Below are 884,164 nucleotides of genomic sequence, written 5' to 3' on the forward strand. Positions count from 1 at the left end.
CGCGGCTGGCATAGGGGCTGCGCGCCGCAGCCGCCACCAGAGCGTCGAGCTCCTTGTCGAAACGCATATAGGCGTTGACGTCGTCCGCCTGCGCCGCCTCGCGCATCGCCCGCGCCTTGGCGAGGATGGCGCTGCGTTCGCCAGGTCCGGCCCGCCTCGCCGCCTCGGCCGCGATCAGGCGCTCCAGCACCTCGCGCGCATCGAGCGCCGCCATCACGTCGATCGCGTCGATGGCGGTGACGACGACGCCCTTGCGCGGCAGGATCTCGACCAGCCCCTGCTGCGCCAGCCTTATCAGCGCTTCGCGAACCGGCGTGCGGCCGACGCCGACGAGTTCGATCATCTGCGCCTCGGTCAGCACCGCGCCCGGCCGCAGCGACAAGGTCACGATCGCCTCTTCGAGACGGCGATAGGCCAGATCGGACAGGCTCGCCGTGGCGCGAACGCCGACGGCATCCTCAGCGGAAACGCGGGCCTCCTCGGTCATAGATGGCTCCGGCGATGCTTGACGCTTGGGATGCCATTGATATATCAGAACTTCCCGCAGGATCGCAAGGCAGGCGCATCAGCCCGCCAGTCGTAAAAAAGATTCCGCGCATGGAGGCCGACATGGCGTTCGCCTGTACGATCCCCGCCGTCGCCACGCTCCAGCAGGACGATGATACGATCCGGATCACGCGCTGGGATTTCGAACCGGGCGCGGTCACCGGCTGGCACAGCCATGGCTGGCCCTATTTCGTGATCATGCTGGTCTCCGGCACCCTGCGCATCCATGACGGTGCCAAGGCGACCGACGTGCCGCTGGCGCAGGGCCAGGCCTATATGCGCCAGGCCGGTATCCAGCACGATGTGATGAACGGCTCGCCCCATCCGATCGCCTTCGTCGAGATCGAGGTGAAACAGCCGGCCGCCCTCAAGCTCCTGCCCGAGGCCCTGCCCACCACATGAAGATCGCGATCATCGGCGCCGGCATCGTCGGCACGGCCACCGCCCATGCCTTGCTTGACGAGGGCCACGAGGTCCTGATCCTCGATAAGGAAGGGCCGGCCTTCGGGCCTTCGCGCGGCAATGCCGGCATCATCGCGCATACCGACGTGCTGCCGATCGCCAGCCCGAACATGCTGCGCAAGGTGCCGGGCTTCCTGCTCGACCCGCTCGGGCCGCTGGCGATCCGCCTCGGCTATCTCCCGCAATTGCTGCCCTGGCTGGCGCGCTTCCTGCTCGCCGCACGCCCCGCCGCCTATGAGCGCTCGATCGCCGGCATGATCGCCATCCAGCAGCTGGCGCTGCCTGCCTGGCTGGCGCGCGCCGAAAAAGCTGGCCTCGGCGGGCACATCCATCGCCGCGGGGCGCTCTATACCTATCGCGATGCGAACGACACCGCCGGCCTTGAAGCGCTCGCCCGGCGCCAGCGCGCCGCCGGCATCGCAGTCGACATGCTGCAGCCGCAGGAACTGCGCCAGCTCGAGCCGGCGCTGAAGGATCGCTTCGCCGGCGCAGCCTTCCACCCCGACGCCGCCCATATCAGCGATCCGCTCGCCCTCACCATGGCGCTCTTCGAAGCTGCGCTGGCGCGCGGAGCCACGTTCGAGAAAGCCGAGGTCGCCAACATCTCGATGGGCGAGCGCCCTGCCCTGATCGGCCCTGACGGCTGGCAGCGCGTCGTCGACCGCGTCGTCGTCGCGGCCGGCGCCTGGTCGAAGCCATTGGCGGCGGCGATGGGTGACAGGATCCCGCTCGACACCGAGCGCGGCTACAATGTCAGCTTCCCCGGTGTGACCGGCCTGGCCAGCCGCCCGATCGGCTTCAAGGATGACGGCTTCGTCATGACCCCGCTCGAAAGCGGCCTGCGTATCGGCGGCGCGGTCGAATTCGGCGGGCTGCAGGCGCCGCCGAACCATGCCCGCACCAAGGCGCTCTACGACAAGGCGGCGAAGCTGGTGGACGGGCTGCCGCCCTTCGACAGCGGCCGGCTCTGGATGGGCTTCCGGCCCTCGCTGCCGGATTCCCTGCCCGTCATCGGCAAGGCGAGCCGCAACCCCAATGTCGTCTACGCCTTCGGTCACGGCCATTACGGCATGACCCAGTCGACGGCGACGGCCGGTCTCGTCGCCGCGCTGATCGGCGGCCGACCGCCTGCGATCGACCTCGGTCATTTCAGCCCGCAGCGCTTCTGAAGCGGCAGCGCGCGGCGTATAGCTCAGGCGGCTGAATCGACCTCTCAGCCGGCAGGAGCAAGGCCATGATCCGACTCAGCTTTGCGCTTCTGCTCGCGAGCATGCTCGCCGGTTGCGCCAGCCTCGCGCCGCAGACCTGCGCGCCCGGCCAGCAGGCGATGCTGGAGGCCGAGCTGCTCTTCGGCCGCAAGATCGGCGATCGTGTCGGCGTCAGCGAAGCCGCCTTCCGTCGTTTCGTCGACGAGGAGGTGACGCCGCGCTTCCCCGACGGCCTCACCATCCTCGACGCGAGCGGGCAATATCGCGACCGCGAACGCGGCACGCTGATCCGCGAGCCGAGCAAGCTCGTCCAGATCGCGACCATCGATGAAGCCGGGAATCACGAGAAGCTCGCCGCTGTCACCGAGGCCTACAAGCGCCGCTTCAACCAGCAATCGGTCGGGCTGATCCTGAAGCCGGCCTGCGCCTCGTTTTAACGTCAGATCGACCCGAGCGAGGAAACGGAAACCCTGTCGCAAAAAGAGTCCGCCTGATCAGTGGCGTAGCTGCACTTCCTCAACTAGCCTGACGCAACGGCATAGAAAATGCCGACAAGAGGGAACGTGCATGCAGGCCTCGATCCTGACCGATCTGCTGTTGCCGCTCGCCATCGGCATCGTCATGCTCGGACTTGGCCTCAGCCTGACGCTCGAGGATTTCCGCCGGGTCGCGCGCTATCCGCTCGCCGTCGGCTTCGGCCTCTTCCTGCAGGTCCTGCTGCTGCCGCTCGCCGCCTTCGCGATCGCGATCAGCCTGAAGCTCTCACCCGATCACGCCGTCGGCCTCATGCTGCTCGCCGCCGCTCCGGGTGGGGCGACCGCGAACATCTACAGCCACCTCGCCCGCGGCGACGTCGCGCTCAACATCACATTGACGGCGGTCAACAGCCTGCTCTGCCTGCTGACCCTGCCGATCGTGCTTGACCTCTCGCTCGGCTACTTCCTCGGCAATGGCCAATACGTGCCGCCGCCCCACCGCAAGGTGGTCGAGGTCGGCGCGATCATCCTGATCCCGGTCGCCATCGGCATGCTGCTGCGGGGGCGCGCCGAACGCTTCGCCATCCGCGCCGAGAAGCCGATCAAGATCTTCTCGATCCTCGTCCTCGTCGTGCTGATCGCCGGCGCGATCTACATGGAGCGGAAGGCATTGCTGCCGAGCCTGGTCGCGGTCGGCGGCGCCTGCCTCGCCTTCAACCTCGTCAGCATGCTCGCCGGCTATCTCGCCCCGCTGGCGCTGCGCCTGCCGAAGGGGCAGGCGATCGCCATCGCCATGGAGATCGGCATCCACAATGCGGCGCTGGCGATCTTCATCGCGCTCAACGTGCTGCGCAATCCGGCCGCGGCCGTGGTGCCCGGCATCTACAGCCTGGTCATGTACGTGACCGCCTCGGCCTTCGCCGTCTGGCTGGTGCGCAGAAGCACAGCCCTGCGCACCGCCTAAGCTTTAGGCGAACCGTGCCGGCGCGAACGGCGTCGGGTCGACGAAGACCTTCTGGCCGCTGACCATCTCGGCGACCATGCGGCCGGTCACCGCCGCCAGCGTCAACCCGTGATGGGCGTGGCCGAAGGAGAACCACAGATTCCGGTGCTTCGGCGCCGGGCCGATGATCGGCATCATGTCGGGCGTGCACGGCCGGTTGCCGAGCCAGGGCTCGGCGTCGAGCCGCTCGCCGAGCGGGAAAAGCGTCTTGGCGATCGGCTCGGCGCGGGCGAGCTGCACCGGCGTCTTCGGCGCACCGCGATTGGCGAACTCGGCGCCGGTGGTGAGGCGCACACCCTGGCGCATCGGCGCCAGGAAATAGCCGCGCTCGGTATCGAGCACCGGATGGTTCAGCACGGCGTTGCCGAGCGGCTTGTAATGCATGTGGTAGCCGCGCTTGACCGCCAGCGGCAGGTGGTAGCCGAGCCGGCGCGTCAGCACGTCGGCCCAGGGGCCGAGCGCCACGATCGCATCCATGCCGAGCGCCTTGGTGCCATCGGCCAGCGTCACGCTCCAGCGATCGCCGTCCTGCGCGAGCGTGCCGGCATCGCCCTGGGCAAAGCGCCCGCCCAGTTTCTCGAACAGCGCGAGGTAGGCCTTGGACAGGCCGAGCGGGTCGATCACCGTCACCGGGTCCGTCCAGTGCAGGCCGCCAATCAGGCTCTGGTCGAGATGCGGCTCCTCGGCGCGTAGGTCGGCAGCGTCGAGCGCGCGATGGTTCAGGCCGAAATCGCGCTGCCAGCGCGCCGCCTCGGCCAGGCGGGTCTCCTGCTCGAAGGGCGTCCGGAACACCTTCATCCAGCCCTTGCGGCGGAGCAGGTCGGTCGCGCCGGCTTCCTGCGCCAAAGCATCGTGCTCGGTCACGCAATGCTCGATCAGGGTCGCGTATTTATGGGCGATCGCCTCGTGATGCGAGGCGCGCGAATGCATCCAGTACGACCACAGGAACGGCGCAAGCTTGGGGATCGCGTTCCAATGATAGTGCGCGTCGATGGTGTTGTTCATCGCGTAGCGGATGAGCGCGCCGAAATCATGCGGGAAGCCGTAGGGGTAGACGCCCTCGCGCTGGATCAGGCCGGCATTGCCATAGCTGGTCTCGCCACCGGGCTGGCCGCGATCGACCAGCAGCACCGAGCGGCCCGCCTTCTGCAGATGCAGCGCCACCGAAATCCCGACGATGCCCGCCCCAACAACGATCGCATCCGTGCGCATCAATCCTGCCTCCGCCAGCCTTTCCCACCAGCAAGAATAGCGCCACCGCCGCCGCTGTCAGCCATTGCGTCGAATATTGCGGATAACCCGGCAAAGTTTCGCAGCTTCTGCCACGCATATTGCAGTGCAGCGATTCCGCTTGGCATCCAGGCTCATCTTGCGCAATTTTCTGCGCAGGCGCGAGTGCATCATTGCGGCGGGGCGAACGGGCGCGGCGTCAGGTGCACGCCGGCGATGGTGCAGCGGGTCGAGCCGCCGGCACGCTCGATCGTCGGGATCGCGAGCGGCAGCGGCCGAGCACTCTCGCCGATGATATCGAGCTGTCCGGGCGTCAGGGCAGAGAAGGCCGTTGTCGACAAGGCCAGGATGCGCCCGTTCCGCCCCTGGAGCTCGATCGCATTGCCGGCGAATTTCTCGATCTGCGCGTTGCTGAGCGGGATCACCTGGCGGCCGGCGCGCTCGAAACGATCGACGATCTCGCCACGCCGCGCCGCATCGGTGATCAGGTCGAGGCCGATCATGGCGAAATCGGTCGCAACGCACATCAGCACATTGGTGTGGTAGATGTCGGCGCCGTTGCCATCCTTGGCCGAGAACACCATCGGCTCGAAATTGAACTGGGTGCAGAAGCGCTCAAGGATGATGGGATCGGTGCGTTCGGATTTGGCGGCGTAGGCGATCCGGTCGATATGGTCGAGCACCATCGCGCCGGTGCCTTCCAAGAAGAGCCCGTCCGGTTCGAGACCGGAATAATCGATCACCTCCTGCACCCGGTAGCGGCGCTTCAACATCTCGATGACGTCGCTGCGGCGCTCACGCCGTCGGCTCACCGCCTTCATCGGATAGATCGCGACATGACCACCGGCATGGGTGGAGAACCAGTTGTTCGGGAAGACTGAATCCGGCGTCAGCGTGCCTTCGTCCTCGAACAGATGCACTGTGACGCCGTGCTGCTCCAGCAGCGCGGCCGCATCGGTAATCTCCTGGAAGGCGAGCTGCGCGAGGTCGGTCTCGTCACCGTCCATGCGCTGGAAATGATTGTCGGCGGCGGTCTCGGTGTTGACCGTGAAATGATGCGGCCGGACCATGACCACGGCCGAAGGAGCCTGGACGGAAAAGGCTGGCTGTCGTGCCATCGGAGCGTCTTTCGATAGGGGTCAGCGGGCGCGCTGCAGCATGCCGAACAGATCGCGCGGATCGTCGGGGTCGGCGATCATGTCGAGATTTTCGTAGAGATCCGTGCCGGCGATGCGCTCGCGCAGATAGCGCAGCGCCGAGAAATCCTCGATCGCAAAGCCGACGCTGTCGAAGAGTGTGATCTGCTGCGCCTCTCGCCGGCCCGGAACCTGCCCTGTGATGACGCGCCAGAGTTCGGTGATCGGGTAGTCCTTGTCCATCTGCTGGATCTCGCCCTCGATCCAGGTCTGCGGCGGGTATTCGACAAAGGTGTCGGCGCGCAGCAGGATGTCGCGGTGGAGCTCGGTTTTACCCGGGCAGTCGCCGCCGATGGCGTTCAGGTGAATGCCGCGCCCGACCATGTTGTCGGTCAGGATCGTCGCGAACTGCTTGTCGGCGGTGCAAGTGGTGATGATCTGCGCCCCCTCTACCACCGCTTGCGCCGTGCTGCAGGCGGTGACCGAGAGGCCGCTCCCTTGCAGATTGCGCAGCGTCTTCTCGGTGGCGGCCGGGTCGATGTCGTAGAGCCTGACCGCCTCGATGCCGACGACCGCCTTCATCGCCAGCGCCTGGAACTCGGCCTGGGCGCCATTGCCGATCATCGCCATGGTGCGGGCGCCCTTCGGCGCCAGGTATCGCGCCGCCATGGCGGAGGTCGCCGCCGTGCGTAGCGCGGTCAGCAGCGTCATCTCGGTGAGCAGGACAGGATAGCCGCTGGCGACCTCCGCCAGCAGGCCGAAGGCGGTGACCGTCTGCAGGCCGGAGGCAAAGTTCTTCGGATGGCCGTTGACATATTTGAAGCCGTAGCTGGTGCCGTCCGAGGTCGGCATCAGCTCGATCACGCCGTCGCGGGAATGGCTGGCGATGCGCGGCGTCTTGTCGAAGCTTTCCCAGCGCCGGAAATCCTCCTCGATGCGATCAGTGAGCTCGCGCAGCATCGTCTCAATGCCGACCCGGTGGACGAGGCGCATCATGTTGTCGACGCTGACGAAAGGCACCATCGCCTTGGCGGAGGGAGGAAGTGCGGTCATCGGTGGCGCCAGGTCCCGTGCTGTTGAGAGCTGACTCTACAGCCGGCGGCATGCTGGCCGAAATATCAGAACTGTGGCACTTCAGACAGTTGATTGAACAGTTTGCTCATATCGATTGTCCGTTCGGTCAGGAACCTCGATGGTCGCAGAGATCGCCAAATATATCCCCGACGCGCTCGACCGGGCGCTGATCACGCATCTGCGGGGCGATGGCCGCGCGTCGCTCTCCAAGCTCGCGACAATGCTGGGGGTCGCCCGCGGTACTGTCCAGAATCGGTTGGAACGGCTGATCGGGACCGGAACGCTGCTCGGCTTCACCGCCCGCGTCCGCGACGATTACGATGAAAATGCCGTGCATGCGGTGATGATGGTCGAGGTCGTCGGCAAGTCGACGACGCAGGTCATCCGCAAGCTGCGCGGACTGCCGGAAGTCCATACGCTGCACACCACCAACGGCAATTGGGATCTGGTCGCCAATATCCGGGCCGGCAGCCTCGCCGAATTCGACCGCGTCCTGCGCGAGGTCAGGATGATCGACGGCGTCGCGAACAGCGAAACCAGCCTGCTGCTGAGCAGCGTCTAGAGCCTGCGGATTTGGCTCGGAACCACCTCGTCATCCTGGACAAGCGGCGCAGCCGCGCGGCTCCGGGATCCATCACAAAGCTCCGAACTCTACGATGGATCCCGGGCCGAGCTGCGCTCGCCCAGGATGACGGTTGTGGTTTCGAGCAAAGTCAGCACGGCCCAGAGGCCAGCCCGCGCAATGACGGCGGGCCGCCCTGCGCCTGCACCAGATGACGCCGCCGTCCGGATCGGCCAGTGTGGCGCCCCGTTTTTCTGTTCCGGTCTCGATGCTCGCCGCCCTCGCCTCCGCCCTCGCTCTGCTCGGCCGCTACGGCACGCAGGGCTTCGCGCTCTCGATCTTCCTCGGCCTCGCTCTGCCGCAATTCTCGGCGGCGGCGCGCCCGCTCCTGCCGGTGACGATCTTCTGCTTCACCACGGTCGTGTTCATGCGCGCCGATCTCGGCGTCATCGCCGGGCTGGTGCGCCGGCCAGCAAAGCTGATCCTGACCTGCCTGTGGCTGCTATTCGTCCCCGCCTTGTTGATCGCCGCCGCGCTCCTCCTGCTCGGCCGCGAGGCACTCGACCCCGGCCTGCTGCTCGGCATCGCGATCATGGGCGCGGCACCGCCGATCATGTCCTCGCCCGCCGTCGCCATCCTCTACGGCTTCGAGCCCTCGTTGATCATCGCCGGCGTGATCGTCACCACGATCGCGAGCCCGCTCGTCGCGCCCTTCCTGGTCGACTGGCTCGCGGGGGCGACGGTGCCGCTGGACCGGCTGGCGCTGACCCTGCGGCTCGTCATGTTCATCGGCGGCGGCATGGTCGTCGCCTTCGCCATCAGGCGCTGGCTCGGGGCGGAACGCATCCGCAAGCTCAAGCCCAATCTCGATGGCTTCGGCGTGCTGATGTATTTCGTCTTCGCCATTGCGGCGATGGACGGCGTCACCAGGGCAGCGCTGGAGCGGCCGGGTCAGGTCGGCCTCTTCCTGGCCGTCGCCTTCCTGGTCTCGGCAGTCGGCCTCGCCAGCGCCTGGCTGGCCCTGCGCCGCTTCCCGGTCTCCGAACGCTTCATGATCGGCTACGGCACCGGCCAGCGGAACATGGGCCTCCTGGTCGCGGCGCTCGGCGCCGGCGTGCCACCGACCACCTTCCTTTATTTCGCGCTGGCGCAGTTCCCGATCTACCTCCTGCCCTGGCTACTGCGCGGCATCGCGGCGCGGATCAGGCGCAAGGAAGCCTCTGCTGACGCGAGCTGACCGGACGCGCTCCCAGGCTGCTCGCAACCGGCCGCTTTGACGGCCCGGAGCGGGGAGACAATGCCGATGAAGCTCTATTCCGGACCACTCAGCCTGTTCGGCCGCAAGGTCGAGATTGCCCTTGCCGAGAAGGGGCTGGCCTTCGAGCGCGTCGTCGTGCCGTTCAACCAGATGGTCGGCTATAATCCGAAGCATCCTGACGTGCTCGCCGCCAACCCGAAGGCGCAGGTGCCGGTCCTGGTCGATGGCGAGCTGACCCTCTACGATTCCACCCTGATCCTCGAATATCTCGACGAGGCCTATCCGCAGCCGCCGCTCTACCCCGCGATGCCGATCGAGCGGGCCCGCTGCCGCCAGCACGAGCTCTTCGCCGACGAAGTGCTGTTCGGCGCGCTGCGCCAGCTCTTCCACCGCAACGGCGAACGCCTGCCGCAGGCGGAGCTGGAGCAGGCGGAGGGTGCGGCCAGGGCAGCTGAAGCCGTGCTGGCGCGCTACTTCACCGAGATCGAAGCGGCGCTTGGCCAAAAACCCTATCTCTGCGGCGCCTTCTCCGCCGCCGACATCGGGATGTTTTTGATGGTTCACTATGTCCGCCGGCTGGACGGGCCGTCATTTTCTGCCCTGCCGGCGCTCGCGGCCTGGTATGAGCGGGTCGCCGCGCGTCCCGTCTTCGCGACACAACTGACCGAGATCGCCGATTGGGACCGCAAGCTTTCGCTGCCGCTCCAGCGCCTCTGACGGCGAGGGGCGATGGCCTGAGCGCCTGTGCCGGCGTCGCCGTCTCGAAGAAATCCCTGCTGACGCGAGCTGACTGCAAGCTTTGCCAGAGTTCAGGCAAGCAAAACCGGAGTTCCTGTTATGATCACGCTCTATTCGGGGCCGCTCAGCCTGTTCTCGCGCAAGGTCGAGATCGCACTGCGCGAAAAAAGTCTCGCCTTCGAGCGCATCATGGTGCCGTTCAACCAGACCACCGGCTACGACCCCAAGCATCCCGAAGTCGTCGCCATCAACCCCAAGCGCCAGGTCCCGGTGCTGAACGATGACGGGATCGTGCTCTACGATTCGACGGTGATCCTCGAATATCTCGAAGACGCTTATCCCGAGCCGCCGCTCTTGCCGCTCTGCCCCGGCGCCCGCGCCCGCTGCCGGCTCGACGAGCTCTATGCCGACGAGATCATGCTGCAGGCGCTGAAGCCGCTGATGCACCGCACCAGCCCGCCGAGCACCGACCAGACCCGGCGCCTCGCGCAGGAAGCCGACGCGCTGATCGCCGAACATGCGCTGGAGACGCATTATGCCGTGCTCGACGACCGGCTTGCCGGCCGCGATTTCTTCGGCGATGCCGTCTCGGTCGCCGATATCGCCCTGTTCATGAGCGTGCTGTTCTCGCTTCGCCTCGGCGGCCCGTCGCTGGCCCCGTTCGACGGCCTGTCGCGCTGGTTCGAGCGGCTGAAGCTGCGGCCCGCCTTCACCCAGGCCGCCGTCGAGATCGCCGAGGCTGACCGGCGCCTCTCCTTCCCGTTGAAACGGGCCTGACGGCAGCCTTTCGCGATTGCGAGGCGAGCATGGCGGCGCTAGACCACGCCGCATGAGCACGATCCGCATCGCCCCATCCATCCTCTCCGCCGATTTCGCCAAGCTCGGCGAGGAGGTCCGCGCCGTCGACGAGGCCGGCGCCGACTGGATCCATTGCGACGTGATGGACGGGCATTTCGTGCCCAACATCACCTTCGGCCCCGACGTGCTGAAGGCGATCCGGCCGCATACGAAGAAGTTCTTCGACGTCCATTTGATGATCGCGCCGGTCGATCCCTACATCGAGGCCTTCGCCAAGGCGGGCGCCGACCTGATCTCCTTCCATGTCGAGGCCGGCGCGCATCCGCATCGGACGCTGCAGGCGATCAAGGCGCAGGGCAAGCAGGCCGGCATCGTCCTCAATCCCGGCACGTCGGCGAGCGCCGCCGAGCCGCTGATCGGCGATGTCGACCTGATTCTGCTGATGACGGTCAACCCCGGCTTCGGCGGCCAGAGCTTCATCCATTCGGTGGTCGAGAAGATCGCCCAGGTTCGCGCCTTGATCGGCGAGCGCCCGATCGCGCTCGAGATCGACGGCGGCGTCACACCCGAGACGGCGCCGCTCTGCGTCAAGGCCGGTGCCGACACACTCGTCGCCGGCTCGGCCGTGTTCAGGGGCGGGCCATCGGCCTATGCCGGCAACATCGCCGCCATCCGCAAGGCTGCGGAGGTGGCGCGCGGCGACTGGGTCTGACGCGCAACCGTCATTGCGAGCGAAGTGAAGCAATCCAGGGGCGGCTGAGCTCTACGCCCTCCTAGATTGCTTCGTCGCTATGCTCCTCGCAATGACGAAGAGTGTGACTCAGCCCAGGTCGATCGCGGCGAAGCCGCCATAGATCAGCCGCGTCCCATCGAAGGGCATCGGGTTGGCGTCGGGCTGCATGCGCGGATCGGCCATGATCTTCTGCCAGCCGGCATCGCGCGCCTCCTTGCTCGGCCATTCGACCCAGGAGAAGACCACGACCTCGTCCTCTTTGGCCGCGACGGCGCGATAGAAATCGGTCTGCTTGCCGTGGGGAACGTCGTCACCCCAGGATTCGAAGACGCGCGTCGCGCCATATTCCCTGAACAGCGGCGCGGCCTTGCGGGCATGCTCGGCATAGGCCTCGCGATTGGCGGCAGGCACAGCCGCAACGAAACCATCGACATAGGACATCGGTCTTTTCCTCCTTGGGTCTGTCGGCGCTCCGGAAGCGAGGAGCATCCCGCCCAGCCGGCGCGGACGCTAGGCAGGATATGGGTCCGAAGCTGTCAGCAGCGGCCCTCCGGCATTCCGTCGCGGGCCTTCCCGTGCTAGCGAGCCGGCAAGCCCTTCATCGTCACGTCGCGAGCCCGCTATGATCCCCCGTTATTCCCGCCCCGAGATGGTCGCGATCTGGGAGCCGCAGACGCGCTTCCGCATCTGGTTCGAGATCGAGGCGCACGCCACCGACAAGCTCGCCGAGCTCGGCGTCGTGCCGAAGGAAGCGGCGGCAACGATCTGGGCCAAGGCGAAGGACGCCACCTTCGACGTCGCCCGCATCGACGAGATCGAGCGCGTCACCAAGCATGACGTCATCGCCTTCCTGACCCATCTCGCCGAGATCGTCGGCCCCGAGGCGCGCTTCGTCCACCAGGGCATGACCTCCTCGGACGTGCTCGACACCACCCTCGCCGTGCAGCTCGCCCGCGCCGCCGATATCCTGATCGCCGATGTCGACGCCCTGCTCGCCGCCATCAAACGCCGCGCTTTCGAGCACAAGCTGACCCCGACCATCGGCCGCTCGCACGGCATCCATGCCGAGCCGGTGACATTCGGGCTCAAGCTCGCCCAGGCCTATGCCGAGTTCGACCGCTGCCGCGCTCGGCTCATTGCCGCCCGCGCCGAGATCGCGACCTGTGCCATCTCCGGCGCCGTCGGCACCTTCGCCAATATCGACCCGCAGGTGGAGGAATACGTTGCGGAGAAGATGGGCCTGACGCCCGAGCCGGTCTCGACCCAGGTCATCCCGCGCGACCGCCACGCCATGTTCTTCGCCACGCTCGGCGTCGTCGCCTCCAGCGTCGAGCGCCTCGCCACCGAGATCCGCCATCTCCAGCGCACCGAGGTCTACGAGGCCGAGGAGTATTTCTCGCCGGGCCAGAAGGGCTCCTCGGCGATGCCGCACAAGCGCAACCCGGTGCTGACCGAGAACCTGACCGGCCTCGCCCGGCTGGTGCGCGGCATGGTCACCCCGGCGCTGGAGAACGTCGCACTCTGGCACGAGCGCGACATCTCGCACTCCTCGGTCGAGCGCATGATCGGCCCGGACGCGACGGTGACGCTCGACTTTGCGCTCGCCCGCCTCACCAGCGTCGTCGACAAGCTGCTGATCTATCCGCAGAACATGAGGAAGAACCTCGACAAGCTCGGCGGGCTGCATAATTCGCAGCGCGTCCTGCTCGCTCTGACCCAGGCCGGCGCCAGCCGCGAGGACAGCTATTCGATGGTCCAGCGCAACGCCATGCGCACCTGGGAGCATGGCGAGGACTTCCTGACGAACCTCAAGGCCGACAAGGACGTCACCGCGAAGCTGTCGGTAGCCGCGCTCGAGGCGATGTTCGACGAGGGCTACCACTTCAAGCACGTCGACACGATCTTCCGCCGGGTGTTCGGCGAGGCGTGATGCGGCGGCTGGATTTCACGGAACCGAACGCCATCTAGCGGCTATGAAAACCTCCGACACCGACATCCTGATCGTCCCCGGCTGGTCGGGCTCCGGGCCCGACCATTGGCAGAGCCGCTGGGAAGCCAAGCTGCCGACGGCCCGCCGCGTCGAGCAGGAGGACTGGTACAAGCCGACACGCGACGGCTGGGCCGACCGCATCGTCGCCGCGGTCCGCGCTGCGACGAAGCCGGTCGTCATCGTCGCCCATTCGGCCGGCTGCAGCGCGGTCGCGCATGCAGCCGAGCAGCTGAAGCCGCGCGAGGTCACCGGCGCCTTCCTGGTCGCGCCGGCCTCGGAGCGGGCCAAGCGCGCGATCCCCGGCATGGCAGAAGATTTCACCGCGATCCCGCTGAAGCCCCTGCCCTTCCGCTCGGTGCTGATCGCCAGCGCGACCGATCCCTATTGCACGCAGGACGAGGCGAAGGCGCTCGCCGAGGCCTGGGGCTCGGAATTCGTCGATGCCGGCGACAGCGGCCACCTCAACACCGAATCCGGCCACGGTCCCTGGCCCGACGGGCTGCTGCGCTTCGCCGGTTTCATGAAGAACCTGACGGCGGTGTAAGCGGCGCGCGCGCCGCTCGCACTTTGCGAGCTGGAGCAAAAATCCGCAGCGTTCCGAGATTGCATCGAAATGGCGGGGTTCAATCCATTCCAGACGCCGACTGACAATCATTACCGCTAGATGGGCCATCCGCCGGCGCAGGCTGGCAAACTGACGATAGCGAGGCATCGCCATGCAGGAACTAGCTGTTCTGATCTCGATTCTCGGCGTTTTCCTGCTTGGCGCGATCAGCCCTGGTCCGAGCTTCGTCGTGGTCTCGCGCATCGCCATCTCCGGATCCCGCGCCGATGGCGTGATGGCGGCGATCGGCATGGGCATTGGCGGCTTCATCTTCGCGACGATCGCAGTCGCCGGGCTGACGGCGCTGCTGTTGCAGGTCGAATGGCTCAACCTGGCGCTCAGGCTGGCCGGCGGCGCCTATCTCGTCTGGCTCGGCATCAACATCTGGCGCGCCGCGCCCGAACCGCTGGACATCGCCGACACGACGAGCGAACGGCCGAACACGCTGTGGAAATCGCTGTTCAGGGCGCTGTTCGTTCAGCTGTCCAACCCGAAGACGGCGATCTTCTACGCCTCCATGTTCGCCGCCCTGCTGCCGTCGCCGACGCCGTCCTGGATGTATTTCGCCCTGCCGCCCATGCTCTTCCTCATCGAGTTCGCCTGGTACACGGTCGTGGCCGTCGGCTTCTCGGCCCGCGGCCCGAAAGCGGCCTATCTGCGCTCGAAGATCTGGATCGATCGCGCAGCCGGGGCCGTTGTCGGAGCTCTCGGCGCGAAACTGATGGCCGACAGCCTGCGCTCGTCGGTTTGACCTGGAGTGCAAGGGGGCGTCGCCAGCCCCTGCTGGCGCTCCGGAGCGGCCTTTGTCAGCCTGCCGATGAGGCGGTGAAGACCGCCAGCTGGGCTGCAAAAGCGCGCTTATAGGCCGGCCGCGCTTCGGCCCGGGCGACATAGGCGGCTACGTTCGGCCGCTCCTCCAGCAGGCCCGAACCCTGCAACCGGCGCAGCACCGTCACCATCAGGAGGTCGCCGGCGCTGAACGCGCCATCGAGCCAGTCGGACTCGCCGAGGTGGTTGGAGAGGCCTTCGAGCCGTTTGCGGATGACGTCGTCGAGAGCGCTCAGGCGCTCCTCGTACCAAGGCTTGTCGCGCTCGAGGATCCTGACCAGGCTGCGATCGAAGATCGGCGGCTCCAGCGTGTTCAGCGCGGCGAACATCCACATGATCGCGCGCGCCCGGGCATTGGCATCATCCGGCAGCAGGCCCGGATGGCGCTCGGCGATATGGAACACGATCGCCCCCGACTCGAACAGGGCGAGATCGCCATCTTCATAAGTCGGGATCTGCCCGAAGGGCTGAATTGCGAGATGGGCGGGCTCCTTCATCGTCTTGAACGACAAAAGACGGACGTTGTAGGGCTGGCCCGCCTCTTCGAGCGCCCAGCGGAGACGCATGTCCCGCGCCAGCCCGTTGCCGCGGTCGGGCGAACGATCGAAGGCGGTGATGGTGGCGGTCATCGGCAGCTTCCTGGGGGCTGTTTTGCGGGCTTCACGCCCAAAGGACGAAGAGCCATCGCGGCTCCCGACAAGTCGCTCGCTCTTTTTCTGCCCCTGGCCTCGTGATCCGATGCCGGTCAGCCTCAAAGAAAAACCCGCCCCGGATCGCTCCGGAGCGGGTCTCGTCTCACGCCGTGAGGCGATCAGCGACGATCAGTTCTCGACATAGCCGATCTTGCCGTCGGCACCCTTCTTCCAGGTGTAGACGGTGTAGTCCGGGCGGGTGATGTCGCCCTTCTTGTCGAAGCCGATCTTGCCGATGACCGTGTCGACCGGGGCAGCGCCGTGCAGCGCAGCGGCGATCTTCTTCGGATCGGTCGAGTTCGCGCGCTTGGCGCCCTCGGCCATGATCTGGACCGCTGCGTAGCTGTAGAGCGTGTAGGCTTCCGGCTTGAACTTGCGGGCCTCGAACTTCTTCAGCACCGCAGCGGCTTCCGGACGCTTCTGCGGATCCGGCGGGAAGGTCATCAGCGTGCCTTCGACGCCCGGGCCGCCGATCGTGGCGAACTCGTCGGTGGTGATGCCGTCGCCGGAGATCAGCACGGTCTTCAGGCCCTGGTCGCGCATCTGGCGCACGATCAGGCCGCCTTCAGTGTGCAGGCCACCCCAGTAGAGGTAGTCGGCACCCGTCGACTTCAGCTTCGAGATCAGCGCCGAGAAGTCCTTCTCGCCGGCGTTGACGCCTTCATAGAGCACGTCCTTGATGCCGGCCTTGGTCAGGCCCTTGCGGGTCTCGTCGGCGAGGCCCTGGCCATAAGTCGTCTTGTCGTGGACGACGGCGATCTTCTTGTCCTTGAGGTTCTTGGCGATGTAGGCCGCCGCGACCTCGCCCTGCTGGTCGTCGCGGCCGCAGGTGCGGAACACGTTCCAGAGGCCGCGCTCGGTGATCTTCGGGTTGGTCGCCGAGGGGGTGATCATCAGGATGCCGTTCTCGGCATAGACTTCCGACGCCGGCATGGTCACGCCGGAGTTGAAGTGACCGAGCACCAGCTTGACGCCGTCGCCGACGAACTTGTTGGCGACCGAGACGCCCTGCTTCGGATCGGAGACGTCGTCGCCGACCACGACCTGGATCTTCTGGCCGAGGATGCCGCCCGCGGCGTTGAGGTCCTCCGCCGCCTGCTCGGCGCCGTTCTTCAGCTGCGCCCCGAACGCCGCGTTCGGTCCCGTGATCGGGCCTGCGACGCCAAGCTTGATCTGTGCGTTCGCTACGCCCGAGAAGGCGAGGACCGCGCCAAGGGCAATTCCGCCCAAGAGCAGCTTCTTCATGCGTTGTGACTCCCCTGTGAGTATATTACGGGCCGGCTTGGCCGTCCCGTCTCGGCGCGTGGTGCCACCGGAAGTCGCAGTCTTGCGCTTTTTCGCGGTGCTGTCACGCGGCAAGCCCCGTGAACTTTGGTGGTGTTTTTAGGCGCCTCAAACGCTCTCCCGCGCCTTCCAGCTGAAGGGTCCGGTGCGCTCGTAGAGCCAGCGATATTGCGTCGTCATCTGCCGCGCCCGGTTGTAGCGCCAGCCGGCGAAGCTGAAGGCGAGCAGCACGATCGTGTCGACGATGTAGTAGTGCGGCGACAGCAGCGTCGCCTCGAACAGGGCAAAGTGGATGAAGCGGATCACCAGCCCGAGGATCAGCGTATAGAAGACGAGCTGGAAAGGCGGCCGCCAGGTGATCGCCACTGCCCGGCCCGTCATCCAGGCGGCCCAGCCGCCCATCACCACGGTGACGAACAGGAAGAGCCAGATGGTCGGCTCCTCGTAGAGAATGCCCTGCATCGTTCAGCTCCGTTCGACCAGGCGGGCGCTCAATGCCGGCCGCCTTCGAGATAGGCCGCCCGCACCTGCGGATTGGCGAGCAGTTCCTGCCCGGTGCCGCTCATGGTGATGACGCCGTTGACCATGACATAGCCGCGATGGGCGAGCTTGAGCGCATGGAAGGCGTTCTGCTCGACCAGGAACACGGTCAGCCCCTGGCTGCGATTGAGCTCGCGGACCGCCTCGAAGATCTGCTTGACGATCAGCGGGGCGAGGCCGAGCGAAGGCTCGTCGAGCATGAGCAGCTTCGGCCGCGCCATCAGCGCCCGCGCGATCGCGACCATCTGCTGCTCGCCGCCCGAGAGCGTGCCGCCGCGCTGCTGCAGGCGCTCCTTGATGCGCGGGAACAACGTGCAGATCTTCTCGAGATCCTCGTCGAAATGCTGCATGCCGGCGACGGCCGCGCCCATCTGCAGGTTCTCGAACACGGTCATGCGCGGGAAGATGCGCCGGCCCTCCGGCGACTGCGCGATGCCGAGGCGGGCGATCTCGTGGCTCGGCATCTTGGTGATGTCGCGCCCGTCATAGCTGATCGTGCCTTCGCGGGCCTGCGGATTGCCGAAGATCGTCATCATCAGCGTCGACTTGCCGGCGCCGTTGGCGCCGATCATCGTCACGATCTCGCCCTGCCGGACGTCGACGTCGACGCCCTTCAGCGCGATGATCTTGCCGTAATAGGTCTTGACGCCGCGGACGGAGAGGAGTGGCCCTGCCTCGCTCATAGGCCGACCTCCGCTTCCACCGTCTCGACCTCTTCGTCGTCGACGCCGAGATAGGCCGCAATCACCTTCGGATCGGCCTGCACCTCGGCCGGCGTGCCGTCCGCGATCTTGGTGCCGTAGTCGAGCACCACGACATGGTCCGAGATTTCCATCACCACCGACATGTCGTGTTCGATCAGCAGGAGCGCCGTGCCGTGATCCTTGCGGATCGAGAGCAGGAGGTTGTTGAGGTCGAGGCTCTCGCGCGGGTTGAGGCCGGCGGCGGGCTCGTCGAGGCAGAGCAGCACCGGGTCGGTGCACATGGCGCGAGCGATCTCGAGGCGGCGCTGGTCGCCATAGGGCAGATCGGCAGCAGGATCGTCGGCGCGATGGATCAGGTTGATCTTCTCGAGCCAGCCCTTGGCCTTCTCGATCGCCTCCTTCTCGCGCGCCTTGTAGCCGCCGATGCCGAGCACGCCGAGGAAGGTGAAGCCCGAGGCGATCATCAGCGGGTTGTGCTGCGCGACCAGCAGGTTCTCCAGCACCGTCATGCCGCCGAACAGGCGGATGTTCTGGAAGGTGCGGGCGACCTTCGCCTTCCAGGCGATGCGGAAGTCCGGCATCCGCTCGAGCAGGTAGCTGTCGCCGCTATCCTGCGTCAGCGTCATCATGCCTTCGGTCGGCTTGTAGAAGCCGGTGATGCAGTTGAACACCGTGGTCTTGCCGGCGCCGTTGGGGCCGATCAGGGCGGTGATGTCGCCCTTGCGGGCCTCGAAGGAGAGGTCGTTGACGGCGGTCAGGCCGCCGAAGCGCATGGTGACATGCTCGACCTGGAGAAGCGGCTTGGTCGTCATCAGCCGTGCCCCTCCTGGACCATGTCGGCCGAGATCGCCTTCTTCTCCTTGAGGAAGGCGGTCGGCTCGCGGGTCGAGATCAGCCCGCGCGGCTTCCAGATCATGATCACCACCATGGCGAAGCCGAAGATCAGCATGCGGTATTTGGTCGGATCGAAGTCGGGACCGAAGATCTGCTTCAGCCAGTCGAGTTCGCGCAGTAGCTCGGTGCCGCCGATCATCGCGATCGCGGCGATGGCGCAGCCCCAGAGCGAGCCCATGCCGCCGAGCACGACGATGGCGAGGATCACCGCCGATTCCATGAAGACGAAGGATTCAGGGGAGATGAAGCCTTGCCGCGCCGCGAAGAACGAGCCGGCGAAGCCACCGAACATGGCACCGAGCGAGAAGGCGGTCAGCTTGGTGTTCGTGGTGTTGATGCCGAGCGAGCGGCAGGCGATCTCGTCCTCGCGCAGTGCTTCCCAGGCGCGCCCGACCGGCAGGCGCCGCAGGCGCAGGCTGACGTAAGCGGTCAGCAGCGCCATGCACAGGATGACGTAGTAGAGGAAGATCGTCCGGTAGAGCGGTGAGAATTCCAACCCGAACACCGCCGCAAAGCCGTTATCGGCCGCCGTGAACGGTATCCCGAAGAAGGTCGGCCTTGGAATGCCGGAGATGCCGGCATAGCCGTTCGAGAACTCCGTCCAGTTGATCAGGACGAGGCGGATGATCTCGCCGAAGGCCAGCGTCACGATGGCGAGATAGTCACCGCGCAGCCGCAGGACCGGGAAGCCGAGGATCATGCCCCAGAAGGCGGCGAGGATGCCGGCGAGCGGCAACAGGATCCAGAAGGACAGGCCGAAATTCTTGGCCAGCAGCGCGTAGGAGTAGGCGCCGACCGCGTAGAAGGCGACATAGCCGAGATCGAGCAGGCCGGCGAGGCCGACGACGATGTTCAGCCCCCAGCCGAGCATCACGTAGATCAGGATCTGGACACCGAAATTGTCGATCCACTTCAGCGCCCCGCCCCAGCCCGCGAGGTTGATCGCGATGATCGGGAAGGTAAGCAGGAAGCCGAGGCCAAACAGCGAGAAGATCCGCGAATGGCGCTGGAAGAAGCCGATCGTGCCATGCGGCAGCAGCCGCACCACCGACTTGCCCTCGCCGCGCTTCTGCTGGCGCAGCGCCATCAGGAAGCGGCCGACGAAGATGATCGCCACGGCCCAGGCCACCGCATCCCAGCGCGGATCGAGCACGAGCTGGTTGTCGAGATTCTGGCGCGTGCCCCAGGCGATGATCGGGATGCACAGGCCGAAGGTGACCAGCGCCGCGAAGGCGGCCTCCTTCAGCGCCGTCATCATGTCCGCCTGGCGCTTGGCGGGGTTCGATGCCTCTCCTGCCATGAACTCAGACCTTCTCGACTTCCGGCCGGCCGAGGATGCCGGAGGGCATGAACACGAGGACGACCGCGAGGATGCAGAAGGCGGCGACGTCCTTGTAGTCGATGGTGAAATAGGCCGACCACATCACCTCGATCAGGCCGATCAGCAGCCCGCCCAGCACCGCGCCGGGCAACGAGCCGATACCGCCGAGCACTGCTGCGGTGAAGGCCTTGACGCCTGGGGTGAAACCATCGGCGAAGTTCACGACGCCGTAGAGCACGAGGTACATGACGCCGGCGACGGCCGCGAGCGCCGCGCCCATCACGAAGGTGATCGAGATCGTGCGATCGACGTCCACGCCGAGCAGAGAGGCCATCTTGCGGTCCTGCTCACAGGCGCGCTGGGCCCGGCCGAGCGGCGTCTTCTGCACCAGGTACCAGAAGGCGGCGAGCAGCACGATCGTCGTCACGATGATGACGATCTGCTTGTAGGAGATCGAGACCGGATAGGTGGCGCTGTCGATCAGCAGGATCGACTTGTTCAGCATCGGCGGCGTCGGCTTGTTGCGCGGCCCCTGCACGACCTGGACGAAATTCATCAGGAAGATCGACATGCCGATCGCCGAAATCAGCGGCGCCAGGCGGAACGAGCCGCGCAAGGGCCGGTAGGCCACCCGCTCGATCGTCCAGTTCCAGAGCGACGTGAAGAACATCGCCAGGATCAGGACGAAGAACAGTGACAGCACGATCAGACCGGCGCCGAGCCAGGCCGAAATCAGCATGAAGAAGATCAGCGCGATGAAGGCCGACAGCATGAACACGTCGCCATGGGCGAAATTCACCATGCCGATGATGCCGAAGACCATCGTATAGCCGATGGCGATGAGGCCGTAGATCGACCCCAGGGTCAGCCCATTAATGAGCTGCTGGACGAAGACTTCCATGAACGACGCCTAACCCCTCGAATCAATTGCCCGTTCTTTTTTGCGCGGCATGACACCGACGCATGCGGGATGCGATTTCGACGCAGAGCTACCAACGGTCTGCGCGCTCGACAATCACTCCGCGCCACATTTCTGTCAAAAGCAATCTGCGCGACATTGCATATGCAATAGGCAGCCGATGCTGCTGCCCCGCGCGCTTTCCGCGCAAGATGATTGCTCGGCATGCAGTACACGATCCAGCGATGCCGGGCCCCGCTGTCGCCGATGTCGCACCACCTGAGCGCGAGATACCGGAATGGCGGTTCCGATCGCGCTCGAGCCCTGCGCTTTAGGCCTCGCGCGCGGCCTCGCCGGCTGCCACGATCAGGCTCCCGCGAATCCCGCTTTCCAGGTGCGCCATGGTCCTCGCCGCCCCTCCCCTTGCCGACGCCGCCTACGACAAGGCGCTCGCTTTGCTCGACCGCATCCCGCTGATCGACGGCCATAACGACCTGCCCTATGTCGTGCGGCTCGACCCGGCGGCGAAGGGCGATCTTGCCGCCTACGATCTCGGCAAGGTCCATCCCGAGACCGACACCGACATCCCGCGCATGCAGGCCGGCAGGCTCGCAGCCCAGTTCTTCGCGGCCTATGTCCCGCCGAACCATCCCAAGCCCGCCGGCTTCGCGCTCGCCCAGATCGCGCTGATGCGCCGGATCTGGGAACGCCATGCCGACGTCTTCAGGCCGGGCCTCTCCGCCGACGACGTCGAAGCCGCCAAGACGGAAGGGCGGATCGCCCTGTTCATGACGATCGAGAACGGCTCGGCGCTCGACAACGAGCTCGACGCGCTCGACGCCTATTGGGATCTCGGCGTCCGGCTGATGACGCTCTGCCACAACGACACCCATGACTGGTGCGATTCGGCGACCGATGCGCCACGCCATAACGGGCTTTCCACCTTCGGTAGAGAGGTGATCGGCCGGATGAACCGGCTCGGCATGATCGTCGACCTCGCCCATGTCGCGCCCAAGGTGATGCATGACGTGCTCGACATCAGCACGGCCCCGGTGGTCTGGTCGCACTCCAACGCCTTCTCGCTCTGCGACCACCCGCGCAACGTCCCCGACGACGTGCTCGACCGCGTCGCCGGCAACAACGGCGTCGTGATGGCGACCTTCGTGCCCGACTTCATCAGCCAGGCCTCCCGCGACTGGCACAGGCCGGCCAAGGACCAGTACGGCAAGACGCCGGAGGGGCTCGACTACAAGAAGGCCGAGGCCGAGATCGTCCGCACCGCCGGCCCCCGGCCGAAAGCGACGCTGGCGCAGTATTGCGACCATGTCGAATACCTCGCCAAGCGGATCGGCCACGACCATATCGGCATCGGCTCGGACTATTTCGGCGGCGCCACTCCGGACGGAATCGAGGACGCCTCGACCTTCCCGGCCGTGATCGCCGAGCTGATCCGCCGCGGCTGGTCGGAAGAGAACCTCGTCAAGCTTGCGAGCGGCAACATGCTGCGGGTGATGCGGGCGGCCGCGAGCGTCGCCGCGCGTTGAGCGCGCGGCTGCGGCAAGGCGGAAATGAGGCAAAATTTTAAGGGTATGACGCCAAAGCTGCCGGGCCCGACATTGCGAGCGGGGGCGGAGCGCTAGCTTCCCCCTGTCCGCGCCAGAACAGCCCGGACAGAAATCGTGAACCTCTTCCCCGCTTCGATCAAAAGCTATCTCGTCGCCACCATGGCGTGCCTGTGCGTGCCGGGCCTCGGCGCGCTCGCCTTCCTCGCCGAGCAGGCCGCGGAGGACGTCTATACCAGCCACCGGCTCGTCAGCCTCGTCGCTGCCGACGAGGCCCTCCTCAACGCCGGCAACACCATCCGCTCCAATCGCGGCCAGGCCCAGACCGCGATCCAGGTCGCTGACGATCCGTCCCCGACGCTGAAGAAGATCGAACAGGCCAATCGTGATGAGCTCGCCCGCGCCATGGCGCGGCTGCGCAGCACCGATCTCGCCGATCGCAAGGCGCTCGCCGACGCGATCGAGCAGAAGGAAAAGGCGACCACGTCCAAGCTGCCGGAAATGTATGCCGAGGCGGGCAAGCCCAAGGCGCAGCGCAGCCTTGCTGCGACCATGCCCTGGTACAACGGCGTCGGCGAGATCGAGACCACGATGACCGCGGCCTCCGATGCGACGTCTACCGCGGTCCGCCTGTCCGATCCGGCGCTCGCCGATCTGCAGAACTTCAAGGCGGCCGGCTGGCGGGTGCGCTCGAACTACGGCACGCAATGCTCGATCCTGCGCCCGGTCTTCGGCAGCAACAAGCCGATGGATGCGACGCAGTTGCGCCGGCTCGGCGAGATGCGCGGCGCCTCCGACTCCAGCGTCGCCCAGTTGACGCAGCTGGCGGCCCGCCCGGGTGTCAGCCCGGAACTGGCGCGCAAGGTCGGCGCCATGAACGCCGAGGTCACGGCCGCCAACCGGCTGATGGACGAACAGATCGGCCGCGTCGGCCAGGGCAGCAGCCCGGTCGTCGGCGCCGAGGAATGGACCAAGCAGTGCAACGGCCCGTTCAACAGCATCCTCGCCGCCGTCGGCCAGTCCTTCGACGAGATGGAGAATGTCACGCAGGCGACGCTGTCGCGGGCCTGGACCCGGCTCGCCATCACCGGTGGCCTGTTCCTCGCTTTGCTCGCGATCTGCGTGCTGAGCTGGCGCGGCGTGCAGCGCCGCATCACCCGGCCGCTGGTCCAGCTGCAGACGGCACTGGCCGGAATGCAGGCCGGTGATTTCGCCCAGCAGATCCCGGCTCCGCCCTGCCCCGACGAGATCGGCACGCTGAGCGAAGCGCTCGAGGACTACCGCCAGAACGCGCTCGCGCTCGAAACCAACCGGCGCGACCGCGAGGTCGCGATGCTCGCCGACGCCGAGCAGGCGGCCAAGGTCCGCGCCCTCGTCGGCGAAGTCGCCGGGATCGTCGCGGCCGCTCGCGCCGGCGACTTCTCCGGCCAGGCCGAGGCCGGTGACGTCGACGGCCCGCTGCGCGAGCTGGTCGAGGGCGTCAACGAGATCAACGCCGTGGTCGATGCCGCGACCACCGAGTTCGCCGATGCGATGCAGTCGCTCGCCGCTGGCGACCTGACCCATCGCGTGACGACCGGCTATCGCGGCCGCTTCGCCGCGCTGCAGGAGGCGATCAACCAGACCGCCGAGCGACTCTCGACGACGATGCGGACCATCCAGGCCAACGCCTCCGATGTCGGCCTCTCGGCCCGCGAGATCTCGACCGGCGCCGACGATCTCTCCAAGCGTACCGAGGAGCAGGCCTCCTCGCTGGAGGAGAGCGCCGCGACCACCGAAGAGCTCGCGGCCTCGGTCAAGGCCTCGGCCCAAGGCGCGCAGCAGGCGGTGCGCCAGGCCGGCCAGGCGATGCAGGTCGCCCAGGATGGCGGCGCCATCGCCGGCGAGGCGATCCAGGCCATGGCACGCATCGAGCAGGCCTCGAAGAAAATCTCCGAGATCGTCTCTGTGATCGACGGCATCGCCTTCCAGACCAACCTGCTGGCGCTCAACGCGGCAGTGGAAGCCGCCCGCGCCGGCGACGCCGGCAAGGGCTTCGCGGTCGTCGCCTCCGAGGTGCGCACGCTTGCCCAGCGCTCGGGCGAGGCAGCGAAGGACATTTCGGGACTGATCTCCTCCTCGAACACGGAGGTCGAGGCCGGCGTGAAGCTGGTCCGCCAGGCCGGCGATGCCCTGACCCGCATCGTCGAGGCCTCGCGCGGCGTCCAGAACACCATCTCCGAGGTCGCGACCGCCTCGACTGAGCAGGCCAATGGCATCGAGGAGATGAGCCAGACCGTCGCCCATATGGACGAGATGACCCAGGCGAACGCGGCTCTCGCCGAGCAGAGCGCCGCCAGCGCCAATGCTCTCGCCGGCAAGATCGCCGAGCTCAATGCGCTGGTCGCGGCCTTCCGCACCGGCGATGAGCTGGCGCCGGCCGCTGCCGCGCCATACGCTCCCCCGCCCCTGCGCACCTCTGACCTGGCGGCGATCGCCAGCGGCCAGGGTGCGGAACCGGAACGCCTGCGCAAGCTCGCTGCGGCAATCGCCGAGCAGAAGAAGGCGGCGCCGCGCCAGACTCCCGCCCGCAAGCGCGCCAACACCCGCTCCGACGACGCCGGCTGGGAAGAGTTCTGAGACGCAGCACCCAGCGTCGCAGAAAAGCGGGCGCGGCCTCAGGGCTGCGCCCGCTCTGCGTTTAGCGGAACATTAAGCATGACTTGCCATGCTTTCGCCCGATCTCGACAGGTGTGAGGGTCATGGCGTTGTCTACCGCAGGTTCACGCTCGGCCGCATCGCGCCTGACGATCCAGCTCCGGATCGCGCTGGTCAGCGTCGTCTTCATCCTCGGCCTCGTGCTGATTGGCTTGGCGTCGTGGACCGGCAGCGGCCGGCTCACCGCCGCCTTCGAGGACCACAAGGCCTATTCCGCCCTCGCCGCCCGCTCGCGCGAGGTGCGCGCCGCCAGCTACGCGCTGAAGGCGCAGAGCCGCGATGTCCGCTTCCGCCAGGAAGCCACGGATATCAACGACTTCAAGACTGGTCTTGAATCACTGAAGCAAGCGGTCGCCCGCCTCGGCGGCTCGCCAGGCGCCGAGCGCCTGCGTGACGGCATCGCCGCGGTCGAGGCGCCGCTGAAGGCGATCGAGGCCGATTTCACCGCCATCGCCAAAATGCAGCTCGCCTTGCGCTCCGCAGCGCCGGAAGGCCTTGCCGCCCAGGTGGAAGAAGCCGCTGACGCACTAGGGACCAAGGTCCGCTCCAACAGCATGGGCTCGGATTCGGCTGACCTCGCCCGCCTGCCCGGCATCCTCGCGGCCTTGCGCCGGATCGATGCCGCCTATCGCCTTTCCCTCGACGAGAGCCTGCTCGGCCAGTGGGAAGTCGAACAGGGCCGCTTCGAGCGCGCGCTTGGCCGCCCGGGCGTCCCGGCCGAGGCAAAGGCCGAGATCGAGCCGGCCTTCAAGGCCTATGCCGAAATCGTCCCGGCCTGGAGCAAGGCCGAGAAGGACTTCATGCTTGCCGGCGAGAAGCTCTCCGGAGAGTTCGACCTGATCGCCCCGCCGTTGCAGGAGCTCGAAACCCGTCTCTCGACCGAGGAAGCCCAGGCCGGCGCCCGCCTCGCCGAGGCGCAGAGCTGGACCCAGACGATCATCTTGGGGACGATCGCCGCCGCAATGGTGCTCGGCCTGATCGCCGCCTTCATCGTCGGCCGCACTACCGCCCTGCCCTTGCGCCGCCTGCGCGACGCCATGCTGAAGCTCGCCGCCGGCGACTACGAGGTCGCCATCGCCGGTCTCTCGCGCCGCGACGAGATCGGCCAGATGGCGCAGGCCGTGCAGGTGTTCAAGGAGAATGGGCTCGCGGTGCAGCGGCTCGAGGCCGAGACCAGCGAGGGCCGTGCCGCAGCAGAGCGCCAGAACCTAGCCAGCGCCCGCCAGCGCGAGGAGGCTGCCGCCGCGCAGGGCTCCCTGCTCGCCGAGCAGCGCGAGGTCGTCGCTCTCCTGGCCGATGCGCTCGCCCGCCTCTCGCAGGGCGACCTCACCGTCCGGATCGAGGATGCGGTCGCGCTCGACTACGAGACGCTGAAGCAGGATTTCAACAGTGCGATCGAGCGCCTCGCCGCCACCGTCGACGCGATCAAGGCGACCTCGGTCGAGGTCGCGACCGCCGGCCGTGAGATCACCAGCGGCGCCGACGATCTCTCCAAACGCACCGAGGAGCAGGCCTCCTCGCTGGAGGAGAGCGCCGCGACGACCGAGGAGCTCGCCGCCTCGGTCAAGGCCGCGGCCGACGCCTCGCGCCAGGCCGCCAGGCTCTCACATGAAGCGAGCGGCATCGCCCGCAAGGGTGGCGCCATCGTCGACGACGCCGTGCAGGCAATGACCAGGATCGAAAAGGCGTCACACCAGATCTCGGACATCACCTCGGTGATCGACGAGATCGCCTTCCAGACCAACCTGCTCGCCCTCAACGCGGCGGTGGAAGCAGCCCGGGCCGGCGATGCCGGCAAGGGCTTCGCCGTAGTCGCCAGCGAGGTGCGCACCCTCGCCCAGCGTTCGGCGGAGGCCGCCAAGAGCATCTCGGCGCTGATCAAGGCCTCGAACACGCAGATCGGCGATGGCGTCGAGCTGGTGCGCTCGGCCGGCGCGGTGCTCGGCCAGATCGTCGAGGCCTCGCAGCGCGTCGCGACGACGGTCACCGAGGTCTCCTCGGCCTCGTCCGAGCAGGCCAGCGGCATCGACGAGATGAGCCAAACCATCGCCCATATGGACGAGATGACTCAACAGAACGCGGCTCTGGCCGAGCAGAGCGCTGCGTCTGCGACGGCGCTGGCGCAGCAGATCGAGCGGTTGAACGGGCTGGTCGCGGCCTTCCGGACGCATGATGGCGGCCAGAGCGGTCAAGTTGATCTCTCCCGCCAGCGCCGCCGCGCCTGAGCCCTGCGAGGCGGTTGACGGGAGCGGCTGAGCCGGCGCATGGCTGCGCCCTCTTTCAGGACGCAAGCCTTCATCACATGACCGGTTCCGGCACCGACCGCACCCGCCCGTCCATCGCAGGACAGGCCCCCATCGTCATCCTGGTCGAGCCGCAGCTCGCCGAGAATATCGGTATGTGCGCCCGCGCCATGGCGAATTTCGGCCTGACGGAACTGCGGCTGGTGGCGCCGCGCGATGGCTGGCCGAGCGGCGGCGGGCTCAAGAAGGGCGCGACCGCGGCCGCCTCCGGCGCCACCCATATCCTCGATAATGCCCGGCTCTTCCCCGATGCCGCTGCGGCGATCGCCGACCTCAACCATGTTCTGGCGACGACGGCGCGCGAGCGCGGCCAGATGAAGCGCGTCTTCACCCCGGCCGAAGCGATGCCGAATCTCTCGGAGCGCATCGCCTCGGATGAGCGTGTCGGTATCCTGTTCGGACGCGAGCGCATCGGCCTGACCAATGAGGAGATCAGCTTCGCCGACGCGATCCTGACCTTCCCGGTCAACCCTGCCTTCGCCTCGCTCAACCTGGCACAGGCGGTGCTGCTCTGCAGCTATGAATGGCTGAAGGCCAGCGGCGGCGAGCCGCCCTTCCGCGAGAACAACCCCTCCCCGCCGGCAAGCCGGGCCACCGTGCTTTCGATGTTCGACTATCTCGAAGGCGAGCTCGATCGCTGCGGCTTCTTTCCACCCGGCAAGAAGCCGGTCATGACCGCCAATCTGCGTGACATCCTGCACCGGCTGGACATGACCGAGCAGGAGGCGCGTACCCTGCGCGGCGTCTTCAAGTCGCTGGCCGAGGGACCGAGGGTCGGCCGAGGGGAGCCGAAGGCCTGACGATCTCCCAATCAAAACGCCGCCGCAGAACCTGCGGCGGCGCTTTGCAATTGTCAGCTCGCGAAGTTCAGCTTCCCGAGCGCCCGGCGAGCTGCGGCACGAACATGTCGCTCCACTTGGTCGGCTTGACCTTGATCGAGCCGGCCTTGTGCATGAACTCGGTGAACTTCATCACGCCTTCGGGCGTCGCGGTGAAGCGCGCATCCTTGTCCTCGATCATCTCCTGGACTTCGGCCGCATCGACCTTGACCTTCGAGCTCTTGGCGAAGATCTCGGCCGCCAGCTTCTTGTCCTTGGCGATCAGAGCATTGGCGTCGTCCATCGCGTCGATGAAGGCCTGCGTCATCTTCGGATTGGCGTCGACAAACTTCTTCGGCGCGAAGGTGACGTCGAGCGTCAGGTTGCCGAGATAGTCGACCGAGTTGAGCACGCGGTGGATGCCGGGGCTCTTCGCCTCGATGTACTGGAAGGGCGGCGAGGTGAAATGCGCCTTGATCTCGGTCTTGCCGCCGATCAGCGCCGCCAGCGCTTCCGGATGCGGCAGGCTCACCGTCATCGGGTCCATCTTGGCATAAGCGGCATCGCCGAACTCCTTGGCCGCGATCATCTGCAGCACCACCGCGGCAAGCGAGGTCTTGATCCCCGGCAGGGCGATCTTGTCAGCCGTGGTGAAGTCCTTCAGCGCCTTCAGCTCGGGCTTGTTCGACATCAGCCAGAGCGAGGTCGAGCTCATGCCGGAGACGCCGACGACCTCGACGCCCGGAATGCCCTTGGCCTTGGCCCAAAGCGTGATGAAGCCGGGAGCACCGGTGCCGGCGAAATCGAGCGTGCCGGCCATCATCGCATCGTTGATGACGTTGCCGCCATCGAGCATCAGCCAACTGACCTTGATGTCGCCGAGCCCGGCCGCCTTGGCCCGCTTCTCCAGGAACTGCTGATCCTGCATCACGATCAACGGCAGATAGAGGATGCCGAAGCCCTTGGAGACGCGGACCTCGCTGACCTCGGCCCGGGCGGGGGCGATGAAGGCGGCGCCGAGCGCGAGAGCTGCGATCGCGGCGCGAAGACAGGTTTTGAGTTTCATTGGGTTTTCTCCCTCTGAGTGACAGCCATTCGGCCTTGTGAGTACGGGTGTCAGTGCTGCATGCCCCAGCGGCGGATGGTCTTGCGCTCGATGGTGGCGAAGATGATGTTCTCGACGAACAGGCCGATCAGGATCACCGTGAACAGGCCGGCGAAGACGTTGGCCGTCTCCAGCTGGTTGCGGTTCTCGAAGATGAACCAGCCGAGGCCGCCCGATCCCGAAGACACGCCGAAGACGAGCTCGGCCGCGATCAGCGTGCGCCAGGCGAAGGCCCAGCCGACCTTGAGACCGGTCAGGATCGCCGGGAACGCCGCCGGGATCAGGATGAGGCGCACCAGCTTCAGCCCACGCAGGCCATAGTTCTGGCCGACCATGCGCAGCGTGTTCGAGACCGAGCGGAAGCCGGCATGGGTGTTGAGCGCGATTGCCCACAGCACCGAATGCACCAGCACGAAGATGATGCTGCCGGTGCCCAGCCCGAACCAGATCAGCGCCAGCGGCAGCAAGGCGATCGCCGGCAGCGGGTTGAACATCGAGGTCAACGTCTCCAAGAGGTCGGCGCCGATGCGCGAGCCGATCGCCAGCGTGGTCAATAGCGCCGCAAGGCCGATGCCGATGCCGTAGCCGATGACGAGTGTCTGCAGCGAGACCAGCATGCGCTGCGGGATGACGCCGTTGACGATGTTGCCGACGAAGGCCTCGACCGTCTGGCCGAAAGTCGGGAACAACAGTGGATTGCCGAGCCAGCGGCCATAGAGCTCCCAGGCCAGAGCGAGGACGGCGAGGATGAAGGCCTTGCGGACGAAGCCGAGGCGATAGATCCGCTCGGCGAGGCCGATCGATTTGGCCACCACGGGCGCGTCGCTCGAATGGACCTCGCGGATGATTTCGGGGCGGAAGCTGACGAGATCGGTCATGTCGGTCACCTCCGGCTCAATGATGAGCGAACAGCATGTCGTTGATGCGGGTTTCGAGCGCCGACTGCTTGCCGGTGCCCATCTCCTCGGGCGGCACGCTGTTGAGCTCGGCCTTGACCTCGCCGGGGTGCGGCGAGAGCAGCAGGATGCGGGTGCCGATGCGGATCGCCTCCTCGATCGAATGGGTGACGAAGAGCACGGTGAACCGCGTGTCGTCCCAGAGCCGCAGCAATTCGTCCTGCATCTTGCGGCGCGTCAGCGCGTCGAGCGCGGCGAAGGGCTCGTCCATCAGCAGCACGTCGGGCTCCATCGCCATACCGCGGGCGATGGCGACGCGCTGCTTCATGCCGCCCGACAGCATATGCGGATAACTGTCGATGAACTTGGCGAGGCCGACCTTCTCGATATAGGAGCGCGCCCGCTCCTCGGCCTCGGCCTGTGTCGCCCGGCCCGAGGCCGTCAGCGCGAAGACGACGTTCTCGCGCACCGTCTTCCACGGCAGCAGCTGGTCGAATTCCTGGAATACCATCATCCGGTCCGGGCCGGGGCCGGTGACCGCGCGCCCTTTCAGGGAAATCTCTCCTTCGACCGGTGTCAGATAGCCGCCGATCGCCTTGAGCAGGGTCGACTTGCCGCAGCCGGAGGGGCCGAGCAGGACGAAGCGGTCGGACGGGTACACGTCGAACGAGACTTGCCGCGTCGCGGTGACCACGACGTCGGGCGTCTTGTATTGCAGCGTCACGCCCTCGACGGAGAGGAGCGGCGCCGCGGATGCGGCATCGAACGGGGCTAGCATGAACCCTCCCTTGCTTCGTTTCCCAGCGCACTTATGGGCGCTTGCGGGATGAGATAGCCTGCTCCGCTGACACCAACCTGACTCAGGCGAACGGAGAACTCAGGGCTTGCGCATCCTCGTCGTCGAAGACACCGCCGACATTGCCGAAGCCGTCGTGATGCGGCTCGAGAAGATCGGCCACGCCGTCGACTGGGAGCAGGACGGCCAGACCGCAGCCGAGTTGATCGAGGTGCAGCCTTACGACCTCGTGATCCTCGACCTGACGCTGCCCGGCCAGGATGGGCTCGCGATCCTCAAGGGCATGCGGGCGCGTAAGCTGAAAACGCCGGTGCTGGTGCTGACCGCCCGCTCGCATGTCGACGAGCGCATCGGCGCGCTCGACCTCGGCGCCGACGACTACCTGATCAAGCCCTTCGACTATGGCGAGCTCGAAGCACGCGCACGGGCGCTGCTGCGACGCAGCGCGGGCCAGAGCGACAACCTTCTGCGCGTCGGCCCCCTCGTGATCGACCGGGCCGGGCGCATCGCGACGGTCGGCGAGCGCCCGCTCAACCTGACGCGGCGCGAACTCACCGTGCTGGAGATCCTCGCCGCCCGGCCGGAGCGCATCGTGCCGAAGGAGGAGCTGGTCGAGCAGCTCTTCAATTTCGAGCAGGAGGCGAGTCCAAACGCCGTCGAGCAGTTCGTGGCACGGCTGCGGCGCAAGCTCGCCGATGCACCGATCGAGATCCGCACCTTGCGCGGCCTGGGCTACCAACTTGCCGCTCTCTGACCTGCGCCTTTCGCTGCGGGCCCGCATCATAGCCGTGCTCTCGGCGGTGCTGGCGAGCGGGGCCGTGGCGCTCGGCCTGATCGCCTGGCATTCGGCCGGGCTCGCGGCGCAGCAGGCCTATGACCGGCTGCTCTCCGGCGGCGCCGTCCAGATCGCCGAGAACATCTATCTCCAGGGCGGCGTGCTGACGCTCGAGCCGCCGGCCTCGGCGATCGCGACGCTCTCCGACTACGACCTCGTCTTCTACAAGGTCGTCGATCCGCGCGGCGTCGTCGTTGCCGGCTATGAGGACCTGCAATCGCAGGCGACATGGGAGGCGACGCGCAGCGGCGTCGTGCTCGAGGACGGCACCTATCAGGGTCACCCGGTCAGGATCGCAACGCTGTCGCGCCGCTTCGACGACCCGCTCGCCGGCGGCTGGGCCACCATCGTGATCGCCCAGACCACGCAGGCGCGACTGGCGCTGGCGCGCGACCTGACGCTGAAGGCGCTCGGCGTCATCGCGATCATGAGCGCGCTCGCGCTGATCGCCACGGGCTTCGCCGTCCGGCTCGCGCTGAAGCCGCTCGCCCGCATCGAGCAGGAGATCGCAGGGCGCACCCCCGACGATCTCAGCCCGATCAAGGCGGAGCCGCCGGTCGAGGTCCGCAACCTTGTCGAGGCGATCGACGGCTTCATGCGCCGCCTCTCCGACCGCGTCGCCCTGATGCAGCGCTTCATCGCCGACGCCGCCCACCAGATCCGCACCCCGCTGGCGGCGCTCGATGCGCAGGTCGAGATCCTCTCGGCGACAGCGCCGTCGCGGCGCAAGGCCGAGACGATCACACGCGTCCGCGAGCGCACCACCGAGCTCGGCCGATTGACCGGCCAGCTCCTCGACCATGCCATGGTGATCCATAGGGCCGATGCGGCCGCGCTCGCCCCGGTCGACCTCAACGCGCTGGCCAAGACCGTACTCAGCACCGCGGTGCCGTTGTCGCTGCCACGCGAGGTCGACATCAGCTTCGAACCGGCGGTACCGGCGCCGATCATCCCCGGCGACGCCGTCAGCCTGCGCGAGGCGCTCGGCAACCTGATCGACAACGCCCTCGCCCATGGCGCCCATAGCCGCCTCCTCGTCAAGGTCGGCGCCGACGAGACACATGTCTGGATCGAGGTCGCGGACGATGGCGACGGCTTCAGCGGCTCGCTGGCGGAGCTGGCCCAGCCCTTCGCCAAGGGCGCAGCGTCACATGGCTCAGGCCTCGGCCTCGCCATCGCAGCCGAGGTGGCACGGGCGCACAAGGGCGAGCTCACCTTGGCGCGCGAGGATGGGATGACCCGGGTCCGGCTCGTTTTGGCTGGCTGAGCGCCCTGGCGCATCTTCGCCTGGATGGCAGGAGAAGGCCGGGTCAGGCTTTCCCGACCACGTCGCCTTCGGCAACTGGCGTCATTCGCCTTTGCCCGCCGGCTCTGCCGTGCAATCCGCAGCAAATCTGCCACAGAGCTGCAATTTGGCGGGATGTGAACCGCCGTTCATTGCCTCGCCGGCCGGCATTGCCGGAAGCTGCAGCGCCTGGGAGCGTGCATGTGTCGTCGATGAAATCTCGGAACGCCGGTCCGGCGGCGCTGCGCCCTGTCTTGCTGGCTGGAACGGCGCTCGGCCTTTGCCTTGCCGTGCCGGCGCGCGCGCAGGATGCCACCTGGCTGGCGAACCCGGCCACCAACAACATGTTCACCGGCTCGAACTGGAGCAGCGGGACGCGGCCGAGCGGGACTGCGACGCTTGGCGCCACCAACGTCGCCACCACGAGCTTCAGCAGCAACTGGATCCTCGACAAGATCGTCTTCGACACGACTGCATCGGCCTATACGATCAGTGTCGAGGGCTTCGGGAGCGGCTTCTGGCGCGTCTATCAGGGTTTTCAGAACAGTTCGGCGCATACCCAGAATATCATCATCAATGGCACGATATTCATCCATAACGGCGGAATGTCCGGCCCGTTCCACATCACCAACAATGGCTACCTTGAATTTGCCGGAAACTCGACGACCACTGAAACGACCATCATAAATAACTCGCGCCTATTTTACAGTGGCAATTCAACCGCGGCTGGTGCGACTATTATCAACGACGGCGATCTTTCATTCCGCAGCACCAACGGCCCGAACGGCGACAAGAAATACAGCATCGGGGCACTTTCCGGCTCGGGCACCCTGACCATGGGGTTTGGCGCGGAGATGACGGTTGGCGCCAACAATACGTCGACAACCTATAGCGGCGTCATCATTGATGAATTCACGATGTTCGGCGAGGCGAGTGCGCTGGTCAAGGTCGGGGCCGGCACGCTGACCCTGTCGGGGATCAACGACTATTCCGGTGGCACGACGATCGCGGGCGGCGCGATCAGCATCGCCAAGGAGAGCAATCTCGGCAACATCTCGGGGGCGCTGACCCTCGACGGCGGCGTGCTGCAGGTGACCGGGACAGCGCTGACCGAGCTGATCCGCAATATCGTCTTCGGCGCCAAGGGCGGTGGCTTCGATATTGCGGACGCTGGCAACAGCTTCACTGTGAACCAGTCCTTTTCGGGCACCGGTTCATTCTCGAAGGCTGGTGCCGGCACGCTGCTGCTCAACGGCGCCAGCAGCTATTCCGGCGCGACGACGGTGTCCGGCGGCACCTTGCGGGCGGGGCAAGCCGGCTCATTCTCGTCGAGCTCCGCCTTCACCGTGGCGAGCGGTGCGACGCTGGACTTCGCCAGCTTCGACCAGAGCCTCGCCTCGCTGTCGGGCGCCGGCACGGTCACGCTCGGCTCGGGCACGCTGACGGCAGGCGCAAACAACAGCTCGACCAGCTTCTCGGGATCGATCACCGGCACGGGCGGTGTGACCAAGACCGGGACTGGAACGCTGACGCTGACGGGGGCGAACACCTATACCGGCGGTACGAAGGTCTCGGGCGGCAAGCTCGTCGTGAACGGCTCGATCACCGGCGCGGTGACGCTGAGTGGCGGCACGCTCGGCGGCTCCGGCACGATCGGTTCGGTGAGCGTCGCCAGTGGCGCGACGGTCGCGCCGGGCAACTCGATCGGCACGCTGAATGTTTCCGGCAATGTCGCCTTCGCCTCGGGCTCGACCTATCAGGTCGAGGTCAACGCCGCCGGGCAGAGCGACAGGATCGCAGCATCGGGCAAGGCGACCATCACCGGCGGTACGGTGCAGGTCCTGGCGGAGAACGGCAACTACGCGGCGGCGACGAGCTACACCATCCTGACCGCCTCGGGCGGGGTCACCGGCACCTTCACCAGCGTCAGCTCGAACCTCGCCTTCCTGACGCCGTCGCTGGGCTATGGCGGCACCAGCGTCACGCTGACCATGACGCGCAACGACACCGGCTTCGGCCCGGGTGGCGGCGGTGGCACGACACCGGGCGGCGGCGGAACCTCGGATGGTGCCACGTCTGGCGGCTCCGGCGGCGGCACGACCCCGGGTGGCAGCACCTCCGGCAATTACATCGCCCAGACCCGCAACCAGGGCTTCATCGCCAATGCGGCCGAGGCGCTCGGCGTCGGCAACCCGGTCTATGACGCGCTGATCTCGGCGACGGCGGCCGAGGCCCGCGCCGGCTTCGACCTGCTCTCCGGTGAGGCGCATGCCCAGGCGGTCTCGGTGATGATCGACGAGAGCCGGCTGGTGCGCGAGAGCATCCTCAACCGCCTGCGCGGGCCGCTGCTCACCCAGCCTGGCCAGCAGGTCGCGGCCGCGTTCAGCGCCGACCTGCCGGGCAGGAAGGGCGCGGTCACGATGGCCGCTCCGCTGCCGCAGCCGCGCTACACGCTCTGGGGCGAGGCCTTTGGCAGCGCCGGCAATACCGATGCCGATGGCAACGCTGCGAGCCTGAGCCGCCGCAGCGGCGGCGCCCTGCTCGGGGCGGACGTCATGCTCTATGACGCGCCCGGCTCGTCGCTGAAGGTCGGCGTCGCCGGCGGCTACAGCCAGTCGCGCTTCGATCTCGATGCGCGCCTCTCCTCCGGCAAGCTCGAAAGCGGCCATGCCGCGCTCTATGCCGGCGCCCGCTTCGGCAGCCTGCGCTTCGATGCCGGCGCCGCCTATAGCTGGTCGGAGAGCGACATCCGCCGCCAGGTCGCGATCCGCGGCTTCGGCGACCTCTTGCGCCTGCAGCGTCCAGGTTCGGTCCTGCAGGGCTTTGCCGAGCTCGGCTATGGCTTTGCCTTCAGCGGCTTCGCGCTCGAGCCCTTCGCCCAGCTGGCGCTGCTCCGGGTCTCGACCGATGCCGGTACCGAGCAGGGCGGGGCTGCGGCCTTGCGGGTGCTCTCCAGCGACCAGACGCTCGGCTTCACCACGCTCGGCCTGCGCGCCGAGGCGCAGCTCGGGACGATGCCGCTGTTCGCCCGCGCCATGCTCGGCTGGCGCCACGGCTTTGGCGAGCTCACCCCGCAGGCCCGCACCGCCTTCGCGCTGGGCACCAACCCGGCCGTGGTCTTCGCCGCCCCGATCGACCGCAACGCCCTCACCGCCGAGGCCGGGCTCGACTGGCGCATCTCGCAGGCCACCGCGCTGGGCCTGACCTACTCCGCCGCCATCGGCGAACGCTCCCGCGACCACGCCCTCAAGGGCAGGATCGACATGCGGTTCTGAAGGCGGAGCAGGCCAACGTCGGCAAGCGACCCGAGACGCCCGGCACCTGCCACGCAACAAAAAAAGGCCGGCTCCGAAGAGCCGGCCGAAGTCAGGTCTCGAAACTTCGACGCTCAGAACTGGTATTTGAGCGTCGCCTTCACGGTGCGGCCGGGCTCGCTGTAGTAGTCGCGCGGCTGCGGGCGCGCGAGCGGCACGTTCGCCGCATCCCAGTACTTGCGGTCGAAGATGTTGTAGACGCCGACCTGCAGCTCGACGTCGGCGATCTCCGGGGCCGGGCGCCACCAGGCAGAAGCGTTGAAGATCGCATAGCCCGGCGCCTTGAAGCCGGTGCCCGCCTGGACAGTCGAGACGTCGTCGCGCTTGCCAGCCATCTTGGCCGAGACCTCAGCGCCCCAGCGATCCGTGCCATAGGCGACGGCGACGATGCCCTGCACCGGCGGGATCGAGTTCAGGAAGGTATCGTCGGTCTTGTTGCGACCGCGGGTATAGGCGAACGAGCCGCGCACCAGCCAGTTCGGCGCGAAGGCGTATTGCCCGTTGAGCTCGACGCCCTGGATCTCGGCGCGCGGGATGTTGCGGAAGCTGACGATGCCGCCCTGCGGGTAGAGGCCGCCTACGCCCGGGGCCTGCAGCTGGATCTGCTCGATATAGTTGCGATAGGCGGTGTAGAAATAGGTGACCGAGCCGCCGAGCTGCTTGTCGCCGAAGCGGACGCCGACATCGACGCCGTTGCCCTCTTCCGGCCGCAGCAGCGGGTTGCCGGCGCGCAGATAGGTGCTGGGCCCGCCGAAGCGACCATAGAGCTCGTCCGCCGTCGGCGCCCGGAAGCTCTTGGCCCATTGCGCGAAGACGGTGACGTCCTTCACGAAAGGCGCATTCTTCAGCAGATCGTATTCGAGCCGAATGCGCGGCGACCAGCCGGAGTCGCTCGAGGACGGCGGCAGGCCGACCGGATTCGAGCCGCCGAGCGAATAGGCTGGCGTCGCCTGCGGCTTCTCCTCGTACCAGTCGAAGCGCACGCCCGGCGTGACGCGCAGGCGGTTGTCGAGCAGGCCGATCTCGTCCTGCACGTAGAGGCCGACGAGCCGCCCGTCGACATCCGGCTGGTCGGCCTGGTTGGTGAACAGGTTGTTGCAGGTCGTGAACGCACCCGTATACGAACCGCTCGCCGGCCGCGGCGGGCAATTGTCGACGCCGGACGAATACTGCTTCAGCGACGACATGCGCAGCTCGGTGCCGAACGTCACCCGATGCGAGGCCGGCCCGGTCTGGAAGGTCTTCACGCCATAGGCATTGAAGCCATAGGCGTTCTCCTCGCTCTCATTGTCGCGCGCATAAGGCCCGATGATGCTGGTGTAGCGCCAGGCGGTGACGAGATCGTTCCGCTTCAGCTTCTGCCAGTAGAGATTGGCGTGAGCCTCGTCGAGGAAGCCGCCCGGCTGCTTGTAGTCATAGGTCAGCGAGACGCGGTTACGCTCGATATCCTCGCCCGTCTGGTAGGAGCCGGGGCGGAAATTGCCGGTCAGCGAAACCGTGCTGGTGCGGGTCTGGACGCGGTCGGCGCGCTTGAAGAACTCGCCGGTGATGCCGAAGCGGTGGGCTTCGCCGACCTGCTGATAGACCTTGCCGAGGAAGCTGTACTGGTTGAAATCGGCCGGGTTCGGCGCCGTGCGGGTCGCACCGATCGACTTGTCGTTACCTTTGCTGTCGATTTCGTGGCCGTTGCGGAAGCCGCCCTGCAGCAGCACCGAGGTGTTGCCCATCCGGGCCGCTGCCGCCGCGCTGCCGAACCAGGCCCGGTCGGTGCTGTCATAGCCGGTCTTGGCGAGCGCGCCATAGGAGCGGCCATTGCGGATCAGGTCCTCCGGATCGAGGGTGCGGACCGCCAGGGCGCCGCCGAGCGCACCGTTGCCGAGCGTGGCGCCGCCGCTGCCGCCGCGCAGCAGGTCGAGCGAGGACAGCGAATCAAAGTCGAAGGCCGTGGTGCCGGCGCGGCCGATGCGGGTGTCGACGATGAAGGGCTGGCGGATTCCGTCGATCGTCGTCAGCACCCGCGCGCCGTCGAGACCACGGATGTTGAGCGAGCCGTTCTGGCGGTTGAAGGTGATGCCGGCCTCGACCCGGTTGGACAGGTCGGTCAGGCTCTGGACCTGCTGCCGGTCGAGTTCCGCCCGGGTCGTCGTCGTGGTCGTCGGCCCTTGCAGGAGCGGCGCCGCCTCGCGCTCGCCCTGGACGTTGATCTGGTCGAGCTGCACCTGATCGGTGGCCGTCGGCGGAGCGGGATTGCGTTGCTGCTGGGCGAAGGCTGGCGTCATGGCCAGCATCAAGGCTCCAAGCGCCACGCCGTGGCGCAGCCCGCTGCAATTCGTCCCCATCGCCCGTATCCTGTCGGTGAGAAGCAATTCGCCTTGCAAAGTGGCTTGCCAAGTCGAATTGCTTTTTATAATGCCTGAAAACTAGGCCCCGCGCCTTACTTTCACCATCAGCGGTTATTAAAGCGCAGTTTAACTGTCAATAGACTCTCCGTTACGTGATACATTACTTATTTATAGCAATTTTAAGCTGAGATTGTCATTCGTCTAAACTGAAAGACGACCCATCGGCGAAGCCGCCACGCGAGCCGCCTCGCAAAGCTGTGATGGCCCTGCTCCCGCCGCACTCGTGGTCGTGTATTGCGGTGCGAAAAGCGGCTGGCATCATCGCTTCGTCACAGACACGGACCACTTTGCATGCTCGACCGCCGGAGATGGCTGATGGGTTCAGGCGCGCTGGCAGCAGGCCTCGCCGGCGAATTCGCCCCTGCCCGCGCCGCCGAGCCTGACGTGATCGTGATCGGCGCCGGCGCTGCCGGCATCGCCGCGGCGAAGCAGCTTCAGGCTGCCGGCCGCCCGGCCATCGTCCTGGAGGCGCGCGATCGCCTCGGCGGACGCACCTTCACCGATTCCTCGCTCGGCCCGTCCTATGACGCCGGCGCGATGTTCATCCACTGGGCCGAACGCAATCCCTGGACCGAGATCGCCCGCGAACTCGGTGTGCAGACCCCGAACGAGAGCTGGGGCGGCGGCTTCCAGCTCTTCCAGAACGGCAGCCCGATGCCGGCCGGCGACCGCGCCCGCCGCCGCGGCGCCTTCGGCGAGATCGACCGGCGGCTGGAGACGGCGGACCTGCATGAGCGCGACCTTTCGGTCGCCCAGTTGCTCAGCGATCTCGGGCCGGACCTCGCGCCCGTCGCCTCCTCCGGCCTGCTGCTCTCGATCGGCGAGGAATCGGCGCGCATCTCAGCGCGCGACTATCAGCGGCTCTGGTCGGGCGAGGACTACGTCGTACCAAGCGGCTACGGCAATCTCGTCGCCCGCTACGGCGCCGGCCTCGACATCCGCCTGAACCAGCAGGTCACCGCGATCGACTGGAGCGGCTCGCGCATCGCGGTCACAACCGCCTCGGGAACGCTCAGGGCCCGCGCCTGCATCGTCACCGTGCCGGTCGGCGTGCTGAAGGCCGGCTCGATCCGCTTCACGCCGGAGCTTCCCGCCCGCACCCGCGACGCGCTCGCCGGCATCGGCATGGGCGCGCTCACCAAGATCGCACTCAAGGTCGAGGGCGACCGCTTCGGCGTCGCCCCGGGCACGACCTATTTCGAGGCCGGTGCAGCTGGCCGGCTGATCAGCTTCGAGCTATTCCCCGACGATCGCGACCTCGTCATCGGCTATTGCGGCGGCGATTTCGCCCGCGACCTCTCGACCGCCGGCCCGGCCGCGGCTCGCGAGCAGATCGTCGACCTTCTCGCCGCAATGATCGGCGGTGGCTTCCGCAAGGCTGCCGGCCCGGTTTCCTTCCCCGCCTGGTGGACGGACCCGTTCTCGCACGGCTCCTATTCGGTATGCATGCCGGGCCATGCCGGCGCGCGCGACATCCTGGCCGAGCCGGTCGGCGGCAAGCTCTGGTTCGCCGGCGAGGCGACCGCCGGCGGCGGCGCGATGACGGCGGGAGGCGCGACGCTCGCCGGCCGGACTGCAGCCGCGGCCATAGCGCGCCTCAAGGCGTAGCTCATCGATCCGGTCGGATCAGCCGGGCATTTCGCGGATCGTCATCCTTCGTGGAACATGCGAAGCCTTAGCCGCTCCACGGCAGCTTCAGAGTGCAGCGGGCCGGGGGACGCCGCCCGATCGCGGCAAGGAGCGGGTCACGACCAGGCCTTGCGCGCGGAGGCACGGAGCCATGCAGAAATATGTGCCCAAGCGGATCCGCCGCTCGACGCTGACCGCGATGACGCCACGGCAAAGGACCGCCAACGCCTCGCCGGCGCAAGGCGGCACGGGCAGCGCCGAGCTGGCGGGATCGATCGGCCGGGAGGTCCGCCATCTGCGCCGCGCGCTCGACCTGACCGCGACGCAGCTGGCCTCGATCTCGGGCATCTCGAACGGCATGATCTCCAAGATCGAGTCCGGGACCGCATCGGCCTCGCTCGAAACCCTGGCCGCCATCGCCCGGGCACTCAAGGTGCCGGTCGCCCGACTGTTCTCCGGACATGGTCAGCGCAGCGATCTCTCGATCGTCTATGCCGGCCGCGGCGTGATGGTCCAGCGCCAGGGCCGCAGGAGAGGACACAGCTACGAACTGCTGGGGCACCTGCTCTCGGGCGAAACCTTCGTCGAGCCTTATCTGGTGACCATCGATCAGGATGCAGAGCTCGATGCCTCATTCCAGCACACCGGAACGGAGTTCCTGCATGTCCTGAATGGAAAGATGGAGTATCGCTACGGAACCAAGCACATCATTCTCGCTCCGGGCGACTCGATAATGTTTGAAGGAACAACTATCCACGGGCCGATAAGGGTAGTTGAATCGCCGATCAAGTTTATCATTGTTATAGTAAATCTAAGATTATAATAGCATTTTTGAACAGCAGGAAAATATGAATTGTTGCAATTGATTTGCTCTCTCGACAGGCGAACGATGCACCCCGCGTTTCACGCCAGAGGGGTCCGCCATGACGCTCAAGAGACTGATGCACGCCGCGCTCGTCCTGTTCGCCACAAGCCTTGCCTCCGCACAGGCTGACGCCGAGACCAAGTACAAGATCGCGACGGAAGGCACCTATCCGCCGTGGAACTACAAGGATGCGTCCGGCAAGCTGGTCGGCTGGGACATCGACGTCGCCAATGCGCTCTGTGAGAGGATGAAGGCGTCCTGCGAGATCATCGCGCAGGATTGGGACGGCATCATCCCCAGCCTCCTGGCCAGGAAATACGATTTCATCGTCGCCAGCATGGGCATCACCGAGAAGCGCAAGCAGCAGGTCGCCTTCACCGACCGGTACAAGGACACCATCTCGCAGTTCGTCATCAAGAAGGGGACGATCAAGGACTTCACACCCGAGGGCCTTGCCAGGAAACGCATCGGCGTCCAGCGCGGCTCGATCCAGCATGACTTCCTGATCAAGTCCTTTCCCAAAGCCGAGATCGTCGTCTTCGACAAGCCGACCGATGTCGAGCTCGACCTGCTCTCGGAACGGATCGACCTGCTCTTCGCCAACAAGATCACCTCCTTCATCGGCCTGCTCAAGCGGCCCGAGGCCGCTGCCTTCGAGCTCGCCGGACCGGAGTTCAAGGGAGGCCTCCTGGGCGACGGCAACGGCATCGCCCTGCGCAAGGAAGATACCAGGCTCCTCGCCGAGCTGAACGCCGCCCTGGCCGCGATCATGGCCGACGGAACCTATGACCGCATCACGGCGAAGTACTTTCCCTTCAAGCTGATGTGACCCTGCCGGCCTCCCCCCGGACCGCCGCCGGGGAGGCCGCTCGCGAACCGCAAGAGTGCTCTCATGATCGTTTTCGCCACGCTCGGCCCGGGCGGCACCAACCACGAACTCGTCACGCGACGCTACATCGCCTTCCACGGGCTCGACGACGCGCAGATCGAGCTGGTCGACGACTTCGACCAGGCCGTCGACCTCATGAAGAATGGAAAGGTCGACTACATCGTCCAATGCGCGGTGCATCCGGATACGCCGAGGACGATCGGGTTGAATTTCCGCGACATCTTCGCCTGCGACACCTTCATCTCGCCGAGCAAGGATCTTGCGATCCTGACTCGCGTCGACGTCGACCAGCCGCGCACGCTCGGGCTGATTTACCCCGCGACCTCCTCCTATGTGGATGTCTCGCGCTGGAGCGAGCTCAAGCCGATGGCGTCGATACCCTACATCCTGGACGCGCTTCTGGAGGGCCGCATCGACTCCGGCCTGGTCTATCTGGAATATGCCGCGCGCCATTCCGATCGACTGCGCGTCGACGAGATCATCGGCTCCCCCGACGATGCCTGGATCGTCTACGGTCGGGAGCGCACCTATCGCGACGGCGTGCAGGCTTGCCGCAACAGTCCCGTCGCGGAGCTGTTGAAGCGTTCCGCGCCGCAGACCGCTTGAGCCGGGGCGCAAGATGACCTTGCTGGCCTCGGGCTATGGACTGCAGCTCCTCTGGGGAGCTCTCGTCACCGTCTCGCTGACGCTCTGCGCGCTGGCGATCGGCACCGCGCTGGGCATCGCCGGTGCCAGCGCGAAGCTGTCGCGGCACCGCGCCTTGCGAGCCGTCGGTGGCGGCTACACTGCAGTCGTCAGGGGCATCCCCGACCTGATCATCATCTACATCCTGTATTTCGGCGGGACCGTCACCTTGACGAAGCTGGCCGGCCGCTATGTCGAGGTCAGTGAATTCGCCGCCGGCGCCACGGCGCTGGGCTTCGTCTTCGGCGCTTATGCCAGCGAGATCTTCCGCGGCGCGATCGGCAAGGTTCCGAAGGGGCAGCACGAGGCCGGCCATGTGCTGGGCCTGAGCGCCGTCGCGGCGTTCCTGCTGATCATCCTGCCGCAGGCCTGGCGGCTGGCCCTGCCGGCCTTCGGCAATCAGAGCCTGATCCTGCTGAAGCAAACCTCGCTGGTCTCGGTGATCGGGCTCGAGGAGCTCGCCCGCGCCGCGAGCGTCGTCTCAGGCTCGACCCGCGAACCGTTCACGGTCTTCGCCGGCGCCGCCGCGATCTACCTCATCCTGACCGCGACCGGGACGCTGCTGCTCCAATATGCCGAGGCACGGTCCACCAGAAAGTACGCGGGCGGAGCCTGACATGCTTGACCTGGGCATCATCCGATCCGTCTTCCCCGACCTGCTCAACGGCGTGGCCCTATCGATCAAGCTGTCGCTGCTGATCCTCCTCTTCGGCCTTCTCCTGGCGCTGCCGGTGGCCTTCGCCCGGAATGCGACCTCCCCTGCGCTCCGCCATGCGTCGAGACTCTATATCCTGTTCTTCCGCGGCGTTCCGGCCATCATCCAGGTCTTCCTGGTCTATTACGGCCTGGGCCAGTTCCAGGCCGTCCGCAGCTCGATCCTGTGGCCGGTCCTGCGCGATCCGTTCTGGTGTCTGATCATCGCCCTGTCCCTCAACGGCTCGGCCTATACCGGCGAGCTGCTCGCCGGGGCGATGCGCGCCGTGCCGCGCGGGCTCGTCGAAGCGGCCCGCGCGCTCGGCCTCTCGCAGGCGCGGACCCTGCAGACGGTCGTGGTCCCGCTCGCCGTCCGTGCCGCCCTGCCAGCCTACAGCAACGAGGTCATCCTCACCGTCAAGGCCACCTCGCTGGCGAGCACGATCACGCTCCTGGACGTCACGGGCGCGGCAAAGCTGGCCGCCTCGCAGACCTATGCTCCCTACGAGGTCTTCATCGCAGCGGGGGTTATCTACTTCGTGCTGACCTATTCGCTGTCCTACGGGCTGAGACAGCTGGAAAGCGCGCTCGCTGTCGAGAGCCGGCACTAGAACAGCTTCGAGCGCGCTGGGCGTCACGCAAGACCCGCTCAATCGCCCACAAGGCTTGCCCGACCCGCCCGGTCTTTGCCACCATGGCGAGCCTGGGGATCGATGCGGAGCCTGATGATGCGCCTGTCGCTCATTCTCGCCGGTGTCCTGCTGGCCTCGCCGGCATTCGCCGCCGGACCCTATGCGAAGTTCTCGGTCGGCAACTGGGCCGGTGGCGCCTTCACCAACAACCAGACCGGCGAGTTCTCGCACTGCGCCGTCTCCGCGAGCTACAAGAGTGGCGTCACCATGCACGCCTCGCTCAACGGCAATTACGGCTGGAATCTCGGCTTCTCAAACCGCGCCTGGGGGCTGAAGCCGGGCTCCGACGTGCCGATGGAGCTCGTCTTCGACCGCAACGACACCGTCCGGATCAACGCCAAGGCGGTGCAGCCGCAGCTCGTCGTCGTCACCATGCCGGCGAACTCCAACATCGTCCGCGCCTTCCGCGGCGCCGAATTCCTCGAAGCCAACATGCTGGGCGCGCGCTACACCTTCCGCCTGACTTCGACCGCCGAGATCATGCCGGCGCTGCTCGACTGCGTGAAGGCGAACGCCAATCTGAAGGTTGCGCCCGGGACACCGGCGCCCGCGCAAGGCGATGGCACGACGACAGCCGCCGCGGCCGATCCGGCGATCCAGCTCGAGGCTGTGACGCTCGCGACCAATTTCCTGCTCAAGACGCAACTGCCCGAGCCGAAGGTGCTGAGCGGCCCGGAGGCGCCCTCAGGCATCGGTGGCAACGGCGCCGGCTGGCGGGCCAAGGGGGCGACCGGCCTGGTACGCGTCCTGGCAAATCCGAACCAGAAGGATGTCGACGTCGCCGCCGCGGTCTCCGCTGCCGATGCGCGCAGCTGCCAGGGGAGGTTCGCCTCGGGCCGGACCACCGATACGGTCGAGGGCAGCAGCGTGCTGCGCGGCTTCTCCTCCTGCGAGAATAACGGCGATGCCCGCTATTCCGAGTTCTACGTGCTGCCGCGCAAGCAGGGTGGCTTCGTCATGTTCTCGGTCGTGACGACGGGCGACGGTTCGCTGCACCAGCAGCGCCGCGCCGATTTCCAGCGGGCGGCGCTGACCTCGGTGCAGTGACGGCGAATGTTTCGCCTCTCCGTCATGGTCGGGCTTGTCCCGACCATCCACGTCTTCCTTCATCGAAAATGGTGTTCAAGACGTGGATGCTCGCCACAAGGGCGAGCATGACGAACTGGAAACATGTCGCCTTACAGCGAGCGCTACAGGTCCCGCTCCCAGTTCTGCCCGACCAGATCCTTGCCGAAGGAATGGTGCTTCTCCTCCGTCACCAGCCTGAAGCCTTCGGCGACGTAGATGGCGCGGGCTGCGTGCAGGATGTCGTTGGTCCAGAGCGTCATGCGGCGATAGCCGGCCGCGCGGGCGAAGGCGATCGCTTCCCGCACCAGGCGCTTGCCCAGGCCCAGCCCCTGCGCCCGCGTCTCGACCAGCACGAGCCGGAGCTTGGCGATCTCGCCGTTCTCGCGCACGACGAAAGCCGAGCCGACCGGCTCGCCGTCGAGCTCGGCGATGAAGCAGCGCTCCTGCCCCGGCTTGAACTCGCGCAGGAACTTCGCCGCGATTTCGGCGACCAGCGCCTCGAAGCTGATGTCCCAGCCATAGACCTCGAAGTAGAGTCTGGCATGGGCCGAGATCACCCAGCCAATATCGCCGGGACGATGCTCGCGGATCGTCACCGATGGCTGCGGGCTGGCGGCGCCCGACAGCAGCGTCTGCGCCCGCTCCAGCGCAGAGACGAGCGTCGCCTGCTCGCCCGTGCCCAGGCGCGACAGGATCGTGTCGGCCTGCCGGCGCGAGGCTTCGTCGAGCGGCGCGAAAGCCTCTTGCCCGGCCTGCGTCAGCTTCAGCTCATAGGCCCGGCCGTCGCCATCCGCCCTCGCCCGCTCCAGCCAGCCGAGTTCGATGAAGCGCTTGAGCAGGCGCGAGAGATAGGCCGGGTCGAGCCCGAGCTCGCGCGCCAGCTCCCCGGCCCGCCAGCCATCGCGCTGCGCCAGTTCATAGAGCACGCGCCCTTCGGTCAGCCCGAAGCCGGAGCCGTGCAGATCGCCGCCCAGCGCCCCGATGAAGCGGGTATGGAAGCGGCCGAAACGGCGGATCGCCGCGATCGCGGGTGTATCGATGGCGGACATGCCGAACCTCCTCCCGGCGCGAGGATTGCCATTTAATGGACAGAGTCAACTAAATTATCACGTCGTGGACCGGATCAGCCTGGAGGGAGCCATGCCCACGAACAGGTGGTCGCGCCGCGAGCCCTTTCACACGGGGACTGCCGCAACCGCCCTGGATATGCCCAGCGGGGCAGGAAAGGCTGCGGGTTGAGCATCGGCCAGATTGTCGATCTGCCGCTGCACCTGGGCGATGACCTGCCGCGAGAACGGGCCGAGGTGGAGATAGAGCGCGACCATCATCAGCACATAGGGCAGTGCCTGCCGATTATTGACGAGACAGTCGACGACCGTCTTCCAGAATTCGCCTCGCACGCCTCCCTTCGCCGTCGTCATGCGCCAGAGCAGCCGCACGGATGATCCCAGTTCCTGCCACTCAATCGATTTCGGCAGTTCGAGACGACGATTGCTGCAATCAAGCATCCGGCCGACCCGCCGGACACGGCCAAAGAATGCGGCCGGCGCATAAACCGCTTCCAGAACGGCCTTGTAGTCAGAAAGGATGGCGCGGCGCGGGCGGCTGGTCACGAAGTTGAGGCCGGCCGTACACTGGTCGCCCAGCCCTTGCGCATGGTCGGCCTCTTCGTGCGAGATGAGGCGGCCTTCGCGGTCGAGGCGCCGCGTCAACTGGGTATTGGGCAAGGCGTAGAGCAAGCCGACCATGCAGACCGGGATCGCAGTATCCTCGATGCAGTCGATCATACCGCGCGCGACGCTACCTTTTTCGCTATCGAAGCCGAGGATGAAACCGGCGTTCACGAAGAGCCCTGCCCGATAGATCCTGTGGACGCTCTCCTGCAGGCTGCGACGGGTGTTCTGCTTCTTTTGCGTCGAGATCAGCGTCTCGGTGTCCGGGCTCTCGATCCCGACGAAAATCGTGAAGAAGTTGGCTTCGCTCATGGACTGCATCAGGGCGGCATCATCGGCGAGATTGATCGATGCCTCGGTGGAGAATTCGAACGGAAAGTTCTTCTCCCTGATCCAGCCCGCGAGCGCGGGCAGAAACTGCTTGAGCGCCTTCTTGTTGCCGATGAGGTTGTCGTCGACGAAATCGACATGGCCGCGGTATCCGAGCCGGTACAGCGTATCCAGTTCCGTCAGGACCTGAGCGTTCGTCTTGGTGCGCGGCACGCGACCATACAGCTCGATGATGTCGCAGAACTCGCAGTTGAACGGACAACCGCGGGAGAACTGCACGCCGACATGCAGGTAGTGCCCGAATTTGAGGAGGTCAAAACGCGGCGTCGGGCTCCGGGTGACGTCGGTCTTGCCCATCTCGGAACGGAAGGTGCCGCGTCTGGCGCCGGCAGTCCAGGCTTCGACGAAGCCGTCGAGAATCTCCTCGGCCTCGCCGAGCACCAGGAAGTCCGCGGCCTTGTAGATGTCGGGTGTGGAGGTTGCATCGGGGCCGCCGACTACGACCGGCTTGCCTTGGGAACTGCAGCGCGCGATGACCGCGAGCGTCCCGTCCTGCTGCGGCAGCATGCCTCCCGTCATGACGAGATCGGCCCAGGCGAAGTCCCGGTCGTCGAGCTCCTCCGCGTTCAAATCGACGAGGCGGACATCCCAGTGCGCGGGAAGCAGCGCGGCGACGGTGATCAACCCGAGCGGTGCAGCGGGATGGCGCGCACCGGCCAGTTCGCAGGTCGCCTTGTAATTCCAGAATGATCCTGGATTGAATCGCGGATAGATCATCAACACCCGGCAGCCATCGGCAGACATGTCGTCTCCTGTCCAGCGCCAGGGCGCCAGTCTCGGCACGCTCCGGCATAGTCTCGGTCGGCCATGGCCGCGGCAAACGGGCGGCGCCCGGCGAGCACGAACCCGTTTCAGGTCGGACAGGCAGCAAGGACCATGCCGGGCGGGCTTGGGGAGATACTTGCCGCCAACAGCCTGAAACAGGCCGGTTTCGCGATGCGGACGCGCACCACGCTCCTCCAGAAATTGGACGAGCCTCCAAATCATGGAGCGGAGAAGCGTGACCAGGTCCGGCGCCCACTCGTGGCGGCGCGCCCCTGCTGCGGGTCGGATGATTAATCGAAATTTTTACACCCGGGAGACAAGCTCGACACTCATCGAGAACCGGGTGAGGGCCCGATCGAGGGCCAGACGGACGCTATGAGTATGAGTGCGATGCGGGTCGATCTTCTCGCCGGAGCCGGCTATGTCGCGCCGATGCTCTCCTTGCGAACCCCGACCATCCTCGTCTTCGATTCCGGCCTCGGCGGGCTGACCGTGCTGCGCGAGGTCATGCGCCAGCGCCCGGATTCCGACATCGTCTATGCCGCCGACGATGCCGCCTTCCCCTATGGCCGCCTCGACGAGCAGGCCCTGGTCGCGCGCGTGCTCGCAGTGATGGAGCGCCTCGTCGACCGCTTCCACCCAAACCTCGTCGTCATCGCCTGCAACACCGCCTCGACTCTGGTGCTGCCGGCCTTGCGCGCCCGCTTCGCCATTCCCTTCGTCGGCACCGTCCCGGCGGTGAAGCCGGCCGCCGAGCGCACCCGCAGCCGCCTGATCTCGGTGCTGGCGACACCCGGCACCGTCGCTCGCGACTATACCCGCGACCTGATCGAGAACTATGCCAATGGCTGCGAGGTCACCCTGGTCGGCGCGCGCAACCTCGCCGGCCTGGCGGAAGCGGCGCTGAAGGGCGAGCCGGTCGACGATGCGCAGATCGCAGCCGAGATCGCACCCTGCTTCGTCACGCGCGACGGTCGGCGCACCGATGTGGTGACGCTCGCCTGCACGCATTACCCGCTGTTGCTGGCGCGCCTGCAGCGGCTCGCGCCCTGGCCGGTCGAGTGGATCGACCCCGCCCCGGCGATCGCCCGGCGCACGGCGCAATTGCTCGGCTCGGCCCAGCCGCGCCCGGACCCGGCCTCGACCGTCGCGGTCTTCACCGATGGCGCGCGCCTGTCCGGCCCGGCCCATATCGCGCTCGCCGGATTCGGCCTGGCCCGGATCGAGACCGAGCCGCTGCCGCTCGCAATCTGACCCTAATTTGGAACCGTTCTGATCTGGAGGCGTTATCAACGCTGCAACCCGTGACAGGGGAGAGATCGATGAAGAAGCTGATCCTGGCCGCTGTCCTCGGCCTCGGCGCCATGCTGTTCGGTCTCGGTGGCATCGACGATGCGCAGGCCAAGCCGAAAGGCTGGCATGGACATAAGGGCCACCATTACGGCCACAGCTACGGCCCGCGCCGCCATCATGGCTGGAATCGTGGCCGGCATCTCGGCTGGTACAAGCACCCGCACCATCGCCGCGCCTATTGGCGCTACTAGGAGCAACCGGAGCGGGCTCATCCTGGCGGGAAGCATCTCGCCACCAACCCTACGGCGATGACCGAAGCGATCGCGCAGAACAGCGCAAGGCCATCCGGGTTATTCTCTGACGATCATCAGGAGCCGCGAGCACGGCCGAAGGCGGCCTTCCGCCCTTGGTCCCTGTCGCGCGCCCGTATCGCCGGAGAACTGCCTTGATTGCTGCCGACATTGCGCTGCTCGACCCTCGGGAAGAGCATTTTCTGATTCCCGGCCCGATCGACGGCCTGCCGCTGTTCCTGCGCCATCTGCCGGCGCCGGTGAGAACAGTCTCGCCGCGTCGCGCAGTTCTCTACATCCATGGCGCGACCTTCCCCTCGGCGCTGTCGATTGCCCATCGCTTCGACGGGCGCTCCTGGCGCGATGCGCTCTGCGAAGCCGGCTTCGACGTCTGGGGCCTGGATTTCTACGGCTACGGCCATTCCGGACGCTATCCGGCGATGGACGAAGCGGCGCCAGCGAACCCACCGCTCGGCAGGGCCGACGAGGCTGCATCGCAGATCGAGGCTGCCGCCCGCTTCATCCTTGGCCGCAGCGGTCTCGACCGGCTCTCCCTGATCGCGCATTCCTGGGGCTCGATGCCGGCCGCCCGCTTCGCCGGAACTCATCCCGACCAGGTCAATCGCCTCGTCCTGTTCGGGCCGATCGCCCAGCGCAAGCCGTCAGGCAACGCAGGCTCCCCCGGCGCGCCGGCCTGGCGATTGATCACGCTCGACGATCAGTGGCGACGTTTCATCGAGGACGTCCCGGCTGGCGCCGAGCCGGTTCTGTCGCGCCGGCATTTCGATGATTGGGGCGAGCGCTATCTCGACAGCGATCCACAGGCGCGCTCGCGCGAACCGGCCGGCGTCAGGACGCCCGCAGGCCCGCTCGCCGATATCGGCAGGGCCTGGCAGGGGCAATTGCCTTACGATCCGGCTGCGGTCCGCGCGCCTACCGCGATCATCCGCGGCGAGTGGGACAGCCTGACCACCGACGCCGATGCGCGCTGGCTCTTCGAGGCCTTCACCGTCTCGCCGCTGAAGCGCGACATCAAGCTCAGTCGCGGCACGCATCTGATGCACCTGGAGATGATGCGCTTTGCGCTCTGGCAGGAGAGCGTCACCTTCCTTGCCGGCGCCGACGCGCCGGCCCTCGCAGCTTGAACCGACGGAGAGACCGATGTTTTCCGTGATCTTCGAGGTCCACCCTCACGCAGACCGCAAGGACGAGTATCTCGCGCTCGGCAAGCAGCTGAAGCCGATCCTCGAAAGCATTGACGGCTTCATCGACAATGAGCGCTTCGAGAGCCGTCTGCGGCCGGGCTGGATCCTGTCGCATTCGTCCTGGCGCGACGAGAAATCGCTGGTCCGCTGGCGCGCGCAGGGCGAGCACCACGCCGTGCAGCGCAAGGGGCGCGACGAGGTATTCGCGGATTATCACCTGCGCATCGGCGAGGTGATCCACGACAGCGTTCCGCAGGAACCCTCACTGGAGGGCCGGCGCCTCGACGAAACCGAAACCGGCGTCGCCAAGGTCGCGAGCTTCACAGAGATCACGCCGGAAGACGGCGTCGATCTCGGCGAGCGGCCGGATGAGCTGCCTCACCAGATTGGCGTGGTCGGCGCGGCCGGCCTAGTGGAGCACGATCTCTTCGCCAGCATCTACACCCCCGGCAAGCTCGCTCTGCTCGCCTCCTGGCGCGATGCTAAGGCGGCCGGGGCCTTCGTACCGAAGCCGGGCGCGAGTGTGACGGCGCTGCGCCATCGGACGGTGCGGATCATCCGCGACTATGGCCGCTTCGACAGACGGGAGGCGCCGCAATATCACCCACCGGTACAGCGCTGAGCGGCCTCCGGCAGCAGAAATCTGTCCTTCGGGTTTGACAAATCGTGCCGGCAGTGCTTGTAAGCCGGCGTCGCGCGGCTCCTCACGGGGCCGCGTGGCTTTTTCCGCACCCGTGATCCGCTTCTCTTCGGAGGCCGGATCTGTCGCCCCGGAGACGGGGACAGGAGGGCGCGGTCCTCAACTCGCGAACCATAGAGGACACGCGACATGTCGAAGCGCCATGAGGCGAAGTACAAGATTGACCGCCGCCTCGGTCAGAACATCTGGGGCCGTCCGAAGTCCCCGGTCAACCGCCGCGAATACGGCCCCGGCCAGCACGGCCAGCGCCGCAAGGGCAAGCCGTCCGACTTCGGCACCCAGCTGCGCGCCAAGCAGAAGCTGAAGGGCTATTACGGCTCGATCTCCGAGAAGCAGTTCCGCCGCTACTACGCCGAGGCGATCCGCCTCAAGGGCGATTCGGGCGAGAACCTGGTCGGCCTGCTCGAGCGCCGTCTCGACGCGGTGATCTACCGCGCCAAGTTCGTCCCGACCGTCTTCGCCGCCCGCCAGTTCATCAATCACGGCCACATCACCGTGAACGGCAAGCGCGTCAACATCGCCTCCTATCAGGTCAAGCCGGGCGACGTGATCGCGATCAAGGAGAGCTCGCGCCAGCTCGCCATCGTGATCGAGTCGGCCGCCCTCGCCGAGCGCGACGTGCCTGACTACATCGACGCCGACCACACCAAGTCGACCGCCACCTACACCCGCACCCCGACCCTGACGGACGTGCCCTACGCGGTGCAGATGGAGCCGAACCTGGTCATCGAGTTCTACTCGCGCTGATCACGGCCTGCGGGGTGGTCTCCACCCCGCTTACGGTCTGTTTCAGGAGAGGGCTTCCCGCCCTCTCCTTTTTTATTGGCCGCTGCCGGCGAGTTTGTCCCAGGCCGGATGGCCGGCCGGGTCCTGCGCCCAGAAGGCGATGTCGTCGAACAGGATCGTCTGGCTGACGCCCGGCAGCGCGTCACGATAGATGCCGAAGCGCGGCTGCGTGTCGATGAAAGGCTTGCCGTCCTTCATCGTGCCATAGCGCGGATAACCGAGCACGCCGCGGAACTCCGGGCAGGCACGTCCGTCGAGCCAGAGCCTGAGGCGGCTGTCACCGGCCTGCTGGCTCGGCCGGATCATAACATTGACGCGATGCCAGCGATCGGGCTCGACCGGCCAGTCGCCGCAGAACTGGGCCTGGCCGAGACTGTCACCGCAGCTGTCGGTCCCGGCCGTCTTTGCCCGGAAGACCGGCTTGCCATTGTCCGAGTCGACCTCGATCTTGAACAGCGGGTTGGCGGCGTCGCAGATCTCCTCGCCGCCCCTGCCCTTCTCGTAGCGCAGGTCGATGTTCTGCTTGATCTGCTGGATCACGGTGCGGTTGCGCCGCGGCGCCCATGGCGCTTCGACCCGGAAGCGGAAACTGTACCAGCTCGTCGCGTCGAAGCGGATCAGCTCCGCCGTCATCTGGACCTCCGACCGTTCGGTAGGCGTCGAGCCGGGGTTGGGGTCGTAGGCGTCACCCGGCTTCACCGTGATGGCCAGCGCCGGCCTGTCCTGCCCCGCCCGCTCGCCATCGACGCAGCGAATGCGATCCGCGCGCACCGCCTTGTCGAGCTGCCCGGAGACCTTCCAGTCTGTGGGATTCAGGCAGCTACTCGCGAAGCGAGCCTCGAAGGCCGGCGCCGGCGCCTCGGCAAGGCTGGGACCACAGATGAACGACATCCCGCAGAAAAACGCCGCAGCTGCATAGCTGCGGCCTGTCACGCCACTCGTCATCGAGCCCTCGCCAGCCATTGCCCGAGGCGAGCTTACCGGCATGGCGACAAGGATCAATCGCCCGCATCGCCGCCAGGTATCACCGCCGAGGGCCACTACTCTCCCTGATATCGATACCGGCGCGTTCAGACGGCCTGCCTGCGCTCGATCTCTCGACTGACCGCATCCCATAGCCGAGCGCTTCTCCAGTCGCGCCGCGCGCGGGCAAGCTGGGCGACCTGCCGTGCCGTGTCCAAGGCCGAGGGGCCTTGCCGCTCCATCAAGGCTGCTGCCTCATCCTTGACGATATAGCGCCAGTGAAAAACGCACTCGATAACCCAACTCACAATGTCCGATGAGAACCGGGCAGGATTGAACATCTGAGCCCCTGCGGCACTGCGGTAGACCGCGCCAGCTTCGATAGTCGCCACATGTCGTGGCAGTCGGCAATGAACTTGCGCGACGCAGGGTAAGCCTCAATCACTGGTGCTGCTCTCCCAGGTCGCGTGGGTGACGCCGGCCACACGCTCGATGCGCTCGACCACCGCGTCGAGCTCCTTGCGCTCGACCGCCGTGCTGATCAGCGTCGCGACGATCTCGATCGCCTCCTCGCCGCGCTCCACGGTCTTGACGTCGCCGACCGGATAGCTCGCCTGCTCGAGCAATTCGACCATGGCCTCGCGCACCGAGGGCAGCGCCTCCGGGTCGGTGGTGACGACGACCTCATAGGTCGCCTCGGACGCCTTCTCGTTGATCGGCGTCCGGTTGATCGCATTGACCAGCGGCCGCAGCAGCGTGTTGCCGGCGATGACGAAGACGGTGACGAGCGCGCCCTCCGCCACCATGTCGGCGCCGGTGCAGGCGCCGACCGCGGCGGCGCACCAGAGCGTCGCCGCGGTGTTGAGGCCGCGGACGTTCATGCCTTCCTTCATGATCACGCCGGCACCAAGGAAACCGATGCCGGAAACGACATAGGAGACGACGCGCACCGCCTCATGCGCGCCAGCCATGCGCATGGCGAGGTCGACGAAGGCGGCGGCCCCGACCGCGACCAGCACCGTGGTGCGCAGGCCGGCCGTGCGCTGCCGGTATTGCCGCTCGGCCCCGATCAGCGCGCCGAGCACGAAGGCCGCGAGCAGGCTGACGACCGAGTCGAGGAAGGGATAGAGATCGAAGGTCTGGATGAAGCGCATGCGCCTGCCCCCCGGTGACGGCGGCGCGCTTCCGATCGCCGCGACCGGCCGCCTATAGCGGGCGCGTTGTGACAGTTCAATGAAGCGCGCCCGTCGATACCTGCCACTCCGGCAGAGCGTTGACTCGGCATCTCAAGCAGAGACGGCAGCGCCCTGGCCGGACTCGCGAATTCAGCTCTGCGGCGCCCGTCCGCGCGCACGTCGGCAGGGCATGACGTTGCGTCGCGACTCAGGTTAGCGTTCAGACCTCGCCATAGGGACCATCGCGCCATGAAGACCCTTATCCTTGCAGCCCTCGCCGTCGGCCTGTCGAGCGCCGCCTTTGCCCAAAGCCCAAGCTGCAATGCTCAGGCCGCCGAGAAGAAGCTCGCCGGTGCGGCCAAGACCAGCTTCGTCACCAAATGCGAGAAGGATGCTGGTGCGGCCTGCGACAAGCAGGCGGTCGACAAGAAGCTCGCCGGCGCCGCCAAGACCAGCTTCACGACGAAATGCGTGAAGGACGCGGTCGGCACCTGACACGCCGCGGGGCGCCTCATCGGGCGCTCTCCCCAAAGAAAAGGGCGGCCTTGCCGGCCGCCCTCGCTTCTCCTGATCAGCCAGGCCGTCAGGTGCGATCGTCGTCGTCATGGCCGCGATCGCGCCAGCGGCGCGGACCGCGGTCGTCATCGCCATAGCGGCCGCGATCATCACCGCGGCCATGCCATTCCATCCAGCGCCCGCGCATCTCGCGCATGCGCTCGCGCCCTTCCGACATCGCCTGGCGCACGGCCCGGCGCGCTACGGTCTTCTGCTCGTCCGAGAGCGTCGACCAGAGCGGGCGCACCGCGTCCGCCATCTCCTTGCTGCGGGCGGCGCGCTCGGCCTGGCGGTTCGCCCTCATGTCGAGCCGCTCCATGATGTCGGCGTCGCGATAGGTCTCGCGCTGCTCGCGCATCTTGGCGAAGCTCTCCCGGCGCTGCTCGGCGCTGCGCTTGATCAGCGCCTCCAGCTTCTCGAAGGCCGGCACCTGCTCCGACTTCAGCTTGAGGTCGGTGCGCAGCTGCGCCAGACGCTCGTTCATCCGGGCCGTGGCGCGCTCGGCCAGGCGCTGGCGCCACTCCTCGCGGCGGTCGGAGCGGTCGCTGCGGTCGGCCCGGTCGCCGCGCGGCTCGCTCTGCTGCTGCCCCGGCGGGTTGCTGCCGGGCGCGGGAGGAATCGGCTGCGGCTGCGCGATCGCCAGCGTCGCGGCCACAGCCGCGGCACTGGAAGCGACGATGAGGGCAATGCGTTTCATGAAGGCTCTCCGTCTGCTGCTATCGAATACGGTTCGCTGGCGGGTCTCGAAGCCGGGTCGCGATGCCATCACGGTGCCGTAGTCGGCCTCACCCGGTCATGGCGCCAAGGTGACAAGATCGTAATGTCGGCACGACGCGCCAGCGAGCGGGAAGTTCCGGCGGGTCGCAGGGCGGCACCGAATCGGGGCACCATCGCCGCAAGGCTCGTGTCTCCACTGAACGGCAAAGAGTTCCAGCCATGCGCAATCTCATCACCGATGTTCGTGGCATTGTCGTGGGCAATGCCGAGGACGCCGCTGCCGCGACCGGCGTCACCGTCGCTTTGTTCGAACGGCCGAGCATCGCCTCCGTCGCCGTGCTCGGCGGCGCACCGGGCACGCGCGACACCGCGCTGCTCGAGCCGGGCATGACGGTCGAGCATGTCGACGGGATCGTCCTCTCCGGCGGCTCGATCTGGGGCCTGGCCGCGGCCGATGGCGCGATGAGCTGGCTTGCCAGGCAAGGGCGGGGATTCTCGATCGGCGGATATCGCGTGCCGATCGTACCGCAGGCGATCCTGTTCGACCTCAACAATGGCGGCGACAAGCCCTTCGCCCGAGGGGAAGGCGAGGCCCCCTATCGCGCGCTCGCCGAGAAGGCGAGCGCCGCCTCGGCGGCCGAGTTCGCGCTCGGCAGCGTCGGTGCCGGCCATGGCGCAACCACGGTCAACCTCAAGGGCGGGCTTGGCTCGGCCAGCGCAGTCGCCGCGACCGGCCAGATCGTCGGCGCACTGGTTGCGGTCAACGCCGTCGGCTCGGCCACGATTGGCGACCACCCGCACTTCTGGGCCGCCCCTTACGAGCGGGACGGCGAATTCGGCGGCCGCGGCTGGCCGATGGCGATCCCGCCCGAGGACCTGACCTTGCGCTTCAAGGGCGGCCCCGGCGCCAACACCACCATCGCCTTGGTCGCGACCGATGCCGCGCTGACCAAGGCGCAGGCCAAGCGCATGGCGCTCTGCGCCCATGATGGGCTGGCCCGCGCGCTGCGGCCTGTCCATGCCCCGCTCGACGGCGATGTCGTCTTCGCCGCCGCGACCGGCCATAGCGGCGCGCCCTCCGACGCCTATGCCTTGACCGAGCTCTGCGCCACCGCCGCCGACGTGCTGGCGCGCGCTGTGGCGCGGGCGGTATACTGCGCCAGCGCCCTGCCCTTCCCGGGCGCCAGGCCGGCCTGGCGCGACAGGTTCGGCGCATAGGCGGCCCGCCTGCAGCCGCCGCGATGCGAGGGAGCGAGCCGATGGCCAGCGTCCGCTATTTCGTGATCGAGGTCGATGAAGCCGTGCACTTCTATGTCGACAGGCTCGGCTTCACCCTCAAGCAGCAGTTCGGCCCGGCCATGGCGATCCTCGGGCGTGGCGACCTGACGCTCTGGCTCGCCGGTCCCGGTGCCTCGGCCTCGCGGGCGATGCCCGATGGGGGGAAGCCGATTCCCGGCGGCTGGAACCGCTTCGTGATCGAGGTTGAGAATCTGGCGGAATTCGTGGAGGCCCTGCGCCGCAAGAGCGTGCCCTTCCGCAACGAGATCGTGGTCGGGCCGTGCGGCAAGCAGATCCTGTGCGAAGATCCCTCGGGCAATGTGATCGAATTGTTCGAGCCGGCCTGAGAGCCTCGCGTCCCTGGCCCCAAATGGAAACGGGAGGGCTTTCGCCCTCCCGCCTTGGTCACCGGTTGTCGGCCTGCGCTCGGACGCCGAGGCGTCCGAGCCGTGAGATCCGGTAAGGGCCGCCCTCGCGCGACTCGATCAGCCGTTTTCGCCGGAGCCCGGCGAAGATGGCGAGCGTGCAGTCGCTCAGGACGAAACCCTCATGGGTGAAGCAGTCGATATGGTGGATGCGGCCGTCCTCGCCGCGAAGATGGCGGATCTGTCCGCCACGGGCCAGCACGTGCAGCACGCGCTGCTCGCCCCGCGAAATGTTCATGTTGGTAGAGCCTGTGCATGGAACCATGACAAGCGCCTCGGCGAAAGCCGACCTTATGGTCTGGATCTTTCACCCGGCGCTGGATCAGGTCTCGCCGCAGCGAAACCTCACCGGGTTCCCACAGTCTCCAACATAAAACCCTCTTGGACATCGCGCGGACGCCTCGCGCCCGGGGACGAGGCGTTTAGGCGAGCGCCCGGCTCGCGTCAATGCCGCGCAGCCGCGCGAAGCCGTTTCACGCCCGCCCCCGGATGCGCTATGGACGCGCCATGTCGACCGATGATTTTCTCGCCCGCTTCGGCGCCGCCGGCCAGCGCCAGCCCGATCCCGTCGCCGCCGCCCAGCAGGCGATGCGCAACCCGCTGCCCAAGCGCTTCTACGAGAAGGCGAGCGTGCTCGAACGCGACGGCCTGCTCCATGTCGCGCTAGACGGCCGCACCGCCCGTACCCCGGCCCGCAAGCCGCTCGCCATCGCCTCCCGCACCGTCGCCGAGGCGCTTGCGGCAGAATGGGATGCCCAGGTCGAGCAGATCGACCCGGCCCGCATGCCGCTGACCCGCCTGGTCAATTCGGCACTCGACGGCGTTGCCGAGCAGGATGAGGCCGTCCGCGCCGAGATCGTCCGCTATGCCGGCAGCGATGCGCTCTGCTACCGCGCCGGCGAGCCCGAAGCGCTGGTCGAGCGGCAGGACCAGGTCTGGAACCCGCTGATCGCGACGCTCGAAGACCGCATTGGCGGGCGTTTCGTCATGGCCCAAGGTGTGGTCTTCACCGAGCAGCCGCAGACCGTGCTCGATGCAGTGGCCAGGCGCGTCGCCGCGATCACCTCTCCGGTCGCGCTTGCCGGCGCCCATAACGTCATGACGCTGACCGGCTCGACGATTCTGATGCTGGCGCTGGCCGAAGGCTTGATCGACGCTGAGGCGGCCTGGGTCGCCGCCCATCTCGACGAGGACTACCAGATCGGGATCTGGGGACAGGACGAGGAAGCAGCCGAGCGCCGCGCCATTCGCCGCAAGGAATACGATGCGGCCGTGCTGCTGTTGACGAAAGGCTAGCGGCGATGATCCCGGGCGCGCCCAAGGCCGACAACCCGGAAGAGTACATCACCCAGCTCGATGGCTGGCGGCTGGCGACGGTCGAGGCCCTGCGTGCCGCGGTGAAGGCCGCCGCCCCGCTCGACGAGCGGATCAAGTGGACGCATCTGGTCTATTTCTCGAACGGGCCGGTGTTGCTGATCCGGGCCGAAGCCGAGCGCGTGCTCTTCGGCTTCTGGCGCGGCAAGCGCCTGCGCGGGATCGAGCCTCGCCTGAAGCCCGGCGGCAAGTTCGAGCTCGCGACCATGGTGCTGCGCGAGGGCGATGCGGTCGACGCGAAGGTCGCGACCGAACTGGTTCGCGCCGCAGTCGCGCTCAACCGCGAGATCGGCGACCCGAGCAAGCCGAGCGCCTGATTACGCTTCCGCTGGCGGCTCGGTGAGCACGCGGTCGATCAGCCCCCACTCCTTACCTTCTTCGGCAGTCATGAAGCGGTCGCGATCGAGCGTGCGTTCGACCTCCTCCTCCGTTCGCCCGCAATGCTCGGCATAGAGCCGGATCATCCGACGCTTGGTCTTCTGGATCTCCTCGGCATGGATCAGGATGTCCGAGGCTTGCCCCTGTGCGCCGCCGAGCGGCTGGTGGACATGCAGGCTCGCGTTGGGCAGCGCCGCCCGCTCGCCCGGCTCGCCCGCCATCAGGAGGAAAGAGCCCATCGAGCGGGCCGTTCCCATGCAGAGCGTGTGCACCGGCGAGCGGATGTATTGCATCGTGTCATAGATCGCGAGGCCGCTGGTGACCACGCCGCCCGGCGAATTGATGTAGAAGTGGACCGGCCGCTTCGGGTTCTCGGCTTCCAGGAACAGCAATTGCGCGCAGACCAGCGCGGCGCTGCCATCGTTGACCTCGCCGTTCAGGAAGACGATCCGCTCGCGCAGCAGCCGCGAATAGATGTCGAAGGAACGCTCTCCGCGGGTCGACTGTTCAACGACCATAGGGACGAGCTGCATCGTGCCGTGCATCGACGACCTCCTCAGTACTGCGATGTTGGTGGACTGGCTTGCGAGCCGCGTCAGGCGGCGCGCAGCATCAGCGGCTGGTTGCTGTTTGCAGGCGCCGGCGGCTGGCTCAGCCTCGCATCGGTCAGGCTATGGATGATCCGCAGTTCCGTCCCGCCCTCATTCGGCGCAAGCTGGAAGGTCACCACGCTTTCGAGGAAGGGCGGCTCCTCCTCTCTCAAGCGGTAGCGCACCTCCTCGCCCGGCACGCTGGAAAGCGCCTCGACCTCCGCGGGCAGCCAGCGCTCGCGGAAGGCCGGAATGCTGAGCGCCCGCCAGACCTTTTCGGGCGGCGCATCGAGCTGGTATTCGAAGACGAGCTGCTTCGCCCGATCCTGCGTGTCGCTCTCGCTCATTGGTCCATGTCCCGCAGCAGATCCTTGAGGGCATCGATGCGCGCCGGCCAGTAGGCGCGGTATTTCGCCAGCCATTGCGCGATCAGTGCAAGCCCGTCCGGGTCGACTTCGTAATTGACGAAGCGCCCTTGCCGTTCCTCCCGCACCAGCTTCGCAGTGCGCAGTACGGCGAGATGCTGCGAGATCGCCGGCTGGCTGATCGCCATGCCCTCGCGCAAGGCGCTGGCGTTCATGCCGCCGGACGCGAGCTTCTCGAAGATCGCCCGGCGGGTCGGGTCGGCCAGTGCCTTGAAGATGTCCTGCTCCATATCAGATACATAAGCATACACTTATTTCATTCGCAAGCGGCCGGCGAAAGCGTGTGTCAGCTCACCAGAATGGGATAGAGCGAGGCGGCAAGCAGCAGCGCCATGACGATGTTGAACACGCGCTGACGGGCCGGATCGGCCAGCAGCCCGCGCAGCAGCGTGCCGCCAACGGCCCAGACGGCAATGCAGGGCCCGTTGACCAGGGCGTAGACGATCACGACGATCGCCAGATTGAGAAAATAGCCCTCCGTTGGCGTGTAGGCCGCGACGGCTCCGACCGCCATGATCCAGGCCTTCGGGTTGACCCATTGGAAGGCCGCAGCCGCCGGAAAGCTGAGCGGCGGCGCCGCCTCGGCTCCGGGCTCCATTGGAGCCGAACGGGCGATCTTCCAGGCGAGATAGAGCAGATAGGCGCTGCCGGCATAGCGCAGGACATCGTGCAGGACAGGGATCGCGCTGAACAGGCCCCCTAACCCGAGCCCGGCCGCAAGGACGAGCCCGGAGAAGCCGAGATTGATCCCGAGCAGCAGCGGCAGGCTGGCGCGAAAACCGTGATTGGCGCCGGAGGCCAGCAGCAGCGTGTTGTTCGGCCCGGGCGTGATCGAGGTCACGAAGGCATAGCCGATGAAGGCGAGCAGCAATTGCGGCGTCATGTCCGGTCCAGCGTTGGGAAACGTCGCGCCGGTGATTGTGTATGTGACACTTCTTGCCTAGCCTAAAAAGTGTCCCATGACGCAATTTGTAAGGTGACATGCTTCTCGCTTCGCCCTGGCAGCCTCAGCTCGCGGACGGCAACGGCTCGGCCAGTGAGCGGCTGGTCGAGGCGCTGGCTCGCGATATCGCCGACGGCTCGCTGCCATCGGGCGCGCGCTTGCCGGCCCACCGCCCCCTCGCCTGGCAGCTCGATATCGGTATCGGCACGGTGACCAAGGCCTATGCCCAGCTCGAACGCCGCGGCCTCGTGCGCAGCGTCCGGGGCCGCGGCATGTTCGTCGCGGGCCTGTCGCTGGCGACGAGCCGCACGATCGACCTCAGCATCAACGTGCCGCCGCAGCAGCTGAGCGACCGCCTGCTCGCCGCCAGCCTGTCCGACCTCGCAAGACGGCTCGACGCCGACAGCTTCGGCGCCTATGCCGCACCCGCCGGGCGAGCCGAGCATCGTGCACTGCTGGCCCGCTGGCTCGCGCCGACAGGCCTTGCCGCTGCCCCAGAGCGGCTGCTGATCTGCAACGGCGCCCAGCATGCGCTCGCCATCGCATTCGCGATCACCTGCGGCCCGGACACCGAGCTCCTGACCGAAGCGCTGAGCTATCCCGGCGCGATCGCCCTCGCCCGCCGGCGCGGCTTGCGGCTAACCGGCCTCGCCATCGACGATGAGGGCCTCGTCCCACAGGCGCTCGACAAGGCCTTGCATGAGGCGAAAACGGCTGGTCGGCGCGCCGTGCTCTACATCACGCCGACCCTGCACAACCCGACGACGGCGACGATGGGCGAGGCGCGGCGCCGCGAGATCGCGAAGCTCTGCCGCGCCCATGATGCGGTAATCATCGAGGACGATATCCACGCTGCCCTGGCCGAGCCGGGTACGATCGCGATCGCCGCGATCGCGCCGGAGCGGACGCTGCATGTTTCCGGCCTGTCGAAGGTCCTGAGCCCTGGCCTGCGCATCGGCTCGCTGCTCGTCCCCGAGCCCTGGCTGGAGCCTGCCCTCGCCGAGCTCGCGGCCACCTGCACCATGGCGTCCCTGCTCTCCTGCCTGATCATGGAGCGCTGGCTCAGCGAGGACACCGCCGCTTCGGTCGCGCGCTCGATCCGCGAGGAGGCCGGCCGCCGCGTCGCCATGGCGCGTGCGCTCCTCCCGTCGGGCATCGCCATGAGCTCGGGCAATGGCTTCCATGTCTGGCTACCGATGGCACCTGAGCGGGCGAAGGCCCTGCCCGCCCGCGCCGCCGCCTCCGGCATCCTCCTGCCGGCCCCGGAGGTCTTCCTTGCCGATGCGCAGGCACCGTCCTGGGGCGTGCGGCTCAGTCTCGGCGCCCCGAAGCTCGACAGGCTGCAGGATGCGCTTGTCAGCCTGCGCACCTTGCTTCTCGACGGCGGCACCGCTCCGCAACGCCGGGCGATGCCGTGATCGGCGTGGCAGTGCACAAAACTCCAGCCGCATGCTGCGAAGGCCGCAATGGACTTCGCCCGCAGCGCCGCTTAAGCGGGAAACAAGACCTTTAAAGACCGCGCCCCGGGAGGCTCTTGATGAAGGACATTCTCGAACAGCTCGAAGACCGGCGCGCGGGCGCGCGTCTCGGCGGCGGCGAAAAGCGCATCGAGGCGCAGCACAAGCGCGGCAAGCTCACCGCCCGCGAGCGTATCGAACTCTTGCTCGACAAGGACTCCTTCGAGGAGTTCGACATGTTCGTGCAGCACCGCGCCGTCGACTTCGGCATGGACAAGGCCGAGAAGATCCCCGGCGACGGCGTCGTCACCGGCTGGGGCACGGTCAATGGCCGCACCGTCTTCGTCTTCTCCAAGGACTTCACCGTCTTCGGCGGCTCGCTCTCCGAGACCCACGCCCAGAAGATCATCAAGATCCAGGACATGGCGCTGAAGATGCGCGCGCCGATCGTCGGCCTGTTCGACGCCGGCGGCGCCCGCATCCAGGAGGGCGTCGCGGCGCTCGGCGGCTATGGCGAGGTCTTCAAGCGCAATGTGCAGGCGTCCGGCGTCATCCCGCAGATCTCGGTGATCATGGGTCCCTGCGCCGGCGGCGACGTCTATTCGCCGGCGATGACCGATTTCATCTTCATGGTCCGTGACACCTCCTACATGTTCGTCACCGGCCCCGAGGTGGTGAAGACCGTCACCAACGAGACCGTGACCTCCGAGGAGTTGGGGGGTGCCAAGGTGCACACCTCCAAGTCATCGGTCGCCGACGGCTCCTTCGAGAACGATGTCGAGGCGCTGCTGCAGGTGCGTCGCCTGATCGACTTCCTGCCCGCCAACAATACCGTCGGCGTGCCGGAATGGCCGAGCTTCGATGTGCCCGATCGCGTCGACATGAGCCTCGACACGCTGGTCCCCGACAATCCGAACAAGCCCTACGACATCAAGGAATTGATCCTGAAGGTCGTCGACGAGGGTGACTTCTTCGAGATCCAGCAGGCCTACGCCGGCAACATCGTCACCGGCTTTGCCCGCATCGAGGGCCGCACCGTCGGCATCGTCGCCAACCAGCCGATGGTGCTGGCCGGCGTGCTCGACTCAGACGCCAGCCGCAAGGGCGCGCGCTTCGTGCGCTATTGCGACGCCTTCGAGATCCCGATCGTCACTCTGGTCGACGTTCCCGGCTTCCTGCCCGGCACGGCGCAGGAATATGGCGGCCTGATCAAGCACGGCGCCAAGCTGCTCTTCGCCTACAGTGAATGCACGGTGCCGCTGGTCACGATCATCACGCGCAAAGCCTATGGCGGCGCCTATGACGTGATGGCCTCGAAGCATATCGGCGCCGACGTCAACTACGCCTGGCCGACAGCGCAGATCGCGGTGATGGGCGCCAAGGGCGCGGTCGAGATCATCTTCCGCGGTGGCGATGCCGAGACAATCGCGCGCCAGACCAAGGAATACGAGGACCGCTTCATGAGCCCCTTCGTCGCAGCCGAGCGCGGCTATATCGACGAAGTGATCATGCCGCACTCGACCCGCCGACGGGTTGCGCGGGCCCTCGCCATGCTGCGGACCAAGAGCGTCGAGCGACCCTGGCGCAAGCACGACAATATCCCGCTCTGAGCGGGCATTCGGCGCCGGGGCGGCCTCACGTCAGCCCCGGCAACTCCGCCGCCAGCGCGTCGATCGCGACGCGCACCTTCGGCGGCAGATGCGGCGTTTGCAGCCAGAGCGCGTGGACGTCATAGGGCAGCCGACCCTCCTCCGGCAGCAATTCAACCAGTTCCCCAGCCTTGAGCCGCCCGCGCACCAGCCAGGACGGCAGCCAGGCGAGCCCCATGCCGAGCACGGCCGCGTCGGCGATCGCCTCGAGATTGTCGAGCCGCAGACGATGCTGCGGCATCACCTCCACCGGCGGCCTCCCATCACGCGGGAAAAGCCAGGGACGCACCCCGCCGGAACGGCGATAGATCAGCGCGTCGTGATCGGAGAGCTCGGCGAGCTTTGCCGGCGCTCCATGGGCTGCGAGATAGGACGGCGCAGCGCAGACGATCATGCGCTGGCGCGCGACGCGGCGCGTCACGAGATTGGCCGCATCGTGCAGTTCACCGGTCCGGATGGCGAGGTCGTGCCCGCCCTCAGCCAGGTCGACGAAGCCGTCGCCGAAGGCGAGGTCGAGCTCCAGCTGCGGGTGTCGGCGCGCCAGGTCGAGCAGGATCGGCATGACGCAACACCGGCCGAACAGCACCGGTAGCGCCACTCGCAGCCTGCCACGGGGCTCGCCGAATTGGTCGGCAGCGAGCGCATCCGCCGCCTCGGCTTCGGCGAGGACGCTCCGGCAGCGTTCATAATAGGCGCAGCCGAACTCGGTCAGGCTCTGTCGCCGCGTCGTGCGGTTGAGCAGGCGAACGCCGAGCCGCTCCTCGAGGAAGCGGACATGCTTGCCGACCATCGGCGCAGACAGGCCGAGCGCCGCTGCAGCCGCGGCGAAAGAGCCGAGATCGACCGCCCTGACAAACACGGCCATGCTGGTGAGGCGATCCATCATTCGAAATCATCAGTTCTGATTATCGATCACGGGGCGCAATTTATTGCAGAATGGTGCGCTGCCATAGCTCATTCATTCAATCTGCTTCGGAGTTATGAGCATGGCCCGCACGATCCGATTTCACCGCCATGGCGGCCCCGAGGTCCTGACCATCGAGGATGTCGACATCCCGCCGCTGGGTCCCGGCGAAGTCCGCATCCGGACCAGGGCGCTCGGCCTCAACCGCGCCGAGGCCCTGTTCCGCTCCGGCACCTATATCGAACAGGCGCAGTTTCCCTCCGACATCGGCCTCGAAGCCGCCGGCCTGATCGAGAGCCTCGGCGCCGGCGTCGAGGGCCTTTCACCCGGCGATGCCGTCAGCTTGGTGCCGCCACGCTCGATGGTACGCTGCCCGGTGCATAGCGAGCTCGTCACCGTCCCGGCCGAGCTGGTGATCAAGCACCCGCCGACACTGGGCTGGGAGGCCGCCGCGGCGAGCTGGATGCAATACCTCACCGCCTATGGTGCGCTGATCGACATCGCTCACCTGCGTCAAGGCGAGCATGTGGCGATCACCGCGGCGTCGAGCAGCGTCGGCCTCGCCGCGATCCAGATCGCCAACCGGATCGGCGCGATCCCGATCGCGGTGACGCGGACCTCGCGCAAGGCCCAGGCGCTGCGCGAGGCTGGAGCCGCCCATGTCATCGCCTCGGCCGAGGAGGATCTCGAAGCCAGGCTGAAAGAGATCGCCGGCGAGGACGGCATCAGGGTGGTGTTCGACGCCGTCGGCGGCCCGGCCTTCCTGCCGCTGACCGCTGCGATGGCACGCGGTGGCATCCTGATCAATTATGGCGGCCAGAGCCCGGAGGCGACCCCCTTCCCGCTCTTCAATGTCCTCAGCAAGAGCCTGACGCTGCGGGGCTACCTCGTCCACGAGATCAACGGCGATCCCGCGCGCCTCGCCGCCGCCAAGGCCTTCATTCTCGACGGGCTGGACGACGGCTCACTGAAGCCGATCATCGCCCGCAGCTTCCCGTTCGAGGAGATCGTCGCGGCGCATCGCTATCTCGAATCGAACGAGCAGTTCGGCAAGGTCGTGGTGACGCTCTAGAGGGCGCTCAGGCCCAGCGCCTGAACACCACGCTGGCGTTGACGCCGCCGAAGCCGAAGCCGTTCGAGATGGCGTGCTCCATCGCCAGCGGCCGGGCGGTCTTCGCCACCAGATCGAGCCCGGCCGCATCCTCGTCCGGGTTCTCGAGGTTGAGCGTCGGCGGCGCGATCTGATCACGCAAGGCGAGGATGGTGAAGACCGCCTCCAGCCCGCCGGCCGCGCCGAGCAGGTGGCCGGTCGCCGCCTTGGTCGCGCTGATCGCGATGCCGCCCGTCTCGCCGAACACCGCCTTGATCGCGGCGAGCTCGCCGCGATCGCCGACCGGCGTCGAGGTCGAATGGGCGTTGAGGTGGCGGATATCGCCGGGCTTCAGGCCCGCCTGCTTCAGCGCCGTCTCCATCGCCCGACGCGCCCCAGAGCCATTCTCGGGGCCGGAGGTGATGTGATACGCATCGGCGCTGGTGCCGTAGCCAGTCAGCTCGGCGAGGATCGTTGCGCCGCGCGCCTGCGCATGCTCCAGCGCCTCGATCACCAGGATCCCGGCGCCCTCGCCCATGACGAAGCCGTCGCGGTCGCGGTCGAAGGGGCGCGAGGCCTTCTCCGGCTCGTCGTTGAAGCCGGTCGAAAGCGCCCGCGCTGCGGCAAAGCCGCCGAGCGCGACGAGATCGACACAGGCCTCGCTGCCGCCGCAGAGCGCGATGTCGACTTCGCCGGCCCGGATCATCCGCGCCGCATCGCCGATCGCCTGCACGCCGGCGGCGCAGGCGGTGACAGGCGCGCCGATCGGACCCTTGAAGCCATGGTCGATCGAGACATGGCCGGCAGCGAGATTGACCAGGAAGGACGGCACGGTGAAGGGCGAGAGCCGGCGCACGCCGCGCTGATCGGTGGTCCGCACCGCCTCCGCGATCGCCGGGAAGCCGCCAATGCCCGACGCGATCACCGTCGCAGTGCGCTCGCGCTCGGCCTCGTCTTGCGGCTGCCAGCCGGCCTGGGCCAGCGCTTCCTTGGCGGCGACCAGCGCGAACTGGATGAAGCGGTCCATCTTGCGCTGGTCCTTGGGCGCGATCGCCACGTCCGGATCGAAGCCGCCCTCATTGTCCTCGGCCTTCCCCAGCACGATGCCGGCGACTTTGGCCGGCAGGGTTTCGGCGACAGCATCGGGCAGACGGCGCAGACCCGAGCGGCCGGCGAGCAGGCGCTGCCAGGCGAGCTCGGTGCCACAGCCCAGGGGCGAGACGACGCCCAGTCCGGTGACGACGATACGGCGCATAGCAGGCTCCTAATTCGATCTGGCTTGGGTGGCTGCATGGCGCGCAGCGAGTCGCTCGCGCAGATCGGCACTCGCGCGCGGCCCGGCGATGATGGTGGCGCCTGCCGCGGTGACCGGCTGCAGGGTCGCGGCATCGACGACGATCGGCGTGATCGGCCGCCCCGTCCCGCGTTCGGCCAGCAATAGCGAGGCGCCCTCGGGCGCAAGATGCCGGTTGGCGAAGCCGATCAGCGCCACGACGACCGGAAAGACGTCCCTACCCTTCTCGGTCAGGATGTATTCATAGCGCTTCGGCCGCTCGCTATAGAGCCGCCGCTCGAACAGCCCGCTCTCGGTGAGGTGTTTCAGCCGGCGCGTCAGCATGTTCGGCGCGATGCCGAGGCTGCGTTCGAACTCGTCGAAACGGGTCAGCCCCTGAAGTGCATCGCGCAGGATCAGAAGGCTCCACCACTCGCCGACGGTCTCGACCGCAAGGGCGCAGGGGCATTCGGTGAGAGGAGCGAGCTTGGGCTGCATGACCCGGGCTCGCTATCCCAGTCGCTATCATTTTGCAAGCAACCAATAGGTAGTGCCTGACTCACCGTGTGCCGCTGGCAGTCCTTGCAGGCGCCCCCGCGCCGGTCAGAGCCCCCGACAACAGCGCCGCGGCGCCGGCGAGCCCGTCGCCACCGCCGGTGACGACCGTGTTCGGCACGAGACGACCAACCAGGTTCACCAATTCCGGCTTCTTCTCCAGCGTCGCCAGCACCTTCTCCAGCGCCTGCAGATAGGCGACGCGGTCCTGCCCGAGGACATTGGCCTGGGCGTTCTGGCCCTTGGCGAGCTCTTCCAGATAGCCACGCTCGGCCTGGCCAAGCAGCTGGCGCTCCTTCTGGCGCTGCTCGGCGACCTGGACACCGATTTGCGCAGCAACGAATTCGCGCTGCTGATCGGCGCGGGCGCGAGCCGCCTCGGTGTCTAAGCGGACTTTCTGCGCCTCGGTCTCGCGCGAGTAGGCGCGCGAAAGCTGCTCGGCGAGCTGTTCGCGCAGGCGCGAAACCAGCAGTTCCGGCGGGATCGACGGCTCGCCCATCCGGACCTCCTTGATCTCGATCCCGGCCTTGCGGCCCTCGATCCTGATCTGCTGCTCGATCGTGCTTTCGAGCGCGTCGCGATTGTCGATCAGGTCGAGCACGCGGGTCGGCCGGGTCTGGAACTGCCCCGGCGCGAGTTCGCCGGCAGCGTTGCGGACCGGCACCCGGATCGAGGATCCCGCGACATTGCGGACGATCGAGCGAATCGTCGGCGTCAGGATGCGATCCTCGATCTGTTCGAGACCGCCGACGCCGCCGACCACGACCGGGGCGTTCTCCGGCGGCACCTGCACGACGACGCGCAGTTCGACCGGGATGTCCCAGCCCTCGATCTTGACGAAGATCGCCTGATCGGCCGCCTCCTTCGGCGTCGGCTGCTCGACGAAGCGCTCGACCTGGCGGATGCGGCCCTGGTCGTCCACTGCGAGGTCGATGATGCGCTTGCGGAAGCCGCCGCGATATTCCCAGGTCTGCACGCGGGTATCGACCTGCGTCATCTCATAGGCCTGATGGTTGAGATAATAGGCGCCCGGCAGGAGCACAGTCCGCCAGATACCGACGCAGCCCGAAGGCACGACCGGCACGACGATCGCGTCGGAGGTATCGGCCGTCTGCACCTTCTCCTCACGGCAGGCGACGCCCGGCGCCGCGACGTTCGACTTGATCACTCCGACGAAGCCGGCCGGCACGATGCTGGCAATGGTGCGGTTGTTGATCTCGACATCGAAGAGATAGCGGTTGAGCCGATAGACGCCGGGCTTCAGCACCGTCTCCTGCGCGCCGCGCAGGCCACCGGAGGTCAGGAAGGTGCGCGCGTCGAGCATACCGGCGACCTTGTCGTCGGGAATTGCTGGCGCCATGAACACGCCGGACGGCAACGCGACTCCGTCCTTGGCGACGAGCCGACCATAGCTGCCATTCGGCACGGTCACGAGCTCGAGCTGCTCGACCTGGTTGAGCACGTTGACGAAGGGGATGAAGTGGAAGCCGGGACCGAGCACCTCGGCCTGTGGCCCCTTCTGCCCGTCGATCGCGATGATCTTGCCGGTCGGCAGATCCGAGCCGCCATAGATGCGCCTGAGATGCCCCGTCTCGTTCGGCCCGACCACGACATAGGAGGTCGAGGCGAACAGGAAGACCGCGACCAGCACGGAGGCGATTGCGGCGAAGTTGAAGCCGGTTCGGCGCTTCAGCGCCTGCCCCTCTCTTTCGGCGATGACGGCGTTGGGATCGCCGCGCCGCGCGAGAAAAGCGAAGACAACGGCAAGCAAGACGGCCAGAAGCGTGAGGATCAGGATCAGCATGGACGCGATCGACTTCCTAGCGACGGGATCGGCAGGGGATCGCCGCCCTGACGCTTAGTCAAGCGGATTCGCGTGCTTAGCCGGCGCATCCCAAGACGCCCGATCCGGCGCAGTTAATCCAGTGTGCTCCTGAAGCGCATCAATGCGATGCCGGCATAGATCGGCACGAAGATGGTGAGATAGAACACCTCGAGGCCGATATCGCCGAGATCGGCCCCTTTCAGCATGATTGCCCGCACCACCCGCAGGAAATGCGTCAGCGGGAAAATCTCGCCGAGCCACTGCGCCCAGAGCGGCATGCCGGCATAGGGGAACATGAAGCCCGACAGCAGCAGCGAGGGCAGGAAGAAGAAGAAGGTGAGCTGCATCGCCTGGAGCTGCGTGCGCGCCATGGTCGAGATCGTGTAGCCGAGCAGCACAAGCGCCAGCACGAAGATGGTGACACAGGTCAGCAGCAGGCCGAGGCTGCCGAGGAAGGGCACGCCGAAGAGCAGCTTCGCCGCCGAGAGCACCACCGCGACCTGGACGCTGCCGACTGCAAGATAGGGCAGCACCTTGCCGAGCATGATCTCGCCCGGCGTCGCCGGCATGGCGAGCAGGTTCTCCATGGTGCCGCGCTCGATCTCGCGGGTCAGCGCCATCGCCGTCATCATCACCATGGTCATCTGCAGGATGACGCCGAGCAGGCCGGGCACGATGTTGTACTGGGTGATGCCCTCCGGATTGTAGCGCCGGTGTATGACGAAGGAGAGCGCGCTCTCGCTCTGCTCGCGCTTCAGTTCATCCGTACCGAGCGCCCGCGTCAGCGCCCGGCTGGCGATGGTCTGCAGCGCGCCGACCGCATTGCTCGACGCCGCCGGGTCGGTCGCATCGGCCTCGACCAGGATGCGCGGCTCGTCGCCGCGCTCGACCCGCATGCCGAAATCGCTGGGAATGGTGACGAGGAAGGAGATCGCGCCGCGCGCCATCAGGCTCTCGGCCTCGGCCGCGCTCTCCGGCCGCTTGCCGAAGCGGTAATAGCCGGAGACTTCGAGCGCCGCGACGACGGAGCGGGTATAGCGATCCTGGCCCAGTGCAAGAACCGCCGCCGGCAAGCCCTTGGGATCATTGTTGATCGCATAGCCGAACAGGAGGAGCTGGACGATCGGCACCACCAGCATCATCGCGAAGGTGATGCGGTCGCGCCGCATCTGCACGAACTCCTTGGCCAGCACCGCACCGAGCCGGCCGGGCGAGAACAGGGCAAGCGCGCTCATGCCGCTCTCCCTTCGGCCTGGGCCTTCGCCATGAACTGGATAAAGACATCCTCCAGGCTGGTCGCATCCGGCTCGACACGGATGCCCGGGCGATCCTTGAGATGCGCCAGCGCCCGTTCGAGCTTGGCCTTGTCGGTGCCGACGACATGAAGCGTCGTCCCGAACGGCGCGACCTGCTCGACACCATCGGTCTTCGCCAGCTCGGCGATCTCCGCCGGTTTCAGCGCGCCGTGGACGACATAGGTCGAGAGGCCCGAGCCCTTCACCACCTCGTCGACCGTGCCGGTCGCCAGCATCCTGCCATAGGCGATGTAGCCGATGCGGTGGCAGCGCTCGGCCTCGTCCATGTAATGGGTCGAGACCAGCACGGTCAGCCCGTCCCCGGCAAGCCGGTGGATCTCGTCCCAGAATTCACGCCGCGCCTTGGGATCGACGCCGGCCGTCGGCTCGTCGAGCAAGAGCAGCTTCGGCTGGTGCATGATGCAGGCGGCGAGCGCGAGGCGCTGCTTCCAGCCGCCCGAGAGCGTGCCGGCGAGCTGGTCCTTGCGCGAGGTCAGGCCGAGATTGTCGAGCGTCCGGGCAACGGCGTCCTCGACCGGCTTCAGGGCGTAGAGGCGGGCGACGAAGGTCAGGTTCTCCTCGATCGTCAGGTCCTCGTAGAAGGAGAACTTCTGGGTCATGTAGCCGACCTGGAGCTTGATCTCGGCGCTCTGGGTGCGGACATCCAGCCCCAGCACCGTGCCCTCGCCAGCATCGGGGGTGAGCAGGCCGCAGATCAGCCGGATCGTCGTGGTCTTGCCGGAGCCGTTCGGCCCGAGAAAGCCAACGATCTCGCCTTCCCTGACGGCGAGGTCGACATTGTCGACCACGGTGCGCTTGCCGAAGCGCTTGGTCAGGCCGCGCACATCGATGACGTTGCGCTCGCTCACCGCCGCCCCCGCAGCATCACATCGACGATCTGGCCGGGCTGGAGCCGCGTCGAGGGGTCGCCTTCCGGCCGGGCCTCGACGAGATAGACCAGCTTCTGGCGGGTCTCGGCCGAATAGATCACCGGCGGGGTGAATTCCGGCTCCTGCGAAACATAGGAGACCGTCGCGGCCATCCCCTGCGGGCAGCCGGAGCAGCGCACATCGAGCCGCGTGCCGACGGTGGTGCCGAAGAGCAGCGCCTCCGGCACATAGAGCATCAGCTTGACCGCACCATCGGGCAGGATCGTCAGCGCCGGCGCCGACGGCCCGGCGAGCTCGCCGGGATGGCGGATCAGGTCGGTGACGATGCCGGCGGCCGGCGCCATCAGCTTGCGCTGGCCGAGCCGCCATTTCGCCTGGTCGAGTGCAGCCTGCGCCTGCGCCACCTGGTTGCGCGCCGCCTTGATCTCCTCCTCGCGCGCCGCCAGCCGGGCGACGTTCAGATTGGCGACGGTCTCGCGCACCCGCGACGCGGCGACATCGCGCGCCGTCTGGGCCTGGTCGAGGTCGGCCTGGGTCGAGACGCCGCGGCGGAAGAGATCCTGCCGGCGCTCCAGCGCCCGCTCCGATTCGCGCTCCTGCGCCTTGGCCGAGGCGGCGACCGCCTCGATCACCGCGATCTCCTCCGGCCGCTTGCCGCTAAGCAGGTTGGCGAGCTGCGCCTGCGCCTGCACCAGCCGCGCCTCGCTTTCGGCGACGGCATTGCGGGCATCGTCGGCCTGGAGTTCGGCGAGCAGTGCTCCGGGCGCGACACGCTCGCCGCGCCGGACCGAGACGGTCTCGATCCGAGCCGTGTCGATCGGCCCGAGCCGGACATATTCGCCCTCGACATAGCCGACGACACGGGTGGTCGGCGGCGCGCAGACGCCGAGCGAGGCGGCGATGGCGAAGGAGCAGATGAAATCGAGGATCATGACGCCTCTCCCCTGCAGGCGAGGATGCTGGCGCGGACCGAGCGCCTGACGGTTTCGCTGATGGCGCGCGCCTCTTCCGGGCCGATCCCGTCCCAGCCCAGGCGGCGCGTGACCGCCGGCCGCGCGATGCGGAAATAGAAGACCTGGCCGATCGCCGCGAAGACGGCGAGCTTCGTCGCCGGCGCTTCCGGCGCCATGCCGGTCGCCGCAGCCCAGACCTGGCAGACCCGGCGATGGACCGGCTCGAACAGCCCGCCATAAATCGCCTCGAAGGCCGGGCTCGGCGTCAGCATCTCGCGCACGACGAAGCGGGCGACGATCTCGCTTTCCGGCACCGTCGTCAGGAAGGCGACGACCCGGTCGATCAGCGCGAGCAGCTGCTCGGTGGCCATGTCACGATCGGCAGCCTGAAGCGACATCGCGACCGCGGGCGCGCCGCCCGCCAGCACGGCCTGCATCCGGGCGATGATCGCCTCGGCGCAGGCCTGCCTCAGCCCGTCCTTGCCACCGAAATGATAGGCGATGCCGGCGCTGTTGACCTTAGCCGCCTGGGCGATCTCGCGTGTCGAGGTCGCATCGAAGCCGTTGCGGCCGAACAGGTCGAGCCCGGCGCGGATCAGCGCCTGCCGCGTGCCCTCGGCATCCTTGAGGATGGATGTGCGTGCCATGGCGGGAGCATAGCACCGACGCTTGTTTCAATCAATCGATTGATTGAAACAAGCGTCTTCACTGAGCCGAGTTGTCATGCCTCCCCTGCCGAAGAGCCCTTTTCGTCTCAGCGACGGCCGCTTGAAACCCGGCCGTGATGCCCGCTGGACAAGAACTGCATGAAGGCCGGCGGAATCTCGATATAGCCGAGAGCTTCCTGGCGGATATCAAAGTCCGCGATAGCCTCGGTCAGCATCTCGAATTCCCGCTCGCCGTCAGAGCCCCTGGAGGATGAGATCAGCTGTGCAGCTCGCAGGACAGCAGCTTTCCGCTGTTCATAAGACGAGATCGCTACGGCGTCGGCGTTGGGCATGACACCACCTCATCGCTACGCAACTCACATCCGCCATGCTAGCGACCCGACTGCTGGAATACGAGTCGCTTGTAGGCGATTGCCCGGTATCCGGCCCCGAACGCCTGAAATGGAGTTGGCGAACCGCCCGCGTTCGGAGACATGGGCCGTCGTACCGCGCCATTTGCCGACATTCGCCGGGAGCCGAAAAGCGGACACCGGAAGCTTCCGTTTCGCTGTCGGCGGCAGGCACGAGCTCCTACTTGGCCTTATCCCGTGGCCTGCCGGAACAGGACGTCGGCGGCCTCCTCGGTGAGCGGCACGGGATTGCCCCCGGCGGTCGGATCGACGATCGCCATCTTCGCCAGCCTGCCATAGTCGAGCCCGGTCACGCCGAAGGCTTTGAGCGTATCGGGCACGCCGAGCTCGCGGCGCAGCGCGACGATCCAGTCGAAGAAGGCATCGAAGCTCGGCTCCAGCCCGAGATAGGCGGCAAGGCGCGCGATCTTGTCCTCGATCGTCGGGCGGTTGAAGGCCAGGACATAGGGCATGAACACGGCATTGGTCATGCCGTGATGGGTGTGGTGCACCGAGCCGATCGGATGCGACAGCGCATGGATGGCGCCGAGCCCCTTCTGGAACGCGGTCGCGCCCATGGCGGCGGCGGCCATCATCTGGGCCCGCGCCTCGAGGTCGGCGCCGTCGGCGACCGCGCGCGGCAGGAAGACCTTGCAGAGCCGGATGCCTTCGAGCGCGATCCCCTCCGCCAACGGGTGGAAGCCCGGCGCGCAATAGGCTTCGAGGCAATGCGCCAGCGCATCCATGCCGGCGCCGACCGTAACCTTCGCCGGCAAGCCGATGGTGAGCTCAGGGTCGCAGATCACGATCTGCGGCATCATCCTGGGGTGGAAGATCACCTTCTTGGTCTGCGTCGTCTCGTCGGTGATCACTCCGGCGCGGCCGACCTCGGAGCCGGTGCCGGCCGTGGTCGGGACGGCGATGATCGGGGCGATGCCGGCCGGATCGGCGCGCGTCCACCAATCACCGATATCCTCGAAATCCCACATCGGCCGGCTCTGCCCGGCCATGAACGCGACGACCTTGCCGCAATCGAGCGCCGAGCCGCCACCGAAGGCGATGACACCGTCGCTGCCGCTGGCGCGGAAAACGCCGAGGCCATCCTCGACATTCGCCGCAACGGGATTGGCCTGGACACGGTCGAACAGCGTGACCTTGAGCCCGTCGGCGCTCAGACGGGCCATAGCGTCCTTGATCATCGGCAGGCCGGACAGGCCGGAATCGGTGACGAGCAGCGGGCTTTTCATGCCGGCGGCGCGGCAGGCTTGCGCGAGCTCGCTGATCCGCCCGGGCCCGAAGCGGACCGCGGTGGGGTAGTTCCAGTTGGCCGTCAGTGTCACGGGTCGCTTCTTTCGGAAAGCGGTGGACTGTCTCAGTAGCGTTCGAAGCCGCGTTTCAATTCCCAGTCGGTGATGCGGCGGTCGTATTCGAGCTGCTCCCAGCGCGCGGCGTGGACGTAGTGGTCGACCACATCATCACCGAGCGCAGCCCGCAGCATCGCCGAGCTGTCGAGGGTCTCAGTCGCCTCGCGCAGCGTGTTGGGGATCTGGCGCAGCTCCGCCCCGCCATAGGCGTCGCCGACGAAGGCTGGCTCCAGTTCGAGCTTCTGCTCGATGCCGGAGAGGCCGGCGGCGATCAGCGCCGCAAAGGCAAGATACGGATTCAGATCGGAGCCGCCGATCCGGCACTCGATGCGGACGCCCTTCGTGCCGGCGCCGCAGAGCCGGAAGCCGGCGGTGCGGTTGTCGTCGCTCCAGACCGCACGCGTCGGCGCGAAGGTGCCGACCTGCTGGAAGCGCTTGTAGGAGTTGATGTAGGGCGCGAGGAAATAGGTGATCTCGCGGGCATGGGTGAGCTGCCCTGCCACATACTGGCGCATCAGCTCCGACATGCCGTGCTCGCCATTCGGGTCGGCGAAGAGCGAGGTCTCCCCCTGCGCGTCCCAGAGTGAGGCGTGGACATGGCTCGAGGAGCCGGCGAGGTCGTAGCGCCATTTCGACATGAAGGTGACGGCCTTGCCCTGGGCATGGGCGATCTCCTTGATGCCGTTCTTGATCAGCACATGGCGGTCGGCCATGTCGAGGGCGTCGGCATAGCGCACATTGATCTCGGCCTGGCCCGGCCCCCATTCGCCCTTGGAGTTCTCGACCGGAATGCCGCTCTCGTGCAGCCCGTTGCGGATCGCCCGCATCACCGGCTCTTCCTTGGTGGTCTGGAAGATGTGGTAGTCCTCGATGTAGTAGCCGGCCGTCTTCGGCTCGCGGTAGCCCTTGGCGTGGATCGCCTCATAGCTCTCGTCGAACAGGTAGAATTCGAGCTCGGTGGCGAAATAGGCCTTCATGCCCAGCGCCTGGAGGCGCGCCAGCTGCCTCTTCAGCAGGCCGCGCGGCGCATGCGGCACGTCCTCATGGCTGTGATGGTCGAGGACATCGGCGATGACGAGCGCGGTGCCGGGCAGCCAGGCGATGCGCCTCAGCGTCGCCATGTCCGGCTTCAGCACGAAATCGCCATAGCCCTTCGACCAGTTGGCGGCCGCGTAGCCAGGGACCGGCTCCATGTCGATGTCGTTGGCCAGCAGGTAGTTGCAGGCATGGGTCTCGTCATGGGCCGTCGCGACGAAATGCTCGGCATGGAAGCGCTTGCCGATCAACTGCCCGGCCATGTCGACCATGGCGACGATGACGGTGTCGATCTCCCCGGCCGCCGCTGCGGTCTTCAGGGCCTCGAAGGAGAAGGCGTCCGGCATCGAGGCTCCGTGAGGGCTGGAGTGATGGGCGGGTGTCGAGCACGTAAGAGAACCCGCCCGAGCCTATTCCTGCAACTGCCCTGCCATGGGCCGGAAGACCACGCTCCGGAAAGCGTTGGCCACGAGGCAGGCGCGATGGCGCCTCATGGCGTCGTCGAATGAGCGGAGCTGGCCCGCCTTCCAGCGATGACACCGCCGCCCGCTTTGTGGCCGCTCAAAGCTGGCGAAGGCCGATATGCTCGATCAGGGGGACGATCTCGTCGCGGGCCGCGACACGATGTGCGCGGGCACGGCGATGCGCCTCCCCCGCGTCGCCGGCCAACACCGCCGCGATGATCAGGCGATGCGCCTGCGCCGAGTTCGCCGGCCGCGCCCGCAGCTTCAGCGTCAGCATGCGCGCGCGATGGGCCTGATCCGTCACCGTCTGGGCGATGCGGCGCAGGCGGCCATTGCCGCAGCGCTCGACCAGCAGGCGATGGAAGAGCTCGTCGGCCTCGGCCCAGCCCGGCAGATCGTCGCGCGCCAGCGCCTCGTCCATCGCCGCGCTCGCCACCTCCAGCTCATCGGCAGCGGTCAGGCGCGCCGCATCGGGCAAAGCCGCCAGCAGCTCGGCCGCCATCGATTCGACGGCAATGACGACCTCGTAGATCTCGCGGATATCCTGTGGCGCCAGCGGGCAGATCAGCACGCCGCGCTTGGAGAGGACGCGGACAAGTCCGTCCTCCTGCAGCCGGATGATCGCCTCGTGCACCGGCGTGCGGCTCATGCCGAGCCGGACCGCGATCTCCTGCTCCGAGCCCTGATAGCCTGGAGGGAAGTCGTTCTCGCGGATCGCCTGCTTCAGCGCGGCATAGGCTTCGTCGACCAGCGAGCCACGCTTGGCCCCAGCCTCGAAAATTTCGACACGCGCCAGTTCGACCATGGCTCCTCCACGGCCGATTGAGCACAAAAGATTGTTTCCATGCAAGCAAGAATGGAAGCTTGACAGCGCACGCTCCCGCGATGACGATAAGCCATGCAAACTTCCATGGAAGATAAATGGGAGAGCAGACCGACGCGCCGCGCAACGGCGCCGACCTCAGGGAGAGAACCGATGAAGCGAATGCTGCTTACGCTGGCGCTCGGGCTGGCAGCGACATCTCCGGCCATGGCGCAGACGCCCTATCCGAACCGCGCGATCACGCTGGTCGTGCCTTTCGCCGCCGGTGGCACCACCGACATCGTCGCAAGATTGATGGCCGACCATATGGGCCGCACGCTCGGCCAGTCGGTCGTGGTCGAGAACGTCGCCGGCGCCGGCGGCACCACCGGCGCGGCCCGCGTCGCCAAGGCGACGCCGGACGGCTACACGCTGCTGATGGGCAATCTCGGCACGCAGGCGGCGAGCGTCGGGCTCTATCCCAAGCTCTCCTATGACCCGCGCACCGATTTCGAGCCGGTGATGAACTCGGCCTCGACGCCGATGCTGGTGGTCGCCAAGAAGGACCTACCGGTCAAGGATTTCCGCGAATTCGTCGCCTATCTCAAGGCCAATGCCGAGAAGCTGAACTATGGCTCCGGCGGCGTCGGCTCGACCTCGCATCTGACCTGCCTCTTCCTCGACTCGCTGCTTGGCACCAAGCCGCAGCACGTCCCCTTCCGCGGCTCCGGGCCGGCGCTGAATGCGTTGCTCGGCGGCCAGGTCGACTATGTCTGCGACCAGACCATCGCGATCGTCCCCAGCGTCCAGGCCAAGGAGGGCAAGGGCCTCGTCGTCGCGGTCAAGGAGCGGCTTCCGGTCATTCCCGATGTCCCGACATCGGCCGAGCAGGGCCTGCCGCAGTTCCAGGCCACAGGCTGGAACGCGATGTTCGCCCCCAAGGGCACGCCGAAGGAGATCGTCGACAAGCTGAACGCCGCCGCCCGCGCCGCGCTCAAGGACGAGCCGACGCGCAAGCGCTTCCTCGATCTCGGCGCCGAACTGCCCGACGAAGCCGGCCAGACGCCCGCCGCGCTCGGCGAGCTCGTCCGCAGCGAGATCGACAAATGGGTGCCGGTCATCCGCAATGCCGGTGTGACGGCGCAGTAATCACCAAGGCGGCGCCCCCACGGGGCGCCGCATCATCGCAACAGCAGCACGACAGCATCGGACAAGAGCATGCGCACGCACAGGATCGCCGCCATCGGCGGGGACGGCATCGGTCCCGAAGTCATCGCCGCCGGGCTCCAAGCCCTCGATGTCTGCGCCGAGCGCGATGGCGGCTTCCGCCTCGACATCGAAGCCTTCGACTGGGGCTCCGACTATTACCGCAGGCACGGCGTGATGATGCCGGCCGACGGTGCCGACCAGTTGCGCGCCTTCGATGCGATCTTTTTCGGCGCCGTCGGCGCGCCTGATATCCCCGATCACCTGACGCTCTGGGGCCTGCGCCTCGCGATCTGCCAGCCGCTCGACCAGTACGCCAATGTCCGCCCGACGCGCATCCTGCCGGGGATCGTGAGTCCGCTGCGCCATGTCTCCGGTCCCGAGCTCGACTGGGTGATCGTGCGCGAGAACTCCGAGGGCGAGTATTCCGGCGTCGGCGGCCGCGTCCACAAGGGCCTGCCCGAGGAGGTCGCGACCGATGTCGCGATGTTCACCCGCGCCGGCGTCACCCGGATCATCCGCTACGCATTCGTGGTCGCCAGCGCGCGGCCGCGCAAGCTGCTGACGGTCGTCACCAAATCCAACGCCCAGCGCCACGGCATGGTGATGTGGGACGAGATCGCCGCCGAGGTGGCGCAGGAATTCCCGGATGTCACCTGGGACAAGATGCTGGTCGACGCCATGACCATGCGCATGACGCTGAAGCCGGAGACGCTCGACACCATCGTCGCGACCAATCTCCACGCCGACATCCTGTCTGACCTCGCCGCGGCGCTGGCCGGCTCGCTCGGCATCGCGCCGACCGCGAATCTCAACCCGGAACGCAAGAGCCCGTCCATGTTCGAGCCGATCCACGGCTCGGCCTTCGACATCACCGGCAAGGGCATCGCCAACCCGGTCGCGACCTTCTGGACCGGGGCGATGATGCTGGAGCATCTCGGCGAGAAGGCCGCAGCGGCGCGCCTGATGCGCGCGGTCGAGCGCGTCACCGCCGACCCTGCTTTGCATACGCCCGATCTCGGCGGCAAGGCGACGACTGCGCAAGTTACCGAGGCCGTCTGCGAAGCGCTGCGCGGCGACAACATCTGAGCGACGGGGCGCTGGCGAAGGCGATGTGCGACGTCCTGACCATGACAGGGCGGCGATAATCGTCTAAGGCGGCGCTCTCCCGCCGCCCTCGCCCGCCCGATGCTATTCAACTCCTTCGCCTTCCTGCTCGGCTTCCTGCCGCTGGCGCTCGCCCTGCACTGGCTGGTCGAGCGCTTCGTGCCGGCCTGGCGGCTGCCGCTGCTGGCGCTGCTCTCCTTCGCCTTCTATGGCTGGTGGGACTGGCGCTTCGTGCCGCTGCTCGCCTTCTCGATCCTGCTCAACTGGCTGATCGCGGAAGCCTTCCTGAAGACCAAGCGCGGCGCGCTGATCACGCTCGCCATCGCGATCAACCTCGCGATCCTGGCGCTGTTCAAATACTTTAACTTCTTCGCCGATCTCGCTGCGATGATTCCGGGATTGCCAACGACGAAGCTCGATCTGGCGCTGCCGCTCGGCATCTCCTTCTTCACCTTCCACCATGTGATGTACCTGACCGATCTGCGCCGGGGCGAAGCCCCGCGCTACGATCTCGTCCGCTACGCGCTCTATATCGCCTTCTTCCCGCAGGTGCTGGCCGGCCCGCTGGTGCGCTGGCGCGAGATCATGCACCAGCTCGACGAGCGGCCTTACCTCAGGCCCGACGCGGCCGAGCGTATCGCCCGCGGCATCATGCTGTTGACGCTCGGCCTGGCGAAGAAGGTCCTGATCGGCGATCCCCTGGCGGAATATGCCAACCCGGTCTTCGCCGCGGCCGCCGCCGGCGACGTTGTCAGCATGGCGCAGGCCTGGCAGGGCACGCTCGCCTTCACCTTCCAGATCTATTTCGACTTCTCCGGCTACACCGACATGGCGCTCGGTCTTGCCCTGCTCTTCGGCATCGTGCTGCCGCAGAACTTCGACGTGCCCTATCGTGCGGTCAGCCTGCAGGATTTCTGGCGGCGCTGGCACATGACCTTGTCGCGCTTCCTGCGCGACTATCTCTACATCCCGCTCGGCGGCTCGCGGCATGGCCTGCCGCTGCAACTCTGGGCGCTGTTCGCCACCATGGCGCTCGGCGGCCTCTGGCACGGCGCCGGCCTCAACTTCGTCGCCTGGGGCGTGGCGCATGGCGTCGTGCTCGCCATCGGCGTGCTCTGGCGGCGCGCCGGGCTGCCGATGCCGAAGCTGCTCGGCTGGGCGCTGACCTTCCTCTTCGTCGCCTTCTGCTGGGTGCTGTTCCGCGCCTCCTCCTTCGACGCGGCGCTCGTCATCTACAAGGGCATGCTCGGCCTTTCGCCCGTCGGCACCGGCTTCAAATGGCGCGCCTTCCTGCCGGCCATTGCCGTCGCGATGATCGGCCCGACCGCCTGGGCCGCGGTGCACAAGGCCCCGCCGGCGCGCTGGCTCGCCGTCGTCACCGCCATCCTCTTCGTGCTGGTCCTGTTCAAGATCGGCGACGACGCCAATTATGAGTTCATCTACTTCCAGTTCTGAGGCGCGTTGGGGCGGCTTCGGCCGCGCCTTCCTGCTCGCGGCGACCTTCATTGTCGCAGCGCTGCTGGCGCTCGCCTTCCTGGTCGATCCCTATGACAGCGGGCGCTCGCCATTGAAGCTGAAGACCGGCGTCAGCCCGCAGGGGCCGCGCACCGCCGCCGCCAGCCGAGGCCGTGACCCGCAGTTCTCCGGCGCGATCTTCGGCAACTCGCATATCCAGCTCGTCTCGCCGGAACAGCTGACGCAGCAGACCGGCGTCCCCTTCGTCTCGCTGATCGCCCCGGCGACCGGCCCGCGCGAAAGCCTCGTCTTGCTCGACTGGTTCCTGCGCCAGCGCAAGGAGCCCGCCAGGGCGCTGGTGATCGGCATCGACGTGCGCTGGTGCACGCCCGACCCGACGCTGGCAATCGAGAAGCCCTTCCCGTTCTGGCTGTTCGAGGCCTCGACCGCGCGCTACCTCGCCGGGCTGGTCCGCTTCGACGTGATCGAAGAGACGCTGCGCCGCCTGCGCTATCTTTCGGCGAAGGCGCCCGAGCGCGCCCGCCCGGACGGCTACTGGGACTACGAGGCCGGCTACGAGGTCCAGGGTTTCCACAGCGATCCCGTCCGCCGCGCCAAGCTGCTCGAGCCGCTCGACACCAGCGGCGGCAACCTCGCCGGCCCCTTCCCTGCCGCCACCGCGCTGCGCCAGCTGCTCGGCAGGATGGCGCCGGACGTGCCGGTCGTGCTGGTGCGGCCACCGAATTTCATCTCCGCCCTGCCGGTGCCCGGCAGCACCGGGGCCAAGGCCGACGCCGCCTGCCGCGACGCCTATGCAAGGCTCGCCGCAGAACGGCCGCGAACCGCCCTTATCGACTGGCGGATCGACCGGCCGGAGAATCGCGAGCCGGACAACTATTTCGACCATACCCACTACCGGCAGAGGATCGCCCGGCCGCTCGGAGCCGACATCGCCGCTGCGGTCATGGGATTGCGCTGATTTTCCAGCACTTTGCCAGCTTGTTCACGGCTGCGCGAAAGCGATTGTTCCCGATGTGACCAATCGCTATAAGGGCGCCAAATCGGCGGCCACCACACGGCAAAGCCGGGGGGCCTTCGAGCGGACGCTCATGCAGAAGGCCTCTCATGTCGAAGCAGATCAGTCTCGATCCCGACTACAAGCCCTCCGACAGCGAGCCGTTCATGAATGAGCGGCAGCGCGAATATTTCCGCGGCAAGCTCCTGGCCTGGAAGGAGGAGATCCTGAAGGAGGCCAAGGAGACCCTGGTCACCCTGCAGAGCGAGAGCGAGAACCATCCCGACATCGCCGACCGCGCCTCCTCGGAAACCGACCGCGCCATCGAGCTGCGCGCCCGCGACCGCCAGCGCAAGCTGATCTCTAAGATCGACAGCGCGCTCGCCCGCATCGAGGACGGTTCCTACGGCTATTGCGAGGAGACCGGCGAGCCGATCTCGCTCAAGCGCCTGGAGGCCCGCCCGATCGCAACGCTTTCGCTGGAGGCACAGGAGCGCCACGAGCGCAACGAGCGGGTGTTCAGGGACGATTGATCCGTTCGCTTCGCGCCAGACATATCCCTTGCTTTGTGAACCTCCCGCTCACTCGCGGGAGGTTTTTATTTGCGCCAAACGCAAAGCCCCGCGCGGGAGGGCGCGGGGCTTCTGGCCGCCAGCCTGGATAGCTGGGGAGCGTGGCGGGCGGCCGGGAGGAGCGGCGGCTCGGGAGAGACCGCCGGCCCGGCGCGAAGGCTTGGAACGTGGGGAGCGTTGCCGTCGCACCGGAAACTCGGGATCGGGTGAGGTCAGAAGGGCAGCAGGATGTCCATCACCTGCTGGCCGTAGCGCGGCTGCTGCACATCGGTGATCTGGCCGCGGCCGCCATAGGCGATGCGGGCCTGGGCGATCTTGGCCGATTCGATCGTGTTGTCGGATTCGATGTCCTCGGGCCGGATCACGCCGGCGACGATCAGTTCGCGCACCTCGAAATTGACCCTGATCTCCTGCTTGCCCTCGATCACCAGATTGCCGTTCGGCAGGGTCTGGGTGACGACGGCGGCGACGTTGGTGGCGAGCTGCTCGGCCCGGCGCACCGAGCCCGAGCCTTCGCTGGACGAATCCGAGTCGAGCTTCAGGAACGAGCTGGGATCGGAGTTCTTCTTCCACTTCGTCTCGGCGCCGAAGAAGTTCTCGGCGCCGAGATCCTCGCCATTCTTGCGGCTGCGCTTGGTGGTGTTGTCGAGCTGGGCCCGGTCGGTGACCTTGACCTTGACGGTGACGAGGTCGCCGACGAGCCGGGCGCGCTGATCCTTGAAGAAGGCGCGCGAGCCGGTGCGCCAGAGCGAGTTCGGCGCGTAGGAGGCGTGCTCCACCGCCGGCATCGGCATCTGCACGGGCTTGTAGCCCTTCGTCGCGGTAGGATCCTCGATCGGCGACAGCGCAGGCGCCTGGCCGACATTGGCGAGCCTGTCTGCGGCTCCGCAGGCTCCGAGCAGGAGCGTCACGCCGAGGACGGCGGGAATGGCGAGAGGATTGGTCCGGGTCATGGCAACGGTCCGCAACTGGAGCAATGGGATCATCAGCGGGCAGCGGCGATCTGGCCGCCGCCCTGCGGGCTGACATTGACGCGCCCGGGACCGGTGACGGTTCCCTGCAGCACGCGCTTCGACTGGGGATTGGTGATCGAGATGACATCGCCCATAGCGCCGGCCTCGTTGGCCCGGCCGCGCATGTTGATCGCGATGCCACGCGACTCGTAGATGATGGTGACGATCTCGCCGCGTCCGACGATCTCCTCGCGCTGGACATCGCTGCTGCGCAGCACCGAGCCGGCCACCAGCATCCGCTTGGCGACCTTGCCGACCACCGCCTTCATCTCGCCGAGCGCGTCGTTGAATTGCGAATCGCGCGGCCGGCGCTCGATGGTGACGTCTGCGGGTGTAAGCGTCTCGCCGCGGGCGATCGTCCTCAACGGCACGACCACCTCGGCGGTCTCGACCAGTTGCCCGGAGACGCGCACCGGCTTCAGCCTGGTCGCGGCGCTGCCCGGCATGGTCAGGCGGCCGGTGACGCGGCGGCTGCGCGCATCGTAGTTCAGGTCGAGTGCGGTGAGGTCACCGGTCAGCTCGGGCTCGACCACGACCGACGGCGCGCCGCCGTCGAGCAGCAGCGCGAAGGCGCGCCCATCGAAGCCGAAGCGCTCGAGCAGGGCCGATTTCACGGCAGCCTCGACATCGAGCCCGGTGATCCGGCGCGCCGCACGCGTCACCACGACCTGGGCAACGCCCTGGCTGTCGAGGTCCTGTGCGTCGCGCAGGAGGCCCTGCTTCACCGCCGCCTCGACGATACGGCTGACCTGGATCGTACCGGTATCGCCGAGCGCCGGCGCCCGGAAGGCCGGCAGCGCCGCATCCTGTGGCGACAGGCCGGCGATCAGGTCGCCGAAGCCGACAATGTCGCGCGAGAGCGTGAGATCTGTCTTCAGCTTGAGCTTGCCGACGGCCGCCTGCACCGCGGCCGGGGCGCGCTCGCCGGCCGGCGCGGCAGTTTGTGCCGGCGCCATGGCCGGGACCGCGGTCAGGGCGGCGACGAGGAGAACGGAGCGGATCATCTGGCTCATCCCTCTCAGCGCATGATCTGCGTGGTGGACTGCATCATCTGGTCGGCGGCCGAGATCACTTTGGAGTTCATCTCGTAGGCGCGCTGCGCCGCGATCAGCGACGACAATTCGGTCACCGCCTGGACGTTGCCTTCTTCCAGGTAGTTCTGCTGCAGCGTGCCGAAGCCTTCCTCGCCGCCGAGCCCGTCGATCGCCGGGCCGGAGCCGGCCGTCTCGATGAAGAGGTTGTCGCCGATCGATTCGAGGCCGACCTTGTTGATGAAGCGGGTCAGCTGGATCTGGCCGAGCTGCTGCGGCGCGGTCTGGCCGGGCAGCGTGACCTCGACCGTTCCCTGCGCGTTGATGGAGACGCCGGTCGCGTTGTTCGGGACGGTGATGCCGGGCTGGACGACATAGCCGTCGCGCGTCACCAGCCTGCCCTGGTTGTCGAGGTCGAAGGAGCCGTCGCGCGAATAGGCGGTGCGCCCGTCCGGCATCTGGATGCGGAAGAAGCCCTCGCCGCGGATCGCGAGGTCGTACTGTTTTTCCGTCGGCGTCAGGTTGCCCTGGCTCATCACCCGCCCGGTCGACGCGGTCTTGACGCCCGAGCCGACGAAGGTGCCGGCCGGAACCTGCGTGTTCTGGTCCGAGGTCTGCGTGCCGGCGCGGCGGAAATGCTCGTAGAGCAGGTCCTGGAAATGGACGCGCTGGCGCTTGTAGCCGGTGGTGCGGACGTTCGCGATGTTGTTCGAGATGACCTGGACGTTGAGTTCCTGGGCCATCATGCCGGTGGCGGCGGTGTAGAGTGCGCGCATGGATCTGGCTCCTCTCCGCGTCAGGCTTGCTGATCGGCCAGGCGGGTGATCGCCTTGGCACGCAGTTCATCGGTCTTGCCCATCATCGCCGACAGGGTCTGGTAGGCGCGCTGGACCTCGACCAGCCGGGTCATCTCGACCACGGCCTTGACGTTGGAGCGCTCGATCGCGCCGGTCTCGAGCCGCGCCTGCGGGCCGGCCGGCTGGGCGGCGGTGGTCGACGAGAACAGGTTGGTGCCGTCGCTGGCGAGCGCGGCGGGATTGTTGAAGCGGACGATCCGGAGCTTGCCGCGCTGGCCCTGGTCGGTGGAGACGGTGCCGTCGGTGGCGATGCGCGCATTGCTCTCGGTCGAGCCGAAGACGATCGGCCCGCCATCGCCCATCACCGGCTGGCCGGCCTGGGTGACGAGCTGGCCCCGCCCGTTGATCTCGAGCGAGCCGGCGCGAGTGTAGCGCTCGCCCTGCGGGGTCTGGACGACGAGGTAGTTGTCGCCCTGCAGCGCGATGTCGAGCGGGTTGCCGGTGCGCTCGATCATGCCTTGCGACAGATCGATCGGCGTCCCCTTGTCGATGACATAGGAGAGCCGCCGATCCATCGTCGGAAAGGTGTCGGCGCGCGCCGTCGGCGAGATGTATTCGGCAAAGCGGGCCGAACGGGCCTTGAAGCCGTTCGTGCCGACATTGGCGACGTTGTTGGCGATGACGTCGAGCTCGCGCGCCAGAGCCATCTGGCGCGACAGGCTGACGAGAAGCGCGTTTTCCACGGCTCCTGCTCCCGATCTGTCCCATGGCCGCCCCGACGCTCCCCAGCGCGGTGGCCACGGCAAACAGGTGGCAAGCGACGTGCCAACATGGTTAATCCAGACAAATAATTGATATCATTGAAGATAGATTGGAGGACGGCCTTCACCACGGCTGGACAGAACTGGCCCGCGCGGCAGAAACGACCCGGCAAAAATTGCCCTCCTTAACGGGCCGTTAACCGTAACTCGGCAAGGTCTGGAGCAGAGAGACGGGCCGGGCGGCGCCCGTCCCGGGCGGGCGGGCCGAGATGGCGAAGAAGGCGAACAAGGACGAGGATGCCGCCGAAGGCGGAGCCGAAGAGACGCCGAAGTCCGGCAAGAAGAAGCTCGTCATGATCGGCGGCGCCGTGGCGCTCGTCGCCGTGCTCGGCGGCGGTGGCTGGTTCTTCTTCATGAAGAAGAAACCCGCCGACGAGGTGGGCGCCGAGCAGGCCGCCGCGGCTGCCAAGAAGCTGATCACCTTCGTCGAGATGAAGGACATGATGATCGGCATTTCCGCCGGCCCGCAGCAGGACCGCCAGCCGATCGTCAAGATCAAGGTCGCGCTCGAGATCGCCGACCCCAAGACCGCCGACCAGGTCAAGCCGTTGTTGCCGCGCGTCGAGGACGCCTTCCAGGTCTTCATGCGCGAATTGCGCCCCTCCGACCTCGACGGCTCGGCTGGCATGTACCGGCTGAAGGAAGAATTGCTGCGCCGGGTCAACGTCACGGTCTACCCGGCCAAGGTCGACGCCGTCCTCTTCAAGGAACTGCTGCTGCAATAGCAGTGGCCTGATCGCGCAAAGCAGACCGCCATGGCCAATGACGATCTCGAAGCCCAGGACAAGGACAAGGTTCCGCTGACGCCGGAGGGCATGGCGGCCGAATGGGCCACCATGCCCGACGTCGTCACCGACGAAAGCGGCGAGGCCGAAGCCAATATCGATCGCCTGATGAATCAGGAAGAGATCGACACCATGCTCGGCTTCTCCATCGGAGAGGACGGCAAGGGCGGCCGCAACGGCATCCAGGCGATCGTCGATTCGGGTTCAGTCACCTATGAACGCCTGCCGATGCTCGAGATCATCTTCGAGCGTCTGGTCCGCCTTCTCTCCACCAGCCTGCGCAACCTGTTCAGCGACAATGTCGAGGTGACGCTGGAGGGCATCCGCTCGGTCCGCTTCGGCGACTACATCAACTCGATTTCGCTGCCGGCGATGCTCGCCGTGTTCAAGGCCGAGGAATGGGACAATTTCGGCCTCGTCACCATCGAGTCCGCCCTCACCTATTCGGTGCTCGACACCATGCTCGGCGGCAAGCGCGGCCAGGCTGCGGCGCGGGTCGACGGGCGCCCCTTCACCTCGATCGAGATGAGCCTGCTGCGCCGCGTGATCGGCGTCGTGCTCGGCGATGCCGAGGCTGCCTTCCGGCCGCTCTCGCCGGTCAACTTCAGGGTCGACCGGATCGAGTCCAATCCCCGCTTCGTCTCGATCTCGCGGCCCGCCAACGCCGCTATCCGCGTCGAGCTGCGCTTCGACATGGAAGGCCGCGGCGGCTCTCTCCATCTGCTCCTGCCTTACGCCACCATCGAGCCGATCCGTGAATTGCTCCTCGAGAGCTTCATGGGTGAGAAGCTCGGCCGCGACCCGATCTGGGAGAACCATCTCGCCACCGAGGTCTGGCAGGCGGACGTTGCCGTGAAGTGCGTGCTGCACGAATGCACCATGCCGCTGAAGCGGGTGATGAAGCTCGAGATCGGCGACACGCTGATGTTCGACGCCCGTCCCGATTCGGTCGCCTCGCTGCGCTGCGGTGAGTTCATCGTCAGCGAGGGCCGGATCGGCCGGGTCGACGACAAGATCGCCGTCCAGGTCGTCAGCCCGCTGCGGCGTTCGAAGACGACCATGGCCGCCTTCGACACCAGCCATCTCAATCCGGCGTCCTGAGCAGGGAGACCCGCCCCATGACCATCACCCTGATCGCCGACGCACTGGTCGCCTGCCTGCTGGTCGCCACCATCATCACCTGTTTCGTGCTGTCCAAGCGCATCGAGCGGCTGAAGGCTGATGAGAGCGCGATGCGCCAGACCATCGGCGCCCTGATCTCCGCCACCGATACGGCCGAGCGCGCCATCGCCGGCCTGAAGCTGACGCTCGGCGATTGCGACCGCACCCTCGCCGAGCGCCTGCAGACCGCCGAGCGCTATGCCGCCGATCTCGCCCAGCAGATCGAGGCCGGCCAGACCGTGATGGAGCGGATCGGCCAGATCGTCAGTGCCGCCAGCCTGGTCGCCTCGAAGCCTGAGCCCGCCGCCGAGAAGCCTGCTCTCTCGCGCATGGCGAGCGCCGCCGATGCCGCTGCCGCCATCCGCGCCCGCGCCACCCGCCGGCTCGAAGGCCAGGCTGCGTGATCCAATCGCCCCGCCTCATCCCGGCAGTCATCCTCGGCGCCATGGGTCTCCTGGCGCTGAAGTTGCTTGCCTGGACGGCGGAGCCTAGCCCGGGCAAGATCCCCGCCAGTCCCCAGGTGTTCACCGCAAAGCCGGAGAAGGAGGTCTGGGGCCTCGCCAAGATCATCGCCAAGGCCCATCAGCCGGACACGTTCATGGACCCCGAGACCACCGGCACGATCGACCCGCCCAAGCCCAAGGTCGTGCCGGAGGAACAGGCCAAGCGCGACGCCGCCCCGAACAACAAGGCCGGCTTGATGAACGGCACCGCCCAGCCGATCTCGCCGGCGGAGAAAGCCCTGCTGGAGCGTCTCGGGCAGCGCCGCGAGGAGATCGAGGCCCGCATGCGCGAGCTCGACATGCGCGAAAAGCTGCTCGACTCGGCCGAGAAGAAGCTCGGCGGCCGCGTCGACGACCTGAAGGCGCTCGAGGAGAAGGTCGAGGGCCCGCGCAAGCAGGAGGCCGAAGCCAATCAGGCGGTCAAGAACCTGGTGATCATGTACGAAACGATGAAGCCGAAGGATGCCGCCCGCGTCTTCGACCGGCTGGCGCTCGACATCCTCGTCCCGGTCGTCCAGCAGATGAATCCGCGCAAGATGTCGGACGTGCTCGCCGCCATGTCGCCGGAAGCAGCCGAACGGCTCACTGTCGCGCTCTCGGTGCGCGGGCGTCCGGCTGTCGCCACCGAGCGCGCCCCGGCCCCCACGCCGGCGGGTACCGAGTTGCCGGCGATCGAGCCCGCGCCGCGGCGCTGAGCGCGGCTGCCGGCCCGGCGATCACTGCTGAACGGCGATGCCGTTCTCCTTGATGATCGTCGCATAGGTCGCGACATAGCGGTCGATCACCTTTTCGAACTCCGCGCCCGGCCGCGCCAGCACGGTGAAGCTCAAGGCCTGCAGGCGTTCGCGCACATCCGGGCGCGCCAGGGCCGCGAGCCAGGCGCGCTCCAGCGCCTCGCGGGCCGGCGCCGGCGTGTCGCGCCTGACCATGATGCCGAACCAGCTGTCCGAGAGAAGATCCGGCAGGCCGAGCTCGGCAAAGGTCGGAACATTCGGCAACTCCCGCACCCGCTTGTCAGCGGTGACCGCGAGCGCGAGCAGCTTGCCTTCCTCGATCGGCTGGACGACGTCAGGCAGGTTGCTCAGCGCGAAATCGATCCGGCCGGCATACAGGTCGACGAAGAGCTGCGAGGTGCCGTTATAGGGTGCGTGGACAGCCTTGCCGCCGGCCAGTCGCAGGAAATGCTCGGCGCCCAGATGCGGCGAGGTGCCGATGCCCGGCGAGCCATAGGTCATCGAGCCCCCGCTTTCGCGCAGGCGCTTGAGGAAACCCGGCCAATCGGTCTTCAGCGACGGCGCTGCCACGAGGACGTGAGGCACCACGGTCGCCTGCACCACCGGGACGAAGGCGCGCTGCCAATCGGCGGTTCGCGCCCGCAATGTGATGTTCGCCGCGAAGCTGTTGGCGATCATCAGCATTGTATGGCCGTCGGGCGGCGACTTCAGCGTCTCCGCACCGGCGATGACGGTGGCAGCCCCGGCGATGTTCTCGACCACGACGGTCTGGCCGAGCGTCTCCTTGAGGCTCTCCTGCGCCAGCCGCGCCACCGGGTCCATCGACGTACCCGGCGTGAAAGGGAGGATCAGGCGCACCGGGCGCTCCGGCTTCCAGGGGGATTGCGCCCTTGCCAGCGTCGGCAGGGTCAGCCCCGCAAGGAGAAGCGCACGTCGATCAAGCAACATCGGGATCCTCCACCACCGTACCGTTCGACTTCCGGCAACACATCGGAGCGCGTGCAGCGACCGGGCCGACGCCTCAGATCACGATCTCCCGCGGCAGCCCGCGCACATCCATCTCGTAGTCGAGCACCGCCACGGGCGGCCGGGAGAAGTGCCAGGTCACGGCGCGGCCGAGGCTGGTGACGGGCCCGAGGACCTCCGCCAGCAGCGGATGAATGTCGCGCACCGTGTAGATGTTCGTGACCGTGGCATCGCCCCAGCCATGGCCGAGCCCCGCGAGCCGACGGCCCATCTCGCCCATCACCCATTCGGCCTTGGCCCGAACGCCCTCGGGCGAGGCATCGCCCAGCCGGATCGTGCCCTGCGCGTAGCTCGCGCCACCCTCGGGCGCCTCGCCGCTGCCGGCCACCACGAAGCTCGGCCGGGCCGAGGCGTCCGGAACGGTGTAGCTGAAAGCGTGCAGCGCGACGGTGTCCGGCTTGCCGAACTCCGGGCAGATGTTCGTCCGGGCAACCGGATTCACCTGCCCCTGCAGGACCCCCCATTGGTCGAGCCGGGAGGCATAGAGCCGGTTGAAGGCATCGAACCCGCCTTCCGAGAAGGGCTCGGGCGAGCGCAGTTCGCAGGCGCAGAGCGCGGTGAGTGGCCTGCCCGCCTGCTTCAGATGCGCCTCGATGAGCGCAAGGCCACGGTCCATCGGCACCGGGGCCGCCAATTGCGCCCGTTCGATCCGGAAGCCCGGTTCGGCCGCGACACCGCCGGAATACTGGTAGACGGCCGGGATGAACCGGTAGCTGCCGTCCTGGCTGGTTCGGGTTGAGTACATCGGGTCGGATCCTCGCCTGGTTTTCCTAAGTCGTAGAGGCCAGGCCGGCTGATCAGCCAGCATGCATTCGAGGAGAGTTCGTTGCCGATCCGGCAACACTCACCTACGATCCAGGCTCTCGCATCGACCGCGGCCCCTTGCCATGTCGCTCACCCGCTATCGCTATTTCGCGCTCGTCGCCGATCACGGCTCGGTCCGCGAGGCAGCCGATGCGCTGCGCGTCGCGCCATCGGCGATCAGCCGCCAGGTCGCCAGCCTCGAGGAGGAGTACGGCACAGCGCTGTTCGAGCGCCGGGCGCGCGGAATGAGGCTGACCACCGCGGGAACGGCGGTGCTCGAGACAGCCCGCACCATCCTCGACAGCGTCCAGACGGCGCGTGCCGCGATCGAGGAGCTGCAAGGCATGAAGCGCGGGCATGTGCGCGTCTGGACGGTCGAGGGCGCGATGGATGACTTCGTCTACCCGGCCCTTGCCGAGTTCTCGGCCGCCCATCCCTCAGTGAGCTTCGACATCATGGTCGCGAGCTCGGACCAGCTCGTGCAGCGTCTGCTCGACGACGAGGCCGATGTCATCGTGGCCTTCAACCCGATCCTGCATCGCAGCGTCCTCTCGCTCGCGGAGATCGCCGACGCGCTCGTCCTCGCCGCGCATCCGGACGATGCCGTCGCCGGGCGGCCGTCGGTGAGGATTGCCGAGATCGGCGAGATGCGCCTTGCCCTTCCCGACCGGACCTTCGGTCTGCGGCGTCTCGTCGACGACATGGTCACAGCGACCGGGATCGAGCTCAAGCCGGCGCTGGTCACGAATTCGATCGCATCGCTGCGCTCTTTCGCCCGGGCGGGCCTCGGCGTCAGCGTCCTGACCCGCTGCGCGACGCGGCGGGACGTCACCGAAGGGCGGCTGGTGGCAGTTCCACTGCAGGGTCGCAACCTGCGCAAGGCCTGCCTCAAGATCTGCGTGCGCAAGGGGCGCAACCTGTCCCCGGCGGCGCGGGCGCTGTCGCGGCATCTGGCGCGGAGCGCAAGGAAATACGCCGCAGGGCAAGCGTAGCCGGGAGGGCTTTTCTTAACCCGCCGTTATCCTTGACGGGCTAGCCTCCGCGCAGGTTGGAGCGGCCTGTCGCCGCTCCGCCAATCGCGTCGAGTTGAGTAGCGGTCGTGCGTATCCTGCGGTCCCTGAGCTTCGGCATCGGCCTGGCGGCACTGAGCCTTGCTGCCGGCTTCGTCGCGCCGGCAGTGGCGGCCACCGCGACCTTGCGCGGCGAAGCCATGCGCGCCGGCTTCGGCCGCCTCGCCTTCGCCTTCGATGAGCCGGTGACGACACGGGTGCGCGTCGCCAACGGCGTCGTCATCATCGGCTTCAGCCAGCCGGTGAAGCTCGACCTGAGCCGGCTCGCCGCCGAGCTGCCGAGCTATATCTCCGTGGTGCGAATCGACCCGGACGAGCGCGGCCTGCGCCTGGCGCTCGCCCGCCCCTATCGCGCCAACCTGCTAGAAGCCGGCGACAAGGCTTTCATCGATCTCCTGCCCGAGAACTGGACCGGCCAGCTGCCGGGCCTGCCGCCCGAAGTCCTCGCCGAGCTGACCCAGCGCCTGCGCCTCGCCGAGGGGCGCGCCCGCGAGATCGCGCGCATGCCGGCGCCCACGCCGAAGCCCCTCGGTTTCCGCACCGCCCGCCTGCCCACGCTCGATCGCCTGATGTTCTCGGCGCCGCCGGAGGCCCTGCTCACCCCGAGCCTGGACGACGGCAAGCTGACGCTGAATTTCGACCAGGCGCTGGCGGTGACGCCATCACAGATCCGCAGCCTGCTGCCGGCCGATTTCACACTGGAACAGGCGACGATCGGCAACGACCGGACGCAGCTCGTCTTCACCGTGCCGAAGGAGCGCCAGCTCCGCAGTTTCCGCGACGAGGCCGGCTGGACCGTCGACCTGCCGCATACCGGCGCCGCCGTCCCGCTCTCGCTCGCCGATCTGCAAGCGGCCGCGCCGGCCGAAGCCAAGCCGGCCGACACCAAGGCAGCCGAGCAGAAGCCGGCTGCAGCGCCGCCATCTCCTGCTCCGAAAACCGATGCCCCCCAGGGCCAGGCCCAGCCCAGGCCGGCGGCTGCGATCGCCGATGCGCCACCTCGGGATGTCGAGGTCGCCTCCGCGGCGGACGGCGATGGCGGCCGCATCGACTTCCGCTTCTCGCGGCCGACAGGCGCCGCCGCCTTCGCCGAGCCCGGCCGGGTCACGCTCGTCTTCGATACGCGCGACACGCTCGACCCGGACAAGCTCAAGGGCATGCTGCCGGCGCTGGTCGAGGACATCACCGTCACCCGTGAGGCCAAGGTCACGCTCGTGCGGTTGAAGACGCGCCGCCAGCAGATCGTGCGGCTCTCCGATGATGGACCGCAATGGTCGCTGACCTTCGGCGACAAGGCGGGCAAGCCGGCCGGCGCGCTCGCGCCCCGCCGCGACGCCGACGAGCGTGGCCAGACCATCGTCGCGGTCCCGGTTCCGGGGCTGACCGGCGTGCACTGGCTGGAGAACAGCGAGGGCGGCCCGATGATCGCGGTCGCGACCGCGCTCGGGCCGACGCGCGCCGTCCCGAAGCCCTATCGCTTCATCGAGTTCGGCCTGCCGCAAAGCGCCCATGGCGTCGTCGTCAGTGCCGTCGCCGACGATCTCGCCGTGCGCGCCGACACCGACGCCGTCCGGATCGGTCGCCAGAACGGGCTGATCGTCAGCCTCGACGCCAGCAAGGAAAACGAGGCGGAGAAGAAGAACGCCCAGGCTGCACCCCAGCCACTGCTCGACAGCGAGGCTTGGTCCGCGCTGCACACCACGGACATCCGCGACCGCGCCGCGGCCTTGCTGCGCGAGGTCGCCGCCGCCTCGCGCGGCCGCAAATCCGAGACCCGGCTGGCGCTGGCGCGTTTCCTCGCCGCTAACGGCATGATGCCGGAAGCGGCCGGGCCGCTGAATGCGCTGCTCGCAGACGACGCCGCAATGCGCGGCAACCGCGACGCGCTCTTCCTGCGCGGTCTGATCGCCACCCGCATGCATCGCAGTGCCGAGGCGCTGAAGGCTTTCGACGCCGCCCCCATTCGCGAAGAGGCCGAGACCGGGCTCTGGCGTGCGCTCTCGGAGCAGCGGCTCGGCCGCAACGCCCAGGCGCTCGCCGGCTTCCGCCGGGCCGAGGGCATCCTCGATCGCTATCCCGCCGATCTCCAGGCCGAGTTCCGCCCGGCCATGGTGCGGGCCGCGCTCGCCGCCGGCGAGGCGACGGTGGCGGAAAAGCAGATCGGCCGGCTCGCCGAGATGCCCGAGGATCTGGTCAATCCCGAGGAGCTGGCGCTGCTGCGCGCCCGGCTCGACGATGTCAGCGGCCGGCCGGAGGCGGCGATCAACGGCTACAAGCCGCTGTTCGAGGCGAAAGCGCGGCCTGTCGCGGCCGAGGCGCAATTGCGCGCGGTGAAGCTCGCCCGTGCCGAGAAGCGCACGGATTTCTCGGCCGACGAGGCCATCGCCCGGCTCGAAACCGTCTCGGCGATCTGGCGTGGCGGCGAGGTCGAGATCGAGGCGCTGGCCGAACTCGGCCGCCTCTATGCCGAGCAGCAGCGCTGGCGCGACGCCTTCCAGACGGCGCGGCGCGCCAACGAGGTTTTCCCGGAGCACCCGGCAACGCGGCTGCTGCACGACGAGACCGCCCAGCGCTTCGAGGCGCTGTTCAGCGACCCCGACCTCGAGAAGCTGCCGAGGCTCGAAGCTCTGGCGCTGTTCTACGACTTCAAGGACTATCTGCCCATCGGCCGGCGCGGCGACGAGATCACCCGCCTGCTCGCCGACCGGCTGGTCGAGCTCGACCTGCTCGATCAGGCCAGCGAGATCCTGCAATACCAGATGGACCGGCGTTTGACCGGCGCGGCACGCTCCACCGTGGCGACGCGGCTCGCCATGATCCGGCTGATGAACGGCAAGCCAGCTGAAGCCTTGCAGGCGGTCGTCTCGACCCGGCTGGCCGAGCTACCGGCCGACGTCAAGCGCGCCCGCCTGCTGCTGGAGGCCAAGGCCCTGTCCGACCTGTCGCGCACCGATCAGGCGCTCGACCTGCTCGAAGGCGAAAGCGGACCCGAGGTCGACCGGCTCAACGCCGACATCCTCTGGAACGGCCGGCGCTGGCGCGAGGCGGGCGAGGCGCTCGAACGCATCCTCGGCGAAAGCTGGCGCGGTCAGGCACCGCTCGGCGATGGCGAGCGCGGCGACGTGATGCGCACGGCGATCGCCTATGTCATGTCGAACGAGGCGCTCTCGCTCGACCGGTTGCGCACCAAGTTCGCCTCCAAAATGGCGCAGGGCGCGGATGCAAGGCTGTTCGGCTTCGTCACCGGCGCGAGCCGGGCCAGCGCCGCCGACATCCGCGAGGCCGCGCGCTCGGCCGCCGGCTCCGACACCATGACCGACTTCCTCAAGGAATACCGCAAGCGCTACCCGGCCTATTCCAGCGCCGTGCGCGAGAGGCGCAAGCCTGCCGAAGCCGACGCCGCCAATACCGGCTCGAAGCCGGGTCAGGGCTGAGCCCGCCCCTCCTCCGAGCCCTCATCCTGAGGAGCAGCCGTCAGGCTGCGTCTCGAAGGATGAGGGCTCGGTGTAGAATCGGCGATGGCGCGTCAGCTGCCGTAACTCTTCACCAGCGAGCCGGCGACCAGCCCCCAGCCGTCGACCAGCACGAAGAAGATCAGCTTGAACGGCAACGCCACCGTCACCGGCGGCAGCATCATCATGCCGACCGACATCAGGATCGAGGCGACCACCAGGTCGATGATCAGGAACGGCACGAATAGAAGGAAGCCTATCTCGAAGGCGCGCCTGAGCTCCGAGATCATGAAGGCAGGCACCAGCACCTGGATCTGGATGTCCTGCGGCCGCTCCGGCCTGGGTTCGCGCGACATCTCCATGAACAGCGCCAGGTCCTTCTCGCGCACATGCTTCAGCATGAATTCGCGGAACGGCACGATGCCGCGCTCGAACGCCTCCTGCGGCTGCATCTGCCCGGCGATCAAGGGCGCGCCGGCGACGCGATAGGCCTCCTTCAGCGTCGGCGCCATCACGAAGCCGGTCAGGAACAGCGAGAGCCCGATGATCACGGCATTGGGCGGCGCGGTCTGGGTGCCGATCGCCGAACGCAGCAGCGACAGCACCACGGCGATGCGGGTGAACGAGGTCACCATGATCAGGATCGACGGCGCCAGCGACAGCACCGTGATCGCGGCGATCAGCTGCAGCGCCCGCTCGGTGACGCCGCCCTGGCCGAGATCGAGCGACAGCGTCTGGGCCTGCGCCGCAGCGGCGATCCCGAGCACGCCAAGCGCAGCGGCGGACACCGCCAGCCAGCGCAATCTCCGTCCCGTGGGTGTCCGCGTGCCCATCATCCGTCCCGGCCCGAATCAAGGCGCGGGCTCGGGGAACGCTAGTTCAAGGTACCGGGACGCACGAAGCGCATTTCCCGCGCTATCCCCTGCCGCCTTGGCGGCTGCGGGGTGGCTCAGCCCTTCGGCTTGGGATCGCGCCCGAGCAGGCGGGCGAACTCGGCCTCGATCGCATCGACCGAGAACGGATCATCCTCGGGCGGCTTGGCCGCTGGCTTCGGCTCGGCCGGCTTGGCTTCGGCAGGCTTTGTCTCGGCAGGCTTGGCTTCCGCGGACTTGGCCTCAGCGGGCTTTGCTCCCGCCGGCTTGGCTTCGGGCGACTTGTCCTCGCCCTTGGCCGGTGCTTCGGCTGCCTCGGCCTTGACGGAATCCGGCCCGTCGTCGAGCACGTCGTCCAAAATGGGCCCGAACTTGGCGGGCTTGCCCTGATCCGCAGCCGGGGCCGGCGGCGCCTGCTCCTTCACCGGTACGGACTTCTTCTCCTCCGCCTTGGCGGGCTCGATGGCTGGCGCCTTCGGTGGGGCGAAGACCGGCGGGGCGACCAGCGGCGCTTCCGCGGCGGCGGGCCGGGCCGGCGCGGGCTTCAGCCCCAGCGCCATTTCGAGCTCCGCCTCCATGTCGAGCGCCGGCCTCGCGGGCGCAGGGACTGCCGGGGTTGCAGGGACCTGCGGTTTGGCGGCGACTACGGGGGAAGCCGGCAGCGCGACAGGCGCCGGGGGCGGAACTGCAGGCTTCGGCGCCGGGATTTCGGCCTCGGTGCGTGGGCTGCCAGTCCCCGGGCGCACAGCCGAGAACGGACGCTTCAGCGCCTCTTCGAGCTGGCGGGCCATGTCGCCGAGCTCGCTGGCGCTGGCCGCCGGAGCCGGATCCCGAGCCAGGGTCGCACCGATCCCGGCAACGCCCGCCGCCACTGCGGCAGGAACCGGAGCCGGCGCAGGCCGTGGCGGCTGAGGCTGAGCGGTCGGGCGCGCCGGGGGCGGCGTCAGAGGACGCAGCGGCGGCACGGGATCGACCGGAACGGCCGGGGCGGGCACCGGCGAAGGCGGTAGCGGGCGCGGCTCCTCGATGGGCTGCGGACGTGGCTCAGGTTCGAGCGCCAGCGGCCGCTCCGCCATGGCCTCGCTCGGCGTGGGAACCGCGACGCGCCCGCCGCTGCGCACGATATTGGTTTCGACGACGACGTCGGACGCGCCGCCGATCATGACGAGATGCTCGACATTGTCGCGCCGCACCAGGATCAGCTGGCGCTGGCGGTCGAGATCGTAGACATCGACCACGCCGAGGCGCGGCTGGCGGGTGCGGCCCCCACCCTGGCCCTTGAACTTCAGCCGACCGCCGCTCATCCGCCGCAGGAAGAAGCCCAGCAGCGCGACCAGGAGCAGCACCACTGCGAAGGCGATGATCCAACGCAGGCCGGAGGAAAGTTCGAAGCCAAACAGAGTCTGCAAGGTCTGCCTCATGAAGCGACGCGACAGCCGCCGACCGCTCTTTGTAAGGGCGATCAGACGGATAGACGGAGCTGGCTATATCATAAGCGTCGCCAGTTCGAGAAACATGGTTAGCAGATGGTTAACATGAACCTGCAGATCGCGCCGGATTAACCGCGCATTAACCATGCACCCGGCAATAATTTCCCACTTCGGCAGGAGCCGACGGGAGATTGGCAGCATGGCTAACAACGGCCTTGGTCTGATGGGAGCGCTGAAGACGCGGATGCAATGGCATCAGGCGCGCCAGAAGCTGCTCGCCGAGAACGTCTCGAACGCCGATACGCCCCGTTTCAAGCCGCATGACCTGCGCGCGCCCTCCCCGGCCGGCGGCGCCATGACGCTGGCGCAGACCTCGCCGCTGCATCTCGGCCTCTCCGGCCAGCGCAGCGGCTTCGATCCGCGCGATCCCAAGCGCTTCGAGACCACGCCGAGCGCCAACAGCGTCAATCTCGAGGACGAGATGATGAAGGTCGCGCAGAACCAGTCGGACTACCAGCTCGCCGCCTCGCTCTACAGCAAGAGCCTCGGGCTGATGAAGATCGCGATCGGCAAAGGCCGGTAAGGAGCCGCATCATGGATCTGCTCAAGAGCCTCGCCGTCGCCGCCTCCGGCCTGAAGGGCCAGGCCGGCCGCATGCGCGTCATCGCCGAGAACCTCGCCAACGCCGATTCCTCGCCCGATCGCGCCGGCGTCGACCCCTATCGCCGCAAGATCGTGAGCTTCCAGGGCAAGCTCGACCGCGAGCTCGACGCCCAGGTCGTCGAGCTCGGCCGCGTCAGCCGAGACCGCAGCGATTTCAAGACGAAGTACGATCCCGGCCATCCGGCGGCCGATGCCAGCGGCCAGGTCAAGATGCCCAATGTCAACTCGCTGATCGAGACGATGGACATGCGCGAGGCCCAGCGCAGCTACGAGGCCAATCTCAACGTCATCTCGTCCACGCGCCGGATGATCCAGCGTACCATCGACATCCTGCGCGCCTGACTCGGCCGGCTGAAGCGGAGCCATCGTCATGACCACCTCGAGTTTCGCCGCTGGCGCCTATGCCTCGATGCAAGGGATGGGCGCGAGCGCCCTGCTGAAGAAGCCGGCTTCGGTCGGCGGGTCCGACGGAGCCGGCGCCGGCCTGCCCGACTTCTCGTCGCTCGTCAGCAAGGCGCTGGAATCGACCGCGCAGAGCGCCCGCCAGGCCGACATCCAGGCCGGCAATGTCGCCGCCGGCCGCTCGGATGTCGTCGACGTGGTCACGGCCGTCGCCGAGAGCGAGGCCGCGATCGAGACGCTGGTGGCGGTGCGCGACCGCGTCATCGCCGCCTATGAGGAAATCATGCGGATGCCGGTCTGACGACCGCCGTTTCACCCAACGCCGACCGGATCAGAGCCCATGACCTCCGCAGCCATCCTCGACGTCGCCCGCGACGGCATCGTCGTCTTCCTCAAGGCCGGCGCGCCGCTGATGCTGATCGCGCTCGTCGTCGGCCTCGTCGTCTCGCTCGTCCAGGCGCTGACCCAGATCCAGGAGCAGACCCTGGTCTACGTCCCGAAGATCATCGCGGTCTTCGCTGCCCTCTTGCTGTTTTTGCCGTTCATGGGCGATGCCCTGGCGGGTTATATGGGCAGGGTCGCCGTCCGAATCGCCACGGGCGAATGAGTCCAGCGCCAGCCAGCGCCTCCTTGCTGCGGAGTCCGGCCGGCGCATCTTGCTGGCGCTGGAGCCGGGTCCGCCCGATGCAGATCGCCGTCCTGCCCGAGATCAGCGCGCTGTTCGTGCTGGTCTTCGCGCGCGTCGGCACGCTGGTGATGCTGATGCCTGGCATCGGCGAGCGCCTCATCCTCTCGCGCGGCCGGCTTTCCCTCGCCTTCTTCGTTGCGCTGGTGATTCTGCCGATGGCGCGCGGCACGATCACGATCCCGCAGAACCCGGCAGCGCTGGGCGGGCTGCTGATCAGCGAGATCCTGATCGGCCTCGTCATCGGCGCCAGCGCGCGCCTGCTGATGGGCGCCCTGCAGACGGCCGGCTTCATCGTCGCCCAGACCATGGGGCTGGGCTTCGCCGTCACCGTCGATCCGACCGGCGGCCTGCAGAACCCCTCGATCGCCAACTTCCTCTCGATGCTCGGCATCACGCTGATCCTGGCGGCGGACCTGCACCATCTCGCGCTCGCCGCCATCCATGAGAGCTATCGTCTGCTGCCGCCCGGCGGCTTTCCCGATGTCGGCGACGTGATGGCCCTGGCGGTCAAGGCGATGGCGCAGGGCTTCTCGCTGGCGGTGCAGATCTCGGCGCCGTTCATCGTCTTCGGCCTGCTGTTCAACCTCGGCCTCGGTGTGCTGGCGCGGCTGATGCCGCAGCTCCAGGTCTTCTTCCTCGCGGTCCCCGCCTCGATCCTCGGCGGCATGCTGGTGCTGCTCGCCTCCGTCGGAGTGATGATGGGCGTCTTCCTCGACGATCTCGGCGCGTTCCTGCGCCAGTTCATCGGCCTCTAGGAGAGACGGGCGATGGCGGGAGACGTCGAGAACGAAGATCGCACAGAAGAACCGACCCAGCGAAAGCTCGACGAAGCCGTCGAGAAGGGCGACGTCGCGAAATCGCAGGAGATCGGCACCTTCTTCGTACTCTGCGGCTTCACCTTGGCGCTGCTGGTCGCGGCCGGCAGCTCGGCCCGCGATGCAGCGCTCTCGCTGCGCTCCTTCCTGATGAACGCACATCAGGTCTCGGACGATGCGGGCGCCCTCTTCCACGTCACCAGCAAGGGCGTGATGACGGGCTTTGCCATCATGGCCCTGCCGCTCGGCTTCATCCTCATCGCCGCGCTCGCCGGCGCCCTGATCCAGCATAAGCCGCTCTGGACCACCGAGCCGATGATGCCGAAATTCGACCGGATCTCGCCGATGGCCGGCGCCAAGCGCATCTTCGGCAAGGATGCCTGGGTCAACTTCGCCAAGGGCCTCGCCAAGATCGCCCTGGTCGGCGTCGGCGTCTGGATGGTGCTCTGGGGCGAACGCGACCGCCTGCAGGGCTTCGCCCAGATGGATGTGCACGCCTTGCTGCCCGCCGTGCTCGTGCTGACGATCAAGCTGATGGCCAGCGTGCTCGCCATCTTCGCGATCATCGCGATCGGCGATTTCGGCTACCAGCGCTTCACTTGGTACCAGCGCCAGCGCATGACCAAGCAGGAGCTCAAGGACGAGTACAAGAACACCGAAGGCAATCCCGAGGTGAAGGCCAAGCTGCGGCAATTGCGCGCCCAGCGCGCCCGCTCGCGCATGATGGCACAAGTGCCGAAGGCGACGGTGATCATCACCAACCCGACCCACTACGCCGTCGCCCTGCAATACGAGTCGGGCCAGGGCGCACCGCTCTGCCTCGCCAAGGGCGTCGACGCGATCGCGCTCAAGATCCGCGAGGTCGCCGGCGAGCACAGCATCCCGATCGTCGAGAATCCGCCTCTGGCGCGCGCGCTCTACGCCACTGTCGAGATCGACGACGAAATTCCTGTCGAACACTATCAGGCGGTGGCGGAAGTCATCGGATACGTCTTGCGCCTGAAGCGCCGGCGCGCCTAACTCGCTGGCCGGGCAGACGTCTCTAGGGTATTGCCGGCCCTCGACCCACCGCTGACGGGCGATTGAAGGAAACGGACCCGCTGCAATGAGCGCAAGCACGGCATCGAGCGCGATCGACCGTTCCGACCGGCCCGGCCATGTCGGCATCATCCTTCTGGTCGCCGGCCTCCTGGTCGGCGCCGCGATCGCGCTCGGCTTCATCGCCAATGAATGGGCGCAGCCGCTGATCCTCGGCCTGCTCGCCTTGCTCTCGGTCGTCGGTGTGTTCTGCCTGTTCGCCTTCGCGATCGGGCTGATCCAGTTCGCCGGGCGCTCGGCGCGCAACGATCTGACCAAGGCGATCGTCGACAGCGCCGAGGACGGCGTCGTCGTCACCGAGGCCGAAAACCGCATCGTCTACGCCAACGAGGCCTATCTCGCTTTCGCCGGAGCCCGCAACGCCAGCGAGATCGCGCCGGTCGAGCGCCTGTTCAAGGGCCGCGCCGAGGTCTCCGAGGCGATCTACCGCCTTGCCACCGCCGCCCGCGCCGGCCGCCGGCTCTCGGAAGAGATCAGGCTCGAGCCGGCCCTGAACGAGCGCGGCGCCGTCGGCTGGTACCGGGTGCGCGTCTCGCCGATCACCCGCGCCGGCCGCCCGGCCTGCCTGTGGAGCGTCACCGACGTCACTCCCGAGCGCGAGCGCCAGGAGAACGCCTTCCAGGAGCTGCAGCACGCGATCGACTATCTCGACCACGCTCCGGCGGGCTTCCTCTCGATCGATGCCGATAGCGAGGTGCCCTATCTCAACGCGACGCTCGCCGGCTGGCTCGACTACGACCTCGCCCGCTTCGGCTCCGGCGGCCTGCAGCTCGAGGACATCGCCTCGCCCAATGCCGCGGCGCTGATCCAGGCCATTCGCGGCCAGCCCGGCGATGTCCGCATCGAGGTGCTCGATGTCGACCTGCGCCGCCGCAACGGCCAGTCGCTGCCGGTCCGGCTGCACCACCAGGTCGCCTTCGGCCAGGACGGGCGCGCCGGCGCCTCGCGCACCCTCGTCCTCAACCGCGCCACCGGCGAGGCCGGCGCCGACCGTCATACCGACGCCGAGGCGCGCTTCGCCCGCTTCTTCCATGCGACGCCGATGGCGATCGCGACCGTCGATCGCCATGGTGCGATCCTGCGCTCGAACGCGTCCTTCGCCCGCCTGACGCAGGGCGGCGCGCAGCCGGCGACGATCCAGGAGCTGGTCAATGGCAACGGCGCCCTCGCCGAGGCCTTCGACGCGGCGCTCGCCGGCAAGGGCGAGATCGCCCCGCTCGACGCGGCGCTGTCGGGCGAGGATGGCCGCTCAGCAAGGCTCTATCTCTCGCCGGTTCCGGCGAGCGAAGACGCCGATGGCGAGCGCGCCATCGTCTATGCGCTGGAGACCACCGCCGAGCGCAAGCTCAAGGACAATATGGACCAGGCCGGCAAGATGCAGGCGGTCGGCCAGCTCGCCGGCGGCATCGCGCACGACTTCAACAACGTGCTGCAGGTCATCATCAACGCGTCGGAATTCTTGCTCGCCAGCCACAAGCCGACCGATCCGTCCTTCCCGGACATCATGCAGATCAAGCAGAACGCCTACCGGGCGGCCTCGCTGGTCCGGCAATTGCTGGCCTTCTCGCGCCGGCAGACCCTGCGCCCGCAGGTGCTGGCGCTTGGCGACGTGCTCTCCGATCTCTCGCTGATGCTGAAGCGCGTCGTCGCCGACAAGATCGCCCTCGATGTCCGCCAGGGCCGCGACCTCTGGCCGGTCAAGGCCGATCTCGGCCAGCTCGAGCAGGTGGTGGTCAACCTCGCCGTCAACGCCCGCGACGCCATGCCGAGCGGCGGCAAGCTGCAGGTGCGCACCCGCAACATGCCGGCGGCCGAGGCCAGCGAGCTCGGCTATGACAGCCTGCCCGCCGCCGACTATGTCCTGCTCGAAGTCGAGGACAGCGGCACCGGCATCCCGGCCGAGCATCTGGAGAAGATCTTCGAGCCGTTCTTCACCACCAAGGAGGTCGGCAAGGGCACGGGCCTTGGCCTCTCGATGGTCTACGGCATCGTCAAGCAGACCGGCGGCTTCGTCTTCTGCGACTCGGTCGTCGGCCGCGGCACCAATTTCCGCATCTTCCTGCCGCGCTACATCCCGACCGAGGAGGACATCGCCGCCGAGGCCGCCGCCAGGGAGGCGCCGAAGAAGACGGCAGCCGACCATACCGGCGCCGGCGTCATCCTCCTGGTCGAGGACGAGGATGCGGTGCGCGCCCTCAACGCCCGCATGCTGGTCTCGCGCGGCTACACCGTCCACGAGGCTGCCTCGGGTGTGGAAGCGCTCGACCAGTTCCAGAAGCACGAGGGCAAGATCGACCTCGTCATCTCCGACGTGGTCATGCCCGAGATGGACGGCCCGACCCTGCTCGGCGAACTGCGCAAGCGCAGCCCGGCAACCAAGGTCGTCTTCGTCTCCGGCTATGCCGAGGAGGCTTTCCGCAAGAACCTGCCGGAGGGCGAGGATTTTCACTTCCTGCCCAAGCCGTTCACGATGAAACAGCTCGTCGAGACGGTGAAGGCTGCAATGGCCTGAACGCGCCGGGAACCCCGGCGCCTGCCAGCATTACGAAGAGTTCATGTTGCGGACAGGCCGCCGCGACCGCCGCAAGCTAGAGTGACGCCACGTCGACAGCGCTGCGCCGTGGTGACCAATGAAACGTTACGCGATCATAGCCCTTCTGGTGGCTGTCGCAGTCTTTGCCACCTGGCGCCTGGTCAGGCCGCAGGACGGCCCGCAGCAGGCCCATGCCGAGCGCCGCGCCGGCCCCATCGCAAGCCCGGTTACGACTGTGCTCGCCGGCCGCGCCGATGTGCCCGTGACGCGCCGCTCGATCGGCTTCGCCGAGCCGGTCGCCATCGTCGCGGTCAAGTCCCGTCTCGACGGCGTCATCGCCGACCAGCACGTCAAGGAAGGCCAGGAGGTCAAGCAGGGCGACCTGCTCTTCACCCTCGACGACCGCGAGCTCAAGGCCCAGGTCGCCCGCGACGAGGCCAATGTCGAGCGCGACAAGGCGACGGTGGCGCAAAAGCGCGCCGATCTCGCCCGCCAGAAGAGCCTGGTCGACAAGGGCGCCGGCACGCAGCAGGCGCTCGACCAGGCGACCGCCGACGAGGCCGTCGCCACCGCCGCCGTCAAGGCGGACGAGGCAACCTTGGCGCTCGACCGCGTCCGGCTCGGCTACACCACGATCACTGCCCCGATCTCCGGCCGACTCGGCGCCATCGCAGCGACACCCGGCAATGCGGTGCGCGCCAATGACGCCAGCAGCAATCTCCTGACGGTGACCGAGCTCGCCCCGATCCGCGTGACCTTCACCTTGCCCGAGCGCGACCTGCCCCTGTTGCAGGAGGCGGCCAAGGCTCAGGCGCCGGCAAAGGTCACCGCCTTCGCTTCAGGAACGCGCGAGGAACTCGCCACCGGCGATCTCTCCTTCATCGATTCCGCCGTCGACATCCCCTCCGGCACCGTCAGCGTGAAAGCGCTGTTCACCAACGAGCCGCACCGGCTCTGGCCCGGGCAATATGTCGATGTCGTCATTCAGCTCGGCATGATGTCCGGCTCGGTGACGGTGCCCTCGGTCGCCCTGCAGGAGGGCCAGAAGGGCCCGTTCGTCTATGTCGCCAAAGCCGACGACACGGTCGAGGCCAGGCCCGTCAAGGTCGCGTCCAATGAGAACGGCGTTGCAGCGATCGCCTCGGGCCTGGCGCAGGACGAGAAGGTCGTCACCGAAGGCCAGTCGCGGCTGGCGCCCGGCGCCCCGATCAGGCTGACCGCCCCGCAAACCGCCAAGCCGTGAGGGCGCGCCATGTCGGTCTCGGCCTTCTGCATCCGTCATCCCGTCGCGACGATCCTGATGTCGTGCGCGCTCATCCTCGGCGGCCTGTTCGCCTGGCGCTCCCTGCCGGTCGCGGCGCTGCCGCGCGCTGAGTTCCCCGTCGTCAACGTTTCCGCGCAATTGCCGGGAGCCTCGCCCGAGATCATGGCGACCTCGGTCGCGACGCCACTGATCAAGCAGTTCGCCACCATCGCCGGCATCGATTCGATCGCGACCACCAACGCGCTCGGCAATACCTCGATCGCGATCCAGTTCGCGCTCGACCGTGACATCGACGCCGCCGCGGCCGACGTCCAGGCGGCGATCGCCCGCACCCAGCGCCAGCTCCCCGTCGACATGACGACGCCGCCGAGCTACCGCAAGTTCAACCCGGCCGACGCTCCGATCCTGCTGCTGGCGCTGAAGAGCGAGGTCACGCCGCTCTCCAAGATCGACGCCTTCGTCCAGCAGGTGCTGTCGCCGACGCTCTCCACGGTCGAGGGCGTGGCGCAGGTCCAGATCTTCGGCAGCCAGAAATACGCGGTCCGCATCCAGGTCGACCCGACGGCGCTGGCCGCCCGCGGCATCGGCATCAACGAATTGCAGGCGGCGATCACCGCCGCCAACGTCAACACCCCGGTCGGGACGATGCAGTCCGGCCCGCAGCAATTGACGCTGGAGGCGCAGACCCAGCTCGCCGACGCCGGCCATTTCGCGGATATCATCATCGCTACCCGCGATGGCCGCCCGGTCCGGCTCGGTGATGTCGCCAAGGTGATCGACTCCGTCGAAAACCTGCAGCTCGCCAGCTGGTATGATGGCTCGCGTGCCCTCGTCGTCGCGGTCTTCCGCCAGCCCGACGCCAACACGGTCGAGGTCGTCGACCGGGTCAAGACGGCGATCGGCCAGATGCAGTCGCTGCTACCGCCGGCGACCACGCTCGGCCTGCTCAACGACCGCTCCGCCTCGATCCGCCAGGCGGTCGAGGACGTCCAGTTCACGCTCGGGCTGACGATCGTGCTGGTCGTCGCGGTGATCTTCCTGTTCCTGCGCCGTTTCACCGCGACACTGATCCCGGCGGTGGCGGTGCCGATCTCGCTGATCGCGACCCTGGGCGCGATGTATCTGCTCGATTTCTCGATCGACAACATCTCGCTGCTCGGCCTGACGCTCGCGGTCGGCCTCGTCGTCGACGATGCGATCGTGATGCTCGAGAACATCGTCCGCCACATGGAGGAGGACGGGCTCTCCGCCTTCGACGCGGCGCTGAAGGGCTCGAGCGAGATAGGTTTCACCATCATTTCGATCTCGCTCTCGCTGGTCGCGGTCTTCATCCCCGTGCTGCTGATGGGCGGCGTGATCGGGCGCGTCTTCAACGAGTTCGCGATCGTTGTCACCGTCGCCATCCTCGCCTCCGCCTTCGTCTCGCTGACGCTGACGCCGATGATGTGCGCCCGGCTCAGTGCCGATGCCGCCGGCCATGGCGCCAGTGGCGGCAAGGACAGGCTCGCCTTCCTCGAACGCGGCTTCGACGCGCTGCTCGGCGCCTATCGCGCCGGACTCGACCTCAGCCTGAAATACCGCCGCACCGTGCTGATGATCTTCCTCGCCAGCGTCGCCGCCAGCGCCTGGCTGGTGGTGACCATCCCCAAGGGCTTCTTCCCGCAGGAGGATATCGGCCAGCTCCAGGTCGCGACCGAGGCGCGCCAGGACATCTCCTTCGACGCCATGTCGGGCCTGCAGCAGAAGGTCGAGGAGGTCTTCCGCCGCTCGCCCTATGTCACTCATGTCGCCTCGACCATCGGCTCCGGCGGCCAGTCCAGCAGCCTCAATGCCGGGCGGCTCTTCGTCGAGCTGAAGCCGAAGGACCAGCGCCCGCCACTGCAGCAGATGCTTGGCGAGCTGCGCCGCCAGCTCGCCGCCATCCCGGGCATCGCCACCTACATGTCGCCGGTCCAGAACCTCAACATCGGCGCGCGCTCTTCGAAGAGCCAGTACCAGTTCGTGATGCAGTCGATCGACCAGGCGGCTCTCTCCGACTGGTCAGGCAAGATGCTGGAGGCGCTGCAGCACGATCCGCTCTTCGTCGACGTCACCACAGACCTTCAGAACAAGGCGCTGCTCGCCAATCTCGTCGTCGACCGGGCCAAAGCGCAGTCGCTCGGCATCAGCGCCGACGTGCTGCGCTCCAGCCTCTATTCAGGCTTCGGCGTGCGCCAGATCTCGACGATCTACACCACCAGCGACAGCTACCAGGTCATCATCGAGTTCAATCCCGACATCCAATGGTCGAATGACCGGCTCGACCAGGTCCGCTTCCGCTCCTCCTCGGGCGCGCTCGTCCCGCTCGGCACCTTCGCCCGGATCGAGCGCAAGGCCGGCCCGCTCACGGTCAACCAGCTCGGCCAGCTCCCGGCCGTCACGCTCTCCTTTAACCTGCCGGCCGGCCGCGCACTCGGCGAAGCGGTGCAGCGCATCGACGCGATCAAGGCCGAGCTCGGGCTGCCCGCTCAGATCGGCACCAGTTTTGCCGGCGTCGCCAAGACCTTCGAGCAGTCGCTCGGCAATCAGGGCCTGCTGATCGCCGGCGCGGTGCTGACGATCTACATCGTGCTCGGCATCCTCTATGAGAGCTTCATCCACCCGCTGACCATCCTGACCGGCCTGCCGGCGGCGGCTCTCGGCGCGCTCCTGACGCTGAAGCTCTTCGGCCTCGACCTCTCGGTCATCGCGGTGATCGGGCTCCTGATGCTGATCGGCATCGTCAAGAAGAACGCGATCATGATGATCGACGTCGCGCTCGAACTGCAGCGCGCCGGCGAGTCGCCGGACACCGCGATCCGCGAAGCCTGCCTGCGCCGCTTCCGGCCGATCATCATGACCACGCTGGCGGCGATCCTCGGCGCCCTGCCGATCGCGATCGGGGCCGGCGCCAGCGCCGAGCTGCGTCAGCCGCTCGGCCTCGCCGTCGTCGGCGGGCTGATCGTCTCGCAGGTGCTGACCCTGTTCATAACCCCGGTGATCTTCCTCTTCATGGAAGGACTCTCGCGGCGGTTCGGCAAGCACTCGCCAGTGCCAGCGCAAGTCACGGGCGCCGAGCACAAGCCGATTTGACGACAGTCCGGCCCCCCGATCATCGCGACGCAATGGCGCTATCGTTGGAGCTTGCTGAGCTTTTCCAACAATGCCTCGGCCACAGCGGACGATGAGGCTGGATTCTGCCCGGTAACCAGCAGGTCGTCGATCGCGACATGCGACTGCCAGTTCGGCGCCTGCGAGTAACGCCCGCCGTTCCGCCTGAGCATGTCCTCGACCAGAAACGGCACGGTATCGGTGAGGCCCTCGGCCTCTTCCTCGCTATTGGTGAACCCGGTAACGGAACGCCCTTCCACCAGTGGCCTGCCGTCGACCGCCCGCGTGCGCAGGAATATGGCTGGTCCGTGACATAGAGCAGCAACCGGTCGACGGGCCTCGATCATGCGTTCGATCAGAGCGATCGAGACGGGATCCTCCGCGAGATCCCAGAGCGGTCCGTGACCTCCCGGGAAGAACACCGCGTCGAAATCCTCCGGTGCGACATCGGCCAGTCTGCGCGTCGCCGTCAGGGCCGCCAGCGCACCCGCGTCATGCTCCAGGCGGCGCGTCGCCTCCGTCTGGGCACCCGGCTCCGCGCTCCGCGGATCGAGCGGCGGCCTGCCGCCCAGCGGCGAAGCCAGGACGATCTCCGCTCCCGCATCCCTAAAGGCGTAGTAGGGCGTCGCGAACTCTTCTAGCCAGAAACCGGTCTTCCTGCCGGTGTTCCCGAGCTGATCGTGCGAGGTCAGAATGATCAGGATTTTCATGAGGTAAGAACCTTCTTAGATTGCAGCTCAGGCGGCCGTGTAGCCGCCATCGGCCAGCAAGCCATGGCCGGAGATGAACGACGCGTCATCGGAGGCCAGGAAGGCGACGATCTTCGCCATTTCCTCGGCGGTGCCGGCGCGGCCGGGCACGGTCGAGCGCGCAAAACCATCCTTGGCCTCGGCTGAGGGCCAGATGCGATCCTGGAACGGGGTATCGATGATCCCCGGGCAGAGGGCATTGACCCGCACGCCGCGCCGAAACCACTCCAGCGAGGCCGTCTTGGTCAGGCCAAGGACCGCGTGCTTGGTCGCGATGTAGAGTGCCGCATTCTCGAAGCCGATGACACCGCCCATCGAAGCGTTGTTGATGATGACCCCACTCCCCTGGGCGAGCATCATCTTCGCCTGATGACGCATGGCGTTGAAGACGCCTCGCACATTCGGCTCGAAGACCTCGTCATAGTGGACATCGTCGAGCTCGACGAAAGGGCGGAACGTGCCTTCGGTGCCCGCATTGTTGAAGGCGATGTCGAGCCGCCCATAGGCAGCGACGGTCCCGGCCACGAGATCGGCCAAATCCGTCTCGCGCGTGACGTCTGCTCGGATCGCTGTCGCCTCCAGCCCCTCAGCGGCGAGGCTCGCGGCGAGCGCTTCGATCTCATCGCTGCGCCGGGCGCTGACGACAACCTTGGCGCCTCGCCGCGCCAGTTCGATCGCCGTGGCCCGGCCGATGCCCGAACTGGCCCCGGTGACGAGCGCCACCCGGGCCCCGAGGCTGCCGGGAACAAAAGTGCCTGATTGGATATGCGTCTGAGCGTTCGAGGACATGCGGGCTCCTTGCCCGCCGGACAGGCCGGCGGGGCGACAAAGAAGTATCTGCGATTGCATTGATGGCTTTCCGCCGCTGGCAGAGCCGTCACCAACCAGCACCATGTTGGCAATGACAACATTGATGTCAGATGTTGTCGCTGTCAACTCGCCAGATCATAGTGCCGCCATGATTAAGCCCGGCGCATATCACCATGGCGACCTGCGGACCGCGATCATCGCTGAGGCCATCGCAATCGCGGAAGAAGAAGGCGTATCGGCGCTCTCGGTGCGTGCGGTAGCGCGGCGCCTCGGCGTATCTCACGCGGCGCCGGCGCGCCATTTCGCCAGCCGCGCGGACCTGCTGGTCGGCCTGGCCACAGCGGCATTCTCGCTCTTCGCCGAGGAATTGGAGCGGAGCCATGCTGCGGCCGGCCCAGGCAATACGCATCTGGCCGAACTGGGCACCGCCTATGTCCGCTTCGCGCTGCGCCGCCCGGCGCTCTTCCGGCTGATGTTCAATTCGGAAGCGACGGAACAGGCCAGCGCGCCAGATCCAGCGTTTCAGGCTGCGAACGATCGCGCCTTCGGCATCCTGGCGTCGGCTGTCCGCTCGGCCATGGGGCGAGATACCCCGGAAGGAGAGGTCCAGCAGGCTGCCCTGCTCGCCTGGGCCGGAGCCCACGGCGCGGCCATGCTCTGGCTGGACGGCCCGCTGCGAAGCATGGGCGAGCAGGATTATATGGCGTGGGCCGCTGCGTCCATGGAGCGGCTCAGCCGGGTCGTCAGCCAGGGCGGACGCGATCCGTGAGCCCAGCTGGCAGCCTGACCGCGCGCAGGCCGCCAGCCGGGCGCTTCACCCCGCGAAGGTCACGCCCGCCTCCTGCGCTGCCAACCGGATCAGGCGGCAATCCTTGACCGCCGCCTGGCGATGCATCATCGCCTCGCGATAGATCGGATCGCGTAACATCGCGGCGAAGGCCTCGACGCTCGGATACTCGGCGATGAAGCAGAGGTCCCAGCGCTCACCCCTCGGGCCGATCAGCATCTGCTCGAAGCCGCCGCGCCAGATGATCCGCCCGCCGAGCCGCGTCAGCACCGGCGCGCTGATCCGGCCATAGGCCGCGAACGCCTCGCGGCCGCCACCATTCGGCCCGTCCGGATACTGCGCCTCGCCATTGAGCCGGATCAGGTTCAGCATCTGCACCGGGCCCGGCCGGTCATCGGCGCGGAAGGCGGCGAAGGCCTCGCGGCTGAAGCTCGTGTGATCGGTCATTCCCACCCCCTCAGCCGGCTTTCGCAACCAGCGACCAGTCGCCGGAATAGATCGGCTGGCGCCGCGCCATCCAGGCATCGAGTCCCTCGCGCAGATCGGCCGTCGGCACGACGCGGGCGAACTGCTCGCTCTCGATCAGCAATCCCTCGGCGATGCTGGCGTTGATGCCGCGCGTCACCGCGGTGAGGATGCTCGCCGCCGCCAAAGAGGAGTGCCGCAGGATGCGCGCCGCCAGCGCGTTCGCCGCCGGCAGCAGCTCCTCATGCGGCACCACCGCGTTGATCAATCCCATATCGAGCGCCCGCTGCGGCGTGAACGGATCGCCGGTCAGCAGCAGCTCCATCGCGCGCTTGCGGCCGGCGAGCCGCGGCAGCCGCTGCGTCCCGCCGAAGGTCGGCGGCATGCCGAGATTGATCTCCGGCTTGGCGAACATCGCCCGCTCGCTGGCGATGGCGAGCGGCACCGCCTCGGTGACCTCGCAGCCGCCGCCATAGGCGAGCCCATTCACCGCCGCGATCACCGGCTTGCCGAAGGCTTCCAGCCGCGCCGTCAGCTTTTGTCCGCGGCGAACGAAATCGCGCACCGCCTGTTCCGGCCCGGCCGCGACGCTCTGCGAAAACTCGTGGATATCGCCGCCGGCCGAGAAGGCGCGCTCGCCTCCACCGGTCAGGATCACCGCGCGGATCGACGGGTCGACCTCGATTGCATCGAGCAGTTCGAGCAGGCGGTCGATCAGTCCATAACTCAGCGCGTTGAGCTTCTCGGGCCGGTTCAGCGTCAGGGTCGCGATCGCCTCGCGCTGTTGAATCAGGACGGGATCATTCTCGGGCATGGCCTTGGCCTTGTTCCGGTTTCAGCTATCGGAAGGCTGCGCCCGAGGCTTGACAATGTATACTACCTATACGGTATACATGGAGGCATGGCCGAACCCGACAGCCCGACCCGCAAGCGTATCATCGAGGCCGCCAGCAAGCTCTTCTATGGCGAGGGCATCCGCGCCGTCAGCGTCGACGCCGTCGCCGAGAAGGCGGGCGTCACCAAGCGCACGCTCTACTACCATTTCGAGAGCAAGGACGAGCTCGTCGCCGCCTATCTCGAGGCCCGCGACCAGCCCAATCTCAAGCTGATGGCCGGCTGGTTCGACAAGGCCGAAGGCGGGTTGCCGCAGAAGGTCGAGGCGATCTTCCAGAACCTCGCCCGCTCGGCCCGCCATCCACGCTGGAAGGGCTGCGGCTTCCTGCGCACCGCCGCCGAGCTCGCCAATCTGCCCGGGCACCCCGCGATCAGGATCGGCGCGCGCCACAAGGCCGGCTTCGAGCGCTGGCTCGCAGGCGCCTGCGCCGAGCACGGCGCCACCGCGCCGGAGGAACTCGCCCGCCAAATCGTGCTGCTGATGGACGGCGCCTTCTCGGTCATGCTCGTCCACCGCGACCCCGCCTATGTCGAGGCTGCCGGCCGCGCCGCCGCTGCATTGGCCGCAGCTGCCAGCCCGGCTCAGCCGGTTTGATCAGCGCCCGGCGCCCTTCTATCCTGCGCCGATGACGCGCAGGCCGGTCCTCGCCTACACGCTATTGCTGACCGTGCAGACCATCTGCGCGCTGGTGATCCTCTTCCACATCCACATCGCCTTCCGCGTCCTGGTCGAGCGGATTGGCCAGCAGCAGACCTTGCCGACCGAAATCCTGGCGCAGATCTGCGTTGCGGCGCTGCTCGGCCAGTGCTGCTACTGGACACGGCTCTACCTGCTGCCAGTGCCGCAAGGCTTCCGCAGCCTGCCTCTCGGACATCTCCTGGCTTTTGCCGCCCGTCTCGGTTCGATCGTCGGCGGCGCGCTCGCCTCGATCTATTTCCTGCGCCACCTGCCGGAGCTGACGAAGCTCGCCGACGGCTTCACCCTGCTCTGGCGCTCCGGCCTGCTCCTGGCGATCGTCTTTGCGCTGTATTGCTACACGCTGGAACTGGAACGGCTCGCCGCCGCCTGGCAGGCCGATCCGAAGGATTGACGCCCCTTTATAGATCCCTGGGGCCGCGGCCCTCGTCAGGCGCCCCGGCGCGCGAACCAGAGCTTCAGGCTGCGCAAACGCTCGCGCATCGCCCGCACTAGCGCGACCGCCCGTTGCCAGGCGGCGCTTGCCTTGATTCGGCCGATCACCACCTGCCGGATCATGTCGATCCAACCCATGATCCGCGCGAACCAGGGGATGGTGAGGAGCTGCGCCCGCCCGGCATGATAGACGCGCTCGACCAGGAGGAAGCCGGCGAGATGGCCGATCGCCGTCGTGACGATGCCGGCGGTGAACGCCCCGCGCGCCAGGAACAGCAGGCCGAGCAGCTTCAGCGGCTCGACGATGGCGAAGGGGATCGCAAGCGCGACGAGCGCGCCATAGGGCGGCAGCCGCCCGATCGCCGCTTCGAGCCGCGCCACCAGTCTGAGCGAGGCGAACCAGGCGATCAGCGGCCGGTAGAGCGGCCGCAGCATTTCGTCGAGCAGGATGGCGAGCCCGACGATGAGATCGAGCGGAATGAGAAGGAGCTTGATCAGGGCCTTGCGCATCACGCCGCAGTCTCCGGCAGCAGGCTGCTTTCACGCTGTCCTAGCACAACCGGCGCACGCCGGAACAAGAACAAAAAAAGAACTTGCGAGTGAGAACAAACCATGACCATAGTCGTTTCCATGGCGCGGATTGAGATGTGGTCGCGCCCCTGCCATAAGGAGCGCACGTCGTGAATCAGGCAAATCTCAGGCTCGTGGAAGGCTCTTCGATGGACAAGGCCAAGGCGCTCGATGCGGCGCTCTCGCAGATCGAACGGGCTTTCGGCAAGGGCTCGATCATGCGCCTGGGCAAGAACCAGCAGGCGATCGAGATCGAGACGGTCTCGACTGGCTCGCTCGGCCTCGACATCGCGCTCGGCGTCGGCGGCTTGCCGAGGGGGCGTGTCATCGAGATCTATGGACCTGAATCCTCCGGCAAGACCACGCTCGCGCTCCATACCATTGCGGAATCGCAGAAGAAGGGCGGCGTCTGCGCCTTCGTCGACGCCGAGCACGCGCTCGACCCGGTCTATGCCCGCAAGCTCGGCGTCAATCTCGACGACCTCCTGATCTCGCAGCCCGACACCGGCGAGCAGGCGCTCGAGATCACCGACACGCTGGTCCGCTCCGGCGCGATCGACGTGCTCGTTATCGACTCCGTCGCGGCGCTGACGCCGCGCGCCGAGATCGAGGGCGAGATGGGCGACAACCAGCCCGGCCTGCAGGCCCGCCTGATGAGCCAGGCGCTGCGCAAGCTCACCGCTTCGATCTCGCGCTCGAACTGCATGGTCATCTTCATCAACCAGATCCGCATGAAGATCGGTGTGATGTATGGCTCGCCGGAGACCACCACCGGCGGCAATGCGCTGAAATTCTACGCCTCGGTCCGTCTCGACATCCGCCGCGTCTCGACGCTGAAGGAGCGCGACGAGGCGACCGGCAACCAGGTCCGCGTCAAGGTCGTCAAGAACAAGGTCGCGCCACCCTTCAAGCAGGTCGAGTTCGACATCATGTTCGGCGAAGGCATCTCGAAGGCCGGCGAACTGGTCGATCTCGGCGTCAAGGCCGGCATCGTCGAGAAATCCGGCGCCTGGTTCTCCTTCGACAGCCAGCGCCTTGGCCAGGGCCGCGAGAACGCCAAGACCTTCCTCAAGGCCAATCCCGACGTCGCCGCCAAGATCGAGACGACGATCCGCCAGAATTCCGGCCTCGTTGCCGAGCGCATCCTGGAGAACGCCGACCCGACCGCCGAGGACCTCGACGAAGGCGAGGCCTGAGCCTTCAAACCGAAGCAATTGGTGATTGAACCGACGGGCGGCCTTCAGGCCGCCCGTTTCTTTTTGCCATCAGCGGCTTGCCTGCATCACGATCCTTGCAGGCCGTTTCTGGACAGGCATGAGTGCGCTGACTAGAACCCTTTCAGCCCTGCCGGCGCTTGCCGGCCCCATGCTTGAACCAGAGCCAAGATTGCGATGAGCGGCGTCAACGAGATCAGGTCGACCTTCCTCGATTACTTCAAGGCGAACGGCCACGAGGTGGTGCCGTCGAGCCCGCTCGTGCCGCGCAACGACCCGACCTTGATGTTCGCCAATTCCGGCATGGTGCAATTCAAGAACGTCTTCACCGGCCAGGAGAAGCGGCCCTATGCCCGCGCCACCACCGCGCAGAAATGCGTGCGCGCTGGCGGCAAGCACAACGATCTCGACAATGTCGGCTATACCGCCCGCCACCACACCTTCTTCGAGATGCTGGGGAACTTCTCCTTCGGCGACTATTTCAAGGAGCAGGCGATCCATCACGCCTGGACCCTGGTCACGCGCGAATTCGGCCTGCCCAAGGACAAGCTGACCGTCACGGTCTACTCCGAGGACGACGAGGCGCACACGCTCTGGAAGAAGATCGCCGGCCTGCCGGATTCGCGCATCATCCGGATCGCAACCTCCGACAATTTCTGGCGCATGGGCGATGTCGGCCCCTGTGGCCCCTGCTCCGAGATCTTCTACGACCATGGCGATCACATCCCCGGCGGCCCTCCGGGCTCGCCCGACGAGGATGGCGACCGCTTCATCGAGATCTGGAACCTCGTGTTCATGCAATACGAGGAAGCGGCTGGCGGCATTCGCACCAACCTGCCTCGCCCCTCGATCGATACCGGCATGGGCCTCGAGCGCATCGCCGCCGTGCTCCAGGGCACGCATGACAATTATTCGATCGACCTGTTCGCGACCCTGATCCGCGCCATCGCCGATTTGACCAATGTCCCCTCCGACGGGCCGATGAGCGCGAGCCACCGCGTCATCGCCGATCATCTGCGCTGCTCCGCCTTCCTGATCGCCGATGGCGTGCTGCCCTCGAATGAGGGCCGCGGCTATGTGCTGCGCCGGATCATGCGCCGCGGCATGCGCCATGCGCAGCTGCTCGGCGCCAAGGACCCGCTGATGCACAAGCTCGTACCCGCGCTGGTGCGCGAGATGGGCCAGGCCTATCCCGAGCTGATCCGGGCCGAGGCGCTGATCTCGGAGACGCTGAAGCTGGAGGAGACCCGCTTCCGCACCACGCTGGCGCGCGGCCTGTCCATCCTCGACCAGGAAACGCAGGCGCTGGGTTCAGGCGACAAGCTCAAGGGCGACGTCGCCTTCACGCTCTACGACACCTACGGCTTCCCGCTCGACCTGACCCAGGACGCGCTGCGCGCCCGCGGCGTCGGCGTCGACATCGAGGGCTTCGACGCGGCGATGGCGCAGCAGAAGGCCAAGGCGCGCGCCGCCTGGGCCGGCACCGGCGAGGCCGCGACCGAGACGCTCTGGTTCCCGCTGCGCGAGCGGCTCGGTGCGACCGAGTTCCTCGGCTACGACACCGAGAGCGCCGAGGGCGTGGTCACCGCGCTGGTCAGGGACAATGCCGAGGTCGCGACGCTGAAGGAAGGCGAGAGCGGCATCGTCATCCTCAACCAGACGCCGTTCTACGGCGAATCCGGCGGCCAGGTCGGCGACACCGGCACGCTTGTCGGCAACGGCTTCAAGGCCGAGGTCACCGACGTGCAGAAGAAGCTCGGCGACGTCTTCGCCCATCAGGTCACGGTCGTCTCCGGCGTGATCGAGCTCGGCAAGCCGGCCGAGCTCACGGTCGACCATGCCCGGCGCCGCGCGATCCGCGGCAACCATTCGGCCACCCATCTGCTGCACGAGGCGCTCCGGCGCGTGCTCGGCGACCATGTCGCGCAGAAGGGCTCGCAGGTCGCGCCCGAGCGCCTGCGCTTCGACTTCAGCCACCCCAAGCCGATCTCGCGCGAGGAATTGGCCAGGGTCGAGGAGATGGCGAACCGGCTGGTCCTGCAGAACGAGCCGATCAGCACCAAGCTGATGTCGGTCGACGACGCGATCGCCTCCGGCGCACGCGCGCTGTTCGGTGAGAAATACGGCGACGAGGTCCGCGTGGTGTCGATGGGCACCGACCGGGATTCCGACACGCCGAAGACCTTCTCGGTCGAGCTTTGCGGCGGCACCCACGCCAACCGCACCGGCGATATCGGCCTGGTCGCCGTCCTCTCCGAGGCGGGCGTCGCGGCCGGCGTGCGCCGGCTCGAGGCGCTCACCGGTGAGGCAGCGCGCCGTCATCTGCGCGAGGAGAGCGTCGCGCTCGACGAGATGGCCGGCGTGCTGAAGGCGCCGATCGCCGAATTGCCGGCGCGTGTCGCGACGCTGGTCGAGGAACGCCGCAAGCTCGAACGCGAGCTCAGCGAGGCCCGCAAGAAGCTCGCCATGGGCGGCGGCGGCGAGGCGAGCGATCCGATTCGCGAGGTCGCCGGTGCCAGGCTGCTGGCCCGCGCCGTCAGCGGCGTCGAGATGAAGGACCTGAAGAGCCTGGCCGACGAGGCCAAGGCTCGCGTCGGCTCCGGCGTCGTCGCCATCGTCGGCGTCGCCGAGGACGGCAAGGCCGGCGTCGTCGTCGGCGTCACGCCCGACCTGACCGAGCGCTTCGATGCGGTCGCGCTGGTGCGTGCGGCATCCGAGCGCCTCGGCGGCAAGGGCGGCGGCGGCCGCCGCGACATGGCCCAGGCGGGCGGCCCGGACGGCGCGCAGGCTCAGGCGGCCCTCGACGCCGTCGCCGACGCGATGGGCTGAGGCGATCATGGCGCCCGCCCCGCAGCCTGGCTTGAGCTGGCGGCGGCGGGCGCATCTGATCATCGACCACGGCGCGGGCGATGATCTCTCGGCCAGGCTCGTCCATGGTGGGCTGGTGGCGCTGATCCTGGTGAACGTCAGCGCGCTGGTGCTGGAGTCGGTGCCGAGCCTCGCGGCGTCCTATGGCCGGCTCTTCTACTGGATCGAACTCGTCTCGACCGTGCTGTTCACGCTCGAATATGCCGTCCGGCTCTGGACCGCGCCCGAGCATACGCGCTATCGCGGGCTCGGCGACAACGCGGCGCGCCGCGCCTATCTCGTCTCGCCTCCGGCGCTGCTCGATTTCCTCGCCACCGTGCCGCTCTATGCCGCCCTGCTCGGCTACAGCGATCTCAAGATCCTGCTGCTCTTCCGGCTGCTGCGCTTCTTCAAGCTCGGCCGCTATTCGCCCGGCATGGCTTCGCTGGGCGCCGCCCTGCATGCCGAGCGTAAGGCGCTGGTCGCCTGCGTCGTCATCCTGATCGGCGTCATGCTGCTCTCGGCGACCGCGATGCATTTCGTCGAGCACGATGTCCAGCCGGAGAAATTCGGCACCATCCCCGATGCGATGTGGTGGGCGATCGTGACGCTGACCACGGTCGGCTATGGCGATGCCTTTCCGATCAGCCCGCTCGGCAAGGTCGTGGCCTCGCTGACCGCGGTGATGGGTCTCGTCATGCTGGCGCTGCCGGTCGGCATCATCGCCACCGCCTTCGCCCAGGAGATCCACCGGCGCGAATTCGTCGTCACCTGGAGCATGCTCGCGCGCGTGCCGCTGTTCAGCGGGCTCGACGCTGCCGAGATCGCCGAGATCATGAACGCGCTGCGCGCCCGGACCGTGCGCGGCGGCGGCGTGGTGCTGCGGCCGCAGGAGCCGGCTCACTCGCTCTATTTCGTCGCCAGCGGCGAGATCGAGGTCACCGAGCCCGCCGGCAGCCGGCAGCTCGACGAAGGCTGCTATTTCGGCGAGCTCAGCCTGACCGAGTTCGCAGCCACCGAAGGCGGCATCGCCGCGCGCGCCACCGTCGCGACCAAGCTCCTCGTCCTTGATCCTGCCGATTTTCGCCTGCTCATGCTGCGCCACCCGGAACTCGCCGCCCATCTCCACCGACTCGCCGCAGCATGATGCCGACCCGCCGCACCGCCCTTGCCCTGCTTCTTGGCGCAGGCAGCCCCGCCTTGGCCCAGCAACCCCGGCCGCAGCGCGCCCCGCAAAACCCTAGCCTGTCGGCGCCGCGCACGCTGATGGCCGGCGCGATGGCGACCGCCTTCGTCAGCCGCGCCCCGGCCAATGCCCGGCTCGCCATAAGCCGCCCGGCCGATCCACCGGAAGCGGCGATCGTCGCCTCCCCGCTCGGCCAGGCCACGGTGCTGTCGCTGCCGGCCCCTGGCGAGGTCGGCAGCTATGAATGGCGCCTGCTCGGCGAGAGCGACGGCAAGCCGGTCATCCTGCTGCGCCAGCCGCTGGCGACGACGGCGCCCGCTGCGACGCTCGCCGCCCCCGCCCGCGTCGCGCGCGGCAATCCCCTGCCGGTGCGCGGCATCGGGCCCAATGGCGATCGCGACCGCGTCGTGCTGGTCAGGCCGGATGCGCCGCCGGAGGCGCAGGGGCCGAATTTCTTCCCGGCCGAGAATGTCGAGAGCACGCTGGAAGCGCCGCCCGAGCCCGGGACCTATGAATTGCGCTATGTGATGGACGCCCCGCTCACCGGCGCGCGCGTGCTGGCACGACGCGAAATCGTCGTCGAATAGCGCTCAATCATGGTCCGGATGCTGGCGCGAACGATAGGCCGGCAGCTCATCCGCCGGGATATCGTCCTCGGTCCGCGTGCCCTCGAGCCGGCAGAGCTCGTCGAACCAGGGCGCCCTGCCCTCGACGCCATAGGCATGGCTCGGCGGAAAGGCGGCCGCATCGTCGAGGCTGCCGACGGCGAGCGAGAGCGTGCCCATGCCGGGATAGCTGAAGCTCAGCGGCGTGCCGCAATCGCGGCAGAAGCCGCGTTCGGCAACCTCCGACGAGCGAAAGACCGCAGGCGTCCCGCGTGTCCAGACCACGTCGGCGCTACGTGAAGACGCAAAGGCGCCGAAATAATTGCCCATCGCCTTCTGGCACATCCGGCAAAAGCAGACCGAGACCTTGCGCGGCGGCTTCAGCAGGCGATAGCGCACGGCGCCGCATTGGCAGCCGCCGGTGAGAGTTGTCGCCGTCTCGCTCATATCGGCTCCCGCCCCATGGCTGCGTTGATTCTGCCAAACCGCAGCAAATCTGCCACACAAATACAATTTGGCGGGTTGTGAACGGCTGTTCATTGCCTCCTGCCCGCGCCCGCCTAAGCCTGCGTCCACGGTTGGGCTGGGCACTCTCATGATATCCGTCATCACTCCTGCGAACAGCGGAACATCTCGCACGCGGCTCGCCTCGAGCCTGCTCGCGGGCACGGCACTCGTGCTCCTCCTGTCCGCTGGCCAGGCGCTCGCAAATGGCGGGCGCGGCGGCGACCGAAGCAGCGCGCAACCCGGCTCCGGTGGCGCGGGCGGCATCGACAACCCGACTGGTGCCGGTGGTGCGGGCGCCAGGGGTCAAATCATGCCAGGAGGCAACGCGGGCGGTGGCGGCGGCGGCGCCGGCGCTGTCACCGGCGGGACTGGCGGGCTAGCCGGCACCGGCATCGCCGGCGAAGGCCAGGGCGGCGATGGCGGCGTGCATGGTAGCGTCGGCGCGGCGCTGCCAGTCGGCGCCAGTGCCGGCAGCAATGGCGGCGACGGTAACTCCGGCTACGGCTATTCCGGCGGCGGCGGCGGCGCCGGTGGTTATGGTGCCGTTGTCACGGGCACGGGCGCGACGGGAGCGATCGCCGGCACGCTCACCGGCGGCAATGGCGGCCATGGCGGTGGTAGCTTTTTTGGTTTCGGCGGCGGTGGCGGCTCCGGCGGCACCGGCCTGCTCTTCACCGATGGCAGCGCCGCGCAGACCCTGTTCATCGATGGCACGATCCAGGGCGGCAAGGGCGGAAACGGCGGCTCATATGTGTCGGACGGCACTGGCGCCGCCGGCGCCGCCGGCGTCGGCGGCTCCGGCCTGGTCTTCACCAATGGCGGCGCGACGACGACGCTGACCGTCAACGGCACGATCCGCGGTGGCGATGGCGGGCGCGGCGGCTCGAATTTGCCGACGTCCTTCGGCCGTACCCCGAATCCAGGCGAAGAGGCGAACGGCGTCGGCGCTGCCGGCGGCGAGGCCATCGTCGGCGCCGACCTGATCATCACCAATAACGGCACGATCGAGGGCGGCCTCTCGGGCGACGGCACGGTGCGCGCCGCGGCGCTCCACTTCACCGGCGGCAGCAACAGGCTGACCATCGGCTCCGCCTCGGCGACCATCAATGGCGGCATCGTCATCGACACCGGCACGCTGACCTTCGACCAGACGATCGCTGCGACGATCAGCAGCGTCGTCAGCGGCGCCGGCAACGTGGTCAAGGAGGGCGCGGGCACGCTGACCTTGACCGGCACCAACACCTATACCGGTGGCACCACGATCTCGGGCGGCAAGCTCAGCATTTCCTCCGAGGCCAATCTCGGCGATGTCTCTGGCACGCTGACCCTCGACGGCGGCCTGCTGCAGGTGACCGGCACGACACTGACCGGGCTGACGCGCAACATCGTCCTCGGCAGCAATGGCGGCGGCTTCGATATTGCCGACGCCGGCAATACCTTCACGGTGACGCAATCCTTCTCCGGCTCGGGCGGGTTGACCAAGGCCGGCGCGGGCACGCTCGTCCTGTCCGGCGCCAACACGTATACGGGGACGACGACGGTCTCGGGCGGCACCCTGCGCGCCGGACAGGCAGGCGCCTTCTCCGCGAGCTCAGCGTTCACGATCGCCTCGGGCGCAACGCTCGACCTGGCCGGCTTCGACCAGACAATCGGCACGCTCGCCGGTGCCGGCGCGATCACGCTCGGCGCGGGCACGCTGACTGTTGGCAGCAACAATACCCCGACGACATTCTCCGGCACGATCTCGGGCACGGGCGGGCTGATCAAGACCGGCACCGGCATGCTCACGCTGTCGGGCACCAGCACCTATTCCGGCGCGACCACGGTGTCGGCCGGGAAAATCTACATCACCAGCGCCAGCGCCATGTCGGCGGCCTCGGACTACACGGTCGCGGCGGGCGCATTGCTCCAGATCAACGACACGATTGGCACGGTCACCGCCGGCTCGATCGCTGGCGCCGGCCAGATTCAGATCGAGCAAGGCTCGACGCTGGAGACCGGCGCGACCAATGCCTCGACCACCTTCACCGGCATGATCTACGACGCCGGCAGCATCAGGAAGGTCGGCACGGGCACGCTGACGCTGACGCAGGAGAACACCTATTCCGGCGGCACGACGATCGCGGGCGGCGCGATCAGCATCTCCAAGGAGAGCAATCTCGGCAACACCTCGGGGGCGCTCACGCTGGATGGCGGCGTGCTGCAGGTCACAGGGACGGCGCTGAACGGGCTCGCCCGCAACATCATCCTCGGTAGCAATGGCGGCGGCTTCGAGATCGTCGAGGCCGGCAACAGCTTCATCGTCAGCCAGTCCCTGACGGGCACGGGCTCGCTCGCGAAGACCGGCGCCGGCACGCTGGTGCTCAAGGGCGCCAGCAGCTATTCCGGCGCGACCACGGTGTCGGAGGGAACGCTGCGGGCGGGCGCCGCCAACGCCTTCTCCGCCAATTCGACCTTCACGGTGGCATCAGGCGCGACGCTCGATCTCGCTGGCCTCAACCAGACGATCGGCTCGCTCGCCGGCGTCGGCACGGTCACGCTCGGCTCGGGCACGCTGACGGCGGGCGCGAACAACTCGTCGACCACCTTCTCCGGCAAGATCACCGGCACCGGCGGCGTCACCAAGACCGGCACCGGCACGCTGACGCTGACGGGGACGAACACCTATACCGGCGCGACGAAAGTCTCGGGCGGCAAGCTGGTGGTGAACGGTTCGCTGGCGAGCAGCGTGACTCTGGACGGCGGCACGCTGGGCGGCTCGGGCACTATTGGTGGCATGTCGGTTGCGAGCGGCGCGACGGTTTCGCCCGGCAACTCGATCGGCACGCTCACCGTCTCCGGCAATGTCGCCTTCGCCTCGGGCTCGACCTACCAGGTCGAGGTCAATGCCGCCGGGCAGAGCGACAGGATCGCGGCATCGGGCAAGGCGACCATCACCGGCGGCACGGTGCAGGTGCTGGCGCAGAACGGCAATTACGCGGCGGCGACAAACTACACCATCCTGACCGCCTCAGGCGGCGTCACCGGCACCTTCACCAGCGTCAGCTCGAACCTCGCCTTCCTGACGCCGTCGCTGGGCTATGGCGGCACCAGTGTGACGCTGACCATGACCCGCAACGACACCGGCTTCGGCCCGGGTGGTGGGGACACCGGCGGCGGCACCACACCAGGCGGCGGCGGCACGACCCCGGGTGGCAGCACGTCCGGCAACTACATCGCCCAGACCCGCAACCAGGGCTTCATCGCCAATGCCGCCGAGGCGCTCGGCGTCGGCAACCCGGTCTATGACGCGCTGATCTCGGCGACGGCGGCTGAAGCCCGCGCCGGCTTCGACCTGCTCTCGGGCGAGGCGCATGCGCAGGCCGTCAGCGTGATGATCGATGAGAGCCGGCTGGTGCGCGAGAGCATCCTCAACCGCCTGCGCGGGCCGCTGCTGACGCCGGCTCCCGGTCAGGTCGCAGCGGGCTTCACCGCCGACCTGCCGGGCAGGAAGGGCGGAATCGTGATGCAGGCTCCGGTTCCGCAGCCGCGCTACACGCTCTGGGGCGAGGCCTTCGGCAGCGCCGGCAATACCGACGCCGACGGCAATGCCGCCTCGCTGTCCCGCCGCAGCGGCGGCGCCCTGCTTGGCGCCGACATCATGCTCTATGACGCACCGGGCTCCTCGCTGAAGGTCGGCGTCGCCGGCGGCTACAGCCAGTCGCGCTTCGATCTCGATGCCCGCCTGTCCTCCGGCAAGCTCGAAAGCGGCCATGCCGCGCTCTATGCCGGGGCGCGCTTCGGCAGCCTGCGCTTCGATGCCGGCGCGGCCTATAGCTGGAGCGAAAGCGATATCCGCCGCCAGGTCGCGATCCGCGGCTTCGGTGATCTGCTCCGCCTGCAGCGTCCGGGGCAGGTCCTGCAGGGCTTTGCCGAGCTCGGCTATAGCTTCGCCTTCCAGGGCTTCGCGCTCGAGCCCTTCGCCCAGCTGGCGCTGCTCCGGGTCTCGACCGATGCCGGCACCGAGCAGGGCGGCGCTGCGGCGCTGCGCGTGCTCTCCAGCGACCAGACGCTCGGCTTCACCACGCTCGGCTTAAGGGCAGAGGCGCAAATCGGGACGATGCCGCTGTTCGCCCGTGGTATGCTCGGCTGGCGCCATGGTTTTGGCGAGCTCACCCCGCAGGCCCGCACCGCCTTCGCGCTGGGCACCAACCCGGCCGTGGTCTTCGCAGCCCCGATCGACCGCAACGCCCTCACCGCCGAGGCCGGCCTCGACTGGCGCATCTCCTCCGCCACGGCGCTCGGGCTGACCTACTCCGCCGCGATCGGCGAACGCTCCAGAGACCACGCCCTCAAGGGCAGGATCGACATGCGCTTCTGAGGAAGAGGCCGGCCGGGCTCGCAGAGCACTCCCGGCCCCGTACCTGCAACGCAACGAAAAAAGCCCGGCCAATCTGGCCGGGCTTCTGTTTTCCGAACGGGGCTTCAGGCCGCTTACGCGGCCATCGCCTTGCGCAGGTTGTCGCTGACCTTGTCGAGGAAGCCGGTGGTCGAGAGGAACTTCTGATCGGGGCCGACCAGCAGCGCCAGGTCCTTGGTCATGTCGCCGGCCTCGACGGTGTCGACCGTGACCTTCTCGAGCAGCTGCGCGAACTTCGCCAGCTCGGCATTGTTGTCGAGCTTGGCGCGATGCGACAGGCCGCGGGTCCAGGCGAAGATCGAGGCGATCGAGTTGGTCGAGGTCTCCTTGCCCTTCTGGTGCTCGCGGTAGTGGCGGGTCACCGTGCCGTGGGCGGCTTCGGCCTCGACGGTCTTGCCATCCGGCGTCATCAGCACCGAGGTCATCAGGCCGAGCGAGCCGAAGCCCTGCGCCACCGTGTCGGACTGCACGTCGCCATCATAGTTCTTGCAGGCCCAGACATAGCCGCCCGACCACTTCATCGCCGACGCCACCATGTCGTCGATCAGGCGGTGCTCATAGGTGATGCCGAGCTTGTCGAACTCCGCCTTGAACTCGGCGTCGAAGATCTCCTGGAAGATGTCCTTGAAGCGCCCGTCATAGGTCTTGAGGATGGTGTTCTTGGTCGAGAGATAGACCGGGTACTTGCGCATCAGGCCGTAGTTCAGCGAGGCCCGGGCGAAATCGCGGATCGAGTCGTCGAGATTGTACATCGCCATGGCGACGCCGGCGTCGGGGGCCTTGAAGACCTCCTTCTCGATGACGTTGCCGTCCTCGCCGACGAACTTGATCGAGAGCGTGCCCTTGCCGGGGAACTTGAAGTCGGTGGCGCGGTACTGGTCGCCATAGGCATGGCGGCCGATGACGATCGGCTGGGTCCAGCCCGGCACCAGGCGCGGCACGTTCTTGCAGATGATCGGCTCGCGGAAGATCACGCCGCCGAGGATGTTGCGGATCGTGCCGTTCGGGCTCTTCCACATCGACTTGAGATTGAACTCCTTCACGCGCGCCTCATCCGGCGTGATGGTGGCGCACTTGACTGCGACGCCATGCTTCTTGGTGGCGTTGGCGGCGTCGATCGTGACCTGGTCGTCGGTGGCGTCGCGGTTCTGGACCGAGAGGTCGAAATAATCGAGCTCGAGGTCGAGATACGGGAAGATCAGCTTGTCCTTGATGTGCTGCCAGATGATGCGGGTCATCTCGTCGCCGTCCATGTCGACGACCGGGTTGGCGACCTTGATCTTGCTCATGTGATACGACCCCTGCTCTGGCCAGTCTGGAACGATTGCAGGCAGCAGCTGAGCGCCACCACCGGCCCGCGCGCTTCCTAGCGGGTTCCGTTGCCAGGGGGAAGCCGGCCTTTTGGGCAACGGGCTGGTGGCTGCTGCGGTGGTGAGCGTGTCAACGCAGGGCGCCCCGCCGGCCAACGCAGTTGGCAATGCTGCGAACCGATTTAAATTGGAGCCATGACAAGCTCCTCCTCCCCCTTCGCCCTCGTCACCGGCGGTACCCGCGGCATCGGCGCCGGCGCCGCGCTCGCGCTGGCCGAGGCCGGCTACCAGGTCCTCGCCACCGGCCTCACCGATGACGAAGTCGCCGCCAAACCGGGCCATGCCGCGATCCGCCATTTAAGGCTCGACGTCACCAGCGACGCCGAGGTCGCGGCGATCATCGCCCGCTGCGAGCGCATCGACGCCCTCGTCAACTGCGCCGGCATGATCCAGCGTGGCGGCAAGGAGTTCGAGATCGAGGCGTTCCGGCTGACCGTCGAGGTCAACCTCACCGGCTCGATGCGGATGTGCCTGGCGGCGAAGGAGAAGCTCGCTGCGAGCAAAGGCGCGATCGTCAACACCGCCTCGATGCTGACCTTCCACGGCTCGGCCTATGCGCCGGGCTACTCCGCTTCGAAGGGCGGCGTCGGGCAATTGACCAAATCGCTCGCCGCCGCCTGGGCGCCGGACGGCATTCGCGTCAACGCGGTGGCGCCGGGCTGGATCGCGACCGAGCTGACACGGCCCCTCGTCGAGGATGCGGCCCGCTCCGCGCCGATCCTGTCGCGCACGCCGATGAACCGCTGGGGCGAGCCGGGCGATGTCGGCGGCGCCGTCCTGTTCCTGCTCTCGGATGCAGCCCGCTTCGTCACCGGCGCGATCCTGCCGGTCGACGGCGGCTATCTCGCCGTCTGAAAGACCTAAGAAACATCAGCGATATGGCGGCGTTTCCCGAATCGGTCGCCAAGCCAGCTGAATCAAAAGCTCAACCGGAGGAAATGCGATGAACAAGGTCAGCCCGGTCCCTGTCCAGGTCAGCACCGAAGAGCGCTGGACCCCCTATCGCCATCCGCAGCCGAAGGACTCCCCGCCCGAGCTGATCGTGCCGAACGTCATCCCGGAGGATGAGCGCGTCTGGGTGCCGGTCGACGACAATGTCTGGTTCCGGCCGCTCTGCCTCTCGGTGACGCGCGGCTACTGGATGAACCTGCTGCGCGTGCGCCGCGCCGGCGTGCTCTCGCGCCATCGCCATCCCCAGCCGGTGCACGGCTATGTGCTGAAGGGCAAGTGGCGCTATCTCGAACATGACTGGGTCGCGACCGAGGGCTCTTATGTCTACGAGGCGCCCGGCGAGACCCACACGCTGGTGGTCGATCCCGATGTCGAGGAGATGATCACCATGTTCCAGGTCAATGGCGCGATGATCTATGTCGACCCCGACGGCAAATGCCTCGGCTATGACGACGTCTTCACCCGACTCGACAAATGCCGGGCGCATTACGCCACCAATGGGCTCGGTGCGGAGTACGCCGATCAGTTCATCCGCTGATCGGAGCCGCTCTGCAAATCTCAATCAGCGGGCAATCATCGCATCGATCAGCTGCGGATCGCGCACGAACGGCGCGCCTTTTCCGGCAAAGATGCCCGCTGCGGCCTTGTCGCCGGCGAGCTGCCAGCGCAGCCATGCGGTGACATAGGGCAGGAAGGCGCCGATGCCGGCCCGGCATCCGATGGCGAAGGGCTGGCAGCCTGGCTGCCCCTGGATGTCGTTATGGTCGGCGCCTGCCACCGCGGCCTTCGCCCGCAGGCGCCCGGCCGGCACCTCGCTGAAATAGCCGTCGATCATCTCCGGTGACGATAGCGGATCGCGCTCGCCCGAGAGGAACAGCACCGACTGCTTCTCCCGCAGCCCCGTCGGGATGAGCGCGCAGTGCTCCCTGTTGCACAGGCGCCGCCCGGGCAGGTCGATCAGCACGGTGGTGCCGATGCCGGAGGAGCGGGCGGCCGCAGCGTTGAAAGCGCCCGAAGCGCCCTGCGAATGCCCGATCGCAGCGATGCGCCTGCGATCCGCCAGCGGCGCCAGCTCGCTCCGTTCCAGCAGCGCGACGGCGTCGAGCAGGGTTTCGCCGGTGCCGACGCTGGAATCCCGCGTCGCGACGACGATCATCCCCCAGGACGCCAGATGCCGCAGCAGGAACGTGTACTTGTCCGGCTTCGCCCAGGTCCCGTTGCCCCAGGTCACGACCGGGAAGATCTCGCCGGCCCGTTTCGCGCGCGGCAGGTAGACCTCGACGGAATTGCCCTTGCTGTCGCAGCACAGCGGCTTTTCGAGCGTGGTAGCCTCATAGGGGCCGGCGTTTTCGAAGCGCTCGGCCCCGCGGCCCTGCGCCTGAGCGGGGCTGAGCGCCAAGGCAGCCAGAAGCATTCCCAGCCACGCCGTCAACATGAGGCGGGCCGCGCGCCGGCCGATCCAGATGATATCCATAGGCTGCAACTCCGACGTGCTGGAACGCCCCGGCAAACGCGGAGATAGATGACTGGATTTCGGCTTTTTTGAAGGCGATGTGGCCGCAGGCTCAGCGCCCGAGCTTGGCCAGCTCGACCGCGGCGCGCAATTCGATATGGGCCAGCACCTCGTCGAGGCGCGGATCGTCGGTCGCCTCGCGCCGTGCCGACAGCATCGCCTTCAGCCGCTCGAGCTCGGCCGGCGCGACACGCCCGGCCAGCAGGGCGGCCTTGAGCCGGTCGAGCCCGTCGAGCAGGTCATGGCCGCGCCGGGCCTGGCGCCGCTTGCGCTCCTGCCCGTCCTCCTCGGCCTGGACCGCGAGCAAGCCGTCGAGCGAGCCGGCATGGCTGACGGCCGCGCCCTGCGCCGCCCCTGCGCTCTCGCGCGCCGGCAGGCGGAAGGAGGAGCCGCTCGTCGAGGCGCTACGACTGGTCGAGGTCGTCGAAGCGATCGGACTGCGCTGGTCGATGCGGATCATCACGCTCTCGCAAGGTCGGCCTGAAAAGGCGCTGCATAGACGCTGCCCGACCCATATCCTTGTGCCGGCAACGTGGTTAACGAGCGGTAAATCGCTCGGCAGGATTTGCCGGGGGCGGCAGCTTTATGCCGACCAGCCAACCCTCCCCGATCAGGCCAGCGATCTCTAAAATACTGATTAAGAAGCGTTTTCGCTTTCTCCCGAACTGGCACGGTCTTCGCAACAGGTTGACGAGATCAGAGTCACCCGGTGTGCCATGCCCCGCCTCTTCCGCCTCCGCCATCTGCTGATGCCGCTCGCAGCCTTGCTGCTGGCCGGCGCGGCCATGGCGGCCGACCTCGCCCCGGCGCCCGGTCCGGCTCGGGCTGGCGGCGGCAACAACGGCCCGGCGCGCAGCGGCGCGGCTGAAGCCGGCGTCTCCCGCACCGCCTTCGCCGGTAGCGGCGGCATGGGCACTGCGCTCTCGCGCATCAAGGACCTCGCCTCGGTCGAGGGCGTGCGCAGCAACCAAATCCTCGGCTACGGCATCGTCGTCGGCCTCAATGGTACCGGCGACACGCTCAACAACGCGCCCTTCACCAAGCAGTCCCTGCAGGCGATGCTGGAGCGCCTCGGCGTCAACACCCGCGGCGCCAGCATGCGCACGGCCAACGTCGCCGCGGTGATGATCACCGCCAATCTGCCGCCCTTCGCCGTCCAGGGCACGCGGCTCGACGTCACCGTCTCGGCACTGGGCGATGCCAAGTCGCTGCAGGGCGGCACCTTGCTCGCTACCCCGCTGCTCGGCGCCGACGGCGAGGTCTATGCGGTCTCTCAAGGCCCGGTCGCGATCGCCGGCTTCTCGGCCGAGGCCGAGGCCGCCAAGATCACCCGCGGCGTGCCGACCGTCGGCCGTATCGCCAATGGCGGCTTGGTCGAGCGCGAGATCGATTTTGCCCTCAACAAGCTGAAGACGCTGCGCCTGTCGCTGCGCAACCCCGATCTCACCACCGCCCGCCGCATCGCCGCCGCGATCAATGACTTCATCGGCGGCGACTCGGCCGAGCCGACCGACCCGTCGACCGTGGTGCTGCAGATCCCGCCGCGCTTCCAGGGCAACATGATCCGCCTGCTCACCGATATCGAGCAGCTCCGGGTCGAGCCCGACCAGGGCGCCCGCGTCGTCATCGACGAGCGCTCCGGCATCATCGTGATGGGCAAGGACGTGCGCGTCTCCACCGTCGCCGTCGCCCAGGGCAACCTGACGGTGACGATCTCCGAGGAGCCGCAGGTCAGCCAGCCGAACGAGTTCGGCCAGGGCCGGACGGTCGTCGTGCCGCGCAGCAACGTCAAGGTCGACACCGAGGGCACCAACAAGCTCGCTCTGGTCAAGGAGAGCGTGACGCTGCGCGAGCTGGTCGACGGACTCAACGCACTCGGCCTTGGCCCGCGCGACCTTCTCTCCATCCTGCAAGCCATCAAGGCAGCCGGCGCGCTGCAAGCCGACATCGAGGTGATGTAATGAGTGCCATCCTCGCCGCCCCCGCCGCCAAGCTCGCCATCGGCGCCGCCGTCAATCTGGCCGGCGGGGTCGCCGACGCGCTCAGTTCCTCGCAGAACAAGGCGAAGAAGACCGCCGACGATTTCGAAGCCGTTTTCCTCGAGAACTTCACCCAGAGCGTGATGAGCTCGAACGGGACCGAAGGGCCGCTCGGCGAGAACGGCATCGGCGGCGATGTCTGGCGCTCGATGCTGACGCAGGAATACGCCAAGCAGATTCAGAAGTCCGGCGGCGTCGGCCTCTCGGACCAGATCATGCGCGACCTGATCCAGGTCCAGGCAAAGGCTTCTGCGGGGGTCGGCAATGTTTGAGCCGATGCGCGTCGTCGACGAGCGCCCGCGCGTCTCGAACGCGGCGGAGGCCGAAACCCTGATCGAGACCGTGATGGAGACGCTCGGCGCCCTCTCCCATGTCGTCGGCGAGGAGACCGGGCTGGTCAAGGCCGGGCGCCTCAAGGACGCGATGGAGCGCGAGACGCGCAAGGCCGAGCTCGCCGGCACCTATATGAAGGGCGTCGAGCAGATCAAGCTGAACGCCGTGGCGCTCGCCCGCTTCGCCCCGGAGAAGGTCAAGCGCCTGAAGAGCGCCCATCTCGCCTTCCAGGATCTGATCGATCTCAACCAGACCGTGCTGGCGACGGCGCGTGCGATCTCGGAATCGATCATGCGTGACCTCGCGGCCGACACGAACCGCCAGAACAGGGCGCCGGGCTACGGCCCGACTGCGACTGTCGGCGCCGGAGTCTTCGCTCGGCCCAATGCCGGGCCACTGGTGATTTCGAAGAGCCTGTAGGAATCGCACAGCCAAGAACAGCATCGCGGCAGCTACGACATAGCCAGCTCAAGGCTCATCGATAGACGAACAACACCATGGTTAATCTGCGCAGCGACTCGACAGAGCGCACGTTAACGCTTTGCGGATACGAAAAATCCGCCGGATGCACTGCAATTTACCAATTTCTGTAACGGCAGATTCAACTCTCTGCCGCATCTTCCCATGCTTGGAAGAAGTCCGCCTTTGCGAGAGGAGTCCAGAATGGATTTCGGCGCGACACCCAAGACGTTCGCGACCGGTGCCGTCCAGGCGACGATTCGCACCGATATTTCCGTCCAGAACGGCGCCACGCCGGTCGAACTCCCCCCGGAGAAGACCGTGCGCTCGATTGCGGCCGGCGAACCGGTCCAGCTCGACATCCGCGCCCGGGCCGAGGAGCGCCGCTCCGATGCGCAGCGCCAGCAGAGCCAGCAGGACGACACAGCGCAGCAGCGCCGCTTCGATGAACAGCGGCGCCAGCAGGAGCTGCGCGACGTGATCGAGCGGCGGCTCGACATCGAACCGAAGACGCGCAGCGTCATCTTGCGCAAGACCAACCGCGACACCGGCGAAGTCGTCGAGCAGCTCCCTGACGAGACGCTGTTGAAGCTGCGCATCTGGTCGCGCGAGATCATCGAGCGCAGCCGCGAGGCGGACGCGCCCCGCAACCATGAGATCGAGCGCCTGGCTTAAGCTCCCCGCCCTCCCTCGCCTTTCATTTCGACGCCGTCGGCACTCGCCGGCGGCGTTTTCGTTCGTGGACCGCTTCTCGAAACGCGCTGGCCTCGGCCAACTGCCGACATTTTACACTCGTTAACCACGCCGCGGCTTTGCCCGGATTGTGAGCAATTCGCCGGCTCGAATTTACCGCTCGTTACGAGATCGGGCCCGATGGTCCTCGGGTCGCGGCCAGAACGGTCGCAACGCCAGAAGGCACCATACCAGGAAGGTATCGAAACATGGCTATTTCTCTCTCTGCCGGCGTCCGGAACAACCTCTCGACGCTGCAGTCGACCGCCGCCCAGTCCTCGCAGATCCAGAACCGTCTCGCCACCGGCAAGAAGGTCAACTCCGCGATCGATAGCCCGGTCAATTTCTTCACCGCCGCTTCGCTGAATGATCGTTCGAGCCAGCTCACTGGCCTGCTCGACGGCATCTCGAACGGCATCCAGACCATTCAGGCCGCCTCCAAGGGCATCGACGGCGTCACCAAGCTGGTGAACTCGCTGCAGTCGACGATCAAGCAGGCGCAGGCTGACGCGGCCCAGAACCGGCCGACCAAGGCCGGTGGGGCTCTGGCGACCGCGGCAGAAGTCGCCGCCACCAGCAAGAGCCTGAAGGACATCGCTCTCGACAAGAGCCTGCTCGACACCGACACCCCCACCGGTGGCCCGCCGCCGGTCACCAACGGCGTGGCTGACGCTGCGACCGCAACGAACTCCGGTGACCGCGGCTTGGTGGTCGGCGCAAACGGTACCCGCTTCGCCCTCTCGCTGACGGCCGGCTCCACGACCTACACCGCCGCGTTCGACAGCGCGAACGTGACGGTCCGCGACGTCGTCAACGAGATCAACAAGTCGGGCATCGCCACCGCCTTCGTCGACGAGAAGGGTCAGCTCAACGTCAAGGGCACCGGCTCCGAGAAGCTCCAGTTCGGCTTCGGCACGGCCAACCCTGCTTCGGGTTCGGCTGTTGACATTGCAACCGCCGATGCCGCGGCGATCACTGCAGCGGGCACCGGCACCAGCAACGCGGTCCTGGGCTTCGTCGCTGCTGACGCCGCTGCGGCAACCGCGATCACCGGTCCGAACGTCACCTCGGCGACGCGCTCGAACCTGATCGACCAGTACAACGATCTGCGCAGCAAGATCGACGATCTCGCCAAGGATTCCGGCTTCAACGGCATCAACCTGCTCTCGGGTGACCGTCTGTCGGTCGTCTTCAACGAGAAGACCGGCAAGAACCAGACCAAGGTCGAGGTCCAGGGCACTCAGCTGACCTCAGACAACCTCGGCATCACCAAGGCTGGCAATACCCAGCTCGCCGGCTCGACCAACTTCCAGAACGACGCCGATCTGGAAGCCGCTACCAAGTCGCTGACCGGCGCGCTGACCTCGCTGAAGTCGCTCTCCTCGACCTTCGGCGCCAACCTCTCGGTCGTCCAGACCCGCCAGGACTTCACCAAGGACATGGCGAACGTCCTGACCACCGGCGCCGACAGCCTCGTCAACGCCGACCTCAATGCCGAGGCCGCCTCCCTGCTCGCGCTGCAGACCCGTCAGCAGCTCTCGCAGCAGGCGCTCTCGCTCGCCAACCAGGCCGACCAGGGCGTCCTGCGTCTCCTCGGCTGATCTTCGGTCCGCAGGAGCGGATCACCCCGCAGAACGCGGGACGAAGCAAAAGAGCGGCGGAGCCCATGGCTCCGCCGCTTTTCGTTTGGGCCGAGCACACTCATTAACCGATTATTAGCCTTAACAAAGGATTGTCGGGCCAGAGCAAGCTGGTTGAGCGCCGAATCGCGCTGTCAGAGGGACCTGAAATGGCCAACACGATCCTGTCGAACGGCGTCCGCAACAACCTGCTGACCCTCCAGCAGACCACGGCTCAGCAGGGCGTGATCCAGAACCGCCTGGCGACCGGCCGCAAGGTCAACTCGGCGATCGACAACCCGGTGAACTACTTCACCGCAGCTTCGCTGAATGATCGTTCGAGCCAGCTCACCAATCTGCTCGACGGCATCTCGAATGGCATCCAGACCATCCAGGCCGCCTCCAAGGGCATCGACGGCATCACCAAGCTGGTCCAGTCGCTGCAATCGACGGTGAAGCAGGCGCAGGCTGACGCGGCCCAGAACAGGCCGACCAAGGCCGGCACGGCGCTAGCCACCCAGACGGAAGCAGCTGTCACCAGCAAGAGCCTGAAGGACATCGCTCTCGACAAGAGCCTGCTCGACACCGATACGCCCACCGGTGGTCCGCCGCCGGTCACCAACGGCGTGGCCGATGCTGCGACCGCGACGAACTCCGGTGACCGCGGCTTGGTGGTCGGCGCAAACGGTACCCGCTTCGCCCTCTCGCTGACGGCCGGCTCCACGACCTACACCGCCGCGTTCGACAGCGCGAACGTGACGATCCGCGACGTTGTCAACGAGATCAACAAGTCGGGCATCGCCACCGCCTTCGTCGACGAGAAGGGTCAGCTCAACGTCAAGGGCACCGGCTCCGAGAAGCTCCAGTTCGGCTTCGGCACGGCCAACCCTGCTTCGGGTTCGGCTGTTGACATTGCAACCGCCGATGCCGCGGCGATCACTGCAGCGGGCACCGGCACCAGCAACGCGGTCCTGGGCTTCGTCGCTGCTGACGCCGCTGCGGCAACCGCGATCACCGGTCAGAACCTCACCTCGTCGGTGCGCTCGAACCTGATCGACCAGTTCAACGACCTGCGCAACAAGATCGACGACCTCGCCAAGGATTCGAGCTTCAACGGCATCAACCTGCTCTCGGGTGACCGTCTGTCGATCGTCTTCAACGAGAAGACTGGCCGCAACCAGACCAAGCTCGACATTCAGGGCTCGAACATCACCTCCGACAATCTCGGCATTCCCCGCGCGGTCAACACGCAGCTTGCCGGCTTCATCAACTTCCAGAACGATGCCGACCTGGACAAGGCGACCGCTGCCCTGACCAGCTCGCTGAGCTCGCTGAAATCGCTGGCCTCGACGCTCGGTTCGAACCTCTCGGTCGCCCAGGCCCGGCAGGACTTCACCAAGGAACTGTCGAACGTCCTGACCACCGGCGCGGGCAACCTCGTCCTCGCCGATCCGAACGAGGAAGGCGCCAGCCTGCTCGCGCTCAACACGCGCCAGCAGCTCTCGCAGACCGCCCTCTCGCTCGCCAACCAGGCCGACCAGGGCGTGCTGCGCCTGTTCGGCTGACGCCCCTCCCCTCGTAGATCATCGCGCATCCGAACGGACGCGGTCACGATGATCTACACATTGTTGCCGCATCGGATTCTTCCGAAAAGTGGAACCCACTTATCGGTCCGATGCCTAGCCAGAAGGCGGGACCGACATGGCCCTCAAGGTCGAGCTCAAGCCGAACGAGCGCATCATCATCGGCTCGGTCGTCATCCGCAACGACGAGCAGCGCACGCGCTTCTTCATCGAGGGCGACGCGCCGATCCTGCGCGAGAAGGACATCCTCACCGCGGCCAGCGCCGACACGCCGGCCAAGAAGATCTACCTCGCGATCCAGCTGATGTACCTCGCCGGCGACCCGACCGAGGAGCACGAAGTCTACTTCCAGCTCGTGCGCGATTTCATGCAGGCGGCGCCGAGCGCTTTGCCGCATATGTCCGAAATCAATAACTGCATCTTAAGTGGTGAGCTCTACAAAGCTCTCAAGGCTGCCAAGAAGCTGATCTCTTACGAGGCGGAACTGCTCGAGCATGCAAAGCGGGTTTAATGCCTACGCCGCGGCGTCGAAGACGGCACAGAACGTCCAGTCACCGCGCGAACTCGAAGCCGGCCTGTTGCTAAAAGCGGGCGCCCGTCTCCAGATGATCGTCGATGACTGGGCCACCCGTTCCGGCGACCTGGACGGAGCCCTCGCCTATAACCGCAAGCTCTGGACCCTGCTGGTCTCGGCGGTGATCGCCGAGGACAATCCGCTGCCGGTCGAGATCAAGCGCAATATCCTCGGTCTCGCCAACTTCATCTTCAACCGGACCTTCCAGATCGCCGCCGCGCCGGAACCGGCTGCAATCGGCATCCTCGTCAACATCAATCGCGACATCGCCGCCGGCCTGCGCGGCCGCTGAGCGCGCCGGAACAATTCAGAATACGAACATGAAGAAACGGCCCGGAGCGATCCGGGCCGTTTCTTCATGTTCGTAGATGCTCGGCTCGGCAGCCTCAAAGGTAATTGGTCAGTTGCAGCTTCGACAGCATCGAGGTGGTCTGGTAGCTCGCCTGCAAGGTGGTCTGCAGCGCCAGGATCTGCATGGCGACGTCTTCCTTGGTGACGTCCTCGACGCCTGAGAGCGTCGTGCTCAGATAGTCCTTGGTCGCGGTATGCCGTTCCTTGGCCTGGGACATCGCGGTCTGGGCCGAGCCGAGCTCGACGATGATCTCCGATGGGTTCTGCGTCCCGGTCGGGAAGCCGATATTGCTGCGCACCCGCTCGGTCATCGCATTGTAGCGCAGCTTCGAGTTCGGGTCGCTCGCCGGAAAGGTCTCGGCCGCCATGATGGCGAACTGCGCCAGGCCGGTGCGGAACGCCTCTTCGTTGGCGCGGGCGCCGGCGGCCACCTGCTGGCCCTGGTCGACCTGGACGCTGGCCGTCGCCCTGGCCGAGCCGGCCGCATCGTCGCCCTGATACCAGATGACGGTATTGGCGGCGGTTCCGGGCGCGGGCGCGGCGGTCGCCGTGTCGAAAGGCGGCCCGGGCACCCGGAGCGGCGGGTTATTCGGGCTGCCGGTGAAGAAGTCCTTGGCGGCCACCTGAGCCGAAGCACCCGACAATGACGTCTTCGCCTCGCGCGACAGCGCCGCGCCGATCGCCGTGCGCAGGTTTGCGGCGGTCGCGTTGGCGTCGACCCCGATGACGAAACCTTCGGCGGGGTCGCCGGTCGTGCCTGCCGCACGCGCCGTCAGGGTGATCTCCTCCGTCGTGCCGTCGGGCAGCTTCAGTGCGAACTTCAGCGTATCGCCCGGCTGCGGCTGCGTGGCGACATTGACGGCGATGTCGGCCGGCGGCCCGGCATTATAGGCCGTGGTCATCGCTGCGGTGCTGCTGGTGGCGCCAGTGAGCTTGAAGCCATAGGGCAGCCCGGCCGCCTCCTCCGCAATCGTTGCGTTGGTGCCGGCGCCGCCGGTGACGAGCCGTCCCATGCCGCCGGCGCCGAGATCCGCCTGCTTGCGCTCGGAGATCAGCTGCTTCAGGCCGGCATGAGTGGCATCGCCATCCATGATCAGCGAATAGTCGACCACCGGCTCGACATCCGAGGTGCGACCCGAGAACAAATAGCGGCCGTTGACCTGCGAATTCAGCAGATCGAGCGTCTGCTTGAACTTCTCCTCGGCGAGAACCTGCGGCGAGGTGCGGCCGGTCGAGGTCTCGACATAGCTGTCCGGCCGGGCATCGGCGCGCGTCTCTCCGGCAAGCTTGGTGAAGTTCTCGACCGCCTTGGTCATCAGCTTGAGATTGACGTCGGCGCGCTGGATGCCGGTCAGGTAGCCGTCGAGCGTCGAGAGCTTGTTGTTGAGGTCGAGGCTGACGCCGCGATCCATGCCGAGGCCGGCATAGGTCTCCGACTTTTTCTGCGTCGCCAGCTGGCGCTGCAAATCGTCGAGCTGGCCGCGCATCGAGACGAACTGGTTCGGATTGGCGAGACGATAGGCGCCGGTACCGGTCGGGGTGATGGTCATGACCTATCTCCTCACAGTCTCATCAGCACGTCGAGCAACTCCTTGACCGTGGAGATGACGCGTGCGTTGGCGGCGTAGGCGCTCTGCAGTTCGATCAGGTTCGACATTTCCTGGTCGACATTGACCTTGGTGTCCTCGAGGAAGCGGCTCTGCACCGCAGAGAAGGCGACCTGCTGGCCTTCATCGAGACGCTTGGCCTGCTCGCTCGCCTGGCCCTGCCCGGCAACCACGCGCTGGACCAGGCTCGAGACCGTGCCGCTCGAGGTCGCGGTCGAGCCGTCGAAGCCGGTCGCGTTGGTGAAGCTGCGCTGGCTCGAGGTCAGGCGGTCCAGGAGGAATTTCGGCCGGGTCGCGTCGCCCTGCGGCGTCGCCGGGCTGGTGTTGAAAACGACCAGGCGGGAGCGGTCGGCGATCAGGTCGGGATTGACGGTGATGCGCGAGGCAAAGCCGGCCGACTGGGCACCGCCCTCATAGGAGCCGGTATAGACGCCATTGTTGCGGCCATCGACGAAGAAGGGCAGTTCGCCCGTACCGCCGGTCAGCGAGGTCTGGGTCGGGCGGGCGGTCAGGCCGACGACATCGCGGGTCGCACCGGCACCGTCATCGACGATGCGCAGCACCGAGCCGGTGTTCGAGACGGTGAAGCCGGGGCCGATAGCCGCCTGCATCTGCGCTGCGACCGAGGCCGGACCGCCGGAGAAGTCGATGCCGATGACGCGGTTGTTGGCATCGCCCTGGGCCGAGGCCGGCAATGGCAGCGACGCTGCCGACTCGACGCGGACGAAGGTGAAGCGCTGGGTCTGGCCGCCGGGCGTGACCTTGTAGTCGAGGGTGACCGAATTTCCGGATTGCAGCCCTGCAAGGTCGACGTCGAAACCTGTCGCGGCACCTGCGGTCACTGCCGTGCCGGCGATCTCGCGATCGGAGAGCGCGCTCGACAGCTGGGCGGCGATCTCGTCGAGCTGCTTTTGCGCCTGCACCAGGGTCTTGTCGCGCAGCTCGACCAGCGCGCCGATCTCGCCGGAGCGGAAGGTGTTGTTGGCGATCGCGTCGAAGCCGTTGCCGTTCAGGTCCCGGGCGATGATCGTGCCGACGCCGCGTTGGGCGGGATCGCTGCTCCATTGCGATTGCGGCCCGATATTGGCGCGCGCATCGAACTCGAACTTGACCGTCGGGCGGCCGTCAAAGAGCTGCGTCCCCGAGGCGGTGGTGATGCTGAGCGAGCCATTCGGCCGCTCATCGGTGCGGATCTCGACGTATTGCGACAGCTCGGAGACGATCCGGTCGCGCTGGTCGCGCAGATCCGCCGTGCCGGAGGTCTGCTGGGCGTTGACGATGCGCGCATTGACGTTGGTCAGCTGCTCGAGCAGCTCATTGACGCGGGTCACCGACGAGCCGATGCCCGCCTCGGCCTGGGCGCGCTGCTGCTGGACGCCGTCCGACAAACCGCGCAGCCGATTGGCGAGCTGGCTCGCCGCATCGAGCACCGCTGTGCGGTTCGTATAGGAAGACGGATCGTTCTGCAGCGCCTGCAGCGAGCTCGTGAACTTGCTGTACATCGAGTCGAGCGCGGTCGCGCTGCCCGGGGCGCCGTACAGCTTGTCGAGATTGGCGAAGACCTGGGCGCGCGTCGAGGTGTAGGCCGCGCCCGAGCTCTCTTGCAGAAGCTGGTGCTGCACGATGCGGTCGAGCAGCCGCTGGACATTGGGATTGCTGACGCCGACGGTGCCGCCGGAGATCGAGTCGACGCTCGATACATTGCGCCGGACATAGCCGGGCGTGCCGGCATTGGCGACGTTCTGCGAGATGACGCCAATGCCGGTCTGGGCGCTGTTCAGACCGGAAATGGCGGTGCCGAGCGAGGTACTGAGACCCATCGTCAACTCCTGTCGTCTTTGGCTCTACTCTTTGGCCCAGCCCTACTGGGCCTTCAGGGCCAGGCTGCGCTCAGCCGTTCAGCGGATGATGTTGAAGACGTCGCGCAGCATCTCCTGCGCCGTGGAGATCACCTTGGTGTTGGCCGAATAGGCCTGCTGGGTGACGATCATCTTGGAGAACTCGTCGGCGATGTCGGTGTTGGACTGCTCGACATTGCCGCCGATCAGCGCCGCGGTGCCGAGGCCCACGATCGGAGCTCCCGACTCGATCGTCTCCTCGAAGGCGCCGCCATCGAGGCGTTTCAGCGCATTGCCGGCGTTGAAGCGGGCGACCGCAATCTGCGCCAGCGCCACGACCTGGCCGTTGCTGAAGGTGCCGATCACCTGGCCTTCGTTCGAGATCGAGACCCTATCGAGCGTACCGGCGGTGTAGCCGTTCTGCCGGATGCTGCGGGCGTCGATCTGGCCGCTGGTGTCGCCGTTCTGGGTCAGGCTGGTGCCGTTGGTGACGATGCTGATGGGGGCGGAAGCGGGAGAGATGGCGTTTCCGCCGATCGTCATCGGCGGGATGGTGATGTTGCCGCTGGCCGGCGCCGTCATCTTGCCGGTGTTGTCGAAGGTGATGTTGGTGTTGACGTTGCGATAGGCGACGGTCGCGCCAGTCGCGCCGGTGTTTTCGGCGATGAACAGGTTCCAGGTATCAGCCACCGCCGGCGGGCCGGCCGCGGCGTTGGAGACCTTGGCCCAGCGCAGCTCGACGCTCGTCGCCTTGCCAAGCGTATCATAGACCGTGACCGAGCCGCCGGGGATCGAGCGGTTGAGGAAGAGAGTGAGGTCGCTGCCGACCACGGTACCGGTACCGCCCGGAGTGACGCCAGGGTTCGTGCCGAAGCCCGTACCCGCATTCAGCAGCTCGGAGCCGGGTGTCGTCGAAACGGCGCTGTTCGTCTTCGGATAGGCCGGGATGTTGGCGCTGTATTCGATCTGGGTCGTCGCCTTGGCCGGGAACTGGTCCTTGGTGATGCGCAGCACATCGGGCTGGCTGCCGATAATCTGGCCGGTGACCGGATCGATCTTCTGGCCCTTGAGGTAATAGCCGGCGCCGTTGACGAGATAACCGTCGGCGTCGAAGTCGAAATCGCCGCGGCGGGTGTAGAGATTGCTGTTGGCGAACTGGGTCGAAGCTCCGACGCCGCTCTTGCGTTGATCGACCACGAAGAAGCCGTCGCCGTTGATCGCGGCGTTGGTGTCGATGCGCGTCGCGTTGAGATCGCCCTGGATCGTGTTGGTGGCGCGGCTATAGGAGGCGACCGAGCCGGCGACCTGCCGGTTCAGCGCCGAATCCGGCACCAGGTCGGAGAAGCTGGTATCGACGCGCTTGAAGCCGGCGGTGCGCGAATTCGCGATGTTGCCGGAGATATTCTCGAGGGCATAGGACTGGGCCTGCATGCCCGTCACGGCCGTCGTCAGAGCACTGAAAACACCCATCGCAACCTCACCTGGTCACCAGACCTGGACAGCGCCCCCCATGGGCGGCATGTCGAACCGAGGCTGAGTTTGCACGGCCTATGCCACGGCCATGCCTGAGATATTTCAAGAGCTTGGATGGTTTTCGAAAGGTTTACCGACGATTCCGACCGGGCAGATTCATCCCGTGCCGGCAAATTCTGCCGGGCTCAATCGCCTTTGCCGCCCCAGCCCGACAGATCGCCGGCGACGTCGGACAGGCCCGGCGGCTTCTCCTCGACGAAGGGCAGCGGCCGGCAGACCGCGATGGCAGCGAGCCCGATCCGGGCGGTGAGCAATCCGTTGAGCACGCCCTCGCCGAGCTTGGCCGAGAGGCGCGCCGCCAGCCCCTGACCGAGCACCTGCTGGATGACGGCGTCACCCGCCGCGATGCCGCCGGTGACGACGAGATGGCCAAGCACCTGCCGCGCCAGCCGGAGCAGACCGAGCGTTCCGGGGCGGCCGGCATAGATCGTGGCGATCGAACGCAGCAGCCGGGCACAGGCGACAAGCACGAAGACGACGTCGACCAACGCCCGCGGGCTGACCGCAGTGACCAGCGAAACCCGCCGCGCCGCCTGCGCCACCTGCGCCTGCGCCAGCGCATCGAGCGGCGCGAGCAGGCTGCGCTCGGCAACGGTGAGCAGGTCGCGGGCGGCGAGCAATTGCGGCGTGTGGGCGGTGAGTTCCGCCCTGCCCTTCGCGGTTTCGGGCCGGCCGGCATAGAGCTTGTCGAGATCGGCAGCCACGCTGCGTGCCCTGGCGAGATCGCTCTCGGCCAATGCGACGACGGCACGCTCGCGCAAGGCCTCGACCCGCCGCTCGCGCAGGATGTCGCGCAGCACTCGCAGCAGCATGACGAGCAGGGCCAGCGCGGCAACACCGGCGCAGACCAGCGCCGCGATACCGACAGCGGGGTTGAGGGCGAGCAGCCAACGGATCGTCTGCTCGGCCCAGACCGTGACGGAGAGCGCCAGCAGGCCGGACAATGCCGCGACGAACAGGCTGCCCCAGCTGAAGCGGCGGCGCCTCGGCTGCGGCGCCGGCGCAGCCTCGGGCTCGATCGGTTCGACCTCCGGCACGATGGCGACATCGCTGCGGCCGCCGAAGACCGCATCGTCGGAGGAGCCATCCTGCGGATCGAGGCGAATGGCGCGCGGCGCCTTGCTCATGCTCGCCCCTCCTTCACGCCAATCGATCGCCGATCAGGAATTCGAGCGCACGGTCGAGGCGGATCTGCGGCGGCGGCGAAAGGCGCCCGCCGGCATCCGGCTTGACCAGCGGTGGCCGGAAGCGTGGCGCCCTGACATGCCAGCGCGGCGCGCCGGGATCGAAGATCGCCTCGGGCCGCTCCGGCAGGTCGCCCGGGAAGATCGCGGCCTCTGCCTGCCCGTCGAAGACCTCGCCATCGACGACCTCGCCCGCCTCGGGCACGCCGGCGATCGCCGGCAGCTCCTCGCGCCCCTCGCGGATACGGACCTCGCGCGTGGCGCGGATCGCGGCGAAGGCCATCGCCTCGACCTTCGCCCCCGCCCCCTGCGCCCGCGCCGCTGCGCGCGCGACCAGATGCGACATCACTCCGGCGAGCCGGTCATGACTGGTGTGATGGAGATGATCGGCCTTGGTCGCGGCGAACAGCACCTTCTCGATCCGCGGCGCGAACAGGCTCGACAACAGGCTGTTGCGCCCGACCGCAAAGGCCGAGAGCGCCTGGCCGAGCGCGGTTTCGAGATCGGCGAGCGCGGCGGGACCGGCATCGAGCGCCGCCAGTGCGTCGACGAGCACGATCTGCCGGTCGAGCCGGGCGAAATGCTCGCGGAAGAACGGCCCGACCACGACGCGCTTATAGGCCTCGAAGCGCTCGGCCATCAGCCCGGCGAGTGTGCCGGCCTGCGGCTGCGCGCCCGGCGACAGATCGAGCGGCGCGAAAGTCAGGGCCGGCGAGCCCTCGAGATCGCCCGGCATCAGGAAGCGGCCGGGCGGCGTCACCGCCACCGCCTCCGGATCGGCGCGCAGGGCCGCGAGATAGGCCTTGAAGACGTCACTGGCCGCCTCGGCCACCAGTTCGTCCGCCGGCCCCGCCGGATCGCGCTGCCTGAGATCCTCGAGCCAGGGCGCGGCGATGGCGAGCCGGTGCGTCTTGCGCGCATCCGCGACTGCCTGCGCCGACCAGCTGGCATAGTCCTGCCCGATCAAAGCGAGATCGAGCAGCCACTCGCCGGGATAGTCGACGATGTCGAGGGTCAGCGTCGCCGGGCCCTTGAACCAGCCCTCGGCGCGCTCATAATCGATCTCGAGCCTGAGTTCCGAGATGCGCCGCGTCGAGTCCGGCCAGCGCCGATCTGTGCCCGAGAGCGCTGCGCGATGAGCTTCATAGGGAAAGCGCGGAATCTCGGGGTCGGGCTGCGGCACCAGCCTGACGCGCGCGATCCGCCCCTCGGCCGAGGCCTTCAGCACCGGCAGTCTGGCGCCTTCGACCAGATTCTGGATCAGCGCCGTGGTGAAGACGGTCTTGCCTGAGCGCGACAGGCCGGTGACGCCGATGCGCAAACGCGGCCGCGCCAGGCCGAGCAGGCTGTCGCCGAAGGCAAGCGCAGCGCTGCGCGCCTCGTCGAGATAGGAACCGGACGCCATCAGGCGATCCGCATCATTCGTCCGGCCCCTCACCGAGCGAGGCGGGCGTGACGAAACGGTCGAGCCGGCCGCCTTGCGCAGCAAGATCGCGCCAGTCCTCGATGGAAAAATCGATCACGGCCAGCCCGCAGGTCGGATACTTCTGCGCCATCCTTGCCGCGGCATAGCGGTCGCCATGGCCGGCGAGCTTGGCGGCGAGTTCCTCGAAGCCGGGATTATGGCCGATCATCAGGAGCGTGCGGACCTGCGGATCGGTCTCCTGCACGACCTTGAGCAGGCGCTCAGGCCTGGCCTCGTAGATGCGCGGCTCGTAATGCGTCGGCGGCTTTTCCGGCAGCATCGGCTTGACCAGCTCCCAGGTCTCGGCGGTGCGCTTGGCCGGCGAGATCAGGACGAGGTCCGGCAGCAGCAGTTCCTCGGCGAGATAGCGGCCCATGACCGGGGCGGCTTCACGCCCGCGCGTGGCGAGCGGGCGGTCGCGATCGGCGGTGTTGGCGGGCCAGGCCGATTTGGCGTGGCGCAGAAGCATCAGGCGGCGCATGGCCGCCATCTAACCACGGATGGCGGGATTTGCGAGTGGCATGGCTGCGGAAGGCCGCATGGCGGCGAGCAGCATCTCCATGAGCCGGCCCGAATACAGTGCGATCAGGCGTTCACGCCCACCCGGCTGCATCTCCAGCGGCGCGAGCTGGCCATCGATCAGCATGGTCGAGAAGCCATGGGTGATCGACCAGACGAACAGGATCTCGGCGAGATCGGCGTCGTCGGCGTAGCTCGACGGCAGCCGCGAGAGCACATCGCTGTCGATCTCATGCCCGAGCGCCAGTTTCGTCTCGCGGACCAGGATGCCAAAGGCGCGGACTCCGGCGCGACGCAGATCGTCGTCCCCGCTCTTCAGGCCGAGCCGCCCGAAGACAACTCGGAAACGGCCGGGCCTGGTCAATGCGACGGCGAGATAGGCCTCGCAGATCGCCGCCAGCTGATCCCCGCCAGCCGCCTTGGCCTTGGAGACGGCTGCCTCCATGCTCTCGGACAGATCGTCGAAGCCGAGCGTCGCGATCGCAGTCAGGAGGCCGACGAGATTGCCGAAGTGATGCGCCGGCGCCGCCGGCGACACTCCGGCCCGGCGGGCACATTCGCGCAGGGTGAAGCCGCCGACGCCCTTCTCCGCCAGCACCGCCTCGGCCGCGTCGATCATCGCCTGGCGCAGGTCGCCGTGATGATAGCCACCTCGCTTGCCGACCTTGGTATCCATCGCACGCCCTGCCCGCACGCCGCCGTCATCAAACTTGACGGCGTTAAGATAACGCAATAGGACAAGGCCGCAACTGAACAGCGTCAAGATTGGAATAGGCAATGCCTTTCACCTTGGACGACGCCTTCGCCCGGGCCGGCCAGCTTGCGATGATCGGCTGGGTCGCGCTGATCCTGCTGCCGCGCTGGCGTGGCATCTCGGCCGCGCTTGCCGGCTGGATCATCCCGGCCCTGCTCTCGCTCGGCTATGCCGTGCTCATCGCCGTCTACTGGCCTGACGCGAAGGGCGGCTTCTCCTCACTCAATTCGGTTGCGGCCCTGTTCGCTTCCAAGCCGTTGCTGCTCGCCGGCTGGGTCCACTACCTCGCCTTCGACCTCTTCCTCGGCAACTGGATCCTGCGGCGCTCGCAGGCGGAGGGGATCCCGCACTGGTTGATGCTGCCGGTGCTGCCGATGGTCTTCCTGTTCGGGCCGTTCGGCTACCTGACCTATCTGCTGCTGGAAGCCTGTTTCCGCCTGGCGCGCGAGGATCGCATCGCCCGCCTTCAGGCCCGCCTTCCCGCCTGGCTGCCCGATCTCGAATTGGAGCCGCGCCTCACCGCCGCAGCCTTCGCCATGCTCGCTCTGGCGGTCCCGACCGTCTTCGCCGGGCTGATCGACAGCCGGCAATTCCAGGGCGTCGACACCTGGATCAAGCCGCTGAAGTTCGAGCTCTCTGTTGCTTTCTACCTGTTCACCCTGGCACTGTTCCTGCCGCTCGCAAGCGAGCGCTTCCGCTCCTCCTGGCTCGGCCGCTACATGGTCTGGCCGGTGATCGTGCCGATCGTCCTCGAAGTGCTCTACATCGCCTGGCGCGCCTCGCGTGTCGAAGCCTCGCACTACAACAGCGACAGCGCCCTTGGTGTCTGGCTCTACACGCTGATGGGCGTCGGCGCGGTGATGTTCACGATCGCGCCCGGCTTCCTCGCTTATGGGCTTGCCCGTCGCGATACCGCGCCGATGCCGGAGGTCGTGCGCTGGTCGCTCGTCGCCGGGCTCGCCCTCACCTGCGTCTTCGGCCTGGCGAGCGGCGCCCTGCTCGGCTCCAGCGCCAGCGGGCACTATGTCGGCGCTTTGCCGGAGGCGCACCAGACGATCCCCTTCTTCGGCTGGTCGCTGGCGATCGGGGATCTGCGGATCGCGCATTTCCTCGGCCTGCACGCCTTGCAGATCATCCCGGCGGTCGGCCTGCTGCTCTGGTTTGCGCTGCGGCAGAGCAGAGCCGGGCTGGTCGCGCTCGGTACGGTCTCGGCCGCCTACGCCGCCGTCACCGCGACCGCACTCGTCGCCGCGCTGCAGGCGCGCCCGCTGCTCGGGCTCGGCTGAGCCTGCTAGGCGTCGGCTGAATCGGCATCGAGCGCGAGGTCCTCCGCGCCCGGCTCGTAGCGCAGCAGGTCACCCGGCTGGCAGTCGAGTACGGCGCAGATCCGCGTCAGCGTATCGAAGCGCATGCCACGGACCTTGCCGGATTTCAGCTGCGAGACCTGCTGCTCCGTCAGCCCGATCCGCTGGGCCAGTTCCTTGGAGCGCATCTTGCGGCGCGCCAGCATGACATCGAGTTCGACGATGATCGGCATCGCGCTGCCTTATACGAACTGGGCGTTTTCGTCGGCAATTTCTGTCGCCGCCGTGAAGACGTGCCCTAGTGCCAGAAAGCCGAGCAGAAACAGCAGGGTCAGCAGATCCTGCGGGTTAAGGGCGATGCCGACCAGGCGATGCCCGGCCGGAAGATGCGCCGAGACGATCATCGACACCAACGGCCGCACGAGGATATCGGCCCCCTGCGCGCAAAGACCGAACAGGGCGATCCGGCGCAGCCAGAGCGCCGCCTCGCGCGTGAAGATGCTGCCCGCGAGATAGCCCGTGAACAGCCGCCAGACGCCATAGCAGGTGATCGCCGTCAGCGACCAGATTGCGAGGCTGAGCCCCAGCCCGGCGACGCGCTGCCAGTTCTGCATGCCGGAGAGGTCCGCTTTCAGCCAAGCGCCATAGATGCTCGCGGCACGGCCCTCCTCCCCCCAGACCTGCAGGACGACAACCAGGATCCAGGCGGCATAGGCCAGGGCCGCCCAGCGTGTGAGGTGGCAGAGCCAGCCGATCCGGCGGCGGAGGCGCGTTTGAGGGGTGTCGACCGCAATGGCGCTCATGGAAACAGGCTCCAAAACTGACAAAATTGAACCCACACATGAACCGCGGCAGCCTGGCCTTGGAAGCGAAGCCCACCCGGCATCACCTGGCGCCTACACGAAGCTCTTATTCTCGTCCGCCAGACGGACCGCCTCGCGCAGGACGAGGCCGAAGGCGACTAGCGCGGCCCCGGCCGCCAGCGCGCCGAACATCCCCGGATCGAGCGTGATCGCCAGTTGCTTCTGGCCTGACGGGTTGTCGAAGGTCAGCGCCACGCTCTGCAGGCCTCGCGTCAGCGGCGTCGCCACACCCATCGCGATCAGGAGCCAGCCGACGCGCGTCAGCCGCTGTGCGTTCTCCTCTTCGAGTACCTGGCCGCGGCCGAACCGGCCGAACAGGCTGGCGAGCCGCAGCATCGCCGCGACGAAAAGGCCGGCGGGCACGAGGCCGATCGTCAGCGCGCTCCAGTAGCCACGCTCCGAGAGCGGGCCGATCGGCGCACTCACCCCGATCGTACGGGCATAGGCGACAAGCTGCTCGGGGTCGTGCCAGAGCCAGACCGCGCCGAAAGCCATCAACGCCGCCGCGGCGACGCACAGGATGCGTGCCACCGTACTCACGCGGCGCAGCCTCACCATGGCGGGCCGCCCCTGAGCCGGGCTTGCAAGGGATGTCATATCGCTTCACTCCGTGATTGACAAAATTAAACTAAGAGATGAATTTCTAAATGTCAAAGCCATTACAATGGAAAGCTCGATGCGCACTGCCCTGCCCACTACTGTCCTGGTTTGCGGCCTTCTCGCCGGCTGCGGCCACGTGCCGCTGACCTCGCTGCCGAAGCTCTCGAAGATCGACATGAAGACCACGGATCTCGCGCAATTGCGCGCCGGCATCAGCCTGCCGGCTGATATCCGCACGCTGCCCGGCGGCGTCACCATGACGCTCGTCGCTCTCCCGAAGGATGGCGGCCGCCATGAACGCAAGGTCGTGCTGGAAGAGGTGCGCGACGCGGTCGAGCTGGCGAAGCTGCCGGCCATGGCTTCACCGGGGCGCCGCTTTACCGTGTTCAGACTGAGCCCGAGCGACGCTGCGCGGCTCGGTGCTTTCCGCGAGGAAATGTTCGCCGGGCCGCAGAACAGCGGCAATCGTGGCAGCCTGGCGCTCGGCGCCGACAAGGCCTGCCGGCTGGGCGAACTCTCGGGCAAGCCGATCACGATGACCGGCTATCTCAGAACGTCGGAGACGCAGGACTACGTCCTGCTGCTGCGCGATTTCGACCTGAAGGAGGCCGTCCGCGAGATCGACCCCAAGGTCGACTTGGCCACGGCGATCCCGCCTTGCGACGCGGTGCCGGGGGTGAAGCTCAGCGGCTCTCCCGCCGCGCCATGAAGGCGAGCTTCTCGAATAGCGAGACGTCCTGCTCGTTCTTGAGCAAAGCGCCGTGCAGCGGCGGGATCAGCTTGCGCGGGTCGCGCTCGCGCAGCACCTCGGGGCCGATATCATCAGCGACGAGCAGCTTCAGCCAGTCGAGCAGTTCGGAGGTCGAGGGCTTCTTCTTGATACCGGGCACCTCGCGCACCTCGAAGAACAGGCGCAGCGCCTCCTCCATCAGCCGCTTCTTGATGCCGGGGAAGTGGACCTCGACGATCCTCTGCATCGTCTCGGCGTCGGGGAAGCGGATGTAATGGAAGAAGCAGCGGCGCAGGAAAGCGTCCGGCAACTCCTTCTCGTTGTTCGAGGTGATGATCATCACCGGCCGCTGCGCCGCTTTGATCGTCTCGCCGGTCTCGTAGACATGGAACTCCATGCGGTCGAGCTCGAGCAGGAGATCGTTCGGGAACTCGATATCGGCCTTGTCGATCTCGTCGATCAGCAGCACCGGGCGTACCGGCGAGACGAAGGCTTCCCAGAGCTTGCCGCGCTTGATGTAGTTGGCGATGTCGGAGACGCGCGCGTCGCCGAGCTGGCTGTCGCGCAGGCGGCTGACCGCATCGTATTCATAAAGGCCCTGCTGCGCCTTGGTGGTCGACTTGACGTGCCAGGTCAGCAGCGGCGCGCCGAGCGCCGCGGCGATCTCCTCGGCCAGCACGGTCTTGCCGGTGCCGGGTTCGCCCTTGACGAGGAGCGGCCGCTCCAGCCGGATCGCTGCATTGACCGCGACCGTCAGGTCCTCGGTGGCGACGTAGGAGGCGGTGCCGGTAAAGCGCATGCGAGGCCCTTCATATGGCTGCTCCGCGGCCATGCTGCCGCCGCGAATGGCATGTGCTTAGAGGTCGGCCAGCGGCGGGGCAAGTTTTCGTCAGCCCGGCACGAGTTTTGGTTTGTGTTGCAAGGCTTTGCCAAGCAAAGCTCTGAGATCAGCAGCTTCGCTTGATTCTTCGAGGGTGACGTGGCCGGGACGATTGATCCTTCCGCCTATCGCGACGCCATGGTCGTGCTCGCCACGGCCGGCGTGATCGTGCCCTTCGCCAAGCGCTTCCGCGTCAATTCCGTCGTCGCTTTCATGGCCTGCGGCGCCGTCCTCGGCCCCTATGGCCTCGGCGGCCTGGTTGCCCAGATCCCCTATCTCAGTGCCGTCACCGTCTCGAATGCCGATGCGCTCGCGGGCCCGGCCGAGCTCGGCGTCGCCTTCCTGCTCTTCGTCATCGGGCTGGAGCTCTCCTATGAGCGCCTGATGACCATGCGCCGGCTGGTCTTCGGGCTCGGCCTCGGCCAGGTCGCATTCTGCGCCGCCGCGATCGGCGCCATCGCCTATGGCTTCGGGCAGCCAGCACCGGCGGCGCTGCTGATCGGCACCGCGCTCGCCCTCTCCTCGACAGCGATGGTAGTCGAGCTGCTCTCGGCCCATCGCCGCATGACCTCATCGGTCGGTCGGTCGAGCTTCGCGATCCTGCTCTGCCAGGATCTTGCGGTCATCCCGCTGCTCTTCCTGGTCAGTGTGCTCGGTACACAGGAGAACGGCTCACTGCTGCTCAGCCTGACCCAGGCGCTGCTGCAGGCGGTCGCGGCGATCGCCGCCATCACCGTGATCGGGCGCCTCGCCATGCGCCCGCTCTTCCGTCTGGTCGCCTCGACCGATTCCTCCGAGAGCTTCATGGCCGCGACCCTGCTGGTTGCCCTCGGCACCGGGTTGATCGCAGCCGCGGCGGGCCTTTCCATGGGCCTCGGCGCCTTCATCGCCGGGCTGCTGCTGGCCGAGACCGAGTATCGCCGCGCCATCGAGGTGACGATCGAGCCGTTCAAATCGCTGCTGATCGGCGTCTTCTTCCTGACTGTCGGCATGAGCGTGAACCCGGCGGCGCTGGCGGCCCAGCCGATGCCGATCTTCAGCATTGCCATAGGCCTCTTCCTCGCCAAGGTCGCGATCACCTTCCTGCTCGCCCGCTACTTCAAGCTGTCCGTTCCGACCGCATTGGAAACCGCGATCATGGTCGGCCCGGGCGGCGAGTTCGCCTTCGTGCTGCTGACCGCCTCGGTCGCCGCCAAGCTGGTCGACCAGAGTGCGGCCTCGCTGGTGCTTGCCGGCGTCTCCCTCAGCATGATCCTGCTGCCGCTCGCCGCTCGCCTGGCGCGCGCGCTTTCCGCCCGCCTCGCCCCGGCAGTGAAACTTCCTGACGAAGCGAACATCCTGCCGCCGGACGACCACGCCCCGCGCGCCATCGTCGTCGGCCTCGGCCGCGTCGGCCGGCTGGTCAGCGAAATGCTCGAGCAGCACCGCGTCCCGCATATCACCGTCGATGCCGACGCGACCTTGATCGCGGCGCAGCGCCGCGCCGGCCGCCCCGCCTTCTACGGCAACGCCACGAAAACGGATTTCCTGCGGCTCTGCGGCCTCGAGGAGGCGACCGCGCTGATCGTCACCATCGACAATCCCCGTGCCGTCGACGAGATCGTCGCGGCGGCGCGCGGCGTGCGGCAGGACCTCATCATCGTCGCTCGTGCTCGCGACGCCAAGCATGCGCGGCATCTCTACGAGCTTGGCGTCAACGACGCCGTGCCGGAGACGATCGAGGCCAGCCTGCAATTGTCGGAAGCGGCGCTGGTCGGCCTCGGCGTGCCGATGGGCCTCGTCATCGCCTCAGTCCACCAGCGCCGCGACGACTTCCGCAGCGAGCTCAAGCCGGCGAGCGCGCCGCAGCCGGCACTGCCGCGGCATAAGCGGTCACGGCGGCTGTGACACCGCGCGCCTGACCCGAATTCTAGGCGAATTCCTTCCGCTCCGCCGGCTCCAGCCTTACGGATAGCGTCGTCGAAGCCGGCGCCAATTCGGGCCGTACCGCCTTGCCTGCGGCTGCTGCCTGCATCGCGCGACGCATGTGGCCGTAGAACTGCTCGGCACTGCTGTGCCAGCTGTGACGCTGGGCGAGTTCGAGCCCGGCCTGGCGCGGCAGTCGCAGGGCCGAGAGCGCGGCCTGGCGTAGATCCTCGTGCAGCACCGCCGCCTCGCTGCCGGCGAAGACGTCGCTCGGCCCCTGCACCGGGAAGGCCGCGACGGGCAGCCCGCTCGCCGCCGCCTCCAGCAGCACGATGCCGAAGGTGTCGGTCAGGCTCGGGAAGACGAAGACGTCGGAGGAGGCATAGATCGCCGCCAGCTCCTCGCCCTCGCGCGCGCCAAGGAAATGCGCCTCGGGGAAGGCGCGCTTGAGGTCGGCACGGGCCGGCCCGTCACCGACCACGACCTTGCTGCCGGGCAGCCGCAGCGACAGGAAGGCCTCGAGGTTCTTCTCGACCGCAACCCGGCCGACGCTGAGGAAGATCGGCCGCGGCAGGTCGAGCACGCTCTCGGTCCGCGGATGGAACAGCGAGAGATCGACGCCGCGCCCCCATCGCAATATGCGCTCGAAGCCATGGGCGTGCAGCTCCGCCTCGACCGTGGCGGTCGAAACCATCACGCCGGCTGCCGGTCCGTGAAAGCGGCGCAGGAAACGATAGCTCCAGCTCTCGGGGATCGGCCAGCGCGCCGCGACATATTGCGGGAAGCGGGTGTGGTAGCTCGTGGTGAAGGTCCGCTTCTGGGCGAGGCAGACGGCCCGCGTCAGCCAGCCGATCGGCCCTTCCGTCGCGATATGGATATGGTCGGGGCCGAACTCGGCGATGCGTTTGGCGATGTGCCGGCGCGTCGCCAGGGCGATGCGGATGTCGGGATAAGACGGCAGGCCGACCTGCCAGAAGCCTTCCGGCGTCAGCATCTGCGGGGTGACGCCGAATTCCGGCGCCGCCTCGACCATCCGCTCCAGCGAGCGCACCACGCCGTTGATCTGCGGGCGCCAGGCGTCCGTCGCGATCAGGACGCGCATCACGCCGCCTCGACGAGGCTCGGCACTGGCGCAGGGCGGGCCGTCGTCGGAGCCGGCAGAGCCGGCTTCTCGCCCCTCAGCCGGTGCTGTGGCCAGCGCACGATCTCGAAGCGGCCATCGTCGTGCTCGACCACCGCCGTGCAGCTTTCGACCCAGTCACCGGTGTTGATATAGGTCAGCCCGTCGATGTCGCGCTGGGCGGCATGGTGGATGTGGCCGCAGATCACGCCGTCGGCCTTGTGCCGGCGCGCCTCGTCGGCGAGGCACTGCTCGAACTCGCCGATATAGTTCACGGCGTTCTTGACCTTGTGCTTGGCCCAGGCCGAGAGCGACCAATGCGGCAGGCGAAGGACGCGGCGGACCTTGTTGATGCCGTGATTGAGCACGAGCGCGATCGTGTAGGCCCAGTCGCCGAGCAGCGCGAGCCATTTGGCGTTGCGCACGACGAGATCGAACAGGTCGCCATGGATGACGAGCATGCGCTTGCCGTCGGCGGTCTCGTGGACGATGTCGTCGACCAGCGTGATGCCGCCGAACTGCAGGCCGGTATAATCGCGCAGGAAGTCGTCGTGATTGCCGGTAACGTAGATCAGCTTGGAGCCCTTGCGCACCTTGCGCAGCAGCTTCTGCACCACGTCATTGTGGGATTGCGGGAAGTACCAGCCGCTCTTCAGCCGCCAGCCGTCGATGATGTCGCCGACCAGATAGATCGTCGGCGCGTCATAGGCACGCAGGAACTCCAGCACGAGATCCGCCTGGGCTCCGCGCGTGCCGAGATGCAGGTCCGAGATGAAGATGCTGCGAACCTGCTTGGCGTCGCTGTCGTCGCTCATACCCGCCGACCCGTCCTGTTGCGATGCCTCCGGCGTGTGTCTGATTTGCACTACGCTTTGATGACGCGGCGGGAAAACCGTGCTTTGCCTGCCGGCACAGGAACGGACCTTTCCGGGAGACGACAATGGATCTGGGTATCGCCGGCCGCACGGCCATCGTTTGCGCCTCCAGCAAGGGACTGGGCCGAGGCTGCGCCCAGGCGCTGGCCGAGGCGGGCTGCACCGTCGTCGTCAACGGCCGCGACGCCAAGACGCTGGAGGAGACCGCCGCTGCGATTCGGGCCAGCACTGGCGCGACCGTGATCGCCGTCGTCGCCGACGTCGCGACCAAGGCTGGGCAGGATGCGCTGCTCGCCGCCGCACCCAACCCCGACATCCTCGTCAACAACAATGGCGGCCCGCCGCCCAAGCCGTTCCGCGAGGTGACGCGCGAGGGACTGCTCGAAGGCGTGGCGCAGAACATGGCGACCCCGCTCGAGCTGGTGCAGCGCGTCGTCGACGGCATGATCGAGCGGCGCTTCGGCCGCATCGTCAACATCACCTCGGCGAGCGTGCTCACCCCGCTGACCGGGCTCGACGTCTCCTCCGCCGCCCGCGCCGGCCTCACCGCCTTCCTCGCTGGCGTGGCTCGCGAGATCGCCCATGCCAACGTCACCATCAACAACATCCTGCCCGGCGTGTTCGATACGGACCGCATCAAGACCGCGACCAACAAGGTCGCCGAGATGCAGGGCATCAGCATCGAGGAAGCGACGAAGCGGCGCCTCGCGGCCGTCCCGGCCGGGCGCTTGGGCACGCCCGACGAGTTCGGCAAGCTCTGCGCCTTCATTTCCAGCGCCCATGCCGGCTACATCACCGGCCAGAACTTCCTGATCGACGGCGGCTCGTTCCGGACGAACTTCTGACAACAGGCTGGCCGGGACGCCTCAGGGCGCCCCGGCTTTCACCCCCCAGAGCCAAACTGAGACCGATGACGATCGCCTATCGCCGAGCCATTCCCGAGGACACGCCAGCCTGCGTCGTCCTGCGCGGCAGGACGCGAGAGAACGCCTTCTCGGTCGAGCGCCTCGCCGAAGCGGGCGTCACGCTCGAGAGTTGGCGCGCTGCCATCGCCGACGGCAGCCTGCCCGGCCATGTCGCGACCGAAGACGGCAGAATCGTCGGCTATTGCTTCGGCGAGCGCGAGACCGGCGAGATCGCCGTGCTGGCGCTGCTGCCGGAGCATGAAGGCCAGGGCGTTGGCAGGACGCTGCTGAACCTTGTCGTCGCGGACTTCAACGAGTTCGGACTCGCCAGACTGTTCCTGAGCTGCTCGTCCGACCCTGCCGTTCGCTCCTATGGCTTCTACCGGCACCTCGGCTGGCGCTCGACCGGCAGCTTCGACGATCGCGGCGACGAGATCCTCGAATATCGCTTCGCCTGACCCCCGCTTCGACAGCGTCCCGCATCGCGCCGGTCCGATTTGCAAGATCGGTGCTTGGAACGGCTCCCTGCTCGTGGTCTAAGGAACGGACGTCTTGCACAAGACTTCCATTCCTCGTGCCCGACCTGTTCTCTTGTCACCGCTCCTCGGCATCAGCCTCAAGCTGCTTTCGGCCCTATCGTTCACGCTGATGTCGGCCGGCATCAAGACGCTGGCTTCGCGCTATCCCACCGGCGAGCTCGTCTTCTTCCGCTCGTTCTTCGCGCTGATCCCGCTGATCATCTGGCTGGCCTGGCGCCACGAATTCCCCGAAGCGCTGAAGACGAGCAATCTGCGCGGCCATCTCAAGCGCGGCGTCATCGGCTCGACCGGCATGTTCCTCGGCTTCGCCGCCCTGCACCTGCTGCCGCTCTCGGACGCGGTCGCGATCGGCTATGCCGCGCCATTGATCGTCGTGGTGCTGGCGGCACTGATCCTGAAGGAGCGCGTGCGCATCTATCGCTGGACCGCCGTCGCCGTCGGCTTCCTCGGCGTGCTCCTGATGCTCTCGCCGCATATGGGTGCGCAGGCCTTCGGGCATGGCCTCTCGGGCGGACCCGCCATCGGTGCGCTGCTCGCGCTCGCCGGCGCCTTCTGCTCCGCCTTCGCCTCGGTCGAGGTCCGGCTCCTGACCCATACCGAGAAGACCGGCGCCATCGTCTTCTACTTCATGTCGCTGACCTCGCTGCTCGGCCTCTTGACGCTCGCGCTCGGCTGGACCGTGCCCGACCTGAAGGACTTCGCCCTGCTCGTCACCATCGGCGTGCTCGGCGGCCTCGGCCAGATGCTGCTGGTCCAGGCCTATCGCTATGGCGATGCCTCGCTGATCGCGCCGTTCGAGTACTCGACGATGATCTGGGCGACTGCGCTCGGCTGGTTCGTCTTCGGCGAATGGCCGGTCCTCGCCGTGCTCATCGGCTCGTTGATCGTGATCGCCTCGGGCATCTACGTCATCCTGCGCGAGCAGCAGCTCGGCCTGCTCAAGAAAGAGACGCGCGAGGCCGGCCCGTCCCGTTCCGTCTGACGCCCTCGACTTGCCGCTTGGAGCGATCCGAGGCATTGTCCGCTAGGACAAACAATCGTTCTCTTTCCCAAACGGCAAAATCCTGGCCGGGCTAGAGACGACGGCAGGCAAGAGCGCAATGGGCATCGAAACCAGGGAACGTGGCGGGCGCGAGCTGGAATCAGGCGCGCAGGTGATCTCGGGCCAGCTCGGCAAGACGATCCAGCGGCTGCGCAAGGCCTATAACCTCTCGCTCTCGGAGCTGGCCGAGCAGTCCGGTGTCGCCAAGTCGATCATCAGCCAGATCGAGCGCAACGAGACCAATCCGACACTGGCGACGATCTGGCGGCTGTCGCAGGCGCTCGACGTCTCGATCGAGCGCGTGCTCTCGACCAATGAGGAAGAGGCCTTCATCGAGAAGATCGCCCGGCCCGACACGCCGATCCTGGTCTCCGAAGACGGCAAACTGCGCCTCGCCATCATCGGCTGGATCAAGACCGTCGAATGGCTGCAATGGTACGAGGTCAGCGCCGAGCCGGGCGGCGAACTCGATTCGGAAGGCCATCAGCGCGGCTCGATCGAATCGCTCTCGGTCAGCGCCGGCGAGTTCGAGGTCGAGGTCGGCGGCATAACCCAGCGCGCCAAGGCCGGCGAGACCCTGCGCTATCGCTGCGACCGCCAGCACGTCGTCCGCTGCATCGGCGACCAGCCGGGCACCGCCCTGATGGTCTGCATCCTCAAAGCGGCGGTCATGGACTGAGGGTTCGCCCGCGAGCCCTTCCCTCTTACTTGTCAGCCTACCCGCCGGCCGCCTTCTGCGGCCGCGACGGCCCCTTCACCGCCGGCAGCGACTTCAAATACTCCGCCATCGCCAGCCTGTCGGCATCCGATAGTTGCGCCATATTGCGCACCACCGCCGCCATCGAGCCGCCGACATTGTCGAAGCCCGGCGTGAAGCCGGTCTTGAGCAGTTCGGCGATCTCGGCCTTCGACCATTTGCCGAGGCCATCCTCGGCCTGGGTGATGTTCGGCACCCAGCCCTTGCCTTCAGGGTCGGGCCCGCCGGCGAAACGCGTCGCCTGGACGATGGCGCCGAGCTGGTTGCGGCTGGAATGGCACTCAGCGCAATGCCCCGGCCCGTTCACCAGATAAGCGCCGCGATTCCATTCATCGCTCTTACTGGGGTCGGCCTTGAACGGCGTCCCGTCGAAGAACAGCAGCTTCCAGCCACCGACGGCGCGGCGGATGTTGAAGGGGAAGCCGAGCTCATGGCCGGGCGCCTTGCCCTCCACCGAAGGCAGCGTGCGGATATAGGCGAGGAGATCGGCCACCGCCTTGGCCGGCATCAGCCGGTAGGAGGTGTAGGGAAAGGCCGCGTAGTAATGCTGGCCCGAGGGCGAGACGCCGGCGGTCATCGCCTGGATGAAGTCGGCCGTGCCCCAATTGCCGATGCCGTCGCGCGTATGCGGCGAGATGTTCGGCACGTGGAACTTGCCGAAGGGGGACTCCAGCACCAGCCCGCCGCCGAGCCTGGTCTTGTCGTCCTGGCCGGGCGTCGCATGGCAGGAGGCGCAGCCGCCGGCGGCGAACAGGAGCTTGCCGTTCTCGACATCGGGCGCCGGCAGCGTGCCGACCTCCGGGCCCGGCGAGACCACGCGCGGATCGGTGAGGACGAAGAAGCCGGCGATGCCGAGCGCGATGAAGACCAGAAGCGTGATCAGCAGGCGGCGCATCGGTTCCTCATTCGGTTGTCCCCGGCAAACAACGCTCGTATCGCGACAGGGTTCGCCCCTGACACCGCAGACACGAATGGAGCGGGCCTCCACCAAGGAAGCCCGCTCCTTCGATCAGGTCAAATCTGCAAGTGAAATCCGGCAGCGTCAGCCGCCGTCACTTCTTGATGCGGTAGGTCTCGTGGCAGCCGCCGCAGTTCTTGGTGGCGTCGCCGAAGGCCGTACGGAAGCCGGCGAGATCGGTCGCGGCCGCGCCCTTGGCGGCATCCGCCTCGAACTTGGCGAAGGCGGCCTTGAAGCCGGCCTGGTCCTCCCAGATCTTCGGCGCAGCCGTGGTCTCGCCGCCGGTCTTGGCGCTCTCCGGATAGAAGCCCGGCATCTTCTTGGCGGCGTCGCCATAGGTCTTGAACACCGCCTGCGCCTTCGCGGCGTCGAAGGGTGCCTCGCCCTTGGCCATCGCCGCGCCATCGCGCGTCGCGGCGCCGACGGCCTTCATCGTGTCGCGCCGCTCGGAGATCGGGTCGGCCTGGGCCAGAACGGCAGAGACGCCGACGGCGAGACCGAGGGCGACGAAAGCAGTGCGAAGCATGCGTGGGAATCCTCCGGAAGGCAGCGCCGGAACGGGCGCTGTTTTGAACTCTTCCAGATCAACGCAGGCACACGACAGCGCCAAGTCGCATTGTCGTGAAACTCATTGCAAAAACGCAATGAGACCCTTGCGTCAGAGCGGATACCCCGCGGTCCTCAGCGTCGCGAACACCTTGGCCGGAGTCGCCGGCATGTCGATCGCCGTGACGCCGGCGGCGCGGTTCAGCGCATCGACCAGAGCGTTCATCACCGCCGGGCAGGCGCCGATCGCGCCGGCCTCGCCCGCGCCCTTCACCCCGATCGCATTCGTCACGCAAGGCACGTTGCGCGTCTCGAAATGGAAGTTCGGGATGTCGATCGCGCGCGGCAGGGCGTAGTCCATGAAGGTCGCGGTCAGCATCTGGCCGGACGAGTCGAAGCGGATCTCCTCCATCAGCGCCTGGCCAATGCCCTGGGCCGCTCCGCCATGGACCTGCCCCTGCAGCATGATCGGGTTCAGCGTCACGCCGAAATCGTCGACCACGACATAGTTCTGGATCTCGGTGCCGCCCGTGGCCGGATCGACCTCCAGCTCCACCACATGGGTGCCGTTCGGATAGGTCGCCTCCGGCGGCGTCCAGCTCTGATGGACGCTGAGCTGCTCGGCCTTGGCGCCGGGCAGGTTGGCGATCGCCTTGAGATCGAGCGTCTTGTCGGTGCCGACGATGCGCACGGCACCATCGACGATCTCGAGGTCGCCCGGAGCGGCTTCGAGCGCCTCCGAAGCAAGGCTTTTCAGATTGTCGGCGAGGATGCCGGTCGCCGCATTGAGCGCCGCGCCGCCGACGGGGATCGAGCGCGAGCCGCCGGTGCCCGAGCCGGTCGCGATCCGGTCGGTATCGCCCTGGACGACCTTGATGCGGTCGAGCGGGATGTCGAGATGCTGGGCGACGAGCTGCGAATAGGCGGTCTCGTGCCCCTGCCCGTTCGACTGGGTGCCGATCAGCACGGTGACCGTGCCGTCCTTCTCCAGGATCACGGTCGAGCTCTCCGGCCCGCCGCCGCCGCAGGCCTCGATATAGCAGGCGAGCCCGATGCCACGGATCTTGCCGGCCTTCTGCGAGGTCTTCAGACGGCTCTTGAAGCCCTTCCAGTCCGCCACCTCCATGGCGCGGCGCATATGGCCCTCGAACTCCCCGGAATCGTAAACCGGGCCGGTCTGCGTCTTGTGCGGCATCTCGCTCGGCTTGACGAAGTTGAGAGCCCTGACTGCATCCGGCGTCTTGCCGGTCTCGCGCGCGATCGCATCGACCAGCCGCTCGATCAGATAGGCCGCCTCGGGCCGCCCGGCGCCGCGATAGGCATCGACCGGCGTCGTATGGGTGAAGACGCCGCGGAAGCGCACATGCACTGCCGGGATGTTGTAGCAGCCCGGGGTCATCGTCGTGCCGACCCAGGGGATGAAGGGCCCATATTGCGAGAGATAGGCGCCCATATCGGCGGCAAGATCGACCTTGAGGCCGATGAACTTGCCGCGCTTGTCGAGCGCCATCGTCGCGGTGGTCAGGTTGGCGCGGCCATGAGTGTCGGCGAGGAAGTGCTCGGTGCGGTCGGCGACCCAGCGCACCGGCCGCTTCAACTTCTCGGCCGCGACCATGGTCAACGGATATTCGCGGTACATGAAGATCTTGGTGCCGAAACCGCCGCCGACATCGGGGGTGATCACCCGGATGCGGGAGGGATCGACCTTGAGGATATAGCTGGCGAGGATGTCGCGCGTGCCATGGCTGCCCTGGCTGCCATGCGTCAGGGTCCAGCGCTTGGTCGCCTTGTCGTATTCGGCGATGCAGGCGCGCGTCTCCATGTAGTTGGAGGCGAGGCGGTTGTTGACGACGGTGACCGAGATGACCCGGTCGGCCTTGGCGAAGGCCTCTTCGGTCTTCTTGGCATTGCCCTGCTCCGCCTCGAAGGCGACGTTGCCGTCGCGATCCGACCAGACCTGCGGCGCTCCGCTCTCGAGCGCCTCGGCGATGCCGGTGATCGAGGGCAGCGTCTCGAACTCGATCTCGATCGCCTCGGCGGCGTCACGGGCCTGGTCGAGCGTCTCGGCGACGATGAAGGCGATGGCTTCGCCGACATGGCGCACCGTGTCCGTCGGCAGAACCGGCACCGAGTTCGGCTTCACGCTCTTGCCGGAGATCTCCTTGATCAGCCCCTTGCAGGGGATGTCGCCGAGATGGGCGACGTCCTCGCCGGTCAGGATCAGCTTGACGCCCTTGCGCTTCAGCGCGGCCTGCTTGTCGACGATCTTGAATGTCGCATGCGCATGCGGCGAGCGCAGCACATAGGCATGCAGCGCGCCCTCGACGGCGGTGTCGTCGGTGTAGCGGCCAGTGCCGGTGGTCAGGCGCTGATCCTCGACCCGCCGCACCGGCTGGCCCATTCCGAACTTCATCGGACGCATCGGCAAACTTCCTTCGGATCACTCGAATGAGAAAGACTGGCGCAGGATCGCCGCGCCGTCACCCCAGCCCATATGCGGGGGCCGGGATGCACGGGATGCAAGCAGTTGGGTCTTGAACTAGAGCCGATCCGCCCGGGCTAAATCAACCCGGCCGGCAAACGGTCTCTAGCGGATCATGCGCGCGGCGCTGTCGGACATCGTCACCATCATATTATAGCTGGAGACGATGCGGTTGGCGTCATTGGCCGCGCCCTTGCGGACATCGCCCTTCGACTTGCCGAGCTTCTCGCGGAAATCGCGCAGATTGCCGAGCCAGGAGCTGGCCGAGGAATCGATCATCGGCACGCCGGACGGGTTGCTGTCCTTGAACCGGTCCATCTCCTTGATCGCGCCGGAATAGCCGGCGAGCGCCGTATCGAAGGCGGCGAGATCGACGATCGGGCTCTCATTGCTCGGCATCACGTCCATCACGGCGCGCGCATTGATCATGATGTTCCGCAGCTGCCAGCGGGCAAGGCGGCCCTCGCTCGCCTCGATCGCCGCGAGCTCGCGTGCGTCGATGCCCTTCTTGTAGCCGTTGAGCTGATTGCTGAAGACGGTCCGCTCGCGCAGGAAGGCTTCCGCCGCCGGCACCATCTTGGCGTGCAGCTCGCGGCCCTCGGCGGCGTTGTCGTCGCGGTAGTCCTTGCGCTCGTAATAGCGCTCGGCCCGGGTGATCAGCGGCGCCAGCTCCTGATAGGCGGCGATGTAGCGCTTCACCGCGCTATCCAGATCCGCTTGCGCCGGCGGCTGGCCGGCGGCCGCCTCGGCCTTGGCGATCTCGTCCTTGACGTCATAGAGGCTGTAGAGCCCGTAGGAGATGTAGCGCTCCTTGCCGGTCGGGCCCTTCTTCATGTCGACCCAGCTCTTGTAGCGATCCCAGGATTCGATCGCCCGGATCGTCCGGTTGGAGAGCGAGGTATAGGCATTCGACTTGGCGATCGCCGCCTGCAGCTCGGGATCCTGCGCCGGCTTCTTCGCTGCAGTCTGCGGAGCGGCCTGCGCGAAGGCGAGCGGGGCTGCGGACACGGAACAGAGCAGGGCTGCGAGGGTAAGGCTCAGCAGGCGGGAGGCCTTCATCAGGACACCTATGGTCGACCGCGGCCGGATCTGGGGCCGCGCCCCGTTATCGGCGCTGGCGCCGCGAACCGCAACCGGAAGGCGATGCCTCAGTATCCGTTCGGACGCCGTCAGGGCGTGGCGAGACTGGTGTTTTTCGAGCATCGGAGCTGAGCGTACTCACAGTACGTGAGCACCGAAGCGCAGAAAAACGCCAGTCGCTGACCGCCATCACGGCGTCGCGGATGGATACTCAGCGCTCGACCGGCTCGCCGCGCATGGCCCAGTCCTTGAAGCCGCCGATATAGTGGCTGTCGATGTCGAGCCCGACGGCCTGCGCGAATTCGAGCGCCCGCAGCGAGCGCACGCCGGCGGCGCAGGAGAGCACGACGCGCTTGCCGGGCTCGTTCGGCAGGTCGGCCGGATCGAACTGCGAGAGCGGCCGTGACACGGAGCCGGGGATGCGCCCTGCCGCAAACTCGTGCGGCTCGCGCACATCGACGATGAGGATCGAGCCGTCGGCGAGCCCCGCCTTGACGGCGTCGATGTCGAGGTCGTGTACGATCATGCTGTCGCTCTTGAGATGTCGCTCAGTTCAGGAGCTTCACCAGATAGAGGCTGAGCGCCGGAAATGCCACGCAGATGCCGAGCCTGATCACGTCGGAGGCAACGAATGGCAGCACGCCACGATAGATCCGCGTCACCGGCACGTCGCGCGCCAGCGAGGCGACGACGAAGACGTTGAGCCCGATCGGCGGGCAGGTCATGCCGATGCCGACCACGATCAGCACGAGAATGCCGAACCAGATCGCGATGTCGTCGGTCGGCATGCCGAAATCCAGCGCCGTCACGATCGGGAAGAACACCGGCAAAGTCAGCAGGATCATGGCGAGCTCGTCCATCACGCCGCCGAGCACGATGTAGAACAGCAGGAGGCCGACCAGCACGGTATAGGGCGCCCAGCCGGAGGCCGCGATCATCTCCGCCGCCGCGGTCGGGACCTGCGTCAGCGCCAGGAAGGCGTTGAACACCTCGGCGCCGAGCAGGATGGCGAAGATCATCGCCGAGGTCTCGGCCGTCTGCAGGATCGCCTGCTTGACCCCGTCGAAGCCGAGCGTGCGCCGGAACAGGCCGATCGCCAGCATGATGAAGGCACCGACGGACGCGCCTTCCGTCGGGGTGAAGACGCCGCCATAGATGCCGCCGACCACGATCACCGCGACCGCCATAGCCGGGATGACGCCGAGCAGCAGCGGCCAGCGCTCGCGCCACGGCGTGCGCTCATGAGCGGGCGCCAGCGTGCCGTCGAGCCGCGACATGATCCAGATGGTGATGCAGTAGAACGTCGCCGCCATCAGGCCGGGGATCAGCGCCGCCTGGAACAGCTTGGCGATGTTCTGCTCGGTCGAGATCGCATAGACGACAAGGATGACCGAGGGCGGGATCAGGATGCCGAGCGTGCCGCCGACCGCGGTGACGCCGCAGGCGAAGCCGGGATCGTAGCGATAGCTGCGCAATTGCGGCAGCGCGGCGCGGGCGAAGGTCGCGGTGGTCGCGACCGAGGAGCCGCAGATCGCGCCGAAACCGGTGCAGGCGCCGATCATCGCCATGCCGAGCCCCCCGCGGCGATGGCCGACGAAGGCCGAGGCCGCCTTGAACAGGTCCCCCGCCAGCCCGGAGCGCTCGGCGAAGGCGCCCATCAGCACGAAGAGCGGGATCACCGAGAGCGTGTAGTTGGCGAAGATCTGGTAGGGCGTGGTGCGGATATAGTTCAGGAAGGGCTCGAGCCCGTTGAGCTGGATATAGCCGGCGCTGCCGACGACCAGCATAGCGAGGCCGATCGGCAGGCGCAGCGCCATCAGCGCCAGCATGACGGCAAAGCCGGTGATCGCGAGGGAGAAGCCGCTCATCGGGGCTGCCTCACGAGGCGGCTGGCGCTGACGAAGGCGGCGAGCGCGACGAAGCCGGCGAGCACCGCGCAAATCGCGATCGGCAGATAGGCCGGCAGCTGCAGCACCATGGTGTTCTCGCCGCTGGCGAGCGCCGAGCGCGCACCGACGCCGAGCCGCCAGGCGATCAGCGCCATGGCGAGGCCATAGACCACGTCCCAGAGCGCATCGAGCCCGTCACGCCAGCGCTGCGGCAGCTTCAGGGTGAAGGTGTCGACGAAGATGTTGCCGCGCTTCAACTGACAGAGCGGCAGGAAGCAGAAGGCGGCGACCGCGGTCGCCATCTGTACCAGCTCGAAATCGCCGGGCACGCCGGCCGCGCCGACGAGATCGCTGCGCAAGGTCACGCTGACGACGACCATCGTCGCGACCGCGATCAGCAGTGCCCCACCGATGAGCGCGACCATCTCCGCCACCGCGTCGATGCGCGATGGCGGCCTTTCTTCCCCTGCCCTGTCGGTCATTGCGGGCTCAGGCGGCGTTCTGGTGCTTGGCGAGGGCGGCGCGGGCGGCAGCGAGCAGCTTCTCGCCGTCGAGGCCCTTGTCCTTGGCGGTCTTGAGCCAGCCGTCGATCACCGGCGCCGTCGCCTTGTGCCAGCGATCCGCCTCGGCCTGCTCGATCGTGACGATGGAGTTGCCGCGCTTCTTGACCATCTCGGAGACGACGACAGCCTGCTCGTCCCAGACCTTGCCGGCCATAGCTGAGGCGGCGGCGCCCGAGTTCTTGTCGATGATCGCCTTGAGGTCGGGCGCCAGCCCCTCGTACTTGGCCTTGTTCATCGCCAGCACGAAGGTCGCGACATAGAAGGTCGGCGAGCCCGGGATCTCGGTGTGGTTCTTGACCAGTTCCTGCACCTTGATCGAGGGCACAACCTCCCAGGGCACGACGCAGCCGTCGATAACGCGCTGCGCCAGCGATTCCGGGACCTGCGGGATCGGCATGCCGATGGCGTTGGCGCCAAGCGCGCGCAGCGCCTCGCCGGCGAGCCGGGTCGGGAAGCGCAGCTTCAGACCCTTCAGGTCCTCCATCGTCTTCACCGGCTTGTTGGCGTGGATCAGCCCGTGATCATGTGCCCAGAAGCAGATCGGATGGATGTCCTTGAACTCGTCCTTGAGGTGCTCGCTGGCATAGTCGGTCAGCGCCAGCGAGTTCACCAGCGCCCGCTTGTTCGGCACGAAGGGCAGCTCGAACGCCTCGATGCCGGTGAAGCGGCCGGGCGTATTGCCGGGCAGGGTCCAGACGATGTCGACGACGCCGTCGCGCGCCTGGTCGTAGAGCTGCGGCGGAGTGCCACCGAGCTGCATCGACGGGAAGATGTCGATCTTGATCCGGCCATTCGATTCGGCGCCGACCTTGTCGGCCCAGGGCTTCAGGAACTTGGAATGTCCGTTCGCCACCGGCGGCAGGAAGTGATGCATGCGCAGAGTCACTTCCTGGGCATTGGCGCGCGTGGCGCGCAGCACGGCGGGCGCGGCCACGGCCGAGCCGGCGAGCGTCAGGAATCTGCGACGATCGAAAGTCATGAGGTCCCCTCCCCGGGATTTTTAAGTTGTTTCGTTCACCCTGCCGCGGACATCCAACGACGAAGACCGCCTAGATCATTGAACTGAAAAGTGGAATTCACTTTTCGGCACAATGCTTGGACAAAAAGGCCGGATCGTCGCCTCGCCTCCCAGCAAGCGACAATCTCCCGATCTCGTGCCCTCGAACTCCAGCGTGGAGCTCGGCACGACCAGCCCCGAATGCCCTCCAAGCAGTCTCTCGGTTATGATAGTTTCATTCGCAACTAATTTGCAAGCCCGCCGACTCCCGTTGGCGGGCTCGTCCAAATCGTAAGAGACGGATCAGCCGGTCAGGCTGTTCACCTGACCGGATCCGGCGTGATCAGGCCAGCGGCGGAATGCGCAGAACCCAGCCCGGCAGGATCAGGTCGGGGTCCTTGACCGGCGGCGTGTTGGCCTTGACGATCTCGGTATATTTCGCGCCCTTGCCCTTGCCGTAGTGCTCCTCGGCGATCTTCCAGAGCGTATCGCCCTTCTTCACCGTGTAGAACACGGCGGCGGGCGCCTCCTTGTTGACGATCAGCTCCGATTCCACCGAACCGACGCCGGCGGTATTGCCGATCGCGAGAATGATCTTCTCGGCTTCCTCGGTGCTCAGCGCCTTGCCCGAGACCTTCACCTTGTCGCCCGAGACGTCGATCTTGACGTCAGAAGGCAGGCCGTGGCCCGCCAGTTCCTTCTGCAACTGATCAGCCGTCGCCGCATTGGCCGAGCTCGACCCAAAAATCTTGGCGCCGGCTTCCTTGATGAAACTGAACAGACCCATAGCATGTTCTCCTAACGCGCTGGCCGCCCCGCCAGGATTGGCCGAACGATCGGGCTTCACGCAGCTCCACAGCCTTGGAGCATGTTCTGGTCGCAAAAGTGGCGTCACCTTGCGGAACACGCCCCGAGACGGGAAACCCATGAAGCCCACTCGGGGCGACAACTGCAAGACGAAACGTGACGTCTGCCCTTCCCTCGCGTCGCCGGCACTGGCAGAACGGAAGCTGGCGATGTCGACACTGCGAAAGGCCAGTCATGACCGCACTTACTCTTGAACAGGCCAGCATGATCATCGACGGAGCGCTGAAATATGCCCGTGAGAACGGGCTGAAGCCGCTCGCCATCGCGGTGCTCGACGCGCGCGGCGCGCAGAAATTCTTCCTCGCCCAGGATGGAACCAGCCTGAAGCGCGGCGAAATCGCGCTCGGCAAGGCTAATGGCGCGATCGCGCTCGGCGTCGGCCCGCGCACGCTCAACAAGATGGCGCTGGAGCGCCCGCACTTCATCAACGGCGTCGCGCTCTCGGTCGGCGGGCCGGTGGTGCCGGTGCCCGGCGGCGCGCTGGTGCGCGATGCCGAAGGCAACCTCATCGGCGTCGTCGGCATTTCCGGCGACACCTCCGATAATGACGAGGCCGCGGCGCTCGCCGGGATCGCCGCTGCCGGCCTCACGGCCGAAACCGGCGGCTGAGCCGCACCATCCTGGTATGCGGCACGGGCTTGCGCCATGTCGCATTGCAAGGCCGGCGGATTTCCGGCAACGGGTGCGTGACCGGCGGCCCTTGAAGCCGCATCAGGAACCACAACGATGAATATCGCCGCCGCCATCGAGGGCGAGACCGTCCAGACCGACGTTTTGATCATCGGCGCCGGCCCTTGCGGTCTGTTCGCCGTGTTCGAGCTCGGCCTGCTCGACATCAAGGCCCATCTCGTCGACATCCTGCCGAAAGTCGGCGGGCAATGCGCCGAGCTCTATCCGGAGAAGCCGATCTACGACATTCCCGGCTTCCCGCTCGTCACCGGCCAGGGACTGGTCGACAACCTTCTCGAGCAGATCAAGCCTTTCGGCGCGACCTTCCATCTCAACCAGATGATCGAGCGGGTCGAGGTGCTCGGCTCAGCCGAGGCGCCACGCTTCCGCCTGCAGACCGATGCCGGCACGGTGTTCGAGACCAAGGCGATCCTGATCGCCGCCGGCGGCGGCTCGTTCCAGCCCAAGAAGCCGCCGATCCCCGGCATCGAGGCCTATGAGGGCCGCCATGATGGCGGCGGCGTGCACTATGCCGTGCGCAAGATGGAGACCTTCCGCGACCGCGAGATCCTGATCGTCGGCGGTGGCGATTCGGCGCTCGACTGGACGCTCAACCTGCAGCCGATCGCCAAGCGGGTGACGCTGATGCACCGGCGCGACGATTTCCGTGCCGCCCCCCATTCGGTCGAGCAGATGCGCGCCCTCGTCGCCTCCGGCGCGATGGATCTGAGGCTCGGCCAGGTGATGAGCCTCAAGGGCGAAGGCAATGATCTGCAGGCCGCCATCTGCCGCGACAATGCCGGGGCCGAGTTCGAGATCGCCTGCGGGACGATGCTGCCCTTCTTCGGCCTGACGATGAAGCTCGGCCCGATCGCCGATTGGGGCCTGAACCTTCATGAGAACCTGATCCCGGTCGACACCGAGAAGTTCGAGACCAATGTGCCCGGCATCTTCGCCGTCGGCGACATCAACACCTATCCGGGCAAGCTGAAGCTGATCCTGTCGGGCTTCCACGAGGCGGCGCTCGCCGCCCAGAAGGTTCACCGCTACGTCTATCCGGAGAAGCGGCTGACCTTCCAGTACACGACGTCGTCGACTGCGCTGCAGAAGAAGCTCGGCGTGGCTTGAGGCTCGCGCCGTCCCCTCTCCCCTTGCGGGAGAGGGCTAGGGTGAGGGGTCTCGCGACGCCTCATCGTCATGCTCGGGCTTGTCCCGACCATCCACGTCTTCTTTCGGGCAATGCGGTGTTCAAGACGTGGATGCTCGCCACAAGGGCGAGCATGACGGGTAGACCTTTGCGACCCCTCATCCGGCCCTTCGGGCCACCTTCTCCCGCAAGGGGAGAAGGGAGGTCGCGCCTGCCCCTACCGCAGCACCGACATCGCCGACGAGGGCGGCAGCATGTCGTGCGCGGCCATGTCGTGCGCCGGGCGCGCGACCGGCTCTGGCGGCACCGGCTGGATCCGCGTCGCCGGCGAGCCGGACGGGCCGCTATGCGTCGGCGCCTCGGCGACCACGCCCTCTTCCTCCGGCGGCGTCACGCGGTCGCGCAATTCGGCGATCGCGCCATCGAGCGGGTGGAAGCTGAAGCGGATCTTGTGCGTGCCGGCCGGAACCTGCACGGCCCTGAACAGAACGTTGGCCTTGAGGATCTCGGCCTCCTGGCCGTCGAGCTCGGCCCGCCACCAGGGATGCCAGATGTCGTTCAGCACGACGAAGCCGGGCTGCGCGGTCGTGACCTCGATCTCGACCACCGTGTTGCGGTAGCGCTTGAGCTTGACCTCGGCATTGGCCGCGACCGGCCCTTCCGGCACGCCGGGCTCCGGCTCCTGCTCGAGCAGGACGACGCGCTGGGGGTCGGCTTCCGGCCACTTACCGGCCGACTTCATCCCCTCGAAATCGGCGAGCTGCCAGCCGCCGACGAACATCACGCGCGGCAGCGCCCGCGGGTTCTCGTAGATGTAGCCGTCCTTGGTATAGGCGACGAGCTTGAGGTCGCCGTCGCGCAAGGTGCGGTCGACCTGGCCGATCGGCACCCGCGTCGCGATGTAGCGCAGGCCGAGGAAGTCGGCGAGGCGGCAGCGATAGGACGGGAACAGCGGCGTGAACACCCGCTCGCTCGGCGCCGCGATCGAATCGCGCGTGCCGACCGCATCCGAGAAATCGGCGAGTCGCAGCGGGTTATAGCCCAGCGTATGATCGAAGCCGTGGATCATGCCGGCATTGGGCCATTCGAAACCCATGCCGAGCAGCTCGACCCGGTCGCGCCGCGGCGACTCCGGCGGCTGCACGGTGAGCTTCTTCAGCACGGCGACGGTCTCGTTCTTGGTCTCCGGCCGCAGCACGTCGTAGACCTCCGGCGCCAGCGCCGTGGCTTCGTTCGGGCCGTTATTGGCGGCAAGGTCGGCCGCGACGACGCCGGTGACGATCAGGCTCGCAGCGAGCGGCGCCGCGGCGCCGCGCCAGCGCGTCAGCACGACGAGAAGCAGGAGCGCGCTCGTGAACCAGGCTGCGGCCGTGGCACTCGGGAGCCAGGCCTGGCCAAGGTGCCCGGCCTGGCGCGCCACCAGCAGGGCAAGACCGATCAGGAGGGCAATCGCGCCGGCCCCGAATCCGAGATCGCGCCAGATCGCAGCCGGCTTCTCTTCGCTGAGGATACGATGCAGCAGATAGCCCGCAAGCACGGCGCCGAGCCCACCGATGAGGAAGGTCGCATCGGCCGGCCGCCGGAACACCTTGACGCCCGGCAGATAGTCATAGGCCAAATGGAAGAAGGGCGTGTAGCGGCCGAGCGCGAACAGCACCATCAACACGAACAGGATGGTGAAGGGCCGGATCGCCTTGTCCCAGAGCCAGCCGCGCGTCAGCCCGGGCACGATCAGCAGCAGGAATGGCAGCGCACCGAGATAGACCTGCCCCATGTTCTTGGAGAGGAAGAGCTCCTTGGCGTTCCAGTCCGGGCTGTAGGGGCCCCAGAACTCGGTCGCTGGATCGCGCACGCCGAACAGGTCGCCGACGAAGGCGGTCAATAGCGAGGCCGGGTGCAGCGAGCCCCTGCCGGCTTCGACGAGATCGATCGCCGGCCGTGTCGTCGCTTCGGCGAAGAGCCAGGTCCAGAGCAGCGGTACGGCGATCGTGACGATGCCGGCGAAGCAGGCAGCGGCGATCGGCGCGAGACTTTCGCGCAAACCCGTCCAGCCTTCGGAGAGCCAGTAGGCCACCACCATGCCGATCAGGATATAGGCGCCGAGCAGCGCGACCTGGTCGGGCTCGAGCACCATCATGCCAGCGGCGAAGCCGGCGAGCAGTCCATAGCGGAGCGAGGCGCGCTGCAGCATTCGCGCCGTCAGCCAGAAGGAAAGCCCGAAGAAGGCGAAGCTCGCGATCTGGCCGACATGCTGGACGCGCCAGGCGGCCGAGGCGCCGAAGGCGAAGACCAGCGCCGCCAGCAGCGCACCGGCCGGATGCCAGTTGCGGTCGCGGAAGAACATCAGCATGGCGAGGCCGCCGACCAGCAGATGCGCCAGCACATAGGCATCGACTGCGCGGAAGCTCGGCGACGGGTTGAACAGCGCCAGCAGGATCGCCGGCGAGAAGATCAGCGATTGCGGGTCGGCGACCTGGGGCGAGCCGGCGAAGACGTTATGCGTCCAGAACGGCGACTGGCCGGAGTGCAGCGCCTGCGCCAGGAACTGGATCTGCGCCTGGAAATGCGCCTTGGCGTCGAACGGAATTGTCACCGCCCCCGACAGCCAGGGCCAGCACAGCGCCACCCAGGCGCAACAGAACAGTGTGGCCGCCAGCCAGTAGCTGGAGCCCGATCTCCAAACCGCTTTCAACTGGACCCCCAAGGCCCCTGGCGCTCCCGGCCGCGTATGATCACGCGCCGATCACGCCGATGTGATCACGGTCGACGATGAAGGTTCCGAGGTGAACCAAAACTGAATGAAACTGAACGCTGTGGATCAGGCGCCTGGCTGTGGCTTCGCAGCGTCACCATGTCGCGCCGAAGCGCGGCCTCAGCGCTTCTGCGCCACCCAGGCGGCGAGCACGCGCCGCTCGTCCGCGGTCATGCCGGAGAGGTTGTTCGGCGGCATGGCATGGGTCAGCACCGCCTGCACGCCGATGGCGCGGCGCTGGCGGGCGATCAGCTCGGGTTCGTGCAGATAGACGCCCTTCGGTGCGATGCCGATGCCAGGCCAGGACGGCTCCGGCGCATGGCACATGGCGCAGCGCCCGGTGACGATGTTCGCGACCTCCGGCGAAGGCGCGACGAGACCGGCGAGCATCACGGGCTTCGCTGATTCGAGCGGCTTCAGGCCGAGCCGCTCGCGCCCGCCGGGCGAGGACGCCATCGCCACCCAGAAGGCGAGCCAGAGCGCGAGAGCCGCCACCGCCCAGGTCCACCAGGGCGACTTCGCGTGATCGGCATGGCGGACATTGTAGAAGTGCCGGATCAGCGCGCCGGCGACGATGATCAGCGCCACCAGAGCCGGGATCACCGCCGAATTGGCGTATGTCACCGGGTAATGGTTCGCCAGCATCAGGAACAGCACCGGCAAGGTGATGTAGTTGTTGTGCAGCGAGCGCTGCTTGGCCTGCTTGCCGTATTTCGGATCGGGTACCTCGCCGGCGACCATCGCCGCGATGGTCTTGCGCTGGCCCGGCATGATCACGAAGAAGACGTTGGCCGACATGATCGTCGCCATCAGCGCGCCGGTATGGATCAGCGCGCCGCGCCCGGAGAAGACCGAGGCGAAGGCCCAGCTCGCGGCGACCACATAGCCGAAGCCGAGCAGGCCGAGCACGACGTCGTTCTTGCCGAGCGGCGACTTGCAGAGCAGGTCATAAAACAGCCAGCCGCCGGCCAATGCCGCGATGCCGATCGCGCCCGCAGCGAAGGGCGAGAGCGCCATCACCGCCGGATCGATCAGGTAGAGCTCCGACTGGGCGTAATAGACCCAGACCAGCAGGAAGAAGCCGGAGATCCAGGTCCAGTAGGCCTGCCATTTGTGCCAGGTCAGCTCCTTCGGCAGCACCTCCGGCGCGACCAGATATTTGCGCATCGCATAGAAGCCGCCGCCATGGACCTGCCAGGCGAGGAACTGCGTCGGCTGGCCGGATTCGGTCTTCGGCGCATCGGGTGCGGCCCTGAGCGAGGCATCGAGATGGATGAAGAAGAAGGACGAGCCGATCCAGGCGATCGCCGCGATCACATGCAGCCAGCGCAGGAGCTGGCTGCCCCACTCCATCAGATAGGCCTCAAGCACCCGTAGGCTCCATGAAGAGCCGCGTGCTCGCGAATTGACAGGGCGGAATCCGGGAGGGAACTTGCATCGGATTCCAGACTAGGTTCGCAGCCTTGGAAGGCAAGCGGCATTCAGCTCGGCGAACACAGCAAACGGGAAAGGATCAGGCATGGGGCGTCTGTCGACGCATGTGCTCGACACGGTCAACGGCAGGCCGGCTGCCGGCGTCGCGATCGCGCTCGACGCGCTGCTGCCCGACGGCAGCCGCAGCCGGATCGCCGACGTGGTGACCAACGCCGATGGCCGCACCGATGCGCCCCTGCTCAGCGGCAGGCTGCTGGTCGGCAACTATGAACTGACCTTCGCGATCGGCGACTATTTCCGCCATCTCGGAACGAAGCTGCCCGAGCCCGCCTTCCTCGACCTCGTCCCGATCCGCTTCGCCATCGCAGAGCCGGACGGGCACTATCACGTACCCCTCCTCGCCTCGCCCTGGAGCTACTCGACCTATCGCGGCAGCTGAAAACGGATCTGTCGCCAACGGCTTATCAGCCGCGCTTGAATCACGCTCGCATGGACTTGAATCGATCGATGAACGCCTCCCCCTACCCGCGCGACCTCGTCGGCTATGGCCGCAACCCGCCGCATCCACACTGGCCGGGCGAGGCCCGTATCGCCGTGCAGTTCGTGGTGAATTACGAGGAAGGCGGCGAGAACAACATCCTGCATGGCGACGCCGCCTCGGAGGCCTTCCTTTCCGAGATCGTCGGCGCCGCGCCCTGGCCCGGCCAGCGCCACATGAACATGGAATCGATCTACGAATACGGCTCGCGCGCCGGCTATTGGCGGCTCTGGCGCATGTTCACGCAGCGCAACCTGCCGGTCACGGTCTTCGCCGTCGCCTCGGCGCTGCAGCGCTATCCCGAGATCGTCTCGTCGATGCAGGAGGCTGGCTGGGAGATCGCGACCCACGGCCTGAAATGGATCGACTACCGCGACGCCCCGGCTGAGCTCGAGCGCGAGCACATCGCCGAGGCGATCCGTATCCAGAGCGAGCTCGCCGGCGAGCGTCCGCTCGGCTGCTATCAGGGCCGCACCTCGGTCAACACCATTCCGCTCACGATGGAAGAAGGCGGCTTCCTCTACACCGCCGACGTCTATGCCGACGAACTGCCCTATTGGCTGAAGGGGCCGCACGGCCCGCAGCTTGCCGTGCCCTATACGCTCGACGCCAACGACATGCGCTTTGCGACGCCGCAGGGCTTCAACAGCGGCGACCAGTTCTTCGCCTATCTCAAGGATTCGTTCGACACGCTTTATGCCGAGGGCGAGACCGCCCCGAAGATGATGTCGGTCGGCCTGCATTGCCGCCTCATTGGCCGGCCCGGCCGCGCTGCCGCGCTCGCCCGCTTCCTCGACTATGTCCAGAGCCATGACAGGGTCTGGGTCGCGACCCGGCTCGACATCGCCCGCCATTGGGTGAAAACGCATCCGCCCGAGGGCGGCTATCGCCCCTCGCGGCTGCCGCAGGCGCTGTTCACCGAGGTCTATGGCCGCGTCTGGGAGCACTCGCCCTGGATTGCCGGGGAGGCCCATGCCGTGGGGCTCTCGGCGGCGCAGGACAGCGCTGAAGGCCTGCACGCCGCGATGGTCGCGGTCATGCGCAAGGCCCCGCGCGCGCGGCAGAAGGCCCTGCTCGACGCCCATCCCGACCTCGCCGGCAAGATCGCCGCGGCCGGCGAGCTGACGCCGGAATCCGCCAACGAGCAGGGCTCGGCCGGGCTCGATCATCTCACCAGCGACGAGCGCGCCCGCTTCACCGCGCTGAACGAAGCCTACAAGGCCCGTTTCGGCATTCCCTTCATCCTCGCGGTCAAAGGGCTGACCAAGGCCGATATCCTCGCCTCGTTCGAAGAACGATTGAAGAGCACGCCGGAGCAGGAATTCGCGACCGCGCTCGCTGAGGTCGAGAAGATCGCGCTGATCAGGCTGCGCGATCTCCTGCCGGCCCCCTAAAGCACGTTCGTCTTCGTCCGCCCTGCCGGATCGACCATGCGCGCCAGCCACCAACTCGTCCCGGCCGGGTCCTTGACCCCGCCGCGGCGATCGCCGTCGCCCTTCTCTTCCGCCGCCTGGATCAGCGTGCCGCCGGCGGCCAGCGCCTTCTCGATCAGCGCGTCGGGATCGGCGACATAGACATGGACATGACATTCCGGCCCGCCCGGGGTCTGCCCCAACATCACGATCGAATCGTCGATCCTGAACTCGGCATGCATGATCCCGCCATCCTCGCGCCGGGCGATGAAGCTGGGATCAACTCCGAACACCGCCTTGGCGAAGGCGAGCGCCTGTTCGGCATCGGCGACGAGGAGATAGGGCGAGACGGCGTTGTGCCCTTTAGGCTTGTGCATGGCGTCCTCCTGATGTCGCAAAGCCAACGTGGCGAAGCGCCGGCCGTTCCGGCCGCCTACAGCCCGCTGACCAGATGCCCGCCATCGACCGCGACCACCGCCCCGGTCATGTAGCGCCCGGCATCCGAGCAGAGCAGCAGCAGCGGCCCGTCAAGATCGTCGAGTTCGCCGGCCCGGCGCATCGGGATGCGCTTCTTCAGCGCCTCGCCGGCATCGCTGGCGAAGAACTCGCGATTGATGTCGGTGACGATATAGCCCGGCGCCAGCGCATTGACCCTGATCGCATGTCTTGCCCATTCCAGCGCCAGCGCCTTAGTCATCTGGATCAGCCCCGCCTTGGAGATCGCATAGGGCGCGACCCGTCCTGCGACACGCTCGCCCAGGATCGAGGCGATGTTGACGATCGCCCCGCCGCCATCCTGTTCGGCCATGACCTTCGCCGCCGCCTGCGCCGCGAAGAAACAGCCCTTCAGATTGACGTCGAGCTGGCTGTCCCATTGCGCCTCGCTGACCGAAAGCGCCGCTTCCGTCTCGCCGACGCCGGCATTGTTGACGAGCACATCGAGTCCACCGAGCAGCTTGGCAGCCTCGGCGACGCCTGCCTCGATCGCCGCGACCGCACTCACATCGAGCGCGAGCGGCACGACCCTGCCGGGCAGCCCCTCACACTCGCGGGCCAATTCCTGAAGCCGCTCGGTCCGCCGCGCCGCGGCGGCGACCAGAGCGCCCTTGCCCGCGAGCAGCCGGGCGAAATGCGCGCCGAGCCCTGAGGAGGCGCCCGTCACCAGAACCCGCTTGCCCTTGAGATCGTCGAACATCCGGTGCGCCTCCCTGCCGGCGGGAGGGGACAATGCCACGCGGCAGCGGTCAACCTCGCCGCATCGGAACCCCGCCCCCCGCCCGGGCGTTCCCTGCCGAGGACCATTCGGACGGGGGATACCCATGTTTCGCATTCTCTTGGTGATCGCGGTCATCGCGATCGGCTGCGACGCCATCGTCCATCAGGGGGCGTATACGCGCGACCTCTGGTACAAGGCGGTCGGCGCGACCGAGCGCGTCGTCGATCAGGCCAAGCGCGTCGGCGAGCGCACGCCGGACGAACAGCCGCGCTCGCAGATGAATTGATCGGCGAGCCTCACGCCGCCTCCCGCGCCAGCGCTGCCCGCTCGACCTCTCCGGCGATGGCGTCGAGCAGCGCCGTCTCGTCGCCGGCCAAGCCTTCCATCGCCGCCATGCGAGCGAGCACGGTCGCGGCGACCGTCTCTTCCACCGTGTCCTCGGCATAGGCGTAGAAGATCGTCGCGTGCTGGCCGTCGCGATGGCAGCGGCCCTCGATCTGCTGCAGCTGGATCGCGCTGTGGCGCAGATCATGGACGACCAGCGCCCGCTCACGCTCGCCGCCCGGCATCTCGGCCCGATGCAGCGAGATCGACTCGGTCACGGTGAAGACGACAGCGTCGAGCTTGCCGGTCTGGAAGGCGATGCGCGTCGCCTCATTGGCCTCGCCGGAATGCTCTCCGGTGATCGAGCCGACGCGCCAGCCCCTGCCCGAGAGCTTCTCGGCCAGCATCGCGCCAGTTTCAAGGAATGCCACGGAGATCGCGACCTGCTCGTCATTCTCCAGCAGGTCCTGGCAGAACTCGGCCGTGCCGGCGGTGCGCAAGAGGCTCGCCTTCTGGCGAAAGCGCAGGTCGGCAGCCCAGCCAGCAGGTTTGCGGGTCGAGCCCCCGGCGAGGCCGAGCTCACGCCGGAATTCGCGCCAGGTCGCGTCGTAGAGCTTGCGCTCGGCGGCATCGAGCGCGACGGGGGCAAGCTCGCGCTGCACCTCCGGCCAGCCGGCGATCTCCTCGGGACGACGGCGCAGGCCGATGGCGTTGGCGCCGCGATAGAGCAGATCCGCCATCACCTTGCGGTCGCTCTCGTTCGGCTCCCAGCTCCAGTTCTTCCAGCGCCCCTTGGCCCTGCCGATCTTCAACCGCTTCATCAGAGCCCGGAAGCCGTCGAGATCGCCGCCGGGCGCACCCGTCGCATCGGCCAGCAGGCGCGCGAGATAGGACAGCTCGTGCGGCGCCTGCCCGGCCGTCGCGCTCATATAGATCGTGAACTGCGACGCAGCCGCCATCTGCCGGCAGACCAGTCCCTGCTGCGAGTTCGGGTTGCGGATACGGTGGGCCTCATCGATCACGACCAGCGGCCAGGTGCGCTTGGGCGTGCCGTGCTTGGCGAGTTCATTGTTCTTCGCCCGGGTCGAGCGTTTGCTGCTGGCCGGCGGCGGCGCGAGCAGCGACTTGGTCCGCTCGAAATTCATCAAAGTAAGCTTCTTCGCCGGCAGCCCGGCATGGGCGATGGTGCGCCGCCATTGCGGGATCGCCCCCTTCGGGCAGATCACCAGCACCTCCTGCTCCGGCATCGCCGAGATGGCGAGCCAGGCCGACAGCGTCTTGCCGAGCCCCGTGAGGTCGCCGAGCAGGAAACCCGGCTTGCCGGCGGCACGCGCCACCAGGATCGCGTCACGCGCGACGAGCTGATGCGGATGCGGCACCATGATCTCGGGCGCATCCGCCCTCGCCAGAACACTCATGCCTGCCGGGCCTCCGGAACCGCAGCTCGCTCGGTCGCCATGGTCGCGAGCGTATCGGCCTGCTGCAGCTCCTCGATCAGCGCCCCCATGAAATTGGTCACCACCTTGGGCAGTGCCCGGCCCGACATGCTCTGGATCTGCAGGCTGCGCGGCGGCAGGTCGCCATCCTTCAACGGCAGCGCCACCACCGAGCCATCACGGATCGAGGCGCCGAACGAGATCGAGCTCGCAAACATCACGGCACCACCGAGTTTGCAGAAATGGCGCAGGCTCGCGACATTGGTCGAGGTCAGCACGGCGTCGACGGTCAACCCGCGTGCCGAGAAATAGATGTCGACGATCTTGCGCACCGTCGCCTCGCTGTCGAGCACCGCGACCGGATGGACGAAGATATCCTCGATCCTGATCGATTCCTTCGCCGCCAGCGGGTGGTGCGGCGCGACGAAGGCATAGGTCCGCGCCGCGCATTGCCAGTTGATGGTGACGCCGCGCTCCTGCTGCAGCACGAAGGTCAGTCCGAGATCGATCGTGCCGGTCCGGACATGCTCGGTGACGACCTGCGGCGACATCACCTTGACGTCGAAGGCGACATCCGGATGCTGCTGGCGAAATGCGAAGATCACCTCGGGGATGAAGCTGACCGCGAAGCCCTCGGTGACGCCGAGCCTGATCAGGCCCTTGCTGGCGCCGCGCAATTCGCGGATCTCGCTGACGACCTGCTCGCTCTCGAGTTCCAGCCGCTGGGCGTAGGCTGCCAGCGTCTGCCCGGCCTGGGTCAGGATCATGCCGTGCGAGCGCCGCTCGAACAGCGCGGCGTCCAGTTCCTTTTCGAGATTGGCGATCTGGCGGCTGACCGCAGACCCGGCAACGCGCAGGCGCTGCGCCGCGGCGCTGATCGAGCCGGTTCGCACCACCGCCAGGAAATACCGCAAGGCCGGAGTCTGCATGGGCGTGCAGTACCCGCCCCTTGCCGTCTCGGCAACGATCCTTTCGATTCATTCTTATGGCGGCAAGCACGAAGCTGTGCAGAGTTTGTGTCGCCGGCGTGACGGTGGCCCGAGGCTGCCCGCCGAAACAGACAAGCAACAATGCTGCGAGGGGAAAACATGCGCTTCTTCGACAAGGCCTCCACGGCCCTGGCCGCGACCGTTTTGGCTGCGACCGCCTTTGCGACACCCGTCTTGGCCCAGAAGGCCGCCAACACCGTCCGCTTCGCCTATGACCAGGCGCCGGAAAGCGTCGATCCGTTCTTCAACAATGTCCGCATCGGCGTGATCATCGGCGCCAATGTCTGGGATACGCTGATCTACCGCGACCCCGCCACCAACGAGTACAAGGGCCAGCTCGCCAAGAGCTGGAAGCAGGTCGATGACAAGACCATCGACTTCGAGCTGCGCGAAGGCGTGAAGTTCCACAATGGCGAAGAGTTCGATGCCGACGACGTCGTCTACACGCTGAACTTCATCTCCAAGCCCGAGAACAAGGTCGTCACCCAGGGCAATGTCAACTGGATCGCCAAGGCCGAGAAGCTCGACAAGTACAAGGTCCGGCTGACCACCAAGGAGATTTACCCGGCTGCGATCGAGTATCTCGCCGGCCCGGTCGTGATCCATCCGAACGAGTATTACGAGAAGGTCGGCCCCAAGGGGCAGAACGAGAAGCCGGTCGGCTCGGGCCCCTACAAGGTCACGAACTACGTCCCGGGCAAGTCGATCACGCTCGAGCTCAACAAGGACTATTTCAAGGATTCACCGAAGCCGCAGCCCAAGGTCGGCAAGTTCGAGATCCGCTTCATCCCCGACCGCCAGACCCAGATGGCCGAGATGCTCTCGGGCGGCGCTGATCTCATCATGCACGTGCCGAAGGACCAGGCCGACCAGCTCCAGACGGTGCCGACGCTGCAGGTCGTCTCCGGCGAGACGATGCGCATCGTCTTCATGCAGATGAACATCCTCGACGGCACGCCCGCCCCCGCTCTCAGGGATGAGCGCGTGCGCAAGGCGATCATCCATGCCATCGACCGCGAGGCGATGGTCAAGAACATCGTCGGCACCGGCTCGCGCGTCATCAACACGATCTGCTTCCCCTCGCAGTTCGGCTGCACCGACGAGGGCGCGGCGCGCTATCCCTATGATCCGGCCAAGGCCAAGGCGCTGCTGGCGGAAGCCGGCCATCCCAGCCTGACCATGGACATCGTCGCCTATCGGGAACGCAACCAGACCGAGGCGCTGATCGGCTATCTCCAGGCCGTCGGCATCAAGACCAATCTGCGCTTCCTGCAATACGCCGCGATGCGCGAGCAGATCGCCACGAACAAGGCGATGCTGACGCACCAGACCTGGGGCTCGTTCTCGGTGAACGACGTCTCGGCCGCGACGCCGAACTACTTCGCCTTCCGCAGCGAGGACATCACCCGCGATGCGCAGGTCCGCGACCTCCTGGAGAAGGGCAACAACTCGGTCGATCCGGCTGTGCGCAAGGAGGCCTACAAGGCCGGCCTGAAGATCATCGCCGACAAGGCCTATGCCGTGCCGCTCTATTCGCTGCCGGTCTACTACGTCGCCAACAAGGACCTGAACTTCAAGGCCTATCCGGACGAGCTCGTCCGCTTCTGGGAGATGGGCTGGAAGTAAGCCTTCCTCCTTCTCCGAATGGTCATCCCGGACAAGCCGCACCACCGGCGCCGATCCGGGACGACCTCTTAGAATCCAGAACTGAAGGAAGCCCCGGTGCTCGGCTTCATCGTCAAACGGCTAGGCCTGGCGCTGCTCGTCGCGCTCGCGGTCTCGGCCATCGCCTTCTTCCTGCTGCGCCTTTCCGGCGACATCGCGGTCGCGATCGCCGGCGAGGGCGCGCAGCAGGCCGATCTCGACGTCATCCGCAAGACCTACGGGCTCGATCGGCCGCTCGTCGTCCAGTATCTCGACTGGCTGCTGAAGACGCTCTCCGGCGATTTCGGCACCTCGATCTATTTCAAGACCGACGTCGCCACGCTGGTCTTCGCCAAGCTGCCGGTGACGCTGATCCTCGGTGTCTCCTCGCTCGCCTTCGCGCTGGCGATCTCGATCCCGGTCGGCGTGCTCGCGGCAATCTACGCCAACAGCTGGATCGACCGGCTGGCGCTCGCCATCGCCGTCTTCGGCCAGGCGATGCCGAACTTCTTCTTCGCGCTGATCCTGGTGATGCTGTTCTCGATCACGCTGCGCTGGTTGCCGGTTTCCGGCTCGGGGACCTGGCTGCACTACGTCATGCCGACGATCGCGCTCGGCTACTACACGGCGCCGGCCTTCATGCGCCTGATCCGCGCCGGCATGATCGAGGTGCTCTCGGCCGATTACATCCGCACCGCTCGCGCCAAGGGACTCTCCTCCCATGCCGTCGTCATCACCCATGCGCTGCGCAACGCCGCAGTGCCGGTCGTGGCGCTGACGGCAGTGCAGCTCGGCTTCCTGCTCGGCGGCTCGGTGGTGATCGAGACGATCTTCGCGCTCGATGGCCTCGGCTACCTCGCCTATCAGAGCATCACCTACAAGGATTTCCCGGTCATGCAGGTCATCGTCCTGCTGCTCTCGGTCGTCTACGTCCTGCTGACGCTGCTGGCCGACATCGCCAATGCCTGGCTCGATCCGCGCATCCGGGTATCCTGACATGAGCGACGCGACCTCCCTCCCCCTCACGGCCAGCGACGTCACCGGCGGGCGCCGCCTGCTGCGCCGGGCGCTGGCCCAGAAGTCGTTCCTGTTCGGCTTCGGCCTATTGGTGCTGTTCATCGTGCTGGCGCTGCTCGCTCCTGTGCTGGCGCCGCATGATCCCTATCTGCAGAACCTGACGGCGCGGAACGTCCCGCCGTTCTGGTACGACAAGGGCAACTGGATCCACCCGCTCGGCACCGACCCGCTCGGGCGCGACTATCTCTCGCGCCTGCTCTACGGCGCCCGCATCTCGCTGATCATCGGCATCAGCGTCGTCGCCATCGCCGGATTGATCGGCACGACCATGGGCCTACTCGCCGGCTATTTCGGCGGCCGCATCGACATGGCCGTGACCTTCATGGTCACCACCCGCCTCGCCATGCCGGTGATCCTGGTGGCGCTCGCCGTGGTCGCCATCATCGGCTCCTCGCTCTGGATCGTCATCCTGGTGCTCGGCCTGCTGAAATGGGACCGTTTCGCCGTGGTGATGCGCAGCGCGACGCAGCAGGTTCGCTCGCTCGACTACATCACGGCGGCGCAGGCTTCCGGTGCCAGCACGACCCGCATCATCCTGCGCGAGGTCCTGCCCAACATCGCCCCGCATCTGATCGTGGTGGCGACGCTGGAAGCGGCGAGCGCCATCCTGCTCGAAGCCGCGCTCTCCTTCCTCGGCCTCGGCGTGCAGCCGCCGCTGCCCTCCTGGGGCCTGATGGTCTCGGAGGCCAAGGCCTACATGTTCTTCTCGTTCTGGCTGATCGCTTTGCCCGGCACGGCACTCGCCTTGCTGATCTTCGCGATCAATCTCGCCGGCGACGGCCTGCGCGACGTGATCTCGCCCGAAAAGCGCAACTGATCCTTTTTGACGGAGTGACCACCATGACCCGCGCCAAGGCGATCGCCCATGCGCTCGACTATTTCGATACCGGCAGCTTCAAGAGCGACCTGTCGCGGCTGATCGCCATGCCGACCGAGAGCCAGAATCCCGAGCGCGCCCCGGTGCTCACCGAGTATCTGGAGAAGGAGATGCAGCCACTGCTGGAGAGCCTCGGCTTCTCCTGCCGGACGCTGAACCATCCCAAGGCCAAGGGCCCCTTCCTCTTTGCTCAGCGCATCGAGGCCGAAGGCCTGCCGACCATCTTCGGCTACGGCCATGGCGACGTCATCCGCGGCCTCGACGCGCAATGGGCGGAAGGGCTCTCGCCCTGGACCCTCACCGAGCGTGGCGATCGCTGGTATGGCCGCGGCGTCGTCGACAACAAGGGCCAGCATCTGATCAACATCAGCGCGCTGAAATCCGTGCTCGAGACGCGCGGCGGCACGCTCGGCTTCAACGTCAAATACCTGATCGAGATGGGCGAGGAATGCGGCTCGCCCGGCCTGCGCGAGCTCTGCACCGAGCAAAAGGAGCTGTTCAAGTCGGACGTGCTGATCGCCTCCGACGGGCCGCGCCTCAATGCCGAACGCCCGACCATCTTCTTGGGCGCCCGCGGCGGCGTCACCTTCGACTTGACCATCAACGCCCGCGAGGGCGGCCACCATTCCGGCAACTGGGGCGGCATCCTCTCCGACCCGGCGATCCAGCTCGCCCACGCCATCGCCTCGATCACCTCGCCCACCGGCCAGATCCGCATCCATGAATGGGTGCCGAAGGAATTGCCGGCGGCCGTGCGCAAGGCGCTGGCCGATTGCGAGATCGACGGCGGACCCGATGGCCCGACCATCGATCGCGAATGGGGCGAGCCTGGTCTGTCGCCGGCCGAGCAGGTTTTTGGCTGGTGCTCCTTCGACGTGCTGGCGATGAAGTCCGGCGTGCCGGAAACCCCGGTCAACGCCGTGCCGCCAAGCGCCTGGGCGCGCTGTGCGCTCCGCTTCGTCGTCGGTATCGATCCGGACGATGTCATGCCGGCCCTGCGCCGCCATTTCGATCGCCATGGTTTCGGCATGGTCGAGATCACCAAGGCGCGCGATGCGGTCTTCAACGCGACCCGGCTCGATCCCGATGATCCATGGGTCGAATGGGCGCTGGCCTCGCTCCAGAAGAGCACCGGCAAGAAGCCGGCGCTTCTGCCCAATCTCGGCGGTGGCCTGCCCAACGACATCTTCGCCGATATCGTCGGCATGCGCACGATCTGGGTGCCGCACTCCTATCCCGGCTGCTCGCAGCATGCGCCGAACGAGCATGTCCCCGTCGCGATCCCGCGCGAAGCGCTCGGGCTGATGGCCGGACTCTACTGGGATCTCGGCGAGAGCGACCGCCCGGCGCTTTGAGGTTGCTCAACCGTCATGCTCGGCCTTGCGCCGAGCACCCACGTCTTGAACACCGCATTTCACGAAGGAAGACATGGATGGTTGGACAAGCCCGACCATGACGGGAGAGGATTCACCTCGCCTGCCGGGGTGGTTGATCACCATACTCACGATCGAACACGGCAGCGTCCGGACGCTGCCGTTCCAGACTCTCGCGATAGCGCAGACAGCCGCGCAGGAATTTCGGCCAGGGCGGCACCGCGATCTCCGGCTCGACCTGCTCCGGCAGCAATCCCCAGAGCTGCGGGTGATGCCAGCACAGGTCATGCCCGGATGAATCGCGATGTTCGCGGATGCCGGCGCGCAGGCGCTTGACCTCCACGATCAATTGCTCCGGTGTCATGCCAGCGAGATCGTCATCCATGATGCGCTCTCCTACTGACTGCGCTCCTGCGGCTCGCGCGGGTCGCGCGCCGGCGGCAGGTCGATCGGCGTCGCTGGCGGGCCTTCGGGCGGCGCGTTCGGCGGCAATTCCGGCGGCGGATCGTTCGGGATGCCGTTCGGCTCGTTGTCCGGCGGGTTCTCGATCGGCGGCGCCGGCGAGACCTCGCCCGGGTTCATCGGTGGCAGTTCCGGCGGCGGCGGCGGGCTGGTCGGTACCCCGCCCGGCGGTCCTCCGGCCTGGTGAGTAGCTGTCATCGCGTCATCCTCTTAATCTCCGAGGAAACGCCTGCGCGCCACAAAGGTTCGGTCCGGCCTCAGACCGCCGCAATGGCTGAAGTAGGCACCGGTGCTCACGTCAGCAGATCGGATTCGTCGATGCAGATCAGCGCTTCAATGGCCGGGTTCGCCGCTCTTGCCCTGATCGCCGCGGCGAGCCCGTCTCAGGCGCAGACGGCCGACCTGCTCGCCTGCACCGGCCCCTTCGCTCGCGACGCCGACGAGGCGGCCCTGATCAAGACCTTTGGCGCGGCAAACGTCCAGCGCGCCCGGATCGAGATCGGCGAGGGCGAGAAGGCCTCCGGCGCCATCCTCTTCCCGAAGGACAGGAAGCGCCGGCTCGAGCTGATCTGGCGTGACGGCAAGAAGCGCCGCGGGCCAAGCACGATCTATGTCCGCGAGGGCTCGGCCTGGGCGGTCTCAGGGCCGGCTGGTGAGCGCCTCGCTATCGGCAGCGCACTGACCGCAGTCGAAGCCGCCAATGGCAAGCCCTTCAGCATCCTCGGCTTCGACTGGGACTATTCCGGCACCGCCGCCGACTGGCAGGGCGGCAAGCTCGCCAAGGCTTTCGGCGGCTGCAGGCTGACGATCCGCTTCGGCTATCCCAAGGGCGCCGACGCGAAGGCGCTCGACCGGCTCTCCGGCGACAAGGAGTTCTCCTCGGCGAACCCCGATATGCGCCTCGTCAAACCGACGGCTTACGAGATCCTGCTGTCCTGGCCGGACTGAGCCTCCCGGCTCACTCCTCGTCTTCGCGTGCCCTTCCGGTCTCGACGAGGATCTCGCGTTTGCCGGCGTGGTTGGCGGGTCCGACGATGCCCTCGTTCTCCATCCGCTCCATGATCGAGGCGGCGCGGTTGTAGCCGATCTGCAGGCGGCGCTGGATGTAGGAGGTCGAGGCCTTCTTGTCGCGCAGCACCACCGCCACCGCCTGCTCGTAGGGGTCGTCGCTCTCGGCCTGGCCCATCGCGCTCTTGTCGAAGACCGCGCCGTCCTCGTCCTCGGCTCCGCCGGCCTCCTCCTCGGCGGTGACCGCGTCGAGATAGTCCGGCCGCCCCTGCGTCTTCAGATGCGCGACGACCTTCTCGACCTCGGCGTCCGAGACGAACGGGCCGTGCACGCGGGTGATCCGCCCGCCACCGGCCATGTAGAGCATGTCGCCCTGGCCGAGCAGCTGCTCGGCGCCCATCTCGCCGAGGATGGTGCGCGAGTCGATCTTGCTGGTGACCTGGAAGGAGATCCGCGTCGGGAAGTTCGCCTTGATCGTGCCGGTGATCACGTCGACCGAAGGCCGCTGCGTCGCCAGCACGACATGGATGCCGGCGGCTCTCGCCATCTGGGCCAGGCGCTGGATCGTGCCCTCGATCTCCTTGCCGGCGACCATCATCAGGTCGGCCATCTCGTCGACGATCACGACGATATAGGGCAGAGGCGACAGGTCCATCGCCTCCTCCTCGTAGATCGCCTCGCCCGAATGCTTGTCGAAGCCGGTCTGGACCGTGCGGGTGATGACCTCTCCTGCCGCGGCCGCCTCCGCCACTCGCAAATTAAACCCGTCGATGTTGCGCACACCGAGCTTCGACATCTTCTTGTAGCGCTCCTCCATCTCGCGCACCGCCCATTTCAGCGCGACCACCGCCTTCTTCGGATCGGTGACGACGGGGGTGAGCAGATGCGGGATGCCGTCATAGACGGAGAGCTCGAGCATCTTGGGATCGACCATGATCAGCCGGCACTCCTCCGGCTTCAGCCGGTAGAGGATCGACAGGATCATGGTGTTGATCGCGACCGACTTGCCCGAGCCGGTGGTGCCCGCCACCAGAAGGTGGGGCATGCGGGCCAGATCGGCGATCACCGGCTCGCCGCCGATGGTCTTGCCGAGGCAGAGGGCAAGCTTGTGCTTGGTGCCCTCGAAGTCCTGGGAGGCCAGAAGCTCGCGCAGGAAGACGGTCTCGCGCTTGGCGTTGGGCAGTTCGATGCCGATGGCGTTCTTGCCCTGCACCACCGCGACACGCGCCGACACTGCACTCATCGACCGCGCAATGTCGTCGGCGAGAGAGATCACCCGCGAGCTCTTGGTCCCAGGAGCAGGCTCGAGCTCGTAGAGAGTGACGACCGGGCCGGGGCAGGCCTGAACCACCTCGCCACGGACGTTGAAATCCTCCAGAATCCCTTCGAGCAGGCCGGAATTCTGCTGGATCAGCTCGATCGGGATCGTTGCCGCGATCTGCGGCGGCTCGGCCAGGAACTCGATCGGCGGCAATTCGAAGCCCATCGACGCGATCGGCTTGGGCATCGGCATGGCCGCGCGCAGCTTCGGTGCTGCGGGCACGACCGAGACCTTCGGCTGCACGGTCGCCGGCGCGATTTCCGGCTCGGTCATCTTCGGCGCAGGCGCAGCGGCCGGGGCCGCGGCGGGGGCGAGCTGCCCCATGATCCTGCGGCGCGGCGCCAGAGCCTGTGCCTTCGGCGCGGGAGCCCGAGCGGCAGGTACGGGAGCCGGTGCGACGAGCTGTAGTGCCGGCGGCGTCAGGCTCAGCTCGAAACGATAAGGCTGTGTCCAGCCGAAGGTCATGGTCACTGGCGCGGCAGCTGAAACCGGAGCGGGCGCAGGACGCACCGGCTCGGCGACCGCTACCGGCGCGATCGGACGGGTCGTCGCCAGCGGCGCCCTCGTTGCAAGGATCGGCGGCGCGCTCTCGAACGCGGTGTCGTCCTCCTGCTCCGCGTCAGGGATGAACTCCCAGAAGGCGGCATCGGAGAGGAAGGCGAACGGGGTCATCACCGCCTCAGCCGGGGTCTCCTCCGGCAGCGGCGAATCGAGGTCCTGCGCCATCAGCGCATCCTCACCCTCCCCGATCATCTCGGCCTCGACCTGCGGCATAAGCTCGGGCGCCGGCGCCTCGGGCGACCCGCCACCCCAGACCTGCTGCAGCATGCGCTGTGGAGTGCGCCAATAGCGGACGCGGCCGGGATCGACGGGCGCTTCCGGCTCGGGCTCGGGCAGCGGGACCGCCACGTCGACGACAACCCGCTCGACCTCCTGCCGGCGGACTTTGTCGGGGGTGCGCCCGTAGCGAACGAGCCCCGGCGCACCTGGTGCTACGCCAGCGCGGCGATCGTCCGAAGCTGGCTGAGGAATGTCAGCGAAATCAGCGAGTTGATCCGAGATCCGCGCGGCAGGAGAGGCGCTGCTCGTCTGGAGATTGCGATGGATTCGACGCATGGATTGACGCAGGCCCGACACTCACTCGACAGGGTATCGAGAGGTAGCCGTGGAGGGTTAACGCCCCCTGAATTCGTCCCACGCTTGCCTGTGGATCGTGGCCTGCGCCTGCGCTCTCAATCGGCCTGGAAGGCGCCGATCATATAGCTCTCATTGCCGATTTCGGTGACGCGGCCCTTCACCTCATAGCTCGCCAGATCGACGATCCAGACGACGCTGGAGTTGGGTTTTCCCTTGGGTGCGCCGGTAATCGCCGCATATTTCCCATCCGGCGTGATTGCGATGCCGCGCGGTCGCGACGGTTCGCCGCCCGGCGTCTTCAATTCGACGCGCTTGATCGTCGCAGGCTGGCCGGCGAGCGCCTTGGCGACATCGATGATGTCGATGTTGTTCGAGCGGAACTGGGTCGAGAGGATGCGCTTGCCGTCCGGCAGGAAGGCCGCCACGAAAGGCCGCGTCGGCGTCTTCTCGTCATCGGTCCCGACGAGGACGCGCGCCACCTCCCCCTTGCCGGGCTCAGCCAGCGCTTTTTCGACATCGACGATGCTGACGGTATTGCCGGGCGTGTCGGTCTGCGCGTTCTCGCGCGAGGCATGGGCCACGAGCTTGCCGTCCGGGCTGGTCGAGATGCCGAAGCCGCCGGCCTGGACCGGGATGCGCGCCAGCTCTGCCCCGCTCTCGCCGGCGATCGCCTTTTGCAGGCTCATCACCGTGATGTCGTCGGTGCCGCCATTGGCGCCGAAGATCGTGCCGCCGCCGAGCGGGCTGATGGTGACGCCGTTGGTGTCGGGGAAGCAGCCGAATTTCGGATCCGGCGCACGATGCGGCACCGGATTGGGCGGACAGGGGAAGCCGGGCTTGCCATAGGCCTGCTCGACCTTGCGGATCACCTTGTTGGTCGAGAGATCGACGACGCTGAGATGACGCCCGCCATCCTCGTCGCCTTCCTGCTCGGCATGGGCGAGCACCGCGTGCTTGCCATCGGCGGCGATGGCAAAGCCGGTCGGGCCGAAGCCGCCGGTCTCGATATAGCCCTCGACCGCGCCAAGCGTGCCGTTGCTGGCCGGATCGAGCGCCTTCTTGAGGTCGACCACCGTCACCGTGCCGGCATGACCATGCTGGAAAGCGGCCGCAGCTTCCGGCGCGGTCCGGCCGGAATGATTGACGACATAGGCGCGGCGCTGGTCCGGTGCGATCGCGATCGAGATCGGCTGGCCGCTCGAAATCACGGTCTTGCCGTCGACCTGGATGTCCGGGGTGACGCGCAAGCGATTGACCACCGCCTTTGGCGTGCCGTCATTGGCCGGGTCGATCGCCTTTTCGAGATCGATGACCAGGACGACATTGTCCCAGCGTCCGCTCGCGAGGAAATAGTCTTTCGCCATGGCCTGGTGTGCGCCTCCGATCGCGCAGAGCGCCAAAGTGCCGAGAAGCGTCGTCCGTAGCATGATCGTCCTCCCTCGGTTGTCCCGTTGTCCGGGGTCGTCGTTCGCTATGTCGCTGGGCTGTGCTCCTTCAGCGCGCCGTCCAGCACCCTGACGACATGCACGGCCTCACGGCCGGCGCCATCATGGATCTGGTGGCGGCAGCTGGTGCCATCGGCGACGACGAGATCGCCGGCCGCAGCCTTGCGCACTGCCGGCAGCAGCGAGAGCTCGCCCATGGCGAGCGAGACGTCGACCGTCGCGGCGCCGTAGCCGAAGGCGCCGGACATGCCGCAGCAGCTCGATTCGATCGGCCTGACCTCAAGCCCCGGCACGGCCCGCAAAGTCTTCTCGACCGCGCCCATCGCATCGAAGGCCTTCTGGTGGCAGTGACCGTGGAGGTGCGCAATGCGCCCGCCCTGGTCCTGCAATGGCAGGCTGGTCCTGCCCGCGGCTATGTCAGCGGCGAGCAGTTCCTCGACCAGCAGCGCCGCCTTGGCCAGAGGCTCGACCTCGCCCTTCGGCAGCAGTGCCGAAAACTCGTCACGGAAGCTCATCAGGCAGGACGGTTCGAGCCCGACGATGCGCGCTCCCTTCGCGACGAAGGGGGTGAGCGCATCGAGCGTGCGGCGCGCCTCGGCGCGGGCCTCGTCCACCAGCCCGGCCGAGAGGAAAGTGCGCCCGCAGCAAAGCGGCCGCCCTCCCCCCGCGGCTTCGACGCGATGCAGGCGGTAGCCGCCGGCCTTGAGCACGCGCTCGGCCGCCTCGAGGTTCTCGCGCTCGAAATAGCGGTTGAAGGTGTCGCCGAAGAGCACGATGTCGCGGCCATCGCCCCGCACGGCCGACGGGCTCGACGGCGCAGCCGCCTCGCGCCAGGGCTTGCGCCAGACCGGCAGCGAGCGCCGCGCCGAGAAGCCGAGCCAGCGTTCGCTGAGCCTGGCCAGCAGCGGGATGCGGTCGCGCAAATTCATCAGCGGCGCGAGTTTTGCCGCGAACGGTGCATAGCGCGGCAGGAAGGCGATCAGCCGCTCCTTCAGCGGCAGGCCATGCTTCGCGTGGTAGTGATGCAGGAACTCGACCTTCATCCGGGCCATGTCGACGCCGGTCGGGCAGTCGCGCTTGCAGCCCTTGCAGGAGACGCAGAGATCGAGCGTCTCCTTCATCTCCGGCGAGGTGAAGGCGTCTTCGCCAAGCTGGCCGGAGATGGCGAGGCGCAGCGTATTGGCTCGCCCGCGGGTGAGATGCTGCTCTTCGCGCGTCGCGCGCCAGGACGGGCACATCGTGCCGCCGGCCATCTTCCGGCAGGTGCCGTTGTTGTTGCACATCTCGACCGCGCCGCCGAGGCCGCCCCAGTCGGACCAGTCGAGCGCCGTCTCCACCGGCACCGGCGTCGCGTAACCGGGCGGGAAGCGCATCAGGCTGCGGTCGTCCATATGATATGGGCGGACGATCTTGCCGGGGTTGAGATGGTTGCCGGGGTCGAAGCCGTCCTTGACCGCCTCGAAGGCGCGGGTAAGCGGCCCCCCGAACATCGGCTCGACGAAATCCGAGCGCGAGATGCCGTCGCCATGCTCGCCCGAGAACGAGCCCTTGAAGCGGCGCACCAGCTCGCAGGCCTCCTCGGCGATGCCGCGCATCGCCCTCACGCCGGCTTCGGTCTTCATGTTGAGGATCGGGCGGACATGCAGGCAGCCGACCGAAGCGTGCGCATACCAGGTGCCGCGCGTGCCATGGCGCTCGAACAGGGCGGTGACCGCGTCGGTATAGTCGGCGAGGTGCTCGAGCGGGACGGCACAGTCCTCGATGAAGGAGACCGGCTTCCCGTCGCCCTTCATCGACATCATGATGTTGAGGCAGGCCTCGCGCACCTCCCAGACCGGCTTCTGCCGGCTGGGCTCGATCACCTCGACCACCGCGTCAGGGAAGCCGTGATCGGCCATGCATTGGTCGAGCCGCTTCAGGTCGCGCTTCAGCGCTTCGAGGTCGTCGCCGGCGAATTCGACCAGCAGCAGGCAGTTGGGCTTGCCCTTGGTGATGTCGGCGAGCGTGCGCACGAAGAGCGGGATGTCAGCGCCCAAGACCAGGACGTTGTTGTCGACGAGCTCGACCGCGACCGGCCCGAGCGCAACGATGTGCTGCGTCGTCTCCATCGCGGCGCGGAAATTCGGGAAATGGCAGACGCCCATGACGCGGTGCTGCGGCAGGGTCGAGAGCTGCAGCGTCGCCTGCGTCGTCAGCGCCAGCGTGCCCTCCGAACCGACCAGCAGATGCGACAGGTTCGGCCGCGGCACGATCAGCTCGTCGAGATTATAGCCGCCGACGCGCCTTTGCACCTTCGGGAAGATCGCCTCGATCTCGTCGCGATGCCGGTCGGCCAGGCCCAGCATCTGCCCCATCAGCGCCCGCGCCCGCGGCGAGGCGTTGTCGCCGACCGGCCCTTCGCCGAGCGCGAAGGGCTCGCCGTCATGGAACATCGCCTTCAGGCCGATGACATTGTCGACCGTCTTGCCGTAGCGCAGCGAGCGCGCGCCGGAGGAGTTGTTGCCGACCATGCCGCCGATTGTGCAGCGGCTCGCCGTCGAGGGCTCGACCGGGAAGAACAGGCCGTCCTTCTTCACATGCGTATTGAGCGCTTCGAGCACGATGCCGGGCGCGACCGAAACCGTGCGCGCAACCGGGTCATAATCGCGGATCCCGTTGAAATGCCGGCTCATGTCGAGGATCAGCGCATCGCCGATCGGCTGGCCGTTCTGCGAGGTGCCGCCGCCCCTCGCGATCACCGGCACGCCGTGCTCTGCGGCGATCGTCAGCGCCGCTGCGATATCGGCCTCGCTCTTCGGGAAGGCGACGCCCTGCGGGACGATCTGATAGATCGAAGCGTCGGTGGCGTAGCGCCCGCGGGTGAAGGCGTCGAAACGCACCTCTCCTTCCAGCGCCTGCGACAATTTCCGTTCGAAGCCGAGATTGCGGCTATGCGGGCGCGGCAGCGCGGCCTGCGTCATCTGGTGGCCTCTCCGGTCTCTGGATCTTGCCGGCCGCGTCCGCGCAGTGCGGCAATCGCATCGCCGGCCGGCCCCCAGCATAGCAGCAGAAAGGCAAGGACGACGAGCGTCGCGACCAGCCCGTTCGCCCAGAAGATGCCGAGCGAGCCTCCCGAGCCGAGCAGCGCCTGGCGGAAGGCGTCCTCGGCCCGGTCACCCAGCACCAGCGCCAGGATCATCGGCGCGAGCGGGTAATCGAGCTTCTTGAAGACATAGCCGACGATCCCAAAGATCAGCATCAGCCAGATGTCGAAGATCGAGTTCGAGATCGTATAGGCGCCGATCGCGCAGACGATCAGGATCACCGGCGCGACGAAGGAGAACGGGATCCGCATGATCGCGGCAAAGAGCGGCACCGTCGCCAGCACGATGATCAAACCGGCGAGATTGCCGAGATACATCGAGGCGATCAGCCCCCAGACGAAGCTCTTCTGCTCGACGAACAGCATCGGCCCAGGCTGCAAGCCCCAGACCAAGAGGCCGCCGAGCAGCACCGCCGCCGTCGCCGAGCCGGGAATGCCGAGCGCCAGCATCGGCAGGAGCGCGCTGGTGCCGGCCGCATGCGCCGCGGTCTCCGGTGCGAGAACGCCCTCGATCTCGCCCTTGCCGAAATTCTTGCCGCGGCGTGAGAAACGCTTGGCGAGGCCGTAGCCCATGAAGGAGGCGGCAATCGCGCCGCCCGGCGTCACGCCCATCCACATGCCGACGATCGCCGAGCGCAGCAATGTCGCCCAGTAGCGTGGCAGGCCGGCCCAGGTCCGCAGCACGACCATCAGGTCGATCTTGGCCTGCTTGCCCTTGAACACCAGCCCTTCCTCGACCGTCAGCAGGATCTCGCTGACACCGAACAGGCCGATCACCACAATCAGGAAGTCGAAGCCGCGCATCAGCTCGGTCGAGCCGAAGGTCATGCGCAGGTCGCCCGAGATCGAATCGAGCCCCACCGCAGCGAGCAGGAAGCCGATGCAGAGCGAGGCGATGATCTTGGCGCGGTTCTCCCGGCCCATGCCGATGAACGAGCAGAAGGTCAGAAGGAAGACCGCGAAGAACTCGGCTGGGCCGAATTTCAGCGCGAACTGGGCGACGAGCGGCGCGACGAAGGTGATCAGCACAACGCCGGAGAGCGCGCCGATGAAGGAGGCGGTGAAGGCCGCCGTCAGCGCTTCCGCCGCCTTGCCCTGCACCGCCATCGGGTAGCCGTCGAAAGTGGTCGCAACCGACCAGGCTTCGCCCGGGATGTTGAACAGGATCGAGGTGATCGCGCCGCCGAACAGCGCGCCCCAATAGATCGACGAGAGCAGGATGATCGCCGAGGTCGGGTCCATGCCGAAGGTCAGCGGCAACAGGATCGCGACGCCGTTCGGTCCTCCCAGGCCCGGCAGCACCCCGACGATGATGCCGAGGATGACCCCGACCGCCATGAAGCCGATATTGTGCCAGGAGAGCGCGACCTGGAAGCCGGCGATGAGCGAGGCGAGATCGTCCATCTGTCGTCCTTCAGTAGCCGAGCGCCGCTTCCAGCGGGCCCTTCGGCAGGGGCACGCGGAACTGCAATTCGAAGACCCAGAAGCAAACGACCGGCACGAGCAGCGCCGTCAGCCCGATCGACCACCAGCGCGAAGTGCCAACCACCGCCATGAAGGCGATGATGAAAACAGCCGAGGCGACATAGAGCCCGAGCAGCTGGATCAGCGCCACGAACAGGATGAGCGGCCCCAGCACCCGGACGACCTGGTGCAATTGCTCGTAGGTGACGAAGATCCCGTCCGGGCGGCGGAAGGACTGCCAGAGGATGAAGAGCGAGGCGGCGAGGAAGATCCAGCCGACACGGGCCGGGAAGAAGCCGTTCTGCGGGCCGCCATCCCAGCCGGCGCCACGACCGTGCGAGTCGTAGAGCACGATGCCGGCGAGCCCGATCAGCAGCAGCGCCGTGGCGATCTCGACCGGGCGGCGCGAGATGCCGGGTTCGGGTGTTTCGATTTCGCTAGGGTTCGACATAATCCGTCCCGTCCCATGTCATCCCGGACAAGCCGCACGAGCGGCGCTGCTGGCGTCATTCCGGGGCGGCCCGAAGGGCCGAGCCCGGAACCCAGAACCGATGCCGCGACAGAAGAAGCGCATCGACCGAACCACGATCATCACGACCGTATCGGTTCTGGATTCCGGGCCCTTGGCTGCGCCAAGTCCCGGAATGACTGCGCTACTGCCCCGGCCTCACTTCGCCATGAAGCCGGCTTCGGTCATCAGCTTCTCGTGCTTCGCCTCGTCCGCCTTCAGGAAGGAGACGAAGGCTTCGCCGTCGCGGTAGTCCGCCGCCAGCGCATTGCGGGCGAGATAGTCCTTCCATTCCGGCGTCTCGGAGACCTTCTTGAACAGGTCGACATAGAAGGCCTGCTGTTCCTTGCTGACCTTGCCGGGCATGAACATGCCGCGCAGCATCTGGTAGCTGACATTCAGCCCCTGCGAGGCGCAGGTCGGGATGTCGGCCCAGGACTGCCCGTCCGCCACCTTCTCGGTATAGGCCATCTTCTGCTCGGCGAAGACACAGAGTGGGCGCGTGGCGCCGCCACGCCAGTTGGCGAGATCCTCGGCCGGGTTGTTGGTGGTGGCCTCGACATGCCCACCCGACAATTGCGTCGAGGCCTGACCGCCGGAGGTGTAGGGGATATAGGCGAACTTGGTGCCGCCCTGCTTCTCCATGGCGAAGACGAGCAGGTTGTCCTCGCGCTTGGAGGAGGTGCCGCCGATCTTCATCGGCGGATTGGCGCTCTTGGCTGCCGTCATCAGGTCGCCGGCGTTCTTGTAGGGCGCCTTGGCGTTGACCCAGAGCAGGAAGGAATCCTGCGCCAGCATCGCGACCGGGGTGTAGTCGGTCCAGTTCAGCGCCAGCTTGGTCGCCATCGGCGTCATGAAGATACCGCTCGAGGTGGTGATCAGCTTGTGCGCGTCACCGGCCGATTTCTGGATGTCGAGCATGCCCTCGGCGCCGCCGGCGGCCGGCTTGTTGACAACGATGATCGGCTGCTTGGTGAACTGCTGCTTCTGGATGATGCCCTGGATCGTCCGCGCCATCTGGTCGGACGCGCCGCCCGCCGAGAACGGCACCACGATCTCGATCGGCTTCGTCGGCTCCCAGGCGCCCGCCTGCCCGATGCCGGCGGCCAGAATCGCGGTCGCGGCCAGCCATTGCTGCTTCATGATCGCACCCTCCCGATGATTGCGCTCTGACGGCGCGGTGGAGGGACCTTAGATCAAAAAATTTTGCATTCAATCCAAAAAATGAAAATGCAATATTTGACGACGATCACGACCGCTATTCTCGGACGCAGCGCGGCGCAGACTCCAGAATCTCAGGGCCAGGAGTAACTGGCTTCCGAGATTCTCGGGTCAAGCCCGAGCATGACATCACCCGGCGGCGACCACCCTCAACCGGCCGAAGCCTGCGCCGCCTTCCGCTTGTTGCGCAGATGCAGGAAGAGGATGTCGGAGAGCTCCGAGCCGGCACGCCGCCGCAGCGCATCGAGGATCGCCTCGTGCTCGCGCATCGCCTCGCCCCAGCGGTCACGATCCTTGGCGAGATTGGCCGAATAGCGCACCCGCCGGATCCTGCCGGCAAGGCCGGCATAGGTCGAAGCCAGCGTCGCATTGCCAGCAGCCGCAACGATCAGTTGATGGATCGCCTGGTTGCAGTGGAAATAGCCATGCATGTCGCGGCGCAAGTAAAACCGGTACATTTCATGGTGCATCCGCTCGATTTCAGCGAATTCAACCTCCGAAATCCGCTCGCAAGCCAGACGCCCGGCCAGCGCCTCGAGTCCACCCATCACGTCGAAGAGCCCGCGGACATCCTCGGGGCTGAGCTCTCGTACCCGCGCGCCGCGATTGGGCAAAAGCTCGATCAGCCCTTCCGCCGCCAGCACCTTGAGCGCCTCGCGCAGCGGCGTGCGCGAGATGTTGAAGCGCTCGCACAGCGCCCGCTCGGGAACGCGCGCGCCGTCGGCAAGATTGCCCTCGACGATGAAGTCGCGCAGCGCGACCAGCAGCCCCTCATGCAGCGAGGCCGCCGGCCTGGCAACTTCGGCCGGCGCCGGGCTCAGCTCATCGAGAGTATCGAGGAATGGCTCGCTCATGCATCATCGCTAAGTCGGCTCGGGTCACCTGTCGAGCCCGATTGTCGATGATCAGCATACCATGTCGCAGTTGATCTTCCAAAAAATGAATGCAAAATATCGGCAACGGCATCTTAGCGCCTAACTCTCAGGGAGGATAAGAACATCATGCAAGGGCGTCACTTCCTGCATATTCCCGGCCCGAGCCCGATTCCGGACCGGGTCCTGCGCGCCATCGCGATGCCGATCATCGACCATCGCAGCGCCGAGTTCGCCGCGCTCGGCAAGACGGTACTGGAAGGCAGCAAGGCCGTCTTCAAGACGAAGCAGCCGGTGGTGATCTACCCCTCCTCCGGCACCGGCGCCTGGGAAGCGGCCATCGTCAACACGCTCTCGCCCGGCGACACCGTGCTGATGGCCGAGACCGGCCATTTCGCGACCTTGTGGAAGAACATCGCCACGCGCTTCGGCATCGAGGTCGAATTCATCCCGGGCGACTGGCGCCGCGGCGCCGACCCTGCGGCCATCGAGGCAAGGCTCACCGAGGACAAGGCCCGAAGGATCAAGGCGGTCATGGTCGTCCACAACGAGACCTCGACCGGCGCGACCAGCCGCATCGCCGAGATCCGCAAGGCGATCGACGCCGCCGGCCACCCGGCCCTGTTCATGGTCGACACGATCTCCTCGCTCGCCTCGGTCGATTACCGCCATGACGAATGGCAGGTCGACGTCACCGTCTCGGGCTCGCAGAAGGGGCTGATGCTGCCGCCTGGCCTCGGCTTCAACGCCGTCTCGGAGAAGGCGCTCGCAGCCTCCAAGACGAACACGCTGCCGCGCTCCTTCTGGGACTGGCAGGAGATGATCAAGATCAATGCCGGTGGCTTCTTCCCCTACACGCCGGCGACCAACCTCCTCTACGGGCTGAAGGAGGCGCTCGCCATGCTTGAGGAGGAAGGGCTCGACGAGGTCTTCGCTCGCCATCAGCGCCTCGCCAGCGCCTGCCGCGCCGCGGTCAAGGCGTGGGGGCTGGAAGTGCTCTGCGAGAACCCGGCCGAGCACTCCCCGGTCCTCACCGCCGTGCTGATGCCGCCGAGCCATGACGCCGACCGCTTCCGCAAGATCGCGCTGGAGAAGTTCAACATCTCGCTCGGCTCCGGCCTCGGCAAGGTCGCCGGCAAGGTCTTCCGCATCGGCCATCTCGGCGAGTGCAACGAACTCGCTTTGCTCGGCGCCCTCTCCGGCGTCGAGATGGGCCTCGCCGCAGCCGGCGTGCCCCACCGCAGCGGCGGCGTCACGGCGGCGATGGCCGATCTCGAAGGCCCTGACGCTGGCAACCAGGCGAAGGCCGTGGCCTGAGCTTCAAAGAGAAGTCGTCTATCCCGCCCCGTCATGCTCGCCCTTGTGGCGAGCATCCACGTCTTGAATGCCGCGCGGCCTGAAGGAAGACGTGGATGGTCGGGACGAGCCCGACCATGACGGCAACGGTAGTTTGAGACTTACTCGGTTTCAGCCGCTTCAGCCGCCTTTGCCCCCTGCCCCCGCGCCGCCTTCAGCAAGTTGCTGCGCAGCCTGACCACCGCCTTCTGCACCACCGGAAAATCCTCGCCGAGCCCGGCGGCCGCCACCAGGTTCATCGGCAGCGCCTTCTCCCTGAGCTTCCGCCCCTCCGGCGTCAGGCTGACACGCACCTGGCGCTCATCGGCCGGGTCGCGCCGGCGGCGGATATAGCCGAGCGACTCCAGCTTCTTCAGGATCGGGGTCAGCGTGTTCGACTCCAGGAACAGCTTCTCGCCGAGGCTGCCGACGCTCTGATTGTCCTCCTCCGACAGCGCGATGATCGCGATGTACTGGGTGTAGGTCAGCCCGAGCTCGTCGAGGATCGGCTTGTAGGCCCGGCCATAGGCCAGATTGGCCGAATAGATCGCAAAGCAGAGGAAATCCGCCAACCGGGGGACATTCGGGTGGTGCGGAGTCGGAGCGGGCATGGCCGGGCCTCGTCGTGAGCGCGTCATTGTCCCTCTATATACATCGCATCCGATTAAATCGGAAGGGTTGACATCGTTTCCGAGCTTCACATATAAGACCGCATCCGATTAGATCGCGTACGATCTAAAGCCAGAAGGAAGCCCGACATGTCCTCCACCGACAAGGTTCTCTACACCGGCCGCACCCACACCACCGGCGGCCGCGACGGCGCCGCCCGTAGCTTGGATGGCCGCCTCGAGGTCAACCTGACCTCGCCCGGCGCCCCCGGCGCCGGCACCAATCCCGAGCAGCTCTTCGCCGCCGGCTGGTCGGCCTGTTTCATCGGCGCGATCGGCCTGGCGGCGCGCGAGCGCAAGGTCGCGGTTCCCGCCGAGACCGCCGTCGATGCCGAGGTCGATCTGCGCCATGGCGAGCGCGGCTATTTCCTGCAGGCCCGCCTGAACGTCGCCCTGCCGGGGCTCGATCGCGACACCGCCCGCGCTTTGGTCGATGCCGCCCACCAGACCTGCCCCTACTCCAAGGCGACCCGCGGCAACATCGAGGTCGAGATCAACCTCGTCTGACTCCACCGACGGCGCCGCGCGGAATTCTCCGCCGGCGCCTTCCCCTCCAGTCATCGCCGCCCCCCGCGCAGAAGGTATCCCACCATGCACAAGGCCAAGACCTCCGAAACCATCGACTCCAGCCGCCGCCTCTTCGTCGGCTCCGTGGCCACGGTGATTGCCGCGGCCGGGCTCGGCCTGAACCGGCCGGCGTTAGCAGCGCCGGCAGCGCTGTCCTCCTTCGGCCCGCTCAAGCAGGTCGATGCCGGGGTGCTCCGGGTCTCCTATGCCGAGCAAGGCCCGGCCGACGGCCCGGTCGTCATCCTGCTGCATGGCTGGCCCTATGACATCCACACCTATGTCGATGTCGCCCCGCTCCTGGCAGCCAGGGGCTACCGGGTCATCGTGCCGTCGCTGCGCGGCTATGGCGAAACCCGCTTCCTCTCGCAGCAAACGCCGCGCAACGGCCAGCAGGGCGCGCTCGCCGTCGACGTGATCGCGCTGATGGATGCACTCAAGCTCGACAAGGTGCTGCTCGGCGGCTGCGACTGGGGGGCGCGCACGGCCTGCATCGTCGCGGCGCTCTGGCCCGAGCGGGTCAAGGGCCTGGTCTCGGTCAGCGGCTACCTGATCGGCAGCCAGAAGCTGAACGAGGCCCCGCTGCCGCCGAAGGCCGAACAGCAATGGTGGTACCAGTTCTATTTCGCCACCGAACGGGGCGCGGCCGGCTACGCGAAGAATACCCGCGACTTCGCCCGCCTGATCTGGGAGACCGCCTCGCCCAAGTGGGCGTTCGACGACGCGGTCTTCGCGCGCTCGGCGGCGGCCTTCGACAACCCCGACCATGTCGCGATCTCGATCCATAATTACCGCTGGCGCCTCGGCCTGGCCCAGGGCGAGCCGCAATTCGATGCGCTTGAGAGCAAGCTCGCGGTTTTCCCGGTCATCACCGTGCCGACATTCACCCTGGAAGGTGACGCCAACGGTGCGCCGCACCCGGATCCAGCCGCCTATGCCAAGAAGTTCTCCGGCTGGTACCGGCACCGGACGCTCGATGGCGGCATCGGCCACAACCTGCCGCAGGAAGCTCCGGCCGCCTTCGCCGACGCCATCATCGCGGTCGATCGCGCCTGAAAGCGGCCTTTTCGGACAGCGGCCCGGGAGGGTTACCCGAGCCGTTACCGAATGCTGACAAATGCGAGGAATTCCCGAGGGCCGCCTTTACCCCTCCTCCCTATGATCCCAAGCGATTTTAGGGAGGAATTGATGGCCTTGAAGATGATGCTCGCCGGAGCCGCCGCGATGATGCTGCGGCAGATTCCGTTGGCCGCCCCGGTCGAGCAGGCACCGCTGGTGGCTCGTGGCATGGACGACCTGCCGCTGGAGCCTTCCCCGATCGAGCCCTCCTGGATCATCTCGGGCGAACCGTTTGCGCGTGTCGGCCTGCATTCACGCGCCGGCGACGATGCCGCCTCGACCGCCATGTGGGACTGCACCGCCGGCGAGTTCCGCTGGTTCTTCGACTGGGACGAGACGGTCGTGATCCTCGAAGGCGAGGTCCACGTCACCGCGCAGGACGGCTCGCAGCGCACGCTGCGCCAAGGCGATATCGCCTATTTCGCCGGCAAGACCTGGGCGACCTGGCGGATCGACAATTACGTCCGCAAGATCGCCTTCTGCCGCAAGCGCTTCCCCGCTCCGGTGGCGCTCGCCTATCAGCTGCGCAACATGCTGCGCGGCGACAAGGGATCGCAAGGCGGCCTCGCCGCCTGACACGATCGAGACACAGGGCAGCTTCCCCGCAAAAATCGCCCCCCTGCACCGAGCCGGCACCTGGTGCCGGCTCGCACGTGTTCGCGTCATGCAAAACATTACCTAACGTCATCAAGGCAAAATAGACCGAGATCCAAGCAGTCAAGGAAATCCACCGGAGCGAAAACAAAAGCATGAGTTGCATGCGTAAGTGATTATGAAACGAATTGCCTCCCGATAAGATTTCATTAACCACACACGTCCATTCTCGAACCTCAAGCACACGCCTTGAGGGAAGTGGTTACGACACACCGCCACGGGTAGAAAATGGGGGAGGGAAGCATGCGCTCGATATGGATCGCACCGCTGATCGGCATGCTGGCGAGCGGCGCGAATGCGGCGACAGCTACGAGCACCTTCCAGGTCCAGATCAATATCCAGGCGGCCTGCACGATCGCCAGCGCCACCGATATGAACTTCGGAAACGTCGGTGTCCTCGCGGCCAGCGTCGATTCCACCAGCACGATCACCGTCCAGTGCACGGCGACCACGCCCTACAGCATCAGCCTCAATGCCGGCCTCCACGGCGGCAGCGTGACGACGCGGCAGATGAACGGCGCCGGTGGCGCGGTGAACTACTCCCTGTCGCGTGACCCGGCCCGGACACTGAACTGGGGCGAGACCATCGGGACCGATACCATAGCCGGAACCGGGGCCGGCACTGCCCAGGCCTTTACCGTCTACGGCCGGGTGCCGGCACAAGCCACGCCAAGCCCGGCCCTCTACACCGACACCATCACCGTAACCGTCACCTACTGATCACCGCCGGCATTGCCGGCGCCATCAAGCTCCCACCGATCCAATACAGGGCCGGCCACGCAGCCGTGGCCGATGGCGAATTGCGCCCATCGCCAGAGGAGGATGTGATGAGATATGGCTTCGCCTTGGCCATCGCCTGCGGTCTGGCCGCGACAATGGCGTCGGCCGCTTCGCTGCAGGTTGCTCCCGTCCTGCTGGACGTGCCCGCTCCGGGCGCCGCGACGACGATCACGCTCCGCAATACGGATACGCAACCCATCGCCGCACAGATCCGGGTGTATCGCTGGGTCCAGGCCGGCGGCGAGGAACGGCTCGAGCCGACCAGCGACGTCGTCGCCAGCCCACCGCTCGTCGAATTGCGCGCGCGTCAGGACTACACGGTGCGCGTGGTCCGGACCGTCAGGCGCGCCGTGGCCGGGGAAGAGGCCTATCGCCTCGTCATCGACGAGCTGCCCAAGCCGCAGCAGCGAACCGGCACGATCTCGCTCGTGCTGCGCCACGTCGTTCCGGTCTTCTTTGCCAGCCAGGGCACCACCCGCTCGGATGTGACATGGGGGATCAGCAGGCACGGCCAGCACCTCGTGCTCAACGCCAGGAACCGTGGCGACACCCATCTGCGGCTGTCCGCGGTCAGCATCCGCGATGCATCCGGCAAGCTCATCGGCGCCAACAAGGGGCTGGTCGGCTACGCGCTCGGACAGGGCACGATGAGTTGGCCACTTCCGACGACAGGGCCCTTGCCGCGCGCGGGCAGCAAGGTCTCGATCAGCGGCTCCGGCGAAATCGGTCCCTTCAATGCGACCGCGCTCGTTCAAACGGCCCCTTAGCCGTTGGCTGGTGCTCTTGCTGGTCAACGCCAATCTCCTTCTGGCGCCTCGCAGCGATGCGGCTGCCGAGACGCGCGCGCGGGACCTCCAACTCGACGTCTCCCTCGGCGGCTACGCCGTCGGCCTCATCGGTGCGTTCCATCAAAGCGAGACGGGCGCCTTGTCGGCACGCCGCAAGGAACTCGAAGAGCTCGGAATCAGGGTCCCGCAGCAGTTTCGGCCCGACGATGACGTGCCGCTCTCCGCCATTCCCGGCCTCACCCATCGCTACGACGAAACTGCGCAGCGGATCGATCTGACGGTGCCCGACGCCTATCGGAAGCCGAAGGCCTATGACGCGATGCCACAGCCGGATGCGCCGGCCAAAGCGGGGCATGCAACGACCGGCGCCGTGCTCAATTATACGCTTTTCGGCAGCTCGAGCGGCGCCCAGCTCTATGATTTCTGGCGCTACCCCAGCCTGTCCGCCAGCCTGGATGGACGCCTCTTCAGCCCCCTCGGCGTGCTGTCGCAGACCGGGATCGTCGCCAACCGTTCGCTCACCACGGACAAGGCCGACATCCTGCGGCTCGACACGAGCTGGAGCTATTCCGATCCCGCCACGCTTCTGACCTATCGGGCCGGCGACACCATCTCCGGCGGCCTCGCCTGGACCCGCCCGATCCGGCTCGGAGGCCTGCAGATTCAGCGCAACTTTGGGCTGCGGCCGGACCTCGTCACCTTGCCTCTGCCGAGCATCGACGGCAGCGCCGCCGTGCCTTCCACGGTCGACGTCTTCGTCAACGGCATCCGCACCATCTCGCAGAATGTCGATTCAGGGCCGTTCCGCATCAACAACGTGCCGATCCTCTCCGGCAACGGCAACGCCAATGTCGTGGTGCGGGATGCCTCCGGCCAGCAGACCGAGACGACCCTGCCCTTCGCGGTATCGGGCAAGCTGCTGCGGCCAGGCCTGAGCGATTTCTCTGCCGAGATCGGCATGCCGCGCCTGCAATACGGGCTGCGCTCCAGCCTTTATGCTGAGGAGCCCGCAGGCTCGGGCAGCCTGCGCTATGGGCTGAGCGATCGCGTCACTCTGATGGCGCACGGGGAAGGCTCCCGCAACTTCGGCAATGCCGGGCTGGGCGCCGTCGTCGGGCTCGGACCGGTCGGGCTCGTCAGCGCTGCCGGTGCCGGGAGCTGGCGGAACGGGGCGACGGGCGGCCTGGCTTACCTCGCCTTCGAGACCCGCCTGGGCGCCTTCTCCTTCTTCGCCTCGAGCCAGCGCAGTTTCGGCGACTATCATGACCTCGCCTCCGCCACGGCGTCGCCATCGGCTCTCGGCACGCTCGCATTCAATACGTCGAGCAACACCGCTGCCTCCACCACCGATCCGCGCGGCTGGTCCTGGCTCCAGCTGCCGCCGCGTGCGGTCGATCGCATCTCTATCGGCTTGCCGGCGCCTTTCATCGGCGGCGGGCTCAATCTCGGCTTCGCCCAGCTCAAGGAGGTTGGCGGCCGCACGAGCCGTATCGTCAACGCGAGCTATTCGCGCGCCCTGCCCCGCGGCGGATCGTTCTACACCACAGTGTACACGGACCTGGCGACGCGCGGCTCGGCCGGCATCTTCGCCGGCTTGTCCTTCCCGTTCGGTGGCAACATCACGTCCTCGGCCGGCTTCACCCGGTCCGGCGGCTCCTGGGCGCTCGCAGCCGATCTGAGCCAGCCGATCCAGCAGGAGCCGGGCAGCATCGGCTGGCGCCTGCGTGACGTCGAAGGCGCCGGCAGCCAGCGCTACCGCTCGGCGTCCGTCGCTTATCGCGGCAATTACGGCCAGGTCGAAGGCGGCATTTCGCAGAGCGCCGGGCGTATCGCAGGAACGGCGCAGCTGGACGGCGCGCTGGTCGCGGCGGGCGGCGGCCTCTTCCTCGCCAACCGCATCGACGATGCCTTCGCCATCGCCAGGGTCGGCGCGGCCGATGTCGATGTCCTCCACGAGAACCGCGTCGTGGCGCGCACCGGCGCGAACGGAACGGCGCTGATCCCCAATCTGCGCTCCTATCAGTCCAATCGGATTTCGATCGACCCGCGCGGGCTGCCGGTCACCGCCCTGGCCGAAACCACGCAGGAGATCGCGGCACCACCTGACAGGGCCGGCGTCGTGGTCGATTTCGCGGTTCGCTCGGCCGTCAACGCCGCGATCGTCGTTCTCCATGGGCGCGACGGCCAACCATTGCCGGCCGGCACGCGCGGCGCCCTCCAGCCGGGCCTGCGCGGCGTTGCCAGCCCGGCGCCGGATTTCATCGTGGGATATGACGGGCGCGCCTTTGTCGAGCATCTCGGCACCGACAACGAGATTCGCATCCGCCTCGCTGACGGCGAATGCAGCGCACGCTTCCCCTTCACCTCCCAGGAAGGCGTACAGGTCACGATCGGGCCCGTCCCATGCCGATGAGATTGCCGCTCCATCGCTCCATGGCCTGCCTTGCGCTCATCCTGATCGGCATGCTCGCCGCGACAGGACATGTCGCAGCCCAGTCATGCTCGCTGAGCGTCACGCCGATGGTCTTCAGCCCGATCGACGTGACGGCCAATGCCCAGGTCGACGCCACGGCAACCGCGACCGTCAGCTGCACCGGCCTGCCACTGCAGCTCGTCGGGGTCTGCATCGATCTCGGCCCGGGCACCGGCGGTGCCACCGATGCGACGAGCCGTTTCATGGTCAATGGCGCACAGCAGCTGCGCTATGGGCTCTACAGCACCGGCATGACGCCCTGGGGTTCGAGCAGCTGGGCCGGCGGCTCGGCCAATCCGGTGGGTTTCAATATCGTGCTCTCGGCCGGCGGCACCGGCAGCCATGTTGAAACCATCACCGGCCGCGTCCATAGCGGCCAGCCCACCGCGGCTCCGCTGGCCTATCTCAGCACCTTCACCGGCCTCGACGCCCGTATCCGTTACGGGCTTCTGTCGTTCCTGCTCGGTTGCAATCTCCTGACCAACTCGCAAACCACGACGTTCAACATCACCGCCAATGTCCCGCCGACCTGCCGGGTGACGACGAACCTGCTCGACTTCGGCAATGCCGGCGTCCTCGGCAGCGCTCGGGATGCCGCAACCAGCCTGACGCCGACCTGTACCAACGGAACGGCCTATCAGGTCGGGCTCGACGGCGGTCTCGCCGGTGCCACCAATCCGACGCAGCGGCGCATGTCGAAAGGGGCGGAGTTCGTCACCTACGGGCTCTATCGCGATGGCGCCCGGACGCTGCCCTTCGGCAACACAATGGGGGTCAATACGCTGGTCGGGACCGGCTCGGGCCTGGCCCAGACCGTCACCATCCACGGTCGCGTCCCGTCGCAGGCGACGCCGTCTCCCGGCCTCTATGCAGATACGATCGTCGCGACGGTCGTGTACTAGGCATCCGCACGTCGCGCGCCCGCAGCGACCGAGGAACCGGGCGGTTTACCTCCACCGTCTCCAATCACGGCGAAGCGCAAGTGGCGACGCGCAAAGCCATCCCGTTAACGACAAAGCGCCCGGATACTGCTTCTCGCCGATGTTCAGGAAGATTTCGTGGTGGGTGATGTAGGGCTCGAACCTACGACCCGCTGATTAAGAGTCAGCTGCTCTACCAACTGAGCTAATCACCCATACGCCACGAAGACGTTGTCGGCGAGGCGTGGACCGCGTCCCGACGGCCGGCGATGTAGCAAACACCCCCGCCCCTGTCCACCCGTTTGCGACAGAAATATGCAAACTCGTTTCGGATAATGTCGGCGCACCTCGCGACGAGGCGGAGAAATGCCTGCCGCGCAGGGCGCGGCAGGCCGCATTTCAGGGATTTCAGGCCGCGCTGCGGCGGTTGAGCAGATGGTAAAGCGCGATCGCGGCGAAGGTCGCCGTGCCGATCCCGCCGAGCTCATAGCCGAAGATCGGCAGCTTGAGGTCGCCGGCGCCGAGAATCAATGCGGTCGCCACCGTCAGCAGATTCTTCGGCTCGGCAAAGTTGACCTTGTTCTCGACCCAGATCCGGCCGGCGGTCGCGGCAATCAGGCCGAAGACGACGACGGCGAGGCCACCCAGCACCGCCACGGGAATCGTGCCGATCACCGCGCCGAACTTCGGCGAGAAGCCGAGCAGGATGGCGATCACGCCGGCGGCGACGAAGACCAGGGTCGAATAGACTCGTGTCACCGCCATCACGCCCATGTTCTCGGCATAGGTGGTGACGCCGGTGCCGCCGCCCGAACCGGCGATCATCGTGCCGATGCCGTCGGCGAAGAAGCCGCGCCCGATCAGCCCGTCGAGATTGCGCCCGGTCATCACCGAGATGCCCTTGATGTGCCCGAGATTCTCCGCGACCAGGATGATCGCGACCGGCACGATCAGTGCGATCGCCTTCGGGTCGAACACCGGCGAAACGAAGTTCGGCAGGCCGAACCAGGCCGCCGCGGCGACCTTGCCGAAATCGACCGGCGGCGCGCCGAAGCTCGTCGCCGTCGCGGCATAGAGGATATAGGCCGCGAGCCCGCCGATCAGCACGGGCAGGCGCTGCACCAGGCCGCGGCCATAGACCGCGATCAGCGCGACCGCCACCACCGTGAACAGCGCGATCCACTTGGTGTAGGGGCTGGCCGAGATCATGTTCATCGCGACCGCGGTCAGGTTGAGACCGATCGCGGCGACGACCGCGCCGGTCACCACCGGCGGCAGCAGGGTCTCGATCCAGCGCGTGCCGACGCCCTGCACGATCAGGCCGATCACGGCATAGACCGCGCCGCAGGCGATGATGCCGCCGAGCGCGACCGGCAGGTTGGCGTTAGGGCCGGTGCCGGCATAGCCGGTCGCGGCGATGACGACGCCGATGAAGGCGAAGGAGGAACCGAGATAGCTCGGCAGCCGCCCGCCAGTGATGACGAAGAACAGCAGCGTCGCTATGCCGGAGAAGAGGATCGCGACGTTCGGGTCGAAGCCCATCAGGATCGGCGCCAGCACGGTCGCGCCGAACATGGCGACAACATGCTGGAGACCGGCGATGATCGTCTGCCCGGTCGGCAAGCGCTCATCCGGCATGACATCGCCGGAGGTCTTCAGCGTCCAGTTCGGAAAATAGCCAGCCATCGTCCCGCTCCCAGCCATCGCGCCTGCGCGCACCGGAGGCGAATAGTGGCAAGAATCGGGCCTGCGCCAAGCGAGCCGCACGCGCCGTCCACCGCAAAACCGCGATTCAGGCGGTGAGGCGCTCGGAAACCGACCTGACGAAGCGGTTGAGGTTCTCGGCGAGGCCAGCGGCGACGGTGCCGACGGCAGCCGAGCGCGTGTTCATCTCGTCGACCGACGCGCCGACGCGCTCCATGGCCTGCAGGGCCTCCGCCGCGAGTTTCAGCGCCGCTTCGATTTCGTCCGTGGTCGCCTGCGCGTCCCGGGCGATCCCCTCGCTGACGGTAAATTGCTGAGTGACGGCGCCTGCGACCGCGGCTGTGTTCCCGGCCATGCCGGAGACCGATTGATCGATCCGTGCCATCGCATCGACGCAGCGCGAGGTCGCCTGCCGGATTGCCTCGATCCGGCTGCCGATCGCCTCCGTCGCTCCGCTGGTCTGGGCGGACAGCGATTTCACCTCGCTCGCCACCACGGCAAAGCCGCGGCCGGCCTCACCGGCACGCGCCGCCTCGATGGTCGCGTTGAGCGCAAGCAGATTGGTCTGCGCCGCGATCTCCGAGATCAGGCCGACGACCGAGCCGACTTCCGACACGAGAGCGGCGAGACCCTCGATGGTCCGCCGCGCCTCTCCCGCCGCGGCGACCGTGTCGGCTGCGATATCGGCGCTCTCCCGGGTTCGCCGGTCGATCTCGCCGATCGACTGGCGCAATTGCCCGATCGAGGCGACCGTCTGCGTCGCGCGCTCGCGCACTTCGTTCCAGCTTTGCCGGCTGGCCTCGGTGGTCTCGCCAGCGCGATGCGAGGCGGCCGCCGAACTGGCTGCGACCCGGCTCAGCGTCGCCGCAGCCTCCTCCGTCTCGCTCGAGACCTGCTCGACCTGCTGGCGGAAGTCATCGGCGAGCGCAGCGATATCCGTCACATAGCGCGTCGTCCGCTCGGCTCTCATCGCATGGATGTCGCCGAGCGCATTGACCAGGTCGACGATCAGGAACTCGGCGAGCTTGACGCAATCGCGCGCCGTCCGCCGCGACGAGAAACGGTGCCGCCGCGCGATCTCCGGAAAGACCGAGCGCATCGCCGTCATCGCCAGGACCGCATGCGTGCGTGGGCCGAAGGGCGAGGCCGTCTCGCACAGCACCGCCCGTCGCAGCGATGCCGCATAAGCCTCGTCGAATTGTCCCTCGAACAGCGTGCGGGCGTGCTGCGCCATCTCGGTGCGCAAGTCCGCTCCGTGCGCGCGAGAGGCCGCTCCCATGGTCGGGTGCGCATCGAGACGCTCGAAATGCAGCGCCATCGCGGCGTCGATCGCCGCATCCAGCGTCGGGGCGAGCTCCCTGGCGAGTCTCAACGTCGCATCGTCGACGCCGAAGATGGCCAGGCGCGAATTGGGCGCCGCGGGCGCGAACAGGGAATCTCTTTGCGTCTCGTCGGCCATTGCGCGGGCTCGTGTCGGACGCCAACGCTGCCTGCGAATGGTTAAGAAGGGCCTAGAGATCCGACGAGGCTGCTTCGTGCCGGCGATGATCGAGGTTGCTGCGCCCGGCCGTTGCGAGGCCTGCGATCAGGGCGCGGTCACGCCGAAGGCGCGGTAGCGTTCCTCGGCCTTCGCATCGAGCGCCTGCGCCTTGGCAAAGTCGGCCGCCGCTTCGGCCGCATCGCCGCGACGCTGATGCGCGAGGGCGCGGCCATACCAGGCCTGGCCGAGCCGGGCGTCGAGCGACAGCGCCCGGTCGAAATCGGCGATCGCCGCATCGGTCTGGCCGAGCGCCGTCCGCAGGGCGGCACGCGCCACCCAGCCATCCGGATCGGCCCGGTTGGCCGCGACCGCGGCGTCGAGGTCGGCCAGCGCCCGCTCATATTCGCGGGCGTGCTGCAGCAGCAGCGCTCGGTTGAGCAGGGCCGCGGCGTTGGCGGGCGCGACCGCGACGACATCGTCATAGGCCTTCACCGCGGCGCTGAGCTGGCCGCGCGCCGTCAGCGCCCGCGCCCGTTGGAACAGCGCTTCGATCGAACGCGGCTCGCTGCGCAGCGCCGCTTCCGCGTCGGCCTGCGCCGCGACATAGGCGCCGTCGCGATAATTCAACCGGGCGCGCTGTACCAGCGCCGCCGGATTCTCCGGTTCGAGCAGCAAGGCCGTGGCAAGATCAGTCCGCGCCTGCACCTCGCGCTGTGGCTGGCCGATGCTGAACTGGGCCCGCCGGATCAGGCGCGGCACGTCGAAGGCGTCGAGGGCAAGCGCGGTATCGAGCGCCGCGAGCGGATTGGGCGGGGTCGGCAAGGCCTGAACTGGCTGCGGCCGCAGGGCGCGATAGGCGCTCTGCAATGCCTCGCGCTCCCGCTCGTAGGTCTCCCTGGCATCGCGCCACAGCTCGGCGAGGCGCGCCGGCCAGACCTCGATCGAGCGACCGAGCGCCGGCAGCAGTTCTTCGCGGCGATCGAGTGCTCCTTCATGCTCGGGATCGATCGCGAGCAGTGCGCCATAGGCGGCAGCGGCGGCGCTGCGATCACCGCGAATCTCCTGCGCCAGGCCGAAGCCAAACAGCGTGGCGCGATCCTGCGGCTTCAGCGCCAGCGCGGCGCGATAGGCCTCCAGCGCCGGCGCCGGCCGGCCGAGCGCCAGCAGCGCATCGCCGCGCATGCCGTGCCAGGCTCCGGCGTCATGGCCAGGTCCAGCCCGATCGAGATCGCGCAGCGCCTTGTCGTTGCGCCCGAGCTGCAGCAGCAGCTGGGCACGATTGCGCAGCGCATTGCCGTCACCCGGCACCAGCGCAATGGCGCGGTCGAGATCGCGCAGCGCTTCCTCGCGCCGGCCGAGCCCGGCGAGCAGGCCGGCACGGTTGTTGAGGCCGAAGGCAGCCTGTGGCTGGATCGTGAGCAGCCGGTCATAGGCCACGATCGCCTCTTCGGTCCGGCCGGTCCGCTGCAACAGGAAGGCACGGCGGGACAGCGATGCCGCATGCCGCGCATCGAGCCGCAGCGCGCGCTCATAGCTGGCGAGCGCCGGCCCGTCATGGCCGAGCGCCTCGAAGGCCCGCCCGCGCTCCAGCCAGACCTGCACGACCGTCGGCTCCAGCCGCAAGGCGCTGTCGAAGGCCGTGATTGCCTCGCGCGGCCGTGTCAGCGCCATGAGCGAGAGGCCGCGGCGGTAGTGATAGGAGGTAACCTCCGGCTCGAGCGCGAGCGCAGCGTCGAAATCGGCCACTGCCGCTTCGTGCCCGCCTTCGTCCTGCAGGAACCGCCCCCGTGCCCCGCGCGCCCAGCTATTGGAGGGATCGAGCGCGATGGCCCCGTCGAGATCGGCGCGGGCCCCGGCGATATTGCCGGCGCGCTCGCGCAGCAGGGCCCGGTCGGCCAGGAGGGTCGCGCGCCCGCCGATGACAATCGCCCGCTCGATCAACGCCACGGCTTCGACATGCCGGCCGAGTTCGGACAGCGTATGCGCCCGGCCGCGCAGGGCCGCCAGGTGATTCGGCACGGCCTTGAGCGCCGCGTCGAAATCGCGCAGCGCCTCGGTGAGGGCATTCTCGGCCTCGGACAGCCAGCCGCGGCTGGCGAGCAGATCGGCCCGAATCGCGCGGTTGAGCTCGCCGGTCAGGCTCTCGTCGCAGGCGGCACGCCGTTCGGCGCCGCCGGTCTCGATCGTGCCCATGCACAGGCGGATGCGTTCCTGCGCGCGCTCTGCCTGTCCCGGCGTGGAGGCGGGCCCATAGGCCGCGGCGGGCTGCGCGCTCAGCACGGCCAGGACGCCCATCGGCAGCAGGCGCAGCAACTTCATCGATGGAATCTCACTGTGGCTCCCCCAGCCGAGATGATGAGATCGGCAAAGGGCCTCGAAGGTCCAGTGGTTGCTGTGCCGGCCAAGCAAAAATTGAGCCGGTGTGCCGCGGTCACAACACCGGGCTGAGGCGATGCCCTCCGGCTCGGCGATACGTCGCACTCGCGTCAGAATTCCAGGCCCAGTTCGCGATAGCGCTCGTCGATCTCGTGATCGAGCGCACGCGCTCTTGCGAACGCTTCCTCTGCGAGCCCTGCCTCACCCTTGCGCAAAAGAGCGAGCGCGCGGCCGAAATGAGCGAATGCGCTTTTTGGATCGCCTGCGATCGAGCGATCGAAGAAGGCGAGCGCTCCATCGACATCGCCCTCGTGCATTTTCATCGCGCCCAGGCTGTGAAAGGTGGTCGCTCGCTGTGGGTCGAGTTTGAGCGCTTCGGCACAATCGCTGCGAGCCAGGTCGAACTCACGGCGCAGCACATGGAAGTAGCAGCGGTCGTTCCAGATTCCGACGCTGGTGACCCCGCGTTCGATCGCGGCGGTCAGGTGCGCAATGGCCGCCTGATGTTCGCCTCTCCGGTAAAGCGCGATGCCGAGATCGAGCGTGGTCCCGACATGGTCGGGCGCCAAGCGAAACGCCTGCTCCAGATCGGCCTGCGCTTCGGCAAAGCGCTTCTGCTTGAGGTGAACGAGCCCGCGATAGCGCCAGGGATCGTAATCGTCAGGCTGCAACTCGATCGCCCTGCTGAAATCCGCCTCGGCTTCCGCGAACCGGCCGGCCCGCCGGTGCAGCTGCCCACGGTTGAAAATGGCTCTCAACGATTTGGGAGAAAGGGCGACCACCGTCGTATAGTCGGCCACCGCCTCCTCATCTTGCGACAGGGCCGCCCGCGCTCGCGCCCGCCAGAAGAAGGCATCGGACTCCTTGGGGGCTTTTGCCAGGACACGCTCCGCATCGGCGATGGTCTGCGGATAGCGCTTCTCGTCATAATGGATGCGGGCCCGCACGAGCAGCGTAGCGGCATTCTGCGGATCGCTCCGCAGCAGCTGCTCGACATCGTCGAGCGCCCGCGCCCGGCTATCGGCGGCAGCAGCCAGGAGGCGGGCCCGCGCCAGCCGGGCCGCATCGTCATAGGGATCGAGCTCCAGCTGCTCGTCGAGCTTGCCGAGGCGCTCCGCGGCCGACTGACCGGTCTTCGCCGCAGCCTGGTTCTGGGTGGACAGCGCCGCCCGCTTGATGGCTGCGGCCGTCTCGATCAGCCGGAGGCGCCAGATCTCGCGCTCACGCCCGAGCTTGACCAGCATTTCGTTCCGCTGGCGCACGGCGTCCTCGTCGCCCGGCTCGACCTCGAGCGCCTTGCTGTAATGGCCGAGCGCCTCTGCCCAGCGCCCGCGAAGCCTCTCGGTTAGGCCGCGATTATAGTGACCATACATCGCGGTCGGGACCCGCCTGATCACCTCGTCGAAATCCGCGGCCGCATCGTCATAGCGCTTCAAGCCGAGCGCGGTTCGGCCGCGCATGTTGAACAGCTCGGTCGTCGTGTGGCCAAGTGCCGCGGCGCGCTCGAATGCGACCCGAGCCTTACGATAATCCTCCTTCTCGAAGTAGATCAGCCCTCTGACATGATGAGGCTGCCCGTTCTTCGGATCGAGCGAGATCGCCCGATTAGCGTCACGCATCGCGGCCGCATGCTCGCCTTTTTGCGAGAGATGCCAGGCGCGGTTGCCATAGCCGGCTGCGGCCTCAGGATGGGCCGCTATCAGCGTGTCGTAGGCCTTGATCGCAGCATCGTCCCGGTGAAGCATGGAGAGCACGAAGGCCCTGCGAAACAGCAGGTTCCGGTGCCCTGGCGTTTGCTTGAGGCCCAGATCATAGGAGCGCAGCGCTCCAGCATAGTCGCTTCGGCCTTCCTGCACCGAGCCTCGCTGCACCCAATTGATCGCATCCTCCGGCTCGATCGCGACGAGGCGATTGAACGCGAACAGGGCAGAGCGCTGCTCGCCTTTTTCGCTCAGCGCCCGCGCATACCAGTACAACGCCGATGGATCCTTCGGATCGCTCTTCGTCGCCGCGTCGAGATCGACGAGCGCCGCCGCGTGGTCCTGTCTGTCGAAGGCCAGCCGGCCGCGTTGAACCAGCGCATCGACATAGTTTGGCGCGAGTTGAAGTGCCGCATTGAAATCGGCGAGAGCCTGCTCGCGCCGGCCGGCGCGGCGACGAACGAGACCGCGATCGAGATAGATGAGCGGCCGCGTCTCGTTTTCGACGAGCATCGCCGTGAACGCCTGCTCGGCCTCGTCGTAGCGACCCAGATCGGAGAGCATCACGGCGCGCCCGCGCAGCGCCGCATCGTTGGCCGGCACGATTTTCAGGGCGGCCTCGAAGTCGCGCAGGCCGCCATTCTGGTCTCCGGCGCGGCGCTTCTGCCAGCCACGCGCGGTGAGCAGCGACGCACGATATGCGGGGCGCACTTCAAGACCAAGGGCCTTGTTGCAGGCGTCGATGCGGCTGCCGATAACCCCAGTTTCGGAGCGGCATTCGCTCCAGAACTCCGTTGACCCGTCAGGTGATTGTCGGAAATCGGCGAAGGCTGATGCCAACAGGCCCTGCGCGCAAACGACCACGACCGACGACCATAGCAGTCGACGCCTCATACAGCCCCCCAAAGCCTGCATCGCGCAAAGCTATCATCGTTTCGCGAGCATGGAACATGATTCTCGCGAAATACGATTACCGAGATGCTGTCAGGGCTGGCTGCAGCTGGACCCAGGTCTCGACCGCCACCTCGAGCCGAGGCGGCGGTCGATCATGTCCCGCCAGACGCTTACTCCGCCGCCTGCGCGTGCACGCGATTGCCGCGGGCGACCAGCTTGTTGAGCGCCGCCAGATAGGCCTTGCACGAGGAGACCAGCGTGTCGGGATCGGCGCCGCGCCCGGTCACGGCCGCGCCGTTCTGGCTGAGGCGCACGGTCACCTCCGCCTGCGCGTCGGTGCCCTCGGTGACGGCGTGGACATCGTAGAGCTCCAGTACCGCCTCATGCGGGACCAGCGCCTTGACCGCATTGAACACCGCGTCGATCGGCCCGTTGCCCTCGGCTTCCTCGGCCGCGACCCGGCCATCGATGTCGAGCTTCAGCATCGCGCGCTGCGGGCCGCGCGTGCCGGCGATCACCGTCAGCGAGACCAGCTTCACCCGGTCATGGGCGGTGGCGAGGTTGTCGTCGACCAGCGCCTCGATATCCTCGTCATAGACATGCTTCTTGCGGTCGGCGAGCGCCTTGAACCGGGTGAAGGCGTCCTCCAGCTGGTTGTCGCCGAGCTCGTAGCCCATCTCCTTCAGCTTCGAGCGGAAGGCGGCGCGGCCGGAATGCTTGCCCATCACCAGCGAGGTCTTGGTCACGCCCACCGAGGCCGGGGTCATGATCTCGTAGGTCTGCTGGTGCTTCAGCATGCCGTCCTGGTGGATGCCGCTCTCATGAGCGAAGGCGTTCCGGCCGACGATCGCCTTGTTGTACTGCACCGGGAAGGAGCAGGCGGTCGAGACCGCCTTCGAGGCGCGCATCAGATAGGTCGCGTCGATACCGGTGTCGTAGGGCAAGACGTCGCCGCGTACCCGCAGCGCCATCACGATCTCCTCCAGCGCCGCATTGCCGGCGCGCTCGCCGATGCCGTTGATGGTGCATTCCACCTGGCGCGCCCCGCCCTCGATCGCCGCCAGCGAGTTGGCGACGGCGAGCCCCAGATCATTGTGGCAATGCGCCGAGAAGATCGCCTTGTCGGCGTTCGGCACGCGCTCGCGCACCGCCTTGAACATCGCCCTGTATTCGTCCGGCGTGGCGTAGCCGACCGTGTCGGGCAGGTTGATCGTGGTGGCCCCGGCCCTGATCGCGGTCTCGACCGCCCGGCAGAGATAGTCGATCGGGGTACGGGTCGCATCCATGCCAGACCATTCGACGTCCTCGACCAGATTGCGCGCCTGCGTCACCGTCCGGGTGATGATCTCCAGCACCTCTTCCTCGCTCTTGCGCATTTGGTGCTGCAGATGGATCGGCGAGGTCGAGACGAAGGTATGGATGCGCGGCTTCACCGCATGGCGCACCGCCTCGCCGGCGCGGGCGATGTCGGCCGGAATGGCGCGTGCCAAGCCCGCGACGCTCGCGCGCTTGATCCGGGAAGCAATCGCCGAGACCGCCTCGAAATCACCATCCGAGGCGATCGGGAAGCCGGCCTCGATGATGTCGACGCCCATTGCGTCCAGCATGTCGGCGACCTCGAGCTTCTCCTCGAAGGTCATGGTCGCGCCGGGGCATTGCTCGCCATCGCGCAAGGTGGTGTCGAAAATCAGGACCCGGTCCTTGGCGGACACGGTGCTATTAGGATTGCTCATGGTCTTTGTCCTTGGGTCAGGACGCGCCGCGCATCGATTCAGGCAGGCGCGAAAGGTCTAGGGCTTGTTTCCCGTCATCCCCTGAGCGCCCAGGCACACGTGCCCGGCCGGCCCTCAGGGGCAGGTAAGAAGAAGCAGCTGACCAGGGAGCGAGGGAGCGCACATGCCGGCCATCCGCGCAGCGGCGCGGTTCTGGCTCTCGGCATGGGTGGCGAATGCGGCCACGAACGGTCCTCTCGTCGACGGAAGCTGTCTACCGGATCGCAGCCTAGGAAGGCAAGCCTCGGAGGTCTTGAACGTTCGTGCAGGATGATGCCCAGAGAAGGCGGGTCACCCGGCAGCGCCGGCCCGCTCCTTCAGCGTCCTGGTCTTGCCGAATGGCGCCGGCCAGACCTGCAGTCGATAGAAATCGTCGCCCTCCAGCCCGTCATCGCTCAACGTGTCGAGCCCGACATAGGAGACCCGCAGCCGATAGCTCCCGGGCGCGAGCGAAAAGCGCGCCCGCTCCTGCGGGGAGCCTTCCGTGCAGCCGATCACCATCATCTGGCCGGAGCGCGCGCGGAAGGAACACTCGTTGACCAGCTCCCATTCGCTGAAATCGGTTTCCGGGGCCACATCATGGACCGAGAGCACGACCGGAACGTTCATGTTCCTGGCGGTGGCGATGCCGACCGAGCATTCACCGACGGCGAGCATCCGCTCGACGGTCTCATCGGTCCAGAACGTCCCCCAATCCTCGTCGACCGCCTCGTCCTGAAGATAGAACTGGAAGTAGTCGGCGAAGATTTCGAGCTCGGTGGTGTGCAGCAGCGTCATGCCAGCCAGCGTTCCGTCGAATTGTGACGGGAGTAAGTGCGGAGCCTCCTGCGGCGCTGGCATGGCGGCAGCGCGCATGGCTTAACCTGATCGGGTGCGATTCGGCCGGCTGTCGCGCCTCGGAGACCGGCCCGCCTGACCGGAGTGCCGCGCCGATGCAGCGCTATGATCGTCCCGCCATCGGGCTTGCCATCGGCCTCTCCGGGCTGGCCGGTTTCGTCGATGCGCTCGGCTTCCTCAGCCTCGGCGGCTTCTTCGTCTCGTTCATGACCGGCAACACCACCCGCCTCGGCATCGAGCTGGCGGAGGGCCGCATCGACGGCATCCTGGTCGCCGGCATGATCATCCTCCTCTTCATAGTCGGCGTGATCTGCGGCTCGCTCGCCGGTCATCTCGGCGGACATCGGCGCCAGGCTGCTGTGCTCGCCTTCGTGACCCTGGCGCTCGCTCTCTCGGCCGGGCTCGACACCATCGGGCTCGGCATCGCCGCCGCGGGCACCCTCGCTCTGGCGATGGGCGCCGAGAACTCCGTCTTCCAGCGCGACGGCGAGGTCACGATCGGCCTGACCTACATGACCGGCACCCTGGTCAAGATGGGGCAGCGTATCGCCGGTGCCCTGCTCGGCGGCCCGAAGCTCGCCTTCCTGCGCCATCTCACGCTGTGGCTCAGCCTGCTCGGCGGCGCGATCCTTGGCGCCTTCGCCTACGGGCAGATCGGACTATACGCGATCTGGCTGGCGGTCGCGGCGGCGGGGTTCTTCACCATCGTCGCCCTCTTCCTCCCCGATCAGGGCTGAACCTCGCTTTGCGCCCGGCGGAGACCTTTGCCTCGCCGACGGAATCGACCATGGTTCCGGTCCGACCAGCCGGAGCCTTGTCCATGCGCGCCGCCCTCCTCGCCGCCGCCCTCGGCCTTTCCCTCGCCGCCTGCCAGACGGCGGCTCCGCCGCGGGCCCCCTCGCCCGAGCAGGCGCCGACCGGTGTCACGCCCAACACCTTCCGCATGCCGACCGGCGCAGGCTGCGCCGGCGAGGTCGACCGCTTCCAGGCGGTCATGGACAACGATTTGCAGACCGGCCACACCACCAAGGGCGTCCACACCCGCGTCAGCGCCGAGATCGACACGGCCCGCAAGAGCTGCGCCGCCGGCAACGAGGCCGGCGCGACTTCCCAGATCCGCGCGACACGGACGAAGTTCGGCTATCCGTAAGCCCGGCCTCGCTTCGGTCACAGGAAAAGTCCACCTGATTGCCTCGCTCCCTCGGCACTGACAGGCTTCGCGGGGCGAATGCCGACAGGAACCGAGGGAGAGGCCGACCATGATCACCCGCCGCATCTTCGCCGCTGCACCCCTCGCTCTGGCTGCGCTGCCACTACCCGCCCTCGCCGCGCCACGCACGCTCGCCGGCACGGTGACCTATCGCGAGCGGATCGCGCTGCCGCCGGGTGCCGTGGTCGAAGTGAGCCTGCTCGACGTCTCGCTCGCCGACGCCCCATCGCGCACCATCGCCCGCACCCGGATCACCCCGCGTCGGCAGGTACCGATCCCCTACCGCCTGCGCTTCAACGACGCGGTGATCCGGCCCGGCCATCGCTACGCCCTGCGCGCCGAGATCAGGGTCCGCGGCCAGCTCTGGTTCACCACGACCGAGCACCATGCCGCGCTCGTGCCGGGCGCAAGCGGCGAGATCGTCGTCCAGCGCGTCGCGCCACCGGCCGAGGTCGGCGGCCCGACCGGCTCCTGGCGCGTCGAGAGCTTGCGCGGCCGGCCGCTTCCCGAGGGTGTCCGTGCAACGCTGCAGATCGACTCGAATGGGCGCGTCTCCGCCCATAGCGGCTGCAACGGCATGGGCGGGCAGGCGACGATCCGCGACCAGCACATCCGCTTCGGGCCGCTGGTCGGCACGATGATGGCCTGCCCCGAGCCGCGCATGCAGGTCGAGAACCAGTTCCGCGCAGCTCTGGAGGCAACGCGGAGCTGGCGGATGGAGCGCGGCGCGCTCGTCCTGCTGAGCGGGCGCGGCGCGCGTCTGGTCGTGCTGGCGCGGGAGTAGCGGCGGCCTAAGCCGCCAGCCCCCGCTTCTCCAGCAGCGCATCCGGCGTCGGCAGGCGCCCCCGGAACAGGGTGTAGGCCTCGGCCGGATCGCGGGTGTCGCCGGCCGAATAGATGTAGCGCTTGAGCTTGCCGGCGACCTCCGGGGCGAAGACATTGCCCGCCTCGATGAAGGCATTGAAGGCGTCGGCGTCCATCACCTCGGACCAGAGATAGCTGTAATAGCCGGCCGAATAGCCGTCGCCCGAGAAGACATGCGAGAAATGCGGCGTGCGGTGGCGCATGGTGATCTCGCTGGGCATGCCGATCCGCGCCAGCTCCTTCGCCTCGAAGGCAAGCGGGTCGACCTCGGCCGGCGCTTCCAGCGAATGGAAGGCGAGATCGACCAGCGCCGAGGAGGTGTATTCCACCGTGGCGAAGCCCTGGTTGAAGGTCTGCGCCCGCTTGATCTTCTCGATCAGCTCGTCCGGGATCGGCTCGCCTGTCTCGGCATGCAGGCAGAAGCGCTGCATCACCTCCTTGGTCAGGAACCAGTGCTCGTAGAGCTGCGAGGGCAGTTCGACGAAGTCGCGCGAGACCGAGGTGCCGGCGAGCGAGCCATAATGCACATCCGAGAGCAGGCCGTGCAGGGCATGGCCGAATTCGTGGAAGAGCGTGCGGGCATCGTCGATCGAGAGCAGCGCCGGCTTGCCTTCCGCCGGCTTGGCGAAGTTGCAGACATTGACGATGATCGGCCGGATCTCGCCGTCGAAATTGCGCTGGCCGCGATAGGCGCTCATCCAGGCGCCCGAACGCTTCGAGGCGCGGGCGAAATAGTCGCCGAGGAAGAGGCCGATATGCCGGCCGCTCGCGGTCTCGCTCACCTCGAAGACGCGCACGTCGGGGTGATAGCCCTGAAGCTCCGGCCGCTCGGCGAAGGAGAGCCCGAACAGCTTGCCGGCGGTATCGAAGGAAGCGGCGATGATCCGATCGAGCTGGAGATAGGGCTTCAGCACGGCTTCATCGAGCGCATAGGTCTTCTGCCGGACCTTCTCGGCATAGAAGCGCCAGTCTGACGGGCGGATCGGGGCGTTCTCGCCTTCGCTCTGGGCGACCGCGGCAAGATCGGCTGCCTCCTGTCCGGCGCGGGCTCGGGCCGGCTTCCAGACCAGCTCGAGCAGGTTGCGTACGTTCTCCGGCGTCTTCGCCATGGAATCGTCGAGCTTGAAATGGGCGAAGGTCGCAAAGCCGAGCAGCTTGGCCTTCTCGGCCCTGAGATTCACCATCTCGGCGACGATGGCGCGGTTGTCGGTCTCGCCGCCATTCTCGCCGCGCTTGCTCCAGGCCGTGAAGGCCTGCTCGCGCCGCTCGCGCCTTGTCGAGAAGGTCAGGAAGGGCTCGATGATCGAGCGCGCCAGCGTCACCGCATGCTTGCCGTCCTGGCCGCGATCGGCAGCGGCACGCGCCATCGCCGCGACGACGAAGGGCGGCAAGCCGTCGAGATCGGCCTCGTCCTCGATGATCAGCGCATAGCTCGCCTCGTCCTTCAGGAGGTTCTGGCCGAAGCTGGTGCCGAGGCCAGCCAGCCGCTCGTTGATCGCGGCGAGCCTCGCCTTGGCCTCGCCTTCGAGCTTGGCGCCCGAGCGGATGAAGCCGCGATGCGTCCGCTCCAGCAGGCGCAGTTGCTCTTCGCTGAGCCCGAGGCTCTCGCGCTGCTCGAATACCGCATCGACACGAGAGAAGAGGTCGTGATCCATCATGATCGCCGACCAGTGTCGCGACATCACCGGCGACATCTCGCGCTCGATCGCCTGCAGCGCCTCGTTGGTGTCGGCCCCGGCGAGATTGTAGAACACGCCGCCGAGACGGCTCATGCCGCGGGCCGAGCGCTCCAGCGCCTCGATCGTGTTGGGGAAGCCCGGGGCCGCAGCTTCGGCCTTGATCGCCTCGACTTCGGCCCGGTGTTGCTCCAGCGCCACCGGATAGGCCGCCTTGATGTGTTCGGGCGTGATCTCGGCGAAAGGCGGCAGGCCGAACGGCGTCTCCCAGGCGCGCCCGAAGGGATTGCCCGCAGGCAGGTTCAGGACTTCGGACGCGTCGGCCATCGGCAACCTCGATCGGTAAAGGGTCAATCCCGCCCGAAGATATGTGCGAGATAGGACGTCATGAAGGGCGGCATGTCATAAGCCGCGCAATCGGCGAGATTGCGGACGATCACGATGTCGGAGAGCTCCGGCTCATCCTGCCGCGCGATCCGCTCCAGCATCATGTCGCGCGCAGCCTCGGCCGAAAGATCGATCCCGACCGGGCGCATGAAGGCGACACGGCCGGGCACGATCACCGCCGTCCAACGCTCCTCGACGGAAATCTCGTCGAGCACCAGCCCGGTCTCCTCGCAGAGCTCGCGGGTGACGCTGCCGGCGAGGTCGAGCGTGCCGTCCGGGCGGGCATCCTCCCGGTCGGGCGTGCCGGCGGCGAAATAGACCTTGCCCGGGTTGGCGGTGTGCTCGCCCATCCGGCCGAGCAGGAAGGCGCCATCAGCCGCACGCAGCGCCGCCATGGCAAAGCCATTGCGGATTACCGGGCCGGGATGGCCGAAATCGCGCCAACTCATGAAGGCGGCGTAATCGGCCTCGAAATAGCCGGCATGGAACACGCCGCCCTCGATCGCGGCGCGATGCTGCAGCATGACGCGGCCGTTGAACATGGCCGGCTTACCGGCGCTGATTGCAGCCCAATGCGCCCCGATCTCATCGGCGCGATCGCGGGCAAAGCCCCAATCGAACGCCTCGACCCGCGCCTCGACGCGATCGAGCGCGACGATCTCGCCGTCGACGACGCCATTCACAGCAGCACGCCCTCGCTCATCACCACCGCCGCGCCGCCGATGGTCGCCGAGGCCAGCGCGCCACCCGTGACGGCCAGTGTCAGTTCGATCTGCGAGGGCCGGCCCATCTCGTAGCCCTGCTCGATGACCAAGCGATGCTCGCCATCGCCCGGCCGGTCGAATGCCATGATCGCGCCGGCGAAGGCGGCGGCAGCCGAACCGGTCGCCGGGTCCTCGATGATCCCGGTCTCCGGCCAGAACATCCGGCCGTGATAGTGATGCCCGGCCTCCGCGGTGTCGCGGCAATAGACGAAGGCGTTGCCATTCTGGGCCGGCGCCATCGCGCGCTCGAACGTCCCGGCAACACGCGCCCTTGCCACCGCCTCGCGGCCGGCAACCGGCACCATCGTGTAGGCGACGCCGGCCGAAAAGGCGCTCGGCCGATGCCCCTCGAAACCGAGATCGGCCACGCCGAGCCCGAGTGCCTCCGCCAGCGCCGCCTCCGTGATCGGCTGCGCGATCTGCTCCGGCAGCTTCGGCAAGGTGAAGGTGGCGCGAGCCGAACGCGCATTGCCGAGCGTGATCACGCAGGGCACCAGCCCGACCTTTTCCTCCAGCACGAGCCTGTCCGCAGCCCGCCCCTCCGCCGCGTCGCGCAATGCCAGCAGCACGGCGGTGCCAACCGTCGGATGGCCGGCGAAGGGCAGCTCCTGCCCCGGCGTGAAGATGCGGATCGCGGCGCAATGAGCGGGGTCGGCCGGCGGCGCGACGAAAACCGTCTCCGACAGGTTGAACTCGCGGGCGATCGTCTGCATCGCCTCCGTGTCGAGCCCCTCGCTGTCGAGCACGACGGCAAGCGGGTTGCCGGCATGCGGCCGGCTGGTGAACACGTCCAGCGTGACGAAGCGGCGGCTCATGCGGTCTCCTTCGGGATCGTCAGCTCGATCGTCAGCGGGCAATGGTCGGAAGCCTTGGGCCGGTCCCAGCCGACGCGCGGATAGCGGTCGCAGGTCAAGGCGAGCTTGGCCATCGAGCGGTCGGCCTCGCGCGGGTCGAGCGGCACGCGATAAGGCAGGCCGCGCCGGATCATCTGCATCGCCGGGTTCGGATTGGCGGCGGCGAGCGCCGGCGAGAGCAGGATATGGTCGAGCGGCATATGGCTGTCGATCAGGCTCTGGCGCTCTTCCGACCAGTAGCGCCGGAAATGCGTCCAGCGCTCATGCGGCGGCAGGCTCTCGATCGGATCGACCGCGAAATCCTCCAGCAGCGGCTCGATGCCGCTATCGCCCTCGTCGACCGGCGCCGCCAGCGGACCGAGCCCGATGCGGTAGCCATTGAGATCGCCGAGGATCGCCCAGTTCGCCTCACGCCAGCCCGGACCGAACCAGCCCTGCACGATCTTCCTTACCGCCAGCGCCTCGGCTCGGCGAATCGGCAAGGTCGCCTGCCGGCCGTCGTCGCGGCCATTGTTCATCGACTTGAAATGGCAGCCGAACAGGGTCAGCCGCCGGTCGCCGAAATCGAGCTCGACCGCCAGGCAATCGCGCGCGAAGACCTTGTCGCGCGGCTCGATGCCGAAGGCGGCGATCTCGGGCGAAAACGCCTCCGCATCGGCAAAGCTCATGCCCTTGTAGGAGCGCACCGTGACCTGCTGCGGCCGCACCAGATCGCGCCGCGCGGCGAAGCCGATGTCGATATTGCGCCGGTCATTGCCGTCCACCAGGGTGAAATGGCCGTAGCGATGGTCGGCGATACGGTGGACGTAATTGGCGAAGAAGGCCTGCAAGCTGGCGAGCGAGTCGACCTCCTGCAGCATCCAGAGATCGGCATTGGCCTCGGCGATGGCGAGCGCCGTCATCTGGCGCTTGTCGTCCTCGAGCGCGACCGCCAGCGAGCGCTCGACCGCATCGCGCTCATCGGCGCGCGGGAAATGGAACAGCGACATCGCCGCCGCCGTCTCGGTCCGCCCACCGGGCTCGAAGCGATGGCGCGTCAGCAGGTTCTCGACGTTGAAAGTGCCGAGGCGCAGCTTCATGGCAGATCAGACCGCTTCGGGCGCGAAGAGCTGCGAGGGCGTGACGAACTCGTCCTGCGCCGCCACGGTCAGGATCTCGCGCGAGCCGGCCTCCTTGGTCCGCTTCAGCAGCCCGTAGATCGAGGACGCCGCCTTGCCGAGCGCACTCGCCGCCGAGCCGTCGCGCAGGTAATGCACGAAGAACAGCGCCGCGATCGCATCGCCGGCGCCGTTGATGTTGATGTCGATCTTCGGCGTGCGCACGCGGTAAGTGCCCTGCCCGTCCGCCGCCATCAGGTCGATCGAATCGTCGGGCGTCTCGTTGGTGATCAGCGATGTCACGAGCACGACCTTGGGCCCGGCATCGCGCAGCGCCTCGACGGCGCGGTGCGCATCGGCCAGCGTCCTGACCTCGACATCGGTGAGCAATTCCAGCTCGAACTGGTTCGGCGTGACGATGTCAGCCGCCGGCACCGCCTGCTCGCGCATGAATTCCGGGATGCCCGGCCGCACGAACACCCCGCGGCCGACATCGCCGATCACCGGATCGCAGCAATACATCGCCTTGGGATTGGCTTCGCGCACCCTCGTGACGGCCGAGAGGATGGCATGGCCGATATCGGCCGAGCCCATATAGCCCGAGAGCACGCCGTCGCATTTACCCAGCACGCCGCGCTCGCCGATGCCCGCCATCAACTCATCGATCGTGGCGCCGTCGAAGACCTGCCCCTTCCAGGCGCCATAGCCGGTATGGTTCGAGAACTGCACCGTATGGATCGGCCAGACCTCGACGCCGAGCCGCTGCATCGGGAACACGGCCGAGGCATTACCGACATGGCCATAGGCAACATGGGACTGGATCGAGAGGATGTTCATGAGAGATAGGCCAGCCTTCGACGACACGACGCGGCGAACCTAGCGGCTACGGCGTCGCAGGCAAATCGAAAGCGGTGATGGTCCCGATCAGCCTGGGTGCTAGGGGCTTGAAAGCCGCGCCACGCCGGCGGTGTCGGTGAACTGCGTCACGCTCTTCAGCTTGCCATCGGCGATGGTGAACACGTCCATGATCTCGAAGGAGCCGGTACGGCCAGTCGGCTTGCATTCGACGTCGGCACGCCAGTGCAAGGTGGCCGTCTCGCCATCGATCGTCATCGCCAGCTCTTCGATATTGCTGAAGACATAAGTTGCGATCAGCCCGGCCATCTGCTCGCGGACAGCTTCGACACCGTCTGGTTGCACGAAGATTTCGGCAGCCTGCGGCCCGCCAGCCAGCCGATAGCTGCAATCGGAGTGCATGTATCCCATCAGGGCATCGAGATCGCCGCGATGGCGCGCGGCATAGGCATCTCGGATCAGGGCTTCGACGGCAGCGCGATCGGTCATGGCGCCTCTCCTTGCGTCAAGCACCACTTTCGCGCCGCGGCGATTGCAAGTCCAGCGTGCCGTCAGACGAACTCGGTCAGACCGGCGTACCCATGATGTAGGGAATGCAGCCGATGACGACGGCGAGCTGAACCGCATTGCAGGCCATGCCGCCATAGTGCAGCCGGCGCAACCGGCGGCCGACATCGGCTGGCCAGCTGTCGATCTGGGTATCCAGCCGCGCCAGGAGCCAGCGGCGCACCATCAGCGTCGAGGCGAGGACACCGACGCCGATGACGAAAGCCCAGCGCTCGGTCAGAGCAAAAACCACGGTTCCGATGACGGCAGCCACGACCAGCACCTGGAAATAGGCACTGAACATCATGCGCATGAGCCGGGCGACCGGCAGGATATCGAGCTTCACGAACAGGAAACCGGGCGCCGCCAGCAGCAGATAGCCCATCGGCAGGATCATGATGACGAAGGCGAACAGGGCAGCGGCATTCGGCGACATGCAGGCACCTTCCAGCCTTCTCCACCGGAAAGGACCTCCAGCAGACGCGCCGAAATATTCACCCGCCCACAACTGCAAACAATTGAACTTTAGGCGAAGCGAACTCAGCCGACGACCGGGCGAATACGTGAGGATAACGCCTCAAAGCGAACCACCTCGCTCGCTTTATCCGCTTTTGCCAGAATCCAAGTCGCCAGCCTGAGCAAATGATGAGCCTAAGGTCTAGCTGTAGAAGGCTGAATTCTTCATCCAAACTGAAAAACGAGGCATTTCCTCGCTGAAGCAGAGCGACGCTCGGCACGACAGCGAGAAGACAAATATCAAAACAGGGCGGGGGCAGAGGATGAGCAGGTTCTCTTGGTTCTGGCGATTGCGGAACAAGACCAAATCCTTGGTCGATACGCGACCTTCTACGCAACAGCCCGAGCAAAGCGATCGGCGCCAACTGCTCCAGGCCCTCTCCGCCCTGGCCGGCGGCGGCGCCCTGGCCGCGGCCTCTCAACCGGCCGAAGCGAAGGATTCCAGCGAGCTGCCGCCACCAAAGCGGGCGCTCACCGGCCGTGACGCAGCCGGCAAGTCGGTGTTCAAGTCGTTCGACGTCACGTCCAAGGTGGTGGAGATCGACTCCAATCCCGGGCTGACCTTCTACGAACTCTACATGACCGAGGGCGTGCCGCAGCTGACCGGCCTGGAGCCCGACCCGATGCTGAAGGGCACGGTCGCCTTTCCAGGGCCCGGCGGCACGATGTTCCGCCTGATCTCCTATCCGCCGCGGCGGCCCGAGGGCTGGAAGCCGCCGGCCGGCGTGACCTTCAAGAGCGCGCTGGAGGAAATGTCGGAGAAGGTCCCGCGCATGGGCGACCATTTCGATCTCAGCGCGCCGGGCATGCACACCTCCGACACCATCGACTACGGCGTCGTGGTTCGTGGCGAGATGACGCTCGAGCTGGACGACGGACAAATCGTCCATCTGCGCCAGGGCGACTGCATCGTGCAGAACGGCACCCGGCATCGCTGGCGCAACCCGCTGCCGGAGCCCTGCCTGATGGCCTTCATCTCGGTCGGCGGCAAGCGGGGCTGAAGCTCTTCCCTTCTCCCCCGAGGGGAGAAGGAGCTCTGTTGCGCTTACGACCCGGCAGCCGCCTTCTTCGCGAACGAGTCGATGAAGGTCTTGGTCAGGTCGACATTGGAGTTGGTCAGCTCGGGGTCGAGCAACTTGAGCGAGTCGTACATGCTCTTCATCGCATCGGCAGTCGGGATGCCGGTGCGCGAGTAGCTCTCCTGCGAATTCTTCACGGCGGTCAAGTAGAGCGGCTTGTCCCCGAGATGGTACTCGGCCGGGACGAGGTCGGCGACATCCTCGGGCTTGGCCGTCTCCAGCCATTTCAGCGACTTCATCAGCGCGTTGACGAGCTTCTGCGTCGTCACCGGGTTCTTCTCGGCGAAATCGTTCTTGAGATAGAGCACCGCCGCCGGGTTCGAGCCGCCGAACAGCGCCTTGGTGCCGGCTTCGGTGCGGGTGTCGATCAGCGAAACGACATCGCCGTCCGATTCCAGTTTCGAGGTGACAGGGTCGAGATGCGAGATCACGTCGACCTGCTTCTGCTTGATCGCGGCGACCGCGCTGGCGCCGGCGCCGACGCCGATGATCGGAGCATCCGTCGCCTTGAGACCGGCCTTGACCATGGCGTATTGCGCCGTCAGCGCTGTCGAGGAGCCCGGCGCGGTGACGCCGATCTTGAGGCCCTTGAAATCGGCGGCGGACTTGACCTTGTCGGCGAGGTCCTTGCGCACCGCGATGGTGATCGCCGGGAAGCGGCCGAGCTCGATCACCGCACGGATGTCCTGGCCCTTCGCCTGCATGCGGATGGTGTGCTCATAGGCGCCGGTGACGACGTCGACGGAACCGCCGACGAGCGCCTGCAGCGACTTGGCGCCGCCGCCGAAATCGTTGATCTCGACGTCGAGCCCCTGATCCTTGAAGAAGCCCTTCTTCTCCGCGACCGTCAGCGGAAGATAGTACAGGAGCTGCTTGCCGCCGACGCCGAGCGTCAGCTTGGGTTTCTCGGCATTCTGGGCGAAGGCCGCCGAGGCGCTGAGCACCGTGGTGAAGGCGAGCGCAGTGAGCGCCGCGCGGCGAGTGAAAATCATGGAATTTCCTCCGGTTGAGCGATGACGCGCTTCGTAAAAGGCGCGATTTCGCGACGAAGATAGGCGCATTGCCGCAAGCGGGGCAAGCGCAGGCACGAGACTGTGCGACACCCGATGCCAGGCCGACAGGAGAGGAAACGACAGGAAAGATTCAAGGCTCGTTAAAGATGGGCTTTCATACTGCTTGCCGGCTACGCCTCGACGACGGCCTTCGACCAGAACGGACGAAACAGGAGACGGTCATGGTGGACGCAGTAGCGGCCCGGACTGCGCCTTCCCCCTATGAACTCCCGCACAGCGCGCCATCAGCAGGCGTGCCTGCTCCGGACAGGGCGAACGCTTCGCCGGTCGCCATGACGTCGGCAACGCCTGATCGAGACGAAGCCGTCATCCTCGACCTGTCGGACCAGGCTCGCACCGCCATGGCTCAAGGCAGCGCCGCTGCGCAGACACCAGGAGCCGGTATCGACGACCCCGCCGAGCCGAGCTGGGTCGAAAAGCGCTTGAAGTTGATGACCGAGTACACGGCGCTGCAGCAGGAGCTCGTCTGGCTCAGCGACCGCACGATGGCCCATGCGCTCGACGAGATGTTCCAGGGCAACGTCGCGCCGCAAGGCGAAAGCGGCGCGACGGACAAACAGGAGCAGTTCGACCGCGACATGCAGCGGCGCGAGGAGCTGATGCCGCGCTATGCCGAGCTGATACGGATGCTCGGAGCCTCGCCGGGCCAGGAAAGCACGGACGAATCGAGCTAGCGGAAGACGCGGCTCGCATAGAGCGCGATGGCGAAGCAGGTGATAGCAACGCCGAGCAGGATCCAGTTCGTTTCCGTCGGGTTTTCCAGCGCCGCGTTCGACGGGTCCTGCGGGTCGTAATGCACCTCGACCGGCGCGCCGGCCGGATAGCGATCGACGATTCCCTGCGCGAGGCTCTCCGAGCCCGAGACCTCGAGGCCGAGCTTCACCTGCCGGCTGTGCAGGCGATTGCCGCCGACCGAATAGGCGAATTCGACGACGGGAAGATAGGCCCTGCGCGTCTTGCCGTTCTCTGTCGAATGGCGCTGCTCGACGACGCTGGAGACGATCTCGCCTTGGGTGACCGGCCAGGCATTGGCGCGCGCCAGATAGCGCCGGTGCCCGACGAAGAACAGCAGCGCCATCAGGCCGAACAGCGCGGCGAACAGCATCACCGGAACATCCGCATCCGGCATTCGTGCCTTGAGAGTCTCGGCGCCCTGCGTCAGCGCCCAGTAGAACCCACCGCCGAGCAGAGCCAGGACGAGCAGCAGGAGGCCGCAGCCCTTGACCGCCCCCTTCGGCGCCTCGCGCTCCAGCACGCACTCGCCGGGATCGGCCGGGTCGTAGAAGACGGTCACCATCTTGCCGACCGGATAGCGTGCCAGCGCTTCCTCGGCATATTTGCCGCTGATATCGCCGAGGCTGACGCGCGTGCCGCGATAATCCTGCCCGCCGACCCTGAAGCTGTAGGCGACGTCGGGGATGTTCACGACCGTGCCGATCTCGTTGCCCGCGGGTGGACGCCGCACCGCCATCCGCGACAGGGTGATGCGCCCCTGCGCCTGCACCCAGCCCTTGGCCCGCCGCACCTTGAGCATCGCGTTGATGATCATCGCGGCGACCATCACCACCATCGGCAGCGCGATCAGCGCGATATTGCCCAGCGTCGTCCCGGCGAAGGGCAGCCGCTCTACCCAGCTCTCCGGCAGCACCTCCGCGATCACGAAGATCAGCGCGATCGAGGCGACCACCGCCACCACCGCCCAGACCGGCGGCTCGCCTCTGGCCTCGGCCGCCTTGGCGGGCGAGGCCTTGCGCTGCCAGGCCAGCTTGCCGCGCCAGCTTAGATCGCCGCCCAGATAGGCGAGGAGAATCCGCTTCAGCGTCGCGGCATCGACCGTCTCGGCTGCGTCGAACCGCGCCTTGCCGGAATGGTAGGCCAGCCGGAACCGACCTTTCCCCTCCAACTCCGCTTCGACATAGCCGTCATCGTCGGAGAGGTTGATGAACCAGTCCGGGTCGTCGCCGCGCTGGTCGATGGCGCCGACGATATCCTCGGGCGTCGGATCGGCCGTGATGCGATCGTGAACATCGAGTTCCATGACCGCCCCCGATGATGGAAGGGCGAGGATGGCGCTCATTCACATCGGGAATCAAGCGAAGCTTACGTTACGTCGTGGCCACCGCGCCCTTCTCGGAAAGGCTAAGACATCGCCCCGTCGAGAAACGAAGCGATGCCCTGTCGTCGCCGGTCGACGATCAGCCTGGTCACATCGGGGCGTGCGTAATGGCCGGCCTGGTCGAAGTTCTGCCGCTCGCGCCGGACTTCGCGCAGATCCAGCTGCGCGACCAGGAGCTCTTCGCATCCGGTGACCGGCTCCGCCACCCACTCGCCGTTCGGTCCGGCGATGCAGGAACCGCCATTCGCCAGCATGTCGGGGCAACTGGCGAGCATCGCTGCCGCCGGATGATCGACCGGAACGTCCGATCGGCGCAGCAGCCCGGAGACGGCGAGGACATAGCTGCGCCCCTCCCGCGCCAGGAAACGGGTGGTGCCTTCGGTGTTGCGCAGGTTTCCCGGCCAGAGTGCGACATGCAGGTTCTCACCCTGCGCATAAAGCGCCGTCCGCGACAGCGGCATCCAGTTCTCGAAGCAGTTCAGTCCGCCGACCGTGAAGGGGCCGACACGGTGGACCTGCAGACCATGCCCGTCTCCCGGCGCCCAACTCAGCCGCTCCTCATAAGTCGGCATCAGCTTCCGGTGGACCGAGGCGGTCGCCCCATCGGCGCCGATATGAACCCGCGAGCAGTAGATGCTGTGTCCGCCGCGATCGACCGGCCGCTCGATGATGCCGAGCATAACCGCAATGCCTGCCTTCATCGCGGCGGCGCAGACGGCGTCGAGATGGCCGGCTTCGATCTGCACGGCCTGCTCGAGATAGAGCGCGTGAAGCTCCTTCTGCAACGGCGATTCGAACCTCGCTCCGTCGGTATGCTCGATCCAGAAGGGATAGCCGGGCACGAGCGCCTCACCGAAGACGACGAAGCCACAGCCGGCCTGTGCGGCGCGCTCGATCCAGGCAACGACCTTGTCCAGCGTCCGAGCCCGGTCGAGCCAGACGGGTGCAATCTGGGCAAGGCCCACGGTCAGCAAACCGGCTTCGGTATCAGTCATGTTCGGGACAACCCTGGCTTGAGCAGCATCCGCCCCCGGGTTAGGCATGCGCTCGCCATCAGTCCAATTAATCAACCGAATAGAGATCGATCATGTTTCCTAATGTCAGCCTGGTTCAATTGCGCTGCTTCGCCGGCGTGGTGGAGCATGGCGGCTTTACGGCAGCGGCGGACCGGCTCTGCCTCTCGCAATCCGCCGTCAGCCAGGCGGTTGCCGGTCTGGAGCGGGCACTCGGCGCGAGGCTGTTGCTGCGCGGCCGCGACAGCCTGGCGCTGACGGTCGCCGGCGAAAAGGCCCTCGCCGAGGCGCGGGCGGCGCTCGCCGCCGTGTCACGGCTGGCGAACTGTGCCGGCGAGGCCGAGGCCTTGCATGGCGCCGTGCGGATCGGTGTCGTCCAGAGCGCCGCGATCAGGCTGCTTCCCGCCTGGCTGCGTCGCCTGCGCGCCGAGCATCCGCGCGTCACCGTGACACTTTACGAGGGAACCGATCCCGAGGTGACCGGCTGGGTCCAGGCCGGCATCGTCGAGATCGGCATCACCAGCCGGACCCACCCTGAACTCACGGCTCGGCCGATCTACTCGGACGACTATCTTGCCGTCCTGCCAGTGAACCACCCGCTGGCGTCGCGCAGCACCATATCGCTGAAGGCGCTCGACGGGCAGCGCATGCTGCTCTCCGGCGGCGGCTGCGAGACGCTGATCCAGGAATTGCTGGCGGCGGCGGCGAGCCATCCGGACATCGTCTGCCTGGTCCGCGACAACGCCACCTTGCTCGGCATGGTGCGCGAGGGTCTCGGACTGACCATCATGCCCGAGCTTGCCATCGACGATGCGGACGGGATCGCAACCCTGCGCCTCGAACCCGCGCTGCGCCGCACGCTGCATGCCGTGACCCTGCCGACGGAGGCCCTCGCCCCGGCCGCGCTCGCCTTGCTGCGATTGATCGAGGCCGGCCACCCAGCCCCGACCCGGCGCCCGCCCGCGGTGCCGGCATAGCAGGCCCGCAGCTCGCGATCAGGTCGTCGTCGTCGAGCTCTGCCCCGGCCGCCAGACGAGAAGCCGGTTCTCGACCAGCGTGACGATCGAATCGATCAGGATCACGAAGATCGCCAGGATCAGCATGCCCGAGAACACGCCGGTAACGTCGAAGACGCTCTCGGCCTCGTGGATCTTGTAGCCGAGCCCGGCCGAGGACCCCAGATATTCGCCGACCACGGCGCCGACCAGCGCAAAGCCGACCGAGGTGTGCAAGGACGAGAACATCCAGGTCAGTGCTGACGGCCAGTAGACATGGCGAAAAAGCTGACGCTCGTTCATGCCGAGCATGCGGGCATTGGCCAGCACCGTCGGCGAGACCTCGCGCACGCCCTGGTAGACGTTGAAGAAGACGATGAAGAACACCAGCGTGAAGCCGAGCGCGACCTTCGACCAGATGCCGAGGCCGAACCAGAGCGCGAAGATCGGCGCCAGCACGACGCGCGGCAGGGCGTTCGCCGCCTTGATGTAGGGGTCGAACACCGCCGCCAGCAGCGCATTGCGAGCAAAGGCGAAGCCGAAGAAGATACCGGCGGCCGAGCCGATCACGAAGGCGAGCACCGTCTCGGTCAGGGTGATGCCGAGATGGTAGTAGATGTCGGCCCCCGTCAGTTGCTTCCACGTCCGCGCCAGCACGTCGCCCGGCGTCGAGAAGAAGAACTGCGTCGTCTTGATGTCGCCGAACAGGCTGGTGGTGGTGACGACGTGCCAGATGCCTAAGAAGACGACCATGACGAGGATCTGGAGGGAAAGGAGCTTGATGCGGTTCATGGCGCGGTTCCTTCGGCACCGCCCCCGTCATTCCGGGGCACGCCGAAGGCGTGAGCCCGGAACCCATAACCGCTGTCGTCAACGGAGATGGCGCTGCACTGGCGGCGTCTGACCTGGAAACACCTGAGGTTATGGATTCCGGGCTCTTCGCTTTGCGAAGCCCCGGAATGACGAGAGAGGTTCATGACGCGGCTCCCTCGACCAGTTCCCTGCCCTCGCCCATCGCATAGGCCTTCTGCACCTCGACGCGCAGCGAAGCCCAGATGTCGCGATGGATCTCGTGGAAGGCCTTCTCCAGCCTGATCTCGGCGATGTCGCGCGGGCGTGCCAGCGGCACCTTGTAATCGGCGACGATGCCGGCAGCCGGCCCCGCCGTCATCACCACCACCCGGTCGGAGAGCGCGATCGCCTCTTCGAGGTCGTGCGTCACGAAGATCAGCGCCTTGCGGTCCCTGCTCCAGAGATCGAGCAGGAGGTTGCCCATGATCTGGCGGGTCTGCGCGTCGAGCGGCCCGAAGGGCTCGTCCATCAGCAGGATCTCGGGGTCGCGGATCAGCATCTGGGCGAGGGCGACGCGCTTGCGCTGGCCGCCGGAGAGCATGTGCGGATAGCGCTCGACGAAGGCGCGCAGGCCGACGCGACCGAGCCAGTCGCGCGCCCGCTTGTCGGCTTCGGCATCGGAGACGCCCATCGGCTCAAGCGCGACCTTGACGTTGTCGAGCGCCGTCTTCCACGGCATCAGCGCGTCCTGCTGGAAGAGGTAGCCGGCACGGCGGTTGAGGCCGGACAGCGGCTGGCCGAAGATCGAAACCTTGCCGGCCGACGGCGTCAGCAGCCCGGCGGCGGCGTTGAGCAGGGTCGACTTGCCGCAGCCGGTCGGCCCGACCACCGAGACGAACTCGCCGGGCGCGACCGCAAGGTCGATGCCCTTCACCGCCTGGTAGCGGCTTCCGCCCTTGAGATGGAAGGTGATGTCGATGCCAGCGAGCCTGACCGCCGGCTGCTCTTCTGCCGCGCCCGTGTCGCCGGGCGGGCTGACCTTGGACTCCATGGATATCCCGTCCCCTGCCGTCGACGCCGTCCCGGCGCGCACGGCTTATTTCCGTTCGTCGCGAACACTAGGCAATCAATCCGCGAAGGCAACCCGCCCGCGGCATCAGGTCTCGCAGCCCGCTTGCCGGGTAGCGAAAAAGCGATGCTTCTGCTCTATCGCTCCCAATATCGTTCATCGCCCTCAGGGAGAATCGCCGGCCCATGCCCCCGTTCGAGCAATGGATGCACGAGCTTGTCGCGTTCATGCGCGTCAATCAGTACTGGGCGGCGCCGATCGTCTTCCTCATCGCCTTCGCCGAATGCGTCGCCATCCTGTCCTGGCTGGTGCCGGCGACGGTGTTCTTCACCGCCTTCGGTGCGATCGCCGGTGCTTCCGGCCTCAATCTCGTGCCGCTCTCGCTCGCGGCGGCGCTCGGCGCGGCCTCGGGCTTCTGGATCTCCTACTGGGTCGGCCTCGTCCTCGGCCCGCGCGTCGGCGACCACTGGCCGTTGCGCAACAATCCGGCCCTGCTCCAGCGCGGCCATGACTTCTTCGAGAAATGGGGCGTGCTCGGCATCGCCATCGGCCATTTCTTCGGGCCGATCCGGGCGGTGGTCGCGCTCGTCGCCGGCATCGTCAAGATGCCGTTCTGGCCGTTCCAGCTGGCGAACTTCGCCGCGTCCTTCGCCTGGGGGTTCGGCCTGATCTACGGCGCCGGGCGCTTCTCCGAATACATGATGCAGTTCACCGGAAAATAGGCGCTGCATCGAACCGAAAAGTGGATCCCACTTTTCGGAGAGATCCGATGCGACAACAAATAGATCGATCGCCATTATCGCGTCCGCTCGGACGCGCAGCGATCTCGCCAATCGCGGCGAAAACCCGGCGGAAAGCACAACGCCAGCTGAACGCTCACCTCAGATCGCGTTCAGCCGCGCCGGCCGAAAGTCCAGCCATCGCGCTTGGACCGGATCCTCCGGTTCGTAACCGGCGCGGCAGCGCGGACGGCCCGGCATCCGCGCAGCTCAGCTTCCCCGGGCAGGGCTTACAGGAGTCCACGCCATGACGATGTCTCGTTTCGCTATCGGCCTCGCCGCGCTCGCTCTCGCCGCCGGCCCGGCCCTCGCACAGACCGCGACCCAGCCCACCACCCCGGCCAAGCCGGCTGCGCCCGTGACGACGCCCGCCGCACCGGCTGCCCCCGCTGCGAAGCCGGCCGCGCCGGCAGCGACCCAGGCCCAGGCCAAGAAGGTCAACATCAACACAGCCAGCGCCGCCGAGCTCGAGCAACTCAAGGGCATCGGCGAGGCCCGCTCCAAGAAGATCATCGAGGAGCGCGGCAAGGCCAAGTTCAAGAACTTCGACGATCTGGTGAAACGCAGCGTCCTGCCCTCCAATGTCGAGGCGGACATCAAGGATCACGTCACCTTCTGATCCCGACTGGAACAGACGAGCCGGCCGCTTTCGCGGCCGGCTCTTTCGTTTTGCGGCGAGCTAGTGCCCGCTCGCCTGCGCCTGCGAGGCATCCGCTTCCCGCAGCGCCTGGGCGCAGTCGTCGCAGCAGACCTCGACGGTATTGCCGCCGACCGTGACCTTGATCGGGGTCTCGTCGAGCTCGCAATCGCAGGCTGCGCAGGTTCCACTCATGGCCTTCCTCCTTCTCGGGGGCCGCTCATTCGGCCGCCCTGAGAAAAACCACCCGGGCGCCTCCGGCGCTGTCGGATTCTTTAGCGATCCGTTCCGGCCGAACCGGTGCTCCTGCGCTCAGGCCGCGCAGGACCTCGTCGACGCTTTCCCCGCCCGCAAGGCCGCGCCGCTCTTCGGCGCGCAGCGAGATGATCGCCGTCGGGTCCCCGAAGAATGGGGCGGCCGTAGCATCGCGCAGATCGCTGTCGCGCAGTCCGAGATCGCGCAGGTCGCGCTCGGTCATGTCGCAGAGAGTGCGATAGTCGCGGCGCGACTGCAGCCAGTGGTCGAGCGCGCCGAAAAGCCGGCCAAGCACGTCGAACATTACGAGCACAGGCTTGGCCGATCCGATGATGAAGCTGATCATGACCTGTCTCCGTCTTTGTGAGACGGAAGAGGACACCCTCTGGCTGTCAGCCGCTGTCAGAATCTTTCGCGTTCAGTGACAGCTTCTGTCAGCGGAGATTGAGCGAGCGCTGGAACTCCCCCGGCGTGCGGCCATAGGCCTGCCGGAAGGCGGCGCTGAAATGGCTGTGGCTGGAGAAACCGAGCTCGAGCCCAAGCTGGGTCAGGTCGTCATAATCGCCGAGCAGGTCGAGCGCGCGCGCCAGCCGCAGGCGCAATTGATAGCGGTAGAGCGGCACCGCCTCGACCTGGGCGAAGACCTGGGTGAGATAGACCGGCGAGACCCCGACCTCACCTGCGATCTCGGCCAATGTCCAGCGCCTGGCGAGATCGGAGGCCATCACGAGCTTGGCTCGGTCGACCAGCTTGCGCCGGCCGGGCGAGGCGCCGGCGGCATGCGAGGTTCGTTCGCCCAATGCCCGCCGCACCAGGGTCAGCGCCAAAGTTTCCGCCTCCAGCGGCTCGGCAACGCCCCGCTGCAGGCTGTGCCGCAGCAGGGCAACGAGCGCCTGCGCGCGCGGATCGATCCGGCGGCGCTGCATCAGGAAGGCGCTCGTGCCCCTGTGCAGCAGCTCGGCGGGCGCGAGTTCCTGCAGGACGTCTTCGCCCAGGCGCAGGTCGAGACAAGCATCGCCACCCGCAACCGGGTGGCTGACCTGGTAGCCCTCATGCGGATTGAAGAACAGGACCTGGTTGCTCTCGGCAACCGCATCGTCGCGCCCGACATGGCGCACGAAGATGCCGCGATAGGGGAAGACGAGATGGGTCGCGTGCGCGCATTCCTCTTCGCTGCGATGCCGGCACTCGCCGGAGCAGACGACATCGCGCACCAGCACGATCTCGCTATCGAGCAGCTTGCTTACCGAGAATTGCGACATGCCTGCCTCTCGCGGCGCGCTCAAAGAGAGAGCCGGCACGGCGATCAGGCCGCTTGGGCGTGAGCCGGCCGGCTCTTGCGCCGTGGCGAACTATAGCACGCCGAAGACGATCATTGTCAGCAGGGCGAACGAGGCGCCCAGCGCCAGATGCGCGAACTTGAACTGAAAACCCTGGGACGCCGGCATCGATCGGATCGGTGTCATCATCGCCTCCATCTGTTCAGCTTCGGTTTGCTTTGTAGGGAACCGTCTTTCGTCACGGAAATGTCAGGTCGCGGCCGGCTCAATAAGCCCACATCCCGGCGACGCCCCAGCCGAGCAGCGCGAGCGCAAGCCCTGCAACGAGGACCACAAGCACGGGCCGGTCGAGGAAGCCCTGCCGCGCCTCCACCGGCGTCTCGACCGCCGGGTCGGCGTCGGAGTGGACATCCGCCCGCATCGGCAGGATCGGCTCGCCACCCTTTTCCGGAATGCGCGCCTCGCGCACCTTGACGTCGTCTTGCATGGCGGCCTCCCCTTGGTTCTGGGCCATCAGCCCCCGACGGTGCGCAGCAGCAGGCTCGCCAGCAGCGTGACGGCAAGAAAGCCACCCAGCAGCAGGACGGGGAGCTGATCGTCCCAGGACGCAGGCTTGGCGACATCGGCCAACCCGTGACGGGCCTGGCGCTGATGCAGCCGCTCGATCGCCCTGTGTCTCAGCTCGTCCTGATGGGTCATCGCACGCTCCTGCAGCTATCAACTGGAGCATCAACGCCCACCGCGGGGCGCGGTTCCCGTGACTGGCTTCTGCAACGCGAAACGGGCGCCCTGCCGGGCGCCCGTTCCCTTGATTTTCAAGCTCTTGCGAGCGTTTCCGGTATCAGCTTCGCAGGGCGTTGAATCTGCGTGCGAAGCCCGGCACCAGCCTCAGTTCTTGGTCTTGTCGACCAGGGCCTTGGCCTTGATCCAGGGCATCATGTCGCGCAGCTTGGCGCCGACTTCCTCGATCGGATGAGCGGCGTAGCGGGCACGGGTCGCCTTGAACGAGGTCTGGTTGACCTTGTTCTCCAGCATCCAGTCGCGGGTGAACTTGCCCGACTGGATGTCGCTGAGCACGCGCTTCATCTCGGCCTTGGTCTCGGCGGTGATGATCCGCGGGCCGGTGACGTACTCGCCATACTCGGCGGTGTTCGAGATCGAGTAGTTCATGTTGGCGATGCCGCCCTCATAGATGAGGTCGACGATCAGCTTCACCTCGTGGAGGCACTCGAAATAGGCCATCTCGGGAGCGTAGCCGGCCTCGGTCAGCGTCTCGTAGCCGGCCTTGATCAGCTCGACCAGGCCGCCGCAGAGCACGACCTGCTCACCGAACAGATCGGTCTCGCACTCTTCCTTGAAGGTCGTCTCGATGATGCCGGCGCGGCCGCCGCCATTGGCCGAGGCGTAGGACAGGCCGAGGTCATGGGCGTTGCCGGTCGCATCCTGATGGATCGCGATCAGGGTCGGCACGCCGCCGCCGCGCTGATACTCGGAACGGACGGTGTGGCCCGGGCCCTTCGGCGCGACCATCAGCACGTCGAGGTCCTTGCGCGGCTCGATCAGGTTGAAGTGGACGTTGAGGCCGTGCGCGAACAGGAGGGCAGCGCCCTCCTTCATGTTGGCGTGCAGCTCGTCGCGGTAGATGTCGCCCTGCAGCTCGTCGGGGGTCAGCATCATCATGATGTCGGAGACCTTGGCGGCCTCGGACGGGGTCATGACCTTGAAGCCGGCCTCTTCGGCCTTCTTGCGGGTGGCCGAGCCGGCCTTCAGGGCGATGATGATCTCCTTGACGCCGGAATCGCGCAGGTTGAGCGCGTGCGCATGGCCCTGTGAGCCGTAGCCGACGATGCAGACCTTCTTGCCCTTGATCAGATTGATGTCGGCGTCGCGATCGTAATAAACGCGCATTGGATGCGTCCTTCCTTGGGTTGATCTCTTGGCTTCAGGCTTTCGGTACGGCACCCTGCCGTCCGTGAAGGGCGAGGAACTGGTCGGTAGCCCGGGCCGCGTCGCGCTGGATCTCGGCCTTGCCGGAGACGAGCGCATCGCCCAGCAGCAGCCTGATCTGCACATCGCGGCCGACCAGGCCGAAGAAGGTGCGGAACGCCGTCTCGGCGTCATCGAAATCGAGCAGTCCCGCGGCGCGACCAGCCTCGAGGACCGGCTTCAATCGCTCGCCGATGGCGAAACGTCCATTCGCCAGCACGATGCCGCCGAGATTGCTCTTGCCCGAGGCTGCATGGCCGATGGCAGCGCGATTGAGCGCGATCGAGGTCTGGCTCGTGATCACGGTGAGCCAGTTCTCGGCGAAATCCCGCAGGCTCTTGCGCAGCGTCGCCGCATCGAGCGCCTGGCGGTCGTAATTGTCAGCCCGGACCTTGGACGCCTGCCACTGGACCGTCGCGGTCAAAAGGCCGTCGCGATCACCGAACCATTTATACAGCGTCTCCTTCGAGCAGCTCGCCCGCCGGGCGACGGCCGTCATCGTAAGCTGATCGCCCTGCTCCACCATCAGTGCCAGCACGGCGTCGAGCACGGCCTGCTGCCGCTCGCTCAGCGCTTCGCCTTGGCTATGGGTTGCGGTGTCGCTCATCGATCCGGAGAGTACCGTACGTTACGGTTCTGGCATCTACCGCACGGCCTGCCGGGGCGCAAGAGCACATCGGAGAAATTTCATCGCTACTTGAGCCGCCAGGGCACCTATATCTTCTCCGCGAGAGAGCCTTGCCGGAGCCCGCCATGACACAGCCTACCCCGCCCGCAGCCGCCAAGGTCCTCGCCTTCTGGCGGCAAGCCGGCCCGGACAAATGGTTCGCCAAGGACGAAACCTTCGACGCCGAGATCGCCCGGCGCTTTCGGCCGCTGGTCGACGCCGCCGCGCGCGGCGAGCTGTCGGATTGGGAGGAAACACCGGAGGGCGTCTATGCGCTGCTGGTCCTGCTCGACCAGTTCCCGCGCAATCTCAATCGCGGTTCGGCCCACGCCTTCGCCGCCGATGCGCTGGCGCGCGAGGTCGCCGGCCGGGCGATCGCGCGCGGCTTCGACGAGGCTTTCGAGAATCCGGAGAAGCGTTTCCTCTACATGCCGTTCATGCACTCGGAGGATCTTGCCGACCAGGAGCGCTGCGTCGCGCTGAGCGAAGCCTCGGGCGATGACGACTCGACCAAATGGGCGATCGTCCATCGCGACATCATCCGCGATTTCGGCCGCTTCCCGCACCGTAACGCCGTCCTCGGCCGAGAGAGCTCGACCGAGGAGCAGCGCTTCCTCGATGATGGCGGCTTCGGCGGCTGATCAGCCGCCGGTTACCTCGCGATGCGCCTTGGCGAGCTCCGCCATGCTCTTGAAATGGAAATCGACCTTCGGCTGGCTCGCAGGGATCTGCGTCGCACCACTGCCGGCCATGCCGAAGCGCCGGTCGATCCAGGCGCGCGCCAGCCCGACGCGTTCCGCCGGGACATGGTCGTGGAACAGGCTCTGCGCGGTGTGCAGGACGTCACCGGCTTTCAGGCCGAGATCGGCCTCCAGATGCGCCAGCAGATAGGCGAAGTTGCGCGGGTCGGGCTTGTAGGAGCCGATGTCCTCGGCGGTGTAGATCGCGTCGAAGGTGACGCCGAGCTTTCGGTTGCTGGCGGCGAAGCTCGTGCGGTCGACATTGGAGAGGATGACGAGCTTGTAGTGCCGCTTGAGATAGGCGAGCGCCTCGGCCGAATCCGGGAAGGCCGGCCAGTCCGGCACCGAGCCGCCGAAGCGCTCGTTGAGGTCGGCATGGATGTTGACGCCGAGATCCCTGGCGAGGCGGGCATGGACGGCAGCGAGCAGGGTCGAATAGCGCAGCGACGGCCCCGCCTCCTCCACTTCGCTCTCCAGCTTGCCGAAGCGCGCCAGCGCCTCCTCGCGGTCGAGCTTGAGCTGGCCGGCGCTGATCAGCGGCTGCAGCGCGTTCCAGATCCCGGTCTCCCAATCGATCAGCGTGCCGTAGCAGTCGAAGGTCAGAACTTTGAAATCGGTGAGTTTCATCGCTGGTGGTCCTCATGGATGCGGAGTCGCATGGACCTTAGCGACCACCCGCATCGCTGTGATGAGGCGAACCTCCGAACGACTTGACCGAAGCTGCGCTTATCGGCTCCGGCCCGCGGCGCGGAATTCGGACGGCGTCAGGCCGAAGCGCCGCTTGAACTGCCGGTTGAAGGACGAGGCGTTCTGATAGCCGAGGGAATAGGCGATCTCCGAGATCGGCTGTCCCGTCATGACCAGTCGCTCGGCGGCCTCGTCGAACAGCCGGGTCAACTGCGATTGCTTCGGCGACTGACCTGTCGTCGCCCGGAACAAGGCATGGAACCGGCTCTGGCCGAGGCCGGCCGTCCGCGCCATCTCCGCGACGCTCACTGCTCCCCCATCGCGGGCGACGTCGATTACGCGGCCTTCCGCGCGCGACAACGGTCGTGGCGTGTCGGTCGGCCGGATCAGTTGCAGCCCGGCCATTGCCATGCGGGCAGCGTCACTGGCGCGGCAGGCCCCGGCTTCGACCTCGGCGCCGAGCTGGCGGAACATCCGCCACAGCCAGGGCTCGACCCGCGTCAGCGACGGAACGAGATCGCGCAGCAGCGCCGGCTCGGCCTCGCCGGCGAAGGCTCCCGCCTCGACATCGAGGATGAGCATGCTGCAATCGGCGGTCGGCACGAAATCATGCTCGTGCTCGCGCGGAATGATGGCGACGCAGTTGCTCGACACGACGCTGCGATGCCCTTCGACATCGAGCCGCATCGCGCCCTGCATCGGCAGCAGGATCTGGCTGTAGTCGTGGCGGTGGCGGTCGCCGCCGCGATAGCTGCGGAGTTCGAGTTGGATCGACATCACCTGCTCACGCGCAAGAGATCATGCCGCCCATTTGCCGCCGATTGAAGCGGGCGATCAAGAGCCTCAGCCGCCCGCCGCCTGCTGCGCCGCGATCCGCTGCAGAAAGATCGCCGCCACCGTCAGCACGAAGCCGGCCCACCACAGCGGCGAACGCAGGCTCTTGCCCGAGCCCAGCGGCTCGGCTTCGGCCTTGCCGGTCAGGCGCTGATAGATCGGCCAGGCGAAACAGGCAAAGCCGATGGCGCCGAGCCCGAGCGAGATTTCATTGAGTCCGATCGTCACCGCTCCGCCCCCTCCCCGGCGAGGGCCGGACCATCGCTTTCAGCAGCAATCGCGGGCTCCTTCAACCCCAGCCTTCGCAAGGGATCGCCGATCAGTCCCGAGACCAGCAGCGCCAGCATCTGGTCGATGCCGGGCAGCCGCGCCAGCGGCGGAACCACCCGGTCGCGGATCAATGGCAGCACGGCGCTGTCGGACTGGTAGAACGGCGTGAACATCCGGCTCGCCGCCTGGTAGAGCCGGACATGCCAGCGCCGAAGCTGCGCATAGCGAAGCAGCGCGGCGTCGAGATCGGCGGCATCGCTCAGCGCCACGGCGAGCGCATAGGCGTCGAGCAGGGCCATGTTCGCCCCCTGTCCGAGCTGAGGGCTAGTCGAATGGGCGGCATCGCCGATGAAGGCGATCTGCCGGCCGTAGGGTCGCGGCAGCGTCCGGTGGCGATAATTCGCGAAGGTCAGCTGCTCCGGCGCGACGATATGGTCGAGCAGCGGCGCGGTCGCGGGCCAGACGCGCTCGACCTCGGCTTTCCAGGCCGCCAGCCCGGCGCTGCGCCAGGCGTCGAGCGCATCCGCTTTCAGGCTCCAGAACAGCGCCGCCTGCGGCTCCGGCTCGCTGCCATGGCGTCCGATAGGCAGCACGCCGACCATCACGCTGGCGCGGCGATAGCGCTGTTCGAGCGCGCGGCGGTCGAAGTCCGTCCCTCCGAGCGGGACATTGGCCCAGAGCGCGCCATAGCTCAGCGGCGTGCGAGTCACCGGGCGGGCGGCATGGCCGAGCAGGGCTGAGCGCGTGCCGGAGGCATCGACAACAAGATCGAACGGGCCGATGCGGCGGCCGCTTGCCGCAACCAGCAAAACCCTGCCGTCAGCAGCGGCATCGATGTCGGCGACCTCGACCCCGGTCTCGATCGCGACCTGCCGCTTCTGCACGGCCGTGAACAGCGTCTCGAACAGCGCCGCACGATGGATGCCGACGCCGAAGCGCTCGCGCTTCAGCGCGGCATAGCGCACATCGAGCACCACCGAGCCCGTGACGGCGTTCAGGCCAAACAGCCGGTCGATCCGACTGCCGGCGGCGATCAGCGGCGCGGCAAGGCCGAGCGCATCGAGGACCGCGAGCCCACTCGGCTGCAGGATCAGGCCGGAGCCGAGCGGCTGCGGCTCGTTGAAGCGTTCGATCAGCGTGACGGTGTGGCCGGCCCGTTCGAGCAGCAGTGCGGCCGCCAGCCCGGCGGTCCCGCACCCGATGATCGCGATCGTCAGGCTGCGACTCATGCCGCAACCAGTCTAGCGAGCTACATCGCCTCCGCGCCGCGGCTCATCGCCGCGATGCCGGTGCGTGAGACCTCCGTCAGTCCGACCACCGTCATCAGCTTGATGAAGCGCTCGATCTCCTCGGTCGCGCCGGTGAGCTCGAAGACGAAGGAGGTCAGCGTCGCATCGAGCGTACGCGCGCCGAAGGAGGCGGCGAGCCGCATCGCCTCGACGCGGTAATCGCCCTTGCCGACCACCTTGACCAGGCAGAGCTCGCGCTCGATCGCCTCGCCCTGCAGGGTGAGGTCGACGACGCGATGCACCGGCACCAGCCGGTCGAGATGCGCCTTGATCTGGTCGATCACATTCGCCGTGCCGGAGGTGACGACGGTGATGCGCGAGAGGTGCTTCTCGTGCTCGGTCTCCGAGACCGTGAGGCTCTCGATGTTGTAGCCGCGGCCGGAGAACAGCCCGGCGATGCGGGCGAGAACGCCGGGCTCGTTGTCGACGATCACCGCCAGCGTATGGCGGGCGATCGGCTGTGCGGTCGGGGCGCTGGGATAATGCGTCGTGTTCATGTCTGGGCTCGGCTTCGGCTGAGATTTGGGCGGAAATCGGTGAGGATCGGCTCGTCGACCTCGTCTACGGATACGATCCAGGGCTCGGCCAAAGCGGCCTCGCGCCAGGCCTTGAAGCCAGCAGTGCCCTGCACGGCCGCGACATAGGCGGCACTGACCGGATCGAGCGCAATCGAATAGGTGGTGAAGCGGGTGGCCACCGGCGCGAACATCGCATCGGCCGCGCTGAACTCGCCGAACAGGAACGGCCCACCCGCTCCGAAGCGCTGGCGCGCGTCGCGCCAGATCTCGGTGACACGGGCGATATCGGCCGCGACCGCCTCGCCGCGATCGCGCACCGGATGCACCCAGGCGAGGTTCATCGGGCAGGCATTGCGCAGTGCGGTGAAGCTGGAGTGCATCTCGGCGCAGATCGAGCGCGCCAGAGCCCGCGCCGCCTTGTCGCGCGGCCAGATCGGCAGCTCCGGATGCGCCTCGGCGAGATATTCGACGATGGCGAGCGAGTCCCAGACCGCGACCGCGCCGTCGACGAGCGAGGGCACCTTGCGGGCCGGCGTGTACTCGGCAACGGCCCGCTTCCAGTCGGGATCGTCCATGGTCGGCCCGAACGGGATCAGGACTTCCTCGAAGGGAATGCCGAACTGCTTGAGGACGAGCCAGGGCCGCAGCGACCAGGAGGAATGGGTCTTGTTGGCGATGATCAGCTTCATGGCGCGCTCCATCCTGCGAAGGGAGCGCGGACGCTATCGAGACACGGAACGACGATCCCGCGCCTTTTCGTGATCTTATTCATGACCTGAGGCAATCGGCGGGTCACGCCGCCTGCTCCATCGCGAGCGTGAAGTCGAGCGCCGCCTCGACATGCAGCGCGGTGGTGTCGAAGGCCGGGATGTCGAAATCGGCCTGCGAGACCAGCAGCCCGATCTCGGTGCAGCCGAGGATGACGCCGTCGGCGCCTTCTTCCCGCACCGCCCGCGCGACGATCTCGCGATAGCGCGCCTTCGAGGCCGGCAGAACCTGCCCGCGGCAGAGCTCCTCATAGATGATGCGGTGGACATCCGTCCGCTCCGCCTCGTCCGGTACCAGCGCCTCGACGCCGAAGGCCCCGAGCCGGTCACGATAGAAGCGCTGCTCCATGGTGAAGCGCGTCGCCAGCAATAGCGGACGGCGCGCAGTCGTCTTGCGGATCGCCTTGGCGGTGACATCCGCGAGATGCAGGAAGGGCAGGTTCGTCGCCTGGGTGATGTGGTCGGCGAGCTTGTGCATGGTGTTGGTGGCCAGAACGATGCAGACAGCCCCACCCTGCTCGAGCCGGCGCGCGCTCGACGCCATCGCCGCGCCGGCCCGGTCCCAGTCGCCCTTCGCCTGCATTTCGGCGATCGGCGAAAAGTCGACCGAATGCAGCAGGACGTCGGCCGAATGCAGCCCGCCCTGGCGCGCCCGCACGCCCTCGTTCAGCAGCCGATAGTAGACCGCCGTCGATTCCCAGCTCATTCCGCCGATCAGGCCGATGGTCGCCATGTGGTCCCCCTGTGCCGAGGCCGTCATTCCCGGGCGCTGCAAAGCGCAGACCCGAGACTTTCCTGACGAAGAGGCGCCGGCCGGCGCCTCCTCCTGCTCGAGATGCCCGGGTCAAGCCCGAGCATGACGATGCCCGATCAAACCAGCTGCTTGCCCTTGGCGTCGATGATCTCGCCTGTGTCGCCCTCGAAATCGGGCAGGATCATCTCGTTATGCGCCTTGCCCGACGGGATCATCGGGAAGCAGTTCTCTTCCTTGGCCACCAGGCAGTCGAAGATCACCGGGCCGGGCGTCTCGATCATCTCCATGATGGCGCGGTCGAGATCGGCCGGATCGGAGCAGCGGATACCGTGCCCGCCATAGGCTTCCGCCAGCTTGACGAAGTCCGGCAGCGAGGCCGAATAGCTCTCCGAATAGCGCCCGCCATGCAGCAGTTCCTGCCACTGGCGAACCATGCCCATGTACTCGTTGTTGAGGATGAAGATCTTGACCGGCAGGCGGTACTGCACCGCCGTCGACATCTCCTGCATGTTCATCAGGATCGAGGCCTCGCCGGCAACGTCGATGACCAGAGCCTTGGGGTGCTTCATCTGCACGCCGATCGCCGCCGGCAGGCCGTAGCCCATAGTGCCGAGGCCGCCCGAGGTCATCCAGCGGTTCGGCTCCTGGAAATGCAGATACTGCGCCGCCCACATCTGGTGCTGGCCGACCTCGGTCGTGATGTAGGTGTCGCGATCCTTGGTCAGCGCATAGAGGCGCTCCAGCGCATATTGCGGCTTGATGATCGTGTCCGAGCGCTTGTAGCCGAGGCTGTTGCGCGCCCGCCAGCCATCGATCTGCGTCCACCAGGCGGTGAGCGCGGTCTTGTCGATCTGGGGGCTCGTCTCGCGCCAGATCCGGACCATGTCCTCGAGCACATGGGCGCAATCGCCGACGATGCCGATATCGACCTTGACCGTCTTGTTGATCGACGACGGATCGATGTCGATGTGGATCTTCTTCGAGTGCGGCGAGAAGCCGTCGATACGCCCGGTGATGCGGTCGTCGAAGCGCGCGCCGATGTTGATCATGACGTCGCAGTCATGCATCGCCAGGTTCGCCTCGTAGGTGCCGTGCATGCCGAGCATGCCGAGCCACTGCCGGTCGGCGGCCGGGAAGGCACCCAGACCCATCAGCGTCGAGGTGACCGGATAGCCAGTCAGCCGTGCCAGCTCGCGCAGCAGCGCCGAGGCGTGCGGGCCGGCATTGATAACGCCGCCGCCGGTGTAGAACACCGGCTTCTTCGCCTTGGCGATCAGCTCGACCGCGGCCTTGATCTTGTTGAGGTCGCCCTTGACCACCGGCCGGTAGGTCTTGTGCTGGTTGTCGCGCGGGCGGCTATAGGCGCCGGTCGCGAACTGGATGTCCTTGGGGATGTCGATGACGACCGGGCCCGGCCGGCCATTGGCCGCGACATAGAAGGCCTCGTGCAGGACGCGCGGCAGGTCGGCGATGCTCTTCACCAGATAGTTGTGCTTGGTGCAGGAGCGGGTGATGCCGACCGTGTCGCATTCCTGGAAGGCGTCCGAGCCGATCAGATGCGTCGGGACCTGGCCGGTGATGACGACGAGCGGGATCGAGTCGAGCAGCGCGTCGGTCAGGCCGGTGACAGCGTTGGTCGCGCCGGGGCCGGAGGTGACGAGGACGCAGCCGACCTTGCCCGGCGCCGAGCGGGCATAGCCCTCGGCGGCATGGACCGCGCCCTGCTCGTGGCGGACGAGCACGTGCTTGACCTTGTCCTGCTGGAAGATCGCATCGTAGATCGGCAGTACGGCGCCGCCGGGATAGCCGAAGAGATGCTCCACGCCCTGGTCCTGGAGGGCGCGAACGACCATCTCGGCGCCGGTCATCATCTCGCTCATAACGGTCTCCTACGGAGGTCTGTCTGTCGGTGTCGGTCGGAAAAAGGCAATAAAAAAGGCCCTCGGAGGGGCCTGGGCGTGCGCTGGCGTCGGGGACGCCCGGTTGTTAAACCGGCCCCTACCAGCGCACCTCTACGATAATAAGCTTGCGCATGTCGCAGCCCTGTCGAAACGAAAGTTGCCGGACGCTAGACGAGCAGCGCCGCATGGTCAAGCGGGATTAGAGCCGGCAAGCGAGGCGCCATCGGCGCAGGCAGCCAGCGCCACACCGAGCGCCTCCTCCGGCACGGCTGCGATCCAGCCGTCCATCTGGTGGCGGAACCAGGTCACCTGCCGCTTGGCATAGGCGCGGGTGTCGGCCTTGCCGCGAGCCACCGCCTCCTCCAGCGAAAGCCTGCCGTCGAGATAGGCGATCAGCCCCGGCACGCCATGGGCGCGCATCACCGGCAGCAGCGGATCGAGCCGGCGCTCGCGCAGGGCCGCGACCTCGTCGAGCGCACCCTGCTCCATCATCGCATCGAAGCGGGCATCGATCCGGGCGCGAACCAGCTCCCGCTCCGGCGCGAGGAAGAGCTTGAGCATCGCCTGTCCCGCCAGCGGTCCCGGCCGCCTCGAACCCTGGAACGTCGCCAGCGAGCGTCCGGTCGCCTCGAACACCTCCAGCGCCCGCATCACCCGCAAGCGATCGCTTGGCCTTAAGCGTGCCGCCATCTCCGGGTCCTTGCCGGCGAGTTCGGCATGTAGCTCGCCGGTTTCGCATTCCTCCACCCGGGCCCGGAACCCGGCGCGAACCTCCTCCGGCACCGGCGGGATATCCGACAGCCCCTCGGTCAGCGCCTTGAAGTAGAGGCCGGTGCCGCCGACCAGCACCGGCAGGGCGCCCTGCCCGGCCAGCTCCTGCAGCAGCGCCGAGACCTCCGCCGCATAGGCAGCGGCGGAATGGTTCACCGCGCCGTCGATATGGCCATAGAGCCGGTGCGGTACCTCGCCCATCTCCTCCCGCGTCGGGCGGGCGGTGATCACCTGGAGATCGCGATAGACCTGCATCGAGTCCGTATTGACCACGACGCCGCCGAAACGGCGCGCCAGCGCGACGGCAAGCGCCGACTTGCCGCTCGCGGTCGGACCTGCGATGAGCACCGCGCTGTATCTCACCTGCTGTCCGGCTCCCTCATGACCCTCGTCGCTACCTTCGTCTCCGCCCATGGTCAGGCCCTGCTCGACGACGGCCTGCTCGCCCGCCTGCGCGCCGCCGCGCCGGCGCCGGCACGGACCGAGCGCCTCGATGGCGAGATCGCGGCCGACCTCTTCGCGGAAGCCGGCGATGCGCGCAAGCTCGAAGCGACATTGCGCGAGGCGCTGGCTGGCGCTCCAGTCGACATTATCGTCCAGCCCGCCGCCACCCGCCGCAAGCGCCTGTTCCTCGCCGACATGGATTCGACCATGATCGGCCAGGAGTGCATCGACGAGCTCGCCGCTTATGTCGGCCTGAAGGAGAAGGTCTCCGACATCACCGAGCGGGCCATGCGCGGCGAGCTCGAATTCGAGCCGGCGCTGCGCGAGCGCGTCGGTCTGCTGAAGGGCATCGCGCTCGGCGTCGTCGACGAGATCATCGCCAGGAACATCACGCTGACGCCCGGCGGCAGCGCGCTGGTGCGCACCATGCGCGCCCATGGCGGCTACACCGCACTTGTCTCCGGAGGCTTCACCGTCTTCACCGGCCCGATCAGCGCGACGATCGGCTTCGACGAGCACCGCTCCAACATCCTGCTCAGCGAGGGCGCTTTGCTCTCAGGGATGGTCGCCGAGCCGATCCTCGGCAAGCAGGCCAAGCTCGACGCCCTGATCGAACTGCGCGCCCGCTTCGGGCTGCCGGACGAGGCGACGCTCGCCGTCGGCGACGGCGCCAATGATCTCGCCATGCTGGGCGAGGCCGGGCTCGGTGTCGCCTATCGCGCCAAGCCGGCGGTCGCAGCCGCAGCCGATGCCAGGCTCGACCATGCCGACCTCACCGCCTTGCTCTACGCCCAGGGCTATCGCGGGGAGGAGATCGTCAGGGACTGAGCCTCAATCGACGATGAACAGCCGCGCGCCCTGCGGCGAGCGCGAGCGGTGCGGCTCTGCATTGTCGGCGACCTGATAGCTCATGCCGGCACGCAGCAGCATGACCCGCCCGTCCTTCAGCGTCGTCTCGAGCTCGCCCTCCAGGCAGAGCAGGATATGTCCCTTCTCGCACCAATGGTCCGAGACATAGCCCGGCGAATATTCGACCATCCTGACGCGGATGGGATTGTCCGCCGGCCCGAAGCGCCTCGTGCGCCAGGTCGCCTGACCCTCTTCGCCGGGGAAATGCTCCGGCTCGACCGAAGACCAGTCGGTCGTGCCGAAGGGAATCTCGCTCATGCGCATGGAAAGCAGCTCCGCCGGTCGTCAGGATCTGCGCGCGATGCTGCCACGGCTGCCGTCCGCGAACCAACGCGCGGAACTGATCGCACTCATTCGGCGCCCTGATGCAGGTGCCGAAACAGCTGGCGCTATGAGGTCCAGCCCGGATCTCGCGGGAGCTTGAACGAGCGGGGATCCACTGGACCGGGCCCAGCCCATTCCTGGATCTTCGGATCGCCGTGCTTCCAGCCATAGATCTTGAGGCCACCACCCGGGGCAGCCGGTGAGAATGGCAGGAAGAATACGCGGCAGGCCGGTTGCGGCGTGCACTGATCCGCCCCGCTTTGCGGCTTCGTAGCATCTGCCTCCGGGGGGAGCACCATGCGGGGCGGCGGCGCTGGCAGCTTGGCCTCCCCCTCCTGAGCCCGCCCGGCTGAAGCCGGCAGGACGCTCAGCAGAACGATCAGGATGGCAGGTCTCATGGGGTGCCCTCCTCTCTCGGCTGCGATGCCGGGATCGCGATCGAGATTGCGCGGAAGCCGAATACGACCGGCCGACTGAAGACCTGGTCGAGCTGAGCGCTGTCGCTGCTGGTGCGACCATACGCGACGGATGGTGCAGCGGTCTCTCCGGCTGGCCGCTCGGCGGCCTGGCCGAGTGCCACGGCCTGCGCCACGTCGCGCCCGCGCTTCTGCTTGATCTCGCGTGTCATGAACACCTGATTGATCAGGCGCAGCTGCAGCTTCACCTGATAGGCGCCTTCTCGCGTGACGAGCACGACGTCGCCGAGGGAGTATGCCATCACGCGTCGGATGAATTCGTCACGGCAATAGAGCCTGGTCGCCTCGGCGCCGCACCACTCGCTCAACCTGCCGCCGGCGACGGGTGCCGAAACGCCGTAGGTCTCGGCCACGGGAATCCGCAACTCCTCGATGTCGGACTGGCTCTCGCCGAAACCCAGCGCCGTCCAGAAGGCAGCAGCCTGACCGCCTCCCCTCAGGCTGCGTGTGATGGTGACGCCAGGAAAGGCCGCAAGCGAAAGCCGCAGCCGGCCGTCGCCATTCCCCGCCTCCTCGAGCTCCGACTGTCCCCTCGCCGGCTGTCCGGGTTTGGCCTCGGCCGTGGCGGCGAACACCGGCCGTCCTGCCGCTTCCCCGGCAATATCGGAGCGCAGATTGATATGACCGATGCGAACGCCCCGCCCGAGCAGCGGCCTGTCCTCCGCTCCGGCCACGACAGCCCAGACGTCGCCGACCCGGATGTCCTCGGCCGGCGGGAAAACCGGCGAGATGCCGAGTCTGGCGATGCTGGCGTTCCAGACTTCGGCGAGCTCGGTCTCGTCGAGGTCGAGGCTGCGCTGGCTCAGGACCCGGAAGGCTACGACGAGCAGAAACGCCAGGGCGAGGACCAGAAAAGCCTGGCGATAGCGACTGACGGCGCCGCCTCGCAGCCAGGAAAACAGGCTTGCGAGCGCAGCCTTCAGCCGGTCAAGCCATCCCCGCCAATCGATCCCGAGCGGCATTGAGCGCAATCCCGTACGGCGGGATGACCCAAGACAAGGCACCGGCAGGGCCCACCTGACCTACCGTCAGCGCCGTCGACTGAACCACCAAGCTGCGGTGATTGCAACTGCGCCGTGCAAGCAAAAAAGGCGCCCCTTGCGGAGCGCCTTTCGGTATGTCGACGAAGCCTGCGCGACGTCAGCTCATCGTCACCGCGACGAAGCGGACCTCGCCCTGGCCATTCGAGACCAGCAGCAGGGCTGACTTCTTGCCCTCCTTCTTCAGGGCGTCGAGCCGCTTGGTGACGTCCTCCGGCGAGTTCACCGGCTCCTGGCCGACCTCGACCACGAGCTCGCCGACCAGAATGCGCTTGTCGGCGGCGTTCGAGTTGGCGTCGACCTTGGTGATGACGACGCCCTTGAGCCCGTCCTTGATCGAGTAGCGCTTGCGCAGCTCCTCGTTCTGGGCCGAGAATTCGAGGCCGAGCGCCGAGGCGGTCGCCGGCTTGGCGGCCTCGCCCGAGGGCTTGCTGGCCGAAGCCTGCTGGACCTTCTCGCCATCCTCGAGGCGGGCGAGCTTGACCGTCTTGGTCAGCTCCTTGCCCTTGCGCATCACCTGGATCGGGACATCCTTGCCGACCGGCGTAGCGGCGACGATGCGCGGCAGCTCGCGCGAATCCTTCACGTCCTTGCCGTCGAACTTGACGATCACGTCGCCGATCTCGAGACCGGCCGGCTTGGCCGGGCCCTTCTCGTCGATGCCGGCGACGAGCGCGCCGCGCGCGGTGCCGAGGCCGAGCGCCTCGGCGGCTGCATCATCGACGTTCTGGATGCGCACGCCGAGCCAGCCGCGGCGGGTCTCGCCGAACTCCTTGAGCTGATCGACGACGTTGGTCGCCAGCGAGGACGGCACCGCGAAGCCGATGCCGACCGAGCCGCCGGTAGGCGACAGGATCGCCGTGTTGATGCCGATCACCTCGCCGCCCATGTTGAACAGCGGACCGCCGGAATTGCCCTTGTTGATGGCCGCGTCGGTCTGGATATAGGTGTCGTAGGGGCCCTGGTTGATGTCGCGGTTGCGGGCCGAGACGATGCCCGACGAGACCGAGCCGCCGAGGCCGAACGGATTGCCGATCGCCATCACCGGGTCGCCGATCCGCATCTTGTCGGAATCGCCGAACTTGACCGAGGGCAGCGGCTTGTCATGCTTCACCCGCAGCAGAGCGAGGTCGACCTTGGTGTCCTTGCCGACGACCTCGGCTTTCAGGCGCAGGCCGTCGCTGAACACCACGGTGATCTCGTTGGCGTCGCCGATGACGTGGTTGTTGGTCACCACCAGGCCCGACGGATCGATCACGAACCCCGAGCCGGCCGATTGCGAACGGCGCTGCTGCGGCGGCTGGTTCTGGCCCTGCTCGCCGCCGCGGCCGCGACGGTTGAAGAACTCCTCGAACAGGTCGCCAAACGGAGTGTCCGGGCCGAGCTGCGGCAGCTGCGGCAGGTTGCGGCCGCGGGTCTCGCTGGTCGTCACCGCCGCGATGTTGACCACCGCCGGCATCACGCGCTCGGCGAGGTCCGCCAGCGAGATGGTGGCACCATGGGCCTGCGGCACGGCCTGGACGTTGCCCGGCGCCGGCGTCGCCTGGGCGAAGGCAGGCACCGTCGCGAGCGCCATTCCGGCGACAGTCGCGATCCGCGCCAGACGGTAGGCGTGGGAATGTGTGAGTGCCATCGATGTCCTCATGATCATGATGATGTCGCGCCAAGAGATCGACGTTGACGAGGTCGGCCTTGGCGGCATTGCAGCGCAGCCGGAATCCGAACGCAACTTAAGAACCGAAAAATGCGGCGGAAGGGCGACACAAGATTGCGTCATAACGCCGTGATCGCCGCAAGAGGCGCTTCAGCTCCGGACCAGCCAGACCAGGCCGACGCCGACGATCGCCGAGACGATGCCGATCAGGCGCATCCGCTCGACCGGCGTCTCGGAGGCGCTGCGCAGCGCCTCCTTGGCGATCTCTGGGATAGAGGCGAAGAGCAGTCCCTCGATGGCGAAGACCAGGCCGAGCGCCGCGAGGAAATCTGTCATGCGCAGCGCTCGGTCATTGGCATCAGGGCTTGGGAGCTGCCGGCGTCGCCGGAGCGGCGTCGGTGCCGGCGCCCGAGCGGCGGCCGGCGGGGTCGTTGAAGAAGCGGAAGAACGGCGAATCCGGGGACAGCAGCATCCGCGTATCGCCAGCCTTCAGGCTCGCCTCATAGGCTTGCATCGACCGGTAGAAGGCGAAGAACTCCGGATCCTTGCCGAAGCCCTCGGCGAAGATGCGGTTGCGCTCGCCTTCGCCCTGACCGCGGACCTCGTCGGATCTCCGCTGCGCCTCGGCGACGATGATCGTCGCCTCGCGCTCGGCCTTGGCCCGGATCTCCTGCGACTGCTGGCCACCGAGCGCGCGCGCTTCCGCCGCCTCGCGCTGACGTTCGGTCTGCATGCGCTGGAACACCGCCTGCGAGTTGGCCGCCGGCAGGTCGACCCGGCGCAAGCGGACGTCGACCACGGTCATGCCGAAACGGCCCGCCTCGCGGTTCACATCGTCGCGGATGCGGTTCATCAGCCGCGAGCGGTCGGTGCGGACCATTGCGGTGAAGGTCGCCTCGGCCAGAACCGAGCGGACATTACCGTTGACGATCGAGGCCAGCTGCGAATTGGCGCGCGGGATGTTGTTGACCGCCTGGAAGAAGCGCAGCGGATCGGAGATCCGGTAGCGCGTGAAGGCGTCGACCACGAGCCGCTTCTGGTCCGAGGCGATGATTTCCTGCGCCGGCAGGTCGAGGTCGAGGATGCGGTTGTCGAGATAGGTGACCTGCTCGAACGGCGCCGGCAGCTTGAAGTAGAGTCCCGGCTCGGTGACGACGCTGCGCACCGCGCCGAAGCGCAGCACGATCGCCGACTGGGTCTGCTGGACGACGAAGGTCGCGGCGTAGAAGACGATCGCGACGATGGCGATTACGGCGAGAATGCCGATGCGAAGGAAGCCGTTCATCGCGTCGTCCCCTGCTGGCCCTGGCCCTGGTTCTGACCGGCCGGCCGGCGCGGCTGCTGGTGCTGGCCGAGTTCGCCGAGCGGAAGATAGGGCACGACGCCGTTGCCGGAGCCGCTCTGGTCGAGGATCACCTTGTCCATGCCGCCGAGGACACGCTCCATGGTTTCGATGAACAGGCGCTCGCGGGTCACGGCGGGCGCGTTCTTGTATTGCTCATAGACCGAGTTGAAGCGGCTGATCTGGCCGCGCGCCTCGGCGACGGTCTGGTCCTTGAACGCCTCGGCCGACTGGACGAGCTGCGCCGCGCGGCCGCGCGCCTCGGGCACGACCTGGTTGGCATAGGTCTCGGCCTGGTTGCGCAGGCGCTCCTGGTCGGCGCGTGCCGCCTGGACGTCGCGGAAGGCGTCGATGACCTGCTGCGGCGGGTCGACCTTCTGCAGCTGCACCAGCCTGATCTGCACGCCGGCGCGGTAGCTGTTCAGCGTCTCCTGCATCAGCTGGCGGACTTCGGTCTCGATCTGGCCGCGATCGGTGGTCAGTACCGGCTGGATGTTGCGCCGGCCGATGATCTCGCGCACCGCGCTCTCGGCCACCGCCTTCACGGTGCCCGGCGGATCCTGGATATTGAAGACGTAGTTCTCGGGCGCGCCCGGATCGATCTGCCACTGCACGATCACGTCGATGTCGACGATGTTCTCGTCGCCGGTCAGCATCAGGCTCTCTTCGCCGACATCGGTCTGGCGCGAGGTGCGTGCCGATTCGATCGTGCGGAAGCCGACCTCGGTGGTGATCACGTTGGTGACCTGCGGCTTGACCACGCTGCCGATCGGATAAGGCAGGTTGTAGTTCAGGCCCTGCCCGGTCTTGCCGACATATTTGCCGAAAATCAGGTTGAGGCCGACCTCGTTGGGTCGCACCGTGTAGAAGCCGGTGGCGAGCCAGAGCAGCACCAGGCCGAGCCCGACGAGCAGAAGCCCGCGCCCGCCGAGATTGCCGCCCGGCATGAAGTCCTTCAGGCGGTCCTGGCCGCGCCGGATGATTTCCTCGAGATCGGGCGGCGTATTGCCGCCAGATGGGCCACCGCCCCACGGGCCGCCGCCATTGCCGCCGCCGCCGCGCTGGCCCCAGGGGCCACCGCCACCGCCGCTGCCGCCACTCCCGCCGCTCTGGTTACTCCAAGGCATGCCTCAGCCGTTCCTCACTCTTTGCTTCGACCGTGCATAGCTGAACGGTTGAACGCTGTCAGCGCCATCAGGCGCAATGCGCGTTGAATTGGGCATCGGCCACGGATTCGTCAACGACGCAAGCTCCTTTGGTCGTAGACCGTTCGTCGCAGCCGCGACTGTTATACCTCACGGCGGATCCTAGCCATGCCGCAATCGAACATTGAGCACGCACGCTATATGTGGTTAGACCGCCCCCAATCGAGCAACGGCAAAGAATCAAAGTGGTAGTAAAAACAAGCAAAATCGCCAAGAGCAAGGCACGGAAGATTAGACTTCCGTCTGTATCATCGATCGTTGCCCGTAGCTTTCCCGATATGATTATCGGAGATGACAACACATTACCTTGGAAACTGCGAACAGATCTCCAGCATTTCCGCCGCACAACGGACGGGAAAGCCATCATCATGGGAAGAAAAACATTCGAATCTATCGGGAAGCCGCTTCCAAATAGATATAACATTGTCCTATCGCGCACATTGGGAGAAGATCGCCATAACCTTATTTGGGCAAAAGACTATGAATCAGCATTGTATTTTGCGGATTTCTTTTCAATTGCCCGCGGTCATCGTGAGTTTTTTGTCATTGGCGGTGCGCAAATGTATACAATGTTTGACGCCTTTATTAATAAAGTCTACCTTACAGAAGTATTTTCAAGCATGATCAGAGGTGATGCGAAATTTGAGATCGTTTTCGACCCAGAAATTTGGCGTACCATCAAAGAGGAAGAGTTCCCATCCACAAATCACGACCAATATCCATTTCGGATATCGGTCAAGCGAAAGCGCATCGACACGATAAGAGATGAGATGATCGATAAATTTCTTAGGCCAGGCCGTGAGCTACTGGCCCTCAGACATCGAGCGGAAGAAACAAGCGGCATTCAAGCCGACGAGCAATTTGCTGCTTCCGCGGAGCAGTTCGCCCTCGATCTCTAATTAACCGCCAGCGAGCTTGCGCAACGCCTCGCCGTCGAGCCGCTTCACCGTCCATTCGTCCTGCGCCACCGCGCCGATCGAGCGATAGAACACCCGCGAGGGCTCATTCCAGTTCAGCACCCACCAGGCGAAGCGCGACAGCCCCTCGTCGACGCAGCGCTTGGCGAGGCGCACCATCAGCGCCTTGCCGATGCCGCGGCCGCGCTGGTCCGGGCGGACATAAAGGTCCTCGAGCCAGATGCCGTGCCGACCGGTAAAGGTCGAATAGGTATAGAACCAGATCGCGAAGCCGGCCGGCTGCCCATCCCATTCGGCGATGTCGCAGAACACCTTCGGCTCCGGCCCGAACAGGGCGGCGGCCATGTCGGCCTCGCTGGCTTCGACCTCGTGCAGCAGCTTCTCGTATTCGGCGAGCTCGCGCACGAAGCTGAGCACCAGCCCGGCCTCGTCGGACCGGGCGGGACGGATTGAAAGGCTCATAGGACAGTCCCCGCGACAACAATCGCCAAGTTCATGCAGGCGTGCAGCAGAATCGGCAGACCGATTCCACCTGAAACTTCGCGTGCATAGCCCAGAAACAAACCAGCCGGCAGAACCGAGACGACATGCAGCAGGCCGTTCTCGGCATGCAGCAGCCCGAAAGCCAGCGTCACGGCCGCCAGAACCGGCCATGCTGAGAAGCGCTTACGCAAGCGCGTGAACAGCAGACCGCGGAACAAGGCCTCCTCGACGATCGGAGCCAGAACGACCGCATTCAGAAAGCCGAGCCAGCTGCGCTCCGAACTGGACATTGCCTTGAGATCTTCGATCGACCCGAGAAGCCCCGATGCAGCGGCGATCGCCTCGACGGCCAGGACGAGCAGCAACACCGCCACGAAGCGGATGACGATGCGCCGATCCGCCGGCCATGACAGGGCCAAGGCGCGGCCCAGTGACCGGTCGCCCAGGCTCCATGCTGCGAGTACCGCGCCGAGCCCGACACCCAGGAAAAATGCAGTTTCGCGGGCATCGAAGCCGAAAGGGGCGCCAAGGAGCAGCTTGGCCAGGATCGAGGCAGCGGCCACCCCGGCATAGCCGAGCCCGACCGCGAACAGGACCTGGCCGAAAGCCGGAAGGACGACGCGGTCCATCAATCCATGATCGGCGCCTTGATCGCCGGATGGGAGCGACAGTTTGCGCTCACAATGCCTCCAGATCGGTCGGCAGAGCGCGAATCTCGTCGCGCCAGCGCAAGATGCTTACACCACGGGCTGGAGCTTGTGCACATGCGTCGCCGGCGCGTCGGCCGTCCGCCGGCGTGTCGTCGCAAATCCGATGCGCGCTATCTCTCAGCGATTGGGCGTCGTCGCCCGCCAGATCGGATCGGGCTCGATCACGATGCCCTGCTGCGCGTTGCGGCCGGCGATCCGGTCGAGCAGCATGCGCATCGCCATCTCGCCGAGGTCCTGCTTGGCGATCCTGAGCGTCGTCAGCGCCGGCGAGACCAGCGACGCGGCGGGGATGTCGTCGCAACCCACGATGGCGATGTCGTCCGGCACCCTGATCCCGGCCTGCGCCAGCGGCTGCATCAATCCGAGCGCGATCAGGTCGTTGTAGCAGATCATCGCATCGACCTGCGCCGCCTCGGGCAGGAAGCGGGCAGCGATCTCGGCACCACCCTGCAGGTCAGGCGTGCAGGGCAGATCGAAGACCAGCGACAGCCCGTGGCGCGCCAGACCCGCCTCGATCCCCTCGCGCCTTTTGCGTCCACCATGCGAGGCGGCCGGCCCGGCGGCGAAGCCGAAGCGCCGCCGGCCCTGGGCGACGAGCCGTGTCACGACCGCCTCGACGCCGGCGCGATAATCGACCTCGATCGTGCCGGCATGGCGCTTGGCGGCGGCCCGGTTGATCAGCACCACGGCCCGGTGCGGCGCGATCGCGCGCAGGAGGCGTTCCTCGTCGAGGCGGGCGCTGCAGATGATCAGCCCGTCGACGCGCTTGTCGAGCAGCATGCCGAGCACCTCCTCCTCGCGCTCGGGATCCTCGACGACATTGCAGGAGAGCAGCGTATAGCCCGCCGGCCGCGCCGCGAGCTCGGCGCCGCGGATGATCTCGGGGAAGAACGGATTGACGATATCCGGCACCACGATGCCGACCGTGTTCGAGCGGTCGTTCTTCAGGCTCTTGGCGAAGGCGTTCGGGCGATAGTTCAGCGCCCGGGCTGCCTCCAGCACGCGCCGGCGCGTCTCCTCGCCGGCGCCGCCGCGGCCGTTCAGCACGCGCGAGACGGTCATCGGCGAGACGCCGGCCGCTTCGGCGACATCGGTGATGGTGGAGGGCCGCAAGACCGGATTCATGTCCATATCGCCTTATCTCACGATAACGATATCTTTTGCCAGAGGCTTCTTTCATCGCCGAGATCTGCGAGATTGAGCATTTAATCCTTCGATTTTCTGGCTATCCAGCCGCTTGAGCAATGGGAAGCAGCGAGGCTTGACGCCTCGATTGAGATAACGATAACGTAGCTTCCATAGCGCCCGCCATGAGCAGAAGGCGCAGCGGAGGAAACGATGGCAGCTTTCCCTGGGCGCGCCCTGCGTGGCGCCGCACTGTCCCTGCTTCTCACCCTCTCCGGCGGAGCCTACGGCGCCGAGTACAAGGAGGCGCCGGGGCTCTCCGAACTGGTCAAGGGCGGCAAGCTGCCGCCGGTCGCGCAGCGCCTGCCCGACGCGCCGCTGGTGCTCGCACCGGTCGAGAAGGCCGGGAAATATGGCGGCACCTGGCGCCAGGCCCTGATGGGCGGCAGCGACTCCCTGATCGAGCGTTCGGTCGGCTACACCCGCCTCGTCCGCTGGAACCGGGCCTGGACCGCGGTCGAGCCGGATGTCGCCGAGAAGGTCGACGTCAAGCCTGACGGTACCGAATACGTCTTCCATCTGCGCAAGGGCACGCGCTGGTCGGACGGCGCGCCATTCACGGCCGACGACCTCATGTTCTGGTACCAGGACGTGCTGATGAACAAGGAGCTGACGCCGTCGGTGCCGCGCTGGCTGCGCAGCGGCAACGATCCCGTCATCGTCGAGAAGATCGACGACGTCACCGTGAAGTTCCGCTTCACCGGGCCGAACGGCATGCTGCTGGAGAACATGGCGACGACCTTCGGCTCGGACATCCTGGCCGCGGCGCCGGCGCATTACCTCAAGCAGTTCCACAAGAAGTACAATCCGGATGGCATCGACAAGCTCGTCGCCGAGGCCAAGGCGGCGAACTGGTCGGCCCTTTTCCTGAACAAGACCAGCTTCCCCGGCCGCTGGCGCGCCACCGGCCGGCCGGTGCTCGATCCCTGGCAGCTGACCGTGCCCTATGGCGGCACGACGCAGGTCGTGCTCGAGCGCAACCCCTACTATTTCAAGGTCGATCCGGAGGGGCGGCAGCTCCCCTATATCGACCGCGTCACCTTCGACATCATGGGCGACCAGCAGGCGATCGTGCTGAAAGCGATCAATGGCGAGCTCGACATGCAGAACCAGCGCCTCAACGGGCTGGAGACGCGGATCGTGCTGGCGCAGAACCGCGAGCGCAGCGGCTATCGCCTGTTCAAGGCGCAGCCCGCCTGGTCGAACGCGATGTGCATCTCGCTCAACATGACCAGCAAGAACCCGGTGCTGCGCGAGGTCTTCCGCAACCGGGATTTTCGCGTCGCGCTCTCGCTCGCGATCAACCGCGAGGAGCTCAACGAGCTGATCTATGCCGGCCAGTCGCAGCCTTATCAGGCGGCGCCGCGCCCGGGCACCGCGCTCTACGATGCTGAGATGGCGACGCAATACACCAAGTTCGACCCGAAGGGCGCCAACGAGCTGCTCGACAAGGCCGGCTTTTCCAAGCGCGACGGCCAGAAGTTCCGGCTCGGCCCGGACGGCAAGCGCATCTCCTTCGCCGTCGATGCCGCGACCTCGCGCCGCTACCAGATCGACGCGCTCGAGCTGATCAAGAAGTATTGGGCCTCGGTCGGCATCGAGATGCAGGTCAAGACGATCGAGGAATCCTTCGCCTTTGCCCGCATGCTCGCCAATGAGCACGACGCCATGGTCTGGATCGGCGGCGGTGGCTACGACTTCCTCGGCGTCCTCGATCCGAAATGGTACTTCCCCTACGAGAACCAGGCGGCCTTCGCCTCGGCCTGGGGCATCTATTTCCAGAACCCGAACGATCCCAACGCCGAGGAGCCGCCGGAGCCGGCCAAGCGCCAGCAGGCGCTCTATGTCGAGATGCAGAAGACACCAGGCACCGCCGGCCAGTTCGAGGTGATGAAGAAGATCCTCGCGATCACCCGTGAGCAGTTCTACGTGATCGGCACCAATATGGACGCCGACAATTACGGCGTCGTGAAGAACAACATGCGCAACGTGCCCGAGCTGATGCCGGACACCTTCTTCTACATGACGCCCGGCCCGACCAATCCGGAGCAATATTTCTACGAATAGCTCCGGGCTCCCACCCCGCCCGAACTGCATCGGAGGCCTGTGATGCTCCGCTACATGCTGAGACGGCTCGTCTATACGCTGGGAACGCTGGCGGCGGTGTCGGTCGTCGCCTTCCTGGTGATCCAATTGCCGCCAGGCGACTTCCTGACCTCGTTCAGCGCCAAATTCGCCGAGCAGGGCGGCTCGCTCGACAACGACTCGCTGACTGCGCTGAAGCTGCGCTACGGGCTCGATCAGCCCTGGTACGTCCAGTACTGGCTCTGGATCTCCGGCATCCTCTTCCGCGGCGATTTCGGCGAGTCCTTCGAGTGGAACAAGCCGGTCTCCGAGCTGATGTGGGACCGCTTCGGCCTCACCGTCCTGCTCTCCGGCATCACCCTCGTCGTCACCTGGCTCGTCGCCTTGCCGATCGGCATCTACAGCGCGGTCCGGCGCTATTCCTGGCTCGACTATGTCGTGACCTTCCTCGGCTTCCTCGGCCTCGCCATACCGAGCTTCCTGCTGGCCCTGGCGCTGATGTACGTCCTCTCGCGCTATTTCGGCATGAGCGTCAGCGGCCTGTTCTCGCCCGAGTACGTCAACGCGCCCTGGACTCTCGCCAAGGTCGGCGACCTCGCCATGCATCTGTGGCTGCCGGTCTTCGTGCTGGCGACCCATGGCACGGCGGCGCTGATCCGCGTCATGCGCGCCAACCTGATCGACGAGCTCTACAAGCCCTATGTCCAGACTGCCCGCGCCAACGGGCTCGGCGAGGCGGAGCTGTTGTTCAAGTATCCGGTCCGCGTCGCGCTCAACCCCTTCATCTCGACCATCGGCTGGGTGCTGCCGAACCTCGTCTCCGGCGCCATCGTCACCTCGGTGGTGATGAGCCTGCCGACCGCCGGGCCGCTGCTGCTCTCGGCTTTGCTGGCGCAGGACATGTACCTCGCCGGCAGCTTCATCCTGATGCTGAGTGTGCTCACCGTGATCGGCACGCTGATCTCCGACCTCCTGCTCGCGTGGCTCGATCCGCGCGTGCGCTACGCCTGAGGCCGGGATGAGCGATATCGCCACGCCCACCGCTCCCGAGACCGTCGCCCCGGCGGCGCGCCGCTTCGCCGAAGCCGGCCAGTGGGCGCTGATCTTCCGCCGCTTCCGCCGGCACAAGCTGGCCTATGCCAGCCTCTTCGTGGTGCTCGGCATCTATCTCGTCGCGCTGCTGGCCGAGTTCGTCGCGCCCTTCTCGCCCGACAGCTACAACGCCCGCTTCACCTATGGCCCACCGCAGACGCTGAGATTCTTCGGCACCGACGCCGCCGGCGACACCCATGTCATGTATGTCAACGGCTACCGGATGAGCTTCGATCCGGTAGCGCTGAAGCGGACCTTCGTCGTCGACGAGAAATCGGTCCACCCGGTCGTCTTCTTCGCCAAGGGCGAGCCCTACAAGCTCCTGGGGCTGATCCCCTGGGACCGGCACCTGATCGGCCCGGCCGATCCTTCCCAGCCCATGTATCTCTGGGGCGCCGATCGGCTCGGCCGCGACGTGCTCTCGCGCACCATCCACGGCGCCCGCATCTCGATGTCGATCGGCTTGGTCGGCGTCGCGGTCAGCCTGTTCCTCGGCCTGCTGCTCGGCGGCATCTCCGGCTACTATGGCGGCTGGATCGACGAGGTCGTGCAGCGCTGCATCGACTTCCTGAAATCGATCCCGACCATCCCGCTCTGGATGGGGCTCGCCGCCGCAGTGCCGGCCAATCTCGATCCGCTGCTGGTCTATCTCTGGATCACCATCATCCTCTCGCTGATCGGCTGGACCGACCTCGCCCGCGTCGTGCGCGGCCGTTTCCTCTCGCTGCGGACCGAGGATTTCGTGCTGGCGGCGCGGCTCGACGGCTGCTCACGCCAGCGCGTGATCTGGCGGCACATGGTGCCCTCCTTCACCAGCCACATCGTCGCCTCGGTGACGCTGGCGATCCCGAGCATGATCCTGGCCGAGACCGCCCTCTCCTTCCTCGGCATCGGCCTGAAGGAGCCGGTGGTGAGCTGGGGCGTGCTGCTCAAGGACGCGCAGAGCATCCTGGCGCTGACCACGGCACCCTGGCTGCTCGCCCCCGGCGTCGCGGTGGTCATCGCCGTGCTCGCCCTCAACTTCCTCGGCGACGGAATTCGCGATGCGGCCGATCCCTATGCCTGAGCCGACGCCCATGCGCGGAGCGGCGGCGCCCTCACCGCTCGTCGCCGTCAGCGACCTCAAGGTCCAGATCGGCACCGATGACGGCTTGGTGCGCGCGGTCGACGGCGTCACCTTCGACGTGCCGCGCGGGCGCACCCTCTGCATCGTCGGTGAATCCGGCTCGGGCAAGAGTGTCACCGGCCGGGCGCTGATGAACCTCTTGCCGCCGAGCGGGCGCATCGCCGCCGGCAGCATCCTCTATGCCGGCCGCGATGGGCAGGCGATCGACGTCACCAGACTCGATCCGCGCGGCCGCCAGATCCGCTCCCTGCGCGGCAAGGAGATCTCGCTGATCTCGCAGGAGCCGATGGCGGCGCTCTCGCCGGTGCACACCATCGGCCAGCAGCTCGTCCCGGTGATCCGCCGGCATCTCGGCCTGTCGAAGAAAGCGGCGCAGGCCCGCGCCGTCGAGATGCTTGGCCGCGTCGGCATTCCCCGGCCAGCCGAGCGATTGAACAACTACCCGTTCGAATTCTCCGGCGGCATGCGTCAGCGCGTCTGCATCGCGCTCGCTCTGTCCTGCCGGCCGCGCCTGCTGATCGCCGACGAGCCGACCACGGCGCTCGACGTCACCACGCAGGCCAACATCATCGACCTGCTGCAGGAGCTGCAGCGCGAGGACGGGCTCTCGATCCTGTTCATTACCCATGACCTCGGCGTCGTCGCCGAGATCGCCGACGATGTCGCGGTGATGTATCTCGGCAAGATCGTCGAGCGCGGCACGGTCGACGAGATCTTCGCCGATCCGCGCCATCCCTATACTCGCGCGCTGCTGAAATCGGTGCCGCGCCTCGGCTCCGGCCGTGGATCGAGGCTCGCCGCCATTCGCGGCATGGTGCCCTCGCCGTTCGAACGGCCAAAGGGCTGCGATTTCCATCCGCGCTGCGACGCCGCGATCAAGGGTGTCTGCGACACCATCGATCCCGGCACGATCACGATCGGCCTGCGCCGCGACGTGCGCTGCGTTCTCGCGCGCGAACCTGCCGCTCTCGGAGGTGCCGCCCATGGCTGAGACCCCAGCGCTGCCCCCCGAAATCCTGCTCGACGTGCGCGGGCTGACCAAGCTGTTCCCACCGCGGCGCAGCCTGTTCCAGCGCAAGGCCTCAAATCCGGTGCGCGCGGTCGAGGACGTCTCTTTCGCGATCAGGCAGGGCGAGACGCTCGGGCTCGTCGGCGAATCCGGCTGCGGCAAGTCGACGGTGACGCGCCTGTTGCTCGGCATCCACCAGCCGACTGCCGGTACGATGCGCTATCGCCGCAAGGATGGCGGCAGCGTCGATCTCGACACGCTCTCGGAAGATGAGCGGCCCGCCTACTGCACCGATCTGCGCATCGTCTTCCAGGACCCGCAATCCTCGCTCAATCCGCGCCTCCAGGTCCGCGACATCGTCGGCGAGGTGCTGAAGGTCAACCGGCTGGTGCCCCCGGCAGAGATCGAGGCCAAGGTCCGCGATCTCCTCGCCAAGGTGGGCCTGCGGCCCGAATATGCCCGGCGCTATCCGCACGCCTTCTCCGGCGGCGAGCGCCAGCGCGTCGGCATCGCCCGGGCGCTCGCGACCCATCCACGCCTCGTCGTGCTCGACGAGGCGGTCTCGGCCCTCGATGTCAGCGTCCGAGCGCAGACGCTCAATCTGCTGCGCGACCTGCAGGAGGAGTTCGGGCTGACCTATCTCTTCGTCAGCCATGATCTCAGCGTGATCGAGTACATCTGCGACCGCGTCGTCGTGATGTATGTCGGCCAGGTCGTCGAGATCGCGACCTCCGAGGCGCTCTTCGCCCGGCCGTTGCACCCTTATACCGAGGCGCTGCTCTCGGCCCTGCCGATCCCCGATCCCGCCCAGCGCCGGCAGAACCGCCGTATCCGCCTGCCCGGCGAAGTCGCCGATCCCGCCAACCGCCCCGCCGGCTGCGCCTTCCACCCGCGCTGCCGTTTCGCCAGCGAAACCTGCCGCACCACGCCGCCGCCCCTGCGCGATCTCGGCGGCCGCAGCGTCGCCTGCCACCACGCCGAGGCGCTCGACCTCAAGGGCGTCGAGGCCATCCAGACCGGACACGCCAATGCCTAAGCACATCCGCGCCCGCGACAATGCCAACCGCGCCATCGTCCATGACGATCCCGGCCTGCCGCATGTCCATTTCAACCTGCTGCGCCTGCAGCCGGGCGAGAGCCTGGAGCAGGCCCTGCCGGGGCATGAGAGCGTCCTCGTCGTGCTCTCCGGCACGGTCGACATCATCGTCGACGGCGAGCGCTTCGCCGCGGTCGGCAAGCGGGCCGACATCTGGTCGGGCGAGGCGGATTCGGTCTACGCGCCGCCGGGCGCCACGGTCCGGCTGGAGAATGCGACCGGCCCCACCGAGATCGCCGTCGCCGGCGGGCTCTGCGACGAAGCGGGGCTGAAGCCCTTCCGGATCGCGCCGGAGGAGGTCGCGATGGTCGATGTCGGCTCGCCCGATACCCATAGCCGCCGGCGCATCTTCCATATCCTCGGCCAGAACGGCCAAGGGCGCGCCGGCAACCTCCTGGTCAGCGAGCTCTATGCCGATCCCGGCTGCTGGTCCGGCTATCCGCCGCACAAGCACGATACCGACCGCGCCGGCGAAACCGCCCATGACGAGCTCTACCATTACCGCTACCAGCCCGGCAGCGGCTTCGGCGCCCAGATCGTCTATGCCGACGGCAAGTCCGACTGCTTCATGGTGCAGCACGGCGACACCGTTCTAGTCGATGCTGGCTACCACCCGACCGTCACCTCGCCCGGCCACCGCTGCTACATCTTCACCATCCTGGTCGGGAAGACGCAGCGCGGGCTCATCCAGCATTTCGACGAGCGCCACGCCCATCTGATGGCGGCGATCCCCGGCATCCAGTCGATGCGCGACAAGTTCAAATAGCCAGAAACTTAGCCGGCCTGCTTTCAGCGAAGGACCCGTCATGTCCGACACCACCCGCGTCCGCATCGACCTTTCCGCGCTGACCACGCCCTTCCGGCGCTTCTGGCGCAGCACCGGCTTCTCGCCGGCCGAACTCCTGCTGGAGCCGGAGATGCGGCAGACGCTCGCTTTTGTCGGCGGCGTGCCCAATCGCGGCATCGAGTACATGCGCGTGCACTACATGCTCGACCTCGTCACCGCCTCCGGCTTCGGTAAATACGACTGGTCGCGGCTCGATGCGGCGATCGACGTGATGCTGGAGCACCGCATCCGGCCCTTCTTCGAGCTGATGGGCAATCCCTCCTATATCTACAGCGACTTCAACGATGTCGGCCAAGCGCATCACTGGCGCGACTTCATGAGCGAGATGGCGCAACGCTACCAGGCCCGCTATGGCGCCGAGGAACTGCGAGCCTGGTACTTCGAGACCTGGAACGAGCCCGACATCTGGTGGAAGCTCGGCGGCGAGACCGGCTTCAACAATTACTATGACGCCTGCTCGGAGGCGCTGAAGGCGGTCGATCCCCAGCTCAAGCTCGGCGGCCCCGGCGTCGCCCGGCGCATCCCGCCGATCTTCAAGAGCTTCCTCGCCCATTGCGATACCGGCACCAACCTGTTCACCGGCGAGACTGGCGTGCGGCTCGATTTCATCTCGGTGCATGAGAAGGGTGCCAGGAAGCACGCCGAGGACCTGACCCCGAACAGCCTGTCGATCATCCGGCACGAGATGATGGCCGTCGACTATATCCGCGAGCATCATCCACGCTTCGCCAGCCTGCCCTTCGTCAATGATGAATGTGACCCGCAGATCGGCTGGCACCTCTACCATACCTGGCACGGCATGCCCTATTTCGCCGGGCTCGCGGCCAAGATCGTCGACCAGCACCAGCGTCTGATGATCGACGGCGAAGGCGTCGACTACGAGGTCCTCAGCAACGACAACGGCTTCGTCGGCCATTGGGGCCACCGCACGCACCTCACCTACTTCGGCAAGCGCCCGGTGCGCGCCGCCCAGGCCGAGCACAAGACCGACATCGCCGCACTGGAGGCGCGAAGGGCGGAACCAGAGCCGTTCGACCTCGTCAAGAAGCCGGCGCTCAGCGTCATGGAACTGCTCGGCCTGCTGAGCGAGCGCCGTTTCGACCTGAGCGGCCAGGGCCTTGATCCCGATCGCGTCGGCCTCGGCGCCATCGCGACCGCTCTTGGGGGCACCGCGCTGCCTTCCGGCGCCAGCGTCCTGCTCTACAACAGCGTCGACCGCATCTGGCAGTCGGGCGAGAGCACGGTCGCGCTCGACTTCTCCGGACTGCAGCCCGGCGCCTATGCGCTCGCCAGCTTCCGCATCGCCCATGGCAAGGGCGATCCCTTCACGGTCTGGGAGGACCTCGGCGCGCCCGACCTGCCCAATGCGGCCGAGCTCGCAGCGATGCGGCTGGCACAGGAACCGGCCCTGAGCGTCGAGCATCTCCAGATCGGCGGTGCCAAGGCGCAATACGAGCTCAAGCTCGACATGCCGCTGCCCTCGGTGGCGCTGGTCGCGCTGGTCCGGCGCGACGAAGCTGTGCCCGCAGCGCCGTCCGCCCCCCGGATCAGCCGCTTCGGCGGGCTCAACGGCGAGAACCGCGTGCTGTTCTGGGAACCCGCGCCCTATGACGGCATCCAGCTCTTCGACGTGCTCTGGAGTGCTGAGAGGAGCGGCCCGTGGCAGGTTATCAACCCGGTCGGCCTGCTCTCCAGCGTCTATCTCGATACGAACGCCGGAGCCGGCTTCTACCGCGTCCGCGCCCGCGATCTGTTCGGCCGCACCAGTGAAGAAAGCGACATGATATCAACATCTTGATATAAAATCGTATGCCCTGCCGGCATCAGCCCCGGCGCGAGTGCTCAACAGTCGCCGCTTGCATCAACATTCAGATGAGAACCGGAGCAATCAGCTTTCCCGAGCTTGGGTGAGCTGCTAGCCTCGCCTGAATCGGCTTTTGGGACACGGCAAGGCAGTGACAGAAAAAGCCCATGGCGGTTCTGTCGCCGCGCTCGGCGCCATCGTTGCGGGTGCCTTGATCCTGCAGGTCGCAGGCACGATCGTGAACACGGTCGTGCCGCTGCAGATGGCGATCGCGAACCAGCCGCCGCTGCTGATCGGCCTCGTCGCCTCGGCCTATTCGCTCGGCTTCCTGATCGGCTGCTTCGTCAATCCCTCGCTCGTCCGACGGGTCGGGCATATCCGCGGCTTTGCGGTGTTCGCCGCGCTCCAGGCCGTCTCGACGCTGAGCTTTCCCTTGCTGCCGGAAGCCTGGTGGGGGGTCTCGCGACTGGTCATGGGCCTGGCGGCGGCCGGCCACGGCATCTGCATCGAGAGCTGGATCAGCGGGCAGGCCAACCGGGCCCAGCGCGGCCGCATCTTCGGCATCTACCAGATCCTCAACCGCGTCGCCCTGATCGGCTCGCAGATCGGCGTCGGCTATGTCGCGATCCAGTCGCAGGACGTCTTCCTCTTCGCCAGCATGGCCTTCTCGATCGCGCTGGTCCCGGTCGCGCTGACGCGTGCCCGCGGCCCTGAATCGAGCGAGATCGTCTCGGTCGGGCTGCGGACGCTGTGGCAGCAGGCACCGGCCGCCGTCGTCGGCTGCCTCTATGTCGGCATGGTGGGCGGCCCGCTGACGAGCGTGACCCCGGCCTATGGCATCCTGTCCGGCCTCGATCAGCGCACCACCATCCTGCTCACGGCCGGCATCCAGATCGGCGCCCTCCTGCTGCAATGGCCGATGAGCCTGCTCGCGGACCGCGTCGCCAGCCGCCTGATCATGCTGATCGCCACCAGCATCGTCGCGATCACGGCAGCCGGACTCTCGACGCTGCTGCAGGTCGATCCGGCCCATGGCCGCCTCTGGCTCTTCGGCCTGTTCGCCCTGATCGGCGGCTGCAGCATCCCGCTTTATACGGTCGCAGTGACGCACGCCTATTTCCGCATGGGGCGCGACCAGGCCGTCGGCCTCTCGGCGCAGCTGCTCTTCCTCTGGGGCACGGGCTCGGCGATCGGACCGTTGGCCGCGACCCTGCTGATGCAGCTTGCGGGCCCGCAGGGCATGCTGGTCTATCTGCTCGGGCTGTCGGTCGCCGTCGCCATCTACATCGCGCTGCGGATCTCGCGAAACCCGTCTCCGCCGCTCGTCGAGGGTGGTGCCACCGCCCCGACGATCCCTGACATCGAGATGGCCAAACGCTAGGAAGCAGGGCGGCGCTTCGATGCCGCCGCCATGCCGCAGCTTGCCCGACCTAGCGAATATCCGCCGAGGTCAGGCCTGGCCAATTGCCCTCGGCACGGGCGATGTAGCTATTCGGCTTGCCGAGCCAGGTCTTGCGGACGCCGAGATCGTAGTTGAGGTAGAGCTGGCCATCGACGATCGACCAGGCCTCCGGCTCGATCTTGACGAGATAGCCGCGCGAGGTGCCGTAGGCGCAGAAGCCGCCATAGGCCGGCAGATAGCGCCGGGGATCGGCCTCGAATGCCGCCTTGTTCTCGGCGCTGGCGAAGCGCCAGCTGGCGCCGCCATGGTTGACCGAGAACTCGGCCTTGCCGAGCCGCGGGCCGCCCTCGCGGAAATAGGCGACGGGGTCGTAGCCGCGAATGGCGATACCGTCGGGCGAGCCGAGCGTATTGACCGGACGGAGGGCGTCGGCCTGGGCAAGAGGTGCCGAAAGTGCCGCCGCGAAGGTCCCGGCAGCGATCCGGAGGAAGCTGCGCCTGTCGAACATGGCGTTTCTCCTTGCTTGCGCTGGCGATCAGCGTGAGTGCGCTTCGAGCGCTTCGAAAATGTAGGCGGCGAGGTAGCCGTAGATGGCGTGCCCGATCAGGCTCATCAGCGAGAGCCGCGGCACGTCGTTGAGCAGAAAGTGCTGGCCGGCCAGCGGGGCGAAGAAGCCGAGCGCGATGAAGTAGGTGATCACGCCCCAGATCCAGCCATCGGCCGGCATGCCGAAGCTCTTCACCCAGCGGGTCAGGATCCAGTAGCCGAGCGGATAGACCAGGAAGCCGGTGAGGAAGTGCAGCAGCTTGGCCACCGGCGTCGACAGCGTCAGCCCGAACTGGTGCGCGAACAGCGATTTCACCAGCTCCGGCGGCTCCAGCGGGAACTCGGCGAACCAGGCGGTCGGCACAGCGGCGAAGAGCTCCCAGAAGCCGAGCCCGGCGAAGCCGCCGAGCATGAGATGGCCCAGCGTCCGGCTCGACGGGAGGGCGAAGCTGCGCGGCATGGCTGCTGTCGTGGTCATGATGTCGTTCCTTCCTTGTATGATCAGTGGGCGATGGCGAGGGGCGTTGCGGCGATGGCGAGGGCGGCGATGCGGCCTGCCGGCCGGCGCTCGAGCAGCGCGAGGCGGCGTGCGGCGAACAGGTTGTTGCCGCCGCGGCGGGCCAGCCGCTCCGTCAGGATCAGGCCTGCGCGCTCATGGTTGCCGGAGCGGATCAGGCTCTCGACATAGGCCTGCTCGAACAGGTCGCGCTGGGCGTGGCTACCGCCGATGGCAAGCAACCTGCCGCGGGCGGCGCCGAGAAGGCGCGCGGCCTCGGCGTAATCCTCTTCCTTGAAGGCGATCAGACCGAAGGCCGCGAGCACGCCGCCCTGGGCGGCTTCCATGCGCTCGCCGCTGGGATGAGAGCAGGCGTCGAGGACGAGGCTGCGCGCGATCGCCTCTGCGTCCTGGGGGCGGCCGGCGCCGAGCAGCGAAAGCACATAGTGCAGATCGGCGAAGATGAGGCGGCCGTCGTTGACGCGGCTTTCCGCCTTGGCGGCGAGCTCTTCCCAGCGGTACCCGACATCGACGCCGGCATAGTCGAGCCGGGCCAGGAGCGAGGCGCCATTGGCGATGTCACGATAGTCGTCGGTCTGCTCGGCCCGGATCTCCTCGTCATAGAGCCGCAGCACCTCGGCGATCTCGCCGCGCTCGAGATGGAACAGAGCGAGATGCCAGAAGATGTGGAACCGCAGGTTGTTGGCGTGGGCGAAGCTGCGCCCGTCGCCGAGCCAGGCAACCCCTTCATCGGCGCGGCCGGTCATTTCCAGCACATGGGCGACAGCATGCCGGCCCCAGGCATCGCGCGGGCTCAGGGCGACGGCGCGGCGGCCGACGCGCTCGGCCTCGGCATAGAGGCCGCGTTCTTCCAGGGCGAAGGCGTAGCAGCCGTTGACATAGCCGGCGAGCGGATGCTGCTCGCCGAAGACTGGAGCGACGCGATGCAGCGTCGCGAGCATCTCCTTCTGGTCGCCCAGCATGAAGCGGATGGCATGCGAGAGCTTCAGCGCGAGGACATCGCGCGGATGGTCGTCCAGAACGGCTTCCAGCCGCTGCGCCGCCCGCCGCGGCGCCTCGTCGAGCCAGAGCGCGAGCGCCTCGATGACCATGCGCTCGCGCCGCGTCACGGAGCGCCTTGCTACGGCGGCATAGGCCTGTTCGAGACAATCGCGGGCCGGGCCGAGCAGCTCGGCGCGGGCGAGCGACATCAGCATCAGCCCCTTGGCGGCATGCGCCAGCGCGAAATCGGGATCTGCGGAAAGCGCGCGGGCGAGATGCTCCGGCGCCGCCGCGGCATGCGCCAGCACCGCTTCGAGCGTATCGTTCCAGGCGAGCCTTGCGGCATCGTTCGCGACGGTCACGCGGTCGCCGGAGAGATCATGGTACATTGGCAGGCTCCTTTGCAGCGCTCGCGACGAGCGCTCATCGGGGAGTTCGCAGGCGGTCGATCAAACGGCGATCAACTCGCTTCACGGACCCGTGTCGGCAGCGGCAGGCCAGCCATGGCCGGCTCGGCTTCGGGCCTTGGCGCCGGTCCCGCCCAGGGCGCGCGCTTGAACCAGCCGACGAGCACCGCCGCGGTGAGGATCAGCGCGAAGCCGGAGAGATTGAGCGCCGCGACGACCAGCTCGCTGTGCCCGGCCAGTTCGGCGATGCTGCCGGCGAGCCGGGCGAGGACGACGCTGGCGAGGAAGGCGGCGAGCGATTGCCGGCCGATCAGGACGAGGAGGTGGCCGAAGCCCCTGTCGAGCCGGTCGCGCACCGGCTCGATCAGGCTGAGGACCAGATAGGCCAGAGCGAGGAAGTGCAACGGACGCAGGAGATGGAGATTGCTCTTCTCGCTGGCGGGCAGGACGAGATCGCGCAGCGCCTGCGCCGCCGGCCAGTGCTCCAGGACACCCCAGAAGGAGAGCGGCACGGAGAGCAGCAGGATCGCGGCGCAGGCCAGCATCAGCCGCCGGTCGCGCAGGCGCGGCGCCGGCAGCCAGCCCATCCCCAGGAAGAAGCCGATGAAGAAGATCAGCTGCCAGGCGAAGGGATTGAGGAACCAGCCGGCGCCATTCCAGGGATTGCCGGTGAGGTTGAGACCGCTAGTCCAGACCAGCACATAGAGCAGTCCGGAAAGCGCAAAGGGCAGCGCCGGATGCAAGGAGCGCGCAGCCATCATGACGGGCACCAGCGCCAGGATGACGAGGTACATCGGCAGGATGTCGAGATAGTCCGGCTGCCAGGTCAAGGTGACGAGGCCGAGGATTGCCCCTGCGGGGTCGGTGAGAAGCGGCCCGAATTGCTCCGCGAGCTCGGCCATGCCGAAGCTGCGATCGATCAGCGCGGCGAGCGCGATCGCGGCCAGGACGAGACCGAGCTGAGCCCAATAGACCTGCCAGATCCGATAGGCGATGCGCGCCGTGCCAAGCAGGAGTCCGCGCCGGGCGAAGACGCTGCCGAAGGCGAGCGCGCTGGCGAAGCCCGAGATGAAGACGAAGAGCTCGGCCCCGGAGGAGAAGCCGAAGCGGGCGGGGATGAAGGCGTTCCAACTGTTCTGCGGCAGATGCGCCACGAAGATGATCAGCATGGTCAGCCCGCGGAAGACATCGAGCCGCGCGTCGCGCGGCCGCTTCTCCGGCTTCTGCTGGACCTGGCTCATCAGAACGCCCCCTCGTAGTCGGCAGCGTCGATGCGGCAGGCGAGCACGGTGAAGCCCTCGCGGCCGAAAGCGGCCGCCGCCTCGTGCCGCAACCCGGCGCGATCGGTGATCGTGGCGCCATGGCCGCCCATCGCCCGCGCGATCGCGGCGAAATCGGTCGCGCCGAAATCGACTCCCACTCGCTTCAGTCCGAGCTGGCGCTGCTTCAGCGCAATCAGACCGAGGCTCGCATCGACCAGGACGACGATCACCACCGGCAGCTTCAGGTCATGCAGCGTAGCGAGCTCGCCGAGCACCATCTCCAGCCCGGCATCGCCGACAAAGCAGAGCACCGGCCGGCCCGAACCGAGCGCGGCCCCGGTGGCGAGGGGCAGCGCGCAGCCCATGGTGCAGAGCCCGGTCGATTGCAGCAGCCGGCGCGGTCCGTCGCAATGCCACATCTGGCTGAGCAGGATGCGATGCGCGCCGGAATCGGCGGTCGCGACCGTTCCCGCCGGCGCGACCTCGCGCAGCGTCTCGAACACGGCATGCGGCCCCCAGGCGGAGGGCGCCGCGAAGGCGGCCCGAAAGCGCGAGCGGGTTTCACCCGGTTCGCCCCCCGGCCATGTCGCCTTGGTCTCCTGGCCATCCGCCAGCCTGGCCAGGGTGGCGCCGACATCGCCCTCGAACAGCAGCGTCGCGGCGTGCATGCCGTGCTGCAGCGGTTCGGCGACGATATCGATGACGCATTTGCCGGCGGGCCAGGGATTGCGCCAGCCCTGACGCATCTCGATCGGGTCGTAGCCGGCGAGCACGATAAGATCGGCCGCGTCGATGAGCGGCTGGACGATCGCATCGGCCTTCGGCGAGAGCCCGACGCCGCCGATGACGCGCGCATCGTCCTCCGGCAGAAGTCCCTTGGCCTTGTAGGTCGTGAGCAGGGGCGCTCCGGTCCGGTCGAGGAACCGGTCGAGCGCGGCCGCGCCGCCCTGATTGACGAGATCGAGCCCGGCGATGACGAGCGGCCGGCGCGCCTGTGCGAGCAGGCCACGGGCGAAGCCGAGATCGGCCGGGACGACCGGCTGCGCCAGGGCCGTCACCGGTGGTTCCCGCCAGGCAGTGCGTGCCTCGGCAACGGAGATCGGCAGGTCGATATGGACCGGACCGGGGCGGCCGCGCCGGGCGAGCGCCACGGCCTTCTCGACGACCAGATCCTCGGTGCCGGGCGCGGCAGGGAAGCTCGCCTTGACCAGCGGGCGCAGCACGGCCTGATGATCGAAGACCTGATGGGTGTAGCTCTCGGCCAGGGCCTGATCGACGCAGCCGGTGACGAAGACCAGCGGCACGCGGTCCTGCTGCGCATTGGCGACGACGTTGACCGCATTGGCGACGCCCGGCCCCAGGGTCGCGACCAGGACTGGCAGTACGCCGGTCGCGTGCCAGAGCCCCTCGGCCATGAAGCCGGCGGCATTCTCGTGCCTGGCCAGCAGGAAGCGAATCCCGGCGCGCTCCAGCGCATCGACCAGAGCCAGCACCTCGCCGCCAGGAATGCCGAAAGCATGCGTCGCGCCGGCCGCACGGAGCCGGGCCGCCAGCAGATCGGCACCAGTCACCAATGCCGGGGGATACGCGCTGCCGCTCGTCTCGTGCGATCCGAATTCCTGGCGCATGTGCCCTCTCCCGCCTGCCGCCGCAGCGGCTTGCAGGGGAGATCGCAACGGAACGGCGATTGGTTACAGGCTCACGCCGATGTGAGCTTCGGGCTGACGCCGAAGCAGCGCCGGCTTGTGGGCAGGCCCATGCCGTGCCACGGAGTGGCAAAGCTCGCATCATTGCGGAAAAGTGCTCAAGCCTTGTCGCTCGACGAACTCGAAACCGAGCTCCGGCCTGTCTTCCTCGCCGCACTCGCCGGCGATGGCGCCGCGTACAAGGTCTTCCTCGATGCGATCAGCGCGCGTCTGCGCGGCTATCTGCGCCGGATGCTGGCACGGAGCGGGCGCAGCGAGCCGAGCGAAGCCGAGGACGTCCTGCAGGAGACCCTGCTGGCGCTGCACCTCTCCCGCCATACCTACGAGCCGTCGAGCCCGGTGACGGCTTGGGCCCACGCGATCGCGCGTTACAAGCTCGTCGACCATCTGCGCCGGACCGGCCGGCACGCCGGCCATCTTCCGCTCGACGACGAAGTCGAGCGGATCGCCGCGCCCGAAAGCTCCGCCGCCGACGCCCGGCTCGATCTCGAACGCGCCATGCAGGCCCTGCCGGAGCGCACGCGCCGGCTGATCGAACAGGTCAAGCTCCAGGGTTCCAGCGTCGCCGAAGCGGCGAATGCGGCGGGCATGACGGAAAATGCAGCCAAGGTCGCGATCCATCGCGGCCTGCAGGCCATGGCCAGGCTGTTGTCGAAGCCGGGTCGGCCACCCTGAAGCCGCCGAACCGATCACGCATGTAACCTCTTGCCGGCTTGCGGCGAATTCTCCTTAAGCCACCCCTGGCGAACCCGAGCAATGAAGACCGACGAGCTGATCTCCCTCATGGCCGCGAGCCACCAGCCGGTGGACACCGGCCGGCTGCGCCGCGCGACCTGGCTCGCGGCAGCGGCGGCCGTCGCTGCGACGATGGCGCTGCTCGTCGTCACGCTCGGCGCGCGTCCCGATCTCGCTCAGGCGCTGACGACCACGCCGGTCATCGCCAAGCTGGTCTTCGGTGCCGGCGTCGCCGGTGTCGCGCTCGTCCTGTTCCAGCAGAGCCTGCGGCCGGGGCTGCAGCCAAGACGGCTCCTGCCACTCGCCGCAATTCCGGTGGCGTTGATCCTGGCCTGGGCGCTGATCACGCTGGCACAGGCGCCGTCCGGGCAGTGGAACGCACTTGTCTTCGGCCGCTACTGGCGCAGCTGCCTCGTCAATGTGCCGCTCTATGCGCTGCTGCCGCTGCTGGTCATGCTGCTGCTGGCCCGCCGGGGCGCGCCGGTCGAGGGCCGCCTGACCGGGGCATTGGCCGGCCTCGCATCGGGAGGCCTGGCCGCGATCGCCTACGCCCTGCACTGTCCCGACGATACGATCCCGTTCCTGGCGACCTGGTACACGCTCGCGATCGCCTTGGTCACCGGCCTCGGCGCACTCATCCTGCCGCGCTTCCTGCGCTGGTAGTGGCCGCCCTTGGCACGGCGCTTTTCGGGCCGTTCAAATGCCCAGATAGGCCTCGCGGATGCGCGGATCGGCGATCAGCTCGTTGGCCGTGCCGCTGATGATGATGCGGCCGGTCTCCATGACATAGCCGCGATCGGCGATCTGCAGGGCGGCATAGGCGTTCTGCTCGACCAGCAGCACGGTGACGCCGAGCGATTTCAGGTTCTTCACCACGTCGAGGATCTGCGCCACGAGGATCGGCGCCAGTCCCATGCTCGGCTCGTCGAGCAGCAGGCAGGCGGGGCGCGCCATCAGCGCGCGGCCGATCGCCAGCATCTGCTGCTGGCCGCCCGAGAGGCCGCCAGCCGGCAGATTGCGCTTCTCCTTGAGGATCGGGAACATGGTGAAAGCGTCGGCCATGTCGCGCTCGACGCGTTCGTCAGCGAAGAGATAGGCGCCGAGCCGCAGGTTCTCCTCGACGGTCAGGTTGGTGAAGATCAGCCGCCCTTCCGGCGATTGCGACAGGCCTAAGGCCACGCGGCGATGGGCCGGGATCGCCTTCAACGCCTCGCCGCGGAAGATGATCGCGCCGCCGCTCGCCGGCTGGACGCCGGAGATGCAGCGCAGCAGCGTCGTCTTGCCGGCGCCGTTGGCGCCGACGACGGTGACGATCTCGCCCGAGCCGACTTCGAGGTCGACGCCGTGCAGGACCTCGATGCGGCCGTAGCGCGAGCGCAGGCCCTCAACCGACAGCATCGCCCGCCTCCGTCGCCTGCGTGCCGAGATAGGCCTCGATCACCCTGGGGTCGCGCGAGACGGCAGCCGGCGCCCCCTCGGCGATCTTCTCGCCGCGATCGAGCACGACGATATGCTTGGAGATGCGCATCACCATCTTCATGTCGTGCTCGACCAGCAGGATGGCGACGCCGGACTTGGCGACCTCGGCGATCAGATGGTCGATCTCCTCGGTCTCGACCGCATTGCAGCCGGCCGCCGGCTCGTCGAGCAGGAGGATGCGCGGCTCGAGCGCCAGCGCCCGGGCGATCTCGAGGCGCTTGAGCGCGCCATAGGAGAGCGACGACGCCTCCCGCTCGGCGGCACGCGCCAGGCCGACACGCTCCAGAAGCTCGCTCGCGCGGAGCTTGGCCGCGGCGCTGCGGCGGCGCGAGGACGGCAGGCTGAGGAGGTCGCTCAGGACCGGCCCGCGCTCCTTGAGATGGCAGCCCGTCATGGCGTTCTCCAGCACGCTCATGCGCTGGAAGATCTGCAGGTTCTGGAAGGTGCGCGACAGGCCGCGCTCGGCCAGCCGGTTGGGCGCCATGCCGGTGACGTCGTTGCCATCGAGCGCGATCTTACCGCGCTGGGGCTGGTAGACGCCCGAGATCATGTTGAACAGCGTGGTCTTGCCGGCGCCGTTGGGGCCGATCACCGAGACGATCTCGCCCGGCGAGACCGAAAAGCCGACATCGTTGACCGCGCGCAGGCCGCCGAAATCGATACCGAGGCCCTCGACCGAAAGGAGCGTCATCAGCCCCTCCCCTTCAGGCGGCGCATGATCGAGGGCAGCAGCCCCTCGCGCATGAAGATCATCACCAGCATCATGATCAGGCCGAGGATGAGGTTCTCGTATTGCTGCAGCACGGTCAGCGCCTGCGGCAGCAGCGTCAGCGTCGCGGCGCCGAGGATGGCGCCCGGCACCGAGCCGACACCGCCGAAGACAGTCATCGTCACCAGCTCGACCGAATGCAGGAAGCCGGCGACATCCGGCGTGATGAAGCGGTTCATCAGCGCCAGCAGCGAGCCGGAGAGCGAGGCATAGACGGCCGAGATCACGAAGGCCGAGAGCTTCAGCCGGGCAACGTCGACGCCGACTGTGCGGGCCGCGACCTCGGAATCATGCAAAGCGCGCAACGCCCGGCCCGACGGGCTGTCATGCAGGTTGAGCGCGATCCAGGCGCCGGCGAGCATGGAAAGACCCGTGGCGGCGTACCAGAACTGCGCATTGCTCAAACCGACGCCGATGGAGGCGAGCGCGCTGCGCAGGCCGAGCTCCGCGACCTCGCGCCCGTCCGGCCCGCCGGTGATCTTCGCCTCATTGGCGAGCACCATCGAGACGAGGATGCCGAAGCCGAGGGTGGCGACAGCGAGGTAATAGCCCTTGAGGCGCAGGATCGGCCGGCCGATCAGCCAGGCGACGCCGCCGGAGAGCACGGCGCCGAGCAGCATGGCGAGGCCCGGATGCAAGCCGAGATAGCCAGGGGCCAGCGCACAGGCATAGGCGCCGATGCCGGCAAAGCCGGCATGGCCGAGGCTGATCTGGCCGGCAAAGCCGATCAGGACGACAAGGCCGGTGACCGCGAGCCCGTTGACGAAGATCAGCGCGCCTATGCGGTAATAGAAATTCGAGGGGAAGAAGGCCGGCGCCAGCGCGATCAGCACGGCCAGCACGATCAAAGTGAGATGCTTCTGGGACAGGCGCATCGTCACACCCGGTCCATCGCCTTGCGGCCGAACAACCCTTGCGGCCGGGCGAACAGGATCACGAGGATCAGCACGAAGGCGACGGCATCCTTGTAGACCGAACTGATATAGCCAGCCGTGAGCGCCTCGATCAGCCCGAGCAGCAGGCCGCCGACCAGCGCGCCGGCCGGAACACCCATGCCGCCGAGCATGGCGGCAGCGAAGCCCTTCAGCGCCATTGCGACGCCGAGATCGTAGCTGGTCAGAGTGATCGGCGTGACGAGCACGCCGGCGAGAGCGCCGATAGCGGCCGAGACCGCGAAGCTCAGGGTCATCATGTGATTGGGGTTGATGCCGACCAGGCTCGCCGCAATGCGGTTGTTGGCGGTGGCGAGCACGGCCTTGCCGGTCAGCGTGCGGGCGAAGAACAGCCACAGCGCGAGGAAGATCGTGACCGCCCCGGCGATGACCCAGAGGCCCTGCGGCAGGATCGTCGCGCCAAAGACCCTGAGCGGATCGTCGCCGGAGAAGCTCGGAAAGCGATGAAGCTGCTTGTCGAAGACGAGCTGGGCGCTGCCGCGCAGGAAGATCGAGGCGCCGATCGTGATGATGATCAGGCTGGCGACGGGGGCGCCGCGCGCCGGCTCGATCGCCAGCTTGTTGAGGAGCACGCCGATCGTCGCAGCGGCGAGGATGGCGAGCAGCGCCGCCAGCGGCAGCGGGACGCCGGCCTGCCAGGCGAAGAAGGTGATCATCCCGCCCAGCATGACGAACTCGCCCTGGGCGAAGTTCACCACGTCGGAGGCGTTGTAGATCAGCGTGAAGCCGAGCGCGACGAGCGCATAGACCGCCCCGACCGTCACGCCCGACAACAGGTATTGCAGAAGTTCGGGCACTTGATGCTCCAGGCTTCCCTTCCCCCCTTGCGGGAGAAGGTGGCGCGCAGCGCCGGATGAGGGGTCGCGCAGGCCTTGAAAGCTCTGGGGAACGCGGCGCCGGGGCTCGCGATCGGCGTCACGCGACCCCTCACACTAACCCTCTCCCGCAAGGGGAGAGGGGATAGCGCGTTCCCTTCCGCTTTACTGCACCAGCGCCCAGTTGCCGCCCTTGATCTCGAGCATGCGGAAGGCGGAGAGGTCGAGGCCGAGATGGTCTGATGCCGCCATGTTGAAGGTGCCGGTCACGCCGACGAAGCTCTTCGTGCCTTCCAGCGCATCGCGGATCGCCTTCGGCTCGGCCTTGCCGGCGCGCTTGATCGCGTCGACCAGCAGCCGCAGGCCGTCATGGGCATAGCCGCCGAAGGTGGAGGCGGGCTGGTTGAACTTCGCCTGGTAGGCGCTCGTATAGGCGGAGACGACCGCCTTCTGCGGGTCGTTCGCCGGCAGGAGATTGGCGACGAGGACGGCGGTGCCGGGCAGGCGCACGCCTTCCGAGGCCGGGCCGGCGAGATCGATGAAGCTCTTCGAGGCGACGCCATGCGACTGGTAGAGCGGCGTCTTGATGCCGAGCTGGCCATAATTGCGCGTGACGATCGCCGGCCCCTGGCCGAAGCCCGGGTTGAGGATCGCCTGCACCTCCGCCTTGGAGCGGATATTGGTAAGCTGCGGGGTCATGTCGGCGTCGTTCGGGCCGTAGGTCTCTTCGGCCAGCACGGTGATGCCGAACTCGCCGATAACCTGCAGGCATTGCTTGCGCATCGAGGCGCCGAAGCCGTCCGAGCCGGAGATCAGCGCGATCTTGCTGAAGCCCTTGGCCTTCATGTCCTCGAAGATCTTGCGGCAGGCCATCCGGTCGGTATGCGGCGTCTTGAAGACGAAGGGCTTGACCGGGTCGATGATCTCGATCGCCCCCGCCAGCGAAATGAACGGGATCTTGGCATTTTCGACGACCGAGATGATCGACATGGTGGTGCCGGTGGTCGAGCCGCCGACGATGGCGACGACCTCGTCGTCCTCGACCAGGCGGGTGGCGAAGGTGCGCGCCTTGTTCGGGTCGCCGCCATCGTCATAGAGGAAGAGCTTGATCTTCTGGCCGAGCACGCCGCCGGCGGCATTGATCTCGTCGACCAGCAGCTTGAGCGTCTTGGCCTCGGGATCGCCGAGCGAGGAAGCCGGGCCGGTCTCGGAGACCGAGGCGCCGATCTTGATGTCGGCGAAGGCCGGGCCAGCGAGGCCAAGCGTCAGCGCGAGCGCGCTGCCGAAGACTTTGAACTTCATCATTTCCTCCCGGTGCCACGTATTTTTATGTCGTTCGTCGTCGCGCGGCTGAACGCTCAGAGCGCGGTCGTCGTCGTTCCCGCATGGCGCGTGGTCGAGCCTCGGGGCAGGTTTGCAACCTTCACCTGAGACCAACTCGCGCCTTCGTTGGATTAATAATTGACCGACCGTTCGGACTATGCAAGGGATTTTTTGAAGCGACGGCTCAAGGCCGCGACTGCATGGGAGGAAAGCAGATGTCCGATACGGTCAAGGTGGCGCTCGCCGACGGCCTGCTCCGGCTGACGCTCAATCGCCCGGACAAGCTGAATTCCTTCAACGAGGAGATGCATCTGGCCCTGCGCGCCGGCTTCCAGCGCGCGCATGACGAGAGCGAGATCCGCGCGGTCCTGCTGACGGGCGCCGGTCGTGGCTTCTGTGCCGGCCAGGATCTCGGCGATCGCGACCCGCGCAAGGAAACCGCGCCGGATCTCGGCCGCACGATCGAGACCTTCTACAACCCGCTGATCCGCCTGATCCGCAGCCTCGACAAGCCGGTCATCTGTGCAGTCAACGGGGTCGCCGCCGGCGCCGGCGCCAATATCGCGATCGCCTGCGACATCGTGCTGGCGGCCCGCTCGGCGAAGTTCATCCAGGCCTTCTCCAAGATCGGCCTCGTCCCCGATTCCGGCGGCACCTGGAGCCTCGCGCAACTGCTCGGCGAAGCCCGTGCCAAGGCGCTCGCCCTGACGGCGGAACCGCTGACGGCCGAGACCGCCGCGTCCTGGGGCCTGATCTGGCGCGCCGTCGACGACGCCGAGCTGATGAACGAGGCCGAGGCGCTCGGCAGGAAACTCGCCGCCGGCCCGACCTTCGGGCTCGGCCTGATCAAGCAGGCGATCCAGGCCTCGGCCAGCAACACGCTCGACCAGCAGCTCGATCTCGAGCGCGACCTGCAGCGCCGGGCCGGCCGCAGCGCCGACTATGCCGAGGGCGTCCTCGCCTTCCTCGACAAGCGCCAGCCAAAGTTCAGCGGACGATGAGCCTCGACTTTTCCGATCCCGTCGCCGTCGCCCGCGCTTCGGCCGCAGCGATGTGGGAGAAGGACCTCGCCTCGCGCAGCCTCGGCATGAGCCTCGACGCGGTCGGCCCGGGCGAGGCGCGGCTGTCGATGACCGTCACGGCGGCGATGACCAATGGCCACAAGACCTGCCATGGCGGCTACATCTTCACCCTGGCGGATTCGGCCTTCGCCTTCGCCTGCAACAGCTACAACCAGAACACCGTCGCGCAGCACTGCTCGGTGACCTTCCTGCGGCCCGCCTTCGAGGGCGACCGGCTGACCGCCAGCGCCGGCGAGGTCTCGCGCATCGGCCGCGGCGGCATCTACGACATCAAGGTGACGAACCAGAACGGCGAGCACGTCGCGGAATTCCGCGGCCACTCCCGCACCGTCAAGGGCACGCCGATACCCGAGCCGGGCTGAACGTTCCGGCCGAAACAAGACGAGAGCGGAGGAAACCCATGGAAGACCTTTCGCCCCGCCCGGGCGATCTCGACGCCATCGAAACGGCCTCTCGCGACGAAATCTCGGCGCTCCAGCTCAAGCGGCTGAAGACGACGCTCGACCACGCCTATCGCAATTCGCCGCATTACTGGGCGCAGTTCGACAAGGCCGGCGTCCATCCCGACGACCTCAAGACGCTGTCCGACCTTTCGAAATTCCCGTTCACGGTGAAGAAGGACCTGCGCGACACCTATCCGTTCGGGATGTTCGCGGTGCCGCAGGACAAGGTTGCGCGCATCCACGCCTCCTCCGGCACGACCGGCAAGCCGACCGTCGTCGGCTACACCCAGAACGACATCGAGATGTGGGCGACCTGCGTCGCCCGCTCGATCCGGGCGGCCGGCGGCCGGGCCGGCGACATCTGCCATGTCGCCTATGGCTATGGTCTGTTCACCGGCGGCCTCGGTGCCCATTACGGCGCCGAGAAGCTCGGCTGCACGGTGATCCCGATCTCCGGCGGCATGACCGAGCGCCAGGTCTGCCTGATCCAGGACTTCAAGCCGCGCATCATCATGGTGACGCCGTCCTATATGCTGTCGATCCTCGACGAGTTCCGCCGCCAGGGTATCGACCCGCGCTGCTCCTCGCTCGCCGTCGGCATCTTCGGCGCCGAGCCCTGGACCAATGCGATGCGCGAGGAGATCCAGCAGGATTTCGACATGCACGCCGTCGACATCTACGGCCTGTCGGAGGTGATCGGCCCGGGCGTCGCCAGCGAATGCGTCGAGACCAAGGACGGGCTGCATGTCTGGGAGGACCATTTCTACCCGGAGATCATCGATCCCGAGACCGGCGCGGTCCTGCCCGACGGTGAGATGGGCGAACTGGTCTTCACCTCGCTGACCAAGGAAGCGCTGCCGATCATCCGCTATCGCACCCGCGACCTGACCCGGCTCCTGCCCGGCACGGCGCGGGCAATGCGCCGGATCGAGAAGATCACCGGTCGCAGCGACGACATGATGATCCTGCGCGGCGTCAACATCTTCCCGACGCAGATCGAGGAACAGCTGCTGAAATGCGGCGGGCTGGCCCCGCATTTCCAGATCGAGCTTGTCCGCGCCGGCCGCATGGACGACATGGTCGTGCATGTCGAGGCGATGCCGCACGCTGCCGACGAGGCCGCCCGCGCCGCCTCGGCCCGGGAGCTTGCGCACCACATTAAAAGCGTGGTGGGAGTGAGCACGAAAGTGAGGGTTGGCGACCCCGATTCGGTCGAGCGTTCGGCTGGAAAGGCGAGGCGCGTCGTCGACAACCGGCCGAAAGGATAGCAGGCGATGGCCCGGACCAGGGCTGCGGATTTCGACGAGAAGCGCCGCAGCATCCTCGACAGCGCCGCAGCCGTCTTCGCCAAGCTCGGCATGGAGCGCGCCTCGATGGCGCAGATCGCCCAGGAGAACAACGTCTCCAAGGCGCTGCTCTACCACTACTATCCGAGCAAGGACCTGCTGATCTTCGATATCGGCCGCACCCATCTGGTCGAGCTCGAGGAAGCGATCATCGAGGTCGACCGGCCCGATCTCGAGCCCCGGGCGCGGCTGCGCCACCTGATCGGCGGCGTGCTGGAGAATTACCGCACCGCCTCGAACTTCCACCAGGTCCTGCTCAACGGCACGGGCTCGCTCACCGAACCCCAGCGGCTGGAGCTGCGGGAGATGGAGCGCCGCATCGTCAAGGCGTTCTCGGACGTGCTGGTCGACATCAACCCGGCGCTGGCGGAGAACCGCGCCGGTGTGACCCCCGTCACCATGTCGCTCTTCGGCATCCTGAACTGGGTCTACACCTGGTTCCGGCCCAGCGGCGCGCTGAGCCGCGAAGGCTATGCCGACATGGTCACCGCACTGTTCCTCGACGGTGCCGCGGCGCTGAAATAGCAACCCGAACTGATCGCAAAAGCACCGATCAGGCGGCCTGCTTCGCAGCGGGCACCGAAGCTTCGCTCAGCAGCCGGGCCACCGTCGCCTTGACCTCCGCGACCGCCGCCTCCTTCACCGGGCCGTAGCCACGGATATCCATCGGCGCCCTGGCGAGCGCGAGCTGTGAATCGGGCGCCCGCGCAGGCAACTGCGCCAGCATCTCGTCGATCAGCCCTTCGTACCAATCGATCAGCGCGCGCTCCATCTTGCGCTCTGCTGTATAGCCGAACACGTCGAAGGCCGCGCCGCGCAGGCCCTTGAGGCGCGCCAGCAGGCGCAACGGCGTCTGGATCCACTGGCCGAAGCGGCGCTTCAACGGCCGCCCGCGCGCATCCTTGTCGCCGCCGAGGAAGGGCGGGGCAAAATGGTAGTTGACCTTGAAGTCGCCGTCGAAGCTGCGCTTCAGCTCGTCGAGGAAGCCGGTGCCCATATGCAGCCGCGCCACCTCGTACTCGTCCTTGTAGGACATCAGCTTGAACAGCGAGCGGGCAACTGCGTCGGTGAGGGCCTCGCTGCCGAACGGCCGCTCAGCCGCACGAACCTTGTCGACGCCAGCCCGATAGCGCCGCGCCCAGGCCTCATCCTGATAGTCGACGAGGAAGCGCTCGCGCCGGGCGATCACCTCGTCCAGGCTTTCCGGCGTGGCGACGATCGGGGCCGACGCAAAGGCTGTGGGATCGGCAGCCGCAAGCCGCCCGGCGGCAAAAGCCTGCCGGTTGCGCTCGACCGCGACGCCATTGAGTTCGATGGCACGGTGGAGAGCATCCAGCCCCACCGGAACCAGCCCCTGCTGCCAGGCATGGCCGAGCATGACGATGTTGGCGAACACGGCATCGCCGAACAGCTCTTCCGCCAACCCATTGGCATCGACGGCGCGAACGTTCTCGGCGCCGGCCACCTGCTCGATCTCCTTCAGCCGACGGCGTGTCGCGAGGTCGGCGTCGCGGCGGCGCACGATGTCGCCGGTCGGCATCTCGGCCGTATTGACCAGCGCCCGCATGCCGGAGCGGTAGGTGGCGGAGGCCTTGGGCGAGGACGATACGACGATGTCGCAGCCGATCAGCGCATCCGCCCTGCCATTGTCGATGCGGACCTGGTTGACCGCCTCGGGCGTTTCCGCGAGCCGCAGGAAGGACAGCACCGGCCCGAACTTCTGGGCGAAGCCGGTGAAGTCGAGGACCGAGCTGCCCTTGCCCTCGAGATGGGCCGCCATTGCGATCAGCGCGCCGACCGTGATGACGCCGGTGCCGCCGACGCCAGTGACGAGCAGATCATAGGGCCTGTCGAGCGTCGGCAAGGCCGGTCTCGGCAGCAGCGCCGCCCGCCCGACGAAGTCGCTTCCGCTCGCCTGGCGCTTGCGGCGGGTGGCGCCTTCCACCGTCACGAAGCTCGGGCAGAAGCCGTCAAGGCAGGAGAAGTCCTTGTTGCAGTTCGAGAGGTTGATCTGGCGCTTGCGGCCGAACGGCGTCTCCTTCGGCTCGACGCTGAGGCAGTTCGAGGCCACCGAACAATCGCCGCAGCCCTCGCAGACGAGGTCGTTGATGTAGGCGAAGCGCTGCGGGTCCACCATCGTGCCGCGCTTGCGCCGGCGGCGCTTCTCGGTGGCGCAGGCCTGCTCATAGATCAGCACCGAGACGCCCTTGATCTCGCGGAGCTCGCGCTGGACCGCATCGAGCTCGCGGCGGTGATGGATCGTGATGCCATGCGGCAGGCCCGCGGGCGTGAATTTCTCGGGCTGGTCCGAGACCAGCGCGATGCGCTCGACGCCCTCGGCGCGGACTTCCTGCGCGATCGCGTGGACGCTGATCGGCCCGTCGACCGGCTGGCCGCCGGTCATGGCCACGGCGTCGTTGTACAGGATCTTGTAGGTGATGTTGGCCTTGGCGGCGATGGCCTGGCGGATCGCCATCGAGCCGGAATGGTAATAGGTGCCCTCCCCCAGGTTCTGGAAGATGTGGCCCCTGCCGGTGAACAGGGAGGAGGCTGCCCAGTTCACGCCCTCGCCGCCCATCTGGATCAGCGAGGTGGTCTCGCGATCCATCCAGCTCGCCATGAAATGGCAGCCGATGCCGGCCAGCGCCTTCGAGCCTTCCGGCACCTTGGTGGATGTGTTGTGCGGGCAGCCGGAGCAGAAATAGGGCGTTCGGGTCGCGCCCGGCACCTGGATGATACGTCCGGTCTCGGGTACGAGAGCCGCAGCGCGCTCGGTCAGGCCCAGGTCCGGGAACAGCGCGTCCAGCCGCTTCGCCACGACCGGCGCCAGCAGGCGCGGCGAGAGTTCGCCGATCCATGAGATCAGGCGATTGCCGTCCTCGTCGCGCTTGCCGACCATGGAATGCGGCTTATGGCCGGGATAGTCGTAGAAATACTCCTTGAGCTGGCTCTCGATGATGCCGCGTTTCTCCTCGACGACGAGGATCTCCTCCTTGCCGCGCACGAACTCCAGCGCCGAGTGGCGGGCCAGCGGCCAGACCATGCCGACCTTGTAGATGTCGATGCCGTGGCTGCGGCAGGCCGCCTCATCCAGGCCGAGCAGGCGCAGCGCTTCCATCAGGTCGAGATGCGCCTTGCCGGTGGTGACGATGCCGAAGGAGGCCTCGGGGATGTCGTAGATGCGCCGGTCGATCGGGTTCGCCTCGGCGAAGGCGAAGACGGCCATCTTCTTGGCCTCCATGCGCTCCTCGATCTGCGGCCCCGGCAGGTCCGGCCAGCGATAGTGCAGCCCGGTCGCTGGTGGCGTGTAGTCCGGCTCGTTGAACTGGCGCGGCGCTGGCAGCTCGACCGACTGGCCGCTCTCGACCGTCTCCGAGATCGCCTTGAAGCCGACCCACATGCCGGAATAGCGCGACAGCGCGTAGCCATATTCGCCGAAGGCGAGGTATTCGCCGACCGAGGCCGGGTTCAGCGTCGGCATGAACCAGGCCATGAAAGCGACGTCGGACTGGTGCGGCATCGACGACGAGACGCAGCCATGATCGTCGCCGGCGACCACCAGCACGCCGCCATGCGGCGAGGAGCCATAGGCGTTGCCATGCTTCAGCGCGTCGCCGGCGCGGTCGACGCCGGGCCCCTTGCCGTACCAGAGGCCGAAGACGCCCTGCACCGTCCTGTCCGGATTGGTCTCGACCTGCTGCGAGCCGAGCACGGCGGTGGCGGCAAGGTCCTCGTTGACCGCCGGCAGGAACTCGATGCCGTGCTGCCCGACCAGATCCTTGGCGCGCCACAATTCGAGGTCGACGCCGCCAAGCGGCGAGCCGCGATAGCCGGAGATGAAACCGGCGGTGTCGAGGCCATTAGCGCGGTCGCGCCGGGCCTGGTCGAGCGCGATCCGGACCAGCGCCTGCGTGCCGGTCAGGAACACGCGGCCGGTGGTCCTGGTGTAGCGGTCGCCCAAGGCATAGTCGGCGAGCAGACTGGTCGATGAGGTACCGGCCATGGCTTGGCCTCCCGAAAGATTTATTCGGGTGATTCTAAACTCGGCCGGCTGGAAAGATTTGCCAGTTTCACCGCGTCTCGTTGCCAATCGGGTTAAACTGACCGATGTTCCTGCCGATCCAGGATAATTCTTTCAGGCGAAGGCGATGGAGCTCACCGAGCAGGACCGCAAGCTGATCACGCTGCTGCAGGCGGATGCGCGCATCTCGAACCAGGAGCTGGCAGAGGGCGTCGGTATGTCGGCCTCGGCCTGCTGGCGCCGGGTGCGGGCGCTCGAGGAAGCCGGCGTGATTTCGAGTTATCGCGCCATCGTCGACCCCGCCAAGGCCGGGCTCGCCTTCAGCGCAATGGTGCATGTCGCGCTGGTGCGCCACGAGGCGGACCATGTGAAGACGTTCATCTCACGCGTAACCGGGCGGCCGGAGGTGCTGGAATGCTTCGCGACCACCGGCGAGGCCGACTACCACCTGCATGTCGTCTGCCGCGACAAGGACGCCTATAACGATTTCCTCGAGCACTTCCTGTTCAGGCTGCCCGGCATCGCCAATGTCCGCACCAACCTCGTCCTGAGGGAGATCAAGGTGCACGGGCCGGTGCCGGTCTGACCGGCACCGCTCCTTCTGCCCTAGCAGCTATTGCGGCCAGGTCTTCGCCACCATGGTCAGCACGTCGTATTGCGCGACGAGCTGGGCCTCCTGGTTGCTGACCGTGCAGTCCCAGCGCACCTCGCCGTACTCTTCGGTCTCGCGCGGATTGATCTGCTTGCAGGTCAGCGTCACCTGCAGTGCGTCGCCCGGATTGACCGGAGTGAGGAAGCGCAGCGCGTCGACGCCGTAGTTGGCGAGCACCGGGCCGGGCGCCGGATCGACGAACAGGCCGGCCGCGAACGAGACGATCAGATAGCCATGCGCGACGCGCCCGTCGAAGAAGGGGTTCGCCTTGGCCGCCTCCTCGTCCATATGGGCGTAGAAGGTGTCGCCGGTGAAATGGGCGAAATGCTCGATGTCCTCCAGCGTCACTGTGCGCGAGGCCGTAACGAGCTGGTCGCCGATCTCCAGCTCTGCCAGCGACTTGCGGAAGGGATGGATGCCATCCTTCCGCGTCTTCGCGCCCTGCATCCAGCGGCCGGTGACCTCCGACAACAGCCAGGGCGCGCCCTGGACGGCCGTGCGCTGCATGTAGTGCTTGACCGAGCGCATGCCGCCGAGTTCCTCGCCGCCGCCGGCGCGGCCCGGCCCACCATGGACCAGGACCGGCAAGGGCGAGCCATGGCCGGTCGAGGACTTGGCGCTGACGCGGTTGCCGAGCATGACGCGGCCATGCCAGGGACCGAGCGCCTCGACAGCCTCGCGCGCGAAGACGGCATCGTTGGTGAAGACCGAGGCGACAAGACTGCCCTTGCCGCGCCGCGCCAGTTCCGCCGCTTCCTCGGCAGTCTCGTAAGGAATGATCGTGCTGACCGGGCCGAAGGCCTCGACGTCGTGGACGGCCTTGGCGGAGCCCGGCTTGTCGCAATAGAGCAGGACAGGGCTCAAGAAGGCGCCGGCCTCAGCATCGCCGGACATCAGCTTGGCCTGGGCTGGATCGCCGGCGACGATCTCGGCATCCCCCTGCAATTCGGCGATGCGGGCGCGGACCTCGTCGCGCTGGGCGAGGCTGGCGAGCGGGCCCATCCGCGTCGCCTCCTCGCCGGGATTGCCGAGCGCAGTCTTGGCGAGACGATCGCCGAGCGCCTTGATCAGCGGCTCGATGGCAGCGCGCGGCGCGATCACGCGGCGGATCGCCGTGCATTTCTGCCCGGCCTTCACCGTCATCTCGCGGGCGACTTCCTTGACGAAGAGATCGAACTCCTCGGTGCCGGCGACAGCATCCGGCCCCAGGATCGCGGCATTGAGCGAATCCGCCTCCATGGTGAAGCGCACGGAGTTCTCGACGATGGCCTTATGGGTCTTGAGCTTGCGGCCGGTTGCGGCCGAACCGGTGAAGGTCACGACGTCCTGGCAATCGACATGATTGAGCAGGTCGCCGACCGAGCCGCTGATCAGTTGCAGCGCGCCCTTAGGCAGGATGCCGGTCGCGATGATCCTGCGCACCATCAGTTCGGTCAGATAGGCGGTCTGGCTCGCCGGCTTGACGATCGCGGGCATGCCGGCGAGCAGGGTCGGCGCCAGCTTCTCCAGCATGCCCCAGCACGGGAAGTTGAAGGCGTTGATATGGATCGCGACGCCCTCCAGCGGCGTCAGGATGTGCTGGCCGGAGAAGCTGTTGTCCCGCGAGAGCGCCTCGACATCGCCATCGACGAGGGTGCGCGTGTTCGGCAGTTCGCGCCGGCCTTTCGAGGCATAGGACAGCAAGGTGCCGACGCCGCCCTCGATGTCGATCCAGCTGTCGGTCCGCGTCGCGCCGGTCGCGGTCGAGAGGGCGTAGAACTCCTCTTTCGCCTCCATCAGCGCCTGGCCGAGCGCCTTCAGCATCAAGGCGCGTTCGTGGAAGCTGAGCTTGCGCAGCGCCGGGCCTCCGGCCTCGCGGCCATGATGCAGCGCACGCTTCATGTCGAGGCCACTGGCATCGATCAGCGCGACCTCGGCCCCCGTCGCCGCATCGAGCAGCGGCACGGCCTTGCCGGCGCCGCGGACCCAGTCTCCGGCGATGAAGGATTCGAGCTGGCGGACGGTCTTCACTGGCGCGTTCATCCCTGGAGATCCCTTGTCGATCGCGATGTGCGGCTTGTCGCCGTCGTCGGTCGTATGTGCTGGTCAGGCCATGCCGATGGCGTGCAGCAGCTCGTCCACCTGCCGCTCCCAGGCGGCGGCGAGCCCGGCATTCCCGGTATGGCGCAGGCCGAACTTCTTCTGCGTCTCGAAATGCGCCGAGCTGCCGCGACCGAAGCTGGCGGCGACGCGCGGGCGCCAGTAGGCAAGTGCGGCGGCAATCTGCGGCCGGTTGGCCTGTTCCTGCAGCAATTTCCGCAAACCTTCCTCGCCAAGCTCCTTGTGCCGGCGCTCGCGCGGCAGGATGGCGCGGAAGATCTCGCCGAGCGGCTGGTAGGAAAGTCCGGCGAATTCCTCGATCTGGATCACCACCGCGTGACCCATCAGCACGTTCATCACGACCGCATCGAGCCAGCCCTGCAGCGGATAGTGCAGCACGGCGAGCCGCATGTCGGCGCCGTGACGAGCGGCGCCGAGATCGCTGTCGCGCGCCACGCGCTCGGCCCAGGGATGGTGGTTGGCGTAGCGCGAGATGTCGGCGCCGAACTCGCCCATCACGGCGAGAACGCGCTCGGCATGGTCGAGCTTCTCCAGCACGATGCGCGAGGCGGCGATGCGCTCCTTGATCCCCGGGCCCTGGTTGATGATGTCGGCGAAGCCGGCGGCGCCCGCCAGCTCGCTGTCGACGAAGGTCGCCATCAGCCGCAGCAACTCTCCACGATAGCGCGGCGGCGCGTTCTCGGGTGTGGTCAGCTTGCCGCCCTGTGCGAGATAATCCTCGAGCGGCATGGTGTCGGTGGCGTCACTGGTCATAGGTCACCACCACCCGGTCGGAGAGCGGATAGCACTGGCAGCTCAGCACATAGCCCTGGCGGACCTCGTAATCCTCGAGGGCATGGTTGGTCGCCATCTCGACCTCGCCCTCGACGACCATGGCGCGGCAGGTCGAGCAGACGCCGGCCTTGCAGGCATAGGGCGCATCGAGACTGGCACCGAGTGCCGCCTCCAGGATGGTCTGGCCGGTCTTGGCCATCTCGATCACACGGGTGGTGCCATCGAGCGTGATCGTCGCGGTGCAGGTCGCGGCCTTGCCGGTGTCGGCGGCGGTCCTGACGACGTGCTTGCCGCGGCGCGGTGCCGAGGCGAACAGCTCGAACTTGATCTGGTCGTCGCGCAGGCCGTGCTCACGCAAAGCCGCCGCGATCGCCAGCATCATCGGCTCGGGCCCGCAGATGAAGGCCATGTCGATGGCGGCGATGTTGATCCAACCCTTGAACAGCCTGGTGCATTTCTCGGCGTCGATGCGGCCGGAGAAGAGCTCGACCTCCTGCGCCTCGCTCTCCAGCACATGGACCACGTTGAAGCGGCCGAGATGGGTGTTCTTGATGTCCTCCAGCTCCTCGCGGAACATGATCGAACTGACCGAACGGTTGCCGTAGACCAGCGTGAAGCGCGATCCCGGCTCGCGCGCCAATGTCGTCTTGATCAGCGAGAGCACCGGCGTGATGCCGCTGCCGCCGGCGAAACCGAGGTAATGTCGTTTTTCTTCCGGCTTCAGCGGCACATGGAAGGCGCCCATTGGCGGCATCGCCTCGACCACGTCGCCTGGCTTCAATTCCTCGTTCGCCCAGGTCGAGAAGGCGCCGCCATCGACGCGCTTGATGCCGACCTTGAGAATGCCCTCGTCCTTGCCGGCGCAGATCGAATAGGAGCGGCGCAGCTCCTCGCCCTCGAAGTCGCGGCGGAAGGTCAGGTACTGCCCTTGCGTGAAGTCGAAGGCGGCGCGGTCCTCAGCGCGCGGCGCGAGCGTGACGACCACCGCATCGCGGGTCTCGCGACGGATATCGGCAACCTCCAGCGGAAAGAAGCGTGCCATCAGATGCTCTTGAAGTAGTCGAAGGGTTCGAGGCAGTCGGTGCAGCGGAAATGCGCCTTGCACGGCGTCGAGCCGAACTGGCTGATACGCTCGGTCCGGAGCGAGCCGCAGCGCGGACATGAGACTTCGAGCGGCACCAGCGCGCCGGCACAGGCAGCCGTGCCCTCGACCGGCGGGGCGATGCCGTAGTCGCGCAATTTGGCGCGGCCTTCGGCGCTGATCCAGGCGGTGGTCCAGGCCGGCGACAATTGCCGCTTGAGCCTGAGCTTCTCGATGCCGTGCTCGCGCAGGCCGCGTTCGATCTCGAAATTGATCACGCCGGTCGCCGGGCAGCCGGAATAGGTCGGCGTCACCGTCACCTCCAGCAGGTCGCCGGCCCAGGCGACGTCGCGGATGATGCCGAGGTCGACCAGCGAGATCACCGGGATCTCGGGATCGGGGATATCGCCGAGCCAGGACCAGATCTCGGCAATGGCCGGGCGGGAGATGGTGGCGGCGTCCATCAGCGCCTCCTCACCAGCGGGCGCCGGGATAGGCGCGCTGCAGGAACTGCATCTCGGCGAGGACGTAGCCGAGATGCTCGGAATGGACGCCGCGCCGGCCGCCCTTGTGGGCAAAGCTCTTCTCCGGCGCCTTCAGCGTCGCCTCGACCAGGGTCCGGCCGACATGCTCCTGCCAGGCGGCCTTCAGCGACCCGGGCTCCGGCGCGAGCCCGGCGGCCGCCAGCTCCTCGTCGAGCGCATCGGCAAGGAACATCTCGCCGGTATAAGGCCAGAGGAAATCCAGCGCCGCCTGCATGCGGGCATGGCTTTCCGCAGTGCCGTCGCCGAGGCGGACGACCAGATCGGCGCTGCGCTCCAAATGATAGGCGACCTCCTTGGAAGCCTTCTCGGCGATCTCGGCGATGCGCTTGTCGGCCGAGTTCATCAGCGCCTTCAGCAGCGGCAGATGCCAGGCGTCGAACAGGTACTGCCGCATCAGCGTGCGGCCGAAATCGCCGTTGGGCTGTTCGACCAGAAGAAGATTGCGATAGCCGGACACGTCGCGCAGGAAGGCGATCTCATCGGGCGTGCGGCCCTTGCCCTCGGCCTCGCAGGCGAGCCCGAGCCAGAGCTGGGTCTGGCCGATCAGGTCGAGCGCGGTGTTGGCGAGCGCGATGTCCTCTTCCAGAGCCGGGGAATGGCCGCACCACTCCGAATTGCGATGGCCGAGGATCAGGCAGTTGTCGCCCATGCGCAGTGCGAACTCGGCGACCGCTGAGGAAACCGCAGAGGAAGAGGCCGGGGCGCTCATCACATGTGCCCCACTTCGTCCGGCACGTCGAAGAAGGTCGGGTGCCGGTAGACCTTGGCGTTGGCCGGGTCGAACAGCGGGCCCTTGTCGGAAGGCGCACTGGCGACGATGTCGGCCGAGCGCACCACCCAGATGCTCACGCCCTCATTGCGGCGCGTATAGACGTCGCGGGCATTCAGGATCGCCATCTCGGCGTCGGGCGCGTGCAGGCTGCCGACATGGCGGTGGTTGAGGCCGTGCTGGCCGCGGATGAAGACCTCCCAGAGGGGCCATTCGCTCGACATTGCTTGCTCCCTTCCGCTACCGGCGCGTTACTCGGCGGCGATCCTGGCGGCCTGGCGTCGTGCCGCCTGCTTGCTGGCATGGGCGGTGAGGCCGTCGCGGAACCAGGCGCCGTCGTTCCAGGCCTTGCGGCGCGCCTCGAGCCGCTCGCGATTGCACGGACCCTCGCCGGCGATCACCGCGAAGAACTCGGTCCAGTCCGGCTCGCCGAAATCATGGCCGCCCTTCGCCTCGTTCCACTTCAGCGCGGGATCGGGGACGGTGAGGCCGAGATATTTGGCCTGCGGCACGGTCTGGTCGACGAATTTCTGGCGCAGCTCGTCATTGGAATCCTGCTTGATGTTCCAGGCCATCGACTGGGCCGAATGCACCGAGGCATCGTCCGAGGGGCCGAACATCATCAGCGACGGCCACCACCAGCGGTCGAGCGCGTCCTGCGCCATCGCCTTCTGCTCCGGCGTGCCCTTGCTGAGCACGGTCATGATGTCGAAGCCCTGGCGCTGGTGGAAGCTCTCCTCCTTGCAGATACGGACCATGGCGCGGGCATAGGGCCCGTAGGAGCAGCGCTGCAGCGGCACCTGGTTCATGATCGCGGCACCGTCGACCAGCCAGCCGATCGCGCCGATATCGGCCCAGCTCAGCGTCGGATAGTTGAAGATCGAGGAATACTTCGCCTTGCCGGAGTGGAGCTGCTCATACATCTGGTCGCGGCTGATGCCGAGCGTCTCAGCCGCGCAGTAGAGATAGAGGCCGTGGCCGGCCTCGTCCTGAACCTTGGCGAGCAGGATCGCCTTGCGCTCCAGCGTCGGCGCGCGCGTGATCCAGTTGCCCTCCGGCAATTGGCCGACGATCTCGGAATGGGCGTGCTGGCTGATCTGGCGGATCAGCGTCTTGCGATAGTCCTCCGGCATCCACTCCTTCGGCTCGATCTTCTGGCCGGCATCGATGCGCTCCTGGAAGGCGCGCTCCTGCGGCTCCATCTCGTCGAGGCTGCGGACCCGCTTCGCCTCGGTCTTGACCATCTGGGCATACATCGGCCTGCCTCCTGTTCCGCCTCGCGCCTCAGACGCGCTCGAGGATCACTGCAATTCCCTGCCCCACGCCGACGCACATCGTGCAGAGGGCGAAACGCCCGCCGCTGCGCTGGAGCTGCCACATCGCCGTCGTCGCCAGCCGGGCGCCGCTGGCGCCAAGCGGATGGCCGAGCGCGATCGCGCCGCCATTCGGATTCACCTGCGGGGCATCATCCGGCAGGCCGAGCTCACGCAACACTGCGAGCCCCTGCGCCGCGAAGGCTTCGTTCAGCTCGATCACGTCCATCTGGCCGAGTTCCAGCCCGGCGCGTTGCAGCACCTTGCGCACCGCCGGCACCGGGCCGATGCCCATGATGCGCGGCGCGACACCGGCCGCCGCCATGGCGACGACACGGGCGCGCGGCGTCAGGCCGTTCGTCTTCGCCGCCTGCTCGCTCGCGACGATCAGCGCCGCCGAGCCATCATTCACGCCCGAGGCGTTGCCGGCGGTCACGCTGAGATCGGGGCCGTTGACGCCTTTCAGCTTGGCCAGCTGATCGAGCGTCACATCCGGGCGCGGATGCTCGTCGCGATCGACGATGACGGGATCGCCCTTCTTCTGCGGCACGGAGACCGGCGCCATCTCGTCGGCGAAGCGGCCGGCGGCCTGGGCCGCGGCCCAGCGCTGCTGGCTGCGCAGCGCGAAGGCATCCTGGTCGGCGCGCGAAACGCCGAAATCGGCGGCGACATTGTCGGCCGTCTCGGGCATGGAATCGATGCCGTAGGCCTTCTTCAGCTTCGGATTGACGAAGCGCCAGCCGATCGTGGTGTCGTAGACCGCATTGGCGCGCGAGAAGGCGGCATCGGCCTTCGGCATCACGAAGGGCGCGCGCGACATGCTCTCGACGCCGCCGGCGAGCATCAGCTCGCAATCGCCGGCGCGGATCGAGCGAGCTGCCAGCCCGAGCGCATCGAGCCCTGAGCCGCAGAGCCGGTTGACCGTCGTGCCGGGCACGTCGACAGGCAACCCGGACAAGAGCACGGCCATGCGCGCGACATTGCGATTGTCTTCGCCGGCCTGGTTGGCGCAGCCGAGAATGACGTCGTCGACCCCGGCCCAGTCGACGGAAGGATTGCGCTGCATCAGCGCCGTGAGCGGGATCGCCGCAAGGTCATCGGCCCGGACGCTCGAAAGTGCCCCGCCATAGCGGCCGACGGGCGTGCGAACCGCATCGCAAATGAAAGCGTCCGCCACGATCTCTCTCCCTGAAATCCGTCGTTTCGTTTTTATCAACCGACCGGTCGGTCATTTAATTGCACGAATTCAAGCGGAGATCAACTGGCTTGAACCGCGTACGCGATCGGTTTGGATTGCGCCGCGAACGGCCGGCGTACCCCTCGCAGCAGCTCAGCCAGGCAAGTCTCGACGCGGCCCTGCCCGGAGTGCCGCTCCTAGACATGGCCGCTGATCATCCGGCACCGTCGACGCAGCGCGAGACACCCGGTATTGATGCCGGCGTCGACAGGCACTGAGCAGGGCCGGCTGATGGCCGATGCCTCTGGCGGGCAGGCATGATGGACGACCCTGCCCTCGGCAGGGCAAGCGATGAGGGAGCGATGACGCGTAAGATTTACGACGGCCCCGAGGCCGCCCTGGACGGACTGCTGTTCGACGGGATGACGATCATGTCGGGCGGCTTCGGCCTGTCGGGCAATCCCGAGAGCCTGATCCCGGAAGTTCGCCGGTCCGGCGTGAAGAACCTGACGGTGATTTCCAACAATGCCGGCGCCGACGGCTTCGGCCTGTGGATGCTGTTGGAGACGCGGCAGATCAGGAAGATGATCGCGTCCTATGTCGGCGAGAACAAGCTGTTCGAGCAGCAATACCTCTCCGGCGAGCTCGAGCTCGAGCTCAACCCGCAGGGTACCCTCGCCGAGCGCATCCGCGCCGGCGGCGCCGGCATCCCGGCCTTCTACACCAAGACTGGTGTCGGCACCGTCGTCGCCGAAGGCAAGCCGGTCGAGGAATTCGAGGGGCAGCTCTACGTCCGCGAGACCTGGCTCAGGGCGGACCTTGCCATCGTCAAGGCCTGGAAGGCCGACACAGCCGGCAACCTCGTCTACCGGCGCACCGCGCGCAACTTCAACCCGAACATGGCGACCGCCGGCAAGGTGACCGTCGCCGAGGTCGAGGAGATCGTACCGGTGGGCTCGCTCGATCCGGAGGCGATCCACACCCCCGGCATTTATGTCGACCGCATCATCAAGAGCACGATCAACGAGAAGAAGATCGAGAAGCTCACCGAGCGCAAGAGGGAGACCGCCTGATGGCCTGGACCCGCGAAGAGGTGGCCGCCCGCGCCGCCAAGGAGCTGCAGGACGGCTTCTACGTCAATCTCGGCATCGGCATCCCGACGCTGGTGGCGAACTACATTCCCGATGGCGTCGACGTCACCCTGCAGTCCGAGAACGGCCTGCTCGGCATCGGCCCCTTCCCCTATGAGGGCGAGGCCGATCCCGATCTGATCAATGCCGGCAAGCAGACGATCACGATCCTGCCGAGCTCGAGCTTCTTCTCCTCGGCGGATTCGTTCGCGATGATCCGCGGCGGCCATATCGACCTGACCATTCTCGGCGCCATGGAAGTGGCTGAGAATGGCGACATCGCCAACTGGACCATCCCCGGCAAGATGGTGAAGGGCATGGGCGGCGCGATGGACCTCGTCGCCGGGGTCAAGAAGGTCATCGTGGTGATGGATCACGCCAACAAGGCGGGCGAATCCAAGGTTCTGCAGCGCTGCTCGCTGCCGCTGACCGGCGCCGGTGTCGTCGATCTCATCATCACCGACCTGTGCGTCATGGCTTGCGACAAGGTGAAGGGCGGGCTCACCCTGATCGAGCTCGCCCCCGGCGTCAGCCTCGACGAGGTCAAGGCCAAGACGGCCGCCTCCTTCGCTGTCGCACCGGCCCTGGCAAAGGCAGCCTGAAACCGAGGCTGCCTCGACCGGCTCGAGATCATCGATCTTGAGCCGGTATCTCTCCCCTTGTCGCGCGTCGACGATGCAACGTCTCGTGAAGAGAAACCTGGGATCGGCATCGAACGCGCCTGATCCCCGGCGCCCGCTGGTTTCAGGGATGAGACGCCCGGTGCCGTGAAATGATTGCGCAACTGTCCTGCGGGCGGCAACGCCCTGGCCGGCAGACAGCTGCGAGATCCAAGTATTATGGAGCCTGGACTGGAGCGGGCGAGGGGAATCGAACCCCTCTAGCTAGCTTGGAAGGCTAGTGCATTACCACTATGCTACGCCCGCGAACCCTGAGACCTTCAGTTTCTTGGTCTACTCTTTATTGTCTCGCCGTCAAGCGAAAGCGGCGTACTCCGTAGTCGAGCCTACCGCGGTCGCCGCCGCAGAGGCCGCCAAATTCCTTATCCGGCCGGCGAGTGTCAACCCACCTGCACGGAATATGAACTCGCCTTGCCGGGCGTTGCGACCTCGGAGCGGCGATCTCAGCCATCGCTCATGGCGTGCTTGCCGAGCCAGATTGCGGCGCCCGTGAACGCCCCGAGGGCGGCTCCACCGGCCAATGTCCCGAATGCGAGGGCGCCGGCTGCGGCAACGGCGAGACTGAAAAACGCGATTCCCATCATCCCTCTCTCCGACGGCTAGCCGGGCGAGGCCAGGGCGGTCGTCCGCCCTCATTTGGGGGCGAAAGGGCGATATTCGAGTCCTCGGCGCCAGAATCCCCCCAAATGGGGGGCGAACAGCTCCGCCTATGCCGCTAGGGCATGAGCGGGGGAACGACATGTCAGTGCTCGACGATCTCTATTGCCCGTTCAGGTCCGATGCGATCGCGGCCGTTCCGATACAGCTCGCGGCGCTGCTTCACGCCACCGGCCTGCTCGCGCTGCTCCTGCTCCAGCCCTGACTCGCCTCGCCTCGCCTTCCCTGGCGGCCTGACGGCGCTTCCGGCACGGCCGCAAGGCCTCTGTCGCATCCGAGGTTTCCAGCCTAGCCTTCGCCGGAGGAAATGCGAGGAAGCCATGCCGAGCTATGTGGCCTTGTTGCGAGCGGTGAATGTCGGCGGAACCGGCAAGCTCGCTATGTCGGACCTGAAGGCGATGTGCGTGGCCGAGGGCTTCGCCAAGGTCACGACCTATATCGCCAGCGGCAATGTCGTGTTCTTTGCCGAGGGCAGCGAAGCAGAGGTCAAGGCGGCGCTGGAGCGGCGGCTCCGGGATCAGGCCGGCAAGCCGGTCGGCGTGATCGTGCGCACCGATGCCGAGATGGCCGAGATATTGCGGGCCAATCCCTTCCCGGATCACCCGCCGAACCGGGCCGTCGCCATCTTCCTCGACGAGACGCCGCTCGCCGGCGCGCTCGACGACGTCCGCAGCCGCGCCGATGAGGAACTGCGGCTCGGCCGACGGGAAATCTACGTCGCCTACGGCGCCGGAATGCGCGACTCGAAACTCAAGATCCCGGCTGCGGCCCATGGCACAGCCCGTAACCTCAACACGATCGCGAAGCTCTCGGCGATGGCGGCGGCGATCTGATCCCGTGCCGCCGCGCCTGTGCCATTCGCCCTGGCGGCGGCGCGTTCCTGAATCTCGGTGCTCGCCGGGTGAATAACCGTGTCTATCAACGAGGGCTTGATCACGATCGCTTTTGCGGCTGTCCTATCGAAAAATCCCGTCGTTCCTTTTGCGGCCAGACGGCGCCTGCGCGTCCCTGACGGCCCTGGACTGCAGTGTGGCGCCCAATTGCCGGCATTCTGCGACACGCATCGGCACCGATGACTTGCCAAGGAGGGAAGATGACAGAGAAACGCACGGAGCTTCCAAGCCGGAAGCGCATCCCGATCGGTGGTCTCGCCTGCGGCCTGCTGCTGCCGCTTCTCCTGGCCGGCTGCGGCGGCGGTGAGGGTCCGTCATCATCGGGTGGCAGTGTCGCCGCGAGCGCCCCAGCCCCGTCCGGGATCACCCGCGATGCGCTGGTCGGACGCTGGGGCATCGCCTCCTATCACACCGACAAGGATCGCAAGCGCACCGAGGCGGAAGCGCGCGGGCAGTGCAAGCAGCCCTATGTGATCAGCAACGGGCCGCATGACGGGGTGATGATGCATGTCGCCGACGACCCCAAGCCCTATGAGCTCCGGCTGAAGGCAGGGGTTGGCGGCAAGGCCTATCTCGGTTTCGAGGCGCCCGCCGGCGATCCCCAGGACCGCGAGATCCTCTCGCACAGCAAGTCGATGCTGGTGATGCGCTTCGTCGATGCCGACGCGCAGCGGCGCTACGGCACCTTCATCTATTCCCGTTGCGGCTGAGGGGGCCACGAGCCATGAGCACAACCCGTATCACCCTGCACGGCCTCCTGGCCCTGGGATTGGCAGCACCGCTCTTTGCCCTAGCTGGCATCGCCACGGCGCAGCCGCGCCCGCCCGCAGCGCTGCAGGAGACGATGGACATCGGCGACGAGCCGGGCCGCGTCTCGACCGAGGAGGTCAGCATCAGCGATGGCCCCTATGCCCGCCAGATGGTGCTGTTCCGCTCGAACGAGGCGCCGGGCACCGTCGTGATCCATTCGGCGGAACGCTTCCTCTATATCGTCCAGGGCAATGGCCGGGCGCTGCGCTACGGCATCGGCGTCGGGCGCGAGGGCTTCACCTGGTCCGGCCAGGTCCAGGTCAGCCGCAAGGCCGAATGGCCGGACTGGCGGCCGCCGCCGGAGATGCTGCAGCGCCAGCCCTATCTGCCGCGCTTCATGGCCGGCGGCCCCGGCAACCCGATGGGCGCGCGCGCCCTCTATCTCGGCTCGACCGTCTTCCGCGTCCACGGCACCAACCAGCCCGAGACGATCGGCCAGGCGATCTCGTCGGGCTGCTTCCGTCTCGCCAATGGCGACATCGTCGATCTCTATGACCGCGTCCCGGTCGGGACCAAGGTCATCATCCGCCACAAGGCCACGCTGTGACCGGCCCTGCCGCGTCCGCCGACATCCGGGAGGAGAGGAGCGCCATGTTCAAGGCCTCGCAGATTCGTTCGTGCAATCTCGGTCTCGCCGCCCTCGGGGCGCTGGTGAGCCTGTCCATGGCTCCCGCCGTCGCCGGGACGCTCGATATGGTCAAGCAACGCGGCACGCTGCAATGCGGCGTCAGCGAGGGCGTGGCGGGTTTCTCCGACAAGGACGCCCAGGGCAATTGGCAGGGCTTCGATGTCGACTTCTGCCGCGCGGTCGCGGCCGTCGTGCTCGGCGACAAGGGCAAGGTCACCTTCACGCCGCTCTCGGCCAGCGAGCGTTTCGATGCGCTGAAAGGCAACAAGGTCGATCTGCTGGCGCGCAACTCGACCTGGACGCTCGGCCGTGAGGCGCAACTCGGCCTCGCCTTCGCCGGCATCACCTATCACGACGGTCAGGGCTTCCTGGCCAAGCGCACGCTCAACGTCGACAGCGCGCTGTCGCTCGACAAGGCGAAGATCTGCGTCGAGGCCGGCACCACCACCCAGCTCAATCTCGGCGACTTCTTCCGCGCCAATTCGATGAGCTATGAGGAAAAGGCCTTTCCGGGCGCGGCCGAGGCGCTGTCCGCCTTCCAGTCCGGGCAATGCGATGTCCTCACCCGCGACCAGTCGGCGCTGCATGGCGAGCGCCTCAAGCTGGCCAGACCGGCGGATGCGGTGGTGTTGCCCGACGTGATCTCGAAGGAACCGCTCGGCCCCGTGGTGCGCAGCGACGACTTCGCCTGGTTCACCGTGGTGAAATGGACGAACTTCGCGCTGGTCAACGCCGAGGAGCTCGGCATCTCGACTGCCAATGTCGAGGAGGCGCTGAAATCGCAGAAGCCGGATGTGCGCCGCTTCACTGGCGCCGAAGGCGAGTTCGGCAAGGCCCTCGGCCTCGAGGCCGACTGGGCGATCCGCGCGGTCAAGGCGAGCGGCAATTATGCCGAAGTTTATGAGCGCAATCTCGGCACCGGCTCGAAGCTCGCCATCCCGCGCGGCCTCAACCAGCTCTGGAACATGGGCGGCGTCCTCTACGCCCCGCCGCTGCGGTAGCGCGCCGCGCACTCGGTCCCGCACCTGATTGCCGGGTGCGGGCGTGGCGCCGAAAAGCTGAAAGAACACAGCGCCAGAAAAGCAAGGTGGTGGGGGAAGCAGGACTCGAACCTGCGAAGGCATAGCCAGCGGATTTACAGTCCGCCCCCTTTGCCGCTCGGGACATTCCCCCGCCTTGCCGCAGGCCACCCCGAGGGGCTGGCCGCAACCGCCTGTTTCACTTTTGTGAAAGGCGGCAGGCGCGGGCGGACTTATGAGGAGAGGGCCGCCGCCTGTCAACGCCTAAAAGCCATCTAACGACAAGCAATCGTCCCGACGCGGCGTTCAGCCCTGCGGCCAGTTGGCGCGATGGCGCCGGCGCCAGGCCAGCGCGGCAGGGACGAAGGCCCGGAACGGCGTCTCCTGCGGCCGCTCGATCGCATCGGCGAGATCGGGCGGCGGGTGAATCAGGCTGCGCACGCCATGGCGATGCGCCCAGACCGGCAATTCGCCCTGGCGGACGAACATGGCCACGACCTGCCTGACCAGCGCGCTGCGCAATGCCCGCGCGCTGCCGACGGGCCGCGCCACCACGCAGAAGCGCGCGAACGGATTCGGATGGCTCTCCTCGCCCTCCAGGCAGAAGATCACGCCGCAACGGTCGGGACGCGCCTCGTCCGGCATGGCGTCGATCCTCCGCCACAGGCAGAACCAGCGCCGGCAGATCTCAGGCCGCGTCGCATGGATGCCGCAGCCACGACCGGTGTTGTGACGGCACATGATGCCGGCCGGCTTGCCGACCTCGGGATCGACGATGCGCAACACCTCGCAGCAGGCGACGCAGTCGCCGCAATCGCGCCCGGGCACCAGATGGTTCAGCGTCCGGCCCGAGCGCATCGTGCCGGCCTCGGGGCTTTCCGCCATGACGCGCCTCCAAGGCTGCGGCGAATGCCCGAGCCTAGCGCGGATCCTTACCCACCGGAAGCGAGGCCGCGGACGCGGTCCAGCACGAAGGCAACGCGCGTCTCGACATCCGCGCGCGGCAACTCGATCAGCTCATAGCCATGCTCGTGATAGGCCGCTGTCACCGCCTCATAGGTGCGCTCGGCCTCGGCGAAATCCTGCTTGCGCTCGGCATCCTGCGCATAGATCTCGCGCCAGGGGGGCGCCGCGAACACGATGCGAGCATAGCGGAAGGCATCGGCCGCCCGGCAAAAATGCTCCGGCACCGGCAGCCCGCACAGCCGCAGATAGCCGATGCTGTCGGGGACGCCGCGATCGAAGAAGACCGGCCCCGCGCTCGTCTGCGCTTCGCCATGGGAGCGCAGATCGAAGCCGAGCATCAGCTCGGCGAAGAGCGCACGATCGCGCCAGGGCAAGGCCGGACCATCTATCGCGAGCTGGTCGCGGATGATTGCCCGCCCCGCCTCCGGTGCGATGGTATGGCCAGCAGCCGCCAGCGCGGCCAGCAGCGTCGTCTTGCCGGCGCCGGGTCCGCCGGTCAGCACGAACAGCCGCTCATCAGTCTTCGTCATCTGCAGTGTCTCCTTGCGATAAGCGATGAAAATCCCGCTTCCCGGCCTTCGGGCTGGCCAAGCCGGCCGCGTCGTGGCAGGGCATGGCGTCATCTTTCCGGAGCCATGATGTCCGCCCCGTCCCGTCCCCGCCCCCAGAGCCGCCATGGTCACCCGCATCGGGACGGCCCGCCGCCGCACCGGCCCGGCGAGATCGACGAGGCGATCCTCTATGGCGCCCACCCGGTAATCGAGGCGCTGCGCAATCCGCGCCGGCGCTTCCGCAAGCTGCTCGCCACCGAGAACGCACTGAAGCGCCTGACCGAGGAGGTCGGCGAACTGCCGCTCGTGCCGGAAATGGTGCGACCCTCGCAGATCGACCGGCTGCTGACGCCGGACGCCGTGCATCAGGGGCTCTATCTCGTCTGCGATCCCCTGCCCTCGCCCGATCTCGACAGCCTGCCGGACGATGCGATCGTGCTGGCGCTCGACCAGATCACCGATCCGCACAATGTCGGGGCGATCCTGCGCTCGGCCGCGGCCTTCGCCGTTGCCGCGGTGATCGTCACCATCCGCCATTCGCCGGCCGCGACGGGCGTGCTGGCAAAATCGGCCTCCGGCGCGCTCGAGCACGTGCCGCTGGTCGCGGTGAAGAATCTGGGGGATGCGCTCGACAAGCTCGGCGAGCGCGGCTTCCTGCGGCTCGGCTTCGATTCGGAGGGGGACGTCTCGCTCGACGAGGTCCCGCTGCGCCGCCCGCTCGTACTGGTGATGGGCGCCGAAGGCAAGGGCCTGCGCCAGCGCTCGCGCGAGCTCTGCGACCATCTCGCCCGGCTCGACATGCCCGGCGCGATCAAGAGCCTCAACGTCTCGAACGCGACCGCGATCGCGCTCTATGCCGCGACCCGGCGCGGCTAGGACGAGGTTTCAGCGCCGCGCCACCTGGCCGTCGCTGCTGAAGCGCATGACCCGCACCACCGGGCGGCCATTGCGCGTTTCGATCCGGTACAGCACCGGATCGGCCTCCGGCGGCCGCCGAATGCCGATCGCGACGGGTACGGAGGCGTCCCTCGCCTGCGGCGGCTCGCTCACCTCCGGCTGCACGATGATGACCCGCTGCTCGCCCGGCCAGCCAAAATTGCCGGGATAACCACCGCCGTAGAAGCCGGAGCGGCCAGGATGGATGTGGCCGGGCCGAGCCGCCGGCCGCATTGGCGCGAGCCGTGGCGCGGGAGCGGATACTCCGCCGCCAGGCGCCGACACGAAGCCCGGCGCAGCCTCGGCGGGAGAACTCGCCGCGCACAGTCCGGCGAATGTTGCGAGCAAAGGAAACCGCGCACCGAGCTTCATGACCAACTCCTCGCGCCCCTCAGCAGCCAGGCGGGCGCCCGGCCGACATGGTTAGCGAAAGGTTAGCGGCTCGACCGCTGCAAGGCGAGTCACGCGGTCGGATCAGCCCGCCGCATGCTCAATACTTCGTCTTACGCCTTTCGGTGCAAGACCAAGTGCTCGGTTGAAGATTGTCGGGGCTGGACGCATTCGTAACCCATCAAACTTGGCTTTTCAAAGGCCTTTGCCCTGAGTCGGTCTTTCGCCGGCTCCAAGCGAAGAACCGCCATGAAGGCGGCGTGAGGGTGCAGCGGGTGGTCCGTCGCATCCGGGGGAACGATAAGACGGGAGCGCTTCATGAGCATGGCACAAGCATCCGGGGCGGCTCAGCCGCGCCCGATGACCAGGGAGGAAAGGAAGGTCATCCTGGCCTCCTCCCTGGGTACGGTCTTCGAATGGTACGATTTCTACCTCTACGGCTCGCTCGCCACGATGATCGGCGCGCACTTCTTCTCGGCCTTCGATCCGAACACGCGCGCCATCTTCGCCCTGCTCGCCTTCGCCGCGGGCTTCCTCGTGCGCCCGTTCGGCGCGCTGTTCTTCGGCCGGCTTGGTGACCTGATCGGCCGCAAATACACCTTCCTCGTCACCATCGTGATCATGGGCGCCTCGACCTTCCTGGTCGGCCTCTTGCCCAGCTACGCCACGATCGGCTGGATCGCGCCCGTCGTCCTGATCGCGCTGCGCATGCTGCAGGGCCTGGCGCTCGGCGGCGAATATGGCGGCGCCGCGGTCTATGTCGCCGAGCACGCCCCTGTCGGGCGCCGCGGCTTCTACACCTCCTGGATCCAGACCACGGCGACGCTCGGCCTGCTGCTGTCGCTGATCGTCATTCTCGGCATCCGCACCACCATGGGCGAGGCCGACTTCGCCGCCTGGGGCTGGCGCATTCCCTTCCTCGCCTCGATCTTCCTGCTCGCGATCTCGGTCTGGATTCGCCTCCAGATGCAGGAATCGCCTGCCTTCCAGAAGATGAAGGCGGAAGGCACCGGCTCGAAGGCGCCGCTGTCTGAGGCGTTCGGCCAGTGGAAGAACGCCAAGATCGCGCTGCTCGCGCTGTTCGGCCTCACCGCCGGCCAGGCCGTCGTCTGGTACACCGGTCAGTTCTACGCGCTGTTCTTCATCCAGAGCATCCTCAAGGTCGACCTCTACTCGGCGAACGTGCTGATCGCCTGGTCGCTCATCCTCGGCACCGGCGGCTTCATCGTCTTCGGCGCGCTGTCGGACAAGATCGGCCGCAAGCCGATCATCCTGGCCGGCTGCCTGATCGCGGCGCTGACCTACTTCCCGCTGTTCGGCGCGCTCACCAAGGCTGCCAACCCCGGCCTCGCCGCGGCGCATGCCAACGTCAAGGTCCAGGTCGTCGCCGATCCCGCCACTTGCGGCTCGGTCTTCGATCCGGTCGGCGTGCGTACCTTCACCCAGCCTTGCGACGTCGCTCGCCGCACGCTGGCCACGCAGGCGATCGTCTACACGCAGGCCCCGGCCCCGGCCGGCACGCCGGCCAAGGTCACCGTCAACGGCAAGGACGTCGCGATCGACGGCACCTTCGCCGCGAACATCGCCAAGGAAGCAGTCGCGGCCGGCTACCCGGCGGCGGGTGATGCCCGCATCGTCAAGACCGGTTTCCTCGGCGCGCTGTTCAACGCGCAGTCGCTGACGATCATCGCGATCCTGACCGTGCTCGTCATCTATGTGACCATGGTCTACGGCCCGATCGCGGCGGCGCTGGTCGAGCTCTTCCCGACCCGTATCCGCTACACCGGCATGTCGCTGCCCTACCATATCGGCAACGGCTGGTTCGGCGGCCTGCTGCCGGCGACCTCCTTCGCCATGGTGGCCGGTACCGGCGACATCTACTACGGCCTCTGGTACCCGATCGTGATCGCGATGATGACCTTCGTCATCGGCATGCTCTTCGTGCCCGAGACCAAGGATCGCGACATCCTGACCCACGACAACCCCTGATCCTCTCAGGCCGGATCGGCTTGGCCGACCCGCGAGCCCCGCCCGAAAGGGCGGGGCTTTTGCGTTGTGCAGTCGACGGTGCAACGCATCCGCACAAGCTGACATTAACCCGATTGGGCAAACATGCTGACATGTCGGATGAGCTGGGAGGCCTGATCATGCCGGACACCAGACGCAGGCATCGCTGACGACGTCGCGATGGACCTTGCAACCCTCTGGTATCTGACGCTCGGAACGCTGGTCGTGGCGACGGCGATGACCCTCTGGGAGCGGCAGGCGCACGCCCAGCGGTCGCGGGAGCTCGGCCTCTGGGCAGCGGCCTATGGCGTGTTCGCACTGGGCTGCATCCTCGCCATGAACCGCAGCCTGCTCCCCGGGGTCGCCGGCCCCGCCCTCACCAATCTCGTCATGGTGCTAGGCTATGCGATGGTCTTGCAGGGCGTCCTCGCCCTTGATGGCAAGGGCTTGCGCACCACGCTGCTGATGGGCTTCCTCATCCTTCTCGGAGCGGCCTGGTTCATCGGCGGCGCCGAGATGGGCAACATCTTCTGGAACCATATCGCCGCGCTGCCGATTACAGTCATTTGCGCCCTGACTGCCCTCGCCCTTTATCGCAGCCGCACCGCCAGCGGCCTGCGCTCCCGCCCGGTCGCGATCGTCGTCTTCGCCTGCCACAGCCTCACCTATGCCATCCGCGCCTTCGTCGTGCCGGTGGCGGTTGCGGTCTATGGCGAGGGCGCATTGGCCATCGTCGCCAAGGTGACGATGTACGAGGCCGTGCTGTTCACCGTCGCCATGCCGATGTCCCTGATCGCCCTGGTACGCGAGGAGGATCAGGCACAGCTCCAGGCGCGCACGCGAACCGACTTCCTGACCGGCGTTCTCAATCGCCAGGGCTTCTTCGAGCTCGGCTCCGAATGCCTGCGCGAGCCGGAGGATGACGTTTCACATTCGCTGCTCGCCTTCGACCTCGATCACTTCAAGGCCATCAACGACACGCATGGACACGAAGCTGGAGATCGCGTGCTGAAACTCTTCGCCGGCGTCGCCAGCGAAGCCGCAGGGTCCGGTGCCATCACGGCCCGTCTCGGGGGCGAGGAGTTTGCGGTCCTGCTGCCGGAGACGGGCGCAGGGGACGCACGCGAGATCGGCCTGACCATAGCCCGGCGCTTTGCCGAAGCAGCAGCGCGACGTGACGGCCTGGCGATCGCGGCGACCGTCAGCATTGGCCTGGCAGAGGCGAAAGCCGGCAAGGTCGACCTGACCGAGCTCCTGGCCGCGGCCGACCGTGCCCTCTACCGGGCCAAGATGCTGGGCCGCAATCGCATCGAGAGCGCGATCGCCGAGGCAGCCTGAGCGCGCCGGCTCATGGTCGCGACGCTCCGCCCGCTCGCGCGACGACCAGGGCCGGCAAAAGATGGCCCCGTAGCCTGTCACGACGCGGCCGGAGGCATAACGCGGCATTATAGCTGGTCGCAAACAAAGCATATGAAGCTTGAGGAGGGACGATCTAAGGCTCTGGCACGACCCGCCACTCCAGCGGGTCGGCCTTGGCGAAAGCCACGCTCGAAGACGGTGTCGGCCGCCCACAGGCCGGCATGCGCCCGAGCAGGGGCCCCTCAACCTTACACAGACCAGGACTGCTCGTGCCACGTATCGTCACTGTCGCTGCCGCCCAGTTGGGCCCGATCCAACGGGCTGATAGCCGCAAGCAGGTCGTCGACCGCATGATCGCGCTGATGGAGGCGGCCAAGGCGCAGGGCGCGACCTTCATCGTCTATCCGGAACTGGCACTGACGACCTTCTTCCCGCGCTGGTATTGCGCGGATCGCGCCGAGGCCGACCCTTGGTTCGAGCCTGCCATGCCCGGCCCGGACACCCAGCCGCTCTTCGACAAGGCGCGAGAACTGGGCCTCGGCATGAGCTTCGGTTATGCCGAACTCACGCCTGAGGGGCGTCATTTCAACACCTCGATTCTCGTCGATCGCGCTGGCTGCATCATCGGCAAATACCGGAAGATCCACTTGCCCGGCCATGTCGAATTCGACCCCGAGCGGACCCATCAGCATCTCGAGAAGCGCTATTTCGAGCCGGGCGATCTCGGCTTCCCGGTCTGGGATTTCGAAGGCGGCCTGTTCGGAATGGCGATCTGTAACGACAGGCGCTGGCCCGAGACCTATCGCGTCATGGGGCTGCAGGGCGTGGAGATGGTCGCGCTCGGCTACAACACCCCGGCCGCGAACTCGCAATCCGCGAACGAGACGTCCGCGGACCGCCTGTTCCACCATCGCCTGTCGGTGCAGGCCGGCGCCTACCAGAATTCGACCTGGGTCGTGGCCGTCGCCAAGGCCGGCAGCGAGGACGGGCATGACCTGATCGGCGGCACGTTGATCGCTGCGCCGGACGGCAAGATCGTCGGCGAGCTGGACCACGAGGACGACGGCGTGCTCGTCCATCCCTGCGACCTCGACGAGACCCGCTTCGGCAAGGCGACGATCTTCGATTTCGCCAGGCATCGCCGCGTCGAGCACTACGGCCTGCTCACAGAGCGCACGGGTGTCGGCGCGCCGCTCGGCAAGGCCTCCCCCGGAAAGACGAAGGGCGCCTGAGCCCTCCGCGGCTGCTTCACCGGAACGGATCGAACGGCGTCGGGAAGCGCCCCGTCGGCGCGATCTCGGCATAGGGGCCGCGCGCCAGCAACTGCCCCTGCCCCGGTTGGGCCAGCACGCGCTCGCCGTCGAAGACCAGGCGGCCACGCTGATAGGTGGCGGTCGGATAACCCCGGACCGTCATGCCCTCATAGGGCGTGTAGTCGCTGCCATGGTGCTGCAGGGCGTTGGTCAGGGTCACCTGCCGCGTCGGGTCGAACAGCACGATATCCGCATCCGCCCCGACGGCGATGGACCCCTTGCGCGGCGCCAGCCCGAAGCGCCGGGCCGGATTGGTCGCGACGAGATCGACGAAGCGGCGCAGGTCGATGCGCCCTTTCGCGACGCCTTCCGAGTAGAGGATCGGCAGCCGCGCCGCGAGGCCGGGCACGCCGTTCGGGATCTTGTTGAACGGCGCGGTCTCGCCGTGCTGCTTCTTGCCGCGCGGATCGTCATAGCGCAGCGGCGAATGGTCGGACGAGACGATGTCGATGACGCCGTCCCGCAGGAACTGCCAGAGCGCCTCGCGATCGGCGGCGGACCGCAGCGCCGGCGAGATCATGAACTTGGCGCCCTCGAAGCCCGGCCTGTCCATATCGGCGGCGTCGAGCACGAGATATTGCGTGCAGGTTTCGGCCCAGGCCTTCTGGCCCCGCGTCTGCGCCCGCGCCACCTCCTCGCCCGACTGCGCGCCCGAGACGTGGAAGATCTGGATCGGCGTATCCAGCGCCTCGGCCAGCGCCAGGATGCGGTGCGTCGCTTCGCGCTCGACCACCATCGGCTTGGCCCAGGCGAGATGGCGCGGCGCCGTCAGCCCGGCGCCCAGCAGCGCCTGCATCAGCCAGCCGATCAACTCGTGATGCTCGGCATGGACGCAGACCAGCGCGCCGGCTCGGCGTGCCGCAGCGAGCGTCTGCAGGATCTGCGCGTCGCCCAGCCGGTTGCTGTCATAGGTCATGAAGATCTTGACCGAGCGGTGCCCGGCCTCGACCAGCGCCGGCAGCTCACGTTCGAGCACCTCCGGTGTCGGGTCGTTGACCAGGAGATGGAAGGCGTGATCGATCCGCGCCAGCTTGGCCTTTTCGGCATAGGCGGCGACCGCGCCGGCCAGCGACCCGCCCCGGACCTGCGGCGCATGGCAGACGACCGTGGTCGTCCCGCCCGCCGCGGCCGAGGCCGTGCCGCTGGCGAAGCCGTCGGCGATCTCCGCGCCCGAGGAAAACGGCTGGTCGAGATGGACATGGCTGTCGACGCCGCCGGGCAGGACGAGAAGGCCCTGCGCGCCCACCTCCTGCCGGCCGCGCGGCAGCCTCTCGCCGATCGCGGCGATCACGCCGTCGGCGATGCCGATGTCGAAGACTCCGATATCGCTGGCGGTCACGGCCGTTCCACCGCGGATGACGAGATCGAAATCGCTCATGGGCTTTCTCCCGCGGCGGTCGCGGCGCCGGATGGTTCTAGGCTGCCGACATCGCGGTGCGGTTCTGCAGCCGCGAGACCAGCCGCACGAACGGCCAGAACATCAGGAAGTAGACGATCGCCGCCGCGATCAGCGGTGTCGGGTTGTAGAGCAGCCCCTGGGCGAGCTGGGCCGAGCGCAGCAATTCCTGCAGGGCGACGGCCGAGGCGATCGAGGTCTGCTTCACCAGCTCGACCGTGTTGCTGATCAGGTCGGGCAGCACGTTGCGCGTGCCCTGCGGCACCACGACATAGGCCATGCTCTGGTACCAGCTCAGGCCGGTCGAGCGGGCAGCCTCGCGCTGGCCCTTCGCCACGGATTCGATGCCGGCCCGGAAGATCTCGGCGAAATAGCTCGAGCCGTTCAGCGTCAGCGCCAGCACCGCCGCGGTGAACTCGTTGAGCTTCAGGCCCAGGAAAGGCAGGCCGAAGAAGATGAAGATCAGCAGCACCAGCGGCGGGATCGCCCGCAGCACGTCGACATAGGCGATGAGCAGGAAGCGCAGCAGCCGGCTCGGCGCATCCTGGGCCATGGCGATGGCGATGCCGGCAAGCACCGAGAGCGGCACGGCGACGGCCGCCAGCGCCAGCGTCATCCAGAAGCCCTGCAGCAGCAGCGGCCAGACCTGCCTGAGCACGTCGAGGTTGAAGAAGGTCGTGACGAGCTCGTCCATCATGACCTCGGATGGGCATAGGCCTGTTCCAGCCAGCGCGTGAAGCGCACGAAGGGCAGGAACAGCAGGAGGAAGAGCAGCGCGCCGACGGTCAGCGCCGTCGGATTGGCCACGTTGGACTGGATGCTGGAGGTCACGTTGAGCAGTTCGGGCACGGCCACGACCGAGCCCAGCGTCGTGCCCTTGCTGATGCCGATGGCCCGGTTGGTCAGCGGCGGGATCGAGATGCGCACCACCTGCGGCAGGATGATGTAGGCCAGCGTCTGGGTGAAGCTCAGGCCGGTCGAGCGCCCGGCTTCCCACTGCCCCTTCGACACGGCGTTGATGCCGGCCCAGAAGATCTCTTCGGCGAACGCCGAGAGCACGATCGCCAGCGCCAGCACCGTCGCGGTGAAGGGCTCCAGCACCAGCCCGAAATAGGGCAGCGCGAAATAGGCCAGCACGATCAGCACGAGCTGCGGGATCGAGCGGAAGAAATCGATGTAGAAGATGATCAGCCAGTTCAGCGGCCGGATGCCGTAGAGCCTGAGGATCGCGAGCCCGAGGCCGAGCGGGATGCCGATCACCACCGTCAGGATCGACATCTGAACGGTGATCAGGAAGCCGCGCAGGATGTCGGGCCAATAGGCCGACATCAGCTGGAAGTCGAAGAAGTAGCGGACGATCTGGTCCATGGGCGCCGGTCAGCCGTGCGAGCGCATCACGAAGTCGCGGATGCGCTGGTGCTGCGGGTTGACCAGGATCTCCTGCGGCGTGCCCTCGGCCAGGATCGCGCCATGGTCCATGAAGACGACGCGGTCGGCGACATCGCGCGCGAACTTCATCTCATGCGTCACCACGATCATGGTCATGCCCATCTCCTTGGTGCGGACCATGACGTTGAGCACTTCGCCGACGAGCTCGGGATCGAGCGCCGAGGTCGGCTCGTCGAAGAGCATGACCTGCGGCTCGAGCGCCATCGCCCGGGCGATGCCGACGCGCTGCTGCTGGCCGCCGGAGAGCTGGGCCGGATAGGCATCGGCCTTGTGCGCCAGGCCGACCACTTCGAGATGATGCCGGGCCTTGCGCTCAGCCTCGTCCTTGCCGAGGCCGACGACCTTGCGCAGCGCCAGGGTGACGTTCCCCAGCGCCGTCTTGTGCGGGTAGAGGTGAATGCCCTGGAAGACCATGCCGATCCGGCGGCGCAGCAGGTTGAGATCGACCTTGGGACCGGTGACCTCCTGCCCGCCGACGCGGATCGTGCCAGCCGTCGGCTCCTCGAGCCGGTTGATGCAGCGCAGGCAGGTGCTCTTGCCCGAGCCGGACGAGCCGACGATCACGACGGCCTCGCCCTTGCCGACCGCGAGATCGACCCCGCGCAGCACCTCGACCTCGCCGAAGCTCTTGCGCAGCCCGTCGATCGACACGATCGTCTCGGCAGGCGCGGCCGGCATCGCGGGCTGCGCGCTCACTTGCACTCCGTCTTGCGCGGGGCCGCGTCGTAGCCTTCGAAATCGGGCGCGCCGGTGCCCGGATAGATCTTCGCCGTCGACGAGGCGGCATCCGGCTTCACGCCGAACCATTTCTCATGGATCTTCGCGAGCGTGCCGTCGGTCTTGATGCACTCCAGCGCAGCCTCGACCTGCGCCCGGAAGGCAGCGTCCTCCTTGCGGAAGGCGATGCCGAAATTGCGGCCGCTATCGAGCACGAAGGCGACCTCCGCGGTCGGTGTCTGGGTGGAGACGTAGCGCGAGACCGGCGCGTCGGCGACATTGGCGAAGGCGCGGCCGATCATGACCGCCTGCACCGCATCGGCGTTCTTGTTGTAGCGCTGGATGGTGAAGCCGTATTTCGCCTCGTTGTCGGTCAGCCACTTGTCCGAGATCGAGCCGTTGTTGACGGTCAGCGCCTTGCCCTTCAGCTCTTCGAGGCTGGCGATCTTGCCGCCCTTCTTGACCAGGAAGCCGAGGCCGGTCGGCATATAGGGCTCGCTGAACAGCATCTGGGCCGCGCGCTCGGGCGTGATGTTGGTCGGCGCCGGGATCATCTCGTAGCGTTTGGAGAACAGGCCGGCGAAGATCGCCGAGAAGTTCGAATCCGTCACCTCGACGCCGGGGCGGCCGAGCTTCTGGGCGAGCGCAGCGGACATGTCATAGGTGAAGCCGGTGGTCTCGCCGGCCGGGGTCTTGAAGCAGAACGGCGCGAAGCCGAGATCGCAGGCCACCTTGAGCTTTTCGTTCTGCGGATGGTCCGCATCCTGGGCCATGGCCGGCATCGCGATGAGGGCAGCCAATGCCACGCCCCTGATGGCGGCGCGCACCATCCCCGTCGAATTCAGTGTCATGCTTCCCGCTCCCGTTATGCGACGGCCTCGCCGCGATTGTCGCGCCCCTGTTTTCGCGACGATCCGGCCACGTCTGAGAGCGAAGCCTAACAGGGCAAAATCATGCCCTGCCAATCATTTGTTGTCGGGCTCCCATAACCTGATGTTAAGCGCTTTCCGGCGCCTCGGCCTCCTTGCTCGTCGGCATGGGCGGCACCAATCCGCGCAGAATGTCGACGAAGGCGTTCGCCGTCCGCGAGAGCGGCTCGAAGCGCGGCGTCAGCAGATGGGCGCGCACCCGCGTCTTGGGCGCGAGCGGGCGCGAGACCAGCTCCGGCCAGGTCCGCCCGCGCAAGACGAACTCGTCGACGACAGCGATGCCGGCGCCCGCCCGTACCATGGCGCAGGCGACGGGCGTGAAGCGGACGACGGTGCTGATCCGCAGCGGCGCGGACTTCAGGGTGAGCGCCCGTCCGACGACGTCGCCATAAGGCGTCTGCGGTCCGAAGCCGATCAGCGGATAAGGCACGAGATCGGCCGGACGGATCACGCGCAGCCGCGCCAGCACGTGATCGCGCGGCATGATCACCATGAGGCGCCCCTCGGTCAGCACCTCCATGTCGAGCGTCGGCTCGTCGATCGGCAGGATCGAGACGCCGAGATCGGCCCGCCCGCTGACGATCTTGGCGATGATCTCGAGCAGTGTCAGCACCTCGAATTCGACGCGCAGGTCGGGGAAGCGCTCGCGCAGCCGGGCGATCGCATCGGGCACGAGCGCCTGGCCGACGCTCGGGCTCGCGACGATCCGCACGGAGCCGGTGCCGCGCTCGCGCAGTTCGTCGGCGAGCTCGTTGACCCGGACCACGCCCTGATGGACCTGGTCGACCTCCTGGAACAGCCGGCGCGCTTCGGGCGTCGGCTGCACGCGGCCGCGCACGCGCTCGAACAGGCGCAGCGCCAGCCTGTCCTCGGTATAGGCCAGCAGGCGGCTGATCGCGGGCTGCGAGACGGCGAGCAGCCGGGCCGCGCCGCTGATCGAGCCGGTGATCATGATCGCCCGGAAGACTTCGATCTGGCGGAGATTGAGGCGCATGACAATAACATCCGATTATGGGCGGACGCATAATAAGCATGATTCATTTGGCGGATAGCATTCTAAGCTCGGCCTTGCGTCGGCAATGACCGGCGCCGCGACCACGGGACGAGGCCGGCCGATGAGACGCTTTCTGACGATGAGGGATGTCGAGGCAGCCGTGGCCGGCGGTTCGGTCTTCGCAGCAGGCGGAGGCGGCTGGGCGGACCATGGCCGCATGCTCGGCACCGCCGCCGTCAACACCGGCAGGCCCGAGCTCGTCACCATGGACGAGATCCCCGACGACGCCATCATCGCAACTGCCGCCGCCATCGGCGCACCCGCCGGCACGACCGAATGGGAGATGTGGGGCATCGACTACGTCAAGGCCGTGCAGCTGCTGCAGGAGGCGCTCGGCAAGCCGGTCTATGGCCTGATCATCGGCCAGAACGGCATGTCGAGCACGTTGAACGCCTGGCTGCCCAGCGCCATCCTCGGCGTGAAAGTCGTCGATGCAGTCGGCGACATCCGCGCCCATCCCACCGGCGACATGGGCTCGATCGGCCTCGCCAACAGCCCGGAGGCGACGATCCAGGTCGCGGTCGGCGGCAACCGCGCCAGGAACCAGTACATCGAGCTGGTGACGCGCGGCGCCACCGCCAGGATCTCGCCGATCCTGCGCACCGCCTCGGACATGTCGGGCGGCTTCATCGCCTCCTGCCGCAACCCGGTCCCGGCAGCCTATGTCCGCAAGAACGCCGCGCTCGGCGGCATCTCGATGGCGCTGGCCCTGGGCGAGCGCATCCTCGCGGCGAAGCCGAAGGGCGGCGCGGCCGTGATCGATGCGATCTGCGACCAGACCGGCGGCACGATCATCGCGCGCGGACAGGTGGCCAGGAAGGATGTCCACTACACCAGCGAAGCCTTCGACATCGGCACGATCGAGGTCGGAACCGGCGAGGCCGCGCGCATCATCCACGTGATGAACGAGTACATGGCGGTCACCGATCGCGACGGCGCGCGCCATGCCTGCTTCCCGGACGTCATCACCACGCTGGACGGTGACGGCCAGCCGGTCAGCGCCGGCCATGTCCGCGAGGGCATGGAGCTTTCGGTGCTGCGCGTGCCCAAGGACAAGATCCCGCTGAGCTCCAGCGTGACCGATCCCAGCGTCTATCCGATCGTCGAGAAGGCGCTCGGCATGAACTTCACCGACTACGCGCTCCGCCGCGAAGGCTGAGCAGCGCAGACGCTTTCCGCCCTCCCCCGCAGGATCAACCGGATACCCTGACCATGAGCGATTTCGATCTCGTCCTCCGCGGCAACATCGTATTGTCCGACCGGATCATCGAGGATGGCTATGTCGCCGTCGCCGGCGGCAAGGTCGGCAAGGTTGGCTCCGGCACGCCGCCTTCGGCCCGCGAGACGCAGGATTTCCGCGGCCAGTGGATCATCCCGGGCGTCATCGACGGCCAGGTCCATTCCGGCAGCCAGGCCAATCACGAGGGCATCGGCATGTGCTCGCGCGCTGCGGCCGCCGGCGGCGTCACCGTTATGGTCGACATGCCCTATGACGAGCCGGAGCCGGTCACCAGCGCCAGGCTCTTCAACGAGAAGGTCGCGGTGGTCGAGCGCGACGCCCATGTCGACGTCGCGCTCTACGCCACCATCATCATCGAGAACGGGCTCCATGCCATCCCGGGGCTGGTCGAGGCCGGCGCCTGCGCCTTCAAGTTCTCGACCTTCGAGGCCAATCCGACACGCTTTCCCCGCATCGGCGACGACACGCTCTACGAAGCCTTCAAGCTGATCGAGCCGACCGGGCTGCTCTGCGGCGTCCACAACCAGGACCAGGAGATGACCCGGCGCAACATCGCCAGGCTGACCGAGGCCGGCGACACTGGCCCGGACGCCTTCCTGCGCGCCCATACGCCGCTGATCGAGAATCTCGCCACCGCGCGCATCTACGAGATCGGCGCCGAGACCGGCGCGCGGGCACACGCCGTCCACGTTTCGACCTCGCGCGGCTTCGAGATCTGCAACATGTACAAGCGCGCCGGCTACAAGGCGACGGTCGAGAGCTGCGTGCAGTACTTCATGCTCAACGCCGAGGAGCATGTGCCGCGCTTCGGCGCCAAGGTGAAGCACTACCCGCCGATCCGGCCGAAGGCCGAGAGCGACCTGCTCTGGAGCCACCTCGCCGCCGGCCATTGCGACTTCATCTCCTCGGACCACGTCTCCTGGGGGCTGGAGAAGAAGGGCGATCCGATGATCTTCAAGAACACCTCCGGCGGCCCCGGCATCGAGACACTGCTGCCGGCGCTGTGGACCGGCTGCGAGGAGCACGGCCTGTCCCCGACCATCGTGGTGAAGCAGCTCTGCGAGGGGCCGGCCAAGGCCTTTCTGCTCGCCGACAAGGGCCGGCTCGAAGCCGGCGCCGATGCCGACATCACCGTGCTGGAACCCGGCCGCTTCATCCATGATCCCAGCAAGAGCCTGGCGGCGGTGAAGTGGAGCTCGATGGAGGGCCGCGAGTTCCGCGTCCGCGTCGCCGCGACCTATGTCCGCGGTCAGCTCGCCTGGGATGGCCAGCAGATCCGCAACAAGGCCGGCGACGGCCGCTTCCTGCGCCCGGCGGCCTGAACCGCGATGTCGATCGATCAGGACCGGCTCTGGCGGCGCATCGAGGCGCTCTCGCGGATCACCGATCCGGAGCGCCCGTGGACGCGCCGCTCGTTCACGCCGCGCTTCCTCGAAGGCCGTGCCTGGCTTGAAGCGGAGTTCCGCGCCGCCGGGCTGGAGGCGGAGCTCGACGCCGCCGGCAACCTGATCGGCCGGCTCGCCGGTGCCGATCCCAAGCTGAAGCCGATCCTGGTCGGCTCGCACTCCGACACCGTCCCCTCCGGCGGCCGCTATGACGGCATTTTGGGCGTGCTTGCCGCGCTGGAGGTGGCGCAGAGCTTCAGCGAGCGCGGCGACCGCTTGCGCCACACGCTGGAGGTCGTCGACTTCCTGGCCGAGGAGCCGAGCGAGTTCGGCCTCTCCTGCATCGGCAGCCGCGCGCTGGCCGGCGCGCTCACCGAACAGCATCTCGCCCTCACCCGCCCGGACGGCATGACGATGCGCGAAGGCATCGCCTTCGTCGGCGGGCAGCCGGAGGAGTTGGCTTCCGTCAGGCGCGAGCCCGGCAGCATCGCTGCCTATGTCGAGGTCCATATCGAGCAAGGCCGCGTGCTGGAGAACGAGCGCATCCCGATCGGCATCGTCACCGATATCGTCGGCATCCGTCGCGAGCGCATCGTGGTCACCGGCCGGGCCGACCACGCCGGCGCGACGCCGATGCCGCTGCGGGCCGATGCGTTGGTCGGAGCGTCGAAACTGGTCGAGGCTGCCTATAAGCGCGCACTGGCCACCGCGCGCGACAACCAGCCGCTGGTCGCGACCTTCGGGCGCATCGAGGTCAGCCCCAACGCCGCCAACGCCGTACCGGGCGAAGCGATTCTGACGCTCGAGGTCCGCTCCGGCAACGAAGCTGCGGTCAAGGCCTTCGGCGACGCGCTGGTGAGCGACCTGCTCCCTGCGCTGGAAGAGCTGCATCTCACGATCTCGTCCGAGCCGATCAGCCATGTCGCGCCGACGGCCTGCGCGCCTGAGGTTCGCTCCGCCATCGCCAATGCCGCGGCCTCGCTCGGCCTTGCCACGCGCGACCTGCCGAGTGGCGCCGGCCATGACGGCGTCTTCGTCGCGAAGACCGGCCCGATCGGCATGATTTTCGTCCCCTGCCTCGACGGGCGCAGCCATGCGCCGGAGGAATCGATCGAGCCGGAGCAGGCCGGTGACGGCGCCCGCGTCCTGGCCGAGACGGTTCGCCTGCTCGATGCGAACCTGGGCTGAGGCGATGGACTGGGCAGCAACAGATCTGGCGGAACGCGATCTCTACAAGCTCCTCGTCAACACGGTACTGCCGCGCCCGATCGCGCTCGTCACCACCGTCAATGCGCAAGGGCGCGCCAATGCCGCTCCCTTCAGCTTCTTCAACGTCTTCAGCCATGCGCCGCCGCTTGTCGTGCTCGGCATCGAAGGACGCGATGGCGCGCCCTCACCGCTGAAGGACACCATGCGCAACATCCGCGCGACCGGCAGCTTTGTCGTCAACCTCGTCGACCGCGCCATGGTCGAGGCGATGCAGATCTGCGCCATCGACTTCCCCGATGACATCGACGAGATCGCGGCGGCCGGACTTGCGAGCGCGCCCGGCACGTCGATCAAGGCGCCGCGCCTCGCTGCCTCCCCCGTCCAGCTGGAATGCCGCGAGACGGTCTCGCTCTCGCTCGGCACCCGGCATCGCAACCTCGTCGTCGGCGAGATCGTCCACCTCCACATCCGCGACGACATCGTCGACGAGCGCCTGCATGTCGACGTCGACAAGCTCGATCTCGTCGGCCGCCTGCATGGCGTCGACTGGTATCTGGGCCTGCGCGACCGCTTCCAGGTTCCGCGCCAGACGCTCGACGGCTGGCGCCAGCGAACGCAAGCCAATCCCGAAGGAGAGGTGTCGTGAGCGGCACGATCTACGTCATCAATCCCAACTCGACCGAGCGCGTGACCAGGGAGATCGACGTCGCCGTCGCGCCGCTGCGCATGGCGGGCGGTCCGGCGATCGACTGCCTGACGCTGGCAGAGGGCCCTCCCGGCATCCAGTCGCAGCGCGATGTCGACGGGCTGATCCCGGCGTTGCTGAAACGCGCCGCCGGCCTGGAGAACGAGGCGGCCGCCTTCGTCATCGCCTGCTTCTCCGATCCCGGCATGCATGCGCTGCGCGAGCAGAGCGAAAAGCCGGTCCTCGGCATCGCTGAAAGCGGCGTGCTGACCGCGCTGACGCTCGGCCAGCGCTTCGGCATCGTCGCGATGCTGCAGAATTCGATCCCGCGCCATCTGCGCTATCTCGGCGCGATGGGGGTGATGGATCGCTTCGCCGGCGACCTGCCGGTCAACCTCACCATCGCCGAGATGGCCGACGATGCGCTCACGCTCGGGCGCATGACCACCGTCGGCCGGACCTTGCGCGACACGCACCATGCCGACGTGCTGGTCATGGGCTGCGCCGGCATGGCGCGCTTCCGCGAGCCGCTGGAACAAGAGCTCGGCATTCCGATCGTCGAGCCGACGCAGGCGGCGGTGACGCTGGCGATCGGGCGCGTGCGTCTGGGCTGGGGCGGGCGCCCTCTCCGCGCGAGCTGAAGCATGGATGGTCTCGCTATCGAACTCGCCGGGCTCCTCGGCGAGGCGAATCTCCTCGTCTTCACCCAGGACCAGGCCCGTCCTGTCGACCGCTCCCTGCCCGCTTCCACCAGTAACTGAGGACGATCATGACTTTGCTCGATGAAACCGCGAAGGGCGTCTACGTCATCGCGGTGACGCCTTTCACCGAAACCGGCGCGCTCGACCTGGAGAGCACCGACCGCATGGTCGATTTCTATCTGGAGAAGGGCGCGACCGGTCTCACCGTGCTCGGCATGATGGGCGAGGCACCGAAGCTGACGGCGGACGAGTCCCGCATCTTCGTCCGCCGCGTGCTGGCCCGGGTCCAGGGCCGTGTGCCGGTCGTCGCCGGCGTCTCCGCTTCCGGGTTCGCCGCGATGCGCGAACTCAGCGAGAGCGTGATGGGCGACGGCGCCGCCGGCGTCATGGTCGCGCCGCCGTCGAATTTGCGCACTGATGACCAGATCGTCGCCTATTACGCCATGGCGGCCGAGACACTGGGACCGAAGACGCCCTTCGTCCTGCAGGATTTCCCGCTGGTCGCCCAGGTCCAGATCACTCCGGCAGTGGTTCTGAAGATCGTCGCCGCTCATCAAAGCTGCGTCATGCTCAAGCACGAGGACTGGCCGGGCCTCGCCAAGATCTCGGCCCTGCGCGCCGCCAGCGATCAGGGCGCGCGCCGCATCTCGATCCTCGTCGGCAATGGCGGCATCTTCCTGCCGGAGGAACTCTCGCGCGGCGCCGATGGCGCCATGACCGGCTTCGCCTATCCCGAGATGATGGTCGATGTCTGGCGGGCCCATGCTGCCGGCGACATCGAGCGGGCGCATGATCTCTTCGACGCCTATCTGCCGCTCGCCCGCTACGAGCAGCAGCCCGGGCTCGGCCTCTCCATCCGCAAGCACATCCTGGCGAAGCGCGGCGCGATCGCCTCCGCCACGCTGCGCAAGCCGGGCGGGGCATTGTCCGGGGCCGATATCGCCGATATCGAACGACTCATTGCACGCCAGGAGCGGCGCCTGAAGGAGATCGGCTGATGGATCTGGGACTGACCGGAAAGCGCGCGCTGGTACTCGGCGCGAGCCGCGGGCTCGGCGCCGCGATCGCGCAGACCCTCGCCGCTGAGGGCGCGACCGTCATCGCGGCCGCCCGCAGCACCGATGTGACGGAGAGCTGGATCGCTGCGCTGCCCGTAGACCAGCGCGGCCGCGTCAGCGCCGCCCGGCTCGACCTCGCCGATCTCGGCTCGGTCGACGCGCTCGCCGACCGCGTCGTCGCGGCAGGCGGCATCGACATCCTGATCGGCAACTCCGGCGGCCCGCCGCCCGGCGAGGCCCGCGACGCCAAGCGGGCCGACTGGCTCGTGCATTTCGAGGGCATGGCCGCCAATCTCTTCCATCTGGCACAGCGCCTGCTGCCCGGCATGGCGGAGCGTGGCTGGGGGCGCATCGTCACCATCGCCTCCTCCGGCGTCGAGCAGCCGATCCCGCGCCTGGCCCTGTCGAACGGCATTCGCGCCGCAGTGATCGGCTGGTCGAAGACCCTGGCCTCCGAGGTCGCGGGCAGCGGCGTGACGGTCAATGTCGTCCTGCCGGGCCGCATTCACACCGAGCGCGTCAACCAGCTCGACGATGCCGCGGCCGCCCGCAGCGGCGGCACGCGCGAGGCCGTCGCCCAAGCCTCGATGGCGGCGATCCCGGCAGGCCGCTACGGCAAGCCCCAGGAATTCGCCGATGTCGTCGCCTTCCTCGCCAGCGAGCGGGCGAGCTATGTCACCGGTGCGAAGATCCGCATCGACGGCGGCCTGATCAGGGGCATCTGAGCGCCCGCCGGCCGCGTGCGCACGTGGGGCCGGCTGCTAGACCGCCACCTCAGCCTTGATCGCCGCCTGCGGCGAGTAGTCCTCGACCGCGAAATCGTCGATCCGGTAGTCGTCGATGCTCGCGGCATGCCGGGTGAGCCGCATGGTCGGGAACGGCCGCGGTTCGCGCGTGAGCTGCTCGCGAGCCTGATTCAGGTGGTTGAGATAGAGATGGAAGTCTCCGCCGACCCAGATCAGCTCGCCCGGGCGAAGCCCTGCCTGCTGCGCCAGCATCAGCTGCAGCGCCGTGGCCCCGACAAAATTGAACGGCGCCCCGAGCAGCAGATCGACCGATCTCTGGAACAGGAGGCAGTTCAGGCGTCCGTCCGAGGTCACATGGTACTGGTACACCATGTGGCAGGGCGGCAGCGCCATTGTGCCGAGTTCCGGCACGTTCCAGCCGTGGAAAAGCATCCGGCGGCTCGCCGGATTGGTCCGAAGCGTCTCGATCAGCGTCGCGATCTGGTCATGCTCGCGGCCGTCCGCACCGAGCCAGCGGCGCCATTGCTTGCCATAGACCGGGCCGAGTTCGCCCCAGCGCGCGGCGAAGGCATCATCCTCGACGATCCGCTGCTCGAACGCGTCCTGCGAGATGGCTTCGCCGGTCTCGCGGCGATAACGGTCGAGCGGCCAGTCGGTCCAGATCCGCACGTTCTCGCGCAGGAGCGGCTGGATATTGGTGCCGCCGGTCAGGAACCACAGCATCTCCTTGACGGCGGTCTTCCAGTAGACGCGCTTGGTCGTGAGGATCGGCGCCTGCCCCTCCGAGAGGTCGAACCGCACCATCGCGCCGAACAGCGAACGGGTGCCGACGCCGGTGCGGTCGAGCCGCTCGTCGCCTCGCTCGAGCACATCCGACAGAAGGTCGAGATACTGATATTCCGGATGCCTACGCTTCACTCACGGCCTCCACCAAGGTTGGCTCCGCTGCCGCGCCTCTCCTCCGCACTGAAGGAGCGCGCCTGCAGGCGATCGCCCTTGCGGACGCCTGCGCCGAGGACGCGCTGCCACGGAGTGTGATGGTGGTGCATTGAACCCGAATTCGAATCTGCAAAGCCCGCGATATTAGCGCCATCCGCGCCGGCGCGCTCCTCGCGCGCCGCAGCTCTCAACCGCTTTTCGCGCAGCCCTCGCGGCCAGGTCTCACGGCATCGAAATAAATCGTGATCGCTCCGGATATTGCAATGCCGAAGGGTCGCCCCAATCTGAATGCCTGATGAACAGAAGGGGCGCTTCGGGCCTGCGCTTGAGGTATCGGACGAAGGTGGCTTCCGGTTTCCGGAACGATCCGATGCTCCATCAAAAGCCCGGCTGATGAGGATCGTATCATGAGCAGACTATCCATGCTGGCCGCACTGCTTCTGGCAGTGGGCCTGGCAGGGCAAGCTTCGGCCTCCGCCTGGGCCGAGAGCAAACCTCATAATCCGGCGGCTGCCACCGCGCCGAAGATCACGGAAGCGCAGGCCCGCTCCATCGCTTTCCGCCACGGCCTCGTCCATGTCGAGGAGATCGCTCTCTCCGACTGGCGCTGGGAGATCGCCGGGCGCGCCCAGGGCGGCGTCGAGGTCACCCTCGATCTCAACGCCTATGACGGCTCGGTGATCGGCGGCGCGGCGGCGCCCTGATCGCCTCTTCTCCGGAAACGGCACAGGCCGCGGGATTTTCCCGCGGCTTTTTCGTATCTGCGGAGAAATTAGCCGGGGCCCCCTCCTCCTCTCTTTCCCCGCGCGTTCTCAGCGCCTATATTCGGCTTGCCGCTCGCAAGGGCGGCTATGGTGATAAACGGACTTCGTAATAAGCCTTTCGGACCCGGGGGCGGTACCCGGCGCCTCCACCCCAGCCCTGCGGCGCGAGCAGCAGGAGACTTGCAACCCTCGCGGTTGCAGGGCTGCGGCGGGGGCGAAATAGGATCGACGAGGGTGTAAAGGTTGTTCTTTTGCCCGGCATGGTTCCGCCGTTATCGGGCCGTTGCATAGTTGCCAACGACAACAATGCTCGGGTTGCTGTCGCCGCGTAAGCGGTGCTGGTTCCCAAACCAAAGCCCTTGCGCTTAGCCGCGTAAGGCGGGGCTCGGAGGCGCCTGGCAACAGAAGCCTCCACTTTTTTGTCCGGCTCAGGCGGCCGGTGCGGAGCAGCAGAGGAGGCCCTTCCTTTGCATAAGAAGTGCTCTAAACTAATGGAATCGGTCACGTTTTTCGTTTCGGGGAGCTTCCCACCGGTCGCGGCGTGATCTAGAGGAGCGGAAACGGAACCCGGACCCGATGACCAAGGATATTCTCCGCTACGACCTGATGGTGCAGGACGCGCTCAAGGGCGTCGTCCGCAAGATCCTGGCCGAGGCGGGCCGCGACGGGCTCCCGGGCGAGCATCATTTCTACATCACCTTCCGGACGACCGCGCCGGGCGTGCGGTTGTCGCAGCGCCTGCGCGAGAAGCATCCGGACGAGATGACGATCGTGCTCCAGCACCAGTTCTGGGACCTCAACGTCAGCGACCACGCCTTCGAGGTCGGCCTCTCCTTCTCCGGCGTGCCGGAGCGGCTGCTGATCCCCTATGACGCGATCACCACCTTCTTCGATCCGTCGGTCCAGTTCGGCCTGAAGTTCGAGACGCAGGATGCAGGCGCCGAGGCGCAGGCGAGCGAGCCCGCCGCCCCGGCGAAGGCCCCGCGCGGCGCCGCCTCCGAACCCAGCATCGCACCTGCCGCCCCCCTCGCCCTTCCGCCCAAGCCGGCGCAGAAGGCGCTGCCGGCCAGCGGACAGAAGGAAGCAGCCGAAGCGGATGCCGAGGCCAAGCCCGAGGCCGAGGAGGAAGGCGGCGCCCAGGTCGTCAGCCTCGACGCCTTCCGCAAGAAGACCTGAGACCTAAGGACTTCCATCATGACCGGATTCCGCAGCGAGACCGATTCCTTCGGTCCGATCGACGTCGCCGCCGACCGCTACTGGGCGGCGCAGACGCAGCGCTCGCTGCAGAATTTCAAGATCGGCGGTCCGGCCGAGCGCATGCCGCTGCCGCTGGTGCATGCGCTGGTCCTGGTCAAGAAGGCCGCTGCCACCGTCAATGCGAAGCTCGGCTTGCTCGACGGCAAGGTCGAGACCGCAATCATCCAGGCTGCCGACGAGGCGCTTTCCGGCAAGTTCGACGAGCATTTCCCGCTCGTCGTCTGGCAGACCGGCTCCGGCACCCAGTCGAACATGAACGTCAACGAGGTGCTGGCCAACCGCGCCAACGAGATCCTCGGCGCCGGCCTCGGCAAGAAGAGCCCGGTCCACGCCAACGACCACGTCAACAAGGGCCAGTCCTCCAACGACAGCTTCCCGACCGCGATCCATATCGCCGCCGCGCTCGCCGTCTCCAAGGAACTCCTGCCGGCGCTCGGCCGGCTGAAGGATGCCTTAGACGCCAAGGCGAAGGCTTTCGCCGACCTCGTCAAGATCGGCCGCACCCATCTCCAGGACGCAACTCCGGTCACGCTCGGCCAGGAATTCTCCGGCTATGTCGCGCAGATCGAGCTCGGTATCGCCCGGATCGAGCAAACCCTGCCCGGCCTGCTGGCGCTCGCCCAGGGCGGCACCGCGGTCGGCACCGGCCTCAATGCTCATCCCGATTTCGCCAAGGCCTTCTCGGCCGAGGTCGCCAGGCTGACCGGCCTGCCCTTCCGCACCGCCGACAACCTGTTCGAGGCGCTCGCCAGCCATGGCGCGATCTCCTACAGCCATGGCGCGCTGACCGCACTCGCCATGGACCTGTTCAAGATCGCCAACGACATCCGCCTGATGGGCTCGGGCCCGCGCTCCGGCCTCGGCGAAATCAGCCTGCCCGAGAACGAGCCGGGCTCCTCGATCATGCCGGGCAAGGTCAATCCGACCCAGGCCGAGGCGCTGACCATGGTCGCGACCCGCGTGCACGGTAACCAGGCGACCGTCGCCTTCGCCGCCAGCCAGGGCCATTTCGAGCTCAACGTCTTCAAGCCGGTGATCGCGCAGGCTTTCCTGCAATCCGCTCGCCTCCTGGCGGACGCGGCCGACAGCTTCCGCACCAATTGCGTCGAAGGCATCGAGCCCAATCGCGAGCGCCTCGCCGAATTGCTCTCGCGCTCGCTGATGCTGGTGACGGCGCTCGCCCCGGCGATCGGCTACGACAAGGCCGCCAGCATCGCCAAGGCGGCTCATCACAACGGCACGACGCTGCGCGAGGAAGCGCTCAAGGCCGGCGTCGACGCCGGGCTCTTCGACAAGACCGTCGTCGCCGAAGACATGCTCAGCCCGGGCTGATCATGGCCGAGATCGTCAATCTCCGCCGCGCCCGCAAGGCCCGCGACCGGGCGAGCGCCGAGGCGGTAGCCGAGCAGAACCGGATCGCGTTCGGCCGGACCAAGGCCGAGCGCAAGCTGACCGAGGCGGAGAAGACGCTGGCCGAGCGCCGCCTCGAAGGCCATCGCCTTTCCGACGATTCCGACAGCAAGGACAAGGCGTGAGCGGCAGACTATGAGCGGCCTGCGCAAACGCTCCCTCGCCATCGCCGGCCACCGCACCAGCGTCTCGCTCGAAGAGCCGTTCTGGGAGGCGCTGAAGGAGATCGCGGCGGCCGAGAAGCGGCCGATCGCCAGCCTGGTGGTGGAGGTCGATTCCGGCCGCGGCGAGCTCAACCTCTCATCGGCGCTGCGGCTGCGCGTGCTCGCCCATTATCGCGGGCGCACCGAAGCCGCGAGGCTCACACCTGCGGACTGACCAGCAGGCGCCGCGCCGTCTCGACGACGGCGCGCGTCAGACCCGCCAGCCGATCCCCCGCGACCCGGTTGATCTGCCAGAACAGCGGTGTATCGAGCGCCGTACCCGGCATGAGCTCGCTCAGCCTGCCGGCATCGAGATGCTCCCGCACCAGCAATTCGGGATTGGCGCTCCAGCCGATGCCGAGCAGGCACGCCTCGACGAAGCCTTGTGTCGACGGCACCCAATGCACGGGATGGCCGGGGCTTTTGCCGAAGGCGAGCTCCATCCACTGGCTCTGCAGCCGGTCCTTCTGGTTGAAGACCAGCGAGGGCGCCTGTGCCAGCGCAAGCAAAGTCACACCGCCAGCAAAATGACGCGCCATGAAGCCCGGGCTCGCCGTCGCGACGTAGCGCAGCGAGCCGAGCGGGATCACCCGGCAGCCCTGGATCGGCTTGTCCAGCGCGGTGACGGCGGCAAGCACGCGCCCTCGCCGCAGCCATTCGGCCGTATGCTCCTGATCGTCGACGGCAATGTCGATGAGGTGCGAGCTCCGCTCCGCGAACGCCGCCACGGCGCGCAGGAACCAGGTCCCGAGGCTGTCGGCGTTGGCGGCGACCCTTAGCGTGACGCGCTGCTGCGGCTGATCCGGCTCGGCCAGCGCCGGCAGCCGCGTCATCAGCTCGCCTTCGAGCAGGCCGACCTGCTCCATATGCCGACAGAGCCATTCGCCGCGTTCTGTCGCCGTGCAGGGCTGCCCCCGGATGATCAGCACCGTCCCCAGCCGTTCCTCGAGTTGCTTGACCCGCTGCGAGACGGCCGAGGGCGTGACGTTCAGCGCCTGCGCCGCCTTGTCGAAGCTGCCGGTCCTGATCACGAGCGAGACGGCCTGCAAGGCGGGATAGTCGAGCATCACATTAGCTCAGCTTAATCAAGATAACGATGTTTAACTACACTAAGGAAGCTTCCGCGCCTAGGCAGAGCGGCGAAACGGGACCGCCACTCATGCCTTTCTCCGTCTATGTCACCGGCTTCACCATGGGTCTCAGCCTGATCGTCGCGATCGGCGCCCAGAACAGCTTCGTGCTGCGGCAGGGCCTCAGGAACGAGCATGTCTTCGCGGTCTGCCTCACTTGTGCGCTCTCGGATGCGGTGCTGATCCTCGCCGGCGTCGTCGGGCTGAAGCAGGCGACGGCGCTGCTGCCCATGCTCGAACCGGCCCTGCGCTATGGCGGCGCCGCCTTCCTGATCTGGTATGGGGCGCGCAGTCTGCTCTCGGCCCTGCGCTCCTCCGAGGCTCTGGCGGTCGGTGCCGGAGGCGGCGCGACCCTCTCGGCCAGCCTCGTCACCTGCGCCGCGCTGACCTGGCTCAACCCGCACGTCTATCTCGACACCGTGCTGCTGATCGGCAGCATCGCCAGCCAGTTCCCGGGGCAGGAACTGGTCTTCGCCGCCGGCGCGATGACCGCCTCGTTCCTGTTCTTCTTCGGGCTCGGCTATGGCGCCCGCTGGCTGCGCCCACTCTTCGCCGACCCCAGGTCCTGGCGGATCCTCGACGGCATCGTCGCCGCCACCATGTGGGCGATCGCCTTCAAACTGCTGCAGGGTGGTTGACCGGCCCAAAACGAACAAAAAAAGCTGCCAAACCAGCAGCTTGCGAGCAGTAGCTGAATCACCGCCGCACGCGCTTGAATCAGTTTCCCAGCGCCTTGAATCAATTCTGCAGCGGCGAGCGCGACAGCGGCCGCGGCACCGACTGGATGTCGAGCGGCGGCGGCAATGGCGGCGCCTCGCCGCGCGGCCTGCCATATCCTGGCGGATCGCCCGGAATATAGGAGGGCGGCGCGCCCTGCAGGATCATCGGCCCGGGCCGGCCCTCGATCGCAGCGCGTATCGCCGCCTGCCGCGCCCGCTCGTCGGCTTCGGCCTTGCGCCGCTCGTCCTCGGCCTTGCGCGCCTCTTCCTGGCGTTTTGCGATCTCGGCCTTGCGCGCTTCCTCGACGAGGCGCGCCTCTTCCAGCCTGCGGGCGATCTCGGCCCGACGCACTTCTTCGGCCTGCCTCGCCTCCTCGGCCCGTCGCGCGAGCTCCGCCCGGCGCGCCTCTTCGGCGAGCCTGGCTTCCTCGGCCTTGCGCGCCTCCTCCGCCCGCTTCTCCTCGGCGATGCGGCGCTCCTCCTCGGCCTTCAGGAACTCGGCGAGCTTGCGCTCATTCTCGCGCATCTCGCGCTCGGCCCGCAGGCGCCGGATATGCATCGCCCGCTCGCGCTGGTCGGCCTCGAAGGCTTCGACCCGCTCGATCTCGCGCGCCAGCGCCCGCGCCGCCACGACATTGGAAAGCGCCCCGACATCGGTCTCGCGCCGCGGTGCCTCGATTGGCCCACGCCAGGCGACGCCGACCTGCGGCAACTGTTCCGGCCAGCCCTTCGGCGCCGCACCGAGTGGGCGCAGGTTCAGGCGCAGATCGGTCGTCATCGCCCGCCAGTCGACCAGTCCGGTCGCCTCGGCCCTGAGGCCCGCACGCTCGACCGAGACGGGCGAGACGCGCAGGACGCCGGCCGCCTGGGTGAAGGGGATGGTGACGTCGCCCAGCGGCCAGCTCGCCTTCTCCAGCGCCTCGCCGATCCTGTCCTGCAGGCGCCCGGTCTCGCTTTCAGACGCGTCGTCGCCCGTCGCGGCGATCACCTTGGAGATCGCGGCCGGGTCGAAGCGCGTCATGCCGGCGCCGGCGACGCTGATCGAGCCGGCACCGCCGAGCGCCGCGATCAGGCGCGCCGGGCTTTCGCCGGAGCCGCCCGCCTCGAAGCTGCCCGAGAGCTTGCCAGTCAGCGAACCCTTGGTCAGCACGGTGAGGTCGAGCCCGGCGAGGCCGAGCCTGCCGGTGATCTGCGCCAGCCCGCCCTCGCGGCGCGCCGTGAGCCGCCCGCTGACCTCGCCACCGGCATGGCTGCCGCGGAGGCTGTCGAGCGTCAGCCCGTCCGGCCCGGCCGCCAGATCGAGGCGAGCCTTCGACAGCGCGATCCTGTCGGTCAGCTCGAGCCGCTCGGCATTGAGAGCGAGCCTGATCTCGGAGAGCCCCGTCGCGCCCTGAAAGCGGCTCGGCGACCATTGGCTGCCGGCGACCGGCTGGGCCTGGCCGAGAATGGCCGAGAGCGCCGGCTGCAGCGCGAAGGACGGCAGATCGAGCCGCCCGCCGATCCCGCGCTCCGCCGAGAAGCTCAGCGCGCCGCGCGCCGCCTTGCCGCCGGCATTGACGACGAGGTCGTCGAGCCTCGCCTCGTCGCCGAAGCTGACGCGCCCGGACGCATCGAGCACGCCGTCCGGAACGAGCCGCGCCACCCCGTCCGGCAGGACCTGATCCGGCCCGTCGGCCTGCAGGCTGAGCCGTGCGGTATCTCCGCCTCCCTCCAGAACGAGCATCAGCCCGGGTCCGGCGAGCGAACCGACCGGCCCATGTGCGCCGAAGCCGAGCGAGAGCTCGCCCGAGCCGCCGCGCGCCGGGCGCGGCAGGCCGAAGGCGGCGAAGGCACGGCGCCTATCGTCGAGCGAGAGCTTCACTTCGCCGCCGTTCCACTGCCCGGCGGCGTCGAGCTTGCCGTTGAGCGAGAGCCGCCCGGCCTGAGCCGAGCCCTCTGCCACGACGCTGGTCTCGCCATTTGCTGCGCGCGCCAGCTTGAAGCCGGCATCGATCCCGGCGAGCCCGTCCTCGATCCGCGGCAGCACGCGCCGGAAGCCCTCCGGCAGCAGCGGCCCGGCCAGCGCCGTCAGCGCGGCGAAGCGCGGCGCACGCACCCGCCCGGCGATCTCGCCGCCGCCCGGCAGCAGCGCGCCCTCGCCCTCGACCTTGACGCCGCCGAAGCCGTCGACGGCCAGGCGGCTGAGGCGCCAGTCGCTGCCTTGCCGGGTCAGGGCGAGCCGGGCCGAGCCCGGCGGTGCTGCGAGGTAGCGCAGACCGTTCAGGGTGAGATCGAGCGAAAGGTCGCGCCGGCCGGTGAGCGCATTCAGGCTGTCGCCCGGCGGCAGGGTCGCAAGGTCGAGCCCGTTCAGGGTCAGCTTGGCATCGAGCCTGCTGGGCGTGATCGCACCGGAGCCTTCCAGACGCGGGCCGGAGCCCGCCCGCGCGGTCATGCGCGTGATGGCGAGGCGCTCATTGCTCCAGTCCAGTGTCGCCGTCCCGTCGAGGCTGCGCAGGGCCGCGAAGCTGTCGGCCAGCCCGGCCTCTACGCCGAGCCGCGCCAGCGCCAGCGCCGCCCGGCGCGCATCCGGTGCCTTGGCCTCGACCGTACCGCGGAAGCCCTGGCCGTCGAGCCCGCCGCGGGCATCGAGGACAGCGTTGGCGATCCTGACCGTGGCGCTTCCCGCCTCGATCCCGTCGCCGTCGAGCTTGCCGCGCAGGGCAAAGCCGCTGAAATCCTCGCCGCGCCAGACGATCTGGTCGAGATCCAGCGAGAGATCGACCGGCCCCGGCAATGCCTGCAGAGCGCGCTGGTAGCCCGGCCGCTGGGCCAGCGCTTCCGCCAGCATATCGGCATCGAGCCGGCGCGCCTTGAGCTGGACGCTGCCCTTGCTGTCCGCCGGGTTGAACGATCCCTCGCCCTCGAGCCGCGCGGCCCCGCCAGCGATCTCGATGGCCAAACCGGAGAAGTCGAGGCGCCGGCTGTCGCCATTCACCCGTCCCGCCAGACTGACGGCGCCGCCGGGCGCGATCGTGAACCCGCCTTCGAGCGCGGGCCGGACACGCCCTTCCGAGCCGGCGAGGATCAGCGAGCCGTCGAAGCCGAACTGCGTCTGCTCGCCGGTGACCGAGGCCTTGGTGCGCAATCGCCCGTCGGCTTCGATCGCGCCGGTGGCGAAGCGCAGGGACGAACCGGCGATCTCGCCCTCGACACGCCAGGGCCCGTGCAGGGCGACGGCGGAGACGTCGACCGAGATCGGCGCCAGCGTCTGTGCCGCCTTGCCGGGCTCGCGCCAGATCAGGGCCGAGCGGCGGATCGCCAGGCGATCGATCGCCGTCTCGCTCGGCAGGCCCCCGCCCTGGCGGGCCGGCAGGGCGATGGCGCCGCTCTCGTCGGCGACGAGGCTCAGCGTCATCCCGTCGGCCTCGGCCTCGATCAGCCTGAACTCGCCGCGCGCCAATGGCGCCAAAGCGAGCTCGGCCGTCAGCGTCTCGATGGTTGCCCCGCTCGCCCCGGCTTCGCCGGAGCCGAGGCGCACCTGGGCGAGCGTCAATCGCGGCGACGGCAGCAGCCGCAGACCGATCTCGCCGCCGACGCGCGTCTCCACCCCGAGCGCCGCGCTGATGCGCTGCTCGAAATGGGGCCTGTACTCGCGCCAGTCGACGAAGCCCGGCCCCAGCAGCGCCGCCAGCAACGCCGCGACGAGCAGCCCGGCCAGTAAGGTCAGGGCCTCACGCACGCTCTTGCATCAATCCTCGAATGTCGACGGCACGATCATGCACGCAAGTCGCGGCAGGATCACGACATTCTTGCGAATGATCCCCGTCCGGAATGTCACAAGGCGATGATCTTGCCCGGATTGAGGATATTCTGCGGGTCGAGCGAACGTTTGATCAGCCGCATCACGTCGAGCGCGGCGGGGCTGTGCTCGATCGTGAGGTACTTCATCTTCTTCTGGCCGACGCCGTGCTCGCCGGTGCAGGTGCCCTCCATGGCCAGCGCCCGCTTGACCAGCCGGTCGATGAAGGCCTCGCAGCGCGCGACCTCGTCGGGATCGGCGAGATCGACCAGCGGCTGGGTGTGGAAATTGCCGTCGCCGACATGGCCGACGATTGGCGCGATCAGGCCCGACGCCTCGATGTCGCGCTTGGTCTCGTCGACGCATTCGGCCAATCGCGAGATCGGCACGCAGACATCGGTCGCGACCGATTCCGCGCCGGGCCGCAGCGCGCGGGCCGCCCAGTAGGCGTCGTGCCGCGCCTGCCACAGCTTCGAGCGGTCCTCGGGCCTTGTCGCCCAGTCGAATGGCCCGCCGCCGAACTCGGCCGCGATCTCGCCGAAGCGCTCGGCCTGCTCCTTCACGCCCTCCTCCGAGCCGTGGAACTCGACGAACAGCATCGTCGTCTCCGGCAGGCCGAGCTTGGAATGCAGGTTGACGCCGCGCATCATCACATCGTCGACCAGCTCGATCCGCGCCACCGGCAGGCCGGACTGGATCGTCATGATCGTCGCATCGCAGGCCGCCTTCACCGAGGGGAACGGGCAGACGCCCGCCGACATCGCCTCGGGGATGCCGTGCAGCTTCAGCGTCACCTCGGTGATGATGCCGAGCGTGCCTTCCGAGCCGACGAGCAGGCGGGTGAGGTCGTAGCCGGCGGAGGATTTGCGGGCCCGGCTCGCAGTCTTGACGATGGCGCCGTCGGCCATCACCGCGGTCAGCGCGATGACATTGTCCTTCATCGTGCCGTAGCGCACCGCATTGGTACCGGAGGCGCGCGTCGCCGCCATGCCGCCGATCGAGGCGTCGGCGCCCGGATCGATCGGGAAGAACAGGCCCTGGTCGCGCAGATGCTCGTTCAGCTCCTTGCGGGTGACGCCGGCCTCGACGGTGCAGTCGAGATCCTCGGCATGCACCGCGACGACCCGCTTCATCTGCGACATGTCGATGCAGACGCCGCCGAAGGGCGCGTTGACATGGCCTTCCAGCGAGGTGCCAGTCCCGAAGGCGATGGCGGGAACTCCATGCTTGACGCACAGTTTCACTATGGAGGCCACTTCTTCGGTGCTCTGCGGATAGACGACCGCATCCGGCGGCTGGTTCGGAATCCAGGTCAGGGTGTGGCCGTGCTGCTGCCGGACCGCCAGGCTGGTGACGAGCCGGTTGCCGAACAGAGCCGCCAATGCCTGCGTCAGCGCGGCGACGGCCTGCGGCGACGGCGGCAGCTCTGCAGCACGAGCAAGGGGGGCCTGAGACACGGAAGCTGTAGAAGGCATTGTCATGGCTGGAGAACTTCGCCTAGTCTGGAATGGTTCGGCCTTGGGGTAGCGGCGTTTAGTGTTTTCACGCGCCACGCCCGCGCCGGCAAGAGCTGGCGGCGCAGAGCCGCCTACACAGCGACGAGAGACGGACCGAAAGGAGGAGCCGATGCCGGACGAAATTCGCACGCCCGCTTTGTTTTTCGCTCCCTTCGTCTCGTCCCCGATGCGGGTCGAGCCGCAATGGATCGACTATAATGGCCATCTCAACATGGCCTATTACCATGTCCTGTTCGACCGCGCGGTCGACGAGGTCTTCTCGCTGGTCGGCCTCAACCAGGATTATGTCAAAAGCCGCAAGGCGTCATTCTTCGCCGCCGAATGCCATGTCCTCTACAAGCGCGAATTGTCGGCGCGGGATCTCGTCCGCGTCACCGCGCAACTGATCGCCTTCGATGACAAGCGGCTGCATTATTATCTCGAGATGCGCCATGCCAGCGAAGGCTGGCTCGCCGCGACCTCCGAGAATCTGTCGCTGCACGTCGACATGGTGAGCCGCAAGGTGACGCCCTTCCCGGCCGACATCCTCGCCAATCTCGCGATCATGAAGGCGGCGCATGCGCAGATGCCGCGCCCGGCCACGGTCGGCCGGATGATCGGCATGCCGCAGAAGAGCGCGATCACGCTCGGCGAGCCGGTGGAGGAAGCCGAGCGCGAGACCGAGACGCGGCACTAGCCGCGCTCGCTATCTTGTCTTTCAACGCTGCGGATAGATGGTCTCGCCGCGCTTGAGCATCTCGACGAAGGCCGCGATCTTCTTCCGCCGCCCGGCCTCCGTCTTGAGATTGTGGACGCGAAACGCCAGCGCGAAGCGGTTCTGTGCGCTCAGCCTCGACAGCATCTCCTTCGCCTGGGGTTCTGCGTCGATCGCGGCTTGCAGGTCATCGGGGATCTTCAGGTTTCGGCCGGCGCCGTAAGCGCGCGCCCAGCGGCCATCGGCCTTGGCCGCATCGACCTGCACCAACCCGTGGCTGGTCATGCGCCCCTCCGTGATCAGCCGGGCGACATTGTCGACATTGATCTGGCTCCAGATGCTCTTGGCGGTCCGCGGCGTGTAGCGCTGCAGATAGCTGCGCTCGTCGTGCCCCTTCTTGACGCCATCGATCCAGCCCCAGCACAGCACGACGTCGATCGCCTCCTTGGGCGTGATCGACGGCAAGCCCGACGAGAGCTTGTGGATCTTGATCCAGACCTCGTCCGCACGGTCATAATGCTCGCCGAGCCACGCGTAGAAGCGCGCCGCATCCTCGAATTCCCGGACCTTGTCAGGGTCGACCACTACCGGCGCCATCGCTGCTCCAAAATTCTCGATCGGGCCGGAAGGCCGAACATCTCTCTAGCGCGGGGGTGCTTCGCTCGTGTCAGCACCGGACCCAGACGGCTACTCGTCGCCGTCCGGTATCTTCAGCCGATGACCGCAGGCCTTGCAGTGCACCGCGTCGGGGTCGTGGCGCTGCAGGGCGCATTCCGGACAGGGGAAGGTCACCTTGTGCGGCCGGAACACCGCCTGCGCCAGCCGCACAAACAGGGAGATTCCGGTGATCATCACCACGATCGAGGTCAGCTTGCCGGCGATCCCCGGCAGGGTGATGTCGCCGAAGCCGGTGGTCGTCACCGTCGTGACGGTGAAGTAGAGCGCCTCGACATAGCCCTCCAGCCCCGGCCGGCTCATGAAGAAGAAGGTGTAGACGAAGCCGGTGACGACGAAGAGGAAGGTCAGGAGATTGATCAGCGCTCGCGCCACATCCTCCCAGTCGCGATAGCGCGTCTCGCGCAATTGCGCCCAGATCAGGCCGCGCTGCGACAGCGACCAGAGCCTCAGGATGCGCAGGAAGCCGAAATTCTCCAGCCATTGCGGCGCCAGCAGCGTCGCCAGGATGAAGAGGTCGAGCAGCATGGTCGGCTGGCGCAGCAGCCGCAGCATGTTCGAGGACGCCAGGAAGCGCGCCGCGATCTCTGCGGCGACGATGATCGCGACGGCATAGTCGAGCCAGAGGAATTCCGGCCGGTCGCGCAGCATCGGTGTCGCGACGAAGAAGCCGATGATCAGCAGGTCGATGATCAGCGTTGCGAACTGGAAGCGTAGCGCCGCCGGCGTCCGGCCATGGTAGAGCTGCCGAAGCCGGTCGCGCAGCCCGGAATGTCCACTGCTGCTGTCGTCAGGATCGGCGGCGGCGCTCATCCCGCTGGCGTAGCAGCGCGGCGGCGATGGCGTCCAGCCCCGGCGCTCAGGCCGGCCTGATCGCCACGGCCTGCACGCTGTAGCCGCCGAACAGCCGCGTCGTGCCGCCGATGACGCCGGCCTCGGCGCAGAGTTCTGTCACGACTGCATCGAGATCCCGCCGCGGCGTGACGTGGAACAGCGCCAGCCAGCGGTTCAGCACCGTCCTGAACGGCCCGGGCAGATGCGCCTGGTCGCCGAAATCGACGATATGCAGCGAGCCGCCCGGCGCAACGACATCGAGCGCCTGCGCCAGCGCCTCGCGCCAGGGCGGAATCATCGAGAGCGCGTAGGAGATCACCACGCGCTCGAAACCGGCACGACCGAACAGCGCCTTCGGGTCGAAACTGGTCGCATCGGCCTGCGCCAGGGTGATGCGTTCGGAGAGGCCAGCCTTCGCCACCTGCTCGCGGGCGGTGCGCAGCATCTCCTCGGAGACGTCGAGCCCGTAGCAGCGCGCATGCGGATAGCGTTGCGCGATCTTGATCAGGTTCCGGCCCGTGCCGCAGCCGATCTCGAGCACCGCTCCACCTGGCGCCGGCTTCAAGCCAGCGATCAGCTCGTCGCGGCCGAGCAGGTAGAACTTCCGGGTCGCGTCATAGATGTGCCGCTGGAAACGGTACATCCGGTCCATCAGGCCGGCGGCATCCGGCCCGCTGCTTGCGGCGATCACGCGGTAGTCCCGCGGACATAGAGATGGAAGGCGCCGTAGATCGAGGAGCGGTCGCGCGCGCCGAGTTCGCGGCTGCGGGCCTCGTCATAATGCCACTGCGACAGGATCGCCTCCGGTACCCGGCCGGGCAGCAGGCGCTCGTCGGCGGCGGTACGGAAGATCACGCGGGCACCTGGTGCGGCGCTGCGGGTGATCTGCGTCCACAAGGCCGTCAGATCGGCATCGTTCATCCAGTCCTGCGCATCGAGCAGCACGAAGCCGTTGCAGCTCTCGGCCGGCTGCTGCTCGAGGAAGGCGGTGATTGCGCTCTGATGATAGGCGACTCTGGCTGCACGCGCCTTCACCGTCTCGAAATTGCCGCGCTCCAGATAGGGCGGCACCGCCGCATCGGGCTCCGGCCCGTAGCCGCGGCTGAAGGCCTGCCAGGCGAAGTAGTTGGTCTTGAGATCGAAGCCGCAGGCGAGCCGCTCGAGCCGGTGGCGCAGCACGGCGCGGATGCCGGCATCGCCGTCGGCGGCGAGCGCCTTGTACTGCGCCGGCGGGATGCCGAGCCCGTAGAGCGAGGCCGGCTGGCGCACCAGCCAGCGCACCAGCTTCTTGTCGAAGACTGGTGCCAGATGCCGGTCGAACAGCGCCCGCTGCTCTTCCATCGTCTTCGCCTGCAGCATGACGCGCGGATCGCAGCCGAGCCGGCGGGCGAGGAAGTGGCCTGTGCCGATGAAGCGGCCAAGCAGGCCGTAGCGATAGAAATTGCGGGCGAAGAGCTCGATCCGGCGTCGGCCGGTGAGGTTGCGCCCTTCCCAATAGGCGCGGCTGACCGCGTCCAGCCGCGGCGCGATCAGGCGATCATAGATCTCGACATTGGCCTTCGACTGCGCCTGCCCGAAGAAGCGGCGGAAGACCGCATGATCGTCGATCTCAGCCAGCGCCGCGAGCTTCAGGTGCCCGAGCGCGATATGGGCGCCGTTGAGATCGATCGCGCTGATCTTCGCGGGATCGGCGGTGAGGTAGGAGAGGATGTTGCACGAACCCGAGGCGATCGCGACGAGATGGTCGCCCGGCTGCAGCGCCAGCGCCTCCATGTCGACGACCGGGTCCTCCCAGATCTGCGGATAGACCAGGCCGGAAAAGGCCAGCGTGAACATCCGCTCCAGCACGCCAGCGCGCGACAACGGCTTGCTACGGTGGACGGCGGTGGTCAGGCCGAGGTTCGTGGTGCGCTTCACCGCGCGGATCGTCTGCGTCACGAGACCCCTCGTTTCCGCCCATTGCGATGGCGAGCCGACTAGAGGAGTCGCGTGACGGTTGGGTGACGTGCGGCCCGGCTGGAGAAGAGGCCGGTCGCCGCCGAACGCGAACGTGAAACAAGCCGCGTTGCTTGGGGCTGAAATCAGGAAGACAAATCCCCATATCTCGCGCGACAATCAAACAAGAGCTGGTGGAAAGGAGCCTCGCATGGGCCTGATGGACATGTTCGCCAAAACGGGAAAGCCCGCAGAGCGTGAATTCCCCTTCCAGCTCAGCGACGCCGAATGGCGACAGAAGCTGACCTCGGAGCAGTACCAGGTGCTACGCGGCCACGGCACGGAGCGGGCCGGCTCCTGCGCGCTGAACTTCGAGAAACGCGCCGGCACCTTCTCCTGCGCCGGCTGCGGCCAGCCTCTGTTCAGGTCGCACAAGAAATTCGAGAGCGGCACCGGCTGGCCGAGCTTCGATCAGCCGCTGGACGGCGCGGTTGAGGAGAGCGAGGACTACAGCTACGGCATGCACCGGGTCGAGGTGCACTGCGCCAATTGCGGCGGCCATCTCGGCCACGTCTTCCCAGACGGCCCGCCCCCGACCGGCCTGCGCTACTGCATCAACGGCGTGGCCATGGATTTCGCGCCGGAAGCGGGTTGAGCGCACTCGCCGTCATGGTCGGGCTTGTCCCGACCATCCACGTCTTCCTTCACCAAGTACGGTGTTCAAGACGTGGATGCTCGCCACAAGGGCGAGCATGACGGGTGAGGCTCGGGGAGCCTAGGACACCTTGAGCTGCCGGCCGATCGCCCTTTCCCTCGTCATCCTTTACCCTCACTCCAGTTGATGCCGGAGCGCGAGGATGCGGCTGCCGATCGAGACCGAGCTGCTCAAGACCTTCGTCACGATCGTCGAGACGCAGAGCTTCACCCGCACCGGCGACCGGCTGCACCGGACCCAGCCGGCGATCAGCATGCAGATCCGGCGGCTGGAGGAGGCGCTCGGCAAGGAGCTCTTCGACCGGACCAAGCGCCAGATTCAGCTGACGCGGGAAGGCGAGGTCCTGCTGCATTATGCCAGGCGCATCCTCTCGCTCAGCGACGAGGCCGTAAGTCGCATCGCTCAAACCAGCCTGTCGGGCATCATCCGCATCGGCACCTCCGATGACTACGCCAACATCCTGCTGCCCGAGGTCCTGCGCCGCTTCGCCGGAGCCCATGCCGCTGTTCAGGTCGACGTGATCTGCGACAACGGCGTCGCCATCGAACGCAGGCTGAGGGATGGACTCATCGATCTCGCCCTCGTCGCCTGCCGCGGCTTAGTCGCGGACGAGGAGTTGATCCGGACGGAAGAGCTGGTCTGGATCGCAGCGGCTCCATCCCAGGCGAAGAACCGTCCCGTCCCTCTGGCCGTGTTTCCCGAGGGCTGCGTCTGCCGGACAACGATGGCGGAGGCTCTCGATGCTGCCGGGTGCGACTGGCGGATCGCCTTCAGCAGCGACAATATCGGCGCGATCCATGCCGCGGTCCGCTCCGGCCTGGGAGTGAGTGCCGTCGAGCGCAGCCTCGTCCCGGCTGGCGTGCGGATTCTGGATCAGGCCGAGGGCCTGCCTCCGCTCGCTCCCGTGCATCTCTGCCTCAAGCTCAACCGGGACAGCGCCTCTCCGGTCCTCGATGCGCTCGCCGATGAGATCCGCATCAGCCTCGCGCCGGCACGGCTTCTATACGAGGCGCAAGCCCATCATCACGTCTGAGGCGCCGCCTCTTGCCGCGGCTCACGCGGCACCACGGCAATCGCACTCAGGATGATGAGCGCGAGCCCCGCATAGGCCCAGCGATCCGGCGCGTCGCCGAAGACGAGGAAGCCGAGGATCGTGGCGGTGATCACCTCCGCATAGGTGAAAGGCGCGAGCACGCTCGCCTCTGCCCGCTCGAACGCCTTGATGATCAGGAAATGCGCGCTTGCCGCAACGCAGCCGGTCGCCATCAGCTGCAGCCATTGGAGAGCATTCGGCGATTGCCAGACCGGGATCACCGCGATGCTCGACAGGGCGCAGCCGACGAGCCCGGTCTGGTAGACCGAGACGATCGCCGGAATCCGGCTCTCGACCACCCGCGTCAGCAGCAGGAAGACGGCATAGCCCATGCCGGCACCAAGGCCGATCAGATAGCTCCACTGCCAGGTCTCGGCGCTCGGCCTGATCGCCAGGACGATGCCGAGGAAACCGACGGCGATCGCCAGCCATTGCAGCGGCGCGACCTTCTCCTTGAAGACGAAGAGTGCCAGCAGGGTCAGGAGGAAGGGCTCGACGAACCACAGCGTCAGTGCCGTGGTCAGCGGCATATGGTGGATCGCGACATAGAACAGCGCGACCGCGAGAAAGAGCGCAGCGCTCCGGGCGGTCAGCGTCCAAGACACGGTCGGCAGCAGCTGGCGCGGGCCGTACCGCATCGCGCTATAGAGGCCGGTCGCCAGGCAGTGGAAGAAGAAGCGCGCCCAGATCACCTGCAGCACAGGCAATGACGCGGACAGGTATTTGGCGAGCGTATCCGAGACCGGCAGGATCTGGAGCGCGATCACGAGCAGGAAAATGCCGGTCAGTTGCCGTCTGTCCATATCCGAATGCCTCGCATGACATGCGCAGCAGGCTCGCAGAATGGCAGGCGCTGGAGAAATCCCGAATCTGGATGCCAGGATCAGCGGCGCTTATGCGACTAGGCGCGGGATCCCCTCTCCCGGATGGGAGAGGGGTAGGGGTGAGGGCCCGCCGCTGATTGTTGGAGCAAGGCGGCCGCCGCAGCGCCTTCTGTGGATAGGGCAGGCCCACATCCCTGCCCTTCTCCCACTCGGGAGAAGGGTTCCCCGCGCTATCCGAGCCTCAAATCTCCGGCACCGCCCTTCGCGCCAGCGTCGCCGCATCGACCGCCAGCGGTAGATCGCCGAAATGGCCGGACCAGTGCCCGCCGAGCCGCGTCGCGACGAAGGCGTCCGCCACCGCATGCGGTGCATGGCGGATCAGCAGCGCGCCCTGCAGCATTAGCGCCAGCCGCTCGGTCAGCAGCCGCGCCTGGCCTTCATGGCGGATGAGCTCGTGCAGGTCGGTGTCCAGCGCCTGCAAGGCCGCGTCATAGCGCCTGTCCTGCCCTGAAACCGCATGGAACTCGGCACGCAGCGCCTGCAGCGAGCCCGGCTCGCGCTCAAGCGAGCGGAGAACGTCGAGGCAGATCACATTGCCCGAGCCTTCCCAGACCGAGTTCAGCGGCGCCTCGCGATAGTGCCGCGCCATCGGGTTCTCCTCGATGAAGCCGTTGCCGCCATGGCATTCGAGCGCCTCGACGACGACGGCCGGCGTACGCTTCGCCACCCAGTACTTCGCCAATGGCGCGCCGATCCGGGCCAGCAGCTTCTCGCTTTCCGACTGCTCCTGCCGGTCGACCGCAGCGAAGAGCCGGAAGGCGAGCCAGGCCGCGGCTTCCGCCTCGATCGCGAGATCGGCGAGGACATTCTGCATGATCGGCTGGTCGATCAGCAGGCGCTGGAAGGCGGTGCGATGCTGGGCGTGATGGCCGGCGAGCATCACCGCCTGCCGCATCAGACCGGCGGAGGCGGCGGCGATGTCGAGCCGGGTATTGTGGTTCATCGACAGGCCGGTGCGCAGGCCCCGGCCGGGATCGCCGAGCATATGGCCGATGGCGCCGCGGAACTCGACCTCGGAGGAGGCGTTCGAGCGGTTGCCACATTTGTCCTTGAGGCGCTGGATCGCGATGCCGTTGCGCTCGCCATCCTGCCGCCAGCCCGGCACGACGAAGCAGGAGATGCCCTCCTCATTGCGCGCCAGCGTCAGGAAGACGTCGGAATGCGGCACCGAGAAGAACCATTTGCTGCCGTGCAGCGAATAGGTGCCGTCGCGGTTGTCATAGGCGATGGTCTGGGTCTGGCGCAGGTCCGAGCCGCCTTGCGTCTCGGTCATCGCCATGCCGACGGTCGCCCCCGTCTTGCCTGCGGCCGGACCTTGCGTCTTGTCGTAGCTCTTCGAGGAGATCAGCGCGCCCCATTGCGCCCAGAGCGCCCGGTCCTGCTTCAGCACCGGAATCGCCGAATAGGTCATCGAGATCGGGCAGCAGATCCCGCTCTCGCAGCCATACCAGAGATATTGCAGGGCGGCCCGCGCCACCTGCGCTCCCGGCCCCGGCCTGTTCCAGGCGAGCGCATGCGTCTCCTGGCCGATGGCGCGGGCCATCAGCGCGTGCCAGGCCGGATGGAACTCGATCTGGTCGATCCGGTTGCCGAAGCGGTCATGGCTGCGCAGCTCCGGTCCGTGCCGGTTGGCGAGCCGCGCCATCTCGATCGTCTCGGCGGCGCCGACCGTTCGCCCCGCCTCGTGCAGCCGCTCATCGGCCCAGCCGGCATCGAAGGCCGCGATCGCCGCCTTCAGCACGGGGTCGGCGGCATAGGCGTCGTAATCGGCCAGCGGCGGCACCTGATTGGTGACCTGGTGGGCGTGCGATGCCTGGGCCATGAGCTTCCCTTCCGATCCGCGCCCCCGCGATTAACCACCAGACTATGCCGGCGCCTCCAAATTGCGAACCTGCCCGATTACCGCCTGAGTTCACCCGGCACTTCGCCCGGCGCGCCGCCATCGGCGCGAGCCCATGGAGAGCCTTCACGTGCTGCGACGCGCCCTGAGTACCCTGGTCATCACTGCTGCCGCCGGCTTGAGCCTCGGCGTCATTCCGGCAAGCGCCCAGCCCCAATCGGCGATGAAGATACAGTCCGACGAAGGCCGGCCCTATGAAATTGCCGACAGCGAGGTCTGGGACGTGCCCGATCCGGTCTCGCGACGCGGCTACCAGGTCTTCGTCGCCCTGCCTCCGTCCTACGGGAAGGAGCCGCAGCGGCGCTATCCCGTGCTCTACGTCACCGATGCCGACTACGCTTTCCCGATCATTCGTCAGATCAGCCGCCGCCTGAACCTCGAGGGAGCCAGGATCGAGGAGTTCATCCTGGTCGGCCTGTCCTACGCCAAGGGTGAGGATGGTGCAGTAAGCCGCCGGCGCGATTACACCCCGACGGCGAATGGGCCGAGCACTGCGCCAGCAGGCGCGATCCATGGCCAAGGGCGAGCCTACCAGACCTATCTGCGCGATCAGGTGAAGCCGTTCATCGCCGCTCGCTATCGCACCGATCCGGCAAGAGCGCTCTTTCTCGGGCACTCTTACGGATCATTACTCGGAGCGCAGATCCTCTTCACCGAGCCAGGCCTGTTCAGCGGCTACGTCCTCGGCAGTCCCTCGCTCTGGTACGACAAGCGCCACACCCTCGGCCTGGAGGCAAGCTATGCCGCCAGGAGCCGTGATCTACCGGCCAAGGTCTTCCTCTATGTCGGCGAGTACGAGGCGCTGCGCAAAGGTGATCGGCGCTACAGCCAGAACGTCGACATGGTCGCTGACAACCAAGTGCTGGAGAAGGCGCTGAAGGACCGAAAGTATCCCAACCTGAGCCTCAAGTCGGTCGTTCTCAACGACGAGGATCATCTGACGGTCGCCCCGCGCGGCTTCACGCAAGGCCTGCGATATCTCCTGCCAGCCCGCTGACGCGGGCGGGTTTATGCTGGCCCGGATGCCGTCGCGGAAAACCGCCCGCGATGGCGAGCAATCCACGCCGCCTGCCCCTATATTGACCGTGAACGAATCACGATCACGCCAGCCGGGCTAAAGCCAAGCCAGTGTCAGACCACACCACCTCCGCCCCCCTGCCCCGCCCCGGCGGCCTCGCATCGCGCGCCGCCGCGCAGCCGGCGGCCGGCTATCTGCAAGGGCTCAATCCGGAGCAGCGCCTGGCGGTCGAGGCGACCGACGGGCCGGTGCTGGTGCTCGCGGGCGCCGGCACCGGCAAGACCCGCGTGCTCACCACCCGCATCGCCCATCTGATCGCGACGGGCCGCGCCTTTCCCTCGCAGATCCTCTCGGTGACATTTACCAACAAGGCGGCGCGCGAGATGAAGGAGCGCGTCGCCCATCTCGTCGGCCCGGTCGCCGAGGGCATGCCCTGGCTCGGCACCTTCCACTCGATCTCGGCCAAGCTGCTGCGCCGCCATGCCGAGCTGCTCGATTTGCGCTCCGATTTCACCATCCTCGACACCGACGACCAGATCCGCCTGATGAAGCAGGTGATCCAGGCGGAAGGCATCGACGAGAAGCGCTGGCCCGGCCGGATGCTGGCCGGCTTCATCGACAGCTGGAAGAACCGCGGCCTCGCGCCCAAGGACGTGCCGCCGGGCGAATCCGGCGTCTTCGCCAGCGGCAAGGGCGGCAAGCTCTATGCCGCCTATCAGGACCGGCTGAAGACGCTGAACGCCGTCGATTTCGGCGATCTCCTGCTGCACTGCCTGACGCTGTTCCGCGAGCATCCGGATGTGCTGGCGAGCTATCACGAGCGCTTCCGCTACATCCTCGTCGACGAGTACCAGGACACCAACGTCGCCCAGTATCTCTGGCTGCGGCTGCTGGCGCAGGGCCGCCGCAACATCGCCTGCGTCGGCGACGACGACCAGTCGATCTATGGCTGGCGCGGCGCCGAGGTCGACAACATCCTGCGCTTCGAGCACGATTTTCCCGGCGCGACCGTGGTCCGGCTCGAGCGCAATTACCGCTCGACCGGCCATATCCTCGCTACCGCCGCCAAGCTGATCGCTCGCAACGAAGGTCGTCTCGGCAAGACCTTGCGCACCGAGGACGAGGCCGGCGAAAAGGTCACCATCACCGGCGCCTGGGACAGCCAGGAGGAGGCCCGCCTGATCTCGGACGAGGTCGAGGCGATGCAGTCCAAGGGTGAGAACCTCGCCGAGGTCGCGATCCTCGTCCGCATCTCCGCGCAGATGCGCGAGATCGAGGAGCGCTTCGTCCATGTCGGCGTGCCCTATCGCGTCATCGGCGGCCCGCGCTTCTACGAGCGTGCCGAGATCCGCGACGCCATGGCCTATCTGCGCTGCGTGGTCTCAGCCACCGATGACCTCGCCTTCGAGCGCATCGTCAATGTGCCCAAGCGCGGCCTCGGCGACGCCACCATCCAGATCCTGCACAATTACGCCCGGGCCGCGCAGATTTCGCTCTTGCAGGCGGCACGCGTCGTGGTCGAGAGCGACGAGTTGAAGCCCAAGGCCCGCACCGCCTTGCGCGAACTGGTCGAGGCCTTCGCCCGCTGGTCGGGACGCGCCGAGAGCATGCAGCAGGGCGAGCTCGCCGAACTGGTACTGGAGGAGAGCGGCTACACCGAGATGTGGCAGAAGGACCGTTCGGCCGACGCCGCCGGCCGGCTGGAGAACCTGAAAGAGCTGGTCCGCTCGCTCGACGAGTTTCCCGATCTGCCGGCCTTCCTCGAGCACGTCTCGCTGGTGATGGACGCCGATAGCGGCGATGGCGGCGCCCGCGTCTCGATCATGACGCTGCACGCCGCCAAGGGGCTGGAGTTCGACACCGTCTTCCTTCCCGGCTGGGAGGAAGGGCTGTTCCCGAGCCAGCGCGCCCTCGACGAGAACGGCCGCGCCGGCCTCGAGGAGGAGCGCCGCCTCGCCCATGTCGGCCTGACCCGCGCCCGCAAGCGGCTGAAACTCTATTTCGCCTCGAACCGCCGCATCCATGGCCTCTGGCAGTCGAGCCTGCCCTCGCGCTTCATCGACGAATTGCCGGAGGACCATGTCGAGGTCGTCCAGGCGCCTACGGCCTACAGCCAGGGCGGCTACGGCGCCTCGCGCTTCGAGCGCATGGAAAGCTTCGGCTCCTCCTACCAGACGCCGGGCTGGCAGCGCGCGCAGGAGAACAAGGCCAAGTTCAATTCAGGCGGCGGCTCGGGCTTCTCCGACGCCGGCCAGCGCGGCTTTGGTCAAGGGACAGGCTTCGCCGGCCGCCAGCGCGGCCTGATGATGATCGAGGGCGAATTGACGGCAAAGTCGACCGGCTCCTCCGCCTTCGATCCCGGCGCCCGCGTCTTCCACGTCAAGTTCGGCCCCGGCTCGGTCGCCAGCGTCGACGGCAACAAGCTGACGGTGGATTTCGACAAGGCCGGCCGGAAGATGGTGCTGGACTCGTTCGTTCAGAAAGCGGGGTGAGATCACCCCTCTGTGGACAACGGGCACAGTTGGCTTATCCACAGTACAAAAGCGGAATTCGTCTGAAAGGCGAGTCCAGCTGACGATATATGTATCGGGCCAAAAGCGAATCGGCAGGTTCCGATGCTCAACAACAGCAGCGACATCATTCGCCGCCTCGAACGCGAGGGCTGGGAATGCGTGCGCGTTGCCGGCTCGCACCATGTCTTCAAAAAGCTCGGCGTCCGTGACATTATCGTCGTGCCGCATCCGAAGAAGAGCTTCGGACCGGGTCTTGTGCTGAAGATCTACAAGCAGGCAGGCTGGCTGCGCGATTGAGATGACCCATTACGTCGCCATCATCGAGGACGCCGGTCCCGACCATGCCGTCGGCGTCTGGTTCCCGGACCTGCCCGGCTGCTTCTCGGCCGGCGACACGCTGGACGAAGCTATGGCGAATGCACCTGCAGCCCTGGCGCTCTGGATCGAGTCGATGGTCGAGGACGGCAAGGCGATCCCGCGCGCCCGCACGCCGAGCGAGCTGAAGGCCGATCCTGATGCCGCTGCCGATATGGCAACCCACGCGATCGCGCTCATTCCAGCCCCGCGCCTGGCCTTCCAGCCGGCTGCCGAATAGATCGTCGACCGCAACGAGCCGACCGTCGATTTCGACAAGGCCGGTAGGACAACCGCGCTGGAGTCGTTCGTTCAGAAAGCAGGCTAGGCTCCAGTCTCGCGATTCTCCGAGGCCGACCCCATGCATCCCGACATCATCGTCACCGACAGCACCGACGAGGCTTTCCTGTCGGTGCTGCAGGCGGGCCTGATGAGCTACAACGAGGAACAGGGCGGCGCGACCGATCTGAAGCCGATCCAGGTCAAGGTCCGCGACCCCGAAACCGGCGCACTGGCCGGCGGTATCTCCGGCCGGACCTCGCGCGGCGTGCTCTTCATCGACTATGTCTATCTGCCGCAGAGCCTGCGCGGCTCCGGCCTCGGCAGCCAGATGCTCGCCATGGCTGAGCATGAGGGCAAACGGCGCGGCTGCAGCAAGGCGGTGCTCTTCACCATCAGCTTCCAGGCACCGGATTTCTACAAGCGCCTCGGCTGGAAGGTCCTCGGCGAGGTCGCTCCCAAGCCGCCCGGTGCCACTCGCATCTACCTGACCAAGGATCTGTAAGCGCGATGTCGACCGGGACGCTTGCCGGCCGCGTGGCGGTGATCACCGGAGCCGGGCGCGGGCTCGGCGCCGCGCTTGCGATCTCCCTCGCCGAAGCCGGCTGCCGCCCAATCCTCTGCGGCCGCAACGCGGCCGGGCTCTCGGCGACACAAGCGATAATCCGCGAGCGGGCCGGGATCGAGCCTGCCCTCGTTGCGCTCGACCTCGCCGATGCCGCCAGCGTCGAGGCGGCCGGCCGGGCCGTCGCTGCCACTGCCGGTGGCGTCGACATCCTGATCAACAATGGCGCGATGTGGCTGGAAGCACGATCGGAGCCTTACTCCGCCGAGGAGGTGCTCGGCGTCGTCAACGCCGCAGTTACCGGCACCTTCCTGCTCACACAGGCGCTGCTGCCGGCGCTGAGACGCTCGGCCCGCCCGGACATCGTCACCATCGGCTCGATCAGCGGCCTGCCCAATGCCGCCCTGCAGAGCGTCTCGGTTCCCTTCTACGCCGCCAAGCATGGGCAGGCTGCGCTCGCCGACGGCTTCCGCCAGATGCTCGCCGGCACGCCGGTCCGCTCGATCGCGATCCACCCGCCCTATCTCGACGACATGCTGCCGAGCGATGCCGAATGGCAGGCGAGCCCCCAGCGCGCCAAGGGCAGCCGCGGTAGCAATCGCGACGTCGTCGAAGCCGTTATCTTCGCCCTGACCCGGCCGCGCCATGTGACCTTGTCGATCACGCTCGACGCTGATGATGGCGGGCAGTTTCCGCGCCCGGCGGGGGACTGAGCGCAGCGCCTTGGCGCCTTACCCCTCCTCCCGCTCCCTAAAGGCCCGCCGCGCCACCGAGACCTCGGCATAGTAGGTCTCGGCCCAAGTCCAGACGCCGCAGAAGGCGGCGCTGAGCTCGCGGCCGAGCTCGGTCAGCGTGTAGTCGACATGCGGCGGGATCACCGGGTGGACGGTGCGGACCACCAGCCCGTCGCGCTCCATCTCGCGCAGCGTCTTGGTCAGCATCTTCTGGCTGATGCCGCCGACGATCCGCCCGCATTCGGTGAAGCGCAGCGTGCCGTGCTCCTCCAGCGCCTCCAGCACCAGCATCGTCCATTTGTCGGCGACCTGCGCGATCACCTGGCGCACCAGCGACTCCACCGCCCTGGAGACAGGCGGGATTTCCTCACTGCGCTTGTGCATCGCCGCCATCGCCTCGCGGATCGCATGCATGCCGACACTCTCCTTTTGGTGCGTATCGAACTTTCGGGAGCCTTCTTACCGTAAGAGAGTAACGACGCCAGCTGATGTCTCGCAACCAGGAAAGGGATTTGCGATGAACATCAGCGGCAACACCATCCTCATCACCGGCGGCGGCTCCGGCATCGGCCGGGCGCTGGCCGAGGCCCTGCACAAGGCCGGCAACCAGATCGTCATCGCCGGCCGGCGCGAGGCGCTGCTTCACGAGGTGACCTCAGCTAATCCGGGCATGGAGGCGCTCCTGCTCGACATCCAGGACAAGGAGGATGTCGCCGCCTTCGCCAGGCAGGCGGTCGAGAGCTTCCCGGCGCTGAACGCCGTCATCCACAATGCCGGCATCATGCGCAGCGAGGCCGTCACCGCCGGCGATTTCCTTGATACCGCCGAGGACACGATCGCGACCAATCTGCTCGGCCCGATCCGGCTCACCTCGGCGTTGCTGCCGCATCTGCTGAAGCAGGAGCGCGCGGCGATCCTGACCGTCTCCTCCGGCCTCGCCTTCGTGCCACTGGCGACGACGCCGAGCTACAGCGCGACCAAGGCCGCGATCCATGCCTGGTCGATGGCGTTGCGCGAGCAGCTCAAGGCGACCTCGGTCGAGGTGATCGAGATCGCCCCGCCCTATGTCCAGACAGAATTGCTCGGCCCGCAACAGGCAGTCGACCCCGCGGCGATGCCGCTGGCCGAGTTCACTGCCGAGGTGATGTCGCTGCTCGAAAGTCGGCCCGCCTCAGGCGAAATCATCGTCGAACGCTGCAAGCCGCTGCGCTTCGCCGCCGAGAACGGCCAGGTCGCCGCGATCTTCGCCCAGCTCAACGCGCAGCACGGCTGACAACTGCCGTCATTGCGAGCGTAAGCGAAGCAATCCAGGAGGCGTAGAGCTCTGTCGCCACTGGATTGCTTCGTCGCTGCGCTCCTCGCAATGATGGCCGCGTCAACCGAATGACAAGCAGCCCGGCCCCTGCTAAGCCCCCGCCTATGCGCGAAGGCCTCCTGCCATCGACGGTCGCGACCGTCCTCGAACTCGAAACCAGCGGCGACAAGGCGCGCGCCTTGACCGAGCTTTTGGGCGAGGTCTTCGACCCGACCGAGACCGCCGTCTCCGCCTTCGAGGTCGAGAGCGGCGTCACCACGCTCTCGCTGAACGCGCCCTGGAAGGTCGAGATCTATTTCGCGACGCATCCGGACGAAGAGGCCGTGCGCGACATGCTGCGCCCGATCGTCGGCGACAGCATCGATTCAACGCCCTTCGCCACGGTCAATCAGAGGGATTGGGTCGCGGCCAGCCTGGAAGGCCTGCAGCCGGTACGCGCAGGCAGAGTCCTCGTCCATGGCGCGCATGACCGCGACGCGGTGAAGATCAATGACGTCGCCATCGAGATCGCGGCGGCGCTCGCCTTCGGCACCGGCCATCACGGCACCACAGCCGGCTGCCTGCTGGCGCTCGACGCCGAGTTGAAGAAGCGCCGGCCGCGCAACGCCATCGATGTCGGCACCGGCACGGGCATTCTGGCGCTGGCGCTCGCCAAGCAGGTCAAGCGCAAGGTCGTCGCCGGCGACATCGATGCGATCGCGATCGAGGTCTCCGCCCACAATGCCAGGATCAATCACGCTCCGCAGGCGCTCGACCTCTATGTCGCGCCGGGCCTGCGCCACGCCAAGGCGGACCGGCCGCGCCATTTCGACCTGATCTTCGCCAACATTCTCGCCGGCCCGCTGCGCAAGCTTAGCCCCGCGATCGCGCGCGCTTTGTCGGACGACGGCACGGTGATCCTGTCGGGCCTGCTGGAAATGGATGTCGCCGGCGTGGTCTCGGCCTATCGCCATCAGGGGCTGGCGCTGGCGCGGCGCTCCTCGCGCGAGGGCTGGGCGACCCTGGTCATGAAAAGAGGCGGCGCAGCCGCCAGGCCACGCCGCCTCTACTAGGCCTACTGTTTCCGTACGCCGTAGCGCTCAGAAACCCAGGTGGCCGTACTTTCCTTCGGCTTCCGCCTGCAGTGCGCGGGCATCGTGCCAGACGGCCGCAGCGAACTTGGCGGCGTCGACGATCGAGTCATAGGCATGCTTGACGATGGCGATCATGGTCTTGGTTCCTTGTCAGTTGCGCGCGGCGCGGTTCGCGGCCAGCGGCGCTTTGAAGTTCAGCGGTTGAACGGCAGCTCGGCGTCGTGTTTCAGCGTCGTCTGCGGGAAGCCACCGAGCACCAGCTCGCTCTCGCGCACCAGATAGTGGTGGGCGCGCAGCTCGCGCATGGCCGAACGGCGGCGGCTCTCGATCAGCGCGGCATAGAGGCGCTGCCAGAAGCCCTGGCCGGCGGTCTTGGTCTCGGTCGCCTCGGCGCGGGTCGCGGCCGGCAGGACGTCGTTGGAATTCAGCACATAGGTCATAGGGTCTCTCCTCAGATCACGAAGGACAGTCCCGGTCGCTTCCTCGTTCTCTTATGCGACTAAAGTGGGCCGTCTTCGCACCTGCGAGAAGATACGTTCGCATATGCACAACATGCATAAAACGCATAACGAAAACAGAAATCCGTTAACGACTGCGCACACCGCATAACCAAGAGGCAATCCGCTCAAATGCGAGCCAATGCGCGCCTGCTTCGAAAGCAGGGGCGAAACGGCAGTTTTGCACTGGCCTTTCAGGCAAGCGGAGGCGAGCATGGCCGCAATCCCAGCCAGAGCCTGACATGACCGATTCCTCAGCCAAGACCGCCTGCCGCTTCCAGTCCTTCTCCGAGCCGAGCGATCCCTCGCAGGTCGCGCCGCGCGTCGCGGCCTTGCGCGCCGCTCTCGCGAAGCAGGGGCTCGACGGCTTCATCGTCCCACGCGCCGACGAGCACCAGGGTGAATATGTCCCCGCCCACATGGCGCGCCTCGCCTGGCTGACCGGCTTCACCGGCTCGGCCGGCAATGCCGTCGTGCTCGCCGACAAGGCCGCGCTGATCGTCGATGGCCGCTACACCATCCAGTCAGCGGCGCAGACCGACACCAGCGTCGTGACGCCGTCGAAAATGGAGGAGACGCCGCTCGACAAATGGGTCGAGGCCAATCTGTCGGCCGGCGGCAAGCTCGGCTACGACCCCTGGCTCCACACCGTCGACGGCGTCGCCAAACTCGAGAAGGCGGTCTCGGTTGCCGGCGGTGTGCTCGTCCCGGTGACGCCGAACCCGATCGACGCGCTGTGGAGCGACCGCCCGGCGCCGCCGACCGCCCCGGTCAAGGCGCATCCCGCCGCCTATGCCGGCGAAAGCAGCGCAGACAAGCTTGCCCGCATCCAGCAGGAGCTGGCCAAGGCCAAGGTCGACGCGCTCGTCCTCTCCGACCCGCACGCGCTGGCCTGGACCTTCAACATCCGCGGCGGCGATGTCGAGCACACGCCGCTGCCGCTCGGCTATGCCATCGTGCCGCGCGAGGGTCGCCCGACCGTCTTCCTCGCCCCGGAGAAGATCACCAACGAGGCTGGCGACGCTATCGGCGCGCTCGGCGAGATCGCCGCGCCGCAGGCACTGGAACAGCAGCTCAAGGAGCTTGGCGCCGCCAAGGCCAAGGTCCGCCTCGATTCCAGCACCGCGGCCTCGGCGCTGGCCACGCTGATCCGCGATGCCGGCGGCACACCTGAAGCCGGCACCGACCCGATTGCACTGATGAAGGCGAGGAAGAACGAGGCCGAGCTTGCCGGCAGCCGCCGGGCGCATCTGCGTGACGGCGCCGCCATCGTCCGTTTCCTGTCCTGGCTGGCGCGCGAGGCGCCCAAGGGCGGCCTGACCGAGATCGACGCCGTCGCGGCGCTGGAGGCCGAGCGGCTGAAGACCGGCGAATTGCGCGACGTCTCCTTCACCACTATTGCCGGCGCCGGCCCGAACGCGGCGCTGCCGCATTACCGCGTCACCGAGTCGAGCAACCGCAGGATCGAGCCGGGCATCTTCCTGGTCGATTCCGGCGGGCAGTACGAAGACGGCACCACCGACATCACCCGCACCATGGCGGTCGGCGAGCCGACGGCTGAGATGCGCGACCGCTACACCCGCGTGCTCAAGGGCCATCTCGCCATCTCGCGCGCCGTTTTCCCGAAAGGCACTTCGGGCGCCCAGCTCGATGCCTTCGCCCGCGCCCCGCTTTGGCAGGCCGGGCTCGATTTCGACCACGGCACCGGCCACGGCGTCGGCAGCTATCTCTCGGTGCATGAGGGGCCGCAGCGCCTCTCCAAGCTCGGCACCACCCCGCTCGAGCCCGGCATGATCCTCTCGAACGAGCCCGGCTACTACAAGGAAGGCGCCTACGGCATCCGCATCGAGAACCTGATCGTGGTCGAGGAGCGCCAGATCCCCGGCGCCGAGCGCACCATGTACGGCTTCGAGACGGTGACCTGGTGCCCCTATGAGCGGGTGCTGATCGACCTCTCGCTGCTGGACGAAGGCGAACTCTCCTGGATCAACGCCTATCACGCTGAGGTCTGGAGCAAGCTCGCGCCACTGGTCGAAGGCGAGGCGAAGGCCTGGCTGGAGCAGGCGTGCCTGCCGTTGTGACGGAAGCGCGACCTCCCTTCTCCCCTTGCGGGAGAAGGTGGCGCGGAGCGCCGGATGAGGGGTCTCACAGGTCTTGAAAGTATCGGAAAGTTGGCAAACCGCTAACGATCGGCGTCTCCCGACCCCTCACCCCCACCCTCTCCCGCAAGGGGAGAGGGGCAGGTCGCGGCTCGCGTCACCCCCACAGGTCCGTCGACAGATACTTCAGCCCGGAATCGCAGACGATGACCGCAATCGTCTTCCCCGCCTCGCCTCCACGCAGCAATTGAACCGCCGCGGCGACATTCGCTCCGGCCGAGAACCCGCCGAAAATCCCTTCGAACCGCGCCAGCAGCCGCGTCGTCTCACGCGCTTCTTCGCCGGTGACCTGCAGATAGCCGTCGACCGGCACATTCCCGAGGAAGGCGAGATCGGCCATCGCATAGCCGCCTCCCTGGATCGGATGATCGGGTCTGGTGACCTCTTCGCCTGCCGCAGCCGCAGCCCCAGCCGGCTCGACCACATAGCAGCGCACAGCAGGGCTGCGCTCTTTCAGCGCCCTGGTCACGCCCGCATAGCTACCGCCCGAGCCGATGAAGTCGACAAAGGCGTCGATCGTCCCGCCGCTCTGCTCCCAGAGTTCCGGCCCGGTGGTGCGGTAATGCGCCAGCCAGTTGCCGTCGCGATGGAACTGGTCGGCTCGGAAGGCACCGCGTTCCCTGGTGATCCGCTTCGCCTCACGGTCGACGAGTTCGAGGTCGCCGCCCGAGACTTGCCCCGGCACCGAACCGGGTAGCTGGTCGACCAGCACCACCTCCGCCCCGAGCGCCCGCATCATCCGGGCGCGCTCCTCCGAATTGCCCTTCGACATCACCGCGATGAAGGGATAGCCCCTGATCCCGCAGACGATGGCGAGCCCGGTGCCCATATTGCCCGAGGTGAGCTCGACCACGGTCTGGCCGGGCTTCAGCGTGCCTGACGCTTCCGCCTCCTCGATGATGCCGAGTGCCGCCCGATCCTTCTTCGAGAAACCGGGATTGAGATAATCGAGCTTGGCGAGGATGGTGCCGCTGACGCCGAGATGCCGCGTCAGCCGGTCGAGCCGGACCAGCGGCGTATCGCCGATGGCATCGACCACGGAATCCATCACGGGGCGCATGCGTGTCCTCCCGGTCGGCTTCAGGCCACCATGCGCAAGGCAACCACGGTCGCAACACCGACGGCAACCACGCCGAGCAGCGGCAGGCGCGTCGCCGCGAGGCCACAGATCAACGCCGCCACCGTCTCCGGCCAGCCGGTCGCCAGCGCGCTCGGCGCGATCACCGCGATCAGCACAGCCGGCGGGATCGCGTCGAAGGCGGCCTGAGCCCGCGGCGAGAGATTGAGCCGGCCGACGAGGGCAAGGCCGGCGATGCGGGTGAGATAGGTCACCAGCGCCATGCCGAGGAAGGCAGCGAGATTGATCGGGTCGAGGCTCATTCGGCCGGGCTTTCAATGGGCTTCTCGGCGAGATCGCCGGCGGCGAACCAGGCGGCGGCAAGGCCGCAGAGCGCGCCCGCCAGCACATGCCAGGGCGGCCCGGCGAGCTTGTAGGCCAGCGCCGAGGCGATGCCGGCAGCCGCCACCGTCCAGGCGGTGACCCGGCCCTTCCAGAAGGCGGCGGTCAGCGCGATGAACAGCGCAGTGAAGGCGAAATCGGCGCCATAGCGCTTGGGATCGCCGAGCGCCGCGCCGATGATCGCGCCGGTGGTCGAGGTCGTCAGCCAGCCGAGCACGAACGGCACGATCATGGCGAACCAGTAGGCAGGGGTGACAGGATGGCTGCGCGCCCGCTTCTCGGCCAGCGCCCAGTTCTCGTCGGCCATATAGTAGAGCCCGCCGAAGATCTGTGCGTTGGAGAAGCCCTTGAGCTTGGGCGCGATCGAGGCGCTCATCAGGATATGGCGGGCGTTGATCAGCGCCGTCGAGAACACCAGCGCGAAGATCGGCGTCGGATGCGTCCAGAGCTCGACCGCGGCGAATTGCGCCCCGCCGGCGAAGACGAGCACGCTCATCAGGAAGACCTCGAACGGCGAGAGGCCCTTGCCCGCAGCGAGCGCGCCGAAGAGCAGGCCGATCGGCACGGCCGCCAGTGCCGCCGGCCAGATGTCGTTGAGCCCGGCCCGGGCTTCGTCTTTCCAGCTCATATCTTGTCCATCAGCCGTGATGGGCGGCGCGGAAGACGCCCGGCGTCACGCCGAGCCTCGCCTTGAAGGCGCGGGTCAGATGCGCCTGGTCGCAGAACCCGGTGGCGGCCGCGACCGCGCCGGGGGATTCGCCGCGCCGCAGCCGTTCGCGGGCGCGGCGGACGCGGACATCGACGAGATAGGCATGCGGCGTCAGTCCGGTCTCGCGCCGGAAGGCGCGGATCAGGTGATGCCGGGACAGGCCCGAGCGCTGGGTGAGGTCGGCCAGCGACAAATCCTCGTCATAGCGCTGCTCGAGCAATTCCCTGGCCTGCGCGATCGGCCCGTGCTCGCGCCCGATCTCGCGGATCGAGAGATCGGCATGGCGCGACAGGCACCAGCCATAGGCGCGCAGCAGGCCCTCCTCGCCGGCGAGGCCGTCGCCGCCCTCCTCCAGGGCGCGATGCGCCTCGGAAAACAAGGCCGAGCCCTCGGGGTCCTGCACGGTCGGTTCGGGAAAGAACGGGGTGCCGATGGTCTCGTCGCCGGTCAGCGAGATCGCGACCTCGCGCATCAGCTCGATCGTCGGATAGGTCATCCGGTAGCGATAGCCGCCCTCGCTCGGCGCGCCGTCATGGACGTCGAGCGGGTGGTTGAAGACGAGGTCACCCGTGCGGGCGAAGAGCGTGCGGCCGCGCGCATGCCAGAGCTCGCAGCCCGCCAGGATCGTGCCGACCGCATAGGTCTCATGGGCGTGCGGCGAATAGGTATGGGTCGAGAACCGCGCCGACAGGCATTCCAGCCCGGAGAAGCGCGCTGCCGTGAACAGGCGGGCGTGCTCGCCCTCCCGGAGCGGCATCTCCAGCAATGCTTCGCCTTGGCTGATCAGATCCATGGCGCAAGATAGAGCGGAACCGCGCCTTGATGTCTTGAAGAAAAGTGATGGCGACGATCACGCGAGCGTCGCCATTTAGTCGATCTCAGGGACGCGGCGGCTCCTTGCCGGCGACCAGCACCAAGAGCGCGCCGGCGAGCGTCGCCACCGCCATGTAGCCGATCGGGCCGAGGCCGCCGACATGGTTGACCAGCAGGCCGCCTAGCACCGCGCCGCTGGCGATCGCGACCAGGAAGGCCGCCGTCACCAGCCCGCTCGCCGATTCCGCATGGTCGGCCGCAACGCGCACCATCCAGGTCTGGAAGCCGACCGGCGCGAAGCCGAAGGCGAAGCCCCAGAGCGCGACCGTGATCCCCGCCACGATCGGCGAGGCGCCGAACTGCAGCATGACCAGCGCCAGCACACCGATCGCCAGCGCGAAGGAGACGATCGCCAGCTTGACGCCGCGCCCCGCCACCGCGCCGCCGGCGAAATTGCCGACGACATTGCCGAGGCCATAGCCGAGCAGCACGACGGTGATCGCCGCGACGCCGAGCTGCGGCGCATGCTCGAGGAAGGGCCGGATATAAGTAAAGCCGGTGAACTGGCCGGAGATGATGACGAGGACCGAGATCAGCATCAGCCGAATGCTGGGACGCGACAACAGCACACCCAGTGTGCCCAGCCTGGGAGCCGCCTGCGGCGGCAAAGACGGCATCGTCGCCAGCAGGGCCAGCAGGGCGACGCCGGCGAGCCCTGCCGAAAGCCCGAACACCATGCGCCAGCCGATCAGGGAATCGAGATAGGCTCCGAGCGGCCCGCCGCCGATGAAGGCGGCGGAGACGCCAGCCGAGATCAGCGCCAGCGCCCGCGGCACGGACTGCGCCGGCACCAGCCGCAGTGTCAGCGCCGGCGCCATCGACCAGAAGCCGCCCAGCGCAAGGCCGAGCAGGAAGCGCGCCGCCAGCAGCATGACGAAGCCGTTGGCCAGCGCCGTTACCAGGCTCGACAGGGCGAGCAGCGATAGCAGCGACCAGAGGACGAGGCGCCGATCGAAGCGGCTGGTGACGATCGGCGTGAAGATCGCGGCGGCGACGCCGACCAGCGAGGTCACGGTGACGGTCTGCCCGGCGGCGCCGACGCTGATCGAGAGATCGGCGGCGATCGAGGTCAGGACGCTGGCGGGCAGGAATTCGGCGCTGACCAGGGCGAACACGCCCATGGAGAGGGCGAAGACCGCCGGCCAGGCGGCCGTGCGCTCTTCGGGCGCGATGCCGACCAGTTCGGCATCGGCTGTGGCTGACAAGGAATCCGACATCGGATGCTCCAAAAAGACCGGAGAAGTTCGGACACCGGAGTTAGGCGTGACCGCCTGGAGCTTCCATGCTAGAAAACCCGGGATGCTTGACCAATCGTCCAGAAGATCGGCGCCGGACCCGCTCACGGAGATGCTCCGCGGCCTTCGGCTCGAAGGCGTAGACTACGCCCGCTACGAGATGACGACGCCCTGGTGCCTGCTGTTCCCGGCCCAGCCGGCGGCACGCCTGCACTTCATGGCCGAGCGGGGCTGCTGGCTGCGCACGCCCGAGGGTGAGTGGTGCCGGCTCGAACAGGGCGATGCCGTGCTGATGCCCCGCGGCGTCGAGCATGCGCTCGCCAGCGAGCCCGGCCTCTCGGCGAAACCGAATGGCAACTGCGCCTTCCAGCACTGCTGCGGCGAGATCGCCGAGGCACGCGGCGGGGCGGGAGAAGGCGAGGCGACCTTGTTCTTCAGCGCCAGCCTCTGCTTCAACGTCGATGCCCAGCACCCGATGCTGCGGATGATGCCGGAGCTGATGTGGGTGCATGAAATGGCGGTGGCCGAGCCGGCCATCCCCGCTTTGCTGACCACCATGGCCTGCGAACTCACGCTCGACCGGGTCGGCGCCGCCGGCATCCTCACCCGCCTGGCCGATGTCGTCGCCGCCGCCCTGATCCGCTCCTGGGTCGAGCGCGGTTGCGGCAGCGCCACCGGCTGGGTCGCCGCCGCGCGTGACCCCGATATTGGCCGCGTGCTTGCCGCGATCCATCTCAATCCGAGCGAGGACTGGACGGTCGACGCGCTCGCCAGGGTGATGCACGCCTCGCGCTCGGCCTTCGCCGAGCGCTTCGCCAGCGTCGTCGGCGAGACCCCCGCCCGCTATGTCCTGCAGGTCCAGATGCACCAGGCCAGGCAATGGCTGGTGCGCGACCGGATGCGGATTTCGGCCGTGGCGCGCCGCCTCGGCTACGACTCAGAGGCCTCGTTCAGCCGCGCTTTCAAGCGGGTGATCGGCAAGTCGCCGAGCCATTTCCGCAACGCCGAGCCGCCGATCCCCGCGACGCGGCCGGTCGATGCTTCCCCTGCCGGCAGGCTTCCCGTCATTGCGAGGAGCGAAGCAACGAAGCAATCCAGGGGAACGTAGAGCTCTGCCGCTTCTGGATTGCTTCGCTTAGGCTCGCAATGACGGTCATAATCCCGCGAACGAGTACTGACGACCATGAGCATCCGCCAGCAATTGATCGAGCGCTTCTTCCGCTATGCCGCGGTTTCCAGCCAGAGCGACATCAAGGCGACGACGCTGCCGAGCACGCCGGGCCAGCAGCGCCTCGCCGAACTGCTGGCCGACGAATTGCGTGCGCTCGGCCTCGACGATGTCGTGATCGACGAGCGCGCCACCGTCACGGCCTTGAAGCGCGGCACCGTGCCGGACGCACCCAAGATCGGCTTCATCGCCCATCTCGATACCTTCGACGCCGGCCTCTCGCCCGATATCCGCCCGCAGCTCCTGCGCTTCGACGGCGGGGATCTCTGCCTCAATCGCGAGCGGGACATCTGGCTGCGCGTCGCCGAGCACCCGCAGCTCAGCGACTGGCAGGGCGCCGAGATCATCGCCAGCGACGGCACTAGCGTGCTCGGCGCCGACAACAAGGCGGCGATCACGGTGATCATGACCCTGCTCGCCAATCTTGGCCCGCAGGATCGGCATGGCGACATCGCCGTCGCCTTCGTCCCGGACGAGGAGATCGGCCTGCGCGGCGCCAAGGTCCTCGATCTCGCCCGTTTCCCCTGCGACTTCGCCTATACGATCGACTGCTGCGAGCTCGGCGAAGTCGTGATCGAGAACTTCAACGCCGCCGCTGTCGAGATCACCCTGACCGGCGTCAGCACCCATCCGATGTCGGCCAAGGGCGTGCTGGTGAACCCGGTGCTGATGGCGCAGGACTTCATCAGCCGCTTCGACCGCTCTGAGACGCCGGAGAACACCGAGGGGCGCGAAGGCTATGTCTGGTTCAACGCCATCACCGCCAATGCCAGCGAAGCCAGGCTGGGAGCGCTGATCCGCGATTTCGACAGACAGAGCTTCGAGGCGCGCAAGCGCCGCTTCACGGAGGTCACTACCGAGATCGCCGCGCTCTATCCGACCGGCCGGGTCGACTGCGTGGTCAGCGACACCTACGGCAACATCCATGACAGCCTCGGCGACGACCAGCGCCCGGTCGAGCTGCTTTTCGGCGCGCTGGAGGCGCTGCAGATCAGGAAGAAGCAGATCCCGATGCGCGGCGGCACCGACGGCGCGGCGCTCTCGGCCCGCGGCCTGCCGACCCCGAACTTCTTCACCGGCGCCTATAATTTCCACTCGCGTTACGAGTTCCTGCCGGTGCCGGCCTTCGAGAAGTCCTATGAGGTGGCAAGGATGATCTGCACGCTGGCGGCGGGGCGGGGTTAGGCGCCATTTTCCGTCATGGTCGGGCTTGTCCCGACCATCCACGTCTTCCTTCGTGCAGCGCAGTGTTCAAGACGTGGATGCTCGCCACAAGGGCGAGCATGACGGTGACGCTACCCGCCCACCAGCTCGAACCAGCCGGCCTCGTCGATCACCTTGACGCCGTGCTTGGTCGCATCCTTGAGCTTCGAGCCGGCGCCTGGCCCCGCCACCAGCAGGTCCGTCTTCGACGAGACCGAGCCGGCGACCTTGGCGCCCAATCGCTCGGCCATCGCCTTGGCCTCGTCGCGGGTCATGCGCTCAAGCGCGCCAGTGAAGACGACGATCTGGCCGGCGACCGGGCTGGACGAGGCCACCGCCTCCAGCGGCTGCGGCGTCACTTCCGCAAGCAACCGGACGAGCATCTGCTGATTGTGCTCCTCGGCGAAGAACTGCAGCAGCGCCTCGACCACGGTCGGGCCGACGCCGTCGATCGCATCGAGCGCCGCGCGCTCCTCGCTCTCCGGGTTCTCGGCGGCGAGGCAGGCGGCCTGCAGCGCCTCGAACGAGCCGTAATGGCGCGCCAGCAAGCGCGCATTGGTCTCGCCGATATGGCGGATGCCGAGCCCGAAGATGAAGCGGTTGAGCGGGGGCTTGCGCCTATCGTCGATCGCCTCGAACAGCTTCTTCGTGCTGGTCGCGCCAAAACCTTCCTTGTCCTTGAGCTTCTTCAGGTTCGCCGCATCGCGCTCAGCCAGCGTGAAGATGTCGGCCGGCTGCTTCACCGGCAGGTCGGGATCGTCGTGGAAGAACTCGATCTGCTTGTCGCCGAGCCCGTCGATATCGAGCGCGTCGCGCGAGACGAAATGCTTGAGACGCTCGACCGCCTGCGCCTCACAGATCAGCCCGCCGGTGCAGCGGCGCACCGCATCCTCCTTGCCCGAGCGCGGATTGTGCTCGCGCACCGCATCCGAGCCGCAGACCGGGCAGTTCGTCGGGAAGACATAAGGCTGCGCATCGGCCGGCCGCTTGGCGAGGTCGACCGCCTCGACGCGCGGGATGACGTCGCCGGCGCGCTTCACCGTCACGGTATCGCCGATGCGGATGTCGCTGCCGTCGCGGATCGGCAGCCCCTTCGAATCGAAGCCGCGGATATAGTCCTCGTTGTGCAGCGTCGCATTGGTGACGACGACGCCGCCGACCGTCACCGGCTTCAGGCGCGCCACCGGCGAGAGCGCGCCGGTCCGCCCGACCTGGATGTCGATCGCCTCCAGCACCGTGGTCGCAAGCTCGGCCGGGAACTTGTGGGCGATCGCCCAGCGCGGCGCGCGGGCGACGAAGCCGAGCCTCGCCTGCAGGGCGAGATCGTCGACCTTGTAGACCACGCCATCGATGTCGTAGCCGAGCGTGGCGCGCTGCGCCTCGATCGAGCGGTAATGCGCCAGCAATGCCTCGACGCTCTCGCAGCGCGCCATCAGCGGATTGGTCTTGAAACCCCAGCGCGCGAAGACCTCGACGACGCCGAACTGGGTCGGCGCCGGCAGCTCCGGCATCTCGCCCCAGGCATAGGCGAAGAAGCGCAGAGGCCGGCTCGCGGTGATCGAGACGTCGAGCTGGCGCAGCGAGCCGGCGGCGGCGTTGCGCGGATTGGCGAATTCGCGCTCTTCCTTCTCGCGCTGGCGCTGGTTGATCGCGGCGAAATCGGCATGGCCGAGATAGATCTCGCCGCGCACCTCGGCGATCTCGGGCACATCCTTGCCCTTCAGCCGATGCGGGATCTCGGAAATCGTGCGCGCATTGGCCGTGACGTCCTCGCCCTCCTCGCCGTCGCCACGGGTCGCAGCGCTGACCAGCTCGCCCTTCTCATAGCGCAGCGAGAGCGAGAGCCCGTCGATCTTCGGCTCGGCGGTGAAGGCGATCGGCTGGTCGTCCTTGCGGCCGAGGAAGGTCCGCACGCGCGTGACGAAGTCGGCGATGTCCTCGTCGGCGAAGGCGTTGTTGAGCGAGAGCATCGGCACGCGGTGCCGGATCTTAGCGAACTTGCCCGAGGGCTTGGCGCCGACCCTGTCCGAGAGCGCCTCAAGGCCCTTGAGCTCCGGGAAGGCGCTTTCCAGCGCCGTCAGGCGCCGGAACTTCGCGTCGAAGGTCGCGTCGTCCATGATCGGCGCGCTGTCGCTGTGATAGGCCTCGTTGGCGGCGGCGATCTCGGGCGCCAGCGCCTGATGCTCGGCGCGGGCAGCCTCGGGGGTCAGATCTTCGACTGGGGTGGGAACAGTGTCGGCCATGGCGCAGTTCTAGTTCAGGGGAAGTTTCCTGCGAAGCTCCTGTTTCACGATTTGAGTAAGCCGATTTGTGGCAGGAGCCGGTCGGGTGTAGTCTTTCCCCGCTGAAATGGATGCTCGACGCCTCGCAGGTCTTGACCGGAGGATCGTGTCAGGACCGCCGCGGCGAACCGGGCCGGAACCGGGAAGAACGCCATGGCCGATACCCATCTCCATCACGATCACGTGGCGGCGAACGATGCTGCACCGCCCGACGCCCTGCCCGTCAACGAGATCGGCATCGCGGACATCAAGGACGCTCTCAGGCAGGGCTATTCCGACTTCATGGCTCAGCCGAGCCATCTGCTCTTCATCGCGCTGATCTATCCGATCGCAGGGGTTCTGCTCGCCCATCTGACGGTGAGCTACAACATCTTCCCGCTGCTGTTCCCGCTGGCCTCGGGCTTCGCCCTGCTCGGCCCGTTCGCGGCGATCGGCCTCTACGAGATCAGCCGCCGCCGCGAGCTCGGCATGGATACCTCCTGGAAGCACGCCCTCGATGTCGTGCACTCGCCCGGCATCGGCCAGATCGCCCTGCTCGGCGGGTTGCTCACCGGCGTCTTCCTCACCTGGCTGTTCAGCGCCTGGATCATTTATCGCTGGCTGATGGGCGATGCGCCGCTCGATTCCTTCGCAAGCTTCATGACGCCGCTGCTGACCACGGTGAATGGCTGGACGCTGATCATCCTGGGCAACGCGCTCGGCATGCTGTTTGCCATCCTGGTGTTCTCGATGACGGTCATCTCCTTCCCGCTGATGCTCGACCGGCATGTCGACGTGGGGACCGCGGTGAAGACCTCGATGGCGGCCGTCGAGAAGAACCCGCGGGTCATGCTGTACTGGGCCCTGACGATCACGGCCCTGCTGGTGCTCGGCTCGCTGCCGGTGCTGGTCGGCCTGATCATCGTGATGCCGGTCCTCGGCCATGCCAGCTGGCACTTCTACCGCAAGGTCGTGCCGCGGTAGGCGCGGCCTAAGCGGCGGCGGCCACCTCCCCGTCATGGTCGGGCTTGTCCCGACCATCCACGTCTGCCTTCGGCAAAAGCGGTGTTCAAGACGTGGATGCTCGCCACAAGGGCGAGCATGACGGCGTGCGGCCCTCAATGCTGATCGACCGACACCTCGCGCGTCAGCCCGCGCCTGACCAGCCCGACCGCGAGCAGCACCGGCAGCGACGCGATCAGCCCCATCGCCGAGAGCCTGCCCCACAAGGTCTCATCCTCGTTGATCAGCGTCGCGATGAAGGCCGGCAAGGTGAATTTCGACGGCGTCTGGATGAAGAGCAGCGCGAACAGGAATTCGTTCCAGCTCATGATCGCGACGAAGACCGCGGTCGCAACCAGCCCAGGCATCAGCAGCGGTACGACGATCTCGAGCAGCCGTTTCACGAAGCCGGCGCCGTCGAGCATCGCCGCCTCCTCGAACGAGTAAGGCACGTCGCGGACGAAGCCGAGCAGCATCCAGATCGCGAAGGGCAGCGCCAGGATCTGGTTGGCGAGGATCAGCCCGAGATGGCTGTCGAGCAGGCCAAGCGCCCGCAGCACCTGATAGAGCGGGATGGCGAGCGCGATCGGCGGCGCCAGCTTGATCACCAGCACGAAGCCGAGGAAGACGACGTCGAAGCGCTTGGGCAACTGGAAACGCGCCAGCGCATAGGCCGCCGGCAGCCCGGCCAGCAGCGACAGGCCTACCGTACCGAGCGCCACCACGACGCTGTTGAGCCCGAGCCGCCACATCCCGCCATCGAGCAGCACGCGGTAATGCACCAGCGTCGGATCCTGCGGCCAGAGCGCGATCGAGGTCGAGACATATTCGGCCGGCGGCTTGAACGAGGTCGCGACCATCCAGAGCAGCGGGATCAGCGAGAGCGCGCAGAGGCCGAAGGCGGCAATGATCCGGATCATCGGCCCGCCCCCCGCAGCAGCGACGCCGCGTAGATGACTGCGAGCAGGCCGGCGACGACGATCATCACCACGGCGGCGGCCGAAGCCAGCCCGATGTCGAAGAAGCGGAAGCCCTGCCGGTAGACGAACATCGAGACCGTCTCGGTCGACTGCCCCGGCCCGCCGCCGGTCATGGCGTAGACCTTGTCGAACAGCTTGAAACTGTCGACCGAACGCAACAGCGCCGCGACGAAGAGATAGGGCGCCAGCAGCGGCAGCGTCATGTCGCGGAAGCGCCGCCACGGCCCGGCGCCATCGACGCGGGCGGCCTCGTAGACATCCTGCGGGATCAGTCGCAGTCCCGCGAAGATGATCAGGAAGGCGAAGGGCGCGGTCTGCCAGAGATCGACCAGGACGATCGACCAGAGCGCGAGATTGGGATCGAACAGCCAGGGCACGCCGGGCAGGCCGACGGTGCGCAGGAGGTTGTTGAGGAAGCCGAGATCGAAATGGAACCAGGCCCGCCAGATAGCGGTGACCACCATGGTCGAGAGCACGAAGGGCGCGAGCAGCAGCGTCATGACGAGCGTGCGGCCCGGAAAGGCGCGGTCGAGCAGGAGCGCCAGCCCTAGGCCCGCCGCGACCTCGAGCACGGTCGACACCACCGTGAACAGCACGGTGTTGGTCACCGCCTGCCGGAAGAAGCGGCTGTCCCAGAGCTCCTGGAAATTCTCGAGCCCGACGAACTTGGCGTTCTCGAAGCCGTAATCGGTGGCGAACAGCGAGAGCGCCAGCGTCCGCCCGAGCGGGTAGAGCGTCAGCCCGGCAAAGATCAGGAGCGCCGGCGTGAGCAGGAGCCAGGGCAATAGGCGGCGTGAAGCGGTCATTACGTCCAGACGGAAAGCGGGCCGCCTCGCGAGGAGGCGGCCCGCGTTGAGGTCAGCGCGACAGAGCGCGGGCGATCTGGGCGTTGGCCTCGGTCAGCGCCTGCTTGGGCTGCATCTGACCGATCAGGGCGAGCTGGAGATAGTCGCCGAGGATGGTCTCGACGCGGGCCCACTGGCTGATGCGCGGGCGAGCCTGGGCGACGTTGAGCGCCTCGAGCTGCGCCGGGTACCAGCGGTACTTGGCGACGAGGTCCTTGTCGTTGAACAGCGCAGCGAGCGTCGGCGGATTGCCGGTCTCGAGCGCGATCAGCTTCTGGTTCTCAGGGCTGGTGACGAAGCGGATGAAGTCGGCGGCGCGCGCCTTGTTCGGCGAATCGGCGGGGATGCCGAGCAGCCACGCGCCCAGCATCGGCGCCGGCCCCTTGACCTCGCCCGGGGAGGCGACGACCTCGACCTGACCAGCGACCTTCGAGGCGCTGCCGTCGAGCGTGCCGGCCCAGGACGACCACATCTCGACCGCGATCGCGGCGCGGCCCTGCTGGATCGCATCGCGCAGTTCGGTCGCGTTGTAGGTCTCGACGCCCTTCGGCGCGAGCGCCTTGAACGACAGGAACTGGGTCAGCGCCTTCTCGGCCTCGGGCGTATCGAGCACGGCCTTGCCGTCGGCGGTGACGACGTCGCCACCATGGGCCCACAGCACCGGCAGGAAGGAGGTGACGATCGGGTTGCCCTTGATGCCGCGGAAGACGAGGCCGGAGACGCCCTCTTCCTTGGACTGGATCACCTGCGCCGCCTTGACGACGTCGCTCCAGGTCTTGGGCCGCTCGAAGCCGTGCTTGGCGAGCAGGTCCTTGCGATAGGCGAACATGGCGATGTTGCCGACGAAGGGCGCCGCATAGAGCTTGCCGTTGTGCTTGGAGACGTCGATCGCCGACTTGACGAACTCGCCCGGCAGGCCGCCGACCGTGTCGAGATCGGTGAGCCAGCCGCGCGCCATGAACTCCGGCGCCCAGATGTCGTCGAGCATGGCGACATCGGTCGCCGCCGTCTTTTCGCGCGCGCCGACCGCGAGGCGCTCATAGAGCGGGCCGCCGCCGAGCTCGAGCCGCTCGATCTTCACGCTCGGATTCTTGGCCTGGTAGAGCTCGACCATCTTGGCCAGCGCCGGCGCGAAGCCGGCATCGCGCCCGGCGATCACCAGTCGGTCCTGCGCGGCGGCGGGCAGAACGAGCCCGGCCAACATCAACACGGCGCCGAGCGCCTTACCCATCGTCCTCATGGCATTCCCCCGTCCGGGTCTCTGCCCGGGCGGGCATTGTGGGAGCGGATGGCTGGCCAGTGCAACAGATATACGACGATTTCGGAACAATCCCGCGCGGCGCTGCGTTCGGATGGTGCTGCGGCGCTGCCGCACCGAACATCAGCCGTTGCGATACGACGGCAACGCAACCGGAGGGGGCTCCGTCATGAACAACATCATCTACATCGTCGGCCTGGTCGTCGTCGTTCTCGCGATCCTGTCCTTCCTCGGGCTGCGTTGATCGCAGCCGCCTGAGGCTCAGCGTACAACGCTGTTCCAGCCGTCATGCTCGCCCTTGTGGCGAGCATCCACGTCTTGAACACCGCATGCGATCAGTGACGGAAAGGCATGGATGGTCGGGACGAGCCTGACCATGACGATGAGGCGCAGATTCAGCCTGTCTCAGCGGTCGTCGCGACGCGGCTTCTTCGCACCGAACGGCTTCTTGCCGGCGAAAGGCTTCTTTGCGCCAAAGGGCTTTTTCTCGCCGAAGCTCTTGCCCGCCGGCCGCCCTTCGCCGCCAGCCGGGCGCTCGCCGCCATGCGATGCCCCGAACGGCTTCTTGCCACCCTTGAACTTGCCGGCGAACGGCTTGCCGCCATGCTCGCCCTTCTTATCGAAGGAGGGGCGTTCCGGCCGCAGGATCGCCGTCTCCTCATAGACCGGCTCGCGGTCGCGCCGCGTCGGGTCGTAAGGCTTGGCGCCGAACGGCTTGCGCTTGCCCTCATAAGGCTTGCGCTCGCTCGAACGCTCGTCGCGCGCCGGATGGGCACCGCGCGGCGCATGGCTCGCCTTCTCGCCGAAGGGCTTGGCTGCCCGGCGTTCGCCCTCGCCGGCGACCTGCTCGATCGTGATCCGGTCGCGATCGGGCACGCGCGTCAGCTCGGCGAAGCGCTCGGCGACATCGGCATCGATCTCGACCTTGGTCTCGCGGTCGAAGATGCGGATCGCGCCGACCTCGTCGCGGGTGATCTGGCCGCGGCGGCAAATCATCGGCAGCAGCTTGCGCGGATCGGCGCCGTCCTTGCGGCCGGTGCTGAGGCGGAACCAGACCGTCTCGCCGCGCGGGCCCGAACGCTCGCCGCGCTCCCGCTCGCCGGGCGTGCGCTTCTGCGCATACTCCTCGGTGCTGCGGGCCGGCCGACGCTCTTCATGACCGAAATTGGGATCGCCGACCTCTTCCGTCGCCGGCAGGCGCGAGCGGTAGACGCGCACCAGCGCGGCAGCGAGTTCCTCGGCCGAGCGCCCGGCGAGCAGCGCGCCGATCATGCCGGCATCGTCCTCGCCGGCCTCGCCCGAGAGCAGCGGATCCTGCAGCATGCGCTCCTGGTCGAGCCCACGAATGTCGTCCTGCGTCGGGGCGGCGACCCATTCGGCCTCGACGCCGGCACCGGCGAGCAGCATCTGCGCCTTGCGTCGGCGCGACGGCGGCACCAGGAGCGCGCTGATGCCTTTCTTGCCGGCCCGGCCGGTGCGGCCGCTGCGATGCTGCATCACCTCGGAATCGTTCGGCAGCTCGGCGTGGACGACCAGCGTCAGCCCCGGCAGGTCGATGCCGCGCGCGGCGACGTCGGTCGCGACGCAGATGCGCGCCCGACCGTCGCGCAGCGCCTGCAGCGCCGAATTGCGCTCGCTCTGGCTGAGTTCGCCCGAAAGCGAAACGGCAGCGAAGCCACGCTCCAGCAGCGCCGCCTCGAGATGGCGCACGGCGTTGCGGGTGTTGCAGAACACCAGCGCGCAAGGAGCGTCGTAGAAGCGCAGCAGGTTGACGACGGCGAGTTCGCTCTCGCGCGGATAGACGCGGACGGCGCGATACTCGATATCGGCATGGCCACCCTCGGTGCCTGCGACTTCGATGCGCAGCGCATCGCGCTGATAGCTCCTGGCGAGCGCGATGATCGCCTTCGGCAGCGTCGCCGAGAACAGCAGGCTGCGGCGCTCTTCCGGCGCGGCCTCCAGGATGAATTCGAGATCGTCGCGGAAGCCGAGGTCGAGCATCTCGTCGGCCTCGTCGAGCACTACCGCCTTCAGCGCCGAGAGATCGAGCTGGCCGCGATCAAGATGATCGCGCAGGCGTCCGGGCGTGCCGACGACGATATGCGCCCCCTCGGCCAGCAGCATCGCCTCGCGCCGCGGGTCCATGCCGCCGACGCAGGCGATGATCCGGGCCTTCGCCTCGCCATAGAGCCAGGCGAGCTCGCGCTGGACCTGGAGCGCCAGCTCGCGCGTCGGCGCGACGATCAGCGCCAGCGGCAGCCCTGCGCGCGGCAGGACCTCGGCCTCGCCGATCAGGTCGCCGCCAAGGGCGAGCCCGTAAGCGACGGTCTTGCCCGAGCCGGTCTGCGACGAGACCAGCAGGTCGCGGCCGGCAGCGGCCTCTTCCAGCACGGCAGCCTGGACGGGCGTCGGCTCATTGTAATTGCGGTCGGCGAGCGCACGCGCGAGCGGCGCGCTCGTGGAGATGAAGGACATTCGATGTCAGGCCTTAGGTTGCAGCTGGCGGGTCGGCAGCACGCAGAACGAGGGGCGGCGCCGGGACGCGGCACCGCGATATTGCGCTGCACATAGAGGAAATCGCGGGAAAAGGGAATGCAGCATAGGCCCACCCCGTATGCGGCAGTGGAGACCGGCCATGCCGCCCGGTTCATTGTCGGCTCGTTGCAGGCTCCGCTTTCCGGCAATGTTGTCTGGGTCGCGGACGCTTTAACGCCCAACTGCAGTCTGCGTCGCCGCCAGGTCCGGCCTCGACTCCAGCCGATCGACAACGCGCTGCGCGATTTCCTCCGCTGCCTCGTCCGGAATCGGAAACACCGAACTGACATTGATCTCGCCAAGCACGTAGTTGTCGGTCCCGTCTACGCCGCGCCCGCCAAGCATGAAATCGGCATCCCAGATCATCGGCAGGTCATGCCGCGCGAGGTCCAGCGAGGACATCAATTGCGGTGTCCATTCGTCTTCCATCAACCGCCGCAAGCGCTGGAAGCGTGGATCGGCCTTCGAGGTGTAAAGCCGCGCACCGGCTGCGGCACGCGCGGCCGGTGCTTCAACGAGCGCCTTGACCTTCTGGTAGCCAAAGCCGGCACAGCGATCGCCCGCCATGTAGCAGCGCACCACGCCTTCGCTCAGGCGCTCCTGGAACGGCTGGTCGATGACGCAACCGTCCTCGAAATACGCCTCACATCTCTTCAGAAACTCCTCCAAAGGCATCTCCTCCGGTTCGGCCTTGGTGGCGTCCAGGATCCGCACCCTTGAGCCGCCACCCGCGTCCGCGAGCGCCTTGACCTTCCAAACGCCTTGGCCACCATTGCCGCGGTTGCGTTTGATCACGCGTGCGCCAGTGGCAAGCCTCCCCGGCAATTCGGCCCGCATCGCATCGACCGTTCGATAGAGAGCCGTATCGCAGCCCCAACTCATCGTGCGGGTACGATGAAGCACCTCCTTGGTGCCCATCTTGAGGATCACATCGGGATGTGCGCTCACCCAGATGCCGCGCGCCGCGACTTCGCGAAGAAGCGCATCGAGCTTGACGCGGTTGCGCCCCTCGTGAAGCGGATTGACCCAAACAAGGACGCCATCGAACCGGGCGAGTTGCGACCGCACGGCATCGAGAACATCGTCCTCGTAAACCACTGGCTCCGCATCGACGCCGAGATTGGCAAGCGCCGCGAAAACATCCTTGAACCGGCTGGCTTGTGGAGTAGCGCCGTGGCGTTCGGTTTCATCACCGCGCCAGAGGATAGCGATACGGCCGATGCGAGCTGTACGCCCGGATACAGAAAACGGTCCCGCGTTCATCATCGTGCTCCGTCCGCGTGATCAATGCGGATCGCGAGCAGGACTTGGACGGAAACCGTCTTTGCAGCGCCGGGAGCCTGCGATACCCCGACGCGCGATTCATAAATGCGATATGCCACGTGATCAAGGACAGGACGTGTCGAAGCTAGCCACCGGGCCTTGGTTCCGTTGTCGGGCGTGGGCGCTGCGTGGTCTAAAAGCGTACCAAAGAAAGAGGCGAGTGGGCATGAACGAGACTTGGCGGCGGTTCGACTCCTACGATGTGCTCACCTTGCATGATGGCGTGTTCGAGGCGCCGCTCGACGTCCTGATCCATGCAAGCGGACAGGCCGCTCGCGACGACGCCGTGGCGCGCTGGGGCAAGCCGAAGGTCAGCATCCCCGTCAACTGCTTCGCCCTGAAGGGCGCTGATGGGATCACCCTGGTCGATGCCGGCACCGGCCCCTCCTGGGGCGAGGCGATGGGCCATGCTCCCGCCGCCATGGCGAGCGCGGGAATTGCCGCCGAGCAGGTCGAGCGCGTCCTGATCACGCATCTGCACGGCGATCACGCGCTCGGCCTGTTCGACGGCGAGCGAGCCCGTTTCCCCAAGGCCGAGATCATCGTGCCCGCGGCCGATTTCGGCTTCTTCGGAGAGGAGGCAAACCGCGCGCAGACGCCGCAGAACCGGCAGGGCGGCTTTGCCGTCACGGCGACCTTGAAGAAGCACTATGCCGATCGCATCCGCTCCGCCCCGGCTGGCACGGTGCGGCCCGGCATCACTCTGATACCGCTCCCCGGCCACACCATCGGCCATAGCGGCTATCTGATCGAGGGCGAGGAGAGCCTGCTGCTCTGGGGCGATGCGTTGCATCTCTCCGATCTGCAGGCCTCGGAACCGGAGATCGGCTTCGTCTACGATTTCGACGCCGCCACCGCCCTCACCTCTCGCCGCGCCATTCTGGAGCGCGCCGCGCGCGAAGGCTGGCTCGTCTCGGGCGGCCATATCGAGGGCTTCAGACGCGTGATCGAGAACAGCGCGGGATACGAGTTGATCCCCGCCTGACCTATGCTCGAATGGCGCCGCACCGTCTTTCCGGGGCAGGCCGACAGGCCTGAGCCCGGAACCCAGAGCCGAAACAAGCATAGCAAGAGCGAGTCGAGAGCCAAGCCGTCATCGCAACCGGCGTCGGTTCTGGGTTCCGGGCCCTTCGCTGCGCGAAGTCCCGGAAAGACGCTCAGCTAGCCGCGCATCCCGGCCGCATCGAGCAGCTTGCCGGCAGCCGCCCGCGCCTCCTCGGTGATCGAGGCGCCGGCGAGCATGCGGGCGATCTCCTCGCGCCGGCTGCCGTCCTGCAAGGGCGAGACGCGGGTGACGGTACGCTCATCCGCGCCTTCCTCGCCCTGCGCCGATTTCGCGATCAGGAAATGTTGCCCGGCCTTGGCCGCGACCTGCGGGGCATGCGTCACCGAGACGACCTGCACCCGCGCCGCCAGCCGCGCCAGCCGCTCGCCGATCGCATCCGCCACGGCGCCGCCGACGCCGGTGTCGATCTCGTCAAAGACCAGTGTCGGGGCCGAGCCGCGCTCGGCCAGCACCACCTTGAGCGCCAGCATGAAGCGCGAGAGCTCGCCGCCCGAGGCGACCTTCATCATCGGGCCGGGCCGCGTGCCCGGATTGGTCTCGACCCAGAATTCGACGCGGTCGAGCCCTTCCGGCCCGCGCCCATCGGGGTCGCTGTCGATCTGCGTGATGAACCTCGCCCGCTCCAGCTTCAGCGGCGGCAGCTCCGCCTTCACCGCGGCATCGAGCGCCGACGCTGCCCGGATGCGCCCGGCCGAGAGCGCCGTCGCCAGTGCGACATAGGCGGCTTCGGCCTCGGCGAGCTCGGCTTCCAGCCGCTTCAGCGAGCCCTCGCTCTCGTCGAGCGCGGCAAGGTCGGCCGCCATCGTCTCGGCCAGCGCCGGCAGGGCATCGACCGGCACGTCGAACTTGCGCGCCGCCGCCCGCAAGGCGAACAACCGCTCCTCGACCCGCTCCAGTACGCGCGGGTCGAACTCGGCGGCGCGCACCGCCGCCTGCAGGGTTTCTCCCGCCTCCTCGAGTGCGACCACCGCCGTGGTCAACGCGGCGATGGAGGGGTCGACCAGCTCCGGCGCCTGAGCCGCCCGCCGCTCTAGCCGGCGCAGCACGCCCGACAGCGCCCCGACCGGGGACGCCGTGCCGCCGACCGCCTCGAAGGCCTCGATGATATCTCGCGCCACCTTCTCAGCCGCCATCATGCCCTGGCGCTTGGCGGCGAGCGCCTCTTCCTCACCTGGCTCGGGCGCGAGCTTGCCGAGCTCGGCCACGGCATGGCGTAGGAAATCGGCCTCCTTGCGCGCCGTCTCGACCCGGATACGCTGGCTCTGCAGGGCTTGTCGCGCCTTCCTCAAAGTCTCGCTGGCGCGGGCGACCTCAGCCGCCTGCTCGCCGAGCTCTCCGAAGCCATCGAGGATGGTGCGGTGCTGGGCCGGGTCGGTCAGCGCCCGGTCGTCATGCTGGCCGTGGATCTCAACCAGCGCCGCGCCGATCATCCGCAGGATCTGGACACTGACCGGCTGATCGTTGACGAAGGCGCGGGTGCGACCGTCGGCATATTGCACGCGCCGCAGGATCAGGTCGCCGTCGGTGTCGATCTCCTGCGCCTGCGCGAGCGCGCGCGCCGGATGCGACATCGGCAGGTCGAAGACGGCGCTGACCTGGCCCTGGCTCTCGCCATGGCGCACGAGGCCGCCATCGCCGCGGGCGCCGAGCGCCAGCGCGAAACCGTCGAGCAGGATCGATTTGCCGGCGCCGGTCTCGCCGGTCAGCACGCTGAGCCCGTCCTCGAAACCCAAGTCGAGCCGGTCGATCAGAACGATGTCGCGGATCGAGAGCTGGGCGAGCATGGCGGCTCTGGAGCTGGCGGCTAGGCCGCACTCATGCGGTCAGCGGACCAGGCCGGTGACCGCGCGGGTGAAGCCGTTGAACAGCCGGCTGATATAGGAGCCGCGATCCTCGCGCGGCTGCAGGCCGCCGCTCTCGAGGAGGCTATAGGCGTCCTTGTACCAAGGGCTGTCCGGGAAGTTGTGGCCGAGCACCGCGGCGGCGGTCTGCGCCTCGTTGGTGATGCCGAGCGCCATATAGGCCTCGGTCAGGCGCATCAGCGCCTCCTCGGCATGGCGCGTGGTCTGGTACTTGGTGATGACCTCGCGGAAGCGGCTGACGGCGCCGGTATAGTTGCGCTTCTCCAGATAGAAGCGGCCGACATTCATCTCCTTGCCGGCGAGCTGGTCGCGCGCGACCAGCATCTTCTCGCGCACGTCGAGGACGTATTCCGACTTGGGATAGCGGTCGAGCAGCTCCTGCATGGCGCGCAGGGCCTGGTCGGTGCGGTCCTGATCGCGCGTCGCATCCGGGATCTGGTTGTAATAGGACATCGCCAGGATGTACTGCGCATAGGCCGCATCCGGGCTCGCCGGGTTCTGCGCCAGGAAGCGCTTCGAGGCGGTGATCGCGTCGTCGTATTTGGCCGCCTCGTAATTGGCGTAGGCGGTCATGATCAGGCCCCGCTTCGAATAGGGCGAGAACGGCGCCTGCTTGTCGATCTCCTCGAACTTCTTGTTCGCGCCCTCGGTGTCGCCGTTCTGGAGACGGGCGAGACCCTCATTGTAGAGCTTGTCGGCCGGGACCTCCGGCAGCACCTCGGGCTTGTAGGTCTCAGGCCGGTCGAACGGGTTGAGCGCGCTCATCGTGTCGCAGCCGCCGAGCGCAGCCGCGAGGGCGAAGGCCAGCGCAAGGCGCTTACCACCGCTCGCCGATTCGCCGGAGTTGAATGTCTTCAGCCGCATGACGCTCACTTCATCCGTCCTTGAAGCACCCCGTGCCAGGGCGCGCGAAATGGCTTTAGCTCAGAAGCAGCCTTTTCGCCAAGCGTGACGGGCGCTTCATGCAGTACGCTCGCCGTTTCCAACAGGAAACGGGCGAATGCAAGGCGTGGCGTCGCGTAATACCCTGCTCAGTGCAGGTCGGGCGCGAGCGCGGCAGGCACCGGGCCGGCCGCCATCTGCACCGCTTGATGCGCGTAGACCGGCTGCGCCTCGACGATCGCGTAGTTGGCGCGGTCGGCGAACAGGGCCTCGAGGATGCGGACATTCATGCGATGGCCGCCGCAATAGGAACGGAACTCGCCGAGGATCGGGTAGCCGGCCAGAGCGAGGTCGCCGACCGCATCGAGGACCTTGTGGCGCACGAACTCGTCGGCGTAGCGCAGGCCCTCGGGATTGATCACCTTGTCGTCGCCGATCGCGACGGTGTTGTCGAGCGAGGCCCCGAGCGCGAAGCCGGCTTTCCAGAGCTGCTCGACATCGCGCATGAAGCCGAAGGTACGGGCGCGGGAGATCTCGCGGGCATAAGCCTCGGGATCGAGATCGAAGATCTTGCGCTGGCGGCCGATCGCCTTGGTGTCGAAGTCGATCTCGACGTCGAGGCGGAAGCCGTTCTCGGACGGCGCCAGCTCGGCGAAGGCGCGGCCATGCTCGATCCGGACCGGGCGCAGCACCTTGAGGTAGCGGCGGGTCGCGCCGAGGGCGACGAGACCAGTCGATTCGATGGCAGCGACGAACTCGGCGGCGCTGCCGTCCATGATCGGCATTTCCGGGCCGTCGATCTCGATCAGCACATTGTCGAGCCCGAGGCCGGCGCAGGCCGACATCAGATGCTCGATCGTGGCGACGGAGCCGGACGCCTGGTCGCCAATCACCGTGCACAGCTCGGTGGCGCTGACCTTGTTGTGGCGGGCGTGGATCAGCTGCTCATGGCCGCCTTCGAGGCCCTTGCGCAAGAAGACGACGCCGGAATTGGCAGTGGAAGGCCGCAGCGTCAGGCAGGCGGGAGCCCCGGAATGAACGCCGATGCCTTGCAGGGTCACGGGCGAGCGTAGGGTCGTCTGCCGTTCAGCCATCATACTCAGTATCCGTCTCAAGCGCGACGATCTTCGGGCCAGCGCCTTGCGGCGCAACCTGTTCGACGATCGACGCGGTTCCCTGAATTGCCGCGAACTCGGGATTAATCCCGAATCCCCTTACCCGGTGATGCGCTGCAAGATACGCGCAGGCGCACAGGCTTCAAAATCACGCTTTCTTTCGCTCTGTAACAGAGGTTACAAAGCCATAAAACCTTAACCATCTGCTTGATGTATATGGTTTTTCAGTCGTTAAAAAAGGCCCGGCGGAAGGTTCCGCCGGGCCTTTTCGTTTAAACCGGTTGAACCGGATCCTGCAACTCAGTTCGACTGGCGGCGCAGGAAGGCCGGGATCTCCAGCTGGTCCTCTTCCGTATTGCGGGCCGGAGCGGCGCGGCCGAGCTGGTCGAGCTGGCCCTGGGCCGGCCGGGTCGCCGGCACCGGCGGGCGGCGCATGAACTCGGCATGCGCGGCGCTGGGGCCGGCGGCCGGGGCTGGTGGAGCCTGACGCGGGGCCGGAGCCGGCGGCGCCATCGGAACCTCGTGCTCGTCCTCCTTGCGGCCGAAGCCGACCGAGGCCAGGCGCTGCATCAGCGACATGCGCTTCTGCTCGACCGAGGCCGGCGCCGGAGCGGGCACCGCACCGCGGCTCTGCGCGATCTGATGCTGGGCCGGCAGCGGCAGGTCCTCGACGCGCGGCATGCGGGTCGGGCGGATCACGGCACGCTCGGGCATCGGCGGGATGAAGCTGTCCTCATGATGCGGCAGTGAGGTCTCGGGCATCGGCGCCTCGACGACCGGCGGGGCGACCATGGCCGGGCGCGGCTGGGCCGGCTCGATACGGACGTCGGCGGCGAAGCTCTGCGGGGCCGGCGCGGGAGCGCGGACCGGCTCGAGCATCATGGTCTCGGCGACGGGAGCCGGCATCGGCGCCGGAGCGAGAGGAGCTGCAGCGGAGGTGCGGACATTCGGGACGGCCGAGCGCAGCCGCGCCTCGGCCTTCAGCCGCTCGGCGACCTCGGCGATGCGGGCTTCGGTCGGGTCGAGCTCGCCCTGGGCGCTCATCGGCTTGTCGATGCCGGTGGCGACGACCGAGACGCGCATCGTGCCTTCCAGCGCCTCGTCGAAGGTGGCACCGACGATGATGTTGGCCTCGGAATCGACCTCCTCGCGGATGCGGGTGGCGGCTTCGTCGACCTCGTAAAGCTTCATGTCGCGACCGCCGGTGATCGAGATCAGCAGGCCGCGCGCGCCCTTCATCGAGACGTCGTCGAGCAGCGGGTTGTTGATCGCGGCCTGGGCGGCCGAGAGCGCGCGCTTCTCGCCCTGGGCCTCGCCGGTGCCCATCATCGCCTTGCCCATGCCGCGCATCACGGCGCGGACGTCGGCGAAGTCGAGATTGATCAGGCCGGGACGGACCATCAGGTCGGTGATGCAGGCGACGCCCGAGTAGAGCACCTGGTCGGCCATGCCGAAGGCATCGGCGAAGCCGGTGTTCTCGTTGGCGACGCGGAACAGGTTCTGGTTCGGGATGACGATCAGCGTGTCGACGGCTTCGTTGAGCTCGCCGATGCCGGCCTCCGCCATGCGCATGCGGCGCTGGCCTTCGAACTGGAACGGCTTCGTGACGACGCCGACGGTGAGGATGCCCATGTCGCGGGCGACGCGGGCGATCGCGGGAGCCGCGCCCGTGCCGGTGCCGCCGCCCATGCCGGCGGTGATGAAGACCATGTGCGCGCCGGCGAGATGGTCGCGGATCTCGTCGATCACCTCTTCGGCGGCCGCGCGGCCGACTTCCGGCTGCGAGCCGGCGCCGAGGCCCTCGGTGACCTGGAGGCCCATCTGGATGATGCGCGGGGCGCGGGCCAGTGCGAGCGCCTGCGCGTCGGTGTTGGCGCAGACGAAATCGACGCCGTCGAGACCGGCCTCGATCATGTTGTTCACGGCATTGCCGCCGGCGCCGCCGACACCGAACACGGTGATCCGGGGCTTGAGTTCCCGGATGTCCGGGGCTTGCAGGTTCATCGCCATGATTACCTCTTTCACTGTCTTGTCCGGCTCCTGGCGGGCCGTCCCGTCTTCCACGCCAGGGGCCGGAGCCCCGTTCTGCTGATACTCACCCCGGGTCGCTTCGCCCTTCGGCGGCGCGGCCCGCTACACTCAGAAGCTCTCGCGCAGCCAGCGGCCGACGCGGGAGAAGTAGCCATCGGTCGCGTGGGCGAAGAACGACGCCCCTGCCCGAGGCTCGAAATGTTCGACATGCGCGACCTGCGGGTAGACCAGGAGGCCGACCGCCGCCGCGAAGGACGGGCCCTTGCCCGCCTCCGGCAAACCCTTGATCCCGAGCGGGCGGCCGGTGCGGACCTGGCCGCCGAGCACGCGCCGCGCCACTTCCGGCATGCCCGTCAGCTGGCAGGCGCCGCCGGTCAGGACGACGCGCCGCCCGGCCTCCGCCTGGAAGCCGGCCGCCTTCAGCCGGTCGCGCACCAGTTCGAGGATCTCCTCGACGCGCGGCTTGATGATCCGCACCAGATGCGACTTCGACAGATGGTTCGGCGTGTCGCGCTCGTCGTCGTCGACCTGCGGCACCGCGATCATATCGCGCTCGTCGGACGGGCTGGCGATCGCCGAGCCGTGCAGCGTCTTCAGCCGCTCGGCCGCGGAGACGCGGGTCGAGAGCCCGCGCGCCACGTCCATGGTGATGTGGTTGCCGCCGACGGCGATCGCGTCGGCATGGGTCAGATGCCCACCGGAGAAGACACCGAGCGAGGTCGTGCCGCCGCCCATGTCGACCACGACGACGCCCATCTCGGCCTCGTCGTCGACCAGCACGGAGAGACCCGCCGCATAGGGGCTCGCGACCACTGCCTCGACCTCGAGATGGCAGCGCTCGACCGCGAGCATGACATTGCGCGCCGCCGCCGCTTCCGCCGCCACCACATGCATGTCGACCGAGAGCGAGCCGCCGATCAGCCCGCGCGGATCGAGCACGCCGGGCGAACCGTCGAGCGCGTAGCCGGTCGGCAGCGCATGCAGCACCGCCTTGCCCGGCCGGATCGCATGGGTCGCCGCCGCGGCAAGCACCCGCTTCACATCGGAGTCCCCGACCGAGCCGCCGCGCAGATCGACGCTGGCCTGGTAGTGCTGCGAGTTCAGCCGTCCGCCGGTCAGGTTGACGATGACGGACTGGACCTCGACCTTGGCCATGCGCTCGGCCGCGTCGACCGCGGCGCGGATGGCGCGCTCGGCGCTTTCGAGGTCGATGATCGCGCCGCCCTTGAGGCCGAGCGAGCGCTGATGGCCGATGCCGATGATGCGCGCGACATGGGTGCGCCCGCGCAGCCGCTCGTTCGCCTCGGCCGGATTCAGCTCGGCGATCAGGCAGACGACCTTGCTCGTACCGATGTCCAGAATCGACAAGGTCGCGCTCTTGCGCGACGACAACGGCCGCATTCGCGGGGTCAGGCCTTGCGAGGTCAAGCTCATGCCTCGCCGCCCTTCTTCTTGGTCTTGCTCTTGAGCTGTTCGGCCCGCGTGGTCGCGGCTTCTTCGGTCAGGCGCATGGTGACGCGGTCGGGCTGGCGCATGTCGATGGCGATCAGATCCTTTTCGCTGATTCGGAAGTCCTGCTCGAGGCTGGCCAGGCGCTTCAGCGCGGCGCCGGCGCCCTGCTCCGGCAGCCTGATGTCGGCGCCGGTGTCGAGCTTCAGGTTCCAGCGCCGGCCGGCGACGAGGCTGCCGGCCCGGATGCGCGAGGCGAAAGAGCCGGCCTCGCCGAGCAGCGCGAGGTATTCCTTCGCCTTGACGTTGGCGTCAGGGCCTACGACCAGCGGCAGATAGGCGAAACGCCCGTCGTCCATCTTGTCGATCACCGTGCCGTCCTGGGCGATCAGGAAGAGCTCGCCCTTGACCTGCCAGAGCGCATAGGGCTCGCGCTCGGTCAGGTTGATCGAGATCTCGCCGGGATAGAGCTTGCGGACCGAGGCCTCGCGGATCATCGGCGTCGCCTCGAGCCGCTTGCGCGCCTCGTCGGCATCGAAGAAGGCGAGCGAGATCTTCGGATCGATCCCGGCGGCGACCAGGACCTCGATCTCGGAAAGCCCGCTCAGGCCCGAGATGGTGATCCGGTCGATGCCGAGCCCGACGAGCCGGGCGAGCGCGTGCCTCGGCTCACCGTAGTTCTCGCGGAAGGTCTCGTAATGCCCACCCAGGATCGCGCCGCTCACGCCCGTGAGCACGAGGAAGCCGATCGCCAGGAAGGAGCCGAGCCCGCCCGGCAGCCGTTCGGCCAGCGGCACGGCGACGGCGCTGCGGCGCGAACCGCGGAACCAGCGGCGCGAGCGCTCGCCGACGAGGAGCTGTGGCCCCGTCACGCGCATCGGCAGGTTGGAGCCGGCGAACACCGGATCCACCTTCACCGATTCAAGGAGGCGTCCTCGACGATCCATTTGACGAGCTCACCGAAGTTCATGCCCGCATGGGCGGCTAATTCAGGCACCAGGCTGGTTTCGGTCATGCCGGGCTGCGTGTTGACCTCCAGCCAGACGAGCGTGTCGCTCTCGTCGTCGTAGCGGAAATCTGAACGGCTGACGCCGCGGCACCCGATTGCTTGATGGGCCGTTAACGCACACTCTTCGATTTGGCGGTAAAGATTCGGTAAAATTTGCGCCGGGCAGATGTGGATTGAGCCGCCTTTGGCATATTTGGCGTCGTAGTCGTAGAAGTCGCCCGTCGCCGCCCGAATCTCCGTTACCCCCAAGGACTTGCCGTCCATCACCGCGCAGGTCAGCTCGCGCCCGGCGATGAAGGTTTCGGCCAGCATGGTCTCGCCACAGGGCCAGTCTGGCCGGGCGATCTCCTGGGGCGGGTGCTCGCGGCCTTTCTTAACGATCACCACCCCGACCGAGGAGCCTTCGTCGATCGGCTTGATCACATAGGGCGGCGGCAGGACATGCCGTTTCGCCGCCTCGAAACGCGAGACGGTGACGCCCTTCGCCACCGGCACGCCGGCGGCGGCCACGACCATCTTCGCCTTGTCCTTGCGGATGGCGAGCGAGGAGGCGAGCACGCCGGAATGGGTATAGGGGATGCCGAGAATCTCGAGCACGCCCTGGATGGTGCCGTCCTCGCCGAAGCGGCCGTGCAGGGCGTTGAAGGCAACGTCGGGCTTCAGCTTCGCCAGCACCTCCGCGACGTCGCGGCCGACCTCGACATGCGTGACGCGATAGCCGACGCCTTCGAGCGCCCGGGCACAGGCCGCGCCGCTGCGGAGGCTGACCTCACGCTCGACCGACCACCCGCCCATCAGCACTGCGACATGCTTGCTCATCAAGGTTCCTGACACCGAACTCCTGGGTCCGAACCTGATCCGACATGGTTAACGACGCGTTAACGATGTGCCCTGCCGGTTAATGCGCGAGCAGCTGTTGCGCGCCGGACTCACTCCCCTTCCCCGGCCGCGACCTTGGCCAGCAGCGCCTTGAGCTGCTCCCGTTCCGCCCGATCGAGCGCGGAGAGCAGCCGCTCCTCGGTCGCCACATGCGAGACCACCAGCCGCTCGATCAGCGCAAAACCTTCGGACGTCAGCACGATGCGCAGGCTGCGACGATCCTGTGGATCGGCCTGCCTTGCGATCAGCCCGCGCTTCTCCAGCCGGTCGAGCCGATTCGTCATCGCCGAGGTCGATAGCATCATGTCCTTGGCGAGCTCCGACGGGGTCAATGAGCCGCCGCGCTCGCCCTGACGGCGCAGGGTCATCAGCACATCGAAACCAGCGAAATCGAGCTCGGCCCCGGCGAGATTGCCGGCCAACCCCTGGCGAATCCGCTCGCCCGCACGCCAGACCGCACCACAGACCGCCATCGGGCTGGGATCGATGTCCGGCCGCGCCACGCGCCACTGGGCCAGAATCGAATCCAGCGGTCCACCCTGCCCGTTCACCTCGTCAGCTTGACTCATCGAAATCCTGCGCCTAATTATCCGTCATCAAATAATTTGATATCAAATTATCTGACATCGGATCAACCCTAGCAGCCGCCCATCGCGGCCGCAAATCGGCCGAGAGCAAGACGATGACGGACAGAACCGCTGCATTCCCGATTGACCCGATTTTCATCGAGCGCTGGTCGCCGCGCGCCTTCCATCCGGAGGCAATGCCCGCCGAGGCGCTGCTGACCATTCTGGAAGCCGCCCGCTGGGCTCCGTCCGCCTATAATGTGCAGCCCTGGCGCTTCCTCTATGCCCTGCGCGACGATGCGCATTGGCCGCGCTTCGTTTCGCTGCTCGACAGCTTCAACCAGAGCTGGGCCGGATCGGCCTCCGCCCTCGTCTTCCTGCTGTCGGATACGGGGTCGGACGATGCCGCGCAGCAGCCGCAGGCTTCGCCGATCCGCAGCTTCGACACCGGCGCCGCCTGGTCGCACATCGCCCTGCAGGCGGTCCGGCTCGGCTATCACGCCCACGCAATGGCGGGCATCGAGTTCGAAGCGGCCCGCGAGGTGCTGGCTGTCCCACCCCGATTCCGCATCGAGATCGCCGTCGCGCTCGGCCGCCGGGCCGATCCCGAGACACTGCCGCCACAGCTGCGCGAGCGCGAATGGCCGAGCCCACGGCGTCCCCTGGCGGAAACCGCCTTCTCCGGCTCCTTCCCGGCCTGAGTGCCGTAACTGTTCATCCCGAAAGGTCACGACCATGGCCGACAACAAGACCCGCATCCTGTTCGCGACGATCCTGGCGCCCATCCTCTGGGGCTCGACCTATGTCGTCTTCACCCAGACGCTTCCGGTCGAGCACCCGCTGCTCGTCGGCGCGCTGCGCGCTTTGCCGGCCGGCATCCTGCTGATGCTGCTCGGTCCTGGCCTGCCGCCGCGCGACAAGCTCCTGCCGCTCGCCATCATCGGCTTTGCCAATATCGGCCTGTTCTTCGGCATGCTCTTCCTCAGCGCCTCGCGCCTGCCCGGCGGGCTCGCCGCGACGCTCGGCTCGATGCAGCCGCTGATCGTCGCCTTCCTCGCCTGGCCGCTGCTGCTGCGCAGGCCCGGCCTCGGACAGGTGCTCGCCGCGCTCGCCGGCACGCTCGGAGTCGGCCTGCTCGTGATCGACGATACCGTGAAGCTCGACGCGATCGGGGTCATCGCTGCCCTGATCGGCGCCGCCTCGATGGCGACCGGCACCGTGCTGATCGAGCGCTGGGGCAAGGTCGGCACGCCGCTGGCGCTCGCCGCCTGGCAGCTGACGCTCGGCGGGCTGCTGCTCCTGCCGGTCGCGCTTCTGGTCGAGGGCCTGCCGCCCATGCCGACCCTGCGCAACCTCGTCGGCCTGAGCTATCTCGTCGTGATCGGCACCGCCTTCGCCTATTGGCTCTGGGTGCGCGGCATCGCCACGATCGGCACGGGCGTCGCCTTCCTCAGCCTGCTCAGCCCGCTGGTCGCGACCTTCCTCGGCGCCGCCTTGCTCAATGAATGGTTCAACGCCCAGCAATGGCTCGGCATCGCCATCATCTTCGGCTCGACCGTTGCCGGCATCATGCTGTCACGGCGCAAGGCCGGCGAAACGGTGGTGCCAGTCAGGCCGCAACACCAAAGCGCTTGATCTCCCAGTGCAACTCGTAGCCTGAGTTGTCCTTGACCCGGCGGCGGACCTCTTCGCCCAGTCCCTCGATATCGGCGGCGCTCGCACCGCCGGTATTGATCAGGAAGTTGCAGTGCATCTCGGAAACCTGCGCCCCGCCGATGCGCAGGCCGCGGCAGCCGGCGGCATCGATCAATTGCCAGGCCTTGCCGCCGTCGGGGTTCTTGAAGGTCGAGCCGCCGGTGCGCTCCTTGATCGGCTGCGCCGCCTCGCGCGCCGAGGTCACCCGGTCCATCTCGGCCAGGATCGCGGCCTGCTCGCCCGGCCGGCCCTGGAACAGCGCCGAGGTGAAGATGATGTCACCCGGTGCCATGCTGTTGCGGTAGCTGAAACCCATATCGGCATGCGACAGCGTCACGATCTCGCCCTTGCGGGTGACGCCGCGCGCCTCGACCAGCACATCGGTGGTCTCGCCGCCATGCGCGCCGGCATTCATCCTGAGTGCTCCGCCGATGCAGCCGGGAATGCCACGATAGAAGGCGAGCCCGTCGAGCGAAGCGTCGGCCGCGGCCCGCGCCACCTTCACGTCCGGTACGGCGGTGCCGGCACGCAGCCGGTCGCCGTCCTCGCGGGCGATCTCACCGAAGGCCTTGCCGGCGAGGCGGATGACCACGCCGGGAATGCCGCCATCGCGCACGATCAGGTTCGAACCGAGGCCGACCACGGTGACCGGGATCTCGGCCGGCAACTTGCCGAGCAGATAGGCAAGATCGGCCTCGTCGGCCGGGGTGAACAGAATTTGCGCCGGCCCGCCGACGCGGAACCAGGTCAGCCCCGCCATCTCCTGATTGGCGAGCAGCCGTCCGCGCAGCTCGGGCGCGGCAGCACGGATGTCGGGAGTAATGTCAGGGAAGCTCACTGCTTCGCCCCCAGAGCCGCCAGCTCGCCCGGCAGCGCATACGCCCATTGCGTGATGTTACCCGCGCCGAGGCAGACCACGTAATCCCCCGGCCCTGCCAGCTCGGCGACCATGCCGGCGAGCCTGTCGGGGGATTCGAGCGGCAGGGTATGGCGATGGCCGCGCGCCTTGATCGCCGCCACCAGCGAATCGCGATCCGCTCCTGCGATCGGCTGTTCGCCGGCCGCATAGGTGTCGGCGATGATCACCGAATCCGCATCGTTGAAGCAGGCGGCGAAGTCGGCGAACAGGCTCGACAGGCGGCTGTAGCGATGCGGCTGCATCACTGCGATCACCTTGCCCTTGGTCGAGGCACGCGCCGCCTTCAGAACGGCGGCGATCTCGACCGGATGGTGGCCGTAATCGTCGAAGATCAGCGCGCCGTTCCATTCGCCAGTCCTGGTGAAGCGGCGCTTGACCCCGCCGAAGCCGGCGAGCCCGGCGCGGATCTGCTCGACGGGAACGCCGAGATCATAGGCGACGGCGATGGCGGCAGTGGCGTTGAGCGCGTTGTGGTGACCCGGCATCGGCATGATGAGGTCGCGCACCACCTCCTCGCGGCCGCGCTTGCGGTCGCGGATCAGCAGCGTGAACTTAGACTGGCCTCCGGAGAGGTCGATGTCGAGCAGGCGGAAATCGGCCTGCGGGTTCTCGCCATAGGTGATGACCCGGCGGTCCTCGATCTGGCCGACCTGCTCCTGCACGGTCGGGTGGTCGATGCACATCACCGCGAAGCCATAGAAGGGCAGGTTCTCGACGAAGGCGCGGAAGGCCGCCTTGATCGCGTCGAACGAGCCGAAATGGTCGAGGTGCTCGGGGTCGATATTGGTGATGATCGCGACGTCGGCCGGCAGCTTCAGGAAGGTGCCGTCCGATTCGTCGGCCTCGACCACCATCCAGTCGCTCTCGCCCATGCGGGCATTGGTGCCGTAAGCATTGATGATGCCGCCATTGATCACGGTCGGGTCGAGCCCGCCCTTCTCGAGCAGGGTCGCGACCAGCGAGGTCGTGGTCGTCTTGCCATGCGTGCCGGCGATGGCGACGCAGGACTTCAGCCGCATCAGCTCGGCCAGCATCTCGGCGCGGCGCACCACCGGCAGGCGCTTTTCGCGCGCCGCCATCAATTCGGGATTGTCGCGCTTGATCGCAGTCGAGACCACCACGACCTCGGCATCGCCGATATTCTCGGCCTTGTGGCCGACGAAGGTGGTGATGCCCTTCTCGGCCAGGCGCTTGACGTTGGCGCCGTCGGAGGCGTCCGAGCCCTGCACCTTGTAGCCGAGATTGTGCAGGACTTCGGCGATGCCGGACATGCCGATACCGCCGATGCCGACGAAATGGATGGAGCCGAGCTTCGGCGGCAGCTTCATGATGGATACGTCCTGCGATGATCAGCCTTGGGCGGTCTGCAGCACGAGCCGCGCCAGGCGGTCGGCCGCATCCGGTATGCCCGCGCTCTTGGCCGCCTGAGCCATCGCCGTCAAGCGCAACGGCTCGGCGAGGAGCATCGAAAGCTCGGCGGCGAGGCGCCGCGGCGAGAAATCGTTCTGCAGGATCATCATCCCTCCGCCAGCTCTCGCGAGCACCGTGGCATTGGCGGCCTGGTCCTGGTCGAGCGAGCCCGGCAACGGCACCAGCAGCGACGGCCGGCCGATCACCGTGAGCTCGGCGATGGTCGAGGCGCCGGAGCGCGCGACCACCAGATGCGACGCCGCCATCCGCGCCGGCATGTCCTTGAAGAAGGGTGCCAGCTCGAACTTGATGCCGAGCGAGGAATAGATCTTGCGCACCCGCTCGTCGTCCTCGGCCCGCGCCTGCTGGACGATCGACAGGCGGCTGCGCTCTTCTGCCGAGAGCAGTTGCATCGCCGGCGGCACGATGTCGGCCATCACCCGCGCGCCCTGGCTGCCGCCGAAGACGAGCAGGTTGAGCCGCCCCTCCGGTTCGGCATAGGGCGAGGCCGCCTCAATCACCGCCGGCCGCACGGGATTGCCGACCTGCGTGCATTTTGCCGCCTGCTCCGGCGTCAGCCCGCCGACCTCGGCGAAACCGGTGGCGATCCCCTTGACCCGGCTGGCGAGGAAGCGGTTGGCCCGGCCGATCACCGCGTTCTGCTCGTGTACCATGGTCGGCACGCCCATCAGCGCCGCAGCGAACACCGGCGGCACCGTCGGATAGCCGCCGAAGCCGACGACGATGGCTGGCCTGAGCTGCTTGATCGCCTGACGTGCGGCAAGCCCACCCTTCAGCAGCACCAGCGCCGCCTTGGCCATCGCGATGGGTGACTTGCCCGAGGGCGTCGCCGCCGGCACGGCATGGATCGACTCGGCCGGGAAATTGCCGGCGTATTCGGCAGCGCGCGTATCGGTGATCAGCGCCACCCTGGCGCCGTGGCTGTGCAAGGCGTGGCTCAGCGCCTCCGCCGGGAAGAGGTGCCCGCCCGTGCCGCCGGCGGCGAGCACGACGAGCGGCGCCTGCGCTCCTGCGCTCACGAGCGCCGCCCCGTCTCGCCGAAGCTTCCGGCGCGTGGTCGCTTGCGGGTCAACGCCAGCAGAAAACCGGTGCCGAGCGCCAGCGAGATCAGCGAGGAGCCGCCATAGGAGATGAACGGCAGGGTCATGCCCTTGGCCGGCATCATGTGCAGGTTGACCATCATGTTGATCGCCGCCTGGATGCCGAAGAGCAGGGCGAGGCCGGTGACACCGAGGCGCACGAACGGATCCTCGGCCCGCTGCGCCACGAACAGCGCCCTGAGCACGATGACCGCGAAGAGCAGCACCAGCACCATGCAGACGACGATGCCGAATTCCTCGGCCGTCACCGCGAAGATGAAGTCGGTATGGGCGTCGGGCAGGATGCGCTTGACCGTGCCCTCGCCCGGGCCTTTGCCGAACCAGCCGCCCTGGGCAAAGCTCTCCAGCGCCGTGTCGACCTGGAAGGTATCGCCCGAGCCCTTGTCCATGAAGCGCTCGATGCGGGCGCGGACGTGCGGGACGAGTTCATAGGCGATGAACAGACCGACCGCGCCGACGCCGCCTAACCCCATCACCCAGAACCAGTGCAGGCCCGCCACGAAGAACAGGCCGGCCCAGACCAGGGTGATCAGGATGGTCTGGCCGAAATCGGGCTGCAGCACGAGCGGCACGATGGTGATCGGCAGCAGCAGGAAGGCGATGATCGTGCCTGGCAGCTCCGGCCGGCGGTGCCCCTCGGAAAAGGCCCAGGCCGCGAGCACGACGAAAGCGGGCTTGAGGAACTCGGAGGGCTGCACCGAGCCGAGCGGGCCGAGCGTCAGCCAGCGCTTGGCGCCCTTGACCTCGACGCCGAAATAGAGCGTGCCGACCACGCCAGCGAGAGAGAACAGGAAGATGACCAGCGCGATCCGTCGCACCTGGCGCGGCGCCAGCAGCGAGGTCGAGAGGAAGATCGCCAGCGCCACCAGGAGATAGACCACCTGGCGATTGACGAAGTGGAAGGTCGAGAGGCCCAGCCGCTCGGCGACCGGCGGGCCGCCTGCCATCAGCAGCACCACGCCCGAGACCATCAGCGTCACCAGCGTCGTCAGGATGACGCGGTCGATCGACCACCACCAGCGGCCGCTCAGGCTCGGTTCTGCGCGCGAGACCATCGTTTACAAGGCTCCGTACCGGGCAGGCAGATCGAAGGCGCCCGCTCCGGCGAATCACTCTGTCAATGAATGGTTAACCGATTGATTCCGATGCAGGCGATCGCGCCGTCACGCTTGCGATCGCCGCGGCTTGTCCACTGGCGCCTCGCCCCGATCTCCCAGATAGGCGCAGATCATCCTGACGAGCTCGCCGCGCAACGCCGGCTCACGCAGCCTGCCACGGCGCGCCGCGTTGTGGATCACGCCGTCGATGGCGTCGGAGATGACGAGCCCGATCGTCGACGCGGGAACACCCCGATCATACGATCCGTAGACAGTCGCCGCTTCCGTGTAGAGGGCAAGGTACCGCGCCTCGATCTGGCTGTTCTGGTCCCGATAGGCCTCAAGGCCCGGCGCTTCGTCCAGCAGGACCCGGTGCAGCCCCGGATGGATGCTGTGCGCCGCAATGAGGTTGGCCACCAGGGTGTCGACGAATTCCGTGAGGGATTGTGCCTTCGCCAGAGCGCTCCTAACGGCATCGAGGCTGTCGTCGATATGCCCCCGCCGGATAGCATCGACCAGCGACAGCTTGTCGGGGAAGTACTGGTAGAGCGAGCCGATGCTGACGCCGGCGGCATCGGCGACTTTGTTCGTCGTGAAGCCGCCCCAGCCCTGCTCGCTCAGAATGCGAGCCCCGGCCTCGACCACCGCCTCGACCGTCGCCCGCGAGCGTGCCTGGCGCGGCTCCTTGCGCATCGCGAACCGCCCCTTGGCAATGCGAGTAGACAATTCTGGCGTCCCGACCCCGAATATGAGGACATTACTCACATTTATCGGGTGGAGCCAACGACCATGAGCGAGATGCTGCAGACCCTCTATGGCTATCAGGCCTGGGCGAACCGCGACCTGCTCGACAAGCTGGCTTTGCTCGACGGAAAGGCGCAGGCGGCCGAACGCGAGATCGCGCTGAGGCTCGTCAGCCACCACCATGTCGTCGCCCGCATCTTCGCCGCGCACCTGACCGGCGCGGACCATGGCTACACCTCGGACAACACGGTCGAGACGCCGCCCCTCGACGAACTCCGGGCGGCGGTCGCGGCGACTGACCGCTGGTACCAGGATTATGCCCGGACGGTCACGCCGGAAGCGCTGTCCGAAGCGATCACGTTCAGCTTCACCGATGGCGACAAGGGCTGCATGACACGGCAGGAGATGCTGCTGCACGTCGCCCTGCATTCGGCCGTTCATCGCGGTGAGGTTTGCCGCATCCTATGGCAGCTCGCGATCACGCCGCCCTGGGACACCCTCGCGGTCTACCTGCACCAGTCGGAGCCGGCGCGGCGCCGGCCGAGCACGGCAGCTTAAGCGTCGGGATAGAACGTGCCGTCCTTGTGCACGAAGCGCCCGTCGGCATTGGCGCTCATCATGTCGATGTCGGAGCATGTAGTCAGGTCTGCTGCCTGGCGGCTGCCGACTTCGAGATAGATCGCGACCTTGTCCGAGCGGTTGATCATGTGGTGGCCGTTGCCGCTGTTCTTGGCGAAGGCGGCGCAATCGCCGGCACGCAGCACCGTCTCGCCCTGATCCTCGACCAGCACCAGTTCGCCTTCGAGCAGGTAGACGAACTCGTCTTCATGCGAATGCCAGTGCCGCTGGCTCGACCAGCCACCCGGCGGCAGCCGCATCAGGTTGACGCCGAAATCGCTGAGCCCTCCGGCATTGCCGAGCCGCTGGCGGATGCGTTCGGCGCAGGGGGCATCGAAGGGCTTCGGGTAGCCCGAGCCCTTGCGCTCTGGCACGGCTGCGACGTCGATCTTGGGCATAGACGGGCACCTCCGGATGGTGGCTGCCCGCAACCTATCACGCGGCTAGCGTGTTGCGACCGCCTCGAACCCCGGCAGCGCCTTGACCAGCGCGCGGAAAGCATCGCCCCGTACCTCGAAGTTCGGGAACTGGTCATAGGAGGCGCAGGCCGGCGAGAGCAGAACGGCGATCTCGCCGCTCCCCTCCCGCGCCAGCGCCGCCTTCGTCGCAGCGGCGACCGCGACGTCGAGCGTGCCGCTGCGCTCGTAAGGAACGCGGCCATCATCGTCGAAGGTCGCGGCGAAGAGGTCGCTCGCCGCGCCGATCAGATAGGCGCGGGCGATGTTGGGGAAGTAGCGCCTGAGCGACTCGATCCCGCCTTCCTTGGCCTTGCCACCGAGGATCCAGAAGGTCTCGCGGAAGGAGGTCAGCGCCTTCTCGGTCGAGTCGGCATTGGTCGCCTTGGAATCGTTGATGAAGACGACGCGGCCGATCCGGCCGAGTTCCTCCATGCGGTGCTTCAGCCCGGGATAGCTCCTGAAGCCGGCGGCGATCTCCTCGGCGGTCAGGCCGAGCACCGCGCAGGCGGCGAAGGCAGCTGCGGCATTCTGGGCATTGTGGCTGCCGCGCAAGCTGCCGATGCCGGCGAGATTGGCGACGACCTTCGGCTTGCCGTCCCTGACTTCGACGATCCGCGTATCGAGCTGGCCGGCATTGGCGGTGACGCCGGCGAAGACGCCCTCGTCGAGCGGCTGCTCGCCGCTGATCTTGACCAATGGCTTGCCCGAAGCGGCACGCCGCCGCGCCATCTGCTTCGAGGGCTCATCGTCGACGCCGATCACGGCGATGTCGGAGGCGACGACCAGCCGCTCCTTGATCGCGCCATAGGCCTCGAAGGTGCCGTGCCGGTCGAGATGATCCGGCGTCAGGTTCATCTGGATGCCGACGCTCGGCTTTATGGAGGGGGCCAGATCAATCTGAAAAGTAGAGCACTCGACAACATGGATGCGGTTGTTGGCCGGCGGCTCCAGCGCCAGCACGGCGGTGCCGATATTGCCGCCCATCTGCACGTCGCGGCCGGCCGCTTCGAGCACATGCGCGATCAGCGCCGTCGTGGTCGACTTGCCATTGGTGCCAGTGATGCAGATCACCGGCGCAGCGGGCGCGATCTTCGCCCGCTCCAGGAAGAACAATTCGATGTCGCCGATCACCGGGACATCAGCCGCTTTGGCCTTCTCCACCGTCCAGTGCGGCGCGGGGTGGGTCAGCGGCACGCCGGGCGAGAGCACGAAGGCGGCAAAGCCGGACCAGTCCGCGGCCGTGAGATCGATGATGGAGAGCCCCTCGGCTGCCGCCTTGTCACGGCTCGCCTGATTGTCGTCCCAACAGGCGACCTTAGCCCCGCCGGCAACGAGCGCGCGCGCCGTCGCCAGGCCCGAGCCACCGAGGCCGAACAAAGCGAGGGTCTTGCCGGCGAAGACTGTGACGGGTGTCATCAACGCAGCTTCAGCGTGGCGAGGCCGACCAGCGCCAGCACCACCGAGATGATCCAGAAGCGGATCACCACCTGCGGCTCGGTCCAGCCCAGCTTCTCGAAATGGTGGTGGATCGGCGCCATCAGGAAAACGCGCTTGCCGGTGCGCTTGAACACCGCGACCTGGATGATCACCGAGAGCGCCTCGACCACGAACAGGCCGCCGACGATGGCGAGCACGACCTCGTGCTTGATCGCGACTGCGATGGTGCCGAGCATACCGCCTAGGCCGAGCGAGCCGGTGTCGCCCATGAAGATCTGGGCCGGTGGCGCGTTGAACCAGAGGAAGCCGAGCCCCGCCCCCATCATCGCGCCGCAGATCACGGCGAGCTCGCCGACGCCGGGCACATGGTGGATCTGCAGATAGTTGGCGAAGATGGCGTTACCGGCGAGATAGGCGATGAAGCCGAAAGTGCCGGCCGCGATCATCACCGGCACGATGGCGAGCCCGTCGAGCCCGTCAGTCAGGTTCACCGAATTGCCGGCGCCGACCACGACGAAGGCGGTGACGAGCGGGAACAGGATGCCGAGCGGGATCATCAGCTCCTTGAGGAACGGCATGGCGAAGCCGCTGGCGATCGAGGGCGGGCTGACCTGCATGATCGCCGTGCAGGCGATGAGCGCGATAACGATCTCGAGGCCGAGGCGCGCCTTGCTGGAAAAGCCCTTATGCGACTGCTTCGTCACCTTGAGGAAGTCGTCATAGAAGCCGATCGCGCCATAGCTCGCGGTCACGCCGAGCACGATCCAGACATAGGGATTGCGTAGGTTTCCCCAGAGCAGCGTCGCGACAAACAGCCCGGTAAGGATCATCAGCCCGCCCATGGTCGGCGTGCCGCGCTTGGCGAGGTGCGATTCCGGACCGTCGGTACGGATCGGCTGGCCCTTGCCCTGCTTGATCCGGAGCCAGGAGATCGCCGCCGGCCCGAAGAAGAAGACGAAGAGCAGCGCCGTCGCGGTCGCCCCGCCGGCGCGGAAGGTGATGTAGCGGAAGACGTTGAGGACCGGGAAGTGCACCGCGAAGTCGGCGAGCCAGACCAGCATCGAATTCTATTCCCTACTCAGTCGTCGGCCTGGACGACCGGAAAGCGAGCCGTCATCGCCTTGACGATCGGCCCCATGCGCGTACCGAGCGAGCCCTTCACCGTGACGACGTCACCGGCGCGGACCGCGTCGAGCACATAGGGCTCGAGGCTGCTCGCCTGTGCGGCATAAGCGCCGCGGCGGTGCGAAGGCAAGGCGTCGTAGAGGGATCTCATCAGCGGGCCACAGGCGAAGACGAGGTCGATGCCGTTGCCGGTGACCGCGTCGGCGAGCCCCTTGTGCAGCTCCGGCGCGGTTTCGCCGAGCTCCAGCATGTCGCCGAGCACGGCGATGCGACGCCCTCTGCCGGCCACCGGCATGCGCCCGAGATTCTCGATCGCAGCCCGCATCGAGGCGGGGTTGCCGTTATAGCTCTCGTCGATCAGCGTGAACGGCCCCGCCGGCGCGTGCAGCACCTGCCGCGCGCCACGGCCGGACGGCGGCACCAAATCGCCGAGCGCCAATGCGGCGAGGGCGAGATCGGCGCCGAGCGCTTCAGCCGCCGCCAGCACGGCGAGCGAATTGAGGACAATGTGCTTGCCCGGGCTGCCGAGCTTGTAGGTTACCGCCCGGCCCATCACGCTGGCATTGGCGGTCGAAACGTCCGGCTTCAGCGCGCAGCCGAGCAGCCGCACATCCGCCTGTTCGCTCTCGCCGAAGGAGATGACGCGCCCTGCCCCGGCGGCGAGCGCCAACTCGCGCAAGAGGCTGGTCTGCGCGATGTCGGCATTGATGATCGCGGTGCCACCGCGTTTAAGCCCGCCGAAGATCGCCGCCTTCTCGCGGGCAATCCCCTCCAGCGACTCGAAGGCGGCAAGATGCACTGGCTGGATCGTGGTGATCACGGCGACATCGGGCTGGACCATCTTCGCCAGCGGCAGAATCTCGCCCGGAGCGTTCATGCCGATCTCGTAGACGCCGTAGCGGACATCGCGCGGCGTCCGCGTCAATGTCAGCGGCACGCCCCAATGGTTGTTGTAGGAAGCGACCGGCGCATGCGTCTTGCCCTGGCGCGAGAGTACGAGCCGCAGCGCCTCCTTGGTGCCGGTCTTGCCAACCGAGCCGGTCACCGCAACGACCCTGGCGGTCAATTCTGCCCGGCGCGCCATGCCCGCCTGTTCCATGCCGCGCAGCACGTCGGGGACGATGGCCAGCGGCGCGTCGGTCGGGAAGGCCCCGGCATGCACCTCGTCGACCACGGCGAGCGCCGCGCCCTTGTCGAGCGCGGCCGTGACGAAGTCATGGCCGTCGCGGACGCCCGTGATGGCGAAGAAGGCATCGCCCGGCTCGAGCGTGCGCGTGTCGATCGACGCGCCGGTCACTGCAGCCGGCACAGGCCCTTGCGAACGGGCGCCCATCGCCTCGGTCAGGCGCGCGCCGGTCCACAGTGGTTCGGTGGTCATCCCCGTCTTCCCCCAGCCAAGGCCGCGATCGCCTCCCGGACCACCTCATGGTCCGAGAACGGCAGTGTCCGATCGCCGATGATCTGGCCGCTTTCATGGCCTTTTCCGGCAACGACGAGGACATCCCCAGACTGCAGCAGCGTGACACCGGCCATGATCGCCTCGGCCCGGTCACCGATCTCCTCGAGACGCTCCGGCGCCGCCGCCAGCACCTCGGCGCGGATCGCTGCCGGGTTCTCGCTGCGCGGATTGTCGTCGGTGACGATCGCAATATCTGCGCCGTCGGCGGCGATCTTGCCCATCAGCGGGCGCTTGCCGCGATCGCGGTCGCCGCCACAGCCGAAGACGCAGATCAGCCGGCCGCTGGCATAGGGCCGTAGCGTCTTGAGCACAGCCGCGAGCGCATCTGGCTTGTGGGCATAGTCGACCACGACCAGCCCGCCATTGTGCTCGCCGACGCGTTCCAGCCGACCCGGCACGCCCTGCAGGCCGGCGATGGCACGCACCGAGGCCGCGGCATCCTCGCCCGTCGCGATCGCGAGCCCGGCGGCGACCAGCGCATTGCCGGCCATGAAATCGCCGACCAGCGGCAGCACGATCTCCATCGCCGCACCGTCGACGGCAACGGTCAGGCGCTGCAAGAAGCCGTCGCGGGCGACATCGAGCAGCTTCAGGCGATCGCCGCCCCGGCCGATGCCGATCACCGGATGACCGCCGGCTTTCGCCGCGGCTTCGGCCTTGTCCGCATAGGGCTCGTCGCGATTGATCACCACCGGCGCGCCGGCCGGCAGCAGCTCCCACAGCCGCAGCTTGGCCGAGAGATAGTCCTCGACGCTCGGATGGTAGTCGAGATGGTCACGGCCGAGATTGAGGAAGGCCCCGGCAGCGAGCCTGACGCCATCGAGGCGATGCTGGTCGAGCCCGTGCGAGGAGGCTTCCATGGAGAGATGCGTGACGCCGTCGGCGGCGAGCCTGTCCAACGACGCATGCAGTGAAATCGGGTCCGGCGTGGTCAGCGAGCCGTAATCGGCCCCGTCTTCGGTGACGATGCCGATCGTGCCGACGCTAGCAGCCTTGCGCCCGAGCGCCTTGAAGATCTGGCGGGTGAATTCGGCGACGGAGGATTTCCCGCTGGTGCCGGTGACGGCGACGACCGTGCCGGGCTGGCGCGAATGCACCTTGGCAGCAGCCAGCGAGAGAGCGAGGCGCGGATCCCTGACCTGCGCATAGGCGATCCCGGCCGGCAAATCGGCTGGGCGTGGCCCGCTCGAGACGATCGCGATCGCACCGTGCCGGACAGCGTCACTGATGAAGCGCGCACCGTCGGCCTTGGCGCCGGCGAGCGCGACAAAGGCCTCGCCGGGCACAACCTTGCGGCTGTCGAAGGCGAGGCCGGCGACGCGGCGCTCGCTCGCCTCCGGAAACGCCCCGGGAAAGAGCTGGCCGAGGCTGAAGCCGGATTGGGTCATCTCACTACCAAAGTCCTTCGGCCCAGAGTCCGTTCGAAAGCTCGTCAGGGCGTGGCGAGAATGGGGTTTTTCGAGCATCGGAGCGGAGCGTACTCAAGTACGTGAGCACCGAAGCGCAGACAAACGCCATTCGCAGCCCGCCCTCACGAATTTGCGGGCGGGCTCTTACCTGGAACCCCAGGCGCCCAGCCTGGCCATCAGCGGGAACGGCGCCGGCGGCGGGTCGAAGCGCGGTGCCATGCCGAGGATGGGCGCTGCCCGCTCGATGACCTTGCCGGTGGTCTTGCCGGCGTTCCAGGCCGCGGTCGAGTAGCCGCCGCTCTCGGCATAGCCCTTCGGCTCGTCGTAGATGGCGAGGAAGACATAGCGCGGCTTGTCCGAGGGCGCGATCGCGGTGAAGGTCGTGAAGTTCTTGTTCTTGGCGTAGCGGCCGTTGATGACCTTCTCGGCCGTGCCGGTCTTGCCGCCGACGAAATAGCCCGGGATGTTCGCGAATCGGGCCGAGCCCTTCTCGCCGTTGATGCGCATGATGTAGCGCATCGCCTCCGAGGTCTCCGGCTTGATCACGCGGATCGCGTCCTTCTTGGCCTCTTCCTCGGTGCGCTTCAGGAAAGTCGGCTTGATCAGGTAGCCGCCATTGACCAGCGCGCCGACCGCGGCCAGCGCCTGGAGCGGCGCCACCGCGAGGCCGTGGCCGAAGGCGATCGTCGCCGTGTTGATCTCGCCCCAGCGCTGCGGGACGATCGGCGCGGCGCTTTCCGGCAGCTCGGTCGTCATGCGGTCGAGCTGCATCATCTTCTTCAGGAAGGCCTTGTGGCCCTCGACGCCGACCGAGAGCGCCATCTTGATCGAGCCCATGTTCGACGAATGCAGGAACACCTCCGGCACCGTCAGCGTGCGGCCGGTACCGTGATATTCCTTGATCACCTGTCGGCCGAACCGCATCATGCCGCCGGCGGTCGAATAGCTCGAATTGATGTTGGCCTTGCCGGAATCGAGCGCCATCGCGATGGTCAGCGCCTTGAAGGTCGAGCCCATCTCGTAGACGCCGACATTCATCCGGTTGATCCGGTCCTTCTCCAGTGCGTCGACCGGGTTGCCGGGGTCGAAATCGGGCAGCGAGACCAGCGCGATCATCTCGCCGGTGTTGACGTCCATGATGGCGCCCGCCGCCGCGATCGCCCGGTATTTCTCGATGCCCTTGACCAGCTCGTCGCGCAGCAGGTGCTGGACGCGCATGTCGATCGAGAGCTGCACCGGCTTGAGGTCGGACGCCTGCACCGCAAAGCCCGCGCCGTTCAGGTCCTGCAGCCCCTGCGAGTCGATGTACTTCTCGATGCCGGCGATGCCGACATTGTCGACATTGGCGAAGCCGAGCACATGGGCGGCGACATTGCCGTTCGGATAGACGCGCTTGTTCTCCGGCACGAAGCCGACGCCGGGAATGCCCAGCCGGTGGACCTCGGCCTGCTGGCGCGGCGTGATCTCGCGCTTGACCCAGACGAAGCCCTTCTTGGTGCTGAGCTTGTCGCGCAGTTCCTTGGCGTTGAGGTCGGGCAGGACCGCGGTCAGGAGCTCGGTCGCCTCGTCCTTGTCGAGGATGTTGCGGGGCTCGGCGAAGACCGAGACGGTGCGGATATCGGTGGCGAGCTGGACGCCGTTGCGGTCGAGGATGTCGGGGCGCGCCGCCGAGATCGCGTTCGAGGTGGCGCGGCGCAGGCCGACCTGATCGCCCGGGAAGGCACCGAGCATGACGAGCCGGACGACGATCGCCACGAACAGCCCGCTGAAGCCGAGGATGACGAGGCCGACGCGCGGCTCGCTCTTCTCGCCGCTCATCCGGAAGATGTCGCGCAGCCATTCAGTGCGGAAGCGCCATTTGCGCTTCGCCACCTCGGGCTTGGCGACCGTCGGCGCGACGATCTCGGGTGCCCCGGCCTGGTTGTTGACCTCCTGGCTCATGGGCGGGCTCCCGGCGTCGTCGCGGTGTTGCTCTTGCGGTCCCTCGGCGTCTCGGTCGGCAGGCCGAGGCCGAGATCCTCGAGCTTGCGGCCGATCGAATCCACCTTCGGCCCGCGATTGGGGATGTCGGACAGACGCACGATCTGCGCCGTCGTCAGCGGCTGCAGGTCAAGATGCTTGTCGGCCAGCGCCTGCAGCCGCTCCGGGCGGTTGAGGAACTGCCACTCGGCCTTCAGCACCGCGATCGCCTCGCGCTCGCGCTGGGCCTTGGCCTTCAGCTTCTGCAGCTGCTCGGCCTGCAACGTCGTCTCGTATTTGATCGAGTAGGCATAGAGCGCCGAGGAGACCAGCGCGCCGATGGCAATGACATGCAAGAGCTTGATCACGCTCAGCTCCTCCGGCGGGTTTGCGGCGCGGGCACGACGGCGAGGCCGATCAGGTCGGGATCGGGCGCACGCGGCGGTGCCTCGGTCCGTTCGGCCGCCCGCAATTTGGCCGAGCGGGCGCGCGGATTGGCCCTGGTCTCGGCCTCGGATGGCGCGATCGGTCCCTTGGTGACCAGCCTGAACGTCGCCGGTGCCGCCGCCATCGCCGGGGCGTGGCGTGAGCCGGCCGGCGCCCTGCCCGAGCGCTCGGTGAAGAACTGCTTGACGATCCGGTCCTCGAGCGAATGGAAGGTGACGACGGAAAGCCGCCCGCCCGGCCCAAGCGCGGCCTCGGCGCCGTGCAATGCCCGGACCAGCTCGCAGAGCTCGTCGTTCACCGCGATGCGCAGGCCCTGGAAGGTCCGCGTCGCCGGATGGGCTCCCCCCGGCTCGCCCCGGACGATGCCAGCGACGAGGTCGGCGAGCTGCTTCGTCGTGGTGATCGGCGCCTTGCGCCTCGCCTCGACGATGGCGCGCGCCACGGCGCGCGAGCGCCGCTCCTCGCCGTAATGGTAGATGATGTTGGCGAGCACGCCTTCATCGGCCTCGTTGACGAGCTCGGCCGCGCTCTGCCCGCCCGCCTCCATGCGCATGTCGAGCGGCCCGTCGAAACGGAAGGAAAAGCCACGCTGCGCCTGGTCGAGCTGCATCGAGGAGACACCGATATCGAGCACGACGCCGTCGAGCGGGGTCATCTTGAAGCGCTCGGCCTCCTCGGCCAGGGCGCCGAAGCGGGCTTCGGCGAGGGTCAGCCGCCCGTCCATCGCCGCAACGAGGCCGGCGCCGCCGGTGATCGCGCTCGGATCGCGATCCAGCGACAGCAGCAGCGCCTTCGGCTCGCGCTCGAGCAATGCGCGCGAATAGCCGCCGGCGCCGAAGGTGCCGTCGAGATAGCGGCCGCCGGCTTTCAGGGCGAGCGCATCGAGCGCTTCTTCCATCAGCACCGGGATATGTGGTTCGCTGGTCATGCCGCCGGCCTCGCGCCGAGTGTGCGCCGGACGTCGCGCAGCTTCGCCCTGGCTTCCTCGAGATGCGCCTTGAAGCGCTCCGGTTCCCAGATCTGGAACTTGTGCCCCTGCCCGACGAAGGTGACGGTGTCGCCGATGCCGGCATGCGCCTTCAGCGTCTCGCTCAGCATGATCCGCCCTTCGGGATCGACCTTCAACACCTCGGAGGTGCCGTTCAGCGCCGTCGAGAGCGACTCCCACTCCTCCGAGAAGGGCGAGAAGCGCGACAGGATCTCGTCGATCGTCGCCCGCAGCGCATGGCCGCCGCAATCGAGACTGAACTGGTCGAGCGCCGGATAGACGTAGAGCCCCTCGTAGCCGTCCTTCGCCAGCACGGCCCGGAACGGGGCCGGGATCGAGACCCGCCCCTTGGCATCGAGCTTGTTGGTGAAATGGGAGACGAAGCGGTCCGTCAACGCCGCCTCCGGGTCGGGCTTCCAGTCGGACTGTGACTGCGCGAAGCGCACCGGCAGGGGCCGGCGATCGATACTCCCGCCGATCCCGACATGGCAGGGCCGTCAGCCAGAATCCGCGCGGCACACGGGCCCTGACTTGTTGCTTGCCTGTCGGTTTCGACGGGATGATTTGGGATAGCATGGGACAATATGGGCGTCAACGGATCCGGCGCAGCAGACGCGGTTCTGCCCGAGCCTGTGAGCATCACAGCCCGTTAAGGTTAAATATCCGTAAAGACGGGGATTTTTGGCGCGCGAACGCTGGTGGTGCCGGGTGTTTTAGCCGGCCGATCCGATCGATCTTCGGGAAAAATATTTTCGAGGCCGCTGCCCTGCCCCAACCGTCTTTCCGGGGCAGGCCGAAGGCCTGAGCCCGGAATCCAGAACCGATGCGGCCACTCACTCAAAAACGCGACTGATCGAGCGGCTTTCGAGATAGGACATCGGTTCTGGATTCCGGGCTCGCTGCTACGCAGCGCCCCGGAATGACGCTGTGCCCGCACTGCCCGGCCGGGCCCTAATCCTCAGCCGTCGCGCGGCGCAGCAGCGCTTCGCGCAAAGCCTGGACATCTCCCAGCAAACGCCCCGGCGGAACACCGCTGTCCTCGACCGCGCAGGGCACCGGATTGGGGGACTTGCCCGCCTTCTCGCGCAGGGCACGACCCGCTTCGGTCAATTCGACCAGCACCTGCCGTTCGTCCTCGCGGCCGCGCTTGCGCAGGATCAGGCCGTTCCCTTCAAGACGCTTCAGCAGCGGTGTCAGCGTGCCGGAATCGAGCATCAGCCGCTCGCCGATCGCCTTCACGCTCTGATCGTCCTGCTCCCACAGCACCAGCATGACCAGATATTGCGGATAGGTCAGCCCGAGCGCGGCCAGGAAGGGCCGGTAGGCCCGGTTGAAGGCATGGGCTGCCGAATAGACCGCAAAGCAGATCTGCTCGTCGAGCCCGCGCACCGTTGTCGCCTTTGCATCCTTCGTCATGGCCTTGCCGTCAGTTGCCCGCATCATGGCTCCCTGGGCAGGGGGAGCGATCCGATCGGATTGGAACAACCCGCCCATGAAACAGTCTCCCCTGCGATGAACTCAAGATACTCTCTCATCGCGCCGAGCGCTGCCCGTTCACGGAAAAGTGAATTGCAGGCAATTCAATTGTGCACAATCTAATTCACATCGACCACGGCGGACGAGCCGCCCAGCAAGGAGAGCAGTCATGAAGATCCTCTACACCGCCCATGGTTCCGCCACCGGTGGCCGCGAAGGCCAGGCTGCGACCGACACCGGCAACGTCAAGCTCGTCCTGAACACGCCGAAGGAGCTCGGCGGCGGCGGTGGCGAGGGCACCAATCCCGAGCAGCTCTTCGCCATGGGCTATTCCGCCTGCTTCCTCGGCGCGCTGAAGTTCGCCGCCGGCAAGGAGAGCGTGAAGATCCCGGACGACGCCCGCGTCAGCGCCGATGTCGGCATCGGCCCGCGCGACGACGGCAAGGGTTTCGGCATCGCCGTCAAGCTGACGATCTCGGCGCCCGGCATCGACAAGGCCAGGCTCGAGGACCTCGTCCAGAAGGCCCATATCGTCTGCCCCTACTCGGATGCGACCCGGGGCAATATCGACGTCCAGCTGACGGTTGCGGCCTGACGCTGCGCCACCCATCTGAGCCTCACGGCCGGGCATCCCTCCGGCCGTGAGACGATTTGGCCTGCCGCGGCAGGCCTCGTTTCCGGAAGCGTCAACCTCAAAGCCTCTGGAACATCCCATGATCGATCGCCGCCATTTCCTCACCGCGGCCGCCGCAGCCGCCCTGGCGCCTGCCCTGCCCGCACAGGCTCGCGCTCCTCAGACCGGCGCACAGGTGCCGGGCATCTATCGCCGCAAGCTCGGCGACCTCGAAATCACCGCGATCCTCGACGGCTATGTCCCGCTCGGCGCCAAATCCTTCAGCAGCGCCGAGCCGGCGACCGTCGGCCAGCTCATCGCCGGGGCCGGCCTCGACGAGAGCCTGCCGACCTCGGTCAACGCCTTCGTCGTCAACAGCAAGGACCGGACCTATCTCGTCGACACCGGCTCGGGCGCCTGGAACGCCATGGGCGACACCATGGGCCAGGCCGAAGCCAATCTCCGCGCGGCCGGAATCGAGCCCGCGCAGATCGATGCGATCATCCTGACCCACGCCCATCCCGACCATCACGAGGGGCTGCTCACGGCGCAGAAGACGGTGCGCTTCCCCAATGCCGAGCTCGTCATCCACGAGGCCGAACACGCCTTCTGGCACGATGACGGCATCCTCAGCCAGGCGCCGGCCGAGGCGAAACCATTCTTCGCCTCCGCCCGCGGCGCGCTCGCGCCTTATGCGTCCCGCACCCGCAAGGTGAAGGCCAGCGAGGTCGCTCCCGGCCTGACGCTCGAGCACGCCCCTGGCCACACGCCCGGCCACAGCATCCTGCGGCTGTCCTCCGGCAATCAGCAGTTGCTGCTCGTCGGCGACAGCATCCACAATGTCGTGCTGCAGACCGCCCAGCCCGAGATCACCTTCGTCTTCGACGCCGACGCCAGGCAGGCCGTCGCCTCGCGCCGGCGGGTGCTCGACATGGCAGCCGCCGACAGGCTGGTGATCAGCGGTGCCCATATCCCCTTCCCCGGCTTCGGCAGGGTGAGCAAGGAGGGCAATGGCTACCGCTACGCCACGGCCGAATGGAGCTACGCGCTCTGAGCGCAGCCTGCCCGAACATGAAAGGGCCGGGATTGCTCCCGGCCCTTTTCATTGCAGAAGGGATGCCAGCCGGCCTGTAAGCCGGGTTCTGGACGGCCGGAGGATCGCTCCCCCGACGTGACGGCCATTCCTCTGGGACGCACATTGCTGCGCGCCTCGAGCAACCAACCCGGACGACCAGGCCTGGAAACCGGCCCCTCGCCCTTGCGGGCGAGCATCGTCCCTATTCGGTTTTGCTCCCGGTGGGGCTTGCCATGCCGTCCCCGTTGCCGGGTCCGCGGTGCGCTCTTACCGCACCTTTTCACCCTTACCGCGTGCCGAAGCGCGCGGCGGTTCGATCTCTGTGGCGCTTTCCCTGGGGTCGCCCCCGCCGGACGTTATCCGGCACCGTGTTTCCGTGGAGCCCGGACTTTCCTCCCCCGCAAGCGGGAGCGGCCGTCCGGCCGACTGGCGGGCTCCCTCTGCGCTCTAAAGGCCTGAGCCGTCAAGCGGAGAGGGCTGGGAAACTCAGTTGCTGGCGGAAACCGTGGCGCCGCTGCCTGCGATGCTGCGCACCTTGGCGCAATAGGTGCGGTTGGCGCCGCTCATCCGGTTGGCGAGGTGGCCGCTCTGGTACTTCATCACGGTGCGGCAGGTGTCGCCGCCGGCGAGGCGGTAGGCCTGGCCGAGATACTTCATGGCGTAGCGGGCATTGGTGTCGGCATCGAGCAGGCCGGCGGCCCCACCGCTGTAGCCGACGCCGCGCGCCGTCTGGTGGCGGATCTGCATCAGCCCGTAATTGCCGGCATTCGAGGCACGCGGGTTGTAGCGGCTCTCGATGCGCACCACGGCGTCGGCCAGCGAGAACGGCACGCCATTGGCGGCGGCGTGGCGGGCGACCAGCGCACGCAGGCCTTCCGAACCAGCCGGCGCCGCCAGCGGCGTGCGCCCTTCCCGGCCCGCCCTGGCGCTCTTGGCCCGGCCCTTGCGCTCGTCCTTGGCATCGGCGGTCTCGGTCGCCTTTTGCCTGTCCTGACCCTGCCCGGCAGCTTCGGCCTGACGCCTGATTTCGGCTTCCCGCACGATGAAGGCGCGGGCATCCGTCTCGGCGTTCACCTGGGCATAAGCGGGCTGAAGAAAGGCCAGGCAAATCGCGAAGGCGGCACAGCCGCTACCAGAGATATTGTTCATGCGGGAGAGATCTCATCTATCTGTTGCAGCGCAAAACAGGGCGGCGAAATGATAGATGAATGTGACGACAATCTGTCCGATACGAACAAATTTCACTCGGATTCAGAAGTAGAATGATTACTTTAGCCTCGTTTTGATAGAAGTAATCATCATGTATTGAACGGTGGAACGATTCACCCTGCCCGACGTTGACGCAGTCATGGCGGCAGGCAAAATCATCGCCGCATTGCGACCGCAATTCCCGGTCGCAATGCAGAAAGTCGGCTTCGGCCGGAGCCGTGCCGCTAGGTACGACCCGAGAAGGGGGATCGAGATGAAGAAGTTGATCGCAATCGCGGCCGTTGGACTGGCGCTCGGCGCCTGCACGCCGCATGAGGAGCGCGTCGGCGGCGGCGCCCTGGTCGGAGGCGCGACCGGCGCCCTGATCGGCGGGCTCGCCACTGGCCGCGCCGGTGGCGCACTCGCCGGTGCCGCGATCGGCGCAGCCGGTGGTGCGATCGTCGGCTCGGCGACCTCGCCCTATCGCCGCGGCGGCTACTACTACGACGACGGCTACTATGGCGGCGGCTGCCCCTACGGCTACTACCGCGACTATTACGGCCGGCTCTATTGCCGCTGAGCCAAGGCCGTTTTAGGCAGGGGCCATGGCCGGTTCGGCCATGGCGGAGCAATCGATGACGTCGTCTTTCTGGGGGGTTTTGGGCGGCGGCGGCCTCGGCTTTGCGCTGGGCGGGCCGCTCGGCGCGCTCGTTGGCGCCCTGGCCGGGCATGTCCTGATCGACCGCGAGGGCGCGCTCTTCGGCCCTGCCCCCAAGCAACTGATCTTCACCACCGGCCTGGTCGCGCTCGCCGCCAAGATGGCGCGCGCCGACGGCGTGGTGACGCGTGACGAGATCGCCGCCTTCGAGCGCATCGTCGAGGTGCCGGAGGAGCAGAAGGCGCAGGTCGAGCGCCTGTTCGACCTCGCCAAGCAGACCAGCGCCGGCTTCGAGGCCTATGCGCAGCAGATCGCCGAGGCCTTCCGCGATGAGCCCGCCCTGCTCGAGGACGTGCTCGACGGCCTCTTCCTGATCGCCGCCGCCGACGGCGCGATCCATGAGCGCGAGCACGCCTATCTGCGTGATGTCGCGACGATCTTCGCCATCGACGAGGCCGGCTTCGCCCGCATCGAGGCGCGCCATCTGCGCCGCCGCGACGATCCCTATCTCGTGCTCGGCGCCAGCCGCGAGATGAGCGATGGCGAGTTGAAGCAGCTCCATCGCCGCCTCGTCATCGAGAACCATCCCGACCGCGAGATCGCCCGCGGCCTGCCCGAGGAAGCGGTCTGCATCGCGACCCGCCGCCTCGCCGCGATCAACGCCGCCTGGGACGCGATCGAGAAGGAACGCGGCCTCGGCCGCAAGCAGCCGGAGCCGGCGTGAGCCTTACCCTCGCACCCGACAGCCGTTTCGCCGCCAAGGTCTTCCCCTCGCCCAACCATGGCGAGCGCAAGTTCCGCGACGGCTCGACTGAGCGCCGGCCCGACACGCTGATCCTGCACTACACCGGCATGCCCGATGCCGGCGAGGCGCTGCAGTGGCTGTGCAACCCGGCCTCCCAGGTCTCCTCGCATTATTTCGTCTTCGAGAACGGCCATATCCTTCAGCTGGTGCCGGAGGCGCGCCGCGCCTGGCATGCCGGCGCCTCGCACTGGGCCGGCGAGACCGACCTCAACTCGGCATCGATCGGCATCGAGATCGCCAATCCCGGCCATCCCGGCGGCCTGCCCGATTTCCCGGAGGCACAGGTCGCCGCGACGCTGAACCTCTGCCGCGACATCTGCGAGCGCTGGAAGATCCCGCCCGAGCGCGTGCTCGCCCATTCCGACATCGCGCCTGGCCGCAAGATCGACCCCGGTGAGACATTCCCCTGGCGCCGCTTCGCCGAGGCCGGCGTCGGGCTCTGGATCGAGCCCGCACCGATCAAGGGCGGCCGCTTCTTCGCCCGCGGCGATGCCGGCCCGCCGGTCGAGGCGCTGCAGGCGATGTTCGCCATGCTCGGCTATGGCGTCTCGGTCGACGGCGTCTACGACGAGCGCTTCGAGGCCGTCGTCGCCGCGTTCCAGCGCCATTGGCGCCCGGAGAAGGTCGACGGCGTCGCCGACGGCTCGACGATCACGACGCTGCGCGACCTCCTGGCCCTGACGCAGGAAGCGCGAACCGCGTGAGCCGCCACGCCCGGCAAGCTTTCCGCAACATTGCAGCGAGTTAACTCGTCTCGCCTGCCTGAATCTGGCATGATGTGCGGCAATGGAAGGCGGGCTCTTATCCCGGCCTCGGAGGGTGAACGGACGTGCGTCTCTGGGCAATCGGTGCGGTCGTCGGCGCGGGCGCGCTGGCGGCAGGCTATTTCGCGCTGCGCCCGACCGGCGGCGCCGCCAACGACACACCCTATCGCACCGCGTCGATCGACCGCGGCCGGATCACGGCTTCCGTCCGGGCCACCGGCACGCTGACCCCGATGACCACTGTCGTGGTCGGCTCGCAGCTCTCCGGCCAGATCGTCGAGATCCTCGCCGACTACAACTCCCAGGTGAAGGCCGGCCAGATCGTCGCCCGGCTCAACAGCGACCAGATCAAGACCCGCCGCGACGCCGCCGCCGCCGATCTGCAGCAGGCCAGGGCCGACCTCGTCGTCAAGCGCGCCCAGCTCGATCGGGCCAAGGTGGCGCGGACCAAGGCGAACTCGACCGTCAACGATCTCGAGGCCCAGCGCGACCGCACCCGCGCCCAGCTCACCGACGCCAGGCGCACCTTCGATCGTCAGAACGAATTGTTCACGCGCGGCGCCGGCGCGCAGCAGGGTCTCGACAGTGCCCGCACCCAGGTCGAGATCCAGACCGCGACGCTCGCCTCGAACGAGGCGCAGATCGCCTCGCTAAAGGCCGAGATCGGCGGGCTCGACGCCGACATCGCTTTGGCGGAAGGCCAGGTCCAGTCCGGCGAGGCACTGATTGCCCAGCGCGACGCCAAGCTGAAGGACATCCTGATCGATCTGGAGCGCACCGATATCCGCTCGCCGGTGGACGGCGTCGTCGTCCAGCGCCAGGTCGATCTCGGCCAGACGGTCGCCGCCTCGCTCTCGGCGCCGGTGCTGTTCCAGATCGCGCAGGACCTGCGCACCATCGACATCTACGCCAATATCGACGAGGCCGATGTCGGCCGGCTCAAGGTCGACCAGGACGTCTCCTTCACCGTCAACGCCTATCCGAACCGCACCTTCCAGGGGAAGGTGCAGATGGTCCGCCTCGGCGCCCAGACCATTCAGAACGTCGTCACCTATACCGGCGTCGTCCGCGTCGCGAACCGCGATCTTGCTCTGCTCCCGGGCATGACCGCCAATCTCCAGATCGTCACCGACGACCGGGAGGACGTGCTGCGCGTGGCCAATGCAGCGCTGCGCTTCCGCCCGCTCGGCGGGCCGACTGCCCTGCCCGCTCCAGCGCCGGCCGAGACGGCGCAAGCAGGACGCGGCGGTGGCAGCGGCCGCGCTGCCGGCGCTTTGCGCGAGCGCATCGAGGAGGTGGTCCAGCCGACGCCCGAGCAGAAGCAGGCGATCGCCGCGATCATGGCCGAGCAGCGCACTGCTGGCCGCCAGGCCATGGCCGGCCTCTCCGAGGAGGAGCGCCGCGCCGCCTTCCGCGCCGCCCGCACCGAACTGCGTGCCAAGGTCGCCGCCGTGCTCGATCCCGAGCGCCGGGCCAAGTTCGAGGCGCTGATGCAGGAGGGCCGGCCGGCGCCGCAGAGCGATATCACGCCCGGCCGCGTCTATGTGCTCGATGGCGAGGGCCAGCCCAAGGCCGTCGCGGTCCGGCTCGGGCCGAGCGACGGCGCTTTCACGCAGATCCTGCCGGCCGCCGGCATCGCCGAGGGTACCGACGTCCTGGTCGGCGGCGGCCCGCGTAGTGCCGAGCCCGCCTCCGGCAGCCGCGGCCCCGCCCCGCGCGGCCCGCGCCTGTTCTGAGGGCTGCCGCCATGCCCCTGATCGAGGTGCGTGATCTCTCCCGGGTCTACGATCTCGATTCCGGCCGCGTCACTGCGCTCGCCGGGGTCTCGCTCGACATCGAGGCCGGCGAGCTCGTCGCGGTGATGGGCCCGTCCGGCTCCGGCAAGTCGACCTTCATGAACCTGGTCGGCTGCCTCGACCGGCCGACCGGCGGCCATTACCGGCTCGACGACGTCGCGGTCGAGACCCTGTCCAGCGACGGGCTCGCGACCTTGCGCAATCGCAAACTCGGCTTCGTCTTCCAGCAGTTCAACCTGCTGCCGCGCGTCGACGCCTGCGCCAATGTCGAATTGCCGATGGTCTATGCCGGGCTCGACGGCAAGTCGCGGCGCGAGCGGGCGCTCAATGCCCTCGCCCGCGTCGGCCTCGCCGACCGCGCCCATCACCGGCCGATGCAGCTGTCCGGTGGCCAGCAGCAGCGTGTCGCCATCGCCCGAGCGCTGGTCAACCAGCCGCGCCTGCTCCTCGCCGACGAGCCGACCGGCGCGCTCGACAGCCGCACGGCCCTCGAAATCCTCGCGCTGTTCCAGGACCTCAATCGCGAGGGCGTCACCGTCGTGCTGGTGACGCATGATGCCGAAGTCGCCCGCCATGCCCGGCGCGTCGTTCGCTTCCGCGACGGCCATGTCATCGCCGACACCCGCCAGGAGCCGGCCGACGCGCGCGCCGCACTCGCCGCGCATGACAGCGCCACCCCCGTGCCGGAGGCCGCCGAATGAGCCTCATCGAAGCCATCCGCTCCGCCCTCTCCGCCATCGGCGCCAACGCCCTGCGCTCGGCGCTGACCATGCTCGGCATCATCATCGGCGTCGCCGCCGTCATCGCCATGGTCGCGATCGGCTCGGGCGCCCGCGAGCGCGTCGACAGCCAGATCAAGTCGCTCGGCGCCAACCTCGCCATCATCCAGGCCGGCAACGTCACCCAGGGCGGCGTGCGGCTGGGAGCCGGCGCCTCCTCGACCCTGACCGACGAGGACGCAAAGGCCGTCCTGGCCGAGGTCGAGGACGTCGTCGCTTCAGCCTCGGTGATCACCACGCGGGCCCAGGCCGTCTACGCCGGCACCAACTGGTCGACGACGATCACCGCGACCGATCTCGACTTCTTCACCGCCCGCGAATGGGGTCTCGCCGAAGGCCGCCTGTTCGAGCCGGAAGAGCTGCGCCGCAGCGAGATCGTCGCCATCATCGGCCAGACCGTGGCGAAGAACCTGTTCGGCGAGAGCGATCCGCTCGGCCAGATGTTCCGCATCCGCAACGTGCCGTTCAAGGTCATCGGCGTCATGGCGGGCAAGGGCCAGTCGGCGCTCGGCCAGGACCAGGACGACGTCATCTTCGTGCCGCTCGACACCGGCCGGCGCCGCATCGTCGGGCGCAACTATGCCCGCGACCGCTCGGTCCAGACCATCATGCTCAAGTTCGCCAGCGAGGAGGCGATCAACCCCGGCATCGAACAGACCCGCGCCTTGCTGCGCCAGCGCCATCGCCTGCTGGAGGAGCAGGAAGACGACTTCACCATCCGCAACCTCACCGAGATCGCCAACACCGCGACCGCCGCCGCCAGCACCCTCTCCTGGCTGCTCGCCGCCGTCGCCGGTGTCTCCTTGCTGGTCGGCGGCATCGGCATCATGAACATCATGCTGGTCTCGGTCACCGAGCGCACCCGCGAGATCGGCCTGCGCCTCGCCGTCGGCGCCCGCCAGCGCGACGTGCTCTCGCAATTCCTGATCGAGGCGACGACGCTGGCGACCATCGGCGGCGCCGTCGGCATCGCGCTCGGCATCGGTGCCGCGACCGCGATCGCGCGCTTTGCCGGCTGGCCCTTCGTGATCTCGCCGCAGACCATCCTGGTCGCCGTCGGCGTCTCCGGTTTGATCGGCGTTTTTTTCGGCTTCTATCCGGCGCGGCAGGCCGCGCGGCTCGACCCGATCGAGGCGCTCCGGCGCGAGTGAGCTGACGCAACGGGAAGCCTTCGTTAACGGTTGCGAAACTAGCTTCAGAGGGCCGCACGAGTTGCGCGGTGTGAGGCCTTTCGCCGATGCCGCTTTCCGATGCCGAAGCCAGACGCCTCTACGACCAGGCTGCGCTGATGGCCTGCATCGGCGCCTGGGAATGCCGGCTCGCCGGCAACCAGCTGAGCTGGACCGACGGCATCTACGACCTGTTCGGCCTGCCACGCGGCTCAGCGATTCCTCGCCGGTCGATCGTCGAGCTCTACCATGACGAGTCGCGCGTCGAGATGGAGCGCCTGCGCCGCCGGCTGATCGCCAGCGGCCAGGGCTTCGTCATGGACGCGCACATCTGTACCGCCGGCGGCGCCGAGCGCTGGATGCGCCTCTCCGCCGCGGTCACGCACGAGCATGGCCGGCCTGTGCGCATCCACGGCGCCAAGCAGGACATCACCGGCGAGAAGGACATGTGGATGGGGCTGCGCCGCCTCGCCTACAGCGATCCGCTGACCGGCCTCGCCAACCGCCGCGCCTTCGAGACGCAGCTCTCGGATCTGCGCCGCCACACCGGCGACGCCAGCGCGCTCGGTCTGCTCGCCATCGTCGACCTCGACAATCTCAAGCCGATCAACGACCGCTTCGGCCATGCCGCCGGCGATGAGTGCCTGCGCCAGCTCGCCATGCGGCTGGAGACCTCGCTGAGCGATGCCACGATCATCGCCCGCATCGGCGGCGACGAATTCGGCCTCCTGCTTTGCTCGGCCGCCGGCCGCCCCTATCTGCTTCACCGGCTCGACCAGGCGCAGAAGGCTCTCGCCCGCCCGGTCACCTGGCGCGACACCAGGATCGAGGTCAGCGCCTCGATCGGCGCCACCGTCCTGCGCCCCGGCCTGCTGCACGACCCGGAGCGGCGCTTCGCCGAGGCTGACTCTGCGCTCTACGTCGCCAAGGCGGCCGGCCGCAATTGCCTGCGCCTGTTCGGCGATCCGGTGCCGGCTGTGGAGGACGCAGCAATGATGCGCGTGTCGCGGGCGATCTAGCCGGACGACGCAGGTCCCGGTCGAGCTTCGTCAGGCCGGCAGGCCGCGATCGCCGGACGATATCTCACGGCTCTGCCGCAGCCTGCCCGCCGACTGGCGAACGATCTCGGAGATCTGCAGGAGCGGCTTGGCCAGCGGGCTCGTCTTGCGCCAGACCATGCCGATGGTCCGGGACGGTTCCGGCTTCCTGAAATGGGCCACTGAGACCGAGGCCGAGCGCGTCTCGACCGCCACGGCCATTTCGGGGATCAGCGTGACCCCGAGGCCGGCATCGACCATCTGCACCAGCGTCGACAGCGAACTGGCATCGAGCAGGTCGCGCGACTGCACGGCACGCGGCTTCGTGTTGCAGAAGGACAGCGCCTGCTCGCGGAAGCAGTGCCCCTCTTCGAGCAGCAGCAAACGCATCTCGCGCAGGGCCTCGCGATCGGGCGCCGGCTTGCCCTCGTCCTCACGCGGCCGCACCAGGACGAAGCGCTCGGTGAACAGCGCGACCTCGGTCAGCGACGGCTCCGACACCGGCAGAGCGACGATCGCCATGTCGAGCCGCCCCTCGTTCAGCTCCTGGACCAGCTTCGGCGTCAGCGTCTCGCGCACATGCAGGTCGAGGCCGCCATGCAGGCGGGTGAGGTCGCCGATCAGGCCAGGCAGCAGATAGGGCGCGACCGTCGGGATCACGCCGATGCGCAGGCGCGCCAGCAACCCGTCACGCGAGGCATGCGCATAGCCTTCGAGCTCGTCGAGCGAGCGCAGGATGTCCTTCGTCCGCTGCGCGATCTCTTCGCCGAAGCTGGTCAGGCGGACCTGGCGCCTGTCCCTCTCGAACAGCTCGGCGCCGAGCTCCTCTTCCAAGGCCTTGATCTGCTGCGACAAAGCCGGCTGCGAGATCGCGCAGGCTTCCGCCGCGCGGCCGAAATGGCCGTGCCTCGTCAGCGCCTCGAAATAGCGGAGCTGCTTGAAAGTCAAGTTTGTCATAATCGCAACTTATCGTCGCGATCAGAAAATCGGAATTAAAATAATGAAATGCCTTTGCTAAGACGCAACCAGCAGCCAGCCCTGCAAGCTCGGAGAGAGACATGAACGCGAAGACTGAGGACAGCACGGGCAAATGCCCCGTCGCCCATGGCGGCGGCACCCGGCAGAACCGCGACTGGTGGCCGAGCCAGCTGCCTGTCGATCTCCTGAACCAGCACTCGGCCAAGTCCGATCCGCTCGGCCAGGCCTTCAGCTACCGCAAGGCGTTCGAGAAGCTCGACTACGAGGCGCTGAAGAACGACCTGCGCAAGCTGATGACCGATTCGCAGGACTGGTGGCCTGCGGACTTCGGCAATTACGGCCCGCAATTCGTCCGTATGTCCTGGCATGCCGCCGGCACCTATCGCCTCGCCGACGGCCGCGGCGGCGGTGGTCGCGGCCAGCAGCGCTTCGCCCCGCTCAACAGCTGGCCGGACAATGTCAACATCGACAAGTCGCGCCGCCTGCTCTGGCCGATCAAGCAGAAATACGGCCAGGCCATCTCCTGGGCTGACCTGCTGATCCTCACCGGCAACGTCGCGCTCGAGACCATGGGTTTCCGCACCTTCGGCTTCGCCGGCGGCCGCGAGGACTCTTGGGAGCCCGATCACGATGTGAGCTGGGGCACCGAGACCGCCTGGCTGACCCATCGCCCGCTCGACAAGTTCGACGCGCCGCTGAGCGCCACCGAAATGGGCCTGATCTACGTCAACCCGGAAGGGCCTGGCGCCAATGGCGACCCGATCTCGGCGGCACATTTCATCCGCGAGACCTTCGCCCGCATGGCGATGAACGACGAAGAGACCGTCGCGCTGATCGGCGGCGGCCACACCTTCGGCAAGACCCATGGCGCGGCGCCCGAGTCGCATAAGGGGCCGGATCCGGAAGGCGCCGAGCTGGAGGCGCAGGGCCTCGGCTGGGCCAGCAATTTCGGCACCGGCCACGGCGCCGACGCGGTCGGCAGCGGCATCGAGGTCACCTGGACGCAGACGCCGGCGCAGTGGAGCAATTTCTTCTTCGAGAACCTGTTCAAATATGAATGGGTCCAGACCCGCAGCCCCGGCGGTGCCATCCAGTGGGAGGCGAAGGACGCCGAGGCGGTCATTCCCGACGCCCACGACCCGTCGAAGAAGCACAAGCCGACCATGCTGACGACCGACCTGTCGCTGCGCCTGGACCCGGCCTATGAGAAGATCTCGCGCCGCTTCCTCGAGAACCCGCAGGCCTTCGCCGAGGCTTTCGCCCGCGCCTGGTTCAAGCTGACCCATCGCGATCTCGGCCCGCGCTCGCGTTATCTCGGCCCGGAAGTGCCGAAGGAAGAGCTGATCTGGCAGGACGTCGTGCCGGCCGCCGATCATCCGCTGGTCGGCAAGGCGGACGTCGCTACGCTCAAGGAGAAGATCAAGGCTTCGGGCCTTTCCGTCTCCGAGCTGGTCGGCACCGCCTGGGCCTCGGCCGCGACCTTCCGCGGCGGCGACAAGCGCGGCGGCGCCAATGGCGCCCGTATCCGCCTCGCGCCCCAGAAGGACTGGGAGGTCAACCAGCCGGCCCAGCTCGCCAAGGTGATCGAGGTCCTCGACGGCATTCGCCGCCAGTTCAACAAGGAGGCCGATGGCGACCAGAAGGTCTCGCTGGCCGATCTGATCGTGCTCGCCGGCAATGTCGGCGTCGAGCAGGCGGCCAAGGCCGCCGGCCACGCGGTCGAGGTGCCGTTCACCGCGGGCCGCACCGACGCGAAGCAGGAGCAGACCGAGGTCCATTCCTTCGCGGTGATGGAGCCGGTGCTCGATGGCTTCCGCAACTACCAGAAGGCTGGGGCCAAGGTGCCGGCCGAGGTGGCGCTGATCGACCGCGCCCAGCTGCTGACCCTGACCGCCCCCGAGCTGACGGTGCTGATCGGCGGCCTGCGCGCCATCGACATCAATGCCGACGGCTCCAAGCACGGCATCCTGACCAACCGGCCGGGCGCGCTGACGAACGACTTCTTCGTCAACCTGCTCGACATGGGCACCCAGTGGAAGGCGATCTCCGAGGCCAAGGACGTGTTCGAGGGCACCGACCGCAAGACCGGCGCCGCCAAATGGACCGGCACCCGCGTCGATCTCGTCTTCGGCTCGAACTCGATCCTGCGCGCTTTGGCCGAGGTCTATGCCAGCACCGACGCCAAGGAGAAGTTCGTCAAGGACTTCGTCGCGGCCTGGACCAAGGTGATGAACCTCGACCGCTTCGACGTCGCCTGATCAGGAAACGCCCGGCCGCCGTCAACGTGGCGGCCGGGCATTGGCCTGTTACCGGGCGGCCGCGATAGTCTGGGCTTGTTCGACGATCCGGTGGGAGCACTGCGGCTGGTGTCAGCGCAGAAGTCCTGCGTGCAGTCTGGAGCCAGGAGTTGCCGGTCAGAACGGTAGCTTTCGACCTGTTGCGGGCGTTGCGCTGGATGACGCTGCGTGTTGTCTTGATGGCATGATCGTCGAGACGCACATCGACCCGACCGGAAGCCTGGTTCTCGCAGTCGATCGAGCCGACGAAGGGCTGATCTCGATCGGCTTCCAGGGGTTCGAGTGGCATACCCACCCCGAGCTCCTGGTGGGCGAATACGGCCCGACCGCAGCGTTGGCACTGGAAGCATTCAAGCGCGCGCTCATGGGCGACGAGCTCGTGATTGCTATCGTTCGGCGTGACCATCGCATGGTCGACGTGTCTGTGTCAGACGAACCGCCGTTCGTGTCCGAAGGCGAGACGTTGGAGCAGCGCTACTGGAGCGGGCGGCTTTGGTCACAAAAAGCGTTGTGATTGAACGTCCGCTCCCGACCTATTGCGGACACCCGCCAAGCCTGCGTTCTATCCATTCGGCAAGGGTGTTGACGGCACGAACTGGGTTCAACGCAGAGGTGAAGAATCGCGCGCAATTCTCGGATCCGGGTCCCCCCTGAGAAATCGTCCAGCAGCCTCTAGGATTAGCCGCTTGGCTATCTCATGCTCCATGAAATTCGCGCCATAGGGGCCCTCGCCATATGGCTCTTCGTATTCCCATTCGGGGAGATCGGCCGGATCGTCGCCGCCAATAGCCAATAACCAATAATTGTGCTTAGCTTTAAAGTAGAATTGTGATCCGTTGATAGTTCCTGTTGCTTGAACCATACTCCACCCGTCAATTTCAGCTATTTCAATACCGGGAGCGAGTGAGATATTCTCCTCTCTGAATTTCTGCAATTTGGCCTCCGACGCTTTAGCATATCTCATCTCTGCTTCCGGCCTGTTTTCAAAAGTTGCGGAAGCTGGGTGGTTAAGCCGGGCACTCCGCACAAAATCGGGCCCTCGGGGTGCGAAGCGGCTTTCCGCACGAATGGCAGGGTGGACCGAAATCGCTTGCCCGATGATGCCAGATTGCGTTGATATTTGTTTCCCGGAAGCCCGTTAGCTCGAAATATCGCTGCAATACGCCAGGTTCATAAACTCGCCGCCGAGCTTCTAATAGATCGACCTCTGGGTGGCGACTACGGTATTCTTTTACGTCTTCAATCGACGTCATGAGAAGCGGATGGATTTCCGCCCATTCGCGTTCGTCGAGCATGGGGATGTCCTGCCGACATCGCCAGCAATAGAGCACCTTTGGCATCCAGTTATCACTCCGCGCGCAGTCTGGTGCTGGCGGGCCTGCGACCCAAATCAGACAATCGCAATGTCCGTTTCCGACCCATAGCGGACGCCCTTGTGAACGTCACAACCCCGATGCCATGCTTCCCGACTAGACGCCTGCGGGAGTGAATCGAGGATGCACAGCGGCTCATGCCTTTGTGGTGCGGTCACCTTGACCGTGGCTGGCAGTCTGCCAAATCCCAACTTCTGCCATTGCCGGAAATGCCGCAAGCACTCGGGCCACCACTTCGCGTCCACTGATGTGCCCAGGACTGCCTTGACGATTGTCGGCGAGGAGAAGCTGACGTGGTTTCAGTCGTCGGAGAACGTCCGACGCGGCTTCTGCTCGACATGCAGATCGTCTCTGTTCTGGGATCGGTCGGATCGGGACTGGATCGCCGTGGCAATGGGTGCTTTCGACGGACCGACAGAGACCGCTGCAGATTTGCATATCTACGTCGCCGACAAGGGGGACTACTACGAGATCGCAGACGGCCTGCCGCAATACGACACCGTCCCACCACGCGACTGAGGTGTTGAGGCGGACGTCCGCCTCCAGCCCGTTCCGGACTTACGCAGCCGCTATGCCGTGCCAGGAAAGCACGCCGCCTTCACCGGGCATTTACACGATCGAGCCCAAATGATGTCATTCGGCGGAGTGATTGCAATGATGGCCGCATTCTTCAGAGCATTGCTGGTTGCGTCAGCTGCGCTTTATTCCTTCAACGCAACTGCAATTTATGCTGGGATTTACCCGTGGAGCGGAAAAATAGATCCTAATGATATCTATATCTACAAGATCTCTGGCCAGATTCTCTGGGCAGTAATATTTGCGCTCATTGCAGAGAGGATAAGCATCGCCGGTGTTGAGGGAATGCCGAGAAAGGCAACGATGCTTGCCTGTGCCTTCTTCAGCGTCTCCGGACTTGCGACCGCGCTTATCCTTATGAGCGACCGCGGGCGATCAGTGACTGGATAGCCCCTTCCAACAGATGCCTATTGGCGGTGCTTATGCGACCTCATGATGCGTCACGCTACTACTCCCTGCTGCTGACAACGTTGCTGGTTGCAGGCTTCGCATTGACAACGGCCTGCCTTCTGCTGGCGTACTTTGATGAACTGCCGCCATTCTGGCGCCCGTTTGGGCATCTGGGATTGGCTACGGTTCTTGGGGTGCAGTTTGTTTCGTGGGCCGCGAATATCCCCCTAGTCACACTGCAGGGTAGGACTGTATTTCCCGCCACGAGATTGCCAGCTCTCCTTTGCGGCGTGGCCGCAGCCCTATCGCTTGTTAATTTTCTCTGGCGTCTGCTCTCACCGTAATGCCTGCTTCCGACCCGTAAGCGACATGGCCATTCATGGATCAGTAGGCGCTGTAACCTATATCCAGCACGGGAACTCACTCAGGACCAACCTTGATTGAATCGATCTTAGGCTTCTTCGCCCGGCTGGTTTGGTTGTCATTGACCCTATGGCTAGGCTATTGGACGGGGCGCGCAACAATACAGGCCCTATCGCTTGGTCGCTTGGATGTCGCTGAGTATGGGAACTACAATCAGAATCCCTTCAAGCTGTGCTGGTATCGCGGCGGGCGGCCTGTCGTTTCATTCCTGGCAGCGATCGCTTTGGGGCAATTCCTCTGGTTCGGGCTCTTCTTCGGCATCGTGACCTATCTCTCACGCGGTTAGGCCGCTGCATCCGGTTCCGAGCTGTAGCTGACCTCGCCATCAGCACGCTATCAGCACCTTTTCTTAAAATGCCTGATGCTATCGCGCTCATATGTACGGGCGCTATGGGATCGTTGATTTGGGCGCAGCGGCATCGACGCTGGCACTCCTGACCGCAGTCGTCATGTTCTCAGGACCGTTTGCCTTCGAAACGGTCCTTCTGACGATGGCAATCTGGCCAGCCTTCGCTGATTCAATGCGTCAGCATAAAGTACCAGCAGTAATTTTATCGATATCTCTCGGTGCGATTTCTCTGTCCGAGTGGGGCCATATTATCCGAGATTGGTCGGTGTTCGGGACGCTGGGCGTCCCGACAAGGTTTGCGAGCGGCCAACTCGATGCATTCCAAAATATTGCCTATGCAGCCCAGTTCGGAATTGTCGCATGCACTCCAAGCCTCAAATTCTCCTACAACGAGGAACGACAAAAAAAGGGAGCAGCCGAACAAATTCTCTGCGCCGCAGCATTGATTTTTCCCTTGAGCGCTGCGGTTAAGTGGAGTCACTTCGTACACTTGCTGCCGATCTCAGATCAGACAAACAGGTGGGGAATCCGAATTTTCGGCCCGCCAAATAATGAGATGACCACCCTCCTGCTGATGGGTTGCACCGTAGCGGGAGGATTGGCTCTCGGCGGCGCTGCAAGTGTCTTTAGGAACAGAGCTGAAAGTTGAAGAGGATTCTGACCCACAGTAGACAGGATCCTTTTGCGCCGATCAGCCTGACACCCGATCGATGATTTGCTGCAAGATGTGTCGCAACTCGAATTGACTGGCTGAGTATGTCTCGATCTCACCAAATGACGAGTACGGAGAGACATTAAAGCCATCTTCAATGTCGTTATACCAAATCACGGACTTGCCGAGTATAGCGACAACCCAGAAGCCTCCACCGAGATCGCCGTAGGGTTTGAGCGCCCATTTGACCGGCGCGATGGCAATGCACCTCCAGATGTGTAGCTGGCCTGCCGACAGCTGAGCCTCAGCGGCCCTGATCCCATCGCAAATGAAATGCTCGGTAGCCGGCGCCCAGTCCATCTTTTCCTCCGAAGCCGGCATCTGTCAGCTTCCGACCCATAGCTGACGTGAGCCGAGGTACTACGAGGTCACCTCGATCAACACGTCAGGCAGCCAGAATATGCTGTCGGTTTGGCTCTTGATTGCTGCTGCCAACTTGGGCCGCGTGACGGATAAAATGTTCTCCTCAACCGGCTGAGGACTATCGCTGATGTAGAGCACGTAAGGCGCAGACCATTCCGCGATTATCTCTGCGAGCCCCTGCGCAAACGCGCCGAACGCTTCATCACTGAGTTCATCGGTGATGCCAGCATCGGCAACCAGCCACTCTGGCAACAGGTCCAGGTGAAGTGCGAAAGCTGAGTCAGTCAGCGCGTAGATAAATGACCATGTCGGCCATCGATTGAAGGCACCGCGGAGCCCCAAGTAGTATTCGTTATCTCTTGGAAGCTCGCGAAGCCAAATGCTGTAATTTTCTCTCTCTACCAGAAGGCCGGTCGCCGGGTCGCGCAACGGCAAAGGAACCGGTGAACAAACGAGAATATGTGCACTCACAGGCCAGCACCTCAATCCTCCCAACCGCACATCATATGCGAGGCTCTCCCGGTAGCAACGGCTCCTGCCGACAGCTGACGTCAGAGTCGGCTCGCGACCCATTGCGGTCACTCGTCAGCTGACGGCCTGGTCAATTCGATCGTGTCGGTAAATGTCAGCGACAGCATCGCTCGCTGCGAGCCCGGCATTGCCTTGAGGATCAAATGCGCTAGCCGGCCGGTCGACGGCATTAGCGTATCAAATTTGATCGTCTCCTTGTCAAATTCGACGCCGGAGACCTCAAACTTCTCTCCATCGTTGGCATCTGCGGCGGTGACCTTGAGCCCACTACCGTCGACAGCGATCTCATATTCCGCGCTGTTGTAATCGTCTTCCGATCGCCATCGGCCGAGGAGTGCAGTGGGAAAGTGCAGGAAAATTACGTTGCTCATGTCAGCCTTATCCGCTGAACGAGTTAAGATCGGCTTCCGACCCTAAGCAGAAATATACCTTACATTGAGTCTTTCGACCCTTTTTTATCTACGGCATCAGCGCCTGCCCGCTCCCTCCAATCTTTAAAATAGAGGAAGAGATCGACAGTTTGGGCGGCAATCAGCACGATGAACAAGTGCAACCAGAATTCGCCGCCTAGGTAGCGAGCGACATAGTAGCTGGCGAATGGCATCACTGCAGCAATGGACAGCTTAACGAACATTGCTGCTCCAGTTCAGCTCAGCGCTAATGTAGCCACGGAATTGCGTTTTCCAAAGCCGCTCTACCCTTAGCCGCCGTTCACGGCTTCACACAGCCGCGCCGCGACCACTGTCACGACAGCCCCCGCACGAAGCTCGCCTGATCGCGGGCCTGTAGCACCACCTGCCGTTGCCCTCCCCGGCCAGCACCGCAACCTTTCGGCAACCTTCTTGATGCACCTCTTCGCCGGCGGGGCAGCTTCGCCTGACCGCGCTTGTGCGTGCCGAAGCGGCCGTCTGGCCCCGCGCTTGCTGAACGCGAGCCAACAAACCCGTTCAGGTGGTGTTGCAGTTGCGACAGCGATTATCGCCTCGACACATCAGGAGACCCCACATGCGACATCTACTGATCGCAGCCGCCCTGCTCATCGGCTCCGCCACGGCGGCCAGCGCCGCGCCTGCGACCCTGCACGACGGCGCGCTTGCGCCCACGATCGCGCAGCAGCTCGACAAGCTCCCGGCCGAGTTCACCGCCAGCGACGCCAAGCTGCGGCGGATGCAGATGATCCAGGACAATGTCGACCGCCAGCGCTATTACGACCGCCGCTACGGTCGCGGTGACGGCTACGGTTACGGCCGCGGCTATGGCTATGGCCGCCGCTATGGCGGGCCGCCGCCTTACGGCTATCGCCGCCCCTATTACGACCGCTGGTGACGAGGCAGCGGCCCCGCCGGACAGGCGGGGCCGCTCCAGCATTCGGCCTGTGAACAGTGGCTCGTTCCGGGCGGCCTTTGCCCCCGACGAGGTGCCGTCGAGAAAAATCACCGCCCCCTGTCGGAACCCGCGCCCCTTCTTCGTCCTTGAAGCATCAGGCCATCATCCGGCCTGACGACGCAGCAAGGAGCATGGCGATGAAGGTCATCCAGAATCTCTGGTTCGATAAGGACATGGAGGCGGCGCTCAGCCTCTACACCTCGCTGATCCCGAACTCCGCGCTGGAATGGAGCGGCGCCCTGCCGGCGGAATCGCCGAGCGGACCGGCCGGCAGCGTCAAGATCGCCACCTTCACCATCGACGGCCAGCGCTACCAGGCCTTCGAGGCCCACCGCTCCGACGCCTTCAACCACACCTTCTCGATCATGATCGAATGCGAGACGCAGGCCGAGGTCGACCGGCTCTGGAACGCGCTCGGCGAAGGCGGCAAATTCGAGCAGTGCGGCTGGCTCAAGGATCGCTGGGGCCTGTCCTGGCAGATCACGCCCAAGCGCCTGGGCGAGCTCGTCCGCGATCCCGACCGCGCCAAGGCCAAGCGCGTCACCGAGGCCATGCTGACAATGGTCAAGCTCGACATCGCCGGGCTGGAAGCTGCGGCGAAAGGCTGAGTCCCGGCTCTCAGGCCGCTTGCGCCTGCGCTCGCGCCACGGCCTGTGCCTTCAGCTTGGCGCCGACCTCGGCGATCGCAAGGATCGCCGGCACATATTCCTGCCCCAGCTCGGTCAGGGCGTATTCGGTCGAGGGCGGCGTGGTCGGCACGACCTTGCGCTGAACGACGCCCTTCTCTTCCAGCGCCCGCAGGCGCGCGCTCAGCATCTTGGCCGAGATCACCGGCATGTCGCGCCTGAGCTCGCCGAAACGGCGCGGCCCGCCTGACAGGAACCAGATCACGTTCGGCGTCCAGGCCCCGCCGAGCACCTGCATGCAGGCGCCGACATTGCAGGTCTCCGGCTGCGTCGCCGCGCGGTTCTTCCTGAGTTTCAAGGCCATTGCGGTCAGCCCTCCGGTTACCGGGAGGATACCGGAAAACGCAGTTACGACAAGTTACCCCGTATACAGAGGTAACTGCTTGCGCCTAGCTCTCCGCTATTCGTCAACGCGGAGAGACAACTCCATGAAGCTCTACTACGCCCCGGGTGCCTGCTCGCTCTCGCCCCATATCGCCCTGCGCGAGGCCGGCCTGCCGGTCACCCTCGAAAAGGTCGATCTTGTCGCCGGCAAGACCGAGACCGGCGCCGACTATGCCGCCGTCAATCCGAAGGGCTATGTCCCGGCTCTGCAATTCGAAGACGGCACCGTGCTGACCGAAGGCGCGGTCATCGCCCGTTATATCGCCGATCTTAGCCCCGATGCCGGCCTGGCGCCCAGGCCCGGCAGCTTCGAGCGCTTCCGGCTGGAAGAGGTCATGAACTTCATCGGCAGCGAGTTGCATAAGGCCTACACCCCGCTCTTCCTCCCCGACACTACCGAGGACGGCAAGACGGCGGCGCGGGCCCGCGTCGCCAAAAGACTCGCCCATATCGAGGGCATCCTGGCCGATGGCCGTAAGCATCTCCTCGGCGAGCCTTTCACCGTCGCCGACGCCTACCTCTTCGCCATCGTCAACTGGTCGGACAGCCGCGGCGTCCCGCTCGACGCCTTCCCGAAGCTGCGCGCCTTCATGGCGCGGATCGGCGCCCGCGCCAGCGTGCAGCAGGCGATGCGGGCCGAGGGGCTGCTCCAGTGAGCGCCGATCCGGGCTTCGCCGAGATCGTCGCGGCGCTCGGCGACTATTTCGACGGGCTCCATCACAGCGACGCCGACAGGCTCGGCCAGCTTTTCCACCCGCAGGCGATCTACGCCTGCGGCACGGGAGGCAGCCTGACCCATCTCACCATGGCGGAGTATTTGCCCATGGTGGCGAAGCGGCCGTCTCCGGCGAGCCGTGGCGAGGCCCGTCACGATCGCACCCTCTCGATCGAATTCGCCGGGCCGGTCACGGCGCTGGCCCGCGTAGAATGCACCATCGGGCCGAAGCGCTTCACCGACCTGCTGAGCTTCATCAGGCTCGATGGGCGCTGGCGCCTGATCGCCAAGGTCTTCCATTTCGACCTCGATCAGGCGGCCGCCTGACCAGCCGAAAGCCTGGCCGCCGGCGAATATTGCCGCCGGCGGCAGGCATTGAGGCGGCTCACTGCAATCATGACGCACAGTCACCCGAATGTCGTACGACCTGCCTAGGACTCCGTTAGCCAGGTGGGGAAACCGGCACGGAGCAGCGCGCGCGTCCATTCCCGGGCCCGCGTGCCGACGCTTGCCGTGACGTCTCGACCCGGCCGCACAGGCGACCGCGCACCCTTGTCGGAGTCGAGAGCATGCAAGTCGATATCTTCACGCAGGTGATCGTGCCTGTGATCGGTGGCCTGGGCATCTTCATGCTCGGCCTCGAATTCATGAGCAACGGCATCCAGAATCTCGCCGTCAACAAGATGCGGGCCCTGCTCGCCAAGATCGCCGGCACCCCGGTCAAGGGCGTCATGGCCGGCACCTTCATCACCGGCATCATCCAGTCCTCGACCGCGATGACCGTCATGGTCGTCGGCCTCGTCAACGCCGGCGTGATCGGGCTTCGCCCCGCGATCTCGGTGATTATGGGCGCCAATATCGGCACGACGCTCGGCAACGGCCTGATCGCGCTGCCGCTCGGCCCCTTGGGGCTGCTGCTCGCCGGCATCTTCGCGCTGGTCCACATCTTCGCCAAGACCGACAAGGTGAAGAACATTGCCCTCGCCTGCATGGGCTTCGCGCTGATCTTCTACGGCCTCAACCTGATGACCGGCGGCCTCAGGCCCCTGCGCGCGATGCCGGAGGTGATGAGCGTCATCTCCTCGCTCAAGGCCGACACCTATCTCAACCTGATCTACTGCGTGCTGATCGCCGCCGGCATCACCGCGATGATTCACTCCTCCTCGGCGACGATCGGCATCGTCATGGGCCTCGGCGCCGCCGGCATCCTCGACTGGAAGACCGCCGTCGCCTTCTCGCTCGGCGCCGACCTCGGCACCACCATCACCTCGTGGATGGCCTCGCTCAACCTGTCGAAGAACGCCAAGCGCGCAGCCTACGCTCACATCTCCTTCAACATCATCGGCGTCGCCGTCACGATACCGCTCTTCTTCGTCTCGATGGACGTGCTGACCTGGGCGATGCAGTGGTTCGGCGGCAATCCCGGCATCCCGGTCATCAAGGACGGCAAGGAGACCTTCCCGCTCGTCCCCGTCGCGATCGGCCTCTATTCGACCTTCTTCAACATCTTCAACACCGTCCTGCTCTTCCCCTTCGTCGGCGTGTTCGAGCGGGTCCTGTCGCGGGTCGGCGCCTCCTCGGTCGACGACATCGAGGATTATTCGACGCCGCGCTTCCTCGCCAAGGCGACCGACCACGCCCATGCCGTCGCCAACATCCAGAAGGAGACCGGGCGCTACCTCCAGGCCGCCCAGCTCTTCCTCGACATCGCCCGCGACAAGCCTGACGCGCCGCAGAAGAGCGAGGAGCACTACACTGCGATCGACGTCCTCAACCGCGACATCCGCGCCTACACCTCGGGCATGTTCACGCCCGAGATGCCCTATGCCCGCGCCGATCTGGTCGCGAGCCTGATCGAGGAAGAGGACTTCACCGCCAGCCTCGGCGAGACGCTCTACCAGATCGCCCGCCGCATCGAGCGCCAGCCCTTCGGCCAGCCCGGCCGCGAGGTCGTCGACAGCATCGTCGACCAGGTCGCCGAGGCGATGCGCGCCATCGTTCCGGCCGGTCAGGATGCACCGCTCGTCTCCGCCGAGGCGGAACCGCGCATCGCTGCCTTGTCGGCTGTCCGCGAGCGCTGCCTGCGTCTCGGCGCCGAGTTGCCCTGGGTCGAGCGCGGCGCGATCCTGGCGCTGCTCGGCTCGGCCGAGCGCGCCTTCTTCCTGATCGAGCGCATCGACGACGAGCGCCGCTCGGTCTCGCGTGTCGTGCCGGTGACCGACACCAGCAAGCAGAGCCGCGAGGCCGGCGGTTTCGACGCCGCCGCCGTGCCGGCCTGAACAGGCTGCCATCACCGGGTTGTGGACAGGCCGCCTCCGGGCGGCCTGTCTGCTTTTGCCCGCTCAATTTTGCCGTCATCGCACGCGAAGCGAAGCCATCCGCAATGACGGTGCAATCCGCGAATTGTCGCCTGTCCGGCGCAAGGCGCGGCGACCAATGGCTATGAGGACGATGACGATGATCCCGAGGGCAATTTTCCTGCTGGCGCCCGCTCTGGCGCTCCAGACCGCCGCAGTGCTGGCCAAGGACGGCCTGAGCTGGGGTGTCCGGCAGGATGGCGAGGGCATCGTCGTCGCCTACGAGATGCCGCAGACCGACGATCAGCGCCTGTTCTTCTCCTGCGATTTCGCCAGCAAGAGCCTGACCGTGCGGATTCCCTTCTTCAAGGAAGGCATGAAGGACAACGCCACGACGACCGCCAAGCTGTCGTCGAGCGGCGGGCAGGCCGATCTCGGCATGACGCTGATCAGCGACGAGATGGGCAATCATTTCGAGGCGACGACGACACTGACGCCCGCGCTGCAGGCGGTGCTGCGCAAGGGCCAGAGCCTGACCCTGCGCATCGAGGGCGAGACGCAGAGCTTCCCTCTCGCCGGCGGCCAGAAGGGCTTTGCCGTACTGGCGCAGCGCTGCGGCGGGTGAGCAGCTTCATTTCAAGTGCGCGTAAACCCCTCTCCTGGAAGGAGAAGGGCAGGGGTGAGGTGTTCGGACTGGAAACGTGAGCCTGACCCGACCGTGCGGTCCCTGCCCTCTCCCTCCGGGAGAGGGTTCCCCGCGCCTGCCCCTTCACCGCACCAAGGAGTTATCTGGTCGTGGCGGCGCGGAAGCCATGGCGCTTCGCGCCCCATGCGACCACGAACGTAGCGGCCAGCAGCGCCGCCAGCACCCACGGGAACGGCGCGACGCCAAACCCGCTCAGCAGCAAACCGCCGACGATGCCGCCACCTGCGATGGCGAGGTTCCATGTCGTCACCAGCATCGACTGCGCGACATCGGCCGCATTGCCCGCTGCCTTGGCGGAGGCGGTCTGGAACAGCGTCCCGGCCCCGCCGAAGGCCAGTCCCCAGATCGCGACCGCACCATAGATCACCGCGGGCACAGTGCCTGCGATCCCGAGCGCCAGGGCGGAGGCGCCGAACAGCACGACGCTCGCCAGAACCAGCTCGCGCAGCCAGCGGTCGATCAGGGCGCCCGTGATCCAGATGCCGAGCAGCGAGGCAAGGCCGAAGACCAGCAGCACGACATCGGTCCGGTCCTTGAGGCCGGCCGGCTCGAGGAAGGGCGCGATATAGGTGTAGAGCGTGTTGTGGGCGAGCACATAGGCGAAGACCACGAACAGCACCGGCCGCACGCCCGGCAGCGTGAACACCGCCTTCAACCCGAATTCCTGCCCTCGTTTCTGACCCGGGAAATCCGGCACGCTAGCCAGAACCCAGAAGACCAGCAGCACCGTCAGCCCGCTCATCACGCCGAAGGTCCAGCGCCAGCCCAGCAGCGTGCCGAGGAAGGTTCCCGTCGGGATGCCGAGCGAGAGGGCGAGCGGCGCGCCGACCATGGCGATGGCGATCGCGCGGCCCTGCAGATGGTCGGGAACCATGCGCGCGGCATAGCCGGCTGCCAGCGCCCAGAGCAGCCCCGCGCTCATGCCGGCGACGAAACGGGCGACCAGCGTGATGGCATAGCTGTCGGAGATGGCAGTCACCGTATTGACGACGGCAAAGCCGGCGATGGCGATCAGCAGCAATGTGCGCCGCCGCCAGCTCTGCGTGGCGATCGTCAGGGGAATGGCAGAGACGAGCGAGCCGACCGCGTAGGCGGTGACGAGCTGGCCGATGAGCGCCTCGGATTGTCCGAGACTGTGCGCCATTTGCGGGAGCAATCCCGATGGCAGGATTTCGGTCAGGAGCGTGATGAACGCCGCCATGGCGAGTGCCAGCAGGCCCCCCAGGGGCAGCCGCGCCTCGCTCGTGCCTGCCGATATCGTGTCCGTCGCTGATGTCATGGCTATAGCGCCTTTCGAAGATGGGTCGGCGCTTGAGGTAGCTGGTTCCCAATGAACGAAAAACAGGACACAACTCATGACACTTTGGACATTTCCGTCATGATTGGGTGACCGCCACATGGACAGCCTCGGAGCGCTCTTCGCCTTCGTGCACGCGGCCGAGGCCCATGGTTTCACCGAAGCCGGTCGCAAGCTCGGCATCTCGGCATCAGCCGTCAGCAAGGCCGTAGCGCGCCTGGAGGACCGGCTTGGCGCGCGACTGTTCCATCGTTCGACTCGCAGCGTCACGCTGACGCCGGAGGGCGCGATCTTCCTCGAGCGCTGCCGGCGCATCCTCTGCGAATACGAGGCTGCCGAGCTGGAGTTGTCACAGAGCCAAACGGCGCCGCAAGGCAAGCTGCGCGTCAGCCTGCCGTCGATGAGCATGATGCCGATGGCGAAACTCGCCGCCTTCAAACGACGTTACCCGGAGGTCGAGCTCGAGCTGGATGCCACTGACCGGATAGTCGATGTGATCGGCGAGGGCTTCGACGTCGTGATCCGCACCGGGGAACATGCCGACTCCCGGCTGATGACCCGCACGCTCGGCTATTTCCGCCAAGTGATCGTCGGTTCACCCGACTATTTTCGTCAGATGGGAACGCCGGAAACGCCGGAGGATCTCGCCCGGCATTCTCGCGTCGTTTATCGCTACGCCTCCACCGGCAAGCTCGCCCAATGGCCCTTGTCCAGCAAGGGTGAGCCCGTGCAGGTCGATATCCCCATCAGCGTGGTGACGAACGCGCTCGAAGCACAGATCGGTCTCGCCGAAAGCGGGCTCGGCATAGCCTGTGTTCCCGATCTATCCGTCGCCGAACAATTGCGGCGCGGCTCGCTCGTCAGCGTCCTCGACGGCTATGTCGAGGTGCAGACCAAGCTCAGCGTGATGTGGCCCGCCAGCCGCTATGCCTCACCCAAATTGCGGGCCTTCGTCGACTTCGCGGCCGAGGAGTTCCTGGCCGCGTGACCTCGCCACGCTCGCAGCGAGACGGCGGTTACTCCGCCGCCTCCGCATAGGCGCTCGGCTCGTAGTTCAGGATCGGCGCCAGCCAGCGCTCGACCTCGCGGATATCCATGCCCTTGCGAACCGAATAATCCTCGACCTGGTCGCGCTCGACCTTGGCGACGCCGAAGTAATAGGCGTCGGGGTGCGAGAGATAGAGGCCGGAGACCGATGAGCCCGGCCACATCGCATAGCTCTCGGTCAGCTTGACGCCGACGCGCGGCTCGGCCTGGAGCAGCTCGAACAGCGTCGCCTTCTCGGTATGGTCGGGCTGGGCCGGATAGCCCGGCGCGGGGCGGATGCCCTGATAGTCCTCGCGGATCAGCTCCTCATTCGAGTAGGCCTCGTCCGGGGCATAGGCCCAGAACTCGGTGCGCACGCGCTGGTGCATGCGCTCGGCAAAGGCCTCGGCGATGCGGTCGGCCAGCGCCTTGACCATGATCGAGCGGTAGTCGTCATTGTCGCGTGCGAAGCGCTCGGAGATGCGCTCCTCCTCGGCGCCCGCGGTCACCACGAAGGCGCCGATATAGTCGGGCGACCCGCCTTCCGGCGCGACGAAGTCGGAGATGCACATGTTCGGCTTGCCATCGCGCTTGGAGAGCTGCTGGCGCAGGCCGTGGAAGGTGGCGAGCTTCTCCTGCCGGCTCTCGCCGGTATAGAGGCGGATATCGTCGCCGACGGCATTGGCCGGCCAGAAGCCGATCACCGCCTTGGGGTTGAACCAGCGCTCCTCGACGACGCGCTTCAGCATCGCCTGCGCATCGTCCCAGAGCTGGCGCGCCGCCTCGCCCTGCTTCTCGTCCTCCAGGATCGCCGGGAAGCGGCCCTTCAGCTCCCAGGTCTGGAAGAACGGCGTCCAGTCGATCAGCGGCACCAGCTCGGCGACATCGTAAGTCCGGAAGACGCGGGTGCCGAGGAAGGTCGGCTTCGGCGGCTGGTAGCCAGCCCAGTCCGGCTTGAAGGCGTTGGCGCGTGCCTTGACCAGCGGCAGGCGCTGTTTGTCGGCCTCGGAGCGGCGATGGGCGGCGGCGACCTTCTCGTACTCGGCCTGGACGCCCTCGACATAGGGGCCCTTCTGCTCCCGCGAGAGCAGGCTGGAGACGACGCCTACCGCGCGCGAGGCGTCGGTGACATAGACCGCCTGGCCCTGGTTGTAGGCCGGGTGGATCTTCACCGCGGTATGGACGCGGCTCGTCGTCGCCCCGCCGATCAGCAGCGGAATGTCGAAGCCCTCGCGCTCCATCTCGGAGGCGACGGTGACCATCTCGTCGAGCGAGGGCGTGATCAGCCCGGAGAGGCCGATGATGTCGACCTTTTCCTTGCGCGCCGTGTCGAGGATCTTCTGCGTCGGCACCATCACGCCGAGGTCGATGACCTCGTAATTATTGCACTGGAGCACGACGCCGACGATGTTCTTGCCGATGTCGTGGACATCGCCCTTCACCGTCGCCATCAGCACCTTGCCGGCGGCCTGGCGCTCGGTGCCGCCATTGAGGCGCTTCTCCTCCTCCATGTATGGCATCAGATAGGCGACGGCCTGCTTCATCACGCGGGCCGACTTCACCACCTGCGGCAGGAACATCTTGCCGGCGCCGAACAGGTCGCCGACGACGTTCATCCCGGCCATCAGCGGCCCTTCGATGACATGCAGCGGCTTCTCGGCCTGAGTGCGCGCCTCTTCCGTATCGCGGTCGATGAACTCGGTGATGCCGTTGACCAGCGCGTGCTTGAGGCGCTCGTGCACGTCGGTCTCGCGCCAGGCGAGGTCCTTGCCCGAGACCGCCGCCGAGCCGTCGCCCTTGAAGCGCGGCGCAGCGTCGAGCAGGCGCTCGGTCGAATCCTTGCGCCGGTTGAGGACGACGTCCTCGCAGAGCTCGCGCAGTTCGGGATCGAGATCATCATAGGAGCCGAGCTGGCCGGCATTCACGATGCCCATGTCCATCCCGACCTTGATGCAATGGTACAGGAAGACCGAGTGCATCGCCTCGCGGACCTTCTCATTGCCGCGGAAGGAGAAGGACAGGTTGGAGACGCCACCCGAGATATGGGCGTGCGGCAGCGTCTCGCGGATCGTGCGGGTCGCGTTGATGAAGTCGTTGCCGTAGTTGTCGTGCTCTTCGATGCCGGTCGCGACCGCGAAGATGTTCGGATCGAAGATGATGTCCTCGGGCGGGAAGCCCGCGACCTCGGTCAGCAGCTTGTAGGCGCGCGTGCAGATCTCAATCTTGCGCTCATAGGTGTCGGCCTGGCCGGTCTCGTCGAAGGCCATGACCACGACCGCAGCACCATATTGCCGGCAGATGCGGGCATGCTCGAGGAAAGCTTCCTCGCCCTCCTTCATCGAGATCGAGTTGACGATCGGCTTGCCCTGGATCGTCTTGAGGCCGGCCTCGATCACATGGAACTTCGAGGAATCGACCATGATCGGCACGCGGGAGATGTCCGGTTCCGAGGCGATCAGGTTGCAGAACTCGGTCATCGCCTTCTCGGAATCGAGCAGGCCCTCGTCCATGTTGATGTCGATGACCTGCGCGCCGTTGGCGACCTGGTCGCGCGCCACGTCGAGTGCCGCGGCGTAGTCGCCATTGGTGACGAGCTTGCGGAACTTGGCCGAGCCGGTGACATTGGTGCGCTCGCCGACGTTCACGAAGGGAATGGTCTCGTCGAGCGTGAACGGCTCCAGACCAGCGAGCCTGAGGTACGGCTTCGGTTCCGGGATGCTGCGCGGCGCCTTGCCGGCGACGGCCTCGGCGATCGCGCGGATATGGCCCGGCGTCGTGCCGCAGCAGCCGCCGACCATGTTGACGAAGCCGGCATCGGCGAACTCGGCCAGCATCTTGGCCGTCGCTTCCGGCCGCTCGTCATAGAGGCCGAACTCATTGGGCAGGCCGGCATTGGGATAGGCGCAGACCAGGGTGCCGGCGACGCGCGACATGTCCTTGATATGAGCGCGCATCTCGCGGGCGCCGAGGGCGCAGTTGAGACCGATCGTCAGCGGATCGGCATGGCGCACCGCGTTCCAGAAGGCCTCGACCGTCTGGCCCGAGAGCGTGCGGCCGGAGAGATCGGTGATCGTGCCGGAGATCATCACCGGCAGCTTCATCGCCTTCTCGCGGAAGACCTCCTGGATCGCGACGATCGCGGCCTTGGCGTTGAGCGTGTCGAAGATCGTCTCGATCAGCAGCAATTCGGAGCCACCATCGATCAGGCCACGCACCTGCTCGGCGTAAGCATCGCGGACCTGGTCGAAGGTGACGGCGCGGAAACCGGGATTGTTGACGTCAGGCGAGATCGAGAGCGTGCGGTTGGTCGGTCCGATCGCGCCGGCGACGAAGCGGCGGCGGCCATCCTCCTTGCGGGCGATCTCGGCCGCCTCGCGCGCGATCCTGGCGCATTCGACGTTGAGCTCATAGACGATCGCCTCCATGCCGTAATCGGCCTGGGCAATCGAGGTGCCGGAGAAGGTGTTGGTCTCGACGATGTCGGCGCCGGCCCGGTAATAGGCCAGATGGATGTCGCGCAGTGCATCCGGCATCGTCAGCGCGATCAGGTCGTTATTGCCCTTGAGGTCGTGGTTCCAGCCCTTGAAGCGCTCGCCGCGGAAGTCCGCTTCGGTCAGCTTCAGGTCCTGGATCTGCGTCCCCATCGCGCCGTCGAGGATCAGGATGCGCTCCGAGGCGGCCTGACGCAGCGCGCGCTCGACCTCGGTGCCGTCGGCAAGGGTGGGCTTGTAGTCGGACATCGGCTTACTCCGCCGCAACCTGCTGCGCCTGCGCCTTCTCCGGCTTCAGGCCGACGAGGTGGCAGATCGCGTAGACCAGGTCCGCTTTATTCATCGTGTAGAAGTGAAGGTCGGAGACGCCGCGATCGATCAGGTCGAGCACCTGCTCGGCGCAGACGGCGGCGGCGACCAGCCGGCGCGTCGCCGGGTCGTCCTCCAGCCCCTCGAAGCGGTCGGCCAGCCATTGCGGCACGCTCGCCCCGGTCCGGCGGGCAAAGCCGGCAGTCTGCTTGAAGTTCTGCACCGGCACGATGCCGGGCAGAATCGGGATATCGATGCCGCTGGCACGGACCTTGTCGAGATAGCGGAAATAGACGTCGTTATCGAAGAAGAACTGGGTGATCGCCCGCGTCGCGCCGGCATCGACCTTCTTCTTCAACGCATCGATGTCGGCATCGAGCGAGGCGGCTTCCGGGTGCTTCTCCGGATAGGCCGAGACGGTGACCTCGAACTCGCCGATCTTGCGGATGCCTTCGACCAGGTCGGAGGTCTGATGATAGCCCTCAGGGTGCGGTTCGTAGGTGGTGCCGAGCCCGCCGGCCGGATCGCCGCGCAGCGCCACGATATGGCGCACGCCCGCCGCCCAGTAGGAACGGATGACCTCGTCGACCTCGGCGCAGGAGGCGGAGACGCAGGTCAGATGCGCGGCGGGCTTCAGGGCCGTCTCGTCGATCATCCGCTTGACGGTGTTGTGGGTGCGCTCGCGGGTCGAGCCACCGGCGCCATAGGTCACCGAGACGAAGGCCGGTCCGAGCGGCTCGAGCCGGCGCACGCTTTCCCAGAGATTGACCTCCATCTCCTCGTTCTTCGGCGGGAAGAACTCGAAGGAGACGCGCGGACGGCGCGAGCCGTGGCGGCTGGGACGGAACGCGTTCATCACGCAACCTCACGATCGAACTGGCGAATCGGAAAATCACCCTGGAGGCGCCGATCGCGCCCGCGCCAGAGCATGACGCCGAGCTGGCCGCAAGCCCCGTCAGGCGCGGTGACCTCCTCGGCGAGATCGCAGTCGAGGCCGGCCTCGGCGAACCAGGCGACGATCTCGTCCTTCTCGAAGCCAAGCCGGCGATGGGCGTGCTCGGTCCGCAGGAACTCCATCTCGTGCGGCGCGAAATCGACCAGGATCAATCGCCCGCCGGGCGAGAGCAGCGCCGCCGCCTCGCGCAAGGCGCGGGCCGGATCATCGAGGAAGTGCAGCACCTGGTGCACGATCACCAGGTCGAACGAGCCACGCGCGAAGGGCAGCGCATAGATGTCGCCCTGCCGCAGCTCGACCCGCGACAGGCCCGCCTTCTCCAGATTGGCGCGCGCCACCGCCAGCATGGCGTGGCTGGCATCGACGCCGACCGCGCGGCCAGCCTTGGGCGCGAGACGCTCCAGCATCCGCCCGGTGCCGGTGCCGAGGTCGAGCATCGCCAGCAGCGGTGTCTCGCCGACAGCCGCCTCGACCGCGGCTTCAACCGCAGCGTCGGGCACATGCAGCGAGCGGAGCTGATCCCATTCGCGCGCGACATTGGCGAAATAGGACTGCGCCGCCGCAGCCCGCGATGCCCGTACCGCGGTGAGTCGCTCGCGATCGGCCGCCAGAACCGGGTCGGCAGGATCGAGATCGCGGGCGAGCGTCAGTGCCAGTGCGCCACCCGGCGTCGCGTCGTCGAGCCGGAAGAAGGCGAAGGCCCCTTCCCTCGAGCGGCGCAGCAGCCCGGCTTCCGCCATCAGCTTGAGATGACGCGAGATACGCGGCTGCGACTGGCCGAGGATGTCGGTGAGGTCGGACACCGAGAGCTCGCCTTCCGCCAGCAGTGCCAGGATCCGCAGGCGCGTCTCCTCGCCCGCCGCGCGCAGCGAGGCCAGCAGGGTCGGCAGCGAATGGTGGAAGCGGCGGGTCACCGGCGAGCACCTCGAAATTCTGTGAAAGATATAAAGATATCTTTATGTCAGACGCGGAGAGGATGCAAGCCTGCTTGTCCGATATTTCAGTCGCCGCCGACGGATCAAACAAACGCGGGAGCTCGTCTGCCACACGGGAGAAGGCCCCGCGACCCGCCCTAGGCGGGCTTGGGTGATGCAGCCGCCCGCATCGCCTCGCGCAGCACGCTGAAAATCCTGGGATCGGCGGCCTGTGCCACGTTGAAGCGCATGAAATGTTGTGCCGTCCGCGCCAGGCTGAAAGCATTGCCCGGCGCGAGCACGATCCCGTCGCCCAGCGCATGTCGGGCGATCTCCGCCCCGTCGAGCTCACCCGGCAGCCGGCACCAGAGGAACAGCCCGCCGCGCGGCGTCAGCCAGGGCTCGATGCCGAGCGCGGCGAGCCGGCCGCGGGTTTCCGCCATGGCGCGGCCCAGGCGCTGCCGCAGCGCCTCGACATGCCGGCGGTAGCTGCCGTCCTTCAGGATATCGAGCACAAGCTCGCTTGCGAGGCGCCCGCCACCGAAGGAGAGCGCGACCTTGAGGTCGGTCAGCCCCTCGACCCAGTCCGGCCTTGCGGCGATGTAGCCGCAGCGCACCGAGGCCGACAGCGTCTTCGAGAAGCTGCCGATCTGGATCACCCGCTCCAGCCCGTCTAGCCCGGCGAGCCGTGGCGCGAATTCCGGCTCGAGATCGCCGAAGATATCGTCCTCGACGATGGTCAGCCCGGCCTGCTCGGCGAGCTTGAGCAAGCGGTGGGCGGTCGTGGCTGAGAGCGTCGCGCCGGTCGGGTTGTGCAGGGCCGAATTGGTCACATAGAGCCGCGGCCGGTGCTCGGTCAGCGCCTGCGCGAACCGGGCGAGATCCGGCCCCGACGGCGTATAGGGCACGCTGACGATCTTGGCGCGATGAGCCCGCAGCAGCGCCTGGAAATTGAAATAGCAGGGATCGTCGACCAGCACGGTATCGCCGGGTTCGAGCAGGAAACGGCAGACGAGGTCGATCGCCTGCGTGCCCGACTCGGTCAGGACGATCTGGTCCGGAGGGGCCTCGACACCGCGCTCGCCCAGGCGGTGGGCGAGCAGGTGGCGTAGCGCAGGCAGGCCAAGCGGCGTGCCGTATTCGGCCAGCGTCGCCGCATCGGCCCGGCTGAGCCGGCGCAACGCTTTGCGGATCGAGGCCTCCGGCAGCCAGTCGGGCGGCAGCCAGCCGCAGCCCGGCCGCAAGGCGCCCTCGCCTGCATCGAGCGACTGCCGGGAGATCCAGAGCGGATCGACGGCGCGGTCGAGCTTCGGCGCGACATCGGCGAGCGACAACGGCGGCAGGCGCCGGACATAGAAGCCCGAACCGCGCCGTGCCTGGATCGCCCCCTCGGCGGCGAGCCGCTCATAGGCCTCGACCACCGTCGATTTCGACACGCCCATGCCCTCGGCGAGCCCGCGGATCGAGGGCAGCTTGGCGCCCGGCGCCAGCGTGCGCCCGGCGATCCGCTGCCGGATCGCCATCATGACGCGCCCGACGAGCGTGTCGGCGGCAGTCGCAGCTTCGCCCGAGTCCTTAACCTGTACTGCTTCCTGCATCAGGACAGTTTGCCTGAACTGTACCGGACTGTCTCTGGAAATCCGCTAGCCCGCGCCGCATGCAGGCCGGCCCTAGGAGGGACCATGGACAGAACTGCGAACGGCCTGCTCAACGGCTTCATCGGCGTCGTCATCTTCAGCGGCTCGCTGCCGGCGACCCGCGTCGCCGTCGCCGATTTCGATCCGGTGTTCCTGACCGTCGCACGCGCCGCCATCGCCGGACTGCTCGGGCTCGCTCTGCTGCTTGCGCTGCGCCAGAAGCGCCCGGCGCAAGCCGATCTCCTGCCGCTCGCGGTGGTCGCGCTTTGCGTCGTCGTCGGCTTTCCGCTGCTCACCGCGCTGGCGCTGAAGCACGTCACCTCCGCCCATTCGATCGTCTTCATCGGCCTGCTACCGCTCGCGACCGCGATCTTCGGCGTGCTGCGCGGCGGCGAGCGGCCTCAGCCTGCCTTCTGGCTCTTCGCCATCCTCGGCAGCCTCTGCGTCGTCGGCTTCGCCTGGACGCAAGGGATCGCCGCCTCCCCGGTCGGTGACCTGCTGATGCTCGCTGCCGTCATCGTCTGCGGCCTCGGCTATGCCGAAGGTGCCCGGCTGTCGCGCCATCTCGGCGGCTGGCAGGTGATCTCCTGGGCGCTCGTCCTGTCGCTGCCAATCATGGCCGGCCTGTCGCTCATGACGCTGCCGGCCTCGTTCGCGCAGGCGGGCGGCCCGGCCTGGCTCGGCCTGGCCTATGTCTCGCTGTTCAGCATGCTGATCGGCTTCGTCTTCTGGTATCGCGGGCTCGCCCAGGGCGGCATCGCCGCCGTCGGCCAGCTGCAATTGCTGCAGCCCTTCTTCGGCCTGGCGCTGGCCGGCCTGCTGCTCGGTGAAACTGTCGGCTGGCAGATGATCGCGACCTCGGCGGCGGTCGTCCTTTGCGTTGCCGGAGCAAGGCGCTACGCCCGCTAGATCGGAACATCGAAGGGACGAAGTCGAGGGTAGCGACGCGCTCTGTCGCGAACGCGTAGCAGCCGTGCCGGCCAGGGCCGGTTGTCAGCGGGGCGGCGAGCCTGCCGGTTTAGGGCGCAGTCTTTACAACCGCAGGCCCGCAGCCTTCGTCACGCCTACCAAGCCTGCAGCTGCGTCAGAGCAGCTTCAGGTCACCGGCTGCGGTCTTGCCGCGCTCGGTCTTCAGGTCGAAGGAGAGCTTCTGTCCCTCGGTCAGGGACATCAGGCCCGCTTCCTTGACGGCCGTGATGTGTACGAACACATCCTTGCCGCCGTCAGCAGGTTGAATGAAGCCGTAGCCCTTCTCGGTATTGAACCATTTGACGGTTCCGGTCGCCATCGCCGCATCCCTTGGAGCATCCGTGGTCGCAACGGAGCCCCCTCGGCAACGACGTCGAAAAGGCCCCGCGCAGCAAGGATTGACCGAAAACGCAAGCTTGTCGAGATGAAACCGCTGGCAGCTGCCGTAACGTCCGCTCAGGGTTTGACCAGATCGAATTGCGTCCTTACCGCTGCGAGTGAAGAGCCCCCCAAATAAACCTCAATGATACCTGGATCGAGCTGGTAGCGGCCGGCATCGTCATGGCCGCCGAGCGCCCGTCCTTCCAGCCGGAATTTGACCGTCTTCGTCTCGCCGGCCTTCAGCGTGATCTTCTCGAAGCCCTTGAGCAGGCGCAGCGGCCGTGACCGCTCCGCCACCGGCTGGCGGATATAAAGCTGTACCACCTCCTGGCCGTCGCGATCCCCCTGATTGGTCACGTCGACGGCGACCTCGGTCGCGCCGTTGAACGGCACCTTGGCGTTCGTCACGCGCGGATTGGCGTAGGCGAAGCGGCTATAGGACAGGCCGAAGCCGAACGGGTAGAGCGCCTCGTTGGCTTCGTCCATGTAGATCGATTCATAGCGCTGGCGGATCTTCTGCGGCCGCCCGGTCGGCAGCTGGTCGTAATAGACCGGGATCTGCCCGACCGAGCGCGGGAAGCTCATCGGCGTGCGCCCGGCCGGATTGACCTTGCCGGCGAGCACCTCGGCGATCGCGGCGCGCCCCTCGGTGCCGCCATGGAAGGTCTGCACGATCGCTGCGACATGCTTGTCAGCCCAGCTCAGGACCAGCGGCCGTGCGGTCGCCAGCACCAGCACCACCGGTTTACCGGTCTTAACCAGCGCCTCGAGCAATTCCTGCTGCACGCCCGGCAGGCCAAGATCGGTGCGCGAGGCGCCCTCGCCCATGAACTCGCAATCCTCGCCAAGCATGGCGACGACGAGATCGGCCGCGGCGGCCGCCTTCAATGCGGCGTCCTTGTCCTTGAACTCGGTGCCGCAATTCTTGGCGAAGGCCGGCTCATAGGTGACCGTGACGTCGGCTGGCAGCTGCTCGCGCAGCGCCTCCGGCAACGGCTGGACGACGCGGCGACCGAGCCCGGCAGGATCGGTCCAGACCCGCTCGTCCTCCGGCACCGCCATGGCGCCGATCACCGCGACCGATTTGACGGAAGGCGCGATCGGCAGCGTCTGCTTGTCGTTCCTGAGCAGGATCACGCCTTCGCGCGCCGCCTGGCGGGCAACCTTGCGGGCCTCCTCGGTCTGCATCAGCGACGGCGCCGCGGCGACGTCGACGTCCGCCCGCTCGAACAGGCCAAGATGATACTTGACCCTGAGCACGCGACGGACGGCTTCGTCGAGCGCCTTCATCGGCACGCGGCCAGCCTTCACCTCGCCCGCGAGGTGCTTGTGGTAGACGTCGCCCATCATGTCCATGTCGATGCCGGCGAGCAGCGCCTTGCGCGCGGCTTCGGCATCGTCCTTGGCGATGCCATGCAGGCGCAGCTCGGTGATCGAGCCGAAATCCGAGGTGACGAAGCCACGGAAGCCCCATTGCCCGCGCAGCAGGTCGGTCAGCATGCCGCGATGGGCGGTGGCCGGCATGCCGTTGAGCGCATTGAACGCCGCCATCGCCGTCATCGCGCCGGTGTCGAAGGCGGCCTTGAACGGCGGCAGGAACAGGTCGTGCAGCTGGCTCGTCGGGATCCAGGTCGAGTTGTAGTCGCGCCCGCCCTCGGCCGCGCCATAGCCGACGAAGTGCTTCACGCTCGCAGCGACGCCGCCGCGCTGATAGCCGCGGGTGCGTGCCACCGCGATCACGCTGGCGAGATAGGCGTCCTCGCCGGCCCCCTCCAGCACCCGGCCCCAGCGCGGATCGCGCGAAATGTCGACCATCGGCGCGAAGGTCCAGTTGACGCCGGCGGCGCGCGCCTCGCGCCCGGTCCAATAGGCCGCCTGCTCGATCAGTTGCGGATTCCAGCTCGACGCCTGGCCTAGCGGCAGCGGGAAATAGGTCGAGAAGCCGTGGACGGCGTCGAGCCCGATGATCAGCGGGATCTTGAGGCGCGACTGGCGCACCGCCTCCTGGACTTGCCGGACCTCCTGCGGCACGACGAAGTTCATCACCGCGCCCATGCGGCCGGCCTTAACCTGATTGATGTCGAAGCCCTCGCCGCGCCCGGAGAGGTGGAGCTGGCCGACCTTCTCCTCGAGCGTCATCCTGCCGATCAGGGCCGTGATCTTGCGCTCGATCTCGGCCGCCTCGCGCCCGTTCTTCCAGCCGACCTCCTGCTGCTGAGCAGAGGCGAGGGTCGCAAGGCCGCAGAACAGGAATGCAGCGACGAGCCGCAGAAGCATGGAAAGGTCTCGCTGAAGCATAAGGTGGGAAGGCCGCCCTACAGGATTGGGCCGCCCGGCTCAACCGCTGCCATCGCCGCATCGCGATGAACAGGGCCTGAAGCAGGGCCGGAATGCTCCGGTGCGCAGCCTCCGCGGTTGCCTCCCGTCCCGTTCCATGCGACCGGGGACACGAAGAAAACGCGGGATTTGGCGACCATGGCCCAGCCTTTGACCATCGAAGATCTGCGCCTGCTGGCGAAGCGCCGCGTGCCGCGCATGTTCTACGACTATGCCGATTCCGGCGCCTGGACCGAGGGCACCTACCGCGCCAACGAAAGCGATTTCGCCGGGATCAAGCTGCGCCAGCGCGTCGCCGTCGACATGACCAACCGCACGCTGGCGACGACCATGATCGGCCAGGATGTCTCGATGCCGGTCGCGATCGCACCGACGGGGCTCACCGGCATGCAGCACGCCGATGGCGAGATTCTCGCCGCCAAGGCTGCCGCCAAGGCCGGCATTCCCTTCACGCTCTCGACCATGAGCATCTGCTCGATCGAGGACATCGCCGAGAACACCGACAAGCCGTTCTGGTTCCAGCTCTATGTGATGCGCGACCGCGACTTCATCGGGCGCCTGATCGACCGCGCCAAGGCGGCCGGCTGCTCGGCCCTGATGCTGACGCTCGACCTGCAGATCCTCGGCCAGCGCCACAAGGATATCCGCAACGGCCTCTCCGCCCCGCCCAAGCCGACGCTCGCCAACCTGATCGACCTCGCCTTCAAGCCGCGCTGGTGCATGGGCATGCTCGGCACCAAGCGCCGGAGCTTCGGCAACATCGTCGGCCATGCCAAGGGCGTCGGCGACCTCTCCTCGCTCTCCTCCTGGACCGCCGAGCAGTTCGACCCGACGCTGAGCTGGGACGACGTCAAGTGGATCAAGGACCGCTGGGGCGGCAAGCTGATCCTGAAGGGCATCCTCGACGCCGAGGATGCCGAGCTCGCGGCCCAGAGCGGCGCCGACGCGCTGATCGTCTCCAACCATGGCGGGCGCCAGCTCGACGGCGCGGTGTCCTCGATCGCGGCCCTGCCCGGCATCGTCGAGCAGGTCGGCGGGCGCATGGAGGTCTGGATGGATGGCGGCATCCGCTCCGGCCAGGACGTGCTGAAGGCGGTGGCGCTCGGCGCCCGCGGCGTGCTGATCGGCCGCGCCTTCCTCTACGGCCTCGGCGCCATGGGCGAGGAAGGTGTCAAGCTCGCCCTCGACATCATCCGCAAGGAGATGGACATCACCATGGCCCTCTGCGGCAAGCGCGACATCCAGGATGTCGACGCCAACATCCTGGTGAAGGGCAAAGCCTGAGGCTTCCGGCGCTCAAGGCCCCCCTTCCAGAGCGAGAACGGCGAAGCTGGCGGGTCGGGCGCGCGCTTTGAAAAAACGAGCGCGGGCGGCCTTGACTCCAGGGTCCGCTGCATCCAGATAAATGAGCAATCACTCACTCATTCTGATCGAAGCAACCCGTGGCCCGTCCCCTCAGCGAAGCGAAGCGTGAAGCGATCCTGGCCGCCGCCTGCAAGCTGGTGGCGGAGCATGGCACCGGCGCGCCGACCGCCAAGATCGCCAGGGAAGCCGGCCTCGCCGAGGGCACGCTCTTCACCTATTTCGCCACCAAGGACGAGCTCCTCAACCAGCTCTATCTCGAGCTGAAGACCGACTTCGCCAGGCTCACCGTGCCCTCCTATCCGCGCGATGGCAGCGTGCGCGACCGCTTCGAGCACTTCTGGAACGGCTTCATCGAGTGGGGCGCGAAATATCCCGCCAAGCGCAAGGCGCTGCGGCAGCTCGCCGTCTCCGACCGGATCACCCAGGAAACCCGCAACAAGTCCGCGGTCACCTTCGCCGAGATCAGTGCCCTGTTCGAGCAGGGGCATCGCGACGGCGTGCTGAAGGACCAGCCGCAGAGCTTCATCGGCACGGTTCTCGACGCCTTGGGCACCATGACGCTCGACCTGATCGCCCAGGAGCCGAGCCGGCACGAGCACTACAGGAAGACCGGCTTTTCGATCTTCTGGGACGGCATTTCCGCCTGACATCTGCCGAGGAAGGGCCGCTTGGGCCCTTTTGATTGATTTAAATGAGCAAGTACTCACTCACAATACCGAGAGGACATCTCATGACCAAGACCTGGCTGATCACCGGTGCCTCCCGCGGCCTTGGCCGCTCGATCGCCGAAGCAGCTCTCGCTGCCGGCGACAACGTCGTCGCCACCGCGCGCGATCCCGGCCGCCTCGCCGATCTCGAGGCCCGATACCCCGACACGCTGCTTTCCTTCGCGCTCGACGTCACCGACATGGCGGCCGCGCATGTGGCCGTGACCGTCACGGTCGACACTTTCGGCCGGCTCGACGTGCTCGTGAACAATGCCGGCTACGGCCATGCCGTCGCCTTCGAGCAGACCAGCGAGGACAGCTTCCGCGCCCAGATCGAGACCAATTTCTATGGAGTCGTGAACCTCACCCGCGCCGCGCTGCCGGCGATGCGAGCCCAGCGCGCCGGCCATATCATCAACATTTCCTCGGTCGGCGCGCGCACCAGCATGCCCGGCCTCAGCGCCTATCAGTCGGCGAAGTGGGCGGTCGGCGGCTTCACCGAGGTCATCGCCAAGGAGGTCGCGCCATTCGGCGTCAAGATCGTCTCGGTCGAGCCCGGTGGCATGCGCACCGGCTGGGGCGAGATCGCCCGCGGCAACACGCCGGCCGTCATGCCGGACTACCAGCCCAGCGTCGGCGCCGTGCTCGACCTGCTGAAAGCCTATGTCGGCAACGAGATCGGCGATCCCGAGCGGATCGCCGGGATCATCCTCGACCTCAGCCGGCGCGAGACCCTGCCGGCCCATCTCGTCCTCGGCAGCGACGCCCTCTTCGTCCTCGCCCAGGCCGAGGCCGAGCGGCAGAGGCAGGCGGCGGAATGGGCGGACGTCAGCCGCTCCTCGGATTTCGTCGGGACTGATCTCGTGGCCTTGCAGAAGCTGCTCGGCGGGGAGGCTCGGGCGTGACCTGGAGCACGAAGGACATCCCGTCCCAGCAGGGCCGGCGCGTCGTCATAACCGGTGCGACGGGCGGCCTCGGCTACGAGACCGCCCTGGCGCTCGCCGCCGCTGGCGCCAAGGTGCTGTTGACCGGACGCAATCCCGCCAAGGGCGCGGACGCGCTGAAGCGCATCCGCGCCGCGGTGCCGGCAGCCGCGATCTCCTATGACGACCTCGATCTTGCCGATCTCGGCGCGGTCGAGGCCTTCACCAACAGGCTGTCCGAGAGCTGGGACGCGATCGACCTCCTCGTCAACAATGCCGGCGTGATGACGCCGCCGGCCCGGCACGAGACCAAAGACGGCTTCGAGCTGCAATTCGGCACGAACTATCTCGGCCATTTCGCGCTGACCGGCCGGTTGCTGCCGCTGCTGCGCCAGGGCGATCGCCCCCGCGTCGTCAATCTCAGCAGCGGCGCGCACCGCCTGCTGGCGGCGATCCATTTCGACGACCTGCAATGGCAGGGCGCCTACAAGCCCTGGCGAGCCTATGCCCAGTCCAAGCTCGCCATGATCCTGTTCGCCTTCGAATTGCAGCGGCGGAGCGACGCGCTCGGCTGGGGCCTGATGAGCAATGCCGCCCACCCCGGCTACGCCATCACCGACCTGCAGACCAGCGGCCCGCGACTGGGCCGCGGCGGCAGGCCCGGCATGGCCGAACGCTTCTCGTCCCTGCTCGCGCCGTTCATGTCGCAATCAGCCGCGGCGGGTGCGCTGCCCACCCTGTTCGCCGCGACCGCGCCCGAAGCGAAGCCGGCCGGCTATTACGGGCCGCAGCACATGTTCGAGCTGAAGGGCCCGGTCGGCGAAGCTAGGATCGGCAAGGAAGCGCGGGACAGCGCCGTCGCCGCCCGGCTCTGGCGGGTCTCGGAAGAACTCACCGGGGTGAATTGGCCGACCGCGCCGACCGCGCTTCCGGAACGCGAGACCGCACTGACGATGTGAGGTCTGAACTGCCGCGCCGGCAAGCTGCCGGCGCGGCGTTCTCATGATGCGAGCACGAGCCCCCTGGCTTTCGCCCATCGTTCGAGGATCGCGCGCTCGCCCGGCTGGGCCAGGCGATTCCCGAAGCCGCGCACCTGGATCACGCGGTTCTGCGGATTGACCTCGATCGTCAGCAGGCGATCGATCCTCTGATGCATGACGCGACGCAACACCCAGATCGACGCCTGGCCGGCGATGCATTTCGCGGCGTAGCTCGACACGCAATGATGCATGGCGCGGCTCTCATAGACGAGGTCCTCCGCCGAGGTGAGCTGGCGCAGAACAAAGCGCTCGCCCTTGACGACAGCCTCCCTGCTCGAAGGCTCCCAATGCCAATCGGGCAGCGGGGAGCCGTCCCATCGCCCTCCTTCCGGCGCCTGCCGAGCCCCGGGGCGGTTCATGGCGCGCCGGCGCATCGCCTCGATCCGCTCGATCGCGGCGATGTCGCGATGCCATTCCTGCATCGCCCGCCTGAGCGAAGCGAGCGTTCGCCCCTTGAGGCTGTAGCCCGCATCCCGGCGTCTTGCGGCGCTCAGGAAATCGCAGAGATCGTCGATCTCCTCGCCCGTGGTGGGCTGGCCGCAGAAGAAGCGCATCACCTCACGCCAGAACGCGATCTCCTCCCGCGGCGCTAGAGCGATCTTGGTCCTGGCGATCCGCGCAGCGACACCCGCCTCGTCCGTATAGGACAGCGCGATGGCAAAGCAGAACGCCTCCTCGAACGAAAGGTCGCCGCCGAGGCTCAGGAACGCGTGCACCTCCTTGCGCGAGAGCCAGGCGCTCGCCTCGGCCTTGTAGAGCGACGCGCCACGCGCCGCCGCGACATACCAACGCTTGCGCAGCAGGATCTCGGCCGCCGGCAGACCACTGCTGTCGAGCCAGATTCGCTCGAGATGCAGCGGAACCGGATAGTGCGCATAGAGGTACTTGGCCGCCGCGAGCCGCAGACGCGCAGCATTGCGCGTCTTCAACTGCGGACGCCACAGAGCGCCCTCGCGAACGGTCGGACCGGCGATGTCCTTGCCGACCTCGGCCAGCGCCCTCTCGAAATCCGGGGCAGGACGGACCGCGCGGCGAACCCGCCGCAGCGTCGTCTCGTAAGCTTCGATACTAAGGCGCTCGGCCTCCTGCCGGCGCCGGATCATGGACTTGGCCATGGCCGTTCATCCCAATTGGAATCCTGTCAGCCGAACGCAGATCGAGCGTCGGCACGAAACGTGTCGCTCTCGGTTGCGTTGCCATCGACAGGGCTCCTCTTGGTTGAACGGGCGGCTGCTTTAGGCCTGGTCGCGGACGGGATCAAGGCGTGTATGACGGCGAAGTTTATCGGCGGACGCAGTGTGGCGCTTGTGCATCACGTAGAGAGAGGCAGATGTGCGTCGGGGGCACCAAAGGGCTAGGCACCAGCGGTAGTGTTTTCATCTGAAATCTATTGATGCTCCGCCGCATCACGAGAAATGAAAGCGTTCAGCCCTCTCACATCATCGAAGTAGTCAATCTCTAGCGGATCCTCAGCGGAAGGCGGCGCAGCAGGATCATCCGGCAGGATAACGCGAGCGATACGCCCATCTTGAAGGCAGATCGCCATCTCGACGCGAGCACGGCAGACGCCGATCACCGTAAAGCGCAGATCCAACAAGGATTCGTTCGTCGGTAGGTATTTCCTTATCCAATCTGCCAGCACCGCTTCGATTTCGTCGGTTTCGACAGGATACCAGGGCGGCAAAAATCTCACTGCAAATCGCATAGGGCCTCGCATCGCTTCGCAACAATACGCGAGGGAGTGTGAACTGCCACCATAGCAGCCGATAGAACACTCCTTATGGAACTAGGGGCATCCGCTTGTGGCCCCCCTGCCGCAGAGCGCTCAATAAGAAGCCCGCGCCCCGTTTCCGGAGCGCGGGCTTTTTTGAATCCTCCACCAACCGCTTAGCGCGTGAACTTCTTGTACTGGATGCGCTTCGGGATGGTGCTGTCGATGCCCAGCCGCCGCTGCTTGTCTTCCTCGTAATCCTGGAAATTGCCCTCGAACCACTCGACATGGCTGTCGCCCTCGAAGGCGAGGATGTGGGTCGCGATGCGGTCGAGGAACCAGCGATCGTGGCTGATGATCACGGCGCAGCCGGCATAATCCTCCAGCGCCTCTTCCAGAGCCCGCAGCGTGTCGACGTCGAGGTCGTTGGTCGGCTCGTCGAGCAGCAGGACGTTGGCGCCGCTCTTCAGCATCTTGGCGAGGTGGACGCGGTTGCGCTCACCGCCCGAGAGCGAGCCGACCTTCTTCTGCTGGTCGCCGCCCTTGAAGTTGAAGGCCGAGCAATAAGCTCTTGAATTGATTTCTTTCTTGCCGAGATAGATGATGTCGTTGCCGCCCGAGATCTCTTCCCAGACGTTCTTCTTGTCGTCGAGCGAGTCGCGGCTCTGGTCGACATAGCCGAGCTGGACGCTCTCGCCGATCTTGATCGTGCCGGCATCAGGCTTCTCGACGCCGGTGATCATCTTGAACAGCGTCGTCTTGCCGGCGCCGTTGGGGCCGATCACACCGACGATGCCGCCCGGCGGCAGCTTGAAGGTGAGCCCGTCGATCAGCAGCTTGTCCTGAAAACCCTTCGACAGGTCCTCGAAGTCGACGACGTTGTTGCCGAGCCGCTCGGCGATCGGGATGATGATCTGGGCAGTGTCCGGCCCCTTGTTCGAGGCCTTCTGCACCAGCTCGTCATAGCGCTGGATGCGGGCCTTGCTCTTGGCCTGGCGCGCCTTCGGCGAGGCGGCCATCCACTCGGCCTCGCGCTCCAGCGTCTTCTGGCGCGAGACGTCCTCGCGGCCTTCCTGGGCGAGGCGCTTCTGCTTCTGCACCGACCAGGCCGAGTAATTGCCCTCATAGGGGATGCCCTGGCCGCGATCGAGCTCGAGGATCCAGCTGGTGACGTTGTCGAGGAAGTAGCGATCGTGGGTGACGATCAGGATCGCGCCCGGATAGGTGCGCAGGTGCCCTTCGAGCCAGGCGGTGGTCTCGGCGTCCAGATGGTTGGTCGGCTCGTCGAGCAGCAGCAGTTCCGGCTGCTCGAGCAGCAGCTTGCAGAGCGCGACGCGGCGGCGCTCGCCGCCCGAGAGCTTGCCGACCTGCCAGTCGTCCGGCGGGCAGCGCAGCGCGTCCATCGCCTGGTCGACCTTGGAATCGAGATCCCACAGGCCCTTGGCCTCGATCTCGTCCTGGAGATTGGTCATCTCGTCGGCGGTCTCGTCCGAATAGTTCATGGCGAGCTCGTTGTAGCGGTCGAGGATCGCCTTCTGCGGGCCGACGCCGAGCATGACGTTCTCGCGGACGGTGAGATTCTCGTCGAGCTTGGGCTCCTGCGGCAGGTAGCCGACGCGCGCGCCCTCGGCGACCCAGGCCTCGCCGGTCCACTCCTTGTCGAAGCCGGCCATGATCTTGAGCAGGGTCGACTTGCCGGCGCCGTTGACGCCGAGCACGCCGATCTTGGCATCCGGATAGAAGGAAAGATGGATGTCCTTCAGGACCTGCTTGCCGCCCGGATAAGTCTTCGACAGGCCGCGCATATGGTAGATGAACTGACGAGACATGGGGCGTGCGGGCTCCGCTTGCGACTGGCGTTCGGGCTTTGGGGAAATCTGGCCGCTAGATAGGCGACGAGGCCGCGGAAGGCAACGGCTGGCCGCGGCCCGCTGCCGCAATCCTGGCTTGAAAATGCCAGGCGGGGTGGCTCAGCATGCCATATCTAGCAGGCTGGAATCCTTCATCCGGCTGCCTGCTCGCCCGAGCCGTCGACGTCACCTCTGGCAGGCTCGCCAATGCATGGCGGCCGGATGCCGCGTCGGCAGTCTGTCCGCGCTGATGACATCGTTCTCTTGCCACCAGTAGCTGCCGACACCGTTTTCCGTCAGCCGGCTGGCGCCGACGATGACTCGCTGAAGCACGGGCGCAGTGCGGATCTCCCGCCAGGGGCCGTGCGCGGCAGCCGCAAAGGCCTCCGCCCCGTCAATAAAATAGTGATGCCTATGATTGGCACGCGGGTAGTCTTCGCTCGACATGGCGAACTCCCCTCGCGATTGATCGTGTGATGCGATCTGGCCTACGAGGGACCGCGCTGCCTGAAGGTCGTCGGCTCCGGAGCTTAGCTCCCGTCTTTCTGGCCTTCTTCTGCCAGGACCTCTGCCAGATCGACAAGTCGACGGCGGACGTTCTGGTCCTTGATCTTCGCGAACGCCTTGTTCAGCTGAACGCCCTGCGAAGTCATGGTGAATTCAAGGACCGCCTCGGGGTTCGCATTCCTGGCTTGCTCCAGGGCTCTCGCCGGCTGAGACATTCCATGGAAGAAGAAGGCGACATCGGTCTTCAGCAGATCGGCGATTTGCTGGAGACGGCTGGCGCTGATCCGATTGGACCCCTTTTCGTACTTTTGGATCTGCTGGAAGGTTACCCCTAGGGCAGAGCCAAGCCGTTCCTGGCTGATGCCAGCAACCATCCGTTGCATTCGCACGCGACTGCCGACGTGGCAGTCAATCGGGTTCGGATTCTTCTTGCTCATTGGCAACTCCCCGCTCCACTGAACAGGAACTTTGCGGCTCCGTCTACCGCGCAGGAAGCTTCGACAGGAGAGAGGCAGGAGAGGCTCTGAACAGATCGGTCCAGAGCCTCCCCCTCCCCCCTCACGACTGCAGGCGAACGACCACCCCATCATCGATCGCCCGCAGCAGCGACAGCTCGTGCAAGGCCAGGCCGAGATACATGGCCAGGGAGGGGCTGAGCTTGCGCGCCTGCGGCAGGAGATAGGCGACCATCGTCGTGATGGCGGCGAGTTCCTCCTCCTGCGTAGGCTCCCGCTCGATCGCGATCAGGCTGTCGGACATATCGCGCTCGGCAACAGGATCGCTCATTGGCTTTCTCCCCAGGTCTCGTAGGCGCCGGGGCGGTCCCATTGTCCCTCGCGGCGGACGAGGACGAGCCCACCGGAATCTGGGGTCAGCCGCTCAACCGGCGGGTCGGTCACCAGGTCGATCTCGTGGTAGACCTCGTCGGTGACGTGCGTCAGCCCTTCATCGGAGCGCTGCGTGAAGCCGAGATGCTTCCACAGCTTGATGTAGGGGTAGGACGCCTGGCCATAGAATCGGCTGTACCCCTTCATCTGCGCGAAGGCGATGGCAGCACGCGCCAGCTTGAAGGCCAGGCCGCCGCGGTGCTGCGGGATGACCGCAAGCCGCTCGAGCTTCACGAAATCGGCGAAGTAGCGGATCCGGATGCAGCCGGCCGGCTCGTCGCCGACATAGCCGATCAGGTGGGTCGCCGAGAGGTCGTTGCCATCCATGTCGTCATAGACCGGCAGCATCCGCTCGCCGACATAGGCTGCGCCGCGGATCGAGGCGGCAACCATCAGCTCATGAACCGTGTGCGCGACCTTGATGCCGAGCTTCTTCGGATCGGGCGGGTTCGGCACATAGCTGTCATAAACCGGCCGGTCCGCCGCGGGGTCCGGCGGCACCAGCGTCATCATATTGGGATTGACCCAATGCTTGTGGCTCGCGCCCTGCTTGAAGCCGGAGCTCAGAAACAGGCTGTGCGCGGTCGGCGTCGCCGCGATGCAGTACATCGGCAGTCCGCGCAGCCGCGTCGAGGTGAAGCGGTCCATCACCAGCGACAGGCCGCCGAGAATGTTCGGCTGGGCGTAGACCAGCCAGTGATAGATCGCCGCGGGCCGCTCGTGCTGCCGGCAAATGTAGCGAAGGTCCGGATCGCCGCGATCCAGCCTGCCGTCGAACAGGGCGTCGTGACCATCGGCGTTGAGAGGCAGATGGCACCAGAAGCCCAGTGAATCATTGCCGGGTTTCTCTCGCCAAGCGCCGCGATTGAAGGCAACAATAGTCTCCGGATTATAGCGAAACACCTTCATGACGACATCGATGGGTGCCAACTTCATAATATATGAAGTAGCATTTTCGAGAAGATGAGTGATTATTTCCTCGGTCGGAGTATAACAGATTATCCCCTTGCCATATTTCTCCGAGTTTAACCCGAGAAGATTTCTCATCTTGCGATGAGATACCTTCTTCCCAACTGGCACAGTGTGAATGCCCATGGCCCGCGCCCCCAAGTTGAGTGAGAGGAATTCTCACGAACACTCAGACAGTACCAGCGATTCAGAGGCTCGGCTGCATCGGAAAACGACGCAGGTGCACTCAGAAGTGACACAGTCTAAGCTCGCGCCCATGGCAGCGCTGGACTGGGATGACGTCCGGATCTTCCTGGTGCTGGCCGAAGTGCGCAGCTACCGGGAGGCTGGACGCATCCTCGAGCGAGGCGTCCACAATCTGCGGCTGCGGTTCGAGGCGTTCGAGCAAACGCTGGGACGCGCCCTCTTCGTCCGGACCCATAACGGCCTGGTATTGACGCCCGAAGGCGCGGCGCTGCGCGAACAGGCGGAGGTCATGTACAACGGCGCCCGCCGCCTCGCCGCTTCGGTGGCCAATGCGAAGGATCAGCGCCGCGGGGTTCGGATCGGTTGCACGGAAGGTCTCGGCTCGTTCTGGATCGTGCCGCGGCTGCTGGAGCTGGTTGAGAAAGAGAAGGACATCACAGTCTATCTCAATTGCGAGGTCGCCCAGCAGGACGTTGCCAATCTTGCGGTGGACTTTTCCATTCAGTTCGAGCGGCCGAGCAATCCGGATCTGGTCGTGGTTCGGCTGTGTTGGCTGCATGTCGTGCTCTTCGCCAGCCAGGAATATGTGCGCAAGAACGGCAAGCCCATGAGCAAAGCCGAGATCGACAACTTCAACGTGCTGGAGATTTCCGGCGCGCAGATCTGGAGCCACGCCTTGCGCCTGGATGAGCACACCAGGCCGAAGGACGAGTTCGTGCGCTTCGGCACCAACACCGCTTCGGCTCAACTGATCGGCGTGAAGCGTGGTGGAGGCCTGACCGCCATTCCAACCTATAGCGAGACGATCACGACCGGTCTCGTGCACGTGGCCGAGGATTGGCTGTTGACCCGGGACGTCTGGCTCGTCTGCAACCGTCAGGTGATGGATCAGCCGCAGGTGCGCAAATGCATCACTTATATCCGCGACGTCTTCAACCCGGCGCGCTTCCCCTGGTTTCGAAAGGACTATATCCCGCCAGCGGAAATCCGCCGCTTCATCGAGGAGCACGAGCTCCAGGCGCTGTTCGAAGGCTACTCGGATTACAGCGACTTACCGGCCGACCCTGCTTACGAGCTTCCTAGCGACCCGGTCTTTGACGCCGAGGTGGCGTAGCGTCAGCAATTTTGCCATAACAACCTCCGGCTGAGTTTGCCTGGCCGAGGCACGCATGACAGAGCGCGATCCACTGACCGTCGTCGCCGAAGAGCTCCCCAAGCTGGCGGATTCGGTGAAGAAACTGAAACACCCGATGTTGGAACTGTTGCTTGACCGGGCAGAGGCAGAACTGACCACCCTGGCGGGATCTCGCCACGATCAGGCATGCCTCGGTGCACGCCAGGATACCCCGCAGCAGTCGCAAGAGTCGGGGACGACACGCTGACTTGAACCGCAGAGGTGCGATTCAAGTTGCCGATCTTTGAAATGGCTGCGCCATCCGGGTTCGGTCGAGCGCTTGCTTTTCGTAGCCCGGATCCTTCGATCGCGATCACTGAGGCCTTTCGGCCCCAGCGATCGCAAAGCCCGCTCAGCGCGGCCGAATGTCGAGCCCGCCGCTGACGATCGCTTTGGTCATCGGCCGGGCCAGGAAGTCATGCGGGAAGCCGAGATCGATCGCGCTCGCCGCCTGCAGCCGCGCCCGCTGCCCCTCGTCGAGGGTTACCTCCAGCGCCCCGAGATTGTTTTCGAGTTGGGCGAGCGTGCGCGCCCCGATGATCGGCGCCGTCACGGCCGGATTGAGCAGCGTCCAGGCCAGGGCGACCTGCGCCGGTGAATGATCGGTCTCGCTCGCGACGTCTTTGACGACATCGGCGATGGCAAGGCCACGCTCGGTCAGCGCGCCATTGCCGGCGGCGACATCGCGGCGCGTTCCTTCGGCAGCCGAGCCGCTCGGCATCTGGCCGAGATCGGCGCGGCTGTATTTTCCGGTCAGCACGCCGCTGGCCAGCGGCGACCACGGGATCACGCCGAGCCCGAGCTCCGCCGCCATCGGCACGACGTCGCGCTCGACCGTGCGCTCGATCAGATTGTACTCGACCTGCATGGCGACCAGCGGCGCCCAGCCGCGCAGATCGGCGATCGCCTGCATGCGCGAGGCCTGCCAGGCCGGGATGTCGGAGAGCCCGAGATAGAGCACCTTGCCGGCGCGGACGAGATCGTCGAAGGCGCGCATGATCTCCTCGACCGGTGTCGTGAAGTCCCAGGCGTGGAGGTAGAACAGGTCGACATAATCGGTGCCGAGCCGCTTCAGGCTGTCCTCCAGCGAACGCACCATCGCCTTGCGGTGGTTGCCGCCCGAATTCGGGTCGCCCGGCCGCATCGGCAGCGTGTACTTGGAGCTGTCGCGCCGTCCCTTGGCGAATTCCCCGACGAAACGCTCGGACGTGCCCTCGGTGTACCGGTTGGCCGTATCGATGAAATTGCCGCCGCGCTCGACATAAGCGTCGAAGATGCGGCGGGCCTCAGCCTCGTCAGCACCCCAGTTCCAGTCGGTGCCGAAGGTCATCGTGCCGAGCGCGAGCGGCGAAACCCGCAGGCCCGAGCGGCCGAGCAGGCGGTAGGACGAAAGAGTGGTCATGGGCAGCTTCCTGTCTTGCAGTTGCCGGACAATGCCCACTCACGATCATCGCGATAATGCGATAAGATCAAAGTATACTCTTTGGAAATGAGAGCATAATGCGCGGCAGCGACATCGCCGAACTCAGGGCCTTCGCGGCCGTCTGCGAGCATCGCAGCTTCACCCGCGCCGCCGCCTATCTCGGCATGTCCGGCTCGGCCCTGAGCCAGGTCATCCGGACGCTGGAGGAGCGGCTGGGCACGCGCCTGCTCCACCGCACCACCCGCTCGGTCGCCCCGAGCGAAGCGGGAGAACGCCTGCTCGCCGGCCTGTTGCCGGCGCTGCGCGATCTGGAAGCGGCGGTGCTCGCAGTCACAGCCCGCGATGGCGCACCCGCCGGCCGCCTGCGCATCAACAGCAACCGGATGGCGGCGCTGCACCACATCGCGCCGCTGATCGGCCCGTTTACCGAGGCCTATCCGGGGATCAGTCTCGACATCACCATCGACGATACGCTGATCGACATCGTCTCTGGCGGCTTCGATGCCGGCATAAGGCTCGGCGAGAGCCTCGATCGCGACATGGTCGCCGTCCGGCTCGGTGGGCCATTGCGGCTCGTGGCGGTAGCGTCACCGGACTACTGCGCCCGTCATGGCCAGCCCGGAACGCCGCATGACCTGCTGCAGCATCGCGGCCTCAACACGCGCTGGCCGACGGATGGCAGCCCCTATCGCTGGGAGTTCGAGCGCGACGGCGAAGCGCTGGAGATCGCCGTGCCTGGCCAGGTCATTACCAACGAAGCCGAAATACTGGTCCGGGCCGCCTGCGACGGCGCCGGCATCGCCTATCTGCTCGACCGGCAAGTCGAGCCCTTCCTCGCCTCGGGTCAGTTGATCCATCTGCTGCCGGACTGGTCGCCACCCTTTCCCGGCTTCTATCTCTACTATCCCAGTCGCCGGCAGATGCTGCCGGCGCTGCGCGCCTTCATCGATTTCGCCACGGCGGCCGACCGGGCCAAACCGCCGGCGAAATAGGCGGTTTCGTCCGCCGGCATCCGCCCTGCAACCTGCCCTTCCCCCTGATTTTCTCGCTCCATCCACAGGAAGCCACTGGCTGCTTGCGACTCAATCATATGATGATATGATCTATGTATGGCTCGCCCTTCGAACTTCCATGCGCATCTCGTCGACCGGCTCGGCCGGGAGATCGTCTCCGGCCAGATCGGGCTCTCCGGCACACTGCCGCGCGAGGATGAGCTCTGCGCGCATTTCGGCGTCAGCCGCACCGTCATCCGCGAGGCGACCAAGACGCTGCAGGCGCTCGGGCTGATCGTCACCGGCCCGCGCGTCGGCTCGCGAATCCAGCCGGTCTCGGCCTGGCGCCTGCTCGATCCGCAGGTGATGGGCTGGATTTCCGACGCCGACATGGCGAGCGGCTTCCAGCGCGATTTGCTCGAACTGCGCGGCATGATCGAGCCGACAGCCGCCGGTCTCGCCGCCGAGCGCGGCACCGACGAGCAGATCGCCGAGATCGGCGCGGCGATGGCAGCGATGACGGCGGCGGACGACAAGCCCGCCCACGAGACCGCCGACTACCGTTTCCACGAGGCGATCCTGGAAGCCTCCGGCAACCTGCTGCTGATCCAGCTGAAGCCGATCCTGCACGCCGTGCTGAAGGCCTCGTTCGGCCTCTCCATGCACGACCATGAGCGCGCGAGGGCCTCGCTCGCGATCCACCGCGTCGTCACCGACGCCATCCTCGCCCGCAATCCGGAGCGGGCGCGGCGGACCATGTCGGAGCTGATCGCGGTCGCCCGCGCCGACATGGAAAACGCGGCCCGTACCAAGACCGAAGCGCCCAGATCCGAAGCGCCGAAGAGCGCCGGAATATCAACAACAGACCAACGGGAAACGTCCAATGCTGCGTCACGCCGAAAGGTGGGTCTTACGCGCGCTTGAGTTCAGCCTCGTCGCCCTGCTCGCCGGCATGGTGGTGATGGTGTTCGGCAATGTCGTGCTGCGCTACGCGTTCAATTCCGGCATCGACGTGTCGGAGGAATTGTCGCGCTATTTCTTCGTCTGGCTGACCTTCATCGGCGCCGTCGTGGTGATGCGCGAGAACGGCCATCTCGGCGTCGACAGCCTGGTCGGCGCGCTCGGCGACGAGGGCCGCCGGCTCTGCATGATCGCCAGCGACGCCATCGTGCTGGTCTGCTCGCTGATGCTGCTCGACGGCACCTGGAGCCAGCAGGCGATCAACCAGACCTCCGTCGCCCCGGTCACCGGCATCAGCATGGCCTATGTCTACGGCGTCCTGTACTTCGCCGCGCCGGCATCGCCCTGATCACGCTCGGCCGCCTGTTCCGCGCTCTGACCGGCAGGCTCGGCCCTTATGAACTTGCCGAATTCGCCGGCGACTACAGCGCCAGCCCCTCGCATAACCTCAAGGGGCATCTGGAATGACCGTCGCCGTCTTCCTCGTCTCGCTCTGCGGAGCGATGGCGCTCGGCATGCCGATCGCCTTTGCACTGATCGTCTGCGCCGTCTGCCTGATGCTCTGGCTCGGCGTCTACGACACCCAGATCATCGCGCAGAACATGATCATCGGCGCGGATTCCTTCCAGCTTCTCGCCATCCCCTTCTTCCTGCTCGCCGGCGAATTGATGAATGCCGGCGGCCTCTCGAAACGCATCGTCAACTTCGCGCTCTCGCTGGTCGGCCATCTCCATGGCGGCCTCGGCTATGTCGCGATCTTCGCCGCGATCATCATGGCTTCGCTCTCCGGCTCGGCCGCGGCCGATACGGCGGCGCTCGCCTCGATACTGCTGCCGATGATGCGCAGCGCCGGCTATGATGTCGGCCGCTCGGCCGGGCTGATCGCCTCGGGCGGCATCATCGCGCCGATCATCCCGCCCTCGATCGGCTTCATCGTCTTCGGCGTCGCCGCCAATCTCTCGATCACCAAGCTCTTCCTCGCCGGCGTCTTCCCCGGCCTCTTGATCGGTCTCTCGCTGGTCATCGCCTGGTGGATCGTCTGCCGCCGCGACACGATCACCGTGCTGCCGCGCAAGACCGGCGCCGAGCGCCTGAAGGCGACCTGGGACGGTTCGCTCGCCCTGCTGATGCCGATCGCGATCCTCGGCGGCATCCGCTTCGGCATCGTCACGCCGACCGAGGCGGCGGTCGTCGCGACCGTCTATGCGCTGATCGTCGGCATGTTCGTCTATCGCGAGTTGAAGGTCCGCGACCTTTACCGGGTGACGCTGCTGGCGGCGAAGACGACCAGCGCCGTGATGCTGCTCGTCGCGGCGGCGGTGGTCTCGGCCTGGCTGATCACACAGGCCAACATCCCGGCCGAGCTCTCCTCGCTGCTCGAGCCCTTCATGGGCAACCAGACCGTGCTGATGATCATCATCATGCTGCTGGTCATGGCGGTCGGCACCGCACTCGACTTCACCCCGACGGTGCTGATCCTGACGCCGGTGCTGATGCCGATCGTCAAGCAGGCCGGTATCGACCCGATCTATTTCGGCGTCCTCTTCATCATCAACAACGCCATCGGCCTGATCACCCCGCCAGTCGGCATCGTGCTCAACGTCGTCTGCGGCGTCGCCCGCGTGCCGATGAGCGCGGTGATGCGCGGCGTCTGGCCGTTCTTCATCGCCCAGACCATCGCGATGTTCCTGCTCGTGCTGTTCCCGCAGCTCGTGATGGTGCCGCTCGCCTGGCTGAGCGGCCGCTGAGACCAGCCTGCCCGTCGAACATCAAACCAAGAAACCAGTACCAGGGAGTAGACCATGACCAGGACGGCCCGCCTTCTTTCGCTCGTCGCCGGCGTCGCGCTCGCAGCCTTCGCCAGTTCGGCGCAGGCGCAGATCAAGGAGCGCAACATCCGCGTCTCCAACGGCATCAACGAGGATCACCCGGTCGGCAACGGCGTCGCCAAGATGAAAGCCTGCATGGCCGAGAAGTCCGGCGGCAAGCTCAAGCTCCAGGCCTTCTGGGGCGGCGCGCTCGGCGGCGACCTGCAGGCGACGCAGGCGCTGCGCGCCGGCACGCAGGAAATGGTGATCACCTCCTCCTCGCCGCTGGTCGGCATCATGCCCGAGCTCGGCGTCTTCGACCTGCCCTTCCTGTTCACCGACGAGAGGGAGGCCGACGCCATCCTCGACGGCGCCTTCGGCAAGTACATCGCCGACAAGCTGCCGGGCTTCGGCGTGGTCAACCTGGCCTATTGGGAGAACGGCTTCCGCAACCTCACCAATTCGAAGCGCGCCGTGACCAAGGCCGAGGAGATGACCGGGCTCAAGGTCCGCGTCATGCAGAACAACATCTTCCTCGACAGCTTCAAGACCATGGGCGCCAATGCGACGCCGATGGCCTTCGGCGAAGTCTTCGCCGCGCTGGAGACCCATGCGATCGACGGCCAGGAAAACCCGCTCGTCACCATCGACACCTCGAAGCTCTACGAGGTGCAAAAATACCTGACGCTGACCCGACACGCCTACACGCCGTTCCTGATGCTCTATTCCAAGAAGCTCTGGGATCAGCTCTCGGCCGAGGAGCAAAAGGTGCTGAGCGACTGCGCCATCGTCGGCCGCGACGAGGAGCGCAAGGTCTCGCGCGAGCTCAACGACAAGTCGCTCGCCAATCTCAAGGCCAAGGGCATGCAGGTCAGCGAGGTCAGTGCCGACGAGCTCGGCAAGATGCGCGAGAGCACCCAGGCCGTCTATCAGCGCCACCAGGCGACGATCGGCAAGGACACGATCGAGCGCATCCAGGCCGACCTCGCCAAGCTGCGGGGGAAGTGAGCCCGTCTGTCCAAGCCGTCATGGTCGGGCTTGACCCGACCATCTCGGAAACCAGCGCCCTCTGGTCATGAGATTCTCGGGTCAAGCCCGAGAATGACGCCTCCTGTTCCAACCACTCCGGACCACCCATGAAGATCACCGCCCTCGAAACCATCCGCCTCGCCGAGTTCGGCAACCTCGTCTGGGTGCGCCTGCACACCGATGACGGGCTCGTCGGCCTCGGCGAGACCTTCATGGGCGCGGCCGCGGTCGAGGCCTATCTGCATGAGAGCGTCGCGCCCAAGCTGATCGGTCAGGACCCGCTGCAGATCGAGGCCCGCAACGCCAGCCTGAACAACTATCTCGGCTGGCGCGGCTCGGGCGTCGAGACGCGCGGCAACTCGGCCGTCGATCTCGCGCTCTGGGACATCTACGGCAAGGCGATCGGCCAGCCGGTCTCGATCGCGCTCGGTGGCCGCTCCCGCGACACCATCCGCACCTACAACACCTGCGCGGGTTACAAATACATCCGCGACGCCCGCTCCCAGAAGGTGGCGAACTGGCATGTCGGCGAGCAGGGTGGGCCCTACGAGGACCTCGAAGGCTTCCTCTACCGGGCCGACGAGTTGGCCCATTCCCTGCTGGAGCAGGGCATCACCGGCATGAAGATCTGGCCCTTCGACATCGCCGCCGAGCGCACCGCCGGCTGGGACATCTCGCCCCAGGAGCTGAACACGGCGCTGGAGCCCTTCCGCAAGATCAGGAAGGCGGTCGGCGACAAGATGGACATCATGGTCGAGTTCCACTCGCTGTGGAGCCTGCCCATGGCGAAGAAGCTGGCCGAACGCCTCGCCGAATTCGACACCTACTGGCACGAGGACCCGTTCCGCCTCGACAACGTCCAGGACCTCGGCGAATACGCCCGCCATTCCAAGGCCTGGGTCTGTGCCTCGGAGACGCTGGCCTATACCCACTCCTTCCGCGACTATCTCGAGACCAAGGCGGCCGGCGTCGTCATGCTCGACCTGTCCTGGTGCGGCGGTCTCTCGGAAGCACGCAAGATCGCCGGCATGGCCGAGGCCTGGCACACCCCGGTCGCGCCGCATGACTGCACCGGGCCCGTCGTTTACGCCGCGTCCTGCCATTTCTCGCTGCATGCCCGCAACGCGCTGATCCAGGAATCGGTGCGCGCCTTCTACACCGGCTGGTACACCGAGCTCGTCACCGATCTCCCGGTGACGAAGGACGGCATGATCACCGTCTCGGAAGCGCCGGGCCTCGGCCTTGAACTGCTGCCGGGCCTGGAGAAGCGCGCAGACGCGATCGTGCGGGTGAGCAAGGGCTGAGAGGCCTCAATCTCTCCCCCGTCATCCTGGACAAGCGGCGAAGCCGCGCAGCTCCGGGATCCATCGTAGGGCGCCGGAGCTCTACGATGGATCCCTGGCCGAGCTTCGCTCGCACAGGATGACGAGGGTCGTTCTGTGTGAAGTCATCACGATCTAGAAGCCTCGCGCTTCACAAACCCGCCAGCCGGCTTTCCGCGGCCCGGCTTTTGCGGGAAGCTCCTCGCGCGGTGAACCGTGAGGAGCTCATCATGACGGTTGCGACGATGCTATGGCGACTTGGGATCGCCGCCATCCTCGCGACCGGGTTCGCCGCCCCTGCTTTCGCCCAGGCGAACGAACCCGGTTGCCGACCGGAAATGGCGAGTTATCGCCTGCCGATCCAGCGCGTGAACCTCGGCAAGGACGAGGTGCGCCTCACCTTCGTCGGCCACGCCACCTTCCTGATCGAGACGCCCGGCGGGGTGAAGGCGGCGACCGACTACAATGACTATGTCCGCCCGCCGGTGACGCCCGACATCGCGACGATGAACAAGGCGCATTCGACGCATAATTCACGCGCGCCCGACCCTGCCATCAAGCAGGTGCTGCCGGGCTGGGACCCCTCCGGCCGGGGCGCCGCCCGGCACGACGTCACGTTCGGCGACATGCGCGTGCGCAATGTCCCGACCAATATCCGCTCCTATGGCGGCGACACCGATTATGACGGCAATTCGATGTTCGTCTTCGAGATCGGCGAACTCTGCATCGCCCATCTCGGCCATCTCCATCACCCGCTCGAACCCGGCCATCTGCGCGCGCTCGGCCGGGTCGACATCGTGCTCTTCCCGGTCGACGGCAGCTATACGCTCGACCAGGAAGGCATGCTGGAGGTGCTGAAAGCCGTGCAGGCCCGGGTGATGATCCCCATGCACTTCTTCGGCGGCGGCACCCTCAACCGCTTCCTCGCCCGTTCGCAGGACCTCTGGCCGGTCGAGCGCCGCGACCGGCCGCAGATCGTGCTGTCGAAGGCGAGCCTGCCGGCCAAGCCGACGATCATCGTCCTGCCGGGGCACTGAACGTCAGGTGTTCACCCCGCCATCGATCGCGATCCCGGCGCCGGTGATGAAGCGGCCCTCCTCGCTGGCGAGATAGGCGATCAGGCCGGCGATGTCCTCGGCCTTGCCATAGCGCGGGATCGCCATGCGCAGGCGCTGCGCCTCGGCATGGTCGCCGTCGGCCGGGTTCATGTCGGTATCGGTCGAACCGGGATGCACGACGTTGACGGTGATGCTACGCGGCCCGAGATCACGGGCGAGAGCCTTGGTGAAGCCGATCAACGCCGCCTTGCTCATCGCATAGAGCGCGATCCCAGGTTCCGTCACGCGCTCGGCCAGGCAGGAGCCGGTGGTGATGATCCGCCCGCCATCCGGCAGGTGCCTGGCGGCCGCCTGCGAGGCGACGATCACTGCCCGGACATTGACCGCGATGACCTTGTCGATCTCGTCGAGAGCCCAGCTGCCGACTTCGCCATAACTCCAGATGCCGGCATTGTTCACGAGGATGTCGAGCCCGCCGAGCTCCGCAGCGGCCTTGTCGACCGCCTCCGTCAGCGCCGCCGCATCGGCACTGTCGGCCTGCAGCACCACCGCCTTGCGTCCGAGCGCCCGGATTTGCGCCGCCACAGCCTCGGCCTTGTCGCGGGCGCGTTCATAGGTCAGCGCCACATCCGCCCCGTCCTGCGCCAGCCGGAGCGCCGTCGCCGCGCCGATGCCGCGGCTGCCGCCGGTCACCAGAGCCTTCTTGCCTGCCAGTTTCGTCATGGGCCACCGTATCTGTAGTGATTGATACATATATCGATGACTCGCTTGCCCCGACGCGTCAAGCGATTTATTTATCAGTCGCTACAGAAAGGTGACGATCATGGCCGAACGAGGCCGCCCTCGCGCTTTCGACCGGGGAAAAGCCCTCCACCGGGCTATGCTGCTGTTCTGGGAGAAGGGCTATCAGGGCACGTCGATGAGCGAGCTCACCGCGGCGATGGGCATCAATGCGCCCAGTCTCTACGCCTGTTTCGGCAGCAAGGAGGCGCTCTATCGCGAGACGATGGCGCTCTACGACGACTACGAAGGCGGCGGCTTCGGCGCCGCACTCGCTGCTGCCCCGGGCGCGCGCGCGGCAATCGAGACCTATCTGATGGGGTCGGCCAGACTCTTCACCCGCCCCGGCAAACCGGCAGGCTGCATGGTCGTGCTCTCCGTCATCCAGGCTGCCGGAGTGAGCGAGGAGGCCGCCAGCGAACTGCGCGACGCCCGCGCCGAGATGCAAGCTCTGCTGGAGGCCCGATTGCGGGCCGAGGTCACGAAAGGCGCGCTTCCCGCGTCGTGCGACATCTCAGCCATCGCGTCCTTCTACATCACGGTGCAGCAGGGCATGTCGATCCGCGCGCGTGACGGGGCGACCCGCACCGAGCTCGAAGCCGTGGCGCAAGGGGCGATGTTGGCCTGGGACGGGTTGGCCGGAACGCGGGCCTGAAGTCGCAGCAGGCTGTGATATCCGCTTAACTCCTTGCTCAGCCTGATCCCATGTCTCGCTGGGCGGGGCGGACCCGCTCGGGCACACTCCTGGCGTGCAATGGAGTCTGGCATGATCCGTCGTCTCGCCATCGCCACTCTCGCCCTGGCGTTGCTTCCGGCCAGTGCCGAAGCCGCCAAGTTCCGCTTCAGCGGCAGCCGCTCGCACGCCACGCAGGCGAGCCCGGGCCATCGCGACGGCTCCCAGGTCGTGGTGACGCCGACGCTGCGCAGCCGCCAGACGGACAGCGCAGCCGCAAACCAGCCCCTGCGCATCGCGGCTCCCACCGCGCTCGCGGCCACCGAGACTGCCGAGTTGCGCGGTACACAGCCGGCGGAGTCGCGCATCTGGTGCCGCTCGCAGGTCGTCGTCGGCGGCTTCTGCGTGGTGAACTGAGCCGCGCTCAGGCGGCTTCCGGCACGCCGCCAACCTGCATCGCCCGCCAGCGTCCGGGAGACTGGCCATAGGCGCGCCGGAAGTGCCGGGTCATATGGCTCTGATCGGCGAAGCCGCTCGCGGCAGCCGCCTCGGCCAGCGCTTCGCCCTGCCTGATCAGCAACCGCGCCCGCTCCAGCCGGCGCATCACCAGGTAATGATGCGGGCTGGTGCCGTAGCGGCGGCGGAATTGCCGCGCCAGCGCATAGCGATCGAGCCCGGTGATTCCCTCCAGCATGGCGGAATCGATCGCCTCGTCGCGGCTTTCGCTGAGGAAATCGCGCGCCTGCTCGCAGGCCCGCATCGCCTGCGTCTCCGCGCCGGTGGGCGCACAGGATGGATCGAGCTTGAGCAGCGCCTCGGCCAGCGCCCCGACCGCGGCATCGCGTTCCAGCGGCTCCAGCCCATGCTCGACATCGCCGAGCAGGCCGACCAGCGCCCGCATCAGGCTGCCATCGCGGCAGACGGCGTTGCCGATGAACGGGATCGCACTGGCGCGCCCGGCGAGCGCCGCCATGATCAGCCCGGGCTCGACATAGGCCATGCGGTAGCGAAAGCCGCTCTCGATCCCGGCCCGGCCATTATGCAATTCGTCCGGATGCAGGACGATTAGGTCGCCCGGCGTCGAATCCCGCTGCGCGCCGCGATAGTCGAAGCTCTGCACCCCGCTGATCGTGTAGCCGATCGCATAGGTGTCGTGCCGGTGGGTGTCATAGGCATGGCCGCTGAAGAAGGCCTCGATCCGCTCGATGCCCTCCCCGTCCGGCGCGGTCCGGATCCAGTCGCCGGGCGATGCGAGCGCGCACGAACGTTCAAGACCGGCCGGCTCGGCGGGCTCTATCGCTGTCGTCATGCGCTTCGACACCAAGATTGCCATCATCGTCCATGAAGAGCTCGCCGCCTGGCAGAAGCTCAACGTCACCGCCTTCCTGTCCGGCGGGCTGGTCGCCGCCGCGCCGGAACTCGGCGGTCAAGCTTACCGCGACGGCTCGGGCAAGGTCTACGGTCCGCTGGTGCGCCAGCCGATCCTGGTCTTCGCCGCGACCTCCGCCGACCTCACCCGCGTCCTGCGGCGCGCCGGCGAGGCAGGCCTGACGCCCTCGCTCTATACCAGGGAGCTGTTCGCGACCGGCCATGACGAGGCCAATCGCGCCGCGGTCGCAGCCGTCGCGACGGATGCGCTCGACCTGGTCGGGATCGCGCTGCATGGCGAGCGCAAGGCCGTCGACAAGGCGATCAAGGGGCTGAAGCTGCATCCGTGAGAGGCAGCAATCCCCTCTCCCCTTGCGGGAGAGGGTTAGGGTGAGGGGTCGCGCGGGCTTTCCGTCATGCTCGCCCTTGTGGCGAGCATCCACGTCTTGAACACTGCAGCCGACCATTGAAGCGAAGACGTGGATGGTCGGGACAAGCCCGACCATGACGCGGAACCGTCGCGCGACCCCTCATCCGGCCCTTCGGGCCACCTTCTCCCGCAAGGGGAGAAGGGAAAGAGCCCTCACCCCGTCCGCGCCAGCCGCCCCTCCAGCGGATAGGCCGGATCGCTGTAGCCCGGCGTCGAGGGATGGCCGGCTGGCACGAGGCTGTCGACCAGCGCCTCGTCCGCGGCGGTGAAATCGGCTGACAGCGCCGAGAGATAGCCCTGCCATTGCTCCATGGTCCGGGGGCCCGCCACGGCCGCGGTCAGGAGCTTGTTGTTCAAGACCCAGCGGACCGCGAACTGCACGGGGCTCAAGCCCCGCGCCGCGGCATGGTCGCGGATCGTGCGGGCGATCACGAGCGATTCCTCGCGCCATTCCGTCTGCATCAGGCGCTTGTCGGCCCGCCCGGCCCGCGTGCCTTCCGGCGGCGCCTGGCCGGGCTCGTATTTCGCCGTCAGCACCCCGCGCGCCAAAGGCGAATAGCTGGCAACGCCGAGGCCGTAATAGCCGCAGGCCGGCAGATGCTCGACCTCCGGCATGCGGTTCATCGCGTTGTAATAGGGCTGGCTGACCACCGGCCGGTCGATGCCGAGCTCGTCGCAGAGCCGGCAGATCTCGGCGACGCGCCAGCCGCGGTAATTCGAGACGCCGAAATAGCGGATCTTGCCGGCCCGCACGAGGTCGCCGATCGCCCGGATCGTCTCGGCCAGCGGCGTCCCATGGTCTTCCTTGTGCAGGTAGTAGATGTCGATGAAGTCGGTGCCGAGCCGCTTCAGGCTGGCATCGCAGGCTTCGAGCAGCCATTTGCGCGAGAGCCCGCGCTGGTTCGGCCCCTCGCCCATCGCATTCGCCGCCTTGGTCGCCAGCACCCAGCCCTGGCGGTTGCCGGCGATGGCGCGACCGGTGATCTCCTCCGAGCGTCCTTCGGCATAGACATCCGCCGTATCGATGAAGTTGATGCCGGACGCGGCGGCACTGTCGATGATAGCCCGCGCATCGGCCTCCTCGGTCTGCGCGCCGAACATCATCGTGCCCAGGCACAGCGGCGAGACCTTGAGGCCGGAGCGGCCGAGCGCGCGATAATCCATGACGATCTCTCCTGAGCAGGCGGGCAAACCTGCCGCAGAGCCGGGCCCCGCACCAGCGCGGCTGGCGCAATGCCGCCGCGCGCAAGAGAATCCTTAACATTTCGTGCCAGGCTGCCCGGATGGTAGCCATCCCGTCTGATCCGGCGCAACTCGCGGCGCTCATCAAGAGCCAGAATCTCGCGACCCTGCTCGCGACGATGACCGGCAATGGCGGCCTTGCCGCCGGCAAGACGGTCGAGGCCAAGCTCGTCTCGCTCGATGCCGACGGCAACGCCACGGCCCTGGTCAACGGTGTCAAGGTCGCGCTCGTACTCGCCGGCCCCGAGGCCAGGCAGGCGGCGCTGCAACCGGGCGCCGGCCTGATGCTCAGGCTCGCTGCGCCCGCCGAGCCCGGCGCACCGTTGCAGGCGACCCTGGTCGGCATCCGCCCGGCGCCGGCCAGCAGCGCCAACGCTCCGGCTGCGCCCACGCAACAGACGATCGGCACCACGCCGCCAGCGCCGCAGCAAACACAGGCGGCGACCTCCGCAAGCGTTCCCCCCGCAACCGCGCAGCCATCGACGGCCGCCCTTGCCTTGCAGACCCGCCGCACGAGCGCCACCGGCACCACGCCGGTCGCCCCGCAGGCCGCCCCCATCTCTCCGCGCGCGGTCGCTGGCCCCCTGCTCGGCGTGGCGCTCGGGCGGCAGGACAGCCTCGCTCCGCTCTTCGCCAATCTCGCCGGCCTGGCGCAGGGCTCGGTCGCGCTGACCTTGCCGAAGCCGCTGATCGCTCTGGTCGACCAGATCCTCGCCCAGCGCCTGCCCGCCACCGAAACCAGACCGGTCACTGCGGACGCGCTGAAAGCCGCCATCGCCCGTTCCGGCGTCTTCCTCGAAGCCCGCCAGGCGGCGGGAGAGGCGCCGTCGCCGCAGACCGACCTCAAGGCGGCGCTGCAGAGCCTGCGCGACCTGCTCAAGCCCGCGGTCGAAGGCGCGCCCGCGGCGAGATTGCCCCTCCCCGGCGAAGCCGCGAACGAAGCTGCGCCGCAGCCGGGGCGCCCGGCCATGCGCAGCAATACGCCTGAGCAGGAGGCCGCCGCCCCAACCTCGGCCAAGGCACGCCCCGCTCCGCCGCGCGACGGCCTGTTGGCCCCGCAGCAGCCTGCGGAGCCGAGCCTGACCAGCGCCGCCCGCCCGGCAACGATCGCGCAGACCCTGTTCGGTCAGGCGGAAGCGGCGCTCGACCGCATCGCGCTCGCCCAATACGCCTCGCTGCCGCAGGAGGCGCCGCGCCTCGACCAGCCGCCGCCGGCGCGCTGGCTCACCGAGATCCCGCTCGCTATGCCGAACGGCACCGCCGTGCTGCCGCTCGAGATCGAGCGCGACCCGCCGCAATCCGGCTCAGCGACACCCGAAGCACCGCTCTGGCGCGTGCGCTTCGCGCTCGATGTCGAGCCGCTCGGCGCGCTGCAGGGCGTGGTGACATTGCAGGGCCGCGCTATCGGCGTCTCCTTCTGGGCCGAGCGCGAGGACACCAGCCGCCTGTTGCGCCAGGCGACGCCCGATCTCGAGACCTCGCTGCTCAAATCGCGCTTCGACAGCGCCGAATTCGAGGTCTTCACCGGCCATCCGCAGCCGGCCAAGGCGGCCGCCGGCCAGTTCCTGGACCGCCGCTCATGAGCCAGTCGCAACCGCTGCCGCTCGCCGTCGCGCTCGAATATGACGGCCAGGGCGCGCCGCGTGTCACCGCCAAGGGTCATGGCGTCGTCGCCGAGAAGATCATCGAGACCGCGCGCGAGCACGACATCGCGGTCGAGCAGAACGCCGTGCTGGCGCAGGCGCTCTCGGCCGTCGAGCTCGAGGACACGATCCCCGAAGAGCTCTATCTCGCGACGGCGCAGGTGATCGCCTTCGTGCTCGGCCTGCGCCGGCGCGCGAGCAGCGCGCCGCGCCCATGACCAGGACTGTTTCGGTCCGCCGCCTGCCGGCCGGGACCTATGGCGCAAGCGACGCAGAAGCCTTCGCCGACCTCTGCCGAAGGGCAGAGGCGCCCAACCTGCACATGGCACCGGCCGCCATCGCGGCGGCGCTGAGCTTCGGCATCGCAGCTGACGACATCGTCGTCCTCGCAGCGCATGAGCAAGGCGACGAACGCCTGCTCGGCCTCTGGGCGCTGCACCGGACACGCAGCCTCCACAGCGGCCTCGTCCCCGTTCTCGAAGCGCCGCTGGTGCCGCTCTACGAGGTCTCCTCGGCTCCGGTGCTCGCTCGCGAGCGGGCGGACGACGTCGCCATGGCGCTGGTACGAGCGGTCGTCGACGTACCTGACCTGCCAAAAATCCTGAAGCTGCCCTTGCTCCCCATGCAGGGTAGTGTCTTCGCCGCATTCGAAGCCGCGCTGGCCGCAACCGGCGGCAGCATCGCAACCTTCGAGCGCTGGCAGCGGCCGATGCTCACTCCCGAGGCCGGCGAGGATGCCGAGCGCTATCTGCGCCGTGCCCTCGGCCAGGGCTACAAGAAGCGCATGCAGCAGCATCGCCAGCTGGAGAAGGCCGGCGCTCTCATCTATCAGCGCCATCGCGGCGCGCAGGCCAACAGCGCGCTGGAGGATTTCCTCAGCCTCGAAGCAGCCGGCTGGAAAGGGCGGAGCAGCACCGCGCTCGCCGGCCTGCCGCAGCACGGCGCCTATATCCGCGAGATCGTCCGCAATTTCGCCGCCGCCGATGCCGTCCGCATCGACCTGCTCCGGCTGGATGATCAGCCGATCGCCGGCGGCCTGCTGCTCGACCTCGCCGGCCAGTCGCATTTCCTCAAGATCGCCTATGACGAGGGCAAGGCCCGGCTCTCGCCCGGCCGGGCGCTCGCCATCGCGATGCTGCGCGCCGATTTCGCCGCGGACCGCCCGTTCCGGCTCGACAGCGGCGCCGGCGACCGGGTCGATCCCTCAGCCTATCCCTGGGGCGAGCGGCAGGAGATGGCGAACGCCATCGTCGCGCTCGCCGGTCGTTCCGCCGCCCTGCCCCGGCTCGCGGCGGCGGCGCGACTGCGACTAAGGCGATGGCGCGACCGCGCCTGATGCAAGGCCGAGCTGGGCCAGGACCCAGCGCCCGACCTCCGGCTTGAAATGGACATTGTCGACCCAAAAGCGCGACGAACCTTTTTCCGGGTCGAAATCGTCGAAGGGATGGCCGGTCGCCAGGTCATGCAAGGTGAGGCCGTGCCGGCCGGTCACGGCGGCGACATCCGCCCGCCAGCGCTCGAACTCCGGCAGCCGCCCGCCCTGTACCAGCAAGGCGAGCTGCGCCGCGCTCACAGGCGAGAGGTAGAGCGCGATATCGAGGCCGCGCAGGCGCTCCAGGGTCTTGTCGAGTGCCGCGAGCCGCTCGGGCTCATAGACCATCGCGGCGATATCCTGCGTCGCCGCGATCTTGCGGGTCAGCGCAGCATCGAAATCCGGTGTCGTCTTGAAGCCGTCGCCGCGCCAGAGCCCGGGCTCGGTGCGGCGCTGGCCGGCGCCTTGCAGGTTCTCCGGCGCCTCCGAGTTGACCATCAGCTTCAGGCGCATCTCGGCCCGCCCGAACCTGCTGGCCAGCTCTGGCCGCAACGATGGCGGCGGCGGAAACCGCGTGAACATGAAGTAGTCGAGCCCGATGACGATGCGTCTGACGCTGCCGACATCGCGCGCCAGTGCCGCCAGCGTCGGCAGTTCCTCACCCATCAGCGAGGCGATGCCGGCATTATAGGCCGGCTGCGGCAGCCCGGGCGCAAGTGCGCGCGGATCGAGGCCGCGATAGACCACCGAGGAGCCGGCGAGCAGCGTGCCCGGCCGGAGATTGGCGATCTGCAGCGGCTTCACCCGGCGCATCTGCGTGTCGAGCAGCCGGCTCGCCCCAGCGCCGTCACGCGTCCAGGGTGGCGCCGCACGGAAGACCCAGAACGGGTCGCGCCAGAACGTCGCGGCCGCGGTCAGCAGCAGCACGCCTGCGACGATGCCGACGAAGGTCGCGGCAAAGCCGCGCCCGCGAACAGGCTGATCGAAAGCAGGCATTGTCGACGCGGTGGTCATGACGCGGCGCTAGCAGATCATCGCCCTGTCCGCGAGCCCTGCGTTGACCGGAATCGCAAGCTGCTCGATAGACATATCAGTTGGACGCCACGACTGGCGCGAGGAGGATCATGCGCGTTCTGGTGACGGGGGCTGCCGGCTTCATCGGCAACGAGACAGCCCGGGTTCTGCTCGAACGCGGCGACGAGGTCGTCGGCATCGACAACCTCAACGACTATTACGATCCCGCTTTGAAGCAGGCGCGGCTCGCGCGCCTCGCCGGCCATAACCGCTTCAGCTTCGAGCAGCTCGACCTCGCCGATCGCGACGGCATGGCCAGGCTCTTCGCGGAAGGCCGTTTCGAGCGCGTCGTCCATCTCGGCGCCCAGGCGGGCGTGCGCTTCTCGATGGAGAACCCGCAGGCCTATCTCGATTCCAACCTCACCGGCTTTGGCCATGTGCTGGAGGGTTGCCGCCGCAATGGCGTCGAGCACCTCGTCTATGCCTCGTCGAGCTCGGTCTACGGCGCCAACACCCGCACGCCCTTCCGCGTCGAGGACAATGTCGACCACCCGGTCAGCCTCTATGCCGCGACCAAGAAGGCGAACGAAGGCATGGCCCATGCCTACAGCCATCTCTACGGTTTGCCGACCACGGGCCTGCGCTTCTTCACCGTCTACGGCCCCTGGGGCCGGCCCGACATGGCACCGATGATCTTCACGAAGAAGATCCTCGCCGGCGAGCCGATCGAGGTCTTCAACGAAGGCAGGCACGAGCGCGACTTCACCTATGTCGACGACATCGTCGAGGGCGTGGTGCGCGTGCTCGACCAGGTTGCTGCGCCCGATCCGGCCTGGTCGAGCGACGAGCCCGGCCCCGCCACCTCCTCGGCGCCCTGGCGGCTCTACAATATCGGCAACTCCGACCCGGTGCCGCTGATGGAGTTCATCGCGACGATCGAGCAGGCGCTCGGCCGGAAAGCCGTGATGGAGATGAAGCCGCGCCAGCCCGGCGACGTCCTGCGCACCGCCGCCGATGTCTCGGCGCTGGAGGCGGCCGTCGGCTTCCGCCCGCACACCCCGCTCGCCGACGGCATCGAGCGCATGGTGCGCTGGTATCGCGATTTCTATCGCGTCTGAGGATTGGTCATGGCGTCACCCGCGAAGATCGGCATCGTCACGGTCTCCGACCGCGCCTCAGCCGGCATCTATGCCGATGAGGGCGGCCCGGCCATCGTCGACTACTTCAGCAAGGCGCTGACCAGCCCCTGGCAGGCGCTCACGCGCGTCATCCCCGATGAGCGCGCCGGCATCGCGCAGACGCTGGTCGAGCTCGCCGACAAGGACGGTTGCTGCCTGATCGTCACCACCGGCGGCACCGGGCCCGCCCCGCGCGACGTCACGCCCGAGGCGACCGAGGACGTGATCGACAAGCTGATGCCCGGCTTCGGCGAACTGATGCGCCAGGTCAGCCTCGCCAAGGTCCCGACCGCGATCCTCTCGCGCCAGCTTGCCGGTATTCGCGGCAAGTCGCTGATCGTCAACCTGCCCGGCCGCCCGCGCGCCATCGCCGAATGCCTCGACGCGGTGATGCCGGCGATCCCCTACTGCATCGACCTGATCGAGGGTCCCTACCTCGAAACCGATCCTTCGGTGATCGTCGCGTTCCGACCGGGGCAGAAGCCGAAAGGGTGAACAATACCTCGACCGACACCATCGCCCTCTCCTTATGAGCGTTTATCGGATGGTAGGTTCGGTGCTGTAGGAATGGGTGGATCGGATTTCGCCGGAACCCCCTACATGGCTGCAAAGATCGTTCCCCTCGTCATGGCCGGCGGCTCAGGCACCCGCCTCTGGCCGCTGTCGCGCGACACCATGCCGAAGCAGTTCATCCCGCTGCTGGAGGATGGTCTCTCGACCTTCCAGGCGACGCTGCAGCGCCTCGTCGACCCGGCCTTCGGCGCGCCGATCGTCATCACCAATAATGATTTCCGCTTCATCGTCGCCGAGCAGATGCTGGCGCTCGGCATTCAGGGCGAGATCGTGCTCGAGCCCGAACGGCGCGACTCGGCCGCGGCCATCGCAGTCGGCACGGTCATGGCGGAAAAGCGCGATTCCGACGCGGTCTGCGTCGCGCTCGCTTCCGATCATGTCGTCGGCGATGCCGAGGCCTTCCGCCAGGATTGCAAACGCGCCGCTGCCCTTGCCGCCGATGGGCTGATCATGACGCTCGGCATCAAGCCGACGCACCCTTCGACCGCCTATGGTTATCTAGCTCCCGGCAAAGAGCTGCCCGAGCCCGGCGCCAACCGTCTTGCCCGCTTCGTCGAGAAGCCGAAGCTCGATCTGGCGACGCAATATCTCACCGACGGCTATCTCTGGAACAGCGGCAACTTCCTGTTCTCGGTCGGTATCATGCGCGAGGAACTGGGGCGCCACGCGCCGGCGGTGCTCTCGGCGGCCGAAGCCGCCGTCGGCCACGCCAAGCGCGATCTCGATTTCCTCCGGCTCGACCCCGAGAGCTTTGGCCGCGCCACCCGGATCTCGATCGACTATGCCGTGATGGAGCGCACCGCCCATGCCGGCATGCTCGCCGCCTCCTTCGACTGGTCCGATGTCGGCTCCTGGGATTCGATCCACGCGATCAAGCCGCAGGATGCCGACGGCAACGTGCTGGAAGGCCCGGCGGTCGCGCTCGACACCCGCCGCTCGCTGATCCGCAGCGAGGAGGTGCTGACCACCGTGGTCGGGCTCGACGACGTTATCGTGGTCTCGACCCGCGACGCCGTGCTCGTCTCTTCCATGGCTGCCGCCGGCAAGGTCAAGACCCTGGTCGAGCGGATGAAGGCCGAGGGGCGCCCCGAGGCCAGCGAGCACCTGCGCATCTACCGGCCCTGGGGCTGGTACCAGCGCATCGACATCGGCAGCCGCTTCCAAGTCAAGCACATCCACGTCAATGAAGGCGGCCAGCTCAGCCTGCAGAAGCATTTCCACCGCGCCGAGCACTGGGTCGTGGTCACCGGCACGGCCGAGGTCACGCTCGACGGCACGGTCAAGTTCGTCCACGAGAACGAGTCGGTCTACCTGCCGATCGGCTGCACCCACCGGCTGAAGAACCCGGGCAAGATCGGGCTCGAGCTGATCGAGGTCCAGGTCGGCAGCTATACCGGCGAGGACGACATCGTTCGCCTCGAGGACATCTACGCGCGCAGCTGAACTCGTTAGCGGCGTACTTCCAACCCGTCATGCTCGCCCTTGTGGCGAGCATCCACGTCTTGAACACCGCATTCCCTACAGGAAGACGTGGATGGTCGGGACAAGCCCGACCATGACGGCATGAGTGCCGTCAGCCCGCTCAGCCCTTCTCCAGCTCCTGCCCGATGGCGCGGATCAACTCCGGCGAGAGCGGGTCGCTGCGCGAGCTGAAGCTGCCGATCAGGCTGCCGTCACGGCCGATCAGGTATTTGTGGAAGTTCCAGTTCGGCAGCTCGTTCGGGCGCTGATTCGCAGCCCAGCGATAGAACGGGTGGGCATCCGGTCCGCGCACCACGTTCTTCTGGGTGATCGGATAGTTGGCGCCATGGGTCTGCCGCACCGCCTCGGCGATCGCCGCGCCGTCGAGCGGCTCCTGCCCGCCAAAATCATTGCTCGGCACCGCGATCAGGATGAGACCGCGCTCGCGATAGCGCTCCCAGAGCTGTTCCAGCCCGGCGAATTGTCCGGAAAGACCGCACTGCGTCGCCGTATTGACGATCAGGATCGGCTTGCCGCGATAGGCCGAGAGCGGGATGCGCCCGCCTTCGGCCCGGTCGAAGCTGAAGGCGTAGACATTGCTTTCGCCTTGCGCGGCAAACGCGGGAGCGGCCGGTGCGAGCGTCAGCAGAGCGAGGATCTGGCGGCGATGGAAGCGCATGGGGCGGACTCCGCAATGGGCGCAGGCTACTGCCGACTAAGGCTGCTCGCCAAGTAAGATATCCGCGAGCGGAAACGAAAACGCCCCGGCGCGGACCGGGGCGTCGATCGCTCACGAATGGCGCCGGCGGCTCAGCACGCCAGCACCTTCTTCACCCGCACCTCGAGATCGCGCAGCTCATAGGGCTTCACGACATAATGGTCGGCGCCATTGCTGGTCGCCTCGTCCATCTTGTCGACCGAGCGTTCCGAGGTCGCCATGATGATCTTGATCTGGTTGAGCTCCGGCACCGAGCGGATGGCGCGCAAGAGGTCGATGCCGCTCATCCCGTCCATGTTCCAGTCGAGCAGCAGCAAGTCGTAGCGCTTGGTCTGCATCTTCATCAGGGCTTCGCGGGCGTTCTCCGCCTCGTCGATGTCCTGGAACTCGATCTGCTTGAGGAAATAGGTGGCAAGGCCACGCATGCTCTTCTGGTCGTCGACCACGAGGATGCGGTAGTCGCTTCTCGCCTTTGACATGGCACTCTCCCTGGCATCGGACCGAAAAGTGGAGTCCACTTCTCGGAAGAATCCGATGCGATAACAATGCGATAGATCATCGTGGCCGCGTCCGTTCGGACGCGCGATGATCTATGCGGTACGCTGCTGCGGGCGTTCGCCCAGCAGCCCCGCGATGGCTCCTCCGATCTGGTCGAGCGGTACGACCCGATCGGCGGCGCCCAACTCGAACGCGGCTTTCGGCATCCCGTTTACCACACAGGTCTCGCCACTTTGGATTAACGTCGCAGCGCCGGCTTTGCGCATGGCTAACAAACCGTCAGCGCCATCGCGACCCATGCCGGTGAGCAGCACGCCGATCGCATGGCTGCCGAGCGAGCGGGCGACCGAATGGAACATCACGTCGACCGACGGACAGTGCCCGCTGACCAGCGGCCCTTCCTTGACCAGGCAGACGAGCTCGCCACGGCGCTCCTCGATCTCGAGATGCTTCGAGCCGCCCGGCGCCACCACCGCCATGCCCGGCCGCAGGCGATCGCCATCGGCGGCTTCGCGCACGTCGAGCCCGGTTGCGGCCGAGAGGCGCGCCGCGAACTTGGCGGTGTAGCCGGCCGGCATATGCTGGACCACGGCGATCGGCAGGCGCAGATGCGCGGCGTCGCGCATCACGGTCTGCACCGCCGGCACGCCGCCGGTCGAGGCACCGATCGCGATCAGCGAGACCTTGCCATGGGCGGCCGGAACAGGCGCCGCAGCCATTGGCCGCACCGGCGCGGCCGCTGCCGGCCGCTGCTGGGCCGCGAGCTCCTTGGCGGCGGCGAGCATCCTCCGGCTGGCCGAGGCGCGCTGCAGCGCCGCGGCGACATGCTTCATGAAGCCCTCGAGCGTATGCGTCGACCCGTCCGGCTTCTCGATGAAGTCGATCGCGCCGAGCTCCAGCGCCTGGATGGTGTTGTCCGCACCCGGGCCGCCGAAGGCGGAGACGATCAGCACCGGCAGCGGGTCCTGCTTCAGCACGCGGGCCAGCAGCTTGAGGCCGTGCCGGCCGGGCAGTTCGAGGTCGAGGGTCAGGATGTCGGGGCGCAGGTCCTGGATCGCGTCCCAGCCTTCCTCGGCGCTGCCGGCGACGCCGATCACCTGGAAGCCGGGCGTCGAGTTGATGATCTGCGTCATCAACTTCTGCATCAGCACGGAATCGTCGACGACGAGGACTTTCACCGGGCCGGCGGAGGTCATGCTCATCACCAGATCTCCACTTCACCCGCCACCGGCTGGGTCTTGAGACGGTTGAGATAGGCGATTTCCTGCTCGCGCTCGGGATCGCGCGCCGCCTGCTGGACGTGCTGCACCCAGGCGCGCCCGGTCGCGGGCTGGTAGTGGATGCGGCGCGAGCGCGTGCCGCCGACATCTCTGGATACCACCGGGATGCCCTCGCGGGCGAGGAACTCGTTGACGAAGATGATGTTGCCCTCGCCGATCGCCAGCATGGTGGCGCCGGAGAGCACGCGCGCACCGCCGAAGACCTTGGCCTCGAGCTGGCCACGCCTGGCGCCGCGCTTGAGCAGCCCGTTGATCAGCACCTCCATGGCGGTGTCGCCATAGCGCTCGCCGGCGCTGGCGTCGGTGCCGCCATTGTTCTTCGGCAGCAGGAAATGGTTGAGCCCGCCGACGCCGATCTGCGGGTCGCGCATGCAGACCGACACGCAGGAGCCGAGCACCGTGGCGACGATCTCGTCCTTGGCCGAGGTGATCTCGTGCTCGCCCGGCGCGACAGTGATGATGGTCGCTTCGAAGCGCGGATCGAAATAGCGCCGCGAGGATCGGGCAAGGCTCATGGCGTACGCTCGTAGATGGTGCGGCCGATCAGCCTGAGCTGAGGGTGCGGCTGCGGCAGGGATTCGGAGTGGCCGAGATAGAGAAAACCGCCCGGCTGCAGCAGGGCGACATAGCGGTCGAGGATCGCCGCCTTGGTCGGCGTGTCGAAATAGATGAAGACGTTGCGGCAGAAGATCACGTCGAACGGCCCCTTCATCGGCCAGCGCTCGATCAGATTCAGCCGCTTGAACGCGATCAGCCGTTTCAGGTCCTCGGCGATGCGGGCTTCGCCGCGCGCGCCCTGTCCTTCCAGCTTGAGCAACGGGCGCAGATCCGCCGGCAGCCGGTCGAACTGGTCGGCCGGATAGAGCCCGGCCGCGGCCCGGTCGAGGATGTCGGTGTCGATGTCGGTCGCCAGGATCCTGAAATCGAGGTCGCTGCGATGCCCGATCACGTCGCGCGAGGTCGCGGCGATGCTGTAGGGCTCCTCGCCTGAGGAGCAGGCCGCCGACCAGATCCGGATGCGCCCGCGCCGGCCAGCCCGCTCCTGGATCAGGCGCGGCAGCACATCCTTGCGCAGGTGGTCGAAATGGTGGCGCTCGCGGAAGAAGGCGGTGTGGTTGGTCGTGACCGCGTTGATCAGCTCGGGGATCTCGTCCGCCGCCGACGACGTGCGCAGATAGGCGCAGTATTCGGCGATCGAGCCGAGCCCCAGCACCTTGACGCGCCGCGCCAGCCGCCCGCGCGCCATCGCTTCCTTGTGCTCGCGGATGACGATGCCGGCGTGCTCGTAGACCAGCTTGGCCACGAGGGCCATGTCGTCACGGCTGAGGGTGGTGTCCGACTGGACGGGTTGCGGGGCAAGCATGCTCAGACCCTGTGACGCGACTTAAGACCCGGCCCACTCGTCCATCCGGCCGCCACCGGCGACGCGGCGGCGTGGAGTGACGGGGCGGGCCTCGGTGGAACGATGAATGTCCTGGCGGCCTGGCACGCGCCGCGGCTCGCCCTGGGGATTTGCGGGCTGGCGCAGGCCGAGCGGCTCCGACGGCAGCGGCCGTGCATGGGCCACCGACCGCTCGAAGCGAAAGACACCGGCAAGCTCGCGCAGCGCCTGCGTCTGCTCGGCAAGGCTGGCAGCTGCGCCGGCACTCTGCTCGGCCAGCGCCGCATTCTGCTGCGTCGCCTCGTCCATGGCCGCGACGGAGCGGCTCATCGCGGCGATGTCGCCGGCCTGCGCCGTGCTGGCCTGCGAGATCTCCGCTACTGTCGCCGAGACGTGCTCGACCGCCGTGACGATCTTGCCAAGCGTCTCGCCGGTCCGGCGCACCAGGCGCACGCCCTCGGCGACCTGCGCATTGGAATTGGCAATCACGCCCTTGATGTCCTTGGCGGCCGTGGCCGAGCGCTGCGCCAAAGTGCGCACCTCGCTCGCGACCACCGCGAAGCCCTTGCCGGCATCGCCGGCGCGGGCCGCCTCGACCGCGGCGTTGAGCGCCAGCAGGTTGGTCTGGAAGGCGATGCCGTCGATCACGGTGACGATCTCGGCGATGCGCGCCGAGGATTGCTCCATCCGCCCGATCGCATCGATCGTCTCGGCGACAGCCTGCTGTCCGCTGCCGGCGACCGCCACCGCCTCGCCGGCGAGCTCGGTCGCGGCGCGCGAGCGGGTGGCGCTCTGCCCGATCGAGGCGGCGAGCTGACCGGTCGTCGCCGCCGTCTCTTCCAGGCCGGCAGCCGACTGCTCGGTGCGCCCGGCGAGATCGACCGCTCCGGCCTTGATCTCGACGACCGTGGCGGCGACATGCGCCGCCGCCAGCTGGATGCCGGACACGGTCTGCGTCAGCCGCGCCAATGTCTGGTTGAGCCCGACTTTCAGCTCGCCGAGCCGCCCGTCATAGGCGCCGTCGACACGTCCGGTCAGGTCGCCCTCGCTGAGGCCGGCCAGAACCGCGGCGAACTCGCTGGTGGCGGCCTCGACGATCGCGTTGATCTCGTTGACCCCTTCGGCGATGCGCTGCAGCGCCTCCGGCTTGCCGGCGAGCGGCACACGCCTAGAGAAATCGCCCTCGGCCGCCGCCGCGACGACCGCCGCGACCTCGTCGGCCGCGCGCAATTCATCGGTCAGCTCGCGCCATTCGATCGTCGACCCGAACCTGCGGCCGTCGGGCTGCGTCATCGCGGTCAATGTGAGCGCGACCATGCGCCTGCCGAGTGCGACGCGCATCGTCCGGGCCTCGGGAACACCTTGCGGGCCGGCGAACAGCTCCAGCACCTTGCCGAGCAGGTCCTTGGCCGAGACGCCCGGGAAAGCGGCGCGGAAATCCTCCTGCGCCTCGCTGAAGAACTTGAGCAGCGACTTGTTGACGTAGACGACCCGGTCCTGCGCGTCGCAGACCATGATCGCGGTGCGGCAACCGTCGAGCGCAGCCCGGATCCGCCCCGCCTCGACCGAGTTCTCCTGAACCTGGCGCAGCGCCCGCGAGAGCTCGCCGATCTCGTCGCGGCGGGAGAATTCGGGCAGCGCCTCGATGCTTCCCGCCGAGAGCTTCTCCATGCCCTCGCGCAGCGCCGTGACCGGGCGCGCCAGCGAGCGGGCGGCCAGCCAGCCGAGGCCGGCGGCAAGCGCCAGGCCGGCAACGCCGAACGGCAAGGCTGCACTCGCGAGCGCCGACAATGCGGCGTCGGCCTGCTGGCTGGACAGGCCGAGGGCGCCGAGCCGGGCGGCCGCGCTCTGCTGCATCGCGAATGCCACGAGCCCGCCCGAAACGGCTGCGCCGCCGGCGAAGAGCGCCGGCAGCTTGACCGAGAGTTTCGAGAAGGCGCCCAGCTGAGTCATCGGTTCTTTTTGTCTCTCAGGCGTTCCTGGCCATCATTCGGCATTCCGGCTGGGCACTACCGGGCAAAGCCGCTGGAGCTCAGGCGACGCGCAGTTGCTTGTCCTGGTTGTCGCCGCCGTCGCGGATCACCGCGGCGAGGTCGAGCAGCGCGACGATCTCGGTGTCGAGCAGCACGAGGCCTTCGATCAGCCCGTGCTCGTCGCGCTCGAGGTCCGGGGCGGGCCTGACCGCGCTGACCGGCACGTCGACGATGTCCGAGACCGAGTCGACCAGCAGGCCGGCGGTCTTGTCCTCGACGTCGACGACGACGATGACATGGGTCGCGGTCGCCTCCGTGGAGCCGAGGCCGATCGCGGTGCGCAGGTCGTAGACCGCGAGGATGACGCCGCGCAGGTTGAGCACGCCGCGCACATGCGGAGCCGCATGCGGCAGCGGTGTCGTCGCCTGCCAGCCCTTGATCTCGCGGACCATGCCGACATCGATGCCGAAGGTACGATCGCCGACCCGGAAGGTGACGATCCGGCGCGCCGCGGACTCAGGCTGCGCCGAGGTGAAATGCTTTTCGCTGAGCTGCAGGGACATGGTTCATCCAGCCAGTTTGAGTTCGGGAACGGGTTGGCGGACGCCCGATGCCGCCACGCGCAGCATCGAGTCGACATCGAGGATCAACGCGACCAGGCCGTCGCCGAGGATCGTTGCAGCCGAGGCGCCGGCGACCGCGCCATAGTTCGACTCGAGGCTCTTCACGACGACCTGCTGCTGGCCGACGATCTCGTCGACCGCGATGCCGACATTGCCGCCGCGCTCGGTCTCCGCGATGATGATGATGTTCTCGTCGCGCGTGCCGGCGGAGCCCATCACCGCGCCGAGGCGGTGCAGCGGGGTGATCTCGCCGCGCCAGCGCAGCACCTCCTGGCCGAAGGTCAGGTGTTCGATCGGCGTGTTGGCCAGGTGCTGCGTCTCGATCACGCTGGCGATCGGGATGACGTAGCGGTCGTCGCCGCAGCGGATCACCATGCCTTCGAGCACGGCGAGCGTCAGCGGCAGGGCAAGCGTGAACTTGCAGCCGCGGCCCGGCTCGGAATCGACGCTGATGCGGCCGCCGAGCGATTCGACGTTGCGGCGCACCACGTCCATGCCGACGCCGCGGCCGGAAATGTCGCTGACCGCGTCCGCGGTGGACAGTCCCGCGGCGAAGATCAGCTGGTCGATCTCCTCCGGTGCGAGCTTCTCGTCGGCGCCGACCAGCCCACGCGAGCGGGCCTTGGCGAGCAGCCTGTCGCGACCGATGCCGCGGCCGTCATCGGTGACGCTGATCACGATGCGGCCGGCGCGATGCTCGGCGACCAGCTTGATCGTGCCCTCGGGATGCTTGCCGGCAGCGGTGCGCTCGTCCGGCGTCTCCAGCCCGTGATCCATCGAGTTGCGGATCATGTGGGTCAGCGGGTCGGCGAGCTCCTCGATGATCGTCTTGTCGACCTCGGTGTTCTCGCCTTCGAGGACGAGCTTGGCTTCCTTGCCGAGCGTCTGGGCAAGCTCGCGCACCAGGCGCGGCATGCGCTGGAACACCGCCTTCACCGGCTGGGCGCGGACCGCCATGACATGGTCCTGCAGTTCGCGCGTCTGGCGCGACAGGGTCAGGATGCCTTCGGCGGTCTTGGCGTAGACGTCATAGGGCAGCGAGCGCACGCACTCGACCAGCATCGACTGGGTGATGACGATCTCGCCGACCAGGTTCATCAGCCGGTCGATGCGGTCGAGATCGACACGCACGCTGACAGCCTGGCGCTGGCGTGCAGCGGCATCGTTCGCGGCCGGGCGCAGCGACGGGCGCGGCTGGGCCGGAACAGGGGCGGCAGCCGGGGCAGCGGCAACGGGCGCTGCGGCAGGCTGAATGTCGGGCTGCGACGGCGCGTCGGTCGTCGGCCCGAGCCGGGCGAGGATGGCCGACAGGTCGGCGGCGACGTTCTGCGGCACCTCCGACGCGACAGCCGGCGCTGCCTGGGGAGCAGCTTCCAGCTCGGCGTCGCTGTCCGGCAGGACCTCGACCTCGAACTCCTCGTTGGCGAGGGTGAAATCGAACTTGGAGACGATCTCCTCGGCCGAGAGCTCGGTGCGCAGCATCACCTCGAAGCGCATATGGCAGTCGGTGACGTCGAGCGCTTCCAGCGGCGGAACCTGGCTGAGATCGCAGGCCACCGAGACGATCTCGTCCGCCGGCAGGATGCCGATCGCGACGCGCGGCTCGATCACCCGGCGGAACAGGTCGGCTTCCGGCGTGATCTTGATGCGGACATCGTGGCCGGGCCGGCGGATCGGCGTGGCGACGGCGACGGGCTCGTCATCGTCCCAGCCGTCGTTGGACGCGGTCGGCGCCTCCACCGCGGGCGCGCCCATCTTGGCGTCGACCATGGCGAGCAGATTGCCGAGGGCGGCGATACCGACAGGTGCATCGAGCGCAGGCGCTGCCGGGGGCTCCGCGGGAGCGGCCGGGGCTGCGGTCTTGGCCTGGCCGACCTGTTCGAGCGCGGCCAGCAGGTCAGGCCGCACGGGAGCGGTCTCGTCGTTGCGGGCAGCGGCGACAAGGTCGGCGACCGCGTCCGAGCAACGCAGGAAGAGCGTGAACGGTGCATCCTCGAGCGCGACGCGGCCCGAACGCAGATGGTCGAGCGCGGCTTCGAAGACATGGGCGAAGCCGACGAGGTCGGTGCAGCCGAAGGCGCCGGCGCCACCCTTGATCGAGTGGATGGCGCGGAAGGCGGCGTTGACGTCCTCAGGATCGCGCGAACCTTCGTCGAGCGCCTGGAGTTTCTGCTCCAGTGCGCCGAGGAGTTCCTCGCACTCCTGGAAGAAGGTCTGCTTGAGTTCCGCCAGGGGATCCATAGACAGCCTCAGTTCTGGTAGCGCGCGACGAGGCCGAGCAGGGTGTTGGGCTCGAACGGCTTGACCATCCAGGCACTGGCACCGGCACGGCGGCCTTCTGCCTTGATCTCGGCGCCGTTCTCGGTGGTCAGCACGATGATCGGCGTGTTCTGCCCGGCCGGCCGCGCGCGGCAGGCGCGCGTGAACTCGATGCCGTCCATCACCGGCATGTTGAGGTCGGTGATGACGAGGTCGGGCTTGAACTGGTCGAAACGCGCCAGCCCCTCCTCGCCGTTCTCCGCCTCGGCGACTTCGTGGCCGGCGCTGCGCAGGGTCATGCTGAGCAGGCTGAGCAGCGTCTTGGTATCGTCGATCGCGAGGATCTTCATCGCGGCATCACTCCAGAACGAGAGCGCTTTGCGCCGGGTCGAACCCGATCGCCTGAAAGGACTGGCGGCACTCCTCGGACGCCGCCTTGAGCGTCACCGAGAGGCCGCGCGCTTTGGCGCTGGTGGCGGCCGCATGCATGAGCTGGATCCACAGGCTCGGGAACGGGCCGGCCTCGGCGCATTCGACCGCGATGCTTTCCTTCTGCTCCAGCGCGACCAGGAGCTGGTTGCGAAAGGCGGCGGCCTCTGACCGGCCGAGGAAGGGCGGAAGTGAGACGGTGATGACCACGGTGGCAGGACCTGTGTTTGGTGACTGGGAAGCATCCAGCCGATTGGTAAAAATTTCACTAAGCCGCCGGCGTCGCGGCAAGGATTGTGACCATTCCGGGGCAGCCACGGCCGGCCTCAGAACAGGCTGTTGCTGATCGCGCGCGGCACCAGCGAGATGCTGCCGTTCAGTTCCTTGTACTTGCGCGGCACGTTGATGATGCCGGACAGGTGCAGCCAGAGATTGTTCGGCGAGATCGGCTTCACGATGATCTCATGGGCACCGAGCTTTGCGGCCTGCACGACCGAGCGCCGGTCCGGCTTCTCCATCATCACCAGCACCGGCGCCTTGGCGAAGGGCGAGGTCTTGAACGAGCGGATCGAGGCCAGGCATTTCAGGCTGTCGCCATCGGGCAGGTCCCAGTCCAGCATCACGATGTTGGGTTGCTTCTGGATGAAGGTCGTCGCAGCGGTGGCGAGATCGGCCGCCTCGAACACCCGCTGCAGCTGCGCCTGATAGAGCATGGTGCGGATGATGCGCCGGTAGTGCGGGCTGGGGTCGATCAGCAGCACCGACAGGTTCGGAAAGGATGGCGCGATATGCATGGCCGCAACTCAAAACCCGTACTCGACACAAACCTGAAAACGACCGTCCGGCTCCTCAGACGCTGAGTCCGAAGCGGACCCCGCCCCAATGCCGCCCTCGGATGAAGATCGGCGCCGACAGGTCTTCCATCACCAGGAAATTGCCGCCGCCCATGTCGCGCCGGTAGGTCTGCAACAGGAACGGCTTCTGGTTGCGCGCTGCGGCAAGGCCGGTGCGATCGTTGAAGATGCGGCGGTTGCGGCAGTTGGCGTTGTTCCAGACCGGGTCCGGCCCCTGCGCCTGCGAATATTTGCGGTTATGGGTCGGCAGGTAGCCATTGCGGTCGACTGCCGCGCAGAAGACGATGCGCTTGCTCGCCGAGAGCATCTTCTCCTGCACCGGCGGCAGCAACCGGTCGGTCAGCTCGGTGAAGCGGCTCAGGAACTGCTGGGGATCGCTGCCCGCAACTGGCCGGTAGGCCTCGTCGAACAGCTCGGCCAGGCCGATCTCGCCTTTCGCCACCGCCTGCTCGAACAGGCCGGTGATCGCCACCGCGGCCTCGATCGCGATCTCGATCATGTCGGATTGCGGCGTTCGCACGCCCGAGCCCGCGATCGCCCCGAGGACCGCTTCGCTGGTCGAGACCAGCGACGCGCCTCGCCGCGCCGCGACCTCGAGATTACGGCCCGACTGGTCGACCCCGTTCACCAGCCCTCTCAGCTCGCCGCCGACCTGCGCGAAGGCGGCCGCGTTCTCGCGCGCCGGTGCCGAGATCGAGTCGATCTCGCCGATCAGCCCGACCACCGAGCGGCCGAAATGGTCGAGCTCGCCGATCTGTTGCGAGATACCTTGGCTCTCGTCGCTGGCGCGCCGCGCCGCCTGCGCATTTGCCAAGCTCTGCTTGGCCAGCTGGTCGACGGTCGCGACGAGTGCGTCGAGCTGCTTGGCGCTGGCGGCCGTCGCGTCGCGTGTCTGCTCGGCGAGCTGTTTCACCGCGGCGGCGATGACGGCAAAGCCGCGACCTGCCGCGCCGCTGCGCGCCGCCTCGACGCCGGCATTGATCGAGAGCAGCTGGATCTCGCGCGTGATCGTCTGGATCGCCTCGCTGGCCTCGCGCGCCTTGTGCGCCCGTCCCACCGCCTCGTTCAGGGCCTGTGAGATCGACTGCGCGCCATCGGACAATTCGGCGATGTCGTTCTGGGCCGCATTCAGCCCCTGCCGGACCGCGCCGGTGACGCGCTCCAGCCCGCTCTTGACCACGGAGGCGGCCTGCTGCGCCGTATCCGCCGCCAACTGGATCGCCTGGTTCGAGCGCGACACCTGCTCGACCGAAGTGACGACGCGGTGCAAGCCGTCGGTCTGCCGGTCGAGCTCGGCATTGACGTCGCCGACCCGCCCGGAAATGTCGGTGATCTCGGCACTCAGCTTGCCGAAGCGCTCGGCAATCTCGCGCACGGCCCGCGCGGCAGCCTCCGTCCCCGGCGCATCCTCATTGGCAGGATCAGGCAGCTTCAGGGCCGAGGCGAGCATCGATGCGGTGCTTCCATCTTGGAGATCAGCCAGAGGAAATTAAACGAACGCAGTAAAGCCGCGGTTAATGCTGAGGGCGCCGGGGCGATCAGCGCCTGATCTTTGGTATAACTCCGCGCACAACTAGGACTTGCTGCAATCTAAAGGCTCATCTTCGTTAACGCCTTCGCGCTGCGATTCCGGTTCCCACCGGGCCGTGCCGCATCTACCCTCCCCTCCTCACGACACCCCATGGACGCCGCTTGAACAGCCGACAGCTCGAAACCTTCGCCGCGGTGATGAAGGCCGGCACGATCTCGCGCGCCGCCGAACTGCTCGGCGTCACCCAGCCCGGCGTCAGCCGCACCATCGCCGAGCTCGAGCGCTCGCTCGGCTTTTCGCTGTTCGACCGCATCCGCAACCGCATCGTCGCGACACCCGAGGCCACGCTGTTCTACGCCCAGGTCCAGGCCTCTTTCCTCGGCATGGACACCTTGCGCGCCACCGCCGCCCGCATCCGCGATCACGGCACCGGCCAGTTGCGCGTCGGCTCGCGCTCGGCGCTCGGCTCCTCGCTGCTGCCCAAGGCGGTGCGCCGCTTCCGCGACAGGCGCCCAGAGATTGCGGTCACGCTGATGGTCCTGCCCTCGCGTGACGTGCGCGACGGCGTCGTCTCCGGCGCCTTCGATATCGGCCTTGCTGCCGAGGAGATCGACGTCTCCGGCGTCCTCCACCAGGTCTTCGTCCAGCCGCGGGCGCTCTGCGTCCTGCCGCTCGGCCATCCGCTGGCCGAGAAGGAGGTGATCGGGCCGGGCGATCTGCATGATCTCCCCTTCATCACCTATGTGCCGGAGGATCGCACCCGCCAGCGGCTCGACCACATCTTCGCCGACGCCGGCTCGAAGCCGCGCATCGTCGTCGAGACGATCTATGCCGCGACCGTCTGCGCGCTCGTCGCCGAAGGGGTCGGCATCGGTCTCGCCAGCCCCTATGCGATCGCCGGCGCCGACACCTCCCAGCTGGTGCTCAGGCCCTTCGAGCCGGAGGTGCACAGCCGCAGCCTGCTTATCCTGCCGCTCGACCGGCCGAAATCGCAGCTGGTGCGCGACTTCATCGACTGCCTGATGGAATCCCGCTGATCATAACATCAGGGCATCGAGCCATAAGTTTTGGCTGATTGTCGGCACGGCCTCGCGCTGGGAACCTTTCTGCCACGAAAGGAACCCTCCCATGCACGACGCCACCCGCAGCGTTCACCACCCCGCTGTCAACGAGGAGGGTTATGCCAGCCTCACCGTGCCGACCCACCGCGCCTCGACCATCGTCTACCCCGATGCGGCAAGCTTCTTCGCCCGTCACCAGCGCGGCTTCGACGGCTATACCTACGGCCTGCACGGCACCCCGACGACCCGCACGCTGGAAGCGCAGCTCACTGCCCTGCATGGCGGGCTGCGCACTGTGCTCGTCCCCTCCGGCCAGGCGGCAGTCACCATCGTCATGCTCTCGGTGCTGCTGCCGGGCGACAAGGTGCTGATCCCCGATCAGGTCTACCAGCCGGTGCGCAGCTTCTGCGAGGACTATCTGAAGCCGCGCGGCATCGACTACGGCGTCTATGATCCGCTGATCGGCCCCGGCATCGCCGCGTTGATCGACGACAAGGTCAAGCTGGTCTGGGTCGAGTCGCCCGGCTCCAACACAATGGAGATCCAGGATATCCCCGCCATCGTCAGGGCGGCGAAGGCGAAGGGCGTGCTCGTCGGCTGCGACAACACCTGGGCGACGCCCTTGATCTTCAAGCCGCTGGCGCATGGCGTCGATTTCGCCTGCGAGGCCCTGACGAAATATGTCGGCGGCCATTCCGACCTGCTGCTCGGCTCGATCACCGTCGCGGACCTCGATCTGCGCGAGAAGCTGAAGCTGACGCTGCGCGGCCTGGGCGTCGGCGTCTCGCCCGACGAATGCCAGCTCGCTCTGCGCGGCCTCGAGACCCTGGCGCTGCGCCTTGCCCATATGGGCAAGGTCTCCGAGGATTTCGCCCGGCGCCTCACCCGCTCGCCTGCGGTCGAGACCGTACTGCACCCGGCTTTGCCCTCCTGCCCCGGCCATGAATTCTGGAAGCGCGACATGGGCCGCTCGTCGGGCGTGTTCAGCATCGTGCTGAAGCCGGCGCCGCGCGCGCTGCTCGAGGCCGCGCTCTCGGCGCTCGAGGTCTTCGCCATCGGCGCCTCCTGGGGCGGCACGCGCAGCCTGATCGCGCCGCTGGCGCCAGCTGGCGAGCGCACCGTCACCCCCTGGACCTACGCAGGACCGGCACTGCGCATCAGCATCGGCCTCGAGGATCCGGACGACCTCTGGAACGACCTCGACGCGCTGCTCGTCGCATTGGAACAGCAGGCCACCGCCAAGGTCGCCTGAGGCGAGACACGAACGAAGACGAACGCAGCGGGGCAGCGTCTCCGCCGCGTGGGAGAGTTCTGCCTGAAAACAACAACAGGGGATCGACGATGAAACGGACCTTGCTTCGCCTGACCGCCGCGTTCGCGCTTGTCGCCGGCATCGCGGCGCCCGCCTCCGCCAACACGCTCAAGCAGATCCGCGACCGCGGCAAGATCATCTGCGGCACCAGCCCCGGCGTCGCCGGCTTCTCGACGCAGGACGCCAATGGCCGCTGGCAGGGCTTCGACATCGACATCTGCCGGGCGCTGGCCGCGGTGATCTTCAACGACACCGAGAAGGCCGGTTTCGTTCCGCTCACCTCGAAGGACCGGCTGATCGCGCTGCAGGCCGGCGAGATCGACGTGTTGCCACGCACCACCACCTGGACGCTGTCGCGCAATGCCGGCCAGGGCGTCACCTTCACCACCGTCAACTATTATGACGGCCAGGGCTTCATGGTCTCCAGGAAGCTCGGCGTCTCCTCGGCCGCCCAGCTCGGCGGCGCCTCGGTCTGCGTCGCGCAAGGTACGACCAGCGAGCTCAACCTCGCCGACTATTTCCGCAAGCTCGGGGTGAAATACGAGGCCGCCGCCTTCGGCACCTCCGAGGAAGCGCTCAAGGCCTATGAGTCCGGCCGCTGCGATGCCTATACCACCGACGTTTCGGCCCTCTCCGCCGTCCGGATGAAGCTGCAGGATCTCGACGATCACGTCATCCTGCCGGAAGTCGTCTCGAAGGAGCCGCTCGGCCCCTGGGTTCGCACCGGCGACGAGAGCTGGTTCAACCTGGTGCGCTGGACCGTGCTCGCTTTGATCAACGCCGAGGAGCTCGGCATCACCAGGGCCAATGTCCAGGAGATGCTGAAATCCACCAATCCCGAGGTGAAGCGCTTCCTTGGCCTCGACGGCAAGATGGGCGAGGCGATGGGCGTCGGCAACGACTGGGTCGTGCGCATCATCTCCGCCGTCGGCAATTACGGCGAGAGCTTCGAGCGTCATCTCGGCCAGAGCTCGCGCCTGAAGCTGGCGCGCGGTCCGAACGAACTCTGGAGCAAGGGCGGCATCCAGTACTCGCCGCCTTTCCGGTAGGCGAAGAGGCAGGCACACGGAACCGCCGGGCTCTCCGGCGGTTCTTGACTCCGTTGCATCACCAAGGAGTACTGCCCGTGCCCGCCATCAAATCCCTCCTCGCCGGCGCCGCCGCGCTCGCCCTCGTCACCGGCACGGCCGTCGCCCAGCCGCGAACGCTCGGGCCGCAGACCGGCACGGTCAAGATCGAGCAGATCTCCGTCGCCTTCCTCGCCTCCGGCGAGCTCGGTGGCGGCACCTTCACCTATCGCGGCCGCTCCTATCCGATCTCGGTCGGCGGTCTCGGCATCGGCGGCATCGGCGCCGCGCGCGTCGTCGCCAGCGGGCGCGTCTACGGCTTGACCACCCGCAACGATCTCGCCGGCCCCTATGTCCAGCTCAAGGAAGGCTGGGCCGTCGGCCGCGCCGGTCAGGGCCGTGTCTGGCTCAAGAACGACAAGGGCGTGACTCTCAGCCTCGACACCCGCCGCCAAGGCCTGCAGGCCACGATCGGCGCCGACGGCGTGGTGATCGCGTTCAAGTAAGCGAGGCTATCGACAAGAAGCGACAGGACGACGGCCGGGCGGATGCTCGGCCGTTTTGTTATCGGCTCTCCGCATCCAGCCGTGCATACTCGCTCGCGAGAAAATCGAGCAGCGCCCTGACGGACGGCAGCAAGCCGCGCCGCGACGGGAACACGGCATGGATGATGTCGGCCCGCGGCGCCCAGTCCGGCAGGACATGCACCAGCCGGCCCGCCTTGATGTCCCCTGTCACCACCATCGTCGGCATCTGCACGACGCCGACGCCCTCAAGCGCGGCATGGCGCAGCGCCACCATGTCCTCAGTGACGAAGCGGGGCTGGTGGCGGATGCTGGCCTCGGCGCCACCCGGCCCCTGCAGCCGCCATTCATGGCCCTGCTGCACGCCGCCCCATGACAGGCTCGGCAAGGCGCCGATATCGGCGGGTACCAGCCGCCGCTCGATCCCCGCCAGCAATTGCGGCGCCGCCACCAGGCACTGCCGGCTTTCGGCCAGCACCTTCATCACCAGTTCGCTTTCCTCCAATGGCGGGAAGCGCACCCTGATCGCGATGTCGAAGCCCTCGCGGATCACGTCGACGCGCCGGTTGGTGCTTTCCAGCTGCACCTCGACCTTCGGGCAGGCGGCGAGGAAGCGGGCGATCATCGCCCCGACCTGGAAATAGAGCACCGCCGAGGGGCAGGCGACGCGGACCACGCCCTGCGGCGCGGCCCGGACCCGGTCGATCGCCTCCTGCGCCGCCTCGGCTTCGACCAGCATCGCCACGCAATGCTGATAATACTCGCGGCCGATCTCGGTCACCGCGAAGCGCCGCGTCGAGCGCTGCACCAGCCTGACGCCTAACCGCTCCTCCAGCAGCGCCAGGCGCCGGCTCAAGCGCGAGCGCGGCATGCCCATCGCCCGGGCAGCAGCAGCGAAGCCCTGATGCTCGACCACCTGGGCGAAGAAATAGAGGTCGTTCAGATCCCGCATCGCGTCACCATTGTCCTGTCAGTAGGACAGAGTGACTGAATTATGCCGGCTACTGCGCTCTCTGTCCCACCAATAATCTCTTCGACAACACAGCGCCGCACGGCGCATCCGAGGAGATCAGGCCATGCGACAGGTTCGCGGCATCTACAGCAGCCCCGCCAGCCATTGGGTCGGCGACGGCTTTCCCGTCCGCTCGATGTTCTCGCACGCCGCCCAGGGCGAGCATGTCAGCCCCTTCCTGCTGCTCGACCATGCCGGTCCCGCCGAGTTCGCTCCGGCCGGCAAGCCGCGCGGCGTCGGCGTCCACCCGCATCGCGGCTTCGAGACCGTCACCATCGTCTATCAGGGCGAGGTCGAGCACCGCGATTCCACCGGCCAGGGCGGCCTGATCGGCCCCGGCGACGTGCAATGGATGACCGCCGCCTCCGGCATCCTGCATGAGGAGTTCCACTCGCAGGGCTTCACCCGCAGCGGCGGCACGCTCGACATGGTCCAGCTCTGGGTCAACCTGCCGGCGAAAGACAAGGGCGCCGCCCCCGGCTACCAGACCCTACTCGACAAGGACATTCCCGCGGTCGCGCTGCCTGATGACGCCGGCACGCTGCGCGTCATCGCCGGCGACTACCGGGGCCATGCCGGCCCGGCCCGCACCTTCACCCCGATCGACATCTGGGACCTCAAGCTGAAGCGCGACGGGCAAATCTCGCTCGCTCTGCCGGAAGGACGCACGCTCGGCCTCGTCGTCCTGCGCGGCAATGTCCTGATCAACGGTGCCGACAAGGCCCGCGAGGCCCAGTTCGTGCTGTTCGACCGCAAAGGCGGCGAAGCGACGATCGAGGCCGAGACCGACGCGACTGTGCTCGTCCTCAGCGGCGAGCCGATCGACGAGCCGGTCGCGATGCACGGCCCCTTCGTCATGAACACCCGCGAGGAGATCCGCCAGGCCATGGCCGATTTCCAGAGCGGCCGCTTCGGCAAGATTCCAGCCAAAGAAATCCCGGCCTGAAAACCGGCATCGGCGCCGTCCGCCGCCGCGATGCCGGACGTCCCTCTCTAAAGGAGAAAGACCATGACCAAGCCCTATACCCGCCTCGACAAGGACAAGGCCGCCGTGCTGCTCGTCGACCACCAGGCCGGCCTGCTCTCGCTGGTCCGCGACATCGATCCGGACAAGTTCAAGAACAACGTGCTGGCGCTGGCTGACCTCGCCAAATACTTCAAGCTGCCGACGATCCTGACGACCAGCTTCGAGGATGGCCCGAACGGCCCGCTCGTCCCCGAGCTCAAGCAGACCTTCCCCGACGCGCCGTTCATCCCGCGCCCCGGCCAGATCAACGCCTGGGACAATGAGGACTTCGTCGCGGCGGTGAAGGCGACGGGCCGAAAGCAGCTCATCATCGCCGGCGTCGTCACCGAGGTCTGCGTCGCCTTCCCGGCGCTCGCCGCGATCGAGGCCGGCTTCGACGTCTTCGTCGTCACCGACGCATCCGGCACCTTCAACGAGATCACCCGCCACTCGGCCTGGCAGCGCATGTCCGATGCCGGCGCCCAGCTGATGACCTGGTTCGGCGTCGCCTGCGAACTGCATCGCGACTGGCGCAACGATGTCGAGGGCCTGGGCGCGCTCTTCTCGAACCACATCCCCGACTATCGCAACCTGATCACCAGCTACACCACCGTCTCGGCGAAGAAGGCCTGAGCTTCCGGCGGAGCGCGGCGCGAACACCGCTGTGCTCCGCCCTCCCCTTCAGGCGAACACCAGGGAGACCTGTCATGACGACCCCCGCCAATTTCAACGGCCAGCGCCCGGTCATCGACCCCAGCGACGCGGTCATGCTGCTGATCGATCATCAGAGCGGCCTGTTCCAGACCGTCGCCGACATGCCGATGCCGGTCCTGCGCAACCATGCCGCGGCGCTCGCCCGCATGGCGACGCTCAGCAGGATGCCGCTGATCACCACCGCCTCGGTGCCTCAAGGGCCGAACGGGCCGCTGATCCCCGAGATTCATGAGAACGCGCCGCATGCGCAGTACGTCGCGCGGCGCGGCGAGATCAACGCCTGGGACAATCCCGATTTCGTCGCGGCGGTGAAGGCGACCGGGCGCAAGACCCTGATCATCGCCGGCACCATCACCTCGGTCTGCATGGCCTTCCCGTCGATCGCCGCCGCCCATGACGGCTACAAGGTCTTCGCCGTGGTCGATGCGTCGGGCACCTATTCGAAGATGGCGCAGGAGATCACGCTCGCCCGCATCGTCCAGGCCGGCGTCGTGCCGATGGACACCGCCGCGGTCGCTTCCGAGCTGCAGAAGACCTGGCATCGCGACGACGCCCAGGAATGGGCGCAGGTCTACACCAGGATCTTCCCGCCCTATCAGTTGTTGATCGAGAGCTACGTGAAGGCGCAGCAGGTCCAGAAGGACCAGGAGCAGCTCGACTCGCAGCGCGGCTGAGCTGTCACGCTCGTGAGCGGACAACCGCTTTACCAGTCTCACCCTGGGCCGCCGGAGTTCCGTGCTTCGGCGGCTCGCCCCCCAAGAGGATGATTCCGATGACGAAGGTTCTGGTTCTCTATTATTCCAGCTACGGCCATATCGAGACGATGGCGCAGGCCGTTGCCGAAGGGGTGCGCGAAGCCGGCGCCGAGGTGGTGATCAAGCGCGTGCCCGAGCTCGTCCCCGAGGAGGTCGCGCGCAAATCCGGCTTCAAGCTCGACCAGGCTGCGCCGATCGCCACGGTCGACGAGCTCCCGAACTACGACGCGATCATCCTCGGCGTGCCGACCCGCTTCGGCAATATGCCGGCGCAGATGAAGAACTTCCTCGACCAGACCGGCGGCCTCTGGGCCCAGGGCAAGCTGGTCGGCAAGGTCGGCAGCGTCTTCACCTCGACCGCGACCCAGCATGGCGGCCAGGAAAGCACGATCCTCTCGACCCACACCGTCCTGCTGCATCAGGGCATGGTCATCGTCGGCCTGCCCTACAGCTTCCAAGGCCAGATGACGCTGGCGGAGATCACCGGCGGCTCGCCTTATGGCGCCAGCACCATCGCCGCCGGCGACGGCTCGCGCCAGCCGTCCGAGAACGAGCTCGCCGGCGCCCGCTATCAGGGCCGCCACGTCGCCGGCATCGCGGCCAGGCTGGCCGGCTGAGACCCGAGCGACTCCGCGGCCCGGCAGCATGCCGGGCCGCCTTGCCCTGAGCCGCGCCGCTGCCTCACACTGCCGGCATGCCGGCATGCCGGCAGCCGCAACGGCGATAGCGCAGCCAAAGAGGATTGTCAGATGGATACCGGCATCGTCGACCACCCCGAGCAGAACCGCTTCGAGCTCGACATCGGCGGCGAACTCGCCCTCGCCTATTACAAGCTCGACGGCGACCGCATCGTGCTCACCCATACCGAGGTGCCCCAGGCGCTGTCTGGGCAAGGGATCGGCTCGCGTCTGGCCAAGGGCGTCTTCGAGCAGATCCGGGCGTCGGGCCGCAAGGTCGTGCCGCGCTGCTCCTTCATGGCCGGCTGGGTCAGCCGGCACCCGGAATATGACGACATCGTCGTGGGGTAAAAAATGGTGGGCCGGGCCGGACTCGAACCGGCACCGGCGCTGTTATGAGCAGCGAGCTCTAACCATTGAGCTACCGGCCCGCGGCAGGCCTAGCATCCGCCGGGCGCAGCGGCAACGGGCTCAAGCGCCGCCGATCAGGATGCCCGCCGCCAGCACCAGCCCGCCGCCGAGCACGACCTGGAAGGCCGCGCGGGCGAACGGCGTTTCCATATAGCGGTTCTGGATCCAGGCGATCGCCCAGAGCTCGATGAAGACCACGACGAGCGCGATCGCCGTCGCGGTCCAGAACGACGGAATCAGATAGGGCAAGGCATGGCCGAGACCGCCGAGCGCGGTCATCACTCCCGATGCAAGGCCACGCTTCAGCGGCGAGCCGCGGCCCGAGAGCTTGCCGTCGTCATGCGCCGCCTCGGTGAAGCCCATCGAGATGCCGGCACCGACCGAGGCCGAGAGTCCGACCAGGAAGGTCGTCCACGGATTCTGCGTCGCGAAGGCGGTGGCGAAGATCGGCGCCAGCGTCGAGACCGAGCCGTCCATCAGCCCGGCGAGGCCCGGCTGCACGAAGGTCAGCAGGAACTGCCGGCGCGCCGCTTTGTCCTCTGCCGACTTCGCTTCGCCGGTGAGATTATCCTCGGCGAGCTCGTCGGCCCTGCTCTCGTGCTCGGCCTCCGCCCGCGCCAGATCGCCGAGCAGGCTGCGGGTCTGCGCATCGGTGCTGCGGCCGGCAGCGGCGACATAGAAGTCGCGCGCCTGGCGCTCCATCGCTGCCGCCTCCTCGCGGATGCGATCGAGCCCGAGCGTCTCGACCAACCAGACCGGTTTGCGCTGGTAGAAATCGGCGACATGCTCGCGCCGGATCGGCACGACGACATCGCCGAAGCGGCGCCGATGATCATCGAGCAGGCGGCGCCGATGCCCGTCCTCCTCCGCCGCCATGCCGTCGAACACCGCGGCCGAGGCCGGATAGTCCTTGCGCAGCCTCTCGGCATAGACCGCGTAGATGCGGCCGTCCTCCTCCTCGGAAGCGATCGCCAGGGCGAGAATCTCGCGCTCGCTCAGGCTGTCGAAGCGACGCCGGCCGCCAAAGCCAGCCGGCAGGAACGAGGATAACATCGCGGTATCTCCTGGCGGCTCTTCGGACCCGCATCGTCATCCTGGGCGAGTGAAGCTCGACCCGTGATCCATCGTCGAGATCCGGAGCTCTACGATGAATCCCGCGCTGCGCCGCATCGCGGCTGGTCCAGGATGACGGCGTGCTTCCGGGTGAAACCCGCATGCCATAGATTAGAATAATTCTAAAATAAGTACCCTATCGCTCCACCGCAAGCCGCCCCAAACGCAACGCCCCCCGCCTTGCGGCGGAGGGCGTCGTGATATCCGGCGATGTCTGGCGCGTGGCGGCCGTCAGGCGGCCCGCGCCTGCTCGTGGCCGTGCTCTGCCGCCCCGCCCTCGCGGAAGCTGAAGCGCGAGATGTGCTCCTTCAGCGAACGCGTCTGCTCGTCGGTCAGGGCCAGCGCGGCGTTGGTCTCCTCGACCAGCGCGGCGTTCTGGTGCGCCATGGTGCCGATGCCGTCGATCTCCTTGTTGATCGTCGAAACGTCGGTCGCCTGGCCGCGGGCGGTCTGCGAGATGCCGTTCATCAGCGCCGAGAGGTCGTTGACCGAGGTCAGGATGCTGCCGAACACGGCCGAGCTCTGCTCGACCAGGCCGACGCCGACCTTGACGTCGCCATGAGCGGCCTCGACCAGCTTCTTGACGTCGTTCGAGGCGTCGGCCGAGCGCTTGGCGAGGCTGCGCACCTCGCTGGCGACCACCGCGAAGCCCTTGCCGGCATCGCCGGCTCGGGCCGCTTCCACCGCCGCATTCAGCGCCAGCAGGTTGGTCTGGAAAGCGATCTCGTCGATCATCGAGATCACCTCCGAGATCTTGCTGGAGGAGGTGCGGATGCGCTGCATCGCTTCCAGTGCCGAGGCGACCACCTGCTCGCCCTGCTGGGCGCGCTCCTCGGCGCTCTGGGCCATGCCGACGGCGGCGGCGGCGTCCTTGGCGGTTTTCTGGACATTGCTGGCGAAGGCGCCGAGCTGGTTGGTCGCGACCGAGACGGCGTTGCTCTCCTCGCTGGTGCGCTCGGCGAGGTCGGTGACGCCGTCGAGGATCTCGCTGGTCGCGCTGCGCACGGCCGAGACGGTCTCGGAGAGGCGCGCCAGCGTGCTCTCGAACTCGCCGGCGAGGCTGTTCGTGCCGTTCTTCAATTCGGCGAAGGCGCCCTGGTAGCGGCCCTCGACGCGGGCGACCAGCCGCCCGTCCGAGAGATGACCGAGCACCTCGCAGGTTTCGGACAGGCCGGTCTGGACCGTCTCGAGCAGCTCGTTGACCGAGCCTGCCAGTGCGTTGAGCTCGGCATCGGCGAAGGTGGCGTCGACACGCCGGCTGAAATCGCCCTGCGCCGCCGCGGCGACGACGACGCCGAAGGCCTCGCCGAGCTCGGCCATCATCTGCCGGCGCTGCTCCTGGGCACGCTCCTCGTCCTCGATCTTGGCGAGCTCGGCCGCGCGCAGCGCCACCGCATTGTCACGGAAGAGCAGCACGCTCTTCGAGATGTCGGCGATCTCGTCATTGCCTTTCGTGTCGACGACCGTCTCGAGCTGACCGTCGGCGATCGCCCTGGTCGCGGCCCAGAGCTTGTTCAGGCGGCCGACGATCTGGCGGCGGACATAGAACAGCGACAGCGCCAGCGCGACGAGAAGCGAACCGAGGCCGATCATGCCGAGCAAGAGCTTGCTGGTCTCGATCAGCTCTTTCGTCGACCCGACAGCGGCCTGCGCCTCGCCGCGCGCGCCCTGCACCAGGGCATCGACCTCGCGGCGCAGCTGCGCCGCCGCCTGGTCGACTTCCTTGAGGCCGCGGTTGATTCCCTCGCGGGTGGTGATGTCGCGATTGCGGATGTCGACCAGCCCCTCGCTGCCTTCGCCGATCGCGATCAGGTCCTCGACCGTGCTCGCACGCGCCTTGTTGGGCGTGATCTTCTCGGCATCGGCCAGCAGCGTGCGCAGCCGGTAGGCGATGCCATTGAAGCGCTCGCGGGCAAAGGCGAGCTTTTCCTTGTCGTTGATCTGCGCGATCTCGCGCAGCACGCCGACCATCTCGTTGACATTGGCCTGCAGCGTGCGGGCGAGATCGAAGATGGCGAAGTCGCGGTCCATCAGCGTCTTGACCGCGCCGGTCAGCGCCTCGCCCGAGAGCACGCCGAGGTCGTCGAGACCGAAGGTCACCGCGAACCTGGCCTGCTCGGCCTCGCCGCTCGCCGCCTTGACGAAGGCGTCATAGGCCTTGCCGAGCTTCTCCAGCGTGGCGGCCCCTTCCGAGGCAACACGCAGGCGCTCGCCGGTCAGGTCGTTGATGTCGTTGATCTGGCGCGAGAGGCCGTCGAGCGCGGTCTGCGCCTTCTTGTTGTCGACATTGCCCTGCTCGCCGATCTTGCGGACGAGGTCGAACTGGCGGGCTTCGACCTTGTCGAACTCGCCGGTCAGCGCCGCCCGCTCGCGCACGCTCTGCACTTCCATGAAGCGCGGCGCCAGCGCCGTCGAGGCCGTGGCCGCCTGCGAGAGTTCGAGCGCGAGCTCGACCACCGGCATCTTGCGCTCGACCATGTCGGCGACCGTGCTGCCGACCCTGCCATAGGAGAACCAGGCGACCAGCGAGGCCGCGATCGTCAACACCGTCAGGACGCCGAGCGCGGCATAGATGCGCGCTGCGATCCCGATACGCGAGCCCTTCTGGCGCGCAGGCTTCACAGTCTTCGGCATTGACACGGTACTCCTGTAGGCATTTCCGGCAGCGCGGCGCTGGCCGGAGCGGATCGCGGACGATGGGGCGAGCGGCCGACGATGGTCAGCCACGGAACGGTTATGATCTTGATGATGCGCGACGGCGGCTCGTCGGCACGGCGCCATGTTCCGGCGACGGCGCGAGCCGAGCTTCATTCGCCGACAGATGACGGCGATCGATCATGCAGGACCTCCCAGCCCCTGGCAGAGCGGCCCCGGTGGACCGATCACCGGCAGAATTGCGGAGGTCCGCTTAAAGAACGCTTAAGTTGCCGGATTCTTCTGAATCACTCGGCCAGGGCACCCGTTCACGTCTCGTTAGGGTTTGCGCCCCGCCTCAGCCTGCCGGCAGCGGCGGCACTGGCCGCGGCTTGCCCTCGTCGTCGATCGCAACGAAGGTGAAGGTCGCGTCCGTGACCTTCTCGTGCAGCGTGGTGCGGAAGCGCCTGGCCCAGGCCTCGACCTGGATCTTCATCGAGGTCCGCCCGACCGACTTCACCGAGGTGTAGACGCTGAGCACGTCGCCGACCTTGACCGGGCGGATGAAGGTCATCGCCTCGACCGCGACCGTCACCACGCGCCCCTGCGCCCGGTCGACACCGGCGATGCCGCCGGCGGAGTCCATGCGCGACATCACCCAGCCGCCGAAGATGTCGCCATTGGCGTTGGTGTCGGCCGGCATGGCGATGGTGCGCACGGTCAGGGTGCCGCAGGGTTCTTCGGCAGAGGCCACGCCAGACTCAGTCATCGTTGTCCTTCCCTTCCTCGATATGGAAGGAGTGGAGCACACGATGCAGGATCGGCGCCAGCACGAAGCCGGTGGCGATCACCACAAACAGCCCTGAGAAGATCGCATAGAAGCCGGCGAAGACCTTGCCGCCCGCGGTCTTGAGCTCGGCGACCGGCCCCATGCCGGAGAGGATCATCGCCGCATTGACGAAGGCGTCGACCGCGCTCATGCCCTCGCTGGCAGCATAGCCGATCATGCCGATCGCCAGACCGACGACGGTGAGGGCCAGCCAGAGCAGCATCGCCCGGCCCATGCGCAGAGCGAAGCGCTGGAACGGGATCAGCCCTTCGTGGCGGCGCTCGAAGCGCGTCAGGCGCAGCATTGCCATCTCCACGACAGCCGGACCTGCCCGAGGGATCGGCACTGTTCCGGTACAAGCATGGCGCCGCCTTTGTCGTTGAGCAGGGTTCCGATAAGCGCCACTATCCGTCAAGCCAAGCGGGACCGGCAATGCAGGCGGATTGGGAACTGGTACGAGCCGCGCCGCGGCCCGATCTCGCGGGCGCCGTCATCGGCTATACCGGCTATCGCGAGCGCCGCGCCGAGCCGGTCCTGCGCCGCGAGGTGCCGGGGCTGCTCATCCCGCTGATCATCAACTTCGCAGCGCCCTTCACGCTTTCCGTCGCGGATGGCGACAGCACCGCGCCGCACGCCTTCGCAGCCGGCCTCATCGACCGCCCTGTGCTGGTCTCTTCGCCCGGCCTGGCCGCCTGCGTGCAGATCGACCTCACCCTGGCCGGAGCCTATCGCTTCTTCCAGCTCGACCAGCGCGAGATGGCCGGCCGGATCGTCGACCTCGACGATCTCGGCCCGTTGCGCCATCTCGGCCTCCGCCTGCGCGAATGCCGGTCCTGGGCCGAGTGCTTCGCCCTGCTCGACCATGTCATCGGCCAAAGGCTGGCGCGCGGTCGCAGCGTGTCGCCGGAGGTCGCCGCCGGCCTCGCCTGGCTGGCGGCACGGCGCGGCAGCGGCCGCATGCGCGACCTTGCCGCCACGACCGGCTGGAGCGAGCGCCATTTGACCCGGCGCTTCGCCACCGAGACCGGATTCGGGCCGAAGACCATCGCCCGTATCCTGCGCTTCGAGCATGCCCGCGAGCTGGCGGCACGCGACCGGCCCGGCGGCTGGGCTGCGATCGCTCAGTCTGCCGGCTATGCCGACCAGGCCCATATGACCCGCGAGTTCACCGCTTTGAGCGGCCTGCCGCCCGCCGCCCTCGCCCGCAACGACGCCGGCGCGCACGGCATACTGGAACCGGGCTGAAGTCCGTTTCGTTCAAGACGGCGCGCGCCCTCTCGGCTTTGCTGGCGCGACCATGCAACCGGAGATGCCCCGATGCCGCAACCTGCCGCCATCTATATCAGCCTGCGCTACCGCGATGCGGTGAAGATGGTCGACTGGCTCGTCGAGGCCTTCGGCTTCGAGAAGCACGCCGTCTTCCTCTCGGAGGACGGCAGCAAGGTCGTGCACGCCGAGCTGCGGCTCGGCGAGGGCATCGTCATGTTCGGCTCGAGCGAAGGCACCGACTTCGCCAAGCTGGTCAAGACGCCCTTCGAGCTCGGCGGCACCACCGCCTCGCCCTATGTCGCGACGAGCGACATCGACGCGCTCTGCGAGCGGGCCCGCAAGGCCGGCGCGGTGATCACGATGGAGCCGACCGACCAGCCCTATGGCAGCCGCGACTTCATCTGCAAGGACCCGGAAGGCCATGTCTGGTGCTTCGGCACCTACCGGCCGGGCGCCGACCCGGCCTGATCAGGCCGCTGCCAGCTTCGGCCGGGCCTTCAGCATCAGCCAGCAGACGATCGAGAGGTTGATCAGGTTCCAGGCGAGGCCGTTGAGGAAGGCGAGCCGGTAGGATGCGGTCGCGTCGAAGATCAGGCCCGAGACCCAGCCGCCGAAGGCCATGCCGAAGATCGTCGCCGACATCACCACGCCGATGCGCGCCCCCGCTTCGCGCGGCGGCATGTAGTCGCGGATCGCCACCGCATACATCGGCACGATCCCGCCCTGGAACAGGCCGAAGATGCCAGTGACGATGAAGAGCGAGCTCAGCCCGTCGAACCAGAGATAGAGGAAGAGCGCCATGCCCTGCATCAGCGAGGACAGGGCCAGCGTCGCGGTGCCGCCGATCTTGTCGGCAACGAACCCCGAGCCGACACGGCTGACGATGCCGAGCGCCATCATCACCGTCAACATCTCGGCGCCGCGCGCCACGCCGTAACCGAGGTCGCTGCAATAGGCGACGATATGGACCTGCGGCATCGACATCGCGACGCAGCAGCAGAACCCCGCGACGACCAGCAGGAGCTGGAGCTGGTTCGGCGACAGCCCGAGGCTGCCGCGCGCCCCGGCGCTGGTCGCCTCGGCCGCCGCGAGTGTCGCCGCGCTTGGCCGGCGCCGGAACAGCGGCGCCAGCGGCATCATCACCGCGAACGCCGCAATGCCGAGCCACAGATGCGTCGTGCGCAAGCCATGCGTCTCGACGCCCCAATTGATCAGCTGCGGCCAGAACATGCCGGCGAGATAGCTGCCGGACGCACCGAAGACCACGGCGAGGCCGCGATAGCGTTTGAACCAGTGCGACAGGTCGGCGATCAGCGGCGAGAACCCCGTCGCGGCGCCGAGCCCGATCAGGAAGCCATGCGCCAGCGTGAACTGCCAGAGCGTGCCGGATACCGATGCCAGTGCATAGCCGGTGGCCAGCAAACACGCGCCGAGCACGATCGGCCACATGATGCCGAAGCGATCGACCAGGCGGCCCATGACGATGTTGCCGATGCCGAAGCCGATCATGGCGAAGGTATAGGGCAGCGAGGCATCGGCGCGCATGACGCCGAACTCCCGCTGCACCGCCGTCACCACCACCACGGCCGACCAGGAGCCGACGCACGCCACCGTTCCGATCAGCAGGGCAAGCGCCAGCCTGAACCAGGCATAGGGCGAATCCGGCGCGTAGCGCGCGTCCTGGGCGTCCATGTTTCCTCGCGAGCCCGACGGAGAACGATTTTCTCTCTGCCCGAGCATTAGGCAGCGCGCCTGTTCGCCACAAGCGCACAGGCGCTGGGCCGATGCGGCGCGGATGTGGGGTCGTCCCGCATCCCCTCACCACTTGCATCGCCTTGCAGGGCGGGCATGCTCGGCGCCCTGCTGGGAGGCACGATGGCAAGAATCTGCATCTACGGCGCCGGCGCGATCGGCTGCTATCTCGGCGGGCGGCTCGCGGCCGGAGGCGCCGAGGTCGGCTTCATCGGCCGCCCCGGCATCGGCGAGGAGTTGCGGACGCATGGCCTGACGCTGACGCATTACGACGGCCGCGACTGGCGCGTCGCGCCGGAAGCGATCGCCTTCTCGACCGAACCGGACGCCGCCGCGGCGGCCGATCTCGTTCTCGTCACGGTCAAGTCCGGCGCCACGGCGCAGGCCGCTGCCGAGCTTGCCGGCGTCGTCCCGCCAAAAGCCGTGGTGATCAGCTTCCAGAACGGGATCGGCAATGCCGACGTGCTGCGCGCCGCCCTGCCCGGCCGCAGCGTGCTCGCCGGCATGGTGCCGTTCAATGTCGTGAGGCGCGGCCCCGGTGCCTTCCATCAGGCGTCCGAAGGCGAGCCCGAGGCCGAGGACTCATCGGCACTGGCGCCCTTCCTCGCCGATTTCACGCGCGCCGGCTTCGCCTTGCGCCGGCACCGCGACATGCCGCCGGTGCAATGGGCCAAGCTGCTCTTCAACCTCAACAACGCCGTCAACGCCCTCTCCGGCCTGCCCTTGCAGCAGGAGCTGGCGCAGCGCGACTACCGTCGCTGCCTCGCCCTCGCCCAGGCCGAAGCGCTCGACCTCCTGGCGCAGGCCGGAATCGCGCCGGCCCGGCTGACGCCGCTGCCCGCAGGCTGGGTCCCGGCATTGCTGCGCCTGCCCGATGGGCTCTTCGCCCGGCTCGCCCGCAAGATGCTGGCGATCGACCCGTCGGCGCGCTCCTCCATGGCCGACGACCTCGCCGCCGGCCGCAGGACCGAGGTCGACTGGATCAATGGCGAGGTGGTCAGGCTGGCGCAGCGGCTCGGCAAGAGCGCGCCGGTGAACGAGCGGCTGGTCGCGCTCGTCCACGCCGCGGAGGCGGGCGAGGCACGGCAGCGCTGGAGCGGCGCGGCCTTGCTGGCCGGGCTCTCGGCGAGCGCCGGGCGAGGCTAGCTCAGCCTTTGCGCCCGGTCAGGTCGGCGTATTGCTCGGCCGGGAGCGGGCGCCCGAGCATATAGCCCTGCATGTAGTTGCAGCCTTCGTCGATCAGGAAATCGAGCTGCTCGCGTGTCTCGACGCCTTCGGCCACCACCTCGATGTCGAGCGCATGACCGAGCGCGATCACCGCGCGCGTGATCGCCGCCGCCTCCGAGGCGACGCCGAGATTGGCGACGAAGCTGCGGTCGATCTTCAGCGTCGAGAGCGGGAACATGTGCAGATAGGAGAGCGAGGAATAGCCCGTGCCGAAATCGTCGAGCGCGATCCGCACGCCGAGCGCCTTGATCCGGTGCAGCACCAGCATGGTCCGGTCGAAATCGGTGATCATCACCCCTTCGGTGATCTCGAGCTCGAGCCGGTCCGGCTCGAGGCCGGTCTCGACCAGCACCTCGTCGATCAGCCCCGGCAGGTCGCCATAGCGGAACTGCAGCGGCGAGACGTTGACGGCGATGCGCAGCGGCTTCTCCCAGCTCGCCGCCTCGGTGCAGGCCTGGAGCAACAGCTCCCGCGCCAGCGGCAGGATCAGCCCGCTTTCCTCCGCCGCGGGAATGAAGTCCGACGGGGAGACGACGCCGCGTTCGGGGTGGACCCAGCGCGCTAGGGCCTCGAACCCGGTCAGGACTCCCGCCGCCGAGAAGACCGGCTGGTAGTGCAGATGCAGCTGCCTCTGCTCGATCGCGGCCTCGAGATCCTTGGCGAGGTAGTGGCTGCTGCTCGCGACGCTCGGGCCGGGTTGCGCCCCCGAATTGACGTCGACCATCAGGTTGATCGCGCCGGTCAGTTTCCCGGCCATGTCGTAGAGCGGCGTCGGCAACGGCATGAAACGCACCCTGCTGCCGTCAGGGCGCTCCGCCAGCGCCTCGACGCCACGGATCTCGCGTTCCTCCCGCAGCGCGATCGCCATCGGGCAATCCTCGAACGGCAAAGGCGAACCATCGGTCCGGAACAGCTTGTGGCTGATGCACCAGCGATCGCGGCCGAGCTGCGGCTCGCGCCCGACGAGCTGGACAGCGGCCTGGTTGAAATAGGTCACGTACCCGTCGGGGTCGGTCGTGTAGAGCGCGACCGGCAGGCGCGCCACGATCTCGCGGAATCGGCTGTCGCCGCCGCGGCTGCGCCCCGCAACCTGGGATTTGTCCGGCGTCTTGCCGGAAGGCTTCGGAGGCATGCTGACGATCTCGGTATCGGCGGGCGAAGTCACGATATCAAAGCCCAAAAAACCGAATAAAGTTTTAAATGGCACTTCCGCCGCGGACAGATCAGCCAAATGACAGGCGAAACCGTCGATAAAGCGGGAAAATTTCTTGTATAAATTAGTTCAAAATCTTTGGTTACCCTAGGGATATTGCAGTCGTTTCCAAACCGCTGAAACTTTTATCGATCCGTGCATGTGCACGAAAGAAACATTTCTGACGCCCGGCCAGAGATTTCCTCAAATCCTTATTTGAACAGGCGTTCGCCTTGCTCGTCGATCAACTGCCTGGCCTTGACCAAGGCGAAGTCCGCCGCCTCCTCGGCCCCCGGAAAGCGGTCGGCCCGAATGAAGCGATGGCTCTTCACCTCGCCATCGATCTCCTTCTCGATCACGCCGGCGAGCTGCTGCTGCCCGCCTTCTGCGAACGGCGTCGCATGAATGGTGAAGCCCTTGTACTCGGCGCTCTTCAGCGGCGCGGCAGGGCCGGCCGGCTTGGTCTCCTTGCGGCCGAACAGGGATTTGAGAAAGGACATGGCGGGCTCCGTCTGGTTCGCGCTGTATAGCGCAGATGCGAGCCGCTTGGCCAAGGCCCACGGCATCTCCCGTGGAAATCGAGGGCCGGCAGCCCCTGTCGGGCGGGGCCACCGGCCATTGCGAGATACCCCTCTGGCGTGGCGACGCCGGCATCACCATGTCTTCATGAGACAGGGCAGAACAGAAGCCCGTCCCTCTCGGCGTTCTTCTTGGCCCGCTCTGTCGCAGGAGCAGCCATCATGCGCTTCCTCAAGCCTGTTCTATCGACTTTGCTGGCCGTGCCGCTGCTGTCCGCTACGGCACATGCGCAATCCCCTGCCGGTATCCCTTGCGCCGATCGCAACACGGCGACGGCGCAACTGCACGAACTCTATGGCGAACGCCGGATCGGTTATGGTCTTGCTGCAAACGGCAGCGTGATCGAACTCTTCGCCGCTCCGAACGGCTCCTTCACCCTGTTCGCGACCTTGCCGCACGGCGTGAGCTGCCTGATCGCAACCGGGCAGTCCTGGGAGCCGCCGCCGGATCCGGAGTACTACGCCGGACGATGAGGCCCGCCGCCTGAAGCAAGCAACGCGGCACCGCTCCTGCCGGGAGCGGGGAAAGCGCCCCTTACCAGCATCCCCTCCTCCGCGCTCGGCCCTTGCGCCTCGTCTCAGAATAGTACCATACTAGATGGTATTATTCTGGAGGCCGTCATGAATGCCTGGCTCGCCCTCGCGGCTGCTCTTGCCGCCGCCACGACCTTGATCCACGCCGTTCTCGGCGGCCGGCATGTCGCCGCCCCGTTGCTGGCGGCCGAGCGGCTGCATGCCGTGCCGAAGTTCACCATGTATTATTGCTGGCACCTGGTGACGATCGTGCTCGCCGCGCTGGCGCTCGCCTTCGGCCTCGTCGCGAGCGGCCAGGGCAGCCGTGACCTCGCGCTCTTCGCCACCGCCGGCGCGGCGTTGTTCTGCCTGTGGAGCCTCGGCATGATCGGCCTGTTCCGCCTGCGGATCGCGCATTTCCCGCAATGGGTGCTGTTCGCGGCGATCACGGCGAGCGGCGTCATCGGCCTCTGGCAGTGACCTCCCCTCTCCCGCGCCGCTTCCGCCTGAACGACTGGCTCGCGCTCGGCCTTGCCGCGCTCGCCGAGCAGGGACCGTCCGGGCTGACGATCGAGGCGCTCTGCCGCCGCGCCGGCAAGACCAAGGGCTCGTTCTACGCCCATTTTCCCGCGATCGAGGCCTATCTCGCCGCGCTCGCCGGCCATTGGCGCGAGACCTTCACGCTGCGATTGATGCAGGAGGCCGACCGGAGCGCAGCGGCCCAGGACCGGCTGATCGCGCTCGACCGCATGGCGCTCGCCCTCGATATCCGCGTCGAACAGGGCATGCGCCGCCTCGCCCAGCTCGATGCCGGCGTGGCTGCGACCTGCGCCGAGGTCGACCGCGAGCGCATCGGCTATCTGGAAAGGCTCCATGGCGAGAGCGGGCGCTTCACGCCGGAGGAGGCCCTCGCGGTGGCCCGCGTCGAATACGCCGCCTTCATCGGCTTCCAGCAGCTCGACCTCGGCCTGTCGCCGCAGGAATTGCACGACTGCTACGGCACCTTCATGCGGCTGCTTGTCAGACCCACAGGCGACTGACGGCTCAGGCGAGGTGCAGCACGACCTCGCGCCGATGCGGGCTGGCGCGGTGCTCGAACAGGTAGATGCCCTGCCAGGTGCCGAGCGCCAGCCTGCCACCGCTCACGGGAATCGAGAGCGAGACCGGCAGCACCGACGCCTTGATATGGGCCGGCATGTCGTCCGGCCCCTCGGCGCGGTGGAGGAGATAGGCCATCGCCGGATCGTCCGCTGGCGGCACCAGCCGGACGAAGAAGGCGGCAAGGTCGCGCCTGACGTCGGGATCTGCATTCTCCTGGATCAGCAGCGAGCAGGAGGTATGGCGCAGGAACAGCGTCAGCAGGCCGACATCGACAGCGGCCTCGCGCACGAAGCGAGCGACGGCGTCGGTGAACTCGTAGAGCCCCGCCCCGCGCGTTTCGATCGCGAGGCGGGTCTGTTTCCCTGTCATCAACGCTCGGTCAGCGCCAGCTTGGCGCCGAGCGCGACGAAGGCCGCCGCGAAGGTGCGTCTGAGCCAGGCCATCACCGCCGGCCGGCTCACCACCTTGTCGCGCATCGCCGCGGCGAACAGGCCGTAGAGCGCGAAGACGACGAAGGTCATCGCCATGAACACGCCCGAGAGCTCGAGCATGCGCGTCATCGGGCTCGCCTCGTTGGTGGCGATGAACTGCGGCAGGAAGGCAACGAAGAAGATCGAGAGCTTGGGGTTGAGCACGTTGAGCGCCAGGCCGTCGACCAGCACGCGCCAGGCCGAGCGCTTGTCGGCCGTGGTCTCGACGCTGAGCGCGCCCTGCTCCTTCAGGGTCTGCCAGGCCATCCACAGCAGATAGGCGACGCCGGCATATTTGACGATCGAGAAGGCGAGCGCGCTGGCGTGCAGCAGCGCCGCGAGGCCCATCATCGCGGCGATCAGATGCGGCACGATGCCGAGCGTGCAGGCGAAGGAGGCGAGCAGGCTGGCCTTGGCCCCGCGCGTCAGCCCGGCGGCGATGGTGTAGATGGCGCCCGTCCCGGGCGAGGCGACGATGATCAGCGAGGTCAGCAGGAATTCGAGGGACACAGCTTCACTCCAGCTCCAGCGACGCTGCCGGAGCCGCATCGATATCCCTGTCTCGGGCGCCTTGCTAGCCCAGTCCTTCGAAGATCCCGCCGATCACCGAGACGACCGCCTCGCCGGTCGCGACCACGACGGTCCCGGCGCCTTCGACGACAGTCCCGACCACCTCCACGGCAACGCCGACCGCATCGATCGTGACATTGCTGGCGACGTCGAGCACACCGCTGACGACGTCTCCGGCAGCCGAGCCTTCCTCTTCCTGCTTCTTCGCTTGCGGAGGCAGGTTCGCCTGCAGCGCCGCCTTGGCGGCCTCGATCTCCTCGGCGCTCGGGATACCAGCCATCTCTGCTCCTCCAAAGGAAGCCCCGATAGTGAGGCTCATCTTAGCAGAACTGTGACAGCCAGGGCTGATTTTGCTGCATGCGCCGCCGGCCGGGTGAGGCCGAGCGACGCCTCAGCGCGTTCGCGCGATATCGTGGACCGCGGCGAGCAGGCGCTCGATGTCCTGCTCGCTCGTGAGATAGCTGACGGAGGCACGCACGATGCCGGCAAGCCCGCGCGCCTCCATGTCGAACGGCGTGTAGGCGGGCCCGTTTGCCCCGACCGAAATCCCGGCGCTCGCAAGCCGGTCTTTGACGACATTGACGTCGAGATCGCCGACAGTGAAGGAAATCAGCCCGGAGCGCTGCAGCCCGAGGTCCCGGATCGCAACGCCCGCAATCGCCGCGAGCTCGGCCCGCAGCCGGTTCGCGGTCAGATCGATCTGCTCCCGGATCGTGGATATGCCGAGCGCCAGCGCCTCGTGAAGCGCCGCACCGAGCCCCAGCAGCAAGGCGACCGGCTGCTCGCTCGTCTCGAACATTCTCGCATCGCTGCGCGGCGCCGGCCCATCCCCGCTCCAGGGCGCCGAAAGGACGTCCGAGAATACGGTGTCGAGCCGTGCCTGGAAGGAGCGGCGGACATAAAGGATGGCCGTCCCCCGCGGGCCGCGCAGGTGCTTGCGGCCCGCCCCTTTGAGCACGTCGCAGCCGATCGTTTCGACATCGACCGGAATCTGGCCGAGCGCCTGGCCTGCATCGACGAAATAGGGAATGCCCGCAGCGCGCGTCACCTGGCCGATCGCCGCCGCGTCGTTGATCAGGCCGCCATTGGCCGGCAACCAGGTCAGGGCAACGAGGCGGACGCGCTCGTCGATCATCCCTGCGAGCGCGTCGGGATCGACCGAGCCGTCCTCACGACAGGGGATCACCTCGATCCGCGCCCCGGAACGCGCCGCCGCGCGCTGCATCGTCGCGAGGTTGCCGCCCCATTCCTGGCGCCCGACCAGAATGCGGTCGCCGGCACGCATTGGCGGCAGGGCGGCGAAGGCGAGCCCCCAGCCGGCAGAGCCGCTCGAGGTGAAGGCGATCTCCGCGGGAGTGGCGTTGAGAAGGCGGGCAGCATCGGCGCGCGCCTGCTCCAGGCTGCCCTGGACCGCGACGCTGGCCTCATGCGGGCCATAGGCGGCCTCGCGCCGGAGCTGCTCGGTCACCGCAGCGAGCGTGCCGGCGGACATCAGCGAGGCGCCGGCGTGGTTGAAGTGGATGCTGGTCGCACAGCCCGGCGTCGCGGCGCGGAGCGCTTCGATATCGAGACGACCACCCGTGTCCATCGGCTTGGCCGCAGCGGGCAGCGCATGTCCAGGCATCGGTGGGCGGTCGGCGATCAGCATGGTCCAGATCCTCTCGATCCCGACGATGACAGCGTCGTTCGCGGCAGACCAATTCGAAGTATCCCGCGCTGCGATCGATCTGGCTCATGTGTTTCGTCTTCTGTAAGGCTTTGCGTCCGATCGCTGGGACTCCACGGCATGCGCTCCTCGCCCGTCCTGCCACCGCTCCACGCTTTGCGCGCCTTCGAGGCTGTCGGCCGCCTCCTGAGCTTCCGCCGTGCCGGCGAGGAATTGCTGATCACGCAAAGCGCCGTCAGCCATCACATCCGGACCCTGGAAGAGGCATTGGGAACCCTGCTGTTCGAGCGCAGGGCGCGCAGCATCGCCTTGACCGCAGCAGGCGCGCGCTATCTCGACAGCATCTCGCAGGCCTTCGCTTTGGTCGCCGAGGGAACCCGCGAGGTCCGCTCGCATGCCACCCGCCAGACATTGACGGTGAGCCTGCTGCCATCCTTCGCCGCCAACTGGCTGGTGTCTCGCCTCGCCGATTTCCGCGCCGCCTACCCGCAGATCGAGCTTATCCTCGACCCCACGCTGAACCAGGCCAATCTCGCGGCCGGAGAGGCGGACATCGCCATTCGCTATGGCGTGGGCGAGTGGCCGGGCCTGCGCTGCGAGTTGCTCGCCACCGAACGGCTCATGCCGGTCATGAGTCCGGAGCTGGCGGTGCGCCAGCCACTCGCGAAGAGCGACGATATCCTCGGGCACACCCTGCTGATCAGCCATCGCCCCACCGAATGGGAGGCCTGGTCCCGGCATGCCGCGCTCGACCTCGCCGCGGCCCGCCGGCTGCAGCTGACGGACTACAACATCGTCCTGCAGGCCGCGCTCAATGGTCAGGGGGTCGCAATGGGCCGGAGCCTTCTGGTCGCGGAGCACCTCCGCCGTGGCACATTGCTCGCGCCATTGCCGGGTTTTGCGACCGCGCCAGGGCTTGGATACTGGGCGGTCCTGCCCTGCGGCGGCCCAGGCAAGCCGGCCGCGACGATGTTCGTGAACTGGCTCAGGCGCGAAATCGCTGAGACCTGAGGCCCGATCCGCGGGAAGGCGATCGCTCCCGCCAAAATGAAACGGGGCGCTGCAGCGCCCCGTTCGAACTCCGTCTCAATTGTCCAGGAAGCTCCTGAGCTTCCGGCTGCGGCTCGGATGCTTGAGCTTGCGCAGCGCCTTCGCCTCGATCTGGCGGATGCGCTCGCGGGTGACGCTGAACTGCTGGCCGACCTCCTCGAGGGTATGGTCGGTGTTCATGCCGATGCCGAAGCGCATGCGCAGCACGCGCTCCTCGCGCGGGGTGAGCGAGGCGAGCACGCGCGTGGTGGTCTCGCGCAGGTTCGACTGGATCGCCGCGTCGATCGGCAGGATCGCGTTCTTGTCCTCGATGAAGTCGCCGAGATGGCTGTCTTCCTCGTCGCCGATCGGGGTCTCCAGCGAGATCGGCTCCTTGGCGATCTTCAGGACCTTGCGCACCTTCTCCAGCGGCATGGCCAGCTTCTCGGCCAGCTCTTCCGGGGTCGGCTCGCGGCCGATCTCGTGCAGCATCTGGCGCGAGGTCCGGACGATCTTGTTGATCGTCTCGATCATGTGCACCGGGATGCGGATGGTGCGGGCCTGATCGGCGATCGAGCGGGTGATCGCCTGCCGGATCCACCAGGTCGCGTAGGTCGAGAACTTGTAGCCCCGGCGGTACTCGAACTTGTCGACCGCTTTCATCAGGCCGATATTGCCTTCCTGGATCAGGTCGAGGAACTGCAGGCCGCGGTTGGTGTACTTCTTGGCGATCGAGATCACGAGACGCAGATTCGCCTCGATCATCTCCTTCTTCGCCTGCCGCGCCTCGCGCTCGCCCTTCTGGACCATCAGCACGATCTTGCGGAACTCCTGGATCTCCAGGCCGGTCTCCGACGCCAGGGTATGGACGTCCTCGCGCAGCTCGCGGATGCGCTCCTTCTCCTGCGCGACGAATTCCCTCCAGCCGCGCGAGCCGAGCTTGGAGACGCGCAGCAGCCACTTCGGATCGAGTTCGGCGCCGATATGCTGCTTCAGGAAGTCGTCGCGGGCGACGCCATAGCTCTCGGCCAGGCGCAGCAGGCGGGTCTCGTGCGAGATCAGGCGCTTGTTGATGTCGTAGAGCTGCTCGACCAGCGCCTCGATGCGGTTGTTGTTGAGCGAGAGCGACTTCACCGCAACGATGATGTCGTCCTTCAGCTTCTTGTATTTGCGGTCCTGCGACGGCGAGAGCTTGGTGTTCTCCAGCCGGTTGGCGATATCCTGGTCCTGCAGGCGGCGCAGCTTGGTGTAGTTGCTGGCGATCGAGTCGAAGGTCTCGAGCACGCGCGGCTTGAGCTCGGCTTCCATGGCCGAGAGCGAGACGTTGTTCTCGAGGTCGTCGTCGTCCATGCCCTCGGGCGGAGCCTCGCCCTCGGGCGCAGCCTCCTCGGCCGGTTCCGCACCTTCCTCGCCTTCACCCGGCATCTGCTCCGGGTTCTTGCCGTCGGGGCCGGCATAGGTCGCTTCGAGGTCGATGATGTCGCGCAGGAGGACCTTGCCCTCGTTGAGCTCATCGCGCCAGATGATGATCGCCTGGAAGGTCAGCGGGCTCTCGCAGAGTCCGGCGATCATCGCCTCGCGGCCGGCCTCGATGCGCTTGGCGATCGCGATCTCGCCCTCGCGCGAGAGCAATTCGACCGAGCCCATCTCGCGCAGATACATGCGGACCGGATCGTCGGTGCGCTCGGTCGGCTCGAGATTGCGCTTGGTCTCGACCGGCAGCGCCGAGCGCTGCGCTTCGACCATGTCGCCGCCCTCGGCCTCGTCCTCGCCATCGTCCTTGCCGCGGGCCGCGCGTTCTTCGCCGGCCGCTTCGGGATCCTCGTTGTCGACGACGTTGATGCCCTGCTCGCTGAGCTGGCCGAGCACGTCCTCGATCTGCTCGGAGGAGAACTCCTCCGAGGGCAGGACCTCGTTCAATTCGTCATAGGTGACATAGCCGCGCTTCTTGGCGAGCTTGATCATCCGCTTGACGGCCTGATCGGTGAGATCCAGCAGGGGGCTGTCCGTGCTCGGGGGCGCTTCCGGGGAACCCGGTTCGGACTTGTCCCGCTCGCTCACTTTGGTCGCCATCAATCAGCGCTCCGCCTTCTTGCGCGCCGGTGCTGTCGCTCCGACGCATAAAAGGGCGCCGCGGCAGCCGTCGCTGCCGCGCACCCACCCAATTCATCCATCGCAGATAGCGCCGACCATCGTTGATGAATCGTGCACCATCTCAAAAGCGATCCCCGAACCTGCCGACGAAAAGCAACGCGCCAGCCTGGCTACTTGTCGGAATTCGCCTCGGTCCCCTCGATCGTCTCGAGGCGAGCCTTGACGTCCTTCATCCAGGCGAAATTGGCTTCCGTTGGTTCGTCAGCCAATGCGCGTTCGGCTGCCTTCAGCTCGCTATGTAGCGTGCGTGCGCGATGATGCAAGACGAGAGCCTGACGAATCGAATCAAAAACCGATTCCGGATCAGCCGTTTGCGCCAGCTTCAGCCGTTCGGCCGGCTGGGTGACGGCGAGCAGCGCCGCCTGCGCTTCACCGACCCGGGTCTGCTCCAGCCGCTGCCCGAACGCCTCCTGGTCGAAGGCACCGTCGATCGCGGCATCGAGCAGCGCCTGGCGGAAGCGCTCGGCCGCCGGCCCGTCGAGCGCGAGCTCGGCGATCTCGTCGACGCAGCGCATGACGAGATCGGGATGGCTCGCCAGCGCCAGCAGGATGAAGGCCTCGCGCGGGTTCTCGCCATGCCGGCGTTGCATCAGCGGCGAACTGGTGAGCTGCGGGCTCGGCCGCACCAGCGCAAGCGGCGGCCTGTCCTGGCCGCGCTGAAATCCACGCCCGCCGCGCGCGCCACCGGAAAACCCACCGGAAAACCCGTTCTGGCGCCGCCCCTCGAAGCGCTCCTGCTGCGGCGGGGCGAAGAGCTGCCCGATGCGCTCGTCGATCTCGCGGCGATAATGCCGGCGCGTCGCCTCGTCGCGGATCAGGCCGAGCGGCTCCTTCAGCCGGCGCTCGAAGGCGGCGCGCCGCTCCGGGGTATCGAGCTGGCTCGCCTCGAACTCGCGGGACCAGAGCATGTCGACGAGCGGCTTGGCCGAGCCGATCACCTCGGCGACCGCGGGCTTGCCGCCGGAGCGGGCGAGATCGTCGGGGTCCTGCCCCTCGGGCAGCAAGGCGAAGGAGAGCGACTTGCCCGGCTCCAGCATCGGCAGCGCGAGATCGATCGCCCGGCCCGCCGCCTTGCGGCCGGCCTTGTCGCCATCGAGGCAGATCACCGGCTCGCCCGCCATGCGCCAGAGCAGCGCAAGCTGATCCTCGGTCAGCGCCGTGCCGAGCGGCGCCACCACCTGCGGGAAGCCGGCGAGCGTCATCGCGATCACGTCGACATAACCCTCGACCACGATCACCTGGCCGGTGTCGTGCGCGGCTTTGCGGGCATTGTGATGGTTGAACAGCAGCGCGCCCTTGTGGAAGAGCGGCGTCTCCGGCGAGTTCAGGTACTTGGCCGGCACGTCGGCGCTCATCGCCCGGCCACCGAAAGCGATCACCCGCCCGCGCGCATCGTGGATCGGGAACATGATCCGGTCGCGGAAGCGGTCATAGGGCACGGCGATCTCCTCGCCATGCACCAACAGGCCGGTCTCCATCATCGCATCGGCGCCGACGCCCTTACCGGCGAGATGGTCGCGCAGGGCAAAGCGGTCGGGCGGCGCATAACCCATGCGGAAGAGCTGCCGTGCCTCGCCTTCCAGCCCGCGGCCCGAGAGATAGCGCCGCGCCAGCCCGCCGCGCTCCGATTGCAGTTCGGCCTCGAAGAAGCGCGCCGCCAGCTCGACGACCTCGTGCAGCCCCTTGCGCTTCTCTTCCTGCGCCTGCGCCTCGAAGGAGACCTTCGGCAAGGTGACGCCGGCTTCCGAGGCGAGCTTCTCGACCGCCTCCGGGAAGGAGAGCCCCTCGGTCTCCATCACGAATTTGAAGATGTCGCCGTTCTTGCCGGAGGAGAAATCGAAGAACGAGCCCTTCTGGTCGTTGACGAAGAAGGACGGCGTCTTCTCGGCATTGAAGGGCGAGAGCCCCTTCCACTCGCGGCCGGCCTTGGCGAGGCGCACGCGCTTGCCCACGACCGCCGAGACAGGCAGCCGCGCCTTGATCTCCTCAAGAACGGAGGGCGGGAACTTCATGGCTTCCTATCTGGCCGCTGCGGATCCGATTGCCAACCACGGAAACCGCCATTGCCGGGCTTATGGTCCATATCCACAGCAAGCCCCACATGATAAAGAAAATCGCAGAAAAGGAAGAAAGTCGTGGCGCTCAACATCAAGGACCCGGAGACGGAGAAAGCGGTGCGCCAGCTGGCGCGCCGCCGCGGGCTCAGTCTGACCGAAGCCGTGCGCATGGCCGTCAGGAGCGAGCTCGACAAGGACGAATTGTCCGAGGAGGAGAAGGCGCGGCGGGTGGCGGCTGCGCATCAGCGGATGGCGGAGTTCTACAAGAAGTACAACATCAAGCCGGCCGAACGCTCCATGACCAAGGAGGAGATGGACGACATCATCGGCTATGACGAGAACGGCATGTGGTGAACCTCGTCGTCGATACCTCCGCAATCGTTGCGATCGTCATGGAGGAGCCCGAAGCCGTGGACTTCATCGCTGCGCTCGCGTCAGCTCGAACACGAACCCTGACCAGCGTCAATTTGCTCGAAGTCCAGATCGTCCTGACATTCGGCAAGGGCATGCCCGCCGGAGCCGCCGAGGATTTCGTCGCGCGCGAGAATATCGAGATCATCCCCTTCGACGAGGATCTCTCCAGTCTCGCCTTCGACGCCTATCGCCGCTTCGGCAAGGGCCGCCATCCCGCCAAGCTGAACATGGGCGACTGCGCCGCCTACGCCTTGGCCAGGTCGCGCGGCTTGCCGCTGCTCTGCAAGGGCGATGACTTCGCGCAGACCGATATCGAGCGGGCCTGATGCCGCCTGCGGTCGAGACGCGGCTGCTGCGCCAGTTCATCGCCGTCGCCGAGGAATTGAACTTCCACCGCGCCGCCGAGCGCCTGCACATGGCGCAGCCACCGCTCAGCCAGGCGATCCGCAAGCTCGAGGACACGCTCGGCTTATCCCTGTTCGCGCGCAGCAACCGCAGCGTCGCGCTCACGCCGGCCGGCGCGGCCTTCCTCGTCAGCGCCCGGCGCGTCCTCGCCCAGCTCGATGAGGGTATCAGGGAGGCGCAGGCCGTCGCCGCCGGTCAGGCCGGCCGGCTCGCGATCACCTTCGTCGGCACCGCCCACGACCTGCTGCCATTGGCGCTGCGCCGCTTCCGTGCCGAATTCCCCGGCATCGAGCTTATCCTGCGCGAGGCGACGACGGGTGAGCAGCTCGCGGCGATCACCGCAGGCGAGGCCGATATCGGCCTGATGCGCCAGCCCGGCATCATGGTCGCGCAGCTCGCCAGCGAATCCCTGCTGCGCGAGCCGATCCTGGCCGCACTGCCGGACGATCACCCGCTCGCCGGAGAGGGGGTGCTGCCCCTCGCCGCTCTCGCCGGCGCCGATTTCATCGGCACGCCGCGCCAGCTCGGCATCGGCTTCCACGACCAGATCATCGGGCTCTGCCGCCTCGCCGGCTTCTCGCCGCGCATCGTCCAGGAAGCCCGCCAGATGCAGACCGTCGCCAGCCTGGTCGCGAGCGGGCTCGGCGTCGCGCTGATCCCGGCCTCGCTGGCGCTGATGCCGCGCGCCGGCGTCGCTTTCCGGCCGATCGCGGTCGAGGCGCCGCCGGAGATGACACATGTCGCGCTGATCGCCGCCTGGGACGCGACGCGCAGCTCGCCGGCGCGAGAAAACTTCCTCGCCGTGCTCCGGCGGGCCACGATCGATATGCAGGACATATCAAACTAGGACGAACAATATATTTTACTGAGAGCAGTCGCGCAGGCAGGCTCCTCGCACAGCAACAGCCGAGGAGCTTCAGCTCATGCACCGCCTCATCCGGCGATCAGCCTTGCTTGCGACCGCGCTCGCTGCGGCGGCCGCCTTCGTCATCCCTGCCTCAGCGACCGAGCGAACAACCATGATCGAGCAACTGCGCATCTACGAGATCTTCGAGAGCAACAAGGCGGCCTTCCACGCCCGCTTCCGCGACCATGCCGCCCGCATCATGAAGACCTATGGCTTCGACATCGCGGCGATGTGGGAAGCCAGGGCCAGGGACCGCACCGAATTCGTCTATGTCCTGCGCTGGCCCGACGAGGCGACGATGCGCGAAAGCTGGGCCCGCTTCATGCAGGACGCGGAGTGGTCGAGGATCAAGGACAGCAGCGCCGCCGAGCATGGCCGCATGGTCGGCGCGATCGAGGAGCGGGTGATGCAGCGCACGGGCTATTCGCCCTGAGCGCCAGCCCCCTTACCGGCACTGCAGCGGGTCGTCGGCCAGGGCCTTCGCCACGCCCTCGGTCGGCAGCAGGATGGAGGCCTCGGCAGCACGCAATTCGATCCGCTTCGCCTCGCGTAAGGCTGCCACTACCGGCTTCATCTGCGCGACGCCAAAACTCTGATCGGGCGCCCAGGTCAGCTCGACCTCGTCGATGCCCGACTGAGCCTTGACCGGCACGCGCGTCGCCCTGCCGTCGGCCACGATCTCGATCGCCGACGGCAGGGCTTCCTTGAGCTGCGTCTTGGGCAGGACGGCCATCAGATAAGGGCCGCTCATGATCGCCGGGTTGGCGCGGGCCGCGGCCGCATCTCCGCAATAGAAGGTGAGCCGCGTTCCGTCGGAGCCGCTCACGCCGGCATAGGATGTGCCCATCTGATAGCCGGTGCCCCAGCCTTCGGATTGAGCGAGCGCAACCGAGCCCAGCAAGGCCAGCCCGAGCGCGACCATGACGATCGACCGTTTCGACATCGGAAGCCTCCTTTGCCGAAACGCTGCCCGTCGATAAGGCGAAAATGCCGCCCGCGGATCAGCCGCCCAGCAACTGCTTTACCATAGGTGAGACCTTGGCGAAGTCCATCTGGCCGGCATAGGCGCCGCGCAGCGCGCCGATGACCTTGCCCATATCCTTGACAGCCGAGGCGCCCGTCTCGGCGATGACCTCCTCGATCGCCGCCTTGATCTCCTCGTCGCTCATCTGCTTGGGCAGATAGGCGGAGATCACCGCGACCTCGGCGCGCTCGCCGTCAGCGAGCTCGGGCCGGCCGTTGGCGTCATAGATCGCGATCGATTCCTGGCGCTGCTTGATCATCTTCTGCAGCAGGGCGAGGATCTCGTCGGCCGTGGCCTCGCCCTTGCCGGCGCCGCGCGCCTCGATGTCCTTGTCCTTCAGCGCCGCCTGGATCAGACGGATGGCGGCGACCTTGCCTTTTTCGCCGGCCTTCATCGCGGTCTTGAGGTCGGCAGTGAACTGCTCACGCAGGTTGGACATGATGGTGCAAACCTTCTTCATTCATTGACGGGGCGCGGGCGCCTGATTAAGGCTCGCGCTCCAGACCGGCAGCGCCACCCGCGCGCAGCCTTCACGCTTGCCGCAGCTTCCAGCGGCCTGGACGAGACATAGACATGACCGCTCACGAAGGAAACCCCGCCGCGCAAGGCTGGCAAGAGGGCTGGGTCGAGCCGCGCGCGACCGCCGTGCTGGTGCTCGCCGACGGCACCGTGCTCGAAGGCTTCGGCCTCGGCGCGATCGCGCAGGCCCCCGGCGAGGTCTGCTTCAACACGGCGATGACCGGCTATCAGGAGATCCTGACCGACCCGTCCTATGCCGGGCAGATCATTACCTTCACCTTCCCGCATATCGGCAATGTCGGCGTCAACGAGGAGGACACCGAGACGGTCAACGCCGCCGCTTCCTCCGGCGTGCGCGGCGTCGTGCTGCATGCCGAGGTCACGCAGCCCTCGAACTGGCGCGCCGCCAAGCATCTCGACGCCTGGCTCAAGGCCCGCAACATCGTCGGCATCTGCGGCGTCGACACCCGCGCGCTGACCACGCTGATCCGCGAGAACGGCATGCCCAACGCCGTCATCGCCCATGACCCGGCCGGCAATTTCGATATCGCGGCCCTGAAGAAGGACGCAGCCGCCCTACCCGACATGGCTGGGCTCGACCTCGTGCCGCTCGTCGCCGCAACCCAGCGCTATGACTGGGACGAGACGCCCTGGCTCTGGCCGCGCGGCTACGGCAAGCGCGAGTCTGCGGCGCACCGCGTCGTCGCCATCGACTATGGCGTCAAGCGCAACATCCTGCGCCTGCTCGCCAAGGCCGGCTGCGAGGTCGAGGTCGTGCCCTCGACCGCATCGGCCAAAGACATCCTCGCGCTCAATCCCGATGGCGTCTTCCTGTCGAACGGCCCGGGCGACCCGGCCGCGACCGGCGAATACGCCGTACCGGTGATCAGGGAGCTGCTCGACCGCAAGATCCCGACCTTTGGCATCTGCCTCGGCCACCAGATGCTGGCGCTCGCCATCGGCGGCCAGACCATGAAGATGAAGCAGGGCCACCACGGCGCCAACCATCCGGTCCAGGACAAGACCACCGGCAAGGTCGAGATCGTCTCGATGAACCATGGCTTCGCCGTCGATCCCGCGACGCTGCCGGCCAACGCCACCGAGACCCATGTCTCGCTCTTCGACGGCTCGAACTGCGGCATCGCCCTGAACGACCGCCCGGCCTTCAGCGTCCAGCACCATCCGGAAGCTTCGCCCGGCCCGCAGGACAGCCACTACCTCTTCACCCGCTTCGTCGAGTTGATGGAAGCGGAGAAGGCGAAGAAGGCCGCCTGACAAGGAGTTCGCCATGATCCACCAGTTGCGCATCAACGAGATCTTCGAGCGCAACAAGGCGGCGTTCCACGCCCGCTTCCGCGATCATGCCAGCCGGATCATGGCCCGCCACGGCTTCCGCATCCTGTCGATGTGGGAGACGCGCAGCGCCGGCCGCACCGAGTTCGCGTATCTCCTCGCCTGGCCCGACCTCGAGACCAAGGCGGCGCGCTGGGCGAGCTTCATGGCCGATCCCGAGTGGGTCGAGATCAAGCGCGTCAGCGTCATCGAGCATGGCGACCTCGTCGGCGCGATCGAGGACCGCGTGCTGCTGCCGACCGACTACTCTCCGCCGCTGTGATTGACAGGGCGACGCGCCCGCGCTCTAAGCGCGCCATGACCTTCGCCTGCCTCCTCGCCCGCAACTATTACGCGCCGTCCTCATAGAAGGCGGTCGCACTCCCATGCTCAACCGCCGCGCTGGCGGTTGAAATCAGGCAGTCACCCGGCATCGCGGCCCTCCCCAAGGAAAACGCGATGCTTATCCCGAACATCACCAATCCCTCCGTCGGCCTGATGGGCTTCGGCGCCTTCGGCCGCCTGATCGCCCGCCATCTCAAGCCGCATTGCCGCCTGATCGCTTTCGATCCGGCGCTGCCGGCCGATGCGGCCGCTGGCGGCATCATCGCCAACGACCCGGCTGAGATCGCTGCCTGCGACATCGTCATCCTCGCCGTGCCGGTCGCGGCCCTCTCCGAGGCGATCGCGACCTTGCGGCCGCATCTGCGTCGCGGCGCGATCGTCGTCGATGTCGGCTCGGTCAAGATCGGCCCGGCCATGACCATGCTGGCCGAGCTGCCCGAGGACATCGAGATCGTCGGCACCCACCCGCTCTTCGGCCCGCAGAGCGGGCGCGACGGCATTGCCGGCCTCAAGGTCGCGATCTGCCCGATCCGCGGCCGCAGCGCCTGGCGCATCGCCGCCTTCCTGCGCCGGATGCTGCGCCTCAAGGTCATCATGACGACACCGGAGGCGCATGACCGCGAGGCGGCCATGGTTCAGGGCCTGACCCATCTCATCGCCAAGATCCTGGTCCGGATGGAGCCGCTGCCGCGCCGCATGACCACAGCGAGCTTCGACCTGCTGATGCGCGCGACCGAGATGGTGCGCCATGACAGCCCGGCCGTCTTCCTCGCCATCGAGCAGGCCAACCCGCATGCGCGGCCGGTGCGCGACCGCTTCTTCGCGCTCGCCGAGGAGATGCGGACGCATCTGGACGAGGCTCGTCCACGCCTGGAAGAAGTAGCCCGCGCGCCGGAAACAGCCTGACCTTGTCCGTCAACCCAAGGCCTGCCGATCCGGGCGGGTCATTTTCGGCAGAGCAGCCGGTCGAGGGTGGCCGCGCGCGCTACAACCCGTCATGCACCAGATCGTAAGCGTTCGGGAAACGGCTATACCCTGTGTTCGCCGCATAGATCATGTCTGCGCAGCTCAGGCTGGAATAGGGGTCGCACGGATAGGAGGTGCCGATGAAATCGAACAGCGTCCAGCCAAAAAAGTCTGGTCGGTTCGCGACCGTGCCGAGATGTTTCAGCAGGATGCGCTTGATGTCGACGCCGAAGATGGAGACCCTTGTGCCGCTGCCGAAATTGATCACCACCTGGCCGCGCTTCTGACGGGCACGAGCAGCGGCCATGAACAATTCCAGCTTTTCCGCGTTTGGATCGTATTGCTGCAGGTCTTCATAGCGATCCTGCAGAAACACATCGAACTTGCAGTAATCGGTGTGTGCGAGCCACTGCCCCTTGGGGTTGTCGGGAAACGCAATCGGCACGCCGAGCGTCGAGTCGCTGTTGATGCGATTGATCAAATAAATCTTCCCCTGAACTTCGCGAAGTCTCGGGATATCGGATCTACCGACGACGAAATAGCCGCCTCCGAGCATTGCGCGAAGCGCATCGTAGACCGCCGGCCCCACTTCGTTGGAGTTGATGTTGTTCCAGTCGTCGATCTTCAACGACATCACGAGAAACTGGGTCGGCCTGCGATCCAGGAAGTTCCTGCACTCGGTCAGCAGCGACTCGAACGTCTGGTATTCGTTGAGCGTCGGCCAGGATTCAGGTTTACGATTTCCATGGCACGTCGCGAACTGATAGCCCGAGGACGAGGTTTTGACCTTCAATCTGACGTCGAGGACGCGCACCCCGGCGTCCAATTGCTGGGTGATCGTCAATACCTGGCAGGCATAAAAGCCCCACCCTTTGGGATTGATCGCCGCGCTGTCATGCGACCCCATCAGGCTGATGTCGCAGATCGGCGTCTCGGGATTGGCCAGTGACGGATCCTCGGGCGCGGCGGCGATTGCGACCACTGTCTTGGCCTCGACCCGAGCGCCCGTCTTGACCGCGGGCGCATCCGTGTTGGGCATCGGCTTGGTGCGCACGTTCATGATCTGAGGTGGCGGGAAACCGTCCACCACGGGTACCGGGAACGGCATCAGCGCAAGGGCCGGCCCTGCATCCGATTCGGGATCGACATTGCCGGCCTGGCTGGAGATCCGCACGTCCCCGGACCAGGTTCGGCCATCGAACCACGACACGAAGAACGAACGATTGCGGTAGCCGCAATAGACGAGCCAGAGCTTGCCGTCGCACACCTGCAGGCTGGGTCCGGCTTCGCTCTGCGCGCCGGGGCCGCCCGGCTCGTCGGAGAGCTTGACGTCTCCGGACCAATTAGTGCCGTCGAAACGCGCGATGTAGAGGTCCGGAGTGGTGTCGCCCTTATAGGCGAGGACGAGCTGGTTGTTGAAAACCGCTGCGGACGGCCCGTCGTCGGACCAGGGATCGACATGGCCGGGCTGATCGACGATCGCCGTGTCGCCGCTCCAGTTCTGACCGTCGAACCATGCGACGTACAGCTTGGACGAGCGGACGTTCGCGCCCCTGTAGATCAGGTAGAGCTTGCCGTTGAAGACGACCGCCGCCGGCGCCTTGTCCGATTTCAGCGTACTGCCGCTGCTGGTCACGATCGGATCGCTGCCCTGCCAGCGCCAGCCATCGAACCATGAGCGGCACAGGACATTGTCGCCCGGCCTGACATAGATCAGGTACAAGGTGTCATCGTAGACGACCAGCCTGGGGCCGCGAGATGTTTTCGGACTGCTCTCGCCGGTGACGGAGCCGATCATCTCATCGCCATACCAGGTCGACCCGCTGTAGACCGACATATAGATGTCGTTGCCGTCGCGGCTGCCGTAAACAAGATACAGGTCGTTATTGTACAGGCATGCGGCCGGGGGATCCCATGTTCTTGGATCGATCCCGCCGGGCTGGCTGGAGATGCTGGTGTCGCCTGTCCAGCTTGCTCCGTCATAGACGGTGGTGAAAATGTGCTCGTTGTCGACCCTGCCGCGATAGAACAGTCCCAGCTTCGCCATCGCGCATCCCCGCAGCTCAACTCCTGCGCGAGAGATGAGCGCCGGGCACAACCGGCGTCAATGTGGAGGCGTGAACCAGTGTTCACAATCGCAGGCCGCGCCTTGCGCAGCCCCTAGGCCGCCTTGGCCTCCTGCCGCAGGAAGCCCCCGAGCTTGCCCGCCGACAGCCCCGCTTCATGCGCGATCCTGGTCGCCAGCGCCACCGCCGCCGGCCGCGGCTGGCCCATCGGCCGGTCGAGCCAGTAGGAGACCGGGTTGAGCGCCGTGCGCTGATCGACCCTGACGACCCGCCCGGCATCGACCTGCGCCTGCGCCAGAGGTGGGCGCGATAGCGCCACGCCAAGCCCGGACGCGGCAGCGTCGAGCACGAGATTGTAGTCCTCGAAGCGCCGGTCCTGCTGCCGCGGCCGGAAATCCAGCCCCTGCGCATTGAACCAGGCGCGCCAGCCGGCGGCGTCGGAATCATGGATCAGCGGCTGGTCGAGGAAGCGCTCCGGCCTGCCCTCGCCGATCGCCCTAGCCAGTTCCGGTGAGGCGACGGGATAGCACCATTCCTCGAAGAGCTGCACCGAAACCCGGCCCGGCGTGCCGCCGCGGCCGCAGCGAATGGCGAGGTCGATCCCCTCCTCCTCGAGGTCGACCTTGCGATGGTCGACCTGCAGCATGATCCGCACGGCGGGATCGCCGCTTTCCAGAAGCTGCCAGCGCGGCATCAGCCAGAGCGAGCAGACCGATGGTGTCGCGCTGAAGCGCACCACCGCCGTCCCACGCGGCTCGCTCCAGCGGTCGGATGAATCGGCGAAGACCGAGAACGCCTCCTGCGTGCGCTGGAACAGCCGCTGCCCCTCCGGCGTCAGCGCGACGCCGCGCGCCTGGCGCTCGAAGACGCGCAGGCCGAGCCAGTGTTCCAGCTTGGCGACCTGCCGCGACACCGCGCCATGCGTCAGGTTCAGCGCCTCGGCCGCGGCCGAGAAGCTGCCGGAGCGGGCGGCCGCCTCGAAGGCGCGCAGCGTGTCCAAGGGCGGAAGTGGCGAGCTGTGATCCATGCTCACAGCTCGTCATTGAATTACTCGTTTGTCAATCAGCTCGCCGAGGCGCTTATCCGAAGGCGAACCGTCACCAGCCTTTGAGGCCTGCCATGACAACCGTCCCCTCCGCCGCGTCCTCCCGGCCCGGCTCCACCCTCGACGCCATGCTGCTCTTCACCATCCCCTTCACCGTGATCGCCTGGGCCTCCTCCTTCCCGGCGATCCGGGCCGGCCTTGCCGGCTTCGGCGCGCTCGAACTCGCAGCGCTGCGCTTTGCCATCGCCGGTGTGTTCGCGGCGCTCTTCCTGGTCGTGACGCGCCCGAAGCTGCCCGAGCGCGCCGATATCTGGCGCTTCCTCACCGGCGGCATCGTCTTCATCGCGCTCTATGCGATTTTCCTCAATCTCGGCCAGCGCGTCGTCCCGGCCGGCGCGGCGAGCTTCATCATCAACACCAACCCGATCATGACCGCGGCGCTCGCCATGCTGGTCCTGAACGAGCGCTTCAGCGCCCTCGCCTGGGCCGGCACCGCCCTCGCCTTCGCCGGCATCGGCGTCATCGCCCTCGGCAACGGGCTCGACCTCAATATCGGCGTCAGCGTCCTGCTGATCCTCGGCGCCGCCCTGTGCAACTCGGTCTCGACCGTGGTGCAGAAGCCGCTCTTCGCCCGCCACAAGCCGCTCACCGTCGCGGCCTGGAACATGACGCTCGGCGGGCTCGCGCTGACGCCCTTCCTGCCCGGCGCGCTGGAGCAGTTGCCGACCGCCCCGGCGCAGGCGATCTGGTCGGTGGTCTGGCTCGCTCTGGTCTCCAGCGTCGTCGCCTACGGCACCTGGGCGATCACCCTGTCGCGCCTGCCGGCCGCCCGCGCCGCCAACTTCCAGTACTGCGTGCCGCCTGCGGCGATGCTGATCAGCTTCCTCTGGCTCGGCGAGATCCCGACCGCGCTCGGCCTGATCGGCGGCGCCATGGCGCTGGCCGGTGTGGTGGTCGTCAACCTGAAGCGCTGAAGCCAGCAGCCGCGGGATCCCCTCTCCTGGAAGGAGAGGGGTAGGGGTGAGGTGTTCGGACTGGAAACGTCAGCCTGAACCCAACCGCGCGGTGAGCACAATACCTCGCTGCTCTGGCCGCCTACACCTCACCCTGCCCTCTCCTTCCAGGAGAGGGTTCCCCGCGTTCTTCCTCGTTCTGTCGCGAGTTCGCCTCGATCCCCAAAATCAGCTTCCGCAGCAGCCCGGCCAGCATCTCCCGCTCCCTCTCATCGAGCGGCTCGAGGAAGGTGAGCTCGCTCGCCATGTCCGTGCGAAAAGCCTGCTCGGCCAGCGCCGCGCCCGCCTCGGTCAGCGCCACCTGCACGCTGCGCCCATCCTTGACCGACTTCTCGCGCCGGATCAGCCCGGCCTTCTCCAGCCGGTCGAGCCTATGGGTCAGCCCGCCCGAGGAGATCATCAGGAGCGTGTACATCTCGGTCGGCGTCAGCCGGTAGGGCGGCCCCGAGCGCTTCAGCGTCCCGATCACGTCGAACTCGCCGCGGTCGAGCCCGAAGCCCGCGAAAGTCGCCTCGATGCTCGGCCTGACCATGTTGCCGAGCCGGAAGGCTCGGCCGAGGATCGCCATCGGCTCGGTGTTCAGATCGGGCAGCTCGCGCGCCCATTGCCGACGCAACCGGTCCACATGATCCTCCATCGTGCGCGCTCGATGCTGCGATTCATCCGTCATTTCAGCGCCTTGGCCGTTGGGTGTCCGGCAAGCAGACATACACGCCGCGCCGTCGCTCGCCAAGGTATCTTGGCACAAAGATATTTATCTTGACGGGAAGATACCTCTCGGCTAGATATCTTCCTGCAAAGATAATTCATGCCACGAACGGCCAGGGAGGCAGCTATGTTCAACGTCCTTCGTTCCGAAGATCAGCAGCGCGGCGCCAACCGCACGGTGCGTTTCGAGGGTGAGGCGCTCGGCGGCCCGGTCTCGTTCTTCATCGTCGATGCCGAGCCGGGCCAGGGCTCGATGCTGCACGTCCACCCCTATTCCGAGACCTGGATCGTCCGGAAGGGCGAGGCCGAGTTCACCGTCGGGGGCGAGACGACACGCGGCTATGCCGGCGACGTCGTCGTCGCAGCGCCCGACATCCCGCACCGTTTCGAGAATGTCGGCGAAGGCCGGCTCGAACTGATCTGCGTCCACCCGAACGGGCGGATCCTGCAGCAGAACCTCTGACGCTCCCCCACCTGTCCAAGGAGAACCACCATGCCCAAGATGCTCTTCGTCAACCTGCCCGTCGCCGACCTTGCCGCCGCGACCCGCGTCTACGAGGCGATCGGCTGCAAGCAGAACGCCGATTTCAGTGACCATCAGGCTTCGAGCATGGTCTGGTCGGATACGATCACCTTCCATCTGCTGACGCGTGACTTTTTCGCGACCTTCATCAGCAAGCCGGTCGCCGACGCCCATGCCGGTGCGCAGGTCCTGCTTGCGCTCACGCTCGACAGCCGCGCCGAGGTCGATGCGACCGTCGCCGCGGCAGCCGCCGCCGGCGGCAAGGCCGATCCGCGCCCGGTGACCGATCTGGGCTGGCTCTACAATCGCGCCTTCGAGGACGCCGACGGCCACACCTTCGAGGCCGTCTTCGCCGACATGGCGGCGATGCCGACGGGCTGAACGAGGCGCGAGCAACCCTTCCCGGAAAAGAAAGAGGGCAGCGCAGAGCGCCGCCCTCTCGATGGACCAGCTTGCGCCGCCTTCAGGCCTGCAAGCGCCCGGCCTTGATGTACTCGACCATCTGGCTGACGACCGTCCCCCAGCCCTCGTGGAAGCCCATCTCCTCGTGCTGCTTGCGGCTGGCATCGCTGCCATGGATGGCGACGGCCCGGTAATGCGTGCCGTTGCCGTCCCTGGCGAGGTCGAGGATGGCGGTGAAGAACGGGTTCGGCGAAGGCCGGTAACCGCCGAGCAGCGTGTCGGTCATGACCAGCCGCTCCAGCGGCTTCACTTCGAGATAGCACTGGGTGTTGGCGAACTCCTGGCCCTCGGGCGAGCGCATGGTGAAGTTGATCGCGCCGCCGGGACGCAGGTCGAGGTCCAGGGCGGAGATCGTCCACGGCTTGGGCGCGAACCAGTTGCGCAGGTGCTCTGGCGTCGTCCAGGCACGCCAGACCAGCTCGACCGGAACGTCGAGCTTGCGGTCGAGCACAAGGTCGAGCTCGGGATTGATCGTGATCGCAGGCAAGGTCATTTGTTCTCCTCTTCCTTCAGGCTCATGACATAGGCGTCGAAGTGGTCGAGCCGGCGCGTCCACAGGTTGCGCTGGCGCCCGAGCCAATCCTCGGCGAGCTTCAATTGGTCGGCGGCCAGCTCATAGGTCCTGACGCGCCCGGCCTTGTGCGAGCGCACCAGGCCGCTGGTTTCGAGCACCTTGAGATGCTCGACGAAGGACGGCAGGGCCATCTTGTAGGGCGCGGCGAGCTCGCTGACCGAAGCCGGCCGGGCGGTAAGGCGCTCCAGCACATTGCGCCGCGTCGGGTCCGAAAGGGCCCGGAAGATCTGGTCCACCACGACGGGATTGGCCGCCTGCGGTGCGCCGGCGCCGATTTGCGGTGTCACGGTGTCCCCCCTCAGCCCCTGCGCCGGCGGCATCGATAGCTGGACTCAATACTTAGGTCAATTCCTTAGTTTTGTGAGGTGCGGTTGCAGCGCTTCGCTTCGACATGAGTCCCTGGAACCACGCCGCAGAACCCCTCTCCTGGAAGGAGAGGGGCAGGGGTGAGGTGTTCGGACTGGAAACGTTAGCCTGAACACGACCGCGCGGTGAGCGCAGTGCCTCGCTGTTCCAGGGGCCTACACCTCACCCTGCCCTCTCACTGATCTCGGGCTTGCCTGAGATCAGAACTCAAAGTGTCGAAGTCGGGTAAACCCGACTTCGATGCAGGAGAGGGTTCCCCCCGCTTGGCCGATCAAGCGAACGACCTCCAAGCGGGGACAAATCCTCAATCAATCCCCGCCCCTGAAACCTGCTTTATGCTTCCTCCCGTCCCGCCCGAACCGAGGGGGCTTCGCGAGGCATCATGAGGCCGGGCGGAAGAGCGGTGTTTCGTGGCGACAGGGCCTTGCGAGCCCGAAGAGCACGCTCAGCAGAAGTGAGATCCACTTCTGCGATCAGAGTTTGCTCCTTCCACCACGGAGGGGTTTTCGTCGATGGGAGAGGCCCTCCCAGTCCTGCCGGACGTAACCAGACGGCGAGAGCACCATACGAGAACCGCGCGGGGTTCGGGCAGTGGCCAGTGGCGCTGCTTCGACATTTCGACATCGACATTCGGCACGCAGCCGTCGACTGCGACGCCGCCTTAGCCCCGCGCCCTCCCTCGGATGGCGTTGTCCTCAACCCTCGCGGCGAAAGCCGGCGGGGCGCTTTCTCTCGTGGTGCGGCCTCACGCCTCCGCAAACAACCGCCGTTGCAATTCGTCCCACAGCTCCGGCGATTGCGCCGCCAGGATGCCGAAGCCTTGCTCGGCCGGCCTGTAGGGGCGCCCGTCGAAGCGGGCCGCGCGGCCGCCGGCTTCTTCGAGGAAGAGCGTGCCCGGCGCATGGTCCCAGGGCAAACCGCGCCAGAACACCACGAAATGCTGCTCGCCGCGCACGATCGCGGGATATTCCTCGCCGGCGCAGTGCATCCCCGGCGTGATCGCGGCGAGGTCCCGGCCGTTGACCTTGACCCGCGCCGTCATCTCCGCGGGCAGGAAGCGGGTGAGCACACCGCCGCGCAGCCCGGTCCATTGCGGCGGCTGCCCCACCCTGACGCGCTCGCCATCGACCCAGGCGCCGGAGCCGCGCTCGGCGACGTGGATCGTCCCGGTCGCCGGGCTCAGCATCCACGAGGCGACGGGCTCGCCCTCGCGCAGCAGCGCCACCATCATCGAGAAGCACGGGCTGCCCTTGACGAAATTGGCGGTGCCGTCGACGGGGTCGACAACGAAGACCCTGCCTTCGCCCAGCCCCTGCAGCAGCTCCGGCTGCGCCGAGACCGCCTCCTCGCCGATCACGCGCGATCCGGGCAGGAGCACCGGCAGGCGGACATTGAGTAGCCGCTCGGCTTCCTCGTCGGCGATCGTGACCTCCTCGCCGGGCGATTTCACCCGGACTTCCGACTCCGCCAGCTTGCGGAATCGCGGCATCACCACTTCAGCCGCGACCTCGCGCAGCAGATCCGAGACCTGCTCGATCAGCTCCTGTCCCGCCATCCTCAGAAGCCCCGCTTTTCCAGCTCGGCTTCGGCGTCGGTGATGTAGTCCCGGATCACCGGCACGGCGCTCTTGTGCGGGCCGAGCAGCAGCTGGAAGACCATGTCGCCGCCGATGTCGAAGGAGATCGAGCAGGCGGAAAGATAGAACTCCCACATCCGCGCGAAGCGCTCGCCCAGCATCGTCACCACCTCCGGCCGGTGCGCCATGAAGCGCTCGCGCCAGGCTTCCAGCGTCCAGTGATAGTGCCGGCGCCAGAACTCGCAGTCGGAATGCCAGAGCCCGGTCTGCTCGACTGCCGCGAAGACCTCCGACAGCGCCGGGGCATAGCCACCGGGGAAGATATACTTGTCGAAGAACGGGCCGGTGAAGCCGGGCGGGCCGACGCGGCCGATGCAGTGGACCAGCGCGATCCCGTCGGGGGTCAAGAGGTCGCGGATCTTCTCGAAATATTCGAGGTAATGCGCGACGCCGACATGCTCCATCATGCCGACCGAGACGACGCGGTCGAAGCTCCCGGTCAGCTCGCGATAGTCCTTGTTGATGAAGCTCACGGCATCGCCGACGCCGGCGGCTTCCGCCCGCTTCTGCGCTGCCGCCATCTGGTCGGGCGAGACGTTGAGGCCGGTCACCTTCGCCCCGCAGGCTTTGGCAAGATAGATCGAGAGCTCGCCCCAGCCCGAGCCGATATCGAGCACGCGCATGCCCGGCTCGATCTTCAGCTTGGCGGCGAGGTGCCGGAGCTTGGCCTTCTGCGCGTTCTCCAGCCCGACCTCGGGGCTGTGCCAATACGCGCAGGAATAGGTCATCGTCTCGTCGAGCCAGAGCCGGTAGAACTCGGTCGGGATGTCGTAGTGGTGCTTGACCTTCTTGCCGGCGACGCCGAGCGGGTTGTGCATCCGCCAGCGCCGGATCTTGAAGCGCAGCTTGCGGATCACCGCCTGCAGCGGATGCTTGCGCAATTCGCCGCGCTGGATCCAGAACAGCGTCAGGAGGTCATGGATCGTCGAGCCGTCCTCGAACTCGATCCGCTGATCCATATAGCCTTCGGCCAGCGCCAGCTCCGGATTGAGGAAGAGCTCGCGCTCGATCTTCGTATCCTTGAAGCGCACCGTCACCTCGCCGGCGACGACGGGCTTGCCGGCGAAGCTGAACTCGGTCCGCCCCGGCCCGAAGACATGCCGCTGCCCGTCCGGCGCGATCACTGTCAGCCGGCCCTTGCGGATCGAGCGCTTCAAGAGTTTCGGCAACAGCAGCATGGTCGGGCAGGCTCCGGTCGGTCGCGCGCAAGCTATTGGCTCGTCTGAGGCAGCACAAACCCTGCGTGCAATCAACCTGACTCCACAGTCGCCGTGGCCATGCTAGGGCTTAGGGCGAAGGCGCTTTCCGCGCCATCCTCCAAACGGGAACCCCGATGTCCTGGCGTGATTTCTGGAACGGCGAGCATGCGATCTATGTCTCGGATCGCCACAAGGCCCTGCATTACCGCCGCATCGCACAGGATATCGCCGCCGCAGTGCCCGCAAGGGACGCAGCCGTGCTCGACGTCGGCTGCGGTGAGGCGCTTTCGGCCGATCTCGTCGCCGCCGCCAGCGGCAGGCTGATCCTCTGCGAAGCGGCCCCGACCGTCCGCGACAAGCTCAGGGCCCGCTTCAGCGCGCTTGCCAATCTCTCGGTGGTCTCGCCGGAGGAGGTCGAGGCACTGCCGGATGATTCGCTCGATCTCGTCGTCGCCAACTCGCTGATCCAGTATCTCGGCGAAGACGAATTGAAGCGGGCGCTCGCCACCTGGCTCGCCAAGCTGAAGCCCGGCGGCGAGCTCATCCTCGCCGACGTGATCCCGCCCGACCTTTCGCCGCTGACCGACGCGACCGAACTGCTCGGCTTCGCCTGGCGCGGCGGCTTCCTCGTCGCGGCGCTCGGCGGGCTGGTCCGCACCGTGTTCTCGGACTACCGCAAGCTGCGGGCGCAATACGGCCTCTCGACCTACAGCGCAGTCGGCATCAGCGCGCTGGTCGAGGCGGCCGGCTTCAAGGGCGTCACACGCGTTACGAATTTCGGCCATAACCCGCACCGCATGGCCTTTTCGGCCAGGAAGCCGCTCGCATTGGAGGTTCCTGCATCATGACCTCGCTCGCGCTCACCTTCACCTTCATCGCACTGATCCTGGCCGGCGCCATGGCCGGGTTCTTCTACGCCTATTCGATGTCGGTGATGTGGGCGCTCGACGCGGTCGATCCGAAGGCAGCGATCGCCTCGATGCAGAGCATCAACATCGTCGTGCGCAACGCCATCTTCTTCCCGGCCTTCTTCGGCACGCCGGTGGTGGCGCTCGTCGCAGCCGGGCTCTGGTGGAAGCAGGGTTCCGGCCAGGTCGCGCTGCTGCTTACACTTGCCGCCTTCGTCTATCTGGCTGGCGCCTTCCTGCTGACCATTCTCGCCAATGTGCCGATGAACGAGGCGCTCGCCATCGCGACGATTCCCACCGACCCCGAGGCGGCGCGGACGCTCTGGCAGAACTATTCCCGCCCGTGGACGCTGTGGAACCATGTCCGCACGATCGCGAGCTTCGTCAGCCTGCTGCTCGTCGGCTGGGCGCTTTACGCCGCCGGCCAGGCCTGATCACGCGCCTTCGCGGTCGGCGAAGGAGAAGAATTTGTGCCCGGCGAAGGTGAAGATCATCACGATCAGCGTGGTGACGACCTGCATCGGCAGATAGGGCAGGCCGGCGACTTTGACGAAGAGGTGCATCAGTACGCCGGTCAGCAGGAAGCCGCCGAAGGCGATCAGGCCGAAGCGCCAGCTCGCCTCACCATGGGTCCGCGTAGCCTCGAAGGTCAGCCAGCGGTTCAGCAGATAGGAGACGACGCCGCCGAGCACGAAACCGGCGAGCGAGGCCGCAACGGGGTCGGCCCCGCCGAGCTCGACCAGGCCGATCAGCAATCCGTAATGCGCGACCGCTGCCATCACGCCCGAAAAGGCATAGGCGATGACCTGGCGCGTGTGGCGGGGAAGACGGTTCAGCATCCGGGATGCCTATAGCCCGGATGCTGAACGGAAGCCTACAGGCTAGTCAGCCCGCATCGCTGCCGGCGAGATTGGCCGGCTGGCCTTCGACCGGCAGATCGAGCGCCTGCTTCAGCGTCTCGAGATTGTATTCGCGGATGCGGCCGTTCGTGGGATCGCTGACATAGGCGCTGCCGCCGACGACCGCGAGCGAGGGTGTCGGCGTCTTCGCACCGTACTGGCAATCGAAGGCCGGCACGGCATCGAAGCTCGCGAGCTCCTTCCAGGCGGCGACGTCGTAGACCCGCAGCTTGCCATCCGGCGTCAGATTGGCGAGCCGCCGGCCATTGGCGGAGAGCTCGAACTGGCAGGCCGACTGGCCGCCTGGCACCGGCAGGACATCGGCCGAGGTCAGCGACTTGGCGGCCGGGTCGACCCGGAGCAGGCCGTCATAGGGCGAGGTCTTGCCGTAATTGGCGACCATGAACTTCGCGCCCGCCTTCGCCTTGATCGAGCTCAGCCGGCGCTCGTCGGGATAGGCGAGCTTGTGCGCGCTGAACTTGGCCCCGGCCTGCGACAGCACCAGCATGCCGCCGCCCTCCCCCTCGGCGCAGCCGAAGACATGACGGCCATCGGCCGCGGCATGGCCGTGATAGAGCTTGCAGGAAGCATCGGGCTTGGCCGGGTCGTTGAAGCTAGCGAGCTTGGCCCAGCCGCCCTTAGTCCGGTCGAGGATCTCGAAGCCATCAGGCCGCGACGATGCGCTGCGATCCTCGCCTTTCACATAGACCGGGTTCGGCACCGACATCAGCCAGCGCCCCTCGCCCATCGGCACGACGATGCCGTGCTGCGGCCCGGGGCTCGGCCACTCCGTCAGCGCCGGCTTGTCCTTGGCGAGATCGTTGATCGCGACCAGCACCGCCTTCGCCGTGCTCTGGCCGTCCCACGGGCGGATGCCATCATAGAACAGCGCGAGCTGGCCATGGCCGGAGATGACATGCGCCGGCTTCTGGCCGGTCAGCGCGAGGTCGATGAGCTTCACCGCCCCCTTCTCGATGTCGTTGTGGTCGCCATGCGATTCGATCGTCAGGCCGGTGTCGAGGAAGCGGATCGTGCCGGCATCGTCGCCGGTCTTGATCACGACGAAGCGGCCGCCCTGGGCGGTAGCGAAACCGGGATTGGCCTTGGGCAGGTCGAAGCTGTGCGTGACCTCGCCGGTATCGAGATCGAGCACGCGCACGACAGGTTTTTCGTGGTCGGCGAAGACCAGCCGGCCGCGCAGCACGGCATGGTCATGGGCGAGCGCCGGCAGGCTCGACAGCACGGCCGAGATGGCAAGCGAGGACAACAGGGAAAGTGGACGCATGGCAGTCTCCAGGGCGGATAGTAGAGGGTGAGGTCTCAGGCCGCGGTCGCCCGACGCCAGGCCGGGAACGGGTCGGGCAGATCGCGATAGCGCTCGGGCTTGAAGGCGATGGTCGGGGTCTCGCCGAGCAGGCAGGCGTCGAGCCCGGCGCGAATGGCGCTCTCATCCATGCCGGAGCCGATGAAGACGAGCTCCTGCCGGCGGTCGCCCCAGACCGAGTGCCAGTGCCGGTTCAGGATCGCCTTCCATTCCGGATGGTCGGGCCAGCGCGGGCGCGGCACCGCGGCCCACCAGAAGCCCATCGCCTCGGTCCGGCAGATCGCGCCGGCAAGCGACATCTCGCCGACCCATTCCGGCCGCGTCGCCAGCCAGAAATGGCCCTTGGCCCGGATCAGCCCCGGCCATGTCTTGGCCAGGAAGGCGTTGAACTTCTCGGGATGGAAGGGCCGGCGCGCGCGGTAGACGAAGGAGGAGATGCCGTATTCCTCGGTCTCCGGCATATGGTCTTTGAAGCCGTAGAGTTCCTTGTGCCAGAGCGGGTGCTCTTGCGCCTTCTCATGGTCGAACAGGCCGGTATCGAGGATCTGATCGAGCGCTGCGCGGCCGAAATCCACCTCGATCAGCCGCGCATCCTGATTGAGCGCCCGGATGACGAGCCTCGCCTGCGCCACCGCCTCCGGCCCGGCATCGGCGACCTTGTTGAGCACGACGACATCGGCGAACTCGATCTGCTCGACCAGGAGATCGACCAGCGTGCGCTCGTCGCCCTCCCCCGCCGTCTCGCCGCGCTCGCGCAGGAAATCGCGGGAGCCATAGTCCTTGAGCAGGTTCACCGCATCGACCACCGTCACCATGGTGTCGAGCCGGGCGAGGTCGGAGAGCGAAAAGCCGTCCTCGTCGCGGAATTCGAAGGTCGCGGCGATCGGCAGCGGCTCGGCGATGCCGGTGCCCTCGATCAGCAGGTAGTCGAAGCGCCCGTCGCGGGCGAGCCGACCGACCTCGGCGAGGAGGTCGTCGCGCAAGGTGCAGCAGATGCAGCCATTGCTCATCTCGACCAGCTTCTCGTCGGTGCGCGAGAGATCGCCGCCGCCGGCCCGGACTAGGTCGACGTCGATGTTCACCTCGCTCATGTCGTTGACGATAACCGCGACCTTGCGGCCCTCGCGATTGTTGAGGACGTGGTTGAGCAGCGTCGTCTTGCCGGCGCCGAGAAAGCCGGAGAGCACGGTGACAGGGAGGCGGGAGTCCATCTCGGATCTCGTATTTTGTTACGTTGTAACATTTCATAGCGAGAGCGGATTGCGGACGCAAGGCTGTGATTGGAGCTTCCGCATTCCATCACGCTGTCATCCCGGACGGAGCGAAGGGGAGATCCGGGATGACCCGCGTTCTTTTTGGCGGGTAGCAGCCCTGCATTGATGAGCGCTTCAGAAGTGACCCAACCTCGCTAAGCTCGCTCATGGCGATAGAGGAGCCCGCACCATGATCGAGATCGACCTCCTGGTGCGCGCCGAATTCCTCTATCCGGTCAGCCCCGGACTGCCGGTCATCCCGGACGGTGAAGTCGCGATCACCGGCGGGCGTATCCTCCATGCCGGCCCGCGTCAGCCGGAGGGGCATTGGGCACCGGCCAGAACGATCGACGGCGCCGGCCGGGCCGTCCTGCCCGGCTTCGTCAACTGCCATTCGCACGCGGCGTCATTGGTCTTCCGCAGCCAGACCGACGACCACGCCGCCAAGGCGGCGCTGCTCGAAGTTGCGTTCCGGATGGAGAAGGACATCACGGAGGATGAGTGGGCGCTGCTGGCGCAGGCCGGCTGTGCCGACATGCTCCAGGCCGGCATCACCACGATCAACGACATCTGGTACGCCCCGCACCGGCTCGCCGACACCGTCGAGGCTTGCGGCCTGCGCGCCCAGATCGCCCACAAGGTCTTCGATGTCCGCCTGCACGAGCTCTGGCGCGGCGACTACACGCATCACCCTGAGATCGGCGATAAGCGCCTGCGCGACGGCGTCGCCTTTGCCGAACGCTGGCACGGCGCCGCCGATGGCCGCATCACCGCCCGCATCGGCACGCACGCCACCGACACCTGCTCGGTGGAATTACTCAGGACCGCCCGCGCCGAGGCGAATAGGCTCGGGATCGGCATGCACATCCACGCTGCCCAGAGCGCGGCCGAGGTCGAGCAGATCAAGGCGGCCCATGGCTGCGGCCCGGTCGAGTTCCTACGGGATGTCGGCATGCTCGGCCCGGATGTCGTGCTCGCCCATCTCGTCTTCGCCGGCACCGGCGATCTCGATGCCGTCCAGCAGAGCGGCGCGGCCTATGCCCATTGCCCGACGATCTATCCGCGCCGCGGCCGCTATCCGCCGCTCGAAGACATCATGGCGCGCGGCATTCCGACCGGCTTCGCCACCGACTGGATGCTGAACGACCCGTTCGAGGGCATGCGCAACGCCCTCAACGCCATGCGCCTGCGCCTGGGGAGCCCGACCGCCCTCTCCTGCGCGCAGGCGCTGGAGCTGCACACGATCGGCGCCGCCCGCGTCATGGGCCTTGAGGGCGAGATCGGCTCGCTGGAGCCGGGCAAGAAGGCCGATTTGATCATGGTCGACATCGACCGCCCGCACCTCCAGCCCTATTACGGCGACTACGCCGCGCTGGTCTATTACGCGAGGGCGAGCGACGTGGTGACCAGCATCGTCGACGGCATGGTCGTGGTCGAGGATGGCCGCCCGACCCGCCTCGATCGCGAGCGGACGATGGCAGGAATCAGGGAGAAGGTACCGGGCTGGCGCGGAAAACTGGCGGCGCTCGGCAGCCGAGCCGTCTTCGGACCGGGATGCCCCTGCTGCGGCTGATCTAGCCGGCTGCTGCTGCCGGTTCCGCGACCAGCCTGCGGACGACGTCTGTCGCGATCTCCAGCAGAGTTCCGGCGGCTGGCGTCCGCGCGCCTGATGCCAGCAGCCGTACCTCGATCGGCGGCAGCTCCGGCAGGCCATGCTCGGCTGCGACATCGCGAACCGTGCCCGGCAGGCGGTGATGCGTCCGGACCGAGACACCATGCCCCGCCCCGAGAGCCGCCCACAGGCCCGGCAGGCTCGGCGTCGTCAGCGCCATTCGCCAGCGCAGGCGCTGGCGATCGAGCGTCTGGAGCGCGGTCTGCCGGAACAGGCAGGGATGGTCGAACAGCACGAGCGGGAGCTCGGCCGAGCCTGGCCGCTTCATGTCCTGCGCAGCCAGCCAGACCAACGGCAGCGTCGCGACATGCACACCGGCCGTCGATGAACCCGCCTTGAAGAAGGCGAGCGCGACATCGAGCCGGCCGGCCTGCACCTCCTCCTCCAGCGCGTAGTTGCGCCCGGCGCGAACCTCGACATGGGAGTTCGGGCGCTGCTGCGCGAACAGCCCCAGCACCTCCGGCATCACATCCTCGAAGAAGTCCTGCGGCAGGCCGAGACGCACCGTCGCGGCGCCAGCGCTGTTGCCGACAGCCGCCGCGGCCTCGTCGTTCAGCGCGATGATCTGGCGGGCATAGCTCAGCAGCGCCTCGCCGGCCTCGGTCGGCACCAGCCCGCGCCCGTCGCGGCGGAACAACGGACGCCGCGCCTGCTCCTCCAGCTTCTTGAGCTGCATGCTGATCGCCGATTGCGACCGGCCGAGTTGCGTCGCGGCGCGGGCGAAACTGCCAAGCTCGACCCCGACCACCATCGCCCGCAGCGCGTCCATATCGAAACTCGCCGGCATCGACCCGAAATCCTGAAGCGGAACTTACGATCATTTCGTTATTCGGAACGATCTCGCATTGCTAGCGTCCTGTCCAGCGGCCGAGCGGCCAACCAAGACCATGGAGGACAGCGCATGAAGCCCGATCTGATCGCGCAGTTGAAGACGCTCACCACCCCGCATCTGGCGGATGGCTGCCTGCGCTGCGGCGTGCCGATCCGCTTCGCGCCGGCTGGTTTGCGGCCGCTCGCCCCGGACATGGAAGTATGCGGCCGGGCCCGTCCCGTGCGCCATGTCGGCAGCATCGACGTCTTCTTCGAGCTGCTGGAGCATGCCGCGCCGGGCGAGGTGATCGTCATCGACAATGGCGGGCGCCTCGATGAGGCCTGCATCGGCGACATCGTCGCGATCGAGGCGAAGGCCGCCGGCATCGCCGGCTTCGTGATCTGGGGCCTGCATCGCGACAACCGCGAGCTCACCGAGCTCGGCCTGCCGGTCTTCAGCCTCGGCGCGCTGCCGACCGGGCCGCAGCGCCTGCATCCGCGACCGCACGACCTGTTCCACCAGGCGCTGGTCGGCCAGCACGGTATCGCCGAGACCGATTACGTCGCCGCCGACAGCAATGGCGTGCTGTTCCTGCCCGAAAGCCGGATCGAGGACATCGTCGCGGCTGCGATCGGCTATCGCGAGACCGAGGCGCGCCAGCTCGCAGCGATGCGCAATGGTCGCAGCTACCGCAGCCAGACCCGCTTCGACCAGTACCTGGCGACGCGGGCGCAGAACCCGGCCTACGGCTTCCGCCAGCATCTCAAGGATATCGAGGCTGCCGGCGAAGTCTGAAACGCCTCGCCCATCACGACGCCAGCGGCATGTCGGCCGCCTCCATCACGAGACATCCCCATGACCAAGCAGATCCGCATCCACGAGAATGGCGGCCCCGAAGTGCTGCGCTATGAGGACGCCGCGCTCGGCGCACCGGGGCCGGGCCAGGTCCGTCTGCGCCAGACGGCCGTCGGCCTCAACTTCATCGACGTCTACCAGCGCAGCGGCCTCTACCCGCTGCCGTTGCCGAGCGGCATCGGCCTGGAAGCGGCGGGCACGATCGAGGCGATCGGCGACGGCGTCGCCAACCTGCAGCCAGGCGACCGCATCGCCTATGCCGGCGGCCCGCCCGGCGCCTATGCCGAAGCGCGCATCATGCCGGCTGCTCCGCTGGTCAAGCTGCCCGATGCCATCAAGGACGAACAGGCCGCCGCGATGATGCTGCAGGGCCTGACCGCCTATTACCTGATCCATCGGACCTATCGCGCCAAGCTCGGTGATACCGTGCTCCTGCACGCTGCGGCTGGCGGCGTCGGGCTGATCGCCTGCCAATGGCTCAGCGCGCTCGGCGTCACCGTGATCGGTACCGTCGGCAGCGAGGAGAAGGCGGCGCTGGCACGCGCCCATGGCTGCGCCCATACGATCCTCTATCGCGAGGAGAACATCGCCGAGCGGGTCCGCGCCATCACGGGCGGCGCCGGTGTTCCCGTCGTCTTCGACTCGGTCGGCAAGGACACCTGGGAGGCGTCGCTCGACAGCCTGAGCCCGCTCGGCCTGATGGTCAGCTATGGCAATGCCTCGGGAGCGGTTCCGCCCTTCGCGGTTGGCCAGCTCGCCAGCAAGGGCTCGCTGTTCGTGACGCGGCCGACGCTCGCGACCTATATGGCCAAGCGCGAGGACCTCGAAACCGCCGCCAACGCGCTGTTCAGCGTCGTCGCCGACGGCACGGTTAAGATCGCCGCGCTGCAATCCTACCCGCTCGCGGATGCCGCGCAGGCGCATCGCGATCTCGAGGCCCGCAGGACCTCCGGCTCGACCATCCTGATCCCGTAACGTCGCCCCTCAGGCGGGCTGCGGATCAGACGTCGAGCTTGATCCGCGGCACCGACGGATCGCGCCGCGCCGTCTCGATCACGCTGTCGAGCAGGCCGGGGAAGCGCCGGTTGAAGTCTTCGCGGCGGATGCTGAGGAAGCGCACTGTCCCTTCCGCCCGCGATCGCGTGATCCCGGCCTCGCGCAATTTGGCGAAGTGGTAGGACAGCAGCGAGGGCGAGGCGAGCTCGGTGAAGGCGCCGCAGCGCGCCTTGTCGACCTCGTCGCAATCGGCGAGCGTCACCAGGATGCCGAGCCGGATCGGGTCGCCGAGCGCCGAGAACACGTCGGCCGGCAGGACGTCCTCGATCTCAGGGTGGAAGAGCTGCTTCATCACCTCCGGCTTAATTGCATCGGCCGCTCCTGACAAGTTTCAATGATCCTTGAATTTAGGATTGACTCATGGTCAGCCGACGCCCATGATTCAACGATCATTGAAATTTTCGGCACTCCCCACGGAGCCCTTTGCCATGGATATCCGTCTCCTCCTGCTGGCCGGCGGCGCCTTCGCCATCGGCACCGGCAGCCTCGTCATCACCGGCATCCTGCCGAACCTCGCCGCCGCCTTCGGCGTCAGCGTCGACACGGCCGGCCTGCTGATCTCGATCTTCGCCATCGCCTACGCGATCGGCTCGCCGGTGCTCTCGACGCTGTTCGGCAATCTCGACCGCAAGCTCGTGCTGGTCGGCTCGCTCACGGTGTTCACCCTCGCCAATCTCCTCGCCGCCTTCACCAGCGACTTCGCCTGGCTGATGCTGGCACGCATCGTCATGGCGCTCGGCTCGGGCGTGTTCATGCCCGCGGCGAACGCCGTCGCGGTGGCGCTCGTCCCGCCGGAAAGACGGGCCCGCGCGATCGCGCTGGTCACCGGCGGCATGACCGTCTCGCTGATCCTTGGCGTACCGCTCGGCACCGCCGTCGCCACGCTCGGCTGGCATTTCCCCTTCCTGGTCGTGGCGCTATTCGGCGCGCTCGCGCTCGCTGGCCTACTGCTCAAGATGCCGGCCGGCCTGCCGCGCGGCGCCAACACGCTCGCCGAGCGGCTGCAGGTGGCGCGTCGCGGCGACGTGCTGCTGGCGCTCGGCACCACCGCGCTTTGGACCACCGGCGCCTTCACGCTCTACACCTATGTCGCGCCCTTCCTTTCGGCCCATGCCGGCATCTCCGGCCACTGGCTCAGCGCGACGCTGGTCATCACCGGCATCGGCTCGGCACTGGGCAACCAGCTCGGCGGCCAGGCCAGCGATCGCTTCGGCCCGGTGCCGACGCTGACCTTCGTGCTCAGCCTGCTCGCCGCCTCGCTCGCCGCCGCCTCGCTCGTCGCGGTGACGCTGCCGCCGGCGGTGGCGATCTTCGTCCTGCCGGTGATCCTGATGATCTGGAGCGGCGCCGGCTGGGCCGGGCATCCCTCGCAGATGTCGCGCCTCGCCGCGATGGCGCCGGATGCGGTCGTGGTCGCGCTCTCGCTCAACGCCTCGGCGCTCTATATCGGCATCGCCGCCGGCGCCGCGCTCGGCCAGCAGGTGCTGCGCCATGGCGCCTCCTGGGAGCTCGGCTTCGTCGGAGCAGCCTGCGAGCTCGGCGCGCTTGGCCTGCTGCTGATCGCGACACAGCGGCGCAAGGCGGCGGCCCGCGCAGCCGCTCGCCTCAGCGAGGTCGCGGTCGCGCCGTCAACGCGCTGACCAGCATCAGCCGATCGACTGCTCAGCCCGCTCGCCTCATGGCGGGCGGGTTTTGTTCACTTGTCGTAGCGAGGCTTCAAGCCCGGACCTCGAACACCATGTTGAACGGCGTCTCGGTGGCGCGGCGGAAGCGGGTGAAGCCGGCATCGAGTGCGACCTTGCGCAGCCGCATCTCGCCAGCCTGCGCGCCGAGCCCAAGGCCGACCTCCTGAGCCATCGAGGCCGGCGTGCAGATCATCGTCGAGGCCCCGTAGAAGATCCGGCCGACCGGGTTGAGGTTCTGCTTGAGATTGTCGTGCGCGAAGGGCTCGACGATCATCCAGGTGCCGTCCGGCGCCAGCGTCTCCCTGACATGGCGGCCGGCCCCGACCGGATCGCCCATGTCGTGCAGGCAGTCGAACATCGCGACGAGATCGTAGCTCGCCGCCGGGAAATCCTTGGCGCTCGCCCGCTCGAAGACGATGCGGTCGCCGACCCCGGCCTTGTCCGCGGCCTCCCTGCCCTTCTCGATCGAGGGGCCGTGATAGTCGAAAGCGTAGAAGCGCGACTTCGGGTAGGCCTGCGCCATCAGGATGGTCGAGGCGCCATGGCCGCAGCCGACATCGGCGACCACCGCGCCCGCCTCGAGCTTGGCCTTGACGCCGTCCAGCGCCGGAATCCAGCTGCTCACCAGATTGGTATTGTAGCCCGGCCGGAAGAAGCGCTCGGTGCCACGGAACAGGCAGTTGCTGTGCTCGTGCCAGCCCAGCCCCCCGCCGGTCCTGAAGGCCTGCTCGACCTTGGGCTCGTCGACCCACATCGACTGGACGATCTCGAAGGCGCCGGCAAAGAAGGCCGGGCTGCCTTCCTCGGCAAAAGCCATCGCCTGCTCCGGCGACAGGCTGAAGCTGTCGCTGCCCTCATCATAGTCGATGTACTCGGCTGCGGCCTGGGCCGAGAGCCATTCGCGGACATAGCGTTCCTTGAGGCCGGTCCGGCTGGCGAGTTCCGCGGCGGTGACCGGCTTGCCATCAGCCATCGCCTTATAGAGGCCGAGCTGATCGCCGAGGACGATGAGGGAACCGGTGACGCAGGCTCCGACGTCCCCGACGAGACGTCCCACCAAGGCATCGAGTTTCTGCGGATCGGACTCACGCATGGCCAAGCTCCTCTGGTTGGGGAGGGCGTGGCCGGAGCTGTCGCGAACCGGCTCGACGCCATCGCGGAATGGGATGCTATACCCCGCCCGCCACCACTCAACTGCGCAAAGGGGGAAATGCGCCACCTGTGCGCGCATGACAGGAAGAAGCGCTTTCTGCTTCCCCCCGCCGCCTCCCCCGTCTATAGCGAGCGCCTAGCATTCATCTTCAGGCGCTCGCTGGCCCCCGCTCCTTTCGATCGGACGGGCTCTGCGCGCCCGCACGGAACCGGTCGAGACCATGCCCAAGCGCACAGACATCAAGACGATCCTGATCATTGGCGCGGGCCCCATCATCATCGGCCAGGCCTGCGAGTTCGACTATTCCGGCACTCAGGCCTGCAAGACGCTGAAGGCTGAGGGCTACCGCATCGTCCTGGTCAACTCGAACCCGGCGACGATCATGACCGATCCGGAGCTGGCCGACGCGACCTATGTCGAGCCGATCACGCCCGAGATCGTCGCCAAGATCATCGAGAAGGAACGCAATGTCCTGCCGGGCGGCTTTGCCCTGCTGCCGACCATGGGCGGCCAGACTGCGCTCAACTGCGCCCTCTCGCTGCAGAAGATGGGCGTGCTGGAGAAGTTCGACGTCGAGATGATCGGCGCCACCGCTGACGCGATCGACAAGGCCGAGGATCGCGAGCGTTTCCGCGAGGCGATGACCAAGATCGGCCTCTCGACCCCGCGCTCGCACCACGTCAAGACGCTCGGCGCCGCGCTCGAGGCGCTGGAGGATATCGGCCTGCCGACCATCATCCGCCCGTCCTTCACCATGGGCGGCACCGGCGGCGGCATCGCCTACAACAAGAGCGAGTTCATCGAGATCTGCGAGCGCGGCATCGACGCCTCGCCGACCAGCGAAATCCTGATCGAGGAGAGCGTCCTCGGCTGGAAGGAATACGAGATGGAGGTCGTCCGCGACAAAGCGGACAACTGCATCATCGTCTGCTCGATCGAGAACCTCGACCCGATGGGCGTCCACACCGGTGATTCGATCACCGTCGCCCCGGCGCTGACGCTGACCGACAAGGAATACCAGATCATGCGCGACGCCTCGCTGGCGGTGCTGCGCGAGATCGGTGTCGAGACCGGCGGCTCGAACGTGCAGTTCGCGGTCGATCCCGAGACCGGCCGGATGATCGTTATCGAGATGAACCCGCGCGTCTCGCGCTCGTCCGCCCTCGCATCGAAGGCGACCGGCTTCCCGATCGCCAAGGTCGCGGCGCGGCTCGCCATCGGCTACACGCTCGACGAGATCGAGAACGACATCACCGGCGGTGCCACCCCGGCCTCGTTCGAGCCGACGATCGACTATGTCGTCACCAAGATCCCGCGCTTCGCCTTCGAGAAGTTCCCGGGCTCCGAGCCGACGCTGACCACCGCGATGAAGTCGGTCGGCGAAGCCATGGCGATCGGCCGTACCTTCCAGGAATCGCTGCAGAAGGCGCTGCGTTCGCTCGAAACCGGTCTCGACGGCCTCGACGAGATCGAGATCGAGGGCATCGGCCACGGCGACGACAGGAACGCGATCAAGGCGGCGCTCTCGACCCCGACGCCGGACCGCATCCTCCAGATCGCCCAGGCGATGCGCGCCGGCTTCACCGACGAGCAGATCCATGAGAGCTGCAAGGTCGATCCCTGGTTCCTCGAGCAGATGCGCGGCATCGTCGAGACCGAGGAGAAGATCCGTAAGCACGGCCTGCCGCAGACGCCGATCGCCTTCCGCCAGCTCAAGGCGATGGGCTTCTCCGACAAGCGCCTCGCCGCCGTCTCCGGCAAGAGCGAGGCCGAGGTCCGCACCCTGCGCCGCTCGCTGAAGGTGCGTCCGGTCTACAAGCGCATCGACACCTGCGCCGCCGAGTTCGCCTCGCCGACCGCCTATATGTACTCGACCTACGCCATGCCGTTCGCAGGCGCGCCGGCCGACGAGGCCAAGCCCTCGGACGCCAAGAAGGTCGTCATCCTCGGCGGCGGCCCCAACCGCATCGGCCAGGGCATCGAGTTCGACTATTGCTGCTGCCATGCCTGCTACGCGCTGCGCGACGCCGGCTACGAGACCATCATGGTCAACTGCAATCCCGAGACGGTCTCGACCGACTACGACACCTCGGACCGGCTCTATTTCGAGCCGCTGACCGCCGAGGACGTGCTCGAGATCCTCGAGACCGAGAAGCAGGCCGGCACGCTGCACGGCGTCATCGTCCAGTTCGGCGGCCAGACCCCGCTGAAGCTGGCGCATGCGCTGGAGCAGGCCGGTATCCCGATCCTCGGCACCACGCCCGACGCGATCGACCTCGCCGAGGACCGCGACCGCTTCAAGCGCCTGCTCGACAAGCTTCACCTCAAGCAGCCGAAGAACGGCATCGCCTATTCGGTCGAGCAGTCGCGCCTGATCGCGGCCGAGCTCGGCCTGCCCTTCGTGGTGCGCCCGTCCTATGTGCTCGGCGGCCGTGCGATGGCGATCATCCGCGACGAGGTGATGTTCGAGGACTACCTGCTCGGCACCCTGCCCTCGCTGATCCCCTCCGAGGTCAAGGCCAAGTACCCGAACGACAAGACCGGCCAGATCAACACGGTGCTCGGCAAGAACCCGCTGCTGTTCGACCGCTATCTCTCGGACGCGATCGAGGTCGACGTCGACTGCCTCTGCGACGGCAAGGAAGCGTTCATCGCCGGCATCATGGAGCATATCGAGGAGGCCGGCATCCATTCCGGCGATTCGGCCTGCTCGCTGCCGCCGCGCTCGCTCTCGCCGGAGCTGATCGCCGAGCTGGAGCGCCAGAGCAAGGCGATGGCGCTCGCCCTCGACGTCGGCGGCCTGATGAACGTGCAGTACGCGATCAAGGACGGCGAGATCTACGTGCTCGAGGTCAATCCGCGCGCGTCACGCACCGTGCCCTTCGTCGCCAAGGTGATCGGCCAGCCAATCGCCAAGATCGCCGCGCGGCTGATGGCGGGCGAGAAGCTCGCGAGCTTTAACCTGAAGCAGGAGAAGCTCCAGCATGTCGGCGTGAAGGAGGCCGTGTTCCCCTTCGCCCGCTTCCCCGGCGTCGACGTCCTGCTCGGGCCGGAGATGCGCTCGACTGGCGAGGTCATCGGCCTCGACCGCTCCTTCGACGTCGCCTTCGCCAAGAGCCAGCTCGGCGCCGGCTCGAAAGTGCCGGTCAAGGGCACGGTCTTCGTCTCGGTCCGCGACGAGGACAAGCCGCGCATCCTGCCCTCCATGGCGATCCTCGCCGAACTCGGCTTCCAGATCGTCGCGACCGGCGGCACGCTGCGCCTCCTCCAGGAGCACGGCATCCGCGCCAGCAAGATAAACAAGGTGCTCGAAGGCCGCCCGCACGTCGTCGATGCGATCAAGAACGGCGAGATCCAGCTGGTCTTCAACACCACCGACGGTCCACAGGCGCTGGCGGACTCGCGCTCGCTGCGCCGGGCAGCCCTCTTGCACAAGGTGCCCTATTATACCACCTTGGCCGGTGCGATCGCCGCGGCGGAGGGCATCAAGGCCTATTGCAGCGGCGATCTCGAAGTGAGGTCGCTGCAATCCTATTTCGCCCGCGCCGCCTGACCGGCCGCGCGGCGAAGTAGTTTTCCGACGATCGGGAGCGATACGGGTGCGTTGGCCAAAGCCGGCGCGCGCGTGATTGCTTTTCATAACTGGGACGAGACGATGGACAAGGTTCCCATGACGGCCGGCGGTTTCGCCGCCCTCGAAGTCGAATTGAAGCAGCGCCAGCAGGTCGAGCGCCCGCGTATCATCACGGCGATCGCCGAGGCGCGTGCGCTGGGCGATCTCTCGGAGAACGCCGAATACCATGCCGCCAAGGAAGCCCAGTCGCTGAACGAAGGCCGGATCATGGAGCTGGAATCGCTGATTGGCCGCGCCGACATCATCGATGTCAGCAAGCTCGGCGGCGACACGATCAAGTTTGGCGCGACCGTCACGCTGATCGACGACGATACCGAAGAGAAGAAGCTCTACCAGATCGTCGGCGAGCCGGAATCGGATGTGAAATCGGGCAAGGTCTCGATCGGCTCGCCGATCGCGCGCGCTCTGATCGGCAAGAAGGTCGGCGATTCCGTCCAGGTCAACACGCCCGGCGGCGGCAAGTCCTATGAGGTCATTAACGTCGCCTTCCGCTAAGCGAGCAGAGCGACTTGGCCAGCCCGGCGGCAACTCCTAGATTAAGAGTCTGCCTGCCGCCGGAGACTGCTCCATGACCACGCGCCGCGCTTTTCTCACCGGGTCCGCCGCGCTCGCTGCCGGCGGGCTCGTTTCGTTTTCAGCCTCGGCTCAAGGCATCGCCATCGGCGCGATCCGCGTCGATGCGCGCCGCCTAGGCCCACAGGGCTGGGGCGAGAACGCACCGCGAATCGGCCGTGCACTCGAGTTGGAACTCGCTCAAAAGCTCGTCTCGCTGCGCCGGCGCGGTGGACCGACCCTGCTCGTCACCGTCGAAGGCCTCTGGCTCGCCAGCGCCGCGGGTGGCGGCATGGCCGGCGACGGCAGCGGTGGTGGCAACGACGATATGGACACCGTCGCCGACGTGATCGACCGCGGCCGCCTGGTCGTCAGCCACAATATCCGTTCGATGCTGCCGGCCAATTCCGGAGGCGCCTGGTATCGGCCGGACATCGACGAGCGCCGCGTCGCCGCTCTGCTCGAGAACAATGCCTTGTGGATCAAGCGCTATCTTGGCGCCTGAGGCCATGCTCGCGCGCCGCGCCATTCTGATCGGCTTTGCCGCCACGGCCCTGGCGGGTTGCCAGACGACCGGGCGGGCGGCTCCCCCGGTCGCGATCGGCGCGATCCGCGTCGATACCGGGCCGCTGGCGGCCAAGGGACAGAGCGCCACCGCAGCCGCGATCAGGCCGATGCTGGAGCGCGAGCTCACCGGCCTCCGTCGCGCTGGCAGCGGGCGTGGCGCGACCCTGCAGGTCACCGTCACCGGACTTTATCTGACGAGCTATGCCGGCGGCGCTGCGGCGACGCTCGGCAACGACACGCTGGAAAGCGAGGCAGTGCTGATCGGCGCCGACGGCCGCGAGCTTGCGCGCTATCCCGTCATGTCCATCATGGCGCCGAGCTTCAGCGGCGCCTGGTATCTGCCGGATGTCGACCAACGGCGGATCGAGGCTCTGGTCGCGAACAACGCCCAATGGATCAGGCGCTATCTCGGCAGCTGAGTGAGCGCGCTAAAGCGGCGCGATCGGTGCGTCCTTGACCCGGTCGAGCGCCAGCGCGGTCCGGACATTGCGGACATTGGGCAGTGCCGTCAGGTCGGCGACGAAGTCCTGGAAAGCCTTCAGATCGGTCGCGACGCATTTCAGGATGAAGTCGATGTCGCCCGACAGCGTCCAGCATTCGCGCACCAGCGACCAGCCGCGGATCCGCTCCTGGAAGGTGGCGAGGTCGGCCTCGGCCTGGCTGGCGAGATGGACGAAGGCGAAGCAGACCACCTCGATGCCGAGCTTACGCTCGTCGAGCAGCGCCCGGTAGCCGGTGATGACCCCGGCCTCCTCGAGCGCGCGCACGCGCCTGAGGCAAGGCGGCGGCGAGATGCCGACCCGGCTCGCGAGCTCGACATTGGTCATGCGCCCGTCGCTCTGCAGCTCCGTCAGGATACGGAGATCGATCTCGTCGAGTTTGGCGCGCACAAATCCTCCTGAAAACGGGTCGCGCTGGTGTAGACGGGCGATGGACGCGTTACAAGGCGTCGACCACGCCAATCCCGGGCCAACCCGCCGTGCCGACAGATTCGCCGCCTTCTCTCTGGGTTCTGACCGACGGCAAGGCCGGCGACGAGGTGCAATGCCTCGGCGTGGCCGAGCGGATCGGCGTCGTCCCGGAGATCCGCCGGATCAATCCCGGCAAGCCCTGGAGCTGGCTGATGCCGCGCGGGCCGATCGACCCTCGCGAGGCGCCTGATCGGCCCGGCAGCCCGATCCGGCCGCCCTTCCCCGACATCGCCATCGCCTCCGGCCGGCGCGCCTTCGCCTATCTGCGCGCCGTCAAGAAGGCCTCGAACGGGGCGACCTTCACCGTCTTCCTCAAGGACCCGCGCACCGGCGCCGGCAGCGCCGACCTGATCTGGGTCTCCGAGCACGACCGCCTGCGCGGCGAGAACGTCCTGGTCACGATCACCTCGCCGCACCGGCTCGCGCCGGGCGCCCTGGCGGCGGCCCGCGCCGCGCCGCCGCCGGAGATCGCCGCCCTGCCCTCACCCCGCGCCGCTGTGCTGGTCGGCGGCGACAGCCGCCACCACAGCTTCCGGCCCGAGGATATCGAGCGTTTCGCCCGCGAGCTCGATGCACTTGCCGCTTCCGGCGTCGCGCTGATGGGCTCGCGCTCGCGGCGCACCCCGCCGGCGCTCGACGCTGCCATCGGCGAGGTCTTCCGCCGTCATGACGGCTGGTGGTGGGACGGCTCCGGCGCCAACCCCTATGTTCCGCTGCTCGCCAATGCCGACGCCATCGTCGCCACCGCCGACTCCACCAACATGATCGGCGAGGCCGCGGCGACCGGCGCACCGATCCTGGTGTTCGAACCGCATGGCGGCCATGGCAAGCTGGCGAAGTTCCTGGAGGCGCTGAAGCGCCACGGCGCTGTGCACCATTTCCAGGGCAAGCTTGAAGGTGCCCGCTACGACCCGCTAGACTCGACCGGAACGATCGCGGCCGCCGTCTATGAGGGCTGGCGGCGTCACGAGGCAGCGATGGGGCTGGCATAGAGCCGTCCCGATACCGATATTCACCGGCTCGTGCCGGTTCAGGAACCAGACAGATGGCCCATATCCACGCCAAGGTGATGATCATCGGCTCCGGCCCGGCCGGCTACACTGCCGCGATCTATGCCGCACGCGCCATGCTCGAGCCGGTGCTGATCTCCGGCCTGCAGGCCGGCGGCCAGCTCATGATCACCACCGATGTCGAGAACTATCCCGGCTTCGCGGACGTGATCCAGGGCCCCTGGCTGATGGAGCAGATGCAAGCCCAGGCGCAGCACATGGGCACGAAGATGGTCTCCGACCACATCGCCCGGGTCGACCTCTCGCAGCGCCCGTTCCGGCTCTGGGGCGATGGCGGCGACACCTATTCCTGCGATTCGCTGATCGTCTCGACCGGCGCCCAGGCGAAGTGGCTCGGCCTGCCCTCGGAGCAGGCCTTCCAGGGCTTCGGCGTCTCGGCCTGCGCCACCTGCGACGGCTTCTTCTTCCGCAACAAGCAGGTTGTCGTGGTCGGCGGCGGCAACACCGCGGTCGAGGAAGCGCTTTATCTCGCCAATCTCGCCAGCAAGGTCACGCTGGTGCACCGGCGCGATTCGCTGCGCGCCGAGAAGGTGATGCAGGAGCGCCTGTTCAAGCATCCCAAGATCGAGGTGATCTGGGATTCGGAAGTCGCGGAAATCCTCGGCGGCACGCAGCCGCCATCGGTGACGCATGTCCGCCTGCGCAATCTGAAGAGCGGCACCTTGCAGGATCTGCCGACCGACGGCGTCTTCGTCGCGATCGGGCACAAGCCGGCGACCGAGCTGTTCGTCGGCCAGTTGGCCATGAACGAATCGGGCTACCTTGAGGTCGCGCCCGGCACGACCCAGACCAATGTGCCCGGCGTCTTCGCCGCCGGCGACGTCACCGACGAGCATTACCGCCAGGCCGTGACCGCGGCCGGTCTCGGCTGCATGGCAGCGCTCGACGCCGAGCGCTGGCTGATGGCCCAGGAACTTGGCGTGCGCGAAGCGGCGGAATAGCCCAAAACCGTATCCATCACTGGAATTGATCAATTCCAGCACGATATTAAGGGCTAAAATCAACGGTCCCGGCAAAGGAGTCGTTGACCGGACAACCCGATCCCCCCATCATGCGTTGAACGCATAACACGGGGGGAAAGCGGTGGATTGGGACCGCATCCGAATCTTCTACACGGTTGCTGAATCGGGAAGTTTCACCAAAGCTGGCGACGGGTTAGGCCTCAGCCAATCGGCTGTGAGCCGCCAGATCGGAGCGCTCGAGCGCGAATTGCGCGCGCCGCTGTTCCACCGGCACACCCGCGGCCTCATTCTCACCGAGCAGGGCGAACTGCTCTGGCGCGCCGCGCGTGAGATGACGCAGCGCCTGGAGCGGACCCGTGCCCAGCTCTCGGAAACGCGCGAGCATCCGTCCGGCGAGCTCAAGGTCACCGCGACCCGCGGCCTCGGTGGCCACTGGCTGACGCCACGCCTCGCCGAGTTCCTCGACCTCTACCCCGACATCAAGGTCGAGCTGATCCTCACCGACGAGGAACTCGACCTGTCGATGCGCGAGGCCGATATCGCGATTCGCCTGCGCCAGCCGCAGCAGCCCGACCTGATCCAGCGCCGGCTCTTCACCGTGCACTTCCACGTCTACGGCGCGCCGGCCTATATCAAGCGCTTCGGCGAGCCGAAGAGCTATGAGGAGCTCGACAACCACCGGCTGCTCTCCTTCGGCGCGTCCTCGCCGTCCTATCTGACGGCGGTGCACTGGCTCGGCACTCTCGGCCGCGACCAGCGCAATCCGCGTCCGATCCACCTCACCGTCAACAACATCACGGCGATGAAGCGGGCGGTCGATTCGGGCGCCGGCATCGCCATCCTCCCGGACTATCTGATCGAGGCCGGCTCGCCGCTCGTGCAATTGATGCGCGAGACCGAGATGCCGCAGCTCGAAAGCTATCTGGTCTATCCGGAGGAGATGAAATCGGTCGCGCGCGTGCAGGTCTTCCGCGATTTCCTGATCCAGAAGGCACAACGCTGGACGTACTGAATTAACAGGCAGGCGCTGCCCGAAAACCCGGCAGCGCCGTGCCCACAGCGGCTGCGCATGCGTGCCACGCGCGGTCTCCTGGCAATTGTGACGAATTCTAGTAATGAGTCATGTTGCCAGCGCATAACCGACCCGCCCAATGCTGCATTGCGAAAAGGCAGGGTCTGCCCGATATTCAGCTCACGGTTGTTCGGAACGGGCTCCGCATCTCCTCCCGGCGTTGAGTTCGTTTCAGCCGTTCCCCTCTGAGATGTTTGGCGCTTTTGCGCTGGATGTTTCAAACTTTCAGGCCGGCTCCTTCGGGACGCCGGCCTTTTTTCTTGGCTGGCAGCCAGCGTCATTCTCGGTCGACGCAGAGCGCCCCCTAGAAGCTCAGGACAACAAGGACGCTGGTTTCCGAATGGCTCGGCTCGGGGCCGAGCATGACGCGTCGCGCTAACGCCGCCGCGCTTCCAGCGGCAGCGAATCGAACAGCGACGGCTCGGCGCTGGTGCGTGCCTTCTCGATCGTCAGGATCTTCAGCTTGGTCTCGACACCGCCATCGGCCGAGAAGCCGCCGGTCTTGCCGCCCGCGGCGAGCACGCGATGGCAGGGCACAATGATCGGGATCGGGTTCTGGCCGAGCGCGACGCCGACGGCGCGCGCCGCGCCGGGCTCGCCGATCCGCGCCGCAACCTCGCCATAGGTCAGTGTCTCGCCCGGCGGGATCGCCAGGGCAACGGCATAGACGCGCCGGTTGAATTCCGGCGTGGCCGAGAGATCGATCGGCAGATGCGACAGGTCGCGCTGTTCGCCGGCGAGCAAGGCGACGACATCGCCGATCGCCTGGCGCACGAAGGCTGGCGGCTCGGCCTCGACGCTGTCCGGAAAGCGCCGGGCCAGCCGGCGCCGGGCCGTATCTTCGTCGCGCTCGGGCAACTGCGCCGCGATGATGCGCTCGCCTTGCCAGACCAGGGCGCAGGAGCCGATCGCAGTGGTGAAGAGACAGAAGTTCTGCATGAACAGACGATAGCGCGGCTGCGGGCTCCAGGGCACCCGTTTCCTGCCAGCTATTGGCACCAGTCACCCCGGGCAAAGCTGCCAGGGGCGACCGGTTCGATAAAGTCAGCTCAGGCCCAGAGCCGTTCCTTCTCCAGCCCCTTGTAGAGATCGGCCACCTGCTCGGCATAGCCGTTGAACAGCAGCGTCGGCTTGCGATCGCGCGAGCCCAGCACCTGCTCGCTCGCCTGGCTCCAGCGCGGATGCGAGACCTCCGGGTTCACATTGGCCCAGAAGCCGTATTCGGAGGCCTGCAAGCCCTCCCAGAAGGTCTTTGGCCGCTCGGCGACGAAGCTGATCTTGCTGATCGACTTCACCGATTTGAAGCCGTATTTCCACGGCGTGATCAGCCGCAGCGGAGCGCCATGCTGCGTCGGGATCGGCTTGCCGTAGATGCCGGTCACCATCAGCGTCATCTCGTTTGTCGCCTCGGCGATGGTCAGCCCTTCCGTATACGGCCAGGGATACCAGCGCTGCGATTGGCCCGGCGCCAGCTTCGGGTTCATGAAGGTCTGCATCTGGATGTATTTCGCACCCGACAGCGGCTTGGCCAGCTCGACGAGCTGCTTCAGCGGGAAGCCGGTCCACGGCACCGCCATCGACCAGGCCTCGACGCAGCGGAAACGATAGAGCCGCTCCTCGAGGCTGACCTTCCTGATCAGGTCGTCGATGCCGATCTCGAACGGCTTCTCGACCAGCCCGTCGATCGCGATCGTCCAGGGCCGCGTGATCAGCCGCTTCGACGCGGCGGCCACTTCCTTCGAAGTCCCGAACTCGTAGAAATTATTGTAGTTCGCCGCCAGCTCCTCGTCGGTCACCGGGCGATCAAGCGTGTAGGCCGCATTGCGTTTGGCCGGGTAGAGGTCGAGCGTCGGATCGGCCCCCTGCGCCCCGGCGGCCTGAGGCAGCGTGGCGCTGGCGATCAGTCCGGCGCTGCCGGCGAGCCATTGCCGGCGATTGAGAAAGACGGCTTCCGGTGTCGCCTGGCTTTCGGGAATCTCCCAGCCGGCGCGACGCTTGATCAACATGACGGACATACTCCGTTGCAACGGAGCAAGTTTAGTCGATCCGGCACCGGCCCACCAAGTCACGAGCGGGAGAGCAGTTCTCCCGCTCGTTCTGGGCTACGGCAAATCGGCGTAGCGCTTGGCGTAGTCTGCCTCGAGCGTCTCGATCCGCGACCAGAAGCCGCGCGGCGGGTTGCCGGCGAGCTTGTCTTCGAGAAGGCCAAGATGGGCGTGCCAACCGCTCGAGACGCTGGCCATCTCCGCCTTGTCGGCGAGCTTGCGATGCGTGACGACAAGCCTGACCTTGTCTCCCTCGGGCACGAGTTCGAAGGTCACTTCCGAACTGGCATCGCCCTCGCCCGGCCAAGTCATCGCCAGCGCGGTCATCGGCTCGTAGCGCGTCACCGTGCCCTTGGACGGCCAGCCCTTGTCGTTCATCTCGCGATAGCGTTCGGGCGGCTGCTCGCTGGTGATTTCGGAATGTTTGAACAGAAGATCGGCCGCACCGCCGACCCGAGGCTCGATCTCGCCCGAGGCGAGCCAGGTGCCACGCTTGTCGGACTGCGTCAGATAGGACCAGACCCGCTCGAGCGGGCCGGGCAGAAGCCGTTCGAAGCGGACCGCGCCGCTCTCCAGGACCACGCCATACTCGTTCATGATCGCTTTCCTCACTCGTCTTCGGGTTTCATGAGTTCTCGTTCCAAGCGGTCGAGCCCCGCATTCCAGAAGCCGCGCACCTGCTGGACCCAGGCGTCGAAGGCATCGAGCCCTTCGGGATCGAGCCGGTAGATCCGGCGCTGGCCGCTGACTTCGACACTCACCAGCCCCGCCTCCTTCAGCACCTTGAGATGCTGCGAGATCGCCGGCGCGCTCATGCCGAACTGCGCAGTGATCTCGCCCGCCGCCATGGCGCGCTGTCCGAGCATCTCGACGATGCGGCGGCGGGTCGGGTCGGCAAGGGCGGTGAAGCGGTCCATGCCTTCTATTTAGTCAATCACTTAATTAAGTCAACACGAAATTATTGACCACCGGACGCGCACCCTCCCCCTGCGTGCGGCGGGCTTGCCCTTGCGAGCATGACGGGTCATGAGGATCGCCCGTCCCGCCTCGTTCGCCAGACCATGCCCTCCCGAAACGCCACGCTCGCCGGCATTCTGATGATGCTGCTCGGCATCCTGCTGTTCTCAATCAACGACGTGATGGGGAAGTGGCTGGTCGCGACCTATACGGTCGGCCAGATCCTGCTGCTCCGTTCTGCCGCCGGCCTGCTGGCGATTACCCCCTTCGTGGTCAAGCAGGGTCTGCGCCGTACGCTGCGGCCAGAGCGGCCGGGCCTGCAGCTGCTGCGCGTCACGCTCGGTTCCTGCGAGGTCGCGCTGTTCTACTGGGCGGTGTCCTATCTGCCGCTCGCCGATACGATGACGCTCTGGCTGGCCGCACCGGTCTGGGCCGTGGTGCTGGCGGCACTTCTGCTCGGCGAGCGCGTCGATGCCGGGCGCTGGCTCGCCGTGGTCGCCGGCTTCGTCGGCGTCGCGATCGCGCTCAATCCGTCAGGACAGAGCCTGTCCCTGCCGGCGATCATCGCGCTGATCGGCAGCTTCTCCTTCGCCGCGATGATGATCATCGGCCGGCAATTGCGCGGCACGCCCGATGTCACATTGGTTTTCTGGCAGACATTCGGCGCGCTGGTGATGGGCGTGCTGCTCCTGCCCTTCGGCTGGGTGACACCGAGCCTCGCCGACACCGCCTTGCTTGCTTTGCTCGGCATCGTCGCCATGGTCGCGCATCTCTGCGTGACGCGCTCGCTCAAGCTGGCGGAAGCCTCGGTCGTGGTACCCTACCAGTACACGCTGATCATCTGGGCGCTGGTCTTCGGCTGGTTCGTCTTCGGCGACTGGCCAAGCCCCGCCATGCTGTTCGGCTCCGCCCTGATCATCGCTGCCGGGCTCGCCTTGCTCGTGCTCGAACGGCGCGCGGGCAACTCGGCCTCTGAGACCGCCAAGGAGCGTGTTACCGTCGAGCAGAACTAACCTGGAGGGGCGATGGCCGAGGCTGCGAAACCGCCCGATTTCTGGAGCTGGCTCGGCGCCGCGATTTCCCTCGTCCTCGGCCTCTGGCTGCTGATCGCCGGCTGGCGCACCTTGCCGCTGGCGCGCGGCGATCTTCTGGTCGCCGACCATGTCGGCCCGATCAGCTACAGCACGCCGCTGATGCGGGTCAGCTCGGGGCGCGGGTCGAGCACCTACCGGACGCAGGACCTGTGGCTCGTCGCGATCGGCGGCAACCCACAGGTCAACCATCACCAGCTCTATAGGCCGGCCCGCGGCCTCTGGGTCGACGGCATCGACCGGCTTGGCAATGGCCAGCAGGTGCGCTTCCTCGTCGATCCCGGCCATCGGCTCGTCTACGAAGCAACCTCCCAGGGCAAGACCTTCCTCGCCTATGACGACACGGCCGAGGCGCTGACCAGCGGCGCCCGTCGCTCGCTGCTGTTCGGCTTCGCCCTGCTCGGCAGCGTCGCCTGGCATCTCTGGCCACTGGCCTTGCGCTATTGGCGCGAGCGACAAGGCGCGGACCAGACCACGTCCTAATCCCGCTGGCCGCCGGGGTGTTCTGCGTCGGTGGCGGGGCTCCGGGGCTGGCGCCGCTGCGCCGGGCGCGCGACAAAATGCAGGCCCGCCCGAACAACTGAGCGGGCGGGAGGACTTCATGGCGACGATCACCTATCTGACCACGGTGCAGTTCGGCTTCGGCGAGCTCAAGACCCTCGCGCCCGGCCTGACCGATCTGAAGATCGCCCGCCCGCTGATCGTCGCCGATCGCGGCCTGGCGGCGACCGACCTGATCGAGCGGCTGCGCGCCGCCTCGCCTTTGCTCGGCAACGCCCCGCTCTTCGTCGACACCCCCACCAATCCGACCGAGGAGGCCGTCGAGGCCGCGGTCGCGCTCTACCGCGAGCATGACTGCGACGGCCTCGTCGCCATCGGCGGCGGCTCGCCGATCGATCTCGCCAAGGGCGTCGCGCTGCTCGCCAGCCATGACGGGCCGCTCGAAACCTATGCCGCGATCCTCGGCGGCATCCCGAAGGTGACCAGCAAGGTCGCACCGGTGATCGCCGTCCCGACCACCGCCGGCACCGGCAGCGAGGTCGGCCGCGCCGCGCTGATCACGCTGAAGGACGGACGCAAGCTCGGCTTCATCTCGCCGCATCTGATCCCGAAGCTCGCCATCTGCGACCCGGAGCTGACGCTCGGCCTGCCGGGCTGGCTGACCGCCGCCACCGGCATGGACGCGCTGACCCACTGCATCGAGACCTATCTCAGCCCGCGCGACAATCCGCCGGCCGAGGCGATCGCGCTCGACGGGCTGAAGCGCGCTGCCAGCCATATCGAGCGTGCCACTCGCGACGGCTCCGATCGCGAGGCCCGCAAGGAGATGCTGATGGCTGCCCTGCAAGGCGGCCTCACCTTCCAGAAGGGGCTCGGCGCCGTCCATGCCCTGTCGCACCCGCTCGGCGGCCTGAAGCAGGTCTCGCTGCATCACGGCACGCTCAATGCCGTGCTGCTGCCGGCGGTGCTGCGCTTCAACGAATCGGCGGCCGGCGCGAAATACGCCGAAATACGGCGCGTGCTCGGCTTAGCCCCAGACGCCGACCTCGCCGGCTGGATCGCCGGGCTGACCCAGCGTCTCGGCCTGCCGGGCTCGCTCGCCCAGATGGGCGTGCCGCGCGAGGTCCTGCCCGCGATTGCGGACGCGGCGACGCAAGACCATTCGAGCGCGACCAATCCGCGGCCCGCGAACGCAGCCGATTACCTTGCAATGCTGGAGGCTTCATTCGGCTGAAACCGGCAGGATCGAAAAGCCACAGGCGCCACCAGAGACGTGGGAACGGCGCCGCTGCGCCTTGACCCTCCCCGGCCCACCAGCCATCGTGCCGAAGACGGACTCCTCTCCCCTGTACGAGGCCCCCATGCGCCGCGTTTCACTCCTCTCGACCCTTGCCGCCGCCCTGTGCCTGACCGGTCTCTCCGCCCAGGCGGCGGGCGGACGCTATGTCAACCCGGCCGACCGGGCGGAAGAGCGCATCATCCCGATGTATGGCAACCTGCCGGCCTGCGAGGATCCGGCGGTGCTCGGCAAGATCACCAGCCGTTTCAATTCGCGCGAGGCCAAGTTCTGGGGGCCGCTGCAGGCGGTCAGCTTCGACCGTGTCCAGCCGATCGCCTGGCGCCCCTGGGGCGAGGACTTCATTCCGCGCCGTTTCTGCACCGCCCGCGTGCTGACCAATGACGGCGTGCTGCGCCGGGTCGACTATTCCGTCCGCGAGAATCTCGGCCTGTTCGGCTACACCTGGAACGTCAACTGGTGCGTCTCCGGTCTCGACCGCCACCGCTCCTACGCGCCCGACTGCAAGATGGCGCGGCCCTGATCCAGACGCAGACCATGCTGAAACGACTTGCCGCCGGTCTTCTGGCGCTTTGTGCGCTCTGCGGCACGGCCGCCGCGCAAGGTCGCTATGATCGCGGCGGCACGCCCGGCGATTTCGATTTCTACGTGCTCGCCCTCTCCTGGTCGCCCGGCTTCTGCGAGCTCGACGGCGGCCGCGGCCGTAATCGCGAGCAATGCGCGCCCGGCGCCAATCTCGGCTTCGTCGTGCACGGGCTCTGGCCGCAATATGAGCGCGGCTATCCCAGCGATTGCGGCCCCTCCGGCCGCACACCATCGCGAATCGCAATGGAGCAGGCGGAAGGGCTGTTCCCGACCGAGAGCCTCGCGCGCTATCAATGGCGCAAGCACGGCAGCTGCTCCGGATCGAGCCCGGCCGATTACTTCGCCGATGTCCGCCGCGCCCGCGAGAAGATCAAGATCCCGCCGGCGCTGGCCAGCGTCGACGGCGAGCGGAGCTGGACCGCGCTCGACCTCGAGCGCGCCTTCGTCGACGCCAACCCTGGCCTGCGCACCGACATGATGTCGGTCTCCTGCCGGCGCGGCGTGCTGGAAGAGGTGCGGATCTGCTTCAGCAAGGATTTGCGCGGCTTCCGCACTTGCCAGGAGGTCGATCGCTCGGGCTGCCGGGCGCCGGACTTCCGCGTCAACGCGATTCGCTGATCGGGAATGAACTACCGCCACGGCTTCCATGCCGGCAATTTCGCCGATGTGCTCAAGCATGTCGTGCTGATGCGGATCCTCACGCATCTCAACGCCAAGGACAAACCCTGGCGCGTCATCGACACCCATGCCGGCGCCGGCCGCTACGACCTCGGCTCGGAAGAGGCGCTTAAGACGCATGAGTGGCGCGACGGCGTCGCCCGGCTCGACCAGTCGCCGCTGGCGCCGAAGGTGGAAGAGCTGCTGAAACCCTGGCGCGAGGCACTCGCCGCCGCCCGCGCCCGGCATGGCGCGGACACCTATCCCGGCTCGCCCTGGCTTTGTCGCCACGCCATGCGGGAGCAGGATCGGCTGATCGCAGCGGAACTGCACGAGAACACCTATCGCAAGCTCAGCCAGGCGCTCGGCCGCGACGAGCGCTGCAAGGCGCTGGAGATCGACGGCTGGACGGCGCTGCGCGCCAATGTTCCGCCGAAGGAGCGCCGCGGTCTCGTCCTGATCGACCCGCCCTTCGAGGAGAAGGACGAGTTTGCGACGCTGGCGGCCGAGTTCATCGCGGCGCACCGCAAATGGCCGACCGGGATCTACGCGCTCTGGTATCCCATCAAGGACGAGCGGGCGGTAGAGCACCTGCTCGACACCATTCTCGATGCCGGTATCGGCCGCCTGCTCCGGCTCGAGATCGATGTCGATCGTCCGGATGCGGCCGGTGGCCTCAGCGCGACGGGACTGATCGTCATCAATCCGCCCTGGCTGCTGGCGCAGGAGGCCGAGATTCTACTTCCGGCCTTGTCCGAACGGCTCGCGCAGGGCGCTCGCCCGCGCTATCGCTGCGAGGCGATTCGCCCCGACGGCTGATCGTTTCCGCTCGCCAACCGAAGGCTGCCGACCATGCTGATCCTGCGCTCCTCCCCCACCTCCCCGTTTGGCCGCAAGATCAAGATCGCCATCGCCGAACTGGGGCTGGGCGACCGCATCGAGGTGGTGCCGGCCGACACCAACGACCCGGCGGACTCGCTGCGGCGCCAGAATCCGCTTGGCAAGGTACCGACCCTGGTGTTCGAGGATGGTTCGACGCTGTTCGATTCCCGCGTGATCGCCGAGTATCTCGATCACATGGCCGGCGGCGGCAGGCTGCTCCCGGCGGGCGAGATCCGCTTCGCGCAATTGCGCCTGCAGGCCATCGCCGACGGCATCTGCGATGCGGGCCTGCTGCAAGTCTACGAAACCCGCCTGCGTACGGCCGAAATGCGCAGCCCCGCCTGGATCGAGAACCAGTCCGGGAAGGTCGCGCGCGCCCTCGCCTCGCTCGAAGCCTCGCCTCCGGCCTATGACCGGCCCCGCATCGGCGAAATCGCGCTCGCCTGCGCCCTCGGCTATCTCGACCTGCGCTTCGAAGGGGCCTGGCGCGCCGGACATCCGGCGCTGGTCGCCTGGCTCGACGGCTTCGCCGCCAAGGTCCCGGCCTTTGAAGAGACGCGCTTCAAGGGCTGAGGTCCGGCTTCAGCTGCTTCCATTCCCCTCAGCATCGGCCATTTGGAGGCAAGAGCATCGGCCTGCCTCCTTCCGCCCGGGCAGCGGACAACAAAAAACCCGGTGGCCGAAGCCACCGGGTCCGTTCTGTCTCCGGGAGGAGAAAATCAGAACTTGTAGCTGAGACGAGCGCGGACCAGCGAGAAGTCCGTGCCGACCTTGTCCGCGCCACCGAAGACCTTCTTGTCGCCGAGATCGACGTAGAGGTACTCGACACCGCCGACCAGGTTGTTGGTGAAGGCGTACTCGACGCCAGCGCCGACGGTCCAGCCGGTGTGGGTGTTGTCGTCCGAGTTCAGGCCGTTGATGGTGACGCCCGGAGCCAGCGTGGTCTTCACGTTGCCGTAGGCGAAACCACCGGTGACGTAGGGCAGGAACCGGTCGAAAGCGTAGCCGACGCGGCCGCGGACGGTGCCGAACCACTCGGTCTTGCCCTCGCCGACGATGCCGAAGCCAGCGAAGCTCGAGCCAGCCTTCAGGTCAGCGCCCTGGAAGTCGGCTTCGAGGCCGAGGACGATCTGGCCGATCTGGTAGTTGTAGCCGATCTGGCCACCGCCGACGAAACCATCGAGGTCACCGAAAGCGTTGACGCCGACCGAGTCCATGTTGCCGAAGCCGTAGCCGGCGTTGGCACCGACGTAGAAGCCGGTCCAGGTGAAGGCAGGAACGTAGACCGGGGCAACGACCGGGCCCTTGCGGCTCGGCAGGTCGGCAGCGGAGGCAGCGCCGGCAGCGATGAGGCCGAGGGCCGCAACGCCCGAAAGCAGATACTTCTTCATGACAAACTCCTTAGTCGTCGTCTTGTCCGGCGCTGGCCGGCTGGTGATTTCAGTGACCCCTTTATAGGGATTGTAGCGGGCCGTGTCTGTTGCGGCGAGAACACATGTGCTGGTCAGACCGAGGCGAAATTGCGGCACGATCCGGAACAAGCGAGGCATATTGATCAATTCCGGTTAGTCTTTGTTAAGACAGTGTGAATGGCTAACCGAATACTAACGCAACGTCAGCGACAACGCACGGCCACCTCATAACCGCCGGAAACGGTTTTGGGTTCCGTTGCCGGCGCAAATCCGCCATGCGCCCCGTGCTTGCAGCCCGCCGCGACGCGTGCTTTAGCCGACTGGCCCTGCCTTTCCCGCCGAGACCAGCGTGCCACCGCTTTCGATCTTCATCATCGCGCGCGACGAAGCCGACCGCATCGGGCGCACCATAGCCGCGGTCCGCGGCCTCAGCGATGACATCGTCGTGATCGATTCCGGCTCGACCGACGGCACCCAGGACGTCGCCATGAATCTCGGCGCGCGCGTGATCGAGCGCAGCTGGCCGGGCTATGGCCCGCAGAAGCGCTTCGCCGAAGAGCAGTGCCGCCATCCCTGGCTGCTCAACCTCGATGCCGACGAGGTGACGCCCGAGGGGCTCGCAGCCGAGATCGCCGCCCTGTTCGCCAAGGGTGAGCCGGCCTGCGACGCCTATCGCATCCGCATCGCCGAGATTTTCCCCGGCGAGGGCGCCCCTCACCGCTTCGCCTATGCGCTGGCGCCGGTCCGGCTCTATCGCTCCGACAAGGGGCGCTACTCGCCCTCCCCGGTGCATGACCGCGTCGACCTCGCAGCCGATGCCCGGGTCGGCAAGCTCAAGGGCACGATCCACCATTATTCCGTCCGCTCGCTCGGCGAGCAGATGGCCAAGCTCAACGCCTATAGCGATGCGCAGGCCGACGACCTCGATGCGCGCGGCGAGACGCTCTCGGTCTTCCGGCTCGTGGCGGAGTTTCCCGGCAACTTCATCAAGGCCTATATCGGGCGACGTCACGCCCTGCGTGGGGTCTATGGCTTCATGACCGCGATGAACTATGCCTTCTATCGCTATCTGCGCGTCGCCAAGCATTGGGAGCGCCGGCTCCAGCGTCGCAGCACTCGCACCGACGGCGACGGACATGGCGGTTGAAGTCGCTCTCGTCACCGGCGGCGCCAAGCGTATCGGCCGCGCCATCGCCTTGCGCCTGGTCGATGCCGGCTATGCGGTCGCGATCCACTGCAACGCCTCTCGCGCCGAGGCGCGAGAGCTAGCGGATCAGATCATCGCAACAGGCGGACGCGCCCATGTCGTTGTCGCCGATCTCGCCGATCCGGCGGCGGTCGAGCGGATCGTGCCGGAAGCCGAAGCCGCGCTCGGGCCTGTCAGCCTGCTCGTCAACAGCGCTTCGAGCTTTCTCGTCGATGACCTGACTGCGCTGGACGTGCCGACCTGGAATCGGCAGTTCTCGGTCAATCTGCGTGCGCCTTCCGTCCTGGCCGGCGCCATGGCCAACCGCCTGCCGGCAGAGCGCCAGGGCGCGATCGTCAACATCATCGACCAGCGCGTCTGGAAGCTGACGCCGCAATACTACTCGTACACGCTGACCAAGGCGGCCCTGCTCACCGCGACGACGACGATGGCCCAGGCGCTGGCGCCGCGCATCCGCGTCAACGCGGTCGGTCCCGGTCCGACTTTCGCCAACCCGCATGACGGCGAGACGCTGCTGGCGGCGGAAGCAGGCGGCACACCCCTCGGCCGCAAGGTCGAGGCCGACGACATCGCCGAGGCGGTCCTCTATCTGGCACGCGCCAAGGCGATCACCGGCCAGATGATTGCGGTCGATGCCGGCCAGCACATCGCCTGGCGCACGCCCGACATCGTCGATTGAGAAAAGCCGCTCAGGCCGTCGCGTCGTTGCGATAGGCCGCCCGGCCGCTGGCGAGCGCATCCGCCAGCAGGTCGAGCCGATCCTGCCCCCAAAAGATCTCGCCATCCAGCACATAGCTCGGCGCGCCGAAGACGCCGGCCTCGACCGCTTCCGCGATCGCTGTCTGATAGGCCCGAGTGGTCGCCTCGCTTCCAGCCGCCTCGATCAGGCCGGCAGTATCGATCCCGGCCCGCCCGGCCGCCGCCAGAATCAGCTCCGGCCGCGACATGTCCTGCTCGCGCGCCCAGACATCGGTCAGCACCTCGCCCATGAACCCTGCCGGATCCTCGCCGCGCGCGACGAGCGCCAGGACGATCCTGTCCGCCAACGAGACGTCATAAGGAAAGAATTTCGGGAAGAGCGTCAGCGGCAGGCCGCGTTTGGCGCGCCAGCGCTGCAATTCGAGCACGCGGTAGCGCTGTCGCACCGGATGGCGCTTCGGCAGCGGCAGGCCGCCGGTTTCGTCGAAGACCGAGCGCAGCGGCGTCGGCCGGTAGCGGACGCTCAGCCCGTGCTGTTTCGCCAGTGCGGTAAAGGCGCCGTGGCCGAGATAGGTCCAAGGCGAGACCAGTGTGAAATAATAGTCGATCTGGCGGGACATCGGAGGCCTCGGGCAAGTAGCGGCCGCAAGGTGCCTGCTGACGGCATGTTCCCGCAAGCGCGCCCATCGTCAATTGTCGTGATCGCTCCGATCAGCAGACGATGGCGCCACCGCCGGGACGGCGGCGCCAGGACACAGATGTCAGGCTGCCGCCTTGTTCTTGATGGCGCCGATGATCGCGGTGAGGATCGCACCGCCGGCGCCGCCGCTGATCAGATTGGTGAGGATGCCGCCGACGCTGAGATTGCCGCCCATCGCGGCTGCCGAGATCGCCGGCAACAGGACCGGGATCAGCTGGCCGAGTACGCCGCCGCCGACCAGACCCGCAATGGTATTGCCGATGGTGCCTATATCGAAACTCGGCGAGGCCTTGCCTGCCGCATTGCCACCGATCGCACCAGCGATCAGGTTCATCAGGATTTGTTCCATGTTCAATCCCTCAGCCAAGGTGGATGGCGAGGGAAGGATGCGCCTGCGTCAAAGTGTACGCAACTCGACATCGGCGAAAGCCCGTCTTGCAACGGGACGTTGAGCCGACTTAACCACCGGAATCATCTCCCGGCCTGCGGTGCAGGCTGGCCCGAACGGGACTTACGCCAGCGCGATCGCCGAGATCAGCCGTCCGTAATCGGCCTCCTGCCGGTGAGTCGTTCGGCGATAGCTGTAGAAGCGCGCCTCGTCGCCATAGGTGCACAAGGCAAGATCGTAGAAGCGGCCGATGCCGGCCTCCTGCGCGCGATGGGCGATGAAGGCCGGCAGGTCGAACATCGCATGCGCCGGCCGCTCCGAAGCGTGGAAGAAGCGGGCAAAGGTGGCGTTCTCGCCCTTGAAGCGCTCGATGAACTCCGGGCCGACCTCGTAAGCCGCCGCGCTGATCGTCGGGCCGAGCACCGCGATGATCCGCCTGCGCAGGGCTCCGAGCTTCTCCATCTCGGTCACGGTCGCGCCGATGATGCCCGAGAAGGCGCCCTTCCAGCCGGCATGGGCTGCGCCGATCACGCCTGCCTCGGCGTCGGCGAACAGGATCGGCCCGCAATCGGCGGTGGAGACGCCGAGCGCGACGCCATGCGCGACCGAGACCATCGCATCGGCCTTGGGCCGCTCCGCCGGCCAGGGACCGGTGACGACAGCGACATCCGGCGAATGCACCTGGTGGACGCTGACCAGCCGGTCGCGATCGACGCCCATCTGCCCGGCCATGCGGGCGCGGTTCTCGGCGATATGGGCCTGGTCGTCGTTCGAGCCGAGCCCGCCGTTCAGCGAGGCATAGATCCCACCCGAGACGCCGCCTTCACGGGTGAAGAAGGCATGACGGATGCCGGACTCATGGGCGAGGTCGGGAGAGGTGATGAACATGGCGGCGCGTCCGTTTGTGGGTCAGCCCTGCTCTGGCAGGCGATGAAGGTCAAATCCGGGCAGGAGCGGCAGGTTCCGGTCCGCGACGGCCAGCACCTTGAAGAGTTCGCCCATCGCGGTCGGCCCGGTTTCGATCAGGCGCTGGACACCGCTGGCGAGCGTCTGCGCCTGCTCTGGCGTCGCGCGCCGGGAGAGCGCCTCGAAGCGCTGCTGCAGGCCTAGCGCCAGCAGGAAATCGCGCTGTGTCACCGGGCCATGCGCCGCTGCGCCGGCGCCGCGCCCGGCCTGTGCCATTCGGGCGAAATCGACATGGACGGTAAGGTCGGCATCGCCAGGCTCGGCCAGCACGTCGGCGAAGGCGTGGCGCCTCAACGCCTGCAGCGTATCGCCAAAGCCGGAACGGGCTGGACCGTAGTCGATGAACAGCCCGGCGCCGCCCTCGGCCGCGACATGACGGGCGACGGTCGCGACCGCCTCCAGCGCCGCAGCGGGCTGTTCCAGCACGGAACCCGCCGGAGCAGCAACCGAGAGGGAGTTGTCGGGCTCGCCCGACAGACCGAACGCAAGTCTGCCTTCGCCATCGAGCCCGACCAGCCGCTCACGCCAACCCTCCGGTGCACGGACGAACTGGTCGAGCGGCAGCGCGTCGAGGAATTCGTTGGCGACGACAATCACCGGACCTTCCAGCGCCTGCTCGATCCGGTCATGCCATTGCGGCACGGTGCCACCGGCAGCCAGCGTCTCTCTCTGCCGCTCGCGCAGGACCGGGCTGGTCTCGACCAGATGCACCGAAAGTGCCGCCCCAAAGCCCGGCAGCGCCCGCGCCGCGCGCAGCATGTCCTGCATCAGCGTGCCGCGCCCCGGGCCGAGCTCGACGAGGCGGATGGAAGCCGGCGCGCCCATCGCCTGCCAGACGCTCGCGGCCCAGATGCCGACCAGCTCGCCGAAGATCTGGCTGATCTCGGGGGCGGTGGTGAAGTCGCCAGCCGCGCCGAACGGGTCCTGCTTCATGTAGTAGCCATGGCGCGGGTGGCCGAGGCAGAGCGCCATGTAGCGGGAGATGCTGATCGGCCCCTCCTGGCGGATCAGCTCTGCCAGCTCCTGCGCCAGGGGGTTCACGCTGCGACCGGCCCCTTCCGCCGCAGGACGAGGAACAGACCGGCGAGGAACAGCGGCACCGAGAGCACCATGCCCATGGTCAGCCAACCCGTCCCGAACAGGAAACCGAGCTGCGGATCGGGCTCGCGGAAGAATTCACAGGCCGTGCGCGCGATCGCATAGCCCATGCCGAACAGACCGGCGACGAGGCCCGGCCGCTTCAACTCGCCCAGCCGAACCACGATCATCAGGATCACCAGCAGGAGCAGCCCCTCGCTGAAGGCCTCGTAGAGCTGGCTCGGATGGCGCGGCACCGGGCCGCCATGCGGAAAGATGATCGCCCAGAGCAGGTCCGGCGCCGGCCGGCCCCAGAGCTCGCCATTGACGAAATTGGCGATGCGGCCGAGGAACAGGCCGATCGGTGCCACCGCCGCGCCGAGATCGAGCGCCGAGAGCGGCGGATAGCCGCGCCGCAAGGCGAAGACCCACAGGCCCGCCGCGGCACCCATGAGCCCGCCATGGAAGGACATGCCGCCCTTCCAGACCGCGAAGATCTCCAGCGGATTGGCGAGATACTCGCCGAGGTTATAGAACAGCACGAAGCCGAGCCGGCCGCCGATCACCACCCCCAGCGCGGCGAACAGCAGGAAATCGTCGAGCGATTCCGGGTCCGGCCGCGCCCGGCCTCCCCAGAGCGGCTCAGCTGCCGCGAGCCGGCGCGCATACCACCAGCCGCCGAGCAGGCCGACGACATAGGCGAGCCCGTACCATTTGATCGAGAGCGGCCCGAGCTGCAGCGCGACCGGATCGATCACCGGGAAGGGAATGGCGAAGACGGGCATGGGCTTCTCGCGCGGCTCGGGCGCGGCGGAGATGGCCGTGCGACGGCGGCACGGTCAAGTGAAAAGGCTGGCGGCGGGGGTGACGTTTCGGCGCGGACCGTAGCGTTCGCGCTCGAACCGCATCGCTCCGTTCCCTAGGGTAGCGGCATCCTGCACCGCCTCAACCTCCAGACTGGAGTCCTCGATGAAGCGAGACGTCATTCGTGTCGAGCCGTTCTCGACCTGGGGCGAGCGTCTGAAAGTGCCGTTCTCGCCGCTGGTCCGCCATGGCGACAGCCTCTATGTCTCCGGCATGCCGCCCTTCGATCCCGCGACCGGCGAGATCGCCCAGGCGCCGATCGAACGCCAGACGGAAATCGTGCTGGAGCAGATGAAGCTCTGTCTCGAAACCGCCGGCTCGTCGCTGGCGAATGTGCTGAAATGCAATGTCTATTGCACCTCCCCGGACAAGTTCGCTGCCGTCAACGCGGTCTATGCCCGCTATTTTCCCAAGGATCCTCCGGCCCGCATCTTTCTCTGCGTGCCGGTCTGGTTCGGGCCTTTCGACATCGAGATCGACTGCATCGCTGCTGCCTAGAGACGGCACCAAAATCTTGGCCGCGCTCCTGACATGACGAAGTGCCTGCGGCATCCTACATGCAGGTCATGAATCGCGAACGCCAAGAGCCATCGGGCCAAGAGCTGCCGGACGAGGACTTCAAGGACGAGGAGGACATCCTTCCCGTGCTTGAGCCTGCCCTCGACCTCGGCGAGGCCGCGCCCAGCGCGCTCAAGGCCGGCATCGAGGTGATCGCCGACTTCGCAAAGCATTTGCCGAACCGGCCGGGCGTCTACCGGATGTTCGATCGCGCCGGCGAGGTGCTCTATGTCGGCAAGGCCAAGAGCCTGAAGAATCGGGTGACGGCCTATGCCCGCGGCATGGCCCATACCAATGCGGTGGCGCGCATGATCGCCGAGACGGCGAACATGGAGTTCGTCACCACCGGCACCGAGACCGAGGCGCTGCTGCTCGAATCGAACCTGATCAAGCAGCTGCGGCCGCGCTACAACGTGTTGCTGCGCGACGACAAATCCTTCCCCTACATCTTCCTCTCCGGCGACCACCCGGCGCCGCAGATCGCCAAGCACCGCGGCTCGCGCCAGCGCAAGGGCGATTATTTCGGCCCGTTCGCCTCGGTCTGGGCGGTGGAGCGCACCATCGACGCGCTGCAGAAGGCGTTTCTCCTCCGCTCCTGCTCGGACAGCTATTACGAGAACCGCACCCGGCCCTGCCTGCTCTTCCAGATCAAGCGCTGCTCCGGCCCCTGCACCGGCGAGATCTCGCACACCGACTATCAGGGCCTCGCCGACCAGGCGCGCGCCTTCCTCTCCGGCCGCTCATCGGCGGTGAAGCAACTCCTGTCTGAGCGCATGCAGGCGGCGGCCGAGGAGCTCGAATTCGAGAAGGCGGCGCGCTATCGCGACCGGCTGGCGGCGCTCTCGGCCGTGCAGGCCGGACAGGACATCAACACGCAAGGGGTCGAGGAGGCCGACGTCTTCGCCATCGACGAGCAGGCCGGGCAGTTCTGCGTCGAGATCTTCTTCTTCCGCAACAAGCAGAACTGGGGCAACCGCGCCCTCTTCCCGCGCGCCGACAAGAGCCTGACTCCGGCCGAGGTGCTGGCCTCGGTCGTCACCCAGTTCTACGACGACAAGCCACCGCCAAGGCTCGTCCTGCTTTCGCATGAACTGGCCGAGAATGACCTGATCGCGCAGGCCTTGTGCGAACGCGCCGGCCGCAAGGTCGAGCTGGCGACGCCCAAGCGCGGCGAGCGGCGCGACCTCGTCGCCCATGCGCAGAAGAACGCGCATGAGGCGCTCGCCCGCAAGCTCGCCGACAGCGCCGGCCAGCAGAGCCTGCTCAATGCGCTCGGCGCTGCCTTCGGCCTGGAGAAGGCGCCGCGCCGGGTCGAGGTCTACGACAACTCGCACATCATGGGCACCAACGCGGTCGGTGGCATGATCGTCGCCGGGCGGGACGGCTTCATGAAGAGCCATTACCGCACCTTCAACATCTCGGCCGACACCATCGCCGGCGACGATTTCGGCATGATGCGGGAGGTGCTGAAGCGGCGCTTCACGCGGCTGGCGAAGGAGAGTGGGGTAACGGCCGAAGCAGCCGAGCTGGCTCAGGCGGAGGCGACTGACCAACCCGATGCAGCTGTGGACGAAGTCGGGGGTCCGAGTCCCTCTCCCGCTACCCTCTCTTCTGAAGAGGCTACCGGGCAGGCGCCCGAATCGCCCGAAGACGACTCGGCCTTCCCCTCCCGCCCCGACCTCGTCATTGTCGACGGCGGCAAGGGCCAGTTCGAGGCAGCGCGGAAGATCATGGCCGAGTGCGGCGTGACCGACATCGCGCTCGTCGCCATCGCCAAGGGCGAGGATCGCAACGCGATGCGCGAGACCTTCTTCATGGTCGGCAAGGAGCCGTTCAAGCTGCCGCCGCGCGATCCGGCCCTGTTCTTCATCCAGCGCCTGCGCGACGAGGCCCATCGCTTTGCCATCGGCACGCACCGCGCCAAGCGCAAGCGCGACATCAAGACTAACCCGCTCGACGAGATTCCGGGCATCGGTCCCTCGCGCAAACGGGCGCTGCTGCTGCATTTCGGCACGGTGAAGGCGATCCAGCGCGCCAAGCTCGACGACCTGATGCGCACCCCCGGTGTCAACGCCGCGACGGCCAAGGCGGTGCATGCCCATTTCCATGAACATTGAAATCGAATGGCCGAGGTCACGCCCTTGCGTGTTGACGCTGTCATGAAGGCGCTGTTTTGGTGAGCGTCGTGACGAGTCTCAACGAAGCCATCCGCCGCCGGGGACCATGGTCCCTGCCCAACCTTCTCACCTATGGCCGGATCGTCGCGATTCCGGCGCTGGTGGCGCTGTTGTTCTGGCCCTGGGACGATTGGGCCCGCTGGACAGCACTGGCGATCTACGTCGTCGCCGCCGTCACCGACTATCTCGACGGCTGGCTCGCTCGCAGCTGGGGCCAGCAATCGGCGATCGGCCGGATGCTCGATCCGATCGCCGACAAGCTGCTGGTTTGCGCCCTCCTGCTGATGCTCGTCCATACCGAGACGATCAAGGGCTGGGCGATCTGGGCGGCGATCGTCATCCTCTGCCGCGAGATCCTGGTCTCGGGCCTGCGTGAATTCCTGGCCGAGCTCAAGGTCAGCGTCCCCGTCAGCAAGGTCGCGAAATACAAGACCACGGCGCAATTGTTCGCGCTCGGCTTCCTCGTCGCCGGCCCCGCCGGTGACAAGGTCCTGCCGCACAATACCCAGATCGGGATCGCGATGCTGTGGATCGCGGCGCTGCTGACGATCTATACCGGCTGGGACTATCTGAACTCCGGCATCCGCCATCTCGTCGAGGAGGACGAGCGCGCCGTATGACCATCGCCACCACCGAGCCCGCCAGCCTGCGGCTGGTCTATTTCGCCTGGGTACGCGAACGCATCGGCCTCACTGACGAGACCGTGACGCCGCCGTCAGGCACCGCGACCATCGCTGATCTCGTGCGCTGGCTGAAGACGCGTGGCGAAGGCTATGAGCTCGCTTTCGAGAACGAGGCGATCGTGCGCGCCGCCATCGACCAGACCCATGCCAAGCCGGCAACCGCGATCGCCGGGGCGCGCGAGATTGCCTTCTTCCCGCCGATGACCGGCGGCTGAGAGACGAGGCCAAGGCCATGACGCCGCTCGTCCGTATCCAGCGCGAGGATTTCGACATCGGCGCCGAGATCGCGGCGCTGACCGCCGGTAATCCGAACATCGGCGCCGTCGTCTCCTTCGCCGGGCTCTGCCGCGACGAGAGCGGTCGCCTCGCCGCGCTCGAGCTCGAACACTATCCCGGCATGGCCGAGGCCGAGATCGCCCGCGTCGCCGGCGAGGCTGCCGAGCGTTGGCCACTCTTCGGCCTTCTCGCCATCCACCGCTTCGGGCTAATCAAGCCGGGCGAGCAGATCGTGCTGGTGATCGCCGCGTCGAGCCATCGGCGCGAAGCCTTCGAGGCCGCCGATTTCCTGATGGACTATCTCAAGACCCGCGCCCCGTTCTGGAAGCGCGAGCATCTCGCCGACGGCACGCTCGGCGGCTGGGTCGAAGCCAAGGCGGATGACGACGATGCGGCACAACGCTGGGAACAGGTTTCCTGAGAGGCTGAAATCGCTCCTGCTCGGGGCGGGTCTCCTCACCCTGCCGAGCCTCGCGCTCGCGGCCGGGCCGGAACCGAAGGGCTTCCGCGACTGGATGGCGGGCTGCAGCAACACCTGGAGCTGCACGGCGCTGTCCGTACCGTCCGAGGGTGCCGACCCCACCGCCTATCTGCGACTTGAGCGCCCGGCCGGGCCGGACGGCGCGGTCACGCTGGTCCTGCGACTGCGCGGCGACTGGAAGAAGCCGCCGCTGGCAGTCCAGCTCAAGCTGGATGGCGCCGCCTTCCCGGCCGGCGGCAAAGCCATGCCGGTCACGGCCGACAGCGACCTCGCTTCGGCGACCTTCCAGCCAGCGGAGATCACCGCCTTCATCGAGGCGGCGCGCAAGGCGACGAAACTGCAGGTCACGGCGCCCGGCCTGTCGGCCGAGGTCTCGCTCTCCGGCGCGGTCGCAGCGCTGCTCTGGATCGACGAGCAGCAGGGCCGGCTCAACACCACCTCCGCCTTGATCCGGAAAGGCAGCGCAACGAACATCCCGCCTGCCCCGGCTGCGCCGGTGATCATGGCAATGCCGGCGAGCGGCTCCCTCTCCGAGAAGGATGGCAAGGCCCTCGCCGCCGCGCTGCGCAAGCAGATCGCGCAGCGCGATCCCGACCAGTGCGAGGATGGCGAGATGACGACGAAGCTCGACACGGCCTGGCGGCTCGACAACCGGCGCAGCCTGGTCTCGCTCACCTGCTCGCTCGGCGCCTACAACGCCTCCAACGCCTTCTGGATCGTCGAGAACGGGGCCGTCGCCGCTGCCAGGCCCGTCAATTTCGAGCGGAACGAGGAGAGCGAGAAGAACGTGCTGGTCAATGGCGAGTTCGATCCCAGGACCGGCCGTCTCGATTACTTCGCCAAGGGGCGCGGCATCGGCGATTGCGGCGCCGCCGGCGGCTATGCCTGGATCGGCACCGGCTTTGCTCTGACCGGTTTCAGCATGATGGGCGAATGCCGCGGCATCGGCTCCGACGACTGGATCACGCTGTTCCGCAGCGAAGTGAAGACCGCAAAATGAAAATCCCGGGCAGCGGGCTGCCCGGGACGGATTGTCTGTGCCGGCTGTTCAGGCCGCGGCCTTGGACTTCTGCCGGACCTCGTCCGAATAGTCCTCCATGATCACCTTGCCCATATTGCCGGTGACGAACTTGTAAGGACCGATCTCCGAGACCAGCGTCACCTCGGCGGCCGAGCCGGTGATGAAGCACTCGTTGAAGCCCTCGAGCTCCTCCGGGCGGATGCGGCGCTCGACCACCTCGAAGCCGCGCTTCCGGCAGAGATCGACCACCGACTGGCGGGTGATGCCGTTCAGGAAGCGGTCGGCCAGCGGGGTGTGGACCACCCCGTCCTTGATGAAGAAGATGTTGGCGCCGGTGCATTCGGCGACATTGCCTTCCCAGTCGAGCATCATCGCATCGGCATAGCCGGCGCGCTCCGCCTTGTGCTTGGACAGCGAGCAGATCATGTAGAGCCCCGCCGCCTTGGCGTGGACCGGCGCGCAGGCCGGATCCGGCCGCCGATACTCGGCGAGGTCGAGGCGCACGCCCTTCAGCTTCTGCGCCATGTCGAACATGCTCGGCCACTCCCACACCGCGATCGCAGTGTGGATGGTGTTGTTCATGCCCGAGACGGCCATCATCTCCGAGCCGCGCCAGGCGACCGGACGCAGGTAGGCGTCCTTCAGGCCGTTCTCCTTCAGGCAGAGATACTTGGCGGCATCGATCTCGGCGACCGAATACGGGATCGTGAAATCCATGATCTCGGCCGACTTGTGGAAGCGCTGCGAATGCTCGGTGCACTTGTAGATCACGCCGTCATAGGAGCGTTCGCCCTCGAAGACGCAGGAACCATAGTGCAGGCCATGGGTGAGTACGTGCACCTTGGCCTCCTTCCACGGCACGAGCTTGCCGTCGAACCAGATGACGCCGTCGCGCTGGTCGAAAGGAATGACAGACATGATACAGTCCTCCAGGTGCTTTTCTTGCAGGCACTCCGCCACAGGCCGAAAGGGCGTGCAAGCGCGGTATCTATGCTGCGCCGGAACCGGCACTTGCGACATAATCGGTCGCCCCGCGTGCTTGACCGGTAATCTTACGTCTGAGATATGTCAACAAGGCTGACATAAAAAATGAGCGTGACGGTGAGCACACCTGTATTGCATCCAGCGCCTGCCACCGTGGAGGAGCCGCGCGCCACGGTGCCCTACGAGCTGATCGAGCTCTTCTTCTTCGCCTATCGCGACTTCGTCGGCGACCCCGACCGCATCCTCGCCGATTACGGCTTCGGCCGCGCCCACCACCGCGTGCTGCATTTCGTCCAGCGCCAGCCGGGGCTGACCATCGCCGAATTGCTCGACATCCTGCAGATCACCAAGCAGAGCCTCAACCGCGTGCTGAAGGAACTGGTCGAGACCGGCTTCGTCGAGTCGCGCACCGGCACGCAGGACAAGCGCCAGCGCAATCTCTACGCCACCACCGCCGGCCGTGAGCTCGCCGTCAGGCTGGCGCAATTGCAGGCCAAGCGCATCAACGGCGCGCTCGCCTTGGTCGGGCCCGAGGCGGGCGAGATCGTCGCTCGCTACCTCGCAGGCCTGATCGACCCGTCCGAGCGCAAGAAGGTGCAGGACCTGCTCGCCGGATCGCGCTGAGGCGCAACGCCACCGAAAGCGTTGCAGAACGTTAGACAATGTTATCTCAGACTTGGCCGAGCCCGGGCCAGCACCCGAATTGGCTGTGCTATCCTGCGCGAGGAAGCGGTGCGTTCAGCCGCGCCCACGGCGAAAAAGGAGCCGAGATGGCGGCCAGCGTGCTCAAGCCAGTGCCCGACGAGGCCCCGCATATCCTGGTGGTCGATGACGACCGCCGCCTGCGCGACCTCCTGGCGCGCTTCCTCGGCGACCATGGTTACCGCGTCACCACCGCCGCCAATGCCGCCGATGCCGATGCCCGCCTCGGCCGTCTCGTCTTCGACGCCATGGTGCTCGACGTGATGATGCCGGGCGAGAACGGCTTCGACTTCGCCCGCCGCCTGCGCCAGAATTCGCAGGTGCCGATCCTGATGCTGACTGCCCGCGCCGAGTCGAACGACCGCATCAACGGCCTGGAGATCGGCGTCGACGACTATCTCGCCAAGCCGTTCGAGCCGCGTGAACTGCTCCTGCGCCTCGGCAACGTCCTGAAGCGCAATGCCCAGCCGGAGGCGCCCGCGGCACCGATGCGGCCGGATTATGTCCGCTTCGGCCCCTTCGTCTACGGCCTCGCCCGCGGCGAATTGCGCCAGGGCGAGGAATCGATCCGCCTGACCGAGCGCGAGCGCGAGATCCTGACCGCTCTGGCCGAGCGCGCCGGCGAGCATGTCCCGCGCGAGCAGCTCGCCGCCCAGGGCTCGGCCGCCAACGACCGCACCATCGACGTGCAGATCAACCGTTTGCGCCGCAAGATCGAGCGCGATCCGGCCGACCCGCTCTATCTCCAGACTGTCCGCGGCATCGGCTACCGCCTTGTCGTCGACAGGGCCTGACCGGCATGGCTGACGCTTCGCTCAGGCGTCGTCTGGTCCCGCTCGCCGCGAGGACGCTGACGAGGCTGCGTATCGCCTGGAACCGAAGCGCCGCAGCCCTCTCGGCCGTATGCAGCCCGCTGCGACGCCTGCCGGACCGGTCGCTGCGCCCGATCGCGCGGATCATGCCCAAGGGGCTCTATCCGCGCGCCCTCGTCATCGTCATCGCACCGGTCGTGCTGCTGCAATCGGTCATCGCCTATGTCTTCATGGAGCGGCACTGGCAGACGGTGACGCAGCGGCTCTCCTCGGCGGTCTCCTCCGAGATCGCGACGCTGATCGACGTCTATGAGAGCTACCCGCAGGACGACCAGGCGACCATCCTCGGCCGCATCGCCGAGGAGCGGCTCGGCATGGATGTCGAGATCCTGCCCGATACCGATCTGCCTGCGCCCGGCCCCCGCCCCTTCTTCTCGCTGCTCGACAGCGCGCTCTCGGCCGAGCTCGCCCAGCAGGTCAAGCGCCCCTTCTGGCTCGATACGGTCGGCCGCTCCAGCCTGATCGAGATCCGCATCAAGCTCGGCAAGGATGTGATGCGGGTGCTGACCCGGCGCAGCCAGGCCTATGCCTCGAACAGTCACATCTTCCTGCTCTGGATGATCGGCACCTCGCTGATCCTGCTGACCATCGCAGTGCTGTTCCTGCGCAACCAGATCAGGCCGATCCTGCGCCTCGCCGATGCCGCCGAAGCCTTCGGCAAGGGCCGCGACGCTGATTTCCGGCCGCGTGGCGCAAGCGAGGTCCGCCGTGCCGGCAACGCCTTCATCGAGATGAAGCGCCGTGTCGAGCGCTCGATCGGCGAGCGCACGATGATGCTGAATGGCGTCAGCCACGACCTGCGCACCATCCTGACCCGCTTCAAGCTCTCTCTTGCCCTTCTCGAAAAGTCGCCCGATCTCGAGGCGCTCGAGAAGGACGTCGACGAGATGAGCCGCATGCTCGAGGACTATCTCGCTTTCGCCCGCGGCGATGCCGGCGAGGCCCCGGTCGAGACCGATATCCGCGCTCTGCTGGAGACACTCAAGGCCGATGCCGAACGGCAGGGCCACCAGACCGAACTCGCCGTCATCGGCGACCCGCTGGTCGTGGTCAGGCCGGACGCGATCCGGCGCCTGCTCACCAATCTGGTCTCGAATGCCGCGCGCTTCGGCGACCGCATCGCCATCCGCGCCACGCATGACGCACGCTATCTGATCGTCATGGTCGACGATGACGGCCCGGGCATTCCGGCGGAACTGCGCGAGGACGTGTTCAAGCCGTTCTTCCGGATCGACGAAGCCCGCAATGTCGATGGCGGCGGCACGGGCCTCGGCCTCGCCATCGCCCGCAACATCGCCCGCTCGCATGGCGGCGACATCATCCTCGGCGAGTCGCCGCTGGGCGGCCTGCGGGCGACGGTCAGGCTACCGGTCTGACCGGGCCTGCGCCCTTCAGCACACGCCAATATCCCGGCCGCAGCATCGCGACCGGGACGGCATGACGGAAATCGAAAGCCGAGGGATTCAGTGCCGCCACAGGGCCTTGCGGGCGGTGTCGTTCACGCGCTCGACGTCGCTGCGCGACAGGGCGATGTCGGAGAGCGCCTGGTCGTCCATCTGGTAGAGCGCCCGGGCGCTTGCCCGCTGCACGAGCCAATCCTCGAAGCGAAGAAACAGGCCGGCAAATCCATGCGGCTCATGCGGCGTCACGGAGAGCGAAAGATTTTCTGTGGCGGTCCTGGCCGACATGGCGGCCTCCTTTGGTCAACTTTTCTGCATGTGAATTTGGGGATTGCGGGCTCCTGAAGCAAATGAGAACTTCTTTGCCTCAGCCCAAGCAAAACTTGGCCACTCATGACCCGCCGCCACTTGCCGCCCCTGACCTCGCTGCGCGCCTTCGAGGCCGCCTCACGACATCTCAACTACGAACGGGCGGGCGACGAACTCGCCGTCACCGCCAGCGCCGTCGGCCAGCAGATCAAGACGCTGGAAGCCTGGCTCCAGCGCCCGCTCTTCATTCGCCTGCCGAGCAAGGGCGTTGCGTTGACGCCCCTCGGCCAGCGCTATGCCGCCTCGATCTCGCAAGTGCTCGACCAGCTCGACGAGGCCACCGCCCGGGCGCTGCGGCCGGACGCGGCCAATATCCTGACGGTCAGCACCATGCCGAGCTTCGCGCTGAGCTGGCTGATCCCGCGCCTCGGCGTGCTCAAGCAGCGCCACCCCGAGCTCGAGGTACGCGTCTCGGTGTCGCTGCATCTCACCGATTTCGCGCGCGAGGATGTCGACATCGCCGTCCGCTATGGCGAGGGCGCCTATACCGGCCTGCATTCCGAGCTGCTGATGACGGAGACCTTCTTCCCCGTCTGCAATGCGGCACTGCTCAACGATCCCGAGCGGCCACTGCGCGAGCCGTCCGATCTGCGCCATCATACCTTGTTGCACGAGCTCGCCGAGGGCATCCCGAAATACGTGACCTGGCCGCAATGGCTCGCTTTTGCCGGCGCCGGCGACATCGACGCGACGCACGGCCCACGCTTCTCGCACACCTTCCTCGCCTTGCAGGCCGCGGCCTCGGGTCAGGGCATCGCACTCGCGACCAGCGCCCTGATCGGCGACTATCTCGACGCCGGCCGCCTGGTGCGCCCCTTCCCGCAGCAACTGCCCGGCGCCTACCAATACTATGTCGTCTGCCCCGAAGCCGTAGCGCAGCGGCCAGCGATCGCAGCCTTCCGCAGCTGGATCCACGAAGAGGCGGCCGAGCACGCGAAACTTCGCTGACTCCCGAGCGCCTGCTCCAAATGGGCTGGCGCGCTGGCGCGAGATTTTTCATGATGGATCGGGGATGCGGCCCGGCCGGGGCAAGGGGGAGCAGATGATCGCGACGATGAGACGGCTTTTGCTTGCGGTGCCATTGGCACTGTCGCCCTGCTTCGCAGCAGCGGAAGAGGTGATCGATCTCGGCGGCTTCTTCGGCGGCGGCAAGGCGCTGCTCAACAAGCCCGCCGGCAAGGCGAAGGCCGGGGTCGTGCTGCTCACCGGCGGCGACGGCTATATCGGCATCGGCAGCGACGGCAGCGTCGAGCGCAGCGCCAACTGGATCGTCCGCACCCGCGGCGCCTACGCCAGAAGCGGCATCGCCAGCATCACGCTCGACGGCGGCGCAGAGCCGACCAAGGCGATCGAGCTGATGCGCACCATCGCGCCGCGCGTCGTCGTCGTCGCGATGAGCCGCGGAGCGCTGAAAGTTCCCGGCACGCTTTCGGCCCGGCCAGACGGCATCGTCTTCGCCTCGGCCATGCTCGACGGCGCCAAGCCCTCGCTGGGCGATCCCGCCAGCCTGCCGCCGATGCTGATCATCCAGCATCGCCAGGACAGCTGCCGCGTGACGCTGCCGGATTCGGCCGTCGCCTTCCAGCAATGGACCGGCAATCGCGCCCGCCTGCTCTGGATCGACGGCGGCACCTCGTCCGGCGACCCCTGCCAGGCCCGCGCCTATCACGGCTTCATCGGCCGCGAGAGCGCCGTCGTCTCGGCGATCACCGGCTTCGTCGGTTCGTTGCGCTGACCTTCAGCGCTCCGGCCTGATCACCGGCAGCTGCTGCAACTGCGCAGCGGCATAATCGAGGAAGGCACGCACCTTCGGCTGCAGGTGCTGCCCGCTCGGCACGACGAGCTGCACCGGCGATGCCGGCGGCTCCCATTCGCGCATGACCCGCACCAATGTGCCGACCTCGAGATCCGGCGCGGCCTGGTAGGACAGTGCACGCGCGAGACCGCGGCCGGAGCGCGTCGCGATCAGCACCGACTCGATCTCGTTGACGATCAGGCGCGGCGTGACCTGAACGGTCGCGCTCCGCGCCCCTCCGGCGAACCGCCAGAGCATGCTCTGGCCGGCGGCGATGCTGACGATGGTGTCGTGGCCGGCAAGATCGGCCGGCCGGACAGGTGTTCCCCGGCGCTCCAGATAGGCCGGAGCGGCAACCAGCACGCGCCTGACCTCGCCGACCTTGCGGGCGACCAGCCGCGAGCTCGGCAGCGGGCCGATGCGGACCGCAAGGTGCAGGCCTTCCTCGATCAGGTCGAGATTGCGGTCGGCCAGCACCAGCTCGATCTGGATCTCGGGATGCAGGTCGAGGAACTCCGCCACCACCGGCGTGACATGGCGACGGCCGAAGGCCGTCGGCGCCGTGATCCGGATCAGGCCGCGCATCGGCGCCGCGGTCACGCCGGAGAGCGACGCATCATATTCGGCGAGGATGTTGCGGGCCGAGGCTACGAGCTCCCGCCCCGCCTCGGTCGCCATCAATTGGCGCGTGGTGCGCGCGATCAGCCTGACGCCGGCACGCTCCTCCAGCGCCGCAAGAGCTCGCGTCACGGCCGGGCGCGAGCGCCTGAGCTGGCGTGCCGCGCCGGCCAGGCTGCCGGTGTCGATGATCGCGACGAAGATGGCGAGCTCGTCGAGCCGGTCCATGATCATTCCATCGTTCGGAATTCTGATTTGCCAGGCTATCAGCTTTCGTTGCTTACCTGAAACAATCAGAGTGGGCTGGCACCACCGCGAGGCCCTGATGACCCAAGCCAAGATCACGCTCCACGGCACCGTCCTCTCGGGCCATACCCACCGCGTCGAATTGCTGCTGCGCGCGCTCGGGCTCGCCTTCGATTTCGTTCCTGCCCCAGCGGATGTGCGCCGCAGCGAGGCGTTCCGGACCAATCTCAACTCGCTCGGCCAGATCCCGGTGCTGCAGGACGGCGATCTCACCTTGGCGGACAGCAACGCGATCATGGTCTATCTGGTGAAGCGCTACGCGCCGCAGAGCGACTGGCTGCCGCAGGAGCCGGTCGCGGCGGCGCAGGTGCAGCGTTGGCTCTCTATCGCCGCCGGCGAAGTCATGCACGGCCCGGCGATCGCCCGGATGATCGCGCAGTTCAACTACGAAGACGATCCGGTGAGGGCAGAGCGGGTCGCGGCCCGGCTGCTTCCCTTCATGGAAGAGCATCTCACCGGCCGCAGCTTTCTCGCCGCCGAGCACCCGACGCTCGCCGACCTCGCCTGCTACTCCTATGTGGCGCACGCGCCGGAGGGCGGCATCCCGCTCGATCCCTACCCGGCCGTGCGGGCATGGCTGGCGCGCATCGAGGCCCTGCCCTTCTTCAAGGCGATCCCGCCCTCACCCATCCCTGTGAAAGGCTAGCGGCCATGGACGCCTCGCCCTTCCATGAAGGCGAGCTGGAGGCGCAGGAGCGCGCGGGCGAGAGCACGCGCGGCGCCGGCATCCGCGACTTCATGCCGGACCAGCACCGCGATTTCTTCGCGCTGCTGCCCTATCTGTTCGCCGCCGGTCGCGATGCGCAGGGCAAGCCGATCGCGACGATCCTCACCGGCCCGGACGGCTTCGTCACCAGCCCGACGCCGAACGCGCTCGCGATCGCCGCCCTGCCCGCTCCAGGTGATCCGGCAGATGCCGCACTGGGTGCGGGCGCGCCGGTCGGCCTGCTCGGGCTCGATCTGCGCACCCGAAGGCGCAATCGCGCCAACGGATTCGTGAGCGAGCGCGACGGGACCGGGCTGGAGGTCGCGGTGAGCCAGAGCTTCGGCAACTGCGCCAAATACATCCAGGTCAGGGAGCACGAAGCCGTGCCTGCCGCCAGGGCTGCGACCGAAGAACTCGGTGGCCTCGACACGGCAGCGAGTGCCCTGATCGCGCAGTCGGACACGCTCTTCATCGCCAGCAGCTCGGAAACCGGGCTCGACATGTCGCATCGCGGCGGCAGGCCAGGCTTCGTCCGGATCGCGGGCGGGCGGCTGAGCGTGCCGGACTTCGCCGGCAACAGCTATTTCAACACCTTCGGCAACCTGCTGCGCGAGCCGGAAACATCCCTGCTTTTCGTCGACTTCGCCAGAGGCGACGTACTGCAGCTGCAGGGCATTGCGGAGATCATCTGGAACGGGCCGGAACTCGTTGAGTTCGAGGGCGCCCGGCGCCTCCTGCACGTCGAGGTGGCGCGCGCCTGGCGGCGCAAAGCGGCACTGCCCTTGCGCTGGAGCGAGCCGGAACCGGCGCCGACCACGCTCGCGACGGGGAACTGGCGGCAAGGCCATGCCGCCTGACATGCAGGTTCAGTAGAGGCGCCCACCCTTGGGGACGTCGAGCGAGGGGCCGATCAGCACGACCTCGCCGCCGGCATCCGGCACGCCCAAGGTCAGCACTTCCGACATGAACTTGCCGATCTGGCGCGGCGGAAAATTCACCACCGCCAGCACCTGCCGGCCCGGGAGATCCTCGGGCCGATAGTGCTTGGTGATCTGCGCCGATGATTTCTTGCGGCCGATCGTGCCGCCGAAATCGATCACCAGCTTGATCGCCGGCTTGCGCGCTTCGGGGAAGGGAGCGGCTTCGACGATGGTGCCGACGCGAATGTCGAGCTTGAGGAAATCATCGAAGCCGATCTGCGCAGCGATCTCGGTAGGCGTGCTCAAAATTCCTCCCAGCCGCGATCGCCGCCATTGGCGACCTTGCGCGCGGCACTGCCATGGTTCGAGGCAGGCGCGGCCGCCATGGCGCGCGCCGGGCGCGGCGGAGCCGCCGCAACCTGCGCCATCTTGCCCGCCATCGTCTTCAAGGCAACCACGTCGCCGCCGAGCCGGAAGCGCCCGACCAGCGCCGCCAGCCGATCGGCCTCTTGCGCCAGGGCCTGCGAGGCGGCGGTCGACTGCTCGGCCATGGCGGCGTTCTGTTGCGTCGCCTGGTCCATCTCGTTGACCGCGGTGTTGACCTCCTGCAGCCCGGTCGCCTGCTCCTGCGCCGCCGAGGCGATCTCGGCGACCAGCGAGGTGGCACGGGTGATCTCGCCCGACATCCGCTCCAGCGCCGTTCCGGTCTGGCCGACCAGCGCGACACCCTTCTCGACCTCGACGCTGGAAGCGGTGATCAGGCCCTTGATCTCCTTGGCCGCATCCGCCGAGCGCTGCGCCAGCGCACGCACCTCGGAAGCGACCACGGCAAAGCCCTTGCCGGCATCGCCGGCGCGGGCCGCCTCGACCGAGGCGTTGAGCGCCAGCAGATTGGTCTGGAAGGCGATCTCGTCGATCACGCCGACGATCTGCGAGATCTCGTCAGAGGATTTCTCGATGCCGCTCATGGCGGCGACGGCCTCGCGCACGATCTGGCCGGACTGCTCGGCCTCGCCCTTGACCTGGGTGGTGGCGTGGCTGGCCTGGCGCGCGCCCTCGGCGGTCTGGCGCACGGTCGCGGTCAACTGGTCGAGCGCGGTCGCGGTCTCCTCGACCGACGAGGCTTGCTGCTCGGTGCGGCTGGCAAGATCGTCGGCCGCCTGGCTGATCTCGCCGGCACCCGCCTTCATGCTCTCCGTGTTCGTCGCGATCTGACGCATCGTCTCTTCGAGATGCGCCATCGCCGCGTTGAAGTCGTTCTTGAGCTTGACGTATTCGGCGCTGAACGCCGCCTCGATCCGGTAGGTCAGATCACCCTCGGTCAGGCGCTCCAGGCCGGCGCCGAGCGCGTCGACGACGATCGCCTGCTTCTTCGCCTCGTCGCTGCGCTGGGCCTCGTTGAGGCTGCGCTGCGTGTCGGCGGCGCGGCGCTGCTCGCCGGCATCGGCCTCGGCCTGGACCTTCTCGGCCTCGACCTGTTGCTTCATCAGCGCTGCATCGCGGAAGACGACAAGCGCGCGTGCCATGCTGCCGACCTCGTCCTGGCGCTCCTGATAGGCGATCGGCGCCTTGAGATCGCCGGCGGCGAGCGTGCTCATATTGCCGGAGACGGTGTGCAGCATCGCCGAGGCGCGGCGGCTCAGGAAGACGACGAGCCCGAGCAGCAGCAGCGTCAGCGGCACAAGCACGACCGCGACATCCTTGACCATGCCGTAGAACGCCACGTCGACGGCATGGACATGCATGCCCGTGCCGATCGCCCACTGCCATTTCGGCACGCCGGCCACATAGGAGATCTTCAGCGACGGATCCTTGTCGCCGGCCTTCACCCACATATAGTCGGCAAAGCCAGCGCCCTTGTTCCGCGCCGTATCGGTCAACTCCTTGACGAAGAGCTTGCCGGTCGGATCCTTGAGCGCCGACATGTCAGTGCCGACGAGCTTCGAATTGGCATGGGCGATGTTCGTGCCGTCATAGCGGATCACGAAGAAGTAATTGCCATCGTCGAAGCGGGCATTGGCGATCGCATCGAGCGCCAGCTTCTGGGCGTCGGCATCCTTGAGCTCGCCCTTCTCCACCTTCGCCACATAGGCGTTCACCGTGGAGGCGGCGGCCTCGACCGCATTCTTCACCTCGGCCCGCTTCAGATCGAGCAGATCGATCCGGGCCTGGTTGAGTGTGACAGCAACGCTCGCAATCGTGACCACAGCGGCCAGGACGGCAACCAGCCCAAATGAACGGCTGATCGACAGCCCGGTAAGCTTCTTCAGCATCGACATGGTCGCCCCTTGCGAACGTGATTCTTCACATTCGCAAGCGTTGGCTAATGCCTGCTTAACGGTGTCACTTTTTTGCCACAATCGGCGGTTGCTGATCGCAACCAAAGATTGCAGTCAGATGGCCGGCGCGTAGTCGTCGCCCTCCTCGCCGCGCATCCGCTCGCGCCGCGGCGTGCGCTTGACACCGGAGCAGAGCGAACGGGCCAGCCCCCGCAACGGTGCCGTCAGCCGGTGGACATCCTCGACACGCGCCATAATCTGCCCGGCCGTCTTCAGCTCGCGATCGAGCTTCGCCATGGTGCGCGACAGCTCCGGCTCGTCGTCCTCGAGCCAGGTGTCGAGCACGCGTGCCATCAGCAGCGTCGCGCCACGGACACGGACGGAGCCGAGATCATCTTCGGTCGGGATCCCCGCAGATGCGAGCAGGAAGCGCCAGGAGTTCACGGAATTGCGCCCGAGCGCGGCGAGCGCCAAAGGCTGGCGCCGCAGATGCGGCATCAGCGCCTTCAGGCCGGCCTTGTAGGGTGCCAGCGCATCGAGCCGGCGCATCACCAGATCGAAGACGCGCTCCTTGTAGGATTCCTCCATCAGGTCATCGGAGCTGCCCGCCAGCACGGCATCGTCGAGGATGCGGCCGAGGCCGCCAAGGATCGCGAGCTTGGAGGGGAAGAGCCCGCGGAGTTCGGCCAGGCTGATTCCGGCCTCGCGGGCGATCGCCGGCAGTTCAATCTCATCCCAGCTCTGCGTCGCCGCCAGCCGGAACAGGGCGTCGACCACGGCGCGCCGCGGATCGGGCTTCGTCGCAGGTTTCTCAGTCTCGGGGGAAACGGGTTTGCGCGCCATCGGCTTCTCTCCTGTCGCGAGCAGATAGAAAAGAAGCTAAGGCGCAACCGGGGCGCTTGAAAGGCCGCCTCAGCCGGAAAGCTCCTCGGCGCGGCGTTTGGCAGCAGCGACCGCGCGTCGCATCAGCGGCGCCAGGCCATTGTCCGCCATCAGCACTTCGAGGGCGGCGGCGGTCGTGCCGCCCGGCGAGGTCACGTTCTGGCGCAATGTCGCCGGCGGCAGCGGCGACTGGAACAGCATCTCACCGGCGCCCTCCACGGTCGCTCGCGCCAGCCGCTCGGCCAGATCAGATGGAAGCCCCGCTGCGGTCCCGGCGGCAGCCAGGCATTCGACCATATGGAAGACATAGGCCGGACCGGAGCCGGAGACGGCGGTCACTGCATCGATCAGCCCTTCGTCGGAGAGCCATTCGACCTTGCCGACGCCGGCGAGCAGTGCGTCCGCCAATTGCCGCTGCGCCTCGCCGACCCCGGGCCCCGCCGCAGCAGCGGTGACACCGCGCCGGACCGAAGCCGGCAGGTTCGGCATGGCGCGCACGATCGCGCCGGCATTGGGCAGGCGGGCCGAGAGATCGCCGAGCGTCTTGCCGGCGAGGACCGAGATCAGCAGCGTCTTCGGCCCGATCAGCGCCTGGACCGACGGGGCCGCCGTATCGAGCATCTGCGGCTTGGTCGCCAGCACCACCACCTCGGCAGGTGCCGGCGCGGCCGGATTGACGCTCATCCCCTCGGCGGCAGCCAGAGCCTGCATCGCGTCGGAAATATGCGGGTCGAGCAGCGTGATCCCCGCGCCCTTCACGCCGATGCGCAGCCAGCCTTCGAGCATGGCGCCGCCCATCTTGCCGGCGCCGACAAGCGTCAGGGTTTGCGGAAGCAGGCTCGACATGGCGTCTCTCCGGTCTATGCGCGGTTGCGCACGGACCTGAACCGCCAAGCGCGGCCCGGGTCAAGTCCCGGGCCAGCCCGTCCTCACGCTTCGCCGACCGTCTCCAGCAGCGCGCCTTCGAGCGCCTCGCGGGCGTTCTTGCCGGCCCAGACCACGAACTGGAAGGCCTGATAATAGCGCTCGCAGGAGTCGATCGCCGCCTTGATCAGCCCGGCGGCCTGCTCCTCGGTCGGCTCGGCTCCACCGGAGAGCAGGAGCGCATGGCGATACATCACCACGTTCTCGCGACTCCACAGGTCGAAATGCCCGAGCCAGAGCTGCTCGTTGACCAGGCTGACGAGGTTCATCACCTCGCTGCGGCGCCGGTCCGGCACCTTGAGGTCGAAGGCGCAGGCGATGTGAAGCGATTCGACCTCGGAAAGCCAGGTGATCGCAACGTGATAGTCGGCCCAGCCACCGGTGACGGAGACCGAAAGCTCGTCATCGCTGTCGCGATCGAAGCTCCAGTCGTTCAGTGCGGCGAGGCGTTCGACGAGATCGAGGGGATTGGAGGGGCGTTCGGTATCGGCGTCCAGATCAAGGTCCATCATGCCCAAGGTCCAACAGCCGGCTTCCTTGCTCAAAGAGCAGGTCCGACCTGTTCGAGAACGGGAACACGGCGACTGGAAAAGCGTAAGGCACGCAACCCGACCAGGAGATCACTTGTACGATCTCCGCTTCACCGATCGGCTCCGAGCGAAGCCCACCGACGAATCACCTCTCTTCATCGACGATAGCTCAGGCGAGTCCGGAGCCCTAACAGAACCTGCGTGGTTCTGATCGAGCCCTTCGGCACCCGGTACGCGATGCAAGCTCTGCGGATTCGATGCCGGCCTCAATCCCTCAAGGAGACTGTCCACAACACGAAGGTGTTGGCTGGCCGCTGGCCAAACTTGACCGAGGACTTACTTCGACTCGGACTTGGCCTCGAGCGCCGCCAGCCGGGCCGCGAGCTTGTCGTTCTCCTCGCGCGCCAGCAGAGCCATCTCGCGCACGGCCTCGAATTCCTCGCGGGTCACCACGTCGAGATCGCGCAGCAGCCGCTCGATCTGGGTCTTGACCACGGTCTCGACCTCGCGGCGCACGCCCTGGGCCGCACCCGCGGCATCGGTCGCCAGCCGGGCGATGTCGTCGAGGATACGGTTGGACGTGCTGGCCATCGAAACTCTCCGGGCGGGCGCCCCATGCGCCTTGCCGGGAGATATGGCGAAGGAGCGTCCCCAGCGCAATCGCCGCGGCGCAGCATGGCTCGGCTACCCCTCGCCTGACCTATCTGGACCTGACCGATCGTTGCGCCTAAAACGGTCGCCGCAGGGAAGACCAGCAATCCGAGCCCAAACAATGGGCGGGAGGCGTCATGTCGGTACGTTTTAACGGCCTCGTTCTGGGGCCGCTCGCTGCGCTTGCGCTCGCAGGCTGCCAGGAAACCACCACCACCGCCGCGCGGCCGCGCGTCGATGCGCCGGGCGTTCCGGTCTCGGTCCAGAGCATTTCCGGCGCGCCGGACCAGGTGACGGCGCATTTCGCCGGCCTGCTCGGCGAGGCCGCCGCCGAGCGCAAGATGGAAATCGTCCCCGGCGACAAGCCGGCCCGATTCCGGGTGCGCGGCTATCTCACCGCGCAGCCGACCGAAGACGGCCAGACCGCCCTCGCCTTCGTCTGGGACGTCTATGACGAGAGCAAGAAGCGCGCCCAGCGCGTCCAGGGCGAGAGCCTCGGCAAGCGTGGCGGCGGCGCCGATCCCTGGGCCGGCATCGACCAGACCATCGTCGCCAAGGCCGCATCCGAATCGGCCGATGCGATCGCGAGCTTCCTGACCACGGCGCCGGTGCCGGAACCCAAGGCCGACGCCAAGGACAAGACCCGCACCGCCCAGGCGAGTCCCGACAAGAAGCGCTGAGATCACCGCGCCCGCGCAGTTCCGGCAAGAGCGTCCTACGGCTTCCCGGTAAACGTGCAGCACGCCGCGGTGCAGTGCAGCATTTGCATGGGGACGCCGCGCCTCTTTTGTCGACTCGGCGTCATCACGCTGTTATGAGCGCTTCGAAACTGGGCCGCCCCCGCTCGGACGGTTCGCCTTTTTCTGCGTTTCTGGTGCGCCCCGGCATGCCCTCTTCCTTCAAAGTCGTCGCCGGCAATTCGAACCGCCCCCTCGCCGAAGCCATCTGCAGTCATCTCGACGTACCGCTGGCCCGGGCTCAGGTCCGGCGCTTCGCCGATATGGAGATCTTCGTCGAGATCCAGGAGAATGTCCGCGGCCAGGACGTCTTCGTCATCCAGTCGACCTCGTTCCCGACGAACGACCACCTGATGGAGCTGCTGATCATCACCGACGCGCTGCGCCGCTCCTCGGCCAGGCGCATCACGGCGGTGATCCCCTATTTCGGTTATGCCCGGCAGGATCGGCGCGCCTCTGGCCGCACCCCGATCTCGGCCAAGCTGGTCGCCAACCTGATCGCCCATGCCGGCGTCGACCGCGTGCTGACGCTCGACCTGCATGCCGGCCAGATCCAGGGCTTCTTCGACATCCCGACCGACAACCTGTTCGGCGCCCCGCTGATGGCGCGCGACATCAAGGACAGGCTCGACTGGAAAAACGCCATGGTCGTCTCGCCCGACGTCGGCGGCGTGGTGCGCGCCCGCGCTTTGGCCAAGCGGATCGACGCCCAGCTCGCCATCGTTGACAAGCGTCGCGATCGGCCGGGCGAGTCCGAGGTGATGAACATCATCGGCACGGTCGAGGGCCGCTCCTGCATCCTGCTCGACGACATCGTCGATTCCGGCGGCACGCTGGTGAACGCCGCCGAGGCCCTGCTCGAGCAGGGCGCCAAGGAGGTCTACGCCTACATCACCCATGGCGTGCTCTCCGGCGGGGCGGTCGCCCGCATCGCCTCCTCCAAGCTCAAAGAGCTGGTGATCACCGATTCGATCATGCCGACAGAGGCGGTGAAGGTGGCGCGCAACATCCGCGTCATCTCGATCGCCGGACTGATGGGCGAGGCGATCGAGCGCACCGCCAGCGAGTCGAGCGTCTCCAGCCTGTTCGATTGACGGAGCGCAGCGCGATGGCGGCCATGACGGCCGGCGCGGACCGGGCCCTCGTCCTCTTCTCCGGCGGCCAGGATTCCACCGTCGCTTTGGCTTGGGCGCTCAAGCGCTTCGCTGCCGTCGAGACGGTCGGCTTCGACTACGGCCAGCGTCATCGTGTTGAGCTGGAGTGCCGCGAGACGATCCGGGCCAAGCTGCCCGATCTGTCGCCGATCTACGCAAAAGGGCTCGGGCCGGATCACTTTCTCGATCTCAGGACGCTTGGCGCGATCTCGGACACCGCGCTCACCAGCGAGAGCGAGATCGCCTTCGCCGAGACCGGCCTGCCGACGACCTTCGTCCCCGGCCGCAACCTGATCTTCCTGACCTTCGCCGCAGCATTGGCCTATCGCCGCGACTGCAAGCACATCGTGCTCGGTGTCTGCGAGACCGATTATTCCGGCTATCCCGACTGCCGCGACGACACGATCAAGGCGATGCAGGTCGCGCTCGGCCTCGGCCTCGACCGCCGGCTCGTGCTGCACACGCCGCTGATGTGGCGCGACAAGGCGCAGACCTTCGCCCTGGCGAAGGAGCTGGGCGGCGACGCCCTGCTCGATCTGGTGGTCGAGGAGAGCCACAGCTGCTATCTCGGCGACCGAACCAAGCGGCATCCTTGGGGCTATGGCTGCGGCCATTGCCCTGCCTGCGACTTGCGAGCCAGGGGCTTTGCGGCCTATGAGGCCGAGCCCGACGACAGCGGACCAGACCATGACGATTGATCGGCAGCGCCAGATCGAGGGGCTCATCGCCCTCGCCCTCTTCACCCTGACGATCCCGCTCGCCAATTGGCTGATCGGCAATGCCGGCACGGTCTGCGTGCCCAATGGCCCCTGCCTCGTCCCGGTCGCGCCAGGTATCAAGGCGCCGAGCGGCGTGTTGATGGTCGGGCTCGCGCTCGTCCTGCGCGACATCGTCCAGCGCCGGCTTGGCCCGCTTGCGGGCCTCGGTGCGATTGCGATCGGCACGCTGATCTCCGCAATGCTGGCGCCGCCGGCCATCGTCCTGGCCTCGACCACAGCCTTCCTGCTTTCCGAGATGGCGGATTTCGCGGTCTATACCCCGCTGCAGAAGCGCAATTTCGTCGCCGCCGTCGCCGCCTCGAGCGTGCTCGGCCTTGTCGTCGACAGCCTCGTCTTCCTCTGGCTCGCCTTCGGCAGCCTCGACTTCCTGGCCGGGCAGATCATCGGCAAGGCCTGGATGGTGCTGCTGGCGCTGCCCTTGATGCATCTGCTGCGTCGGCGCGACGAACGGCTCGGCCTCTTACCCGCCTGAAGAGGGTTAAAGCCAACAATTCGACCTAAGCGGGAAACGGCGGTTTCACGCCCCTGCGGCATATTGGCTGCCTTCATCCCGCCGAGTGCCCCAATGCGTCGTCACGATTCCGTCGAGCGTCTGCAATCCCTGCAAAACGCGACCCTGGAATCGATCGCGCGGGGCGAGGAACTCGCTGCGATCATGACTGCGCTTTGCGAGCGCGTCGAAGCTCTCGCCCCCGGCGTGATCTGTTCGGTCGTCGCCATCGACGACGATTTCCGGTTGCGTCCAATCGCGGCGCCGAGCTTGCCGCCCAGCTATGGCGCGGCCGTCAACGGCACGCCGATCGGCCCGCGCGTCGGCTCCTGCGGCACGGCGATCTATCGCAAGAGCCCGGTCGAGGTGACCGACATCGCGACCGATCCGCATTGGGAAGGCTACCGCGAACTCGTGCTGCCGCTCGGCCTGCGCGCCTGCTGGTCGAGCCCGATCGCAGCGCGCGACGGGCGCATCGTCGGCAGCTTCGCCTTCTATTACCGCGAACCACGCGGCGCCACGCCCTTCGAGCGCCGGATCGTCGAGACCTGCGTGCATCTGTGCGCCATCGCGATCGAGCATGAGGAGGTGAGCGCCCGCAACCACCGCCTCGCCTATTTCGATACGCTGACCGGTCTGCCGAACCGAGCCCGCTTCAATGAGGCGATCGCCCAGACGACCAGCCGATCGCGGGCCGGCTTCGGATTGATGCTGATCGACATCGATCACCTCAAGGCGGTCAACGACACCATGGGCCATGCCGTCGGCGACTTGCTGATCGAGGCCGTCGGCTCGCGGCTGGCCGGGACGGCGCCGCACGGAACCGCATTCAGGATCGGCGGCGACGAATTCGCCATCCTGCTGCCCGGTTGCGACAAGGCCGGGCAATTGCGCGGCGCCGCCAGCGCCATCCTCGCCGCGATGCAGGTGCCGATCGACTGCGAGGGCACGACCATCGTCCCGAGCGTCACCATCGGCGGGGCCATCGCCGGCGAAGACGGCGCCGACAGCGTCACCCTGCGCCAGAATGCCGATTTCGCCCTCTATCACGCCAAGGAAACGCGGCGCGGCGGTTACGTCCGCTTCAAAGGCGGCCTGCGGACCTCGATGACCCGCCGTATCCAGACGATCCGCGCCGTCGATGACGCTTTGAGCGCCGGCCATCTGGTGCCCTATTATCAACCGGTCATCCGGCTCGACACCGGCGAGATCCGGGGCATGGAGGCGTTGGCACGGTTGCGTCTCGACGATGGTCGCGTCGTGGCGGCCGGCGAGTTCCAGGATGCTCTGCACGATCCCAAGCTCGCCTATCGCATCTCCGGCCAGATGCTGGCGGCGATCGCGACCGACATGGCGCGGTGGCTGCGCGAAGGCCTGCCAATCCACCATATCGGTCTCAACGTCACTTCGGCCGATTTCCAGAAGGGCGATCTCGTCCAGCGCATCGTCAGGGCTTTCGATCGGGCGCAGGTGCCGCTCGAGCATCTCGTCGTCGAGATCACCGAACAGGTGATCATGGGCGGACGTCGCGATGGCGTCGCCCGCACCATGCAAGCCCTGCGCGAGCGTGGCATCCAGGTCGCGCTCGACGATTTCGGCACCGGCTTCGCCTCGCTCACCCACTTGCTCGACTTCCCCGTCGACGCGATCAAGATCGACCGTTCCTTCGTCGGTGGCATCGAAGGCGGAACGCGGAGCGGCGCCATCGTCGAGGCCCTCATCGGCGTCGCCAGCCGGCTCGGCATGCGGATCGTGGCCGAGGGTATCGAGAGCGAAGGCCAGGCGCGGCGCCTGGCCGGGATGGGCTGCCGGCTTGGCCAGGGTTATCTCTATTCCCGGCCGATGCCGGCGGAGGCGGTCCCCGTCTTCGTCGGCAGCTTCAGCCGGCCGGCATCCGGCTCGCGGCCACGCCCTGCCGCCACGGCCGCCTGATATCCGCCTGCGGGCTTGAGATTGCCGGCAATTTCGCCTATGAGCCTGCTCGCGTCCCACTGACACCCTTGGAGGCAGGGACGCGAACCGCAATGGCCGCCCGCTGGCGGCCATGTCTTTTAAAGAACTAAGGATCAGACACATGACCGCCGTGAAGCAGATTCAGGCTTCGGCGCGCGCCCAGGTCGGCAAGGGGGCCGCCCGGGAAGTTCGTCGCCAGGGCCTCACTCCCGCCGTGATCTATGGTGCGGGCGAAGCGCCCGTCGCCATCGCGCTCGATGCCAACAAGACCCGCCAGATGATCTATGCTGGTCACTTCCTGACCACGCTGTTCGAGATCGATGTCGACGGCAAGAAGACGCGCGCCATCCCGCGCGACTACCAGCTCGACCCGGTCAAGGATTTCCCGATCCACGTCGACTTCCTGCGCATCGCTGCCGGCCAGACCATCAAGGTCGAAGTGCCGCTGCACGTTGTCGGCCAGGAGCAGTCGCCGGGCCTGAAGAGCGGCGGCGCCCTCCAGATCGTCGAGCACTCGCTCGAGATCGAAGTCGCCCCCGAGAGCATTCCCGAGTTCATCGAGGTCTCGGTCGCCGGCCTCGCCGTCGGTGACACGCTGCACGTCGACGCGCTCAAGCTGCCGGCCGGCGTCAGCCTGACCTCGACCAAGGACCGGACCCTGGTCACGATCATCCCGCCGACGGTCGAGGCCGAAGAGCCTGCCGCCGCCGAGGGCGAAGCGGAAGCCGCCAAGGCCTGAAGCCTGGCGCTCCCCGCGGACTACGCTTACAGACGGCCGGGCATGCCCGGCCGTTTTGCTATGACAACCGGTGCGGAACCGAACGATGCTGATCTTCGCCGGCCTCGGCAATCCCGGCCAACGCTATGCCCGCAATCGCCATAATATCGGCTTCATGGCGGTCGAGGCGATCGCTCGCGCAGCCCGCGCCGCGCCCTGGCGCGCCCGTTTCCAGGCTTATGCCTGCGAAGCGACGATCGGCGGCGAGAAAGTGCTGCTGCTGATGCCGCAGACCTATATGAACGAGTCCGGCCGCGCGATCGGCGAGGCCGCGCGCTTCTTCAAGGTCGCGCCGGCCGACGTCGTCGTCTTCCATGACGAGCTCGATCTGCCCCCGGCCAAGCTGCGCGTGAAGCTCGGCGGCGGCAATGCCGGCCACAACGGCCTGCGCTCGACCACCGCGGCGATCGGCAACGACTACCGCCGCGTCCGGATGGGCATCGGCCATCCCGGCGACAAGGCGCTGGTCCATCCCTATGTGCTCAACGACTTCGGCAAGGCCGAGGAACCCTGGGTCGAGGATCTCTGCACCGCCTGCGCCGACAATGCCGCCCAGCTCGCGGCCCATGACGATGCCGGCTTCCAGAACAAGATCCACTTGTTCATGGAAGCGCGCGGCCATGGCGCCGTGAAGCGCCTTGGCGAGAAGGCGACGGATTAGGGCTTCCTCTCAGAGCGGGAGCTGGGCACCCGCCTTGGCGATCGTCACCCGGGCGCTCGACAGGCTGCCGTCGGCCTGCCGGCTGGCGGTCAGCGCCACCTGTACACCGGCAGCGAGATCGGCCGCCTGCGCCGGCGCGGCCATGATGATGTTGGCCTCGGGCGTGATCGCGATCGTCTGCTCGCCGCCCGGATAGGTCAGCGTGACGCTGCTGCCGTCGACGCGCGAGACCGTCTCGGCCACGGTCGCATTGGTCATCGTCGAATCCGGCAGGACGGCCCAGGGCCTGTGGCCCTCGCCGGTGCCGCGCATCGCCTCGGGAAAGATGAAGACCTGCACGGCCGTCAGCCCGCCCCCGGCCTGTGGGCGGGCGCCGACGCCGATGAAGCTGCCCTTCCTGATATCGGCCATCGAAGCCTTGACCACGGCGCCAACCGAATAATTGGGCGCAAGCGCGACCGTCGTCGTGCCTTCCTGCGTCTTGACCGTGAGCGACTGGCCCTCGAGACGCTCGACCGTGCCGCGCACGCGGGTCTGGAGTGCCTGCCCCTGTGCGCTGGCCGCGGAAAGCATGACGCAGCCGATCAGGGCGAGCGAGGCGAGGCGCATGGAGCAGCTCCGATAGCCGGTCATTTCTGTAGCGCTCCACTCGTGCGCGCTCGGCAATCGCGCCGCCATGCACGTTCGCGTGAGCCGGGCTCGCGCCCGCCATCTTGTCTTTTGCTGCTCTGCACCCAATAAGGCCCGGGAGAACCGAAAACGCTTTTTCCGCGGCGACGAAACCCGCCGCGATGCACTGGACGGGCAGCATGGGCTTCAAATGCGGTATCGTCGGCCTGCCGAATGTCGGCAAGTCGACCCTCTTCAACGCGCTGACGCAGACGGCGGCGGCGCAGGCGGCCAACTACCCGTTCTGCACGATCGAGCCGAATGTCGGCGACGTCGCAGTCCCCGACGAGCGGCTTGAGGCGCTCGCAGCGATCGCCGGCTCGAAGGAGATCATCCCGACCCGGCTGACCTTCGTCGACATCGCCGGCCTGGTGCGCGGAGCCTCCAAGGGCGAGGGTCTCGGCAACCAGTTCCTCGCCAATATCCGCGAATGCGACGCCATCGCCCATGTCGTGCGCTGCTTCGAGGACAGCGACATCACCCATGTCGAGGGCAAGATCGCCCCGATCGCCGATATCGAGACGATCGAGACCGAATTGATGCTCGCCGATCTCGAAAGCCTCGAGAAGCGCGTTCTGCCGCTGGAGAAGAAGGCCAAGTCCGGCGACAAGGAGGCCAAGGAAGCGGCCGACCTGATGAACCGCTGCCTCGTGCTGCTGCGCGAGGGCAAGCCGGCCCGCCTGGTCCAGGTCGCAGCCGACGAGCGCAAGGCGTTCGAGATGCTCGGCCTGCTCTCTTCCAAGCCCGTGCTCTATGTCTGCAATGTCGAGGAAGCCAGCGCCGACAAGGGCAATGGCTTCTCGGAGCAGGTCAAGGCGCGCGCAGCCGAGGAAGGCGCGGTCGCCGTCGTCGTCTCGGCCAAGATCGAGAGCGAGATCGCGGTGCTGCCGGCCGCCGACCAGAAGGACTATCTCGAAGCCGTCGGCCTCGACGAGCCCGGCCTCAACCGCGTGATCCGTGCCGGCTACGCGCTGCTCAACCTCGTCACCTATTTCACCGTCGGCCCCAAGGAAGCCCGCGCCTGGACGATCGAGAAGGGCACCAAGGGGCCTGCCGCCGCCGGCGTGATCCATACCGATTTCGAGAAGGGCTATATCCGCGCCGAGACGATCGCCTATGACGACTATGTCGCCAACAAGGGCGAGAGCGGCGCGCGCGAGGCCGGCAAGTTCCGCCTCGAAGGCAAGGAATACGTCGTCGCCGATGGCGACGTGCTGCATTTCCGCTTCGCCAACTGAACCTCGGCCGTCGGAGCGGATGCCGCTCCGGCGATATGTCTGGTGAGCATTCGGAGTTTGCGCGTTTTCGGCTCGATCGACCGTGATCCTCCGAGCAGGATATGCGCCCGAGCAATGAGATGGGCTACCGATGCTCTATTTCGAGGACTTCATCGCCGGCTCCGTCACTGAGCATGGCGCCCTTCCCGTCTCGCAGGACGACATACTCGCCTTCGCCAGGCGTTTCGACGCGCAGGACTTCCACATCGATCCCGACAAGGCCAAGGCGAGCTTCGTCGGCTCGCTGATCGGCTCGGGCTGGCACAGCTGCGCCCTGCTGATGCGGCTGGCGGCGGAAGCCTTCTTCCTCGACTCGACCTCGATGGGTTCGCCCGGCGTCGAGGAGGTCAAATGGCTGCGGCCGGTGAAGCCCGGCGATGTGCTGAAGCTGCGCTGGACCGTCGCCGAGACCAAGGAATCGCGGTCCCGGCCGGAGATGGGGCTGGTGAAGTTCCGCTTCGAGCTCATCAACCAGCGCGGCGAGCCGGTGGTCGAGCAGAACAACTGGGTGATGTTCGGCCGCCGCGGCTCCGGCTTCGAGGCGGCGCGCGGCGACTGGCTGAAGCATTCGGCGAGCTACGTGCCGCCGCTGGCGACCGTCAGCGTCGAGCCGCCGGCCAAGCCAACGGCTCCTCCCGGCTATTTCGACGAGCTCGTAGTCGGTGAGAGCTATGAGCTCGGCAGCCTGGTCTTCACGTCGCAGGAGATCGTCGCCTTCGCCCGCTCCTTCGACCCGCAGCCCTTCCACATGGACGAGGATGCGGCCCGCAAGAGTTCCTTCGGCAGCCTCTGCGCTTCGGGCTGGCATACGGCTGCCGGCTGGATGGCGGCGATGGTCAGCCACCGCCGCCGCCAGGAGGCGATGCTCGCCCCCGCTGCCGCGCCGCGCCTCGGCCCCTCGCCCGGTTTCAAGAACCTGCGCTGGCTGAAGCCGGTCTATGCCGGCGACCGGATCACCTATCACTCGACCGTCGCAGACCGGCGCCCGAGCCTGTCGCGTCCGGACTGGGGCCTGTTCTTCCACCACAACACCGGCGTCAATCAGAAGGGCGAGACTGTCTTCAGCTTCGACGGCTGCGTCTTCATCGAGCGCAAGCCGGCCTGAGGCCGGCGCGCAGCTGCCGCAGCGGCCCCGGCAGATCAGGCCTTCGCGGCAGATGCCGCGCGACGGACGAAGTCGCGGAAGCTCTCCGGCGCACGACCCGTCAGGACGGAAAAGTCGTCGGAGACCCCGCTGTAGCGGCCTTCGGCGATCGACGCGCACAAGGTGGAGAAGGCAGAAGGCCAAGGGTCGTCGAGCTCTGCCGATGCCAAGGTCCGGTATTCGTCAACGGTGCAGGGACGATAGCTGACCTGGCTGGCGACCGTTTCGCCATAGGTGGCAGTCATCTCGTCGAAGCCCAGCGCCAGACGTCCCGTGAGTGCATGGATGTTGGCGGTCTTGTCGGGGTTGGCCGCGACTGCCGCCACGGCCGCCGCGACGTCATCTCGTGAGATTGGTGCAACCCGGCCGCCCCCTGCGGGCAGCGCCAGCTCTCCCGACGCCAGGCTGGAGGAAAGCCAGTGGTCGAGAATGAATTCGCAGTACAGGCCGCATCGGAGGATGGTCGTGGGCACGCCGCAAGCAGCAAGGCGGCGCTCCGCGTCGCGATAGACAGGCGCGAAGTAGAACGGCGACTGATCGCCGACATCGACAATGCTGGTGAAGACGATATGCCTCGCGCCAGCCGCGGCAGCCGCCCCGATGGCATTGGCGTGATGGCGCATCACCGCGTTCGCGTCACCGTCGCTCGACACGAGGACAACCTCATCGATCCCCGCGAAGGCGCGCCTCAGGGCGGAGGTGTCTTCGTAGTCGGCGACGCGCAGCGCGACTTCGGGCGGCAGGCGCTCCACTGCGGTTCGGCGGTCCCGGACCATCGCGACCACATCGTGGCCGAGCGACACGAGCCTGCCGACGACAGCGCCGCCCACATGGCCAGTGGCTCCCGTGACCAGGATCATGTGCGGCTCCAGGATCCCATGGATCGCGCAGCTTGGATTGCGCCGCTCTATCCGGCAATGCGCCGGAAAACCGCTGCCGCCGGCGGGTTCGCCAGCTCAATACGGTCGCGGCCATTGCGCTTGGCAGCGTAGAGGGCATTGTCCGCGCTGGCATGAAGGCCGGTGCCATCCAGCGGCCCCGTCCCCGCACACAGGCCGATCGAGACGGTCACGCCCGTCAGCTCGTCATGGAGGAGACGCCATGGCACGCGCCGCAAGGCGCGGCGGATGGTCATCGCGGCCTCCTCGGCTGCCTCGATCGACGTGTCGCCGAGCAGGACCCCGAACTCCTCGCCACCGATCCGCGCCACCAGCGTCGAGGCCGATGTGATCTGGGCCGCGATGACCTCGGCGATGGCTTTCAGACAGGCATCTCCGACGAGATGACCGAAACGGTCATTGATCGTCTTGAAGTGATCGACATCGATCATCAGCAGCGAAAGCGGCTCCGGCCGGGCGGCGGCATCGGCGAGCCGCGTGACGAAGCGGCGGCGATTGGCGAGGCCGGTCAGTCCATCGGTTTCCGCCAGCTCCGCCAGCGCTATATTGGCCCGGCGCAGCGCCTCTTGCGCTTCGAGCAATTCCATCTGCTGGCGCTTGGCGATGGTGATGTCGGCATGCGTGAAGAAGCTGAGCCCGCCGGTACTGTGCCGCGCGATCAGCCGGAGCCAGCGCTGGCCAGGCAACTCGATCTCGAAAGGCACGCCGTCATAGCGCAGGCCGTTGCTGATCGCGGCGCGCCAGGCGCCCGTAGGTGAGGTGCCGCGCCAGCACCAGGCGATGATCTCATCCAGCGTGCGCCCCACCACCGGGGCACCGCGCGGCAGATCGTAGAGCCGCCGAAAGGCGTCGTTCGCCGCGATCACCCGTTCCTTCGTATCGAGTATCGTGGCGCCATCCGGAATGAAGCGGAGCGCATCGATGAGCGGTAGCGCCAGTTCCGGCGCCGTCTCGGTGCTGTTCTCGACATCGAGCGGCTGCCACATGCGCACGCGGCCGCCATCGGGCGCCCGCAACGACGAGGCGCGCAGCTTGCGCCCGTTATGGATGAATTCGAAGGGCTGGGTCTGGTTCTCATGACGTGCCACGCCTTCGGCGACGTGCCGCGCAATGTCCGGCATTTCCTCAGGCGTAAGGCGGAGTCGATAGAAGCGCACCAGATTGTCGGCGTAAGGCTCGCCGACATAGATCTCGCCGTCGTCCTCGGGGAAGAGCTGCAGGAAGGTCCTGTTCCAGCACAGTGCCCGCATCTGCTCATCGTATTCGCAAACGCCGATACCAAGGGCGTCAAGCGAGTCGAGCAGATAGCGCGAGAGCTTCATCCCGCCGTCAATAACCGAGAGCCGTTAACAACCGGTGAGATGAGCCTTTAAGATCAGCCTACCTTTCCGTAACCCGCGAACCTGGCCGATACACGCTCCATCTCGGCCGCATCGAGGATGACCGGCTCGAGACCTGAGGCCAGCAGGTCGAGATATTGCCCGGCCAGGTTCTCGACCTCGGCGACGATGGTATGCGCCCCGGCCAGGCTCCCGCCGAGCGCGATCACGCCGTGATTGGCGAGCAGCACTGCCTTGCGGCCCTCCAGCGCCCCGACCGCGTTCGCCGCCAGCTCCGGCGAGCCGAAGGTGGCATAGTCGGCGCAGCGCACATCGGCGCCGCCGCAGAGCGCGATCATGTAGTGGAAGGCCGGGATGCCGCGGCGCGCGCAGGACAGCGCCGTGGCGCGCGGCGAGTGCGTATGGACGATCGCCTGGGCGTCGGGCCGTGCCTTGTAGATCGCGACATGGAACGGCCATTCGGACGAAGGCTTGCGGCTGCCGCTCAGAACCGTCCCGTCGAGGGCGACGTAGATCAGATCCTCTGCCTTGGTCTGTGCGTAGGGCAGGCCCGATGGTGTGATCAGGAAGCCGTCGCCGAAGCGCGCCGAGACATTGCCCGATTTCGAGGGGCAGAAGCCAGCCTTGTCGATCGCCTGCGCGACCGCGACGATCTCCTCGCGCAGTGTCTGTTCACTCATGCCGCCATACCGCTCGACATTTCAGGAAAGAGCCTCGCCAGCCCCTCGAGGCTCGCCGATGCGATGCCACGCTCGGTGATCAGGCCGGTGACCAGCCGCGCCGGCGTGACGTCGAAGGCCGGGTTGCAGGCCGGGCTGCCGGGCGCCGCGACCTGGAAGAAGCCGGTGCTGCCATCCTCGCTCTGGCCGAACAGATGCGTGACCTCGCGCTGGCTGCGCTCCTCGATCGGGATCTCCTTCAGCCCGTCGTTGAGCGTCCAGTCGATCGTCGGCGAGGGCAGCGCCACATAGAACGGCACGCCATTGTCTCTCGCGGCCAGCGCCTTGAGATAAGTGCCGATCTTGTTGGCGACGTCGCCGGTCGCGGTCGTGCGGTCGGTGCCGACGATCACCATATCGACCTGGCCATGCTGCATCAGATGGCCGCCGGCATTGTCGACGATCACGGCATGCGGCACGCCATGGCTGCCGAGTTCGTAAGCCGTCAGGGCCGCGCCCTGGTTGCGCGGACGGGTCTCGTCGACCCAGACATGGACGGGAGTACCGGCATCATGCGCCAGGTAGATCGGCGCCAGCGCCGTGCCCCAGTCGACGGTGGCGAGCCAGCCGGCATTACAATGGGTCAGGATGTTGACCGGCACGCCCGCCGGCTTCTTCGCCGCGATCGCACGGATCACGCCGAGCCCATGCTCGCCGATGGCGCGGCAGAGTGCGACATCCTCGTCGCAGATCGCGCCCGCCTCGGCATAGGCCGCAGCGACCCGTTCCGCCTCCGGCAGATCGATAAGGCGCCGGCGCATTCGCGCCAGTGCCCAGTGCAGGTTCACTGCCGTCGGCCGGGTCGCGCCGAGTAGAGCGAGCGCCTGCTCCAACGCGGCGTCAGAGGCATCGACGCGCAGCGCCAGCGCAACACCATAGGCCGCGGTCGCGCCGATCAGCGGCGCGCCACGCACCGTCATGTGGCGGATCGCATGCGCGGCCTCATCGGCGGTCGCAAGTCTCACCGTCTCGAAATGGAAGGGCAGCCTTGTCTGGTCGATGACGACAACGCCCCAGCCGTCCTCGTCGAGCCAGATCGTGCGGTAATGGCGCCCATGGATCTTCATGGCTTCAATGCCCCGCGAAGGAGACCAGCGTGCGCACCGGCACGCCCAGCCGCCTGATCTTGTCGGCGCCACCGAGATCCGGCAGGTCGATGATGAAGCAGGCGGCCACCACCTCGGCCCCGAGCGAGGAGAGCAGCTTCACCGCCGCCTCGGCCGTGCCGCCGGTGGCCACGAGATCATCGACCAGCAGCACCCGCTCGCCGCGCGAGACCGCGTCCTTGTGCACCTCGATCTCGTCGGCGCCATATTCGAGCGAATAAGGCATGCCGACCGTCTCATGCGGCAGCTTGCCCTTCTTGCGCACCGGCACGAAGCCGGCCGAAAGCTGATGCGCCACGGCGCCGCCAAGGATGAAGCCGCGCGCCTCGATGCCGGCGATCTTGGCGATCTTCAGGCCGGCGAAGGGCTGCACCAGCTCGTCGACCGCCCGGCGGAAGGCGCGGGCATCGCCGAGCAGCGTGGTGATGTCGCGGAACTGGATTCCCGGCGCCGGATAATCGGGAATCGTCCGGATCGCATTCTTCAGATCGGCGAGCGCGCTGCGGTCCATGACAATCGTCCATCGGCTGGGGCGGCTCCTCTTAACCCGAGGTGGCCGTTCCGGGAAAGCCGGCGCAGCGTCAGCCCTGCGCCTTCAGCACGCGCCCAGCCACCGCATCGAGCTTGGCCACGAGCTTGGGATCGCGATGCTCCGGCGCCGTGACGATCGCGAAGTCCAGCGCATTGTGCGAACCGGCCGGGCAGGCCTCACGCTCGCGCGGGAAATCGGCCGCGAGCCGCGCCACCAGCCGGCGCGCCTTGTCGGCATTGGCGTGCAGCACGGCGATCACGGAGGCGACGTCGACCGCGCCATGCTCCTCGTGCCAGCAATCATAGTCGGTCACCATGGCGACGGTCGCGTAGGTGATCTCGGCCTCGCGGGCGAGCTTGGCCTCCGGCATCGCCGTCATGCCGATCAGGTCGTAGCCGAGGCCCTTATAGGTCAGCGATTCCGCCAGCGTCGAGAATTGCGGGCCTTCCATGGTGACGAGCGTGCCGCCCCGAACGAAGGGAAGATCCTCTGCCGTCGCAGCCGCGGCGATGCGCTCCTGCAATTGCGGCCCGACCGGATGCGCCACCGAGACATGGGCGACGCAGCCCTTGCCGAAGAACGAGCTGGCGCGGCCGGCGGTACGGTCGACGAACTGATCGACCAGCACGAACAGGCCGGGATAGAGCTCGGCCTTGTAGGAACCGCAGGCGGAAAGCGAGACGAGGTCGGTCACCCCTGCCCGCTTCAGCACGTCGATATTGGCGCGGTAGTTGATCTCGGAGGGCGGGATCGCATGGCCGCGGCCATGGCGCGGCAGGAAGACGATCTTCGTCTCTCCCATCCGCCCGATCCGGAGCACGTCGGACGGCTCGCCCCAGGGGCTCTCGATCCGCTCCTCGCGCAGATCGGTCAGGCCCGGCAGGTCGTAGATGCCGGAGCCGCCGATGATGCCCAGAACCGCTTCAGCCATGCCTCAGTCTCCGATGATTGCCCGGATAAGGATCGAGATTCGTGACAGCCGTAACACGGCGGCACGCGATCGAATGCAGCCCACAAACGAAAAAGGGCCCCGTCTCCGGGGCCCTTTCAAACTCAGATCTCGCTCAGTGCGCCGAAGCGTGGTCGGGCAGGCGCGACCAGATCTTCTTCTTGGTGAAGTAGAGCAGTCCGGCGAAGAGCGCGAGGAAGAGCATCACCTGGAAGCCCATGCGCTTGCGCGCCTCGAGATGCGGCTCCGCCATCCAGACCATGAAGGCGGCGACGTCCTTGGCGTATTGCTCGACCGTCTCCGGCACCGGCGACTTGCCGTCCGATCCCTTCGGATACTCGACCTGGCCGTCGTTCAGCGGCTTCGGCATCGCGATCAGGTGGCCGGGCATATAGGTGTTGTAGTTCTGCCCCGGCAGGAGCGGCGGGAACTCCTTCGGCGGGTCCTTGTAGCCGGTCAGGAGCGCGACGATGTAGTCCGGCCCCTGCTCCTGGTACTGGGTGAAGATGTCGAAGATGAACTTCGGGAAGCCGCGCTCATAGGTACGCGCCTTGGCGAGCATGTCGATCGGCGGCGGATAGGCGCCGCCATTGGCAGCGCGGGCCGCCTGCTCGTTCGCGAACGGCGCCGGGAAGGCGTCGGCCGGACGCCCCGGGCGCTCGAACATCTCGCCCGAATCGTTCGGGCCGTCCTTGATGTTCGTATAGCTCGCGGCCAGCGCCGCGACCTGCGAGGCGGTGAAGCCGGGGCCGCCCGGCTGCGATAGGTTGCGGAACCGGACCAGGCTCATCGCATGGCAGCTGGCGCAGACTTCCTTGGCGACCTTGAAGCCGCGCTGCAGCTGGGCCTGGTCGAACTTGCCGAACGGGCCCGAGAAGGTCCAGCTCTGGGCCGGCGGCTTCGGGCCGGCTTCGGCGGCCAGGACCGGTGAGGCAGCAGCGATAGCGAGGCCCGTGACGAGACCAGCGAGCGACAGGCGGAGGGACATCTTGCTCATGGTCTCGTTCAGCCCTTGGCCTGCGGTTCCGAGGCGGTGGCGTGGCCGAGGCGTGCGCCCGAGCCGCCGAGCACCGAGTCGGCGATGGAGGTTGGCATCTGCGCCGGCCGCTCGAAGATGCCGATCAGCGCCAGCGCGACGAAGAAGCCGAAATACAGCACCGTCAGGATGCGCGAGATGGTGACATAGGGCTCGTCGGCCGGCATGGCGCCGAGGTAGCCGAGGCCGATGCAGACAAGGACGAACATCCAGAAGAACTGGCGCGCGATCGGCCGGTAGGTCATCGACTTGACCTTGGAGGTGTCGATCCAGGGCAGGAAAGCGAGGATGACGATCGCGCCGCCCATGGCGAGCACGCCGCCGAGCTTGTCGGGGATGGCGCGCAGGATCGCGTAGAACGGCAGGAAGTACCATTCCGGGACGATGTGGGCAGGCGTGGAGGCCGGGTTCGCCGGGATGTAGTTGTCGGCATGGCCCATGAAGTTCGGCTGGTAGAACACGAACCAGGCGAAGACCAGCATGAAGCAGACCATGCCGAACAGGTCCTTGATGGTCGCATAGGGCGTGAAGGGAACGGTGTCCTTCTTGACGTCCTTCACCTCGACGCCGGTCGGGTTGTTCTGGCCGACATGGTGCAACGCCCAGATATGCAGGACGACGACGCCGGTGATCATGAAGGGCAGCAGGAAGTGCAGCGAGAAGAAGCGGTTCAGCGTCGGGTTGTCGACCGAGTAGCCGCCCCACAGGAAGGTGACGATCGTCTCGCCGATCACCGGCAGCGCCGAGAACAGGTTGGTGATGACTGTCGCGCCCCAGAAGGACATCTGGCCCCAGGGCAGCACGTAGCCCATGAAGGCAGTGGCCATCATCAGCAGGAAGATGATGACACCGAGGATCCACAGCACCTCGCGCGGTGCCTTGTACGAGCCGTAATAGAGGCCGCGGAAGATGTGGATGTAGACCGCCACGAAGAACATCGAGGCGCCGTTGGAGTGCAGATAGCGCAGCAGCCAGCCGAAGTTCACGTCGCGCATGATGTGCTCGACGGAGTTGAACGCCATGGTCGCGTTCGGCGTGTAGTGCATCGCCAGGATCACGCCGGTGATGATCTGTGCCACCAGCATGAACACGAGGATGCCGCCGAAGGTCCACAGCAAGTTGAGGTTGCGCGGCACCGGATAGGAGACCGCCGAATCGTGCATCAGCCGCACGATCGGCAGGCGCGCATCGAGCCAGCGCTCGATCCCCGTCTTCGGTTGGTAGGTGCTGTGACCGCTCATGCTCGCCTCAAGCTCTCTCAATTCCGCTCGATGCCGTCCTCGCCTTCAAAAAGGCTCAGCCGATCTTGATCTTGGTGTCCGCGGTGAACGCGTAGGGCGGCACCGGCAGGTTCAGCGGCGCGGGACCCTTGCGGATGCGGCCGGAGGAATCGTAATGCGAGCCGTGGCAGGGGCAGAACCAGCCATCGAACTCGCCCTTCGGCTCGCCGGGGGCGTTGCCGAGCGGCACGCAGCCGAGATGGGTGCAGTTGCCGTAGACGATGAGATAGCGCTCGTGGCCGGCCTTGGTGCGCTGCTCGTCGGTCTGCGGATCGCGCAGCGTCGCGACGTCGACGGCCTTGGCCTCGTCGATCTCCTTCTTGGTGCGGTTGCGCACGAAGATCAGCTTGCCGCGCCAGAACAGCTTGATCGCCTGGCCTTCCGCAATCGGGGCGAGGTCGAGATCGATCGGGGCGCCGGCGGCGACGACCTGGGCGTCCGGCGCCAGTTGGCCGAGCAGCGGCACGACGACCGCGGCAGCGCCGATGGCACCGAAAGCGCCGGTCGTCAGCATCAGAAAGTCGCGGCGGGTGGGTTCGGTGCCAGTCGTATTGGTCGCTTGCGCCACGATCCAGTTCCCTGCTCGGCTGCCGGCCTGGCCGGCTGAAACACAATCAAACGCCCCCATGGGGGCGCGAGCGCAGAGCCGCCATCTGGCGGCGCGTCGCCTGCCGCGCTCTTTGGCATGCAGTTTTGACGAAGTCTACTGTTCCCCGTGCCGCAGCCCACTGCGTTGCAGCAAGGCTGCCGTGCAGTCGGCTCAGGCCGGAATCCTGTCGCTGTCGGCGAGCGCCAGGAAGCCACCCGACTGCCGGGCCCACAGGCGGGCATAGAGCCCGCCACGCCGCACCAATTCGTCATGGCTGCCCATGTCGACGATCCTGCCCTTGTCGAGCACGATCAGCCGGTCGAGGGCGGCGATGGTGGAGAGCCGATGCGCGATCGCGATCACGGTCTTGCCTTCCATCAATGTGGAAAGCTGCGCCTGGATCTCGGCCTCGACCTCCGAATCGAGCGCTGAGGTCGCCTCGTCCAGGATCAGGATCGGCGCATCCTTGAGCAGGACGCGCGCGATCGCGATACGCTGGCGCTGGCCGCCGGAGAGCTTGACGCCGCGCTCGCCGACGCGCGAGTCGAAGCCCTGGCGCCCATCCTGGTCGGTGAGGCCAAGGACGAAGTCGTGCGCTGCAGCACGCGTGGCCGCCGCCGCGATCTCGTCCTGCGTCGCACCGATGCGGCCATAGGCGATGTTGTCGCCGATAGAGCGATGCAGCAGCGAATTGTCCTGTGTCACCATGCCAATCTGGCTGCGCAGCGACTCCTGCGTCACATGGGCGATGTCCTGCCCGTCGATCAGGATGCGGCCCGCATCGAGCGGGTAGAGCCGCAGCAAGAGGTTGACCAGCGTCGACTTGCCCGCCCCGGAGGGGCCGACCAGCCCGATCTTCTCGCCCGGCTTGATCTCGAGGTCGAGATTCTCGAACAGGCCCAGCGGCTTGCCGTAGTTGAAGCGGACATGCTCGAAACGCACGCCACCCTGAGCGACCTTGAGCGGCGTGGCGTCGGGCGCATCCGGCAGATCGTGCGGCTTGGCGATCGTCTCCATGCTCTCCTGCACCGAGCCGATATTCTCGAAGATGCCGCGCACCAGATGGATCAGCCAGCTCGACATCTGGACGAGGCGCAGCACCAGCCCGATCGCGGCGGCGACCGCGCCCGGCGTCATCTCGCCTTGCGCCCACAGATGCAGGCTGAGCCAGGCCGTCGCCACCACCAGCAAGCTGTTCATCGTCTGCAGGATGACGCTGACGCCGGTGATCAGCCGCGACAGGTTGAGGAAGGAGGCATTCCAGCGCGTCAGTGATTCGCGCACGGCCGAGCGCTCGGCATCGGCGCGGGCAAACAGCTTCACCGTCAGGATGTTCGTATAGGAATCGACGATGCGCCCCGTCGTGGTCGAGCGGCCGAGCGAATTCGCCTCCGAGCGCTTCTTGGCCCGCGGCACGAAATAGATCAACAGCGCGACATAGGCCGCCAGCCAGACGATCACCGGCATGGCGAGCCAGACGCTGGTCGAGCCGAAGAAGCCGATCGCGACCGAGGCGAAGATCAGCGCGTACCAGAGATCGTCGATGACCTCGATCGTCGCGCCGCGAATCGCCTGACCGGCCTGGATCACCCGTGCCGAGAGCCGGCCGGCGAAATCGTTCTGGAAATAGGAAAGCGCGTGGCCGAGCGTGTAGACATGGTTGCGCCAGCGGATCTGGTTGGTGATCTGCGGCACCACCACCTGGTCGACGATGGCGTGGTTGGCGAAATAGACCAGCGGCCTCGCCACGGTCACGACAAGCGCTGCGCCGATCAGCAACCAGCCATGCTCGCTGAAGACCTGTTCGGGCGAATTCTTCGTCAGCAGGTCCACGAACCAGCCGACCATCAGGTACATCGCCGCTTCGATGCCGGAAAAGCCGAGCCCCGTCAGCATGATCAGGGCCATCCAGCCCTTCACGCCCTTGATGTGGTGCCACATGAAGCGGAACACGCCGGTCGGCGGCGTCTGCCGCTCGTCGAAGGGCGCGAAGACGTCGATGCGGCTTTCAAGGAAACGGAAGAGCGGGGCGAACATGTGGGGCACCGCCCTCCTCGGATCGGCCGATACCGATATGGGGCGTATCGCGCGCCGTGGCCAGAGTGTGCGGCGCACGCCGGTCAAGCCATGACAGCAACGCATGGCGAACGGGAGATTGGGGTCGCGATAGCTGCCGGTTGCGGACTGTTCTGACAATCACACAGGCGGCACGGGAGTGGAGAATAAAATTCCACCTACACGGGTAATTTTGGAAGGATATTACCCGTAGTCGTACGACGAAGGAACCACTACTTCGGCATGGCGGAACCCGTATCTGCGTCCTTGCCTGCGTCCTCCCGACGCGCCGAGCATGCCTCCACGCCGCGGGTGACAGCGGCGCTTTGGAGGCGACAATGACCAAGATGCTTTGCGCGCTCGCTCTGGCGAGTGCGCTTGTCCTGCCGGTTTCCGCGCAGGCCCAGACCGCCGGCAAGACGGTGATCGCGACGCCGAACGCTCCTGAGGCGATCGGCCCCTATTCGCAAGCGATCAAGGCCGGAAACATGGTGTTCCTGGCCGGGCAGATCCCGATCGATCCCAAGACCAAGCAGCTGATGAAGGACGCCAGCATCGAGGATCAGACCAAGCTCGTCCTCGACAATCTCAAGGCCGTGCTCGAAGCCGACGGCCTGACGATGGACAACGTCGTCTCGACCAGCGTTTTCATGAAAGACCTCAACGAGTTCGGCAAGATGAACGAGGTCTACGCAACCTATTTCAAGTCCGCGCCGCCGGCACGCGCCACCGTCGAGGTCGCCCGCCTTCCCCGCGACGTGAAGGTCGAGATCGGCGCCATCGCCGTCCGCCCCTGATCTGAGCCGCCGGCCTTACGCCGGCGAGCTCCCTGGCCCGACGAAAAGGACTGCCCGCAATCATGGAGTAGTGTCATGCAGATCTCGGAAGAGAAGACGCTCGCTTTCGACCCGAACCGCCGCGCCTTCATCGGCGCCCTTGCTTCCTCTGCCGCCTTCGCCGGCTCGCTGGCGAGTTTCGTACCGACCGGCGCGAGCGCTCAGGCGCCTGCGGCCGCTGCCCTCGCCAACGACGCCGCCTTCTGGGCGGATGTCCGCAAGCTCTTCGACCAGAAGCCCGGCGTCCGCTACATGAACATCGGCACCGCCGGTTCCATGCCGGTCGAGACGCAAGCCTTCCTCCACGCCGAGTCGCGCCGGCACGCTCACGAGTCGATGAGCGGCTACGGTAATTACCTGCCGCAGCGCCAGGCGCTGGCGAAGAGCTTCGGCTGCGATGCCGACGAGATCGTCATGTCCGGCAACACCTCGGACGGCATGTGCCATGCCCTGCTCGGCATGGTCTGGCGCCCGGGCGACGAGATCGTCACCACCAACCACGAACATTCGGGCGGCAATGCGCCGATGGCACTCTTGCAGGACCGCTATGGCGTGGTGATCAGGCGCGTCATCCTGCCGGTCGGAAACAAGCAGAAGGCCGAGGATTATGTCGACCTGTTTTCGGCCGCCATCGGCCCGCGCACCAGGGCGCTGGTCTTCTCGGCGCCGACCTACAAGACCGGCACCCTGCTGCCGGTCAAGATGCTGGCCAAGCTCGCCCAGGACAAAGGCATCGTCAGTGTCTGCGACGCCGCGCACCTGCCGGGCATGATCAACATCAACATGCGCGATCTCGGTGTCGATTTCCTCGCCGGTGCCGGCCACAAATGGCAGTGCGGGCCACTTGGAACCGGCATCCTCTATGTCCGCAACAAAGTGTTGCCGCAGTTCAACCCCCTGCCGCTGCCGGACTACTATCCGGTGGTGACCAGCGCCTATCCGGCCACGGGCGGCCTGCCGCCGCGTACCAGGACCGACAAGGAGAGCGACGATCTCGCCGCGCGCCTCCAGAGCACCGGCAGCCGCAATGCGCCCGTCTATCTGGCGCTCGGCAAGTCAGTCGAGATCTGGGACCGGATCGGCCGCGACAAGATCGCGACCTACACGGTCGGCATGGCGCAGCACCTCAAGGAGAAGATCGCGGCGAAATGGGGCGTCGATTCGCTCTACTCGCCGAAGGACGATCCGCGTCTGGTCTGTGCGCTGACCGCCTTCAACCCGTTCCGCAATCCCGAACACATCAAGGACAAGGCCAAGTCCGACGCCTTCGTGAAGCGCATGCTGGACGAATACGGCTTCGTCATCCGCAACTCGAACTTCCCGGTCGCCGGCCAGAAGGACGAGCACTACGGCGTGCGCGTCTCGACGCATCTGTGGAGCAACATGGGTGATGTCGACCAGCTGGTCGACGCCATGTGGGAACTCGCGGGCAAGATGCACGTCGCCTGATCCATTGTTTCGCCGCCGGCCGGGCTGCCTGGCCGGCGGCGAAGCTTGACGATAGCGGGCGCAGCGCGGATGACGCTCGCCATGCTGCGCCTCGCCCTCTACCAGCCCGACATCCCGCAGAACGCCGGCACCATGATCCGCCTGGCGGCCTGCCTCGGCGTCGCCGTCGACATCGTCGAGCCGGCCGCCTTCGACGTCTCCGACCGCAATTTCCGCCGCTCCGGCATGGACTATCTCGAGCGGGCCGCGGTGACGCGCCATGACAGCTTCCGCGCCTTCGAGGCCTGGCGGCGGGAAGCCGGCCATCGCCTTGTCCTGGCGGAGACCGACGGCGCCTGCGCCCATACGGACTTCGGTTTCCAGCCTGGCGACATCGTCATGGTCGGCCGCGAATCCGCTGGCGTGCCGCCGGAGGTCTATGCCGCGGCCGAAGGAAGCGTGCACATCCCGATGCGCCGCGATTTGCGCTCGCTCAATGTCGCCATGGCCGCAGCGATGGTAGTGGGCGAGGCGCTGCGCCAGCTCGGTGCCTATCCCGCGCCGGCCGACGCCTGACAAAGAGATCGCCCATGACCGGACAAGCCACGCAAACCACTGCCGTCGAACCCGCTATCGTCGAGGCCATGAAGCCGCGCGCCAGCGCCTGGTTCGAAAGCCTGCGCGACCGCATCTGCGCCGCCTTCGAACAGATCGAGGACGAGACAGCCGGCCCCTTCCCGCCCGAGACCGACAAGCCCGGCCGCTTCGTGCGCACACCCTGGCAGCGCAGCAATCATGACGGCGCTCCGGGCGGTGGCGGCGTCATGGCGCTGATGTCCGGCCGCGTCTTCGAGAAGGTCGGCGTCCATGTCTCGACCGTGCATGGCAGCTTCGCCCCGGAATTCGCCGCCCAGATCCCGGGCGCAGCCGAGGATCCGCGCTTCCACGCCACCGGCATCTCGCTGATCGCCCATCCCTGGAATCCGCATGCGCCGACCGTGCACATGAACACCCGCTTCGTCGTCACGACCAAGCCCTGGTTCGGCGGCGGCGCCGACCTGACCCCGGTGCTCGACCGCAGGCGTACGCAGGACGATCCCGATGCGCAGGCCTTCCACGCCGCAATGCGCGCGCCTTGCGAAGCTCATGCCGGCGTCGCCGACTACGGGCGCTTCAAGAGCTGGTGCGACGAGTACTTCCATCTGAAGCACCGCAACGAGCCGCGCGGCATCGGTGGCATCTTCTACGACTATCTCTGGTCGGGCGATCCCGAAGCCGATCTCGCCTTCACCAAGGCGGTGGGCGAGGCCTTTCTCGACATCTACCCAAGCATCCTGCGCGGTAACCTGGCCAAGCCCTGGACCGAGGCCGAGCGCCATGAGCAGCAGGTCCGCCGCGGCCGCTATGTCGAGTTCAACCTGCTCTACGACCGCGGCACCATCTTCGGGCTGAAGACCGGCGGCAATGTCGCCTCGATCCTGTCCTCGATGCCGCCGACGGTCAGGTGGCCGTAATCACCGTCATTGCGAGCGGAGCGAAGCAATCCAGGGAGGCGTAGAGCTCCCTAACTCCTGGATTGCTTCGTCGCTCACGCTCCTCGCAATGACGACACCGCGCTGGCCAGCAGTGCAGCCTGCTCATCCCGCCCGGCCGGACAGCCGGCCCCGATCCAGGCCTCCCGCGCGGCATCGAGCACCTGCCCGACTTGCGGGCCGGCGCTGACACCGAGCGCCAGCACATCCTTGCCGGTCGGCAGGAAGGGTGGCGTCCGCGCCAGCTCGACGATCAGGGCCAGAGGGTCCGCCGCCGTCCCGTCCGTCCCCAGCAGCACCAGCCCGCCCGCCACCGCATCCGCTCCGATGCGATGAGCCAGCCGCCGCAGCCTGGCGATCTCCGGCCGCCCTCCACGCCCCGACAGCGCCTCCAGCGCGGCGGCGATGCCGGAAATCCGCTCGAACTCCGCATTCGACAGCCGCAGCCCCTCGCGCAGCCTGAACGCATCTTCGCCGACCGCGACCGCCAGCGCCGCCAGTCTGAAAGCCGGGTAGACATTGTCCCCCGGGACGTCGGCAATCGCGGCAAAGCGGGAGAGACGTGGCACGCCGCCGATCACCGACATCAATAGCCCCGCACCAGCCATGGCCTGCAGCGTTTCGGCCGCCCGCGGTGCGACGAGCAGCTTGCGCAGTTCCGCCCAGACCCGCTCGCGCGACAATCCGCCGAGGCCGGCACGCCCGGCGATACAGGCATCGAGCGCAGCGCGGTCCGGCTCGCCGACGCCGTAGCGGGCATGGAAGCGGAAGAAGCGCAGGATGCGCAGGTAATCCTCGGCGATCCGCTCGCTTGCCGCGCCGATGAAGCGCACGCGCCGCGCCGCCAGATCGGCGAGCCCATCGGCATAGTCGTGCAGCACGCCCACAGCATCGAGCCCGAGCGCATTGATGGTGAAGTCGCGCCGGAGAGCGTCTTCGCGGAAATCCCGACCGAAGGCGACGACAGCATGGCGGCCATCGGTCTCGACATCGCGGCGCAGCGTCGTGACCTCGAAGGGCGCGCCGCCGATCACGACGGTCACCGTGCCATGCTCGACTCCGGTGGGGACCGCCTTGAACCCCGCGGCACGCGCACGCCGCATCGTCTCCTTCGGCAGGCAGGTCGTCGCGACGTCGATATCGGCCACGGGCTGATCGAGCAGCGCATTGCGGACGGCGCCGCCGACGACCCGTGCCTCCTCGCCATCCCGGTTCAGCGCAGCCAGCAGCGCAGCGGCATCGGGGCGCGCCAACAGCGCGGCGACGCGGTCACGCCCGACGCCGGTCATCGCTTCGGCCGGTCGTCGAATTCGCCGGGAACCAGCCGGCCGTTCTCGACATGGGGCGGCACGAATGGCCCGGTATGCCGCGGCGCGACGACCCCGGCATAGATGAGGGAGGCGATGCCGAACACGAGCCCGGTCACCGACAGCCAGAACAGATGGCCGCTCCAATGCTCGACATCGAACGGATTGCGCCGCCGGATCACGAGATAGCCCGCGAACAGGCAGAAAGGCAGGACGAAGAGCAGGAACTCCTCGATCAGCGTGCGCAGCATTCGGCGTAACCTCTCCAGAGCCGGATCCGATCAGATTGTTTCAATCTGATCGGTGAATCCGTCTCTCACTTTAGATAGAGACCGTTTTACCGATCCGCTTGCAACGCAAGCTGATCGGAACAGGCTCTAACCGGCCAGCCGCTCATAGAGATTGCGGATCATGCCGGCCGTCGCTCCCCAGATATAGCGATCGCCATGCGGCATCGCATAGTAGGTGCGGTGGCGCCCCCTGAATTCGCGGCCATGGCGCTGATGATTGGCCGGATCGAGCAGGAAGGAGAGTGGTGTCTCGAAGGCCTCGTCGACCTCGTGCGGGTTGATCGTCAGCACCAGCGGCGGCTCGACCAGCCCGACCACCGGCGTGACGCGATAGCCGGTGCCGGTGAGATAGGCGTCGAGATAGCCGACCGCCCTGACCTTGTCCGGGGCAAGCCCGATCTCTTCTTCCGCCTCACGCAGGGCCGCGATCAATGGCGAGCCGTCGGTGGCGTCGATGCGCCCGCCCGGGAACGCGATCTGCGCCGAATGCTTGCGCAGCGCCGCGGCGCGTTGGGTCAACAGCACGGTCGGCTCGCCCGGATGCAACACGATCGGGATCAGCACCGCCGCCTCGATCGCGCTCGCCTCGTCGGGGATGTCGATCGGCTCGGACTGGAGGTCGTGGTCGCCGCGCGGCCGCGCGATCAGGTCGCCATGGGCCGGCGGCTCGGCCCGCAGCGCATGCAGCAGCAGCGCCTCGAGGTCGCCGCCATTCCAGAACGCCGTCTCGGCCAGACGTTTCGCAAGATGCTGCATCACAGTCCCTCGATCTCGCTGGCCGGCGCGACGACATGGAAGGCTCCGCCGGCCGCGATACCGAACTGCGCCTGCCCGTCGATCTCGCTGATCTCACCGAGCGCCAGGAGATCAAAGGTCAGCGCCCGCGTGAGCCGGGCCCAGAGCCCGCGCCGGACATGCACATAAGGCTTCACGCCCTCGTTCGCAGCCCTCTCGAAGCGCAAAAGATTGTCGGGCCCGACCGTCACCAGATCGTCGGTGCGGGTCCGGAAGGCGATGCTGCGCTTCTCGCCCTCGCCCTCCACCGCCATCTCGACCGCCTGCAGCGGCGCATCCTCGACCCTGATCCCGACCTTCTCGACCGGGGTCACGAGAAAGTAATCCTCGCCCTCGCGCTTCAGCACCGAGGAGAACAGCTTGACCAGCGCCGGCCGGCCGATCGGCGTGCCGAGGTAAAACCAGGTACCGTCCGCAGCGATACGCATGTCGAGATCACCGCAGAAGGGGGGGTTCCAGCGCTCCACCGGCGGCAGCCCGCGCAAAGAGCCGGTCCCGAGCGCGCTCAGCAGCCGGTTCATCGCGGCCGCGGGCTCTCCGGTCACGTCACCTCGCGCTTTCGTCATCGGCATGCCAGTTGCATCGCTCTCTCGCCTTGAACTCTACATAATCGTGAAGCGGACTGTTGTGCACCGCCGCCCTCTGCCTCTTGAGCATGCTCCCCGCGAGGGTCAGAGTCTGGAATCGGACAGGAAGGCCGCGCGACGGCGAGGCTGAAGGAGATCGACATGGTGGCGCAAGCCCGTGATGCCCAGGCCCGCGATGCAAATGCCCCGATCAACCTCGACACCGGCGTGGTCGAGGCGGCGGAGGCGGCGCTCGCCGCGATCGGCGCCGCCCGCACCGAGATCGGCCAGGTCATCTTCGGCCAGCAGAAGGTCGTCGATCTCTCGCTGATCACCCTGCTCGCCGGCGGCCATGGCCTGCTCGTCGGCGTGCCCGGCCTCGCCAAGACCAAGCTCGTCGAGGCGATGGGCACCGTGCTCGGCCTCTCGGCCCGGCGCGTCCAGTTCACGCCCGATCTGATGCCTTCCGACATTCTCGGCTCCGAGGTGCTCGACGAGAGCGCCGACGGCAAGCGTCATTTCCGCTTCATCAAGGGCCCGGTCTTCGCCCAGCTGCTGATGGCGGACGAGATCAACCGCGCCTCGCCCCGCACCCAGTCGGCCCTGCTGCAGGCGATGCAGGAGCACCACGTGACCGTCGCCGGCGAGCGCCACGACTTGCCGGCGCCCTTCCATGTGCTCGCGACCCAGAACCCGATCGAGCAGGAAGGCACCTATCCGCTGCCGGAAGCCCAGCTCGACCGCTTCCTGCTCGAGATCGATGTCGGCTATCCCGACCGCGAGGCCGAGCGCCGCATCCTGCTCGAGACCACCGGCGCTGCCGAGCACAAGCCGGTGCAGGCGATGACGGCCGAGACCTTGATGTCGACGCAGCGGCTGGTGCGCCGCCTGCCGGTCGGCGAGGCTGTCGTCGATGCGATCCTCGATCTCGTCCGCTCGGCCCGTCCCGGCGACGGCGAGAAGGCGATCACAGACAAGCTCGCCTGGGGCCCCGGCCCGCGCGCCAGCCAGGCGCTGACGCTCGCCGCCCGCGCCCGCGCTCTCGTCGAAGGCCGGCTCGCTCCTTCCGTCGACGACGTCGCCGCACTCGCCGCCCCGGTCCTGAAGCATCGTATCGCATTGACCTTCGCCGCCCGCGCCGATGGCGAGACCGTCGAAGGTATCGTCGCCAAGCTGGTGGAGCGTCTGGGTTGAGGGCATTCTGATGCTGCGCACCCGCGTCCTCGGCCAAACCGAGCGCCAGCCGGGCCAGCCGGTCCTCAAGGCGTCGCTCGATCTTGCCGCCCGCCTGCCCCGGCTGGTGCTGGAGGCGCGGCGGGTCTCGGCGAGCGTGCACGGCATCCATGGCCGCCGGCGCTCCGGCCCCGGCGAGACCTTCTGGCAATACCGGCCGCTGGTCACCGGCGAGGCCGCCTCGCGCATCGACTGGCGCCGCTCGGCTCGCGACGGCCATCTCTTCGTCCGCGAGCGCGAATGGGAGGCCTCGCACGCGATCTGGCTCTGGATCGATCGTTCGCCCTCGATGGGCTTTTCCTCCTCGCTCGCTTTGGCCAGCAAGGTCGACCGCGCCCTGATCGCCGGCTTCGCTCTGGCTGAGGCACTGGTCGAGGCCGGTGAGCGCGTCGGCCATCTCGGCCTGACCCGGCCGATGGCCTCGCGCCGCATCGTCGAACTGCTGGCGCAGGCGATCGTCGCCGACCGACGCAACAGCGAGGCCGACCTGCCGCCGGAAGAGCCGCTGCCGCGCCTCGCCGACGCGATCCTGATCACCGACGGACTGACGCCGGCCGCGGCGCTGGCCAAGCGCATCGCCACGCTGGCGAGCAGCGGCGCCAAGGGCCATATCCTCCTGATCGTCGACCCGATCGAGGAGACCTTCCCCTTCTCCGGCCAGGCCGAACTGTTCGACCTGGAGGACGGCCTGACGCTGCGGGTCGGCGATGCCGGCAAATGGGGCGAGGATTATCGCGAGCGGCTGCAGGCTCATCGCGACGCCATCCGCGAGGCCTGCCGCCATGCCGGCTGGACGCTGACCCTGCACCGGACCGACCGTCCGGCCAGCGAAGGCGTCCTGCGCATCGCCAGCCTGATCGCCGCCTCGCGCGGCGGGCCGGCCGGCTGACGGGAGGAGAGGACGATGCTGTCATCGCTACCGATCGCCTTCTCCGCGCCGCTGGCCCTGATCGCGCTCGCCCTGCTGCCGGTGCTCTGGCTGATCCTGCGGGTGACGCCGCCGCGGCCGAAGCGCATCGACTTTCCGCCGTTGAAGATCGTGCGCGACCTGATCCCGCAACGCGAGACGCCGGCGCATACGCCCTGGTGGCTGCTGGCGCTGCGCATGGCGGTGGCGGCGCTGGCGATCCTTGCCGTCGCCGGCCCGGTCTGGAACCCGGTGCGCGACGCGGCCGCCCTGCGCGGCCCGCTGCTGCTCCTGGTCGACAATGGTTTTGGCGCCGCGACTGACTGGCTGGAGCGCCAGGCCATCGCCGAAAGCCGCATCATGGCTGCCGGGCGCGAAGGCCGGCCCGTCGCGGTCGTCGGCCTTGCCGAGGCGCCGGCCGAGATCGCGCTCGCTGAACCGCAAGGCGCGCTCGAACGCCTGCGCGCGCTTGGCCTGCAGCCGCATACGCCCGATCGCGGCGCTCATCTCCAGCGGCTCGAAGCGTTCTGGCGCGCTCAGCCCCAGGCCGAGACGGTCTGGGTCGCCGACGGGCTCGGCATCGGCGGCGGCGATGCCGATTTCCTTGCCCGGCTGAAGCGGGAAGCCGGCGCGAGCCGCCTGTCGATCCATGCCGGCCCGGCAGACCAGCGCGCGCTTGCCGCGCCCGAGAACCTCGCCGGCGCGCTGACCGTCAAGGTGCTGCGCCCGACGACGAACGCCGCGGCAAGCGGCCAGGTCCGCGCCCTCGATCTCAAGGGCCTGCCGCTCGGCGATGCGCCTTTCGTCTTCGGCGGCAACGAGCTCGAGACCACCGCGCGCCTGACCTTGCCGATCGAGGTCCGCAACGCCGTCTCGCGGCTGGAGATCACCGGCGAACGCAGCGCCGGCGCCGTCGCTTTGCTCGACGACCGCGCCAAGCGCCGCCGTGTCGGCGTCGTCTCCGGCGCCACCGCCGACACCGCCCAGCCGCTGCTCTCGCCGACCTATTACGTCTCGCGCGCGCTCTCCCCCTTCGCCGAGATCCGTGAGCCCCGCGCCGGCTCGACTGACCCGGTCGGCGAATTGCTGGCGCAGAACCTCTCCGTCCTGATCCTCGCCGATATCGGCGCGCTCGATGGCGACACCGCCGCCAAGGTCTCGGCCTTCGTCGAGCGCGGCGGCGTGCTGCTGCGCTTTGCCGGCGCGCGCCTCGCCGCCTCCTCCGACGAATTGACGCCGGTGCGCCTGCGCCGCGGCGGCCGCACGCTCGGCGGCGGCCTCTCCTGGGAGACGCCGCGCAAGCTCGCGCCCTTCACTCGCGAGAGCCCGTTCTTCGGCTCGTCTCTGGCCGAGGATGTCCGCGTCACCCGCCAGATCCTGGCCGAACCCGAGCCCGACCTTGCCCGCAAGACCTGGGCAGCGCTGGAGGACGGCACGCCCGTCGTCACCGGCGAGCGCCGCGGCGACGGCGTGCTCGCCATGGTCCATGTCACCGCCGACACCACCTGGTCGAACCTGCCGCTGTCGGGCCTGTTCGTCGAGATGCTGCGCAAGGTCGTCGCCATGTCCGGCACCAGCGCCACCGAGGGACAAAACGGCGAGATCCGCGTTGAAACCCTGTCGCCGACGCGCGTGCTCGACGGCCAGGGCGCCTTCCGCTCGCCGCCGGCGACCGCCCAGCCCGTCGCCCGCAACTTCACCGGCCGCGCCACGCTCGCCCATCCGCCCGGCATCTATGGCCCGACCGATGGCGCCATGGCGGTCAACACGCTCGCGCCCACCGACACGCTCACGGCGCTCGACCTCGCCGCGCTCGGCGCTCCCATGCTGCCGATCGACCAGCCGGTCGCCCGCGATATCCGCCCGCAGCTCCTCGTCCTGGCGCTGCTCCTGCTCGTCGCCGATACGCTGGCGACGCTCTGGCTCGGAGGCCGGATGAATCTTGCCCGCTTCCGCCGGGCCGCGCCCGCAGCGCTGCTCCTCGCTTTCGCTCTCGCAGCCGTGCCCGCTCCGGACGCAGCACAGGCGCAGCAGCAGCCGGCGCCCCCTGCCCCACCGGCCGATCAACGCCCGCCGGTGACGCGCGACCTCGTCACCGCCGCGAGCGCGACCCGGCTCGCCTATGTCGTCACCGGCGATCGTGCGGTCGACGACATGTCCAAGGCCGGCATGGCCGGCCTCAACATCGTGCTTGGCGCCCGCACCGCATTGGAGCCGGGCGAGGCGGCCGGCGTCGATGTCGCCCGCGACGAGCTCGCTCTCTACCCGATCCTCTACTGGCCGGTGGTCGCCGGCCGTCCGATCCCTTCGGCCGAGACGCTGCGCAAGGTCGAGGCCTATATGAAGGGCGGCGGGCTGGTGATCTTCGACACCCGCGACGCGATGAGCACCCGTCCCGGCGGGGGCACCACGCCGGAGGGCGATCAGCTGCGCCGCATGCTGCAGACGCTCGACATCCCCGAGCTGGAGCCGATCCCGCGCGACCACGTCCTGACCAAGACCTTCTACATCCTCGACGGCTTCGTCGGCCGCTACGACAGCGGCACGACCTGGGTCGAGGTGCTGCCGCCCGCCAGCGAGGACGGCCGCCGCCCGGCCCGCGCCGGCGACAATGTCTCGCCGATCGTGATCACCTCGAACGATCTTGCCGCCGCCTGGGCCGTCGGGCGGCGCAGTGAGGCGCTCGTGCCGATGTCCGGTTCCGATCCGCGCCAGCGCGAGATGGCGCTGCGTGCCGGCGTCAACCTCGTGATGTACGCGCTGACCGGCAACTACAAGGCCGACCAGGTCCACGTCCCGGCCCTGCTCGAACGCCTCGGCCAGTAGCGAAGGAAATCCCGCCTGATGTGGAGCCTGACCTTCGCCCCGCTCGTCCCGCTGCCGCTGCTGATCGGCCTTGCCGTTCTGGCCGCGGTCGCCGCCGGCATGGCGCTGATGCTGGCTGGGCGCGGCGCGATCCTGCGGGCGCTGGCGCTCACCGTGCTCGCCATCGCCTTGGCCGACCCCTCGCTGGTCTTCGAGGATCGCGAGCCGGTCAAGGACGTCGTCGCCGTCGTCGTTGATAAATCCGCCTCGAACCGCCTCGCCGATCGCACGCAGCAGACGCAGGCCGCCCAGGCCGAGATCGAGCGGCAATTGCGCGGCATCTCCGGCGTCGAGGCGCGGACGATCGAGGTCACCGATCAGCAGGGCGCCGGCGACGGCACCCGCCTGTTCGAGGCGCTCGCCTCCGGCCTCGCCGACGTCCCGTCCGAGCGTGTCGCCGGGGCGATCCTGCTGACCGACGGCCTCGCCCATGACGCGCCTACCACTGCCGAGGCGCTCGGCCTGCGCGCCCCTCTCCACGTCCTGACCACCGGCCGCGAGCGCGAGATCGACCGGCGCATCGTGCTGGTCGATTCGCCGCGCTTCGGCATCGTCGGCAAGGAGCAGAACGTTCGCCTGCGCGTCGTCGAGAAGGGCGGGCCGGGCCGCGCCGCGATCACGGTGCGTCGCGATGGCGAGATCATCGCGCGGCGCGAGGCGATCGCCGGTCAGACGGTCCAGGTTCCGGTCCGCATCGATCGCGGCGGCCCGAATGTGATCGAGATCGAGGCGGCTCCCCTCGACAACGAACTGACGCTCGCCAACAACCGCGCGGTCATCACCATCGAGGGCGTCCGCGACAAGCTGCGCGTGCTTTTGGTGTCGGGCGAGCCGCACCCGGGCGAGCGCACCTGGCGCAACCTGCTCAAGGCCGACGCCAATGTCGACCTCGTCCACTTCACTATCCTGCGCCCGCCGGAGAAGCAGGACGGCACGCCGATCAACGAGCTCTCGCTGATCGCCTTCCCGACGCGCGAGCTGTTCCAGGTCAAGATCAAGGATTTCGACCTCATCATCTTCGACCGCTACGCCAACCAGTCGATCCTGCCGCTGGTCTATTTCGATAACATCGTCCGCTATGTCCGCGACGGCGGCGCCCTCTTGATCGCGGCTGGACCGGAATATTCCGGCGCCCAGTCGCTGGCGCGCACCCCGCTCGGCCAGATCCTGCCGGCGCAGCCCGATGGCAGCGTCTTCGATGAGGCCTATCGCGCAAGAGTCAGCGAGCCCGGCAAGCGCCACCCGGTCACCCGCGACCTGCCGGGCTCCGAGGTCGAGCCGCCGCGCTGGGGCGAGTGGCTGCGCCTGGTCGGCGCCCGCGCCCGCTCGGGCTCGACCGTGATGACCGGCCCCGGCGACCGACCGCTCCTGCTGCTGGCGCGCGAGCAGAAGGGCCGCGTCGCACTCTTCCTCTCAGACCATGCCTGGCTCTGGGCCCGCGGCTTCCGCGATGGCGGCCCGCATCTCGATCTGCTGCGCCGGCTCGGCCACTGGCTGATGAAGGAGCCGGACCTTGAGGAGGAGGCGCTGCGCGCCAGCGCCCGCGGCCGCAACATCGAGATCGAACGCCAGACGCTCGGCGACAATCCCGCTCCCGCGATCATCACCGCGCCCGACGGTTCGACCCGCACCGTGCCCTTCGAGGCCGGCCGCCCCGGCCTCTTCGTCGCCCGCACCGCAGCAAGCGAGTTCGGCCTGCACAAGGTCACCACCGAGAACCTCACCGCCTTCGCCAGCGTTGGCCCGGAGAATCCGCGCGAGCTGATGGAAGTGGTCAGCGATCCCGGCAAGCTCCAGGGCCTGGCCGAGGCGACCGGCGGCTCCTCGCGCCGGATCGGGCAGGAGAACGGCTCGGGCGTCACCATCCCGCGCATCGTGCCGGTGCGCTCCGGGCGTCAGTTCGCCGGCGCCGACTGGATCGGCCTGCGCATCAGCGATTCCGGCATCGTCCGCGGCGTCTCGATCTCGCCGCTCTTCGTCGGGCTGATCGGCCTTGCCATCCTGTTCGGGGCGCTGGTCGCCGGCTGGATCGGCGAGAGCGGGCGCAGGTTCAAGCGCGAGGCTTGATCAGCGCAGCGCCGCCACCGCGCCCCTGCGCTGCGCCAGCACGCCATCCTTCAGCTCCAGCGCCAGGAAGCGCCCCGGATCGGCCGGGCCGGGCAGGACGAGCTGCCCCGGCTTCACCGGCTTGAAGCCGAAGCGGGCGTAATAGGGCGCATCGCCCACTAGCAGGATCAGCTCGTGGCCGTGCTCGCGCGCCGCCTCGATCGCAGCGTTCATCAGCGCCGCGCCGATGCCACGCCCCTCGAAGGCGGGATCGACGGTGAGCGGCCCGAGCATCAAGGCCGGCGCGCCACCGGCCAGGATCGGCGTCACCCGGACTGCGCCGACGAGGAAGGTGCCGACATGGCTGGCAAAGGACAGCGCCGGATCGGCCGGTGCGCCCTCGCGCAGACGGAAAGCCGTGCGCGCAAAGCGTCCCGGCCCGAAGGCGCGCTCGTGCAGGCGCTCGATTGCCGCGGCATCGCCCGGCAGTTCCTGGCGGATGGTGAGAGGAAGAGAGGTCATGATCGGGATCGCGGCATGGCCGAATTCGGCGTGATTGGCAATGGCTTCACACCGGCCGGGCCCACAGATCCTGATGGCCGATGATCACGGAGGCACCGCGCTTGGCTTCCAGCCAGCTTGCGATCGCCTCCGGGGCGACATGGCCAGTCTCGGCGACGGCGGCTGCAATCCCGGCCGCCAGCTCGCGGATCAGATCGGGCTGGCCTGCTCCGAGCTGCCACGGGCTTTCACCAACCGTGACCGCTGTGCCCGCCTTGCGGAAGGCCTGGGCCAGCGCTTCGGTGGCATCGGGCCCGGCGGCGGGGCCAAAGCCCTTGTCGCCATGCTGATGGTGGTTGAAGGCGGCGAGCATGCGCTGGTCTTCCGGATGCGCCGGTTCCCAGCTCTCGCGCCCGTCATAGGTCAGCACGGTGTAGAGCGGCAGCCTCATGCTGACGAGCGAGGCGGCGAAGCGTTCGAGCCAGCGCGGCGAGGCGAGATCGAACAGCGCTGCGGCGGTGACCAGGTCGGGCTGCCAGCCGAGCACCCATTCGAGCTCCTTGGTCAGGTCGGCCTGGCGGAAATCGACCGTCAGCGTCTTGTCGTCTTTGCGCAGGACGAGCTCCTCGCCCTGCTCCTGTGCCCCGTCGGCCCATTCGGCGAGCTTGCGCCGCGCGACGGAGAGAAGTCGGCTATCGGCATCGACCAGCGTCCAGTGCTGGCGAACGGGCAGCACGCTGTAGCTGCCGCGCAGGTTGGAGCCGGCACCGCTGCCGAGATCGATGATCGAGAGCGATTGCCGCCCGGCGAAGGTCGAGCCCACAGCGGCCAACACCTGCGGGTTGCGCGCGGCATGGTCGGCCGGTTCGCGCAAGGCGAGCCAATCGGGGGAAAATCCGCTCATCGGGATACCTTTGCGCACACCTCGGCGACGATCGTCGCAGTCCCGCGCCAGCGCGGCAATGTGGTCGCCGAATGCCAGGCGGCATCGGCCCGGCGCCGGCGCTCATCCGCACCATCGATCAACCGCGCCAGCCCGGCCCGCAGCGCCGCGACATCGCCCGGCGGCACCTTCAATGCAGCCTCGTCGGGAGCCGTCTCCGCTGCCGCTCCGCCCGTGGTGCACAGGATCGGCAGGCCGCGCGCCAGCGCCTCGGTCAGCACCATGCCATAGCCCTCGAACAGCGAGGGCATGACGAAGAGATCGGCCTTGGCATAGGCGGCGTCGAGCTCGTCCTGCCGGAAAGCTCCGGCGAGCACGATCCGCCCGGACAGCCCGGCGGCGGCGATCTGCGCCTTCAGCTCGACTGTGGTCGCAGGAGCGCGATCGTCCGAGCCGACGATGGTGAGACGCCAGGGCTTGTCGGCCAGCCCCTCCAGCGCCGCGATGAGAACATCATAGCCCTTGCGCGGCACGAGCGAGCCGACAGCCAGCAATTCGACGCTCTCGCCCCCAGAGCCGACAGCCCGCTCCGCCGGATCGACGCCGGGCTCGGCCACCGTGATCTTCTCCGCCGGCACCGCGAAATCGGTGACGAGCAGCCGCTTGGTCGTCTCGCTGGAAACAACGACGGCAGCCGCATGGCGCAGCGCCGCCGTCTCGCGCCCGACGAACTCCGCCGCCTGCACCGGCGACAGCCCGGTCTCCAGACCGAGCGGGTGATGCACCAGCGCGATGATGCGGTCCGCGAGCCCCGCCGCGATGCTCTCCGGAAAGGCGCCATAGGCGAGCCCGTCGATCAGCAGCACGCTGTCGAAAGGTTGCGACAGGATCGCGCCACCGGTCTCAGCGAGATCGGCCGCGCTCGGATTGGGGAAGCTTCCCGGCAGCGGCAGATGCCGCGCCGCGACGCCCATCTCGCGCCATTCGGCAAGAAGCCGCCGGTCATAGGCATAGCCGCCGGTCGGCAGCGAGAGATCGCCGGGAATGGCGAAGACGATCTCGCTCACGCGAGCACGCCCTCATAGCTCGCCCTGGCCAGATCGGTCTCGTGCAGGATGACGCGGATTTTTGCGAGATCGGCCGCATCCGCTCCGAGCTTGCCGGTGCGGGCTGCGAGCGCCATCGCGTCGAAGATGTATTTGCAGAGGAATTCGGTAGTGGTCAGCACGCCCTCGAATTGCGGCAGCGTGTCGAGGTTCTTGTAATTCAGCGGCTTCAGCGTCTCGTTCAGCACGGTGAGCGCCGCGCCGATATCGACCACCACGTTCTGGCGCGTGAGGTTCTCGCGGAAGAAGGCGACGTCGACGACGAAGGTCGCGCCATGCATCGCCTGCGCCGGGCCGAAGAACGGATCGGGCAGCGAGTGGCCGATCATGATGCGATCGCGGACTTCGACGGAAAACATGCGGCGGTCTCCTTCAGCGCGCGCAGTCTTGGCGAACCCCGGGGCGTCGCGTCAATAGCGCAGGACGGCCGTCAGCCCCGCGCCGACGAACAGGGCCGGCAGGCGCGCCGGCGCATCCCTGAACGCGATCTCGTCGGTGATCAGCGCATCGAGCCGCTCATCCGCCAGCAAGGCCAGCGCCGCCTGCATGCGGCGGGCATAGTCGAAGCGCGCCCGTCGCGATGGCGAGACCTGCCCGACCTGCGAGGAGACGAGTTGCAGGCGCCGGGCGTGGAAGGCGCCGCCGAGCGGCGCGGCGACGCCGCCCTCGCCATACCAGCTCAATTCGACGATGCGCGCTTCAAACGCCGCGGCCCCGATCGCGGTGGCAAGACCGGCCGCGCTGGCGCTGGCATGGAAGACGAGGTCGGCATCCTGCGGACAGTCTGACGGCAGTGCGAACCGACAGCCCAGCATCTCAGCGAGCCCGGCACGGCTCTCGTCGACATCGACCAAAGTCACCTCGGCCCCTGGCAGCTTGCCCGCGATATACGCAACGAGCAGGCCGAGCACGCCGCCACCGACCACGACGATGCGGTCGGCTGGACCGGAGCCGGCATCCCAATGCGCGTTGAGCGCGGTTTCCATGTTGGCGGCGAGCACGGCGCGCTTCGCCGGAACGGCCTCAGGCACCAATGCCAGGCGTTCCAACGGCACGACGAAGCGATCCTGATGCGGGTGCAGGCAGAACACCGTCCGCCCGAGCAGGTTCTCCGGCCCCGCATCCACCGTGCCGACGACGCAGTAGCCGTATTTCACGGGATAAGGGAACGCGCCCTGCTGGAGAGGGGCCCGCATGCGCTCATATTCGCTTTCGGGAACACGGCCCTCGAAGACCAGCCGCTCGGTGCCACGGCTGATGCCGCTCCAGAGCGTGCGTACAAGGCAGTCCCCCGGCCCCGGGGCCGGCAACTCTTCGGTGTTCAGGACGCATTCACGCGCGGCGGCATACCAGAGCGCGGTCGCCTGCGCGCTTGCTTCGTTCGCAATTGCCGGCTTTACCACGCATCGCCCTCCGCGCCGTTCCCCGCCAGCCTTATCGAGCCCATGACGGAAACCGCCATGAACCAGCGCCCCGCTCCGACCACGTTCCAGGCGGCGGCGCAAGAGGACAGCAGGCTGACGCCCGCTGGACTGCAATCGGTCCGGGCCTTGCGGGCGCGGCGCTGGCTCGTCGCGACCCTGAACCTCCTGACGCTCGCGGCCCTTCTTTATGGCTTGGCGCATGTGCTCTCGGCCGGCGGCTGGAGCCTCGCCGATATCGCGATCTTCATCGCTTTCCTGTTCGGCGCGCCCTGGACGGTGCTCGGCTTCTGGAACGCCGTGATCGGGCTCTGGCTGCTGCATGGCACGAAAGACGGACTCGATCAGGTCGCGCCCTTCGCTGCCGCAGGCGAGGCCGACACGCCGCTCGCGCTCCGCACCGCCGTACTGATGACGCTGCGCAACGAAAACCCGGCCCGCGCCTTCGCGCGGCTGCGGGTGGTCAAGGAAAGCCTCAACGCCACCGGCGAGGGCGGCTGGTTCGATTATTTCGTGCTGTCCGATACAAACGATCCCGCGGTCGCGGCGCAGGAAGAGGCGCTTGCCGCCGAGCTTTCCCGTGACGCGGGCGAGGACTGCACCATCGTCTATCGCCGCCGCAGCGACAATGCCGGCTACAAGGCCGGCAATGTCCGCGAATTCTGCGAGCGCTGGGGCGATCGCTACGAACTGATGCTGCCGCTCGACGCCGACAGCGTCATGTCCGGCGAAGCGATCGTGAAGCTCGCCCGGATGATGCAGGCCTATCCCAAGCTCGGCATCCTGCAGAGCCTGGTCGTCGGCATGCCGAGCAAGTCCGCGTTTGCCCGCATCTTCCAGTTCGGCATGCGCCACGGCATGCGGCCCTACACCATGGGCTCGGCCTGGTGGATCGGCGAATGCGGCCCGTTCTGGGGTCACAACGCTTTTGTGCGGATCGCCCCCTTCCGCGATCATTGCCATCTGCCGACCGTGCCGGGTGGGCCGCCGCTCGGCGGGCCGATCATGAGCCATGACCAGGTCGAGGCGACATTGATGCGGCGCGCTGGCTACGAGGTCCGCGTGCTCCCGGTCGAGGCCGGCAGCTGGGAGGAGAACCCGCCGACCATGCTGGAATTCGCCCGGCGCGACCTGCGCTGGTGCCTCGGCAATCTGCAGTACCTGAAGATCATGGACATCCCCGGCCTCAAGGCGATGAGCCGCTTCCAGCTCGCCTGGGCGATCCTGATGTTCATCGGCCTGCCCGCCTGGACCTTGATGATCGCGCTCCTGCCGCTGAAGGTGCTGGAGGATCGCGGCATCGCCGACTACCCGGCCGGCTTCGCCGCCTTTCTCTATGTGCTGTTCTTCGCGATGTACCTGTCGCCGAAGCTCGCCGGCTTCGCCGACATCCTGCTGACGAAGGATGGCACGAAGCGCTATGGCGGAACGCTGCGCTTCATCATCTCCTCGCTGATCGAGATCGTCTTCGCCTTCCTGCAGGGCGCGGTCTCGACCTTCCGGACGACGCTGTTCATGATCGGCCTCGCCTTCGGCAAGGCGAGGATCGGCTGGAACGGCCAGGCGCGCGATGCCCACGCCCTCTCCTTCGCCACCGCCTTCGCCGGCCTGTGGCCGCATCTGCTTTTCGGGCTCTACATCTTCGGCACGCTCGCGCTGCTGTCACCGACCGTGCTGATCTGGTCGCTGCCGCTGACCGCCGGTTACGTCCTCGCCATCCCCTTCGCCATGCTGACCGCGGCGCCGGCACTGGGCACCCTCTTCGTCCGCACCGGCCTCTGCGGCATTCCCGAGGATTTCGAGCCGCCGGCCGAGATCGTCGCGATCCAGGGCGGCAAGGCGCGATGAAGCCGGTCGCCTATCCCAGGGGCACGGCCAGGAGCCTCTCGCGCTCGCTGCGCGTCTACCATGGCGACCACACCCGCAAGGCGGCGATGGATTCGCTCTATGCCCGCTTCCTGCGGCCGGGCGACCTCGCCTTCGATATCGGCGCCCATGTCGGCGACCGCATCTCCTCCTTCCGCCGGTTGGGGGCCCGCGTCGTCGCGCTCGAGCCGCAACCGGGGCCAGCAAGGGCGCTGCGCCTGATCCATGGCCGCGATCCCAAGGTGAACCTGGTCGAGGCGGCCTGCGGCGACAGCGAGGGCAGCGCGACGCTCCGGATCAACAGCGCGAACCCGACCGTCTCGACCCTCTCGGGCGAGTTCGTCGATGCCGCCCATGGCCAGGATGGCTGGCGCGAGCAGGTCTGGGATCGCGAGCTCACCGTGCCCTGCACCACGCTCGATGCGCTGATCGGCGAATATGGGCAGCCGGCCTTCATCAAGATCGATGTCGAGGGCTTCGAGGCGCATGTCCTCGCCGGCCTCTCGCAGACGCCGCCCGCCCTCTCCTTCGAGTTCACCACGATCCAGCGCGATGTCGCGGAAGGCTGCCTCGCCCGGCTCGCGGCGCTCGGGCCCTATCGCTTCAACGTCGCGCTCGGCGAGAGCCAGCAACTCGTCTTCCCCGAAGCGGTTGACGCCGAGGCGATGCGCGAGCATCTCCGCGATCTGCCGCACGAGGCGAATTCCGGCGACGTCTACGCGCTGCTGTCGCGCTGAGACCTAAGCGCCGCTCTGCCCGATCCAAGCCAATCCGGAGGCGATGAGCAGGCCGAGCCAGCCGGGATGCCGGCCTTTGGTCGCGTAGAGCACAAGGACCGAGCCGGCGAAGGTCGCGATTGCGATGATCCGTATCTGGAGGGCCTGCGCCGGCAGATCGGGCGATGTGGCGAACAGGATCAGCAGCGCTGCCAGCGCCCAGCCGAGCACCGAGCACAGGTGCCAGTTCGCCCAGAGGATGCGCAGATGCCGCTCGCGCAATGGCGGCGGAGCGAGCAGCGGCACGATCGTTCCCGCCCGCAGCTGCCGGAAGATCAGGATCTCGCCGATCACGGAATGGGCGATGCCGATCAGGATCATCAGCACGCCGGCGGCCAGCAATTGCACCTGCATCGATCACCGCCCCGGGCCGCGTCAGCATGCTCAGTTGGGCGCGATCCCGAAGGCGACCGCAAGTGCTCCCGATGTCGCAAGATCAGCGGGGGAGCCGCCTAAGTTTTCACACTCGGTTACCAAAGGTGATCGCACTCCAGCAATTCCCAGCTTGCGCAAGGTCACCTCTGCCCTTAGAGCAGCCCTCCCTTCGGACGCCTCGGGTCCTGGCTCGCCGAGCCCAGGCTGGCGCACACCGCTTTGCGGGGAGTGTGTTCCGCGCCGGAGGGAAGGCCTTGTAGCTCAGTCTGGTAGAGCGCCCGGTTCAGGACCGGGAGGTCGGCGGTTCAAATCCGTCCGGGGTCATGGAACTAGCTCAGTCTGGTAGAGCGCAAGAGTCAGGTTCTTGTTGTCGAGGGTTCGAATCCTTCGTTCCAAACCATTCGCCTGAACAGCGAAGGTCCAATCGGGAAGCCGCCTTGCTTTCCGCGCCGTGACGACCCGACCTGCCGCTTCGGTGGCCGCGAGGGCTGGAGCGGCAAGCGTGCCCGGTGCTCCGCGTCATGGCGGATACCGGCCGCCGAAACCGCCGTCGACACGGCGCGGCAAGCCTTCGCTTTCGGGCGATGGTGCGCCGCCCGAAGTCCCGTGCGCGCCCGGCGGCCTTCAAGCCATGACCCGCAACGGCCGCGCTGGAAGGTGGGGCGGTGACCTATTTTTCGAGTTTGCCGGAGTGGCGTGGTGCCGCCCCGGCCGCAAACGGCGCCTCGCGGCAAGGGCTGCGGGAGGCCAAGCCTATGGAGATGACGATGACGCGACATATTCTTCGCCTGACGGCGCAGATCGCCGAGAACGAGCGCGGCCTGCTCCGGCGCGACGGCAAGTTCGAGCGCCTGCTCGAGCCCGGCCGCCACGTGTTGCTCGATCCCATGCGCCGGCTGACCGTCGACATCGTCCCTGTCGTCGGCACCGAGCTGCCGGCCGAGCAGCTCAGCGTCTACGAGAAGGGCCATCCGGACTTCGTCACGCGGCATCTCCATGTCGTGCGCACCGGTCCGGGCGAGGTCGCGATCGTCACCTTGGACGGTCAGCCCCGGCACTTCCTCGCGCCGCTGCAGACGCGCGCCTTCTGGACCTGCGTCACGCGGGTCGAGAGCGAGCTGATCGACACCCGGGCCGTTCTCGCGGTCGAGCCCCGTCATCTCGACAGGCTCGACCTGACGCGCTCGCCTTTGGTCACGCTCGCGATCGTCGAGGCGCACGAGGTCGGCCTGCTCTTCGTCGACGGCGTGCTGGTCGACGAGCTCCGGCCCGGTCGCCATGCCTTCTGGCAGGTCGGCCGTACGGTCAGGATCGCCAAGGTCGATCTGCGGCCCCAGCCGGTCGAGATCACCGCCCAGGAGATCCTGACCAGGGACCGGATCGCGCTGCGCGTCACGCTGACGGCCTTCCACCGCGTCACCGACGCGCGGAAGCTCGCTGCAGCGACGAACGATCTCGCCACGACGCTGTACCGGCTGGTGCAGTTCGCGGTGCGCGAGGCGATCGCGACCCGGGCGCTCGACGACATCCTAGCGGCCCGCGCCGCCATCGATGCCGAGATCAAGGCCTATGTGCGAGAGCGGATCGCCGCGTTCGGTGTCGAGATCACCGAGCTCGGCATCAAGGACGTGATCCTGCCGGGTGAGGTGCGCGAGCTCCTCAACAAGGTCGTCGAGGCGGAGCGGGTGGCCAAGGCCAACCTGATCCGCCGCCAGGAGGAGACGGCGGCGACCCGCTCGCTCCTCAACACGGCGCGCCTGATGGAGGACAACCCGCTGCTCGTTCGCCTCAAGGAGCTCGAGGCGCTCGAGAAGCTGGTCGAGAAGGTCGGCCGCATCGACCTGCACACCGCAGGTCATGGGGCCGGCCTGGAGGCTCTCCTCCAGAACCTCTACCGGCTCGGCCGCACGCCTGCCGAAGAGCTGGAGCGGAAGGCCTGACCGGCCGCTCCGGTGACAAACCTGACATCCGCCTGATGGCGGATCCCGGGCCACGCGCTTTCATCGGCGCGTGGCCTTCTCTATGAGGAGCGCATCACGAGGTGGATCGGCGCCAGCCAGCCTGCATTCATCTCGCCTTATCCAGGATTGCGGCCCCGCAGCCGCTCAATCGAAGGATGGTCATGCGCAGCCTCGTCCGTTCGCTCACGGTTTCGCTCTCCCTCATCCTTGCCGCCAATGGCGCGCTGGCCGCCGGCGATGTCGCCGTCGAGGTCAAGAACGAGTCGGAACAGGTCGCCTGCGCCGAGAAGGACAACGTCACCATCAAGGCGATCTCGCCCGAGGTCAGGCGCTTCCGCATCGAGGCGGCGCACCCGGCCTATATCGCCGGCCTGCTGCGCGACAACTGGGACGCCGACTGGACCGATTGCGACATGAGCGGCGATCCCGTCCACAAGGCGCCGGTGCCGCCGCAGCGCATCACCTTCTACGAGAGCATCGAGTACTGGCTCGTCGGCTACACCTTCGAGAGCTTCTGGCGCCCGGCCGAGACGACCTTCCGGGTCGGCGACCGCGTCGAGAAGGGTCTGCACCTCGTCCAGCTCTGGAAGCTCGGCAAGACCGGTTCCTATGAAGTGCTCGTCGTCTATCCGCAGGACGGTTACTGGCGCGTCCGGCCGCTGCCGCCGCAGCAGCTCTCGGCCGCAGCCTATGGCTCCTCCTTCCTGTTCGGCCCGGTCGAGCAGGACGGCGCGCGGCCGGTGGTGAACATCAAGGAAATCGCCTTCGACCCCAAGACGCTCTCCTTCAAGCTCGCCTTCAAGGATGGGTCTTCCGGCACGCTCAAGCTCGACAGCGTCGACGAGAACCGCATGGTGCTCGACGCCGTGCTCGACAAGCCGGTGACCGGCGGCAAGGCCTTCGCCGCGCTGCGCTCGATGTACGTCACCGAGTTCAACAACGACGTCGCCCGCATCGCCATCCGCGAGCCCGGCGCCAAGGGCTGGCGCGAGGAGCCGCTGATGCCGTTCACCGGCGGCAAGGCGACCGATGTCTGGATGGGCCGCACCACCCATTCGCGCCACAACACCTCCTCGCCCGACATGGTCTTCCGCGCCTTCTCGAAAGACCCGAACCCGCCGGCCAAGCCGGAGGCGAAGAAGTAGCTCGCCACTTTCCGATTGCGAGCGCTCCCCTTCTCCCCCTGTGGGAGAAGGTGGCTCGGCGAAGCCGAGACGGATGAGGGGTCGCTCAGGTCTGGAAAGCTCCGGGAAATGTAGACCGGGCTTGCTGGCAATCTGGCAATGTTGCGAGACCCCTCATCCCAACCTTCTCCCGCAAGGGGAGAAGGGGGTTCCTCCCACCTGCCCCATCTGTCAGCCCCAGCTGGAAAGCCTTAGATGGACACCTCCATCATCCTCAGCCTTGCCCTCGGCGCCGCCCTCGCCGGCTTCGTGCAGGGCCTCTCCGGCTTCGCCTTCAGCCTCGTCGCCATGTCGGTCTGGGCCTGGACGCTCGATCCCAAGCTCGCCGCGGTCATGGCGGTCTTCGGCGGGCTGACCGGCCAGACCATCGCAGCCCTGACCGTCCGCCGCGGCTTCGACCTCGCCCGGCTCTGGCCCTTCCTGCTCGGCGGGCTCGCCGGCATCCCGGTCGGCGTCCTGCTGCTGCCGCTGGTCGATGCCAACCTGTTCAAGGCCGGGCTCGGCATCCTGCTCGCGGTGTGGTGTCCGATCATGCTGTTCGCTCCGCATCTGCCGCCGGTCCGCTTCGGCGGGCGCATTGCGGACGGTGCGATCGGCCTGATGGGCGGCATCATGGGTGGCTTCGGCGGCTTCACCGGCGTCTTGCCGACGCTGTGGTGCTCATTGCGCCGCATGGACAAGGATGTGCAGCGCTCCATCGTCCAGAACTTCAACCTGACCATGCTCGCCGCCACCATGCTCGGCTATGTCCTGGCGGGAAACGTCACGCGCGCGATGTGGCCGGCCTTCGCCATCGTCGCGCCGGCAATGCTGATCCCCTCGCTGCTCGGCGGAAAGCTCTATATCGGCATCAGCGAGCAGGCCTTCCGCCGTATCGTGCTGACCCTGCTGACGCTGTCGGGCATCGCACTGCTGGCCTCGTCACTGCCACGCCTGCTCGGCAGCTGAGAAAGCGGAACCGTCGCCTGCCCATGCAGGTTACCAATGACGTGCCCCGCCGAACGGGCTAGCCTGCCGCCTCAATCCGACTGATGAGACCTTTCATGCCGCGTTTTGCCGCCAATCTCTCGATGATGTTCAACGAGTGGGAGTTCCTCGACCGCTTCAAGGCGGCCTCAGAGGCCGGCTTCGAGGCGGTGGAGTTCCTGTTCCCCTATGAGCACGCGCCGGAGAAGGTCGGCCTCGCGCTCGCCGGTGGCGAGCTGGAGCAGGCGCTGTTCAACCTGCCGCCCGGCGACTGGAACAAGGGCGAGCGCGGCATGGCCGCCCTGCCCGGCCGCGAGGAGGAGTTCCGCAAGGGGATCGAGACCGCGCTGGCCTATGTCCACGAGACCGGCGTCAAGCGCCTCCACATGATGGCGGGCCTCACCGACCCGAACGATCCGGCGGCGCAGAAGGCCTATCGCGCCTCGCTCGCCTATGCCGCCGACAAGCTCGGCGAGCATGGCGTCGACCTCCTGCTCGAGCCGATCAACGGCAAGGACATGCCGGGCTATTTCCTCAACGATTTCGACCAGGCTGCGGCTTATGTCCGCGAATCCGGGCGGCCCAACGTCAAGCTGCAGTTCGACATGTATCATTGCGAACTGATTCACGGCGATGTCGGCGCGCGGCTGGAGGCGCTCTACCCGCTGGTCGGCCATGTCCAGATCGCCAATGCCGAGGGCCGGCACGAGCCCGACGGTACGCGGCCCGACTATCCCGCGTTGTTCGCCCAGCTCGATTCGCTCGGCTATGCCGGCTTCGTCGGCTGCGAGTATCGTCCCCGCGCCGGCACGCTCGAAGGCCTCGGCTGGTTCTCGCCCTGGAAGAAGCACGCGTGAGCGGCCCCCGCTTCCCGCATCCGGTCCTCGTCGCCGATATCGGCGGCACCAATTGCCGGCTCTCGCTGGTGCAGACGCCCGGCGCTTTGCATGAGCCACTGGCCCGGATCAGCACCGGCGCGCATCCGACGCCGGAAGCCGCGCTCGGCTCGGTGCTGTCGACGCTGACGGTGAAGCCGCGTTCGGCGATCCTCGCCGTCGCCGGCCCGCTCGACGGGCGCAAGGCGCAGCTCACCAATGCCAGCTGGCATTTCGACGGCCCGTTGCTCGGCAAGGCGCTCGGCTTCGAGCAGGGCCTGCTGGTCAATGATTTCGAAGCGCTCGCCGCCTCGCTGGCGGTGCTCAGGGACCGCGACCTCGTCAATCTCGTCCACGGCCAGCCGGAGCCCGAAGGCCCGCGCCTCGTGCTCGGCCCCGGTACCGGCTTCGGCGCCGCCGCCCTCTTGCGGCGCGGTGACACCGGCATGCTGGTGCCGACCGAGTCAGGCCATATCGGCATCGGCCCCGAGGACCCGACCGAGGTGAAGCTCTGGCCGGCCTTGGCCGAGGGCGTCGCGCGCGTCACGGTCGAGGAACTGCTCAGCGGCAGCGGCCTCATCCGCTTCCACCGGGCGGTGACGCGCCAATCCGACGTAGCCGAACCGGATGTCAGTGCTGCCGACGTCTCCGCGCTCGCGCTCGATGGCAATCCCGGTGCGCTGATGGCGGTGGTCTGCTTCTGGCGGCTGCTGGCCCGCGTCGCCGGCGATCTCGCGCTCGGCTTCAAGGCGACGGGCGGGGTCTATCTCGCCGGCGGCATCGTCCCGCGCATCCTGCCGCTCGCCGACAAGGCGACGATCCACGCCGTCTTCGCTGGCAAGCCGCCGGTCGAGGATCTCGCTGCCCGTTTCGCGCTCAACGTCATCACAGCCGACGATCCCGCCGAGCAGGGTCTCGCCGCCATTGCCGCCACTCCTGGCCGCTTCGGGCTCGACGATCCCGCGCGCTTGTGGTTTGCCTGAGCGCAGCCGCACTCGCCCCCCTGCTCGAAGACGATTCTCAGCCTTGCCCCAGCTCTACGGCATCCAGGTCCTGCGCGCGCTCGCTGCGCTGATGGTCGCGATCCATCACGTCCAAGCCGATGCGGGCTTCCTCGCGGCAAGGGCGGGCACCGCCTTCACGCCCTCGCATGCTTTGCCCTGGACCGCCGGCGTCGACCTGTTCTTCGTCATCTCCGGCTTCATCATGGTGCATTCCTCGGCCGGACTGTTCGACCGGCCGGACGGGGCGCGCCTGTTCATCGCCCGGCGTATCGCCCGGATCGTGCCGCTCTATTGGGCCGCGACCACGCTCTTCCTCGTGATGCTCCTCGCTTCGCCCGCATTGATCAATTCCGGCGCGCCGAGCCTGCCGCAGATCGCCTCGTCCTATCTGTTCTGGCCGATGGCGAACGCCGAAAACCAGCTGCAGCCGATCTATTCGCTCGGCTGGACGCTGAATTACGAGATGCTGTTCTACGCCCTGTTCGGCGCAGCGCTGCTCGCGCCGGGGCGGCTGGTCGTGCCGCTGGTCTGCACTGCCCTCGCCGGCCTGGTCGGAGCACAGGCTTTGGCCGGGCCCCTGCCTCTGCCCTTCGGCTTCTGGGGCCAGCCGATCGTGCTCGAATTCGCCGCCGGCATGGCGGTCGGCCTGCTCCGCCAGAACGGTCTCAGGCTCGACGGCCGCCTGCGCTGGCTGATCGCGGCGGTGGGCATCGCCCTCTTCGTGATCGCTTCCGGCGATGGCTGGGCCCAGACGTCATGGGGCGCCGTCGCCCTGCGCGGTCCCGGCGCACTGCTCCTGGTCACCGCCGCGGCCTGCGGGCGCAACGTCACCGCCCCTTCGGCGCTGGTGCGCTCGCTCGCACTGCTCGGCGACGCCTCCTATGCGCTCTATCTCGTCCACCCCTTCGCCATGCGGGCGCTGCGTGAGGTCTTCGCCCGGATCGCGCCGGGTGCGACCGGGCTTTTCATCGTGCTGGCTTTGGTTGCCGCGGTGCTTGCGGCGCTAGCGGTCTACTGCTGGTTCGAGCGGCCGATGACCAAGCTCCTGCGACGGACGCTGCGGGCCTGAAAGCGGCCTAAGGCTTCTTCAGCCGCATCCCCTTCAGCGACTGGCCGACCACGCCGCCATCGCGCCGGCGCTCGGGCCGCTTGGCGACGATCGTCTCGACATGCTGTTCCTGCGGGAAATAGCCGCGCTCCAACACTTCGAGCGTATATTCCTCATAGGTGAGACCGAGCGCCTCAGCCCGCTCCTGCCGCCTGAGCGCGATCTCGCGCGGCTTCTTCCAGGCCTTGCGATGGGCGAAACGCCAGTCGAACGTGCGGCCGATCTCGCCTTTGTCGATGTTCGGTTTGCGCTTCTTCTCTTCCAGCGGCGGGCCGCCATTGTCGCCGATACGGGCGGTTCTGGGCTTGCGCAGGGCCGGCTGTCTCATGGCTGCTATCTCATATGAGATACAAAACGTATCTCATAGTGGATCAAGCTTGGTCACGCTGCAAGCCCCGGCAGGGTGACAGGCGGGCCTGCGCAGTCTATCCCGCCCGCCATGGCTCCTTTGCTCCACCTTCGCGATGTCGCGCTCACCTTCGGCGGCCAGCCCTTGCTGGAGGGCGCGGAAATCGCCGTCTCGGCCGGCGAGCGGGTCTGTCTGGTCGGCCGCAACGGCTCCGGCAAGTCGACCCTGCTCAAGATCGTGGCCGGGCTGGTGGAGCCCGACAGCGCCGAGCGGTTCGTCCAGCCGGGTGCGACCATCCGCTATCTGCCGCAGGAGCCCGACTTCTCCGGCTACAAGACCTCGCTCTCCTATGTCGAGGCGGGGCTCGGACCCGGCGACGACGCCTATCGCGCACAATACCTGATCGAGGAACTGGGCCTGACCGGCGAGGAAGACCCCGCCAGCATGTCGGGCGGCGAATCGCGCCGCGCCGCGCTTGCCCGTGTGCTCGCGCCCGAGCCCGATATCCTCCTGCTCGACGAGCCGACCAACCATCTCGACCTGCCGGTGATCGAATGGCTCGAGCAGGAGCTTAAATCGCTGCGCTCGGCCATGGTGCTGATCAGCCATGACCGCCGCTTCCTGAGTTCGCTGTCGCGGGCCACGATCTGGCTCGACCGTGGCGTCACGCGGCGCGTCGAGCGCGGCTTCGGCGAGTTCGAGGCCTGGCGCGACGAGGTGCTGGCGCAGGAAGAGCTCGACCGCCACAAGCTCGACCGCAAGATCGCCCGCGAGGAGGACTGGCTGCGCTATGGCGTCAGCGCCCGGCGCACCCGCAACCAGCGCCGGCTCGGTGAGTTGCACGGCCTGCGCGAGCAGCGCCGTACCGCTCGCCACGCCGTCGGCTCCGTCAGGCTTGAAGCGAGCGAGGCGCAGGCCTCCGGCAAGCTGGTGATCGAGGCCGTCGACATCGCCAAGGCCTATGACGGCCGGCCGGTGGTCAAGGACTTCTCGCTGCGCGTCGCCCGCGGCGACTGCATCGGCATCGTCGGCCCCAACGGCGCCGGCAAGACGACACTGATCAATCTGCTGACCGGCGCGCTCAAGCCCGACTCGGGGAAGGTCAAGCTCGGTGCCACCCTCGAAATGGTGACGCTCGACCAGCGCCGCGAAAGCCTCGACCCGGCGACACCGCTCGGCGACGCACTGACTGGCGGCGGCTCGGACCAGGTCATGGTCGGCGGCACGCCGCGCCATGTCATCAGCTACATGAAGGACTTCCTGTTCCAGCCGATCCAGCGCGGCACCGCGGTCGGCGCTCTCTCCGGCGGCGAGCGCGGCCGGCTGATGCTGGCCCGCGCGCTCGCCAAGCCCTCCAACCTCCTGGTGCTCGACGAACCGACCAACGATCTCGACATCGAGACGCTCGACCTGCTGCAGGAATTGCTCGCCGACTATGGCGGCACAGTCCTGCTGGTCAGCCATGATCGCGACTTCCTCGACCGGGTGGTGTCCTCGACTCTGATCTCCGATGGCGACGGCGTCTGGACCGAGTTCGCCGGCGGCTATTCCGACATGCTGGCCCAGCGCGGCCGCGGCGTCGGCGCCAAGGCACGGGCCGTTCCGATGAAGGGATCGGCAGTGGCGTCAGCGACGCCCGCTCCAACCGCCAATATCGCTGCTGCGAAGCGCAAGCTCTCCTTCAACGAGCAGCACGCGCTGAAGACCCTGCCGCAGCAGATCGAGAAGCTGCAGGCCGAGGCCGGCAAGCTCAACGCCGCGCTGGCCGGGGATCTCTATACCCGTGACCCAAAACTCTTCGCCAAGGCGACGGCGAGGCTCGACGAGGTCACGCGCGAGATCGCGCAGACCGAGGAGCGCTGGCTCGAGCTGGAGATGCTGCGCGAGGAGATCGGGGCCTGACTCAGCCGCACTGAAGCGGCTTTGGGCACGGTAACCCCGTCATGGTCGGGCTTGTCCCGACCATCCACGCCTTCGCTTCATTGATCGCATGCGGTGTCCAAGACGTGGATGCTCGCCACAAGGGCGAGCATGACGGTAAGGGAGCGCTCGTCACAATGCGCAGCCCATACAATTCCGCTATCCGGCCAATCGCGAAAGCGTATTTATCCCGCCCGCCAAATCGTCCCACAGTCGGCGTGCAAACTGATCCTCGAGGAAGCACCATGAGATTGAAGGGCAAGACGGCGCTGATCACCGGCGCGGCGCAGGGCTTTGGCCGCGGCATCGCCGAGACCTTCGTGCGCGAGGGCGCGCGGGTCGCGGTGCTCGACATCAACGGCGACAAGGCCCGTGAGGCCGCCAAGGCGATCGGCCGCAAGGCTTTCGCCGTCGCCTGCGACGTCGGCAAGGCCAAGAGCGTCGATGCGGCCGTGGCCAAGGTGATCAAGCGCTTCGAGCGGCTCGACATCGTCGTCAACAATGCCGGCATCAGCCACCGCAACCAGCCGATGCTTGATGTCACCGAGGCCGAGTTCGACCGCGTCTTCGACGTCAATGTGAAGTCGATCTTCCTGATGGCCAGGGCCACCGTGCCGCATTTCCGCGAGCATGGCGGCGGCGTCATCCTCAACATCGGCTCGACCGCTGGCGTCCGGCCGCGCCCCGGCCTGACCTGGTACAACGGCTCGAAGGGTGCCGCGAACCTGCTGTCGAAGTCGATGGCGGTGGAGCTCGCCCCGGACCGGATCCGCGTCAACGCCATCGCCCCCGTCGCCGGCGAGACGCCGCTGCTCGCGACCTTCATGGGCGAGGACACACCGGAGAAGCGCAAGGCCTTCACCGCGACGATTCCCTGGGGTCGGTTCTCGACGCCGCAGGACATCGCCAATGCCGCGCTGTTCCTGTGCTCGGATGAGTCGGAGATGGTCACCGGCTCGGTGCTGGCGGTCGACGGCGGCCGCTGCGTTTAAGAAGGGCGCGCCGTCATTCCGGGGCGCGCCAAAGGCGCGAGCCCAGAATCCAGAACCGATGAAAGCCATCGGTAAGGCACAACGATAGTAGAGCCTTCTCTAGCAAAGGCATCGGTTCTGGGTTCCGGGCTCTTCGCTACGCGAAGCCCCGGAAAGACCAGGCGCTCAGACCAGCCCGCCGCCCGTCAGCGGCATCGACTGCAGCAGCTTCACCGTGCCGTCGAGATCGAAGGCACGGCGCTCCAGGCTGATATGAGGGGCCGCCGGCGGCCCCTCGATGCGCAGCAGGTGCCAGCAGGCGAGCTCGCCATGGCCGCCGCGCAGGCCGATCGAGGCCGAGGGCACGCCGACGATCGGCACGTCATGGTCGAGACCCCGCCGCCAGGCCAGCGAGAAACGGTGATTATGGCCGTGCAGGACGAGCTCGGCCCCGGTCCGGCGCAGCATCGCCTCGAAGGCGTCGGCGTCGACCAGTTCGCGTGTGCGGCGCGCGCCGCCGATGTAGGGCGGGTGGTGAATCAGGACAACGCGGATCAGCCCGTCGGCCTTGGCTTGCGCCAGCAGCTTCTCGGTGACGGCGATCTGGGCCGAGCCGACGCGCCCGGTCGCCATCAGCGGCATGGTCGGAATGCCGGTGTTCATCCCGATCAATGCGACCGGGCCGCGCTTGCGATACCAGGGATAGCCGGGCTCGCCGCCATCGCTGGCGCACCAGGGCGCCAGTTCGCGCGCCAGCGCCGAGAGTGACGAGCGCGCATAGCAATCGTGATTGCCCGGCACGAAGCTGACGGTGTCGCGCGGGCCGAGCGTGTCGAGGAAGGAGAGCGCCGTCTTGAATTCGGTCGGCAGGCCGATATGGGAGACATCGCCGGTGCAGGCGATATGGTCGGGCTTCTGCGCCAGGATATCGGCGACGATCAGCCCGAGGATTTCCATGTCATGGGCATGGCGCCGCTTGCGTCGCCAGTTGACATATCCGGTCGCGCGCTTGCCGATCAGCTCGCGCAGCGAGAACTTGGTCAGCGGCCCCAGATGCGGGTCGGAGAGATGCGCGAGCGTGAACACGCTTCAGCGCTTGCCTTCAACGCCTGCGCCCCGTCAAGCACGACGGTGGCGGCAGGCGAAGATGACGCAGTCTATAAAGGCTTAGTTGGCCGAGCCGGTCAGCTCCGAGACGATGCGCGGATCGGTCAGGGTGACAGCCGGCTTCCAGACGTAGCGAGGCTTGGCGTTCAGACGAGCGGTGATGAAAGCGAGAAGCATGGTAATTTCCCCAGCGGTAACTGCATGAGCTTGTGATCCTTATTTAAGGCGCGTTTGTGTTATATCGAGAGGCCAAACAGAGTTCTGATATGCATAATGCGCATGACGAGGTGATTCAGCACCGGGATTTGCCCAAATCGTGAGCAAAGAGGACGGACCACGCCCGCGCTCCGGCGCATCCGGGATCGAGCTGGTGCCGCGCGCACTTCGGCAACTGGCCGGGCGAAGCCTGCACCTCTATTTCCGCCTGCGCCGCGGCATGACGCTCGGCGTGCGCGCCGCGGTGCTGAGCGAGGCCGGAGAGGTCTTCCTGGTGCGTCATACCTATACGCCCGGCTGGCATTTGCCCGGCGGCGGGGTCGAGCCGAACGAGACGCTCGCCTATGCGCTCGCCAAGGAATTGCGCGAGGAAGCCAACATCGCGCTGACCGCTCCGGCCGCGCTGCACGGCGTCTTCCTCAATCGCCATGCCTCCGACCGCGACCATGTCGCGGTCTTCATCGTGCGCGCCTTCACGCAGAGCAGACCGAAGCAGCCTGATCGCGAGATCGCCGAGGCGGGCTTCTTCCCGCTCTCGGCCCTGCCGGAGAAGACGACGCCCGGCACCCACCGCCGACTGGCGGAGATCATCGAGGGAACTGCACTGCCGGACGAATGGTGAGCCCTATTTCAGCCCCGGCAGCATCCGGCGCAGCACGCCGTCCTTGCGGATGAAATAGTGGAAGAGCGCCGCGCCGATATGCCCGCAGGCCAGGAATGCCAGCAAGAGGGCGAGCCAGCCATGGACGAAAAGCACGCGCTTGGCCGCCTCTTCATTGGGGGCGGTCAGCGCCGGCAGGTCGAACAGGTTGAAGATCGTCAGCGCCGGGAACAGCGAGATGCCGATCCAGCCGAGCAGCGGCACGATCAGCAGCAGGCCGTAGAGCATCCAATGCAGTAGATGCGAGGCGGCCTTCTGCCACCATTCCAGCGTCGGCTCGTCCGGCGGGGCGCCATGCACCAGCCGGTAGATCAACCGGCCGGCACTGAGCCAGAGCACCAGGAAACCGAGCGACTTGTGGGTGGAATAGAGCGCGTCGGTCACCCCGTCCCAGATGTCGAGCGTGTTGCCGCGATAGGTCATGGCGAGGCCCAGCGGGATCATCACGAACACGGCCGCGACCGTGATCCAGTGCAGCGTCCGCGCCAGCGCACTGTAGACGGCGCCGCGTCCCGCGCCTGGCGTTACCGGGTCATGCCCCTGCGTCATTTCCCTTACGCGCTCCCGCTCGCCATATCTGGTCAGGGTCCGCTGCCAAGACTATTCATCTGGTGTTCAATCTCGCGCTTTTATAGGCCAGTCTGCAATCGCTCGCCGAGCGGACCGATTGCAGGATCAGTCTTGGGAACCACGCAGAAGCGGAAACGTTGTAGGAACGCCGTGTTGCATCGGATGCATCTGTCCGGGTGAGACGCGCGTAGCTAGCTCAAATCCCTCCGTGCCTACGGGCGCAATCTGACGGACTTTCCGATGCCTCAGTCGCGTAAGCTTTTCGGCCGGCCGGGTGAAACCGATCTGGTCAGCGTCGACCGCGCTCTCGCCGAGTTCCGCGCTGCCCGCCCGGTGCTGCTGCGCCAGGGCGAGGAGCTGGCGCTGGCCCTGTCCGCCGAGCTCGCCGAGGCCGATCTCGCGGCCCGCCTCGATACCCTCTCCGCCGGCAAGGCTCGCCTCGTGCTGAGCGCCGCGCGCCTGCGCCGACTCGGCGCCAAAGGGCGCGCCGAGACCGGCATCCTCGCCATGCCGACGATCGATCTTTCCCGGGTCGAGACGCTCGCTCTCAAACTCGACGCCCGTGTCGACGCCCCCGTTGGCCCGGCCAACGCCCTCGACAATGCCGCGCTCGAACTCGCTCGCCTCGCACTCGTGCTGCCGGCGGTGATCCTGGTCCCGGTCTCGGCCGCGCAGGTCGCCGGCGAGCCGCTGATCGAAGTGACCATCGAGGCGCTCAACGGCTATCGCGCCGCACAGGTCGCGCGGCTCGCCATCGTCGGCCGCGCCCCGGTGCCGCTGGAGGGCGCGCCCGACACCGAATTCGTCGTCTTCCGCGGCGGCGAGGGCCTGCGCGATCAGGTTGCGATCATCGTCGGCAAGCCGGACCTCTCGGCCGCCGTGCCGGTGCGGCTGCATTCGGCCTGCCTGACCGGCGACCTGTTCGGTTCGCTGAAATGCGACTGCGGCGACCAATTGCGCGAGACCGTGCAGTGGATGGCCGAGAACGAGGGCGGCATCCTGCTCTATCTCGACCAGGAAGGCCGCGGGAACGGCATCTCCAACAAGATGCGGGCCTACAAGCTGCAGAGCCAAGGCTGGGACACCTACGATGCCGACGAGGTGCTCGGCTTCGATCTCGACCAGCGCCATTTCGATTTCGCCGCAGCCATGCTGAAGCAGCTCGGCGTCTCCAGCGTCACGGCCCTGACCAACAATCCGCTCAAGATCGGGGCGATCAAGGCCGCCGGCCTCGAAGTCGCCGCGACCCAGCGCGTGCTCGGCCGCCCGAACGTTCACAATGTCCGCTATCTCGCCTCCAAGCGCGACCGCGCCGGCCATTTCATCGACATGGACGCGCTGATGGCACGCGCCGCTCCGAAGGATTGATCCCAAGCCGGGCCTGGGGCAGGAAGCCGCATGCCCGATCGGGATCACCTGAACATCGAACCGCCACCCGCACCCTGGCCGACCGCCAGGGTGATGCTGCTGGTCTGCGCCGGCTGGCTCGCTCTGTCCTGGCCCTGGCTCTCCGGCGCCGTGACCGTGCCCTGGGACGCCAAGGCGCATTTCCATCCGCAGCTCCAGTTTCTCGCGACAGCCCTGCACAAGGGGCTCTCGCCATTCTGGACGCCTTTCGTCTTCGCCGGATCACCGCAGGTCGCCGACCCGCAATCGCTGATCTTCTCGCCGCCCTTCTTCCTGATCGCCCTCGTCAACCCGGCTCCGGATTTCCGCTGGAGCGACGGCGCCCTGCTCGGCTCGCAGCTCGTCGGCGCGCTCTGCCTCGTCCTGCTTTTTCGCGACCGCGGCTGGCATCCGGCCGGCGCTGTGGTCTGCGCCCTCTCCTTCGCTTTCGGAGCCGCCGCCGCCTGGCGCATCCAGCATGTCGGTCAGGTGCTCAGCCTGTCCTATTTCGCGGTGACGCTGCTGCTGCTGTCGCGTGCGCTCGAACGCAGTTCCTGGCGCTACGGCTTCGCAGCCGGGGTCGCAGCCGGCTTCATGGTACTCGGGCGCGACCAGGTCGCGCTCATCGGCGTCTATGTCCTTGCCGGGCTAGTGCTCGCCGCGATCGCCATGGCCGACAAGCCGCTGGCAGCGCTGCGGGCAAGCCTGATGCCGCTGCTGCTCGGCGCGCTCGGCGCCGTGCTTGTCGCGACGGTGCCGATCCTGCTCACCGCTGTCCTGGCAGAGGAATCGAACCGGCCGGTCATTGATCTCGCCGGGGCCGGCAAGGGCTCGCTGCATCCGGGCTCGCTGCTGACCGGGCTGATCGCCAATCTCTACGGCGCCTCCGGCCCGCTGGAGAATTTCTGGGGCCCGCCCAGCCCGGCCTGGGAGACGCGCTTCGGGCCGCTCGACCTCTATCTCGCCCGCAATATGGGCGAGCTCTATCTCGGCCTGCTGCCGATCCTGCTCGTTACTGGCGTCGGCATCGTCCGCGGCGCCCTGCTGCGGCGCGAGATCGTCGCACTCAGTGCGGCGGCACTGCTCGTGCTGGTCTACGCGCTCGGACGCTACACGCCGGGCTTTGCCCTGCTCTTCCATCTGCCGGGCGTCGACTTCTACCGCCGCCCCGCCGATACGCTCTTCATCCTCGGCGCGCTGCTGTCGATCCTCGGCGGCTACCTCACCCATCTCGTCCTGACCGATACCGCCCCACGCCCACGGCGCTGGCAGATCGCGCTCGAGATCCTGCTGCTACTGGCAGCTTTCAGTGCAGCGATCTGGCTGGCCTGGACGATCGGGCGCCTACATGTCGCCTTCGTGCCGCTGGTCACCGCTGTGCTCTGCCTGATGCTGGTCGCGGGAGCGCTGGTCGCAGCACGTGGGCTCGCCTTGCAAGGCGCCGGCATGGCCGCGACCATCATCCTCGCCATCACCATGGTCGTCGATCTCGGCGTCAACAACGGCCCCAGCGAGTCGACCGCATTGCCGGCCGGGATGTACGAGGTGCTGCGCGCCGACAGCGGCAACGAGACCATCGCTTTGCTGAAACGCGAGACCGCCCGCACCGCCGGCCCCGACCGGCGCGACCGTATCGAGCTCGCCGGCATCGATTTCCATTGGCCCAATGCCAGCCTCGTACACGGGCTCGACAATACGCTGGGCTATAACCCGCTCCGGCTCGGCCTCTACAGCCAGGCGACAGGCGCCGGCGACCATGTCGCCCTGCCCGACCAGCGGACGTTCTCGCCGCTGATGCCGTCCTATCGCTCGCTGCTCGCCGACATGCTCGGCCTGCGCTTCATCGCGACCGGCGTGCCGGTCGAGGAGATCGACAAGCGGCTGAAGCCCGGCGACCTCGTGCAGATCGCCCGGACGAAGGACGCGTATGTCTACGAGAACCCGCGCGCCCTGCCGCGCGTGCTTCTCGTCACGGAAGCGCAGCAGGCCGATTTCGGCGCGATCCTGAAGAGCGGCCAGTGGCCGGCGGGCTTCGACCCGCGCCGCACCGTCCTCTTGGACAAGACGCCGCCGCCCATGCCGACCGGCCCAGCGCAGGCCGGAAGCGTGCGCATCCGCAATTACGGCACGACCGAGGTGCTGCTGGAGGCCGACGCGCCGCGCGGCGGCTTCGTCGTGCTGAACGATGTCTGGCAACCCTGGTGGCAGGTCGAGGTCGACGGCAAGCCGGCCGAGCTACTGCGCGCCAACGTCATCTTCCGCGCCGTGAAAGTGCCGCCCGGCCGCTCGACGGTGCGCTTCGTCTTCCGCCCGCTCGACGGGCTCTATCACGCGATCGGCGAGCGGATCCGCAAGGCGAACCCGCCGCCGGTCTGATCAGCCCAGCGCCGCCATCGCCGCGACCGGCAAGGGCCGATGCCTCGCCAGCACCCGCGCGAGCCCGTCCGGCACGACAGCGCCGTCGCGGATCGTCTCGTCGCGATGGATGCCGCCGGCGATGAACAGGCTATCGAAGCCCATCATCTTCGCGCCGGCGAGATCGGTGCGGACCGCATCGCCGATCACCAGCACGCGCGCCGGATCGACATCGCGCCCGCCCCGCGCCTCGCGGGCAGCAGCCAGCGCGAGGTCATAGGCCGGACGATGCGGCTTGCCGGCCCAGGCGACGTGGCCGCCGAGCTCTTCATAGATCGTCGCCAGCGCCCCGGCGCAGGGTAGCAGGTCATGGCCGACATGGACGACGAGGTCGGGATTGCCGCAGATGAAGGGCAGTTCGCGCTTGGCGAAACGCGACAGCAGCGGCCGGTACTGCTCCGGCTGCTCGCGGCGGTAGTCGTTGAGCTCGGTCGCGACGACGAACTCAGCCTCGTCCTCGCCGACGATCTCGACGTCGAAGCCCGCGAACACCGCCCGGTCCTGCGGCCAGCCGATATGATAGGCCTTGCGCAGATGCGTCTCGGCGATCAGCGCCCGCGTCACGTCGCCCGAAGTCACCAGCCGGTCCCAGGCGGCGCGCGGCACGCGCTTGCTGTCGAGCACCCCGGCGATCTGTTCCGACGGCCCCGGCGCGTTCGAGAGCAGCACCACCGTGCCGCCGCCCTCGCGATAGCGCATCAGGGCGTCGCAGGCCGGATCGAGCGCCAGCACGCCGTCATGGACGACACCCCAGACATCACTGATCAGCACGTCGTAGCGGGCGAGCAGCGCGCCTGCTTCCATCAGGACTGGAACGCTCATGCCCGGCCGGCCGCCTCTTGCGCGATCCGCGCTTCCACGTCGGCCCGGCGCGGCAGCGGCGCCACCGCGCCGTACCCTTGCGTCGACAAGGCCGCTGCGACATTGGCATAGGCGCCGGCGATGAAGGCATCGCCAGTGCGGATGTATTCGGCGAGGAAGGCGCCGTCATAGCAGTCGCCGGCGCCGGTGGCGTCGATCGCATCGACCTTGATCGGCACGAAGCGCTGGCGGCTATCCGGCGTCGCGACCAGCGAGCCCTCATGGCCGAGCGTCAGCGCCACGACCTTGGCGCCAAGCTTCAGGTAGAAATCGACGATGGCATCGGGCTGCTCCAGCCCGGTCAGCAATTTGGCGTCGCCATCGCCCGGCAGGACGATATCGGCCATCTCGCAGGCGGCGTGGACGATCGCCCGCGCCCGCGTCAGCGGCCAGAGCTTGAGCCTGAGGTTGGTGTCGTAGGCGGTCAGCACGCCGTTCTCGCGCGCCGTCGCGAAGGCCTCGAACACGGCGTCGCAGGCGCTCGCCGAGATCGCCTGGCTGATGCCGGAGGCCTGGATCACCTTGGCCGAGGCGATCAGATCCTTCGGCAAATTTACCGGGCCGTAGAGGCTCGCAGCCGAGCCGGCGCGCAGATAGGAGAAGACATGGCCCTGCGGGCCGTGGGAGACGAAATAGAGCCCGGTCGGCGCCGACGGGTGAGTCGAGACATGGCTGTCGTCGACGCCTTCCTCAGCCCACGCTGCCCGGAACGTACGGCCCGGCTCGTCATCACCGAGCGCGCCGACATAGGCGACCTTCGCGCCCTGGCGCGCCGCCGCGATCGCGCAATTGGAGGTGTCGCCGCCCAGGCCGAAGCGATAGGCGCCGGCCTCGCCCCGCGTCGCGTTGAACTCGCCGAGGGGCTCGCCGATACAAACGATATCCGTCATGAATCCCAAACCGAGAAGAGCGGCCGCAAGCGCGACCGGCTTCCTCACTAGAACATTGCAGGTCGCGCTGAAAAGGCTTTGGCGGACGGTAGCCTATTCCGCCGCCTCGCGGCTCTCCGAGGCCACCAGCAGCGCATCGGCCAGCCTGACGATCTCCTGGCGCAGCGCCGCCTCGCCCGCCGCCTTGCCGCCGTTCTGCTTGCGCAGCGCCGCGAGTTCGCGCTTGAGCCCGGACCGATCGGCCCGCGCCTGATCGCGAGCGCCCTGCAGGGTGCCGATCTCGGCTTGGAGCGCCTCGGCCACCTCGTCGCGCTCGCGCAGAGCAGCGTGGTGAGCCGACGCCTCGCTGGCCAACTGCTCCTTCAGGCGGGCCTCGGCCACGGCAGCCGCTTCGATCTTGTCTTCCAGCGCCTTGATCCGCGCGAGCGTCTCGGCGTCGTCGGCGGATGCCTGGGTCATGGCCGCTTCCAGTCTTGCGATTTCCGCGCCCAGCTTGACGGCATTCGCATCGGCCGAGCGCAGCGCTGTCTCGGCCTCGTTGGCGCGTGTCGTGAGGGCATCGGCCCGCAGCCTCTCGCTGTCGCGGTCGAGCTTCATGGCGGAAAGGCTCGTGCGCGCCTCGGCGAGCGCCGCCTCCGCCGTGGCGAGCCGGGCCGAGAAGTCGTCGCGCTCGCCCTCCAGCTTGAGCCGCAGCGTGACCGCTTCGACCAAGGCGAGGCGCTGGCGATCATGCTCGCTGTTCAACGTCGAGAGCGTCTGGTCACGTTCGGCGAGCGTCGCTTCGATCCTGCCGTGCAAGGCTCTGAGCTCGGCGAGCTCATGATTGCGGGCTGCGAGGTCGGCCGAGCTGCCACTGAGCGCCTGGCGAATGTCGGCGAGTTGCGCCTCCACCGCCGCGAGATCGCCGACGCGGCTCGACAAAGTCGCCTGCGTGGTCTGGTGACCGGCGTCTTCCCTGGCCAGGGCCTCGCGCGTCTGCGTCAGCTCCTGCGTCCTCTCCGCCAACTCAGCGTCGAGCGCCTCGACCCGTCGCTTGCGCTCCGCCAGATCGGTTTCCAGACGGGAGATCGTCATGTCACGCCTGCCGATCTCGTTCATCGCGCCGGCCCTGGCGGCGAAGCCGCTCTCGGCCTTCTGCTCGAGCGTCCGCTCGCGGATCGCCAATTCGGCGCGCAGATGGTCGCGGTCGGCGGCGATCTCGGCGAGCGACAGCGGGAACGCGGCTTCGGCCCGTCGCCGCGCCAACCGGTCGGCCCGGCGGCTCAGCGCCGGCAATGCCGCGAGGGCAAGCAGGCTGGCCGACAGGAAGCCGAGCGCGACGAGCATGACGGCTTCGATCAAGGCAGGGCTACTCCCGTTTCTGCGATCAGCCCGGCATCAGGCTGCCATGGTCTGAGAGATAAGGCCAGCAATGCCGAATTATCAGGTCAGAACGGGTTCCAGGTCGCCTCGGGTGTGAATTTCAGATAGCCGAGGTTGACGCCGAGCCGCCAGCCGACGCCCGTGCGGATCGGCACGACCATGACGCCGCCGGCGGTCAGCGCGGTAAAGCCGAAACCACCGACGAAATAGACCGAGCCGTCGACGCCGCCGAAACGCTGATAGAGCGCGCCCACGCTCGGCAGATTGTAGACCAGCATCATCGTGCGGGCGCCGTCGCCGCCGAAGTCGAAGCCGACCGAGGGCCCTTGCCAGAATACCTTGCGGTCACCGGCATTGCGCGTGAACAGCGTGCCCTCGCCAAAGCGCAGGCCGCCGACGAAAGCGCCCGACGCCTCCTGGCCGAGCACATAGCCGTTTGGCTCGCCCCAGCGGCGCACGGCTTCCTCGACCGTCAGAGCAAAGCCGCGCGAAACATTGCCGAAGAACTGGTGGCCAGAGCTGACCAGTTCGTTCTGGGTGAAGGAGCGCTCGGCCGGCTGGGCGGCAGCGGGACCGGCGGCAAGGCCCGCGCCGAGCAGCAGGGCGCTGGCGAGCAGGGTGCGGCGGGTATGGTTCATCTCATCGTCTCCAGGCAAGCGCCGGGCATGGGCATTCGGCCTCCTGCCGGGATGGCGTCGACGGCGGGTCGTGCGAATCCTCACGACCGCGGTAACCTCCTGGATACGCCGTATGTGTATCCAAGCAGTGAACTGCGGCGCAGGACGCGCCGTGACGCGACACAAACCAAGGATTGGTGGGCGATGAAGGCCGCAGCAAGGCATGCCGGGATCGTGATCGCCGGTATTGTGGCGGGCTGTGTTTTGCTTCTGGCCGCGCAGACGAGCCAGGCATCGACCCTTCCTTCAGGCCTGCCGGAACTCCCCGGTGTTGGCGAAGCCATGCAGCGCGACAACCGCACCGGCCTTGCGCTCTCCGGCTTCGATCCCGTCGCCTATTTCCTGAACGACGCCGCGGTGCCGGGGCTGCCCGACTACGAGCTGACCCATGCCGGGGCAGTCTGGCGCTTCGCCAGCGCCGCCAATCGCGACGCCTTCCGGGAAGCGCCCCAGATCTACACCCCGCGCTTCGGCGGCTTCGATGCCAGCGGCGTGGCGGATGGACGCGCAATCGACGCCGATCCGCATCGCTTCGTCGTCATCGGCTCGCAGCTCTATTTCTTCCGCAGCGACGAGAACCGCCGGCGTTTCGTCACCGAAGCTGCCTTGCGAGCGCAGGCCCAGCAGCGCTGGCCTGCCGTCGCGACCTCGATCGCGCGCTGAACCGGGTCAGGCGCAGCGACAGGCCGCCGCCTTCTCGATAGCGAGCCTGGCCAATCTCTCGCAGCCGGCCGCGACGAAGGGTGGATTGCGGAAATCGCGATCGACATTGCCGTAAACAGGCTTTTCGCCGTCGAGGGTCAGCACCACGCCGCCCGCAGCACTGAGGATCGCATCGCCGGCAGCGATATCCCACTCCATGGTGGCGCCGCCGCGCACATGCAGGTCCGCCTCACCCGACGCGATCAGGCCGAATTTCACCGCGGACGATACCGGAGCACCATCGCCCTTGGCCACAGCCGCCGCGACTCCCGCACTGATGGTGTCGCCATGGAAACGGCTCACCAGCATCAAAGGCCCCTCTGCCGGCTCGGTCCTGACATGGACCACGCGCGGCGCACCGAGCGCAGCCGCTTCGGCATCCAGCACCTGGGCGAAACTCCGCTCGCCGCCATACCAGAGTCGACCGAGAGCAGGCGCGGCGATCGCCCCGGCGAGCGGGCGCCCGTCCCGGATCACGGCGATGGCGACGCAATAGCTGTCGCCGGAGGCGAGGAACTCGCGCGTGCCGTCGAGCGGATCGAGCAGGATGAAGACTCCCGCCGGCGCGACGTCACCGACACTCTCCTCGCTGATCACCGGAAAGCCCGGCAGCAGTTCGGCCAGCGCCTGCTTTGCGGCGAAATCGGCGGCGAGGTCGGCCGAGCAGACGGGTGAACCGTCGGCCTTGAGCTTGACGTCGCGCGCCGCCCGCTTCGCCAGCAGCACCGCAGCCGTGCGCCGCGCCGCCTCACCGAGCGCGCGGGCGAGCCCATCCCGTTCGGTCAGGCGCGGATCGTCTTGAGCGATGGTCATTGTCGAACCAGTCTCGCCGGCGCCAAGTGCCAGAGATCAATCCATGCCGGGTGGCGCCTCCGGCGATATTCTCCTGTTAGCTAGTGCATGTGGGGTTAAAGGAAAAGCCGGCTCGCCTTCTGGCAGCCATCTTGCCCGGGCATGCCGGGACGTGCGCTGTCCTCCCGGGGGCCGAGGCTATGGTTAACCAGCTGCAAACCAGCCTGGCGCATGCTGCACCATCGATATGGGGCGCCCGCCGCCCTGATTCTCTTGACCGCAGGACCGGATCATGACCGCCATCTCGCTCGAGCCGCTCGATCTGGCCGCACTTCTCTGCAGCCGCGTCTGCCATGACGTGATCAGCCCGGTCGGCGCGATCGTCAACGCGCTCGAAGTGCTCGAGGAAGACGATCCCTCGATGAAGGACTTCGCGCTCGACCTGATCAAGAAGAGCGCGCGCAACGCTTCGGCCCGGCTGCAGTTCGCCAGGCTCGCCTTCGGCGCTGCCGGCTCGGCCGGCGCGATGATCGATCTCGGCGATGCCGGCGCCGTCGCCAACGGCTTCCTCAACGACGAGAAGCTCTCGCTCGACTGGGAGGCACCGCGTGCGCTCCTGCCGAAGAACCAGGTCAAGCTGGTGCTCAACCTGCTCGTGCTGGCGACCCAGGCGATCCCGCGCGGCGGCAAGATCACCTGTCGCTGCACCGTCACCGGCGAGCAGGGCAGCTTCGCTATCACCGCCACCGGCTCGCACGCACGCATTCCGGCCCATGTCGAAGATCTGATCGCCGGCCGCTCCGAGACCGGCGCCATCGACGCCCATGCCGTCCAGCCGCTCTACACGGGCATGGTTGCGCGTGCGGCCGCAATGAAGATCGCCTTCGCGATCGACGGCGACACGGTCAGCATCAGTGCAGAGCCGGCCTGAAGACTGGCGGAACAGGCTCGCAGGGCGCGATACGGCGCGGTTTCCGCTCGCTCTCAACCGATCATAAACCCTTGCACCGCAATATCCGCGGCAGCATCGGTGACGTGAGTGAGCGGTCCTTGCATGGACGAGTTGCTGCAAGAGTTTCTCGGCGAGACCGGCGAGCACCTCGACATGGTCGACCGGGAGCTCGTCCGTTTCGAGCAGGAGCCGAACAACGGCGACATCCTGCGCAACATCTTTCGGCTCGTCCACACGGTCAAAGGCACCTGCGGCTTCATCGGCCTGCCCCGGCTGGAGGCGCTGACCCATGCGGCCGAATCCGTCATCGGCCAGTTCCGCGACGGCGCGAGCGTCTCCTCGAGCGCCGTCACCGCGATCCTCGAGACGATCGACCGGATCAAGGAGATCATGGCCGAGCTCGCCGAGAAGGGGCAGGAGCCGCCGGGCCATGACGACCAGCTGATCCACGAGCTGCGCGGCCTCGCCGAGCGGGCGAAGCTGGAGCTGGCCACAAAGCCGCAGCAACCGCTCGACCCGGTCGCGGCCTATCTCGCCCGCACGGCCGAGACCAGGGCAGCGGAAGCAGCAGGCTCCGGATCGATCCAGGACGAGATGGATCTCGTCTTCCGTGCCGCACCGAGCCCGCTCGACCAGCCACGACCGCTCAATGGCGAGGATGGGGCTCGCGACGCCAAGGCGGCCGGCCCCGCGACGCTACGCGTCAATGTCGACACGCTCGAGCACCTGATGACGATGGTCTCGGAGCTCGTGCTGACTCGCAACCAATTGCTCGAGATCGCCCGCCGGCAGGAAGATGCCGGCCTGAAGGGACCGCTGCAGCGGCTTTCCCTCATCACCGCCGAATTGCAGGACGGCGTGATGAAGACCCGCATGCAGCCGATCGGCAACGCCTGGTCGAAGCTGCCGCGTATCGTCCGCGACCTCTCCACCGATCTCGGCAAGAAGATCGAACTCGAAATGGAGGGTGCCGATACCGAGCTCGACCGGCAGATCCTCGACCTGATCAAGGACCCCCTCATCCATATGGTGCGCAACTGCGCCGACCATGCGATCGAGGAGCCGCAGGAACGCGCCGCGCTCGGCAAACCGCAAGCCGGCACGATCCGGGTATCCGCCTATCATGAGGGCGGTTCGGTCACCATCGCGATCACCGATGACGGGCGCGGCATGGACGTAGCCCGTATCCGCCGCAAGGCGGTGCAGCGCGGATTGGTGACAGAGGCCGAGGCGGAGCGAATGAGCGAACCGCAGATCCTGCGTTTCGTCTTCCACCCCGGCTTCTCGACCGCCGATACGGTCACGGCCATCTCCGGGCGCGGCGTCGGCATGGACGTGGTGAAGGTCAACGTCGACGCGATCGGCGGCATGATCGACGTCGCCAGCATCGCCGGTACGGGCACCACGATCACGATCAAGATCCCGCTGACCCTGGCGATCGTCTCGGCCCTGATCGTGGCGACCGACGGCCAGCGTTACGCCATCCCGCAAGTGGTCGTCCGCGAGCTCGTGCGGGTCAAGGCCAATGGCGAGCACCGCATCGAGCGCATCAACAACGCGCCCGTGCTGCGCCTGCGCGACAGGCTTCTGCCGATCGTCCCGCTCGCCGGGGTGATGGGCAAGGCCGACACGAGCGGCACCGACGATGGCTTCATCGTGGTGACGCAGGTCGGCGAGCGCCAGTTCGGCATCCTGGTCGAGTCGGTGTTCCACACCGAGGAAATCGTCGTCAAACCGATGTCGACCCGGCTGCGGCATATCCCGCTGTTCTCCGGAAACACGATCCTCGGCGATGGCGCGGTGGTGCTGATCGTCGACCCCAACGGCGTCGCTCGCCTCGTCGGCGTGGCGACGCCGCAGGACGAAGCGGCGCCCGCCCTTCCCGGCGATGCCGTCCGCCCTGTCGAGCGCACCACCATGCTGGTTTTCCGCGCGGGCCAGGACCGGGTGAAGGCCGTGCCCCTGTCCCTGGTCACGCGGCTCGAAGAGGTCGAGGCTGGGCAGTTCGAGAGCGGAGGCGGACGCACGCTGCTCAACTATCGCGGACGGCTGATGCCGGTCCTCCCGGTCGAAGGCGTCGAGCTTCGGCAAAGCGGACTGCAGCCGCTGGTCATCTTTTCCGAGCAGGATTTCAGCATGGCGCTGGCGGTCGACGCCATCGTCGACATCGTCGACGAGGTTCTCGACGTCGAGATGCTCGCTTTGCCCGAGCAAGGGCTGCTCGGATCGGCCATCATCCGCGGCCGCGCCACCGAGATCCTCGACCTCGCCCATTACCTGCCCAAGGCCAATCCCAACTGGCTCCGCTTGCGCCGGGACGGCGCGGACGGCCCGCGCGTCCTGCTGATCGAGCCATCCGAGTTTCTGCGCGAGATGCTCGCCCCGGTGCTGAAGGCCGCGGGCCTGCAGGTCATTCACGCGGCCGACATCGCGATGGCGCCGGGCCTGGCTTCCGGCAGCGCCGAACTGAATGCCGTGGTGATCGACCTCGACCGCGACGCCGAGGCCGCCTTCGCCCTCGCCGCGCGGCTGCGTGCCGAGGATCGACATGCCAAGCTGCGCATCATCGGCCTGGCCAGCCTGCCGACACCCGAGCTGCATGTCGCAGCGGCACATGCGGATTTCGACGAGGTGGTGGCCAAATTCGATCGGCGCGCACTGATCGCGGAGCTGGCGGAAAACCGTCATGGAATGAGGCGAGCCGCATGACCGAAGCGACCGGCGACACCGAAACCGGCGTGACGTCCTTCGAGGACTCGCTCGACTACGTCACGGTCACGATCGGCGGGCAGCTGCTCGGCCTGCCGATCGAGCGTGTCCAGGACGTGTTCATCGCGACCCGCATCACTCCGGTACCGCTGGCGCCGCCCGAGATCATCGGGCTCATCAATCTGCGCGGACGCGTCGTCACGGCGATCTGCATGCGCCGGCGGATGGGCCAAACGAATCAGCCCGGCGACCAGACCGGCAGCGCCGATGAAGTCACCGCAGTCGGCATCGATCAGGGCGGCGAGGCCTTCGCCCTCATCGTCGACGCGGTCGGCGAGGTGATGCGCCTGAAACGGTCGACCTTCGAGCCCGTACCGATCCATCTCGATCGCGCCTGGGCGAGCTTGGCCAAGGGCGTCCACCGCCTCGACGATCGTCTTCTGGTCGTCATCGACGTCGACACTGTCCTCAACATCGAACTGCCGGTCGCCGCCTGACGCCGACCCGCCGCCTGGAGCCTAGTGATGAAATATTGTCTCGTCGTCGACGACTCCGCGGTCATCCGCAAGGTCGCCCGCCGCATCCTCGAAGGGCTGCAGTTCCGGATCGCCGAGGCCGAGGATGGCGCGCGCGCGATCGACGCCTGCAAGGGCGAAATGCCGGATGCGATCCTGCTCGACTGGAACATGCCGATCATGGACGGCTATGATTTCCTGCGGAACCTCCGCCAGATGCCGGGCGGCAAACGGCCCAAGGTCGTGTTCTGCACCACCGAGAACGACATCGCCCATATCGCGCGCGCGATGCATGCTGGCGCCGACGAATACATCATGAAGCCGTTCGACAAGGAGATCGTGGCCTCGAAATTCCATCAAGTCGGCCTGCTCTGAAGTCGCGCGGCATGCAACGCTCCCGCTTCCCGACTGCGCAGTCGCGATGATCTCCGTACCAAGCATCACCGATCCGGTCGGCGCACGTCCGAGCACGGTCGTGATCGCCGACGATTCCGTCGTGGTGCGGGGACTGTTCGCACGCTGGCTCGGCGAGAGCGGTCGCTTCCATGTCGTCGGTGTCGCCGGGGATGGCGAAGCCGCCATCGAGCATGCCGGACGCCACCATCCCGATATCATGGTGCTCGACCTCGACATGCCTGTGCTCGACGGTGTCGAGGCACTGCCGCGGATCGTCCGGGAGAGCCCGAAGACGGCGGTATTGCTGACGACCACGCTCACCGAGCGCAATGCGAAGCTGGCCATGCAATGCATGAGCATGGGTGCCGTCGACGTGCTGCCCAAGCCGGACAGCCGTAGCGGCCTGACCTTGTCGCTCGATTTCCGCAGCGAGCTGCTCGGCAAGCTCGGAAGCATCGCGCAATCCCGCCGTAATGGCGGAACCATCGCCGAGAACGCCCAGAGCATCCCGCCGCAGAACGGCGTCGCCGACCTGCGCCCGCTGGTGTCCGTGATGCCGCGCTATCTCGTCATCGGCGCCTCGACCGGTGGTCCGCGCGCCGTCGCAAGGGTGCTGGGCGATCTCGGTGAAGCCGTCGCGAACCTGACCACGCTGGTCGTCCAGCATATGCCGCCGCTCTTCACCGCCTCTTTCGCCGACCAGATCGCGGCCCAGCTCGGAGTTCCCGCGCGCGAACCCCATGATGGCGAGCGGCTGGCGCGCGGCGTGATCTATGTCGCTCCGGGGGGGCGTCATCTCGGCATCGAGCGCAAGCTCGGACACATCGTCGCCAGCGTTAGCGACGGCCCGCCGGTGCATTTCTGCCGTCCGGCGGTCGATGTGCTGTTTGGCGAAGCCGCGCGCCATCTCGGCCCCGCCGCGCTCGGCCTGATCATGACCGGCATGGGCAGCGACGGAACCGACGGGGCCATCGCCTTGCGCCGCGCCGGCGCCGCTGTGATCGCGCAGGACGAAGCCTCCAGCACCGTCTGGGGCATGCCGGGCTCGGTCATGCGCGCCGGGCAAGCCAGCGCGGTCCTGCCGCTCACCGGCATCGGTCCTGCCATCCGCGCCCTCGTCGGCGGGAGGCAGCCCGCATGACGGAGTTCGACTTCGACTTCCTGCGCGTGCTCCTTCAACGCCGCTCCGGCCTCTCCCTCAGCACGGAGAAGCGCTATCTCGTCGAAAGCCGGCTCGGCATGCTCTGCCGCCGGCGCGGCATCGCGGGCATCCCGGCGCTGGTGACGCTGCTGCGCACCAGCCCCGCCTCGGAGCTGGAGGCCGCCGTCATCGAGGCGATGACGACCAACGAGACCCTGTTCTTCCGCGACCGCACGCCATTCGATCTGTTTCGCAACGTCATCCTTCCGGAAAAGCTCGCCGCGAATACCGAGAGCCGGACACTGCGCATCTGGTGCGCGGCGGTTTCGACCGGCCAGGAAGCCTATTCACTCGCCATGCTGCTCGATGAGGCCGTCGACCGCTTCGCCGGCTGGACGATCGAGATTCTCGGAACCGACATCTCCGCCGACGTCCTCGATCGGGCGCGCCAGGGACTCTACAGCCAGTTCGAGGTGCAGCGCGGCCTGCCGATCCAGCTCCTGCTCAAGCATTTTCGGCAGGAAGGCGACAAATGGCGTCTTTCGGAGCGGATCCGCGACATGGTCACGCTCCAGCAGCACAACCTGCTCGAATCGAACCATCAGTTCGGCCAGTTCGACATCATCTTCTGCCGCAACGTGCTGATCTATTTCGACGTCCCGACCAAGGCGCGGGTGATGTCGGCGCTCGCCGAGCGGCTGGCCAGGAATGGCGCTTTCATCCTCGGCGCGGCCGAGACGGTCATCGGCATTACGACCACGCTGGTGCCGGATCCAAAGCACCGCGGCATCTATCGGGACGCGTCATCGACCACCCAGGCGCGGCGAGCGGGCCCCTTCGGCGCGCTGGAGCGCAACAACGGCCCCCTTCCCCCGCTCAAGTCAGCCAGAACCTGACAGAGGCCCCGGGACGCCTTCCCGCCGCCCTTGCCTAACCGCGCAAACAAAAACCCCGCCTCGCGGCGGGGTCCCCGTTCACCTGTCGTGTACATCCGACGATCAGGCGATCTAACTGGTAGGCGTCGATGATGACGCCGTTATGACGTGGGTCAGGCCGGGATGCGCTCTTCGGCCTCGCTGGGTTCGCGCAGCACATAGCCGCGGCCCCAGACCGTCTCGATGTAGTTCTTGCCGTCGGAGGCGTTGGCGAGCTTCTTGCGCAGCTTGCAGATGAAGACGTCGATGATCTTCAGCTCGGGCTCGTCCATGCCGCCATAAAGGTGGTTCAGGAACATTTCCTTGGTCAGCGTCGTGCCCTTGCGCAGCGAGAGCAGCTCCAGCATCTGATATTCCTTGCCGGTCAGATGCACGCGCTGGGCATCGACCTCGACCGTCTTGGTGTCGAGGTTGACGACGAGGTCGCCGGTCGTGATCACCGACTGGGCATGGCCCTTCGAGCGGCGCACGATGGCGTGGATACGGGCGACGAGCTCGTCCTTGTGGAACGGCTTGGTCAGGTAGTCGTCGGCGCCGAAGCCGAGGCCCTTCACCTTGTCCTCGATGCCGGCGAGGCCGGAGAGAATCAGGATCGGCGTCTTGACCTTGGCGACGCGCAGGGAGCGCAGCACCTCGTAGCCCGACATGTCCGGCAGGTTCAGGTCGAGCAGGATGATGTCGTAGTCGTAGAGCTTGCCGAGATCGACGCCCTCTTCGCCCAGATCGGTCGTGTAGACGTTGAAGCTCTCGGACTTCAGCATCAGCTCGATGCTTTGAGCGGTCGCGCTATCGTCTTCGATCAGCAGAACCCGCATGTCACGTCCCCAATTTCGCCCCGAGGCCAGCGATCCCGTTGAACCACCCAAGACCCTCGTAGTCCTGGGGACGAACGCTTGCCCGATGAAACGCCACGCGACACGCTACGGGGAAATGGTTAACAAACCCTGATTCCCGGGCGCAAGCGCTTCTTGGCAAAAGGTTGACGATCCTTGTCGAGGTGAGTCGAATTTGACACGGATCGTGTGAGCTTCGGCCGCGAAAGCACCTTTCGCGTAAGCTCGCGTCGAGGAAACAGGCGTAATATCGCCCGGCTCTCCGGCGCAGCTTCGAAACGCAGTGTTAATCACTCCGCTTAATGGAAGGTAAACGGCAGGGATCATGAGCAGCGCTTCGCCTGGCCAGGACCGGTTATCCACACTCGCCACGATGATCGGCGAGCTGGAGGCGACATCCGTCTATGGCCGCGTCACTGCCGTGCGCGGCCTGCTGGTCGAAGTCTCCGGGCCGATCGCGGCGATGAGCCTCGGCGGACGCGTCGGCATCGAAATCGCTCCCGGTGTCCGCGTCCCCTGCGAGGTCATCGGTTTCTCCGGCGAAAAGGCGCTCGTCATGCCCTATGGCGGGCTCGATGGCGTGCGCCGCGGCTGCCCGGCCTATGTCGACCGCGCCGTGGCTGGCTTGCGCCCGACCATGGCCTGGCTCGGCCGTGTGGTCGATGCGCTCGGCCGGCCGGTCGACGGTGGCCCGCCGCTGCCCCAGGGCGAGCGCACCATCCCCTTCCGCAACGACCCGCCGCCGGCCCATGCGAGACGGCGCGTCGGCCCGCCGCTCGATCTCGGCGTGCGCGCCCTCAATACCTTCCTGACCTGCTGCCTCGGCCAGCGCATGGGCATCTTCGCCGGCTCCGGCGTCGGCAAATCCGTGCTTTTGTCGATGCTGGCGCGCTATGCGCGTGCCGACGTCAACATCATCGGCCTGGTCGGCGAGCGCGGCCGCGAGGTCCAGGAGTTCCTGCAGGACGATCTCGGACCGGACGGTCTCGCCCGCTCGATCGTCGTCGTCGCAACCTCGGACGAGCCGGCGCTGATGCGCAAGCAGGCAGCCCTGACGACGCTGACCCTCGCCGAGTTCTTCCGCGACCAGGGCCTGCAGGTGATGTGCCTGATGGATTCGGTCACGCGCTTCGCCATGGCGATGCGCGAGATCGGCCTCGCCGCCGGCGAGCCACCTACGACCAAAGGCTATACCCCGACCGTCTTCGCCGAGCTGCCGCGCCTGCTCGAACGGGCCGGCCCCGGTACCGGCGACGGCGCGATCACCGGCCTCTTCACCGTGCTGGTCGACGGCGGTGACCATGACGAGCCCGTCGCCGACGCCGTGCGCGGCATTCTCGACGGCCATATCGTCATGGAGCGCTCCATCGCCGAGCGCGGCCGCTATCCGGCGGTCAACATCCTGAAATCGGTGTCGCGGACCATGCCGCGCTCCTGCGACCCGCTCTATTATCCCGTCGTGCAGAAGGCCCGCGCCACGCTCGCGACCTATGCCGACATGGAAGAACTGATTCGGCTCGGCGCCTATCGCCAGGGCGCCTCCGCCGAAGTCGACGAGGCGATCCGGCTCAATCCCGAGCTCGAAGCCTTCCTCAAGCAGGCCAAAGACGAGGCGACCGGCCTCGCCGACGGTTATTCCCGGCTCGCCCGGATCATGGGGATGTGATTCGCTTCACAGCCGGCCGACATGGGCCAGCAGAGCCGTCGCCTGCGGCGAAGCCCAATCCGCCTCACCAAGCATGTAGCCGCGCACGCCGCCGCGCCGGTCGGCGACATAGATCACCGGAAGCCCCTCCGCGGCCGAGATCGGCTGCCGCGCTCCCGATCCGGCAATGGCCTTGCCGGCACGGTCGTAGAAGACCGGCAGCCGCCTGATGCCGAGGCGCCCGAGATAGTCCCTGACATGCGTCAGATCGCGCTCATCCGTGCTGATGGTCACGAGCTCGACCTCGTTCGTCCTGAAGCCCGCGAGCTGCCGCTCGAAGCGTGGCAGAGTGATTCGGCAGACCGGGCACCAGGTCGCCCAGAGATAGATGAGACTGACCTTGCCCGGTACTGGCTGAGCGATGGCGGGCCGGCCGTCGAGGCTCTGCAGGGAAAGCGGCGCCATCGTCTCGACCGGGTCGAGCTCGATGAACTGATAGCGCGCCGTCCGGAATTGCGGCAGGCGCGCTTCGGCAGAGCCGGCCCCTGCGAGCAGTCCCAATGAGGCCTGCAGGGCAAGGCGGCGGGTCAATGAACCAGGTGGCATCTCGTCTTGCGATCGCTCTCATCGGAAGGGCTCGTGATAAGTCGGTGCGCGTCGTGCGCCCAGGCACGATCACGTCAGTGACGCTGCCGATCTTGTCGTTTCCGAGACGGGTTAGGTTCGCAGCCGCCGCACCAGCGTGATCATCGCGAGCAGTGCGAAGCTCTGGATCGCTGCCGACACCATGAGCGTGCCGGACGCCCCCAGACGCTCCACCATCAACGCGAACAAGAGGGGCGCCGCAGCGAAGGTCAGGTTCTGCGGCACGGTCAGGCGACCGAGCATCGCGCCGAAGCCGTTGCGGCCGAACAGTGCCAGCGGCAGCGTTGCCCGCGCGACCGCGATCACACCCATCGCGGCGCTGAACAGCATGACGAAGGCGATCGCGAAGGCGCTGGAGCCGGGTGCGACCGCCATCAGCAGGCAGGCGGCAGGTCCGAGCGCGAGGCCGGCCAGCGCCACCCGCTCGACCGGGAGACGCTCACCCGCCACCGCATCGACTGCGCGCGCCACCAGGGTCGCGGGTCCGCTCAGCGAGGCGATCGTCACCGCAGCGGCACCGCCGATCCCGGCGCCCTGCATCAGGCCGATGATGTGCAGCGGCAATCCCCAGGAGACGAGTCCGCTCGCCGAGAAGCTCAGCGCCAGCAGCCAGAACATTGCCCGCCGCTCGCCGGGCGGCACCCTGCCCTGCTCCTCGGCCGGCACCGCCGATGGTCCGGGATCGGCCAATGGCTTGGCGCGATAGGCCGGGATGGCGAGATGGATCGGCAGCACGATCACGAGCTGGATCGCGGCGAAGACGAAAAGGCAGGCACGCCAACCATAATCGGCGCTGAGCCAGGCGGTCAGCGGCCAGAACACGCTGGAGGCGAGGCCGGTCACCAGCATCATCAGCCCGATGACGCGGCGGGTGCGCTCGCCCATCAATTGCGCCACCGTGACATTGCCGGTGTTGGCGAGCTGCATCGCATGACCGATGCCGATCACGAACCAGGTCAAGAGATAGCTGATCGGCCCCTGTGCCAATGCCAGCAGCGCGAGCCCCAGCGCCGAGATCAGCGCGCCCAGCGCCATTGCGTGGCGCGTACCGCGCCGGTCGAGATGGCGACCGAGCACGGGCGAGATCACCGCCCCGATCACCAGCAGGATGGTGATGCCGCCGAAGACGACTGTCGGACTGAGCCCGATCTCGCGCTCGAGATAGCCGGCCAGAACCGAGGGCGAATAATAGATCGAGCCCCAGCCGATGATCCGCGTCAAGGCGAGGCCGGCCAGCAGCAAACTATATTCGGGGAGGCGGGGCGAGGCGGGCAAGGACGTGTCCGGCGCGCCGATGAGCGCGCTCCTTGTTTTGATTCGCCTCAGATTAGCGGGAGCTGCGTCCGGCCGGCAGGGCCCACCGCGCACCGCTTGCATGCATCGAAAGCGAGCGATCCCGGTAAGGAACGATCAACCTCCTTGCGCCATTGTACTTTTCGTCTCGCGGAGGTGTTCCGGCGGCGAACCGAGGGGTCGGAGCGCTGCCATGCGTAATCAGGAGTTGGGCACGACATGAAGTCGCGAGAGACCCTTTTGCGTCTCAAACGCTTCCAGGTGGACGAAAAGCGTCGCCGGGTGAGCCAGATTGAGATGATGATCGCGGAATTCAACCGGATGGCTGGAGACCTCGATCGCGAGATCCAGAACGAAGAGACGCGCGCCGGCATTTCCGATCCGGCCCATTTCGCCTACCCGACCTATGCCAAGGCGGCACTCGGCCGTCGCGACAATCTGCGCCAGTCCGCCGATAATCTGCAGGGCCAGCTCGACGAGGCCAAGGCCGAGCTGCAGGACGCCTTCGAGGACATGAAGAAGGTCGAGATCCTCGACGATCGCGAGCGCGCCTCCGAACGTGCCGCCGAGGCGGCCCGCGACCAGGCGATGATGGACTCGATCGGCCTGCGCTCGCGCGCCTGAGCGCAAGCCTATTCGATCACCGGACAATGCGGGACGGCGCTGCGCGGCATCGCCCCGCCGAGGCGTGGATCGTCGACCACTTCGATCCCGCGCTTGAACGCCGTGAAGCCCGAACGCTGGTAGAACTCGACCGCACCCTGGTGGTCGAGGGTGCAGGTATGCACCCAGAAGCGCCCGATCGGCCGCGCCCAGGCGCGCTCGAGTGCGCGGTTCATCAGCCAGCGCCCGGCTCCCTTGCCGACCACGCTCTCGTCCAGGCCGAAAAAGGTGAGTTCGCCCTCATCCGGCTCCCTGAAATCGAGCTCGAGCAGGCCGACATCGCGCCCTTCGAAGCGCACCGCGAAGAACTCGACCGCGGGGTCGCCGAGGATCGCCTGCAACTCCGCGACCGGCTTGACCAGCCGGCTGAACCACATCCAGCGCTCGCCGAGCAGGCGATAGACGGCAAGATAGCGCGCAACGTCCTCGCGCCCGATCTCTTCCAGCGAGAAGCCCTCGACGCCTGGCGGATCGTGCCGCCGTGTCGGGGCCGAGACCATTTCGAGCGAGGTCACGACCGCGGCGATCTTGCCGGCCGGCAGGTCGGTGGTGCCGTTCAGGCTGATGGCGAAGGTCTCGGACATGGGCTCAAGCGAGGCTGGTGGCGTGGAGCAGCCGCATCGGTACGGCCGCAACTCATCTGCTACCGCCTGGCGCCGATTCCGTCGAGGAGGGTCGCGACCGCGAGCCCGGCGATCTGCTCGCTGCTGGCCCCGCTGGCGCGGCTCCATTCCGGCACGCGGTTCAGCCCGCCGAGGAAATACGGCACCAGCAGCCGTAGATCGTGGCCGCCCCCGGCCTCCCCACTGGCGACGCCACCGGCGAACAGGTCGTGCCAAAGCTGGGCGTATTTCTCGCGCATCTTGCGGCTGCGCCGTTTGATGACCGGCGGCAAGTGCTCATAGACATGCATGTACCTCTGGTCCTTGCCGACCAGACTGGCGACATGCATCTCCACCGCCGCCGATAGCCTCTGCGCGAAGGGCGCTTCCTTCGGGAGATCGCGGATCGTCCCTGCGACACGCGCATAAAGTGTCTCGATACCCTGATTCAGGATCTCTTCGACGATCTCATCCTTCGACTTGAAGTGGTAATACAGGCTCCCCGCCTTCATATCGACCAGCGCCGCCACAGCGCGCATCGTGCAGGCATCGTAGCCCTCGCGCACGATGATCTCTGCCGCGGCATCGAGGATCTCGGTCCGCATCGGCTTTGGCCTTGCTGTCTCCACCGCACCGGCCCCGCCTGGCCGTCTTCCGTTCCGCGCTCTCATCCTGGATCCGCCCGTCCCCGGCATCCGCGACGATCCGCCCCCTCCGAATCGACCATGCGCCTATCCGGAAGCGCATGATCGCCGTCACTACTTTCCCTTGTGCAATGGATCAAGGCGACAACCTTGCCGCTCAAGCTGAAACTCCATAATCATCGCGCGAATATTAAACCAAACGATAGTTTGGATCGACTTGATCCGAGCATTTCAGCCAGTTTCGAGCCTACTGAAATCACCCAAATCTGCTCGCCGTCAGCGGATGTACCTGCGCATAACGGGCCGTCTTCGTAGCAGCGGATGCGGCGCCGGCCAACAGGCCAAGACCTCCCGATCCCTCAGCGCTCTCCCGGTGTACCTTTTCGCTCGTGCTTGCTGGCGGCGAGGCCTTCAGGGTCGTCGGGCTCATAGGGCGCGTGCGGTCCGGTCGGGTGTGCGGAGCGCGGATTTGGCCCCGCGCGCCGCTGCTCGTGCGCGCCGGACTGGCCAGGACGTGGCGCGGTAACAAACGCGGCAGGCGTATCGGTCAGACGATTGTTGTGCTTGTTCGGCATGAGGCAGTCCTCCCTTTCAGGGTGAACCGCCTCGCGCCAGCAGAGTTCCGATACGCCGGTTATGCCACCGCGCTGGTATCGGCGTGGAGCGAGAAACCGCTGCCCCCCGGCTCCCCCAATTCCGGGCGAAGCGTCATCGCCGGGATCAGGTAGTCGCCGAAATTCTGGCGGCGGTAGCGGATCGGCGCAGTCGTCTCCAATGTCCGCATGCGCTCGCGAAGCTGCTCGGCTGCCCTTTCGAAATCCGCCTCCTTGAAGCGGTCGACCCGGTAGACGACGTGAGGCGGCAGCACCTCGTAGCCGGGGTAGTAGAGGATGCCGTGATTGATCGGAAAGAGCAGGTCGTCGATCGGTCCGTTGATACCGCGGGAGGAATAGTGCTCCTCCCAGCCGCCGGCCGTGACGAGCAGCATGGCGCGCTTGCCCGCCAGCGTGCCCTCGCCGAAGCGATTGCCCCAGCGCTTGTCGCTATGCTCGCCGACGCCATAGGCAAAACCATAGGCGAAGACCCGGTCGACCCAGCCCTTGAGGATCGCCGGCATCGTGTACCACCACAGCGGGAACTGCAGGATCAGCGTGTCGGCCCAAAGCAGCTTCTCGATCTCGGCCTTGACGTCGGCAGTCAGCGTGCCTTCGGCGAAGGCCTGCTTCGAGGCCGCGCCGGCAGCGAAGCGCTCGCCTTCCGGCCAGCTCGGGAAATCGGCGCGATCGACCTCGGATTTCCAGCCTTCAGCGTAGAGGTCGCTGACGCGGACCTCATGGCCCTGGGCCTCCAGTTCGGCGACGGCGACATCGCGCAGGGCGCCGTTGAGCGAACGACGTTCGGGATGGGCGAAAACAAGCAGGACCTTCATGGCGGAGCCTTTCCGAGAGGATGAGGCTTTCCAGCTAGGCGCTGCGCTGGCTCTGCACTACAACGGCGCAATGCATATGATCATGCCGCTTTATGGATAAATCAGATATCACGCTGGAGCGGATGCGCAGCTTCGTCCGCGTCGCCGAGCGCGGCAGCCTGTCGGCGGTCGCACGCGAGCTCGGCCTCGGCCAGTCCACGGTGACGCGGCATCTCAACGAGCTGGAAGAGGCACTCGGCATCGCCCTGCTCAGCCGCACGACACGGCGGGTAACGCTGACCGAGGAAGGCAATCGCTACTATCAGAACTGCCTCGCCATCCTGCGTCTGGTCGAGCAGGCCAGCGACGAGGCCCGCAGCACCCGCGACGCCGCGGTGGGTACGGTCCGCCTTTCCTGCACCGCCTCTTTCGGCGTCCTGCATGTCACGCGACTGATCTTTGCCTTCCAGGATCGTCACCCTGGGATCGATATCGACCTCAGCTTGAGCGACGAGCGCATCGATCTCATTCGCGAGGGCATCGACATCGCCATCCGTCTCGGCCCGCTCGCCGACAGCACGCTGAAGCTGCGGCCTCTCGGCCGATCGCAAAGGCTGTTCGTCGCCGCGCCGCATTATCTGGCTCGGCATGGCACCCCGGCCTCACCGGATGACCTCGTCAGGCATCAGGGCATCCGCATGACGAACGTCGCCGGCAGCGGCATGCTCGCCTTTGAAGGCAGTGCCGGCGAGAGCTACAGGATCCCCTTCGACGGGCCATTGCGGGTCGATCACGGATTGGCCGTACGTGAAGCGCTTCTGGCTGGCCGCGGTATCGCGCCTACCCATCGCTGGCTGGTCGACGACCTGCTCACCTCCGGCCAGCTCGAGCCGATCATGACCGGCTACACGCTGCCGAGCGTGCCGCTCAGCATGCTGATCGTCCCTGAGCGGGCGGCCGTCGCCCGCGTCCGTCTGCTGATCGATTTCCTGGCAGCGGAGATCGCCGCCCTGCCCGGCATGGCGCCAACCTGAATTCCGTTCAGCGCAGCAGCGATTGCCCGGTCATCTCGGCCGGCTGCTCCAGTCCGAGCAGCGCAAGCAGCGTCGGCGAGACATCGGCGAGGCGGCCCTCGGCCAGCCCCTTGGCCTGCGAGCCGATCAGCATCACCGGCACCGGGAAGGTCGTGTGGGCGGTGTGCGGATTGCCAGTGACGGGATCGACCATCAACTCGGCATTGCCGTGGTCGGCGGTGACCAGCAGCGCTCCGCTTTTGGCGAGGATGGCATCCGCAATCTGGCCGAGGCTGGTATCGATCGTCTCGACCGCCTTGATCGCTGCCGAAAGCACGCCGGTATGGCCGACCATGTCGGGATTGGCGAAGTTCAGCACGAACAGGTCGTACTGCCCGCTCTCGATCGCTGCGACGACCTTTCCGGTCAGCTCCGGCGCCGACATTTCGGGCTGCAGATCATAGGTCGCGACCTTCGGCGAGGGCGTCATACTGCGCTCCTCGCCGTCGAACGGCTCCTCGCGCCCGCCATTGAAGAAATAGGTGACGTGCGGATACTTCTCGGTCTCGGCGAAGCGGATCTGCTTCAAGCCCGCCTTCGACACCGTCTCACCGAGCCCGTTGGCGAGGCTCTGCGGCGCAAACAGCGCCGGCATGATCGGATCGAGCTCGGAGCTGTAGGAGGTCATCCCGACCGCGCCGACGAGTTTTGGCATGCGCGGACGCGAAAAACCACTGAACGCGGCGAACAGCAACGGCGCCAGGATCTCGCGGATGCGGTCGGCGCGGAAGTTGAAGCTGAGCAGCCCATCGCCATCGGCCATGCCGCTATAGCCGCCGATCACCGCCGGCTTGATGAACTCGTCGCTGACATTGGCGGCATAGGCCGCCTCGATCGCGGAAGCTGCGGTCGGCATCCGCTCGCCCTCGCCGAGCGCCAGCGCCTTCCAGGCGAGTTCGACCCGCTCCCAGCGATTATCGCGATCCATCGCGTAGTAGCGGCCGCAGACCGTCGCGACCTTGACCTCACGCGGCAGGGCGGCTTCCAGCGCCGCGATATACTCCGCCGCCGAGCGCGGCGGCGTATCGCGGCCGTCGGTGAAGACGTGGATCAGCGCCGGAACGCCGGCCGCCACGACGAGCTTCGCCAGCGCCACCGCATGGTCCTGATGGGCGTGGACGCCACCGGGCGAGACCAGGCCGAGGATGTGGCAGGTGCCGCCGCTGGCCTTGAGCCGGCCGATCAGCCCGCTTTCGTCGAGAGCCTGCTTCAGCGTGCCGTCGGTGGCGGCCTGATTGATGCGCGGCAGGTCCTGCATCACGACGCGGCCGGCGCCCAAGTTGAGGTGGCCGACCTCGGAATTGCCCATCTGGCCCTCGGGCAGGCCGACATCCAGCCCGGAGGTGCGCAGGAAGGCGTGCGGCGAGGAAGCCCAGAACCGGTCGAAATTCGGCGTCTTCGCCAGCAGGACCGCGTTGTTGTCCTTGTCGTCGCGCCAGCCCCAGCCATCGAGGATCATCAGCATGACGGGGCGGCTGGACATGCGCGTATCCTGTGCGTCTGCGAACAAGTGCTTGTGCGGATATCACGCTCCGCGCGGCCAAGGCGAGCGCTATCATCCGGAAGCTGGTCATCCCGGCCAAGCCGCGAAGCGGTGCAGAGCCGGGATCCATTCCGGAACGGTTCAGGCATGGATCCCGGGTCTCCCTTCGGTCGCCCGGGATGACGATATGGGTGGTGGAAGGAAGTACCATGCCGATCAAGGCCGTCGTCTTCGATGCCTACGGAACCCTGTTCGACGTCCAGTCGGTCGCCGGCGTCACCGAGGACGCCTTTACCGGACATGGCGAGACGATCACCCAGGTCTGGCGGCTGAAGCAGCTCGAATACACCTGGCTGCGCGCACTGATGGACCGCTACGAGGACTTCTGGAGCGTGACGCAGACTTCGCTCGACTTCACGCTGAAAACGCTCGGCCTCACGGCGACGCCCGATCTGCTCACCCGCATTGCCGCGGCCTATGACGCGCTGGCGCTCTATCCGGAGGCGCTGACGGCGCTGCAAGGCCTCGCTCCGACACGCCTCGCCATCTTCTCCAATGGCAGCCCGGCCATGCTGGTCAATCTCACCAAGCAGGCCGGCATCGATGAGCTTCTGGAAACCGTGATCAGCGTCGACGAGATCAGGACCTACAAACCCGATCCGCGCGGCTATCGCCTGGTCGAAGAGCGTCTCGGCCTGACCCGCGACGAGATCCTGTTCGTCTCCTCCAACGGCTTCGACATCGCCGGCGCCAAGGCCTACGGCATGACGGTGGCGCGCATCGAGCGTGTAACCTCGCAGGCCCTGCGCGACGAACTCTCGGGCGCAGCGGTGATCGGGCCGAAGAGCCTGTTCAAGGCGCTGCGCATGCAGGAGGAGCAGCTCGGCGCGGGCGCCGATCTCACCATCTCGGCCCTGACCGAACTCGTCCCTTACGTCGCCGCGCGCCGCTGAGCCTTCCATCCAGGAGACCACCGATGATCCGCTTCTACTACCATCCCTCGCCGAACCCGGCGAAGATCGCGCTCTTCCTGGAGGAAGCCAGCCTGCCCTATGAGATGGTGCCGGTCGACACCCGCAAGGGCGATCAGTTCAAGCCGGACTTCCTCGCCATCAACCCGAACGGCAAGACCCCGGCCCTGACCGACGGCGATGTCCGGATTTTCGACAGCAACGCCATCCTGCTCTACCTCGCTGAGAAGACCGGCCAATTCCTGCCTCCGAACACGCCGGAGATGCGCGGCCAGATGCTGTCCTGGCTGATGTTCGTCGCCACCGGCATCGGCCCCTATACCGGCCAGTCCGTGCACTTCTCGCGGATGGCGCCGGAGAAGGTGCCCTATGCGATCAACCGCTATGCCCGCGAGGCGGAGCGGCATTGGGGCCTGCTCGACGACCAGCTCGGTAAGCACCGCTACATGCTTGGCGACGACTACACGCTGATCGACATGGCGGTCTGGGGCTGGGCAACGCGAGCGCAGTTCGCCCTCGGCGACGAGGCCTTCGCCAAGCTCGCGAACGTCCGGCGCCATCTCGACGAGATCTCGGCCCGGCCGGCGGCACAGCGCGCTGTCGCGCTCAAGGATCAATTCACCTGGAAGACCGAGGTCGACGACGAGGCGCGGAAGATCCTGTTCCCGCAGAATGCGTTTTTGAAGGCTTAGGCCGGATCCGCCCTTATGCTCGGGTCAAGCCCGAGCATGAGGGGAGTTGGTTCACACCACCGCGGTCAAACCACCATCGACCATCAGCAGGTGACCGCTGACATAGTCGGAGGCTTCCGAGGACAGGAAGATCGCCGCGCCTGCCAGTTCCTTGGTCTCGCCCCAGCGGCCGACTGGCGCGCGGCTCTTGACCCAGTTCGAGAAGGTCTCGTCGGCGAGCAGCGCCTGGTTCAACTCGGTGACGAAATAGCCGGGGCCGATCGCATTGACCTGGATGTTGTGCTTGCCGAGCTCGGCAGCGAGCCCCTGCGTCATCAGGCTGACCGCGCCCTTCGAGGCGGTGTAGGGCACGATGCTCGGCCGGCCGAGCTTGCTCATCACCGAACCGATATTGACGATCTTGCCGCGTCCGCGCGGCGCCATGCGCTTCGCTACGGCCTGGGTGACGTAGAACACCGAGTGCAGGTTCGTCGCGATCAGGAAGTGCCAGTCCTCGGCCGGGAAGTCGACGAAGGCGCCGCGGACCTGCGTGCCGGCATTGTTGACGAGGATGTCGATCGGCCCAACCTCGGCCTCGATCTTCGCCACACCCGCTTCGACCGCGGTCTGGTCGGTGACGTCGAAGGCGGCGACCGAGGCCTTGTGACCGGCCGCCGCGATAGCGCCGCGCGCCTTCTCCAGCTTGGCCGCATCGCGCCCGTTGAGCACGACATGAGCGCCGGCGGCGGCAAGGCCCTCGGCGATGGCGAGGCCAATGCCCTGGCCAGAGCCGGTGACCAACGCGATGCGCCCGTCGAGCTTGAACAGATTGAGCGACATCCTATCCTCCCGGTCCGTAGCGTGATCTTGCCGCTTGTGAGTATCTCAAGGGTTGGGTAAGCGGTTTAAAACGATTAGACAATGCCGCAGCCGCATGGCTGCCGCCCTATCAGGAGCTCCGCCATGCGCGCCGTCGTGATCCATGCCGAGAAGGACCTGCGGGTTGAGGACGCCGAAGTGCCGGAGCTCGGCCCGCTCGGCGTCAAGGTCGCGATCAAGGCTGGCGGCATCTGCGGCTCCGACCTGCATTATTACCTCCATGGCGGTTTCGGCACGATCCGCGTGCGCGAGCCGCTGATCCTCGGCCATGAGATCGCCGGCGTCGTCGAGGCCGTCGGCTCCGAGGTCAGCCGGGTCAAGCCGGGCGATCTCGTCGCGGTCAATCCGAGCCGGGCCTGCGGCCGCTGCCGCTATTGCCAGGCGGGCCAGCAGCAGCACTGCCTCGACATGCTGTTCTATGGCAGCGCCATGCGCTTCCCCCATGTCCAGGGCGGCTTCCGCGAGATCCTGGTGATCGAGGAGCGCCAGGCGGTGAAGCTGCCCAGCCATGTCGGCGCGGCGCAGGCCGCCTTTGCTGAACCGCTCGCGGTCTGCCTGCATGCGGTCAAGCGCGCCGGCGCCTTGCTGGGCAGGCGCGTCCTCGTCACCGGCTCGGGCCCGATCGGCGTGCTGACCGTGGTCGCCGCCCGCGCCGCCGGCGCCTCCGAGATCGTCGTCACCGACGTGGTCGATGGCCCGCTGCCGACCGCCCTCAAGATGGGCGCGACGACCGCGATCAACGTCATGGCAGAGCCGGAACGCCTCAAGGCCGATTACGGCGCTGAGAAAGGCGCCTTCGACGTGATGTTCGAATGCTCGGGCAACCAGCATGCGCTGACCGGCGCCTTCGACGCGCTGCGGCCCGGCGCAGTCATCGTTCAGATCGGCGTCGGCGGCAACTTCACTATTCCGATGAACGTCGTCGTCGCCAAGGAATTCGACCTGCGTGGTTCCTTCCGCTTCCACGAGGAATTCGACTGGGCGGTCGAGCTGATCGCATCGGGTCGTATCGACCTCTCGCCGCTGCTCACCGCCTCGATCCCGATCGAGCGCGCCGTCGAGGCCTTCGACCTCGCAGCCGACAAGTCGAAGGCGATGAAGGTGCAGCTGGCCTTCTGAGGTCTCAGATCACCCGCCGCAGCGCCGCGCCGGATTGCGGCTCGTCGATCGCGACGCCGTCGCGGCCATTGCGCTTGACCTGATAGAGCGCAGCGTCGGCGCGCGCGGCCGCATCGGTCAGGCTGTCTTCGGGGCGCGCCATGGCCGCTCCCAGGCTCGCCGTCATCGGCACCGCCCGGCCATCGCTGAGCGCGACCGGCGCCTCGCGCAGCAGGACCGCGATCTTGCCCGCGATCGCTGCCAGCGCCTCGGCCGTGCAATCGCTGATCAGCAGGATGAATTCGTCACCGCCCCAGCGGGCGCAGGCATCGTAGCTACGCAAGGTCGAGAGCATCCGGCGCACGCAGGCGATCAGCACCTCGTCACCGGCATGGTGGCCATAGTCGTCGTTGACCAGCTTGAAGCGGTCGAGGTCGACGATGATCAGCCCGCAGGCCGTGCCGTTGCGCTGCGCCCGGTTCTGCTCGCGCGCGAACGCCTCCTCGAAGCCGCGGCGGTTCAGCACCGAGGTCAAGGGATCGTGCTGGGCCAATTGTTCGAGCTTCTGCGTCCGCTCGGCGACCATCGCCTCGAGCCGGCCGGTATTGTCGCCGACGGCCTGGGCCATCTCGTTGAAGGCGCGCGACAGGCGAGCGATCTCGTCATTGCCGTCCTCCTTCGCGACGGCCGAGAAATCGCCGGCGCGGACTCTGGTGACGCCCTGCTCGACCCATGCCAGCCGGTCGAGCACCTTGCGCTTGAACAGGACGGTCATCAGCCCGGCCACCGCGATCAGGATCGCCACCATCAGCCCCGCGATCGGCGCGAACAGCTTGCGGTCGATGATGGCATCGACATCCATCACCGTGACGTTGAACCAGCCGAGCCGGTCGAGGAAGCCGACGCCGACCAGCACCTCATGCCCGTCCATCTGCATGAAGCGCGAGAGCACCAGCGCCTCGCCCTTAGCGACACGCTGCATCATCTCGGCGAGCGCCTTGCGGTCGCCCTCCTCGTCGAGCAGGCGGAAGATCGTCTTCTTCGCCGTGGCGTCCTTGGTCAGGCTGTGGAAGTCGACGACGCGCGGATCGCGATGCGCCTGCACCGCCCCCTGCAGGTCGACGAACATGCTCTGCACACCGGTCTGCGGGAACTCGACGACCTCCTTGATGAACTGGGTCAGGTCGACGCCGGTGCCGATCAGGCCGAGCACCTTGCCGTCCTTCTGGATGATGCAGTTGATCCAGACCTTGGTGACCGAGAGCACCTCGTCGCGATTGACGTTGAGATGGCAGCCTTTGCCGAGCGCGCGCGTCTTGAAATACCAGATGTCCTGCGGAGCGCTCGGCGAGACCGTGTAGCGCAGCCGGTTGTTCTCGTAGGTATTGTCCTTGTCGTTGAAATAGTAGTGGCCGCTCTTGTCGACGACGGCAAAATAGCTGCGATCGGTGAAGGAGAGCCGGTAGTGCTCGAGCTCGGCGAGGCCGCGTTTGGCCTTCTCCGGATCGGTCTCGTCCTGCGCCCATTCGACGATCACCGGCGCGCGCGCCACCGTCTCGGCCAGCGAGACCTCGCGCATCAGCGCTTCCAGCCCGCGATAGCGATCGAACAGGATCTGCTTCTCGGCGAAGAGCGTGCCGAGCTTCACCACCGTGCCGTTGACCATCCAGAGGAAGATGCCGGAGGCCGGCACCGCGATCGCGACCAAAGTCGCCAGGACGAGCACGAGCACGCGCGCCTTCAGGCCCGAATTGGTCCAGGCGGTCAGCAAACCCATCTCGTCGGCATCTCCCGCGCCTTCCGACATGTTCGGAAGCGCACGGGCGCATGGTGGCCGCGATATGGTTTACGTCTCGTTGACGAATGGGGCGCGCGCGCCACCCGCCGGGAGCGCTAGAACAGCCCCTCGATCTGGCCGTGCGCGTCGATGTAGATGCGTTCCGCCGCCGGCTGCCGCGGCAGGCCGGGCATCGTCATGATATCCCCGCAGATCGCGACGACGAAGCCCGCGCCCGCCGAGAGCCGAAGCTCGCGCACCGGCACGGTGTGGCCGGAGGGTGCACCGCGCAGGGTCGGATCGGCCGAGAAGGAATACTGCGTCTTCGCCACGCAGACCGGCAGGTTGCCATAGCCGGCCGCCTCGAGCTCGGCGAAGCGGGCCGTGACCTTGGCGTCCATCGAGATCCCGGCGGCGCCATAGATCTCGTGCGCGATCCTCTCGAGCTTCTGGCGCAGCGGCATCGCATCGGGATAGAGCGGCGCGAAATCGGCTTCGCCGCTGTCGGTCAGCGCCGCGACCTTGATCGCGAGCTCTTCAGTGCCGGCTCCGCCCTCGGCCCAGTGCCGGCAGATCACCGCCTCGACACCGAGATGGTTGCGGCAGAAATTCTGGATCAGCGCGTGCTCGGCCGGCGTGTCGCTGGTGAAGTTGTTGATCGCGACGATCGCCGGCACGCCGAACTTCCTGACGTTCTCGACATGGCGAGCGAGGTTTGAAAGCCCGGCCTCCAGCGCCTTCAGGTTCTCCGTACCGAGCATGTCGCGAGCGACACCGCCATGCATCTTGAGGGCGCGCACGGTCGCGACCACGACGGCCACATCGGGCTTCAGCCCGGCCTTGCGGCACTTGATGTCGAAGAACTTCTCGGCCCCGAGATCGGCGCCGAAGCCGGCCTCGGTCACGACATAGTCGGCGAGCTTCAGCGCGGCGCGCGTCGCGATCACCGAATTGCAGCCATGGGCGATGTTGGCGAAGGGCCCGCCATGGACGAAGGCGGGCGTGCCTTCCAGCGTCTGCACCAGGTTGGGCATCAGCGCATCGCGCAGCAGCACCGTCATCGCGCCCTGGGCGTTGAGCTCCGCCGCAGTGACCGGGCGCTTGCTGCGAGTGCGACCGATGACGATGCGCCCGAGCCGCTCTTCCAGATCGGCGAGGTCGGTCGCAAGGCAGAAGATCGCCATCACCTCGGAGGCGACGGTGATGTCGAAGCCGTCCTCGCGCGGGAAGCCGTTCATTGCCCCGCCGAGCGAGGAGACGATCGCGCGCAGCGCCCGGTCGTTCATGTCGACCACGCGCCGCCAGGCGACATGGCGCTCGTCGAGATCGAGCCCATTGCCCCAGTAGACATGGTTGTCGAGCATCGCCGCCAGCAGATTATGGGCGCTGGTGATGGCGTGGAAATCGCCGGTGAAGTGCAGGTTGATCTGCTCCATCGGCACGACCTGGGCATAGCCGCCGCCGGCCGCCCCGCCCTTCTGGCCGAAGCAGGGGCCGAGCGAGGGCTCGCGCAGCGCGATCATGGTGCGCTTGCCGAGGCGCCGCAGCCCGTCACCGAGGCCGACCGTCGTCGTGGTCTTGCCCTCGCCGGCCGGCGTCGGGCTGATCGCGGTGACGAGGATGAGCTTGCCATCGGGCTTCTCGGCGAAGTCCAGGATCGCGCTGGTGTCGACCTTGGCGATGTACTTGCCAAAGGGGTGAAGCGCCGCATCGGGGATGCCGGCTTCCTCGGCAACGACGCCGATGGCCCTCAGCTCCGCCGCGCGGGCGATCTCGATATCGGTCGACATGCCGTCCCCTCACCGTCTCGTCGAACGGAACGCCTGTGCCGGCCGATTCCTCGCGGGCGGATTTCTGCCAAAAAGCGTCGGCAATCGCCAGCGCGCCGGCACATGGGCGCAATGTGCCCACAGGAGACTTGAGCCGGCCTCCGCCGCCATCACAGTTCGGCGAGGCACCGTCTTTGCCCGAAATCCGACATCGCAGGCGTGGCATGAAAGCCGATGCCGCAAGGCGCGAGGAGGAAAGCGATGTCAGATGCTCCAAGCCGGCGGGACCTGCTCGCCAGCCTCTCGGCTGCAGGCTTCGCAAGCCTTACCCTCCCGGCCGAGGCGTTCGCGCAAGGCGCCGAATTGCCAGCGACGCCGGCCTGCGAGGGACATGCGGCCGCAACGCCACGCCAGACCGAAGGCCCCTATTTCACCCCGTCCTCGCCACAACGCGCCGATCTGCGGGGCGACGGCAGCGGTACGCTGCTGGTGCTCAGCGGCTTCGTGCTGACCCGGCAATGCCGGCCGGTCCCCGGCGCATTGCTTGATTTCTGGCATGCCGATACGTCCGGGCAGTATGACAATCGCGGCTTCCGCTTCCGCGGCCATCTCTTCGCCGACCAGCAGGGGCGCTATCAGCTCATCACCCGCGCGCCCGGGCTCTACACCGGCCGCACCCGCCATCTCCATGTGAAGGTGCGAGCGGGCGGGCAGAGCCCAGTGCTCACCACCCAACTCTATTTCCCGGACGAGCCCGGCAATCGCCGCGACGGCCTGTTCGACCAGAAGCTGCTGATGACTCTCCGCCCCGCCGAAGGCGGCCAGCTCGGCCGCTTCGACTTCGTACTGGCAGCCTGAAGGCTACAGCCGCGCCTGCGGATCAGGATGGCCGTCGATCCGCATCTGGAACAGGAAATAGGTCGGCGAGCAGAAGCCATAATCCCTGACCGTCGTGGTCGCGCCCGGTACGTCGTCAGGGATCGCCTGGCACATATAGTCCTCGCGGCAGAAGCTGGTGGCGCCGCAGGTGCCGCGATTGCCGCGCGTCACCGCTTTCGACAGGCAATCCTCGAAACGGTTGGTCGCGACGCAATCGTCGAAGGCCTTGCCGCCGGCGAGCCCGCAGATCTCGTCCGGCACCTTGCCATTGGCAAAGCCTGCGAAAGCCCGATCGGCCGGCGTGCACTGGCGATAGGCCATCCCGGCGGGAACGCCGATCTTGGCCGGCCGGCAATTGAAGGCGGTCTGCGAGAAGCCGGTGGCGAAGGCGCCGAACTGCCCGGTCTTGCGATAACGGTCGAGATAGGGCTTGCCGACAGCGGTGGCGATCGCGCCGGTCAGGCAGGGCTGGCCGGAGAAGTTGCGGGCCTCGTCGAGCCTGACGCACTGGCCGAACTCGATCCCAACTGCCTTGCTCTCGACCAGCGGCTTGCAGGCCGAGCCCGCCGCGCAGCCCCAGCCCTCCCCAAAAGCTTTCGCGCTCTCGCCCGTCAGGCAGGGCATGGTCAACGCGGCCGCTCGATAGGCGAAGCTTCGCTCCTTCTGCCAGGTCGCCGGCGGCGCGAAGGATGGCGGGCGGTAGAGCTCCGGCTCGGCGCCATCAGCGACGGCTGCGACATAGGCCGCACGACGGAAGCCTTCGGCGTAAAAGTGCGGGGAGATGCCGGTCTTGATCCGGTTCAGCGCCGAAGTCGAGCCGTCATCGAGCCCGAACATATGGAAGCCCGCGGTGGCGCCAGCCTGATGGCAGCCCATGCAGGAGCCGTTGTCGAGCCGCTCCAGCAGGGCCTTCTCATTGCGCACCAGCCGGGTCGCGCGAAAATCGAGCCCCGTCAGCGCGCTCGCCGGCAAGGCCTCGGTGAAGGGGTGGTTGGCCAATCGGGCGCTGCCGAAGGTCGAATAGGAAATCGCCTTCGTCGCCAGGAAGCGCTCGGGCAGTTGGTAGACGCCTTGGTCGATCGCCGGGATATTGCTCCTGACATAGTCGATCAGCTCCTGCCGGAGCGCGGCGTCGCTCTTCAGCCGCGCCGTATCCGGCGTGTTCTCCAGCGGCTTGGGCTTGAGCGTGAGGCCGCCTTCGCCTGTGGAGGCCGCAAAGATGCGCTGCAAATAGGCCGCCTGCCCGCCGAACTCGGTTTCCATCCCGGACGGGAAACGCACGATCTGGGCGTTGACCTCGATTTGCTTGAGGCTGAGGCGCTGCTTCGCCAGTGGCCCATCGGCAAGCTGTCGCGCCAACATGGCCGGATCGCCGCCGGGCGCGATCGACCAGGCTAGCGCGGCCTCACGGCAGGAGCCGCCCTCGCCCGCTTTGACGCTGAAGACCGCGTTGAGCGTGAACGGCAAACGCGAAGCCAGCCGGCGCTTCAGTTTCGCATCGTCGAAGGCATAGGCGAGCCGGTAGATCAGCCGGACCTCGCCGCAGCCGCTCTCGCCGGACAGCGCGGCAAAATCCTGCCGGTCGAGCCGGTTGACCACCGCGGTCAGCTGGAAGCGCGCGATCGGGGAGCGCAGCCAGCGCAGGTCGATGACCCGGCCGACATTGCCATCGGTGACCTCGTAGAGCCTGCGGCCATTGGCCAGCATTTCGGCGCGCAGCGCGCTGACGTCCTCGCCGACCTGGCCGGCGATGGTGCGAAAGGCGGGACTGCTCTTGGCGAGATCAGACGTGCTGCCGGCTCGCCCGCTGCCAAGGACGTCGGACAGCGCATAGCCCGTGGCTTCGAGGCGGCGCAGCGTGGCGACATCCTGGACATCGAGCAACGGCTCGGCCGCGCCGGCGGGTTCGCTCGCGACGACACAGGCCAGCACGGCCAGACCAAGCCTGCGCCAACCAGCCCCCCGCATGGCATCCGTCTCCGGCAGATTCGCGCTACATCGCGCAAGGGAAAGATAGCGTCACGCCTGCCGGCGTCCAGTTGGGTAAGCTTGCGGCCGCTCGTCGACCGATATCAGCCGGAGCGGCCGTCGCGAGCGGCTCGCGCCTTGCGCGCCAGCTCCTCGAACTCGGCCCGCATTTCCTCGAGTTTGTCCTCGTCGAGTTCCTCGAGATCGAGCAGTTCCTCGCGCGCGCCTTCGAGCTTGTTGATCAGCTCATCGAGCTTGATCTGCATCGCCGCCGTGTCGCGGTTCTGGCTGTTCTGGATGATGAACACCATCAGGAAGGTGACGATCGTCGTCGAGGTATTGATCACCAGTTGCCAGGTGTCGTTGAAGCCGAAAAACGGACCCGAGGCCGCCCAGACGACGATGATGGCGAGCGCGATGAAGAAGGTCTGCGGCTTGCCGGCCCAATGCGCCGTCGCCTGCGACAGCCGGGTGAAGAGGGAGCGCTTGTCGAGCCCTGCGGCTTTGGCTGTCATGACCGTCCCCTTTGGATCGCCTGCACCGATCAACACAGATCGCGTGCAGGCGTTCCCGGGGAACGATGGTTCGGCGTCAGTAGACGACGACCGAGCGGATCGACTTGCCCTCGTGCATCAGGTCGAAGCCGTGGTTGATCTCGTCGAGCGAGAGCTTGTGGGTGATCAGATCGTCGATGTTGATCTTCCCCTCCATGTACCAGTCGACGATCTTCGGCACGTCGGTGCGGCCCCTTGCCCCGCCGAAGGCCGTGCCCTTCCAGACGCGGCCGGTGACGAGCTGGAACGGCCGGGTCGCGATCTCCTTGCCGGCCTCGGCGACGCCGATGATGATCGACTCGCCCCAGCCGCGATGGCAGCACTCCAGCGCCTGGCGCATCACATTGGTGTTGCCGGTCGCATCGAAGGAGAAGTCGGCGCCGCCGCCAGTGAGGTCGACAATCGCCTGCACCACCTTGTCGTTGCCGATCTCGGCCGGGTTGATGAAATCGGTCATGCCGAATTTCTCGGCCATCGCCCGCTTGGCCGGGTTGATGTCGACGCCGATGATCTTGTCGGCGCCGACCATACGTGCGCCCTGGATGACGTTGAGGCCGATGCCGCCGAGGCCGAAGACGACGACGTTCGCGCCCGGCCAGACCTTGGCGGTGTAGATCACCGCGCCGATGCCGGTCGTCACGCCGCAGCCGATATAGCAGATCTTGTCGAAGGGCGCGTCCTCGCGGACCTTGGCGAGCGCGATCTCGGGCAGAACGGTGAAGTTCGCGAAGGTCGAGCAGCCCATATAGTGAAAGACCTCGCCGCCATCGCAGGAGAAGCGCGAGGTGCCGTCCGGCATGAGCCCCTGTCCCTGCGTGGCGCGGATCGAAGTGCAGAGATTGGTCCGGCGCGACAGGCAGGACTTACAGCTGCGGCATTCCGGCGTGTAGAGCGGGATGACATGGTCGCCAGGCTTCAGCGTCGTCACTCCGGCGCCGACCTCGCGCACGATGCCGGCGCCCTCATGGCCGAGGATCGCCGGGAACTTACCCTCGGAATCCAGGCCCGACAGCGTATAGGCGTCGGTATGGCAGATACCGGTCGCCATCACCTCGACCAGCACCTCGCCGGCCTTCGGTCCGCCGATCTCGATGGTCTCGATCGTCAGCGGCTTGCCGGCCTCCCAGGCCACGGCGGCACGTGTCTTCATCGGGCGCTTCCTTCTGATGGTATCACGGGGATCATTTGAGATAGGTGCGGACGACGCGCATGGTGCGCGCGATCTCGTCCGCTTCACTCGGCTGCGGCGCGCCTGTCGAGGAACCCGCCAGCATCGTCTCGCGCAGATGGCTTTCCAGCACCTCCGCCATCAGCCCGGTCGCTGCGCCGCGCAGCGCCGAGAGCTGCTGCAGCAGCGCGCCGCAGTCCTCGCCGCGTTCGACCGCGAGGATCAGGGCATCGGCCTGCCCGCGAATGCGGCGCAGGCGCGTGACGGCGCGCTTCTTTTCTTCAGGGGTATGCGGCATGCGCTTGATACTGGGGTAGAGTATTATTTTCCCAGTTCTAGGGCGGCGCGGAGGACGATGTCAACGCACCACGCCGGACGCGGCCTAGAACGTCCAGCCGATATCGACCTGAACGAGATGCCGGCTGAAATTGGTCAGGTCGAGCGGACCATGGCGACCGCGCTCATGGCCGGTGACCTGGACATTATAGGCGATCGACAGTGCCAGCCGCTCGGTCGCCTGCCAGTAGACGCCCGGCCCGACGAAGGTGGCGTGGCCGGCATGGTTGCCGAAGCCGAGCGAATTCTGCTGGCGCAGGTGCCGGACCTCGCCGCTCAAGAAGATGCCGTCAGTGAACTGCCAGGCCAGGGCTGCGCCGACCGCGAAGGTCGAAGAGCGTGAGAAGGGCTCGGTCCCGTTCCAGACCATGTTGTGGGAGACGTTGAGGGCCGCGTAGAGCGTCTCGGGGATCAGGACGCGGTCTGCGAGCGCCCGGAACCCGGTATTGTAGCTGTCGAAGCGGCCAGTCTGCTTGTCGTCGTTGCGTTCGGCGCCGACATCCATGCCGAGCGTCAGACCGAAGCCATGCTGGCTGTGGTTGAGCAGGCGGTAGCGCATTTCCAGGCCAGCGCCATGGCTCCTGTCCTTGAGCCTGTCACGCGCGATGACGGAGCGTGTCGTGCCGCCGAACAGCGAGGCGCCGATCTCGAGGCAAGGCAGAAGCCCGTAGGAACCGGTCAGGGTGGCGCCCCGGCTGCGCGAGCGCCCCTCGCGAACCCCGGCATTGCCGCCCAATGTCAGCCCGAGGCTGCCACCGCCGAGATCGGCGATGCCCGAGCTGTCGGTGAAGCCGAAGGCGTCGGTCGGCGCGTCGTCGGAGCTGTCGCAGACCGAAGCGGCGCCCGGTTGCGGCAGGGCCTCGTTCGCCGAGGCTGGAGCGTTCCAGCAGGATACGATCGCGGCAAGCACGAGGACTGGCCGAGCCAGAAGGCCGAACGTCATTTGCGGTGTTCCCCAGCTTACTGCCGCTAGGGAAACGAGAGTGGCTTAAGCGCTCGTGAATTGGCCGGCCCCAGGCCGAGCAGTCTTTCGCTGGGCTTAACCCAAGGTAACATTGTTCGCCGGCATTGCAGCGTTCCATCCATTGCCAGCGCATAGGCTTGGCAGGAAATCGCTGGCCGCCCTTCCGCCGCATGCTCGCGAGTCGGACATCGGGAAGCCGGCACGCGGCGCCCGGCGGTCAAAAAAATTAAACGGCGCGGTCGAAGGACCGCGCCGCAAAGACAACCGCCAAGGCGGCCGTGCCGCTCAGTACTTGCGGACGACCGGGGCCGGCGCGTAGGTGACCGGGCGCTCGACCGGGCCGCAGCAATCCGGGTCGCCGAAGTTCCAGCGCATGCCGATGCGGAAATCGTGGCTGTCGATATCCTTGACCTTCAGCGGCGAGTAGGTCTCGTTCAGGAAGGCGTTGCGGATGCGGCCCGACTGGGCATCGCCGAGATTGAGATAGCGATAGCCGATTTCGAGCGTGAGATTCTTGTTCACCTCGTAGCCGACGCCGGCCATCAGCGCCCAGGCCATGCCCGACTTGTCGCCATTGCCGGCCGTACCCAGAGTGCCGGTGCCGTTGAACTGCAGGCCCTGGTCGGTCAGGCCGTTGATGCGGTTGGTCGCATAGCCGATACCGGCGCCGATATAGGGCGTCAGGCAGTTCCAGGTGCCCAGATCGACATAGGCGTTGAACAGCGCGACGATCGAGGACAGGTTGCCCTTGTAGGTGTTCGTCTGGTTGCCACCGATGAAGGGATTGAACACCACGTCGGTAGCGCCGATCGTGGCACCGCCGCGGTATTCCAGCGTGCCGTCGACGCGGAACCAGTTGTTGAAGCGATAGCCGATACCTGCGCCGGCGAAGTAGGAGTTGGATCGGTCTTCCTTGGTGACGAAGCTTCCGCCGAACTGGCTGACTTCCGGCTGGCTGTAGTCGCCGTAATTGGTGACGCCGACGCCGATATCGCCGCGCAGATAGATGCCCGACGAGATCGTGCCGCGCAGTTCCGGCGGCGGCGGGGGCGCGGGCTGGGCCATCGGAAAATCTGCTGCCTGGGCGATGGCTGAGGCGCTCACGGCCATGGCGCCTGCAAGCGCAAGGGTTTTCAGGCTGCCCATGGCAGGTCCCTTCGAGTTTGCGCGCAGCTGGACTCAAGCGCACGCGAGTTACCGATGGGGAAACCTTGCCACGGATTTCTTAAACGAGACTTAACCTTAAAAACTAACGCTATCGAACCGTAAAGAGCCGGATTGGGCCAGCGGCCTGCTTCTGCGAAGACATTGGCAGGAGCAGGCGCATCGGTATCGACGGCCCTCGCCGCACTCGGAAGCTGCAGTGGGGTTCAGGCCGCTGCCTTCGTGACCGCCTCGACCACCTCGTCGACCACCCGCATGACGAGATCGCGATCATCGCCCTCGGCCATGACGCGGATCACCGGCTCGGTGCCGGACGGGCGGATCACCAGGCGCCCGCTTTCACCGAGCAACTGCTCGGCCGCCTTGATCGCGCTGACGACCGGCTTCTCCTCCAGCGGGCGGCCCTGCTTGTAGCGGACGTTCTTGAGGATCTGCGGCAACGGCTCGAAACAATGACAGACCTCGGAGACCGGCTTCTCCTGCCGCTTGACCACGGCGAGGAGCTGCAGCGCCGCGACCAGGCCGTCGCCGGTCGTGCCGTAGTCGGAGAGGATGATGTGGCCGGACTGCTCGCCGCCGAGATTGAAGCCATTGGCGCGCATGTGCTCCAGCACATAGCGGTCGCCGACCGCGGTGCGCGCCAGCGACAGGCCAAGCCCCGCCAGATAGCGCTCGAGGCCGAGATTGGACATGACGGTCGCAACGATGCCGGGCGCGGCCAGACGCCCGTCTTCCTGCCAGCTGCGCGCGATCACGCCCATCAGCTGGTCGCCATCGACGACCTGGCCCTGCTCGTCGACGATCAGGACGCGATCGGCGTCGCCGTCGAGCGCGATGCCGAGATCGGCGCGCAGCTCGCGCACCTTCTGGCTGAGAGCCGCGGGCTTGGTCGAGCCGACATCCTTGTTGATGTTGAAGCCGTCCGGCTCGTCGCCGATGGTGATGACCTCGGCGCCCAGTTCCCACAGCGCCTCGGGCGCGACCTTGTAGGCGGCGCCATTGGCGCAATCGAGCACGATGCGCAGGCCATCCAGGCCGAGATTGCGCGGCAAGGTCCGCTTGGCGAATTCGATATAGCGGGCATGGGCGCTGTCGATGCGCTTGGCCCGGCCGAGCATCGCCGAGGAGGAGAGCTGCTTGCCGAGATCGGAATCGATCAGCCGGGTGATCTCTGCCTCGACCTCGTCATTGAGCTTGTAGCCATCCGGCCCGAACAGCTTGATGCCGTTGTCCTCGTAGGGGTTGTGCGAGGCCGAGATCATCACGCCGAGATCGGCCCGCATCGAGCGGGTCAGCATCGCCACCGCCGGCGTCGGCATCGGGCCGAGCTGCAGCACGTCCATGCCGACCGACGTAAAGCCGGCGATCAGTGCAGTCTCGATCATGTAGCCGGAGAGCCGGGTATCCTTGCCGATCACCACGCGGTGACGGTGGTCGCCGCGGCGGAAGGCGATGCCGGTGGCCTGGCCGACACGCATGGCGAGGTCAGGCGTGATGACGCCGTTGGCGCGTCCGCGGATGCCATCCGTGCCGAAGTATTTGCGTGTCATGGTCGACCTGTTCACTGCGGGCCAGACGGCCCGGTCCGGCGCGTTTTATAGCCGGTGCTGATTTTCGCCTCGTCACGATTTATGACAAATCATAGACGGCAGGCAGCTCATTTCTCGTCGCGGGTCAAAAGCCCTGTGAATCCGGTGACGATCAGCGACACCAGCAAGGCGCCGACGATCTGCTCCAGCACGGTCAGATAATACAGCACCTTGCCAAGGACAGTGCGGGAATTGACCCGCCAGTACTTCTCCGACCCGGCATCGAGCAGCGGCAGGAACGTGTCGAACGAGTAGAGCAACGGGTCGAACCGCGGATAGTTCTTGTAGAGCGTCAGCGCGGCCTGGGCCTTGTCGCTCTCGGCCGGCACGAAATCGGCGGCGAGCACGCGCACGAAGACGCGCTCGTCGGCACATAATGGCTTGCCATCGCAATAGGCCAGAGCCGCACCACCATAGAGCGCGGCGAAGATCAGGATCACCATGCCGGACCAGGCCACGGTCTTCCAGGGATTGAAGCCGTAATCGGCCAGGAAGTGCAGCGTGCTGCTGACGGCACGGCGAAACCAGGGCATGTCGCTGGCGAGGCGCTGCATGACGCGGCGCTCGATTGCAATCTCGCGCGCCTCCTCCTCATGCCCATGCGCCGCCAGTACCTTGGCGAGCTGCCGCCAGGGCTGCGGCCGGAAGCTCTCGAACAGGTCACCGCGCGACTGCGCCATCAGCCAGCGTTTGCGTGCAGCCACGATCGATTCGGCCGAACCATCCCTCGGTCCGTAGCAGCCGTCGGGGTTGTCCAAATGCTCGTACTCGAAACCATCAAGGACGAGATGGTCGGCGTCGGCGCCGCCCGCGTCGCGGAGGCGTCCCTCGCAGCACTTCGCCGACCTATCAATTGGCGCAGGCCAGGTCGTCCGGAAGTCCGTCAGCGTGCCGACTTTCGCACGCGACAGATCGATAATACCGATCGGCCGTGAATCGACTGTTGCGGGCAGGATGAGTTGGCCGATCTTGGCCTCGCTCAGGTCGAGTGTGTGATAGGCCCATCTCAACGTCGAAAACTCTTCCGGTGCGGTCGAGATGGCCGGGAGAGGGTTCTGATCAAGAGCCCGTGCCCGCGCTGGTACAGCGGCGCAAAGGCGGCTGTTCGTGATGCGAACCCGGCCGAGGTCTGACTCGCAGAAGATTGCGGCGCCATCGATGACGGCATCAGATTCGATGAACAAGGTTCCTGCGATGCGCAGCCCCCGCCCTACGATAGCAGCATGGTGTCCAGCACTCAGCCTCGCACCCTTGATGTCCAGATCGTAGTCGATCCGGGCGAGCATCAAATCCATTGTCCCGATAACTGACGTCCTTCCTGAGGAACCATCATCGGCATTTGACAGGCGCATGAATACGGAGCCGAAACGCGCATTGTTGGCTGCGATCGCAATGCCATTTGCGTTGGCAAATCGAGTGCCAGAGGCCGTGAGTTCCCCCGAAATCGTCGCGCTGACGATGTTGAAGCAACCTTCGAAAGCCGCGTCATCGAGAAAGGCATCGATGCACGACATATCTTGTGCTGCAAAAGCATCGCCGCCTGCGTTGGTAAAGCGAGTACGGTCAGCGTTGAACTGTCCGGCGATCGTCGCGCTAACAATATTGAAGCAGCCCTCCACGACGGCATCATCGAGGAACGCATCGGCGCACGACATGCCTTGTGCCATCACGGCATCGCCGCCTGCGTTGGCAAAGCGGGCCCCGTTGGCATTGAACTGTCCCGTGATCGTCGCGCTGGCGATGTTAAAAAGGCCTTCGACGACTGCATTGTCGAAATGCGCGCTAGCACATGACAGGCCGTGCGCCACCAGGGCGTCTCCGCCCGCATTGATGAAGCGAGTCCGCTTGGCTTTGAATTGGCCCGCCATAGTCGCGCCGGCGATATTGAAACGGCCCTCGACGACGGCCTCATTGAGGAAGGCGCCAGCGCATGACATGCTTTTTGTCATCAGGGCATCGCCGCCCTCGTTCGTGAAGCGGGCCCGGTTGGCGCTGAATTGGCCGGCGATCGTCGCGCTGGCGAGATTAACACCGCCTTCGACGAAGACGTCGTCAAGCGATACGCCTGCGCATGACATGCCGCTGGCCGCCAAAGCATCGCCGCCTGCGTTTGCGAAGCGAGCCCGGTCGGCGCTGAACTGTCTCGTGATCGTCGCGTCGGAGATGCAAAACTCGCCGTTGACGCGGGCTCCATCGAGTACCAGCTCACCCTGGATATGAACGCCCTGTGCAAAGAGGGCACCACCCTCGCCATCACCAATAGCGGCATCTTGGAAATTCAGGGCGCGCGTTCGAGCATCACTGATATCTATTCCGCTTGGAATCGCGCAACCAATCAGCCAAAGCGGCCGCGCAATCTCGCGATCAGCCAGATGAATGCGCCCCTCGACGCGACCGCCCGAGAACCGCACGCCCTCCGGGGCCACTGGCCAGTCAGGCCTCTCGGCACAGACGAGTGCGCGGATCACTCCCGCCCGCACGGCATCTTCAGCAGCGAGGTCCAACACCGCGCCCGCCTTGGCGGCCGCGACTAGGCGCTTCTCGGCCACGTTCAGACTGCCGATCCCGTCGACTGCCTTGCGCACCATCTGCGTACCCCAAGCCGCATGTTGCAATCTGCGGTCGAGCAGGGATTTCGGCAATCCCCTTTCAGATGGTCGTTTACTGTTTGCAGCGCGTTATTTTCCATTCCCAAAAGTAAGAGTGCCTGTCGATCCAAGCAGCCTGCTCGCTGATCACGAATCACCGATTTTGATGCTGCGGTCAGGAACCCAGAATCAAAAACCGCGCCCTTTTGGGGCGCGGCTTATGATCTCATGATCTGATTGTTACGCTCAGGCCTGCGGCTGCGGCTCCAGCCCGGCGTCGGGCTCGTCACGCTTGCGGCCCTTGCCGGCGCTCGGCACAGCCGAGCCGCGCGGGGCGTGCGGCGTGTCGTCGGCATCGCGCGAGGGGCGCTTGCCGGCGATCAGGTCGCGGATCTCGTCGCCCGTCAGCGTCTCGTATTCGAGCAGCGCCTCGGCCACCGCGACGAACTCGTCATGGTGCTTGCTGAGAATCTCCTTGGCGTCGACATAGCCCTGGTGGACCAGCCGGCGCACCTCGCTGTCGATCTTCTGCGCGGTCGCCTCGGAGAGGTTCTGCTGGCGGCCCATCGACATGCCGAGGAAGACCTCCTCCTGATTGTCGCCATAGGCGACCAGGCCGAGCTCGTCCGAATAGCCCATCTGGGTGACCATGGCGCGCGCCATCTTGGTCGCCTGCTGGATGTCGCCGGTAGCGCCGGAGGTGATGTTCTCCTTGCCGAAGGTGATCTCCTCCGCCACGCGCCCGCCCATGGCGACCGCGAGCTGCGAGGTGAACTCCTTGAACTTCATCGAATAGCGGTCGCCCTCGGGCAGGAACTTGACCATGCCGAGCGCACGGCCGCGCGGGATGATCGTCGCCTTGTGGACCGGGATGCCGGCCGGCACGTAGAGGCCGACGATGGCATGGCCCGCCTCGTGATAGGCGGTGAGCTTCTTCTCCTCCTCGGACATCGCCATCGATTTGCGCTCGGCGCCCATCATGACCTTGTCCTTGGCGTCCTCGAACTCGAGATGCGTCACCATGCGCTTGCCGCGGCGGGCAGCGAGCAGGGCAGCCTCGTTGACGAGGTTCATCAGGTCGGCGCCAGAGAAGCCGGGCGTGCCGCGGGCCAGCACCTTGAGGTCGACATCCGGCGCGAGCGGAACCTTGCGCACATGCACGCGCAGGATCTTCTCGCGGCCGGCAACGTCCGGATTCGGCACGACGATCTGCCGATCGAAGCGGCCGGGGCGCAGCAGCGCCGGGTCGAGCACGTCGGGACGGTTGGTCGCGGCGATGATGATCACGCCCTCGTTCGGCTCGAAGCCGTCCATCTCGACCAGCAGCTGGTTCAGGGTCTGCTCGCGCTCGTCATTGCCGCCGCCGAGGCCGGCGCCGCGATGACGGCCGACCGCGTCGATCTCGTCGATGAAGATGATGCAGGGCGCGTTCTTCTTGGCCTGCTCGAACATGTCGCGCACGCGGCTGGCGCCGACGCCGACGAACATCTCGACGAAGTCAGAGCCCGAGATCGTGAAGAACGGCACGTTCGCCTCGCCGGCGACGGCGCGTGCCGTCAAGGTCTTGCCGGTGCCGGGAGGGCCGACCAGCAGCACGCCGCGCGGGATGCGGCCGCCGAGGCGCTGGAACTTCTGGGGATCGCGCAGGAACTCGACGATTTCCTGCAGGTCTTCCTTGGCCTCGTCGATGCCGGCGACGTCCTCGAAGGTGACGCGGCCATGCGCCTCGGTGAGGAGCTTCGCCTTTGACTTGCCGAAGCCCATCGCCCGGCCGGCGCCGTTCTGCATCTGGCGGGACATGAAGATCCACAGGCCGATGAAGATCACGAAGGGCAGCGAATTGACCAGCAGCGCCATGAACCAGGGCGTGCCCTCTGACGGGGCGCGCGCCGAAACCTGCACGCCCTTCTGCGCCAGCGTCTTCAGCAGGGCCGGGTCGCCATAGGGGGCGTAGGTGACGAAGCTGCGTCCATCGGAGAAGGTGCCGGTGATCTCCTGTCCGGCAACCACGACATTCGCGATACGGCCGGCCTCGGACTCGTTGATCAGCTGGCTATAGGGAATTTCGTTGGTGCTGGCGCGCTGGCTCGGGCTCTGGAACAGGGTGACCAGCGCCAGAACCAGCAGGAAGATCACCACCCAGAGGGCGAAATTGCGGAAATTCGGATTCATCAGGGTTCCGATCCGCTCGCCGGCGGGGTTGCCGCGCGAGCCTGTGGTTTTCGCTGTCTAATCTAGGGCCGCCATGCCCCCTTGCCAAGGGAAGCCTCGCCCTTCTTAGGGTTATACCGTCGCAGGGTGAACGCCTCGGCGCCTCCCGCCTTCACGCGCGAGGGTCAAAACCCCGTCTCCGGCGAGCGACAGGCGGAAGCCGCCGAGTGTACGCCGCAGCGCCCTGCCTTCACGGACGGCCGCCATCAGGGCCTGACCGCAATCCTCGAGCCGTGCCAGCCGCAGCGGCACGTCGGCACCCGCAGTGCGGTCCTGCGCCGCGGCGATCGCAAGCGCGAGACCTCGGATGACGATCTCCTCGGGCTCCTGGCAAAGCCGCGCGAAATCGAGCCAATGCCTTCCTGCCTCATCGCCGGCAGGCAAAGCCGCCAGGGCTCGGACCGCCAACCTGTCCAGAGCCTCGTCGGCGCGCGCCAGGCGGCCGGCGAGTTGGCCGAGCCGCCCGGCGGTCAACCCGGCCCCTGCCAGGTCCGGCAACAGGCTGCGCCAACGAATGCGGGTAAAGCGCGGGTCATCATTGGACGGATCGCGCACGAAAGAGAGCTTGCGCGCCGCGCAGGTCGCGACGAGCCTGGATTTTCCGATACCGAGCAGTGGCCGTGCCAGCACGATCCCATTTGCCGCGCTGCGCGGCGCCATCCCTGCAAGACCGGCAAGCCCGGAGCCGGCGGCCATGCGCATCAGCAAGGTCTCGGCCTGATCGTCGAGGGTATGGGCGGTGACGATCGCCGTGGCGCCGAACGCCCTCGCCTCCTCCGCCAGCAAGGCATAGCGTGCGGCCCGCGCCTTCTCCTGCACTGCAGTCTGCGGCTTGTGGCCCAGCCAGCGCTTCGTCCGGTGCTCGACGCCGAGCCCGGCGCAGAGTTCGCCGACCATCAGCGCCTCCTGCGCCGCCTCGGCGCGTAGGCCGTGATCGACGGTGACTGCAAGGAGCAGCGGACGCCCCTGCCCGGCCCACTCGGCCAGCATGGCGAGGAGAGCGACGGAATCGGGTCCACCGGATACGGCGACGATCAGCGCGTCCTCGCTCGCGAGCGAGCGAAACAGGACAGCAGCCTCCGCCGCCGTCAGGGGCTCGGCTTCAGGTGTGGCTGCGGGCGCCGCGGTCAAGCGCAGCGGGCGCGCCGCTGCTCGCGCTCGACACCCTGGCGCACCGCGTTCGAAGCGCTGGGATAATCGACGCCGACCTTGGCGTAGGTGGCGCAGGCCTGATCGCGGGCGCCCAGCCCGTTCAGGGACATGCCGAGCTTGAGCAGGCTGTCCGGACCCTTGCCTGCCTTCGGATAGTCGCGCGAGATCTTGAGGAACTGCTCAGCCGCCTCGCGATAGCGCTGGCGCTGGAAGTAGCTCTCGCCAAGCCAGAACGTCGCATCCGGTGCCAGCCGGTCCCGTGGATAGCTCTGCAGGAACTCGCGGAAGCTCATCTCGGCGCGCTCGTATTCCTTGCGCAGCACATGAGCATAGGCGAGGTCGTAGAGCTCGCGCGGACTGCCCGCCTGCCCGGTCGCGGCGACGCTCGGGCCGCGCGGTGCGGCCGGCGGCAATGCGCCATTCGGCACGGGGCGCCCCACGCTGGACAGATCCATGGGGCCTTGCCCCGGGTCGCCGGCGAACTCTTCGTCGATGATCTGGCCGAGCTGGCGAGGCCCACCCGCAGCCCCCGGCTGAGCAGCAGGATCGAAAGCATCGCCGCGGCGCTCGCGGCCGGGAGTGGCGGGAGCAGCCGGAGGATTGGCCGGACGGGTCGCCTGTGGCGCCGGAGCGGCGCCGCCACGCTGGCCGCCGCGCTCGGAGAGGCGGAAATCGACGTCCTCCTGGAATTTCCGCAACTGCTCCGTCAGGCGCCTGTTCTCGAACTGCAATTGCTCGATCTGGCCGGAGAGCTGGCGCAGCTGGTTCTCGAGGCGGCTCGTGCGCACCACGAGATCGGCCGCGTCCTGCGCCGCGGCGGGCTGGATCAGCCCGATCGTCAGCAGCGAAAAGCCGGCAAGCAGGGCATGCCGCAGCATGGGGCGCTTCCGGCCCGAAATCGAAATCGTCACAAAGCTCATATCAAGCAAACCGCATCGCCCCGAAAGATCAAAGCTATCACACGCGAATACCGCGGCCAAAATATGGAAAAGCCGGCGCTTTCCTTGCGGTAAGCGCCGGCCACGTCAAGCTATTGTCGGGCGTCTGGCGTCAGACGCCGCCAGCACCGTCAAGCACCGTGACGGCGCGGCGGTTCTGCGACCAGCAGGAGATGTCGTTGCAGACCGCGACCGGCCGCTCCTTGCCATAGGAGATGGTGCGGATGCGGTTGCCGCCAATGCCACGCGAGGCGAGGTAGTCGCGCACGGTCTGGGCGCGCCGGGCGCCGAGCGAATAGTTGTACTCGCGCGTGCCGCGCTCGTCGGCATGGCCTTCGATGGTGAAGGTGTAGCGCGGATAGCGCTGCAGCCAGGCCGACTGCTTGTCGAGGGTCGCGACCGCCGTCGGGGTCAGGTCGGTCGAGTCGGTCTCGAAGAAGACGCGGTCGCCGACATTCACGACGAAGTCCTGGGCACTGCCCGGGGTGGCGGCGCCGCCGGCGCCGAAGCCGTCGGCGTTCTGGTCCTTGGCGCAGGCGCCGAGGGCGAGCGCACCCATCAGGGCGGCAGCGAGGCGCACGGTGCGGGCGCTGGCAGCGAAGGAGGCGAGCATGTCAAATCTCTCCGAATGTCGGACGCGGAGCGCGCCAAGCGGCGTCACGCGTTATGCCATCAATGAAGTGTCAACCTAAACGAGACCTTGCCAAAACAAGGCGAAGTGGCGGCATTGCGGCGTATGGTTAACCAAATATGGCCGGAAACCGACGGTTCGACGATGTTGCATTCCTGCATCAGCGCGCTGCGGTGAGCAGTGGCGACCAGGTAGGGTCCGAGGCGAAGGCAGGCGTCGGCACCGGCACCTCGACCCGGCCGGTGATGTCGACCATGTAGAGCTTGCCGCCGGACTGCCCGCCGGGATCCCGGAAGAACATGATGTACTGGCCGTTCGGAGCCCAGTTCGGCGCCTCGTTGTGGAAGCCCTCGGTCAGGATGCGCTCGCCCGAGCCGTCCGGCTTCATCACGCCGATCGAGAAGGCGCCGCCGCCCTGACGGGTGAAGGCGATGAGGTCGCCGCGCGGCGACCATGACGGCTGCGAATAGGACCCTTGGCCGAAGGAGATACGCTTGCCCTCGCCGCCCCCGGCGCCCATCACGTAGAGCTGCTGCGAGCCGCCGCGATCGCTCTCGAAGACGATCTGCGATCCATCAGGCGCGAAGGAGGGCGAGGTATCGATCGCCGCCGTCGAGGTCAGCCGCTGCGTGGTCCGCGAGCCGATGTCGATGGCATAGAGATTGGCGTTGCCGCCCTGCTGCAGGCTGAGCGCGATGCGCGCGCCATTGGGCGAGAAGCGCGGGCTGGTCGTCATGTCGGGGAAATTGCCGACGACCTGGCGCTGGCCGGTCTCGATGTTGAGCACATGCACGCGCGGCTGCTCGCCGGTGCGCTGCGCCATATAGGTCACTTCCTGGGCCACCGGCGAATAGCGCGGCGTCACCACGGAGGTCGCACCGTCGGTCAGGTAGCGCACATTGGCGCCGTCCTGGTCCATGATGGCGAGCCGCTTGCGCCGGGCCTCCTTCGAGCCGGATTCGTCGACGAAGACGACGCGGGTGTCGAAGAACCCGCCGACGCCAGTGATCTTGGTGAAGACCGCATCCGAGATGATATGGCCGACCCGGCGGGAATTGTTCGGGTCGGTGAAGTATTGCTGGCCGTCGATCTGCTGGCCGGCAACGACGTCCCAGAGCCGGAACTCGGCCTTGAGGCGGCCACCGTCGCGCGAGACCCGGCCGATCACCAGCGCCTGCACGCCGGCCGCCTTCCAGGCCTCGAATTGCGGCGCCGCGTCGAAGGGCGGGTTCTTCTCGGGATGGCGCGCCTTCTCGATCGGCAGGAAGTAGCCGCAGCGCTTGAGGTTGTTGGCGATGATGCCGGAGACCAGCGCACCGCCCTCGCCGGCGAAATCGGCGACCGCGATCGGCATCGGCTGGAAGGTGCCCTTGCGCAGGTCGATCACCAGCTCGGCCTGGGCCGGAGCGACCAGCGCGGGCACGACCAGGCCCGAACCGGCCAGCGCGAGCGCGTGCCGGCGGGTCAGGCCGGGCCTGCGGGTTGCCGGCGGGAGGAGATGATGATGGATGCGGTCCATGGCGGTCACAGCACGTCCCTGGCGTCGAAATTGACGATGACGTCGCGCCAATCGTCGTAATATGCGGCAAATTGCGCGGGAATGCGCAGCGGCGAGCAGCGACGCGTCGCCGTCAGCGCCGAATCCGCCGCGACCCTGAAGAGCGGGTCGGACGAAGAATTGGTCACGCTCGCCGGGCCGATCAGCGAGCCGTCGGTGTTGAGCTTCATCCTGACCTGCGGCACCACCGGCTTCGGCGCGCTCTGCAGCGCGATCGGCACGTTCCAGCACTTCTGCAGCTGGTCCTGGATGATGCCCATCAACTGCGCCCTGAGCGAGGGCGAGAGCTTCTGCGAGGAGCCCGTCTGGGTGCCGAGCGAGGCGGTGCGGTTGATCTGCGGCGCGCTCGCGCCCGAGGACTGCGCCTGCTCCTTCGATTGCAGCAGCTTGGCGATGTCGTTCGGGTTGAAGTTCTTGGCGACCTCGGCCTCGCGCTTGGCCTTGGCTTCCGCCTCGCGCTTCGCCTTGGCCTCGGCGGCGATTTTGGCCTTCTGCTCGGCTTCGGCCTTGGCCTTGGCTTCCGCTTCAGCCTTCAGCTTGGCGGCCTTGGCCGCCTCGGCCTTAGCCTGCGCTTCCGCCTCGGCCTTCGCCTTGGCGGCGGCCTTGGCCTCCTGCTCGGCCTGCTTTGCCTTGCGCTCGAGCTCGGCCTCCTCGGCGAGCTTCGCCAGTTCCTCGCGGCGCTGCTCGGCTTCCTGGGCGGCGGCCTGCTCGGATTTCTGCGGCGGCTGCTTCACCGGCTCGGCCGGCGGCGTGGGCTTGGGCAGGTTGGGCCGCGCCGGCGGCAGGGGCGCTGCGGCGTTGTCCTCGGCAACTTTGAGCTCGGGCGGGCGCGAGGGCGGCGCCGGCGTGTCCTGCTTGGCCTCGCCCGCTTCCTTGCGCTCGACGATCTCGGACTGGCGCTCGGCCCGCGGTTGCGGCTGCTCCTGCACCTTCTCGGCCTGGCGCTCGCCGCGCGTCACCTGGTTCAGCGCGGACGGGTCGATCACCTCGACCGCGATCGCTTCCTGATGCTCGGGCAGCGGCGTCGCGCCGGCGAACGCCAGCAGCCCCGCGACCAGAACGGTCGCGTGGCCCAGGGCGGAAACCGCCAAGCCCGGTTCGGAACGCGAAACCATCAACGCGACGGCACCTTCTCGTTCAACGCGAATGCGGTTCGGTGACCAGCGCCACGCGTCTGAAGCCAGCGCTGGTGATCGTCGCCATCACCGAGGCGACGCGGCCGTAGTCGACCTGCTTGTGACCACGCACATAGATGCGCTCGTCCGTGCCCTGCTTGGCGATGCCTTGCAGCTTCTGCACGAGGTCGGGCTCGAGCGTCGGCTGGTCCTGCAGGAAGATCTGGCCCTTGTCGTCGATGGCGATGGTGATCGGCTTCTGGTCGACATTGATCGGCTTGGCGCCGGTCTGCGGCAGGTCGATCGGCACACCGGTCGCGATCAGCGGCGCGGCGACCATGAAGATGATCAGCAACACCAGCATGACGTCGATGAACGGCGTCATGTTGATCTCGGCGATGGCGCCATGGCGGCGCGGACGACGCCCGCGGCGTCCCCCGGCCTTGGCCCCGGCTGCAGCTGACATGCCCATGATTCAGGCCCTCACGCCGCCAGACGTTCGTCGATCTGCCGCGACAGGATCGCGGAGAATTCATCGGCGAAGGCTTCGAGCCGGTTCTGCGCCTTGGCCACCTCGGCCTGCAGCTTGTTGTAGGCCATCAGCGCGGGAATCGCGGCGAACAGGCCGATCGCGGTGGCGAACAGCGCCTCGGCGATGCCGGGCGCGACGACTGCCAGCGAGGAGTTCTTCGAGACCGCGATGGCGGTGAACGAGTTCATGATGCCCCAGACCGTGCCGAAGAGGCCGATGAACGGCGCGGCCGAGGCGATGGTCGAGAGCACGAGCAGCTTCGATTCCAGCCGCTCGGCCTCGCGCTGGATGGTGACGTCGAGCACCTTGTCGATGCGCGCCGACAGGCTCGCGACCGAGCGCCCGCCATTCTCGAAGGAACGCTTCCACTCGCGCATCGCAGCGACGAAGACGGCCGCCATGTCGTTGACCGGCCGGTTGGCGAGATCGCGATAGAGCTCCTCCAGCGAGCGGCCCGACCAGAACACCTCCTCGAACGCGTCCATGTCCTGGCGCGTGCGGCGATAGAGCAAGGTCTTGTCGATGATGATCGACCAGCACCAGATCGACGCGGCCAGCAGCCCCATCATCACGAGCTTGACGACGATATGGGCGTGCCAGAACAGCGACCAGAAAGACATGTCGATCTGCGGCGCGGCCTGCGCGATCTCCACAGCGGGGTTCATCCTGTCATCCTTCTGCCTGGCGGGCGCGAAACCGTGCTCGGCCCGCGCAGCCCACTCTTCGCGCCGCGAAACTCGCGCCGCCGCCCGTTTCTGCGCTCCGGGGATATGCCGTTGACACCAATTACCGCTGAATTCGGCGAAAGATGGGCCAAACGGCGGTGCTCGCGTTGCGCCAGGGGCCTTCTGTCCCGTTAAATCCGGGTCAAGGTTAAGGGGCGGCATGGTTAATATCGCGTTATGACGGCCATGCGGCTGATCACGAAGCGCGTACGGCGGGGGCTGGGTCGATGCGGTTTAGCGAGCGGATCGCGGGCCATGCCCGGCACTATGTCTGGAACCGGACGACGCTCAGCGCGCTCCTGATCGTCTCGCCGGCGATCGTGTCCTCCATCGCGACCTTCGTCCTTTCGAATTCGCTCGACCGGCGCATCGCGCGTTTCTCCGACGAGCGCGACACGCTGACGCGCGACCTCGCCGGGCTCGACGGCCAGGTGAAAGCCTTCGAGACCTTGCAACTCGGCCGTGGCGCCCTGCTTCTGGTGCTGAACGGCTCGCAGGCCGACATCCAGTACAAATACCTGCTCGACCGGCTGTTCCGACAAAACGCCAAGCAGACGGTGCGCCGCATGGCCGCCATCGTCCATCCGCAGGACTGGCAGGGCCGGATGGCGTCCTATGACGCTCTGGTCGATCAGGACTACAGCGATGCCGGAACGGTCCAAAACATCCAGGCGATCGAAAGCGCGATGGTGATGGAGGCAGGCGCGCGCCTGACCGCGCTCCAGCTGCGTCACAACATCGTCACGGGGCGGATCGGCAAGATCGAAAGCCTGAAGGCTCAGATCACTGCGGTTCTCGCTTCGCTGACCTCGGCTCTCACCATCGTGATCTTCTTCATGACGACCAACAGGAAGACGCCGGAATCTCCCTCCGCCGAAACGCCGGAAAAACGCCAACGGCCCGCTTCCGTGAGGAAGCGGGCCGCCGACGGTCGTCAGCTCTGAAAAGGGGCGATCAGGCGCTTTCGACAGTATCCGTGCCGGTATTGGGACGGCGCGTGTTCATGAACTGATCGAACTCGGCCTTGTCCTTGGCCATGCGCAGCCGGCCGAGGAAATCATGGAACTCGCGCTGCTCGTCCTCGAGACGGCGCAAGGTCTCGTCACGATATTCGTCGAAGGCGCGGTTGCCGCTCGACGACGGGCCACGACCCCAGCCGCCGAAGCCGCCACGGCTGCCCCATTGCTGGGCCCCGCCCATGCGCTCGCGCAGGCGCTCCATCTTGTCCTGCAGGCGATTCATCCGGTGCTCGTAGCGAGCCGAGCCGCAACCATGTCCCATGCGTCCACTCCAGAAAAGAAAGACCAGGGTCGCCAGACCCAGCGGCCAGAAGATGATGAAGCCGAGCACCGCGAAGGCGATCCAGGCTCCCTTTCCATATTCGTCAAGCTTCGCGACGATCGGCATCGATCCCTCTCGAACTCGAAGGGCAACGGCGGATGCCGCTGCCGGCCAACCTCCCGATCGGCCCTCGCCGACCGTGTGAATGTAAATCACATTCACATATCTGGACGCAACTGCCAAGGCTTTCAAGACAGCCGGATCAAAAATTTCAGCAGGAGATCAGGCCGACTGGTCCGGCGGCAGGCCTAGGCCTCTGAGATAAATCAACATTCCGGCTTCGAGCAGGTCGGAAGCCGACATCGGCAGCGGGCGCCGGCCGGCATCGGCGCGGCCGAACAGGGCGGCGACACCATGCGACATCGCCCAGATATGCAGCGCCATCATCAGTGCCGGCGGGCGTTTTCCTTGCGGCAGCGCCGCGATCAGCGTCTCCGCCGCCTGGCGCAATTGCTGGAAGGAGCGGTCGGCGGCGGCGCGCAATTCAGGGCTGGCGTCGAGCGACACCCCGGCCTCGAACATCGCCGAATAGAAGGCGGGCTGATCATGGGCGAAGGCGAGGTAAGCGCGGCCGAGACGGTGGAAGGCGGTCTCGGCATCGGGCCTGCCATTGTCCCAGGCCTTGGCGAGCGCCGTTTCAAAAGCGGCAAAGCCGTGCACCGCGACATCGGCCAGCAGCTCATCACGATCGCGATAGTGCCGGTAGGGCGCCGCCGGGCTGACGCCTGCCATGCGCGCGGCCTCGGCGAAGGTAAAGCCGTTCGGCCCCTTCTCGCCGATCAGCCCCAGGGCGGCGCGCACCAGCGCCTCCTTGAGATTGCCGTGGTGATAGCCGCGCGGCTGCTCGGGCTCGTTGCGTTTCCAGCTCATGTTACGGGGCCTAACATGGCGATCCGCCAGCGTCGATGCCAGCAGCAGCAGGAGCGGTCAGAGGATTTCAAGGCCGAGGCGATGCCTGAGGACATCGGGAATGCGCCGCGCCTTGCCGCCACCGACGCAGGCGACCTTGACCTGCGCCGTGATCAGCACCTCCTCGCCACGCAGGACGCGCTGCTCGAGTTCCATGGTGGCGCCGCGCGCCAGCGTCGGCCTGGTCTCGACCGTGAGCAGATCGTCCATCACCGCAGGCCTGACGAAATCGATCAGCATGCGCCGGACGGCGAAGCCGAGCGCCGCATCGCCGTCGAACAGTTCGCGCTGCTCGATGCCGAGTGCCCGGATCAGCTCGGTGCGGCCGCGCTCCATGAAGCGCAGATAGGAGGCGTGGTAGACGACGCCGGAGAAGTCGGTGTCCTCGTAATAGACGCGGACGGAGATGCTGTGGGCGCCGGCCATGACGGTCCTTCTGCAAGATGGCGCGGGCGTTCTAGACGGTCACACGCCAACCGGACAACCTCATAAGGCGGTCTGCCGCTCAACGCTTGCAGGGCTTGCCCATGAACGAACCGCAATCATAGGGCTGCGACAGCGCGGCGCGGATCGAATGCGCCTTCCCGTCGATGCGGTTGACGATGTCGTCGATGCGCCAGCCGCCGCCTTCCTCCACCATCAGGAAGCGGACAGCCATCTTCTGACCGAAGCTGCGGAAGGACGCGACGACCCGAGCCCGCCCGCGCGAGGCCTTGCCGGCCAAACCGACCTGCAGATCCTTGATCTCGCCATCCTGCCCATTGATGAAGGGATCGGCCCCGACATGGCCGATATCGCCACTCTCGTCCTGGAAAAGATCATCGCGGGCAAACAGCGTCGCCAGGCCCTTGCTCATCAGCTTGTCGCGGTGCGGCGGGCGCCAGGGCGGCTCGCCGCTACCATCCAGCGTCTTCTGCGTGACCTCATAGGCCTTGCGCACCGTGGCGTCGGGCGTCGGCTCGGCGGCCAATGCTGCCATCGGCAGCAGGCCGCATAGCGCGATTGCAAAGCCGAGGCTCGTCATCCAGCGAGAGAGGGACCGTGCCTGCTTGATCATGACTTCGGCTCCATACGGATCGGCCAGTTGCAGCATCATCGAAACTGAGAACGGGACCGGTTGCGTCCTCCATATGACGGATGCAGGCCATTCAAGGCCAAGCCAAAGAACGAGCGCCTATTTGTCCGGCCCTCTTTTCGTTCCCCTCTGAAGCAGGAGAAGAACAGCTCCCCAGATGAGATACGGCACTGCGTAGATCGGCAACAGGATCGAACCATCAAGCCAGACCACTCCGGGCTCGCTCGATTTGGCTCCGAGCGCAGGGAGTATCCAGATTTCGACCTGCTCGCCCAGCAGCGGCGGATCGGCAGCCGTCACGAGCAGGGACAAGCGATTACGCCCTCGCTCGAAAACGACGCTCGACGCGGAGCGTTCACCGCTCCCGGCAAGCGGGACAAGGCCGCGAGCCGTATCCGTTGCCGAATAAGCGATAGTCCGCCCTGCAGTATAACGCACGGCCTCCTGCCAGGATGGCCGGACTTCGATCTCGAGGCGCGCCAAGCCTTCCGGCGGCTCGTTCTGGTCAAAAGCGTTGCGCGCAGGAAACCGGTTCCGCGGAATCCTGGCCTCCATCCGCAGTGGGCCGCGGTTGAGGCGCAGGACGGAAACCGCAGCCGTCTCACCGAGCTTAAGCGCCAGGGGAGCAATGGGTGTTTGGCTCGCAATGGAACCGAGGACGGCATAACCGAAAAGCAGAAGGCCGACGGTGAAGTAGAGCCTCCACCTCAGCCGCATCAGCCTTCTCCGTTCTCGTCTCCAAAAAGCCCGAACTGCGCGCCCTCGCGGCTCGGCTCGGGCATGCCGAGATGCCGGAAGGCGTGCGGGGTCAAAAGGCGGCCGCGCGGCGTGCGCTGGATGAAGCCCTGCTGCAGCAGGAAGGGCTCGATGATCTCCTCGATCGCGTCACGCGGCTCGGAGAGCGAGGCGGCGATGGTCTCGATCCCGACCGGGCCGCCGCCGAAATTGATCGCGACGGTGGTGAGATAGCGCCGGTCCATCTGGTCGAGGCCGATCGCGTCGACATCGAGCAGGCCGAGCGCCTTGTCGGCGACCTTGCGGGTGACGATCGCATCGCCGTCGACGATGGCGAAGTCGCGCACCCGCCTGAGCAGCCGTCCGGCGATGCGAGGCGTCCCGCGCGAGCGCTTGGCGATCTCGTTGGCGCCGTCATCCGACATCGGCACGCCGAGCACCCGCGCCCCACGCGCGACGATGCCCTGCAATTCCTCGACCGTGTAGAACTGCAGGCGGATCGGGATGCCGAAACGGTCACGCAGCGGCGTCGTCAACAGACCGGCGCGGGTGGTGGCGCCAACCAGCGTGAACTTCGGCAGGTCGATCTTGACCGAGCGCGCCGCCGGCCCTTCGCCGATGATCAGGTCGAGCTGGTAGTCCTCCATTGCCGGATAGAGGATTTCCTCCACCGCCGGGTTGAGGCGATGGATCTCGTCGATGAAGAGCACGTCGCGTTCTTCGAGATTGGTCAGCTGCGCCGCAAGGTCGCCGGCCTTGGCGATCACCGGCCCCGAGGTCGAGCGGAAACTGACGCCGAGCTCGCGCGCCACGATCTGCGCCAGGGTCGTCTTGCCGAGGCCGGGCGGGCCGACGAACAGGACATGGTCGAGCGCGTCGCCGCGGGTGCGGGCGGCGTTGATGAAGACCTGGAGGTTCGCACGGGCGGCCGCCTGCCCGGTGAAATCGGCGAGCGAAAGCGGCCGCAGCGAGGCCTCGCTGTCATCGTCGCGCTTGTCCGCCGTCATCAGGCCCGGACGCTTCGGCTCACTCACAATTCGATCTCCAGCTCCAGCGCGTCATGCACCGGAATGTCCTGGTAGCCGGTCTTGATGATGGTCGGAACCATCGCGCGATAGGCGTCGATCGCCTCGATATAGAGGCCTGAGAAGCGGAAGCCATGCTTCTGGTAGAACACCAGCGCCGGCATGTTGTCATTGGTCAGCATCGCCCTGAGCTTGCGCGCGCCGGCCGCCTTCGCCGCGGATTTCACCGCCTCCAGCATGCGCGAGGCCGCGCCCTCCCCTTCCTTGAGGGAGTGCAGCGCACAGAGCACCGCGATATCGCCATCGCGCGCCCAGCTCGCCACCGCCAGCAATTCGCCCTCGGCGGCGAACATGCCGATCAGGGGCAGCTCGGCGCAATCGTAGAGCTTCGAGCCGATCATCATGCGATGCGAGCCCCAATGCCGCATCATCAACGCGAGGAACGCCGACTTGTCGGCGATCTCCCGGAAGATCACCGTCGGTCCCTTGCTCATTTCGCCAGCTCCTTCAGGCCGAGCCGGATCAGCTGCGCCGTGCCGGCCCCCTCGCCCGCCTCGCGCGTGGCGGCCGCGACTGCCGCCACGGCCTGCGCCTGCGGGTAGCCGAGATTGGTGAGCGCCGAGACGGCGTCCGCCACCGGCTGCGGCAGCCGCTTGTCCTCGAGCGCGCCGGAGAGCTGCGCCAGCACCGGGTCGACATGGCCGAAAGCCGGCGCCTTGTCCTTCAGCTCGGCGCAGATGCGCTGGGCGAGCTTGGGGCCCACGCCGGGCGCGCGCGCCACCGCCGCCTTGTCGTTGCTGGCGATCGCGGTCGCGAGCGCCCCGGGCTCGAGCGTCGAGAGGATCGCAAGCGCGACCTTGGCGCCGACGCCCTGCACCATCTGCATCAGCCGGAACCAGTCGCGCTCGTTGTCCGACATGAAGCCGTAGAGCCGGATCGCGTCCTCGCGGACATGGGTCTCGATCGACAGTGCCGCCGCCTCGCCGATCTTGGGCAGGCGCTGCAGTGTGCGCGAGGAGCACTGCACGACATAGCCGACGCCCTGCACGTCGACGATGACATGGTCCTCGCCATACGAATCGATGAGGCCCTTGAGCTTTCCGATCATGCCTCCTGTTAGCATGACCGCTGCCCGCCGCCAGACCGGATCATTCGCGGCGATCATGCGTTCTCCACCGGCGATGCCGGGGAGCTGCATGTGCTGACGAAAACCAGGGATCTGCGGACCGGCCGTTCGGTCTGGCAGGGCAGGCCGCCGCCGCGCTTTCCGAGGCACGAGATCACCGGCGATACGCAAGCCGACGTCGTCGTCATCGGCGCCGGCATCTCCGGCGCGATGCAGGCCGACGCGCTCAGCGCAGCCGGCTTCGACGTGCTCGTGGTCGACCGGCGCGGCCCGGTCCGCGGCTCGACGCCGGCGAGCACCGCTTTGCTGCAATACGAGATCGACCAGCCCCTGACCAAGCTCACGCGCCAGATCGGCGAGGGGGCCGCGATCCGCGCCTGGCGACGCTCGCGCCTTGCCGTGGACGGGCTGGCGGCTCGAATCCGGGAGCTCTCGATCGCGCCCGTCACTCGGCGTGACTCGCTCTATCTCGCCGGCGATGTGCTCGATGCCGATGGGCTCGCCCGCGAGCATGAGGCGCGCCGCCGCGCTGGGCTGGAGACCGCCCTCCTCGATGCCGACACGCTGAAGAAGCGCTTCGGCATCGAGCGCTCCGCCGCACTGCTCGGCTATGACAATCTCGAGGCCGATCCGGTCGCGCTTGCAGCGGGCTTCCTGCGCGCCGCGCTCGGCCGCGGCGCCCGTCTCGCCTGGCCCATCGAGATCATCGATCTCGACACGAAAGCGCGTTCGGTGAGCCTGCGCACCAGCGAGGGCCATCACATCCGCTGTCGCCATCTCGTCTTCGCCACTGGCTACGAACTGCCCTTCGGCAAGCTGCCGAAATGGCACGCAGTCCTCTCGACCTGGGCGCTGGCGACCATCCCGCAAAAGAAACGGCTCTGGCCCGAGCGCTGCTTCATCTGGGAGGCATCGGACCCCTACCTCTACATGCGCAGCACCCGCGACGGCCGTGTCATCTGCGGCGGCGAGGACGAGGATTTCGTCGACGAGGACAAGCGCGACGCGCTGATCGAACGAAAGACGGCAGCGATCCAGCGCAAGCTCGGCCAGCTCCTGCCTGAGATCTCGACCGAGGTCGACTATGCCTGGACCGGCACCTTTGGCGCCTCCGCGACCGGCCTGCCGACCATCGGCGAGATGCCGGACCTCAGGAATTGCTGGGCCGTGATGGGCTTTGGCGGCAACGGCATCACCTATAGCCGCATCGGCGCCGAGATCGTGCGCGCCGGCCTCACCGGCAAAGGCGATCCGGACGCCGAGCTCTACGCCTTCCGCAGCTGATATTGCGCCAGGAGTGCCCGCGCGCCGCGGTGCTGCGCATGGCAGATCGCGACGGCGAGGGCATCCGCCGCGTCGGCACTGCGCGTCTCGGCCTTGGGCAACAGCACGCGGATCATCGCCTGCACCTGCTTCTTGTCGGCATGACCGACGCCGACCACGGTCTTCTTCACCAGATTGGCGGCGTATTCGGCGACGTCGAGCCCAGCCAGGGCCGGCACCACCAGAGCGATGCCGCGCGCCTGGCCGAGCTTCAGCGCCGATTGCGGATCGCGGTTGACGAAGGTCTCCTCGACCGCGACCTCCTGCGGCTGATGCCGTGCGATCACGCCGGCGATGCCCTCATGCAATTGCCGCAGGCGGTCGGCGAGCGGCTGCTTCTCGTCGCTCTCGACCACGCCGCAGGCGACGAAGGAAAGCTTGGTGCCTTCGCTGACGACGACGCCCCAGCCGGTCTTCCTGAGACCGGGATCGAGGCCGAGAATGCGAATCGGATCGGACATCGGCGCAGATTAGAGGATTTCATCCGGACTGGATGGATGAACGACACTCATCGCTGCCATCACCGCAACGGGGGTTGATCGTCTCGCTCCTTCCGTGAAGGAAAGAAAATCCTTCTCCGGCGATCCGATGACAGCTCTCCTGATCTCGCTCTTTCCCGGTGTCTCGCTCGACGGCATCGCCGTCCTGATCGGCGCGACCCTGCTCGGCGGGCTGGTCCGCGGCTTCACCGGCTTCGGCTTCGCCATGGTGTTCATGCCGCTGGCCTCGATCGTGCTCGGCCCGGTCGCGGCGCTCGGCCTGATCTGGGTGATCGACCTGCCCTTCGCCCTGCCGCTGGCGGCGCGCTCGGCCAAGCGGGCGGAATGGAGCGAGGTCATCCCGCTCCTGATCGCCGCGACGCTGACCCTGCCGCTCGGCATCGCGCTGCTCACCTGGCTCGATCGGGAGACGATGCGCTGGCTGCTGGCGCTGCTCGTGCTCGCCGCCGTCGCGCTGATGGCCTCAGGCTGGCGCTATCACGGCAAGCCCGGCATCCCGCTTTCGCTCGGCGTCGGCGCGGCCTCGGGCCTCTGCAACGGCCTCGCCAGCATCGGCGGCATGCCGCTCGCCGTGTTCTGGCTCGGCGCCCAGCGCAACGACCGGCACAAGACCCGCGCCAATCTGCAGACCTATTTTGGCCTGAGCACCGTGGTCAGCGGCGCGATCCTGTGGGCGAAGGCCATCATCACCTTCACGTCGCTGGTGATGGCGCTGCCGCTTTTCGCCGTCTACGGCGTCGGCCTCTGGCTCGGCACGCACGCCTTCGGCCTGGCCTCGGAGCAGACCTTCCGCCGCATCGCCTATCTGACGATATTCCTGAGCGCGCTCGTCAGCCTGCCGTTCTGGGACGGGTTGATCGGGCGATGACGAAAGCCGTCATGCCCGGGTCGGTCCGAGCATGACCATGGACAGGGCTCAGCCGAGCTTGGCCATGATGTCGTCGGCGATCTCGAAATTGGCGAAGACGTTCTGGACATCATCGTCATTGTCGAGCGCTTCCATCAGCTTCATCATCGACGCCGCCTTCTCCTCGTCGAGCGGCGCCGTGGTGGTCGGCCGCCAGACCGGCTTGGCCGAGGCCGGGGCGCCGAGCGCTGCTTCCAACGCCTTGGAAACCTCGTTCAGGGCATCGAAGGCGCACAGGATGGTGTGGCCGTTCTCGTCCGAGATCACATCGTCGGCGCCCGCCTCGATCGCCGCTTCCATCACCTTGTCGGCATCACCCGCTTCCGGCGCGTAGCTGATCTCGCCGACGCGGTTGAACATGAACGAGACCGAGTTGCTCTCGCCCATCGCCCCGCCGGACTTGGTGAAATAGGAACGGACGGCGGAGGCGGTGCGGTTGCGGTTGTCGGTCAGCGCCTCGACGATCACGGCGGTGCCACCGGGGCCGTAGCCCTCATAGCGGACCTCGTCATAGTTATCGCCTTCGCCACCGAGCGCCTTCTTGATGGCGCGCTCGATATTGTCCTTGGGCATGTTCTCGGCCCGCGCAGCGAGCACGGCCATGCGCAGGCGCGGATTCATGTTCGGGTCGGGCATGCCCAATTTGGCGGCGACGGTGATTTCACGGGCCAGCTTCGAGAACAGCTTGGAGCGCACCGCATCCTGCTTGCCCTTGCGGTGCATGATGTTCTTGAACTGTGAATGGCCAGCCATACGCCCAAATCTCCGCTGCTTCTGCGCCGGCCGGCTTATACTCAGCCGGCTCGTGGCGAGGCAAGCACCGTCATTTCATCGCCGAGGGCCGAAATCCGCCCCGCGCTTAAGCGTTTGTTGGCAAGTCCCGACCACTCTCGACGGGCAGTATTTCCGGAAAACCGCTTCCAGACAGCGCATGAGCCATATCATAGCCGAGCATACCGCGCGTCTGCGAACCTTTCGGATCGATGCCGTCGATATCGACCTGCTGCACCAGCAGGCCGGTTTCGCGAGCGTGCGTCTGCCGACCTTGCTTCCCGAGCTGCATGAGCGCTTCGAGGCCTGGCCTGAGATACTGGACGTGATGAAGCGCCCCGAAGTGCATGAGCTCCGGCTCGCGCACTGGATCAGGCTGGTTTCGGGCGAGCTCGAGGAGGGCTATCTGCAATCGGCGCACGCCCTCGCCAGCGCCTTCAACGACAATGGCGTTCCCGTTCATGCGGTCGCGATCTGCCACGCGATCGTCGGCAATGCGATCGGTGCCGAGCTCGGCCTGCTGCGCGATGGCCTCGCCAAGCTCAGCCACTTCTGGCAGGCCAAGGAATACAATCGGCGCATCGCGCTCCGGGCCGCCTTGCAGAAGGCGGTGCAGCTCGATCTCGAACTGCTGCTCGAGACCTATACCCATGTCCAGCGCCAGAACCGTGAACGCAGCCTGCGCGAGATCTCGACCTTCGAGGTCACGGTCCGCAACGTCGTCGGCACCGTCACCGGCGGCGCCCGCGTCGTCGAGGAGATGGCGCACAGGATGAACGGCGTCGTGAAGGACACCGGTATACAGGCCGTCGCCGCCGCCCGCGCTTCGGACGAGGCGTCCGAAAATGTCGGCAGCGTCGCCAGCGCGACCGAAGAGCTTTCGATTTCGCTCAGCCAGATTTCCGAGGAAGTCGCCCGCGCGACGACCAAGGCGCATGCCGCCAGCACGGCAGCACTGCGGACCGAAGCGATCGTCAAGAGCCTTGCCCAATCTGCGCAGACGATCGGCGCCGTCGTCGACCTGATCCGCGACATCGCCGAACAGACAAATCTGCTGGCGCTCAACGCCACGATCGAAGCGGCCCGCGCCGGCGAGGCCGGCCGCGGTTTCGCCGTCGTCGCCCAGGAGGTAAAGCAGCTGTCCGCGCGGACCGCCAAGGCGACCGACGAGATCGCAGCCCAGGTTCCGGCCATGCAGGCGGCGACACAGGAAGCGGTCGAAGCGATCGAGAGCATCGTCACCTTCGTCGGCGAGATGGATCAGACGACGCTGACGATCGCAAGCTCCGTCGACGAGCAGCGCGCAGCGACCCAGGAGATCGCCCGCAGCATCAATTTCGCCTCGCAGGGGACGCAGGAAGTCGCGCAGGCGATCGCCAACGTCAACGACTCCGCCCAGACGGCCGGCATGGGCGTCGACGAAATGCTCGGTCTCGCCCAGGCGCTGACGCGCCAGGCCGAAACCCTGACCGGAGCGTTCGAGAACCTGACGCAACAGAACCGCGCCGCCTGACGAGGCGCGAGCCGCACCCGCCTCCGAACGAGTCTACCTGAAACGAAAAGCGCCCGGCCTGATGGGCCGGGCGCTCTTGTTCTGCGAAGGCCGGGGCGCGGCCTATGCCGTTCTCAGGCCGCCTTCTTGGCGCCGAAGGTCGGGTCGAGCTCGCCCTTGGCGTAGCGCTTGGCCATGTCCGCCAGCGTGATGACGCGCTTGATCTTCGAGGCCTGGCCGGCGGTGTTGAACTCTTCCAACCGCTTCTTGCAGAGCGCGGTCATCGCCTCCATCGCCGGCTTCAGATACTTGCGCGGGTCGAATTCGCCGGGGTGCTCCGACAGGATCTTGCGGATCTGGCCGGTCATCGCCATCCGGTTGTCGGTGTCGATGTTGATCTTGCGCACGCCGTGCTTGATGCCGCGCTGGATCTCCTCGACCGGCACGCCCCAGGTCTGGGGCATCTTGCCGCCGTACTGGTTGATCACGTCCTGCAGGTCCTGCGGCACCGAGGAGGAGCCGTGCATGACGAGATGCATGTTCGGCAGCTTCTTGTGGATCTCCTCGATGACGTGCATGGCGAGGATCGCGCCATCGGGCTTGCGGGTGAACTTGTAGGCGCCGTGCGAGGTGCCCATGGCGATGGCGAGCGCGTCGACCTTGGTCTCGGCGACGAACTTCACCGCTTCGTCGGGGTTGGTCAGGAGCTGGTCGTGGCTGAGCTTGCCCTCGAAGCCATGGCCGTCCTCCTTCTCGCCCTCGCCGCTCTCGAGCGAACCGAGCACGCCAAGCTCGCCCTCGACCGAGATGCCGCCGAGATGGGACATCTCGGTGACGGTCTTGGTCACGCCGACATTGTAGTCCCAGTCGCCCGGGGTCTTGCCGTCGGCCTTGAGCGAGCCGTCCATCATCACCGAGGTGAAGCCGGCCTGGATCGCGGTCATGCAGGTCGCCGGCTCATTGCCGTGGTCGAGATGCACGCAGACCGGGATATGCGGATAGATCTCGGTCACCGCGTCCATCATGTGCTTGAGCATGATGTCGTTGGCGTAGGAGCGCGCCCCGCGCGAGGCCTGGATGATCACCGGCGCGTCCGTCGCGTCCGCCGCGGCCATGATCGCGAGCGCCTGCTCCATGTTGTTGATGTTGAAGGCCGGAACGCCGTAGTCGTTCTCGGCGGCATGGTCGAGCAATTGGCGAAGCGTGATGCGGGCCACGATGATCCTCCGGTTGGGCTCTGCTTTATCCGGAGGGTTTAGAATCGAACTGTGGCGGACGCAAAGCGAAAGCGGCCAAAAAAGTGAATGCGATCAGCGCCCGCGCGCTTCCAGAACCCTGACCCGCTCCTCGATCGCCGCCAGCTCCTCGGCGAAGTTGCCGGTGATCGACTTCGCCATGACCAGCAGGCCAGCCGTATCACGGCGCTGTTTGCGAACGAGATCGCCGAGCTCGTCGAAGCGCTTCTCGACCGCGTCGAAGCGCTTGTCATGCTCGGAGAGCTGCACCTGAATCTTCTTCAGGATCTCGTACATGGCTGTCTGTACGTTCTCGCTCATGCACGAGAACATAGCATAAACATCGATCCATGCAATCGCAGGCTGCGCCACCGCTCAGCCCTTCCGCAGCGCCTCGACGCCCGGCAAGGCCTTGCCTTCCATCCATTCGAGGAAGGCGCCGCCAGCGGTCGAGACATAGGTGAGGTCCTCGGCGACTTCCGCATGGTTCATCGCCGCGACCGTATCGCCACCGCCGGCGACCGCGACGAGCCCACCGTTACGGACGCGCTCAGCCACTGCCTTGGCCACTGCAACCGTCGCCGTGTCGAAGGGCGGCAACTCGAAGGCGCCGAACGGCCCGTTCCAGACCACGGTCTTGACGGTGTTGAGCTTGAGCACGACCTCGGCGACGCTGAGCGGACCGGCATCGAGGATCATCTCGTCCGGCCCGACCTCGCCAATCGAGACGACGCGATGGCCGGGATTGGCCTTGAACTCGCGCGCCACCAGCGCATCGACCGGCAGGATGATCTCGCAGCCGGCTGCCTTGGCCTTCGCCTCGATCTCACGGGCAGTGGCGGCGAGATCGTGCTCGCACAGCGACTTGCCGACATTGACGCCGCGCGCGGCGAGGAAGGTGTTGGCCATGCCGCCGCCGATGGCGAGCACGTCGACCTTCTGCACGAGGTTCCCCAGCAATTCGAGCTTGGTCGAGACCTTGGCGCCGCCGACGATCGCCATCACCGGCCGGGCCGGGTTGTCGAGCCCGGCCGAGAGAGCCTCGAGCTCGGCCTGCATGGTGCGCCCGGCATAGGCCGGCAGCAGATGCGCCAGCCCCTCGGTCGAGGCATGGGCGCGATGGGCGGCCGAGAAGGCGTCGTTGACATAGAGATCGCCATTGGCGGCGAGCGCCTTGACGAATTCCGGATCGTTCGTCTCGTCGCCGGCGTGGAAGCGGGTGTTCTCCAGCAGCAGGATCTCGCCGTTCTTGGCGGCGGCGATCGCCTTCGGTGCCTCCGTGCCGATGCAGTCGCCGACGAAGATCACCGGCTGGCCGAGCGCATGCGCCAGCGCCGGCACGACCTGCCGCAGGCTGTTCTTCTCGTCGCGGCCCTTGGGCCGGCCGAAATGCGCGAGCAGGACGACCTTGCCGCCCTTCTGCGCGATCTCGCGGATCGTCGGCAGGATGCGGTCGATCCGGGTGGTGTCGGTGACCCTGCCCTCCTCCATCGGCACGTTGAGATCGACACGGACGAGGACGCGCTTGCCGGCGAGATCGGCGTCGTCGAGGGTGCGGAAAGCGGGCATGGAGAGCTCTCTTACAGGCGTTGGAACAGGCTGGGATAATCCATGACGAGGCCGTCCTCGTCGACCGGAAGCTCGGCGGTGAAACTGCCATCGGCCGTCTCGAACCGGAAGAGCCTCGGCGCGAGGCAGGTGTAGACCTGCTCGGTGACGAAAGGCTCGAAGCTGTCGAACGGCACGAACAGCATGGCGACACGTCGTTGCTCGCCGGGTTCCCAAGCAAGGCGGCGGATCGGCAGCGTGTTGGTGAAGGGCGTGGCGGAAAGGTCGATATCGATACAGGCGTCGAAGACTGGCAGTTGGCCGCGCTCCTCGTCGTGCCAGGTACCGTCGCGCCGGGTCATGGCGAGGCCGCGACCGTCGGTCGTCGTAATGTCGAAGGAGCGGACCGTGAAATCGACGTCGCAATCAATGCGATAGGTCGCGCCGAAGCGCTGGCCGTCACGCTCGCCGACCAGCGCGGCATCGGCGCGCAGGCCGTTCGCCTCAGCGCGCAATGTCAGGTGTTCGAGGCCGTCGCCTTCCAGTGCCCGCCAGCGGACACTGCGCCCGTCCGCAAGGTCGGCGGGCGAGCGAAAGCTCATCGCGGCAGGATCGGCGGCAGCACGCCGGGAACGCCGGTCTTCAGCACGATCACCGTCAGGATGACGGTCAGGATCGCCGTGACGATGCCGGTGAGCAGCAGCGCACCGAAGCGCGGGGTCGAATTGACGCGCTGGCGCAAGGCCGAGAGTTCTTCACGCAGGCCGGCGAAATCCATGGTGCCGGCGGCGAGATCGACCTTCTGGGCGCTGCGCTCCAGCGAGGCCTCGGCACGGGTCAGCACCGCCTCGTAGCGCGCGAACTTCTCTTCGATCCGGGCGGTCTTGTCCTCGATCCGCGAGAGCTGATCGAGCTTGCGCGGGTCGCTGGCAGCAAGCGGCTCGGTCGGCTTCGCCTCGGTCGCGCGCGCTGCGGCGATCTCGGCCATGCTCGGGGCCGGCGGCACGGCGATCGCCTCGGCGGGGGTAGTCGGCGTGGCGACGGTCGGCTCGATCTTGTTCATTGCGCGGTCCGTTCCTCGGCGGTGTGGACGCGGCCGCACCAAAAGGGCGCGGCCGCAGCAGGAGTGTTACGTCAGATCAGCTTCGCCATGGCGACGGCGGTGTCGCTCATGCGGTTCGAGAAGCCCCACTCATTGTCGTACCAGGTCAGGATGCGGACGAACTTCTCGTCCATGACCTTGGTCTGGTCGAGCGCGAAGGTCGACGACGCCGGATCGTGGTTGAAGTCGATCGAGACGTTGGGCTGATCGGTGACGGCGAGAATGCCCTTCAAGGCGCCGCGCTTGCTCGCCTTGATGATAGCCTCGTTGATCTTCTCGACCGTGGTCTTGCGCTTCGAGATGAACTTGAAGTCGACGACCGAGACGTTCGGCGTCGGCACGCGGATCGAGGTGCCGTCGAGCCGGCCCTTGAGCTCGGGGATGACGAGACCGATCGCCTTGGCGGCACCGGTCGAGGTCGGGATCATCGACATCGCGGCGGCGCGGCCGCGGTAGAGATCCTTGTGCATCGTGTCGAGCGTCGGCTGGTCGCCGGTATAGGCATGGATCGTGGTCATGAAGCCCTTGTCGATGCCGACGGCGTCATGCAGCACCCTGACCACCGGCGCGAGGCAGTTGGTCGTGCAGGAGGCGTTGGAGACGACGATGTGGTCCTTGGTCAGGGCCTCGTTGTTGACGCCGAAGACGACCGTCAGGTCGGCGCCGTCGCAGGGCGCCGAGACCAGCACGCGCTTGGCGCCGGCGGCGAGATGGGCCGCCGCCTTGTCGCGGGTGGTGAAGATGCCGGTGCATTCCAGCGCGATGTCGACGCCGAGCGCCTTGTGCGGTAGATCCTTGGGATCGCGGATCGCGGTCACCTTGATCGGGCCGCGACCGACATCGATCGTGTCGCCGGAAACGGTCACCGTGCCTGGGAAGCGGCCATGCACGGAGTCGAAGCGGAAGAGATGGGCATTGGTCTCGACCGGGCCGAGATCGTTGATCGCCACGACCTCGATGTCCTTGCGCTTCGACTCGATGATCGCGCGCAGCACGTTGCGCCCGATACGGCCGAAGCCGTTGATCGCCACTTTGACCGTCATCTCAATCCTCTCCTTCGCCATTCGCCGGCAGAGCCGGCGTCATTCACGCGGGCAAATCGGCCAAACCATGGCGGAACGCAAGGGCAGGCCTTAAAAATTTCAACGCCGCTCAGCCGTTGTGGCGCTTGATCGCAGCCTCGGCCACTGCCTCCGGCGTGATGCCGAAATGCTTGTAGACCTCCTTGTAGGGCGCGCTCGCCCCGAAGGAGGACATGCCGACGAAGACGCCATCGGCACCGATCACGCCGTCCCAACCGAAGCGCACGGCAGCCTCGACGGCGATCTTGATCGGAGCATCGCCGATGATCGCAGCCCTGGTCGCCTCGTCCTGCTCCAGCAGCGCCTCGAGCGACGGCACCGAGACGACGCGGGCGCGAATGCCCTTCTCGGCCAGCAGCTTGCGGGCGGCGACCGCGATCTCGACCTCGGAGCCCGAGGCGAAGAGCGAGACCTGCGCCTTGCCGCCTTCGGCCGCCAGCAGCTCATAGGCGCCCTTGGCCGAACGGTTCGTCGCGGTACCGTCGGTGCGGACCGGCGCGAGGTTCTGGCGAGAGAGTGCCAGCACGGTCGGTCCGTCGGTGCGCTCCAGCGCGATCTGCCAGGCTTCCGCCGTCTCGATCGCATCGGCGGGACGCAGCACGCGCATGTTCGGCATGGCGCGCAACGAGGCGATCTGCTCGACCGGCTGGTGGGTCGGCCCGTCCTCGCCGAGGCCGATCGAATCATGGGTCATGACGTAGACGACCGGCAGCCCCATCAGCGCGGCGAGCCGCATCGACGGGCGGGCATAATCGGCGAAGACCAGGAAGGTGCCGCCGGCAGTGCGGAAACCGCCATGCAGGGTGATGCCGTTCATCGCCGCGGCCATGCCGTGCTCGCGGATGCCGTAGCGGACATAGCGGCCCTTCGGGGTCTTCGGCGTGAAGTCCTCGAAGCCTTTGGCCCGGGTGTTGTTGGAGGGCGTCAGATCGGCCGAGCCCGAGACCAGTTCCGGCATCACCGGTACGATCACGTCGAGCGCCAGCTCCGAGGCCTTGCGAGTCGCGACCGTCACCGGGCTCGCAGCCAGCGCCTTCTTGTGGGCGACGAGGGTCTTGGCGAGCTTGGCCGGCACGGTATGAGCCAGACGGCGCTCGAATTCGCCGCGCTTGCGCCCCGACGTCGCCGCCAGGCGCGCATTCCATTCCTTGCGCTCGGCGAAGCCGGTGGCGCCGAAGCCGCGCCAGGCCTTGAGCACGTCGGCTGCGACCTCGAACGGACCGCCGGTGATTCCGAGCGCCTTCTTGGCGGCGGCGAGCTCCTCGGCGCCGAGCGGCTCGCCATGCGCCTTGGAGGTGCCGGCCTTCTTCGGCGCACCGAAGCCGATCACGGTCTTGCAGGCGATCAGGGTCGGCTTGTTCGACTTCTGGGCCCGGCGGACCGCCGCCTCGATCGCGTCGGGATCATGCCCGTCGACGCGCTCGGCCTTCCAGCCGCAAGCCTTGAAGCGGGCGAGCTGGTCGACCGAATCGGAGATGGAAAGCGGTCCGTCGATCGAGATGCCGTTGTCGTCCCAGAGCACGATCAGCTTGTTGAGCTTCTGATGGCCGGCGAGCGCGATCGCCTCTTGGCTGATGCCTTCCATCAGGTCGCCGTCGGAGGCGAGCACATAGGTCTTGTGGTCGACCAGCTTCTTGCCGAACTCGGCGGCGAGCATGCGCTCGGCCATCGCCATGCCGACCGCGGTGGCGAGCCCCTGACCGAGCGGGCCGGTGGTGGTCTCGACGCCGGCGGTCATGAAGTTCTCGGGGTGGCCCGGCGTCTTCGATTCGAGCTGGCGGAACTTCTTGAGGTCGTCGAGCTCCATGCCGGGCGTGCCGGTGAGATAGAGCAGCGCGTAGATCAGCATCGAGCCATGGCCGGCCGAGAGCACGAAGCGGTCGCGATCGGGCCAGCGCGGCTCGGCCGCATCGTATTTCAGGATGCGGGTGAAGAGTACGGTCGCGACGTCGGCGGCGCCCATCGGCAGGCCGGGATGGCCGGACTTGGCCTGCTCGACGCCGTCCATGGCGAGGGAGCGGATGGCGTTGGCGAGCCGCTCGTGCTGGGCGCGGTCGATCGCAGGCGTCGTCATGGAATCTCTCCGGCGAGGGCGGAACGAGGCTCGCGCCGAAGCTGGCCGGCGGCGAGCAGCGAACTCTTGAGAAAAAGGTCGCGCGTTCGATAGGCCGCCCGCTCAAGCGGAGTCAATTCGCCTGCAAGGCCGCAGATATCGACTTTTCCCCACGCTTCGATCGGATCGAAGCGGTCGAAGCGCTTTCCACCGTCATATTTGTTAAACTAGGCTCCCGAATCGGATGAGCCGGCTCCAGCCGGCCCGCAGAGGAAGAAGCGTGGCGTCTCCAGGACTGGATCACGCCCTGTCGCGTCTCGAAGGCGCGCTCGGCCAGCTTGAAGCAGCCGCTCGCAGGCGGCTCGAGGTCGAGCGTGGTCGCGCCAATCTCGAAACCGAGCTCACCCTGATGCAGGACGACCGGGCTCGCCTCGCGGTCGAACTCGACGGCGCCATGGCCCGGATCGGCCAGGTCCAGGGCGTTGCCGAAGAGGTCGATCGCAAGCTCGACCGCGCCATGACGGCGCTCGCCGAGGTGATCGCGCGGGTCGAAGCCCGTCCCGAGGAAGAAGCCGAGCAGGACGCCTGATGCCCCAGGTCAACGTCACCATCGCCGGCAAGGCCTACCGCATGGCATGCGGCGAAGGCGAGGAGCCGCATCTGGAGGCGCTCGCCCAGCTCTATGACGGCAAGATCGAGGAGATGCGCCAGGCCTTCGGCGAGATCGGCGACATGCGCCTGCACGTCATGGCGGCGCTGATGGTCGCCGACGAGGCCACCGAGCTGAAGAAGAAGGTCGAGACGCTGGAAGGCCGCCTCCGGTCGCTGCAGGGCGATGCCGGCTTCGCCGACCAGCGCGCCGGCGAGGTCGAGGAGAAGGCGGCGGCCGCTCTCGTCGCCGCGGCCGAGCGCATCGAGAGCGTGGCGAAGAGCTTGTTGCCGGGACAGGTGGGCTGAGCGCTCCGCTTCGCCGACACCACTTCTCCCGCCGCCTTTGCAATTCCTCAATCATGCCCGACTGACGCTTCCTGGCAGAAGCGAATCGATGAAGGCAGCGACGATGGGCGACAGGGTTCGGGTAGCGATTCTCCTCGGCGGCAAGTCCTCGGAGCACGAGGTCTCGCTGATGTCCGCCGCCAATGTGGTCAAGGCGATCGACAAGGCGCAGTACGACGTCGTGCCGATCCTGATCACCAAGGCCGGCGAGTGGCGCGAGCTCGAATTGCAGAACGGTGTCCTGCCCGACCCGATCCCGCAGGACGGCGCCGAGCTTTGCCTGCTGCCGGGCGGAAACGGGCGCCTGCTGCGCCTGCAGGACGGCGCCGCGCCTCAGGCGCTCACCAAGATCGACGTGCTCTTCCCGGTGCTGCACGGGCTCGACGGCGAGGATGGCTCAGTCCAGGGGCTGGCCCAGGTCGCCGGGATCCCGCTGGCCGGCTGCGGCATCGTCGGCTCGGCCAATGCGCTCGACAAGGACATCGCCAAGCGGTTGCTGCGCGAGGCCGGGCTCGGCGTCGCCCGCTCGCTCACCGTCCGGCGGGGCGAGACGCTCGGCTTCGATGAGGCCAGCGCCGCGCTCGGCCTGCCGCTCTTCGTCAAGCCGGCGCGGCAGGGCTCCTCGGTCGGCGTCAGTAAGGCGACGAATGCCGAGAGCTTCCAGGCGGCGCTCGCTGAGGCCTTCCGGCACGACAAGGTGGTTCTGGTCGAGGAGTTCATCGCCGGCCGCGAGATCGAGCTCAGCGTGCTGGAGCAGGCCGATGGCGAGACCATCGTCTCGCTGCCGGGCGAGATCGTCGCCGCCGCGAGCCACGGCTTCTACACCTATGAGGCCAAGTACCTCGACGAGGACGGCGCCCGCGTCGAGGTTCCGGCCCATCTGCCGGAGGGAACGATCGCCAACCTGCAGGAACTGGCGAAGCGTGCCTTTTACGCGCTCGGCTGCGACGGCATGGCCCGCGTCGACTTCTTCCTGCGCCCCGACGGCAGCGCTTTGATCAACGAGATCAACACCATCCCCGGCTTCACTGACATCAGCATGTTCCCGAAGGCGCTCGCCGCCAGCGGCATCGCCTATCCCGACCTGATCGACCGCGTGATCCGGCATGGGATGGCGCGCGGAGCCTGAGGCGAAAAATCTCGGCGGGTTTTCGCTGGCCGCCTCTGGCGCTTTGCCGGCATGCGTCCTACCTTGTCGCGGCGGGGCTGCCTGGTGCGTGCGAGTCATGTATTCCCGGGCCCATACGACTCCCTAGGGAGCTGTCCCTGACTGGGTCCCTGGACCCGGACACACGGCGCCCACCTACTTTGTAGGTGTCCCGGGATCGAAATCTCCACGGCCGAGGTGGCTCCGCACCCCATGACGACCGACCTCGCTTCTCTCGCCGCCCGCAAGGCTCTTCTGCGCAGCGAAGCGCTGGACCGGCGCGACGCGCTCAAGCTCGACGACCGACTGATCTGGGACGAAGCCATCGTCGCGCAGGTCCTGGCACTGCCAGTGTTCGCGCAAGGGCCCGTCTCCGCCTACTGGCCGATGCGCTCGGAAGCCGATCCGCGCCCGATCCTGGAAGCGCTCCACGAGCGTGGCCTGCCGCTCTGCCTGCCGGCGATCGTCGAGAAGCGCATGCATTTCCGGCGCTGGGCACCGTGGGAACCGATCGTCCCCGGCGGCTTCGGCACGCTGGTGCCGGCTCCCGAGCAGCCCGAGGTCAGGCCTGCGATCCTGATCGTCCCGCTCGCCGCCTTCGACCGGCGCGGCTACCGGATCGGCTATGGCAAGGGCTATTACGACCGCGCCATCGCAGAGCTCGAGCCGGCCGCGACCATCGGCATCGCCTATGCCGCGCAGGAGATCGAGGCCGTGCCCGCCGAGGCGCATGACCGCCGCCTCGACTGGGTGATCACACAGGACGAGGCGATCCGCTGCGGTTGATTTCGCTGCTCCGATCACGTCATTAGCAGGCGCGCCTTTCATTCAAGACGCAGCCGTCCCGCCGTGTTGTCTTTCAACCGCAAAGTCGAACCGCGCGGCCTGGGGAAAGCCGGGACGGTCGGCTTGCGTGAAAGCGCGACAGGACGGGCCGTGTTAGGACGGCCCAATCGTTGGATCGTGACATGCGTCTACTCTTTCTCGGCGACATCGTCGGGCGCGCCGGCCGCCTCGCCGTTCAGGATCGTCTCCCCGGCCTCCGCGAGCGCTGGAAGCTCGACTGCGTCGTGATCAATGGCGAGAACTCGGCAGGAGGCTTCGGCATCACCGAGGCGATCTGCGACGAGACGCTGGCCGCCGGCGCCGACGTGATCACGCTCGGCAACCATTCTTGGGACCAGCGCGAGGCGATGGTCTTCATCGAGCGCCAGCCGCGCCTGATCCGACCGGCGAACTACCCGCCGGGCACGCCCGGCCGCGGCGCGACCGTGATCGAGGCGAGGAACGGCGCCCGCGTCCTCGTCGTCAACGTCATGGGCCGGCTGTTCATGGACGCGCTCGACGATCCCTTCGCCGCGCTGGAGCGTGAGCTCGCCGCCTGCCCGCTGCGCGAGGCCGCCGACGCCGTCATCGTCGACGTCCATGCCGAGGCGACCAGCGAGAAGCTTGCCATGGCCTATTATCTCGACGGCCGCGCCAGCCTCGTCGTCGGCACCCATACCCATGTCCCGACCTCGGACACGCGGGTGCTGCCGGCCGGCACCGCCTACCAGACCGATGCCGGCATGTGCGGCGACTACGAGTCGATCCTCGGCATGCAGAAGGAGGAGGCGATCCGCCGCTTCCTGCAGAAGACGCCGGGCTCGCGGCTGGAGCCGGCGCTCGGCGAGGGCACGCTATCGGGCATCGCCGTCGAGACCGACGACCGGACCGGCCTCGCCAAGGCGGCCTGGCCGGTGCGTCTCGGTGCCACGCTGGCAGAAACCTGGCCGGCTGCCTGGGATCAATAGAGCGGCCGATGTCGCAGCTCTTCTCCGCCCTCGTCGCCGTCTTCGTCGGCTATGCGGCCTCGGTCGCGGTCGTGCTCGCGGCGGCGCAGGCGCTCGGCGCGACGCCGGGGCAGACCGTCTCCTGGCTCGCCGGGCTCGCTCTCGCCAAGGGGCTCGCCAGCCTCATCCTGTCCTGGCGGCATCGCATGCCGATCATCTGCGCCTGGTCGACGCCGGGCGCGGCGCTGCTCGCGGCGGCGAGCGGCGTCGACATGGCCTCGGCCGTCGGCGCCTTTCTCGCCGCGGCAGCGCTGATGATGGCGACCGCCGCCTTCCGCCCGCTCGGGGCGCTGGTCGAGCGCATCCCGATGAGCATCGCCGCGGCCATGCTCGCCGGCGTGATCTTTCGCTTCGTCGTCGCCGTCTTCGACGAGATGAAGCTGCAGCCTGTGCTGGTGCTGACGCTGCTCGTCGTCTTCCTGCTGGCGCGGCTGTGGAATCCCTTCCTCGGCGTCATCGCCGCGCTGGGCGCAGGCCTCGCGCTCGCCTTTGCCACCGGCACCGCGACGCTGCCTGCCGGGCCGGTCGCGCTGACGCATATCGAGCTGATCGTCCCGCATCTCGATCTCACCGCGATCGTCGGCATCGGCATCCCGCTCTATCTCGTCACCATGGCGGCGCAGAACCTGCCGGGCTTCGCCGTATTGCGCGCCTCGGGCTACCAGCCACCGACCGCCTCCTGCCTGTTCGTCACCGGGCTGATGTCGGCCCTGACCGCGCCGACCGGCGCGCATATGGTCAACATGGCGGCGATCAGCGCCTCGATCTGCACTGGCGCCGACACCCATCCCGATCCGAAGGAGCGCTGGAAGGCCGGGATCTGGTACGCCCTGCTCTGGCTCGTCATCGCTGCCACGGCCGGCCTCCTGCTCGCCCTGATCCTCGCCATGCCCAAGGCACTGATCGTCGCGGTTGCGGGCCTCGGCCTCGTCGGCTCGCTGACCGGGGCGCTCGGGCAGGCGATGGGAGGCGACAGGGACCGCTTCGCTGCGGTCGTCACCTTCGCCGTCGCCGCCTCCAGCCTGTCGCTGTTCGGGGTCGGCTCCGCCTTCTGGAGCCTGGTCGCCGGGCTTATGGTCTTGACATTGGACCACGCCGCGGGCCGTTTGCGCGCAAGATCATGAACACGTCCGTACCCCGCACCCGCCTGATGCTCGTCACGCCGCCGATCTCCGATCCCGGCGCGCTCTCCTTTCGCCTGATGCAGGCCTTCGCCGGCGGCGATGTCGCCGCCGTGCTGCTACGGCTCGTGCCCGGCGACGAGCGCAGCCTGACCGAGCGGGTCAAGGCGCTGGCGCCGCCGGTGCAGGCGCAGAACGTCGCCCTGGTGGTCGAGGCCTCGGCCCAGGTCGCCAGCCGTGGCGGGGCCGACGGCGTCCATCTCACCCAGGGCGCCGAGGCGATCGCCGAGGCCCGCTCCAGCCTGAAGCAGGAGCGCATCATCGGCGCCGGCGGCCTGCGCTCGCGCCATGACGCCATGGACATGGGCGAGGCCGGCGTCGACTACGTCATGTTCGGCGAGCCGCGACCGGACGGTTCCCTGCCGCCCTTGCCGGCCGTGATCGAGCGCGCCTCCTGGTGGGCCGAGATATTCGAGACGCCCTGCATCGCCTATTGCCCGGATGCGGAGTCGGTGCCGGCCCTGATCGAGACCGGCGCCGAATTCATCGCGCTCGGCGAATGGCTGTTCGCCGAAGGGGTCGACATCCGCGCAGCGGTTGCCGAAGCCGATGCGGCGATCACGGCGCAACATGCCCGCAGGACGGCGCGATGAAGCTTGCGCTCGCCGCGCTCGCCCTGACAATCGCCTTGCCGGCCGCCGCAGCGGAACCGGAGCCGGATTTCGCCTATGGCGCCTATCAGACCGGGCATTACCGGCGTGCCCAGGCGGAGGCCTTGAAGCGGCTCGATGCCGATGCGGGCGACGCCGCGGCGATGACGCTGCTCGGCGAGATCTACCGGCAGGGGCTCGGCATCCGCGAGGACGCGAAGGCAGCGGCCGACTGGTATCGGTTCGCGGCCGACAAGGGCGACGTGAATGCGACGTTCGCGCTCGGCATGGCGATGCTGGAAGGCCGCGGCCTGCCGCGCGATCCGAAAAAGGCCGGCGTCCTGCTGGAGAAGGCCGCCGCCGCCGGCCACCCCGCCGCCAACTACAATCTCGCCATCGCCCTGCTCGCGACGGGACGGCCGCAGGATGACCAGCGCGCCATAGGCTGCCTCAGGGTCGCGGCCGCCACCGATCTCGGCGATGCCCAGCATGCGCTCGCCGTGCTCTACAAGATGGGCCGGGGCGTGCCGCAGGACGATGGCATGGCGGCCGAATGGATGGGCAAGGCCGCCGCCAACGGGCTGATCGCCGGCGAGGTCGAATACGCGATCATGCTGTTCAACGGCGACGGCGTCGCCAAGAACGAGCGGGCTGCGGCCCGGCTGTTCATCCGCGCCGCCAACAAGGGCAACGCCATCGCCCAGAACCGCCTGGCCAAGCTCTACCAGTTCGGCCGCGCCGTCCCGCCCGACCTGTCGGAAGCCGCCGCCTGGCATCTCGCGGCGCGCACGCAAGGGCTGACCGACGCCACGCTCGACCAGGTGCTGGAGCGGCTTTCGCCCGAACAGCGCGCCCGCGCCGCCCGCCTGGCCGCCGACCGGATCGAGGCCACGGCCTTGACGACGGCGAGCCAACCGAGCAAGTGACGGCCGAACAGGTGGCCGTGGCCACCTCCGCTCTTTGATAGTCCGCTCCATTCCGCAGCGCTTCGCGCGCGCCCCGAGGTTTATGCCATGATCCGCTCCCCCCTGATGACCGTGATGACCGATGCCGTGATGAAGGCGTCGCGCTCGCTGAAGCGCGATTTCGGCGAGGTCGAGAACCTGCAGGTCCTGGCTAAGGGCCCGGGCGACTTCGTCTCCAAGGCCGACCACAAGGCCGAGGAGATCCTGCGTGCGGCGCTGGAGAAGGCACGGCCGGGCTACGGCTTCGTCATGGAGGAGAGCGGCGTCGTCGTCGGGACCGACGAAAGCAATCGCTGGCATATCGACCCGCTCGACGGCACCCACAACTTCCTGCGTGGCATCCCTCACTGGAACATCTCGGTGGCGCTGGAGCGCGACAACCAGTTCATCGCCGGCGTGATCTACGACGCCGCCAAGGACGAGCTCTTCATCGCCGAGAAGGGCAAGGGCGCCTATGTCAACAATCGCCGCCTGCGCGTCTCGGGCCGGCGCGAATCGGCAGACATGCTGATCGGCATGGGCGTGCCCCATATCGGCAAGGGCGGCCACCCGCTCTTCCTCAAGGAACTCGGCGCGGTGATGAGCCGCTTCGCCAATGTCCGCCGCATGGGCTCGGCCGCGCTCGACATCGCCTATGTCGCCGCCGGCCGCATGGACGCCTATTGGGAACGCGGCCTCAACACCTGGGATTTCGGCGCCGGCGTGGTGATGGTGCGCGAGGCGGGCGGCACCTTCGGCACGCTCGACGGCAAGCAGCCAACCTCGGCCAAGGACGTGATCTGCGGCAACGAAGCCGGCGAGCCGGCGTTGCGCGCAGTCCTCAAGACCGTGCTTTGATCGGGAGAGCGCCGTTTCCTGCTTGATCCCGGCGTGGCGGGAGGCGACAGTCGCCGCCGCGACGAAACCGGATCGGATGAGCAGGCATGGCCAATGACGAGGCGGCCCCTGAGGTCCCGCCGCTGGAGCCTCCAGCGCCGGCGCCCAATCGGCCGCAGACGTTCCGCTTCTCCCGCCCGCTGCGCTATGTCCTTCGCGCGCTGGTCTTCCTCGCGCTGATCGGTTTTCTGATCTTCATCCTCCAGGATGGGCTTCGTACTGCTTTCATGACGAATCCGGGCCTCAACGGCCTGATCGTCGGTGCCCTCGCGGTCGGCGTGCTGCTGTCGCTGCGCGAGCTCTGGCGCGTCGACAGCGAGGCCCGCTCCGCCACCCGCCTCGCCGCCGATCCGGCCGGCGCGGCGCTGCGGCGCAGCCAGGTGATCAGCCCGCTGGCACCCGTGCTGCCGGCGCTGGAGCAGCGCAATCTCGCTCCCAGCCAGGCGGCGAGCCTGCTCGAATCGATCGCGGTCCGGCTCGACGACGGCCGCGAGGTGCTGCGCTATCTCGCCGGGCTCCTCGTCTTCCTCGGCCTGCTCGGCACCTTCTGGGGCCTGCTCGAAACCGTCTCCTCGGTCGGCAACGTCATCAAGAGCCTGCGCACCGGCGCTGAGGCCGGTGTGCTCTTCGACGAGCTCAAGGCAGGCCTTGCCGCGCCGCTCGCCGGCATGGGCCTGTCGTTCTCGTCCTCGCTGTTCGGCATTGCCGGCTCGCTGATCCTCGGCTTCCTCGATCTGCAGGTCGGCCAGGGCCAGCGCCGCTTCCGCAACGAGGTCGAGGGCTATCTGGGCACCGCGACAGCGCATTCCGCGACCATCCCACTGGCGATGCCGGTCGCCGCCGGCCAGACCATGGCCGGCGATGTCGTGGTCGAGCGTCTCGACAAGCTCCAGGCGGCGATGCAGGACGGCTCGAACAACCGCGCGGCGACGCAGGCGCTGGCCAATCTCGCCGAGGGCATCCAGGGCCTCGTCCAGCACATGCGTTCCGAGCAGCAATTGATCCGCGACTGGGTCGAGGCGCAGGCGGCGCGTGAGAAGGATCTGAAACGCCTGATCGAGCGCCTCGCCGCTGAGCGGGTGAGCGAGTCATGAGCCTGCCATGGTGCTGCGCCATCGAGTGCGTTGATCGCAAGGAAGGCTGAGCATGGCTCTGTCGCGCTCGCATCGCCGGGAAGAGGTCAATTTCTGGCCGGGCTTCGTCGACGCGCTTTCGACGATGCTGATCGGCATCGTCTTCCTGCTCTCGGTCTTCGTCCTCGGCCAGTTCTTTCTGTCTCAGGAGATTTCCGGCCGCGACACGGTGCTCGACCGGCTCAACCGCCAGATCGCCGAGCTCAGCGACCTGCTCGCTTTGGAGCGTTCGAGCGGCAAGGAGGCGAAGGATTCGCTCGCCCTGCTGCAGTCTTCGCTCGCCGGCGAGCAGGCCGAGCGCGCCCGCGTCCAGGGCCTGCTCGACGGCGCCGCCCGCGCCAATGCGCCGACCCAGCTCGCCGACACGCAGAAGGCGCTCGACGCCGAAAAGCAGCTCTCCGCCAAGGCGCAGGCCACGGTCGAGCTGGTCAACCAGCAGATCGTCGCCATGCGCCGCCAGCTCGCGGCGCTGGAAGAGGCGATCGCCGCCTCCGAGGCCAAGGACAAGGAATCGCAGGCGCGCATCTCCGAGCTCGGCTCGCGCCTCAACGTCGCGCTGGCCCAGCGCGTGCAGGAACTGGCGCGCTATCGTTCCGACTTCTTCGGCCGCCTGCGTCAGGTGCTCGGCACAAGGCCCGACATCCGCGTCGTCGGCGACCGCTTCGTCTTCCAGTCGGAAGTGTTCTTCGATGCCGGCCAGGCCGTGCTGAAGCCGGAAGGCCGCGGCGAGCTCGACAAGCTGGGAAGCATCATCGCCGATCTCGGCCGCGAGATGCCGCCGGACCTGCCCTGGATCCTGCGCGTCGACGGCCATACCGACAACCGGCCGATCCGCTCGCCGCAATTCCCGTCGAACTGGAGCCTGTCGACGGCGCGCGCCGTGGCCGTGGTCGAATACCTGGTCAGCAAGGGTATCCCCGCTGACCGCATCGCCGCGACCGGCTTCGGCGAGTTCCAGCCCCTCGACGTCGCCAACAATGACGACGCGTATCGCCGCAACCGCAGGATCGAGTTCAAGATCACCGAGCGGTGAGAAGGCTGCTCTGGCGACCGCTCCTCAATGACGCTGGGCGATCTGGATCAGGTTGCCGCAGGTATCGTCGAACACCGCGGTCGTGACCGGGCCGAGATGGACCGGCGGCTGGGTGAAGGCGACGCCGAGCGCGGCAAGCCGCTTATGCTCGGCGTGGACGTCCTCGACTCCGAACGAGGTCGCCGGGATGCCATCGGCGACGAGTGCGGTCTTCCACGGCTTCGCCGCCGGGTGCTCGTCCGGTTCCAGCAGCAGCTCGACGCCGTCGGGATCGCCGGGCGAGGTCAGGGTCAGCCAGCGATGCTGGCCCATCGGGATGTCGTGCTTCAATTCGAAGCCGAGAATGTCGCGGTAGAAGCGCAACGCCTTCTCCTGGTCATCGACCAGCACGCTCGTCACGACGATCTTGATCGGCATCGGCCCTCTCCTTCTCCGGCGGCTCGGCCAGCGGCCGCATCCACACATCCCACATCTGCCGTAGCGGCGAGCGTTCGAGGAAATGGTGCTTGCTGCGCCAGCGCCATTCGGTTCGCAGCAGGCCGGCTTCCTCCAGCACCTGCAGATGCTTCGACAGCGCCTGCCGCGACAGGCTCGCCCCGTGCCAGCTGATCAGGCGCACATGCAGCTCGAACAGCGTCTGGCCGTCCCGCTCGGCGAGCTCGTCCAGCATGCGCCGGCGGGTCGGATCGGCCAGCGCCCGGAACAGGCGGTCGAAATCCATGGCCAATTGCTAGCATGCGAGAGACAATCATGCAATTAACTGGTTGCATGACAGAACTCGCATAGGCGGCCTCATTGGCTGGGCGCAAACCTATGCGCGCAATTCCTGCGAAAAGCTGTGGCGGGTCATGCCTTTGCGATGGGGGCACACGCTCATGTCCATGCTAGCATGCTGGCTGGTATGGTAGTATACCACACGAAAAATACCGCACGCTTGGCGGACAGGGAGCAGCATGATCGATATCCGCATCACCCCCGACAAGAACGAGCTCGGCCGCCAGGCCGCAGCGCTGGGCGCCGAGGCGATCCGCGCCGCGATCGCGCGCCATGGCGAGGCGACGATCATCGTCGCTACCGGCGCGAGTCAGTTCGAGATGCTGCAGAACCTCGTCGTTGCCAAGGGTATCGACTGGTCGAAGGTCACCGCCTTCCATCTCGACGAATATGTCGGCCTGCCCGAGAGCCATCCGGCGAGCTTCCGCGGCTATCTCAGGGAACGCTTCCTTGCTCCGCTCGCGGTCAAGCCGGCCTTCAACTTCGTCAATGGCGAGGGTGATCCCGCCGCCGAGACCAGGCGCCTCAACGCCCTGATCGCCGGGCGCCGCATCGATCTCTGCTTCGCCGGCTTCGGCGAGAACTGCCATCTCGCCTTCAACGATCCGCCGGCCGATTTCGAGACGGAAGAACCCTATATCGTCGTCACCCTCGACGAGGCCTGCCGCAACCAGCAGTTCGGAGAGGGCTGGTTCGAGAGTTTTGCCGCAGTGCCGGAGCAGGCGATCTCGATGAGCATCCGCCAGATCCTGAAGAGCGAACTGATCGTCCTCTCGGTGCCGGACGCCCGCAAGGCGCAAGCGGTGAAGGACGCGCTCGAAGGCGAGATCACCCCGCTGCACCCGGCCTCGATCCTGCAGCGCCATCCCAATACGGTGCTGTTCCTTGATCCGCCGGCCGCTTCGCTGCTGAAGAAGGGCTGAGGCGCCGATGCCCGTCTCGCCCGGCCTGATCGATCTCCAGATCAACGGCTTCGCCGGCGTCGACTTCAACGACCCGGCGATCACCCCGGCCGATCTCGACCGGGCGCTGGAGGCGATGCTCGCGACCGGCGTCACCCATTGCCTGCCGACGATCATCACCGCCCATCCGCACGAGCTGATCGAGCGCTTCCGGGCATTGGACAAAGCCGTCGCCGGCAGCAGGCTCGGGCCGCTGATGTGCCCGGGCTACCATCTCGAAGGGCCGTTCCTGAACCCGGCGCCGGGCTATCATGGCTGCCATCCGCCACAGGCGATGACGGCGGCGAGGCCGGAGCTGATCGCCGAGGTCGAGCGCGGCCTCAAGCGGCCGATCCTGATGGTGACGCTCGCCGCCGAGAGCGAGGGCGCCGTCGCCCTGACCAAGACCCTGGCCGATGCCGGCAAGATCGTTGCCATCGGTCATTCGGCTGCCGATTTCGACCAGGTTTCGGCCGCGGCCGATGCCGGCCTCTCGCTCTCGACCCACCTCGGCAACGGCCTGCCGCAGACGCTGCACAAGCTCGCCAACCCGATCTTCGCCCAGCTCGCCGAGGACCGGCTGATGGCCGGCTTCATTGCCGACGGCATCCATGTCCATCCCAGGGCGCTGGCGGCGCTGATCCGGGCCAAGGGCTTCGAACGCTCGATCCTGGTCACCGATGCGGTAGTCGCTGCCGCCGCGCCGGTCGGCCGCTATCACTTCGCCGGCATGGCCGTCGATCGCATGCCGGATGGTTCAGTACGGCAGGAAGCGGGCCTGCTCGCCGGCTCGGCGCTCTGCCTCGATGAAGCCGTCCGCAATGTCGTCGCCTGGGGCATCGCGACGCCCCAGCAGGCCTTCGCCATGGCCTCAGACCACGCGCTCGCTGCGATCCGCCCGGCGCTCGCAGCGCATGGCATCGTGCTTGCCGAGGGCGAGGTCGAATGGTCGGATGATCTTTTCGCCCGGCGCGTCCGCCTCGCCGATCAGGAACGTCGCTACCACGCATGACCGCAGCCAAAACGGCGCGACAACAAGAGGGGAAGGCAATGACCAGGAAGCTTCAGGGTATCGACCGACGCACCGTGCTCGGCGGCCTCGGCGCACTCGCAGCCGGTGGGCCGGCGCTCGCCGCCTCGCCGCCGCTGCCGACCAGCCCGGTCGTAATCAGCGTCATGGATGTCGGCGGCGCGCTGGCGCTGATGCAGAAGGCCTTCGAGGACTACCGCACCGCCAATCCCAAGCTGGTCTCGCGCATCGCCTTCGTGAAGGCCCCTGCCCCCGAGCTCGCCAGCAAGCTCAAGGCCCAGCAGGATGCCGGCAAGGTCGATCTCGACCTGATCCTGACCGGCAGCGACGGCCTCGCCGCCGGCCTGGAGCAGAAGCTCTGGCAGAAGATCCTGCCCGACTTTTCCGACAAGTTCCCGAACATCGAGGCCAATTACGAGCCGGCGGCGCTCAACCTGCACAAGGCGCAGGGCGACGGCTTCGGCGTCGTCGTCAACTACTACCCCTCCGGGCCGCTGCTCGAATACATGCCGGACCGGGTCAAGAATGTCCCGACCACAGCCGAGGAACTGCTCGCCTGGGCTAAGGCCAATCCGAACAAGTTCATGTATGCCCGCCCGACCAATTCCGGCCCGGGCCGCACCTTCATGATGGGCCTGCCTTATCTTCTCGGCGACAAGGACCCGCAGGACCCGGTCGGCGGCTGGGACAAGACCTGGGCCTATCTGCAGGAGCTCGGCCAGTACATCGAGTACTACCCGGCCGGCACCGGCGCGACGATGAAGGAGTTCGGCGACGGCTCGCGCGACATCATCATCTCGACCACCGGTTGGGACATCAATCCGCGGGCGCTGGGCATCGTGCCGAAGGAAGCCAAGATCCAGACGCTGAAGGGCTTCCACTGGGTCTCGGACGCCTTCTTCATGTGCGTGCCCAAGGGCCTGCCCAATGACAGGCTCGCCGTGGTGCTCGACATCATGGCGCATGTGCTGACGCCGAAGATGCAGGCCTATTCCTATGACGAGGGCTATCTCTATCCCGGCCCGGCGGTGAAGAACGTACCGCTCTCGCTGGCTCCCGAATCCAGCCAGAAAGTCATCGCCGAGTTCGGCCGGCCGGAATATGCCGACCTCATCGCCAACAACCCGATCGAACTGCCGCTGAAGCCCGACAAGATGGTGGTGGCGTTCAGGAAGTGGGACGAGCTGGTGGGGGCGAAGCGAGCGAAGTGAGCTCTCACCATTCCTGAGCGCGGAAAGCCCGACGTAGAGCCCCTCTCCTGGAAGGAGAGGGGCAGGGGTGAGGTGTTCGAACTGGAAACGTTGGCCTGAACCCAACCGCGCGGAGAGCGCTCGCGCAGCTGGTCCAATCGCCTACACCTCACCCTGCCCTCTCCTTACAGGAGAGGGTTCCCCGCGGACGGCATCGGCGTCTCACGACACCGATTGACTTCCCCGCCGCCATGCGCTTCTCATCGCCGCAGAGCGCATGGGGCGCCACCAGTCCGCGGCAAGGGAGCCTGCTCCCACCCATATCCAAGCGACGACATCGCATCATCGCTTTCTTCCGGCCTGTCGAGCGGACATCAGGCTTTCCTCGGAAGGAAGACCCATGTCTGACGCTAGCCGCGAACTCACGCTCCGTTCGACCCTCGAAACCATCCGCCGCCAGGCCAAGCGCTGGCTGAAGGAAATCGAGGCCGGCAACGGCGAAGCGCTTGCCCGCTTCCGCAAGCTGATCCCGAACCATGTCGGCGCGGCCAAGCTGCGCGAGGTCCAGCACGCCCTCGCCCGCGATTACGGCCTCGCAAACTGGGCGGCATTGAAGCAGGAACTCATCACTCGGGAGGCCGCAGCCCGCGGCCATGCCGCGCTCGTCGCGCTGTTCCTGGAGAAGTCGGTGCTCCGCTATGGCGTCAGGCCGGGAACGCAAAGCTGGGGCGAGTACGAAGCCGACCGGCCGGCGCGCGGTGCGCTGGCACAGCGCCTGCTCGAACGCCACCCCGAGATCATCAGCGACAGCATCCATACCGCCGTCGCTGCGCACGACCTCGATGCCGTTCGTGCATTCCTCGCCAAAGACAACGCGCTCGCAAACAAACCGAGCGCGTTCGATGGCTGGACACCGCTCGTCCGCCTCGCCTTCACCCGGCTGCCGAACGAAGCCCTGTCGCGCAATGCCGTCGCGATCGCGCAGCTCCTGCTCCAGCATGGCGCCAATCCGAACGCGCTGTTCAGCGACGGCACGAACCATTTCACCCCGCTCACCGGCGTCATCGGCGGCGGCGAGAGCGGCCAGCCGCCGCATCCGCAGGCGGAGGCGCTGGCACGGCTCCTGATCGCTCGCGGCGCCGATCCTGTGAATGGCCAGGCGCTCTACAACTCCTCGCTCGGCGCCGACGATGTCACCTGGCTCGACCTGCTCTGGAGCGAGACGGAGAAGCGCGGCGAGACCGGGCGCTGGCGCGAGCCGGTGCGCGAATTGCCGGCGCCGCCGCTCGACTACCTGCTCGGCAACGCCGTGCCGCGCCAGCCCAAGCGCGCCGCCTGGTTGCTCGCCCATGGCGCCAGCGCCCAGGCGCTCAACGCCTATTCCAAGCAGAGCCTGGTCAAGCAGGCCATGCTCGACGGCCGCAGCGATCTCGTCCGCCTGCTCGTCAACAATGGCGCCAGCCCGGTCGAACTCAGCGGTCAGGAGGCCTTCACCGCTGCGGTCGCCCGTGGTGACGAAAGCGAGGCGCGCCGCCTGCTCTCCGGCAATCCGGACTTCCTGGTCAGCCCGGCGCCGCTGTTCGTCGCGATTAGGCAGGGCAAGCCGGAGATCGCAGCTCTCGCGTTGCGCCTCGGCGTCTCGCCGGAAGCAGAGACGCGCGACAGCGTCCGCGCTTTGCACGAGGCGGCAGGGAGCGATGCGATCGAGATCGTCGCGCTCCTGGTCGAGGCGGGCGCTGAGATCGATCCGATCGAGCGCCGCTATGGCTCGACCCCGCTTGGCTGGGCGAGGCATCAGGGCGCTAGTGCCGCGCAGATCTATCTGGCCTCGCGTAGCCGCGATGTCGAAGCCCTGTGCCAGGCGGCAGAGGTCGAGCGGCTGGAGGCGCTGTTCGCGATGGAGCCGACGCTCGTCAATGCGCCGGCGCGCTCGGGCGAGCCGCCGCTGTTCTGCCTGCCTGATGACGACACCAGCGCCTGCGATCTCGTCGACTTCCTGCTGGCGGCAGGGGCAAACCCAGCTGCGCGCAACGCCGAAGGACAGACGGCTGCGCAGGTCGCGCGCCAGCGGGGCCTGCTGGATGCAGCGGCGCTGCTGGAAGCTTCCCTTCTTCCCCCGGGGGAGAAGGTCCCGGCAGGGGGATGAGGGCGGAACGACTGGGCGAGCCTTCCTTCCCTCATCCGTCAGCGCTTCGCGCTGCCACCTTCTCCCCCGAGGGGAGAAGGACTTACGCCGCCTCCAGCCCGAACTGGAGCGCTGCGAGCCGGGCATAGAGCCCGCCCTTGGCGACGAGCGCGGCATGCGTGCCCTCCTCGACCACACGGCCATCCTCCATCACCAGGATGCGGTCAGCGGAGAGGATCGTCGCAAGGCGGTGAGCGACCACCAGCGTCGTACGCCCCTGCATCAATCGGTCGAGCGCGTCCTGCACGGCGCGCTCGCTTTCCGAATCGAGCGCCGAGGTCGCCTCGTCCAGCAGCAGGATGGGCGCATCCTTCAGCACGGCGCGCGCGATCGCGAGGCGCTGGCGCTGCCCGCCGGACAGCGTGACGCCGCGCTCGCCGATGATGGTGTCGTAGCCCTCCGGCAGAGCCCGGATGAAGCCGTCGGCGGCGGCGAGCTGGGCCGCTTCCTCGATCTCGGAGCGGCTCGCCCCGGGGCGGCCATAGGCGATGTTGTCAGCGACCGAGACGCCGAACACGGTCGGCTCTTGCGGCACCAGCGCGAAGCGGCTGCGCCAATCAGCCGGGTCGGCCTCCGGCCCGGCGACGCCGTCGACCACCGCACGGCCGGCGAAGGGGTCGTAGAAGCGCAGCGCCAGTTGCAGCACCGTGCTCTTGCCGGCACCGGAAGGCCCGACCAGCGCGACCCGCTCGCCCGGCTTGATTGCGAGGTCGAGATCGGCGAGCGCGAGGTTGCTGCGGCCGGGATAGCGGAAGGAGACGCCCTCGAAGGCGAGCGCTCCGACCGGCGGCTGCGGCAGCGCCTTCGGATGCGGCGGAGCGGCGATCGCCGGCTTGGTCGCCAGGATCTCGCCAAGGCGTCCGGCCGCGCCGGCCGCAGCCGAGATGTCGCCATAGACCTCGGAGAGCTGGCCGAGCGAGCTCGCTGCCAGCACGGCGTAAAGCACGAACTGCGACAGCCGCCCGCCGCTCATCCGCCCGGCGAAAACCTCGGTCGCGCCGACCCAGAGCACAAGGACGACGCTGGCCGAGACCAGGAAGATCGCGATGCCCGAGAGCCAGGCGCGCGAGCGCGTCGCATCGCGCGAGGCGGCATAGGCGCCATCCGAGGCGCCCTGGAAGCGCGCCGTCGTGTCGCGCTCGGCACCGAAGGATTGCATGGTCCGGATCGCGCCGATCGCTTCCGAGGCGAAGGCCGAGGCGTCGGCGAGCCGGTCCTGCGCGGCGCGGGCGCGCTTGCGTACGCTGCGGCCGGAGAAGACCAGAGGCAGCACGACGAGCGGAATCGCGCCGATCACGATCGCCGAGAGCTGCGGGCTGGTGATGATCATCAGCACCAGGGCGCCGAGGAACATGATGCCGTTGCGCAGCGCGATAGAAGCCGTCGAGGCGAAGGTCGACTTGATCTGTGTGGTGTCGGCGGTCAGGCGCGAGACCAGGTCACCGGCGCGGCTGGCATCGAAGAAGGCCGGCTCGAGCCGGGTCAGATGTGCGAAGACGTCGGCCCGCAACTGCGAGACGACGCGCTCGCCGACCGTCATCACCAGATAGAAACGGAAAGAGCTCGCCAGCGCCAGCACGGCGACGACGCCGATCAGGATGGCGAAATAGGAATTCGCCAGCTGCTGCTCGCCGCCGGAGAAGCCGACGTCGATCACGCGCCTGACCGCCATCGGCAGGGCCAGTGTCGCGACCGAAGCCACAATCAGCGCGACGAGCGCGAAGGCGATCCGCTGCTTCTGTGCCAGTGCATAGGGCCAGAACGAGCGCAGCGCGCTGAAATCCGGCCGCGCCTTCTGGTCTTCCTTGTTCTCGTTCGCCACGCTCATTTATCCCGAAAAGCTTGCACCGTCGCCGCGGCTGCGCTATGGGCAGCCCACTTCACGACAGGCTCATACGAATTGTTCGAAGAGCCGGCGATGCGCGCCGAGTTCCGGCCGCCCGCTTTTCGAATTGAGGATTTCGCCATGAAGACCGGCATTCATCCCGACTACCACACCATCAAGGTCGTCATGACCGATGGCACCGAATACTTCACGCGTTCGACGCTGGGCAAGGAGGGTGACACCCTCAACCTCGACATCGACCCGAAGACCCACCCGGCCTGGACCGGCGGCACCCAGCATATGCTGGACCGCGGCGGCCGCGTTTCGCGCTTCAACTCGCGTTTCGGCGCTCTCGGCGCGCTCGGCAAGAAGTAATACGCGTTTTCGCGGCTCTTTCGGGCCGCGACAGCAACAGAAAAGCCCGGCCTCGCGGCCGGGCTTTTTGCGTTGATGGCGACGATAGGCCGCGGCGCGGGCTCGTCAGCGCAGCAGGCCGAGCCGCGCCTGCAGACTCTCGAGCTGGCCGCGTACCGGATTCGCCGCGGCGGGACGAACAGCCCCGGACATCTGCTCGTCGAGGTTCCGGATGCGCTCCTGCAGGCGGATCGAATGGGCGATGAGATCGCGCAGGCGCTGCGGCAAACGCTCCGCCTCGGCGCTGGTCGGCTGCAGCATCGGCTCGGCGATGCGCACCTTGTTGTGTTCGTTACGAGCCTGCTCGGCGCTCATCTCGCCCTCGGCAACGGCACGTTGCACCAGGAGCCAGGAGGCGATCTGCATCAGCCGCGTCGTCAGGCGCATGCTCTCGGTCGCGTAGGTCAGCGAGACTTCGCGCGGCAGGGCCGCCGACTCGGCTCGCCCCTCCCCGTCGAGATAGGAAGCGGTCGCCTCGACCAGCCCCATCCCCTCGCGGAACAGCTGCATGAACGCGTCCGATTTGACGAAGCCGCGCGCGAATGAGATCGCGCCGTCCTCGATCTCGGGCCTCAGCATCGTCAAATCGGTCATCCCATGTCTCCAATCGGCACAGCGGCGTGCGATCGAAGGACGCAACGCCGGTTCTGGCCGGGACGTGGCAAGGATAACGCCATGATCTTGTCCGCGCCGTGGTAACACATCATTAAGGTTAACGGTGCGATGGTCCGGCCCGGCGCCCCCCGCCTTGCCCGGCCGGACCGGGCAACAGACGAAAAAAGAGCCGCCCCGAAGGCGGCTCGAAGGTCAACAGGGAGGCGTCAAACAGAGTGGGCAGGAGCCACTCGACATCCAGACAAACTGGACGATACGATTCATAATTCGGAATCGTTAAGCAGCCGTTAACGCCGCCCGAAAATGCGACAAATTCGAGCGATTCCGGTTCAGCCCGATCTCTAGCGCGTCACCGTCAGCTTCAGACCGAAACGCTCGCTGACGAAACGCTCGCCGAGCGAGTAGCGATAGGTGCCTCCCAGGCTGACGCTGGGCGCGATCTCGCGCTTGATCTCGATGCTGTGCCCGCCGAGCACCGTGACCGGCGCCTGCACGACCACAACGGTGTCCGGCAGCTTGAGCCTCAGCGCGGCGAGTGGCTTTCCGCCATCCTCACGCAGCCCGAGATTGGCGATGTCCTCCAGGGCGGCGGCCGGCGTGGCGGCAAGCAAAGCCATGGCGAGCGCGGCAAAGCGCATCGTCTTTCTCCTGTCGAAAGGCAGAGGCAGCGTTCGGAACAGCCTTTCGCTGTCCCTCGGCGTCGTTTCCACCTGCTGTCGTTGTCGGAATGGCTCCGGCCGAGCAATGCATCGGCACGGGCGGGCGGCATCCGGCCGCCTCCTGTCCATGTCCTCAGGATAGGCGCTTGCGCCCGCGATGCGAAGATGAATATCCGTTCATCGGCTGGCGCATCTTGTCGCGTGGCAGGAAGGACTCAACCGCCACCGAAACTGCCGCCGGACCCCTCACAGCTGTTGACCGCCGCGGTTTCGCCTCAGGCCTTCTTGAAGAAGGCATCGGCGGCGGAGCGCGAGGCCGATTTCTTCTCGCGCGCCTCCTTCAGCCGCTCGATCTCCGCCTCCAGAAGCGCGATTCGCTCGCTGAGTTCGGCGACCGCGAGTTGCGACAGGTCCTGCCCGATCTCGTGGGCCCGCTTCGGCGCGGGGCGATCATCGTCGAGAAATCCAGCCATCATAGCCTCGCCTTGCATCCTCGGAGCGCGCGAGCTTAATCGCAGCACAGCGCCAGCACCACAGGCGAGGAGACTCCGCATGACCGCCCTGCCCGCGACAATGACCGCCATCGGCTTCGATGCCCCCGGCGGCCCGGATGTGCTCAAAGCCCAGCAGCGCCCGGTTCCGCAGCCTGGCCCCGGCCAGCTCCTGGTCCATGTCGCGGTCGCCGGCGTCAACCGGCCCGACGTGCTGCAGCGCATGGGCGGCTATGCCCCGCCACCCGGCGCCTCCGACATTCCCGGGCTGGAGATCGCCGGCCGGATCGTCGCCCTCGGCGAAGGCGTCTCGCGCTACGAGGTCGGCGATCAGGTCTGCGCCCTCGTCGCCGGCGGCGGCTATGCCGAGTACGCCGTGGTTCATGAGGACAATGCCCTGCCGATTCCCTCCGGGCTGTCGCTGGAGGAAGCTGGCGCAATTCCCGAGACCTATTTCACCGTCTGGACCAATGTCTTCCAGCGCGGCGGCCTGAAGAAGGGTGAGAGCTTCATGGTGCATGGCGGCACCTCGGGCATCGGCACCACCGCGATCCAGCTCGCCAAGGCCTTCGGCGCGACGGTCCTGGCAACCGCGGGATCGGATGAAAAGTGCGCCGCCTGCCGCGAACTCGGCGCCGACCACGCCATCAACTACCGCACCGAGGATTTCGTCGCCGCAGCGAAGGCGGCGACCGGCGGCCGCGGCGTCAATCTGATCCTCGACATGGTCGGCGGCGACTACATCAACCGCAATTACGACGCCGCCGCCGAGAGCGGCCGCATCGTCCAGATCGCCTTCCTCAACGGGCCGAAGGCCGAGGTCGACTTCCGCCGCCTGATGATGAAGCGGCTGACCCATACCGGCTCGACTTTGCGCCCGCGCACGATCGCCGAGAAGGCTGCGATCGCGCGCGAGCTCGAGGAGAAGGTCTGGCCGCTGCTGACCGAGGGGCGCTGCAAGCCGGTGATCCACGCCCGCTTCCCGCTGGCGCAGGCGGCCGAGGCGCACCGCCTGATGGAGAGCAACGCCCATATCGGCAAGATCGTGCTGACGGTGTGAGGGCTGTCTGTGCTTTCCATGGACAGCCACCACGGCTTTGCCTATAAGGCGGCCCATCCTCCTCATCATCGATGATTTGGATGACCGGCCGGGGCGGCCGGTCGGCGCCTGAGAGCTATTGCCCGCGACATTCCAGGAGACGGCCCGTGTCACAAACGCCGCTGATGCCGAAAGCCACTGCGGTCTGGCTGGTCGAGAACACCTCGCTGACCTTCGAGCAGATCGCCGAGTTCTGCAAACTGCACCCGCTCGAAGTGCGCGGCATCGCCGACGGCGAAGTCGCAGCCGGCATCAAGGGCCTCGACCCGATCACCTCCGGCCAGCTCACCCGCGAGGAGCTCGAGCGCGCCGCCAAGAATCCGGCGCACCAGCTCAAGCTCGCCGAGCGCAAGGTCAAGGTGCCGGAGATCAAGCGGACCAAGGGCCCGCGCTACACCCCGGTTTCCAAGCGCCAGGATCGCCCGAACGCGATCCTCTGGCTGCTGCGCAACCATCCCGAGCTCAAGGACGCGCAGGTCATCCGCCTGATCGGCACGACCAAGACGACGATCGCCCAGATCCGCGACCGCACGCACTGGAACACCCAGCAGCTGCAGCCGATCGATCCGGTCAGCCTCGGCCTGACCTCGCAGATCGACCTCGACTTCGAAGTCGGCCGCGCCGCCAAGGATCGTCCGGCGATGGTCCTACAGGAGACCGGCTCGACCCTGCTCCCGGCCGAGGAGACCACCGCGCCCGAGCCGGCGCCGGCCTCGCAGCCCTTCGCCGACATGAGCCGGCCGAAGCGGCAGGACGAGGAGAAGATCGACGTCGACTCGGTCTTCGCCAAGCTGAAGCAGCTTAAGCGCCCGACCGACGAGGACGACGACGGCGGCTACTGAGCCTGTTCGGCTGATCAAGACGGGAGGCGAGCGACTGTGACCACTGATCTCGCCTTCACCTTCCTCGGCAGCGGCGCACCGCCTGTCAGCCTGCGCCGCGCCGGCCCGGCCCATCTCGTCGAGGCGAGCGGCAGCAAGGTCCTGATCGATTGCGGCTCCGGGGTCAGCCAGCGTCTCGTCGCCGCCGGCCATGCCGGGGCGCAGATCGACGCGCTCATCGTCACCCATGAGCATTCCGACCATCTTGTCGATTTCTACCAGCTGATCGTCTCGTCCTGGCATCAGGGCCGCAACCGCCCCTGGCGGGTGCTCGCGCCCGCGCCGGCGCTCGCCAATATGCGTGGCCAATACGAGGCTTTCGCCCGCGAGCGCGCCTTGCGCATCGCCTTCGAGAAGCGCCCCGATACGACCGGCCTCGACGTCGCCTTCGAGGAATTGCGCGAGGGCCCGGTTGCAGGGCTCGGCGCCCTCTCTGTCGAGGCCTTCCTCGTCGATCACAAGCCGGTCGAGCCCGCCTTCGGATTGTCCGCGTCGGCCGATGGCGGCCGCATCGTCTTCTCCGGCGACACCCGCCTGACGCCCTCGCTCGAACAGGCCGCGCAGGGCTGCGACCTCCTCGTCTGCGAGGTCTTCATCGACAGCCAGATGCCGGTCACCGCCGGCGTCCGCTCGGCCGAAACCGTCGCCTCGGTCCAGAGCTATCACATGACACCGGCAGTGGTGGCCGGCCTCGCCAAGCGTGCCGGCGTCAAGACGCTGGCGCTGACCCATCTCGTCCCGCCAGGGGCCGATACCGCAGCGCTCTTCGCCGAGGTCCGGGCCGGCGGCTATGCCGGGCCGCTTATCGTCGGCGAGGATCTGATGCGGCTGGAACTGCCGGCACGATTGCTGCGCTGGAACGGCGCCGCTATCGGGTTCTGACCACGACGCGGCTCAGGCTGCCCGGCGAATCCCTGCTCCGGCTTGCGCACCGCCGAGCCGAAACCCACCCGCCAGCCGTGACACCGCTTCGGCCGCCTCGGCCATGCCGCGTCCCGCCGCAGCCGTGCGTTCCGCCGCCTGGGCATTGTCCTGCGTGGCGGCATCGATCTCGACCAGCGCCCGCTCGATCGCGCCGACGCCCTGCGACTGCTCTGCCGTCGCCTGGCTGATCTCGCCGAAGGCCTGCGCGACCTCCTCGACCTCGCTGGAAATGGTGTTGAGGCTGGCGCCGGCCTCACGCACCAGCTTCACGCCCTCGTCGACATGGACCTTGGTCTCGCTGATCAGCGCTCGGACATCGCGCGCCGCATCGGCTGATTGCTGGGCGAGCCGGCGCACCTCGGTCGCGACCACGGCAAAGCCGCGCCCGCCCTCGCCCGCCCGCGCCGCCTCGACCGAGGCGTTGAGCGCCAGGAGATTGGTCTGGAAGGCAAGCCCGTCCATGACCTCGACGATGTCGACGATCCGGCGCGCCTGCTGGTCGATCCTGTCGATCGCCTCGACCGCGCGGCCTGCGACCGCGACGCCCGCCCCGGCATCGTCGGCTGTCGAGCGGGCCTTGCGCGCCGCCGCCTGGACGATGTCGGAGGTCTGGCGCACCGTCGCCGCGATCTCCTCGATCACGCTGGAGGTGTCCTGAATCGCATTGGCCTGGCTCTGCCCGCGCTGCGACAGGTCGAGCGTCGCCGAAAGAATGTCCTCGGCGGCGCTGCGCGTCTGGGCGGCGTTGCTCGCCACCGCCGACAGCGCTCCGGCGAGCGCCTCGGCCGAGCGGTTGAAATTGCCGGCGACAGCCGCCAATCGCCCTTCGAAGCCGGTCGACATCCGGGTGCTGAGGTCGCCATCGGCCAGCGCCGAGAGCGCACGATCGGCCTCGTCCAGGAAGGACTCGCAGGCCTCAGTCAGTTCGTCGATCCCGCTCACCAAGGTACTGAACCGGCCGAGATCGTCGGTGCGGACGGTTCGGGCCGAGAAATCGCCGCGCTTGGCCGCGTCGACGACGCCGGCGACGGCTTCGAGCAGGTGTGCTTCGACCGCAGCCCGCTCGGTTTCGTTCGCTTCGCTGTCATGCCGGAGCGTCTCCGCGCGTTCCTGATTGGCCAACGCCGTCGACGCCGCCTCGTCAGCCTGGCTGAGCGCCGCCGCCAACCGCTGCGCGATCCAGATCAGCGCCCCCGCCTCCGCCAGCAGGATGACGGCGTGGACGACGACGCGGGCGAACTCGCTGCCATCAGGGAATACTGCTGCCGGATAGGCGAAGTTGAGCACGAGGTGGTGCACCGCCACGACCGCCGTCGCGGCCAGGATCGAGCGCCAGCAACACCAGGCCGTCATCACCGCGAGCGCGGCGAAGAAGGCCATGTGCATGTCGATCTGGTAGCGCGTGCCCTCGGCGGCGAAGACCAGCAGCGCCACCTGCCCGTTGACCGCGATGGTCGAGATCACGCGGGTCGAAAGACCGATCCCGTCAGAGCGCCAGGCCAGCATGGTGGCGGCGGCGAGCAGGGTCGAAACCAGTCCGATCGCGAGCAGGGCAGGATGGCCGGCGAGCCAGGCGACGGCACAGGTCACCGGCACCAGCAGCCATTGCCCTGTCATCAGCGGCTTGGCGAAGGCGCGGCGGAACGTCTCGAGGCTCTGGCTCATGGGGACCGTCTCGCTGGGATGAGGGGATCGCGCGCCTGACCGGAGCAGCCGCCGCCCAGTCCGGCCAGGACGAGCGCGGCGCCAGCTTGGTAGAGGCGCGTGGAGAAGCCGGGTTCCGCAGAACGCGCCAGCAGGCCGAAGCGGCCGAGCGGGGCAAGGATGACGCCGTCCGCCCGACTCACCGCCTCGACGGCTTGAGCGGAATTGGTCGCAAGCACGACGACGACAGCCCCGTCGCGCGGGGCCAGCATGACACCGACCGGCGCCAGCAGCGCACCGATCGCCAAGGTCAGAAGTCCGACGCGGGGGCGATGCGCCATCGTTTAGATCCGGCGGGATAAGCGCCTGCGATCCTGAACCATTCTGTTTAAAGCAACGTAAAGTTGTATTCTCGTCGAACTGCGCGTTGCGCCCACGGCCACACGCGGAGCGCAGGTGCGGAGAGTGGGTCTCCAGATCAAATCATCGCGTTCGCATGCAGGGAGCTCGGGGCAATTGGCTGGCGAACCTCCCAATGCTCCACCAGCTTCCCGGTTTCGAGGCGAAAGAAGTCGACGATGGCGAGGCCGGCTTCCTCGGGCTCGCGCCTGGCATGCATGTGGACGATGACGAAATCGCCCTCGGCGAAGATGCGTTTGACCTCGCCACGAACATGAGGAAACGTCCGCCGCAATTGCTCCAGATAGGCGCGGAAGCCGTCAGCGCCATCAGCGATATTGGGGTTGTGCTGGACATAGGCCGGGCCGAAGTGAACCGAAGCGGCTTCGATGTCGCCTTGGTTCACGGACTTCTCGATGAAGTCGAGCACGACCAGCTTGTTGGCCTCGTGCAGAGACCGAGCCTCGGCCGTCGAGGCTGCTGCGATATCCGGATCACTCATCTGATTGTCCACTTCGGGGGCATGAGTGCGTCGCCTGGCGAGCCGGCTCGGCTCGCTGGAGCACCGCCGGTATCCTCCTGCACCGACATGAGACGATCGATGGCGCATCGTGCCATTTTATTGTCTGATCATCTCAGCGTGCGGCTCCAGGTTATGGTCTCGAGACATGGATGTCTTGTCGGATGTGCTCGCCTCTCTCCGGCTCGGCAGCGCCGTGATCGGCAACGCTGCGCTCCCGCACCCATGGGGGATCGCGGTCGACCCGACCAAGAACGCCGCCGTCCATGTGCTGCAAAGTGGCGAATGCTGGCTGCACCTTGCCAGCAACGGTAACGCCATCCGGATCGGAGCCGGCGACGTCATCCTTGTTGCTGCCGGCATCGGGCACAGGTTGAGCAACCCGGTGGACGCGCCAGTGTCCTCGCTCGCCGCCGCACTGTCGCGCATGTCGGGCGAGGGCGGGGAGAGCCATGCCGACGAGGTGACGACCCTGCTTTGCGCCAGATATCTGTTCGACGAGGCTGGCCCACCGGCCTTGATCTCCTTGCTTCCCCCTCTGATTCATCTGACGCGCGAGCAGGTCGAGGCGAACGAACCGCTTCGGCTGGCCGTGGAGTTGCTCCGAACCGAAACGTCGAGCGGCCTCGCCGGCCATGAGATGGTGGCGCCGCGTCTGCTCGACGTCTTCCTGGTCCTGCTTCTACGGGCCTGGATCCAGACACAGCCCACGGGCACGACCGGCTGGTTTGGTGCCTTGCGCGATAAGGGGATCGCACAGGCGTTACGCCTGATCCACGAGCGGCCCGCCCGACGCTGGACCGTCGCGGAGCTGGCGGATGGCGCGGTCCAATCGCGAGCGACCTTTGCGCGGCGCTTCCTCGCCCTCGTCGGTGTGCCGCCCCTCGCCTATGTCACGCACTGGCGCATAAGCCTTGCCGCTAAGGCGCTGCGGGAGAGCGGCCGGACGATTCATGAAGTCGGCCTGGCCGTGGGCTACGATACCGCGCCCTCGTTTTCCAAGGCGTTCAGCAGGCTGATGGGGCAAACGCCGGGGCGCTATCGCAACAGCTTCGCCCCGCCGCCGGAGCGAATGTCGTGACGCCCCAGCCGCCCTAGCCCAGCCCCCTGCCCTTCAGGGCCACGCCGATCTCGCCCAGTACGGCCGGATCCTCGATCGTCGCCGGCATCGCGTACTCCTCGCCATCGGCGATCTTCTTCATCGTCGCGCGCAGGATCTTGCCCGAACGGGTCTTGGGCAGCCGCGCCACGGTGATCGCCAGCTTGAAGGCGGCGACGGGACCGATCTTGTCGCGCACCAGCCCGACCAGTTCTTTCTCGACCTCGGCTGGCGACTGCGTCACCCCGGCCTTCATCACGACGAAGCCGCAGGGCTGCTCGCCCTTGAGCGCGTCCCTGATCCCGACCACGGCGCACTCCGCCACCGCCGGGTGCGAGGCCAGCACCTCCTCCATGCCGCCGGTCGAGAGCCTGTGACCAGCGACGTTGATGATGTCGTCGGTGCGGCCCATGATGAAGACATAGCCGTCCGCGTCGATGAAGCCGGCATCCGAGGTGTTGTAGAAGCCAGGATAGGTTTCGAGATAGGCGTTGCGGAAGCGCGCATCGTCCTGCCAGAGCGTCGGCAGGGCGCCGGGCGGCAGCGGCAGCTTGGCGACGATCGCGCCCATCGTCCCGGCCGGCACTGGCCTGCCGCCCTCGTCGAGGCACTGGATGTCATAGCCGGGCAGCGGCACGCTCGGCGAGCCGTGCTTGATCGGCAAGAGGCCGAGGCCCACCGGGTTGCCAACCATGCAGGCGCCGGTCTCGGTCTGCCACCAATGGTCGACCACCGGTACCCCGAGCACCTCCTCGGCCCATTTCAGCGTATCGGGATCGGCCCGTTCGCCGGCGAGAAACAGCGTGCGGAATGCCGACAGGTCGTAGTTCTTGAGATAGGTCGCCTGCGGGTCCTCCTTGCGGATCGCGCGGAAGGCGGTCGGCGCCGTGAACATGGCGACCGCCTTGTATTCCGAGATCACCCGCCAATAGGCGCCGGGATCGGGCGTACCGACCGGCTTGCCCTCATAGAGAACCGAGGTCGCGCCCTGGATCAGCGGCCCGTAGACGATATAGCTGTGGCCGACGACCCAGCCGACATCGGAGGCGGTGAACATCACCTCGCCGGGCCTGACATCGTAGAGCTGCGTCATGGTCGCGATCAGCATGACCATGTGGCCGCCATTGTCGCGCACCACGCCCTTGGGCCGCCCCGTCGTGCCGGAGGTGTAGAGCACATAGAGCGGGTCGGTCGCGGCGACCTCGACGCAATCGGCCTTGCGGCCATTGGCACGCGCGGCGGCGACGAGCGTGCGCCAGTTCTTGTCGCGGCTGACATGCATGGAGGCGTCGACCTGCGGCCGCTGCAGCACGATGCAGGCGTCGGGCTTGTGCGTCGCGAGATCGATCGCGGCGTCGAGCAGCGGCTTGTATTCGACCACGCGCGTCGGCTCGATGCCGCAGGTCGCGGTCATGATCAGCTTCGGCGTGGCATCGTCGATGCGGGTCGCCAGCTCCTTGGCCGCGAAGCCGCCGAACACCACCGAATGGATCGCGCCGATCCGCGCGCAGGCCAGCATGGCGAATGCCGCCTCCGGGATCATCGGCATGTAGAGGATGACGCGGTCGCCTTTGCCGACGCCCTGATCCTGCAGGACCGCCGCCAGCGTCGCGACCTCGTCGAGCATCTCGGCATAGGTGAAGCTCGCCTTGGTGCCCGTGACCGGGCTGTCATAGATCAGCGCCGTCTGCTCGGCCCGGCCGTCGCGGACATGCCTATCCAGCGCATTGAAGCAGGTGTTGCAGGTCGCATCCGGGAACCAGCGGCCATAGATGCCGGCCTCGGCGTCGAAGATCACCTCCGGCGGCTTGATCCACTCGATGCCTTTGGCGATCTCGGCCCAATAGCCCTCCGGGTACCGCTGCCAGGCGGCATAGGTCTGCGCGTAGCGGCTTGCATGGCTGGCAGTCATGAAAAGCGTTCCTCTTCGCCTGGTATTCGCCCTAGAGCTGAATTCGGGCTGGCCGTCTGCGGGCCGGATTTGGCGCGGGATCGTGCCCATGTCCGCCGCTTGCGTGCAAGCGCTCCTCTGTCAGACTTTCAGCGCAACCGCATGGGCTGTGCTGCACAGCCGGCCCGGCCGGCAGCCGCGCGGAACGATGACCTTCGACCTCACCTTCTTCGCCGTCATGGTGCCAGCCGTCGTCCTGATGGGACTGTCCAAGGGCGGCTTCGCGGGCCTCAGCCTGCTTTCGCTGCCGCTGATGGCGCTGATCGTCTCGCCGGTGCAGGCGGCGGCGATCATGCTGCCGATCCTGATCATCCAGGATGTCGTCTCGGTCTGGTCCTATCGCCGGGATTTCGATCGCCGGAACCTCGCGACGCTCATCCCCGGCATGCTGCTTGGCGTGCTCGCCGGCTATCTCCTGGCGGCGAAGGTCTCCGACGCCGTCGTCGGCCTCGCGGTCGGTGTGATCTCGATCGGCTTCGCGCTGCGCCGCCTCCTCGCCGGGAAGACATCGGCCCAGCCGGTGACCCAGGCGAACTATGCGGCCGGCACGCTCTGGGGCGCGATCTGCGGCTTCACCAGCATGATCGCTCATGCCGGCGGCCCGCCTTTCCAGATCTACACCATGCCGCAGCGCCTGCCGCCGGCGGTCTTCGTCGGCACCGGCGCGCTGTTCTTCGCGCTGATGAACTGGATCAAGGTGCTGCCCTATTTCGTCCTCGGCCAGTTCAGCCCGCAGAATCTGATGGCCTCGGCGGCGCTGGCGCCGGTCGCGATCCTCTCGACCATCGCCGGCGTCTGGCTGGTCAGGCGCGTCCCGGCCGAGCGCTTCTACACCATCATCTACTGGCTGCTGATCGCCGTCGGCGTGAAACTCGTCTTCGACGGCCTGCGTCCGCTCTTCGGCTGATTGCCCACGGCAAGGCGCGCTTCTAGGCTTGTCGGCAACGACAGCCGGGAACGCCGAACGCCATGCCGCTCTCTCCTTACGACACAGATCTCGATCGCAACCCGGCGAACTTCCAGCCGCTCTCGCCCCTACCCTTCCTCGAGCGCGCCGCCAGCGTCTTCCCGAACCATGTCGCCGTCATCCACGGCCCGCTGAAGCGCTCTTACGCCGAGCTCTATGCCCGCACCCGTCAGCTGGCTTCCGCCTTGAAGCAGCACGGCATCGGCAAGAACGACACGGTCGCCGCGATGCTGCCGAACACGCCCGCCATGCTCGAATGCCACTACGGCGTACCGATGTGCGGCGCTGTCCTCAACACGCTCAACACCCGCCTCGACGCCGCGATCATCGCCTTCTCGCTCGACCATGGCGAGGCCAAGGTGCTGATCGCCGATCGCGAGTTCTCTGGGACGGTCAAGGAGGCGCTGGCGCTCTGCAAGGTGAAGCCCTTGGTCATCGACTATGACGACCCGGTCTATGACGGGCCGGGCGAGCGCCTCGGCAGCATCGAGTACGAGGACTTCCTGAAGCAGGGCGATCCCGAATTCGACTGGCTGATGCCGGGAGACGAGTGGGATGCAATCGCGCTGAACTACACTTCCGGCACCACAGGCGATCCCAAGGGCGTGGTCTACCACCATCGCGGCGCCAACCTGCTGGCGACCTCGAACGTGCTCACCGGCGGCATGGGGAGGCACCCGGTCTATCTCTGGACCCTGCCGATGTTCCACTGCAATGGCTGGTGCTTCCCCTGGACGATCTCGCTGCTCGCCGGCACCCATGTCTGCCTGCGCCAGGTCCGGGCCAAGGCGATGTACGACGCCCTCGCCGACCACGGCGTCAGCCATATGTGCGGCGCCCCGATCGTGATGTCGACGCTGCTCAACGCGCCCGATGCCGAGCGCCGCAGCTTCCCGCAGAAGGTGAATTTCTTCACCGCCGCCGCCCCGCCACCCGAAGCCGTGCTCGCCGGCATGGCGCAGGCCGGCTTCAACGTCGTCCATCTCTACGGTCTGACCGAGGTCTACGGCCCCGCCGTGGTCAATGAGTGGAACGGCGCCTGGGACGCCCTGCCGGGCGGCGAGCAGGCGGCGCTCAAGGCCCGCCAGGGCGTGCGCTATCCGGCGCTGGAAGGGCTCGACGTGCTCGACCCCGAGACGATGCAGCGCGTGCCGCATGACGGGGAGACGCTCGGCGAGGTGATGTTCCGCGGCAATGTCGTGATGAAGGGCTATCTCAAGAACCCGAAATCAACGGTGGCGGCCTTCGCGGGCGGCTGGTTCCATTCCGGCGATCTCGGCGTGATGCATCCCGACGGCTACATCCAGCTCAAGGACCGTTCCAAGGACATCATCATCTCCGGCGGCGAGAACATCTCCTCGATCGAGGTCGAGGATGCGCTCTACAAGCATCCCGCTGTGCAGGCGGCAGCCGTGGTCGCCCGCCCCGACGAGAAATGGGGCGAGACGCCCTGCGCCTTCATCGAGCTCAAGCCCGGGCAAACAGCGACCCAGGACGAGATCATCGCCTGGTGCAAGACCCTGCTCGCCTCGTTCAAATGCCCGCGGACGGTGGTCTTTACCGAGGTGCCGAAGACCTCGACGGGCAAGATCCAGAAGTTCAAGCTGCGCGAGATGGCGCGGGCGCTGTGAGATCGCCCACCGATCAAGCCGACATCTGCCGCCCGCGGCCACCCATCTTCGCCTCGTAGAGGGCAGCGTCGGCGCGGTGATAGACCTCCGTCAGCGTATCGCCGGGTCTGATCTGCGTCAGGCCTGCCGAGAACGAATAGTGGAAGCCGGGCTCCGACGGCAGGCATCCGGGCTGGCCGACAAGTCTGAACAGCCGCTCGATCACGAGCTCGGCCGCCGCCGGCGCGAGTTGCGGCAGGATCAGCATGAACTCTTCCCCGCCGACGCGGCCGAAACTGTCGGCCGGACGCAGATTCCGCTGCACGCTCTTGCCGAAATCGATCAGCACTGCGTCGCCGAACTGATGGCCGAAGCGGTCATTGATTTGCTTGAACCGATCAATATCGAGCAGCGCGACGCAAGTCTCGCCGCCCTCGCCCGCATTCCCCCTGGCCACCGTCTCCTGCAGCACGCTCATGCAATGCCGCCGGTTCGAGATGCCGGTCAGTTCGTCGGTCTGCGACGCCTTGCGCGCGCTGTCCCGGTCCTGGCGCAGGCTGCGCTCGCCTGTCCGCAGCTCGGTGATGTCCGAGGCGATGCACAGCATCCAGCCGGTGGGCGACACCGTCTCGGTCATCCAGAGCCAGCGGCCGTCGGTGATATCGGTCTCGAAGGCGCGGTAGGGGCTCTTGCCGCGCCGGGACCTTGCCGAGGTCAGCCAGTGTTCGAAATCGTCGGTGGCGAAAGCGACGCCGCGGCGCTGCTCGAAATTGCGCCGCACGATCTCAGCCCAGCTGAGCGTCTCGCCCTCGGCTATGCCATAGGCTTCACGAAAGGCCGCATTCGAGCGCCGCAGGATGTCCTGCGGATCGAACAGCGCCACGAGCGTGCCGCTGGTCTCGAAGAGTCTTTCGGTGATGTCGCCGAACACTGCCATCCGCACCGCATTCCGGATGGCAGCCTATGCGGGAGTCTTTAGCGGCGGGTAAAATCGCGTGGTCGAAAACGGCGTGATGCCTTCCCTTAGCGGCAGTTCATCTCAACGCTCGGCCGCAGCCCAGGCGCCGGCGCGCGCGAGGAATCGCTCCGCCGCCGCGAGCTCGGCGATCGCGATCCACTCGTTGGGCTGATGGGCCTGCACGATCGAGCCGGGGCCGCAGACCAGCGCGGGGATGCCGGCCTGCTGGAAAAAGCCAGCCTCGGTCCCGAACGGCATTGCGAGGGGCGGCCATCGGCCGCCGAGATCGCGCGCTACTGCGACGGCAGGGCTGTCCGCCGCGCAGTCGAGCGGCAGCACGCGCGCCAGCGGCGTCGTCTCGACACGCACATCGGGAGGCAAACCGGCCACGAAGCTCTTCACCTCGGTGAGCACAGCACCCACGGCAGCTTCGTCGGGCGGCCGAAACTCCCAGACGACCTCGCAGCGTTCGGGGATGATGTTGATGGCGCTGCCGCCCGCGATCCTGCCGATATTGATGGTGGTTCCACAGAGGTCGCCGCGCTCGCCACCTCCGAGGCCCGCGAGTCCCGCGACCAGCGCCGCTGCCGGCTCGATCGCACTGGCTCCGAGCCTCGGATCGCTCGAATGCGCGGCGCGGCCGTGGAAGACGCTACGATAGCCGTAGAAGCCGCGATGGCTGAGCCCTATCCGCATCTGCGTCGGCTCGCCGATGATGGCCAATGCCGGAGGCGGGCAGTGGGCGAGCATATCGGCGATCAGCAGGGGAACGCCGAGACAGCCGACCTCCTCGTCATAGGACAAAGCGACATGGATCGGCCTTCGCAACGCGCAGGACCGCCAGCCCGGAACGGCTGCCAGGCAGGCCGCGACGAAGCCTTTCATGTCGACTGCGCCGCGGCCATAGAGGCGCCCGTCCCGGCTGGCGAGCGAGAACGGATCGCTCGCCCAGTCCTGATCGTCGACCGGGACGACATCGGTATGCCCGGAGAGGACGATGCCGTCCGGCTCGTCGGGCCCGATCGTCGCCAGGATGTTCGCCTTCGAACCCGTATCGTCGCGGGTCAGGCGCACCCGAGCACCCGCTCCCGCGAGATAGTCAGCGGTCCAGTGGACCAGATCGAGATTGGAGCGGTGCGAGGTGGTGTCGAACGCGACCAGCCGGCGCAGGATCTCGACGGTATCCATGGTGCTCTCAAAGCCCGGAGGGGCCTGGCTGTCGTGCCAGCCGCAGCCGGGCACCCGCCAGGCTTCCGGTCGCCAGGAAGAAGCCTGCAAGGATCAGCGCCATGCCGACAAGGTGGAAGCCGCGCACCGGCTCGCCCAGAATCGCAACCGCAAGCAGCGCCGTGAACAGCGCCACCAGATGAAACGAGACGCCGGTGACGCTCGGCCCGAGCGTCGCGACGCAATGGCCCCAGAGGATGAAGGCGAGCAGCGAGGCGAAGACGCCGATATAGAGCACTGCCGCGATCGAGCCGGCATCGGTCGGGATGCGTGCGCCCTGCGCCAGCTCGTAGGCCCAGAACGGCGCGAGCACGAGAAGGCCGGCCGCCATCGTCGTGGCCAGGAAGACGAGCGGGCTCAAGGCTGCCGGTTTGCGCCGCAGCAGGACTGAATAGACCGCGTAGTTCGCGACGGCGATCAGCACCAGGAATTCGCCGCCATCGGCCCGCAATCCGCTAAGCTGCTGCAGATCGCCGCGCGCGACGATCCAGACCACGCCGGCGAAGGACACAGCAATGCCGGCGAGCGTGCGGCCCGAGACGCGCTCGACCCCGAGCGCGAACGCCGCGAGCGGCACCATCAGCGGCAAGGCCGAATTCAGGAAGGCGACGCTGGCAGCTGGCGTCGTCCGCAAAGCGAGATATCCGAGCGCATTGTAGCCGGCGACACCGAAGGCGCCGCAGGCGAGGATCAGGCCAAGGTGCTGCCGCAGCAGCGCCCGCTCCCGCCAGGCTTGTCGGCCGACGAACGGAGCAAGGCAGGCCAGCGCAACGAGCCAGCGTCCGACGGCAAGCGAGACCGGCGGAAAGCTCGGCCCCAGCGCACGGCCGAGCACGAGATTCCCTGCCCAGAACAGCGGCGGCAGCCAGAGCAGCAGGAGCGGACGTGCCCAGAGCCCTTTCAACAGCGCAGGCATGGCCGGCCTCACACGCCGTCGAGGCCGATGCGAAGGCGCCGGTTGTGGCGGCCCTTGTTGTCGATCTTCAGGATGCGTAGCGGGCGCGATGCTCCGGTCGACGCCAGATGGGTGCCACCGCAGGCCTGCCGATCGAGCCCGACGATGTCGACGACCCTGATCCTGCCATCGTCGGTCGGCGGCGGGGTGACCGAGCGCGAACGGATCAGGCCGGGCTCGTCGAAGGCCTCGCTTTCGCCGACATAGGTTTCCAGGACCGGCAGGTCCTGCCTGATGACGTCGTTGATCGCGCCCTCGAGGCCGCGCAGCCGCTCATTGTCGGCTTCTGGCAGGTCGAAATCGATCCGCGCCGTGCCATCCTCGTTCATCTGAACGCCGGTGACGAGAGCGCCGTCGAAGCCCTGGTAGACGAGCGCGTTGACGATGTGCAGATCGGTATGGAGCTCGCGCATGAGCTGCCGGAACGGACGGTCGACCTGCGCAGCCACGGCGCCCGAAAGCGTCACCGGCTCGGCGAGCAGATGCCAGATTCCGTCCGCTTGCGTCTCGAAGCCGGCGACCGCGACCTCGCCGCCCGACCATTGCAATCTGCCCCTGTCGGCGAGCTGGCCACCGCCGCCGGGATAGAACGGCGACCGATCGAGCAGGACACGTCCCGGCTCGGCAGCCGTGACCACGGTTTCGAGGTCGAACACCTCCGGCTCATCCAGGCAAAAATAGCGCGTCACGCGAAGACTCCTTTTCGAGGGAGTCTGGCGATTGGGTTCAGCGCGGTATTGGCGGAAATTGAACGATCAGCGGCCTGAACCGGCGGCGCCTGCCCGCTGGTACTGCAAAGGCGTGATCCCGAAGGAGCGCTTGAAATGCCTGGTCAGCGCGCTCTGATCGTAGAAGCCGCTGGCCAGCGCCGCTTCGGCGATGGGCGCGCCGGCCTTGAGCTGCCGGAGTGCGGCCTTCAACCGCAGCTGCGTCAGATAGGCGTGAGGCGTCAGCCCGACCGTGCGCCTGAACAGGCCAATGAGCTGGAACGGGGTCATGTCGACCCAGAGCCCCATCTCGGAGAGGCTCAGCCCGCTTTCGGCGTGCCGCGAAGCCATTCGCCGGGCCACGACTGCAACCGCAGCCTCGTCGCGCGGGGCGATCGGGATCGATCGGGCACCGTCGCCATGGCGCGCGAAGAGTTCGCCGAAGCTGGCGACGAGGAGCTCGCGCTCTTCGAGTGGATCGTGACCATCGTCAAGGCTGCGATGCAACCGGCCGAAAGCCGCGATCAGATCGGCATCGCCGAGGACATTGCGCATGAAATAGGCCGGCCGCGCGATCCCGAGATCGGCGCTGACCTGATCGATGGCAGGCTGCGTCAGGTAGATCGAGCGGTAGCGCCAGCGCTTGCTCCAGCCCATGCGACCGGAATGGGGCTCGGCGGGATTGAAGACCAGCAGCACGCTCTCCCGGGCCTCGTCGCTGCGTCCTCGGCTCTTGAACTCCGCGCCCCCGCTCTCCGTCACGGCGACGACGAAAGCATCGTGCTGATGCGGGGCGTAGTCATGCGTCGTGAAGTCGGCGTGAAGGCAGCTGAGCCCGTCGACGCCGGGCGCATTCCAGTAGCGGGTGGTGTTGCGTGTATCGACCCGGGCCAACGGCGCATCCCTCGTGGCCCGGCGATTCTTGCACGATCAACGCAGCGCGTCCAAGCCCGGCCTCGCTGACGACTCGGAGGCTGGTGGCTGGCCCGATGCTCGACCTAAAAAAACCGGCCCCTTTCGGGGCCGGTGATGCGCCTTGCGCCGATTCGTCACGGGCCGCCGCGGCCCGCTCCGTCATCTCAGTGCAATGTCGGTGACGGCATCGTCAGCCGCACGCGCTCGATCTCATCCTTCAGCAGCAGCTTCTTTCGCTTCAGCTCGGCAACGTTGAGATCGTCGGACGAGGGGCTGGCGACCGCCTGGGCGATGGCTTCCTCGAGCTGACGATGCTTGCGCTCGAGCTCGGCGAGATGGGTCTGCAGCGACATCTGGATCCTCCTGATGAGCGTTCTGGCGGGTCAAGTCTGACACAGAGCCGGCTTCGCGTCTGCGGGGCAGACGTGCACCGCACCATGAGTTTCTGTGATCCCTTCCGGGACCTTTCCCGAGGCGCGTGAATGCGAGCGAGCCAGCCTTGCATCTGCCCGGGCGGCACCCTTGCCGCGCCGCCCGCACCTGCGCATAGTCGATCGTGATCGCGGCGATGATGAGACGGCTTCATGGGATTCGAACTGAGCCCGGAGGAGATCGAGGTTCTGGAGGCGGAGCTCGCGCGGTTGCGCGAGGAGCATCGCGACCTCGACAGCGCCATCGATGCGCTCGAACGGCTCGGCCCGGTCAACCAGATCCAGATCCAGCGCCTGAAGAAGCGCAAGCTCTATCTGCGCGACCGGATCTCCTATCTCGAAGACCAGCTGACGCCGGATATCATCGCTTAGGCGCGGAAATTCCGCGGGAATCCCGATTCCGCCCTTGCCTGTGACGTTGCGGCCGGTCTAGATCGCGCGCTTCCTCCCTCCTGCCGGGAAGCATCTGATCTCATGGCCGAGCCGACCCCTCCCGTCGCCATCATCATGGGCAGCCAGTCCGACTGGGCGACGATGCGCCATGCCGCCGAGACGCTTGGTGAGCTCGGCATCCCCTTCGATGCGCGCATCGTCTCGGCTCATCGCACGCCCGACCGGATGGTCGACTTCGCCAAGGGCGCAAGAGCAGCCGGGTTCAAGGTCATCATCGCCGGCGCCGGCGGTGCGGCGCATCTGCCGGGCATGACGGCCTCGCTCACGCCACTCCCCGTCTTCGGCGTGCCAGTCGAATCCAAGGCGCTTTCCGGCCAGGACAGCCTGCTCTCGATCGTGCAGATGCCGGGTGGCATTCCGGTCGGCACGCTCGCCATCGGCAAGGCCGGCGCGATCAACGCCGCCTTGCTCGCCGCCGCCGTGCTCGCCCTCTCCGACGACGCTCTCGCCGAGCGACTCGACGCCTGGCGCGCCAGATTGAGCAATGCCGTCGCCGAGCGCCCGAAGGACGAGGCATGAGCCAGCCCGATCCACGCGGTCTCGGCCCTGGCGCCGTGCTCGGCATCCTCGGCGGCGGCCAGCTCGCCCGCATGCTGGCGCTGGCAGCAGCCGATCTCGGCGTGCGCGCCCATATCTTCGCGCCCGAGCCCGACAGCCCGGCCTATGAGGTCGCCGCCCGCCACACCATCGGCGCCTATGAGGACGAGGCGGCGCTCGCCAGCTTCGCCGACGCCGTCGATGTCGTGACCTACGAGTTCGAGAACGTCCCGGCCGCGACCGCCGCTTTCCTTGCCGCCCGCACACCGCTGCATCCCGGCGCCCGGGCGCTCGCGGTGACGCAGGACCGCCTCACCGAGAAGCGCTTCGTCGCCGATCTGGGCCTCGCCGTGGCGCCGTTCGAGCAGGTCGACTCGCTTGCCGATCTGGAGCAGGCCGTCGCCAGGCTCGGCCGTCCCGCCGTGCTGAAGACGCGGCGCTTCGGCTATGACGGCAAGGGCCAGGTCAAGATCGCCGATGGCATCGATCTGGTGCAGGCCTGGGACGAGATCGGCCATTTCCCGGCGATCCTCGAAGGCTTCGTCACCTTCGCGCGCGAGGTCTCGGTCGTCGCGGCCCGCGCTGCCGATGGCTCCTTCGCGGCCTTCGATGTCTGCGAGAACGAGCATCGCGACCACATCCTGGCGCTGACGCAGGTGCCTGCCCGCATCGATGCGGCTGCAGCCGACGCGGCCATCGAAGCGGCACGGCGTATCGGCGAGGCGCTCGGTTACGTCGGTGTCTTCGCCGTCGAATTCTTCCTGGTCGAGGGCAAGACCGGCGAACAGGTCGTCGTCAACGAGATCGCCCCGCGCGTGCACAATTCCGGGCACTGGACCAGCGAGGGCGCGCAGACCTCGCAATTCCACCAGCATGTCCGCGCCGTCTGCGGCTTTCCGCTCGGCGCGACGACGCGGCGCGGCCGCGTCACCATGGAGAACCTGATCGGCGACCAGGCGAACGACTGGCGCACCATCCTGGCCGAGCCGGGCACGCATCTGCACCTCTACGGCAAGCGCGAGGCCAGGCCCGGCCGCAAGATGGGCCACGTCACCCGGGTCGTCCCCGAGCACGACTGAGGCGTGACGCCGGATCAGGCGAAACCCGCGTGTTTGCGCGCGTTTTGCCGCGCTGCAGCGTGGACAGGCCACGGGAATTCTGGTATCCGCACGACCTTCGCGGCGATCTTCCGGACGGGAGGTCGCCGCCCCGATTCCGGACCACCGACAACGACGGACTAAGAGACGTGCAGGTTCTCGTTCGCGACAACAATGTCGACCAGGCGCTGCGGGCGCTGAAGAAGAAGATGCAGCGTGAGGGCATCTTCCGTGAGATGAAGCTCCGCGGCCATTACGAGAAGCCGTCCGAGAAGAAGGCGCGTGAAAAGGCCGAGGCCGTTCGCCGCGCCCGCAAGCTGATCCGCAAGAAGCTGCAGCGCGAAGGCCTGCTGCCGGCGCCGGTGAAGCCAAAGCGCCCCGAGCGTCCCGCTCGGCCGGCAGTCTGACCACGCAAGGGTCCGGCAGCCGCCGCCCGCCACCGTTCTGATATCTGTGCGCGCCTGGAGCTTCTCCGGGCGCTGCTGTTTTTGTAGGGTCGTTAACCAAACCTTGGCAGGGCTTGGGCGTTTTGGAGGATGGGCGGCGGACCGGGGCGGTCGCGCCGCATGGCAGGCGAGAGTTCGACGCAATGGATAAGAGCATGCTCACAGGCAGGAACTGGCTGATCGCGACGGGCCTGGCGCTCGCGCTCGCAGGCTGCGACACGGTGAGCATGAGCTCCGGCGCCGGCGTTGCCGAACTCCAGACCGAGAACACCGAAGCGGCGAGCGTCAATATCGGCTCGCTCAGCGAGGTGGTCAGCCGTAACCCGAACGACCCGCAGGCCTATAATACCCGCGGCGCAGCCTATGCCCGTGTCGGCCGCTATTCCGACGCCATCTCCGACTTCACCAAGGCCGTGCAGATCGACGCCAATTTCGCACCGGCCTACACCAATCGCGGCCTGGCGCTGCGCCAGAGCGGGCGCAACGATGCGGCGCTGCAGGATTTCAACCGCGCCACGACCGCCAATCCGAACTACGCCCCGGCCTATATCGCCCGCGCCAATCTGCTGCGCCTGCAGGGCAACAGCCAGCAGGCGCTCGCCGACCTCAACACCGCCATCCGCCTCAATCCGGAATCTGCCGAGGCCTTCCACGCTCGCGGGCTGGTCTATCAGAAGGAAGGCCAGCACCAGCACGCCGTCACCGATTTCGACTCGGTAATCGACCGCAATCCCTATACCGCCCCGCCCTATATCGCCCGTGGCGAGAGCCTGAACGCGCTCGGCAAATACGACTCGGCGCTCGAGGACTTCACCGCCGCGCTCAATGTCGACAACCGCAATGCCGCCGCCTGGGCCGGCCGCGGCTTCGCCTTCGAGAAGCAGGGCAAGAAGACCGAGGCAAGCGAGGCCTATCAGCGCGCCCTCGGCCTCGACGGCAACAACCAGATCGCCCGTGCCGGCTCCGCCCGCCTCGGCGGTGGTGGCGGGATGTTCCGCCTCTAGAGCCGGATCCCCGCCTACTGCCGCGCCGCTGCTGTCACCGTCTCGCTGCCGGCCAGGCGTCCGGCATCCAGGTCGGCGAGGAAGCGCCTGACCTCCGGCACCGAGCCATGCGCCGGCAGGTTCTCGTGATTGCCCTCCGGAAAGCGCACGAAGCGCTTCGGCGGGTTCGCCAGTGCAAACAGCGCCTCGCCCTGGTTGAACGGGATGACGCCGTCGCGCTGGCCATGCAGGACGAGCAGCGGCGCCTTGACCTTGCCGACGACCTGATCGGACCGGAACTGGTCGTGCATGAATAGCCCGACCGGGACGTAAGGATAGAGCTGCTGCGCCACCGCGGCAGTCGAGAGGTAAGGCGCTTCCAGGATCACCGCCTTGAACGGGACCTCCGCCGCCAGCTTCACCACGACGCCGGTGCCGAGCGACTCGCCATAGCCGACCAGCCGCCCAGCGCCGAAACGTGCCACGGCCGCCGCATAGGCCGCGCGCGCATCCTGCGCCAATCCATCCTCGGTGGGTGAGCCGGTCGAGCCGCCATAGCCACGATAATTGACCGCGAACAGGCCGGTTCCATCGTCGGTCAACGCGCGGAAGCGCGTCTGCCGGATCGGGCGGCCGAAATTGCCGGCATTGCCGTGAAAGAACAGCAGCACCGGCTTGCCCTCGCGCGGCGGCACCACCCAGGCGATCAGCTTTTCGCCATCTGCGGCCGTCAGCGTCGCCTCCTCGACACCCGGCAGATTGGCGCTCGCGATCTCGGCGCGGGCCGGATTGCGCGGATACATCATCTCGCGCTGCTTGAGGTAGAGCAGCGCCAGCACGGCGGCATAGGCGCAGAGCGCTCCGATAGCGAGAAGCTTCAGGATCCTGCGCATCACCGGCTTCCTTCAGGCCTCGCCAGAAACGAAAGGGCCGGCATCGAGCCGGCCCTTTGCGACGTTCCGATGACGAGTGCCGCGGTCAGTGAGCCATCGCCTTGACGATCTCGTCGGTGACCTTCTTGGCGTCGCCGAACAGCATCATCGTATTGGGCCTGAAGAACAGCTCGTTCTCGACGCCGGCATAGCCTGCCGCCATGCCGCGCTTGATGAACAGCACGGTCTTGGCCTTCTCGACGTCGAGGATCGGCATGCCGTAGATCGGCGAGGATTTGTCGGTCTTGGCGGCCGGGTTGGTGACGTCGTTGGCGCCGATGACGAAGGCGACATCGGCCTGGCCGAATTCCGAGTTGATGTCCTCGAGCTCGAAGACCTCGTCATAGGGCACGTTGGCCTCAGCCAGCAGCACGTTCATGTGGCCGGGCATGCGGCCCGCCACCGGGTGGATGGCGTACTTGACCTCGACGCCTTCCTTCTTGAGCAGGTCGGCCATCTCGCGCAGCGCGTGCTGCGCCTGCGCCACCGCCATACCGTAGCCCGGTACGATCAGGACCTTGCCGGCGTTCTTCATGATGTAGGCGGCGTCGTCCGGCGAGCCCTGCTTGACCGGTCGAGCTTCCACCGCGCCGCCCGCGCCGGCCACGGCGTCATCGCCGCCGAAGCCGCCGAGGATGACCGAGATGAAGCTCCGGTTCATCGCCTTGCACATGATGTAGGACAGGATCGCACCGGACGAGCCCACGAGCGCGCCGGTGATGATCAGCGCCATGTTGCCGAGCGTGAAGCCGATGCCCGCTGCCGCCCAGCCTGAATAGGAGTTCAGCATCGAGACGACGACCGGCATGTCCGCGCCGCCGATCGGGATGATCAGCAGCACGCCGAGCGCGAAGGAGACCAGCACGATCAGCCAGAACAGGACATGGCTTTCGGTCTTCAGGAAGATCAGCAGCATCACGAAGAGCGCGACGCCGAGGCCGATATTGATGGCATGGCGCTGCGGCAGCATGATCGGCTTGCCGCTCATCCGCCCGTCGAGCTTGAGGAAGGCGATGATCGAGCCGGTGAAGGTGATCGCGCCGATGGCGACGCCCAGTCCCATCTCGAACAGGCTGGCGCCCTTGATCTTGCCGACCTGGCCGATGCCGAAGGCTTCCGGCGCATAGAGCGCCGCCGCCGCCACCAGCACGGCAGCAAGGCCGACCAGCGAGTGGAAGAAGGCGACGAGCTGCGGCATCTGCGTCATCTGCACGCGCTTGGCCATATAGGCGCCGAAGCCGCCGCCGATGGCGATGCCGAGGATGACCAGCAGCCAGCCGGAGAAGCCGGCCGGCGGATAGAAGATCACCGTGGTCAGCACGGCGATCGCCATGCCGATCATGCCGTAGCGGTTGCCCTGGCGCGAGCTCGTCGGATGCGACAGCCCGCGCAGGGCCATGATGAAGAGGACGCCGGAGACGACGTAGAGAAGGGCGGCGAGATTGGCGGCCATGCGCGTCAGCCCTTCTTCTTGTACATGGCAAGCATCCGCTCGGTGACGAGGAAGCCACCGAAGATGTTCACCGAGGCCAGGATCAGCGCGATGAAGCCGAAGACCTTGGCCCAGAGCGGCCCGTCGCCCATGGCGGGCGCAACCTGGACGCCGACCGCCAGCAGGGCGCCGACGACGATGACCGAGGAGATCGCATTGGTGACCGACATCAGCGGCGTGTGCAGCGCAGGGGTCACCGACCAGACGACGTAGTAGCCGACGAAGACGGCGAGCACGAAGATTGCGAGGCGATAGACGGTCGGGTCGACACCGGTCGCGGCGCCGGCGGCGGCTGCCGCCTGTTCGGCGTACTTCTCGGCGAGCTCGGCCGCCTGTTTCGCCAATGCCGCTGCGGAGCGGGCCTGTTCGAGCGCCTGTTCGGGTGCCGGATTAGCCATGACGTGACACTCCCCTCTGCGCTGCCGTTAGGCCTTCGCCGCGAAATTCGGGTGGATGACGGCGCCGTCCCTGGTCAGGCAGGTCGCCTTGACCAGCTCGTCCTCCCAGTTCACCGCGAGCTTCTTCTCGGCCTTGTCGATCAGCGTCTCGACGAAGGCGAAGAGGTTCTTGGCGTAGAGGCTGGAGGAGGTCGCCGGCAGGCGGCCGGGCACGTTGAGATGGCCGACGATCTTGACGCCATTGGCCGTGGTCACGATCTCGCCCGGCTTGGCGAGCTCGCAATTGCCGCCGCGCTCGACCGCGAGATCGACAATGACCGAGCCGGGCTTCATGCTCTCGACCATCGCCGCCGAGATCAGCTTCGGCGCCGGGCGTCCGGGGATCAGCGCGGTGGTGATGACGATGTCCTGCTTGGCGATGTGGCTCGCCGTCAGCTCGGCCTGCTTGGCCTGGTATTCCTTGGACATTTCCTTGGCGTAGCCGCCGGCAGTCTGCGCCTGCTTGAACTCTTCGTCCTCGACGGCGAGAAATTTTGCGCCGAGCGATTCGACCTGCTCCTTGGTCGCGGGGCGGACGTCCGTCGCGGTGACGATGGCGCCCATGCGCCGCGCCGTCGCGATCGCCTGCAAGCCGGCGACGCCGACGCCCATGATGAAGATCTTCGCCGCCGGCACTGTGCCGGCCGCGGTCATCATCATCGGCAGCGCCCGGCCGTATTCGGCGGCGCCATCGACCACCGCCCGATAACCCGCGAGGTTGGCCTGCGAGGACAGGACGTCCATCACCTGCGCACGGGTGATGCGCGGCATGAACTCCATGGCGAAGGCCGCGACATTGGCCTTCGCCAGCGCCTCGACCTGCGCCTCGCTGCCATAGGGGTCCATGATGCCGACGACGAGCGCGCCGGCCGGCAGGCCCGCGATCTCGCTTTCAGCCGGGCGGCGCACCTTCAGCACGATATCGGCGCCCTTGAGCGCCTCCTTGGCGTTCTTGGCGACACTGGCGCCTGCCGCCTCGTAGTCGCTGTCCGTAATTCCGGAGGCGAGGCCCGCCCCTTTCTCCACTGCGACATCGGCCCCGAGGCCAATGAACTTGCGGACGGTTTCCGGCGTCATGGCGACGCGGGTCTCCGCCCCTTGCGTTTCGGCTGGGACAGCGATGCGCATGGAGGCCAGGCCTTTCGGGCTTAGTAGAGGAGGAGCGCGAGCAGCATCAGAACGAAGGGAACGAGCGTGGCGCGCCAGCCGATCGAGGGGGCGGCGATGCCGACGCCGGTGCCGACCAGCGTCAGCAGCGTGCCGATGATGGCTGTGCCCCAGGCATGCTTGGTGCCACCCACGGCGAGCGCCGCGACGATCGCGAGGCAGGCGACGGTGCCGACTTCGGCGAAGTGGATGAAGCCCGTGTAGGTGCGCTCGTGCTCCGGGTAGTCCATCTGCGGAATGTCGGCAGCGTGTCCGTGGTCGGCCATGAAAAAAAGTCCCGAGTTCAATCCTGTCCTTTACGCCCTGTACCGCACCTGAAAAGGGTCGGCAACGGAGCGCCGGAGCGAGTGCGCCCAATTTGTAGGCAACAACCGCATGACGCTAAGGAAAAACCGCATCTAGTATGACTTAAATCGATTTAATTGACGAAGTCTAGCCTGACTTCCGGCAGCGCCCTCGGCGGACCATGTGGCACCGCGTCACAACTGTGTTGACGATTCTGATCGTCAGGAACCGCTGAAGCCAGCTCGCCCAGCGCTACAAGACGTGGATGGTCTGGAGTTCAAGGACGAGGGAATCTCCTTGCTTGAGCGTCTCCATTACAAGCGAAAGATCGCTCCAGAATCCGTTGATCGGAAGTTGAAAGCCAACTTCTGCACCCGCGCCGCCATCGTCGACCGCAGAGCGTGTAATCCAATGATTGGGGACGCGAACATCACCTTTCAGTGCCGTAGCTGTCGCAACGGGAGTGATTTTTCGTCGCTGAGGCCCCTCGTCGATGATTCCATAGCCGTTGACGACATCTCGGACCAATTTTGGTGTCCAGTCACCGGGAACGATCAATGCGAGCGCACCTTCGTAGTCGCCCCCGGCGACGCGATCGACCCAATGCCGGGCTGCCTCGATCAACTCAGCATCACTGGCATTCAGAGGCAGGCGTAAACGGCTGTCACCTGTGGTTTCCATCGTCTCCCCGAACTTGGCGGCGATGCCAGTTGATCCCGTGCCACGGCGAAACGGCGCTGGCATCAACTCGACGTAAGAAGTCCGACTTTCAGCATTGCCTCCCCCTGCCGCTCCCTGACGGGCTCTACCGAAAACCCCTCGATCTCCTGCTCGAACAGCCGGTGGAAGTTGAGCTCGGCGTCGAGATGCAGAAAGACGCCGCCGAGGCCGATCGCGGCGCGGTCCATGAAGACGAACTCGCGCGGCACCGTCACCGGCCCGCGCGCCTTCAGCGCCGAATGGACCTGGAAGGCCTGCTTGCGGCCGTATTCCGACGGCTTGACGCCCTCGGCGATGCGGCGTGTGCGATCCTCCAGCAGCGGGCCGTAGATGAACTTCGCCCAGATGTTGAGCGTGTCGATCAGCTCCTTGTTGAGCCCCTTGAAGCCCCAGACCTCATAGGCGTGGACGACGCGGGCGTCGTCGCCTTCGAGCAGGCCGCGATAGAGATCGACCACGCCGCCGACGAAGCTCGGCGGGAAAATCCGGATGCAGCCATAGTCGAGCAGGTTGATGCCTGCGGGCTCGCCGCCCTCCTGGAAGACCGTGTAGTTGCCGAGATGCGGATCGCCATGGATCACGCCGTGATGGCTGAATGGCCGCCACCATGCCCGGAACATCGCGGTCGAAATCCGATCCCGAACCTCCTGGCTCGCCTGCTTGTGATTGAGGATCTTGTCGCCGTCGAGCCAGCCCATGGTCAGGAGCCGCCGCGTCGACAATTCCGGCACGACCTCGGGCACGCGCACCTCAGGCGTGGCAGCCAGCATCTGCTGGTAGAGTGCGACATGCTTGGCCTCGCGGCGATAGTCGAGCTCCTCGCGGACGCGGGCGCTGATCTCCTTGGCGATCTCGCTGGTGTCGATCACCGCGCCCATGCGCCGGTGCAGCCCGAACAGGATTTCGAGCTGGGAAATATCGGCTTCGACAGCCGATTCCATATCTGGGTATTGCAGCTTGCAGGCGACCTGCGCGCCGTCGTGCGTCGTTGCCCGGTGCACCTGCCCGAGTGAAGCCGCGGCCGCCGGCTTGAGATCGAACTCGCCGAAGCGCTCGCGCCAGTTGGCGCCGAGCTCGGCCTGCATCCGGCGTTTGACGAAGGCCGCCCCCATCGGCGGCGCCTCCGATTGCAGCTTCTGCAGTTCGGCGGCGTATTCGGGCGGCACCACGTCGGGAATGGTGGCGACGAGCTGGGCCACCTTCATCAGCGGGCCCTTCAGCCCGCCGAGCGCCTTGGCGAGTGCCTCGGCATTGGTGGCGTTGCGACCCTCCAGCCCGAACAGCTTCGTGCCGGCGATCCGCGCCGCCACCCCGCCGACATTGGCCCCGACGCGGGCATAGCGCGCCGCGCGGGCGGAGAATCGATTGGCTTCGCTATCGCGTTCGGACATCGGGGCTCACGACGCTGTGACGGGCTGCTCCCCGATGTAGGTGCTCTGCCGGCGAAAGCCAGCCGACACGCTGTCTCAGGAGCGTCCTGCCTGCGCGATCTCTGCAAGACGCGCCCTGACCTCCATCACGCTGGCCGCCCGGCCGCCGGCAGCCTCGACCTTGCGGACCATGTCAGCGATCAGCCGCGCATTGCTGCGGCTCTCGCCGAAGCGCGCATCCTCCAGCCCTGCCCGGACATGGACGCCGCGTGCGACCGCAGGCGCGACGATCTCGCCGAGGTCGACGCCGAGCCCGGCGATCATCACAGGAGCCTGCGGCGTACACTCCGCCAGCAGGGCAAGATGGGCTTCCAGCGCATAAGGCTTCGGCGGAAAGCCCCAGGCAAAAGCATCGGAGAACATCAGCCGGTAGATCGGCGTCGGCATGCCGGGATAGGCTTTCGCCAGCGCAGCGCCGAGCCGGGTGAAGCCGGGCTCGTAGATCGCATAGCTCGGATGGATCCTGTGCGCCTGCGCCACCGCCATCCCCTCGCGGATATGCTCGCCGGGATTCTGGTAGATGAAGCCGGCCTCGCCCTCAGGGATGCCGGCAAAGGTCGTCCAGTTGCACGAGCCGGGATCGAGCACGCCCCATTCGACCAGGCCGCGCTTGGCCAGCTCCTCCAGATGCGTGTAGCGGCCGGAGCCGATCATGTCGCCGGCGTAACCGGAGCCGAGGATCGGAATGGTCGGGTAGACGATCGCGTCGACCTTGGCCCTGATCCCTTCGATCGCCTGGGCATAAAGCTCCCAGTCGTCGCGCTGGCGGCCGGTCTCGACATCGTAGACATGCAGATGGACGATCGCAGCGCCCGCTTCGACCGCGGCGATCCCGTCGGCAATGATGTCGGGGATCGCGATCGGAATGCCTGGCTGGCGTTCTTTGCCCCAGGGGCCGTTGATCGCAGCTTCGATCCAGATCGGCGTGGTCATGTAGGCGCACCCTTCGGCCAGTTGTCGCGGATCCAGCGCGTCAGCCCCTCCTCCTCGACCTCGCCTGCGGCGAGCGCGAGGATGATCGCGGCGGCATCGGCTTCGCTCGGCGCAAACTCAATCCCGTTCAGCCGAAGGAAGATGATCAGCGCCAGCAGCGAGACACGCTTGTTGCCGTCGATGAAGGGATGGTTCTTGGCGATCCCGAATGCATAGGCCGCTGCCAGCGCCGCCATGTCGGTCTCGCCATAGGCAAAGCGGTTGATCGGCCGCGCCAGGGCGGATTCCAGCAGGCCGCGATCACGAATGCCGTCGGGGCCGCCGAAGAGTGCCAACTGCTCGGAATGGATATCGGCGACGACGTCGGATGTGAGCCAGAACGGCTCGGTCATTTCGCCAGCTCGCGCAGCGCATTGGCGTATTGCTTCATCGCCTTGCGGGCGATGGCCATGGTGCGCTCGTGCAGATCGTCATGTGGCGTCAGCTTGAAGGCGCCCTCAGGCTGCTCGACCACGGTCAGCTTGTCGCCTTCCGCCAGCTTCAATCGCGCCAACAGCTCTTTGGGCAGGATGATGCCGACCGAATTGCCGATCTTGCGGACCTGCAGGACCATGGCCTGCTCGCCTGCCGGCTTCTCGGGCTTGTTCATGGCGCGCTCCGGGCTCGTCTGTTGTACGGAATGTATAACAGACGAATGCCCGGCCGTCAGCGCGGTCTTAGGTGGCGGTGATCATGGGCGGCCTCCCGCGAAAGGGAAGCCGTCCAGGATCACTACGATGGCCTCACTCGCCCTTGTTGACCGAGATCGGCTTCAGCACATTGCTCGGCTGGACATACTTTGCGACCAGCGCGTCATAGGTGCCGTTCGCCTGCAGCCGCTCCAGCGCGCCCTTGACCGCGTCGCGCAGCTGGCCGCCCTCGGCCGTCTTCGGGAACGGGATGCCGGTCAGAGAGCGGGTGAAGGGTTCGCCGAGCGGGATATAGGTGTTGGGCTCGAGCTTCTGGAAATGCGTCATCGTCTCGCTGCCTTGGACGCCGCCCTGCAGCCGCTGCGTCTTGAGCTGGGTGCGGGCGTCGACCGAACCTTCGGTGCCGACCACGGTGATCGCCGGCTTGCCCTTGGCGACGCAGTTGGCGTCGCTCCACTCGCCGATCTGCTTCGGCCAGTTGGTCGAACGGCTGGCGCCAACGCTCTTGCCGCAGAGATCCTCGACCGACTTGATCGTCGAGGCGAAGGCGGTGACGGTGTAGAACTGCGCGCCCGAGACCATGTAGTCGACGAAGTCGACCGTCTCGCGCCGGGCCGGCAGATCGCTCATCCCGGCCATCACCATGTCGACGCGGCCGGTCGTCAGCGAAGGCAGCATCTGGGCGAAGGCGGTGTCCTGCCACTCGGCCTTGACGCCGAGCTCCTTGGCGATCGCCTCACCGAGCTCGTAGTCGAAGCCGGCCATCTGGTTGGTCGCCGGGTCCTTGTAGACGATCGGCGCGTAATTCGGCTGGGTCGCGATGACGATCTTGCCGGCGGTCTTGATCCGGTCCGGCAGGGCCTGGGCCTGGGCGGCGAGCGCGGTGCCGGCGAGCAGTGCGGCGGCGAACGAAAGGCGAAGCATGGTGGTCTCCCTCTTGTCTTTGCTTGAATTCGATAGGCTTGGATTCACTTGAGGACGGCGGCGATAAAGTCGCGGGTGCGGGGCTGCTGAGGCGAAACCAGCACCTGCTGCGGCGGGCCCTGCTCGACGATCTCGCCCTTGTCCATGAAGACGACGTCGCTCGCGACCTCGCGGGCGAAGCCGAGCTCATGGGTGACGACGATCATCGTCATGCCGGAGGCTGCGAGGTCGCGCATCACATTCAGCACCTCGCTGACGAGCTCCGGGTCGAGCGCCGAGGTTGGCTCGTCGAACAGCATGACCTGCGGCTTCATCGCCAGCGCACGCGCGATCGCAATGCGCTGCTGCTGGCCGCCGGAGAGCTCGATCGGATAGGAATCGCGCTTCTCGGCGAGACCGACGCGCTCGAGCAGCGCCATGCCCTCGGCGACGATCTCGCGCCGCGGCCGCTTCAGCACCGTAAGCGGGCCCTCGATGATGTTCTGCAGCACCGTCATGTGGTTGAACAGGTTGAAGCGCTGGAAGACCATGCCGGTCTTGAGGCGCTGGCGCGCGATCTCGGCGTCGCTGAGCTCGTGCAATTCGTTGCCGACGCGGCGATAGCCGATCAACTCGCCGGCGACGGTGATGGCGCCGGCGTCGATCTTCTCGAGCTGGTTGATGCAGCGCAGCAGCGTCGATTTGCCCGAGCCGGACGGGCCGATGATGCATTGCACCGCGCCCGGCACGACCGAAAGAGAGACGTTGTTCAGCGCCTTCAGCGGGCCGAACTGCTTGGTGACGCTGGCGGCGACGACGATCGGGGACAGGGCAGTCACGCGGCGGCCTCCTCGGCGACCTGGGGCTTGGCGCGGCGCTCGCCCCGGCCCTTCGAGAAAGCGCGTTCGAGGAAGAACTGGCCGACCTGCAGGAGGGTGACGACGAGCAGGTACCAACCCGCCGCGACGATCAGCAATTCGATGACGCGGGCATTGGCGTAATAGACATTCTGCGCGTTGCGCAGGATCTCAGAGAACTGGATCACGCTGGCGACCGAGGTCAGCTTGACCATGCTGATCACTTCGTTGCCGACAGGCGGGATGATCACGCGCATCGCCTGCGGCAGCACGATCCGGCGCAGCGTCGTCAGCCTGGTCATGCCGATCGCCTTGGCGGCTTCGGTCTGGCCGAGATCGACCGAGAGGATGCCGGAGCGGACGACCTCGGCGGTATAGGCGCCCTGGTTCATGCCGAGGCCGAGCAGCGTCGCCATGAACGGGCCGATGATGTCGATGGTGCGCCACTCGATGACGCCGGGGATGCCGATCGTCGGGAAGACCAGCGCGAGGTTGAACCAGAGCAGCAATTGCAGCAGCAGCGGCGTGCCGCGGAAGAACCAGATGTAGAACAGCGCGACACCGCGCAGCACCGGATTCGGCGACATGTACATGATCGCGAAGACCACGCCGAGCACGATCCCGAGTCCCATGGCGCAGACCGTCATGATCAGCGTGTTGACGAGGCCGGCAAGAATGGCCGGCGCGGTGAAGAACTGCGCCACGACCGGCCAGGCGATCTGGCCCTGGGCGAAGGCCTTCACGATCCAGGCGAGCACGAACAGGATCGCCGCCGCTGCGACCCAGCGCCCATAGAAGCGCTTGGGCACGATGGTCAGGCCGGCGAGCTCGGCGAGCCCGCGATCGGGCATGGTTTGGGTTGCACTGCTCATGCCGCGCGCTCCCGCGTCCACTGGGTGAAGCCGGCGAGCCAGCCGCGGAAGCGACCGATCTGCTCGGCGACCCTGGCAGGCGCCGTGCCGCCATGGCCGCTGCGCGCCGCGACCGCCGCATCCAGCGTCAACACGGCCAGCACGCTCTCGTCGAGGCGTGGATCGATCGCACGCAGTTCCACCGGCTCCAGCCCTTCGAGCTCGCGGCCCATCTCCTCGCAATAACGCACCAGCGCACCGCTGATCTCGTGCGCCTCGGCGAAGGGCACGCCCTTGCGGGCGAGATGATCGGCGACTTCGGTCGCGAGCGCAAAGCCCGTGCCTGCCTGCGCCCGCATCACCTCGGGCTTGGCCTCCATCGTCTCGACCAGCCCGGCAAAGGCCGGCAGCACTTCGCCGAGCACGTCGACCGCATCGAAGGCGGCGCGCTTGTCCTCGGCGAGGTCGCGGTTATAGGCGAGCGGCAAGCCCTTCAGCGCACCCAGCATGGCGACGAGATCGCCGGTGAGGCGCGCCGCCCGGCCGCGTGAGATCTCGGCGATATCCGGGTTCTTCTTCTGCGGCATGATCGAGGATCCCGTCGCGAAGGCATCATCCAGCACGACCCAGCCGAACTGGCGCGAGGTCCACAGCGTCACCTCCTCCGCCAGTCGCGACAGGTTGGTCGCCAGCATCGCCGAAACGAACAGGAATTCCGCGACATGGTCGCGTGCGCCGACCGCGTCGACCGAGTTCTCGCAGGGGCCGTCATAGCCCAGCGCCCTGGCGCTGAGTTCGGGCGTCAGCGCGATCGCCGAGCCGGCGAGTGCAGCCGCGCCGAGCGGCGAGAGCGAGGAGCGCTTTTCCCAGTCCTGCAGGCGGGAGGCATCACGCGACAGCGCCTGGCCATGCGCCATCAGCCAGTGGCCGAAAGTGACGGGCTGGGCGCTCTGCAGATGGGTGAAGCCCGGGCAGACCGAACCTGCGTGCCGCTCGGCCTGGCCCGCGATCGCCTCGAGCAGCTCGGCCAGCATCGCGCCGATCGTCCGCGCCTCGGCCCGCAGATAGAGTTTCAGGTTGTTGGCGGCCTGGTCGTTGCGCGAGCGTCCGGCCCTGAGCTTGGCCCCGGTGGCACCGATCCGCGCGGTCAGCACGCGCTCGATGAAGGTGTGGACGTCCTCGTCGCTCTCATCCGGCGCCAGTGTCCCGGCGGCGAGATCGCGGGCGATGCCATCGAGCGCCGCGACGATGGTCCTGAACTCGTCCTGGCTGAGCAGTCCGGCGCGCTCCAGCTCGGCCGCATGGGCCTTGCCGCCGGCGATATCCTGCGGCGCGAGGCGGGCATGGGCGCCGGCCGCGCTCGACAGCTTCATCATGCGCGGATCGGGCGACTTGCGGAAACGGCCGCCCCAGAGACGCGTATTATGGTTCATGAGCTTCTCCCCTGCTCAAAACACTGCCCTCTTGACCGCGCAACCGGCAAACGAAACGATCTCCTCAAGGGTAGTCGCTGAAGGAATATCTGCTTGGCCGGCCGCAACCTCCCGCCGTCGACCACGGCGCTCCGGGTCTTTCTTGCCGTCGCCCGCCTCGGCTCGACGGCGAAGGCGGCGGGCGAGGTGCATCTGACCCAAAGCGCCGTCTCCAAGCAGATCCAGGCACTGGAGGAACATCTCGGCACGGAGCTGTTCGAGCGCAGCCCGGCCGGGCTCAAGCCCACCGAGGCCGGCACGATCTATCGCCCGTATGCCGAGGCCGCGATCGAGCAGATGGAGCGCGGCGCCCGCCGCCTCGCCGAGCGGGCCGCGATCGGCCGGCCGATCCGCCTGCACATGATCGCCATCGCGGGCGAGCGCTGGCTCATGGAGCGCTTCCCGGAATTCGCCCAGGCTCATCCCGAAATCGACGTCCAGTTCACCAATTTCGTCAGCGAGAACGAGATCGAGGAAGCCGACCTCGAAATCGTCCACGGCTTCGGTCCCTGGCCGGACCGCGAGTCGCATTATCTGTTCGGCCGGCAGGTCGCGCTGGTCGCGGCGCCCTCGGCGCTGGAGCGCCTGGGTGGCTTCAACCGCGCCGCCGACATCCAGAAGATGACATTGCTCCAGCACTTCCAGATGCCGGCCTTCTGGGCCGAGTTCACCGAGGCCCATGGCCTGCGCGGCGCGGTGCCGGCCCACACCGTGCGCTACGGCTATTATTCCGTGATCATCCGCGCCGCGGTTGCCGGGCTCGGCGTCGCGCTCGCCCCACGCTGCTATGTCGCCGAGGAACTGGCTTCGGGCGCGCTGGTCAATCCACTCGGCCTCGGCTTCGACAGCGCGACCGGCTGCTGGCTCACCGTCAATCCACAGAGCGAGCGCAGCCCCGCCCTCGACGCTTTGATCGCCTGGCTCTGCGACGAGGGACGCCGCTTCGATGCGGCGGGTTGAGCCCCTCCCCGCCATGCTCTAGACCGACCGCCATGCTTCCGATGGCGAAGGCCCGATGCGCATAGCCGTGACCGGACGGACCGGGCAGGTCGTCCAATCCCTCCTCGCTCGCTCCGGGGCGGCAGGCGTGATCGTCATCCCGGTCGGCCGGCCGGAATTTGACTTGTCGCAGCCGAAAACCGTCCGGCAGGCGCTCGCCGCGACAAGCCCCGACTGCGTCGTCAACGCCGCCGCCTACACCGCCGTCGACAAGGCCGAGATCGAACCGGAACTCGCTCTGCGCATCAATGGTGAAGGCGCCAGCGCAGTCGCCGCAGCGGCTGCGGCACTCGGCGTGCCGCTGATCCAGATCTCCACCGACTATGTCTTCGACGGCATGGCACCGCAGCCCTGGCGCGAAAGCGACGCCACCGCTCCGCTCTCAGCCTATGGCCGCTCCAAGCTCGCCGGCGAGGAAGCGGTCGCGGCTTCCGGCGCCGACTGGACAATCCTGCGCACGGCATGGGTCTACAGCCCTTATGGCGGCAATTTCGTGAAGACGATGCTGCGCCTCGCCGACAGCCGGGACGAGATCGGCGTCGTCTCCGACCAGCTGGGATCGCCGACCAGCGCGCTCGACCTCGCCGCCACCGTCATAGCGATGGCGAAGGCACTGGCCACCCGCCCCGGTGATGCCTCGCTCCGCGGCATCTTCCATGCCGCCGGCACCGGCGAGGCCAGCTGGGCCGATCTCGCCGAGACCGTCTTTGCCGCCTCAGCGGCGCTGGGCGGGCCTAGCGCCAGAATCAGGCGCATCGCCACGATCGACTACCCCACCCCCGCGCGCCGTCCGAGCAATTCCAGGCTCGACTGCAGCCTGCTTGCCGAGCGCCACGGCCTGCGCCTGCCGCCCTGGCAGGACTCGGTGAAAACCTGCGTCGCCACGCTGCTGACGCAGCCGAAAAGCTGAAGGAGCCATCATGAAGGGGATCATCCTCGCCGGCGGCAGCGGCACGCGGCTTCACCCGATGACCATGGTGACGTCGAAGCAGCTCCTGCCCGTCTACGACAAGCCGATGATCTACTACCCGCTCTCGACGCTGATGCTAGCCGGCATCCGCGAGATCCTGATCATCTCGACACCGGAGGACGCGCCACGCTTCGAGGCACTGTTCGGCACCGGCGAGCGCTGGGGCCTGAAGCTCTCCTATGCGGTGCAGCCGAAGCCGGAAGGGCTGGCGCAGGCCTATCACATCGGCGCCGATTTCGTCGCCGGCGGCCCCTCCGCCCTGATCCTCGGCGACAATCTCTATTACGGCGACGGCCTCACCGACGTGCTGCACCGCGCCGCCGCCCGTGACCATGGCGCCACCGTCTTCGCCTATCGTGTCAGCGATCCCGAGCGCTATGGCGTGGTCTCCTTCGATGCCGCCGGCAAGGCGCTCTCGATCGAGGAGAAGCCCAAGGTCCCGCGCTCGCACTGGGCGGTGACCGGCCTCTATTTCTACGATGCTGAGGTGGTCGAGATCGCCCGCAAGCTGAAGCCCTCGGCCCGCGGCGAGCTCGAGATCACCGACGTCAACCTCGCCTATCTCGAGCGCGGCGCGCTGAGCGTCGAGCGGCTCGGGCGCGGCTATGCCTGGCTCGACACCGGCACGCCGGATTCGCTGGTCGAGGCCTCCGAATTCGTGCGCACGCTGGAGCGCCGCCAGGGCTTCCGTATCGCCTGCCCCGAGGAGATCGCCTTCGAGAACGGCTGGATCGACCGCGAGCAGTTGCGGGCGCTCGGGCAGGCCCTGTCGAAGAGCGGCTACGGCCAGTACCTGCTCGGCGTCGCCGGACGCGACCACTCGGCCTGACACCGCACTTCCCCTGCCGGTGCAGAGCGCTCATGCTGCATCGGTGATGGTCGAAGCCGATGGGCTGACCGAGATTGCAGCGTAGCCGCGCCGAAGACGTGCACGAGGATCGAACACCAGATGAACGCCCCCGCCACCACGCCCGGCACCTCTTCGCACCCCGCTCTCGACGGCCTCACCGCCTCGCTCCGCGATCTCCTCGGTCCGCGCTGCTCGACCTCGGACAGCGAGCGCGAACATCACGGCCACGGCGAATCCTATCACCCGACCAAGGCACCCGACGTCGTCTGCTATCCGCTGACCACCGAGGAGGTGAGCAGCATCGTCAAGCTCTGCCATCAGGCGAAGGTGCCGGTCATCCCGTTCGGCGCCGGCACTTCGCTCGAAGGCCATGTCGTCGCGCTGCATGGCGGCGTCTGCATCGACCTCTCGCGCATGAATGCGATCACCGCCGTCAACGCCGAGGATCTCGATTGCACGGTCGAGGCCGGCGTCACCCGCAAGCAGCTCAACGAGCACCTGCGCGACACCGGCCTGTTCTTCCCGGTCGATCCCGGCGCCGACGCCACCCTCGGCGGCATGACCGCGACGCGGGCGTCAGGCACCAATGCGGTGCGCTACGGCACGATGAAGGACAATGTCCTGGCGCTCACCGTCGTGCTCGCCGACGGCACGATCCTGAAGACCGGCGGCCGGGCCCGCAAATCCTCGGCCGGCTATGACCTCACCCGCCTCTTCGTCGGCTCGGAGGGCACGCTCGGCGTCATCACCGAGCTCACCTTGCGGCTCTATGGCATCCCCGAGGCGAGCTCGGTCGCGGTCTGCTCGTTCCCGGACATCGCCAGCGCCGTCAATTGCGCCATCGAGACGATCCAGTGCGGCATCCAGGTCGCCCGCGTCGAACTGCTCGACGAGACCTGCATGCGCGCGATCAACCGCCACAACAATCTGAGCTATCCCGAGACGGTCGCGCTCTTCCTCGAATTCCACGGTACCGAAGCGGCTGTGGTCTCGCAGGCCGAGACCGTGCAGATGCTCGCCGAAGGCCATGGCGGGGAAGGCTGGCGCTTTGCCACCAGCGCCGAGGAGCGCAGCAAGCTCTGGCAGGCCCGGCACAACATGCATTACGCGCTGCTCGCCTTGCGCCCCGGCGCCAGCAGCTGGGGCACCGACACCTGCGTGCCGATCTCCCAGCTCGCCGCCTGCATCACCGAGATCAAGGAGCATGCCAAGGATGCCCCCTTCCCGGTCACGGCGCTCGGCCATGTCGGCGACGGCAATTTCCACATGGGCTTCCTGATCAGGATGGATTCGCCGGACGAGATTCGCGAGGCCGAGCGGCTGAACGGCCTCCTGGTCAACCGCGCCATCGAGCTCGGCGGCACCTGCACTGGCGAGCACGGCGTCGGCTACGGCAAGGCGAAGTTCCTGCGCAAGGAACATGGCGACGCCGCCGTCGAGGTGATGCGCACGCTGAAGGCGAGCCTCGACCCCGACAACATCATGAACCCGGGGAAAGTGCTGCCGGCGTGAAAGGACATAGGCCCGCCGGGCAACCAGACTGAACGACCACAGATGTTGGAAAACCTGCCGGAAATGGCGCTCCCATGGGGAGCCAAAGAGCCAAGTGAAGACAAATAGATAGCGGAAAGTGGGACGAATTCTCGTCCCATGAAATCGCTATGCATTCTATCTCACTTGTCCCACCGAATTTTGGACATCTCCCCTGCCCCGCCAGCGATTCCGCAGGCGGGCCCAAGCCCGTTTGGGCATACGTCCTCGGAGGACACATTTGAACATCACTGCATTCTGGCCTGCCCCCCCAGGCGGGCCAACACTTGGGTATTTTGACATCCAGATTAGCGACGGGCTGCGGCTCTGTGGCATGCGGCTCGTGCAGCAGCAGGACGGCCAGCACCGCGTCAGCGCTCCCAAGGTCGGCACACGCCGCGCGGCGACTTTCACTCCCGCTGTCGCTTCCAAGATTACCCGCGCCGCACTGGCGCACATGCACGGGAACACCCTGAATGACCGAAGCCGCGCCTGAGTTCTCGGAAGACGAGCGCCGCACCGACACGCTGTACCGAGCGGGGCCGGAAATCTGGGTTCCGCCCGCCGACGGATCGTGGTCTGAATTCATTGACGGCATCAACGCCAGGCTGCTCGAGGCAAGGGAAGCCGAAGAAAAAGCCGCACGCGCTGCTCGCCGCCAGCAAAGCGGGCCGCCTGTGCCAGCGAACGACAACATCGAGCAACGCGACGCACCTGTTGAAGGCCTGCCTGCGGACCTCTGCTACCCGCCGGGGTTCGTCGGCGACATGGCGCGCTTCATTGTGTCGGCGTCGCGGTTTCCGTCGCCGCCTCTTGCCCTTGCCTCCTCTTTAGCTCTGACCGCGGCGCTTGCCGGGCGCCGCTATAAGGGCCCGACCGGCCTGCGCACGAATGTCTACATTGTCGGGTTGGCGGAATCCGGCATGGGCAAAGACCTCACGCTCCGTGCGCCCCGCATCGTGGCTGGCGCAGGTCCAAATGGCGCGAGAATCGCCGAGACGTTCCTCGATGCGGACCCGGCGTCGCCGGAAGGCTTGGCAGGGCGCCTGCGCAAGCATCCGTCCGTGCTCGCCAGCATCGACGAATTCGGTAAATGGCTGGCCGAGCGGACGTCCCGGAGTGCGCCGACCCACAAGGCGGGCATTATCTCCGCCATGATGCGCCTAACTGGAGCTGCGTCTGGCGCCTGGGCAGGGGCAGAGAAGTCCGCGGGCAAGGACGCCACTGTGCTCGCGCCATGCTTCAGCATCCACGGCGTCACGACTCCCAGCACCTTCTGGGCGGCCCTTGGCGCGGGAAACATCAGCGAGGGCTTGCTGGGCCGACTGGTCGTTATCGACGGGGGCTCGCGCCTTCCCGTGAAAGTCAGACGCCCCGCCGACATCGAGGACGTGCCGTTGGCGTTGCAGCAGCAGGTCAAGGACTTGGCAGGTACATCGGGTGGGACGGGCTTCTGTGCGGCGTTCGCTACCGGCGTCACTCCTCCCTCCATGGTAATGGCCGTACCCTACGGCGAAGGCGCGGAGGAGGTTTTTGAAGCCTTCGACGACGCAATTCGGGCTGAGGGACCGCGCACCGATCCCGATATGCGACCCGTGCTCATGCGTGTCGCGGAGAACGCAGGTCGGCTTGCGTTGATCGTGGCAGTCGGCAGCAATCCCGGCGAGCCGGTTATCACCACCGAAATCCAAGAGTGGGCCAACGCCGTGGCAAGCCATTCGTACCGGACAATGCTGCGCGGAGCGGCCGACAATATTGCCGATGGTGAGCGGCAGAGCCAATACCTAAGGGTGAGGTTCATGATTGGCAGGCGCGGCGCCGAAGGGCTTTCCCGACGCGACATCATCAAGAGCCTCCGCGGCTCGATCGATACTCGCACGCTCGATGATATCTTTCGGCAAATCCAAGAATCTGGCGACGCCGTGTATGGCGAAGCTCGGGTAAGATCCGGTCAGGTTGCGCGCCGCTGGTGGGTGCAGGAACACGCCCCGGAGGGGCTGAGAACGGTTGCGGGAACGAGTGGATGAGCCGGGCGAAGGCCTGACAAAAGGCCGGGGTAAGCCCGGGGGAGAAAATCGCGATGTTCCCCAAACCGATGATTGTCCGCCCCATGCTTTGCCGGGCCTTTACCCCGCCCTTGCCCCCACCCTTTTTACCCTTTTTCTTTCTAAAATATTTAAATAAATCAATATCTTAGGGCAAGGTAGGGTGGGGTTTTCAAAGACCAGTAGCCCTACCTCCTAATTCTACCGCCAGATTACGCGGGCGTTCACGCGCGCGAACAATCGTCCCTCGCTTTTTTGAGAGCGCCATGTCCATGCCGGTTGGTGAAAGCTCGCCTTTCCGCCTCATGGCTCGTCCTCGCTCCGAAGCGGCCGTGCGCCCTCCGAAAACAGCCCGCGCAGGAAGCCCTTCGAACTCGCGCGATCGCCGTCACGGGCGAGCTCTGCGAGATCCAGCAGCAACGCCCGGATCGCGGCGCGCTCGCTGCCATGCTCGGCGATGACGTCGTCGATCTCGCACTCCAATTCCGTCATTGGCGACGTGTCCGGCAAAGGCACGGCAGACATGGGTTATGTTCTCCGGTATGAGAACATAATGAGAACGAGACCTAGAGAGAGTCAACCCATGGCCGCAGTCGACAGCTTCTTCATCCAGCCCTTCAGGACGCACCGGAAGCGTCTGGTGCCAGCCCAGCGCGTGTCGTCAAAGACGCGCCACCATGCGCTGAACGACGGCGAGCGCATGGCCCGCACGGCCGAGGGCCTGGCCGTGATGCACGTCGTCGCAGATGACGAAACCGGCGAGGTCAGCGCCGTCGCTGTTCTGGCGCGGCACGGGGAAATCCCGGAGGAGTTCGAAGAGCAGATCCGGGCCCTGTGACCGGTCGGCAATGACGCTTTCGAACCTTCACTAGACAGTTAGAAGCCAGCGGCGGAGCTGTATCCTGAGGACAGCACCGCTCGGCAGCTGACATTCAGCCAAGTTCGGCTGTTAGGATCCGGTGTGCATATTTTCATCGACGAGGCTGGCTCGTTTTCAGCATCTGGCGGCAACGCCAGCATCTCAGCTGTTGGTGCTCTAGTCGTCCCGGAGAGCAAATGGGCGAAGCTCCGCCACGCATACGGTGGCCTAAGAGGCCGACTTCCCCAAGAGAATGGCGAGGTAAAGGGCCGCCGCCTTAGCGAGGAGCAAGCTGCCGCAGTAATTCAGCTTCTACGACGGCACGAGGCACTGTTCGAGGCAACCGTAATTGACCTTGGGATGCATACGCCTGAAATAATCTCTTATCATCAGGCCAACCAGGCGGAAGGGGTGACCAGCACCCTTACGGACGAGCATCATCCTTCGGTTGTTGAGGCCCTTTGGACCGCGCGGCGTCAGCTCGAAGCTTTCAGCCAGCCGCTCTACGTGCAGACCATGCTGATCTTCAGCCTCGTACGAGCGGTTCTCGAACTCGCGCCCAATTACTACGCCCAGCGCCGGCCTCGGGAGTTGGCGGCCTTTCATTGGGTCGTCGACGCCAAAGACAGGCAGCTGACCCCCACGCGCTGGGAGCAATGGTGGTCGACCTTCATCATGCCCTGGATGCAGACTGCAGCACTCAGGTCGCCTATTGCCTGGTATAGGGGCGAGGGCTTCAACTTCAGGTTTGCAAGGCGGTTCGAGACCGAGGCCAGCGAATTCTATCGGTCTCTCGTGTCGCAAGAGACGGGTCAGCAGTCAGTAGGTTGGCCACTCGATCTCAAGTTAATGCTCTCCGAAAGCATTCGGTTTTCGTCCGCTCCGGAGCCAGGATTAGAGCTGGTTGACATCGTGACGACCACACTTCGTCGAGCGATCGTCGGAAATATCGGACGTGAGGGATGGCAGGATCTGCCCAGCCTTATCGTGAACCGAACCGGTGAAAATCTGCACATCTTGGCACTCACGGGCGCCGACAAGCCTGCATGGCGCTTGGACTATACCGACGTGATCAAAGCCTTTCGACATTCGCCGAGGTCGATGTTCCCTTAGTCGGTAGGTGCAAATGATCGCGCCGGGGTACAATCACTCTTGTGTCTCCAAGGGCTGCCCGGTCCATAGAAGGAACGTTCCCCGATGCGACGGCGTTGAAACGCTACAGTCGCGTCAGGGAGGTTGGGTCATGCCCGAGGTTCTGAAGGTCTGCCGACTCGGCACCGATTGGGCGGTCAAGGACAGCGGCGGCATCTATATGTGTCGCAGCCCGAAGCTCGAAGAGGTCAAGACCTACGCCGAGAAATGGGCCAAGCGCATCGGCGGCAAGTACATCGTGCGGGATGAGCAAGGTGCGAAGCGCGGACAATGAGCCTACGGCAAATTTTGAAGACAGATCGCCTGATATTGGAGCCGCAATCACTTGCACGCTTCGATCAATGGTTCGCAATGGAGCGCCAGCGCGACGAGGCTGGCCATCGCGATCTCACGGAAGATCAAGCCTGGCTGCGCCTTTGCGCACGTCAAGGGATGTGGGACGCGTACGATCGCGGTTTCTACTACTTGCTCGATCGAGCAAGCGGCGAGATGCGCGGCGAGGTAGGCTTTCAGTTCCGCCGTCGCGGCTTCGGCTCGGACTTTGAGAATTTCCCAGAAGCCGCCTGGGCCATAGTCGCCTCCTATCAGTGGCGAGGCCTCGCAGCGGAGGCGATGGCGAGCGTCCTCTCGCACCATGATCAATCGAGCCAATACCGGCGAGTTGTGGCGCTGATTGAGGACACAAACCTGCCTTCGCTTCGCCTAGCGGATCGCCTCAGTTTCCGCCCGTACTCCAACGTGATTTTCAACGGAACTGAGCATCGTTTGCTAGCTCGCACACGCGAGTGCCCCTAGCCGCTTCGCAATGCTCGAGTAGGCGGCCGCGAGAAACGCGCGGAAGTTGCACCGGCCCCAAGGTGCAAAAGTTCGCGCCGGGCTAAAGCGAGGTGTCTTCATTTGGTGGTTTCATAGGAATTATACATCGCTGGTGATCCCGCGCGGCGGTCCGGCTCCTTGCGAAAGCACACCCGGGAGCAAGCCCCTCGACTCCGCCCGGTGGGCATCCGCGAGCACGGCCTTCAGCGTCTCATAGCTCACCCTCAGAGCCGCGCGCTCGTTGCCGGTGAACGAGCTCCCGTTCCACTTCGTCGCGCTCCAGCAACGGCACGGCCGACATCGGTTTCGCTCTCCGAGACAAGAACACAATAAGAACGATCGAGCTGAGGGCAGTCATGCCGACTGGGCGTTGCATGCGTGGCGACGCTGCTCGCCACTCAACGTCCGCCTTGCGCATCAGCCGGACTTTGAGCCACATCAGCGGTCTTCATCTCCCGATCGCGCTCCCTGAGCTCCGAGATGGCCGACCTTCGCAGAAAATGGCTACGCCGCATGGGCCTTCTTCTGGTCGAAGGTCCCAAGTGTCGTTGGCTAGAATTCAGAGCAGCACGTCGGCTGGGTTGGAGCTGGCGCTGTCCTCCCCGAAACAGGCCCCCGAGACTTGCAGCTCAAGCGATCGGCTGGGTTCGCGCATGACGTGCGCAATCACCTCTGTGCACCTTGGCGCGTTTCGTGATAATTGGCCTGTACCCTAACGTTATCTCCACAAGAATGAATTTTGCCGAGCCAAGGATTGGGCTGGAGGAATAAATGCTCAAGAGATCGCTCTGGATTTGGCTCGCTGCATTCGCTTTGACAGGAAATGGAGCGAATTCACAGCAGCTTAATTTAACTGTTAAGCCGACTCGTGATAGCATCGATATTTATCAATCTAGTTTGAAAAGCTACGCCAGCATAATAGATGGCTCAAATTCATTCTTTACTATCATAGAGCAATTTGACAATGCTGAAAATGCGATGGTTTTTCTTCGCAAACTTCGTGAGAAGAGCCCAGCTGGGCATTATGCCGTTTACCCGCACGTTCCTCACACTGGCCGTGCGTGGTCCGTCGTGTCGGCGGCATATGCATCCGAGCGCGAGGCAGCTGACAAACTCGCCATAGCGAAAGAGCTCAAGTTTGGATCGGATCCGCTGGTCGTTCGGTTGCTGCCGGATCGCTGGTCTCGCGAGATCAAGCCAGTCGAGGTTTACGCTCCGTCTGTAGCTTTGCCGAGCTATCCGAATTTTATCCGCGACCCGCGGGTCGGCGACAAAGGGCGCAAATGGTACGTCTACTTGTATGCCGGCTCGAATGAAGAGGGAGCGATCTCGGAGGCGCGTGACATTCGGCAGAAATACTCAGGAATTAATCTGGCCATACTGCCGCCCCGCGCGATCAGAGTTCGGACCGGCCCAAGTTCCCAAAGTGGGCCGGCGAACCTGTTCTACGATGACTCGACGTGGCGGGTTGCGATTGCTGCGGGAGCGACTGAGGATGATGCCAATCGTGCCATCAAGCTATCGGCGCGGCTTGGAATACCAACGGTCGGCGGTCCCGTCTCATACCCATATTCCGAGGTTGTGTTTGAAAACATAACCGGAGCAGACGTGACGCACTATGCTTGGACTGTTGCCGATCGTGATCTCCTGAACCGAGAGAAGGCCATTAGGAGCAGGCTGGACGAATGCGTTAGGAACCTGGCCTTCCGAGGGAAGAAAGATCAGCCCGATCCAAACCAGAATGTCCCGTTTACGTTAGGCGATATCAGGGACTGCGCGAAGGTTATCGTCTCGCCGAGGCAGCTTTGGAATTGTCTTGGGACGGATGCCGATTATGCCGAGCGTTCAACGGTTGATGCCGTTCGTTCCGCTTATGAGAGCTGTCAATGGTACGAAGATGGCCTAGCCGGCTTGGAGGAGTTGAAAAAGGCCGGATTTGATCTTGCCAGTAAGGTCGCGATCGAAAAAGGCAAGCTCACGCGATTGGTGCCTAAGCTTGAGGAAATTACGGAGTGCCGTCAGTCCGCCGGCAACAGGGAGGAGGCGTTCTTAGCCTGCGTCACGTCTCGCATGATGAGCGATGAGCAGAAGGTCCTGGTGGAGTGCCTGACCAGGCAGAATGACGAGAAGGCGACGGCAAAGTGTCTGCTCGCGAAGGCAAAAGAGCTGCCTCTCGAAGCAGATACTCGGGCAAAGCTGACATGTCTGGTCGACAATATGTCCGATCCGGCCAAATCGGCGGACTGTCTCGTGCCGGCCGACCTGAAGCAGAAGGCTGCGGACCTTCAAGGATGCGTCAGGCGCGCAGGAGCTGATCCGAAGGCCGTCGCATTGTGCATATCGCCGAACCTGAGCAGTGACCCGAATCTCAATCGCCTCGCATGCCTGCAGGCGAGTGCAGGGGACAAACTCGCGGCGGCGCGCTGCTTGGTTGATGGTGACGAGGCCAGAAATCTGATGGGGGCCGCGAGCTGCATCTCGAACATGAATGCCAGCAAAGGCGACATGCTGGGATGCGTTGCTGCGGTCGGTGGCCCAGACGCCCAAAAGGCAGCTGAGTGCCTGAAGGCGATCAATGGCGACAACCCACTAAAGTGCCTGGCTCAGTTTGCCGATCCGAAATTGAAGCAGGCCCAGGAGGCCTACAACTGCATCAGCAACGCCGTTGATGCAGCCTCTGCGATCGAAGCATGTGGCGGAGCGATTGGCGATCCAAAAACGCGGCAAGCCGTGAGTTGTCTTGTTCGCGCCAACGGCGACTCATCGGCGATCGGTCAATGTGCCGCGCAGGCTCTGCTTCCGGGCGAAGCTGGGCGGCTTGCTGGCTGTCTGGCGAGCAGTCAAGGCGCGTATGTCGCGGCGGCGCTGTGTGCCTATGGCCCGCAGATGAACGAAGAGATGAGGATTGCCGTAGAGTGTGTCGTCACCAATGGCGGCAATCCGATTGGAAGCGCAGCCTGCACCGGCGGGCGCCTGACTGTTCGCGAGCTGACGAAGTGTCTATCCGGCAAGATCGGGCAGGATTGCTTTGGTCCGAATAACACACTCGTCAAGTTTCACTCTCAGATGATTGAGGACGTGAAGAAGCTTCTGAATTTTCAAATCGATAAAGACGGTGAATTGGCGAAGGCTTTGATTTCATTGTCGGAGGGTCTAAAAGATTTGGGATCCTTGATTGAGCAAGCCGGAAAGCGGCTCATAGACGACTGGAGTCGTAACGATCTAAACCCGGATAGGATCTATGACAACTGGAGGCGAAGCGATCTTAATCCTGGGAACTGGAGCCTTCCGAAGTGGTGAACTCAAATTCTGGAGCAATAATTATGATTGCCATGAAAAGCGTCGCCGCTTTCTCGTTGATCTTGATGGTATCAACGGCGGCTCATTCTCAAGAAAAGAAGGAGAGTAAAACTCAAATAGGATTTCCATCTCAGAGCAAAAACTATATCTCCAAAAGTCCACTTTTCAGAATATCAGTCAATGACAAGGGTGAATTTCAAGGAATATCAGCAAATACTTGGATAGAAACTAAATCAGAATTAACTTGTGGTCTTTTCATGAATGAAATTAAAGTCACTGCTAAAACATTCACTGAGAATAATCCAGAGAAGCCGTTCATCGCTGCAAAAATCTCTGTTCGGGTGAGCGGTGGGCAATCTCAAGTGGACGCTAAGCACTGTGATAATTCATCGCAGTGCGAAGTGATCAGAGCGGTTCGGTCGCAAGGGTATGGCTGTCAAGAAGTATGCTTTTCCAGTGAGGTTTCAGAACTTCCGGGTTCGAGTCCCATGGTGAGCTCAGAGCAATGTTTGAGGTGATGGGAGGTCTGGGGATGAAGTTCAGATCCATGCTCTTGGTCAGCGCCGGCCTGGTTTTGTTGGCGGGTTCCGGCGCCTTGGCTCAAATTGCCCCGGCGCCAACGATTTCTTGCGGAGGCATCACGATCACGGACTGCGTAAAGCGCGTGCACACCGCGATGTCGGATCCCAAAGCAACACCCCAGCAGGTGCTTCAGGCATGGGGTGCTTGGTCCGAGGTCTACGAGAGGGCATATCGCTCCCTGAAGGATGCTCCCGTACGTCCTTCCGACATTGATCGGATCGAGGGCAAACTCAAAGACAAGATCGATTCTTACACAAACCCTGAGACGGTACTGGTGGATCAGGCAATCAAACGCTTTTTTCCAACGCTTGCGGCAATTTTTGCTTTTGCTGAGGGGCCTGTTGGCGAAGCGCTTTTTATATTGTTCTCTCCGACCCCAACGGTAACGCCCATCCAGCAATTGAAGTTGCACAACGATGATTTGGCAAAAGTATTGCTGGTCCGAATGACGCCGCTGCTAAATCCGGATTGGAAGTGGCGATACAATACTGCGATTTCGGAAGTTTTGCAGGGCACCCCGATTGGCGGAAAGCCATAAATTATTGAAGCGTGCTCCAAGCCAGATACAAACATCGCGGTACCGCTGGCGCCGTGAGTTTTAGAATGATGCGTGACGCAGCACGTAATCAAGAGTTCAGCCGCGATAAGCAATTCGCCGATTGACGCCGGGAGACGACTGCTTTGGCGACAGGCAGGCGCTGGGTTGGGGGAGCGCCAAGCCGAGGCCAACACGCAGGAGCCAAAGAAAAAGCCCCGACAGCGAAAGCTGAAGAGGCCAGGTCGTCTCGACGGTGCAGGGAGACGGCAGCTGAACGCGCGGCACTGTCAACGGTTCCGTGCTTGCCCCTCGTGCATCGTCGGCGAGCTCCGCGGCGCCCGATCTCATTGGCTGACACTGCTGGGCCACCGAAGCAGCGCCGGAACGCGTAGGCGGCACGCTCGTCTGCGACCCTGATCCGAAGTTGCTCACTATCGCCGAGGGCGGAAACGATCTCCGTATCCATCGCCGTTTTGAGAGCTAAGCCCCGATCTCGTACAAGCGGATGTGTAGTCGACAGCGATCAATATCGATCAACACATGAAAGGGGCGAGCTTCCGTCATTTCATCGTCCTTGCGGGGATAGATCAGCAATCAATCCCCGGTGTCTCCAGCGGCCTCATACTCAACGACAGCATCGTGAGGATCAAAGTCATCCTCTCGGCTGCTGCAACTGCCAACCTGGAGAAACCTAATGGCTTTGCCCTCAGTCGTATTGAAGACGCTTGTCCTCTCGGCATTGCTCGGCTTGGGGTCCGTGCCCGCCGGTGCCGCTCCATCGCAGCTCCGGCTCAAAGACTACGGCGCGGCTCTCGATTGCGTGACCGACGACACCGCTGCACTGAACGCAGCAATCGCTGATGCGACGTCTCTCGTGCAGGGCACCAACCGCATCGGCTGGAGCGGCTGCCTCCGGGTGACATCGACCATCAACCTCGGTCGCGTGACGCTGGAAGGCGACGAGGTGCTGAGCGCTACGATCAGGAAGGACTTCCCCGGCGGCGTTCTGATCCGCCTCAACGGCTGCGGCGGCAGCGCGCTCCGGAACTTTTCTGTCCCGAGCTATCCAGGCGCCACGCCGAACTCCTACATCATCTACTCAGCATCGACCCAGACGCCGTCCTGCTCGGTCGACAGGGTGGTGATCGAGAACCTCTACCTGTCGAGTGGCGTGCTGGCCAACGCTCCGTTCCGCAATATTGAACTGAACGGCTCCGGCCGCGTGACGCCGTCCGGCATTCGCGAGCCGGTGATCCGCAATGTCACGGCCTTCGGAGCCACTGGCGGCAACATCTACTTCAACGGTCTGCAGAGTGCCGACATCTCCGGGCTGCACACCTACTCGTTCGGGCCCGGCACCAACACCGACGCCGACGTCTACATGGTCTCAACCGCATTCGCCGCGGCGGACAACAGCATGCACTCGCTCGATATCGAGGGCACTTTGCACCTGTCCAACCAGACGACGTTCTACTCGCAGGGCATGATCAACGCCATCAGCTGGGGTAGCTTCGGCCTTACCGGCAACGGAAATATGAGGATCGTCACCAACGGCTACGCGCCGACGGAATTCGGGACCCGACCTGTCGGTGTCGGCATCTGGTAGCAAGTCAGAGGCTAGGGCGCAGCCGCCTGCCCCTTCGCCAGAGACAACCTGCCTCTCGGCTCGCTCCGAGAGGCCTTTCTATTGGGAGTGGGGCGCCGAACCGCCAGTCTCAGAAATCCTCCAGCCCGCGCTTGCCATACCCGCCAGCATCACGCTTGGCATCGTCGAGCGCTCCGTTGAGCTGCATGTCAGCTAGGTTCAAGGCATCAGCGAGCGACTGCAGCGCAACATAGACGGTCGTGCCAAGCGGAATCTCGCCACACCATTTCCTGACTTCCCACTGAAAGGTGCGGAGCGTTGCCTTCATCTCCGCTGCCTTGCCAGGATGCAGGCTGCGTTGCGAGCGTTTGACCATCACAGATCCTCGCTTTTGACCGGCCGGGCGCCCTCCGAGAACAGCCCGCGCAGATCGCCGTGCGAGCTTGCCCGATCGCCGTCGCGCCCGAGCTCTGCGAGATCCAGCAGCAACGCCCGGATCGCAGCGCGTTCACTGCCGTGCTCGGCAATGACGCCGTCGATCTCGGTCTCCAATTCCGTCATACGCGACGTGTCCGGCAGTGGCACGGCTGACATGGGCTTTGCTCTCCAGTATGAGAACATAATGAGAACTTTTGAGCCGAGAGAGTCAAGCCGACCGGACGTTGCACAGGCAGGCTTCGGACAACCCGATAGCCGTCTTTCGACATTGCAGGCGCCTTCAGCCCGTGCTGCCCTTCAACTTCAGCAGACCGAATCGACATGAGCGCGCACGTCTATCTCGATAGCCTGAACCCGGCTCAGCGACGGGCGGTCTCGCATGGCGATGGACCACTCCCTGCTCCCCCTGTGCTGATCATTGCCGGCGCCGGCTCGGGCAAGACCAATACCCTGGCGCATCGCGTCGCCCATCTGCTCGTTAGCGGTGCCGACCCGCGCCGCATCCTTCTGATGACGTTCTCGCGCCGGGCTGCCTCCGAGATGATCCGCCGCGTCGAGCGCATCGCTCGTAAGGTGATGGGCGAGGGCGCCGGCGTAGCGGTCGATGCGCTGAATTGGGCCGGCACCTTCCATGGCGTCGGCGCACGCCTTCTGCGTGATCTCGCCGAGCAGATCGGGCTCGATCCCGCCTTCACCATCCATGACCGCGAGGACGCCGCCGACCTGATGAACCTGGTCCGGCACGAGCTCGGCTTTTCGAAGACCGAGACGCGCTTTCCAACCAAGGGAACCTGCCTCTCGATCTATTCGCGCTGCGTCAACGCCGAGCAGCCGATCGAGGACGTACTGCGGCTGTCCTATCCGTGGTGCATCGCTTGGATGGAGGAGCTGAGGCAGCTCTTCGAGGCCTATGTGGAGGCCAAGCAGCAGCAGAACGTGCTCGATTACGACGACCTGCTGCTCTACTGGGCGCAGGCGATGACCGATGGCGACCTCGCGGCCGATGTTGGGGGGCGCTTCGATCACGTCATGGTCGACGAGTACCAGGATACCAACCGGCTGCAGTCGTCGATCCTGCTGGCGCTGAAGCCGGACGGCCGCGGCCTGACTGTGGTCGGCGACGATGCGCAGTCGATCTATTCTTTTCGCGCCGCGACCGTCCGCAATATCCTCGACTTCCCGCTGGCATTCTCGCCGGCGGCCGAGGTGATCACGCTCGACCAGAACTATCGCTCGACGCAGGCCATCCTCGCCGCCGCCAATGCGGTGATTGACCTCGCCGCTGAGCGCTTCACCAAGAACCTCTGGACCGATCGCGCCGCCGGCGCCGCGCCGGAATTGGTCAATGTCCGAGACGAGGCCGATCAGGCACGCTTCATTGCCGAAAAGGTGCTGGAGAACCGCGAGGCCGGCGCGACGCTCAAGCAGCAGGCGGTGCTCTTCCGCGCCTCACACCATAGCGGCCCGCTCGAGATCGAGCTGACGCGCCGGAACATCCCGTTCGTCAAGTTCGGTGGGTTGAAGTTCCTCGACGCTGCCCACGTCAAAGACCTGCTCGCCCTGCTGCGCTTCGTCGAGAACCCGCGCGACCGGGTCTCAGCCTTCCGCGTGATGCAGCTCCTGCCGGGCGTAGGGCCGACCTCGGCCCAGCGCGTCATCGAACATCTGGCGCAGGCGCCGGAGGGTGCAGAGGCGTTGCGCGACGCCCCGCCGCCGGCGCGCGCGGGAGAGGACTGGTCAACATTCATCGAAGCGATCGAGGAGTTGCGCTCGGGCAGATCAGGCTGGCCAGCCGAGATCGAGCGAGCCCGGCTCTGGTACGAGCCGCATCTCGAGCGCATCCACGAGGACGCGACGACGCGCCAAGCTGATCTACTGCAGCTCGAACAGATCGCTGGCGGCTATCCTTCGCGTGAGCGCTTTTTGACCGAGTTGACGCTCGATCCACCGGACGCGACCAGCGACCAAGCCGGGGTGCCGCATCTCGACGAGGACTATCTGATCCTCTCGACCATCCATTCGGCCAAGGGGCAGGAGTGGAAGTCGGTCTTCGTCATGAACGTGGTCGACGGCTGCATTCCGATCGATCTGGGCGCAGGCGCCAGGGATGAGATCGAGGAGGAGCGCCGGCTGCTCTATGTCGCGATGACGCGCGCCAAGGACGATCTGCACTTGATAGTGCCGCAGCGCTTCTTCACCCACGGCCAGTCATCGACCGGCGACCGCCACGTCTATGCGGCGCGCACGCGCTTCATTCCGAACACTCTGCTGAAGCACTTCGAGCGGCGCGCCTGGCCGCTCGCTGCGCCCGCCGACACGCGCACAGCCTCCACTGGCCCCAAGATCGATGTGCGCGCCAAGATGCGAGGCATGTGGCGCTGACTAGATGCCCGCTGTGGAGAATGCCGCGCGCCTCTCGACGGCAGCTATCCGGCATGCAACCAACGTTGCGGGGACTGTTGGGGCTACAACCATATGAAGAAGCTGATGGCATGCGCCGTCGCGCTCGGGCTGGGCGCGTGCGGCACGGTTACGCGCGGCATGAACAACGACGTGACGTTCAATTCCGAGCCGCCTGGTGCAGAGATGCGGACCTCGACCGGCCTGACCTGCCCGGCAACGCCATGCACCCTGCCGATTTCGCGGCGCCAGGAGTTCGTCGCGACGTTCTCGCTCGAAGGTCACAGGGATCAGCAGGTCAACGTTACGACGGACATTAGCGGAGGTGGTGCGGCCGGCTTCGCTGGCAATGTCCTGATCGGGGGCGTCGTCGGCATGGGCGTCGATGTGGCAACAGGCGCTGCGCTCGATCACAAGCCGAATCCTGTCTTCGCCAAGATGGAACCGATTGTGGCGCCGCGTGCGGCCACTGCCCAACGTGGTCGAAAGACCCGTCACCGCACAACCTGACCGCTTCTAGGCGCAACTTTGGGGGATAGAGAATGGCACGTCTTGAAGCTTCAGCAGTTGCATTTTCTCTTCTCCTGCTCACGGAGGCTGCAGTCGCACAGCAGGTCTACAGCCGCGAGCCCAGCAAAGGGCAAATCCGCTCTGGCCAGACCGTTCTCGTCGACGACGGCAGATGTCCACGAGGGCAAATTCTTGAGGTAAGCGGCGGCACAAATCCGGGCCTGCGCGGGCAGCACGGACGATCGACAGAGCGGACGCGGCGTTGCGTTCCACGCCCATAGGGAAGCGCTTCTATCGAGGGCGCGAGCTACCAAGGCAAACTGGCTTCGCGGTGCCAAGGCTACGCTCGATCACCATGTCTGGAAGGGGTCGGAAGCGGAAGTCGATGGTGCAGCACTGTTGCCTCGATCTCAAAGCTGGTCGTAGATCGCCTTCCTCGCTTTGCGAAGGGGCAACGGCAAAGACAACATGTCGATCCTGCCAGCAGTCACGATCTCCTTGGCTGGGAGATGAACCTGCGGTCGCTCCAACCCAGGGCAAGGCTTCGCAACGACGAGGGACGAAACGCCTCGTGCTTGCACGTCTTTAACATCGACCGGTCGTGTGGGGGAGGCATCACGCATGAGGCCGTTCGTATCCACGGTCAGAAGGACCGTGCTGCGCTGATCGGAAATTGTCTTGGGCCATCCGATCAAGCACGAGTCGCCGATCGCAATTCTCTTCGCGGACATTGAAGAGGCAATCACGATTGGCCCACCTTCCCCATAGCCGCTGAGAAGAACACGATCCTTATCGATCCAATCGCTGCGCGCAATGTAAGCGGATACGAACTCCAAATGTTCTCGCATTATGCTTGAGACCATATCGCGGTCACGATCCTTACATGCTTGGAAAAACGATTTCCGGTTCAGTAGCGGCGGGTTCTCAAGAATACTGAGCATGGCGACATTTTCGAGCAAGTCCGCTCCCGATACTCCAAACCCACAACCCGGTAAGCTAACAATGACGGGGAGCCTTCCCGCCTCGGCTACGCGCTTTAGGAAAGAGGGCCGAAAAGACGACCCCATATAGCTGCCACCGCTAGGTAGCTGCTTGATCGCATGAATATCGAGCCGGGGTTGCGGCAACTTTGAATATTGCAGATCCAGAGCTTCGTCGGCTGCAATGCGCGCCTGCTGCTCGGCATATCGCTTTTCGGCGCGGCTGCTTTGAACGTTCTTTATGACACCAACTAGGATGATCAGGCTCAAAAGCGCCAACGCCAGAATTTTGAGCTTCTTCACCGCGTCCGCTCCAAGTTACGTCGGAGCCAGTACAATCAGGGCGCTTAAGGAACCATTTGACTCTGGATTTGCGGACTCAGCTCGATGGGAGAGCTGCAGGTTCAGAGCGGGGCGCCTTGTGGGATCCTGGTCTCCAAGCAATGTCCGCAAGGGGTCGAAAGCGGACGTTAATCCGCCTGTGCTAGCGACTGCGCGATGGACATGCTGAGATCGATAGTGGGTTGGGCATGGAGGGTTCAGACCCGGCCAAGCCTCGTTGTTCTCGCGGGGCTCTGCGCCTTCTTCCTGCTGTATGAGGCCACCAACAGGCATACCGCCATCGTTGCAATTGGACTTCTGGTCTTCCTCACGGGTGGATTAGCGTTCATCTGGCGGGTTGGGCGAGCTCATAGAGACGACGACTGAGCGGGTTCGAGAGAACGTCTGAGATGGGGCAGAGGACGACGTTAACGGTCTGAACGAAAGATACCAGCGGGCCCATTTAAGGCCGTGTCTCCCGTGTGAGAACGACAATGCTGACCAAAGAGCAAGACGGCAAACTCACAATGCTAACAGTTGTTTTTAACCTGCCAATCCAGCTTGTTTTAGCATGGTATTTTATACGAGCTGACAGCCTGGTGAGCGCGTTGCATCCGTTGCTTGCGGCGGTTCTGCTGATAGTCCTGAGCGTCCCTTCTTTTCTTTACATTCGCGCCAAGCTGAGGCGCCGGCTCTACCCGAATGAAAAGGAGGGTTCATAACTCAAGCAGACGGTCGGTACTGGAGTCGTAAGGTGTCGGAAGTGGAGCAGCGGCTTAACCGCGCGAAAGATAGATCACAATGCCGAAGAAGAGCCCGAACCAGAGGAATTGCCCCAAAGCGATCGCTGCCAGGAATGAAACGACAGGCCGCCCGCCGCGATACCAGAACAGCTTGAAGGGATTCTGATTGTAGTTCCCATACTCAGCGACATCCAAGCGACCAAGCGACAGGACCTGTATTGTTGCGCGCCCCGTCCAATAGCCTAGCCATAGGGTCAATGACAACCAAACCAGCCGGGCGAAGAAGCCTAAGATCGATTCAATCAAGGTTGGTCCTGAGTGAGTTCCCGTGCTGGATATAGGTTACAGCGCCTACTGATCCATGAATGGCCATGTCGCTTACGGGTCGGAAGCGGACATTGCGATTGTCTGATTTGGGTCGCAGGCCCGCCAGCACCAGACTGCGCGCGGAGTGATAACTGGATGCCAAAGGTGCTCTATTGCTGGCGATGTCGGCAGGACATCCCCATGCTCGACGAACGCGAATGGGCGGAAATCCATCCGCTTCTCACGAGGTCGATTGAAGACGTAAAAGAATACCGTAGTCGCCACCCAGAGGTCGATCTATTAGAAGCTCGGCGGCGAGTTTATGAACCTGGCGTATTGCAGCGATATTTCGAGCTAACGGGCTTCCGGGAAACAAATATCAACGCAATCTGGCATCATCGGGCAAGCGATTTCGGTCCACCCTGCCATTCGTGCGGAAAGCCGCTTCGCACCCCGAGGGCCCGATTTTGTGCGGAATGCCCGGATTAACCACCCAGCTTCCGCAACTTTTGAAAACAGGCCGGAAGCAGAGATGAGATATGCTAAAGCGTCGGAGGCCAAATTGCAAAAATTCAGAGAGGAGAATATCTCGCTCGCTCCCGGTATTGAAATAGCGGAAATTGACGGGTGGAGTATGGTTCAAGCAACAGGAACTATCAACGGATCAAAATTTTACTTTAAAGCTAAGCACAATTATTGGTTATTGGCTATTGGCGGCGACGATCCGGCCGATCTCCCCGAATGGGAATACGAAGAGCCATATGGCGAGGGCCCCTATGGCGCGAATTTCATGGAGCATGAGATAGCCAAGCGGCTAATCCTAGAGGCTGCTGGACGATTTCTCAGGGGTGACCCGGATCCGAGAATTGCGCGCGATTCTTCACCTCCGCGTTGACCCCAGTTCATGCCCGTCAACACCGTTGCCGAATGGATAGGACGCAGGCTTGGCGGGTGTCCGCAATGGGTCGGAAGCGGACGTCCAAGGTTCAGCGGAGGAGCGGTTTTGGGCGAGGCGCGGTGGTCGCAGTGAAGGACCTATCGGAAGCAACACCCTACTTGCTGCCGCCTAGCTTGAGAGATTGCAAACGAGCTCTGCGGCGGAACCGCGGCTGACGATCTTTGCCTCTCCCCACGACGTTGGCGTGGCGCGAGCGAGGTCTTTTCCGAGAACACTTTCAACCTCTTGCCGCGAAGCATCAAACAAAATGGAGACGACACTGATGCCGTTCTCGATGCCCATGTCGAAGGCAAGTTGTTGAGTACGAAGGCCGCGGTATAATCCCATTAATGGGATACTTACTCGCCGATACCCTGCAACGTCGCGCTTTTCTAATTTTGCTTTGCCGAATGCCGCAGCGAATTGGGCGGGAAGGTTTACTTTTGTCGAACGCGTCGCACCTGGATCGGGGACGTACCGAAGCCGTATCTCTTTCCAAAGAGCAGATACGGGCGCGGATGTTCTGCACGCAGAATCACTATCGGCTTTTTCGATGCCGCCAATAAAGTCATCGAGGTTGACGAGCTCCGTGCCTGTCGCCGGGTAACCACCGTACAGGCACATGGCACAGGCTACCGCGAATGCCCTCGTCATAGATGTCGATCCTATCGAGCGATCAGGGGCCCACCGCTATTGCACGGCCATGATTCGTGTCAAATCAACATGGCAACGAGCACCCGCTATGGGTCGAAGGCGAACATTAATGCCAACCGAAATAGGCGCCGTTCAGAACCGCATCTCGACCCTGCCCTTGAGGGCGTGGTCTCTGGAGCGTTCGCCTATTGCCGCGGAGTAGGTCAGGCCCAGCGCCGTGGCCTGCGAGATGCGCCAGTCGAGGCCGGCCTCGGCGGTGAGCGCGTTGCGGTCGATCGGGGCGGCGAAGACCACGGCCGGATTGGTGCCCAGCGCGAAGGCGGTTCTGGCCAGCGGGGTGAGCTCGCCAAAACCATGGCGCCAGCCGAGCACGGCCCGGGCAAACAGCGGCATCGTCCCGAGCTGCGCCTCGGCGCGCAGGCCGAGCGTGGTGAAGCCGAGCGTCTGGTCGCTGGAGAGCACGCGCAGCGCCGCGGCACCGCCCTGTTCGGTGCCAGCATCGGTCGAGACCCGGAGCAGCGCCAGCTGGGCGAAGGGCTCGAGCGCAAAGCCACTGAAGGCAAAGCCATAGCCGAGCTCGGCGAAGCCCTGCAGAACCTGCCCCGGACGCTGCAGGCGGAGCAGGTCACCGAAGCCGCGGATCGCGACCTGGCGGCGGATGTCGCTTTCCGACCAGCTATAGGCGGCGCCGGCGTCGAAGCGCAGGCTGCCGAAGCGGGCGCCGGCATAGAGCGCGGCATGGCCGCTTTCGAGCTTGCCGGAGGAGAGGCGGGCATCGAGATCGAAGCGCGACTGGCTGTAGCCGCCGGCGACGCCGACCTTCAGCGACGAGCCGGGCGCGTCATAGAGCATGATGTCCGCCCCGAGCAAGGCACCGCCGCTGCGGCGGGACAGCGAGGCGGCATTGCCGTCGGCATCGCTGTTGCCGGCGCTGCCGAAAGCCTCGCCCCAGAGCGTGTAGCGCGGCTGCGGCAGCGGCGCGGCCATCGTGATCGCACCCTTGCGACCGGGCAGGTCGGCGCTGAACGCGGCCGCGACCTGCTGGCCAGGCTGGGTGAGCAGCGGGCCGCGCAGGCGGTTGAGGATGCTCTCGCGCACCAGCCGGCTCTCATCGATCATGACGCTGACCGCCTGGGCATGGGCCTCGCCGGAGAGCAGGTCGAAGCCGGCGCGGGCCTCGGCCGCCGTCGCCGAGATCAGCGCGTCATAGACCGGGTTGCCGGCGCCGAGCGCCTCGGCGGCATTGGCGATGAAGCCCTGGTTACGGGTCTGGGCGATGTAATTGCCGGACGTGCCGCCACCCGGGGTCGCGCCGCCACCGCCCGGTGTGGTGCCGCCGCCGGTGTCCCCACCACCCGGGCCGAAGCCGGTGTCGTTGCGCGTCATCGTCAGCGTCACGCTGGTGCCGCCATAGCCGAGCGACGGCGTCAGGAAGGCGAGGTTCGAGCTGACGCTGCTGAAGGTGCCGGTGACGCCGCCCGAGGCGGTCAGGATGGTGTAGTTCGTCGCCGCCGCGTAGTTGCCGTTCTCGGCGAGGACCTGCACCGTACCGCCCGTAATCGTCGCCTTGCCCGAGGCCGCGATCCTGTCGCTCTGGCCGGCCGCGTTGACCTCGACCTGATAGGTCGAACCGCTGGCGAAGGCGACGTTGCCGGAGACGTTGAGCGTCCCGATCGAGTTGCCTGGCGCCACCGTCGCGCCGCTCCCGACATTCATCGCCCCGATCGTGCCGGAGCCGCCGAGCGTGCCGCCGTCGAGCGCGACCGAGCTCGCCAGCGAGCCGTTGACCACCAGCTTGCCGCCGGAGACCTTGGTTGCGCCGGTATAGGTGTTCGTCCCCGTCAGCGTCAGCGTGCCGGTGCCGGTCTTGTCGAGCGCGCCATTGCCGCTGATCGTGCCGGAGAATGTCGTCGAAGCGTTGCTGCTGCCAGCCTTCAATGTCGTGCCGCTGCCAATCTGGATCGTGCCGGCGCCGGCGAGCGAGCCAGCGGTCACGGCGCCCAGCCCATCGCTGATCTGCAGCGTGGTGCCCGAGGCGACCTTGTAATCCGAAGCCGCCGACATGGCCCGCGCGGCATCGATGAAGAGCGTGCCGGCCTCGATCGAGGTCGCGCCGGAATAGCTGTTGGTTCCTGTCAGGGTCAGCGTGCCGGCGCCCTGCTTGGTCAGGCCGCCCGTGCCGCTGATGGCGCCGTTGAAGCCGATCGCATTGCTGCGATTGAAGACGAGCTGGCCATGATTGACGACGTCGCCGAGGATTGAGCCGGTCGTGCCGCCATTGCCGATCTGGAGCGTGCCGCCCGCGATCGTCGTGCCGCCGGTATAGGTGTTGGTTGCGGTCAGGATCAGCGTGCCCGCGCCGGCCTTGGTCAGCGAGGTGCCGTTCCAGCCGGTCGCAAGGTTCGCGCTCTGATCGGCCAGCACCGCTCCGACCGTGAAGCTGTCGGTGGCATTGGTCAGGGTGAAGGTGCCATGGGCCAGGTTATTGCCGGCCGTCCAGCTCAGCCCATAGCTGGCGAGATATTGCCGGCCGTCGGCCGATTTGCGGGCGGAGACGGTGAGGTAGTCCACCGTGCCGCTGAAACCGCCGACGCTGACGCTGGCGAAGTCGCCGTTGATGCCGGATGCGGTATCGACCAGCACCATGTCGAGCTGGCTCGCATCGGCGATGCCGCTGATGTTGAAGGTGGCGCCGTTGCCGATCGTGATGCTGTCGGCGGAGAGCGCAGGGCTGCTCGTGCCGGCGGCGATGGACAGCGTGGTGTTGTTGCCGAAGGTCACGGTCTGCGCGACGGTCAGGGTCGCCGGCGCCTGGATCGCCAGCGTGCCGCCGGTCACGTTGATGCCGCCGCCCAGATTGATGTTGCCGCTCGACGTGCCGTTGCCGAACTGCAGCATCCCGCCGGCGATCGTGGTGCCGCCGGTATAGGTGACGGCGCCGGACAGTGTCAGCGTGCCTGTGCCGGTCTTGACCAGCGAGCCGCCGCTGCCGGAGATGACGCCGCTCACCTCGGTCGAGAGATTGTTCGAGCCGACAGTCAGCTCGTTGGCGCCGAGGAGGTAGTTGCCGGCCCCGGCGATCGAACCGGCGCTCAGCTTGCGGTCGCCGTTCGGGCCGGTGCTGCCCGAGAAGTCAACCGTGCCTCCGGCATTGTTGACGAGGGTGGCACTGCCCGCCGTGCTGGTATCGTAGAAATACACATTGTTGTCGTTGGTGATGGTGGCACTGCCAGCCGTGCTGGCCGCGTTGAATTCGACCTGGCCGGTGTTGAAGATGGTGGCATTGCCGGCCGTGCTGGCCTCGGAGAATGCCAGGCGACCGCTGTTGTTGACGAGGGTGGCACTGTCCGCCGTGCTGGCGTTGTTAAAGCTCAGGTAGTTGCTGTTGGTGATGGCGGCGTTGCCCGCCGTGCTGGTGTTCAGGAATCGCAGCGTGCCGTCGTTGATGATAGTGGCGCTGCCAGCCGTGCTGGCGTTGTTAAAGCTCAGGTAGTTGCTGTTGGTGATGGCGGCATTGCCCGCCGCGCTGGTGCCGTAGAAGTACAAATAGTGGTAGTTGGTAATGGTGGCGCTGCCCGCCGTGCTGGTGCCGTCGAATCGCAGCGTGCCGTTGTTGGTGATGGTGGCGCTGCCAGCGGTGCTGGCGTCGTTGAAATTCAGATCTCTGCCGCTGTTGTTGGTAATGGTGGCGCTGCCGGCTGTGCTGCTCCCGTTGAACGACATATTCCCGTTGTTGGTGATGACAGCACTGCCCGCCGTACCGTCGCCGGAGAAATAGAGAGTTCCACTGGAACTATTTGTGATGGTCGCGCTGCCGGCCGTGCTGTTGCCGTTGAAGGACAATCCATAATTGTTGACGATTGTGGCGCTGCCCGCGGTGCTGCTGCCGGCGAAAACCATGCTGTAGGTGTTCGTGATGCTGGCGCTGCCGGCGCTGCTGGTGTCGTTGAACCCCCAGGAGCCGTCGTTGATGATGGTGGCGCTGCCCGCCGTGCTGGTGCCGTAGAACTGCGTCAGGCCGTAGCCCGTGTTGGTGAAGCTGCTCGTGCCGGCGCTACTGGTGCCGCGGAAATATGCGCGCCCATCATTCGAGATCGTCGTGATGCCGCTCGTGTCGGCGTTGACGATATTGAATGTCGCCCCGTTGCCGACGGTGACTGTCCCCAGAATGGAGCCGACCGCACCGGCAGTGCCGAGCTGCAACGTGCCGCCGGAGATCGTCGTGCCGCCGCTATAGGTATTGGTTCCCGATAAGGTCAGCGTGCCCGTGCCTGTCTTGACCAGCGAACCGCTGCCGGAGATGACGCCGCTCGCCTCGGTCGAGAGATTGTTCGAGCCGACCGTGAACTGCTTGGCGCCGATGACGTAATTCCCGGCCCCCTCGATCGAGCCGGCCGTCATCGCGGCCAATCCGGCGGGATCCGAGATATCGACCGTGCCGCCGGCCTGGGTGATGAAGCGCGCCCCGGCGCTGCTGCCGGCGGCGATGAACTGGGTCGTCGCCCCGGCCGCCGTCGTGATCGTCGCCGTGCCGGCCGTGCTGAAGCCGCGAAAGATCAGGCTGCTCTCATTGACGATGGTCGCGCTGTCGGCCGAGCTGCTGTCATAGAAGATCAGGCTGTTCTTGTTGGTGATGGTGGCGCTGCCGGCCTTGCTCGTGTCGTAGAAGCTCAGGCTGGCATTGTTGGTGATGGACGCGTTTCCAGCCGTGCTCGACGTGTGGAAGTTGATCAGGCCGGCACCATTGTTGACGATTGTCGCGTTGCCGGCCGTGCTGTCGTCATAGAACAGCAGGTAAGCCGTGTTGCTAATGGTGGCATTGCCGGCTGTGCTGGTGTCGTGGAACTCCGTGAAGAAGCTGTTCGTGATCGAGGCGCTGCCCGCAGAGCTGGCGTTCCGGAAATAGAGGTCGCCGCTGTTGCTGATGGTCGCGCTGCCGCCGTTGACGACGATACCCGCTCCGGTGAACTCCAGAATCCGGTTGTTGCTGAAGCTGTAGTTCGCGGCATTGGCGTTGAACGTCCACCCGCCGATGGTCACATTGTTCGCGAACGAAACGTTCGTAATCGTCGACGTGCCGAAGAAGGCCGTGCCGGTCGGCCGCACTCCGGTGTCCCAGTTCAGGCCGGCATTGAAATTGGTCGAGACCGGCGCCGTGTGCCATGTCGCATTCTGAGCGTGGGCAGGCGCAACGAGCGCCGTGCCGGCGAGCAGCGCCAGGCGCAGGGCCAGGCGCAGGGCCAGGCCGCCCCATCGTCCGTCCAAAATCGGTAGAGCCACGTCTTGTCCCCGGCCGCTGCGCAAGGCTTACGCCAGGGCACCGGCAAGGCAATGAACAGCCATTCACATCATTTCAGAATGGCGACATGCAGCAATCGTGCAACAGATCGTCTGGAGGCGGGGAGAACCTATGTGACGTCCGGAATGTACCGGAAGCAGACGCTCAGCCCAGCCGCAAGACCAATAGCCTCGCCCGCCTTCGCCCGCAGCCCCTTGAACGAGGAGTAACGCAGCTTGTCGTCATGCGTCCAGCTCGTTCCAAAGAATTCGCGTATCAGCGCTCTAGCAAAGCCCACACCGGGGCATGGTCGCTCGCCCCATCCCGGCCGCGCTCATCACGGTCAACTCCGGCTTCAATCAGGCATCCGGCAAGATCAGCGGATAGGAGGATGTGATCGAGCCGCAACCCGAGGTCTCGATCGAAACGGCCACGCCAATAGGTCCAAAACGAATAGATGCGCCGATCCGGGAACAGATGCCGGACGGCATCGGTCCAGCCCAGATCGACTAATCGGCGGAAACTTCGGCGAGGCGCCGGCTGGACCAGTGCATCGTCATCCCACGACCGGGTCGGGTAAATATCGATCGCGGTCGGAGCAACGTTGTAGTCACCGGCCAGAATGACCGGGACGCCGGACGCCTTCAGCTCCGCGGCGTGCGCGATGAGGCGCTTCATCCAGGCGAGCTTGTAGTCGAACTTCGGCCCCGGCTGGGGATTGCCATTGGGTGCGTAGATCGAAGCGACGACGATGCCCGCGATGGCCGCCTCGATGTATCGGGCCTGATCATCGTCTTCGCCGCCGGGAAGGCGACGGCGCGTAACAACCGGCTCAGCGCCCCGAGCCAGCAGCGCGACGCCGTTCCAGGTCTTTTGCCCCTGCCAGACGGCGCCGTAGCCAGCGGCCTGCAGGGCTGCGACAGGAAAATCGGCGTCCTTCGCCTTGAGTTCCTGCAGAGCAACGATATCCGGTTGCGTGGCCTTGAGCCAGGCGAGCAGATTTGGCAGCCGCTTGTTGATGTTATTGATGTTGAACGTCGCGACCCGCAGCCGCCTCGCTCTTGCCACTTACGCCGCCTTCTTTGTCGGCTTCCGCTTCACAGCCTTCGGCGCATCCTGCCCGACGCTGGCGCGCAGCGCCTCCATCAAGTCGACGACCTTCGGCGCCTTTGCCTTCTTCGCCGCCTTGACCGGCTTGCCGGCGAGCTTGGCTTTCACGAGCTCGGCGACGGCGGCCTCGTAGCGGTCATCGAATTTCGATGGATCGAACTCGCCCTTCTTGGTCTCGATGATGTGCTTGGCGAGCTCGAGCATCTCTTTCTGGATCTTCAGCTTGGGGATACCGTCGAACGCCTCCGTGGCGGAGCGGACCGCGTAGTCGAAATTGAGGGTGTGGGCGACGAGCCCGAGCCCGTGTGCCCGGATCAATAGCGCGCGATAGCGGCGGAACAGCACGGCGTGCGCCAGAGCGCCGACCTTGCTGGCACGCAGCGCTTCGCGGATCACCGCGAAGGCGTCGTCAGCAATCTTTCCGGACGGCGCGAGGTAATAGGGCTTGTCGAAAAAGACCGTGTCGATCTCGCTGCAGGGAATGAAGGCGGCGACTGCAAGCAGCTTCTTGCTCTCCGGCACCGCATTGGCGATTTCGTCGGGCCCGATTTCGACATAGCGGTTCTCGCCGATTTCGAAGCCCTTGATCTGGTGCTCGCGGTCGACCGACTCCTCGGTCACCGGGTCGATGAACTCGCGGCGAACGCGATGGCCGGTGTCGCGGTTGATTGTGTGGAACGAGATGCGTTCGGCGGTGCTGGCGCCGGTGTAGAGCGCGACCGGGCAGCTGATCTCGCCGAACTTCAGATAGCCCTTCCAGTTCGCCCGCGCTGCGACCATGGCACCAAACTCCCAACGCAACTCATCAGCGATTCAATGCGGGGCTGGCCAGCAGGTTCCGATCAGCGGGAACTGAATCGGGCAAGCCGCATTGAGTCGGCAGTTGCGTTACGGAGTTGCGTCGTCATGCCAGCCCGCACCTATTGGAAGGGCTACCTCAAGCTCTCGCTGGTCACCTGTCCGGTCGCCATGAGCCCGGCCACGTCCGAGAGCGAGAAAGTGCGCTTCCACACGCTGAACCGGGAAACCGGCAATCGGATCGTCAGCCGCTATATCGATGCCGAGAGCGGCAAGCCCGTCGATCCGGATGACCAGGCCAAGGGGTATGAGGCTGAAGAAGGCCGGCTCGTCCTGATCGAGGATGAGGAGCTCGAGGCGGTCAAGCTCGACACCGTCCGCACGATCGACATCGACGCCTTCGTTACGCGCGATTCCATCCCCTGGATCTATCTCGACAGCCCGCACTACGTGGTGCCTGACGATGAGGTTGGCGAAGAAGCGTTCTCGGTCATTCGGGACGCCATGGCGGCGACGAAGATGGTCGGGGTCTCCCGCGTCGTGCTCTATCGCCGCGAGCGGGCTGTGATGCTGGAGCCGCGCGACAAGGGCATCGTGCTCTGGACCTTGCGCTATGGCGACGAGGTCCGAGATGAAAAGGCCTATTTCGCTGAGATCGACAAGGAAACGCCGGAGCCGGAACTGCTCGACCTGGCGCAGAGATTCATCAAGGCGAAGACGAAGGACTGGTCGCCGGAGATGGTCAAGGACCCGGTCCAGGAACATCTGCTCAAGCTCATAGCAGCGAAGAAGCGCAAGGGAACGCGCAAGTCCGCCGACGCCGGCGAGAGAGGGCGGCCAGGGAATGTCGTCAACCTGTTCGACGCGCTGAAAAAGAGCCTGCAGGCCGACAAGTCACTGCGGAGCAGACCGTGACGGCCTCACATCCCTCAGGAAGCCTTGTCGTCGAAGTCGTTGGCGATCGGCGCCGGTGATGCGATCCCAACTGCATCGACGAGAAACCTCTTGATCGCGCCCCCAACCAGATCTGAGCCCGGCTCCGTTCGCCACAGGTCGACCAGAATGAAACCGAGCCGTTCGCGCGCTGCCGAAGTCGCCGTTGGCTCACAATGGTTCGCGACCGCAGCCCATGCGGTGTCGAAGGCTTCTTGCAGCTGCGCGAGTGTTTCGGGATCTGCGGCAACAGATCGAAGGGGCATGGGCGATCCTCGCATTCGATCTGTTCTTTAGAGAGATTCAAAATTGATTGCTGAGAGGAGTCAAGCCGGTTGGTTTTGCGCCGGGCTGGTAGGTGGCGGCAACCCGAAGGCCAACGCATATCGTGGTCAACTGGAACTTTTGTAATGCTTCTAAGTTGCCGCATCCATCTGGGGGATAACCAGGAGGCCGATATGAAGAAGTTCTTTCTCGCAGCCGCCGTCGCGATGGCACCGATGGTAGCATTCGCCCAGACATCGACGACCACCACCACAACGATCACGACCGAACAGCAGGGTAAGGTCCGGGCCTATGTGGTCAAGGAGAAGCCCGCCTCCGTGAAGGTGACCGAGTCGGTCGCCGTCGGAACCGCCCTGCCGTCTTCCGTGACGCTGCAGGCCTTGCCGGCTGATGTTGGCGTCACGCAGTACCGCTACGCGATAGTCAACGACAAGACGGTTCTGGTCGAGCCGAGCTCGCGCAAGATCATCCAGATCATCGAGTGATCAAACGACGAGCGAATTTTCGCGGCGAAGAGGTCGGTTTCGGCCTCTTCGTTTTGAGGACCCTATGTGTCGGATTGCTTGATCCCGAATTTCTGGGCCAGCTGAACCCTGTTCATGCAGGAAACGTCGTAACTGACCTGCCGGCCCTTCAATTCCGGGCGCTTGGCAAAGTCCTTGGTCATAGTTCCAACGATGTCATCGATGCGCGCCTCGCACGCTTCATTACTGACGAAGCTCATTTCGCTGATGTGCGTTGACAAACAGGTGGGCTCGCCCGCTACGCAGGCGACAATCACCATCGTGAATACGTCCATGGAAGAAGCTGCCCCGAGCGACTTGAGTACAAGTCGTTGCTGATCGATTCGCTACCAAAGGCCACTGTTCGACAATGTGAACACGAACCCTTCTCGCGCGCTAGCAAAGCCACAAGAATGGGTAGTGTTTTGCCCAGCATGTTGCATTTCAGCCAAATGCATTACGGCGATTGGCTTGCGATGCGCCTGGCCATCAGATCGAGCAATTCACCCACCGTCCGCGCCTGCTCGAACGCCTCATCGTGCAGCATGTCGCGGTCGAATTCGCGCTCGATAGCGTTACCGATCAGAGTGAGGTCGTCCGCCGTGAGGCCCACTTCGTCGAGCGTCGCAGCGCGATCGAGCTTTGCCCGCTCGACCAATCCTTCTGCAGCGATGATATCCAGAAGCCGGTCTAGCAGTGCGGCTTCTTTAGGGCTCAGCTTCGACATGCGTGTTCACTCTATAACGCAGAGGGCCGGGTGAGACGGCGCGCGTCAGAGCTACCCTGCTGAAAATCAGAGGTTCCCAGGAAAAGGCGGCGACATATACAAACGGGCAGGATCCATGTCGGCAAAGGGTAATGGCGCCAGCGTTTCGCCAAGCGGCAGAGCGGAGTTTGGCGGGCCGCCTATTCATCCAAACTGGCAGTTATGGCAATCATGCCTACCGCGATGAGCATGACCGAGGCGACAACGACCACTGAGGCGATCAGCGCGCCAAATGCGATTTCGTCAATAGATGGGATGCTCATCGTCACACATCTCCGACGCTGATAACCTCGCAAAAAAGCACCACCCGGCCGACGTCGGGTGGGGCACTCAAATGATGCTCTCCGGCCGGCGGCTAGGAGACGACTGCACCGGAGAGAGGCCTAGCGCTGGCTTGGGGGGAGCGCCCGTCACCAACTGCCAGAATTCAATTCAGCAGACGTGCCCCGGCAATATCAAATCACCCGCCAGGGCGAGCTGACGGGGTCTGGAATAGGTGCCTCTCGCCGCCGTGAGCTTGGGGGCTGTTGTGTCGGCGAGAGGCATGGCGCAAGGGACCAGTCAGCGCCACGCAATCAACACATTTCGACGAGCGGTGTTCCCAGCACTTTTGAATGGCCGCTCCAAGACGGTCGGAGTGCCGAGCATCGAGACTCTCGCAGCCTCCCACCGGCAGGCATTCGCCTACGGCCCTCTCGCGCAGGAATGGCCTGCAACAGCGACAGTCCCGCCAGCTGAATTGGAAGCTGACGAGGCCGATCCTGCGATACATCTCGGATGGGCATTGCAGGCTGCCAAGGCCCGCCGGTTCCAGAGCGCGACCGAGCGAACTGGTTCTCTAACCGGCGGTTGCCAAAATCAGACGATTGGCTGCCGCCGCAGCCTTCTCGAACGCGATTCGAGCCTCATCCGTAGTCTTCTTGCCGCCAATCACTTCGGCGCAAGTTCGGAATGCTTCTTCCCATTCCGCGCTGCGCTCAGGCCAATCCACCAACAGCTCGACTGCCTTCTCCGCTGATGTGACCGCATAGAGACGGCCGGCGCGATCCGCCTCGACATAGACGGCCGGGTTGAACCAGTGACGTCCCATGACACGCCCCTCCGCTATGAACTGGCGACTCAACGCGGATTGGCGATAGACGTTCCGACGAAGGAGATTGCCCAGTCGACCCGCCCATGGTCTTTTCTCGCTTGGCCGGCACGGAAGTCTCGACCTGGTCGAGCGAATGGGCGCAGCAATGCGAAGTCGAGACGCTGCTCGCCATGCCACCGGCTCGGCGGCTTTGCTTCATCAACGGCTCGGGCAGCCCGGAGGATGGGAGGGACGGAAGGCCGCTCGCCTCCATCCGCGGCCAGGCTGGGGCGGACTCCCTAAAGACAGATCTCGAGCGGATGGAGCAAATCTTGCGCACCCGGACCAACTGATCAGGCCCGCGCAAATCTAGCGCGCGTGAGGCGTTGCCGCGGGGCCAAGCTGGAACACAGCCTGTGCGCCCGCGTTTGCCCGACAGCATAAGGAGCGGGCGATGAAATTGCAGATTTTGGCAGTTGCAGCAGCGTGGGCTCTCGTCACAACAGCTCCCGCGTGGGCTCAAACGCCTTCGCATTCGCAGGAGAACACCGGTCCAGGCTCTGGCTCGACCGGGCAAGCGCCGCAACAAGGTACAGGTAGCGGCTCGTCACAGGTTGCTCCTGACGCGAACAAGCGATCCGCTCCGCAAGGACCCGGGACGGATACGAAGCAAAACCGCGAATACGGCCGCGACATCGAGCCGAAGGGGCAGGATCTGACCCAGGGGCAATCAGACAGGACAAAGCCATAACAATCGCAACGACAGGCCCGGCCCCCTGTAGAAGACCGGGCCTTGGATCGCCAAAAGGCGACTGCTTTTTTTCTGCCGTTCCTCGGCCGACATTCGGCAGAGCCATCGAGAGACCGGTACATCCGCGGCGAGCTCGAATGGCAACCTGCCTGTTCGGCCGGCGTCGAACGTAGCTAAACGCGACGCCCTCGGCAGTGGCGATTATGGAGAGGCCTGGCGCTCTTGCGAGCACCAGGCAGCAAATCAGGATAGGCTAGGCGTCGTCAGACGATCGGGCCGCGATAGCGTTCCGCATTTTCGTCGAACCTGCTCCAGCCCTCGTTCCGATATTCGGTGAGCCGCTCCTCGCGGTCGATTGGAACTGCGCGGTCCATGATTGCCTCCGCAGCGGGCGCCTGATCTTCGGAGGCCTTGACCGACACGGCGGAACCACCACGTCGAACGGTCTCGGCGTGGTAATTGGCGCTCTCCTCATCCTCGCCGGCGCTCGTGAACGCCCCGATGATGCCGCCGGTCGCACCGCCCGCGGCAACGCCGGCGGCGGTGGACGCAAGCCAGCCAGCCGCGACGACTGGGCCGATCCCGGGGATCGCGATCAGACCGAGCCCGGCGAGCAGGCCCGCTGCGCCGCCAAGGGCAGCACCGATGCCAGCGCCTTCTCCGGCATTGCTGTTGTCGGTGCTCTCGTGGCGGCCGATCAGGCTGATATTCGCTGCAGGGAACCCAGCAGACTGGAGTTCTTCGACCACGCGGCGAGCGGCATCATAGGTCTCATAGGAGCGTGTGACAGTACGCATGAGAATTCTCCTCCTCTTTTAATCGAGAACCGGCGGTCAGTTGCGGGTGATGTTGCCGCGGTAGTCGACCGAGACGCTGACCTGGGCGCCGGAATGGGTCGCGGTGCCCTTCCAGACCCCGTTGTCGTCCTTTTTCAAGTCGGCGACGTTGGTGTAGCCATTGGCCTCAAGCCGGCTCTTAGCCTGCCCTTCCGTGAAGCTATTGGCCCCTGGTAGGGGCGCATTGGCGTCAGCCGGAGCATTCGGCGAAGGCGTTGGCGCGGTTGTCGACGTCTGCGCGACACCGGCGGTTGATACCAGGGCGCAGAAGATCGACGTGAGGATCACGTTGCGCATCAGAATCTCCTTATATGGCAGATATTTAGCCGAGTGTTACAGATAACGGCAGCAGCGAGGAGAAGTTCCCTATCAGCGCCCGAAGAGTGGCTCGGTCAGATGCGTTCAGGACGCGGAATTTTACAGCAACGACCGAGCGGGAACGCGATGCACTAGTGGCCGTCGAGGTTCAGAGTCACCGTGTAGATCTCAGCGTCAGCCGCATCCTTTACGATAACCGTCAGCGCCATGTGATCGCCATTGGGCAGCTTTTCACGGTTCAACCCCGAAATCAGATCTTTTGCCGCGTTCTTGGCGGCTTGGTCATCGGGCAGATCGGTGCCCTCGTCGTCCATTTCGACATGCTCGCCATCGCGCGTGTGAAAGTAGTACCGGGGCATGCCTGTCAAATTCGGCTAGCCGTCTGGTGTTCCCGGCTTCCGTCTTACTTTTTCGATCCGGTTTCCCGCAGGTGCAGGTAATCGGGATCGAATTCCGCCAGTTTGCACAGGCCATCCCAGTCAAGAACGGTCAGCTTGTTTGACCGCACGCGCACCAACCCAGCCTGCCTGATCTCTCGCAGCTTCTTGTTCATATGAACGGTGGACAGACCAAGCGCGTCGGCGATTTCCGGCTGTGTCAACGGCAGCTCGCAGGCCTTGCCGTCCGAGAGGCCAATCGCGGTCATTTTCGTGATGAACTCGCAGAACAGATGAGCGATCCGGCTCGGCGCCGAACGCCGGCCGATTCCAACCATCCATTCCCGGTAGATTGAAGCCTCCACGAGGGTCTCCCGCCAAAATGCTTCGGCGATCCGGTAATAAGAGCGGGTTAGGGATCGCACGGCCTCGTGAGGGATGAAGCCGACGACCGCAGGAGTGAGCGTTCCGAGATTGTGGTCCATCTGCTCGACGAGGAGCGAGTGGATGTCAGGAATATCTCCCGGGAGGTGCAGGGAGAGGATTTGGCGTTGCCCGTCGCCCACGATTTTGTAACGGCAAACTAGGCCTTCGGCGACGAGGCAGCAGTTCTTGGTCCGCTCTCCCTCGCTGACGATGTCATGGCCGGCCTCGACCTGCTTGAGGATCAGCGGCAGCCGAAGCAGCTGACCCCGCTCCCCGGACTGCAAGGGCGAGTTGGTTTCGAGCTTGCGAACGAGCCTCTCCAGATATTGATCCTTGTCCATCGGCTCTCGATTTTACGGGTTGGGGTCTACCGTATCAGCCATGGCGTCCTTTTTCGCCTGCGGCAGCAGCGTCATCACGAGGATGAAGGACGCAAGCAGAAGGCAGACGCTGTTTGTAACGATCAAAGGCCACTCGCCGAGCCCGATCCCATAGAGCGTCCAAAGTGCGAAGCCCGCCACCGTGAAGCTGTACATCACGGGTGAGATCGAGCCGGTGTCGCGGCTTTTGACGATGCGCCAGGCCTGCGGCACGAAACTGGCCATCGAGCAAAGCGCGGCAGCCGAACCCGCGATCGTGATCCAGTTCACGGTCCGCCCGCCGATCGAGCGTGCAGGCACAGTAGCCCCGGCGTTCTCGCATATCCCGGCGCGGGCGCTGGGAAGCCTTCGTTCACCAATATCTCTGGCATTTGCATAAAATCCCTCAGAACGCGGAACGATCCGCCCGATGCGAAATTTCTTCGCGACCAGCAAGGGACTATTCGATGCGTTGTGGCGTTCCGTTGGAATTCTGGATCGTCTTGGTGCTGGCGCTCAATCTGGCGTTGGCGCTCGCGATCAGCCTGTAGAACGATGCTGGCGGCCGTTCGTTCTCGGAGCATCTTCTGGTCTCTACTCGGGCTTTTCGTCGAATGTAATGGACGCCAGCGTGCCGATTGGCTGGGTTTGATATTGGAGACGTGAGCCCAGGCCCTTCGACATTGCAGCGATGATCTTGGTGCCGAGCCCGCTACCCTTTACCGCCCCGTCACCAGCCCAGCCGATGCCGTCATCCGCGACGCTCAGCGTGATCTGGTTGGATGAAGCCCGCACAATGCTGACCCGCACCTCGCCTTCCCCAACCGGGTAGGCGTATTTCAGGGCGTTGGTGACCAGCTCCGTCGCGATCATGCCGACAGAGACGGCGCGATCAGTCTTGATCGAGACGGGCTCGGCGTCGAGCTTGACGATGGGCGTCCTGCCCGAGGCCGTGATGGAGTTGCCCAATTCGCCGACGAGAGTTTCCAGATAGGCCGCAAGGTCGACCCGCTGGACATCGGTCGAGGTGTAGAGGCTGCGGTGCAGATTCGCGATGGCCGTGATGCGTGCTTGCGTTTCGGCCAGTGCCGCTTTTGCGCCAGGCTCCGTCACGGCGCCGGCCTGCATCCGGACCAGCGAGCCGACAAGCGCCAGACTGTTGGCGACGCGATGATTGACTTCGGCCAGCAACATCTCGGCCCGGTCCTTCGCCTGCCGAACCTGCTGCTCCGCCTCTTCCTTCGCCCGCATCAGGCGGGCGCGTTCGACGGCCTGTTCGAGCGCGGCGATCAGCAGAACTTCAAAGTCATCGCCGATCGCCTTCACGACATAATCGACGGCGCCCGCCTTGAGGGCCTGGACCGCGATGGACAGCTCGGTCGAGGCCGTGACGTAGACGACCGGAGGCGCTTGCTCACGTGCTCTCAGGTCCTCGAGGACGGCGAGGCCCGAAGTCGTGCCGAGATCATGATCGAGAATAACCACGTCGATATCGCCAACCGCCAAACGAGCCAGCCCAGCTTCCGCAGTCGTGACGTGATCAACCTCATAGCCACGGCGGCCGAGAATGCGTTGGACGAGCCGCCCCAGCGCCACGTCATCGTCGATATAGAGCGCCTTGATGATGCGGTTGGGCATTACCGTGTCGCCGCCAGCTGCATCATTCGGTTTCCGGAACCTGCATCACCGAGAAGAACAATCCCAGCTGCTTGATGGCATTGGCAAAGCCTTCGTAGTCGACGGGCTTGGTGATGTAGACGTTCGCGCCCAGATCGTAGCAACGCTGGATTTCACGGCTGTCGTCGGTGGTGGTGAGGACGATGACCGGCGAGCGGCGGGTATGCTGGTTCGCCTTGACCTTCTCCAGGATGTCGACCCCGGCCATGTCGGGCAGATTCAGATCGAGCAAGATGAGCAGCTGCCGGCGGGAGCTGGCCTCTCCGGATCCGTCCGCACCGAAGAGGAACGCCAGGGCGTCCGTACCGTTCTGAAATGCGATGATCTCGTTGTTGACCCCCGCCCGGCGGATGTTCTTTTCGATGAGGCGGGCATGACCTTCGTCATCCTCGATCATCACGATCGAAACCGGCTTTCCATTGCTCAAGTGGCGGCACTCCGCTGAACCGCGCTGAGATCAGGCGGCAACAAGATCGAGAAGGTCGTGCCAGCGTCCAGTTCGGAGCTGACGGTGATGTCGCCGCCGAGGTTGCGGACGATCGTGCGGACATGCGCCAGCCCGATGCCTTCGCCCGGCTTGTCCTGCGCGCCCGATCGGCGGAAAAGCTCAAAAATCCGTTCGTGGTCGGTGGGTGCAATGCCGCGGCCATTGTCTTCGACGTTGATTACCACCCAGCCCGATCTCTCCCGCTTCGCGCGCATGACTACTTTGAGCTCGCGCTTGGGCGACCGGTACTTGATCGCATTGTCCAGAAGGTTGCCGAGAACCTGTTCCATCGACAACCGATCGCTGCGGATCTTGAGCGGCGGGCTATCCACGGTGATGCCGTCACCGTTTTCCGTCGCCTGATGGTGCACAGCCGCGGCCGCAGCCTCGAGCGCGGCGGGAAGATCGATCGCCTCGGCGCGGAGAGCGCGCTTGCCCTCCCGTGAGATTTTCAAGATGGCGTTGATCAACCCGTCCATCTTGCGCGTCGACGAGCGAATGAATCCGATCGCTTCGGGCAGGTCGACATCGACCGCCGCACGAGCCTCCGCGAGCGCCACCGGGGTAGCGGTTTCGCCGGCCTCGAAATAGGCCCTGATCGGCGCAGCCGTCGCTTCGAGCTCGCTCGTGAAGCCCATGATGTTCACGAGCGGGGCCCGCAGGTCGTGGGTCACGATGTAGGCGAAGCGCTGGATTTCCTCATTGGCCCGCGTGAGCGCTTCGGTGCGCTGCTGCACGCGCTCCTCGAGCCCGCTGTTGAGAGCGGCAACTTCGGTCCGGGCCAGGATGATCTCGCGCGTGTATCGCGCGATCGTCCAGAATGCCGCAGCCGCGAAGGCTATGATGACCAGCGCGCCGAGCACGATGGTCCAGCGCAGCCGGGCCGATGCAGTCTCCTGACCGGCAATCGCCTGCTGCAGGCGTTGCTCGGATTGCCCGATGACCTTGCCGAGCCCGGCGCGAACCTCGTCCATCAGATCGCGACCTGAACCCTGACGAACAGCAGCGATTGCATCCTCCCAGGCGCCGCGCTGCGCCAAGGCGACGGTCTGCGCCAACTCGCCGAGCTTGCTGCGCAACGCACTTTCCAGGCGCGCGACCTCCGTCTGCGCCAGCTCTGCAGCCCCGGCGGAGGCTTTCAGGCGCTGCAGCGCCGGCTCGAACTTGGCCAACGCATCGGTGTAAGGGCCGAGATAGGCAGCATCCCGCGACAGAAGAAAGCCGCGTTGGCCGGTTTCGGCGTCCTGCGCGAGCGACAAAAGATCAGCAGTCGCGCTGCGCGTTTCCCGGACGGCCACCACCTCGTCGAACTGGCGCTCCGAGGCCCAGGTCAGCCAGAAGGCTGCTACGACGATGATCAACAGCGCAATCGCCCCACCCGCGAGCAACAGGAGGTTCGATCGAAGGAACTGCGCGGGAGAAATTGGCATCAACAAGTCTCTGCGGGCCGGCCTCCATGGCTGGAGCCCCGCAGTGGCGCAATAGCAAATGACAGAGTTCCAAAAATATATAGCCCCCGCCGGGGCGATTGCGCTGCGAGACGGCAGCGGTAATGTTCGCGCTCTTCTGACAAGGAGGCAGGAATGGCGACTGGTACAGTCAAATGGTTCAACACGACGAAAGGCTTCGGCTTCATCCAACCGGATGGCGGGGGGCAGGACGTGTTCGTCCACATCAGCGCAGTGCAGCGCGCCGGCCTGCGGGAGCTGCACGACGGCCAGAAGATTTCCTACGAGGTCGTTGCCGACAAGCGGTCCGGCAAGTCGTCAGCGGAAAATCTCAAGGCCGAGTAGGCATCTGCCCGGCTTGCGGCCTACGCCAACAGCCCGCCGCTAGGTCGCCATCTCAAAACGGGGAATGACCAGCCTCCGCTCCGGTTGCAACGCAATCGGAGGGAAACGCCATGGCCAAGCGACCGGAAGCCCTAACCACCTTTGCTGCCGGCGCCAAGAACGCTGGCAAGAAGCCAAAGAATATCGGCCCCGAAGCGACGCCGAGACCAAGCCCATCCCAACCGACCCAAAAAGAAGAATGAAGCCGCGCGAAAGGTGCTGCGGGAAGGCGTGCTCCACAAGGATCAGGATGCTGATGAAGCAATCAATGCCCTGCCTGATCGGACGCGAATCAAGAAGGCGTGACGCGGAACGCTCTCGAGGTTCGGTCAGCTCCGAGCCTTGCTGCGGCTGCTTCGTCGAGCCGAGGTTGAAGCCGCTTTCCGCGGAGCTGAACGCCGGCGCTTTGGCGTGACGTCCTTGGCGCGGCGCGCTCGCGTTTCGATGTTGAGGCGATAAAGGCCGTAGCCGATTGCTCCAACGATGAGTATCGGTGCGGGCAGCTTCGCCGCGAGGAGCGTCAACGGAACGGACATTCCCTCAGGGATGTCGCCGCGCTCGGCATCGCGCGCAATCCAGGCGGTCGCGACGCTACTTAGAATAGTCTTGATCATGTCTTGCGCCCGGTATTCGGCGTTACAGCGGTGAATGCAGGTGGCTGTTCAATCGAGCCTCACATTGGCTGTCTTGTCCGCATAGTCTTTCTTGGGATCTGAGCCGAACAGCAGCTTGATGCCCGCAATCAGGCTCCACTCGTTCTCCCAGATTTCTGCCTGGTGCGGATCGAAGCGAAGCAGCGCCAGCTTGGGATCATCCTTCCCGTCCTCATACCACGCCGCGACGAAGCGATTCCACAGCCGGTCGATGACCGCGCGATCATTGTCGAGCGCCAGTGTGCCGTTGATCCTGGCGAAAAGGTCATGCCCTTTATCGGCGAATGACATGAAAGCGTTCTCGCTTCCAGCAAGCGCCTGCACCAGCTCGGTGTCTGTCGCAGAGAAGATCCACAGCGGCCCGTGATCGGCATCGCCGTCGATCTGTACCGTCATCGGTCGCATCAGATTGTCGCTCGATCTTTCGAGGCCGAGCATGACGGTCATGTCGGAGCGAAGCGCCTTCCAGAGTTTGGCTTCAAGCTCGTTTGGTGTCGGCATGACGGGCTCCCGTTGTGACGTTTGCCGGACAACCCGTGGGCCGAGCGCGAGGTTCCGCGTTGGCGAACGCTACGCCGCCCTCCACTGCTTGCATCTGAAAACGGCGATTTGGAACGGCGCGCCCCCGCGCAAGTTCTTGTCGAAGGGTCATTCTCGGGAGTGAGTGCGATGGCTGACAATCCTCTTCCACCTCGGCAGGCCAAGAAGGTTGCTGCGATTGCCGAATCGATACTGGGGGCAATGGCGGTGACGCTGTTTGTCGGCGTCAACCTCTATCACGCTGATACGCAGAAAGAGCGTCAGTCGGGACAGGTCGATCCGAGAGACGCTCCCAAGAGCCCGACCGATCTCCAGGTCGCGCCCGTCAAGCCGACCCAGCAGAATTGAGTTGGGCAGGGTGTCAAATTGGCTGGAACTCTCATCTCAGCTCCTCGTTGCCCTTCAAGGCAAGGAGGTCATCATGAACAAGCAGCCCCCGATCCCGCCAGCGAACCGAAGCGACAAGGGCCCCGACGAGCCAGGTCATCAGGCCAGGGATCCGCACAAGGCCGAGCCGAACGAACGGCCATCAAACGCCGCGTCACAAGGCCAGCAGGGAAACACCAAAATCAACACCACCCGCCAGGGGCATCAGCAGGATCGCTAGCCCGTCTGCGCGCGCTGCCGATCAGTTTGAACAGTACCAATTTTCGAGGGACCAAAAACCTTCGGGCGCGCGCATTTGGGCCAGTGAAGCGCATGATCGGTGAGAAGCGTGCCAGATGTTTGAGGGCTTTGATCTCGACGTGATGGAGTTGAGCGAAGCCACATTACGCGTGCGGCATGGCGGCAAGGGTGACCCCTTGCTGCTCTTGCACGGCCGCCCGCGTACCCACGCAACTTGGCATCGGGTCGCACCATTGCTGGCGACTGATTTCCATGTCGTCTGTCCCGACCTGCGAGGGTTCGGGCAATCCTCGCATCCTCCAGAAATGCCGCAGCATGCCGGTTCGTCGAAGCGCGCAAAGGCGCGAGACTGTCTCGAGTTGATGGCACGGCTCGGTTTCGAGCGTTTCCATGTTGCAGGCCATGATCGGGGCTCTTACACGGCCTTTCGACTGGCGATGGATCACCCCGAGGTGGTGCAGCGACTGGCCGTGATGGATGGCGTGCCGATCCTCGAGGCCCTGGAGCGCTGCACTGAAAAGTTCGCACATCTCTGGTGGCACTGGTTCTTCTTCTGCCAGCCGGACAAGCCTGAGCAAGCGATCCTGGCCAATCCACTTGCGTGGTATGGTGGTGATCCCGCGGCGATGGGATCTGAAAACTACACGGATTTCCTCGCGGCCATTCAGGATCCGGATACGGTCCATGGGATGCTAGAGGACTATCGCGCTGGGCCGGCGATAGATCGATTTCACGACGAAACCGACCGCCAGCAGGGTCGAACTTTGCAATGCCCGCTGCTCTGCCTGTGGTCCGAGCGCGATGATCTGCCAGACCTTTATGGGAATGTACTGGACGTCTGGCGACCATGGGCGCCGGATCGTCGAGGTCACTCGATAGCCAGCGGCCACCACATGGCGGAAGAGGCGCCAGAGGCTGTCGCGCGGGCGCTTCGGATTTTTTTCACTGAGCGATGAAAAGCGACGGCGGAATAGAGAACCGGTCGCCTCCTACTGGGTTGTCGGTCAGCGGCTTGGAGGGCGCGATGAGCCATCATTCTTCGGTACTGGTCAGCCACGTCCTCCCGCTCAGCCACCGCGCTCCCCCGAGCGGCAAGACATTGAGGGAGCGCTTTCTGCTACGGATGAGCGAAGGCGACATGCTCGAAGCGCTCGCCCGCCTTTCTGGCCGCAGCACGAGTTCCGTCGCTTGGCTACTCCTGCAGGACATGATCGTACCTGGTGGGTTGCTACGGGCGGCGATCGAGCTGGACCGAGAAAACCAGGTGGGGCTTTCTCGGAGCGGCACGCCTCTCGTCGCGCCAGATCGGCTGATTGATAAACTGTCCTGACGTCACTGCCGCTGGCGTTGATCTTAGAGCCCGTCGCTCCAGTGTTCGAGCATCGGCCCGTCGCGGCCGGATACGGGATCGTTCGCTGGCCTTCCCAACCTGCTGATGGCAGCCCGGATCGCCACGCTTGGAGCATCGCGCAGAATGTCCCCGCTCTGCCCCGGGGGATAGGCGCCGACGACCAGGAAATCGCTGCTGGCACTGAGCCGGCGATGGCCCGTACCGACCGGTAGCAGGATGACATCTCCCGAGCGGACGCCAAGCTCTCGGCCGCCTTCACCGCCCAGCACCAGCTCGGCCGATCCCTTGGCAATGCCCAGGGCCTCGTGTCCTTTCGAGTGGTAGTGATGAAAGTCGTAGATTCCGTTCCGCCACGCCGGTGGCCAACCGTTTTCTTCAAAGCGCCGCTCGATCGCGCTGGCGAGGTCGGCCGGCTCCGGCGGGAAGGCATGTCGATAGACGAGAGCCGGAAAGCGCGGGTTGTTCGGGATCGGTCCGCGCTCCTCGAAGGGCAGGACGAGTATCGTCGGCACCGTCATCGATCACGTTCCAATCAATCCGAGCGAGGGCCGCTCGGGTCTCGATCACGGCCATAACCGTTTCCGGGATTGGCATCGCCATCCCCCGACAGCACGACAGGATTAGCGCTCGTAATGCCTCCAGGATTGGGCTTTGCCTGAGAGAGCGCGAATTGCCCTTCTGCACCCTGCTTCGCCGGTTTGCGGGCTTTCACCTCAGCTTCCTGCTCAGGGCTCAATGGATTGCCGTGTCCGTCGCGCATGATGAGCTCCCTTGACTACGGTTCAGCGCGGCCCCCAGAGAGCGGTCAGGTCCAGTTCCTCGTCACGGTGCTTGCCGCCAAGCTGCGCTGCCATCCAAGCTGCCGCTGCGCCGACCAGCAACGCCGCTGCGGTAAGGAAGGCCGAGAGAACGCCGATTTTGCGGGCGCGTTCTGCGGCCTGCTTGGCGGTTTCCTTAGCCTGATTGAGGCGGGCGAAGGCGTCGTCGATACGCTTCTCCGCTTCGGGCTGTGCGATGTTCATCCGCGCCGCTATACGGCTCGCGATATAAGAGCGATCCGCCTGATCGAGCTGACCGCTGGCGAGGCTCCGCAACAGGATGCGAGAGGCCTCGTCGCGCTCGGCCTGTGTGACGGGCTGGGTACCAGTCGAACGGGTCAATGTGTCCGCGGCGGTCGCGAGCGGATCGGGCTGTTGACTGAGGGCCGCCCCAGCAGCGGTTGTAGCGGCAGCGGCTCCGCTGGCGGCTGTTCTGGCCAGGCCAGCGACGGAAGACGCCGCGAGGCCTGCGATGAGCAGCGCCCCTACGGCCCAGACGACCAGACCGTGCGAGCCGTCGCGCACATGGCGCTCGTGCTGGCTGGCGTCCGCAGCCGGGCGCCGCATCCGCCCTGCCAAATAGCCGCCGGCGGCGGAAGCCGTGACGGTCACCCATAGGGCCCAGAGCGCGCCGGCGATCGCCAGGGTAGTAAGTCCGCTCGAACGCGAGGGTTCGAACGAGACCAGCGAGAGCCCGATCGCCGAGCCAAAGGTGGTCAGTAGTGTGGTGATGGCGGCGGAAAGAGCCGCACCGCCGAAGATTGCGCTCCATTCGAGATAGGAGCCGGAAGGTGGTGCGGATTGGGTTGGAGCAACAACGACGACGTCGGAGGTTTCGGTTGCCATGGGACGCTCCTATCGCAGGCCGAAGAAGGAGAGGATCGCCATGACCACGACCACGAGGCCAACCAGATAAATGATGTCGTCCATTGCTGTTCTCCGGGCGGCGCGACTGGCGGTACTGGCGGGAGAACTACGAAAGGGTCAGTCAGTTCCGCATTGGATCAGATAGAGCTGCTCATCAGCGCGCTACATCACCAGGCTCCGTTCGAGAGATGCGCCCCGGCCCGCTCCATTGCGCCAGGCCGGGACAGCGCTCTTCAACCCACTGTCTACGCCGCTCAATTTTTGACGATCTTCGGGAGTCGGAATCGCTGGCCTGCTGCCTCTGGGGCCAAGCGGCGGTCCAGACGGGTTCTTCACCGCGGAGACCCTTCTCGCCGTCGTCGCGATTCTAGCCCACATGCTGATCCAGCGGCGGTTGAACCAGAATTGTGCAAAGTCGGAGCGGCATTTTCTGTTCCGAACTGCCAAGCGCTTGATGCGCCCGGCCTGCTCGCCGTCGACTGGGCAGCCGCTGCGGCCTGCTTGCTCAACGCTTGTCGTTAAAGCGAGCTTTCTCACGGCCGCGCCATTTCCGCACGCCTTCAGCTTGCCTCCGTTCGTTCAATAAACTCGCGCATGAGGACAACTGCGGGCTCGGCGTGCGTTTCGAGCAGAAAATGACTGCCGTCTAGGATGTGCGCCTCCATCCTAGGCAGGTCTTCCAGCCAGGACACCGTCTCGGCGAGCGCGAAATATGGTTCGTGCCGTCCCCACAACATTAGAGCCGGCGGCTGCCAACTCCTGAGGTAGTTGCCGATGTCGTCGAAGCAGGCGACCACATTGGCATAATCGGCGATCAGCGACCGCTGCATCGCCATGCGGCCGGGCAGGTTCATCACCCGCCAATCCTCTATCCAGGGCTCGCCCTTGATCCTTGCGGCGACCTCTTCGGGTAACCCGCCGGTGTACTGCTCGCGGGTGAATTCTAAGCTCAGATGCGAAGTCGCCTTTGCCTCGTTCTCTTCTGTTGGATTCGCCCAGAACTCGAACGTCGCCTCCCAGAGCGGACCGAAGCCCGAGCGATGGGCGTTAGCATTCTGAATGACGAGGCCAGCAACTTGATCGGGAGAACGCATGGCGATGTCGAGGCCGACGGGCGCTCCCCAATCATGCAGATAGATGAAGCGACGGCCGATCGCGAGATAGTCCAGAAGCTCCTGGATCGCAGCACCGAACGCATTGAAAGACGGCACATGCAAGGGAGCAGACCGGCCGTAGCCGGGCAAATCGGGTGCGATCACGTAGGCAATGCGCGCCAACCCGGGGATGATGCCCGCGAATGTGCGCGACGAGCTCGGAAAGCCGTGCAGGAGCAGCAGCGCGGGCTTGGACGCATCGCCCGCAGTGACGAAAGATAAATCGGTGCCGCCGGCAAGTCGCAGTTGCTGCTGCCTTGGTGACGTCATACCAGAACTCCTTGCGTTGGCACCAGAACGCGCGGAGCTAGCTTCGGTTGCGAACAGAATGTGTGGGCAACCAAATCGTGCGGTCACAGGCGCGAGGGTTCATCTGGGGCATTGGAACGAGCGATGGGTTGCCACGGAACTCCGAGATACTGCACGGCGTTTGCGAGGCAGATTTCCCACGAAGGGGCCTCGCGCTCGTGCTTGAACATCTCCGACTTCGTGCTGGCTTAATTGGCTGTTTCCTCGCCTTGTCGATTGGAAACGCGCAAGCCCTGACCGTTGACGAGGTCAACAACGCTGGCCCTCCCGTTACATCGAAACGCAAGCTGGTCCGGCCAAGCGCATCGATCGTGAAGACACAGGTCCTGCTAGCGCGCCAAGGCATCTCGCCCGGCGAGATCGACGGCAAGGACGGTGACAACTATCGAAAAGCGGTCGTCCAGTTCCGCCGCCGCGAAAATCTCGGCGCTGGCGACAACGTCGACGCCGCGACATGGCAAGCGTTGAGTGGCGGCGCCAGCTTGGACATCGTCTCGGAATACAGCGTGACCCGAGAGGATACGCGATACGCCTTCTCGAGGCGGATTCCTCGCGATTATGCCCACCAGGCGCGCATGAAGCGCCTCGGCTACAAGACGCCCAGCGAAATGTTGGCCGAGCGATTCCATATGAGCGAGGAACTGCTAAAGGCGCTCAATCCGCGCGCCCGCTATCGCAAACGCGGCGAAACGCTCGATGTCGTCTCAGTGGGACGAACGCGTCCATCCCTGGAAGCAAAGCTGGTTGAAGCTGACAAGACACTTGGGATGGTGCGCGCTCTCGACGTCGCGGGAAAGGTGATCGCCAGCTTTCCAGCAACCATAGGCAGCGACGACAGCCCCTCGCCGGACGGCGAGCATCAAGTCGTTCGCGTGGTGGAGAACCCCACCTACCACTATGATCCGGTCAAGAATTTCCTGCAGGGCAAGAACAAGCGCCGGCTTGTGCTGCCGAAGGGCCCGAACAATCCGGTCGGTACGATCTGGATCGAGCTCTCGAAGCCGACCTTCGGCATCCACGGCACGCCGGAGCCGTCTCGGATCAGCAAAGCCTCTTCGCATGGTTGCATCCGGCTTACGAATTGGGACGCCGAGGAATTGGCGCAGATGGTGGGGCCCGGAACCATCGTTCGCTTCGTCGAATAGTGTCGTCCCAGCCGCCGCGATAAGCTGGGCGCCGATCGGGCATCGATGCCCGCAGTGGTAGATCGGTATGGCCCACCGTGACCATGAGCAGAACGACGTCGAGATCCGCGCGGATGACGAAGGCTCAGGCGCTATCGTCTCCTTCCCCTTCGACGTCGACCTTGTCGAGCGCTTTCGATCGGCTTTTCCGAGAGCTCGGTGGAGCGAGCGACTTGAAGCGTGGCGACTGCCGGGTGAAACGGCGGTACGGCGGGCAACCCGCTGGTTGGATCGGGAGCTTCCTGCCGATTTCAGTCGCGCCGACGAACGAGGTCGCGACTCCTTTTCGTTCGAGCCAATCGTCAGCCCTTATCTGACCGTCGCCGACGAGCTCGTCATTTGCACGCCCTATTCACGAACTGTCGTGGAAGAATTGCGCGCGGTGCCATGGGCCTGGTGGAATGGCGAGGAGAAGGCTTGGCAGGTTCCATTCCGATCGGTCGATGAGCTGCGCAAGCGATGGCCGGCAATCGAGGCGGCTGCGAAGCGCAACGAGCCGGAAGCCCGAAAACAAAGATACGAAGCAGCGAAAGCCGAGCCAGGATATGAGCAGGCTAAGCTCGCAATCAGCGAACGGCGGCGCCATCGCTATCCCGTTCCGGCCGCCGCGCTGCCACCGTTGGACGGGGTGCTTATGTCGCACGACGGGCCGCTGGTCATCATTGAGATTACGGGCGAAGTCGTTCCAGACGAAACGGCGCAGCGGCACTATGCGTGGAGCTCGCCTCAGCATGATCTAGTCTGGGCGATATGGCGACGACCCACCTTCGATGAACTTGTCAAAACATGGCCTGCCAAACGCCCGCCAACATCGAGCGACCTTGTCCGAGGCTGGTGGCAGCCGACCCCTGAGGAGCTTCGCCCTGCCCGAAAAGCCGCCCGCTCGCGGACGAAGAAAGGGCTGGCAAGGAACGTCTAGAATGACCGGAGTGAGCTCAAAGCAGATTAAGTTGGGCAGAGCGGGCGACCAGGAACAAGCCAGCGCCCATATCCAACCGCGAAAAACAAGTTGTGAACTCCCAAAGCGAGCAACCGCGACATGTCCCGTCTTTGTCCCGTCCCGGTCATGGGCAGATAGCGGTTAGCGGGACGGGACAAACCCTTAGGGTTGTCCCGGCTGTCCCGCTCCCGATGCCGGGACAGAATAGTTCTAGAATGCCCTGCTGGCATCTCGGAACGCTGGGGCTAGTCGCATCACCTTCCCAGACCGGTGCCGAAGTCAACCACTAACGCAATTAGAGTTTTCCCACGCCTGCGCGTAAGCGCGCGCGGCTAGCGCAGGAAGATAACGGGCAGGAGAATACCCATGCCCAGCACAACGACGATGGCGACCCTGATAAGGACGCCTGCGGCACCCGAACTTACAAACATATCAGCCTCCCCGCTGCGGCCATAAACGCGCCAAAGCGAGACTGGTTCTGAACGCTCGAATCGTCCGGCGATGTCAAACAGCCTCACGGGCCACGCATAATATCTCTTAATTGTCAATGGCGTTTGACAAACGAATTTAGGATTCGCCAGTATGGGCGAAGCTTGCTGGCGGGTTCGCCAAGAGCGCCGCTGCAGCCCTACTGCCCTTTTCTTCCATTCGCCGCCTGCGCCCGCCTGCCGGGCCGTGGTGCGGCCATCAATAAGTAGACGCCAGCAAATGGCGCGCTTCTTCCAATGGGGAACTCATGATTTCAAACGTACTTACATCTATGCCCTTTCGCGCGCCTATCGACTCAGACGACGCTGCCGGCCGTCGCGCCATCCTCGAGCTCCTGCGAGCTGCCGATAATGACAATCCCGCTCCACCTCGCGCGGACCCGGCTGATGACCGTGCCGCGCTACTGGCACCCGAGTTCGCCCCGCGGTTGATCTGGAAGTGGCTTCGTGCCGCTTCAGAGTCCAGCGGGCTGGCGTCGACCTGGTACGCCGCCGCCGCCGGCGACGCCGACATGCCACAAGAAGCTGAGGCTTCGATCGAACGACTATGGTCAGAAGATTGCTTGGTGCAGGCTGCGCACAGCGGCGTGGACTACTGCGAGCGCCACGGCCGGATTGTGCCATACGCGGGAATATTCGGCTCACTTGTTTACAGTAGCACGGGGCGATCTATTCGGGTTGGCGTGTTGGTCCTGGCTGACGATCTGCGGAACTACACCGCCAACGACAACCACGACGAGGCGGAAGAAACCGAAGACGTGCAGGAGTTGGACGGCGTTCTCAACTACCGCGGAACGTATGGACCGCCCGGCAACATTGGCTGTGATAGCGGCTACAACTCTCGGGTCCGGGCAGGCTCGATTATCGGCATCCGGCACCGCGACAAGGACGGCAACGTGGTAACACTAACCAGATCGCGGAAAAAAGACGGAGCCTATCGCGATCGGAAAACCGCACCGCCCTTGCCCGACAAGCCGCTGGCTGGTGAAGACGTGCTCGACGCACGCCAGCGCATCACCCGGCTCATCGCTATCCTAGATCCGCAGATCGTCGCGGTTCTGGATTTCTCAATCGACGCTCCATCCTTCGCAAGCATTGGAGAGCATCTCGGCAAGTCAGGCGACTACGCCAAACGTGCCGGTAGGAACGCTCTGATAAAGGCTTGTGCTGAATTGGACGCTGCATTGCAAAAAGAAAAATACAAATACGCGGCTTGAGAGTCACTTTCTGCTGAGTTGCGCGCCTAATCACTAGGAGGGAAGCGTTTCCCTCCCGGCAGCCCCCATGACTGCAGCGCCCTGGCTTCGGCCGGGGCATTTTTCTTCAACCTTCTATTTCTGGTTATAAATCAATGGCTTATTCTAATCCGCTCGCCGCAGCGGGCGCATCCGGCCGGTTGGCAATCGCAAGCACGCTGGCTACTATTTCCATGCTGCCGGGTTGGGCCGTTATGCCCGCCCCAAGGCTGGTACGAACGCGATCTATACGCCGTGGACGTCTCGCGCCGGGTTTGTAATGGCGGTCAATCTTCGCTCCGTTACAGTGGAGGACGAGAAGGTTGAGCGTTGCCTCGGATGAAAGAAAAGCGACCATGGTTACCGTGGTATAGCTCGACGAGATGGCAACGTATCAGAAAAGCTCAACTAGCAGCGGAACCGCTATGCCAACTTTGCCTCGAGATCGACGTCGTTACGGAAGCCAACACGGTAGACCACGTGATACCCCATAGGGGCAACGAGCAACTATTTTGGTCAGGGCCTTTCAATTCGCTCTGCGCCTCATGTCACTCAAGGCATAAGCAACGCCAAGAGCACGGGCGAACGATCGTTCGTTTTGATGCATCAGGCTGGCCCAGGTGACCCCCCGGGGGGCATCTCCATCTTGGCCGCCCTCTCCTACCCGCAACGGTGCCATCCCAACGCGCACATGCGTCGTGCCCCGGTTCAAATAAAAATCTGGAGAAACCCTTGCTCAACAAGGATCCACCGGCATTCAATGTACCAAAGCATCTTCGAAAAGATACACAAGCATGGATAAAATCGCTCATATCTGAGTTTGAGCTCGAAGAACATCACTTCAAATTGCTAGTTTCTGCTGCCGAAAGTTGGGATCGCATCTGTGCTGCCCGTGAGGTCATTGACGCGCAAGGCATGACCTATACTGACCGGTTCGGGCAGCCGAAGGCGCGACCGGAGATTGCCATAGAGCGCGATAATAAGGTCGTCTTCGCGCGGCTCCTACGAGAATTGGCGCTGGACGGTGACGATAGTCCTGAGGCTCCGCGCATGGCGCGAACCGCAGACTACGGAAGGCGCCGCTGATGCCAGTTCGTAGACGCAAATCCAAAGCCCGCCCCAGCGACGTACAAGCTTGGGCCGGCTATTTCATGTCAGGCTGCGACTTCTTCGATGAGTTGGCGGCGATTGGGCTCACTGAGGAAACCGCCGAGCCGCTTGCAGAGGCGGTCTGGCACGAGATTGGCGACCAGGTCTTCGCCTATTATGAAGAGCTATACCGCGGCTACTCGCCGCCCGCTCGGCCGTATTGGGCCGAGGAAGCGTTCGGTGCCCCCGGAGCGCTGCGGAAGCGCCGCCGTTAGCTACTCACCAACGCCCGCTGCCGGTTTGTCTTGCGGCGGCACCTCGGGCCTGTCGGCTTCGCCGGCGTCCTTATCGGAGTTGGGGTCGATCGAAATGCCGCTGACAGAATCCTTGTCCGGCGTGCCTTGGATCGATTTTACTTTCTGCGCCTCTTCGGGGCTCAGCTTGTTTCCAGAACCGTCCCGCATGGTGACCTCCTGTTCCCCCAAATGAGGAACGGGCCGCCTCGACAACGGTTCCGACGGCCCGCTGTGGGTCCCGCGAATGGACCTTCCAATAGCAAGGACCAAAATTGTCAGTAGTAAATATCGTGTGCGATTCCGATGAAGCTCACATGTACACAGACGCAGGATTGTTCACCAACGATGGCACGGTCTCAGCTATCCTTAGCAAGGCATACTGCCTTCCTCACCTCTGCGCTGTGATCTCTTCGCGAGGTTCCTGCTATTTCGCGAACCAACTCATTCTGGCCATCAACCACTCGTTCTCAACTTTCGAGGGCTTGATCGGCGGACTGTCTGCGGTTTTTCGCACGCAGTATGAAACGCACGAGAGCACCATCGCCCTAGCCGGCGCCTCTTTCGAGCTCTGGCTTGCTGGTTGGTCGCATGTACGGAAAGCTCCAGAAAGCTACGCCATCGCTAGCCACGGACTGACCGTTCATCACCATGGCGTCAGCGCAGCCCCGTGGGAAATTACCCGCCTCAACAATCGATCAATTGTGCCTCGTGACGCAAAATTCGACCGCCGACTCGCAGCTTATTCGATCGAGACGCCGGAAGAGCTGGGCATCGCTGTCGCCGAGTGCCAGCGGCAACTTCGCGGCACAACACCGCACGGAGTCGAAATTACCGGTTTGGCCGGCTTCATTCAACATAGCACCGTCAACCGCGACGGCATCTCGACAAGAATATTGAAGCGCTTTCCTGACGAAGTCGGAAAGCACGTAGCCCCCTCTCCAGAAATTATCGTATAGGTTTCAAGAAGTGTTTTTCTCAAATTTGCATTTACAACTCCCCACCAACCACGCGATGTCGATCGAATTCGGCTCTGGCGCGGTTTGGACGATCGATAACAGCGTTGTGAGTACGGCCAAGGTGGCCGACAACGCGATCACCGATGCAAAGATCGCCAGCAATGCTGTGACGACTACGAAGGTCGCAGACGACGCAATAACGCCGGCCAAGATCGGTGACGCGGAGCTCAAGGCTCTCGCTGGTCTGACAAGCGCGGCGGACAAGCTTCCATATTTCACCGGCAGCGGCACCGCGGCTCTTGCTGATCTGTCTTCATTCATTCGCACGCTACTCGATGATGCGAATGCAGCCGCAGCCCGTGCGACGATCTCGGCGCCGCCAACGCCGACCACATCAGCGATTGTTGGACAACTGGCCGCGATTGCAGGTGCCTCAGGCGCTTCGCTAGTTCTTCCGTCTGGCGGCACCTGGGCCTGGTGGCGAATTCCGCGCGATGTGGCGACGGGTGGCTTCGCTGGCGGCTTCGCCGCTGGCGTCGACGCCGGAGGCACGACGATCTCAGTCGGAGGTGCAGGCGTCATCTTCTACGGAGTCTGCTGGAGGATCGCATGATGGAACTGCAAAGCCGCCGGCAGGACGGGACATTCGTAACAACCTTCAACGGCTATCCCTACCACGTCACCACTGACGATCCGATGTATGACGCGGCCCTTGCGGAGGCTGCTATCCTCGGCGACGGCCTGCCGTTCGACGAGCCGCCTGCGGCGGCACCGGTGACGCTAGACGACTATCGCCGGGCGATCCAAGCCCATGTGGACGCAAGCGCCAACGAGCGCGGCTACGATTCCGGTAGCTCCTGCGCCTCATATTTCAGATCGACGAACTCGCGATGGGCTGGCGAGGCCACCGCCTTCATCGCCTGGCGCGACGCAGTGTGGGCTTTTGCCTATACGGAGCTCGTCAAAGTCGAAGACGGCCAGCGAGAACGGCCCAGCGTTGCCGGCATTCTCGCCGAGCTGCCGTCGCTGGCCTGGCCTCATTAGCCAAGCGTTCGCTTCACAACATCCCAGCCGCCCCTCGGGCGGCTTTTTCTTTGAATGGAAAACATGGCAACTGATACCGAGCAATTATCGCTCGTCTTAGACGTGACCGCCAAGCGCTTCGAGAATGCGATGCGCCGTCAGTCGGCGCAATTTGATCGCATCACCAAAAGCATTGAAGATCGGGCTTCGGCGATGGAAGACGCCGTCGGCGCTTCCTTCGACAAATTAGCTAAGATTGTTGGTGGTGCCGCTGTATTGAACGAGCTGAAGAAGCTCGCGGACACCTGGCAGGAAGCAACAAACAAGATCAAGTCTGCCGGCGTCGGGGAGGCGATGGCCGGTGCGGTCTCAAACGAGATCGCCGATATTGCGTCGCGTTCTCGCACTGGTTTCGCGGAGGTCGCCGACCTTTACGCGCGACTGACGCGCACGGGCAAGGACTTTGGGGCAACGCAGGGCGAGATCGCCCTTGCGACCGAGACCGTGTCCAAGGCCCTGAAGGTCTCTGGCGCGTCCGCGGCTGAAACGCAGTCGACGCTAGTGCAGTTAGGCCAGGCGCTGGGTTCGGGCCGTCTGCAGGGCGACGAGCTTCGCTCATTGCTTGAGAACGCCCCGGTGGTGGCGCAGGCCATCGCCAAGGAATTCGGCGTCGCCATTGGGCAGCTGAAGGATTTGGGCGCCGAAGGCAAGCTGACCAGCGACCGCGTGTTCCGCGCTATCGTCAACGCCGCGCCGGAGGTGGGCGCCGCGTTTGCCAAAACCAGCGCGTCGATTTCCGACAGCTTCACGATGCTGCAGACCGCAGCGCTGAAGTTTGTTGGCAATAGCCAGCAAATGGGCATTGCCGCGGCTGCGGCGTCTTCGTCCATCCAGTTCCTGGCAAAGAATATCGACGGAGTCGCCACTGCGGCGGCTGCGGTTGGAGCAGTCATTGCGGCCAGGTTGGTTTCGCAGGGGCTGGCGCCAATGGTGGCGCAGATTGGAGCCACCGTTACGGCGTCCGCTGCGGCTAGCGCCGGGATCGCGGCTATCGGCGTACGTGCTCAGTTGGCGGCTACATCCGTGGCGGCGCTGCGCGGTGCTTTGGCGCTGGTTGGCGGCCCGGTGGGCGCTGCCATTCTCGGTACCGCCGCCGTGGTCGCATACCTCGCGACAGAAGCGAGCAAGGGCAAAGAAACGACCGACCGCTATGCCGAAGCGTTAAAGGCGCTCCGGCCGCCCGCTGATGACGCTAAGGCCGCGATCAAGGGGGTGGGCGATCAGGTCGCCGAAACCTCCGACAGGATGAACAAGGCCGTTACCGACGGCTACAATCGCAAGCTTCAGGATGACGCGCGGGCTGCGCGTGATCTTGAAACGACCATTCGAAGCGCGGCGCAGGGGCTCGAGCAGTACGGCTCGGCCGGGTTGAAGGCTGAAGACAAGAAGCGCGGGTTGGACCTCGTCAAGCAGGGCATGGAGGGCAATGCCCAACAGGCCATCGCGGCGGCGGATGAGCTTCGCAAGCTTGGCGAGACGAACATCAGTTTCGCCAGCGCGTTCGGCTCGATTGCCGCGATGCTTACGCAGCTCGCCGCGGTTCGGCAGGCAGCGGTGGCGACGAAGGCCGCACTGGCCGGATTTGCGGCCAGCAGCAAGCTGCAGGACGAGCAGTCAGCGCTAAACCGATCGGGTTTCGTGGTCGACACCGGCAAGCTGCCGGATCCCGCTGCCGAAGTGGCGCGCGATCCCGTAACGGCCGCCTTGAAGCTGCAGGGGAAGGTGCGCCTCGCCCAGATGGATGAGGACAAGCGTAAGCTGCAGGAGAAGACCGATGAGCTCTGGAAGGCGGCGATGGAGGGCGGCTCGCCAGTATCCCGAGCCGCGGCCGAAAACGCCGCAAAAGCCATTCTGGCAGCCGAGGCCGCCCAAAAGGGCGCCGGCAAGGGCGGTGGCGGGAAAACTGAGTCTGAAACCGCTGAAGACCGCCTGAATCGCTATACGGACAGCTTGGCCCGCCAAAATCTCGTTCTGAAGGCTGAAATTGATAATTTTGGCAAGTCGAACGCTGAAAAACGAGCTGCTATTGAGCTAGCCAAGGCTGGAGTTGATCTAAATCGCCTTGATGCTGATACGCGCGAAGAAATTCTCGGTAAGCTCAACAAGGAAATTCAACTTTCCGAGCAGCTTCGCACCAAAAAGAAAGAGCTTGAGGACGCACAAAAGTCCTACAACGACGCCTCAAAATTCTTCGGAGACGCAATCACAGACAGTCTCGAGGAGCTGATTATCAACGGCGGCAAGGCCGAGGATGTTCTCAAGAACCTAGTCAAGCAATTGGCAAAGGCCGCTCTGCAGGCCGCGTTGATGGGCTCCGGCCCGCTGGCCGGAATATTTGGGACGGCCAGCGGCACGAGCGCGCCTGGCGGCATCATTGGAAATCTGAACTGGAGAGCTGCGTGAGCGCGGTTGCTATTTTCTTGGAGTCGGACGCTGCTTGGCTGGCAACAGACGGGCTTACGTATCGATACGGCGAAGGACGGGTTGAGACGATTCAGCAAAAGGCCTACCCCCTCGTCCACCTTTCGTGCGCCGTCACTGTACGAGGCCCGCAGGCCTACGCGCATCAGCTCATACCGGTGTTGAACTCGCGCTTTGCGTCCTTTGACGATCTGGTCGCCGGGCTTCCCCTGGCGGCGTGGGCTATCCATGAGGAAATCAAGGACGAGCTAGGCGAGCGATATGGCAACCCTCACGTCGAGGTCTACGTGGTCGGCTGGTCGCACGGCCGCGGCCAGGCCGAAGGGTATGCGCTCGCCAGTCATGCAGCGTGGGGCGAGCCCTGGCACCGGCTGGAGGCCGACCGGTTCGCCTGCGCTCCCGGCGTTGTGGCGTCGAACGAAAGCGACATTGCTGCCGCTGCAGTCGATGTCGTGCAGCGGCAGCGTCTCGAGCGGGACGAGTACGGCCACTGTGGAGTCGGCGGGTTTCTTCAGCTCACGCAGGTGACCCCTGAGGCGGTACACAGCGCGATCGTACATAGGTGGGCGGACGACGTCGGTGAAACGTCAGGGATGACTGCGTAAAGGCTCCATCGGCCCGACTGCGGATGGCCGGGCCGATGGAATTCTGTTAGGCGGCGCCGGCAATCGGGCTAACGGCGACCAACTCAGCGAGCTTGGCTGCGATTTCTGCCATCGACTCTTCAGCGGTGCTTAGCCCGCTGCGCGAACCAAGTAGCGGGCTCACGTCGCGAAGAGCCTCGTACGTCGTGTTGTGCACAATAGGGACGAGCCGATCACGCGCTAGCAATGCCGACAGCTCTTTGTCGGCAATGCCCTCCGCTGGCAGGCGGCGCAACAGCGCGGGTGTAACGAGCACGATCCCCACCCGCGAATTAGCTAGGCCTTTGTCGATCGCTCGCATCAAAGGCACACCGAGGCCAACGTCCTTCTCGCTGAACCACACCTTGACGCCCGCCGACTCCAGCAAATCGTGCAGTTGTTTGGCCGCGCCTTGGCGGTCATCCCACGCGTGGCAAAGAAAGACGTCGCGAAGGTCGAGGGTAGCCTGCCTCTCTACATTCTCGCGGATTGGCGTGAGCGTTTGGACCTGTGCGGGCGTATAGAGGATCGTCGATCCGGACCGTGACCATCTCGGCTTCAGAGTTCGGCCAGACCCGCCGCCGCTTCGTCCGCCACCACTGATTGCCGACGAGTAGGATGGGGGCGAATAAGAATAAGACGGCGGTGAGTAGGAGTAGCCGCGTGAGCGGCCCCAACCGCCGCGGCACGCCGGGCAGTTCGCTGCCGCGCTAGATGAGCGATGCCCCCTTGACGGTGCAGTGCACTGAGCCATTTTCAAAGTCCCGTTGAAGCGTGGTTCCAGCAGACTGAATGCCTAAGGACACTCTGGGAGCGACAGAAGATTGTCGTTCCACTTGCCGTCAGCGTAAGTACGCAGGTACTTCCCATTCGGCCCGTTCACAACGCCGATATTGCCGCGATTTCCCTGGACCAAGGTGTAAAAGGTATTCTCTTTCCGCTCGATCCAATCGATCACCGCTTGCCTTGTCCACTTGCCTGTGGAATTTCCAAGGTGCGTGATGCCCTCGTGCGGGTCATTACGCGGAATTTTGTTAATACACGTCACTTGAACATCAGCCATTTGATATCCCCATCCATGCCGCTGCGGAAGATGATCACGCTGAGGTTGCGCTGTCTAGCCTAGCGTCGCGCATGGGGCGAGTTACTGACACCTTTTGTTCACGTTGAAGCGTGACTTGAGGTCAGCCACCGCGCAATCGCCTTGGCAAGGTCTTCGGCCTCCTCGGGTGACCACAACTGAGCCACGTCGCGCCGAAGTGGATTTGGATCGCAGGGCAGTTGCAGCGATCGTCCGGCGGCATCGCGTATAATAACCGCCGACACGTCGCCCATGACGCCGCGGAAGCGATAAACGCGAAGTGGGAACCGGAGCTGCATCGCTCCATGTTCCTGATATGTTCTAATTTGTCGAGTCTGCTTTCCGCCGGTTCACGGGTTCGAGCTCGCGCCTACCGGCGCCGCGGCGATGTGCGTCCGAGCAAGAGGCTCCTATCTCACCACCTCTTCCCGCCAACCAAAATAAGAGTAGAGAAACTCGCCTCCCCCCTCGCGGTCGGTCAGCTTTGCTCTAATTTTAAATCGGGTACCGAGTTTATAGCGCGTCAGGTCCGAAAGACGCTTCGAGCACTCGACACGCAGAGTTTCGGGAGCCCATTGCCCTGGCACCGGCCGAATATGAACGTCACCATGCAATCCAGACCCGCTCTCGTGGTAGCTCTCAACGATCAGAGGCCTATACCCCTCGCCGAATTTCGCCATGGACATTCACTCAAACAGACACGCCAACATCTCGACACATCTTGCGCATGACCTGTTGCGCGACACTATCCCCACCAACGCCGATCGGTAGGAACACACTAATTTTATCGGCCTTGGCCAGATTGCCGTAGAAAATTTGCTCCCCGGTATAGCCGCCGAACGAGTTCTTCGCGTTGACATAGCCGCAAACAGAAATCGTGCCCTTGGCGTTCTCCGCAGCGTACACTGCCCCGAAACGGGCGCTTTCAGGATCCTTGAGCTGTCCTTTCACACCTTTCTGAACCGAAGCAACTTCCGCGGGGTTCAGCGCTCGCGGTGTGCCAGGTGGTTCTTGGGGTGCGCTGGCGGTCGTGTTGCAGCCGCCAACGATCACGGCAGCAATAGCCGCGGTCAAACAAGCTAGTCGATTCATCGTTTCCCCCACGTTGCCTCACCGTCACTCAACCGATACGTGCGGTCAAGGATCGGCGCTGCCTTGCCGAGCTCTCATAGCTCCCATCCCTCATTGCACTTCCGTAGGAGGGCTACGACCTCCTTCATTGGTCGCCCCTCCTGCGCAGCCCGCAGGTAGTCGGACACGGCCAGCGCGTTTCTGACGATGCCCGAAAGTTCGGGCGCAGGCGGCGCATCACGCATTGGGAGGGTCCAATGCATGCGCTGGTCAGGCTGGGTTATGCAGTAGCGCCGCTGGACGACCTTGGCGTCGTAGTCGTCTTCAGTGCGGATCCATAGGAACGTGTCGCCGACGTTCGGCAGGATCCCTCCGAAGTGCGCCAGGTTAAAGACGTCAGACCCCGTGACGATCCCGCCGTGGTGGGCAGTGACTAGTCGGACGCTGATGGACTGATCAGTGACAATCGGCATGTTCATGAGCGGCGTCCCTTCCTTGCGGCTTTGGCAACGCGGTGCGCAAGTGCCTGCTTGCGTAGGTTCTCAAACGCCTTTTCGACGCTCTGCTTGGATACTGAGTTGGTTAGGCTGCCCGCCTCTGGATGCGCGCGCATCGCTTCCCACATGTCTTTGACATCGGCCTCGTTGAAGCGAATTTCGCGGCCGAACCTGGCGCCAATGCCATGGCGTCTTGCGGCGCGGGCCAGGGCGCTCTTGCTGACCTTCAGATAGTCCGCCGCCTCTTGCAGGCTGTAGATTGTTCCGAGCGGGCCGGTCATGCCTTAGCTCTCCGGCGCGTCGACACGTACCTGCCAGTGACGATGCTGGGATCATGCGCCTGTTGCTCGGCAGGGCTTGCAAGCCGGGCCTCAACCGTCGGCCAATGCCAGCGAATAATCTGGCCGCGGTTGACCTGGGCTCGCGGGACAAACCCGGTTCTCACCCACTGGTCGAACGTGTCGACACTGATTTCCATCAGCTCCGCCGCGGTCTTGCGGCTGACGAAGACGGGTCTGAAGCTTTGATCTTCCGGCATGGACTCGCCTCAAGTGGAGGCGGAGTCATGTCACTATCGAAGACCGGAGTCCATGATGCAGCTATACTATACCTTAGTATATATCGCGAACACAGATTCACAATTATAATTAGGAATCGCTACGGCGCAACATTTATTTGTCAAATGCTTGTTGCTTCAACTTTACAACGCCCTCGCGGCGGGCGTCGTCGATGAACTCAACATCGGCTGCCTGAAGAGCTGATTTGATCGCACGTACGGCGTCCGCCGACACGACCCGACGCTCCCTTTCAAAATCGACGATTGTAGAGAGCCCCAACCCCGCTGCGGCAGCCAAGTCTCCCTGCGACCAATCCAAAAGGGCTCGGGCGGCTTTCGTTTGCGCTGGCGTCATCTCTATCAACAATTATTGTTGACGCCCGGTGCGGGCGTGGTATCAATAATTATTGTTGATTCCACACCGACGCGCAACACGGGAGCCAACCATGTCGACCAACGCAGTTAACAAGACTCTTGAGATCGTCGAGAGCACGTATGAGCCCACGCCCTGCGGCAGGGGGATGCAGCTACGCTGCCTCGCTCAGGAGGTCGCTGGCTCGAATGGAGGCCGGCTAGCCTATTTGGATTTCGTCCTCGAGCACTCTGACGAGCGCATTCAGGAGCGTGGTCAGCGCGCCTTCGCGGCCCTGCGCCGGGCTGTCGGCGTGCTCAATCCGACGGAAAGCGAGGAGCTGCACTGGAAGGCGTTCCGGCTCCACTCCGGTACGTTGGTGGCTGCTTGACAATCAATTGTGTGAATCGGGCAATAAAGACGAGAAACGGCGCGGATACTGCTGCGCCGGTCGAATTTGCTTGACTTTTCAAATTAGGATTCTCCTATTTAGGGAGCATTCCTGCAGCTCGCGGAGCCTCGAATGCGCGCAGCCAATGATAATCGACGTTCTCACGGCTTCATGCCGCGCGGTCTCTCGCGCGTACAGGCCGCGTTCTATTTTGGCATCTCGCCTTCGCTATTTGATGACCTCGTAAGGGAGGGCCGCGCGCCCTCCCCGCGCACAGTCAACACCCGCACCATTTGGGACGTCCGGGACCTCGACGCAGCGTTTGACAGCTTGCCGTATCGGAACACTGTGTCTGACGCGAACCCGTGGGATATCTCCGCCTAATGCCACGCCAAAACCCGCCTCGGCTCAGCAAGGATGTCGACCGACACGGTAACGTGCGGTGGTACGTTCGCATGCCTGGCAAGCCAAAGGTCCGCCTGACGCAGGAATACGGCTCGGACGCGTTCTGGAGTGCGTATCGCGACGCCCTGGCAGGCAAAACAACTGCTAAGGCGGTTGCTCCAGAGCGAGCCGAGAAGGGCAGCTTCCGCGAGCTCTGCCAGAAGTATTACTTGAGCTCGGAATACCGCGGACTCGACAAGAGCACCCGTGATTGGCGCAAGCGCGCCCTTGACCTGATTTGCGAGACCAAAGGCAATCTACCTGTCGACCGAATGGAGACAAAGCACGTCCGCCGGCTGCGAGATGAGCTTGAGAAAGCTGCCGCCAATCAACGCTTGAAGGCGCTCAAGGCGCTCTTCAGTTGGGCGGTGGAGGCCGAAGAGGTTTCGACCAACCCGGCTCGAGACGTGAAACTCGTCAGGTACAAGACCGACGGGCATCATTCGTGGACTGTCGAGGAGGTTCTACGCTTTGAAAAGCGCTGGCCAGTGGGCACTAAGCCACGGCTTGCGATGGTGCTGATCTACTATTCGGCTGGACGTCGTGAGGATGCCGTCCGACTCGGCCCGGCTCATATCCAAAATGGCCGCCTCCGTTTTCAGCAGGCAAAGAACGAGCATCGCTCGCCGGTCGACATCGACATTCCTGCCGATCCTCACCTTTTGGAGGCTATCGCGGCGGGCCCCTGCGGCAAGGAGACATTCCTTGAGACGCAGTACGGCGAGCCGTTCACGCCAAATGGCTTCGGCAATTGGTTCCGGGAGCAATGCGTCGCTGCCGGCGTGCCGGGACGTGCTCACGGTCTGCGCAAGGCCATTGCTGCACGGCTCGCTGAGAGCCAAGCAACACCGCACGAGGTGATGTCCGTCACAGGGCACAAGACGCTGGAGGAGGTTGAACGCTACGCCCGCGCCGCACGTAAACCGCGGATGGCAGATTCAGCGATGATGAAGCTGCAGGCTGGCTCGATAATTGTCCCACCGGATTCTGAAGTGGGACAAGAAGAGGAAAAAAGCCTTATAAAACAGGCTCATTTGGTGCCGATGGCGCTCCCATGGGGAATCGAACCCCAGTTTTCGCCGTGAGAGGGCGACGTCCTGACCGCTAGACGATGGGAGCAGCGCGGCAAGGCCGTCCGTATAATCGGCACGGGCTCGCGCTGCAAGCCCTTCAATGCAGTCGACGAAGAAAAACCTGCGGACGGGGTGAAGCCTGTCCGCAGGTGACCATTCGCCCGCCTACTCCGCCGCTTGCACGGCCTCGCCCGGCGCCAGCACCGGATAGTCGGTATAGCCCCTGGCGTCGCCGCCATAGAAGGTCGCGACATCCGGCGTGTTGAGCGGGGCGTTGAGCCGCAGCCGCTCCGGCAGGTCGGGATTGGCGATGAAGAGCCGGCCGAAGGCGATGAGGTCGGCCTCGTCCTTCTCCACCGTCTCAATCGCGAGCTCGCGGGTGAAGCCGTTATTGGCGATGTAGGCGCCGCGGAAGGCCTTGCGCAGGGCCAGGTAGTCGAAGGGCAGGTAATCGCGCGCATCGCGCGTCGCGCCCTCGACGACATGGATGAAAGCGATGCCGCGCTTGTCGAGCTCGGCGACGAGATGGCCGAACAGCGCCTGCGGATCGGTATCGCGGGAGTCATTGGCCGGGCTCACCGGCGAGATGCGGATGCCGACGCGCTCCTTCGGGAACACCTTGGTCACCGCGTCGACCACCTCCAGCGTCAGGCGCACCCGGTTCGCGATCGAACCGCCATAGACGTCCTGGCGCTGGTTCGAGCCGTCGCGCAGGAACTGGTCGAGCAGGTAGCCATGGGCGCCATGCAGTTCGATGCCATCGAAGCCCGCGGCCTTGGCATTCTCCGCCGCCCGGACGAAATCGGCGACGATGCCAGGGATTTCCTCGAGCGCCAGTGCGCGCGGCTCCGAGACCTCGGCGAAGCCGCTCTCGATATAGGTCTTGGTCTTGGCGAGCACGGCCGAGGGCGCGACCGGCGCCTGCTTGCCCGGCTGCAGCGAGACATGGCTGACGCGGCCGACATGCCAGAGCTGCGCGAAAATCCGCCCGCCCGCGTCATGCACACCATCGGTCACCGCCTTCCAGCCGGCGACCTGCGCGTCCTGGTAGATGCCGGGCGTCCAGATATAGCCCTGACCCTGTTGCGAGATCTGCGTCGCCTCGGTGATGATCAGCCCGGCGCCGGCGCGCTGGCGGTAGTACTCGACATTGAGCGCGTTCGGCGCATCATCGTGCTTGTTGGCGCGGTTGCGGGTCAAAGGCGCCATCACAACGCGGTTCTTCAGCTCGAGATCGCCGAGGTGGAACGACGTGAACAGGGTGGCGTGCGAGGCATGACTCATCGTGGCGATCCTTGTCGCGAAGCGGCCGCAAGGCCGGGGGAGGCATCCATGGCGCCAGTCACCGTCACGCGGGCCAGAGCCGTCGTAAGCAACATAGGCCACATGGCAGGAATTGGCAGGGGCAGTCCTGCCAGGTCCGCAAGAAAGCAAAGACGCTCTCTTTGCGGATGGCGCAAAGCATGAGCCTTTCCGAAAACTCCGCCGAGACGAAAAAAACGCTCTCCGCTCGCAGTTTCCTCTGGGGAAATGGCTGGCTGCGCCTAGGCATCTCGGGCGCCGTCGGGCTCGTCTATCCGCCTTCATGCGTCGGCTGCCGGGCCGCCACGAGCGAGGCGCAAGGGCTGTGCGCCCAGTGCTGGGCCGGGCTCGGCCTGATCGAGCGGCCCTATTGCGAACGACTCGGCACGCCCTTCGAGGTCGATCTCGGCCCCGGGTTGATCTCCCCGGCCGCGATCGCCGATCCACCCGTCTTCGCCCGGGCCCGCGCCGCCTGCCGCTTCGACGGCACGGCGCGCGAACTGGTGCACCGGCTGAAATATGGCGACCGGACCGAGCTCGCCCTGATGCTCGGGCGGATGATGGCGCAGGCCGGCCGGGAATTGATCGCCGATGCCGACCTGATCGTCCCGGTGCCGCTGCATCGCTTCCGCCTGTGGACACGGCGCTTCAACCAGGCGGCGGCGCTGGCTGCGGCGATAGCCCGGCAATCGGGACGCAGTTTCGCGCCGCAGGCGCTCGCCCGCGTCAAGCGAACGAAGCAGCAGGTCGGGCTGACCAAGGCGCAGCGCGCCGACAATCTCCAGGGCGCCTTCAAGGTCCTGCCGGCGATGCGCCCGCTGGTCGAGGGCCGACGCGTCCTGCTCGTCGACGACGTGCTGACCACCGGCTCGACCGTCAATGCCGCCTCGCGCGCCTTGCTGCGCGGCGGGGCAAGCGCGGTCGACGTGCTGACCTTCGCCCGGGTCGTGACGGAAGCGTGAGCGCTCCCTATATTGCCAGGCGAAGCATTGTTTCAGGATTGGCCCAGGACAACAGGATGCCGCAGGTCACGATCTACACGACGGGCTGGTGCCCCTATTGCCATGCCGCCAAGGCACTGCTGACGAAGAAGGGCGTCGCCTTTGACGAGATCGGCGTCGACGGCAAGCCGGAGCTGCGCCAGGAGATGACGGCCAAGGCCGGCGGGCGCACCAGCGTGCCGCAGATATTCATCGGCGGGCGTCATGTCGGCGGCTCGGACGACCTGCACGCACTCGATGCGCGCGGCGAGCTCGACCCGCTGCTGAAGGCAGCCTGAAGGAGACGAGCCGATGACCGCGCCACGCTTCACCGCAGCCTGCGTCCAGATGCGTTCGACGCGCGATCCCCAGCGCAATCGCGACGATGCGGTTCGCCTGATCCGCGAGGCCGCGGCGGCCGGTGCGCAATTCGTCCAGACGCCGGAGGTCACCAATCTCTGCGAGCGCGACACCAAGCGCCTGCGGGAGATCAGCCAGAGCGAGGAACAGCACGAGGTGCTGGCCGGACTGCGGGACGCGGCCCGCGAGGCCAAGCTCTGGCTGCAGATCGGCTCGCTCTCGGTCAGGGCCGGCGAGAAGATCGCCAACCGCGCCTATATGATCGATCCCGCCGGCGAGATCGTCGCGCGCTACGACAAGATCCATCTCTTCGACGTCGATCTTCCCAATGGCGAGACCTGGCGCGAGTCCAACACCTTCTCCGGCGGCGACCGGGCGACTTTGGTCGAGACGCCCTGGGGGCTGATCGGCATGTCGATCTGCTACGATGTCCGCTTCCCTTATCTCTATCGCGCCGAGGCCGAGGCCGGCGCTTTCATGCTGACCGCGCCGGCCTGCTTCACCCGCCAGACCGGCGAGGCACATTGGCAGGTGCTGCAACGGGCCCGCGCCATCGAGAACGGCGCCTTCATGATATCGGCAGCGCAAGGCGGCCTGCATGAGGACGGCCGCGAGAGCTATGGCCACTCGATCATCGTCGATCCCTGGGGCCGCGTCCTGGCCGAGGCCGGCAACGAGCCTGGGCTGATCATGGCGGAAATCGATCTTGCCCTGGTCGCTGACGCCCGCCAGCGCATCCCGACCTTGCGCCACACCCGCTCCTTCGCGGTCGAGACCCGCAAAGGCGGAGAGCCGCGGCTCGACGCGGCAGAGTGAGCCTGACGCGAAACTTGCTGCCGAACGGCCGCAACCCTATCTGCAGCCGTTACCGCCGGCTTTGAGTTGAAATGATCCGTTACACCCTGATCTGCGACAACGCCCACGAGTTCGAGAGCTGGTTCGCGAGTTCGGCCAGCTTCGACGAGCAGGCGAAGCGCGGCTTCGTCACCTGCCCGGTCTGCGACAGTGCCAAGGTCGAACGCGCCGTGATGGCGCCGGCCGTGGCCCGGACGGATCGCGGCCCGCGCCCGGCGGAGCTCGCACCGGAGCCTGCCGCAGCGTCGTCCGTCCCGGCTCCTTCCCCTGCCCCCGCCGCCCAACCTGCCGCGCTGATGGGTGAGAAGGAGATGGCGTTTCGCGCCATGCTGACGGCGCTGCACGAGCATGTCGTCGCGAACGCCGAGCCCGTCGGCAAGAACTTCGCCGAGGAGGCGCTGAAGATCCATCACGGCGAGAGCGAGAGCCGCGCAATCTATGGCGAGGCCAGCGCCGAAGACGCCCAGATGCTGCATGAGGAAGGCGTCGAATTCATGCCGCTGCCGCGCCTGCCCGAGGGGCGGAACTAGCGCCTGCGCATGCGCTAATTCGCAGCGGCCCTATTCTGCCTGCGCAGGTAGGCGATCTGAGCCGTCAGGCCGACGATCAGAAGGGCGAGGAGGCCCGCCTGCGCGCCCAGGAGGAGCGGCGAGTTCAGCTCGGTGACAAAGGGGTGGCCGTCCGGCACCCGGCGCAGAATTTCGGTAACGGTTGGCAACATCAACAGGAACGCGCTCAGGCTCAGGCAGATCGTTTCGATGTACCTGCCCGCGCGACCCAGGCCCTGAACCTGGCCGGCACCATAGCCTGCCAGCAACAGCAGGATCGTAATCGCGCCGACGATGTACCCGACCGGCTGATGCGTAACGACGAAGACCGTCGCGCTGCCGATCAGCATTGAGACGAAGTAGACCACGCCCGCCTTCGACCGGGGGACGATACGGCCATGCCGGACGAACATATACGCGGCTGCCGGGATGGCCGGCAAAGCGCCGAGCGTGTGCACCCAGCCTAATGGCGAAATTCCGAACATTGGACAGTCCTTCCTGCTCAGGTGAAATTCATCTACCTACTAATTGGTAGACAAACCTGCGTGATCTCTCCGCTCTCGGCGGAGCTCAATGCCTGGTCGCCAGTCGATGCAGCAACGGATGGATCACGGTGCCGAACACCTCGGCATCACCATGCGCGCGCGCCGACAGCATGGCACCATGAATGGCAGCCATGAACATCTCGGCTTCGGCATCAGCCGTTGCGGCCAGTCGTAAGCTGCCCTCCTCGGCGCCACGCGTCATGACCGAGCTCAGCCAGGCCGACAGCATCCGAAAATGAGCACGCACCTCGGTTACGACCTCTTCGGGCAGGACCGGGATCTGGCTCGCGAGCAGGGCGCAGATGCAGAACGGGGCAGTCGAGTCGGCGATGCAGCTTTCCCAGAAGCCGGCATAAGCACGCAACTGCCCAGCGGGGTCGGGAATATCGCGCTCCAGCGCTGCAAGCCCCGCTTCGGCCTCCTCCCGATACCGCGCGACGAGGGTGCGGACCAGATCGGTCTTGCTGGGAAAATGATAGTGGATGCTGGCGTTGCGGATACCGATCACCTTGGCGATATCGGCATAGCTGAAGCCATGATAACCGCCCGCAATGATCAGCGTGCGCGCACAAAGCAGAATATCATCGAACCTGTTGGCGACATTGGACATAGAGCATCTACCTTCTAGTAGGTATAATACTGAAAGCCGCGGCGATTGCAAGTTCGGTTGAGTTCCGAGTTTCGCCTGGAGATGGTTATCGGGCTTGCAATCTTCGATACACGGGCATATACCCGCAACCCATGTCGGTTCCCTGCATCTGCACGACCCTGCGCTCGGCCTCCCGCCGGATGATCGCCTTCTATGACGAGACGATCGCTCCGGTCGGGGTGAACATCGCGCAGTTCAGCCTGATGCGCTCGATCGCTCGGGTCGAGCCGGTGACACTGACCGCGCTTGGCCGCCGCGTAGAGCTCGACCGCTCGACCATCGGCCGCAATGTCCGCGTGCTCGAGAAGATGGGTCTCGTCGAACTCGGCCGCGGCGAGGACCAGCGCGAGGCCACGGTCGCCTTGACCGAGGCTGGCCACAAGGTTCTGGAAGACGGCGCTCCCCTCTGGGACGGCGCCCAGAAGTCCCTCGACGACCGCCTCGGTGTCGAGTTCATGCGTCAGCTTCACGTAGCCCTCGATTCACTCTGATTTTCTGAAACTAATACGGGCATATACCCGTAAATAAGGAACGCCCTATGCCGATTGATCTTGCAGAACAACCAAAGCCAATCGGCCTCGCTGCCGCCTTCGCCCGCCGCGGCATCCATTATGGCTGGGCCGTCGCGGCCGTGACCTTCCTCACCATGCTGGTCACCGCCGGCGCCGTCGGCGCACCGGGCGTGCTGATCCTGCCGCTGCAGAAGGAATTCGGCTGGGCGACCTCCGAAATCTCCTCGGCGCTGGCGGTCCGGCTGCTGCTGTTCGGGCTGATGGCGCCTTTCGCCGCCGCCTTCATGAACCGCTTCGGCGTCCGCCCCGTGGCGCTGGTGGCGCTCAGCCTGATCGCGGCGAGCATCATCGGCTCCTTCTTCATGACGCAGCTCTGGCAGCTGGTGCTGCTCTGGGGCTTCGTGCTCGGCTTCGGCACCGGGCTCACCGCCATGGTGCTCGGCGCCACCGTCGCGACGCGCTGGTTCGTGCAGCGCCGCGGCCTCGTCGTCGGCCTGCTCACCGCCAGCACCGCCACCGGCCAGCTCGTCTTCCTGCCCTTGCTCGCGGCCCTGACCGAGCAGGTCGGCTGGCGCGCCGCCATGACCTTCGTGCTCGGCATGATCGCCCTCGCCGCGCTCGGCATCCTCGCTCTGATGCGCGACCGGCCGGTCGATGTCGGCCTTGCCCCCTATGGCGCAACGCAGATCGTGCCGGCACCTGCTCAACCCGCCAGCCTTGGAGCGATGCTCGCCTCGCCGATCGTGGCGCTGCGCGACGCGGCGAAGACCAGCACCTTCTGGATCCTGTTCGGCACCTTCTTCGTCTGCGGCGCCAGCACCAACGGGCTGGTGCAGACCCATTTCGTCTCGCTCTGCGGCGATTACGGCATGGCGGCGGTGACAGCGGCGAGCGTGCTCGCGGTGATCGGCATCTTCGATTTCCTCGGCACGGTCGGCTCCGGCTGGCTCTCGGACCGCTATGACAGCCGCTGGCTGCTGTTCTGGTATTACGGCCTGCGTGGCCTCTCGCTGCTGTTCCTACCGTTTACCGACTTCTCGTTCTACGGTCTCTCGATCTTCGCGATCTTCTACGGGCTCGACTGGGTCGCGACCGTGCCGCCGACGATCAAGCTCGCCGCCGACCGCTTCGGCGAGAAGGCGACGCTCGTCTTCGGCTGGATCTTCACCGGCCACCAGCTCGGCGCCGCCTTCGCCGCCTATGGCGCCGGCTTCAGCCGCACCGTCTATGACAGCTACCTGCCGGCCTTCTTCATCGCCGGAGCGCTCTGCCTCTTCGCCGCCGGCTTCTGCATCATGATGCGCAGCGGCGAAGCCAAGCCGATCCCAGCCGCCGCTTGAACGGAGACCTCGCGATGACCTCCCTCCCCTATCGCAGCGCCCTGATCGTCGGAGCCGGCTCGGGCATCAGCGCCTCGGTTGCGCGTGCCTTGGCGTCGCAAGGCGTCAAAGTCGGCCTTGCCGCGCGCAACACCGAAAAGCTCGCAGTGCTCGCCGCCGAGACCGGCGCTGCGACATTCGCTGTCGACGCCTCCGATCCGGCCGCCGTCGCCCGCCTGTTCGAGGCAGCGGAGGTCCGGATCGGCGAGCCTGACGTGGTCATCTACAACGCCAGCGGCCGGCTGCGCGGGCCGATCGCGGAGCTCGATCCGGCCGCGGTCGCGCAGGCGCTCGCGGTCACCGCCTATGGCGCCTTCCTGGTGACGCAGCAGGCGGCGAAACGCATGCTACCGCACGGGCGCGGCGCGATCCTGCTGACGGGCGCCACTGCCGGCATCAAGGGCTTCGCGCTGTCGGCACCCTTCGCCATGGGCAAGTTCGCTCTGCGCGGCCTCGCCCAGAGCGCTGCCCGCGAACTCGGGCCGAAGGGCATCCATGTCGCGCATTTCGTCATCGACGGCGCCGTGCGCAGCACCCGCCATCCCGATACGAACGACGACACGCTCGACCCCGACGCCATCGCCCAGAGCTATCTCGACGTGCTCAAGCAGCCGCGCAGCGCCTGGTCGCTCGAGGTCGAGCTCAGGCCCTGGGTCGAGCGCTTCTGACGCAGGTCAGAGCTTCTCCATCGGCGGCACCTTGAAGGTCTCGACCGTCGAGGCGCCGCCGGCCAGCAGCACCTCCCATTCGGCCTCGGCCTTCACCCGCGCCAGGCAAGGTGCGAGCTTCGCCTCGACCAGCCCATGCGGCACGAAGACGAGCCCGTCATCGTCACCGACGACGAGGTCATGCGGCTGGACGGCAACGCCGCCGAAGACGATCGGCCCGTTGACGATGCCGCGCTCCATCGAGGACGGGCCGCGCGGCATGATCCAGCGCGAGAAGAAGACGAAGTCCGGCCATTGCGATACCGGCCCGACATCGCGCACCGCACCGTCGACGACGACGCCGGCAATGCCCTTGCGCCGGGCGGCGCCGCCGAGCAGGTCGCCGATCATCGCCGCATCCTTGCGCCCGCCGGCCGCGACCACGACGACGTCGCCGCGCTCGGCGACACTGATCGCATGGTGCACCGGCCCGTAATCGGCCGGCTCGCACCAGGCGGTGATCGCCTGCCCGACCAGGCGCTTGCCCGGCGCGAAGGGCCGGGTCGGGCGGATCGCCGGATCGGCATGGCCGCTGCCGCCGAGCTGGTCGGCGATCACCGAGCTCGGCACCGCCTGCCAAGCGTCGATCAGGGCTTGCGGCAGGCGCGGATGGGCAGGCGTGGCGAGACGGGTCGGCATCGGCGTTTCCTCGGTTTTGTGGCTTGTTGGTTCACGCTGCCCGGCCGGGCCGCTCGGCGAGCAGGCGGCGCACCGCTCGCTCCAGCCGGCGCACGCCCTCGACCAGCACCTCCGGCGGCGAGCGGGTGAAATTGACCCGCATCGCGCTCTTCAGGGCGCCAGTCGGATCGAACACGCTCGACGGCACGAAGGCGACGTTCTCGGCCAGCGCATGGGCATAGAGCGCGTCGGTGTCGATCGCACCGTCCTTGGCCCGCATCCAGACGAACATGCCGCCCGGCGGCACCTCCCACTCGAACCAGTCGGAGAGATGCGCGGCCGCAGCCGCGCAGAGCGCATCGCGGCGCTCGCGATAGGTCGCGACGATCTTGGGGATGTGCTGCGCCTCGAAATCGCTCTCGATCATCTCCAGCGCGATCGCCTGCGTCAGCAGGCTCGATGCGATGTCGGTCGACTGCTTGGCCAGCGCCAGCGTCGAAATCAGCGAGGCCTCGGCCACGACCCAGCCGACGCGCAGGCCCGGCGCCAGGCTCTTCGACAGCGTGCCGAGATAGATCACCGGACCGGCATAGGCGCCGTTGGGATGGCGCTGCGCATGATGGGCGAGGAGGCTCGGCCCGGCCGGCCCGTCGAATTGCAGCGGCAGATAGGGGTCGTCCTCGAGCAGCCAGGTCCCGGCGGCCTCGACCTTGTCGAGCAAAGTGGCGCGCTGGTCTTGCGGCACCAGCACCCCGGTCGGGTTGGAATAGTTCGGCACGGCATAGACGAACTTGGCCTGCCGCAGCGCCGCATCGTGCCCGGGCGCCTGCCAGCTCCAGTCGAGCTTCTCATAGCGCGGCATGCGCGGGCGCCAGGCATCGAGCGCGCCGAGATAGGTCGGGAACTGCGAGAGGATCATCTCGCCGGGGTCGACCAGTGCCTTGCCGACGAGGTCGAGCCCCTGCATCGCGCCGGTGGTCAGCAGCACGTTCTCCGGCCCGAAGCGGCGCCCGGTCGTCGCGCTGAACCGCTCGGCGATAGCGGCCCGCAACGCCGGCAGGCCTTCGATCGCCCCGTATTCGAGTATCTGCGTGCCCCAGCGCGTCAGCGCCCGCTCCTGCGCCGCGGCGATCGCCTCGACCGGATAGATCTCGGAGGCCGGCAGCCCGCCGGCGAGGCTGACGACATCCGGCCGCCCGCCGATCGCCATGAACTGCTGGGTGATGCTGTTGCCGGTCGAGAGCCAGCTGGCGAAAGCCGGCCGCCGCGCATCCGAAGTCACCATGACGCCTGCACCACCCTCGTTTCGACCAAAGCGGCCGCTTGTGAAGGTTTAGCACTCTCGAAGCGAGTGAATCCGTGCAATGATCGAGCATGTCTTCTAATTGGCGCGACTTATCGCCCAGGAAGAGAAAAACTGGAGTGAAATTCGCTCGTGATTGAATTGGATCGCATCGACCGAAAAATCCTGGCCGCGCTTCAGCAGAATGGCCGCATCTCCAATCTCGAACTGGCCGAGGCGGTCGGCCTTTCGCCAACGCCCTGTGCCCGTCGGATCAAACGGCTGGAGGAAGCTGGCGTGATCGAGGGCTATGCGGCCAAAATCAGCCCGGCAGCACTCGGCTTCAGCATCTGCGTCATGGTCAGCGTCAAGCTCGCCAAGCAGAGCCCGGACGCCGCCGAGCAATTCATGACCGCGATCCGCAACCAGCCCGAGATTACCGAATGCCTGCTGGTGACAGGCAATGTCGACTATCTCCTGCGCGTCTGGGTCAAGGACATCGAGGCGTTGCGCAGCTTCATCAGGGAAGCCCTGCAGGCGATCCCCTGCGTCGCCGAGACCTCGACCATGGTCATCCTGGAGACGCAGAGCTCGAACCGGTTGCTGAATGTCCCCGGCACGGCCCAGGCCCGGAAAGCGCAGCCTGCCCGGTCCGCACGCGAGACGGACCGGGACTAGCGCTGCTCGCTGCTACTTCGCCGCGACCTTGGCCGCCGCCTTGTGCACGCGGCCATTGCTCATCACGAACAGCACGCGCTGCAGTTCGGTGATGTCCTTGGTCGGATCGGAGGCGACCGCGATCACGTCGGCGGCTTTGCCGGGTTCGAGCGTACCGATCTGCTTGGAGAGGTCGAGCAGGTCGGCAGCATCGACGGTGCCCATCCGGATCGCGATATCGGCCGGAATGCCGGCCTTGACCATCAGCGCGAACTCCTCGGCATTGTTGCCGTGCTCGCTGACGCCGGTATCGGTGCCGAAGGCGATCTTTACGCCGCCGCGATAGGCGCGCCCGAGCATGTCGAGCATCAGTGGGCCGACCTGGCGCGCCTTGTCGCGCACCGCCGGCGGCAGGAAGCCTTCCTCATCCGCCATCCGCACCACTGTGGCGCCGGCCAGCACGGTCGGGACGAGATAGGCGCCGCTCTTCTTGAACAGGGCAATCGACTCGTCGTTGAGATAGGTGCCGTGCTCGACCGAGTCGACGCCGGCCCGCAGTGCCGCATTGACGCCGTCGGCGCCATGGGCATGCACCGCCACCTTACGCCCCATCGCATGGGCCGCTTCGACGACGCCCTCGATCTCGTCGTCGAACATCTGCTTGCCGGTGCCGGCCGCCGTGTTGCTGAGCACGCCGCCGGTCGCGGTGATCTTGATGACGTCGGCGCCACGCTTGATCTGGTTGCGCGCCGCATGGCGGCACTGCTCGCGGCCATTGCAGATGTTGTCGCCGAGTTCGGGGAAGACATCGGGCGCAAAACCGTTGGTGTCAGAATGGCCGCCGGTCGCCGAGATCGACTGTCCGGCCGCGACGATCCGCGGCCCGGGCACCTGCCCCTTGCGGATCGCATCACGCAAAGCGAGCGCCGGCGCCCCGCGCGAGCCGAGATCACGCACCGTGGTGAAGCCGGCATCGAGCGTGCGCCGGGCATAGACGACGCCGTCGAGCGCGACGTTCTCGCCGGTCTTCTTGACGCGCTGGAGTTCCGTATCGCGCGCCCGCTCCGAGGTGATGTGGACGTGGGAGTCGATCAGGCCCGGCAGCACATAGCGGTCGCTGAGATCGACGACGGTCACCGACTGCGCCGGCGCTCCGATGCTGTCGGCAGCGACGAAGCCGTCCTTCAGCTCCTGGATCAGGCTGTTCTTGATGATGAGGCTGGTTTTGCCGCGGGCCGGGGTACCGGGAACCGCAAGCACCGAGCCTGCATGAATGATCGTCCAGCGGTCACCGGCCGGCGCTTGCGCCAGAGCGGCCGGTACCAGGACTGCCGTGAGCGCGGCGGCAAGCATGATCGCTTTCGACATCGATTTCCTCCATGGCAGCGGCGTCATCGCCACGCGCCATCCTGCCTGCCGGCAGGGCGTCTTGCGTCGGGTGCGTCGCTTGATCTTGCGCAGGGACCTCCCTGCGGCTGGGCGCAATCTGCGAAGGAGAGCGGAAGACCGTCAATCGACAGGATGGCCGGTCACGCATGCCCTGGCCGCAACCCTCGCGTGTTCCGATCCTGGCCACCGCAATCCAGCACGAGCCTCCGCCCAATGTCGTAGGCGACGCGACAGCCCACTGGCGTTATCTTCGCTGCAGTGCAACAATCGAGATTGCACGAGCACATCAAGACGGCACGGCAGGGAGCGACCATGAACGCGATCGATCCGCTTCGGAATCAGGTCCAGCGCGATAAGCCCTGGATTTTCCGGACCTATGCCGGCCATTCCGACGCGTCCGAATCGAACAAGCTCTACCGGACCAATCTCGCCAAGGGCCAGACCGGCCTCTCCGTCGCCTTCGACCTGCCGACCCAGACCGGCTACGATCCCGACCATGTCCTCTCGCGCGGCGAGGTCGGCAAGGTCGGCGTGCCAATCACCCATCTCGGCGACATGCGGGCGCTGTTCGACCAGATCCCGCTGGCGCAGATGAACACCTCGATGACGATCAATGCGACGGCGGCCTGGCTGCTCTCGCTCTACATCGCCACCGCCGACGAGCAGGGCGCCGACCGCGCCGCCTTGCAGGGAACGACCCAGAACGACCTCGTCAAGGAATACCTGTCGCGCGGAACTTATGTCTTCCCGCCGCGCCCCTCGATGCGGCTGACCACCGACATCGTCGTGTTCACGGCGCGCGAGCTGCCGAAATGGAACCCGACGAACGTCTGCTCCTATCATCTGCAGGAGGCCGGGGCCTCACCGGTGCAGGAGCTCTCCTTCGCGCTCGCGACCGCGATCGCCCTGCTCGAGTCGATCAGGGCCCGGCCGGAAGTGGCTCCGGAGGAATTCGGCAGCGTCGTCGGCCGCATCTCCTTCTTCGTCAATGCCGGCATGCGCTTCGTCACCGAGCTCTGCAAGATGCGGGCTTTCGTCGATCTCTGGGACGAGATCACACTGAAACGCTTCAATGTGCTGGAGGAGCAGCACCGCCGCTTCCGCTATGGCGTGCAGGTCAATTCGCTCGGGCTGACCGAGCCGCAGGCCGAGAACAATGTCTACCGCATCCTGATCGAGATGCTGGCGGTGACCCTGTCGAAGAAGGCTCGCGCCCGCGCCGTGCAGCTCCCAGCCTGGAACGAGGCGCTCGGCCTGCCCCGCCCCTTCGATCAGCAATGGTCGCTGCGCATGCAGCAGGTGCTGGCCTATGAGACCGATCTGCTCGAATTCGGCGACATCTTCGACGGCTCGAAGGAGGTCGACGCCAAGGTCGAGGCGTTGAAGGCGGCTGCGCTGGAGGAACTCGCCAAGATCGACGCGATGGGTGGCGCGCTCGCCGCCGTCGAAAGCGGCTACATGAAGATGGCGCTGGTCGAGAACGGCGCGCGCCGCATCGAGGCGATCGAGCGCGGCGAGCAGATCGTCGTCGGCGTCAATAAATTCACCACCAGCGAGCCTTCGCCGCTTTCGGCCGGCGAAGGCAATGTCGTCACCGTGCCCGATTCGGTCGAGATCGAGGCTGTCGGCCGACTCAAAGCCTGGCGCGCCGCGCGAGACGGCAAGGCGGTCGAGGTTGCACTCGCCGAGCTCGCAAGCGCTGCGAAAGAGGACCGCAACGTCATGCCGGCCTCGATCGCCTGCGCCAAGGCCGGCGTCACCACCGGCGAGTGGGCCCAGACCCTGCGCGAGATTTTTGGCGAATACCGCGCCCCGACCGGCGTCGACACGACCAAGCTCGGCGACGATGCCGGCCTCGCCACCGTCAAGGCCGCCGTCGCCAAGGCGACCGAGCGCCTCGGCCGCCCACCGCGCTTCCTCGTCGGCAAGCCCGGGCTCGACGGCCATTCGAACGGCGCCGAGCAGATCGCGGTGCGCGCCCGCGACGCCGGCATGCAGGTCTCCTATGGCGGCATCCGCCAGACGCCCGAGGAGATCGTGACGCAGGCCAAGGAGACGGAGGCCGACATCATTGGGCTCTCCATCCTCTCCGGCTCGCATCTGCCGCTGGTGCGCGACGTCACCGCGCGCCTGCGCGTCGCCGGCATGGACGTGCCCGTCGTGGTCGGCGGCATCATCCCGCCCGACGACGAGAACGCGCTGCGCAATATGGGTGTGGCCCGGGTCTACACGCCGAAGGACTTCGCCCTCGACGGCATCATCGGCGATGTCGCCGGGCTGGCGGCGAAGCATAGCGAGAAGGGCTAAGCAGCGGCTCCGTTTCGCAGTGGAGTTCGACGGCTTCCCACTCGCAGTCCTCTGTTTCTTGCCCGCGCGAAAACAGCTCAGGCTTTCGCAAGCGCGTGCGGACGATTATCGTCCCGAAACCGCTCGATTGTCGCCGCAATCCCGGCGCCCGTCGAGCTGAACGGCGGTGCCCGGCAGGGCCGCAAGGGACCCGCTGAGGAGAGGGAGACGCGCATGCCCGCATGGCTGCAGACCACATTGACCGGGACCACTATTCGCGCCGCCTTTATCGGCGCCATGGGCCTTGCCCTCGCGGCCCCCGCCACGGCCCAGACCATGGGCTTCGATCCCAGCGACTTCGGCAAGGTCAGCATGCCGCGCCGGCAGAGCACCGGCGACGCCGCGACCCATATCGAAAGCAACAAGGGCGCCTTCGAGCCGATCGCGGAGCTCGACCAGCGCGACCCGCTCGCCAAGATGGCCAAGCCCGTCGGGCGCATCGATATCCTGCTGAAGGACAACAAGACCGGCAAGCAGTCGGGTGCCCATTGCACCGGCGAGCTGCTGCCGGGCGATTACGTCCTCACCAACCACCACTGCCTGCCGCAAAGCGGCGAGATGACGCCAGTGCGCGCCATCATCGTCATGGATTTCCTCACCCAGGACGGCAAGGGCGCCAAGGTCTTCGAGCTTGATCCCAAGCCGGTCGAGTTCAATGCCAATCTCGACTACGCCATCGCCAAGGCGAAGGGCAATCCGACCGCGACCTATGGCTCGGTCAAGCTTGCCGCAACGCCGACCGGCGGCGCCCCCTCGCTGATGGTGATCCACCACCCGGCCGGGCGGCCCAAGGTGATGAGCCGCTTCCGCTGCATGGCGACGCGCCAGCAAGGCGACGCAGCCGAGATGCGCCATCGCTGCGATACGCTCGGCGGCTCGTCCGGCTCGCTGCTCTACAACGCCGGCAATGCCGGCATCGCCCTGCACAAGCAGGGCGGCCTCGCCCCCAATGATCCCAACAGCTACAATACCGCGACCAGCATGACCGCGCTGCTGCAAGCCAGCCCCCTGCTGCGCAAGATGGCCGGCGCCGGCGGGCAGGCTCCGGCTGCTGACGGCGGAGCTGTCGCCTCGGGCGGCGGCCAGGATGACCAGCCGAACTCGACCGAGCGGAGCGGCCTGCGCGGCTCCGACAATCTCGACACTGACGGGATGAACTCGCTGCTGAAGAACTGAGGCAGGTCGTCATTCCGGGGCTTCGCGCAGCGAAGAGCCCGGAACCCAGAACCGATGTCGCTTGTAATACTGACGCAACGGCCGATGCCTTCTTCACCGATGGCATCGGCTCTGGATTCCGGGCTCAGGCCTGCGGCCTGCCCCGGAAAGACAAAAGAGTTCCCCAGAAGCGTACCAACCTTCAGCCGCCGGCCTCGCCGTGGCTGCGCCCATAGGGGTTGCGCGGCGGCGAGCGCCAGCCTTCAAGCGTCGCCGGGTCAGCCTCGTAGATCTCGACCTTGAGCGGGTGGCAGATTGCGACGTCGCTCGAATGGGTCTGGCCGCAATCGCCGCCCGGACAGGCGGAGATCGCCCCGAGCAGGTCGATCTCGGCGAAGAGCTCGAGGAAGTCGCCCGGCCTGACCGGGCTCGCCTTCATGAAGTATTGCTGCGTGTCGCGGGTGAAGCCGGTGCACATGAAGACGTTGAGCACGTCATGGACGTGATGCTCGACCTCGCGTGCCGAGAGCCCCCTCGCCTGTCCGAGCGCGCGGGCGAGGTTGGAATGGCAGCAATGGTGGTAGTCGCCGCCATCGCTGAGCAAGCGGTGTGTATAAGGATCGCAGCGCGTCCCGATCACGTCGTGCACGCCGGCGCCGTCCTGGTCGAAGCCGTACCAGCCGAGCGTGTCATGGGTGATCGTCGCCATCGGCCGCAGATGCGGCAGGTTGCTCCAGAGCCGATCGCCCAGCCCGACATGGGTCGCGTTCAGGGCGCGCGTCTTGCCGCTGAAGAAGCGCTCGTCGAGATCATCAGCGTTCCAGAGATTGAGGTCGCCGACCTGCGGCCCCTCGATGCTGACGACCCGGAAGAAATGCCCCTTCGGCACGCGGAAGCTGCCGGCCTCGCGCGGTGGCACGATGATCTCGTCGCGTTTGATCAGCGTCTGGCGAGCCTTTGCCAGCATCACCATGTCGGCGCCGGGCAGGCTGCCATTGGGGTAGACCACGACCGGCGGCTTGCGCCGGCGCTCATCGGCATCGGCGGGGGCGATCACCTGCGAATCCGTGGTCATGACTTGCTCCGCCGACTGACGTGTCCGCGGATTCCCTATCGGGACCGAAGCCGCCGGTCCAGACCGCAAGGCACTAGGCCAGCCCGCTGCTCTTCAGCGTCTGATAGGCCTTGAGGATTTCCTGCAGCCGGCCCTCGCGCGAGCGGTCGCCGCCATTGGCGTCGGGGTGGAAGCGCTTCACCAGTTCCTTGTAGCGCGCCTTGATCGCGGCGCGATCGGCGCTCTCGTCGAGATCGAGCGTCTCCAGCGCCTTGCGCGCCACCACGCCGACGCGCGACTCGGCCCGCTCCTGCTCGCGGCGGACGCGGCCACGGAACAGGCCGAAGGCGTCCTCGACTTCGGCACTCTCCTGTCCGCCGGTCACGCGCCCACGCTGCGCCATCCGGGCCGCACTGGCATTGACGCCGAGCTTCCAGGTCGGCCGGTGGCCGATCTCTTCCTGCTTGGCGTAGGCCGCGAGCGCCTCGTCGTTCATGCCGGCGAAGTAGTTATAGGTCGCGTTGTAGGCCTTCACATGCTCGAGGCAGAACTGGAAGAACTTGCCTTCCTTGCCCCGCCCCATCGGCGCGCGGAATTCGCCCGCCTTGGTACAGCCGGGATGGTCGCAATGGCGCGCATCGGCCTCGACCACCTCTTCCGCTTCGGAAGGGCCGATCCTGATCCGGTCGAAAAGGCGCGAATTGAAGTTCATCGTCTCATGGTTATGCGGGCGGAACGCAGCGTCGACAAGACGGCCGCCGCGCGGATCGCTCTCGCGCCCGCCGCAAGCGAATCGTCCAGCCTGAAGCATGGCCTCGATTGCTTAAGGAACCCGGCCCACCCGGAATGGCCGGCAACCTCGATATGTAGTGATCCGACGGGCCGATCTCAACGGCCGCAGGCGACATCGCCCCCGGCCGCGAGCGTAAGCTTCGTCCCGCGCGGCACCCGATAGATCGGCGCCTCGCCGGAGGCCGGAGCAGTTTCCACCACACCGACGCCGACATGAGAGCCCGGAGAATCCGGCTCCAATGAGGCGGCGATCACATTGGCTCCCACTTGTGTCATCGGCACGAAGACGACATTGGCCGCAACCTCGAGCCGGCGCGGTCGCAGCTCGACCTTGACCGCCTGGTCCGGGTTGATGTTTTCGCGGTCGACCTTCTTCACCGGCCCCTTCTGCTCGACCATGAAGGCCTCGACCTCGAGCGTTGCAGGCGCGCCGAGCGCGCAGGTCGCGATGCCCTTGAGCTTGAGCGCGTCGAGCGCCGCCTGTCCCGCCGGCAGGACGAGATAGCCCTCCGGCCGCGGCCGGCGGCTCGTCACCGTGACCTTGCGCGAGTCGCGAAACTCGACCGGGGTCGGCATATCCGTTCCGGTCGCCGGATCGACCAGCGGGATCGCGACCGTTTCGGTGGCGATGCGGTGGCCGACGATCAGCTCCCCCTGGTTGCGCGCCAATTCTGCCCGCGCCGCCTTCACCGCCTCCAGCACCGCCTTGTCATTGGCCGCGACCGTGTCGAGCACTGCGCGCGAGATCACGTAATGGGTGGCGATACGGCGCTCCAGATTTTCCAGCTGCAGGCCGACCCCACGCGTCTCGATCAGGAAGGAGACGGCACCGGAGAGCCCGAACAGGTTGCGCGCGATACCCGGCGCATTGCCACCCATCGAGACCAGCCTGTCGTCCTTGCGGTAGCTGGTGGTGAAGTACCAGAACGAGGTCAGGCCCTTCTCCGCCATCGCCTTGTCCATGGCCGGCTTGACCAGGTCGGCCGCGATCCTCGTCGTCGGCTGCGGCACCGCCGGGTTGGTGGCGTAGAGGATCATCGCATCGGCGGCATTCAGCCCGCCGAACTTCTCGAGCCAGCGATTGGCGACCGAGAATTCGTGCACGTCGACGATCACATCGGGCGGCAATTCGGCGAGCCTGGCATGCAGCGCCTTCGTCTCCGGCAGGGTCAGCAGCAGATGGTCGCGGTTGAGGTCGAAGCCGCTGGCGCCTGGCCGCTTGTCGGCCGCCGCCCCGTCGGGATTGCTGCGCGGCACGATCACCACCACGAGCTTGTCGAGCACGGCACTGAGATCGCTGGTCACCAGGTCATGCGCCAGCGCCAGCATCGCCTCGGCACCCGCCGGCTCGTTGCCGTGCTGCTGGCCGACGAACCAGACGACCGGCCGCCCGAGCGCCTTCAGCGCGGCGGGATCCTTCAACCCTTCCTTCGAGAAGATCAGATAGGGCAGATCGCGCCCCTGCTGTGACTTTCCGAGCGAGCCGAGCACGATCCGACCGGGCGCCTTGGCGGCGAGATCAGCCAGGAAGCCTTCGAGCTCTGCCTGCGTCGTCAGGCCGGGCGTGCCGCGCGTCAGCGCCGGCGTCGCGAGCGGGATCGGCACCGGCTTGTAACGCGCCAGCACCGCCTCGCTCTGCTTGTAGTCGGCGACGCGCCCCTCATCCTGCGCCAGCGCGGGCATTGCCGCGACGCAAAGCACCAGAGCGAATCTGCGCCAGATCGCCATCATCACCGCCTCCGACAGAAAGACGCGTTTTCACCCTGCCCGACAGGGACTATGAGACTGCCCCGGAAGCCGAGCAAGCAACCCGAAAGAAACCCGCATGCCGACCATGGCCGACCGGATCGCCGGCAAGCTCACCGCGCAGCTCGCGCCAGAGCATCTCAGGGTGATCGACGAATCGCACCAGCATCACGGCCATGCCGGCTGGCGCGAGGGTGGCGAGACGCATTTCCGCGTCGAGATCATCGCGCCCGCCTTCGCCGGCAAGAGCCGGCTCGAGCGCCATCGCCTGGTCAATGCAGCGCTGTCCGAGGAGCTCGCCGGCGGCGTGCACGCACTGGCGATTGCGGCGCGGGCGCCCGGCGAGGCCTGAGCCTCAGGCGGCCTTCCGCTCCGGCGTCGCCAGATAGATCGCGGTCGAGGCCAGCAGCAGCGCCGCGAAGCCCCAATGCATATTGGCGTAGGCCAGCGCTGCGCCCTGCCCCGCGGCCCGCTGCGCCGCGACGAACCAGCCGGAGCCCCACTGGATCAGCCCGGCTCCGGCGATGAACAGGAAATTGATGAAGGTCATGCCGCGCCCGACCAGATGGGCGGGGAAGAACTCGCGCGCATGTGCCATCAGGATCGCATAGGTGAAGCCCGTCGCCCCGACGAGCGCGAACAGGGCGGCCGCACCCATCATGGAGCGTTCGCCGAACAGCGCGAGCAGGCCAAAACCTATTCCCGTCGCGACCGTTCCCCAGGCGACCAGCGCCTTGCTGCGGCCGGCCCGCTTCTGCAGTGCGCCGTAGACGAAGGCACCGATGATCATCGTCGTCGCCATGCCCAGCGTCGCATGGCCGGCAGCGATGCCGTCGAGCCCATGAACCTGCGTCATATAGGGCGCGATCCACAGGCCCCGCGCCGTCGCGATGATCGCGTAGCCGACGAGGGTGATCGGCGCGAGCAGCCAGAGCGGCCCTATCGCGGCGATGCTCCTGAGGCCCTGCAGCAGCCCCTCATGCTTGCCGGAGGCGTCGGTGACCTCAGGCGGATCGCGCACCAGCACTGCTGCGAGCACGGTCGCGAGCAGGAAGGCCACGGCGAAGGCGAGCATGGTCGGGCGCCAGCCATAGGCCTGCGCCGCCAGGGCGAGCGGCGCGGCGCCGACGAGATTGCCGAGCGAGCCGAGGCCGATGAAGATCGAGGTCAGCAGGCCAAAGCGCGCCGGCGCTTCAGTCCGCGCGAACAGATAGAGCGACGACATGAAGATCGGCGAACAGCCGATGCCGACCAGCGCCATCGCCAGCGTGGCGATGTTGGCGTTGCCGGCCTGCGCGAACAGGAAGGCTCCGACGCTGCCGATCGCCATGGTCACCGCCACCGTCCGGCGTGGGCCGATCCGGTCGAGCGCCCAGCCGACCGGGAACTGCGCCAGTGCGAAGGCGATGAACCAAGCGGCCCCGAGCAGGCCGAACTCGGCCGGCCCGATGCTGAGGTCGCCCATCACCGGCCCGGCGATCACGCTCAGGAAGGAGCGGTAGAAGATCGACAGCACATAGGCCGGCAGCAGCGCGAGAAAGATGATCACGCCGCCCCTCCGGCCAGTTCGAAGATGGCCGCCGACGCAGGTCCGACGGCGGCCGCTTGTTTCACTTCACCCGCTCGAGCACCGAGACGTAGTTCGCGACCGCAGCGCCGCCCATGTTGAAGATGCCGCCGAGGCGGGCATCCTTCACCTGCATGCCCTCCGGCGCCTCGCCGACGAGCTGCATGGCGCTGAGCACATGCATGGAGACGCCGGTCGCGCCGATCGGATGGCCCTTGGCCTTCAGGCCGCCGGAGACGTTGACCGGCAGCTTGCCGTCCTTCTGGACCCAGCCTTCCTTGATCGCGCGGGCGCCGTCGCCCTCCTTGGTCAGGCCCATCGCCTCGTATTCGATCAGCTCGGCGATGGTGAAGCAGTCATGCGTCTCGACGAAGGAGAGATCCTCGAGCGCGACGCCTGCAGCGGCCAGCGCCTGCTGCCAGGCGTGTGCGCCACCCTCGAACTTCAGGATGTCGCGGCGCGACAGCGGCAGGAAGTCCTGGACATGGGCCATGCCGCGGAAGCCGACGGCGCGGCGCAGGGTCTTGGCGGTCTCTTCATCCGCGAGCACGAGTGCGGCAGCGCCGTCCGAGACCAGCGAGCAGTCGGTCCGCTTCAGCGGGCCAGCGACGTAAGGGTTCTTCTCGCTCTCGTCGCGGCAGAAGGCATAGCCGAGATCCTTGCGCATCTGGGCGTAGGGGTTGTCGACACCGTTCTTGTGGTTCTTTGCCGCGATCATGGCGAGCGCGTCGGACTGGTCGCCATGGCGCTGGAAATAGGATGAGGCGATCTTGCCGAAGACGCCGGCGAAGCCGCCCTGAACGTCGCTCTCCTGCGCGAGATAGGAGGCTTTCAGCAGGTTCTTGCCGATCTCCGGCCCGGGCGTCGTGGTCATCTGCTCGACGCCGACGACCAGCACCACCTTGGCGGCGCCGGCCTTGATGGCGCGCACGCCCTGGTGCACCGCGGCCGAGCCGGTGGCGCAGGCGTTCTCGACGCGGGTCGCCGGCTTGAAGCGCAGCGCCGGGTCGGCCTGCAGCACGAGCGAGGCGGTGAAGTCCTGGGCCGAGAAACCGGCGTTGAAATGGCCGAGCACGATCTCGTCGACCTGGTCGGCGGTGATGCCGGCATCGACCAGCGCGTCGGTCGCGACACGCACGATCAGGCTCTCGACCGTCTCGGTATCCTGCTTGCCGAAGGGCGTGTGGGCCCAGCCGACGATTGCAGCGCTCATGGCCTTCTCCTCGCTAATGTGCAGATACACAGTATCTGCTCCTGCGAAGGCGCGATCGCAAGCCGGCAAGCGCGCACTCCTCCCGTGCGAGGAAAGGCCAATGAACGCGCCGGGTGTCAAGCGCGCAGCTCGCGGCCCTGCCCTACCCGACGGACAGGACGAGCAGGAACCCGACGCCGGCGACGATCAGCGCCATGCCGGCAAGCTCGCGCCAGCTCGTGCCTTCCGAGAAGATCCGGCGCGAGGCGATCTGGGCCAGCGGCACCTCGACCAGCGCCAGCGTGCGCACATTGGCCGCCGTCGTCAGCGAGAAGCCGAGGAACCAGCATTGCGAGGCGGCGGCGCCGAGGAAGCCGGCCGTCAGGGAACGGCGCCAGTTGCGCAGGCTTAAGCTCAGGGCCTTGCGGTTGGCGGCGAGCATGTAGAGCGTCAGGATCAGCGTCTGCAGGGCAAGGCCAAGCGCGAGGATCGTGGTCGCCCGCATCAGGAAATGCCCCTCCGGCAACGCCTGGATCGCGCCGCGAAAACCGATCGCCGAGAGCGCGAAGGCCGCGCCGGCGCCGATCCCGAGCGCCGCCGGGCGCAAGCCCGCAGCGCTGAGCTTGTCGCCCGGCCGCCACGACATCAGCACGACGCCGGCGGTCGCCACGACGATCGCCGCGAACTTCGCCCAGCCCAGCGCATCACCGAGCAACACCGTGCCGAACAGCGCGACCTGCACCGGCTCGGTCTTGGTGTAGGCGGTCGTCACCGCAAAAGAACGCTCGCGCATCGCCGCCAGCATCAGCGCCGTGGCGAGGATCTGGGTCAACGCGCCGAACACGGCAAAGCCGAAGGAGCGCAGGTCCGGCGTCGGCGGCAGCCTGCCGCTGGCGACACAGACCAGGACGAGGAAAAGCAGCGCGAAAGGCAAGCCGAACAGGAAGCGCACCTGCGTCGCGCCGACGACGCCGATCACCTCGGTCAGCGAGCGCTGAGTCAGATTGCGCGCGGTCTGCAGCAGCGAGGCGGCCAGCGTCACCGGTATCCACAGAAGGCTGAAGCTCACGCGCCACGATCCCGAAGAAAAAGCACCTCGATGCTTTGGACTGCCGCGCGGCGCTAGGCAAATCGCCCGATGAGGGGTAGGTATGCGTCATCAGCGAGGCAGAATTGTCGCCCGCCGTCTCGAAAATGCCTCAAGCGTCGCGTTGAAGCCCTCGACCCCGCCAAGACAGGTTCAAGACCCCAGCCGATGATCGCACTTCGCCTCGCCGCCGGCGCAACCCTCGCCTCGCTCCTCGCTGCAGCCGCCCCGGCGCTGGCCGGCACGAGCGTGGTCGTCGACGCCTCGAGCGGCGCCGTCTTGTCGAGCGAGAACCCGACGCAAGCCTGGCATCCGGCCTCCACTACCAAGATGATGACGCTCTACCTCGCACTCAAGGCGGTGCGCGAGGGCAAGATCGGGCTGGAGACCGCGATCCCGGCCTCGAAGCGGGCCGCCAGCCAGCCGCGGGTCAAGGTCTACATCAAGGCCGGCCAGGAGATCACGCTCGACAACGCCATGCGCATCATGATGGTGAAGTCGGCCAACGACATCGCCTATGTCATCGCCGAAGGTGTCGGCGGCGATGTCGAGACCTTCGTCTCGATGATGAACGCCGAGGCCCGGCGGCTCGGCATGAACGATACCCATTTCGTCAATCCGAACGGCTGGCACCATCCCGACCAGCAGAGCAGCGCCCGCGACCTCGCCGTGCTCGCCATGGCATTGATGAGCGAGTTCGGCCGCTACTCCGACTACTGGAACACCGGCGCGGTCCAGCTCGGCAAGCAGGTGCTGAACAACACCAACGGCCTCGTCGGCCGCTATTACGGCATCAGCGGCATGAAGACCGGCTTCGTCTGCGCTTCCGGCTTCAACGTCGTCACCACTGCGACGCGCAATGGCCGCACGCTGATCGCAGTCGTCATGGGCGCCAGCTCCGGCGCGGAGCGCACCGTCAAGGCGGCGCAACTTCTCGATGACGGCTTCGGCAAATGGGGCGGCTTCGGCGGCGGCAACATCGACAACATGCCGTCCGGCAATGGCGGTCGCGCCTACAGCATCTGCGACAGCGTCCGTCGCGGCGGCCATGCGCTCGGCGACGATGCCGAGACCTCCGGCCCGATCTCCTTCATCTCGACGAACCACGGCGTCGGCGGCAATGCCGAAGGCACTTCCGACCGCTTCGCCGTGGCCGTGCCCCAGGGTGGCTCCTCCGGCTCGGTGCTGACGCGCTCGCCCTCCGGCCGCGTCACGCTCGGCCCGCGCGCCAAGTTCGAGCCCATTCAGGTTTCCTTCGGCCGTTCGCCCGGCTCGGCCTCGGCGCCGCTCGCCGCCAACGTCGTGGCGAAGCCCGATACCCAGGTCGCGCGTGAGACGATCCAGCCTGGTGCACCGGTCGCAGCCGGGCTCACCGCCGGCAACCGCACCTTCTCGCGCAACGGTGGGATCCCGCCCTCCTCCTCCGCCTTCGCGCCGGTTGCGCCCACGCGGGAGGAGACGCCCGCGGCGGCCGCCCTGGGCTCGGGCCCGATGCGCTTGCAGGGCGCGATCCAGCCTGGCGCCGCGACGCCCGCCAGCCTGCGCCCCGGCGCTGCCGCCGGCATCAAGGCCGCGAACAAGCCGGCCGCCAAGCCGCTGCTGACCAAGCCGAAGCAGGAGAAGGCTGACGCGGCCAAGGCCAAGCCCAGCCAGGCTCAGGCCAAGCCGCTCGCCAAGCCGCCGGCCCGGCCGGGCGCGAAGCCCGCTGCCAAACCGGACGTCAACAAGCCCGACGCCTGATCCGCCGGCGTAACGTGCAGGAGCGCAGTGCATCCTCGGTTCAGCACGGCCTCGCGCTGGCGCTAGCCTCCGCCGCCGCCTTCGGCACCAACATCGTCAGCGCCCAGCTCGCCGGCCATGCCGGGCTAAGCGGCCCGCTCATCGTCTTCTACCGCGTCTTCCTGATGCTGGCGCTCGTCATCGGCGTAGCCTTCCTCTGGCGCGCCAGCCTCGCCGTTCCGCGTCATCGCTGGCCGGCGCTCGCCCTCTTCGGCATCAGCACGGCACTGACCGCCTGCGCCTATCTCTCCTCGGTCTCCTTCCTGCCGATCACGGTGGCGGCCGTGGTCTTCTATACCTTCCCCATTCTGATCGTGCTCGCCGAGCCGCTCTTCACCCCGGCCCGCTTCAGCCTCGACCGGATCGTGATCGCGCTCCTCGCCTTCCTCGGCGTCGCCATGGTGGTCGGGCCTGACTGGCATGGGCTCGACCCGCGCGGCTTGGCGCTCGCACTCGCCGCGAGCGTGCTGGCCGCGGTCCAGTTCTTCTCGGCGGCGCGCTGCGGCGACACCGGCACCGTGCCGAAGCTGTTCTGGTCGCATCTCGTCATCCTGCCGGTGACGCTGGCGATCCTCGCCCTCACCGGCCTGTTCCAGCCGCCTTCGGCCCTGATGCTCGCGCCGATCGCGGTCGCCATTACGATCGGCGGCTATCTGATCGGCTTCCTGCTGCAGGTGCTGGCGCTCGCCCGCGTCGCACCGGGACCGGCAGCACTCGCCTTCTGCGCCGAGCCGGTCTTCGCCGTCGCGATCGCCGCGGTCTTCCTCGGCGAACGGGTCGGCTCGCTGCAATATGCCGGCGGAGCCCTTGTCGTCGCCGCGATCATCGCCAATGTAATATTGGAACAAAAGCGAGCCCGCCGATTGCCGGCGGTGGCCGTGCCAGGAACCTGACCACCAATGTCCGAGCAGCCCGTCCGTCCCGAGCCGATCCCGCTGACGCTGCTGACCGGTTTCCTTGGCGCCGGCAAGACCACCCTGCTCAACCGCCTGCTCAAGGATCCGGCCCTCGCCGACACGGTCGTGCTGGTCAACGAGTTCGGCGAGATCGGCCTCGACCACCTCTTCGTCGAAGGCATCGAGGACGGCATGATCCTGCTTGCCTCGGGCTGCCTGTGCTGCACCATCCGCGACGACCTGATCGTCACGCTCGAGGACCTGCTGCGCCGGCTCGACAATGGCCGCGTCGCGCCGTTCCGGCGGCTGGTGATCGAGACCACCGGCCTCGCCGATCCCGCGCCGGTCCTCAACGTGCTGATCAACCACCCCTATCTCGCCATGCGCTTCAAGCTCGACGGCGTCGTCACGCTGGTCGACGCGGTCAATGGCATGGCGACGCTCGACGCCCATCCCGAGGCGCTCCGCCAGGTGGTCGCGGCCGACCGGCTGGTGCTGACCAAGACCGACATCGCAACCGACGCAGATGCGGTCGCGGCGCTGCGCAAGCGCCTCGGTGAGCTCAACCCTGGCATCGCGATCCTCACTCCTGACGCCCCCGCCGAGGCGATCGTCGGCGCTGGCCTCTACGACATCGCAGAGCGCCCGGACGAGTTGCGGCGCTGGCTCGCGGCCGAAGTCCTGGATGGTCACCATCACGATCACGACGATCATGACCACGCCCACGGCCATCACCACCATGGCGGCCACGGCCATCATCACCACGACGTCAACCGCCACGACGCCAGTATCCGCGCCTTCACGCTGACGGCGGAGGCGCCGATCCGCGAGGCGACCTTCGATCTGTTCTGGACCCTGCTGCGCTCGACCCATGGCGTGAAGCTGCTGCGGCTGAAGGGGCTGGTCGCCCTCGCCGAGCATCCCGAGGGACCGCTATTGGTCCATGCCGTCCAGCAGATCCTGCATCCGCCGGTGCTGCTGCCGGCCTGGCCCGATGCCGACCGGCGCTCTCGCCTCGTCTTGATCGTCAAGGACCTGGAGGAGGAGACCGTCGCCCGGCTCTGGTCGGCTTTCCTCGGCCGGCCCGCTTCGGCTCAGGCCGAGGCTCATCACCACCATCACGCCTGAGAGGCGCGCCGGCGCGCTTCTTGGTTCGTCATGCGCAGACCCCTGCCCCGCCCGCGCCCACGTGCCGATCCGGCACGAAAGCGCACCGAAGCGGGGCGAGCCGCGAAAGGGCTGCGCCATGCCGAACCTCGCGTCCCAGGCTGCGCCAAGCCAGATGGCGCCAAAGCAGCTTGCCGTGCTCACCGGCCCGGCCGGTCTATCGATCGAGCGTCGCACGCTCGCCACCTGCGCGGCCATCGAAGCCGAATGGCGCGATCTCGCCAGCCGCGCCATCGAGTCGAACCCGTTCTTCGAGCCGGATTTCGCCCTGCCTGCAGCCCAACATCTCGTCGACTTCCGCGACGCGCCGGTTCTGCTGGTCTGGCACGGCACAGCTTCGTCGCGGCGCCTGCTCGGCTTCATTCCCGCCCGGCCGCAACGCCGGCTGCTCGGCCATGACGAGCTGATCGGCTGGAGCAATCCGCGCCTCGGCATCGCCACGCCGCTGATCGACGCGGATCAGGTGGAACGCGTCATCGCAGCCCTGCTTCACGCGCCCGGGCGCTGGGGCCTTGCCAATACGCAGAACCTGCAGCTGCATCGCCTCGATCTCAACGGGCCGTTCCTGCGCAATGTCCTGCAGGTAGCCGAACACACCGGCCACGACGTCTCGATCGGGCCGATACCGGCGCCCGCAGTCACCCCGGGCGTTCCGGCTCTCCCCGCCCTCCGCCATGGCCTGTCACGCCATGGCAAGCTCACCTTCGCCGAATCGAGCTCGCGCCAGGAGCTGCGCGACATGATCGAACTCCATCTGGCGCTCGAAGCTTCGGGCTCGCTGGCACGTGCGGGTGCCGCCGCGCTTCAGGACATCCGCGAGAGCGCCTTCCTGCGCGCCATGACCCGCAATCTCGCCCGCAGCCATCGCTGCCGGGTCGGCCTGCTGAGCCTCGACGACAAGCCGGTCGCCGGCGCAATTTTCATCGGCAAAGGCTCGCGCCTCTGGCTCTATTCCGGCGTCGAGGACGACCGCTTCGCCAGCTTCGCCCCACTGGCGCAGCTCGTCGCCTGGTTCAGCCGGCGCAGCCGCCAGCGTGAGATCGTCGGTGAAGTGCCCGGCCCGCATGTCGTCACGGCACCGCAGCGTCTCGGCAGCGCCCGGCTCACCGTCACGGCGGCGGCCGCGCGCCGCGCGCCGCTCGTCATCCGGCGTCGCGCAGCAGCCGCCTGATGATCTTGCCGGTGGTGGTCATCGGCAATTCCTGGCGGAACTCGATCTCACGCGGATATTCATGCGCGGCCAGCCGCTCACGCACGAAGCCCTGGATCTCCGCGATGAGTTCCTTCGACGGCGCGCAGCCCGCCTTCGGCACGATGAAGGCCTTGACGATCTCGGTGCGCAGCGCGTCGGGCTTGCCGACCACCGCCGCGAGCGCCACCGCCGGGTGGCGCAGCAGGCAATCCTCGATCTCGCTCGGCCCGATCCGGTAGCCCGACGAGGTGATCACGTCGTCATCGCGGCCGACGAAGCGGATATAACCGTCCGCATCCTGCGAACCCTGGTCGCCCGTCGTCATCCAGTCGCCGATGAACTTGGCCTGCGTGGCCTCCGGCTTGCGCCAGTAATGCAGGAACATCACCGGGTCGGGCCGGCGCACCGCGATCTGCCCCTCCTCCTCCGGCTCGCAGATGCTGCCATTGGGCCGGATCACCGCGACCTCGTGCCCCGGTACCGCCTTGCCGATGAAGCCGGGCTTGACCACTCCGATTTCGGCGCAGGAGGCGAGCACCAGATTGCACTCGGTCTGGCCGTAGAACTCGTTGATGGTGAGGCCGAGCTTTTCACGGCCCCAGGCCAGCGTCTCGGCGCCGAGCGACTCGCCGCCCGAGGCGACCGTGCGCAGCTTGAGGTCATAGCGTCCGCGCGGATTCTCCACGGCCCGCAGCATGCGTAGTGCCGTCGGCGGGATGAAGCAGTTGCGCACCCCGACATCCGCCATCAGCTGGAACGCCTCGTCGGGATCGAACTTCGCCGTCGGCCGCGCCACGATAGGCACGCCGTGATGCAGCGCCGGCAGGAGGTTGTTGAGCAGCCCGCCGGCCCAGGCCCAGTCCGCCGGCGTCCAGATCAGATCGCCCAGTTGCGGCAGGAATTCATGCGGCATCTCCATGCCCGGCAGATGGCCGAGCATCACCCGGTGCCCGTGCAGCGCGCCCTTGGCGTTGCCGGTGGTGCCGGAGGTGTAGATCATCAGCGCCGGATCGTCCGGTCCGCTGTCGACCGGTGCGAAATCCTCGGTTTCGGCTTCGAGCAGACGATCGAGCCCCTCGGCCCGTCCTTCCGACCCGTCGGCCGAGATCACCACCTCCAGCTCCGGCAGAGGCTCTTCGATCTGGCCGAGCTTGGCGAGACCGGCAGAATTGCTCACCAGAGCCTTCGCCCCGCAATCACGCAGACGGTAAGACAGCGCATCGGCTCCGAACAGCGCCGCCAGCGGCACCGCGATCGCGCCCAGCTTATAGGCCGCCAGATGCGCGATCGGCACCAGGCGTCCCTGTGGAAGCAGGATAGCGACCCTGTCGCCTTCGCCGACACCGCGCCGGCGCAGCGCATTGGCCAACCGGTTCGACTGCGCCCGCAACTCGCCATAGCTGACCGGCACCACAGACCAGTCCGGCTCGATTTCCAGGATCGCGACCTTTCCCGGGTCGATCGCAGCCCAGCGATCGCAGCAATCGACGCCGATGTTGTAACGCTCCGGAATCTGCCAGCGAAAGGCGGCACGCAGGCGCTCATAGTCACGGATATCGGGGAGCATGCGGCAGGCCCAAAATGACAGATTGAGCATGCGCCGATCGGCGCATGCTCTCGCGAAGCGGTGCACGATAGGCGAAGCCCAAAGCCGCTGTCACCTTGGCCTAAAGTAAACCAGCGAGCCGTTCAAAATGCCCGCTCGGCCTCCGCCGGCAGGAAGCCCTCGGCGAAGGCATTGCCGGCCTTCGCCTTGTCCTTGAACGGGAAAGTCAGCGCGATCTGGTCGAGCGCCTTCTGCCAGCGCGTCTTGTCGATGCCGCCGAAGCCGTTCGCCTTGACATTGGGCGTCATCACATAGTGGTCGAGCGCCATCGTCAGGCGCTCCAGCTCGATCTCGGCCCGGGCGCCCTCATTGCGCTGGAGCACGCCGGCGATCGCTGCCCGCGGATCGGCGACCACATCCCGAACGCTGCGGGTGATCGCCCGCAGCAGGCCGCGCACCGCCTGCGGCTTCTCGGCCAGCAGCTTCGGCGAGACGATGACGGCATTGCCATATAATTCGACACCGTGGTCGGCCATCAGCAGGGTGACGATGTCGTCGGCCGGCACGCCGCGCGCCTTCATGTTGACCACCGAGGTGTGGGCGAAACCGAAGATCGCGTCGAGCTCCCCGGAAGCCAGCATCGGCTCGCGAACCGTGAAACCGATATTCTCCAGCTTGATCTTGGCATCGTCGATGCCGTTGACCTTCTTGAACACCGGCCATTGCGCGAAGGCCCCGTCCGCGGCAGGCGCGCCGAGCTTCTTGCCTTCGAGACTCCGGGGATCAGCGCTGATCCCGCGGCTCTTGCGCCCGACGATCGCGAAGGGTGGCCGATCGTAGACCGTCATCACCGCCTTGAGATCGACGTTCGGGTTCTCGTCGCGGAAGCGGATCAGCGAGTTCACATCGCCGAATCCGGCATCGAAGCCGCCGGTCGCGATCCGCGGCACGGCCTCGCGCGAGCCCGTGCCGGGCTCGATCGTGACATCGAGCCCCTCATCACGGAAATAGCCCTTGTCCAGCGCGATGAGGAACAGTGCCGCCGGTCCCTCGAAACGCCAGTCGAGCGTGAACTTGAGCGGCGTCGCGGCTGCAGCAGTTCGAACAAATCCCGCCGACGCGACCAGTGCGCCTCCGGCGAGAATGCGCCCGAACCCGCGCCGGGACAGCGGCGCGTCAAGCGGGGGCATGGCAGCGGACATGGCAAGCTCCGGAACGACCACAGCCGATACGGGCGAAAGCGCCTCCTGGCGGTGCTCGACGAACAGCGCAGAAACGCAATGCAACCAAGAACCTCCCTAACCGGCAGGTCAAGCGCCAAGAGGGCGAGATCGCGGCGAATTCGCGGAAATGGTTACGTTTTTCTGCGGCAGAGTTCCAGGAGTCACAGCGGCAGCGCCCCGTCGGTCTTGACCTCTTCCATCACCGCATAGGTCCGCGTCTCACGCACCGCCGGCAGCGCCAGCAGCACCTCGCCGAGGAAGCGGCGATAGGCGTTCATGTCGGCGACGCGGGTCTTGACCAGATAGTCGAAGCCGCCGGCCACCATATGGCATTCCAGCACCTCCGGCGCCCGCTTCACTGCGGCGGCAAAGCGCTCGAAGGCGTCGGGCGTCGTCTTGTCGAGATAGACCTCGACGAAGACCAGGAGATGCAGGCCGAGCTTCACCGGATCGAGCGTCGCGCGATAGCCGGTGATGTAGCCCTCGCGCGCCAGCCGCTTCAGACGCTCGCCCGTCGCGGTCGGCGACAGGCCGACCTTCTCCGCGAGTTCGACGCCGGCGGCGCGACCATCGTTCTGGAGCAAGGCGAGCAGGCGCCGGTCGGTCCGATCCAGAGCCGCAGTATTCTCTGACATCTGATGATCCTACGGGATTTATCGCTATATAATCGCTGAAATCTCCATTGATATCCAGCTCACTTGCGATGATTCTGCAGATCATCCCGCCGCCAAGATCCGGAGCCCTTTCCATGGCCGCCCCCGCCCCGCGACCTGCCGTCGACACCGCGCCCGTCTTCCACGCGCCCTATGTCGAGGACGATGCCGCGATCGCCGGCCGCCTGCTCTCCGGCGGGCGCCGCGATCCGTTGGCCAAGGCCAGGATCGACGCTCGCGCCACCTCGCTGGTCGACGCGATCCGCACTCGCAAGGTCGGTCTGGGCGGCATCGAGGAGTTGCTGCGCGAGTACTCGCTCTCGACCAAGGAGGGCCTCGCGCTGATGGTGCTGGCCGAGGCGCTGCTGCGCGTGCCCGACGCCGCCACCGCCGACCGGCTGATCGAGGACAAGCTCGGCCAGGGCGACTTTGCCCATCACGAATCCAAGTCGGACGCCTTCCTGATCTCGGCCTCGTCCTGGGCGCTCGGCATCACCGCCCGCATCATCCAGCCCGGCGAGACCCCGACCAGCATCATCGGCAACCTCTCCAAGCGCCTCGGCCTGCCTGCCGTGCGCACCGCGACGCGCCAGGCGATGCGCGTCATGGGCAACCATTTCGTCCTCGGCCAGACCATCGAGGAGGCGCTGAAGCGCGCCCGTTCCGGGTCGGGCAAGCTCTACCGCTACTCCTTCGACATGCTCGGCGAAGGCGCCCGCACGCAAGCCGACGCCGACCGCTATTACGCCTCCTATGCCGACGCGATCGACGCCATCGGCCGCTCGGCCGGCAACGACAAGCTGCCGAACCGCCCGGGCATCTCGGTCAAGCTCTCGGCGCTGCATCCGCGCTACGAGGCGACCAATCGCGAGCGCGTCCTGGCCGAGCTCACCCCCAAGGTGATCGAGCTCGCCCGCCAGGCCAAGACATACGACCTCAACTTCACCGTCGACGCCGAGGAGGCCGACCGGCTCGAGCTCTCGCTCGACGTCATCGCCGCGGTGATGGCCGACACCTCGCTCGCCGGCTGGGACGGTTTCGGCCTCGCCATCCAGGCCTATCAGAAGCGCGCCGCGGCGGTGATCGACCACATCGCCGCCCTCGCCGAAACCTATGACCGCCGCCTGATGGTCCGCCTGGTCAAGGGCGCCTACTGGGACACCGAACTGAAGCGCGCCCAGGAGCGCGGCCTGCCCGACTATCCGGTCTTCACCCGCAAGGCGATGACCGACCTGAACTACGAGGCCTGCGCCAAGCAGCTCCTGGCGCTGCGCCCGCGCATCATTCCGCAATTCGCCACCCATAACGCGCTGACCGTCGCGACCGTCGCCGAACTCGCCGGCGACGCCGAGAATTTCGAGTTCCAGCGCCTGCACGGCATGGGCGAGGCGCTGTATGAGCGCCTGCTGCAATCGGATTCCGGTTTCGCCTGTCGCACCTATGCGCCCGTCGGCGGCCATCAGGACCTGCTCGCCTATCTCGTCCGCCGCCTGCTCGAGAACGGCGCCAACTCCTCCTTCGTCTCGGTCTCCGGCGATCCCGACGTCCCGGTCGCGCAGCTATTGGTGCCGCCGGCCGACATCATCGGCTCGCCGAGCGCGGCGCGGCATCGCCGCATCCCGCTGCCGGCCGAGCTCTTCGGCCCGTCCCGCCGCAACTCCGCCGGCGTCGAGCTTGGCGATGCGGAAAGCCTTTCAACCCTGCTCGCAGAGATCCACGCCGCCGCGGCCAAGCCCGTGCCGGACGCCGTGCCGCTGATCGACGGCAAGCCCGGCACCGGCAGCACCCGCGACGTGCTCTCGCCGATCGACGGCAAGCCGGTCGGGCGCGTCACCGAGGGCGACGCCGCCAGCGCCGAGAAGGCGATGACCGCCGCCAGGGCCGGCTTCCACGCCTGGAACGCGACGCCCGCCCGCAACCGCGCCGCCTCGCTGCGCCAGGCCGCCGACCTGATGGAAGCGCGCCGCGGCCCGATCCTGGCGTTGCTCCAGTCCGAGGCCGGCAAGACGCTGGACGACGCCATCGCTGAGCTGCGCGAGGCCGTCGACTTCCTGCGCTATTACGCTGCAGAGGCCGAAGCGAAGTTCGCGGTGCCGACCGCGCTTCCCGGCCCGACCGGCGAGGACAACCGCCTGATCCTGCGCGGCCGCGGCCCCTTCGTCTGCATCGCGCCCTGGAACTTCCCGCTCGCGATCTTCGTGGGCCAGGTCGCCGCCGCGCTGGTCGCCGGCAACAGCGTCGTCGCCAAGCCGGCGCCGCAGACCCCGCTGATCGCCGCGCTCGCCGTGCGCCTCCTCCACGAGGCCGGCATCCCCAGGACCGCGCTGCACTTCGCCCCCGGCGACGGCAAGCTCGGCGCGGCGCTGGTCGCGCACAGGGACGTCGCCGGCGTCGCCTTCACCGGCTCGACCGCGACCGCCCGCGCCATCAACCGGACGCTGGCCAACAAGGACGGCCCGATCGTCCCGCTGATCGCCGAGACCGGCGGCCTCAACGCCATGATCGTCGACGCCACCGCTTTGGCCGAGCAGGTCGCCGACGATGTCGTGCTCTCCGCCTTCCGCTCGGCCGGCCAGCGGTGCTCGGCGCTGCGCCTGCTCGTCGTGCAGGAGGATGTCGCCGACAAGATGGTCGAGATGATCGAGGGCGCCGCCAGCGAGCTCACTTTGGGCGACCCGCGCCAGATCGAGACCCATGTCGGCCCGGTGATCGACCAGGCCGCCAAGGAGCGCCTCGACGCCCATATCGCCGCGATGCGCTCCGCCGGCCGCGTGGCCTATGCCGGCAAGACGCCTTCTCTGCCCGGCACCTTCGTCGCCCCGCACATCATCAGGCTCGACAAGGTCGCGGATCTTGCTGCCGAGCATTTCGGCCCGGTGCTGCATGTCGTGCGCTGGAAAGCAGGCCAGCTCGACAAGGTCCTCGCCGAGATCGAGGCGACCGGCTACGGCCTGACCTTCGGCCTGCATTCGCGCATCGAGGCCACGGTCGAGCTGGTCGTCGACCGGCTCTCGACCGGCAACATCTATGTCAACCGCAACATGATCGGCGCGGTCGTCGGCGTGCAGCCCTTCGGCGGCCACGGTTTGTCGGGCACCGGCCCCAAGGCCGGCGGCCCGAACTACCTGCCGCGCTTCGCCACCGAGCAGACGGTGACGATCAACACCGCGGCGGCGGGCGGGAACGCCTCGCTGATCGCGATGGGAGAGTAGCCTCCTTCTCCTCTCGGGGGAGAAGGTCCGGCAGGGGATGAGGGCCCGAGACGCGGCGCGGCCCTCATCCGTCAGCGCTTCGCGCTGCCACCTTCTCCCCCGAGGGGAGAAGGGTTCCCCGCGCCCCTACTCCGCCGCCCTTGCCGCCGCCTGCTTCAGCCGGGCGAGCGCTTCCTCGGCCCCGGCCTTCACCGCCGGATCCGTCACCTGCCCCTCGGCCGCGACCCGCTCGGCCAGCGCCGCGACGCTGAACTCGCCGCCGCCGGCTGCGAGCTTCAGCACCGCGTTCGACAGCACGTTCGGCCAATAGGCCGCGCCGCCCTTGGCCAGCCCCTTGGCCTTGCGGCCCTCGAATTCCTTGGTGAGCTGTTCGGGGGTTTTTCTGGCCATGGCGCTGGGCTTTCGCTGAATCGGGTCTGAGCCGAGCTTATAGCAGCCTGCCGGCAAAGAGCGCGGGCCTCTCCCTCCTCCGTCATGGTCGGGCTCGTCCCGACCATCCACGTCTTGCGCCGCCGATCGCGGACGCTCCGGTCAAGAATGGCCTCCCGATACCCTGTCGAAGCCGGGCAAAGACGTGGATGGTCGCCACAAGGGCGACCATGACGAGAGAGGTGCTCTCCCGGTGCCCGCCTATCTCTCGCTCCGCAGCGAAATCGCCTCGATCCTCACCTCATGCTGCGCGACCCGCCGCTCCGCCTCCTCCCAGGCCGCATCGGCGGAGAAGCCGGCGAGGCGCAGGCCGAGCGCTTCCTTCAAGGTGGCGCGCTCCGCGTCGCTGAAGCAGGTCCGCAGGAAGGTGGTGGCGCAATGCTCGCCATTCGGCCCGACGCAGGCCTTCGCCCGGCGGCAGTCCGGCAGGGTGCAGAGATAGCGCCAGCATTCCAGCCGCGTCGCCACATTGCGCATCACGATCGGCCGCTGGCGCTGGAAGCGCTCGAACTCCTCTTTCGTCGCGCCGCGATGGTCGGGATTACGGGGCATGGGGTGTCCTCCAATTAGCCTCCTTCTCCCCTCGGGGGAGAAGGTCCGGCAGGGGATGAGGGCGGGACGACCGGGTGAGCGCTGAGCGTCGGGCTGAACTTCCCTCATCCGTCAGCGCTTCGCGCTGCCACCTTCTCCCCCGAGGGGAGAAGGAAGAAACCCAAGCTTGTCCCCGCCCGCAGGCTCACCCTGCGGGCGTTATGCTGATGAGGGGCAGCGGAGCGCCGCGAGGCGCTGGTTGGTGATCCGCTTCCGTGAGCTACGGCAGCGGCGCGGATGGATTGAGCCACCATCCGCACGCCCCGTGGCGCTCCGCCAGGCGGCGATTTGAAAACTCCGGGCCGCGCTTCTGTCGCACCGGCGTCAGCCGGCGCGGTCTAGCGAGCTCCTCGCGCAGGGATCGTAGTGTCCCCAGGTCGGTCCCCGAAGCCTCCCGGGAGCGAGGCGCAACCCTCGCCCGCAGGCGCCGCACCCACCCCGCCAAACGACATGCCTCCGGTCGGCCGCCCCTCGGGGATGGGATGCGGCGGAGTATACGGGAGGTTCGGAGGGCGGGGATAAGGTCGCGGTTTATCCCCGTTTGCTGGGGGCGCCTGACTACTGCAGCAACAGCATTCCGCTGGGGCACCGAGCACTATTATGGCAGTGGATTACTAAGCCGCGAGCAGTTCGCCGAGCTCAGCGCCGCTTTACAGCAGGTTGAAGGCCGCTTCATCCTCTCGCTCAACGACGTGCCCGAAGTGCGCGAGCTCTTCGCCTGGGCCTCGATCGAGACGGTCGAACTCAACTACCAGGCGGGCGGAACGGACAACGCCAGGCAGGTAAGAGAGCTCATAATTGGAGGGTGCCGTGATCAAGAACGTTGCCTGGGCAATCGGAGGCCTAACGATTGGGATCGTCGCTTGCCTGGCGCTTGCGGTTTCAATGGCAAGCTTCGGCGGATGCGGCGGTAAGGAGAAAGAGTTCCTTGAGCTGCCGCTCGGCAGGTGCACGGAATTTTGGCTAAACCGATATCAGCAGTTGCTCGCAGGATGGTTGGCGCTGGTGCTGGCCGCAGTTGGCACCCGGGTCCTGATGCTGCAGACGCAGATTTTGAAGCGTCAGGCCAATGTGGCTGAGGCCGCTCAGCACCAGGAGGCCTACGCTCACCTGGAGAAGTATAGCAACGCTGGCCAAGATCTCGCTTTTTTTCAGCAGCTGCCGCCCAATGCGCTATCGCGATTGCCGACGATCGATCCTGATGCTGCTGCCGCCCTTGACCTGGACGGGCCTGGGGGGTGGTCGGCACGTGTCGGTATGTGTCTAAGTCAGATGGCAGAGCTTCGCAGGTTTCAACCCGTAGGCGCTGCAATCGCACAGGAATGGAGCGACACCGCAGAACTTCTCCGGGCCGCCCAGAACACGCTGCACGACATCTCGGTGGCTTGGGACGCGTTCAGCCGTCGCCCGATAGGGGGACCGCCTCGCCGTCGCCCGGGATTGGACGGCGACGTTGACCCGGCAGAAGAGCTGCGACAGATCGAGGCAGAAAGACAACGAGAACGGCAGGCCGCTCGCCAAACCCTGGAGATCGAGATCAATAAGGTCCCGGCCAACTTCTTTGACGATCTGTACAAAACCGGCGTGGCACTCGACAGTTCGGTGCGAGAGCAGATGAAGCTCCGCAGTTCCATCGCGGCGGAGCTGCTGGCCGAGGTGCTTCCGCCCAAGTCTCGAAGCATTCTGCGAAGGTAGGTAGAATGTGCGGCCGCTTCAGCCAAGCCTACACTTGGGGCGAGATCTACGCCTTCAGCCAGCCGCTCACCGTTCCGGCCGAGCCAGCTCGGAACCAGCAGGCGCGCTACAATATCGGCCCGACGACGCTGATCGACGTCATCGTCAAGACGCCGGCTGGCCGCGAGATCTGGAAGGTGCGCTGGGGGTTGATCCCGCCCTGGCACAAGGGCACGGCGAAGCAGATCAAGCCGCACATCAATTCGCGCATAGAGGGCGTCGATACTAACGGCCTGTTCAAGCGCGCCTACGTCAAGAACCGCTGTATCATCCCGGCAAGCGGTTCTATGAATGGACAGGGCCGGACGGCGATAAAACACCCCACTATATCAGCGCCAAGGACGGCACGATCCTCGCCTTCGCCGGCATCTGGGAGCGTTGGCGCGACGACAGTGGGGAGGAAGTGATCAGCGCCAGCATCATCACCCGCGAGGCCGACCGCTTCATGTCGAAGATTCATGACCGCATGCCGGCGATGCTTCACCCCGACGACTTCGATGCCTGGCTCGACGGCTCGGCTGGCAAGGAGATCCTGATGAGGGCGCCGCCGGAGCTACAGGAGTGGATCGTCAACAAGCGGATGAACAAGACCGGCGTCGGCGACGACGATCCCGCTACAGCCGAGCCGGTTGAACCGGCGGAGTCACCGCCGCGGCCGAACCCGCCGGCGCAGGGATCGCTATTTTAGTCGAACGCACGCCGGCGATCACGCCTTCTCTCCTGCAGCGAACCGGGGCTTCTATGACTCTTGTGGTGATTTGGAAAACGAACAAGGGGATCGGCGTCATCGCAGATAGCCGATTTGGTAGCGAGGCCGAGACCGTATCGACCGCTGGACCCAAGATTTTTGCCACGGCGATTGTGCTGAACCGATCGAGGGACGGCAGCAAGCGTCGTCTTCCTAGCATGGGCTTTGCCTTCGCGGGGCATACACCCAGCGGCCAGATTACAAACGCATTGGCTTCAACCTGCCTTCAGAATTTGGCGGTGTATGAATTCGATGACGGGCCTACTGTTGAGGATGTCGCCAATCTTTACGCGCGCTGCGGGGTACTCGCCATAAACAACTTTCGCAAATGGCAGGCACGCGACAGCTGGTGTTTTGAAGCCGTCGTTTTCGGGCGCGATACTCCAAGCTCCGCCTCGAGAGCCTACGTCCTAGATTTTAAGATCGGGGGCGATGGCAACGCAAAATGTGTTCCAGAGGAGATTGATTTCTCAGTCCACGGCCTCATGCTTCTCGGAGACGGTACGGACCAGGTTCGCGACATCGTTGCTCGCGCGAAACCCAACGAGGTAGTGGTCCCTTCGAAGATTCTGCAGGCTGTGATTGACGATCCGTCCGTGCCAAGCGTCGGAGGCTTTCAGCAGGCCGCGCTCGCGGCGGTCGACGGAGTTGAGCTGCACCCCAGCTGGTCGTCATTCTGGCGCCAAACGCCCGACGAACTGAAGTCTTTCTTGGGCTCCACAGAGCGGGTTGTCGAATTTCGTCTGATGGGATTTGACCTGAGCGATATCGGTAGCGTCGGCGGATACTCCCCTACCGCGAACCACTTTGCACCGTAGACCAGCCGCTTCCTCGAGCGTTCCGAGAAAACGATCTGTTGCCATTTGATCGTTCGCTCGATGCCATTTGATCGTTCGCGTGACATATCCCCTCCCGCTTGACTCCCCTCCCCCTCCCATCCTACGCCCATCGACGGGACACGCCGCCCCAACGCGGCGCGCCCATCTGTAAGGATGGAGACATCGATGGCGAATACGATTCCGGCAGCGCGCCCGCGCGTGCCGCATTTCTCGTCCGGCCCCTGCGCCAAGCGCCCCGGCTGGACCCTCAAGGCCCTTGGTGACGCAGCGCTCGGCCGCTCGCACCGCGCCAAGATCGGCAAGGACAAGCTCAAGCTCGCGATCGACCTGACGCGCGAGGTGCTTGATATCCCGGCCGATTACCGCATCGGCATCGTGCCGGCCTCCGACACCGGCGCCGTCGAGATGGCGATGTGGTCGATGCTTGGCGCCCGCGGCGTCGACATGGTCGCCTGGGAAAGCTTTGGCGAGGGCTGGGTCACCGATGTCGCCAAGCAGCTCAAGCTGGCGGATGTGCGCACCTTCACCGCCCCCTATGGCGAACTGCCGAACCTGAAGAAGGTCGACACGAAAAACCGCGACGTCGTCTTCACCTGGAACGGCACGACCTCGGGCGTGCGCGTCGTCGACGCCAGCTGGATCGCCGATGACCGCGAGGGGCTGACGATCTGCGACGCGACCTCGGCCGCCTTCGCCCAACGCCTCGACTGGCCGAAGCTCGATGTCGTCACCTTCTCCTGGCAGAAGGTGCTCGGCGGCGAGGCCGCGCATGGCATGATCGTGCTCTCGCCCCGCGCGGTCGAGCGGCTCACGACCTACAAGCCGGCCTGGCCGCTGCCAAAAATCTTCCGCATGACCTCGGGCGGCAAGCTCTCCGAGGGCATCTTCGCCGGCGAGACGATCAACACGCCGTCCATGCTCGCGGTCGAGGATTATCTCGATGCGCTGGCCTGGGCCAAGAAGGTCGGCGGGCTCGACGGCCTGGTGAAGCGCGCCGACGGCAATGCCCGCGTCATCGCCAAGTTCGTGCGCGAGAACGACTGGATCGACTTCCTCGCGGTCAAGCCGAAGACGCGCTCGAACACCTCGGTCTGCCTGAAGTTCACCGACCCGGCGGTGACGGCGCTGCCGGCCGAGGCGCAGGCGGCCTTCGCCAAGCAGGTCGTCTCGATCATCGAGAAGGCCGGCGCCGGCTACGATCTCGGCCATTACCGCGACGCCCCTCCCGGCCTGCGCATCTGGTGCGGCGCGACCGTGCAGTCGCGCGACCTCAAGGCGCTGCTGCCGTGGATCGCGTACGCCTTCGCGGAAGCGAAGGCGGGGCTGAAGAAGGCGGCGTAACCGCGACGCGCCCCCTCTCCCCTCGGGGGAGAGGGTTGGGGTGAGGGCAGCGCGACATCTGTCGTTAGCTCTCCCTCACACGCCAGCGCCCTCGCCTACCGGCCCTCATCCGTCTCGGCTTCGCCGAGCCACCTTCTCCCCCGAGGGGAGAAGGATCGCGCCTTTCCTCATTCACGCGCCGAAACGCTCCTCGTGCAGCGCGGCGCAGCCGGAGCCATCCCCATGCCCGCACCCAAAGTCCTGATTTCCGACGCCCTCTCTCCCGCCGCCGTCCAGATCTTCAAGGATCGCGGCATCGACGTGACCTTCGATCCGAACCTCGGCAAGGACAAGGACAAGCTCGCCGCTGTGATCGGCGACTATGACGGCCTCGCCATCCGCTCGGCGACCAAGGCCACCGCCAAGCTGCTGGAGGCCGCGACCAAGCTGAAGGTGATCGGCCGCGCCGGCATCGGCGTCGACAATGTCGAGATCCCGGCCGCGACCAGCCGCGGCGTCATCGTGATGAACACGCCCTTCGGCAACTCGATCACCACCGCCGAGCACGCCATCGCGATGATGTTCGCGCTCGCCCGGCAGATCCCCTCGGCCGACGCCTCGACCCAGGCCGGGAAGTGGGAGAAGAACCGCTTCATGGGCGTCGAGATCACCGCCAAGACGCTCGGCCTGATCGGCTGCGGCAATATCGGCTCGATCGTCGCCGAGCGCGCCATCGGCCTCAGGATGCGCGTCATCGCCTTCGACCCGTATCTCTCGCCGGAGCGGGCGGTGCAGCTGGGTGTCGAGAAGGTCGAGCTCGACGAGCTGCTGAAGCGCGCCGACTTCATCACCTTGCACGTGCCGATGACGGCGATGACCAAGAACATCCTCTCGGCCGAGAACCTCGCCAAGACCAAGAAGGGCGTGCGGATCGTCAACTGCGCCCGCGGCGGGCTGGTCGACGAAGCCGCGCTGGCCGAACTGATCAAGTCCGGCCATGTCGCCGGCGCCGCCTTCGACGTGTTCTCGGTCGAGCCCGCTGAGCAGAACCCGCTGTTCGGCCTCGACAACGTCGTCTGCACGCCGCATCTCGGCGCCTCGACCAATGAGGCACAGGAGAACGTCGCACTGCAGGTCGCCGAGCAGATGAGCGACTACCTGCTCAAGGGCGCGATCACCAATGCGGTGAACTTCCCGTCGATCTCGGCGGAAGAGGCCCCCCGGATCAAGCCCTTCGTCGACCTCGCCGAAAAGCTCGGCTCCTTCCTCGGCCAGCTCACCGAAGCGCCGGTCAAGGGCATCCGCATCGAGTACGAGGGCGCGGTCGCGGGCCTGAACCTCAAGGCGATCTCGGCGGCGGCGATCACCGGCGTGCTCCGCCCCTTCCTGCCCGAGATCAACATGGTCAACTCGGCCATGGTGGCGAAGGAAAAGGGTATCGTCGTCGAGGAGCTGACCCGCGAGGTCGCCGGCAATCTCGAGAGCGTCATCCGCATCGTCGTCGAGGCCGAGGACATGCCGCGCCATGCCTCGGGCACGGTCTTCCATGACGGCAAGCCGCGCATCATCGAGATCCGCGACATCCAGGTCGACGCCGAATTCGCGCCGCACATGCTCTATGTCCGCAATGCCGACAAGCCGGGTTTCATCGGCGCCTTCGGCTCGCTGCTCGGCGGGGCCGGCGTCAATGTCGCGACCTTCAATCTCGGCCGCGACAAGCCGGGCGGCGACGCGATCTGCTATGTCGCCGTCGACGAGCCGGTCTCGGATGAACTGCTGGCCAAGATCCACGAGATCCCGATGGTGAAGCGGGCGCGGCGGCTGAGGTTCTGACGGTCGCTTCTTGGAAGCTGACGAACATTCGAAGAAGGGCGCCATCCAGGCTAAGCGTGGACTGGCGCTCTTCGGTTACGCGGTGCTGGCGCTCGGCCTGCCCCTGGCATTGATTGCCGCATCGCTTCCGGCCAACGAATACCGGGATGCGCTCGGCATCGGCGCGCTGGACTGCGATGGTCCCGCCACCATCTACATGTTTGCCGTCCCGGCCCTGCTGATCTTCGGGAGCGGCCTCGTCATCAACAGCATGGCCTGGCGCAAGCGGTGGCGCCTTGCGCTGGCGCTGGCCTGCGCCCTCATCTGCGCCGCGCTGATCGCGAATCTGACCCGCGCCATCATCCAGGACCGCGAGCAAGCGATGGCTTGCGGGTCCAGATAGCGAGACCGCCTTCGTTCGGCAGTCCAAGCGTCAAACACCCGCCGCAATCTCCCTCCCCTGTGGCGCCACCACAGGGGATTGTCCATGCCGACCCGCCGCGCCTTCGCCTATGCCTGCACCACTGCCCTCGCCTTCCTTGCTGCCTCCCCCGCCTTCGCCGACTGGGACAAGGCCAGGCTCGATGCCGGCATCAAGACGATCGAGCAGAGCACGAAAGGCCGTATCGGCGTCGGCCTGATCGACCTCAAGGACCGCAAGAGCTGGTCCTATCGCGGGGCCGAGCCGTTCCCACTGCAGAGCGTGTTCAAGCTGCCGCTCGCGATCGGCGTGCTGCAGGCGGTCGAGGCCGGCAAGTTCAAGCTCGACCAGAAGATCACCGTCACCCGCAACGATCTCTCGCTCTATCACAGCCCGCTCGCCAAGGCGTTCAAGGGCGAGCGCAACGAGTATCCGCTGCGCGAGCTCCTGACCCGTTCGACCGCCGAGAGCGACAACACCGCCGCCGACCTGCTGCTGCGCCTGATCGGCGGACCGCAGGCACTGACCGCCGTGCTCAAGGATGGCGGCGTCACCGGCATCTCGGTCGACCGCTATGAGCGCGTCTTCCAGCCGGAGATCCTCGGCCTGCCCGGCTATGGCTGGGACCAGCAGATCGACACCGCCAAATTCTACGCCGCGATCAGCTCGATCCCGGCCGCCGAGCGCAAGAAACGCCTGCAGGCAACGCTGACCGACAAGCGCGACGCCGCCTCCCCCGACGCCTCGATCGCCTTCCTCGAAGGCCTCGCCAAGGGCACCTGGCTGCGCGATCCCGCGAACGCCGCGCTGCTCGACAAGATCATGCTCGAGGCCAGGACCGGCCCGAACCGGATCAAGGCCGGCCTGCCGGCCGGCGCCCGCTTCGCCCACAAGACCGGCCTCGGACCGAGCGCCGACGGGCTCAACCATGCCACCAACGATATCGGCATCGTCACCCTGCCGGACGGGCGCCGCTTCGCCATCGCGGTCTATCTCGCCGGCGCGCAGGCCGGCGAAAAGGAGCGCGAGGCGGCTCACCGAGCGGTGGCAAAACTGGCGGTCGAAAGCCTGCGCTAGACCTCCGGCGGCGGTAGCTCACAACGAAGCTGCGACCACCGCACGGTAAAGTTGCGTTGACAAATCGGGGACAAGCCCCCATTTGTAGCACTCGATCTAGGCCGAACGAATTGGCCTGCGCCTTTGTGCGCTTTGCTGACGACATTCTCCTCATCGAAACACGCATGTGCGGTCGCCATGCGTGAACGATCACTTGCGACAAGGGAGCATGGCCATGGCCAACGGCACCGTGAAATGGTTCAACGGCACCAAGGGTTTCGGCTTCATCCAGCCGGATGATGGCGGCCAGGACGTTTTCGTCCACATCAGCGCCGTCGAGCGCGCCGGCCTGCGCGATCTGCGCGACGGCCAGAAGATCTCGTACGAGCTCGTCCAGGACAAGCGTTCTGGCAAGATGTCGGCCGATAATCTGCGCGCCGAGTGAGCTGAGACGCTGTCCAGCGTGAGAGATCAGGGATGGGCGACCGCGGATGTACCGGCGCCAGACCCACTCCAGGCAGGATAGCTGAGGAAGGGTCGGGATCAGCCCGGCCCTTTTTTGTTTCCAGAGGAAGGAAGTCCGAATGCAGGTTCTCGTCCGCGATAACAATGTCGAGCAGGCGTTGCGCGTCCTGAAAAAGAAGATGCAGCGCGAAGGCGTGTTTCGCGAGATGAAGCGGCGTTCGGCGTATGAGAAGCCGTCCGAGAGGCGCGTGCGCGAGAAGGCCGATGCCATCCGCCGGGCCCGCAAGCTTGCCCGCAAGCAGGCGCAGCGCGAAGGCCTGCTCCCGGCGCCCAAGCCGAAGCCGCGTCCGGTTCGGCCGCCGCGTCCGGCAGCAGTCGCTTCCTGATCCCAACTGGAGGAGCCGCAGCCATGGCAACCAAGGGACTCTCCGCCGAGGACGCCAAGCTTCGGGCGGAACGGAACTTCGCCAAGCTCGAGCAGCGGCGCCATGAAGCCGAGAGCGCCATGGAGGCTGTTCGTGCGGAACAGCAGGCCGTCGCCGAAAAGACGGTCAGGCTGCGCGCGCTGCGGCTCGCCAAGGAGGCTGCCGATGCACAGGCGGCGGCCGTGCAATCTGCGACGAAACAGACGGCTGCGAAGAAGCCTGCCGCCGCTCGACGCACGGTCAGGAAGGTCAGCCCCGCGCGCTGATCCAGCGGCGGCGCAACGGCAGCGCCGCCCTACCCGCTACCGCCGATATCCCAGGGCTATTTCGGCTGGCTTTCGAGCCCGGCGAGATAGGCGCTCAAGGCCCGCTCCGGCCCATGCCAGGACGCGCCCTTGCCCTGCAGCTCCGGCGCTTCCTTCCAGCCGGGCTCGATGCCGGTCATGTTCGGCAGCAGATGGGCGATGCCCTTGTGGCAGTCGATGCAGGTCTTCTCCTTCGTGACCAGATAGCGGCTATGGATATCCGCGGCGCGGCGCGTCTGCTTGGTGAAGTCCATCGCCACGGATGAATGGCAGTTGCGGCATTCCAGCGAGTCGTTCGCTTTCAGCCGGGACCATTCGTGCTTGGCGAGCTCGAGCCGCATGTCGAGGAACTTCTCGCGCGTCGAGATCGTGCCGAAAATCTTGCCCCAGACCTCCTTCGAGGCCTGCATCTTGCGGGCGATCTTGTCGGTCCAGTTGTGCGGCACATGGCAATCCGGGCAGGTCGCGCGCACGCCCGAGCGGTTGGAGAAGTGCACCGTCGACTGCAGCTCCTGATAGACGTTGTCGCGCATCTCGTGACAGGAGGTGCAGAACTTCTCGGTGTTGGTGATCTCCAGCGCCGTGTTGAAGCCGCCCCAGAAGATCACGCCGCAGACGAAGCCGCCCAGCGTCAGGAAGCCGAGCGGCAGATAGGCGCTCGGCCGGCTGATGATCCGCCAGAACACGACCACCAGGTCCCAGAGCCGCCAGAAGAGCGCCTTGAGCTTGCCCATCACCGCGCCCCGCTACGGTTTACGGCCGACATCTTGGGCGTCCTGAAAGAGATTGGGCACGAGCGGCGGCACATCGGTCTGCTGGACATGGCAGGCGGTGCAGAAATAGCGCCGCGGCGTCACGTCGGAGAGCACCTGCCCGTCGCGGTCCTGGAAATGGGTGACGCTGATCATCGGCGCGCCCGAGCCCTCGGTGAATTCGCGCTTGTGGCAGTCCATGCAGCGATTGGTGTTGAGGGTGAGCTGATAGCCGTCGATCGCGTGCGGGATCACCGGCGGCTGCTCCGGGTAGTTGCGCATGCGCCTGACGTCATCGACCACCGGCCGGCCGAGCGCCGGCACGCGTTCGAGCGCCATGGGCTGCGGCGTGCCGGTGAGCCGCGGCACGGTCTTCACCGGCGCGCCGTCCTGCGAGAGGGCCGCGCCGAAGGCGAGGACGAGGCAGGCCGCCAGCGCGGCCCCAAGGAGGGTCGGCGCGCGCATCAGGCGGTGACCGGCAGGATCTTGACCGCGCATTTCTTGAAATCCGTCTGTTTGGAGATCGGATCGGTCGCGTCCAGCGTCGTCTTGTTGATCAGCTGGCTCGCATCGAACCACGGGACGAAGACCACGCCCGGCGGCATGCGGTTGCGCCCGCGCGTCTCGACGCGGGTGCGCATCTCGCCGCGCCGGGAGATGATGCGGACTTCGGCGCCCTGGTTCAGCCCGCGGCTGCGGGCGTCCTCCGGATGCATGAAGCAGCGCGCGCCCGGAAAGGCCTTGTAGAGCTCCGGCACGCGCATCGTCATCGAGCCGGAATGCCAGTGCTCGAGCACGCGGCCGGTCACCAGCCAGACATCGTATTCGGCATCCGGCATCTCCGCCGGCGGCTCGTAGGGCACGGCGATGATCCGCGCCTTACCGTCCTTGTTGCCGTAAAACTCGACGCCCTTGCCGGGTTTCACATAGGGGTCGAGCCCCTCGCGATAGCGCCAGAGCGTCTCCTTGCCGTCGACCACCGGCCAGCGCAGCCCGCGGACCTGATGGTAGAGATCATAGGGCCCGAGATCGTGGCCATGGCCGCGGCCGAAGGCGGCATATTCCTCGAACAGCCCCTTCTGCACGTAGAAGCCGAAGGCCTTCGCCTCGCGGTTCTCATAGCCGGGATCGATCTCGGAGATGTCGAACTTGTCGACGTTGCCGTTGCGATAGAGCACGTCGAACAGGGTCTTGCCCTTGTAGTTCGGATTGGCGCTGAGGATCTCGGCCGGCCAGACCTCGTCGGTGGTGAAGCGCTTCGAGAACTCCATCAGCTGCCACAGATCGGAGCGCGCCTCCCCCGGCGCGTTGACGAGCTGGTGCCAGACATGGGTGCGCCGCTCGGCATTGCCGTAGGCGCCTTCCTTCTCGACCCACATCGCCGCCGGCAGGATCAGGTCGGCGGCCATCGCGGTCACCGTCGGATAGGCGTCGGAGACGACGATGAAGTTGTCGGGGTTGCGATAACCCGGATAGGCCTCGTTGCTGTTGTTCGGCGAGGCCTGCAGGTTGTTGTTGACCTGGATCCAGTAGAAATTGAGCTTGCCGTCCTTGAGCATCCGGTCCTGCTCGACGGCGTGGTAGCCCGGCTTCTCCGGGATGATGCCGTGCGGGACGCGCCAGATCTCCTCGGCATGCTTGCGGTGCTCGGGATTCACCACCGTCATGTCGGCCGGCAGGCGATGGGCGAAGGTGCCGACCTCGCGGGCCGTGCCGCAGGCCGAGGGCTGGCCGGTCAACGAGAACGGGCTGTTGCCGGGCTCCGAGATTTTTCCTGTCAGCAAATGCAGGTTGTAGACCATCTGGTTGGCCCAGACGCCGCGCACATGCTGGTTGAAGCCCATCGTCCAGAACGACGTGACCTTGCGCTTGGGATCGGCATAGAGCTCGGCGAGCTGCTGCAGGAAGCCGGGCTCGACACCGGTCAGGGCCGAGACCTTCTCCAGCGTGTAGTCCTTCACGAAGGCGGCGAAGGCCTCGAAATCGATCGGCGTCGTCGCGGCGGGATCGGCTGCCTTCTTCGCCTTGACCTCGCGCGGATCGTCGGGCCGCAGGCCGTAGCCGATCTCGGTCGCCCCCTTCACGAAGGTGGTGTGCTTGTCGACGAAGTCCTTGTTCACCCGCCCGGTCGAGATGATGTGGTTGGCGATGTAGTTGAGGATCGCCAGGTCCGTGCCCGGCTTGAACACGATCGGGATGTCGGCGAGGTCGGAACTGCGATGGGTGAAGGTCGAGAGCACCGCGACCTTGACATGCGGATGGCCGAGCCGGCGGTCGGTCACCCTGGTCCACAGGATCGGATGCATCTCCGCCATGTTCGAGCCCCAGAGCACGAAGGCATCGGCATGCTCGAAATCGTCATAGCAACCCATCGGCTCGTCCATGCCGAAGGTGCGCATGAAGGCATAGGCCGCCGAGGCCATGCAGTGGCGGGCGTTGGGGTCGAGATTGTTCGAGCGGAAGCCCGCCCGCATCAGCTTGGTCGCGGCATAGCCCTCGAAGATCGTCCACTGGCCCGAGCCGAACATGCCGAGCGCGGTCGGCCCCTTCTCTTTCAGCACGCGCTTGGCCTGCGCCGCCATGGTGTCGAAGGCCTCGGCCCATGACACCGGCGTGAACTCGCCGTCCTTGGCGTAGGCGCCGTTCTTCTTGCGCAGCAGCGGTTGGGTCAGCCGGTCGTTGCCGTACATGATCTTGGAGAGGAAGTAGCCCTTGACGCAGTTGAGGCCGCGATTGACCTCGGCCTTCATGTCGCCATGGGTGGCGATGACCCGGCCTTCCTTGACGCCGACCATGACGCCGCAGCCGGTGCCGCAGAAGCGGCAGGGCGCCTTCGACCAGGAGATCTTCAGCGCGTCGACGCCACCGGAGACGGGCTGTGCGGCAGCCTCCGTGCTGACATTGGCAGCCAGCGCGGCGATCCCCGCAGCCTGGGCCTTGAGCAACTCGCGACGGGACAGGCTCATCTGTCATCTCCTGTGTCGTCGAAGGGTTCGATCTGCTCGAACACCATGTTGGCCGAGAACACGCCGTCCATCAGCGCCATGGTGGTGAGGCGGCTGCCGATCTCGCCGCTGCTCTCGCCTTCCATCACCACCACGATCTTGCTGCCCTCGACCGCGCGCACCTCGGTGCCCGGCATGGCGGCGATCAGGCGCGCGATTTCGGCGCAGTGCTCGGGGCGGGCCGTGACGACGGCGCTGGAGATATGGAAGAAGCGTTGCGGACGAGCGGGCGCGGCGCCGCGCTCGGGCAGGATGTCACCGGTGAGGAATTTGCGGCGGTCGATCCCGCGCTTGCCTGTCAGCATGGCGGGACCTCAGTGCGGCGATCCGGGAGGTCCAGGCGGTCCGAGGATCAGCTGCGACATCCAGACGAGGAAGCCGTAGCCGCCGACGATCCCGACGGCGACGATCGGCCAGATCAGGACCGCAAGCGTCAGAAAGGCCAGGATCTCGGCCCTTCTGGTTGGCTGCCCCGGCTGCACCCCGCCGGTGCCGGTGGTGTCAGTCCCCATCGCCGCCCTCCATTCTCGTCGGCGTCGGCGATCACATATCGCCGTCCGCCAGATTGGAGCTTGTCAAAGGAGCTTAGTCCTCACCCACAAGTTGTCCAGCCCGACGCACCCCGCAAGGTTAGCGGGACGCCGTCGGACTGCTTTGACATGGATCAATTCCAGAAAGACCGCGGGCGCGGCTTCAACGCTTGCGCTCGGCGATCCAGATGCCGCCGAGCACCAGCGCCAGCGCGAAGCCATGATAGAGCGCGATCTGCTCGCCGAGGATCGCGACGGCGAGCAGCGGCGCGAACACCGGCACCAGGTTGACGAAGACGCCGGCACGGCCGGGGCCGATCAGCTCGATCGCCCGCATGAAGAAGAGCTGCGACAGGATCGAGGGGCCGATCACCACATAGATCAGGATCAGCCAGCCCTTCAGCGTCGGCCAGAAGGCCTTGCCGGTCGCGATCTCGACGCCGAGCAGCGGCAGCGAGACCAGGCAGGCGACGATCGCCATGGCCGTGAAGAAAATCAGGCCCGGCATCGGCGGGCGCGTGCGGATGCCAACCGTATACCCCGCATAGAAAATGCAGGCGATCATCATCCAGAGATCGCCCGGCACGAAGCTGAGCTGCGAGAGGATGTGCCAGTCGCCGCGGCTCGCCGTGACCAGGACGCCGACGATCGTCACTGTGACGCCGAGCGCCTGCAGGCCGCCGATCGGCGTGCGGAAGGCGAGGAAGGCGCCGACCAGCACGAAGACCGGGATCGATCCCTGCAGAATGCCGATATTGATCGCCGTGGTCGAATAGGCCGCGATGTACATCAGCGTGTTGAAGGCGGTGAAGCCGAAGGCGCCGAGCAGGATCACCTTGAGCCAGTTCGCCCTCAGCGCCGGCCAGTGCTCGCGCAGGCCCTGCCGGAACATGTAGGGCATGACGGCGCAGACCAGCACCCAGCGCAGCGCCGTCAGCGTCATCGGCGCGATCTCGCCGACGGCGAGCCGGCTGGCCACGGCATTGCCGGCCCACATCAGCGTGGTCAGCGTCAGCAGCAGATAGGCGTTTGCCCAGACACGCTGCGGAAGGGAGGCGGCCGGCTGCAAGATGCATGATCCTCATGTCTGCGGAGCGCTTGCATAGCCTTGCACACAGCGCTTCTCCTATGAGAGGAGGCGCAACGCAGCCCGTCGCCGCACGCAAACGTGCCGAGGACCTCATGAACGTGTTCAGCCGCAAGCCGCTCCGCGTCCTCGTCGTCGACGGCTACAAGCGCGAAGGGCGCGAGGAGTATATCCGCGACGCCGGCGCGACCCCGTCGGAGGCCTATGCCGCGGAGCTGCGCCGGATCGAGCCCTCGCTGATCACGGATATCTGCCTGCCCGCCGACGAGGGCGCCAACCTGCCCGACGGCGCCGGCCTCTCCTCCTATGATGGCATCGCCCTGACCGGCTCCTCGCTGCATATCCACAGCCCCGAGCCGGCAGTGACGCGCCAGATCGAATTGATGCGCGCGATCTACAAGAGCGGCACGCCCTGCTTCGGCTCGTGCTGGGGCATCCAGATCGGCGCCGTCGCCGCCGGCGGCACCGTCGCGCTCAATCCGAACGGGCTCGAGATCGGCTTCGCCCGCCGCATCGCCGTCAACGAGGCGGGGGCCAGGCATCCGCTGCTCGCCGGCCGGCCGGCCGCCTTCGACGCGCCGGCGATCCATTTCGACAGCATCGTCGCCCCGCCTACCGACGCCACCATCCTCGCCTCGAACACGATGAGCCCGATCCAGGCCGCCGAGTTCCGCCAGGACGGCGGCAGCTTCTGGGGCGTGCAGTACCACCCGGAATTCTCGCTGCGCCTCGTCGCGACGATTTTGCGGCGGCACAGCAAGATCCTGATCGAGCGCGGCTTCCGCCGGGACGAGGCCGATACGAATGCCTGGCTCGCCGATCTCGACGCGCTCGACGCCGATCCCACCCGCAGCGACCTCGCCTGGGGCCTTGGCCTCGACGAGGAGGTGATCGACCCCGTCAAGCGCGTGACGGAGCTACGCAACTTCCTGGAGATGCGGGTGAAGCCGCAGGCGAGCGTGCGCGGACGGGCGTGACACCGTCATGCTCGCCCTTGCGGCGAGCATCCACATCTTGAACACCGCCTTGGCCGCAGGAAGACGTGGATGGTCGGGACAAGCCCGACCATGACGGACATCGCGGCGTCTGGACTAGATTTACGCGGCTTCGGCAGCCCTACTCGCCGCCTCGAAAACCTTGCCGCCGAGCGCCCGCGCCGTGTCGAGATGATCGGACATCTCCGGCACCGGCAGCAGCAGCTCGGAGGCCGCGACCGGGGCGCCGCAATAATCGAAAATGCCGTGTTCGATCTGGGTCTTCATCGCGTCGAGATAGCCATGACGCTCATAGGTCCGCATGGTCGCACCACCGATCCCGATCAGATGGATCGGCAAGTGCCCGAGCTTCTTGACCGTCTTCAGGTCCGCACCTTCGTCATAAGCCCAGCCATTGGCGAAGACGCGCTCGATCCAGCCCTTCATCAGCCCGGGCATCGACCACCAGTAGATCGGATAGACCAGCACGAGCGCATCGGCCCGGTCGATCCGCGCCTGCTCCGCGGCGACATCGGCTGAGGGCGCGATCTCGCGGCGATGGACGGCAAGGTCGTTCAGCGAGAAGCGGGGGTCGAACCCCTCCTTGGCGAGGTCGGCGATCTCGACGCTGTGGCCGGCGCCGGAAACGCCGTCGGCCAGCGCCTGTGCCACGGCATGGCTGAGCGAGGCGGGATCGGGATGGGCGACGACGACGAGGGCATGCATGGGATGTCTCCACGGTGATTGCGACCGGGACGTGATCGCTATATACTTTAAGTAAGTTACTTTTGGTACATAAGATATGTCAAGCCTCGATATCGACCGGCCGCGCCGTCAGCGCCTGACGCGCCAGGATCGCCAGCACCAGCTCATCGAGACCGCCTGGCGGATCGTCGGCGAGGAGGGCACCGATGCTCTGACGCTCGGCCGCCTCGCCGAGCGGGCCGGCGTCACCAAGCCGGTGGTCTACAGCCACTTCATCACCCGCAGCGGCCTGTTGATCGCGCTCTATCGCGACTTCGATTTGCGGGAATACGCGATCATGGAGGCGGCGCTCGACAGCAGCGAGACTACCCTCGCCGGCAAGGCCGGAGCGATCGCCTCCTCCTATGTCGATTGCGTGCTGACCCAGGGGCGCGAGATCCCCGGCGTCGTCGCGGCCCTGGCCGGCTCGCCCGAGCTCGCCTCGGTCAAGCGCGATTGCGATCTGATCTTCCTGGAACGCTGCCGCGGCCTGCTCGCGCCCTTCGCGAGCGGCAGGCCGATCCCGACCGCGGGCTTGCGCGCCATGCTCGGCGCCGCCGAAGGGCTGTCGCATGCCGCCGCGACGGGAGAGATCGGCTCCGACGAGGCGAAGCGGGAATTGTTCGAAACGATCACCGCCATGGTCGCGCGCAGCGCGAAAGGCTAGGCGCTATTTCAACGGCAGGAACAGCTCTGCCGCCGCCTCATGTTCCGGCACCTCCGGGAAGAAGCTCAGTCGCTGGCAATAGATCGGGAAGTCACGCGCCTCCTCGCCGCTGGCCGGAAGCCAGTCGCGGTAGAGGTAGAGCGCGGCTGGCTCCAGATTATGAGTGTGTCCGACGACACGCAGCACTGCGCAGCGCCCGCCCGGGATCTCGCCGGCCTTGACCGGCGCGCCATGCGCCTCGATCGGCTGGTCGGTCCCGACGCAAAGGTCGACACTGTAATCGGCAAGCGAGGCGGGACGCCGCTCGGAACGCCAGACATTGAAGGTCGGGTTCGTCCCGGGGTGCAGGCCGGCAGCTCTACGCCAGGCGATGAAGCGCTGGATCGTGGCTCCGAGCGTCGCCGGGTCGCCGCGATGCTCGAAAATCGCCACCGGCGTCGGCAGTACATCACGGATCGTCACGTCGTCAGCGGTGAAGGTCTTCTGCATGAGCTTGTTCCTGGCATCGTCGAGGGGTTCGAAGGCCGCAAGCCACGGCTCCCAGTCGGGAGACTTCCTGAACGATGAAGGCGATTGCCCAAGCCGTTGCCGAAAGGCGCGGGCGAAGGCGTCCGGCGCTTCATAACCGGCGTCCATCGCGATATCCGTGACGCTTTGAGCATCCCTGTAGGCCAGCCGGTATGAAGCGCGCTTCATGCGGGCGAGCTGGACATAGCGATGCACGGACAACCCGAAGGTCGCCGTGAACTGCCGGTGGAAATGATACTTCGAGTAGGCCGCGACGCTGCTCAGCGCCTCCAGGTCCAGATCCTCGTCCAGATGCCGGTCTATGTGATCCAGCACCCGCTGCATCCGGGCATGGTAGTGTCGAAGCGCTGCCGTCATCGTTCCCTGATCCGTGGCAGCGCGAGCTAAGCGTATGCCGGCATGAGCCGCTCGACCGATCTTGCGGTTTTGTCGGAGGTCACAGAACGGTGCCGGGGAAAGTTTACGGACACTGGGCTTTCGCCTGCGTCGCCGGCCCTGTAAGTGCGCCGCAACCCCAGTTCTCCAGCGTCCCGGACATCATGATTCGCCTCGAAAGCATCGGCAAGCAGAACGGCCAGCAGATCATCTTCATCGAGGCCTCGGCGGCGCTGCAGAAGGGCGAGAAGGTCGGCCTCGTCGGCCCCAACGGCGCCGGCAAGACCACTTTGTTCCGGCTGATCACCGGCGAGGACCTGCCCGATGAGGGCCAGGTCAGCGTCGATCGCGGCACCACGATCGGCTATTTCAGCCAGGATGTCGGCGACATGAAGGGCCGCAGCGCCGTCTCCGAGGTGATGGACGGCGCCGGCCCGGTCAGCGCCATCGCGGCCGAGCTGAAGGAGCTCGAGGCGGCACTCGGCGATCCCGACCGCGCCGACGAGATGGAGGAGCTGATCACCCGCTATGGCGAGGTGCAGGGCCGTTTCGAGGAACTCGACGGCTACGCGCTCGACGGCCGCGCCCGCGAAGTGCTCGACGGCCTCGGCTTCAGCCAGGAGATGATGGAGGGCGATGTCGGCGCGCTCTCCGGCGGCTGGAAGATGCGCGTCGCGCTCGCCCGCATCCTGCTGATGCGGCCCGACGCGATGCTGCTCGACGAGCCGAGCAACCATCTCGATATCGAAAGCCTGATCTGGCTGGAGAGCTTCCTCAAGGGCTATGACGGCGCCCTGCTGATGACCTCGCACGATCGCGAGTTCATGAACCGCATCGTCGGCAAGATCGTCGAGATCGATGGGGGCACGCTGACCAGCTATTCCGGCGATTACGAGTTCTACCAGCAGCAGCGCGCGCTGGCCGAGAAGCAGCAGCAGGCGCAGTTCGAGCGCCAGCAGGCCATGCTCGCCAAGGAGGTCGCCTTCATCGAGCGCTTCAAGGCGCGCGCCTCGCATGCGGCGCAGGTCCAGAGCCGGGTCAAGAAGCTCGACAAGATCGAGCGCGTCGAGCCGCCCAAGCGCCGCCAGACCGTGCAGTTCGAGTTCCAGCCGGCGCCGCGCTCCGGCGAGGATGTCGCCACCCTCAAGAACGTGCATGTCCGCTATGGCAGCAAGACGATCTATGACGGGCTCGACTTCCAGGTCCGACGCAAGGAACGCTGGTGCGTGATGGGTGTCAACGGCGCCGGCAAGTCGACGCTGCTGAAGCTGATCGCCGGCACCTCAAAGCCCGATGCCGGCTCGGTTGCGGTCGGAACCAGCGTCAAGATGGGCTATTTCGCCCAGCACGCCATGGAACTGCTCGACGGTGACGCCACGATCTTCGAATCGCTCGAAGGCTCGTTCCCGCAGGCTGGACAAGGCTCGCTGCGCGCGCTCGCCGGCTGCTTCGGCTTCTCCGGCGACGATGTCGAGAAGCGCTGCCGCTTCCTCTCCGGCGGCGAGAAGGCCCGGCTCGTCATGGCGAAGATGCTCTATGACCCGCCGAACTTCCTGGTGCTCGACGAGCCGACCAACCATCTCGACATCGCCACCAAGGAGATGCTGATCACGGCGCTCGCCCAGTACGAGGGCACCATGCTGTTCGTCAGCCACGACCGGCATTTCCTGGCGGCGCTCTCCAACCGGGTACTGGAGCTGACGCCCGAGGGCGTCCACCTCTATGGCGGCGGCTACACCGAATACGTCGCCAGCACCGGCCAGGAGGCGCCCGGCCTGCGGGGGTGATGGCGGCGAGCGCCCGCACCAGCCTGCCCTAGGGGCAGACGCAATCGACGTCGACAACTCGACTGCCGAAACATGCGCCACACGCTGAATCGTGTTGGCGTCATCTCGTCGTGCAGGTCTATGCTCCAGTCTTCCGACGATGCGTTCTTGGCTTTTCGCAGGGACAGGCGGCCCGGCCGGGCGGTCTCGACTTGCCTGCCGATGGGGATGGCAGATGGCCGGCGATCTCGATTTGCTGATCGGAACCTGGACGGTCCGGGTCAAGAGCTGGGTCTGGGAGTATGATTTCCGACGCGATGGCGGCGTGACCTGGCGCGATCTCGGCAGCATGGAGAGCGGCGTCGGCAACTGGGCCGCCACCTCCAAGCTCGTCAACATGTGGTGGAAGGGCTCGACCACGCGCGAGAGCTGGCAAAGGCCGCTGACCGCCGGCAACGACCACACCTGGTACGAGGCGTCCTATTATCGCGGCAAGTACCGGATCGAGAAGACCGGCTTCATCCCGCCCTCGCCAACCCCGCCCTCTGGGCCGACCGACGCCACCCGCATCGACGCCGCCTGGGATGCGAGCCGTTCCTCGCTTCGCTTCGCGCTGAACCGGTTGCGGCTGCTGCAGCGGCAGATCAAGTATTTCGAGGACTCGCATGGCAGCGAGGACGCCTTCAACGAATTGCGCCGGAACTACCGGCGCGACATGGCGGTGATCTCGCGCAAGCTGCTGGTGCCATCCAATCCGATGGACCCGGCCTTTCGCAGCGCGCTGGCGAGCGCCGTCAACCTGATCGAGCAGAACCTGGCTTTGCCCAAATCGCTCAATGCGGCCCATGCCGGCGGCAAATGCACCGATCCGAGGCCTGCCTTCGCCTGGACGACACCTGGTCGAAAGCCACCGGATACCGACCTCTGCAATTCCTGGTTTTCCGCCAATGTCGACCTGCAGCGTGATGTCGTCACTCACGAATACTTTCATACGGTAGGCCTCGGCGACATCTCGGTCTCGACGACGGCCAATGCGCTTGGCAACGCCAACACGATGGCGCAGGTCGTCGCCTTCCTGCACGACCGCGCGCGCCAGAAGAATTCCGACGGCAACGAGCAGATGGTCCCGCCGCTGCCGACGCCCTGACGCAAAGCATGTTCCGCAAAAGTGGAAGCCACTTTTGCGATGAGAACATGCTCAGCCTTTTTTATTGTGCGCGAATTCTCTTCGTCCGATCGATTCCGATCGGACGGAAAGCGCGCCGGCGAAAACCGCGCTGGGGCCGGCAAGGGCCAGCCATCGTCGCCGGGCGGTGATGGCGCCCTCGCGGCGCTGTCCCGCGTTCCGGCTCAATTCCGCCCTCGCCGCGCCGAAATCCACCGGACAAATCGCGGCCACTTGATTTGTCGGGGGACATCATGATGAAGACCGGACTGGCCGCAGCCTTGATTTTCGTGCCGAGCCTCGCCGGCGCCGCCGAGGTCGAACTCGCCTCGAAGATCGACCGCGTCACCGTCTACCCCGACGGCGCGGTGGTGACCCGTCTCGGCAAGGCCTCGCTGCTGGAAGGCGTCTCGCAGATCGTGCTGCGCGGCCTGCCCGCCAGCGTCGATCCCGCCTCGATCAGGGTCGAGGCGCAAGGCAGCGGCGCTTTCTCGATCGGCGCGGTCGATGTCCGCCAGGTCCCGGGCGAGGCCCGTCCGGCGCTGGACCAGGTGCTGGAAGGCAAGATCCGGACGCTGCAGGGCGAGAAGGCGAAGCTCACCGGCGAGGTCAGCGCGATCGAGGCCAAGCGCGCCACCATCGAGAATTTCGGCAAGGTCGGGCCCGACAAGCTCGGCCCCGACGGCAAGGTCCTGCCGGTCAGCGATTGGCCGGCCGTGTTCGACGCGATCGGCACCGCGCTGGTCAAGGTCCAGGGCGAATTGCTCGCGCTGCGCAACCGCATCTCCGATCTCGACGCCGAGATCGCCGCGCTGGAGCGGGCAAGGCCGCAGGCCCCGCGCGCCAGCCAGCCCAAGCGCGACGTCGCCATCGCCGTCGAGGCCAAGGCGCCGGTCGCGGCCGACATCTCCGTCAGCTACCGTGTTTCCGGCGCGAGCTGGCTGCCGGTCTACGAGGCGCGGCTGACGACGGGAAACAGCGATGGCGGCGCCGAGATCGCCTTCACCCGCCGCGCCGAATTGCGCCAGCGCACCGGCGAGGACTGGAGCGAGGTCGCCGTCGAACTGTCAACGACACGTTCGGCGCAAGGGACGCGTGCCCCGGAGCTCAACCCGCTGCGCATCGCCTTCTACGAGCCGCCGGTGGTCTATGAGGAGCGGGCGCGAGCCCTTGCGCGGCAGGAGGCCGAGCGCTCCGCCAAGTCAATGGCACTGTCGGCCGCTCCTGCGCCGATCGCGCCGGCGCCGGATATGGCCGATGCCGCGCCGAAGCCGGCCGAAGTGCAGACCGCGAGCGTCAGCGCCGGCGCCTACCAGGCGAGCTTCAAGGTGCCTGGCCGGATCTCCGTCCCGCAGGACGGCTCCAGCAAGGCGGTGGTGCTGACGCAAGGCAAGGTCAAGCCGGAGCTTTCCGCCCGTGCCACGCCCGAGCTCGAGGAGAAGGCCTATCTCGAGGCCAGCTTCAGCCATGAGGACGAGGCGCCGCTGCTCGCTGGCGAAGTCTATCTCCATCGTGACGGCGCCTATATCGGCAAGGGCCGGCTCGGACAGGTCGCACCGGGCGATAAGGTCGAGCTCGGCTTCGGCGCCGACGACCGCCTCAAGGTGACGCGCGTACCGGTGCGCCGGCGCGAGAACGATTCCGGCTGGCTCGGCTCGACCCGCACCGACCAGCGCGAGTTCAAGACGGTGGTGAAGAGCTTGCACGCCCAGCCGGTCAAGCTCACCGTGATCGAGCGCGTGCCCTTCTCCGAGAACAGCGCGATCACGGTCGAATTGCTGTCGCAGAGCACGCCGCCGACCGAGAAGCAGGTCGGCGACAAGCGCGGCGTCTCGGCCTGGAGCTTCGAGCTCGCGCCGGGGGCGCAGAAGGAGATCCGCCTCGCCTACCGGATCAAGTATCCCGGCGATCGCGAGGTGATCTTCGACCAGCCACGACGGTAAGTGCCGTCATTGCGAGCGTAGCGAAGCAATCCAGGATGACGTGGAACTCTGCCCCTCCTGGATTGCTTCGTCGCTATGCTCCTCGCAATGACGGATCGGGCATCCGCCCTACTCCGCCGCGATCGCCTGCCAGCCCTGGCCGAGCTCCTGCTCGACCAGGCCGACCCAGTAGCGCACGCCGGCCGGAATGATCTCGTCGTTGAAGTCGTAGAGCGGGGTGTGCAGCCCCTTGAACGAGCCGTCCGCCGCGACGCCGTTGCCGATGCGCATGAAGGCGCCGGGGCAGACCAGCATCATCTCGGCGAAATCCTCGCCGCCCGTGCCGCGCAGCATCTGGCCGTTGACATGCTCGGGCCCGACCGCGGTCGAGGCCGCGGCGACCGCGACTTTCACCTGTTCGGCAGCATTGACCAGCGGGCTGGTGCCGCGATGGTAGTAGGCTTCCGCCTCGCAACCCCAGGCCTGCGCCGTGGCCGCCGCCAGCTCGGCGATGCGCCGCTCGACCAGATCGCGCACCTCCTTCGAATAGGTCCGCGCCGTGCCGCCGATGACGAGTTCGGACGGGATGACGTTCGAGGCGTTCACGTCGCCGCCATGGATGAAGCCGACGCTGATCACGGCGGTGTCGAGCGGTGCGACATTGCGGCCGATAATGCCCTGCAGCCCGAGCACGAAATGCGCCTGCGCATAGGTGATGTCGGTCGAGCGATGCGGCTGCGAGCCGCCATGGCCGCCGACACCGCGGAAGGTCACCCGCCAGGAATCGGCCGACGCCAGGAAGGGGCCGACCGCCGTGCCGAAATGCGACGCGGGCACGCCCGGCGTGTTGTGCAGACCGTAGATCGCATCGCAGGGGAAGCGCTCGAACAGCCCGTCGGCCAGCATGGCATTGGCGCCGCCGCGGCCTTCCTCGGCCGGCTGGAAGATCAGGTTGACCGTGCCGCCGAAATCCCGGTTCTCGGCGAGATAGCGCCCGGCGGCGAGCAGCATGGTGGTGTGGCCGTCATGGCCGCAGGCATGCATCCGGCCGGGAAACTTCGAGGCGTGCGGCAGCCCGGTCAGCTCCTCCAGGGCAAGGCAGTCCATGTCGGCCCGCAGGCCGATGGCGCGCTGGCCCGGCCCATTGCCGCGGATGACGCCGACGACGCCGGTCTGGCCGATGCCCTCGGTGACCTCGACACCCCATTCACGCAGCTTGTCGGCGACGAGCTTGGCCGTGCGATGCTCCTCCAGCCCGAGCTCGGGATGCGCGTGGATGTCACGGCGGATCGCCGTGAACTCGGCGTGGTGCGCGCCGAGCCAATCGTCGAACTTCGTCATGATTGTCGTTCCCCAGCCTGCGGCGTTCTTTTGCAGGCACGGCTCATGCCATCGCCTGTCGCCGCCCCCTCCTTCTCATACGACCGATCGCCGTCAACTCATTCTGCGAACACGGCAAAACAGCCATGCTCCAGGAGACTGACGGCAGAGCGGAGGAATGACGAGCTGGAGGTTGGGGAAAGCGTTCAGCCCGCCATCGCCACTTCAGCGCCGCGGCCGAGATCGGCCATCCATTGGCGATAGCGCGGCTGTGCCTCGAGCTGATGGGCGTAGTGCCGGCCGAGCGCAGCGCTGAGCTTCCCGCCGCGCTTCAACTGCGCGTCGGCGAAGCCGATCATCACCGAGTTCGGCCAAGCCTGCGGCCGGATCGTCCGCAGGCGGGCGAACAACGCGTCCTCGCTTTCATCGGGGTTCACCTGCGCCATCAGCGACAGCATCGCCGCGGTCGAGCGCGAAATGCCCATATGGCAATGCACCAGCAGATGTCCCTCCTGCCGCTTCAACGCCGACTCGCGCAGCTTCGCGCCAAAGTCGAGGATCTCGGCGACATGGGCCTCGGTTGGATGCACGCGGCCTTCCTGCGGCGTGATGATGTCGTGGAAGCGCAAAGTCGTCCGCTCATGCGCTTCATAGGCGACGAATGATTCGAGCTCCGGCAGGTCGGGATCGAGCAGCGACAGCACATGGCTGACCTTGCGCGCGCTTTGCGCCGGCAATTCCTCGATCCCGCAGATGGTGAGAGTCGAAATGGCGATGGGCAGCATCGGCGTTTGTCCCTGATCCCGAAGGCGCCGGGTTAATCCGCGCCGCGTGCCTCCGCAACCGCGATCGCCGCAGGGCTGCCCTGCCCGTCAGTGCCGGACCTCATAGCGCAGCCACTGAATGCCTTCGCCGAGGGGCTTCGCTCCGGCGAGCACAAGATTGCTGCGCACATCGTCGGCGAAAAGCCGGCCGCCGGCACCGAGCGCGACGGGATAGACCATCAGGTTATAGGCATCGACCAGCCCAGCGCGCTGCAGGCCATGGACGAGCTTGCGGCTGCCATAGACCAGGACGTCGCCGCCGGCCTCTTCCTTCAATGTCGCAATGGCGGCGAGCGCATCGCCCGCCAGGATCGAGGTGCCCTGCCAGTCGGCCTTGGTCAGCGTCGTCGAGGCGACATGCTTCGGCAGCGCGTTGATCTGGTCGGCGAAAGGACTGTCGGTCACATGCGGCCAGACCGCTGCGAAGGCGTCGTAGGTCCTGCGGCCAAACAGCAGGGAACCCGCGGCATCGAGCTCTTCCTGCTTCAGCCGCTCGCCCTCCGGCCCGCGCGTGAACGGCCCGGTCCAGTCGCCGAGGCCGGAATTCTCCATGCCGACCGGGTCCTCGATGACACCATCGAGCGAGATGTACTGGGTGACGACGAGCCTGCGCATGCTGCTTCTCCTGCGTTCGCGAAGCAGTTCTGCACCGCTCCCTCTGCCAGCACGTCGAACCTGGAGCGACGGAATCGACGGCGTTCTGAAAAATTCTTTCCCCGGCTTTGCCGCCGTCAGCCTTGACCTTGCCATCCTCTTGGACGAAGAGGGCTTGCAAGGACCCACCCGAAACCCCGGCCTTGCGCCGGGGTTTTTGTTTGTGCGGGCGCTTGCGTCGGCGTGTTTCCGGTCGAGCAAGCGGAAGCGGCGCCGACCCTGTAAGTCAGCGAGAGGGAATCATCCCCATGGCGAACGTGGTCGTGGTCGGCGCCCAGTGGGGCGACGAGGGCAAGGGCAAGATCGTCGACTGGCTGTCGAGCCAGGCCGATGTGGTGGTGCGCTTCCAGGGCGGCCACAATGCCGGGCATACCCTCGTCATCGACGGCACCGTCTACAAGCTCTCGCTGCTGCCCTCCGGCATCGTGCGCCCGGGCAAGCTCTCGGTGATCGGCAACGGTGTCGTCGTCGATCCCTGGCACCTCGTCGAGGAGATCGCCCGGTTGCGCGCGCAGGGCGTCGCGATCAGCCCTGAGAACCTGCGCGTCGCCGACAATGCGACACTGATCCTGCCGCTGCACCGCGAGCTCGACCATTTCCGCGAGACCTCGAACTCGGCGCTGAAGATCGGCACCACCAAGCGCGGCATCGGCCCGGCCTATGAGGACAAGGCCGGCCGGCGCGCCATCCGCGTCATCGACCTCAAGGACGAAGCAGTCCTGAAGGCCAAGATCGAGCGCCTGCTCGCCCACCACAACGCGCTGCGCCGCGGCCTCGGCATCGACGAGGTCAACGGCGGCGAATTGCTGAAGCAGCTGACCGAGATCGCTCCGCAGGTGCTGCCTTATGCCGACACGGTCTGGGCCCTGCTCGATGCGCAGCGCCGGGCCGGCAAGCGCATCCTGTTCGAGGGCGCGCAGGGCGCCCTGCTCGACGTCGACCACGGCACCTACCCGTTCGTGACCTCCTCCAACATCGTCGCCGGCCAGGCTGCGACCGGCTCGGGCCTCGGCCCCTCGGCGGTCGGCTACGTGCTGGGCATCGCCAAGGCCTACACCACCCGCGTCGGCGAAGGCCCGTTCCCGACCGAGCTCTTCGACGAGATCGGCGAACTGATCGGCCAGAAGGGCAAGGAGTTCGGCGTCGTCACCGGCCGCAAGCGCCGCTGCGGCTGGTTCGACGCCTGCCTGGTGCGCCAGACGGTCAAGACCTCCGGCATCGACGGCATCGCGCTGACCAAGCTCGACATCCTCGACGGCTTCAAGGAGATCAAGGTCTGCACCGGCTACAAGCTCGACGGCGAGATCATCGAGCACCTTCCTGCCGGCCAGAGCGATCAGGCCCGGGTCGAGCCGATCTACGAGGTGATCGAGGGCTGGGAAGGCTCGACGGCGGGCGCCCGCTCCTGGGCTGAACTGCCGGCGCAGGCGATCAAATATGTGCGTCGCATCGAGGAGCTGATCGGCGCCTCCGTCTCGGTGCTGTCGACCAGTCCGGAGCGCGACGATACGATCCTGGTCCAGAACCCGTTCGAGGGTTGACGGGCCGGGCCAACGCGGACATGTGAGGCCAATGGCCGATTTCCACCCCATTCTGGCGCGTGCGATCGCCGGGCTGACCGACAAGTCGCCCGAAGCGCGCCGCTCGGTCTACGACCGGGCGCGCACGGCGCTGCTGGCGCAATTGCGCAGCCTCGATCCGCCGCTCTCCGAAGCCGACATCACCCGCGAGCGGCTCTCGCTCGACGAAGCCGTGTCGCGCATCGAGGCGGAGATCGCGCTCGCCGAGGCGATCGAGCCGAGCCTGCCACCCCTGCCCCTGGATGAGCCGGCGCCCGCACCGGCTACCCCACCCGCACGGCCGCAAGCCGAGCCGAAGCCGCGCCAGGCCGCCCCGCAGGAGATGCCGCGCTTCGATGAGCGGACAGCCCCCGCCGAGGATGCGCAGCCCTTGCGTCCGCGCGTCGCGCCGCCGCGCAAGCGTGGCGTCGATCCCGGCCATGTCCGCACCGCCATCGTCGGCGGCGGCGTCGCACTCGCCGTCGCGCTGATCGCCGGTGCTGCCTATTACGTCAACAAGGTCGCCCCGCAGGACCAGCCCGTCCGCCAGCGTGTCGAAGCCCCGGCAACGCCGGCGCAGCAGGACCAGGCCGGCAAGATCAGCGAGCGCGCCGGCGGCGAGCCCACTCCGACGCCGGGCCAGCAGTCCGGCCAGCGCCCGAACCAGCCGGCCAGCGCGCAGCCGGGCAGCGACATCGCCGTCGCCCAGCGCGCCATCCTCTACATCGAGGTGCCGGAAGCCCCGCAGCAGCCGCGCACCGTGCAAGGCCGCGTCCTCTGGCGGCTCGACAGCGACATTGCGGGTCCCGGCCAGCCGGTCGAAACCATCGTCCGCGGCACTATCGAGATTGCGGATGCCGGTCTGGCGCTAGACTTCACCATCCGGCGCAACACCGACTCGGCCTTTCCGGCCTCGCACATCATCGGCATGCGCTTCACCACCTCCGGCGAAGCCGCGAATGACGCGATCCGCGAGGTCGGCGTGCCGCAATTCAAGCTCGAAGAAGGCGAGCGCGGTGCCCCGCTCTCGGCGATCTCGTCCGCGCTCGGCGAAAACCTCTTCGTCGCGGCCCTGTCCAATGTCCCGGTCGAGGCCGGGCGCAATCTCGACCTGCTGCGCAACCGCAACTGGATCGACCTGCCGGTGCGCTTCGCCTCCGGACGACGCGGCATCATCACCTTCGAGAAGGGTGGCGCCGGCAACCAGACCATCGCCGAGGCGCTGAGCCGCTGGCAGGGCTGAGGCGTATCCGCCGCCTCAGCGCCCCCGGCCTGACGCCAGCTGCCGCATGACCTCGGACATCACGGCGTCCTTGCCAGCGGCGTAGTCGGCGAAGCTCGGCGCCATCGTCACTGTCGGCTGAAGCGACCCTGCCGGTACGCCATAGACATAGTTCAGCAGGAAGCAGATCCTGATCTGCGACAGGCTGCAGCCCTGCTCCCAGTCATGGAAGGCGGTGGTGTAGCGTACCACAATTTTCGAGTTCGGCAGCAAGGTGAGCCCGCCTTCGCCCCAGAACCGCGAGCGGTCGCCCATCGGCTCGCCGACAATGACGGCGCGCGCTCCGGCGAAATATTTCAGCCTCGCCGCCGTGCTGATCGCAGCCGAGAACGTGTTCGCACCGGTCAGGATGAAGAGCTTGCCGTCCGATGGCAGGAGCTGCGGCAGCCGGCGCGCGAAATCGGCCGTCAACGTATAGTCGCCGCCGGGGTTGAAACGCAGATCGACAATGGCATTGCGAACGGGCTTCTTCACCGCTTGATCCAGCGTGTCAGACAGGTAGCGGGACACGCCGACAGCGCCCTGATCGCTCACCCGATTGATCTGGACGTAGAGAAGCTCCTCTGCCGGATAGGCATGCCAGTAGTTCGTGTCGGGGCGCGAGAGATAGGCCGGCAGCCCGCTATCATCGAGCACATGCCGCCGACCCGTCGCATCCCCGGCTTGCGCAACCGCGCTGAGATTGCGCTTCGGCCAGAACTGGCCGGTCAATGGCGGCTGCCTGGCGGCATCTCCAGTGAGCTCGACCGAGCCCGTGCTCCCGTCGGCGAAGCGGATCTCGAAAATGCTGCTGCGGGCGGTGTCGGCGAGACCGGCCGCATGCAGCAACTCCGGCGAGATCAGCAGGTTCGGCACGAACTCCCGGGCGAGGTTGGCTGGGCCACCGACATAGGGGCGCAGTGCCTCCACCAACGCTGCGATCTCGCGACCGTTCACGCGCAGCACCTGCCCGCCGAGGAACTGGCGCCGCCCGTCATCGACTGCGATCACGAACAGCCCGTCGGCAAACCAGCCGAGCCGGATCGGCACGGCGTTGAAGCCATGATCGCCGACGAGCCCGAGCACATTGGTATGGCCGTTGTCCGCCAAGGCCACGGCCTTCGCCGCCGCCATCGCCAGGCCGGCACGGTCGAGATCGCCGGCGCGCAGTTCGAGAGCAGCGATGGCCTGCATGAACGCTGACCGGCTTTGCGCGGCGAAGCTGCGCTCGACCTCCGGCAGGCGCCGCAGATGCGCGAGGTCCTGCAGGTTCCTGTCCCGCTGCGAGGTCGCCGCGGGAAAATCCGCCTTCGGATAGGGTTTCAGCGTCGGGTATAGGATGATGGCGAGCGGAATCGCGACGAGGGCGAACAATGCCGCCGCGATCGCCAGGAGCCTGAGCCCGCGTCGACGCCACGATCGCCTGGGAAACTCACCGTCTCGTCGCATGCCCTGAGCGATCTCCAGCGGATGGCTTCACGCTTACCACTGCCCAGGACAGATGGCGGCAGCACGAAACTGCGCTGCCGCGAAGGCCCTCAGCCCCCCGCCACCTTCTGGTAGTCCTTCACATCCGAGAAACTGATCTCCGGCGCGCGCTCGGCATCGTATTTCAGGGTGAACTGCGACGAGGCCATGAAGACCGGGTCGCCGTCGAGATCATCCGCCATCGAGGACGGCTTGGCCGCCGTGAACTTCTGCAGCGCGACCTTATCCTCGCTCGAGATCCAGCGCGCGATCGCGAACTGGCAGGGCTCGAAATCGACGGGGAGCGAATACTCCGCCTCCATGCGCTCCTTCAGCACATCGAGCTGCAGCGCCCCGACGACGCCGACGATGGCGGGCGCGCCGTCATGCGGCAGGAAGAGCTGGACCACGCCCTCCTCCGCCATCTGCTGCAGCGCCTCGCGCAGCTTCTTGGCCTTCATCGCGTCCTTGAGCTTGACGCGGCGCAGGATTTCCGGGGCGAAACTCGGCACGCCGCGGAAGACGATCTCCTCGCCCTCGGTCAGCGTATCGCCAATGCGCAGCGTGCCGTGGTTCGGCAGGCCGACGATGTCGCCGGCGTAAGCTTCTTCCGCGATCGAGCGGTCGCGGGCGAAGAAGAACTGCGGCGCGTTCAGCGGCAGCGGCTTGCCGGTGCGCACCAGCTTCGCCTTCATCCCGCGCGAGAGCTTGCCCGAGCAGACCCGCATGAAGGCGATGCGGTCGCGATGGTTCGGATCCATGTTCGCCTGGATCTTGAAGACGAAGCCGGTCATCTTCGGCTCGTCCGCCTCGATCGGCCGCTTGTCGGCCGATTGCGCCCGCGGGCTCGGTGCCAGGCGCCCGAGCGCATCGATCAGGTCGCGCACGCCGTAGTCGCGCAGCGCCGCGCCGAAATAGACCGGGGTCAGATGGCCCTCGCGGAAGGCCTCGAGATCGAAGGGCTTGCAGCCTTCGCGTGCCAGGAAGACCTCCTCGCGGAAGGTGTCGGCGGCGCCATGGCGCAAGAGCTCGTCGAAGAGCTTGTCGTCCTCGCCGTCGACCTTCTGGCCGGCATCGCTCTCGTCGCCCTTCTGGTTGCGGCGCAATGTGTTGGAGGCGAGGTCGAGCGTGCCGACGAACTCGCGCCCGCGCCCGACCGGCCAGGTCATCGGCGCGACGTCGAGCGCCAGCGTCGTCTCGATCTCGTTGAGCAGGTCGAAGGGATCGCGTGTCTCGCGGTCGACCTTGTTGATGAAGGTGACGATCGGGATGTCCCTGAGGCGGCAGACCTCGAACAGCTTCTTGGTCCGCGCCTCGATGCCCTTGGCGGCGTCGATCACCATCACCGCGCTATCGACCGCGGTGAGGGTGCGGTAGGTATCCTCCGAGAAGTCCTCGTGGCCGGGCGTGTCGAGCAGGTTGAAGACGTGCCCGTCATATTCGAAGGTCATCACCGAGGTGACG

At 66.7% G+C, this 884,164-nt stretch carries 895 protein-coding genes, 6 tRNA genes, 3 other RNA genes and 2 pseudogenes (2 of these 906 cut by a window edge); 429 read left to right on the plus strand and 477 right to left on the minus strand.

The window, feature by feature from the left end; all coding sequences use genetic code 11:
* Positions 1-487: the 5' portion of a GntR family transcriptional regulator gene (locus ACWIGM_RS01185; RefSeq protein ID WP_454024095.1), read on the minus strand. 200 nt of this gene lie to the left of the window's left edge; only the first 487 of its 687 coding nucleotides appear in the window; its start codon is at positions 485-487; its stop codon lies off the left edge, out of view.
* Between the two features lie 122 nt (positions 488-609).
* On the opposite strand from ACWIGM_RS01185, the gene ACWIGM_RS01190 reads away from it, so the two are divergent.
* From ACWIGM_RS01190 to ACWIGM_RS01205, 4 genes are all read left to right on the plus strand, one after another.
* Entirely contained in the window at positions 610-948 is a 339-nt protein-coding gene (locus tag ACWIGM_RS01190; protein ID WP_454024096.1) for a cupin domain-containing protein, read from the plus strand.
* The gene (locus ACWIGM_RS01195) at positions 945-2,177 is read left to right on the plus strand and encodes an FAD-binding oxidoreductase (RefSeq protein ID WP_454024097.1); all 1,233 of its coding nucleotides are present in this window, start codon (positions 945-947) and stop codon (positions 2,175-2,177) included. Before ACWIGM_RS01190 ends, ACWIGM_RS01195 begins: the two co-directional genes overlap by 4 nt.
* A 65-nt stretch (positions 2,178-2,242) precedes the next feature.
* On the plus strand, positions 2,243-2,653 hold the full coding sequence (locus ACWIGM_RS01200) for a DUF3574 domain-containing protein (protein WP_454024098.1): 411 nt from the start codon (positions 2,243-2,245) through the stop codon (positions 2,651-2,653).
* 130 nt (positions 2,654-2,783) lie between these two features.
* Positions 2,784-3,656 (plus strand): bile acid:sodium symporter family protein, encoded by an 873-nt coding sequence (locus ACWIGM_RS01205; protein WP_454024099.1) that lies wholly within the window; start codon positions 2,784-2,786, stop codon positions 3,654-3,656.
* A gap of 3 nt (positions 3,657-3,659) precedes the next feature.
* Here the strand turns inward: ACWIGM_RS01205 and ACWIGM_RS01210 are convergent, their stop codons facing one another.
* The 3 genes from ACWIGM_RS01210 to ACWIGM_RS01220 form a co-directional block, all read right to left on the minus strand.
* Positions 3,660-4,907, minus strand: a complete 1,248-nt coding sequence (locus ACWIGM_RS01210) for an NAD(P)/FAD-dependent oxidoreductase (RefSeq protein WP_454024100.1) — start codon at positions 4,905-4,907, stop codon at positions 3,660-3,662.
* Positions 4,908-5,095: 188 nt separating this feature from the next.
* Positions 5,096-6,043 carry a citrulline utilization hydrolase CtlX gene (gene ctlX, locus ACWIGM_RS01215; RefSeq protein ID WP_454024101.1) on the minus strand — a complete coding sequence of 316 codons (948 nt, stop codon included), beginning with the start codon at positions 6,041-6,043 and terminating at the stop codon, positions 5,096-5,098.
* A gap of 21 nt (positions 6,044-6,064) precedes the next feature.
* Entirely contained in the window at positions 6,065-7,114 is a 1,050-nt protein-coding gene (locus ACWIGM_RS01220; protein ID WP_454024102.1) for an ornithine cyclodeaminase, read from the minus strand.
* Positions 7,115-7,253: 139 nt separating this feature from the next.
* On the opposite strand from ACWIGM_RS01220, the gene ACWIGM_RS01225 reads away from it, so the two are divergent.
* The 5 genes from ACWIGM_RS01225 to rpe all read left to right on the plus strand — a co-directional run bounded on the left by ACWIGM_RS01225 (position 7,254) and on the right by rpe (position 11,203).
* Positions 7,254-7,697 carry an Lrp/AsnC family transcriptional regulator gene (locus tag ACWIGM_RS01225; protein WP_454024103.1) on the plus strand — a complete coding sequence of 148 codons (444 nt, stop codon included), beginning with the start codon at positions 7,254-7,256 and terminating at the stop codon, positions 7,695-7,697.
* 238 nt (positions 7,698-7,935) lie between these two features.
* A complete protein-coding gene (locus ACWIGM_RS01230) occupies positions 7,936-8,934 on the plus strand; it encodes a hypothetical protein (RefSeq protein ID WP_454024104.1) in 999 nt (332 codons plus the stop codon).
* A 66-nt stretch (positions 8,935-9,000) separates the two neighbouring features.
* Positions 9,001-9,672, plus strand: coding sequence for a glutathione S-transferase family protein (locus ACWIGM_RS01235; protein WP_454024105.1), 672 nt, complete (start codon positions 9,001-9,003; stop codon positions 9,670-9,672).
* A gap of 120 nt (positions 9,673-9,792) precedes the next feature.
* Positions 9,793-10,470 carry a glutathione S-transferase family protein gene (locus ACWIGM_RS01240; RefSeq protein ID WP_454024106.1) on the plus strand — a complete coding sequence of 226 codons (678 nt, stop codon included), beginning with the start codon at positions 9,793-9,795 and terminating at the stop codon, positions 10,468-10,470.
* A 52-nt stretch (positions 10,471-10,522) separates the two neighbouring features.
* Positions 10,523-11,203 (plus strand): ribulose-phosphate 3-epimerase, encoded by a 681-nt coding sequence (gene rpe, locus ACWIGM_RS01245; RefSeq protein ID WP_454024107.1) that lies wholly within the window; start codon positions 10,523-10,525, stop codon positions 11,201-11,203.
* Positions 11,204-11,311: 108 nt separating this feature from the next.
* Here rpe and ACWIGM_RS01250 read toward each other — a convergent pair whose 3' ends face one another.
* On the minus strand, positions 11,312-11,665 hold the full coding sequence (locus tag ACWIGM_RS01250) for a DUF1428 domain-containing protein (protein ID WP_454024108.1): 354 nt from the start codon (positions 11,663-11,665) through the stop codon (positions 11,312-11,314).
* Positions 11,666-11,846: 181 nt separating this feature from the next.
* Between ACWIGM_RS01250 and purB the strand changes: the two genes are divergently transcribed.
* The 3 genes from purB (at position 11,847) to ACWIGM_RS01265 (ending at position 14,569) form a co-directional block, all read left to right on the plus strand.
* Positions 11,847-13,154, plus strand: a complete 1,308-nt coding sequence (purB, locus tag ACWIGM_RS01255) for an adenylosuccinate lyase (RefSeq protein ID WP_454024109.1) — start codon at positions 11,847-11,849, stop codon at positions 13,152-13,154.
* Positions 13,155-13,197: 43 nt separating this feature from the next.
* The gene (locus tag ACWIGM_RS01260) at positions 13,198-13,758 is read left to right on the plus strand and encodes an RBBP9/YdeN family alpha/beta hydrolase (protein ID WP_454024110.1); all 561 of its coding nucleotides are present in this window, start codon (positions 13,198-13,200) and stop codon (positions 13,756-13,758) included.
* Between the two features lie 172 nt (positions 13,759-13,930).
* Complete coding sequence (locus tag ACWIGM_RS01265; protein WP_454024111.1) at positions 13,931-14,569, plus strand: LysE family translocator; 639 nt, start codon at positions 13,931-13,933, stop codon at positions 14,567-14,569.
* 55 nt (positions 14,570-14,624) lie between these two features.
* Here the strand turns inward: ACWIGM_RS01265 and ACWIGM_RS01270 are convergent, their stop codons facing one another.
* The 7 genes from ACWIGM_RS01270 to ACWIGM_RS01300 form a co-directional block, all read right to left on the minus strand.
* Positions 14,625-15,275 carry a glutathione S-transferase family protein gene (locus tag ACWIGM_RS01270; RefSeq protein ID WP_454024112.1) on the minus strand — a complete coding sequence of 217 codons (651 nt, stop codon included), beginning with the start codon at positions 15,273-15,275 and terminating at the stop codon, positions 14,625-14,627.
* Between the two features lie 192 nt (positions 15,276-15,467).
* Entirely contained in the window at positions 15,468-16,583 is a 1,116-nt protein-coding gene (locus ACWIGM_RS01275) for a branched-chain amino acid ABC transporter substrate-binding protein (protein WP_454024113.1), read from the minus strand.
* 147 nt (positions 16,584-16,730) lie between these two features.
* Positions 16,731-17,084, minus strand: a complete 354-nt coding sequence (locus tag ACWIGM_RS01280) for a DUF6867 family protein (RefSeq protein ID WP_454024114.1) — start codon at positions 17,082-17,084, stop codon at positions 16,731-16,733.
* A 29-nt stretch (positions 17,085-17,113) separates the two neighbouring features.
* Complete coding sequence (locus ACWIGM_RS01285) at positions 17,114-17,845, minus strand: ABC transporter ATP-binding protein (RefSeq protein WP_454024115.1); 732 nt, start codon at positions 17,843-17,845, stop codon at positions 17,114-17,116.
* Complete coding sequence (locus ACWIGM_RS01290; RefSeq protein WP_454024116.1) at positions 17,842-18,678, minus strand: ABC transporter ATP-binding protein; 837 nt, start codon at positions 18,676-18,678, stop codon at positions 17,842-17,844. The genes ACWIGM_RS01285 and ACWIGM_RS01290 overlap by 4 nt, the downstream gene beginning before the upstream one ends.
* Complete coding sequence (gene livM, locus ACWIGM_RS01295; RefSeq protein ID WP_454024117.1) at positions 18,678-20,060, minus strand: high-affinity branched-chain amino acid ABC transporter permease LivM; 1,383 nt, start codon at positions 20,058-20,060, stop codon at positions 18,678-18,680. The genes ACWIGM_RS01290 and livM overlap by 1 nt, the downstream gene beginning before the upstream one ends.
* Before the next feature lie 4 nt (positions 20,061-20,064).
* Positions 20,065-20,982, minus strand: a complete 918-nt coding sequence (locus tag ACWIGM_RS01300; RefSeq protein WP_454024118.1) for a branched-chain amino acid ABC transporter permease — start codon at positions 20,980-20,982, stop codon at positions 20,065-20,067.
* A 398-nt stretch (positions 20,983-21,380) separates the two neighbouring features.
* On the opposite strand from ACWIGM_RS01300, the gene ACWIGM_RS01305 reads away from it, so the two are divergent.
* From ACWIGM_RS01305 to ACWIGM_RS01320, 4 genes are all read left to right on the plus strand, one after another.
* Positions 21,381-22,523 (plus strand): dipeptidase, encoded by a 1,143-nt coding sequence (locus ACWIGM_RS01305; RefSeq protein WP_454024119.1) that lies wholly within the window; start codon positions 21,381-21,383, stop codon positions 22,521-22,523.
* A 135-nt stretch (positions 22,524-22,658) separates the two neighbouring features.
* Complete coding sequence (locus ACWIGM_RS01310; RefSeq protein WP_454024120.1) at positions 22,659-25,160, plus strand: methyl-accepting chemotaxis protein; 2,502 nt, start codon at positions 22,659-22,661, stop codon at positions 25,158-25,160.
* A 122-nt stretch (positions 25,161-25,282) separates the two neighbouring features.
* Positions 25,283-27,463, plus strand: coding sequence for a methyl-accepting chemotaxis protein (locus tag ACWIGM_RS01315; protein WP_454024121.1), 2,181 nt, complete (start codon positions 25,283-25,285; stop codon positions 27,461-27,463).
* A 77-nt stretch (positions 27,464-27,540) separates the two neighbouring features.
* Positions 27,541-28,341, plus strand: coding sequence for an RNA methyltransferase (locus tag ACWIGM_RS01320; protein ID WP_454024122.1), 801 nt, complete (start codon positions 27,541-27,543; stop codon positions 28,339-28,341).
* A gap of 67 nt (positions 28,342-28,408) precedes the next feature.
* Here the strand turns inward: ACWIGM_RS01320 and ACWIGM_RS01325 are convergent, their stop codons facing one another.
* From ACWIGM_RS01325 to ACWIGM_RS01335, 3 genes are read right to left on the minus strand one after another with little or no spacing between them, the layout of a single operon-like run.
* Positions 28,409-29,425, minus strand: a complete 1,017-nt coding sequence (locus tag ACWIGM_RS01325; protein WP_454024123.1) for an ABC transporter substrate-binding protein — start codon at positions 29,423-29,425, stop codon at positions 28,409-28,411.
* A gap of 50 nt (positions 29,426-29,475) precedes the next feature.
* Positions 29,476-30,342, minus strand: coding sequence for an ABC transporter permease (locus ACWIGM_RS01330; protein ID WP_454024124.1), 867 nt, complete (start codon positions 30,340-30,342; stop codon positions 29,476-29,478).
* A 16-nt stretch (positions 30,343-30,358) separates the two neighbouring features.
* Positions 30,359-31,138 carry an ABC transporter ATP-binding protein gene (locus ACWIGM_RS01335; RefSeq protein ID WP_454024125.1) on the minus strand — a complete coding sequence of 260 codons (780 nt, stop codon included), beginning with the start codon at positions 31,136-31,138 and terminating at the stop codon, positions 30,359-30,361.
* Positions 31,139-31,244: 106 nt separating this feature from the next.
* On the opposite strand from ACWIGM_RS01335, the gene ACWIGM_RS01340 reads away from it, so the two are divergent.
* The 3 genes from ACWIGM_RS01340 to ACWIGM_RS01350 all read left to right on the plus strand — a co-directional run bounded on the left by ACWIGM_RS01340 (position 31,245) and on the right by ACWIGM_RS01350 (position 36,551).
* On the plus strand, positions 31,245-31,910 hold the full coding sequence (locus ACWIGM_RS01340) for a response regulator transcription factor (RefSeq protein WP_454024126.1): 666 nt from the start codon (positions 31,245-31,247) through the stop codon (positions 31,908-31,910).
* Positions 31,897-33,258, plus strand: coding sequence for a sensor histidine kinase (locus tag ACWIGM_RS01345; RefSeq protein WP_454024127.1), 1,362 nt, complete (start codon positions 31,897-31,899; stop codon positions 33,256-33,258). The genes ACWIGM_RS01340 and ACWIGM_RS01345 overlap by 14 nt, the downstream gene beginning before the upstream one ends.
* A gap of 230 nt (positions 33,259-33,488) precedes the next feature.
* Complete coding sequence (locus ACWIGM_RS01350) at positions 33,489-36,551, plus strand: autotransporter outer membrane beta-barrel domain-containing protein (protein ID WP_454024128.1); 3,063 nt, start codon at positions 33,489-33,491, stop codon at positions 36,549-36,551.
* A 113-nt stretch (positions 36,552-36,664) separates the two neighbouring features.
* On the opposite strand, the gene ACWIGM_RS01355 is transcribed toward ACWIGM_RS01350, so the two are convergent.
* Positions 36,665-38,929, minus strand: a complete 2,265-nt coding sequence (locus tag ACWIGM_RS01355) for a TonB-dependent hemoglobin/transferrin/lactoferrin family receptor (protein ID WP_454024129.1) — start codon at positions 38,927-38,929, stop codon at positions 36,665-36,667.
* 378 nt (positions 38,930-39,307) lie between these two features.
* Between ACWIGM_RS01355 and ACWIGM_RS01360 the strand changes: the two genes are divergently transcribed.
* From ACWIGM_RS01360 to ACWIGM_RS01390, 7 genes are all read left to right on the plus strand, one after another.
* Positions 39,308-40,600, plus strand: a complete 1,293-nt coding sequence (locus ACWIGM_RS01360; protein ID WP_454024130.1) for a flavin monoamine oxidase family protein — start codon at positions 39,308-39,310, stop codon at positions 40,598-40,600.
* A gap of 172 nt (positions 40,601-40,772) precedes the next feature.
* Positions 40,773-41,444 (plus strand): helix-turn-helix domain-containing protein, encoded by a 672-nt coding sequence (locus ACWIGM_RS01365; RefSeq protein WP_454024131.1) that lies wholly within the window; start codon positions 40,773-40,775, stop codon positions 41,442-41,444.
* Between the two features lie 100 nt (positions 41,445-41,544).
* Positions 41,545-42,315, plus strand: coding sequence for a transporter substrate-binding domain-containing protein (locus ACWIGM_RS01370; RefSeq protein WP_454024132.1), 771 nt, complete (start codon positions 41,545-41,547; stop codon positions 42,313-42,315).
* A gap of 63 nt (positions 42,316-42,378) precedes the next feature.
* The gene (locus ACWIGM_RS01375; RefSeq protein ID WP_454024133.1) at positions 42,379-42,981 is read left to right on the plus strand and encodes a hypothetical protein; all 603 of its coding nucleotides are present in this window, start codon (positions 42,379-42,381) and stop codon (positions 42,979-42,981) included.
* 13 nt (positions 42,982-42,994) lie between these two features.
* Positions 42,995-43,675 (plus strand): ABC transporter permease, encoded by a 681-nt coding sequence (locus ACWIGM_RS01380; RefSeq protein WP_454024134.1) that lies wholly within the window; start codon positions 42,995-42,997, stop codon positions 43,673-43,675.
* 1 nt (position 43,676) lies between these two features.
* A complete protein-coding gene (locus tag ACWIGM_RS01385; RefSeq protein WP_454024135.1) occupies positions 43,677-44,363 on the plus strand; it encodes an ABC transporter permease in 687 nt (228 codons plus the stop codon).
* A gap of 117 nt (positions 44,364-44,480) precedes the next feature.
* Positions 44,481-45,491 carry a hypothetical protein gene (locus tag ACWIGM_RS01390; RefSeq protein WP_454024136.1) on the plus strand — a complete coding sequence of 337 codons (1,011 nt, stop codon included), beginning with the start codon at positions 44,481-44,483 and terminating at the stop codon, positions 45,489-45,491.
* 143 nt (positions 45,492-45,634) lie between these two features.
* Here the strand turns inward: ACWIGM_RS01390 and ACWIGM_RS01395 are convergent, their stop codons facing one another.
* Positions 45,635-46,561, minus strand: coding sequence for a bifunctional helix-turn-helix transcriptional regulator/GNAT family N-acetyltransferase (locus ACWIGM_RS01395; RefSeq protein ID WP_454024137.1), 927 nt, complete (start codon positions 46,559-46,561; stop codon positions 45,635-45,637).
* 126 nt (positions 46,562-46,687) lie between these two features.
* On the minus strand, positions 46,688-48,319 hold the full coding sequence (locus tag ACWIGM_RS01400; RefSeq protein WP_454024138.1) for a B12-binding domain-containing radical SAM protein: 1,632 nt from the start codon (positions 48,317-48,319) through the stop codon (positions 46,688-46,690).
* A gap of 411 nt (positions 48,320-48,730) precedes the next feature.
* Here ACWIGM_RS01400 and murI point away from each other — a divergent pair, with 411 nt between their 5' ends.
* The 5 genes from murI to rpsD all read left to right on the plus strand — a co-directional run bounded on the left by murI (position 48,731) and on the right by rpsD (position 52,575).
* On the plus strand, positions 48,731-49,594 hold the full coding sequence (murI, locus tag ACWIGM_RS01405) for a glutamate racemase (RefSeq protein ID WP_454024139.1): 864 nt from the start codon (positions 48,731-48,733) through the stop codon (positions 49,592-49,594).
* A gap of 68 nt (positions 49,595-49,662) precedes the next feature.
* Complete coding sequence (locus ACWIGM_RS01410; RefSeq protein ID WP_454024140.1) at positions 49,663-49,884, plus strand: hypothetical protein; 222 nt, start codon at positions 49,663-49,665, stop codon at positions 49,882-49,884.
* Between the two features lie 194 nt (positions 49,885-50,078).
* On the plus strand, positions 50,079-51,068 hold the full coding sequence (locus ACWIGM_RS01415; RefSeq protein ID WP_454024141.1) for an alpha/beta hydrolase: 990 nt from the start codon (positions 50,079-50,081) through the stop codon (positions 51,066-51,068).
* Positions 51,069-51,084: 16 nt separating this feature from the next.
* Entirely contained in the window at positions 51,085-51,750 is a 666-nt protein-coding gene (locus ACWIGM_RS01420) for an antibiotic biosynthesis monooxygenase family protein (protein ID WP_454024142.1), read from the plus strand.
* 207 nt (positions 51,751-51,957) lie between these two features.
* Positions 51,958-52,575 carry a 30S ribosomal protein S4 gene (rpsD, locus tag ACWIGM_RS01425; RefSeq protein ID WP_152012763.1) on the plus strand — a complete coding sequence of 206 codons (618 nt, stop codon included), beginning with the start codon at positions 51,958-51,960 and terminating at the stop codon, positions 52,573-52,575.
* 72 nt (positions 52,576-52,647) lie between these two features.
* Here rpsD and ACWIGM_RS01430 read toward each other — a convergent pair whose 3' ends face one another.
* The 3 genes from ACWIGM_RS01430 to ACWIGM_RS01440 form a co-directional block, all read right to left on the minus strand.
* The gene (locus tag ACWIGM_RS01430) at positions 52,648-53,559 is read right to left on the minus strand and encodes a heparin lyase I family protein (RefSeq protein WP_454024143.1); all 912 of its coding nucleotides are present in this window, start codon (positions 53,557-53,559) and stop codon (positions 52,648-52,650) included.
* A 125-nt stretch (positions 53,560-53,684) separates the two neighbouring features.
* Positions 53,685-53,918, minus strand: coding sequence for a hypothetical protein (locus ACWIGM_RS01435; protein ID WP_454024144.1), 234 nt, complete (start codon positions 53,916-53,918; stop codon positions 53,685-53,687).
* A 96-nt stretch (positions 53,919-54,014) separates the two neighbouring features.
* A complete protein-coding gene (locus ACWIGM_RS01440; protein ID WP_454024145.1) occupies positions 54,015-54,731 on the minus strand; it encodes an MgtC/SapB family protein in 717 nt (238 codons plus the stop codon).
* Between the two features lie 270 nt (positions 54,732-55,001).
* Between ACWIGM_RS01440 and ACWIGM_RS01445 the strand changes: the two genes are divergently transcribed.
* Positions 55,002-55,247, plus strand: coding sequence for a hypothetical protein (locus ACWIGM_RS01445; protein ID WP_454024146.1), 246 nt, complete (start codon positions 55,002-55,004; stop codon positions 55,245-55,247).
* 88 nt (positions 55,248-55,335) lie between these two features.
* Here ACWIGM_RS01445 and ACWIGM_RS01450 read toward each other — a convergent pair whose 3' ends face one another.
* Positions 55,336-56,004, minus strand: a complete 669-nt coding sequence (locus tag ACWIGM_RS01450) for a Spy/CpxP family protein refolding chaperone (protein WP_454024147.1) — start codon at positions 56,002-56,004, stop codon at positions 55,336-55,338.
* A 239-nt stretch (positions 56,005-56,243) separates the two neighbouring features.
* Between ACWIGM_RS01450 and ACWIGM_RS01455 the strand changes: the two genes are divergently transcribed.
* Positions 56,244-57,242 (plus strand): P1 family peptidase, encoded by a 999-nt coding sequence (locus ACWIGM_RS01455; protein ID WP_454024148.1) that lies wholly within the window; start codon positions 56,244-56,246, stop codon positions 57,240-57,242.
* Positions 57,243-57,283: 41 nt separating this feature from the next.
* On the plus strand, positions 57,284-57,649 hold the full coding sequence (locus ACWIGM_RS01460; RefSeq protein WP_454024149.1) for a VOC family protein: 366 nt from the start codon (positions 57,284-57,286) through the stop codon (positions 57,647-57,649).
* A 58-nt stretch (positions 57,650-57,707) separates the two neighbouring features.
* On the opposite strand, the gene ACWIGM_RS01465 is transcribed toward ACWIGM_RS01460, so the two are convergent.
* Positions 57,708-57,965, minus strand: coding sequence for a YjhX family toxin (locus ACWIGM_RS01465; protein WP_454024150.1), 258 nt, complete (start codon positions 57,963-57,965; stop codon positions 57,708-57,710).
* Between the two features lie 269 nt (positions 57,966-58,234).
* Here ACWIGM_RS01465 and ACWIGM_RS01470 point away from each other — a divergent pair, with 269 nt between their 5' ends.
* Entirely contained in the window at positions 58,235-59,023 is a 789-nt protein-coding gene (locus ACWIGM_RS01470; RefSeq protein ID WP_454024151.1) for an ATP12 family chaperone protein, read from the plus strand.
* A 5-nt stretch (positions 59,024-59,028) separates the two neighbouring features.
* Entirely contained in the window at positions 59,029-59,418 is a 390-nt protein-coding gene (locus ACWIGM_RS01475) for a DUF1801 domain-containing protein (RefSeq protein WP_454024152.1), read from the plus strand.
* Here the strand turns inward: ACWIGM_RS01475 and ACWIGM_RS01480 are convergent, their stop codons facing one another.
* From ACWIGM_RS01480 to ACWIGM_RS01495, 4 genes are read right to left on the minus strand one after another with little or no spacing between them, the layout of a single operon-like run.
* A complete protein-coding gene (locus ACWIGM_RS01480) occupies positions 59,419-60,024 on the minus strand; it encodes an ATP-dependent Clp protease proteolytic subunit (RefSeq protein ID WP_454024153.1) in 606 nt (201 codons plus the stop codon).
* Positions 60,025-60,074: 50 nt separating this feature from the next.
* Complete coding sequence (locus ACWIGM_RS01485; RefSeq protein ID WP_454024154.1) at positions 60,075-60,416, minus strand: SRPBCC family protein; 342 nt, start codon at positions 60,414-60,416, stop codon at positions 60,075-60,077.
* Positions 60,413-60,724, minus strand: coding sequence for an ArsR/SmtB family transcription factor (locus tag ACWIGM_RS01490; protein ID WP_454024155.1), 312 nt, complete (start codon positions 60,722-60,724; stop codon positions 60,413-60,415). Before ACWIGM_RS01490 ends, ACWIGM_RS01485 begins: the two co-directional genes overlap by 4 nt.
* A 56-nt stretch (positions 60,725-60,780) precedes the next feature.
* Entirely contained in the window at positions 60,781-61,377 is a 597-nt protein-coding gene (locus ACWIGM_RS01495) for a LysE family translocator (protein ID WP_454024156.1), read from the minus strand.
* Between the two features lie 98 nt (positions 61,378-61,475).
* Here ACWIGM_RS01495 and ACWIGM_RS01500 point away from each other — a divergent pair, with 98 nt between their 5' ends.
* The gene (locus ACWIGM_RS01500) at positions 61,476-62,855 is read left to right on the plus strand and encodes an aminotransferase-like domain-containing protein (RefSeq protein ID WP_454024157.1); all 1,380 of its coding nucleotides are present in this window, start codon (positions 61,476-61,478) and stop codon (positions 62,853-62,855) included.
* A 119-nt stretch (positions 62,856-62,974) separates the two neighbouring features.
* Positions 62,975-64,504: an acyl-CoA carboxylase subunit beta gene (locus ACWIGM_RS01505; RefSeq protein WP_454024158.1), complete on the plus strand. Its 1,530-nt coding sequence runs from the start codon at positions 62,975-62,977 to the stop codon at positions 64,502-64,504.
* Positions 64,505-64,529: 25 nt separating this feature from the next.
* Here ACWIGM_RS01505 and ACWIGM_RS01510 read toward each other — a convergent pair whose 3' ends face one another.
* Complete coding sequence (locus tag ACWIGM_RS01510) at positions 64,530-65,426, minus strand: LysR family transcriptional regulator (protein ID WP_454024159.1); 897 nt, start codon at positions 65,424-65,426, stop codon at positions 64,530-64,532.
* Positions 65,427-65,529: 103 nt separating this feature from the next.
* Here ACWIGM_RS01510 and ACWIGM_RS01515 point away from each other — a divergent pair, with 103 nt between their 5' ends.
* Positions 65,530-66,519, plus strand: coding sequence for a zinc-dependent alcohol dehydrogenase family protein (locus tag ACWIGM_RS01515; RefSeq protein WP_454024160.1), 990 nt, complete (start codon positions 65,530-65,532; stop codon positions 66,517-66,519).
* A 7-nt stretch (positions 66,520-66,526) separates the two neighbouring features.
* Here the strand turns inward: ACWIGM_RS01515 and fabF are convergent, their stop codons facing one another.
* From fabF to ACWIGM_RS01570, 11 genes are all read right to left on the minus strand, one after another.
* Positions 66,527-67,792, minus strand: coding sequence for a beta-ketoacyl-ACP synthase II (gene fabF / locus ACWIGM_RS01520; RefSeq protein WP_454024161.1), 1,266 nt, complete (start codon positions 67,790-67,792; stop codon positions 66,527-66,529).
* 9 nt (positions 67,793-67,801) lie between these two features.
* Positions 67,802-68,308: a winged helix-turn-helix transcriptional regulator gene (locus ACWIGM_RS01525; RefSeq protein WP_454024162.1), complete on the minus strand. Its 507-nt coding sequence runs from the start codon at positions 68,306-68,308 to the stop codon at positions 67,802-67,804.
* Positions 68,309-68,369: 61 nt separating this feature from the next.
* On the minus strand, positions 68,370-70,169 hold the full coding sequence (locus tag ACWIGM_RS01530) for an SPFH domain-containing protein (RefSeq protein ID WP_454024163.1): 1,800 nt from the start codon (positions 70,167-70,169) through the stop codon (positions 68,370-68,372).
* A 113-nt stretch (positions 70,170-70,282) separates the two neighbouring features.
* Positions 70,283-71,425 (minus strand): ABC transporter permease, encoded by a 1,143-nt coding sequence (locus tag ACWIGM_RS01535; RefSeq protein WP_454024164.1) that lies wholly within the window; start codon positions 71,423-71,425, stop codon positions 70,283-70,285.
* Positions 71,422-72,354, minus strand: a complete 933-nt coding sequence (locus tag ACWIGM_RS01540; protein WP_454024165.1) for an ABC transporter ATP-binding protein — start codon at positions 72,352-72,354, stop codon at positions 71,422-71,424. Before ACWIGM_RS01540 ends, ACWIGM_RS01535 begins: the two co-directional genes overlap by 4 nt.
* Positions 72,351-73,307, minus strand: a complete 957-nt coding sequence (locus ACWIGM_RS01545) for an HlyD family secretion protein (RefSeq protein WP_454024166.1) — start codon at positions 73,305-73,307, stop codon at positions 72,351-72,353. The genes ACWIGM_RS01540 and ACWIGM_RS01545 overlap by 4 nt, the downstream gene beginning before the upstream one ends.
* A complete protein-coding gene (locus ACWIGM_RS01550) occupies positions 73,304-73,975 on the minus strand; it encodes a CerR family C-terminal domain-containing protein (protein ID WP_454024167.1) in 672 nt (223 codons plus the stop codon). The genes ACWIGM_RS01545 and ACWIGM_RS01550 overlap by 4 nt, the downstream gene beginning before the upstream one ends.
* Positions 73,976-74,082: 107 nt before the next feature.
* Positions 74,083-74,328 (minus strand): hypothetical protein, encoded by a 246-nt coding sequence (locus ACWIGM_RS01555; RefSeq protein ID WP_454024168.1) that lies wholly within the window; start codon positions 74,326-74,328, stop codon positions 74,083-74,085.
* A gap of 248 nt (positions 74,329-74,576) precedes the next feature.
* Positions 74,577-75,725: an iron-containing alcohol dehydrogenase gene (locus ACWIGM_RS01560; protein ID WP_454024169.1), complete on the minus strand. Its 1,149-nt coding sequence runs from the start codon at positions 75,723-75,725 to the stop codon at positions 74,577-74,579.
* Between the two features lie 32 nt (positions 75,726-75,757).
* On the minus strand, positions 75,758-77,131 hold the full coding sequence (locus ACWIGM_RS01565; RefSeq protein WP_454024170.1) for a glutamine synthetase family protein: 1,374 nt from the start codon (positions 77,129-77,131) through the stop codon (positions 75,758-75,760).
* A 214-nt stretch (positions 77,132-77,345) separates the two neighbouring features.
* Positions 77,346-78,053, minus strand: a complete 708-nt coding sequence (locus tag ACWIGM_RS01570) for a GntR family transcriptional regulator (RefSeq protein ID WP_454024171.1) — start codon at positions 78,051-78,053, stop codon at positions 77,346-77,348.
* Positions 78,054-78,224: 171 nt separating this feature from the next.
* Here ACWIGM_RS01570 and ACWIGM_RS01575 point away from each other — a divergent pair, with 171 nt between their 5' ends.
* The 5 genes from ACWIGM_RS01575 to dksA all read left to right on the plus strand — a co-directional run bounded on the left by ACWIGM_RS01575 (position 78,225) and on the right by dksA (position 83,366).
* Positions 78,225-79,199 carry a tripartite tricarboxylate transporter substrate-binding protein gene (locus ACWIGM_RS01575; RefSeq protein ID WP_454024172.1) on the plus strand — a complete coding sequence of 325 codons (975 nt, stop codon included), beginning with the start codon at positions 78,225-78,227 and terminating at the stop codon, positions 79,197-79,199.
* A gap of 69 nt (positions 79,200-79,268) precedes the next feature.
* The gene (locus ACWIGM_RS01580; protein ID WP_454024173.1) at positions 79,269-80,345 is read left to right on the plus strand and encodes a tartrate dehydrogenase; all 1,077 of its coding nucleotides are present in this window, start codon (positions 79,269-79,271) and stop codon (positions 80,343-80,345) included.
* A 99-nt stretch (positions 80,346-80,444) separates the two neighbouring features.
* On the plus strand, positions 80,445-81,818 hold the full coding sequence (locus ACWIGM_RS01585) for an MBOAT family O-acyltransferase (RefSeq protein WP_454024174.1): 1,374 nt from the start codon (positions 80,445-80,447) through the stop codon (positions 81,816-81,818).
* Positions 81,793-82,797, plus strand: a complete 1,005-nt coding sequence (locus ACWIGM_RS01590) for an SGNH/GDSL hydrolase family protein (RefSeq protein ID WP_454024175.1) — start codon at positions 81,793-81,795, stop codon at positions 82,795-82,797. The genes ACWIGM_RS01585 and ACWIGM_RS01590 overlap by 26 nt, the downstream gene beginning before the upstream one ends.
* A gap of 146 nt (positions 82,798-82,943) precedes the next feature.
* The gene (gene dksA, locus ACWIGM_RS01595; protein WP_454024176.1) at positions 82,944-83,366 is read left to right on the plus strand and encodes an RNA polymerase-binding protein DksA; all 423 of its coding nucleotides are present in this window, start codon (positions 82,944-82,946) and stop codon (positions 83,364-83,366) included.
* Between the two features lie 251 nt (positions 83,367-83,617).
* Here the strand turns inward: dksA and flgH are convergent, their stop codons facing one another.
* Genes flgH through flgF form a run of 4 tightly spaced genes read right to left on the minus strand, consistent with a single transcriptional unit; the run spans position 83,618 to position 86,989 of the window.
* The gene (flgH, locus tag ACWIGM_RS01600) at positions 83,618-84,358 is read right to left on the minus strand and encodes a flagellar basal body L-ring protein FlgH (RefSeq protein ID WP_454024177.1); all 741 of its coding nucleotides are present in this window, start codon (positions 84,356-84,358) and stop codon (positions 83,618-83,620) included.
* Positions 84,359-84,390: 32 nt separating this feature from the next.
* Complete coding sequence (flgA, locus tag ACWIGM_RS01605; protein ID WP_454024178.1) at positions 84,391-85,422, minus strand: flagellar basal body P-ring formation chaperone FlgA; 1,032 nt, start codon at positions 85,420-85,422, stop codon at positions 84,391-84,393.
* 14 nt (positions 85,423-85,436) lie between these two features.
* Positions 85,437-86,225 carry a flagellar basal-body rod protein FlgG gene (gene flgG, locus ACWIGM_RS01610; RefSeq protein ID WP_454024179.1) on the minus strand — a complete coding sequence of 263 codons (789 nt, stop codon included), beginning with the start codon at positions 86,223-86,225 and terminating at the stop codon, positions 85,437-85,439.
* Between the two features lie 20 nt (positions 86,226-86,245).
* Positions 86,246-86,989 carry a flagellar basal-body rod protein FlgF gene (gene flgF, locus ACWIGM_RS01615; protein ID WP_454024180.1) on the minus strand — a complete coding sequence of 248 codons (744 nt, stop codon included), beginning with the start codon at positions 86,987-86,989 and terminating at the stop codon, positions 86,246-86,248.
* Positions 86,990-87,276: 287 nt separating this feature from the next.
* Here flgF and fliL point away from each other — a divergent pair, with 287 nt between their 5' ends.
* Genes fliL through ACWIGM_RS01635 form a run of 4 tightly spaced genes read left to right on the plus strand, consistent with a single transcriptional unit; the run spans position 87,277 to position 90,211 of the window.
* Positions 87,277-87,792 (plus strand): flagellar basal body-associated protein FliL, encoded by a 516-nt coding sequence (gene fliL, locus ACWIGM_RS01620; RefSeq protein ID WP_454024181.1) that lies wholly within the window; start codon positions 87,277-87,279, stop codon positions 87,790-87,792.
* Positions 87,793-87,822: 30 nt separating this feature from the next.
* Positions 87,823-88,953, plus strand: a complete 1,131-nt coding sequence (gene fliM / locus ACWIGM_RS01625; protein WP_454024182.1) for a flagellar motor switch protein FliM — start codon at positions 87,823-87,825, stop codon at positions 88,951-88,953.
* Between the two features lie 17 nt (positions 88,954-88,970).
* Positions 88,971-89,417 carry a DUF6468 domain-containing protein gene (locus tag ACWIGM_RS01630; RefSeq protein WP_454024183.1) on the plus strand — a complete coding sequence of 149 codons (447 nt, stop codon included), beginning with the start codon at positions 88,971-88,973 and terminating at the stop codon, positions 89,415-89,417.
* Positions 89,414-90,211 carry a MotE family protein gene (locus tag ACWIGM_RS01635; RefSeq protein WP_454024184.1) on the plus strand — a complete coding sequence of 266 codons (798 nt, stop codon included), beginning with the start codon at positions 89,414-89,416 and terminating at the stop codon, positions 90,209-90,211. Before ACWIGM_RS01630 ends, ACWIGM_RS01635 begins: the two co-directional genes overlap by 4 nt.
* Before the next feature lie 21 nt (positions 90,212-90,232).
* Here the strand turns inward: ACWIGM_RS01635 and ACWIGM_RS01640 are convergent, their stop codons facing one another.
* Together ACWIGM_RS01640 and cnbZ are read right to left on the minus strand one after the other, a co-directional pair.
* Positions 90,233-91,198 carry a Bug family tripartite tricarboxylate transporter substrate binding protein gene (locus ACWIGM_RS01640; protein ID WP_454024185.1) on the minus strand — a complete coding sequence of 322 codons (966 nt, stop codon included), beginning with the start codon at positions 91,196-91,198 and terminating at the stop codon, positions 90,233-90,235.
* Between the two features lie 73 nt (positions 91,199-91,271).
* The gene (gene cnbZ, locus ACWIGM_RS01645) at positions 91,272-92,021 is read right to left on the minus strand and encodes a 2-amino-5-chloromuconate deaminase CnbZ (RefSeq protein ID WP_454024186.1); all 750 of its coding nucleotides are present in this window, start codon (positions 92,019-92,021) and stop codon (positions 91,272-91,274) included.
* A 142-nt stretch (positions 92,022-92,163) separates the two neighbouring features.
* On the opposite strand from cnbZ, the gene ACWIGM_RS01650 reads away from it, so the two are divergent.
* Together ACWIGM_RS01650 and ACWIGM_RS01655 are read left to right on the plus strand one after the other, a co-directional pair.
* The gene (locus tag ACWIGM_RS01650; protein ID WP_454024187.1) at positions 92,164-93,072 is read left to right on the plus strand and encodes a LysR family transcriptional regulator; all 909 of its coding nucleotides are present in this window, start codon (positions 92,164-92,166) and stop codon (positions 93,070-93,072) included.
* Between the two features lie 107 nt (positions 93,073-93,179).
* Positions 93,180-96,584 carry a tetratricopeptide repeat protein gene (locus ACWIGM_RS01655; RefSeq protein ID WP_454024188.1) on the plus strand — a complete coding sequence of 1,135 codons (3,405 nt, stop codon included), beginning with the start codon at positions 93,180-93,182 and terminating at the stop codon, positions 96,582-96,584.
* Positions 96,585-96,676: 92 nt separating this feature from the next.
* On the opposite strand, the gene fliP is transcribed toward ACWIGM_RS01655, so the two are convergent.
* Positions 96,677-97,438, minus strand: a complete 762-nt coding sequence (gene fliP / locus ACWIGM_RS01660; protein ID WP_454024189.1) for a flagellar type III secretion system pore protein FliP — start codon at positions 97,436-97,438, stop codon at positions 96,677-96,679.
* A 113-nt stretch (positions 97,439-97,551) separates the two neighbouring features.
* Positions 97,552-98,883 (minus strand): hypothetical protein, encoded by a 1,332-nt coding sequence (locus tag ACWIGM_RS01665; RefSeq protein WP_454024190.1) that lies wholly within the window; start codon positions 98,881-98,883, stop codon positions 97,552-97,554.
* Between the two features lie 220 nt (positions 98,884-99,103).
* Between ACWIGM_RS01665 and flgB the strand changes: the two genes are divergently transcribed.
* From flgB to ACWIGM_RS01710, 9 genes are all read left to right on the plus strand, one after another.
* Entirely contained in the window at positions 99,104-99,487 is a 384-nt protein-coding gene (gene flgB, locus ACWIGM_RS01670; protein WP_454024191.1) for a flagellar basal body rod protein FlgB, read from the plus strand.
* Between the two features lie 11 nt (positions 99,488-99,498).
* Positions 99,499-99,909 carry a flagellar basal body rod protein FlgC gene (gene flgC, locus ACWIGM_RS01675; protein WP_454024192.1) on the plus strand — a complete coding sequence of 137 codons (411 nt, stop codon included), beginning with the start codon at positions 99,499-99,501 and terminating at the stop codon, positions 99,907-99,909.
* 28 nt (positions 99,910-99,937) lie between these two features.
* Positions 99,938-100,270 (plus strand): flagellar hook-basal body complex protein FliE, encoded by a 333-nt coding sequence (locus ACWIGM_RS01680; protein WP_454024193.1) that lies wholly within the window; start codon positions 99,938-99,940, stop codon positions 100,268-100,270.
* A gap of 39 nt (positions 100,271-100,309) precedes the next feature.
* Positions 100,310-100,576 carry a flagellar biosynthesis protein FliQ gene (gene fliQ / locus ACWIGM_RS01685; protein ID WP_137882275.1) on the plus strand — a complete coding sequence of 89 codons (267 nt, stop codon included), beginning with the start codon at positions 100,310-100,312 and terminating at the stop codon, positions 100,574-100,576.
* 77 nt (positions 100,577-100,653) lie between these two features.
* Positions 100,654-101,412 carry a flagellar biosynthetic protein FliR gene (gene fliR / locus ACWIGM_RS01690; RefSeq protein WP_454024194.1) on the plus strand — a complete coding sequence of 253 codons (759 nt, stop codon included), beginning with the start codon at positions 100,654-100,656 and terminating at the stop codon, positions 101,410-101,412.
* A gap of 12 nt (positions 101,413-101,424) precedes the next feature.
* A complete protein-coding gene (gene flhB / locus ACWIGM_RS01695) occupies positions 101,425-102,492 on the plus strand; it encodes a flagellar biosynthesis protein FlhB (RefSeq protein ID WP_454024195.1) in 1,068 nt (355 codons plus the stop codon).
* Positions 102,493-102,577: 85 nt separating this feature from the next.
* Complete coding sequence (gene cckA / locus ACWIGM_RS01700) at positions 102,578-105,082, plus strand: cell cycle histidine kinase CckA (RefSeq protein WP_454024196.1); 2,505 nt, start codon at positions 102,578-102,580, stop codon at positions 105,080-105,082.
* A gap of 118 nt (positions 105,083-105,200) precedes the next feature.
* Positions 105,201-106,346 carry an efflux RND transporter periplasmic adaptor subunit gene (locus ACWIGM_RS01705; protein ID WP_454024197.1) on the plus strand — a complete coding sequence of 382 codons (1,146 nt, stop codon included), beginning with the start codon at positions 105,201-105,203 and terminating at the stop codon, positions 106,344-106,346.
* 9 nt (positions 106,347-106,355) lie between these two features.
* Entirely contained in the window at positions 106,356-109,478 is a 3,123-nt protein-coding gene (locus ACWIGM_RS01710) for an efflux RND transporter permease subunit (protein ID WP_454024198.1), read from the plus strand.
* 38 nt (positions 109,479-109,516) lie between these two features.
* Here ACWIGM_RS01710 and ACWIGM_RS01715 read toward each other — a convergent pair whose 3' ends face one another.
* Positions 109,517-110,206 (minus strand): type 1 glutamine amidotransferase domain-containing protein, encoded by a 690-nt coding sequence (locus ACWIGM_RS01715; protein WP_454024199.1) that lies wholly within the window; start codon positions 110,204-110,206, stop codon positions 109,517-109,519.
* Between the two features lie 27 nt (positions 110,207-110,233).
* Entirely contained in the window at positions 110,234-111,034 is an 801-nt protein-coding gene (locus tag ACWIGM_RS01720; protein ID WP_454024200.1) for an SDR family NAD(P)-dependent oxidoreductase, read from the minus strand.
* A 112-nt stretch (positions 111,035-111,146) separates the two neighbouring features.
* On the opposite strand from ACWIGM_RS01720, the gene ACWIGM_RS01725 reads away from it, so the two are divergent.
* Complete coding sequence (locus ACWIGM_RS01725; protein WP_454024201.1) at positions 111,147-111,824, plus strand: TetR/AcrR family transcriptional regulator; 678 nt, start codon at positions 111,147-111,149, stop codon at positions 111,822-111,824.
* A 45-nt stretch (positions 111,825-111,869) separates the two neighbouring features.
* Here the strand turns inward: ACWIGM_RS01725 and ACWIGM_RS01730 are convergent, their stop codons facing one another.
* Together ACWIGM_RS01730 and ACWIGM_RS01735 are read right to left on the minus strand one after the other, a co-directional pair.
* The gene (locus tag ACWIGM_RS01730) at positions 111,870-112,289 is read right to left on the minus strand and encodes a DUF1330 domain-containing protein (protein WP_454024202.1); all 420 of its coding nucleotides are present in this window, start codon (positions 112,287-112,289) and stop codon (positions 111,870-111,872) included.
* Positions 112,290-112,299: 10 nt separating this feature from the next.
* Positions 112,300-113,121, minus strand: coding sequence for a crotonase/enoyl-CoA hydratase family protein (locus tag ACWIGM_RS01735; RefSeq protein ID WP_454024203.1), 822 nt, complete (start codon positions 113,119-113,121; stop codon positions 112,300-112,302).
* 87 nt (positions 113,122-113,208) lie between these two features.
* On the opposite strand from ACWIGM_RS01735, the gene ACWIGM_RS01740 reads away from it, so the two are divergent.
* Together ACWIGM_RS01740 and ACWIGM_RS01745 are read left to right on the plus strand one after the other, a co-directional pair.
* Positions 113,209-113,796, plus strand: a complete 588-nt coding sequence (locus ACWIGM_RS01740) for a TetR/AcrR family transcriptional regulator (protein WP_454024204.1) — start codon at positions 113,209-113,211, stop codon at positions 113,794-113,796.
* Between the two features lie 31 nt (positions 113,797-113,827).
* Positions 113,828-114,292, plus strand: a complete 465-nt coding sequence (locus ACWIGM_RS01745) for a hypothetical protein (RefSeq protein WP_454024205.1) — start codon at positions 113,828-113,830, stop codon at positions 114,290-114,292.
* Positions 114,293-114,327: 35 nt separating this feature from the next.
* Here the strand turns inward: ACWIGM_RS01745 and ACWIGM_RS01750 are convergent, their stop codons facing one another.
* Positions 114,328-114,843, minus strand: a complete 516-nt coding sequence (locus ACWIGM_RS01750) for a hypothetical protein (RefSeq protein WP_454024206.1) — start codon at positions 114,841-114,843, stop codon at positions 114,328-114,330.
* A gap of 170 nt (positions 114,844-115,013) precedes the next feature.
* On the opposite strand from ACWIGM_RS01750, the gene recA reads away from it, so the two are divergent.
* The 4 genes from recA (at position 115,014) to ACWIGM_RS01770 (ending at position 120,737) form a co-directional block, all read left to right on the plus strand.
* Complete coding sequence (recA, locus tag ACWIGM_RS01755; protein WP_454024207.1) at positions 115,014-116,099, plus strand: recombinase RecA; 1,086 nt, start codon at positions 115,014-115,016, stop codon at positions 116,097-116,099.
* 195 nt (positions 116,100-116,294) lie between these two features.
* Entirely contained in the window at positions 116,295-118,946 is a 2,652-nt protein-coding gene (gene alaS, locus ACWIGM_RS01760; protein ID WP_454024208.1) for an alanine--tRNA ligase, read from the plus strand.
* Between the two features lie 7 nt (positions 118,947-118,953).
* Entirely contained in the window at positions 118,954-120,111 is a 1,158-nt protein-coding gene (locus ACWIGM_RS01765; protein ID WP_454024209.1) for a cyclic nucleotide-gated ion channel, read from the plus strand.
* A gap of 53 nt (positions 120,112-120,164) precedes the next feature.
* Positions 120,165-120,737 carry a hypothetical protein gene (locus ACWIGM_RS01770; protein ID WP_454024210.1) on the plus strand — a complete coding sequence of 191 codons (573 nt, stop codon included), beginning with the start codon at positions 120,165-120,167 and terminating at the stop codon, positions 120,735-120,737.
* A gap of 3 nt (positions 120,738-120,740) precedes the next feature.
* On the opposite strand, the gene ACWIGM_RS01775 is transcribed toward ACWIGM_RS01770, so the two are convergent.
* Positions 120,741-121,202, minus strand: coding sequence for a GFA family protein (locus tag ACWIGM_RS01775; RefSeq protein WP_454024211.1), 462 nt, complete (start codon positions 121,200-121,202; stop codon positions 120,741-120,743).
* A 370-nt stretch (positions 121,203-121,572) separates the two neighbouring features.
* Here ACWIGM_RS01775 and ACWIGM_RS01780 point away from each other — a divergent pair, with 370 nt between their 5' ends.
* Positions 121,573-125,622 carry an autotransporter domain-containing protein gene (locus tag ACWIGM_RS01780; RefSeq protein WP_454024212.1) on the plus strand — a complete coding sequence of 1,350 codons (4,050 nt, stop codon included), beginning with the start codon at positions 121,573-121,575 and terminating at the stop codon, positions 125,620-125,622.
* A gap of 113 nt (positions 125,623-125,735) precedes the next feature.
* On the opposite strand, the gene ACWIGM_RS01785 is transcribed toward ACWIGM_RS01780, so the two are convergent.
* Complete coding sequence (locus tag ACWIGM_RS01785) at positions 125,736-126,950, minus strand: NADP-dependent isocitrate dehydrogenase (protein WP_454024213.1); 1,215 nt, start codon at positions 126,948-126,950, stop codon at positions 125,736-125,738.
* Positions 126,951-127,166: 216 nt separating this feature from the next.
* On the opposite strand from ACWIGM_RS01785, the gene ACWIGM_RS01790 reads away from it, so the two are divergent.
* Entirely contained in the window at positions 127,167-127,886 is a 720-nt protein-coding gene (locus ACWIGM_RS01790) for an SDR family NAD(P)-dependent oxidoreductase (protein ID WP_454024214.1), read from the plus strand.
* Between the two features lie 88 nt (positions 127,887-127,974).
* The gene (locus tag ACWIGM_RS01795) at positions 127,975-128,520 is read left to right on the plus strand and encodes a 2,4'-dihydroxyacetophenone dioxygenase family protein (RefSeq protein ID WP_436148046.1); all 546 of its coding nucleotides are present in this window, start codon (positions 127,975-127,977) and stop codon (positions 128,518-128,520) included.
* A 24-nt stretch (positions 128,521-128,544) separates the two neighbouring features.
* Here the strand turns inward: ACWIGM_RS01795 and ACWIGM_RS01800 are convergent, their stop codons facing one another.
* Positions 128,545-129,396, minus strand: a complete 852-nt coding sequence (locus ACWIGM_RS01800; protein WP_454024215.1) for an alpha/beta hydrolase — start codon at positions 129,394-129,396, stop codon at positions 128,545-128,547.
* A gap of 151 nt (positions 129,397-129,547) precedes the next feature.
* Positions 129,548-129,955, minus strand: coding sequence for a flagellar assembly protein FliX (locus tag ACWIGM_RS01805; protein ID WP_454024216.1), 408 nt, complete (start codon positions 129,953-129,955; stop codon positions 129,548-129,550).
* Positions 129,956-130,211: 256 nt separating this feature from the next.
* Between ACWIGM_RS01805 and ACWIGM_RS01810 the strand changes: the two genes are divergently transcribed.
* The 8 genes from ACWIGM_RS01810 (at position 130,212) to flaF (ending at position 137,126) form a co-directional block, all read left to right on the plus strand.
* Positions 130,212-131,456: a flagellar basal body P-ring protein FlgI gene (locus ACWIGM_RS01810; RefSeq protein ID WP_454024217.1), complete on the plus strand. Its 1,245-nt coding sequence runs from the start codon at positions 130,212-130,214 to the stop codon at positions 131,454-131,456.
* Positions 131,456-131,806: a rod-binding protein gene (locus ACWIGM_RS01815; protein ID WP_454024218.1), complete on the plus strand. Its 351-nt coding sequence runs from the start codon at positions 131,456-131,458 to the stop codon at positions 131,804-131,806. Before ACWIGM_RS01810 ends, ACWIGM_RS01815 begins: the two co-directional genes overlap by 1 nt.
* Positions 131,799-132,287: a hypothetical protein gene (locus ACWIGM_RS01820; protein ID WP_454024219.1), complete on the plus strand. Its 489-nt coding sequence runs from the start codon at positions 131,799-131,801 to the stop codon at positions 132,285-132,287. The genes ACWIGM_RS01815 and ACWIGM_RS01820 overlap by 8 nt, the downstream gene beginning before the upstream one ends.
* A gap of 243 nt (positions 132,288-132,530) precedes the next feature.
* Positions 132,531-133,001: a hypothetical protein gene (locus ACWIGM_RS01825; protein WP_454024220.1), complete on the plus strand. Its 471-nt coding sequence runs from the start codon at positions 132,531-132,533 to the stop codon at positions 132,999-133,001.
* A 266-nt stretch (positions 133,002-133,267) separates the two neighbouring features.
* Entirely contained in the window at positions 133,268-134,659 is a 1,392-nt protein-coding gene (locus ACWIGM_RS01830; protein WP_454024221.1) for a flagellin N-terminal helical domain-containing protein, read from the plus strand.
* A 188-nt stretch (positions 134,660-134,847) separates the two neighbouring features.
* Positions 134,848-136,242, plus strand: a complete 1,395-nt coding sequence (locus ACWIGM_RS01835; RefSeq protein WP_454024222.1) for a flagellin N-terminal helical domain-containing protein — start codon at positions 134,848-134,850, stop codon at positions 136,240-136,242.
* 136 nt (positions 136,243-136,378) lie between these two features.
* Positions 136,379-136,771: a flagellar biosynthesis repressor FlbT gene (gene flbT, locus ACWIGM_RS01840; RefSeq protein ID WP_454024223.1), complete on the plus strand. Its 393-nt coding sequence runs from the start codon at positions 136,379-136,381 to the stop codon at positions 136,769-136,771.
* Positions 136,755-137,126: a flagellar biosynthesis regulator FlaF gene (flaF, locus tag ACWIGM_RS01845; protein WP_454024224.1), complete on the plus strand. Its 372-nt coding sequence runs from the start codon at positions 136,755-136,757 to the stop codon at positions 137,124-137,126. Before flbT ends, flaF begins: the two co-directional genes overlap by 17 nt.
* 94 nt (positions 137,127-137,220) lie before the next feature.
* Here the strand turns inward: flaF and ACWIGM_RS01850 are convergent, their stop codons facing one another.
* The 7 genes from ACWIGM_RS01850 to ACWIGM_RS01880 all read right to left on the minus strand — a co-directional run bounded on the left by ACWIGM_RS01850 (position 137,221) and on the right by ACWIGM_RS01880 (position 146,007).
* Positions 137,221-138,735 (minus strand): flagellar biosynthesis protein FlgL, encoded by a 1,515-nt coding sequence (locus ACWIGM_RS01850; RefSeq protein WP_454024225.1) that lies wholly within the window; start codon positions 138,733-138,735, stop codon positions 137,221-137,223.
* Between the two features lie 11 nt (positions 138,736-138,746).
* A complete protein-coding gene (flgK, locus tag ACWIGM_RS01855) occupies positions 138,747-140,612 on the minus strand; it encodes a flagellar hook-associated protein FlgK (protein WP_454024226.1) in 1,866 nt (621 codons plus the stop codon).
* 78 nt (positions 140,613-140,690) lie between these two features.
* Positions 140,691-142,100, minus strand: a complete 1,410-nt coding sequence (locus tag ACWIGM_RS01860; protein ID WP_454024227.1) for a flagellar hook protein FlgE — start codon at positions 142,098-142,100, stop codon at positions 140,691-140,693.
* Positions 142,101-142,288: 188 nt separating this feature from the next.
* Positions 142,289-143,290 (minus strand): YcjF family protein, encoded by a 1,002-nt coding sequence (locus ACWIGM_RS01865; RefSeq protein WP_454024228.1) that lies wholly within the window; start codon positions 143,288-143,290, stop codon positions 142,289-142,291.
* A 13-nt stretch (positions 143,291-143,303) separates the two neighbouring features.
* Positions 143,304-144,752 (minus strand): YcjX family GTP-binding protein, encoded by a 1,449-nt coding sequence (locus ACWIGM_RS01870; RefSeq protein ID WP_454024229.1) that lies wholly within the window; start codon positions 144,750-144,752, stop codon positions 143,304-143,306.
* A gap of 13 nt (positions 144,753-144,765) precedes the next feature.
* Entirely contained in the window at positions 144,766-145,293 is a 528-nt protein-coding gene (locus ACWIGM_RS01875; protein ID WP_454024230.1) for a SixA phosphatase family protein, read from the minus strand.
* A 9-nt stretch (positions 145,294-145,302) separates the two neighbouring features.
* The gene (locus tag ACWIGM_RS01880) at positions 145,303-146,007 is read right to left on the minus strand and encodes a TetR/AcrR family transcriptional regulator (protein ID WP_454024231.1); all 705 of its coding nucleotides are present in this window, start codon (positions 146,005-146,007) and stop codon (positions 145,303-145,305) included.
* 101 nt (positions 146,008-146,108) lie between these two features.
* Between ACWIGM_RS01880 and ACWIGM_RS01885 the strand changes: the two genes are divergently transcribed.
* Positions 146,109-147,371, plus strand: coding sequence for an ABA4-like family protein (locus ACWIGM_RS01885; RefSeq protein WP_454024232.1), 1,263 nt, complete (start codon positions 146,109-146,111; stop codon positions 147,369-147,371).
* 5 nt (positions 147,372-147,376) lie between these two features.
* On the opposite strand, the gene ACWIGM_RS01890 is transcribed toward ACWIGM_RS01885, so the two are convergent.
* From ACWIGM_RS01890 to ACWIGM_RS01900, 3 genes are all read right to left on the minus strand, one after another.
* Positions 147,377-147,622 carry a helix-turn-helix domain-containing protein gene (locus ACWIGM_RS01890; RefSeq protein ID WP_454024233.1) on the minus strand — a complete coding sequence of 82 codons (246 nt, stop codon included), beginning with the start codon at positions 147,620-147,622 and terminating at the stop codon, positions 147,377-147,379.
* Between the two features lie 9 nt (positions 147,623-147,631).
* Positions 147,632-148,192: a DUF2975 domain-containing protein gene (locus ACWIGM_RS01895; protein ID WP_454024234.1), complete on the minus strand. Its 561-nt coding sequence runs from the start codon at positions 148,190-148,192 to the stop codon at positions 147,632-147,634.
* A gap of 93 nt (positions 148,193-148,285) precedes the next feature.
* Positions 148,286-148,849 carry a DUF2975 domain-containing protein gene (locus ACWIGM_RS01900; RefSeq protein WP_454024235.1) on the minus strand — a complete coding sequence of 188 codons (564 nt, stop codon included), beginning with the start codon at positions 148,847-148,849 and terminating at the stop codon, positions 148,286-148,288.
* 79 nt (positions 148,850-148,928) lie between these two features.
* Here ACWIGM_RS01900 and ACWIGM_RS01905 point away from each other — a divergent pair, with 79 nt between their 5' ends.
* The gene (locus ACWIGM_RS01905; protein WP_454024236.1) at positions 148,929-149,561 is read left to right on the plus strand and encodes a hypothetical protein; all 633 of its coding nucleotides are present in this window, start codon (positions 148,929-148,931) and stop codon (positions 149,559-149,561) included.
* Here ACWIGM_RS01905 and ACWIGM_RS01910 read toward each other — a convergent pair.
* Positions 149,536-150,381, minus strand: coding sequence for an AAA family ATPase (locus ACWIGM_RS01910; protein ID WP_454024237.1), 846 nt, complete (start codon positions 150,379-150,381; stop codon positions 149,536-149,538). The genes ACWIGM_RS01905 and ACWIGM_RS01910 overlap by 26 nt on opposite strands.
* 180 nt (positions 150,382-150,561) lie before the next feature.
* Between ACWIGM_RS01910 and ACWIGM_RS01915 the strand changes: the two genes are divergently transcribed.
* Entirely contained in the window at positions 150,562-152,349 is a 1,788-nt protein-coding gene (locus ACWIGM_RS01915; RefSeq protein WP_454024238.1) for a cation:proton antiporter domain-containing protein, read from the plus strand.
* Between the two features lie 22 nt (positions 152,350-152,371).
* Here the strand turns inward: ACWIGM_RS01915 and ACWIGM_RS01920 are convergent, their stop codons facing one another.
* Complete coding sequence (locus ACWIGM_RS01920; protein WP_454024239.1) at positions 152,372-153,469, minus strand: glycosyltransferase family 4 protein; 1,098 nt, start codon at positions 153,467-153,469, stop codon at positions 152,372-152,374.
* On the minus strand, positions 153,469-154,302 hold the full coding sequence (locus tag ACWIGM_RS01925) for a UDP-2,3-diacylglucosamine diphosphatase (RefSeq protein ID WP_454024240.1): 834 nt from the start codon (positions 154,300-154,302) through the stop codon (positions 153,469-153,471). Before ACWIGM_RS01925 ends, ACWIGM_RS01920 begins: the two co-directional genes overlap by 1 nt.
* A 125-nt stretch (positions 154,303-154,427) precedes the next feature.
* On the opposite strand from ACWIGM_RS01925, the gene ACWIGM_RS01930 reads away from it, so the two are divergent.
* From ACWIGM_RS01930 to ACWIGM_RS01945, 4 genes are all read left to right on the plus strand, one after another.
* The gene (locus ACWIGM_RS01930; protein ID WP_454024241.1) at positions 154,428-155,207 is read left to right on the plus strand and encodes an SDR family oxidoreductase; all 780 of its coding nucleotides are present in this window, start codon (positions 154,428-154,430) and stop codon (positions 155,205-155,207) included.
* Positions 155,208-155,272: 65 nt separating this feature from the next.
* Positions 155,273-155,725 (plus strand): GNAT family N-acetyltransferase, encoded by a 453-nt coding sequence (locus ACWIGM_RS01935; RefSeq protein WP_454024242.1) that lies wholly within the window; start codon positions 155,273-155,275, stop codon positions 155,723-155,725.
* A gap of 133 nt (positions 155,726-155,858) precedes the next feature.
* Positions 155,859-156,788, plus strand: coding sequence for a DMT family transporter (locus tag ACWIGM_RS01940; RefSeq protein WP_454024243.1), 930 nt, complete (start codon positions 155,859-155,861; stop codon positions 156,786-156,788).
* A 118-nt stretch (positions 156,789-156,906) separates the two neighbouring features.
* Entirely contained in the window at positions 156,907-157,527 is a 621-nt protein-coding gene (locus ACWIGM_RS01945) for a helix-turn-helix domain-containing protein (protein WP_427364281.1), read from the plus strand.
* Positions 157,528-157,564: 37 nt separating this feature from the next.
* Here the strand turns inward: ACWIGM_RS01945 and ACWIGM_RS01950 are convergent, their stop codons facing one another.
* The 9 genes from ACWIGM_RS01950 to lysM form a co-directional block, all read right to left on the minus strand.
* Positions 157,565-158,500 carry a c-type cytochrome gene (locus tag ACWIGM_RS01950; RefSeq protein ID WP_454024244.1) on the minus strand — a complete coding sequence of 312 codons (936 nt, stop codon included), beginning with the start codon at positions 158,498-158,500 and terminating at the stop codon, positions 157,565-157,567.
* A 157-nt stretch (positions 158,501-158,657) separates the two neighbouring features.
* Positions 158,658-159,089, minus strand: a complete 432-nt coding sequence (locus tag ACWIGM_RS01955; RefSeq protein ID WP_454024245.1) for a c-type cytochrome — start codon at positions 159,087-159,089, stop codon at positions 158,658-158,660.
* 132 nt (positions 159,090-159,221) lie between these two features.
* Complete coding sequence (locus ACWIGM_RS01960; RefSeq protein WP_454024246.1) at positions 159,222-161,531, minus strand: xanthine dehydrogenase family protein molybdopterin-binding subunit; 2,310 nt, start codon at positions 161,529-161,531, stop codon at positions 159,222-159,224.
* A 165-nt stretch (positions 161,532-161,696) separates the two neighbouring features.
* The gene (locus tag ACWIGM_RS01965) at positions 161,697-162,650 is read right to left on the minus strand and encodes a YiiG family protein (RefSeq protein WP_454024247.1); all 954 of its coding nucleotides are present in this window, start codon (positions 162,648-162,650) and stop codon (positions 161,697-161,699) included.
* Between the two features lie 232 nt (positions 162,651-162,882).
* The gene (locus ACWIGM_RS01970) at positions 162,883-163,197 is read right to left on the minus strand and encodes a rhodanese-like domain-containing protein (RefSeq protein WP_454024248.1); all 315 of its coding nucleotides are present in this window, start codon (positions 163,195-163,197) and stop codon (positions 162,883-162,885) included.
* A gap of 22 nt (positions 163,198-163,219) precedes the next feature.
* On the minus strand, positions 163,220-164,539 hold the full coding sequence (locus tag ACWIGM_RS01975) for a TRAP transporter large permease (protein WP_454024249.1): 1,320 nt from the start codon (positions 164,537-164,539) through the stop codon (positions 163,220-163,222).
* On the minus strand, positions 164,536-165,042 hold the full coding sequence (locus tag ACWIGM_RS01980) for a TRAP transporter small permease (protein WP_454024250.1): 507 nt from the start codon (positions 165,040-165,042) through the stop codon (positions 164,536-164,538). Before ACWIGM_RS01980 ends, ACWIGM_RS01975 begins: the two co-directional genes overlap by 4 nt.
* Before the next feature lie 7 nt (positions 165,043-165,049).
* Positions 165,050-166,102, minus strand: coding sequence for a TRAP transporter substrate-binding protein (locus tag ACWIGM_RS01985; protein ID WP_454024251.1), 1,053 nt, complete (start codon positions 166,100-166,102; stop codon positions 165,050-165,052).
* A gap of 361 nt (positions 166,103-166,463) precedes the next feature.
* Positions 166,464-166,907 carry a peptidoglycan-binding protein LysM gene (gene lysM / locus ACWIGM_RS01990; RefSeq protein ID WP_454024252.1) on the minus strand — a complete coding sequence of 148 codons (444 nt, stop codon included), beginning with the start codon at positions 166,905-166,907 and terminating at the stop codon, positions 166,464-166,466.
* A gap of 254 nt (positions 166,908-167,161) precedes the next feature.
* Between lysM and ACWIGM_RS01995 the strand changes: the two genes are divergently transcribed.
* A complete protein-coding gene (locus tag ACWIGM_RS01995) occupies positions 167,162-167,596 on the plus strand; it encodes a GlcG/HbpS family heme-binding protein (RefSeq protein WP_454024253.1) in 435 nt (144 codons plus the stop codon).
* Between the two features lie 117 nt (positions 167,597-167,713).
* Positions 167,714-168,784 carry an NAD(P)/FAD-dependent oxidoreductase gene (locus ACWIGM_RS02000; RefSeq protein WP_454024254.1) on the plus strand — a complete coding sequence of 357 codons (1,071 nt, stop codon included), beginning with the start codon at positions 167,714-167,716 and terminating at the stop codon, positions 168,782-168,784.
* 236 nt (positions 168,785-169,020) lie between these two features.
* Here the strand turns inward: ACWIGM_RS02000 and ACWIGM_RS02005 are convergent, their stop codons facing one another.
* The gene (locus ACWIGM_RS02005) at positions 169,021-171,396 is read right to left on the minus strand and encodes a hypothetical protein (protein WP_454024255.1); all 2,376 of its coding nucleotides are present in this window, start codon (positions 171,394-171,396) and stop codon (positions 169,021-169,023) included.
* Between the two features lie 279 nt (positions 171,397-171,675).
* Complete coding sequence (locus ACWIGM_RS02010; protein WP_454025431.1) at positions 171,676-172,908, minus strand: urate hydroxylase PuuD; 1,233 nt, start codon at positions 172,906-172,908, stop codon at positions 171,676-171,678.
* Between the two features lie 166 nt (positions 172,909-173,074).
* Here ACWIGM_RS02010 and uraH point away from each other — a divergent pair, with 166 nt between their 5' ends.
* Entirely contained in the window at positions 173,075-173,428 is a 354-nt protein-coding gene (gene uraH / locus ACWIGM_RS02015) for a hydroxyisourate hydrolase (RefSeq protein WP_454024256.1), read from the plus strand.
* Positions 173,429-173,496: 68 nt separating this feature from the next.
* Positions 173,497-174,921, plus strand: coding sequence for an allantoinase PuuE (gene puuE, locus ACWIGM_RS02020; protein WP_454024257.1), 1,425 nt, complete (start codon positions 173,497-173,499; stop codon positions 174,919-174,921).
* Here the strand turns inward: puuE and ACWIGM_RS02025 are convergent.
* Complete coding sequence (locus tag ACWIGM_RS02025) at positions 174,918-175,316, minus strand: VOC family protein (RefSeq protein ID WP_454024258.1); 399 nt, start codon at positions 175,314-175,316, stop codon at positions 174,918-174,920. The genes puuE and ACWIGM_RS02025 overlap by 4 nt on opposite strands.
* A 56-nt stretch (positions 175,317-175,372) precedes the next feature.
* The gene (locus ACWIGM_RS02030; protein WP_454024259.1) at positions 175,373-176,134 is read right to left on the minus strand and encodes an SDR family NAD(P)-dependent oxidoreductase; all 762 of its coding nucleotides are present in this window, start codon (positions 176,132-176,134) and stop codon (positions 175,373-175,375) included.
* A 124-nt stretch (positions 176,135-176,258) separates the two neighbouring features.
* Here ACWIGM_RS02030 and ACWIGM_RS02035 point away from each other — a divergent pair, with 124 nt between their 5' ends.
* Positions 176,259-176,441, plus strand: coding sequence for a hypothetical protein (locus tag ACWIGM_RS02035; protein WP_454024260.1), 183 nt, complete (start codon positions 176,259-176,261; stop codon positions 176,439-176,441).
* A 10-nt stretch (positions 176,442-176,451) separates the two neighbouring features.
* Here ACWIGM_RS02035 and ACWIGM_RS02040 read toward each other — a convergent pair whose 3' ends face one another.
* The gene (locus tag ACWIGM_RS02040) at positions 176,452-177,897 is read right to left on the minus strand and encodes an SNF2-related protein (RefSeq protein ID WP_454024261.1); all 1,446 of its coding nucleotides are present in this window, start codon (positions 177,895-177,897) and stop codon (positions 176,452-176,454) included.
* On the minus strand, positions 177,894-178,844 hold the full coding sequence (locus ACWIGM_RS02045; RefSeq protein ID WP_454024262.1) for a LysR family transcriptional regulator: 951 nt from the start codon (positions 178,842-178,844) through the stop codon (positions 177,894-177,896). The genes ACWIGM_RS02040 and ACWIGM_RS02045 overlap by 4 nt, the downstream gene beginning before the upstream one ends.
* 159 nt (positions 178,845-179,003) lie before the next feature.
* Here ACWIGM_RS02045 and ACWIGM_RS02050 point away from each other — a divergent pair, with 159 nt between their 5' ends.
* The 4 genes from ACWIGM_RS02050 (at position 179,004) to ACWIGM_RS02065 (ending at position 183,857) form a co-directional block, all read left to right on the plus strand.
* On the plus strand, positions 179,004-180,530 hold the full coding sequence (locus tag ACWIGM_RS02050; protein ID WP_454024263.1) for an ABC transporter substrate-binding protein: 1,527 nt from the start codon (positions 179,004-179,006) through the stop codon (positions 180,528-180,530).
* Between the two features lie 96 nt (positions 180,531-180,626).
* Complete coding sequence (locus ACWIGM_RS02055; protein WP_454024264.1) at positions 180,627-181,544, plus strand: ABC transporter permease; 918 nt, start codon at positions 180,627-180,629, stop codon at positions 181,542-181,544.
* Between the two features lies 1 nt (position 181,545).
* Positions 181,546-182,442 (plus strand): ABC transporter permease, encoded by an 897-nt coding sequence (locus ACWIGM_RS02060; RefSeq protein ID WP_454024265.1) that lies wholly within the window; start codon positions 181,546-181,548, stop codon positions 182,440-182,442.
* A 23-nt stretch (positions 182,443-182,465) separates the two neighbouring features.
* Complete coding sequence (locus ACWIGM_RS02065; RefSeq protein WP_454024266.1) at positions 182,466-183,857, plus strand: M20 family metallopeptidase; 1,392 nt, start codon at positions 182,466-182,468, stop codon at positions 183,855-183,857.
* A 112-nt stretch (positions 183,858-183,969) separates the two neighbouring features.
* On the opposite strand, the gene ACWIGM_RS02070 is transcribed toward ACWIGM_RS02065, so the two are convergent.
* Both ACWIGM_RS02070 and ACWIGM_RS02075 read right to left on the minus strand, forming a co-directional pair.
* On the minus strand, positions 183,970-184,260 hold the full coding sequence (locus ACWIGM_RS02070; RefSeq protein WP_454024267.1) for a hypothetical protein: 291 nt from the start codon (positions 184,258-184,260) through the stop codon (positions 183,970-183,972).
* 11 nt (positions 184,261-184,271) lie between these two features.
* The gene (locus ACWIGM_RS02075; protein ID WP_454024268.1) at positions 184,272-184,535 is read right to left on the minus strand and encodes a hypothetical protein; all 264 of its coding nucleotides are present in this window, start codon (positions 184,533-184,535) and stop codon (positions 184,272-184,274) included.
* Between the two features lie 120 nt (positions 184,536-184,655).
* Here ACWIGM_RS02075 and ACWIGM_RS02080 point away from each other — a divergent pair, with 120 nt between their 5' ends.
* The gene (locus tag ACWIGM_RS02080; protein WP_454024269.1) at positions 184,656-185,285 is read left to right on the plus strand and encodes a hypothetical protein; all 630 of its coding nucleotides are present in this window, start codon (positions 184,656-184,658) and stop codon (positions 185,283-185,285) included.
* Positions 185,286-185,295: 10 nt separating this feature from the next.
* Here the strand turns inward: ACWIGM_RS02080 and ACWIGM_RS02085 are convergent, their stop codons facing one another.
* From ACWIGM_RS02085 to ACWIGM_RS02115, 7 genes are all read right to left on the minus strand, one after another.
* Complete coding sequence (locus tag ACWIGM_RS02085; RefSeq protein WP_454024270.1) at positions 185,296-187,782, minus strand: DNA translocase FtsK; 2,487 nt, start codon at positions 187,780-187,782, stop codon at positions 185,296-185,298.
* A 116-nt stretch (positions 187,783-187,898) separates the two neighbouring features.
* Complete coding sequence (locus ACWIGM_RS02090) at positions 187,899-189,230, minus strand: YncE family protein (protein ID WP_454024271.1); 1,332 nt, start codon at positions 189,228-189,230, stop codon at positions 187,899-187,901.
* Between the two features lie 44 nt (positions 189,231-189,274).
* Positions 189,275-192,208, minus strand: coding sequence for an FAD-binding and (Fe-S)-binding domain-containing protein (locus ACWIGM_RS02095; RefSeq protein ID WP_454024272.1), 2,934 nt, complete (start codon positions 192,206-192,208; stop codon positions 189,275-189,277).
* Entirely contained in the window at positions 192,205-193,734 is a 1,530-nt protein-coding gene (locus ACWIGM_RS02100) for a tripartite tricarboxylate transporter permease (RefSeq protein WP_454024273.1), read from the minus strand. The genes ACWIGM_RS02095 and ACWIGM_RS02100 overlap by 4 nt, the downstream gene beginning before the upstream one ends.
* Positions 193,735-193,744: 10 nt before the next feature.
* Positions 193,745-194,245 carry a tripartite tricarboxylate transporter TctB family protein gene (locus tag ACWIGM_RS02105; protein ID WP_454024274.1) on the minus strand — a complete coding sequence of 167 codons (501 nt, stop codon included), beginning with the start codon at positions 194,243-194,245 and terminating at the stop codon, positions 193,745-193,747.
* A gap of 216 nt (positions 194,246-194,461) precedes the next feature.
* Positions 194,462-195,445, minus strand: a complete 984-nt coding sequence (locus ACWIGM_RS02110) for a Bug family tripartite tricarboxylate transporter substrate binding protein (protein WP_454024275.1) — start codon at positions 195,443-195,445, stop codon at positions 194,462-194,464.
* 227 nt (positions 195,446-195,672) lie between these two features.
* Complete coding sequence (locus ACWIGM_RS02115) at positions 195,673-196,377, minus strand: GntR family transcriptional regulator (protein WP_454024276.1); 705 nt, start codon at positions 196,375-196,377, stop codon at positions 195,673-195,675.
* Positions 196,378-196,524: 147 nt separating this feature from the next.
* Here ACWIGM_RS02115 and ACWIGM_RS02120 point away from each other — a divergent pair, with 147 nt between their 5' ends.
* Positions 196,525-197,712, plus strand: coding sequence for a pyridoxal-phosphate-dependent aminotransferase family protein (locus ACWIGM_RS02120; protein ID WP_454024277.1), 1,188 nt, complete (start codon positions 196,525-196,527; stop codon positions 197,710-197,712).
* Between the two features lie 140 nt (positions 197,713-197,852).
* Here ACWIGM_RS02120 and ACWIGM_RS02125 read toward each other — a convergent pair whose 3' ends face one another.
* Positions 197,853-198,341, minus strand: a complete 489-nt coding sequence (locus tag ACWIGM_RS02125; RefSeq protein WP_454024278.1) for a MarR family winged helix-turn-helix transcriptional regulator — start codon at positions 198,339-198,341, stop codon at positions 197,853-197,855.
* A gap of 147 nt (positions 198,342-198,488) precedes the next feature.
* Between ACWIGM_RS02125 and ACWIGM_RS02130 the strand changes: the two genes are divergently transcribed.
* From ACWIGM_RS02130 to ACWIGM_RS02160, 7 genes are all read left to right on the plus strand, one after another.
* Positions 198,489-198,905: an organic hydroperoxide resistance protein gene (locus tag ACWIGM_RS02130; protein WP_454024279.1), complete on the plus strand. Its 417-nt coding sequence runs from the start codon at positions 198,489-198,491 to the stop codon at positions 198,903-198,905.
* Between the two features lie 84 nt (positions 198,906-198,989).
* On the plus strand, positions 198,990-200,018 hold the full coding sequence (locus ACWIGM_RS02135) for an alpha/beta fold hydrolase (protein WP_454024280.1): 1,029 nt from the start codon (positions 198,990-198,992) through the stop codon (positions 200,016-200,018).
* A gap of 132 nt (positions 200,019-200,150) precedes the next feature.
* Complete coding sequence (locus ACWIGM_RS02140) at positions 200,151-200,657, plus strand: cupin domain-containing protein (protein ID WP_454024281.1); 507 nt, start codon at positions 200,151-200,153, stop codon at positions 200,655-200,657.
* Positions 200,658-200,978: 321 nt separating this feature from the next.
* Positions 200,979-201,455, plus strand: coding sequence for a Csu type fimbrial protein (locus ACWIGM_RS02145; protein WP_454024282.1), 477 nt, complete (start codon positions 200,979-200,981; stop codon positions 201,453-201,455).
* Positions 201,456-201,562: 107 nt separating this feature from the next.
* The gene (locus tag ACWIGM_RS02150; protein WP_454024283.1) at positions 201,563-202,282 is read left to right on the plus strand and encodes a fimbrial biogenesis chaperone; all 720 of its coding nucleotides are present in this window, start codon (positions 201,563-201,565) and stop codon (positions 202,280-202,282) included.
* A 10-nt stretch (positions 202,283-202,292) separates the two neighbouring features.
* The gene (locus ACWIGM_RS02155; protein WP_454024284.1) at positions 202,293-204,716 is read left to right on the plus strand and encodes a fimbria/pilus outer membrane usher protein; all 2,424 of its coding nucleotides are present in this window, start codon (positions 202,293-202,295) and stop codon (positions 204,714-204,716) included.
* The gene (locus ACWIGM_RS02160; RefSeq protein ID WP_454024285.1) at positions 204,707-205,678 is read left to right on the plus strand and encodes a Csu type fimbrial protein; all 972 of its coding nucleotides are present in this window, start codon (positions 204,707-204,709) and stop codon (positions 205,676-205,678) included. Before ACWIGM_RS02155 ends, ACWIGM_RS02160 begins: the two co-directional genes overlap by 10 nt.
* Positions 205,679-205,835: 157 nt before the next feature.
* Here ACWIGM_RS02160 and ACWIGM_RS02165 read toward each other — a convergent pair.
* The 7 genes from ACWIGM_RS02165 to ACWIGM_RS02195 all read right to left on the minus strand — a co-directional run bounded on the left by ACWIGM_RS02165 (position 205,836) and on the right by ACWIGM_RS02195 (position 216,399).
* A tRNA-Lys gene (locus ACWIGM_RS02165) sits at positions 205,836-205,911 on the minus strand.
* A gap of 193 nt (positions 205,912-206,104) precedes the next feature.
* Positions 206,105-207,382, minus strand: coding sequence for a solute carrier family 23 protein (locus tag ACWIGM_RS02170; protein WP_454024286.1), 1,278 nt, complete (start codon positions 207,380-207,382; stop codon positions 206,105-206,107).
* 106 nt (positions 207,383-207,488) lie between these two features.
* Positions 207,489-208,859 (minus strand): methyl-accepting chemotaxis protein, encoded by a 1,371-nt coding sequence (locus ACWIGM_RS02175; RefSeq protein ID WP_454024287.1) that lies wholly within the window; start codon positions 208,857-208,859, stop codon positions 207,489-207,491.
* 126 nt (positions 208,860-208,985) lie between these two features.
* Entirely contained in the window at positions 208,986-211,199 is a 2,214-nt protein-coding gene (locus tag ACWIGM_RS02180) for a tetratricopeptide repeat protein (protein WP_454024288.1), read from the minus strand.
* Positions 211,200-211,366: 167 nt separating this feature from the next.
* Complete coding sequence (locus ACWIGM_RS02185; protein ID WP_454024289.1) at positions 211,367-213,871, minus strand: tetratricopeptide repeat protein; 2,505 nt, start codon at positions 213,869-213,871, stop codon at positions 211,367-211,369.
* Between the two features lie 149 nt (positions 213,872-214,020).
* Complete coding sequence (locus tag ACWIGM_RS02190; protein WP_454024290.1) at positions 214,021-215,583, minus strand: 2-isopropylmalate synthase; 1,563 nt, start codon at positions 215,581-215,583, stop codon at positions 214,021-214,023.
* 330 nt (positions 215,584-215,913) lie between these two features.
* On the minus strand, positions 215,914-216,399 hold the full coding sequence (locus tag ACWIGM_RS02195) for a hypothetical protein (protein ID WP_454024291.1): 486 nt from the start codon (positions 216,397-216,399) through the stop codon (positions 215,914-215,916).
* 155 nt (positions 216,400-216,554) lie between these two features.
* Here ACWIGM_RS02195 and ACWIGM_RS02200 point away from each other — a divergent pair, with 155 nt between their 5' ends.
* From ACWIGM_RS02200 to ACWIGM_RS02210, 3 genes are all read left to right on the plus strand, one after another.
* The gene (locus ACWIGM_RS02200; protein WP_454024292.1) at positions 216,555-217,196 is read left to right on the plus strand and encodes a YoaK family protein; all 642 of its coding nucleotides are present in this window, start codon (positions 216,555-216,557) and stop codon (positions 217,194-217,196) included.
* A gap of 83 nt (positions 217,197-217,279) precedes the next feature.
* Complete coding sequence (locus ACWIGM_RS02205) at positions 217,280-217,609, plus strand: hypothetical protein (protein ID WP_454024293.1); 330 nt, start codon at positions 217,280-217,282, stop codon at positions 217,607-217,609.
* Positions 217,610-217,718: 109 nt separating this feature from the next.
* A complete protein-coding gene (locus ACWIGM_RS02210) occupies positions 217,719-218,453 on the plus strand; it encodes a YbaY family lipoprotein (protein WP_454024294.1) in 735 nt (244 codons plus the stop codon).
* A 7-nt stretch (positions 218,454-218,460) separates the two neighbouring features.
* Here ACWIGM_RS02210 and ACWIGM_RS02215 read toward each other — a convergent pair whose 3' ends face one another.
* From ACWIGM_RS02215 to ACWIGM_RS02245, 7 genes are all read right to left on the minus strand, one after another.
* Positions 218,461-220,536: a M3 family metallopeptidase gene (locus tag ACWIGM_RS02215; protein ID WP_454024295.1), complete on the minus strand. Its 2,076-nt coding sequence runs from the start codon at positions 220,534-220,536 to the stop codon at positions 218,461-218,463.
* Positions 220,537-220,559: 23 nt separating this feature from the next.
* Positions 220,560-221,279: an NUDIX hydrolase gene (locus tag ACWIGM_RS02220; protein WP_454024296.1), complete on the minus strand. Its 720-nt coding sequence runs from the start codon at positions 221,277-221,279 to the stop codon at positions 220,560-220,562.
* A complete protein-coding gene (locus ACWIGM_RS02225; protein ID WP_454024297.1) occupies positions 221,276-222,175 on the minus strand; it encodes a PhzF family phenazine biosynthesis protein in 900 nt (299 codons plus the stop codon). The genes ACWIGM_RS02220 and ACWIGM_RS02225 overlap by 4 nt, the downstream gene beginning before the upstream one ends.
* A complete protein-coding gene (locus tag ACWIGM_RS02230) occupies positions 222,172-223,293 on the minus strand; it encodes an endonuclease/exonuclease/phosphatase family protein (protein ID WP_454024298.1) in 1,122 nt (373 codons plus the stop codon). The genes ACWIGM_RS02225 and ACWIGM_RS02230 overlap by 4 nt, the downstream gene beginning before the upstream one ends.
* Positions 223,294-223,299: 6 nt before the next feature.
* On the minus strand, positions 223,300-224,148 hold the full coding sequence (pdxY, locus tag ACWIGM_RS02235; RefSeq protein ID WP_454024299.1) for a pyridoxal kinase PdxY: 849 nt from the start codon (positions 224,146-224,148) through the stop codon (positions 223,300-223,302).
* A gap of 99 nt (positions 224,149-224,247) precedes the next feature.
* Positions 224,248-224,655: a nuclear transport factor 2 family protein gene (locus ACWIGM_RS02240; RefSeq protein ID WP_454024300.1), complete on the minus strand. Its 408-nt coding sequence runs from the start codon at positions 224,653-224,655 to the stop codon at positions 224,248-224,250.
* A 76-nt stretch (positions 224,656-224,731) separates the two neighbouring features.
* Entirely contained in the window at positions 224,732-225,148 is a 417-nt protein-coding gene (locus ACWIGM_RS02245) for a hypothetical protein (RefSeq protein ID WP_454024301.1), read from the minus strand.
* A 343-nt stretch (positions 225,149-225,491) separates the two neighbouring features.
* Between ACWIGM_RS02245 and ACWIGM_RS02250 the strand changes: the two genes are divergently transcribed.
* Entirely contained in the window at positions 225,492-226,229 is a 738-nt protein-coding gene (locus tag ACWIGM_RS02250) for a cupin domain-containing protein (protein ID WP_454024302.1), read from the plus strand.
* Positions 226,230-226,273: 44 nt separating this feature from the next.
* Here the strand turns inward: ACWIGM_RS02250 and ACWIGM_RS02255 are convergent, their stop codons facing one another.
* Entirely contained in the window at positions 226,274-227,299 is a 1,026-nt protein-coding gene (locus tag ACWIGM_RS02255; RefSeq protein ID WP_454024303.1) for an ABC transporter substrate-binding protein, read from the minus strand.
* A 14-nt stretch (positions 227,300-227,313) separates the two neighbouring features.
* Here ACWIGM_RS02255 and ACWIGM_RS02260 point away from each other — a divergent pair, with 14 nt between their 5' ends.
* The gene (locus tag ACWIGM_RS02260; RefSeq protein WP_454024304.1) at positions 227,314-228,054 is read left to right on the plus strand and encodes a hypothetical protein; all 741 of its coding nucleotides are present in this window, start codon (positions 227,314-227,316) and stop codon (positions 228,052-228,054) included.
* Here the strand turns inward: ACWIGM_RS02260 and ACWIGM_RS02265 are convergent.
* On the minus strand, positions 228,051-229,418 hold the full coding sequence (locus ACWIGM_RS02265) for a DUF3592 domain-containing protein (RefSeq protein ID WP_454024305.1): 1,368 nt from the start codon (positions 229,416-229,418) through the stop codon (positions 228,051-228,053). The genes ACWIGM_RS02260 and ACWIGM_RS02265 overlap by 4 nt on opposite strands.
* Positions 229,419-229,519: 101 nt before the next feature.
* Positions 229,520-230,491, minus strand: coding sequence for a carbon-nitrogen hydrolase family protein (locus ACWIGM_RS02270; protein ID WP_454024306.1), 972 nt, complete (start codon positions 230,489-230,491; stop codon positions 229,520-229,522).
* A 92-nt stretch (positions 230,492-230,583) separates the two neighbouring features.
* On the opposite strand from ACWIGM_RS02270, the gene ACWIGM_RS02275 reads away from it, so the two are divergent.
* On the plus strand, positions 230,584-231,486 hold the full coding sequence (locus ACWIGM_RS02275) for a LysR family transcriptional regulator (RefSeq protein ID WP_454024307.1): 903 nt from the start codon (positions 230,584-230,586) through the stop codon (positions 231,484-231,486).
* 18 nt (positions 231,487-231,504) lie between these two features.
* Here the strand turns inward: ACWIGM_RS02275 and ACWIGM_RS02280 are convergent, their stop codons facing one another.
* Both ACWIGM_RS02280 and ACWIGM_RS02285 read right to left on the minus strand, forming a co-directional pair.
* Positions 231,505-232,296, minus strand: coding sequence for an ABC transporter permease (locus ACWIGM_RS02280; protein WP_454024308.1), 792 nt, complete (start codon positions 232,294-232,296; stop codon positions 231,505-231,507).
* A 181-nt stretch (positions 232,297-232,477) separates the two neighbouring features.
* Entirely contained in the window at positions 232,478-233,347 is an 870-nt protein-coding gene (locus ACWIGM_RS02285; RefSeq protein ID WP_454024309.1) for an ABC transporter ATP-binding protein, read from the minus strand.
* Between the two features lie 224 nt (positions 233,348-233,571).
* On the opposite strand from ACWIGM_RS02285, the gene ACWIGM_RS02290 reads away from it, so the two are divergent.
* Positions 233,572-234,087, plus strand: coding sequence for a DedA family protein (locus tag ACWIGM_RS02290; protein WP_454024310.1), 516 nt, complete (start codon positions 233,572-233,574; stop codon positions 234,085-234,087).
* Positions 234,088-234,391: 304 nt separating this feature from the next.
* Positions 234,392-234,763: a ComEA family DNA-binding protein gene (locus ACWIGM_RS02295; RefSeq protein WP_454024311.1), complete on the plus strand. Its 372-nt coding sequence runs from the start codon at positions 234,392-234,394 to the stop codon at positions 234,761-234,763.
* A gap of 60 nt (positions 234,764-234,823) precedes the next feature.
* Here the strand turns inward: ACWIGM_RS02295 and ACWIGM_RS02300 are convergent, their stop codons facing one another.
* From ACWIGM_RS02300 to ACWIGM_RS02330, 7 genes are all read right to left on the minus strand, one after another.
* Positions 234,824-234,976 (minus strand): hypothetical protein, encoded by a 153-nt coding sequence (locus tag ACWIGM_RS02300; RefSeq protein ID WP_454024312.1) that lies wholly within the window; start codon positions 234,974-234,976, stop codon positions 234,824-234,826.
* A gap of 25 nt (positions 234,977-235,001) precedes the next feature.
* Positions 235,002-235,382: a DUF1127 domain-containing protein gene (locus ACWIGM_RS02305; RefSeq protein ID WP_454024313.1), complete on the minus strand. Its 381-nt coding sequence runs from the start codon at positions 235,380-235,382 to the stop codon at positions 235,002-235,004.
* An 88-nt stretch (positions 235,383-235,470) separates the two neighbouring features.
* Complete coding sequence (locus tag ACWIGM_RS02310) at positions 235,471-236,298, minus strand: helix-turn-helix transcriptional regulator (protein WP_454024314.1); 828 nt, start codon at positions 236,296-236,298, stop codon at positions 235,471-235,473.
* Between the two features lie 283 nt (positions 236,299-236,581).
* Complete coding sequence (locus tag ACWIGM_RS02315; RefSeq protein WP_454024315.1) at positions 236,582-236,803, minus strand: hypothetical protein; 222 nt, start codon at positions 236,801-236,803, stop codon at positions 236,582-236,584.
* A 26-nt stretch (positions 236,804-236,829) separates the two neighbouring features.
* A complete protein-coding gene (locus tag ACWIGM_RS02320) occupies positions 236,830-237,015 on the minus strand; it encodes a hypothetical protein (RefSeq protein WP_454024316.1) in 186 nt (61 codons plus the stop codon).
* Between the two features lie 189 nt (positions 237,016-237,204).
* Positions 237,205-238,224 (minus strand): ketol-acid reductoisomerase, encoded by a 1,020-nt coding sequence (gene ilvC, locus ACWIGM_RS02325; RefSeq protein WP_137879603.1) that lies wholly within the window; start codon positions 238,222-238,224, stop codon positions 237,205-237,207.
* 34 nt (positions 238,225-238,258) lie between these two features.
* Positions 238,259-238,909 carry a TetR/AcrR family transcriptional regulator C-terminal domain-containing protein gene (locus ACWIGM_RS02330; RefSeq protein ID WP_454024317.1) on the minus strand — a complete coding sequence of 217 codons (651 nt, stop codon included), beginning with the start codon at positions 238,907-238,909 and terminating at the stop codon, positions 238,259-238,261.
* A 146-nt stretch (positions 238,910-239,055) separates the two neighbouring features.
* Between ACWIGM_RS02330 and ACWIGM_RS02335 the strand changes: the two genes are divergently transcribed.
* Positions 239,056-239,610 carry a DUF924 family protein gene (locus ACWIGM_RS02335; protein ID WP_454024318.1) on the plus strand — a complete coding sequence of 185 codons (555 nt, stop codon included), beginning with the start codon at positions 239,056-239,058 and terminating at the stop codon, positions 239,608-239,610.
* Here ACWIGM_RS02335 and ACWIGM_RS02340 read toward each other — a convergent pair whose 3' ends face one another.
* The 9 genes from ACWIGM_RS02340 to miaA all read right to left on the minus strand — a co-directional run bounded on the left by ACWIGM_RS02340 (position 239,611) and on the right by miaA (position 247,914).
* Positions 239,611-240,336 (minus strand): haloacid dehalogenase type II, encoded by a 726-nt coding sequence (locus ACWIGM_RS02340; protein ID WP_454024319.1) that lies wholly within the window; start codon positions 240,334-240,336, stop codon positions 239,611-239,613.
* A gap of 99 nt (positions 240,337-240,435) precedes the next feature.
* Positions 240,436-241,173, minus strand: coding sequence for a helix-turn-helix domain-containing protein (locus tag ACWIGM_RS02345; RefSeq protein ID WP_454024320.1), 738 nt, complete (start codon positions 241,171-241,173; stop codon positions 240,436-240,438).
* A 66-nt stretch (positions 241,174-241,239) separates the two neighbouring features.
* Entirely contained in the window at positions 241,240-241,458 is a 219-nt protein-coding gene (locus ACWIGM_RS02350; RefSeq protein ID WP_152012948.1) for a hypothetical protein, read from the minus strand.
* Positions 241,455-242,729: an FAD-dependent oxidoreductase gene (locus ACWIGM_RS02355; protein WP_454024321.1), complete on the minus strand. Its 1,275-nt coding sequence runs from the start codon at positions 242,727-242,729 to the stop codon at positions 241,455-241,457. The genes ACWIGM_RS02350 and ACWIGM_RS02355 overlap by 4 nt, the downstream gene beginning before the upstream one ends.
* Before the next feature lie 20 nt (positions 242,730-242,749).
* Positions 242,750-243,286, minus strand: coding sequence for an acetolactate synthase small subunit (gene ilvN, locus ACWIGM_RS02360; protein ID WP_110489027.1), 537 nt, complete (start codon positions 243,284-243,286; stop codon positions 242,750-242,752).
* Entirely contained in the window at positions 243,283-243,996 is a 714-nt protein-coding gene (locus ACWIGM_RS02365; protein WP_454024322.1) for a glutathione S-transferase family protein, read from the minus strand. The genes ilvN and ACWIGM_RS02365 overlap by 4 nt, the downstream gene beginning before the upstream one ends.
* 103 nt (positions 243,997-244,099) lie before the next feature.
* Positions 244,100-244,807: an aspartate/glutamate racemase family protein gene (locus ACWIGM_RS02370; protein WP_152012951.1), complete on the minus strand. Its 708-nt coding sequence runs from the start codon at positions 244,805-244,807 to the stop codon at positions 244,100-244,102.
* 137 nt (positions 244,808-244,944) lie between these two features.
* Positions 244,945-246,708, minus strand: coding sequence for an acetolactate synthase 3 large subunit (locus ACWIGM_RS02375; protein WP_454024323.1), 1,764 nt, complete (start codon positions 246,706-246,708; stop codon positions 244,945-244,947).
* Positions 246,709-246,918: 210 nt separating this feature from the next.
* Complete coding sequence (miaA, locus tag ACWIGM_RS02380; RefSeq protein WP_454024324.1) at positions 246,919-247,914, minus strand: tRNA (adenosine(37)-N6)-dimethylallyltransferase MiaA; 996 nt, start codon at positions 247,912-247,914, stop codon at positions 246,919-246,921.
* Between miaA and serB the strand changes: the two genes are divergently transcribed.
* Positions 247,882-248,772 (plus strand): phosphoserine phosphatase SerB, encoded by an 891-nt coding sequence (serB, locus tag ACWIGM_RS02385; RefSeq protein WP_454024325.1) that lies wholly within the window; start codon positions 247,882-247,884, stop codon positions 248,770-248,772. The two genes, miaA and serB, sit on opposite strands and share 33 nt — an antisense overlap.
* A gap of 3 nt (positions 248,773-248,775) precedes the next feature.
* On the opposite strand, the gene ACWIGM_RS02390 is transcribed toward serB, so the two are convergent.
* The 3 genes from ACWIGM_RS02390 to ACWIGM_RS02400 form a co-directional block, all read right to left on the minus strand.
* Positions 248,776-249,117: a DHCW motif cupin fold protein gene (locus ACWIGM_RS02390; RefSeq protein ID WP_454024326.1), complete on the minus strand. Its 342-nt coding sequence runs from the start codon at positions 249,115-249,117 to the stop codon at positions 248,776-248,778.
* Positions 249,118-249,571: 454 nt separating this feature from the next.
* A complete protein-coding gene (locus ACWIGM_RS02395; protein WP_454024327.1) occupies positions 249,572-250,615 on the minus strand; it encodes a hypothetical protein in 1,044 nt (347 codons plus the stop codon).
* A 178-nt stretch (positions 250,616-250,793) separates the two neighbouring features.
* Positions 250,794-252,326 carry a DegQ family serine endoprotease gene (locus ACWIGM_RS02400; protein ID WP_454024328.1) on the minus strand — a complete coding sequence of 511 codons (1,533 nt, stop codon included), beginning with the start codon at positions 252,324-252,326 and terminating at the stop codon, positions 250,794-250,796.
* A 10-nt stretch (positions 252,327-252,336) separates the two neighbouring features.
* On the opposite strand from ACWIGM_RS02400, the gene ACWIGM_RS02405 reads away from it, so the two are divergent.
* Positions 252,337-252,480 carry a hypothetical protein gene (locus ACWIGM_RS02405; RefSeq protein ID WP_454024329.1) on the plus strand — a complete coding sequence of 48 codons (144 nt, stop codon included), beginning with the start codon at positions 252,337-252,339 and terminating at the stop codon, positions 252,478-252,480.
* Between the two features lie 17 nt (positions 252,481-252,497).
* Here ACWIGM_RS02405 and ACWIGM_RS02410 read toward each other — a convergent pair whose 3' ends face one another.
* From ACWIGM_RS02410 to hflK, 3 genes are read right to left on the minus strand one after another with little or no spacing between them, the layout of a single operon-like run.
* A complete protein-coding gene (locus ACWIGM_RS02410; RefSeq protein ID WP_137879617.1) occupies positions 252,498-252,683 on the minus strand; it encodes a DUF2065 domain-containing protein in 186 nt (61 codons plus the stop codon).
* Positions 252,684-252,705: 22 nt separating this feature from the next.
* Positions 252,706-253,632, minus strand: a complete 927-nt coding sequence (hflC, locus tag ACWIGM_RS02415) for a protease modulator HflC (protein ID WP_454024330.1) — start codon at positions 253,630-253,632, stop codon at positions 252,706-252,708.
* A complete protein-coding gene (hflK, locus tag ACWIGM_RS02420; RefSeq protein WP_454024331.1) occupies positions 253,629-254,816 on the minus strand; it encodes an FtsH protease activity modulator HflK in 1,188 nt (395 codons plus the stop codon). Before hflK ends, hflC begins: the two co-directional genes overlap by 4 nt.
* A gap of 263 nt (positions 254,817-255,079) precedes the next feature.
* On the opposite strand from hflK, the gene ACWIGM_RS02425 reads away from it, so the two are divergent.
* Positions 255,080-255,793, plus strand: a complete 714-nt coding sequence (locus ACWIGM_RS02425) for a dihydrofolate reductase (protein WP_454024332.1) — start codon at positions 255,080-255,082, stop codon at positions 255,791-255,793.
* On the opposite strand, the gene ACWIGM_RS02430 is transcribed toward ACWIGM_RS02425, so the two are convergent.
* From ACWIGM_RS02430 to ACWIGM_RS02440, 3 genes are all read right to left on the minus strand, one after another.
* Positions 255,794-256,273: a GNAT family N-acetyltransferase gene (locus ACWIGM_RS02430; RefSeq protein ID WP_454024333.1), complete on the minus strand. Its 480-nt coding sequence runs from the start codon at positions 256,271-256,273 to the stop codon at positions 255,794-255,796.
* Positions 256,270-256,923, minus strand: a complete 654-nt coding sequence (locus ACWIGM_RS02435; RefSeq protein WP_454024334.1) for a CPBP family intramembrane glutamic endopeptidase — start codon at positions 256,921-256,923, stop codon at positions 256,270-256,272. Before ACWIGM_RS02435 ends, ACWIGM_RS02430 begins: the two co-directional genes overlap by 4 nt.
* A gap of 198 nt (positions 256,924-257,121) precedes the next feature.
* The gene (locus ACWIGM_RS02440) at positions 257,122-258,129 is read right to left on the minus strand and encodes a LacI family DNA-binding transcriptional regulator (protein ID WP_454024335.1); all 1,008 of its coding nucleotides are present in this window, start codon (positions 258,127-258,129) and stop codon (positions 257,122-257,124) included.
* A gap of 213 nt (positions 258,130-258,342) precedes the next feature.
* On the opposite strand from ACWIGM_RS02440, the gene ACWIGM_RS02445 reads away from it, so the two are divergent.
* The 8 genes from ACWIGM_RS02445 (at position 258,343) to ACWIGM_RS02480 (ending at position 268,629) form a co-directional block, all read left to right on the plus strand.
* Positions 258,343-260,256, plus strand: coding sequence for an ABC transporter substrate-binding protein (locus ACWIGM_RS02445; protein WP_454024336.1), 1,914 nt, complete (start codon positions 258,343-258,345; stop codon positions 260,254-260,256).
* Between the two features lie 42 nt (positions 260,257-260,298).
* Complete coding sequence (locus ACWIGM_RS02450; protein WP_454024337.1) at positions 260,299-261,285, plus strand: ABC transporter permease; 987 nt, start codon at positions 260,299-260,301, stop codon at positions 261,283-261,285.
* Between the two features lie 7 nt (positions 261,286-261,292).
* Positions 261,293-262,432, plus strand: a complete 1,140-nt coding sequence (locus tag ACWIGM_RS02455) for an ABC transporter permease (RefSeq protein WP_454024338.1) — start codon at positions 261,293-261,295, stop codon at positions 262,430-262,432.
* A gap of 10 nt (positions 262,433-262,442) precedes the next feature.
* Complete coding sequence (locus ACWIGM_RS02460; protein WP_454024339.1) at positions 262,443-263,483, plus strand: ABC transporter ATP-binding protein; 1,041 nt, start codon at positions 262,443-262,445, stop codon at positions 263,481-263,483.
* Entirely contained in the window at positions 263,476-264,537 is a 1,062-nt protein-coding gene (locus ACWIGM_RS02465) for an ABC transporter ATP-binding protein (RefSeq protein ID WP_454024340.1), read from the plus strand. Before ACWIGM_RS02460 ends, ACWIGM_RS02465 begins: the two co-directional genes overlap by 8 nt.
* Complete coding sequence (locus ACWIGM_RS02470; protein WP_454024341.1) at positions 264,530-265,363, plus strand: 5-deoxy-glucuronate isomerase; 834 nt, start codon at positions 264,530-264,532, stop codon at positions 265,361-265,363. Before ACWIGM_RS02465 ends, ACWIGM_RS02470 begins: the two co-directional genes overlap by 8 nt.
* A 40-nt stretch (positions 265,364-265,403) precedes the next feature.
* A complete protein-coding gene (locus ACWIGM_RS02475) occupies positions 265,404-267,242 on the plus strand; it encodes a GH39 family glycosyl hydrolase (protein ID WP_454024342.1) in 1,839 nt (612 codons plus the stop codon).
* A gap of 157 nt (positions 267,243-267,399) precedes the next feature.
* A complete protein-coding gene (locus tag ACWIGM_RS02480) occupies positions 267,400-268,629 on the plus strand; it encodes an MFS transporter (RefSeq protein ID WP_454024343.1) in 1,230 nt (409 codons plus the stop codon).
* A gap of 49 nt (positions 268,630-268,678) precedes the next feature.
* Here the strand turns inward: ACWIGM_RS02480 and ACWIGM_RS02485 are convergent, their stop codons facing one another.
* The 5 genes from ACWIGM_RS02485 to ACWIGM_RS02505 form a co-directional block, all read right to left on the minus strand.
* Positions 268,679-269,158, minus strand: a complete 480-nt coding sequence (locus ACWIGM_RS02485; protein ID WP_454024344.1) for a YHS domain-containing (seleno)protein — start codon at positions 269,156-269,158, stop codon at positions 268,679-268,681.
* Between the two features lie 27 nt (positions 269,159-269,185).
* Entirely contained in the window at positions 269,186-269,674 is a 489-nt protein-coding gene (locus ACWIGM_RS02490; protein ID WP_454024345.1) for a hypothetical protein, read from the minus strand.
* A 23-nt stretch (positions 269,675-269,697) separates the two neighbouring features.
* On the minus strand, positions 269,698-271,083 hold the full coding sequence (locus tag ACWIGM_RS02495; RefSeq protein ID WP_454024346.1) for a tetratricopeptide repeat protein: 1,386 nt from the start codon (positions 271,081-271,083) through the stop codon (positions 269,698-269,700).
* Between the two features lie 71 nt (positions 271,084-271,154).
* Complete coding sequence (locus ACWIGM_RS02500; RefSeq protein ID WP_454024347.1) at positions 271,155-272,342, minus strand: OpgC family protein; 1,188 nt, start codon at positions 272,340-272,342, stop codon at positions 271,155-271,157.
* A complete protein-coding gene (locus ACWIGM_RS02505; RefSeq protein ID WP_454024348.1) occupies positions 272,342-273,991 on the minus strand; it encodes a thiamine pyrophosphate-binding protein in 1,650 nt (549 codons plus the stop codon). The genes ACWIGM_RS02500 and ACWIGM_RS02505 overlap by 1 nt, the downstream gene beginning before the upstream one ends.
* Positions 273,992-274,174: 183 nt before the next feature.
* Between ACWIGM_RS02505 and ACWIGM_RS02510 the strand changes: the two genes are divergently transcribed.
* Complete coding sequence (locus tag ACWIGM_RS02510) at positions 274,175-274,744, plus strand: sigma-70 family RNA polymerase sigma factor (RefSeq protein ID WP_454024349.1); 570 nt, start codon at positions 274,175-274,177, stop codon at positions 274,742-274,744.
* An 81-nt stretch (positions 274,745-274,825) separates the two neighbouring features.
* Positions 274,826-275,467 (plus strand): NrsF family protein, encoded by a 642-nt coding sequence (locus ACWIGM_RS02515; protein ID WP_454024350.1) that lies wholly within the window; start codon positions 274,826-274,828, stop codon positions 275,465-275,467.
* A gap of 33 nt (positions 275,468-275,500) precedes the next feature.
* On the opposite strand, the gene ACWIGM_RS02520 is transcribed toward ACWIGM_RS02515, so the two are convergent.
* The 5 genes from ACWIGM_RS02520 to ACWIGM_RS02540 form a co-directional block, all read right to left on the minus strand.
* Positions 275,501-276,202 carry an ABC transporter ATP-binding protein gene (locus ACWIGM_RS02520; protein ID WP_454024351.1) on the minus strand — a complete coding sequence of 234 codons (702 nt, stop codon included), beginning with the start codon at positions 276,200-276,202 and terminating at the stop codon, positions 275,501-275,503.
* Positions 276,189-276,974 (minus strand): ABC transporter ATP-binding protein, encoded by a 786-nt coding sequence (locus tag ACWIGM_RS02525; protein WP_454024352.1) that lies wholly within the window; start codon positions 276,972-276,974, stop codon positions 276,189-276,191. Before ACWIGM_RS02525 ends, ACWIGM_RS02520 begins: the two co-directional genes overlap by 14 nt.
* Positions 276,974-277,927 (minus strand): branched-chain amino acid ABC transporter permease, encoded by a 954-nt coding sequence (locus tag ACWIGM_RS02530; protein WP_454024353.1) that lies wholly within the window; start codon positions 277,925-277,927, stop codon positions 276,974-276,976. Before ACWIGM_RS02530 ends, ACWIGM_RS02525 begins: the two co-directional genes overlap by 1 nt.
* 2 nt (positions 277,928-277,929) lie before the next feature.
* Positions 277,930-278,802 (minus strand): branched-chain amino acid ABC transporter permease, encoded by an 873-nt coding sequence (locus tag ACWIGM_RS02535; RefSeq protein ID WP_454024354.1) that lies wholly within the window; start codon positions 278,800-278,802, stop codon positions 277,930-277,932.
* 183 nt (positions 278,803-278,985) lie between these two features.
* Positions 278,986-280,122, minus strand: a complete 1,137-nt coding sequence (locus tag ACWIGM_RS02540; RefSeq protein WP_454024355.1) for an ABC transporter substrate-binding protein — start codon at positions 280,120-280,122, stop codon at positions 278,986-278,988.
* A gap of 236 nt (positions 280,123-280,358) precedes the next feature.
* Between ACWIGM_RS02540 and paaG the strand changes: the two genes are divergently transcribed.
* Genes paaG through ACWIGM_RS02560 form a run of 4 tightly spaced genes read left to right on the plus strand, consistent with a single transcriptional unit; the run spans position 280,359 to position 283,539 of the window.
* Entirely contained in the window at positions 280,359-281,144 is a 786-nt protein-coding gene (gene paaG, locus ACWIGM_RS02545; protein ID WP_454024356.1) for a 2-(1,2-epoxy-1,2-dihydrophenyl)acetyl-CoA isomerase PaaG, read from the plus strand.
* Positions 281,141-281,587, plus strand: a complete 447-nt coding sequence (gene paaI, locus ACWIGM_RS02550) for a hydroxyphenylacetyl-CoA thioesterase PaaI (RefSeq protein WP_454024357.1) — start codon at positions 281,141-281,143, stop codon at positions 281,585-281,587. Before paaG ends, paaI begins: the two co-directional genes overlap by 4 nt.
* A gap of 38 nt (positions 281,588-281,625) precedes the next feature.
* Positions 281,626-282,936 (plus strand): phenylacetate--CoA ligase PaaK, encoded by a 1,311-nt coding sequence (gene paaK / locus ACWIGM_RS02555; protein ID WP_454024358.1) that lies wholly within the window; start codon positions 281,626-281,628, stop codon positions 282,934-282,936.
* A gap of 6 nt (positions 282,937-282,942) precedes the next feature.
* Positions 282,943-283,539, plus strand: coding sequence for a TetR/AcrR family transcriptional regulator (locus ACWIGM_RS02560; protein ID WP_454024359.1), 597 nt, complete (start codon positions 282,943-282,945; stop codon positions 283,537-283,539).
* Positions 283,540-283,567: 28 nt separating this feature from the next.
* On the opposite strand, the gene ACWIGM_RS02565 is transcribed toward ACWIGM_RS02560, so the two are convergent.
* Positions 283,568-287,017, minus strand: a complete 3,450-nt coding sequence (locus ACWIGM_RS02565; RefSeq protein ID WP_454024360.1) for an indolepyruvate ferredoxin oxidoreductase family protein — start codon at positions 287,015-287,017, stop codon at positions 283,568-283,570.
* Positions 287,018-287,162: 145 nt separating this feature from the next.
* On the opposite strand from ACWIGM_RS02565, the gene ACWIGM_RS02570 reads away from it, so the two are divergent.
* Positions 287,163-287,621 (plus strand): Lrp/AsnC family transcriptional regulator, encoded by a 459-nt coding sequence (locus ACWIGM_RS02570; RefSeq protein WP_137883155.1) that lies wholly within the window; start codon positions 287,163-287,165, stop codon positions 287,619-287,621.
* 27 nt (positions 287,622-287,648) lie between these two features.
* Here the strand turns inward: ACWIGM_RS02570 and paaZ are convergent, their stop codons facing one another.
* The 8 genes from paaZ to pcaF form a co-directional block, all read right to left on the minus strand.
* The gene (gene paaZ / locus ACWIGM_RS02575; protein ID WP_454024361.1) at positions 287,649-289,709 is read right to left on the minus strand and encodes a phenylacetic acid degradation bifunctional protein PaaZ; all 2,061 of its coding nucleotides are present in this window, start codon (positions 289,707-289,709) and stop codon (positions 287,649-287,651) included.
* Between the two features lie 63 nt (positions 289,710-289,772).
* Positions 289,773-290,540: a Phenylacetic acid catabolic protein gene (locus ACWIGM_RS02580; RefSeq protein WP_454024362.1), complete on the minus strand. Its 768-nt coding sequence runs from the start codon at positions 290,538-290,540 to the stop codon at positions 289,773-289,775.
* On the minus strand, positions 290,530-291,603 hold the full coding sequence (gene paaE, locus ACWIGM_RS02585) for a 1,2-phenylacetyl-CoA epoxidase subunit PaaE (RefSeq protein WP_454024363.1): 1,074 nt from the start codon (positions 291,601-291,603) through the stop codon (positions 290,530-290,532). Before paaE ends, ACWIGM_RS02580 begins: the two co-directional genes overlap by 11 nt.
* A complete protein-coding gene (gene paaD, locus ACWIGM_RS02590) occupies positions 291,603-292,106 on the minus strand; it encodes a 1,2-phenylacetyl-CoA epoxidase subunit PaaD (protein ID WP_454024364.1) in 504 nt (167 codons plus the stop codon). The genes paaE and paaD overlap by 1 nt, the downstream gene beginning before the upstream one ends.
* 10 nt (positions 292,107-292,116) lie before the next feature.
* Positions 292,117-292,896, minus strand: a complete 780-nt coding sequence (gene paaC / locus ACWIGM_RS02595; protein ID WP_454024365.1) for a 1,2-phenylacetyl-CoA epoxidase subunit PaaC — start codon at positions 292,894-292,896, stop codon at positions 292,117-292,119.
* The gene (gene paaB, locus ACWIGM_RS02600) at positions 292,896-293,180 is read right to left on the minus strand and encodes a 1,2-phenylacetyl-CoA epoxidase subunit PaaB (RefSeq protein ID WP_038360406.1); all 285 of its coding nucleotides are present in this window, start codon (positions 293,178-293,180) and stop codon (positions 292,896-292,898) included. Before paaB ends, paaC begins: the two co-directional genes overlap by 1 nt.
* A 27-nt stretch (positions 293,181-293,207) precedes the next feature.
* Positions 293,208-294,212, minus strand: a complete 1,005-nt coding sequence (paaA, locus tag ACWIGM_RS02605; RefSeq protein WP_454024366.1) for a 1,2-phenylacetyl-CoA epoxidase subunit PaaA — start codon at positions 294,210-294,212, stop codon at positions 293,208-293,210.
* A 28-nt stretch (positions 294,213-294,240) separates the two neighbouring features.
* A complete protein-coding gene (pcaF, locus tag ACWIGM_RS02610; RefSeq protein WP_454024367.1) occupies positions 294,241-295,446 on the minus strand; it encodes a 3-oxoadipyl-CoA thiolase in 1,206 nt (401 codons plus the stop codon).
* A gap of 362 nt (positions 295,447-295,808) precedes the next feature.
* On the opposite strand from pcaF, the gene ACWIGM_RS02615 reads away from it, so the two are divergent.
* Entirely contained in the window at positions 295,809-296,519 is a 711-nt protein-coding gene (locus tag ACWIGM_RS02615; protein WP_454024368.1) for a CoA transferase subunit A, read from the plus strand.
* The gene (locus tag ACWIGM_RS02620) at positions 296,519-297,178 is read left to right on the plus strand and encodes a 3-oxoacid CoA-transferase subunit B (RefSeq protein ID WP_454024369.1); all 660 of its coding nucleotides are present in this window, start codon (positions 296,519-296,521) and stop codon (positions 297,176-297,178) included. Before ACWIGM_RS02615 ends, ACWIGM_RS02620 begins: the two co-directional genes overlap by 1 nt.
* 250 nt (positions 297,179-297,428) lie before the next feature.
* Here ACWIGM_RS02620 and ACWIGM_RS02625 read toward each other — a convergent pair.
* Both ACWIGM_RS02625 and ACWIGM_RS02630 read right to left on the minus strand, forming a co-directional pair.
* Positions 297,429-297,502 (minus strand) — tRNA-Gly (locus ACWIGM_RS02625).
* Between the two features lie 197 nt (positions 297,503-297,699).
* Complete coding sequence (locus ACWIGM_RS02630; RefSeq protein WP_454024370.1) at positions 297,700-297,840, minus strand: hypothetical protein; 141 nt, start codon at positions 297,838-297,840, stop codon at positions 297,700-297,702.
* A 155-nt stretch (positions 297,841-297,995) separates the two neighbouring features.
* Here ACWIGM_RS02630 and ACWIGM_RS02635 point away from each other — a divergent pair, with 155 nt between their 5' ends.
* From ACWIGM_RS02635 to ACWIGM_RS02655, 5 genes are all read left to right on the plus strand, one after another.
* Positions 297,996-298,118 carry a hypothetical protein gene (locus tag ACWIGM_RS02635; protein WP_454024371.1) on the plus strand — a complete coding sequence of 41 codons (123 nt, stop codon included), beginning with the start codon at positions 297,996-297,998 and terminating at the stop codon, positions 298,116-298,118.
* Between the two features lie 115 nt (positions 298,119-298,233).
* Positions 298,234-298,746, plus strand: coding sequence for a DUF1697 domain-containing protein (locus tag ACWIGM_RS02640; protein ID WP_454024372.1), 513 nt, complete (start codon positions 298,234-298,236; stop codon positions 298,744-298,746).
* Between the two features lie 260 nt (positions 298,747-299,006).
* Positions 299,007-299,516 (plus strand): hypothetical protein, encoded by a 510-nt coding sequence (locus ACWIGM_RS02645; protein WP_454024373.1) that lies wholly within the window; start codon positions 299,007-299,009, stop codon positions 299,514-299,516.
* Positions 299,517-299,530: 14 nt separating this feature from the next.
* A complete protein-coding gene (locus ACWIGM_RS02650; RefSeq protein ID WP_454024374.1) occupies positions 299,531-300,163 on the plus strand; it encodes a L,D-transpeptidase in 633 nt (210 codons plus the stop codon).
* 44 nt (positions 300,164-300,207) lie between these two features.
* On the plus strand, positions 300,208-301,245 hold the full coding sequence (locus tag ACWIGM_RS02655) for an amino acid ABC transporter substrate-binding protein (RefSeq protein ID WP_454024375.1): 1,038 nt from the start codon (positions 300,208-300,210) through the stop codon (positions 301,243-301,245).
* A gap of 87 nt (positions 301,246-301,332) precedes the next feature.
* On the opposite strand, the gene ACWIGM_RS02660 is transcribed toward ACWIGM_RS02655, so the two are convergent.
* The 3 genes from ACWIGM_RS02660 to ACWIGM_RS02670 form a co-directional block, all read right to left on the minus strand.
* A tRNA-Tyr gene (locus tag ACWIGM_RS02660) sits at positions 301,333-301,417 on the minus strand.
* 152 nt (positions 301,418-301,569) lie between these two features.
* On the minus strand, positions 301,570-302,148 hold the full coding sequence (locus ACWIGM_RS02665; RefSeq protein ID WP_454024376.1) for a hypothetical protein: 579 nt from the start codon (positions 302,146-302,148) through the stop codon (positions 301,570-301,572).
* Between the two features lie 47 nt (positions 302,149-302,195).
* A complete protein-coding gene (locus tag ACWIGM_RS02670) occupies positions 302,196-302,759 on the minus strand; it encodes an AAA family ATPase (protein WP_454024377.1) in 564 nt (187 codons plus the stop codon).
* Positions 302,760-302,864: 105 nt separating this feature from the next.
* Here ACWIGM_RS02670 and rlmB point away from each other — a divergent pair, with 105 nt between their 5' ends.
* Positions 302,865-303,656, plus strand: coding sequence for a 23S rRNA (guanosine(2251)-2'-O)-methyltransferase RlmB (gene rlmB / locus ACWIGM_RS02675; protein WP_454024378.1), 792 nt, complete (start codon positions 302,865-302,867; stop codon positions 303,654-303,656).
* A 9-nt stretch (positions 303,657-303,665) separates the two neighbouring features.
* On the opposite strand, the gene ACWIGM_RS02680 is transcribed toward rlmB, so the two are convergent.
* Entirely contained in the window at positions 303,666-304,088 is a 423-nt protein-coding gene (locus tag ACWIGM_RS02680) for a hypothetical protein (RefSeq protein WP_454024379.1), read from the minus strand.
* A 336-nt stretch (positions 304,089-304,424) separates the two neighbouring features.
* On the opposite strand from ACWIGM_RS02680, the gene ACWIGM_RS02685 reads away from it, so the two are divergent.
* From ACWIGM_RS02685 to ACWIGM_RS02695, 3 genes are all read left to right on the plus strand, one after another.
* Positions 304,425-306,095 (plus strand): MFS transporter, encoded by a 1,671-nt coding sequence (locus ACWIGM_RS02685; protein ID WP_454024380.1) that lies wholly within the window; start codon positions 304,425-304,427, stop codon positions 306,093-306,095.
* A gap of 198 nt (positions 306,096-306,293) precedes the next feature.
* Positions 306,294-307,451, plus strand: a complete 1,158-nt coding sequence (locus tag ACWIGM_RS02690) for a GGDEF domain-containing protein (RefSeq protein ID WP_454024381.1) — start codon at positions 306,294-306,296, stop codon at positions 307,449-307,451.
* Positions 307,452-307,741: 290 nt separating this feature from the next.
* Positions 307,742-308,704, plus strand: coding sequence for an N-carbamoyl-D-amino-acid hydrolase (locus ACWIGM_RS02695; protein ID WP_454024382.1), 963 nt, complete (start codon positions 307,742-307,744; stop codon positions 308,702-308,704).
* Positions 308,705-308,720: 16 nt separating this feature from the next.
* On the opposite strand, the gene hydA is transcribed toward ACWIGM_RS02695, so the two are convergent.
* From hydA to ACWIGM_RS02725, 6 genes are all read right to left on the minus strand, one after another.
* Entirely contained in the window at positions 308,721-310,163 is a 1,443-nt protein-coding gene (gene hydA, locus ACWIGM_RS02700) for a dihydropyrimidinase (protein ID WP_454024383.1), read from the minus strand.
* A 37-nt stretch (positions 310,164-310,200) separates the two neighbouring features.
* A complete protein-coding gene (locus tag ACWIGM_RS02705; RefSeq protein WP_454024384.1) occupies positions 310,201-310,875 on the minus strand; it encodes an amino acid ABC transporter permease in 675 nt (224 codons plus the stop codon).
* Positions 310,875-311,549: an amino acid ABC transporter permease gene (locus tag ACWIGM_RS02710; protein ID WP_454024385.1), complete on the minus strand. Its 675-nt coding sequence runs from the start codon at positions 311,547-311,549 to the stop codon at positions 310,875-310,877. The genes ACWIGM_RS02705 and ACWIGM_RS02710 overlap by 1 nt, the downstream gene beginning before the upstream one ends.
* 9 nt (positions 311,550-311,558) lie before the next feature.
* Positions 311,559-312,308, minus strand: a complete 750-nt coding sequence (locus ACWIGM_RS02715; protein WP_454025432.1) for an amino acid ABC transporter ATP-binding protein — start codon at positions 312,306-312,308, stop codon at positions 311,559-311,561.
* A gap of 14 nt (positions 312,309-312,322) precedes the next feature.
* Complete coding sequence (locus ACWIGM_RS02720) at positions 312,323-313,198, minus strand: substrate-binding periplasmic protein (RefSeq protein ID WP_454024386.1); 876 nt, start codon at positions 313,196-313,198, stop codon at positions 312,323-312,325.
* Positions 313,199-313,343: 145 nt separating this feature from the next.
* On the minus strand, positions 313,344-314,270 hold the full coding sequence (locus tag ACWIGM_RS02725; RefSeq protein WP_454024387.1) for a LysR family transcriptional regulator: 927 nt from the start codon (positions 314,268-314,270) through the stop codon (positions 313,344-313,346).
* A gap of 121 nt (positions 314,271-314,391) precedes the next feature.
* Here ACWIGM_RS02725 and ACWIGM_RS02730 point away from each other — a divergent pair, with 121 nt between their 5' ends.
* The 7 genes from ACWIGM_RS02730 (at position 314,392) to ACWIGM_RS02760 (ending at position 321,333) form a co-directional block, all read left to right on the plus strand.
* Positions 314,392-315,489: a DUF917 domain-containing protein gene (locus ACWIGM_RS02730; protein WP_454024388.1), complete on the plus strand. Its 1,098-nt coding sequence runs from the start codon at positions 314,392-314,394 to the stop codon at positions 315,487-315,489.
* A 53-nt stretch (positions 315,490-315,542) separates the two neighbouring features.
* A complete protein-coding gene (locus tag ACWIGM_RS02735; protein WP_454024389.1) occupies positions 315,543-316,892 on the plus strand; it encodes a dihydroorotase in 1,350 nt (449 codons plus the stop codon).
* A gap of 6 nt (positions 316,893-316,898) precedes the next feature.
* Positions 316,899-318,143 (plus strand): Zn-dependent hydrolase, encoded by a 1,245-nt coding sequence (locus ACWIGM_RS02740; RefSeq protein ID WP_454024390.1) that lies wholly within the window; start codon positions 316,899-316,901, stop codon positions 318,141-318,143.
* A gap of 4 nt (positions 318,144-318,147) precedes the next feature.
* Positions 318,148-318,810: a flavin reductase family protein gene (locus ACWIGM_RS02745; protein WP_454024391.1), complete on the plus strand. Its 663-nt coding sequence runs from the start codon at positions 318,148-318,150 to the stop codon at positions 318,808-318,810.
* Positions 318,807-319,490 carry an aspartate/glutamate racemase family protein gene (locus ACWIGM_RS02750; protein WP_454024392.1) on the plus strand — a complete coding sequence of 228 codons (684 nt, stop codon included), beginning with the start codon at positions 318,807-318,809 and terminating at the stop codon, positions 319,488-319,490. Before ACWIGM_RS02745 ends, ACWIGM_RS02750 begins: the two co-directional genes overlap by 4 nt.
* Positions 319,491-319,618: 128 nt before the next feature.
* A complete protein-coding gene (locus ACWIGM_RS02755) occupies positions 319,619-320,548 on the plus strand; it encodes a dihydrodipicolinate synthase family protein (protein WP_454024393.1) in 930 nt (309 codons plus the stop codon).
* Entirely contained in the window at positions 320,548-321,333 is a 786-nt protein-coding gene (locus tag ACWIGM_RS02760) for an SDR family oxidoreductase (RefSeq protein ID WP_454024394.1), read from the plus strand. Before ACWIGM_RS02755 ends, ACWIGM_RS02760 begins: the two co-directional genes overlap by 1 nt.
* Positions 321,334-321,369: 36 nt before the next feature.
* Here the strand turns inward: ACWIGM_RS02760 and thyA are convergent, their stop codons facing one another.
* Positions 321,370-322,272, minus strand: a complete 903-nt coding sequence (gene thyA, locus ACWIGM_RS02765; protein WP_454024395.1) for a thymidylate synthase — start codon at positions 322,270-322,272, stop codon at positions 321,370-321,372.
* A gap of 428 nt (positions 322,273-322,700) precedes the next feature.
* Here thyA and ACWIGM_RS02770 point away from each other — a divergent pair, with 428 nt between their 5' ends.
* The 6 genes from ACWIGM_RS02770 to ACWIGM_RS02795 all read left to right on the plus strand — a co-directional run bounded on the left by ACWIGM_RS02770 (position 322,701) and on the right by ACWIGM_RS02795 (position 326,102).
* Positions 322,701-322,997, plus strand: a complete 297-nt coding sequence (locus ACWIGM_RS02770) for a PepSY domain-containing protein (RefSeq protein ID WP_454024396.1) — start codon at positions 322,701-322,703, stop codon at positions 322,995-322,997.
* A gap of 89 nt (positions 322,998-323,086) precedes the next feature.
* Positions 323,087-323,473: a transfer-messenger RNA gene (gene ssrA, locus ACWIGM_RS02775) on the plus strand.
* Between the two features lie 160 nt (positions 323,474-323,633).
* Positions 323,634-324,233 carry an SspB family protein gene (locus ACWIGM_RS02780; protein ID WP_454024397.1) on the plus strand — a complete coding sequence of 200 codons (600 nt, stop codon included), beginning with the start codon at positions 323,634-323,636 and terminating at the stop codon, positions 324,231-324,233.
* An 18-nt stretch (positions 324,234-324,251) separates the two neighbouring features.
* Positions 324,252-325,646 carry a class II fumarate hydratase gene (fumC, locus tag ACWIGM_RS02785; protein ID WP_454024398.1) on the plus strand — a complete coding sequence of 465 codons (1,395 nt, stop codon included), beginning with the start codon at positions 324,252-324,254 and terminating at the stop codon, positions 325,644-325,646.
* Positions 325,647-325,648: 2 nt separating this feature from the next.
* Positions 325,649-325,849, plus strand: a complete 201-nt coding sequence (locus ACWIGM_RS02790; RefSeq protein WP_454024399.1) for a DUF4169 family protein — start codon at positions 325,649-325,651, stop codon at positions 325,847-325,849.
* Positions 325,850-325,859: 10 nt separating this feature from the next.
* Positions 325,860-326,102 (plus strand): ribbon-helix-helix domain-containing protein, encoded by a 243-nt coding sequence (locus ACWIGM_RS02795; RefSeq protein WP_454024400.1) that lies wholly within the window; start codon positions 325,860-325,862, stop codon positions 326,100-326,102.
* Here ACWIGM_RS02795 and ACWIGM_RS02800 read toward each other — a convergent pair.
* Positions 326,086-326,994: a LysR family transcriptional regulator ArgP gene (locus tag ACWIGM_RS02800; RefSeq protein WP_454024401.1), complete on the minus strand. Its 909-nt coding sequence runs from the start codon at positions 326,992-326,994 to the stop codon at positions 326,086-326,088. The genes ACWIGM_RS02795 and ACWIGM_RS02800 overlap by 17 nt on opposite strands.
* A 92-nt stretch (positions 326,995-327,086) precedes the next feature.
* Between ACWIGM_RS02800 and ACWIGM_RS02805 the strand changes: the two genes are divergently transcribed.
* Positions 327,087-327,695, plus strand: a complete 609-nt coding sequence (locus ACWIGM_RS02805; protein ID WP_454024402.1) for a LysE/ArgO family amino acid transporter — start codon at positions 327,087-327,089, stop codon at positions 327,693-327,695.
* A 100-nt stretch (positions 327,696-327,795) separates the two neighbouring features.
* Here ACWIGM_RS02805 and ACWIGM_RS02810 read toward each other — a convergent pair whose 3' ends face one another.
* Together ACWIGM_RS02810 and ACWIGM_RS02815 are read right to left on the minus strand one after the other, a co-directional pair.
* A complete protein-coding gene (locus ACWIGM_RS02810) occupies positions 327,796-331,494 on the minus strand; it encodes an AsmA family protein (RefSeq protein ID WP_454024403.1) in 3,699 nt (1,232 codons plus the stop codon).
* 95 nt (positions 331,495-331,589) lie between these two features.
* Complete coding sequence (locus ACWIGM_RS02815) at positions 331,590-333,029, minus strand: FAD-binding oxidoreductase (RefSeq protein ID WP_454025433.1); 1,440 nt, start codon at positions 333,027-333,029, stop codon at positions 331,590-331,592.
* 151 nt (positions 333,030-333,180) lie between these two features.
* Here ACWIGM_RS02815 and ACWIGM_RS02820 point away from each other — a divergent pair, with 151 nt between their 5' ends.
* Positions 333,181-333,747 carry a thioesterase family protein gene (locus ACWIGM_RS02820; protein WP_454024404.1) on the plus strand — a complete coding sequence of 189 codons (567 nt, stop codon included), beginning with the start codon at positions 333,181-333,183 and terminating at the stop codon, positions 333,745-333,747.
* 21 nt (positions 333,748-333,768) lie between these two features.
* Here ACWIGM_RS02820 and ACWIGM_RS02825 read toward each other — a convergent pair whose 3' ends face one another.
* The 4 genes from ACWIGM_RS02825 to ACWIGM_RS02840 form a co-directional block, all read right to left on the minus strand.
* Positions 333,769-334,362, minus strand: a complete 594-nt coding sequence (locus tag ACWIGM_RS02825; RefSeq protein WP_454024405.1) for a YdeI/OmpD-associated family protein — start codon at positions 334,360-334,362, stop codon at positions 333,769-333,771.
* A gap of 90 nt (positions 334,363-334,452) precedes the next feature.
* Positions 334,453-335,253: an ion channel gene (locus ACWIGM_RS02830; RefSeq protein ID WP_454024406.1), complete on the minus strand. Its 801-nt coding sequence runs from the start codon at positions 335,251-335,253 to the stop codon at positions 334,453-334,455.
* Positions 335,254-335,299: 46 nt separating this feature from the next.
* Complete coding sequence (locus tag ACWIGM_RS02835) at positions 335,300-335,965, minus strand: class I SAM-dependent methyltransferase (RefSeq protein WP_454024407.1); 666 nt, start codon at positions 335,963-335,965, stop codon at positions 335,300-335,302.
* On the minus strand, positions 335,962-337,212 hold the full coding sequence (locus ACWIGM_RS02840) for a BtaA family protein (protein WP_454024408.1): 1,251 nt from the start codon (positions 337,210-337,212) through the stop codon (positions 335,962-335,964). Before ACWIGM_RS02840 ends, ACWIGM_RS02835 begins: the two co-directional genes overlap by 4 nt.
* A 217-nt stretch (positions 337,213-337,429) precedes the next feature.
* Between ACWIGM_RS02840 and msrB the strand changes: the two genes are divergently transcribed.
* Together msrB and ACWIGM_RS02850 are read left to right on the plus strand one after the other, a co-directional pair.
* Complete coding sequence (gene msrB, locus ACWIGM_RS02845; protein WP_454025434.1) at positions 337,430-337,864, plus strand: peptide-methionine (R)-S-oxide reductase MsrB; 435 nt, start codon at positions 337,430-337,432, stop codon at positions 337,862-337,864.
* A gap of 202 nt (positions 337,865-338,066) precedes the next feature.
* Positions 338,067-338,957, plus strand: a complete 891-nt coding sequence (locus ACWIGM_RS02850; RefSeq protein ID WP_454024409.1) for a LysR substrate-binding domain-containing protein — start codon at positions 338,067-338,069, stop codon at positions 338,955-338,957.
* On the opposite strand, the gene ACWIGM_RS02855 is transcribed toward ACWIGM_RS02850, so the two are convergent.
* Together ACWIGM_RS02855 and ACWIGM_RS02860 are read right to left on the minus strand one after the other, a co-directional pair.
* The gene (locus tag ACWIGM_RS02855; protein WP_454024410.1) at positions 338,948-339,820 is read right to left on the minus strand and encodes a DMT family transporter; all 873 of its coding nucleotides are present in this window, start codon (positions 339,818-339,820) and stop codon (positions 338,948-338,950) included. The two genes, ACWIGM_RS02850 and ACWIGM_RS02855, sit on opposite strands and share 10 nt — an antisense overlap.
* A 262-nt stretch (positions 339,821-340,082) precedes the next feature.
* A complete protein-coding gene (locus ACWIGM_RS02860) occupies positions 340,083-341,723 on the minus strand; it encodes an acyl-CoA dehydrogenase family protein (protein WP_454024411.1) in 1,641 nt (546 codons plus the stop codon).
* Between the two features lie 148 nt (positions 341,724-341,871).
* Here ACWIGM_RS02860 and ACWIGM_RS02865 point away from each other — a divergent pair, with 148 nt between their 5' ends.
* The 6 genes from ACWIGM_RS02865 (at position 341,872) to ACWIGM_RS02890 (ending at position 347,243) form a co-directional block, all read left to right on the plus strand.
* Complete coding sequence (locus tag ACWIGM_RS02865; protein WP_454024412.1) at positions 341,872-342,798, plus strand: alpha/beta hydrolase; 927 nt, start codon at positions 341,872-341,874, stop codon at positions 342,796-342,798.
* Positions 342,799-342,929: 131 nt separating this feature from the next.
* The gene (locus ACWIGM_RS02870; RefSeq protein WP_454024413.1) at positions 342,930-345,311 is read left to right on the plus strand and encodes a UvrD-helicase domain-containing protein; all 2,382 of its coding nucleotides are present in this window, start codon (positions 342,930-342,932) and stop codon (positions 345,309-345,311) included.
* Between the two features lie 123 nt (positions 345,312-345,434).
* Positions 345,435-345,629 carry a type II toxin-antitoxin system HicA family toxin gene (locus ACWIGM_RS02875; RefSeq protein WP_454024414.1) on the plus strand — a complete coding sequence of 65 codons (195 nt, stop codon included), beginning with the start codon at positions 345,435-345,437 and terminating at the stop codon, positions 345,627-345,629.
* Position 345,630: 1 nt separating this feature from the next.
* On the plus strand, positions 345,631-345,927 hold the full coding sequence (locus tag ACWIGM_RS02880; RefSeq protein ID WP_454024415.1) for a type II toxin-antitoxin system HicB family antitoxin: 297 nt from the start codon (positions 345,631-345,633) through the stop codon (positions 345,925-345,927).
* Between the two features lie 120 nt (positions 345,928-346,047).
* On the plus strand, positions 346,048-346,470 hold the full coding sequence (locus ACWIGM_RS02885) for a GNAT family N-acetyltransferase (protein WP_454024416.1): 423 nt from the start codon (positions 346,048-346,050) through the stop codon (positions 346,468-346,470).
* A 5-nt stretch (positions 346,471-346,475) separates the two neighbouring features.
* The gene (locus ACWIGM_RS02890; protein ID WP_454024417.1) at positions 346,476-347,243 is read left to right on the plus strand and encodes an SDR family oxidoreductase; all 768 of its coding nucleotides are present in this window, start codon (positions 346,476-346,478) and stop codon (positions 347,241-347,243) included.
* 18 nt (positions 347,244-347,261) lie between these two features.
* Here ACWIGM_RS02890 and ACWIGM_RS02895 read toward each other — a convergent pair whose 3' ends face one another.
* Positions 347,262-347,657 carry a winged helix-turn-helix transcriptional regulator gene (locus tag ACWIGM_RS02895; RefSeq protein WP_454025435.1) on the minus strand — a complete coding sequence of 132 codons (396 nt, stop codon included), beginning with the start codon at positions 347,655-347,657 and terminating at the stop codon, positions 347,262-347,264.
* A gap of 124 nt (positions 347,658-347,781) precedes the next feature.
* Between ACWIGM_RS02895 and ACWIGM_RS02900 the strand changes: the two genes are divergently transcribed.
* Both ACWIGM_RS02900 and ACWIGM_RS02905 read left to right on the plus strand, forming a co-directional pair.
* Positions 347,782-348,537, plus strand: a complete 756-nt coding sequence (locus ACWIGM_RS02900) for an SDR family oxidoreductase (protein ID WP_454024418.1) — start codon at positions 347,782-347,784, stop codon at positions 348,535-348,537.
* A 146-nt stretch (positions 348,538-348,683) separates the two neighbouring features.
* Complete coding sequence (locus ACWIGM_RS02905) at positions 348,684-349,631, plus strand: 50S ribosomal protein L11 methyltransferase (RefSeq protein WP_454024419.1); 948 nt, start codon at positions 348,684-348,686, stop codon at positions 349,629-349,631.
* A 27-nt stretch (positions 349,632-349,658) separates the two neighbouring features.
* Here ACWIGM_RS02905 and ACWIGM_RS02910 read toward each other — a convergent pair whose 3' ends face one another.
* Together ACWIGM_RS02910 and ACWIGM_RS02915 are read right to left on the minus strand one after the other, a co-directional pair.
* Entirely contained in the window at positions 349,659-349,787 is a 129-nt protein-coding gene (locus ACWIGM_RS02910) for a hypothetical protein (RefSeq protein ID WP_326875042.1), read from the minus strand.
* Positions 349,788-349,846: 59 nt separating this feature from the next.
* Positions 349,847-350,092, minus strand: coding sequence for a hypothetical protein (locus tag ACWIGM_RS02915; protein ID WP_454024420.1), 246 nt, complete (start codon positions 350,090-350,092; stop codon positions 349,847-349,849).
* A gap of 299 nt (positions 350,093-350,391) precedes the next feature.
* Here ACWIGM_RS02915 and ACWIGM_RS02920 point away from each other — a divergent pair, with 299 nt between their 5' ends.
* Positions 350,392-352,230, plus strand: a complete 1,839-nt coding sequence (locus tag ACWIGM_RS02920) for an aminopeptidase P family protein (protein ID WP_454024421.1) — start codon at positions 350,392-350,394, stop codon at positions 352,228-352,230.
* Between the two features lie 175 nt (positions 352,231-352,405).
* On the opposite strand, the gene ACWIGM_RS02925 is transcribed toward ACWIGM_RS02920, so the two are convergent.
* The 5 genes from ACWIGM_RS02925 to ACWIGM_RS02945 all read right to left on the minus strand — a co-directional run bounded on the left by ACWIGM_RS02925 (position 352,406) and on the right by ACWIGM_RS02945 (position 356,566).
* Positions 352,406-353,368 carry a PLP-dependent cysteine synthase family protein gene (locus ACWIGM_RS02925; RefSeq protein ID WP_454024422.1) on the minus strand — a complete coding sequence of 321 codons (963 nt, stop codon included), beginning with the start codon at positions 353,366-353,368 and terminating at the stop codon, positions 352,406-352,408.
* Between the two features lie 20 nt (positions 353,369-353,388).
* Entirely contained in the window at positions 353,389-353,688 is a 300-nt protein-coding gene (locus ACWIGM_RS02930; RefSeq protein ID WP_454024423.1) for an AzlD family protein, read from the minus strand.
* Positions 353,685-354,395, minus strand: coding sequence for an AzlC family ABC transporter permease (locus ACWIGM_RS02935; protein WP_454024424.1), 711 nt, complete (start codon positions 354,393-354,395; stop codon positions 353,685-353,687). The genes ACWIGM_RS02930 and ACWIGM_RS02935 overlap by 4 nt, the downstream gene beginning before the upstream one ends.
* Positions 354,396-354,405: 10 nt before the next feature.
* Positions 354,406-355,269 (minus strand): AraC family ligand binding domain-containing protein, encoded by an 864-nt coding sequence (locus tag ACWIGM_RS02940; protein WP_454024425.1) that lies wholly within the window; start codon positions 355,267-355,269, stop codon positions 354,406-354,408.
* 85 nt (positions 355,270-355,354) lie between these two features.
* A complete protein-coding gene (locus ACWIGM_RS02945) occupies positions 355,355-356,566 on the minus strand; it encodes an MFS transporter (protein ID WP_454024426.1) in 1,212 nt (403 codons plus the stop codon).
* Positions 356,567-356,648: 82 nt separating this feature from the next.
* Between ACWIGM_RS02945 and ACWIGM_RS02950 the strand changes: the two genes are divergently transcribed.
* Together ACWIGM_RS02950 and pepT are read left to right on the plus strand one after the other, a co-directional pair.
* A complete protein-coding gene (locus tag ACWIGM_RS02950) occupies positions 356,649-357,692 on the plus strand; it encodes an AraC family transcriptional regulator (RefSeq protein ID WP_454024427.1) in 1,044 nt (347 codons plus the stop codon).
* 75 nt (positions 357,693-357,767) lie between these two features.
* Positions 357,768-358,997 carry a peptidase T gene (gene pepT, locus ACWIGM_RS02955; RefSeq protein WP_454024428.1) on the plus strand — a complete coding sequence of 410 codons (1,230 nt, stop codon included), beginning with the start codon at positions 357,768-357,770 and terminating at the stop codon, positions 358,995-358,997.
* A 110-nt stretch (positions 358,998-359,107) separates the two neighbouring features.
* Here pepT and ligA read toward each other — a convergent pair whose 3' ends face one another.
* Positions 359,108-361,258 carry an NAD-dependent DNA ligase LigA gene (gene ligA / locus ACWIGM_RS02960; RefSeq protein WP_454024429.1) on the minus strand — a complete coding sequence of 717 codons (2,151 nt, stop codon included), beginning with the start codon at positions 361,256-361,258 and terminating at the stop codon, positions 359,108-359,110.
* 192 nt (positions 361,259-361,450) lie between these two features.
* On the opposite strand from ligA, the gene ACWIGM_RS02965 reads away from it, so the two are divergent.
* Entirely contained in the window at positions 361,451-362,260 is an 810-nt protein-coding gene (locus tag ACWIGM_RS02965) for a DUF2189 domain-containing protein (protein WP_454024430.1), read from the plus strand.
* 134 nt (positions 362,261-362,394) lie between these two features.
* Here ACWIGM_RS02965 and ACWIGM_RS02970 read toward each other — a convergent pair whose 3' ends face one another.
* Genes ACWIGM_RS02970 through ACWIGM_RS02980 form a run of 3 tightly spaced genes read right to left on the minus strand, consistent with a single transcriptional unit; the run spans position 362,395 to position 365,343 of the window.
* Entirely contained in the window at positions 362,395-363,198 is an 804-nt protein-coding gene (locus ACWIGM_RS02970) for a carbohydrate ABC transporter permease (protein ID WP_454024431.1), read from the minus strand.
* A complete protein-coding gene (locus ACWIGM_RS02975; RefSeq protein WP_454024432.1) occupies positions 363,195-364,064 on the minus strand; it encodes a carbohydrate ABC transporter permease in 870 nt (289 codons plus the stop codon). The genes ACWIGM_RS02970 and ACWIGM_RS02975 overlap by 4 nt, the downstream gene beginning before the upstream one ends.
* 52 nt (positions 364,065-364,116) lie before the next feature.
* A complete protein-coding gene (locus ACWIGM_RS02980; RefSeq protein WP_454024433.1) occupies positions 364,117-365,343 on the minus strand; it encodes an ABC transporter substrate-binding protein in 1,227 nt (408 codons plus the stop codon).
* A gap of 112 nt (positions 365,344-365,455) precedes the next feature.
* On the opposite strand from ACWIGM_RS02980, the gene ACWIGM_RS02985 reads away from it, so the two are divergent.
* Positions 365,456-365,605 carry a hypothetical protein gene (locus tag ACWIGM_RS02985; protein ID WP_454024434.1) on the plus strand — a complete coding sequence of 50 codons (150 nt, stop codon included), beginning with the start codon at positions 365,456-365,458 and terminating at the stop codon, positions 365,603-365,605.
* 161 nt (positions 365,606-365,766) lie between these two features.
* Here the strand turns inward: ACWIGM_RS02985 and ACWIGM_RS02990 are convergent, their stop codons facing one another.
* On the minus strand, positions 365,767-367,836 hold the full coding sequence (locus tag ACWIGM_RS02990; protein ID WP_454024435.1) for a DEAD/DEAH box helicase: 2,070 nt from the start codon (positions 367,834-367,836) through the stop codon (positions 365,767-365,769).
* Between the two features lie 231 nt (positions 367,837-368,067).
* Positions 368,068-369,159, minus strand: a complete 1,092-nt coding sequence (locus ACWIGM_RS02995) for a Cj0069 family protein (protein WP_454024436.1) — start codon at positions 369,157-369,159, stop codon at positions 368,068-368,070.
* Between the two features lie 226 nt (positions 369,160-369,385).
* Here ACWIGM_RS02995 and aidB point away from each other — a divergent pair, with 226 nt between their 5' ends.
* Complete coding sequence (gene aidB, locus ACWIGM_RS03000; protein WP_454024437.1) at positions 369,386-370,204, plus strand: AidB family quorum-quenching N-acyl homoserine lactonase; 819 nt, start codon at positions 369,386-369,388, stop codon at positions 370,202-370,204.
* A gap of 176 nt (positions 370,205-370,380) precedes the next feature.
* Here the strand turns inward: aidB and recN are convergent, their stop codons facing one another.
* The 8 genes from recN to ACWIGM_RS03040 form a co-directional block, all read right to left on the minus strand.
* On the minus strand, positions 370,381-372,069 hold the full coding sequence (gene recN / locus ACWIGM_RS03005) for a DNA repair protein RecN (protein ID WP_454024438.1): 1,689 nt from the start codon (positions 372,067-372,069) through the stop codon (positions 370,381-370,383).
* A gap of 39 nt (positions 372,070-372,108) precedes the next feature.
* Positions 372,109-373,011, minus strand: coding sequence for an outer membrane protein assembly factor BamD (locus tag ACWIGM_RS03010; RefSeq protein WP_454024439.1), 903 nt, complete (start codon positions 373,009-373,011; stop codon positions 372,109-372,111).
* 167 nt (positions 373,012-373,178) lie between these two features.
* The gene (gene lpxC / locus ACWIGM_RS03015; protein ID WP_454024440.1) at positions 373,179-374,126 is read right to left on the minus strand and encodes a UDP-3-O-acyl-N-acetylglucosamine deacetylase; all 948 of its coding nucleotides are present in this window, start codon (positions 374,124-374,126) and stop codon (positions 373,179-373,181) included.
* Between the two features lie 318 nt (positions 374,127-374,444).
* A complete protein-coding gene (gene ftsZ / locus ACWIGM_RS03020) occupies positions 374,445-376,154 on the minus strand; it encodes a cell division protein FtsZ (RefSeq protein WP_454024441.1) in 1,710 nt (569 codons plus the stop codon).
* A 129-nt stretch (positions 376,155-376,283) separates the two neighbouring features.
* Complete coding sequence (gene ftsA / locus ACWIGM_RS03025) at positions 376,284-377,609, minus strand: cell division protein FtsA (protein WP_454024442.1); 1,326 nt, start codon at positions 377,607-377,609, stop codon at positions 376,284-376,286.
* Positions 377,606-378,535 carry a cell division protein FtsQ/DivIB gene (locus ACWIGM_RS03030; protein ID WP_454024443.1) on the minus strand — a complete coding sequence of 310 codons (930 nt, stop codon included), beginning with the start codon at positions 378,533-378,535 and terminating at the stop codon, positions 377,606-377,608. Before ACWIGM_RS03030 ends, ftsA begins: the two co-directional genes overlap by 4 nt.
* A 2-nt stretch (positions 378,536-378,537) precedes the next feature.
* Positions 378,538-379,452 carry a D-alanine--D-alanine ligase gene (locus tag ACWIGM_RS03035; protein WP_454024444.1) on the minus strand — a complete coding sequence of 305 codons (915 nt, stop codon included), beginning with the start codon at positions 379,450-379,452 and terminating at the stop codon, positions 378,538-378,540.
* A 110-nt stretch (positions 379,453-379,562) separates the two neighbouring features.
* Positions 379,563-380,081 (minus strand): MarR family winged helix-turn-helix transcriptional regulator, encoded by a 519-nt coding sequence (locus ACWIGM_RS03040; RefSeq protein WP_454024445.1) that lies wholly within the window; start codon positions 380,079-380,081, stop codon positions 379,563-379,565.
* A gap of 113 nt (positions 380,082-380,194) precedes the next feature.
* Between ACWIGM_RS03040 and ACWIGM_RS03045 the strand changes: the two genes are divergently transcribed.
* Both ACWIGM_RS03045 and ACWIGM_RS03050 read left to right on the plus strand, forming a co-directional pair.
* A complete protein-coding gene (locus ACWIGM_RS03045) occupies positions 380,195-380,779 on the plus strand; it encodes a nitroreductase family protein (RefSeq protein ID WP_454024446.1) in 585 nt (194 codons plus the stop codon).
* Positions 380,780-380,813: 34 nt separating this feature from the next.
* The gene (locus ACWIGM_RS03050) at positions 380,814-381,713 is read left to right on the plus strand and encodes a DMT family transporter (RefSeq protein WP_454024447.1); all 900 of its coding nucleotides are present in this window, start codon (positions 380,814-380,816) and stop codon (positions 381,711-381,713) included.
* On the opposite strand, the gene murB is transcribed toward ACWIGM_RS03050, so the two are convergent.
* From murB to ACWIGM_RS03075, 5 genes are all read right to left on the minus strand, one after another.
* Positions 381,688-382,611, minus strand: a complete 924-nt coding sequence (murB, locus tag ACWIGM_RS03055) for a UDP-N-acetylmuramate dehydrogenase (RefSeq protein ID WP_454024448.1) — start codon at positions 382,609-382,611, stop codon at positions 381,688-381,690. The genes ACWIGM_RS03050 and murB overlap by 26 nt on opposite strands.
* Positions 382,608-384,020 (minus strand): UDP-N-acetylmuramate--L-alanine ligase, encoded by a 1,413-nt coding sequence (gene murC / locus ACWIGM_RS03060; protein WP_454024449.1) that lies wholly within the window; start codon positions 384,018-384,020, stop codon positions 382,608-382,610. The genes murB and murC overlap by 4 nt, the downstream gene beginning before the upstream one ends.
* Positions 384,021-384,041: 21 nt before the next feature.
* Positions 384,042-385,142 carry an undecaprenyldiphospho-muramoylpentapeptide beta-N-acetylglucosaminyltransferase gene (gene murG, locus ACWIGM_RS03065; protein ID WP_454024450.1) on the minus strand — a complete coding sequence of 367 codons (1,101 nt, stop codon included), beginning with the start codon at positions 385,140-385,142 and terminating at the stop codon, positions 384,042-384,044.
* Positions 385,139-386,278, minus strand: coding sequence for an FtsW/RodA/SpoVE family cell cycle protein (locus ACWIGM_RS03070; RefSeq protein ID WP_454024451.1), 1,140 nt, complete (start codon positions 386,276-386,278; stop codon positions 385,139-385,141). The genes murG and ACWIGM_RS03070 overlap by 4 nt, the downstream gene beginning before the upstream one ends.
* Positions 386,279-386,386: 108 nt before the next feature.
* Positions 386,387-387,013: a TetR/AcrR family transcriptional regulator gene (locus ACWIGM_RS03075; protein WP_454024452.1), complete on the minus strand. Its 627-nt coding sequence runs from the start codon at positions 387,011-387,013 to the stop codon at positions 386,387-386,389.
* A 96-nt stretch (positions 387,014-387,109) separates the two neighbouring features.
* On the opposite strand from ACWIGM_RS03075, the gene ACWIGM_RS03080 reads away from it, so the two are divergent.
* The gene (locus ACWIGM_RS03080; protein WP_454024453.1) at positions 387,110-387,622 is read left to right on the plus strand and encodes a DinB family protein; all 513 of its coding nucleotides are present in this window, start codon (positions 387,110-387,112) and stop codon (positions 387,620-387,622) included.
* On the opposite strand, the gene ACWIGM_RS03085 is transcribed toward ACWIGM_RS03080, so the two are convergent.
* From ACWIGM_RS03085 to ACWIGM_RS03130, 10 genes are all read right to left on the minus strand, one after another.
* Positions 387,619-388,080, minus strand: coding sequence for a cupin domain-containing protein (locus tag ACWIGM_RS03085; RefSeq protein WP_454024454.1), 462 nt, complete (start codon positions 388,078-388,080; stop codon positions 387,619-387,621). The two genes, ACWIGM_RS03080 and ACWIGM_RS03085, sit on opposite strands and share 4 nt — an antisense overlap.
* 45 nt (positions 388,081-388,125) lie before the next feature.
* Positions 388,126-389,556, minus strand: coding sequence for a UDP-N-acetylmuramoyl-L-alanine--D-glutamate ligase (gene murD / locus ACWIGM_RS03090; RefSeq protein WP_454024455.1), 1,431 nt, complete (start codon positions 389,554-389,556; stop codon positions 388,126-388,128).
* A complete protein-coding gene (gene mraY / locus ACWIGM_RS03095) occupies positions 389,556-390,638 on the minus strand; it encodes a phospho-N-acetylmuramoyl-pentapeptide-transferase (protein ID WP_454024456.1) in 1,083 nt (360 codons plus the stop codon). Before mraY ends, murD begins: the two co-directional genes overlap by 1 nt.
* 17 nt (positions 390,639-390,655) lie before the next feature.
* Positions 390,656-392,080, minus strand: a complete 1,425-nt coding sequence (locus tag ACWIGM_RS03100) for a UDP-N-acetylmuramoylalanyl-D-glutamyl-2,6-diaminopimelate--D-alanyl-D-alanine ligase (RefSeq protein WP_454024457.1) — start codon at positions 392,078-392,080, stop codon at positions 390,656-390,658.
* The gene (locus tag ACWIGM_RS03105) at positions 392,077-393,549 is read right to left on the minus strand and encodes a UDP-N-acetylmuramoyl-L-alanyl-D-glutamate--2,6-diaminopimelate ligase (RefSeq protein ID WP_454024458.1); all 1,473 of its coding nucleotides are present in this window, start codon (positions 393,547-393,549) and stop codon (positions 392,077-392,079) included. Before ACWIGM_RS03105 ends, ACWIGM_RS03100 begins: the two co-directional genes overlap by 4 nt.
* Before the next feature lie 165 nt (positions 393,550-393,714).
* Positions 393,715-395,511 (minus strand): peptidoglycan D,D-transpeptidase FtsI family protein, encoded by a 1,797-nt coding sequence (locus tag ACWIGM_RS03110; protein ID WP_454024459.1) that lies wholly within the window; start codon positions 395,509-395,511, stop codon positions 393,715-393,717.
* Positions 395,508-395,897: a cell division protein FtsL gene (ftsL, locus tag ACWIGM_RS03115; RefSeq protein WP_454024460.1), complete on the minus strand. Its 390-nt coding sequence runs from the start codon at positions 395,895-395,897 to the stop codon at positions 395,508-395,510. Before ftsL ends, ACWIGM_RS03110 begins: the two co-directional genes overlap by 4 nt.
* A gap of 2 nt (positions 395,898-395,899) precedes the next feature.
* Entirely contained in the window at positions 395,900-396,904 is a 1,005-nt protein-coding gene (gene rsmH / locus ACWIGM_RS03120; protein WP_454024461.1) for a 16S rRNA (cytosine(1402)-N(4))-methyltransferase RsmH, read from the minus strand.
* A complete protein-coding gene (locus tag ACWIGM_RS03125; protein WP_454024462.1) occupies positions 396,901-397,359 on the minus strand; it encodes a division/cell wall cluster transcriptional repressor MraZ in 459 nt (152 codons plus the stop codon). Before ACWIGM_RS03125 ends, rsmH begins: the two co-directional genes overlap by 4 nt.
* Positions 397,360-397,915: 556 nt before the next feature.
* On the minus strand, positions 397,916-398,380 hold the full coding sequence (locus ACWIGM_RS03130) for a MarR family winged helix-turn-helix transcriptional regulator (RefSeq protein ID WP_454024463.1): 465 nt from the start codon (positions 398,378-398,380) through the stop codon (positions 397,916-397,918).
* Between the two features lie 229 nt (positions 398,381-398,609).
* Here ACWIGM_RS03130 and ACWIGM_RS03135 point away from each other — a divergent pair, with 229 nt between their 5' ends.
* On the plus strand, positions 398,610-399,035 hold the full coding sequence (locus ACWIGM_RS03135) for an organic hydroperoxide resistance protein (protein ID WP_454024464.1): 426 nt from the start codon (positions 398,610-398,612) through the stop codon (positions 399,033-399,035).
* Positions 399,036-399,153: 118 nt separating this feature from the next.
* Positions 399,154-400,107, plus strand: a complete 954-nt coding sequence (locus tag ACWIGM_RS03140; protein WP_454024465.1) for an MBL fold metallo-hydrolase — start codon at positions 399,154-399,156, stop codon at positions 400,105-400,107.
* Between the two features lie 61 nt (positions 400,108-400,168).
* Here the strand turns inward: ACWIGM_RS03140 and rnpB are convergent.
* Positions 400,169-400,558, minus strand: an RNA gene (rnpB, locus tag ACWIGM_RS03145) — RNase P RNA component class A.
* Positions 400,559-400,614: 56 nt separating this feature from the next.
* Positions 400,615-401,277, minus strand: a complete 663-nt coding sequence (locus tag ACWIGM_RS03150; RefSeq protein WP_454024466.1) for a lytic transglycosylase domain-containing protein — start codon at positions 401,275-401,277, stop codon at positions 400,615-400,617.
* A gap of 313 nt (positions 401,278-401,590) precedes the next feature.
* Here ACWIGM_RS03150 and ACWIGM_RS03155 point away from each other — a divergent pair, with 313 nt between their 5' ends.
* The 7 genes from ACWIGM_RS03155 to ACWIGM_RS03185 all read left to right on the plus strand — a co-directional run bounded on the left by ACWIGM_RS03155 (position 401,591) and on the right by ACWIGM_RS03185 (position 408,306).
* Positions 401,591-401,896 carry a glycine zipper domain-containing protein gene (locus ACWIGM_RS03155; RefSeq protein ID WP_454024467.1) on the plus strand — a complete coding sequence of 102 codons (306 nt, stop codon included), beginning with the start codon at positions 401,591-401,593 and terminating at the stop codon, positions 401,894-401,896.
* Positions 401,897-401,951: 55 nt separating this feature from the next.
* Positions 401,952-402,698, plus strand: coding sequence for a TerB family tellurite resistance protein (locus ACWIGM_RS03160; RefSeq protein WP_454024468.1), 747 nt, complete (start codon positions 401,952-401,954; stop codon positions 402,696-402,698).
* Positions 402,695-403,483: an N-acetylmuramoyl-L-alanine amidase gene (locus ACWIGM_RS03165; protein ID WP_454024469.1), complete on the plus strand. Its 789-nt coding sequence runs from the start codon at positions 402,695-402,697 to the stop codon at positions 403,481-403,483. The genes ACWIGM_RS03160 and ACWIGM_RS03165 overlap by 4 nt, the downstream gene beginning before the upstream one ends.
* 125 nt (positions 403,484-403,608) lie before the next feature.
* Positions 403,609-405,279, plus strand: coding sequence for an efflux RND transporter periplasmic adaptor subunit (locus tag ACWIGM_RS03170; protein ID WP_454024470.1), 1,671 nt, complete (start codon positions 403,609-403,611; stop codon positions 405,277-405,279).
* An 11-nt stretch (positions 405,280-405,290) separates the two neighbouring features.
* Entirely contained in the window at positions 405,291-406,040 is a 750-nt protein-coding gene (locus ACWIGM_RS03175; RefSeq protein WP_454024471.1) for an ABC transporter ATP-binding protein, read from the plus strand.
* Complete coding sequence (locus ACWIGM_RS03180) at positions 406,037-407,269, plus strand: ABC transporter permease (RefSeq protein ID WP_454024472.1); 1,233 nt, start codon at positions 406,037-406,039, stop codon at positions 407,267-407,269. The genes ACWIGM_RS03175 and ACWIGM_RS03180 overlap by 4 nt, the downstream gene beginning before the upstream one ends.
* 86 nt (positions 407,270-407,355) lie before the next feature.
* A complete protein-coding gene (locus ACWIGM_RS03185; protein ID WP_454024473.1) occupies positions 407,356-408,306 on the plus strand; it encodes a diguanylate cyclase domain-containing protein in 951 nt (316 codons plus the stop codon).
* Between the two features lie 30 nt (positions 408,307-408,336).
* Here ACWIGM_RS03185 and ACWIGM_RS03190 read toward each other — a convergent pair whose 3' ends face one another.
* Positions 408,337-409,281 carry a hydrogen peroxide-inducible genes activator gene (locus tag ACWIGM_RS03190; RefSeq protein WP_454024474.1) on the minus strand — a complete coding sequence of 315 codons (945 nt, stop codon included), beginning with the start codon at positions 409,279-409,281 and terminating at the stop codon, positions 408,337-408,339.
* Positions 409,282-409,382: 101 nt separating this feature from the next.
* Between ACWIGM_RS03190 and katG the strand changes: the two genes are divergently transcribed.
* Positions 409,383-411,560 (plus strand): catalase/peroxidase HPI, encoded by a 2,178-nt coding sequence (gene katG / locus ACWIGM_RS03195; protein WP_454024475.1) that lies wholly within the window; start codon positions 409,383-409,385, stop codon positions 411,558-411,560.
* 223 nt (positions 411,561-411,783) lie between these two features.
* A complete protein-coding gene (locus ACWIGM_RS03200; protein ID WP_454024476.1) occupies positions 411,784-412,113 on the plus strand; it encodes a hypothetical protein in 330 nt (109 codons plus the stop codon).
* Between the two features lie 87 nt (positions 412,114-412,200).
* Here ACWIGM_RS03200 and ACWIGM_RS03205 read toward each other — a convergent pair whose 3' ends face one another.
* The gene (locus tag ACWIGM_RS03205; protein ID WP_454024477.1) at positions 412,201-412,563 is read right to left on the minus strand and encodes a hypothetical protein; all 363 of its coding nucleotides are present in this window, start codon (positions 412,561-412,563) and stop codon (positions 412,201-412,203) included.
* 532 nt (positions 412,564-413,095) lie between these two features.
* On the opposite strand from ACWIGM_RS03205, the gene ACWIGM_RS03210 reads away from it, so the two are divergent.
* From ACWIGM_RS03210 to ACWIGM_RS03220, 3 genes are all read left to right on the plus strand, one after another.
* On the plus strand, positions 413,096-413,491 hold the full coding sequence (locus ACWIGM_RS03210; RefSeq protein WP_454024478.1) for a GFA family protein: 396 nt from the start codon (positions 413,096-413,098) through the stop codon (positions 413,489-413,491).
* A 135-nt stretch (positions 413,492-413,626) separates the two neighbouring features.
* Positions 413,627-413,938, plus strand: a complete 312-nt coding sequence (locus tag ACWIGM_RS03215; protein ID WP_454024479.1) for a hypothetical protein — start codon at positions 413,627-413,629, stop codon at positions 413,936-413,938.
* An 800-nt stretch (positions 413,939-414,738) separates the two neighbouring features.
* On the plus strand, positions 414,739-415,359 hold the full coding sequence (locus ACWIGM_RS03220; protein WP_454024480.1) for a hypothetical protein: 621 nt from the start codon (positions 414,739-414,741) through the stop codon (positions 415,357-415,359).
* Between the two features lie 42 nt (positions 415,360-415,401).
* On the opposite strand, the gene ACWIGM_RS03225 is transcribed toward ACWIGM_RS03220, so the two are convergent.
* The 4 genes from ACWIGM_RS03225 to ACWIGM_RS03240 all read right to left on the minus strand — a co-directional run bounded on the left by ACWIGM_RS03225 (position 415,402) and on the right by ACWIGM_RS03240 (position 416,950).
* Positions 415,402-415,722: a hypothetical protein gene (locus ACWIGM_RS03225; RefSeq protein WP_454024481.1), complete on the minus strand. Its 321-nt coding sequence runs from the start codon at positions 415,720-415,722 to the stop codon at positions 415,402-415,404.
* A gap of 60 nt (positions 415,723-415,782) precedes the next feature.
* Entirely contained in the window at positions 415,783-416,256 is a 474-nt protein-coding gene (locus ACWIGM_RS03230; protein ID WP_454024482.1) for a hypothetical protein, read from the minus strand.
* Positions 416,257-416,363: 107 nt separating this feature from the next.
* Entirely contained in the window at positions 416,364-416,687 is a 324-nt protein-coding gene (locus tag ACWIGM_RS03235; protein WP_454024483.1) for a hypothetical protein, read from the minus strand.
* 59 nt (positions 416,688-416,746) lie between these two features.
* The gene (locus ACWIGM_RS03240; RefSeq protein WP_454024484.1) at positions 416,747-416,950 is read right to left on the minus strand and encodes a hypothetical protein; all 204 of its coding nucleotides are present in this window, start codon (positions 416,948-416,950) and stop codon (positions 416,747-416,749) included.
* A 371-nt stretch (positions 416,951-417,321) separates the two neighbouring features.
* Here ACWIGM_RS03240 and ACWIGM_RS03245 point away from each other — a divergent pair, with 371 nt between their 5' ends.
* On the plus strand, positions 417,322-417,642 hold the full coding sequence (locus ACWIGM_RS03245; RefSeq protein ID WP_454024485.1) for a hypothetical protein: 321 nt from the start codon (positions 417,322-417,324) through the stop codon (positions 417,640-417,642).
* Between the two features lie 197 nt (positions 417,643-417,839).
* Positions 417,840-418,310, plus strand: a complete 471-nt coding sequence (locus ACWIGM_RS03250) for a VOC family protein (protein WP_454024486.1) — start codon at positions 417,840-417,842, stop codon at positions 418,308-418,310.
* 10 nt (positions 418,311-418,320) lie between these two features.
* Here ACWIGM_RS03250 and ACWIGM_RS03255 read toward each other — a convergent pair whose 3' ends face one another.
* Positions 418,321-418,692 (minus strand): winged helix-turn-helix transcriptional regulator, encoded by a 372-nt coding sequence (locus ACWIGM_RS03255; RefSeq protein WP_454024487.1) that lies wholly within the window; start codon positions 418,690-418,692, stop codon positions 418,321-418,323.
* Between the two features lie 124 nt (positions 418,693-418,816).
* Here ACWIGM_RS03255 and gstA point away from each other — a divergent pair, with 124 nt between their 5' ends.
* The 4 genes from gstA to ACWIGM_RS03275 all read left to right on the plus strand — a co-directional run bounded on the left by gstA (position 418,817) and on the right by ACWIGM_RS03275 (position 422,409).
* Positions 418,817-419,428 carry a glutathione transferase GstA gene (gene gstA, locus ACWIGM_RS03260; RefSeq protein ID WP_454024488.1) on the plus strand — a complete coding sequence of 204 codons (612 nt, stop codon included), beginning with the start codon at positions 418,817-418,819 and terminating at the stop codon, positions 419,426-419,428.
* Positions 419,425-419,814, plus strand: coding sequence for a nuclear transport factor 2 family protein (locus ACWIGM_RS03265; protein WP_454024489.1), 390 nt, complete (start codon positions 419,425-419,427; stop codon positions 419,812-419,814). Before gstA ends, ACWIGM_RS03265 begins: the two co-directional genes overlap by 4 nt.
* A 242-nt stretch (positions 419,815-420,056) precedes the next feature.
* Complete coding sequence (locus ACWIGM_RS03270) at positions 420,057-421,766, plus strand: Na/Pi cotransporter family protein (protein ID WP_454024490.1); 1,710 nt, start codon at positions 420,057-420,059, stop codon at positions 421,764-421,766.
* A 178-nt stretch (positions 421,767-421,944) separates the two neighbouring features.
* Positions 421,945-422,409 carry a hypothetical protein gene (locus ACWIGM_RS03275; RefSeq protein ID WP_454024491.1) on the plus strand — a complete coding sequence of 155 codons (465 nt, stop codon included), beginning with the start codon at positions 421,945-421,947 and terminating at the stop codon, positions 422,407-422,409.
* 160 nt (positions 422,410-422,569) lie between these two features.
* Here ACWIGM_RS03275 and ACWIGM_RS03280 read toward each other — a convergent pair whose 3' ends face one another.
* Positions 422,570-423,769, minus strand: coding sequence for an MFS transporter (locus ACWIGM_RS03280; RefSeq protein WP_454024492.1), 1,200 nt, complete (start codon positions 423,767-423,769; stop codon positions 422,570-422,572).
* 118 nt (positions 423,770-423,887) lie between these two features.
* On the opposite strand from ACWIGM_RS03280, the gene ACWIGM_RS03285 reads away from it, so the two are divergent.
* Positions 423,888-424,775 carry a LysR family transcriptional regulator gene (locus tag ACWIGM_RS03285; protein WP_454024493.1) on the plus strand — a complete coding sequence of 296 codons (888 nt, stop codon included), beginning with the start codon at positions 423,888-423,890 and terminating at the stop codon, positions 424,773-424,775.
* A gap of 28 nt (positions 424,776-424,803) precedes the next feature.
* Here ACWIGM_RS03285 and metH read toward each other — a convergent pair whose 3' ends face one another.
* The 4 genes from metH to ACWIGM_RS03305 form a co-directional block, all read right to left on the minus strand.
* Positions 424,804-428,553: a methionine synthase gene (gene metH / locus ACWIGM_RS03290; RefSeq protein WP_454024494.1), complete on the minus strand. Its 3,750-nt coding sequence runs from the start codon at positions 428,551-428,553 to the stop codon at positions 424,804-424,806.
* A gap of 4 nt (positions 428,554-428,557) precedes the next feature.
* Positions 428,558-429,469 (minus strand): methylenetetrahydrofolate reductase [NAD(P)H], encoded by a 912-nt coding sequence (gene metF / locus ACWIGM_RS03295; RefSeq protein ID WP_454024495.1) that lies wholly within the window; start codon positions 429,467-429,469, stop codon positions 428,558-428,560.
* Positions 429,469-430,482 (minus strand): ArsR/SmtB family transcription factor, encoded by a 1,014-nt coding sequence (locus ACWIGM_RS03300; RefSeq protein ID WP_454024496.1) that lies wholly within the window; start codon positions 430,480-430,482, stop codon positions 429,469-429,471. The genes metF and ACWIGM_RS03300 overlap by 1 nt, the downstream gene beginning before the upstream one ends.
* Positions 430,483-430,640: 158 nt before the next feature.
* On the minus strand, positions 430,641-432,080 hold the full coding sequence (locus ACWIGM_RS03305; protein ID WP_454024497.1) for an aminotransferase-like domain-containing protein: 1,440 nt from the start codon (positions 432,078-432,080) through the stop codon (positions 430,641-430,643).
* Between the two features lie 84 nt (positions 432,081-432,164).
* Here ACWIGM_RS03305 and ACWIGM_RS03310 point away from each other — a divergent pair, with 84 nt between their 5' ends.
* Positions 432,165-433,028, plus strand: coding sequence for a DMT family transporter (locus ACWIGM_RS03310; protein WP_454024498.1), 864 nt, complete (start codon positions 432,165-432,167; stop codon positions 433,026-433,028).
* A 175-nt stretch (positions 433,029-433,203) separates the two neighbouring features.
* Here ACWIGM_RS03310 and ACWIGM_RS03315 read toward each other — a convergent pair whose 3' ends face one another.
* Together ACWIGM_RS03315 and ACWIGM_RS03320 are read right to left on the minus strand one after the other, a co-directional pair.
* Complete coding sequence (locus ACWIGM_RS03315) at positions 433,204-433,407, minus strand: cold-shock protein (protein WP_057190882.1); 204 nt, start codon at positions 433,405-433,407, stop codon at positions 433,204-433,206.
* A gap of 137 nt (positions 433,408-433,544) precedes the next feature.
* On the minus strand, positions 433,545-435,746 hold the full coding sequence (locus tag ACWIGM_RS03320; RefSeq protein WP_454024499.1) for a glycoside hydrolase family 3 N-terminal domain-containing protein: 2,202 nt from the start codon (positions 435,744-435,746) through the stop codon (positions 433,545-433,547).
* Positions 435,747-435,944: 198 nt separating this feature from the next.
* Here ACWIGM_RS03320 and ACWIGM_RS03325 point away from each other — a divergent pair, with 198 nt between their 5' ends.
* From ACWIGM_RS03325 to ACWIGM_RS03340, 4 genes are all read left to right on the plus strand, one after another.
* Positions 435,945-437,090, plus strand: coding sequence for an alpha-hydroxy acid oxidase (locus ACWIGM_RS03325; RefSeq protein WP_454024500.1), 1,146 nt, complete (start codon positions 435,945-435,947; stop codon positions 437,088-437,090).
* A 158-nt stretch (positions 437,091-437,248) separates the two neighbouring features.
* On the plus strand, positions 437,249-437,818 hold the full coding sequence (locus ACWIGM_RS03330; RefSeq protein ID WP_454024501.1) for a TetR/AcrR family transcriptional regulator: 570 nt from the start codon (positions 437,249-437,251) through the stop codon (positions 437,816-437,818).
* Between the two features lie 83 nt (positions 437,819-437,901).
* Positions 437,902-438,783, plus strand: a complete 882-nt coding sequence (locus tag ACWIGM_RS03335; RefSeq protein ID WP_454024502.1) for an SDR family NAD(P)-dependent oxidoreductase — start codon at positions 437,902-437,904, stop codon at positions 438,781-438,783.
* Positions 438,780-439,760, plus strand: a complete 981-nt coding sequence (locus ACWIGM_RS03340) for an SDR family oxidoreductase (protein WP_454024503.1) — start codon at positions 438,780-438,782, stop codon at positions 439,758-439,760. Before ACWIGM_RS03335 ends, ACWIGM_RS03340 begins: the two co-directional genes overlap by 4 nt.
* A gap of 41 nt (positions 439,761-439,801) precedes the next feature.
* On the opposite strand, the gene ACWIGM_RS03345 is transcribed toward ACWIGM_RS03340, so the two are convergent.
* The 7 genes from ACWIGM_RS03345 to ACWIGM_RS03375 form a co-directional block, all read right to left on the minus strand.
* Complete coding sequence (locus ACWIGM_RS03345) at positions 439,802-440,956, minus strand: PcfJ domain-containing protein (RefSeq protein WP_454024504.1); 1,155 nt, start codon at positions 440,954-440,956, stop codon at positions 439,802-439,804.
* Between the two features lie 272 nt (positions 440,957-441,228).
* Positions 441,229-441,546, minus strand: coding sequence for a hypothetical protein (locus tag ACWIGM_RS03350; RefSeq protein WP_454024505.1), 318 nt, complete (start codon positions 441,544-441,546; stop codon positions 441,229-441,231).
* A gap of 182 nt (positions 441,547-441,728) precedes the next feature.
* A complete protein-coding gene (gene ettA / locus ACWIGM_RS03355; RefSeq protein ID WP_454024506.1) occupies positions 441,729-443,381 on the minus strand; it encodes an energy-dependent translational throttle protein EttA in 1,653 nt (550 codons plus the stop codon).
* 207 nt (positions 443,382-443,588) lie between these two features.
* Positions 443,589-443,849 carry a hypothetical protein gene (locus tag ACWIGM_RS03360; RefSeq protein WP_454024507.1) on the minus strand — a complete coding sequence of 87 codons (261 nt, stop codon included), beginning with the start codon at positions 443,847-443,849 and terminating at the stop codon, positions 443,589-443,591.
* An 83-nt stretch (positions 443,850-443,932) separates the two neighbouring features.
* Positions 443,933-444,346 carry a helix-turn-helix domain-containing protein gene (locus ACWIGM_RS03365; protein ID WP_454024508.1) on the minus strand — a complete coding sequence of 138 codons (414 nt, stop codon included), beginning with the start codon at positions 444,344-444,346 and terminating at the stop codon, positions 443,933-443,935.
* A gap of 121 nt (positions 444,347-444,467) precedes the next feature.
* Entirely contained in the window at positions 444,468-444,695 is a 228-nt protein-coding gene (locus tag ACWIGM_RS03370) for a hypothetical protein (protein WP_454024509.1), read from the minus strand.
* Entirely contained in the window at positions 444,692-445,891 is a 1,200-nt protein-coding gene (locus tag ACWIGM_RS03375; protein ID WP_454024510.1) for a GNAT family N-acetyltransferase, read from the minus strand. The genes ACWIGM_RS03370 and ACWIGM_RS03375 overlap by 4 nt, the downstream gene beginning before the upstream one ends.
* Positions 445,892-446,021: 130 nt before the next feature.
* On the opposite strand from ACWIGM_RS03375, the gene ACWIGM_RS03380 reads away from it, so the two are divergent.
* Both ACWIGM_RS03380 and ACWIGM_RS03385 read left to right on the plus strand, forming a co-directional pair.
* Entirely contained in the window at positions 446,022-447,065 is a 1,044-nt protein-coding gene (locus ACWIGM_RS03380) for a LysR family transcriptional regulator (protein ID WP_454024511.1), read from the plus strand.
* Positions 447,066-447,120: 55 nt separating this feature from the next.
* On the plus strand, positions 447,121-447,333 hold the full coding sequence (locus ACWIGM_RS03385; protein WP_454024512.1) for a hypothetical protein: 213 nt from the start codon (positions 447,121-447,123) through the stop codon (positions 447,331-447,333).
* A gap of 144 nt (positions 447,334-447,477) precedes the next feature.
* Here ACWIGM_RS03385 and ACWIGM_RS03390 read toward each other — a convergent pair whose 3' ends face one another.
* A complete protein-coding gene (locus ACWIGM_RS03390) occupies positions 447,478-448,527 on the minus strand; it encodes an aldo/keto reductase (protein ID WP_454024513.1) in 1,050 nt (349 codons plus the stop codon).
* Positions 448,528-448,625: 98 nt separating this feature from the next.
* Between ACWIGM_RS03390 and ACWIGM_RS03395 the strand changes: the two genes are divergently transcribed.
* The 7 genes and pseudogenes from ACWIGM_RS03395 to ACWIGM_RS03425 all read left to right on the plus strand — a co-directional run bounded on the left by ACWIGM_RS03395 (position 448,626) and on the right by ACWIGM_RS03425 (position 455,696).
* Positions 448,626-449,540, plus strand: coding sequence for a LysR family transcriptional regulator (locus tag ACWIGM_RS03395; RefSeq protein WP_454024514.1), 915 nt, complete (start codon positions 448,626-448,628; stop codon positions 449,538-449,540).
* A 117-nt stretch (positions 449,541-449,657) separates the two neighbouring features.
* Positions 449,658-450,464: a FadR/GntR family transcriptional regulator gene (locus ACWIGM_RS03400; protein WP_454024515.1), complete on the plus strand. Its 807-nt coding sequence runs from the start codon at positions 449,658-449,660 to the stop codon at positions 450,462-450,464.
* Positions 450,424-450,968, plus strand: a pseudogene (locus ACWIGM_RS03405) (TRAP transporter small permease). The gene ACWIGM_RS03400 and the pseudogene ACWIGM_RS03405 overlap by 41 nt, the downstream one beginning before the upstream one ends.
* On the plus strand, positions 450,965-452,248 hold the full coding sequence (locus ACWIGM_RS03410) for a TRAP transporter large permease (protein WP_454024516.1): 1,284 nt from the start codon (positions 450,965-450,967) through the stop codon (positions 452,246-452,248). The pseudogene ACWIGM_RS03405 and the gene ACWIGM_RS03410 overlap by 4 nt, the downstream one beginning before the upstream one ends.
* Before the next feature lie 54 nt (positions 452,249-452,302).
* The gene (locus ACWIGM_RS03415; protein WP_454024517.1) at positions 452,303-453,316 is read left to right on the plus strand and encodes a TRAP transporter substrate-binding protein; all 1,014 of its coding nucleotides are present in this window, start codon (positions 452,303-452,305) and stop codon (positions 453,314-453,316) included.
* A gap of 128 nt (positions 453,317-453,444) precedes the next feature.
* On the plus strand, positions 453,445-454,641 hold the full coding sequence (locus ACWIGM_RS03420) for a mandelate racemase/muconate lactonizing enzyme family protein (protein WP_454024518.1): 1,197 nt from the start codon (positions 453,445-453,447) through the stop codon (positions 454,639-454,641).
* Between the two features lie 248 nt (positions 454,642-454,889).
* On the plus strand, positions 454,890-455,696 hold the full coding sequence (locus ACWIGM_RS03425; protein ID WP_454024519.1) for an MBL fold metallo-hydrolase: 807 nt from the start codon (positions 454,890-454,892) through the stop codon (positions 455,694-455,696).
* Positions 455,697-455,699: 3 nt separating this feature from the next.
* On the opposite strand, the gene ACWIGM_RS03430 is transcribed toward ACWIGM_RS03425, so the two are convergent.
* A complete protein-coding gene (locus tag ACWIGM_RS03430; RefSeq protein ID WP_454024520.1) occupies positions 455,700-456,440 on the minus strand; it encodes an SDR family NAD(P)-dependent oxidoreductase in 741 nt (246 codons plus the stop codon).
* A gap of 100 nt (positions 456,441-456,540) precedes the next feature.
* Between ACWIGM_RS03430 and ACWIGM_RS03435 the strand changes: the two genes are divergently transcribed.
* Together ACWIGM_RS03435 and ACWIGM_RS03440 are read left to right on the plus strand one after the other, a co-directional pair.
* The gene (locus tag ACWIGM_RS03435; RefSeq protein WP_454024521.1) at positions 456,541-457,152 is read left to right on the plus strand and encodes a TetR/AcrR family transcriptional regulator; all 612 of its coding nucleotides are present in this window, start codon (positions 456,541-456,543) and stop codon (positions 457,150-457,152) included.
* 111 nt (positions 457,153-457,263) lie between these two features.
* Complete coding sequence (locus ACWIGM_RS03440) at positions 457,264-457,587, plus strand: hypothetical protein (protein ID WP_454024522.1); 324 nt, start codon at positions 457,264-457,266, stop codon at positions 457,585-457,587.
* Positions 457,588-457,594: 7 nt separating this feature from the next.
* Here ACWIGM_RS03440 and ACWIGM_RS03445 read toward each other — a convergent pair whose 3' ends face one another.
* Positions 457,595-458,479: an AraC family transcriptional regulator gene (locus tag ACWIGM_RS03445; RefSeq protein ID WP_454024523.1), complete on the minus strand. Its 885-nt coding sequence runs from the start codon at positions 458,477-458,479 to the stop codon at positions 457,595-457,597.
* Between ACWIGM_RS03445 and ACWIGM_RS03450 the strand changes: the two genes are divergently transcribed.
* Positions 458,478-458,888: a DUF2000 family protein gene (locus tag ACWIGM_RS03450; protein WP_454024524.1), complete on the plus strand. Its 411-nt coding sequence runs from the start codon at positions 458,478-458,480 to the stop codon at positions 458,886-458,888. The genes ACWIGM_RS03445 and ACWIGM_RS03450 overlap by 2 nt on opposite strands.
* Before the next feature lie 233 nt (positions 458,889-459,121).
* Here the strand turns inward: ACWIGM_RS03450 and ACWIGM_RS03455 are convergent, their stop codons facing one another.
* Positions 459,122-460,132, minus strand: coding sequence for an aldo/keto reductase (locus ACWIGM_RS03455; RefSeq protein WP_454024525.1), 1,011 nt, complete (start codon positions 460,130-460,132; stop codon positions 459,122-459,124).
* 119 nt (positions 460,133-460,251) lie between these two features.
* On the opposite strand from ACWIGM_RS03455, the gene fliK reads away from it, so the two are divergent.
* The 3 genes from fliK to ACWIGM_RS03470 are packed head-to-tail and all read left to right on the plus strand — an operon-like array spanning position 460,252 to position 463,189.
* The gene (gene fliK, locus ACWIGM_RS03460) at positions 460,252-461,793 is read left to right on the plus strand and encodes a flagellar hook-length control protein FliK (protein WP_454024526.1); all 1,542 of its coding nucleotides are present in this window, start codon (positions 460,252-460,254) and stop codon (positions 461,791-461,793) included.
* Positions 461,790-462,071 (plus strand): EscU/YscU/HrcU family type III secretion system export apparatus switch protein, encoded by a 282-nt coding sequence (locus ACWIGM_RS03465; protein ID WP_454024527.1) that lies wholly within the window; start codon positions 461,790-461,792, stop codon positions 462,069-462,071. Before fliK ends, ACWIGM_RS03465 begins: the two co-directional genes overlap by 4 nt.
* Complete coding sequence (locus tag ACWIGM_RS03470; protein WP_454024528.1) at positions 462,068-463,189, plus strand: GNAT family N-acetyltransferase; 1,122 nt, start codon at positions 462,068-462,070, stop codon at positions 463,187-463,189. Before ACWIGM_RS03465 ends, ACWIGM_RS03470 begins: the two co-directional genes overlap by 4 nt.
* Here the strand turns inward: ACWIGM_RS03470 and ACWIGM_RS03475 are convergent.
* Positions 463,163-464,161: a hypothetical protein gene (locus tag ACWIGM_RS03475; RefSeq protein ID WP_454024529.1), complete on the minus strand. Its 999-nt coding sequence runs from the start codon at positions 464,159-464,161 to the stop codon at positions 463,163-463,165. The genes ACWIGM_RS03470 and ACWIGM_RS03475 overlap by 27 nt on opposite strands.
* Before the next feature lie 128 nt (positions 464,162-464,289).
* Here ACWIGM_RS03475 and ACWIGM_RS03480 point away from each other — a divergent pair, with 128 nt between their 5' ends.
* From ACWIGM_RS03480 to ACWIGM_RS03490, 3 genes are all read left to right on the plus strand, one after another.
* On the plus strand, positions 464,290-465,297 hold the full coding sequence (locus ACWIGM_RS03480; protein ID WP_454024530.1) for an NAD-dependent epimerase: 1,008 nt from the start codon (positions 464,290-464,292) through the stop codon (positions 465,295-465,297).
* Positions 465,298-465,306: 9 nt separating this feature from the next.
* On the plus strand, positions 465,307-465,852 hold the full coding sequence (mog, locus tag ACWIGM_RS03485; RefSeq protein WP_454024531.1) for a molybdopterin adenylyltransferase: 546 nt from the start codon (positions 465,307-465,309) through the stop codon (positions 465,850-465,852).
* Positions 465,853-465,957: 105 nt separating this feature from the next.
* On the plus strand, positions 465,958-467,373 hold the full coding sequence (locus ACWIGM_RS03490) for a mannose-1-phosphate guanylyltransferase/mannose-6-phosphate isomerase (protein WP_454024532.1): 1,416 nt from the start codon (positions 465,958-465,960) through the stop codon (positions 467,371-467,373).
* Positions 467,374-467,512: 139 nt separating this feature from the next.
* On the opposite strand, the gene ACWIGM_RS03495 is transcribed toward ACWIGM_RS03490, so the two are convergent.
* From ACWIGM_RS03495 to ACWIGM_RS03550, 12 genes are all read right to left on the minus strand, one after another.
* Positions 467,513-468,070: a glutathione peroxidase gene (locus ACWIGM_RS03495; protein ID WP_454024533.1), complete on the minus strand. Its 558-nt coding sequence runs from the start codon at positions 468,068-468,070 to the stop codon at positions 467,513-467,515.
* Positions 468,071-468,201: 131 nt separating this feature from the next.
* Entirely contained in the window at positions 468,202-468,588 is a 387-nt protein-coding gene (locus tag ACWIGM_RS03500) for a response regulator (protein WP_057190857.1), read from the minus strand.
* Between the two features lie 111 nt (positions 468,589-468,699).
* Positions 468,700-469,809: a chemotaxis-specific protein-glutamate methyltransferase CheB gene (cheB, locus tag ACWIGM_RS03505; protein WP_454024534.1), complete on the minus strand. Its 1,110-nt coding sequence runs from the start codon at positions 469,807-469,809 to the stop codon at positions 468,700-468,702.
* On the minus strand, positions 469,809-470,402 hold the full coding sequence (locus ACWIGM_RS03510; RefSeq protein ID WP_454024535.1) for a chemoreceptor glutamine deamidase CheD: 594 nt from the start codon (positions 470,400-470,402) through the stop codon (positions 469,809-469,811). The genes cheB (ACWIGM_RS03505) and ACWIGM_RS03510 overlap by 1 nt, the downstream gene beginning before the upstream one ends.
* On the minus strand, positions 470,399-471,250 hold the full coding sequence (locus ACWIGM_RS03515; RefSeq protein ID WP_454024536.1) for a CheR family methyltransferase: 852 nt from the start codon (positions 471,248-471,250) through the stop codon (positions 470,399-470,401). The genes ACWIGM_RS03510 and ACWIGM_RS03515 overlap by 4 nt, the downstream gene beginning before the upstream one ends.
* A 21-nt stretch (positions 471,251-471,271) precedes the next feature.
* Positions 471,272-473,221 carry a methyl-accepting chemotaxis protein gene (locus tag ACWIGM_RS03520; protein WP_454024537.1) on the minus strand — a complete coding sequence of 650 codons (1,950 nt, stop codon included), beginning with the start codon at positions 473,219-473,221 and terminating at the stop codon, positions 471,272-471,274.
* A 79-nt stretch (positions 473,222-473,300) separates the two neighbouring features.
* On the minus strand, positions 473,301-473,804 hold the full coding sequence (locus ACWIGM_RS03525) for a chemotaxis protein CheW (RefSeq protein ID WP_057190852.1): 504 nt from the start codon (positions 473,802-473,804) through the stop codon (positions 473,301-473,303).
* A 3-nt stretch (positions 473,805-473,807) separates the two neighbouring features.
* Positions 473,808-476,105, minus strand: coding sequence for a chemotaxis protein CheA (locus ACWIGM_RS03530; RefSeq protein WP_454024538.1), 2,298 nt, complete (start codon positions 476,103-476,105; stop codon positions 473,808-473,810).
* 8 nt (positions 476,106-476,113) lie between these two features.
* Positions 476,114-476,473, minus strand: coding sequence for a response regulator (locus tag ACWIGM_RS03535; protein ID WP_454024539.1), 360 nt, complete (start codon positions 476,471-476,473; stop codon positions 476,114-476,116).
* A gap of 7 nt (positions 476,474-476,480) precedes the next feature.
* Entirely contained in the window at positions 476,481-476,870 is a 390-nt protein-coding gene (locus tag ACWIGM_RS03540) for an STAS domain-containing protein (protein ID WP_454024540.1), read from the minus strand.
* Between the two features lie 8 nt (positions 476,871-476,878).
* On the minus strand, positions 476,879-477,346 hold the full coding sequence (locus ACWIGM_RS03545) for a response regulator (protein WP_454024541.1): 468 nt from the start codon (positions 477,344-477,346) through the stop codon (positions 476,879-476,881).
* A gap of 55 nt (positions 477,347-477,401) precedes the next feature.
* On the minus strand, positions 477,402-478,856 hold the full coding sequence (locus tag ACWIGM_RS03550) for a methyl-accepting chemotaxis protein (RefSeq protein WP_454024542.1): 1,455 nt from the start codon (positions 478,854-478,856) through the stop codon (positions 477,402-477,404).
* Positions 478,857-479,098: 242 nt separating this feature from the next.
* Between ACWIGM_RS03550 and ACWIGM_RS03555 the strand changes: the two genes are divergently transcribed.
* The 4 genes from ACWIGM_RS03555 to ACWIGM_RS03570 all read left to right on the plus strand — a co-directional run bounded on the left by ACWIGM_RS03555 (position 479,099) and on the right by ACWIGM_RS03570 (position 482,883).
* Positions 479,099-479,974, plus strand: coding sequence for a LysR substrate-binding domain-containing protein (locus ACWIGM_RS03555; protein WP_454024543.1), 876 nt, complete (start codon positions 479,099-479,101; stop codon positions 479,972-479,974).
* A 91-nt stretch (positions 479,975-480,065) separates the two neighbouring features.
* The gene (metC, locus tag ACWIGM_RS03560; protein ID WP_454024544.1) at positions 480,066-481,250 is read left to right on the plus strand and encodes a cystathionine beta-lyase; all 1,185 of its coding nucleotides are present in this window, start codon (positions 480,066-480,068) and stop codon (positions 481,248-481,250) included.
* Positions 481,251-481,339: 89 nt separating this feature from the next.
* On the plus strand, positions 481,340-482,359 hold the full coding sequence (locus ACWIGM_RS03565) for an amino acid ABC transporter substrate-binding protein (RefSeq protein WP_454024545.1): 1,020 nt from the start codon (positions 481,340-481,342) through the stop codon (positions 482,357-482,359).
* A 77-nt stretch (positions 482,360-482,436) separates the two neighbouring features.
* Positions 482,437-482,883 carry a hypothetical protein gene (locus ACWIGM_RS03570; protein ID WP_454024546.1) on the plus strand — a complete coding sequence of 149 codons (447 nt, stop codon included), beginning with the start codon at positions 482,437-482,439 and terminating at the stop codon, positions 482,881-482,883.
* Positions 482,884-482,941: 58 nt separating this feature from the next.
* Here ACWIGM_RS03570 and ACWIGM_RS03575 read toward each other — a convergent pair whose 3' ends face one another.
* Positions 482,942-483,853: a LysR family transcriptional regulator gene (locus tag ACWIGM_RS03575; protein WP_454024547.1), complete on the minus strand. Its 912-nt coding sequence runs from the start codon at positions 483,851-483,853 to the stop codon at positions 482,942-482,944.
* Positions 483,854-483,977: 124 nt separating this feature from the next.
* Here ACWIGM_RS03575 and ACWIGM_RS03580 point away from each other — a divergent pair, with 124 nt between their 5' ends.
* From ACWIGM_RS03580 to ACWIGM_RS03600, 5 genes are all read left to right on the plus strand, one after another.
* Positions 483,978-484,859: a pirin family protein gene (locus ACWIGM_RS03580; protein ID WP_454024548.1), complete on the plus strand. Its 882-nt coding sequence runs from the start codon at positions 483,978-483,980 to the stop codon at positions 484,857-484,859.
* A gap of 63 nt (positions 484,860-484,922) precedes the next feature.
* Positions 484,923-485,552 (plus strand): isochorismate family cysteine hydrolase YcaC, encoded by a 630-nt coding sequence (ycaC, locus tag ACWIGM_RS03585; protein WP_454024549.1) that lies wholly within the window; start codon positions 484,923-484,925, stop codon positions 485,550-485,552.
* A gap of 74 nt (positions 485,553-485,626) precedes the next feature.
* Positions 485,627-486,307, plus strand: coding sequence for an isochorismatase family protein (locus ACWIGM_RS03590; RefSeq protein WP_454024550.1), 681 nt, complete (start codon positions 485,627-485,629; stop codon positions 486,305-486,307).
* A gap of 98 nt (positions 486,308-486,405) precedes the next feature.
* Entirely contained in the window at positions 486,406-487,005 is a 600-nt protein-coding gene (wrbA, locus tag ACWIGM_RS03595; RefSeq protein ID WP_454024551.1) for an NAD(P)H:quinone oxidoreductase, read from the plus strand.
* 132 nt (positions 487,006-487,137) lie between these two features.
* On the plus strand, positions 487,138-487,416 hold the full coding sequence (locus ACWIGM_RS03600; protein WP_454024552.1) for a GNAT family N-acetyltransferase: 279 nt from the start codon (positions 487,138-487,140) through the stop codon (positions 487,414-487,416).
* Positions 487,417-487,420: 4 nt separating this feature from the next.
* Here the strand turns inward: ACWIGM_RS03600 and ACWIGM_RS03605 are convergent.
* The 5 genes from ACWIGM_RS03605 to ACWIGM_RS03625 form a co-directional block, all read right to left on the minus strand.
* Positions 487,421-487,496 (minus strand) — tRNA-Ile (locus tag ACWIGM_RS03605).
* A gap of 40 nt (positions 487,497-487,536) precedes the next feature.
* On the minus strand, positions 487,537-488,529 hold the full coding sequence (mbfA, locus tag ACWIGM_RS03610) for an iron exporter MbfA (protein WP_454024553.1): 993 nt from the start codon (positions 488,527-488,529) through the stop codon (positions 487,537-487,539).
* A gap of 291 nt (positions 488,530-488,820) precedes the next feature.
* Positions 488,821-491,223, minus strand: coding sequence for a methyl-accepting chemotaxis protein (locus tag ACWIGM_RS03615; protein WP_454024554.1), 2,403 nt, complete (start codon positions 491,221-491,223; stop codon positions 488,821-488,823).
* Positions 491,224-491,581: 358 nt separating this feature from the next.
* Positions 491,582-491,992 carry an acyl-CoA thioesterase gene (locus ACWIGM_RS03620; protein ID WP_454024555.1) on the minus strand — a complete coding sequence of 137 codons (411 nt, stop codon included), beginning with the start codon at positions 491,990-491,992 and terminating at the stop codon, positions 491,582-491,584.
* A complete protein-coding gene (locus ACWIGM_RS03625; protein ID WP_454024556.1) occupies positions 491,985-492,356 on the minus strand; it encodes a hypothetical protein in 372 nt (123 codons plus the stop codon). Before ACWIGM_RS03625 ends, ACWIGM_RS03620 begins: the two co-directional genes overlap by 8 nt.
* A gap of 128 nt (positions 492,357-492,484) precedes the next feature.
* Between ACWIGM_RS03625 and ACWIGM_RS03630 the strand changes: the two genes are divergently transcribed.
* Both ACWIGM_RS03630 and ACWIGM_RS03635 read left to right on the plus strand, forming a co-directional pair.
* The gene (locus tag ACWIGM_RS03630) at positions 492,485-493,297 is read left to right on the plus strand and encodes an AraC family transcriptional regulator (RefSeq protein WP_454024557.1); all 813 of its coding nucleotides are present in this window, start codon (positions 492,485-492,487) and stop codon (positions 493,295-493,297) included.
* A gap of 72 nt (positions 493,298-493,369) precedes the next feature.
* Positions 493,370-493,789 carry a VOC family protein gene (locus tag ACWIGM_RS03635; RefSeq protein ID WP_454024558.1) on the plus strand — a complete coding sequence of 140 codons (420 nt, stop codon included), beginning with the start codon at positions 493,370-493,372 and terminating at the stop codon, positions 493,787-493,789.
* On the opposite strand, the gene ACWIGM_RS03640 is transcribed toward ACWIGM_RS03635, so the two are convergent.
* Positions 493,790-495,013: an MFS transporter gene (locus tag ACWIGM_RS03640; RefSeq protein ID WP_454024559.1), complete on the minus strand. Its 1,224-nt coding sequence runs from the start codon at positions 495,011-495,013 to the stop codon at positions 493,790-493,792.
* A gap of 183 nt (positions 495,014-495,196) precedes the next feature.
* Here ACWIGM_RS03640 and ACWIGM_RS03645 point away from each other — a divergent pair, with 183 nt between their 5' ends.
* Positions 495,197-496,219 (plus strand): 2-dehydropantoate 2-reductase, encoded by a 1,023-nt coding sequence (locus ACWIGM_RS03645; protein ID WP_454024560.1) that lies wholly within the window; start codon positions 495,197-495,199, stop codon positions 496,217-496,219.
* A gap of 1 nt (position 496,220) precedes the next feature.
* Here the strand turns inward: ACWIGM_RS03645 and ACWIGM_RS03650 are convergent, their stop codons facing one another.
* Positions 496,221-497,432 (minus strand): putative bifunctional diguanylate cyclase/phosphodiesterase, encoded by a 1,212-nt coding sequence (locus tag ACWIGM_RS03650; protein WP_454024561.1) that lies wholly within the window; start codon positions 497,430-497,432, stop codon positions 496,221-496,223.
* Between the two features lie 272 nt (positions 497,433-497,704).
* Positions 497,705-497,992, minus strand: a complete 288-nt coding sequence (locus ACWIGM_RS03655) for an HlyU family transcriptional regulator (RefSeq protein ID WP_454024562.1) — start codon at positions 497,990-497,992, stop codon at positions 497,705-497,707.
* 240 nt (positions 497,993-498,232) lie between these two features.
* Between ACWIGM_RS03655 and ACWIGM_RS03660 the strand changes: the two genes are divergently transcribed.
* The 3 genes from ACWIGM_RS03660 to ACWIGM_RS03670 all read left to right on the plus strand — a co-directional run bounded on the left by ACWIGM_RS03660 (position 498,233) and on the right by ACWIGM_RS03670 (position 499,623).
* Complete coding sequence (locus ACWIGM_RS03660; RefSeq protein WP_454024563.1) at positions 498,233-498,544, plus strand: hypothetical protein; 312 nt, start codon at positions 498,233-498,235, stop codon at positions 498,542-498,544.
* A gap of 147 nt (positions 498,545-498,691) precedes the next feature.
* On the plus strand, positions 498,692-499,063 hold the full coding sequence (locus ACWIGM_RS03665; protein WP_454024564.1) for a hypothetical protein: 372 nt from the start codon (positions 498,692-498,694) through the stop codon (positions 499,061-499,063).
* Positions 499,060-499,623 (plus strand): TetR/AcrR family transcriptional regulator, encoded by a 564-nt coding sequence (locus ACWIGM_RS03670; protein WP_454024565.1) that lies wholly within the window; start codon positions 499,060-499,062, stop codon positions 499,621-499,623. Before ACWIGM_RS03665 ends, ACWIGM_RS03670 begins: the two co-directional genes overlap by 4 nt.
* Positions 499,624-499,627: 4 nt before the next feature.
* Here ACWIGM_RS03670 and ACWIGM_RS03675 read toward each other — a convergent pair whose 3' ends face one another.
* The 4 genes from ACWIGM_RS03675 to ACWIGM_RS03690 all read right to left on the minus strand — a co-directional run bounded on the left by ACWIGM_RS03675 (position 499,628) and on the right by ACWIGM_RS03690 (position 502,372).
* Positions 499,628-500,053, minus strand: coding sequence for a secondary thiamine-phosphate synthase enzyme YjbQ (locus tag ACWIGM_RS03675; RefSeq protein WP_454024566.1), 426 nt, complete (start codon positions 500,051-500,053; stop codon positions 499,628-499,630).
* Positions 500,053-500,664: a LysE family translocator gene (locus ACWIGM_RS03680; RefSeq protein ID WP_454024567.1), complete on the minus strand. Its 612-nt coding sequence runs from the start codon at positions 500,662-500,664 to the stop codon at positions 500,053-500,055. The genes ACWIGM_RS03675 and ACWIGM_RS03680 overlap by 1 nt, the downstream gene beginning before the upstream one ends.
* Before the next feature lie 64 nt (positions 500,665-500,728).
* Positions 500,729-501,004 (minus strand): hypothetical protein, encoded by a 276-nt coding sequence (locus ACWIGM_RS03685; RefSeq protein ID WP_454024568.1) that lies wholly within the window; start codon positions 501,002-501,004, stop codon positions 500,729-500,731.
* 111 nt (positions 501,005-501,115) lie between these two features.
* Positions 501,116-502,372 (minus strand): aminotransferase class V-fold PLP-dependent enzyme, encoded by a 1,257-nt coding sequence (locus ACWIGM_RS03690; RefSeq protein WP_454024569.1) that lies wholly within the window; start codon positions 502,370-502,372, stop codon positions 501,116-501,118.
* Positions 502,373-502,510: 138 nt separating this feature from the next.
* Here ACWIGM_RS03690 and gcvA (ACWIGM_RS03695) point away from each other — a divergent pair, with 138 nt between their 5' ends.
* Entirely contained in the window at positions 502,511-503,401 is an 891-nt protein-coding gene (gene gcvA / locus ACWIGM_RS03695) for a transcriptional regulator GcvA (RefSeq protein WP_454024570.1), read from the plus strand.
* A 75-nt stretch (positions 503,402-503,476) separates the two neighbouring features.
* Here the strand turns inward: gcvA (ACWIGM_RS03695) and rpoD are convergent, their stop codons facing one another.
* Both rpoD and dnaG read right to left on the minus strand, forming a co-directional pair.
* Positions 503,477-505,492: an RNA polymerase sigma factor RpoD gene (gene rpoD, locus ACWIGM_RS03700; RefSeq protein WP_454024571.1), complete on the minus strand. Its 2,016-nt coding sequence runs from the start codon at positions 505,490-505,492 to the stop codon at positions 503,477-503,479.
* 191 nt (positions 505,493-505,683) lie between these two features.
* Positions 505,684-507,585 (minus strand): DNA primase, encoded by a 1,902-nt coding sequence (gene dnaG, locus ACWIGM_RS03705; protein ID WP_454024572.1) that lies wholly within the window; start codon positions 507,583-507,585, stop codon positions 505,684-505,686.
* Between the two features lie 123 nt (positions 507,586-507,708).
* Between dnaG and ACWIGM_RS03710 the strand changes: the two genes are divergently transcribed.
* The 4 genes from ACWIGM_RS03710 (at position 507,709) to ACWIGM_RS03725 (ending at position 509,789) form a co-directional block, all read left to right on the plus strand.
* A complete protein-coding gene (locus ACWIGM_RS03710) occupies positions 507,709-507,984 on the plus strand; it encodes a type II toxin-antitoxin system VapB family antitoxin (protein ID WP_454024573.1) in 276 nt (91 codons plus the stop codon).
* The gene (locus ACWIGM_RS03715) at positions 507,978-508,370 is read left to right on the plus strand and encodes a type II toxin-antitoxin system VapC family toxin (protein WP_454024574.1); all 393 of its coding nucleotides are present in this window, start codon (positions 507,978-507,980) and stop codon (positions 508,368-508,370) included. The genes ACWIGM_RS03710 and ACWIGM_RS03715 overlap by 7 nt, the downstream gene beginning before the upstream one ends.
* Entirely contained in the window at positions 508,370-509,296 is a 927-nt protein-coding gene (locus ACWIGM_RS03720; RefSeq protein ID WP_454024575.1) for a LysR substrate-binding domain-containing protein, read from the plus strand. The genes ACWIGM_RS03715 and ACWIGM_RS03720 overlap by 1 nt, the downstream gene beginning before the upstream one ends.
* A 76-nt stretch (positions 509,297-509,372) precedes the next feature.
* On the plus strand, positions 509,373-509,789 hold the full coding sequence (locus ACWIGM_RS03725; RefSeq protein WP_454024576.1) for an NIPSNAP family protein: 417 nt from the start codon (positions 509,373-509,375) through the stop codon (positions 509,787-509,789).
* 12 nt (positions 509,790-509,801) lie between these two features.
* On the opposite strand, the gene ACWIGM_RS03730 is transcribed toward ACWIGM_RS03725, so the two are convergent.
* Both ACWIGM_RS03730 and ACWIGM_RS03735 read right to left on the minus strand, forming a co-directional pair.
* On the minus strand, positions 509,802-510,299 hold the full coding sequence (locus ACWIGM_RS03730; protein WP_454024577.1) for a hypothetical protein: 498 nt from the start codon (positions 510,297-510,299) through the stop codon (positions 509,802-509,804).
* 58 nt (positions 510,300-510,357) lie between these two features.
* The gene (locus ACWIGM_RS03735; protein WP_454024578.1) at positions 510,358-510,819 is read right to left on the minus strand and encodes a GatB/YqeY domain-containing protein; all 462 of its coding nucleotides are present in this window, start codon (positions 510,817-510,819) and stop codon (positions 510,358-510,360) included.
* 134 nt (positions 510,820-510,953) lie between these two features.
* On the opposite strand from ACWIGM_RS03735, the gene carA reads away from it, so the two are divergent.
* From carA to ACWIGM_RS03750, 3 genes are all read left to right on the plus strand, one after another.
* On the plus strand, positions 510,954-512,174 hold the full coding sequence (carA, locus tag ACWIGM_RS03740) for a glutamine-hydrolyzing carbamoyl-phosphate synthase small subunit (protein ID WP_454024579.1): 1,221 nt from the start codon (positions 510,954-510,956) through the stop codon (positions 512,172-512,174).
* A 13-nt stretch (positions 512,175-512,187) separates the two neighbouring features.
* On the plus strand, positions 512,188-512,514 hold the full coding sequence (locus tag ACWIGM_RS03745) for an NIPSNAP family protein (protein WP_454024580.1): 327 nt from the start codon (positions 512,188-512,190) through the stop codon (positions 512,512-512,514).
* Positions 512,515-512,690: 176 nt separating this feature from the next.
* A complete protein-coding gene (locus ACWIGM_RS03750; RefSeq protein WP_454024581.1) occupies positions 512,691-513,482 on the plus strand; it encodes a prephenate dehydrogenase/arogenate dehydrogenase family protein in 792 nt (263 codons plus the stop codon).
* 79 nt (positions 513,483-513,561) lie between these two features.
* On the opposite strand, the gene ACWIGM_RS03755 is transcribed toward ACWIGM_RS03750, so the two are convergent.
* Together ACWIGM_RS03755 and ACWIGM_RS03760 are read right to left on the minus strand one after the other, a co-directional pair.
* A complete protein-coding gene (locus ACWIGM_RS03755; protein WP_454024582.1) occupies positions 513,562-515,589 on the minus strand; it encodes a PI-PLC domain-containing protein in 2,028 nt (675 codons plus the stop codon).
* Positions 515,590-515,702: 113 nt separating this feature from the next.
* Positions 515,703-516,635 carry a LysR substrate-binding domain-containing protein gene (locus ACWIGM_RS03760; RefSeq protein ID WP_454024583.1) on the minus strand — a complete coding sequence of 311 codons (933 nt, stop codon included), beginning with the start codon at positions 516,633-516,635 and terminating at the stop codon, positions 515,703-515,705.
* 92 nt (positions 516,636-516,727) lie between these two features.
* On the opposite strand from ACWIGM_RS03760, the gene ACWIGM_RS03765 reads away from it, so the two are divergent.
* On the plus strand, positions 516,728-517,627 hold the full coding sequence (locus ACWIGM_RS03765; protein ID WP_454024584.1) for a DMT family transporter: 900 nt from the start codon (positions 516,728-516,730) through the stop codon (positions 517,625-517,627).
* Between the two features lie 121 nt (positions 517,628-517,748).
* Here the strand turns inward: ACWIGM_RS03765 and ACWIGM_RS03770 are convergent, their stop codons facing one another.
* Positions 517,749-518,336, minus strand: coding sequence for a MarR family winged helix-turn-helix transcriptional regulator (locus ACWIGM_RS03770; RefSeq protein ID WP_454025436.1), 588 nt, complete (start codon positions 518,334-518,336; stop codon positions 517,749-517,751).
* A 165-nt stretch (positions 518,337-518,501) separates the two neighbouring features.
* On the opposite strand from ACWIGM_RS03770, the gene ACWIGM_RS03775 reads away from it, so the two are divergent.
* Positions 518,502-518,837 (plus strand): cupin domain-containing protein, encoded by a 336-nt coding sequence (locus tag ACWIGM_RS03775; RefSeq protein ID WP_454024585.1) that lies wholly within the window; start codon positions 518,502-518,504, stop codon positions 518,835-518,837.
* Positions 518,838-518,867: 30 nt separating this feature from the next.
* The gene (locus ACWIGM_RS03780; RefSeq protein WP_454024586.1) at positions 518,868-519,278 is read left to right on the plus strand and encodes a VOC family protein; all 411 of its coding nucleotides are present in this window, start codon (positions 518,868-518,870) and stop codon (positions 519,276-519,278) included.
* An 82-nt stretch (positions 519,279-519,360) separates the two neighbouring features.
* Here ACWIGM_RS03780 and ACWIGM_RS03785 read toward each other — a convergent pair whose 3' ends face one another.
* From ACWIGM_RS03785 to ACWIGM_RS03800, 4 genes are all read right to left on the minus strand, one after another.
* Positions 519,361-519,852, minus strand: coding sequence for an SRPBCC family protein (locus tag ACWIGM_RS03785; RefSeq protein WP_454024587.1), 492 nt, complete (start codon positions 519,850-519,852; stop codon positions 519,361-519,363).
* A complete protein-coding gene (locus tag ACWIGM_RS03790) occupies positions 519,849-520,220 on the minus strand; it encodes an ArsR/SmtB family transcription factor (protein ID WP_454024588.1) in 372 nt (123 codons plus the stop codon). Before ACWIGM_RS03790 ends, ACWIGM_RS03785 begins: the two co-directional genes overlap by 4 nt.
* A gap of 824 nt (positions 520,221-521,044) precedes the next feature.
* On the minus strand, positions 521,045-521,854 hold the full coding sequence (locus ACWIGM_RS03795; protein ID WP_454024589.1) for an inositol monophosphatase family protein: 810 nt from the start codon (positions 521,852-521,854) through the stop codon (positions 521,045-521,047).
* A gap of 2 nt (positions 521,855-521,856) precedes the next feature.
* Positions 521,857-523,113: a class I SAM-dependent methyltransferase gene (locus ACWIGM_RS03800; protein ID WP_454024590.1), complete on the minus strand. Its 1,257-nt coding sequence runs from the start codon at positions 523,111-523,113 to the stop codon at positions 521,857-521,859.
* Positions 523,114-523,268: 155 nt separating this feature from the next.
* Between ACWIGM_RS03800 and ACWIGM_RS03805 the strand changes: the two genes are divergently transcribed.
* Both ACWIGM_RS03805 and ACWIGM_RS03810 read left to right on the plus strand, forming a co-directional pair.
* Positions 523,269-523,982 (plus strand): class I SAM-dependent methyltransferase, encoded by a 714-nt coding sequence (locus ACWIGM_RS03805; RefSeq protein ID WP_454024591.1) that lies wholly within the window; start codon positions 523,269-523,271, stop codon positions 523,980-523,982.
* Positions 523,979-524,476 carry an anthrone oxygenase family protein gene (locus ACWIGM_RS03810; protein WP_454024592.1) on the plus strand — a complete coding sequence of 166 codons (498 nt, stop codon included), beginning with the start codon at positions 523,979-523,981 and terminating at the stop codon, positions 524,474-524,476. Before ACWIGM_RS03805 ends, ACWIGM_RS03810 begins: the two co-directional genes overlap by 4 nt.
* Here ACWIGM_RS03810 and ACWIGM_RS03815 read toward each other — a convergent pair whose 3' ends face one another.
* From ACWIGM_RS03815 to zigA, 3 genes are read right to left on the minus strand one after another with little or no spacing between them, the layout of a single operon-like run.
* Positions 524,477-524,881: a GtrA family protein gene (locus ACWIGM_RS03815; RefSeq protein ID WP_454024593.1), complete on the minus strand. Its 405-nt coding sequence runs from the start codon at positions 524,879-524,881 to the stop codon at positions 524,477-524,479.
* A gap of 46 nt (positions 524,882-524,927) precedes the next feature.
* On the minus strand, positions 524,928-526,226 hold the full coding sequence (locus ACWIGM_RS03820; protein WP_454024594.1) for a YncE family protein: 1,299 nt from the start codon (positions 526,224-526,226) through the stop codon (positions 524,928-524,930).
* 35 nt (positions 526,227-526,261) lie between these two features.
* A complete protein-coding gene (gene zigA / locus ACWIGM_RS03825) occupies positions 526,262-527,476 on the minus strand; it encodes a zinc metallochaperone GTPase ZigA (RefSeq protein ID WP_454024595.1) in 1,215 nt (404 codons plus the stop codon).
* A 232-nt stretch (positions 527,477-527,708) separates the two neighbouring features.
* Here zigA and ACWIGM_RS03830 point away from each other — a divergent pair, with 232 nt between their 5' ends.
* Positions 527,709-529,091 (plus strand): amidohydrolase family protein, encoded by a 1,383-nt coding sequence (locus ACWIGM_RS03830; protein WP_454024596.1) that lies wholly within the window; start codon positions 527,709-527,711, stop codon positions 529,089-529,091.
* Between the two features lies 1 nt (position 529,092).
* On the opposite strand, the gene ACWIGM_RS03835 is transcribed toward ACWIGM_RS03830, so the two are convergent.
* On the minus strand, positions 529,093-529,977 hold the full coding sequence (locus tag ACWIGM_RS03835) for a LysR family transcriptional regulator (protein WP_454024597.1): 885 nt from the start codon (positions 529,975-529,977) through the stop codon (positions 529,093-529,095).
* A 114-nt stretch (positions 529,978-530,091) separates the two neighbouring features.
* Here ACWIGM_RS03835 and ACWIGM_RS03840 point away from each other — a divergent pair, with 114 nt between their 5' ends.
* Positions 530,092-530,796 carry an RraA family protein gene (locus ACWIGM_RS03840; protein ID WP_454024598.1) on the plus strand — a complete coding sequence of 235 codons (705 nt, stop codon included), beginning with the start codon at positions 530,092-530,094 and terminating at the stop codon, positions 530,794-530,796.
* A gap of 60 nt (positions 530,797-530,856) precedes the next feature.
* On the plus strand, positions 530,857-531,831 hold the full coding sequence (locus tag ACWIGM_RS03845) for a quinone oxidoreductase family protein (RefSeq protein WP_454024599.1): 975 nt from the start codon (positions 530,857-530,859) through the stop codon (positions 531,829-531,831).
* A gap of 25 nt (positions 531,832-531,856) precedes the next feature.
* Here the strand turns inward: ACWIGM_RS03845 and ACWIGM_RS03850 are convergent, their stop codons facing one another.
* Positions 531,857-532,204, minus strand: a complete 348-nt coding sequence (locus tag ACWIGM_RS03850) for an ArsR/SmtB family transcription factor (protein WP_454024600.1) — start codon at positions 532,202-532,204, stop codon at positions 531,857-531,859.
* 136 nt (positions 532,205-532,340) lie between these two features.
* Between ACWIGM_RS03850 and ACWIGM_RS03855 the strand changes: the two genes are divergently transcribed.
* Complete coding sequence (locus ACWIGM_RS03855; RefSeq protein WP_454024601.1) at positions 532,341-533,552, plus strand: MFS transporter; 1,212 nt, start codon at positions 532,341-532,343, stop codon at positions 533,550-533,552.
* Between the two features lie 76 nt (positions 533,553-533,628).
* Here the strand turns inward: ACWIGM_RS03855 and ACWIGM_RS03860 are convergent, their stop codons facing one another.
* The gene (locus ACWIGM_RS03860) at positions 533,629-534,690 is read right to left on the minus strand and encodes a methyltransferase domain-containing protein (RefSeq protein ID WP_454024602.1); all 1,062 of its coding nucleotides are present in this window, start codon (positions 534,688-534,690) and stop codon (positions 533,629-533,631) included.
* Between the two features lie 280 nt (positions 534,691-534,970).
* On the opposite strand from ACWIGM_RS03860, the gene carB reads away from it, so the two are divergent.
* The 4 genes from carB to ACWIGM_RS03880 all read left to right on the plus strand — a co-directional run bounded on the left by carB (position 534,971) and on the right by ACWIGM_RS03880 (position 539,922).
* Positions 534,971-538,303, plus strand: coding sequence for a carbamoyl-phosphate synthase large subunit (carB, locus tag ACWIGM_RS03865; protein WP_454024603.1), 3,333 nt, complete (start codon positions 534,971-534,973; stop codon positions 538,301-538,303).
* A 102-nt stretch (positions 538,304-538,405) separates the two neighbouring features.
* On the plus strand, positions 538,406-538,879 hold the full coding sequence (gene greA, locus ACWIGM_RS03870; RefSeq protein WP_454024604.1) for a transcription elongation factor GreA: 474 nt from the start codon (positions 538,406-538,408) through the stop codon (positions 538,877-538,879).
* A gap of 73 nt (positions 538,880-538,952) precedes the next feature.
* A complete protein-coding gene (locus tag ACWIGM_RS03875) occupies positions 538,953-539,441 on the plus strand; it encodes a hypothetical protein (protein WP_454024605.1) in 489 nt (162 codons plus the stop codon).
* 4 nt (positions 539,442-539,445) lie between these two features.
* Positions 539,446-539,922 carry a hypothetical protein gene (locus tag ACWIGM_RS03880; protein WP_454024606.1) on the plus strand — a complete coding sequence of 159 codons (477 nt, stop codon included), beginning with the start codon at positions 539,446-539,448 and terminating at the stop codon, positions 539,920-539,922.
* Between the two features lie 9 nt (positions 539,923-539,931).
* Here ACWIGM_RS03880 and ACWIGM_RS03885 read toward each other — a convergent pair whose 3' ends face one another.
* A complete protein-coding gene (locus ACWIGM_RS03885) occupies positions 539,932-540,393 on the minus strand; it encodes an Lrp/AsnC family transcriptional regulator (RefSeq protein WP_454024607.1) in 462 nt (153 codons plus the stop codon).
* A gap of 89 nt (positions 540,394-540,482) precedes the next feature.
* Between ACWIGM_RS03885 and ACWIGM_RS03890 the strand changes: the two genes are divergently transcribed.
* The 3 genes from ACWIGM_RS03890 to ACWIGM_RS03900 all read left to right on the plus strand — a co-directional run bounded on the left by ACWIGM_RS03890 (position 540,483) and on the right by ACWIGM_RS03900 (position 543,518).
* On the plus strand, positions 540,483-541,466 hold the full coding sequence (locus ACWIGM_RS03890; RefSeq protein WP_454024608.1) for a mitochondrial fission ELM1 family protein: 984 nt from the start codon (positions 540,483-540,485) through the stop codon (positions 541,464-541,466).
* Positions 541,467-541,519: 53 nt separating this feature from the next.
* Positions 541,520-542,485 carry a thioredoxin-disulfide reductase gene (gene trxB, locus ACWIGM_RS03895; protein ID WP_454024609.1) on the plus strand — a complete coding sequence of 322 codons (966 nt, stop codon included), beginning with the start codon at positions 541,520-541,522 and terminating at the stop codon, positions 542,483-542,485.
* 142 nt (positions 542,486-542,627) lie between these two features.
* Positions 542,628-543,518, plus strand: a complete 891-nt coding sequence (locus ACWIGM_RS03900) for a LysR family transcriptional regulator (protein WP_092155998.1) — start codon at positions 542,628-542,630, stop codon at positions 543,516-543,518.
* Between the two features lie 435 nt (positions 543,519-543,953).
* On the opposite strand, the gene ACWIGM_RS03905 is transcribed toward ACWIGM_RS03900, so the two are convergent.
* The 4 genes from ACWIGM_RS03905 to ACWIGM_RS03920 form a co-directional block, all read right to left on the minus strand.
* Positions 543,954-544,517 carry a methylated-DNA--[protein]-cysteine S-methyltransferase gene (locus tag ACWIGM_RS03905; RefSeq protein ID WP_454025437.1) on the minus strand — a complete coding sequence of 188 codons (564 nt, stop codon included), beginning with the start codon at positions 544,515-544,517 and terminating at the stop codon, positions 543,954-543,956.
* A 110-nt stretch (positions 544,518-544,627) separates the two neighbouring features.
* Positions 544,628-545,584, minus strand: a complete 957-nt coding sequence (msrP, locus tag ACWIGM_RS03910; RefSeq protein WP_454024610.1) for a protein-methionine-sulfoxide reductase catalytic subunit MsrP — start codon at positions 545,582-545,584, stop codon at positions 544,628-544,630.
* A gap of 96 nt (positions 545,585-545,680) precedes the next feature.
* A complete protein-coding gene (locus tag ACWIGM_RS03915) occupies positions 545,681-546,220 on the minus strand; it encodes an SRPBCC family protein (protein ID WP_454024611.1) in 540 nt (179 codons plus the stop codon).
* Between the two features lie 11 nt (positions 546,221-546,231).
* Complete coding sequence (locus tag ACWIGM_RS03920) at positions 546,232-546,540, minus strand: ArsR/SmtB family transcription factor (protein ID WP_454024612.1); 309 nt, start codon at positions 546,538-546,540, stop codon at positions 546,232-546,234.
* A gap of 144 nt (positions 546,541-546,684) precedes the next feature.
* Here ACWIGM_RS03920 and ACWIGM_RS03925 point away from each other — a divergent pair, with 144 nt between their 5' ends.
* The 7 genes from ACWIGM_RS03925 (at position 546,685) to ACWIGM_RS03955 (ending at position 552,166) form a co-directional block, all read left to right on the plus strand.
* Entirely contained in the window at positions 546,685-547,593 is a 909-nt protein-coding gene (locus tag ACWIGM_RS03925; protein ID WP_454024613.1) for a DMT family transporter, read from the plus strand.
* Between the two features lie 12 nt (positions 547,594-547,605).
* Positions 547,606-548,154, plus strand: a complete 549-nt coding sequence (locus ACWIGM_RS03930) for a hypothetical protein (protein WP_454024614.1) — start codon at positions 547,606-547,608, stop codon at positions 548,152-548,154.
* A 118-nt stretch (positions 548,155-548,272) separates the two neighbouring features.
* Positions 548,273-549,406, plus strand: coding sequence for an iron-containing alcohol dehydrogenase (locus ACWIGM_RS03935; protein ID WP_454024615.1), 1,134 nt, complete (start codon positions 548,273-548,275; stop codon positions 549,404-549,406).
* A 127-nt stretch (positions 549,407-549,533) separates the two neighbouring features.
* Positions 549,534-549,992 (plus strand): hypothetical protein, encoded by a 459-nt coding sequence (locus ACWIGM_RS03940; RefSeq protein WP_454024616.1) that lies wholly within the window; start codon positions 549,534-549,536, stop codon positions 549,990-549,992.
* A 14-nt stretch (positions 549,993-550,006) separates the two neighbouring features.
* The gene (locus tag ACWIGM_RS03945; protein WP_454024617.1) at positions 550,007-550,672 is read left to right on the plus strand and encodes a ribonuclease T2 family protein; all 666 of its coding nucleotides are present in this window, start codon (positions 550,007-550,009) and stop codon (positions 550,670-550,672) included.
* A gap of 6 nt (positions 550,673-550,678) precedes the next feature.
* Complete coding sequence (locus ACWIGM_RS03950; RefSeq protein WP_454024618.1) at positions 550,679-551,530, plus strand: 23S rRNA (adenine(2030)-N(6))-methyltransferase RlmJ; 852 nt, start codon at positions 550,679-550,681, stop codon at positions 551,528-551,530.
* 33 nt (positions 551,531-551,563) lie between these two features.
* Positions 551,564-552,166, plus strand: a complete 603-nt coding sequence (locus tag ACWIGM_RS03955) for a glutathione S-transferase (protein WP_454024619.1) — start codon at positions 551,564-551,566, stop codon at positions 552,164-552,166.
* A gap of 146 nt (positions 552,167-552,312) precedes the next feature.
* On the opposite strand, the gene ACWIGM_RS03960 is transcribed toward ACWIGM_RS03955, so the two are convergent.
* Positions 552,313-552,984, minus strand: a complete 672-nt coding sequence (locus tag ACWIGM_RS03960; protein ID WP_454024620.1) for an outer membrane protein — start codon at positions 552,982-552,984, stop codon at positions 552,313-552,315.
* A gap of 370 nt (positions 552,985-553,354) precedes the next feature.
* Between ACWIGM_RS03960 and ACWIGM_RS03965 the strand changes: the two genes are divergently transcribed.
* On the plus strand, positions 553,355-554,152 hold the full coding sequence (locus ACWIGM_RS03965; protein ID WP_454024621.1) for a glycosyltransferase family 2 protein: 798 nt from the start codon (positions 553,355-553,357) through the stop codon (positions 554,150-554,152).
* Positions 554,142-554,891 (plus strand): SDR family oxidoreductase, encoded by a 750-nt coding sequence (locus ACWIGM_RS03970; protein WP_454024622.1) that lies wholly within the window; start codon positions 554,142-554,144, stop codon positions 554,889-554,891. The genes ACWIGM_RS03965 and ACWIGM_RS03970 overlap by 11 nt, the downstream gene beginning before the upstream one ends.
* Before the next feature lie 10 nt (positions 554,892-554,901).
* Here the strand turns inward: ACWIGM_RS03970 and ACWIGM_RS03975 are convergent, their stop codons facing one another.
* The 5 genes from ACWIGM_RS03975 to lgt form a co-directional block, all read right to left on the minus strand.
* Complete coding sequence (locus ACWIGM_RS03975; RefSeq protein WP_454024623.1) at positions 554,902-555,531, minus strand: 2-hydroxychromene-2-carboxylate isomerase; 630 nt, start codon at positions 555,529-555,531, stop codon at positions 554,902-554,904.
* 141 nt (positions 555,532-555,672) lie between these two features.
* Entirely contained in the window at positions 555,673-555,960 is a 288-nt protein-coding gene (locus ACWIGM_RS03980; protein WP_454024624.1) for a hypothetical protein, read from the minus strand.
* A gap of 162 nt (positions 555,961-556,122) precedes the next feature.
* Positions 556,123-556,887 (minus strand): peptidoglycan editing factor PgeF, encoded by a 765-nt coding sequence (gene pgeF / locus ACWIGM_RS03985; RefSeq protein ID WP_454024625.1) that lies wholly within the window; start codon positions 556,885-556,887, stop codon positions 556,123-556,125.
* 21 nt (positions 556,888-556,908) lie between these two features.
* Positions 556,909-558,006, minus strand: a complete 1,098-nt coding sequence (locus ACWIGM_RS03990) for a class I SAM-dependent methyltransferase (RefSeq protein ID WP_454024626.1) — start codon at positions 558,004-558,006, stop codon at positions 556,909-556,911.
* Positions 558,003-558,827 (minus strand): prolipoprotein diacylglyceryl transferase, encoded by an 825-nt coding sequence (gene lgt, locus ACWIGM_RS03995; protein WP_454024627.1) that lies wholly within the window; start codon positions 558,825-558,827, stop codon positions 558,003-558,005. The genes ACWIGM_RS03990 and lgt overlap by 4 nt, the downstream gene beginning before the upstream one ends.
* A gap of 184 nt (positions 558,828-559,011) precedes the next feature.
* Between lgt and ACWIGM_RS04000 the strand changes: the two genes are divergently transcribed.
* From ACWIGM_RS04000 to ACWIGM_RS04025, 6 genes are all read left to right on the plus strand, one after another.
* Entirely contained in the window at positions 559,012-559,404 is a 393-nt protein-coding gene (locus tag ACWIGM_RS04000) for a RidA family protein (RefSeq protein WP_454024628.1), read from the plus strand.
* A gap of 68 nt (positions 559,405-559,472) precedes the next feature.
* Positions 559,473-561,581, plus strand: coding sequence for an excinuclease ABC subunit UvrC (gene uvrC / locus ACWIGM_RS04005; protein ID WP_454024629.1), 2,109 nt, complete (start codon positions 559,473-559,475; stop codon positions 561,579-561,581).
* A 68-nt stretch (positions 561,582-561,649) separates the two neighbouring features.
* On the plus strand, positions 561,650-562,261 hold the full coding sequence (gene pgsA, locus ACWIGM_RS04010) for a CDP-diacylglycerol--glycerol-3-phosphate 3-phosphatidyltransferase (RefSeq protein ID WP_454024630.1): 612 nt from the start codon (positions 561,650-561,652) through the stop codon (positions 562,259-562,261).
* A gap of 26 nt (positions 562,262-562,287) precedes the next feature.
* On the plus strand, positions 562,288-562,539 hold the full coding sequence (moaD, locus tag ACWIGM_RS04015; protein ID WP_454025438.1) for a molybdopterin converting factor subunit 1: 252 nt from the start codon (positions 562,288-562,290) through the stop codon (positions 562,537-562,539).
* A gap of 17 nt (positions 562,540-562,556) precedes the next feature.
* Positions 562,557-563,021 carry a molybdenum cofactor biosynthesis protein MoaE gene (locus ACWIGM_RS04020; RefSeq protein WP_454024631.1) on the plus strand — a complete coding sequence of 155 codons (465 nt, stop codon included), beginning with the start codon at positions 562,557-562,559 and terminating at the stop codon, positions 563,019-563,021.
* Positions 562,990-564,081 (plus strand): DUF1176 domain-containing protein, encoded by a 1,092-nt coding sequence (locus ACWIGM_RS04025; protein WP_454024632.1) that lies wholly within the window; start codon positions 562,990-562,992, stop codon positions 564,079-564,081. Before ACWIGM_RS04020 ends, ACWIGM_RS04025 begins: the two co-directional genes overlap by 32 nt.
* Before the next feature lie 48 nt (positions 564,082-564,129).
* Here ACWIGM_RS04025 and ACWIGM_RS04030 read toward each other — a convergent pair whose 3' ends face one another.
* Complete coding sequence (locus tag ACWIGM_RS04030) at positions 564,130-565,020, minus strand: branched-chain amino acid aminotransferase (protein ID WP_454024633.1); 891 nt, start codon at positions 565,018-565,020, stop codon at positions 564,130-564,132.
* A gap of 171 nt (positions 565,021-565,191) precedes the next feature.
* Here ACWIGM_RS04030 and ACWIGM_RS04035 point away from each other — a divergent pair, with 171 nt between their 5' ends.
* The 3 genes from ACWIGM_RS04035 to ACWIGM_RS04045 all read left to right on the plus strand — a co-directional run bounded on the left by ACWIGM_RS04035 (position 565,192) and on the right by ACWIGM_RS04045 (position 568,036).
* Positions 565,192-565,710 (plus strand): MarR family winged helix-turn-helix transcriptional regulator, encoded by a 519-nt coding sequence (locus ACWIGM_RS04035; protein WP_454024634.1) that lies wholly within the window; start codon positions 565,192-565,194, stop codon positions 565,708-565,710.
* A 146-nt stretch (positions 565,711-565,856) separates the two neighbouring features.
* Positions 565,857-566,582: a response regulator gene (locus tag ACWIGM_RS04040; protein ID WP_454024635.1), complete on the plus strand. Its 726-nt coding sequence runs from the start codon at positions 565,857-565,859 to the stop codon at positions 566,580-566,582.
* A gap of 5 nt (positions 566,583-566,587) precedes the next feature.
* Positions 566,588-568,036 carry an ATP-binding protein gene (locus ACWIGM_RS04045; protein WP_454024636.1) on the plus strand — a complete coding sequence of 483 codons (1,449 nt, stop codon included), beginning with the start codon at positions 566,588-566,590 and terminating at the stop codon, positions 568,034-568,036.
* An 87-nt stretch (positions 568,037-568,123) separates the two neighbouring features.
* Here ACWIGM_RS04045 and ACWIGM_RS04050 read toward each other — a convergent pair whose 3' ends face one another.
* On the minus strand, positions 568,124-568,348 hold the full coding sequence (locus tag ACWIGM_RS04050; RefSeq protein ID WP_454024637.1) for a DUF1127 domain-containing protein: 225 nt from the start codon (positions 568,346-568,348) through the stop codon (positions 568,124-568,126).
* A gap of 105 nt (positions 568,349-568,453) precedes the next feature.
* Here ACWIGM_RS04050 and gcvA (ACWIGM_RS04055) point away from each other — a divergent pair, with 105 nt between their 5' ends.
* Complete coding sequence (gene gcvA / locus ACWIGM_RS04055; protein ID WP_454024638.1) at positions 568,454-569,377, plus strand: transcriptional regulator GcvA; 924 nt, start codon at positions 568,454-568,456, stop codon at positions 569,375-569,377.
* Positions 569,378-569,483: 106 nt separating this feature from the next.
* Entirely contained in the window at positions 569,484-570,164 is a 681-nt protein-coding gene (locus ACWIGM_RS04060) for an alpha/beta hydrolase (RefSeq protein ID WP_454024639.1), read from the plus strand.
* 3 nt (positions 570,165-570,167) lie between these two features.
* Here ACWIGM_RS04060 and ACWIGM_RS04065 read toward each other — a convergent pair whose 3' ends face one another.
* Positions 570,168-571,070 (minus strand): LysR family transcriptional regulator, encoded by a 903-nt coding sequence (locus ACWIGM_RS04065; protein WP_454024640.1) that lies wholly within the window; start codon positions 571,068-571,070, stop codon positions 570,168-570,170.
* Between the two features lie 97 nt (positions 571,071-571,167).
* Between ACWIGM_RS04065 and ACWIGM_RS04070 the strand changes: the two genes are divergently transcribed.
* Both ACWIGM_RS04070 and ACWIGM_RS04075 read left to right on the plus strand, forming a co-directional pair.
* Entirely contained in the window at positions 571,168-571,794 is a 627-nt protein-coding gene (locus ACWIGM_RS04070) for a glutathione S-transferase (protein ID WP_454024641.1), read from the plus strand.
* Between the two features lie 5 nt (positions 571,795-571,799).
* Positions 571,800-572,711 carry a pyridoxamine 5'-phosphate oxidase family protein gene (locus ACWIGM_RS04075; protein WP_454024642.1) on the plus strand — a complete coding sequence of 304 codons (912 nt, stop codon included), beginning with the start codon at positions 571,800-571,802 and terminating at the stop codon, positions 572,709-572,711.
* A 9-nt stretch (positions 572,712-572,720) separates the two neighbouring features.
* On the opposite strand, the gene ACWIGM_RS04080 is transcribed toward ACWIGM_RS04075, so the two are convergent.
* The 6 genes from ACWIGM_RS04080 to ACWIGM_RS04105 all read right to left on the minus strand — a co-directional run bounded on the left by ACWIGM_RS04080 (position 572,721) and on the right by ACWIGM_RS04105 (position 577,980).
* On the minus strand, positions 572,721-573,080 hold the full coding sequence (locus ACWIGM_RS04080) for a tRNA-binding protein (protein ID WP_454024643.1): 360 nt from the start codon (positions 573,078-573,080) through the stop codon (positions 572,721-572,723).
* On the minus strand, positions 573,077-575,047 hold the full coding sequence (locus ACWIGM_RS04085; RefSeq protein WP_454024644.1) for a methyl-accepting chemotaxis protein: 1,971 nt from the start codon (positions 575,045-575,047) through the stop codon (positions 573,077-573,079). Before ACWIGM_RS04085 ends, ACWIGM_RS04080 begins: the two co-directional genes overlap by 4 nt.
* 120 nt (positions 575,048-575,167) lie before the next feature.
* Positions 575,168-575,896 carry a TetR/AcrR family transcriptional regulator gene (locus ACWIGM_RS04090; RefSeq protein WP_454024645.1) on the minus strand — a complete coding sequence of 243 codons (729 nt, stop codon included), beginning with the start codon at positions 575,894-575,896 and terminating at the stop codon, positions 575,168-575,170.
* A gap of 69 nt (positions 575,897-575,965) precedes the next feature.
* A complete protein-coding gene (gene proC, locus ACWIGM_RS04095; RefSeq protein ID WP_454024646.1) occupies positions 575,966-576,781 on the minus strand; it encodes a pyrroline-5-carboxylate reductase in 816 nt (271 codons plus the stop codon).
* Positions 576,782-576,864: 83 nt separating this feature from the next.
* Positions 576,865-577,371, minus strand: a complete 507-nt coding sequence (locus ACWIGM_RS04100; RefSeq protein WP_454024647.1) for a type III secretion system chaperone family protein — start codon at positions 577,369-577,371, stop codon at positions 576,865-576,867.
* Positions 577,372-577,725: 354 nt separating this feature from the next.
* Positions 577,726-577,980, minus strand: coding sequence for an accessory factor UbiK family protein (locus tag ACWIGM_RS04105; protein WP_454024648.1), 255 nt, complete (start codon positions 577,978-577,980; stop codon positions 577,726-577,728).
* Between the two features lie 197 nt (positions 577,981-578,177).
* On the opposite strand from ACWIGM_RS04105, the gene ACWIGM_RS04110 reads away from it, so the two are divergent.
* The 7 genes from ACWIGM_RS04110 (at position 578,178) to pth (ending at position 584,592) form a co-directional block, all read left to right on the plus strand.
* Entirely contained in the window at positions 578,178-578,720 is a 543-nt protein-coding gene (locus tag ACWIGM_RS04110) for a hypothetical protein (protein ID WP_454024649.1), read from the plus strand.
* Between the two features lie 206 nt (positions 578,721-578,926).
* A complete protein-coding gene (locus ACWIGM_RS04115; RefSeq protein ID WP_454024650.1) occupies positions 578,927-579,871 on the plus strand; it encodes a ribose-phosphate pyrophosphokinase in 945 nt (314 codons plus the stop codon).
* Positions 579,872-579,885: 14 nt separating this feature from the next.
* Positions 579,886-580,629: a 7-cyano-7-deazaguanine synthase QueC gene (queC, locus tag ACWIGM_RS04120; RefSeq protein ID WP_454024651.1), complete on the plus strand. Its 744-nt coding sequence runs from the start codon at positions 579,886-579,888 to the stop codon at positions 580,627-580,629.
* On the plus strand, positions 580,619-581,182 hold the full coding sequence (locus ACWIGM_RS04125; RefSeq protein ID WP_454024652.1) for a VUT family protein: 564 nt from the start codon (positions 580,619-580,621) through the stop codon (positions 581,180-581,182). The genes queC and ACWIGM_RS04125 overlap by 11 nt, the downstream gene beginning before the upstream one ends.
* Before the next feature lie 93 nt (positions 581,183-581,275).
* Positions 581,276-583,132: a putative bifunctional diguanylate cyclase/phosphodiesterase gene (locus ACWIGM_RS04130; RefSeq protein ID WP_454024653.1), complete on the plus strand. Its 1,857-nt coding sequence runs from the start codon at positions 581,276-581,278 to the stop codon at positions 583,130-583,132.
* A 142-nt stretch (positions 583,133-583,274) separates the two neighbouring features.
* The gene (locus tag ACWIGM_RS04135; RefSeq protein WP_454024654.1) at positions 583,275-583,892 is read left to right on the plus strand and encodes a 50S ribosomal protein L25/general stress protein Ctc; all 618 of its coding nucleotides are present in this window, start codon (positions 583,275-583,277) and stop codon (positions 583,890-583,892) included.
* An 85-nt stretch (positions 583,893-583,977) separates the two neighbouring features.
* Positions 583,978-584,592: an aminoacyl-tRNA hydrolase gene (gene pth, locus ACWIGM_RS04140; protein WP_454024655.1), complete on the plus strand. Its 615-nt coding sequence runs from the start codon at positions 583,978-583,980 to the stop codon at positions 584,590-584,592.
* 9 nt (positions 584,593-584,601) lie between these two features.
* Here the strand turns inward: pth and ACWIGM_RS04145 are convergent, their stop codons facing one another.
* Positions 584,602-585,201 (minus strand): hypothetical protein, encoded by a 600-nt coding sequence (locus ACWIGM_RS04145; protein ID WP_454024656.1) that lies wholly within the window; start codon positions 585,199-585,201, stop codon positions 584,602-584,604.
* A 200-nt stretch (positions 585,202-585,401) separates the two neighbouring features.
* Here ACWIGM_RS04145 and ychF point away from each other — a divergent pair, with 200 nt between their 5' ends.
* Positions 585,402-586,499, plus strand: a complete 1,098-nt coding sequence (ychF, locus tag ACWIGM_RS04150) for a redox-regulated ATPase YchF (protein WP_454025439.1) — start codon at positions 585,402-585,404, stop codon at positions 586,497-586,499.
* A 130-nt stretch (positions 586,500-586,629) separates the two neighbouring features.
* A complete protein-coding gene (locus ACWIGM_RS04155; RefSeq protein WP_454024657.1) occupies positions 586,630-587,643 on the plus strand; it encodes a MaoC family dehydratase in 1,014 nt (337 codons plus the stop codon).
* A gap of 35 nt (positions 587,644-587,678) precedes the next feature.
* Here ACWIGM_RS04155 and ACWIGM_RS04160 read toward each other — a convergent pair whose 3' ends face one another.
* The 10 genes from ACWIGM_RS04160 to ACWIGM_RS04205 all read right to left on the minus strand — a co-directional run bounded on the left by ACWIGM_RS04160 (position 587,679) and on the right by ACWIGM_RS04205 (position 598,169).
* A complete protein-coding gene (locus ACWIGM_RS04160) occupies positions 587,679-588,542 on the minus strand; it encodes an NAD(P)H-binding protein (protein ID WP_454024658.1) in 864 nt (287 codons plus the stop codon).
* A 47-nt stretch (positions 588,543-588,589) separates the two neighbouring features.
* Positions 588,590-589,903 carry a sensor domain-containing diguanylate cyclase gene (locus ACWIGM_RS04165; protein ID WP_454024659.1) on the minus strand — a complete coding sequence of 438 codons (1,314 nt, stop codon included), beginning with the start codon at positions 589,901-589,903 and terminating at the stop codon, positions 588,590-588,592.
* A 53-nt stretch (positions 589,904-589,956) separates the two neighbouring features.
* Complete coding sequence (locus ACWIGM_RS04170) at positions 589,957-590,601, minus strand: class II aldolase/adducin family protein (RefSeq protein WP_454024660.1); 645 nt, start codon at positions 590,599-590,601, stop codon at positions 589,957-589,959.
* Positions 590,598-591,707, minus strand: coding sequence for an S-methyl-5-thioribose-1-phosphate isomerase (gene mtnA / locus ACWIGM_RS04175; protein ID WP_454024661.1), 1,110 nt, complete (start codon positions 591,705-591,707; stop codon positions 590,598-590,600). Before mtnA ends, ACWIGM_RS04170 begins: the two co-directional genes overlap by 4 nt.
* 4 nt (positions 591,708-591,711) lie before the next feature.
* A complete protein-coding gene (locus ACWIGM_RS04180; RefSeq protein WP_126109306.1) occupies positions 591,712-592,257 on the minus strand; it encodes an adenine phosphoribosyltransferase in 546 nt (181 codons plus the stop codon).
* 70 nt (positions 592,258-592,327) lie between these two features.
* Positions 592,328-593,209 (minus strand): S-methyl-5'-thioadenosine phosphorylase, encoded by an 882-nt coding sequence (locus ACWIGM_RS04185; RefSeq protein ID WP_454024662.1) that lies wholly within the window; start codon positions 593,207-593,209, stop codon positions 592,328-592,330.
* 133 nt (positions 593,210-593,342) lie between these two features.
* Positions 593,343-594,224, minus strand: a complete 882-nt coding sequence (locus tag ACWIGM_RS04190) for a cytochrome c1 (protein WP_454024663.1) — start codon at positions 594,222-594,224, stop codon at positions 593,343-593,345.
* An 8-nt stretch (positions 594,225-594,232) separates the two neighbouring features.
* The gene (locus ACWIGM_RS04195) at positions 594,233-595,504 is read right to left on the minus strand and encodes a cytochrome b (RefSeq protein WP_454024664.1); all 1,272 of its coding nucleotides are present in this window, start codon (positions 595,502-595,504) and stop codon (positions 594,233-594,235) included.
* A gap of 55 nt (positions 595,505-595,559) precedes the next feature.
* Entirely contained in the window at positions 595,560-596,111 is a 552-nt protein-coding gene (gene petA / locus ACWIGM_RS04200; RefSeq protein ID WP_454024665.1) for a ubiquinol-cytochrome c reductase iron-sulfur subunit, read from the minus strand.
* 192 nt (positions 596,112-596,303) lie between these two features.
* Positions 596,304-598,169 carry an ABC transporter ATP-binding protein gene (locus ACWIGM_RS04205; RefSeq protein ID WP_454024666.1) on the minus strand — a complete coding sequence of 622 codons (1,866 nt, stop codon included), beginning with the start codon at positions 598,167-598,169 and terminating at the stop codon, positions 596,304-596,306.
* A gap of 356 nt (positions 598,170-598,525) precedes the next feature.
* On the opposite strand from ACWIGM_RS04205, the gene ACWIGM_RS04210 reads away from it, so the two are divergent.
* From ACWIGM_RS04210 to hemF, 4 genes are all read left to right on the plus strand, one after another.
* Complete coding sequence (locus ACWIGM_RS04210) at positions 598,526-598,984, plus strand: RidA family protein (RefSeq protein WP_454024667.1); 459 nt, start codon at positions 598,526-598,528, stop codon at positions 598,982-598,984.
* 75 nt (positions 598,985-599,059) lie between these two features.
* The gene (locus ACWIGM_RS04215; protein ID WP_454024668.1) at positions 599,060-600,472 is read left to right on the plus strand and encodes an aminotransferase class V-fold PLP-dependent enzyme; all 1,413 of its coding nucleotides are present in this window, start codon (positions 599,060-599,062) and stop codon (positions 600,470-600,472) included.
* Between the two features lie 81 nt (positions 600,473-600,553).
* Positions 600,554-601,027 (plus strand): tRNA (cytidine(34)-2'-O)-methyltransferase, encoded by a 474-nt coding sequence (locus ACWIGM_RS04220; RefSeq protein ID WP_454025440.1) that lies wholly within the window; start codon positions 600,554-600,556, stop codon positions 601,025-601,027.
* Between the two features lie 68 nt (positions 601,028-601,095).
* Positions 601,096-601,965, plus strand: a complete 870-nt coding sequence (gene hemF, locus ACWIGM_RS04225) for an oxygen-dependent coproporphyrinogen oxidase (protein WP_454025441.1) — start codon at positions 601,096-601,098, stop codon at positions 601,963-601,965.
* Between the two features lie 74 nt (positions 601,966-602,039).
* Here hemF and ACWIGM_RS04230 read toward each other — a convergent pair whose 3' ends face one another.
* The 4 genes from ACWIGM_RS04230 to ACWIGM_RS04245 all read right to left on the minus strand — a co-directional run bounded on the left by ACWIGM_RS04230 (position 602,040) and on the right by ACWIGM_RS04245 (position 604,941).
* Positions 602,040-603,272 (minus strand): CCA tRNA nucleotidyltransferase, encoded by a 1,233-nt coding sequence (locus ACWIGM_RS04230; RefSeq protein WP_454024669.1) that lies wholly within the window; start codon positions 603,270-603,272, stop codon positions 602,040-602,042.
* Positions 603,269-603,541: a DUF6111 family protein gene (locus tag ACWIGM_RS04235; RefSeq protein WP_454024670.1), complete on the minus strand. Its 273-nt coding sequence runs from the start codon at positions 603,539-603,541 to the stop codon at positions 603,269-603,271. The genes ACWIGM_RS04230 and ACWIGM_RS04235 overlap by 4 nt, the downstream gene beginning before the upstream one ends.
* A 126-nt stretch (positions 603,542-603,667) precedes the next feature.
* Entirely contained in the window at positions 603,668-604,336 is a 669-nt protein-coding gene (locus ACWIGM_RS04240) for a CoA pyrophosphatase (protein WP_454024671.1), read from the minus strand.
* Positions 604,336-604,941: a DUF1285 domain-containing protein gene (locus tag ACWIGM_RS04245; RefSeq protein WP_454025442.1), complete on the minus strand. Its 606-nt coding sequence runs from the start codon at positions 604,939-604,941 to the stop codon at positions 604,336-604,338. The genes ACWIGM_RS04240 and ACWIGM_RS04245 overlap by 1 nt, the downstream gene beginning before the upstream one ends.
* Positions 604,942-605,103: 162 nt before the next feature.
* Between ACWIGM_RS04245 and ACWIGM_RS04250 the strand changes: the two genes are divergently transcribed.
* From ACWIGM_RS04250 to ACWIGM_RS04265, 4 genes are read left to right on the plus strand one after another with little or no spacing between them, the layout of a single operon-like run.
* A complete protein-coding gene (locus ACWIGM_RS04250) occupies positions 605,104-606,135 on the plus strand; it encodes an AAA family ATPase (RefSeq protein ID WP_454024672.1) in 1,032 nt (343 codons plus the stop codon).
* Between the two features lie 10 nt (positions 606,136-606,145).
* Positions 606,146-607,063 (plus strand): DUF58 domain-containing protein, encoded by a 918-nt coding sequence (locus tag ACWIGM_RS04255; protein WP_454024673.1) that lies wholly within the window; start codon positions 606,146-606,148, stop codon positions 607,061-607,063.
* An 18-nt stretch (positions 607,064-607,081) separates the two neighbouring features.
* Positions 607,082-609,907, plus strand: coding sequence for a DUF4159 domain-containing protein (locus ACWIGM_RS04260; RefSeq protein WP_454025443.1), 2,826 nt, complete (start codon positions 607,082-607,084; stop codon positions 609,905-609,907).
* Positions 609,908-609,925: 18 nt separating this feature from the next.
* Positions 609,926-612,013, plus strand: coding sequence for a hypothetical protein (locus ACWIGM_RS04265; protein WP_454024674.1), 2,088 nt, complete (start codon positions 609,926-609,928; stop codon positions 612,011-612,013).
* Here ACWIGM_RS04265 and ACWIGM_RS04270 read toward each other — a convergent pair whose 3' ends face one another.
* The 5 genes from ACWIGM_RS04270 to ACWIGM_RS04290 are packed head-to-tail and all read right to left on the minus strand — an operon-like array spanning position 612,014 to position 615,885.
* Positions 612,014-612,514 (minus strand): GNAT family N-acetyltransferase, encoded by a 501-nt coding sequence (locus ACWIGM_RS04270; protein WP_454024675.1) that lies wholly within the window; start codon positions 612,512-612,514, stop codon positions 612,014-612,016.
* A 46-nt stretch (positions 612,515-612,560) separates the two neighbouring features.
* Positions 612,561-613,397 (minus strand): SAM-dependent methyltransferase, encoded by an 837-nt coding sequence (locus ACWIGM_RS04275; RefSeq protein ID WP_454024676.1) that lies wholly within the window; start codon positions 613,395-613,397, stop codon positions 612,561-612,563.
* Entirely contained in the window at positions 613,394-614,443 is a 1,050-nt protein-coding gene (locus ACWIGM_RS04280; RefSeq protein WP_454024677.1) for a glycosyltransferase family 4 protein, read from the minus strand. Before ACWIGM_RS04280 ends, ACWIGM_RS04275 begins: the two co-directional genes overlap by 4 nt.
* Positions 614,440-614,841 carry a 6-pyruvoyl trahydropterin synthase family protein gene (locus ACWIGM_RS04285; RefSeq protein ID WP_454024678.1) on the minus strand — a complete coding sequence of 134 codons (402 nt, stop codon included), beginning with the start codon at positions 614,839-614,841 and terminating at the stop codon, positions 614,440-614,442. The genes ACWIGM_RS04280 and ACWIGM_RS04285 overlap by 4 nt, the downstream gene beginning before the upstream one ends.
* Before the next feature lie 51 nt (positions 614,842-614,892).
* Positions 614,893-615,885 carry a zinc-dependent alcohol dehydrogenase gene (locus ACWIGM_RS04290; protein ID WP_454024679.1) on the minus strand — a complete coding sequence of 331 codons (993 nt, stop codon included), beginning with the start codon at positions 615,883-615,885 and terminating at the stop codon, positions 614,893-614,895.
* Between the two features lie 57 nt (positions 615,886-615,942).
* Between ACWIGM_RS04290 and mdoH the strand changes: the two genes are divergently transcribed.
* Together mdoH and ACWIGM_RS04300 are read left to right on the plus strand one after the other, a co-directional pair.
* Positions 615,943-617,751 (plus strand): glucans biosynthesis glucosyltransferase MdoH, encoded by a 1,809-nt coding sequence (gene mdoH, locus ACWIGM_RS04295; RefSeq protein ID WP_454024680.1) that lies wholly within the window; start codon positions 615,943-615,945, stop codon positions 617,749-617,751.
* The gene (locus ACWIGM_RS04300) at positions 617,748-618,506 is read left to right on the plus strand and encodes an FkbM family methyltransferase (protein WP_454024681.1); all 759 of its coding nucleotides are present in this window, start codon (positions 617,748-617,750) and stop codon (positions 618,504-618,506) included. Before mdoH ends, ACWIGM_RS04300 begins: the two co-directional genes overlap by 4 nt.
* Positions 618,507-618,509: 3 nt before the next feature.
* Here the strand turns inward: ACWIGM_RS04300 and ACWIGM_RS04305 are convergent, their stop codons facing one another.
* Positions 618,510-618,899 (minus strand): hypothetical protein, encoded by a 390-nt coding sequence (locus tag ACWIGM_RS04305; RefSeq protein WP_454024682.1) that lies wholly within the window; start codon positions 618,897-618,899, stop codon positions 618,510-618,512.
* Positions 618,900-619,170: 271 nt separating this feature from the next.
* Here ACWIGM_RS04305 and ACWIGM_RS04310 point away from each other — a divergent pair.
* From ACWIGM_RS04310 to ACWIGM_RS04340, 7 genes are all read left to right on the plus strand, one after another.
* A tRNA-Leu gene (locus tag ACWIGM_RS04310) sits at positions 619,171-619,244 on the plus strand.
* Between the two features lie 443 nt (positions 619,245-619,687).
* The gene (locus tag ACWIGM_RS04315; RefSeq protein WP_454024683.1) at positions 619,688-620,860 is read left to right on the plus strand and encodes a slipin family protein; all 1,173 of its coding nucleotides are present in this window, start codon (positions 619,688-619,690) and stop codon (positions 620,858-620,860) included.
* Between the two features lie 182 nt (positions 620,861-621,042).
* On the plus strand, positions 621,043-622,026 hold the full coding sequence (locus tag ACWIGM_RS04320; protein WP_454024684.1) for a hypothetical protein: 984 nt from the start codon (positions 621,043-621,045) through the stop codon (positions 622,024-622,026).
* Positions 622,027-622,260: 234 nt separating this feature from the next.
* Positions 622,261-623,013 (plus strand): sulfite exporter TauE/SafE family protein, encoded by a 753-nt coding sequence (locus tag ACWIGM_RS04325; protein ID WP_454024685.1) that lies wholly within the window; start codon positions 622,261-622,263, stop codon positions 623,011-623,013.
* Positions 623,014-623,108: 95 nt separating this feature from the next.
* The gene (gene otnI / locus ACWIGM_RS04330) at positions 623,109-623,888 is read left to right on the plus strand and encodes a 2-oxo-tetronate isomerase (RefSeq protein WP_454024686.1); all 780 of its coding nucleotides are present in this window, start codon (positions 623,109-623,111) and stop codon (positions 623,886-623,888) included.
* A complete protein-coding gene (locus ACWIGM_RS04335; RefSeq protein WP_454024687.1) occupies positions 623,885-624,889 on the plus strand; it encodes a glucokinase in 1,005 nt (334 codons plus the stop codon). The genes otnI and ACWIGM_RS04335 overlap by 4 nt, the downstream gene beginning before the upstream one ends.
* Before the next feature lie 43 nt (positions 624,890-624,932).
* Positions 624,933-625,979, plus strand: a complete 1,047-nt coding sequence (locus ACWIGM_RS04340) for an acyltransferase family protein (RefSeq protein WP_454024688.1) — start codon at positions 624,933-624,935, stop codon at positions 625,977-625,979.
* A gap of 7 nt (positions 625,980-625,986) precedes the next feature.
* Here ACWIGM_RS04340 and ACWIGM_RS04345 read toward each other — a convergent pair whose 3' ends face one another.
* Positions 625,987-626,346 (minus strand): hypothetical protein, encoded by a 360-nt coding sequence (locus tag ACWIGM_RS04345; RefSeq protein ID WP_454024689.1) that lies wholly within the window; start codon positions 626,344-626,346, stop codon positions 625,987-625,989.
* A 111-nt stretch (positions 626,347-626,457) separates the two neighbouring features.
* Here ACWIGM_RS04345 and ACWIGM_RS04350 point away from each other — a divergent pair, with 111 nt between their 5' ends.
* Positions 626,458-628,269: an ABC-F family ATP-binding cassette domain-containing protein gene (locus ACWIGM_RS04350; protein WP_454024690.1), complete on the plus strand. Its 1,812-nt coding sequence runs from the start codon at positions 626,458-626,460 to the stop codon at positions 628,267-628,269.
* 263 nt (positions 628,270-628,532) lie between these two features.
* The gene (locus ACWIGM_RS04355) at positions 628,533-629,279 is read left to right on the plus strand and encodes a glucose 1-dehydrogenase (RefSeq protein WP_454024691.1); all 747 of its coding nucleotides are present in this window, start codon (positions 628,533-628,535) and stop codon (positions 629,277-629,279) included.
* A gap of 165 nt (positions 629,280-629,444) precedes the next feature.
* Here the strand turns inward: ACWIGM_RS04355 and ACWIGM_RS04360 are convergent, their stop codons facing one another.
* On the minus strand, positions 629,445-630,344 hold the full coding sequence (locus ACWIGM_RS04360; RefSeq protein ID WP_454024692.1) for a metallophosphoesterase family protein: 900 nt from the start codon (positions 630,342-630,344) through the stop codon (positions 629,445-629,447).
* Positions 630,345-630,678: 334 nt separating this feature from the next.
* On the opposite strand from ACWIGM_RS04360, the gene ACWIGM_RS04365 reads away from it, so the two are divergent.
* Positions 630,679-631,203: an NUDIX domain-containing protein gene (locus tag ACWIGM_RS04365; RefSeq protein ID WP_454025444.1), complete on the plus strand. Its 525-nt coding sequence runs from the start codon at positions 630,679-630,681 to the stop codon at positions 631,201-631,203.
* Between the two features lie 3 nt (positions 631,204-631,206).
* Here the strand turns inward: ACWIGM_RS04365 and ACWIGM_RS04370 are convergent, their stop codons facing one another.
* Positions 631,207-631,791 carry a cytochrome b gene (locus tag ACWIGM_RS04370; RefSeq protein ID WP_454024693.1) on the minus strand — a complete coding sequence of 195 codons (585 nt, stop codon included), beginning with the start codon at positions 631,789-631,791 and terminating at the stop codon, positions 631,207-631,209.
* 261 nt (positions 631,792-632,052) lie between these two features.
* Here ACWIGM_RS04370 and ribA point away from each other — a divergent pair, with 261 nt between their 5' ends.
* Together ribA and ACWIGM_RS04380 are read left to right on the plus strand one after the other, a co-directional pair.
* Positions 632,053-633,180: a GTP cyclohydrolase II RibA gene (ribA, locus tag ACWIGM_RS04375; RefSeq protein WP_454024694.1), complete on the plus strand. Its 1,128-nt coding sequence runs from the start codon at positions 632,053-632,055 to the stop codon at positions 633,178-633,180.
* A 30-nt stretch (positions 633,181-633,210) separates the two neighbouring features.
* Complete coding sequence (locus ACWIGM_RS04380) at positions 633,211-635,574, plus strand: glycosyltransferase family protein (RefSeq protein ID WP_454024695.1); 2,364 nt, start codon at positions 633,211-633,213, stop codon at positions 635,572-635,574.
* Here ACWIGM_RS04380 and ACWIGM_RS04385 read toward each other — a convergent pair whose 3' ends face one another.
* The 4 genes from ACWIGM_RS04385 to ACWIGM_RS04400 form a co-directional block, all read right to left on the minus strand.
* On the minus strand, positions 635,575-636,435 hold the full coding sequence (locus ACWIGM_RS04385) for a TIGR01459 family HAD-type hydrolase (protein ID WP_454024696.1): 861 nt from the start codon (positions 636,433-636,435) through the stop codon (positions 635,575-635,577).
* On the minus strand, positions 636,432-637,364 hold the full coding sequence (locus ACWIGM_RS04390) for a sugar kinase (RefSeq protein WP_454024697.1): 933 nt from the start codon (positions 637,362-637,364) through the stop codon (positions 636,432-636,434). The genes ACWIGM_RS04385 and ACWIGM_RS04390 overlap by 4 nt, the downstream gene beginning before the upstream one ends.
* A 93-nt stretch (positions 637,365-637,457) precedes the next feature.
* Positions 637,458-638,705, minus strand: a complete 1,248-nt coding sequence (locus ACWIGM_RS04395) for a coiled-coil domain-containing protein (RefSeq protein ID WP_454024698.1) — start codon at positions 638,703-638,705, stop codon at positions 637,458-637,460.
* A gap of 86 nt (positions 638,706-638,791) precedes the next feature.
* The gene (locus ACWIGM_RS04400) at positions 638,792-639,364 is read right to left on the minus strand and encodes a DUF1134 domain-containing protein (RefSeq protein ID WP_454024699.1); all 573 of its coding nucleotides are present in this window, start codon (positions 639,362-639,364) and stop codon (positions 638,792-638,794) included.
* Between ACWIGM_RS04400 and ACWIGM_RS04405 the strand changes: the two genes are divergently transcribed.
* On the plus strand, positions 639,356-640,066 hold the full coding sequence (locus tag ACWIGM_RS04405) for a YHS domain-containing (seleno)protein (RefSeq protein ID WP_454024700.1): 711 nt from the start codon (positions 639,356-639,358) through the stop codon (positions 640,064-640,066). The genes ACWIGM_RS04400 and ACWIGM_RS04405 overlap by 9 nt on opposite strands.
* Positions 640,067-640,072: 6 nt before the next feature.
* Here ACWIGM_RS04405 and ACWIGM_RS04410 read toward each other — a convergent pair whose 3' ends face one another.
* Positions 640,073-640,918, minus strand: coding sequence for a 3'(2'),5'-bisphosphate nucleotidase CysQ family protein (locus tag ACWIGM_RS04410; protein WP_454024701.1), 846 nt, complete (start codon positions 640,916-640,918; stop codon positions 640,073-640,075).
* A 271-nt stretch (positions 640,919-641,189) separates the two neighbouring features.
* On the opposite strand from ACWIGM_RS04410, the gene chpT reads away from it, so the two are divergent.
* From chpT to ACWIGM_RS04440, 6 genes are all read left to right on the plus strand, one after another.
* Entirely contained in the window at positions 641,190-641,828 is a 639-nt protein-coding gene (gene chpT / locus ACWIGM_RS04415; RefSeq protein ID WP_454024702.1) for a histidine phosphotransferase ChpT, read from the plus strand.
* A gap of 123 nt (positions 641,829-641,951) precedes the next feature.
* A complete protein-coding gene (locus ACWIGM_RS04420) occupies positions 641,952-644,558 on the plus strand; it encodes a chemotaxis protein CheA (protein ID WP_454024703.1) in 2,607 nt (868 codons plus the stop codon).
* Positions 644,555-645,055 (plus strand): chemotaxis protein CheW, encoded by a 501-nt coding sequence (locus ACWIGM_RS04425; RefSeq protein WP_454024704.1) that lies wholly within the window; start codon positions 644,555-644,557, stop codon positions 645,053-645,055. Before ACWIGM_RS04420 ends, ACWIGM_RS04425 begins: the two co-directional genes overlap by 4 nt.
* A 27-nt stretch (positions 645,056-645,082) precedes the next feature.
* A complete protein-coding gene (locus ACWIGM_RS04430) occupies positions 645,083-645,448 on the plus strand; it encodes a response regulator (protein ID WP_057190702.1) in 366 nt (121 codons plus the stop codon).
* A gap of 46 nt (positions 645,449-645,494) precedes the next feature.
* Complete coding sequence (gene cheB / locus ACWIGM_RS04435; protein ID WP_454024705.1) at positions 645,495-646,610, plus strand: chemotaxis-specific protein-glutamate methyltransferase CheB; 1,116 nt, start codon at positions 645,495-645,497, stop codon at positions 646,608-646,610.
* The gene (locus tag ACWIGM_RS04440) at positions 646,607-647,506 is read left to right on the plus strand and encodes a CheR family methyltransferase (RefSeq protein ID WP_454024706.1); all 900 of its coding nucleotides are present in this window, start codon (positions 646,607-646,609) and stop codon (positions 647,504-647,506) included. Before cheB (ACWIGM_RS04435) ends, ACWIGM_RS04440 begins: the two co-directional genes overlap by 4 nt.
* Positions 647,507-647,658: 152 nt before the next feature.
* Here the strand turns inward: ACWIGM_RS04440 and ctrA are convergent, their stop codons facing one another.
* Complete coding sequence (ctrA, locus tag ACWIGM_RS04445) at positions 647,659-648,360, minus strand: response regulator transcription factor CtrA (protein ID WP_066470963.1); 702 nt, start codon at positions 648,358-648,360, stop codon at positions 647,659-647,661.
* A 343-nt stretch (positions 648,361-648,703) separates the two neighbouring features.
* Between ctrA and fliI the strand changes: the two genes are divergently transcribed.
* The gene (fliI, locus tag ACWIGM_RS04450) at positions 648,704-650,044 is read left to right on the plus strand and encodes a flagellar protein export ATPase FliI (RefSeq protein ID WP_454024707.1); all 1,341 of its coding nucleotides are present in this window, start codon (positions 648,704-648,706) and stop codon (positions 650,042-650,044) included.
* A 6-nt stretch (positions 650,045-650,050) separates the two neighbouring features.
* Here the strand turns inward: fliI and ACWIGM_RS04455 are convergent, their stop codons facing one another.
* Both ACWIGM_RS04455 and ACWIGM_RS04460 read right to left on the minus strand, forming a co-directional pair.
* Entirely contained in the window at positions 650,051-650,614 is a 564-nt protein-coding gene (locus ACWIGM_RS04455; protein ID WP_454024708.1) for a TlpA disulfide reductase family protein, read from the minus strand.
* 126 nt (positions 650,615-650,740) lie between these two features.
* Entirely contained in the window at positions 650,741-651,943 is a 1,203-nt protein-coding gene (locus ACWIGM_RS04460; protein WP_454024709.1) for an MFS transporter, read from the minus strand.
* Between the two features lie 237 nt (positions 651,944-652,180).
* Here ACWIGM_RS04460 and fliJ point away from each other — a divergent pair, with 237 nt between their 5' ends.
* Positions 652,181-652,585: a flagellar export protein FliJ gene (gene fliJ, locus ACWIGM_RS04465; RefSeq protein WP_454024710.1), complete on the plus strand. Its 405-nt coding sequence runs from the start codon at positions 652,181-652,183 to the stop codon at positions 652,583-652,585.
* 8 nt (positions 652,586-652,593) lie between these two features.
* Here fliJ and ACWIGM_RS04470 read toward each other — a convergent pair whose 3' ends face one another.
* The 4 genes from ACWIGM_RS04470 to ACWIGM_RS04485 all read right to left on the minus strand — a co-directional run bounded on the left by ACWIGM_RS04470 (position 652,594) and on the right by ACWIGM_RS04485 (position 655,299).
* Positions 652,594-653,208, minus strand: a complete 615-nt coding sequence (locus ACWIGM_RS04470; protein ID WP_454024711.1) for a GNAT family N-acetyltransferase — start codon at positions 653,206-653,208, stop codon at positions 652,594-652,596.
* A 59-nt stretch (positions 653,209-653,267) separates the two neighbouring features.
* Entirely contained in the window at positions 653,268-653,831 is a 564-nt protein-coding gene (locus ACWIGM_RS04475; RefSeq protein WP_454024712.1) for a TetR/AcrR family transcriptional regulator, read from the minus strand.
* Positions 653,832-654,229: 398 nt separating this feature from the next.
* The gene (locus ACWIGM_RS04480) at positions 654,230-654,445 is read right to left on the minus strand and encodes a hypothetical protein (RefSeq protein WP_454024713.1); all 216 of its coding nucleotides are present in this window, start codon (positions 654,443-654,445) and stop codon (positions 654,230-654,232) included.
* A gap of 59 nt (positions 654,446-654,504) precedes the next feature.
* Positions 654,505-655,299 (minus strand): NAD(P)H-dependent oxidoreductase, encoded by a 795-nt coding sequence (locus ACWIGM_RS04485; RefSeq protein ID WP_454024714.1) that lies wholly within the window; start codon positions 655,297-655,299, stop codon positions 654,505-654,507.
* 92 nt (positions 655,300-655,391) lie between these two features.
* Between ACWIGM_RS04485 and ACWIGM_RS04490 the strand changes: the two genes are divergently transcribed.
* The gene (locus ACWIGM_RS04490) at positions 655,392-656,312 is read left to right on the plus strand and encodes a LysR family transcriptional regulator (protein ID WP_454024715.1); all 921 of its coding nucleotides are present in this window, start codon (positions 655,392-655,394) and stop codon (positions 656,310-656,312) included.
* 7 nt (positions 656,313-656,319) lie between these two features.
* Here the strand turns inward: ACWIGM_RS04490 and gpmI are convergent, their stop codons facing one another.
* On the minus strand, positions 656,320-657,834 hold the full coding sequence (gene gpmI / locus ACWIGM_RS04495; protein WP_454024716.1) for a 2,3-bisphosphoglycerate-independent phosphoglycerate mutase: 1,515 nt from the start codon (positions 657,832-657,834) through the stop codon (positions 656,320-656,322).
* A 209-nt stretch (positions 657,835-658,043) separates the two neighbouring features.
* On the opposite strand from gpmI, the gene ACWIGM_RS04500 reads away from it, so the two are divergent.
* Together ACWIGM_RS04500 and ACWIGM_RS04505 are read left to right on the plus strand one after the other, a co-directional pair.
* Entirely contained in the window at positions 658,044-658,787 is a 744-nt protein-coding gene (locus ACWIGM_RS04500; protein WP_454024717.1) for a haloacid dehalogenase type II, read from the plus strand.
* A gap of 23 nt (positions 658,788-658,810) precedes the next feature.
* Positions 658,811-659,497, plus strand: a complete 687-nt coding sequence (locus ACWIGM_RS04505; RefSeq protein ID WP_454024718.1) for a glutathione S-transferase family protein — start codon at positions 658,811-658,813, stop codon at positions 659,495-659,497.
* 51 nt (positions 659,498-659,548) lie between these two features.
* Here the strand turns inward: ACWIGM_RS04505 and ACWIGM_RS04510 are convergent, their stop codons facing one another.
* Positions 659,549-660,316, minus strand: a complete 768-nt coding sequence (locus ACWIGM_RS04510; RefSeq protein WP_454024719.1) for a glucose 1-dehydrogenase — start codon at positions 660,314-660,316, stop codon at positions 659,549-659,551.
* A 123-nt stretch (positions 660,317-660,439) separates the two neighbouring features.
* On the opposite strand from ACWIGM_RS04510, the gene ACWIGM_RS04515 reads away from it, so the two are divergent.
* Entirely contained in the window at positions 660,440-661,474 is a 1,035-nt protein-coding gene (locus ACWIGM_RS04515; protein ID WP_454024720.1) for an L-idonate 5-dehydrogenase, read from the plus strand.
* 4 nt (positions 661,475-661,478) lie between these two features.
* Here the strand turns inward: ACWIGM_RS04515 and ACWIGM_RS04520 are convergent, their stop codons facing one another.
* Positions 661,479-663,230: a sensor domain-containing diguanylate cyclase gene (locus tag ACWIGM_RS04520; protein WP_454024721.1), complete on the minus strand. Its 1,752-nt coding sequence runs from the start codon at positions 663,228-663,230 to the stop codon at positions 661,479-661,481.
* A gap of 116 nt (positions 663,231-663,346) precedes the next feature.
* Positions 663,347-665,020: a formate--tetrahydrofolate ligase gene (locus ACWIGM_RS04525; protein WP_454024722.1), complete on the minus strand. Its 1,674-nt coding sequence runs from the start codon at positions 665,018-665,020 to the stop codon at positions 663,347-663,349.
* Between the two features lie 240 nt (positions 665,021-665,260).
* On the opposite strand from ACWIGM_RS04525, the gene ACWIGM_RS04530 reads away from it, so the two are divergent.
* Positions 665,261-665,857 (plus strand): dioxygenase family protein, encoded by a 597-nt coding sequence (locus ACWIGM_RS04530; protein WP_454024723.1) that lies wholly within the window; start codon positions 665,261-665,263, stop codon positions 665,855-665,857.
* A gap of 3 nt (positions 665,858-665,860) precedes the next feature.
* Here ACWIGM_RS04530 and ACWIGM_RS04535 read toward each other — a convergent pair whose 3' ends face one another.
* From ACWIGM_RS04535 to tolQ, 16 genes are all read right to left on the minus strand, one after another.
* Entirely contained in the window at positions 665,861-667,846 is a 1,986-nt protein-coding gene (locus ACWIGM_RS04535; protein ID WP_454024724.1) for a hypothetical protein, read from the minus strand.
* Between the two features lie 104 nt (positions 667,847-667,950).
* Positions 667,951-668,361 carry a low affinity iron permease family protein gene (locus ACWIGM_RS04540; protein ID WP_454024725.1) on the minus strand — a complete coding sequence of 137 codons (411 nt, stop codon included), beginning with the start codon at positions 668,359-668,361 and terminating at the stop codon, positions 667,951-667,953.
* Positions 668,362-668,437: 76 nt separating this feature from the next.
* Complete coding sequence (locus ACWIGM_RS04545; RefSeq protein ID WP_091839044.1) at positions 668,438-669,550, minus strand: S-(hydroxymethyl)glutathione dehydrogenase/class III alcohol dehydrogenase; 1,113 nt, start codon at positions 669,548-669,550, stop codon at positions 668,438-668,440.
* 31 nt (positions 669,551-669,581) lie between these two features.
* Positions 669,582-669,866: a metal/formaldehyde-sensitive transcriptional repressor gene (locus tag ACWIGM_RS04550; protein ID WP_454024726.1), complete on the minus strand. Its 285-nt coding sequence runs from the start codon at positions 669,864-669,866 to the stop codon at positions 669,582-669,584.
* Between the two features lie 84 nt (positions 669,867-669,950).
* On the minus strand, positions 669,951-670,847 hold the full coding sequence (locus ACWIGM_RS04555) for a hypothetical protein (RefSeq protein WP_454024727.1): 897 nt from the start codon (positions 670,845-670,847) through the stop codon (positions 669,951-669,953).
* Positions 670,848-671,153: 306 nt separating this feature from the next.
* Positions 671,154-672,014 (minus strand): outer membrane protein, encoded by an 861-nt coding sequence (locus ACWIGM_RS04560; protein ID WP_454024728.1) that lies wholly within the window; start codon positions 672,012-672,014, stop codon positions 671,154-671,156.
* A 224-nt stretch (positions 672,015-672,238) separates the two neighbouring features.
* On the minus strand, positions 672,239-673,582 hold the full coding sequence (gene glmM / locus ACWIGM_RS04565; RefSeq protein ID WP_454024729.1) for a phosphoglucosamine mutase: 1,344 nt from the start codon (positions 673,580-673,582) through the stop codon (positions 672,239-672,241).
* A 107-nt stretch (positions 673,583-673,689) separates the two neighbouring features.
* Entirely contained in the window at positions 673,690-676,263 is a 2,574-nt protein-coding gene (locus ACWIGM_RS04570; RefSeq protein WP_454024730.1) for a hypothetical protein, read from the minus strand.
* Between the two features lie 192 nt (positions 676,264-676,455).
* Positions 676,456-678,381, minus strand: a complete 1,926-nt coding sequence (gene ftsH / locus ACWIGM_RS04575) for an ATP-dependent zinc metalloprotease FtsH (RefSeq protein ID WP_454024731.1) — start codon at positions 678,379-678,381, stop codon at positions 676,456-676,458.
* Between the two features lie 111 nt (positions 678,382-678,492).
* Positions 678,493-679,551, minus strand: coding sequence for a tRNA lysidine(34) synthetase TilS (gene tilS, locus ACWIGM_RS04580; RefSeq protein ID WP_454024732.1), 1,059 nt, complete (start codon positions 679,549-679,551; stop codon positions 678,493-678,495).
* Positions 679,548-680,450: a tol-pal system protein YbgF gene (ybgF, locus tag ACWIGM_RS04585; protein ID WP_454024733.1), complete on the minus strand. Its 903-nt coding sequence runs from the start codon at positions 680,448-680,450 to the stop codon at positions 679,548-679,550. Before ybgF ends, tilS begins: the two co-directional genes overlap by 4 nt.
* Positions 680,451-680,622: 172 nt before the next feature.
* Positions 680,623-681,123, minus strand: a complete 501-nt coding sequence (gene pal, locus ACWIGM_RS04590; protein ID WP_137879954.1) for a peptidoglycan-associated lipoprotein Pal — start codon at positions 681,121-681,123, stop codon at positions 680,623-680,625.
* A gap of 178 nt (positions 681,124-681,301) precedes the next feature.
* Positions 681,302-682,660: a Tol-Pal system beta propeller repeat protein TolB gene (gene tolB / locus ACWIGM_RS04595; RefSeq protein ID WP_454025445.1), complete on the minus strand. Its 1,359-nt coding sequence runs from the start codon at positions 682,658-682,660 to the stop codon at positions 681,302-681,304.
* A gap of 5 nt (positions 682,661-682,665) precedes the next feature.
* Positions 682,666-683,790 (minus strand): cell envelope integrity protein TolA, encoded by a 1,125-nt coding sequence (tolA, locus tag ACWIGM_RS04600; protein WP_454024734.1) that lies wholly within the window; start codon positions 683,788-683,790, stop codon positions 682,666-682,668.
* A 46-nt stretch (positions 683,791-683,836) separates the two neighbouring features.
* Positions 683,837-684,286, minus strand: coding sequence for a protein TolR (gene tolR, locus ACWIGM_RS04605; protein WP_454024735.1), 450 nt, complete (start codon positions 684,284-684,286; stop codon positions 683,837-683,839).
* 11 nt (positions 684,287-684,297) lie between these two features.
* Positions 684,298-685,011, minus strand: coding sequence for a protein TolQ (tolQ, locus tag ACWIGM_RS04610; RefSeq protein WP_092156110.1), 714 nt, complete (start codon positions 685,009-685,011; stop codon positions 684,298-684,300).
* Between the two features lie 287 nt (positions 685,012-685,298).
* On the opposite strand from tolQ, the gene ACWIGM_RS04615 reads away from it, so the two are divergent.
* Positions 685,299-686,015 carry a hypothetical protein gene (locus ACWIGM_RS04615; protein WP_454024736.1) on the plus strand — a complete coding sequence of 239 codons (717 nt, stop codon included), beginning with the start codon at positions 685,299-685,301 and terminating at the stop codon, positions 686,013-686,015.
* A gap of 10 nt (positions 686,016-686,025) precedes the next feature.
* On the opposite strand, the gene ACWIGM_RS04620 is transcribed toward ACWIGM_RS04615, so the two are convergent.
* The 8 genes from ACWIGM_RS04620 to ruvA form a co-directional block, all read right to left on the minus strand.
* Complete coding sequence (locus ACWIGM_RS04620; RefSeq protein ID WP_454024737.1) at positions 686,026-686,478, minus strand: DUF2852 domain-containing protein; 453 nt, start codon at positions 686,476-686,478, stop codon at positions 686,026-686,028.
* Positions 686,479-686,634: 156 nt separating this feature from the next.
* Positions 686,635-687,282, minus strand: a complete 648-nt coding sequence (locus tag ACWIGM_RS04625) for a TetR/AcrR family transcriptional regulator (RefSeq protein ID WP_454024738.1) — start codon at positions 687,280-687,282, stop codon at positions 686,635-686,637.
* 57 nt (positions 687,283-687,339) lie between these two features.
* Entirely contained in the window at positions 687,340-687,747 is a 408-nt protein-coding gene (gene ybgC / locus ACWIGM_RS04630) for a tol-pal system-associated acyl-CoA thioesterase (RefSeq protein WP_454024739.1), read from the minus strand.
* A gap of 79 nt (positions 687,748-687,826) precedes the next feature.
* Positions 687,827-688,378: a DUF3828 domain-containing protein gene (locus tag ACWIGM_RS04635; protein WP_454024740.1), complete on the minus strand. Its 552-nt coding sequence runs from the start codon at positions 688,376-688,378 to the stop codon at positions 687,827-687,829.
* A 117-nt stretch (positions 688,379-688,495) separates the two neighbouring features.
* Positions 688,496-689,113: a hypothetical protein gene (locus ACWIGM_RS04640; RefSeq protein ID WP_454024741.1), complete on the minus strand. Its 618-nt coding sequence runs from the start codon at positions 689,111-689,113 to the stop codon at positions 688,496-688,498.
* Positions 689,113-690,138, minus strand: a complete 1,026-nt coding sequence (gene ruvB, locus ACWIGM_RS04645; protein ID WP_454025446.1) for a Holliday junction branch migration DNA helicase RuvB — start codon at positions 690,136-690,138, stop codon at positions 689,113-689,115. The genes ACWIGM_RS04640 and ruvB overlap by 1 nt, the downstream gene beginning before the upstream one ends.
* A 23-nt stretch (positions 690,139-690,161) precedes the next feature.
* Positions 690,162-690,650 carry a GNAT family N-acetyltransferase gene (locus tag ACWIGM_RS04650; RefSeq protein WP_454024742.1) on the minus strand — a complete coding sequence of 163 codons (489 nt, stop codon included), beginning with the start codon at positions 690,648-690,650 and terminating at the stop codon, positions 690,162-690,164.
* Positions 690,647-691,264, minus strand: a complete 618-nt coding sequence (gene ruvA, locus ACWIGM_RS04655) for a Holliday junction branch migration protein RuvA (RefSeq protein ID WP_454024743.1) — start codon at positions 691,262-691,264, stop codon at positions 690,647-690,649. The genes ACWIGM_RS04650 and ruvA overlap by 4 nt, the downstream gene beginning before the upstream one ends.
* A 90-nt stretch (positions 691,265-691,354) precedes the next feature.
* Between ruvA and ACWIGM_RS04660 the strand changes: the two genes are divergently transcribed.
* Entirely contained in the window at positions 691,355-692,566 is a 1,212-nt protein-coding gene (locus tag ACWIGM_RS04660) for an NAD(P)/FAD-dependent oxidoreductase (RefSeq protein ID WP_454024744.1), read from the plus strand.
* Here the strand turns inward: ACWIGM_RS04660 and ruvC are convergent.
* Entirely contained in the window at positions 692,548-693,066 is a 519-nt protein-coding gene (gene ruvC, locus ACWIGM_RS04665; protein ID WP_291677161.1) for a crossover junction endodeoxyribonuclease RuvC, read from the minus strand. The genes ACWIGM_RS04660 and ruvC overlap by 19 nt on opposite strands.
* A gap of 127 nt (positions 693,067-693,193) precedes the next feature.
* Here ruvC and ACWIGM_RS04670 point away from each other — a divergent pair, with 127 nt between their 5' ends.
* Positions 693,194-693,973: a sulfite exporter TauE/SafE family protein gene (locus ACWIGM_RS04670; protein ID WP_454024745.1), complete on the plus strand. Its 780-nt coding sequence runs from the start codon at positions 693,194-693,196 to the stop codon at positions 693,971-693,973.
* A 48-nt stretch (positions 693,974-694,021) separates the two neighbouring features.
* On the opposite strand, the gene ACWIGM_RS04675 is transcribed toward ACWIGM_RS04670, so the two are convergent.
* Complete coding sequence (locus tag ACWIGM_RS04675; RefSeq protein ID WP_454024746.1) at positions 694,022-694,765, minus strand: YebC/PmpR family DNA-binding transcriptional regulator; 744 nt, start codon at positions 694,763-694,765, stop codon at positions 694,022-694,024.
* Between the two features lie 178 nt (positions 694,766-694,943).
* Between ACWIGM_RS04675 and ACWIGM_RS04680 the strand changes: the two genes are divergently transcribed.
* Complete coding sequence (locus ACWIGM_RS04680; RefSeq protein ID WP_454024747.1) at positions 694,944-696,296, plus strand: methyl-accepting chemotaxis protein; 1,353 nt, start codon at positions 694,944-694,946, stop codon at positions 696,294-696,296.
* A gap of 113 nt (positions 696,297-696,409) precedes the next feature.
* Here the strand turns inward: ACWIGM_RS04680 and fba are convergent, their stop codons facing one another.
* The 7 genes from fba to tkt all read right to left on the minus strand — a co-directional run bounded on the left by fba (position 696,410) and on the right by tkt (position 703,316).
* A complete protein-coding gene (gene fba, locus ACWIGM_RS04685; RefSeq protein WP_454024748.1) occupies positions 696,410-697,492 on the minus strand; it encodes a class II fructose-bisphosphate aldolase in 1,083 nt (360 codons plus the stop codon).
* A 93-nt stretch (positions 697,493-697,585) separates the two neighbouring features.
* Positions 697,586-697,831, minus strand: a complete 246-nt coding sequence (locus ACWIGM_RS04690; RefSeq protein ID WP_454024749.1) for a hypothetical protein — start codon at positions 697,829-697,831, stop codon at positions 697,586-697,588.
* A gap of 54 nt (positions 697,832-697,885) precedes the next feature.
* The gene (locus ACWIGM_RS04695; protein ID WP_454024750.1) at positions 697,886-699,079 is read right to left on the minus strand and encodes a phosphoglycerate kinase; all 1,194 of its coding nucleotides are present in this window, start codon (positions 699,077-699,079) and stop codon (positions 697,886-697,888) included.
* An 11-nt stretch (positions 699,080-699,090) separates the two neighbouring features.
* Entirely contained in the window at positions 699,091-699,660 is a 570-nt protein-coding gene (locus ACWIGM_RS04700; protein ID WP_454024751.1) for a putative glycolipid-binding domain-containing protein, read from the minus strand.
* Complete coding sequence (locus ACWIGM_RS04705) at positions 699,657-700,121, minus strand: hypothetical protein (protein WP_454024752.1); 465 nt, start codon at positions 700,119-700,121, stop codon at positions 699,657-699,659. Before ACWIGM_RS04705 ends, ACWIGM_RS04700 begins: the two co-directional genes overlap by 4 nt.
* Positions 700,122-700,192: 71 nt before the next feature.
* Complete coding sequence (gap, locus tag ACWIGM_RS04710) at positions 700,193-701,203, minus strand: type I glyceraldehyde-3-phosphate dehydrogenase (protein WP_454024753.1); 1,011 nt, start codon at positions 701,201-701,203, stop codon at positions 700,193-700,195.
* A gap of 109 nt (positions 701,204-701,312) precedes the next feature.
* Positions 701,313-703,316, minus strand: coding sequence for a transketolase (tkt, locus tag ACWIGM_RS04715; protein WP_454024754.1), 2,004 nt, complete (start codon positions 703,314-703,316; stop codon positions 701,313-701,315).
* 259 nt (positions 703,317-703,575) lie between these two features.
* Between tkt and ACWIGM_RS04720 the strand changes: the two genes are divergently transcribed.
* The 12 genes from ACWIGM_RS04720 to ACWIGM_RS04775 all read left to right on the plus strand — a co-directional run bounded on the left by ACWIGM_RS04720 (position 703,576) and on the right by ACWIGM_RS04775 (position 713,048).
* Positions 703,576-703,884, plus strand: coding sequence for a DUF4164 family protein (locus tag ACWIGM_RS04720; RefSeq protein WP_454024755.1), 309 nt, complete (start codon positions 703,576-703,578; stop codon positions 703,882-703,884).
* Positions 703,884-704,252, plus strand: coding sequence for a cell division protein ZapA (locus ACWIGM_RS04725; protein ID WP_454024756.1), 369 nt, complete (start codon positions 703,884-703,886; stop codon positions 704,250-704,252). The genes ACWIGM_RS04720 and ACWIGM_RS04725 overlap by 1 nt, the downstream gene beginning before the upstream one ends.
* A gap of 88 nt (positions 704,253-704,340) precedes the next feature.
* The gene (locus ACWIGM_RS04730; RefSeq protein WP_454024757.1) at positions 704,341-705,420 is read left to right on the plus strand and encodes a D-alanine--D-alanine ligase family protein; all 1,080 of its coding nucleotides are present in this window, start codon (positions 704,341-704,343) and stop codon (positions 705,418-705,420) included.
* A gap of 71 nt (positions 705,421-705,491) precedes the next feature.
* A non-coding RNA gene (ssrS, locus tag ACWIGM_RS04735) (6S RNA) lies at positions 705,492-705,647 on the plus strand.
* Positions 705,648-705,651: 4 nt separating this feature from the next.
* The gene (locus tag ACWIGM_RS04740; RefSeq protein ID WP_454024758.1) at positions 705,652-706,224 is read left to right on the plus strand and encodes a 5-formyltetrahydrofolate cyclo-ligase; all 573 of its coding nucleotides are present in this window, start codon (positions 705,652-705,654) and stop codon (positions 706,222-706,224) included.
* A 182-nt stretch (positions 706,225-706,406) separates the two neighbouring features.
* On the plus strand, positions 706,407-707,231 hold the full coding sequence (locus ACWIGM_RS04745) for a TIGR00282 family metallophosphoesterase (protein WP_454024759.1): 825 nt from the start codon (positions 706,407-706,409) through the stop codon (positions 707,229-707,231).
* A gap of 8 nt (positions 707,232-707,239) precedes the next feature.
* Positions 707,240-708,394: a benzoate/H(+) symporter BenE family transporter gene (locus tag ACWIGM_RS04750; protein WP_454024760.1), complete on the plus strand. Its 1,155-nt coding sequence runs from the start codon at positions 707,240-707,242 to the stop codon at positions 708,392-708,394.
* Complete coding sequence (locus tag ACWIGM_RS04755; RefSeq protein ID WP_454024761.1) at positions 708,391-709,044, plus strand: thiamine phosphate synthase; 654 nt, start codon at positions 708,391-708,393, stop codon at positions 709,042-709,044. The genes ACWIGM_RS04750 and ACWIGM_RS04755 overlap by 4 nt, the downstream gene beginning before the upstream one ends.
* Positions 709,041-709,967, plus strand: a complete 927-nt coding sequence (locus tag ACWIGM_RS04760; protein WP_454024762.1) for a tetratricopeptide repeat protein — start codon at positions 709,041-709,043, stop codon at positions 709,965-709,967. Before ACWIGM_RS04755 ends, ACWIGM_RS04760 begins: the two co-directional genes overlap by 4 nt.
* 87 nt (positions 709,968-710,054) lie before the next feature.
* On the plus strand, positions 710,055-710,843 hold the full coding sequence (locus tag ACWIGM_RS04765; RefSeq protein ID WP_454024763.1) for an inositol monophosphatase family protein: 789 nt from the start codon (positions 710,055-710,057) through the stop codon (positions 710,841-710,843).
* Between the two features lie 86 nt (positions 710,844-710,929).
* Positions 710,930-711,976: a flagellar motor protein MotA gene (locus tag ACWIGM_RS04770; RefSeq protein WP_454024764.1), complete on the plus strand. Its 1,047-nt coding sequence runs from the start codon at positions 710,930-710,932 to the stop codon at positions 711,974-711,976.
* A 52-nt stretch (positions 711,977-712,028) separates the two neighbouring features.
* Positions 712,029-713,048: a peptidoglycan -binding protein gene (locus ACWIGM_RS04775; protein WP_454024765.1), complete on the plus strand. Its 1,020-nt coding sequence runs from the start codon at positions 712,029-712,031 to the stop codon at positions 713,046-713,048.
* 24 nt (positions 713,049-713,072) lie between these two features.
* On the opposite strand, the gene ACWIGM_RS04780 is transcribed toward ACWIGM_RS04775, so the two are convergent.
* Both ACWIGM_RS04780 and ACWIGM_RS04785 read right to left on the minus strand, forming a co-directional pair.
* Positions 713,073-713,465 carry a VOC family protein gene (locus ACWIGM_RS04780; RefSeq protein WP_454024766.1) on the minus strand — a complete coding sequence of 131 codons (393 nt, stop codon included), beginning with the start codon at positions 713,463-713,465 and terminating at the stop codon, positions 713,073-713,075.
* Positions 713,425-713,769: an ArsR/SmtB family transcription factor gene (locus tag ACWIGM_RS04785; protein WP_137880250.1), complete on the minus strand. Its 345-nt coding sequence runs from the start codon at positions 713,767-713,769 to the stop codon at positions 713,425-713,427. The genes ACWIGM_RS04780 and ACWIGM_RS04785 overlap by 41 nt, the downstream gene beginning before the upstream one ends.
* A gap of 232 nt (positions 713,770-714,001) precedes the next feature.
* On the opposite strand from ACWIGM_RS04785, the gene ACWIGM_RS04790 reads away from it, so the two are divergent.
* The 4 genes from ACWIGM_RS04790 to ACWIGM_RS04805 all read left to right on the plus strand — a co-directional run bounded on the left by ACWIGM_RS04790 (position 714,002) and on the right by ACWIGM_RS04805 (position 719,129).
* Positions 714,002-714,745, plus strand: a complete 744-nt coding sequence (locus ACWIGM_RS04790; RefSeq protein ID WP_454024767.1) for a glucosamine-6-phosphate deaminase — start codon at positions 714,002-714,004, stop codon at positions 714,743-714,745.
* Between the two features lie 7 nt (positions 714,746-714,752).
* A complete protein-coding gene (locus ACWIGM_RS04795) occupies positions 714,753-715,775 on the plus strand; it encodes an N-acetylglucosamine-6-phosphate deacetylase (RefSeq protein WP_454024768.1) in 1,023 nt (340 codons plus the stop codon).
* Positions 715,776-715,813: 38 nt separating this feature from the next.
* On the plus strand, positions 715,814-717,004 hold the full coding sequence (locus ACWIGM_RS04800) for an ABC transporter substrate-binding protein (protein WP_454024769.1): 1,191 nt from the start codon (positions 715,814-715,816) through the stop codon (positions 717,002-717,004).
* 379 nt (positions 717,005-717,383) lie between these two features.
* Complete coding sequence (locus tag ACWIGM_RS04805; protein WP_454024770.1) at positions 717,384-719,129, plus strand: ankyrin repeat domain-containing protein; 1,746 nt, start codon at positions 717,384-717,386, stop codon at positions 719,127-719,129.
* An 82-nt stretch (positions 719,130-719,211) separates the two neighbouring features.
* Here ACWIGM_RS04805 and ACWIGM_RS04810 read toward each other — a convergent pair whose 3' ends face one another.
* A complete protein-coding gene (locus ACWIGM_RS04810; protein ID WP_454024771.1) occupies positions 719,212-720,990 on the minus strand; it encodes an ABC transporter transmembrane domain-containing protein in 1,779 nt (592 codons plus the stop codon).
* Between the two features lie 144 nt (positions 720,991-721,134).
* Between ACWIGM_RS04810 and rpmE the strand changes: the two genes are divergently transcribed.
* Positions 721,135-721,368 carry a 50S ribosomal protein L31 gene (gene rpmE / locus ACWIGM_RS04815; RefSeq protein WP_066471911.1) on the plus strand — a complete coding sequence of 78 codons (234 nt, stop codon included), beginning with the start codon at positions 721,135-721,137 and terminating at the stop codon, positions 721,366-721,368.
* Positions 721,369-721,473: 105 nt separating this feature from the next.
* On the opposite strand, the gene rcdA is transcribed toward rpmE, so the two are convergent.
* The 3 genes from rcdA to ACWIGM_RS04830 form a co-directional block, all read right to left on the minus strand.
* Positions 721,474-722,001 (minus strand): protease adaptor protein RcdA, encoded by a 528-nt coding sequence (gene rcdA / locus ACWIGM_RS04820; protein ID WP_454024772.1) that lies wholly within the window; start codon positions 721,999-722,001, stop codon positions 721,474-721,476.
* Between the two features lie 362 nt (positions 722,002-722,363).
* Positions 722,364-722,660, minus strand: coding sequence for a hypothetical protein (locus tag ACWIGM_RS04825; RefSeq protein ID WP_454024773.1), 297 nt, complete (start codon positions 722,658-722,660; stop codon positions 722,364-722,366).
* 296 nt (positions 722,661-722,956) lie between these two features.
* Positions 722,957-723,154, minus strand: a complete 198-nt coding sequence (locus ACWIGM_RS04830) for a DUF1192 domain-containing protein (protein WP_454024774.1) — start codon at positions 723,152-723,154, stop codon at positions 722,957-722,959.
* A 79-nt stretch (positions 723,155-723,233) separates the two neighbouring features.
* Between ACWIGM_RS04830 and ACWIGM_RS04835 the strand changes: the two genes are divergently transcribed.
* The 3 genes from ACWIGM_RS04835 (at position 723,234) to ACWIGM_RS04845 (ending at position 726,034) form a co-directional block, all read left to right on the plus strand.
* The gene (locus ACWIGM_RS04835) at positions 723,234-724,232 is read left to right on the plus strand and encodes an NAD(P)H-quinone oxidoreductase (RefSeq protein ID WP_454024775.1); all 999 of its coding nucleotides are present in this window, start codon (positions 723,234-723,236) and stop codon (positions 724,230-724,232) included.
* A gap of 146 nt (positions 724,233-724,378) precedes the next feature.
* Complete coding sequence (locus ACWIGM_RS04840) at positions 724,379-725,113, plus strand: DUF1013 domain-containing protein (protein ID WP_454024776.1); 735 nt, start codon at positions 724,379-724,381, stop codon at positions 725,111-725,113.
* Positions 725,114-725,149: 36 nt separating this feature from the next.
* On the plus strand, positions 725,150-726,034 hold the full coding sequence (locus ACWIGM_RS04845) for an MBL fold metallo-hydrolase (protein ID WP_454024777.1): 885 nt from the start codon (positions 725,150-725,152) through the stop codon (positions 726,032-726,034).
* 12 nt (positions 726,035-726,046) lie between these two features.
* Here ACWIGM_RS04845 and ACWIGM_RS04850 read toward each other — a convergent pair whose 3' ends face one another.
* The 3 genes from ACWIGM_RS04850 to ACWIGM_RS04860 all read right to left on the minus strand — a co-directional run bounded on the left by ACWIGM_RS04850 (position 726,047) and on the right by ACWIGM_RS04860 (position 728,621).
* Positions 726,047-727,741 carry a methyl-accepting chemotaxis protein gene (locus tag ACWIGM_RS04850; RefSeq protein ID WP_454024778.1) on the minus strand — a complete coding sequence of 565 codons (1,695 nt, stop codon included), beginning with the start codon at positions 727,739-727,741 and terminating at the stop codon, positions 726,047-726,049.
* A complete protein-coding gene (locus ACWIGM_RS04855; RefSeq protein WP_454024779.1) occupies positions 727,738-728,061 on the minus strand; it encodes a hypothetical protein in 324 nt (107 codons plus the stop codon). The genes ACWIGM_RS04850 and ACWIGM_RS04855 overlap by 4 nt, the downstream gene beginning before the upstream one ends.
* 137 nt (positions 728,062-728,198) lie before the next feature.
* Complete coding sequence (locus tag ACWIGM_RS04860) at positions 728,199-728,621, minus strand: nuclear transport factor 2 family protein (protein ID WP_454024780.1); 423 nt, start codon at positions 728,619-728,621, stop codon at positions 728,199-728,201.
* 166 nt (positions 728,622-728,787) lie between these two features.
* On the opposite strand from ACWIGM_RS04860, the gene ACWIGM_RS04865 reads away from it, so the two are divergent.
* Positions 728,788-729,720, plus strand: a complete 933-nt coding sequence (locus ACWIGM_RS04865; protein ID WP_454024781.1) for a cupin domain-containing protein — start codon at positions 728,788-728,790, stop codon at positions 729,718-729,720.
* Positions 729,721-729,733: 13 nt separating this feature from the next.
* Here ACWIGM_RS04865 and ACWIGM_RS04870 read toward each other — a convergent pair whose 3' ends face one another.
* A complete protein-coding gene (locus ACWIGM_RS04870; protein ID WP_454024782.1) occupies positions 729,734-731,650 on the minus strand; it encodes a propionyl-CoA synthetase in 1,917 nt (638 codons plus the stop codon).
* A gap of 187 nt (positions 731,651-731,837) precedes the next feature.
* On the opposite strand from ACWIGM_RS04870, the gene ACWIGM_RS04875 reads away from it, so the two are divergent.
* Positions 731,838-732,596 (plus strand): sulfite exporter TauE/SafE family protein, encoded by a 759-nt coding sequence (locus ACWIGM_RS04875; protein WP_454024783.1) that lies wholly within the window; start codon positions 731,838-731,840, stop codon positions 732,594-732,596.
* A gap of 62 nt (positions 732,597-732,658) precedes the next feature.
* Positions 732,659-734,287, plus strand: coding sequence for an acyl-CoA synthetase (locus ACWIGM_RS04880; RefSeq protein WP_454024784.1), 1,629 nt, complete (start codon positions 732,659-732,661; stop codon positions 734,285-734,287).
* Positions 734,288-734,300: 13 nt separating this feature from the next.
* Here the strand turns inward: ACWIGM_RS04880 and ACWIGM_RS04885 are convergent, their stop codons facing one another.
* The 6 genes from ACWIGM_RS04885 to ACWIGM_RS04910 all read right to left on the minus strand — a co-directional run bounded on the left by ACWIGM_RS04885 (position 734,301) and on the right by ACWIGM_RS04910 (position 739,381).
* A complete protein-coding gene (locus tag ACWIGM_RS04885; RefSeq protein WP_454024785.1) occupies positions 734,301-735,203 on the minus strand; it encodes a GGDEF domain-containing protein in 903 nt (300 codons plus the stop codon).
* Positions 735,204-735,305: 102 nt separating this feature from the next.
* Positions 735,306-736,412: an acetylornithine deacetylase gene (gene argE / locus ACWIGM_RS04890; RefSeq protein WP_454024786.1), complete on the minus strand. Its 1,107-nt coding sequence runs from the start codon at positions 736,410-736,412 to the stop codon at positions 735,306-735,308.
* A 7-nt stretch (positions 736,413-736,419) separates the two neighbouring features.
* Complete coding sequence (locus tag ACWIGM_RS04895) at positions 736,420-737,367, minus strand: DMT family transporter (RefSeq protein ID WP_454024787.1); 948 nt, start codon at positions 737,365-737,367, stop codon at positions 736,420-736,422.
* Positions 737,368-737,375: 8 nt separating this feature from the next.
* Positions 737,376-738,095, minus strand: coding sequence for an alanyl-tRNA editing protein (locus tag ACWIGM_RS04900; protein ID WP_454024788.1), 720 nt, complete (start codon positions 738,093-738,095; stop codon positions 737,376-737,378).
* Positions 738,096-738,161: 66 nt separating this feature from the next.
* The gene (locus tag ACWIGM_RS04905; protein WP_454024789.1) at positions 738,162-739,007 is read right to left on the minus strand and encodes an AraC family transcriptional regulator; all 846 of its coding nucleotides are present in this window, start codon (positions 739,005-739,007) and stop codon (positions 738,162-738,164) included.
* 185 nt (positions 739,008-739,192) lie between these two features.
* Positions 739,193-739,381 (minus strand): YdcH family protein, encoded by a 189-nt coding sequence (locus ACWIGM_RS04910; protein WP_454024790.1) that lies wholly within the window; start codon positions 739,379-739,381, stop codon positions 739,193-739,195.
* Between the two features lie 231 nt (positions 739,382-739,612).
* Between ACWIGM_RS04910 and ACWIGM_RS04915 the strand changes: the two genes are divergently transcribed.
* The 5 genes from ACWIGM_RS04915 to ACWIGM_RS04935 all read left to right on the plus strand — a co-directional run bounded on the left by ACWIGM_RS04915 (position 739,613) and on the right by ACWIGM_RS04935 (position 742,996).
* Positions 739,613-739,831, plus strand: coding sequence for a YdcH family protein (locus ACWIGM_RS04915; protein WP_110488657.1), 219 nt, complete (start codon positions 739,613-739,615; stop codon positions 739,829-739,831).
* Between the two features lie 102 nt (positions 739,832-739,933).
* Entirely contained in the window at positions 739,934-740,431 is a 498-nt protein-coding gene (gene purE / locus ACWIGM_RS04920; RefSeq protein ID WP_454024791.1) for a 5-(carboxyamino)imidazole ribonucleotide mutase, read from the plus strand.
* Complete coding sequence (locus tag ACWIGM_RS04925; protein WP_454024792.1) at positions 740,428-741,528, plus strand: 5-(carboxyamino)imidazole ribonucleotide synthase; 1,101 nt, start codon at positions 740,428-740,430, stop codon at positions 741,526-741,528. The genes purE and ACWIGM_RS04925 overlap by 4 nt, the downstream gene beginning before the upstream one ends.
* Positions 741,529-741,695: 167 nt before the next feature.
* On the plus strand, positions 741,696-741,953 hold the full coding sequence (gene rpsU / locus ACWIGM_RS04930) for a 30S ribosomal protein S21 (protein WP_092161278.1): 258 nt from the start codon (positions 741,696-741,698) through the stop codon (positions 741,951-741,953).
* Between the two features lie 194 nt (positions 741,954-742,147).
* Entirely contained in the window at positions 742,148-742,996 is an 849-nt protein-coding gene (locus ACWIGM_RS04935; protein WP_454024793.1) for a tetratricopeptide repeat protein, read from the plus strand.
* A 14-nt stretch (positions 742,997-743,010) separates the two neighbouring features.
* Here the strand turns inward: ACWIGM_RS04935 and ACWIGM_RS04940 are convergent, their stop codons facing one another.
* The 14 genes from ACWIGM_RS04940 to argH all read right to left on the minus strand — a co-directional run bounded on the left by ACWIGM_RS04940 (position 743,011) and on the right by argH (position 755,104).
* The gene (locus ACWIGM_RS04940; protein WP_454024794.1) at positions 743,011-743,868 is read right to left on the minus strand and encodes an alpha/beta hydrolase; all 858 of its coding nucleotides are present in this window, start codon (positions 743,866-743,868) and stop codon (positions 743,011-743,013) included.
* Between the two features lie 85 nt (positions 743,869-743,953).
* Positions 743,954-745,360, minus strand: coding sequence for an NAD(P)(+) transhydrogenase (Re/Si-specific) subunit beta (locus ACWIGM_RS04945; protein WP_454024795.1), 1,407 nt, complete (start codon positions 745,358-745,360; stop codon positions 743,954-743,956).
* Between the two features lie 5 nt (positions 745,361-745,365).
* A complete protein-coding gene (locus tag ACWIGM_RS04950) occupies positions 745,366-745,797 on the minus strand; it encodes an NAD(P) transhydrogenase subunit alpha part 2 (RefSeq protein ID WP_454024796.1) in 432 nt (143 codons plus the stop codon).
* A 27-nt stretch (positions 745,798-745,824) separates the two neighbouring features.
* Positions 745,825-746,964 (minus strand): Re/Si-specific NAD(P)(+) transhydrogenase subunit alpha, encoded by a 1,140-nt coding sequence (locus ACWIGM_RS04955; RefSeq protein WP_454024797.1) that lies wholly within the window; start codon positions 746,962-746,964, stop codon positions 745,825-745,827.
* Positions 746,965-746,984: 20 nt separating this feature from the next.
* Positions 746,985-747,269, minus strand: a complete 285-nt coding sequence (locus ACWIGM_RS04960; protein WP_137880023.1) for an aa3-type cytochrome c oxidase subunit IV — start codon at positions 747,267-747,269, stop codon at positions 746,985-746,987.
* Between the two features lie 271 nt (positions 747,270-747,540).
* Complete coding sequence (locus ACWIGM_RS04965) at positions 747,541-747,969, minus strand: hypothetical protein (protein ID WP_454024798.1); 429 nt, start codon at positions 747,967-747,969, stop codon at positions 747,541-747,543.
* A gap of 62 nt (positions 747,970-748,031) precedes the next feature.
* On the minus strand, positions 748,032-749,399 hold the full coding sequence (locus tag ACWIGM_RS04970) for an ABC1 kinase family protein (protein ID WP_454024799.1): 1,368 nt from the start codon (positions 749,397-749,399) through the stop codon (positions 748,032-748,034).
* 75 nt (positions 749,400-749,474) lie between these two features.
* Positions 749,475-750,371 carry a beta-keto acid cleavage family enzyme gene (locus tag ACWIGM_RS04975; RefSeq protein WP_454024800.1) on the minus strand — a complete coding sequence of 299 codons (897 nt, stop codon included), beginning with the start codon at positions 750,369-750,371 and terminating at the stop codon, positions 749,475-749,477.
* On the minus strand, positions 750,368-750,763 hold the full coding sequence (locus ACWIGM_RS04980; RefSeq protein WP_454024801.1) for a type II toxin-antitoxin system death-on-curing family toxin: 396 nt from the start codon (positions 750,761-750,763) through the stop codon (positions 750,368-750,370). The genes ACWIGM_RS04975 and ACWIGM_RS04980 overlap by 4 nt, the downstream gene beginning before the upstream one ends.
* Positions 750,760-751,020: an AbrB/MazE/SpoVT family DNA-binding domain-containing protein gene (locus ACWIGM_RS04985; protein WP_390893357.1), complete on the minus strand. Its 261-nt coding sequence runs from the start codon at positions 751,018-751,020 to the stop codon at positions 750,760-750,762. The genes ACWIGM_RS04980 and ACWIGM_RS04985 overlap by 4 nt, the downstream gene beginning before the upstream one ends.
* 133 nt (positions 751,021-751,153) lie before the next feature.
* Complete coding sequence (locus ACWIGM_RS04990; protein WP_454024802.1) at positions 751,154-751,984, minus strand: ABC transporter substrate-binding protein; 831 nt, start codon at positions 751,982-751,984, stop codon at positions 751,154-751,156.
* Positions 751,985-752,028: 44 nt separating this feature from the next.
* Positions 752,029-752,793 (minus strand): amino acid ABC transporter ATP-binding protein, encoded by a 765-nt coding sequence (locus tag ACWIGM_RS04995; RefSeq protein ID WP_454025447.1) that lies wholly within the window; start codon positions 752,791-752,793, stop codon positions 752,029-752,031.
* Positions 752,794-752,798: 5 nt separating this feature from the next.
* The gene (locus tag ACWIGM_RS05000) at positions 752,799-753,692 is read right to left on the minus strand and encodes an amino acid ABC transporter permease (protein WP_454024803.1); all 894 of its coding nucleotides are present in this window, start codon (positions 753,690-753,692) and stop codon (positions 752,799-752,801) included.
* Positions 753,689-755,104 (minus strand): argininosuccinate lyase, encoded by a 1,416-nt coding sequence (gene argH / locus ACWIGM_RS05005; RefSeq protein ID WP_454024804.1) that lies wholly within the window; start codon positions 755,102-755,104, stop codon positions 753,689-753,691. Before argH ends, ACWIGM_RS05000 begins: the two co-directional genes overlap by 4 nt.
* A gap of 93 nt (positions 755,105-755,197) precedes the next feature.
* Between argH and ACWIGM_RS05010 the strand changes: the two genes are divergently transcribed.
* The 5 genes from ACWIGM_RS05010 to ACWIGM_RS05030 all read left to right on the plus strand — a co-directional run bounded on the left by ACWIGM_RS05010 (position 755,198) and on the right by ACWIGM_RS05030 (position 761,519).
* Positions 755,198-756,103 (plus strand): LysR family transcriptional regulator, encoded by a 906-nt coding sequence (locus ACWIGM_RS05010; RefSeq protein ID WP_454024805.1) that lies wholly within the window; start codon positions 755,198-755,200, stop codon positions 756,101-756,103.
* A 55-nt stretch (positions 756,104-756,158) separates the two neighbouring features.
* Complete coding sequence (rfbD, locus tag ACWIGM_RS05015) at positions 756,159-757,052, plus strand: dTDP-4-dehydrorhamnose reductase (RefSeq protein ID WP_454024806.1); 894 nt, start codon at positions 756,159-756,161, stop codon at positions 757,050-757,052.
* 10 nt (positions 757,053-757,062) lie between these two features.
* Positions 757,063-757,941: a glucose-1-phosphate thymidylyltransferase RfbA gene (gene rfbA / locus ACWIGM_RS05020; protein ID WP_454024807.1), complete on the plus strand. Its 879-nt coding sequence runs from the start codon at positions 757,063-757,065 to the stop codon at positions 757,939-757,941.
* A gap of 120 nt (positions 757,942-758,061) precedes the next feature.
* Entirely contained in the window at positions 758,062-759,474 is a 1,413-nt protein-coding gene (locus ACWIGM_RS05025; protein WP_454024808.1) for an FAD-binding oxidoreductase, read from the plus strand.
* A gap of 494 nt (positions 759,475-759,968) precedes the next feature.
* Positions 759,969-761,519, plus strand: a complete 1,551-nt coding sequence (locus tag ACWIGM_RS05030) for a DUF3987 domain-containing protein (protein WP_454024809.1) — start codon at positions 759,969-759,971, stop codon at positions 761,517-761,519.
* A 321-nt stretch (positions 761,520-761,840) separates the two neighbouring features.
* Here the strand turns inward: ACWIGM_RS05030 and ACWIGM_RS05035 are convergent, their stop codons facing one another.
* Positions 761,841-762,029, minus strand: a complete 189-nt coding sequence (locus ACWIGM_RS05035) for a hypothetical protein (RefSeq protein WP_454024810.1) — start codon at positions 762,027-762,029, stop codon at positions 761,841-761,843.
* A 91-nt stretch (positions 762,030-762,120) separates the two neighbouring features.
* Here ACWIGM_RS05035 and ACWIGM_RS05040 point away from each other — a divergent pair, with 91 nt between their 5' ends.
* The 8 genes from ACWIGM_RS05040 to ACWIGM_RS05075 all read left to right on the plus strand — a co-directional run bounded on the left by ACWIGM_RS05040 (position 762,121) and on the right by ACWIGM_RS05075 (position 770,390).
* Positions 762,121-762,375, plus strand: a complete 255-nt coding sequence (locus tag ACWIGM_RS05040) for a hypothetical protein (RefSeq protein ID WP_454024811.1) — start codon at positions 762,121-762,123, stop codon at positions 762,373-762,375.
* Positions 762,376-762,498: 123 nt separating this feature from the next.
* A complete protein-coding gene (locus tag ACWIGM_RS05045) occupies positions 762,499-763,509 on the plus strand; it encodes a hypothetical protein (RefSeq protein ID WP_454024812.1) in 1,011 nt (336 codons plus the stop codon).
* A gap of 130 nt (positions 763,510-763,639) precedes the next feature.
* Positions 763,640-763,822 carry a hypothetical protein gene (locus ACWIGM_RS05050; RefSeq protein ID WP_454024813.1) on the plus strand — a complete coding sequence of 61 codons (183 nt, stop codon included), beginning with the start codon at positions 763,640-763,642 and terminating at the stop codon, positions 763,820-763,822.
* The gene (locus ACWIGM_RS05055; protein WP_454024814.1) at positions 763,819-764,343 is read left to right on the plus strand and encodes a GNAT family N-acetyltransferase; all 525 of its coding nucleotides are present in this window, start codon (positions 763,819-763,821) and stop codon (positions 764,341-764,343) included. The genes ACWIGM_RS05050 and ACWIGM_RS05055 overlap by 4 nt, the downstream gene beginning before the upstream one ends.
* A gap of 792 nt (positions 764,344-765,135) precedes the next feature.
* Entirely contained in the window at positions 765,136-767,664 is a 2,529-nt protein-coding gene (locus ACWIGM_RS05060; protein ID WP_454024815.1) for a hypothetical protein, read from the plus strand.
* A 23-nt stretch (positions 767,665-767,687) separates the two neighbouring features.
* Positions 767,688-768,182, plus strand: coding sequence for a hypothetical protein (locus tag ACWIGM_RS05065; RefSeq protein ID WP_454024816.1), 495 nt, complete (start codon positions 767,688-767,690; stop codon positions 768,180-768,182).
* 14 nt (positions 768,183-768,196) lie between these two features.
* Complete coding sequence (locus ACWIGM_RS05070; RefSeq protein ID WP_454024817.1) at positions 768,197-768,784, plus strand: hypothetical protein; 588 nt, start codon at positions 768,197-768,199, stop codon at positions 768,782-768,784.
* Positions 768,785-769,478: 694 nt separating this feature from the next.
* A complete protein-coding gene (locus ACWIGM_RS05075; RefSeq protein WP_454024818.1) occupies positions 769,479-770,390 on the plus strand; it encodes a hypothetical protein in 912 nt (303 codons plus the stop codon).
* Between the two features lie 109 nt (positions 770,391-770,499).
* Here ACWIGM_RS05075 and ACWIGM_RS05080 read toward each other — a convergent pair whose 3' ends face one another.
* Positions 770,500-770,745: a hypothetical protein gene (locus tag ACWIGM_RS05080; protein ID WP_454024819.1), complete on the minus strand. Its 246-nt coding sequence runs from the start codon at positions 770,743-770,745 to the stop codon at positions 770,500-770,502.
* Positions 770,745-770,963 (minus strand): hypothetical protein, encoded by a 219-nt coding sequence (locus tag ACWIGM_RS05085; RefSeq protein WP_454024820.1) that lies wholly within the window; start codon positions 770,961-770,963, stop codon positions 770,745-770,747. Before ACWIGM_RS05085 ends, ACWIGM_RS05080 begins: the two co-directional genes overlap by 1 nt.
* A 165-nt stretch (positions 770,964-771,128) precedes the next feature.
* Between ACWIGM_RS05085 and ACWIGM_RS05090 the strand changes: the two genes are divergently transcribed.
* From ACWIGM_RS05090 to ACWIGM_RS05100, 3 genes are all read left to right on the plus strand, one after another.
* On the plus strand, positions 771,129-773,189 hold the full coding sequence (locus ACWIGM_RS05090) for an ATP-dependent helicase (protein WP_454024821.1): 2,061 nt from the start codon (positions 771,129-771,131) through the stop codon (positions 773,187-773,189).
* Between the two features lie 93 nt (positions 773,190-773,282).
* Positions 773,283-773,717 (plus strand): translation initiation factor 2, encoded by a 435-nt coding sequence (locus ACWIGM_RS05095; protein WP_454024822.1) that lies wholly within the window; start codon positions 773,283-773,285, stop codon positions 773,715-773,717.
* Between the two features lie 32 nt (positions 773,718-773,749).
* Complete coding sequence (locus ACWIGM_RS05100) at positions 773,750-773,998, plus strand: DUF6719 family protein (protein WP_454024823.1); 249 nt, start codon at positions 773,750-773,752, stop codon at positions 773,996-773,998.
* Positions 773,999-774,127: 129 nt separating this feature from the next.
* Here the strand turns inward: ACWIGM_RS05100 and ACWIGM_RS05105 are convergent, their stop codons facing one another.
* Positions 774,128-775,000: a hypothetical protein gene (locus ACWIGM_RS05105; protein ID WP_454024824.1), complete on the minus strand. Its 873-nt coding sequence runs from the start codon at positions 774,998-775,000 to the stop codon at positions 774,128-774,130.
* 512 nt (positions 775,001-775,512) lie between these two features.
* Between ACWIGM_RS05105 and ACWIGM_RS05110 the strand changes: the two genes are divergently transcribed.
* Positions 775,513-775,740, plus strand: a complete 228-nt coding sequence (locus tag ACWIGM_RS05110) for a hypothetical protein (protein WP_454024825.1) — start codon at positions 775,513-775,515, stop codon at positions 775,738-775,740.
* A gap of 54 nt (positions 775,741-775,794) precedes the next feature.
* On the opposite strand, the gene ACWIGM_RS05115 is transcribed toward ACWIGM_RS05110, so the two are convergent.
* Positions 775,795-776,067 (minus strand): hypothetical protein, encoded by a 273-nt coding sequence (locus ACWIGM_RS05115; RefSeq protein ID WP_454024826.1) that lies wholly within the window; start codon positions 776,065-776,067, stop codon positions 775,795-775,797.
* A gap of 532 nt (positions 776,068-776,599) precedes the next feature.
* Here ACWIGM_RS05115 and ACWIGM_RS05120 point away from each other — a divergent pair.
* Positions 776,600-776,962, plus strand: coding sequence for a hypothetical protein (locus ACWIGM_RS05120; protein ID WP_454024827.1), 363 nt, complete (start codon positions 776,600-776,602; stop codon positions 776,960-776,962).
* A gap of 171 nt (positions 776,963-777,133) precedes the next feature.
* Here ACWIGM_RS05120 and ACWIGM_RS05125 read toward each other — a convergent pair whose 3' ends face one another.
* The 4 genes from ACWIGM_RS05125 to ku (ACWIGM_RS05140) all read right to left on the minus strand — a co-directional run bounded on the left by ACWIGM_RS05125 (position 777,134) and on the right by ku (ACWIGM_RS05140) (position 784,826).
* Positions 777,134-777,658: a hypothetical protein gene (locus ACWIGM_RS05125; RefSeq protein WP_454024828.1), complete on the minus strand. Its 525-nt coding sequence runs from the start codon at positions 777,656-777,658 to the stop codon at positions 777,134-777,136.
* Between the two features lie 132 nt (positions 777,659-777,790).
* Positions 777,791-782,938: an autotransporter domain-containing protein gene (locus ACWIGM_RS05130; protein WP_454024829.1), complete on the minus strand. Its 5,148-nt coding sequence runs from the start codon at positions 782,936-782,938 to the stop codon at positions 777,791-777,793.
* A 274-nt stretch (positions 782,939-783,212) separates the two neighbouring features.
* Complete coding sequence (locus tag ACWIGM_RS05135) at positions 783,213-783,986, minus strand: exodeoxyribonuclease III (protein WP_454025448.1); 774 nt, start codon at positions 783,984-783,986, stop codon at positions 783,213-783,215.
* A gap of 18 nt (positions 783,987-784,004) precedes the next feature.
* Entirely contained in the window at positions 784,005-784,826 is an 822-nt protein-coding gene (ku, locus tag ACWIGM_RS05140; RefSeq protein ID WP_454024830.1) for a non-homologous end joining protein Ku, read from the minus strand.
* A 126-nt stretch (positions 784,827-784,952) separates the two neighbouring features.
* Here ku (ACWIGM_RS05140) and ku (ACWIGM_RS05145) point away from each other — a divergent pair, with 126 nt between their 5' ends.
* Complete coding sequence (ku, locus tag ACWIGM_RS05145; RefSeq protein ID WP_454024831.1) at positions 784,953-785,759, plus strand: non-homologous end joining protein Ku; 807 nt, start codon at positions 784,953-784,955, stop codon at positions 785,757-785,759.
* A gap of 14 nt (positions 785,760-785,773) precedes the next feature.
* Here ku (ACWIGM_RS05145) and ACWIGM_RS05150 read toward each other — a convergent pair whose 3' ends face one another.
* On the minus strand, positions 785,774-786,043 hold the full coding sequence (locus ACWIGM_RS05150; protein WP_454024832.1) for a hypothetical protein: 270 nt from the start codon (positions 786,041-786,043) through the stop codon (positions 785,774-785,776).
* A gap of 192 nt (positions 786,044-786,235) precedes the next feature.
* Here ACWIGM_RS05150 and ACWIGM_RS05155 point away from each other — a divergent pair, with 192 nt between their 5' ends.
* A complete protein-coding gene (locus ACWIGM_RS05155) occupies positions 786,236-786,547 on the plus strand; it encodes a DUF1236 domain-containing protein (RefSeq protein WP_454024833.1) in 312 nt (103 codons plus the stop codon).
* A 62-nt stretch (positions 786,548-786,609) separates the two neighbouring features.
* Here the strand turns inward: ACWIGM_RS05155 and ACWIGM_RS05160 are convergent, their stop codons facing one another.
* The 4 genes from ACWIGM_RS05160 to ACWIGM_RS05175 all read right to left on the minus strand — a co-directional run bounded on the left by ACWIGM_RS05160 (position 786,610) and on the right by ACWIGM_RS05175 (position 788,421).
* Positions 786,610-786,861 carry a hypothetical protein gene (locus ACWIGM_RS05160; protein ID WP_454024834.1) on the minus strand — a complete coding sequence of 84 codons (252 nt, stop codon included), beginning with the start codon at positions 786,859-786,861 and terminating at the stop codon, positions 786,610-786,612.
* Between the two features lie 161 nt (positions 786,862-787,022).
* Positions 787,023-787,292 carry a hypothetical protein gene (locus tag ACWIGM_RS05165; RefSeq protein ID WP_454024835.1) on the minus strand — a complete coding sequence of 90 codons (270 nt, stop codon included), beginning with the start codon at positions 787,290-787,292 and terminating at the stop codon, positions 787,023-787,025.
* A gap of 179 nt (positions 787,293-787,471) precedes the next feature.
* Positions 787,472-787,594, minus strand: coding sequence for a hypothetical protein (locus ACWIGM_RS05170; RefSeq protein WP_454024836.1), 123 nt, complete (start codon positions 787,592-787,594; stop codon positions 787,472-787,474).
* Positions 787,595-788,169: 575 nt separating this feature from the next.
* On the minus strand, positions 788,170-788,421 hold the full coding sequence (locus ACWIGM_RS05175; RefSeq protein WP_454024837.1) for a DUF982 domain-containing protein: 252 nt from the start codon (positions 788,419-788,421) through the stop codon (positions 788,170-788,172).
* A gap of 86 nt (positions 788,422-788,507) precedes the next feature.
* Between ACWIGM_RS05175 and ACWIGM_RS05180 the strand changes: the two genes are divergently transcribed.
* Positions 788,508-788,756: a DUF7696 family protein gene (locus ACWIGM_RS05180; RefSeq protein ID WP_454024838.1), complete on the plus strand. Its 249-nt coding sequence runs from the start codon at positions 788,508-788,510 to the stop codon at positions 788,754-788,756.
* Positions 788,757-789,417: 661 nt separating this feature from the next.
* Here ACWIGM_RS05180 and ACWIGM_RS05185 read toward each other — a convergent pair.
* The 8 genes from ACWIGM_RS05185 to ACWIGM_RS05220 all read right to left on the minus strand — a co-directional run bounded on the left by ACWIGM_RS05185 (position 789,418) and on the right by ACWIGM_RS05220 (position 795,064).
* Complete coding sequence (locus ACWIGM_RS05185; RefSeq protein ID WP_454024839.1) at positions 789,418-789,951, minus strand: hypothetical protein; 534 nt, start codon at positions 789,949-789,951, stop codon at positions 789,418-789,420.
* 36 nt (positions 789,952-789,987) lie between these two features.
* The gene (locus ACWIGM_RS05190; RefSeq protein ID WP_454024840.1) at positions 789,988-790,287 is read right to left on the minus strand and encodes a PepSY domain-containing protein; all 300 of its coding nucleotides are present in this window, start codon (positions 790,285-790,287) and stop codon (positions 789,988-789,990) included.
* 152 nt (positions 790,288-790,439) lie between these two features.
* Positions 790,440-790,667 carry a DUF6894 family protein gene (locus tag ACWIGM_RS05195; RefSeq protein WP_454024841.1) on the minus strand — a complete coding sequence of 76 codons (228 nt, stop codon included), beginning with the start codon at positions 790,665-790,667 and terminating at the stop codon, positions 790,440-790,442.
* Between the two features lie 44 nt (positions 790,668-790,711).
* Positions 790,712-791,452: a Crp/Fnr family transcriptional regulator gene (locus ACWIGM_RS05200; protein ID WP_454024842.1), complete on the minus strand. Its 741-nt coding sequence runs from the start codon at positions 791,450-791,452 to the stop codon at positions 790,712-790,714.
* A gap of 12 nt (positions 791,453-791,464) precedes the next feature.
* Positions 791,465-791,926: a SemiSWEET family sugar transporter gene (locus tag ACWIGM_RS05205; RefSeq protein WP_454024843.1), complete on the minus strand. Its 462-nt coding sequence runs from the start codon at positions 791,924-791,926 to the stop codon at positions 791,465-791,467.
* Positions 791,927-792,064: 138 nt separating this feature from the next.
* Complete coding sequence (locus ACWIGM_RS05210; RefSeq protein ID WP_454024844.1) at positions 792,065-793,108, minus strand: sensor histidine kinase; 1,044 nt, start codon at positions 793,106-793,108, stop codon at positions 792,065-792,067.
* 22 nt (positions 793,109-793,130) lie between these two features.
* Positions 793,131-793,544 carry a response regulator gene (locus ACWIGM_RS05215; RefSeq protein WP_454025449.1) on the minus strand — a complete coding sequence of 138 codons (414 nt, stop codon included), beginning with the start codon at positions 793,542-793,544 and terminating at the stop codon, positions 793,131-793,133.
* 26 nt (positions 793,545-793,570) lie between these two features.
* The gene (locus tag ACWIGM_RS05220; protein ID WP_454024845.1) at positions 793,571-795,064 is read right to left on the minus strand and encodes a sensor histidine kinase; all 1,494 of its coding nucleotides are present in this window, start codon (positions 795,062-795,064) and stop codon (positions 793,571-793,573) included.
* A 153-nt stretch (positions 795,065-795,217) separates the two neighbouring features.
* Between ACWIGM_RS05220 and ACWIGM_RS05225 the strand changes: the two genes are divergently transcribed.
* Both ACWIGM_RS05225 and ACWIGM_RS05230 read left to right on the plus strand, forming a co-directional pair.
* A complete protein-coding gene (locus ACWIGM_RS05225) occupies positions 795,218-795,427 on the plus strand; it encodes a cold-shock protein (protein WP_091843677.1) in 210 nt (69 codons plus the stop codon).
* A gap of 110 nt (positions 795,428-795,537) precedes the next feature.
* Complete coding sequence (locus ACWIGM_RS05230) at positions 795,538-795,669, plus strand: hypothetical protein (RefSeq protein WP_454024846.1); 132 nt, start codon at positions 795,538-795,540, stop codon at positions 795,667-795,669.
* 126 nt (positions 795,670-795,795) lie between these two features.
* On the opposite strand, the gene ACWIGM_RS05235 is transcribed toward ACWIGM_RS05230, so the two are convergent.
* Positions 795,796-796,080 carry a hypothetical protein gene (locus ACWIGM_RS05235; protein ID WP_454024847.1) on the minus strand — a complete coding sequence of 95 codons (285 nt, stop codon included), beginning with the start codon at positions 796,078-796,080 and terminating at the stop codon, positions 795,796-795,798.
* A gap of 48 nt (positions 796,081-796,128) precedes the next feature.
* Positions 796,129-796,620: a pyridoxamine 5'-phosphate oxidase family protein gene (locus ACWIGM_RS05240; RefSeq protein ID WP_454024848.1), complete on the minus strand. Its 492-nt coding sequence runs from the start codon at positions 796,618-796,620 to the stop codon at positions 796,129-796,131.
* Positions 796,621-796,788: 168 nt separating this feature from the next.
* Between ACWIGM_RS05240 and ACWIGM_RS05245 the strand changes: the two genes are divergently transcribed.
* From ACWIGM_RS05245 to ACWIGM_RS05260, 4 genes are all read left to right on the plus strand, one after another.
* On the plus strand, positions 796,789-797,007 hold the full coding sequence (locus ACWIGM_RS05245) for a hypothetical protein (RefSeq protein WP_454024849.1): 219 nt from the start codon (positions 796,789-796,791) through the stop codon (positions 797,005-797,007).
* Positions 797,008-797,077: 70 nt separating this feature from the next.
* Positions 797,078-797,266 (plus strand): hypothetical protein, encoded by a 189-nt coding sequence (locus ACWIGM_RS05250; RefSeq protein WP_454025450.1) that lies wholly within the window; start codon positions 797,078-797,080, stop codon positions 797,264-797,266.
* A gap of 115 nt (positions 797,267-797,381) precedes the next feature.
* Entirely contained in the window at positions 797,382-798,242 is an 861-nt protein-coding gene (locus tag ACWIGM_RS05255; protein ID WP_454024850.1) for an alpha/beta fold hydrolase, read from the plus strand.
* 68 nt (positions 798,243-798,310) lie between these two features.
* Entirely contained in the window at positions 798,311-798,616 is a 306-nt protein-coding gene (locus tag ACWIGM_RS05260) for a hypothetical protein (RefSeq protein WP_454024851.1), read from the plus strand.
* Positions 798,617-798,639: 23 nt separating this feature from the next.
* Here the strand turns inward: ACWIGM_RS05260 and ACWIGM_RS05265 are convergent, their stop codons facing one another.
* The 4 genes from ACWIGM_RS05265 to ACWIGM_RS05280 form a co-directional block, all read right to left on the minus strand.
* Positions 798,640-799,155 (minus strand): cupin, encoded by a 516-nt coding sequence (locus ACWIGM_RS05265; protein ID WP_454024852.1) that lies wholly within the window; start codon positions 799,153-799,155, stop codon positions 798,640-798,642.
* A gap of 14 nt (positions 799,156-799,169) precedes the next feature.
* Positions 799,170-799,397, minus strand: coding sequence for a hypothetical protein (locus ACWIGM_RS05270; protein WP_454024853.1), 228 nt, complete (start codon positions 799,395-799,397; stop codon positions 799,170-799,172).
* A 22-nt stretch (positions 799,398-799,419) separates the two neighbouring features.
* Positions 799,420-800,301: a hypothetical protein gene (locus ACWIGM_RS05275; protein ID WP_454024854.1), complete on the minus strand. Its 882-nt coding sequence runs from the start codon at positions 800,299-800,301 to the stop codon at positions 799,420-799,422.
* A gap of 581 nt (positions 800,302-800,882) precedes the next feature.
* On the minus strand, positions 800,883-801,746 hold the full coding sequence (locus ACWIGM_RS05280; RefSeq protein ID WP_454024855.1) for an alpha/beta fold hydrolase: 864 nt from the start codon (positions 801,744-801,746) through the stop codon (positions 800,883-800,885).
* 197 nt (positions 801,747-801,943) lie between these two features.
* Here ACWIGM_RS05280 and ACWIGM_RS05285 point away from each other — a divergent pair, with 197 nt between their 5' ends.
* The 6 genes from ACWIGM_RS05285 (at position 801,944) to ACWIGM_RS05310 (ending at position 806,996) form a co-directional block, all read left to right on the plus strand.
* A complete protein-coding gene (locus ACWIGM_RS05285; RefSeq protein ID WP_454024856.1) occupies positions 801,944-802,930 on the plus strand; it encodes a L,D-transpeptidase family protein in 987 nt (328 codons plus the stop codon).
* Between the two features lie 67 nt (positions 802,931-802,997).
* Positions 802,998-803,888 carry a hypothetical protein gene (locus ACWIGM_RS05290; protein ID WP_454024857.1) on the plus strand — a complete coding sequence of 297 codons (891 nt, stop codon included), beginning with the start codon at positions 802,998-803,000 and terminating at the stop codon, positions 803,886-803,888.
* Positions 803,889-804,825: 937 nt separating this feature from the next.
* Positions 804,826-805,614, plus strand: a complete 789-nt coding sequence (locus ACWIGM_RS05295; RefSeq protein ID WP_454024858.1) for a hypothetical protein — start codon at positions 804,826-804,828, stop codon at positions 805,612-805,614.
* A 357-nt stretch (positions 805,615-805,971) separates the two neighbouring features.
* Entirely contained in the window at positions 805,972-806,256 is a 285-nt protein-coding gene (locus ACWIGM_RS05300; RefSeq protein WP_454024859.1) for an HNH endonuclease, read from the plus strand.
* Between the two features lie 108 nt (positions 806,257-806,364).
* Positions 806,365-806,718 carry a P27 family phage terminase small subunit gene (locus tag ACWIGM_RS05305; protein ID WP_454024860.1) on the plus strand — a complete coding sequence of 118 codons (354 nt, stop codon included), beginning with the start codon at positions 806,365-806,367 and terminating at the stop codon, positions 806,716-806,718.
* Positions 806,718-806,996 carry a hypothetical protein gene (locus ACWIGM_RS05310; protein WP_454024861.1) on the plus strand — a complete coding sequence of 93 codons (279 nt, stop codon included), beginning with the start codon at positions 806,718-806,720 and terminating at the stop codon, positions 806,994-806,996. The genes ACWIGM_RS05305 and ACWIGM_RS05310 overlap by 1 nt, the downstream gene beginning before the upstream one ends.
* On the opposite strand, the gene ACWIGM_RS05315 is transcribed toward ACWIGM_RS05310, so the two are convergent.
* Positions 806,997-807,185, minus strand: coding sequence for a hypothetical protein (locus tag ACWIGM_RS05315; protein ID WP_454024862.1), 189 nt, complete (start codon positions 807,183-807,185; stop codon positions 806,997-806,999). It lies immediately after the preceding gene.
* A 146-nt stretch (positions 807,186-807,331) separates the two neighbouring features.
* On the opposite strand from ACWIGM_RS05315, the gene ACWIGM_RS05320 reads away from it, so the two are divergent.
* From ACWIGM_RS05320 to ACWIGM_RS05340, 5 genes are all read left to right on the plus strand, one after another.
* Complete coding sequence (locus ACWIGM_RS05320; protein WP_454024863.1) at positions 807,332-807,973, plus strand: hypothetical protein; 642 nt, start codon at positions 807,332-807,334, stop codon at positions 807,971-807,973.
* Positions 807,974-808,028: 55 nt separating this feature from the next.
* Positions 808,029-808,586: a hypothetical protein gene (locus ACWIGM_RS05325; protein WP_454024864.1), complete on the plus strand. Its 558-nt coding sequence runs from the start codon at positions 808,029-808,031 to the stop codon at positions 808,584-808,586.
* Positions 808,583-809,017 carry a hypothetical protein gene (locus ACWIGM_RS05330; RefSeq protein ID WP_454024865.1) on the plus strand — a complete coding sequence of 145 codons (435 nt, stop codon included), beginning with the start codon at positions 808,583-808,585 and terminating at the stop codon, positions 809,015-809,017. Before ACWIGM_RS05325 ends, ACWIGM_RS05330 begins: the two co-directional genes overlap by 4 nt.
* A gap of 63 nt (positions 809,018-809,080) precedes the next feature.
* Positions 809,081-811,459 carry a tape measure protein gene (locus ACWIGM_RS05335; RefSeq protein ID WP_454024866.1) on the plus strand — a complete coding sequence of 793 codons (2,379 nt, stop codon included), beginning with the start codon at positions 809,081-809,083 and terminating at the stop codon, positions 811,457-811,459.
* Positions 811,456-812,082 carry a hypothetical protein gene (locus ACWIGM_RS05340; RefSeq protein ID WP_454024867.1) on the plus strand — a complete coding sequence of 209 codons (627 nt, stop codon included), beginning with the start codon at positions 811,456-811,458 and terminating at the stop codon, positions 812,080-812,082. Before ACWIGM_RS05335 ends, ACWIGM_RS05340 begins: the two co-directional genes overlap by 4 nt.
* 46 nt (positions 812,083-812,128) lie before the next feature.
* Here ACWIGM_RS05340 and ACWIGM_RS05345 read toward each other — a convergent pair whose 3' ends face one another.
* The 8 genes from ACWIGM_RS05345 to ACWIGM_RS05380 all read right to left on the minus strand — a co-directional run bounded on the left by ACWIGM_RS05345 (position 812,129) and on the right by ACWIGM_RS05380 (position 815,660).
* Positions 812,129-812,854 carry a toll/interleukin-1 receptor domain-containing protein gene (locus tag ACWIGM_RS05345; RefSeq protein ID WP_454024868.1) on the minus strand — a complete coding sequence of 242 codons (726 nt, stop codon included), beginning with the start codon at positions 812,852-812,854 and terminating at the stop codon, positions 812,129-812,131.
* Between the two features lie 42 nt (positions 812,855-812,896).
* Complete coding sequence (locus ACWIGM_RS05350) at positions 812,897-813,163, minus strand: DUF3892 domain-containing protein (protein WP_454024869.1); 267 nt, start codon at positions 813,161-813,163, stop codon at positions 812,897-812,899.
* A gap of 98 nt (positions 813,164-813,261) precedes the next feature.
* A complete protein-coding gene (locus ACWIGM_RS05355; protein ID WP_454024870.1) occupies positions 813,262-813,480 on the minus strand; it encodes a hypothetical protein in 219 nt (72 codons plus the stop codon).
* A 391-nt stretch (positions 813,481-813,871) separates the two neighbouring features.
* A complete protein-coding gene (locus tag ACWIGM_RS05360; RefSeq protein ID WP_454024871.1) occupies positions 813,872-814,273 on the minus strand; it encodes a hypothetical protein in 402 nt (133 codons plus the stop codon).
* A gap of 74 nt (positions 814,274-814,347) precedes the next feature.
* Positions 814,348-814,731 carry a hypothetical protein gene (locus ACWIGM_RS05365; RefSeq protein WP_454024872.1) on the minus strand — a complete coding sequence of 128 codons (384 nt, stop codon included), beginning with the start codon at positions 814,729-814,731 and terminating at the stop codon, positions 814,348-814,350.
* Complete coding sequence (locus tag ACWIGM_RS05370) at positions 814,728-815,030, minus strand: helix-turn-helix domain-containing protein (RefSeq protein ID WP_454024873.1); 303 nt, start codon at positions 815,028-815,030, stop codon at positions 814,728-814,730. Before ACWIGM_RS05370 ends, ACWIGM_RS05365 begins: the two co-directional genes overlap by 4 nt.
* A complete protein-coding gene (locus tag ACWIGM_RS05375; RefSeq protein WP_454024874.1) occupies positions 815,027-815,287 on the minus strand; it encodes a hypothetical protein in 261 nt (86 codons plus the stop codon). The genes ACWIGM_RS05370 and ACWIGM_RS05375 overlap by 4 nt, the downstream gene beginning before the upstream one ends.
* Positions 815,288-815,420: 133 nt before the next feature.
* Complete coding sequence (locus ACWIGM_RS05380; RefSeq protein WP_454024875.1) at positions 815,421-815,660, minus strand: helix-turn-helix domain-containing protein; 240 nt, start codon at positions 815,658-815,660, stop codon at positions 815,421-815,423.
* Positions 815,661-815,751: 91 nt separating this feature from the next.
* Between ACWIGM_RS05380 and ACWIGM_RS05385 the strand changes: the two genes are divergently transcribed.
* Positions 815,752-816,048, plus strand: coding sequence for a hypothetical protein (locus ACWIGM_RS05385; RefSeq protein ID WP_454024876.1), 297 nt, complete (start codon positions 815,752-815,754; stop codon positions 816,046-816,048).
* 956 nt (positions 816,049-817,004) lie between these two features.
* Positions 817,005-817,577: a tyrosine-type recombinase/integrase gene (locus ACWIGM_RS05390; RefSeq protein WP_454025451.1), complete on the plus strand. Its 573-nt coding sequence runs from the start codon at positions 817,005-817,007 to the stop codon at positions 817,575-817,577.
* On the opposite strand, the gene ACWIGM_RS05395 is transcribed toward ACWIGM_RS05390, so the two are convergent.
* A tRNA-Glu gene (locus ACWIGM_RS05395) sits at positions 817,537-817,611 on the minus strand. The genes ACWIGM_RS05390 and ACWIGM_RS05395 overlap by 41 nt on opposite strands.
* Positions 817,612-817,730: 119 nt before the next feature.
* The gene (locus ACWIGM_RS05400; RefSeq protein ID WP_454024877.1) at positions 817,731-818,849 is read right to left on the minus strand and encodes an alkene reductase; all 1,119 of its coding nucleotides are present in this window, start codon (positions 818,847-818,849) and stop codon (positions 817,731-817,733) included.
* A 179-nt stretch (positions 818,850-819,028) separates the two neighbouring features.
* Between ACWIGM_RS05400 and ACWIGM_RS05405 the strand changes: the two genes are divergently transcribed.
* The 4 genes from ACWIGM_RS05405 (at position 819,029) to ACWIGM_RS05420 (ending at position 821,592) form a co-directional block, all read left to right on the plus strand.
* Positions 819,029-819,829, plus strand: coding sequence for a ComF family protein (locus ACWIGM_RS05405; RefSeq protein WP_454024878.1), 801 nt, complete (start codon positions 819,029-819,031; stop codon positions 819,827-819,829).
* Positions 819,830-819,885: 56 nt separating this feature from the next.
* Complete coding sequence (gene grxC, locus ACWIGM_RS05410; RefSeq protein WP_454024879.1) at positions 819,886-820,146, plus strand: glutaredoxin 3; 261 nt, start codon at positions 819,886-819,888, stop codon at positions 820,144-820,146.
* Between the two features lie 13 nt (positions 820,147-820,159).
* Positions 820,160-821,023, plus strand: a complete 864-nt coding sequence (locus ACWIGM_RS05415) for a carbon-nitrogen hydrolase family protein (RefSeq protein ID WP_454024880.1) — start codon at positions 820,160-820,162, stop codon at positions 821,021-821,023.
* A 71-nt stretch (positions 821,024-821,094) separates the two neighbouring features.
* Complete coding sequence (locus ACWIGM_RS05420; protein WP_454024881.1) at positions 821,095-821,592, plus strand: DUF1178 family protein; 498 nt, start codon at positions 821,095-821,097, stop codon at positions 821,590-821,592.
* Positions 821,593-821,606: 14 nt separating this feature from the next.
* On the opposite strand, the gene ACWIGM_RS05425 is transcribed toward ACWIGM_RS05420, so the two are convergent.
* Together ACWIGM_RS05425 and ACWIGM_RS05430 are read right to left on the minus strand one after the other, a co-directional pair.
* Positions 821,607-822,095, minus strand: coding sequence for a hypothetical protein (locus tag ACWIGM_RS05425; RefSeq protein WP_454024882.1), 489 nt, complete (start codon positions 822,093-822,095; stop codon positions 821,607-821,609).
* A gap of 85 nt (positions 822,096-822,180) precedes the next feature.
* Positions 822,181-822,765 (minus strand): TetR/AcrR family transcriptional regulator, encoded by a 585-nt coding sequence (locus tag ACWIGM_RS05430; protein WP_454024883.1) that lies wholly within the window; start codon positions 822,763-822,765, stop codon positions 822,181-822,183.
* Positions 822,766-822,896: 131 nt separating this feature from the next.
* Between ACWIGM_RS05430 and ACWIGM_RS05435 the strand changes: the two genes are divergently transcribed.
* Genes ACWIGM_RS05435 through ACWIGM_RS05445 form a run of 3 tightly spaced genes read left to right on the plus strand, consistent with a single transcriptional unit; the run spans position 822,897 to position 825,363 of the window.
* Positions 822,897-823,295 carry a MarR family winged helix-turn-helix transcriptional regulator gene (locus ACWIGM_RS05435; RefSeq protein WP_152012074.1) on the plus strand — a complete coding sequence of 133 codons (399 nt, stop codon included), beginning with the start codon at positions 822,897-822,899 and terminating at the stop codon, positions 823,293-823,295.
* Positions 823,296-823,342: 47 nt separating this feature from the next.
* Entirely contained in the window at positions 823,343-824,656 is a 1,314-nt protein-coding gene (locus ACWIGM_RS05440; protein WP_454024884.1) for an MFS transporter, read from the plus strand.
* Positions 824,657-824,670: 14 nt separating this feature from the next.
* On the plus strand, positions 824,671-825,363 hold the full coding sequence (locus tag ACWIGM_RS05445; RefSeq protein ID WP_454024885.1) for an SDR family NAD(P)-dependent oxidoreductase: 693 nt from the start codon (positions 824,671-824,673) through the stop codon (positions 825,361-825,363).
* A gap of 6 nt (positions 825,364-825,369) precedes the next feature.
* On the opposite strand, the gene ACWIGM_RS05450 is transcribed toward ACWIGM_RS05445, so the two are convergent.
* Together ACWIGM_RS05450 and ACWIGM_RS05455 are read right to left on the minus strand one after the other, a co-directional pair.
* The gene (locus ACWIGM_RS05450; RefSeq protein WP_454024886.1) at positions 825,370-826,041 is read right to left on the minus strand and encodes an RraA family protein; all 672 of its coding nucleotides are present in this window, start codon (positions 826,039-826,041) and stop codon (positions 825,370-825,372) included.
* A 31-nt stretch (positions 826,042-826,072) separates the two neighbouring features.
* Positions 826,073-827,305 (minus strand): aminotransferase-like domain-containing protein, encoded by a 1,233-nt coding sequence (locus tag ACWIGM_RS05455; protein ID WP_454024887.1) that lies wholly within the window; start codon positions 827,303-827,305, stop codon positions 826,073-826,075.
* Positions 827,306-827,455: 150 nt separating this feature from the next.
* Between ACWIGM_RS05455 and ACWIGM_RS05460 the strand changes: the two genes are divergently transcribed.
* Positions 827,456-827,980, plus strand: a complete 525-nt coding sequence (locus ACWIGM_RS05460; protein WP_454024888.1) for an Lrp/AsnC family transcriptional regulator — start codon at positions 827,456-827,458, stop codon at positions 827,978-827,980.
* Between the two features lie 12 nt (positions 827,981-827,992).
* On the opposite strand, the gene ACWIGM_RS05465 is transcribed toward ACWIGM_RS05460, so the two are convergent.
* Positions 827,993-829,327, minus strand: coding sequence for a metal-dependent hydrolase family protein (locus tag ACWIGM_RS05465; protein ID WP_454024889.1), 1,335 nt, complete (start codon positions 829,325-829,327; stop codon positions 827,993-827,995).
* A 333-nt stretch (positions 829,328-829,660) separates the two neighbouring features.
* On the opposite strand from ACWIGM_RS05465, the gene ACWIGM_RS05470 reads away from it, so the two are divergent.
* Positions 829,661-831,655, plus strand: a complete 1,995-nt coding sequence (locus tag ACWIGM_RS05470) for a protein meaA (RefSeq protein ID WP_454024890.1) — start codon at positions 829,661-829,663, stop codon at positions 831,653-831,655.
* 213 nt (positions 831,656-831,868) lie between these two features.
* Complete coding sequence (locus tag ACWIGM_RS05475) at positions 831,869-832,870, plus strand: trypsin-like serine peptidase (RefSeq protein WP_454024891.1); 1,002 nt, start codon at positions 831,869-831,871, stop codon at positions 832,868-832,870.
* A gap of 181 nt (positions 832,871-833,051) precedes the next feature.
* Here the strand turns inward: ACWIGM_RS05475 and ACWIGM_RS05480 are convergent, their stop codons facing one another.
* The 3 genes from ACWIGM_RS05480 to ACWIGM_RS05490 form a co-directional block, all read right to left on the minus strand.
* Positions 833,052-833,924, minus strand: coding sequence for an urea carboxylase-associated family protein (locus ACWIGM_RS05480; RefSeq protein ID WP_454024892.1), 873 nt, complete (start codon positions 833,922-833,924; stop codon positions 833,052-833,054).
* 73 nt (positions 833,925-833,997) lie between these two features.
* A complete protein-coding gene (locus ACWIGM_RS05485; RefSeq protein WP_454024893.1) occupies positions 833,998-834,615 on the minus strand; it encodes a J domain-containing protein in 618 nt (205 codons plus the stop codon).
* A 176-nt stretch (positions 834,616-834,791) separates the two neighbouring features.
* On the minus strand, positions 834,792-836,426 hold the full coding sequence (locus tag ACWIGM_RS05490) for a M14 family metallopeptidase (RefSeq protein ID WP_454024894.1): 1,635 nt from the start codon (positions 836,424-836,426) through the stop codon (positions 834,792-834,794).
* A 103-nt stretch (positions 836,427-836,529) separates the two neighbouring features.
* Here ACWIGM_RS05490 and ACWIGM_RS05495 point away from each other — a divergent pair, with 103 nt between their 5' ends.
* Entirely contained in the window at positions 836,530-836,793 is a 264-nt protein-coding gene (locus tag ACWIGM_RS05495; protein WP_454025452.1) for a BolA family protein, read from the plus strand.
* A gap of 3 nt (positions 836,794-836,796) precedes the next feature.
* Here the strand turns inward: ACWIGM_RS05495 and ACWIGM_RS05500 are convergent, their stop codons facing one another.
* From ACWIGM_RS05500 to ACWIGM_RS05510, 3 genes are all read right to left on the minus strand, one after another.
* Positions 836,797-837,990, minus strand: a complete 1,194-nt coding sequence (locus ACWIGM_RS05500) for an MFS transporter (RefSeq protein WP_454024895.1) — start codon at positions 837,988-837,990, stop codon at positions 836,797-836,799.
* Positions 837,991-838,051: 61 nt separating this feature from the next.
* Positions 838,052-839,221: an acetyl-CoA acetyltransferase gene (locus ACWIGM_RS05505; RefSeq protein ID WP_454024896.1), complete on the minus strand. Its 1,170-nt coding sequence runs from the start codon at positions 839,219-839,221 to the stop codon at positions 838,052-838,054.
* Between the two features lie 142 nt (positions 839,222-839,363).
* Positions 839,364-840,269 carry an EamA family transporter gene (locus ACWIGM_RS05510; RefSeq protein ID WP_454024897.1) on the minus strand — a complete coding sequence of 302 codons (906 nt, stop codon included), beginning with the start codon at positions 840,267-840,269 and terminating at the stop codon, positions 839,364-839,366.
* A 186-nt stretch (positions 840,270-840,455) separates the two neighbouring features.
* On the opposite strand from ACWIGM_RS05510, the gene ACWIGM_RS05515 reads away from it, so the two are divergent.
* The 4 genes from ACWIGM_RS05515 to ACWIGM_RS05530 all read left to right on the plus strand — a co-directional run bounded on the left by ACWIGM_RS05515 (position 840,456) and on the right by ACWIGM_RS05530 (position 845,300).
* Positions 840,456-842,027, plus strand: coding sequence for a D-alanyl-D-alanine carboxypeptidase family protein (locus tag ACWIGM_RS05515; protein WP_454024898.1), 1,572 nt, complete (start codon positions 840,456-840,458; stop codon positions 842,025-842,027).
* Positions 842,028-842,041: 14 nt separating this feature from the next.
* Complete coding sequence (locus ACWIGM_RS05520; RefSeq protein WP_454024899.1) at positions 842,042-842,959, plus strand: DMT family transporter; 918 nt, start codon at positions 842,042-842,044, stop codon at positions 842,957-842,959.
* 6 nt (positions 842,960-842,965) lie between these two features.
* On the plus strand, positions 842,966-844,090 hold the full coding sequence (locus ACWIGM_RS05525; protein ID WP_454024900.1) for a CobW family GTP-binding protein: 1,125 nt from the start codon (positions 842,966-842,968) through the stop codon (positions 844,088-844,090).
* A 118-nt stretch (positions 844,091-844,208) separates the two neighbouring features.
* Positions 844,209-845,300: a GNAT family N-acetyltransferase gene (locus ACWIGM_RS05530; protein WP_454024901.1), complete on the plus strand. Its 1,092-nt coding sequence runs from the start codon at positions 844,209-844,211 to the stop codon at positions 845,298-845,300.
* Here ACWIGM_RS05530 and ACWIGM_RS05535 read toward each other — a convergent pair.
* From ACWIGM_RS05535 to ACWIGM_RS05545, 3 genes are all read right to left on the minus strand, one after another.
* Positions 845,272-846,888 carry an acyl-CoA synthetase gene (locus tag ACWIGM_RS05535; RefSeq protein WP_454024902.1) on the minus strand — a complete coding sequence of 539 codons (1,617 nt, stop codon included), beginning with the start codon at positions 846,886-846,888 and terminating at the stop codon, positions 845,272-845,274. The genes ACWIGM_RS05530 and ACWIGM_RS05535 overlap by 29 nt on opposite strands.
* A 122-nt stretch (positions 846,889-847,010) precedes the next feature.
* A complete protein-coding gene (locus ACWIGM_RS05540) occupies positions 847,011-848,069 on the minus strand; it encodes an ABC transporter substrate-binding protein (protein ID WP_454024903.1) in 1,059 nt (352 codons plus the stop codon).
* 182 nt (positions 848,070-848,251) lie between these two features.
* Positions 848,252-848,725: an Lrp/AsnC ligand binding domain-containing protein gene (locus ACWIGM_RS05545; protein ID WP_454024904.1), complete on the minus strand. Its 474-nt coding sequence runs from the start codon at positions 848,723-848,725 to the stop codon at positions 848,252-848,254.
* A gap of 113 nt (positions 848,726-848,838) precedes the next feature.
* Between ACWIGM_RS05545 and putA the strand changes: the two genes are divergently transcribed.
* Positions 848,839-851,955, plus strand: a complete 3,117-nt coding sequence (putA, locus tag ACWIGM_RS05550) for a bifunctional proline dehydrogenase/L-glutamate gamma-semialdehyde dehydrogenase PutA (protein ID WP_454024905.1) — start codon at positions 848,839-848,841, stop codon at positions 851,953-851,955.
* A 126-nt stretch (positions 851,956-852,081) separates the two neighbouring features.
* Here putA and ACWIGM_RS05555 read toward each other — a convergent pair whose 3' ends face one another.
* Entirely contained in the window at positions 852,082-852,345 is a 264-nt protein-coding gene (locus tag ACWIGM_RS05555) for a hypothetical protein (RefSeq protein WP_454024906.1), read from the minus strand.
* Positions 852,346-852,585: 240 nt separating this feature from the next.
* Entirely contained in the window at positions 852,586-852,936 is a 351-nt protein-coding gene (locus ACWIGM_RS05560; RefSeq protein ID WP_454024907.1) for a hypothetical protein, read from the minus strand.
* A gap of 849 nt (positions 852,937-853,785) precedes the next feature.
* Between ACWIGM_RS05560 and ACWIGM_RS05565 the strand changes: the two genes are divergently transcribed.
* The 10 genes and pseudogenes from ACWIGM_RS05565 (at position 853,786) to ACWIGM_RS05610 (ending at position 862,061) form a co-directional block, all read left to right on the plus strand.
* Positions 853,786-854,670 carry a hypothetical protein gene (locus tag ACWIGM_RS05565; RefSeq protein ID WP_454024908.1) on the plus strand — a complete coding sequence of 295 codons (885 nt, stop codon included), beginning with the start codon at positions 853,786-853,788 and terminating at the stop codon, positions 854,668-854,670.
* Between the two features lie 5 nt (positions 854,671-854,675).
* Positions 854,676-855,397, plus strand: a pseudogene (locus ACWIGM_RS05570) (SOS response-associated peptidase).
* 53 nt (positions 855,398-855,450) lie between these two features.
* Positions 855,451-856,275, plus strand: a complete 825-nt coding sequence (locus ACWIGM_RS05575; RefSeq protein ID WP_454024909.1) for a hypothetical protein — start codon at positions 855,451-855,453, stop codon at positions 856,273-856,275.
* 186 nt (positions 856,276-856,461) lie between these two features.
* Positions 856,462-857,637, plus strand: coding sequence for a phosphoserine transaminase (locus tag ACWIGM_RS05580; RefSeq protein ID WP_454024910.1), 1,176 nt, complete (start codon positions 856,462-856,464; stop codon positions 857,635-857,637).
* Between the two features lie 222 nt (positions 857,638-857,859).
* On the plus strand, positions 857,860-859,449 hold the full coding sequence (gene serA / locus ACWIGM_RS05585; RefSeq protein ID WP_454024911.1) for a phosphoglycerate dehydrogenase: 1,590 nt from the start codon (positions 857,860-857,862) through the stop codon (positions 859,447-859,449).
* A gap of 10 nt (positions 859,450-859,459) precedes the next feature.
* Positions 859,460-859,831, plus strand: a complete 372-nt coding sequence (locus tag ACWIGM_RS05590; RefSeq protein WP_454024912.1) for a hypothetical protein — start codon at positions 859,460-859,462, stop codon at positions 859,829-859,831.
* A gap of 84 nt (positions 859,832-859,915) precedes the next feature.
* Complete coding sequence (bla, locus tag ACWIGM_RS05595) at positions 859,916-860,926, plus strand: class A beta-lactamase (RefSeq protein ID WP_454024913.1); 1,011 nt, start codon at positions 859,916-859,918, stop codon at positions 860,924-860,926.
* Positions 860,927-861,140: 214 nt separating this feature from the next.
* Positions 861,141-861,350, plus strand: a complete 210-nt coding sequence (locus ACWIGM_RS05600) for a cold-shock protein (RefSeq protein WP_091836184.1) — start codon at positions 861,141-861,143, stop codon at positions 861,348-861,350.
* A gap of 139 nt (positions 861,351-861,489) precedes the next feature.
* On the plus strand, positions 861,490-861,756 hold the full coding sequence (gene rpsU, locus ACWIGM_RS05605) for a 30S ribosomal protein S21 (RefSeq protein ID WP_454024914.1): 267 nt from the start codon (positions 861,490-861,492) through the stop codon (positions 861,754-861,756).
* Positions 861,757-861,779: 23 nt separating this feature from the next.
* A complete protein-coding gene (locus ACWIGM_RS05610; RefSeq protein WP_454024915.1) occupies positions 861,780-862,061 on the plus strand; it encodes a hypothetical protein in 282 nt (93 codons plus the stop codon).
* Positions 862,062-862,117: 56 nt separating this feature from the next.
* On the opposite strand, the gene ACWIGM_RS05615 is transcribed toward ACWIGM_RS05610, so the two are convergent.
* From ACWIGM_RS05615 to ACWIGM_RS05640, 6 genes are all read right to left on the minus strand, one after another.
* Positions 862,118-862,834 carry a cytochrome c3 family protein gene (locus tag ACWIGM_RS05615; RefSeq protein WP_454024916.1) on the minus strand — a complete coding sequence of 239 codons (717 nt, stop codon included), beginning with the start codon at positions 862,832-862,834 and terminating at the stop codon, positions 862,118-862,120.
* Between the two features lie 12 nt (positions 862,835-862,846).
* Positions 862,847-863,350, minus strand: a complete 504-nt coding sequence (locus tag ACWIGM_RS05620) for a nitrate reductase cytochrome c-type subunit (protein WP_454024917.1) — start codon at positions 863,348-863,350, stop codon at positions 862,847-862,849.
* A complete protein-coding gene (gene napA / locus ACWIGM_RS05625) occupies positions 863,317-865,818 on the minus strand; it encodes a periplasmic nitrate reductase subunit alpha (RefSeq protein ID WP_454024918.1) in 2,502 nt (833 codons plus the stop codon). The genes ACWIGM_RS05620 and napA overlap by 34 nt, the downstream gene beginning before the upstream one ends.
* Complete coding sequence (locus tag ACWIGM_RS05630; RefSeq protein ID WP_454024919.1) at positions 865,815-866,162, minus strand: chaperone NapD; 348 nt, start codon at positions 866,160-866,162, stop codon at positions 865,815-865,817. The genes napA and ACWIGM_RS05630 overlap by 4 nt, the downstream gene beginning before the upstream one ends.
* Positions 866,163-866,171: 9 nt before the next feature.
* Complete coding sequence (gene napE, locus ACWIGM_RS05635) at positions 866,172-866,369, minus strand: periplasmic nitrate reductase, NapE protein (protein WP_454024920.1); 198 nt, start codon at positions 866,367-866,369, stop codon at positions 866,172-866,174.
* A 181-nt stretch (positions 866,370-866,550) separates the two neighbouring features.
* A complete protein-coding gene (locus ACWIGM_RS05640) occupies positions 866,551-867,456 on the minus strand; it encodes a DMT family transporter (protein WP_454024921.1) in 906 nt (301 codons plus the stop codon).
* Between the two features lie 113 nt (positions 867,457-867,569).
* On the opposite strand from ACWIGM_RS05640, the gene ACWIGM_RS05645 reads away from it, so the two are divergent.
* The gene (locus ACWIGM_RS05645; protein ID WP_454024922.1) at positions 867,570-868,451 is read left to right on the plus strand and encodes a type 1 glutamine amidotransferase; all 882 of its coding nucleotides are present in this window, start codon (positions 867,570-867,572) and stop codon (positions 868,449-868,451) included.
* Between the two features lie 120 nt (positions 868,452-868,571).
* On the opposite strand, the gene ACWIGM_RS05650 is transcribed toward ACWIGM_RS05645, so the two are convergent.
* On the minus strand, positions 868,572-869,174 hold the full coding sequence (locus ACWIGM_RS05650) for an NAD(P)H-dependent oxidoreductase (RefSeq protein WP_454024923.1): 603 nt from the start codon (positions 869,172-869,174) through the stop codon (positions 868,572-868,574).
* Between the two features lie 76 nt (positions 869,175-869,250).
* On the opposite strand from ACWIGM_RS05650, the gene ACWIGM_RS05655 reads away from it, so the two are divergent.
* A complete protein-coding gene (locus tag ACWIGM_RS05655; RefSeq protein WP_454024924.1) occupies positions 869,251-869,859 on the plus strand; it encodes a TetR/AcrR family transcriptional regulator in 609 nt (202 codons plus the stop codon).
* 3 nt (positions 869,860-869,862) lie between these two features.
* On the opposite strand, the gene ACWIGM_RS05660 is transcribed toward ACWIGM_RS05655, so the two are convergent.
* A complete protein-coding gene (locus tag ACWIGM_RS05660; protein ID WP_454024925.1) occupies positions 869,863-870,744 on the minus strand; it encodes an AraC family transcriptional regulator in 882 nt (293 codons plus the stop codon).
* Between the two features lie 182 nt (positions 870,745-870,926).
* Here ACWIGM_RS05660 and ACWIGM_RS05665 point away from each other — a divergent pair, with 182 nt between their 5' ends.
* The 3 genes from ACWIGM_RS05665 (at position 870,927) to ACWIGM_RS05675 (ending at position 875,636) form a co-directional block, all read left to right on the plus strand.
* Positions 870,927-872,549 (plus strand): ABC-F family ATP-binding cassette domain-containing protein, encoded by a 1,623-nt coding sequence (locus ACWIGM_RS05665; RefSeq protein WP_454024926.1) that lies wholly within the window; start codon positions 870,927-870,929, stop codon positions 872,547-872,549.
* A gap of 214 nt (positions 872,550-872,763) precedes the next feature.
* Positions 872,764-873,675 carry a hypothetical protein gene (locus ACWIGM_RS05670; RefSeq protein WP_454024927.1) on the plus strand — a complete coding sequence of 304 codons (912 nt, stop codon included), beginning with the start codon at positions 872,764-872,766 and terminating at the stop codon, positions 873,673-873,675.
* 272 nt (positions 873,676-873,947) lie between these two features.
* Positions 873,948-875,636 (plus strand): mucoidy inhibitor MuiA family protein, encoded by a 1,689-nt coding sequence (locus tag ACWIGM_RS05675; RefSeq protein WP_454024928.1) that lies wholly within the window; start codon positions 873,948-873,950, stop codon positions 875,634-875,636.
* A gap of 108 nt (positions 875,637-875,744) precedes the next feature.
* Here the strand turns inward: ACWIGM_RS05675 and ACWIGM_RS05680 are convergent, their stop codons facing one another.
* The 3 genes from ACWIGM_RS05680 to ACWIGM_RS05690 all read right to left on the minus strand — a co-directional run bounded on the left by ACWIGM_RS05680 (position 875,745) and on the right by ACWIGM_RS05690 (position 878,374).
* Positions 875,745-876,956, minus strand: coding sequence for a M20 aminoacylase family protein (locus tag ACWIGM_RS05680; RefSeq protein WP_454024929.1), 1,212 nt, complete (start codon positions 876,954-876,956; stop codon positions 875,745-875,747).
* Positions 876,957-877,141: 185 nt separating this feature from the next.
* The gene (locus ACWIGM_RS05685; RefSeq protein ID WP_454024930.1) at positions 877,142-877,720 is read right to left on the minus strand and encodes a tyrosine phosphatase family protein; all 579 of its coding nucleotides are present in this window, start codon (positions 877,718-877,720) and stop codon (positions 877,142-877,144) included.
* 87 nt (positions 877,721-877,807) lie between these two features.
* Positions 877,808-878,374, minus strand: a complete 567-nt coding sequence (locus tag ACWIGM_RS05690) for a dihydrofolate reductase family protein (protein WP_454024931.1) — start codon at positions 878,372-878,374, stop codon at positions 877,808-877,810.
* A 287-nt stretch (positions 878,375-878,661) separates the two neighbouring features.
* On the opposite strand from ACWIGM_RS05690, the gene ACWIGM_RS05695 reads away from it, so the two are divergent.
* Positions 878,662-879,954, plus strand: coding sequence for an adenylosuccinate synthase (locus tag ACWIGM_RS05695; RefSeq protein WP_454024932.1), 1,293 nt, complete (start codon positions 878,662-878,664; stop codon positions 879,952-879,954).
* 31 nt (positions 879,955-879,985) lie between these two features.
* On the plus strand, positions 879,986-881,215 hold the full coding sequence (locus ACWIGM_RS05700) for a serine/threonine-protein kinase (protein WP_454024933.1): 1,230 nt from the start codon (positions 879,986-879,988) through the stop codon (positions 881,213-881,215).
* A 15-nt stretch (positions 881,216-881,230) separates the two neighbouring features.
* Here ACWIGM_RS05700 and ACWIGM_RS05705 read toward each other — a convergent pair whose 3' ends face one another.
* A complete protein-coding gene (locus tag ACWIGM_RS05705) occupies positions 881,231-882,682 on the minus strand; it encodes a S41 family peptidase (protein WP_454024934.1) in 1,452 nt (483 codons plus the stop codon).
* Between the two features lie 89 nt (positions 882,683-882,771).
* A protein-coding gene (locus ACWIGM_RS05710) for a peptide chain release factor 3 (protein ID WP_454024935.1) crosses the window boundary here: on the minus strand, positions 882,772-884,164 show its 3' portion. It continues 230 nt past the right edge of the window; 1,393 of the gene's 1,623 nt are visible here — the last part of the coding sequence; the start codon falls outside the window, past its right edge — the gene reads right to left on this strand; the stop codon is at positions 882,772-882,774.

The sequence above is a fragment of the Allobosea sp. NPDC055332 genome, assembly GCF_053645455.1.

Bases quoted from the DNA above. Each gene is read 5' to 3' on its own strand.
- ACWIGM_RS01190 (WP_454024096.1), top strand. From the start codon at position 610: ATGGCGTTCGCCTGTACGATCCCCGCCGTCGCCACGCTCCAGCAGGAC.
- ACWIGM_RS01195 (WP_454024097.1), top strand. From the start codon at position 945: ATGAAGATCGCGATCATCGGCGCCGGCATCGTCGGCACGGCCACCGCC.
- ACWIGM_RS01200 (WP_454024098.1), top strand. From the start codon at position 2,243: ATGATCCGACTCAGCTTTGCGCTTCTGCTCGCGAGCATGCTCGCCGGT.
- ACWIGM_RS01205 (WP_454024099.1), top strand. From the start codon at position 2,784: ATGCAGGCCTCGATCCTGACCGATCTGCTGTTGCCGCTCGCCATCGGC.
- ACWIGM_RS01210 (WP_454024100.1), bottom strand. From the start codon at position 4,907: ATGCGCACGGATGCGATCGTTGTTGGGGCGGGCATCGTCGGGATTTCG.
- ctlX (WP_454024101.1), bottom strand. From the start codon at position 6,043: ATGGCACGACAGCCAGCCTTTTCCGTCCAGGCTCCTTCGGCCGTGGTC.
- ACWIGM_RS01220 (WP_454024102.1), bottom strand. From the start codon at position 7,114: ATGACCGCACTTCCTCCCTCCGCCAAGGCGATGGTGCCTTTCGTCAGC.
- ACWIGM_RS01225 (WP_454024103.1), top strand. From the start codon at position 7,254: ATGGTCGCAGAGATCGCCAAATATATCCCCGACGCGCTCGACCGGGCG.
- ACWIGM_RS01235 (WP_454024105.1), top strand. From the start codon at position 9,001: ATGAAGCTCTATTCCGGACCACTCAGCCTGTTCGGCCGCAAGGTCGAG.
- ACWIGM_RS01240 (WP_454024106.1), top strand. From the start codon at position 9,793: ATGATCACGCTCTATTCGGGGCCGCTCAGCCTGTTCTCGCGCAAGGTC.
- rpe (WP_454024107.1), top strand. From the start codon at position 10,523: ATGAGCACGATCCGCATCGCCCCATCCATCCTCTCCGCCGATTTCGCC.
- ACWIGM_RS01250 (WP_454024108.1), bottom strand. From the start codon at position 11,665: ATGTCCTATGTCGATGGTTTCGTTGCGGCTGTGCCTGCCGCCAATCGC.
- purB (WP_454024109.1), top strand. From the start codon at position 11,847: ATGATCCCCCGTTATTCCCGCCCCGAGATGGTCGCGATCTGGGAGCCG.
- ACWIGM_RS01260 (WP_454024110.1), top strand. From the start codon at position 13,198: ATGAAAACCTCCGACACCGACATCCTGATCGTCCCCGGCTGGTCGGGC.
- ACWIGM_RS01265 (WP_454024111.1), top strand. From the start codon at position 13,931: ATGCAGGAACTAGCTGTTCTGATCTCGATTCTCGGCGTTTTCCTGCTT.
- ACWIGM_RS01270 (WP_454024112.1), bottom strand. From the start codon at position 15,275: ATGACCGCCACCATCACCGCCTTCGATCGTTCGCCCGACCGCGGCAAC.
- ACWIGM_RS01275 (WP_454024113.1), bottom strand. From the start codon at position 16,583: ATGAAGAAGCTGCTCTTGGGCGGAATTGCCCTTGGCGCGGTCCTCGCC.
- ACWIGM_RS01280 (WP_454024114.1), bottom strand. From the start codon at position 17,084: ATGCAGGGCATTCTCTACGAGGAGCCGACCATCTGGCTCTTCCTGTTC.
- ACWIGM_RS01285 (WP_454024115.1), bottom strand. From the start codon at position 17,845: ATGAGCGAGGCAGGGCCACTCCTCTCCGTCCGCGGCGTCAAGACCTAT.
- ACWIGM_RS01290 (WP_454024116.1), bottom strand. From the start codon at position 18,678: ATGACGACCAAGCCGCTTCTCCAGGTCGAGCATGTCACCATGCGCTTC.
- livM (WP_454024117.1), bottom strand. From the start codon at position 20,060: ATGGCAGGAGAGGCATCGAACCCCGCCAAGCGCCAGGCGGACATGATG.
- ACWIGM_RS01300 (WP_454024118.1), bottom strand. From the start codon at position 20,982: ATGGAAGTCTTCGTCCAGCAGCTCATTAATGGGCTGACCCTGGGGTCG.
- ACWIGM_RS01305 (WP_454024119.1), top strand. From the start codon at position 21,381: ATGGTCCTCGCCGCCCCTCCCCTTGCCGACGCCGCCTACGACAAGGCG.
- ACWIGM_RS01315 (WP_454024121.1), top strand. From the start codon at position 25,283: ATGGCGTTGTCTACCGCAGGTTCACGCTCGGCCGCATCGCGCCTGACG.
- ACWIGM_RS01320 (WP_454024122.1), top strand. From the start codon at position 27,541: ATGACCGGTTCCGGCACCGACCGCACCCGCCCGTCCATCGCAGGACAG.
- ACWIGM_RS01325 (WP_454024123.1), bottom strand. From the start codon at position 29,425: ATGAAACTCAAAACCTGTCTTCGCGCCGCGATCGCAGCTCTCGCGCTC.
- ACWIGM_RS01330 (WP_454024124.1), bottom strand. From the start codon at position 30,342: ATGACCGATCTCGTCAGCTTCCGCCCCGAAATCATCCGCGAGGTCCAT.
- ACWIGM_RS01335 (WP_454024125.1), bottom strand. From the start codon at position 31,138: ATGCTAGCCCCGTTCGATGCCGCATCCGCGGCGCCGCTCCTCTCCGTC.
- ACWIGM_RS01350 (WP_454024128.1), top strand. From the start codon at position 33,489: ATGAAATCTCGGAACGCCGGTCCGGCGGCGCTGCGCCCTGTCTTGCTG.
- ACWIGM_RS01355 (WP_454024129.1), bottom strand. From the start codon at position 38,929: ATGGGGACGAATTGCAGCGGGCTGCGCCACGGCGTGGCGCTTGGAGCC.
- ACWIGM_RS01360 (WP_454024130.1), top strand. From the start codon at position 39,308: ATGGGTTCAGGCGCGCTGGCAGCAGGCCTCGCCGGCGAATTCGCCCCT.
- ACWIGM_RS01365 (WP_454024131.1), top strand. From the start codon at position 40,773: ATGCAGAAATATGTGCCCAAGCGGATCCGCCGCTCGACGCTGACCGCG.
- ACWIGM_RS01370 (WP_454024132.1), top strand. From the start codon at position 41,545: ATGACGCTCAAGAGACTGATGCACGCCGCGCTCGTCCTGTTCGCCACA.
- ACWIGM_RS01375 (WP_454024133.1), top strand. From the start codon at position 42,379: ATGATCGTTTTCGCCACGCTCGGCCCGGGCGGCACCAACCACGAACTC.
- ACWIGM_RS01380 (WP_454024134.1), top strand. From the start codon at position 42,995: ATGACCTTGCTGGCCTCGGGCTATGGACTGCAGCTCCTCTGGGGAGCT.
- ACWIGM_RS01385 (WP_454024135.1), top strand. From the start codon at position 43,677: ATGCTTGACCTGGGCATCATCCGATCCGTCTTCCCCGACCTGCTCAAC.
- ACWIGM_RS01390 (WP_454024136.1), top strand. From the start codon at position 44,481: ATGCGCCTGTCGCTCATTCTCGCCGGTGTCCTGCTGGCCTCGCCGGCA.
- ACWIGM_RS01395 (WP_454024137.1), bottom strand. From the start codon at position 46,561: ATGTCCGCCATCGATACACCCGCGATCGCGGCGATCCGCCGTTTCGGC.
- ACWIGM_RS01400 (WP_454024138.1), bottom strand. From the start codon at position 48,319: ATGTCTGCCGATGGCTGCCGGGTGTTGATGATCTATCCGCGATTCAAT.
- murI (WP_454024139.1), top strand. From the start codon at position 48,731: ATGCGGGTCGATCTTCTCGCCGGAGCCGGCTATGTCGCGCCGATGCTC.
- ACWIGM_RS01410 (WP_454024140.1), top strand. From the start codon at position 49,663: ATGAAGAAGCTGATCCTGGCCGCTGTCCTCGGCCTCGGCGCCATGCTG.
- ACWIGM_RS01420 (WP_454024142.1), top strand. From the start codon at position 51,085: ATGTTTTCCGTGATCTTCGAGGTCCACCCTCACGCAGACCGCAAGGAC.
- rpsD (WP_152012763.1), top strand. From the start codon at position 51,958: ATGTCGAAGCGCCATGAGGCGAAGTACAAGATTGACCGCCGCCTCGGT.
- ACWIGM_RS01430 (WP_454024143.1), bottom strand. From the start codon at position 53,559: ATGACGAGTGGCGTGACAGGCCGCAGCTATGCAGCTGCGGCGTTTTTC.
- ACWIGM_RS01435 (WP_454024144.1), bottom strand. From the start codon at position 53,918: ATGTTCAATCCTGCCCGGTTCTCATCGGACATTGTGAGTTGGGTTATC.
- ACWIGM_RS01440 (WP_454024145.1), bottom strand. From the start codon at position 54,731: ATGCGCTTCATCCAGACCTTCGATCTCTATCCCTTCCTCGACTCGGTC.
- ACWIGM_RS01445 (WP_454024146.1), top strand. From the start codon at position 55,002: ATGAAGACCCTTATCCTTGCAGCCCTCGCCGTCGGCCTGTCGAGCGCC.
- ACWIGM_RS01450 (WP_454024147.1), bottom strand. From the start codon at position 56,004: ATGAAACGCATTGCCCTCATCGTCGCTTCCAGTGCCGCGGCTGTGGCC.
- ACWIGM_RS01455 (WP_454024148.1), top strand. From the start codon at position 56,244: ATGCGCAATCTCATCACCGATGTTCGTGGCATTGTCGTGGGCAATGCC.
- ACWIGM_RS01460 (WP_454024149.1), top strand. From the start codon at position 57,284: ATGGCCAGCGTCCGCTATTTCGTGATCGAGGTCGATGAAGCCGTGCAC.
- ACWIGM_RS01465 (WP_454024150.1), bottom strand. From the start codon at position 57,965: ATGAACATTTCGCGGGGCGAGCAGCGCGTGCTGCACGTGCTGGCCCGT.
- ACWIGM_RS01470 (WP_454024151.1), top strand. From the start codon at position 58,235: ATGTCGACCGATGATTTTCTCGCCCGCTTCGGCGCCGCCGGCCAGCGC.
- ACWIGM_RS01475 (WP_454024152.1), top strand. From the start codon at position 59,029: ATGATCCCGGGCGCGCCCAAGGCCGACAACCCGGAAGAGTACATCACC.
- ACWIGM_RS01480 (WP_454024153.1), bottom strand. From the start codon at position 60,024: ATGCACGGCACGATGCAGCTCGTCCCTATGGTCGTTGAACAGTCGACC.
- ACWIGM_RS01485 (WP_454024154.1), bottom strand. From the start codon at position 60,416: ATGAGCGAGAGCGACACGCAGGATCGGGCGAAGCAGCTCGTCTTCGAA.
- ACWIGM_RS01490 (WP_454024155.1), bottom strand. From the start codon at position 60,724: ATGGAGCAGGACATCTTCAAGGCACTGGCCGACCCGACCCGCCGGGCG.
- ACWIGM_RS01495 (WP_454024156.1), bottom strand. From the start codon at position 61,377: ATGACGCCGCAATTGCTGCTCGCCTTCATCGGCTATGCCTTCGTGACC.
- ACWIGM_RS01500 (WP_454024157.1), top strand. From the start codon at position 61,476: ATGCTTCTCGCTTCGCCCTGGCAGCCTCAGCTCGCGGACGGCAACGGC.
- ACWIGM_RS01505 (WP_454024158.1), top strand. From the start codon at position 62,975: ATGAAGGACATTCTCGAACAGCTCGAAGACCGGCGCGCGGGCGCGCGT.
- ACWIGM_RS01510 (WP_454024159.1), bottom strand. From the start codon at position 65,426: ATGGATCGCCTCACCAGCATGGCCGTGTTTGTCAGGGCGGTCGATCTC.
- ACWIGM_RS01515 (WP_454024160.1), top strand. From the start codon at position 65,530: ATGGCCCGCACGATCCGATTTCACCGCCATGGCGGCCCCGAGGTCCTG.
- fabF (WP_454024161.1), bottom strand. From the start codon at position 67,792: ATGCGCCGTATCGTCGTCACCGGACTGGGCGTCGTCTCGCCCCTGGGC.
- ACWIGM_RS01525 (WP_454024162.1), bottom strand. From the start codon at position 68,308: ATGCAGCCCAAGCTCGCTCCTCTCACCGAATGCCCCTGCGCCCTTGCG.
- ACWIGM_RS01530 (WP_454024163.1), bottom strand. From the start codon at position 70,169: ATGCTGATCCTGATCCTCACGCTTCTGGCCGTCTTGCTTGCCGTTGTC.
- ACWIGM_RS01535 (WP_454024164.1), bottom strand. From the start codon at position 71,425: ATGAGCGCGCTTGCCCTGTTCTCGCCCGGCCGGCTCGGTGCGGTGCTG.
- ACWIGM_RS01545 (WP_454024166.1), bottom strand. From the start codon at position 73,307: ATGATCCTCGATTTCATCTGCTCCTTCGCCATCGCCGCCTCGCTCGGC.
- ACWIGM_RS01550 (WP_454024167.1), bottom strand. From the start codon at position 73,975: ATGGCACGCACATCCATCCTCAAGGATGCCGAGGGCACGCGGCAGGCG.
- ACWIGM_RS01555 (WP_454024168.1), bottom strand. From the start codon at position 74,328: ATGCCCAACGCCGACGCCGTAGCGATCTCGTCTTATGAACAGCGGAAA.
- ACWIGM_RS01565 (WP_454024170.1), bottom strand. From the start codon at position 77,131: ATGCCGGACGCCTTCTCCTTCGAGGCCCTGAAGACCGCAGCGGCGGCC.
- ACWIGM_RS01570 (WP_454024171.1), bottom strand. From the start codon at position 78,053: ATGGTCGAACTGGCGCGTGTCGAAATTTTCGAGGCTGGGGCCAAGCGT.
- ACWIGM_RS01575 (WP_454024172.1), top strand. From the start codon at position 78,225: ATGAAGCGAATGCTGCTTACGCTGGCGCTCGGGCTGGCAGCGACATCT.
- ACWIGM_RS01580 (WP_454024173.1), top strand. From the start codon at position 79,269: ATGCGCACGCACAGGATCGCCGCCATCGGCGGGGACGGCATCGGTCCC.
- ACWIGM_RS01585 (WP_454024174.1), top strand. From the start codon at position 80,445: ATGCTATTCAACTCCTTCGCCTTCCTGCTCGGCTTCCTGCCGCTGGCG.
- ACWIGM_RS01590 (WP_454024175.1), top strand. From the start codon at position 81,793: ATGAGTTCATCTACTTCCAGTTCTGAGGCGCGTTGGGGCGGCTTCGGC.
- dksA (WP_454024176.1), top strand. From the start codon at position 82,944: ATGTCGAAGCAGATCAGTCTCGATCCCGACTACAAGCCCTCCGACAGC.
- flgH (WP_454024177.1), bottom strand. From the start codon at position 84,358: ATGACCCGGACCAATCCTCTCGCCATTCCCGCCGTCCTCGGCGTGACG.
- flgA (WP_454024178.1), bottom strand. From the start codon at position 85,422: ATGATCCGCTCCGTTCTCCTCGTCGCCGCCCTGACCGCGGTCCCGGCC.
- flgG (WP_454024179.1), bottom strand. From the start codon at position 86,225: ATGCGCGCACTCTACACCGCCGCCACCGGCATGATGGCCCAGGAACTC.
- fliL (WP_454024181.1), top strand. From the start codon at position 87,277: ATGGCGAAGAAGGCGAACAAGGACGAGGATGCCGCCGAAGGCGGAGCC.
- fliM (WP_454024182.1), top strand. From the start codon at position 87,823: ATGGCCAATGACGATCTCGAAGCCCAGGACAAGGACAAGGTTCCGCTG.
- ACWIGM_RS01630 (WP_454024183.1), top strand. From the start codon at position 88,971: ATGACCATCACCCTGATCGCCGACGCACTGGTCGCCTGCCTGCTGGTC.
- ACWIGM_RS01640 (WP_454024185.1), bottom strand. From the start codon at position 91,198: ATGTTGCTTGATCGACGTGCGCTTCTCCTTGCGGGGCTGACCCTGCCG.
- cnbZ (WP_454024186.1), bottom strand. From the start codon at position 92,021: ATGTACTCAACCCGAACCAGCCAGGACGGCAGCTACCGGTTCATCCCG.
- ACWIGM_RS01650 (WP_454024187.1), top strand. From the start codon at position 92,164: ATGTCGCTCACCCGCTATCGCTATTTCGCGCTCGTCGCCGATCACGGC.
- fliP (WP_454024189.1), bottom strand. From the start codon at position 97,438: ATGATGGGCACGCGGACACCCACGGGACGGAGATTGCGCTGGCTGGCG.
- flgB (WP_454024191.1), top strand. From the start codon at position 99,104: ATGGCTAACAACGGCCTTGGTCTGATGGGAGCGCTGAAGACGCGGATG.
- flgC (WP_454024192.1), top strand. From the start codon at position 99,499: ATGGATCTGCTCAAGAGCCTCGCCGTCGCCGCCTCCGGCCTGAAGGGC.
- ACWIGM_RS01680 (WP_454024193.1), top strand. From the start codon at position 99,938: ATGACCACCTCGAGTTTCGCCGCTGGCGCCTATGCCTCGATGCAAGGG.
- fliQ (WP_137882275.1), top strand. From the start codon at position 100,310: ATGACCTCCGCAGCCATCCTCGACGTCGCCCGCGACGGCATCGTCGTC.
- fliR (WP_454024194.1), top strand. From the start codon at position 100,654: ATGCAGATCGCCGTCCTGCCCGAGATCAGCGCGCTGTTCGTGCTGGTC.
- flhB (WP_454024195.1), top strand. From the start codon at position 101,425: ATGGCGGGAGACGTCGAGAACGAAGATCGCACAGAAGAACCGACCCAG.
- cckA (WP_454024196.1), top strand. From the start codon at position 102,578: ATGAGCGCAAGCACGGCATCGAGCGCGATCGACCGTTCCGACCGGCCC.
- ACWIGM_RS01705 (WP_454024197.1), top strand. From the start codon at position 105,201: ATGAAACGTTACGCGATCATAGCCCTTCTGGTGGCTGTCGCAGTCTTT.
- ACWIGM_RS01710 (WP_454024198.1), top strand. From the start codon at position 106,356: ATGTCGGTCTCGGCCTTCTGCATCCGTCATCCCGTCGCGACGATCCTG.
- ACWIGM_RS01715 (WP_454024199.1), bottom strand. From the start codon at position 110,206: ATGAAAATCCTGATCATTCTGACCTCGCACGATCAGCTCGGGAACACC.
- ACWIGM_RS01720 (WP_454024200.1), bottom strand. From the start codon at position 111,034: ATGTCCTCGAACGCTCAGACGCATATCCAATCAGGCACTTTTGTTCCC.
- ACWIGM_RS01725 (WP_454024201.1), top strand. From the start codon at position 111,147: ATGACAACATTGATGTCAGATGTTGTCGCTGTCAACTCGCCAGATCAT.
- ACWIGM_RS01730 (WP_454024202.1), bottom strand. From the start codon at position 112,289: ATGACCGATCACACGAGCTTCAGCCGCGAGGCCTTCGCCGCCTTCCGC.
- ACWIGM_RS01735 (WP_454024203.1), bottom strand. From the start codon at position 113,121: ATGCCCGAGAATGATCCCGTCCTGATTCAACAGCGCGAGGCGATCGCG.
- ACWIGM_RS01740 (WP_454024204.1), top strand. From the start codon at position 113,209: ATGGCCGAACCCGACAGCCCGACCCGCAAGCGTATCATCGAGGCCGCC.
- ACWIGM_RS01745 (WP_454024205.1), top strand. From the start codon at position 113,828: ATGACGCGCAGGCCGGTCCTCGCCTACACGCTATTGCTGACCGTGCAG.
- ACWIGM_RS01750 (WP_454024206.1), bottom strand. From the start codon at position 114,843: ATGCGCAAGGCCCTGATCAAGCTCCTTCTCATTCCGCTCGATCTCATC.
- alaS (WP_454024208.1), top strand. From the start codon at position 116,295: ATGAGCGGCGTCAACGAGATCAGGTCGACCTTCCTCGATTACTTCAAG.
- ACWIGM_RS01765 (WP_454024209.1), top strand. From the start codon at position 118,954: ATGGCGCCCGCCCCGCAGCCTGGCTTGAGCTGGCGGCGGCGGGCGCAT.
- ACWIGM_RS01775 (WP_454024211.1), bottom strand. From the start codon at position 121,202: ATGAGCGAGACGGCGACAACTCTCACCGGCGGCTGCCAATGCGGCGCC.
- ACWIGM_RS01780 (WP_454024212.1), top strand. From the start codon at position 121,573: ATGCCAGGAGGCAACGCGGGCGGTGGCGGCGGCGGCGCCGGCGCTGTC.
- ACWIGM_RS01785 (WP_454024213.1), bottom strand. From the start codon at position 126,950: ATGAGCAAGATCAAGGTCGCCAACCCGGTCGTCGACATGGACGGCGAC.
- ACWIGM_RS01790 (WP_454024214.1), top strand. From the start codon at position 127,167: ATGACAAGCTCCTCCTCCCCCTTCGCCCTCGTCACCGGCGGTACCCGC.
- ACWIGM_RS01795 (WP_436148046.1), top strand. From the start codon at position 127,975: ATGAACAAGGTCAGCCCGGTCCCTGTCCAGGTCAGCACCGAAGAGCGC.
- ACWIGM_RS01800 (WP_454024215.1), bottom strand. From the start codon at position 129,396: ATGCTTCTGGCTGCCTTGGCGCTCAGCCCCGCTCAGGCGCAGGGCCGC.
- ACWIGM_RS01805 (WP_454024216.1), bottom strand. From the start codon at position 129,955: ATGATCCGCATCGACCAGCGCAGTCCGATCGCTTCGACGACCTCGACC.
- ACWIGM_RS01810 (WP_454024217.1), top strand. From the start codon at position 130,212: ATGCCCCGCCTCTTCCGCCTCCGCCATCTGCTGATGCCGCTCGCAGCC.
- ACWIGM_RS01815 (WP_454024218.1), top strand. From the start codon at position 131,456: ATGAGTGCCATCCTCGCCGCCCCCGCCGCCAAGCTCGCCATCGGCGCC.
- ACWIGM_RS01820 (WP_454024219.1), top strand. From the start codon at position 131,799: ATGTTTGAGCCGATGCGCGTCGTCGACGAGCGCCCGCGCGTCTCGAAC.
- ACWIGM_RS01825 (WP_454024220.1), top strand. From the start codon at position 132,531: ATGGATTTCGGCGCGACACCCAAGACGTTCGCGACCGGTGCCGTCCAG.
- ACWIGM_RS01830 (WP_454024221.1), top strand. From the start codon at position 133,268: ATGGCTATTTCTCTCTCTGCCGGCGTCCGGAACAACCTCTCGACGCTG.
- ACWIGM_RS01835 (WP_454024222.1), top strand. From the start codon at position 134,848: ATGGCCAACACGATCCTGTCGAACGGCGTCCGCAACAACCTGCTGACC.
- flbT (WP_454024223.1), top strand. From the start codon at position 136,379: ATGGCCCTCAAGGTCGAGCTCAAGCCGAACGAGCGCATCATCATCGGC.
- flaF (WP_454024224.1), top strand. From the start codon at position 136,755: ATGCAAAGCGGGTTTAATGCCTACGCCGCGGCGTCGAAGACGGCACAG.
- ACWIGM_RS01850 (WP_454024225.1), bottom strand. From the start codon at position 138,735: ATGACCATCACCCCGACCGGTACCGGCGCCTATCGTCTCGCCAATCCG.
- flgK (WP_454024226.1), bottom strand. From the start codon at position 140,612: ATGGGTCTCAGTACCTCGCTCGGCACCGCCATTTCCGGTCTGAACAGC.
- ACWIGM_RS01860 (WP_454024227.1), bottom strand. From the start codon at position 142,100: ATGGGTGTTTTCAGTGCTCTGACGACGGCCGTGACGGGCATGCAGGCC.
- ACWIGM_RS01865 (WP_454024228.1), bottom strand. From the start codon at position 143,290: ATGAGCAAGGCGCCGCGCGCCATTCGCCTCGATCCGCAGGATGGCTCC.
- ACWIGM_RS01870 (WP_454024229.1), bottom strand. From the start codon at position 144,752: ATGGCGTCCGGTTCCTATCTCGACGAGGCGCGCAGCGCTGCGCTTGCC.
- ACWIGM_RS01875 (WP_454024230.1), bottom strand. From the start codon at position 145,293: ATGCGCCGCCTGATGCTTCTGCGCCACGCCAAATCGGCCTGGCCCGCC.
- ACWIGM_RS01880 (WP_454024231.1), bottom strand. From the start codon at position 146,007: ATGGATACCAAGGTCGGCAAGCGAGGTGGCTATCATCACGGCGACCTG.
- ACWIGM_RS01885 (WP_454024232.1), top strand. From the start codon at position 146,109: ATGCCTTTCACCTTGGACGACGCCTTCGCCCGGGCCGGCCAGCTTGCG.
- ACWIGM_RS01890 (WP_454024233.1), bottom strand. From the start codon at position 147,622: ATGCCGATCATCGTCGAACTCGATGTCATGCTGGCGCGCCGCAAGATG.
- ACWIGM_RS01895 (WP_454024234.1), bottom strand. From the start codon at position 148,192: ATGAGCGCCATTGCGGTCGACACCCCTCAAACGCGCCTCCGCCGCCGG.
- ACWIGM_RS01900 (WP_454024235.1), bottom strand. From the start codon at position 148,849: ATGACATCCCTTGCAAGCCCGGCTCAGGGGCGGCCCGCCATGGTGAGG.
- ACWIGM_RS01905 (WP_454024236.1), top strand. From the start codon at position 148,929: ATGCGCACTGCCCTGCCCACTACTGTCCTGGTTTGCGGCCTTCTCGCC.
- ACWIGM_RS01910 (WP_454024237.1), bottom strand. From the start codon at position 150,381: ATGCGCTTTACCGGCACCGCCTCCTACGTCGCCACCGAGGACCTGACG.
- ACWIGM_RS01920 (WP_454024239.1), bottom strand. From the start codon at position 153,469: ATGCGCGTCCTGATCGCGACGGACGCCTGGCGCCCGCAGATCAACGGC.
- ACWIGM_RS01925 (WP_454024240.1), bottom strand. From the start codon at position 154,302: ATGAGCGACGACAGCGACGCCAAGCAGGTTCGCAGCATCTTCATCTCG.
- ACWIGM_RS01930 (WP_454024241.1), top strand. From the start codon at position 154,428: ATGGATCTGGGTATCGCCGGCCGCACGGCCATCGTTTGCGCCTCCAGC.
- ACWIGM_RS01935 (WP_454024242.1), top strand. From the start codon at position 155,273: ATGACGATCGCCTATCGCCGAGCCATTCCCGAGGACACGCCAGCCTGC.
- ACWIGM_RS01945 (WP_427364281.1), top strand. From the start codon at position 156,907: ATGGGCATCGAAACCAGGGAACGTGGCGGGCGCGAGCTGGAATCAGGC.
- ACWIGM_RS01950 (WP_454024244.1), bottom strand. From the start codon at position 158,500: ATGCGCCGCCTGCTGATCACGCTTCTGGTCTTCATCGCGCTCGGCATC.
- ACWIGM_RS01955 (WP_454024245.1), bottom strand. From the start codon at position 159,089: ATGCTTCGCACTGCTTTCGTCGCCCTCGGTCTCGCCGTCGGCGTCTCT.
- ACWIGM_RS01960 (WP_454024246.1), bottom strand. From the start codon at position 161,531: ATGCGTCCGATGAAGTTCGGAATGGGCCAGCCGGTGCGGCGGGTCGAG.
- ACWIGM_RS01965 (WP_454024247.1), bottom strand. From the start codon at position 162,650: ATGAAGGCCTCCCGCCTGCTGAGCCTTACCCTCGCAGCCCTGCTCTGT.
- ACWIGM_RS01970 (WP_454024248.1), bottom strand. From the start codon at position 163,197: ATGATCGTACACGACCTCGACATCGACGCCGTCAAGGCGGGGCTCGCC.
- ACWIGM_RS01975 (WP_454024249.1), bottom strand. From the start codon at position 164,539: ATGAGCGGCTTCTCCCTCGCGATCACCGGCTTTGCCGTCATGCTGGCG.
- ACWIGM_RS01980 (WP_454024250.1), bottom strand. From the start codon at position 165,042: ATGACCGACAGGGCAGGGGAAGAAAGGCCGCCATCGCGCATCGACGCG.
- ACWIGM_RS01985 (WP_454024251.1), bottom strand. From the start codon at position 166,102: ATGACTTTCGATCGTCGCAGATTCCTGACGCTCGCCGGCTCGGCCGTG.
- lysM (WP_454024252.1), bottom strand. From the start codon at position 166,907: ATGGGTCTGTTCAGTTTCATCAAGGAAGCCGGCGCCAAGATTTTTGGG.
- ACWIGM_RS01995 (WP_454024253.1), top strand. From the start codon at position 167,162: ATGACCGCACTTACTCTTGAACAGGCCAGCATGATCATCGACGGAGCG.
- ACWIGM_RS02000 (WP_454024254.1), top strand. From the start codon at position 167,714: ATGAATATCGCCGCCGCCATCGAGGGCGAGACCGTCCAGACCGACGTT.
- ACWIGM_RS02010 (WP_454025431.1), bottom strand. From the start codon at position 172,908: ATGGAGTGGGGCAGCCAGCTCCTGCGCTGGCTGCATGTGATCGCGGCG.
- uraH (WP_454024256.1), top strand. From the start codon at position 173,075: ATGGGGCGTCTGTCGACGCATGTGCTCGACACGGTCAACGGCAGGCCG.
- puuE (WP_454024257.1), top strand. From the start codon at position 173,497: ATGAACGCCTCCCCCTACCCGCGCGACCTCGTCGGCTATGGCCGCAAC.
- ACWIGM_RS02025 (WP_454024258.1), bottom strand. From the start codon at position 175,316: ATGCACAAGCCTAAAGGGCACAACGCCGTCTCGCCCTATCTCCTCGTC.
- ACWIGM_RS02030 (WP_454024259.1), bottom strand. From the start codon at position 176,134: ATGTTCGACGATCTCAAGGGCAAGCGGGTTCTGGTGACGGGCGCCTCC.
- ACWIGM_RS02035 (WP_454024260.1), top strand. From the start codon at position 176,259: ATGTTTCGCATTCTCTTGGTGATCGCGGTCATCGCGATCGGCTGCGAC.
- ACWIGM_RS02040 (WP_454024261.1), bottom strand. From the start codon at position 177,897: ATGAGTGTTCTGGCGAGGGCGGATGCGCCCGAGATCATGGTGCCGCAT.
- ACWIGM_RS02045 (WP_454024262.1), bottom strand. From the start codon at position 178,844: ATGCAGACTCCGGCCTTGCGGTATTTCCTGGCGGTGGTGCGAACCGGC.
- ACWIGM_RS02050 (WP_454024263.1), top strand. From the start codon at position 179,004: ATGCGCTTCTTCGACAAGGCCTCCACGGCCCTGGCCGCGACCGTTTTG.
- ACWIGM_RS02060 (WP_454024265.1), top strand. From the start codon at position 181,546: ATGAGCGACGCGACCTCCCTCCCCCTCACGGCCAGCGACGTCACCGGC.
- ACWIGM_RS02065 (WP_454024266.1), top strand. From the start codon at position 182,466: ATGACCCGCGCCAAGGCGATCGCCCATGCGCTCGACTATTTCGATACC.
- ACWIGM_RS02070 (WP_454024267.1), bottom strand. From the start codon at position 184,260: ATGGATGACGATCTCGCTGGCATGACACCGGAGCAATTGATCGTGGAG.
- ACWIGM_RS02075 (WP_454024268.1), bottom strand. From the start codon at position 184,535: ATGACAGCTACTCACCAGGCCGGAGGACCGCCGGGCGGGGTACCGACC.
- ACWIGM_RS02080 (WP_454024269.1), top strand. From the start codon at position 184,656: ATGCAGATCAGCGCTTCAATGGCCGGGTTCGCCGCTCTTGCCCTGATC.
- ACWIGM_RS02085 (WP_454024270.1), bottom strand. From the start codon at position 187,782: ATGCGTCGAATCCATCGCAATCTCCAGACGAGCAGCGCCTCTCCTGCC.
- ACWIGM_RS02090 (WP_454024271.1), bottom strand. From the start codon at position 189,230: ATGCTACGGACGACGCTTCTCGGCACTTTGGCGCTCTGCGCGATCGGA.
- ACWIGM_RS02095 (WP_454024272.1), bottom strand. From the start codon at position 192,208: ATGACGCAGGCCGCGCTGCCGCGCCCGCATAGCCGCAATCTCGGCTTC.
- ACWIGM_RS02100 (WP_454024273.1), bottom strand. From the start codon at position 193,734: ATGGACGATCTCGCCTCGCTCATCGCCGGCTTCCAGGTCGCGCTCTCC.
- ACWIGM_RS02105 (WP_454024274.1), bottom strand. From the start codon at position 194,245: ATGTCGAACCCTAGCGAAATCGAAACACCCGAACCCGGCATCTCGCGC.
- ACWIGM_RS02110 (WP_454024275.1), bottom strand. From the start codon at position 195,445: ATGAAGCAGCAATGGCTGGCCGCGACCGCGATTCTGGCCGCCGGCATC.
- ACWIGM_RS02115 (WP_454024276.1), bottom strand. From the start codon at position 196,377: ATGAGCGAGCCATTCCTCGATACTCTCGATGAGCTGAGCCCGGCGCCG.
- ACWIGM_RS02120 (WP_454024277.1), top strand. From the start codon at position 196,525: ATGCAAGGGCGTCACTTCCTGCATATTCCCGGCCCGAGCCCGATTCCG.
- ACWIGM_RS02125 (WP_454024278.1), bottom strand. From the start codon at position 198,341: ATGCCCGCTCCGACTCCGCACCACCCGAATGTCCCCCGGTTGGCGGAT.
- ACWIGM_RS02130 (WP_454024279.1), top strand. From the start codon at position 198,489: ATGTCCTCCACCGACAAGGTTCTCTACACCGGCCGCACCCACACCACC.
- ACWIGM_RS02135 (WP_454024280.1), top strand. From the start codon at position 198,990: ATGCACAAGGCCAAGACCTCCGAAACCATCGACTCCAGCCGCCGCCTC.
- ACWIGM_RS02140 (WP_454024281.1), top strand. From the start codon at position 200,151: ATGGCCTTGAAGATGATGCTCGCCGGAGCCGCCGCGATGATGCTGCGG.
- ACWIGM_RS02145 (WP_454024282.1), top strand. From the start codon at position 200,979: ATGCGCTCGATATGGATCGCACCGCTGATCGGCATGCTGGCGAGCGGC.
- ACWIGM_RS02150 (WP_454024283.1), top strand. From the start codon at position 201,563: ATGAGATATGGCTTCGCCTTGGCCATCGCCTGCGGTCTGGCCGCGACA.
- ACWIGM_RS02160 (WP_454024285.1), top strand. From the start codon at position 204,707: ATGCCGATGAGATTGCCGCTCCATCGCTCCATGGCCTGCCTTGCGCTC.
- ACWIGM_RS02170 (WP_454024286.1), bottom strand. From the start codon at position 207,382: ATGGCTGGCTATTTTCCGAACTGGACGCTGAAGACCTCCGGCGATGTC.
- ACWIGM_RS02175 (WP_454024287.1), bottom strand. From the start codon at position 208,859: ATGGCCGACGAGACGCAAAGAGATTCCCTGTTCGCGCCCGCGGCGCCC.
- ACWIGM_RS02180 (WP_454024288.1), bottom strand. From the start codon at position 211,199: ATGAAGTTGCTGCGCCTGCTGCCGATGGGCGTCCTGGCCGTGCTGAGC.
- ACWIGM_RS02185 (WP_454024289.1), bottom strand. From the start codon at position 213,871: ATGCAGGCTTTGGGGGGCTGTATGAGGCGTCGACTGCTATGGTCGTCG.
- ACWIGM_RS02190 (WP_454024290.1), bottom strand. From the start codon at position 215,583: ATGAGCAATCCTAATAGCACCGTGTCCGCCAAGGACCGGGTCCTGATT.
- ACWIGM_RS02195 (WP_454024291.1), bottom strand. From the start codon at position 216,399: ATGACGCTGCTGCACACCACCGAGCTCGAAATCTTCGCCGACTACTTC.
- ACWIGM_RS02200 (WP_454024292.1), top strand. From the start codon at position 216,555: ATGCAGCGCTATGATCGTCCCGCCATCGGGCTTGCCATCGGCCTCTCC.
- ACWIGM_RS02205 (WP_454024293.1), top strand. From the start codon at position 217,280: ATGCGCGCCGCCCTCCTCGCCGCCGCCCTCGGCCTTTCCCTCGCCGCC.
- ACWIGM_RS02210 (WP_454024294.1), top strand. From the start codon at position 217,719: ATGATCACCCGCCGCATCTTCGCCGCTGCACCCCTCGCTCTGGCTGCG.
- ACWIGM_RS02215 (WP_454024295.1), bottom strand. From the start codon at position 220,536: ATGGCCGACGCGTCCGAAGTCCTGAACCTGCCTGCGGGCAATCCCTTC.
- ACWIGM_RS02225 (WP_454024297.1), bottom strand. From the start codon at position 222,175: ATGAGCCGCCGCTTCGTCACGCTGGACGTGTTCACCAGCCGGCCGCAT.
- ACWIGM_RS02230 (WP_454024298.1), bottom strand. From the start codon at position 223,293: ATGAAGCTGCGCCTCGGCACTTTCAACGTCGAGAACCTGCTGACGCGC.
- pdxY (WP_454024299.1), bottom strand. From the start codon at position 224,148: ATGAACATCCTCTCGATCCAGTCCCATGTTGCCTATGGCCATGTCGGT.
- ACWIGM_RS02240 (WP_454024300.1), bottom strand. From the start codon at position 224,655: ATGACCGATCGCGCTGCCGTCGAAGCCCTGATCCGAGATGCCTATGCC.
- ACWIGM_RS02245 (WP_454024301.1), bottom strand. From the start codon at position 225,148: ATGTCGCCGAATGCCGCTGCCCTGTTCGCCTTCGTCATCATGATCCTG.
- ACWIGM_RS02250 (WP_454024302.1), top strand. From the start codon at position 225,492: ATGAGCAGGTTCTCTTGGTTCTGGCGATTGCGGAACAAGACCAAATCC.
- ACWIGM_RS02255 (WP_454024303.1), bottom strand. From the start codon at position 227,299: ATGATTTTCACTCGCCGCGCGGCGCTCACTGCGCTCGCCTTCACCACG.
- ACWIGM_RS02265 (WP_454024305.1), bottom strand. From the start codon at position 229,418: ATGGAACTCGATGTTCACGATCGCATCACGGCCGATCCGACGCCCGAG.
- ACWIGM_RS02270 (WP_454024306.1), bottom strand. From the start codon at position 230,491: ATGACTGATACCGAAGCCGGTTTGCTGACCGTGGGCCTTGCCCAGATT.
- ACWIGM_RS02275 (WP_454024307.1), top strand. From the start codon at position 230,584: ATGTTTCCTAATGTCAGCCTGGTTCAATTGCGCTGCTTCGCCGGCGTG.
- ACWIGM_RS02280 (WP_454024308.1), bottom strand. From the start codon at position 232,296: ATGAACCGCATCAAGCTCCTTTCCCTCCAGATCCTCGTCATGGTCGTC.
- ACWIGM_RS02285 (WP_454024309.1), bottom strand. From the start codon at position 233,347: ATGGAGTCCAAGGTCAGCCCGCCCGGCGACACGGGCGCGGCAGAAGAG.
- ACWIGM_RS02290 (WP_454024310.1), top strand. From the start codon at position 233,572: ATGCACGAGCTTGTCGCGTTCATGCGCGTCAATCAGTACTGGGCGGCG.
- ACWIGM_RS02295 (WP_454024311.1), top strand. From the start codon at position 234,392: ATGACGATGTCTCGTTTCGCTATCGGCCTCGCCGCGCTCGCTCTCGCC.
- ACWIGM_RS02300 (WP_454024312.1), bottom strand. From the start codon at position 234,976: ATGAGTGGAACCTGCGCAGCCTGCGATTGCGAGCTCGACGAGACCCCG.
- ACWIGM_RS02305 (WP_454024313.1), bottom strand. From the start codon at position 235,382: ATGATCAGCTTCATCATCGGATCGGCCAAGCCTGTGCTCGTAATGTTC.
- ACWIGM_RS02310 (WP_454024314.1), bottom strand. From the start codon at position 236,298: ATGTCGCAATTCTCGGTAAGCAAGCTGCTCGATAGCGAGATCGTGCTG.
- ACWIGM_RS02315 (WP_454024315.1), bottom strand. From the start codon at position 236,803: ATGCAAGACGACGTCAAGGTGCGCGAGGCGCGCATTCCGGAAAAGGGT.
- ACWIGM_RS02320 (WP_454024316.1), bottom strand. From the start codon at position 237,015: ATGACCCATCAGGACGAGCTGAGACACAGGGCGATCGAGCGGCTGCAT.
- ilvC (WP_137879603.1), bottom strand. From the start codon at position 238,224: ATGCGCGTTTATTACGATCGCGACGCCGACATCAATCTGATCAAGGGC.
- ACWIGM_RS02330 (WP_454024317.1), bottom strand. From the start codon at position 238,909: ATGAGCGACACCGCAACCCATAGCCAAGGCGAAGCGCTGAGCGAGCGG.
- ACWIGM_RS02335 (WP_454024318.1), top strand. From the start codon at position 239,056: ATGACACAGCCTACCCCGCCCGCAGCCGCCAAGGTCCTCGCCTTCTGG.
- ACWIGM_RS02340 (WP_454024319.1), bottom strand. From the start codon at position 240,336: ATGAAACTCACCGATTTCAAAGTTCTGACCTTCGACTGCTACGGCACG.
- ACWIGM_RS02345 (WP_454024320.1), bottom strand. From the start codon at position 241,173: ATGTCGATCCAACTCGAACTCCGCAGCTATCGCGGCGGCGACCGCCAC.
- ACWIGM_RS02355 (WP_454024321.1), bottom strand. From the start codon at position 242,729: ATGAGTCGCAGCCTGACGATCGCGATCATCGGGTGCGGGACCGCCGGG.
- ilvN (WP_110489027.1), bottom strand. From the start codon at position 243,286: ATGAACACGACGCATTATCCCAGCGCCCCGACCGCACAGCCGATCGCC.
- ACWIGM_RS02365 (WP_454024322.1), bottom strand. From the start codon at position 243,996: ATGAAGCTGATCATCGCCAACAAGACCCATTCCTCCTGGTCGCTGCGG.
- ACWIGM_RS02370 (WP_152012951.1), bottom strand. From the start codon at position 244,807: ATGGCGACCATCGGCCTGATCGGCGGAATGAGCTGGGAATCGACGGCG.
- ACWIGM_RS02375 (WP_454024323.1), bottom strand. From the start codon at position 246,708: ATGAGCGAGATGATGACCGGCGCCGAGATGGTCGTTCGCGCCCTCCAG.
- serB (WP_454024325.1), top strand. From the start codon at position 247,882: ATGACCCTCGTCGCTACCTTCGTCTCCGCCCATGGTCAGGCCCTGCTC.
- miaA (WP_454024324.1), bottom strand. From the start codon at position 247,914: ATGGGCGGAGACGAAGGTAGCGACGAGGGTCATGAGGGAGCCGGACAG.
- ACWIGM_RS02390 (WP_454024326.1), bottom strand. From the start codon at position 249,117: ATGCGCATGAGCGAGATTCCCTTCGGCACGACCGACTGGTCTTCGGTC.
- ACWIGM_RS02395 (WP_454024327.1), bottom strand. From the start codon at position 250,615: ATGCCGCTCGGGATCGATTGGCGGGGATGGCTTGACCGGCTGAAGGCT.
- ACWIGM_RS02400 (WP_454024328.1), bottom strand. From the start codon at position 252,326: ATGGCACTCACACATTCCCACGCCTACCGTCTGGCGCGGATCGCGACT.
- ACWIGM_RS02405 (WP_454024329.1), top strand. From the start codon at position 252,337: ATGATCATGATGATGTCGCGCCAAGAGATCGACGTTGACGAGGTCGGC.
- ACWIGM_RS02410 (WP_137879617.1), bottom strand. From the start codon at position 252,683: ATGACAGATTTCCTCGCGGCGCTCGGCCTGGTCTTCGCCATCGAGGGA.
- hflC (WP_454024330.1), bottom strand. From the start codon at position 253,632: ATGAACGGCTTCCTTCGCATCGGCATTCTCGCCGTAATCGCCATCGTC.
- hflK (WP_454024331.1), bottom strand. From the start codon at position 254,816: ATGCCTTGGAGTAACCAGAGCGGCGGGAGTGGCGGCAGCGGCGGTGGC.
- ACWIGM_RS02430 (WP_454024333.1), bottom strand. From the start codon at position 256,273: ATGAGCCTTTCAATCCGTCCCGCCCGGTCCGACGAGGCCGGGCTGGTG.
- ACWIGM_RS02435 (WP_454024334.1), bottom strand. From the start codon at position 256,923: ATGGACCGCGTCGTCCTTCCGGCTTTCGGCCAGGTCCTGTTCGCGGTC.
- ACWIGM_RS02440 (WP_454024335.1), bottom strand. From the start codon at position 258,129: ATGAATCCGGTCTTGCGGCCCTCCACCATCACCGATGTCGCCGAAGCG.
- ACWIGM_RS02445 (WP_454024336.1), top strand. From the start codon at position 258,343: ATGGCAGCTTTCCCTGGGCGCGCCCTGCGTGGCGCCGCACTGTCCCTG.
- ACWIGM_RS02450 (WP_454024337.1), top strand. From the start codon at position 260,299: ATGCTCCGCTACATGCTGAGACGGCTCGTCTATACGCTGGGAACGCTG.
- ACWIGM_RS02455 (WP_454024338.1), top strand. From the start codon at position 261,293: ATGAGCGATATCGCCACGCCCACCGCTCCCGAGACCGTCGCCCCGGCG.
- ACWIGM_RS02460 (WP_454024339.1), top strand. From the start codon at position 262,443: ATGCGCGGAGCGGCGGCGCCCTCACCGCTCGTCGCCGTCAGCGACCTC.
- ACWIGM_RS02465 (WP_454024340.1), top strand. From the start codon at position 263,476: ATGGCTGAGACCCCAGCGCTGCCCCCCGAAATCCTGCTCGACGTGCGC.
- ACWIGM_RS02470 (WP_454024341.1), top strand. From the start codon at position 264,530: ATGCCTAAGCACATCCGCGCCCGCGACAATGCCAACCGCGCCATCGTC.
- ACWIGM_RS02475 (WP_454024342.1), top strand. From the start codon at position 265,404: ATGTCCGACACCACCCGCGTCCGCATCGACCTTTCCGCGCTGACCACG.
- ACWIGM_RS02485 (WP_454024344.1), bottom strand. From the start codon at position 269,158: ATGTTCGACAGGCGCAGCTTCCTCCGGATCGCTGCCGGGACCTTCGCG.
- ACWIGM_RS02490 (WP_454024345.1), bottom strand. From the start codon at position 269,674: ATGACCACGACAGCAGCCATGCCGCGCAGCTTCGCCCTCCCGTCGAGC.
- ACWIGM_RS02495 (WP_454024346.1), bottom strand. From the start codon at position 271,083: ATGTACCATGATCTCTCCGGCGACCGCGTGACCGTCGCGAACGATGCC.
- ACWIGM_RS02500 (WP_454024347.1), bottom strand. From the start codon at position 272,342: ATGAGCCAGGTCCAGCAGAAGCCGGAGAAGCGGCCGCGCGACGCGCGG.
- ACWIGM_RS02505 (WP_454024348.1), bottom strand. From the start codon at position 273,991: ATGCGCCAGGAATTCGGATCGCACGAGACGAGCGGCAGCGCGTATCCC.
- ACWIGM_RS02515 (WP_454024350.1), top strand. From the start codon at position 274,826: ATGAAGACCGACGAGCTGATCTCCCTCATGGCCGCGAGCCACCAGCCG.
- ACWIGM_RS02520 (WP_454024351.1), bottom strand. From the start codon at position 276,202: ATGCTGTCGGTTGAGGGCCTGCGCTCGCGCTACGGCCGCATCGAGGTC.
- ACWIGM_RS02525 (WP_454024352.1), bottom strand. From the start codon at position 276,974: ATGACGCTCCTTTCGGTCGAGGGCCTCGGTATCGATTTCGGCGGCCTG.
- ACWIGM_RS02530 (WP_454024353.1), bottom strand. From the start codon at position 277,927: ATGCGCCTGTCCCAGAAGCATCTCACTTTGATCGTGCTGGCCGTGCTG.
- ACWIGM_RS02540 (WP_454024355.1), bottom strand. From the start codon at position 280,122: ATGAAGTTCAAAGTCTTCGGCAGCGCGCTCGCGCTGACGCTTGGCCTC.
- paaG (WP_454024356.1), top strand. From the start codon at position 280,359: ATGTCCGATACGGTCAAGGTGGCGCTCGCCGACGGCCTGCTCCGGCTG.
- paaI (WP_454024357.1), top strand. From the start codon at position 281,141: ATGAGCCTCGACTTTTCCGATCCCGTCGCCGTCGCCCGCGCTTCGGCC.
- paaK (WP_454024358.1), top strand. From the start codon at position 281,626: ATGGAAGACCTTTCGCCCCGCCCGGGCGATCTCGACGCCATCGAAACG.
- ACWIGM_RS02560 (WP_454024359.1), top strand. From the start codon at position 282,943: ATGGCCCGGACCAGGGCTGCGGATTTCGACGAGAAGCGCCGCAGCATC.
- ACWIGM_RS02565 (WP_454024360.1), bottom strand. From the start codon at position 287,017: ATGGCCGGTACCTCATCGACCAGTCTGCTCGCCGACTATGCCTTGGGC.
- ACWIGM_RS02570 (WP_137883155.1), top strand. From the start codon at position 287,163: ATGGAGCTCACCGAGCAGGACCGCAAGCTGATCACGCTGCTGCAGGCG.
- paaZ (WP_454024361.1), bottom strand. From the start codon at position 289,709: ATGAACGCGCCAGTGAAGACCGTCCGCCAGCTCGAATCCTTCATCGCC.
- ACWIGM_RS02580 (WP_454024362.1), bottom strand. From the start codon at position 290,540: ATGACCAGTGACGCCACCGACACCATGCCGCTCGAGGATTATCTCGCA.
- paaE (WP_454024363.1), bottom strand. From the start codon at position 291,603: ATGGCACGCTTCTTTCCGCTGGAGGTTGCCGATATCCGTCGCGAGACC.
- paaD (WP_454024364.1), bottom strand. From the start codon at position 292,106: ATGGACGCCGCCACCATCTCCCGCCCGGCCATTGCCGAGATCTGGTCC.
- paaC (WP_454024365.1), bottom strand. From the start codon at position 292,896: ATGAGCGCCCCGGCCTCTTCCTCTGCGGTTTCCTCAGCGGTCGCCGAG.
- paaB (WP_038360406.1), bottom strand. From the start codon at position 293,180: ATGTCGAGCGAATGGCCCCTCTGGGAGGTCTTCATCCGCGGCCAGCAC.
- paaA (WP_454024366.1), bottom strand. From the start codon at position 294,212: ATGTATGCCCAGATGGTCAAGACCGAGGCGAAGCGGGTCCGCAGCCTC.
- ACWIGM_RS02615 (WP_454024368.1), top strand. From the start codon at position 295,809: ATGACGCGTAAGATTTACGACGGCCCCGAGGCCGCCCTGGACGGACTG.
- ACWIGM_RS02620 (WP_454024369.1), top strand. From the start codon at position 296,519: ATGGCCTGGACCCGCGAAGAGGTGGCCGCCCGCGCCGCCAAGGAGCTG.
- ACWIGM_RS02630 (WP_454024370.1), bottom strand. From the start codon at position 297,840: ATGATGGGAATCGCGTTTTTCAGTCTCGCCGTTGCCGCAGCCGGCGCC.
- ACWIGM_RS02635 (WP_454024371.1), top strand. From the start codon at position 297,996: ATGTCAGTGCTCGACGATCTCTATTGCCCGTTCAGGTCCGATGCGATC.
- ACWIGM_RS02640 (WP_454024372.1), top strand. From the start codon at position 298,234: ATGCCGAGCTATGTGGCCTTGTTGCGAGCGGTGAATGTCGGCGGAACC.
- ACWIGM_RS02645 (WP_454024373.1), top strand. From the start codon at position 299,007: ATGACAGAGAAACGCACGGAGCTTCCAAGCCGGAAGCGCATCCCGATC.
- ACWIGM_RS02650 (WP_454024374.1), top strand. From the start codon at position 299,531: ATGAGCACAACCCGTATCACCCTGCACGGCCTCCTGGCCCTGGGATTG.
- ACWIGM_RS02655 (WP_454024375.1), top strand. From the start codon at position 300,208: ATGTTCAAGGCCTCGCAGATTCGTTCGTGCAATCTCGGTCTCGCCGCC.
- ACWIGM_RS02665 (WP_454024376.1), bottom strand. From the start codon at position 302,148: ATGGCGGAAAGCCCCGAGGCCGGCACGATGCGCTCGGGCCGGACGCTG.
- ACWIGM_RS02670 (WP_454024377.1), bottom strand. From the start codon at position 302,759: ATGACGAAGACTGATGAGCGGCTGTTCGTGCTGACCGGCGGACCCGGC.
- rlmB (WP_454024378.1), top strand. From the start codon at position 302,865: ATGATGTCCGCCCCGTCCCGTCCCCGCCCCCAGAGCCGCCATGGTCAC.
- ACWIGM_RS02680 (WP_454024379.1), bottom strand. From the start codon at position 304,088: ATGAAGCTCGGTGCGCGGTTTCCTTTGCTCGCAACATTCGCCGGACTG.
- ACWIGM_RS02685 (WP_454024380.1), top strand. From the start codon at position 304,425: ATGAGCATGGCACAAGCATCCGGGGCGGCTCAGCCGCGCCCGATGACC.
- ACWIGM_RS02690 (WP_454024381.1), top strand. From the start codon at position 306,294: ATGGACCTTGCAACCCTCTGGTATCTGACGCTCGGAACGCTGGTCGTG.
- hydA (WP_454024383.1), bottom strand. From the start codon at position 310,163: ATGAGCGATTTCGATCTCGTCATCCGCGGTGGAACGGCCGTGACCGCC.
- ACWIGM_RS02705 (WP_454024384.1), bottom strand. From the start codon at position 310,875: ATGGACGAGCTCGTCACGACCTTCTTCAACCTCGACGTGCTCAGGCAG.
- ACWIGM_RS02710 (WP_454024385.1), bottom strand. From the start codon at position 311,549: ATGGACCAGATCGTCCGCTACTTCTTCGACTTCCAGCTGATGTCGGCC.
- ACWIGM_RS02715 (WP_454025432.1), bottom strand. From the start codon at position 312,308: ATGCCGGCCGCGCCTGCCGAGACGATCGTGTCGATCGACGGGCTGCGC.
- ACWIGM_RS02720 (WP_454024386.1), bottom strand. From the start codon at position 313,198: ATGACACTGAATTCGACGGGGATGGTGCGCGCCGCCATCAGGGGCGTG.
- ACWIGM_RS02725 (WP_454024387.1), bottom strand. From the start codon at position 314,270: ATGCGCCTCAATCTCCGCCAGATCGAAGTCTTCCGGGCGATCATGATC.
- ACWIGM_RS02730 (WP_454024388.1), top strand. From the start codon at position 314,392: ATGAGACGCTTTCTGACGATGAGGGATGTCGAGGCAGCCGTGGCCGGC.
- ACWIGM_RS02735 (WP_454024389.1), top strand. From the start codon at position 315,543: ATGAGCGATTTCGATCTCGTCCTCCGCGGCAACATCGTATTGTCCGAC.
- ACWIGM_RS02740 (WP_454024390.1), top strand. From the start codon at position 316,899: ATGTCGATCGATCAGGACCGGCTCTGGCGGCGCATCGAGGCGCTCTCG.
- ACWIGM_RS02745 (WP_454024391.1), top strand. From the start codon at position 318,148: ATGGACTGGGCAGCAACAGATCTGGCGGAACGCGATCTCTACAAGCTC.
- ACWIGM_RS02755 (WP_454024393.1), top strand. From the start codon at position 319,619: ATGACTTTGCTCGATGAAACCGCGAAGGGCGTCTACGTCATCGCGGTG.
- ACWIGM_RS02760 (WP_454024394.1), top strand. From the start codon at position 320,548: ATGGATCTGGGACTGACCGGAAAGCGCGCGCTGGTACTCGGCGCGAGC.
- ACWIGM_RS02770 (WP_454024396.1), top strand. From the start codon at position 322,701: ATGAGCAGACTATCCATGCTGGCCGCACTGCTTCTGGCAGTGGGCCTG.
- ACWIGM_RS02780 (WP_454024397.1), top strand. From the start codon at position 323,634: ATGACCAAGGATATTCTCCGCTACGACCTGATGGTGCAGGACGCGCTC.
- fumC (WP_454024398.1), top strand. From the start codon at position 324,252: ATGACCGGATTCCGCAGCGAGACCGATTCCTTCGGTCCGATCGACGTC.
- ACWIGM_RS02790 (WP_454024399.1), top strand. From the start codon at position 325,649: ATGGCCGAGATCGTCAATCTCCGCCGCGCCCGCAAGGCCCGCGACCGG.
- ACWIGM_RS02795 (WP_454024400.1), top strand. From the start codon at position 325,860: ATGAGCGGCCTGCGCAAACGCTCCCTCGCCATCGCCGGCCACCGCACC.
- ACWIGM_RS02800 (WP_454024401.1), bottom strand. From the start codon at position 326,994: ATGCTCGACTATCCCGCCTTGCAGGCCGTCTCGCTCGTGATCAGGACC.
- ACWIGM_RS02805 (WP_454024402.1), top strand. From the start codon at position 327,087: ATGCCTTTCTCCGTCTATGTCACCGGCTTCACCATGGGTCTCAGCCTG.
- ACWIGM_RS02815 (WP_454025433.1), bottom strand. From the start codon at position 333,029: ATGCCTTCTACAGCTTCCGTGTCTCAGGCCCCCCTTGCTCGTGCTGCA.
- ACWIGM_RS02820 (WP_454024404.1), top strand. From the start codon at position 333,181: ATGCCGGACGAAATTCGCACGCCCGCTTTGTTTTTCGCTCCCTTCGTC.
- ACWIGM_RS02825 (WP_454024405.1), bottom strand. From the start codon at position 334,362: ATGGCGCCGGTAGTGGTCGACCCTGACAAGGTCCGGGAATTCGAGGAT.
- ACWIGM_RS02830 (WP_454024406.1), bottom strand. From the start codon at position 335,253: ATGAGCGCCGCCGCCGATCCTGACGACAGCAGCAGTGGACATTCCGGG.
- msrB (WP_454025434.1), top strand. From the start codon at position 337,430: ATGGACATGTTCGCCAAAACGGGAAAGCCCGCAGAGCGTGAATTCCCC.
- ACWIGM_RS02850 (WP_454024409.1), top strand. From the start codon at position 338,067: ATGCGGCTGCCGATCGAGACCGAGCTGCTCAAGACCTTCGTCACGATC.
- ACWIGM_RS02855 (WP_454024410.1), bottom strand. From the start codon at position 339,820: ATGGACAGACGGCAACTGACCGGCATTTTCCTGCTCGTGATCGCGCTC.
- ACWIGM_RS02860 (WP_454024411.1), bottom strand. From the start codon at position 341,723: ATGGCCCAGGCATCGCACGCCCACCAGGTCACCAATCAGGTGCCGCCG.
- ACWIGM_RS02875 (WP_454024414.1), top strand. From the start codon at position 345,435: ATGCTCAACAACAGCAGCGACATCATTCGCCGCCTCGAACGCGAGGGC.
- ACWIGM_RS02880 (WP_454024415.1), top strand. From the start codon at position 345,631: ATGACCCATTACGTCGCCATCATCGAGGACGCCGGTCCCGACCATGCC.
- ACWIGM_RS02885 (WP_454024416.1), top strand. From the start codon at position 346,048: ATGCATCCCGACATCATCGTCACCGACAGCACCGACGAGGCTTTCCTG.
- ACWIGM_RS02890 (WP_454024417.1), top strand. From the start codon at position 346,476: ATGTCGACCGGGACGCTTGCCGGCCGCGTGGCGGTGATCACCGGAGCC.
- ACWIGM_RS02895 (WP_454025435.1), bottom strand. From the start codon at position 347,657: ATGGCGGCGATGCACAAGCGCAGTGAGGAAATCCCGCCTGTCTCCAGG.
- ACWIGM_RS02900 (WP_454024418.1), top strand. From the start codon at position 347,782: ATGAACATCAGCGGCAACACCATCCTCATCACCGGCGGCGGCTCCGGC.
- ACWIGM_RS02905 (WP_454024419.1), top strand. From the start codon at position 348,684: ATGCGCGAAGGCCTCCTGCCATCGACGGTCGCGACCGTCCTCGAACTC.
- ACWIGM_RS02910 (WP_326875042.1), bottom strand. From the start codon at position 349,787: ATGATCGCCATCGTCAAGCATGCCTATGACTCGATCGTCGACGCCGCC.
- ACWIGM_RS02915 (WP_454024420.1), bottom strand. From the start codon at position 350,092: ATGACCTATGTGCTGAATTCCAACGACGTCCTGCCGGCCGCGACCCGC.
- ACWIGM_RS02920 (WP_454024421.1), top strand. From the start codon at position 350,392: ATGACCGATTCCTCAGCCAAGACCGCCTGCCGCTTCCAGTCCTTCTCC.
- ACWIGM_RS02925 (WP_454024422.1), bottom strand. From the start codon at position 353,368: ATGCGCCCCGTGATGGATTCCGTGGTCGATGCCATCGGCGATACGCCG.
- ACWIGM_RS02930 (WP_454024423.1), bottom strand. From the start codon at position 353,688: ATGAGCCTCGACCCGATCAATCTCGCTGCCTTCCTCGGCATGGCGCTG.
- ACWIGM_RS02935 (WP_454024424.1), bottom strand. From the start codon at position 354,395: ATGAGCTGGAAAGACGAAGCCCGGGCCGGGCTCAACGACATCTGGCCG.
- ACWIGM_RS02940 (WP_454024425.1), bottom strand. From the start codon at position 355,269: ATGGATCTGATCAGCCAAGGCGAAGCATTGCTGGAGATGCCGCTCCGG.
- ACWIGM_RS02945 (WP_454024426.1), bottom strand. From the start codon at position 356,566: ATGTCGGATTCCTTGTCAGCCACAGCCGATGCCGAACTGGTCGGCATC.
- ACWIGM_RS02950 (WP_454024427.1), top strand. From the start codon at position 356,649: ATGCTTGACCAATCGTCCAGAAGATCGGCGCCGGACCCGCTCACGGAG.
- pepT (WP_454024428.1), top strand. From the start codon at position 357,768: ATGAGCATCCGCCAGCAATTGATCGAGCGCTTCTTCCGCTATGCCGCG.
- ligA (WP_454024429.1), bottom strand. From the start codon at position 361,258: ATGGCCGACACTGTTCCCACCCCAGTCGAAGATCTGACCCCCGAGGCT.
- ACWIGM_RS02965 (WP_454024430.1), top strand. From the start codon at position 361,451: ATGGCCGATACCCATCTCCATCACGATCACGTGGCGGCGAACGATGCT.
- ACWIGM_RS02970 (WP_454024431.1), bottom strand. From the start codon at position 363,198: ATGATCCGGATCATTGCCGCCTTCGGCCTCTGCGCGCTCTCGCTGATC.
- ACWIGM_RS02975 (WP_454024432.1), bottom strand. From the start codon at position 364,064: ATGACCGCTTCACGCCGCCTATTGCCCTGGCTCCTGCTCACGCCGGCG.
- ACWIGM_RS02980 (WP_454024433.1), bottom strand. From the start codon at position 365,343: ATGAGGACGATGGGTAAGGCGCTCGGCGCCGTGTTGATGTTGGCCGGG.
- ACWIGM_RS02985 (WP_454024434.1), top strand. From the start codon at position 365,456: ATGGTGCTGCGGCGCTGCCGCACCGAACATCAGCCGTTGCGATACGAC.
- ACWIGM_RS02990 (WP_454024435.1), bottom strand. From the start codon at position 367,836: ATGTCCTTCATCTCCACGAGCGCGCCGCTCGCGCGTGCGCTCGCCGAC.
- ACWIGM_RS02995 (WP_454024436.1), bottom strand. From the start codon at position 369,159: ATGAACGCGGGACCGTTTTCTGTATCCGGGCGTACAGCTCGCATCGGC.
- aidB (WP_454024437.1), top strand. From the start codon at position 369,386: ATGAACGAGACTTGGCGGCGGTTCGACTCCTACGATGTGCTCACCTTG.
- recN (WP_454024438.1), bottom strand. From the start codon at position 372,069: ATGCTCGCCCAGCTCTCGATCCGCGACATCGTTCTGATCGACCGGCTC.
- ACWIGM_RS03010 (WP_454024439.1), bottom strand. From the start codon at position 373,011: ATGCGGCTGAAGACATTCAACTCCGGCGAATCGGCGAGCGGTGGTAAG.
- lpxC (WP_454024440.1), bottom strand. From the start codon at position 374,126: ATGATGGCTGAACGGCAGACGACCCTACGCTCGCCCGTGACCCTGCAA.
- ftsZ (WP_454024441.1), bottom strand. From the start codon at position 376,154: ATGGCGATGAACCTGCAAGCCCCGGACATCCGGGAACTCAAGCCCCGG.
- ftsA (WP_454024442.1), bottom strand. From the start codon at position 377,609: ATGAGCTTGACCTCGCAAGGCCTGACCCCGCGAATGCGGCCGTTGTCG.
- ACWIGM_RS03035 (WP_454024444.1), bottom strand. From the start codon at position 379,452: ATGAGCAAGCATGTCGCAGTGCTGATGGGCGGGTGGTCGGTCGAGCGT.
- ACWIGM_RS03040 (WP_454024445.1), bottom strand. From the start codon at position 380,081: ATGAGTCAAGCTGACGAGGTGAACGGGCAGGGTGGACCGCTGGATTCG.
- ACWIGM_RS03045 (WP_454024446.1), top strand. From the start codon at position 380,195: ATGACGGACAGAACCGCTGCATTCCCGATTGACCCGATTTTCATCGAG.
- ACWIGM_RS03050 (WP_454024447.1), top strand. From the start codon at position 380,814: ATGGCCGACAACAAGACCCGCATCCTGTTCGCGACGATCCTGGCGCCC.
- murC (WP_454024449.1), bottom strand. From the start codon at position 384,020: ATGAAGCTGCCGCCGAAGCTCGGCTCCATCCATTTCGTCGGCATCGGC.
- ACWIGM_RS03070 (WP_454024451.1), bottom strand. From the start codon at position 386,278: ATGGTCTCGCGCGCAGAACCGAGCCTGAGCGGCCGCTGGTGGTGGTCG.
- ACWIGM_RS03075 (WP_454024452.1), bottom strand. From the start codon at position 387,013: ATGCGCAAGGAGCCGCGCCAGGCACGCTCGCGGGCGACGGTCGAGGCG.
- ACWIGM_RS03080 (WP_454024453.1), top strand. From the start codon at position 387,110: ATGAGCGAGATGCTGCAGACCCTCTATGGCTATCAGGCCTGGGCGAAC.
- ACWIGM_RS03085 (WP_454024454.1), bottom strand. From the start codon at position 388,080: ATGCCCAAGATCGACGTCGCAGCCGTGCCAGAGCGCAAGGGCTCGGGC.
- murD (WP_454024455.1), bottom strand. From the start codon at position 389,556: ATGACACCCGTCACAGTCTTCGCCGGCAAGACCCTCGCTTTGTTCGGC.
- mraY (WP_454024456.1), bottom strand. From the start codon at position 390,638: ATGCTGGTCTGGCTCGCCGACTTCGCGGTGCACTTCCCGGTCCTCAAC.
- ACWIGM_RS03100 (WP_454024457.1), bottom strand. From the start codon at position 392,080: ATGACCACCGAACCACTGTGGACCGGCGCGCGCCTGACCGAGGCGATG.
- ACWIGM_RS03105 (WP_454024458.1), bottom strand. From the start codon at position 393,549: ATGACCCAATCCGGCTTCAGCCTCGGCCAGCTCTTTCCCGGGGCGTTT.
- ACWIGM_RS03110 (WP_454024459.1), bottom strand. From the start codon at position 395,511: ATGAGCCAGGAGGTCAACAACCAGGCCGGGGCACCCGAGATCGTCGCG.
- rsmH (WP_454024461.1), bottom strand. From the start codon at position 396,904: ATGACCAGCGAACCACATATCCCGGTGCTGATGGAAGAAGCGCTCGAT.
- ACWIGM_RS03130 (WP_454024463.1), bottom strand. From the start codon at position 398,380: ATGACGAAGGATGCAAAGGCGACAACGGTGCGCGGGCTCGACGAGCAG.
- ACWIGM_RS03135 (WP_454024464.1), top strand. From the start codon at position 398,610: ATGAAGATCCTCTACACCGCCCATGGTTCCGCCACCGGTGGCCGCGAA.
- ACWIGM_RS03140 (WP_454024465.1), top strand. From the start codon at position 399,154: ATGATCGATCGCCGCCATTTCCTCACCGCGGCCGCCGCAGCCGCCCTG.
- ACWIGM_RS03150 (WP_454024466.1), bottom strand. From the start codon at position 401,277: ATGAACAATATCTCTGGTAGCGGCTGTGCCGCCTTCGCGATTTGCCTG.
- ACWIGM_RS03155 (WP_454024467.1), top strand. From the start codon at position 401,591: ATGAAGAAGTTGATCGCAATCGCGGCCGTTGGACTGGCGCTCGGCGCC.
- ACWIGM_RS03160 (WP_454024468.1), top strand. From the start codon at position 401,952: ATGACGTCGTCTTTCTGGGGGGTTTTGGGCGGCGGCGGCCTCGGCTTT.
- ACWIGM_RS03175 (WP_454024471.1), top strand. From the start codon at position 405,291: ATGCCCCTGATCGAGGTGCGTGATCTCTCCCGGGTCTACGATCTCGAT.
- ACWIGM_RS03180 (WP_454024472.1), top strand. From the start codon at position 406,037: ATGAGCCTCATCGAAGCCATCCGCTCCGCCCTCTCCGCCATCGGCGCC.
- ACWIGM_RS03185 (WP_454024473.1), top strand. From the start codon at position 407,356: ATGCCGCTTTCCGATGCCGAAGCCAGACGCCTCTACGACCAGGCTGCG.
- ACWIGM_RS03190 (WP_454024474.1), bottom strand. From the start codon at position 409,281: ATGACAAACTTGACTTTCAAGCAGCTCCGCTATTTCGAGGCGCTGACG.
- katG (WP_454024475.1), top strand. From the start codon at position 409,383: ATGAACGCGAAGACTGAGGACAGCACGGGCAAATGCCCCGTCGCCCAT.
- ACWIGM_RS03200 (WP_454024476.1), top strand. From the start codon at position 411,784: ATGATCGTCGAGACGCACATCGACCCGACCGGAAGCCTGGTTCTCGCA.
- ACWIGM_RS03205 (WP_454024477.1), bottom strand. From the start codon at position 412,563: ATGAGATATGCTAAAGCGTCGGAGGCCAAATTGCAGAAATTCAGAGAG.
- ACWIGM_RS03210 (WP_454024478.1), top strand. From the start codon at position 413,096: ATGCACAGCGGCTCATGCCTTTGTGGTGCGGTCACCTTGACCGTGGCT.
- ACWIGM_RS03215 (WP_454024479.1), top strand. From the start codon at position 413,627: ATGATGGCCGCATTCTTCAGAGCATTGCTGGTTGCGTCAGCTGCGCTT.
- ACWIGM_RS03220 (WP_454024480.1), top strand. From the start codon at position 414,739: ATGTACGGGCGCTATGGGATCGTTGATTTGGGCGCAGCGGCATCGACG.
- ACWIGM_RS03225 (WP_454024481.1), bottom strand. From the start codon at position 415,722: ATGGACTGGGCGCCGGCTACCGAGCATTTCATTTGCGATGGGATCAGG.
- ACWIGM_RS03235 (WP_454024483.1), bottom strand. From the start codon at position 416,687: ATGAGCAACGTAATTTTCCTGCACTTTCCCACTGCACTCCTCGGCCGA.
- ACWIGM_RS03240 (WP_454024484.1), bottom strand. From the start codon at position 416,950: ATGTTCGTTAAGCTGTCCATTGCTGCAGTGATGCCATTCGCCAGCTAC.
- ACWIGM_RS03245 (WP_454024485.1), top strand. From the start codon at position 417,322: ATGCGACATCTACTGATCGCAGCCGCCCTGCTCATCGGCTCCGCCACG.
- ACWIGM_RS03250 (WP_454024486.1), top strand. From the start codon at position 417,840: ATGAAGGTCATCCAGAATCTCTGGTTCGATAAGGACATGGAGGCGGCG.
- ACWIGM_RS03255 (WP_454024487.1), bottom strand. From the start codon at position 418,692: ATGGCCTTGAAACTCAGGAAGAACCGCGCGGCGACGCAGCCGGAGACC.
- gstA (WP_454024488.1), top strand. From the start codon at position 418,817: ATGAAGCTCTACTACGCCCCGGGTGCCTGCTCGCTCTCGCCCCATATC.
- ACWIGM_RS03270 (WP_454024490.1), top strand. From the start codon at position 420,057: ATGCAAGTCGATATCTTCACGCAGGTGATCGTGCCTGTGATCGGTGGC.
- ACWIGM_RS03275 (WP_454024491.1), top strand. From the start codon at position 421,945: ATGATCCCGAGGGCAATTTTCCTGCTGGCGCCCGCTCTGGCGCTCCAG.
- ACWIGM_RS03280 (WP_454024492.1), bottom strand. From the start codon at position 423,769: ATGACATCAGCGACGGACACGATATCGGCAGGCACGAGCGAGGCGCGG.
- ACWIGM_RS03285 (WP_454024493.1), top strand. From the start codon at position 423,888: ATGGACAGCCTCGGAGCGCTCTTCGCCTTCGTGCACGCGGCCGAGGCC.
- metH (WP_454024494.1), bottom strand. From the start codon at position 428,553: ATGTCCGACTACAAGCCCACCCTTGCCGACGGCACCGAGGTCGAGCGC.
- metF (WP_454024495.1), bottom strand. From the start codon at position 429,469: ATGAACGCGTTCCGTCCCAGCCGCCACGGCTCGCGCCGTCCGCGCGTC.
- ACWIGM_RS03305 (WP_454024497.1), bottom strand. From the start codon at position 432,080: ATGCAGGAAGCAGTACAGGTTAAGGACTCGGGCGAAGCTGCGACTGCC.
- ACWIGM_RS03310 (WP_454024498.1), top strand. From the start codon at position 432,165: ATGGACAGAACTGCGAACGGCCTGCTCAACGGCTTCATCGGCGTCGTC.
- ACWIGM_RS03315 (WP_057190882.1), bottom strand. From the start codon at position 433,407: ATGGCGACCGGAACCGTCAAATGGTTCAATACCGAGAAGGGCTACGGC.
- ACWIGM_RS03320 (WP_454024499.1), bottom strand. From the start codon at position 435,746: ATGCTTCTGCGGCTCGTCGCTGCATTCCTGTTCTGCGGCCTTGCGACC.
- ACWIGM_RS03325 (WP_454024500.1), top strand. From the start codon at position 435,945: ATGGCCCAGCCTTTGACCATCGAAGATCTGCGCCTGCTGGCGAAGCGC.
- ACWIGM_RS03335 (WP_454024502.1), top strand. From the start codon at position 437,902: ATGACCAAGACCTGGCTGATCACCGGTGCCTCCCGCGGCCTTGGCCGC.
- ACWIGM_RS03345 (WP_454024504.1), bottom strand. From the start codon at position 440,956: ATGGCCAAGTCCATGATCCGGCGCCGGCAGGAGGCCGAGCGCCTTAGT.
- ACWIGM_RS03350 (WP_454024505.1), bottom strand. From the start codon at position 441,546: ATGCGATTTGCAGTGAGATTTTTGCCGCCCTGGTATCCTGTCGAAACC.
- ettA (WP_454024506.1), bottom strand. From the start codon at position 443,381: ATGTCTCGTCAGTTCATCTACCATATGCGCGGCCTGTCGAAGACTTAT.
- ACWIGM_RS03360 (WP_454024507.1), bottom strand. From the start codon at position 443,849: ATGTCGAGCGAAGACTACCCGCGTGCCAATCATAGGCATCACTATTTT.
- ACWIGM_RS03365 (WP_454024508.1), bottom strand. From the start codon at position 444,346: ATGAGCAAGAAGAATCCGAACCCGATTGACTGCCACGTCGGCAGTCGC.
- ACWIGM_RS03370 (WP_454024509.1), bottom strand. From the start codon at position 444,695: ATGAGCGATCCTGTTGCCGAGCGCGATATGTCCGACAGCCTGATCGCG.
- ACWIGM_RS03375 (WP_454024510.1), bottom strand. From the start codon at position 445,891: ATGGGCATTCACACTGTGCCAGTTGGGAAGAAGGTATCTCATCGCAAG.
- ACWIGM_RS03380 (WP_454024511.1), top strand. From the start codon at position 446,022: ATGGCAGCGCTGGACTGGGATGACGTCCGGATCTTCCTGGTGCTGGCC.
- ACWIGM_RS03385 (WP_454024512.1), top strand. From the start codon at position 447,121: ATGACAGAGCGCGATCCACTGACCGTCGTCGCCGAAGAGCTCCCCAAG.
- ACWIGM_RS03390 (WP_454024513.1), bottom strand. From the start codon at position 448,527: ATGACCACTCTTTCGTCCTACCGCCTGCTCGGCCGCTCGGGCCTGCGG.
- ACWIGM_RS03395 (WP_454024514.1), top strand. From the start codon at position 448,626: ATGCGCGGCAGCGACATCGCCGAACTCAGGGCCTTCGCGGCCGTCTGC.
- ACWIGM_RS03400 (WP_454024515.1), top strand. From the start codon at position 449,658: ATGGCTCGCCCTTCGAACTTCCATGCGCATCTCGTCGACCGGCTCGGC.
- ACWIGM_RS03410 (WP_454024516.1), top strand. From the start codon at position 450,965: ATGACCGTCGCCGTCTTCCTCGTCTCGCTCTGCGGAGCGATGGCGCTC.
- ACWIGM_RS03415 (WP_454024517.1), top strand. From the start codon at position 452,303: ATGACCAGGACGGCCCGCCTTCTTTCGCTCGTCGCCGGCGTCGCGCTC.
- ACWIGM_RS03420 (WP_454024518.1), top strand. From the start codon at position 453,445: ATGAAGATCACCGCCCTCGAAACCATCCGCCTCGCCGAGTTCGGCAAC.
- ACWIGM_RS03425 (WP_454024519.1), top strand. From the start codon at position 454,890: ATGACGGTTGCGACGATGCTATGGCGACTTGGGATCGCCGCCATCCTC.
- ACWIGM_RS03430 (WP_454024520.1), bottom strand. From the start codon at position 456,440: ATGACGAAACTGGCAGGCAAGAAGGCTCTGGTGACCGGCGGCAGCCGC.
- ACWIGM_RS03435 (WP_454024521.1), top strand. From the start codon at position 456,541: ATGGCCGAACGAGGCCGCCCTCGCGCTTTCGACCGGGGAAAAGCCCTC.
- ACWIGM_RS03440 (WP_454024522.1), top strand. From the start codon at position 457,264: ATGATCCGTCGTCTCGCCATCGCCACTCTCGCCCTGGCGTTGCTTCCG.
- ACWIGM_RS03450 (WP_454024524.1), top strand. From the start codon at position 458,478: ATGCGCTTCGACACCAAGATTGCCATCATCGTCCATGAAGAGCTCGCC.
- ACWIGM_RS03445 (WP_454024523.1), bottom strand. From the start codon at position 458,479: ATGACGACAGCGATAGAGCCCGCCGAGCCGGCCGGTCTTGAACGTTCG.
- ACWIGM_RS03455 (WP_454024525.1), bottom strand. From the start codon at position 460,132: ATGGATTATCGCGCGCTCGGCCGCTCCGGCCTCAAGGTCTCGCCGCTG.
- fliK (WP_454024526.1), top strand. From the start codon at position 460,252: ATGGTAGCCATCCCGTCTGATCCGGCGCAACTCGCGGCGCTCATCAAG.
- ACWIGM_RS03465 (WP_454024527.1), top strand. From the start codon at position 461,790: ATGAGCCAGTCGCAACCGCTGCCGCTCGCCGTCGCGCTCGAATATGAC.
- ACWIGM_RS03470 (WP_454024528.1), top strand. From the start codon at position 462,068: ATGACCAGGACTGTTTCGGTCCGCCGCCTGCCGGCCGGGACCTATGGC.
- ACWIGM_RS03475 (WP_454024529.1), bottom strand. From the start codon at position 464,161: ATGCCTGCTTTCGATCAGCCTGTTCGCGGGCGCGGCTTTGCCGCGACC.
- ACWIGM_RS03480 (WP_454024530.1), top strand. From the start codon at position 464,290: ATGCGCGTTCTGGTGACGGGGGCTGCCGGCTTCATCGGCAACGAGACA.
- mog (WP_454024531.1), top strand. From the start codon at position 465,307: ATGGCGTCACCCGCGAAGATCGGCATCGTCACGGTCTCCGACCGCGCC.
- ACWIGM_RS03490 (WP_454024532.1), top strand. From the start codon at position 465,958: ATGGCTGCAAAGATCGTTCCCCTCGTCATGGCCGGCGGCTCAGGCACC.
- ACWIGM_RS03495 (WP_454024533.1), bottom strand. From the start codon at position 468,070: ATGCGCTTCCATCGCCGCCAGATCCTCGCTCTGCTGACGCTCGCACCG.
- ACWIGM_RS03500 (WP_057190857.1), bottom strand. From the start codon at position 468,588: ATGTCAAAGGCGAGAAGCGACTACCGCATCCTCGTGGTCGACGACCAG.
- cheB (WP_454024534.1), bottom strand. From the start codon at position 469,809: ATGAGCATGACCTCCGCCGGCCCGGTGAAAGTCCTCGTCGTCGACGAT.
- ACWIGM_RS03510 (WP_454024535.1), bottom strand. From the start codon at position 470,402: ATGAGCCTTGCCCGATCCTCGCGGCGCTATTTCGATCCGCGCTTCGAA.
- ACWIGM_RS03515 (WP_454024536.1), bottom strand. From the start codon at position 471,250: ATGCTTGCCCCGCAACCCGTCCAGTCGGACACCACCCTCAGCCGTGAC.
- ACWIGM_RS03520 (WP_454024537.1), bottom strand. From the start codon at position 473,221: ATGACTCAGCTGGGCGCCTTCTCGAAACTCTCGGTCAAGCTGCCGGCG.
- ACWIGM_RS03525 (WP_057190852.1), bottom strand. From the start codon at position 473,804: ATGTCCCTGCAGCTCAGCGAAAAGCATTTCACCTCGGCGCAGCCTGAG.
- ACWIGM_RS03530 (WP_454024538.1), bottom strand. From the start codon at position 476,105: ATGGATCCCCTGGCGGAACTCAAGCAGACCTTCTTCCAGGAGTGCGAG.
- ACWIGM_RS03535 (WP_454024539.1), bottom strand. From the start codon at position 476,473: ATGAAGATCCTCGCGATCGACGATACCAAGACGCTGCTCAGCCTGCTC.
- ACWIGM_RS03545 (WP_454024541.1), bottom strand. From the start codon at position 477,346: ATGCATATCGCGCCATCCTTTCCGAACCTGTCGGTGCTGCTGATCGAC.
- ACWIGM_RS03550 (WP_454024542.1), bottom strand. From the start codon at position 478,856: ATGCTCGCCTCGGCCCTGAAGCTGCCTGATCCTGCCAATGAGGATGCG.
- metC (WP_454024544.1), top strand. From the start codon at position 480,066: ATGCACGACGCCACCCGCAGCGTTCACCACCCCGCTGTCAACGAGGAG.
- ACWIGM_RS03565 (WP_454024545.1), top strand. From the start codon at position 481,340: ATGAAACGGACCTTGCTTCGCCTGACCGCCGCGTTCGCGCTTGTCGCC.
- ACWIGM_RS03575 (WP_454024547.1), bottom strand. From the start codon at position 483,853: ATGCGGGATCTGAACGACCTCTATTTCTTCGCCCAGGTGGTCGAGCAT.
- ACWIGM_RS03580 (WP_454024548.1), top strand. From the start codon at position 483,978: ATGCGACAGGTTCGCGGCATCTACAGCAGCCCCGCCAGCCATTGGGTC.
- ycaC (WP_454024549.1), top strand. From the start codon at position 484,923: ATGACCAAGCCCTATACCCGCCTCGACAAGGACAAGGCCGCCGTGCTG.
- ACWIGM_RS03590 (WP_454024550.1), top strand. From the start codon at position 485,627: ATGACGACCCCCGCCAATTTCAACGGCCAGCGCCCGGTCATCGACCCC.
- wrbA (WP_454024551.1), top strand. From the start codon at position 486,406: ATGACGAAGGTTCTGGTTCTCTATTATTCCAGCTACGGCCATATCGAG.
- ACWIGM_RS03600 (WP_454024552.1), top strand. From the start codon at position 487,138: ATGGATACCGGCATCGTCGACCACCCCGAGCAGAACCGCTTCGAGCTC.
- mbfA (WP_454024553.1), bottom strand. From the start codon at position 488,529: ATGTTATCCTCGTTCCTGCCGGCTGGCTTTGGCGGCCGGCGTCGCTTC.
- ACWIGM_RS03615 (WP_454024554.1), bottom strand. From the start codon at position 491,223: ATGCCGAAGACTGTGAAGCCTGCGCGCCAGAAGGGCTCGCGTATCGGG.
- ACWIGM_RS03620 (WP_454024555.1), bottom strand. From the start codon at position 491,992: ATGACTGAGTCTGGCGTGGCCTCTGCCGAAGAACCCTGCGGCACCCTG.
- ACWIGM_RS03625 (WP_454024556.1), bottom strand. From the start codon at position 492,356: ATGCTGCGCCTGACGCGCTTCGAGCGCCGCCACGAAGGGCTGATCCCG.
- ACWIGM_RS03630 (WP_454024557.1), top strand. From the start codon at position 492,485: ATGCAGGCGGATTGGGAACTGGTACGAGCCGCGCCGCGGCCCGATCTC.
- ACWIGM_RS03635 (WP_454024558.1), top strand. From the start codon at position 493,370: ATGCCGCAACCTGCCGCCATCTATATCAGCCTGCGCTACCGCGATGCG.
- ACWIGM_RS03640 (WP_454024559.1), bottom strand. From the start codon at position 495,013: ATGGACGCCCAGGACGCGCGCTACGCGCCGGATTCGCCCTATGCCTGG.
- ACWIGM_RS03645 (WP_454024560.1), top strand. From the start codon at position 495,197: ATGGCAAGAATCTGCATCTACGGCGCCGGCGCGATCGGCTGCTATCTC.
- ACWIGM_RS03650 (WP_454024561.1), bottom strand. From the start codon at position 497,432: ATGCCTCCGAAGCCTTCCGGCAAGACGCCGGACAAATCCCAGGTTGCG.
- ACWIGM_RS03655 (WP_454024562.1), bottom strand. From the start codon at position 497,992: ATGTCCTTTCTCAAATCCCTGTTCGGCCGCAAGGAGACCAAGCCGGCC.
- ACWIGM_RS03660 (WP_454024563.1), top strand. From the start codon at position 498,233: ATGCGCTTCCTCAAGCCTGTTCTATCGACTTTGCTGGCCGTGCCGCTG.
- ACWIGM_RS03665 (WP_454024564.1), top strand. From the start codon at position 498,692: ATGAATGCCTGGCTCGCCCTCGCGGCTGCTCTTGCCGCCGCCACGACC.
- ACWIGM_RS03675 (WP_454024566.1), bottom strand. From the start codon at position 500,053: ATGACAGGGAAACAGACCCGCCTCGCGATCGAAACGCGCGGGGCGGGG.
- ACWIGM_RS03685 (WP_454024568.1), bottom strand. From the start codon at position 501,004: ATGGCTGGTATCCCGAGCGCCGAGGAGATCGAGGCCGCCAAGGCGGCG.
- ACWIGM_RS03690 (WP_454024569.1), bottom strand. From the start codon at position 502,372: ATGCTGATCGCCGACCGCCCACCGATGCCTGGACATGCGCTGCCCGCT.
- gcvA (WP_454024570.1), top strand. From the start codon at position 502,511: ATGCGCTCCTCGCCCGTCCTGCCACCGCTCCACGCTTTGCGCGCCTTC.
- rpoD (WP_454024571.1), bottom strand. From the start codon at position 505,492: ATGGCGACCAAAGTGAGCGAGCGGGACAAGTCCGAACCGGGTTCCCCG.
- dnaG (WP_454024572.1), bottom strand. From the start codon at position 507,585: ATGAAGTTCCCGCCCTCCGTTCTTGAGGAGATCAAGGCGCGGCTGCCT.
- ACWIGM_RS03720 (WP_454024575.1), top strand. From the start codon at position 508,370: ATGCCGCCTGCGGTCGAGACGCGGCTGCTGCGCCAGTTCATCGCCGTC.
- ACWIGM_RS03725 (WP_454024576.1), top strand. From the start codon at position 509,373: ATGCACCGCCTCATCCGGCGATCAGCCTTGCTTGCGACCGCGCTCGCT.
- ACWIGM_RS03730 (WP_454024577.1), bottom strand. From the start codon at position 510,299: ATGTCGAAACGGTCGATCGTCATGGTCGCGCTCGGGCTGGCCTTGCTG.
- ACWIGM_RS03735 (WP_454024578.1), bottom strand. From the start codon at position 510,819: ATGTCCAACCTGCGTGAGCAGTTCACTGCCGACCTCAAGACCGCGATG.
- carA (WP_454024579.1), top strand. From the start codon at position 510,954: ATGACCGCTCACGAAGGAAACCCCGCCGCGCAAGGCTGGCAAGAGGGC.
- ACWIGM_RS03745 (WP_454024580.1), top strand. From the start codon at position 512,188: ATGATCCACCAGTTGCGCATCAACGAGATCTTCGAGCGCAACAAGGCG.
- ACWIGM_RS03750 (WP_454024581.1), top strand. From the start codon at position 512,691: ATGCTTATCCCGAACATCACCAATCCCTCCGTCGGCCTGATGGGCTTC.
- ACWIGM_RS03755 (WP_454024582.1), bottom strand. From the start codon at position 515,589: ATGGCGAAGCTGGGACTGTTCTATCGCGGCAGGGTCGACAACGAGCAC.
- ACWIGM_RS03760 (WP_454024583.1), bottom strand. From the start codon at position 516,635: ATGGATCACAGCTCGCCACTTCCGCCCTTGGACACGCTGCGCGCCTTC.
- ACWIGM_RS03765 (WP_454024584.1), top strand. From the start codon at position 516,728: ATGACAACCGTCCCCTCCGCCGCGTCCTCCCGGCCCGGCTCCACCCTC.
- ACWIGM_RS03770 (WP_454025436.1), bottom strand. From the start codon at position 518,336: ATGACGGATGAATCGCAGCATCGAGCGCGCACGATGGAGGATCATGTG.
- ACWIGM_RS03775 (WP_454024585.1), top strand. From the start codon at position 518,502: ATGTTCAACGTCCTTCGTTCCGAAGATCAGCAGCGCGGCGCCAACCGC.
- ACWIGM_RS03780 (WP_454024586.1), top strand. From the start codon at position 518,868: ATGCCCAAGATGCTCTTCGTCAACCTGCCCGTCGCCGACCTTGCCGCC.
- ACWIGM_RS03785 (WP_454024587.1), bottom strand. From the start codon at position 519,852: ATGACCTTGCCTGCGATCACGATCAATCCCGAGCTCGACCTTGTGCTC.
- ACWIGM_RS03795 (WP_454024589.1), bottom strand. From the start codon at position 521,854: ATGGCGGGACAGGAGCTGATCGAGCAGGTCTCGGATCTGCTGCGCGAG.
- ACWIGM_RS03800 (WP_454024590.1), bottom strand. From the start codon at position 523,113: ATGCTGCTGTTGCCGAAACTCTTGAAGCGCTCGATCCGCAAGGGCCGG.
- ACWIGM_RS03805 (WP_454024591.1), top strand. From the start codon at position 523,269: ATGTCCTGGCGTGATTTCTGGAACGGCGAGCATGCGATCTATGTCTCG.
- ACWIGM_RS03810 (WP_454024592.1), top strand. From the start codon at position 523,979: ATGACCTCGCTCGCGCTCACCTTCACCTTCATCGCACTGATCCTGGCC.
- ACWIGM_RS03815 (WP_454024593.1), bottom strand. From the start codon at position 524,881: ATGCTGAACCGTCTTCCCCGCCACACGCGCCAGGTCATCGCCTATGCC.
- ACWIGM_RS03820 (WP_454024594.1), bottom strand. From the start codon at position 526,226: ATGCGTCCACTTTCCCTGTTGTCCTCGCTTGCCATCTCGGCCGTGCTG.
- zigA (WP_454024595.1), bottom strand. From the start codon at position 527,476: ATGGACTCCCGCCTCCCTGTCACCGTGCTCTCCGGCTTTCTCGGCGCC.
- ACWIGM_RS03830 (WP_454024596.1), top strand. From the start codon at position 527,709: ATGATCGAGATCGACCTCCTGGTGCGCGCCGAATTCCTCTATCCGGTC.
- ACWIGM_RS03835 (WP_454024597.1), bottom strand. From the start codon at position 529,977: ATGCCGGCGAGTTTCGATATGGACGCGCTGCGGGCGATGGTGGTCGGG.
- ACWIGM_RS03840 (WP_454024598.1), top strand. From the start codon at position 530,092: ATGAAGCCCGATCTGATCGCGCAGTTGAAGACGCTCACCACCCCGCAT.
- ACWIGM_RS03845 (WP_454024599.1), top strand. From the start codon at position 530,857: ATGACCAAGCAGATCCGCATCCACGAGAATGGCGGCCCCGAAGTGCTG.
- ACWIGM_RS03850 (WP_454024600.1), bottom strand. From the start codon at position 532,204: ATGAAGCAGCTCTTCCACCCTGAGATCGAGGACGTCCTGCCGGCCGAC.
- ACWIGM_RS03855 (WP_454024601.1), top strand. From the start codon at position 532,341: ATGGATATCCGTCTCCTCCTGCTGGCCGGCGGCGCCTTCGCCATCGGC.
- ACWIGM_RS03860 (WP_454024602.1), bottom strand. From the start codon at position 534,690: ATGCGTGAGTCCGATCCGCAGAAACTCGATGCCTTGGTGGGACGTCTC.
- carB (WP_454024603.1), top strand. From the start codon at position 534,971: ATGCCCAAGCGCACAGACATCAAGACGATCCTGATCATTGGCGCGGGC.
- greA (WP_454024604.1), top strand. From the start codon at position 538,406: ATGGACAAGGTTCCCATGACGGCCGGCGGTTTCGCCGCCCTCGAAGTC.
- ACWIGM_RS03875 (WP_454024605.1), top strand. From the start codon at position 538,953: ATGACCACGCGCCGCGCTTTTCTCACCGGGTCCGCCGCGCTCGCTGCC.
- ACWIGM_RS03880 (WP_454024606.1), top strand. From the start codon at position 539,446: ATGCTCGCGCGCCGCGCCATTCTGATCGGCTTTGCCGCCACGGCCCTG.
- trxB (WP_454024609.1), top strand. From the start codon at position 541,520: ATGGCCCATATCCACGCCAAGGTGATGATCATCGGCTCCGGCCCGGCC.
- ACWIGM_RS03905 (WP_454025437.1), bottom strand. From the start codon at position 544,517: ATGCAGAACTTCTGTCTCTTCACCACTGCGATCGGCTCCTGCGCCCTG.
- msrP (WP_454024610.1), bottom strand. From the start codon at position 545,584: ATGTTGATCAAGCGTCGCGCCGGCTGGGAGATTCCCGAAAGCCAGGCG.
- ACWIGM_RS03915 (WP_454024611.1), bottom strand. From the start codon at position 546,220: ATGAACGAGTATGGCGTGGTCCTGGAGAGCGGCGCGGTCCGCTTCGAA.
- ACWIGM_RS03920 (WP_454024612.1), bottom strand. From the start codon at position 546,540: ATGGACCGCTTCACCGCCCTTGCCGACCCGACCCGCCGCCGCATCGTC.
- ACWIGM_RS03925 (WP_454024613.1), top strand. From the start codon at position 546,685: ATGCCCTCCCGAAACGCCACGCTCGCCGGCATTCTGATGATGCTGCTC.
- ACWIGM_RS03930 (WP_454024614.1), top strand. From the start codon at position 547,606: ATGGCCGAGGCTGCGAAACCGCCCGATTTCTGGAGCTGGCTCGGCGCC.
- ACWIGM_RS03935 (WP_454024615.1), top strand. From the start codon at position 548,273: ATGGCGACGATCACCTATCTGACCACGGTGCAGTTCGGCTTCGGCGAG.
- ACWIGM_RS03940 (WP_454024616.1), top strand. From the start codon at position 549,534: ATGCGCCGCGTTTCACTCCTCTCGACCCTTGCCGCCGCCCTGTGCCTG.
- ACWIGM_RS03945 (WP_454024617.1), top strand. From the start codon at position 550,007: ATGCTGAAACGACTTGCCGCCGGTCTTCTGGCGCTTTGTGCGCTCTGC.
- ACWIGM_RS03950 (WP_454024618.1), top strand. From the start codon at position 550,679: ATGAACTACCGCCACGGCTTCCATGCCGGCAATTTCGCCGATGTGCTC.
- ACWIGM_RS03955 (WP_454024619.1), top strand. From the start codon at position 551,564: ATGCTGATCCTGCGCTCCTCCCCCACCTCCCCGTTTGGCCGCAAGATC.
- ACWIGM_RS03960 (WP_454024620.1), bottom strand. From the start codon at position 552,984: ATGAAGAAGTATCTGCTTTCGGGCGTTGCGGCCCTCGGCCTCATCGCT.
- ACWIGM_RS03970 (WP_454024622.1), top strand. From the start codon at position 554,142: ATGGCGGTTGAAGTCGCTCTCGTCACCGGCGGCGCCAAGCGTATCGGC.
- ACWIGM_RS03975 (WP_454024623.1), bottom strand. From the start codon at position 555,531: ATGTCCCGCCAGATCGACTATTATTTCACACTGGTCTCGCCTTGGACC.
- ACWIGM_RS03980 (WP_454024624.1), bottom strand. From the start codon at position 555,960: ATGGAACAAATCCTGATGAACCTGATCGCTGGTGCGATCGGTGGCAAT.
- pgeF (WP_454024625.1), bottom strand. From the start codon at position 556,887: ATGTTCATCACCTCTCCCGACCTCGCCCATGAGTCCGGCATCCGTCAT.
- lgt (WP_454024627.1), bottom strand. From the start codon at position 558,827: ATGCCCGTCTTCGCCATTCCCTTCCCGGTGATCGATCCGGTCGCGCTG.
- ACWIGM_RS04000 (WP_454024628.1), top strand. From the start codon at position 559,012: ATGAAGCGAGACGTCATTCGTGTCGAGCCGTTCTCGACCTGGGGCGAG.
- uvrC (WP_454024629.1), top strand. From the start codon at position 559,473: ATGAATCGCGAACGCCAAGAGCCATCGGGCCAAGAGCTGCCGGACGAG.
- ACWIGM_RS04020 (WP_454024631.1), top strand. From the start codon at position 562,557: ATGACGCCGCTCGTCCGTATCCAGCGCGAGGATTTCGACATCGGCGCC.
- ACWIGM_RS04025 (WP_454024632.1), top strand. From the start codon at position 562,990: ATGCGGCACAACGCTGGGAACAGGTTTCCTGAGAGGCTGAAATCGCTC.
- ACWIGM_RS04030 (WP_454024633.1), bottom strand. From the start codon at position 565,020: ATGTCTGTCATTCCTTTCGACCAGCGCGACGGCGTCATCTGGTTCGAC.
- ACWIGM_RS04035 (WP_454024634.1), top strand. From the start codon at position 565,192: ATGAGCGTGACGGTGAGCACACCTGTATTGCATCCAGCGCCTGCCACC.
- ACWIGM_RS04040 (WP_454024635.1), top strand. From the start codon at position 565,857: ATGGCGGCCAGCGTGCTCAAGCCAGTGCCCGACGAGGCCCCGCATATC.
- ACWIGM_RS04045 (WP_454024636.1), top strand. From the start codon at position 566,588: ATGGCTGACGCTTCGCTCAGGCGTCGTCTGGTCCCGCTCGCCGCGAGG.
- ACWIGM_RS04050 (WP_454024637.1), bottom strand. From the start codon at position 568,348: ATGTCGGCCAGGACCGCCACAGAAAATCTTTCGCTCTCCGTGACGCCG.
- gcvA (WP_454024638.1), top strand. From the start codon at position 568,454: ATGACCCGCCGCCACTTGCCGCCCCTGACCTCGCTGCGCGCCTTCGAG.
- ACWIGM_RS04060 (WP_454024639.1), top strand. From the start codon at position 569,484: ATGAGACGGCTTTTGCTTGCGGTGCCATTGGCACTGTCGCCCTGCTTC.
- ACWIGM_RS04065 (WP_454024640.1), bottom strand. From the start codon at position 571,070: ATGGACCGGCTCGACGAGCTCGCCATCTTCGTCGCGATCATCGACACC.
- ACWIGM_RS04070 (WP_454024641.1), top strand. From the start codon at position 571,168: ATGACCCAAGCCAAGATCACGCTCCACGGCACCGTCCTCTCGGGCCAT.
- ACWIGM_RS04075 (WP_454024642.1), top strand. From the start codon at position 571,800: ATGGACGCCTCGCCCTTCCATGAAGGCGAGCTGGAGGCGCAGGAGCGC.
- ACWIGM_RS04085 (WP_454024644.1), bottom strand. From the start codon at position 575,047: ATGCTGAAGAAGCTTACCGGGCTGTCGATCAGCCGTTCATTTGGGCTG.
- ACWIGM_RS04090 (WP_454024645.1), bottom strand. From the start codon at position 575,896: ATGGCGCGCAAACCCGTTTCCCCCGAGACTGAGAAACCTGCGACGAAG.
- proC (WP_454024646.1), bottom strand. From the start codon at position 576,781: ATGTCGAGCCTGCTTCCGCAAACCCTGACGCTTGTCGGCGCCGGCAAG.
- ACWIGM_RS04100 (WP_454024647.1), bottom strand. From the start codon at position 577,371: ATGATGGACCTTGATCTGGACGCCGATACCGAACGCCCCTCCAATCCC.
- ACWIGM_RS04105 (WP_454024648.1), bottom strand. From the start codon at position 577,980: ATGGCCAGCACGTCCAACCGTATCCTCGACGACATCGCCCGGCTGGCG.
- ACWIGM_RS04110 (WP_454024649.1), top strand. From the start codon at position 578,178: ATGTCGGTACGTTTTAACGGCCTCGTTCTGGGGCCGCTCGCTGCGCTT.
- ACWIGM_RS04115 (WP_454024650.1), top strand. From the start codon at position 578,927: ATGCCCTCTTCCTTCAAAGTCGTCGCCGGCAATTCGAACCGCCCCCTC.
- queC (WP_454024651.1), top strand. From the start codon at position 579,886: ATGGCGGCCATGACGGCCGGCGCGGACCGGGCCCTCGTCCTCTTCTCC.
- ACWIGM_RS04125 (WP_454024652.1), top strand. From the start codon at position 580,619: ATGACGATTGATCGGCAGCGCCAGATCGAGGGGCTCATCGCCCTCGCC.
- ACWIGM_RS04130 (WP_454024653.1), top strand. From the start codon at position 581,276: ATGCGTCGTCACGATTCCGTCGAGCGTCTGCAATCCCTGCAAAACGCG.
- ACWIGM_RS04135 (WP_454024654.1), top strand. From the start codon at position 583,275: ATGACCGCCGTGAAGCAGATTCAGGCTTCGGCGCGCGCCCAGGTCGGC.
- pth (WP_454024655.1), top strand. From the start codon at position 583,978: ATGCTGATCTTCGCCGGCCTCGGCAATCCCGGCCAACGCTATGCCCGC.
- ACWIGM_RS04145 (WP_454024656.1), bottom strand. From the start codon at position 585,201: ATGCGCCTCGCCTCGCTCGCCCTGATCGGCTGCGTCATGCTTTCCGCG.
- ychF (WP_454025439.1), top strand. From the start codon at position 585,402: ATGGGCTTCAAATGCGGTATCGTCGGCCTGCCGAATGTCGGCAAGTCG.
- ACWIGM_RS04155 (WP_454024657.1), top strand. From the start codon at position 586,630: ATGCTCTATTTCGAGGACTTCATCGCCGGCTCCGTCACTGAGCATGGC.
- ACWIGM_RS04160 (WP_454024658.1), bottom strand. From the start codon at position 588,542: ATGATCCTGGTCACGGGAGCCACTGGCCATGTGGGCGGCGCTGTCGTC.
- ACWIGM_RS04165 (WP_454024659.1), bottom strand. From the start codon at position 589,903: ATGAAGCTCTCGCGCTATCTGCTCGACTCGCTTGACGCCCTTGGTATC.
- ACWIGM_RS04170 (WP_454024660.1), bottom strand. From the start codon at position 590,601: ATGAGTGAACAGACACTGCGCGAGGAGATCGTCGCGGTCGCGCAGGCG.
- mtnA (WP_454024661.1), bottom strand. From the start codon at position 591,707: ATGAAGATCCATGGGCGCCATTACCGCACGATCTGGCTCGACGAGGAC.
- ACWIGM_RS04180 (WP_126109306.1), bottom strand. From the start codon at position 592,257: ATGGACCGCAGCGCGCTCGCCGATCTGAAGAATGCGATCCGGACGATT.
- ACWIGM_RS04185 (WP_454024662.1), bottom strand. From the start codon at position 593,209: ATGGCTGAAGCGGTTCTGGGCATCATCGGCGGCTCCGGCATCTACGAC.
- ACWIGM_RS04190 (WP_454024663.1), bottom strand. From the start codon at position 594,224: ATGAGCAAGATGTCCCTCCGCCTGTCGCTCGCTGGTCTCGTCACGGGC.
- ACWIGM_RS04195 (WP_454024664.1), bottom strand. From the start codon at position 595,504: ATGAGCGGTCACAGCACCTACCAACCGAAGACGGGGATCGAGCGCTGG.
- ACWIGM_RS04205 (WP_454024666.1), bottom strand. From the start codon at position 598,169: ATGTTCGCCCCGCTCTTCCGTTTCCTTGAAAGCCGCATCGACGTCTTC.
- ACWIGM_RS04210 (WP_454024667.1), top strand. From the start codon at position 598,526: ATGACCAAGATGCTTTGCGCGCTCGCTCTGGCGAGTGCGCTTGTCCTG.
- ACWIGM_RS04215 (WP_454024668.1), top strand. From the start codon at position 599,060: ATGCAGATCTCGGAAGAGAAGACGCTCGCTTTCGACCCGAACCGCCGC.
- ACWIGM_RS04220 (WP_454025440.1), top strand. From the start codon at position 600,554: ATGCTGCGCCTCGCCCTCTACCAGCCCGACATCCCGCAGAACGCCGGC.
- hemF (WP_454025441.1), top strand. From the start codon at position 601,096: ATGAAGCCGCGCGCCAGCGCCTGGTTCGAAAGCCTGCGCGACCGCATC.
- ACWIGM_RS04230 (WP_454024669.1), bottom strand. From the start codon at position 603,272: ATGACCGGCGTCGGGCGTGACCGCGTCGCCGCGCTGTTGGCGCGCCCC.
- ACWIGM_RS04235 (WP_454024670.1), bottom strand. From the start codon at position 603,541: ATGCTGCGCACGCTGATCGAGGAGTTCCTGCTCTTCGTCCTGCCTTTC.
- ACWIGM_RS04240 (WP_454024671.1), bottom strand. From the start codon at position 604,336: ATGCAGCATCTTGCGAAACGTCTGGCCGAGACGGCGTTCTGGAATGGC.
- ACWIGM_RS04245 (WP_454025442.1), bottom strand. From the start codon at position 604,941: ATGACGAAAGCGCGAGGTGACGTGACCGGAGAGCCCGCGGCCGCGATG.
- ACWIGM_RS04250 (WP_454024672.1), top strand. From the start codon at position 605,104: ATGGTGGCGCAAGCCCGTGATGCCCAGGCCCGCGATGCAAATGCCCCG.
- ACWIGM_RS04255 (WP_454024673.1), top strand. From the start codon at position 606,146: ATGCTGCGCACCCGCGTCCTCGGCCAAACCGAGCGCCAGCCGGGCCAG.
- ACWIGM_RS04265 (WP_454024674.1), top strand. From the start codon at position 609,926: ATGTGGAGCCTGACCTTCGCCCCGCTCGTCCCGCTGCCGCTGCTGATC.
- ACWIGM_RS04270 (WP_454024675.1), bottom strand. From the start codon at position 612,514: ATGACCTCTCTTCCTCTCACCATCCGCCAGGAACTGCCGGGCGATGCC.
- ACWIGM_RS04275 (WP_454024676.1), bottom strand. From the start codon at position 613,397: ATGAGCGGATTTTCCCCCGATTGGCTCGCCTTGCGCGAACCGGCCGAC.
- ACWIGM_RS04285 (WP_454024678.1), bottom strand. From the start codon at position 614,841: ATGTTTTCCGTCGAAGTCCGCGATCGCATCATGATCGGCCACTCGCTG.
- mdoH (WP_454024680.1), top strand. From the start codon at position 615,943: ATGAACCAGCGCCCCGCTCCGACCACGTTCCAGGCGGCGGCGCAAGAG.
- ACWIGM_RS04300 (WP_454024681.1), top strand. From the start codon at position 617,748: ATGAAGCCGGTCGCCTATCCCAGGGGCACGGCCAGGAGCCTCTCGCGC.
- ACWIGM_RS04305 (WP_454024682.1), bottom strand. From the start codon at position 618,899: ATGCAGGTGCAATTGCTGGCCGCCGGCGTGCTGATGATCCTGATCGGC.
- ACWIGM_RS04315 (WP_454024683.1), top strand. From the start codon at position 619,688: ATGACGCGACATATTCTTCGCCTGACGGCGCAGATCGCCGAGAACGAG.
- ACWIGM_RS04320 (WP_454024684.1), top strand. From the start codon at position 621,043: ATGCGCAGCCTCGTCCGTTCGCTCACGGTTTCGCTCTCCCTCATCCTT.
- ACWIGM_RS04325 (WP_454024685.1), top strand. From the start codon at position 622,261: ATGGACACCTCCATCATCCTCAGCCTTGCCCTCGGCGCCGCCCTCGCC.
- otnI (WP_454024686.1), top strand. From the start codon at position 623,109: ATGCCGCGTTTTGCCGCCAATCTCTCGATGATGTTCAACGAGTGGGAG.
- ACWIGM_RS04345 (WP_454024689.1), bottom strand. From the start codon at position 626,346: ATGAGACAGCCGGCCCTGCGCAAGCCCAGAACCGCCCGTATCGGCGAC.
- ACWIGM_RS04350 (WP_454024690.1), top strand. From the start codon at position 626,458: ATGGCTCCTTTGCTCCACCTTCGCGATGTCGCGCTCACCTTCGGCGGC.
- ACWIGM_RS04355 (WP_454024691.1), top strand. From the start codon at position 628,533: ATGAGATTGAAGGGCAAGACGGCGCTGATCACCGGCGCGGCGCAGGGC.
- ACWIGM_RS04370 (WP_454024693.1), bottom strand. From the start codon at position 631,791: ATGACGCAGGGGCATGACCCGGTAACGCCAGGCGCGGGACGCGGCGCC.
- ribA (WP_454024694.1), top strand. From the start codon at position 632,053: ATGCCTCAGTCGCGTAAGCTTTTCGGCCGGCCGGGTGAAACCGATCTG.
- ACWIGM_RS04380 (WP_454024695.1), top strand. From the start codon at position 633,211: ATGCCCGATCGGGATCACCTGAACATCGAACCGCCACCCGCACCCTGG.
- ACWIGM_RS04385 (WP_454024696.1), bottom strand. From the start codon at position 636,435: ATGAGCGTTCCAGTCCTGATGGAAGCAGGCGCGCTGCTCGCCCGCTAC.
- ACWIGM_RS04390 (WP_454024697.1), bottom strand. From the start codon at position 637,364: ATGACGGATATCGTTTGTATCGGCGAGCCCCTCGGCGAGTTCAACGCG.
- ACWIGM_RS04405 (WP_454024700.1), top strand. From the start codon at position 639,356: ATGGTTCATCTCATCGTCTCCAGGCAAGCGCCGGGCATGGGCATTCGG.
- ACWIGM_RS04400 (WP_454024699.1), bottom strand. From the start codon at position 639,364: ATGAACCATACCCGCCGCACCCTGCTCGCCAGCGCCCTGCTGCTCGGC.
- ACWIGM_RS04410 (WP_454024701.1), bottom strand. From the start codon at position 640,918: ATGACCATCGCTCAAGACGATCCGCGCCTGACCGAACGGGATGGGCTC.
- chpT (WP_454024702.1), top strand. From the start codon at position 641,190: ATGACCGCCATCTCGCTCGAGCCGCTCGATCTGGCCGCACTTCTCTGC.
- ACWIGM_RS04420 (WP_454024703.1), top strand. From the start codon at position 641,952: ATGGACGAGTTGCTGCAAGAGTTTCTCGGCGAGACCGGCGAGCACCTC.
- ACWIGM_RS04425 (WP_454024704.1), top strand. From the start codon at position 644,555: ATGACCGAAGCGACCGGCGACACCGAAACCGGCGTGACGTCCTTCGAG.
- ACWIGM_RS04430 (WP_057190702.1), top strand. From the start codon at position 645,083: ATGAAATATTGTCTCGTCGTCGACGACTCCGCGGTCATCCGCAAGGTC.
- cheB (WP_454024705.1), top strand. From the start codon at position 645,495: ATGATCTCCGTACCAAGCATCACCGATCCGGTCGGCGCACGTCCGAGC.
- ACWIGM_RS04440 (WP_454024706.1), top strand. From the start codon at position 646,607: ATGACGGAGTTCGACTTCGACTTCCTGCGCGTGCTCCTTCAACGCCGC.
- ctrA (WP_066470963.1), bottom strand. From the start codon at position 648,360: ATGCGGGTTCTGCTGATCGAAGACGATAGCGCGACCGCTCAAAGCATC.
- fliI (WP_454024707.1), top strand. From the start codon at position 648,704: ATGAGCAGCGCTTCGCCTGGCCAGGACCGGTTATCCACACTCGCCACG.
- fliJ (WP_454024710.1), top strand. From the start codon at position 652,181: ATGAAGTCGCGAGAGACCCTTTTGCGTCTCAAACGCTTCCAGGTGGAC.
- ACWIGM_RS04470 (WP_454024711.1), bottom strand. From the start codon at position 653,208: ATGTCCGAGACCTTCGCCATCAGCCTGAACGGCACCACCGACCTGCCG.
- ACWIGM_RS04475 (WP_454024712.1), bottom strand. From the start codon at position 653,831: ATGCGGACCGAGATCCTCGATGCCGCGGCAGAGATCATCGTGCGCGAG.
- ACWIGM_RS04480 (WP_454024713.1), bottom strand. From the start codon at position 654,445: ATGCCGAACAAGCACAACAATCGTCTGACCGATACGCCTGCCGCGTTT.
- ACWIGM_RS04485 (WP_454024714.1), bottom strand. From the start codon at position 655,299: ATGAAGGTCCTGCTTGTTTTCGCCCATCCCGAACGTCGTTCGCTCAAC.
- ACWIGM_RS04490 (WP_454024715.1), top strand. From the start codon at position 655,392: ATGGATAAATCAGATATCACGCTGGAGCGGATGCGCAGCTTCGTCCGC.
- gpmI (WP_454024716.1), bottom strand. From the start codon at position 657,834: ATGTCCAGCCGCCCCGTCATGCTGATGATCCTCGATGGCTGGGGCTGG.
- ACWIGM_RS04500 (WP_454024717.1), top strand. From the start codon at position 658,044: ATGCCGATCAAGGCCGTCGTCTTCGATGCCTACGGAACCCTGTTCGAC.
- ACWIGM_RS04505 (WP_454024718.1), top strand. From the start codon at position 658,811: ATGATCCGCTTCTACTACCATCCCTCGCCGAACCCGGCGAAGATCGCG.
- ACWIGM_RS04510 (WP_454024719.1), bottom strand. From the start codon at position 660,316: ATGTCGCTCAATCTGTTCAAGCTCGACGGGCGCATCGCGTTGGTCACC.
- ACWIGM_RS04515 (WP_454024720.1), top strand. From the start codon at position 660,440: ATGCGCGCCGTCGTGATCCATGCCGAGAAGGACCTGCGGGTTGAGGAC.
- ACWIGM_RS04520 (WP_454024721.1), bottom strand. From the start codon at position 663,230: ATGGGTTTGCTGACCGCCTGGACCAATTCGGGCCTGAAGGCGCGCGTG.
- ACWIGM_RS04525 (WP_454024722.1), bottom strand. From the start codon at position 665,020: ATGTCGACCGATATCGAGATCGCCCGCGCGGCGGAGCTGAGGGCCATC.
- ACWIGM_RS04530 (WP_454024723.1), top strand. From the start codon at position 665,261: ATGTCAGATGCTCCAAGCCGGCGGGACCTGCTCGCCAGCCTCTCGGCT.
- ACWIGM_RS04535 (WP_454024724.1), bottom strand. From the start codon at position 667,846: ATGCGGGGGGCTGGTTGGCGCAGGCTTGGTCTGGCCGTGCTGGCCTGT.
- ACWIGM_RS04540 (WP_454024725.1), bottom strand. From the start codon at position 668,361: ATGACAGCCAAAGCCGCAGGGCTCGACAAGCGCTCCCTCTTCACCCGG.
- ACWIGM_RS04545 (WP_091839044.1), bottom strand. From the start codon at position 669,550: ATGAAGACACGTGCCGCCGTGGCCTGGGAGGCCGGCAAGCCGCTGACG.
- ACWIGM_RS04550 (WP_454024726.1), bottom strand. From the start codon at position 669,866: ATGCCGCATACCCCTGAAGAAAAGAAGCGCGCCGTCACGCGCCTGCGC.
- ACWIGM_RS04555 (WP_454024727.1), bottom strand. From the start codon at position 670,847: ATGACGTTCGGCCTTCTGGCTCGGCCAGTCCTCGTGCTTGCCGCGATC.
- ACWIGM_RS04560 (WP_454024728.1), bottom strand. From the start codon at position 672,014: ATGGGCAGCCTGAAAACCCTTGCGCTTGCAGGCGCCATGGCCGTGAGC.
- glmM (WP_454024729.1), bottom strand. From the start codon at position 673,582: ATGACACGCAAATACTTCGGCACGGATGGCATCCGCGGACGCGCCAAC.
- ftsH (WP_454024731.1), bottom strand. From the start codon at position 678,381: ATGAATCCGAATTTCCGCAATTTCGCCCTCTGGGTGGTGATCTTCCTG.
- ybgF (WP_454024733.1), bottom strand. From the start codon at position 680,450: ATGCTGCGGCATGCCCTGCTTGCCGGCTTTTCGCTGCTGACGATCGGG.
- pal (WP_137879954.1), bottom strand. From the start codon at position 681,123: ATGCTCGCCTCCTTCGCTGCCAGCGCCCGCACCGTGCGCCTCGCTGCC.
- tolB (WP_454025445.1), bottom strand. From the start codon at position 682,660: ATGGACCGCATCCATCATCATCTCCTCCCGCCGGCAACCCGCAGGCCC.
- tolR (WP_454024735.1), bottom strand. From the start codon at position 684,286: ATGGGCATGTCAGCTGCAGCCGGGGCCAAGGCCGGGGGACGCCGCGGG.
- tolQ (WP_092156110.1), bottom strand. From the start codon at position 685,011: ATGAACCCCGCTGTGGAGATCGCGCAGGCCGCGCCGCAGATCGACATG.
- ACWIGM_RS04615 (WP_454024736.1), top strand. From the start codon at position 685,299: ATGCGGTTTAGCGAGCGGATCGCGGGCCATGCCCGGCACTATGTCTGG.
- ACWIGM_RS04620 (WP_454024737.1), bottom strand. From the start codon at position 686,478: ATGCCGATCGTCGCGAAGCTTGACGAATATGGAAAGGGAGCCTGGATC.
- ACWIGM_RS04625 (WP_454024738.1), bottom strand. From the start codon at position 687,282: ATGAGCTGGAAACGCAACGAGCCCGAGCAGCCGCGCGGCTATCACCAC.
- ybgC (WP_454024739.1), bottom strand. From the start codon at position 687,747: ATGGCCGGCGCCCACAGCATCTCCGTCCGCGTCTATTACGAGGACACC.
- ACWIGM_RS04635 (WP_454024740.1), bottom strand. From the start codon at position 688,378: ATGATCAAGCAGGCACGGTCCCTCTCTCGCTGGATGACGAGCCTCGGC.
- ACWIGM_RS04640 (WP_454024741.1), bottom strand. From the start codon at position 689,113: ATGCGGCTGAGGTGGAGGCTCTACTTCACCGTCGGCCTTCTGCTTTTC.
- ruvB (WP_454025446.1), bottom strand. From the start codon at position 690,138: ATGACGGCGGACAAGCGCGACGATGACAGCGAGGCCTCGCTGCGGCCG.
- ACWIGM_RS04650 (WP_454024742.1), bottom strand. From the start codon at position 690,650: ATGAGCAAGGGACCGACGGTGATCTTCCGGGAGATCGCCGACAAGTCG.
- ruvA (WP_454024743.1), bottom strand. From the start codon at position 691,264: ATGATCGGAAAGCTCAAGGGCCTCATCGATTCGTATGGCGAGGACCAT.
- ruvC (WP_291677161.1), bottom strand. From the start codon at position 693,066: ATGTCCGATCCGATTCGCATTCTCGGCCTCGATCCCGGTCTCAGGAAG.
- ACWIGM_RS04670 (WP_454024745.1), top strand. From the start codon at position 693,194: ATGACAGCTCTCCTGATCTCGCTCTTTCCCGGTGTCTCGCTCGACGGC.
- ACWIGM_RS04675 (WP_454024746.1), bottom strand. From the start codon at position 694,765: ATGGCTGGCCATTCACAGTTCAAGAACATCATGCACCGCAAGGGCAAG.
- ACWIGM_RS04680 (WP_454024747.1), top strand. From the start codon at position 694,944: ATGAGCCATATCATAGCCGAGCATACCGCGCGTCTGCGAACCTTTCGG.
- ACWIGM_RS04690 (WP_454024749.1), bottom strand. From the start codon at position 697,831: ATGAGCGAGAACGTACAGACAGCCATGTACGAGATCCTGAAGAAGATT.
- ACWIGM_RS04695 (WP_454024750.1), bottom strand. From the start codon at position 699,079: ATGCCCGCTTTCCGCACCCTCGACGACGCCGATCTCGCCGGCAAGCGC.
- ACWIGM_RS04700 (WP_454024751.1), bottom strand. From the start codon at position 699,660: ATGAGCTTTCGCTCGCCCGCCGACCTTGCGGACGGGCGCAGTGTCCGC.
- ACWIGM_RS04705 (WP_454024752.1), bottom strand. From the start codon at position 700,121: ATGAACAAGATCGAGCCGACCGTCGCCACGCCGACTACCCCCGCCGAG.
- gap (WP_454024753.1), bottom strand. From the start codon at position 701,203: ATGACGGTCAAAGTGGCGATCAACGGCTTCGGCCGTATCGGGCGCAAC.
- tkt (WP_454024754.1), bottom strand. From the start codon at position 703,316: ATGACGACGCCTGCGATCGACCGCGCCCAGCACGAGCGGCTCGCCAAC.
- ACWIGM_RS04725 (WP_454024756.1), top strand. From the start codon at position 703,884: ATGCCCCAGGTCAACGTCACCATCGCCGGCAAGGCCTACCGCATGGCA.
- ACWIGM_RS04730 (WP_454024757.1), top strand. From the start codon at position 704,341: ATGAAGGCAGCGACGATGGGCGACAGGGTTCGGGTAGCGATTCTCCTC.
- ACWIGM_RS04740 (WP_454024758.1), top strand. From the start codon at position 705,652: ATGACGACCGACCTCGCTTCTCTCGCCGCCCGCAAGGCTCTTCTGCGC.
- ACWIGM_RS04745 (WP_454024759.1), top strand. From the start codon at position 706,407: ATGCGTCTACTCTTTCTCGGCGACATCGTCGGGCGCGCCGGCCGCCTC.
- ACWIGM_RS04750 (WP_454024760.1), top strand. From the start codon at position 707,240: ATGTCGCAGCTCTTCTCCGCCCTCGTCGCCGTCTTCGTCGGCTATGCG.
- ACWIGM_RS04755 (WP_454024761.1), top strand. From the start codon at position 708,391: ATGAACACGTCCGTACCCCGCACCCGCCTGATGCTCGTCACGCCGCCG.
- ACWIGM_RS04760 (WP_454024762.1), top strand. From the start codon at position 709,041: ATGAAGCTTGCGCTCGCCGCGCTCGCCCTGACAATCGCCTTGCCGGCC.
- ACWIGM_RS04765 (WP_454024763.1), top strand. From the start codon at position 710,055: ATGATCCGCTCCCCCCTGATGACCGTGATGACCGATGCCGTGATGAAG.
- ACWIGM_RS04770 (WP_454024764.1), top strand. From the start codon at position 710,930: ATGGCCAATGACGAGGCGGCCCCTGAGGTCCCGCCGCTGGAGCCTCCA.
- ACWIGM_RS04775 (WP_454024765.1), top strand. From the start codon at position 712,029: ATGGCTCTGTCGCGCTCGCATCGCCGGGAAGAGGTCAATTTCTGGCCG.
- ACWIGM_RS04780 (WP_454024766.1), bottom strand. From the start codon at position 713,465: ATGCCGATCAAGATCGTCGTGACGAGCGTGCTGGTCGATGACCAGGAG.
- ACWIGM_RS04785 (WP_137880250.1), bottom strand. From the start codon at position 713,769: ATGGATTTCGACCGCCTGTTCCGGGCGCTGGCCGATCCGACCCGCCGG.
- ACWIGM_RS04790 (WP_454024767.1), top strand. From the start codon at position 714,002: ATGATCGATATCCGCATCACCCCCGACAAGAACGAGCTCGGCCGCCAG.
- ACWIGM_RS04795 (WP_454024768.1), top strand. From the start codon at position 714,753: ATGCCCGTCTCGCCCGGCCTGATCGATCTCCAGATCAACGGCTTCGCC.
- ACWIGM_RS04800 (WP_454024769.1), top strand. From the start codon at position 715,814: ATGACCAGGAAGCTTCAGGGTATCGACCGACGCACCGTGCTCGGCGGC.
- ACWIGM_RS04805 (WP_454024770.1), top strand. From the start codon at position 717,384: ATGTCTGACGCTAGCCGCGAACTCACGCTCCGTTCGACCCTCGAAACC.
- rpmE (WP_066471911.1), top strand. From the start codon at position 721,135: ATGAAGACCGGCATTCATCCCGACTACCACACCATCAAGGTCGTCATG.
- rcdA (WP_454024772.1), bottom strand. From the start codon at position 722,001: ATGACCGATTTGACGATGCTGAGGCCCGAGATCGAGGACGGCGCGATC.
- ACWIGM_RS04825 (WP_454024773.1), bottom strand. From the start codon at position 722,660: ATGCGCTTTGCCGCGCTCGCCATGGCTTTGCTTGCCGCCACGCCGGCC.
- ACWIGM_RS04830 (WP_454024774.1), bottom strand. From the start codon at position 723,154: ATGGCTGGATTTCTCGACGATGATCGCCCCGCGCCGAAGCGGGCCCAC.
- ACWIGM_RS04835 (WP_454024775.1), top strand. From the start codon at position 723,234: ATGACCGCCCTGCCCGCGACAATGACCGCCATCGGCTTCGATGCCCCC.
- ACWIGM_RS04850 (WP_454024778.1), bottom strand. From the start codon at position 727,741: ATGAGCCAGAGCCTCGAGACGTTCCGCCGCGCCTTCGCCAAGCCGCTG.
- ACWIGM_RS04855 (WP_454024779.1), bottom strand. From the start codon at position 728,061: ATGGCGCATCGCCCCCGCGTCGGACTTCTGACCTTGGCGATCGGTGCG.
- ACWIGM_RS04860 (WP_454024780.1), bottom strand. From the start codon at position 728,621: ATGAGTGATCCGGATATCGCAGCAGCCTCGACGGCCGAGGCTCGGTCT.
- ACWIGM_RS04865 (WP_454024781.1), top strand. From the start codon at position 728,788: ATGGATGTCTTGTCGGATGTGCTCGCCTCTCTCCGGCTCGGCAGCGCC.
- ACWIGM_RS04870 (WP_454024782.1), bottom strand. From the start codon at position 731,650: ATGACTGCCAGCCATGCAAGCCGCTACGCGCAGACCTATGCCGCCTGG.
- ACWIGM_RS04875 (WP_454024783.1), top strand. From the start codon at position 731,838: ATGACCTTCGACCTCACCTTCTTCGCCGTCATGGTGCCAGCCGTCGTC.
- ACWIGM_RS04880 (WP_454024784.1), top strand. From the start codon at position 732,659: ATGCCGCTCTCTCCTTACGACACAGATCTCGATCGCAACCCGGCGAAC.
- ACWIGM_RS04885 (WP_454024785.1), bottom strand. From the start codon at position 735,203: ATGGCAGTGTTCGGCGACATCACCGAAAGACTCTTCGAGACCAGCGGC.
- argE (WP_454024786.1), bottom strand. From the start codon at position 736,412: ATGGATACCGTCGAGATCCTGCGCCGGCTGGTCGCGTTCGACACCACC.
- ACWIGM_RS04895 (WP_454024787.1), bottom strand. From the start codon at position 737,367: ATGCCTGCGCTGTTGAAAGGGCTCTGGGCACGTCCGCTCCTGCTGCTC.
- ACWIGM_RS04910 (WP_454024790.1), bottom strand. From the start codon at position 739,381: ATGTCGCTGCAGACCCATCTCGCCGAGCTCGAGCGCAAGCATCGTCAG.
- ACWIGM_RS04915 (WP_110488657.1), top strand. From the start codon at position 739,613: ATGGGATTCGAACTGAGCCCGGAGGAGATCGAGGTTCTGGAGGCGGAG.
- purE (WP_454024791.1), top strand. From the start codon at position 739,934: ATGGCCGAGCCGACCCCTCCCGTCGCCATCATCATGGGCAGCCAGTCC.
- ACWIGM_RS04925 (WP_454024792.1), top strand. From the start codon at position 740,428: ATGAGCCAGCCCGATCCACGCGGTCTCGGCCCTGGCGCCGTGCTCGGC.
- ACWIGM_RS04935 (WP_454024793.1), top strand. From the start codon at position 742,148: ATGCTCACAGGCAGGAACTGGCTGATCGCGACGGGCCTGGCGCTCGCG.
- ACWIGM_RS04940 (WP_454024794.1), bottom strand. From the start codon at position 743,868: ATGCGCAGGATCCTGAAGCTTCTCGCTATCGGAGCGCTCTGCGCCTAT.
- ACWIGM_RS04945 (WP_454024795.1), bottom strand. From the start codon at position 745,360: ATGGCCGCCAATCTCGCCGCCCTTCTCTACGTCGTCTCCGGCGTCCTC.
- ACWIGM_RS04950 (WP_454024796.1), bottom strand. From the start codon at position 745,797: ATGGCTAATCCGGCACCCGAACAGGCGCTCGAACAGGCCCGCTCCGCA.
- ACWIGM_RS04955 (WP_454024797.1), bottom strand. From the start codon at position 746,964: ATGCGCATCGCTGTCCCAGCCGAAACGCAAGGGGCGGAGACCCGCGTC.
- ACWIGM_RS04960 (WP_137880023.1), bottom strand. From the start codon at position 747,269: ATGGCCGACCACGGACACGCTGCCGACATTCCGCAGATGGACTACCCG.
- ACWIGM_RS04965 (WP_454024798.1), bottom strand. From the start codon at position 747,969: ATGGAAACCACAGGTGACAGCCGTTTACGCCTGCCTCTGAATGCCAGT.
- ACWIGM_RS04970 (WP_454024799.1), bottom strand. From the start codon at position 749,399: ATGTCCGAACGCGATAGCGAAGCCAATCGATTCTCCGCCCGCGCGGCG.
- ACWIGM_RS04975 (WP_454024800.1), bottom strand. From the start codon at position 750,371: ATGACCACGCCGATCTGGATCGAAGCTGCGATCAACGGCCCCTGGGGC.
- ACWIGM_RS04980 (WP_454024801.1), bottom strand. From the start codon at position 750,763: ATGACCGAGCCGTTCTGGCTCACATCCGACGTCGTCGCCGATATCCAT.
- ACWIGM_RS04985 (WP_390893357.1), bottom strand. From the start codon at position 751,020: ATGAACAAGCCCGAGAAGCCGGCAGGCGAGCAGGCCATGGTCCTGCAG.
- ACWIGM_RS04990 (WP_454024802.1), bottom strand. From the start codon at position 751,984: ATGCTTCGCCTTTCGTTCGCCGCCGCACTGCTCGCCGGCACCGCGCTC.
- ACWIGM_RS05000 (WP_454024803.1), bottom strand. From the start codon at position 753,692: ATGAGCAGTGCAACCCAAACCATGCCCGATCGCGGGCTCGCCGAGCTC.
- argH (WP_454024804.1), bottom strand. From the start codon at position 755,104: ATGAACCATAATACGCGTCTCTGGGGCGGCCGTTTCCGCAAGTCGCCC.
- rfbD (WP_454024806.1), top strand. From the start codon at position 756,159: ATGCGCATAGCCGTGACCGGACGGACCGGGCAGGTCGTCCAATCCCTC.
- rfbA (WP_454024807.1), top strand. From the start codon at position 757,063: ATGAAGGGGATCATCCTCGCCGGCGGCAGCGGCACGCGGCTTCACCCG.
- ACWIGM_RS05025 (WP_454024808.1), top strand. From the start codon at position 758,062: ATGAACGCCCCCGCCACCACGCCCGGCACCTCTTCGCACCCCGCTCTC.
- ACWIGM_RS05030 (WP_454024809.1), top strand. From the start codon at position 759,969: ATGACCGAAGCCGCGCCTGAGTTCTCGGAAGACGAGCGCCGCACCGAC.
- ACWIGM_RS05035 (WP_454024810.1), bottom strand. From the start codon at position 762,029: ATGACGGAATTGGAGTGCGAGATCGACGACGTCATCGCCGAGCATGGC.
- ACWIGM_RS05040 (WP_454024811.1), top strand. From the start codon at position 762,121: ATGGCCGCAGTCGACAGCTTCTTCATCCAGCCCTTCAGGACGCACCGG.
- ACWIGM_RS05050 (WP_454024813.1), top strand. From the start codon at position 763,640: ATGCCCGAGGTTCTGAAGGTCTGCCGACTCGGCACCGATTGGGCGGTC.
- ACWIGM_RS05055 (WP_454024814.1), top strand. From the start codon at position 763,819: ATGAGCCTACGGCAAATTTTGAAGACAGATCGCCTGATATTGGAGCCG.
- ACWIGM_RS05060 (WP_454024815.1), top strand. From the start codon at position 765,136: ATGCTCAAGAGATCGCTCTGGATTTGGCTCGCTGCATTCGCTTTGACA.
- ACWIGM_RS05065 (WP_454024816.1), top strand. From the start codon at position 767,688: ATGATTGCCATGAAAAGCGTCGCCGCTTTCTCGTTGATCTTGATGGTA.
- ACWIGM_RS05070 (WP_454024817.1), top strand. From the start codon at position 768,197: ATGAAGTTCAGATCCATGCTCTTGGTCAGCGCCGGCCTGGTTTTGTTG.
- ACWIGM_RS05075 (WP_454024818.1), top strand. From the start codon at position 769,479: ATGGCTTTGCCCTCAGTCGTATTGAAGACGCTTGTCCTCTCGGCATTG.
- ACWIGM_RS05080 (WP_454024819.1), bottom strand. From the start codon at position 770,745: ATGGTCAAACGCTCGCAACGCAGCCTGCATCCTGGCAAGGCAGCGGAG.
- ACWIGM_RS05085 (WP_454024820.1), bottom strand. From the start codon at position 770,963: ATGTCAGCCGTGCCACTGCCGGACACGTCGCGTATGACGGAATTGGAG.
- ACWIGM_RS05090 (WP_454024821.1), top strand. From the start codon at position 771,129: ATGAGCGCGCACGTCTATCTCGATAGCCTGAACCCGGCTCAGCGACGG.
- ACWIGM_RS05095 (WP_454024822.1), top strand. From the start codon at position 773,283: ATGAAGAAGCTGATGGCATGCGCCGTCGCGCTCGGGCTGGGCGCGTGC.
- ACWIGM_RS05100 (WP_454024823.1), top strand. From the start codon at position 773,750: ATGGCACGTCTTGAAGCTTCAGCAGTTGCATTTTCTCTTCTCCTGCTC.
- ACWIGM_RS05110 (WP_454024825.1), top strand. From the start codon at position 775,513: ATGCTGACCAAAGAGCAAGACGGCAAACTCACAATGCTAACAGTTGTT.
- ACWIGM_RS05120 (WP_454024827.1), top strand. From the start codon at position 776,600: ATGAGATATGCTAAAGCGTCGGAGGCCAAATTGCAAAAATTCAGAGAG.
- ACWIGM_RS05125 (WP_454024828.1), bottom strand. From the start codon at position 777,658: ATGACGAGGGCATTCGCGGTAGCCTGTGCCATGTGCCTGTACGGTGGT.
- ku (WP_454024830.1), bottom strand. From the start codon at position 784,826: ATGGTCGCAGCGCGGGCGAACTGGAAGGGCTATCTGAAGTTCGGCGAG.
- ku (WP_454024831.1), top strand. From the start codon at position 784,953: ATGCCAGCCCGCACCTATTGGAAGGGCTACCTCAAGCTCTCGCTGGTC.
- ACWIGM_RS05150 (WP_454024832.1), bottom strand. From the start codon at position 786,043: ATGCCCCTTCGATCTGTTGCCGCAGATCCCGAAACACTCGCGCAGCTG.
- ACWIGM_RS05155 (WP_454024833.1), top strand. From the start codon at position 786,236: ATGAAGAAGTTCTTTCTCGCAGCCGCCGTCGCGATGGCACCGATGGTA.
- ACWIGM_RS05160 (WP_454024834.1), bottom strand. From the start codon at position 786,861: ATGGACGTATTCACGATGGTGATTGTCGCCTGCGTAGCGGGCGAGCCC.
- ACWIGM_RS05165 (WP_454024835.1), bottom strand. From the start codon at position 787,292: ATGTCGAAGCTGAGCCCTAAAGAAGCCGCACTGCTAGACCGGCTTCTG.
- ACWIGM_RS05170 (WP_454024836.1), bottom strand. From the start codon at position 787,594: ATGAGCATCCCATCTATTGACGAAATCGCATTTGGCGCGCTGATCGCC.
- ACWIGM_RS05175 (WP_454024837.1), bottom strand. From the start codon at position 788,421: ATGGGACGTCACTGGTTCAACCCGGCCGTCTATGTCGAGGCGGATCGC.
- ACWIGM_RS05180 (WP_454024838.1), top strand. From the start codon at position 788,508: ATGGTCTTTTCTCGCTTGGCCGGCACGGAAGTCTCGACCTGGTCGAGC.
- ACWIGM_RS05185 (WP_454024839.1), bottom strand. From the start codon at position 789,951: ATGCGTACTGTCACACGCTCCTATGAGACCTATGATGCCGCTCGCCGC.
- ACWIGM_RS05190 (WP_454024840.1), bottom strand. From the start codon at position 790,287: ATGCGCAACGTGATCCTCACGTCGATCTTCTGCGCCCTGGTATCAACC.
- ACWIGM_RS05195 (WP_454024841.1), bottom strand. From the start codon at position 790,667: ATGCCCCGGTACTACTTTCACACGCGCGATGGCGAGCATGTCGAAATG.
- ACWIGM_RS05200 (WP_454024842.1), bottom strand. From the start codon at position 791,452: ATGGACAAGGATCAATATCTGGAGAGGCTCGTTCGCAAGCTCGAAACC.
- ACWIGM_RS05210 (WP_454024844.1), bottom strand. From the start codon at position 793,108: ATGCCCAACCGCATCATCAAGGCGCTCTATATCGACGATGACGTGGCG.
- ACWIGM_RS05215 (WP_454025449.1), bottom strand. From the start codon at position 793,544: ATGATCGAGGATGACGAAGGTCATGCCCGCCTCATCGAAAAGAACATC.
- ACWIGM_RS05220 (WP_454024845.1), bottom strand. From the start codon at position 795,064: ATGCCAATTTCTCCCGCGCAGTTCCTTCGATCGAACCTCCTGTTGCTC.
- ACWIGM_RS05225 (WP_091843677.1), top strand. From the start codon at position 795,218: ATGGCGACTGGTACAGTCAAATGGTTCAACACGACGAAAGGCTTCGGC.
- ACWIGM_RS05230 (WP_454024846.1), top strand. From the start codon at position 795,538: ATGGCCAAGCGACCGGAAGCCCTAACCACCTTTGCTGCCGGCGCCAAG.
- ACWIGM_RS05235 (WP_454024847.1), bottom strand. From the start codon at position 796,080: ATGATCAAGACTATTCTAAGTAGCGTCGCGACCGCCTGGATTGCGCGC.
- ACWIGM_RS05240 (WP_454024848.1), bottom strand. From the start codon at position 796,620: ATGCCGACACCAAACGAGCTTGAAGCCAAACTCTGGAAGGCGCTTCGC.
- ACWIGM_RS05245 (WP_454024849.1), top strand. From the start codon at position 796,789: ATGGCTGACAATCCTCTTCCACCTCGGCAGGCCAAGAAGGTTGCTGCG.
- ACWIGM_RS05255 (WP_454024850.1), top strand. From the start codon at position 797,382: ATGTTTGAGGGCTTTGATCTCGACGTGATGGAGTTGAGCGAAGCCACA.
- ACWIGM_RS05260 (WP_454024851.1), top strand. From the start codon at position 798,311: ATGAGCCATCATTCTTCGGTACTGGTCAGCCACGTCCTCCCGCTCAGC.
- ACWIGM_RS05265 (WP_454024852.1), bottom strand. From the start codon at position 799,155: ATGACGGTGCCGACGATACTCGTCCTGCCCTTCGAGGAGCGCGGACCG.
- ACWIGM_RS05270 (WP_454024853.1), bottom strand. From the start codon at position 799,397: ATGCGCGACGGACACGGCAATCCATTGAGCCCTGAGCAGGAAGCTGAG.
- ACWIGM_RS05275 (WP_454024854.1), bottom strand. From the start codon at position 800,301: ATGGCAACCGAAACCTCCGACGTCGTCGTTGTTGCTCCAACCCAATCC.
- ACWIGM_RS05280 (WP_454024855.1), bottom strand. From the start codon at position 801,746: ATGACGTCACCAAGGCAGCAGCAACTGCGACTTGCCGGCGGCACCGAT.
- ACWIGM_RS05290 (WP_454024857.1), top strand. From the start codon at position 802,998: ATGGCCCACCGTGACCATGAGCAGAACGACGTCGAGATCCGCGCGGAT.
- ACWIGM_RS05300 (WP_454024859.1), top strand. From the start codon at position 805,972: ATGAAAGAAAAGCGACCATGGTTACCGTGGTATAGCTCGACGAGATGG.
- ACWIGM_RS05310 (WP_454024861.1), top strand. From the start codon at position 806,718: ATGCCAGTTCGTAGACGCAAATCCAAAGCCCGCCCCAGCGACGTACAA.
- ACWIGM_RS05315 (WP_454024862.1), bottom strand. From the start codon at position 807,185: ATGCGGGACGGTTCTGGAAACAAGCTGAGCCCCGAAGAGGCGCAGAAA.
- ACWIGM_RS05320 (WP_454024863.1), top strand. From the start codon at position 807,332: ATGTACACAGACGCAGGATTGTTCACCAACGATGGCACGGTCTCAGCT.
- ACWIGM_RS05325 (WP_454024864.1), top strand. From the start codon at position 808,029: ATGTCGATCGAATTCGGCTCTGGCGCGGTTTGGACGATCGATAACAGC.
- ACWIGM_RS05330 (WP_454024865.1), top strand. From the start codon at position 808,583: ATGATGGAACTGCAAAGCCGCCGGCAGGACGGGACATTCGTAACAACC.
- ACWIGM_RS05335 (WP_454024866.1), top strand. From the start codon at position 809,081: ATGGCAACTGATACCGAGCAATTATCGCTCGTCTTAGACGTGACCGCC.
- ACWIGM_RS05345 (WP_454024868.1), bottom strand. From the start codon at position 812,854: ATGGCTCAGTGCACTGCACCGTCAAGGGGGCATCGCTCATCTAGCGCG.
- ACWIGM_RS05350 (WP_454024869.1), bottom strand. From the start codon at position 813,163: ATGGCTGATGTTCAAGTGACGTGTATTAACAAAATTCCGCGTAATGAC.
- ACWIGM_RS05355 (WP_454024870.1), bottom strand. From the start codon at position 813,480: ATGCAGCTCCGGTTCCCACTTCGCGTTTATCGCTTCCGCGGCGTCATG.
- ACWIGM_RS05360 (WP_454024871.1), bottom strand. From the start codon at position 814,273: ATGAATCGACTAGCTTGTTTGACCGCGGCTATTGCTGCCGTGATCGTT.
- ACWIGM_RS05365 (WP_454024872.1), bottom strand. From the start codon at position 814,731: ATGAACATGCCGATTGTCACTGATCAGTCCATCAGCGTCCGACTAGTC.
- ACWIGM_RS05370 (WP_454024873.1), bottom strand. From the start codon at position 815,030: ATGACCGGCCCGCTCGGAACAATCTACAGCCTGCAAGAGGCGGCGGAC.
- ACWIGM_RS05375 (WP_454024874.1), bottom strand. From the start codon at position 815,287: ATGCCGGAAGATCAAAGCTTCAGACCCGTCTTCGTCAGCCGCAAGACC.
- ACWIGM_RS05380 (WP_454024875.1), bottom strand. From the start codon at position 815,660: ATGACGCCAGCGCAAACGAAAGCCGCCCGAGCCCTTTTGGATTGGTCG.
- ACWIGM_RS05385 (WP_454024876.1), top strand. From the start codon at position 815,752: ATGTCGACCAACGCAGTTAACAAGACTCTTGAGATCGTCGAGAGCACG.
- ACWIGM_RS05390 (WP_454025451.1), top strand. From the start codon at position 817,005: ATGGTGCTGATCTACTATTCGGCTGGACGTCGTGAGGATGCCGTCCGA.
- ACWIGM_RS05400 (WP_454024877.1), bottom strand. From the start codon at position 818,849: ATGAGTCATGCCTCGCACGCCACCCTGTTCACGTCGTTCCACCTCGGC.
- ACWIGM_RS05405 (WP_454024878.1), top strand. From the start codon at position 819,029: ATGAGCCTTTCCGAAAACTCCGCCGAGACGAAAAAAACGCTCTCCGCT.
- grxC (WP_454024879.1), top strand. From the start codon at position 819,886: ATGCCGCAGGTCACGATCTACACGACGGGCTGGTGCCCCTATTGCCAT.
- ACWIGM_RS05415 (WP_454024880.1), top strand. From the start codon at position 820,160: ATGACCGCGCCACGCTTCACCGCAGCCTGCGTCCAGATGCGTTCGACG.
- ACWIGM_RS05420 (WP_454024881.1), top strand. From the start codon at position 821,095: ATGATCCGTTACACCCTGATCTGCGACAACGCCCACGAGTTCGAGAGC.
- ACWIGM_RS05425 (WP_454024882.1), bottom strand. From the start codon at position 822,095: ATGTTCGGAATTTCGCCATTAGGCTGGGTGCACACGCTCGGCGCTTTG.
- ACWIGM_RS05430 (WP_454024883.1), bottom strand. From the start codon at position 822,765: ATGTCCAATGTCGCCAACAGGTTCGATGATATTCTGCTTTGTGCGCGC.
- ACWIGM_RS05435 (WP_152012074.1), top strand. From the start codon at position 822,897: ATGTCGGTTCCCTGCATCTGCACGACCCTGCGCTCGGCCTCCCGCCGG.
- ACWIGM_RS05440 (WP_454024884.1), top strand. From the start codon at position 823,343: ATGCCGATTGATCTTGCAGAACAACCAAAGCCAATCGGCCTCGCTGCC.
- ACWIGM_RS05445 (WP_454024885.1), top strand. From the start codon at position 824,671: ATGACCTCCCTCCCCTATCGCAGCGCCCTGATCGTCGGAGCCGGCTCG.
- ACWIGM_RS05450 (WP_454024886.1), bottom strand. From the start codon at position 826,041: ATGCCGACCCGTCTCGCCACGCCTGCCCATCCGCGCCTGCCGCAAGCC.
- ACWIGM_RS05455 (WP_454024887.1), bottom strand. From the start codon at position 827,305: ATGGTGACTTCGGATGCGCGGCGGCCGGCTTTCGCCAGCTGGCTCTCG.
- ACWIGM_RS05465 (WP_454024889.1), bottom strand. From the start codon at position 829,327: ATGTCGAAAGCGATCATGCTTGCCGCCGCGCTCACGGCAGTCCTGGTA.
- ACWIGM_RS05470 (WP_454024890.1), top strand. From the start codon at position 829,661: ATGAACGCGATCGATCCGCTTCGGAATCAGGTCCAGCGCGATAAGCCC.
- ACWIGM_RS05475 (WP_454024891.1), top strand. From the start codon at position 831,869: ATGCCCGCATGGCTGCAGACCACATTGACCGGGACCACTATTCGCGCC.
- ACWIGM_RS05480 (WP_454024892.1), bottom strand. From the start codon at position 833,924: ATGACCACGGATTCGCAGGTGATCGCCCCCGCCGATGCCGATGAGCGC.
- ACWIGM_RS05485 (WP_454024893.1), bottom strand. From the start codon at position 834,615: ATGAACTTCAATTCGCGCCTTTTCGACCGGATCAGGATCGGCCCTTCC.
- ACWIGM_RS05490 (WP_454024894.1), bottom strand. From the start codon at position 836,426: ATGATGGCGATCTGGCGCAGATTCGCTCTGGTGCTTTGCGTCGCGGCA.
- ACWIGM_RS05495 (WP_454025452.1), top strand. From the start codon at position 836,530: ATGGCCGACCGGATCGCCGGCAAGCTCACCGCGCAGCTCGCGCCAGAG.
- ACWIGM_RS05505 (WP_454024896.1), bottom strand. From the start codon at position 839,221: ATGAGCGCTGCAATCGTCGGCTGGGCCCACACGCCCTTCGGCAAGCAG.
- ACWIGM_RS05515 (WP_454024898.1), top strand. From the start codon at position 840,456: ATGATCGCACTTCGCCTCGCCGCCGGCGCAACCCTCGCCTCGCTCCTC.
- ACWIGM_RS05525 (WP_454024900.1), top strand. From the start codon at position 842,966: ATGTCCGAGCAGCCCGTCCGTCCCGAGCCGATCCCGCTGACGCTGCTG.
- ACWIGM_RS05530 (WP_454024901.1), top strand. From the start codon at position 844,209: ATGCCGAACCTCGCGTCCCAGGCTGCGCCAAGCCAGATGGCGCCAAAG.
- ACWIGM_RS05535 (WP_454024902.1), bottom strand. From the start codon at position 846,888: ATGCTCCCCGATATCCGTGACTATGAGCGCCTGCGTGCCGCCTTTCGC.
- ACWIGM_RS05540 (WP_454024903.1), bottom strand. From the start codon at position 848,069: ATGTCCGCTGCCATGCCCCCGCTTGACGCGCCGCTGTCCCGGCGCGGG.
- ACWIGM_RS05545 (WP_454024904.1), bottom strand. From the start codon at position 848,725: ATGTCAGAGAATACTGCGGCTCTGGATCGGACCGACCGGCGCCTGCTC.
- putA (WP_454024905.1), top strand. From the start codon at position 848,839: ATGGCCGCCCCCGCCCCGCGACCTGCCGTCGACACCGCGCCCGTCTTC.
- ACWIGM_RS05555 (WP_454024906.1), bottom strand. From the start codon at position 852,345: ATGGCCAGAAAAACCCCCGAACAGCTCACCAAGGAATTCGAGGGCCGC.
- ACWIGM_RS05560 (WP_454024907.1), bottom strand. From the start codon at position 852,936: ATGCCCCGTAATCCCGACCATCGCGGCGCGACGAAAGAGGAGTTCGAG.
- ACWIGM_RS05575 (WP_454024909.1), top strand. From the start codon at position 855,451: ATGACTCTTGTGGTGATTTGGAAAACGAACAAGGGGATCGGCGTCATC.
- ACWIGM_RS05580 (WP_454024910.1), top strand. From the start codon at position 856,462: ATGGCGAATACGATTCCGGCAGCGCGCCCGCGCGTGCCGCATTTCTCG.
- serA (WP_454024911.1), top strand. From the start codon at position 857,860: ATGCCCGCACCCAAAGTCCTGATTTCCGACGCCCTCTCTCCCGCCGCC.
- bla (WP_454024913.1), top strand. From the start codon at position 859,916: ATGCCGACCCGCCGCGCCTTCGCCTATGCCTGCACCACTGCCCTCGCC.
- ACWIGM_RS05600 (WP_091836184.1), top strand. From the start codon at position 861,141: ATGGCCAACGGCACCGTGAAATGGTTCAACGGCACCAAGGGTTTCGGC.
- rpsU (WP_454024914.1), top strand. From the start codon at position 861,490: ATGCAGGTTCTCGTCCGCGATAACAATGTCGAGCAGGCGTTGCGCGTC.
- ACWIGM_RS05610 (WP_454024915.1), top strand. From the start codon at position 861,780: ATGGCAACCAAGGGACTCTCCGCCGAGGACGCCAAGCTTCGGGCGGAA.
- ACWIGM_RS05615 (WP_454024916.1), bottom strand. From the start codon at position 862,834: ATGGGCAAGCTCAAGGCGCTCTTCTGGCGGCTCTGGGACCTGGTGGTC.
- ACWIGM_RS05620 (WP_454024917.1), bottom strand. From the start codon at position 863,350: ATGCGCGGTCAAGATCCTGCCGGTCACCGCCTGATGCGCGCGCCGACC.
- napA (WP_454024918.1), bottom strand. From the start codon at position 865,818: ATGAGCCTGTCCCGTCGCGAGTTGCTCAAGGCCCAGGCTGCGGGGATC.
- ACWIGM_RS05630 (WP_454024919.1), bottom strand. From the start codon at position 866,162: ATGCTGACAGGCAAGCGCGGGATCGACCGCCGCAAATTCCTCACCGGT.
- napE (WP_454024920.1), bottom strand. From the start codon at position 866,369: ATGGGGACTGACACCACCGGCACCGGCGGGGTGCAGCCGGGGCAGCCA.
- ACWIGM_RS05645 (WP_454024922.1), top strand. From the start codon at position 867,570: ATGAACGTGTTCAGCCGCAAGCCGCTCCGCGTCCTCGTCGTCGACGGC.
- ACWIGM_RS05650 (WP_454024923.1), bottom strand. From the start codon at position 869,174: ATGCATGCCCTCGTCGTCGTCGCCCATCCCGATCCCGCCTCGCTCAGC.
- ACWIGM_RS05655 (WP_454024924.1), top strand. From the start codon at position 869,251: ATGTCAAGCCTCGATATCGACCGGCCGCGCCGTCAGCGCCTGACGCGC.
- ACWIGM_RS05660 (WP_454024925.1), bottom strand. From the start codon at position 870,744: ATGACGGCAGCGCTTCGACACTACCATGCCCGGATGCAGCGGGTGCTG.
- ACWIGM_RS05665 (WP_454024926.1), top strand. From the start codon at position 870,927: ATGATTCGCCTCGAAAGCATCGGCAAGCAGAACGGCCAGCAGATCATC.
- ACWIGM_RS05670 (WP_454024927.1), top strand. From the start codon at position 872,764: ATGGCCGGCGATCTCGATTTGCTGATCGGAACCTGGACGGTCCGGGTC.
- ACWIGM_RS05675 (WP_454024928.1), top strand. From the start codon at position 873,948: ATGATGAAGACCGGACTGGCCGCAGCCTTGATTTTCGTGCCGAGCCTC.
- ACWIGM_RS05680 (WP_454024929.1), bottom strand. From the start codon at position 876,956: ATGACGAAGTTCGACGATTGGCTCGGCGCGCACCACGCCGAGTTCACG.
- ACWIGM_RS05685 (WP_454024930.1), bottom strand. From the start codon at position 877,720: ATGCTGCCCATCGCCATTTCGACTCTCACCATCTGCGGGATCGAGGAA.
- ACWIGM_RS05690 (WP_454024931.1), bottom strand. From the start codon at position 878,374: ATGCGCAGGCTCGTCGTCACCCAGTACATCTCGCTCGATGGTGTCATC.
- ACWIGM_RS05695 (WP_454024932.1), top strand. From the start codon at position 878,662: ATGGCGAACGTGGTCGTGGTCGGCGCCCAGTGGGGCGACGAGGGCAAG.
- ACWIGM_RS05700 (WP_454024933.1), top strand. From the start codon at position 879,986: ATGGCCGATTTCCACCCCATTCTGGCGCGTGCGATCGCCGGGCTGACC.
- ACWIGM_RS05705 (WP_454024934.1), bottom strand. From the start codon at position 882,682: ATGCGACGAGACGGTGAGTTTCCCAGGCGATCGTGGCGTCGACGCGGG.